General features: G+C 40.0%; 871 protein-coding genes, 15 tRNA genes, 3 rRNA genes and 17 pseudogenes (2 of these 906 only partly in view). 390 read left to right on the top strand and 516 right to left on the bottom strand.

All coding sequences use genetic code 11. From position 1 onward, the window contains the following. Together V7O67_RS09950 and V7O67_RS09945 are read left to right on the top strand one after the other, a co-directional pair. Positions 1-1,017 carry the 3' portion of a dicarboxylate/amino acid:cation symporter gene (locus V7O67_RS09950; RefSeq protein WP_342304981.1) on the top strand. The gene continues 483 nt to the left of window position 1, outside the view, so the window shows 1,017 of its 1,500 coding nt (coding positions 484-1,500); its start codon lies beyond the left edge, outside the window; the stop codon is at positions 1,015-1,017. Between the two features lie 326 nt (positions 1,018-1,343). Continuing rightward, on the top strand, positions 1,344-1,586 hold the full coding sequence (locus tag V7O67_RS09945; protein ID WP_406669960.1) for a hypothetical protein: 243 nt from the start codon (positions 1,344-1,346) through the stop codon (positions 1,584-1,586). Here the strand turns inward: V7O67_RS09945 and V7O67_RS09940 are convergent. The 3 genes from V7O67_RS09940 to V7O67_RS09930 all read right to left on the bottom strand — a co-directional run bounded on the left by V7O67_RS09940 (position 1,578) and on the right by V7O67_RS09930 (position 3,597). Next, positions 1,578-1,997 carry a transposase gene (locus V7O67_RS09940; protein ID WP_406671459.1) on the bottom strand — a complete coding sequence of 140 codons (420 nt, stop codon included), beginning with the start codon at positions 1,995-1,997 and terminating at the stop codon, positions 1,578-1,580. The genes V7O67_RS09945 and V7O67_RS09940 overlap by 9 nt on opposite strands. A 2-nt stretch (positions 1,998-1,999) precedes the next feature. Next, positions 2,000-2,368, bottom strand: a complete 369-nt coding sequence (locus tag V7O67_RS09935) for a transposase (protein WP_342304982.1) — start codon at positions 2,366-2,368, stop codon at positions 2,000-2,002. 191 nt (positions 2,369-2,559) lie between these two features. Further along, a complete protein-coding gene (locus V7O67_RS09930; RefSeq protein ID WP_342304983.1) occupies positions 2,560-3,597 on the bottom strand; it encodes a hypothetical protein in 1,038 nt (345 codons plus the stop codon). A 186-nt stretch (positions 3,598-3,783) separates the two neighbouring features. Between V7O67_RS09930 and V7O67_RS09925 the strand changes: the two genes are divergently transcribed. Then, positions 3,784-4,530 carry a class I SAM-dependent methyltransferase gene (locus V7O67_RS09925; RefSeq protein ID WP_406669959.1) on the top strand — a complete coding sequence of 249 codons (747 nt, stop codon included), beginning with the start codon at positions 3,784-3,786 and terminating at the stop codon, positions 4,528-4,530. A 10-nt stretch (positions 4,531-4,540) separates the two neighbouring features. On the opposite strand, the gene V7O67_RS09920 is transcribed toward V7O67_RS09925, so the two are convergent. Further along, entirely contained in the window at positions 4,541-4,864 is a 324-nt protein-coding gene (locus tag V7O67_RS09920; RefSeq protein ID WP_342304985.1) for a Rieske (2Fe-2S) protein, read from the bottom strand. A gap of 434 nt (positions 4,865-5,298) precedes the next feature. Here V7O67_RS09920 and V7O67_RS09915 point away from each other — a divergent pair, with 434 nt between their 5' ends. The 3 genes from V7O67_RS09915 (at position 5,299) to eif1A (ending at position 8,673) form a co-directional block, all read left to right on the top strand. Next, positions 5,299-6,564 carry a DUF2254 family protein gene (locus V7O67_RS09915; RefSeq protein ID WP_342304986.1) on the top strand — a complete coding sequence of 422 codons (1,266 nt, stop codon included), beginning with the start codon at positions 5,299-5,301 and terminating at the stop codon, positions 6,562-6,564. A gap of 194 nt (positions 6,565-6,758) precedes the next feature. Next, complete coding sequence (locus V7O67_RS09910; RefSeq protein ID WP_342304987.1) at positions 6,759-8,051, top strand: DEAD/DEAH box helicase; 1,293 nt, start codon at positions 6,759-6,761, stop codon at positions 8,049-8,051. Positions 8,052-8,334: 283 nt separating this feature from the next. Further along, the gene (gene eif1A, locus V7O67_RS09905) at positions 8,335-8,673 is read left to right on the top strand and encodes a translation initiation factor eIF-1A (protein WP_342306505.1); all 339 of its coding nucleotides are present in this window, start codon (positions 8,335-8,337) and stop codon (positions 8,671-8,673) included. Between the two features lie 240 nt (positions 8,674-8,913). Here the strand turns inward: eif1A and V7O67_RS09900 are convergent, their stop codons facing one another. Then, entirely contained in the window at positions 8,914-9,120 is a 207-nt protein-coding gene (locus V7O67_RS09900; protein WP_309309010.1) for a TRAM domain-containing protein, read from the bottom strand. A 596-nt stretch (positions 9,121-9,716) separates the two neighbouring features. Between V7O67_RS09900 and V7O67_RS09895 the strand changes: the two genes are divergently transcribed. The 4 genes from V7O67_RS09895 to tnpC (V7O67_RS09880) all read left to right on the top strand — a co-directional run bounded on the left by V7O67_RS09895 (position 9,717) and on the right by tnpC (V7O67_RS09880) (position 15,406). Further along, positions 9,717-11,618 (top strand): LamG-like jellyroll fold domain-containing protein, encoded by a 1,902-nt coding sequence (locus tag V7O67_RS09895; RefSeq protein WP_342304989.1) that lies wholly within the window; start codon positions 9,717-9,719, stop codon positions 11,616-11,618. 18 nt (positions 11,619-11,636) lie between these two features. Further along, entirely contained in the window at positions 11,637-12,182 is a 546-nt protein-coding gene (locus tag V7O67_RS09890) for a cohesin domain-containing protein (protein ID WP_342304990.1), read from the top strand. A 623-nt stretch (positions 12,183-12,805) separates the two neighbouring features. Further along, positions 12,806-13,750, top strand: a complete 945-nt coding sequence (locus V7O67_RS09885; RefSeq protein WP_342304534.1) for an IS5 family transposase — start codon at positions 12,806-12,808, stop codon at positions 13,748-13,750. Between the two features lie 207 nt (positions 13,751-13,957). Then, complete coding sequence (gene tnpC / locus V7O67_RS09880; RefSeq protein ID WP_406671410.1) at positions 13,958-15,406, top strand: IS66 family transposase; 1,449 nt, start codon at positions 13,958-13,960, stop codon at positions 15,404-15,406. 275 nt (positions 15,407-15,681) lie between these two features. Here tnpC (V7O67_RS09880) and pncB read toward each other — a convergent pair whose 3' ends face one another. Continuing rightward, positions 15,682-16,890 (bottom strand): nicotinate phosphoribosyltransferase, encoded by a 1,209-nt coding sequence (gene pncB, locus V7O67_RS09875; protein ID WP_406669958.1) that lies wholly within the window; start codon positions 16,888-16,890, stop codon positions 15,682-15,684. Between the two features lie 200 nt (positions 16,891-17,090). On the opposite strand from pncB, the gene V7O67_RS09870 reads away from it, so the two are divergent. Further along, positions 17,091-17,870, top strand: coding sequence for a winged helix-turn-helix domain-containing protein (locus V7O67_RS09870; protein WP_342304992.1), 780 nt, complete (start codon positions 17,091-17,093; stop codon positions 17,868-17,870). Here the strand turns inward: V7O67_RS09870 and V7O67_RS09865 are convergent. The 3 genes from V7O67_RS09865 to V7O67_RS09855 form a co-directional block, all read right to left on the bottom strand. After that, positions 17,860-18,225, bottom strand: a complete 366-nt coding sequence (locus V7O67_RS09865; protein WP_342304993.1) for a hypothetical protein — start codon at positions 18,223-18,225, stop codon at positions 17,860-17,862. The genes V7O67_RS09870 and V7O67_RS09865 overlap by 11 nt on opposite strands. A gap of 43 nt (positions 18,226-18,268) precedes the next feature. Continuing rightward, complete coding sequence (locus V7O67_RS09860; RefSeq protein ID WP_342304994.1) at positions 18,269-20,734, bottom strand: DUF3656 domain-containing protein; 2,466 nt, start codon at positions 20,732-20,734, stop codon at positions 18,269-18,271. A 131-nt stretch (positions 20,735-20,865) separates the two neighbouring features. Then, a complete protein-coding gene (locus V7O67_RS09855; protein ID WP_342304995.1) occupies positions 20,866-22,371 on the bottom strand; it encodes a small ribosomal subunit Rsm22 family protein in 1,506 nt (501 codons plus the stop codon). Between the two features lie 229 nt (positions 22,372-22,600). Between V7O67_RS09855 and V7O67_RS09850 the strand changes: the two genes are divergently transcribed. The 5 genes from V7O67_RS09850 (at position 22,601) to V7O67_RS09830 (ending at position 26,259) form a co-directional block, all read left to right on the top strand. Next, on the top strand, positions 22,601-22,918 hold the full coding sequence (locus V7O67_RS09850) for a B12-binding domain-containing protein (protein ID WP_342304996.1): 318 nt from the start codon (positions 22,601-22,603) through the stop codon (positions 22,916-22,918). Positions 22,919-23,029: 111 nt separating this feature from the next. Beyond that, on the top strand, positions 23,030-23,431 hold the full coding sequence (locus V7O67_RS09845; protein WP_406669957.1) for a tetratricopeptide repeat protein: 402 nt from the start codon (positions 23,030-23,032) through the stop codon (positions 23,429-23,431). A 45-nt stretch (positions 23,432-23,476) separates the two neighbouring features. Next, entirely contained in the window at positions 23,477-24,565 is a 1,089-nt protein-coding gene (locus V7O67_RS09840; RefSeq protein ID WP_342304998.1) for a hypothetical protein, read from the top strand. Positions 24,566-24,707: 142 nt separating this feature from the next. Continuing rightward, a complete protein-coding gene (locus V7O67_RS09835) occupies positions 24,708-25,436 on the top strand; it encodes a hypothetical protein (RefSeq protein WP_342304999.1) in 729 nt (242 codons plus the stop codon). A gap of 238 nt (positions 25,437-25,674) precedes the next feature. Next, positions 25,675-26,259 carry a Maf family nucleotide pyrophosphatase gene (locus V7O67_RS09830; protein WP_342305000.1) on the top strand — a complete coding sequence of 195 codons (585 nt, stop codon included), beginning with the start codon at positions 25,675-25,677 and terminating at the stop codon, positions 26,257-26,259. Positions 26,260-26,328: 69 nt separating this feature from the next. On the opposite strand, the gene V7O67_RS09825 is transcribed toward V7O67_RS09830, so the two are convergent. After that, the gene (locus tag V7O67_RS09825; protein WP_342305001.1) at positions 26,329-27,270 is read right to left on the bottom strand and encodes a hypothetical protein; all 942 of its coding nucleotides are present in this window, start codon (positions 27,268-27,270) and stop codon (positions 26,329-26,331) included. An 8-nt stretch (positions 27,271-27,278) separates the two neighbouring features. Continuing rightward, positions 27,279-28,097 carry a hypothetical protein gene (locus V7O67_RS09820; RefSeq protein WP_342305002.1) on the bottom strand — a complete coding sequence of 273 codons (819 nt, stop codon included), beginning with the start codon at positions 28,095-28,097 and terminating at the stop codon, positions 27,279-27,281. 230 nt (positions 28,098-28,327) lie between these two features. On the opposite strand from V7O67_RS09820, the gene mtaA (V7O67_RS09815) reads away from it, so the two are divergent. The 3 genes from mtaA (V7O67_RS09815) (at position 28,328) to V7O67_RS09805 (ending at position 32,704) form a co-directional block, all read left to right on the top strand. Then, positions 28,328-29,353, top strand: coding sequence for a methylcobamide:CoM methyltransferase MtaA (mtaA, locus tag V7O67_RS09815; RefSeq protein WP_342305003.1), 1,026 nt, complete (start codon positions 28,328-28,330; stop codon positions 29,351-29,353). A 517-nt stretch (positions 29,354-29,870) separates the two neighbouring features. Further along, complete coding sequence (locus V7O67_RS09810) at positions 29,871-31,922, top strand: methyl-accepting chemotaxis protein (protein WP_406669956.1); 2,052 nt, start codon at positions 29,871-29,873, stop codon at positions 31,920-31,922. 239 nt (positions 31,923-32,161) lie between these two features. Continuing rightward, positions 32,162-32,704 (top strand): DJ-1/PfpI family protein, encoded by a 543-nt coding sequence (locus V7O67_RS09805; RefSeq protein ID WP_342305005.1) that lies wholly within the window; start codon positions 32,162-32,164, stop codon positions 32,702-32,704. A 93-nt stretch (positions 32,705-32,797) separates the two neighbouring features. On the opposite strand, the gene V7O67_RS09800 is transcribed toward V7O67_RS09805, so the two are convergent. Then, complete coding sequence (locus V7O67_RS09800) at positions 32,798-33,559, bottom strand: MBL fold metallo-hydrolase (RefSeq protein WP_406669955.1); 762 nt, start codon at positions 33,557-33,559, stop codon at positions 32,798-32,800. Between the two features lie 81 nt (positions 33,560-33,640). Between V7O67_RS09800 and V7O67_RS09795 the strand changes: the two genes are divergently transcribed. Together V7O67_RS09795 and V7O67_RS09790 are read left to right on the top strand one after the other, a co-directional pair. Beyond that, positions 33,641-33,724: transfer RNA gene (locus V7O67_RS09795), tRNA-Leu, on the top strand. Between the two features lie 162 nt (positions 33,725-33,886). Next, a complete protein-coding gene (locus V7O67_RS09790) occupies positions 33,887-34,846 on the top strand; it encodes a hypothetical protein (RefSeq protein WP_342305007.1) in 960 nt (319 codons plus the stop codon). A 38-nt stretch (positions 34,847-34,884) separates the two neighbouring features. Here V7O67_RS09790 and V7O67_RS09785 read toward each other — a convergent pair whose 3' ends face one another. Beyond that, the gene (locus V7O67_RS09785; protein ID WP_342305008.1) at positions 34,885-36,183 is read right to left on the bottom strand and encodes a competence protein CoiA family protein; all 1,299 of its coding nucleotides are present in this window, start codon (positions 36,181-36,183) and stop codon (positions 34,885-34,887) included. 574 nt (positions 36,184-36,757) lie between these two features. Here V7O67_RS09785 and V7O67_RS09780 point away from each other — a divergent pair. Further along, entirely contained in the window at positions 36,758-37,900 is a 1,143-nt protein-coding gene (locus V7O67_RS09780; protein ID WP_342305009.1) for an SEC-C domain-containing protein, read from the top strand. Between the two features lie 49 nt (positions 37,901-37,949). Here the strand turns inward: V7O67_RS09780 and V7O67_RS09775 are convergent, their stop codons facing one another. After that, the gene (locus tag V7O67_RS09775; RefSeq protein ID WP_342305010.1) at positions 37,950-38,333 is read right to left on the bottom strand and encodes a hypothetical protein; all 384 of its coding nucleotides are present in this window, start codon (positions 38,331-38,333) and stop codon (positions 37,950-37,952) included. 85 nt (positions 38,334-38,418) lie between these two features. Between V7O67_RS09775 and V7O67_RS09770 the strand changes: the two genes are divergently transcribed. After that, positions 38,419-39,363 (top strand): IS5 family transposase, encoded by a 945-nt coding sequence (locus tag V7O67_RS09770; protein WP_342304534.1) that lies wholly within the window; start codon positions 38,419-38,421, stop codon positions 39,361-39,363. Positions 39,364-39,643: 280 nt separating this feature from the next. Here V7O67_RS09770 and V7O67_RS09765 read toward each other — a convergent pair. From V7O67_RS09765 to V7O67_RS09735, 7 genes and pseudogenes are all read right to left on the bottom strand, one after another. Continuing rightward, positions 39,644-40,163 (bottom strand): annotated as a pseudogene (locus V7O67_RS09765) (DUF4386 domain-containing protein). 85 nt (positions 40,164-40,248) lie between these two features. Then, on the bottom strand, positions 40,249-41,226 hold the full coding sequence (locus V7O67_RS09760; RefSeq protein ID WP_342305011.1) for an NAD(P)-dependent alcohol dehydrogenase: 978 nt from the start codon (positions 41,224-41,226) through the stop codon (positions 40,249-40,251). A gap of 34 nt (positions 41,227-41,260) precedes the next feature. Beyond that, the gene (locus V7O67_RS09755) at positions 41,261-41,989 is read right to left on the bottom strand and encodes a DUF4386 domain-containing protein (protein ID WP_342305012.1); all 729 of its coding nucleotides are present in this window, start codon (positions 41,987-41,989) and stop codon (positions 41,261-41,263) included. 53 nt (positions 41,990-42,042) lie between these two features. Continuing rightward, a pseudogene (locus tag V7O67_RS09750) lies at positions 42,043-43,052 on the bottom strand (IS630 family transposase). A 56-nt stretch (positions 43,053-43,108) separates the two neighbouring features. Next, positions 43,109-43,831, bottom strand: a complete 723-nt coding sequence (locus V7O67_RS09745; RefSeq protein ID WP_342305013.1) for a DUF4386 domain-containing protein — start codon at positions 43,829-43,831, stop codon at positions 43,109-43,111. 490 nt (positions 43,832-44,321) lie between these two features. Beyond that, complete coding sequence (locus tag V7O67_RS09740; RefSeq protein WP_342305014.1) at positions 44,322-45,020, bottom strand: DUF4386 domain-containing protein; 699 nt, start codon at positions 45,018-45,020, stop codon at positions 44,322-44,324. A gap of 20 nt (positions 45,021-45,040) precedes the next feature. After that, positions 45,041-46,030, bottom strand: coding sequence for an NAD(P)-dependent alcohol dehydrogenase (locus tag V7O67_RS09735; RefSeq protein ID WP_342305015.1), 990 nt, complete (start codon positions 46,028-46,030; stop codon positions 45,041-45,043). 308 nt (positions 46,031-46,338) lie between these two features. Here V7O67_RS09735 and V7O67_RS09730 point away from each other — a divergent pair, with 308 nt between their 5' ends. Further along, positions 46,339-48,189 (top strand): AMP-binding protein, encoded by a 1,851-nt coding sequence (locus tag V7O67_RS09730; protein WP_342305016.1) that lies wholly within the window; start codon positions 46,339-46,341, stop codon positions 48,187-48,189. Positions 48,190-48,247: 58 nt separating this feature from the next. Here the strand turns inward: V7O67_RS09730 and V7O67_RS09725 are convergent, their stop codons facing one another. After that, positions 48,248-48,655 carry a VOC family protein gene (locus tag V7O67_RS09725; RefSeq protein WP_406669954.1) on the bottom strand — a complete coding sequence of 136 codons (408 nt, stop codon included), beginning with the start codon at positions 48,653-48,655 and terminating at the stop codon, positions 48,248-48,250. A 260-nt stretch (positions 48,656-48,915) separates the two neighbouring features. Between V7O67_RS09725 and V7O67_RS09720 the strand changes: the two genes are divergently transcribed. Then, positions 48,916-49,671 carry a helix-turn-helix transcriptional regulator gene (locus V7O67_RS09720; RefSeq protein WP_406669953.1) on the top strand — a complete coding sequence of 252 codons (756 nt, stop codon included), beginning with the start codon at positions 48,916-48,918 and terminating at the stop codon, positions 49,669-49,671. Positions 49,672-49,820: 149 nt separating this feature from the next. On the opposite strand, the gene hcp is transcribed toward V7O67_RS09720, so the two are convergent. After that, positions 49,821-51,440: a hydroxylamine reductase gene (gene hcp / locus V7O67_RS09715; RefSeq protein WP_406657324.1), complete on the bottom strand. Its 1,620-nt coding sequence runs from the start codon at positions 51,438-51,440 to the stop codon at positions 49,821-49,823. Positions 51,441-51,898: 458 nt separating this feature from the next. On the opposite strand from hcp, the gene V7O67_RS09710 reads away from it, so the two are divergent. Both V7O67_RS09710 and V7O67_RS09705 read left to right on the top strand, forming a co-directional pair. Continuing rightward, positions 51,899-52,477 carry a TetR/AcrR family transcriptional regulator gene (locus V7O67_RS09710; protein ID WP_342305020.1) on the top strand — a complete coding sequence of 193 codons (579 nt, stop codon included), beginning with the start codon at positions 51,899-51,901 and terminating at the stop codon, positions 52,475-52,477. 318 nt (positions 52,478-52,795) lie between these two features. Then, on the top strand, positions 52,796-53,599 hold the full coding sequence (locus tag V7O67_RS09705; protein ID WP_406669952.1) for a DUF1638 domain-containing protein: 804 nt from the start codon (positions 52,796-52,798) through the stop codon (positions 53,597-53,599). 277 nt (positions 53,600-53,876) lie between these two features. Here the strand turns inward: V7O67_RS09705 and V7O67_RS09700 are convergent, their stop codons facing one another. Then, on the bottom strand, positions 53,877-54,068 hold the full coding sequence (locus V7O67_RS09700; protein WP_406657307.1) for a TRAM domain-containing protein: 192 nt from the start codon (positions 54,066-54,068) through the stop codon (positions 53,877-53,879). Positions 54,069-54,272: 204 nt separating this feature from the next. On the opposite strand from V7O67_RS09700, the gene cas1 (V7O67_RS09695) reads away from it, so the two are divergent. Then, positions 54,273-55,013 (top strand): CRISPR-associated endonuclease Cas1, encoded by a 741-nt coding sequence (gene cas1, locus V7O67_RS09695; protein ID WP_406669951.1) that lies wholly within the window; start codon positions 54,273-54,275, stop codon positions 55,011-55,013. Between the two features lie 289 nt (positions 55,014-55,302). On the opposite strand, the gene tnpC (V7O67_RS09690) is transcribed toward cas1 (V7O67_RS09695), so the two are convergent. After that, positions 55,303-56,751 carry an IS66 family transposase gene (gene tnpC / locus V7O67_RS09690; RefSeq protein WP_406671458.1) on the bottom strand — a complete coding sequence of 483 codons (1,449 nt, stop codon included), beginning with the start codon at positions 56,749-56,751 and terminating at the stop codon, positions 55,303-55,305. Positions 56,752-57,017: 266 nt separating this feature from the next. Here tnpC (V7O67_RS09690) and V7O67_RS09685 point away from each other — a divergent pair. The 5 genes and pseudogenes from V7O67_RS09685 to V7O67_RS09665 form a co-directional block, all read left to right on the top strand. Beyond that, positions 57,018-57,653 (top strand): annotated as a pseudogene (locus tag V7O67_RS09685) (histidine kinase N-terminal 7TM domain-containing protein); the annotation flags it as partial. Between the two features lie 42 nt (positions 57,654-57,695). Then, positions 57,696-58,796, top strand: coding sequence for an ATP-binding protein (locus tag V7O67_RS09680; protein WP_342305025.1), 1,101 nt, complete (start codon positions 57,696-57,698; stop codon positions 58,794-58,796). Positions 58,797-58,943: 147 nt separating this feature from the next. Continuing rightward, complete coding sequence (locus V7O67_RS09675) at positions 58,944-59,561, top strand: methyltransferase family protein (protein ID WP_406669950.1); 618 nt, start codon at positions 58,944-58,946, stop codon at positions 59,559-59,561. Between the two features lie 104 nt (positions 59,562-59,665). Next, positions 59,666-59,953 (top strand): ferritin family protein, encoded by a 288-nt coding sequence (locus V7O67_RS09670; protein ID WP_342305028.1) that lies wholly within the window; start codon positions 59,666-59,668, stop codon positions 59,951-59,953. A gap of 147 nt (positions 59,954-60,100) precedes the next feature. Further along, on the top strand, positions 60,101-60,751 hold the full coding sequence (locus V7O67_RS09665) for a YggS family pyridoxal phosphate-dependent enzyme (protein ID WP_406669949.1): 651 nt from the start codon (positions 60,101-60,103) through the stop codon (positions 60,749-60,751). A 105-nt stretch (positions 60,752-60,856) separates the two neighbouring features. On the opposite strand, the gene V7O67_RS09660 is transcribed toward V7O67_RS09665, so the two are convergent. The 4 genes from V7O67_RS09660 to V7O67_RS09645 form a co-directional block, all read right to left on the bottom strand. Then, entirely contained in the window at positions 60,857-61,102 is a 246-nt protein-coding gene (locus tag V7O67_RS09660) for a hypothetical protein (protein ID WP_406669948.1), read from the bottom strand. Between the two features lie 346 nt (positions 61,103-61,448). Continuing rightward, on the bottom strand, positions 61,449-62,393 hold the full coding sequence (locus V7O67_RS09655; protein ID WP_342305031.1) for an IS5 family transposase: 945 nt from the start codon (positions 62,391-62,393) through the stop codon (positions 61,449-61,451). 25 nt (positions 62,394-62,418) lie between these two features. Next, positions 62,419-62,598, bottom strand: a complete 180-nt coding sequence (locus V7O67_RS09650) for a hypothetical protein (protein WP_406669947.1) — start codon at positions 62,596-62,598, stop codon at positions 62,419-62,421. 325 nt (positions 62,599-62,923) lie between these two features. Beyond that, positions 62,924-63,529: a flavodoxin family protein gene (locus V7O67_RS09645; RefSeq protein WP_342305033.1), complete on the bottom strand. Its 606-nt coding sequence runs from the start codon at positions 63,527-63,529 to the stop codon at positions 62,924-62,926. A 197-nt stretch (positions 63,530-63,726) separates the two neighbouring features. Here V7O67_RS09645 and V7O67_RS09640 point away from each other — a divergent pair, with 197 nt between their 5' ends. Then, on the top strand, positions 63,727-64,467 hold the full coding sequence (locus V7O67_RS09640; RefSeq protein ID WP_342305034.1) for a hypothetical protein: 741 nt from the start codon (positions 63,727-63,729) through the stop codon (positions 64,465-64,467). A 176-nt stretch (positions 64,468-64,643) separates the two neighbouring features. On the opposite strand, the gene V7O67_RS09635 is transcribed toward V7O67_RS09640, so the two are convergent. The 5 genes from V7O67_RS09635 to V7O67_RS09615 all read right to left on the bottom strand — a co-directional run bounded on the left by V7O67_RS09635 (position 64,644) and on the right by V7O67_RS09615 (position 71,147). Then, positions 64,644-67,385, bottom strand: coding sequence for a UPF0182 family protein (locus tag V7O67_RS09635; protein WP_342305035.1), 2,742 nt, complete (start codon positions 67,383-67,385; stop codon positions 64,644-64,646). 10 nt (positions 67,386-67,395) lie between these two features. Next, positions 67,396-68,199: a dienelactone hydrolase family protein gene (locus V7O67_RS09630; RefSeq protein WP_406669946.1), complete on the bottom strand. Its 804-nt coding sequence runs from the start codon at positions 68,197-68,199 to the stop codon at positions 67,396-67,398. A 172-nt stretch (positions 68,200-68,371) separates the two neighbouring features. Then, positions 68,372-69,220 (bottom strand): hypothetical protein, encoded by an 849-nt coding sequence (locus V7O67_RS09625; protein WP_406669945.1) that lies wholly within the window; start codon positions 69,218-69,220, stop codon positions 68,372-68,374. Between the two features lie 62 nt (positions 69,221-69,282). Beyond that, positions 69,283-69,801, bottom strand: a complete 519-nt coding sequence (locus tag V7O67_RS09620) for a pentapeptide repeat-containing protein (RefSeq protein ID WP_406669944.1) — start codon at positions 69,799-69,801, stop codon at positions 69,283-69,285. A gap of 650 nt (positions 69,802-70,451) precedes the next feature. After that, complete coding sequence (locus V7O67_RS09615) at positions 70,452-71,147, bottom strand: hypothetical protein (RefSeq protein WP_342305039.1); 696 nt, start codon at positions 71,145-71,147, stop codon at positions 70,452-70,454. 113 nt (positions 71,148-71,260) lie between these two features. Between V7O67_RS09615 and V7O67_RS09610 the strand changes: the two genes are divergently transcribed. The 7 genes from V7O67_RS09610 to V7O67_RS09580 all read left to right on the top strand — a co-directional run bounded on the left by V7O67_RS09610 (position 71,261) and on the right by V7O67_RS09580 (position 82,683). Further along, positions 71,261-71,713, top strand: a complete 453-nt coding sequence (locus V7O67_RS09610) for a pyridoxamine 5'-phosphate oxidase family protein (RefSeq protein WP_406669943.1) — start codon at positions 71,261-71,263, stop codon at positions 71,711-71,713. Next, the gene (locus V7O67_RS09605) at positions 71,710-73,884 is read left to right on the top strand and encodes a PEP/pyruvate-binding domain-containing protein (protein WP_406669942.1); all 2,175 of its coding nucleotides are present in this window, start codon (positions 71,710-71,712) and stop codon (positions 73,882-73,884) included. Before V7O67_RS09610 ends, V7O67_RS09605 begins: the two co-directional genes overlap by 4 nt. A gap of 393 nt (positions 73,885-74,277) precedes the next feature. Then, positions 74,278-75,222 carry an IS5 family transposase gene (locus tag V7O67_RS09600; protein ID WP_342303665.1) on the top strand — a complete coding sequence of 315 codons (945 nt, stop codon included), beginning with the start codon at positions 74,278-74,280 and terminating at the stop codon, positions 75,220-75,222. A gap of 414 nt (positions 75,223-75,636) precedes the next feature. Continuing rightward, positions 75,637-76,845, top strand: coding sequence for a hypothetical protein (locus V7O67_RS09595; protein WP_406669941.1), 1,209 nt, complete (start codon positions 75,637-75,639; stop codon positions 76,843-76,845). A gap of 261 nt (positions 76,846-77,106) precedes the next feature. Then, positions 77,107-81,288 (top strand): S-layer protein domain-containing protein, encoded by a 4,182-nt coding sequence (locus tag V7O67_RS09590; RefSeq protein WP_342305043.1) that lies wholly within the window; start codon positions 77,107-77,109, stop codon positions 81,286-81,288. Between the two features lie 143 nt (positions 81,289-81,431). Beyond that, the gene (locus V7O67_RS09585; RefSeq protein ID WP_342305044.1) at positions 81,432-81,857 is read left to right on the top strand and encodes a peptidylprolyl isomerase; all 426 of its coding nucleotides are present in this window, start codon (positions 81,432-81,434) and stop codon (positions 81,855-81,857) included. A 37-nt stretch (positions 81,858-81,894) separates the two neighbouring features. Further along, entirely contained in the window at positions 81,895-82,683 is a 789-nt protein-coding gene (locus tag V7O67_RS09580; protein WP_342305045.1) for an HD domain-containing protein, read from the top strand. Positions 82,684-83,048: 365 nt separating this feature from the next. Here V7O67_RS09580 and V7O67_RS09575 read toward each other — a convergent pair whose 3' ends face one another. From V7O67_RS09575 to tnpC (V7O67_RS09560), 4 genes are all read right to left on the bottom strand, one after another. After that, a complete protein-coding gene (locus V7O67_RS09575; protein ID WP_342305046.1) occupies positions 83,049-83,819 on the bottom strand; it encodes a CPBP family intramembrane glutamic endopeptidase in 771 nt (256 codons plus the stop codon). A 46-nt stretch (positions 83,820-83,865) separates the two neighbouring features. After that, positions 83,866-85,305, bottom strand: coding sequence for a ribulose-bisphosphate carboxylase (locus V7O67_RS09570; RefSeq protein WP_406657286.1), 1,440 nt, complete (start codon positions 85,303-85,305; stop codon positions 83,866-83,868). Positions 85,306-85,498: 193 nt separating this feature from the next. Next, the gene (locus V7O67_RS09565; protein WP_406669940.1) at positions 85,499-85,660 is read right to left on the bottom strand and encodes a hypothetical protein; all 162 of its coding nucleotides are present in this window, start codon (positions 85,658-85,660) and stop codon (positions 85,499-85,501) included. A 70-nt stretch (positions 85,661-85,730) separates the two neighbouring features. Next, positions 85,731-87,185, bottom strand: coding sequence for an IS66 family transposase (tnpC, locus tag V7O67_RS09560; RefSeq protein WP_342306477.1), 1,455 nt, complete (start codon positions 87,183-87,185; stop codon positions 85,731-85,733). A 232-nt stretch (positions 87,186-87,417) separates the two neighbouring features. Between tnpC (V7O67_RS09560) and V7O67_RS09555 the strand changes: the two genes are divergently transcribed. Continuing rightward, complete coding sequence (locus tag V7O67_RS09555) at positions 87,418-90,108, top strand: HAD-IC family P-type ATPase (protein WP_342305049.1); 2,691 nt, start codon at positions 87,418-87,420, stop codon at positions 90,106-90,108. Positions 90,109-90,185: 77 nt separating this feature from the next. On the opposite strand, the gene V7O67_RS09550 is transcribed toward V7O67_RS09555, so the two are convergent. Next, positions 90,186-90,539 (bottom strand): hypothetical protein, encoded by a 354-nt coding sequence (locus V7O67_RS09550; protein WP_342305050.1) that lies wholly within the window; start codon positions 90,537-90,539, stop codon positions 90,186-90,188. A gap of 569 nt (positions 90,540-91,108) precedes the next feature. On the opposite strand from V7O67_RS09550, the gene V7O67_RS09545 reads away from it, so the two are divergent. Continuing rightward, positions 91,109-93,007, top strand: coding sequence for a PAS domain-containing sensor histidine kinase (locus V7O67_RS09545; RefSeq protein WP_342305051.1), 1,899 nt, complete (start codon positions 91,109-91,111; stop codon positions 93,005-93,007). A gap of 408 nt (positions 93,008-93,415) precedes the next feature. Next, positions 93,416-94,588: a type III PLP-dependent enzyme gene (locus V7O67_RS09540; protein ID WP_342305052.1), complete on the top strand. Its 1,173-nt coding sequence runs from the start codon at positions 93,416-93,418 to the stop codon at positions 94,586-94,588. A gap of 61 nt (positions 94,589-94,649) precedes the next feature. Here the strand turns inward: V7O67_RS09540 and V7O67_RS09535 are convergent, their stop codons facing one another. Continuing rightward, positions 94,650-94,826, bottom strand: a complete 177-nt coding sequence (locus V7O67_RS09535) for a hypothetical protein (protein WP_342305053.1) — start codon at positions 94,824-94,826, stop codon at positions 94,650-94,652. A gap of 89 nt (positions 94,827-94,915) precedes the next feature. Here V7O67_RS09535 and V7O67_RS09530 point away from each other — a divergent pair. Beyond that, positions 94,916-95,598, top strand: a protein-coding gene (locus V7O67_RS09530; RefSeq protein ID WP_406669886.1) for an IS1 family transposase whose coding sequence is annotated in 2 segments (ribosomal slippage) — positions 94,916-95,276 and positions 95,276-95,598 — 684 coding nt in all. Because the reading frame shifts where the segments join, the coding sequence is not laid out codon by codon here. Here the strand turns inward: V7O67_RS09530 and V7O67_RS09525 are convergent. After that, a complete protein-coding gene (locus V7O67_RS09525; protein ID WP_342305054.1) occupies positions 95,581-96,483 on the bottom strand; it encodes a hypothetical protein in 903 nt (300 codons plus the stop codon). The two genes, V7O67_RS09530 and V7O67_RS09525, sit on opposite strands and share 18 nt — an antisense overlap. A 44-nt stretch (positions 96,484-96,527) precedes the next feature. Between V7O67_RS09525 and V7O67_RS09520 the strand changes: the two genes are divergently transcribed. Continuing rightward, positions 96,528-97,472: an IS5 family transposase gene (locus V7O67_RS09520; protein WP_342303665.1), complete on the top strand. Its 945-nt coding sequence runs from the start codon at positions 96,528-96,530 to the stop codon at positions 97,470-97,472. Positions 97,473-97,571: 99 nt separating this feature from the next. Here the strand turns inward: V7O67_RS09520 and V7O67_RS09515 are convergent, their stop codons facing one another. The 3 genes from V7O67_RS09515 to V7O67_RS09505 all read right to left on the bottom strand — a co-directional run bounded on the left by V7O67_RS09515 (position 97,572) and on the right by V7O67_RS09505 (position 101,393). Continuing rightward, positions 97,572-98,009 carry a hypothetical protein gene (locus V7O67_RS09515; protein WP_406669939.1) on the bottom strand — a complete coding sequence of 146 codons (438 nt, stop codon included), beginning with the start codon at positions 98,007-98,009 and terminating at the stop codon, positions 97,572-97,574. Between the two features lie 107 nt (positions 98,010-98,116). Further along, positions 98,117-98,440 carry a hypothetical protein gene (locus V7O67_RS09510; protein WP_342305056.1) on the bottom strand — a complete coding sequence of 108 codons (324 nt, stop codon included), beginning with the start codon at positions 98,438-98,440 and terminating at the stop codon, positions 98,117-98,119. A 103-nt stretch (positions 98,441-98,543) separates the two neighbouring features. Next, complete coding sequence (locus tag V7O67_RS09505; RefSeq protein WP_342305057.1) at positions 98,544-101,393, bottom strand: M1 family metallopeptidase; 2,850 nt, start codon at positions 101,391-101,393, stop codon at positions 98,544-98,546. A gap of 728 nt (positions 101,394-102,121) precedes the next feature. Between V7O67_RS09505 and V7O67_RS09500 the strand changes: the two genes are divergently transcribed. Next, positions 102,122-103,114 carry an endonuclease gene (locus V7O67_RS09500; protein ID WP_342305058.1) on the top strand — a complete coding sequence of 331 codons (993 nt, stop codon included), beginning with the start codon at positions 102,122-102,124 and terminating at the stop codon, positions 103,112-103,114. A gap of 89 nt (positions 103,115-103,203) precedes the next feature. On the opposite strand, the gene V7O67_RS09495 is transcribed toward V7O67_RS09500, so the two are convergent. The 3 genes from V7O67_RS09495 to V7O67_RS09485 all read right to left on the bottom strand — a co-directional run bounded on the left by V7O67_RS09495 (position 103,204) and on the right by V7O67_RS09485 (position 104,084). Then, positions 103,204-103,276: transfer RNA gene (locus tag V7O67_RS09495), tRNA-Gln, on the bottom strand. A gap of 59 nt (positions 103,277-103,335) precedes the next feature. Continuing rightward, a complete protein-coding gene (locus V7O67_RS09490; RefSeq protein ID WP_406669938.1) occupies positions 103,336-103,737 on the bottom strand; it encodes a hypothetical protein in 402 nt (133 codons plus the stop codon). Between the two features lie 23 nt (positions 103,738-103,760). Beyond that, positions 103,761-104,084, bottom strand: coding sequence for a DUF2551 domain-containing protein (locus V7O67_RS09485; RefSeq protein ID WP_406669937.1), 324 nt, complete (start codon positions 104,082-104,084; stop codon positions 103,761-103,763). A 157-nt stretch (positions 104,085-104,241) separates the two neighbouring features. Between V7O67_RS09485 and V7O67_RS09480 the strand changes: the two genes are divergently transcribed. Then, a complete protein-coding gene (locus V7O67_RS09480) occupies positions 104,242-104,691 on the top strand; it encodes a hypothetical protein (protein ID WP_342305062.1) in 450 nt (149 codons plus the stop codon). A gap of 3,418 nt (positions 104,692-108,109) precedes the next feature. Continuing rightward, positions 108,110-109,231, top strand: coding sequence for an MFS transporter (locus tag V7O67_RS09475; protein ID WP_342305063.1), 1,122 nt, complete (start codon positions 108,110-108,112; stop codon positions 109,229-109,231). 964 nt (positions 109,232-110,195) lie between these two features. Here V7O67_RS09475 and V7O67_RS09470 read toward each other — a convergent pair. After that, positions 110,196-110,321, bottom strand: coding sequence for a hypothetical protein (locus V7O67_RS09470; RefSeq protein ID WP_406669936.1), 126 nt, complete (start codon positions 110,319-110,321; stop codon positions 110,196-110,198). Positions 110,322-111,045: 724 nt separating this feature from the next. Here V7O67_RS09470 and V7O67_RS09465 point away from each other — a divergent pair. The 8 genes from V7O67_RS09465 (at position 111,046) to V7O67_RS09430 (ending at position 117,562) form a co-directional block, all read left to right on the top strand. Next, entirely contained in the window at positions 111,046-111,423 is a 378-nt protein-coding gene (locus V7O67_RS09465) for a hypothetical protein (RefSeq protein ID WP_342305064.1), read from the top strand. Next, on the top strand, positions 111,344-112,393 hold the full coding sequence (locus tag V7O67_RS09460; RefSeq protein ID WP_342305065.1) for a sulfatase-like hydrolase/transferase: 1,050 nt from the start codon (positions 111,344-111,346) through the stop codon (positions 112,391-112,393). Before V7O67_RS09465 ends, V7O67_RS09460 begins: the two co-directional genes overlap by 80 nt. Positions 112,394-112,506: 113 nt before the next feature. Then, positions 112,507-113,355, top strand: coding sequence for a DMT family transporter (locus V7O67_RS09455; RefSeq protein ID WP_342305066.1), 849 nt, complete (start codon positions 112,507-112,509; stop codon positions 113,353-113,355). Between the two features lie 297 nt (positions 113,356-113,652). Continuing rightward, a complete protein-coding gene (locus tag V7O67_RS09450; protein ID WP_342305068.1) occupies positions 113,653-113,874 on the top strand; it encodes a sulfurtransferase TusA family protein in 222 nt (73 codons plus the stop codon). A gap of 12 nt (positions 113,875-113,886) precedes the next feature. Next, on the top strand, positions 113,887-114,306 hold the full coding sequence (locus V7O67_RS09445) for a DsrE/DsrF/DrsH-like family protein (RefSeq protein WP_406669935.1): 420 nt from the start codon (positions 113,887-113,889) through the stop codon (positions 114,304-114,306). Positions 114,307-114,355: 49 nt separating this feature from the next. After that, positions 114,356-115,525, top strand: coding sequence for a cysteine desulfurase family protein (locus tag V7O67_RS09440; protein ID WP_406669934.1), 1,170 nt, complete (start codon positions 114,356-114,358; stop codon positions 115,523-115,525). Positions 115,526-115,561: 36 nt separating this feature from the next. Beyond that, the gene (locus tag V7O67_RS09435) at positions 115,562-116,197 is read left to right on the top strand and encodes an iron-sulfur cluster assembly scaffold protein (RefSeq protein ID WP_406657378.1); all 636 of its coding nucleotides are present in this window, start codon (positions 115,562-115,564) and stop codon (positions 116,195-116,197) included. A 915-nt stretch (positions 116,198-117,112) separates the two neighbouring features. Beyond that, a complete protein-coding gene (locus tag V7O67_RS09430; protein ID WP_342305072.1) occupies positions 117,113-117,562 on the top strand; it encodes a PEF-CTERM sorting domain-containing protein in 450 nt (149 codons plus the stop codon). A gap of 108 nt (positions 117,563-117,670) precedes the next feature. Here V7O67_RS09430 and V7O67_RS09425 read toward each other — a convergent pair whose 3' ends face one another. Continuing rightward, on the bottom strand, positions 117,671-117,937 hold the full coding sequence (locus V7O67_RS09425; RefSeq protein ID WP_342305073.1) for a hypothetical protein: 267 nt from the start codon (positions 117,935-117,937) through the stop codon (positions 117,671-117,673). 632 nt (positions 117,938-118,569) lie between these two features. Here V7O67_RS09425 and V7O67_RS09420 point away from each other — a divergent pair. Further along, positions 118,570-118,704, top strand: a complete 135-nt coding sequence (locus V7O67_RS09420) for a hypothetical protein (protein ID WP_406669933.1) — start codon at positions 118,570-118,572, stop codon at positions 118,702-118,704. 1,045 nt (positions 118,705-119,749) lie between these two features. Here V7O67_RS09420 and V7O67_RS09415 read toward each other — a convergent pair. Beyond that, the gene (locus tag V7O67_RS09415; protein WP_406669932.1) at positions 119,750-120,310 is read right to left on the bottom strand and encodes a PEF-CTERM sorting domain-containing protein; all 561 of its coding nucleotides are present in this window, start codon (positions 120,308-120,310) and stop codon (positions 119,750-119,752) included. A gap of 112 nt (positions 120,311-120,422) precedes the next feature. Next, complete coding sequence (locus V7O67_RS09410) at positions 120,423-120,566, bottom strand: hypothetical protein (protein ID WP_406669931.1); 144 nt, start codon at positions 120,564-120,566, stop codon at positions 120,423-120,425. Between the two features lie 355 nt (positions 120,567-120,921). Between V7O67_RS09410 and V7O67_RS09405 the strand changes: the two genes are divergently transcribed. The 5 genes from V7O67_RS09405 (at position 120,922) to V7O67_RS09385 (ending at position 125,328) form a co-directional block, all read left to right on the top strand. Next, positions 120,922-121,188, top strand: coding sequence for a transposase (locus V7O67_RS09405; RefSeq protein WP_406669930.1), 267 nt, complete (start codon positions 120,922-120,924; stop codon positions 121,186-121,188). A 315-nt stretch (positions 121,189-121,503) separates the two neighbouring features. Next, positions 121,504-122,040, top strand: coding sequence for a DUF2284 domain-containing protein (locus V7O67_RS09400; protein ID WP_342305077.1), 537 nt, complete (start codon positions 121,504-121,506; stop codon positions 122,038-122,040). A 29-nt stretch (positions 122,041-122,069) separates the two neighbouring features. Then, positions 122,070-122,870, top strand: coding sequence for a ribonuclease III domain-containing protein (locus V7O67_RS09395; protein ID WP_342305078.1), 801 nt, complete (start codon positions 122,070-122,072; stop codon positions 122,868-122,870). Positions 122,871-123,164: 294 nt separating this feature from the next. Beyond that, positions 123,165-123,710 carry a carbonate dehydratase gene (locus V7O67_RS09390; protein WP_342305079.1) on the top strand — a complete coding sequence of 182 codons (546 nt, stop codon included), beginning with the start codon at positions 123,165-123,167 and terminating at the stop codon, positions 123,708-123,710. A gap of 184 nt (positions 123,711-123,894) precedes the next feature. Continuing rightward, positions 123,895-125,328, top strand: a complete 1,434-nt coding sequence (locus V7O67_RS09385; protein WP_342305080.1) for a carbon starvation protein A — start codon at positions 123,895-123,897, stop codon at positions 125,326-125,328. Positions 125,329-125,626: 298 nt separating this feature from the next. Here the strand turns inward: V7O67_RS09385 and V7O67_RS09380 are convergent, their stop codons facing one another. From V7O67_RS09380 to V7O67_RS09360, 5 genes are all read right to left on the bottom strand, one after another. Continuing rightward, positions 125,627-127,165, bottom strand: a complete 1,539-nt coding sequence (locus tag V7O67_RS09380) for a SulP family inorganic anion transporter (protein WP_342305081.1) — start codon at positions 127,163-127,165, stop codon at positions 125,627-125,629. A 1,161-nt stretch (positions 127,166-128,326) separates the two neighbouring features. Next, complete coding sequence (locus V7O67_RS09375; RefSeq protein ID WP_342305082.1) at positions 128,327-128,737, bottom strand: hypothetical protein; 411 nt, start codon at positions 128,735-128,737, stop codon at positions 128,327-128,329. Between the two features lie 156 nt (positions 128,738-128,893). Continuing rightward, positions 128,894-129,175 (bottom strand): sugar-specific transcriptional regulator TrmB, encoded by a 282-nt coding sequence (locus tag V7O67_RS09370; protein ID WP_342305083.1) that lies wholly within the window; start codon positions 129,173-129,175, stop codon positions 128,894-128,896. Between the two features lie 108 nt (positions 129,176-129,283). Next, a complete protein-coding gene (locus V7O67_RS09365; RefSeq protein ID WP_342305085.1) occupies positions 129,284-129,796 on the bottom strand; it encodes a dihydrofolate reductase family protein in 513 nt (170 codons plus the stop codon). A 42-nt stretch (positions 129,797-129,838) separates the two neighbouring features. Then, positions 129,839-130,267 carry a hypothetical protein gene (locus tag V7O67_RS09360; RefSeq protein WP_342305086.1) on the bottom strand — a complete coding sequence of 143 codons (429 nt, stop codon included), beginning with the start codon at positions 130,265-130,267 and terminating at the stop codon, positions 129,839-129,841. A gap of 555 nt (positions 130,268-130,822) precedes the next feature. Between V7O67_RS09360 and V7O67_RS09355 the strand changes: the two genes are divergently transcribed. Both V7O67_RS09355 and V7O67_RS09350 read left to right on the top strand, forming a co-directional pair. After that, positions 130,823-131,080: a hypothetical protein gene (locus V7O67_RS09355; RefSeq protein ID WP_342305088.1), complete on the top strand. Its 258-nt coding sequence runs from the start codon at positions 130,823-130,825 to the stop codon at positions 131,078-131,080. A 15-nt stretch (positions 131,081-131,095) separates the two neighbouring features. Next, entirely contained in the window at positions 131,096-133,249 is a 2,154-nt protein-coding gene (locus V7O67_RS09350; protein ID WP_342305089.1) for a Tex family protein, read from the top strand. A gap of 168 nt (positions 133,250-133,417) precedes the next feature. Here the strand turns inward: V7O67_RS09350 and V7O67_RS09345 are convergent, their stop codons facing one another. The 3 genes from V7O67_RS09345 to V7O67_RS09335 form a co-directional block, all read right to left on the bottom strand. Beyond that, complete coding sequence (locus tag V7O67_RS09345) at positions 133,418-135,148, bottom strand: thiamine pyrophosphate-binding protein (protein ID WP_406669929.1); 1,731 nt, start codon at positions 135,146-135,148, stop codon at positions 133,418-133,420. Between the two features lie 608 nt (positions 135,149-135,756). Then, positions 135,757-137,433 (bottom strand): hypothetical protein, encoded by a 1,677-nt coding sequence (locus V7O67_RS09340; protein WP_342305091.1) that lies wholly within the window; start codon positions 137,431-137,433, stop codon positions 135,757-135,759. 433 nt (positions 137,434-137,866) lie between these two features. Beyond that, a complete protein-coding gene (locus V7O67_RS09335) occupies positions 137,867-138,130 on the bottom strand; it encodes a hypothetical protein (RefSeq protein ID WP_406669928.1) in 264 nt (87 codons plus the stop codon). A 428-nt stretch (positions 138,131-138,558) separates the two neighbouring features. Between V7O67_RS09335 and V7O67_RS09330 the strand changes: the two genes are divergently transcribed. From V7O67_RS09330 to V7O67_RS09320, 3 genes are all read left to right on the top strand, one after another. Beyond that, on the top strand, positions 138,559-140,022 hold the full coding sequence (locus V7O67_RS09330; RefSeq protein WP_342305095.1) for a hypothetical protein: 1,464 nt from the start codon (positions 138,559-138,561) through the stop codon (positions 140,020-140,022). A gap of 411 nt (positions 140,023-140,433) precedes the next feature. Further along, the gene (locus tag V7O67_RS09325; RefSeq protein WP_342305096.1) at positions 140,434-141,891 is read left to right on the top strand and encodes a hypothetical protein; all 1,458 of its coding nucleotides are present in this window, start codon (positions 140,434-140,436) and stop codon (positions 141,889-141,891) included. 722 nt (positions 141,892-142,613) lie between these two features. Further along, positions 142,614-143,336, top strand: a complete 723-nt coding sequence (locus V7O67_RS09320; RefSeq protein WP_342305097.1) for a DUF5714 domain-containing protein — start codon at positions 142,614-142,616, stop codon at positions 143,334-143,336. A 536-nt stretch (positions 143,337-143,872) separates the two neighbouring features. Here V7O67_RS09320 and rnc read toward each other — a convergent pair. From rnc to V7O67_RS09305, 3 genes are all read right to left on the bottom strand, one after another. Beyond that, on the bottom strand, positions 143,873-144,619 hold the full coding sequence (gene rnc / locus V7O67_RS09315; protein WP_342305099.1) for a ribonuclease III: 747 nt from the start codon (positions 144,617-144,619) through the stop codon (positions 143,873-143,875). Between the two features lie 244 nt (positions 144,620-144,863). After that, positions 144,864-145,055 (bottom strand): hypothetical protein, encoded by a 192-nt coding sequence (locus V7O67_RS09310; protein ID WP_406669927.1) that lies wholly within the window; start codon positions 145,053-145,055, stop codon positions 144,864-144,866. 111 nt (positions 145,056-145,166) lie between these two features. Then, the gene (locus tag V7O67_RS09305; protein WP_342305100.1) at positions 145,167-145,802 is read right to left on the bottom strand and encodes a CDGSH iron-sulfur domain-containing protein; all 636 of its coding nucleotides are present in this window, start codon (positions 145,800-145,802) and stop codon (positions 145,167-145,169) included. Positions 145,803-146,568: 766 nt separating this feature from the next. On the opposite strand from V7O67_RS09305, the gene katG reads away from it, so the two are divergent. After that, positions 146,569-148,752, top strand: coding sequence for a catalase/peroxidase HPI (gene katG / locus V7O67_RS09300; RefSeq protein WP_342305101.1), 2,184 nt, complete (start codon positions 146,569-146,571; stop codon positions 148,750-148,752). Between the two features lie 377 nt (positions 148,753-149,129). Here katG and fen read toward each other — a convergent pair whose 3' ends face one another. Then, positions 149,130-150,152: a flap endonuclease-1 gene (gene fen / locus V7O67_RS09295; protein ID WP_406669926.1), complete on the bottom strand. Its 1,023-nt coding sequence runs from the start codon at positions 150,150-150,152 to the stop codon at positions 149,130-149,132. Between the two features lie 173 nt (positions 150,153-150,325). Here fen and V7O67_RS09290 point away from each other — a divergent pair, with 173 nt between their 5' ends. From V7O67_RS09290 to V7O67_RS09275, 4 genes are all read left to right on the top strand, one after another. Next, positions 150,326-150,556 (top strand): ferredoxin, encoded by a 231-nt coding sequence (locus V7O67_RS09290; protein ID WP_342306508.1) that lies wholly within the window; start codon positions 150,326-150,328, stop codon positions 150,554-150,556. A 47-nt stretch (positions 150,557-150,603) separates the two neighbouring features. Continuing rightward, the gene (gene ppsA / locus V7O67_RS09285) at positions 150,604-153,015 is read left to right on the top strand and encodes a phosphoenolpyruvate synthase (RefSeq protein ID WP_406669925.1); all 2,412 of its coding nucleotides are present in this window, start codon (positions 150,604-150,606) and stop codon (positions 153,013-153,015) included. 141 nt (positions 153,016-153,156) lie between these two features. Further along, entirely contained in the window at positions 153,157-154,605 is a 1,449-nt protein-coding gene (gene tnpC, locus V7O67_RS09280) for an IS66 family transposase (protein WP_406671457.1), read from the top strand. Positions 154,606-154,644: 39 nt separating this feature from the next. Then, positions 154,645-155,874 (top strand): UvrD-helicase domain-containing protein, encoded by a 1,230-nt coding sequence (locus V7O67_RS09275; protein ID WP_406671455.1) that lies wholly within the window; start codon positions 154,645-154,647, stop codon positions 155,872-155,874. 29 nt (positions 155,875-155,903) lie between these two features. On the opposite strand, the gene cas1 (V7O67_RS09270) is transcribed toward V7O67_RS09275, so the two are convergent. Continuing rightward, positions 155,904-156,545, bottom strand: a complete 642-nt coding sequence (cas1, locus tag V7O67_RS09270) for a CRISPR-associated endonuclease Cas1 (protein ID WP_406671454.1) — start codon at positions 156,543-156,545, stop codon at positions 155,904-155,906. A gap of 474 nt (positions 156,546-157,019) precedes the next feature. Between cas1 (V7O67_RS09270) and V7O67_RS09265 the strand changes: the two genes are divergently transcribed. Continuing rightward, positions 157,020-157,799, top strand: coding sequence for an epoxyqueuosine reductase (locus V7O67_RS09265; protein ID WP_406669924.1), 780 nt, complete (start codon positions 157,020-157,022; stop codon positions 157,797-157,799). 391 nt (positions 157,800-158,190) lie between these two features. On the opposite strand, the gene V7O67_RS09260 is transcribed toward V7O67_RS09265, so the two are convergent. After that, on the bottom strand, positions 158,191-158,481 hold the full coding sequence (locus tag V7O67_RS09260) for a hypothetical protein (protein WP_342305107.1): 291 nt from the start codon (positions 158,479-158,481) through the stop codon (positions 158,191-158,193). 91 nt (positions 158,482-158,572) lie between these two features. Between V7O67_RS09260 and V7O67_RS09255 the strand changes: the two genes are divergently transcribed. Together V7O67_RS09255 and V7O67_RS09250 are read left to right on the top strand one after the other, a co-directional pair. After that, positions 158,573-159,124 carry a YkgJ family cysteine cluster protein gene (locus V7O67_RS09255; RefSeq protein WP_406669923.1) on the top strand — a complete coding sequence of 184 codons (552 nt, stop codon included), beginning with the start codon at positions 158,573-158,575 and terminating at the stop codon, positions 159,122-159,124. 735 nt (positions 159,125-159,859) lie between these two features. Then, entirely contained in the window at positions 159,860-160,150 is a 291-nt protein-coding gene (locus tag V7O67_RS09250; RefSeq protein WP_342305110.1) for a hypothetical protein, read from the top strand. Between the two features lie 343 nt (positions 160,151-160,493). Here the strand turns inward: V7O67_RS09250 and V7O67_RS09245 are convergent, their stop codons facing one another. The 8 genes from V7O67_RS09245 to V7O67_RS09210 all read right to left on the bottom strand — a co-directional run bounded on the left by V7O67_RS09245 (position 160,494) and on the right by V7O67_RS09210 (position 167,192). Next, positions 160,494-161,198, bottom strand: a complete 705-nt coding sequence (locus tag V7O67_RS09245; RefSeq protein ID WP_342305111.1) for an LrgB family protein — start codon at positions 161,196-161,198, stop codon at positions 160,494-160,496. Next, a complete protein-coding gene (locus tag V7O67_RS09240; RefSeq protein WP_342305112.1) occupies positions 161,191-161,547 on the bottom strand; it encodes a CidA/LrgA family protein in 357 nt (118 codons plus the stop codon). Before V7O67_RS09240 ends, V7O67_RS09245 begins: the two co-directional genes overlap by 8 nt. Positions 161,548-161,676: 129 nt before the next feature. Beyond that, positions 161,677-163,113, bottom strand: a complete 1,437-nt coding sequence (locus V7O67_RS09235) for a DEAD/DEAH box helicase (protein ID WP_406669922.1) — start codon at positions 163,111-163,113, stop codon at positions 161,677-161,679. A gap of 234 nt (positions 163,114-163,347) precedes the next feature. Next, positions 163,348-163,425: transfer RNA gene (locus V7O67_RS09230), tRNA-Glu, on the bottom strand. 70 nt (positions 163,426-163,495) lie between these two features. Then, positions 163,496-163,846, bottom strand: a complete 351-nt coding sequence (locus tag V7O67_RS09225; protein WP_406657404.1) for an Lrp/AsnC family transcriptional regulator — start codon at positions 163,844-163,846, stop codon at positions 163,496-163,498. A gap of 24 nt (positions 163,847-163,870) precedes the next feature. Then, positions 163,871-164,095, bottom strand: coding sequence for an LSM domain-containing protein (locus tag V7O67_RS09220; RefSeq protein WP_406657405.1), 225 nt, complete (start codon positions 164,093-164,095; stop codon positions 163,871-163,873). Between the two features lie 124 nt (positions 164,096-164,219). Continuing rightward, positions 164,220-164,507 carry a DUF3467 domain-containing protein gene (locus V7O67_RS09215; RefSeq protein ID WP_406671453.1) on the bottom strand — a complete coding sequence of 96 codons (288 nt, stop codon included), beginning with the start codon at positions 164,505-164,507 and terminating at the stop codon, positions 164,220-164,222. Between the two features lie 207 nt (positions 164,508-164,714). Beyond that, positions 164,715-167,192, bottom strand: a complete 2,478-nt coding sequence (locus V7O67_RS09210) for a DUF5814 domain-containing protein (RefSeq protein ID WP_406669921.1) — start codon at positions 167,190-167,192, stop codon at positions 164,715-164,717. Positions 167,193-167,301: 109 nt separating this feature from the next. Between V7O67_RS09210 and V7O67_RS09205 the strand changes: the two genes are divergently transcribed. Next, positions 167,302-168,135 carry an RAD55 family ATPase gene (locus V7O67_RS09205; protein ID WP_342305118.1) on the top strand — a complete coding sequence of 278 codons (834 nt, stop codon included), beginning with the start codon at positions 167,302-167,304 and terminating at the stop codon, positions 168,133-168,135. A 19-nt stretch (positions 168,136-168,154) separates the two neighbouring features. Here V7O67_RS09205 and V7O67_RS09200 read toward each other — a convergent pair whose 3' ends face one another. The 11 genes from V7O67_RS09200 to V7O67_RS09150 all read right to left on the bottom strand — a co-directional run bounded on the left by V7O67_RS09200 (position 168,155) and on the right by V7O67_RS09150 (position 181,772). Next, entirely contained in the window at positions 168,155-168,949 is a 795-nt protein-coding gene (locus tag V7O67_RS09200; protein WP_342305119.1) for an MTAP family purine nucleoside phosphorylase, read from the bottom strand. A 4-nt stretch (positions 168,950-168,953) separates the two neighbouring features. Further along, positions 168,954-170,057, bottom strand: a complete 1,104-nt coding sequence (locus V7O67_RS09195) for a DUF373 family protein (RefSeq protein WP_342305120.1) — start codon at positions 170,055-170,057, stop codon at positions 168,954-168,956. 100 nt (positions 170,058-170,157) lie between these two features. Then, positions 170,158-170,787: a 6-hydroxymethylpterin diphosphokinase MptE-like protein gene (locus V7O67_RS09190; RefSeq protein ID WP_342305121.1), complete on the bottom strand. Its 630-nt coding sequence runs from the start codon at positions 170,785-170,787 to the stop codon at positions 170,158-170,160. Between the two features lie 6 nt (positions 170,788-170,793). After that, the gene (ileS, locus tag V7O67_RS09185; RefSeq protein WP_406669920.1) at positions 170,794-173,970 is read right to left on the bottom strand and encodes an isoleucine--tRNA ligase; all 3,177 of its coding nucleotides are present in this window, start codon (positions 173,968-173,970) and stop codon (positions 170,794-170,796) included. Between the two features lie 637 nt (positions 173,971-174,607). Next, positions 174,608-175,462, bottom strand: a complete 855-nt coding sequence (locus V7O67_RS09180) for a formylglycine-generating enzyme family protein (protein ID WP_342305123.1) — start codon at positions 175,460-175,462, stop codon at positions 174,608-174,610. A gap of 238 nt (positions 175,463-175,700) precedes the next feature. Further along, a complete protein-coding gene (locus V7O67_RS09175; RefSeq protein ID WP_406669919.1) occupies positions 175,701-176,336 on the bottom strand; it encodes an NTP transferase domain-containing protein in 636 nt (211 codons plus the stop codon). Next, positions 176,324-177,151, bottom strand: coding sequence for an adenosylcobinamide-GDP ribazoletransferase (cobS, locus tag V7O67_RS09170; protein WP_406669918.1), 828 nt, complete (start codon positions 177,149-177,151; stop codon positions 176,324-176,326). Before cobS ends, V7O67_RS09175 begins: the two co-directional genes overlap by 13 nt. After that, positions 177,148-177,750: an alpha-ribazole phosphatase CobZ gene (cobZ, locus tag V7O67_RS09165; protein ID WP_406669917.1), complete on the bottom strand. Its 603-nt coding sequence runs from the start codon at positions 177,748-177,750 to the stop codon at positions 177,148-177,150. Before cobZ ends, cobS begins: the two co-directional genes overlap by 4 nt. Positions 177,751-177,798: 48 nt before the next feature. After that, the gene (locus V7O67_RS09160) at positions 177,799-178,773 is read right to left on the bottom strand and encodes a cobalamin biosynthesis protein (RefSeq protein ID WP_342305129.1); all 975 of its coding nucleotides are present in this window, start codon (positions 178,771-178,773) and stop codon (positions 177,799-177,801) included. Beyond that, on the bottom strand, positions 178,770-180,266 hold the full coding sequence (gene cobD / locus V7O67_RS09155; RefSeq protein ID WP_406669916.1) for a threonine-phosphate decarboxylase CobD: 1,497 nt from the start codon (positions 180,264-180,266) through the stop codon (positions 178,770-178,772). The genes V7O67_RS09160 and cobD overlap by 4 nt, the downstream gene beginning before the upstream one ends. A 63-nt stretch (positions 180,267-180,329) precedes the next feature. Then, positions 180,330-181,772 (bottom strand): aminotransferase class I/II-fold pyridoxal phosphate-dependent enzyme, encoded by a 1,443-nt coding sequence (locus V7O67_RS09150; protein ID WP_342305131.1) that lies wholly within the window; start codon positions 181,770-181,772, stop codon positions 180,330-180,332. A 226-nt stretch (positions 181,773-181,998) separates the two neighbouring features. On the opposite strand from V7O67_RS09150, the gene V7O67_RS09145 reads away from it, so the two are divergent. The 6 genes from V7O67_RS09145 to V7O67_RS09120 all read left to right on the top strand — a co-directional run bounded on the left by V7O67_RS09145 (position 181,999) and on the right by V7O67_RS09120 (position 186,584). Continuing rightward, positions 181,999-182,781, top strand: a complete 783-nt coding sequence (locus tag V7O67_RS09145) for a TIGR00266 family protein (RefSeq protein WP_406669915.1) — start codon at positions 181,999-182,001, stop codon at positions 182,779-182,781. Between the two features lie 42 nt (positions 182,782-182,823). Next, positions 182,824-183,492 (top strand): metallophosphoesterase, encoded by a 669-nt coding sequence (locus V7O67_RS09140; protein WP_342305134.1) that lies wholly within the window; start codon positions 182,824-182,826, stop codon positions 183,490-183,492. A 33-nt stretch (positions 183,493-183,525) separates the two neighbouring features. Further along, the gene (locus tag V7O67_RS09135) at positions 183,526-184,014 is read left to right on the top strand and encodes a hypothetical protein (RefSeq protein WP_342305135.1); all 489 of its coding nucleotides are present in this window, start codon (positions 183,526-183,528) and stop codon (positions 184,012-184,014) included. A 22-nt stretch (positions 184,015-184,036) separates the two neighbouring features. Beyond that, positions 184,037-185,191 (top strand): tRNA (guanine(10)-N(2))-dimethyltransferase, encoded by a 1,155-nt coding sequence (locus V7O67_RS09130; RefSeq protein ID WP_406669914.1) that lies wholly within the window; start codon positions 184,037-184,039, stop codon positions 185,189-185,191. Positions 185,192-185,299: 108 nt separating this feature from the next. After that, on the top strand, positions 185,300-185,881 hold the full coding sequence (locus V7O67_RS09125) for a MarR family transcriptional regulator (protein ID WP_406669913.1): 582 nt from the start codon (positions 185,300-185,302) through the stop codon (positions 185,879-185,881). Positions 185,882-185,897: 16 nt separating this feature from the next. Further along, positions 185,898-186,584: a DUF2110 family protein gene (locus V7O67_RS09120; protein ID WP_342305138.1), complete on the top strand. Its 687-nt coding sequence runs from the start codon at positions 185,898-185,900 to the stop codon at positions 186,582-186,584. Here the strand turns inward: V7O67_RS09120 and V7O67_RS09115 are convergent. After that, a complete protein-coding gene (locus V7O67_RS09115) occupies positions 186,581-187,321 on the bottom strand; it encodes an ArsR family transcriptional regulator (RefSeq protein WP_342305139.1) in 741 nt (246 codons plus the stop codon). The genes V7O67_RS09120 and V7O67_RS09115 overlap by 4 nt on opposite strands. Before the next feature lie 125 nt (positions 187,322-187,446). On the opposite strand from V7O67_RS09115, the gene V7O67_RS09110 reads away from it, so the two are divergent. Next, on the top strand, positions 187,447-188,457 hold the full coding sequence (locus V7O67_RS09110; protein ID WP_406669912.1) for a class I SAM-dependent methyltransferase: 1,011 nt from the start codon (positions 187,447-187,449) through the stop codon (positions 188,455-188,457). 64 nt (positions 188,458-188,521) lie between these two features. On the opposite strand, the gene V7O67_RS09105 is transcribed toward V7O67_RS09110, so the two are convergent. The 5 genes from V7O67_RS09105 to ftsZ form a co-directional block, all read right to left on the bottom strand. Further along, the gene (locus tag V7O67_RS09105; protein ID WP_342305141.1) at positions 188,522-188,995 is read right to left on the bottom strand and encodes a DUF2124 domain-containing protein; all 474 of its coding nucleotides are present in this window, start codon (positions 188,993-188,995) and stop codon (positions 188,522-188,524) included. Positions 188,996-189,068: 73 nt separating this feature from the next. Beyond that, positions 189,069-190,031 (bottom strand): methenyltetrahydromethanopterin cyclohydrolase, encoded by a 963-nt coding sequence (gene mch / locus V7O67_RS09100; RefSeq protein WP_406669911.1) that lies wholly within the window; start codon positions 190,029-190,031, stop codon positions 189,069-189,071. 172 nt (positions 190,032-190,203) lie between these two features. Then, positions 190,204-191,676, bottom strand: a complete 1,473-nt coding sequence (locus V7O67_RS09095) for a response regulator (protein WP_406669910.1) — start codon at positions 191,674-191,676, stop codon at positions 190,204-190,206. A 127-nt stretch (positions 191,677-191,803) separates the two neighbouring features. Beyond that, positions 191,804-193,285: a dihydropteroate synthase-like protein gene (locus tag V7O67_RS09090; RefSeq protein ID WP_342305143.1), complete on the bottom strand. Its 1,482-nt coding sequence runs from the start codon at positions 193,283-193,285 to the stop codon at positions 191,804-191,806. A gap of 80 nt (positions 193,286-193,365) precedes the next feature. Continuing rightward, a complete protein-coding gene (ftsZ, locus tag V7O67_RS09085; protein WP_406669909.1) occupies positions 193,366-194,562 on the bottom strand; it encodes a cell division protein FtsZ in 1,197 nt (398 codons plus the stop codon). 466 nt (positions 194,563-195,028) lie between these two features. Between ftsZ and V7O67_RS09080 the strand changes: the two genes are divergently transcribed. The 5 genes from V7O67_RS09080 (at position 195,029) to V7O67_RS09060 (ending at position 199,470) form a co-directional block, all read left to right on the top strand. Next, entirely contained in the window at positions 195,029-196,777 is a 1,749-nt protein-coding gene (locus tag V7O67_RS09080; protein WP_342305145.1) for a site-2 protease family protein, read from the top strand. A 52-nt stretch (positions 196,778-196,829) separates the two neighbouring features. After that, a complete protein-coding gene (locus V7O67_RS09075; RefSeq protein ID WP_342305146.1) occupies positions 196,830-197,840 on the top strand; it encodes a potassium channel protein in 1,011 nt (336 codons plus the stop codon). A 5-nt stretch (positions 197,841-197,845) separates the two neighbouring features. Next, a complete protein-coding gene (locus V7O67_RS09070) occupies positions 197,846-198,544 on the top strand; it encodes a TrkA family potassium uptake protein (RefSeq protein ID WP_342305147.1) in 699 nt (232 codons plus the stop codon). 36 nt (positions 198,545-198,580) lie between these two features. Continuing rightward, positions 198,581-199,333 (top strand): sulfite exporter TauE/SafE family protein, encoded by a 753-nt coding sequence (locus tag V7O67_RS09065; RefSeq protein ID WP_342305148.1) that lies wholly within the window; start codon positions 198,581-198,583, stop codon positions 199,331-199,333. A gap of 41 nt (positions 199,334-199,374) precedes the next feature. After that, positions 199,375-199,470, top strand: a tRNA-Arg gene (locus tag V7O67_RS09060). Positions 199,471-199,819: 349 nt separating this feature from the next. Here V7O67_RS09060 and pheT read toward each other — a convergent pair. After that, on the bottom strand, positions 199,820-201,442 hold the full coding sequence (gene pheT / locus V7O67_RS09055; protein WP_406669908.1) for a phenylalanine--tRNA ligase subunit beta: 1,623 nt from the start codon (positions 201,440-201,442) through the stop codon (positions 199,820-199,822). A gap of 128 nt (positions 201,443-201,570) precedes the next feature. Further along, positions 201,571-202,494: a UbiA family prenyltransferase gene (locus tag V7O67_RS09050; RefSeq protein WP_342305150.1), complete on the bottom strand. Its 924-nt coding sequence runs from the start codon at positions 202,492-202,494 to the stop codon at positions 201,571-201,573. 284 nt (positions 202,495-202,778) lie between these two features. On the opposite strand from V7O67_RS09050, the gene V7O67_RS09045 reads away from it, so the two are divergent. The 4 genes from V7O67_RS09045 to rnhB all read left to right on the top strand — a co-directional run bounded on the left by V7O67_RS09045 (position 202,779) and on the right by rnhB (position 207,889). Beyond that, entirely contained in the window at positions 202,779-204,971 is a 2,193-nt protein-coding gene (locus V7O67_RS09045; protein ID WP_406669907.1) for a type II/IV secretion system ATPase subunit, read from the top strand. Between the two features lie 16 nt (positions 204,972-204,987). After that, a complete protein-coding gene (locus tag V7O67_RS09040) occupies positions 204,988-205,485 on the top strand; it encodes a hypothetical protein (protein ID WP_406669906.1) in 498 nt (165 codons plus the stop codon). Beyond that, complete coding sequence (locus tag V7O67_RS09035) at positions 205,431-207,170, top strand: type II secretion system F family protein (protein WP_406669905.1); 1,740 nt, start codon at positions 205,431-205,433, stop codon at positions 207,168-207,170. Before V7O67_RS09040 ends, V7O67_RS09035 begins: the two co-directional genes overlap by 55 nt. A 65-nt stretch (positions 207,171-207,235) precedes the next feature. Next, complete coding sequence (rnhB, locus tag V7O67_RS09030; protein WP_406669904.1) at positions 207,236-207,889, top strand: ribonuclease HII; 654 nt, start codon at positions 207,236-207,238, stop codon at positions 207,887-207,889. A gap of 46 nt (positions 207,890-207,935) precedes the next feature. On the opposite strand, the gene V7O67_RS09025 is transcribed toward rnhB, so the two are convergent. After that, positions 207,936-212,081 carry a S8 family serine peptidase gene (locus tag V7O67_RS09025; protein WP_342305153.1) on the bottom strand — a complete coding sequence of 1,382 codons (4,146 nt, stop codon included), beginning with the start codon at positions 212,079-212,081 and terminating at the stop codon, positions 207,936-207,938. Positions 212,082-212,211: 130 nt separating this feature from the next. Here V7O67_RS09025 and tnpC (V7O67_RS09020) point away from each other — a divergent pair, with 130 nt between their 5' ends. After that, the gene (gene tnpC / locus V7O67_RS09020) at positions 212,212-213,660 is read left to right on the top strand and encodes an IS66 family transposase (protein WP_406671409.1); all 1,449 of its coding nucleotides are present in this window, start codon (positions 212,212-212,214) and stop codon (positions 213,658-213,660) included. A 154-nt stretch (positions 213,661-213,814) separates the two neighbouring features. Here the strand turns inward: tnpC (V7O67_RS09020) and V7O67_RS09015 are convergent, their stop codons facing one another. The 4 genes from V7O67_RS09015 to V7O67_RS09000 all read right to left on the bottom strand — a co-directional run bounded on the left by V7O67_RS09015 (position 213,815) and on the right by V7O67_RS09000 (position 216,525). Next, positions 213,815-214,639, bottom strand: a complete 825-nt coding sequence (locus V7O67_RS09015; protein ID WP_342305154.1) for a hypothetical protein — start codon at positions 214,637-214,639, stop codon at positions 213,815-213,817. A 247-nt stretch (positions 214,640-214,886) separates the two neighbouring features. Beyond that, positions 214,887-215,582 carry a phosphoribosylformylglycinamidine synthase subunit PurQ gene (gene purQ / locus V7O67_RS09010; protein ID WP_406669903.1) on the bottom strand — a complete coding sequence of 232 codons (696 nt, stop codon included), beginning with the start codon at positions 215,580-215,582 and terminating at the stop codon, positions 214,887-214,889. Further along, entirely contained in the window at positions 215,579-215,830 is a 252-nt protein-coding gene (gene purS, locus V7O67_RS09005; protein WP_406657624.1) for a phosphoribosylformylglycinamidine synthase subunit PurS, read from the bottom strand. The genes purQ and purS overlap by 4 nt, the downstream gene beginning before the upstream one ends. A 107-nt stretch (positions 215,831-215,937) precedes the next feature. Next, the gene (locus V7O67_RS09000; RefSeq protein WP_342305157.1) at positions 215,938-216,525 is read right to left on the bottom strand and encodes a CDP-alcohol phosphatidyltransferase family protein; all 588 of its coding nucleotides are present in this window, start codon (positions 216,523-216,525) and stop codon (positions 215,938-215,940) included. Positions 216,526-216,798: 273 nt separating this feature from the next. On the opposite strand from V7O67_RS09000, the gene V7O67_RS08995 reads away from it, so the two are divergent. Further along, positions 216,799-217,185 (top strand): hypothetical protein, encoded by a 387-nt coding sequence (locus tag V7O67_RS08995; RefSeq protein WP_342305158.1) that lies wholly within the window; start codon positions 216,799-216,801, stop codon positions 217,183-217,185. 494 nt (positions 217,186-217,679) lie between these two features. Then, complete coding sequence (locus V7O67_RS08990; RefSeq protein WP_406669902.1) at positions 217,680-219,863, top strand: diphthine--ammonia ligase; 2,184 nt, start codon at positions 217,680-217,682, stop codon at positions 219,861-219,863. Positions 219,864-219,930: 67 nt separating this feature from the next. Here V7O67_RS08990 and V7O67_RS08985 read toward each other — a convergent pair whose 3' ends face one another. The 9 genes from V7O67_RS08985 to V7O67_RS08945 form a co-directional block, all read right to left on the bottom strand. Continuing rightward, positions 219,931-220,128, bottom strand: a complete 198-nt coding sequence (locus tag V7O67_RS08985; protein WP_342305160.1) for a hypothetical protein — start codon at positions 220,126-220,128, stop codon at positions 219,931-219,933. Positions 220,129-220,138: 10 nt separating this feature from the next. Beyond that, the gene (locus tag V7O67_RS08980; protein WP_342305161.1) at positions 220,139-220,819 is read right to left on the bottom strand and encodes a hypothetical protein; all 681 of its coding nucleotides are present in this window, start codon (positions 220,817-220,819) and stop codon (positions 220,139-220,141) included. 249 nt (positions 220,820-221,068) lie between these two features. Continuing rightward, positions 221,069-222,403, bottom strand: a complete 1,335-nt coding sequence (locus V7O67_RS08975; protein ID WP_342305162.1) for a phenylacetate--CoA ligase — start codon at positions 222,401-222,403, stop codon at positions 221,069-221,071. A 17-nt stretch (positions 222,404-222,420) separates the two neighbouring features. Next, on the bottom strand, positions 222,421-223,026 hold the full coding sequence (locus tag V7O67_RS08970; RefSeq protein ID WP_342305163.1) for an indolepyruvate oxidoreductase subunit beta: 606 nt from the start codon (positions 223,024-223,026) through the stop codon (positions 222,421-222,423). Continuing rightward, the gene (iorA, locus tag V7O67_RS08965; protein WP_342305164.1) at positions 223,023-224,912 is read right to left on the bottom strand and encodes an indolepyruvate ferredoxin oxidoreductase subunit alpha; all 1,890 of its coding nucleotides are present in this window, start codon (positions 224,910-224,912) and stop codon (positions 223,023-223,025) included. Before iorA ends, V7O67_RS08970 begins: the two co-directional genes overlap by 4 nt. A gap of 312 nt (positions 224,913-225,224) precedes the next feature. Beyond that, a complete protein-coding gene (locus V7O67_RS08960; RefSeq protein WP_342305166.1) occupies positions 225,225-227,090 on the bottom strand; it encodes a PAS domain S-box protein in 1,866 nt (621 codons plus the stop codon). Positions 227,091-227,108: 18 nt separating this feature from the next. Next, the gene (locus V7O67_RS08955; protein WP_342305168.1) at positions 227,109-228,977 is read right to left on the bottom strand and encodes a histidine kinase dimerization/phosphoacceptor domain -containing protein; all 1,869 of its coding nucleotides are present in this window, start codon (positions 228,975-228,977) and stop codon (positions 227,109-227,111) included. A gap of 63 nt (positions 228,978-229,040) precedes the next feature. Beyond that, positions 229,041-230,162, bottom strand: a complete 1,122-nt coding sequence (locus V7O67_RS08950) for a hypothetical protein (protein WP_406669901.1) — start codon at positions 230,160-230,162, stop codon at positions 229,041-229,043. A gap of 11 nt (positions 230,163-230,173) precedes the next feature. Then, on the bottom strand, positions 230,174-231,376 hold the full coding sequence (locus V7O67_RS08945; RefSeq protein ID WP_342305172.1) for an FIST N-terminal domain-containing protein: 1,203 nt from the start codon (positions 231,374-231,376) through the stop codon (positions 230,174-230,176). Positions 231,377-232,055: 679 nt separating this feature from the next. Between V7O67_RS08945 and V7O67_RS08940 the strand changes: the two are divergent. The 5 genes and pseudogenes from V7O67_RS08940 (at position 232,056) to V7O67_RS08920 (ending at position 237,351) form a co-directional block, all read left to right on the top strand. Next, a pseudogene (locus V7O67_RS08940) lies at positions 232,056-233,065 on the top strand (IS630 family transposase). 263 nt (positions 233,066-233,328) lie between these two features. Further along, the gene (locus V7O67_RS08935) at positions 233,329-234,741 is read left to right on the top strand and encodes a sodium:solute symporter family protein (protein ID WP_342305174.1); all 1,413 of its coding nucleotides are present in this window, start codon (positions 233,329-233,331) and stop codon (positions 234,739-234,741) included. A 179-nt stretch (positions 234,742-234,920) separates the two neighbouring features. After that, complete coding sequence (locus tag V7O67_RS08930; protein WP_342306515.1) at positions 234,921-235,274, top strand: hypothetical protein; 354 nt, start codon at positions 234,921-234,923, stop codon at positions 235,272-235,274. Between the two features lie 365 nt (positions 235,275-235,639). Continuing rightward, positions 235,640-235,765 carry a symporter small accessory protein gene (locus V7O67_RS08925; protein WP_406669900.1) on the top strand — a complete coding sequence of 42 codons (126 nt, stop codon included), beginning with the start codon at positions 235,640-235,642 and terminating at the stop codon, positions 235,763-235,765. After that, positions 235,765-237,351 (top strand): sodium:solute symporter, encoded by a 1,587-nt coding sequence (locus tag V7O67_RS08920; RefSeq protein ID WP_406669899.1) that lies wholly within the window; start codon positions 235,765-235,767, stop codon positions 237,349-237,351. The genes V7O67_RS08925 and V7O67_RS08920 overlap by 1 nt, the downstream gene beginning before the upstream one ends. 123 nt (positions 237,352-237,474) lie before the next feature. Here V7O67_RS08920 and V7O67_RS08915 read toward each other — a convergent pair whose 3' ends face one another. From V7O67_RS08915 to V7O67_RS08905, 3 genes are read right to left on the bottom strand one after another with little or no spacing between them, the layout of a single operon-like run. Next, positions 237,475-238,575, bottom strand: a complete 1,101-nt coding sequence (locus V7O67_RS08915) for a (Fe-S)-binding protein (protein WP_406669898.1) — start codon at positions 238,573-238,575, stop codon at positions 237,475-237,477. 46 nt (positions 238,576-238,621) lie between these two features. Then, entirely contained in the window at positions 238,622-239,590 is a 969-nt protein-coding gene (locus V7O67_RS08910; RefSeq protein WP_342305184.1) for a DUF523 and DUF1722 domain-containing protein, read from the bottom strand. A 60-nt stretch (positions 239,591-239,650) separates the two neighbouring features. Next, on the bottom strand, positions 239,651-241,102 hold the full coding sequence (locus tag V7O67_RS08905) for an aminoacyl-histidine dipeptidase (protein WP_342305185.1): 1,452 nt from the start codon (positions 241,100-241,102) through the stop codon (positions 239,651-239,653). 174 nt (positions 241,103-241,276) lie between these two features. Between V7O67_RS08905 and V7O67_RS08900 the strand changes: the two genes are divergently transcribed. The 3 genes from V7O67_RS08900 (at position 241,277) to V7O67_RS08890 (ending at position 243,612) form a co-directional block, all read left to right on the top strand. After that, on the top strand, positions 241,277-241,876 hold the full coding sequence (locus V7O67_RS08900) for an O-acetyl-ADP-ribose deacetylase (protein WP_342305186.1): 600 nt from the start codon (positions 241,277-241,279) through the stop codon (positions 241,874-241,876). A 541-nt stretch (positions 241,877-242,417) separates the two neighbouring features. Beyond that, positions 242,418-243,125: a type 1 glutamine amidotransferase gene (locus V7O67_RS08895; RefSeq protein ID WP_342305187.1), complete on the top strand. Its 708-nt coding sequence runs from the start codon at positions 242,418-242,420 to the stop codon at positions 243,123-243,125. A gap of 79 nt (positions 243,126-243,204) precedes the next feature. After that, positions 243,205-243,612: a GNAT family N-acetyltransferase gene (locus tag V7O67_RS08890; protein ID WP_342305188.1), complete on the top strand. Its 408-nt coding sequence runs from the start codon at positions 243,205-243,207 to the stop codon at positions 243,610-243,612. Here the strand turns inward: V7O67_RS08890 and V7O67_RS08885 are convergent. After that, positions 243,605-244,287, bottom strand: a protein-coding gene (locus V7O67_RS08885) for an IS1 family transposase (RefSeq protein WP_342303728.1) whose coding sequence is annotated in 2 segments (ribosomal slippage) — positions 243,605-243,958 and positions 243,961-244,287 — 681 coding nt in all. Because the reading frame shifts where the segments join, the coding sequence is not laid out codon by codon here. The two genes, V7O67_RS08890 and V7O67_RS08885, sit on opposite strands and share 8 nt — an antisense overlap. Before the next feature lie 31 nt (positions 244,288-244,318). On the opposite strand from V7O67_RS08885, the gene V7O67_RS08880 reads away from it, so the two are divergent. After that, positions 244,319-244,486 carry a GNAT family N-acetyltransferase gene (locus V7O67_RS08880; protein ID WP_406669897.1) on the top strand — a complete coding sequence of 56 codons (168 nt, stop codon included), beginning with the start codon at positions 244,319-244,321 and terminating at the stop codon, positions 244,484-244,486. Between the two features lie 59 nt (positions 244,487-244,545). On the opposite strand, the gene V7O67_RS08875 is transcribed toward V7O67_RS08880, so the two are convergent. Further along, complete coding sequence (locus V7O67_RS08875) at positions 244,546-246,753, bottom strand: ATP-binding protein (RefSeq protein WP_342305189.1); 2,208 nt, start codon at positions 246,751-246,753, stop codon at positions 244,546-244,548. Between the two features lie 424 nt (positions 246,754-247,177). On the opposite strand from V7O67_RS08875, the gene V7O67_RS08870 reads away from it, so the two are divergent. Further along, positions 247,178-248,455: a PGF-pre-PGF domain-containing protein gene (locus tag V7O67_RS08870; protein WP_342305190.1), complete on the top strand. Its 1,278-nt coding sequence runs from the start codon at positions 247,178-247,180 to the stop codon at positions 248,453-248,455. A 71-nt stretch (positions 248,456-248,526) separates the two neighbouring features. After that, positions 248,527-249,015 (top strand): metallophosphoesterase, encoded by a 489-nt coding sequence (locus tag V7O67_RS08865; protein WP_342305191.1) that lies wholly within the window; start codon positions 248,527-248,529, stop codon positions 249,013-249,015. 23 nt (positions 249,016-249,038) lie between these two features. Here the strand turns inward: V7O67_RS08865 and V7O67_RS08860 are convergent, their stop codons facing one another. From V7O67_RS08860 to V7O67_RS08840, 5 genes are read right to left on the bottom strand one after another with little or no spacing between them, the layout of a single operon-like run. Further along, positions 249,039-249,434, bottom strand: a complete 396-nt coding sequence (locus V7O67_RS08860; protein ID WP_342305192.1) for a putative zinc-binding protein — start codon at positions 249,432-249,434, stop codon at positions 249,039-249,041. Beyond that, positions 249,419-249,652, bottom strand: a complete 234-nt coding sequence (locus tag V7O67_RS08855) for a thioredoxin family protein (RefSeq protein WP_342305193.1) — start codon at positions 249,650-249,652, stop codon at positions 249,419-249,421. The genes V7O67_RS08860 and V7O67_RS08855 overlap by 16 nt, the downstream gene beginning before the upstream one ends. 17 nt (positions 249,653-249,669) lie before the next feature. Beyond that, complete coding sequence (locus V7O67_RS08850; RefSeq protein WP_406669896.1) at positions 249,670-249,852, bottom strand: ATP-binding protein; 183 nt, start codon at positions 249,850-249,852, stop codon at positions 249,670-249,672. A 32-nt stretch (positions 249,853-249,884) separates the two neighbouring features. Continuing rightward, positions 249,885-250,574, bottom strand: coding sequence for a metallophosphoesterase family protein (locus V7O67_RS08845; RefSeq protein ID WP_406669895.1), 690 nt, complete (start codon positions 250,572-250,574; stop codon positions 249,885-249,887). A 42-nt stretch (positions 250,575-250,616) separates the two neighbouring features. After that, positions 250,617-251,657 (bottom strand): permease, encoded by a 1,041-nt coding sequence (locus V7O67_RS08840; RefSeq protein WP_406669894.1) that lies wholly within the window; start codon positions 251,655-251,657, stop codon positions 250,617-250,619. 383 nt (positions 251,658-252,040) lie between these two features. Between V7O67_RS08840 and V7O67_RS08835 the strand changes: the two genes are divergently transcribed. From V7O67_RS08835 to V7O67_RS08810, 6 genes are all read left to right on the top strand, one after another. Beyond that, positions 252,041-258,334: an RICIN domain-containing protein gene (locus tag V7O67_RS08835; RefSeq protein WP_406669893.1), complete on the top strand. Its 6,294-nt coding sequence runs from the start codon at positions 252,041-252,043 to the stop codon at positions 258,332-258,334. 118 nt (positions 258,335-258,452) lie between these two features. Continuing rightward, the gene (locus V7O67_RS08830) at positions 258,453-259,118 is read left to right on the top strand and encodes a hypothetical protein (RefSeq protein WP_406669892.1); all 666 of its coding nucleotides are present in this window, start codon (positions 258,453-258,455) and stop codon (positions 259,116-259,118) included. A 132-nt stretch (positions 259,119-259,250) separates the two neighbouring features. Then, complete coding sequence (locus V7O67_RS08825; RefSeq protein WP_342305199.1) at positions 259,251-260,114, top strand: methyltransferase domain-containing protein; 864 nt, start codon at positions 259,251-259,253, stop codon at positions 260,112-260,114. 274 nt (positions 260,115-260,388) lie between these two features. Then, positions 260,389-260,505, top strand: a complete 117-nt coding sequence (locus V7O67_RS08820) for a symporter small accessory protein (protein WP_406669891.1) — start codon at positions 260,389-260,391, stop codon at positions 260,503-260,505. Continuing rightward, a complete protein-coding gene (locus tag V7O67_RS08815; RefSeq protein WP_406669890.1) occupies positions 260,505-262,094 on the top strand; it encodes a sodium:solute symporter in 1,590 nt (529 codons plus the stop codon). Before V7O67_RS08820 ends, V7O67_RS08815 begins: the two co-directional genes overlap by 1 nt. A 291-nt stretch (positions 262,095-262,385) precedes the next feature. Next, the gene (locus V7O67_RS08810; RefSeq protein WP_342305204.1) at positions 262,386-262,910 is read left to right on the top strand and encodes a hypothetical protein; all 525 of its coding nucleotides are present in this window, start codon (positions 262,386-262,388) and stop codon (positions 262,908-262,910) included. An 85-nt stretch (positions 262,911-262,995) separates the two neighbouring features. Here V7O67_RS08810 and V7O67_RS08805 read toward each other — a convergent pair. Together V7O67_RS08805 and V7O67_RS08800 are read right to left on the bottom strand one after the other, a co-directional pair. After that, a protein-coding gene (locus V7O67_RS08805) for an IS1 family transposase (protein WP_342303728.1) occupies positions 262,996-263,678 on the bottom strand; the annotation gives its coding sequence in 2 pieces (ribosomal slippage) (positions 262,996-263,349 and positions 263,352-263,678; 681 coding nt in all). A 204-nt stretch (positions 263,679-263,882) separates the two neighbouring features. Beyond that, on the bottom strand, positions 263,883-265,319 hold the full coding sequence (locus V7O67_RS08800) for a TrkH family potassium uptake protein (protein ID WP_342305205.1): 1,437 nt from the start codon (positions 265,317-265,319) through the stop codon (positions 263,883-263,885). Between the two features lie 380 nt (positions 265,320-265,699). Between V7O67_RS08800 and tnpC (V7O67_RS08795) the strand changes: the two genes are divergently transcribed. Continuing rightward, positions 265,700-267,154, top strand: a complete 1,455-nt coding sequence (gene tnpC / locus V7O67_RS08795; RefSeq protein WP_406671451.1) for an IS66 family transposase — start codon at positions 265,700-265,702, stop codon at positions 267,152-267,154. A gap of 15 nt (positions 267,155-267,169) precedes the next feature. Here tnpC (V7O67_RS08795) and V7O67_RS08790 read toward each other — a convergent pair whose 3' ends face one another. Together V7O67_RS08790 and V7O67_RS08785 are read right to left on the bottom strand one after the other, a co-directional pair. Further along, the gene (locus tag V7O67_RS08790) at positions 267,170-267,982 is read right to left on the bottom strand and encodes a GNAT family N-acetyltransferase (protein ID WP_342305207.1); all 813 of its coding nucleotides are present in this window, start codon (positions 267,980-267,982) and stop codon (positions 267,170-267,172) included. Positions 267,983-268,769: 787 nt separating this feature from the next. After that, entirely contained in the window at positions 268,770-269,090 is a 321-nt protein-coding gene (locus tag V7O67_RS08785) for an MTH865 family protein (protein ID WP_406669889.1), read from the bottom strand. A 519-nt stretch (positions 269,091-269,609) separates the two neighbouring features. Here V7O67_RS08785 and V7O67_RS08780 point away from each other — a divergent pair. From V7O67_RS08780 to ltrA (V7O67_RS08770), 3 genes and pseudogenes are all read left to right on the top strand, one after another. Further along, positions 269,610-269,711, top strand: a pseudogene (locus tag V7O67_RS08780) (IS4/IS5 family transposase); the annotation flags it as partial. 180 nt (positions 269,712-269,891) lie between these two features. Further along, positions 269,892-270,035, top strand: coding sequence for a hypothetical protein (locus V7O67_RS08775; protein ID WP_406669888.1), 144 nt, complete (start codon positions 269,892-269,894; stop codon positions 270,033-270,035). 211 nt (positions 270,036-270,246) lie between these two features. Next, a complete protein-coding gene (gene ltrA / locus V7O67_RS08770; RefSeq protein WP_342304721.1) occupies positions 270,247-271,779 on the top strand; it encodes a group II intron reverse transcriptase/maturase in 1,533 nt (510 codons plus the stop codon). A gap of 167 nt (positions 271,780-271,946) precedes the next feature. On the opposite strand, the gene rsgA is transcribed toward ltrA (V7O67_RS08770), so the two are convergent. Next, positions 271,947-273,056 carry a ribosome small subunit-dependent GTPase A gene (gene rsgA / locus V7O67_RS08765; protein WP_342305210.1) on the bottom strand — a complete coding sequence of 370 codons (1,110 nt, stop codon included), beginning with the start codon at positions 273,054-273,056 and terminating at the stop codon, positions 271,947-271,949. Between the two features lie 280 nt (positions 273,057-273,336). Then, entirely contained in the window at positions 273,337-273,678 is a 342-nt protein-coding gene (locus tag V7O67_RS08760) for a hypothetical protein (RefSeq protein WP_406669887.1), read from the bottom strand. A gap of 82 nt (positions 273,679-273,760) precedes the next feature. On the opposite strand from V7O67_RS08760, the gene V7O67_RS08755 reads away from it, so the two are divergent. Continuing rightward, a protein-coding gene (locus tag V7O67_RS08755; RefSeq protein WP_406669886.1) for an IS1 family transposase occupies positions 273,761-274,443 on the top strand; the annotation gives its coding sequence in 2 pieces (ribosomal slippage) (positions 273,761-274,121 and positions 274,121-274,443; 684 coding nt in all). A 332-nt stretch (positions 274,444-274,775) separates the two neighbouring features. On the opposite strand, the gene V7O67_RS08750 is transcribed toward V7O67_RS08755, so the two are convergent. Further along, positions 274,776-278,147, bottom strand: coding sequence for a NosD domain-containing protein (locus tag V7O67_RS08750; RefSeq protein WP_342305212.1), 3,372 nt, complete (start codon positions 278,145-278,147; stop codon positions 274,776-274,778). 677 nt (positions 278,148-278,824) lie between these two features. Between V7O67_RS08750 and V7O67_RS08745 the strand changes: the two genes are divergently transcribed. Then, positions 278,825-278,950: a symporter small accessory protein gene (locus tag V7O67_RS08745; protein ID WP_342305214.1), complete on the top strand. Its 126-nt coding sequence runs from the start codon at positions 278,825-278,827 to the stop codon at positions 278,948-278,950. Continuing rightward, positions 278,950-280,536 carry a sodium:solute symporter gene (locus V7O67_RS08740; RefSeq protein WP_406669885.1) on the top strand — a complete coding sequence of 529 codons (1,587 nt, stop codon included), beginning with the start codon at positions 278,950-278,952 and terminating at the stop codon, positions 280,534-280,536. The genes V7O67_RS08745 and V7O67_RS08740 overlap by 1 nt, the downstream gene beginning before the upstream one ends. A gap of 361 nt (positions 280,537-280,897) precedes the next feature. Here V7O67_RS08740 and V7O67_RS08735 read toward each other — a convergent pair whose 3' ends face one another. Beyond that, positions 280,898-281,377 (bottom strand): metal-dependent hydrolase, encoded by a 480-nt coding sequence (locus tag V7O67_RS08735; RefSeq protein WP_406669884.1) that lies wholly within the window; start codon positions 281,375-281,377, stop codon positions 280,898-280,900. Positions 281,378-281,489: 112 nt separating this feature from the next. Next, positions 281,490-281,795: an MBL fold metallo-hydrolase gene (locus tag V7O67_RS08730; protein ID WP_406669883.1), complete on the bottom strand. Its 306-nt coding sequence runs from the start codon at positions 281,793-281,795 to the stop codon at positions 281,490-281,492. A 79-nt stretch (positions 281,796-281,874) separates the two neighbouring features. Between V7O67_RS08730 and V7O67_RS08725 the strand changes: the two genes are divergently transcribed. Then, positions 281,875-283,029: a DUF2117 family protein gene (locus tag V7O67_RS08725; protein ID WP_406669882.1), complete on the top strand. Its 1,155-nt coding sequence runs from the start codon at positions 281,875-281,877 to the stop codon at positions 283,027-283,029. 102 nt (positions 283,030-283,131) lie between these two features. Beyond that, positions 283,132-283,512 carry a transcriptional regulator protein gene (locus tag V7O67_RS08720; protein ID WP_406657692.1) on the top strand — a complete coding sequence of 127 codons (381 nt, stop codon included), beginning with the start codon at positions 283,132-283,134 and terminating at the stop codon, positions 283,510-283,512. A 25-nt stretch (positions 283,513-283,537) separates the two neighbouring features. Here the strand turns inward: V7O67_RS08720 and V7O67_RS08715 are convergent, their stop codons facing one another. After that, positions 283,538-283,750 carry a hypothetical protein gene (locus tag V7O67_RS08715; RefSeq protein ID WP_406669881.1) on the bottom strand — a complete coding sequence of 71 codons (213 nt, stop codon included), beginning with the start codon at positions 283,748-283,750 and terminating at the stop codon, positions 283,538-283,540. After that, positions 283,747-283,872 carry a hypothetical protein gene (locus V7O67_RS08710; RefSeq protein ID WP_406669880.1) on the bottom strand — a complete coding sequence of 42 codons (126 nt, stop codon included), beginning with the start codon at positions 283,870-283,872 and terminating at the stop codon, positions 283,747-283,749. Before V7O67_RS08710 ends, V7O67_RS08715 begins: the two co-directional genes overlap by 4 nt. 198 nt (positions 283,873-284,070) lie before the next feature. Here V7O67_RS08710 and V7O67_RS08705 point away from each other — a divergent pair, with 198 nt between their 5' ends. After that, positions 284,071-284,745, top strand: a complete 675-nt coding sequence (locus tag V7O67_RS08705) for a hypothetical protein (RefSeq protein WP_406669879.1) — start codon at positions 284,071-284,073, stop codon at positions 284,743-284,745. 16 nt (positions 284,746-284,761) lie between these two features. Here V7O67_RS08705 and V7O67_RS08700 read toward each other — a convergent pair whose 3' ends face one another. Together V7O67_RS08700 and V7O67_RS08695 are read right to left on the bottom strand one after the other, a co-directional pair. Further along, positions 284,762-285,487, bottom strand: a complete 726-nt coding sequence (locus V7O67_RS08700; RefSeq protein ID WP_342305229.1) for a MinD/ParA family protein — start codon at positions 285,485-285,487, stop codon at positions 284,762-284,764. A 5-nt stretch (positions 285,488-285,492) separates the two neighbouring features. Further along, positions 285,493-285,900: a hypothetical protein gene (locus V7O67_RS08695; protein WP_342305230.1), complete on the bottom strand. Its 408-nt coding sequence runs from the start codon at positions 285,898-285,900 to the stop codon at positions 285,493-285,495. Between the two features lie 363 nt (positions 285,901-286,263). On the opposite strand from V7O67_RS08695, the gene V7O67_RS08690 reads away from it, so the two are divergent. After that, a complete protein-coding gene (locus V7O67_RS08690) occupies positions 286,264-286,950 on the top strand; it encodes an ATPase domain-containing protein (protein WP_342305232.1) in 687 nt (228 codons plus the stop codon). Positions 286,951-286,992: 42 nt separating this feature from the next. Here V7O67_RS08690 and V7O67_RS08685 read toward each other — a convergent pair whose 3' ends face one another. The 15 genes from V7O67_RS08685 to V7O67_RS08615 form a co-directional block, all read right to left on the bottom strand. Beyond that, on the bottom strand, positions 286,993-287,574 hold the full coding sequence (locus tag V7O67_RS08685; RefSeq protein WP_342305233.1) for a hypothetical protein: 582 nt from the start codon (positions 287,572-287,574) through the stop codon (positions 286,993-286,995). Between the two features lie 28 nt (positions 287,575-287,602). Beyond that, entirely contained in the window at positions 287,603-288,364 is a 762-nt protein-coding gene (locus V7O67_RS08680) for a GNAT family N-acetyltransferase (protein WP_342305234.1), read from the bottom strand. Between the two features lie 18 nt (positions 288,365-288,382). Beyond that, entirely contained in the window at positions 288,383-290,179 is a 1,797-nt protein-coding gene (locus tag V7O67_RS08675) for a hypothetical protein (protein WP_342305236.1), read from the bottom strand. A gap of 14 nt (positions 290,180-290,193) precedes the next feature. Then, positions 290,194-290,961 (bottom strand): hypothetical protein, encoded by a 768-nt coding sequence (locus tag V7O67_RS08670; RefSeq protein ID WP_406669878.1) that lies wholly within the window; start codon positions 290,959-290,961, stop codon positions 290,194-290,196. 24 nt (positions 290,962-290,985) lie between these two features. After that, the gene (locus tag V7O67_RS08665) at positions 290,986-292,065 is read right to left on the bottom strand and encodes an RAD55 family ATPase (protein ID WP_406669877.1); all 1,080 of its coding nucleotides are present in this window, start codon (positions 292,063-292,065) and stop codon (positions 290,986-290,988) included. Further along, positions 292,062-292,427, bottom strand: coding sequence for a hypothetical protein (locus tag V7O67_RS08660; RefSeq protein ID WP_406669876.1), 366 nt, complete (start codon positions 292,425-292,427; stop codon positions 292,062-292,064). Before V7O67_RS08660 ends, V7O67_RS08665 begins: the two co-directional genes overlap by 4 nt. Before the next feature lie 8 nt (positions 292,428-292,435). Further along, complete coding sequence (locus V7O67_RS08655; protein WP_406669875.1) at positions 292,436-293,350, bottom strand: V4R domain-containing protein; 915 nt, start codon at positions 293,348-293,350, stop codon at positions 292,436-292,438. A 34-nt stretch (positions 293,351-293,384) separates the two neighbouring features. Then, positions 293,385-293,972, bottom strand: coding sequence for a hypothetical protein (locus V7O67_RS08650; protein ID WP_406669874.1), 588 nt, complete (start codon positions 293,970-293,972; stop codon positions 293,385-293,387). Between the two features lie 283 nt (positions 293,973-294,255). Continuing rightward, a complete protein-coding gene (locus tag V7O67_RS08645) occupies positions 294,256-295,128 on the bottom strand; it encodes a hypothetical protein (RefSeq protein WP_342305243.1) in 873 nt (290 codons plus the stop codon). Between the two features lie 29 nt (positions 295,129-295,157). Continuing rightward, on the bottom strand, positions 295,158-296,225 hold the full coding sequence (locus V7O67_RS08640) for a histone deacetylase (protein ID WP_342305244.1): 1,068 nt from the start codon (positions 296,223-296,225) through the stop codon (positions 295,158-295,160). Next, positions 296,222-298,177: a histone deacetylase gene (locus V7O67_RS08635; protein WP_342305245.1), complete on the bottom strand. Its 1,956-nt coding sequence runs from the start codon at positions 298,175-298,177 to the stop codon at positions 296,222-296,224. The genes V7O67_RS08640 and V7O67_RS08635 overlap by 4 nt, the downstream gene beginning before the upstream one ends. A gap of 18 nt (positions 298,178-298,195) precedes the next feature. After that, positions 298,196-299,146, bottom strand: coding sequence for a hypothetical protein (locus tag V7O67_RS08630; protein WP_342305247.1), 951 nt, complete (start codon positions 299,144-299,146; stop codon positions 298,196-298,198). Between the two features lie 108 nt (positions 299,147-299,254). After that, a complete protein-coding gene (locus V7O67_RS08625) occupies positions 299,255-299,926 on the bottom strand; it encodes a hypothetical protein (protein ID WP_342305249.1) in 672 nt (223 codons plus the stop codon). Positions 299,927-299,962: 36 nt separating this feature from the next. Next, positions 299,963-300,742 carry an archaellin/type IV pilin N-terminal domain-containing protein gene (locus tag V7O67_RS08620; protein WP_406669873.1) on the bottom strand — a complete coding sequence of 260 codons (780 nt, stop codon included), beginning with the start codon at positions 300,740-300,742 and terminating at the stop codon, positions 299,963-299,965. 56 nt (positions 300,743-300,798) lie between these two features. Continuing rightward, complete coding sequence (locus tag V7O67_RS08615) at positions 300,799-301,611, bottom strand: archaellin/type IV pilin N-terminal domain-containing protein (RefSeq protein ID WP_406669872.1); 813 nt, start codon at positions 301,609-301,611, stop codon at positions 300,799-300,801. Between the two features lie 164 nt (positions 301,612-301,775). On the opposite strand from V7O67_RS08615, the gene V7O67_RS08610 reads away from it, so the two are divergent. Together V7O67_RS08610 and V7O67_RS08605 are read left to right on the top strand one after the other, a co-directional pair. Then, positions 301,776-302,561, top strand: a complete 786-nt coding sequence (locus tag V7O67_RS08610) for a hypothetical protein (RefSeq protein WP_406669871.1) — start codon at positions 301,776-301,778, stop codon at positions 302,559-302,561. After that, entirely contained in the window at positions 302,554-302,916 is a 363-nt protein-coding gene (locus V7O67_RS08605) for a hypothetical protein (RefSeq protein WP_406657716.1), read from the top strand. The genes V7O67_RS08610 and V7O67_RS08605 overlap by 8 nt, the downstream gene beginning before the upstream one ends. A 703-nt stretch (positions 302,917-303,619) precedes the next feature. Here the strand turns inward: V7O67_RS08605 and V7O67_RS08600 are convergent. Next, positions 303,620-304,399, bottom strand: a complete 780-nt coding sequence (locus V7O67_RS08600; RefSeq protein ID WP_406669870.1) for an archaellin/type IV pilin N-terminal domain-containing protein — start codon at positions 304,397-304,399, stop codon at positions 303,620-303,622. A 49-nt stretch (positions 304,400-304,448) separates the two neighbouring features. Beyond that, positions 304,449-305,258: an archaellin/type IV pilin N-terminal domain-containing protein gene (locus V7O67_RS08595; protein WP_406669869.1), complete on the bottom strand. Its 810-nt coding sequence runs from the start codon at positions 305,256-305,258 to the stop codon at positions 304,449-304,451. 136 nt (positions 305,259-305,394) lie between these two features. Here V7O67_RS08595 and V7O67_RS08590 point away from each other — a divergent pair, with 136 nt between their 5' ends. From V7O67_RS08590 to trpA, 4 genes are all read left to right on the top strand, one after another. Continuing rightward, positions 305,395-306,225 (top strand): hypothetical protein, encoded by an 831-nt coding sequence (locus V7O67_RS08590; RefSeq protein WP_406669868.1) that lies wholly within the window; start codon positions 305,395-305,397, stop codon positions 306,223-306,225. Between the two features lie 124 nt (positions 306,226-306,349). Further along, positions 306,350-307,153, top strand: a complete 804-nt coding sequence (locus tag V7O67_RS08585) for an indole-3-glycerol-phosphate synthase (protein ID WP_406669867.1) — start codon at positions 306,350-306,352, stop codon at positions 307,151-307,153. Between the two features lie 18 nt (positions 307,154-307,171). Then, complete coding sequence (gene trpB, locus V7O67_RS08580; protein ID WP_406657721.1) at positions 307,172-308,386, top strand: tryptophan synthase subunit beta; 1,215 nt, start codon at positions 307,172-307,174, stop codon at positions 308,384-308,386. After that, complete coding sequence (gene trpA, locus V7O67_RS08575; protein WP_406669866.1) at positions 308,383-309,159, top strand: tryptophan synthase subunit alpha; 777 nt, start codon at positions 308,383-308,385, stop codon at positions 309,157-309,159. Before trpB ends, trpA begins: the two co-directional genes overlap by 4 nt. A gap of 42 nt (positions 309,160-309,201) precedes the next feature. On the opposite strand, the pseudogene ftsY reads toward trpA, so the two are convergent. The 11 genes and pseudogenes from ftsY to V7O67_RS08520 all read right to left on the bottom strand — a co-directional run. Beyond that, positions 309,202-310,092 (bottom strand): annotated as a pseudogene (ftsY, locus tag V7O67_RS08570) (signal recognition particle-docking protein FtsY); the annotation flags it as partial. Between the two features lie 250 nt (positions 310,093-310,342). Continuing rightward, positions 310,343-310,780 (bottom strand): prefoldin subunit alpha, encoded by a 438-nt coding sequence (gene pfdA / locus V7O67_RS08565; protein WP_406669865.1) that lies wholly within the window; start codon positions 310,778-310,780, stop codon positions 310,343-310,345. Between the two features lie 3 nt (positions 310,781-310,783). After that, positions 310,784-310,960 carry a 50S ribosomal protein L18Ae gene (rpl18a, locus tag V7O67_RS08560; RefSeq protein ID WP_406657725.1) on the bottom strand — a complete coding sequence of 59 codons (177 nt, stop codon included), beginning with the start codon at positions 310,958-310,960 and terminating at the stop codon, positions 310,784-310,786. A gap of 39 nt (positions 310,961-310,999) precedes the next feature. Next, positions 311,000-311,650, bottom strand: coding sequence for a translation initiation factor IF-6 (locus V7O67_RS08555; protein ID WP_406669864.1), 651 nt, complete (start codon positions 311,648-311,650; stop codon positions 311,000-311,002). Between the two features lie 37 nt (positions 311,651-311,687). Next, positions 311,688-311,954, bottom strand: coding sequence for a 50S ribosomal protein L31e (locus V7O67_RS08550; protein ID WP_406657727.1), 267 nt, complete (start codon positions 311,952-311,954; stop codon positions 311,688-311,690). A 13-nt stretch (positions 311,955-311,967) separates the two neighbouring features. Beyond that, the gene (locus V7O67_RS08545; protein WP_406657728.1) at positions 311,968-312,123 is read right to left on the bottom strand and encodes a 50S ribosomal protein L39e; all 156 of its coding nucleotides are present in this window, start codon (positions 312,121-312,123) and stop codon (positions 311,968-311,970) included. Positions 312,124-312,209: 86 nt separating this feature from the next. Further along, entirely contained in the window at positions 312,210-312,827 is a 618-nt protein-coding gene (locus tag V7O67_RS08540; RefSeq protein ID WP_406669863.1) for an alpha hydrolase, read from the bottom strand. An 11-nt stretch (positions 312,828-312,838) separates the two neighbouring features. Further along, positions 312,839-313,198 (bottom strand): DNA-binding protein, encoded by a 360-nt coding sequence (locus tag V7O67_RS08535; RefSeq protein ID WP_406657731.1) that lies wholly within the window; start codon positions 313,196-313,198, stop codon positions 312,839-312,841. Between the two features lie 69 nt (positions 313,199-313,267). After that, positions 313,268-313,717 carry a 30S ribosomal protein S19e gene (locus V7O67_RS08530; protein ID WP_406657732.1) on the bottom strand — a complete coding sequence of 150 codons (450 nt, stop codon included), beginning with the start codon at positions 313,715-313,717 and terminating at the stop codon, positions 313,268-313,270. Positions 313,718-313,859: 142 nt separating this feature from the next. Further along, the gene (locus V7O67_RS08525) at positions 313,860-315,131 is read right to left on the bottom strand and encodes an adenylosuccinate synthase (protein ID WP_406671449.1); all 1,272 of its coding nucleotides are present in this window, start codon (positions 315,129-315,131) and stop codon (positions 313,860-313,862) included. Between the two features lie 45 nt (positions 315,132-315,176). Beyond that, positions 315,177-315,536 (bottom strand): hypothetical protein, encoded by a 360-nt coding sequence (locus tag V7O67_RS08520; protein WP_406669862.1) that lies wholly within the window; start codon positions 315,534-315,536, stop codon positions 315,177-315,179. A 386-nt stretch (positions 315,537-315,922) separates the two neighbouring features. On the opposite strand from V7O67_RS08520, the gene V7O67_RS08515 reads away from it, so the two are divergent. Beyond that, positions 315,923-316,144 (top strand): histidine kinase dimerization/phospho-acceptor domain-containing protein, encoded by a 222-nt coding sequence (locus tag V7O67_RS08515; RefSeq protein ID WP_342305271.1) that lies wholly within the window; start codon positions 315,923-315,925, stop codon positions 316,142-316,144. A gap of 186 nt (positions 316,145-316,330) precedes the next feature. Continuing rightward, positions 316,331-316,507: a 4Fe-4S binding protein gene (locus tag V7O67_RS08510; RefSeq protein WP_342305272.1), complete on the top strand. Its 177-nt coding sequence runs from the start codon at positions 316,331-316,333 to the stop codon at positions 316,505-316,507. Between the two features lie 248 nt (positions 316,508-316,755). On the opposite strand, the gene V7O67_RS08505 is transcribed toward V7O67_RS08510, so the two are convergent. Next, positions 316,756-319,035, bottom strand: a complete 2,280-nt coding sequence (locus V7O67_RS08505; protein WP_342305273.1) for a hypothetical protein — start codon at positions 319,033-319,035, stop codon at positions 316,756-316,758. 335 nt (positions 319,036-319,370) lie between these two features. Between V7O67_RS08505 and V7O67_RS08500 the strand changes: the two genes are divergently transcribed. After that, complete coding sequence (locus tag V7O67_RS08500) at positions 319,371-319,955, top strand: diacylglycerol/polyprenol kinase family protein (protein ID WP_342305274.1); 585 nt, start codon at positions 319,371-319,373, stop codon at positions 319,953-319,955. A gap of 51 nt (positions 319,956-320,006) precedes the next feature. On the opposite strand, the gene V7O67_RS08495 is transcribed toward V7O67_RS08500, so the two are convergent. The 7 genes from V7O67_RS08495 to V7O67_RS08465 form a co-directional block, all read right to left on the bottom strand. Further along, on the bottom strand, positions 320,007-320,648 hold the full coding sequence (locus V7O67_RS08495) for a hypothetical protein (RefSeq protein ID WP_342305276.1): 642 nt from the start codon (positions 320,646-320,648) through the stop codon (positions 320,007-320,009). A gap of 14 nt (positions 320,649-320,662) precedes the next feature. Beyond that, on the bottom strand, positions 320,663-321,202 hold the full coding sequence (locus V7O67_RS08490; RefSeq protein ID WP_342305277.1) for a cohesin domain-containing protein: 540 nt from the start codon (positions 321,200-321,202) through the stop codon (positions 320,663-320,665). A gap of 21 nt (positions 321,203-321,223) precedes the next feature. Next, the gene (locus V7O67_RS08485) at positions 321,224-323,947 is read right to left on the bottom strand and encodes a cohesin domain-containing protein (RefSeq protein WP_406669861.1); all 2,724 of its coding nucleotides are present in this window, start codon (positions 323,945-323,947) and stop codon (positions 321,224-321,226) included. A gap of 44 nt (positions 323,948-323,991) precedes the next feature. Then, positions 323,992-326,007 carry a LamG-like jellyroll fold domain-containing protein gene (locus V7O67_RS08480; protein ID WP_342305279.1) on the bottom strand — a complete coding sequence of 672 codons (2,016 nt, stop codon included), beginning with the start codon at positions 326,005-326,007 and terminating at the stop codon, positions 323,992-323,994. A 527-nt stretch (positions 326,008-326,534) separates the two neighbouring features. Next, positions 326,535-327,281 carry a succinate dehydrogenase/fumarate reductase iron-sulfur subunit gene (locus tag V7O67_RS08475; protein ID WP_342305280.1) on the bottom strand — a complete coding sequence of 249 codons (747 nt, stop codon included), beginning with the start codon at positions 327,279-327,281 and terminating at the stop codon, positions 326,535-326,537. Beyond that, positions 327,281-328,954, bottom strand: a complete 1,674-nt coding sequence (locus V7O67_RS08470; RefSeq protein WP_342305281.1) for an FAD-dependent oxidoreductase — start codon at positions 328,952-328,954, stop codon at positions 327,281-327,283. The genes V7O67_RS08475 and V7O67_RS08470 overlap by 1 nt, the downstream gene beginning before the upstream one ends. Beyond that, complete coding sequence (locus V7O67_RS08465) at positions 328,941-330,338, bottom strand: class II fumarate hydratase (protein WP_406669860.1); 1,398 nt, start codon at positions 330,336-330,338, stop codon at positions 328,941-328,943. The genes V7O67_RS08470 and V7O67_RS08465 overlap by 14 nt, the downstream gene beginning before the upstream one ends. A gap of 173 nt (positions 330,339-330,511) precedes the next feature. On the opposite strand from V7O67_RS08465, the gene V7O67_RS08460 reads away from it, so the two are divergent. The 5 genes from V7O67_RS08460 to V7O67_RS08440 all read left to right on the top strand — a co-directional run bounded on the left by V7O67_RS08460 (position 330,512) and on the right by V7O67_RS08440 (position 334,017). Then, complete coding sequence (locus V7O67_RS08460) at positions 330,512-330,778, top strand: hypothetical protein (RefSeq protein WP_342305283.1); 267 nt, start codon at positions 330,512-330,514, stop codon at positions 330,776-330,778. A gap of 229 nt (positions 330,779-331,007) precedes the next feature. Further along, positions 331,008-331,187, top strand: coding sequence for a hypothetical protein (locus tag V7O67_RS08455; protein ID WP_342305285.1), 180 nt, complete (start codon positions 331,008-331,010; stop codon positions 331,185-331,187). Between the two features lie 422 nt (positions 331,188-331,609). Beyond that, positions 331,610-331,978: a hypothetical protein gene (locus V7O67_RS08450; RefSeq protein ID WP_406669859.1), complete on the top strand. Its 369-nt coding sequence runs from the start codon at positions 331,610-331,612 to the stop codon at positions 331,976-331,978. Between the two features lie 554 nt (positions 331,979-332,532). Beyond that, entirely contained in the window at positions 332,533-332,763 is a 231-nt protein-coding gene (locus V7O67_RS08445) for a hypothetical protein (RefSeq protein WP_342305287.1), read from the top strand. 240 nt (positions 332,764-333,003) lie between these two features. Continuing rightward, a complete protein-coding gene (locus V7O67_RS08440) occupies positions 333,004-334,017 on the top strand; it encodes an exonuclease/endonuclease/phosphatase family protein (RefSeq protein ID WP_406669858.1) in 1,014 nt (337 codons plus the stop codon). A gap of 115 nt (positions 334,018-334,132) precedes the next feature. On the opposite strand, the gene V7O67_RS08435 is transcribed toward V7O67_RS08440, so the two are convergent. Next, entirely contained in the window at positions 334,133-334,687 is a 555-nt protein-coding gene (locus V7O67_RS08435) for a flavodoxin family protein (protein ID WP_406669857.1), read from the bottom strand. A 701-nt stretch (positions 334,688-335,388) separates the two neighbouring features. Between V7O67_RS08435 and V7O67_RS08430 the strand changes: the two genes are divergently transcribed. Beyond that, positions 335,389-336,153 carry a hypothetical protein gene (locus V7O67_RS08430; protein WP_342305291.1) on the top strand — a complete coding sequence of 255 codons (765 nt, stop codon included), beginning with the start codon at positions 335,389-335,391 and terminating at the stop codon, positions 336,151-336,153. A gap of 101 nt (positions 336,154-336,254) precedes the next feature. On the opposite strand, the gene V7O67_RS08425 is transcribed toward V7O67_RS08430, so the two are convergent. Both V7O67_RS08425 and V7O67_RS08420 read right to left on the bottom strand, forming a co-directional pair. After that, positions 336,255-336,443: a hypothetical protein gene (locus V7O67_RS08425; protein WP_342305292.1), complete on the bottom strand. Its 189-nt coding sequence runs from the start codon at positions 336,441-336,443 to the stop codon at positions 336,255-336,257. A gap of 210 nt (positions 336,444-336,653) precedes the next feature. Continuing rightward, the gene (locus V7O67_RS08420) at positions 336,654-337,274 is read right to left on the bottom strand and encodes a LysE family translocator (protein WP_342305293.1); all 621 of its coding nucleotides are present in this window, start codon (positions 337,272-337,274) and stop codon (positions 336,654-336,656) included. A 217-nt stretch (positions 337,275-337,491) separates the two neighbouring features. Here V7O67_RS08420 and V7O67_RS08415 point away from each other — a divergent pair, with 217 nt between their 5' ends. Continuing rightward, positions 337,492-340,269, top strand: a complete 2,778-nt coding sequence (locus V7O67_RS08415) for a PAS domain S-box protein (protein WP_342305295.1) — start codon at positions 337,492-337,494, stop codon at positions 340,267-340,269. 308 nt (positions 340,270-340,577) lie between these two features. On the opposite strand, the gene V7O67_RS08410 is transcribed toward V7O67_RS08415, so the two are convergent. Further along, positions 340,578-341,228, bottom strand: a complete 651-nt coding sequence (locus V7O67_RS08410; protein ID WP_342305296.1) for a hypothetical protein — start codon at positions 341,226-341,228, stop codon at positions 340,578-340,580. Positions 341,229-341,765: 537 nt separating this feature from the next. On the opposite strand from V7O67_RS08410, the pseudogene V7O67_RS08405 reads away from it, so the two are divergent. After that, a pseudogene (locus tag V7O67_RS08405) lies at positions 341,766-342,787 on the top strand (IS630 family transposase). On the opposite strand, the gene V7O67_RS08400 reads toward V7O67_RS08405, so the two are convergent. From V7O67_RS08400 to V7O67_RS08385, 4 genes are all read right to left on the bottom strand, one after another. Next, positions 342,726-343,016, bottom strand: coding sequence for a hypothetical protein (locus tag V7O67_RS08400; RefSeq protein ID WP_342305297.1), 291 nt, complete (start codon positions 343,014-343,016; stop codon positions 342,726-342,728). The pseudogene V7O67_RS08405 and the gene V7O67_RS08400 sit on opposite strands and share 62 nt — an antisense overlap. Before the next feature lie 359 nt (positions 343,017-343,375). Further along, positions 343,376-343,461 (bottom strand) — tRNA-Ser (locus V7O67_RS08395). Positions 343,462-343,606: 145 nt separating this feature from the next. After that, positions 343,607-344,362 (bottom strand): peptidylprolyl isomerase, encoded by a 756-nt coding sequence (locus V7O67_RS08390; protein WP_406669856.1) that lies wholly within the window; start codon positions 344,360-344,362, stop codon positions 343,607-343,609. Positions 344,363-344,485: 123 nt separating this feature from the next. Then, entirely contained in the window at positions 344,486-345,226 is a 741-nt protein-coding gene (locus V7O67_RS08385; protein WP_406669855.1) for a hypothetical protein, read from the bottom strand. A 151-nt stretch (positions 345,227-345,377) separates the two neighbouring features. Between V7O67_RS08385 and V7O67_RS08380 the strand changes: the two genes are divergently transcribed. Genes V7O67_RS08380 through V7O67_RS08370 form a run of 3 tightly spaced genes read left to right on the top strand, consistent with a single transcriptional unit; the run spans position 345,378 to position 347,559 of the window. After that, positions 345,378-346,568 carry a geranylgeranyl reductase family protein gene (locus tag V7O67_RS08380; RefSeq protein ID WP_406669854.1) on the top strand — a complete coding sequence of 397 codons (1,191 nt, stop codon included), beginning with the start codon at positions 345,378-345,380 and terminating at the stop codon, positions 346,566-346,568. Continuing rightward, positions 346,569-346,922 (top strand): gamma-glutamylcyclotransferase family protein, encoded by a 354-nt coding sequence (locus tag V7O67_RS08375; RefSeq protein WP_342305301.1) that lies wholly within the window; start codon positions 346,569-346,571, stop codon positions 346,920-346,922. Between the two features lie 19 nt (positions 346,923-346,941). Continuing rightward, on the top strand, positions 346,942-347,559 hold the full coding sequence (locus V7O67_RS08370; RefSeq protein WP_342305302.1) for a TatD family nuclease-associated radical SAM protein: 618 nt from the start codon (positions 346,942-346,944) through the stop codon (positions 347,557-347,559). 10 nt (positions 347,560-347,569) lie between these two features. Here V7O67_RS08370 and engB read toward each other — a convergent pair whose 3' ends face one another. The 6 genes from engB to V7O67_RS08340 form a co-directional block, all read right to left on the bottom strand. Beyond that, positions 347,570-348,202, bottom strand: a complete 633-nt coding sequence (engB, locus tag V7O67_RS08365) for a GTP-binding protein EngB (RefSeq protein ID WP_406671448.1) — start codon at positions 348,200-348,202, stop codon at positions 347,570-347,572. Next, complete coding sequence (locus tag V7O67_RS08360) at positions 348,198-349,190, bottom strand: DHHA1 domain-containing protein (RefSeq protein WP_406669853.1); 993 nt, start codon at positions 349,188-349,190, stop codon at positions 348,198-348,200. The genes engB and V7O67_RS08360 overlap by 5 nt, the downstream gene beginning before the upstream one ends. 79 nt (positions 349,191-349,269) lie before the next feature. Continuing rightward, the gene (locus tag V7O67_RS08355; RefSeq protein ID WP_342305305.1) at positions 349,270-350,562 is read right to left on the bottom strand and encodes a hypothetical protein; all 1,293 of its coding nucleotides are present in this window, start codon (positions 350,560-350,562) and stop codon (positions 349,270-349,272) included. A 7-nt stretch (positions 350,563-350,569) separates the two neighbouring features. Further along, positions 350,570-352,123, bottom strand: a complete 1,554-nt coding sequence (locus V7O67_RS08350; RefSeq protein ID WP_406669852.1) for a BatD family protein — start codon at positions 352,121-352,123, stop codon at positions 350,570-350,572. Positions 352,124-352,196: 73 nt separating this feature from the next. Then, entirely contained in the window at positions 352,197-352,703 is a 507-nt protein-coding gene (locus V7O67_RS08345; protein WP_406669851.1) for a hypothetical protein, read from the bottom strand. A 25-nt stretch (positions 352,704-352,728) separates the two neighbouring features. Further along, positions 352,729-353,460: an RAD55 family ATPase gene (locus V7O67_RS08340; RefSeq protein WP_406669850.1), complete on the bottom strand. Its 732-nt coding sequence runs from the start codon at positions 353,458-353,460 to the stop codon at positions 352,729-352,731. A gap of 184 nt (positions 353,461-353,644) precedes the next feature. On the opposite strand from V7O67_RS08340, the gene V7O67_RS08335 reads away from it, so the two are divergent. After that, complete coding sequence (locus V7O67_RS08335; protein ID WP_406669849.1) at positions 353,645-354,385, top strand: Nif3-like dinuclear metal center hexameric protein; 741 nt, start codon at positions 353,645-353,647, stop codon at positions 354,383-354,385. Between the two features lie 14 nt (positions 354,386-354,399). After that, the gene (locus V7O67_RS08330; RefSeq protein WP_406669848.1) at positions 354,400-354,567 is read left to right on the top strand and encodes a hypothetical protein; all 168 of its coding nucleotides are present in this window, start codon (positions 354,400-354,402) and stop codon (positions 354,565-354,567) included. Positions 354,568-354,570: 3 nt separating this feature from the next. Here V7O67_RS08330 and V7O67_RS08325 read toward each other — a convergent pair whose 3' ends face one another. Next, positions 354,571-355,116 (bottom strand): tRNA (cytidine(56)-2'-O)-methyltransferase, encoded by a 546-nt coding sequence (locus tag V7O67_RS08325; protein WP_406671447.1) that lies wholly within the window; start codon positions 355,114-355,116, stop codon positions 354,571-354,573. 9 nt (positions 355,117-355,125) lie between these two features. After that, complete coding sequence (locus V7O67_RS08320) at positions 355,126-356,646, bottom strand: AMP phosphorylase (RefSeq protein ID WP_406669847.1); 1,521 nt, start codon at positions 356,644-356,646, stop codon at positions 355,126-355,128. Between the two features lie 182 nt (positions 356,647-356,828). Between V7O67_RS08320 and V7O67_RS08315 the strand changes: the two genes are divergently transcribed. From V7O67_RS08315 to V7O67_RS08245, 15 genes are all read left to right on the top strand, one after another. Further along, positions 356,829-357,275 (top strand): nucleoside deaminase, encoded by a 447-nt coding sequence (locus V7O67_RS08315; protein WP_406669846.1) that lies wholly within the window; start codon positions 356,829-356,831, stop codon positions 357,273-357,275. A 103-nt stretch (positions 357,276-357,378) separates the two neighbouring features. Then, positions 357,379-358,323, top strand: coding sequence for an IS5 family transposase (locus tag V7O67_RS08310; protein ID WP_342303665.1), 945 nt, complete (start codon positions 357,379-357,381; stop codon positions 358,321-358,323). Positions 358,324-358,563: 240 nt separating this feature from the next. Further along, positions 358,564-359,760 (top strand): mechanosensitive ion channel domain-containing protein, encoded by a 1,197-nt coding sequence (locus V7O67_RS08305; protein WP_342305315.1) that lies wholly within the window; start codon positions 358,564-358,566, stop codon positions 359,758-359,760. 36 nt (positions 359,761-359,796) lie between these two features. After that, complete coding sequence (gene pheA, locus V7O67_RS08300) at positions 359,797-360,672, top strand: prephenate dehydratase (RefSeq protein ID WP_342305316.1); 876 nt, start codon at positions 359,797-359,799, stop codon at positions 360,670-360,672. 46 nt (positions 360,673-360,718) lie between these two features. Further along, positions 360,719-361,615, top strand: a complete 897-nt coding sequence (locus V7O67_RS08295) for a hypothetical protein (RefSeq protein WP_342305317.1) — start codon at positions 360,719-360,721, stop codon at positions 361,613-361,615. Positions 361,616-361,666: 51 nt separating this feature from the next. After that, positions 361,667-362,638: an AAA family ATPase gene (locus V7O67_RS08290; protein WP_406657545.1), complete on the top strand. Its 972-nt coding sequence runs from the start codon at positions 361,667-361,669 to the stop codon at positions 362,636-362,638. A gap of 42 nt (positions 362,639-362,680) precedes the next feature. Continuing rightward, positions 362,681-363,562 carry a DUF58 domain-containing protein gene (locus V7O67_RS08285; RefSeq protein WP_406669845.1) on the top strand — a complete coding sequence of 294 codons (882 nt, stop codon included), beginning with the start codon at positions 362,681-362,683 and terminating at the stop codon, positions 363,560-363,562. Then, positions 363,562-365,433 (top strand): BatA domain-containing protein, encoded by a 1,872-nt coding sequence (locus tag V7O67_RS08280; protein ID WP_406669844.1) that lies wholly within the window; start codon positions 363,562-363,564, stop codon positions 365,431-365,433. Before V7O67_RS08285 ends, V7O67_RS08280 begins: the two co-directional genes overlap by 1 nt. After that, positions 365,433-367,901 carry a VWA domain-containing protein gene (locus V7O67_RS08275; protein WP_342305321.1) on the top strand — a complete coding sequence of 823 codons (2,469 nt, stop codon included), beginning with the start codon at positions 365,433-365,435 and terminating at the stop codon, positions 367,899-367,901. Before V7O67_RS08280 ends, V7O67_RS08275 begins: the two co-directional genes overlap by 1 nt. Positions 367,902-368,196: 295 nt before the next feature. Further along, positions 368,197-370,845 carry a PAS domain S-box protein gene (locus V7O67_RS08270; RefSeq protein ID WP_342305322.1) on the top strand — a complete coding sequence of 883 codons (2,649 nt, stop codon included), beginning with the start codon at positions 368,197-368,199 and terminating at the stop codon, positions 370,843-370,845. Positions 370,846-370,908: 63 nt separating this feature from the next. Next, on the top strand, positions 370,909-371,493 hold the full coding sequence (locus V7O67_RS08265) for a GTP-binding protein (protein WP_342305323.1): 585 nt from the start codon (positions 370,909-370,911) through the stop codon (positions 371,491-371,493). A 261-nt stretch (positions 371,494-371,754) separates the two neighbouring features. Next, positions 371,755-373,059: an O-acetylhomoserine aminocarboxypropyltransferase/cysteine synthase family protein gene (locus tag V7O67_RS08260; protein ID WP_406669843.1), complete on the top strand. Its 1,305-nt coding sequence runs from the start codon at positions 371,755-371,757 to the stop codon at positions 373,057-373,059. After that, positions 373,056-374,528, top strand: a complete 1,473-nt coding sequence (locus V7O67_RS08255) for a homoserine O-acetyltransferase (RefSeq protein ID WP_406669842.1) — start codon at positions 373,056-373,058, stop codon at positions 374,526-374,528. The genes V7O67_RS08260 and V7O67_RS08255 overlap by 4 nt, the downstream gene beginning before the upstream one ends. A gap of 117 nt (positions 374,529-374,645) precedes the next feature. Then, positions 374,646-375,008 carry a MarR family transcriptional regulator gene (locus V7O67_RS08250; RefSeq protein ID WP_406669841.1) on the top strand — a complete coding sequence of 121 codons (363 nt, stop codon included), beginning with the start codon at positions 374,646-374,648 and terminating at the stop codon, positions 375,006-375,008. 69 nt (positions 375,009-375,077) lie between these two features. Further along, complete coding sequence (locus V7O67_RS08245) at positions 375,078-375,692, top strand: 4Fe-4S binding protein (RefSeq protein WP_406669840.1); 615 nt, start codon at positions 375,078-375,080, stop codon at positions 375,690-375,692. Positions 375,693-376,105: 413 nt separating this feature from the next. Here V7O67_RS08245 and V7O67_RS08240 read toward each other — a convergent pair whose 3' ends face one another. After that, positions 376,106-376,600 (bottom strand): DUF2115 family protein, encoded by a 495-nt coding sequence (locus V7O67_RS08240; protein WP_342305329.1) that lies wholly within the window; start codon positions 376,598-376,600, stop codon positions 376,106-376,108. Between the two features lie 168 nt (positions 376,601-376,768). On the opposite strand from V7O67_RS08240, the gene V7O67_RS08235 reads away from it, so the two are divergent. The 6 genes from V7O67_RS08235 to V7O67_RS08210 all read left to right on the top strand — a co-directional run bounded on the left by V7O67_RS08235 (position 376,769) and on the right by V7O67_RS08210 (position 384,859). Beyond that, a complete protein-coding gene (locus V7O67_RS08235; RefSeq protein WP_342305330.1) occupies positions 376,769-377,866 on the top strand; it encodes a hypothetical protein in 1,098 nt (365 codons plus the stop codon). A gap of 383 nt (positions 377,867-378,249) precedes the next feature. Next, on the top strand, positions 378,250-380,154 hold the full coding sequence (gene gyrB, locus V7O67_RS08230) for a DNA topoisomerase (ATP-hydrolyzing) subunit B (protein WP_406669839.1): 1,905 nt from the start codon (positions 378,250-378,252) through the stop codon (positions 380,152-380,154). Positions 380,155-380,165: 11 nt separating this feature from the next. Beyond that, positions 380,166-382,679 carry a DNA gyrase subunit A gene (gene gyrA, locus V7O67_RS08225; protein WP_406669838.1) on the top strand — a complete coding sequence of 838 codons (2,514 nt, stop codon included), beginning with the start codon at positions 380,166-380,168 and terminating at the stop codon, positions 382,677-382,679. A 91-nt stretch (positions 382,680-382,770) separates the two neighbouring features. Then, entirely contained in the window at positions 382,771-383,667 is an 897-nt protein-coding gene (pdxS, locus tag V7O67_RS08220) for a pyridoxal 5'-phosphate synthase lyase subunit PdxS (RefSeq protein WP_406656999.1), read from the top strand. A 47-nt stretch (positions 383,668-383,714) separates the two neighbouring features. After that, a complete protein-coding gene (gene pdxT, locus V7O67_RS08215) occupies positions 383,715-384,308 on the top strand; it encodes a pyridoxal 5'-phosphate synthase glutaminase subunit PdxT (RefSeq protein ID WP_406657000.1) in 594 nt (197 codons plus the stop codon). 143 nt (positions 384,309-384,451) lie between these two features. Further along, complete coding sequence (locus V7O67_RS08210) at positions 384,452-384,859, top strand: pyridoxamine 5'-phosphate oxidase family protein (RefSeq protein WP_406657019.1); 408 nt, start codon at positions 384,452-384,454, stop codon at positions 384,857-384,859. A 299-nt stretch (positions 384,860-385,158) separates the two neighbouring features. On the opposite strand, the gene V7O67_RS08205 is transcribed toward V7O67_RS08210, so the two are convergent. The 3 genes and pseudogenes from V7O67_RS08205 to V7O67_RS08195 all read right to left on the bottom strand — a co-directional run. Continuing rightward, on the bottom strand, positions 385,159-385,629 hold the full coding sequence (locus tag V7O67_RS08205; protein WP_342305336.1) for a hypothetical protein: 471 nt from the start codon (positions 385,627-385,629) through the stop codon (positions 385,159-385,161). 139 nt (positions 385,630-385,768) lie between these two features. Further along, on the bottom strand, positions 385,769-387,298 hold the full coding sequence (locus tag V7O67_RS08200; protein ID WP_342305337.1) for a zinc ribbon domain-containing protein: 1,530 nt from the start codon (positions 387,296-387,298) through the stop codon (positions 385,769-385,771). Positions 387,299-388,125: 827 nt separating this feature from the next. Further along, a pseudogene (locus V7O67_RS08195) lies at positions 388,126-388,695 on the bottom strand (SPFH domain-containing protein); the annotation flags it as partial. Positions 388,696-388,818: 123 nt separating this feature from the next. Between V7O67_RS08195 and V7O67_RS08190 the strand changes: the two are divergent. The 6 genes from V7O67_RS08190 to V7O67_RS08165 all read left to right on the top strand — a co-directional run bounded on the left by V7O67_RS08190 (position 388,819) and on the right by V7O67_RS08165 (position 395,223). Then, positions 388,819-388,974: a hypothetical protein gene (locus tag V7O67_RS08190; RefSeq protein ID WP_342305339.1), complete on the top strand. Its 156-nt coding sequence runs from the start codon at positions 388,819-388,821 to the stop codon at positions 388,972-388,974. Next, on the top strand, positions 388,974-389,543 hold the full coding sequence (locus V7O67_RS08185) for a hypothetical protein (protein ID WP_342305340.1): 570 nt from the start codon (positions 388,974-388,976) through the stop codon (positions 389,541-389,543). Before V7O67_RS08190 ends, V7O67_RS08185 begins: the two co-directional genes overlap by 1 nt. A gap of 53 nt (positions 389,544-389,596) precedes the next feature. Then, positions 389,597-390,760 carry an ATP-binding protein gene (locus V7O67_RS08180; RefSeq protein ID WP_342305341.1) on the top strand — a complete coding sequence of 388 codons (1,164 nt, stop codon included), beginning with the start codon at positions 389,597-389,599 and terminating at the stop codon, positions 390,758-390,760. Between the two features lie 5 nt (positions 390,761-390,765). Next, positions 390,766-392,499 carry a zinc ribbon domain-containing protein gene (locus V7O67_RS08175; protein ID WP_342305342.1) on the top strand — a complete coding sequence of 578 codons (1,734 nt, stop codon included), beginning with the start codon at positions 390,766-390,768 and terminating at the stop codon, positions 392,497-392,499. 74 nt (positions 392,500-392,573) lie between these two features. Then, positions 392,574-393,836, top strand: a complete 1,263-nt coding sequence (locus tag V7O67_RS08170; RefSeq protein ID WP_342305343.1) for a hypothetical protein — start codon at positions 392,574-392,576, stop codon at positions 393,834-393,836. 166 nt (positions 393,837-394,002) lie between these two features. Next, positions 394,003-395,223: a hypothetical protein gene (locus tag V7O67_RS08165; RefSeq protein ID WP_406669837.1), complete on the top strand. Its 1,221-nt coding sequence runs from the start codon at positions 394,003-394,005 to the stop codon at positions 395,221-395,223. Between the two features lie 23 nt (positions 395,224-395,246). Here the strand turns inward: V7O67_RS08165 and V7O67_RS08160 are convergent, their stop codons facing one another. The 30 genes from V7O67_RS08160 to mbhE form a co-directional block, all read right to left on the bottom strand. Beyond that, positions 395,247-395,663: a 30S ribosomal protein S6e gene (locus V7O67_RS08160; RefSeq protein WP_406669836.1), complete on the bottom strand. Its 417-nt coding sequence runs from the start codon at positions 395,661-395,663 to the stop codon at positions 395,247-395,249. A gap of 70 nt (positions 395,664-395,733) precedes the next feature. After that, positions 395,734-397,509 (bottom strand): translation initiation factor IF-2, encoded by a 1,776-nt coding sequence (gene infB / locus V7O67_RS08155; protein ID WP_406669835.1) that lies wholly within the window; start codon positions 397,507-397,509, stop codon positions 395,734-395,736. Between the two features lie 105 nt (positions 397,510-397,614). Next, a complete protein-coding gene (gene ndk, locus V7O67_RS08150; protein WP_406657031.1) occupies positions 397,615-398,064 on the bottom strand; it encodes a nucleoside-diphosphate kinase in 450 nt (149 codons plus the stop codon). A 13-nt stretch (positions 398,065-398,077) separates the two neighbouring features. After that, positions 398,078-398,266 (bottom strand): 50S ribosomal protein L24e, encoded by a 189-nt coding sequence (locus tag V7O67_RS08145; protein ID WP_406657032.1) that lies wholly within the window; start codon positions 398,264-398,266, stop codon positions 398,078-398,080. A 5-nt stretch (positions 398,267-398,271) separates the two neighbouring features. Then, a complete protein-coding gene (locus tag V7O67_RS08140; protein WP_406657033.1) occupies positions 398,272-398,487 on the bottom strand; it encodes a 30S ribosomal protein S28e in 216 nt (71 codons plus the stop codon). 22 nt (positions 398,488-398,509) lie between these two features. Then, a complete protein-coding gene (gene rpl7ae, locus V7O67_RS08135) occupies positions 398,510-398,866 on the bottom strand; it encodes a 50S ribosomal protein L7Ae (protein WP_406657034.1) in 357 nt (118 codons plus the stop codon). 272 nt (positions 398,867-399,138) lie between these two features. Continuing rightward, on the bottom strand, positions 399,139-399,993 hold the full coding sequence (locus V7O67_RS08130) for a hypothetical protein (protein WP_406669834.1): 855 nt from the start codon (positions 399,991-399,993) through the stop codon (positions 399,139-399,141). Between the two features lie 38 nt (positions 399,994-400,031). After that, positions 400,032-401,042, bottom strand: a complete 1,011-nt coding sequence (locus V7O67_RS08125; protein ID WP_406669833.1) for a SufB/SufD family protein — start codon at positions 401,040-401,042, stop codon at positions 400,032-400,034. 192 nt (positions 401,043-401,234) lie between these two features. Continuing rightward, on the bottom strand, positions 401,235-401,981 hold the full coding sequence (locus tag V7O67_RS08120) for an ABC transporter ATP-binding protein (protein WP_406657037.1): 747 nt from the start codon (positions 401,979-401,981) through the stop codon (positions 401,235-401,237). A gap of 175 nt (positions 401,982-402,156) precedes the next feature. Beyond that, complete coding sequence (locus V7O67_RS08115) at positions 402,157-402,384, bottom strand: winged helix-turn-helix domain-containing protein (RefSeq protein WP_342306518.1); 228 nt, start codon at positions 402,382-402,384, stop codon at positions 402,157-402,159. Between the two features lie 152 nt (positions 402,385-402,536). Further along, positions 402,537-403,127 (bottom strand): archaeosortase B, encoded by a 591-nt coding sequence (gene artB / locus V7O67_RS08110; protein WP_342305353.1) that lies wholly within the window; start codon positions 403,125-403,127, stop codon positions 402,537-402,539. A gap of 45 nt (positions 403,128-403,172) precedes the next feature. Next, positions 403,173-404,714 carry a hypothetical protein gene (locus V7O67_RS08105; protein WP_342305354.1) on the bottom strand — a complete coding sequence of 514 codons (1,542 nt, stop codon included), beginning with the start codon at positions 404,712-404,714 and terminating at the stop codon, positions 403,173-403,175. Between the two features lie 247 nt (positions 404,715-404,961). Further along, positions 404,962-409,596, bottom strand: a complete 4,635-nt coding sequence (locus V7O67_RS08100) for a hypothetical protein (RefSeq protein WP_342305355.1) — start codon at positions 409,594-409,596, stop codon at positions 404,962-404,964. Positions 409,597-409,769: 173 nt separating this feature from the next. Next, entirely contained in the window at positions 409,770-410,384 is a 615-nt protein-coding gene (locus V7O67_RS08095; protein ID WP_342305356.1) for a hypothetical protein, read from the bottom strand. Positions 410,385-410,711: 327 nt separating this feature from the next. Continuing rightward, the gene (locus V7O67_RS08090) at positions 410,712-411,278 is read right to left on the bottom strand and encodes a hypothetical protein (RefSeq protein WP_342305357.1); all 567 of its coding nucleotides are present in this window, start codon (positions 411,276-411,278) and stop codon (positions 410,712-410,714) included. A gap of 472 nt (positions 411,279-411,750) precedes the next feature. Then, positions 411,751-412,065, bottom strand: coding sequence for a winged helix-turn-helix domain-containing protein (locus V7O67_RS08085; RefSeq protein WP_342305358.1), 315 nt, complete (start codon positions 412,063-412,065; stop codon positions 411,751-411,753). A gap of 11 nt (positions 412,066-412,076) precedes the next feature. Continuing rightward, a complete protein-coding gene (locus tag V7O67_RS08080; protein WP_342305359.1) occupies positions 412,077-412,715 on the bottom strand; it encodes a hypothetical protein in 639 nt (212 codons plus the stop codon). A 70-nt stretch (positions 412,716-412,785) separates the two neighbouring features. Then, on the bottom strand, positions 412,786-415,029 hold the full coding sequence (locus tag V7O67_RS08075) for a cohesin domain-containing protein (RefSeq protein WP_342305360.1): 2,244 nt from the start codon (positions 415,027-415,029) through the stop codon (positions 412,786-412,788). A gap of 22 nt (positions 415,030-415,051) precedes the next feature. After that, positions 415,052-418,621, bottom strand: coding sequence for a hypothetical protein (locus tag V7O67_RS08070; RefSeq protein WP_342305361.1), 3,570 nt, complete (start codon positions 418,619-418,621; stop codon positions 415,052-415,054). Positions 418,622-418,899: 278 nt separating this feature from the next. Continuing rightward, positions 418,900-419,244 carry a hypothetical protein gene (locus tag V7O67_RS08065; protein ID WP_406669832.1) on the bottom strand — a complete coding sequence of 115 codons (345 nt, stop codon included), beginning with the start codon at positions 419,242-419,244 and terminating at the stop codon, positions 418,900-418,902. 87 nt (positions 419,245-419,331) lie between these two features. Next, positions 419,332-420,867, bottom strand: coding sequence for a cohesin domain-containing protein (locus V7O67_RS08060; protein ID WP_342305362.1), 1,536 nt, complete (start codon positions 420,865-420,867; stop codon positions 419,332-419,334). 895 nt (positions 420,868-421,762) lie between these two features. Then, positions 421,763-421,990 carry a hypothetical protein gene (locus V7O67_RS08055; protein WP_342305363.1) on the bottom strand — a complete coding sequence of 76 codons (228 nt, stop codon included), beginning with the start codon at positions 421,988-421,990 and terminating at the stop codon, positions 421,763-421,765. Between the two features lie 7 nt (positions 421,991-421,997). Next, positions 421,998-423,050, bottom strand: coding sequence for an L-threonylcarbamoyladenylate synthase (locus tag V7O67_RS08050; protein ID WP_406671399.1), 1,053 nt, complete (start codon positions 423,048-423,050; stop codon positions 421,998-422,000). 441 nt (positions 423,051-423,491) lie between these two features. Then, a complete protein-coding gene (gene mnhG, locus V7O67_RS08045; RefSeq protein WP_406671445.1) occupies positions 423,492-423,848 on the bottom strand; it encodes a monovalent cation/H(+) antiporter subunit G in 357 nt (118 codons plus the stop codon). Between the two features lie 11 nt (positions 423,849-423,859). Continuing rightward, positions 423,860-424,123, bottom strand: coding sequence for a cation:proton antiporter (locus tag V7O67_RS08040; RefSeq protein ID WP_406671398.1), 264 nt, complete (start codon positions 424,121-424,123; stop codon positions 423,860-423,862). Beyond that, positions 424,120-424,614 carry a Na+/H+ antiporter subunit E gene (locus tag V7O67_RS08035; RefSeq protein ID WP_406671397.1) on the bottom strand — a complete coding sequence of 165 codons (495 nt, stop codon included), beginning with the start codon at positions 424,612-424,614 and terminating at the stop codon, positions 424,120-424,122. The genes V7O67_RS08040 and V7O67_RS08035 overlap by 4 nt, the downstream gene beginning before the upstream one ends. Then, positions 424,611-426,152, bottom strand: coding sequence for an NADH-quinone oxidoreductase subunit M (locus tag V7O67_RS08030; protein WP_406671395.1), 1,542 nt, complete (start codon positions 426,150-426,152; stop codon positions 424,611-424,613). Before V7O67_RS08030 ends, V7O67_RS08035 begins: the two co-directional genes overlap by 4 nt. After that, positions 426,149-426,577, bottom strand: coding sequence for an NADH-quinone oxidoreductase subunit K (locus tag V7O67_RS08025; protein ID WP_406657044.1), 429 nt, complete (start codon positions 426,575-426,577; stop codon positions 426,149-426,151). Before V7O67_RS08025 ends, V7O67_RS08030 begins: the two co-directional genes overlap by 4 nt. Next, positions 426,574-426,990 (bottom strand): monovalent cation/H+ antiporter subunit B, encoded by a 417-nt coding sequence (locus tag V7O67_RS08020; protein WP_406657045.1) that lies wholly within the window; start codon positions 426,988-426,990, stop codon positions 426,574-426,576. The genes V7O67_RS08025 and V7O67_RS08020 overlap by 4 nt, the downstream gene beginning before the upstream one ends. Beyond that, complete coding sequence (mbhE, locus tag V7O67_RS08015; RefSeq protein WP_406671393.1) at positions 426,987-429,356, bottom strand: hydrogen gas-evolving membrane-bound hydrogenase subunit E; 2,370 nt, start codon at positions 429,354-429,356, stop codon at positions 426,987-426,989. The genes V7O67_RS08020 and mbhE overlap by 4 nt, the downstream gene beginning before the upstream one ends. A 284-nt stretch (positions 429,357-429,640) precedes the next feature. Here mbhE and V7O67_RS08010 point away from each other — a divergent pair. The 4 genes and pseudogenes from V7O67_RS08010 to V7O67_RS07995 all read left to right on the top strand — a co-directional run. Next, positions 429,641-430,210, top strand: a pseudogene (locus V7O67_RS08010) (transposase); the annotation flags it as partial. A gap of 544 nt (positions 430,211-430,754) precedes the next feature. Beyond that, positions 430,755-432,299 (top strand): group II intron reverse transcriptase/maturase, encoded by a 1,545-nt coding sequence (gene ltrA, locus V7O67_RS08005; protein ID WP_406671443.1) that lies wholly within the window; start codon positions 430,755-430,757, stop codon positions 432,297-432,299. A gap of 49 nt (positions 432,300-432,348) precedes the next feature. Then, the gene (locus tag V7O67_RS08000; protein ID WP_406671391.1) at positions 432,349-432,756 is read left to right on the top strand and encodes a hypothetical protein; all 408 of its coding nucleotides are present in this window, start codon (positions 432,349-432,351) and stop codon (positions 432,754-432,756) included. 53 nt (positions 432,757-432,809) lie between these two features. Then, positions 432,810-433,808, top strand: coding sequence for a hypothetical protein (locus V7O67_RS07995; protein WP_342305374.1), 999 nt, complete (start codon positions 432,810-432,812; stop codon positions 433,806-433,808). Between the two features lie 81 nt (positions 433,809-433,889). Here the strand turns inward: V7O67_RS07995 and tnpC (V7O67_RS07990) are convergent, their stop codons facing one another. Next, complete coding sequence (gene tnpC, locus V7O67_RS07990) at positions 433,890-435,338, bottom strand: IS66 family transposase (protein WP_406671409.1); 1,449 nt, start codon at positions 435,336-435,338, stop codon at positions 433,890-433,892. Between the two features lie 105 nt (positions 435,339-435,443). Continuing rightward, positions 435,444-435,653: a hypothetical protein gene (locus V7O67_RS07985; RefSeq protein ID WP_342305375.1), complete on the bottom strand. Its 210-nt coding sequence runs from the start codon at positions 435,651-435,653 to the stop codon at positions 435,444-435,446. A 100-nt stretch (positions 435,654-435,753) separates the two neighbouring features. Here V7O67_RS07985 and V7O67_RS07980 point away from each other — a divergent pair, with 100 nt between their 5' ends. Then, positions 435,754-436,413, top strand: coding sequence for an HAD family phosphatase (locus tag V7O67_RS07980; RefSeq protein ID WP_342305376.1), 660 nt, complete (start codon positions 435,754-435,756; stop codon positions 436,411-436,413). 129 nt (positions 436,414-436,542) lie between these two features. Beyond that, positions 436,543-437,331 (top strand): HEAT repeat domain-containing protein, encoded by a 789-nt coding sequence (locus tag V7O67_RS07975; RefSeq protein WP_406671389.1) that lies wholly within the window; start codon positions 436,543-436,545, stop codon positions 437,329-437,331. An 86-nt stretch (positions 437,332-437,417) separates the two neighbouring features. Here V7O67_RS07975 and V7O67_RS07970 read toward each other — a convergent pair whose 3' ends face one another. The 7 genes from V7O67_RS07970 to V7O67_RS07940 form a co-directional block, all read right to left on the bottom strand. Further along, positions 437,418-439,328 (bottom strand): beta-CASP ribonuclease aCPSF1, encoded by a 1,911-nt coding sequence (locus V7O67_RS07970; protein ID WP_406657049.1) that lies wholly within the window; start codon positions 439,326-439,328, stop codon positions 437,418-437,420. Between the two features lie 110 nt (positions 439,329-439,438). Then, positions 439,439-440,068: an archaeal proteasome endopeptidase complex subunit beta gene (psmB, locus tag V7O67_RS07965; RefSeq protein WP_406671388.1), complete on the bottom strand. Its 630-nt coding sequence runs from the start codon at positions 440,066-440,068 to the stop codon at positions 439,439-439,441. A gap of 109 nt (positions 440,069-440,177) precedes the next feature. Beyond that, positions 440,178-440,684, bottom strand: coding sequence for a TIGR00295 family protein (locus V7O67_RS07960; RefSeq protein ID WP_406671387.1), 507 nt, complete (start codon positions 440,682-440,684; stop codon positions 440,178-440,180). Position 440,685: 1 nt separating this feature from the next. Beyond that, entirely contained in the window at positions 440,686-441,183 is a 498-nt protein-coding gene (locus V7O67_RS07955) for a transcription factor (protein ID WP_342305381.1), read from the bottom strand. A gap of 110 nt (positions 441,184-441,293) precedes the next feature. After that, entirely contained in the window at positions 441,294-442,466 is a 1,173-nt protein-coding gene (locus V7O67_RS07950) for an ATP-grasp domain-containing protein (RefSeq protein ID WP_342305382.1), read from the bottom strand. Between the two features lie 9 nt (positions 442,467-442,475). Further along, complete coding sequence (locus tag V7O67_RS07945; protein WP_342305383.1) at positions 442,476-443,528, bottom strand: 60S ribosomal export protein NMD3; 1,053 nt, start codon at positions 443,526-443,528, stop codon at positions 442,476-442,478. Between the two features lie 59 nt (positions 443,529-443,587). Then, positions 443,588-444,649 carry a DUF362 domain-containing protein gene (locus V7O67_RS07940; protein ID WP_342305384.1) on the bottom strand — a complete coding sequence of 354 codons (1,062 nt, stop codon included), beginning with the start codon at positions 444,647-444,649 and terminating at the stop codon, positions 443,588-443,590. 313 nt (positions 444,650-444,962) lie between these two features. Here V7O67_RS07940 and V7O67_RS07935 point away from each other — a divergent pair, with 313 nt between their 5' ends. From V7O67_RS07935 to V7O67_RS07925, 3 genes are read left to right on the top strand one after another with little or no spacing between them, the layout of a single operon-like run. Then, positions 444,963-445,115 (top strand): hypothetical protein, encoded by a 153-nt coding sequence (locus V7O67_RS07935; RefSeq protein WP_342305385.1) that lies wholly within the window; start codon positions 444,963-444,965, stop codon positions 445,113-445,115. A gap of 36 nt (positions 445,116-445,151) precedes the next feature. Then, complete coding sequence (locus tag V7O67_RS07930) at positions 445,152-445,319, top strand: hypothetical protein (protein WP_342305386.1); 168 nt, start codon at positions 445,152-445,154, stop codon at positions 445,317-445,319. Beyond that, complete coding sequence (locus tag V7O67_RS07925; RefSeq protein ID WP_342305387.1) at positions 445,310-445,489, top strand: hypothetical protein; 180 nt, start codon at positions 445,310-445,312, stop codon at positions 445,487-445,489. The genes V7O67_RS07930 and V7O67_RS07925 overlap by 10 nt, the downstream gene beginning before the upstream one ends. A 49-nt stretch (positions 445,490-445,538) precedes the next feature. Here the strand turns inward: V7O67_RS07925 and V7O67_RS07920 are convergent, their stop codons facing one another. From V7O67_RS07920 to cdhA, 7 genes are all read right to left on the bottom strand, one after another. Next, entirely contained in the window at positions 445,539-445,886 is a 348-nt protein-coding gene (locus tag V7O67_RS07920) for a hypothetical protein (protein WP_342305388.1), read from the bottom strand. Positions 445,887-446,032: 146 nt separating this feature from the next. Continuing rightward, positions 446,033-447,442 carry an acetyl-CoA decarbonylase/synthase complex subunit gamma gene (gene acsC / locus V7O67_RS07915; RefSeq protein ID WP_406657061.1) on the bottom strand — a complete coding sequence of 470 codons (1,410 nt, stop codon included), beginning with the start codon at positions 447,440-447,442 and terminating at the stop codon, positions 446,033-446,035. Between the two features lie 3 nt (positions 447,443-447,445). Next, positions 447,446-448,771, bottom strand: coding sequence for a CO dehydrogenase/acetyl-CoA synthase subunit delta (gene cdhD / locus V7O67_RS07910; RefSeq protein WP_406657062.1), 1,326 nt, complete (start codon positions 448,769-448,771; stop codon positions 447,446-447,448). A gap of 26 nt (positions 448,772-448,797) precedes the next feature. Then, positions 448,798-449,550 carry an AAA family ATPase gene (locus V7O67_RS07905; protein WP_406657063.1) on the bottom strand — a complete coding sequence of 251 codons (753 nt, stop codon included), beginning with the start codon at positions 449,548-449,550 and terminating at the stop codon, positions 448,798-448,800. Positions 449,551-449,562: 12 nt separating this feature from the next. Then, positions 449,563-450,978 (bottom strand): CO dehydrogenase/CO-methylating acetyl-CoA synthase complex subunit beta, encoded by a 1,416-nt coding sequence (gene cdhC, locus V7O67_RS07900; protein ID WP_406657064.1) that lies wholly within the window; start codon positions 450,976-450,978, stop codon positions 449,563-449,565. Positions 450,979-451,011: 33 nt separating this feature from the next. After that, entirely contained in the window at positions 451,012-451,530 is a 519-nt protein-coding gene (gene cdhB, locus V7O67_RS07895) for a CO dehydrogenase/acetyl-CoA synthase complex subunit epsilon (protein WP_406671386.1), read from the bottom strand. Then, positions 451,531-453,942: a CO dehydrogenase/acetyl-CoA synthase complex subunit alpha gene (gene cdhA / locus V7O67_RS07890; protein WP_406657066.1), complete on the bottom strand. Its 2,412-nt coding sequence runs from the start codon at positions 453,940-453,942 to the stop codon at positions 451,531-451,533. It lies immediately after the preceding gene. 376 nt (positions 453,943-454,318) lie between these two features. Between cdhA and V7O67_RS07885 the strand changes: the two genes are divergently transcribed. The 3 genes from V7O67_RS07885 (at position 454,319) to V7O67_RS07875 (ending at position 456,391) form a co-directional block, all read left to right on the top strand. Further along, positions 454,319-455,185: a rhomboid family intramembrane serine protease gene (locus V7O67_RS07885; protein WP_342306520.1), complete on the top strand. Its 867-nt coding sequence runs from the start codon at positions 454,319-454,321 to the stop codon at positions 455,183-455,185. Positions 455,186-455,187: 2 nt separating this feature from the next. Further along, positions 455,188-455,607, top strand: a complete 420-nt coding sequence (locus V7O67_RS07880; RefSeq protein WP_342305396.1) for a hypothetical protein — start codon at positions 455,188-455,190, stop codon at positions 455,605-455,607. A gap of 193 nt (positions 455,608-455,800) precedes the next feature. After that, positions 455,801-456,391 carry a TIGR00288 family NYN domain-containing protein gene (locus V7O67_RS07875; RefSeq protein ID WP_406671385.1) on the top strand — a complete coding sequence of 197 codons (591 nt, stop codon included), beginning with the start codon at positions 455,801-455,803 and terminating at the stop codon, positions 456,389-456,391. Here V7O67_RS07875 and V7O67_RS07870 read toward each other — a convergent pair. From V7O67_RS07870 to V7O67_RS07845, 6 genes are all read right to left on the bottom strand, one after another. Further along, positions 456,388-457,560: a homocitrate synthase family protein gene (locus V7O67_RS07870; protein ID WP_406671384.1), complete on the bottom strand. Its 1,173-nt coding sequence runs from the start codon at positions 457,558-457,560 to the stop codon at positions 456,388-456,390. The two genes, V7O67_RS07875 and V7O67_RS07870, sit on opposite strands and share 4 nt — an antisense overlap. A 185-nt stretch (positions 457,561-457,745) precedes the next feature. Further along, positions 457,746-458,579 (bottom strand): NAD(+)/NADH kinase, encoded by an 834-nt coding sequence (locus V7O67_RS07865; RefSeq protein WP_406671383.1) that lies wholly within the window; start codon positions 458,577-458,579, stop codon positions 457,746-457,748. Further along, the gene (locus tag V7O67_RS07860; RefSeq protein WP_342305400.1) at positions 458,566-459,384 is read right to left on the bottom strand and encodes a bifunctional fructose-bisphosphatase/inositol-phosphate phosphatase; all 819 of its coding nucleotides are present in this window, start codon (positions 459,382-459,384) and stop codon (positions 458,566-458,568) included. The genes V7O67_RS07865 and V7O67_RS07860 overlap by 14 nt, the downstream gene beginning before the upstream one ends. 16 nt (positions 459,385-459,400) lie before the next feature. Continuing rightward, complete coding sequence (locus V7O67_RS07855) at positions 459,401-460,408, bottom strand: type II glyceraldehyde-3-phosphate dehydrogenase (RefSeq protein WP_406671381.1); 1,008 nt, start codon at positions 460,406-460,408, stop codon at positions 459,401-459,403. A 74-nt stretch (positions 460,409-460,482) separates the two neighbouring features. Beyond that, on the bottom strand, positions 460,483-460,671 hold the full coding sequence (locus V7O67_RS07850) for a CooT family nickel-binding protein (protein ID WP_342305402.1): 189 nt from the start codon (positions 460,669-460,671) through the stop codon (positions 460,483-460,485). 15 nt (positions 460,672-460,686) lie between these two features. Next, on the bottom strand, positions 460,687-461,562 hold the full coding sequence (locus V7O67_RS07845; protein ID WP_406671379.1) for a damage-control phosphatase ARMT1 family protein: 876 nt from the start codon (positions 461,560-461,562) through the stop codon (positions 460,687-460,689). Positions 461,563-461,691: 129 nt separating this feature from the next. Here V7O67_RS07845 and V7O67_RS07840 point away from each other — a divergent pair, with 129 nt between their 5' ends. From V7O67_RS07840 to V7O67_RS07790, 11 genes and pseudogenes are all read left to right on the top strand, one after another. Then, positions 461,692-462,249, top strand: a complete 558-nt coding sequence (locus V7O67_RS07840) for a VIT1/CCC1 transporter family protein (RefSeq protein WP_406671377.1) — start codon at positions 461,692-461,694, stop codon at positions 462,247-462,249. A 93-nt stretch (positions 462,250-462,342) separates the two neighbouring features. Continuing rightward, positions 462,343-463,352: pseudogene (locus tag V7O67_RS07835) on the top strand (IS630 family transposase). 242 nt (positions 463,353-463,594) lie between these two features. Beyond that, the gene (gene tnpC, locus V7O67_RS07830; protein ID WP_406671409.1) at positions 463,595-465,043 is read left to right on the top strand and encodes an IS66 family transposase; all 1,449 of its coding nucleotides are present in this window, start codon (positions 463,595-463,597) and stop codon (positions 465,041-465,043) included. 52 nt (positions 465,044-465,095) lie between these two features. Continuing rightward, on the top strand, positions 465,096-465,770 hold the full coding sequence (locus V7O67_RS07825) for a PEF-CTERM sorting domain-containing protein (protein WP_342305405.1): 675 nt from the start codon (positions 465,096-465,098) through the stop codon (positions 465,768-465,770). A 102-nt stretch (positions 465,771-465,872) separates the two neighbouring features. Continuing rightward, positions 465,873-466,817: a calcium/sodium antiporter gene (locus V7O67_RS07820; protein ID WP_342305406.1), complete on the top strand. Its 945-nt coding sequence runs from the start codon at positions 465,873-465,875 to the stop codon at positions 466,815-466,817. Positions 466,818-466,888: 71 nt separating this feature from the next. After that, positions 466,889-467,356: a hypothetical protein gene (locus V7O67_RS07815; protein WP_342305408.1), complete on the top strand. Its 468-nt coding sequence runs from the start codon at positions 466,889-466,891 to the stop codon at positions 467,354-467,356. Positions 467,357-467,455: 99 nt separating this feature from the next. Further along, on the top strand, positions 467,456-468,013 hold the full coding sequence (locus tag V7O67_RS07810; RefSeq protein ID WP_342305409.1) for a CBS domain-containing protein: 558 nt from the start codon (positions 467,456-467,458) through the stop codon (positions 468,011-468,013). A 170-nt stretch (positions 468,014-468,183) separates the two neighbouring features. Continuing rightward, complete coding sequence (locus V7O67_RS07805; RefSeq protein WP_406657081.1) at positions 468,184-469,335, top strand: pyridoxal-phosphate-dependent aminotransferase family protein; 1,152 nt, start codon at positions 468,184-468,186, stop codon at positions 469,333-469,335. A 26-nt stretch (positions 469,336-469,361) separates the two neighbouring features. Then, positions 469,362-469,826, top strand: coding sequence for a riboflavin synthase (gene ribC, locus V7O67_RS07800; protein ID WP_406657082.1), 465 nt, complete (start codon positions 469,362-469,364; stop codon positions 469,824-469,826). 33 nt (positions 469,827-469,859) lie between these two features. Continuing rightward, complete coding sequence (ribH, locus tag V7O67_RS07795; RefSeq protein ID WP_406657083.1) at positions 469,860-470,264, top strand: 6,7-dimethyl-8-ribityllumazine synthase; 405 nt, start codon at positions 469,860-469,862, stop codon at positions 470,262-470,264. A gap of 39 nt (positions 470,265-470,303) precedes the next feature. After that, positions 470,304-471,446 (top strand): pyridoxal phosphate-dependent aminotransferase, encoded by a 1,143-nt coding sequence (locus tag V7O67_RS07790; protein WP_406671375.1) that lies wholly within the window; start codon positions 470,304-470,306, stop codon positions 471,444-471,446. Positions 471,447-471,491: 45 nt separating this feature from the next. Here V7O67_RS07790 and V7O67_RS07785 read toward each other — a convergent pair whose 3' ends face one another. Beyond that, on the bottom strand, positions 471,492-471,911 hold the full coding sequence (locus V7O67_RS07785; RefSeq protein WP_406671374.1) for an adenylyltransferase/cytidyltransferase family protein: 420 nt from the start codon (positions 471,909-471,911) through the stop codon (positions 471,492-471,494). A gap of 210 nt (positions 471,912-472,121) precedes the next feature. On the opposite strand from V7O67_RS07785, the gene V7O67_RS07780 reads away from it, so the two are divergent. From V7O67_RS07780 to V7O67_RS07770, 3 genes and pseudogenes are all read left to right on the top strand, one after another. After that, the gene (locus V7O67_RS07780) at positions 472,122-473,360 is read left to right on the top strand and encodes a PAS domain S-box protein (RefSeq protein WP_342305415.1); all 1,239 of its coding nucleotides are present in this window, start codon (positions 472,122-472,124) and stop codon (positions 473,358-473,360) included. Positions 473,361-473,404: 44 nt separating this feature from the next. After that, positions 473,405-474,414, top strand: a pseudogene (locus V7O67_RS07775) (IS630 family transposase). A gap of 17 nt (positions 474,415-474,431) precedes the next feature. After that, positions 474,432-474,752 (top strand): ATP-binding protein, encoded by a 321-nt coding sequence (locus V7O67_RS07770; RefSeq protein WP_406671442.1) that lies wholly within the window; start codon positions 474,432-474,434, stop codon positions 474,750-474,752. Between the two features lie 42 nt (positions 474,753-474,794). On the opposite strand, the gene V7O67_RS07765 is transcribed toward V7O67_RS07770, so the two are convergent. The 4 genes from V7O67_RS07765 to V7O67_RS07750 form a co-directional block, all read right to left on the bottom strand. Continuing rightward, positions 474,795-475,031 carry a cytochrome b5 domain-containing protein gene (locus tag V7O67_RS07765; protein ID WP_342305416.1) on the bottom strand — a complete coding sequence of 79 codons (237 nt, stop codon included), beginning with the start codon at positions 475,029-475,031 and terminating at the stop codon, positions 474,795-474,797. A 90-nt stretch (positions 475,032-475,121) separates the two neighbouring features. Beyond that, positions 475,122-475,634 carry a peptide-methionine (S)-S-oxide reductase MsrA gene (gene msrA, locus V7O67_RS07760; protein ID WP_342305417.1) on the bottom strand — a complete coding sequence of 171 codons (513 nt, stop codon included), beginning with the start codon at positions 475,632-475,634 and terminating at the stop codon, positions 475,122-475,124. A gap of 209 nt (positions 475,635-475,843) precedes the next feature. Next, positions 475,844-476,641, bottom strand: a complete 798-nt coding sequence (locus tag V7O67_RS07755; RefSeq protein WP_342305418.1) for a DUF1638 domain-containing protein — start codon at positions 476,639-476,641, stop codon at positions 475,844-475,846. A gap of 41 nt (positions 476,642-476,682) precedes the next feature. Beyond that, on the bottom strand, positions 476,683-476,838 hold the full coding sequence (locus V7O67_RS07750; RefSeq protein ID WP_342305419.1) for a hypothetical protein: 156 nt from the start codon (positions 476,836-476,838) through the stop codon (positions 476,683-476,685). 126 nt (positions 476,839-476,964) lie between these two features. Here V7O67_RS07750 and V7O67_RS07745 point away from each other — a divergent pair, with 126 nt between their 5' ends. Next, positions 476,965-477,465, top strand: coding sequence for a GNAT family N-acetyltransferase (locus tag V7O67_RS07745; RefSeq protein ID WP_342305420.1), 501 nt, complete (start codon positions 476,965-476,967; stop codon positions 477,463-477,465). A 64-nt stretch (positions 477,466-477,529) separates the two neighbouring features. Here the strand turns inward: V7O67_RS07745 and V7O67_RS07740 are convergent, their stop codons facing one another. The 4 genes from V7O67_RS07740 to V7O67_RS07725 all read right to left on the bottom strand — a co-directional run bounded on the left by V7O67_RS07740 (position 477,530) and on the right by V7O67_RS07725 (position 480,555). Beyond that, positions 477,530-478,252: an amino acid ABC transporter ATP-binding protein gene (locus V7O67_RS07740; protein WP_406671440.1), complete on the bottom strand. Its 723-nt coding sequence runs from the start codon at positions 478,250-478,252 to the stop codon at positions 477,530-477,532. Continuing rightward, the gene (locus V7O67_RS07735; RefSeq protein ID WP_342305422.1) at positions 478,239-478,931 is read right to left on the bottom strand and encodes an amino acid ABC transporter permease; all 693 of its coding nucleotides are present in this window, start codon (positions 478,929-478,931) and stop codon (positions 478,239-478,241) included. Before V7O67_RS07735 ends, V7O67_RS07740 begins: the two co-directional genes overlap by 14 nt. Positions 478,932-479,101: 170 nt before the next feature. Continuing rightward, positions 479,102-479,866, bottom strand: coding sequence for a basic amino acid ABC transporter substrate-binding protein (locus V7O67_RS07730; protein ID WP_342305423.1), 765 nt, complete (start codon positions 479,864-479,866; stop codon positions 479,102-479,104). 332 nt (positions 479,867-480,198) lie between these two features. Next, complete coding sequence (locus V7O67_RS07725; RefSeq protein ID WP_342305424.1) at positions 480,199-480,555, bottom strand: hypothetical protein; 357 nt, start codon at positions 480,553-480,555, stop codon at positions 480,199-480,201. 175 nt (positions 480,556-480,730) lie between these two features. Between V7O67_RS07725 and V7O67_RS07720 the strand changes: the two genes are divergently transcribed. Next, on the top strand, positions 480,731-481,192 hold the full coding sequence (locus V7O67_RS07720) for a GNAT family N-acetyltransferase (RefSeq protein WP_342305425.1): 462 nt from the start codon (positions 480,731-480,733) through the stop codon (positions 481,190-481,192). A gap of 30 nt (positions 481,193-481,222) precedes the next feature. On the opposite strand, the gene V7O67_RS07715 is transcribed toward V7O67_RS07720, so the two are convergent. Beyond that, the gene (locus tag V7O67_RS07715; protein ID WP_406671373.1) at positions 481,223-481,765 is read right to left on the bottom strand and encodes a pyruvoyl-dependent arginine decarboxylase; all 543 of its coding nucleotides are present in this window, start codon (positions 481,763-481,765) and stop codon (positions 481,223-481,225) included. Positions 481,766-482,081: 316 nt separating this feature from the next. On the opposite strand from V7O67_RS07715, the gene V7O67_RS07710 reads away from it, so the two are divergent. After that, positions 482,082-484,886 (top strand): DEAD/DEAH box helicase, encoded by a 2,805-nt coding sequence (locus V7O67_RS07710; protein ID WP_342305428.1) that lies wholly within the window; start codon positions 482,082-482,084, stop codon positions 484,884-484,886. Between the two features lie 14 nt (positions 484,887-484,900). On the opposite strand, the gene V7O67_RS07705 is transcribed toward V7O67_RS07710, so the two are convergent. Both V7O67_RS07705 and V7O67_RS07700 read right to left on the bottom strand, forming a co-directional pair. Then, positions 484,901-485,583 (bottom strand): IS1 family transposase gene (locus tag V7O67_RS07705; RefSeq protein WP_342303728.1). Its coding sequence is split into 2 segments (ribosomal slippage): positions 484,901-485,254 and positions 485,257-485,583, totalling 681 coding nucleotides; the frame shifts between segments, so codons are not numbered across the junction. Between the two features lie 154 nt (positions 485,584-485,737). Continuing rightward, entirely contained in the window at positions 485,738-486,160 is a 423-nt protein-coding gene (locus V7O67_RS07700) for a peptidylprolyl isomerase (RefSeq protein ID WP_342305429.1), read from the bottom strand. A gap of 589 nt (positions 486,161-486,749) precedes the next feature. Here V7O67_RS07700 and V7O67_RS07695 point away from each other — a divergent pair. Both V7O67_RS07695 and V7O67_RS07690 read left to right on the top strand, forming a co-directional pair. Beyond that, the gene (locus V7O67_RS07695) at positions 486,750-488,531 is read left to right on the top strand and encodes a methyl-accepting chemotaxis protein (RefSeq protein ID WP_406671371.1); all 1,782 of its coding nucleotides are present in this window, start codon (positions 486,750-486,752) and stop codon (positions 488,529-488,531) included. A 165-nt stretch (positions 488,532-488,696) separates the two neighbouring features. Then, a pseudogene (locus tag V7O67_RS07690) lies at positions 488,697-489,718 on the top strand (IS630 family transposase). Positions 489,719-490,066: 348 nt separating this feature from the next. On the opposite strand, the gene V7O67_RS07685 reads toward V7O67_RS07690, so the two are convergent. From V7O67_RS07685 to V7O67_RS07605, 17 genes are all read right to left on the bottom strand, one after another. Next, the gene (locus V7O67_RS07685; protein ID WP_342303665.1) at positions 490,067-491,011 is read right to left on the bottom strand and encodes an IS5 family transposase; all 945 of its coding nucleotides are present in this window, start codon (positions 491,009-491,011) and stop codon (positions 490,067-490,069) included. Positions 491,012-491,093: 82 nt separating this feature from the next. Then, positions 491,094-492,143 (bottom strand): methylcobamide:CoM methyltransferase MtaA, encoded by a 1,050-nt coding sequence (gene mtaA / locus V7O67_RS07680; protein WP_406671369.1) that lies wholly within the window; start codon positions 492,141-492,143, stop codon positions 491,094-491,096. Between the two features lie 108 nt (positions 492,144-492,251). Then, on the bottom strand, positions 492,252-492,566 hold the full coding sequence (locus V7O67_RS07675; RefSeq protein ID WP_406657160.1) for a DUF6951 family protein: 315 nt from the start codon (positions 492,564-492,566) through the stop codon (positions 492,252-492,254). A 15-nt stretch (positions 492,567-492,581) separates the two neighbouring features. Beyond that, a complete protein-coding gene (locus V7O67_RS07670) occupies positions 492,582-494,225 on the bottom strand; it encodes a methylamine methyltransferase corrinoid protein reductive activase (protein ID WP_406657161.1) in 1,644 nt (547 codons plus the stop codon). 2 nt (positions 494,226-494,227) lie between these two features. Further along, complete coding sequence (locus tag V7O67_RS07665; protein ID WP_406657162.1) at positions 494,228-495,352, bottom strand: uroporphyrinogen decarboxylase family protein; 1,125 nt, start codon at positions 495,350-495,352, stop codon at positions 494,228-494,230. 12 nt (positions 495,353-495,364) lie between these two features. Next, positions 495,365-496,975 (bottom strand): TCP-1/cpn60 chaperonin family protein, encoded by a 1,611-nt coding sequence (locus V7O67_RS07660; RefSeq protein WP_406657163.1) that lies wholly within the window; start codon positions 496,973-496,975, stop codon positions 495,365-495,367. Then, a complete protein-coding gene (locus tag V7O67_RS07655) occupies positions 496,972-498,906 on the bottom strand; it encodes a hydantoinase/oxoprolinase family protein (protein ID WP_406657164.1) in 1,935 nt (644 codons plus the stop codon). The genes V7O67_RS07660 and V7O67_RS07655 overlap by 4 nt, the downstream gene beginning before the upstream one ends. Positions 498,907-499,066: 160 nt before the next feature. Continuing rightward, complete coding sequence (locus tag V7O67_RS07650; protein WP_406657165.1) at positions 499,067-500,971, bottom strand: methyltransferase cognate corrinoid protein; 1,905 nt, start codon at positions 500,969-500,971, stop codon at positions 499,067-499,069. Positions 500,972-501,324: 353 nt separating this feature from the next. Next, positions 501,325-502,110 carry a helix-turn-helix transcriptional regulator gene (locus V7O67_RS07645; RefSeq protein WP_406657166.1) on the bottom strand — a complete coding sequence of 262 codons (786 nt, stop codon included), beginning with the start codon at positions 502,108-502,110 and terminating at the stop codon, positions 501,325-501,327. Next, positions 502,107-504,656, bottom strand: a complete 2,550-nt coding sequence (locus V7O67_RS07640) for a GAF domain-containing protein (protein ID WP_406657167.1) — start codon at positions 504,654-504,656, stop codon at positions 502,107-502,109. The genes V7O67_RS07645 and V7O67_RS07640 overlap by 4 nt, the downstream gene beginning before the upstream one ends. Before the next feature lie 276 nt (positions 504,657-504,932). Next, positions 504,933-505,007: transfer RNA gene (locus V7O67_RS07635), tRNA-Ile, on the bottom strand. 22 nt (positions 505,008-505,029) lie between these two features. Further along, a tRNA-Asn gene (locus tag V7O67_RS07630) sits at positions 505,030-505,102 on the bottom strand. A 262-nt stretch (positions 505,103-505,364) separates the two neighbouring features. Next, positions 505,365-506,381, bottom strand: a complete 1,017-nt coding sequence (gene amrS, locus V7O67_RS07625; protein WP_342305439.1) for an AmmeMemoRadiSam system radical SAM enzyme — start codon at positions 506,379-506,381, stop codon at positions 505,365-505,367. Between the two features lie 89 nt (positions 506,382-506,470). After that, complete coding sequence (locus V7O67_RS07620; protein ID WP_342305440.1) at positions 506,471-507,361, bottom strand: hypothetical protein; 891 nt, start codon at positions 507,359-507,361, stop codon at positions 506,471-506,473. Between the two features lie 31 nt (positions 507,362-507,392). Next, positions 507,393-509,174 carry a LamG-like jellyroll fold domain-containing protein gene (locus V7O67_RS07615; RefSeq protein WP_342305441.1) on the bottom strand — a complete coding sequence of 594 codons (1,782 nt, stop codon included), beginning with the start codon at positions 509,172-509,174 and terminating at the stop codon, positions 507,393-507,395. A 7-nt stretch (positions 509,175-509,181) separates the two neighbouring features. Then, positions 509,182-511,128 carry a type II secretion system F family protein gene (locus tag V7O67_RS07610; protein ID WP_342305443.1) on the bottom strand — a complete coding sequence of 649 codons (1,947 nt, stop codon included), beginning with the start codon at positions 511,126-511,128 and terminating at the stop codon, positions 509,182-509,184. Positions 511,129-511,137: 9 nt separating this feature from the next. After that, positions 511,138-512,829, bottom strand: a complete 1,692-nt coding sequence (locus tag V7O67_RS07605; protein WP_342305444.1) for a type II/IV secretion system ATPase subunit — start codon at positions 512,827-512,829, stop codon at positions 511,138-511,140. Between the two features lie 298 nt (positions 512,830-513,127). Here V7O67_RS07605 and V7O67_RS07600 point away from each other — a divergent pair, with 298 nt between their 5' ends. Then, complete coding sequence (locus V7O67_RS07600) at positions 513,128-515,020, top strand: histidine kinase N-terminal 7TM domain-containing protein (RefSeq protein WP_342305445.1); 1,893 nt, start codon at positions 513,128-513,130, stop codon at positions 515,018-515,020. Between the two features lie 192 nt (positions 515,021-515,212). Here the strand turns inward: V7O67_RS07600 and V7O67_RS07595 are convergent, their stop codons facing one another. From V7O67_RS07595 to V7O67_RS07585, 3 genes are all read right to left on the bottom strand, one after another. Continuing rightward, positions 515,213-516,739 carry a PAS domain S-box protein gene (locus V7O67_RS07595; protein WP_406671439.1) on the bottom strand — a complete coding sequence of 509 codons (1,527 nt, stop codon included), beginning with the start codon at positions 516,737-516,739 and terminating at the stop codon, positions 515,213-515,215. A gap of 193 nt (positions 516,740-516,932) precedes the next feature. Further along, positions 516,933-517,469: a PAS domain S-box protein gene (locus tag V7O67_RS07590; RefSeq protein ID WP_342305446.1), complete on the bottom strand. Its 537-nt coding sequence runs from the start codon at positions 517,467-517,469 to the stop codon at positions 516,933-516,935. A gap of 92 nt (positions 517,470-517,561) precedes the next feature. Next, entirely contained in the window at positions 517,562-517,729 is a 168-nt protein-coding gene (locus V7O67_RS07585) for a hypothetical protein (protein ID WP_406671367.1), read from the bottom strand. 402 nt (positions 517,730-518,131) lie between these two features. Here V7O67_RS07585 and V7O67_RS07580 point away from each other — a divergent pair, with 402 nt between their 5' ends. Continuing rightward, a complete protein-coding gene (locus V7O67_RS07580) occupies positions 518,132-519,208 on the top strand; it encodes a uroporphyrinogen decarboxylase family protein (protein WP_342305448.1) in 1,077 nt (358 codons plus the stop codon). A gap of 56 nt (positions 519,209-519,264) precedes the next feature. Continuing rightward, entirely contained in the window at positions 519,265-519,915 is a 651-nt protein-coding gene (locus tag V7O67_RS07575) for a methyltransferase cognate corrinoid protein (RefSeq protein WP_342305449.1), read from the top strand. Positions 519,916-520,242: 327 nt separating this feature from the next. On the opposite strand, the gene V7O67_RS07570 is transcribed toward V7O67_RS07575, so the two are convergent. The 5 genes from V7O67_RS07570 to dph5 form a co-directional block, all read right to left on the bottom strand. Next, on the bottom strand, positions 520,243-521,142 hold the full coding sequence (locus V7O67_RS07570) for a carbohydrate kinase family protein (RefSeq protein WP_406671366.1): 900 nt from the start codon (positions 521,140-521,142) through the stop codon (positions 520,243-520,245). Between the two features lie 16 nt (positions 521,143-521,158). After that, positions 521,159-521,503, bottom strand: coding sequence for a DUF555 domain-containing protein (locus tag V7O67_RS07565; protein ID WP_406671365.1), 345 nt, complete (start codon positions 521,501-521,503; stop codon positions 521,159-521,161). 48 nt (positions 521,504-521,551) lie between these two features. After that, a complete protein-coding gene (locus tag V7O67_RS07560; RefSeq protein WP_342305452.1) occupies positions 521,552-521,833 on the bottom strand; it encodes a DUF357 domain-containing protein in 282 nt (93 codons plus the stop codon). 32 nt (positions 521,834-521,865) lie between these two features. After that, a complete protein-coding gene (locus tag V7O67_RS07555) occupies positions 521,866-523,653 on the bottom strand; it encodes an ATP-binding protein (RefSeq protein ID WP_342305453.1) in 1,788 nt (595 codons plus the stop codon). Between the two features lie 62 nt (positions 523,654-523,715). After that, positions 523,716-524,519 carry a diphthine synthase gene (dph5, locus tag V7O67_RS07550; protein WP_406671364.1) on the bottom strand — a complete coding sequence of 268 codons (804 nt, stop codon included), beginning with the start codon at positions 524,517-524,519 and terminating at the stop codon, positions 523,716-523,718. A gap of 165 nt (positions 524,520-524,684) precedes the next feature. Between dph5 and thsA the strand changes: the two genes are divergently transcribed. The 3 genes from thsA to V7O67_RS07535 all read left to right on the top strand — a co-directional run bounded on the left by thsA (position 524,685) and on the right by V7O67_RS07535 (position 529,195). After that, the gene (gene thsA / locus V7O67_RS07545; protein ID WP_406671363.1) at positions 524,685-526,316 is read left to right on the top strand and encodes a thermosome subunit alpha; all 1,632 of its coding nucleotides are present in this window, start codon (positions 524,685-524,687) and stop codon (positions 526,314-526,316) included. A gap of 695 nt (positions 526,317-527,011) precedes the next feature. Beyond that, the gene (locus V7O67_RS07540; protein WP_342305456.1) at positions 527,012-527,764 is read left to right on the top strand and encodes a hypothetical protein; all 753 of its coding nucleotides are present in this window, start codon (positions 527,012-527,014) and stop codon (positions 527,762-527,764) included. 60 nt (positions 527,765-527,824) lie between these two features. Continuing rightward, on the top strand, positions 527,825-529,195 hold the full coding sequence (locus V7O67_RS07535; protein ID WP_342305457.1) for a PGF-pre-PGF domain-containing protein: 1,371 nt from the start codon (positions 527,825-527,827) through the stop codon (positions 529,193-529,195). Positions 529,196-529,518: 323 nt separating this feature from the next. Here the strand turns inward: V7O67_RS07535 and tnpC (V7O67_RS07530) are convergent, their stop codons facing one another. The 3 genes from tnpC (V7O67_RS07530) to V7O67_RS07520 form a co-directional block, all read right to left on the bottom strand. Beyond that, positions 529,519-530,967 carry an IS66 family transposase gene (gene tnpC, locus V7O67_RS07530; protein WP_406671410.1) on the bottom strand — a complete coding sequence of 483 codons (1,449 nt, stop codon included), beginning with the start codon at positions 530,965-530,967 and terminating at the stop codon, positions 529,519-529,521. A gap of 205 nt (positions 530,968-531,172) precedes the next feature. After that, positions 531,173-531,769 carry a DUF2119 domain-containing protein gene (locus tag V7O67_RS07525; protein WP_342305458.1) on the bottom strand — a complete coding sequence of 199 codons (597 nt, stop codon included), beginning with the start codon at positions 531,767-531,769 and terminating at the stop codon, positions 531,173-531,175. A 58-nt stretch (positions 531,770-531,827) separates the two neighbouring features. Beyond that, positions 531,828-532,487 (bottom strand): SAM-dependent methyltransferase, encoded by a 660-nt coding sequence (locus V7O67_RS07520; RefSeq protein ID WP_342305459.1) that lies wholly within the window; start codon positions 532,485-532,487, stop codon positions 531,828-531,830. A gap of 96 nt (positions 532,488-532,583) precedes the next feature. Between V7O67_RS07520 and V7O67_RS07515 the strand changes: the two genes are divergently transcribed. Then, a complete protein-coding gene (locus V7O67_RS07515) occupies positions 532,584-533,504 on the top strand; it encodes a bile acid:sodium symporter family protein (RefSeq protein WP_342305460.1) in 921 nt (306 codons plus the stop codon). A gap of 35 nt (positions 533,505-533,539) precedes the next feature. Continuing rightward, complete coding sequence (locus tag V7O67_RS07510; RefSeq protein ID WP_406671362.1) at positions 533,540-534,214, top strand: HAD family hydrolase; 675 nt, start codon at positions 533,540-533,542, stop codon at positions 534,212-534,214. Here the strand turns inward: V7O67_RS07510 and V7O67_RS07505 are convergent. The 9 genes from V7O67_RS07505 to V7O67_RS07465 form a co-directional block, all read right to left on the bottom strand. Then, positions 534,196-535,287 (bottom strand): NADH:flavin oxidoreductase, encoded by a 1,092-nt coding sequence (locus tag V7O67_RS07505; RefSeq protein ID WP_406671361.1) that lies wholly within the window; start codon positions 535,285-535,287, stop codon positions 534,196-534,198. The genes V7O67_RS07510 and V7O67_RS07505 overlap by 19 nt on opposite strands. A 41-nt stretch (positions 535,288-535,328) precedes the next feature. Then, the gene (locus V7O67_RS07500; protein ID WP_406671360.1) at positions 535,329-536,039 is read right to left on the bottom strand and encodes a cytochrome c biogenesis protein; all 711 of its coding nucleotides are present in this window, start codon (positions 536,037-536,039) and stop codon (positions 535,329-535,331) included. Positions 536,040-536,117: 78 nt separating this feature from the next. Next, entirely contained in the window at positions 536,118-536,792 is a 675-nt protein-coding gene (locus V7O67_RS07495; protein ID WP_406671359.1) for a heme exporter protein CcmB, read from the bottom strand. A 22-nt stretch (positions 536,793-536,814) separates the two neighbouring features. Further along, on the bottom strand, positions 536,815-537,561 hold the full coding sequence (locus V7O67_RS07490; RefSeq protein WP_342305465.1) for an ABC transporter ATP-binding protein: 747 nt from the start codon (positions 537,559-537,561) through the stop codon (positions 536,815-536,817). Between the two features lie 87 nt (positions 537,562-537,648). After that, the gene (locus V7O67_RS07485) at positions 537,649-538,323 is read right to left on the bottom strand and encodes a molybdopterin-dependent oxidoreductase (protein ID WP_342305466.1); all 675 of its coding nucleotides are present in this window, start codon (positions 538,321-538,323) and stop codon (positions 537,649-537,651) included. 18 nt (positions 538,324-538,341) lie between these two features. Next, entirely contained in the window at positions 538,342-538,638 is a 297-nt protein-coding gene (locus V7O67_RS07480) for a hypothetical protein (protein WP_342305467.1), read from the bottom strand. 619 nt (positions 538,639-539,257) lie between these two features. After that, a complete protein-coding gene (locus tag V7O67_RS07475) occupies positions 539,258-539,605 on the bottom strand; it encodes a hypothetical protein (RefSeq protein WP_342305468.1) in 348 nt (115 codons plus the stop codon). 135 nt (positions 539,606-539,740) lie between these two features. Beyond that, positions 539,741-540,823, bottom strand: a complete 1,083-nt coding sequence (locus V7O67_RS07470) for a metal-dependent hydrolase (RefSeq protein WP_342305469.1) — start codon at positions 540,821-540,823, stop codon at positions 539,741-539,743. An 89-nt stretch (positions 540,824-540,912) separates the two neighbouring features. Then, a complete protein-coding gene (locus V7O67_RS07465) occupies positions 540,913-541,341 on the bottom strand; it encodes a hypothetical protein (protein ID WP_342305470.1) in 429 nt (142 codons plus the stop codon). A 199-nt stretch (positions 541,342-541,540) separates the two neighbouring features. On the opposite strand from V7O67_RS07465, the gene V7O67_RS07460 reads away from it, so the two are divergent. After that, positions 541,541-542,140 carry a class I SAM-dependent methyltransferase gene (locus V7O67_RS07460; protein WP_342305471.1) on the top strand — a complete coding sequence of 200 codons (600 nt, stop codon included), beginning with the start codon at positions 541,541-541,543 and terminating at the stop codon, positions 542,138-542,140. Position 542,141: 1 nt separating this feature from the next. On the opposite strand, the gene V7O67_RS07455 is transcribed toward V7O67_RS07460, so the two are convergent. The 5 genes from V7O67_RS07455 to ala all read right to left on the bottom strand — a co-directional run bounded on the left by V7O67_RS07455 (position 542,142) and on the right by ala (position 545,145). Beyond that, positions 542,142-542,435, bottom strand: a complete 294-nt coding sequence (locus V7O67_RS07455) for an ArsR/SmtB family transcription factor (protein WP_406657195.1) — start codon at positions 542,433-542,435, stop codon at positions 542,142-542,144. Positions 542,436-542,484: 49 nt separating this feature from the next. Beyond that, entirely contained in the window at positions 542,485-542,697 is a 213-nt protein-coding gene (locus tag V7O67_RS07450; RefSeq protein WP_406671358.1) for a hypothetical protein, read from the bottom strand. A gap of 108 nt (positions 542,698-542,805) precedes the next feature. Continuing rightward, complete coding sequence (locus V7O67_RS07445) at positions 542,806-543,294, bottom strand: hypothetical protein (RefSeq protein ID WP_342305475.1); 489 nt, start codon at positions 543,292-543,294, stop codon at positions 542,806-542,808. 184 nt (positions 543,295-543,478) lie between these two features. Next, positions 543,479-544,105 (bottom strand): hypothetical protein, encoded by a 627-nt coding sequence (locus tag V7O67_RS07440; protein ID WP_342305476.1) that lies wholly within the window; start codon positions 544,103-544,105, stop codon positions 543,479-543,481. A 59-nt stretch (positions 544,106-544,164) separates the two neighbouring features. Then, positions 544,165-545,145, bottom strand: a complete 981-nt coding sequence (ala, locus tag V7O67_RS07435; protein ID WP_342305477.1) for an alanine dehydrogenase — start codon at positions 545,143-545,145, stop codon at positions 544,165-544,167. Positions 545,146-545,261: 116 nt separating this feature from the next. Here ala and V7O67_RS07430 point away from each other — a divergent pair, with 116 nt between their 5' ends. The 3 genes from V7O67_RS07430 (at position 545,262) to V7O67_RS07420 (ending at position 547,575) form a co-directional block, all read left to right on the top strand. Further along, complete coding sequence (locus tag V7O67_RS07430) at positions 545,262-546,173, top strand: hypothetical protein (RefSeq protein ID WP_406671357.1); 912 nt, start codon at positions 545,262-545,264, stop codon at positions 546,171-546,173. 128 nt (positions 546,174-546,301) lie between these two features. Further along, on the top strand, positions 546,302-546,955 hold the full coding sequence (locus V7O67_RS07425) for an NAD(P)H-dependent oxidoreductase (protein ID WP_342305479.1): 654 nt from the start codon (positions 546,302-546,304) through the stop codon (positions 546,953-546,955). Positions 546,956-547,095: 140 nt separating this feature from the next. After that, positions 547,096-547,575 carry a hypothetical protein gene (locus V7O67_RS07420; protein ID WP_342305480.1) on the top strand — a complete coding sequence of 160 codons (480 nt, stop codon included), beginning with the start codon at positions 547,096-547,098 and terminating at the stop codon, positions 547,573-547,575. Between the two features lie 333 nt (positions 547,576-547,908). On the opposite strand, the gene V7O67_RS07415 is transcribed toward V7O67_RS07420, so the two are convergent. Continuing rightward, positions 547,909-548,283 (bottom strand): response regulator, encoded by a 375-nt coding sequence (locus V7O67_RS07415; protein WP_406671355.1) that lies wholly within the window; start codon positions 548,281-548,283, stop codon positions 547,909-547,911. Positions 548,284-548,585: 302 nt separating this feature from the next. On the opposite strand from V7O67_RS07415, the gene V7O67_RS07410 reads away from it, so the two are divergent. After that, positions 548,586-549,794, top strand: a complete 1,209-nt coding sequence (locus tag V7O67_RS07410) for a hypothetical protein (RefSeq protein WP_342305482.1) — start codon at positions 548,586-548,588, stop codon at positions 549,792-549,794. Here V7O67_RS07410 and V7O67_RS07405 read toward each other — a convergent pair. The 4 genes from V7O67_RS07405 to V7O67_RS07390 form a co-directional block, all read right to left on the bottom strand. Beyond that, a complete protein-coding gene (locus V7O67_RS07405) occupies positions 549,787-550,194 on the bottom strand; it encodes a hypothetical protein (protein WP_342305483.1) in 408 nt (135 codons plus the stop codon). The genes V7O67_RS07410 and V7O67_RS07405 overlap by 8 nt on opposite strands. 70 nt (positions 550,195-550,264) lie before the next feature. Continuing rightward, positions 550,265-550,978, bottom strand: coding sequence for a queuosine precursor transporter (locus V7O67_RS07400; protein ID WP_342305484.1), 714 nt, complete (start codon positions 550,976-550,978; stop codon positions 550,265-550,267). Positions 550,979-551,116: 138 nt separating this feature from the next. Then, positions 551,117-551,449, bottom strand: coding sequence for a hypothetical protein (locus V7O67_RS07395; RefSeq protein WP_406671354.1), 333 nt, complete (start codon positions 551,447-551,449; stop codon positions 551,117-551,119). Between the two features lie 257 nt (positions 551,450-551,706). Next, the gene (locus V7O67_RS07390) at positions 551,707-552,225 is read right to left on the bottom strand and encodes a DUF6141 family protein (protein ID WP_342305486.1); all 519 of its coding nucleotides are present in this window, start codon (positions 552,223-552,225) and stop codon (positions 551,707-551,709) included. 61 nt (positions 552,226-552,286) lie between these two features. Between V7O67_RS07390 and cutA the strand changes: the two genes are divergently transcribed. Beyond that, positions 552,287-552,592: a divalent-cation tolerance protein CutA gene (gene cutA / locus V7O67_RS07385; protein WP_342305487.1), complete on the top strand. Its 306-nt coding sequence runs from the start codon at positions 552,287-552,289 to the stop codon at positions 552,590-552,592. A 65-nt stretch (positions 552,593-552,657) separates the two neighbouring features. On the opposite strand, the gene V7O67_RS07380 is transcribed toward cutA, so the two are convergent. Beyond that, the gene (locus V7O67_RS07380; RefSeq protein ID WP_342305488.1) at positions 552,658-553,743 is read right to left on the bottom strand and encodes a mechanosensitive ion channel family protein; all 1,086 of its coding nucleotides are present in this window, start codon (positions 553,741-553,743) and stop codon (positions 552,658-552,660) included. 118 nt (positions 553,744-553,861) lie between these two features. Here V7O67_RS07380 and V7O67_RS07375 point away from each other — a divergent pair, with 118 nt between their 5' ends. Continuing rightward, on the top strand, positions 553,862-554,563 hold the full coding sequence (locus tag V7O67_RS07375; protein ID WP_342305489.1) for a tetratricopeptide repeat protein: 702 nt from the start codon (positions 553,862-553,864) through the stop codon (positions 554,561-554,563). A 10-nt stretch (positions 554,564-554,573) separates the two neighbouring features. Here the strand turns inward: V7O67_RS07375 and V7O67_RS07370 are convergent, their stop codons facing one another. The 4 genes from V7O67_RS07370 to V7O67_RS07355 form a co-directional block, all read right to left on the bottom strand. Beyond that, positions 554,574-555,683 (bottom strand): DNA topoisomerase IV subunit A, encoded by a 1,110-nt coding sequence (locus V7O67_RS07370; RefSeq protein ID WP_406671353.1) that lies wholly within the window; start codon positions 555,681-555,683, stop codon positions 554,574-554,576. 5 nt (positions 555,684-555,688) lie between these two features. Beyond that, entirely contained in the window at positions 555,689-557,551 is a 1,863-nt protein-coding gene (locus V7O67_RS07365; protein WP_406671352.1) for a DNA topoisomerase VI subunit B, read from the bottom strand. A gap of 86 nt (positions 557,552-557,637) precedes the next feature. Beyond that, positions 557,638-557,883 (bottom strand): Lrp/AsnC ligand binding domain-containing protein, encoded by a 246-nt coding sequence (locus V7O67_RS07360; protein WP_406671351.1) that lies wholly within the window; start codon positions 557,881-557,883, stop codon positions 557,638-557,640. 649 nt (positions 557,884-558,532) lie between these two features. After that, entirely contained in the window at positions 558,533-559,999 is a 1,467-nt protein-coding gene (locus V7O67_RS07355; protein WP_406671438.1) for a replication factor C large subunit, read from the bottom strand. Positions 560,000-560,103: 104 nt separating this feature from the next. Between V7O67_RS07355 and mtxX the strand changes: the two genes are divergently transcribed. The 3 genes from mtxX (at position 560,104) to V7O67_RS07340 (ending at position 563,835) form a co-directional block, all read left to right on the top strand. Further along, a complete protein-coding gene (gene mtxX / locus V7O67_RS07350; protein ID WP_406671350.1) occupies positions 560,104-560,970 on the top strand; it encodes a methanogenesis marker protein Mmp4/MtxX in 867 nt (288 codons plus the stop codon). Positions 560,971-561,062: 92 nt separating this feature from the next. Further along, positions 561,063-561,836 carry a thymidylate synthase gene (locus V7O67_RS07345; protein WP_406671349.1) on the top strand — a complete coding sequence of 258 codons (774 nt, stop codon included), beginning with the start codon at positions 561,063-561,065 and terminating at the stop codon, positions 561,834-561,836. A 196-nt stretch (positions 561,837-562,032) separates the two neighbouring features. Further along, positions 562,033-563,835 carry a DUF1720 domain-containing protein gene (locus V7O67_RS07340; RefSeq protein WP_342305496.1) on the top strand — a complete coding sequence of 601 codons (1,803 nt, stop codon included), beginning with the start codon at positions 562,033-562,035 and terminating at the stop codon, positions 563,833-563,835. Position 563,836: 1 nt separating this feature from the next. Here the strand turns inward: V7O67_RS07340 and V7O67_RS07335 are convergent, their stop codons facing one another. Both V7O67_RS07335 and ilvD read right to left on the bottom strand, forming a co-directional pair. Next, positions 563,837-564,004 (bottom strand): hypothetical protein, encoded by a 168-nt coding sequence (locus V7O67_RS07335; protein ID WP_406671437.1) that lies wholly within the window; start codon positions 564,002-564,004, stop codon positions 563,837-563,839. A gap of 103 nt (positions 564,005-564,107) precedes the next feature. Next, a complete protein-coding gene (gene ilvD / locus V7O67_RS07330) occupies positions 564,108-565,769 on the bottom strand; it encodes a dihydroxy-acid dehydratase (protein ID WP_406671348.1) in 1,662 nt (553 codons plus the stop codon). 536 nt (positions 565,770-566,305) lie between these two features. Between ilvD and V7O67_RS07325 the strand changes: the two genes are divergently transcribed. After that, complete coding sequence (locus tag V7O67_RS07325; protein ID WP_406671347.1) at positions 566,306-567,982, top strand: radical SAM protein; 1,677 nt, start codon at positions 566,306-566,308, stop codon at positions 567,980-567,982. 9 nt (positions 567,983-567,991) lie between these two features. On the opposite strand, the gene V7O67_RS07320 is transcribed toward V7O67_RS07325, so the two are convergent. The 4 genes from V7O67_RS07320 to V7O67_RS07305 all read right to left on the bottom strand — a co-directional run bounded on the left by V7O67_RS07320 (position 567,992) and on the right by V7O67_RS07305 (position 571,211). Next, positions 567,992-569,020, bottom strand: a complete 1,029-nt coding sequence (locus V7O67_RS07320; RefSeq protein ID WP_342305500.1) for a flippase-like domain-containing protein — start codon at positions 569,018-569,020, stop codon at positions 567,992-567,994. A gap of 28 nt (positions 569,021-569,048) precedes the next feature. Then, positions 569,049-570,209, bottom strand: a complete 1,161-nt coding sequence (locus V7O67_RS07315; protein WP_406671346.1) for a sugar phosphate nucleotidyltransferase — start codon at positions 570,207-570,209, stop codon at positions 569,049-569,051. Between the two features lie 65 nt (positions 570,210-570,274). Next, positions 570,275-570,658, bottom strand: a complete 384-nt coding sequence (locus V7O67_RS07310; protein WP_342305502.1) for an OB-fold nucleic acid binding domain-containing protein — start codon at positions 570,656-570,658, stop codon at positions 570,275-570,277. Between the two features lie 16 nt (positions 570,659-570,674). Beyond that, on the bottom strand, positions 570,675-571,211 hold the full coding sequence (locus tag V7O67_RS07305; RefSeq protein WP_342305504.1) for a peptidylprolyl isomerase: 537 nt from the start codon (positions 571,209-571,211) through the stop codon (positions 570,675-570,677). A gap of 259 nt (positions 571,212-571,470) precedes the next feature. Between V7O67_RS07305 and V7O67_RS07300 the strand changes: the two genes are divergently transcribed. Further along, positions 571,471-572,298, top strand: coding sequence for an archaellin/type IV pilin N-terminal domain-containing protein (locus V7O67_RS07300; RefSeq protein ID WP_342305505.1), 828 nt, complete (start codon positions 571,471-571,473; stop codon positions 572,296-572,298). Positions 572,299-572,682: 384 nt separating this feature from the next. Here V7O67_RS07300 and V7O67_RS07295 read toward each other — a convergent pair whose 3' ends face one another. The 3 genes from V7O67_RS07295 to V7O67_RS07285 all read right to left on the bottom strand — a co-directional run bounded on the left by V7O67_RS07295 (position 572,683) and on the right by V7O67_RS07285 (position 573,995). Next, positions 572,683-573,501 (bottom strand): DUF1638 domain-containing protein, encoded by an 819-nt coding sequence (locus V7O67_RS07295; RefSeq protein WP_406671345.1) that lies wholly within the window; start codon positions 573,499-573,501, stop codon positions 572,683-572,685. Between the two features lie 15 nt (positions 573,502-573,516). Then, complete coding sequence (locus V7O67_RS07290; RefSeq protein WP_342305507.1) at positions 573,517-573,669, bottom strand: hypothetical protein; 153 nt, start codon at positions 573,667-573,669, stop codon at positions 573,517-573,519. A 254-nt stretch (positions 573,670-573,923) separates the two neighbouring features. Next, positions 573,924-573,995 (bottom strand) — tRNA-Ala (locus tag V7O67_RS07285). Between the two features lie 185 nt (positions 573,996-574,180). Here V7O67_RS07285 and V7O67_RS07280 point away from each other — a divergent pair. The 5 genes from V7O67_RS07280 to V7O67_RS07260 all read left to right on the top strand — a co-directional run bounded on the left by V7O67_RS07280 (position 574,181) and on the right by V7O67_RS07260 (position 577,552). Beyond that, positions 574,181-574,257 (top strand) — tRNA-Ile (locus V7O67_RS07280). A 506-nt stretch (positions 574,258-574,763) separates the two neighbouring features. Then, positions 574,764-575,138 (top strand): transcriptional regulator, encoded by a 375-nt coding sequence (locus tag V7O67_RS07275; protein ID WP_342305508.1) that lies wholly within the window; start codon positions 574,764-574,766, stop codon positions 575,136-575,138. 158 nt (positions 575,139-575,296) lie between these two features. Next, positions 575,297-576,538, top strand: coding sequence for a 3-isopropylmalate dehydratase large subunit (locus V7O67_RS07270; protein ID WP_342305509.1), 1,242 nt, complete (start codon positions 575,297-575,299; stop codon positions 576,536-576,538). Between the two features lie 30 nt (positions 576,539-576,568). Then, the gene (locus V7O67_RS07265) at positions 576,569-576,772 is read left to right on the top strand and encodes a hypothetical protein (protein ID WP_342305510.1); all 204 of its coding nucleotides are present in this window, start codon (positions 576,569-576,571) and stop codon (positions 576,770-576,772) included. 15 nt (positions 576,773-576,787) lie between these two features. After that, on the top strand, positions 576,788-577,552 hold the full coding sequence (locus V7O67_RS07260) for a cohesin domain-containing protein (protein WP_342305511.1): 765 nt from the start codon (positions 576,788-576,790) through the stop codon (positions 577,550-577,552). A gap of 54 nt (positions 577,553-577,606) precedes the next feature. Here the strand turns inward: V7O67_RS07260 and hmgA are convergent, their stop codons facing one another. Beyond that, positions 577,607-578,851, bottom strand: a complete 1,245-nt coding sequence (hmgA, locus tag V7O67_RS07255) for a hydroxymethylglutaryl-CoA reductase (NADPH) (protein WP_406671344.1) — start codon at positions 578,849-578,851, stop codon at positions 577,607-577,609. Positions 578,852-579,153: 302 nt separating this feature from the next. On the opposite strand from hmgA, the gene V7O67_RS07250 reads away from it, so the two are divergent. Continuing rightward, positions 579,154-579,882, top strand: coding sequence for an RAD55 family ATPase (locus V7O67_RS07250; RefSeq protein ID WP_406671343.1), 729 nt, complete (start codon positions 579,154-579,156; stop codon positions 579,880-579,882). A 248-nt stretch (positions 579,883-580,130) separates the two neighbouring features. Here the strand turns inward: V7O67_RS07250 and V7O67_RS07245 are convergent, their stop codons facing one another. Further along, a complete protein-coding gene (locus V7O67_RS07245) occupies positions 580,131-580,814 on the bottom strand; it encodes a DUF5591 domain-containing protein (RefSeq protein ID WP_406671342.1) in 684 nt (227 codons plus the stop codon). Positions 580,815-580,941: 127 nt separating this feature from the next. On the opposite strand from V7O67_RS07245, the gene V7O67_RS07240 reads away from it, so the two are divergent. Beyond that, positions 580,942-581,313, top strand: coding sequence for a helix-turn-helix domain-containing protein (locus V7O67_RS07240; protein WP_406671341.1), 372 nt, complete (start codon positions 580,942-580,944; stop codon positions 581,311-581,313). A gap of 6 nt (positions 581,314-581,319) precedes the next feature. Here V7O67_RS07240 and V7O67_RS07235 read toward each other — a convergent pair whose 3' ends face one another. The 5 genes from V7O67_RS07235 to V7O67_RS07215 all read right to left on the bottom strand — a co-directional run bounded on the left by V7O67_RS07235 (position 581,320) and on the right by V7O67_RS07215 (position 585,934). Further along, on the bottom strand, positions 581,320-582,855 hold the full coding sequence (locus V7O67_RS07235; protein ID WP_406671340.1) for a PAS domain-containing sensor histidine kinase: 1,536 nt from the start codon (positions 582,853-582,855) through the stop codon (positions 581,320-581,322). Position 582,856: 1 nt separating this feature from the next. After that, positions 582,857-583,156 (bottom strand): hypothetical protein, encoded by a 300-nt coding sequence (locus tag V7O67_RS07230; RefSeq protein ID WP_342305518.1) that lies wholly within the window; start codon positions 583,154-583,156, stop codon positions 582,857-582,859. 417 nt (positions 583,157-583,573) lie between these two features. Continuing rightward, positions 583,574-584,323, bottom strand: a complete 750-nt coding sequence (locus V7O67_RS07225; RefSeq protein WP_342305519.1) for an ABC transporter permease — start codon at positions 584,321-584,323, stop codon at positions 583,574-583,576. Between the two features lie 4 nt (positions 584,324-584,327). Further along, positions 584,328-585,311 carry an ATP-binding cassette domain-containing protein gene (locus V7O67_RS07220; RefSeq protein WP_342305520.1) on the bottom strand — a complete coding sequence of 328 codons (984 nt, stop codon included), beginning with the start codon at positions 585,309-585,311 and terminating at the stop codon, positions 584,328-584,330. A gap of 2 nt (positions 585,312-585,313) precedes the next feature. Beyond that, entirely contained in the window at positions 585,314-585,934 is a 621-nt protein-coding gene (locus tag V7O67_RS07215; RefSeq protein ID WP_406671339.1) for a TetR/AcrR family transcriptional regulator, read from the bottom strand. A 175-nt stretch (positions 585,935-586,109) separates the two neighbouring features. On the opposite strand from V7O67_RS07215, the gene V7O67_RS07210 reads away from it, so the two are divergent. Then, positions 586,110-586,409 carry a carboxymuconolactone decarboxylase family protein gene (locus tag V7O67_RS07210; RefSeq protein ID WP_342305522.1) on the top strand — a complete coding sequence of 100 codons (300 nt, stop codon included), beginning with the start codon at positions 586,110-586,112 and terminating at the stop codon, positions 586,407-586,409. A gap of 46 nt (positions 586,410-586,455) precedes the next feature. On the opposite strand, the gene V7O67_RS07205 is transcribed toward V7O67_RS07210, so the two are convergent. Together V7O67_RS07205 and V7O67_RS07200 are read right to left on the bottom strand one after the other, a co-directional pair. Then, positions 586,456-586,941 carry a TspO/MBR family protein gene (locus V7O67_RS07205; protein ID WP_342305524.1) on the bottom strand — a complete coding sequence of 162 codons (486 nt, stop codon included), beginning with the start codon at positions 586,939-586,941 and terminating at the stop codon, positions 586,456-586,458. A 262-nt stretch (positions 586,942-587,203) separates the two neighbouring features. Next, on the bottom strand, positions 587,204-588,037 hold the full coding sequence (locus tag V7O67_RS07200; RefSeq protein ID WP_342305525.1) for a YihY/virulence factor BrkB family protein: 834 nt from the start codon (positions 588,035-588,037) through the stop codon (positions 587,204-587,206). Between the two features lie 85 nt (positions 588,038-588,122). Between V7O67_RS07200 and V7O67_RS07195 the strand changes: the two genes are divergently transcribed. Then, positions 588,123-589,157, top strand: coding sequence for an AI-2E family transporter (locus tag V7O67_RS07195; protein WP_342305527.1), 1,035 nt, complete (start codon positions 588,123-588,125; stop codon positions 589,155-589,157). 26 nt (positions 589,158-589,183) lie between these two features. Here the strand turns inward: V7O67_RS07195 and V7O67_RS07190 are convergent, their stop codons facing one another. From V7O67_RS07190 to V7O67_RS07135, 12 genes are read right to left on the bottom strand one after another with little or no spacing between them, the layout of a single operon-like run. Beyond that, positions 589,184-589,588: a hypothetical protein gene (locus tag V7O67_RS07190; RefSeq protein WP_342305528.1), complete on the bottom strand. Its 405-nt coding sequence runs from the start codon at positions 589,586-589,588 to the stop codon at positions 589,184-589,186. 1 nt (position 589,589) lies between these two features. Then, positions 589,590-589,754, bottom strand: coding sequence for a hypothetical protein (locus V7O67_RS07185; RefSeq protein WP_342305529.1), 165 nt, complete (start codon positions 589,752-589,754; stop codon positions 589,590-589,592). Further along, a complete protein-coding gene (locus V7O67_RS07180) occupies positions 589,754-590,110 on the bottom strand; it encodes a hypothetical protein (protein ID WP_342305530.1) in 357 nt (118 codons plus the stop codon). The genes V7O67_RS07185 and V7O67_RS07180 overlap by 1 nt, the downstream gene beginning before the upstream one ends. Further along, positions 590,110-590,487, bottom strand: a complete 378-nt coding sequence (locus V7O67_RS07175) for a hypothetical protein (protein ID WP_342305531.1) — start codon at positions 590,485-590,487, stop codon at positions 590,110-590,112. Before V7O67_RS07175 ends, V7O67_RS07180 begins: the two co-directional genes overlap by 1 nt. A gap of 2 nt (positions 590,488-590,489) precedes the next feature. After that, positions 590,490-593,000, bottom strand: coding sequence for a hypothetical protein (locus V7O67_RS07170; RefSeq protein ID WP_342305532.1), 2,511 nt, complete (start codon positions 592,998-593,000; stop codon positions 590,490-590,492). Between the two features lie 4 nt (positions 593,001-593,004). After that, positions 593,005-593,253 carry a hypothetical protein gene (locus V7O67_RS07165; protein ID WP_342305533.1) on the bottom strand — a complete coding sequence of 83 codons (249 nt, stop codon included), beginning with the start codon at positions 593,251-593,253 and terminating at the stop codon, positions 593,005-593,007. A gap of 2 nt (positions 593,254-593,255) precedes the next feature. Continuing rightward, entirely contained in the window at positions 593,256-595,628 is a 2,373-nt protein-coding gene (locus V7O67_RS07160) for a hypothetical protein (protein ID WP_342305534.1), read from the bottom strand. A gap of 9 nt (positions 595,629-595,637) precedes the next feature. Continuing rightward, positions 595,638-596,036 carry a hypothetical protein gene (locus V7O67_RS07155; RefSeq protein ID WP_342305535.1) on the bottom strand — a complete coding sequence of 133 codons (399 nt, stop codon included), beginning with the start codon at positions 596,034-596,036 and terminating at the stop codon, positions 595,638-595,640. Beyond that, positions 596,033-596,461, bottom strand: coding sequence for a hypothetical protein (locus V7O67_RS07150; protein WP_342305536.1), 429 nt, complete (start codon positions 596,459-596,461; stop codon positions 596,033-596,035). The genes V7O67_RS07155 and V7O67_RS07150 overlap by 4 nt, the downstream gene beginning before the upstream one ends. Next, positions 596,454-596,873, bottom strand: coding sequence for a hypothetical protein (locus tag V7O67_RS07145; RefSeq protein WP_342305537.1), 420 nt, complete (start codon positions 596,871-596,873; stop codon positions 596,454-596,456). Before V7O67_RS07145 ends, V7O67_RS07150 begins: the two co-directional genes overlap by 8 nt. Continuing rightward, a complete protein-coding gene (locus V7O67_RS07140; protein ID WP_342305538.1) occupies positions 596,866-597,204 on the bottom strand; it encodes a hypothetical protein in 339 nt (112 codons plus the stop codon). Before V7O67_RS07140 ends, V7O67_RS07145 begins: the two co-directional genes overlap by 8 nt. A 13-nt stretch (positions 597,205-597,217) precedes the next feature. Then, positions 597,218-597,601, bottom strand: a complete 384-nt coding sequence (locus V7O67_RS07135; protein WP_342305539.1) for a hypothetical protein — start codon at positions 597,599-597,601, stop codon at positions 597,218-597,220. A 142-nt stretch (positions 597,602-597,743) separates the two neighbouring features. On the opposite strand from V7O67_RS07135, the gene V7O67_RS07130 reads away from it, so the two are divergent. The 5 genes from V7O67_RS07130 to V7O67_RS07110 all read left to right on the top strand — a co-directional run bounded on the left by V7O67_RS07130 (position 597,744) and on the right by V7O67_RS07110 (position 601,787). Further along, the gene (locus V7O67_RS07130) at positions 597,744-597,905 is read left to right on the top strand and encodes a hypothetical protein (protein ID WP_342305540.1); all 162 of its coding nucleotides are present in this window, start codon (positions 597,744-597,746) and stop codon (positions 597,903-597,905) included. Continuing rightward, positions 597,906-598,313 carry a hypothetical protein gene (locus V7O67_RS07125; protein WP_342305541.1) on the top strand — a complete coding sequence of 136 codons (408 nt, stop codon included), beginning with the start codon at positions 597,906-597,908 and terminating at the stop codon, positions 598,311-598,313. Then, entirely contained in the window at positions 598,297-599,127 is an 831-nt protein-coding gene (locus V7O67_RS07120) for a zonular occludens toxin domain-containing protein (RefSeq protein ID WP_342305542.1), read from the top strand. Before V7O67_RS07125 ends, V7O67_RS07120 begins: the two co-directional genes overlap by 17 nt. Before the next feature lie 372 nt (positions 599,128-599,499). Beyond that, positions 599,500-601,023, top strand: coding sequence for a hypothetical protein (locus V7O67_RS07115; RefSeq protein WP_342305543.1), 1,524 nt, complete (start codon positions 599,500-599,502; stop codon positions 601,021-601,023). A 71-nt stretch (positions 601,024-601,094) separates the two neighbouring features. Beyond that, a complete protein-coding gene (locus V7O67_RS07110; protein WP_342305544.1) occupies positions 601,095-601,787 on the top strand; it encodes a hypothetical protein in 693 nt (230 codons plus the stop codon). Between the two features lie 225 nt (positions 601,788-602,012). On the opposite strand, the gene V7O67_RS07105 is transcribed toward V7O67_RS07110, so the two are convergent. The 3 genes from V7O67_RS07105 to V7O67_RS07095 form a co-directional block, all read right to left on the bottom strand. Further along, positions 602,013-605,147 (bottom strand): tetratricopeptide repeat protein, encoded by a 3,135-nt coding sequence (locus V7O67_RS07105; RefSeq protein WP_342305545.1) that lies wholly within the window; start codon positions 605,145-605,147, stop codon positions 602,013-602,015. 241 nt (positions 605,148-605,388) lie between these two features. Beyond that, positions 605,389-606,603: a CRISPR-associated endonuclease Cas1 gene (cas1, locus tag V7O67_RS07100; protein WP_406671337.1), complete on the bottom strand. Its 1,215-nt coding sequence runs from the start codon at positions 606,601-606,603 to the stop codon at positions 605,389-605,391. Beyond that, positions 606,600-607,451, bottom strand: a complete 852-nt coding sequence (locus V7O67_RS07095) for a hypothetical protein (RefSeq protein WP_342305547.1) — start codon at positions 607,449-607,451, stop codon at positions 606,600-606,602. Before V7O67_RS07095 ends, cas1 (V7O67_RS07100) begins: the two co-directional genes overlap by 4 nt. A 309-nt stretch (positions 607,452-607,760) precedes the next feature. Between V7O67_RS07095 and V7O67_RS07090 the strand changes: the two genes are divergently transcribed. The 3 genes from V7O67_RS07090 to V7O67_RS07080 are packed head-to-tail and all read left to right on the top strand — an operon-like array spanning position 607,761 to position 611,412. Next, the gene (locus tag V7O67_RS07090) at positions 607,761-608,402 is read left to right on the top strand and encodes a hypothetical protein (RefSeq protein ID WP_342305548.1); all 642 of its coding nucleotides are present in this window, start codon (positions 607,761-607,763) and stop codon (positions 608,400-608,402) included. Between the two features lie 12 nt (positions 608,403-608,414). Further along, the gene (locus V7O67_RS07085) at positions 608,415-608,747 is read left to right on the top strand and encodes an HNH endonuclease signature motif containing protein (RefSeq protein WP_342305549.1); all 333 of its coding nucleotides are present in this window, start codon (positions 608,415-608,417) and stop codon (positions 608,745-608,747) included. After that, on the top strand, positions 608,740-611,412 hold the full coding sequence (locus V7O67_RS07080; protein WP_342305550.1) for a hypothetical protein: 2,673 nt from the start codon (positions 608,740-608,742) through the stop codon (positions 611,410-611,412). The genes V7O67_RS07085 and V7O67_RS07080 overlap by 8 nt, the downstream gene beginning before the upstream one ends. 18 nt (positions 611,413-611,430) lie before the next feature. On the opposite strand, the gene V7O67_RS07075 is transcribed toward V7O67_RS07080, so the two are convergent. The 4 genes from V7O67_RS07075 to V7O67_RS07060 form a co-directional block, all read right to left on the bottom strand. After that, positions 611,431-611,907: a hypothetical protein gene (locus V7O67_RS07075; protein WP_342305551.1), complete on the bottom strand. Its 477-nt coding sequence runs from the start codon at positions 611,905-611,907 to the stop codon at positions 611,431-611,433. Between the two features lie 5 nt (positions 611,908-611,912). After that, the gene (locus tag V7O67_RS07070; RefSeq protein ID WP_342305552.1) at positions 611,913-612,047 is read right to left on the bottom strand and encodes a hypothetical protein; all 135 of its coding nucleotides are present in this window, start codon (positions 612,045-612,047) and stop codon (positions 611,913-611,915) included. Next, positions 612,048-612,899 carry a GIY-YIG nuclease family protein gene (locus tag V7O67_RS07065; RefSeq protein WP_342305553.1) on the bottom strand — a complete coding sequence of 284 codons (852 nt, stop codon included), beginning with the start codon at positions 612,897-612,899 and terminating at the stop codon, positions 612,048-612,050. 69 nt (positions 612,900-612,968) lie between these two features. Beyond that, a complete protein-coding gene (locus V7O67_RS07060) occupies positions 612,969-613,928 on the bottom strand; it encodes a hypothetical protein (RefSeq protein ID WP_342305554.1) in 960 nt (319 codons plus the stop codon). A gap of 399 nt (positions 613,929-614,327) precedes the next feature. On the opposite strand from V7O67_RS07060, the gene V7O67_RS07055 reads away from it, so the two are divergent. Beyond that, on the top strand, positions 614,328-615,539 hold the full coding sequence (locus V7O67_RS07055) for an FIMAH domain-containing protein (RefSeq protein WP_342305555.1): 1,212 nt from the start codon (positions 614,328-614,330) through the stop codon (positions 615,537-615,539). 31 nt (positions 615,540-615,570) lie between these two features. Here the strand turns inward: V7O67_RS07055 and V7O67_RS07050 are convergent, their stop codons facing one another. Further along, positions 615,571-615,810, bottom strand: coding sequence for a hypothetical protein (locus tag V7O67_RS07050; RefSeq protein ID WP_342305556.1), 240 nt, complete (start codon positions 615,808-615,810; stop codon positions 615,571-615,573). A 254-nt stretch (positions 615,811-616,064) separates the two neighbouring features. Here V7O67_RS07050 and V7O67_RS07045 point away from each other — a divergent pair, with 254 nt between their 5' ends. From V7O67_RS07045 to V7O67_RS07035, 3 genes are all read left to right on the top strand, one after another. Beyond that, positions 616,065-616,646 carry a tyrosine-type recombinase/integrase gene (locus tag V7O67_RS07045; RefSeq protein WP_342305557.1) on the top strand — a complete coding sequence of 194 codons (582 nt, stop codon included), beginning with the start codon at positions 616,065-616,067 and terminating at the stop codon, positions 616,644-616,646. A 491-nt stretch (positions 616,647-617,137) separates the two neighbouring features. Beyond that, on the top strand, positions 617,138-617,356 hold the full coding sequence (locus tag V7O67_RS07040; RefSeq protein WP_342305558.1) for a DUF3592 domain-containing protein: 219 nt from the start codon (positions 617,138-617,140) through the stop codon (positions 617,354-617,356). Positions 617,357-617,857: 501 nt separating this feature from the next. Further along, entirely contained in the window at positions 617,858-618,826 is a 969-nt protein-coding gene (locus V7O67_RS07035; protein ID WP_342306525.1) for a tyrosine-type recombinase/integrase, read from the top strand. A 225-nt stretch (positions 618,827-619,051) separates the two neighbouring features. Here the strand turns inward: V7O67_RS07035 and V7O67_RS07030 are convergent, their stop codons facing one another. The 7 genes from V7O67_RS07030 to V7O67_RS07000 form a co-directional block, all read right to left on the bottom strand. After that, on the bottom strand, positions 619,052-621,247 hold the full coding sequence (locus tag V7O67_RS07030) for a P-loop NTPase fold protein (RefSeq protein WP_342305559.1): 2,196 nt from the start codon (positions 621,245-621,247) through the stop codon (positions 619,052-619,054). A 275-nt stretch (positions 621,248-621,522) separates the two neighbouring features. After that, positions 621,523-622,239: a SprT family zinc-dependent metalloprotease gene (locus V7O67_RS07025; RefSeq protein ID WP_342305560.1), complete on the bottom strand. Its 717-nt coding sequence runs from the start codon at positions 622,237-622,239 to the stop codon at positions 621,523-621,525. Continuing rightward, positions 622,239-625,364, bottom strand: a complete 3,126-nt coding sequence (locus V7O67_RS07020; RefSeq protein ID WP_342305561.1) for an HsdR family type I site-specific deoxyribonuclease — start codon at positions 625,362-625,364, stop codon at positions 622,239-622,241. Before V7O67_RS07020 ends, V7O67_RS07025 begins: the two co-directional genes overlap by 1 nt. A gap of 2 nt (positions 625,365-625,366) precedes the next feature. Further along, positions 625,367-627,310 carry a DUF262 domain-containing protein gene (locus tag V7O67_RS07015; RefSeq protein ID WP_342305562.1) on the bottom strand — a complete coding sequence of 648 codons (1,944 nt, stop codon included), beginning with the start codon at positions 627,308-627,310 and terminating at the stop codon, positions 625,367-625,369. Further along, complete coding sequence (locus tag V7O67_RS07010) at positions 627,307-628,080, bottom strand: hypothetical protein (RefSeq protein WP_406671333.1); 774 nt, start codon at positions 628,078-628,080, stop codon at positions 627,307-627,309. The genes V7O67_RS07015 and V7O67_RS07010 overlap by 4 nt, the downstream gene beginning before the upstream one ends. After that, the gene (locus tag V7O67_RS07005; RefSeq protein ID WP_342305564.1) at positions 628,077-629,300 is read right to left on the bottom strand and encodes a restriction endonuclease subunit S; all 1,224 of its coding nucleotides are present in this window, start codon (positions 629,298-629,300) and stop codon (positions 628,077-628,079) included. The genes V7O67_RS07010 and V7O67_RS07005 overlap by 4 nt, the downstream gene beginning before the upstream one ends. 205 nt (positions 629,301-629,505) lie before the next feature. Further along, entirely contained in the window at positions 629,506-631,929 is a 2,424-nt protein-coding gene (locus V7O67_RS07000) for a type I restriction-modification system subunit M (RefSeq protein WP_342305565.1), read from the bottom strand. A gap of 561 nt (positions 631,930-632,490) precedes the next feature. On the opposite strand from V7O67_RS07000, the gene V7O67_RS06995 reads away from it, so the two are divergent. Both V7O67_RS06995 and V7O67_RS06990 read left to right on the top strand, forming a co-directional pair. Beyond that, positions 632,491-633,042, top strand: coding sequence for a TIR domain-containing protein (locus V7O67_RS06995; RefSeq protein WP_342305566.1), 552 nt, complete (start codon positions 632,491-632,493; stop codon positions 633,040-633,042). A 55-nt stretch (positions 633,043-633,097) separates the two neighbouring features. Beyond that, the gene (locus V7O67_RS06990) at positions 633,098-633,703 is read left to right on the top strand and encodes a hypothetical protein (protein WP_406671331.1); all 606 of its coding nucleotides are present in this window, start codon (positions 633,098-633,100) and stop codon (positions 633,701-633,703) included. A gap of 224 nt (positions 633,704-633,927) precedes the next feature. Here the strand turns inward: V7O67_RS06990 and V7O67_RS06985 are convergent, their stop codons facing one another. From V7O67_RS06985 to V7O67_RS06940, 10 genes are all read right to left on the bottom strand, one after another. Beyond that, entirely contained in the window at positions 633,928-634,386 is a 459-nt protein-coding gene (locus V7O67_RS06985; RefSeq protein WP_342305568.1) for a hypothetical protein, read from the bottom strand. A 303-nt stretch (positions 634,387-634,689) separates the two neighbouring features. Next, positions 634,690-635,328 carry a hypothetical protein gene (locus V7O67_RS06980; RefSeq protein WP_342305569.1) on the bottom strand — a complete coding sequence of 213 codons (639 nt, stop codon included), beginning with the start codon at positions 635,326-635,328 and terminating at the stop codon, positions 634,690-634,692. 4 nt (positions 635,329-635,332) lie between these two features. Next, on the bottom strand, positions 635,333-635,509 hold the full coding sequence (locus V7O67_RS06975) for a hypothetical protein (RefSeq protein WP_406671329.1): 177 nt from the start codon (positions 635,507-635,509) through the stop codon (positions 635,333-635,335). 27 nt (positions 635,510-635,536) lie between these two features. Then, positions 635,537-635,689: a hypothetical protein gene (locus V7O67_RS06970; RefSeq protein WP_342305571.1), complete on the bottom strand. Its 153-nt coding sequence runs from the start codon at positions 635,687-635,689 to the stop codon at positions 635,537-635,539. Further along, positions 635,689-635,916: a hypothetical protein gene (locus tag V7O67_RS06965; RefSeq protein ID WP_342304168.1), complete on the bottom strand. Its 228-nt coding sequence runs from the start codon at positions 635,914-635,916 to the stop codon at positions 635,689-635,691. Before V7O67_RS06965 ends, V7O67_RS06970 begins: the two co-directional genes overlap by 1 nt. Positions 635,917-636,013: 97 nt before the next feature. After that, positions 636,014-636,418, bottom strand: a complete 405-nt coding sequence (locus tag V7O67_RS06960) for a hypothetical protein (RefSeq protein ID WP_342305572.1) — start codon at positions 636,416-636,418, stop codon at positions 636,014-636,016. Next, a complete protein-coding gene (locus V7O67_RS06955; protein ID WP_342305573.1) occupies positions 636,419-636,703 on the bottom strand; it encodes a hypothetical protein in 285 nt (94 codons plus the stop codon). Then, a complete protein-coding gene (locus tag V7O67_RS06950; RefSeq protein WP_342305574.1) occupies positions 636,704-636,967 on the bottom strand; it encodes a hypothetical protein in 264 nt (87 codons plus the stop codon). Positions 636,968-637,087: 120 nt separating this feature from the next. Beyond that, on the bottom strand, positions 637,088-637,273 hold the full coding sequence (locus V7O67_RS06945) for a hypothetical protein (RefSeq protein ID WP_342305575.1): 186 nt from the start codon (positions 637,271-637,273) through the stop codon (positions 637,088-637,090). Next, positions 637,266-637,397, bottom strand: coding sequence for a hypothetical protein (locus V7O67_RS06940; protein ID WP_342305576.1), 132 nt, complete (start codon positions 637,395-637,397; stop codon positions 637,266-637,268). Before V7O67_RS06940 ends, V7O67_RS06945 begins: the two co-directional genes overlap by 8 nt. Positions 637,398-637,577: 180 nt before the next feature. On the opposite strand from V7O67_RS06940, the gene V7O67_RS06935 reads away from it, so the two are divergent. After that, on the top strand, positions 637,578-638,057 hold the full coding sequence (locus V7O67_RS06935) for a hypothetical protein (RefSeq protein WP_342305577.1): 480 nt from the start codon (positions 637,578-637,580) through the stop codon (positions 638,055-638,057). Positions 638,058-638,378: 321 nt separating this feature from the next. Then, the gene (locus tag V7O67_RS06930) at positions 638,379-638,912 is read left to right on the top strand and encodes a PEF-CTERM sorting domain-containing protein (RefSeq protein ID WP_342305578.1); all 534 of its coding nucleotides are present in this window, start codon (positions 638,379-638,381) and stop codon (positions 638,910-638,912) included. Between the two features lie 47 nt (positions 638,913-638,959). Here the strand turns inward: V7O67_RS06930 and V7O67_RS06925 are convergent, their stop codons facing one another. After that, on the bottom strand, positions 638,960-639,424 hold the full coding sequence (locus V7O67_RS06925) for a hypothetical protein (RefSeq protein ID WP_342305579.1): 465 nt from the start codon (positions 639,422-639,424) through the stop codon (positions 638,960-638,962). A gap of 175 nt (positions 639,425-639,599) precedes the next feature. On the opposite strand from V7O67_RS06925, the gene V7O67_RS06920 reads away from it, so the two are divergent. Both V7O67_RS06920 and V7O67_RS06915 read left to right on the top strand, forming a co-directional pair. After that, positions 639,600-640,385, top strand: a complete 786-nt coding sequence (locus V7O67_RS06920) for a winged helix-turn-helix domain-containing protein (RefSeq protein ID WP_342305580.1) — start codon at positions 639,600-639,602, stop codon at positions 640,383-640,385. Between the two features lie 441 nt (positions 640,386-640,826). Further along, entirely contained in the window at positions 640,827-641,282 is a 456-nt protein-coding gene (locus V7O67_RS06915; protein ID WP_342305581.1) for a PKD domain-containing protein, read from the top strand. A gap of 135 nt (positions 641,283-641,417) precedes the next feature. Here the strand turns inward: V7O67_RS06915 and V7O67_RS06910 are convergent, their stop codons facing one another. Both V7O67_RS06910 and V7O67_RS06905 read right to left on the bottom strand, forming a co-directional pair. Beyond that, positions 641,418-641,750: a CRISPR-associated protein Cas1 gene (locus V7O67_RS06910; protein ID WP_342305582.1), complete on the bottom strand. Its 333-nt coding sequence runs from the start codon at positions 641,748-641,750 to the stop codon at positions 641,418-641,420. A 325-nt stretch (positions 641,751-642,075) separates the two neighbouring features. Beyond that, positions 642,076-643,836, bottom strand: a complete 1,761-nt coding sequence (locus tag V7O67_RS06905) for a hypothetical protein (protein ID WP_406671328.1) — start codon at positions 643,834-643,836, stop codon at positions 642,076-642,078. Positions 643,837-644,242: 406 nt separating this feature from the next. On the opposite strand from V7O67_RS06905, the gene V7O67_RS06900 reads away from it, so the two are divergent. Further along, positions 644,243-644,554 (top strand): hypothetical protein, encoded by a 312-nt coding sequence (locus V7O67_RS06900; protein ID WP_342305584.1) that lies wholly within the window; start codon positions 644,243-644,245, stop codon positions 644,552-644,554. Between the two features lie 3 nt (positions 644,555-644,557). On the opposite strand, the gene V7O67_RS06895 is transcribed toward V7O67_RS06900, so the two are convergent. Next, complete coding sequence (locus V7O67_RS06895) at positions 644,558-645,793, bottom strand: tyrosine-type recombinase/integrase (protein ID WP_406671327.1); 1,236 nt, start codon at positions 645,791-645,793, stop codon at positions 644,558-644,560. 269 nt (positions 645,794-646,062) lie between these two features. On the opposite strand from V7O67_RS06895, the gene V7O67_RS06890 reads away from it, so the two are divergent. Continuing rightward, the gene (locus V7O67_RS06890; RefSeq protein WP_342305586.1) at positions 646,063-646,749 is read left to right on the top strand and encodes a methyltransferase cognate corrinoid protein; all 687 of its coding nucleotides are present in this window, start codon (positions 646,063-646,065) and stop codon (positions 646,747-646,749) included. Positions 646,750-647,261: 512 nt separating this feature from the next. Here the strand turns inward: V7O67_RS06890 and V7O67_RS06885 are convergent. The 3 genes from V7O67_RS06885 to V7O67_RS06875 form a co-directional block, all read right to left on the bottom strand. Then, positions 647,262-647,336, bottom strand: a tRNA-His gene (locus V7O67_RS06885). Positions 647,337-647,438: 102 nt separating this feature from the next. Further along, positions 647,439-648,230: a sulfide-dependent adenosine diphosphate thiazole synthase gene (locus V7O67_RS06880; RefSeq protein ID WP_406671326.1), complete on the bottom strand. Its 792-nt coding sequence runs from the start codon at positions 648,228-648,230 to the stop codon at positions 647,439-647,441. 119 nt (positions 648,231-648,349) lie between these two features. Continuing rightward, positions 648,350-650,554, bottom strand: coding sequence for an ATP-binding protein (locus V7O67_RS06875; RefSeq protein WP_406671325.1), 2,205 nt, complete (start codon positions 650,552-650,554; stop codon positions 648,350-648,352). 141 nt (positions 650,555-650,695) lie between these two features. On the opposite strand from V7O67_RS06875, the gene V7O67_RS06870 reads away from it, so the two are divergent. After that, complete coding sequence (locus V7O67_RS06870; RefSeq protein ID WP_406671324.1) at positions 650,696-651,823, top strand: AAA family ATPase; 1,128 nt, start codon at positions 650,696-650,698, stop codon at positions 651,821-651,823. A gap of 39 nt (positions 651,824-651,862) precedes the next feature. Next, positions 651,863-652,129: a hypothetical protein gene (locus V7O67_RS06865; protein ID WP_406656940.1), complete on the top strand. Its 267-nt coding sequence runs from the start codon at positions 651,863-651,865 to the stop codon at positions 652,127-652,129. A gap of 34 nt (positions 652,130-652,163) precedes the next feature. On the opposite strand, the gene V7O67_RS06860 is transcribed toward V7O67_RS06865, so the two are convergent. Further along, a complete protein-coding gene (locus V7O67_RS06860; protein WP_406671322.1) occupies positions 652,164-653,084 on the bottom strand; it encodes a ribonuclease Z in 921 nt (306 codons plus the stop codon). Between the two features lie 221 nt (positions 653,085-653,305). Between V7O67_RS06860 and V7O67_RS06855 the strand changes: the two genes are divergently transcribed. The 5 genes from V7O67_RS06855 (at position 653,306) to V7O67_RS06835 (ending at position 656,449) form a co-directional block, all read left to right on the top strand. Beyond that, a complete protein-coding gene (locus V7O67_RS06855; RefSeq protein WP_406656942.1) occupies positions 653,306-653,680 on the top strand; it encodes a 30S ribosomal protein S8e in 375 nt (124 codons plus the stop codon). Positions 653,681-653,728: 48 nt separating this feature from the next. Further along, on the top strand, positions 653,729-654,220 hold the full coding sequence (locus tag V7O67_RS06850; protein ID WP_406671320.1) for an Lrp/AsnC family transcriptional regulator: 492 nt from the start codon (positions 653,729-653,731) through the stop codon (positions 654,218-654,220). A 35-nt stretch (positions 654,221-654,255) separates the two neighbouring features. After that, positions 654,256-655,431 carry an aminotransferase class I/II-fold pyridoxal phosphate-dependent enzyme gene (locus V7O67_RS06845; protein ID WP_406671319.1) on the top strand — a complete coding sequence of 392 codons (1,176 nt, stop codon included), beginning with the start codon at positions 654,256-654,258 and terminating at the stop codon, positions 655,429-655,431. 203 nt (positions 655,432-655,634) lie between these two features. Further along, positions 655,635-656,003, top strand: coding sequence for a transposase (locus V7O67_RS06840; RefSeq protein ID WP_406671318.1), 369 nt, complete (start codon positions 655,635-655,637; stop codon positions 656,001-656,003). Continuing rightward, positions 656,000-656,449: a transposase gene (locus tag V7O67_RS06835; RefSeq protein ID WP_406671435.1), complete on the top strand. Its 450-nt coding sequence runs from the start codon at positions 656,000-656,002 to the stop codon at positions 656,447-656,449. The genes V7O67_RS06840 and V7O67_RS06835 overlap by 4 nt, the downstream gene beginning before the upstream one ends. An 853-nt stretch (positions 656,450-657,302) precedes the next feature. Here the strand turns inward: V7O67_RS06835 and purF are convergent. From purF to V7O67_RS06820, 3 genes are all read right to left on the bottom strand, one after another. Further along, positions 657,303-658,718, bottom strand: coding sequence for an amidophosphoribosyltransferase (gene purF / locus V7O67_RS06830; protein ID WP_406671317.1), 1,416 nt, complete (start codon positions 658,716-658,718; stop codon positions 657,303-657,305). A 23-nt stretch (positions 658,719-658,741) separates the two neighbouring features. Then, complete coding sequence (locus tag V7O67_RS06825; RefSeq protein ID WP_406656935.1) at positions 658,742-658,912, bottom strand: 50S ribosomal protein L37e; 171 nt, start codon at positions 658,910-658,912, stop codon at positions 658,742-658,744. Positions 658,913-659,017: 105 nt separating this feature from the next. Next, a complete protein-coding gene (locus V7O67_RS06820; protein ID WP_015054685.1) occupies positions 659,018-659,236 on the bottom strand; it encodes an LSm family protein in 219 nt (72 codons plus the stop codon). Between the two features lie 255 nt (positions 659,237-659,491). Between V7O67_RS06820 and thiD the strand changes: the two genes are divergently transcribed. The 12 genes from thiD (at position 659,492) to V7O67_RS06760 (ending at position 670,403) form a co-directional block, all read left to right on the top strand. Beyond that, entirely contained in the window at positions 659,492-660,838 is a 1,347-nt protein-coding gene (gene thiD, locus V7O67_RS06815; RefSeq protein ID WP_406671316.1) for a bifunctional hydroxymethylpyrimidine kinase/phosphomethylpyrimidine kinase, read from the top strand. Positions 660,839-660,916: 78 nt separating this feature from the next. Next, the gene (locus tag V7O67_RS06810) at positions 660,917-662,212 is read left to right on the top strand and encodes a DEAD/DEAH box helicase (protein WP_342305600.1); all 1,296 of its coding nucleotides are present in this window, start codon (positions 660,917-660,919) and stop codon (positions 662,210-662,212) included. A 15-nt stretch (positions 662,213-662,227) separates the two neighbouring features. Continuing rightward, a complete protein-coding gene (gene trmY / locus V7O67_RS06805; protein ID WP_342305601.1) occupies positions 662,228-662,824 on the top strand; it encodes a tRNA (pseudouridine(54)-N(1))-methyltransferase TrmY in 597 nt (198 codons plus the stop codon). 89 nt (positions 662,825-662,913) lie between these two features. After that, positions 662,914-664,206, top strand: a complete 1,293-nt coding sequence (locus tag V7O67_RS06800) for a tRNA pseudouridine(54/55) synthase Pus10 (RefSeq protein ID WP_406671315.1) — start codon at positions 662,914-662,916, stop codon at positions 664,204-664,206. A gap of 58 nt (positions 664,207-664,264) precedes the next feature. Further along, positions 664,265-664,561 carry a 50S ribosomal protein L21e gene (locus tag V7O67_RS06795; RefSeq protein ID WP_406656930.1) on the top strand — a complete coding sequence of 99 codons (297 nt, stop codon included), beginning with the start codon at positions 664,265-664,267 and terminating at the stop codon, positions 664,559-664,561. Positions 664,562-664,700: 139 nt separating this feature from the next. Continuing rightward, the gene (locus tag V7O67_RS06790; protein ID WP_406656929.1) at positions 664,701-665,054 is read left to right on the top strand and encodes an RNA polymerase Rpb4 family protein; all 354 of its coding nucleotides are present in this window, start codon (positions 664,701-664,703) and stop codon (positions 665,052-665,054) included. Between the two features lie 73 nt (positions 665,055-665,127). After that, positions 665,128-665,724, top strand: coding sequence for a DUF655 domain-containing protein (locus tag V7O67_RS06785; RefSeq protein ID WP_406671314.1), 597 nt, complete (start codon positions 665,128-665,130; stop codon positions 665,722-665,724). Positions 665,725-665,738: 14 nt separating this feature from the next. Further along, entirely contained in the window at positions 665,739-666,548 is an 810-nt protein-coding gene (rsmA, locus tag V7O67_RS06780) for a 16S rRNA (adenine(1518)-N(6)/adenine(1519)-N(6))-dimethyltransferase RsmA (RefSeq protein WP_406671313.1), read from the top strand. A gap of 14 nt (positions 666,549-666,562) precedes the next feature. Continuing rightward, on the top strand, positions 666,563-667,156 hold the full coding sequence (locus tag V7O67_RS06775) for a HemK2/MTQ2 family protein methyltransferase (RefSeq protein WP_342305607.1): 594 nt from the start codon (positions 666,563-666,565) through the stop codon (positions 667,154-667,156). A gap of 167 nt (positions 667,157-667,323) precedes the next feature. Next, positions 667,324-667,740, top strand: a complete 417-nt coding sequence (locus V7O67_RS06770; protein WP_342305608.1) for a hypothetical protein — start codon at positions 667,324-667,326, stop codon at positions 667,738-667,740. Between the two features lie 115 nt (positions 667,741-667,855). Further along, positions 667,856-669,082 (top strand): PAS domain S-box protein, encoded by a 1,227-nt coding sequence (locus V7O67_RS06765; RefSeq protein ID WP_406671433.1) that lies wholly within the window; start codon positions 667,856-667,858, stop codon positions 669,080-669,082. Positions 669,083-669,353: 271 nt separating this feature from the next. Continuing rightward, positions 669,354-670,403 carry a HAMP domain-containing sensor histidine kinase gene (locus V7O67_RS06760; protein WP_342305609.1) on the top strand — a complete coding sequence of 350 codons (1,050 nt, stop codon included), beginning with the start codon at positions 669,354-669,356 and terminating at the stop codon, positions 670,401-670,403. 8 nt (positions 670,404-670,411) lie between these two features. On the opposite strand, the gene V7O67_RS06755 is transcribed toward V7O67_RS06760, so the two are convergent. After that, positions 670,412-671,266, bottom strand: a complete 855-nt coding sequence (locus tag V7O67_RS06755) for a 2-oxoacid:ferredoxin oxidoreductase subunit beta (RefSeq protein WP_342305610.1) — start codon at positions 671,264-671,266, stop codon at positions 670,412-670,414. Then, positions 671,267-672,994, bottom strand: coding sequence for a 2-oxoacid:acceptor oxidoreductase subunit alpha (locus tag V7O67_RS06750; RefSeq protein ID WP_342305611.1), 1,728 nt, complete (start codon positions 672,992-672,994; stop codon positions 671,267-671,269). A gap of 392 nt (positions 672,995-673,386) precedes the next feature. Between V7O67_RS06750 and V7O67_RS06745 the strand changes: the two genes are divergently transcribed. Continuing rightward, complete coding sequence (locus V7O67_RS06745) at positions 673,387-674,184, top strand: ATPase domain-containing protein (protein ID WP_342305612.1); 798 nt, start codon at positions 673,387-673,389, stop codon at positions 674,182-674,184. Positions 674,185-674,365: 181 nt separating this feature from the next. Next, entirely contained in the window at positions 674,366-675,250 is an 885-nt protein-coding gene (locus V7O67_RS06740) for a methanogen output domain 1-containing protein (protein ID WP_406671432.1), read from the top strand. Here the strand turns inward: V7O67_RS06740 and V7O67_RS06735 are convergent. From V7O67_RS06735 to V7O67_RS06720, 4 genes are all read right to left on the bottom strand, one after another. Beyond that, the gene (locus tag V7O67_RS06735) at positions 675,247-675,636 is read right to left on the bottom strand and encodes a 5-(carboxyamino)imidazole ribonucleotide mutase (RefSeq protein WP_406656921.1); all 390 of its coding nucleotides are present in this window, start codon (positions 675,634-675,636) and stop codon (positions 675,247-675,249) included. The two genes, V7O67_RS06740 and V7O67_RS06735, sit on opposite strands and share 4 nt — an antisense overlap. Positions 675,637-675,646: 10 nt before the next feature. Continuing rightward, the gene (locus V7O67_RS06730; RefSeq protein WP_406671312.1) at positions 675,647-675,934 is read right to left on the bottom strand and encodes a chorismate mutase; all 288 of its coding nucleotides are present in this window, start codon (positions 675,932-675,934) and stop codon (positions 675,647-675,649) included. Positions 675,935-675,961: 27 nt separating this feature from the next. Further along, positions 675,962-676,825: a shikimate kinase gene (locus V7O67_RS06725; RefSeq protein ID WP_406671311.1), complete on the bottom strand. Its 864-nt coding sequence runs from the start codon at positions 676,823-676,825 to the stop codon at positions 675,962-675,964. 150 nt (positions 676,826-676,975) lie between these two features. Next, a complete protein-coding gene (locus V7O67_RS06720) occupies positions 676,976-677,500 on the bottom strand; it encodes a hypothetical protein (protein WP_342305616.1) in 525 nt (174 codons plus the stop codon). Positions 677,501-678,053: 553 nt separating this feature from the next. Between V7O67_RS06720 and V7O67_RS06715 the strand changes: the two genes are divergently transcribed. Genes V7O67_RS06715 through fdhD form a run of 6 tightly spaced genes read left to right on the top strand, consistent with a single transcriptional unit; the run spans position 678,054 to position 684,179 of the window. Continuing rightward, positions 678,054-679,073 (top strand): 4Fe-4S binding protein, encoded by a 1,020-nt coding sequence (locus V7O67_RS06715; protein ID WP_406656915.1) that lies wholly within the window; start codon positions 678,054-678,056, stop codon positions 679,071-679,073. Position 679,074: 1 nt separating this feature from the next. Continuing rightward, the gene (locus V7O67_RS06710) at positions 679,075-680,829 is read left to right on the top strand and encodes a formylmethanofuran dehydrogenase subunit A (RefSeq protein WP_406656914.1); all 1,755 of its coding nucleotides are present in this window, start codon (positions 679,075-679,077) and stop codon (positions 680,827-680,829) included. A 4-nt stretch (positions 680,830-680,833) separates the two neighbouring features. Beyond that, the gene (locus tag V7O67_RS06705) at positions 680,834-681,643 is read left to right on the top strand and encodes a formylmethanofuran dehydrogenase subunit C (protein WP_406656913.1); all 810 of its coding nucleotides are present in this window, start codon (positions 680,834-680,836) and stop codon (positions 681,641-681,643) included. Positions 681,644-681,653: 10 nt separating this feature from the next. Next, the gene (locus V7O67_RS06700) at positions 681,654-682,043 is read left to right on the top strand and encodes a molybdopterin dinucleotide binding domain-containing protein (RefSeq protein ID WP_406656912.1); all 390 of its coding nucleotides are present in this window, start codon (positions 681,654-681,656) and stop codon (positions 682,041-682,043) included. A 1-nt stretch (position 682,044) separates the two neighbouring features. After that, positions 682,045-683,358: a formylmethanofuran dehydrogenase subunit B gene (locus tag V7O67_RS06695; protein WP_406656911.1), complete on the top strand. Its 1,314-nt coding sequence runs from the start codon at positions 682,045-682,047 to the stop codon at positions 683,356-683,358. After that, on the top strand, positions 683,355-684,179 hold the full coding sequence (fdhD, locus tag V7O67_RS06690; RefSeq protein ID WP_406671310.1) for a formate dehydrogenase accessory sulfurtransferase FdhD: 825 nt from the start codon (positions 683,355-683,357) through the stop codon (positions 684,177-684,179). Before V7O67_RS06695 ends, fdhD begins: the two co-directional genes overlap by 4 nt. Before the next feature lie 8 nt (positions 684,180-684,187). Here the strand turns inward: fdhD and V7O67_RS06685 are convergent, their stop codons facing one another. From V7O67_RS06685 to V7O67_RS06665, 5 genes are all read right to left on the bottom strand, one after another. After that, complete coding sequence (locus V7O67_RS06685) at positions 684,188-684,394, bottom strand: hypothetical protein (RefSeq protein ID WP_406671309.1); 207 nt, start codon at positions 684,392-684,394, stop codon at positions 684,188-684,190. 116 nt (positions 684,395-684,510) lie between these two features. Next, positions 684,511-686,304, bottom strand: coding sequence for a hypothetical protein (locus V7O67_RS06680; protein WP_342305624.1), 1,794 nt, complete (start codon positions 686,302-686,304; stop codon positions 684,511-684,513). Continuing rightward, positions 686,285-687,682 (bottom strand): hypothetical protein, encoded by a 1,398-nt coding sequence (locus tag V7O67_RS06675; protein ID WP_406671308.1) that lies wholly within the window; start codon positions 687,680-687,682, stop codon positions 686,285-686,287. Before V7O67_RS06675 ends, V7O67_RS06680 begins: the two co-directional genes overlap by 20 nt. Before the next feature lie 90 nt (positions 687,683-687,772). Beyond that, on the bottom strand, positions 687,773-690,922 hold the full coding sequence (locus V7O67_RS06670; RefSeq protein ID WP_342305626.1) for a tubulin-like doman-containing protein: 3,150 nt from the start codon (positions 690,920-690,922) through the stop codon (positions 687,773-687,775). Continuing rightward, positions 690,919-691,659, bottom strand: coding sequence for a hypothetical protein (locus tag V7O67_RS06665; RefSeq protein ID WP_342305627.1), 741 nt, complete (start codon positions 691,657-691,659; stop codon positions 690,919-690,921). The genes V7O67_RS06670 and V7O67_RS06665 overlap by 4 nt, the downstream gene beginning before the upstream one ends. Positions 691,660-692,294: 635 nt before the next feature. Between V7O67_RS06665 and cfbA (V7O67_RS06660) the strand changes: the two genes are divergently transcribed. The 3 genes from cfbA (V7O67_RS06660) (at position 692,295) to cfbA (V7O67_RS06650) (ending at position 693,881) form a co-directional block, all read left to right on the top strand. Further along, positions 692,295-692,690, top strand: a complete 396-nt coding sequence (gene cfbA, locus V7O67_RS06660; protein WP_406656909.1) for a sirohydrochlorin nickelochelatase — start codon at positions 692,295-692,297, stop codon at positions 692,688-692,690. A gap of 153 nt (positions 692,691-692,843) precedes the next feature. Then, a complete protein-coding gene (locus V7O67_RS06655; RefSeq protein WP_342305629.1) occupies positions 692,844-693,284 on the top strand; it encodes an N-acetyltransferase in 441 nt (146 codons plus the stop codon). Positions 693,285-693,458: 174 nt separating this feature from the next. Further along, positions 693,459-693,881, top strand: a complete 423-nt coding sequence (cfbA, locus tag V7O67_RS06650) for a sirohydrochlorin nickelochelatase (protein ID WP_406656908.1) — start codon at positions 693,459-693,461, stop codon at positions 693,879-693,881. Positions 693,882-694,058: 177 nt separating this feature from the next. Here the strand turns inward: cfbA (V7O67_RS06650) and V7O67_RS06645 are convergent, their stop codons facing one another. Further along, complete coding sequence (locus tag V7O67_RS06645; protein WP_406671431.1) at positions 694,059-694,346, bottom strand: NifB/NifX family molybdenum-iron cluster-binding protein; 288 nt, start codon at positions 694,344-694,346, stop codon at positions 694,059-694,061. Positions 694,347-694,416: 70 nt separating this feature from the next. Here V7O67_RS06645 and V7O67_RS06640 point away from each other — a divergent pair, with 70 nt between their 5' ends. Then, positions 694,417-695,361 (top strand): IS5 family transposase, encoded by a 945-nt coding sequence (locus V7O67_RS06640; protein ID WP_342303665.1) that lies wholly within the window; start codon positions 694,417-694,419, stop codon positions 695,359-695,361. A gap of 91 nt (positions 695,362-695,452) precedes the next feature. On the opposite strand, the gene V7O67_RS06635 is transcribed toward V7O67_RS06640, so the two are convergent. Next, the gene (locus V7O67_RS06635) at positions 695,453-695,614 is read right to left on the bottom strand and encodes a NifB/NifX family molybdenum-iron cluster-binding protein (protein ID WP_342305631.1); all 162 of its coding nucleotides are present in this window, start codon (positions 695,612-695,614) and stop codon (positions 695,453-695,455) included. A 267-nt stretch (positions 695,615-695,881) separates the two neighbouring features. Here V7O67_RS06635 and V7O67_RS06630 point away from each other — a divergent pair, with 267 nt between their 5' ends. The 3 genes from V7O67_RS06630 to V7O67_RS06620 all read left to right on the top strand — a co-directional run bounded on the left by V7O67_RS06630 (position 695,882) and on the right by V7O67_RS06620 (position 697,943). Further along, positions 695,882-696,580, top strand: coding sequence for a DUF169 domain-containing protein (locus V7O67_RS06630; protein WP_342305632.1), 699 nt, complete (start codon positions 695,882-695,884; stop codon positions 696,578-696,580). A gap of 112 nt (positions 696,581-696,692) precedes the next feature. Continuing rightward, positions 696,693-697,265, top strand: a complete 573-nt coding sequence (locus tag V7O67_RS06625) for a DUF1847 domain-containing protein (protein ID WP_342305633.1) — start codon at positions 696,693-696,695, stop codon at positions 697,263-697,265. 15 nt (positions 697,266-697,280) lie between these two features. Continuing rightward, positions 697,281-697,943 (top strand): MBL fold metallo-hydrolase, encoded by a 663-nt coding sequence (locus V7O67_RS06620; protein ID WP_342305634.1) that lies wholly within the window; start codon positions 697,281-697,283, stop codon positions 697,941-697,943. 193 nt (positions 697,944-698,136) lie between these two features. On the opposite strand, the gene V7O67_RS06615 is transcribed toward V7O67_RS06620, so the two are convergent. Further along, positions 698,137-698,832 carry a DUF169 domain-containing protein gene (locus tag V7O67_RS06615; RefSeq protein WP_406656901.1) on the bottom strand — a complete coding sequence of 232 codons (696 nt, stop codon included), beginning with the start codon at positions 698,830-698,832 and terminating at the stop codon, positions 698,137-698,139. A 675-nt stretch (positions 698,833-699,507) separates the two neighbouring features. Between V7O67_RS06615 and V7O67_RS06610 the strand changes: the two genes are divergently transcribed. Continuing rightward, complete coding sequence (locus V7O67_RS06610; RefSeq protein WP_342305636.1) at positions 699,508-701,418, top strand: Coenzyme F420 hydrogenase/dehydrogenase, beta subunit C-terminal domain; 1,911 nt, start codon at positions 699,508-699,510, stop codon at positions 701,416-701,418. A 169-nt stretch (positions 701,419-701,587) separates the two neighbouring features. Here V7O67_RS06610 and V7O67_RS06605 read toward each other — a convergent pair whose 3' ends face one another. The 7 genes from V7O67_RS06605 to V7O67_RS06575 all read right to left on the bottom strand — a co-directional run bounded on the left by V7O67_RS06605 (position 701,588) and on the right by V7O67_RS06575 (position 710,174). Then, positions 701,588-702,631, bottom strand: coding sequence for an AI-2E family transporter (locus V7O67_RS06605; RefSeq protein ID WP_342305637.1), 1,044 nt, complete (start codon positions 702,629-702,631; stop codon positions 701,588-701,590). 19 nt (positions 702,632-702,650) lie between these two features. Beyond that, positions 702,651-703,964 (bottom strand): PGF-pre-PGF domain-containing protein, encoded by a 1,314-nt coding sequence (locus V7O67_RS06600; RefSeq protein ID WP_342305638.1) that lies wholly within the window; start codon positions 703,962-703,964, stop codon positions 702,651-702,653. 11 nt (positions 703,965-703,975) lie between these two features. After that, on the bottom strand, positions 703,976-704,776 hold the full coding sequence (locus tag V7O67_RS06595) for a helix-turn-helix domain-containing protein (RefSeq protein WP_342305639.1): 801 nt from the start codon (positions 704,774-704,776) through the stop codon (positions 703,976-703,978). Positions 704,777-704,830: 54 nt separating this feature from the next. Further along, entirely contained in the window at positions 704,831-705,949 is a 1,119-nt protein-coding gene (locus V7O67_RS06590; protein ID WP_406671305.1) for a COG1361 S-layer family protein, read from the bottom strand. Then, on the bottom strand, positions 705,942-706,997 hold the full coding sequence (locus tag V7O67_RS06585; RefSeq protein ID WP_406671303.1) for a COG1361 S-layer family protein: 1,056 nt from the start codon (positions 706,995-706,997) through the stop codon (positions 705,942-705,944). Before V7O67_RS06585 ends, V7O67_RS06590 begins: the two co-directional genes overlap by 8 nt. 50 nt (positions 706,998-707,047) lie before the next feature. Further along, a complete protein-coding gene (locus tag V7O67_RS06580) occupies positions 707,048-709,300 on the bottom strand; it encodes a hydrophobe/amphiphile efflux-3 (HAE3) family transporter (RefSeq protein WP_406671430.1) in 2,253 nt (750 codons plus the stop codon). Between the two features lie 676 nt (positions 709,301-709,976). Next, positions 709,977-710,174 (bottom strand): hypothetical protein, encoded by a 198-nt coding sequence (locus V7O67_RS06575; protein WP_342305644.1) that lies wholly within the window; start codon positions 710,172-710,174, stop codon positions 709,977-709,979. Between the two features lie 197 nt (positions 710,175-710,371). Here V7O67_RS06575 and V7O67_RS06570 point away from each other — a divergent pair, with 197 nt between their 5' ends. Together V7O67_RS06570 and V7O67_RS06565 are read left to right on the top strand one after the other, a co-directional pair. Next, positions 710,372-711,223: a TrmB family transcriptional regulator gene (locus V7O67_RS06570; protein WP_406671302.1), complete on the top strand. Its 852-nt coding sequence runs from the start codon at positions 710,372-710,374 to the stop codon at positions 711,221-711,223. Between the two features lie 225 nt (positions 711,224-711,448). After that, a complete protein-coding gene (locus V7O67_RS06565; RefSeq protein WP_342305646.1) occupies positions 711,449-713,098 on the top strand; it encodes a hypothetical protein in 1,650 nt (549 codons plus the stop codon). Positions 713,099-713,171: 73 nt separating this feature from the next. On the opposite strand, the gene clpB is transcribed toward V7O67_RS06565, so the two are convergent. Then, positions 713,172-715,787 carry an ATP-dependent chaperone ClpB gene (gene clpB, locus V7O67_RS06560; RefSeq protein ID WP_406671300.1) on the bottom strand — a complete coding sequence of 872 codons (2,616 nt, stop codon included), beginning with the start codon at positions 715,785-715,787 and terminating at the stop codon, positions 713,172-713,174. Between the two features lie 238 nt (positions 715,788-716,025). Between clpB and V7O67_RS06555 the strand changes: the two genes are divergently transcribed. After that, positions 716,026-716,436 carry a winged helix-turn-helix transcriptional regulator gene (locus tag V7O67_RS06555; protein WP_406671298.1) on the top strand — a complete coding sequence of 137 codons (411 nt, stop codon included), beginning with the start codon at positions 716,026-716,028 and terminating at the stop codon, positions 716,434-716,436. Positions 716,437-716,472: 36 nt separating this feature from the next. On the opposite strand, the gene V7O67_RS06550 is transcribed toward V7O67_RS06555, so the two are convergent. Beyond that, positions 716,473-717,300 carry a molybdopterin synthase gene (locus V7O67_RS06550; RefSeq protein WP_406671297.1) on the bottom strand — a complete coding sequence of 276 codons (828 nt, stop codon included), beginning with the start codon at positions 717,298-717,300 and terminating at the stop codon, positions 716,473-716,475. 146 nt (positions 717,301-717,446) lie between these two features. Here V7O67_RS06550 and radC point away from each other — a divergent pair, with 146 nt between their 5' ends. Next, positions 717,447-718,136, top strand: a complete 690-nt coding sequence (gene radC / locus V7O67_RS06545; RefSeq protein ID WP_406671295.1) for a DNA repair protein RadC — start codon at positions 717,447-717,449, stop codon at positions 718,134-718,136. Here the strand turns inward: radC and V7O67_RS06540 are convergent. Further along, positions 718,129-718,239, bottom strand: a complete 111-nt coding sequence (locus V7O67_RS06540) for a HepT-like ribonuclease domain-containing protein (RefSeq protein WP_342305653.1) — start codon at positions 718,237-718,239, stop codon at positions 718,129-718,131. The genes radC and V7O67_RS06540 overlap by 8 nt on opposite strands. 242 nt (positions 718,240-718,481) lie before the next feature. On the opposite strand from V7O67_RS06540, the gene mmp11 reads away from it, so the two are divergent. Both mmp11 and V7O67_RS06530 read left to right on the top strand, forming a co-directional pair. Continuing rightward, positions 718,482-719,393 (top strand): methanogenesis marker protein 11, encoded by a 912-nt coding sequence (gene mmp11, locus V7O67_RS06535; protein ID WP_406671294.1) that lies wholly within the window; start codon positions 718,482-718,484, stop codon positions 719,391-719,393. Positions 719,394-719,400: 7 nt separating this feature from the next. Then, positions 719,401-720,942: a thiamine pyrophosphate-dependent enzyme gene (locus tag V7O67_RS06530; protein ID WP_342305656.1), complete on the top strand. Its 1,542-nt coding sequence runs from the start codon at positions 719,401-719,403 to the stop codon at positions 720,940-720,942. Between the two features lie 86 nt (positions 720,943-721,028). On the opposite strand, the gene V7O67_RS06525 is transcribed toward V7O67_RS06530, so the two are convergent. From V7O67_RS06525 to V7O67_RS06435, 19 genes are all read right to left on the bottom strand, one after another. Beyond that, positions 721,029-722,012: a methanogenesis marker 12 protein gene (locus V7O67_RS06525; RefSeq protein WP_342305658.1), complete on the bottom strand. Its 984-nt coding sequence runs from the start codon at positions 722,010-722,012 to the stop codon at positions 721,029-721,031. Positions 722,013-722,023: 11 nt separating this feature from the next. Beyond that, the gene (locus V7O67_RS06520; protein WP_342305659.1) at positions 722,024-722,371 is read right to left on the bottom strand and encodes a DUF2103 domain-containing protein; all 348 of its coding nucleotides are present in this window, start codon (positions 722,369-722,371) and stop codon (positions 722,024-722,026) included. A gap of 179 nt (positions 722,372-722,550) precedes the next feature. Further along, on the bottom strand, positions 722,551-722,988 hold the full coding sequence (locus V7O67_RS06515) for an ACT domain-containing protein (RefSeq protein WP_406671292.1): 438 nt from the start codon (positions 722,986-722,988) through the stop codon (positions 722,551-722,553). A gap of 37 nt (positions 722,989-723,025) precedes the next feature. Next, positions 723,026-724,330, bottom strand: a complete 1,305-nt coding sequence (locus V7O67_RS06510; RefSeq protein ID WP_406656861.1) for a phenylacetate--CoA ligase family protein — start codon at positions 724,328-724,330, stop codon at positions 723,026-723,028. 19 nt (positions 724,331-724,349) lie between these two features. Beyond that, complete coding sequence (locus tag V7O67_RS06505) at positions 724,350-725,339, bottom strand: DHH family phosphoesterase (RefSeq protein WP_406656860.1); 990 nt, start codon at positions 725,337-725,339, stop codon at positions 724,350-724,352. A gap of 63 nt (positions 725,340-725,402) precedes the next feature. Then, a complete protein-coding gene (locus tag V7O67_RS06500; protein WP_406656859.1) occupies positions 725,403-725,756 on the bottom strand; it encodes a prefoldin subunit beta in 354 nt (117 codons plus the stop codon). Positions 725,757-725,896: 140 nt separating this feature from the next. Beyond that, on the bottom strand, positions 725,897-726,133 hold the full coding sequence (locus V7O67_RS06495) for a KEOPS complex subunit Pcc1 (RefSeq protein ID WP_342305664.1): 237 nt from the start codon (positions 726,131-726,133) through the stop codon (positions 725,897-725,899). Then, positions 726,124-726,597 carry a hypothetical protein gene (locus V7O67_RS06490; RefSeq protein ID WP_406671290.1) on the bottom strand — a complete coding sequence of 158 codons (474 nt, stop codon included), beginning with the start codon at positions 726,595-726,597 and terminating at the stop codon, positions 726,124-726,126. The genes V7O67_RS06495 and V7O67_RS06490 overlap by 10 nt, the downstream gene beginning before the upstream one ends. Before the next feature lie 7 nt (positions 726,598-726,604). After that, a complete protein-coding gene (locus tag V7O67_RS06485) occupies positions 726,605-726,742 on the bottom strand; it encodes a DNA-directed RNA polymerase subunit P (RefSeq protein WP_406656856.1) in 138 nt (45 codons plus the stop codon). A 7-nt stretch (positions 726,743-726,749) separates the two neighbouring features. Beyond that, the gene (locus V7O67_RS06480) at positions 726,750-727,037 is read right to left on the bottom strand and encodes a 50S ribosomal protein L37ae (protein ID WP_406656855.1); all 288 of its coding nucleotides are present in this window, start codon (positions 727,035-727,037) and stop codon (positions 726,750-726,752) included. A gap of 54 nt (positions 727,038-727,091) precedes the next feature. Beyond that, positions 727,092-727,874 (bottom strand): exosome complex protein Rrp42, encoded by a 783-nt coding sequence (gene rrp42 / locus V7O67_RS06475; protein ID WP_406671288.1) that lies wholly within the window; start codon positions 727,872-727,874, stop codon positions 727,092-727,094. A 14-nt stretch (positions 727,875-727,888) separates the two neighbouring features. Continuing rightward, complete coding sequence (gene rrp41 / locus V7O67_RS06470) at positions 727,889-728,872, bottom strand: exosome complex exonuclease Rrp41 (protein ID WP_406671287.1); 984 nt, start codon at positions 728,870-728,872, stop codon at positions 727,889-727,891. 57 nt (positions 728,873-728,929) lie between these two features. Then, positions 728,930-729,712: an exosome complex RNA-binding protein Rrp4 gene (gene rrp4, locus V7O67_RS06465; protein WP_406671285.1), complete on the bottom strand. Its 783-nt coding sequence runs from the start codon at positions 729,710-729,712 to the stop codon at positions 728,930-728,932. Between the two features lie 9 nt (positions 729,713-729,721). After that, positions 729,722-730,414, bottom strand: coding sequence for a ribosome assembly factor SBDS (locus V7O67_RS06460; protein WP_406671284.1), 693 nt, complete (start codon positions 730,412-730,414; stop codon positions 729,722-729,724). 32 nt (positions 730,415-730,446) lie between these two features. Next, the gene (gene psmA / locus V7O67_RS06455) at positions 730,447-731,232 is read right to left on the bottom strand and encodes an archaeal proteasome endopeptidase complex subunit alpha (RefSeq protein ID WP_406671283.1); all 786 of its coding nucleotides are present in this window, start codon (positions 731,230-731,232) and stop codon (positions 730,447-730,449) included. A 68-nt stretch (positions 731,233-731,300) separates the two neighbouring features. After that, positions 731,301-731,675: an Rpp14/Pop5 family protein gene (locus V7O67_RS06450; protein WP_406671282.1), complete on the bottom strand. Its 375-nt coding sequence runs from the start codon at positions 731,673-731,675 to the stop codon at positions 731,301-731,303. Then, positions 731,672-732,412 (bottom strand): ribonuclease P protein component 3, encoded by a 741-nt coding sequence (gene rnp3, locus V7O67_RS06445; protein ID WP_342305673.1) that lies wholly within the window; start codon positions 732,410-732,412, stop codon positions 731,672-731,674. The genes V7O67_RS06450 and rnp3 overlap by 4 nt, the downstream gene beginning before the upstream one ends. Next, entirely contained in the window at positions 732,405-732,860 is a 456-nt protein-coding gene (locus V7O67_RS06440; RefSeq protein ID WP_406671281.1) for an RNA-binding protein, read from the bottom strand. Before V7O67_RS06440 ends, rnp3 begins: the two co-directional genes overlap by 8 nt. Next, positions 732,857-733,447 (bottom strand): 50S ribosomal protein L15e, encoded by a 591-nt coding sequence (locus V7O67_RS06435; RefSeq protein ID WP_406656846.1) that lies wholly within the window; start codon positions 733,445-733,447, stop codon positions 732,857-732,859. The genes V7O67_RS06440 and V7O67_RS06435 overlap by 4 nt, the downstream gene beginning before the upstream one ends. A gap of 247 nt (positions 733,448-733,694) precedes the next feature. Between V7O67_RS06435 and V7O67_RS06430 the strand changes: the two genes are divergently transcribed. Next, the gene (locus V7O67_RS06430) at positions 733,695-733,997 is read left to right on the top strand and encodes a DUF4405 domain-containing protein (RefSeq protein WP_342305677.1); all 303 of its coding nucleotides are present in this window, start codon (positions 733,695-733,697) and stop codon (positions 733,995-733,997) included. A 27-nt stretch (positions 733,998-734,024) separates the two neighbouring features. On the opposite strand, the gene V7O67_RS06425 is transcribed toward V7O67_RS06430, so the two are convergent. The 8 genes from V7O67_RS06425 to V7O67_RS06390 form a co-directional block, all read right to left on the bottom strand. Then, a complete protein-coding gene (locus tag V7O67_RS06425; RefSeq protein WP_406671279.1) occupies positions 734,025-734,786 on the bottom strand; it encodes a response regulator in 762 nt (253 codons plus the stop codon). Positions 734,787-734,989: 203 nt separating this feature from the next. Then, positions 734,990-735,186: transfer RNA gene (locus V7O67_RS06420), tRNA-Trp, on the bottom strand. Between the two features lie 69 nt (positions 735,187-735,255). Beyond that, complete coding sequence (gene cobT, locus V7O67_RS06415) at positions 735,256-736,332, bottom strand: nicotinate mononucleotide-dependent phosphoribosyltransferase CobT (RefSeq protein ID WP_406671277.1); 1,077 nt, start codon at positions 736,330-736,332, stop codon at positions 735,256-735,258. A gap of 54 nt (positions 736,333-736,386) precedes the next feature. Next, positions 736,387-737,823, bottom strand: coding sequence for a proline--tRNA ligase (proS, locus tag V7O67_RS06410; RefSeq protein ID WP_406671276.1), 1,437 nt, complete (start codon positions 737,821-737,823; stop codon positions 736,387-736,389). Between the two features lie 170 nt (positions 737,824-737,993). After that, positions 737,994-738,632, bottom strand: coding sequence for a ZPR1 zinc finger domain-containing protein (locus V7O67_RS06405; protein ID WP_406671275.1), 639 nt, complete (start codon positions 738,630-738,632; stop codon positions 737,994-737,996). Then, complete coding sequence (gene sepF, locus V7O67_RS06400) at positions 738,629-739,009, bottom strand: cell division protein SepF (RefSeq protein ID WP_406656841.1); 381 nt, start codon at positions 739,007-739,009, stop codon at positions 738,629-738,631. Before sepF ends, V7O67_RS06405 begins: the two co-directional genes overlap by 4 nt. Positions 739,010-739,141: 132 nt before the next feature. Next, the gene (locus V7O67_RS06395; RefSeq protein WP_406671273.1) at positions 739,142-739,618 is read right to left on the bottom strand and encodes an RNA-binding protein; all 477 of its coding nucleotides are present in this window, start codon (positions 739,616-739,618) and stop codon (positions 739,142-739,144) included. A 167-nt stretch (positions 739,619-739,785) separates the two neighbouring features. Continuing rightward, complete coding sequence (locus tag V7O67_RS06390; RefSeq protein WP_406671271.1) at positions 739,786-742,377, bottom strand: valine--tRNA ligase; 2,592 nt, start codon at positions 742,375-742,377, stop codon at positions 739,786-739,788. Positions 742,378-742,436: 59 nt separating this feature from the next. Between V7O67_RS06390 and V7O67_RS06385 the strand changes: the two genes are divergently transcribed. The 4 genes from V7O67_RS06385 to V7O67_RS06370 all read left to right on the top strand — a co-directional run bounded on the left by V7O67_RS06385 (position 742,437) and on the right by V7O67_RS06370 (position 744,152). Further along, a complete protein-coding gene (locus tag V7O67_RS06385) occupies positions 742,437-742,724 on the top strand; it encodes a hypothetical protein (protein WP_406671269.1) in 288 nt (95 codons plus the stop codon). Positions 742,725-742,887: 163 nt separating this feature from the next. Next, entirely contained in the window at positions 742,888-743,238 is a 351-nt protein-coding gene (locus V7O67_RS06380) for a DsrE family protein (protein WP_342305686.1), read from the top strand. 30 nt (positions 743,239-743,268) lie between these two features. After that, positions 743,269-743,778, top strand: a complete 510-nt coding sequence (locus tag V7O67_RS06375; protein WP_406656838.1) for a ferritin — start codon at positions 743,269-743,271, stop codon at positions 743,776-743,778. Positions 743,779-743,801: 23 nt separating this feature from the next. Continuing rightward, positions 743,802-744,152 (top strand): desulfoferrodoxin family protein, encoded by a 351-nt coding sequence (locus V7O67_RS06370; RefSeq protein WP_406656837.1) that lies wholly within the window; start codon positions 743,802-743,804, stop codon positions 744,150-744,152. A gap of 233 nt (positions 744,153-744,385) precedes the next feature. On the opposite strand, the gene ahbC is transcribed toward V7O67_RS06370, so the two are convergent. From ahbC to V7O67_RS06325, 9 genes are all read right to left on the bottom strand, one after another. Continuing rightward, the gene (ahbC, locus tag V7O67_RS06365) at positions 744,386-745,588 is read right to left on the bottom strand and encodes a 12,18-didecarboxysiroheme deacetylase (protein ID WP_406671267.1); all 1,203 of its coding nucleotides are present in this window, start codon (positions 745,586-745,588) and stop codon (positions 744,386-744,388) included. Between the two features lie 121 nt (positions 745,589-745,709). After that, the gene (locus tag V7O67_RS06360) at positions 745,710-746,507 is read right to left on the bottom strand and encodes a uroporphyrinogen-III synthase (RefSeq protein WP_342305690.1); all 798 of its coding nucleotides are present in this window, start codon (positions 746,505-746,507) and stop codon (positions 745,710-745,712) included. A gap of 12 nt (positions 746,508-746,519) precedes the next feature. Continuing rightward, positions 746,520-747,287 (bottom strand): uroporphyrinogen-III C-methyltransferase, encoded by a 768-nt coding sequence (gene cobA, locus V7O67_RS06355; protein WP_342306532.1) that lies wholly within the window; start codon positions 747,285-747,287, stop codon positions 746,520-746,522. Between the two features lie 252 nt (positions 747,288-747,539). After that, entirely contained in the window at positions 747,540-747,938 is a 399-nt protein-coding gene (locus V7O67_RS06350; protein ID WP_406656832.1) for a DUF1699 family protein, read from the bottom strand. A 108-nt stretch (positions 747,939-748,046) separates the two neighbouring features. Beyond that, a complete protein-coding gene (gene hisD / locus V7O67_RS06345) occupies positions 748,047-749,324 on the bottom strand; it encodes a histidinol dehydrogenase (RefSeq protein ID WP_342305692.1) in 1,278 nt (425 codons plus the stop codon). A gap of 132 nt (positions 749,325-749,456) precedes the next feature. After that, positions 749,457-751,691 (bottom strand): ATP-dependent DNA helicase, encoded by a 2,235-nt coding sequence (locus tag V7O67_RS06340; protein ID WP_406671265.1) that lies wholly within the window; start codon positions 751,689-751,691, stop codon positions 749,457-749,459. A gap of 353 nt (positions 751,692-752,044) precedes the next feature. Beyond that, positions 752,045-752,725: a 4Fe-4S binding protein gene (locus tag V7O67_RS06335; RefSeq protein WP_342305694.1), complete on the bottom strand. Its 681-nt coding sequence runs from the start codon at positions 752,723-752,725 to the stop codon at positions 752,045-752,047. Positions 752,726-752,877: 152 nt separating this feature from the next. Continuing rightward, positions 752,878-753,627 carry an MIP/aquaporin family protein gene (locus V7O67_RS06330; RefSeq protein WP_406671263.1) on the bottom strand — a complete coding sequence of 250 codons (750 nt, stop codon included), beginning with the start codon at positions 753,625-753,627 and terminating at the stop codon, positions 752,878-752,880. A 49-nt stretch (positions 753,628-753,676) separates the two neighbouring features. After that, complete coding sequence (locus V7O67_RS06325; RefSeq protein WP_406671261.1) at positions 753,677-755,152, bottom strand: DUF2193 domain-containing protein; 1,476 nt, start codon at positions 755,150-755,152, stop codon at positions 753,677-753,679. 285 nt (positions 755,153-755,437) lie between these two features. Between V7O67_RS06325 and V7O67_RS06320 the strand changes: the two genes are divergently transcribed. Then, on the top strand, positions 755,438-755,656 hold the full coding sequence (locus tag V7O67_RS06320) for a hypothetical protein (protein WP_342305698.1): 219 nt from the start codon (positions 755,438-755,440) through the stop codon (positions 755,654-755,656). 99 nt (positions 755,657-755,755) lie between these two features. Here the strand turns inward: V7O67_RS06320 and V7O67_RS06315 are convergent, their stop codons facing one another. Beyond that, a complete protein-coding gene (locus V7O67_RS06315; RefSeq protein ID WP_342303665.1) occupies positions 755,756-756,700 on the bottom strand; it encodes an IS5 family transposase in 945 nt (314 codons plus the stop codon). Positions 756,701-756,744: 44 nt separating this feature from the next. On the opposite strand from V7O67_RS06315, the gene V7O67_RS06310 reads away from it, so the two are divergent. Further along, positions 756,745-757,470: a mechanosensitive ion channel family protein gene (locus V7O67_RS06310; protein WP_342305699.1), complete on the top strand. Its 726-nt coding sequence runs from the start codon at positions 756,745-756,747 to the stop codon at positions 757,468-757,470. 93 nt (positions 757,471-757,563) lie between these two features. On the opposite strand, the gene V7O67_RS06305 is transcribed toward V7O67_RS06310, so the two are convergent. From V7O67_RS06305 to V7O67_RS06295, 3 genes are all read right to left on the bottom strand, one after another. Beyond that, a complete protein-coding gene (locus V7O67_RS06305; protein WP_406671259.1) occupies positions 757,564-758,862 on the bottom strand; it encodes a TrpB-like pyridoxal phosphate-dependent enzyme in 1,299 nt (432 codons plus the stop codon). A gap of 128 nt (positions 758,863-758,990) precedes the next feature. Continuing rightward, on the bottom strand, positions 758,991-759,545 hold the full coding sequence (locus V7O67_RS06300; RefSeq protein ID WP_406671258.1) for a sarcinarray family MAST domain-containing protein: 555 nt from the start codon (positions 759,543-759,545) through the stop codon (positions 758,991-758,993). Positions 759,546-759,599: 54 nt separating this feature from the next. Then, positions 759,600-763,658, bottom strand: a complete 4,059-nt coding sequence (locus tag V7O67_RS06295) for a hypothetical protein (protein ID WP_342305702.1) — start codon at positions 763,656-763,658, stop codon at positions 759,600-759,602. A gap of 340 nt (positions 763,659-763,998) precedes the next feature. Here V7O67_RS06295 and hisS point away from each other — a divergent pair, with 340 nt between their 5' ends. From hisS to V7O67_RS06235, 12 genes are all read left to right on the top strand, one after another. Then, a complete protein-coding gene (hisS, locus tag V7O67_RS06290; protein ID WP_406671257.1) occupies positions 763,999-765,234 on the top strand; it encodes a histidine--tRNA ligase in 1,236 nt (411 codons plus the stop codon). After that, positions 765,231-765,725, top strand: a complete 495-nt coding sequence (locus V7O67_RS06285; RefSeq protein ID WP_342305704.1) for a hypothetical protein — start codon at positions 765,231-765,233, stop codon at positions 765,723-765,725. The genes hisS and V7O67_RS06285 overlap by 4 nt, the downstream gene beginning before the upstream one ends. Continuing rightward, positions 765,725-766,285 (top strand): hypothetical protein, encoded by a 561-nt coding sequence (locus V7O67_RS06280; protein WP_342305705.1) that lies wholly within the window; start codon positions 765,725-765,727, stop codon positions 766,283-766,285. The genes V7O67_RS06285 and V7O67_RS06280 overlap by 1 nt, the downstream gene beginning before the upstream one ends. A 278-nt stretch (positions 766,286-766,563) precedes the next feature. Next, entirely contained in the window at positions 766,564-767,061 is a 498-nt protein-coding gene (locus tag V7O67_RS06275) for a hypothetical protein (protein ID WP_342305706.1), read from the top strand. Positions 767,062-767,074: 13 nt separating this feature from the next. Further along, positions 767,075-768,307: a hypothetical protein gene (locus V7O67_RS06270; protein WP_342305707.1), complete on the top strand. Its 1,233-nt coding sequence runs from the start codon at positions 767,075-767,077 to the stop codon at positions 768,305-768,307. Between the two features lie 197 nt (positions 768,308-768,504). Then, on the top strand, positions 768,505-768,963 hold the full coding sequence (locus tag V7O67_RS06265; protein ID WP_342305708.1) for a 30S ribosomal protein S15: 459 nt from the start codon (positions 768,505-768,507) through the stop codon (positions 768,961-768,963). A gap of 145 nt (positions 768,964-769,108) precedes the next feature. Beyond that, the gene (glmU, locus tag V7O67_RS06260; protein ID WP_342305709.1) at positions 769,109-770,326 is read left to right on the top strand and encodes a bifunctional sugar-1-phosphate nucleotidylyltransferase/acetyltransferase; all 1,218 of its coding nucleotides are present in this window, start codon (positions 769,109-769,111) and stop codon (positions 770,324-770,326) included. Between the two features lie 10 nt (positions 770,327-770,336). Next, positions 770,337-772,166, top strand: a complete 1,830-nt coding sequence (glmS, locus tag V7O67_RS06255) for a glutamine--fructose-6-phosphate transaminase (isomerizing) (protein ID WP_406671255.1) — start codon at positions 770,337-770,339, stop codon at positions 772,164-772,166. 35 nt (positions 772,167-772,201) lie between these two features. Next, positions 772,202-773,503 (top strand): phosphoglucosamine mutase, encoded by a 1,302-nt coding sequence (glmM, locus tag V7O67_RS06250; protein WP_406671253.1) that lies wholly within the window; start codon positions 772,202-772,204, stop codon positions 773,501-773,503. Then, a complete protein-coding gene (gene glmU, locus V7O67_RS06245) occupies positions 773,500-774,708 on the top strand; it encodes a bifunctional sugar-1-phosphate nucleotidylyltransferase/acetyltransferase (protein ID WP_342305712.1) in 1,209 nt (402 codons plus the stop codon). The genes glmM and glmU (V7O67_RS06245) overlap by 4 nt, the downstream gene beginning before the upstream one ends. A gap of 32 nt (positions 774,709-774,740) precedes the next feature. After that, the gene (locus V7O67_RS06240; protein WP_406671251.1) at positions 774,741-776,081 is read left to right on the top strand and encodes a DHHA1 domain-containing protein; all 1,341 of its coding nucleotides are present in this window, start codon (positions 774,741-774,743) and stop codon (positions 776,079-776,081) included. After that, on the top strand, positions 776,078-776,311 hold the full coding sequence (locus V7O67_RS06235) for a KEOPS complex subunit Pcc1 (RefSeq protein WP_406671250.1): 234 nt from the start codon (positions 776,078-776,080) through the stop codon (positions 776,309-776,311). Before V7O67_RS06240 ends, V7O67_RS06235 begins: the two co-directional genes overlap by 4 nt. A 20-nt stretch (positions 776,312-776,331) precedes the next feature. Here V7O67_RS06235 and V7O67_RS06230 read toward each other — a convergent pair whose 3' ends face one another. Next, the gene (locus tag V7O67_RS06230; protein ID WP_406671249.1) at positions 776,332-776,901 is read right to left on the bottom strand and encodes a uracil-DNA glycosylase family protein; all 570 of its coding nucleotides are present in this window, start codon (positions 776,899-776,901) and stop codon (positions 776,332-776,334) included. Positions 776,902-776,944: 43 nt separating this feature from the next. Then, the gene (locus tag V7O67_RS06225; protein ID WP_406671248.1) at positions 776,945-777,877 is read right to left on the bottom strand and encodes a ketopantoate reductase family protein; all 933 of its coding nucleotides are present in this window, start codon (positions 777,875-777,877) and stop codon (positions 776,945-776,947) included. A 200-nt stretch (positions 777,878-778,077) separates the two neighbouring features. On the opposite strand from V7O67_RS06225, the gene V7O67_RS06220 reads away from it, so the two are divergent. Continuing rightward, a complete protein-coding gene (locus tag V7O67_RS06220) occupies positions 778,078-779,649 on the top strand; it encodes a serine--tRNA ligase (protein WP_406671247.1) in 1,572 nt (523 codons plus the stop codon). Positions 779,650-779,720: 71 nt separating this feature from the next. Here V7O67_RS06220 and thiE read toward each other — a convergent pair whose 3' ends face one another. After that, positions 779,721-780,374, bottom strand: a complete 654-nt coding sequence (thiE, locus tag V7O67_RS06215; protein ID WP_406671246.1) for a thiamine phosphate synthase — start codon at positions 780,372-780,374, stop codon at positions 779,721-779,723. A 24-nt stretch (positions 780,375-780,398) separates the two neighbouring features. Continuing rightward, positions 780,399-781,184, bottom strand: coding sequence for a hydroxyethylthiazole kinase (gene thiM / locus V7O67_RS06210; RefSeq protein WP_406671245.1), 786 nt, complete (start codon positions 781,182-781,184; stop codon positions 780,399-780,401). Between the two features lie 292 nt (positions 781,185-781,476). On the opposite strand from thiM, the gene V7O67_RS06205 reads away from it, so the two are divergent. Further along, positions 781,477-782,067, top strand: coding sequence for a 30S ribosomal protein S3ae (locus tag V7O67_RS06205; RefSeq protein WP_406656804.1), 591 nt, complete (start codon positions 781,477-781,479; stop codon positions 782,065-782,067). 76 nt (positions 782,068-782,143) lie between these two features. Here the strand turns inward: V7O67_RS06205 and V7O67_RS06200 are convergent, their stop codons facing one another. The 7 genes from V7O67_RS06200 to V7O67_RS06170 form a co-directional block, all read right to left on the bottom strand. Beyond that, the gene (locus V7O67_RS06200) at positions 782,144-782,386 is read right to left on the bottom strand and encodes a hypothetical protein (protein WP_342305720.1); all 243 of its coding nucleotides are present in this window, start codon (positions 782,384-782,386) and stop codon (positions 782,144-782,146) included. A 73-nt stretch (positions 782,387-782,459) separates the two neighbouring features. Further along, positions 782,460-783,413, bottom strand: a complete 954-nt coding sequence (locus V7O67_RS06195) for a DUF523 and DUF1722 domain-containing protein (protein WP_342305721.1) — start codon at positions 783,411-783,413, stop codon at positions 782,460-782,462. A gap of 96 nt (positions 783,414-783,509) precedes the next feature. Continuing rightward, positions 783,510-785,219: a glutamate--tRNA ligase gene (locus V7O67_RS06190; RefSeq protein WP_406671242.1), complete on the bottom strand. Its 1,710-nt coding sequence runs from the start codon at positions 785,217-785,219 to the stop codon at positions 783,510-783,512. Positions 785,220-785,333: 114 nt separating this feature from the next. Next, positions 785,334-785,633 carry a hypothetical protein gene (locus V7O67_RS06185; RefSeq protein ID WP_406671240.1) on the bottom strand — a complete coding sequence of 100 codons (300 nt, stop codon included), beginning with the start codon at positions 785,631-785,633 and terminating at the stop codon, positions 785,334-785,336. Then, on the bottom strand, positions 785,633-786,364 hold the full coding sequence (locus tag V7O67_RS06180) for a fumarylacetoacetate hydrolase family protein (protein ID WP_406671239.1): 732 nt from the start codon (positions 786,362-786,364) through the stop codon (positions 785,633-785,635). Before V7O67_RS06180 ends, V7O67_RS06185 begins: the two co-directional genes overlap by 1 nt. A 206-nt stretch (positions 786,365-786,570) precedes the next feature. After that, entirely contained in the window at positions 786,571-787,590 is a 1,020-nt protein-coding gene (locus tag V7O67_RS06175) for a tetratricopeptide repeat protein (RefSeq protein ID WP_342305726.1), read from the bottom strand. Positions 787,591-787,786: 196 nt separating this feature from the next. Further along, on the bottom strand, positions 787,787-788,320 hold the full coding sequence (locus tag V7O67_RS06170) for a RimK/LysX family protein (RefSeq protein WP_342305727.1): 534 nt from the start codon (positions 788,318-788,320) through the stop codon (positions 787,787-787,789). Between the two features lie 335 nt (positions 788,321-788,655). On the opposite strand from V7O67_RS06170, the gene V7O67_RS06165 reads away from it, so the two are divergent. Further along, positions 788,656-788,997: a hypothetical protein gene (locus V7O67_RS06165; RefSeq protein WP_342305728.1), complete on the top strand. Its 342-nt coding sequence runs from the start codon at positions 788,656-788,658 to the stop codon at positions 788,995-788,997. A 53-nt stretch (positions 788,998-789,050) separates the two neighbouring features. Next, entirely contained in the window at positions 789,051-789,824 is a 774-nt protein-coding gene (locus V7O67_RS06160) for an NYN domain-containing protein (RefSeq protein WP_342305729.1), read from the top strand. Positions 789,825-790,041: 217 nt separating this feature from the next. On the opposite strand, the gene V7O67_RS06155 is transcribed toward V7O67_RS06160, so the two are convergent. Continuing rightward, on the bottom strand, positions 790,042-790,506 hold the full coding sequence (locus tag V7O67_RS06155; protein ID WP_342305730.1) for a universal stress protein: 465 nt from the start codon (positions 790,504-790,506) through the stop codon (positions 790,042-790,044). A gap of 407 nt (positions 790,507-790,913) precedes the next feature. Between V7O67_RS06155 and V7O67_RS06150 the strand changes: the two genes are divergently transcribed. Both V7O67_RS06150 and V7O67_RS06145 read left to right on the top strand, forming a co-directional pair. Then, entirely contained in the window at positions 790,914-791,822 is a 909-nt protein-coding gene (locus V7O67_RS06150; RefSeq protein ID WP_342305731.1) for a cache domain-containing protein, read from the top strand. A 134-nt stretch (positions 791,823-791,956) separates the two neighbouring features. Then, positions 791,957-792,676: a hypothetical protein gene (locus tag V7O67_RS06145; RefSeq protein ID WP_342305732.1), complete on the top strand. Its 720-nt coding sequence runs from the start codon at positions 791,957-791,959 to the stop codon at positions 792,674-792,676. Between the two features lie 442 nt (positions 792,677-793,118). Here the strand turns inward: V7O67_RS06145 and V7O67_RS06140 are convergent, their stop codons facing one another. Then, a complete protein-coding gene (locus tag V7O67_RS06140; RefSeq protein ID WP_342305733.1) occupies positions 793,119-794,444 on the bottom strand; it encodes an ATP-binding protein in 1,326 nt (441 codons plus the stop codon). Positions 794,445-795,670: 1,226 nt separating this feature from the next. Between V7O67_RS06140 and V7O67_RS06135 the strand changes: the two genes are divergently transcribed. From V7O67_RS06135 to V7O67_RS06125, 3 genes are all read left to right on the top strand, one after another. Then, the gene (locus tag V7O67_RS06135; protein ID WP_342305734.1) at positions 795,671-795,916 is read left to right on the top strand and encodes an AbrB/MazE/SpoVT family DNA-binding domain-containing protein; all 246 of its coding nucleotides are present in this window, start codon (positions 795,671-795,673) and stop codon (positions 795,914-795,916) included. After that, positions 795,913-796,269 carry a type II toxin-antitoxin system PemK/MazF family toxin gene (locus V7O67_RS06130; RefSeq protein WP_342305735.1) on the top strand — a complete coding sequence of 119 codons (357 nt, stop codon included), beginning with the start codon at positions 795,913-795,915 and terminating at the stop codon, positions 796,267-796,269. The genes V7O67_RS06135 and V7O67_RS06130 overlap by 4 nt, the downstream gene beginning before the upstream one ends. A 615-nt stretch (positions 796,270-796,884) precedes the next feature. Next, entirely contained in the window at positions 796,885-797,955 is a 1,071-nt protein-coding gene (locus V7O67_RS06125; RefSeq protein ID WP_406671237.1) for a tyrosine-type recombinase/integrase, read from the top strand. A gap of 287 nt (positions 797,956-798,242) precedes the next feature. Here V7O67_RS06125 and V7O67_RS06120 read toward each other — a convergent pair whose 3' ends face one another. Then, positions 798,243-798,377, bottom strand: a complete 135-nt coding sequence (locus V7O67_RS06120; protein WP_406671235.1) for a DUF2080 family transposase-associated protein — start codon at positions 798,375-798,377, stop codon at positions 798,243-798,245. A gap of 114 nt (positions 798,378-798,491) precedes the next feature. Between V7O67_RS06120 and V7O67_RS06115 the strand changes: the two genes are divergently transcribed. From V7O67_RS06115 to V7O67_RS06105, 3 genes are all read left to right on the top strand, one after another. Continuing rightward, the gene (locus V7O67_RS06115) at positions 798,492-798,650 is read left to right on the top strand and encodes a hypothetical protein (protein ID WP_342305737.1); all 159 of its coding nucleotides are present in this window, start codon (positions 798,492-798,494) and stop codon (positions 798,648-798,650) included. Positions 798,651-799,010: 360 nt separating this feature from the next. Continuing rightward, the gene (locus V7O67_RS06110; protein WP_342305738.1) at positions 799,011-800,084 is read left to right on the top strand and encodes a hypothetical protein; all 1,074 of its coding nucleotides are present in this window, start codon (positions 799,011-799,013) and stop codon (positions 800,082-800,084) included. A gap of 2 nt (positions 800,085-800,086) precedes the next feature. Beyond that, positions 800,087-800,602: a hypothetical protein gene (locus V7O67_RS06105; protein WP_342305739.1), complete on the top strand. Its 516-nt coding sequence runs from the start codon at positions 800,087-800,089 to the stop codon at positions 800,600-800,602. A gap of 278 nt (positions 800,603-800,880) precedes the next feature. Here V7O67_RS06105 and V7O67_RS06100 read toward each other — a convergent pair whose 3' ends face one another. Continuing rightward, positions 800,881-802,440, bottom strand: a complete 1,560-nt coding sequence (locus V7O67_RS06100; protein WP_342305740.1) for a hypothetical protein — start codon at positions 802,438-802,440, stop codon at positions 800,881-800,883. 473 nt (positions 802,441-802,913) lie between these two features. Here V7O67_RS06100 and V7O67_RS06095 point away from each other — a divergent pair, with 473 nt between their 5' ends. Beyond that, complete coding sequence (locus tag V7O67_RS06095; protein WP_342305741.1) at positions 802,914-803,192, top strand: hypothetical protein; 279 nt, start codon at positions 802,914-802,916, stop codon at positions 803,190-803,192. Positions 803,193-803,284: 92 nt separating this feature from the next. On the opposite strand, the gene V7O67_RS06090 is transcribed toward V7O67_RS06095, so the two are convergent. The 4 genes from V7O67_RS06090 to V7O67_RS06075 form a co-directional block, all read right to left on the bottom strand. Further along, positions 803,285-803,356 (bottom strand) — tRNA-Thr (locus V7O67_RS06090). Positions 803,357-803,440: 84 nt separating this feature from the next. Continuing rightward, positions 803,441-803,947 carry a chorismate--pyruvate lyase family protein gene (locus V7O67_RS06085; RefSeq protein WP_406656739.1) on the bottom strand — a complete coding sequence of 169 codons (507 nt, stop codon included), beginning with the start codon at positions 803,945-803,947 and terminating at the stop codon, positions 803,441-803,443. 41 nt (positions 803,948-803,988) lie between these two features. Further along, positions 803,989-804,300 (bottom strand): DUF5611 family protein, encoded by a 312-nt coding sequence (locus V7O67_RS06080; RefSeq protein WP_406656738.1) that lies wholly within the window; start codon positions 804,298-804,300, stop codon positions 803,989-803,991. Between the two features lie 150 nt (positions 804,301-804,450). Continuing rightward, entirely contained in the window at positions 804,451-805,149 is a 699-nt protein-coding gene (locus V7O67_RS06075) for a radical SAM protein (protein ID WP_342305744.1), read from the bottom strand. Positions 805,150-805,289: 140 nt separating this feature from the next. On the opposite strand from V7O67_RS06075, the gene V7O67_RS06070 reads away from it, so the two are divergent. Further along, positions 805,290-805,598: a hypothetical protein gene (locus V7O67_RS06070; protein ID WP_342305745.1), complete on the top strand. Its 309-nt coding sequence runs from the start codon at positions 805,290-805,292 to the stop codon at positions 805,596-805,598. 38 nt (positions 805,599-805,636) lie between these two features. Here V7O67_RS06070 and V7O67_RS06065 read toward each other — a convergent pair whose 3' ends face one another. The 6 genes from V7O67_RS06065 to queC form a co-directional block, all read right to left on the bottom strand. Then, complete coding sequence (locus V7O67_RS06065; protein ID WP_406671234.1) at positions 805,637-806,608, bottom strand: methanogenesis marker 2 protein; 972 nt, start codon at positions 806,606-806,608, stop codon at positions 805,637-805,639. A gap of 76 nt (positions 806,609-806,684) precedes the next feature. Further along, a complete protein-coding gene (gene nifB / locus V7O67_RS06060; RefSeq protein ID WP_406656732.1) occupies positions 806,685-807,617 on the bottom strand; it encodes a nitrogenase cofactor biosynthesis protein NifB in 933 nt (310 codons plus the stop codon). A gap of 82 nt (positions 807,618-807,699) precedes the next feature. Continuing rightward, positions 807,700-808,047, bottom strand: coding sequence for a 6-carboxytetrahydropterin synthase QueD (queD, locus tag V7O67_RS06055; protein ID WP_406671428.1), 348 nt, complete (start codon positions 808,045-808,047; stop codon positions 807,700-807,702). Next, positions 808,044-808,760 carry a 7-carboxy-7-deazaguanine synthase QueE gene (locus V7O67_RS06050; protein ID WP_406671232.1) on the bottom strand — a complete coding sequence of 239 codons (717 nt, stop codon included), beginning with the start codon at positions 808,758-808,760 and terminating at the stop codon, positions 808,044-808,046. Before V7O67_RS06050 ends, queD begins: the two co-directional genes overlap by 4 nt. Beyond that, positions 808,760-809,317 (bottom strand): DUF366 family protein, encoded by a 558-nt coding sequence (locus V7O67_RS06045; protein WP_342305750.1) that lies wholly within the window; start codon positions 809,315-809,317, stop codon positions 808,760-808,762. Before V7O67_RS06045 ends, V7O67_RS06050 begins: the two co-directional genes overlap by 1 nt. A gap of 32 nt (positions 809,318-809,349) precedes the next feature. Next, a complete protein-coding gene (gene queC, locus V7O67_RS06040) occupies positions 809,350-810,045 on the bottom strand; it encodes a 7-cyano-7-deazaguanine synthase QueC (RefSeq protein WP_342306535.1) in 696 nt (231 codons plus the stop codon). Positions 810,046-810,190: 145 nt separating this feature from the next. Between queC and V7O67_RS06035 the strand changes: the two genes are divergently transcribed. Then, positions 810,191-810,670: a hypothetical protein gene (locus tag V7O67_RS06035; RefSeq protein WP_342306536.1), complete on the top strand. Its 480-nt coding sequence runs from the start codon at positions 810,191-810,193 to the stop codon at positions 810,668-810,670. Between the two features lie 47 nt (positions 810,671-810,717). Here the strand turns inward: V7O67_RS06035 and V7O67_RS06030 are convergent, their stop codons facing one another. Further along, complete coding sequence (locus tag V7O67_RS06030) at positions 810,718-811,428, bottom strand: PKD domain-containing protein (protein WP_342305751.1); 711 nt, start codon at positions 811,426-811,428, stop codon at positions 810,718-810,720. Positions 811,429-811,683: 255 nt separating this feature from the next. On the opposite strand from V7O67_RS06030, the gene V7O67_RS06025 reads away from it, so the two are divergent. Next, positions 811,684-813,801 carry a thioredoxin domain-containing protein gene (locus V7O67_RS06025; protein ID WP_342305752.1) on the top strand — a complete coding sequence of 706 codons (2,118 nt, stop codon included), beginning with the start codon at positions 811,684-811,686 and terminating at the stop codon, positions 813,799-813,801. A gap of 18 nt (positions 813,802-813,819) precedes the next feature. Continuing rightward, positions 813,820-815,175, top strand: a complete 1,356-nt coding sequence (gene ftsA / locus V7O67_RS06020) for a coenzyme F390 synthetase (protein ID WP_342305753.1) — start codon at positions 813,820-813,822, stop codon at positions 815,173-815,175. On the opposite strand, the gene V7O67_RS06015 is transcribed toward ftsA, so the two are convergent. The 3 genes from V7O67_RS06015 to V7O67_RS06005 all read right to left on the bottom strand — a co-directional run bounded on the left by V7O67_RS06015 (position 815,172) and on the right by V7O67_RS06005 (position 818,122). Further along, positions 815,172-815,594, bottom strand: a complete 423-nt coding sequence (locus tag V7O67_RS06015) for a hypothetical protein (protein WP_342305755.1) — start codon at positions 815,592-815,594, stop codon at positions 815,172-815,174. The genes ftsA and V7O67_RS06015 overlap by 4 nt on opposite strands. 70 nt (positions 815,595-815,664) lie before the next feature. Beyond that, positions 815,665-816,363 carry an ATPase domain-containing protein gene (locus V7O67_RS06010; protein WP_342305756.1) on the bottom strand — a complete coding sequence of 233 codons (699 nt, stop codon included), beginning with the start codon at positions 816,361-816,363 and terminating at the stop codon, positions 815,665-815,667. 112 nt (positions 816,364-816,475) lie between these two features. After that, a complete protein-coding gene (locus V7O67_RS06005) occupies positions 816,476-818,122 on the bottom strand; it encodes a DUF835 domain-containing protein (protein ID WP_342305757.1) in 1,647 nt (548 codons plus the stop codon). 253 nt (positions 818,123-818,375) lie between these two features. Between V7O67_RS06005 and V7O67_RS06000 the strand changes: the two genes are divergently transcribed. The 6 genes and pseudogenes from V7O67_RS06000 to truD all read left to right on the top strand — a co-directional run bounded on the left by V7O67_RS06000 (position 818,376) and on the right by truD (position 822,899). Continuing rightward, a complete protein-coding gene (locus V7O67_RS06000) occupies positions 818,376-819,029 on the top strand; it encodes a DUF434 domain-containing protein (protein ID WP_406671231.1) in 654 nt (217 codons plus the stop codon). A 54-nt stretch (positions 819,030-819,083) separates the two neighbouring features. Next, a complete protein-coding gene (gene mptN / locus V7O67_RS05995; protein ID WP_342305759.1) occupies positions 819,084-819,992 on the top strand; it encodes a tetrahydromethanopterin:alpha-L-glutamate ligase in 909 nt (302 codons plus the stop codon). A gap of 22 nt (positions 819,993-820,014) precedes the next feature. Continuing rightward, a complete protein-coding gene (gene pth2 / locus V7O67_RS05990) occupies positions 820,015-820,362 on the top strand; it encodes a peptidyl-tRNA hydrolase Pth2 (protein WP_406671230.1) in 348 nt (115 codons plus the stop codon). Between the two features lie 31 nt (positions 820,363-820,393). Further along, a complete protein-coding gene (locus V7O67_RS05985; RefSeq protein WP_406671229.1) occupies positions 820,394-821,131 on the top strand; it encodes a hypothetical protein in 738 nt (245 codons plus the stop codon). Then, entirely contained in the window at positions 821,091-821,573 is a 483-nt protein-coding gene (locus V7O67_RS05980) for a transglutaminase domain-containing protein (protein WP_406671228.1), read from the top strand. The genes V7O67_RS05985 and V7O67_RS05980 overlap by 41 nt, the downstream gene beginning before the upstream one ends. Before the next feature lie 11 nt (positions 821,574-821,584). Further along, positions 821,585-822,899 (top strand): annotated as a pseudogene (gene truD, locus V7O67_RS05975) (tRNA pseudouridine(13) synthase TruD). A 253-nt stretch (positions 822,900-823,152) separates the two neighbouring features. On the opposite strand, the gene pyrG reads toward truD, so the two are convergent. Genes pyrG through V7O67_RS05960 form a run of 3 tightly spaced genes read right to left on the bottom strand, consistent with a single transcriptional unit; the run spans position 823,153 to position 825,648 of the window. Continuing rightward, positions 823,153-824,736, bottom strand: coding sequence for a glutamine hydrolyzing CTP synthase (pyrG, locus tag V7O67_RS05970; RefSeq protein WP_406671227.1), 1,584 nt, complete (start codon positions 824,734-824,736; stop codon positions 823,153-823,155). A 14-nt stretch (positions 824,737-824,750) separates the two neighbouring features. Next, the gene (locus V7O67_RS05965; RefSeq protein ID WP_342305764.1) at positions 824,751-825,437 is read right to left on the bottom strand and encodes a hypothetical protein; all 687 of its coding nucleotides are present in this window, start codon (positions 825,435-825,437) and stop codon (positions 824,751-824,753) included. 19 nt (positions 825,438-825,456) lie between these two features. Beyond that, entirely contained in the window at positions 825,457-825,648 is a 192-nt protein-coding gene (locus tag V7O67_RS05960; protein WP_406671226.1) for a methytransferase partner Trm112, read from the bottom strand. 139 nt (positions 825,649-825,787) lie between these two features. Here V7O67_RS05960 and V7O67_RS05955 point away from each other — a divergent pair, with 139 nt between their 5' ends. From V7O67_RS05955 to V7O67_RS05880, 16 genes are all read left to right on the top strand, one after another. After that, positions 825,788-826,723, top strand: a complete 936-nt coding sequence (locus V7O67_RS05955) for a nucleoside recognition domain-containing protein (protein WP_406671225.1) — start codon at positions 825,788-825,790, stop codon at positions 826,721-826,723. Positions 826,724-827,057: 334 nt separating this feature from the next. Then, on the top strand, positions 827,058-827,414 hold the full coding sequence (locus tag V7O67_RS05950; protein WP_406656711.1) for a response regulator: 357 nt from the start codon (positions 827,058-827,060) through the stop codon (positions 827,412-827,414). After that, entirely contained in the window at positions 827,415-828,521 is a 1,107-nt protein-coding gene (locus V7O67_RS05945; RefSeq protein ID WP_406671224.1) for a chemotaxis response regulator protein-glutamate methylesterase, read from the top strand. Between the two features lie 57 nt (positions 828,522-828,578). Then, the gene (locus tag V7O67_RS05940; protein WP_406671223.1) at positions 828,579-830,612 is read left to right on the top strand and encodes a chemotaxis protein CheA; all 2,034 of its coding nucleotides are present in this window, start codon (positions 828,579-828,581) and stop codon (positions 830,610-830,612) included. Positions 830,613-830,630: 18 nt separating this feature from the next. Continuing rightward, the gene (locus V7O67_RS05935) at positions 830,631-831,245 is read left to right on the top strand and encodes a chemotaxis protein CheC (RefSeq protein WP_406656708.1); all 615 of its coding nucleotides are present in this window, start codon (positions 830,631-830,633) and stop codon (positions 831,243-831,245) included. A 5-nt stretch (positions 831,246-831,250) separates the two neighbouring features. After that, a complete protein-coding gene (locus tag V7O67_RS05930) occupies positions 831,251-833,374 on the top strand; it encodes a cell division protein FtsA (RefSeq protein WP_406671222.1) in 2,124 nt (707 codons plus the stop codon). 2 nt (positions 833,375-833,376) lie between these two features. Further along, entirely contained in the window at positions 833,377-834,201 is an 825-nt protein-coding gene (locus V7O67_RS05925) for a CheR family methyltransferase (protein ID WP_406671221.1), read from the top strand. A gap of 57 nt (positions 834,202-834,258) precedes the next feature. Next, entirely contained in the window at positions 834,259-834,873 is a 615-nt protein-coding gene (locus V7O67_RS05920; RefSeq protein WP_406671220.1) for a chemotaxis protein CheC, read from the top strand. Between the two features lie 14 nt (positions 834,874-834,887). Then, a complete protein-coding gene (locus tag V7O67_RS05915; protein WP_406671218.1) occupies positions 834,888-835,499 on the top strand; it encodes a chemotaxis protein CheC in 612 nt (203 codons plus the stop codon). Positions 835,500-835,501: 2 nt separating this feature from the next. Next, positions 835,502-835,975 (top strand): chemotaxis protein CheD, encoded by a 474-nt coding sequence (locus tag V7O67_RS05910; protein ID WP_342305775.1) that lies wholly within the window; start codon positions 835,502-835,504, stop codon positions 835,973-835,975. A 54-nt stretch (positions 835,976-836,029) separates the two neighbouring features. Further along, complete coding sequence (locus tag V7O67_RS05905) at positions 836,030-837,043, top strand: DUF3795 domain-containing protein (RefSeq protein ID WP_342305776.1); 1,014 nt, start codon at positions 836,030-836,032, stop codon at positions 837,041-837,043. Positions 837,044-837,060: 17 nt separating this feature from the next. After that, positions 837,061-837,687, top strand: coding sequence for a chemotaxis protein CheC (locus V7O67_RS05900; protein WP_342305777.1), 627 nt, complete (start codon positions 837,061-837,063; stop codon positions 837,685-837,687). A 43-nt stretch (positions 837,688-837,730) separates the two neighbouring features. Further along, positions 837,731-838,252, top strand: a complete 522-nt coding sequence (locus V7O67_RS05895; protein WP_406671217.1) for a hypothetical protein — start codon at positions 837,731-837,733, stop codon at positions 838,250-838,252. Between the two features lie 121 nt (positions 838,253-838,373). Continuing rightward, on the top strand, positions 838,374-839,000 hold the full coding sequence (locus tag V7O67_RS05890) for a hypothetical protein (protein WP_406656699.1): 627 nt from the start codon (positions 838,374-838,376) through the stop codon (positions 838,998-839,000). A 10-nt stretch (positions 839,001-839,010) separates the two neighbouring features. Further along, positions 839,011-839,616 (top strand): hypothetical protein, encoded by a 606-nt coding sequence (locus tag V7O67_RS05885; protein ID WP_406656698.1) that lies wholly within the window; start codon positions 839,011-839,013, stop codon positions 839,614-839,616. A 61-nt stretch (positions 839,617-839,677) separates the two neighbouring features. Then, the gene (locus V7O67_RS05880; protein WP_342305781.1) at positions 839,678-840,967 is read left to right on the top strand and encodes a GntP family permease; all 1,290 of its coding nucleotides are present in this window, start codon (positions 839,678-839,680) and stop codon (positions 840,965-840,967) included. 91 nt (positions 840,968-841,058) lie between these two features. Here V7O67_RS05880 and fpoO read toward each other — a convergent pair whose 3' ends face one another. The 16 genes from fpoO to V7O67_RS05800 form a co-directional block, all read right to left on the bottom strand. Beyond that, the gene (gene fpoO, locus V7O67_RS05875) at positions 841,059-841,421 is read right to left on the bottom strand and encodes a F420H2 dehydrogenase subunit FpoO (RefSeq protein WP_406671215.1); all 363 of its coding nucleotides are present in this window, start codon (positions 841,419-841,421) and stop codon (positions 841,059-841,061) included. A 1-nt stretch (position 841,422) separates the two neighbouring features. After that, positions 841,423-842,874 (bottom strand): F(420)H(2) dehydrogenase subunit N, encoded by a 1,452-nt coding sequence (gene fpoN, locus V7O67_RS05870; RefSeq protein ID WP_406656692.1) that lies wholly within the window; start codon positions 842,872-842,874, stop codon positions 841,423-841,425. Between the two features lie 3 nt (positions 842,875-842,877). Beyond that, positions 842,878-844,365: a F(420)H(2) dehydrogenase subunit M gene (fpoM, locus tag V7O67_RS05865; RefSeq protein ID WP_406656691.1), complete on the bottom strand. Its 1,488-nt coding sequence runs from the start codon at positions 844,363-844,365 to the stop codon at positions 842,878-842,880. Continuing rightward, entirely contained in the window at positions 844,365-846,377 is a 2,013-nt protein-coding gene (fpoL, locus tag V7O67_RS05860; RefSeq protein WP_406671213.1) for a F420H2 dehydrogenase subunit FpoL, read from the bottom strand. The genes fpoM and fpoL overlap by 1 nt, the downstream gene beginning before the upstream one ends. A 2-nt stretch (positions 846,378-846,379) precedes the next feature. After that, positions 846,380-846,682 carry a F420H2 dehydrogenase subunit FpoK gene (gene fpoK, locus V7O67_RS05855; protein ID WP_406656689.1) on the bottom strand — a complete coding sequence of 101 codons (303 nt, stop codon included), beginning with the start codon at positions 846,680-846,682 and terminating at the stop codon, positions 846,380-846,382. Further along, a complete protein-coding gene (fpoJ, locus tag V7O67_RS05850) occupies positions 846,679-846,987 on the bottom strand; it encodes a F420H2 dehydrogenase subunit FpoJ (protein ID WP_406671212.1) in 309 nt (102 codons plus the stop codon). The genes fpoK and fpoJ overlap by 4 nt, the downstream gene beginning before the upstream one ends. Then, entirely contained in the window at positions 846,977-847,255 is a 279-nt protein-coding gene (locus V7O67_RS05845; RefSeq protein WP_406656687.1) for an NADH-quinone oxidoreductase subunit J, read from the bottom strand. The genes fpoJ and V7O67_RS05845 overlap by 11 nt, the downstream gene beginning before the upstream one ends. Next, positions 847,240-847,683, bottom strand: coding sequence for a F420H2 dehydrogenase subunit FpoI (gene fpoI / locus V7O67_RS05840; protein WP_406656686.1), 444 nt, complete (start codon positions 847,681-847,683; stop codon positions 847,240-847,242). Before fpoI ends, V7O67_RS05845 begins: the two co-directional genes overlap by 16 nt. A 4-nt stretch (positions 847,684-847,687) precedes the next feature. After that, positions 847,688-848,713 (bottom strand): F420H2 dehydrogenase subunit FpoH, encoded by a 1,026-nt coding sequence (gene fpoH / locus V7O67_RS05835; protein WP_406656685.1) that lies wholly within the window; start codon positions 848,711-848,713, stop codon positions 847,688-847,690. Positions 848,714-848,718: 5 nt separating this feature from the next. Beyond that, positions 848,719-849,843, bottom strand: a complete 1,125-nt coding sequence (gene fpoD, locus V7O67_RS05830) for a F420H2 dehydrogenase subunit FpoD (RefSeq protein ID WP_406656684.1) — start codon at positions 849,841-849,843, stop codon at positions 848,719-848,721. Positions 849,844-849,852: 9 nt separating this feature from the next. After that, the gene (fpoC, locus tag V7O67_RS05825; protein ID WP_406656683.1) at positions 849,853-850,329 is read right to left on the bottom strand and encodes a F420H2 dehydrogenase subunit FpoC; all 477 of its coding nucleotides are present in this window, start codon (positions 850,327-850,329) and stop codon (positions 849,853-849,855) included. A 9-nt stretch (positions 850,330-850,338) separates the two neighbouring features. Next, positions 850,339-850,884, bottom strand: a complete 546-nt coding sequence (fpoB, locus tag V7O67_RS05820) for a F(420)H(2) dehydrogenase subunit B (protein WP_406656682.1) — start codon at positions 850,882-850,884, stop codon at positions 850,339-850,341. Further along, on the bottom strand, positions 850,872-851,264 hold the full coding sequence (gene fpoA, locus V7O67_RS05815; protein ID WP_406656681.1) for a F420H2 dehydrogenase subunit FpoA: 393 nt from the start codon (positions 851,262-851,264) through the stop codon (positions 850,872-850,874). Before fpoA ends, fpoB begins: the two co-directional genes overlap by 13 nt. Positions 851,265-851,534: 270 nt before the next feature. Beyond that, entirely contained in the window at positions 851,535-852,041 is a 507-nt protein-coding gene (locus V7O67_RS05810) for a hypothetical protein (RefSeq protein WP_342305797.1), read from the bottom strand. Between the two features lie 37 nt (positions 852,042-852,078). Next, complete coding sequence (locus V7O67_RS05805; RefSeq protein WP_342305799.1) at positions 852,079-852,498, bottom strand: DUF22 domain-containing protein; 420 nt, start codon at positions 852,496-852,498, stop codon at positions 852,079-852,081. A 79-nt stretch (positions 852,499-852,577) separates the two neighbouring features. Further along, positions 852,578-853,027, bottom strand: coding sequence for an Lrp/AsnC family transcriptional regulator (locus V7O67_RS05800; RefSeq protein WP_342305801.1), 450 nt, complete (start codon positions 853,025-853,027; stop codon positions 852,578-852,580). A 185-nt stretch (positions 853,028-853,212) separates the two neighbouring features. Between V7O67_RS05800 and V7O67_RS05795 the strand changes: the two genes are divergently transcribed. The 9 genes from V7O67_RS05795 (at position 853,213) to V7O67_RS05755 (ending at position 860,988) form a co-directional block, all read left to right on the top strand. Beyond that, complete coding sequence (locus V7O67_RS05795; protein ID WP_342305803.1) at positions 853,213-853,368, top strand: 4Fe-4S binding protein; 156 nt, start codon at positions 853,213-853,215, stop codon at positions 853,366-853,368. Between the two features lies 1 nt (position 853,369). Then, a complete protein-coding gene (locus tag V7O67_RS05790; RefSeq protein WP_342305805.1) occupies positions 853,370-854,650 on the top strand; it encodes an NAD(P)/FAD-dependent oxidoreductase in 1,281 nt (426 codons plus the stop codon). A gap of 58 nt (positions 854,651-854,708) precedes the next feature. Further along, positions 854,709-855,695 (top strand): 7,8-didemethyl-8-hydroxy-5-deazariboflavin synthase subunit CofG, encoded by a 987-nt coding sequence (gene cofG, locus V7O67_RS05785; RefSeq protein ID WP_342305807.1) that lies wholly within the window; start codon positions 854,709-854,711, stop codon positions 855,693-855,695. 52 nt (positions 855,696-855,747) lie between these two features. Beyond that, positions 855,748-856,866, top strand: a complete 1,119-nt coding sequence (cofH, locus tag V7O67_RS05780) for a 5-amino-6-(D-ribitylamino)uracil--L-tyrosine 4-hydroxyphenyl transferase CofH (protein ID WP_406671209.1) — start codon at positions 855,748-855,750, stop codon at positions 856,864-856,866. 7 nt (positions 856,867-856,873) lie between these two features. Next, complete coding sequence (gene cofH, locus V7O67_RS05775; RefSeq protein ID WP_342305810.1) at positions 856,874-857,953, top strand: 5-amino-6-(D-ribitylamino)uracil--L-tyrosine 4-hydroxyphenyl transferase CofH; 1,080 nt, start codon at positions 856,874-856,876, stop codon at positions 857,951-857,953. Next, positions 857,950-858,585 (top strand): 2-phospho-L-lactate guanylyltransferase, encoded by a 636-nt coding sequence (gene cofC / locus V7O67_RS05770; RefSeq protein WP_342305811.1) that lies wholly within the window; start codon positions 857,950-857,952, stop codon positions 858,583-858,585. Before cofH (V7O67_RS05775) ends, cofC begins: the two co-directional genes overlap by 4 nt. A 112-nt stretch (positions 858,586-858,697) precedes the next feature. Then, positions 858,698-858,871 carry a 4Fe-4S binding protein gene (locus tag V7O67_RS05765; protein ID WP_406671207.1) on the top strand — a complete coding sequence of 58 codons (174 nt, stop codon included), beginning with the start codon at positions 858,698-858,700 and terminating at the stop codon, positions 858,869-858,871. Continuing rightward, positions 858,868-860,082 (top strand): NAD(P)/FAD-dependent oxidoreductase, encoded by a 1,215-nt coding sequence (locus V7O67_RS05760; RefSeq protein ID WP_342305813.1) that lies wholly within the window; start codon positions 858,868-858,870, stop codon positions 860,080-860,082. Before V7O67_RS05765 ends, V7O67_RS05760 begins: the two co-directional genes overlap by 4 nt. 126 nt (positions 860,083-860,208) lie before the next feature. Then, on the top strand, positions 860,209-860,988 hold the full coding sequence (locus tag V7O67_RS05755; protein WP_342305815.1) for a class I SAM-dependent methyltransferase: 780 nt from the start codon (positions 860,209-860,211) through the stop codon (positions 860,986-860,988). Here V7O67_RS05755 and V7O67_RS05750 read toward each other — a convergent pair. The 11 genes and pseudogenes from V7O67_RS05750 to V7O67_RS05700 all read right to left on the bottom strand — a co-directional run. Continuing rightward, positions 860,942-861,085, bottom strand: a pseudogene (locus tag V7O67_RS05750) (IS5/IS1182 family transposase); the annotation flags it as partial. The gene V7O67_RS05755 and the pseudogene V7O67_RS05750 sit on opposite strands and share 47 nt — an antisense overlap. 99 nt (positions 861,086-861,184) lie before the next feature. Continuing rightward, positions 861,185-862,717 carry a group II intron reverse transcriptase/maturase gene (gene ltrA, locus V7O67_RS05745; protein ID WP_342304721.1) on the bottom strand — a complete coding sequence of 511 codons (1,533 nt, stop codon included), beginning with the start codon at positions 862,715-862,717 and terminating at the stop codon, positions 861,185-861,187. A gap of 211 nt (positions 862,718-862,928) precedes the next feature. Then, entirely contained in the window at positions 862,929-863,072 is a 144-nt protein-coding gene (locus V7O67_RS05740) for a hypothetical protein (RefSeq protein ID WP_406669888.1), read from the bottom strand. Positions 863,073-863,249: 177 nt separating this feature from the next. Then, positions 863,250-864,047: pseudogene (locus V7O67_RS05735) on the bottom strand (IS5 family transposase); the annotation flags it as partial. A gap of 187 nt (positions 864,048-864,234) precedes the next feature. After that, positions 864,235-865,668: a TrkH family potassium uptake protein gene (locus V7O67_RS05730; protein ID WP_406671204.1), complete on the bottom strand. Its 1,434-nt coding sequence runs from the start codon at positions 865,666-865,668 to the stop codon at positions 864,235-864,237. A gap of 21 nt (positions 865,669-865,689) precedes the next feature. Beyond that, positions 865,690-867,024 carry a Trk system potassium transporter TrkA gene (gene trkA, locus V7O67_RS05725; RefSeq protein WP_406671202.1) on the bottom strand — a complete coding sequence of 445 codons (1,335 nt, stop codon included), beginning with the start codon at positions 867,022-867,024 and terminating at the stop codon, positions 865,690-865,692. A 180-nt stretch (positions 867,025-867,204) separates the two neighbouring features. Beyond that, positions 867,205-868,371 carry a molecular chaperone DnaJ gene (dnaJ, locus tag V7O67_RS05720; RefSeq protein ID WP_406671200.1) on the bottom strand — a complete coding sequence of 389 codons (1,167 nt, stop codon included), beginning with the start codon at positions 868,369-868,371 and terminating at the stop codon, positions 867,205-867,207. Between the two features lie 104 nt (positions 868,372-868,475). Beyond that, entirely contained in the window at positions 868,476-870,329 is a 1,854-nt protein-coding gene (gene dnaK, locus V7O67_RS05715) for a molecular chaperone DnaK (RefSeq protein ID WP_406656762.1), read from the bottom strand. Positions 870,330-870,428: 99 nt separating this feature from the next. Continuing rightward, on the bottom strand, positions 870,429-870,947 hold the full coding sequence (gene grpE / locus V7O67_RS05710; RefSeq protein ID WP_406671198.1) for a nucleotide exchange factor GrpE: 519 nt from the start codon (positions 870,945-870,947) through the stop codon (positions 870,429-870,431). 155 nt (positions 870,948-871,102) lie between these two features. Continuing rightward, positions 871,103-871,516, bottom strand: a complete 414-nt coding sequence (locus V7O67_RS05705; protein WP_406671197.1) for a heat-shock protein — start codon at positions 871,514-871,516, stop codon at positions 871,103-871,105. A 126-nt stretch (positions 871,517-871,642) separates the two neighbouring features. Then, complete coding sequence (locus tag V7O67_RS05700; RefSeq protein WP_342305823.1) at positions 871,643-872,398, bottom strand: winged helix-turn-helix domain-containing protein; 756 nt, start codon at positions 872,396-872,398, stop codon at positions 871,643-871,645. 1,276 nt (positions 872,399-873,674) lie between these two features. On the opposite strand from V7O67_RS05700, the gene V7O67_RS05695 reads away from it, so the two are divergent. From V7O67_RS05695 to V7O67_RS05635, 13 genes and pseudogenes are all read left to right on the top strand, one after another. Next, positions 873,675-874,604: an ATP-grasp domain-containing protein gene (locus V7O67_RS05695; protein ID WP_406671195.1), complete on the top strand. Its 930-nt coding sequence runs from the start codon at positions 873,675-873,677 to the stop codon at positions 874,602-874,604. Next, on the top strand, positions 874,601-874,912 hold the full coding sequence (locus V7O67_RS05690) for a hypothetical protein (protein WP_406671193.1): 312 nt from the start codon (positions 874,601-874,603) through the stop codon (positions 874,910-874,912). Before V7O67_RS05695 ends, V7O67_RS05690 begins: the two co-directional genes overlap by 4 nt. Further along, on the top strand, positions 874,887-875,591 hold the full coding sequence (locus V7O67_RS05685) for a hydantoinase/oxoprolinase family protein (RefSeq protein WP_406671192.1): 705 nt from the start codon (positions 874,887-874,889) through the stop codon (positions 875,589-875,591). The genes V7O67_RS05690 and V7O67_RS05685 overlap by 26 nt, the downstream gene beginning before the upstream one ends. A gap of 57 nt (positions 875,592-875,648) precedes the next feature. Continuing rightward, positions 875,649-876,281, top strand: coding sequence for an amino acid kinase (locus V7O67_RS05680; RefSeq protein WP_406671190.1), 633 nt, complete (start codon positions 875,649-875,651; stop codon positions 876,279-876,281). A gap of 89 nt (positions 876,282-876,370) precedes the next feature. Next, positions 876,371-876,538, top strand: a complete 168-nt coding sequence (locus V7O67_RS05675) for a zinc finger domain-containing protein (protein ID WP_406656767.1) — start codon at positions 876,371-876,373, stop codon at positions 876,536-876,538. A 10-nt stretch (positions 876,539-876,548) separates the two neighbouring features. Then, a complete protein-coding gene (locus tag V7O67_RS05670) occupies positions 876,549-876,818 on the top strand; it encodes an elongation factor 1-beta (RefSeq protein ID WP_406656768.1) in 270 nt (89 codons plus the stop codon). A gap of 48 nt (positions 876,819-876,866) precedes the next feature. Further along, positions 876,867-876,938, top strand: a tRNA-Ala gene (locus tag V7O67_RS05665). 644 nt (positions 876,939-877,582) lie between these two features. Continuing rightward, a complete protein-coding gene (locus tag V7O67_RS05660) occupies positions 877,583-877,813 on the top strand; it encodes a CxxC-x17-CxxC domain-containing protein (RefSeq protein ID WP_342305829.1) in 231 nt (76 codons plus the stop codon). A 193-nt stretch (positions 877,814-878,006) separates the two neighbouring features. Then, positions 878,007-878,234, top strand: a complete 228-nt coding sequence (locus V7O67_RS05655) for a hypothetical protein (protein WP_342305831.1) — start codon at positions 878,007-878,009, stop codon at positions 878,232-878,234. A 12-nt stretch (positions 878,235-878,246) separates the two neighbouring features. Continuing rightward, positions 878,247-879,377: an ammonia-forming cytochrome c nitrite reductase subunit c552 gene (locus V7O67_RS05650; protein WP_406671189.1), complete on the top strand. Its 1,131-nt coding sequence runs from the start codon at positions 878,247-878,249 to the stop codon at positions 879,375-879,377. Between the two features lie 138 nt (positions 879,378-879,515). Continuing rightward, positions 879,516-880,537 (top strand): annotated as a pseudogene (locus V7O67_RS05645) (IS630 family transposase). A 154-nt stretch (positions 880,538-880,691) separates the two neighbouring features. Further along, positions 880,692-882,698 (top strand): cation:proton antiporter, encoded by a 2,007-nt coding sequence (locus V7O67_RS05640; RefSeq protein ID WP_342305833.1) that lies wholly within the window; start codon positions 880,692-880,694, stop codon positions 882,696-882,698. A 521-nt stretch (positions 882,699-883,219) separates the two neighbouring features. After that, positions 883,220-883,543, top strand: a complete 324-nt coding sequence (locus tag V7O67_RS05635; protein WP_342305834.1) for a cupin domain-containing protein — start codon at positions 883,220-883,222, stop codon at positions 883,541-883,543. A gap of 111 nt (positions 883,544-883,654) precedes the next feature. Here V7O67_RS05635 and V7O67_RS05630 read toward each other — a convergent pair whose 3' ends face one another. After that, positions 883,655-884,443 (bottom strand): DUF1638 domain-containing protein, encoded by a 789-nt coding sequence (locus V7O67_RS05630; RefSeq protein WP_406671187.1) that lies wholly within the window; start codon positions 884,441-884,443, stop codon positions 883,655-883,657. Between the two features lie 132 nt (positions 884,444-884,575). Between V7O67_RS05630 and V7O67_RS05625 the strand changes: the two genes are divergently transcribed. Then, complete coding sequence (locus V7O67_RS05625; protein WP_406671185.1) at positions 884,576-884,899, top strand: DMT family transporter; 324 nt, start codon at positions 884,576-884,578, stop codon at positions 884,897-884,899. A gap of 40 nt (positions 884,900-884,939) precedes the next feature. Here V7O67_RS05625 and V7O67_RS05620 read toward each other — a convergent pair whose 3' ends face one another. Further along, a complete protein-coding gene (locus tag V7O67_RS05620; protein ID WP_342305837.1) occupies positions 884,940-885,731 on the bottom strand; it encodes an ABC transporter permease in 792 nt (263 codons plus the stop codon). Beyond that, a complete protein-coding gene (locus tag V7O67_RS05615) occupies positions 885,732-886,364 on the bottom strand; it encodes an ATP-binding cassette domain-containing protein (RefSeq protein WP_342305839.1) in 633 nt (210 codons plus the stop codon). 77 nt (positions 886,365-886,441) lie between these two features. On the opposite strand from V7O67_RS05615, the gene bcp reads away from it, so the two are divergent. Continuing rightward, positions 886,442-886,924, top strand: coding sequence for a thioredoxin-dependent thiol peroxidase (gene bcp / locus V7O67_RS05610; RefSeq protein ID WP_342305840.1), 483 nt, complete (start codon positions 886,442-886,444; stop codon positions 886,922-886,924). Positions 886,925-887,277: 353 nt separating this feature from the next. Here the strand turns inward: bcp and V7O67_RS05605 are convergent, their stop codons facing one another. The 13 genes from V7O67_RS05605 to V7O67_RS05545 form a co-directional block, all read right to left on the bottom strand. Beyond that, positions 887,278-888,576 (bottom strand): DUF5018 domain-containing protein, encoded by a 1,299-nt coding sequence (locus V7O67_RS05605; RefSeq protein ID WP_342305841.1) that lies wholly within the window; start codon positions 888,574-888,576, stop codon positions 887,278-887,280. Between the two features lie 326 nt (positions 888,577-888,902). Beyond that, positions 888,903-889,520: a V-type ATP synthase subunit D gene (locus V7O67_RS05600; protein WP_406656780.1), complete on the bottom strand. Its 618-nt coding sequence runs from the start codon at positions 889,518-889,520 to the stop codon at positions 888,903-888,905. Between the two features lie 18 nt (positions 889,521-889,538). Next, positions 889,539-890,918 (bottom strand): ATP synthase subunit B, encoded by a 1,380-nt coding sequence (locus V7O67_RS05595; protein ID WP_406656781.1) that lies wholly within the window; start codon positions 890,916-890,918, stop codon positions 889,539-889,541. 1 nt (position 890,919) lies between these two features. Next, positions 890,920-892,650 carry an ATP synthase subunit A gene (locus V7O67_RS05590; RefSeq protein WP_406656782.1) on the bottom strand — a complete coding sequence of 577 codons (1,731 nt, stop codon included), beginning with the start codon at positions 892,648-892,650 and terminating at the stop codon, positions 890,920-890,922. Then, positions 892,647-892,946 carry a V-type ATP synthase subunit F gene (locus tag V7O67_RS05585; RefSeq protein ID WP_406656783.1) on the bottom strand — a complete coding sequence of 100 codons (300 nt, stop codon included), beginning with the start codon at positions 892,944-892,946 and terminating at the stop codon, positions 892,647-892,649. Before V7O67_RS05585 ends, V7O67_RS05590 begins: the two co-directional genes overlap by 4 nt. Next, positions 892,946-894,019 carry a V-type ATP synthase subunit C gene (locus tag V7O67_RS05580; protein WP_406656784.1) on the bottom strand — a complete coding sequence of 358 codons (1,074 nt, stop codon included), beginning with the start codon at positions 894,017-894,019 and terminating at the stop codon, positions 892,946-892,948. Before V7O67_RS05580 ends, V7O67_RS05585 begins: the two co-directional genes overlap by 1 nt. 7 nt (positions 894,020-894,026) lie before the next feature. After that, on the bottom strand, positions 894,027-894,578 hold the full coding sequence (locus V7O67_RS05575; protein WP_406671182.1) for a V-type ATP synthase subunit E: 552 nt from the start codon (positions 894,576-894,578) through the stop codon (positions 894,027-894,029). 50 nt (positions 894,579-894,628) lie between these two features. Then, positions 894,629-894,871, bottom strand: a complete 243-nt coding sequence (locus V7O67_RS05570; protein ID WP_406656786.1) for a V-type ATP synthase subunit K — start codon at positions 894,869-894,871, stop codon at positions 894,629-894,631. Between the two features lies 1 nt (position 894,872). After that, positions 894,873-896,819, bottom strand: coding sequence for a V-type ATP synthase subunit I (locus tag V7O67_RS05565; RefSeq protein WP_406671181.1), 1,947 nt, complete (start codon positions 896,817-896,819; stop codon positions 894,873-894,875). Continuing rightward, on the bottom strand, positions 896,812-897,138 hold the full coding sequence (gene ahaH, locus V7O67_RS05560) for an ATP synthase archaeal subunit H (protein WP_406656788.1): 327 nt from the start codon (positions 897,136-897,138) through the stop codon (positions 896,812-896,814). Before ahaH ends, V7O67_RS05565 begins: the two co-directional genes overlap by 8 nt. 220 nt (positions 897,139-897,358) lie before the next feature. Next, complete coding sequence (locus tag V7O67_RS05555) at positions 897,359-898,549, bottom strand: radical SAM protein (RefSeq protein ID WP_406671179.1); 1,191 nt, start codon at positions 898,547-898,549, stop codon at positions 897,359-897,361. A gap of 25 nt (positions 898,550-898,574) precedes the next feature. Further along, positions 898,575-899,444, bottom strand: a complete 870-nt coding sequence (locus V7O67_RS05550; RefSeq protein ID WP_406671177.1) for a polyprenyl synthetase family protein — start codon at positions 899,442-899,444, stop codon at positions 898,575-898,577. Between the two features lie 13 nt (positions 899,445-899,457). Next, positions 899,458-899,838, bottom strand: a complete 381-nt coding sequence (locus tag V7O67_RS05545) for a cytochrome c maturation protein CcmE (protein WP_342305853.1) — start codon at positions 899,836-899,838, stop codon at positions 899,458-899,460. 339 nt (positions 899,839-900,177) lie between these two features. Here V7O67_RS05545 and ahbD point away from each other — a divergent pair, with 339 nt between their 5' ends. Genes ahbD through V7O67_RS05495 form a run of 10 tightly spaced genes read left to right on the top strand, consistent with a single transcriptional unit; the run spans position 900,178 to position 909,102 of the window. After that, positions 900,178-901,224: a heme b synthase gene (gene ahbD / locus V7O67_RS05540; protein WP_406671175.1), complete on the top strand. Its 1,047-nt coding sequence runs from the start codon at positions 900,178-900,180 to the stop codon at positions 901,222-901,224. Between the two features lie 6 nt (positions 901,225-901,230). Next, positions 901,231-901,686: an AsnC family transcriptional regulator gene (locus V7O67_RS05535; RefSeq protein WP_406671173.1), complete on the top strand. Its 456-nt coding sequence runs from the start codon at positions 901,231-901,233 to the stop codon at positions 901,684-901,686. A 4-nt stretch (positions 901,687-901,690) separates the two neighbouring features. Next, positions 901,691-902,149, top strand: coding sequence for a siroheme decarboxylase subunit beta (gene ahbB, locus V7O67_RS05530; RefSeq protein ID WP_342305856.1), 459 nt, complete (start codon positions 901,691-901,693; stop codon positions 902,147-902,149). A 60-nt stretch (positions 902,150-902,209) separates the two neighbouring features. Beyond that, positions 902,210-902,884 carry a bifunctional precorrin-2 dehydrogenase/sirohydrochlorin ferrochelatase gene (locus tag V7O67_RS05525; RefSeq protein ID WP_406671172.1) on the top strand — a complete coding sequence of 225 codons (675 nt, stop codon included), beginning with the start codon at positions 902,210-902,212 and terminating at the stop codon, positions 902,882-902,884. Between the two features lie 57 nt (positions 902,885-902,941). Continuing rightward, complete coding sequence (hemA, locus tag V7O67_RS05520; protein WP_406656796.1) at positions 902,942-904,234, top strand: glutamyl-tRNA reductase; 1,293 nt, start codon at positions 902,942-902,944, stop codon at positions 904,232-904,234. Continuing rightward, positions 904,213-905,187 (top strand): porphobilinogen synthase, encoded by a 975-nt coding sequence (gene hemB, locus V7O67_RS05515; protein WP_406656797.1) that lies wholly within the window; start codon positions 904,213-904,215, stop codon positions 905,185-905,187. The genes hemA and hemB overlap by 22 nt, the downstream gene beginning before the upstream one ends. 15 nt (positions 905,188-905,202) lie before the next feature. Continuing rightward, positions 905,203-906,468, top strand: coding sequence for a glutamate-1-semialdehyde 2,1-aminomutase (hemL, locus tag V7O67_RS05510; protein ID WP_406671170.1), 1,266 nt, complete (start codon positions 905,203-905,205; stop codon positions 906,466-906,468). A 12-nt stretch (positions 906,469-906,480) separates the two neighbouring features. Continuing rightward, a complete protein-coding gene (gene hemC, locus V7O67_RS05505) occupies positions 906,481-907,419 on the top strand; it encodes a hydroxymethylbilane synthase (protein WP_406671169.1) in 939 nt (312 codons plus the stop codon). Between the two features lies 1 nt (position 907,420). After that, the gene (locus V7O67_RS05500; protein ID WP_342306542.1) at positions 907,421-908,323 is read left to right on the top strand and encodes a dihydroorotate dehydrogenase; all 903 of its coding nucleotides are present in this window, start codon (positions 907,421-907,423) and stop codon (positions 908,321-908,323) included. Beyond that, positions 908,323-909,102, top strand: a complete 780-nt coding sequence (locus V7O67_RS05495; RefSeq protein WP_342305862.1) for a dihydroorotate dehydrogenase electron transfer subunit — start codon at positions 908,323-908,325, stop codon at positions 909,100-909,102. The genes V7O67_RS05500 and V7O67_RS05495 overlap by 1 nt, the downstream gene beginning before the upstream one ends. Before the next feature lie 344 nt (positions 909,103-909,446). Here V7O67_RS05495 and V7O67_RS05490 read toward each other — a convergent pair whose 3' ends face one another. Continuing rightward, on the bottom strand, positions 909,447-910,391 hold the full coding sequence (locus tag V7O67_RS05490; RefSeq protein ID WP_342303665.1) for an IS5 family transposase: 945 nt from the start codon (positions 910,389-910,391) through the stop codon (positions 909,447-909,449). 118 nt (positions 910,392-910,509) lie between these two features. On the opposite strand from V7O67_RS05490, the gene V7O67_RS05485 reads away from it, so the two are divergent. Further along, positions 910,510-911,091, top strand: a complete 582-nt coding sequence (locus V7O67_RS05485) for a PEF-CTERM sorting domain-containing protein (protein WP_406671167.1) — start codon at positions 910,510-910,512, stop codon at positions 911,089-911,091. Between the two features lie 94 nt (positions 911,092-911,185). Here the strand turns inward: V7O67_RS05485 and V7O67_RS05480 are convergent, their stop codons facing one another. Then, complete coding sequence (locus tag V7O67_RS05480; protein ID WP_406671165.1) at positions 911,186-911,422, bottom strand: ferrous iron transport protein A; 237 nt, start codon at positions 911,420-911,422, stop codon at positions 911,186-911,188. A 220-nt stretch (positions 911,423-911,642) separates the two neighbouring features. On the opposite strand from V7O67_RS05480, the gene V7O67_RS05475 reads away from it, so the two are divergent. Together V7O67_RS05475 and V7O67_RS05470 are read left to right on the top strand one after the other, a co-directional pair. Next, entirely contained in the window at positions 911,643-912,860 is a 1,218-nt protein-coding gene (locus tag V7O67_RS05475) for a peptidase U32 family protein (protein WP_406671163.1), read from the top strand. A gap of 243 nt (positions 912,861-913,103) precedes the next feature. Next, entirely contained in the window at positions 913,104-913,298 is a 195-nt protein-coding gene (locus V7O67_RS05470) for a B12-binding domain-containing protein (RefSeq protein WP_342305866.1), read from the top strand. Positions 913,299-913,602: 304 nt separating this feature from the next. Here the strand turns inward: V7O67_RS05470 and V7O67_RS05465 are convergent. Together V7O67_RS05465 and V7O67_RS05460 are read right to left on the bottom strand one after the other, a co-directional pair. Further along, positions 913,603-914,624 (bottom strand): annotated as a pseudogene (locus tag V7O67_RS05465) (IS630 family transposase). A gap of 174 nt (positions 914,625-914,798) precedes the next feature. Beyond that, complete coding sequence (locus V7O67_RS05460) at positions 914,799-915,743, bottom strand: IS5 family transposase (protein ID WP_342303665.1); 945 nt, start codon at positions 915,741-915,743, stop codon at positions 914,799-914,801. A gap of 437 nt (positions 915,744-916,180) precedes the next feature. Here V7O67_RS05460 and V7O67_RS05455 point away from each other — a divergent pair, with 437 nt between their 5' ends. Next, complete coding sequence (locus V7O67_RS05455; RefSeq protein WP_342305868.1) at positions 916,181-916,501, top strand: transposase; 321 nt, start codon at positions 916,181-916,183, stop codon at positions 916,499-916,501. A gap of 254 nt (positions 916,502-916,755) precedes the next feature. Here the strand turns inward: V7O67_RS05455 and rrf are convergent. From rrf to V7O67_RS05425, 6 genes are all read right to left on the bottom strand, one after another. Beyond that, a 5S ribosomal RNA gene (gene rrf / locus V7O67_RS05450) occupies positions 916,756-916,877 on the bottom strand. Between the two features lie 31 nt (positions 916,878-916,908). Then, positions 916,909-916,980: transfer RNA gene (locus V7O67_RS05445), tRNA-Cys, on the bottom strand. 99 nt (positions 916,981-917,079) lie between these two features. Continuing rightward, positions 917,080-920,007, bottom strand: a 23S ribosomal RNA gene (locus V7O67_RS05440). A gap of 125 nt (positions 920,008-920,132) precedes the next feature. After that, positions 920,133-920,205: transfer RNA gene (locus V7O67_RS05435), tRNA-Ala, on the bottom strand. Between the two features lie 85 nt (positions 920,206-920,290). After that, positions 920,291-921,765 (bottom strand): 16S ribosomal RNA (locus V7O67_RS05430). The 16S, 23S and 5S rRNA genes sit together here with 2 tRNA genes alongside, the layout of an rRNA operon. 546 nt (positions 921,766-922,311) lie before the next feature. Continuing rightward, positions 922,312-922,746, bottom strand: the final stretch of a protein-coding gene (locus tag V7O67_RS05425; RefSeq protein ID WP_342305869.1) for an amino acid permease. Its footprint extends 1,812 nt past the window's final position; the window shows 435 of its 2,247 coding nt (coding positions 1,813-2,247); the start codon falls outside the window, past its right edge; the stop codon is at positions 922,312-922,314.

Below are 922,746 nucleotides of genomic sequence, written 5' to 3'. Positions count from 1 at the left end.
GAAATGATCACACCTGGTGTTTCTGAACTTCCTAGCATGATAACTACCATTGTACCAACCAATCCATTGGGATCACTTGCAACCGGAGATATGCTTCAGGTAGTCCTGTTCTCTGTGATTATAGGTGTGGCTCTTGTTTCTATGTCACCTGTGCAATCAAAACCAATGTTAGAGTTATTAGGTTCTTTGCAGGAAGTAAGTATGACAGTTGTCAAATGGAGCATGGCACTGGCCCCAATTGCTGTTTTCGGACTGATTAGCAAATTTACAATCAATCTCGGACTTGATGCATTAATGGGGATGCTGGTCTATGTAGGTACGGTACTGTTGGGACTGTTAATTATGCTCATATTCTATATGATGGTCATCCTGATAGTAACGGGAAAAAATCCGTTGAATTTTATGAGATCAATAAGAGATGTATTATTACTCGCATTTTCCACATCCAGTTCTGCTGCTGTTATGCCACTTTCAATAAAAACGGCTGAGGAAAAAATAGGCGTCAGGCCGTCTATATCCCAATTCGTTATTCCCCTTGGCGCTACAATAAATATGAATGGTACAGCTCTTTACCAGAGCATAGCAGCTGTTTTCCTTGCGCAGGTATTTGGAATAGATCTTGGCTTCGGTGAATTGGTGCTGATAATGATAACTGTAGTTGGAGCCTCAATAGGTACACCATCTACGCCAGGAGTAGGTATTGTAATCCTTGCCCTGATACTGAGCAGTGTAGGAATACCCACTGCTGGTATTGCACTTATTATCGGAGTTGACAGGATCCTTGATATGAGCCGTACTGCGGTTAATGTTACCGGAGACCTTGTCACATGTGTTGTTATGGATAAATGGGTGAACGGAAAGAAAAGTGCTAATGAAGAATTCATTGAAGTCGCAAAACGTGAAGCACAAAGAAGAGTACTTGGAGAAGATGTCATTATTACTGCACGTAACTATTCAGCCTGGCACGATTTGCCTATTGGTACTGATTTCATCGAAATAGAGATGTCTGCTCACTAACAATCTAACAATCAAAAAAGCAATCAATAGCAACAATCAAAATAAATGATCCTAATGAAATTTACGTTTCAACTTTTTGTCAAGATTGTTATTGATAGCGTTTTTATCAGGCTGAATAGTTACTACTGCACAGGAATAAAAACAAACTTTTTTCTGGCAACCAATTTAGTTCATTTTAGATTCCTGCCACGCAAAGCGTGGTTTTGGTTTATTTTTACGATTAAAACAGATGACATTCAATTAAAGCCATCCTTCAACACCATATATTTCAAGTTTGGCAGTCAAAATTAATAAAAGTGTTCTTAGCTTTGTTGTAGTCGACAAACATGCAACAAAAACTAAGAACAGATGAGATTATTCCAAATGAGAATATATGCTTTCCTATCGGAACTATCCTGGCTGTAAATCAATTTTACGATCTACTTGATCTTTCCACTGTTTTTTGTAAACACAAACAGAATGGAATTGACATTAACGACCTGTTAAAATCTCTTGTGAGCTATAAGCTCACAGATAATTTTAGTATAGAACTTATCTCAAAACGTCTCTTGAACTTTATTTCAACATAGTAGAAAACATGCAATATCCAGTAGCCCCTTGAAAACAACATTAAGCCTTTCATATCTACTTGCTATTCTTCTGAAACCCATCTTCAACCATGCAAAAAATCGTTCTATTGTTCCTCTTTTATGGTATGACTCATACTCGAACCTTGTGGGCCTTCCTCTTTTTCTATTTTTCTCATTCCTGATATTTACAGGAATGTTACTTTTGATCGCTCTTGATCTCAAGTATTTTCTGATTACAACATTATCATAAGTAGAATCAGCAAGCACTTCTGATGGTCTTGTTCCTAGTCTTCCATCCGTCTTGACCCTGATACTTTCCATGACCTCGATGAAATGCTGACTATCATGCTCTTTTCCAGAAGCAATCTGTATTGTCAAAGGAAAAACTTCGCAACTTACACAAACATGGATCTTTATGCCGTTCCTTTTTTTGTGACTGTTGTATGCGGAATCTTCTCCCCTTTTTTAGTTTCAATGAAACTGCTATCAACACATACGACATCCATGGTGAACTTACCTTTTTGGTAAGCGGAATCCCGAAGGGATTCCATTATCATAGTCCATATTCCTTCCTCAGACCACCTTTTGAGTCTTCTCCAAGCAGTTGCCTGGGAACCATAATTAACTGGCATATCCCCCCATCTGCAACCTGTTATCAGAACAAAGAGAATACCATTGATGACCTTACGGTCATCAGCTCTCTCTCTTCCGGTTATTGGTTGTGGAGGTAAGTGTGGCCTAATAAACTTCCATTGCTCATCAGAGAGTTCTCTGAATTGCATTCATATCCCCATAATAACATTAAGAAAGATAGTATTTATAGTTTTGATATGGGTTCGTGAAAACTGTCAAACTTGGGATACTACTACCGTCACAATTCAGAATATATTTAAGTTCTATCCGAGCAGGATATATTAAACTAAAATAAAAAAATACTGAATGCTAAAATAAGGTATGGAGGGAGCATTGTTTTTTAATTTTCCTGCCATCCAAGAGATTCCATTGTTCCAATATCATTTTCTTTTACTTTCAAGCTATAATGGCACATACCGTCCTTCAAATTCACATAACTGAAATCTGAAATCTGTACATCATGAGCGGTGCCAAAGTATGCGATTGCAAGTTCTTCCTCGGTGGGTTCCATCAGGAAATTGATATTTCCTTCGCCGTACCAGAGCTGCCATGGTGGTTGACTGCAAAACATTTGCTCCGAGTTCATCTCAACAAGCTTTTCCAGCATATTCAGGTTCATTTCATCCCATACATCATCAATTATTGCTGATTCGATAATTTCGTTGTATAATCTTATCTCGACAGTATGGTTGGTGATGACCGGTGCGACCATCTGGTCTGATCTGTTCCCGTAGCCACCATGGCTGCTTATAAATGTGTAAATGAGGACGTGTAATTCAGGCTCTTCCACATTGTACTGGTAGTCTGTTAAAGAGAGGTCTGAGCCGTCAAAATTGTAAGTTGGTGAATTCATGATCCATTCTTCAGCAATAATTATTGCATCATTTTCAGGGATTGCAATTGCATAGCGCCTTAATTGAACCAGAGCTTCATCTATTTCCCTGAGACCATCAGGCATGTATTCATGGAAATAAGGGTCAACTTTTATGGTCTTAGTCATTCCTTCCTGTGTAACTGTAATTTCTACTGTTCCGGTGTCAGCAACAATTGGCTGTCCTTCCTGTGGTTCGTAGAGTTCGTTCATTTCAGCGAATTCATTATCCCTGAAGAGTTCAAGCAGATTGTTGCGTGTTTCTTCATCAATAGGTTTTATGTATCTGGATGTCAAGTCATTTTCATAGTTGTAATAGCTAAAATTTACAGCCGTGGAATTAACAATAAGTTCCTGTACTGCCATTTCCTGTAAAGTGAAAGCGCCGTATGTCAGGTGTGTAATGACTGCGTTATCAGAGATGTCTGGTGTGCCATTTTTCTCTTCTGTGCATCCTGCGCTGAGAATAGCAAGTGCCAGAAGAAATATTATAATTGTTCTTTTCATTAAAGTCCCCCTTGATTTTCTCCTTATAATCAGGATATATTCACTCTATTTCTATCTTTGGTGTTTTTTTCACAACTATTCTTAATCTTTTTTTCTCTTCTCTTAACATCAATCTCCGTCAACATCAGGTGCTTTTAAAATATGGGGACCACAAAAAATTATAATCAGTAAGTACAATGTCCTTTCATGATCGAATCGCCAATTTTTGAAATATTTTATGGCTTGCCCAGGCAGGGCCCCGGTAGCAATAAATGTACGGAAAAAGCCTTTAGCATGCTTTCACCTCTTCCGGCAGATGTAAAAATTCTGGATATAGGCTGCGGTGCAGGGATGCAGACCATTCATCTTGCAAAGATTTGTGGTAACTGTCATATTACTGCAGTTGATGTTTACCAGCCATATCTTGACAGTCTTATGGAAAAGGCGGTAGCTGAAGGAGTTGCTGACAGGATATCCACTGTGTGTACCTCCATGGAAGACTTGCCGTTTGGTGCTAATGAATTTGATATAATCTGGTCTGAAGGTGCTATTTTTGTCATGGGTTTTGAAAAAGGACTTGATTACTGGAAACATTTCCTGAAAGAAGGTGGTTTCATGGCGCTTACAGAGGCAGCCTGGTTCACAGAATCTCCTTCAGAGGAAGTTTTTCAGTTCTGGAATGAATGTTATCCCGATATAGCGACAATTCCACAAAACGAAAACAGAATTGAAGCTGCTGGGTATACTATTATTGACCAGTTCAAGGTACCGGCATCTGCCTGGTGGGATGATTACTATGTTCCTCTGGAGAAAAGACTTGATTCAATAGAAGATAAGTTCAAAGGTAATACTGAAGCTGAATCTATAATTGAGTTCTCCAGAAAAGAAATAGAACTTTTCAGGCAGTATTCAAATGAATATGGTTATGTTTTCTTTGTATTTCAAAAAGAATAAAAAAGAATAATCATACAAAGATGGATATGTTTCCGTCTTCAACTTGTACTTCAAAAGTTTCAACCTTTGGATCATCCATGTCTATATACTCGCCTGTATCAATATTCTCTCCGGTGCGAATGTCAAAGCCCCAGTTATGGCATGCACATTTGAGTGTATAATCTTCTAGGCTCCCGTTCTTAAGGGGACATCCTTCATGTGGACATTCGTTTGAAATTGCATATACTTTGTTTTCCTTCTTTATCAGGGCTATTTGTTTATTCCCTGTTTTGATGACCTTTATTTTTTCTTCTTTTAATTTATCTTCTTCTATAGCAAATATCCACTCAGCCATAAACTACCTCCATAGTCTTTTCATCAAAGTATAACTTCGTCTGCATGCATTGGACTCAGTGTAAGTTATACTCCTATAAAATGCACTGTCATTCACTTATAAATAATTGGCGTAAAAGTAAACCCCAAACTACATAAGTTCATAAAATAAACGTAACTATTCAGCCTGATAAAAACACTATCAATAGCAATCTTGACAAAAAGTTGAGACCTACATTTTATTAGGATCATTAATTTTGATTGTTGCCATTGATTGCTTTTTTGATTCTTAGGTTGTTAGTGAGCAAACATCTCCGTTTTGATTAAATCAGTATCAATAGGCTAATTGTGGTAGGCTGAATAGTTACAAATAAACTTAATATACAATGTGCCATCATCTTTGATGATATTGGATTAGATCACAAATATCTTATTGAAATTAAGCTGAAGTTAAAAATGCTACTAACTAAAATAAATACTGAAAACATTTCTTTGGGTGTATTGCGTCTGTGGTTTTCACGGATCATTCTTTACATTCTTCTGTTCGTATTCAGTTTTGTAATATTTCACTACATAATTCTGGTTTTTGGACCTCCCATTTATGATATGACGAGTGCACGCTATATGATAAGTGCCTTGATACAGAGTGAAGCAGCTATAATGGCTATAATTGTCACACTGAGCCTGGTGGCAGTGGAACTTGCTTCGGGTTCTTACTCTGTGAGGATGATCGATCTTCTCAAAGTATATAATCCGGATTTCTGGATTCTCATGGTAATTTATATTGTATCCATGATCTATTGTTTGTTCGTTCTAAAATCCATACCTGATAAGAGCACAGGTCAAATGCAGCTCAGAATAGCATTTGCATTTCACTCAGGTGTTTACTCTTTCTTAGTATTGTTCCCATACCTGTTAAGAACACTTAACATGCTCAAGCCTTCAACATTGCTAAATATGCAGGCAATGAAACTGAATGCAAAGAATATAACAACAGCTATAAGTTCAGATGCCGACAGAACTCTGGAAAAAGATCCCATACAACCAATTATCGATATAATCAGTAGTTCATTGTTAAAACATGATTTTGAAACAACAAGGAACGGACTAAATATCATAGGTAAACGTACCAAAGAGATATTCACAAACAGTAATCTTGAAATCACAGAACAAAAAACAATTGCAAACTATATTTTTTCCCGTCTTGCAAGGTTTGGGAAGTTCACCTTAAATCATGCTGATGAAGATGCTACATTTATTGTGATAAGGAACCTTGAGATCCTATGGAAAGAGTTGGAAAAGAATGATCCTGGTAATTCTGTATTGCAGGCATCATCATCCCTTGAACAGATTGGTATAGTTGCATCAGAGAAGCATCAGCGAGATGTACTGTCCACTGTTATCAACCATCTTTTTGATATTGGTCAAGGGGCTTTGGATGAGGATTATAACAGGGAAGCTTCAAAGGTTATAGATTCCCTGGCTTCGATTGGCTTTTCATGTATTAATAAGCAGACAGACCCCGGAATGGTGGAAGATATAGTTTATGGGATTGGCAAACTTGGTATAAAGGCAGCAGAAAGTGGCCAAGTATCATCAGCTTCTCAGGCGGCAGATTCTATGAATACTTTAATGGTTTCCATGGAACTCATAGAAACGCCTGAGTATAAACGACTTTACAGAAAGGCTGAGAAAATATCACAATCAATTCGTTTGGAATAATGTTATTTGCCTATTATCACCGACAAGCTTAATGCCGTTGCTACTGTTACAAGAGCACTGCTCTTTTTTGTTTTGCTTTACAAAACAATTTGGAACATTAATTCTTAAAGCGGGCCAAATTGAAAACAAATCCAGATGATGTGACGTCATCCCATGTTTTGCATTGATGGCCACATAATCACAGGAACTATAATATGGAATCATCAACGTTTAAAGACCTTCAGTTATCCAGAAATCTCGAAAAAGCAATTGAGGAACTAGGTTTTGAGGAACCTACTCCCATACAGGTTCAGTCTATTCCTCATATCCTTGAAGGCAAGGATGTCATCGGTCAGGCGCAGACCGGTACAGGTAAGACTGCTTCATTTGGGATACCAGCTCTGGAAATGGTAACTCCTAACAGCAGAAATACTCAGGTACTTGTTTTATGTCCTACAAGAGAACTTGCAAATCAGGTTGCAGATGAGTTGACCAAGCTTGCAAAATACACTAAGGCAAAGATACTGCCAGTGTACGGTGGACAGAACATCGACAGGCAGATAAAGGCTCTCAGGAGTGGTGTTCATATAGTGATTGGAACTCCTGGAAGAGTCATGGATCACATCGAGCGCAAGACATTAAAACTTAACAACGTGGAAATGGTTGTTCTTGATGAAGCTGATGAAATGCTTGACATGGGATTCAGGGAGGATATTGAAAGCATCCTCAGCAGTGTTCCTGATGACAGGCAGACCATCCTTTTCTCAGCTACAATGCCTGCTCCAATAATGAAATTAGCTAAAAGGTTTCAAAATAATCCAATACATGTCAAGACAATCCATAAAGTTGTCACAGCACCTAACATGGAGCAATCCTACTTTGAAGTGAAGCATCATATGAAGCCTGATGTCCTTTGCAGGATGATCGATATTTATGATGTGAAATCATCTCTTGTATTTTGTAATACCAAGAAAAAGGTGGATGAACTTGTCAGTCTCCTTAAAACAAGAGGTTTTCTTGCTGACGCAATTCATGGTGATCTGAAGCAAACCCAAAGAGAGAAGGTAATGGCAAGTTTCAGGAAAGGGGAAATAGAGACCCTTGTTGCAACTGATGTAGCAGCCCGTGGTATCGATGTTGAGAATATCGAAGTAGTTTTCAATTATGATATGCCACAGGATGAGGAATCCTATGTACACAGAATCGGAAGGACGGGACGTGCAGGAAGGCCTGGAATAGCATTCACTTTTGTAACTCCCAAGGAGATATACAAGATTAAGAGCATCCAGAAGTACACTAAGACAAAAATAAAGAACCAGAAGGTTCCAACAAGAAGTGATGCTGAGGATTTCAAGGCGAACATGCTTGCAAAGAAAGTAAAGGAAACTATTGATGCAGGTCACCTTGGAAAGCATATGCATTGGGTGGAGAAGATGGCAGAGGAGGATTATACCTCAATGGACATTGCCGCCGGACTTGTCAAGTTAATGCTTTCTGGAAAAAAGTAACTTTTAACTAGTTAAAGTAAGGGATAATCGTTACCGGATAAGATTCGGTAACTCCCTGAAATATACGATTCATCTTATATAGTTTGAGCATATCTATACAAATAGAATCAAATGGCCATACTACACTAGTAAATTTTTATTTACAGTAACGGAGATTGGTCAAATTTTGCTTTATTTAAATTGGATATTTCTAATGTTGTGAGATCCATAGACAACATTTTGGTAAATATCTTGTTTTGAGTAAGGTAGGAATAAAACATTTTACATGCACTGAGGTATTAATCTGGCTAATTATAGAAGTAATAAAAGGAAAAGTAATGCAAGGGGTGGAAATCCTGATGGACAGGAAGTTGTCAGGGTTAGGACTCCACGCAAAGAGAATGGCGAGGTTCTGGCAACAGTTTCAAGTCTTCTTGGAGCAAACAGGGTAAGGTTGCAATGCATGGATGGTGTGGTCCGTATGGGAAGGATTCCTGGTTCAAAGAAGAAAAGAATGTGGGTCCGTGAAGGCGACATCGTTATAGCAACTCCTTGGGAGATCCAGGATTCAAAAGCTGATGTTATATGGAAGTATACTCGTCCTCAGGTTAACTGGTTGGAGCGTAAAGGCTTCCTTGGATGAGATGAATTTAATTATTCATCTTTTCTGATATCTATTTTTTATTCATTTTGTATTTGATTTTGAATAGCTACTATTTTTTGATTAGTTACAACATAAAACTATTTTGATTAGTTATAACATTAAACGTAAAACTATTCAGTAGTAATTACTTGATAATATAGAAAAAGTAATGTTGAATATAATTAAAAAAAGGTTATCGAAGTATCATTTAAAGATACTTCATATGAAAAAGTATTGTGCTTATTCAGCAACTTCGCCGAATGCGAACTTTCTCATTACTTTTGTTACTTTGATGGTTACTTCGTCGCCTACTGATGTTCCAGGTACAAAGATTACAAATCCGCTTACTCTTGCAATTCCGTCTCCTTCTCTTGCAAGGTCTTCGATTGTTACGTCGTATGTCTCTCCGGCATCTACAGGTGCTGTGGTTTCATTTCTGTTAAACATTTTAAATTCACTTCCTTTTTGGTTAGCTTAAAAGATCTGAGTAAGCTGAAAACATAATGCAAAATAGAAATCTACAGTTTAAGTAAATGCCATTTAATGTCAATACGTTTAGCGAATTACAGTCTTATTGTAAAGCACTTTCACATAGGTTTGTTTCTATATAAACGTTGTGCTGGTTGTTGGTTTTTTGGAATATTGCTGATAATTTGATGACTTCAAAGCGATGTGCATACTCGTTATATTGGAATGAATTAATATAAATGACTCGACATAAATGTCGATAAACTTATATTAATCCAGCACCTGCCATTTTATAGGGAACTCTAAATGTTTAAATTGAGTGGGTATAATTTCATTGATTTTGGTGTTAGACATATCCTAAAGTTGGCAGTACTTTGTTTTAGTTGCCTATATAGTATTAACTTTGTTCATATTGAGATGTCTGAGCTTTGCCCTTCACAACAAAAACGATGATATTGATTTTCTTAATTTCAAAACGGGATTATAGAACTGGTAATATTTAACGAGGTATAAAAATGAAGTGTTACTACAATAAAATCTTTAGTATTGTTGTTATTGGGTTACTGTTAATTTTGATGTCTGCAACAATCGCATCCGCTGTATCTGAATCAGGACTTGTGGCGTACTATCCATTTGATGGGGACACAAGGGACTATTCAGGAAATGGAAATGATGGAACGAACAATGGTGCCACTTTTGTCTCAGGAATGAGCGGAAATGCGCTTGATTTTGATGGAATGGCTGATTATGTTTCCGCACCAATCAACATAAATTCAGATGTAATGCCACAGGTGACTATGACACTCTGGGTGAAATCAGACAGTGATTCAAGGGGAACTGTCATTTCACATGATAATGGAGGATATGATCGTACAATAGACATCGATGCACGTGGCGGAGGACTCGGATGGTCAGCATTTAGTGGTTCTGGAGGTGTTCTGGGGTATCAGTCAGTCATAACGGATAAATGGACATTCCTTGCAGTTGTCTACGATCAGGATGCAGGTACTGTGAAGTTTTATGTGGATGGTACTATGTATGAAGAAGAAGGCAGCCTTGGAACTGGATGGAATGCAATCAATATTGGCTCTAATCCATCATATGGTGCTAATTTTGATGGTATTATAGATGAGGTTAGAATATACAATTACGCACTAACCCAAAGTGAGATAAACTCCATTTATGAAGGGGGGATAGAGCCTTCGACTGGAGATATTACATCAACACCTACTGGTCCATCCATCTCTGAACCGGGGCTTGTAGCTTATTATCCATTTGATAAAGACACAATGGACTATTCAGGAAATGGAAATGATGGAACAAACAATGGTGCTACCTTTGTTTCAGGAATAGGTGGAAATGCACTGGATTTTGATGGTATGGAGGATTATGTTTCCGTACCTATCAATATAAATCCAGACGTGATGCCACAGGCAACCATAGCACTCTGGGTAAGATCGAACAGTGATTCAAGAGGGACAGTCATTTCACACGATAATGGAGGGTATGATCGTACAATAGATATCGATGCACGTGGAGGGGGACTTGGATGGTCAGCATTTAGTGGTTCTGGAAGTGTTCTGGGATACCAGACAGTCACAACTGATAAATGGACATTTTTGGCAGTGGTCTACGATCAGGATGCAGGAACTGTGAAATTCTATGTAGACGATGTCATGTATGAAGAAGAAGGTAGCCTTGGAATGGGATGGGATGCAATCAATATTGGTTCTAATCCTTCGTTTGGTGCGTATTTTGATGGTCTCATAGATGAGGTAAGGATATACGACTACGCGCTGACCCAAAGTGAGATCAGTTCTCTCTATGGAGGGGAAATGGTTCCACCCGCAGGAGATAGTATACCTCCTTCAACAGTTGATATCACACCTCCTTCCACGATTGAAGTCTCAGGTTTGATCTTTGAATCCCGTAGTAAATCAAGCGGGAGCAGTGTACAGATACCATTGACACTGAAGGGAACGTATGAAAATATCGGAAACATGGATATGTCTCTGAGCTATGATCCCTCTGTCCTTGAAGCCACTGAGGTCATCAAAGGTGGTTTAACAACAAATTCCCTGTTCGATTACAATATTTTGGACGGGACCATAAAGATAAGTCTGGCTGATAAGAACGGATTTGGTGGGGACGGATCGATAGCCTATGTTAATTTTAATATTATAGGGTCAGAAGGGTCATCGTCAGATCTTGAGATAACTACCATCTCAGCTAACAGGGATGATGATGAAATAGTGGAGATTCAAACTCATGATGGTCTATTCAATGTGGTAGGAATGGACGAAAGTATAGGTGATGCTGATGGGGATGGGGTTCACACAGCTCTCGATGCACTTTATGCACTTCAAATGTCTGTAGGTAAGATTCCAGAAGACCTGGCCATGGATGTAAATGGGGATGGAAGTGTGACCTCTTTTGATGCCAGAAGAATTTTGAAGAATGTTGTAGGAGATGAATAAAAATAAGGAGCTGAAAGAATGAGAAAAGTTTTAATATTGATTAGTTTGGCATTTCTTATATCGTTTGCCTCAGCGAGCAGTTTGACTCTCATTGTAAGCGATACTACAGGTGAGAATGGAGCTATTGTGGAGGTTCCAATAGGTCTTGAAGGCGCGACAGATATTGGAAGTATGGACATTGTTATGAGTTACGATAGCGAGGTTTTACAGGCCACAGGGGTCGATACTGGTAAGCTTGGTATAAATGCGTACATTGAGTCAAATACGGTTGATGATGGCGAGGTCATCATTGCTCTGGCAGATGCATCAGGAATTAGTGGTAATGGCCCGATTGCAGTTGTCTCTTTTGAAGTGATTGGCGACACCGGCTCATCAAGTCCCCTGGCACTTGGGGATATTTCAGTGCATGATATAGGACGGGTTGAAGTAATCACAACAACCATGGATGGGACTTTTAGTGTTACTGATAAGACTGAGGATGCAGGTTATAGGGGTGCAGGTATGCTTGTAATAAGCGCACTCATCATGGCGTTGTTTGCAATCAAGCGAAAAAAAGAAAAGTGAAATGAAATAAAAAGATTCACTATTTTTTCTATTTTTTTCTCTATCTGGAAACTTCAAGTAAAGATGAAGGTATTTCTGTATCTGATAAAATCGGTTCATTTGTCAATCTTTATGATGGATTGAATTTGCTCTTAAAGATCAATTTTCATCATTATGATGATATATCTAAATATAGATATATTCATATAGTTTAAAAAAGTAGTACTTTTTACTCAACAAACATATGAAAAACGGAAAAACGAAAAAGTACGAATGCGGAGATCTCGGTTTCATCGAATTATCCCCTCAGACTTTGCCTTATATTAAGGTAATATCTGCAAATCCGCATTTAATCCTTAAAAACGTAAGTGGAGTATGGGCGGGGGCCCGGGCTTATGTTTGTTGATGGGTTATTGTCTTTAGGGGGGTTAAACCCCCCATATAGTTCATATCTGATTATTCTATCCTGCATTATTACAATATATACATAACTATATTTTTTAGATTAAGCAATTATAAAAAGGTAACTATTCAGCCTGACTGTTTTAATGATGCAAAAAACAATATAGAGGATTTCGATAAACTACCATCAATACCCATACAATTTAATAAAATTTAAATAATAGCAAAGCAAATTTACTATTATGGATTCTTTTACTGATTTTACCTTAAATGAAGAATATAAGCGTCTCCAATCTGTCGGAGATAAGCTTGCTGAAATTGAATATTTAGTAGATTGGAAGCCTTTTCGCCCTATTCTGGAGTCAATGTACATAAACAGAACAGCTTCAGGCGGACGGCCTGAAGCTGATGTTATTGTAATGTTCAAGATGCTTGTTCTGCAACAATGGCATGGTCTTTCTGATGCTGAGCTTGAAAAGCAGTGTATTGACAGGATATCCTTTAGGAAATTCCTGGGATTTCCTGAATATGTACCAGACAGTACAACTGTCTGGTCATTCAGGAAGAGAATTATCGACAATGGTAAAGAAAAAGCGGTGTGGGATGAAATGCAGAATCAGCTTGATGCTCTTGGTTTGAAGATTAAAAAAGGAATGATCCAGGATGCAACTTTTATTCACTCAGATCCAGGACATGCAAAAGCAGATGTACTCAGAGGAAAAGATGCGAAAACAAGAAGAAGCAAAGATGGAACCTGGACTAAGAAAAATGGTAAATCTCACTTTGGATACAAACTTCATACAATTATTGATAAGGATTATGAACTAATCAGAAGATTTGAGACAACAACTGCATCACTTCACGATTCACAGGTTGATCTGTCTGAAAAGGGTGAAGTGGTGTATAGAGATAAAGGATATTTTGGAGCAATAGCAAAAGGTTTTGCAGCAACAATGCAACGAGCTGTAAGAGGACATCCTTTAGGAATAATGGATATCCTCAGAAATGAAAGAATAAGTGTGAAAAGAGTCCCTTGCGAAAGAGTGTATGCAGTGACAAAAGAAATATTTAAAACCAGAAAGGTTCTTGTTACAACTGTAGAAAGAGTGAATGCAAAAATGTTGATGACAGCTTTTTGTTTTAATCTGCATCAATTGAGGACACTAAAAACCAAAGGAGTAATTTAGGATAGCGGGAGCTATACTAAAAATAAGGATTAATGAAGAGAAATTAAACAAAATGATAAAAAATGAGAGGATATAATTGAGTTTGAATACTTTAATGATCTAAAATGAGGGAATATCGAAATCCTCTATACTATGGCTTCATTCTATGTGTTAAAAAATATTCAGTAAAATATCATAAAAAACGTCTATCAATCTGAGGGGATTTGTATAGACCGCGAAGAAATACTTGCAGTTTATGAAGCTGGTCCAGAAGCAGTAGTAGAACTTGTAACTCGATTACTTGGGATAATTGAACATCAATCTCTCCAAATTGCACAACTTGAAGAGCGTGTCAGGCATTTGGAAGAAATGCTTGAAAAGAATAGTCGCAACAGTAGCAAACCACCTTCTACTGATTCTTATGCACGGAATAAACCAACCGTTAAAAGTCAAAGAAAAAAGACCAATAAGCATGTAGGTGGTCAAAACGGTCATCCTGGTACTACATTAAGAATAAATGATGATCCGGATGAAGTTATTGTTCATCCTGTTAATCAATGCGTCAATTGTGGGAGATCGTTAGCTTCTGTTCCCTCTGACTATGAAAGAAGACAGGTCTTTGACATTCCTCCTATAACTATCAATTGCATTGAACATCGTTGCGAGATTAAAACATGTCCCAAATGTTCTCATGTAAACAAAGCTCTTTTTCCAGATGGTGTAACTCAGCCGACTCAATACGGTCATCGAGTTAAGTCATTTGCAGTTTATTTGCACACTTACCAATTACTTCCTTATCAGCGTGTTACCAAGTTGTTCTCTGATATTTTGGGATGCAAGATAAGTCCTGCTACTTTGGTGAACACGGAACGTAGTTGTTTTGAGAAGCTTGGAGCTTTTGAAAATACAGTGAAACATCTCCTGAAAGAATCTCCTGTCATCAATCTGGATGAAACAGGAATGAGAATAAATGCAGTTCGTAATTGGCTTCATGTGGCAGGTACAGACAAACTGACCTATTATTTTGCACATCGCAAAAGGGGCTCAGAAGCAATGGATGCTATGGGCATATTACCAGGTTACACTGGTGTTGCAACACATGATTTTTGGAAACCGTACAACAAATATGAATGTCAACATTCATTATGTAATGCACATTTATTACGAGAGTTAACTGGAGCTTCCGAAAACAGGGATCAACAGTGGCCAAAGATAATGAGTGATCTCTTGATATGCATTAAACATCATGTTGATAATGATCTTTTAGATACTGAGCTAATTCAAAGGTTCAGTGAGGATTATGATCACATAACTTGTTTAGGAGTGAATGAAAATCCTCCTGATCCGGAATCAAATGTGCGGTCTAAAAAACGAGGACGTAAGAAGCAGACCACGGTAAAGAATTTGCTGGATAGGTTTATTGGCCATAAAGAGGATATCTTGCGATTTATGTACGACCAAAACGTTCCGTTTGATAACAATCAGGCTGAAAGAGATATCAGAATGACGAAAGTACAGCAGAAGATATCAGGTACTTTCCGCAGTGAACAGGGTGCAAAAAATTTCTGCCGTATAAGAGGATACGTGTCTACTGTTAATAAGAATTCTGAATCTGTTATCGATGCAATTAGTGCAATATTTTATGGCAATTCATTTGTTCCAAAGTTGCAGAATTGATCGTGGATGAAGAAATCAGCTTGGTGGAAGTGAGCTAGGCTGAATAGTTACATAAAAAGAACTATTATGAAATATATTATGCACAATATTACATTAATTCATAATGTTTATATAGTTAGTAACCAGTTATTTCGCTGGTGAAATAGTATGAAGAAGAGCACATCTATTGAAATAAAGAGAATTTTCATTCTATTTCTTTTGTATCTGTTCCTGATGATCTCACTTGGGCTTATTTCCGGTTTCACTCATATAATTTAGCACACCAGAAATAATAATTATTCATCAAGTCCTTTACGTCCAAAAATGTAGTTCGCTACTCTGATAGCATCTTTATTCCCGGTTTCTTTTCCTTCATCATCACTTAACTTCACTACAGGTATATCATTAATGCTGTGAAGTTTTATTACCATATTAAGAGGTGGACTGGACCTGAAGAACTCATGATTATTAGTGATGCTTGTCCCAATTCCGAATATGCAGTTAATCCGACTTTCACACTTCTTCTTTATCTCTATTGCATCTGAAGCGGAAAGTGAGTCACTGAAAATAACAACTTTTGTCAGTGGGTCTATACCCATTTTTTCATAGTGCTGTATGACCCTGTCGGCAAATTTCAGAGGATCTCCACTGTCATGGCGAACACCATCATACAACTTGGAAAGTTTCAGATTGAAATTTCTGAAAAATGGTTCTGATCCAAATGTATCAGAAAGTGCAATTCCCAGATTTCCCTTGTAAACATCGACCCAACTCTCCAATGCGAACAGATTTGCATTGCGCAGTCCTATAAGTGCTGAAGTTCCCATTATCCATTCGTGGCCAATAGTGCCTGTTGGTTTGACACCATATTTTTTAGCAAGGTACACGTTACTTGTGCCAGTGAATGTTTTACACTTATGAAGTATCCTGACAGCAAGGTCATGTATTTCAAAACTCCGCCTTCGGCGTGTTCCAAACTCTGAAAAACCACAACTGTTCTGCTCAAGCTCTTTAGCATTGCTCACTATAAGCTTTTCATACTCATTCAGGAGATTGCTATAACCCGAACCATTGCCGTATTCTGAATCTACCCAGTCTGTTTCTATCATCTTGAAATAAAGTTCCGAAATCGTTGCCATCAATACGATTTCCCAGAGTATACTGCTATGCCAGGGACCTTTTATCCGAAGATCAAGGTCACCATTATCTGTGAGGTTTACAGTCACTTCAGAGGGATCAAAACGGTAGTTCCTGAGATATTCAATGTACATGGGTTTAAAGTACGGACAGGATGCTTTCAGCCATTTGTACTCATCATCAGTGAGAGCAAGCTCTGGCATATCCTCATCTATGATCCTTCTCAGTTCCCTGACAAAGCCTTCGTTAAAACGCTGTGTTCCACGATTAGTAAAACGATATTCTGCACCTGCATCAGGAAAGAGTTCCAGAACAGCCATCTGCATCGTAAACTTATAAAGGTCATTGTCAAGAATTGAACGAATCAAGTTGTTTCTTCCTTTTTAATTATTAACAAGTAATCGCTATATAGCCTTCCTACTTTCGTATACCTTTTATCTATATATCATGTTTGCTTGTGTTTTCTATCAAGTACTAAATATATGATAATAATTCAGTTCAGTATAGATTAATATAGTTTCATGTTATAATTATGTACAGAAAATTCTAAATAAAGAAGGTATTCATCATGAGTAGTAATATTCTGAAAGGAGATCAAAACGGTATGTACTTGCAGGAGTTTGAAAACCTGCGGTCTGAGATAATTTCCTTAAAAAAGGATGTTAACAGAGTACTTGAACGCTCTAATCATCGTAGTATGGATGCCATGTTCATGGAAATGAAAGGTGACCTGTCACGACCTGTTATACACTATATGATTGAGGATACAAAAAAGACAGTTGAAGAAAACTTTTGTATGGAATGCGATAACAAAGATGTCTGTAAAAATGCATTCTCTGATCTTCTTCAGGAACTGGCCCTGCTTCTTATGGAGGATAAAGTTACTGAGGGGTCCCTTGTTTCGTTCCAGGAACGGTTCAATGAGCTTAAGGGTTTCGCGGTCACTGATAATTGCGATAACTGCATAAAGAGCGCGTCCGTTATATTTGATAAACAGATGGAACTGATACGCTCATTCAACAGGACCCACAATGAAGATTCGAGCAACAGAGCCATCATAGACATCAGTACCATATCAGATGATATTGTCACGGAAGTATGTGAGCCTCTTGCCAATAAGCAACGCCTGGCAATTCTCAAATCAGTAAACTCTGATACAAAAAGCTTTTCTGAACTCTCAAAGATCACTGGTCTGCGTGGAGGAAATCTTCTTTTCCATATTCAGAAATTGCTGGACACTGGTATGATCCTGCAGAGGACCGAGCGGGGGGATTATATGATTACTAGAAAAGGTCATGTCACCCTAAAAGGAATGGCTGAGCTTTATGAAAAACTCATCAAAAGCTAATATCGGTAATATTTTTACACTCGTTCCATTTCGTGTATATTGCCATGATCTCTTCTGCAATTTCCGTGCCCATTCTTTCTTCGATCAGCTCAAGGAACAGTGTCATGTAATGAGGTTGCACACACCCAAGGCTCTCTTCACCTGTTCTTATAAGTGATAACAGGTATTCCAGATCATCGTCATCCAGGGCGGACAAACGGGTCTTGAAGTCTTCTTCATTTTTTGCATAATGGTTTGCAAGAGGTGGAAGTATGGACTTATATGGTGCTTTTGAACCTGTACATTCAAGTCCTGCACACTCAGGAGCGACTTTTTTTAACACTACTATATCTTTAGGGGAAAGTTCTCTTGCCATATTATCACCTAAACTCTTTTAGTTTATAATTTATTATACTGATTTATAGTACACCTTTGAAATAGTGTCCCTGATCGTATTCCTCATCCCTTGTGGACTTCAGTTTAATCTGTTTGCCGTCAAGTGCTCTTCTGTAATTGCGTGTGATATCCTTTACATCCACTTTTTCATAAAGGGAAAGGTCAAGTCTTAACACATCAGCACCTGATGTACAAAGTTTATCAATTTCCTCCACCATGTTCAGGACCGTGGAATTGTAGATAAGGGTACGCTCACCTTCTCGCTTCACCGGGAATGAGCCTTTGGTGTTATCCACAAGTAGCACCTCACTGTCAGTTTCGATAGTCCCGTCTTCAATAAGAGGACCTAACAGGTCATTCTTTGTCACAAGCAGAAGTTCACGTCCATATGCCATGACCTCTATTTGTATATCAGGATCTGCGTTAATGCAAACCTCCTGTGTTTCTTCAAGGTTTAGTTCACTTGAAAGTGTAACACGGTAAGCACCGGATGTTCGGAATGCATTTACTGTGTAAGAATTGAAGGCATTGAACTCTTTTTGGGTAACAAAGGGTGCATCCATTTCATTTGCCAGTCGGATTGTTCCGTAATTAGAACATGCAAGTTTGAATCCTGCATCTGCAACCTGTTGCATCAGTTCTTTTAGTGCAGGCATTTCTTCTTCAAAACTTACCTGTGGTGTCATCAGGACAAATTCCACATCCTTTTCCTTCAGGCCGTTAGTCCTGAGGATATTATTCTCATTCATCAATTCAGTGAATAGATGAATAGGTGCATAAACAATATCAGCGCCAGATTTGGATGCAGTAAAAATTGAATCGATCTCTGAAACCTCAACACTTAACAGAGGTCTTTTTGCTTTCTTTTTGCTTTCTTCCCGCTTATATCCTGTGGAAACAGTGGGACAACTGCGGTTCCTGCCCTCTCTTGGGAATCTGGAATTAAACAGCTCTTCAACTGCTTCCCTTCTAGTACCTGAAAGTGCTCCAAGGGGAATGAAAATATTATCGTCAACATCCAGAATAATATCTTCGACGTGGAATGTTGTATCACCGAGTTTTCCAAGAGTTGCTATCATTTGCTCCTGGCTTGTGGGAGAACTTTTTGCTTCCTGCACTATGTAATCACTGATGGCTTCAGTTTCCCTTTTCCTGCTTTTCACGTTGATATGCAGCTTTTCTCCCTTTCTTGCATGAATTGTTATTATCAGGGGAGTGGTTTGAAGCTCAATGTTCTGTAAGCTTTCAAGTAATTGAGGGTCGGTAGATACATAGACCTCATCGTTCTTTCTTATGGATTTGCTGGTCTTTGCACTTATCAGCAGAGTGGTTTCCTCTCCTTTCCTGGCAACCTGTACAGCCTCACCATTAACAAGAATACCATGAACACGACAACCTATGATCCTGATGCGAGTATTTATGCTGATACCGTCATTTACCTTTATATCCTGAAGAGGTGTAATGGTCATTTCACCTTCTTTTGTGGACTTAGTTATATTATCCACTATTCCCAGATAGGCACCGTAATTGGCACTGTATTTGCGTTGTGTGACATCTTCTTCACCAAGAACAAAACCCCGGGTAAAGCCCCTATAGAATAGTTTTGCAAGCTCGTTCTCCATTTCCTCAAGTTCTTCTGTACTGAAATTCTCACCTGTATCGCATACTTTTTCTGCAACATTTTTGTAGGTTCTTGCACTGGCGGTCACGTACTCCGGTTTTTTCATCCTGCCTTCTATTTTGAGGCTCTTGACACCTGTCTTTATAATGTCTTCAAGCCCCGGGAAGGTACAGAGTTCTGCACAGCTTATTGGATACTCACCTACCCGTTTGCTGTCTACGATCTGTCCATCGACTGACAGTTTATACGGCCGTCTGCAAGGCTGGAAACATGCGCCTCTGTTTGCGCTTCTGTCCGTTATGGCAGTACTGAACAGGCATCGACCTGAAAATGAATAACAAAGGGCACCGTGAACAAAAAGTTCGATTTCAACTGATGTTTTGTCTATAATACTTTTGACCTGCTCCGTGCTCAGTTCCCTTGAGAGTATGACTCTTGAAGCACCTGCATCCCTGATAAAATCAACACCTTGTGGGTTGTGGATCGTCATCTGGGTACTTGCATGTAGTGGAAGGTCCGGGAAATGCTCTTTTAGTAAAAAGAAAAGACCTAAGTCTTCCAGTATAATTCCATCTATATTGTATGCGTATGCCTTATGAACAATATCTATGGCCTCTTGAACCTCATGTTGCTTGAGTGGAATATTAAGAGCAATGAATACCTTAACTCCATAGGTATGTGCAAGATCGATATTGTCCCTGAGGTCCTCTACGGAAAAATTATTTGCACCCTGGCGAGCATTTAACTGCCCAACTCCAAGGTAAACAGCGTCTGCTCCTCCTTTTATGGCGGCTTTCAGGGCTTCCGGGTCACCAGCAGGTGCCAGGATCTCAGGAGGAGTACAGGTTGAAGATTTGTTATTATGCATGCAGATCAGATTCTTATTAGGTTGAATGATAAATCGATAAGTAAAATTTAGAACACAGGAATGAATAGCTCTTTTCGTATCCTTTCAATATGTTCGTTTAGTTTAAAATAATTTATTTGGAATAACTCTTTTTACTGTCCCATGTCTCCGGACAGGGGTTCAATTGTGGTCCCTTTCCCTATTAGCAGGTTGTATGCATCAGTTGCTTCATTGTATTTGACAAGCACATTATAGATTTTAAGTATACTTCCATATCCTGCTTTTGTGATCACTTCATTATCTTCTGAAAGGTTATGGGATGGTAACACTGCATAGACTGCCTTTTTTGAAGTACCGTCGCATATTCTGTAGAGTTTGTACTTCTCATCACCCAGATCACCTGACATCAGTGAACCTACCACATTTATACGTTTAGTATTATGTTTGTCAATTTTTGCCATGCGTGCGAATTTTGCTTTATCAGGAACCATGAGATTCTGCTTTGACAGTTTGTCCTTCCTGAGTATCGCATATGAGTATTTGATATCGGTATTAATGTAACGATAAGGCTCATCGCATTCTGCCAGTTTGCTCATGACCCTGGTAATCTCAATATCTTTTTTATGATCGAAGCTCCAGCATGTTTTAAGGGTACATTCACCCGACCAGATGAATGAACATGGGCTATATATCTTGATTCCCATTCTCTTCAGTATTATGGTGAGTGCTCTCATCTCAGTTGAATTAACCTTGTCAGCAGGTTCTATTATTATGATATTACCATCAGGTGTGAGTTTTTCTGCCATGTTCTTTACGATATCAGCCCTTTGTTCAAGGCTTAGGCCTTTCATCTCATTCAGGACATTGGAAAAGACCATAAGGTCAATGTTGTCCGGAAGTTTTTCAATTTCCAGTTTACTCACATCGGCTCTGATAGGTTCTTCAACAGTGACATTTGATTTTATGTCTGCATACTGTGGAACGAGGAAATTATATGCCTCTATGTTTTCGTCGAAGAGTTCAATTGTATGGATGTTTGCCTTGCGGTCGTCAAGACGGTTGTAAAAGTCGATAATTGCCAGTGGGATTGTACCCGGTCCGGTTCCTACATCAAGTATTTTCATACGGTTCTTCAGAAGACCGTCCTTTGCCAGGTCGTAGAGAAGATATTGAAATTGTATAAAATATACAGGGAACTGATAAGCAAGGTATCCAAGGATGCTATATCCTTTTTCATAGCTTATGTTTCTTGCATTGCCTTCTTTCCAGTAGCTGGCTTTCTGATAGCGAATGGCTCTTCTTATTTTATCTAAAACGATGGGGTCGTCCCAGTCTTTGCTGGTCTTCTTTTCGATATATTGTTCGATATGACGTTCCATTTTTCTGGAAACAGCAGTTGACTTGAAAAAAAGGTCATTCTTTTTTATTTCCTCATCAGTAAGTTCCATTTTCTTTTGAGGAGTTGCACGAACAATCCTGAAATCATCCTTATTGATAACAACATCGATTCCAAGGTCGAAGAACAGGGGTTTAAGAGTATTGTATACCTGTTGGACGGATGTTTCCTCATTTAGATAGTCAGTAAGCTCTGATAACATGAATTCTGGTTTCATGCGTGAAACGTATTTGAATGTAGATATGATTTCCCTGTCTGACATTATGGTTTCATAGCCTCTCCAACATGATAAATATACTGATGGAAGTTTTTGAATCATGTTTTACCGTGATTGGGTCTGAGTCGAATAATTTATATAGTAGCTACACATAATCAAATTTAGTTGTCTTAAATCAACTAAAATGGACTACCTCCAAAGATCAAGACGACAGAAGTGGATTTAGTTCCAAATGGGCGATGAATACTCCACAATAAAAATTAGGATTGTTTATATGGAATCTGAAAAATCACTATTCAATAAGATAATAGAAAAAGCACGGGAATCTGTTCTCAACTTTGACAGCATGGAAGCTGAATCTGCCGTCCGGGAAGCGGTTGATGCAGGCATGGACCCTGTTGATCTAATAGAACTTGGATTTATAGAGGGAATGAGAGAGATGGGAGATCGTTTCGAAAAAGGAGATGTTCCGCTTTTGCATATATTTGCAGCTTCCAAAATAATGGAAAAAGGTATTTCACTGCTCAAATCCTGCGCAATGGAAAATCACATGGATTTTAGTATATTCGGTAATATTGCAATAAGGGCCTGATTCAGGCTTACTTAGATTTGCTACTTTAATTCTGATTTTCTTTTTTTATTAGTCTGCTATAACACTTCTATGGCTGTAATATTTATTAGTGATGAACATCCTTTTTTTATTATGGATAGTTCTGCCACACATGAAAAGCTCCTGATGTGCAGATTAGATACGCTGATTGCTGACGGATTGTACGAAAAAGCAATATCCTGTCTGGATGAAATATTAAAAGAACACCCTGCTGATGAACATGCTCTTTCAATGAAAGGATTCGCATATTGTCTGGTGGAGGATTCTGAAAAAGGTATTGAACTTCTGGAAGATGCACTGGAAATGGAACCATACTCAAAGAATGTTCTTATAATCTTTGCAGATGCCTGCCTGCAATCTTCAATGTCTGATAGATCATTGGAGATACTGGAAAGGGCAATAAATTATTATCCTGAAGATGACGGGTTTGTTATGTTAAAAGCGGTCATTCTCGGAGCCAGAAAACGAAGTGGTATTAATGCGCAGTTTAATTAGCTTTAAATCAGTAACTATATAACTCAACCTTTACTATTTATTTATATGAGCTGGTATGTAATAGATGCAGTTGATCGTGCAATAGAAAGGACACGAACATGCCTTATTGAACCTTTTGACATCTGGAAGTGGCTAAAACTTGCCATTATTGTCTTATTTATCGGTGGCGTCGGCAGTGGTTTCAATGGTGGCGGTAATGGCGGTCCTTATGGTGGTTCTGAACCAGATCTTTCCGGGATTCCACAGGGATTCATCGAAATTATTAGCAATTTTTATGAGCATCTGATGTCTTATTCTGGAGTTACACTTGTCATCTTAGCTATAGTATTCATCTTCCTATTTGCTCTTCTTCTGAGTTTGATAGGAAGTGTAATGGAATTCGTTTTTGTGGAATCACTGGTTCACAATGATGTACGGATACGGGAGTATTTTAGCAGGTATCTGGTAAAAGGAGTAGCTCTTTATGTTTTGCGTATAATTGTAGTTTTGGGAGTTCTTCTGGTTTTTGCCATTCTTGCATTGCCTTTATTTTTTATCATAGGTGGTATGAATGGGGGAATTGACAATTTAGGCGCAGCTTCTATTGCATTACTTATTGTGGGAATTTTTGCCATTATTTTTGTAATTGCTATTATCGCAGGCATAATTGGATCATTTGTCAATCTGGCCATACCCGTTTCTATGTACTCAGAATGCAACATATTTTCGTCTTTATTTCGGGTGTTTGGACAGTTCAGGTCTGATTGGAAACAGATGGCAATATATTGGATAGGTCGTTTGGTGCTTGCTATTGCAGTAGGTATACTTCTGGCAATTCTGGCAATCATAGCAATGATAGCATTGGGAATTTTGCTTCTTATTGTGGACCTCATTCTATACTTTGGTTTTTCAGCAATATTTGCGGATACTACTGTGTGGATCTTGTTTATTCCAATATTAGTTGTCGAATTTATTATGTTCATATTTATGATGGCTTTTGTAGGAATGCCTGCGAGTGTTTTTATGAAATACCACATGCTCACTTTCCTGCAAAAATGGTATCCTGTGGAAATTCCTATGTTTGACAACAGCCCGATAATGGGTGCTAACAACATGGATGAATGGGTAAATGAAACAATCTCAACTGAAGATTAATTCTGCTTATGAAGGCAACAGTAGTTTGCCTTCAACTGCTTTTTCCATTATAATGCAATTCCCCACCAAATTCCATTCTATTTTTCTACAGAGTCAAAACATATTGTTTTTTAAACCATAAAATGTATCATGGCTTAATAGCATGAATCAAGATACCATCCCAAAAATCAAAAATCCTCAAAGAGTAGCCTTAAATAGGTGGATTTATGCAGCTATTTTCTTTACTGTTCTCGGCCTACATAGCTACATCACTTTTGATATAAACTCGTTTGATGGTTTGTTTATTATGGTCTCTATCACTATTGTGTTGACTTCATTATTCTTTATCAGGACAACTAGGAAAAACGTTAAAGTTCTGGATAAGGCTATCAATCAGAAAAAGATGATCGTCCATTGGAAATACACGAATGAAGAATGGTGGAATTATTTATCGCACGAAGAGGATTATCGAAATGATATGGGAAGTTTAATGGCTATTTTTTTATCAGTGATAACTGCAATCATATTTGTTCCGATCATTGTGTTTGCACCTGAGGGTAATTTTTTCATGTTTATGGTGATGCTAGGTTTATTTGGGCTTTATTTTTTCATGGGATATGTCTTTCCTTCGATCCTGTTCTATTTCAAGAGAAAAAGCGTGGGAGAGGTCATTTTGCTTGAGAAAGGAGTTCTTTTGAATAAAGAATTTCATACATGGGACTTTCCACTATCAAAATTCAGTTTTGCAGAATTTCAAGAAGAACCATATAATCATATAGAGGTAGTCTATGATTTCTTTGATCGAACAGGACCTAGAAGCTATACTGTAAATGTTCCGATACCTGGAAATAATAAAGATGATATTGACAAGATAATCTCTAGTTTTAACTAGCTGTTTTAGTGTGCAGTCTCTGTATAAATTCGTATTATTCAAGTGATTATAGAAATTAATAATTATTTGAAATACACATTTTGATATTGATATTTTTGTAATTTAACATGATGGTGTAATTTATACAGGATTTTAATAGAGTCATAAAATTTATTTTTTATAAAACAGCAATATGCTTTTTGCAATTAATTGAGCTTTTGTCACAAAGTAGATATTTTCACCTGTCTTTTACATATTCATGAACAGGATTATCCTTGCTTCTGCATCTGCGAGAAGAAAAGAGCTGTTAGAGCAATTGATAGGTCCGGATTTTGATATTTATGTGAGTTCTTATGCAGAAGACACAGGCAAAGGTTTGAGTCCTGTTGAACTTGTCATGCATCACTCTTTTGAAAAAGCAGTTGATGTGGCGGATAATCTCGAAGAAGGCGTAATTATCTCTGCTGATACAGTTGTCGTTTGCAGGGGCGAAGTACTTGGAAAACCAGCTGATGAGTATCATGCACAAGAGATACTGCAAAAAATAAACGGACAACAGATAAAGGCGATTACCGGATTGACTGTAATGGATGTTTGTAGCAGAGAAGAAATTACGGAATATGAACTAACAACCGTCTGGATGAGGAAAATGCCGGAACAGCTGATAAGAGATTATATCAACACAGGAGAGCCTTTTGGCAAAGCAGGTGCCTTTGCAATACAAGGGAAAGGAGCTATACTTGTTGAGAGGATTGATGGTGACTTTTTCAATGTTGTGGGTCTTCCACTTTTCAGGCTGTCAAATATGCTTGATAAATTCAATGTAAATGTCCTGTTTTCCTAAAATGTTTTTCATCAAAGAAAGCTTAATAAAAAATGAGAAAAAAGAAAGAAAAAGAAAACTAAGATACTTTTAGATTTTCCTTTTATTCTTTCTTATAATTCCCGCAGCACAAAGCATGGAAATCACCAGCATAGGAATTTCAAATCCGGGAGATTCTGCAGCTGTATCTTCTTCATCTTCTTCTACGGGCATCTCATCATCAACAGGTATGTCTGATTCAAGAAGCGTATATGTCATTGGTGTCTTCAGTTTCAGGTCATGGAGCTTAATTGATTCGCTGGTTTGCGCATTTGCAGCTATTAGACCATCTGTGATGACATCCACCTCAAAGCTGTAGGATTCATCGGCCGGAACAGTCATTCTTACAGTTCCTCTTGTTCTTTGACCATGTTCTACGTTTGAGACAATGACACTGCCTGTGTATCTTGTGTACTGATCAACGACTGCTGTGACAACTATATTGATTTTGTCTGCTTCATCGCCCTGATTGTAGAGTCCTGGTGAAGCTTCAAAAATAATATCCTCACCATAATTTGTTGCCTGTATGGTTTCTATCATCAGGTCGGTCAGAATCACATTTGAAACAGGTTCAGTTGTTCCTTCAATGAGCCGTATCTGGCTAGTATACTCATCTACAAGGTTATTGTCTTCGAACAATTCCACTATAACGAGCTGTTCCCCACTTTTAGGAACGTTGAAATTAAGGGCTTTATATGTCTGGGAATTTGCTTTAAGGTAGCCTACATTTTCTGTATGATCTGATGTTATCAGATTTGTAGATGGGTCTTTTGTTTTTACCTTGATGGAAAGTGTGCCTGTATCACTAGCCATGGGATTTTGCGTGTAGACAGTTACCTTAAGCTCGAACTCTTCATCCGCCAGTGTTGACATCACATCTACATTGGTGATTACAGGATGCTGGACTTCTTTTACTACATTCTCGTTCAGGCATCCACTGGAGATACAAAACAGAAAAATGGAAAAGAAAAGCAGAAGGTTCACAACTTTCATGCTATCGCCTACAGTTTAACTTTCAGCACAAGTTTCTGTTCATCTACGATATGGTCACCATACATTAATCTGACATAGATATCGGTCTCACCATTTGGTGCATCATCTTTCACAGGTATCTGCATTCCCTTAGTATGGGATGTTCCACTTCTTGCCATTGCCTCGCTTATATTCATGGATGCCTGGTCTGCTATGAGTTTATTGTCAACATCTGCCACAACAGTTAGTATGCCAGCAGGCACAGTGCTCTGTCCATGATTCTTTACTGAGAATGTAATGGTTGCATTTTCTCCGGCTTCAAGTTCCCAGGCTTCTGCTGAAGTTGTACGCAATGAATCCATATCCTTTACAAATCCAAGGAACTGGAGTTGTACGTCCGGAAGTATGGTTACTTCTACAGGAACTGATTTTGTCTTTGTTATCTGCAATCCTTCATCATCTGTTCCTGAAAGGTAACTGATGGTCACAGCGGATTCATTTGTATCTGTGTCAAAAGCCGGTGCCATTATCTTTGAGTTAAGAATAGAAGATTCAGCAGTATCGGCAGCATTCTCTTTTCCTGCTATATTAAGAGAATCTGTTCCTGTAATTATAAATGGCATGTAACTTGAAACCATTACGGAATCAATGGACTGTGTAGCATTGTTACTTATTTTCAGGGATATGTCCTGTTCCTGGAATTCTTTAATGACTACCGGGGAGGCGTCAATAAATACATTTTCAGGGCTTACAGAGTCTATTGGTCCAACGGTTGTTGTGCAACCTGATATTATTACCATGGCTAAAAGTGATGCGATCACTATTATTTTCCGGACTAGTTCTGTCATAATTAATACCTCACTTTTGAAAGTACTCAAAAGTTTAAAAACCCTTTGATAATTTTTATTATTGTTTTTTATTTATTTTAATAATATATTAATAACCTAGGTTGATTGGCAATAATTCCAGCAGATATGCATACAAATAAGTAATGTCCACTAAAAACAATATTTGTAAATGTGGAGAAAAGATAGTCTTTTAAATAACCTGGATACATAGAATTATTGAGGAGTTCTGTTTGTCTGGTCTAACATTAAAAGAGCGTTTTATCAATTCCCTGGAAAGAAAAAATGTGGATAAAGTTCCTGTCTGTTCGGTAACTCAAACAGGAATAGTTGAACTTATGGAAATAAGCGGCGCAAAATGGCCCGATGCTAATTATGATCCTGAAAAAATGGCCACATTGGCTATTGCTGCACATGAGCTAACAGGGCTTGAAGCTGTCAGGTATCCCTTTTGTACCACAGTTCTAGCTGAGAGCCTTGGATGTACTATTGCAGAAGGTTCTCTTGATACACAACCTTACCAGCTTGATTTTCCATGCAAGGATAAAGAAGATGTTACCGGATTTTCTATCCCGGAGAAATTACTTGAAAGTAAAAGAATAAAAACAATGCTTGAAGCTACTGATATAATAAAAAGCAGGATATCAGACGATGTTCCAGTAATTGCAGGAATGATAGGACCTGCAGCCATTGCTTTTTATCTATGTGGTGCAAATAACTACTTGCGGTGGTGTATAACTGAATCCGACCTTCTTACAGAGCTGTTTGCTATTGGTACCAAAGTATGCACAGAATATGCCAATGCTCTTTTTGATCACGGAGCAGATGCAGTAGTTATAATTGATTCAGAGGCAGGTCCTGATCTTTTCCCGCCACCATTGTTTGAATCTCTTGTAATCCCACATTATCGGTTACTGACTAGAAATCTAAAAGGGCATTCAATTCTTCATATTTGTGGTGACGCTACGGATATTCTGGATATTATGTCTGAATCTGGATTCCATGGGCTTAGCATAGAAGAAAAAGTAGATCTCGCTTATGCGAGTCAGATCGTTTCAGGTAGAGTATGCCTTATAGGTAATGTGTCACCTGCTGCAACCTTGCTTGGTAAATCGCCTGACCACATTAAAAAAGAAGCAAAACAATGTATTATGGATGGAGTAGGTATACTGGCCCCTGGATGTGGTATCGCTCCACGCACATCAATTGAGAGCATAAAGGCCTTTGTGGAAGCAAGAGATGAATTTTATAAAGAATAAGAATTACTAGCAATATAATACTTTGTAGTATATGTCTGTTAACAGAAGTTGTGGATTTGCTGAAATGAAATGGCAATGGACAATGCTTCTGTTATTTGATTTTTTTTGTGTAAATAGTATATGTCGTCTAGTTTGACCCTGGTTTCATAAGGGAGAGCTACGTGTATAATTGGTGTATATACAAAGGTGTTTTTTTGATGCGCTTATAATATTCATTTTTTTGAGGTTTTAAATACACAATTGCATAACTGTATATCATTTTTACATATTGTGTATAAAAAGCTAACTAATTTTATTGAGTAATATATTGTGGTCTATTAATAAGTATATGCAATATATCAATATACAGACGCAGATTTTTTATATTGCTACAATATCAGTGAGTACTTTTATATGTATTAAAATTATATAATAATCTAATTTTATTGTGTGACTTATACATATCTGTTTAAAAATGTGGTTTTAACATTGTTATCAAATTTGATTTAGCGTATATACAAATGGAGGATGTGGTCAATTGAATTTAAAAAACATTACGATCAATCGAAAGATCATTGCGTTTGCTTTGATCCTTACAATTTTGCCAATGGCAGCTGTTGGGTTGTTTGCTTATGAGCAAACTTCAACTGCTATTGAAAAAGAATTGCAGGATAGACTTGAAGAACAAGTCTTCATGGAAAAGCAGTATATAGATACTGTATTTTCCCTTGCCCAGGATAATGTTGAACTTAATCTGGATGTAGCTCACAATAGTTTTTATAAACTTGGTGACCCAAAAATATCTGATGGTGAGCTGTTATTTGGAGATGATTATACTGCCAATAGTAAATATGACATGGTTGACTCTATCAAAGAGCAAAATGGGGCAGAAGTAACTGTTTTTCAGGTAATTGATAATTCCGCAATTCGTATCTCTACTACTATACTCGATGAGAGTGGAAAACGTATTATGGGGACTGCTGTATCTGATGCCGTTTATGAAGCTGTTGTACAGAAAGGACAAACATATAATGGAATAGCCAGTGTTCTTGGGGACCGTTATTTGAGTACTTATGAGCCGATAAAAGATGCTTCCGGAAATATAATAGGCATCCTTTTTGTTGGTATTCCTGAAGAGTACTACCGTCTTGTGGTCAAAGAACAGATGTCCAGTATCACTTTCGGTGAAACAGGATACATGTTTGTAATGGATTCAAATGGTGATGTCATTATTCATCCAAGCATAGAGGGAGATAACCTTGGCAGCAATGATTTTGCCAAACAAATGATCGCCGAAAAAGAAGGTGATGTCGTTTATGAATGGCAGGGTCGTGATAAGGCAATAAGTTACACCTACTTTGAGGAAAAGGACTGGATCATTGCATCTGGTACTTATATTGATGAATTTGAAGCTCCTGTTAGGGTGATAAAGGATGGAATAATAGCTGCTATACTTGTATTTACGGTTCTTGGTTCTGCTGCAGCATTCCTGATAAGCAGATCCATTTCAGGTGGAATCCAAAAAATCGTTGCGGACTTTAAGAAGATATCAAATGATGCGCTTGAAGGTAAGATCGATACCAAAGCTGAAACAGATGTTGACATTGATTTTATTGCAATTCCAAAGGGTCTGAATGATATTCTAAGTTCATTGACTAATATTATTAACGTGGTCAGCAAGAGTGCAAACAATGTTGCTGCAACAGCTGAAGAAATGTCAGCGTCCATTGAGGAAATGACTGCTGCATCCACAGAGATATCCACAACCGTTGGTGAGATAGCTAAAGGTTCAAATGAACAGTCTTCCATGTCAGATGATGTTGCCAAGACAATGAGTGACATGACCGTTGGTGTGCAGGATATTGCAGTCAATGCTCAGCAGGCAGCAGAAGCAGCAAACACGTCAAAGGACGTTATATCTGATGTTGGCATCCAGTCAAAAGACCTGCTGGTACAGATGGATGATATTCAGGCTGCTACAAATGATTCAGCGACTGTTATTAAGCAACTTGAGGCCAAGTCTAACCAGATCGGTGAGATAGTTGCTCTTATCACCAGTATTGCTGACCAGACAAACCTTCTGGCCCTTAACGCTGCAATCGAAGCAGCCCGTGCAGGAGAACACGGACGTGGATTTGCAGTAGTTGCTGATGAGGTAAGAAAACTTGCTGAAGAATCAGGTACTGCAGCGTCTCAGATATCTGATCTACTTTCAGAGATCAAAGAGGGAACCCATGCAGCAGTCACTTCAATGGAATCTGGTGTTATAACAGTTACAAATGGTGTCAGTTCACTTGGAAGGACTGTAGAAGCTGTACAAAATATAGTCGAGGAAAGTGACAAAGTTGCTCTTATGACAGGGAACATTGCCGCCGCATCACAGGAGCAGTCTGCTTCCATTGAAGAGATCACAGCTTCAGTTGATGAAGTTGCTTCAATCTCACAGGAAGCAGCATCTGGTACAGAACAAACATCTGCTGCTGTGGAACAGCAAAGCTCCTCTATACAGGAACTTGCAAATAATTCACAGGAACTTGCACAGATGGCTTCTGAAATGCAGGAAATTGTTTCAAAATACATTATTGAATAAACAAAGAGGAGTTTTTCCTCCTCTTTTACTTTCATTTTAAATTGTGAATCTGGTTATTGTCCTTTTTTCTTTCCTTTTTCTTTTTCAACTCGTTAAATATAAGTATTTGAAACAAAAATTATCTAATTGTGCGAATAATAATACTCATAAAATAATTATAGAAAATATAGTCTGGTTGAGGAGGATTCTACCGGAAAGTTGAAAAATGATATGGATAAGTTGGGTAGCAAAGTGATAATATGTCAGGATCAAGTTTAGATAGCAAAAAAGTTTTGATGGTTGTTGCACAGGAAGGTTTCAGGGATGAGGAGTTCTTTGAACCCAGGGATGTATTTGAGGATGCAGGAATAACTATTACTGTTGCAAGCAAGACTACAGATGTAGCTACCGGGGCACTTGGCGGGACTGTAAGACCTGATGTTCCTATAGATAAAGTGATTATTTCCGAGTATGATGCGATTGTTATTTCAGGTGGTGGCGGTTCAAGAAAACTGTTATGGCCGGATAAGAAGTTGCAGCAACTGGTTGCTGATGCCTTTGAACATGAGAAGGTCGTGGCTGCGATCTGTGTGTCTCCTGTGATACTTGCAAGAGCAGGGATACTTGAGGGTAAAAAAGCTACTGTTTTTAAGGACCCCGAATCTATCAAGGAGCTTAAAAAAGGCAAAGCAAATTATGAGGATGCAGATGTAATAGTTACTGAGAATATCATTACAGCCCGTGATCCTCCAAGCGCTGAGGCATTTGGTGAGGCTGTTATTGAAGCTCTTGAGAAATGGTAAAGCCGGATAACCGGCTTAATATTTTATTTTCTTAGTTTTTCAGTTTTTCATCTTTTTTTCATTTTTGACTTTTGTTAATTAGTTTTGTGCAGACTAAGGCTTGATTACCATCAGGTCTTTAGCAATGGTGACGTTGCCAGTAAAGTACTTCCTGATATGGTGTCTGGCTTCCTCGTAATGTCCATGCATGTGAGGATAGAGGTGTGTCAGGTAGAGTTCCTTGACGTTAATCGGATACTCCTCCAGCATGAGGGTGAACATGTCCGGAGTAGTGTGGTTGGTCATTTCGAAGTTCACCGGGAAAGAGCATTCATGTATGAGTACATCTGCATCCTCTGCCAGTTCCATTACTGCTTCACATGGCTCGGTGTCTCCTGTATAAACAACGCTTTTGCCTTCGCTCTTAATGCGATACGCCAGTGAGTTATTAGTATGAACGGTCTTAGCACACGTGATAGTACAATCTCCTCCTTTTCCCTCTGGTGCAAACTCATCCCCAGGCGAGAGTTCTATGATGTCAACGGTGAACCTGTCCTTTAGATAGTCATAGACGTCCAGCGTCTTTTCAAACCATTCCTGTGTCCCCTGCGGCCCGAAAATACGCATGTCTGTCTTACCCATCAACCAGTTGGCCTTGAGCAGCGCCAGCACATCCCCCACATGGTCAAGATGCAGATGCGTGAGAACGATGCCATCAATGTCCGTATGTTTATGCTTGCTCTCCAGTATCCTGCCAAGAACACCGCACCCGCAGTCAAAAAGCAATAATTTCCCCTCGAAATCCATAAGCACACCGGACTGAACTCTTCCGATCTGGGGTATCCCGACCCCTGTTCCGAGAAATGTAATCTTCATATTTGCTATAATAAGGCTTAAGTAACTTAATTGTATTTATCAGGTGTTCAACTGTACTGATATAAGTATACTCTTCTTATTGCGAGGGTTGCCCAGCTGGTCAAAGGCGCTGGACTTAAGATCCAGTATCGAAGGATTTCGAGGGTTCAAATCCCTCCCCTCGCACCTACGCGTCGGGATATAGGTAACTAAGAAAAATACCACTCTATAAATTTAATCACTTTATTTTCATCAAATTAATTCAAAATTGGACTATACCCATTTACTTATATAGTTATATTCTAAACTATTGAGAATATAATTTAAAATTTAATGGTGAGTTCAGTTATGAATTTCAAAAAGTTTCTTACTATTCCAGAGGTTCGAGATTTAATTGATAAAAACACAAAAATGCCAAAATATAAAATTGAATCTGAAATGAAAGCAGAACCATTGACAAAAAACTATATTTTAGTTGGTATTGCGTTTGATTATTTTATTCGTTTCTATCTTAAAAGAGAAAACCAAGAAATTGATGATCCTATTTGGAAGGCAGAAATTAACTGTAATACCAAGGCAGGCGGAAAGTTAGACATTTTTAATCATAAATTAATTGATATACCTGATAGATTCATGTATTATGGAAAAGTTCCACGAAAAGATGAAAAAGAAATAAAAATCTTAATTGATAATCTCAATTCAGCTCAATTTTCGTATCATAAATATCTAAAAAATGGAATCGTTTCTGACGAAGTCATTAAAAGTTGTTTTTTACTTGCTAAAATTGAAAGTTCTTTGAATGACTATGTACCAATTGACTCAAATTTTGGAAAAATTGAAGCAAAAGATATTGAGGATTTAAGGAACCTAATAAATACTCTGTCACCTGAACATTTTTATTTTAGAAACACATGCCATATAAAAACACCATTAGAAGCCCCACTTATCTCTGATAAAATAACTGAAGCTGATCTTATAATTGATGATGCAATAATTGATGTGAAAGTAACTAAAGAACCTAGATTAACAAGAGAAATGTTTCGTCAGCTCACGGCGTATTTCATTTTACACAATTATAGCACTTATACAAATTTTAAGATAGAAAAAAAAGAACTCGCTAATTTTTCTATTAACAAAATGGGAGTTTATTTTGCTAGGCATGGTATTTTGTATAAATTCAATGCAGAAGATGTTTTTCTTCCCTCAGCACCAGAAGAACTAGTGACACCATTATTTAGACAAATCACTAAATACTACATTGAAAGTGGAACAAAAAAGTATGACTCTGATTTTCAGTGTTATAGGTAAAAATCAAAATTTAATCTTACAAACCTAATTATATTTGGTCAAATCAAACCTTCATTCCTCATTAGGAGAAGCACATCGATAATATGACCAAAATATGCACCTGTTGGTCTTTTTAGTAGAATCCAATACAAATAGTCTTTATCATGTTTATAGACGTATTCTAAATTTCTTCCTTCATGTTTGCCACAATAAAAAAATTCTTCTTTCATCATCATTTCAAGTTTACTTGGAGCTACCCATTCTCCATTTTTGTAAACTTTCATGTATCTAGCACCACATTCTCCATCAAGCCATTGAGGAATTATCTCATATTCAAAGTACTCCATCGTTTTAGAGTATTTTTGAAGTTGTTTTAGGGATTTTTGATAATCAGTTTCGCTACGATGTCTTTTTCCTGATTTGTAATACTTATCTAATCTGAAAACAGTTGGTGTAATAAAATTATCCCATTCACAAAAAACATTCTTTTTTGCGAGTGGGTTTTTACATAAAATTACATTGGAACTAATTCTTTCTGAGAAATAAATACAAGAATCACAAGGTATTGATTCTCCACCAATTTTTGCTCTGAAATCTTCTTCATATAAACTATCATCAGGATAGTCACATTCATAAAGGAATTCGTCTGTATACTTATATTCATCTAGTTCGCAAATCCTGCTAATGGATTTATAACCAAAACAAGGGAATATATTTTTGAGATCAGGGTAATAAGTTACAGGTATATTATTTTTGCAATAATTAAGTGTCAAAAGCCCCTTGATTTTGACGTCATCTGATAGCTTCAACAAAGCATGTTCATTTGAGATATAATTCTTCAATAATTCAGAATATAATTTTGCATTTGTTCGGACTTTCAAAAAAGGTATTTTAGCATTCTTTAAAAATGTAATTGCTTCATTTTCTAAATCATGGGTTACAATAATTTCAACAATTATTTTTAGTTCATCATTATTAAAAAGAGATAGATCAGGTCTATAATTCTCTGCTACATGTTTTTCCATTTGGATACTGTTGACATCATCTAATAAATTAATAAAATGTACTTCTGAACATGAACATTCAAACTGAACAGATGCTGGAGTTTCATGTAATAAACATGTCTGGAAAAAATCGTATAATAGAATTTTTGTGTTATAATGCAGAGGAGTTTCGCCACCGTGGTCAAAATCGACATGTTTGTGAGCAAAATGAGGGCGTCTAATTTTCCCTTTTCTCAGAATCATCTCACCGTTACAATTAGGGTTTGCACAAGTAAATGTATCATCTTTAGTAGCATTGCTGACATGCACTATTTTTCCAGAACTTGTTTTAGCAAACTCGAATTGTACTGCCATAATTTTCCTACACTTTTTTAAAATTTCAACCGATTAAATACCAGATAAAATCTTGTTTATATTGACTCCCATCTTTAAATAAATTTTAATTAGATTTATAAGGAATGGGTAGTATCTTGATTCATGTTGTAAGCTATTTACAAAAGAGGGAATTATGGGTACAGTTTTTGATCATTTTGAAAACATCTCTTATAGAAATGAAGCAGATGTAAATCATAAATTTGTTGTAACTATTCAGCCTGATAAAAACGCTATCAATAACAATCTTGACAAAAAGTTGAAACGTAAATTTCATTAGGATCATTTATTTTGATTGTTGCTATTGATTGCTTTTTTGATTGTTAGATTGTTAGTGAGCAGACATCTCTATTTCGATGAAATCAGTACCAATAGGCAAATCGTGCCAGGCTGAATAGTTACCAAAGATAAAGCAATTAAATCTAAAGAAAGGCATGAGGAATTTTTAAGATTCGCCAATGGTAATTTTCGAGAATCTGACGACATTGCCAGTGTAATCGAAGAGTATAGAAAATATCTAGGCAAGGAAAAAATTGAACAATATCGTCAAGATATAATGAGTATCGGTTCCAAAGAAAACTATAAGGTAACTTTGAATGAGAGTATTAACGAAAATATTCTGAATCTCTTATCTTTATCGTTTGGGTGCAATGAAAATTGGACTTCACCATTAGGTAAAAGTGAAATTGATTTTAAACCAATAATATCTATAGATGGCGATTACTATTGTTTTTTAACTCCACATCTCATAAGAAATGTTATCTCTATCATTGAATCGCTGTTTTCGACTAAAGAATTCAGTAAATATACCGAAATAAAAAGCAAATATTTTGAACAAAAGTCATTGGAACTATTGAGTAACGTTCTTCCAAATGCTACGATTCATAAGAGTCTTTACTATCCATTTTATGAGGACGAAAAAGAGAAGTGGCCTGAAATTGATGGGATTATTTCTTATGAGGATAGTTTACTTCTTGTAGAAATTAAAGCAAAAAATAAGCGAAGTATTGCAGGAAGAAAAGATATTTTAACAATATCTAAAGGTGACTTCAAAAAAAATATCACTGAAGCTTTTGATCAATCAAAAAGAGCATTAGAATATATTTCAAGTTCAGAAGAAGTATCTTTTTATGACAGTAATAATAAAAATAAAAAGGAAGTTCTTAAACTCAAAAAAGAAAATTATAGTAATATATTTCTAGTCAATATTACTTTAGAAGCTTTCCAAGATTTATCAACATCTCTCAATACAGTAAAATTATGGGATGCAAAATTATTATCTGGCAATCATTATCCATTTGCTGTAAGCATTTATGATTTGATGATTATAACAGAATTATTAGAAAATTCCGATGACTTTATAAAATATTTGATAGAAAGAAACAATTTAGAGCTAAATCAAGAAATCAGCTCACTTGATGAAATTGATTTTTTAGGATACTTTTTAGAACATAGCACACTCTCAAAAACAAGTGATCTTCCTAAATCAGATATTACACTATTAAATGGATATAGTTCAAACATTGAGAAATACTACTCATATCTACAGGGAGAAATTGAATATGCAGAAAAGCCAGTGAGAAAGAAGACTCAAACTGAAATTATCCGTGAAAAATTAGAAAGTGGATTTTTGAGTAAAAACAATCGTTGTTGGTGTGGTTCTAATAAAAAATATAAGCATTGTTGCGGACGTAATTAAGTTATTATAAAAGGGTTGATAAATTCAATTCTTAAAAGAAGTTGAATATTTAGTAATATTCAACACTAAGATAATTGCCAACCTTTTCAATCGAAGGATATTGATCATTTGGTATGTAAACAGTGATGTAATTTCCTGTCATTTCAATTTTATTAACACTAGTACCTCTTTCAACAACAACTTCAATATAATTTCCAGTCAAATCAAGATTAATAGTCTCTTGATTCCTGATTTGTTCTTGAATGTTATTACCTGTTATTTCAATTGTATTTGACTGAGAACTTACATATCCATCAGAAGTATAATCTATTTCATTTGATGTACTTTGCGTTGAAGTACTAGTGCTTGTTGTATAAGTTGTTCTTTCAATTGTTCTTTCTTGAACAATGTGTTCTTGTGGGGCTTGTTCTACACAACCAAGTGTTGAAACCAAAATTAATAAGAGGATTTCGATAAACTACCATCAATACCCATACAATTTAATAAAATTTAAATAATAGCAAAGCAAATTTACTATTATGGATTCTTTTACTGATTTTACCTTAAATGAAGAATATAAGCGTCTCCAATCTGTCGGAGATAAGCTTGCTGAAATTGAATATTTAGTAGATTGGAAGCCTTTTCGCCCTATTCTGGAGTCAATGTACATAAACAGAACAGCTTCAGGCGGACGGCCTGAAGCTGATGTTATTGTAATGTTCAAGATGCTTGTTCTGCAACAATGGCATGGTCTTTCTGATGCTGAGCTTGAAAAGCAGTGTATTGACAGGATATCCTTTAGGAAATTCCTGGGATTTCCTGAATATGTACCAGACAGTACAACTGTCTGGTCATTCAGGAAGAGAATTATCGACAATGGTAAAGAAAAAGCGGTGTGGGATGAAATGCAGAATCAGCTTGATGCTCTTGGTTTGAAGATTAAAAAAGGAATGATCCAGGATGCAACTTTTATTCACTCAGATCCAGGACATGCAAAAGCAGATGTACTCAGAGGAAAAGATGCGAAAACAAGAAGAAGCAAAGATGGAACCTGGACTAAGAAAAATGGTAAATCTCACTTTGGATACAAACTTCATACAATTATTGATAAGGATTATGAACTAATCAGAAGATTTGAGACAACAACTGCATCACTTCACGATTCACAGGTTGATCTGTCTGAAAAGGGTGAAGTGGTGTATAGAGATAAAGGATATTTTGGAGCAATAGCAAAAGGTTTTGCAGCAACAATGCAACGAGCTGTAAGAGGACATCCTTTAGGAATAATGGATATCCTCAGAAATGAAAGAATAAGTGTGAAAAGAGTCCCTTGCGAAAGAGTGTATGCAGTGACAAAAGAAATATTTAAAACCAGAAAGGTTCTTGTTACAACTGTAGAAAGAGTGAATGCAAAAATGTTGATGACAGCTTTTTGTTTTAATCTGCATCAATTGAGGACACTAAAAACCAAAGGAGTAATTTAGGATAGCGGGAGCTATACTAAAAATAAGGATTAATGAAGAGAAATTAAACAAAATGATAAAAAATGAGAGGATATAATTGAGTTTGAATACTTTAATGATCTAAAATGAGGGAATATCGAAATCCTCTAGAAGATATTTTCAAAACCTCATGTACTACCAGACAGCTGCATCCTGCTTAGATATCCTAGCTATAATCTACATTTCTTAGAGAATATCGGAGAAATTAATCCCCGTGAAGTGACGTAAAAACGATGCTCCTACCTTTCAGGTGTGGATACATTCAGGCGGATTCAAGAGCACGATTTTCCCATTGTTCGATGTTTACACCTTTAATCAAAAGCCACAAGGGCAGTAATAATTCCCCGATACCTGCAAACTCGATAATTGACGCATCGAAGCTGAGATTAAAAAAGAATGTAACACATTCTATCAGATAGCCAAAACATCCGATTATAAACAAGACACCCAGAATTCTGGGAATATATCCTGACTTGTAAACTAAATAACCAAGGGGAAGTAACCAGAGAGCCAAAAATATCTGGGCGATAAAAGTACCAGCTTCGTGTAAATTGAGAAATAACATTACCTGAGCATCCAATTGTTCTGCTCCGAATACTGTTAAATGATCAGTACCGTTTAATAGCAGCAGGACAGCAAAGTGATTAAGCATATTCAGAGCATTGCAATAGGAGCAGCGATTCAGAAGCCATGATATTATTAACTGTTGTTGCAGCATTTCCCGGTATGATCAGGCTCTGGCGGACAATAATTTGTGCGAAGATACCGAATATAAAAACCATTAGATACAGTAAACCTGCAACTCTGGCATAAACAAGCGGTGATGTTTCAACAATGTGTTTTGTCATTTCAAGCCCCCCTAATTTGTTAACTATTGTTACTATGTTCCACAGTTATGACCACATTTCCTTTTTTATGCCCTTTTTCAACATACCTGTGAGCTTCAACTATTTGTTCCAACGAATAACATCTATCAATAACCGCCTTTATCTTTTCCTCTTCAATAAGCTCCTTGAAAAAAAGAACATCTTGTTTCGTGTATTTTGGAAGCGGAAACATAACCTTTTTGCTGCCAAATTTTGACGTCCATAATTCTAAGAAGGGATTCTGAGCTAAGAAACCCAGTTCTGTTGAAAAATAGATCCCTCCTGATTTTATGATGTTCTTACAGAGTGAAAATGAGCTCTTGCCGACTGCATCAAAAACCACTTCATATGTTTGTTCATCACTGGTAAAATCCTCTTTTGTATAATCAATTATCCTGTCCGCTCCCAGAGAGCTTACCATTTCTGTATTTGTTGTGCTGCATACAGCAGTAACTTCTGCTCCATAATACTTAGCAAGCTGCACTGCTGCGCTACCTATAGATCCGGACGCACCGTTTATAAGAACTTTTTGTCCGCTTTGAATATTTGCTCTACCAAGGTAATTCAATGAAAGTATTGCCCCATCACAGACCGAAGCAGCTTCTTCATAGGTCATATTGTCCGGCTTTATTGCTATCGGATCATCTTCGCTCAGGCAGATATACTCAGCATGGGTACCAAATTTGTCACCGCTATGACCAAAAACCCGGTCACCTTCTATGAATTCTTTTACGTCGTTACCCGTTGCTTCAATTTCCCCGGCAAACTCCGTCCCAAGTATCGCTCTTTTTGGTTTAATTAGGCCAGTGAAAAATCTTGCAATAAAAGGATCAGCCTTTCGAAGACCACAGTCTGTTCTGTTAACTGTTGTCGCATGTATCTTTATAAGAATCTCTTTATCCTCCGGAATCGGTTTATCTACTTCTTTAAACTGAAGAACTTCCGGAGGGCCGTATTTTTCGTATACAACCACTTTCATATTCATTCTCCTAATTTTATTGCATAAAGTTATTTTATATCGTTTCTATTTCTGTTTTTCCAGACCCTTGATCAATTGCATATGGATTGAAACCTTTAACAATAAGCCATATTGAGAGCATGATTTCAGCCACAGCGATCGGAAGGGCAAAAATAAGCTCCAATCCCATTTCTGAAATTCCAGTAAACATGCCAATATTAATCAGCACGGAACCAGTTAACAAAGCAATAGCAGCAATAAAACCCCAAGCCGATATAAATCGTGGAACGAGATTTGATCTATACAATACAGAATAAAGAATCAAAGATCCTAAAGCAAAAACGATATGATAGATCAGTCCTTGTGTGCCGGCCCAATGATTAACTGACTGTATCGAACTACCTATGTATTGAAAATATGAAGCATCCACCCCTCCTTTATTCAAATAATCCTGACTTAAATTGACCAGCAGCAGCTTACTGATATAAGCAACACTTAAGAGGGCAGCCTCAAATAATCTGAAAACGACATACCCCAGAGCTAAGGCTTCATTGTGTTTTTTTAAGATGGGAAACAAGAATACTGATAAGAGAACTACTGCAGGAACACCTGTAAACTCCAGCAGTATTCCAATTATAACAACTATTTTGTTTGGATAAGCATTATCCAGATAATCCGGAGAATCTAGAATAGGTTTGTAAAAAGCTTCTCCAATAAAAAGCATAACAATCGCAAATATAAACAATAATCCCACAATTATTGCGGTCTTTCTGTTTGAATCCATTCTTTCATCTCTTTTATTGTCAAATTCTGTAATTATAGTTGTTCACTTAATATTCATAACTTATTTTTCAGAAACTTATCAATCCATTTTCTTGCGAAACTAATCTTTGATGAACAACTAATAAACGTCTCAGCAATCAGATTTTTCATATGGTCAAGATCTTTCACAAAATTACAAGAAATTATTCTTTTGACGCTCTTCCAGATGAATTCTATTGGATTCAAGTCTGGCGAATATGGAGGTAAATAGACCAATTCGATGTCATTTGCCTGTGCAAAATCCAATGTATCTTTTGCTCGATGTGATCTAAAATTGTCGAGAATGATTACAATTCTTTTTCCTATGTTACTGTTTTTTACAGTTGACAGAAATGAACATACATCTTCTTTGGTTGAATGTTCCTTAAAATTTATAACTGAATTACCATTCAATGCATAAAACCCGAAGGAGTTTGCTTTTAGCCTGGTTGTGTTTTTGAAGATAACAGGTTTATTGAAAGACCATAAACGAACTGTATTTGATGTTGTTTGTGGAGATGATTCATCAAGAAAGCCGATAACGCAACCATCATCGATTAATGGTAAGTTTTTTTTAAACGGTCTTCTGCGTCTTCTGGTCTTCGATGATCATGTGTATAGGGTTTGCCATGATGCATGCCAAACTTTTTCAAGATGACTAATATTTGCTTAATGGTGTATTGAACTTTAAACTCATTATATATGAGTTCCTGAACTGCTTTTGTTGACCAGTCATCACGCTCATGTAACATGGTCTTTAGTTTTTCTTTTTGGTCATTAGTGAGTTTTGAAGGGCAACCTCCTGAAAACCTGGGTTTCAAACCTTTATATCCGTCTTGATTCCACCGTTCTTGCCATTGATATGCAACGGGTTTTGATATCCCTACAAGTTTAGCCGCTTCATTAACTGAAGCACCTTCATAACGGTGTTTAACAAAATACAAACGTTGTAGAACTCTTGTATCTTTCTCTAACGACTTAATATGTTTAAGCAATTCCTCTAATGAAAGATGATGCTCTATCAGAATTTGTTCTGGTTTAGCCATGAAAAATAGTTGTATCTCTTAAGTAATAAATGTTTAGTTAATAACTATAATCAATCTCAAGATCCGACCTCTGGTATTTTACTTCCTTTCAATAGAAGCCACACGGTAAACGATAGTTCTCCAATAACTCCGGGAACGATAACTATTATCATAAATATTGTTGCGTAGTTTGCATAGTTGGGTAAAAGGAAGTTTGCAAAACTATCAGCAAGATAACCTAATGATGCAATTATCAACAAGATGCCAATAACTTTTGGAATATAACCCGACTTGAAAATTAAATAACCAAGAACAAACAGATGAATACCAAAAAAGATCAATCCGATCAGCCATGTCTGGTTAAATGCATTGAGTAATATCATCACCTGTGCCTGTAGTTGAGCTGTGTCAAATGCAGCCAGGTAACTGGCACTACCTAAAAGTTGTAATACACTGAAAAGATTGTATAAGGCAATTCCAAAAATAGTTGCATTCACAAGTCTTAGCCATGCTGCAAGCAATGAAAGACTGTTGTTTACCGGTTTGAGTAAAATATAAAGTGCCCAGGCCACCACCACATCAAAAATAACCATGATTATAAAGCCTAAAATACCTAAACGAAATTGCCCTTCATTAGTCAGAATATTGTTTACAGTTGTTGCAGCGTCTTCCGGTACAAAAAGATTCATGAGAACGACAAAGTTAGCTGCGATACCAAGTACAAAAATAATCAGGTAACTAAAACCGGCAATTAATGCAGCTTTACGTAGTGATATATCATCGACAATGTGGTTTACCATTTAAACCCACCCTTTCCTCTCAATTTAAAGTTGATTACAGGTCTTATTTATATATATTCCTGAATTGTAATGGGTCAAAATTTAATCCTGATGCTTATGTTCAAAAAAAATAGTTGTTGAATAATTGAAAAAAAATGCTTTTTATCTTTCAACCTATGGTTCTAGAGGCTGCAGGCAATGGAACAACAGATTAGCTGGCGCTGGCAGATAAAGCCCTATCCTTTATTTTTATGGTTTATATTTAGTAACTATTCAGCCTACCACAATTAGCCTATTGATACTGATTTAATCAAAACGGAGATGTTTGCTCACTAACAACCTAAGAATCAAAAAAGCAATCAATGGCAACAATCAAAATTAATGATCCTAATAAAATGTAGGTCTCAACTTTTTGTCAAGATTGCTATTGATAGTGTTTTTATCAGGCTGAATAGTTACTATATTTATTCAAAAAGGAGGTGTTTTGCGAATTAATTAAGTAACTATTGTTTTAGGACCTAATTTCAGGTATTCTGTGCCCTCTTAATAAAAGCCAGAACATGAATAACAGTTCACCCCAACCCAGAACTGTGCTTATCTGTAGATCAAGGTATGGAACAAGAAATCTGCCAAAATTATCGATCACATAACTTAAACCTGCAGCTATCAGAAGAACTCCCAGAATGCGGGGGATGTATTCTGACCTGAAGACCAAATACCCAAGGAGTGTAAGATGAAGACCAAAAAATACAAGCCCTACAGCCCATCCGTCACTGAATGCGTCAAGGGACAACATTATAAAAGTATGCAGCTGATCTGTTGTAAGTACTGTTAGGTAGTCTGCACCACTTAAAAGCAGCAAAGGAATGACAAGGAATAATAGAGTAAATGCAAAGATTGTGGCATAAACCAACCTAAACCATGCCATAAGTAGCGAAAGACCCTTGTTCACCGGTTTGAGCACAATATAAAATGCCCAGGCTACCAGCACATCAAGAATGACCACGATAAGAAAGCTACAAATGGCCATACGAAACAACCCCTCATTAGCCATGATATTGTTTGCCGTTCCTGTGGCATCTCCTGGTACAACAAGGCTAGGGAGAGCAAAAACAAGAGAGAATAGAGCGAATATGGTCATTACCAGAAGCCCGAATCCTGCGACCATTGCAGCTTTGCGTTGTGATATATCTACGCCAAGGTTTGTCATTTCAGTTTCTCCCTTCCCTATCAAACTTGATCATGAGTTATTTTTATGACGACATTTCCTTTTTTGTGTCCTTTTTCGACATAGCTATGAGCCTCAGCAATTCGTTCCAGCGGATAACTTCTATCTATGACCGGTTTTAACTTTCCCGCTTCAATAAGCTCTTTCAGAAAAATCAGATCTTCTTTGCGCTCGTCTGCTACTGCATGGATTACTTTTTTGTTGCCTGTCACTGAAGTCCATAGCATTTGAAAAATAACTGACAATGTAGGAAAAGTAGCAATATAGACCCCACTTTGCTTTAGCGAGTTCTTGCAATGTGAAAATGAAGTTTTGGTTACCGTATCAAAAATAATGTCATAGTGCTCATCATTTTTGGTGAAATCATCTTTAGTGTAGTCAATTACATGATTAGCTCTGAGCGATTTTATCAATCCTATATTCGTGGTACTGCATACCCCGGTAACTTCTGCCCCAAAATATCTGGCAAGCTGCACTGCTGCGGTACCTACCGCTCCGGAAGCACCATAAATGAGGACTTTATGTCCGCTTTGAATGTTTCCCTTATCTCTAAGGAAAAACAATGCAGTATGTGCACCAAAAGGAATGGCTGCAGCCTCTTCATAGGACATGATAGATGGTTTTATTGAAATTGCAGCTTCTTCAGAGATACACTTATACTCGGCATAGGTGGCACAATCATCGCCATCAATTCCAAAAACCTGCTCCCCAACTTTGAACCGTGTTACGTCTTTTCCAACTTCTTCGATCACTCCGGCAAAATCGCTTCCAAGTATTGTTCTTTTTGGTCTTATAAGACCTGTTGTTATTCTGAAGGGAAGCCAGAGCAAAACAGGGATTTTTTTGAAACTTCGTACTTTAACGTCCCCTGATGTTACTGTTGTTGCATATATTCTTATCAGTACTTCATTGTCTCCGGGAATAGGTTTTTCTATTTCTCTAAGTTGAAGAACATCCGGTGGTCCGTATTTTGTCCATACGATCGCTTTCATTTTGGTATCCTTCCTTATAATGTGCTTATTTTATCTTGTTAATATCATTTCTGGTTGACCTGAAAACAATTACAGATGGATGGAATCCTTTAACAATAAGCCATGTAGTCAGAAATTCCTTATTTTTGAATGGTACAATATCCATGTATGGTCTTGTACGACCCTTAAACAAAATTATAGCAAACTTTGTACCTGCACATTCCAATTGTAAGTAAATCCAGCATATCATCCTGTTAGTTTAAATAATCAAAATCATGGACAAATTAAAAAAAAAGCATTAAAATACTTTGAATACTTCGAAATGTTTAATGACAACAGAGAAACAACACTATCTCACGCCACATGAAGTGGCCAGACAGCTTAGAGTCGAAACAAAAACGATTCATACGTGGCTTCAGGAAGGAACCATGGATGGCTTAAAGGTTGGCAGGCTATGGAGAATTCCACGTGCTCAACTGGAACAGACAGATGAGAATTGTTTTACAAAGAACGTTGGTACATTGAGCATTAAAGAAATTCCACGCAATATGTGTGACTACAGCAAGACCAGAGAAGAATGGAACAATGAAATTCCAGAATATTTTAATTTCGGATATGACATCGTTGATGCCTGGGCAAAGGAAGACCGTAATAAACTTGCAATGATTTACGTCAATCAATTGGGTGAAGAGAAAAAGTATACATTTCGAGATATGATGAAACTCTCCAACCAGGCAGCAAATATTCTTCTCAAATACGGGATTAACAAAGGAGATAGAGTAATTCTGATGCTTCACCGTGTGCCTGAATGGTGGATATTTGTAATTGCATTGACGAAACTTGGTGCTGTTGTATGCCCGTGTCCGACACTCCTAACAGCAAATGATCTTCAGTACAGGATCAACGCAGGCAAATTCAAAATGATAGTTACTGACATGGAAAATGCACCTAAGATCGATGAGATACGAGCAGAGTGTCCTACTCTTAACGAATGCATGCTTATTGACGGGGAAGACGAAAATTGGATCAGTTTCCAGTATGAGCTCCTATATCCTGCACCTGTGTCACATCACTCAGTATCCATACCCGTACTTACCAGTTCCACCGATCCAATGTTAATATACTTTACATCAGGAACTACAGGTAAAGCCAAGATGGCGCTTCACAACCACGCATACCCTTTGGGTCACAGGGTTACTGCAGAACTTTGGCAGGATCTTACTGAGAATGACCTGCATTTCACTTTCTCAGACACCGGTTGGGCAAAATGTGCATGGGGTAAAATATTCGGGCAATGGATCACTGGTTCATGTATTTTTGTGTATGATATTAGAGGTAAATTCAAGGCAACTGAGCTTCTTCCACTTATCGAGAAGTATGAAGTTACAACCTTCTGTTGTCCACCCACCATTTACAGAATGCTCATACTTGCAGACCTGAGCAAATTCGACCTTACTCAACTCCGTCACTGTTGTAGTGCAGGTGAACCGCTAAATCCTGAAGTTATCAAAGTGTGGAAGGAAGGAACTGGTCTTAACATCTATGAAGGCTACGGCCAAACAGAAACTTGTTGTGCAATTGCATCTTTTGCCTGTTTAGAGAACAAGCCAGGTTCAATGGGCAAACCATCTCCCGGATGGAATATTGAACTGCATGATGAATCCGGCAAACAGGTCAGTAATTTTGAAGAAGGAAGAATCGCGATATCACTTGATCCACGGCCTATGGGTCTTCTTGTGAAATACATTAATAACGATGAAGAAAACGAAAAGTCATTCCAGAAAGGGTTCTATTACACCGGCGATAAGGCATATACGGATGATGAGGGTTACTTCTGGTTTGTCGGTCGTGATGATGATGTCATCAAGAGTTCAGGATACCGTATCGGTCCTTTTGAGGTTGAGAGTGCACTACTTGAACACCCAGCTGTTCAGGAATCTGCTGTCATTGGTTCTCCTGACAATATCAGGGGTATGATAGTCAAGGCTTTTGTAGTACTGAACGAAGGATTTGAACCTTCGGATAAACTAATAAAAGAACTTCAAAACCATGTGAAGCAAACAACAGCACCGTACAAATATCCACGTTCTGTTGATTTCGTGAATGAACTGCCAAAAACTATCGGAGGTAAGATCAAACGAAAAGAACTTCGGGATATGAACTCCGGAAAGCTTCAGTAAATGATACTAAATTTTGCTGACGAGATAATAAATTAAATGAACTCTATCTGAGTTCCGGTTAATCATTGCTAGCAGAACTTTCATCCATATGGAATATTGCCCATATGTGTCCGTCAGGATCTTCAAAGCTGCGTCCGTACATCCATTCATGATCCTGAGGTTCTGCTGCTTCGAAACCACCAGCTTCTATGGCTTTGTTTACAAGTTCATCTACCTTTTCCCTGCTTTCAGTTGATATGGACACCGCCACTCCTGTACAGTTTTTGGAATCACAGATATGCTTTGCAGTGAAAATCCGGAAAAAGCTCTCAGTTAATAACATTACAAAATTCTCTTTGTTGACGATTATGCAACTGCCTTTTTCGTCAGATAACTGTGGATTAAACTCGAAACCAAGTTTAGTAAAGAACTCTGTTGATCTGTCTAGATCTTTCACGGGTAAATTTACGAAAAGTTGAGTAATCATAATATTAGCTTATAATTCAAAGATTATAAGTTATTCTCTAAGAAAGAATCTGTTGATTGAAAATGTAGAAACGGTTTCTTGATTTGGTTTTTAGTAAACACTACCTCCAAACTATTAACTCTAAAACTATAATAAATCAACAAAAATATATATAGTTGCAGCGTTTTGTACAATATACGTCATATAAAAATTTTTAAACACTCTGTTATTATTTAATAAAGGTGGTATGAGTGAAGAAAACGTTGCTTGATATTATGCTAATGTCAGAGAAGAGAAAAAGAGTTCTCCTATTGCTAAAAGATGGAGCAAAGGAAATGGAAGATATTCTCAAAACCTTATGCACCACCAGACAAGCATTACTTCCTCAAATAAAGATACTTGAAAAACACTTTCTTGTTTCTCATTATGAAGATACTTACGAATTGACAAGTATAGGAAAAATATTAATCGATGATGCAGCTCCCCTTTTAAACACTCTCGAAATTTTGGATTTGGATGTTGATTATTGGGGGACCCATAATCTTGATTTTATCCCAGTCCATCTCTTGAAAAGAATTAGTGAACTGCAAAAATGTGAGATTATAAAAACTTCTAATGCAGATCTATACGACCTTAATAAAACAGTTATGAAATCATCCTTCATGTCGAATTCTCACCGTACGCTTTGTACGTTTTATCATCCAAATTTTCCGGAGTTCTTCTCAGGCTTGATGCAGAATAATGCAAATGTATACTTTGTTACAACTCCAGAAGTATTTGATAAATTTAAAAAACAGCACATTGAAAATTTTGAAAATCTTCTAAAAAATAAATTGTTCCACTTTTATGTCTGCTCTGTAAAAATGAATTTTTTAGCTATGGTGTATAATGACTATCATCTCTTCCTACGCCCTCTTAAAAATAACGGAGAGGTTGATAGTAGCTATGTTCTATGTTCAAATCCAGATTCGCTTGAGTGGGGAAAAGACCTCTTTAAACATTACATGAAGAAGTCAATCCCTATAACTGAAATCTGATTGTCATTTACTTTTTTAGTTTTAGTCCTCTTGACGCTGAAACATAAATGCCAATCCAATGTCACAGCGATTAGAAGAGTGATTGTTGGGAATTCGACACTTTTGACTTGAAAAGTCTATTCAAATTCCCTTATCTCCATTTTAAAATTTTACTTTAAGAGCCTCTCCATGTCTTCTTCAATAGTGCTGCTTGGTGTTATATTGAACTTCTCAACCAGTACATTAAGAACATTCGGTGAAACAAAGGCCGGCAGTGTTGGACCAAGCGTAATATCCTGAATTCCAAGTCTCAGGAGAGTAAGCAACACAAGGACTGCCTTTTGCTCGTACCACGCGATATTATACGAGATAGGTGCTTCGTTAACATCTATAAATCCAAGCCTCGACATAATTCCCTGAGCAATAATGATCAATGAAAACGAATCATTACATTGTCCTGCATCCAATACTCTTGGAATCCCGTCAATATCCCCAAGATTAAGCTTATTGTAGCGATATTTAGCACATCCGGCAGTAAGTATAACAGTATCCTTGGGCAATGCCTCTGCGAAGTCAGTATAGTACTGCCTGTCCTTGTGACGACCATCGCAACCCGCCATAACAATGAATTTCTTTATCTTCCCTGTTTTAACAGCATCAACGATTTTGTCCGCATTAGTCAATACGGAATTGTAAGCAAAACCACCCATGATGCTACCTTCTTCCAGTTGTACCGGAGCTTCACAGGTCTTTGCTTGCTCGATAATAGCCGAGAAATCTTTCTCACCTTCCTCAGCCACGATATGTGTAGCACCATCATAACCCACGGAGCCTGTAGTGTATAACCGGTCAATGTAGCTTTTCTTTGGAGGGACTATACAATTACTTGTCAGCAATATCGGTCCGTTGAAACTCTCGAATTCATGTTTTTGTTCCCACCATGAGCCGCCGTAGTTACCTACCAGGTGTTCGTATTTCTTAAGTTCAGGATATGAATTTGCAGGCAGCATCTCACCGTGAGTATAGACATCTATACCGGTTCCTTCAGTCTGGTCCAATAATTGTTTCAGGTCCTTTAGGTCATGACCGCTGACAAGAATCCCCGGATTATCTCTTGTTCCGATGTTAACCTGTGTTGGTTCCGGGTTTCCGAATGCAGACGTATTTGCCATGTCAAGATCTGTCATCACATCAAAACCTTTTTCACCGCACCTCAGGACCAATGAGACAAGATTCTTATCAGTCAGACTGTCATCCGTCGTTGCCACAAGGCCATCTTCTATAAACGAACTAACCTTTTTATTAGAATTTCCAAGCATCATAGCATGATGGCCATATGCTGCAATTCCTTTGATACCATAAATCAGCAGTTCTCTCAATGACCGGATATCCTCATCCTCTGTTGCAAGTATGCCAGTATTTCTGTCCTTAAGGTTTTCCGGGGTCAGGGTTGCGATCTCAGGCAGATCATTCTCATCGAGTAGATCGTTATCAAGAAGTTTTTGTTTGATCTCATTCCGAAGCTCGAATCCTCTGTCAATGCGATCCTGAATCCCGGTAGCTCTGAAATCGGTATTCGTTATAGTTGAGAACAATGCATCGAGCATGAATTCATCAGTGCTTTTTTCAGAAATGCCTGCCTTTCTCGCTTTCTGGTTGTAGAATGCAACGCTCTTAAGCACATAGATCAAATCATCCTGAAGGTCTGCAACCTCCCCTTTCTTGCCACACATTCCGTTATTTGTGCAGCCATCCCCGTTCATTGTTTCTTCACACTGGTAGCAGAACATTTTGTCACCTCTATTTTTTTAGGTATGATGCGGAGGTATATCTATTTACTCTCAATTATCAGTGGGTTTTTGCATGAGATAACAACAGGTAAGAATGTTTTGGCTTACTATCTGCAAGTGCCTTTCAGATTCCTTCTCCTTAATCTGAGTTTTTATTTATCTCCATTTGTAACTATTCAGCCTACCACAATTAGCCTATTGATACTGATTTAATCAAAACGGAGATGTTTGCTCACTAACAACCTAAGAATCAAAAAAGCAATCAATGGCAACAATCAAAATTAATGATCCTAATAAAATGTAGGTCTCAACTTTTTGTCAAGATTGCTATTGATAGTGTTTTTATCAGGCTGAATAGTTACCTCCATTTTAACAATTGTCTACCTATATGCAGGTAGGTATTTATTATATGAGCATTATTCAAGTATTTATAAGAAAAAAGAAACATGTGGATCTATATGACAGATATGAACCCTACCAATCAACAAATACTCCATTATGCAAAGCACTTTTTGCAATGCAGGGGTTATAATGGATTCAGCTATAGGGATATTTCTCAGAAACTGGGAATAAAAAATGCTTCGATCCATCATTACTACCCAAAAAAAGAAGATCTGGTTGCTGCCTTGCTTGAAGAGAGAAGAAAGAACTTAGCTATGTCCATTGCACAAATGGTAGAAGCCGGAGGGTCTGCGCGTGAGCAACTTCAATATTATTTTGATTATGCATTACAGGAGTTTGAGGAAGGTAAAACAATCTGTCCCCCTGGCTCAGTGATCATAGATTTTGAAGAACTTCCAGAGGAAGTTAAAAAGCAAAATAAGTTGCTAATGGACGATATACTTGACTGGATCACCAATGTTCTAAGAACCGGCCTGGAAAAAGGGGAATTCAATTTTTCAGACTCTGCAGAAGCACAGGCTGAAGATGTATTTGTAACATTGATGGGAGCCAGACTGCTATCCAGCATTAAAGGTAGGAAAACACTTGTAAGATCGATTTCCTCGATCAAATACGGTCTTGGATGGAGGGATTGATTTTTTTATCCAGCCAGTGTCTACCTACATGCAGGTAGAATGGTTGTAAATATTACGTTATTTTGTAACTATTCAGCCTGGCACGATTTGCCTATTGGTACTGATTTCATCGAAATAGAGATGTCTGCTCACTAACAATCTAACAATCAAAAAAGCAATCAATAGCAACAATCAAAATAAATGATCCTAATGAAATTTACGTTTCAACTTTTTGTCAAGATTGTTATTGATAGCGTTTTTATCAGGCTGAATAGTTACGTTATTTTTTCCATAAAAAATGGAAACTAGTTAAATAAAGAAAATTGGAGGAAATTTGTAATGCCCGTTATGAGTATTATTTCATGCAAAATACTTCAGGATGAAATTCTCTGGCTTTTTACAAAAGATTCACAGATAAAGAGAATCCTGATCGTAGAAAATGAGAATATCTCTGAATTTACGGAAAAGCTCGATGAACAGCATGTCTCTTATGACATTATACCTTTGGAAAAGATACCATCTATTCTTGGGGAAATGGATGAATGTGAATCAATTGTTGTAGTCAACCTTCTGGAACTCGGGCTTCATGCTGTTCCGAAAACGCTGAAATCTGAAGTCTATCAAAGTATCAGGGAAATGATACCTTTTTCCGATGGAATGCTCATTTTTTACGGGCTTTGCGGCAATGTCCTGGGTAAGGTGGAAGAGGATTTCTGCCTGGAAAAAGATGATTGCATAGTGCGAATACTAAGAGATGATGAAAGGATCGTTGATGACTGTATCGGAGCAACAGTGGGTGGTAGTGCCAACTACCTTGAATTGCTGAAAACCCATAGTAAAGAGCCTGCATTTTTCTTTACACCTATGTATGCGACTTCATGGAGAGAAATTTTGAACATAGACAAATTTCATTCAGATCCCGGTGAAGCACTGGAGATGGCAAAAATGATCAATGACCTGGCTGGATATTCAAGGGTTGCAAAGGTTAATACCGGTCTTACATACGTTAAGGATGTCGATGAAAAAATCGAGGAATATGCAGAATTGTTCGGATACAGTATTTTTGAAGTAAATGGTAATCAGGAAATATTCGAGAAATGCTATCTTTCCATAAAAGATGAAATAAAGAACAAAAGTATGTAAAAGATAATTATGCCTGTTTTAACAAGCGTATTCTTTTCAGATGATGTAGCATACGCTCTAAGAAATACAAAAGGGCACGTTAATGCTAAAAATAGCATTGGAATTAGAAAGAAAGCAAATAGCTTAATAGCATTAAAATATCAGAAAAGATAGTTATCGGCCTTAAAATTCTTGTTCAGAATAAAACCAATGATTATATAGGTATTATAGAGAAATAAAAGGAAAACCAAAAAATTGGTCTTCCGATTAGATGCTCAATTAGTTAGTAACTTAAGAATTAAGCAACTTCGCCAAATGCAAACTTGCGCATTACTTTTGTAACTTTAATTGTAACTTCATCGCCAACCTTTGTGTTTGGCACGAAGATGACAAATCCGCTTACTCTTGCGATTCCGTCGCCTTCTCTTGCAATATCTTCGATTGTTACGTCATACGTTTCGCCGGCTTCGACCGGAGCATCTGAATCCATGTTATTAAACAAATATTTCACATCCTTTCGTATTTGCTTAAAAAGAAATACAACCATTAGTTAAACATAAGAAAAAACAGTAAAAACGGTTAAGGTAATACTATCTAGCCCTATAATTTATCAAAGTAGTTTCAGCCTCTTAAAGCACACTTAGTATACCAAGGATACTATATAAAGCTGTCCTCTGGTGCCTAAATATTTTGAATGAAATATATAATGTGTGTTGAAATTGGTGTTGATTGGAAGTACTGGAATGAGCTTAACAAAGCAATACCTGAAGAATATGATTTTTGTTCAAGGATAGACCAATACAGAAGAGCAACTGGAGCAGGAGATAAAGTCAATGTCATGCTCAATTATGGTTATACTCTGCTTGAAGCTGAATGTCTGAGAGCTATTAATACGGTTGGTCTTGATGCTCATGTAGGGTTTTTGCATGAGATGAACCCTAGCAAGAGCAGTTTAGCCTATGATTTACAAGAACCTTTTAGATTCCTAGTTGATCTTTCAGTTATTAACTTGATTGAGTCGGGTAAAATGGAGAATAAGGACTTTATCAGAACTGAGAGCTATGCACTCAGGCTCAAACCTTCAGGAGCTAAGAAGGTTACTGAAGAGTTCAATAACTGGATGAACAAGAAAGTAGCTTACAAGAAGCAATCTGTTATGTGGAGCTATGCTTTGTTATTGAAAGCTAGAGAATTAGTTCAGTATCTTGTTGGGAAAAGAAAGACAATTGACTTCATTAAGCCTGCTTATACGATTGAGAGACAGGATTCTGAAGAAATCAGGAAAAAGATAATGAGTGTTTCCTATTCTGAATGGAAGAAAATGGGGTTTTCTAAGGGTACGCTCCACTACATGAAAAAGAATGCTGAAGCTGACAAGCCATTTACTCTTACTACTCATGTCAGAGAAAGATTAGAAATGTGGGGAGGATGTTGACAAATTGAATAAAATTATATGTTGTATAAACACATCAAAGATTTGATTAATTTTAAACGTTTTTATTGAACAAGGTGGCTAGAATGCAACAAAATAATGTGCAAAAGATAGTGAAAATATTGCAAAAACATTCATTCACCATTGGTATTTTATTTGTACTTGGTGGGATATTTCTACTTTACCATGAAGTAATTACAGAAGCCTACCATTTTAGCTATACTAAAATGATAATTTATATGTAACTATTCAGCCTAGCTCACTTCCACCAAGCTGATTTCTTCATCCACGATCAATTCTGCAACTTTGGAACAAATGAATTGCCATAAAATATTGCACTAATTGCATCGATAACAGATTCAGAATTCTTATTAACAGTAGACACGTATCCTCTTATACGGCAGAAATTTTTTGCACCCTGTTTACTGCGGAAAGTACCTGATATCTTCTGCTGTACTTTCGTCATTCTGATATCTCTTTCAGCCTGATTGTTATCAAACGGAACGTTTTGGTCGTACATAAATCGCAAGATATCCTCTTTATGGCCAATAAACCTATCCAGCAAATTCTTTACCGTGGTCTGCTTCTTACGTCCTCGTTTTTTAGACCGCACATTTGATTCCGGATCAGGAGGATTTTCATTCACTCCTAAACAAGTTATGTGATCATAATCCTCACTGAACCTTTGAATTAGCTCAGTATCTAAAAGATCATTATCAACATGATGTTTAATGCATATCAAGAGATCACTCATTATCTTTGTCCACTGTTGATCACTGTTTTCGGAAGCTCCAGTTAACTCTCGTAATAAATGTGCATTACATAATGAATGTTGACATTCATATTTGTTGTACGGTTTCCAAAAATCATGTGTTGCAACACCAGTGTAACCTGGTAATATGCCCATAGCATCCATTGCTTCTGAGCCCCTTTTGCGATGTGCAAAATAATAGGTCAGTTTGTCTGTGCCTGCCACATGAAGCCAATTACGAACTGCATTTATTCTCATTCCTGTTTCATCCAGATTGATGACAGGAGATTCTTTCAGGAGATGTTTCACTGTATTTTCAAAAGCTCCAAGCTTCTCAAAACAACTACGTTCCGTGTTCACCAAAGTAGCAGGACTTATCTTGCATCCCAAAATATCAGAGAACAACTTGGTAACACGCTGATAAGGAAGTAATTGGTAAGTGTGCAAATAAACTGCAAATGACTTAACTCGATGACCGTATTGAGTCGGCTGAGTTACACCATCTGGAAAAAGAGCTTTGTTTACATGAGAACATTTGGGACATGTTTTAATCTCGCAACGATGTTCAATGCAATTGATAGTTATAGGAGGAATGTCAAAGACCTGTCTTCTTTCATAGTCAGAGGGAACAGAAGCTAACGATCTCCCACAATTGACGCATTGATTAACAGGATGAACAATAACTTCATCCGGATCATCATTTATTCTTAATGTAGTACCAGGATGACCGTTTTGACCACCTACATGCTTATTGGTCTTTTTTCTTTGACTTTTAAGGGTTGGTTTATTCCGTGCATAAGAATCAGTAGAAGGTGGTTTGCTACTGTTGCGACTATTCTTTTCAAGCATTTCTTCCAAATGCCTGACACGCTCTTCAAGTTGTGCAATTTGGAGAGATTGATGTTCAATTATCCCAAGTAATCGAGTTACAAGTTCTACTACTGCTTCTGGACCAGCTTCATAAACTGCAAGTATTTCTTCGCGGTCTATACAAATCCCCTCAGATTGATAGACGTTTTTTATGATATTTTACTGAATATTTTTTAACACATAGAATGAAGCCATAGTATATTGTTTTTTGCATCATTAAAACAGTCAGGCTGAATAGTTACGTAATATATAACAAATTCCGGACCATGTTACAGATTCATAGTATACTTAACTGTTCTTAATATTGGGTACTCAACTATAATTCCACTACAAAACAGGACTGCAATTAACAAAAGGATCAATACATTAGTAAATTAGGAGACAGGATGTATTTCAATATTTATTCAATTCCTTTGTTCATTTCGTGTTTTATTGTCTGCATTCTTTTGTATTATATTGAAAAATACAAGGCTACCCCAGGTGCAAAATATTGTGCATTTCTTCTGATTTCCATAGCTTTTTATTCATTTTTTTATGCACTGGAAATATCGGCTACTGAAATCGACACATTTTTACTCTTTTATAAACTGGAATATATAGGAATTGCTATAATTCCTTTATTCTTCATGCTTTTTGCAATAACCTATAGTGGTAAAAAAGACCGTTTATCGAAACCTTTAGTAGCTGTGTTCCTAAGTATTCCGCTTGTAACTCTTTTGCTTGTATTTACTAATGAATATCATAGTTTGTTCCATAAGAGCTTTTATATAAATAATGATGGTCTGTTCCCTGTATTTGCTTATGAACCTGGTATATGGTACTGGGTACACTTTTCATATACTATTCTTTGTATCATTATTAGCTTAAGTTTTCTTTTTGGTATGCTGCAAGGAACCCTGCCCTTTTTCCGCAAACAGATTATTATTGTTATAATCGGGTCTTCAATACCCTTTTTAACCCTTTTGATCCATCTATTAGGAATGGCTCCCTGGGGTATTGACCCTGCTCCTTTTTCCCTCACGCTGAGTGCAATCATTATATATGTAGGGTTTACGCGATATAAGTTGTTTAACCTTGTTCCTTTGGCACGGGGTCTGCTTTTTGACAATCTCCTTGATAGTGTCATAGTTTTCGATAATGAACAGAGAGTAGTGGACTATAACAGTTCTGCTATGAAAAATCAATACATAAAAACAAAAAATGTAGGAGCACACATATCGGAATTACCAGAGCCATGGTGTAATCTTTTAAAAAGAGAAAACGATTCAAGCAGAAGAAGTGTAATTGAAATTAAGGAGAAGATTGCAGATTCTATGTTCTGGTTCAGTATCACATTTCTTCCACTTTATGATCACTATGGGAGTACAATAGGAAAAATGGTGGTCATAAATAATATCACTGAACGTAAGAATGCAGAGGAAGAGTTGCTTGAAGCTATTAATAAAGCTAATTATATGGTAGCTAAGGCAGAGATGGCTAATATTGCCAAAAGTGCTTTTCTGGCCAATATGAGTCATGAGCTACGGACACCTCTCAATTCGATAATTGGTTTTTCAGATATCCTTCTTGAGAACAGGATTGGAAGTCTCAATGAAAAACAAAGTAAGTATGTGAGTAATGTATCTAACAGTGGTAAGCATCTTCTCAACGTCATAAACGATATACTTGATATCTCTAAGATCGAAACTGGAAAAATGGAACTATTTGATGATAATGCATCAATTGATGAGGTTGTTGATGAAGTCTTAATGTCATGTTCTCCTCTTGCACTTACAAAGAAAATTGAGCTGCTGCAGAATAATGATTGTGATACAAAAACAATCAAAGCTGATAAGGTCAAGCTTAAACAGATATTATACAATTTTGTTAATAATGCTATAAAATTTACTCAAGACGGTGGCAAAGTAACTTTGAACATTAAATCAATTGATAAAAAAATCCGGTTTGAAATAATTGATACAGGAATGGGTATATCTAAAGAGGATCAGAGCAAGTTGTTTACAGTTTTTGGCCAGCTTGATACAGCAAATAATAGGATATATGAAGGAACAGGGCTTGGTCTGGCTATTGTAAAGAAGTTGGTAGAAATGCACAAAGGAACAGTTTGGGTTGAGAGTGAACTTGGCAAAGGATCCACCTTTGTTTTTGAAATACCAGTCGAATAATAGTAATATTAAGCAAGTTAGTAAGGTAATTATTAAAATCACACTTTTAGATATTAGTACAGATACTTTCAAAGACCCGATGTCCTCTTCTAACACAAAAACCCTAAATACAACTTTCTCCAAATAAAGAAAAGGAGATTGTTAAAATTGGTTTTATCCATAGTGATCCTTGTTCTATGCCTTGTAGGATTTGCAGCTATTCATAGCCTTTTGGCGAGCTTGCCAGTTAAACGTTTCATCAGAGGAGCCTTAGGGTCCAAAGCAGACGATTTGTATATGCCGGTATACAATCTTATCGCAGTGATAACTCTAATACCACTTGTCTATCTGCTCTATAAGAACCCAGGCCCGTTCTTATACATCGTCCCTTCTCCCTGGCGGTGGTTCATGGTAGGTGGACAGGTGATAGCTGCTATTGTTGGTCCAAGGGCTTTGCGGGATGCACCCCAAAGATTCAGGCTACGTGGGCAGTTATCCACACCAAATACCCCTGATGCAGCCCCTCTGGATATCCGGGGTGTTTACCGATGGATAAGGGATCCTTTCCTTTTCTCCGGACTGGTGATAATGGTGCTTACTCCTTTTATGACCGTCAATCTGCTCATCATGTACCTTCTGACAACCATATATCTGGTTATGGGATCCATGCACTGGGAAAGTAGGCTGGTGGCACAGTTTGGTGATGAATTCCGAGAGTATCAGAAAGAGGTTCACAGGATTATTCCACGCTTGAAAGGGTATAAGAAAAGCAGCAGAAAGTTATGATATGCTTTCAATATCCACTTTCCAGACAATCAAAAGTAGCTTTCGATAACACATTTTTTGCCAAAAAATATATACTGTTTATGTCTTATTAACAGACGATAGACATGATTCATGAAGAAAGTACTAAACTGTCTGAAAAGACTTTAAATCTTAAAAGAGCAATCGATTCTCTAAGAGAAGAGCTGGAAGCTGTAGACTGGTACAACCAGAGAGCAGATGCCTGCACCGATGAGAACCTGAAGAAGATCTTGATCCACAATGCAAATGAAGAGAAAGAACATGCAGCCATGCTTATAGAATGGCTCAGACAGAATGATGAGAATTTCGCCAAAGAACTTAAAGAATACCTTTTCAGCACAGAAAAAGATATAGCAAGCCTTGAAGAAGGCTAAATATATTTTTCTTCATTTTTTTATTTTTGTAATGAAGTTCTACTCAAACGAACTTTTTATATTCAATACATTGCATTTAATTCATATAACCTGTAATTAGAATCTTTCAAAATATCATATTTTTAATAAAGTAGTATTGGTAAAAGAATGTCAGTCACTCAAAATATAAAGACCATCATCAAAGAACTTGAAGGAATAAAGCTTGTCAGCGTTACCAAAACTATCGATGCTGAACGAATTAACGAATCCATCAGAGCCGGAGCCACCATAATAGGGGAAAACAGGGTTCAGGAATTCGAGGAAAAATTTGATGAGATTCTGCCCTGTGAAAAACATCTTATAGGACATTTACAGACAAACAAGGTCAAAAAAGCCGTCCAGCTCTTTGACGTAATCCAGTCTGTTGATTCCTTGAAACTCATACAGGAGATTGACAGGAAAGCCATGGACATTGAAAAGGTACAGAAAGTTTTCCTTCAGGTAAATATTGGGAATGAGCCACAGAAATATGGTTTTGGACAGGATGAGATCAGGCAGATCATACCGGAGATCAGTTCACTTAAAAATATTCAGGTGACAGGACTTATGTGTATACCTCCTTTTGTAACTCCTGATCAGGTGCGCCCTTATTTCAAGCAGATGAAAGCTCTTTTTGATGAAATGAAACTGGAAAATTGTAGTAACATCAATATTCGGGAATTGTCTATGGGGATGTCCAATGATTACATGGCAGCCATCGAAGAAGGAGCTACGATGGTACGTGTCGGTTCCGCTATATTTGGAAGTAGAAAATACTGAATACAATGTTGTTTTTGCTAAAAATAGATAGTTATTCATTTTTGTACATCTGAAATTAGGTAATTATTTAGCAATTAAACTCACGGAAAAAACGATCAACTGGTATCAATTTACTAGATCATCTCCATTTTTATAAAGATACCACATTCCCCATAAGCCATAGATTATGATCAAAGGAAGGATTATTGAATATGAAACATACTTATCCGGGTTTAGATTCAGAATATCCCTTCCAATAAAAACAGTAGCCAGACTGACAATTGGCCAGTAAGCAGTAATTGCCAATGCTGCAAACATGGAGTAAAAACCCCATGATCTTCTTTTTAACAATCCGACTATTCCCAGAAACAACAGTGGAATATATAATATGGAGGATTTCGATATTCCCTCATTTTAGATCATTAAAGTATTCAAACTCAATTATATCCTCTCATTTTTTATCATTTTGTTTATTTCTCTTCATTAATCCTTATTTTGTAACTATTCAGCCTGATAAAAACGCTATCAATAACAATCTTGACAAAAAGTTGAAACGTAAATTTCATTAGGATCATTTATTTTGATTGTTGCTATTGATTGCTTTTTTGATTGTTAGATTGTTAGTGAGCAGACATCTCTATTTCGATGAAATCAGTACCAATAGGCAAATCGTGCCAGGCTGAATAGTTACCTTATTTTTAGTATAGCTTCCGCTATCCTAGATTATTCCTTTGGTTTTTAGTGTCCTCAATTGATGCAGATTAAAACAAAAAGCTGTCATCAACATTTTTGCATTCACTCTTTCTACAGTTGTAACAAGAACCTTTCTGGTTTTAAATATTTCTTTTGTCACTGCATACACTCTTTCGCAAGGGACTCTTTTCACACTTATTCTTTCATTTCTGAGGATATCCATTATTCCTAAAGGATGTCCTCTTACAGCTCGTTGCATTGTTGCTGCAAAACCTTTTGCTATTGCTCCAAAATATCCTTTATCTCTATACACCACTTCACCCTTTTCAGACAGATCAACCTGTGAATCGTGAAGTGATGCAGTTGTTGTCTCAAATCTTCTGATTAGTTCATAATCCTTATCAATAATTGTATGAAGTTTGTATCCAAAGTGAGATTTACCATTTTTCTTAGTCCAGGTTCCATCTTTGCTTCTTCTTGTTTTCGCATCTTTTCCTCTGAGTACATCTGCTTTTGCATGTCCTGGATCTGAGTGAATAAAAGTTGCATCCTGGATCATTCCTTTTTTAATCTTCAAACCAAGAGCATCAAGCTGATTCTGCATTTCATCCCACACCGCTTTTTCTTTACCATTGTCGATAATTCTCTTCCTGAATGACCAGACAGTTGTACTGTCTGGTACATATTCAGGAAATCCCAGGAATTTCCTAAAGGATATCCTGTCAATACACTGCTTTTCAAGCTCAGCATCAGAAAGACCATGCCATTGTTGCAGAACAAGCATCTTGAACATTACAATAACATCAGCTTCAGGCCGTCCGCCTGAAGCTGTTCTGTTTATGTACATTGACTCCAGAATAGGGCGAAAAGGCTTCCAATCTACTAAATATTCAATTTCAGCAAGCTTATCTCCGACAGATTGGAGACGCTTATATTCTTCATTTAAGGCAAAATCAGTAAAAGAATCCATAATAGTAAATTTGCTTTGCTATTATTTAAATTTTATTAAATTGTATGGGTATTGATGGTAGTTTCTCGAAATCCTCTATGGTATCTGCAAATGCAACTCCTTTAGCCCAGGATACACCAACTTCACCCACCTCTTCGGCAGATTCCTGTAATCCAAGTGACACCGTCAAGTCATAATCTATCAATGAGAATGTCTGACCTGTCAAAAATATTATCGTTAGTATTGTACTAATAATGATAAGAGTCCAAAAGCCAAACTTTTGTGTTCTACTTTGATCATTATTACTATCATTTTTATCCATTTGAGATTCAACTACTTGTAATACAACATGGTATCAATCATCAATCATCAATTATAATATTGAAAAATTGTTTTTGGTCGATATAAAAATTAGGAAACTATGTTTTGAATTATTTTCGTAACTTTTCAAGGTTGAAAACTGCACTAAATTATTCGAAAAAATTCAGAAGTCCGGAGCTAAAGGAAGGTAAGGAAGAAAAGATACTATAGGCAAATCTAATTCCATAGACTTAACGTAGAGACAATGCCATTTTTTTACCCGCTTCAAATGCTTTTTTAAGAATATCTCCGTCTTTTAAGACCTCACCTTTACTGAAATAGCCGGTAGCTTCAAACTTGTCAAATATCTCATAACCAAGGGCTTCAAGAGGCATTCCAAGAGCTTCAAGAGTAAATCCCATTTCTTCGGCTTTTACCTGCTCACAAACTGTAAAGACAAGTGCTTTTCGACCCTTGCCTGCAAGTTTGCTTGAATATGGACCCGGACGCTCCTCAGTAAAGTCGTAGAAAGGGTAAAGGCGGTCTATGAAGGTTTTCATTTCTGCCGTTACGTTGTAGTTATAAGTGGGAGAACCAAGGATAAGGCCTTTAGACTCCTCTATTTCAGGATAGAGAAGTTCCATTCCATCATGGAACTGGGTACAAGTTCCGGTTTTTCTGCATGCTTCACATCCAATGCAGGACTTAATACAATATTCTCTTAACATGACTTTTTTAGTTTCAGCTCCTGTTGATCTAGCCCCTTCTAAAAACTTGTCGAGCAAAATATCAGTATTCCCACCTTTTCGTGGACTTCCTCCAACTCCAATAATTTTAATCTTGTTCATCGTAGTCATTTTATGGCCTCAAATTATACCTGGGTCGACGGGTTAAATCAGTTTCTGAAAAGAGTTTCATATTTCTTATGGATCACGGAAACACAATCGAATATATGTGGGGATGATTTTTTAAGATATTGATTATTAAATAGAATGTTGATATAGCAATTTATTAAATGCTACGTCTAAGAGTTATATATAATTAGGGGGCAATCATGGAAAAAAATCAAAAGTATATAGTATTTGGTGCGGTTTTGATAATTTTATCGGCAATTATTTATTATTTCCATTACCTGATATTTCACGATCCTCATCACATTTTTATTTATCTTCTAGGAGATATTGCTTTTGTACCAATGGAAGTTTTGCTGATATCAATGATCATTCATCATTTCCTTAATGATATGGACAAGAAACACAGGTTTGAGAAACTCAATATGTTAATAGGAGTGTTTTTCAGTGAAGTTGGCACAAACCTTTTGGAATTCATATCGGATGCTGATCCGGAACTGGATAGTCATAGAGAGAAATTCATAGTTGAAGCAGACTGGTCCGATAAGGATTTCGATAATCTTATAAAATCGATGAACAAGATGGTTTATAATGTTGATACGGAAAAAATAGATTTTGAACATTTAAGCGCATTGTTGGTGGGTAAAAGGGAATTCCTCGTAAGAATGCTTGAAAATCCTACAATGTTTGAGCATGAAGAATTTACCGAACTCTTGAGAGCTGTTTTCCATCTGACAGAGGAACTAGATTGCAGAAATGAATTTTCATGCCTTCCAACGACAGATACACACCACTTAACAGGAGATATTACACGTGTATATGCACTACTTACACGGGAATGGCTGTCTTATATGAAACATACGAAGAAAAATTATCCATACCTGTTCTCTCTTGCGATCAGGACAAATCCATTTGATACAGAGAGCACACCAATTGTTACCTGATTTCTTTCATTGGATGGCAAGAGTGGTGAATTATTTTGTTTTGTGAGAAGACCATTTAATCTTCTCACATCAACTAAATTCAAGTTAATATCTCCATTCCTACAATCCAGAAAGCATCTATTCTTTTACTCTTTTTTTTTTAGCTGGTTTTTTCTGCCGCTTTTAACTAAGGCAAATCATTGTGAATTTACCTCCTCTAGAGCTAGAGAGAGTTGCTCAAGTATCTCCTCCAACTGATCGATCTCTTCTCCATACCCGGCCCAGTTACCTTCTGCAAGATACTCCTGTGCTTTGTCGTAATGATTCAGGGCTTCTTGTGCAAGTTCCCGTGCTGTTGCAGGTATATCAGGCTGGCCAGTTTCATCCTGCACATCGATTCTGCCTTCAACAAGCATTTGCAGTGATTCCTGCAGATCCTCACCCATAACAACCTTCTGTCCCGATGAGACCACAACTCTGCGTAGTTCCGGAATCTCGGACTCTTCGGCACTTATGAATATGGGCTCGGTGTACACTATAGAATTACCGATCGGCACCACCAGTAAATTACCTCTTATCACCCTGGAACCTGTCTGACCCCAGAGTGTCAGTTGCTCAGAAATATCCGGGTCCTGGTCGATTCTGGATTCTATCTGGGTAGGTCCGTAGATAAGTTCTCCCTTTGGCAGTTCATAATGTTTTATCTCTCCGTAATTCGGTTCATCGCATCTTGCTGCGATCCAGGCGATCATATTCTCCCTGTTTCTAGGTGTAAAGGGCTGTAGTAATACATATTCCAGTCCATCACCGTTGGGAAGTTTCGTGATCATGTAATAAGGTTCCATTTCAATACTGCTTCCCCGATAGACCTCATTTGGAATTTCCCACGCATCTTCTTTATTATAAAAAGTCTCAGCATCTTTCATGTGATAATTCTCGTACAGGTCCATCTGAACCTTAAAGAAATCTTTAGGATAGCGGATGTGTTTTTGCAGGTCTTCAGGCATCTCGCTGAAAGGTTTGAACAGATCAGGAAATATCTTTGAATAGGTAGTTACCACGGGTTCGTTTTCCATGATATAGAAGTCAACAGTTCCATCATAGGCATCTACAACCACCTTTACAGAATTTCGGATATAATTGATATCATAAAATTTTGTCCCATAATAGCTTTCAGAATATGGATACCTATCAGCCGTGGTATAGGCATCTATTATCCAGTATATCTTTCCGCCAGAAATAACAGGATACGGATCACTATCATATTCAAGGAACGGAGCTATCATTTGCGCTCTCTCTTCTATTTGTTGATGATACATCAACCGTGAATTATCATCTACGTATTCACTCAGGATGAATTTTAATTCACCAAAAGTGAATGCAAATATCATTCGTTTAACGAATGAATCAAGCATTATTCCACTTTTACCTTCATATTGTGTGAATACATTCTGTCCTCCTTTTGGATAGTCGAATTCCTCTTTTCCTGTATCTGCTATCTTATAGTCATTTGTGACCTCGCCATAGTAGATCCGTGGATTTTCGATATCGAATTCACCAGTAGGTGGAATATCCTGCAAAACAAATTCAGGTCTGCCGTCACTTGTCTTAGTACTTACCGGATTCATAACGATTCCAAAACCATGAGTATAGACCAGACGTTCATTTACCCATGTTTTAGCTTCAGGTGCCAGTTGCATGGTATCCAGTTCCCTGGCTGATATCATATACTGTTTGTAGCCATCGTCCATGTGGTACCGGTCGGTGTCAACATCATTGAACGTGTAATATGTTCTTATTTGCTGGAGTTGCTTGTAGGTTTGCTCAAGAGCCCGCCGGTCCCATATTCTTATGTTTTCAGTTATATGGGTATTATTTTCCAGTTCCGACAATGTCAGATCAGTATTCGCTTCAAACGGGCTTTCTTCAATATCCGATAAGTAAAAGGCCATTCTTGTATAATCTATATTATATTCCAGATACGGTTTTTCCAGCTGGATCTCGGTGGGTTCCACTTTGAATTGCTGATAAACATCAGGTACAAAAGAACTGGCCATGATGAACAGTATTAGCAGAACTATACTGGCAATTGGAATTTTTATGTTCTTCAGTTTTACATTTGCCAGTAAAGCGATAGCAGTCAGGAATGATAATATTGTCAGTATGTTGAATATTGGAAGCCTTATATGCACATCAGTATAGCCTGCACCTGATACTACTCCCTGCTGTGAGAACAATATCTCATATCTGTTAAGATAAAATCCAAATGCAATTAATACAAACAAGAATGCAAGAAGTGCTGATATATGAATAAGGACCTTAACAGGCAGTTCATCCAGTATATCCTTTACACTATTTGTCGGATACAGGAAATAAGATGATTCAGTATTATCCGCTTCAATTGTATCGGACTTGAATATAGATTCAAGCCTGATCATGTAAAGAATCAGAACCATTATGAGTGATATAACGGTCAGTGTCAGGAATATTCCTCTTATCATATGAATGAACGGGAGCTGGAATACGTAAAACCCTATATCGTTCATAAGAATAGGATCGTTAATGCCAAATGATGTGCTATTCAGATAGAAAAGAATTGTTTTCCAGTTACTGCTGAATGCAAGCCCAAAAACAAATGAAAATACTGTAATTATTATTAAAATAAACTGCGAATCGATATTATTATAGGCTATGTTTCTCTCAGCAAGGATCTTACGTATTGAATTCCCTGCAAATTTCGCATTTATGTACAGGAACGCAAAAGCAAGTATGAATCCAGGTATGATCGTAATCAGTTTCCATTGTAATATTGTTGTGAATACGGATGTATAGCCGATCATATCAAACCATAGATAATCAGTATAAAATCCCACAAGGGGACTTATACCTAAAAAAAATGCAAGAATTAAAAAAAAGAAAATTGTTCTTATATCTCTCATAATATTCACCTTATTTTAGTGTTCTATCAAAGAATGTAACCATCTGCCAGTAAGCATCCTGTGCCTCAAAACTGCTGGATAGTTGGCCATTTTCAATCATGAAACCATGCGGCTGCCCTTGGTAAACTTTCAATTCAAAGTATTTATCCTCGGCATCAAGCTCTGTTGCATAAGCATATATATCGGATATGTTGCTTGCCTCGTCATTTGTCCCGTGGATTATGAGCATGGGAGCCTCAAGCTGATCAATAACTTCAGCAGGCTGTTCCGGTTGACTTTCTGTACCTCCCGAAAAAGGAAAACCATACCATGCAACACCTGATGCAAATTCCTCCATTTGAGGAAGGAAGAGCATAGTATAACGTCCACCCGCGCAAAAACCTGTCAGACCGAGACGTTCAGTATCCACATCCTGCCTTGTACCCAGATAGACTACTGAATCCCTGACCAACTGCTCCACTACGGCATCGCTGGGAGATTCTTCAAAGGTCTGCCATTCAGGAGATATCACTACATATCCTTCGGAGGCTAACCTTTCGGTAAGATCAATATAACCGGGTTCCATCCCATTGAAAGAGTGTATCAGAACAACTGCAGGTTTTTCGCCTTCTGTTGAAGGCGCTGCAAGAAAAGCAGGATATGTCATATTACCACTGACAATTGTCACTTCCGTCTTTTCTACCTCAATTCCTGTCAATATTGGTATCTTTTCATTGCTCTTAATTCCATTATCAGCAATTTTATTTGTATCGCTTAAGCAACCTGATAATCCAACGAAAATTATCATTAACAGACAAATAAGTGAATATTTCATTTAACCCCCAATTAAACATACAATACTATCTTATTTCTATTATGTGCATGTTTATAGGTAAAAACAGAGCTCTTCTTAGCAACTGTTATTTGGATAGTACGTTAAAAAGTAGAATAGAATACAGAAGGTACTTACATTTCATCTATTGGCACAGTATTTTTAAAAAAATCGACTATGAATTACTATTACCCTTTCGCCTTCTGGATTCCTGTAATATTTTCACAGGTATGTTTGCCCCTGGAATGACAGCTCCTGCAACTTCCCCTCCAATCTCGAACAATGTTTCTTCGGTGAATATCTCTGCCATCTTTTCCCTGAGCACTTTACCAGAATAGAACTCACCTGTAATACCATCAAATTCCAGAACATTCTGTTTATTCTTTGGTAGCCATGAAAATTCAAAAGCATAAATTGGTCTGAAATACAGATCAAGAGTTTCGATTCTCACAGTCTCGTCCAGAACTTCATCTGCATCAATGGGTTTCATCATATCGCTTAATAGTTTCCTGACAAGGTAAGAAGCTTTTATTTTTACCGGAACTACAATATTATCTCCGGCATTCAGTTCTTCAGTTTGTGATATTTCACGTGTTTCCATGGAAAGATATCGGGAGAGATCTTCTTCATTTTCTGTATACGCATCTACGAATATTTCTTTAGTACTTGATTCCAGACAGTGTTCGCTACCGTGAAGTTTTACATTCCGCTCTTTATCTATATCCCTTTCCTCATTGCAGATTATTACTTTCTGCACAGCAAGATCACTAATTTTTACAGAAAACTCAGTGTTTCGCTTATACTCAAAATTGCTTGAGCATACAGCATGCCAGAAAGGCTTGTACTGTTTTTCCGCATGGATTATATTAATATCATCAGGTTTTGGCCGTGATAATAGGTTTTTAATTCCTCCAAATGCTGCAGTCTTCTTATTCCAGGCAAGTTCTTTCATTTCCTCAAAGGACTTCTCACCTGTCAATACCAGCATTCTTGGCTCAATTATCTCTAAGTTTAAGTTATCCACAATAAAAGGTATGCTAAAATTAGCATAATAATCTTTCTGTTTGATTTTGCCTTAACATCTGTTCATTCAATTTCAATATCATACGCATTTAAAAGAGATATGACTTCGGGAACTGAGAATTTTGTCTTTTTCAGGGAATTTTCATTGGGGTTTATGTTATAATTTCTTGCATTCCTGAATGACGCGTAGCTGAGGTCTGTATTTTCAAAGATGCTGTCTTCAAGATCTGAGCCTTCAAAATTTGCATTCTTGAGGTTCGTATTTACAAAATCACAACCAAGTATGCGGCAATTAACAAAGTCCGTATTTTCCAGATTCATATCTGAAAACGCCGAGTAGGATATGAAAGAGTCTTCAAAACCGATTGTAAAAATGAAGTCGTTACAATTTGGAAAATCCAGCCCCACAATCTTGCAGTTCCTGAATCTGGTATCCTGAAATTTTGTGTTGCTAAGATTCACGTTCGACAGGTTGCAATTCTCAAACATACAATCAATAAATGTTGAATTCCTGAAAGAGAAGTCTGTAAGATCCATATCTTCGAATGTCTCTATTTCAAACTCTTCATTCTCAAATTCCATAATCTAAAGAAGTTACTGCAATTTTATATGATTTCTTCGCACATTTTAACCTTCCAACCTCCCTCTAAACGCGAATGATTGCTTTTGGCAATGCTACAGTAGAGGAAAGCGGTTATAGCATTAATAAGAAGTGTGCATCATTTGGTATTTGTAAGAACGTCTGCCCTGTTGGTACAATCAGCAAAGGAGATATTTAAAAGGTAGATAGCTCTACATGCCTATAATGTGGAAATTGTTATGAAAAGTATCCAAAAGATGCCATTAATTTGCCAAAAGAATTCTAACCAATCAAAAGATAGGACTAATTAACAACCCTGCTAAGAAAGAAATGAGGTTACAGATCAAAGAAATAATCAGCGATTTTTTCATATTAGTTCTCAATACAAAGCAATAGATAATTGCTTCTATCAAAACTACTGAAATCTCCCCACTTACTGTAAGAAGACTATATGATCTTATTATCTGTGGTAATATGAACCAGAGATAAGGAAGTGTTGAAAACGAAGAAAAAATTCCTGCAAATAGTAATAGCCTATTAGTAATTTCATTTTTATTTGTTTTCAAAAAAAGTCTGAAAATAACAAATAGAGTTATAGTTTCTATAATTATTGTTAATATCAAGGACAATAAAAACCAGTATTCATATGTCATCAATTTGGAACCCCAAATAGATTTTTGAAGAAAGAAATTATTATATCTATAATAGATCTTCCAGATAACATTTGATCATCAGAAATTGATTCATTTATAGTCTTTTTCTGGACATGCTCATTTGAAAGGTTTTCTTTTGTATATGCTGAATTCTCATAGATTGTTGATCTTAGGCCAGCTATTTCAGGCTGTTCGAATGTTTTCACTTTATCGGGTACACTTCCTACATATTTTGATACTTTTTTTGATTCATAAAGCACCAATTCATCATCTGTGAAACCTGCAATTGAATAGTATATCTCTTCCTCATTTAACGGGTTTTCAATATCTATAATGTCCCAATCAGGATTTAAATCAAGCTGATAACCCAGAATATTAGTATCGGATTCAAAATCTATATTTTTGAGTTCTTTAGAATCAAGATAATCCTTTTCCATCGCATATATTGTCAGGTTATTTGCTTTATAATATTGTGTTAAGCATTTATCAGAAGTAACGATATATGGGTTTTCACATTGGATTAATGGTCCTCTTATATATCCTATAAATACAGTATCTGGGAAATCATCTAAATTTGTTATCTTTACGCATCGATTAATACCCTTCATACCTGATGGCATAATATCTGCATTTGCGGGAACTATAGCAGTAAGCAGGACTAAAATGGATATCAAAATTGTAATTTTTAATTTCATTATATCATCTTCAACATTTATAAAATATGCTGTGTCTAGTTAAATAATTTATGAAACATGTCCAACAAAACATAAATACGCGGTAACCAATCTGAAAATGGGGATTTTTGAAGATGGTTACTGAAATGTCAACCGGCAATCTGAAAGAAAATCTGAAGTTCCTCATGAAAAAACAGAAGCTTGCTGTTCTTGCAACATGCCATGAACATGAACCACATACTAATCTTGTAGCCTTTGTGACCAGTGATGATCTCAAATACGTTTTTTTTGTGACACAGATGTCCACAAGGAAATATTCCTATCTTACTGCTTCCCGGAAAGCATCCATCATGATAGATAACAGGTCAAACAATGAGAGCGATTTCAGGAATGCAATGGCTGTAAATGCGAATGGCACAGTTATGGAAGTCAAAAAAACTGATGTTTCCATGGATCTCTACCTTGGAAAACATCCTTATCTCAAAGATTTCCTGTTGTCGCCTTCTTCTGCCCTCATGAAACTTGAAGTCAAAAGATATGTTGTTGCAAGCAGGTTCCAGAATGTTGTGGAGATTGGCATGTCATGAAAAAACTTGTCATTCCCATGGAGAAAATACGGGAAAATGACAGGAAACTGGTTGGATCAAAGGCATTCTCACTTCACGATATTATGGAAGATGGACTAAAAGTTCCTGCTTTTGCATGTGTAACTACCCTGGCCTATGAAAAATACCTTGAAACCAGCTTTCTGAAAAGCAGGATATTAATGGAGCTTTCGAGAAAGGATATTCAGGATATGCGCTGGGAAGAGATGTGGGACACTTCCCTGAGAATCCGTAACATGTTCCTGAACACTCCGATACCTGAAGAACTTGATATGGAAATACGGGAAAAATTGGCTGAGCGTTTCGGCGATAAATCAGTTGTTGTGAGGTCCTCTGCCATCGGGGAGGACTCTGCAAAAACATCCTTTGCTGGTTTGCATGAATCCTATGTGAATGTAAAGGGACTGGATTCCATAATGGAACACATAAGGCTCGTATGGGCTTCCCTGTGGTCAGATGCAGCTCTGTTGTACAGGGAAGAACTGGGTCTTAACATTAAGAACAGTAGCATGTCGGTGATGATCCAGGAACTCATAGATAGTAAGGTATCAGGCGTCATTTTCAGCAGTGATCCGGAGAAAAGTGACCAGATGATCATTGAAGCAGTCCATGGTCTGAACAAGGGACTCGTGGATGGTAATGTAGAACCTGACAGGTGGATAATTGACAGGGAAAATGCTGTCATAATCCAGCATGTCGATCCATCAAGTCGTGAAAAAATGACCGTTTTGAGAAATACTGGCACTGCTCTTGAAAAGACTTCTCCTGCTATATCAAAAACTCCTCCTCTTGGAGAAAATGATGTTCATGAACTGCATGAGATAGCTTTGATTATGGAAAGCAATTTTGGTAATCCACAGGATATCGAATGGACGAAAAAGAATGGTGAAATATATGTACTTCAGTCAAGACCAATAACAACATCAGAAAAAGATGAAAAACTCTGGTATCTTTCTCTCAGGAAAACAATTGACAACTTACAGGATCTTCGCGAAAGAGTGGAGAGTGAACTGATACCTGAAATGATAAGTGATGCAAAAGCCCTGAAATCAATTGAAGTTGGAATCCTGAGTGATAAAGAACTTGCCAGGGAAATAACTCGAAGAAAAGAACTGTATAATGGATGGAATAAAAAATACAAAGAAGAATTCATCCCTTTTGCTCACGGAATGAGGCTGTTCGGCCAGGTTTATAATGATATTTTAAAACCTTCAAATCCGTATGAGTTCATGGACCTGCTTTCAGGTACCGAACTGTTGAGCATCAAAAGAAATGAAGAACTCAATCAACTGGCAGATATGCTGCGAAACGATGCTTCACTTATGAAAAAGGCAAAAGATAATGTTGTTGAAGGAGATTTCAGGGAAAAAATAGAGGATTTTTTTAGGAATTTCGGACATTCTGGTATTTTTAAAAATCAGGAAGAGCTGTTAAGGCTTATTGTAGAGCTTGCTTCCAACCCTGAAAAGGAAATGCCTGTTAAAAGAAATGCCAGTGGCCTGGAAGGACGCTTTATTTCTGCTTTTTCTGAAACCGACAGGGAATTTGCAGAAGAATTACTTGACATTGCACGTGCCAGTTATCGTCTAAGGGATGATGACAACATCTATCTTGGAAAGATAGAGGACCAGTACATTGTAGCTTTGAATGAGGCAAAGAAAAGGGTCGCAACCAGAATAAAAAGCAGGTTCGAATATTTTGATATTAATGATGATATCGAGGAAAAAGAACTATTAAAAGCGCTCAATGACGACAATTATGTCCCTGTAAAAAAAACGATAATAAAAGAAGAGATTTTAGTAAAAAAAGCACATCAAAGGCAGATTCAAGGGCAGCCTGCAGGAGAAGGTTTTGTAACCGGTACAGCACGGGTGGTAACAAAAAACGAGGAGCTTTTTGATATCAAATTCGGGGAGATAATGGTATGTGATGCAATTGAGCCCGGTATGACATTTGTGGTTCCTCTTGTAAGCGGTATCGTTGAACGCAGAGGAGGCATGCTTATACATGGCGCCATCATTGCACGGGAATACGGAATTCCCTGTGTCACAGGGATACCCGATGCAACAAAGATAATCAAAAACGGTGATGTGCTAACTGTTGATGGTTATCTGGGAATAGTTACGATAAAAAGGAAAGCAATTACAGGGTAAAATGAAGAATGCAACTGTTTCCGACCATAAATTTAATTATATACTAAAATTACTGCTAAATAAATTCATTCAAATTGCTTTGCAAAACGTAACTATTCAGCCTGGCACGATTTGCCTATTGGTACTGATTTCATCGAAATAGAGATGTCTGCTCACTAACAATCTAACAATCAAAAAAGCAATCAATAGCAACAATCAAAATAAATGATCCTAATGAAATTTACGTTTCAACTTTTTGTCAAGATTGTTATTGATAGCGTTTTTATCAGGCTGAATAGTTACAATTTTTCTTTAATGACATAATCAATTATATTGAAGAGGATTTCGAGAAACTACCATCAATACTCATACAATTCAATAAAATTTAAATAATAGCAAAGCAAATTTACTATTATGGATTCTTTTACTGATTTTGCCTTAAATGAAGAATATAAGCGTCTCCAATCTGTCGGAGATAAGCTTGCTGAAATTGAATATTTAGTAGATTGGAAGCCTTTTCGCCCTATTCTGGAGTCAATGTACATAAACAGAACAGCTTCAGGCGGACGGCCTGAAGCTGATGTTATTGTAATGTTCAAGATGCTTGTTCTGCAACAATGGCATGGTCTTTCTGATGCTGAGCTTGAAAAGCAGTGTATTGACAGGATATCCTTTAGGAAATTCCTGGGATTTCCTGAATATGTACCAGACAGTACAACTGTCTGGTCATTCAGGAAGAGAATTATCGACAATGGTAAAGAAAAAGCGGTGTGGGATGAAATGCAGAATCAGCTTGATGCTCTTGGTTTGAAGATTAAAAAAGGAATGATCCAGGATGCAACTTTTATTCACTCAGATCCAGGACATGCAAAAGCAGATGTACTCAGAGGAAAAGATGCGAAAACAAGAAGAAGCAAAGATGGAACCTGGACTAAGAAAAATGGTAAATCTCACTTTGGATACAAACTTCATACAATTATTGATAAGGATTATGAACTAATCAGAAGATTTGAGACAACAACTGCATCACTTCACGATTCACAGGTTGATCTGTCTGAAAAGGGTGAAGTGGTGTATAGAGATAAAGGATATTTTGGAGCAATAGCAAAAGGTTTTGCAGCAACAATGCAACGAGCTGTAAGAGGACATCCTTTAGGAATAATGGATATCCTCAGAAATGAAAGAATAAGTGTGAAAAGAGTCCCTTGCGAAAGAGTGTATGCAGTGACAAAAGAAATATTTAAAACCAGAAAGGTTCTTGTTACAACTGTAGAAAGAGTGAATGCAAAAATGTTGATGACAGCTTTTTGTTTTAATCTGCATCAATTGAGGACACTAAAAACCAAAGGAGTAATTTAGGATAGCGGGAGCTATACTAAAAATAAGGATTAATGAAGAGAAATAAACAAAATGATAAAAAATGAGAGGATATAATTGAGTTTGAATACTTTAATGATCTAAAATGAGGGAATATCGAAATCCTCTGAAGTTTTTTTGAGGAACTATTCTTTAACCTAACAACTGATAGTTTTATTTCTAAAGTAAAAATAATTATTCATAGGGAATGCATGAAAAAATCCTGATGAACTATATTCGATTATTGAAATCCTCACAGTCCATGTGATTAAAAACAATGTTTAGAATTACAGTTTCCATACATTTATTATTTTTTACGGCTAAATATAATATACTCTATTCAAAGCATTATTTATTTCGAACAATCTGTGGGGGATTCAAACGAAAATAGAACAAGATTTGATAATTCGTTTTGGGATGCTGTCTATTCTGCTTATAATGCTTGCCGGGACAGCGGCAGCAATCACAGCATCTGATAAAGTGGCTTTGCTGCAGGGGACTGAGGCAGACTACACTGAGGGAGGATACCTGGATACCGACTTTGATACAAACATGATGGCTGAATGGTGGTATCTGAATGGTGATACTAAACTTGTGGCAGATGATGGAGAGGAAAGAAATTTAGGATTCTTCGTTGTTCTGACACATCAGGAAGCACCCATGATAGTAGCTCCTGACGGGACACAACTTTCCTATATGCTTACCTTCTACGGTCTCTACTACGATAATGATACTGCATTTTTCAACAAAAAGGATACCTATATCCCACGAGTGCTTCTTAACGATTATGTGGCAATACACACACCTTACGTGGATTACACGTTCCCTGATGGGATGAAGAGTTACAATGGTTCACACTCTCAGGGATATGAGTTGAATTATACCTGTGAAGAGATGCAAATGGATCTGTTTTTCCAGACAGATGCTGACAGGACCGTGGACCAGGCCGATGGACCACTCAGATTCGTTGCGTATGAACACGCTTACGGAAACCTGACTGGCTCAATAGTTCTGGATGGTAAGAAGTACACGGTGGTACAGGGAGAAGGATACATGGACCACATGCTCTCAATGACTACCACAGAATTAACATGGCCAATGGAGATGCATGGTTGGAGCTGGTCCGAGGTCACAACAGACAACTATCAGACAGTTTTTTACGGTGTCCGGGACATCAAAGGAGATTATTACGATGAATATTCATATAAACATCTGATACTGATGGACAGATACACTGGGAAAGTAATCTCTGAATATTTTGATGATGAGATAAAGATCGATGAAAATAACTGGATAAATGAAGATCAATATAACAGGATGAGACCACGTAGTACCAGATTATCTACATCTGATCTGACAGTAACAATGGATGCCGATAATGTAGCTGTCTTTAACTACATAACCCCTATTGAGAACGGTGGATTTGTAGATTTCATGTCCTTCCAGAAGGAAAGTGCATCTATCCAGTACAATGACACGATAGAGGAGGGAAATGCTTTCTGGGAATACCTGGTCAGTGATATGGGTTCACTGGCACAGCCTGAAGCAGTACCCACCGCTGTACCTTTGATAACAGCAGGTGTATTGGGTCTGTTTACGATTCTTCTTCTCAAAAGAAAACAATAACATGAGACGTAAGCATCCTTTACAAGGATGCTTATCGATAAGTTACAGAGAATCAATCCTCAGAAACATTGTTTCAAAAGTAATATTTTAAAGCACCCCAATAAGTACATTTAGAAATAATATTGTGTTGGTTAAAAATATTAGAAAACGGTGTTGTTTTCTTATTTGACAGTGTAAAGTGTTATAGCTGGGGATAGATAGATGAGGATTATAAATAATTTCGTAACTAAAATCGTTTTGTCTTTTATTTTAATAGTGACAATGGCTTGTATAACAGTATCTGCATCATCAACCGGACCAATATACGATGGTCCTGATCTTGATACTATTGTCGGATCTGAAAATTCAGACTTTCTTGAAATGAATGCTAGCAATTTTGCAGAATTTATTTTTGATGAACAACTGCGTATATACGGAGGAGACTTTGTATCGGGAAGAACAATCGAAGAAGATGGCCTCAGATACCATACAAGCATTGTTCAGGCAGATTATCAGGCAGACTTCGCTGATGAGAATACGGGCATAAACAAAGGCACTTTCCCAGTCATCGGACTCTTTACAGAAGAATACGTTCCACTTTCTGACTATGATGCAGGTGAACTGGTCAAGTTACTCGTTGACTCCAATGACACGTACAACCTAGAAACCGGTGACTTACTGGAACTTCCAAATGGCTATGCACTCGCTGTAAAGCAGATCGATGTTGTGGGTAACAAGGCATGGATGGAATTGTCCAGGGATGGAGTATTAGTAGAATATGAAGTTATCGATATAACGGCTGGAGATGCAACCTGGGACTATGATACAGATGTCGGAGACCAGGATGATGTGATTGTATTCAGAGCACTTATTACTGAGATATCTCAGGTTGACAACTATGTAGTTGTTGAAGGTTTCTGGTTAATTGATTTCCAGAACGTCTACGAGATTGAAACAAGTGATGAGTTTGCGATTTTGGAAGTTGATAGTGTTAGTGACTCACTTTCGATGGTGAATTACGAACCAATGAATTTAGTACCTGATTCAGTTCAGGGAATAGCTGAAGGACTGAAGTTCAAAGTTAACAGTTCCATTGAATATTTGGAATTTTATCTGATCAATGAATCTACAGAACCAATAGAACCAAGAACAATCTACGTAAACGAGGATGGTACGGCAGACTATACAACGATAACTGAAGCTACTTATAATGCAAACAATGGAGATACAATTATTGTTTTTTCGGGAACTTATGTGGAAAATGTGTTTGTAGATAAGGAGTTAACAATCATATCTGAATCAGGGGATCTAAATTATACTGCTGTCTATGCTCAAAACTCTAATCAAAGTGTTTTTCATGTAGCTGCAGACAATGTAACTATCAGTGGCTTCAACGTAACTGGTGCAAACGACGAGTTGTTTTGGCCATTCGCTGGAATACACCTTAATGAGGTTGAAAATTGTAATATTGCCAACAACGTTCTATCAAACAATATATGTGGCATTCTATTGAGTGTATCCAACAATAATACCTTACTTAACAACTTTGTTTCAAATAATGAAGTGGGCATTCTTTTTGAAGGATCAATAAATAGCTGGCTAGCAAATAACAATGTATCAAATAATTATGATGGTATTGCTCTATTCATGTCAAATGGCAATATTCTAAATGACAACAATATATCAAAAAATGAGTATGGCATATATCTTGATACATCCCAAGAGAACACTATATATAATAACTACTTCAGCAATGTACAAAATATCGAGATATTTGAGTCCGAGAATATTTGGAATGTCACCAAAACAGAAGGATCAAACATTATTGGAGGTGCATTCATCGGTGGGAACTTCTGGGCAACACCAGATGGTGAAGGTTTTAGCCAGACCTGCAATGATACAGATGGAAATGGAATATGTGACATGGTCTATGAACTTAATGTTAATAATATCGATCATCTACCGCTTTCATTGAAACAATTTGAACCAATAATTCCAATCTGTGATTTCACTGCAAATACTACATTTGGCATCCCACCATTAACAGTTCAGTTCACTGACCTTTCTACAAATACTGATTCCTGGGAATGGGATGTTGACGGTGATAACATCGCAGATTATACCACCAGGAACCCTGTGCATACATACACATCGATTGGCTCTTACAATGTCACACTTACTGCAGGCAATATGAACAGTAGTGATACAAAGACCGTGAATAATTACATAAGTGTTAGTGATCCAAGAGCAAACGTCTCAATAGAACCGTCTTTAATACCTTTATCGGGCCATCTTGAACCTGGAGATACTTTTCAGGTGGCAGTGGAAGTAGATTGTGAAGAGGATAATTTGAGAGGTATCAAATTAGCTATTGATTATGACAACGCTTCACTTGAACTGAACAGTGAAAACTATGAAGACCTGCTTGGATCTGACGTCCTGATCATGTCACGTCCCTCATCCGGAACATATCTATTCGACCTTGCATCCAGGGATCGTGAAACAATAGTTCCAAGAAGCGGTACCCTGCTTATACTTAACTTCCAGGTTAAAGATGAAGCAACGACTGGTGTATATGCTCTTAATCTGTATGATGTAAAACTTACAGACGAAAATGTTGCTGCTATACCAACCATTGTCAATGATGGCCAGGTATCAATCTTAAATTCAAGTGAACTTACCGTACCCACTGTAAGGATCGTTACTGATACAGGTCCTTTTATGCCGGGTGAAGAGTTCTACACCACGGTAAGGGTAAATTCCGTTAGCTACGCACTGAATGACATTGCTCTTCAATTAAACTATGACCCTTCGGCTGTTATTGTTACCAATATTATAGATGATGGGATTTTCGGAGAACATACGCTGATAGTGCCCGGAAGCGGAGATAAAGGTGATGGCTTGCTAACTTATAAAGTCAATACTACTGCATCCAGTCCTGTACCAGTATCAGGAGATGTCCTCACTATTGGTTTTGGTGTAAAGGAGAATGCAACTGATGGTGTATACGGTCTTGAACTGGAAAATGTTCTGCTTAAAGATGAAAATACTACCACCATGCCGAATGTGATGGTCAGTAATACTACTTTCAGAATCTCGAATGCGTCGAACGTGATGCCAATAGTTGGCATAATATCACCAAATGAGAGTGATATCATCTCAGGCATACAGAATATTGAAGCTGTGGACCTGTCAGGAGATGAAGATGTAGTTTCAACAGCTTTCAGAATTTATGCGGACATCAATGGTGATGGTCTGGTTAATGATGGAAAAGTATGGAGGGGCCTTGGAACTGACAACAACGGAAATGATGGATGGAATATTACATTCCTTTCTAATGAGTTCCTGGATGGTACATACCTGCTTCGTGTGCTTATGGCAGATGGCAGCGGTACAAGTGATGCATACAGATCAGTAGAGATCTATAATGCAGATACTCCATTCAGCATGGCTAAAGTGGTTTCTGAAACAGGTCCTTTTAAGCCGGGACAAAATTTCCAGGCTACTATCAAAGTGATCTCAAATGGCTACCCACTAGACAGTATCAATCTTCAGTTGAACTATGACCCATCAGCCATCAATATCACAGGTATTACAAATGAAAATCTGCTCGGTAATAGTACAACGGCAGGAATCGGAATTGGTGGTAACAATGCAATAGCTTCAGTTATCTATGGGATCAATGTAATAGAAACAATCAATGAACCAATATCAGGCAATCTTCTTACCATTGGTTTTGAGGTGACTGAAAATGCATCTGAGGGAACATACAGCCTTGATCTGGAAAATGTCGTGTTTAGAGATGAGAATAATACTGCAATACCAGATACTGTAGTTTTCAATACTGTAATTCAGATAGCAAATGCCACAGACCCAATAGATGGGGAACCAGATGAGGAACCGGGAGATGAGATTCCTGTCGATGATGAGGAAACTGACATTACAGGTATCACTCTGCAACCCGGCTGGAACCTGATATCGTTCCCGGAGAATCTGGATGAACCCTCTATTGATGATGTGCTAAGGAAGTTCAGCGACGATGAGATAGATATTGTGTTCTATAACGATGCAAATTCTGGTATGATGATAATACCTGTTGAATTTGAACCGCTTAAAGGGTACTGGGTACATAACAATATGTCGGAATCTGCTGTTGTGGATGAGACATACCTCAAACCAAAGATACCAGCAGGACCACCATCTTTAACCTTATATTCTGGCTGGAATGCAATTGGTCACACGGCAAAGGTAGAACTACCTGCTGAATATGCTCTCATTACCATAGATAATCTTTACACCGAGATAAGAGGTCCGTGGATACCAGCAGAAAAAAAGCATGCATATATTGGCTACAACAATGAAGAAGGTATCATTGGAGGTAATCAGGTAGGCACAGATGTCTTCAACATGAGCATGTATGAAGGGTACTACGTGTTTGTTGAAGATGAATGTGTGCTGGCATGATAGAATATAGATAAAAAGAGGCAAAAGGTCTCTTTTATTTTTCTTTATAATAAAAGAGAAAAAATTGAATTAAACCTGTAAGTCCGTCACCAAAATAACTAAATAAAGTAGGCCACCTCGAATGCATAAAGCGAGTTGATAAATTGGTAATAAAAGACGGAGATACTATAAAGATAGATTATACAGGCACACTTGATGATGGTTCAGTTTTTGATTCATCGGAAAATCATGGACAAGCACTGGAGTTCACAGTAGGTTCCGGGAAAGTCATAAAAGGTTTCGATGATGCTGTAAAAAATATGGAAGTGGGTGAGGAAAAAGAATTCAGACTTGAACCTGCAGAAGCATATGGTGAATATAAGGATACACTTACTGATACTGTATCCAGAGACCTTGTCCAGACAAGTATGGATATGGAAGTTGGAAAAATATTCCTTGTACAAAATCCACATGGACAACAGATGCCTGCAAAAATAATTAACCTGACAGATGACGAAGTTACTTTTGACCTGAATCATCCACTTGCTGGTAAAGCATTGACTTTCAAGATAAAAATTGTAGAAGCATAAATTAGTGATCGGATTTTAAACTCATTTGTGCCTGCTAATGAAAGAAAAAGATTTCCTCAAATTCAGAGAATGGTTTAATCGTTATGTTCAGTCCTTTTATTCAGGTGATGCTTTTATTCAAGAGAATATAAGGCTCAAAGAAGAGCATAGTATAAGGGTATGTGAAAATGCTTCCCTCATTGCAAAATCAGAATATCTGGGTAATGAAGAGTATTATCTCGTAAAGACTATTGCTCTGCTTCATGATATTGGCCGTTTTGAACAGATCAGGAAATACAGAACCTTCAAGGATTCTGAATCTGAGAACCATGCTCTCCTGGGAGTAAAGATATTGCAGACAGAAGGAGTTCTGTCAGATCTGCCTCTGGAAGAACAGAGAATAATTCTCACAGCCATTACGAGTCATAATCTTCTCCGGATACCAGATAAACTCGATAAGAGAACTCTTTTTCATTCTAAACTCATCAGGGACGCAGACAAGCTGGATATCTACAAAGTCTTGACAGATTACTATACTATAAAAGATACATCTCCAAATCCCGCACTTTACCTTGGGTTTCCTGATACTTCTGAATATAACCGTGACCTGCTGGAAGATATATTCAATAACAAGGTTGCAAGTGTCAAGAAGGTCAAAACATGTAATGATATGAATCTCACACGTCTTGCATGGTTATTTGATCTGAATTTCGTAGAAACCGTCAGACTTGTCAGGAAAAGAGGCTACATCGACAAAATGATAGCCACCCTGCCACAGAATGATGAAATGGATAAGCTCCGCATTCATTTGACAGAGTATATGGATTCTGTTCTGGCTAATTGCTGAAACAATTAAGATCGTTGGGCTTACCTCATCATCATCATGCTCATTATATATTTAAGTATAGATATATTTATATAGTTGTGAAATGTAGTAGGAATTGCAGTCACAAGGGCTGAAGACTCAGACCGACTGTATAGCCATTCGGTGGTACGATATGGACTTGATTAAAATGACTGAAGCTAAAAACGAATAAAGATATACGAACACTAACAAATCTGTTCCACATTACTCCCACACACACATCAGGTTTGTTACGTTCATGCTTCAGTCATCACAATTATTTAGAGTATGAGCAGTGGGGAAATTTGTTCCTTTAAGGGACGGGGTTATTGTCTACACTGCAAATACCATCTGTGTATTTTTCTAACTTAGAACAATGAACCAAGAACTACTAATATCATAAAAGTAGCAGTCAGGTTTGCAATAATTGCTGCTTCAATTCCTTTTTTCCAATACAACCAACCAAATATTATCCCGGCAATTCCATTCAATACAATAATTTGAAGGGCCAGAAAATGGTCTAGATCTGTTGAAACAGACGTGACCAGATGACCCAGGCCGTAAATAAAACTGACTAGAAGTATTGCTATCCAGGCACCCATATTAGTTGGAAGACCATCAGATGTCTTTTTTATTTTCCATGATATCCACATAAGTAATGTCAAAAGGAAAAACCTCAGCACAAGCTCTTCAACAATCCCTGCATAGAAAGTGTACAGCAAACGCTGCCACAAAGGAGGGGTTGTCAAAAGGACCAGCAGAGGTTCACCAAACATTGAAAGAACGAAACGGTCCAGGATAAAAATAATGATCGATGCAAGGATACCAAAGAAAATTGATAATTTTGCAGTGGATGCAAAATTTTCTGGCAGACCTTTGCCTTCAAATATTGAAGTGAGCAATGGTGTTTCCAGGCCTATCTTTTTACCAAGATACAAGCCTATGAAGATAGAGACTATAAAGAATACAGTCGATCGGGTAAATTGAGCAGCAAGAATATTAGGCAGTGATACTGCCACATCATATATTGCATCACCTGATATCGAGATAGAATATGGAAGGGCTGCAAACAAGGAAAATTCACCCAGCATAAAAAGAAGCCAGTAAATATTCCAGTCCACAAGATCCCTTAGTTTCATCCCGATTATCCTTTTGGGTAATTATTTTAATTTACTTTCAAAAGGATCACATGGCATCTTTTGATGCCTTTGTGAAATATTCGATCGCTTCTGCCAGTTCCTTATGATCCTTTGCATATTCCTTGATGTCTATATTCTTAAGATAGGCATCACATGCCTGTACCAGTGCCCTTGCACCTGCCTGGGTTCCGGCAGGGTGAGCATGTACCCCTGAACCCATTGTCGTTATGAAATCCACATTTCCCATAATATCGATAAAAGGTTTCAGCCTTACTGGATTGAGTCCTCCTGAGACTATAGGACAGCATTTCTTCATACCTCTCCAGCTATCCTCTTCCAGAATCACATGATGAGCCATGTCCTCATTCACAAGACTTATTGCATCCTTGTCAGTCTCCGGGATCTTTGTCCAGCTCTGGTTAAAAAAGTGCCCTTTTGAGCTCAGATACTGGATTCCGTGTGCAGCTACAACGTCCTCTGCAGGACTACCTTTCATCTTGCCTACACCGGCGGTACCGGTATGTATCCCTGAAGCACCTGCAATCCTTGCAAACTTAGACAGGACAAGTACTGAGAATCCTATAGGATTTTCCGGTCTGGTAAAACCACCATGGCCTGCCCTGTGGAAATGTATGAAAACATCCGGATATCTTCTTCTTAGCGTCTGCACGGCCATCCAGCCGGCTGTTATTCCGTCAATGAGAAATGCATAACTACCGGGTTCGAATCCTGCATTGATTATCATCTCACATCTTTCGATCATGGTATCAAAATCAGGAGCTGAAACATTAAACGAGTGAACCTTTTTATGCCCGGTTTCCCTGACAGCCTTGTCCATGGCTTCCTTCACGTGCATTACCATTTTCTCGTAGGGACAGAAATCCTGGTTTGCCTGTGGCTCATCGTTCTTGACAAAATCTCCGCCACCTGCCCAGAAATCATAGCAAACCTCGGCGTACTCTGCAGAAGTAAGCCCCATCTTTGGTTTTACGATGGTTCCAAGAATTGGCCTGTCATAAACGTTAAGATACTCTCTCATGTCATCAACAGTATAGCTGGGACCGTCATATTGCTCAAGCATCGATGGCGGGAACCACACATCCAGCAGTTTCAGTGCAGCTACTTCCTTCATACCAAGTATATTGCCTACAATATAGGTCAGGATGTTCTGGACATTACCTCCCCTGTCAAAAAGCCTCCAGGGATATGCTATCCAGACAAGTTCCCTTTCCAGATCAAGCTGATAGACCAGAGCATTCATTGTCCTGGAAAAAGGAGTTTCCGTGTTGACTTTAAAGTTCGTACCAGTAGATGATTCAGCTGCAACCTCCGCAGCTGCCTGCAAAACATTGAATTTGCCTCCCGGAACCAGATGAAAAACACTTAGGAGATATTCCCCGTTGGTTGGGTCCGGCAATTCCATATTTACATATGCTTCCTGTTTGGAGTTAAGCGACTTGACCAGATCATCATAAATCGAACTCATAAAGGAAATACAGTCTGCAATCTATTTTAGTTTTTGGCAGAAAAGGAACATTTTGAAGTCGTAAAAGTCTTCAGAATGCAACTCGGATTGTAATGAATTTGAAAAAATTGTTTATTTGGTCTGTGAACTTCGTAATTAATTCGACATACCAAACTAAAAAAAACCAAAAATATCAGCTATCTTTATTTCTCGTTCAATCTTCTGCTGGAGAAATGTTTTCATTTGATTCACCAGGTCCAATATCACCTGTACCTGGTTGAGTATTATCTGCACTATGGTCGCTGCAGTTTTCATCACCCATTGCATTTGCCATGATATTACCGGATAATGTAATAACAGCTAGCATAATAACCAATACGATTGTAATTATTTTTGTAACTATTCAGCCTAGCTCACTTCCACCAAGCTGATTTCTTCATCCACGATCAATTCTGCAACTTTGGAACAAATGAATTGCCATAAAATATTGCACTAATTGCATCGATAACAGATTCAGAATTCTTATTAACAGTAGACACGTATCCTCTTATACGGCAGAAATTTTTTGCACCCTGTTCACTGCGGAAAGTACCTGATATCTTCTGCTGTACTTTCGTCATTCTGATCTCTCTTTCAGCCTGATTGTTATCAAACGGAACGTTTTGGTCGTACATAAATCGCAAGATATCCTCTTTATGGCCAATAAACCTATCCAGCAAATTCTTTACCGTGGTCTGCTTCTTACGTCCTCGTTTTTTAGACCGCACATTTGATTCCGGATCAGGAGGATTTTCATTCACTCCTAAACAAGTTATGTGATCATAATCCTCACTGAACCTTTGAATTAGCTCAGTATCTAAAAGATCATTATCAACATGATGTTTAATGCATATCAAGAGATCACTCATTATCTTTGGCCACTGTTGATCCCTGTTTTCGGAAGCTCCAGTTAACTCTCGTAATAAATGTGCATTACATAATGAATGTTGACATTCATATTTGTTGTACGGTTTCCAAAAATCATGTGTTGCAACACCAGTGTAACCTGGTAATATGCCCATAGCATCCATTGCTTCTGAGCCCCTTTTGCGATGTGCAAAATAATAGGTCAGTTTGTCTGTACCTGCCACATGAAGCCAATTACGAACTGCATTTATTCTCATTCCTGTTTCATCCAGATTGATGACAGGAGATTCTTTCAGGAGATGTTTCACTGTATTTTCAAAAGCTCCAAGCTTCTCAAAACAACTACGTTCCGTGTTCACCAAAGTAGCAGGACTTATCTTGCATCCCAAAATATCAGAGAACAACTTGGTAACACGCTGATAAGGAAGTAATTGGTAAGTGTGCAAATAAACTGCAAATGACTTAACTCGATGACCGTATTGAGTCGGCTGAGTTACACCATCTGGAAAAAGAGCTTTGTTTACATGAGAACATTTGGGACATGTTTTAATCTCGCAACGATGTTCAATGCAATTGATAGTTATAGGAGGAATGTCAAAGACCTGTCTTCTTTCATAGTCAGAGGGAACAGAAGCTAACGATCTCCCACAATTGACGCATTGATTAACAGGATGAACAATAACTTCATCCGGATCATCATTTATTCTTAATGTAGTACCAGGATGACCGTTTTGACCACCTACATGCTTATTGGTCTTTTTTCTTTGACTTTTAACGGTTGGTTTATTCCGTGCATAAGAATCAGTAGAAGGTGGTTTGCTACTGTTGCGACTATTCTTTTCAAGCATTTCTTCCAAATGCCTGACACGCTCTTCAAGTTGTGCAATTTGGAGAGATTGATGTTCAATTATCCCAAGTAATCGAGTTACAAGTTCTACTACTGCTTCTGGACCAGCTTCATAAACTGCAAGTATTTCTTCGCGGTCTATACAAATCCCCTCAGATTGATAGACGTTTTTTATGATATTTTACTGAATATTTTTTAACACATAGAATGAAGCCATAGTATATTGTTTTTTGCATCATTAAAACAGTCAGGCTGAATAGTTACTTATTTTTTTCATATAAAGCCTCCACGTGGGTAATTTATAATGGTGCTATTATAATATATCGAATAAAAATTTTATCTCACAAAACAATTTAATCAGGGAAAGACTATTTCTTTTTATGGATGGGGATGTTAGCTGGTATCGCGCCACTGGAGATGAAACTTTCAGTCTTCTGGAAACAAATAAAGAAGGACTCAGCAATGATGAAGCTTCATTACGTCTGTCAAAACATGGGTACAATGAAGTTGAAACAAAGAGAAGGCACGGACCTGTCTATCAATTCTTAAAACAGTTTGCTAATCCTCTTATTTATGTACTGATCGCGGCAGCCATAATAACCTTTATCCTGGATGAATATGCAGATTCTATTGTGATAACAGGCGTCATTTTTGCAAATGCCATCATCGGTTTTATTCAGGAAAGTAAAGCAGAACACGCTCTTGAATCACTGGCAAAAATGATGCAATCCGAAGCCATTGTGATAAGAGAAGGGTTGCGCAAGTTAATTCCCAGCAGGGAACTGGTCGTCGGTGACGTGGTACTTCTTGAAGCTGGCTCCAGAGTACCTGCAGACTTGCGATTGTTCCAGACCAAAAACCTTCGCATAGACGAATCAGCCCTTACCGGTGAATCTCTGGCTGCTGAAAAGAACACCACACATATTGCAGGTGAGGATATAGCCCTTGGTGACCAGAAGAATATGGCATTCTCTGCCACACTAATCACACAAGGTGTTGGTATGGGAGTAGTTGTGTCAATTGGTTCAAGGACCGAGATCGGAAAAATATCAGAACTCATAAGGGAATCCGAGACCATCTCCACCCCCCTCACACGTACCGTTAACCGCCTTGGAAAAAAACTCTTCATAGTGATTATTTTTGTTTCTATTTTTACATACATTATAGGCAGATTGCAGGGTTTTGAGAACCTGGAAATATTCCTGGCTACTGTAAGCATGGCTGTCGCAGCCATACCAGAAGGACTTCCAGCCCTGATCACTATCTCCCTTGCGATAGGTGTCAAATCAATGGCTTCCAAGAATTCCATCATAAGGAATCTGCCTTCTGTAGAGACACTTGGTTCGGCAACGGTCATCTGTTCCGATAAAACAGGAACGCTTACAATGAATCAGATGACTGTGACATCAATCTACACTATGGAAGCTCTGTTTGATGTCACCGGAGATGGGTATTCCATTGAAGGCGAGTTCTTCCAGAACAACAGGCAAATTGATGCTCTGAAATACCAATCTCTTCTGGAAACTCTTAAAGCAGGAGCTTTGTGTAATGATGCTTATATCAAGGATGAAGGCAGCATTCAGGGTGACCCCACAGAAGGTGCTTTGCTCGTATCAGCAATGAAAGTATCCGGCTTTCATCTTCCCAGATTGGATTCTCTGCCTTTTGAGTCTGAAAAAATGTTCATGGCCACTCTACACGAGCAAGACGGGGGTTCAAATGTTGTATATGTAAAAGGCTCTCCTGAGAAAATAATCAACATGTGCCATTCACAGTATGATGGAGAGAAGGAAACTGAGATCCAGTCAGGAAAGATACTTGAAGCAGCTTCCTCAATGGCATCAAGTGGTTTGCGTGTTATCGCAATGGCATACAAGCACGTAGATAAGAATAAAAAAGAGCTGTTTGTGGAAGATGTCAACACTCTTACATTCCTTGGGTTACAGGGAATGATGGATCCTCCCAGAGACGAAGTAAAGGAGGCCATACAAAAGTGTAACAATGCCGGTATCAGGGTAGTTATGATAACTGGAGATCATGTACTTACAGCCAATAGCATTGCCGGACAGCTCGGTATCACAACTAAAGGGGCACTATCTGGTTCTGACCTGGACAGCATGTCCGATGAACATCTGTTGGAAAATCTAAAAGATATATCAGTTTTTGCACGCACATCCCCGGAGAACAAATCCCGTATTGTACGCCTGCTACAAGAGCAGGGGAATATAGTTGCAGTAACGGGGGATGGTATCAATGACGCACCGGCACTTAAAAGAGCTGATATCGGTATCGCGATGGGCAGGTCAGGTACGGAAGTTGCCAAGGAAGCCTCCGATATGGTACTTGCAGATGATAACTTTGCATCCATCGTGAACGCCATCGAGGAAGGAAGGGATGTCTATGATAAGATACAGAAGGTCATTCTCTGGACACTACCCACCAATGCAGCAGAGGGTCTTGCTATCATGGCAGCAGTTTTGCTCGGGATCACAAATCCTCCACTTTTGCCAATTCATATACTGTGGATCAATACTGTTACAGCCATAGGACTGGGTGTTCCTATTGTATTTGAGCCAAAAGAAGAAAACCTACTGAAAAGGCAACCTCGTTCCCCGGATGAACCTATCTTACTTCCAATTATAAAGCGCAGGATAGTGACCGTAGCACTTTTGATGGTGACGGCAAGTTTTCTGTTATTCTTCTTTGAAATGGATGGTCAAAATATAAATACATCAAAAGGACAGACCATAGTATTGAATACCATTGTTCTCTTCGAGGTATTTTATCTCTTCAGCTCGAAGTCCATCTATGAGAATGTCATTGGGCGTCTGTTCTCAAACAGGGTAATGTTAGGTGGAGTGTCACTGGTTATCCTTTTGCAACTTTTCATCACCTATAGTCCTTTGATGAATAATGTACTGCGTACTGCTCCTCTGGAAATTGCTGACTGGATGAACATAGTACTGGTATCAAGTACTGTATTCTTTGTAATAGAAGCAGAAAAGTTGGTGTATAGAAAACGTCAGAAAATAAGAGGAGCGTCATTTAATGCAATTTCGAAGTTAAGCTAGTACATTATACCAGGTGAGTTCACTGCTTCAATGTCTGTTCAAGTGACATATCTTGTTGAATAAGATTACTGGATATTTTAATAAAGACCCAGAACAATAAGGGTAATCGTAATTCCAAAGAGGATGAATTGGGGAACAGATGTCCTGATCATCCCTATTTGTTTTTCTTTTGTGCAGATGATTAGAAAAGCAAACAGATTACCTATAATCAATGAAAGAATGAAAAGTGGAAGCTGGAAATTGAAATAAAAAGCAGAATAAATGAGTCCTAAACCCTGGAACAACAATACAATTGACATCTGATGATATGGAACATAACCTGCTATGTAGCGTTTTTCTTTACTTGTAAAATAATTCCTTTCTCCAAAAACTATATGAAGAAGGCTTAATCCTATCAGAAGCAAGCCGGATGTTACCAGGTAAAAATTCATATTCTGAAATCCTTTGAATAACTACATTTAATATTGCATTTCTTTTTATGTCTAGTTTATGATAGTTGATGCTTATTCACCCTTTTAAATTTATAATAACTTGATTTTTAAATGTTAAATAATATAATACTGAGTCATAGGCGCTAACTTTATATGTAATTCAGCACCTAAATTTTTTAGGTGCGAACATAAAAAAAGTATTATTACTTTTTGAGAAAGAATCCGGTAATTTGGAGCTTTCACAAAGAATTAAATCAAATGATTATTCGGTTTATGAAAAATCATTGAGTTCTGATAATTTGGATACTTTCGTTCAAAATGAAAAAATTGATGTTATTCTACTTCATTTTGGAACAAAATCGATTTGTGCTAATGTAGATTACAAGAGTCTTCAGAAAATCGGAAACATTCCAATTATTCTTATTGCTTCATCCTTCAGTGATTCGCAATCCAGGTGCTTCGAAGAAATCTCATTTTCTAATTGCCTGATAGAACCGTTCTCTGATGAACAACTGCGTGCTTGTATTGAATTGAATTACCGAAAACAAGCAAATTATTATGTACAGAACATGCCAGATATCGACCTTGAAACCGTAGAATACGTACAACGCTATAGTACAATTACTGAGATGTCGGTAGATGGTTTCTTACATATTGATATGGAAGGCAAGATCCTCGAAATAAATGGCAAGTATTGCAAAATGATAGGGTACACATACGTAGAATTGCTTGACATGAGCATACATGACCTGGAAACAGATATGAATCAGAACCAGATAATATACCATATCGACAGAACGAAAAAGGTCGGCAAAGACTTTTTTGAAACTCATCACCGTATGAAAAATGGGAAAGTATTGTACATTGAAGTAAGCACTATCTATTTTGGGTATTCTACTCCCAGTATATTTTGTTTTCTGAGAGACATAAGTGAACGTAAAAAACTGGAACAGGCACTTCAGGAAAGTGAGAGAAGCAAGTCAGTTCTTCTTTCGAATATGCCCGGAATGGCATATCGTTGTGATTACGACCGGGACTGGACAATGCGGTTTATATCCGAAGGTTGTTATGAATTAACTGGATATAAACCTGAAGATCTTCTCGGAAATAGAACTATTACTTTTAATGATCTGATCGAACCTGAATACAGGGATTACCTGTGGGACAAATGGGAAAGAACCCTTTCCAAAAGAGAAACTTTCCAGGATGAATATATTTTAACTACTTCTTCAGGCAAACTCAAATGGGTGTGGGAACAGGGTAAAGGAATCTATGATTACGAAGAAAATGTGATTGCTCTTGAAGGTTTCATTACCGACATAACCCACCGTAAAATGATTGAAGAAAAGCTCAAGGAGAGCGAAGCACGTTTCCGTTTTCTTGTTGAAAATGCACCTGAAGCTATCTTTGTTCAAACAGATTGGAAGTTTACATACCTTAATCCTGCAGCATTAAAAATATTAGGTGCAGAGTCTGAGAAACAATTGATTGGCAGTCCTGTTATAGACCGTTTCCATTTTGATTCTCATGCTACTGTCAAAGAACGGATACATTGTCTGAATGCTGAAAAGAAGAATGTTCCAACAATAGAAGAAACATGTCTTCGTCTGGATGGCAGTTCTTTCATTGCAGAGGTATCTGCTGTTCCAGTTACTTATGGTGGTTCTGCAGGAGCTCTTGTGTTCTTCCGAGACATAACTGAGAGAAAACAAGCCGAAGAAGCTATTCTTAAAGCTAAAATGATAGCTGATAATGCCAATCGCAGCAAGAGTGAATTTCTGGCAAATACAAGTCATGAACTTAAAACTCCTTTAAGTTCTATTATCGGGTATTCAGATGTTCTATTAGATGGAATGCTGGGAGATCTTAATGAAAGACAAATAAAATATATCAACATCATATATCAGAATGGGCATTTACTTCTGAATCTGATAAATAATATACTTGATATTTCTCAGATCGAGTTTGGTGAAATGGAACTAAACTATGAAAAAATTGATTTGACGGATGTTGTAAATGGCGTTCATTCAATGATGTCCATATTATCCGGCAAGAAAAACATAACAATTAATGTAGATATAGTTCTGAAACAAACTGAAATAATGGCTGATAGTATAAAGGTCAAAGAAATCCTTTATAATCTTGTAGACAACGCGCTGAAATTCACCCCAAACGGTGGAACAGTAACAATCAATGCCCTGCAAATAGATAGACACTATATACAGGTGTCAGTTAGTGATACAGGTATTGGGATGCCAAAACAACATATGAACAGAATATTCGACCCATTCTATCAGGTTGACAGCTCAAGCACACGCAAATACAAAGGAACTGGATTGGGCTTGGCAATAATCAAGAAATTTGTCAAAATGCATGGCGGCAATATCTGGGTTAAAAGTGAAGTTGGTAAAGGAAGTACTTTCTTCTTTACGATTCCGATATCTAAGGACTTTACTGAAGAAATGTGAGTTTCTTATTAGTTTTATTTCTACATTAATCCAGATTCTTAATTTATTATGAATCTATTGATTGGCATAAAATTAAATATTCATATTGATTAGAGTTATTGACACGGCATTTCTATATAGATTTTCCATACTCATTTTAGATAAATAACCATTAATTATGCTTTAAAATAGAAATTACTTCATTTTAAGCAATTAAATAGATTATAGGGCAGTTATTGTCAGATTTTTTTATTATAAACATATAATTACTTATTAATAACTATGAAAAATCAATTTTAAATACTTAATTAGTTATTAACAGTCCATTATCAAGTATTTATTTGAATAAGCTAGTATGGTATGATTTTATGGGTTAATTTAACTTACTAGCTCCTAATAGTACTTGTTTAATCATAAAAAGGAGTCGATATGAGAAAAGAGCATTATAAATTCTCTCTAAGTGATTTCATCTCAGAGGAAGACTTTGGAAAGATAAAGGAATTCTCTAAAGGCAAAGAAACACCTTTCCTTACTGTTAATCTGACTAAAGTAGAACAAATGTACGATGAGCTTATCAGAAACATGCCTTTTGTAAAAATCTATTATGCAATGAAGGCAAATCCTCTTGATGAGGTCATTATAGCCCTTAAAAATAAAGGATCTAATTTTGACGCTGCCACAACATACGAAATAGACCAGCTCATCAGACTTGGAGTCCAGGCGGAGAAAATAAGCTATGGTAACACCATTAAAAAAGAAAAGGATATTGCTCATGCATATGAAAAAGGTGTTAGACTTTTTGTTACTGACTCAGAAAGCGATTTGAAGAAAATTGCACAAAATGCTCCTGGTTCTCGTGTATTTTTCCGTCTGCTTACTGAAAGTGATGGTGCAGACTGGCCACTATCTCGTAAATTCGGAGCTCATCCGGATATGATCTACGAACTAATACTTGAAGCTCATGGCCTTGGACTGGAACCTTACGGTCTTTCTTTTCATGTAGGTTCCCAGCAGCGCGATATAGGACAATGGGACAACGCGCTTTCAAAGTGCAAATATCTCTTTGAGGCTGTAGCCCAGAGAGGCATTAAACTTAAGATGATAAATCTTGGAGGAGGTTTTCCTGCTAAATATTTTTCTCCAGCCAATGAACTTGGAACCTATGCCCATGAAATACTCCGTTTTATAAAAGAAGATTTTGGAGATGAACATCCGGAGATAATTATTGAACCAGGACGCTCACTTACTGCAGATGCCGGAATACTCGTCACAGAAGTTATCATGGTTTCAAAGAAGGCAAAATTCAACCAGTACAAGTGGGTGTATCTTGATGTCGGAAAGTTTGGAGGACTTATTGAAACCCTTGATGAATGCATAAAATATCCTATTTACTCCGAAAATAAGGGATATGAAGAGGAAGTGATAATTGCGGGACCGACATGTGACAGTATGGATATCCTCTACGAAAATCACAAGTATACCTTCCCCAATACTTTAAAAGAAGGTGAGCATCTCTATATTTTCACTACCGGTGCTTACACACAGAGTTACAGTTCTGTGGCTTTCAACGGATTTCCACCATTAAAAGCATACGTATTTTGAATGAGGAAAAAGTAAATCGTTTTCCTGTAATTTTATTTTTTTATATGTTCATACATCATTTTTAGACTATGATCCAGTCACTATGAACATATTTAGCTTCAGCATTGGAACCCCATACCCATATTCCCACGCGATATTTTTCATCCACTGGAACACGTAGATCTGATGCAGTATAGGTCACAGTTTCTTCTACACCCAGATCTGACTTAGTATTGGTCTTAAGATCATCCCATACCATATTTTCAGTAGTGCTTTCAAGGGTAGCATAAATAATTACGGCTTTGGTAATTAAACATCGTTATATAATATGATGGCCTCTTTTTATATATGAATTGTCCAAAGTGTAAGAGTTCCAGTCATAAGAAGAACGGTAGGATTGATGGTCGACAACGCTACAAATGCCATGATTGTGGATACAACTATTCAGTAGATATAAAATCCACCGCTAGCCCCGTATCTGTTAAGCGACAGGCTTTACAACTCTATCTGGAGGGGTTGGGATTTCGTTCAATTGGACGTTTTTTGGGCGTTAGTCATGTTTCTGTTCAAAAATGGATTCGAAAATTTGGTAGTGAATTAGAGGATCTAAAAAGTGAAAATGAGATTTCTGTTGTGGAATTGGACGAGATGCATACTTATATTGGGAATAAAAAAACTACTGCTGGATATGGATTGCTGTTGATAGATATGGGAAGAAATTCATCGATTGCTCTTTTGGCAGCAGAGGAACAAAAACAGGACAAAAACTCTGGAAAAAGTTAAAGACAAAAGAGGTTGGGGAAGTAATGACGGATTATTGGAGGGCATATGCCAAGTTAGTCCCCAGAAACATCCATACTCGATCAAAAGCAGAAACATATACTGTTGAAGGATACAACAGCATATTTAGGCATTTCCTGGCAAGACTAAGGAGAAAGTCAAAGTGTTATACTAAAAGTCTTGAAATGCTAAAAATCTCCGTTTTGCTCTTGATGAAATATAGGAATAAAGAACTAGCTATGTTTAATTAACAATGCCATAATTACATCTTCTGCAACAGAGGAACCCACATTCTCAACCTCTATTTCAAGGTTAGCATAAGTAAGAAATCCATCGCTTTTAGCAGTTCCACTAAAATCAATCTTCAATTCTGGATAGCCCTCTAGAATGGGTACTAAAACAGCTTCTGAATCGGAGTATTCTTCAGGAATAACGCCCACAGCCCATCTGGAATTAGTGGTCTCAAGATAATAGTATCGTGTACCGGAATATTCATAATAACTGCCTTCAAGGCTTGAATCCCCCTTCACTCCTACTGCCATATGCCCTGGCAACTCTATAAGTGCGACCCCATATTCCATATCAGAAAGAAGTGCAGCCAGAAGAATTGATGAATCCTCGCAGTCCCCACCGCCATGATACAATGTTTCAAAAGGAAATCTTGTGTATTCATCATAACCTGCAGAAGCATTATCGCTAACGTATGGAAGTGACTGTACAAAAGCCATGGTAATGTATGGTATGTCGCTGTTAGTGTAACCTGCCTCGTTAGCAAGTTTCCCTATCTGTATGGTAATTTGAGAAATAAGCTCATCGTCATAAGGATCACTCACAAAGTTAGGATAGTCTCTGTTACGACTTCTTTCTGAATAAGTGTCATAAGCCTGAATGTTGTACTCATAAACCACAGTGAAATCCGTATCTTCATATTTCCATCTATAAGTTCTTGTAATGGTATCTTCATTTATCCTGACTTCATTTATCCTAGTTTTTCCTTCATAGGTCTCAGTTTCCAGTGATATTTCAGGTTTTATTGCACATGTAAGTTCAACAACAAAATTATTGTCAAGTATTCTGTCAACATGAACTGTGTATACGACATTTGAGGATTTCGATAAACTACCATCAATACTCATACAATTCAATAAAATTTAAATAATAGCAAAGCAAATTTACTATTATGGATTCTTTTACTGATTTTGCCTTAAATGAAGAATATAAGCGTCTCCAATCTGTCGGAGATAAGCTTGCTGAAATTGAATATTTAGTAGATTGGAAGCCTTTTCGCCCTATTCTGGAGTCAATGTACATAAACAGAACAGCTTCAGGCGGACGGCCTGAAGCTGATGTTATTGTAATGTTCAAGATGCTTGTTCTGCAACAATGGCATGGTCTTTCTGATGCTGAGCTTGAAAAGCAGTGTATTGACAGGATATCCTTTAGGAAATTCCTGGGATTTCCTGAATATGTACCAGACAGTACAACTGTCTGGTCATTCAGGAAGAGAATTATCGACAATGGTAAAGAAAAAGCGGTGTGGGATGAAATGCAGAATCAGCTTGATGCTCTTGGTTTGAAGATTAAAAAAGGAATGATCCAGGATGCAACTTTTATTCACTCAGATCCAGGACATGCAAAAGCAGATGTACTCAGAGGAAAAGATGCGAAAACAAGAAGAAGCAAAGATGGAACCTGGACTAAGAAAAATGGTAAATCTCACTTTGGATACAAACTTCATACAATTATTGATAAGGATTATGAACTAATCAGAAGATTTGAGACAACAACTGCATCACTTCACGATTCACAGGTTGATCTGTCTGAAAAGGGTGAAGTGGTGTATAGAGATAAAGGATATTTTGGAGCAATAGCAAAAGGTTTTGCAGCAACAATGCAACGAGCTGTAAGAGGACATCCTTTAGGAATAATGGATATCCTCAGAAATGAAAGAATAAGTGTGAAAAGAGTCCCTTGCGAAAGAGTGTATGCAGTGACAAAAGAAATATTTAAAACCAGAAAGGTTCTTGTTACAACTGTAGAAAGAGTGAATGCAAAAATGTTGATGACAGCTTTTTGTTTTAATCTGCATCAATTGAGGACACTAAAAACCAAAGGAGTAATTTAGGATAGCGGGAGCTATACTAAAAATAAGGATTAATGAAGAGAAATTAAACAAAATGATAAAAAATGAGAGGATATAATTGAGTTTGAATACTTTAATGATCTAAAATGAGGGAATATCGAAATCCTCATTTGTATTTTTAGTATCTTTTATGTTATATGTAGAACCTGTGACCATCGTTCGTGTGTCATATTCATTTCCATCTTTTCTTAGAGACACTATAATCTGTTTTTCCTGCTTATCGATATTCAATACCTTGAAAGAATACCCATTACCAAGCTCCAGAATACCTGTTTTTTTAATGGATGAGGTGTAAGTTGTTAACTCAATATCAATATCTACTAAATCACTATCCGGATTTTCTTTGTCTAAAGGATTATTATTGAACTTAGTATCTTCCAGAACAATAACAGGAGTACTGATATTGTCATCTTCCAAAACAGTAGCTCTATCATCTGATATACATCCACATGAACAGACTGCAGAAAAAACAATCAGTAAAATAATTATTAGAATATAACAAAGTTTTCTGATAGCCATGATACCCTCTACTATTTATTACTGGAATACATATCAGCTTTTTTGATTGGCTATGCATATATACTTACTTTATTGTCTCAGATACGAATTTTGACAAAATGGGATTTTTACAATGAAACTGCTCCCTTTTTTAATATCTTAAATTGCAGAGTAGGCTCATTTTCAAACCGCACAATTCCATGGTATGTATTTATGCCTGCTGCTTTGAAACAATCCTCCGCTTGTTCAGGGTGCGGGTCAGTAAAAGTGTTTTTATAATCAATGAGTGCAGGCCAATCGATAATTTCTTTGCTGTCCCCTGTGCCTTTTCCAAGCATTCTGTTATGAGCATCAATGATGCTGGCCACACCTGCCAACACTTTTTTGGGAATACAACCCCACAAGGCACAAGTTCCACTATATTCCCTGCAGTCTGCTATTGCCACCTTCATACAATACACCAAATTGAAAGAATAATTGGAAAGAACTCTAAATAAAATTCTGTGAAATATTTTACAATCAAAAATAAAAAAGACCTGAAATAAATTTCAGGCTTTAACTCAAATTGAGTTTTCCATTAACTGCTTCATATTTTCCCACGGCTTTTGGAGTATTAAGCAGTATCTTCCTGATCCTGTTGTATACACTTGGTGTATTGTCCTGATCAAGCCTGTCCAGGAAACCAATCAGCATTCCCACCAAAGGTACATGATATTCGTCTTCCATCCTATCAATATTTGCAAGGACGTTAAGTATGCCTACGGCAGTATATTCATTGACTTCTGCCAGCTTGAGAACTATATCTCCAAGCAATTGTCTTCCCTGTTCGGTTTGCAGAGATCTTTTTCTGTTCATTGCAAAACTTCCATAAAGAGCTCTTTGGTCATTTGCCTGTTCTATCCTGAAAGAATTAGAATTTTCAACCTGTTTTATCATGTCAAATACATCATCTCTGCTACTACTTCCTATGACCCTCAGGAAAGCTTCCCAACTTACCGGATTCTTTTCTGCTTCTTTCTGGAAAGTTTGCATAAACTGGATCCTGTCAGGAGCCGAACTGTTAAGATAATAACTGAAAGCACTTAATTTATCCGTGGCATTTTGGGCTGCCTTAACCTGTTCCCTGATCATATCGTGCACTATGGGAGTATCGAGAGTCGAAAGAACAGAGAGACACGTATTCTTTATCTGGCGATCCTTGATCGCATTTACCTGCTCATTCACATAATCCTTGTTTTCATTTTTAGATTCATTTCCCTTTTTATTGTAAACCTGATAAAGTGACATAAGGGAATCCACATGTCCACTTGCTATTGCTTTGAAAAGTTTTTGTTTAACTTCATACAACAAAGAATATCTGTGTGCAAGTATCTCATCTTCCACGGATTCAAATATTGTCAGGAATTGAGCTCCTGCCTCCTTCATTAAGTCATAATCCTGAATGAGTTCATGATAAAGGTCTGTGAATTCTTTTGAGGTAGCATGATTACTATCCTCAATTAATTTCATTTTTTCAATATCCACAATTTTGTAGAATGCAATGAACCTGTTTATCAGATCTTGATCCATTTTTGTCTGCAAGATCAGCTCATCAATATCCACATCATGAATTACTTTTCCAAAGAAAGAATACCTACGGTTCAAGGATGAAAATGCGGGTTTATCTACATCATTGATAACAATCTTTTTCTCTTTGCCCTTCATCAGCTCCATGACTTCGGCAAGATCATTGCCTTCTTTATCTACCAGAGCTACACAGAATGGGAACTCCCAGAATTTTCCATCTACTGGAACTTCCTGTTCTAAGAATAATGTAAAAGTCCTTTCATTTTCATCATAGGAAGATTTTACATGGACCAGAGGGAATTGTGTTTGTTTTAGCCATATTTTTGCCATTTCTTTAAAATCAAGCCCTGAAACCTCTTCCATTACTTCGATCCAGTCCCAGCTTGAGGCATTTGAGTGTTTATATCTGGCATGATAGACATTCAGAGCTCTGGCAAATGTGGCTTTTCCCATAAGTTTCTCTATCATCAGTACAAATTCCGGGGATTTTACATAGGTCACTGCACTGATCAGATCATCAGGGTCATTGAATCCATCTGGGATGATGGGCATGGAGGCTGCGCCCGTGTCAAGGGCAAAGGTTCCGGCCCCGGGAGCCAGAAAACCAAGGACTTCATCAAGACGGCTATATTCCTCTCCAAAATGATATGCATGATACATTTTCTCTATATGAACGGTCACCGCTTCGTTAAGCCATATTTCAAATGGACTTTTTCCGGTTACTTCAGAGCCGTTAAGGTTATGGTAGAATTCATGAACTTTTACCCGCATCATATACTCGAAAGCATTGTCAGTCATTTGAGGGAAGGGCATTATGCGATTGGTGCTAATAGTAGTATTTCCTACATTTTCCATACCACCAAAATTAGAATTCTGCATCCCTATCTCCCTGTAAACGGTGCCCGTATACTTGTATCCGGTCTGTATCAATCCAACTGCCTTTTTCAGTTCATCCCTGATGGTTCTAATCTTTTGGTTCTGTTCATCAGCTCCCTTTCCTCCATTTTTAAGCAGGTCCCTTTCCATGACCAGATCCATAATCTCTCTGCGTTCTTCAGATTGAGCATATTGTTCAGGACCTGTAAAAAGATGGATCCACATAATCGAATCGTAGAGTACGTCAAGACTTTTTTGGGCAATCAAGGAATCAGAACCGGGAGGCACCAGCAACTCCAGGTCAAAGGTGTGCCCATCCGGGTATTCAAACTCTTTTTTGAATGTGTCATAGGTGCCTACACCCAGGAAAAAAAGATAGGGGGCCATGGGGGTGATTGAATTGTCATAGACAATCTGATCCCTTCCATTTCCAATCGAGTGCCTTGCCTCTATAATATCGCCGTTACTTATGAGATTTGTATACCTCTCATCGGCAATGATGGTTGTAGTGTAAGTGCATTTCGCTACCATATCATCTATGCATGGCACGATTCTCTGGAATCCCCATTGCTGGCATTGGGTTATCTGTTGTGGAGGAGCGCCTGCAGGGGTTTCATCATAATAAAGACCTTCCAGTATGTTTTTAGTAGGTCTGCAGATGGTCTGGGTATTGATCACAATATCAGTGTTTTCAGGTACTAACTGGTTGAATTTGATTAAGAGGATATCATCTTTTTCCCTGTATTCGTAACCAATCTCATACTCTATGCAACTTACGGATAGAATTTCAAGCTTCTTGCAATTCAGCTCAAGTTCATTGATGGGGTTGTCAAGAGTTCGTACTTTGAGATGAGATGTTACCTTTGTATGATCGGCAAACATATCGAAAAGAAGGTCCATGTGTACAACTTTTACAGTTAATTCTCCAAAATCTTCCGGATAATATTTGTATATTCTTTCCATCAAATCACCTCTGATAAATTACAGGATACCATGATCGTTCATCGAACTGGTCATAACGTTTTTATTGTGTCCTTTATTCAACATAACAATAGACCTAGTATAAAATACATTAATGTATTGAATTTATTTTAGCTGGTAGCAGAGTCATAATATGAATCATGGAATTCTTTGCACATTATAATAACTTCCTTCAAAGTATGCAACTATTCCAATTATTGTCTTAATTTTATTCCAGGGAGTGCATCTAAGAGTATAGGAACACTGGCTTAGTTGCGACATGTATTCCTCAATATTTAGTCTCTGTGGGTCTCCTTATCAATCCTAAAGTTAAATTCACCCAAGGCCGTCTGATGAACAAAACTAAAATCAGATTGTCTCGTGAATAAAAGACAAGTTTCGTATGAATAGATGTATTCTACAAACCCGCGTATTTAGCCATCCACAAAATTTGAATTTATGTTGTATTTATTTTTTTGAATGCCTATATTTTAAATATGTTAAGTACATGCATTTTAATGTTGTATATTATCAAATAAAAAGCACATGTGTGCATAATAAAATGTATTTGTGACTAGGGTAAAAATACCTGAATAAAACAGATGTAGGATATTAGTTTTAAAATGAGGGAGCTAGCGGGGACATGACACCTCTTTTTGGTTAGTGGTAACAAGGTTTCTGCAAAAATCTGATTTCACCTCAAGATATTTAGTTTTTAATGGGGAGATAACATGCCAACCAAACTACGAATAGCAACATTCAATCTGGAAAATCTTGACGATCGTGAAAAGAAAAAACCAACGTTGGAAGAGCGTATAGCCTTGATGCGACCCCAATTGCATAGGATTAATGCAGATATCCTTTGTCTGCAAGAGATCAACGGCCAGGAACAAGAAGGACAGCCTCGGCAGCTGCTGGCTCTGCAGGAACTTATTGAAGGCACACAATATGCGGAATACCAAATAGCGTATACGAAAACTGAGGCCGATGGACAGGCATATGATGAGCGCAACCTGGTCATCTTAAGCCGCTATGACATTCTGGAGTATCACCAGTACAAACATGATTATGCACCTGCCCTATATTATCTGCAAGTAACAGCAAAAACGAATGAAGAAGAAAAAGAAGCGAAAAAAATTACCTGGGAGCGACCAATACTTCATGCCAGGATAAAAATTGGTGACAAAATCTTAGAAGTTATCAACCTTCACTTGAAATCACGAATACCATCCAACATAGAAGGACAAAAACTGAATAACTACACATGGAAGACCGCTTCTGGCTGGGCAGAGGGTTTTTTCATCTCTTCAACCAAAAGGGTGGGTCAAGCTCTTGAAACCCGAATGCTGGTAGATAAATTATTCGATGAGGATGAAGATTCATGGATTGTAGTGTGCGGAGATTTCAATGCGGACCTTGACGAAGTACCTTTGGAAGCCATCCGGGGCGAGGTTGAAGATACAGGCAACAGCAAACTGGCTAAGCGCGTCATGATGCCCTGCGAGCTGAGTATTCCAGAATCATCTCGTTTTTCACTTTACCATAGGGGCAAAGGAAAAATGTTAGATCATCTTCTAATCTCTAGAGGCATGATGGCACAATATAGGGATTCTGAAGTGCACAACGAGTTGTTGCATGATGAATCGCTTGCCAATTCAACAGAGAAGAAATTTCCGGAATCTGACCATGCTCCAGTTGTTGCAGAGTTTGAGCTGCTCGATTAAACATTGTAAAATAGTACAAGTTTTACATCATCAGTATTCAGAAATTCTTTAAATGTACAAAAAAACATTTTATATGAAAAAAAGTTTAGTAGCCCGGCACGGATTCGAACCGAAGTTGCGGGATCCAGAGTCCTGCATGATTGACCACTACACTACCGGGCTTCGTTGAAAGCATTCCTTAATTGCAATCGTTACATATTAAGATATCGGTTGAACTGTTGTCACAGACTCTCCGGGTTCTCGTTCAGAACTGCAGTCCACCACCATTTGGCCATGTCAACAAGATCCTTGCTGAACTGTCCTGAAAGCCTGTATTCTCCATTACGATTGGAAATCAAGCCGGCTCCAAGCAGTTTGTTGCGCATGGAGTAAAAAGAAGCACGTCCTATATCTAATTCTTCGAGCAGTTTTTGCCACTCATTTGTTTTTATGGGGTCGCCACTTTTCTGGCGTTCTTCGACCATTATCAAGAATTTCTGTCCTCTGACAGCAGTTGCTTCTTCCTGAAAGAGTCGTCGCATTAAATTATAATAAGGGTCACGCGAGTGAGTTATACGTGCATTTGCATCGGAACGTATAACTAATGTGGTAGATGTACGTGGAGCATTCTTTACAATAGACATTTAAGATCAAGTCTAAATGAATATCAGCAGCTTGAACCTGTTGATCTTGATTCCAGCGTATTCCTGATAAGATCTACATACTCCTCCTTCAAAGAATAGACTATTGGAGTTTTGTAGGATTCCTTGTGGGACCTCAGCACACCAATTTTTGAGTAAATATACCCTACCATTGATGCAATTGCACTGCGTGAGATATCATATTTCTTTGTAATGGAAGTATGTAATTCGTCAACAGTGATTTCTTTTGTGTCAAGGAACTTTGACAAGATAAAGCTACGAAGACCATTTACATCAAGTTCGATAAATCGTTGTAGTCTTCGTTTTATTTTTGATCGAATTGAATCCATAACTTCACCTCACATATAGCACAATCTTTTATATGCATTTTAATCTATATATATGTTTCTAAATTTTTATAGCATGAAGTTAATTAATAGGTCGAAAATAGAAAAAAGTCTAATATGATAAAAACATTCTCTTATATCTCAGTTTTTTGGTGACTATATGGATATCAGGTACGACATTGAAAAAAATGTAATGCAGGTTGACAGTATCAATCTGGAACCCCAAAGTCTTGACACGAATTTTATTGGAGTTTGCAGTCATTGTAATTCAAATGTAGTCAGTATCAGTTATCATTCCTATGAAAATGGAATGATAGTGGCTGCAAAGTGTAATTTATGCAATAAACTATTTGCTATTGCATATGACAAAGACTGGACATGGCAGGATGAGGAGTTAATATCTCAATTTTTTGATGTTGAAAATAGCAATAACCTAAAATTTCTTGATGACATTGACAATAAAAAGTTGAAGGCTGTTTTCACCCCTGCCGAAATAAATAGCATGTACGCAAAGGTTCGTGGTGAAAAATACGTTCGTCAATACCTTTACAGAGCTAGGAAAAAATATATGGATTTTGAAGATCTGTTTGGACTTCAAATTAATATTTAATCATAAATTTATGTGTTAGATAGTTGTGTGATGAACATAAACTCATCATATACTTATTCATAATATTTGCTTAAGTATAACAATCTAAAACATTTGCAAATGATTACTGCTGACTGTAGTCAAAAAAGAAAGAAGATTTATTAAATTCTACTGTTTTTATAATTATACTCCCACTTTGCATCTGTAGAGGTTTCGAATCAAGAATCCATCAAAACAACTGCTTAATTTATTTAAGTTACCGTTGTTAAAATATAGGCAGTTGCATGTTTTTTGTTGCACCTTAGATTTGGGACTAAGAAAAAACCGGATCAAAAATCCTAAAACGATACAACAAATTTAAATAGCAACATTTGCATACAATTAATAAATGAGGGAACAATATAGATTTGTGTTTCTTGAAACGGGCAATTAAATCAGTCCTATTATATAACTTATTTCATATTAGTACCACTTTGTACCCTCATTTAATACCATTTCAGGGAACTAATTTCATTTAATGTTATCTTTTTTGAAAAGTTTCTATTGATTTATAAAATATGTATTGTAATAATAATCAATTAAATAATTCCTATTTATAGAATAAGTACGTAAATAAATTTTAAATTTTATACGTATGTATAAATGCCAATGTCTTTAAATATAATGCATTCTAAATATACAGATGTGGTAGGTAAGGCATAAGGATTGGTATCATAAAGCACCAGTTTAAATGCTGGTGCATTCCTTTTTAAGATCTATGTTCTTTCTATTGTTTCGTTTTGTTTATGATTTATACACTTAATAATAGTAAATCTATTGTAACTATTCAGCCTGGCACGATTTGCCTATTGGTACTGATTTCATCGAAATAGAGATGTCTGCTCACTAACAATCTAACAATCAAAAAAGCAATCAATAGCAACAATCAAAATAAATGATTCTAATGAAATTTACGTTTCAACTTTTTGTCAAGATTGTTATTGATAGCGTTTTTATCAGGCTGAATAGTTACAATCTATTAAAATAATAAGCAATACACTGTAATTGAAAATATCAGTACGAATGTTTTTCTAGGAAAATATACGTTTATTTTTTAAACCAAATAATACACACATTATTCAAGTGACGCTATTCTTTTTTCCCGTTGATTTTTTCGAACACAAAACCATCATCTGATTAAATTGAAGAATATTTATCCGACTAAATATTCAATATTTTAGACATATTAGGCTACTATTTTTGTTTTATGCACGGACGTTTTAACCCAATGAGGATAATTTAGTTGTTGCATATAAAAACATAATTAATTAGTTTATTAAATAAGGCGTTTTTATCCTAAAAAGGACAATTATTCTATTTGCATGACGGGCAATATTATGTGAATTAACCTAATTGGGCTAGAATTCTAAAATAAATAATATTCGTGGTACATATTATAAAAATACCTATAAATGTATCAATAACAACTAAAATAATATGAATAAATTAGAAATTGAGCTGTTTGTTGTAGCCTGTGCTATTACCACCCTTAATAATCTATTATTGGCCCGAGTTTTGACGTTCTTGCTCACAGGTGCAAGTATTACTTTCACATCGACTCAAACACCCTGTACGGAATTACTGATCCTTGCCGGGTCTATAAGTGAAGGTTTAGGAAGATGAAGTCCGAGCACTGGAACCTTACCATTATGTTTTAGTCGATGAATCACTCAATTTCAAAACATGTCCCCGATTGAGGATATGGGAGTTACTCCTTTAATGTAGATAGTAATCAAACCATATCCATTAATATAATAGTAGTTCATTAGTATGATCTATACTGTTTAAAAAACAGTACCACCCCCCAAACCCCACTCGAACATCGATAATTATTATCGGTGTTCTTTTCTATAATCAATTCAGGTAACTTTTTTTAATCTCTCAACGGGTGTTTTAACCTGTGCAGATATTTTTTTTCTTTATTTATATAATTACATAATAATTTTGTTTTTGCAGTAAGGCTATTTTTGCCTAAGTAGGAAGTAGTAAGAATCGAGTAGGAAAAAGAGAAAATGATAACAGTTGCCCAAAATAAGCAAATGTAACTATAGTTAGTCACATTTTCTTTGGTTTTAGTATATTCTTTACTATATGATATCATGTAACAATATTTTGTTACGTTTAATTATTGGAGTGTTATAATAATAAAATATTATTGACGCGTATTTATAAAAATACGCTTAATTAAAGTGTTGCTTTCGTATATGCACGAACAAAAACAGCACTTTTCTTGATTTTCCCGGTTTCCCAACAAGTCATATGAATTGTAATAAATACTATACCCATAATAACTAATAGTAATAGCAAATAATTTATTTGCACAGTTGTGTGTTTTCTGAGTGAATTAAATTAAGCTATATTTATATAATAGTTTTTAACATGTTTAGTGTATAGGTTAGACGTTGAAAAAACCAAACTAAAACTAACGTCAATAATATAAAAAGTGCTTGGGTTTTTGAGTACATTGTAATATTATTAGAAATGATTTAACGAAAACATCCTAAAAAAATATAATGGTATTTCCTGATCCCAAAGCTCGAAAACATAAAAACCAATATTCTTATAGTCTATAAGAATCAACTATAGGACTTTTCAAAAATGGCAAAAAGGGTATGTTTTTCTAAAATCGTTCATTCCATAGTATATATGAATACACTAGTTCCAACCTTCACCATCACCATTATCTATACTAAAAGATTCAAGAAAATCATACCTGACATTGCTCCCACCTTATTCATATAGTCTTTGAAATTGCTATTTTCAGATTTATAACACCAAATTACCTAATAAAAAGTGATTAACTATAAGTCAGTGAGCAAAGCATAGTTTAACTAAAGATTTGTGAACAAAATATATTCAATGAAAAAAAGTGAGGTTGATTTGTCATGAAATACAACAGAACAAAAAAATTTATTACACTTGAAATATTATATAAATTAGACATTAACAAATATGCTCTCTTTCTAATATTCAATGGAAGTTCTGATTTTTATTAACCTATTTTTATATATTAGTTACCAGTGCTGTTAGTGTACACCAAAGTGGCCAGTAAATATTATATAAATATAGTCTTATAAAAATTATACTTTGTTTATTTATCTTGTTAATTAACTAATAAATTCAAAGCAATATGCATTTTTTTAAACAGTTGGTCTTTTTTAATGCCCCACTTAAATATATATAACAAACCATTTGCTTTATAAATCACCAAAATTGCTTGAACTCACATTTTCGAATTTATTTTTAAAGTCTGATTAAAGCATATACTTTACTATACATTAAGAACTCAATGATTATTTTTATAACAAAATATCCAACAAGCACTTAATCCTTGGATTACAACCTTCTAAACCTAAATATTATGACCTTATAGTTGAACCTTCCTATAACAGGTGAGCTAATGAATAAAAACCGGTTTTTGATCTATTCAACAGTATTTCTCATCATGGCATTATCTAACTCAGTTATTCCGGTATTGCCTGAAATATCTTCAAGCGGACAGACAAATTATAGTAGCCTTATAACAACATTATTATTTTCAGGCTACTTCATTGGAGCTTTGCTCACCATGATTCCTTTTGGATTGCTGGCGGATGCATATCAATATATAAGGTTTATTGTGCTTTCAATTGCACTCACTTTCTTTGCAGGATTGGTACTTACTTTTACTGAAAATATCTACCTGCTCATCGCTGGCCGACTTATCGAAGGCATCGCTTGCGGAGCATTTTTCCCTGCTGCATATGCAATACTTTTCGGCTTCCCAGAAAAGAATCGCTACATTGGAGAGTTCAATTTTCTGCTAAATGCCGGTCTTGCTGTAGGAGTATTATCATCAGGATTTTTAGCACAATGGTCAATAAAGGGCGCAATAATCCTGTTCACCATCATGGCTGCACTAATATTATCTATTGGCCTACCTGCCTTATTCACAAAGAATGAGCCTAGCAAAATAATAACAAAAAAGACTACCCCTGTGTCAAATGCCAAAAGGATAATCAATAAAACATTCGATCTAAAATTGTTGCGTACATGGGCCACCGCATTCCTGCTTTTTGGAATAACAGGAGTAATGCTTGCTTTCTATCCAGAATACAGCAAGGACACATTAAGTAAACCAGAACTTGGTATTGCCATCGCCATACTTTATGCAAGTTCCATGGCCACCAACATCATTGTCGGAAGAATGAACCTGGAGTATAAGAAAATGGTTTTCACAGGAGTTCTACTGGCAGCATCCGGCGTGATAATAGCCACAAAATTCCCATTTTTAGGTTTCGCACTACTGGGCATAGGTTCAGGAACAGGGATGATCGGATTGCCGATAGCCGTATCCCACATGCCTTTTGACAAAGGACTTGCCATGGGAATCTTCAATACATACACTTACGCAGGACTCGCATTCATGCCAATTATCGCAGGATTATTTGTTAATCTGGGTCATCAGGCAGTATTTATCTTGAGTGCTTTTTTTATGGTTTTGTCACTTTTCCTGAAGGATGGAATGAAAAGTGAGGAGTGAAATTTAAGGGATACTTTATGATTTGTGCCGTTTTTGATAGGCATGTGCATGATTTTTAGGGATACTAAACCTTCATGCAGTTCCCTGAAGAGCGTCTTTTTGCGAGGGCGTATTTGTCACCACAGCCAACTATTCATGCTATTTCTATAAGTTAATGTTTGGTTCGCGGAGTGAAAGTAATGTGCTAAATCTATTTAAATAAAAGATAGAGCACTATTATATTGACAATAATTAAATCAATTATTAAAGCAGGAATAAGAATTTCTGGGTCTTTTACTGCTGAAACTAATTCCTTCATGTGTTTATTATTGAATGTGATTTTTTTTTAATGACTACATATACAATGACAATTATGTAAAAAATAATTATCAGTGCAATCTTTTCAATGTTTATGGGATAATTAAAATTAACAATAAAGCTCACAAACAGTAAAATTATAAAAAACTGGAAAGCAATAGACCATGTTTTTGTTTTGTTCACCTCCTCATAACCAATAAGGGCAAGTTGAATACCATACGTGAGTGTTATAGATGCAAGCAGTACGACGCTAAACCAAATTAATGAATTATCGACTATAAGCATCTCATTTAAGATGAAAAATGAAAGAATCAGTAATGGAAATGAAAGCGACATTATTCTGTGTGAAGGCCATAACATTTCCTGGTGTTTTACAAAAAAGTAACCTGATCGCGCAAACAATGCTGAAAGCAAAAAGATAAACAGGAATAATCCTACAAAAGACTTTGCAGCAGCTGTTGGGATATTATAGAATCCAGCAAAAATAAACCCACTTACAATAATAAGAGTTTCAATTAAATCTTTTCGTAACTATTCAGCCTGATAAAAACGCTATCAATAACAATCTTGACAAAAAGTTGAAACGTAAATTTCATTAGGATCATTTATTTTGATTGTTGCTATTGATTGCTTTTTTGATTGTTAGATTGTTAGTGAGCAGACATCTCTATTTCGATGAAATCAGTACCAATAGGCAAATCGTGCCAGGCTGAATAGTTACATCTTTTCTTTCTTTTTCTTCCTCTTTCTTTTTTTCTTCTTTTTTAAGTTTATTTTGTGATAATTCTATCATTCTATAATATTGTTTTAGCAAAACCTTAAATCTTTCTATTTATTTTTGAATGAGAATAATTTCAGACCTAGTAGAAGAATACACATATCTACCTTAAGAATAGAAATATTTTGTTTACTCGTGTTCTGAGATCAAGAGATCGTACGATTTTATTACAATATCATAGCATACTCTCTCTAAATAAAATCATGAAGATAGGTTAATTTGCATTGACTTTGTACATTATTTATGATAGATTAATCTCATAGTTTAGCATTTAGTACCTCTATACAAACCAATGTAAAAACTATTATATAAAAATAGTCAAATTTAATTACTTACTTCTTCATAAAATTAATTTTAATCCATATAATTATTACCATTTTTAACTGTAACTAAATAAGATTACACCAACATATACAGTTAAGTGTGTGCTAGCTCGGACAGAAATGTAACTAAATATAATTACACACATCACCATCAAAAAATTAAAACAGTACAGAACAAAAGATTAGAAAGATACACCAAATTACATTTACATCATTTTATAAAAAGTAGATTCAAATAGAAACTTTATTATGTGGAAAGTTTGTTCCATGAAGAGATGATACTTAGTAAAAACGGAATGAAGCCTAAGTGTTCTGATTACACTGGATACAGCAGGTACAGGCATAGAGCCTTTCGATTTTGTGCAATCTTTTTTTTGCTCTTGTTCCTGATTCCGACATGTAGTGCGAGCGAAATTGTGGAAATAAATCCTGTAAACACACCACATGGCGCTGTTATTCTTATTGTTGATGGACTCAGTTCCTGTTACGTTTATCCAGAGTATACGCCTCATGCGATTGATGGCAGTGAACTGGAAAAAGCTGAGCCTGAAAATATATTACAGATATTTGACCAAAGTTGCAGGGTACTGGATGTGACAGCCCCACAGACATTCACAGAAGGAGGGGACTCTGTTATTGCCACAGGATACTCAAAAGCTGACAGTGAACTTGTGGGCTCGTTTGGAACAACAATATACGATGTGGCGCATGAGAATGGATATCTCACTTTTCCCATCATGGACAAAAGGAGATTCTTCAGGTATGCGCAGCAAGCAGAATGTGATAATCCATGATGCTAAGAATTCAATAAACAAACCGGAAATGCTCACAGAAACAAATATGTTTTCCGGAACAGACAAAAGCATATCTCTTGACGTTGCAGGCCTGATGCAGGAACATTCTCTTGAATTACAGAAACAACTTGATCAGTATCCTGAAGGCTCACAGGAAAGATACAATATATATGATGTATGGGCTATTGAAACTGCTATTGACCTGATCGATACTATGGAAAATGAATATCCTGATCAATACTACATCCTCACAATAAACGTAGGAGCTGTGGACTGTGCAGGTCATTACAAAAAGGATAGTGGATACATTGCAACTATAGAAGGTATAGACAATGCAACCATGGATCTTTATGAGACATGCCAGGATAATGACATGGCCTTTATATTTACAGGCGACCATGGAATGAGTTTTTCAACAGCAGACTCTCGTGGAGGGCATCAATCTGATAAGTATTCCGTAATGACTGAATCACAGAAGGTACCGCTGGTAATTGCAGCAAAAGATGTTGATACCAGTGTGATAAAAGGCCAGTTTGGACAGGAAGATATCGCATCTACAATACTTGAAGTGCTAAACCTCCCCGGAAATCTGAGAGCTGCTGACGGTGCAGCAATTCCTATCAAAGATTATGTGAATTTGAAAGTCAACGTACCTGAAAAAGGAAAGCTCATCCTGATGAAAAATGATGCGATACTCTTTGAAAGCACCATCCAGGATACTATTTCATTGGTTGGACTGGAACAGGATACTGATTATATAGTCAAATATGCATCCACATCAGATTCAGAGGACGTAATGGAACAGGTCGTAAACACAGAATCCAGCATGATTGTGAATATGTTCACCTCATCAAAACAATCCACAAACGATAGATCTTATAAAAACCCGCGCTATATTGTAGGAGGAACTCTTATTGGGGTTGTGAATCTTGCCGGACTTATGATGATACGCAAGATCTTGAAAGAATAGATGAATCCGGAATAAACTAATAGACTGTTCACAAGTGTACCGATTGTTCAAGAACATTTGATACTGCATAAAGCTAAATAGCTTCAATTTATTAATTTTCCAGAGGATTATAGATGATACCTGCTGACTTTCTTGTGGTTTTCTTTGGACTTGTGGCAGCTATATGTTGGGGTGCCGGAGATTTCAGTGGTGGATTTGCCTCCAAACGTGCAAATGTCTATAGTGTTGTTCTGATAACTCAATTGGTAGGAGTTTTTCTTCTTGCAGCTTCCGCTCATCTGATGGCAGAAGAAATGCCACCACTTGGCGGCATGATCTGGGGAGCTGTTGCCGGAGTTTTTATAAGCATCGGGCTTCTGGCACTTTACCGTGGTCTCTCGCAGGGACGGATGGGATTTGTGGCACCAATTTCCGCAGTAATAGCTGCTACCGTACCGGTAATTTACGGTTCATTCTATGAAGGATTGCCCGCTGTTCACCAAATGGTCGGTTTTGCTTTTGCATTTATAGCAGTCTGGCTCATTGCTGGTGGAGGAGACGAAAACAGCAAAATTAAGCGCACAGACCTTGTACTTCCATTGCTTGCCGGAATGGGATTCGGAATGTTTTTCATATCCATTGACAAGGTAAGCGATACGGCAGTACTCTGGCCCCTTACTGCTGCAAGAATAGCAGCTGTGGTAACATTGATCATATTTATAGCATTAAGCAAACAGGTGTACCTCCCACCTAAAAATGTCCTCCCTGTAATTATCGTTGCAGGAATCTTTGACACCGGAGGAAACACCTTTTTTGCCCTGGCTTCCCAGGCCGGCCGGCTCGATATCGCTTCCATCCTCTCTTCCCTCTATCCTGCAGGTACAGTGTTACTTGCATGGATAATACTGAAAGAAAAGTTGTCTTTAAAACAATGGATAGGAGTAGCTGTTGCCATGCTTGCAATAGTGTTCATTTCAGCCTGAAAATATATGGTATATGTTTTTATCCAAGATGATTGATTTTAAGAGAAAGTTCCATAAACAACTGCTCTCACTTTTCTCCAATTAGGAATATACAGGGAAATCCAATGCTGCTGCTTTTTCTGCATTAAAAGACAAAAATATTTCAATTTTCGTGTTTGGAAAAACAGGAAGCGATAGTCACTCACTTATTAATAATAAATTTTGATTCACAATTGTTAAATATGTCAAAAATCATAGTATTGGTTGTTAAGGAACATTTAAATTGTCCAGAAACAGATATGGACACGGGGAAATTATATGACAGAAACAAACATTGACGTTAGAGGACAAACATGTCCGGTTCCTCTTGTGGAATGTCGTAAAGCTCTCAAAAAAGCTGCTCCTGGCGATGAAGTCGTTATAGTGGGCACCCACCCTGCTTCCAGAAAAGAAATCCCCATGGCGTGTGAGGCGATGGGACTTGAAATACTGGGAGTTGAAGAGAAAGACAACGAGTGGAAAATACGCATCAAGCGTTAGGGGGGGAATTATATGGCTGAAAAGGCTGTGATCATAGTTCATAGCGGAGATCTTGACAAGATATACAGTGCACTTATAATCGGAAACGGTGCTCTTGCTATGGGAATGGAAGCTTCTATGTATTTTACTTTCTGGGGCTTGCAACGCCTGAAAAAGAATGGACTCGATAAAGGTCCCCTTTCAAAAATGCACATGCTGGGTCTTGGTAAATGGATGGTAAACAGGAGAATGAAACAGGCAAACGTTGCATCCCTTGAGAGGCTCATGGAAGATTACAAGGAGCTTGGAGGCAGGATACTGGCATGTGAGATGACCATGGAAATCATGGGAATCGCACCTGAACAACTAAACCGGGAATGGATAGACGAATATGGCGCGGTAGGCACCTACATAATGGAAGCAAAAGACGCTAAGATAACACTTTTCATATGAATTATCAATTACATTTTTAAAAGTAAGAATAATTTCAGAGGAGAAATAGATGTTCGACAGAATGGTATATCTTGATAATGCAGCCAGCACCCGTCTTGATGAAAGGGTGCTTGAAGCAATGAAACCTTATTATTTTGATATATATGCAGTAGCAACTTCGGAATTTGGTTATTCCATGGGAATTGATGCCAAGGAAGGCCTGGAGGAAGCCAGAGAAACCATCGCGTCTTCACTTGGCGCTTCTGCAGAAGAAATTGTGTTCACATCCGGCGATACAGAATCAAGCAACATGGCTATCAAAGGTGTTCTAGCTGCTTTGAAGAAAAAGAAGGGAGAGCACATCATAGTATCTAAAATTGAAGATTTCTCAGTCCTGAACACTGCCAAAACCCTTGAGAAAATGGGGTATAAAGTAGATTACATCAGTGTAGATTCCGAGGGTATCCTGAATCTTAATGAGCTTGAGAATGCGATTACTGAGAATACTGCCCTTGTATCAATACAACATGCAAACCAGGAAATCGGAACTCTTCAGGATCTTGAGACCATTGCAAATATCTGCAATGAAAAAGAAGTGCTCCTGCATACTGATGCCACTCACAGCTACACCAGGGTTCCCCTGGATGTTAGTAAGATTCCGGTGGATTTGATATCCATGTCTGCTCACACTATCCATGGTCCGAGAGGAGTTGGGGCATTGTATATCAGGGATGGAACACCCATAAACAAATGGATGGATGGCGGATTCCAGGAATCCAATCGTCGTGCAGGGCTTGAGAATATACCCGGAACAGTAGGCTTTGCTAAGGCTGTGGAACTTACAACTCCAGAAGAAACTGAGTTCCTTAGATCACTGAGAGATTACACAATTAAGAGGATTTTTGATGAGATACCTCATGTGACACTCAACGGAAACAAAACACAAAGAACACCACAGAACGCAAACATTACTTTCCATTATGTAGAAGGTGAGTCCATGACGCTTCACCTGGATATGCGGGGATTTGCAGTAAGTACAGGCTCTGCATGTTTCAGCCGTTCCCTTGAAGCAAGCCATGTAATACTTGGTATAGGAGGAGACCACGAGAGAGCACACGGTTCCCTGCGTTTCACCTTTGGCAGGTACAATACAATAGAAGATGTGGATGCCATAATCGATGCCATAAAAGAGATTGTAGAGCAACTCAGGGCAATCAGTCCCCTTTACGAAGGCAAGTGAAAATAAGATTATGATTATCAATTAAGAGATGATAGAATGAAATTCCCATACAGTGAGAAAGTCCTTGAACATTTCCGCAATCCCAGGAATGTCGGAAAACTGGAGAATCCTGATGGTAAGGGGCTTGAAGGAAGTCCCGCCTGTGGTGATATGGTTGCAGTTTACCTACAAGTCAATCCTGAGACAACTGTAATAGAAGATGTGAAATTCGAATCATACGGATGCGCTTCTAATATTGCCACAGCATCCATCATAACCGAACTTGCCAAAGGCAAGACACTTGAGGAAGCAAAAAATATTACCTGGAAAGAAGCAACAGAAGAGCTTGGTGGTCTCCCGCCGGTTAAGGCACACTGTTCAGTGCTTGCAGTAGAAGGCCTCAGGGCAGCAATCAGGGATTATGAAGAAAAGCATGGTCTTGTTAGCGCAAAAGAACCTACTACTGAGAATGTTGTCAGAAGCCGCCTCAAGCATGTCATGAATCCGATGGCCGGACTTGATATAGTCAGGACCGAACTGGTGACAAAAATCGAAGTGGATGATGGAGTTGTTCGTATTCTCCTTGACCTGCCGTCCAATCACCAGTTTGCAGCTGCTATTAAAGAAGACATACTGGAAAAGATCGAATCCCTGTGGGACGTAACGGAAGTTAAAGTTGTCTTTACCGAATAAAGAAAAAATAAGTGGTGCCTTTTCTACCACTTACCTCTCAATTTATTTAAACTTAACTTTTTCCTTTTTAACATATTTAGATAGCGGCGAATATACTATTATTTTTAATTGTTAAAATATTTAGAGGCCTTAGATTCCCAATATATAGTAACTATTTCTAAGTTGGAAAGAAAGTAACTGGTATGAGGGGGTTTACAAGCATAATAGAAAGCAAATATTATCATCTTGACTTTTCAAATACTATAAAAACGGTTTCTATGAGCAAGTCATAAGATGAATGGGCAATAAGGTTAGATTACAAGTGAAAGCTCATCAGATATAATCTGTAAGGTTTTTAGAGGGCATTGAAGATGATAGATTAGATGACTCAATCAACTTCACTCTCGTAGGATGAGATACTTTCCCCATCTGCACCCATCCATAAAATGATATCATATCCCCTTTATGCAATTCTCCAGCATATCTTATGCAAACTCTTTTTGATACTTGTTTACCGTTTTCTTTTTTGATATACCGAGATAGCATATAAAAAAAGTCCCGTTTTTCAGTATGTTGTTGGAAGTTAGAAAAGTGTTACTTTGATGTTTTCAGGACCATATATCCACGTTTATTTAGTTCTTTGATAAGATCTTCATCGTTATATATTGCAACCCTTACTTTCTTCCGCTGTTGTTTATTCATAATATTTCTTTACTTGGTAATTAGGTTGTAAGAAGTGAGTAAACCTCGAATAGGTTATCATACAAAATATCAGATGAATATATACAGCTTGTTCAATAGGTAATCGCTAGCAGTATTAATTTTGCAAGTCGCAATGTTTAGAATCATAGTTTCACAAAGAGCATATTGCATTGTAAAGCAAATATAAATGATACACAAAACTCCAATTTTATATGAATTCGTGGGGGAATCTAAATGAGTAAACATAATTCGATAATAATTATTGGTATAACTTTGGTATTTATGTTAATGTTTGCAGGAGGCACTGCAATTGCACCAGTGTCGTGTCCTCCAGTAGAACCGCTAACCGCCACCAATACTGTGAACACCATGCATACAATTACAGTGACGGAGGTTGACCCAGGCGACATCGTGACGTTTGATGTACAAGGTGCAAACAAAGATGGTGGTTCTCTGTCTGCTAGTTCAACTGGAGTGGTCGTGTTCAGCTACACTGGAACATTTGTTGGAGACGATACTATTCAAGTAAGTGTAGCAGATTCAGGTGGATCACTTAAATGTACTACAACAGTATACAAAACTTGGATATCAGAGGGTGGTGATATCCCAGAATTCTCAACCATTGCACTTCCCGTAGTTGCAATACTTGGACTGGCATTTTACTTCCAGCGCAGGAAAGAATAAATGAGTTAAATGGAGCTCTGTGAGCTTCATCTCTTTTTATGAGTAAGAAACATATATTAAATTCTGATTTTGTTTCGTTTTCATCTTTCCCTTATTATGGGGTTTAAGCTACTCCAAAAATGAAACACCATTTATATCATTTCGTATTTTCATCAATTCAACCCTGGGAATATCCTCTAATGATATTTCAACAAATGGGTGAACTCCTTCGAATTTCTCACCATTCACAGAATATACCATAATCATAGACAAGGTATCTAATCCCATATTTGTATAATTTTCAGTTCTCAATGCAAACCCAAGAATAGCAGATTCAATACTGAGTGCTCGTATTTTACAAACCGTTGACATTACGCCAATTTCATATTCATCCATCTCATTAATTCCTTTATTATGGGAAGTATGAAGCTGTTAGCAGATGCAAGATGAGGAATGTTAAAAAATTGATAGAGGCACGTTGATTAAAGCAGACGTATGGTGGTACGATACGCACATACTTTATACAAAAACCTTAAACATGCCCCCAATAATAATCTTAGGTCGCATGCCATAAAAATATGCGTTCCCGAATTCTCATCAAAAGTATATAAATTTCTGCTGTAAATTTGGAAAGTAATACGGAAGAGAATAGCTGTATATTATCCACAGACAATTGTGACAGTGTTAACTTTTCAAGTAACATAGTTTCGCAATTGAATTATACCACAAAAACAAAAACGATATCGTACAATTATTTATCAAGTGGGTTTAGAAATCGGATACTAGATGCATAATAAATAATATGGAGCGTGGTGGTTAAATTGAAGAAAATAAACATAGCTATATTTTTATTGCTGGTCGTGTTACTTGCAACACAGGTTGTTGCTGGTTGTAGCTCGTAGGAAAATTGTGACTTCCCAGAGGGATGTTACTACATAGAGCTAACGGGTGATTATTATACAGATTACCCCCAAACAGCACCACTTCATCTAGGACTGACAGTCAACTATAACAACGGAGTAGCAACCGTGTTGGACTGGAAAGACCTGGAAAGCAATCCTGATGTAACGGTCGATGTCAGCAATACCGCAGTTAGTATCGTACCTTATCGCAATCATGATACATGCAAAGCAAAGGTAATCTTTAGTAATCTTGTATTGTAACTATTCAGCCTGATAAAAACGCTATCAATAACAATCTTGACAAAAAGTTGAAACGTAAATTTCATTAGGATCATTTATTTTGATTGTTGCTATTGATTGCTTTTTTGATTGTTAGATTGTTAGTGAGCAGACATCTCTATTTCGATGAAATCAGTACCAATAGGCAAATCGTGCCAGGCTGAATAGTTACAGATATCTTTTACATGCCTGTGAAATAAAACCAGCATACTGTGAGATTAGTAGATCAAAGCTATTTTCATTAAGATCAAGTGACTGCGAGTAATCCGATGATATAAAATGGAATACAACATCTGAATCATACGTCTTTCTCTTTGCAATTAAGTCAGCAACTGAATTAGTTTGTTCAATAAACTTATTTGATTTTAAATCAGTATCCACATATACAACTTCGGAAAAGAAAAAAGAAGGAGTGATATGGACAAAACTTCTTGGATAAAAACATATGAATATTGAATTTAGCTTTCAGTGCTTCAAACAAATCTGCTCTCTCAAAATTATTATCAACAAAATATTGTATATATAGTTCCTGCACATCAACATTCTTCAAGGCATCCCACCCATTTTGCTTTCTTAATTATATAGCAAAAACTTTATAGTTTCAGTTTATCAGTATTTCCCTCTCATGTGCATTCAAATTAAATGGTTTATCTTAGCCTTGATATCCGACTCGAGTTTTACTCACTTCTTACAACCTAAACCGCCAAGTAAAGGAAATCAGTTATTAGAAACTGGTAAATCCAGCAACTAGAACAATAGAGAACATCATCAAAAGATACAAAAAAACAAGAATTACGATTTTAACATCATTAGTACCACACATCACTATTCAGTGGGGACATATAAATATTTTTAATAAGCATAATTGCATTTTAAGTTGGTATCTGAATATTATATTCAATTGAATGTTGCTGGCTCTCTACAATAAAGGAAGATTTCCATAATTAAGGATTAAAAGGTACTATATTGTGGATTAAAGGTTTGGTAAAAAAGTAAGTAAAGGGATTGTAAAGCCCTTACTTAAGTATTATTCTTTTCTGCGCTGGAACACAAATGCCAGACCAAGAATTGCAGCCATAGGTAGTGCAATTGTAGGATATTCAGGAATCTCTGTATTAGAACAATTGTAACCATACTTGTAAATTGTTACATGTCCGTTGTGCACATGATCAACATTCGGGTTTTCTATTTTTATGCTGTGAGTGCTGCTTTCCAGACCAGTGATTTTCAGTGATCTTATTGTTTGTGCACTGATGGGCTGACCCCGTCCCGGAGATGCCCAGGTATCTCCTTCCCATACTTTTTCACCGTCTACATAGACCTTTGCATATCCATCGTTTCTGTCACTGGCAAATACAATGCAGAAGCAATCAGTCGGATATTCAGTTGTTATGAGCATGTGGCTGTTTTCAGAGATTATGGCAAGTCTTCCATCTGAATTGGTCCATATCTTACCTGAAATACTTGTATCAAAATAGGATTCATATCCACTTGTTATACGGTTATGGTTGTAACTATTCAGCCTGATAAAAACACTATCAATAGCAATCTTGACAAAAAGTTGAGACCTACATTTTATTAGGATCATTAATTTTGATTGTTGCCATTGATTGCTTTTTTGATTCTTAGGTTGTTAGTGAGCAAACATCTCCGTTTTGATTAAATCAGTATCAATAGGCTAATTGTGGTAGGCTGAATAGTTACTTGTGGTTTCCATATGTCCATATGTCAAGGTTGCATTCTTCTTCAGTAAACTCCACAGATACAGTTGCTGAAGCTGTTCCAATTACCATTAGCACTGCAAGCAATATAATAGATATTTTTATTGAATTGATATTTTTCATACTGTACCACCAAATTTAATAATAATCCATAGTCTCAATTTGGAAGCATATATACATTCTTGAAAAAATAGATAAGTTATGATTATGCTCATTATTATTTTTACATATTTGAGAAGTTATTAACAAAAATAACTGATTGAGGCATACAAATTAATTGTTGTTTTAATCAACCTTATTTTGTGTAAGATCTCGGAGAAAACAACAGTTACTATAATAATGATTAATTTGTACCGAGTTATTGGATTGCCAATTAATGGAAAACAGAACGAAGATAATCCATAATAAAGGAAATTATTCTTGAACCCATATCAAAACTATAAATACTATCTTTCTTAATATTATTATGGGGATATGAATGAAATTCAGAGAACTCTCTGATGAGCAATGGAAGTTTATTAGACCACACTTACCTCCGCAACCAATAACCGGAAGAAAGAGAGCTGATGACCGTATGGTCATCAATGGTATTCTCTTTGTTCTGATAACCGGTTGCAGATGGGGAGATACGCCAGTTAGTTATGGTTCCCAGAACTGCCTGGAGAAGACTAAAAAGGTGGTCAGAGGAAGGAATATGGACTGTGATAATGGAATTCCTTCGGGATTCCGCTTACCAAAAAGGTAAGTTCACCATGGATGTTGTATGTGTTGATAGCAGTTTCATTGAAACTAAAAAAGGGGGAGAAGATTCCGCATACAACGATCATAAAATTACGATTTTAAATTTGGATTTGACACTTTGTACACATCTATCTTTATTTTAATCGTCCTTATAAACTTCATTTTAATAAGAGTTGTTATGGTCTGTACTCCGTGAAGAACACCATACCTTGTCAGCAAGGTACACGATTCTGTCCAAGGATATAGATTTACATAAAATTGCTACAGAGCTTCAATTCGATTCTTTTTTAAACGATCGTGTTTTATTAAAGAGCATCAAATGACAAAAGACATCCAGATATTATTTGACAGGGCAAAAGAATTCGGGCTTGCAGCATACTTGCTGGATGCCTCTGAGATCGATGTGGAAAACAGAGCCAGGCTCAAATGTGCCTATGGGTGCAGAGGTTATGGAAAACGTCTGAGTTGCCCTCCACATATTATTTCAATTGATGAGTTCAGGGATATATTAAGAGAATATAGCGCAGCTATCCTGCTTATCGAAGAACATGATACTTCTGATGAAAAAGATATATTCAAAGCCTGGTCACGACTGCGCAAGGATTCTTTCCACAAGATGCTGGAACTGGAACATGAAGCTTTCAGAAATGGGTTCACATATGCACAATTACTCCGTCCGGGTGCCTGCAACGAATGTGATACTTGCGGTGATGTATGCAGAAAGCCGGAAATGAGACGTTTTCCTCCTGAAGCAGTTGGAGTAAACCTTTCCAAACTCATGGAGAAAAAAGGACTTGAAATTGAATACTGTAACTTTGACAGAGTCAAATGCGTAGGGATATTACTGCTCGAATAAGCAAGCAGGAAAAAAAGTGAGGAAAAAAAGTGAGAGTTAATCCAGACCTGAGTGTAAATGTAAATGACCTGGAAGAATTTCAGGAAATCATACAATTCAGATTCAATGATACCAGATACCTTGTACAGGCATTGTTACATGGTTCACTTTTTAGTGGTAATCAGGATAAATTGAGTGCTTTTAAAAAAGTGAATGGTCTTGAGAACAAGGATTACGAAAAACTTGAGTACCTTGGAGATTCGGTACTGGGCCTTATAGTTGCTGAATATGCATACCATAGCGAAGAGATCGATGAGTATGCAAGATCAAATGGACTTACTATCGAAGGTGTTTCCACAAAGATCAGGGAAGTACTTGCTTCGAACAAGAACCTCAAACCTGTAGCCCAAAAGATCAAGCTTTCAAGGTTTGTATTGTCTGAAGAGCTGGTAAATATTGACGGAAAACTTTCGGATATAATCGAAGCACTTATTGGAGCAATATATCTTGATGGCGGGCATAGCAAAAAAGACAGTAACTCCAATAACAATTATTTAATAGCAAAGGACTTTGTGTACAGGTTCTTTGATATAGACGATGCCCTTGGAAAGATACCTGTTTCCAATCCAAAGGGAAGAATACAGGAACTCTTCCACAAAACCGGGGCAGGGAACCCATGTTATAGGCTCACGGGAGAGAACGGACCAGACCACGATAAGAATTATACTGTAGGGCTTTATCTGGACGAAGAGTTACTTGCAACAGGAGAAGGCAACAGTAAAAGAAGCGCAGAGAAAGCTGCAGCTAAGAATTACCTGAAATCTATAGATGAATCTACTGACACGTCTTAAATTATGAATTCTTAAATCTCAAACTATTTTTCTTACAAGCGAGCCACAAGTGCTTCGAACCATCGGGAATTTTCAACATATTATCCAGTTATGTTAGAATTTCTGATGATTTTTATGCTTTTTTAAAGTTGAAAGTTATCACATATCACATTTTATTGTAGATTATATGCTAAAATATCTACAGTGGAACGTTTTCATCAATAAGTTTAAATAAGTTCTCATATATTATCATATACAATCACATATGAGGTTATCCTTCAGAAAATCAATCTTACATTAAAGGTGGTACTCAAAATGCTCTATCCAAATCCCCAAAATCAACATCCAATAATTAGTGAAAAGGCATGGATCTCTGAAACTGCGATCATTGTCGGAGATGTAACAATTGGTGATAATGTGTTTGTAGCGCATAACGCTATCATCAGAGCAGATGAACCCGGTTCTTCAGTTACAATAGGAGACAACTGCAATGTGCAGGATAATGTAATAGTTCATGCATTGTCCAATTCAGAAGTAATCATAGAAAAGAATACTTCACTTGCACATGGATGCATTGTTCATGGACCATGCAGTATCGGTCGCGGATGCTTTGTAGGATTCGGTGCTGTAGTGTTTGACTGTAATATCGGTAACAATGTCGTGGTTTTACATAATGCGACAGTTCGCGCTGTGGAAATACCTCCTCAGAAGGTCATACCAGATGGTAAAGTAATTACAAAGCAGGAAGATGTGGAAAGTCTTGAAGATATAACTTCCGATCTTGTCAAGTTCAAGAGTTCTGTTATTAATGCTAATGTAGAACTGGTCGATGGTTACAAAGCTCTCCCTCAAGAAGCCTGATAAAAAGTGAGAGTTAATGCTGAGAATACAGAAAAATACGTGTAATATGCTTTTTCTGTCATTTTTTACTATTTTTAATACATTGGTTATTTAGTTCCCTACTTTTTTTGTTTGATGTTTTTTATAAGAAGTTTACTTTTATACAATAACCTTTATTAGTTTTTGAATATATTACTTGTGTAATATGATTAGTTTTTTAGCTTCTTTAATTGCACTTGTAATGGGCTATTTCGTTTATGGAGCATTTGTAGAACGTATATTTGGAATTGAGCCCAGCAGAAAAACACCCGCATATACACAGGAAGATGGTGTTGATTTCATTCCTCTTAGCTGGCCTCAAATATTTCTTATCCAGTTTCTCAACATTGCAGGATTAGGTCCTATATTTGGTGCTATTATGGGTGCTTTATACGGTCCGGCAGCTTTTCTATGGATTGTACTGGGCAGTATTTTTGCAGGTGGAGTGCATGATTATTTTTCAGGAATGCTAAGTGTCCGCCACGGGGGAAAAAGCATTTCAGAAATTGTAGGGGTGTATTTAGGCAGACAAGTAAGAATAATCATGATCGCTTTCTCCTTCGTTTTGCTAATACTCATAGGAACTGTTTTCACTTCCGGCCCAGTAGGACTTCTAACCAATTTAGGATTTACAGGGATATTGGCCAAACAGAATTTCTGGCTGGCCATCATTCTTCTATATTATTTCATAGCCACAGTTGTTCCAGTCGATAAAGTTATAGGCCGCATTTATCCTTTATTTGGGGCCGTTTTACTTATAATGGCATTCAGCATCGGCTTTATGCTTCTTATAAAAGGTTATGAAATACCTGAAATCACTCTTCGGAGCTTGCATCCCGATAGTCAGCCTTTATGGCCCATGCTTTTCATAACCATTGCCTGCGGAGCTGTCAGCGGATTTCATTCAACGCAATCTCCCATAATGTCAAGGTGCCTGCCGAATGAGACGTATGGTCGCCGTGTTTTTTATGGAGCCATGATAGCAGAAGGAGTTATCGCACTGATTTGGGCTGCTGCTGCAATGTCTTTCTTCCCAGGAGGGATTTCCGGTTTAAATGAAGTGACTGTCACTGGAGGCGCTGCTTTAGTAGTAAACGATGTTTCACTGGGTTTGTTGGGACCTCTTGGAGGAATTCTAGCTATCCTGGGTGTTATTGTTTGTCCTATTACTTCTGGAGATACAGCTTTCAGAAGTGCACGTCTAACTGTGGCCGATGCGATAAACTTAAATCAGAAGCCTTTAAAAAACAGGTTGATAATAGCTGTCCCGATATTTGTCATGGGATTTGGACTGACCCTGATCGATTTTAGTGTTGTCTGGCGCTACTTTGCATTCTCAAACCAGGTATTAGCAACCATAGTCCTGTGGACATCTGCTGTTTATCTTGTAAAGAATGATAAACTACACTGGATAGCTACTTTGCCGGCTACATTCATGACAGCAGTAGTAACAACCTACATTTTGCAAGCACCTGAAGGTTTAAGTTTACCAATCAGCATCTCCTATCCTATCGGAATTATCTGTGCAGCTGTCGCTTTGTTCCAATTTGTGACCATAATATTTTCCCTAAATAGCAGATATGAAAACAAACTGAATTGAGGATATATAATTCAGATAAGCATTTTAATACAGAGTATATGGATTTCGAAGACATCAATTTCTCATGTAATGCACAATAAGCTTGCAGATGGAGCATATGGTAGTGCTAATTATCGATTTGAACTATTGAAAAGGAATACTATACTTATTGCACCGGTCAGTAAAGATACCATATTACAACAAAAGAACTGGGACATGCTTTATCATTTGCTACAAAAAATAAGTGAGGGTTTATCATAATTGCTGATATCCCTCTTCTTTAAATAACTGTTATCCGCCTATTTTCCATAGGGAAACCTTATGCCAGTATGTCAGAAGGAACTTTGTAATGCGGATCTTCCCAGTGATTAACCTCAATTATGGCAGATGCGTTGTCCAGTAGTATTTGACAATCTTCACTTAAATGGCGCAGATGAACCTTTTTACCTACCTTTGCATAGCGTTCAGTTATCTTATTTAATGCTTCAATTGCAGAATGGTCTGCAACTCTTGATTCTTTGAGATCAATAATTATCTCTTCCGGATCATTTAGTACATCAAATTTATTTTGAAACTCTGTAACTGAACCAAAGAACAACGGACCAAAGAATTCGTAGTGCTTTATTCCGTTTTCATCAACTACTTCTCTTGTACGCACCAGTTTGGCATTCTCCCAGGCAAAAGCCAATGCGGAAATGATAACACCTGCAATTACCGCTACTGCAAGGTTGTGGTAGATGACAGTTATAGCTGCGACGAGCACCATCACAATCACATCCGTCATGGGTACTTTACTAAGTATTTTCAACGAAGCCCATTCAAATGTTCCGATGGCAACTACAAACATCACTCCAACTAATGCTGCCATTGGTATCATTTCGATAAGAGGGGCGCCTACCAGCACAAAAAGTAATAGGGCAATAGCTGCAGCGACTCCTGATATTCTGCTTCTTGCACCTGAATTTATATTGATGAGACTTTGTCCTATCATGGCACAGCCGCCCATTCCTCCAAATAAGCCACAGACAAAATTGGCAACACCCTGTGCAACACTTTCTTTATTAGCCCTGCCTCTTGTTTCTGTCATTTCATCTATCACGGTCAGCGTCAATAGACTTTCTATCAAGCCTACCAATGCCATGATGAGTGAATATGGGAATACAATTTTCAGTGTTTCCAGATTGAATGGGACCTGAGGTATATGGAATTTAGGAAAACCGCCTGCAATGGATGCAATATCTCCAACTGTTCTGGTTTGTATCTGGAATGAGATCACAATGGCTGAAACAACTATAATCGCAGTTAGTGAAGCAGGAACAGCTTTTGTCAATCTGGGCATCAAATAGATGATAGCCATTGTCAGGCCTACAAAGCCTAGCATAATCATGAGTGCCTGTCCACCTAACCAGTGTTCTGTCCCATTGATGTCAATAAATTTGAACTGGGAAAGCTGAGCCATGAAAATAACGATAGCCAGTCCATTCACAAATCCAAACATTACTGCATGTGGCACAAGCCGAATGAATTTACCTAATTTCAAGGCTCCAATGCTAATCTGGATAATACCCATTAGAACTACTGCGGCAAAAAGATATTCAACTCCTTGTTGGATTACCAGGGCAACAACTACGACTGCTATTGCACCTGTGGCACCGGAGATCATTCCCGGTCTGCCGCCTATAATTGCTGTTATTAATCCAATGATGAATGCAGAGTAGAGTCCAACCAATGGACTAACATTTGCTATTATTGAAAAGGCTACAGCTTCAGGTACAAGGGCCAGTGAAACTGTCAGGCCGGATAACACCTCATTTTTGAGGTTTAATTCATCGTTCTTTAAATTTTCTATAAATGCCATATTTGGTCCTATTTTAAAAAATTACTATGCACCTACAAACTCTCAAATTCTTAATATTGAAAATGAGCTATTATAGATCGTGGGGTGTTTTGCGAAAAATGTAACTTTAGATGGAGTCACTTTGTGACTATTTATCCGGGTATGAAATGCTTTGAATTACCAGTGAAAAAAGCAAGCATGTTTCCAATAATCGCTTTATAACAACTGATCATCGGTTTCAGGACAGAAGTTATTGTAAAGGCAATTTGAAGTGTTATAATTGCTATAATAAAAACTGCCTTCTGATCACTGGAAATAATCCATTAAAACGCTTTATGATCCTGCTCTCAATCTCATTTGATTTATCCATCTAGATATACACCATCTATTTTTACGGAGCACCATAGAAGCGTCTGTCTATATATAAATATATAGTATGTTTAGGCTCTACAGAAGCACAAAAAACATAAAGGGAACAGTGTGTTTGTTCCACATTTCACTAATCTTCATGAATTCATTAGAGAATTTCTACAGAGCCAAAATTTAGTCAATATACTAAAAATTCGACATCTATGACTCGAAAAGCTTTAAATCGATAATTATCCGACAGTCTCCTGAAAAATAGACTTTGCGAATAAAAAAATGAGACATGATTTTAAAAAAACATACTATATGAATATTAAATGAAAATTTTTGCTACAAAGCAAAGGACCATAGTTAAAAATGAGGTAACTATTCAGCCTACCACAATTAGCCTATTGATACTGATTTAATCAAAACGGAGATGTTTGCTCACTAACAACCTAAGAATCAAAAAAGCAATCAATGGCAACAATCAAAATTAATGATCCGTAACTATTCAGCCTGATAAAAACGCTATCAATAACAATCTTGACAAAAAGTTGAAACGTAAATTTCATTAGGATCATTTATTTTGATTGTTGCTATTGATTGCTTTTTTGATTGTTAGATTGTTAGTGAGCAGACATCTCTATTTCGATGAAATCAGTACCAATAGGCAAATCGTGCCAGGCTGAATAGTTACAATGATCCTAATAAAATGTAGGTCTCAACTTTTTGTCAAGATTGCTATTGATAGTGTTTTTATCAGGCTGAATAGTTACAAAATGAGAACACATAACTTAAATAGAAAATGGCTCGGTAGAAATTATTCTACACGAATCATTTCTTTAACTTTTTAGATAGGTGGGATGCAAGGGTCATCTGGGTCATTATATGCTTGTGAAATTCCATATATGCTTTATTTGTGTTTGGAATTTTTGTTCTATAGTCAAAACTCAGGACATTCTCTACGACCTCATATGAACGATTGAAATCTTCAAGTTCTCCCGGAAAGTATTTTTCGAGCAGTGGCCTGCATTTTGTACACCATTCTTCATATTTGGCAGGCAGTATGTCAAGGATCTCTCTGGCTTCAGGTATTGGTTCATCATAACGATATATTTTTGATCCACCATCACTCTCTCCCTCAACCTCTACAAACTCTATCAATGGAAACAACTGTTTGGAATATGCAATTATCTCCGTAGACAGCCAGTTTGCTAATTTAATTTCATGTTCATCCGTATCCACATAAAACACCTTTTTTTCGATTTGCTGTATAGGTCATCATTCTATTAAGAATAAACTATTGGCTTTGTAGAAATTAAAGATATGAACCTCATTCGACTTCCTACAGAGCCTGAAAAAATGATATGTTGAGAAAAAATGATAGACTATACTTTCTGGTTAGTTGAAAAACTTACCATCCATCTTTTCCATGACCGTTGTTCCTATATCTGTCAGGACGTATTTTTTCCATGTGGTCTTTGCTGGAGTAAGACACTCAATAAGTCCATGGTCTTCAAATTCCTTTAAGGCACGACTGATATTCTGGGTCGATCTCTGGGTATCATGAGCTATTTCAGAAGCTTTGGCTATTAAGTGAGTTTTCATGTATTCCATTAAAATAAGCCTGCGGTCAACACTTACAACCCACTTTACCTGTTCATCGATTGAATCTTCTGTCATAATTCTTCCATTTCATTAATTAAAGACATCATTCAAATGTCCTATGATGTTTTTAGCTGTTGCTAAGTACTACAGGTTACTATTTAATTAATCCCATATACGACTTTGTTATGCCTTTGGTGTGTACACAAGCTCAACAAGTCCTGATTCATATTTCTCTGTACTTTTAAGTTCCAGCCCTATGCTCTTTTTTATGTCCCTGAAAAGTGGTATACCTTTTCCAAGCACTATTGGCTGTATTGCTATTCTGAGTTCATGGATAAGTCCTTTGTTGAGAAGCATGGAAATGATGGAAGCACCACCAACAACCCATATTGAGCCGCCGGTTCCAAGCATCAGGTTCTCGGTTGTGCCAACCGGATCATCTGAAAATATGACTCTGTCATCTTCAGAAGAAGGATGCTGCTTTGTGAATACATAACACTCTTTATCTTCATAAGGCCATTTACCAAAACCCAATACCTGTTCGTAAGTCTTGTGACCCATGAGCAAGGTTTCCACCCCATGCATAAATGAATCGAAGTCGTATTCTTCTTCCTGCAACAGCCAGTCCACATTCCCGTCCTCTGCTGCTATGAAGCCATCCAGGCTGCATGTTATCAATAATATGACATCTCTCATCTTTTTCCCACTCCCATTCATTACTTATTTATGCTCAACTTATCATGTCAACACATAAGGAAATACTGTAATTTTCCATTCATCTTCCTGTTTTACGAGCTCTATTTGCTCTGTGGTCATGCCCGTTTCTGACGTACCTTCTAGAAGAGTTTCCAGCCAAGAACTTGACTCAACAGATGATCTATTAACCAGCACATCAACGACTGCTTCATCCTCATAAATGTACTCATTTGAAATTTCTATGAGTTCATACTTTTCAGGATTTACATCTTTACAGCTGTTTACAAAAGATGCAAAGTCAGTATATTGCTTGTAATCTGATGACATCATGTCATAACATTCATCATAGTTCCCTTCGTCGAACTGTGATACAAAGTTCTCCACTGTTTTTGTGGGACTGCTTCCAATACCTGCGCATCCGGCATTTAGCAGGACCAACAACATTAAGGCTATTATTATCGCTTTTCTCATAAACCACACCAAACCTGCGTTAGTAAATGCATGTTCAATTTGTTTCTTTTTGTATAAATGTTCAATTATAAACCATATTGACTGATTCACCCTGTTATTGAGCTGAGTATTTTAATGGACAAAACAGTGTATTCAAAGTCAAACTAGAATAAGCTTTAATAAAACAGGAGTGGCACATTATTGGAAAGAACCCCACTCTCAAACAAAAGAGAATTTATTGATGAATAAATGAATGGGTTTTATTTTACTCCCTTTGTTCCTGCTACTGATATTAACGAGAAAGGAATCCACCATAGGGCAATAAGCAGGTACAATGCCATTTGCTCATGCTGCGTGCCTTCAAATATGTGATCTGAAATGATTATTGCAATCACAAAGATGATCGAAATTCCAATATTAAGAAATGCTGCTTTTTTAGGATGCATAGAATCACTATATGTTAGTAGGTATATGAATCTATAGAAATCCTCGGTATTCAAGCGAGAATGAAAGCTAATGGATTCTCTAAGTATAATTTTGTATTACATGGAATGAGGATGAGAAACGTCTACTATAGTGACTCCTGTAAATACAAAAAAAGAGGTGAGGGGGTGTGTGGGGGAGAGGGGAAAAGCTTATGAGTATTTCAAGGTTTATTTTTTTGTTAAAATTGTGCCTGTTTTTTGTGGTGGGCTGTACATATATGTGAATCATTCCCCAGACATCTATGGAAAATACCAATCTATAAAAATAGGTAATGCAATGGATGCAAGTACATCAATAATTGAAGAATTAGAAAACGTAGAGCATTTTTACAAAAACATTATATATTAATGCAGGATGTGCCGGATGAGTTCTCAATTTATTATAAGTAATATTGCAAAAGATCTTGAATTAAATGACCTTTCAATTAAATATACAATTGAACTTTTTGAAGATGGGGCAACCATCCCTTTTATTGCAAGGTACCGAAAAGAAAAAACCCATGGTCTGGATGAGACTAATATCCGCTCCATATCTGAAAAATATGAATATTACAAAGAGCTCGAAAAAAGAAAAGAAATCATTTTAAAGACAATTGAAGGCCAGGACAAACTAACCCTTGAACTTAAGCAGAAGATACTTGGCTGTACCGATAAAAACATTCTTGAGGACATGTACCTCCCTTTCAAGCCCAGAAAAATGACACGGGCTACCATTGCAAAAGAAAAGGGTCTTGAGCCGCTTGCTGATCTGATATACCTTCAGCAAAATATAAAAGGAACAAAAAAATCAATCGTCTCAAAATATATTGATCCAAAAAAAGGAGTACAGACATACGAAGATGCCCTTGCCGGCGCTTTGGACATTATTGCTGAACTGATATCAAACAACGAGTTCACGCGAGGATTGGTAAGGAATATTATTCAGAAAAGGGGTTTTATATCCTCAAAAGCAAAGAAAGACTGGATTGAAAAAAAATCAAAGTTCCAGAATTATTATGAATTTTCTGAATTAATACAAAAATCACCATCTCACAGGATGCTTGCGATTCGACGTGGATCAGCAGAGGATGTGCTTACCTGGAAGATTGAAGTTGATGAAGAGCACATAATAGGTCTGATCGAGTCAGATGTTGTTAAAAGAAGTGACTTTTTATTCACCGCAGAAATCAAGGATTCAGTAAAAGATAGTTTTAAAAGACTGATATTCCCTTCCATTGAAAAAGAAGTATTTAACCTCAAAATGGAGGATGCTGAAAAAGAAGCCATAAAGGTGTTTTCAAGGAACCTCAAAAATCTGCTTCTATCACCTCCTGCCGGCGCTAGAATAATAATGGGTATAGACCCCGGTTACCGGTCAGGATGTAAGGTTGTTGTAATCGACAAAAATGGAGATTTTAAGAAATTTAATGTGATCTATCCACATGAGCCTCAAAAAAGAGAGGATGAAGCATCCAGAATTCTCCTGAATCTAATTGAGCAATATGAAATCGAGCTGATCTCAATTGGAAATGGTACTGCTTCTAAGGAAACCGATATTTTTGTAAGGGATATTATAAACAGGCATGACCTCAACATAAGATCAGTTGTGGTCAGTGAAGCGGGGGCATCGGTTTATTCTGCGTCTGAAACTGCCATTCGAGAATTTCCTGATATGGACATAACAGTCAGGGGTGCTATCAGTATTGCCAGAAGACTGCAGGATCCACTTGCGGAATTGGTTAAAATTGATCCTAAATCAATAGGTGTGGGCCAGTATCAGCATGATATTGACCAGAAAGAATTAAAGAGATTCCTTGATATGACAGTTGAATCCTGTGTTAACTATGTGGGGGTCGAGCTCAATACTGCCTCAGTTGAATTATTGTCATATGCATCAGGTATCAAAAGAGCAATTGCTGAGAATATCGTACTATACAGAACTGAACACGGCTCTTTTAAGAGCAGAAAGGAGCTTAATAAAGTGTCCAGACTGGGCCCAAGAACATTTGAACAATGTGCCGGTTTTTTGAGAATACGGGCTAGTTCTAACCCACTTGATAATTCTGCGATCCATCCTGAGACGTACCATATTGTCGAAAAAATGGCTGCCGACAGAAAAGTCAGTCTCGATCAGATAATTGGGAATGAGAAGTTAATATCATTGATAGATATTGATAAATATGTAACAAAAGATTTCGGAATTCCTACGTTGACAGATATACTGGATGAATTGAAGAAGCCGGGTATTGATCCTAGAAAAGAGTTTAAAAGCGTGGAATTTTCTTCAGAGATCAACGATCTGGAGGATTTGACAGAGGATATGATACTTGAAGGTAATGTAACCAATGTGACGAATTTCGGTGCTTTTGTCGATATAGGTGTTCATCAGGACGGACTGATCCATATTTCAAAATTGAGTGACAGCTTTGTAAAAGATCCCAATGATGTAGTTTCTGTTGGCGATACTGTAACTGTCAAGGTTTTGGACGTTGATGTTGCCTTAAAGAGAGTATCTCTTGAGATGGTGAAGGAGAAATGATTACAATGAAGGGAAAAGTAATGAGGTTAATTACGAAAATATCGGAATTTTCGAAAGATTTCGGATTTGAACCATAAGTAACAACTTCTCATGATTTTTCATTTTTACGGTTAATTGAATGATGGGGATTTCCATACTCCCCACTCACAATCGATATATGTATCGTTTTCACTCGATGTTATTACCGGATACCTCCTTAATATACGGCCCCAATATCATGTCTTTGTACGCTCCTCCTGCCGGAACCTTGGGATAGAGGGTTTCCTCCCTGTCTGTGCAGATTTCCATGAAACACGGCCCTTCAGCATCTAGGAAGACCTCAAGTTCATCCTTCAGGCTGTTCTTTTCGGTTATTCTCTTTGCGTACTCGAAACCAAATGATTTTGCAATTTCTGCGAAGTGAACATCTTTTTGTCTTTGTGTCCCGGTTCTGATTCCCTCATAAGCAGCATCCTGCAGATTCTGGACCATGCCGTCGCTCCTGTTATTTAGCAGGAGTATTTTGACGGGTATATTCAGTGAAGCGATGGTATGCAGTTCTCCAAGATTCATCCTGAGACTACCGTCCCCGTCGATTGCGATGATTTTTGCATCCGGGTTAGCATAGTGAACGCCGATAGCCGTTGGCATGGAGAAACCCATCGTTCCGAAGGAACCTGATGTCATGAAGGACTTTACTTTCTGCATGGTAAGGTACTGGGCTGCAAGCATCTGATGATTGCCGACACCTGTTGTTATCATGGTGTTTTCGTCAATGCAGTCTGCAAGAAGCGCCATTATCCCGGCGGATTGAATCTGCTCGGACTTCCTGTTATAATCAAGGGGCCAGGAATTCTTCAGGAATCTTGCACGATCCTGCCATTCCTGAATATCCAGTTTGATATCGTGTTTCCTGGCGTAGTCCAGAAGGTCCCGGATAGCTGTGGCAGCATCCCCGATGAACGTGAATTTCGGGCCACGCTCGATCTTGATCTGGTGCATCTTCTCGGGATTGATATCGATGTAGGCTATGTCGATGCCGATAGCAAACCCGACCTTTTCCGCAACCCTGTCATCCCAGCGGACGCCGATAGCGAAGAAGAAATCGTTCTCCTGTATGAGCATGTTGGCATATGGTGTGCCGAACATCCCGAGCATGCCAAGGTTGAGCTCGTCCCGTCCGTCAATAACACCCTTTGCCATGAGGGTATTGACAGATGGTATCCGGAAATACTCATTAAACTCCCTGATAGCCTGGCTACCTGCTTCTGAGTTCAGACCGCCTCCGAGATACAGCAGTGGTCGCTTTGAGTTCAGGAACAACTCAAAGAACTCCTCGCATTGTTCTTCACAAAGGTGCCTGTCATCGTGGTAGCTTTCCTCAAAACGCATGATGTTGATGTCCTGGTATTCGTGCATCTTCTGCTGTTTATCCAGAGGAATATCTATGACAACAGGTCCGGGCTTTCCCGACTTAGCAAAGTAGTATGCGTCCTTGATCATCGACTCGAGGTCATCATCATTTGAAACCTGAATAACCTTCTTGGCAGCCTCTCCAAAGATACCCTTGACATTGATGTGCTGGAAGGAGTCGGTACCTATCTTATGCTCGGGGACCTGCCCTGCAAAAACAAGCAGGGGAATGCTGTCTCCATAGGCATCTGCAACACTTGTGAGGGTGTTGGTAATTGCAGGTCCGGATGTGACTATAGCAACACCGACCTCATTGCTCGACCTGGAATAACCGGCCGCACTGAAAGCCGCCGACTGCTCATTAGAGTTGATGATTATATCGATGTCACTCTTCTCAAGTGCATGGAAAACCGGCAGTATTGCAGCTCCGGTATAACCGAAAATTTGTTTGACCCCGAGGTCTTCCAGACATTTAACTAAGACTTCTGCTCCATTCATTTCTTCCATTTTGATTCTCCATGAAAGAAACGATCCCGGCACAGGATACACTATTCAGTAATTAACCAGAAAATACGCGCACTTGAGCCAGAAAAGTTTCTTTTGTTAGCTCAAGCGTTTAGCACTACCACTACTACGGACACAGGTACATTGGGTACGGTGTGAGTTGTGGTAGGGTTAGACATTATCTGAGAATTGGGGGAGGTGATATTTAAGGGTTATTGGGAATGACAAAGTTTAATTTAATTTATGATTTAGTGAGTTGATTAGTATATCTCATCATTTGTTGAATTTTCCCAAGATTCAGCAAGTTGAAATAATAAATCGCGAACATCTCCTTTGTATCGATTAACTTCATATATTAATAGAGTAGTATCATGTTCAACTGGAAGATATTTAAGAAGAAGCCTAACATATTGAGCTTTAGTTGTCTCTGTTTTAAGGCAATTCAGCAATTCAAGTGCTTTATTTGTTGATACTTTGTTACTTTCTAATTGACTGATTAACTTGCGCAGAATTATTTGATCAGAAACTAAGTTAAGTAAACTTTTTGGACTAAACTATTTTATGAAAGAAAAAGAAAGTGGCCAGGGAAAATGCCATTCCTACATTTAGAATTACGATTTCCTTACTAGCACAACCAGGAAAACCATAAATAAGGATATCCAGAGTTCAAAACCCGGAAGTCCCTTTTTTTTAGCCTCTGGAATTACGGTTTCTTCCAGGGTTGGAATTACTTCAGATCCATCAGGTAATGTCATTGGAGTTGTTGGATCCTTTGAAATCAGTTCAACTTCTGCAACCTCACCTTTCTTTATAGCCTGCTCCCCATAATTTTGCAGTTGCTCTGTATTGGTGTTCATGGCAAAGAAATCAAAATTACCATCATCAAATGCTGTAATGTCAACATCATATTCATCTGTATTCGGAAGAATGAAATACCATGAATAGCCTCCTTCTCCATCTCCCATCCTCGTAACGTAAGCATTCGGGATCTCGAAGATCATTTCATCATCATCGATAGCACCCAGTTGACGGCCACTATTGTCAGTGATCAGAATATTTACCGGACATTGTCCAAAGCCTACCAATGCACCTGCATCCCCAATCAGGTCACCTGTTTCAGAAACAAATTCTCCGGCTGTAGTCCATAGGGCATAGTGAAAATCACTTGGGTCTTTGGTCGTATTGTATTCATTCCTGTATCCTTGAGAGGTATCACCTGCGATTGGTGAAAAAACATCTTCCCATACGCTGATAGACATTACTTCAGGCTTCTGGCTATACCATGGATCAAAGACCATTCCGGTCTTTTTCCAGTTAGTCCCTTTAGGATATACAACGACCGCATGGTGGGCGCTGTATGAGCCTTCTATGGGGCCAAAATCATATCCGCTCAAAAGGTGACATTCTTCAGGATTAGACTGCATTTTACTCAAAAATACCAATACATTGGATTGATATGCTCCACAGGTAAATTCTCCGTATTCATCATTTGTAATAGAATACAGGTTTGTAGCATAGCCCGGATTCATGCTGCTAAAAGGTGCCCACACATCTCCGGCTTTTAGGTCTCTGTGATAGGGACCTTCCGGTATCCGTTGTTTGTAGAGCCGGATAACTTCCTGGAAATCTGCTTTCTTGTCACAAGGGCATGTTACAACCACTTCTGCCTGGTCTACTATTTCTCCATCCATTCTGGCAAAAACAGTGCAAGTACCGATCTCTTCTGATGTGAAAACACCATTTCGATCAATTGTTCCTATAATTACATTGCTTCTGAACTCACTAAGTGATTTGGATTGTCCAACAATCCATTTTACATCACTGTGATCTATCTCTGAATAAATACCACCTCTTTCTTTTTTCAAAGTGAAATCGATAGTTTTACCGCATTCGATCTCTTGATAAGTAGGAGTAATGAAAAAGTCATCTGTTTCATCTGCTTCAGCCATTATAAAAAAATTCAAATATCTAAGATCTCGAGATTGTTTACTCGACACTTGTACAGCATGAAAACTACTTGTTTTATATGTAAGCTGATCAGAATCTGAGTTTACAAGATAGGACAACATGAATTCGTTAGTTGAATTATGTATTCTCTTTATAGGAAAGCCACGTTTGAGGAGCGACCATCCTTTGGTATCCACTCCTTCAACTTCAATTATAGTACGAACCCCTGCCTGCTTGTTTTCCGGAGTAATATCAACTAAAAATGTGACATAATCACCCCTTCCTTCAACATGGTACGCAGGGTCGCATCCTACTATATCCCCATTGGGAAAGGTGAACATGAAGGTATATTCTCCAGAAGGGTCCTGAAATTCATAAGTTGGAGCTGCCGATGCGACAATGATCGCCGAAGTAAAAAGCGTTATAGAAAGAATCAGAATAATCAGCAATCTATCTTTTTTAAAATTTGTATTGTTTAAGCACATACTTACCTCTGTATAAAGAAACAGAATTATCTATGCAGCCTGTACTAATCAAAACAAATGTGGTACATACAATTACTAGAATAATCTTAATTTTAAGCATAGAATGCCTATCAAAGTAATGATATATATATTCTGTTAAAAATTTAACGTAAAGATAATCTATACACACTACAAATATGAGGCTCTGGATGCCCGGTTTGCTTCCATAAATATCAGATAAATCGTGATTATTGTCTGTTTCATAGCCAGTAATCCTTATTTAGTTTGGAAAAACAAGAAACTGACGCATTCAGTCATCCATTTCTCCAACAGCTTTCCTCGTCCTGCAGAACAACACATTCTCCCCGTTCCACATATCAATATCAGGCAACACGTCATCAAAGCATTCGATGTCCCCAAAGCCTTCCGGCTCCAGCATGGGCTTCAGATCACCGGACGAAAAGAAATGTGTCCAGAAGCGATAGACATCGAAGTTTTCTGATTTATCCATTACAATATGCTGGTACAGTATCACTTTCTCATCCGGGTACAGGAATGAATCCGAAAGCACCATGTATGGCCTGTCCTTCCAGAAGCCGCTCTCTTCAATCTCCCATGACCTTTCTGAGACTTTCAGTATTAAAAAAGTTCAAACTTTGGCTCTATAGAAATCCTCAGTATTCAGGTGAGAAGAAAAGCTAATGGGTTTCTAAGTGCTATTTTACATTAAATGAGGATGAGAAAACGCTTACTATAGGGGCTCCTGTAATAAAAAAAAGGGGTGAGGGGTTCGGGTGAGAGGGGAAAATCCTATTGAGAGGATTTCAATGTCGTTTTTTGTTCAAATAAGGATTTCTACAGAACCATAAAATCGGTATTTCTTATGCTGCTACCAAATTACATGTAATCCATTTACCAGAATAAAATCAAAAAGTTAATAAATAAATAGTGTAACATAAAATGGACAATTAATTACCAAATAAAATGGTTGGATGGTAAAAAATGAAATCAAAAATAGTAGTAGCATTGCTCTTGATAGGCATAATTGCACTTTCGGGATGTACAGACATAAGTGACTCATATAAGCCTGGAAGCTTCGGAGCAACCGAAGAAGAGCAGCAGATCGTAGAGGCAGTAACGGATAAATATGGCGATATGACAGCCACAGGCGAACCACGACTTCTTGAAGTGATGATGACATCAGCAACACAAAATTTCATACCAGTCGATAAAGTACTGAAATATTCAAAGGATTCAGAAGAATTGTACGCATGGTTCATCTATGATAACTTTGAGAACGACATAATAAGTGTAGAATGGATATACCTTGACACTGATTTCTCGATATATACCTTCGAATCAGAAACTGGCGAAGACTTTGGACGCGGAACATTCATTCTTGAAAAGCCTGATGAAGGCTGGCCACTTGGAGATTACAAAGTAATAATAAGCGGAGCAGGAGTCGAAGAATCCGTAGAATTTGAAATAATAGACGGAGCAACTGTTTCAACACCTCTGGAACTAGCCGGTGCAACAATCAACAGCCAAAAAGCAGAATTTGAAAACGCAGACTCAACAGATGAACTACCAACTCCACAAAGCGGATTCACAGCAGAAAGCACATCATCCAGCTTCGTAGGAGAATGGACTTCAAACTGGGGCGATATGATATTCACACAATCAGGTGACAAGATAATTGGTGAATACACACACGACGAGGGAAGACTTGAAGGTGTTGTAAACGGCGATGTATTCATAGGAACCTGGTCCGAAAGCCCTTCATACGCAGAACCAAACGATGCAGGTGACGCAGAACTTAAACTAAGCAGTGATGGAAATTCATTCCAAGGAAACTGGAGATATGGCTCTGATAGTGCAGGATGGAGCGGTGGCTGGACAGGAACCAGAATGGAGCAGTCAACAACTGCAACCACGACATCACCATCATCAGACACAGTACCTGGCTGGTATCTCACAACAGTTGAAGACTACGGTGACAAGGTAGTAAGCACACATGACTACTACAGCTACGATGTAGATTACGAAAGAGCGAATGTCTGGACCAGTGACATCGGAGACAAAGGCGAAACTGCACAGGTAAGAACGATCTCTGAAGAACCAAATGACTTCTACGCCGCCGAAGAAGAGATTTCAATCAAAGTAAGAAAGGAAGCCACCTTCATGGAAACTGGCGGACTTGGACTTGGTGATACAAGCGCCATTGACATAGATATGGCAGATATGGCAATTGACAGAGGTTCCTCAAGCCACTATTATCTGGAAGATGAAACATATGGAGCTTACTTCAAGATGGACTGGCAGGATGCAACAGGCACCATCAAAGAAGGAACATTCAAAGCAAATGCACCGAGAGAAAACGCATTTAGTGGTTCGTTCAGAATACTTTACTACTATAGTAATGGAGCATCCTACAGAACAAACTACATATACGAATGGAGAGAGTGATTCTCTTCCATTTCTCTTTTTTTATTTTGAATTGCATAATCGAGTGAGCAAATCAATCTTTTGATTATTTCCTTGATTTCAGGAAAACAACGTTTATTATAGTATTACTCTCCTGTATCATGTCATTTCCATAAATCACTTATTCAGTTTTTACTCTGCAGATTTTTGCTCAAAACATGAAAAGCAATTATTCCAGACTGTAATTGCTTGCTAAGCAAATGTTTCATAATTACAGATTTTATGGTGTCAATAAACTGCACGTAATCCATTGAAAATATTGGATCAACTACATGTTTTTTAAATCAGACCAGGATGTTCGTTATATGCATAAAAAATAGGTCAATTAATAAAGAAAGAAAGTAAAACCAAATTGCATAATAAATTAACAAATAAAAGGTTGAATGGTACAAAATGAAATCAAATTTAGTAGTAGTACTGATCCTGATAAGTATAATAGCGCTTTCGGGATGTACAGATATAAGTGACTCATATAAGCCTGGAAGCTTCGGAGCAACCGAAGAAGAGCAGCAGATCGTAGAGGCAGTAACGGATAAATATGGCGATATGACAGCCACAGGCGAACCACGACTTCTTGAAGTGATGATGACATCATCAACACAAAACTTCATACCAGTCGATAAAGTACTGAAATACTCAAAGGATTCAGAAGAATTATATGCATGGTTCATTTACGACAACTTTGAGAACGACATAATAAGTGTAGAATGGATCTACCTTGACAATGATTACTCGATCTACACATTCGAATCAGAAACCGGAGAAGATTTCGGACGCGGAACTTTCATACTCGAAAAACCAGATGACGGTTGGCCACTTGGAGACTACAAAGTAATAATAAGCGGAGCCGGAGTGGAAGAATCAGTAGAATTCGAGATAATAGACGGAGCAACTGTTTCAATACCACTTGATTTGCTGGACGGTACAACAATAGACAGCCAGCAGGCAGAATTTGGAAACACAGAAACAACTGAAGCACTACCAACTCCAAAAAGTGGATTCGAAGTGAAAAGCGCATCAAGTAGCTTCATTGGAGAATGGACTACAAGTTGGGGCGATATTATGACAGTCACACAATCAGGAGATAAGATAATAGGTGAATACCCAGACGATGAAGGGAAAATTGAAGGTGTTGTAAGTGGCGATACGTTCATAGGAACCTGGTCCGAAAGTCCTTCATACGCAGAACCAAATGATGCAGGTGACGTAGAACTTAAACTTAGCAAAGACGGCAATTCCTGGACAGGACAATGGAGATATGGATCTGAGGGTACAGCATGGGATGGCGTCTGGACAGGAACCAAGATAAAACAATCATCAACTACAAGCTCATCAGACATAGTGCCTGGCTGGTACCTCGTAGAAGTTGAAGACTACAACGAGGTAGAAGAGGCATATAACGACTACTACACATACGATCTCGAATACGAAAGAGGTAATGTCCTAACCAGTGACAAAGGAGAAGACGGCGAAACATTACGGGTAAGAACGGTCAGTGAAGAACCGAAAGAATTCTATTTTGCTGAAGAAGAGATCGCTATCAAAGTAAGAAAAGAAGGCGTAGTGATAGCAACTGGTAACATCGGAATGTCTGACACAAGCAGTATTAACATAGACAGGGCACGTATTGAACCAGGTGCAGCCACATCAGGCCAGTATTCCCTGGAAGATGAAATATATGGAACTTCCTTTAGGATGGGATGGAAAGATTCAAGTGGCGGTGTCAAAGAGGGCATTTTCAAAGCAAATGTACCGGGAGCTGGAGGATTTAGTGGGTCATTTGGAATAATTTACACATACTACAATGGCGGAATATACGGAACAAAATACATCTATGAATGGAGAGAGTAAATCTCTTCCATTTCTCTTTTTTTGTATCATTACATCATTTACTGAGAAAATCATTTTTTGATGCTTTTCTATACTTTAACGGAATCAGCATATCACTCTAGCATTTTTCGCATGCAATTGCATTATCGAAGCACCTCGCATAGACATATAATTTGCTTCTCCACTGCTATCAACTGTGAGTAACCATTACTAAAGAACAAGTATCAATAAAAATGAGAGTTGATTCACCTGAAAAGGATTGCTCTTGTAAATTCGTGTGGAAATATATCCATTGGATTCATAACTGTGCTATTCCCCAGACAACTGGCTAGCTCCATAGTGATACAACTCACGCTCAATGATCTTTTAAGAGTAGTATCAAAAATCGGATACTGAGAGAGAATCTTCATTACCCGATAACTATATATTTTCTAATATACTAATGCAGTGTATAACATACTATACCAGCTGTGATGATTGTTTTCGAATTCTTACTTTGTGATTTACAATTTCAGCAAAAGCTTGCGTTGCAGTCCAACCGTACTTTTGATACCACTTTCACAATTGAGGAAAAATGACGTTCAAGCGATATATATTCGCAAGTTATGTTGCAAAAAACAAATATATATTTTATGTAGGTGATCAAATTGGACATTACACACAAAAATAAAATAAATTGCTCTACATGTGAAATAAAAATCCTTCCAGATTCCCAGTTATCTATGCTAAAAACAGATAAAAAAATGAACTGTCTGGTATGTGAAGCTGAAGTTGAATATCTAAGCCAGACAATTAACTGTACATGTCATTATTGTGGAATTGAAGAGGAGTCTTACATTCAGTGCAAGAACGGTCATTACATCTGCAATGAATGCCACAGCCAGAACGCATTGAAGGTCATTGAAAATGCCTGTCTAAAAACTGAAGTGACAGATCCTCTGGAAATTGCAGAGAAACTGATGGAGCATCCTTCTTTTCACATGCATGGACCAGAACACCATGCTCTGGTACCTGGAGTGCTAATAGCTGCTTATCAAAATTATATTGGTGAAAGAAATGAAAAAGCGATCCTTGAAGTCATCAAACGTGGACAAAAGATACCAGGAGGTTACTGTGGCCTTTACGGAGCATGCGGAGCAGGAATCGGTGTTGGAGTCGCAGTTAGCGTTCTGCTTGAAGCAACTTCCCTGACTCCTGATGAACGTTCACATGCCATTGGATCTACGTCCAGAGCCTTGAAGCTGATTGCAGATGCAAGTGGAGCCAGGTGCTGCAAAAAATCAACCCGTATCTCTCTGGAAGAAGGAATGCTTTATCTTTCTGAGCTATTTGACCTTGAATGGCATAAAGATACTAATAAATCCGTAAAATGTGGGCACAGCATGCATAACAAAGAATGTGATGACAACTGTAAGTATAAGGATGAAAAGAATAAGGCTAATTTTGTGAATTTTCAAAATGTGTAGACTTTTCAATAATCAAAAAACTGGGTACGAAAAAGCAGACTTCCATATTAAGTTTAATTACACCAAGTGCAACAAGGAATGTGACAGGACTTGCAGGCATAGGAGTGATACCTGACTTCTATTCAAGAAATCCATTTTACTTTTTTATTGTGATTCTTTACTTACTTTGGTTCAAATTATAGCTGTAGCAAAGCCATGTTGAGATATAGGGAACTCTGATTTTTTGTACACAAGCCCTTTCAAAAAAAAAACATATAGTCAGAATATTGATGTAAATCAAAAAAAAGAATGTGATTATTGTCATCACATTCAAAGTTGAAAATTAGTAACTATTCAGCCTGATAAAAACACTATCAATAGCAATCTTGACAAAAAGTTGAGACCTACATTTTATTAGGATCATTAATTTTGATTGTTGTCATTGATTGCTTTTTTGATTCTTAGGTTGTTAGTGAGCAAACATCTCCGTTTTGATTAAATCAGTATCAATAGGCTAATTGTGGTAGGCTGAATAGTTACGAAAATTATAAAACTGATTATCCCATGTATTCTGTGTTTACTAAAGTTTGAAGGTATTTTTCAGCTGCATCAGCTTCCGCCTTCTTTATACCAAATCCTTCTCCAGTAGATACAGTAATACCACTTATGTCTAACTCAACGGTAAATTTCTTATTGTGATCCGGGCCTTCTTCCTTGACTACGAAATACTCATGTGCATCTAGTGACTGATCACAAATCTCTTTCACTGTTCCTTTTGGATTATCAATTTTTTTCATCTTTTCAATGTCTTTTAAAACATTAACTAAGTCATAAAGAATGTATTTTATAATAAATTCTTTTGCTTTTTTGTATCCTTGATCTTGGTCAATTGCACCAATTAACGCTTCCACAGCATTTTCATTTCTTGCTTTACGGCCTAGTTCATTGATGGCTTCCCCATTGCCTACTACCAAAATTTCATTCAATTCAATTTCTTCGGCAACCTTAGCTAATTTGTTTCCTTCAACATAATGTTTTTTTATGTCAGTAAGATTCCCTTCTCTTCCGGGATAATTCACATACAATTCTTCTGCTATTGCATGTCCTAAAGTAGAATCACCCAAAAATTCCAATCTTTCATTATGACCATCAATGAGTCCATATCGTTCTTTAAAATAGGGATTTTCATTTAAAAAGGATTTATGCATAAGTGCTTCTATTAAAAGACTCTGATTATTGAAATTAATGCCAATCCTTTTTTGAAAAATCTCCAAACTTACAGCTAATCTAGTATTTACGTTCATATTGCTTATCTCCTTTATTTGTTGTTTCTTTTGGTTTATATACAAAAACACAAGGAAATAGCAATAATAAAAATGAGGTATTAAAGCATCCGTTTTAGCAAATTAACCTCGAGAATCAATTTGCTAAAAGCATGCTTTAACATCTTACATTTATAACTGTTAGAGTTCCTTTCGCTTTCTATCGCTAATAAAGAACCATTGTACAAAAATCTTTTGGTTAAATAGACAAATTATGAAAATCACTTTATGACAAAATATTCAGCATCCCCCTCACATTCTTGCTCTTAAAATTTAACTTCCCTTCCTTTGCTTTTTTCTTCAAATAAATCAAAGTACTCCTATGCTTAATTCCTATTTGGCGTGCTTTCTCATGGGTTAGATTCAGGATGAAATCATAGACCGCTTTTTCATTGACAAACTCCTGAGCCTTCTTCACATCAAGCTGCTGCTCATCAATATTGTTAGCTTCCTTCTCAATATAAATAACAAAATCAGCCTTAACATGCTTTTTTCAAACATCCCAATATCCTAAAAAGAGAAAGTGGATTTAATTCTTATCATCCTTGAATTTAGCATTGGTGTGACTGCCGTCACAGAATGGTTTGTTTTTAGAGGCTCCACATCTGCAAAGAGAATAGTGGTCCTGTGTCTCGGGTATTGAACCATCGGGGTCATCAAGTTCTATCCCTGTAACATTGTAAGGTCCATCCTTTAGAACAAAGATTTCCGGTTCATGTGGATATTCTTTATGCATCTCCCCATTAATAGTATAACTCAATGCACCAGAAGGACATGTCTTGATGAGTTTTGCAATCTCTTCCGGGCTTACAGCATCCGGATATGCCCAGTGTTTTTCACCCTTTTTGAAAACAGAAGGCAGAGTGCGAACACAGTGACCTACATGGCAACACACATCTTTGTTACGGTGGATGCTAATGTTTTTTCCGACGTAAGTTTCAACTTTGTTGACAACACGGTCTTTTTCATTTTCCCCGGAAAAACCGTTCTTTGCATGTGTTCCATCACAGAATGGCATCTTTGCCGAGCCTCCACATCTGCAAAGTGTCATAACGGGTTTTGTCTCGATAAAAACACTCTTTGAATTCCTGAATAATTTAAGATCTTTGACAATATATGGTCCATTCTTTGATACTTTTATTGAAGGCTTGACTTCTTTATCCACTGAAACACCTCTGTAAAATTAAATCTGTGTGCATTAGATTTCTAGTTTTTGCAGGGAATAATTTTGTAACAAGATCAAACAAAATAATCTGGAAAAGGTATTCGGTCATTTTTACGATCTAAAAAAAGATGGTACATTCCATAAAAATATCGTAACTATTCAGCCTGGCACGATTTGCCTATTGGTACTGATTTCATCGAAATAGAGATGTCTGCTCACTAACAATCTAACAATCAAAAAAGCAATCAATAGCAACAATCAAAATAAATGATCCTAATGAAATTTACGTTTCAACTTTTTGTCAAGATTGTTATTGATAGCGTTTTTATCAGGCTGAATAGTTACAAAATATCAACAAAAACTCAAGATATCCTATTCATAAGAACCTTTTTATAGAGAAAAATTTAATCTTTTAATGGGTTAAAAGTGGGATAATTAAGAATTGAGCTTAGCTAGCTCTTTGCTTTTTGTTTCTTCTATATAATAATCAACAAATGAAGAAATAAAATTAAATGAGTGAAAAGAAATTTTTCCTTAACTACTGCATTTGGAATACCGGTCGTTGATGATTAAAATAACCTAGCAGCTGGCTCCAGATCTTACGCTCAAAAAATAGTGCAACGTTTTTCTAGCGATTTCTCAAGTCTCCCATTGTCATCAAAATCAATCGATAAGTTCGCTAACGTTAATTAGAGAGATGAACACCGAAGCACGATATTCACAGCAGCAAGGTGCATAAATTCAAACAAAGAAAGGAGAGAATATTATGGATGAAGATAGCAAGAAACCGGCAATGGGATTCACTGCCCAAGCTGGCACGTCGATTAAGGACTGGTGGCCAAACCAGTTAAACCTCAAGATTCTCCATCAGCACTCGAATTTGAGCAATCCGATGGGTGAGACGTTTAACTATGCAGAGGAATTCAAGAAACTCGACCTGCAGGCTGTTAAGAATGACCTCTATGCCCTGATGACCGACTCCAAGGATTGGTGGCCGGCCGATTGGGGGCACTATGGTGGCCTTCTCATCAGGATGGCGTGGCACAGCGCAGGCACCTACCGTATGGGTGACGGCCGAGGGGGAGGAGGTTCTGGAAACCAACGTTTTGCACCCCTAAACAGTTGGCCTGACAACGTGAACCTCGACAAGGCACGCCGGCTGCTCTGGCCGATCAAACAGAAATATGGAAAGCAACTCTCCTGGGCAGATCTCATGATTCTAGCCGGCAACTGTGCCCTCGAATCAATGGGATTCAAGACCTTTGGTTTCGCTGGTGGACGCGAGGACATCTGGGAACCTGAGGAGGACGTTTACTGGGGTGCTGAAGAGGAATGGCTGGCGACGAGCGATAAACCCAAGAGTCGCTACAGCGGAGATAGGGATCTGGAAAATCCCCTGGCAGCCGTGCAGATGGGCTTGATATACGTGAACCCCGAAGGCCCGGACGGCAACCCGGATCCGGTCGCATCTGGCAGGGATGTCCGCGAGACCTTCGCACGCATGGCCATGAATGACGAAGAGACCGTCGCGCTCGTCGCCGGCGGACACACCTTCGGCAAGTGTCATGGTGCAGGAGATGCTGCACACGTTGGTCCGGAACCCGAAGCTGCAGGCTTAGAAGAGCAAGGCCTCGGCTGGAAGAGCAGCTTCGGCATCGGCAAGGGCGGCGATACAATCAGCAGCGGTATCGAGGGCGCCTGGAAGCCAAACCCAACCACATGGGACATGGGCTATCTGAAAGTACTGTTCAAATATGAGTATGAATTGCTCAAAAGTCCGGCTGGTGCGAACCAATGGCTAGCCAAGGACGTTGAAGAAGAGGACATGATCGTTGACGCACACGACCCATCGAAGAAGCGTAGACCAATGATGACCACAGCGGACCTCTCTCTGAAGTTCGACCCGATCTACGAGCCGATTGCACGGCGCTACATGGAGAAAACCGAGGAATTTACAGATGCTTTCGCCCGCGCATGGTTCAAGCTGACCCACCGTGACATGGGCCCACGCTCTCGCTATCTCGGTGTGGAAGTCCCGGCAGAAGAACTTATCTGGCAGGATCCGGTACCAAAAGTCGATCACGAGTTGATTGACGAAAAGGATATCGCAGATCTCAAGGCCAAGATTCTTGCTGCGGGTCTGTCCATCCCGGAACTTGTATCGACTGCCTGGTGCTCAGCTTCGACATTCCGCGGCTCTGATAAGCGTGGTGGTGCGAATGGAGCGCGTATACGTCTCGCACCGCAGAAGGATTGGGAAGTAAACCAGCCAGCCCAACTGAAGAAGGTACTGGAGACCCTTGGGGGAATCCAAGGGGATTTCAACAATGCTCAATCCGGTGGGAAGAAGGTGTCACTCGCTGATTTGATAGTGTTGGGAGGATGTGCTGCTGTAGAGAAGGCTGCCGGTAAAAATGTGACCGTTCCTTTCTCGCCGGGACGCACCGATGCATCCCAGGAGCAAACCGACGTAGATGCTTTCGCCGTACTCGAACCAAAAGCCGATGGGTTCCTCAACTACCAGAAAGCCAAATACAGCGTATCGGCAGAAGAGCTGCTGGTCGATCGGGCTCAACTGCTGACACTGACCGCTCCCGAGATGACGGTTCTCATTGCCGGCATGCGTGTCTTGAATGCCAACTACAAACAGACGCAGCACGGTGTTTTCACCAAGCGACCGGAAACGCTCACCAATGACTTTTTCGTGAATCTGCTCGACATGAGCACGAAGTGGAAGGCAAGCTCAGACGATGTGTTCGAGGGGCATGATTACGCAACAGGCAACCTTAAATGGACTGCTAGCCGTGTCGACCTCGTCTTCGGTTCGAACTCCCAGCTCCGGGCCTTGGCGGAAGTCTACGGATATGAGGACTCTCTGGAGAAGTTTCAGAACGACTTTGTAGCGGTATGGAACAAGGTAATGAACCTTGACCGCTTCGATCTCGCCTGATTGTAGCATCAACGTCTTCGAGGGCTTCTAATGCATATTTAGAACGCGCAAGGAGGCTATTAGCAACATATGAGTGCGGTGTTTCAATACAATATGAAACGCTGTCCTCTCTTTAGACCCTTACAATTTTCGGGTCACAGAATCAGAGCCAAAAACACATTACAAATGCCAACAGTGTCTCTAATGTGTGTTTGTTTAAATGCTGCATAAACGTGCTCATTTTTGGTAAGGATAAAATAGGGGTTTAAAAAACAGTTCCCACAAATACATAGTTGAATTTGTGGAATGGACAAAACATTTAAACTTCAGTTGCCAGTCCACCTTTCGATGTCACTATTGCCAAATAGCATCTATTATACACTTTTTTATATTTGTCCTCACCAATCCCCAAGACAGGACTGGCACTCATCATTAGCTCTGTTCTCTAGGATCTCAGTATTCTTGAGCACCTGCTTTTCCGAAAAGTCTCTTTCAACAAGATAATCACACAAGGCCTCCGACTTCGGCGTCTTCCAACTAAGATTATAATCAATGGTTACGGGTGGATTCAGGAAGAATTCCCTAATCTCTTCTACTGAAGTACATGCCCTGATATCCTTGTTCTCTTCCCTGATTATGGTATCAATGTCCTCATGTTTACGAATAAGCTTGAGAGCTGTTTTTGCACCTACACGGTGAATTCCCTCATTGAAATCCGTACCTATACATATAGAAATATCAATTAGCTGTTCCCGGCTTATGTCTAACTGCTCAAGGGAGCCTGTCAGGGAAATATGCTCCGGGGTCTTTACAACGTACTCTTTCTTACCAGGGACCTTTCTTTTTCCACTGCTTCCCAGATTACGGATTACATTCTCTGCGCCGAAAAGGAAGACATCATAATCCTGAGAACCGACAAAATCCGCATCTCCCCTGGAAACCATGAAAGCCGCCTGTGCCTCGGCTTCTGATTCTGCCTGTATCCAGGGAATACCCATGAGTTCAAGGAGTTTCTTTGACTCATTAAGTATCTGAGGAGTAATCCGGGAAGTTGCTTGGGCATATTTTTTCATGTCCTCAAGGTTACCTTCGTCCTTAGCAATTTCATAATTAAGAACTGCTGCTTCTTTGCACTCCTTGCGTTTTTCCAGAGTATCTTTTTTCATTTCTGGCGGCTTGCCATCAAAGATAAAAATAGGTTTGATTCTTGAATCTCTTAATTTGCTCGTCCTTGAGAACAGACCTGTAAGGTGGGAAGTTGGATTTCCCTGGGAATCTGTTAGCGGTGAACCATCACGCTGGCGAATAGCACTCAGGAACTGGTAGATGGTATTGTAAGCGTCAATTGCAATTACTTTGCCGGAAAGTTCTTCATAAGTGATTTGATTTTTTATAAGTAGGGGTCCTATCTGCGTGCCCATGATAACCTTCCTTTTTTAGTATCCTTTTTATCCGTTGGTATTTTGTTTTCAATGGTCATTCTGGTTTATAGTGGTATGCCAAAAGGCATGATAATTGGCTTTTACTTTCAAGACTAATGTCTTATGTACTATGGAACTCAAATAATTATTATTAGTTTAAGGGGGAGTCAAATATAGCAAATAAAGATAGCAAAATGCCGGAGAATGTTCCAGGCCCATATTATGTTGATGAAAATTGCATAGCATGCCAGATATGTGCGGATGAGGCTCCGAATCACTTTAAAATGGCCGATAATAATTCGGGTGCCTACGTTTTCAAACAGCCGGAAAATGATGAGGAAAAAAAAGATTGTGAAAGGGCACTGAGTATTTGCCCGGTTGATGCAATAGGAAATGATGGCTAAAAATCTCGAATTGCACGATTAAATTGAATAACAAATGGAGTGGGGCCATGACATTAAACAGCAAGTACATACGATGGTTTGAAGAAATTACAATAGATGATGTTCCTCTGGTGGGAGGCAAGAATGCCTCCCTGGGGGAAATGTACAGGGAACTGACAGATAAAAATCTTAGAATTCCCAACGGCTTTGCAATCACTGCAGATGCCTACTGGCATGTGGTGAAATCTTCCGGTGCACTTGAAGAACTCAAGCAGACTCTCGAAGGGCTTGATACGGAAGATGTTCTCGAACTTTCCAAAAAAGGAAAGAAGGCAAGAGAGATTATTCTTGATGCAGGTATTCCCGATGATCTGTGGGATGAGATAAAAGAGGCCTATGATAAGCTCTGTGAACAGTACGGACCAGATACGGATGTAGCTGTGCGTAGTTCGGCAACTGCGGAAGATCTTCCTAATGCATCTTTTGCAGGTCAGCAGGAAAGCTACCTTAACATTCACGGTTACCACTCCCTCAAAGATGCCTGCAGCAGATGTTTTGCATCACTTTTTACTGACAGGGCAATATCTTACCGTGTCAATAACAACTTCGATCACTTTAAGGTCAGCCTGTCCATCGGAGTAATGAAGATGGTACGCTCAGACCTTGCATCAAGCGGCGTTATGTTCACCATAGACACGGAAAGTGGTTTTGAGGACGTAGTTTTTATAACAGCGTCTTATGGACTTGGAGAAAATATTGTGCAGGGTCTTGTTAATCCTGATGAGTACTATGTATTCAAACCCACATTGAAAGAGGGTTACAGACCCGTAATCGACAAGAGACTGGGTGAAAAAGCGATTAAGATGATATACGGTCGCGGTGATTCCAGGGTGCTTACCCGTAACGTGGAGGTGCCTGAAGCAGACAGGAAACGGTATTGTATCACAGATGATGAAGTGCTCCAACTGGCAAAATTCGCAATGACCATTGAGGACCACTATTCTAAAAAGAGAGGCAAGCATGTACCTATGGATATCGAGTGGGCAAAGGATGGCGAAACCGGGGAACTTTTCATTGTGCAGGCAAGGCCCGAAACCGTGCAGTCCCAGAAGAAAAAGGACACACTGGAGACATATATCCTGGAAGAAAAATCACCAGTTATTGTCACAGGCAGGAGTGTTGGTAATAAGATCGCTTCCGGAAAAGTACATGTTATCCCGGATGTGTCCGTGCTCCCATCTTTCAAAGCAGGAGAAGTACTTGTGGCGGATACCACTACTCCTGACTGGGAACCGGTAATGAAAAAAGCTGCTGCTATCATCACCAACAAGGGTGGGAGAACCTGTCATGCAGCAATAGTAAGTCGTGAGCTTGGAATTCCTGCGGTAGTAGGTGCAGAAGATGCTACAGAAAAATTGAACACCGATATGGATGTCACTGTCAGTTGTGCGGAGGGTGATGTCGGAAAAGTGTACGAAGGCATGCTCAAATTCCATACTGAAAGCATTGACCTTAAGGGAATAGAGAAAACAAAAACAGAGATAATGATGAACCTGGGCAACCCGGAAGAAGCTTTTGGCCTTTCAATGATACCGAATGACGGCATAGGGCTTGCAAGACTGGAATTCATCATTAACAGCTATATCAAAGTACACCCCATGGCGCTTATTCACCCTGAGAAGGTGAAAGATCCGGAAGTACTGGAAGAGATCGACAAACTCACAGGCCGGTACGAGAATAAAGCAGACTTTTTCGTGGAGAAACTCGCACAGGGTGTTGCAACCATTACAGCCGCATTCCACCCTAAGCCTGTAGTAGTACGTATGAGTGATTTCAAGTCTAACGAATATGCAACCCTGCTTGGTGGAAAGCATTTCGAATTTGAGGAAAATAATCCTATGCTGGGTTTCAGGGGAGCATCACGTTACTATGATGAAAGGTACAGAGAAGGGTTCGCCCTGGAGTGCAGGGCAATGAAAAGGGTCCGGGAAGAAATGGGGCTCAAAAATATCATTCTAATGATCCCGTTCTGCAGAAGAATAGAGGAAGCGGAAAAAGTACTGGAGGAAATGAAAAAGAATGGCCTGGAGAGAGGAAAGAATGGTCTGCAGGTTTATGTCATGTGTGAAATACCAAGCAACGTCCTACTGATAGATGAGTTCAGCAAGTACTTTGACGGTTTTTCCATAGGTTCCAATGACCTGACACAATTGACACTCGGTGTGGACAGGGACTCTGAGATACTTGCCGAAGCCTTCGATGAAAGAGATGAGGCGGTAAAGAAAATAGTCGCCATGGCCATACAGGGGGCAAGAAGAAACGGCAAGCATAGCGGGCTTTGCGGAGAAGCACCCAGTGATTTCCCTGAGTTTGCAGAATTCCTTGTAAGGGAAGAAATCGACTCTATATCTCTTAATCCTGACTCAGTAATGAAAATCGTACTGAAGGTGTTGCAGGTGGAGAAGAGGATGGGGAGGTGAAAGGAGGGTTTAATATTTTGTAACTATTCAGCCTGACTGTTTTAATGATGCAAAAAACAATATACTATGGCTTCATTCTATGTGTTAAAAAATATTCAGTAAAATATCATAAAAAACGTCTATCAATCTGAGGGGATTTGTATAGACCGCGAAGAAATACTTGCAGTTTATGAAGCTGGTCCAGAAGCAGTAGTAGAACTTGTAACTCGATTACTTGGGATAATTGAACATCAATCTCTCCAAATTGCACAACTTGAAGAGCGTGTCAGGCATTTGGAAGAAATGCTTGAAAAGAATAGTCGCAACAGTAGCAAACCACCTTCTACTGATTCTTATGCACGGAATAAACCAACCGTTAAAAGTCAAAGAAAAAAGACCAATAAGCATGTAGGTGGTCAAAACGGTCATCCTGGTACTACATTAAGAATAAATGATGATCCGGATGAAGTTATTGTTCATCCTGTTAATCAATGCGTCAATTGTGGGAGATCGTTAGCTTCTGTTCCCTCTGACTATGAAAGAAGACAGGTCTTTGACATTCCTCCTATAACTATCAATTGCATTGAACATCGTTGCGAGATTAAAACATGTCCCAAATGTTCTCATGTAAACAAAGCTCTTTTTCCAGATGGTGTAACTCAGCCGACTCAATACGGTCATCGAGTTAAGTCATTTGCAGTTTATTTGCACACTTACCAATTACTTCCTTATCAGCGTGTTACCAAGTTGTTCTCTGATATTTTGGGATGCAAGATAAGTCCTGCTACTTTGGTGAACACGGAACGTAGTTGTTTTGAGAAGCTTGGAGCTTTTGAAAATACAGTGAAACATCTCCTGAAAGAATCTCCTGTCATCAATCTGGATGAAACAGGAATGAGAATAAATGCAGTTCGTAATTGGCTTCATGTGGCAGGTACAGACAAACTGACCTATTATTTTGCACATCGCAAAAGGGGCTCAGAAGCAATGGATGCTATGGGCATATTACCAGGTTACACTGGTGTTGCAACACATGATTTTTGGAAACCGTACAACAAATATGAATGTCAACATTCATTATGTAATGCACATTTATTACGAGAGTTAACTGGAGCTTCCGAAAACAGGGATCAACAGTGGCCAAAGATAATGAGTGATCTCTTGATATGCATTAAACATCATGTTGATAATGATCTTTTAGATACTGAGCTAATTCAAAGGTTCAGTGAGGATTATGATCACATAACTTGTTTAGGAGTGAATGAAAATCCTCCTGATCCGGAATCAAATGTGCGGTCTAAAAAACGAGGACGTAAGAAGCAGACCACGGTAAAGAATTTGCTGGATAGGTTTATTGGCCATAAAGAGGATATCTTGCGATTTATGTACGACCAAAACGTTCCGTTTGATAACAATCAGGCTGAAAGAGAGATCAGAATGACGAAAGTACAGCAGAAGATATCAGGTACTTTCCGCAGTGAACAGGGTGCAAAAAATTTCTGCCGTATAAGAGGATACGTGTCTACTGTTAATAAGAATTCTGAATCTGTTATCGATGCAATTAGTGCAATATTTTATGGCAATTCATTTGTTCCAAAGTTGCAGAATTGATCGTGGATGAAGAAATCAGCTTGGTGGAAGTGAGCTAGGCTGAATAGTTACAAAAACGATTTACTAAATACTGAAACTTTTAAACATATTAGAACATGGCTTCAACTTCCATTTCATTCTAAAGAACAAGGCGAGGATATTCATCTCAAGGGTGAGCTAGAGAAATATTCTAAACCCCAGCCAGGATCACACCGTATAAGAGGAGTGGCAGGGAGTGGAAAAACATTAGTAGTTGCATGCAGAGCAGCTAGATTGGCAGAACTAGATAAAGAGAATAAAATCCTTATTGTTTCGTATAACAAAACATTAGTGCATTATATAAAGGACATGATTAAAAGAACGCCTTTTGAGTTTTATACTACACAGATTGTTTGTACTCATTTCCATGGATTGTGCAAAGACTTATTGAATGAGTTGGAATATCCTAAGCCGAAATTTTTTTTTCTTAAGTGCGTTGTTCCAGCTATAGAATATGCCCTTAAAAATGCATCACATACTGGCCTTAGTACAGATGAATTAAAATATGATGCAATCTTGATTGATAAAGCTCAAGACTTCAAAGCTGAATGGATTGATTTATTGAGGAAATTCCAGAAAGGAAGAAAAGAGTTTTTGATAGTTTGTGACGAAGCACAGAATATCTATGAGCGTAATATAAAGTGGACCGACAATATAGGGATAAAAAAAGGTTTTGCTGGCCCATGGGGCAAACTACCCAATTGCATCCGTCTTCCTAGGTTGATAGCCGAAGAAGTTAACAGATTTTTAACTATGTATTTACCGAATGTAAAATTGCACCCCATACCTACACAAACCAAATTGTCTGAATTTAACCATATATTAAGATGGATATCTTGTGAAAGTGATGATGAAGCAAAAAATCAAATTGAAGCTGCATATAATTACTTATATAGTGAAATTGGCCAACACCCAACAGATATTGTTACGCTTTTCCAATGTAGTGATATGGGTGAAGAAATGGTCAAAAGATTCGAAAATAAAAACATTTACGTAAACCATGATTTTGATGATATACATAAGGAATCCTTTTGGATGGGAGATGCTCGAACTAAAATGAGCACAATCCATAGTTTCAAAGGGTTTGAACTTAAAAATGTCATAGTTGTTATTGAATTTGATAACCCGTATCTCATATATACAGCGATATCAAGAAGTCAGGAAAATTTAATTGTTATAAATCGCGTTCCTAAATATGATGAATATGGAAAAGAATGGCAAAATACAAAATCATTTCATGTACCAAATTAACTTTTATGGCGTAAAGTAGTAGATTTAAATCAACACTCTCCCCACATTTCTAATCTTTCTCTGACATGAGTAGTAAGAGTAAATGGCTTGTCAGCTTCAGCATTCTTTTTCATGTAGTGGAGCGTACCCTTAGAAAACCCCATTTTCTTCCATTCAGAGTATGGAATACTTAGAATCTTTTTCCTGATTTCTTCAGAATCCTGTCTCTCAATCGTATAAGCAGGCTTAATGAAGTCAATTGTCTTTCTTTTCCCAACAAGATACTGAACTAATTCTCTAGCTTTCAATAACAAAGCATAGCTCCACATAACAGATTGCTTCTTGTAAGCTACCTTCTTATTCATCCAGTTGTTGAACTCCTCAGTCACCTTCTTAGCTCCCGATGGTTTGAGCCTCAATGAATAGCTCTCAGTCCTGATAAAGTCCTTGTTCTCCATTTTTCTCGACTCAATCAAGCTAATAACTGCAAAATCAACAAGGAATCTGAAAGGCTCTTGGAGATCATAGACTAAGCTGTTCTTACCTGTTGCCATTTCATGCAAAAAGCCTACATGTACATCCATACCAACTGCATTAATGGTTCTCATGCACTCAGCTTCAAGAAGAGAATAAACGTAATTGAGCATAACATTGGTCTTATCCCCTGCTCCCACCGGTCTTCTATATCCCAGAGAAAAAGAGTGGGGTTGTAATTATCTCTTAAAAAATATCACTCACCTAAAAAAGGTATATACACCTGTTTACCATTAATTCAAAGTAAATCTTTGGCTATAAAGTATCAAACTGATAAGTTCAATAAGATTGCTAATCTGAATTATTGAAACTATCTTTTGCCATTGGAAATTGCTACTGGATTAAGTATATATGTATTTGGCATCAAATATTCTGTTGAGATAGTTTTATTTTCTGTTAGAGTAACTATTCAGCCTGATAAAAACGCTATCAATAACAATCTTGACAAAAAGTTGAAACGTAAATTTCATTAGGATCATTTATTTTGATTGTTGCTATTGATTGCTTTTTTGATTGTTAGATTGTTAGTGAGCAGACATCTCTATTTCGATGAAATCAGTACCAATAGGCAAATCGTGCCAGGCTGAATAGTTACCTGTTAGAATACCTGTGATGGAAAAAGGGAGGAGAAAATGAACTTAAAACAAGAAATACAAGAACGTGCTTTCCAAGAAGGTTTCCAGCTATTTGGTGTTTCTGACATCAAAAAATTGGAAGAGGCTGAGTTTCCGGATGGAAGAGGGCTTATGAGACCATCTGAAGTCATGCCGGAAGCCAAGTCTGCATTTGTTATGGGTTTTGTCCTCTGGGATGAGGGTCTGAATGCTGCTATATCATCTGTAAGTACCGGTGATTTTTCCGGTGGAGAAGCAGACTACTACAACATGTATTACGAGGTTACAGAAACCCGAGGATGGCGCCTGGTTTCATGGTTAAAGGACAAAGGATACAAGGCCATACCAACTCATACAGTTCAGGAAAAGATAGCTGCAACTCTTGCAGGATTGGGATTTATAGGTCACAATACTCAGGTAATAACTCCGGAATATGGTCCAAGGGTCCGATGGATGACAGTACTAACTGATGCAGAACTTGAGCCGGATGAGCCATTCACAAGAGACTTGTGTGCAGAACAGCCATTATGTCAGGAAAAATCATTGTGTGTAAAAAGCTGCCCATATCAGGCAATCATTCCAGGCCCATCTCAGGGAGTAGAACCCGGAAAGAAACTAATCTACGACAAATGTGTAGTTTCTCATGAATTCGATAAGGAAGTTTCTTCCCAACACGAGAAGTACATACGTCGTATAACAGACAGAGGTTTCATGGAATGTACTATATGTAATCTTATCTGCCCTTATGGAAAAACAGTCGAAGAAAACATAATTCCTGAAAAAAGAGGCCTTGATTGAAGAGGAAGTACTATTTCTTTTATTTTTTTTAACGTTCTATTTGACAAAACACATTTTTTTCATAAATCCGCTTTCCACATTTCCAGTCTCTCACTCACATGAGCATTCAGGCTAAATGGCTCCTCAACTTCAGGCATTCTTCTTCATATAATGCAAAGTACCCTTAGAGGATCCCATATGCTTCCATTCAATATAACCAATAGCAAGAATCTTTGTAACTATTTAGCCTACCACAATTAGCCTATTGATACTGATTTAATCAAAACGGAGATGTTTGCTCACTAACAACCTAAGAATCAAAAAAGCAATCAATGGCAACAATCAAAATTAATGATCCTAATAAAATGTAGGTCTCAACTTTTTGTCAAGATTGCTATTGATAGTGTTTTTATCAGGCTGAATAGTTACGAATCTTTTTCCTCAACAGGTCAGTATCATCTCTTTTCCCAACGTAAGAAGGTTTACTGAACTCAATCGTCTTCCTCTTACCGACTAGATATTGAGCTAATTCCCTAGCCTTTAACAAAAGAACAGTTACCCAAATAGTATTTTTCCTCCTGTACTCGACTTTAGCATTCATTCTTGAGTTAAACTCTTCAGTAACCTTCTTAGCTCCTGATGGTTTTAACCTGAGTGAATAGCTCTCAGTCCTAATGAAACCCTTACCATCCATTTTACCCAATTCAAGCAACTTGATTGTAACTAAATAAACAAGAATTGCCTACTAAGATGATTTAGAAAAATTCATATAGAACTCCATTGACCTTTTTATTATGTCTGAAAAAAGAATGTTAAGTGATTTACCTTTTTTTGAAACTATTCAGGAGATACTTTCACACTATTCTTATCCACCTACATGTCCTGCACTTTGCTGCAAAATAGCAGATATAAATCTGGATGAAAATGATCTGGATCTATTAATGCAGGCACCAAACTATAAGGCTGATGTGATTGAAGCCTGCAGTGAAGAAGGAGAATATCCGTACAAAATACAACCTCCTTGCCCTTTTTTGGACTCTAACATGTGCAGCGTATATGAATGGAGACCAACAATATGTCGAATGTTTCCGTTTAACATCTGCAATGTTCCAGATGTATTGCTTCTCTTTCCAGGTGATATGGGGGCAAATATATTCAAAGACTATGTCGAATATTCAGAGAATATACTAAAGCAACCTATTCCTGCAAAAACAATCGATGAATTCGAACAATCACATCGTTCTTTTGAGAGCAAGCTTGAACAGGGTTTGCCCATTCCCATGTTAACTATTAAAATTAAGACTCTGGCACCTTTTAAGGAATATCTAAGATCAAAATATGCTTAGTGTTGCTCAAACTGTAACATTGTATATCCTATTTTTTTGTCTCTGTAGAAATCCTCGGTGTTCAGGCGAAAATGAAGCTAATGATTATTCACACTGTACTGTCTGATATTTAAAAAAATTCGACTTTTCGTGATTGAGTATTAATTTTTTGTAACTATTCAGCCTGGCACGATTTGCCTATTGGTACTGATTTCATCGAAATAGAGATGTCTGCTCACTAACAATCTAACAATCAAAAAAGCAATCAATAGCAACAATCAAAATAAATGATCCTAATGAAATTTACGTTTCAACTTTTTGTCAAGATTGTTATTGATAGCGTTTTTATCAGGCTGAATAGTTACAATTTTTTTTCGTTTTTTACAGAACAAAACAACCATTTTTTATTAAAACCAGTAAATGCCGTCTACTACAGGGGGTCCTGTTAACAAAAAAAAGGGGTGAGGGGGTTCGGGGGAGAGGGGAAAAGCTTATGGTTATTTCAATAACTTCTGGATTGACTAAGTCCAAAACATTTATAGAGGAATTTAATTCACAAATGCGAGGTATAAACTTAATAATAAAGCCATTGCTGCTTTTGGTAATAAAAACAGTCTTATCGTCTTTATCTATCGTAAGAAAGGATTAGTTCTATCAAAACTTCGAACAACGTTCTCTCCTAACCTACAAACTCACAACAGATACCCATTTATATCCCAGCAATAGAGTTTACTGCACTATTATGGAGGTTAGTCTATGGCAACAAGATACATTAAAAAAGTTGGTGTGCTTTCACTAGGAAAGATCCTGGCAGTGCTTTACGCAATAATGGGCCTTATATTAGGAGCTTTCATGACCCTTGCTTCCCTGACAATAGGAGCCATGTCGTACCATGCTGGAATGGGAGGGATGTTTTTCGGGGCAGGGGCGATTATAATATTACCCATTTTCTATGGAATTCTCGGTTTCATTACCGGTATAATCACGGCATTGATATTCAACGTGGCAACCGGATTTATAGGCGGTCTGGAAATAGAAGTTGAATAAACAAGCTTGGTAGAAATATTCAATTAGCAATCAAGGCTCGACCCAGACCTCAAGCACCCTGTCCTTGATCTCATAATCCTTAACAGTAGTTATCTTCATGTCCTTCGGATTCTCGACCCAGCCCAGATCATACTCTTTCTTGTCCATTCCGCCGCAGCATATCTTCCTTGTGATGGTAAGATTTAGCTTTACACTGTCAATATCTTCCTCGTTGATCTCGTCAGCGACATCCTGATATCTTTTTTGTATAAGAATCGTGAAAATTCCCCATGAATATAATTTCGTTTGTGGAGATAATCATTTCCATTCCACCTCCCAAGAGTCGGAGACCAACAAGAGCAGCTCACATGAGCAACTTGGCCAGTATCGGAGCAAGGAACACAGTAACGAAACCTGCAATACCTATCGCCAGACCGCTCATGGCTCCCTCGGTCTCTCCCAACTCAACGGCTTTGGTCGTGCCAAGTGCGTGGGATGATGTTCCAATTGCAATTCCTACAGCCACCTTGTTTTCTATCCTGAACAATTTGCAGATCATAGGAACCAGCAACACACCGGCTATGCCCGTAAAGACTATGGCTGCCACAGTTATAGATGGCAGACCTCCAAGCTGGCTGGATACCTCTATTCCAATGGGGGTTGTGACTGATTTTGGTAGCATTGAAATACTTACAAGCTCATCAAGGCCGAACATCTTGCACATGACAATAATGCTTACGATACCTGCGGCAGAACCTATACTGATACCAGCAAGAATGGGAACAATATTATCTTTCAGCAGGCTAATCTTCTTGTACAGGGGTACAGCCAGGATAACGGTAGCCGGACCCAGGAAGAATGATATGAACTGCCCGCCCCTGTTGTAGTCTTCAAAACTGATATGAAAGCTCAAAAGGAGAGCTATGATCATTAACATACTCAGTACAAGCGGGTTCATGAGGGGTGAACCTGTTTTTTTGTAGAGCAGGCCACCTGCGTAGAATGTCAGTAGGGATATTCCTATGCCAAATACAGGAGACTCAATAAACAGAGAAATAAGCTCACTCATCGGACTGTCTCCTATTCATTAGTATCTGTATTGTTGTACCAGTTACAACTGCAATAATAAAGGTCGAAACCACGGATATGAACATCAGAGCAATCCATTTTCCTTCAAGTATCGAGAAGCAGGTAATCAAACCCACGGCTGCCGGAATGAAGAAAAATGAGAGATGTTTTAGCATGAAATTGCTTACATCCTCTATCATGGACAGTTTGATGATACCTGTCAAAAGAAATAATAACAACAGCATCATTCCCAGAACATTTCCCGGAATGTGCAGATTAAAGTAATTATGTAAGAGGTCACCCATAAAACATATAGCCAGAATTATGGCGAACTGAATAAGATGCTTCATTTTGATATCACTTTCGTTTTTTATGAGGAGATAAATAATACGTTATACAAAACAAGCGTAACCCATCCCACTCTCAGGCTTGTTAAACCCTTCAAATATCAAAAAATAAAATAATAGGAGGTGATGCGATTACTGGCGACTTCTGGACTGACCAGAACTTCGGCTAGCAGAGTGATTCCTGGTGCCTGTTTTGGTACCCTTTTTGACACCTGTATTACTACTACTCTTATTGCCAGCATTACTGCTAACTTTGTTTACACTCTTATCCTGGCTTTTTTTAGCACCTGAGTGCGCAGGCTTATTTTTATGGCCTTTACTCTCATTCTTCTTGCCTCTGCCTGTACCCCTTGATTTAGAACTTCCTCTTGGGTTTTTCTGTCCCCGTTGTTGCCTTGGAGCAGGTTTTGCTGCATCGCCTGTAGCATGCTTTGCTTTGTCTGAGTGGTAGTTATGCTCAGCAACCTCAATTTCCATTCGTGTCAGTTTTTCAATATCACGGAGAAAATCCCTCTCATCTGCTGCACAGAAAGAATATGCTGTGCCCTGCGCACCTGCTCTTGCCGTACGACCGATCCTGTGCACATAACTCTCAGATACGTTAGGCAGGTCATAATTAATGACATGAGATATATCCTCTACATCAATTCCACGTGCGGCAATATCAGTTGCCACCAGTACACGCAGATTACCTGTTTTGAAATCCTGCAATGCTTTTGTACGATGATTTTGTGATTTGTTACCGTGAATTGCATTGGCAGGTATCTTATTCTTATTCAGCATCTCTGAGACTTTGTTAGCGCGGCGCTTTGTGCGGGTGAAAATAAGAACACATTCCAGATGTTTGCCCCTAAGAAGATGAAGAAGAAGACTATTTTTATTCTCAGCATCTACAAAAAAGACGAACTGTTCGATGAGCTCCACTGTTGTTGCCTGAGGAGTTACTTCAACATGCGCCGGATTGCTGAGCATCTTCCTGGCAAGCTTGGAAACATCCGGGGACATGGTAGCTGAAAAGAAGAGTGATTGACGCTTCTTCGGAAGCATGCCAACAATCTTGTATACATCATTAACAAACCCCATGTCAAGCATCCTGTCAGCTTCATCAAGGACAAAATACTCTACACCGGATAATTGCACATGCCCCTGTTCAACAAGGTCCAGCAGCCTGCCAGGTGTCGCCACAAGGGAATCTACGCCTTTGGAGAGGGCTTTTACCTGTGGTCTTTGGCCGACTCCACCAAATATGACAGTGTGCTTGAATCGCGTGAATTTACCATATGTGGCAAAGCTCTCCCCAATTTGTGCTGCCAGCTCTCTGGTGGGAGCAAGTACAAGCACACGCGGAACTCCCGGACGTGAAGCCTTGTATGGTGAAGACATATTCTGAAGGATCGGTAATATGAATGAAGCAGTCTTGCCTGTGCCTGTCTGGGCTATACCTATCATGTCCTTTCCTTTCAGTAGATGCGGTATGGATTGCTTTTGGATAGGAGTAGGTGCTGTATATCCTTCTTCGGACAATGCCCGTTGAAGTGGGTATATTAAATTAAGATCATCAAATGACACGTAAACCTCTGCTTACAGTGCAAAAATCATTAGAAATTATATCCGACTGACCTTACCCAAAAAGAACACCTCATCAGGATGAAAGCCGAACTCTATGATTACTTCCGCACAGTAAAATATCTATAAATTAAATTTTAATTCATTGTTACAAAAACGACATCTATACAGTTGAACAGTTATTAATTTGTGAGAAAACATGAATGTTAACTTCAAAAAATTAGTTGAAAAATTGTATGGTGCTCCGGCCGGGATTCGAACCCGAGTCTTCGGCTCGAAAGGCCGGAATGATTGGCCGGACTACACTACCGGAGCACGTCGATTTCGCTTTAGACAAGCGACTCCAACATAGTAGATATCCTTATTAAAGGTTTCGCCTGAAACACTACATTTCGGCTGATTCCTCATCTTCATTTTGAAGATTCATTACCCAAAAGCTAAGCTTTTCACATGTTTCAGGCTGACAGGCATCCCTGCAACCTGCACATGGTGAGAATACTTCTCCTGCCATGAGAAGCTCAAAAACAGGTTTCTTCTCTTCCTTAACCTTCAGCAGATAGGTCCTGGCACCGTTAGCTACTGCAGGCTCCCGGGTGATCAGGTCATCTTCCAGAAGTTTAGATACAATCCTGGAACATTTGCGACTATCGATATCAAGCATCTTCCAGAGTTGGTTCTGAAAAACGCCTTCCTTCTGATCGCGAATAACATTTAAAGCAGTTTCTTCAACACTCATGTCCATTTCCACTACATTTGAAGTTTACTCTTCCAGAGGGATGACAAGAATGATATTGTTTCCGCGTAAAACCACAGAACCAAGTGATCTTAATCGTTCGCCGTCAGCAATCTCAACAGTATCAAGAAGATGGAGGTTCATGTAGTCGTCTGCACTGTTAAGAGTTCCTTCAAGCAGATGAAGGTCGCCTTTCATTTCAACCTGGACTTTCGATCCAATCAATTTCTGGACTTTCTTATTAGGGAACAAAATTAATCCTCACTTTCATTTAAAAGAATAATACTATCTATATGCCATTCTATATTCAGGCTAATTAAAATAGCCAATATCATATTTATTCTTGACGATTTGCGCATAAATACTTACTGCAATATCACATATAACCCTGTAGTTCAGTACTATCCTGTACAACATCTGGTTTCTTCGTCTTTTTTACACCCATTTGGGGTTTTGCAATTGGACCAAATGTGGCTTCATAATTTTGTATATGCTGACTGAGCCAGCGTACAAGTTCAACGGTTGCCAGCGGGGAAAGTATAACTTCAGTTTCAAGCTTTCTCTGGATAACCTGTTCTTCTCCTGCTTTAGAAGCAGGCAAAGGCATATCATTATAAAACCCGATCCTGAAATCATAAGGACTGTGTCCCCCCACGGCACCTATGGAATAGACTTGTTTGAAATCTTCCGGTTTGTGGAGTTCGATCCTGACCTTCCTTTTTCTTAATCTCTTCCGGTTTGTCGGTCATCACGTCACCTTCGTGTTTTTCTGTGCCCATATAATCACATCCTCAATAGGCATCTATCTGCAGACATAACTATTATAATTTTTGATGCCAATGATAATTGCTTTAATGACCAGATAATGACATCAGCCCTCAACGAGTTTCCTAAGGCTTCTTGCCCTTAAAGAGATATCCCGTTTGGAATGTGCTGCGGCGATCATCTCTACTGCATCAAGGTTTCGGACCACATTGTCAAGATACCCCAAAACGTCACCGGGATAGGCAGTTATACCATAAAGGTTCTCAAGCTTCCTGACAATTCCCGCAGGATCGTATCCTTCAGTACGGATTGAAATGATCTTTTCAGAGAACTTGTGTTCCGCACAGCCGCAGTAAGGAGAATCCCTGCAACTGCATGTCATAAAATCAGATGCAAACTGGAACAACTGGTCCCGAAGGCTTATTTCCAGTTTTCCCATATTCTCCCCTTCAAAAAGTATGTCCAGAGAAGCACCCTGGAAAACACGGGACGGCAGGTTGATGTTCAATGCAGCTGATATTCTGGCGGCATATTTAAAGTATACTGCATCAAAAAATTCCAGGTTAGAAACAGTTGTCAGGGGATCCTGATCCATCAATACGGCATCACGTATCAGAAATGCCCTTGAGACCGAGAGGAAATGACCCGCAGCTATCTTACCGAATCGAGTCAGTGAGATTTTATCTCCTTTTCTGTGAAGGAATTTGTGCCTTTCGAGATTTTTCAGCAAGACATCCACATTGTAATCTGCAAGCATGTTTCCATGTATTCTTCGAAGGTCATTCACAGAAGATGTTACAGCCGCAGTTGCAAGGATCTCTTCTATTTTCTCCTCTTCTCCATAATCGACTCTTGTGTGCAACATCTCTCCTTTAAGCAATTTCAGGGCTACTGCGTCTTCAGTATCGCCCTGGTCGCCTGTATATCTCTTGCTCGGCACTGCAAGCAGAACTACTTCACCTCTGTCATGATAATCCGGCCTTCCGGCACGTCCCAGCATCTGGAGGAATTCCTGCATGTTGAGCCATTCTATACCCATGGCAAGGGATTCGAATATAACCTGAGAGGCAGGAAAATCCACTCCTGCTGCCAGGGCAGCTGTTGTCACAACCACAGGGAGCTTTCCTTTGCCAAAGCTGATCTCGACTTTCTTACGTTCCTCACTGGTAAGCCCCGCATGATAGGGTGCCGAATACATTGGAATGGCTTCGGAAATACGATGACAGTTGCGTCGTGAGTTTGTAAAGATGATAGTCTGGCCTTTATGGCCTTTTGACGATACTTTGCTGAACTCATTCCTTACAAGACGAGTCATTATCTTAATTTTGGAATGCTCGGGGCAGAGAATGAGATGTCTCTCTATGGGCACAGGACGATATTCATATTCTATAAGGTGTGCACCAAGTTGTTTTGCCATTAGAGCCGGCTTTGCGACCGTTGCAGAAAGATAAATGAACTGAGCGCCAGGTGCAACATATTTGAGCCTTGCTATCACACCATCAAGCCGGTGTCCGCGCTCTGCATCCTCTATGGTGTGAACTTCATCTACAACTATCGTACCGATATGCCCCAGCATGTCAGCACCGCCGGTCCTGAGGATATAATCTATTCCTTCATATGTCCCGACAATGATATCGGAATCAAGGGTTCTTCTTGACTTATCATTCCTGGATACTTTTATACGAGCACTCCCGACTCTTACGGATGTCTGTATACCCAGACCTGAATATCTATTTGTGAACTGGTCGTATTTCTGGTTTGCAAGTGCCACAAGGGGCACCAGATAGAGAAGTTTTCCTTTCTTTCTGAGTATATTTTCGATTCCTGCAAGTTCTCCTATCAATGTTTTACCTGTCGCGGTGACAGAAGTCACAAGCTGGTTCTGTCCTTTAAGAAGACCATTTTCCACTGACAGAGCTTGTACCGGCAGAAGAGTTTCAGATTTTGCAAGAAGCAACTTTTTAAAGCTCTTGTGCAGAGGCAGGTCCTTTATCATTTCCTTTGATACGGAAGTGTTTGCAGCAATGGAATCAAACTTTGTAAGCTCACGGTCCAGCTCATCAGGACTTATCATGGCCATGGTCCTGTCAAGATCCTTTGTCTTAAGCATTATATCTTCAAACCGCTGACATACTTCATCCCCGTAATTTACATGGGAACTTTTGAGCGTACGGAAGAGTTCTTCCCTTGCACATTCCTCACATAATTTACCCCGATGATATCTAATTGAGCGTCTGTTCAAGAAATTGAACTTGTTATTCAGCAGGCAGAATCTGCATGCATTTACAAGATCTGCACTGAGCTGAAAACCCTGAAGCATTTCAATAAATCTGGCAGCCTGCTCATCATCGCCACCTTTTGCTATCATTATACGATCGGCGATCCTTATAAGGTCGACAAATTCCGATGGTGACCTGTACTCTCCTTTCCCATCAGTTTTAACCTTGAATTTATGCGGACGCGGGCCTGCATCAGTCTGCCTCAGGACAAGTTCACCGACAAAAAGAGGTTTTTTCTTTTTATCCCGTATCGGCAGGATAATAATTTTGGACCTTTCGGTGCTTGCAAGTATCCAGAGAGTCATTGATGGTCTTTGATAACTGATAGTCTATAAATACTATTGTATTTGCCTGAAAGAAGTATTTTATAATATTAAACCATATATAATAACTTAGTATAATTGAGGATGAAAAATGCTGGATTCTAAAAACATGATGGAAACTGGAACCATTAACTTTGAAGCCGAATCCAGAGATGAGATCGAACCTTCCCTTTATCAAAGTCTTAAAAAACAGGAACAAAATCAGGTAGTTGAAGATGAATTCCGCCTGAGTTCAACTGGAATTTTAGCTCTTGACAGGACAATGGGAGGAGGTTTGCCGGCTGGATCGCTTACATATTTTTCAGCGGACCCACGTTCAATGTCTGAGGTCTTTCTTTATCAATTCACACAATCACGCAAAACCTATTATTTCACAACAAGCAGGAAACCAAGGTTTGTGCTCAATGATGTGATAAACCTTGGATTTGACCCGACGAACATCATCTTTGTGGACATATACAGTGAGTACTATTGTACCGCATGTGGGGATAAATCCGATAATGTAGGTAACGAATTCATAGATGCCAAAATAATAGATTTCACCGAGTTCAACCTGCGCAACATTGCAAATGATTCAAGCGGCGAAGAAGTGAACATAATCTTCGATTCATTCTCATTCTTTATGGAACTTACTGTAAACAAAGGATACATTAAGCAACTGGTTAATGTACTCTATGAAACAACAAAAGATCTTGGATGCCTGACATACCTTTATGGATTGAACAACACTAACGCACAGGATGTTGAGAGCTTTACTTTCAACGTATGCGATGTTATATTTGAGTCGATGCTTGACAAAGGAGCGGACAAAGTAGCATGCAAACTTGCAATTCCAAAGATAAGAGGAATGGTTCCCAGTGAAGAGATTATAAAATTCAAGATTAGCGAAGGTATACAGATCGATACATCCAAGGATATTGCATGATATCCATCTGTCCTAAATTTTAAAGCTCTGCATCCGAGGTTGCCAGAGAACAATTACAGCCATCTTTTTCCGGAAGAGATTGTATCACATCTGATAGTACATCCCTCAATCTGTTTTTTATGCCTGCGAGAGTATCAAGCACCTCACTAACTGTCATTTTGCCCGTTCCCAGACCACATGCATCATTGGTCACGGTACAAATAGATGCATAGCACATGTTCAGTTCTTTTGCCAGCACTAGCTCAGGCAGACCGGTCATGCCGACAACATCCCCGAATTGTCGCATCATACGTATTTCTGCTTTTGTTTCAAATCTTGGACCTTCAGTACAGGCATAAACACCTTCTGAAAAACCAATATTTCTTTCAGTAAGAGAATCACTTATAAGTTGACGTATCTGAGGACAATAGGGTTCACTTACGTCCACATGTACCGTCCTTTCATCAAAGAATGTTGAAGGCCGGTTCTTAGTAAAATCAATAAAATCATTGGGCAAAAAGAAACTTCCAACAGGATGATTTTTCATAGTGCCTACAGAATTGGTGGCTATTATTCTCCTCACACCCAATTCATGTATGGCATGGATATTGGCCCTATTGTTAAGCATATGAGGTGGAACATGCCGGTCACCATCTGCATGTCTGGGTATCAATGCAACATTCCGGCCTCCGATTTCCAGAGTATAGACGAGGACATCGCCGTAAGGAGTGTTCACAGCCAATTCCTGATATGAACCTTCAGAAGTGAAAGCAACCCCACCTATTAGAGCGGCATGCAGATCCAGATCATGATACATGTTCTCTTTTTCCTGCATAGTTTTACCTTTTAGACTTTTTCCCGGTCGCCTGCGGATTATTTGATACTTTGATTCCCGTCAGTGCAAGGATGATAGCGAATACTATTGAATAGACGAATAGTTCCAGTCCTGAACGCGGATCACTTATGCCGCTTCCAAGCACCGGGCTCATTGACATAATATAACTGGTGGATCCCCAGAAAAGGAAACCTATGGACACCACAAAGAAAGCAGGTATCAGGTACCGCCTAAAAGACTCACCGCGTTTCTTACAATCTATAATCTTTCCCGCATCTGCAAAAAGGATTGCCAGAATGTAGATCCAGATAGTCTTGTTAATGAAAGCTGTGAATAGCGGGACAACTCCATAATACCAGATGCCTTCTGACGTGTAAAATGACCACACATCCATAAGACCTAACAAAGTAGCCACTACTATTAAGAAAACTGCCGTTGCATAAGTGAAAAATGTCATTCTTCCTGAATGGAAAGAGTCTTTTAACTGCTCCCAGTAGAAAGTAACTGTATCGCTGAATCCACGGTAAAGCATATAGAGACCCACAGCCGCCAGAATACCTATGATAGCACCCTGAGAATAGTTAATCAGCAGGAAGAAAGCATAGATAAGAGATGCAAGTCCCAGCGGAACAAAGAATGTCTGGGATATTTTGGGGTCATTAAAAGCATGTTTGATTATGTAGTATGTACTTTCCAGGTTAGCACTCTGCATTACCACGATTCTTCTTACAGAATCTATCTTGATCCTTGACTGGACAATAGGTAGCAACGTTTCATCCTCAGCACCATCAGATACGAATATCGCAGATTCTGCCGGGAACTTCTTCAGGATCATATCAAGCTGGTTAGCTATCTTCTGGTCAGAGATTATACCAATGTTCCTGTCGCCTGCAAAGGTAATGATTTCCGCATCTACTCCCCTTGCAAGCAAGTCATCAAGTATCTTGACACCTCCGAAGATCGTGTTAGTATCAGAATCTTCGGGGTCTGCTGTTGCAAGCTTTACTGCTGCCTCTATATTAGCTTCTTTACCTATCAGAGGTACCTGGACATTCGCTTTGTCCCCAAGGTCATTATCCCTGTCTATGCAGATTACCAGTGTTTGCATGAAACTCCTGTAGATATTTATAACGAAAATATAAATAGATACTGATAAATCAGTATCTGTAAAGAACTTACAAAAAAGATAAATAAAATGTCCTATGATTTTAAGGAATTATCTTTTCAATAAGCAAGCGAGCCCATTTAAGTTTCTTTTTCTTAATAGGATCGACATTACCATCATCAAAATCAAAACCTATGAGAGTTATACTGGCAGCGCCGAATTCTTTTGCAAGATAGACGCACCGGTCACCATCGCTAAAACCTCCGAAGTTGTACACATTGTCCAGAGATTTTGCCTGTGTGCTTCCAATCATTCTTGTCAGCCAGGGAACATACATCTCAAGTTTATCAATGTTGTCACCATGTGCATGCACCACCATCAAGCACCCTTTTTGATTGGCAACTATCTCTTTATCGACATCGCCATCAAGATCAGTGACTATGATCTCAGGAATGATATCACGGTCAACAAGCACAGCAGCTGCTCCATCGGCAGCTATTATAACAAAATCATCTGCGTTGACAAGCTCCAGTTCATCCCTGAGTAACGGAGCATTGCCGCACACAAGTATATCTTTTCCTTCGATTAACTGATGAAGCCTAAGAACACCAGTAGTATTTGAGGTTTTGAGCATACCAGAGAGGATGAGAGCAGCCTGCTCATCACCTTCCCTGCTAAAGCCCATGTCATTTAATATGGACTCGTAAATGGGCTCCCATTCATTAAAGTCCATATATCCTCAGTTAACCTTCGATATACCAATCTTCATGGATATGCCTTCGACATTCCAGTCCTTCTCAAGGGATCCGGAAGTGTCGACATCAAGACCTATCACCTGAACATTTGAACGGGTCTCTTTTGCGATGAACTGTTCACGATCAAGCACAAGATCCAAAACTCTTTCGTCATTGATCTGTATGTGTGAACTAATGTTGTCATCAACTGCAAGATCGAGCTCTTTTCGCATGTCCTGCACCCTGCGGATAACTTCCCTCGTGAAACCTTCAGATTCAATCTCACGGGTGAGGTTTGCATCCACATAAATGGCACCTGCACTTGACTGAGCACTCGCAACCATTTCAGGCAATGCCTCAGTGAAGTTCACCATTTCAGGCTTAATTGTGACTTTTCCACCAGGTATCTCAAGTTCGAACTCCCCTTCCAGAGCTAGTGCAGTCTTCAACTCAGTAGCGTCAGTCTGTTTTATAGCTCCAATGACCTTGCCGGCATCGCCTTTAAATACTGGGCCAATGGCACCGTGCTCTGGATTTACCTCAAATCCAAGTTCATCCCATGATTCGCCTATACCTGTTAGCACAATGTCCTTGGAATTAGTCTGATCCATGAGCACAGACTTGAGATCCATCACAGCATCGGCTGCCTGCTGATTCTCAGGAGTGAGCACTATGCGTGATACAGGCCATCTAAGCTTCCTGCCTACCTTCTGACGGGCATTGGATGCAGATTCCACAATTGAACGAGCCATTTTCATGTGAGCTTCCAGTTCCTTGTCCACTAGTGACTCGTCAACAACCGGCCAGTTGTTCATATGAATAGATTCAGGCGCTTCAGCATCCACATTTTTGACCAAATTCTGGTACATTTCCTCTGCAAGGTGAGGCATGAAAGGTGCAATGATTTTTGAGAGTGTAACGAATACTTCATACAGTACCCTGTATACCGCGATTTTGTCAGGGTCATCCGCCTCTACCCAGGTCCTTGGCCTGATAAGTTGTATGTACCATCTGGAGAGATCTTCCAGCACAAATTCGTTGATGGCGCGTATTGCCCTGTGAAGGGTATACTTATCCATTGCTGCGTTGACATCACTGATCAATGACTGTGACCTTGAGAGTATCCATCTGTCTTCTTCACGCATATGAGGTTTAACAGATTCAAGGGATACCTTTGAAGGATCAAACTCATCCAACACCATGTATGGAAGAGGGAAACGGTACACATTCCAGAGGATGTTAAGTGTCCTGTTGATGTTTCCAAGTTCACCGCTGACAAATTTCAAGTCATCCCAGGGAGCACTTGAGGAAAGTACAAAACTGCGTAGTGTGTCAGCACCGAATTGGGCAATAACATCACCAGGAGCAACAACGTTTCCAAGGCTCTTTGACATTTTCTTGCTCTCGCTGTCAAGGGTGAAGCCGTGCATTAATACACTCTTGTAAGGAGCCTTCCCAAAGGCTACCATACTTGCACCAAGTTGTGAGTAGAACCATCCGCGTGTCTGGTCCTGTCCCTCGGTAATGAAGTCTGCAGGCCACCATTTGTCAAATTCTTCCTTTTTCTGGGGGAAACGAAGGGTTGCCCAGGAAGCTACGGCTGAATCGAACCAGACGTCAAATACATCTTCCACACGTTTCATCTTGCCGCCGCATTCGCAGTCAAGCAGAACCTCGTCAACATATGGCCTGTGAAGCTCAATATCCTCGCTCTTTCCTGACATTTCAAGGAGCTCTTCCTTGGTACCTACTACATGCATGTTGGAACAACTGTTACATTTCCAGACAGGTATAGGAATACCCCAGTATCTCTGGCGGGATACACACCAGTCACGTGCACCCTCTATCCAGTCCCTGAATCTTGCAGAACCTGCCCAGTCAGGATACCAGTCTACTTTTTCGATCTCAGAGAGCATCTGGTCCTTAAGGTCCCCTATCTTGATGAACCATTGTTCGGTTGCAAGATAGATGATAGGTGTCTTACAGCGCCAGCAGTGTCCGTATCTGTGAGTGATAGTTCCTTCAGCAAGCAACCTTTCACGTTCGAGAAGGTCTTCGACGATGACTTTATTCGCTTCACGAATATGCATGCCGGTATATTCTCCTGCTGCTTCGGTATAGCGTCCGTCAGAACCTACAGGACAGAATATGGGAAGATTATTCTTCTTTCCTACTTCAAAGTCATCCATACCATGTCCTGGAGCAATATGTACACAGCCCGTATTCTCAGCTGTTACAAAATCCGCAAGATAGATGCCATGTTCCATTGCTGCCTGTTCCGGTACAAGATCAAATAGCGGACTTTCATATGAAAGGGAAGTAAGATCTTCACCGAGCATTGTGTCAAGTACTTCATAGTCCGCATATCTTCCTTTCCTGAGCACATCTTCTACAAGCTGAGATGCAACTATGAGTATCTCTTCTTTACCATCGGATGTCACAGCTTTTACTTTTGAATATTCAAAGGAAGGATGCACTGCTACTGCAACATTTGAAGGAATGGTCCACGGTGTTGTAGTCCATATAACAACAAAAGTATTATCTTCTCCCTTTATTTTGAATTTGACAAATATCGAAGGGTCTGTGCGGTCTTCATACTCTACTTCGGAATCTGCAATGGCAGTTTCACATCTCGGACACCAGTTTACCACACGTTTACCCTGCTCCAGCAGCTTTTTCTCCTGGGCCTGCTTAAGGGTCCACCATGCTGCCTCAATGTACTCATCACGCAGCGTCATATATGGATCGTTCCAGTCCAGCCAGGCACCTAGCATCTGGAACTGGTCTGTCATATCATTTTTCTGGCTCAGGGCAAATTCTTTGCATTTTTCGATGAAATTACCGACACCATATTTTTCGATATCTTTCTTGGAAGTAAAACCAAGTACTCCTTCAACTTTTACTTCAATTGGCAGACCATGCATGTCCCACCCTGCACGATCAAGTATATCATAACCATTCATGGAACGGTAACGCAGGATAGAGTCCTTGATGATCTTATTCCATGCAGTACCAAGGTGTATATGGCCTGTAGTATATGGTGGTCCGTCAACGAAAAAGAACCTCTTTCCACCTTTTCTGCGCTCACGTACTTTTGAATAAGCATCGACCTCTGTCCAGAAATCATGTACCTTCTTCTCTATTTTCTGTGGGTCGTATTGATTGGTGATCTCCTCTATCATACGGATTCTCCATGCTTAAAACTTGATTGTAAATATAACTGTAATAGTAAGTGTGCTATTTCTACTGCAATATTCAATTTAAATATATTGCATCGGGATAAACCTTTTCTCTTCATGTGATTGAATTTGTTTTCAACTAAGGGCTTCGTGAACTACCCCTCAGCTAAAGACTCAGGGGTTTTTCGCTCCAAATTATAAAAAAAGAAGGTAACTATTCAGCCTGATAAAAACGCTATCAATAACAATCTTGACAAAAAGTTGAAACGTAAATTTCATTAGAATCATTTATTTTGATTGTTGCTATTGATTGCTTTTTTGATTGTTAGATTGTTAGTGAGCAGACATCTCTATTTCGATGAAATCAGTACCAATAGGCAAATCGTGCCAGGCTGAATAGTTACAAAAGAAGTAACTATTCAGCCTGATAAAAACACTATCAATAGCAATCTTGACAAAAAGTTGAGACCTACATTTTATTAGGATCATTAATTTTGATTGTTGCCATTGATTGCTTTTTTGATTCTTAGGTTGTTAGTGAGCAAACATCTCCGTTTTGATTAAATCAGTATCAATAGGCTAATTGTGGTAGGCTGAATAGTTACAAAAAGAAATAAAAGCCAGATATCCATGAAGGATATCAGAGCTCTTTCACAAGGCGGAAACCAATATAATTCTTGTGGCTTCCATCACCGATACTATCCCTGTCAGATGAACGGCAGTTTGATTCTGCATTTTCCCAGCTTCCACCACGGATCACTCTTCTGTCAACCCCACCTGTCCATTCACTTCCATCGGTTGGTGCTTTCTGGTAGTTGCTGTGGTATTCATCAGCCACCCATTCAGCGATATTGCCATGCACATCGTAAAGACCCCATGGATTTGCTTCCTTCATACCAACTGGGCGTGTTTTGTCTTCAGAATTATCATCATACCAGCCATAACCCACCAGCATAGATTCATCATCACCAAATGAGAAAGCCGTATCTGTACCAGCCTTAGCTGCATATTCCCATTCAGCTTCAGTAGGCAGACGATATGTGTCAGTATCTTCCATTTTATTGAGCTTATCAATGAATTTATTAGCATCAACCCAGGAAACTTTCTCAACAGGCAGATCAGCACCTTCAAAGTAAGATGGATTGGTGCTCATTACTTCATCCCATTGCTCCTGAGTTACCTCATAAATACCCATATAGAAGTCATTTCCAATAGTTACCTCATGTACAGGCCTCTCATCTTTGTCACTGTACAATTCATCTTCCAGTGCACCCATGAGGAAAGATCCTTCTGGAATTTTCACAAATTGCATTCCAATTGAATTGGTAAAGCTAGTATCGTCGACCTCTATTTCCTCGGGGACAGAATCAACTTCTGCGAGCTCCTCATTTTCTTCATCGGTAACGTCATCTCCGGAATCAGTACAGCCACTACCAATGACCGCAACCATAAGGATGACACCCATAATAATTGTCATGTATAATTTTTTGTTCATAGACCTATCCTCTTACGTATAACAACCTAAACAATATTGGATTTTATTCCTGCACTCAATTTAAGTTCTTTGGTTTGTGCTCTGTGCAAGAATGAAAAATAAGAAATATAGTCAATTAATTAGAAAAAGCACCATTTACATAATAAAGTTGATAGGCACCCTTTTGTTGGATAAAGAGGTACCTCATAAAACTCCAAACACCCGCACAAGCAAGTTTGTCCAACTTATATTGATAACACTAGTTGCTGATAGATTCTGCTTTTCTCTCAAGAAGTATATCTTTGCACCTTTGTAAATCCTCAACTGTATTGATATTGAGTGCCAGTTCAATATTATCCAGTACAAGGCTTACATAATCCTGTTCATGATCAACATCATTACCGTCCATTATATTGATCCCTGAAGGAACTATCAATTCCCCTTTCCCCTCCCAGTTAAAAACCGTATCGGGACGGATGCCAAGACTTTTACAAACACATATGGGGGAAAAAATCGACATTGCCGGTTTCCCACATGTCTTATACTCTTTTATTACCTTTTCAAGAAGCTCTGGTGTCAAAAGAGGCAGGTCTGCCATAAGAATAAGAAGCGGGTCCGTGATACAAGCAGCCTTTACTGCATACACCATATCACCCACATAATTACCTCCACCCGTTGGAATCACCATTACCTTGCCATCATACTTTTCCTGGATAAAGGATGCGGTCCTGGGGGTTGCAGGGGAAACAGCAACATATATGTCACCAATGCTCCCAGTCCTTTGCAGAGTATCGATCACATAAGTGATGAGAGGCTTTCCCAGTAGTTCAACACAGGGTTTTTCACCCATTCCAAGCCTGCTTCCAAAACCCCCTGCCATAATTATAGCGTCCAAAAAAGACCTCCGGTATTGTACTTTAAGACAAGATAAATAGCGATCAATGCAATAATCCTGCCGATTTCATTGGATGAACCGATTACATCACCGTTCACACCACCGAAATGCCTGTTGCTGACATTAAGTAATATCAGTGTTGCTGCAATCGCTGCTATGAATGGGATGATACCGACAATTCCAAGACCAAAATAAAAAGATGAGCCAAGGCAGGCAATACTACCAATTACAAAACCTATAAGATATTTAGGTACTGTGGTTTTGTTCACCAGAATAGATCCCAGTCCTTCATGTATGGATTTTCCGAATGCAGCAATGGTTAGCATCGACTGCATTGCACTTACTTCGGCAACGAACATTGCAAAGAAGAATATGCGTGCTACATCTGCAGTAGTTGAATACAGAACAATGGATTCACCATAAAGTGATGTAAGGGTCGCGTAGAATGCAATGATAATAAGAGCTGCATATGCAACTCCTCCAATCCCGAGTGACATGTCCTTCAATGCTTTTAGTTTCTTTTCACGGGAACCATGTGCTGTCAGCCCGTCACCCAAATCCGCAATGCCGTCCAGATGGTTCAGGCCTGTAAGATAATAAACAAAGATAACAATAAATATGGCACTGAGCTGCGGGGAAAGGAACAATGCTAAAACATATGCTACTGCGCCCATGATCAGGCCAAGCACGATCCCTACAAGTATATGCAGATATGTTCTTTTGAAGAACTCATCAAGTCCTTCCATGGTAATCCCGACCGGGATTGTCGAGAGGAAACCAAAACTGGAACGAAGAGCTAATAAAAACCCGGTCATCCTGCTATCACATCACTTTTGTTTTTCAGGTCTTTTTTTTCTTCTTTCTTAGTTTTACCGGATGAAAGTGCAGCTTCTGCCATACCTCTTGTATACATGTTTGCAGAAACTCCTCCGATAAGACCGCCGATAACGTCATCCATAAAAGGTCCCAGGGTCGCAAGAATGCCGGGCTTTTGCTTATCGAACCTGACAAACTCAAACATTCCTTTATCACCGCTGATATACTTGGAAATGCTCATTCCCAGCACTTCATCAGCTATAATAAAAGTCAGGTCTTTTTCATAGGAACTCTTGCTGATATTAGGTAATCTGCCTGCACGACCTTCTTTTTCAAGAAGTATCCCTGAATATACAAGCATACAGAGGTTTGCATCAAATAGGGCTATATTAAGTTCGTACAGGAATTTTTCCTCTGCAAGCTCCCTTGTTTCGATGCCCGGGTGTGGAACATATAACTCCAACGCAGTGTCAACAAGCATCTGAACAGTTATTCCTTCCTCTTCAAGGATATCAATGATATCCCTGGTAACTTCTCCTTCAAGTCCTTCTGACTGGCCCTTTTTAAGGTCTTCAGATTCAATATCAGATAATTTCATTGGCATCACTTTGGAGAGATTTGTCAAATTTAATTTCATCTGTCAATACTATGTCAAAATTATTAGTAAAGATACAATAATTGCAAATAATGATGCTACAAGAGTTATCCATGAGGTCAACTTGATGTCTTCGGAGACAGGATAAACGAAGCCTTCACCCAGTACATATGTATTAGGTTTTTCAAGCTTTATCCTTAGTGCACCTGCAACTGATGCCATGGGAAAACCTGAGTTTGGAGATGGGGTTTTCAAGCCATCTGCAAGTCCGCTTTTCAATGCACTTTTGTAATCCGGTACTTTGATCCCGCGATAAACTAATCTGATTGTCAGAGTTGCTGCAGAAATAAAGAGAACGGACAAACGGGCAGGCACCCAGTTGAGCACATCATCAAGCTTTGCAGAGAACCAGCCCATATCCCGGTGACGTTCATCCATGTACCCCACCATAGAATCAAGGGTACTTGTCGCTTTAAAAACATATGCTGCAATCAGTCCGAAAGGACCAAAGCATGCATAGAACAACAGTGGGGAAAGAATGCCATCTACATAGTTCTCTGATGTTGTTTCAATGATAGCCGACGATATATGGTTTTCATCCAGCTTTGATGTATCCCTGCTTACATACATGGATAATTTTTGCCTGGCACCGTCAAGCTTTCCTGCATCCAGCTCTTTCCGGACCTCATCTGCAGCACCAGAAAGACAGCGTACAGCAAATGTTGCCTTGAGGAAATAAGCAGCAACAATATAACGTAGCGGAGCGGGAATATTTTCAACCCCCATGAAGAGCAATACAAGATATGCTATAAGACTGCCAAATAGTATAGTGCTAAGGCCCATGAATATTCCATAGAGCTTTCTGTGGGTCTTAGGGACATTTTTCTTGAAAATAGCTATCAATTTACCCATCCAGACAACCGGATGAATTGCAGCAGGTGGTTCGCAAAATACCAGATCCAGGGCATAGGCTAACAGAAGCACTATCGCAAGTTCACTTGCGTCAGCCTGTACCGGCAGCATCATAAGTTATTCTCCATTACTTCCTTCCAGGCCTTCTCAGTGCTTTCTTTATTGAGTCCATCTACTGTGAACACAGATAACAGTTCATCAACAACTTTTTCCTGATGAACTATAGTGCATTTAAGACAGCTCCATACCTGTCCACCACTGGAACTCTCTATCCACTGGCCTCCGGTGCGCTCGTCCTTACACGGGTAGAAAGGACAAAAGCAAAATGTACAGTCCTGACCTTCAAAATGACAGGGATAATAATCACAGTCTGTATTGCTACCCCGACGGCCACATTCTGCTGCTGCTGCTTTTATATTTTCTTCAAGTTGGATTTTTGCCTGTTCCCGGCCCCATTCATATATTACCTGACGAATAGTAGATGCGATAAGTTCATTTTCTTCTCTTTTACGTATAGCTATTCGAATGAAACTAGGACCTATTTCCTGGAAAGAATTACAATCACGAATCAGCACTCCGTGCGCAGCCATACGCTGTGCAAGTTCGGTGGAATTCATGGAGAATTCCGAAATATCGACAAAAATATAGTTAACACTGCTTTCAAAGGGTTTGAAGCCACGACGTGTCAGTTTTTCCATGAGGAAGTTCCTTTCTGTCTCAATGAATTCCCTTGATTCCCTAAGGAATTTGCTGTTTGCTCCGCCTTCCATGTCCAAAAGGGTCGTTGCGATAGTATCTGCGACACAACCAAGGTTCCATGAAAGCCTTGCATTGTCAAGCACCTTTGCAAAGTCTTCAGATGCAATTCCAAATCCCATCCTGATGCCTGGAATAGCAAAAGATTTTGTAAGAGAGCGCTGTATAAAAAGATAATCATTTTCCTCAACAAGATATGCAACACTCTGCTCAGGATCTGCAAGTTCTATGAATGCTTCATCTACAAAGAGAATGGTCTTATGAGCTGCACATATATCTGCAAGTTCTTCTATTTGCTCTTTTAATAGTAGTTTTCCTGTAGGGTTATTGGGATTGCACACAAAGAGAATTTTAGCTTCATCAAGCAGGTTATCGTCAAGATGGAAGATATCTTCCTGAGCAACGTATTCTATTTGTGCCCCCATAACCTTGCACTGCATCTCATATTCACTGAATGTGGGCGTGGGAATCAGTACAATATCCCCTTCACTTATTACACATTCAGCAACCAGCCTGATGATCTCAGTTGAACCATTGCCTGGAATTATGTTCTCATGTGTTATCCCCATACCAACAAAATCAGCTGCTGCTGTCCTGTATTCCATATAACGGTTATCAGGATACTGTTCTAATTTTTCAAGTCCGGTATTAAGAAGATCCTGTAGGTCAAGTTCCGAATCAGCCTGTTCAAACGGGGTTCCAAAAGGATTCAAATTTGCACTTGCATCCAATATATCTGACTCAGGTATCCCATATCTCTGGGAACTTTTTCGGATCAGTCCGCCATGCGCACATGGCTCAAGACTTAGAAGATATTTCTTTACCGGGAGAGATGATCTTTGTTCTGTCACAATAATCAAAGCATGTAGTAAATAGGAAATATATTAACCTGTTCAATTGCACCTCAAAAAATATCAGAGCAGAGGCTCAATTATTTCCTTCCATGCCCTCCTTATGTTCTCATCGGTGTCTCCGTCAGCCATAAGTGCATCAAGCACCATTTTGGCGACTTTTGGTCTATGCAATAAAGTACAATGTTCACAACTCCATACCCGTCCGCCGGTGGTACTTTCTATACATTTACCACCTGTCTTCTCTTCCTGACATGGATAAAAAGGACAGAAGCAGAACGTACAATCCTGGCCCATAAAATGACAGGGATAGTATTCACAGGAACCGCGCCCTGCAGCAGTTGCACCACCATGTTCAATGGTTTCCTCAAGTTTTTCCTTGGCATCTTCCCTGCTAAGTTTAGCAAATACATCATCAAGGGTACGTATAAGCTTCTCGAATTCTTCCTTGGGGCGAACAGATATCCTGACATATCTTTTGGATCCATCAAAAAAATCACCGCATTCACGAATCATTATTCCATGAGATGCAAGGCCTTCTGTAAGCCTTACAGAATCCACAAAAAGGTCATTCACATCCACAAGCACGTAATTGGCACTACTTTCAACAGGATCGAAACCATATATGTCAAAAAAACGTTTGCTGATATATTCTCTTTCTTTTTTGATCAGAGCCCTGGAATCATGCAGGTATTTACAATTAGTGCCACCTTCCATATTCAGAAATGCAATTCCAATGGCCTCTTCTACCGCACCTATATTCCATGACAGCCGGGCAGAATTAAGCACACCGGACATGGAACACGAACCAATCCCATATGCTAGCCTCATACCAGGCATACCAACAATATTTGATACTGACCTTATAACAAAAAGATGATCATTATCTAGCGTAATGTCAGCAACACTCATATCAGGGTCAGCAAGTTCAATGGATGACTCATCAACTATAAGCAAAGTGTTATGTTCAGCACACTTCTCTGCAAACATCACCAATGAATCTCTTGATGTAAGTTCCCCGGTAGGATCGTTCGGGTTCTCAAGAATAACTATCTTTGCCCTTTCCAATGTCATTTTTGGAAGGGCCAGTAATTCCTTTGACGTAAATGAATGTACACGAGCACCGAAGATCTCAGCTATATGACAATACTGTCCGGATGAAGGAGATGGAACTATTACCATATCGTCTTCATTTACAACAGACCCTATCAACAGACGTAGAAGCTCGCATGAGCCATTTCCAGGAACTATATTTTCAAAATTGATGCCATGACCGAGAAAACCAGCAGCTGCAGTTCTTAATTCCAGATATCTGTTATCCGGATACTGTTCTGATCTTATAATAGAAGCAAAGACTATCTGCTTCTGGTCAAGTTCACTTCCCTGAAAATCAAACGGTGTGCCCAAAAGATTGGTGTTTGAACTAAAATCAAGAATATCTGATTCAGACAGGTTATATTTTTCAGCTGATTCATGAACCCTTACACCATGATTTTTAACTTGCAATGCAAGCAAATACTGCTTCAAATGAGGTGGAAAATTTTTTTGGAACACACTTATCAACACGTGGTTACGCACAGGAGATATATTAAACTATTCAAGTTTAGTTGTGTAAATGCCCGTTATTTTAAAACCCAACATGTAAACCCATATTATTCACAATGCAAATCTATAAAAAGTTCTATAATGATGTGTTACACAACGGTATGTTGAATATAATGGAGATTTTCTTATGGCAGATGAGATTGATTATGATATAATCGGTAATGATATGCAGATAGTAGAGATTGAACTCGATCCAAGTGAATCTGTTAGGGCAGAAGCAGGTGCTATGATGTATATGGGACCGGGAATAAAAATGCAGACTTCTACAGGAGGCGGACTTCTTAAAGGCTTAAAACGGGCTTTTACCGGTGAAAGTTTCTTTATCACCAGTTTCACGCATGAAGGTCAAGGTAAAGGTTACGTGGCTTTCGGGGCTCCATATCCGGGTAAGGTTCTTGCTATAGACCTTGCAAAACACGGTAGAAGTTTCCTGTGCCAGAAGGATTCTTTCCTTTGTGCAGCTAAAGGAATAAATATAGAGGTTGCTTTTACGAAAAAGATCGGTGCAGGTCTTTTCGGAGGAGAAGGTTTCATCCTCCAGAGACTCACAGGTGACGGGCTGGCCTTTGTGCATGCAGGCGGTACCATCATCGAGAAAGAACTCCAGGCAGGTGAGACACTCAGGGTTGATACCGGCTGTCTTGCTGCTTTCTCTGACAGCGTAGACTATGATATCCAAATGGCAAGTGGCTTTAAAAATGCTCTTTTCGGAGGAGAGGGATTGGTGCTGGCAGTCTTACGAGGGCCGGGGGTGGTTTATTTGCAGAGCCTGCCGTTCTCACGCCTTGCAGACAGAATCGTTGCAGCATCAAAATACCAGGGTGGCAGTGGAAGAGATGAATCAACCGGAGTGGCCGGAATTGGCGGCGGTGCACTTGGAGCTATTCTAGGCGGAGACCGCTCCTTTTAAGAATAAAAATTCGCAAGTTCAACAAATGGAGAGATCATAAAAATGAGACTATTTGCTATTGCAGATCCGCATGGCAATTATTCTAAAATAGAAGAGTTGCTTGACCAGTCTGGAGATATTGATGTTGTTCTTATTGCAGGAGACATAACAAATTTCGGGCCGGATGAAAAGGCACTGGAACTTCTGGACTTGTTTAAGCCACCAATACTTGCAGTTCCGGGAAACTGCGACCATGAATCTATTATAAAAGTGATCGAAGATTCCAGGGCTACTAACCTCCATAATAAAGCTGTAAAAATAGATGGAGTTAAATTTGTAGGCATGGGTGGGTCCAATCCCACACCATTCTGCACCCCGTTTGAGATAGAAGAGTGTGATTTTGAGACTAATCTCAATAGTCTGATGAATGAAACTGAAAAAACAGATGAACCAGTGGTCATTCTCACACATGTGCCACCATATGGAATCCTTGACGATGTCGGAGATACGCATGTAGGCTGCAAGGCTCTGAGTGCTTTTCTTGATACAGCTGACCTTATTGTATGCGGACATATCCATGAAGCCAGAGGTATAAAAAAATCAGGCAAAACAACTATCGTAAATCCAGGAATGGCTGCATTGGGTTTCGCAGCCCTGATAGATATTAATGTGGAAAATCCAGAACATAATATAAATATACAGCTTATAGAAGCCCATCGAGAAGATATTTAACCATCAAAATTATATTCTAATGCAGGTGATCAAATGAAAGCAAAGTTATTGCTCATATTCCTGATATTACTCACTTTTTCAGTCATCGGATGTGTAGATGACACTGAAGAAACAATGAACGATACCAACATGACAAATGAGACAGCCGAAGACGTTGTCAATGAAACAGTTCCAGATGACATGGGCATGAATGAAACTGTTGAAGAGGAAGAAGTGTCTGAAGAAGAAGACAAGCCGCTTGAAATCGTCGAATCTACTGATCCAAAGACCTATACAATATATATGGAAAACTTCCTGACACACCCTGGTAATGTAACCATCAACACCGGAGATACAATTGTATGGTTCAACCGCAATGACCCTACAAGGATCTTCACACTTGTAAGTAATGAAGACCTCTGGGAAAATGCAAACATTGGAAAAAGGTTAACTTACAGATACACTTTCAACGAAACGGGCACATACACATACAAAGTGCTTGGTTGGGAAGAAAGAATGAAGGGAACCATTATTGTTAAATAAGAATGAATCTTCAGGGAACCGGATGAAAGTAAGATCTGTAAAGGAAGGAAATACTGAGATCCTGGTTCCCATCCCTGCGGAAGGAGCGAATTTTGCACCATCTGCAGCCCCTGTATTTTATAATCCGGTCATGGAGATGAATCGTGATATCTCCGTAGCTGCAACATCTGCTTTTGTTAAGAGAATGGAACCTGACCCTGAAAAGGTCATCACTTATGTGGATGCTCTTTCAGCCTCTGGCATTCGTGGACTCAGGATCTCCAATGAGCTAGGTGTCCACACAACTCTCAATGACTGGAGTGAAGAAGCCTGTGCTCTTATACAGCAGAACATAGATAATCTGGAAATTGATCATAATACCGTTGCAAGCCATAAGAATGCGAATGTACTTCTTCATGAGAAACATTTTAATATAGTTGACCTTGATCCATTCGGCACTCCCGGGCCTTTCCTAGCTGCAGCTGCCCGCTCTGTAGTCAATCTGCTCGAAGTGACAGCAACAGATACTGCGCCTCTTTGTGGTGCCCATCTAAATTCAGGCATACGAAAATATGCTGCAATACCTTTTAATAACGAATACCACAGCGAAATGGGAGTTCGTATGCTACTTGGAAAAATAGCCAGGGAATTATCACTTCACGATAAAGCTATGAATCCACTTCTGACCCATGCTACAAGACATTACGTGCGCACATACCTTGAAATAAAAAAAGGTGCAAAGCGAGCTGATACAATGCTGCAGAACATGGGATTTATCGCACATTGTCCACAATGTGGACACCGGGAAAGCATTCATGGTCTTGCAGTTCCAATAAAGGATAACTGTAGCCATTGTGATGGAAAAAACATAATCGGTGGGCCTATGTGGCTTGGCAAATTACATAACCCGGATTTTTGCAATGAAACCATCACTGAACTGGAGACACGTAATTGTGGCACCAAACAGTTTGCTATCAAAATGCTTGAATTATGCAGAGATGAACTGGATATACCCATGTTCTATGACCAGCACCTGATATGTAAAAAAGTAGGAGTTTCCGCTTCACGGATCGAAACGGTCATACAAGAACTTCAAAACCAGGGATTTGCCGCTTCAAGGACGCATTTTAGCGGTACCTCTTTTAAGACTGATGCAAACATCGACGAAATTGAAACTATAATAACCATGCTCCGATAAACATATATACTATTTTATTTTAATGATATATATTAAAATATATAATGCAAGGTATGATGATGTTTTTGCAAACAAGGGTTCAAAATGTATACATAAAGGGGAGCTTTCATGACAAAAGAATATGTAGAACAACTTTTTTTGCAAGAGAAACCGGTGCTTGCTCTTCTTGCGATCTGGTCTTTCCAGAAGACATATGCATCCGTTATAACCAAGGAAATAAATTCAACTTTTGCCCATACTACTAAGATACTATCAAAAATGGAAGAACATGGACTTGTCCGTTTTTCAGTTGACGGTCGTGTAAAATACGTGGAATTGACTGATCACGGCTACAAAGTAGTCGATGCGCTGAAAAATCTGATAATTGCTCTTGAAGGAGAATCACCAGATAGTGAAGAAGAGAAAAAGGGTGATGAGGCCACTGCACAGGACACAGAAAGCTCAGAGAATGAGAAAAAACTAACCCTGGAACACATTAGCAGGTTACACGAGCAAATAGTAACTACATATGATAATCTTTTCAATAAGAATTCAGAGCCTCAAGAAATGAAGATGAAAATTGGTCCTTTTAGCCGGGATATCCAGTTACTTTTAAATTCAATAGAAGAGAATGAAGACCTTATCGATGACGAAGGTCTGGATAAACTCAATGAGATACAGAATATCTTTGATCTGGTAATGAAGCAATAATTGAAAGGACAATAAAATGGTCACTGTAAATCTATTATTAAAAATCTATGGCAACCGTGAAAGAGCACTCCATTCAGCAGAAATGTTTGTAGGGAATGAATTAAAAGAGCTTGATGCTTCAGCAGAATTCTCAATATCGGAAGATAACTGGCTTAAGGTTGACATTAGCGGAGAGGACAGCGAATTCGTTTCCAATTACCTCGTTGGTAAATTTGGTACGCCTGTCACAGAACTTACAAAGAATGAAGTTTATTCCGGCGTCATACATCAGATACGGGAAACCGAAATAATCGTTGACGTAGGAACTCTTGTAAGCATCCCGAAAAGGAATCTCACGGTTCTTGGAGTTGGAACTGCAAAACAGATAGCAACTCGTTTTGGACTGATCAAACGTTTACCCGTAAAAGTAGAGATAACCGATGAAACAGCAAACGTGGGTGTTTTTACAAAATCACAGGCAGACCTTTGGTGGAGCTGGAAAAAATCAAGTCAGGACAGAGTGATTGCCAATGCAGTTACACGCTCTGAACTTAAAGCAGCCGTCAAAAGAACCGGTCACGCAAGAGATATCTATGGAATAGAACGACTGGGACTCATGGAACACATGATAACTTGCAGGGAAACGAGTGACGGACCTGGAATCGTTGCTGCCATTGGCAGATTTGTTAAAGGTGAACTTGGAGTTATGAAAGCATCAAATTAAAGCAGAATCATCTGGAAATGACAGGAGTCACAATTTTCATCACAATTGCCAAGCATTTGCATTACACATTCAATGCCCAGTTTTTCTTTGAAAACACCTTCAAAAACACCTTGTGCAAAAGAGCATAAGGTCTTTTCTTCAATTGGGATTGAACGGCAGTCAAAAAAGTTATAAACAGCTATTTTAATGGGATCGTTGCTCAGTACTTTGAAATTTCCAATGTCGTGTTCTTCCCAGAAAGCCATCATTTCATCCAGTATCTGTCCCGTTTCATTTGAAACAAAATTTCTGGCAAGACTGGCTCCTACATCATTTCCTATTTTCCTCATGATGGGATCACAATTTACCCCGTAGGCACGGAAACCATACTGCACAGCATGGAACAAACATTTCAGACAACCAAAGGAATTCATATCTGGAGAGCCTATAACTCCAAGCATCTCACAATAATTCTTTATCCCGGGTTCCTGGGAACATGCAACGTACTGACATTTCAAAAAGTAGACTTTCTTCCTTTTATCATTCGCATCGATAGCTTCTTCGAGTAAACTCTGGGATTTCAGGTCGTTGAGATGAACGGAAATTGTGGACTTCGCTTTTCCTGTGTACTGGACTATTTCATCAAATGATCTACAGCCACCTTTGAGAAAGTCAAGTATTTTAATCTTTACAGAACCATTAAGAGCAATAAACCCAATATCAGTGGAAAAAATGGCAGTGTTATCTCCGTTGTTCATTCAATATCCAATAGACCAACAACGTATTTAAATGTTCGCTGTTAAGCGAATGAGTTGGCATCAATATTTAAAGCCTGCTGTATCATTTAATCAGCATTAAACAAATAAGAATTCAGGTTATTATGATGAAAGTTATTCGTGTACCGGTAAAAGAAGCAGAAACCGTAAGGCTTAGTATAATAGAAGATGGTAAGCTTGACCCCGAAAGAAAGATAAAGGTAATTGATGCCGAAGAACGCTTCCTTGAGATACCTGTTACTGATGATATAAAGGGATTTGAAACGTACCAGCAGGAAAATGCTCTTTTCTACAACAAATGGCGTTCGCTTAAAGAAATACTTGGTGGAAACATTACGGAAACAGAACTGAGTATGTTGCCTTCGGGATGGCAGATCCTCGGTAACATAATTATTGTTACTATCGACCCATCTGTTGACCATTTAAAAGAAAGAATTGCAAAGTCATTGATCAAGATGTATCCATCATGCAATACTGTGGTACGTGACCTTGGAATAAGCGGACAGTTCAGACTTCCTGAAAGAGAGATACTTATTGGTGACAACACTGAAACCATCAATAAGGAAAATGGATGCTTATTCAAGCTTGATGTTACAAAGGTTATGTTTTCAAAAGGCAACCTTTACGAGAAGAAACTTATGAGCACTGTGGGTTCCGATGAGATCATCGTTGACATGTTCGCAGGTATCGGATACTTTTCAATTCCAATTGCAGTCCATGCAAAGCCACGCAAGATTTTAGCTATAGAGATAAATCCTGAATCCTTCTTCTATCTCAGGGAGAATGTCTCATTAAACCATGCAGAAAGTATCGTCGAAGCCAGAAATGGTGACTGTGCCAATTTTACACCCGAGAACATCGCAGACAGGGTCATAATGGGTTATGTCGGGACCACACACCATTATCTTGAATATGGTATCAGAGCTATCAAAAAAGAGGGAGGAATGCTACACTACCATGAGACTACACCTGAAAGCCTGATATTTTCCAGACCAATTGAGCGCATTGAACATGCAGCATCAAAAGCCGGCAGAAATGTGGAAATACTGGATTGCAGGAAGATCAAAAAATATTCACCCGGCATCTGGCATGTAGTAGTAGATGCCCGGATAAGTTGAATAAAAAATGAGAGTTATATAAGCAAAAACAATAATCAATTTGAACAATTTTAAACAAATTGGATTATACTTTTTTGACCTCATTTGTAAGGTCTGCATCTATGATGTAGTCAAAATCAATTACTTCCGGCCATTTTTGATCCATAAACATTGACTGGAAACAAACACCTATAACAAGTTTCTTTTCAGCTTCCTGCAATAGACCATCTATAAGCTCTTTCATCTTTTCAGGTTCAACGCCTATCTTTGGCATTGCAAGCCCGCCAAGCAGGACAACAGTGTCTGCAGAAGGGGCTGTTATGTCTCCAAGTTGCATTCCCTGGGAAGATGAAACTATCATACGTGCTTCATCAGATTGCAGATTTGGAAGGAATACCATATCTTTACCTGTGCCCCTGAGGACAAATGCCATTAGTTCCGCAAACGGTGTGCAGAAACCAACAGTACCGATAAAAGTGATCCGCTGGGATTCTTTCACAAGTTTCCTGAATTCCGTAAGCTGGCCGCCGATACCTTTTGAAGTACTTATTATATCCATTGACTGTCTCCGAAAGAAAAAAAGCAATACAACCTTTAAGGTTGTATCGGTATAATTTAAGCCTGTTAGAAAGTTAGACTTCTTTTACACCAAATGATTCCAGGAGAATTCCAGGGTTTATTCTTCCGCTGGTAAAGGATTTCTTTGTCTTCCTGTCGTTGATGGTAATCTTTGCAGGAGCGAACATTCCGGCATCTACCTTGAAGAAATCAAATTCAGCTTCCTTGAAGGTTGTGTAGAATGGCTTTCCGAAGTCCCTTGAAGTTGTGGATGGTGCCTGCTTGACGTAGTTGGCAAGCTTGTCTGCATCTCCATACTCGACTGTATAATAGGTTTCACCACAGTAGATGATACAGTCATTGGTTGAGCCCATACATTTTGTGTCATCTCCCACTATAGGGGCAATCGGTGCAACACCGAAACCACTCTTGATTGTATTGATATCGAAACCAATGGATTCGAGCTTGTGGATACCTGTTTCAACTATACGGGCGGATATCTGTACACTGCCTGCAATAGAAGCGGTCGGTGCGACAGCGATGTAAACATTCTCAGTGTCGACACTGCAGTGCTTTGCTATGTACTCGACAACTTCCTCATTAGGAAGCTCGCTTGATTCCATCACAAGTACTGCAAATTCGGAATCGTCTTTGTAACCTATTTCCTCATACAGCTCTTTTGGCTTAAGACCAAGAGCCCTTGCAGGACCTGAGCCCATTCCAAAGTACTTGCCTACAGCAATTCTCCATCCGGCATACTGGGAAGCCATGCATGCAATTGTCGGATGATCCGTTGTTACCTGAATAGCCGGTACCGGAAGACCTTCAAGGTCGAATTTCGTGTAACTGATGTCTGCAAGATCGGCAAGACAGAGGCGTGACAGATACATACCTGCATCATAACCACCTTCCATGTTAACACCACAGTCAATGATAGTTGCACCATTTTCAAGTTCTGTGGATTTTACCTTAAGGTCCTCTTCCCAGTCGAGCATCTCATCAATAATAGCAAGTCCCTTTTCGTTGACACTTATCACATTTATCACTCTTGTGCAGTTAATCGAGTGTCATTAGGCAGGTAAGCATATATAATTAGCGATTCCTGAGAAATAATAGAATACTTACTTTTCGCTAAGCTGTGACTTTTAAGCTGAACAGATTCAACTATGGAAAAACAAATAACAATAAAAACATTCCTGAAAAAGAAAATTAGATATCTTTCTTCAGAGTCAGCCAAAAAATACTTCCCTTGCCATCAGGATTATCGATTACTCCGACCTGTTCATTATGGAGGTCCACAATCCTTTTAACAATAGCAAGTCCAATACCAGTACCTCTTATGTTATCCTTGTGCAAGCGCTTGAAACGCTCAAACACAGCCAGTTTATCTTTATCAGGGATACCATCACCCTGATCCGTAAAACTGATCTTCCATTTATCCACCATATCGACAATATCAATAATTACAGTACTACCCTGTGGACTATATTTGATAGAATTAGATAACAGATTAACGAATACCCTCTCAATCATAGGATTGGCAACAGCATAGCATTCCTTTTCTGCTTGAATCTTAAGACCTATATTCTTGTCATGGACCTGATTCATAAAACCATTGACCACATCAGCCATTATCGAGTAAATGTTAATCTTCACAAAATTTATATCGTCCACAGATTCCAGCTTTGCCAGATGTGCCGCATCATCCACCATTGAGATCAGTTTTCCTGTGGCTTCATTAATATTTTCAAGCAACTCTTTCTTATAATCATCAGACTCCATTTCAGAGAGTAATTCTGTAAAAGACTTGACAAGACTTAGAGGGTTCACCAGATCATGTCGCATAATATCTGTAAACAGTTCTTTCAAATCGTTTGAACGCTCCAGTTGCACAGCGTACTCTTTAAGCTGTTTTTCAGCTTTTTTTATTTCAGTAATATCTTCCCCTGATATCAAAATGGCTGTGGTGTTACCTGCATTGTCAAGCAATGGAGAGTCATACCATCTGAAAAGTCGCTCTTCACCAGTATTGATTATAACAGGAAATTCATGCTGTCTATATGGTTTTATCGTTCCTGATGCAAGACCATCGTAATGATTACGCACATCATTTACCGAACTGATAGGAACAAAAGACTCTATCCATTCACGATCTATCAATTTTTCAGAACTGTAACCCAGTAGATCTATTCCTTTTTTATTAATGCGCAGAATCCGGTAATCAAGGTCAAGTACTACAACAAGTACTCCGACATAATCAAGATAATGATAAGCTGTGTTTTTTTCCGTAAGAAGATCATCATGCATCTTTTTTATCCTCAGAAGAGAGGTGATCTTTTTATCAAGTTCGAACTTGCCTACGGGTTTCTTTAAAAATTCATCCGCCCCTACATCAATTCCTTTCTGATGATCAGCCTTACCAGTCAAAGCTGTCACCATTATTATAGGTGTGAAATCCATCTTGAATTCTTTGCGTATGGTGCGGCAAACATCATAACCATTCATGTTTGGCATCATTACGTCAAGAAGGATCAGATCAGGGCTCTCATTTTGAACTTTTTCAAGTGCATCCTTACCATTGTAAGCGGTTAAAATATCATATGTATCCCTAAGATAAACTGAAAGTAACTCAATATTTAATGGTTCATCATCTACGATCAGAATCTTGTATTTAGAAGACATAACTAAACACAATATAATATTACATTTATATAAACTTGCCTAGCTATATTGGACAAGCAATTCGAAAGAGGCACATCCACCCATTCCATTCGGCTTTTGCCTGCAAAAAAAAAGGAATTAACTGTTCCTAAAAAGCATCATCCTGAGAGTAACTTCTTCCCAGTTTCAGGGCCAACTCTGCTTTTTTGAGTTCCTGTCCCAGATAGGCTGCGTGTTCCATTCTTGAAACAAGTTCCATCTTAAGAATTGTGTCCATGACCTCTCTTGCACTCTTGCCGACAATGGATGCACTATCATGTTGAGCAAGGATACAGCCTTCTTTTTTCCCATGGATATCTGGAATTATGCTTATCACGATACTGCCTTTAGGGTCAAGAGTCCACATCTTGTTCTTTTCTGCCTGAACGAAATTACTTGGGAGAACAGAATCGGTACGTCTTCTTTTCTCTTTAATATCAATGAGGTCAATGCCGAGGTCCTTTGGAGAACTCTGACGTTCCTTTGAGAGCATCATCATCTGGGAAGCTTTCTTTAGTTCGGTGATGGAGCCCTGGGTCTTGTTGCTGTACTCAGGAGTAAAGAGGATGCTTGCACCCACATCTGCACCTATGCCACATAATGTTGCATTGACACCTGTTGAATCCGCATCAATAAGTTCTGTTACGTTGCCAACGCCAAAGAAGACAGGAATATCAGGGTTTTGTTTATGGAAATCCATATACCTGACAATTGAATCACCAATTCCGTGGCCTATCGGATCAAGGACCGGATCAGCAATGAGATTATTTACGCCCACTGAATGCGCTAAGTCGATGTTATTGACGAGGCTCTCAAAGCCCTCTCCGGGGTCAGGTATAACCACAGCAGGTACACCTGCCATAGCAATGTCAGCACCAATGTCACCAATATTACTGCTGTCAAGACTGAGCACAAGATCAATACCACAATGCAGGGCTTCTCTGATAAGTACTGGATCAAGGGTGTCAATACTCAGAGGCAAACTGGTGTTTTCCCTGGCAATTCCGATTGCACGCCTTACATCCTCATGAGTTGCATGCAGGGAAGCTCCAAGATCTATTATATCAGCGCCTTTCATCTCAAAACTACATACCTTCAAGGCAAGAACTTCAGAATCCAGGCCTGTGGCATCAACTACCTCAGCCATTACCTTCATACGAGAATTGCCACCGATTTTCAAATTCCCGAGTATCAGAGGGACAAATGCAGCATCTTCGAGTTCCTGCACTTTTTCAAGAGCCATCTCCCGCCTGACATCTGCGAGCAGTTCACAGGCAGGTACCTCTCTGGAAAATTCCATACCTTCTGCAAACGGAAGTACAAAACCCAGATCATAAGCATGTTTGGGCCCAAGGCGTATCTTGCATCCAAGTTCATCTTCAGCTTTTGCAAAATTACCGGACACAAGACCTGGAAGGAAAATAAGGTCGTAATCAAAACTTTGAACATGTTCTGCTATTGCCGCAAGCAGTTTACGAGGAGTAATGAATGCGGCTACTTTGGTATCAGCAATAAGCACGTCAGCAAGGTCATCCACAGCCTTGCTTACTGTCTGCTCAGCAAGTCTGCCCGTAGCTATCAGTATTTTCATGAATTGAAATAGTAATGAAAGTAAAAAAGAATAACTGCCAAAAAGGCAGGTCCGGTATATGCCGGACAAATTGTTAGGATTTAATGGATTATGTCTATTATTGAACCACCATTAGCACCGGTGTGCATTGGTTCAACAACCGGACGGCTTACTCTGTTAACAGATGTGCCTGCGCGCCTGTGTGAACGTGGTGCTTCGGATACACGATTGGAGACCGGTACACTCTCACTGGCAATATTACACTGAGGATGACCAAGTATCTGTGCTGACTGGACGCCGGTCATGATAGCCATAACACGTACCCTGCCTTCGTACTCATTGGTAATGCGGGCTCCCCATATAACATTTGCACGGGGTGACAGCTCATATGTAAGTGAAGCAGCGATATCTTCGGCTTCCTTCAGACTGAGGTCCGGACCTCCTGTTATGTGTACAAGACTACCGGTAGCACCTCTGTAATCAACATCAAGCAATGGATGGTTAAGTGCGGAACGGACAACATCATCACTCTTGTCCTGGTTCTTGCTTTCACCTACGAGCATAACGGCTACTCCACCACAGCCCATGATAGACCTGATATCAGCATAGTCGAGATTGATGAGTGAAGGCTTTGTGATAGTTTCGGTAATACCCTTAACGGTCTCGGAGATAAGCTGATCCATTACGGAAAATGCCTGATCTATTGGAAGATTGGGCACATACTCCAGAAGCCTGTTGTTGTCAAGAACAATAACCGTGTCTGCAGCACGACGGAATTCTTCAAGTCCTTCTTCCGCTTTGACTGCCCTTGCTCTTTCAACTCTGAAAGGACTGGAAACCATACCTACAACAATAGCTCCCTGTTCTTTTGCAATTTCAGCTACAACGGGGGCTACACCGGTACCGGTTCCTCCTCCCATACCTGCTGTAACGAAAACAAGATCTGAGTTCTTAAAGACCTCTTCAAGTGTGCCACGGGCAAGTTCTGCTGCTTTTGCACCGACTTCAGGGTAACCTCCTGCACCCAGTCCACGGGTCAGTGTTTTTCCCACAAGGATCTTCTTGTCGGCACGGATAAGGTCAAGATGCTGCTTGTCAGTGTTGATTGCAACAGTCTCTGCTCCCTCAATTCCGAGGTTATAGAGCCTATTGATAGTGTTATTGCCTGCACCGCCACAACCCACGATCATAATCCGGGGCTGACCAAGAATGTCTAGCTGGTCATCTACTGCTATTGTCTGGCGGTACTCCTTTTCTTTTTCAGTGTGTTTTAATGCTTCCTGAACTATCGATTGCACATTCATCCCCTCACGGATATGTTACATCACGGTATAGTATTCGCTTTTTAGGCTTTGCTCTTCAACGCCGAACCATTCATCAACGTTTATCAACGTTTCACAATTCTATGATTGCTATATTTCCTTTATTGTTTTTATACTTATGCTTTTATGCAAGTAAATAACTGATAACCAACGACAGCTTTGAAAGCCTGTCAAACGTTTCATATATCATCCTCGCATTAACCCCCTAAGAAAGGGACGGAAAGCAGACAAACGTCGAGTAGTACATTTAAGAAATGACATATATAAGTATATCCCATCGTTTTATTATATTTATGTAGTTTATATAAGTAGACAATTCAATAATTTACCCGTATCTAACTTGAAAAAGTATATATTTTGCAAGGTATAAAGTGACAAACATATATACCTTATAAAAAGAATTAGAACCATATTCGAATAACACTAATGCCGGAGATTTTTTTTGGACGGAACAAATATTGCATTAACACTCTTTTTTCTTTACTGGATAGCCGTAATAATACTTGACAGGAAAGGAATATTGAAAAAGTATAATATCAGCACTTACGGACCTGTCCTTATGATAAGGACAACACACGGGTTGAAACTTCTGGACAAACTTGCAGTTCCAAAGAAAGCATGGAGAGTCTATGCAGATATAGGCATCAGACTGATGTTCATTGGAATGATAGCAATGTTTCTTGTTATCATATTGTCCGACATTGCAATGATAGCTTCCATTGGAAGTAATTCAATGCCGGAGCCAAGTAAATTCAACGAGGCAAGAAACATTTTCCTCATACCCGGCGTCAACGAATTCATACCATTGACATGGGGCATAATTGCACTTGTTGTTACTCTTATAGTACATGAGTTCTCACATGCCATACTCTGCCGCGTTGAGGACATAAGGGTCAAATCCATGGGAATCCTGCTTGCAGTCGTTCCGATCGGAGGTTTTGCTGAACCGGATGAAGAGGAACTTTTCGGCAAAAAGGAAGAAGAATACAGTGAAACAGATGACCCATACGGAGACCGAAGGCTTGGAATAGTCGTAGGCGACGATAAAGAGGAAAAAGTGGTCAGCAAAGTTGTCAAAAGTGATGAGAAAATTGCAAGCCGCAAACAAAGAGCACGTATTCTTGCAGCTGGAGTTATGGCAAACTTTGTTGTTGCACTTCTCGCATTCAGCCTCCTTTTCGGCCCGGTACTTGGATCACTTTCTCCACTCGGGGATACCATGGTCGTTGGCGTTCAGGAAGAAAGTCCTGCCTATGCAGCAGGCATTCGGGAGAACATGGTCATCACCCAGATAGATGACACTCAAATAAGCAATATCAATGATATGTTAGAATATCTTGATGGACTTGAAACAGGAACAAAAGTTACAGTCTATGCGGCATCCGACCGGAAAATATCCAGCTATGGAGCCGAGGTCATAGACACAGACATTGAACCGGCGGGCATACAGATACAGAGCATAGTCGATGATTCACCAGCGTCCGCTGCAGGACTTGAAGCAGGCATGAACATTCTGTATATAGATGACAGCCCAATACGCTCATACACTGATTTCAGAACCATAATGAATAACAGTGAACCAGGACAGGAAGTTATTGTGGAACTTGGGGCAGAAGATACGGATGGGACAACAAAGCATAATGTTACCCTGGCAGAACACCCTGATGTTGAGAACAAAGGCTTTTTAGGCGTTGTTACAAGTGTGGATGGTCAGGTTAAAACATCCCTTGGGATTGACGTGGGAGAATTCCCCGCCACTGCTTACCTTGATCTCTTTAAGAGCATACCTCAAATGTTAACCGGAATTGCAGGATGGCTAATACTTCTGGGACTGCCTATCATTGGTTTCGCAGGAGAGGGATTCCCGGGTTTCAGCGGAACACTGGCACAGTTCTACGAACCCATCGGATGGGCTGAACCTTTTGGAATAGGTGTATTCTGGCTTGCAAATGCTCTTCTGTGGATTGGCTGGCTGAATTTCTATGTAGGGCTTTTCAACTGCCTGCCTGCCGTACCCCTTGATGGCGGACACGTATTCAGGGACTACATGAACGCATTCGTGTTCAGGATAACAGGCAATGAAGAAAAGGCAGAGCATGTATCTGCACTGATAGCTGCAAGCTTTGCAATGCTGATACTTTTGTCATTCCTGTTCATGATATTTGGACCATACATCGTACATGGATTCTGACCACATCACGTAACTCAATAAAAAGGAGTTAAGACCTGAAGGTGAGAAATAGGTGAAAAACGAGCATCTCTGGCACATGACCTTGTTAAAATCAGTCACTGGAGCTCTTGCCATCATACTATTCTACATGCTTCTTTTTATAAGGATAATGATCTATGAAGGTCAGACCACATACGTAAACCTTTACGATGCTTTTTACTGGGTAGTCTCCACCCTTACTACTGTAGGATATGGAGACATTGTTGTAACCTCACACCTGGGTAAAATATTCTCAGTCTTTGTACAGTTATCAGGAATACCTCTTGTTTTCGGGATACTTTTCACCCTGATAATTACCTGGATGGAAAAGGTGATCCATTCCAATATACCTACCAAATCTTCAAAAAAACTTAAGGACCATATAATAATATGTGGTTATAACAGGCTTATAGAAACACTTATTGAGGAATTGAATGAGAATAATGTTCCATATGTTCTTATAGAAGAAGATTCGGAGCTGGTAAAAAATCTGCTCAAAAAAAATATTCATACCATATTTGGCTCTGTATACGAAGAAGAGACCTTAAAATATGCTAATATCAAAGATGCGCATTTCCTGATCGCGAACCGCTCAGATGAATTAAATGCAAATATTGTATTGACAGCCCGTAACATCAGCGATCTTAATATAATAGCCATAGTTGAAGACAGATCCAATAAAAAGTACCTTAAATATGCCGGTGCCACCAGTGTTGTTTCTCCAAAGGAAATGTTTGGAAGGTTCATTGGAAGAAAAGCAACTGATCCTTTTGTTAACAGGCTGACAGGAGCCACAGAGTTCTTTGAAGGCGTTAGCATTGTGGAATTGCCCATATACCCAAAAAGCCCCCTTGTAGGAAAAAACATGAAAAATGCAGCCATTCGGGAAAAAACCGGTGCCAATGTTGTGGGGATGTGGAAAGGTGGAAGCTTGACCTTTATTATCAAATCGGATGAAGTAATAAAGGACAATTCTGTTCTGCTTGCAATAGGTTCAAGTGAGCAATTATCCCGTCTGAAGAAACTGACACAACACATGGAGTGACAGGAATGGAAAATGCAACTGACAAAGGACATCTGGTAGTACTTGGATGCGGGGATGTTGGCAGGCGCGTAGTGGAAACTCTCAAATACGCCAAGATAACATTCACTGTTGTGGATTCTAATGTCCACATTTTTGAAAATGTAGACTATAACTATGTCGTGGGTAATGCAACAGAAGAAGAAATCCTTATACAGGCAGGCATTCCAAATGCAGCTACAGTTATCATATCCCTGAATGACGATACTGATGTCATGTTTGCTACACTCATCACCCGGGGATTAAACCCAAAATCCACCATTATAGCACGGGCAAATTCCTATAAATCAATTGATAAGATCTACAAAGCTGGTGCTGATTATGTTGCAGCACTCCCAATTGTTGCCGGTCAGATGCTTGCAAAAATGACATCTCGTTGCCTTCTTGATGTTTCATGTAAAAAAATGAATGAAGATATCATGTTATATGAAGGCATAGACATTGAGAAACACACAGTCACCAGCGATAAAGAGCTTGCAAATAAAAGTGTCGCAGACATCGACCTGAGAAATAAAATGGCATGCACCATAATAGGAATTGAAAGAGATGGAAAAATTATCACAGACATACTGCCATCCACAATAATATTGAAAGGTGATGTTGTTGCTGTTGTTGGCGGAAAAGAAGAAATAAAGATGTTCAAGGATAAGTATGTCAAGGCCAAGTGATATACAAAAAATTACCACCTTTACGGATAGTTGCTAATGGAAAACATAGTTCTTTTTCTTATAGTCTTTTGTGCATCTGCACTTTTTTCAATGATCGGACTTGGTGGAGCCATATTCTACGTGCCTTTCTTTTACTGGCTAAGTGGAGATTTTATCTCATCTGTCACCATTGCACTGCTTCTTAACACAATCACCTCAGGTTCTGCAGCCATCACATACATTAGAAAACAGATGGTTGATTTCAAAATAACAATACCTTTCATAGTTGTCACAATGATAGGAGCACTGATTGGAGCATATTTCACAATAATAATACCTGTAAATCTACTGCTTTTTATGTTTGCACTGCTTATGCTGATCGTTGGGGAAGAGATGATCTTTTCCAGAATTCAAAACGTGTACCACGGAAAACATATTAGCGGGGAAAAAAGATATGCGCTAATAGGCATCTGCGGATTGATTATAGGAATCATATCAGGTATGCTTGGAATTGGTGGTGGCACATTTATCGTACCCTTACTACTGATATTTGGATTTACTATAAAGCGAGCTGCAGCAAGTTCCGGATTTATAGTACTTTTTACATCCCTGTCAGCATTTATGGCGCATGTATCTTCCTGGAATCCTGACCCATACATGGTGGTGTCTGTAGTGATGGCATCATTTTTAGGAGCACAGTTAGGTTCTCACGTAATGCACGGTAAAATAAAGGCAGAAACACTTCAAAAGACGTTTGGAGTCGTGCTCCTGATAATAGCACTCAAAATTATATCAGGACTTATATTATAGAAACCTTTAATACAGGCTACAGCAATCAGTAGTTGCCTTATGGGCTCGTAGGGTAGCCAGGATATCCTGATGGGCTTCGATGTGACCTATTGGTCCGGAGATACCCATCGACTCGTGTTCGAATCGCGGCGGGCCCGTTCTGATCTATTTTTTAGTTATACTGCGAGAGCAGATAGCTAGCTTTGTTGATACTACACTGTGAACAATGAATTGAACGGATAGTATATCATATTGGAATATTCGAACAGTGATTTTATATAAAAATAAATGTAACTATTCAGCCTGATAAAAACGCTATCAATAACAATCTTGACAAAAAGTTGAAACGTAAATTTCATTAGGATCATTTATTTTGATTGTTGCTATTGATTGCTTTTTTGATTGTTAGATTGTTAGTGAGCAGACATCTCTATTTCGATGAAATCAGTACCAATAGGCAAATCGTGCCAGGCTGAATAGTTACAAATAAAAAAGAAAATGACAGACCTACTGGTCTATCAGATCGATCTCAAATCCTACAATAGGTTGTCCAAGGCCAAAGTTGACTATTACCTGTGGGAACAGTTCTCCCATGACACCTATCTTTTTACCATTAACGATTATATCAGCCCTCCTGCCTTCCATGAAAGCAGGGTCATCTGATTCAGTAATTTCATATTCCACAAGACGTTCACGCATCAGGGCATCCACAAGTTCCCTTATTTCCGTAAAATTTGCCTGAGGACTAATGGAAACAGCTGCAAGATGCAGACCATTATTACCATTGATCACAACATCACCTGCCTCGAATATACGTTGAGGAAGTTCTCTGTGCTGATTCATGGAAAGGATTTCCATTAGATTTGGAAGAATCGTGGTTCTCACCATAGTCTGGTCTTCACTTATTGGATGCATGACATATGTAACATCATCAGTAAGTTCCCTACACATCCACTCAAAATGAATTTTTTCGCTTGTCAGAGTGAAAGGCATGACCTGCTGGTAGCCAAGGCCTGTCATTATTTCCCTCATAGAAGAACCGATGTCAGATAGTTCATGGGAACTGCCAACAGTTGCATTCATAGGGAACACTGCGGGTATTTTGTTGAAACCATAGCCAATAGCAATATCCTCAATGATGTCAGAATTGTCCAGGATATCTGCACGATAGCGGGGTATCATAACTTCAATGACACCATCCCCAAGTTCCGTGGCACCAAATCCCATACGCTTAAGCTGCCTGATTATTTCCTCACTGGAAAGATCCATACCTATCAAAGAATTAATCTCCGACCTTTCCAGTATTTTGACACGAGGTGTAAGGTCGAGAGGAATCTGCTCTGTACCATCCGCCTTGATTACTTTCACATACTCGACCTGGCCACCGCGCTCTGCAAGTGCGGTTGTCACAATATTAAGTGCAGTGTATACTTCATCACCCAGTCCCGTGACATCCACCAGCAGATCGGTAGTATTCTCGTTTACCATCGTTAATGTACCATTGATTATTGGAGGGAATGAAAGAACATTTCCATTGGAATCCAAAATAAGAGGGTAGCTCTCAAAGCCTTCCAAAATATGTGCAAATCTCACACCCTTTGGATGTTTTTCAAGTATCTCCCTCATGGACATAGGTTCTGTGAAATCAAGCGGGATGAACTCAAAGTCAGGGTCTGCTGCAATATAGCGGAAGGGAGGCTCTACCTTTGAGAGATCGTGTACACCGATTGATACTTTCTTCCTGTCGCGCCCAAGACCCCAATGAAGGGACTCCTGGAGATCCATAAGACTCTTAATAGAAGCAGAACTAAAATTTACACCTCTTACGACAGCACACCCGAATACCGGACGAATGTCCTCTATTCCAGCATCCTTTGAGATCTCTACCTGGTACGGTTTGACCTCATACTCACGAAAACCGACTTCAATATCAAGGAAACCACGCATTGCACGTGCTACTCCCTCAACGCTGTAGAGATCAGGACGATCAGGGAAGAACTCAATATCTATGGATTTCTCTTCTATGCGCTCGATGTCCGCACCAATCATTGGCACACGTTCGATGATGGTATCCTTATCAGTCCCGGTTAATTCTTCAAGATCTTCATATGGTAGGGTTATTATAGGCATCGGGTTTTCCTCTTTCCTTCCCTGGTTACTTCTAGCTATAATCTAGCAGAACATATCCAGCTTTACATTTAATGGTTTTGTTTAAATGCAGATTACAGCAGTAACGACGCCGAAATCAAAAATATTCCTCAGGCCATGATATTGAACATAGAAATTGACCGTCCTGCAAAGATAAGCACTGCCCACATAATGGGTTCACACGCTGCAAAGACATAGGATGAATAATTTTTCTTTGATTCCATTACTCTATCAATATAAGTGACAGCATAGTAGAACATGGGCATGATGGCCAGTGTAAAGAACGGAAGCAAGCCCAGAATTACGCATACAAGGACAAAAACGATCGATACGAAATTGATCAAACGCAAAATGGAAGTATAGGCCCTTTCCCCAAACAAAGCAGGAATCGTCAAAAGACCATCTGCAATATCACCCTCCACATCCCTTACATCAAAGAGGATCTGTATGTTCATCATCCTTATGAAAACAAAAAGTGCAAGCATCAATGCGCCATATGTTATGGGCAGAGAATAATAGACAAACAAAAAAAGTGCCATGAAAGACCAGACCAGAGAAACAAAAATATTCTTGAAAGCAGGTATCTTTTTTGTCAGTTTCTTGAAGTAACTGCCATAAAGAAGACCGAATATCAGAATGTTCAGACCAATAAGAATTGTAACTGCATTTGTAAATGTGAAAAGAACCAGAAACAGAATAACAGATACTATGGTAACTATGAATTTGCTTTTGTTCTTGCATTGAAGATACCGGGCTCGATCCTCATTTGTTAATTCATCTGAAGATGCACCTGCTGAATAGTCATATAAATAGATTGCATAGAACAATAGATAAGAAACAAACAAAATATCCCAGCTTATAGGAATCATAAAAATCGTGGCACATGCCATTATTACAGAAACAGAACCTGTGGCAAACAGATGGCCACCAAATACTATTTCTTTCCATAGCATACCTGCAAGCTTTGCAATGTTAGTATTAGTATTGTTAGTACCTCTAAATCGGGAACCAATGCCATGTACATTAAAACTCATGAAATCTAATAGATTTGTACATGCATGTTAAAACAATGAATATAATTATGCTTTTATAATAATATCTATGGACATTAAGCTTATATCAATGTACATATATACGTAGTTTAATATAAAATAACAAAGGAAACACAAAGTACCAGATCGGAGTTATAAGTAAAAACATGCGCCTGGTCAATACCCTTAACAACCATTATTAGTATAATATAAATTCAATATTTATCTAAATGATAAATCCCTTATTATTTCATAATAATCTAATTCATGCATCAAATGGTGAAAAAATGACTGATGCCCAATTAAACATTCCTGAAAAAAATCATTCTGAAAATGGCAATAAAACTGACAATCCAGAGGAAACATCAGATAATAAAATGCCGCAAAATGAAGACCCAGCAGCAAAAGAAAACGGGGATAAAGTTGATGCTATTCAGGATGACGAATTGCATGATAATGAAGCATCCGATGAGGAAATTGATAGTGTGGATATTCTAAAAGAGATCTCAAAAATAAAAGAATCGGAAGAGAAATTCGAAAAGGATTTTGCACACATCCTTGAGAAAAAAGAAAACAATCCGGATTCTGAAAAAGGTGATCAAGACCAGGGTTCATCGATTGAAGACGATGTAAAAAGCGAAGATATAGGAGACGAAGAAATTGGAATATTACTTCCAAGATCACCTAACTTTGGACCTCAAAAAAGTACAAAACCCGGTGTTAAAAAAGACAATCTGATATCATTTGAGGAAGTGGAAGACAAAATTCCAGAGCCTTTAACTAAAGAAAAGGAAATAATTACTACTTCTACTGAAGAAGAAAAAGCAGATATAACCTTAGAAGAAGCAGATGAGATAACTCCTGACGTTGCTGAGGACAATGAAGAAGAAGGCGAAGAAGCAGCTAAACTAAACTTTGTTGGTAAAATAAAAAGCCTTTTCAAAAGAACGGAAATAGAAGTAGAGCCTTATGACTCTGAAATACATGGTCCGATTACTGAATTCAAGGGTGTGGATGGCTATGAAGAGGTAGAGCGCTATTGGGTCAATGAGCCATATACACTTATTGTCATACTTTTCAATGAAGACATTAACAACCACCTTTACTATATTGTGGAACCCGAACTGACCGATTTCGAGGAAGTACTTCTCAACGAAATCAAAGACAGGCTTCGCGATGTGTTACTTGTTGAAGAGATTTCAGAGGATGAAGAAGACAAAGAAAGGGTTCTTGACACCAAGATCTGGTCAATTATCCGGGATTATACCCTGGAACTAACACCTTCGATACTCGCCAAGATATCCTATTATATCAAAAGGGATTTTGTCCGTTTCGGAAAAATAGACGCCCTGATGTATGATGATTCAATTGAAGATATTTCCGGTAATGGACATGACGTACCAATATTCCTCTACCATCGTGCTCACCATAACATTGCTACGAACATTGTTTATGGGGAGGACGAACTTAACTCCTTTATAATTCAAATGGCACAGAGAAGTGGCAAGCACATCTCAGTGGCCGAACCTATGATCGATGCTACGATGCCTGACGGATCAAGGATACAGATGACACTGGGTACCTGTGTCACTGCGCATGGAAGTACTTTTACAATCCGTAAGTTCAGCGATACTCCGATAACCCCTGTGGACCTTATAAAGTGGGGAACTTTCTCTGCAGAAGCCATGGCTTATCTGTGGCTTTGTATCGAGAATAACAAGAGCCTGATCTATGCGGGTGGTACAGCGTCAGGAAAAACATCATCCCTTAATGCAGTATCTCTTTTCATTCCCGAAAAATCCAAGATTATTACTCTTGAGGATACCAGGGAACTTAAACTACCACATCCTAACTGGATTCCAAGTGTTACAAGGGATTCTTTCACTGCGGATGAGAGAGGAGCCGTGGACATGTATGATCTTCTCAAGGCAGCACTGCGTCAACGTCCCGAATACCTGCTGGTAGGTGAAGTCCGAGGTAAGGAAGCACTGACACTTTTCCAAGCAATGTCCACAGGTCACACCACATTCTCAACAATGCATGCCGATTCGGTCGCATCCGCCATTCACAGGCTTGAAAATCCACCTATTAGTGTCCCGCGTACAATGATCCAGGCACTTGACATTATGAGTATCCAGGCACAGACATACTCGAAAGGTAATCGTGTGAGGAGAAATCTCAAACTTGTAGAGATCATCGATATCGACCCCAATACCAGGAATATCAGAACCAATGATATCTTTGTATGGGACTCCGAATCCGATATTTTTGTCAGAACAGGTGAATCTAAAGCTCTTTTCGATATTAAGATGAGACGTGGTTGGGGACAGGATAAGGTTAATCAGGAATTACATTATCGCCAGATGGTCCTGGAGTACATGGTAAATAATAATATTACTGACTTCCAGGAAATTTCGGACATTATCAATTCATACCAGTCAACACCCGAAAAAGTACTGAAAAAATTGAAACTGGCATAATTACTGGTGTGATACTTTGACAGGAATTAAAAAAACTTCAGATGAGATGAGCAAAAAGTTGCAGTTTGACACCATTTCAGCAGAGTCACCAGAACTTCAGGATCCAGTAAATAAAAATATGGATGTCGGTCAGAAAACAAAATCCAAAAAACTTAAAAAGAAGTTTGATGTTGATCATTATATAATAAAAACGACTGCCTATTTCCATATACTAAAAAGGATTCCCTTTGTACTGATAGGGGATAAAATTAAAGCCAAAAGAGCAAATTATCGGAACCTGCAGAAGCAATTGAATCAGGCACGTATACCGATATCCCATGAGATGTATATTTCAAATGCAGTTTTCTATTCTATTGTTGCAGGAATAGTTGGTGCTATTATTGGCCTCTTCCTTACATATACAGCTATTGTACTGGTAGGTTTACCAGATCAAATAACAAACTCACCTTCAGCCCCGGCATGGCATTCCTTCTGCAATATAAAGAAGTATTCGTTGCTTTTTTCATTACTATAGTTTTTATTGTAGGGCTTGGAGGACTGGTCTATACTATCTTCATGTTATATCCCGGATTCCAGGCAGGCGAGAGAAGGTCCAAGATAGATATGCAGCTTCCTTATGCTGTAACTTTCATGTACGCCCTCAGTAAAGGTGGCATGAACATCATTGATGTTTTCAGGGCACTTGCACGCTCAGAAGACACATATGGTGAAGTCTCGAAGGAAGTTGACTCTATTGTACGGGACATGGATTATTTCGGACACGACCTGAGAACGGCACTCACCAATGCATCTGAGATCACCCCTTCGGAAAGGTTCCAGGATCTTATATACAATCTTCTGACAGTTATTGACAGCGGAGGAAATATTCCAAACTATTTCCGGGATAAATCAGAGCAGTACCTTGTCAAAGCCGAGGTGGACCAGAAAGGATTCCTGGAAACCCTGGCATTACTCGCCGAATCATATGTAACGGCATTCGTGGCAGGACCTTTGTTTATTATCATCATGGGTGTCATGATGGCAGTTATGGGCTCAGGTTCCGCAACCATGGTATATGCAATAATCTATGCAGTTCTGCCAATCGGGTCGCTTATGTTTGTAGTCATGATCAGCATAATTACTCCCACAGAGATGGGAGAACCAAAACTGCTTCCAACCAATGAGACACTTGACCATGGAATACCAAATATTCCAAAAGATCTCGAGCAGATGTTTGATGAGAACGAAGAACTCATTGATGAAACAGAAGAAAAGGTCCGTGAAAGAAGCTACTTTGAAGGATTCATTAAGTCTAAAAAATCACTGGCATTGAAGAACCTATTGAAAAATCCACTTGCACCGATGTTTCATAATCCTTTGGCAACACTCGCGGTGACAATACCACTTGCCTTGCTTGTTGTTCTTGTGCCACTGTTCATGAATATGAATAGTCTTCGTAATCCTATAGTGCTTGTTGACTTTATTGATGATAAATTAGTTCTTGCATTATTCCTGGTCATAATACCACTTTCAATATTCCATGAACTGAAGGCCAGAAGAAAAAAGAAACTGGAAAGTAGTTTCCCTGATTTCCTGAAAAAGCTTGCAAGTACCAATGAAACAGGTATGACATTGAGAGATTCTATCAGGCTTATGGCTAAGTCTGAAACAGACGCTCTCAGTTCAGAGATAAAGAAAATCTGGCATGATGTTTTTTGGGGACTTGAGATAAATGATGCTCTCATAAGATTTTCCAACAGGCTGAGAACCCAGGTAGTCACCCGCTCTCTTTCCCTTATAACGAAAGCAAATGAGTCCAGCGGAGATATAGGCGAAGTTCTTATGGTTGCCGCCAGGGATGCTGCATCAGAACAGGGTATGAAGAGAGAACGTACCATGAGCATGATGATCTACATAGTCATCATCTACATCTCATTCCTGGTCTTTGTGGGTGTAATCTATGTTATTTCGACAACATTCCTCTCCGAGATGGCCCAGGCTGGAAAACAAATGGCTGAGACAGGTTCAACCTCTGGAGGTTTCCTTGGAAACTTCGATCTGGATGCCTATACACAGCTCTTCAAACACGCAGCTATCATCCAGGGACTGAGTTCAGGCCTTATGGCAGGTGCTATGGGCGAAGGAAGTGTTATGGCAGGACTTAAACACTCAACCATAATGATAGCCATAGGGTATACAATATTTACATTGTTCATTTGAACCTATGGCAAATACTTTTTTATGATTACCGGCATTGATATCGATAGTGGATCTCAGGAAGATATATGAAAGTAGCGGGAATAGATGAAGCAGGCAAAGGACCTGTGATCGGCCCTATGTGCATTGGGGGAGTACTTGTTGAAGAGTCAAAGATTAATGCACTGAAGAATCTGGGTGTTGCAGACTCAAAGAAAATTGCTCCTAAGAAAAGGGGACAACTCGCCAGCCAGATCGAAAAGTATTCTGAGAAGATCTTTGTGTTTGAAGTTTCACCGCAACAGATAGATGAGTTTCGTAGACTTATGAGTATGAATGACATCATGGTGCTTGCGTTTTCAAAGGTTCTTGAAGAACTACATCCTGATGAAGCATATGTTGATGCTGCTGACGTTAAAGAAGAAAGATTCGGGAAAAGACTCCTGCAGGAATATGCAAAAAAACACCCTGAAAGAGCAAAAGATATATCAATCGTTTCCAGGCATCAGGCAGATGCGATATATCCCGTAGTTTCTGCTGCTTCTATCGTTGCAAAGGTGCGCAGGGATGCGCTGATTGAAGACATCAAGAAAGAAATAGGCATTGATTTTGGAAGCGGATACCCTTCCGATCCGAAAACAAAACAGTTCCTGAAAGACTGGTTCAGGGAGCACGGAGAATTACCTGATATAGTCAGACATTCCTGGAAAACTGTAGACAATTTGATGAATAAAGAAAAATGAAAAAATCAAATGTCTAAAAAACGACATTTGAATATTGTAATTTCGGCTACTCTTCTCTTGATCTGCGCAAAATAACAACTCCAAAGATACCAACTAAACTCGCAGTGATGATCGGATGAGCAGTAGGAACTGCAACCGGGTAATCTCCACCACTATTATCATAACCGTAGTATTCTCCAGTGTCACTATTGTTCACAATTATACCATTCGATTCTCCACTCACATATACTATGTTAACGTAATGTCCATATTGGGAAGTCCCCTTCAACAAACACTGCATTGATTCACCAGGCAATAATGTATCAGATGGACACATAATCTCCCCTTCCACATCATCTTCAAGCTTGATATTGAAAAGAGGAATATCTCCTGTGTTATTTATGACATAAACCCATTCAACTGCGTTTCCAATAGGGATACTTGGGAGCGCATCAGTGTCTGCATCATATCCATTTGTAAACTTTTCGACTGAAATAGATGAGATGGAGGCATCTAAAATTTGTATAAAATGTTCTTTAGTTGATATGCATGATTCTGTAGCATCCCAAACTCTTAAAGTAACATTATAGCTACCTGCTGCATTGTATTCATGGACAGGATTCCATTCAACAGATGTAGGTGTCCCGTCACCAAAATCCCATTCACATGCAGTAGGGTTCCCAGTTGACAAGTCACTGAAATTTACAGCCAGAGGAGCAGAACCAGCCATACAATCTGCATCAAAGTTCGCCCACAAGACTTCTTTTGCATCTATTTCAAATGTTTTTTGCCTTCTTATATTATCATTGGTAGCCTTTACACTAATATGATATAAACCAGGTTGTTCAAATGCAGGAGATTCACCTTTATAAGCACCATCGTTTACTTCCACCAAATCGAACGTTTCTAATGTTAAATCAGGACAAATTACTTCCACACCAATAGATGCGTTAGAGATTCCTTTTTGTTCATCAAAGAAATCTGCAGTTATCGTGCAGAATTCACCTGTTGAATACTCAGTTTCATCCATGGTTACCAAAAGTTTTGTTGATGTCACTGCAGAAACTGTAAAAGTATATGGCTCTGAACCTTGTACTTCAATTGCATCAATCCTATATTTCCACACTCCGGCCGGAGGATTTCTGAGCTTGTATATCTCATACGTATTTGAAGAAACGAAGTTTATATCTGAATCCGTAGTGCCACTTTGAGAATTAGAGTCTAATAATACCTGACTACCGTTAGGATAGAACAATATCAAATCCAGATCACTTCCCGGCCAGCTTGTTCCTACATCCATCTCATCAACTGAATTATCAACATCAAAAGTTCCTTCTCTAGATTCACCCTGAGCAATGTTACCACTTTCTCTTTCCAATTCCTGAACGTTCATAACCAAATTTCTGATCTGATAGTAGATGTCCTGCAATGCCTCGCTTGTCGGAGCATCATAGTATACTCCACCAGTCTTTGAAGATATATCTTCTAGCAAATCCTTAGCAGCTGAACTGGACAAACCTATCGAATAAATTGGCCATCCTTTATCCACATACGCAGCTACTATCGAACTTGTGTCAACAGAACTTTGACCATCTGTTAAAAGTACATCTGCTTTTCCGTTTAGGTCATTGGCGTTTGGTCCATTTAATTCATTGTAGCCTAGCCATAAACCTGCAGCAATATCCGTTGATCCTGAAGAATCAACCTTATCAACAGCAGTTTTTAAGTTGCCTCTCGATGTTCCAACTAGTGACAAAGAATGCCAAATACGTGCAGAACCATCAAAATCGATTACTGCCAATTGATCATCCTCAGATGCCAGATCAATAAACATCTTTGCAGCCTGTTTACGTAAATCACTAGGATCATTCGAACCCATACTTCCAGAGCTATCTATTATCAGTGAAACATCTGAATTAGATTCACATTCAACAGGTTGATAGTTACAAAGTATGCTATATGGTTGAGGGTTTGCAACACTTGTACCGTTGATTTCCAGCCTCCATTTTCCAGAATTTGGAGAATGTATACCTACCTGTTCAACAGAAACATCAGCCAGAGTAGAGTTATCTATCAAATTATTATCAGGATCATACAACTTTATATCGAGATTGTTATTTGCATCCTCCCAATAGATCAGTGTCCGAATATATTCCGCATTGTCTGGAACCTCAATATAATAGTTATTGATGTCATCATTTGTTATGCTTCCAGTTTCTTCTTCAAAGATATCACTGGATGGATAAGAAGTTGCTAAATACCATTTCTCAGATTCATCCCATAAATCCCAACCAGAATCACCATATGATTTTCCAGTAATAGTGTATCTCCAAATACCAGCACTGGGATTATCTGAAATCATTCTTGTAATTATTGGAACTAAAAGGTCACTGGAAGATATTAATTTACTATCAGAATCAAATAGAGACAAGTCAATGTCGTCATCTGAATCTGACCAGTAAAGCATGCCCTTGTTTTTAAGCCATGGAGGAGCATTTTCAGGTACGGTGATGTTACAGTCATCATCATCGTCAGGGAATAAACGGCCACCAACCTCATCATCAGCTACTGTGAACAGCGTACTTGCATAGACATTCAGTATACCTGCTCCATAGTCATTGTCTATGGATTCACTGATGTTACCACCTCTGTCGACTGCCGATCCCATCAAAAGTGCCTTTATTTCAGCGGGGCTTAAATCGCGATTGTATTGTTCACGATAATGCTGAATCAGCAAAGCGGCAGCACCAGATACATGTGGCGCTGCTTGACTTGTGCCAGATTTATATGCGTGGCCACTTGGATATTTTGCAGAAGCTGGTACCAATGAAAAAATACAATCACCCGGTGCAACAATATCTGGCTTTAAATTTCCATTTCTGGTAGGTCCTCGCGAACTAAAGTCTACGATGTTTCCGTGGCCATAAACAGAAGAAGCTCCTACAGTGATAGCTTGTTCCACATTTCCAGGTATTGTTATAGAATGCAAATTAGACCTATAATCCCTGTTAATATAAGCTATACCTTTTCCGTCTAAATCATTGATAATAAGTTCATATTTTCCATCTCCTGTAGCAAAATTGTCTCTTGTTATATTGAGCTGCCAAGTACCTGTATTTGGCGAGACATTTAACGTCCGATATACTGAGTAATCAAATTCATTATCATAAACAAAAGATGTATTCAAATTTCCGTTTGGATCATAGAGAGAAATCCTAAACTTATCCTCAATAGTTTCCTTGTAGAAACATATTTTAATCTCATTTTGTGCATAAAATGGAATTACTACAGATTGCCCTTTATTAAGTCTTGAAGAATTGTGATTATCAGCTAAATTTCCAGAACTAATAACTACAATTACCCCTCTTTCAATTGCGGTTCTAACATTATTCATTTGAGTGATAAGTGGATGTGAAATATCCCAATATCCTGGATAATTATCAGGATAGGCAGTACCAATACTCATACTGATTATATCTACTTCCTGCTCTGTTGCCCAATTAATACCTTTGGCGATATCTTCTGTTCCAGAACCTCCTCCTAGAACTTTAATGGGAACTATTTCAGAGTCTGGTGCGACGCCTTGTATCAAATTTCCATTGCACATATGTGGTTGTGAAGCTATGATACCTGCAACATGTGTTCCGTGCCCATCATAATCCTCTACTGAATCATCCTCAGTAGATTCATCGTGAACACTGTATTGAATTAATTTTCCATCTTCATCTTTAGCAATATTGATTAAACCGGTGCTATGGTTAATACCCGTATCGAGAACTGCTATCCTGACACCCTTTCCGGTCAAACCTAAAGAATTAGCATAGTCTGCTTGGATTGCCGGTATACTTCTATCAAGTTGTGGCTCAAAAATTGGAGCATCGGCATCAAGAATGCTTACAACATAATCAAGAACTGAGAGGTCAGATAATTTACTTATTGGAAAATCTGCTCCAATAGAATTGACCTGTTCATAAAAAGCAATATTGTAAGCACCTAAACGATTTAAATCATCGTTTACTGTTTTCTTGTTTGTAGCATTTAACAAATCTAAATTAACATCAATTAAAATTCTAGTATTTTGGTTGGTTGTAGAGTCTGCTGAATATTCAGCAGACGATGCTTTAAAGATTTCATCATCAACTTGTTGATTTTCTATAATATCCCACCACAACATATTCTGGACTTTATCAGGTTTAGAATCGTATAAAGTCATTATTTCATGTAACTATTCAGCCTAACTGTTTTAATGATGCAAAAAACAATATACTATGGCTTCATTCTATGTGTTAAAAAATATTCAGTAAAATATCATAAAAAACGTCTATCAATCTGAGGGGATTTGTATAGACCGCGAAGAAATACTTGCAGTTTATGAAGCTGGTCCAGAAGCAGTAGTAGAACTTGTAACTCGATTACTTGGGATAATTGAACATCAATCTCTCCAAATTGCACAACTTGAAGAGCGTGTCAGGCATTTGGAAGAAATGCTTGAAAAGAATAGTCGCAACAGTAGCAAACCACCTTCTACTGATTCTTATGCACGGAATAAACCAACCGTTAAAAGTCAAAGAAAAAAGACCAATAAGCATGTAGGTGGTCAAAACGGTCATCCTGGTACTACATTAAGAATAAATGATGATCCGGATGAAGTTATTGTTCATCCTGTTAATCAATGCGTCAATTGTGGGAGATCGTTAGCTTCTGTTCCCTCTGACTATGAAAGAAGACAGGTCTTTGACATTCCTCCTATAACTATCAATTGCATTGAACATCGTTGCGAGATTAAAACATGTCCCAAATGTTCTCATGTAAACAAAGCTCTTTTTCCAGATGGTGTAACTCAGCCGACTCAATACGGTCATCGAGTTAAGTCATTTGCAGTTTATTTGCACACTTACCAATTACTTCCTTATCAGCGTGTTACCAAGTTGTTCTCTGATATTTTGGGATGCAAGATAAGTCCTGCTACTTTGGTGAACACGGAACGTAGTTGTTTTGAGAAGCTTGGAGCTTTTGAAAATACAGTGAAACATCTCCTGAAAGAATCTCCTGTCATCAATCTGGATGAAACAGGAATGAGAATAAATGCAGTTCGTAATTGGCTTCATGTGGCAGGTACAGACAAACTGACCTATTATTTTGCACATCGTAAAAGGGGCTCAGAAGCAATGGATGCTATGGGCATATTACCAGGTTACACTGGTGTTGCAACACATGATTTTTGGAAACCGTACAACAAATATGAATGTCAACATTCATTATGTAATGCACATTTATTACGAGAGTTAACTGGAGCTTCCGAAAACAGGGATCAACAGTGGCCAAAGATAATGAGTGATCTCTTGATATGCATTAAACATCATGTTGATAATGATCTTTTAGATACTGAGCTAATTCAAAGGTTCAGTGAGGATTATGATCACATAACTTGTTTAGGAGTGAATGAAAATCCTCCTGATCCGGAATCAAATGTGCGGTCTAAAAAACGAGGACGTAAGAAGCAGACCACGGTAAAGAATTTGCTGGATAGGTTTATTGGCCATAAAGAGGATATCTTGCGATTTATGTACGACCAAAACGTTCCGTTTGATAACAATCAGGCTGAAAGAGATATCAGAATGACGAAAGTACAGCAGAAGATATCAGGTACTTTCCGCAGTAAACAGGGTGCAAAAAATTTCTGCCGTATAAGAGGATACGTGTCTACTGTTAATAAGAATTCTGAATCTGTTATCGATGCAATTAGTGCAATATTTTATGGCAATTCATTTGTTCCAAAGTTGCAGAATTGATCGTGGATGAAGAAATCAGCTTGGTGGAAGTGAGCTAGGCTGAATAGTTACTATTTCATTTGAAGAATTCACATCTTCAGCCACAGCAATCAATGCAGTTTGCAGACTAAAAAATGCTATAATCATCAAAGATGCACTCAATTTTACATATTTCTTACAAATCATTCTTAACCACTCCTACGTCTCCATTTTCTTTGGAAACAGAAACAATACCTTCTGAAAAAACGACATCGTTAAATCCAGATGATCCAATCTCAACTAACCAATAATCTTTTTTCTCAGTGATATTAAGTGGAAAAATACCTGCTTCAGGATATGTTTGTGTTTTTAGCTCCCAATATTGAAGAGCTTTTGAAGCTGCAAGATTTTTTTCTACCACTTCACCTCTGTCCCATGAAATTTTACCATTATTCCATGATGTGATAATTCCCCGACCACTAAAATTCTCGAAAAAATCTCCTTCAACAAATGTCTCAACTACTGACCTTGTGCCATTCTCATCATATCCATAAATTAGAAGCACATGTTTTTCAGAAGGAGAAAGAGTACTTGTCCATGGATTTGAATAAATTAATAAGGAGCCTTTGTTTGTGCCTTCCCAATATGTTTTTATTGATCTTGTTAAAAGGTCAGGATGGAGATCATAAACATACTTCATTGTAGGATTTGTTCTTGTATTTCCCACAAAAATCAAATTATTTCTTGATTTTTCAATCTCAGATGCTTCAGCAACTTTCTTAATTATGGGTCGATTTCCTGTAAGGTTCTCCAATTTATCCGCAATTGACAGGGATTCTTCAGATTCTACTGAATTTGCATTTTCACCTAGAATAATAATTACATTTTCATCGAAAATTTCAGGAATATTTCTAAGATTTACATCATTTATTGTAGTTTTAGTTTTATCTACACATCCACTCGAAAGAACAATTGATAGAAAAAGGATTAAACTCAAAAGTAAAATTGCTGTCTTTGACATTTTAACGGCCTTTTATAAATTAATACAAAGCCAAAGCTAATTGAATTAATTTCCATTATAATCCAACCACATCCGACCCAAATATTATGAAATTAAATTTTTATTAACATTGGTTTGTAGCTTTTGGATTATATTAAAACTCTTCGAATTTTTATTACTAAACATTGTTACTAATCAATGTAAAAAATAAAATAAATATTTGCTATAAATAATTTACAGTTAATGTTCTAGAAAAAGAGGAAAAGAATCATTTGTTGGAGATATACTCCACCATTGACTTAAATACCCTTAGCCCGTCAGAAGAACCAAGAATATCTTCAGATGCCCTCTCAGGATGCGGCATCATTCCAAGCACATTCTTTTGCGCACTAATAATGCCTGCAATGTTTTCCTGTGAGCCATTGGGGTTTGCTTCATCCGTTACCTTACCATCTTTATCAACATATCTGAAAGCTACCTGGTCATTATATTCCATGCTTGCAAGAGTTGACTCGTCTGCATAGAAATTACCTTCCATGTGAGCTATAGGAATGTTCAGGATTTCTCCTTTCTTAAAACCTGAAGTAAAAGGAGTATCCGTGGTCTCTACTCTTAGATATGTAGGTTCACACCTGAACTTAGGATAATCATTGGTGGTCAGTGCACCGTCGAGAAGACCGGATTCCGTAAGAACCTGAAAACCATTGCATATGCCAATGACCGGCTTGCCGGACTCCGCCTGTTTCCTGACCGAATTCATAATAGGAGTACGTGCAGCTATTGCGCCAGCCCTTAGATAGTCACCGTAAGAGAAACCACCTGGTATCACGACACCGTCAAATCGGTCGAGGTTTTCTTCCTTATACCATACAAGCTCGGCATCAACACCCACAACATCTTTGAAAACATGGAGGACATCAAGGTCGCAGTTGCTGCCACCAAACTGGACAATGGCAATACTCATTCTGTTTCCCTCAGGGAGATCTCGTAATTATGGATTATCGGGTTTGCTATCAGTTTCTGGCACATTTCCTCAACATTTTCTCTTGCATCATGGATATTATTTGCTTGAAGAGTGATAGTGTATTTTTTTGCTGTCCTGACACTATCTGTCTCATAACCTAAATGTTCAAGCGCTCTTTTGATAGTTGTACCCTCAGGGTCAAGCATACCTGCCTTAAGTTCAATAGTTACTTCAGCTTGATACTGCATCTTCGCATCCTCAGCTCTCATTTGATGATTTATATTATTATAAGATAAACTCAGGCATAAATAATAACGTCTGCTATTATAACCTTTGCATTGCAGATATAATCTTCTTACTCAAGTGACCTTTTTGCATAGAGCAAACGCTGAATCATTGTTATGTGAGTAAGAACTACTATAGCAACTATAGACTCTCCCAGATAACCACTCAAAGAGCCTGCCACAAGTATCATCATTCTCTCTGGTCTCTCAGCTACTCCGATATTCATGGACTCAACACCTGCAGCTTCCGCTCTTGAACGTACATAACTCACAAGGTAGGAACCAATTATAGCGAATACAACCCAGAGCCATAGGGGAACTGAAAGGACAGTCGTCTGTAGAACACGGCCTGCTACAACTCCATAGATAATACCCACAAAAATGATAGCATCAGCATACCTGTCACACACAGAATCAAGTACTGCACCAAAAGCTGTCATGCAGCCTTTTGCCCTTGCAACAGCACCGTCTATCATGTCAAAGAACCCGCTGAGAAGTATCAACAGTGCACCGCCTAAAAGATCACCTGTCGCAAATGCAACTGCCGCCCAGATACTGATGAGTAAACCGATGATAGTAAGAGAATTAGGAGATAATGGCACCCACCTTACAAAGGGCAATATCGATACTCTGACAGTATTCTTTAATTCGTTGAACATATGATTTAGTTCCTGTGTCTTCACTGAGTCTTTTGAAGGTCTTTCTATTTCATATTTTGTATAACCTAAGTAAAAACGAACACATCAAAAATATAATATCTCATAATGATGATACTCATTAGATATCAAAGTGTAGATATATTTAAATAGTAAATTGAGAAACCAGCAATAGTAGAACAAACACAACAGATTGTAAATTGCTAATACAATCTCATGATTTGCATGAAAGATCTGTGGACCTAGATTCTGCAAAAAACAAACAGAGGCAATGAAATGAAGACTGAGCGCACTATTCTGATATCCGAAAATGGAAAACTGGTACTCAAGAAAATATCACTGGCATACAAGGATTCTAATGGTGAGACCGCCTACCTGTTCGAGCCGGAAAAGAAGGTTGAGAACAATAAAGAAAGCATTTACGAACATATTGAAAATAACTTCTTGCTCATAGGTCTTCTCAGGAAAGTAGATATGTCAAAACTTAGAGATGAAGAAGTTCAAGCTCTGATGCTTAGAAAGCATGAAAAGGAAGAAAGGTTTCTAAGGACAGGCAGAGCAAATGGATATAATCTCGGAGTAGATATAAATCCGGAAGATATACTAAAATTCTACGTCTCCTTAAAGCCGGAAGAACGTATTGCTCTGGAATGCAAACCCTGAGCATATCACTTTTCAATTTATATCCTTTTTTTATTTTTTTGTTTATCTCATTGTAACTATTCAGCCTGGCACGATTTGCCTATTGGTACTGATTTCATCGAAATAGAGATGTCTGCTCACTAACAATCTAACAATCAAAAAAGCAATCAATAGCAACAATCAAAATAAATGATCCTAATGAAATTTACGTTTCAACTTTTTGTCAAGATTGTTATTGATAGCGTTTTTATCAGGCTGAATAGTTACATCTCATTTTACATTAAATGAAAATAAAATAGAATAACGTTTACTATAGGGACTCCTGTTACGAAAAAAAAAGGGGTGAGGGGGTTTGGGGGAGAGGGGAAAAGCTTATGAGTATTTCAAGGTTTATTTTGTTCAAATAAGGATTTCTACAGAGCCAGGATTTCAAGGCCACTTATTACTAAGTACTCAAAGCCTTTATCAGACTGGAACGCTTTTCTGAACTAAAAACACTATTATCAACTGGAACTATGTGCTCAATTACAGGTTTTTTTAATAACGACAACGCAATGGAACATACCTTACAAGCCCTTGAAATAACAAAGAACCGGGGACTTGATGGTATAGGGATTAGTACTGAGAACGGAATTTACCTTGCAGAGAATGTTACTTCCCTTGAGTTCGATCCTGAGATTTCAAAGAGGAATACTTTAGGACATCGTCTGCACTCAATGGTCAATTTTGTGCTTCAGCCAATCGTATATAGTGGAAAGATCGTTGCTAACTGCGAGATATACAACTGGAAGGAACTCGCAGAAAAATACGATCTTGAAGCAGAGAACGATACGGATCTACTGATAAAGCTCATCGAGAAGCAGGTCTTTGATGCAGGAAATAACTCCATCTCCCCAGCTGACATAATGCAGGTCATCGACCAGATACTACGCGAAGTCATTGGCGTCTATGCGTTTGCCTACTGGCTGGATGACACTGTGTATCTTGCAAGGGATATCATCGGAATTAAACCACTATGGTACACTAATTCCGAAGGATTTGCCTTTGCATCGGAGAAAAAAGCTCTTGCAAAAACCGGCTTTGCCGACATAAAAGAACTCAATCCAAGAGAGATACTTGCCTACAATATCGGAAAAGATTGTAGAGAAAAGTACAACCGGGAATTCTTTTTCATAACACCTCAACATGAAGGTAGCATTGCGGAACTAGAAAAACACATGAAAGAGCTACTTGAAAATGCTGTTTCAATACGAATACCTGAAGAGAAATTCGGCATACTGTTTTCCGGTGGTCTGGACTCAACCATCATTGCACATATGTGCAAACTCATGGGGAAAAAACCGGGAATCGATTTTACCTGCTACACCGCAGGCCTTTCTGAAGTACAACTTCCACCTGACGTTGAATACTCCCGGATGATGGCAGATGAGCTGGGCCTTGATCTAAAGATTAAGAAAATAACGCTTGATGAAGTAGAAAAGTACCTCAAAGCAGTTGTTCCGCTGGTTGAAGACACCAATGTTCCCAAGGTAGGAGTTGCATTGACAATGTATGCAGCATGTATTGCAGCAAGGGAAGATGGCATAAGGGTCATGTTTTCAGGTTCCGGTGCAGATGAGCTGCTGGCAGGTTACGATCGGCATAAGCGCTCCACCGATATAAACAGAGATTGCTATGCGGACATATTGAAAATATACGAAAAAAACACATACAGGGACGACGTTGTTGCAATGAACAACAACATTGAACTGCGTGTACCTTATCTTGACAAAAGATTTGTAGACTATTGTCTGAAGATACCTGCACAATACAAGATAAGCGAAGAACAGAACAAGCTCATACTGCGTCTGCTTGCTGATGAGATCGGGGTTCCCGCTCAGGTCAGCCAGCGCAGGAAGCAGGCCGCACAATACGGAAGCAGGTTCGACAAAGCCATTGGAAAACTCACAAAAAAGGCAGGCTTCCGGACAAAAACCGACTATCTGAAGCAGTTCTATAGCCAGCCCAACCTGAAACTCGGGGTGCTGTTCAGTTCGGGAAAGGACAGCAACTATGCAATGCATATAATGCAGGAGCAAAACTACTCCGTAGAGTGTCTTATCACGATTAAAAGTAAGAATCCTGATTCCTACATGTTCCACACACCAAATATTGGTCTTGCACAAATGCAGGCAGAAGCAATGGGCATTCCGCTCATCGAGGAAATGACATTAGGTGAAAAAGAGAAAGAACTCGGGGATATGAAAAATGCCATTCTCAGGGCCAGAGACGAGTTCGGCATTGAAGGAGTCGTCACGGGAGCACTCTATTCAAACTACCAGCGTGAGAGAATAGAGAGAATCTGTGACGAGATAGGACTCAAAGTATTCTCGCCACTATGGCATATCGACCAGGAAAAAGAGATGCGACAACTATTGTCAATCGGTTTTGAGTTCATTTTCAGTAGCATTGCAGCCTATGGTCTTAATAAGAGCTGGGTCGGACGCAGGATAGAGGAGAAGGATATTGAGAAGCTTGTCAAACTCAACGAGAAGATAGGGCTCAATGTCGCAGGAGAAGGGGGCGAATTTGAAAGTTTCGTGCTCGACGGACCGATGTATCACAAAAGGATAGAGATCAGGGAAATGGAAGTCATCGAACTCGACGAGTACACGGCAAATGTTGTTATCACCAATGCTGTACTGGTGGATAAAGAGTGATGTGAAATCCTATTTCAACCTACTTTAGCATAACGATAGTAAAAAATGTCAGACAGAAGATAATTATTTAATATTTCTTCTGTGCCCTTTTTTGAATTGAACTGAAAGCCTTCTTGATCTCAGCATTCCTTTCATCATCCACTATACCCAATCCCTCTTTGTTTAGGGTAACCTTTAATTCATCAAGGTCAGCCAGTATATTATCAGGTATGCTTTTTTTCTCCACCAGCTTTTGCCTGAGCTTGGTTCTTACATCTTCAGTCATCAGAAAACCCCTATAATTTTTCTATAATCTCCTCGGTCAATTCCTTGCTGTCAAGGCCTTTGAGCTGAGCAACTTTCTCTATGGCATCTGCATAGCCACTATAATATGAATCTTTGAGTTTTTCTTCCATATCTTCTATTTTGTTACGTGTCTCGCTGATGATATGGGAATACTCTTTAATCTTGTCCTCATAATTATTCTTGATAACTTCAGCGTCATGTTGATCGAGAGATTTGTCTTCATCACGCCGCTTCATCCTTTCATCAACATCTTTTTTGATACCGAAAACTCCAATCAGGCCTGTCCAGCCTGCACCGAATGCGACAGCTTCGAGCATACTGTTGGCCAGTATGCTTGCGATCATACCTCCGACAAAGAGGTATAGTATGATCCCAAGATATCGAAAGAACCATTTTTCCTTATTCAGTTCGTTCTCCTTCCTGACAATCTCCTGCCAGAGTCGGTCTTTATCACCATTATCAGTTGTTTCCTTAAGCAGTTCCCTGACAGACTCTGTCTGGTCCTGAAGCTCCAGTATACGAGCTGTATTCCCCATTAGTTTGTCCCAGCTACCAAGATAGACTATTATTCCGGCACCTGTAACCCCTAAAAGAAAGAAGAAGACACCTACGGATATGTTATTCGGCCACCATATTGGCATTTCCAGTACACTTGTGACATTTACATCCATTCAATATCCCCACCAAGGTCATCAGGAACTATCATCCTGATATCAAATAATCCCCCTATGAATACTAATGATATAGACCCTGATTATAAATTATAAGATATGATCTGACAGCCGCCCCACGTAGCTGATTGTAAAACTATATATGCAGAGTTTTGAGCCTATGATATAAATCTGTTTCCTGCCCACCGGTTCTATGTATCATAAAAGGAGGAGGATAGAAACTAAAGTCATTGAGTGAAATGATATCCTTCACATCTCTCTATTATCAATAACTCTCTTACTCTTTTTTTCACTGCGTGGCAATGCTCCAATCCCAACACATTCCACATCAACGCTGATGCCTATGAAATCCTGAAATGCTTTGTTCATTTGTTTTGCTTTTTTCCTGTTGATTTCCGGGTTATCTGCATTATCGACCTCAACCCTGAAGAGCATGGTATCCCGGCCAGCATCCCTTTCAAGGACTATCTGGTATTCACTGCTCACACCTTCCACCCTGTGAACCACATCCTCTATCTGTCCGGGGTAGACATTCACACCTTTTATCTTGATGCGGTCATCAGTGCGTCCAAGCAGGCGGTCTATGCGTGGGAAAGGACTTCCACATTCACATGGTTCAGGTATGATACGTGTGAGGTCTCTTGTCCTGTAACGTATAAGCGGAGCTCCTTCCTTGGTCAACGTAGTTATGACAAGCTCACCAAGAGTACCGTCTGGAAGGCTCTCTCCTGTAACAGGGTCTATTATTTCAAAGAGCAGGTGGTCTGACCAGTAATGAAGACCATCATGCTGTGAGCAATCAAGGGCAATGCCAGGTCCGTATATCTCAGTTAGACCGAAGATATCGAAAGTCTCGATACCAAGCTCGTCTTCGATACGTGCTCTCATCTTAGGACTCCAGCGCTCAGAACCAATAATCCCAACCTTCAATTTGATACTGTCCTTCAGATCCCTTTTACTAATCTCCTCTGCAAGCAGGAGAGCATACGAGGAAGTACTGCCAAGGACTGTGGATTTCAGGTCAACCATCATCTGAAGTTGTTTTTCCGTATTTCCCGGACCCATGGGTACTGCCATGGCTCCCAGAAGCTCTGCACCTGCCTGGAAACCTATACCTGCAGTCCACATGCCGTATCCGGGTGTTATCTGTATCCTGTCAGTATTCGTAAGCCCTGCCATCTGGTAGCAGCGCATCATCATCTCTGCCCATACATCCACATCTCTTTTGGTATACGGGATTATAACAGGGCTTCCGGTTGTACCGGAAGATGAATGTATCCTCACAATCTCTTCATCCGGTACAGCCTGAAGACCCAGAGGATAGGCATCTCTTAGCTCTTCTTTTGTAGTTAATGGGAGCTTGCTGATATCTTCCAGAGACCTTATATCAGTGGTATCAACACTTTCTTCCTTGAATTTTTTCTGGTAGAAAGAGCTGCCCTTTGCAACCCTTTGAAGAAGCTGTCTTAGCTTGGTCGTTCTTTCTTCATCGGATAGACCGGAATGTGTGCAACAATTCTCACTTTCACATTCACTTACATGAACCACTTTCTTTGAACCATCAATTACATGATTATCACACATTCATCTCACTCCTGCCATCATTGATCCTTAGAGGCATCGTTTGTTTTTGAAACACTTTCAATTGCCATATCATAGGCCCTGCGATTGACATCCCTATATTTTTCCGGAATCATCTTTTCAAGCACATTCCACAGATATTCCACTGAGAAAGGTAAAAGACCGGCACCTGCAGCAGCCGCAATCATAGATACATTAGCTGCCCTGTATGTTCCTGCATCTTTTGCAAGACCGGTGAAATCAGCAGATATTATCTCCGGACAATTGCTCTTCAAAAACTCGAGCATCTGGTCTGGATCATATACTTCATTACCCTGGGTCGATGGTATTATTGCATGCTCATTAACCACAATGCTAGCACCTTTGCGTAAAAAACGAAGGTTACGGGCGGCTTCCCCAGGCTCAAGCCCTATCAGCAAATCTGCGTTTCCCTGCGGGATAAGCGAACCACATACATCGTCCCCAATCCTCACATGACTTGTAACTGACCCTTCTCTCTGGGCCATACCTATTGTTTCAGCTGTAGCTACATGTAAACCGGCATTCATGGCAGCGGTGGCAAGTAAACGAGAGGCTAGTACGACACCCTGACCACCTACACCTGCAATAAGAATATCGAATTTCATTGTAAGACCTCCTTCAGGACAATAGCATCTGACGGACATATCTCTGCACAGAGACCACATCCACTACAGGTATCCTGGATAACAGGCAAACCCGAGGATATTGAAAATATAGCAGGGCATCCCAGCTGGGATATGCAGAGCTTGCAGCCTGTACATTTGTCCTCATCCACAAGATACTGACCTTGTCCCTTGCAGATAGCAACACAGTTTCCTTTAAACACAACAGCAGAGGGACCTTCAAACTCCATGGCCTCAGCGGCTATATTCATGCACTCATCAAGGGAATCTATCTCTATGGTTCTGACCATGCCAACTCCGCAACTTTTGAGAACATCTGCTATGTCGATGATCTTTGCAGGAGAACCAAGAGCTGTTACACCTATACCAGGATGGGGTTGATGTCCTGTCATGGCAGTGGTACGGTTGTCAAGAACTGCAACGGTGATGTCAGCATTATTATATACTGCACTGATAACGGCAGCGATTCCTGAGTGGAAAAAAGTAGAATCACCTATGAAGGACACCTGCTTTGCCTTCTGAGTACCTCTATATTCCTGTGTCTGGGACAGACCGGCGGCGATACTGATACCAGCCCCCATACAGAGACAGGTATTGACCATTTCAAGAGGTTTTGCATTTCCCAGTGTATAACAGCCAATATCACCTGAAAATATGGATTCTACACCCTTTTGTGAACGTAATTTTGCGGCGGCTTTCTTGAACGCATAGAAAACTGTCCTGTGCATACAACCGGCACACAATGTGGGAGCTCTCACAGGCAAAGGAGGAATATCATTCTGCTCTATTGCAGGAGCTGAATGAGTAAGCGGAGAAATGTCATCATTGATACTTTCCAGTACCCTGTTCATACCATCGATGACAACATCAACATCATACTCCCCACTGACAGGGAAAGAACCGTCTTTCTTTCCATGTATATTCACGTTAAGATGATATTTGCCTGCCAATTGCAGGAACTGCTCCTCAAGATACGGGTCCAGTTCCTCGACAACTATCAGGTCTGTGATATCTTTGAGGAATTCAAGGGCTGCCTTTTCAGGGAAAGGATACACAGTTCCTGCCTTGAATACTGAAAATGTACCAGGATAATTCCTTATGGCTTCCTTTGCGTAAAGATATGAAACACCCGAAGCTGCAATTCCTATTTTGCTGCTGCCCTTTGATATTGAGTTAAAAGATTCATCTGCGAAGTATTCTGAAAAACGGTATGACATAGTTATTTGAAGCTCTTCCAGCAGAGGATGTCTCTGTGCCGTTAGTTTTGGGAAAATGGTCCATCTTGTGTCTTTCACAAATCCTTCCATGTCTCTGGAAACCGGCGATAGGTCCTCGATGAGTACATCAGAACACCCGTGAGATACACGGGTTGTGGTCCTGAGTATCACAGGAGTTTCCATCTCGTGTGATAATTTGAAAGCCAGTTTTGTCATATCATAGGCTTCCTGTGGAGTTGCAGGATCCAGTACAGGTATATTTGCAAAATGACCAAAGGCCCTGGTATCCTGTTCGGTCTGGGATGAATGTGGACCGGGATCATCTGAAACAAGAATTACAAGTGAGCCTTTAACACCTATGTAAGAAAGGCTCATAAGAGGATCAGAAGCTACGTTCAGGCCAACCTGTTTCATAGTTACCATGGCATTGGCACCTGAATATGCAGCTCCTACGGCTGTCTCAAGCGCTACTTTCTCATTAGTGGCCCATTCGGCATAGATACCATACTCTTTTGCATGAGAAGCAATGGTCTCCATAACTTCGGTAGAAGGTGTGCCTGGATAGCCGCTCGCTATCTGGACACCGGCTTTGATGGCTCCGAAAGCAATGGCTTCGTTACCCATTAATATGCGTTTACTGGTCAATATCATTCCTCTTGAATGGATAAATGGATAATATGTAAAAGAAAATCAAACAACAGATTCACATCCGGGAACGTGAAACATTGCATATATTCATACATTGATGCTGACCTATGCACTTATTTGATGAAATATAAATGTTTTGTCACAGGTTTCAGTCATAGAAAAATCAGCTCTATAGAAATCATTTTCTATAAATTCAGTTAATCTACTACAATTTTAATACCAAGTTTCTTGTGTTTGTTGTTCCAAAAAAATAAAGTAGATGATTGTGTGTTGTCCAACTGAGGATTTCTACAAAGCCAAAAAAGGAAACTACTTTTAGATATTGGATGGGATACTAAAACCGATCGTAGTTCCTTCACCTAATTCACTTTTTATCCAGACTTCACCATCATGCATCTCAACGAACTTTTTGACAAGGGTAAGGCCGAGGCCAGTACCTCCATATAGTCTAGTTGTCGAATAATCAACCTGTGTAAATGGCTCAAAGACTTTTTCATACTGATTCTTTGAAATACCAATTCCTGTGTCACTAATCAGAAAAGAAACTGAATTTCCTTTGTCTTGAACATCTACTACTACAGATCCTTCATTGTCAGTAAACTTTATGGCATTGGATACAAGATTGAAAAGGACCTGTGTCAATTTAAGTTTGTCAGCTTTGATGTAGAGATCATTTGCTTCGAGACTTGTACTCAGGCAGATGTTCTTTTTTTCTGCAAGAAGGGAAACAATTGCTTCGACATCATCCAATGTTTCCCTGATACTAAATTTTTTATGCTGAAGCTCCATTTTACCGGCTTCGATCTTTGAAATATCCAGAATATCGTTTATGACGTTGAGAAGATGCTTACCACTGTTAGACACATTACTTATATACTTACTTTGTTTTTCATTGAGACTTCCAATCCTGTTCTCAAGAAGAAAATCTGAAAAACCAATGATGGAATTAAGAGGCGTTCTCAATTCATGGTTCATATTTGCAATAAACTCGCTCTTTATTTTATTGGCAGATTCAGCAGTATTTTTTGCATTTATTAATGCAATTTCGGCTTCTTTGCGTTTAGTCACGTCATGTAGAATACCGTTCACTGAAACAGCATTTGCTTCTCTGTCCACTAACCACGAAACGTGATCTTCCACCCATCGTATTGTTCCATCCTTTCTTATTATGCGGTATTCTATAACGCCATTTTCCAGTATTACCTTCATTTGTTCATATTTTGAAAGGACTTTTCCTATGTCTTCAGGGCAAATGGAACTCTCCCATGAATCCGGATTACTTAACCATTCTTCAACAGTATATCCAAAAATGTCCTCAACAGCTTGATTAATATATGTTACTGCAAAGGTTCCAGGATTCATGCAGTATACCAATTCAGAAATATTTTCAGTTAACTCACGATATTTTTTTTCTGATTCCATCAAAGCAGCATTTACTTTTTTTCTTTCTGAAATATCTCTTATGATTGCCATATCTGCTGGTTTGCCTTTGTAATGGATGGTAGATGCACTAATCTCAACCGGTATCTTATTTCCATCCTTTGATACGATATCGACCTCATAGCCTGATTGAATGGCTTCTCCTCTCAGTCTCTTTACATATCTCTTTTTTACAAGATCTATATGCTCAGGTGAAATTAAATTCATTAAAGGAAGCTCATTTGCTTCATCAAACGAATAATTGGTCATATCCAGCATTTTCTGGTTTGCATATTTAATCATGAAATCCTGGATAATAATAATTCCATCATTTCCATTTTCGACAAGGGCAGAATACTTTTCTTCCCTTTCTTTCAATTTGATCTCCATTTTATGTTTGTAAAGGGCTATCTCTATACTGGTGAATAATTCCTTTTCTTCAAAAGGCTTGAGTATGTAACCAAAAGGTTCTGTTATCTTTGCTCGCTGCAAAGTATTGTCATCGGCATAAGCGGTAAGATACACAACTGGAATGTCAAATCGTGCATGTATCTGTTCAGCTGCTTGAATACCGTCCATATCCCCTTCCAGCATAACATCCATCAGCACCAAATCAGGACAAATCTCTTCCACTTTTTCGATAGCTTCTTCCCCAGACGCAACGGTAAAAGGAACTAAATATCCGAAATCTTCCAGCCTGTTCTTCATGTCCAGAGCTGTAATAAGTTCATCCTCTACAATCAATATTTTTGATTTAGTCATTTAATTCCCCTTATCCAATCATTCTTTAAAGGTAATCACAAATTTTGTCCCATTGCTTCGATCAAGCTCTATATTCCCATGAATTTGTTTCACAAGTGTTGTTACCAGTTGCAAACCTAATGAATGTGAATTGCTATAATCCATGTCTTCAGGAATGCCTATCCCAATGTCGCTGACAATGAGTGTAAACATCTTATTCTCAAGATGGAATTCGATATCTATGTCACCTTCTTCTTCTGTCTGATAAGCATACTTTAAGGAATTTGAAACAAGTTCATTGATAATCAATCCAAGAGGAATTGTTTTTTCTATACCCATGTAAACGTCATCAACGTCCAGTTTCAGTTTGATAGCACTATTGCCTACTTTATATGTCTGGAACAGATAGGTCGCCAGATTTTTAATGTAATCACCAACGTCTATGCTTGCCAGATCTTTTGATTGGTACAACTTCTGGTGGGCAATAGCCATTGATCTGACACGGGTCTGACTCTCCATGAAGGCAGCAATTACCTTTTCGTCAGTGAAATTCCTGGATTGAAGGTTGAGCAGACTGGAAATGACCTGGAGGTTATTTTTCACCCGGTGATGTATCTCTTTTAATAAGGTATCTTTTTTCTGAACTTCTTCTGCTTTTTTACGTTCTGTGATATCAATAAAACTCTCAATCAGGTGTATTCGCCCATCAAGATTTACAGAAGTTACATTTTTGAGGATGGGAATCTCTTCTCCTCTTACATTTATGAGCACGTGTTCTGATTTGTTTATGGTATCTTTGAGGTCAGTGATCGGACAGCTTCCCTTCTCAGCCTTACAGATAAAGTTGTGGCATACTTTGCCAACGATTTCCTCTTTTAAACCACCAATACTTTGAACTGCTGAAGGATTTATGTCAACGATAACATGTGTTTCTGCATCGATAATAAGAACTCCTGTCTGGATGGATGACAGTATGGTCTTCAATTTTTCCTCGTTTTCCTGTAACGCTTTCTCTGCTTGCTTGCGTTGGATGGCTGCGCCAATTGTATCAGCCGCCGCTTTGAGAGCATCCTTTTCTACGACAAACCATTCTCTTTTATTCTTACAATCATCGAAACCAATGAATCCCCACCAATTTCCTTCCACGTGTATTGGCACTGCTGCGATGGATAATGCTTTATAGGACTTAAGGAAAGCGTGTTCAACTTCGGGTAACTCCTGAACAGATCCGGAAATCACATCTCCAGCCCTCAAAGCTTTTACCCAGCGTTCACAACCATCATCTATGTATGATAATTTATGGGGTTCAGGGTACTCGATCTGAGAATTGATTCCAAGGCTCTCCCATTTATTGGTCTTGTATGCCCGAAGTATGCCATCTTCATCGATCATGTTTTTAAAAATGTATGCGTGATCAACATCTGTTGCCTTTCCCAATCTCTCAAGAACTACTTGTATGGTATCATCTAAAGGGCATGGGCCCAGTAACTTTTCAGCTGCGAAACTAATTCCTTCGAGTATCGCATCGCGACTTTTAAGAGACAGTTCTGTCTTTTTTTGTTTGGTAACATCTTCCACAACACAGATGCCTCCCACCACAGCTCTGTCATTCGAAAAAACAGGGTTAGCTTCAGCTTTAATAACTGTAGTTCTATCGCTGAGGACAGATTTATACTCACCTTCAAAATATCCTGTTTCTCCTGAAAGTGTTTTTTTTACAAGCTCTATCATTTGAGGATTTTCAGGGGACATCAGCATATTAAAACCGATTATTTTTTCTACAGCTGGTCCAATGATATTTGCAAAGCTATTATTGCAATGGGTGACAATTCCATTCAGATCATAATGGAAAATTCCTACTGGAGAATGTTCAAAGATCATACGGTGCTTGTTCTCAGAGTCCAGCAATGCCTCTTGAACCCACTTACGTTTTTCCTCTACAGCTATTGCCGTAGCAATGACCCCTATAATCTATCTGTCTTCTTTAGAGGGTATAAAATCGTGTTGAAAAACACAGCACAGGGATCCAACGCAATTTTTCTCAAGCTTAACTCCTATTCCCATATAGGTCTTTAACGCATATAGGACCACATTTTGGTCTGTGTGTGCATATGCTGTTTCGGAAAGGTCCCTGACCACCATCAAACGATCATTTGCACACCGTATCACGTCATAGCAAAGATGTCCTTCTGGTTCATCCAAGGGATTATAGTCAGTAGGTGTGTTCCACTGTCCCCATGAATGAAGCAAACCCTCATCTAATCGATTGTAGAGTGCAAAGGTAGCTCCCATCAGTTCTCCGAAAAGAGCAGTAAGGTGATTGATGTTCTTCAATGGATCAGTCCCAAAGCTTAAGAAACAGTCGTTCATCTTTCTTATGCGTTCTTCTGCCAGCTCACGTTGTTTAATCTCTTTTTTCAGAGATTTGTTGATACTTGTCACTTCTGATACATGCTGTTGAATAATTCTCTGTGACTCAAGATTGTGCATTAATGCACTCACCTGTTGGACAAATACCATGAAAGATATTCTGATCTCTTCACTTATTTCGTCATAATAATCCTTCTTTTCTGCAGATCGTCCTCCTAGAACAAATCCATGCAGATCTCCATCCTTGTAATAAGGAGCGTAAATTACCTGACACAATCCCAGCGATCCCCAGGGATTTGATGGGGCGGAAAATTCGATAAAAACACTGTCTTTTGAGTTCACAATTTCATCAGAAACTATCCATTCCATGACCAATGGGTGTTTCTCCTCAAAACCGTAATTCTCCACGAGAGTTAAGCGATTATTAGTCGTATCATAAGTGAAGAGCGCACCGCATTCAACCTCAAAAACTTCAACTATGGACTCTACTGTTATCGAGGAAAGCTCGTGCATATCTTTAGTCCTAATGGCTTTCTCGTTGTAGCCCTGGATCGACTTAAAGCGACTAAGCTCGCGATCAAGGAGATCTCCTGTATTGACAAGCTGCTGCTCAATCGCGGAAAAACGGGTTACTTTTTTCTGTAACTCGCCATACTTAGCTTCAAGTTTATCGTAGTGCAAACTATCTTCATTCATGTTATGAGGTACCTGGTGCGAATACACTGAAGATCACATTAGTCGTTGCGCTTGACAATGACATACAGGGCTGTTGTGTAATTATGGAATTGGGATCGTCCTCCTAATCTTGCAAATTCCCCCAGTCCGTACATTCCCAGCCATGGTATATCTTCATCGTTACACAGGGGGTGCTGCATCCTGAATACAATTTCATCCTTAAGGATACGGTTTAACATACCCCTTCCTCTTGCGACACAGTCTGCGTGGAAAACTGCGACAGGTCTACGGCCGTTGCATCTTTCAACGATCTGCCCGACCATCTGATCCAGGCCATCAAATATTAGATCCTCATCCCGCTTGGTGAGGTAGAGTTTGGTGCCCTCGGGGCACTCAACAGGCATATAGATACTACCATCCGTTCCTTTCTTTGCAATCACTCGAAGAATGTGTGTATTGCCATATTCTTCCTGTAAACTTTCTGGCAGTTCCTCTGCAAGTGCTCCAATTGGAATCGTATCCGCAAGTTGTGCTGTTTCTGGTAGTCCGAGATTGTCTGTCAGACATTTCCAGGCCGGTTGTCCATCCAGCTCGAACACACGATTCGACTCAGAACGTGTTACTTCAAAAGGCATTTCTACGATTGCAAAACCGTGGGAGGCCTGTGTGATCACTTCAAGTGTAGGGTCTGCAAAGCCAATTGCTAATGCACCTTTTTCAAATATCTGGTCGCCAACGAATTGGAAGTTGTTTATGGCTTTCATATTATCTGAAGAGGTAGCTCCAAATATCGGAACATCTGTGCCAAAAACGGATTCGATGCCTTCCAACGCTTTGTCGGCAGCAATATCGATACCTGTTGCCAGGAAATGGATCATGTTAACGTTTGGATTTTTATTCTTCAGGTCTTGAGCCAATTGGGCACCGACTTCATAAGAATTGGGACCTGCTATATTATCTTTAATGACCACGGAAAATTCATCATTTCCGCCTTTTATTGTCATGATAGCCAGACACCTCATTGCTTCATTTGGTCCCTCTTTGCCAATAATTCCAGAGCAGGTACAACCAACAACCTGTGCACTTGGAGCGAGCTTATGCGCCTCACTTATAATATCATTCAGATTATGACCGATGGTGGTATAGATTACCACAAGATCACAATCAATGCTCTCTTCATCAACGAGCGCACTTTCAAGGCATTCAGCTATGGCTTTCTTTGAGTTCACAATTCTGTTACTACTTGACGAAAATTTTAACATACTGCCCTCCGCTTTATTTAGATGTTTTAAATTTTGACAATCCAAATGAATTAATGCCAATGTTCTACAATCATAGACATATTTCAATTATTTGTATATATAAAACACATAAATAAATATATATATATTTATCTGTTGCCATTCTGAAAAAATATTACACAATAACAAAAACAAATCAGTAGCCATTGATGAGGATATATTTAGATTTGATAGATTTGTTCTGTCTGTTGGAAAATAGCTTAGAAGAAAGTTAAGGATTCAGTTGATGATCGGGTATTTAAGGTAGATTAGTAGCAATAAGAACAAAATGAGGAAATTCGAGAAGTACTGAATTTGCATTACATGGAGTGGAAGGAGGAGGAAACATCCATTATAGAGCCTCATGTTAAAAAAAGGGGTGAGGGGGTATGGGGGGAGAGGAGATGGAGTCGTCTGCTATAGACGATTCGATGGAAAATAATACTGAAATCAAGCAAAAAAATAAATAAATAAATTCAAGCTATTAGTTCACAACTTTGACATGTATATCAAGGTTATATTTATTGTTCAAATAAGGATTTTTACAAATCCAAAAAATAATCAAATACTAGTTTAGAAAACTCTTTCAACCAATAATAGCACGAAATCATTTATAGTTATTAACTAAACATTTATTACTTAAGAGATACAACTATTTTTCATGGCTAAACCAGAACAAATTCTGATAGAGCATCATCTTTCATTAGAGGAATTGCTTAAACATATTAAGTCGTTAGAGAAAGATACAAGAGTTCTACAACGTTTGTATTTTGTTAAACACCGTTATGAAGGTGCTTCAGTTAATGAAGCGGCTAAACTTGTAGGGATATCAAAACCCGTTGCATATCAATGGCAAGAACGGTGGAATCAAGACGGATATAAAGGTTTGAAACCCAGGTTTTCAGGAGGTTGCCCTTCAAAACTCACTAATGACCAAAAAGAAAAACTAAAGACCATGTTACATGAGCGTGATGACTGGTCAACAAAAGCAGTTCAGGAACTCATATATAATGAGTTTAAAGTTCAATACACCATTAAGCAAATATTAGTCATCTTGAAAAAGTTTGGCATGCATCATGGCAAACCCTATACACATGATCATCGAAGACCAGAAGACGCAGAAGACCGTTTAAAAAAAACTTACCATTAATCGATGATGGTTGCGTTATCGGCTTTCTTGATGAATCATCTCCACAAACAACATCAAATACAGTTCGTTTATGGTCTTTCAATAAACCTGTTATCTTCAAAAACACAACCAGGCTAAAAGCAAACTCCTTCGGGTTTTATGCATTGAATGGTAATTCAGTTATAAATTTTAAGGAACATTCAACCAAAGAAGATGTATGTTCATTTCTGTCAACTGTAAAAAACAGTAACATAGGAAAAAGAATTGTAATCATTCTCGACAATTTTAGATCACATCGAGCAAAAGATACATTGGATTTTGCACAGGCAAATGACATCGAATTGGTCTATTTACCTCCATATTCGCCAGACTTGAATCCAATAGAATTCATCTGGAAGAGCGTCAAAAGAATAATTTCTTGTAATTTTGTGAAAGATCTTGACCATATGAAAAATCTGATTGCTGAGACGTTTATTAGTTGTTCATCAAAGATTAGTTTCGCAAGAAAATGGATTGATAAGTTTCTGAAAAATAAGTTATGAATATTAAGTGAACAACTATAATTAAACCAAACAAAAACCTTTTTAAATGTTATTGTACATCAACGGACATTATAGTATAAATACATCCTTTTTTGGAGGAGTCACAATTGGTATTGATCTGTAGCAGCTTAAAAACAATAATTGACAAAAACAAAATCATGGAAAGGAGGAGATGAACCTAATGCCCTTACCTTACATTTATCTTATAATCTCGATCGTGATCATGCTGGCCACCACATTCTATTTCATATTGAGGCGCGAACATGCTTAATCATATTCTTTTGGTGTTATACGTAATTGGGATACTTTTGCTTTCCCTGAAACTAAAGCAGGGAACCTTTTCAGGATTTGCTGTATCAGACCGCAATGTGATGCATCCTGCGGTGATAGGAATTGCATATATGGCTGCGTATTTCAGCGCTGCATCTTTCCTCGGTGGTGGAGGCTATGGACTTATTGCTGGCCTCCCATGGGTCATCTGGGGAGTTTTCTTCCATGTAGCATTTGCCTGTCTGGCATTCATCATTGCACCCAAAATATGGGTGTTCTCCCAAAAGTACGATGCCAAGACCATTCCACAGCTGCTGGAGCGCAGATACGATTCCCAAAAAGGTAAGGTCCTGCTTGCAGCTATCATGCTTTTAATGTACACCGTATATCTGGTTGCCATCTTCAAGGGCTGTGCCAATCTTTTCCAGGGCCTGCTGGGAGTGACATATGTCCAGGGTCTTTTCATAGCTGTTGTCATCGTGGCTCTTTACTATGTGATTGGAGGGCTGCCTGCGATCATATGGATCAGTTTCCTGCAGGGGCTTATCATGCTTGTAGGTGCAGTGCTGCTATACACAGGACTTATTTCAAGTGGTGGCGGAATGGCAATATGGGATATGGTTCCAGCTGACATATTGAGTATGAGTGGAGCAGCAGTCCCATGGCAAAAGACCTTTGGAATGGCATTTTCCATCAGTCTTGGGCTTTTGGCATTACCCGATCTGCTGATAATGTTGTTCTCTGCCAAAGACAAAAGAGTAGTGCGCTTTGCAGGCATCTATGGACCAATATCCATCACCATTTACGCTTTATGTATATTCTCCCTGGGAGTTTTGGCTCATGGAGTCTTCAGCTCAGAACAGCTGGCTCCATTCATGGCAAACCCTGATGGACTTATACCATTTTTAGCAACATCACTACTCCCCCGTGGATTTGATAGCATCGTACTGCTGGCTGCTATCTCTGCTGCCATGTCAACTATGAGTGCTATTGTGCTGGTCACAACAACCGCTCTGACTTCAGATATCTTGAAGTATCTACGTCCGGCAACTCCTGATAATGTGGTGCTCCGTATGACAAGGATAGTAGGAGTTATCATCATTATAGTCTCGGCATTCTTCGCAATGGATGTTCCACAGATGATTGTACCCCTGGTGTCCGCAAGTATGGGCGTTATCGCATGCTGCGTTTTCATACCGCTTATTTTCGGACTTTACTGGGAACGTGGCACAGCAACAGGATTTGTTGCCAGCCTGGTGGCAAGTTTCGGCTCAGTGGTGCTCTGGCAACTCTTTGGCAATCCACTCATCCACCCGGTATTCATCGGTTTGATCTTTGGTACCATTGCATATTTGGGAGGAAGCCTGGCAAGTCCCCGTCCATCTCCTATGACGGAAATTGAATAAGAAGTAAAATACTCGGCTTTTGACCAGGTGCTGAAAATAACCTTCAGCACCATTTCTTTTTTTATCCAGGCATATTCTCCAGGTTTGTAAGCTTGTTACTTTGGTTCGAAACCAATTCATGAAAACAAATTTAACTTATCAATATAAATGAAAGCAAAAGGTGTTCCAAATTGAAGAATGTGATAAGCAAGAGTTTCGAGATCAAGGATTACATGATTGATGGTGCACATGTCAACGGTTTCTGGATGAATTTGGAAGGAAGGGAAAAATTGACAACAGAAATTGTCTACGCACCAGTAAATGAAAATATCTTTGAGCCAATTGAAACAGAAAAAATGCTGCATGGAATTATAGCAAAATGTGACAGCTTCAAATCGCAACTCCCTGAGAACATAAACTGCGAGGTCGTCTTCAAAGATCTCAATGAGCTGACATATGATGCAAATGAAAATAAAAGCAATTTTCAAGTGGAAGCTAAAGAATTAGACGAAATAAGAGTTGTTTACAGATTCTACGTTAAATACTATCTTTGAAGATGATTTTGTCTAATTTGGTCTTATTCTGACCTCCTGAAATATAAGATAAAGACATCCCTGCGTATCATTCCCAATCACCAAGCACAGTTCCACCGGCAGAATCGATACATCCTTCATATTCAACATATTCAACTGGCTGTGTGATACCCAACACATTCCACATTAACACTAAATTCTTTAGAACCATAGAAGGCTTCGTCCATTTGCTCTCTGGTTTTTTCCTGTTTTCGAATCTCTACCATCATATAAGCTAAAGTGGCATATACATAAATTCAACTAAACAGATTTAAATAGTAGTTTAGAATAGCAATTGCCACGATTTATAGTTATATTACTTACCACAAATAATGAGGAGATGAAAAATGCTTGGAATCGATGATCCACAAATATGGATAGCGTACGTTCTTTGTTTTTTAAGTGCGCTAGGCTGTATAATATATGGAGCCCTGAAATGGAACGAAGAAGATGATCAGGATGAGGTGTGTTAATGGCAGTAAGTACACCGGTACTCGGGGTTGTTGTCCTGATCTACATGATGATCATCTTCTATCTTGGATGGCTTGGGTACAAAAGGACAAAGGAATCCGAAGATTACATGGTTGCAGGCAGGAAAATCCATCCCTACATCCTGGCTGTTTCGTATGGAGCCACTTTTATCAGTACTTCCGCAATAGTAGGATTCGGAGGTGCGGCAGGTGCACTTGGAATGGGCTTGCTATGGCTGGCTTTTATGAATATTCTTGTAGGTATATTCATAGCATTTGTGGTATTCGGAAAAAGAACACGCCGGATGGGCTTGAAGCTGGATGCAGTCACATTCCCGGAATTGCTTGGAAAAAGATTCCAGTCACGCTTTATCCAGGGATTTTCAGGTGCCCTTATTGGTATATTCATGCCTCTTTATGCCGGCATCGTATTGATCGGCGGTGCGAGATTCGTAGAAGCGACATTGAATATTAATTATGATGTTGCTGTGCTTATTCTTACTGTTATTGTCGCGGCTTATGTTATAACCGGAGGACTTATTGCAGTCATGTATACAGATGCCCTGCAAGGAAGTCTTATGTTCGTCGGAATGGCATTTTTACTTATATTTACTTATATTAAACTCGGAGGCATAAATGCAGCTCATTCGGCACTTACATCAATGAGTGGCATGGTTCCAGAAAGTCTTGCCAACGGGGGACATCTCGGATGGACAGCCATGCCTGCATTCGGATCACCCATATGGTGGACGCTTGTATCAACGCTTGTGCTTGGCGTGGGAATAGGAGTACTTGCACAACCCCAGCTTGCCGTCAGATTCATGACTGTCAAAAATAAACGCGCACTCAAGAGAGCTGTGCTCGTAGGAGGACCTTTCATTCTGATGATGACAGGAGTGGCTTTCACAGTCGGTGCACTTTCAAACGTCTATTTCATGAAGACAAAAGGCGTGATCGCTGTTGTAGCTGCAAAAGGAAACATTGATGTAATCATGCCTGAGTACATCAACAGTGCCATGCCCGACTATTTTGTGATATTCTTCCTCCTGACATTGCTTGCAGCAGCCATGTCAACATTGAGCTCCCAGTTCCATACAATGGGAACAGCAATTGGACATGATTTTTATCGCCAGTATCTAAAGAAAGGAGAACTCGGACAGAGCATTAACATTACCCGTGCGGGTATTGCAATTACCATTATTGCAAGCGTAATACTGGCATATGTACTTCCAATAAGCATCATTGCAAGGGCCACAGCAATCTTCTTTGGGCTTTGTGCAGCAGCATTTTTGCCAATGTATGCGGGTGCACTCTTCTGGAAGCGTATGAACAGACAGGGAGCAACAGCTAGCCTGCTTGTCGGAACTTTCAGTAGTCTTTTATGGCTTACATTCGTGCATGCAAAAGAAGCGAGTGCCCTGGGAATCAGTAAAGCCCTGTTCGGTGTGGATACCATACTTACGGGTACCTGGACAGTAATTGATCCAATACTTATCGCAACTCCCGTGGCGATAATCGTTGCTGTGGTAGTGAGCCTGCTAACAAAACCGGATGCACAGGAACACATTGATGCATGCTTTGAGAAATAATATCTAATGGGGTCAATATGCCCCATACTTTTTTACATATAAATTTGGATTTGGATAAAACTGATCTTGAGACTTGCTGTTCATTTATTTTGATTTTGTTCTGTTGTTTCCGAGAACATCATCTCATTCCCAGTCATCAAGTACGCTTTCTGCCAGCAGCACAGAAACATCCTTCATCTTCAGCTCCTCATCCTTTGACTTGGAAACGCCTCCCATATGATGCATACAGAAGGGACAGTACGAAACCATCATATCCGCCTTATCCTTGTAATCACTAATCGACAGCATGGCAATATCGGTTGCTATATCCGGGAAGTTTGGTTTAAGGCCGGCCGGTCCTCCGCAGCAGACCTGCCTGCCATCGAAGAGCTCCTTTACCTCCACACCCATGCTAGCCAGAATACCGCGTGGAACATCCTTTGACTCTCTCATGGGGCATGCATCCCTGACTGAAACAGTATAATCCAGCTTCTCTGGTTTTAGTGTGCCATCAGCGATCATGTCCTTGAAGATGTTGAGAGAATGCTCAACCTCAAAATTCAATTCCCTGTAAAGTTTCGGATACTCACGACCCAGGACCAGATAGCAACCAGGACATGAAGTAATAACTTTACTGATTCCCAGGGATTCAATATAATCAACAAAGTTTTTTGCATGCTCGGCCGCCTGTTCGAAATGGCCGTTGTCTATGAGGAAAAGCCCACAGCATTTCTCTTCCTTCATTATCATCGGCTTGATACCTGCATGGTTAAGAAGCCTTATTGTTGCCCTAGCTATATCGGGCTGGCTGTGTGCCACCCAGCAACCTGCCATGTAGGCGATATCAGAGTTTTCAGCAATTTCAAGATCATCGGTAACCCAGTCAAACCTCTTTGCAGGGTCCATACTGCCGGGACTATTCCGGTAAAGGATGTTCTCGGATATCATTGTAGTCTTTTCAGGCTCCTTTCCCTGTTCTGCCAGCAATTGCCTCTCGTACTGGATGATATCCGTTATGGGAATATCCATAGGACATACGTCATCACAGGCACCGCAACGTGTGGAAAGGTAGATGTTATCAAACTCATCCTGTGACAGTTTCCCACCTGCAACAATCTTTGCAAGACTCTCAATTTTACCTTGGGGCGTGAAACGATTGCCTTCTGTCACCACATTGGCCGGGCATACATCCCAGCATTTCTTACAATCAATACACGAACTTATTTCTTCCTGAAAACGATGCATCTGATCACCATAAAAATAAATGTAACAAAACAAACGCTAACTTAAATCACTTATCCCAATAATCTTTTTCTCTTTTCTCATCGACCAGGGCTTTTAGCTCTTCAGGATACGGATACAGGAATGCATCCTCATAAGCATCTTCGCCCTGAGAACGAGATGCGAACATTCTCAATAATTCCATAACAGAATCGTCACTTATACTATTATTGCTATAACGCCCAAGCATGTTTTCAAAAAAAGATTTCTCCGCAGGGATTGTATCTGCAAACATGGAAAACATATTCCTTGCAGTATCCATTTTCAAATCCAATGAGCCGGGCTTTCTCATTAACTGTTTTAATAAAGATTCATATTCATTGAACAACTGTCTGACTTCTTTCCCTGAACCCAGTAATTCTGACATTTCTTCTAAAATTTCAGTATTGTAGCTCATGAAAAGAAAACGGTTGTTTTTGTGAAACTTAAGCAAATCTTCAAGATAGGACTCTTTTTTCACCTGTCTGAAAGTCGCAAAAGTGTATAAATAAGTTAGAAAATGATGACGTATGCGGCTATTACGCAATCTCTCATTCTCTTCGATAGGATAACCAGGGTATCTGGCAATAACCTCTCCGGCAAACAGTCCTGCACTTTTTTCAACAACCGGAGACATACTTATCCCAGAGTATACCTTGACGTTTTCGATTCCCATACTTGGAGAAAGACCTTTGAATATGAAACCGTCCATACCTCCAAGCTCATTAAGGAAATTGTCAGTAAAAGTATTCATCTTCTCAGTGAGGTCTTCACCTGTTTTTGGCTGGACGAGCCGATACTCACCATCTTGCTTAATTATCCTCAAAGTATCCCTCGGAACCCCCAGTCCAATCTCAACTTCCGGGCATACTTTGATGAAATCTACAAAAGGTATCATATCACGCACTATCTGAGAAGGAATAACCTGACCGTTATATCGCACGTTATCAAACTCAAGACATCTACTTACAAGAACAATGGGCTTTGGAAATTTTCTCATGTAAATAATATTGTACCTGATTGATTATAATGATGACCTCTTTTCTGTAGATGAATTTTCTTATGAAGTTTTAAATGAAGCAAGTAATGCCACCATGAAATCCCAGACCTTTCGAACTGACGGGATATAAAGTCGCTCATCGGGAGAATGTGGGTTCTTTATGGTAGGACCGAAGGATATCATATCCATGTCTTTGTATTTGGAACCGATAACAGCGCATTCCAGACCTGCATGTATAACCTCGATACGCGCGTATTCACCAAACACTGAGAAATATACTTCTTTGCATCGCTGGAGAAGCTGTGAAGACATATCAGGTTGCCACGCCGGATAACCAGAACCATGTGACCATTTGGCCCCGTATTCAACGGCAACTGAGGTAACCTTTTCAGTGATCACGGCAAGTCCCGAGTCAACTGAACTGCGCTGGCTTGATATTACTACCAGCTCACCATCTTCTATATTCACAGTCGCCAGGTTATTTGAAGTTTCAACGAGACCGGGTATTGCGGGAGATATGGAAGCAACCCCATGTGGCAAAGACAGCAGAAGAGCCAGAGCCTTATGAGCAAAAGTATCATTTATTGCCCTCATATCCATTTCTACCGCATACTCTTCAAGAATCACTGAAAGAGAATGCTCAAGATCCACATATTCAGCTTTCATCCTTTTTTCAAATGCAGATATTGTAGAAAGAGCAGTCTCCATGGAATTAGGTGTAAGAGCAATGATCGCTTCCGCATGTCGTGGAATTGCATTGTGTGCAGAGCCGCCTTTAATATCCATGATCATGATATCCACATCGCCGGTAAGTTCCTTCAAGACTTCTGCAATCAATTTGTTGGCATTTGCTCTCTTTTCATGGATATCAACGCCGGAATGTCCTCCTGCAAGTCCATCTACCACCAGCCTGAAAAGCGATCTATCTTCCGGCACTGGTGAATATCCCAGTGACATCCTGATAGTTGAGTTCAAGCCACCTGCGCAGCCAACGGTAAAAACACCCTCATCTTCCGAATCCACATTCAGCAATATTTTTCCGGAGATGAAATCGGGCATCAGGGCATTAGCTCCGGTAAGACCAGTCTCTTCATCAACAGTGAAAAGCAACTCAAGCGGTGGATGGCTTACGCCAGTATCCTCTGCAAGAGCCAGAGCGATGGCAAGTGCTATTCCATTATCTGCTCCAAGAGTAGTCCCCTGTGCTTTTAACCAGTCACCTTCGATAACGGGTACAATTGGGTCTTTTGTAAAGTCGTGGTTGCACCCACATGCTTTTTCGCATACCATGTCCATATGTCCCTGAATAACTATCGCAGGCAAATTTTCATATCCTTTTGAAGCCGGAACCCCGATAACTACATTATTGACGCTATCGAACTTTACTCTAAAACCCTTTGCTAATGCCCATTCTTTCAACCATGTGGCTATTTTCTCTTCATTTCCTGAAGGCCTTGGAATGCTGCTTACTTCCCTGAAAAGGGCAAGGATCTTTTCTGTGATTTCATCCATGAATTAACCTGCCATAATCTTGAATCTAAAATACTGAACCTTGAATTACAAATATAAGGTACAGTTATTGTGATATATTGCCTGTTCTGTATAAATTATATCATACAACAAAGATAAGAGTAATCTTAACAATTCTTCCTTTAAGGACAAAATGTGGATAATTGAGGTTACAATGTGGATATTTCTGAAACTATTAGTGTAATTATGGGTGATATCGTTGAACAAAAAGTCGATGCCATAGTGAATGCAGCCAACAATTCACTTCTGGGTGGTGGAGGAGTGGACGGAGCCATCCATTATGCTGCAGGTCCGCAACTTCTGGAGGAATGTCGCACCCTTGGAGGATGTCCAACAGGAGAAGCCAGGATCACAAAAGGTTACAAGCTTCCTGCAAAGTGGATTATACACACTGTTGGTCCTGTATGGAAAGGAGGACATTACAGGGAGGAACAACTCCTTACCGACGCATACAGGAATTCACTTATCCTGGCTGAGGAACATGATGTTAAAAGCATTGCTTTTCCTGGAATCAGCATTGGAGCCTATGGTTTTCCGGTAAATAAGGCGTCAGGACTTGCTGTGAGCACTATACTTGAATATCTCAATGCAGAGAGCTCACTGGAAGATGTCAGGCTCATCTGCTTCAATGAGAATGCATACCATTTTTATTCAAGTATGCTGGAAGAACAGGTTTCTCAGTTCGTAACTATTCAGCCTGATAAAAACACTATCAATAGCAATCTTGACAAAAAGTTGAGACCTACATTTTATTAGGATCATTAATTTTGATTGTTGCCATTGATTGCTTTTTTGATTCTTAGGTTGTTAGTGAGCAGACATCTCTATTTCGATGAAATCAGTACCAATAGGCAAATCGTGCCAGGCTGAATAGTTACCTCAGTTCTAAATTTAATGAAGCGTGAAAGTAGAACACATATTATAATGATGATGATTACCATATACTCCATAGTAGAAATATATAAGTAATATGAATTGCTGATGAACTCTTGTTAAGTTTAGCCATACAGAAAAAAGTTACGGATAAACTATTATCAGTATGGTAAGGTTGGTTGGTTGGTGGTGTGGTAAATAATGGTTCATGGTGGTACCATAATTTACCCAAAAACGAAACCCGGCAAGTCAGGATTCCCGTAATCATCAAAAACGGAAAAACGAAAGTTACCCTTTCAAAAACGTATTCGGGAATCCTGTCTGTTGGATCCTTTTTTTCTTTGCCTATTTTATACGACATAGCATTATTGTCGGTGATTTTTACGCATAAATAATTTATTTTACAAACCAGATATAGGAAGCCATGAACCTGCTGATCGTAAAGAACATTTCAAGAGAAGGACCCGGAATACTTGAAGATATTTTAATTGAAAGCAGGATTTCGTATGATATTACCGACCTTGAAGCCGGGGACAAAATCCCATCTCCTGAAAATTATTCTGCCATCATAATCTTTGGTGGACCGGACAGTGCCAACGATGCAAGCAAAAAGATGATTCTGGAACTGAAGATGATAAAACAGGCAATTGATTCAGGCATACCCTATCTAGGCATCTGTCTTGGCATGCAGGCACTTGTTAAGGCATGTGGAGGTTCTATACATGTTAACAATGTCAAAGAGATAGGTTTCACAGGAGAGGATGGTGACTATTATTCAGTTAATATTGCAAAAGAGAATTTAAACGACCCTCTGTTCAATGGTCTTAAAAATCCCTTAAAAATATTCCATTTGCATGGTGAAACAGTAAAAATGACTGAAAAAATGCAATTACTAGCTACCGGGAAGTACTGCAGGCATCAGATAGTAAAAGTAAGTAAAAATGCCTATGGAATACAGGGACACTTTGAACTGACACCAGAAATGTTCACAACATGGCTTGATAACGATTCTGAACTAAGGAAGATGGACAGAGACACACTGGAAAAGGACTTTAAATTGTTTGCGGATGAGTACAGTAACAATGGAAAGAAACTATTCAACAATTTCCTGCAAATTTCCGGCTTGATCTAAGTTTAGTTCATAATTTATTGAAGAATAAACTCATAGTTGATTCAAAACTTTTTTGTACCAGTTGGAGAAATAACAATCAATGAAAATTCCACAAACACTGGATACAAAAAGATTGATAATCAGAAGGTATGTGGAAGAAGATCTTAAAGGGTTACATCTTTTTTTCAACAACGAGGAAATAACCAGTTCCACTGACATGCCCCTCCACCGGAGCCTTGAAGAAACTAAAGCATTTCTTGACATGATTATACAATCATACAGCACTGATGAGCCATTCTTTGCAATGGCAATCTGCAAGAAGGACGAAGAGAAAGTAATTGGCTCATGTGGTTTTGCAAAAATGGATTTCGCTGCTGATGCACAGATATATTATGCCCTTGAACCTGAGTTTCGAGGCAATGGATACGCCACTGAAGCAGTAGAGAAAATGATTGAATATATGATACTGGTTCATGATATCAAAAGAATATCCGGCATTGTTAATTAAACATAGCTAGTTCTTTATTCCTATATTTCATCAAGAGCAAAACGGAGATTTTTAGCATTTCAAGACTTTTAGTATAACACTTTGACTTTCTCCTTAGTCTTGCCAGGAAATGCCTAAATATGCTGTTGTATCCTTCAACAGTATATGTTTCTGCTTTTGATCGAGTATGGATGTTTCTGGGGACTAACTTGGCATATGCCCTCCAATAATCCGTCATTACTTCCCCAACCTCTTTTGTCTTTAACTTTTTCCAGAGTTTTTGTCCTGTTTTTGTTCCTCTGCTGCCAAAAGAGCAATCGATGAATTTCTTCCCATATCTATCAACAGCAATCCATATCCAGCAGTAGTTTTTTTATTCCCAATATAAGTATGCATCTCGTCCAATTCCACAACAGAAATCTCATTTTCACTTTTTAGATCCTCTAATTCACTACCAAATTTTCGAATCCATTTTTGAACAGAAACATGACTAACGCCCAAAAAACGTCCAATTGAACGAAATCCCAACCCCTCCAGATAGAGTTGTAAAGCCTGTCGCTTAACAGATACGGGGCTAGCGGTGGATTTTATATCTACTGAATAGTTGTATCCACAATCATGGCATTTGTAGCGTTGTCGACCATCAATCCTACCGTTCTTCTTATGACTGGAACTCTTACACTTTGGACAATTCATATATAAAAAGAGGCCATCATATTATATAACGATGTTTAATTACCAAAGCCGAATATCCATTTACTGTGCTCCTGAGAATCTTGCCTCAATGAATCTGGCAAAGAGAGTAGGAATGGAATATCAGGGCATTATCAGAAAAGATGACAAAGATGCTAAGTATTTTCTGTTGACACGGGAAAAATATCTTCGTGGAAACTAAAGCGTAAATAAAATACTTAATCAAAACACTACCTTGTTAATGGATTTTTTAGTTACTTTTTAACAAGTTAATTTTGGTTCTCTTTGTAGCGGAATGGAGAAAATGAATGTACTCCCTTCCCCCGGTTTACTTGTTACCCACACATTGCCCCCATGAAGTTCAACGAACTTCTTGACAAGGGAAAGACCAAGACCAGTACCTTGATATACTTTTGAAGTGGACGAATCCAATTGTGTGAAAGGCTTGAACAGTTTTTTCAGGTTATCTTCTGAGATTCCAATGCCGGTATCTACGACCTCAACATGTAGCATATCATGCTTGGTGCTTGCACTAAAGCTTACGTTGCCTTGTAAATCTGTGAACTTTATTGCGTTGTTCACAAGATTGTAGAGTGTCTGCTTGAGCTTAATTTTATCCGCATAAATAATTGAAAGTTGATTATTAACAGTATATTCCAGTGTGATGTTCTTTTTAGCGGCCATTGGATCAAGTATATCTTTCACTTCTTTAAATATCGAAAATATATCAACTTCCTCGCAATGAAGCTCCATTTTTCCAGCCTCTACCTTGGAAAGATCGAGTATGTCGTTGATAAGCTCAAGCAAGTGTTTTCCACTGTTTGAAATGTTACCAACAAATTTGGATTGTTTTTCGTTGAGACTGCCAAAGTTTTTAATTCGAAGCATATCAGAAAAACCTATAATAGAGTTAAGTGGAGTCCTTAGTTCATGGCTCATGTTTGCAAGGAATTCACCCTTAACACGATTTGATTCCTCTGCTGCAAGTTTAGCAAGCTTGATAGCTCGCATTTCATCATCGATTTTTTTAAGAGCGGTGACATCTGTGTAAAATCCCACTGTACATGTTTTTCCATCTACCTGAGCATGAAAAACACTTATATCAACGTAAATTGTTGTTCCATCCTTACGCAGACATGAAATATTTGTTAATGAGGTTTTTTCACCTGTTTCCGGGACTTTTAATTCAGACAGGACTTGTTCTAAATCATTCTGTGGATGAATGTTAATTGTTTTTTGTTGCATTAATTCTTCTTCAGTATATCCCAGCATACTGCATAGCGCCGGATTAACATATCTGAATTTTCCGGTGGAAACATCTGATACATTTATACCTTCAACGGCACCTTCAAAAATATTCCTGAATTTTTCCTCACTGTCCATGAGTTCTTTTTTATTTGCTAGTATGCCCTTATCAGTTTTATCTAATATAATAAAGTAGAATATGAACAATATTCCAAAGATTACAAGGGATCCGATAACAATAACTTTCAAGTTGCTAGCAAATACCTTTTTATCTTCAGTGACATCCTTCATTATGATCATATAGCCCACTTCATCATCTGATGCATCCATCAACGGAACTAGTGCAAAGTGCCATGTTTTCCCATTACTCTTGAATTCCGGAGCTGCTTCTGGTGAAATCTGACCATGGCCTAATTTTTCATTTTTAATGATATTATCTAATTCTTCAGGAAGCGCCATAGTGCTGTAAATTAAAGCTTGCGTGGGATAAAAACTCCAATTCCCATCTCTACCAAGCATTTGCATGCCATTTTCCCACTTCGCACAATCAAGTTTATCCTTGTAGATAAAAACAGCTATTTCTGAGTCGGATTTGTAAGCAACTGAGTTCAGAATGTCTTCAATTTCTTTACCTAGCTCAAAGTATCCAATCAGTGTCTCGTTTATGTATATTGGTTTCACTACACGCAGCGTGAAAGTACCCAGCGACCCCAATTCAATACCACTAACGACATCTCCTGTTCTTTCGGCTTCACGAATAGTAAAGCGATCGACAAAGCCACCCTTTTTATCAGGATTATGAACACGCACAAGATTCACACGATCAGGTCCCTGGAAGTAAATATGTGTTACATTGTGTACTGAGGAAAGCCTTCTGTACATATTCTGGGAAGTAGCCATTAGTTGTTCAACATCGCGTTTCTCTAATGCTGTTTCAATTTTTTCGTTCTCGAGAATCCAATTCATTTCCTCGGCTAATATGATTGACTGCTCTTGCAGCGAATGATTGTATTCTTCAGAAACAAAAATTGTCGTAAGCTGGATATGCTCATCCATCTTCTGGTTCTGCTGCCACCAAAAAATACCCGAGAAAGCAGCAATTAGAATAATGGCTGCAAGCACCAAAGGCACTAATAATTTCCAGAGAATTAAATTTGAAGATGTACTACTATTGGAACGTGCAAATCTATTTTTTATCTTTTTGGATGCAGTTTCTTTATCCATAATAAGTTACCTTCATCAACTCAAATTCTTTGATTTGCTTTTCATTCCTTTTCCCTGATCACGACTGCAGAAACAGTCGCAAATTCCTATTTTAGTGCACATCCTTGAGAAACGCATTTCATAAAATCATATATACTTATATAGTGAACCTTAAATCAGGAGTATATTATATTAATACCTCCATAATACTAATTATATATAACCATATTTATCTTCACTGCTGATGGTAGGGCTTTTTAGGCAATATTAGGTATAACTAAATTAAGCCCAACTAAATCACAAAATGGTGAAGATTACTTTAAAACTTATTTTCTTGGTCCCTATTTTATTCTTAACTCCTTAATGCAAAGTTCACTCAATTAAAATAACAAAGTATAAATATATATTATAATATACTGTTTTTAAATAGTTTTTGGGTGTGAGGATGAACATAATAATATTTTCCCTGAATATTTACAGGAAAATGATGCTATTTTTCCTGATATTAACACTTGTATACTCATGTATTCTGATTACATCGGCAAATTCCGTTGTTAGCATATCACCATCTACACAGGAAGTATATGCAAAACAGAATTTCGATGTCTACATCAATATAGAACCAGATATACCAATAGCCGGTGCACAACTGGACATTTTATTTAACAATAACATGTTTTCTGCAAATGATGTGGATGATGAGGGATTCTTTGAACAGGGAGATTCCATGTCAATTTTTATTGGAGGAACAGTTGATAATCCGCAAGGAAAAATCAACGGTTTGTTTGCCGTAACACTTGGACAGGATGAGATAAGTACCTCTGGAAACTTTGCGCACATCACATTCACTGCAAGCAATAACACAGGAAATTACATTATCAGTCTTTCCAATGTGATATTAAGTGATTCTGAAGGAAAGGCTGTTCCAGTGACTATTCAGAACTCACAGGTTAAGATTCTGGGAGCTTCATCCACTTTAGTACAGGAAACCATTACCACCTCAGGTTGCGGAGCCGGTGGTGGTGGAGGCAATCCCGGCGAGAATATTGAGAATATTGACATTAAGGAAGTAGAGAAACTATATATTACCGGAGACTCAGAAGTCATTTATCTCTTTGATGAGAACGCAAATCCCATTAAATTTATCCGTTATAGATCATTGAAGAATGCAGGGTTCATAACAAGCACAATTGAAGTGCTTAAAGATGTATCATCAACTATTTCCGAAAAACCAGAGGGTACAATTTACAGAAATATCAATATATGGCTTGGAAAAGCAGGCTATGCAACAGAAACTAACATGAAAGACATGAGAATCTCTTTTGCAGTCCTTAAAAAATGGATTCTGGTAAATGATGTTGAAACAACTGATATACATTTGAAAAGGTACCATGAACATAAATGGGAAACACTCGAAACTAAAATGACTGGAGAGAATGAAGATTTTGTGATCTTTGAAGCGATAACCCCTGGATTTTCACCATTTGCCATAACTGCAGATGTACAATTTGAAAAAACGATGGATGAAACTCTTTCAAATAAGAAAAATGACAACGATATGATTACGCAGGAGGAAGATGAAAAAGAAGACAGCCTGTTTCCAAAGAACTCCATTTCAGCCTCAACAGATGAAGATTCAGCAAAACTTGCGCAGAACAGCTCACTAATTCTTTGTATGTCAATGTTCATCCTTTTACTTTGCAGACGTGGCAACGTTGTTTAAGTTTATTGACCAGGTTTTCTGAAAAAGCATAAATCCTGTCCACACCTTCTTTAAAGAGGAGAAGTAGAAAAATGATAGGAATAATGTCTGATTCACACGATAACATGGATGCCATCAAGGCTGCTGTGGAACTGTTCAATAAGAAGAAGGTCAAGACTGTCCTGCATGCAGGTGACATCATTTCCCCTTTCACTGCAACAGCTTTTAGCAAACTGGATGCAGATATGTATTTTGTTTTTGGGAATAATGACGGTGACAGATTGTTACTAAAAGAAAAATTTGAAGAATTGAATGCGCAATGTTGTGGCGACTTCGGTGATCTGGAGATTGATGGAAAAAGAATTGCGCTTCTTCATGGAATATATGAGCCTCCAGTAACTGCTCTGGCAGAATCAGGAGACTTTGATATAGTAGTCAGGGGACACACACACCATGCCGGTGTCACAAAAATAAACGAGACGTTATTGATAAATCCGGGTGAGACCGCAGGAGTGCTCACCGGAAAACGTACGGTGGCACTTCTTGATCCCGAACTTGGTGTTGAGATTGTAGAAATCTAAGAAAATATTTAGTGGAAGCTGCTTTAGAGCAGCTCCGATACCTTAGACAAAAATTCCTTAACCTGTGCAGGGTCAAGGTCAAGATCCTTGTTCTTTTTGATATCCAGATCAGTTAGAAGTATGTGTTTTCCAATTGGAATACCTGCTTCTTCCATTGTTGCTTGTGCACAGTTAAGAGGGCAACCATCGATGACAATGATGGACTCGCAGCCTTCTGCAGACTTAACAAGACCGTTTACTTTGCCACCGACCCCTACAGTACACATCATATTACCAACGCCCTGCTTGTGTAATTCAACTGCAACGGCATTGCTTAACTGACCAACATTAGATGCACCGGCACATGGGAATATTCCTACAATGGAAGCGCCACATGAACACTTTGCATTCTCAGACATAGGTATTACTGTGTTATCCATTCAATAACCTCATTCACCTTTGGTACCCTGCCAACGATCTTTACATCGCCGTCTACAACGACAGCAGGAGTAATTAGCACACCATATGCAAGTATACCATCCATATCCTCAACCTTCACTATCTCAGCATCAACACCTGCTTGCTCAACAGCCTGTTCAACGAACTTCTTTGTCTTGTTGCATTTAGGACAACCAGTACCTAATATCTCTATTTTCATATTTTCATCTCTTTAATTTAAATAATCACGTTTATAGCGTGAAAGTCGCAGGATCTCACACAATCAATACAATACTTGCACAGACTCGGCCTTGCCGGAAAACATATCCCATCCTTTAGTTCAAGGACATCATTCTGACACGCATCCACACATGAACCACAGCCAGTACATTTGTCACCTTTAACAGTAATGAGCACCATTTTGTGAACACTTCCTTTTTTTAAGGATAATATCAGTACCCTCTCTTTAATATTGTTATCAGTTCGTCAGGATTGGGCATGTTCTCCTGTATTTTATTACAGGTAGTCTCTACGTCATAATCACAACGTATGATCTCAGCTTTTGAACTGGTAGTATCGAACACCGCACAACTTGCCCGCCAGTCACCATCTCTGGGCTGACCTGTAGAACCTGGGTTTATTATTAGCATATCTTTGAATTTTTTGATAAAGGGAATATGTGAATGACCTATACATAGAACATCTGCGTCAATCTCAGATACCATTTCTTCCAGATCTGACTCTGATGTCTCCGGCTTCATGTATTCATAATTGGATCTTGGACTTCCATGTGTGAAGTACAGCCTCATTCCATCTATCATTTTCTCAATACTGAAAGGAAGCTGGCGAAGGAACGCCATTTGTACTTCTGTTGTCATATTCCAGGTGTACTCTCTCGTTGCTATGGAAAGGTGCTTGTACTTGTAGCCACAACCACAATCTATTCCGGTCCCAACGGCAGCATCGTGGTTTCCAAGCACGGTTTCAATATTATTCTCCCGGATAAGAGCAATACATTCAGAGGGAGAAGGACCGTAATCCGCAATATCACCAAGACAGAAAACTTCATCATGAGGCACTTTTAACACTGCATCAAGGGCCTCTTTGTTAGCATGTATATCAGATATTAATAGTAATCTCATATTTTCACCAAAACTTTCACCGAAGCTTTCCTTTTATGTTTATCATATAAAGTACGTTCCAAACACATATCCTGATATCGTGGCAATTACAACAACAAGCGATATGTATGCCATACCTTTTTTCATACCCATTATCCGGCTTATCACAATCATATTCGGAAGGCTCAGGGCAGGACCTGCAAGAAGCATTGAAAGTGCCGGACCTTCACCCATTCCAAGCTGGGTAAGAGCACTGATTATAGGCACCTCTGTCAGGGTAGAGAAATACATAAGGGCAGCAGATACCGAGGCTATGATGTAAGAGCCTGCATCAGCTCCACCCACATATTCTACAACATATTCATCAGGAATGATTTCCACAATTATTCCTGCAAAGAATACACCAACCAGAAGCAGGGGAGTTATCATTTTTACAAGGAACCATGTCTCACTCATCCAGCTCTTTCTTTCTTCTGCAGTGAACAATTTAAAGGAGACATATACAGTAATTAGTATCAAAGGAATCTCAACAATAACCTTGGCTGTCCATGTTGTCAGGATCTCTGGAGCTACGAGAATTGCAAGCAGTAGTACAAAAAGCCATGCACTGTGAGCATGCTTTTCTTCGCCGAATGTCTGAATGCTCTTTCTTTCAATGTTCTTTTTCTCGTATATGAACGCCATCATAATTCCGATAAACACTGAAAGAAGGATTGCTATGATTGCCCTTGAGACTCCAAGGTCATAGCCCAGAATCTTAGCTGTGTACACTATTGCAAGAATGTTTATTGCAGGAGCTGAGAACAGGAATGTTGTGGCCGGACCGATACCCGCACCTCTCTTGAAGATACCTGCAAACAAGGGCAGTACCGTACAACTGCAAACCGCAAGAAGACAGCCTGAAACTGCTGCAACAGTATAGGAAATATACTTTGGTGCATCTGCACCGAAGAACCTAAGAACCGACTCTTTCGAGAACAACGATGCTATGGCACCTGCAAGAAAAAAGGCCGGCACCAGACATAAAAGCACATGCAGAGCTAGATACTCCTGTAACGATGCAATACCAACGGATATAAGATGCGTTATATAGGGATCCATCATTTCAAATAATGTTGAAACTGTATATATAGGTTGTGGCTTCAAATATTTTTGAAATACTATGTTCCAGCATTCTATAATTATAGAAGTATAACCTCTGTAAAAATAGATATTGTCGTGCGGATTTTTATAGAAACTTGTTGTGTATGGATAAAATATAAAATTAATTTTCTACCGAGCAAAAGGTCATTCTATTGGAAATATATATATGCGGTTATGAACAATTAGAACTTTTTCGGAAGGTTAATATACATTGATACTTAAATGATTAAGTAATTGACAAAGTTTTAACGGGGGTTAAACTAAACGCTATGGCTACTAAAATAGCCAGAATGTGTTGTGTTTATCACAAAAAAGCTCTTCAGCTATTTGTACTATGCACAATTATGCTACTGATAGGATCAAGCACTTATCCAGCGTTAGCTGCATCTAGCAATGATGACTTTTTTAATTCAACTATTGAATCAAAAACTATAACGCCCTCTGATATCTCTGCTTTAAAAACCGTGGCTCAATCTATTGCCTTTGCCAACCAGCATGATCCCGGAATAGATATCGATAATTTAATGGCTGCGATACCAAACAATTCAAGTGACGCACAAAATAATGAAAGCTTTTCAGGACCTAAACCGCTCACAACTGATTTTTCAGATATTGACCCAAACCAGGCAAAATATGGTCCAGACAACGATGGTGACGGTATCCCTGACTCTGTAGAACTGGTTCTGGGAACTGATATTAATAATACTGATTCCGATTTTGACCAATTGGACGACCTTTTTGAGGTAAACAACGACCTTGATCCCTTGAAAGCAGATTCTAACGATGATGGACTTGCTGATTATTTTGAGGTTCATAATGTTTCTTCCTTAGACATAGATGGCGACGGTTTTGCAAACGCATGGGACCTTGATAATGACAATGATGGAGTAATTGATGCTCTGGACATCTCGCCTTTTTCAAAATCCATGTCAAATGAGAGCTTTGATTTCAATATTAAATCAAGTGGAAATCCCACCTATCTGAATTTTCAGATAAGACCTGATAATCCGGAGCATCTTAACCTGATTGCACAAAGCTGGGATTGGCCCGATGACTATCGGTCAACGATGAAAGACCTCAACAGTTCGGAAAATGATGTTACTGTCACACCAATGCTCGAACTCACCGTACCTGTCGACTGTAAAATTGTTTCTCGTGATAGTGGGGATTGCATAGAAATCCACAATGCCAGTCAAGATAATACGGTAAATGTCACTACGGGAAATTATAGTGGTGAAGACTACCAGTTGTGGAGACTGGAATCTACAGATGATAATTACTACAAAATAATTTCCATGAACAATAGCAAATGCCTTGAAGTTTCCAATGCCAGCCAGGATGAGATGGCAAATGTTACTGTAGGCAATTACACCGGTGAGGAACACCAGCTCTGGGAACTGGAACTGGATAACGATGGGCTCTACAAACTTATAGCCAAACACAGTGGAAAATGCCTTGAAGTAAATCCCACAATTAATGGTAGTATATTCCAGAACTCATGTCAGGAAACTGACCAACAACTCTGGGAAATCGAACTTGTAGGCGGAATTGCATCTGATCGTGACGCACTTGAAGATTACGGAATCGTCACAACATTGGGCAAGGCCTATGTCCCTCTCTCTCCTGTGAAAGACTTTGGAAATATCGTTGCTCTGAACGGTCGTATGTTCTATCCGCAGGATTTGGCAATGGACACTTTCACCCAGTCACAACTTGTGTGGATGGTCAGAGGACTGACGGACAGACCAAAGAAAATGTCATTACAAGCCTATAAAGGTCAATATGTGTCAGTGGATAACGCAACATCAAAACTTGTTGCCAGAAGCACCGCTGTCACAAGTGATGAGATGTTTGAAATTGTTTATCTCACCAACACTAAAGTTGCGTTGAAAGCACCTAATGGTAAATACGTATACGCAGCAGAAGGCGGTGGGAAAGGACTGATAGCAGACAGCACTGAGATTGGTGAATGGGAGATATTTAATCTTTTAGACCTTGAAAATGAAAATAGTATGATAGCTTTGAAAGCTAATAATGATCAGTATGTCTCTTCAGAAGGTGGGGGAGGAGCTGAACTTGTTTCCAACAGAGATGAAAGGAAAGAATGGGAATCATTTACCCTGATTACCACTGAATATGAATCTGTGCCAACCACATTGGCAAAATATAATGAAAATTTCATGCTCACCGGTTTTAGTGTTGAAGAAAACCATGGTTCAGATTTCGGGGTATTCTTCAGTGAAGATAAGAACCGCACATTTGAAGCAGGCTTTGTCCTTTCGTATGCGTATTTACGAGAACAGACCGCTCTTGACCAGATGCCTCAGAAATTGCAGAACGATTATAATGTGACAATTAGTTCGGACATAGGTTTTGCCAGTCATCAGGACGAGGCCCTGGCAAGCATAACAACTGAAATGACGCCTGATGCATTGTCTTCCTTACCAGTCGATATGATCCTTCCTATAATTGGTGTGTTTGAAGATGATTTCCGATACAGGGCAATGGATGACCTGGCTTTCAGTTCATATGTTACAGGAACGAGTTTTGATATCGACCTGAATGACCAGCCTTTGATAACTACAAAAAGCATGAAGATGAGCTGGTACAATACCAGTACGAATACAACTATCGGAACAGAAGACATGCTGAATGAGGTTCAGCAATGGGGACTGTCCAGAGGTCTTGACAGTGAAACACTTGCAACAATGATGAATTTGATGATCGCCTGGGAGACTGGAGAATCAACTGTTACTAAATCAGGTGACGTTGAAACAAAGTTCAATTTCCCTGAAGGAAATCAGGTCCTTGATACTATCGACAGTTATGGAATATCGGCAGTTAGCTTCATTTGTAATCTCATTATAGGGGGAGCCGCAGTCTACTCTTTCATCACTTTTACCAAACTTGAACCACTCGCAAAGATAGCTGGTCAGACAAACTGGAAACTTATGAAGGCAATGACCGAATCGGTCTCAAAAATACGCACTGGTGTCGTGGGGTTGGCTAACAGGCTCACCAGCATCCTTTCAACTATTGGATGGATTGTTGTAGGTGTGCTCGCCTTCTATGCATTCTGGTCAATAGCCGCTAGCGAAGGTTGGTCTGGATACGGTATATTCGTAGGAACTTTGTATGCCACATTGATGATAGCATACGCAGTTGCCCTTTGGGCTATAGCCTTGATACCTGTGGTTGGGTGGGCTATTGCATTGCTTATTGTTCTTTCAGACCTTATTGTAGGCTGGATATTTGGCAAAGGCTGGTCTCAGATGTTCTTTGAGTGGCTTATAGGACTTTTCACAGATGTAAGGGTTAAAACAGAAGCGGACCTGAAAATGCTAGATACCTCCATAAGCGTGAATGATCAGACCTACAATGGACTAACTGAAGGTGACCGTATAGAACTGGAGAGTAACTTTAAAGGCATCATTACAAGAACTTCTCGCGGTTCATTTACAAATCTCCAGAATAGCTATATTAGCCCTCAATACAAGTACATTTCATCGAACACACTTGCAAGTGATAGTTCCACTACCAAAGGCACAACTGCTTATTCTGGCAATTCACGGAAGGAAACTGAATATAAGGCAAATCTGTGGGTTCAGCCTGAAGCTGCCATTAACTTCCCATTCGAATTCTGGCTTAGTACTAACTATAGAGTTTACTACGATAAATGCTGGTGGCTCTTTGGATGGCATTGCAGTCAGAAGAGCAACACAGGCACTGCGGATGCAGACCCATCTACACTCTACTTTGATGTGATGCCAAATGATATCGAAAATTTTTCCCTCTGGACTGCTATTAACTCTAATGACATTGACGGGGATGACATCCTTAATCCTGACGAACTGCTCAATGGTACCAGTCAATTGAGATGGGATACTGACAACGATGGTCTTTCCGATGGGTATGAAATAGAATATGGAACCATACCTGTTAACAAAGATACCGATGGAGACGGACTTGAAGACGGACTTGAACTACGCTACGGTTATGATCCCCTTAAATGGGATACTGATGGTGACAAACTCAATGACTTTGAAGAACATCGTGGCTGGGATATCGAATTTGAGTTCTACGATGAGACATTTGAGCAGCATGTCTGGGCAAGCCCTCTAAATAATGATTCTGACGATGACGGTTTGAATGATCTTAATGAATTCCTCAAAGGATTAAACCCTCGCTCTAAGGATACGAACGGCAACGGTATTGAGGATGCCTACGACCTCAATTTCACATCAAAAGCATACGTAAGCAACGTTGACCTGAATGGTATGGGCAGTAGCATTATAACCGATCCTGGAACAAATATCACAGCAGTTATCGATTACAGCATAATTGGAAAGGAAAACTCTACTGGTGAACCCTCAAGATGCTGGTTGTTCGCAAGTATGGACAATTCTACATTAAATGAAGAAATATACAATGGTACACCTGAAATAGGCAATGAAACTTTGGGGTCTGCAAGTTTGCAGTTCAATGCTTCAAACAACACTGACATCTTTGAATTGCGCTTTTACCAGACATGGAACGCATCCATGCCAGCACCCGCTGAAGAGGATAGGGATATCATCGGAATCATTGATACCACCTATTACCCTGTCAGGGATAATGGCTGGGTAAGTTCTGGAGCGGATGAAGACAAGGATGGCCTTATAGATATAAATGAACAGATAGGCTGGCCTATAACCATTACCAATCTTTCAGGTACACACACTGTCCACGTAAGCAGCGATCCGCGATTCAAGGATAGTGATTTTGACGGACTGGATGACCATACCGAGTGCTATCTTACGACAAGCAGCAGTTCAGATCCCGAAAACTCAGACACCGACAACGATAATCTAAATGATTTTACGGAATATTATCTTGGCACCAACCTGACAAATTATGATACCGATGGAGACCTGCTGGATGATAGTACAGAAATATTCTTTGGAAGCAGTCCATTAATGCCGGACACAGATGGCGATGGCCTGTATGATTCAATCGAGTTTAATCTTTCATCAAACCCGTTGAAGATAGATACAGACGACGATGACCTGACAGATTTTGAGGAAACTATATTTGGTTCAAACCTGCTTAAACCGGATTCTGATGATGATGGTCTGTTTGACTATCTCGAAATGATCTACGGCTCAAAGCCACTTGTACCGGATACTGACGAAGATGGCCTGCTTGATGGTGATGAGGTACATGGTACAGGAACCAGTCCTTTGTTAAATGATACAGACTTTGATGGTTTGAAGGATCCTGAAGAATTGGAAATGAATACAAATCCACTTTCTCCAGATACTGATAATGACGGATACACAGATTCACAGGAAATAAGTTTTGCTACAAATCCACTGCTGGAAGATACCGACAGCGATAATCTTAATGATTCACTTGATATGGATTCTGTTATATCAAATGTCAGGAATATTGCAGTTGCATATGATATGAGCGAGGATAATGAAGAACTGCTGGATACTTTGAGCAAGTATACCAATATAACTGTTTATTCTGCAGATGACCTTTTAATGAACCATTCAGATGAACCATATATTCTGCTCCTTGGCAGACCTGAGAAAATGAATGGGACAGCCGGCAATATTACATACGATGTGCTCAGGAACGATGGTGATGTACTTCCAAAAATGATCGATTCTGTTTATGAGAGGATAGCTGTCAGATATGGTGTGTGGAATACAACACAAACTGTTGTCATGCTTTCTGAACCATACATGTATGATCATTGCAGGATACTGGATGCTTTCAGGACTAAGCAGGTCACTGCTTCCAGCAATTCGATTCTGGTAGAATACAAGGCAGAAAAGGATCTTTTTGTTGTTGAGTCCATTGATTCTGTAAAAAGGACAGGTTCAAAGATTGGTGTGGTTCTTGATGCCAATGTCACCCCATGGATTGAGCTAAAACGATCCGGTTCTTCAGAAAAACCATTGTCCTCTGGCTCAGGACTTCCTTCCGGAGAATATGTTATTGGAAAGTATCTTGACATAACAGTGAGTGAAAATGTAGAAAACGCAACCACCGATATCATTAACGGTACTTTGTTGACAATCTATTATCGCTTCAGCGACCTAGACCGCAACGGTGACGGTGACATCGTTGACAGAAATGACATTGATGAGGATACCCTGTGCATCTATTACCTGAATGAAGTAAATGGCAGGTGGACTAAACTCTCAGATTCAGGAGTAAACACCGGCAATGTTGGACTCTATGGTGAGAATTTTGAAGGCTATGTATGGACAAGAGTTTCACATCTCTCCAGTTTTGCCCTCGCGGGAAGGTCTGTCACAATAGAAGATGACGGTCCCCTTGACTCTGATCTGGATGGGTTGTCTAATGCGGTAGAGTACAGAATCGGAACTGACCCATTTAACCCTGATACCGATGGTGATGGTATCATCGATTCAGAAGATGCCGAGCCACTGACAAAGTTCAGAACAGTCCAGGAGGATGCTGATACCAATATTGAGACTCCGCCTAAAGAAACTAAAATATACCCTGTTCCACATGAAACTCCTTTGACTAAAAACAAAACTATACCGGGATATTTGATGTGGCTGGCATTTGTGGGTATTATAGCCTTATTGTCATATCTGATCGTTTTAAAAAGAAAAGAATGAGTGCTTAGTGGTCAATATCACATAAGTAGAGCATATATTCACATAAAATACGGTGATTCAATTGTCATTATCAGATAAAAAACGAATAGACAAACAATTACTTATTTTTCTAGCCATAATGTGCATTTTGATCATTTTTACAGTTTATTATATTGAACATAGGGAAATAAACGATGCTTATGCACTTGCAGGCAGGGTTATTGATAATTCAAAGAATGCTGACTCTTATCACTTCGATATCCACAGTAACATTTCAATGCTTGGTGAATCTTTCACTCTAATAAAAGGAAATGGCTCAGTGGATTATAAAAATGGAAAGATGGCTGTGAAATTGAGATCCATGAAAGAGTCAATGGATATTATCATTATTGACGAAAATGCTTATTTTAGGAACAGTGATGCTTCCTGGGAAACAAGGAAACTGGGTCAGCAAACATGGGACAGCTATGACCAGTTAACCCAAACTAGCCTGCTTTTAGCAAATTCCACTGATCTGAGTATGGAAAGAGGAGATGCATATTTAATCCTCACTGCCTTGCCAGACAATAGTACATTGCTTCAGGAGGCAGAAAAAGCTGGTCTGCAACTTAAAGGAGACGAACGTCTGAATGAATATAGCATAAGGTACCTTATTGATAGAGACAGTTACCGTATTATGTCCATCGAAAGCCGTACTGAATTCATGATGAATGTACAGGGCCTGATGTCTCCTGTAACAATAAACAATCAGGTTGATGTATATAATTACAACGAGAAGATGGACATTGAAGCGCCAATCATTTGATCATGTAAACTTCATTTGAAATATTGTTTATGATCTGAACTACATTATGATAGGATGAGCCTAAACATATTTTGGGATATAGAACACCCAACAAACCACTAAAAGTATATCTGAAAAGTACAATTGAAGCATATGTCACTCAAACCTATAGGAAAGGTATCTAATTTTGCAGATGAGAAGACAATGCAGCTTCTTGCACTCTGGAAAGAAAGCGTGAGTATTGTTGAATTGGACAAAACAGATGCACAAGAACTTCTCTATGAAGAATATTCACATTACATTGTAGTCCATGATTCTCTTAAAATGGAATTCCCTGAAAAAAGGAAAGAGTGGAACAGAAGATTCTGCAGGGATGCGGGAGTTTCAGTTGTTGAGCTTATAAAAGTACATGAAAATAAGATATACTTCAAAGGTCTTTTTGCTGCAAACAACTCTTCTGTATATGGAATCTTACCGTACACTACTTTTGACAGTCAGGAAGCAGATTTTCCCTCTGCTGAGATGGAAATACTTAAGAAGCAGACAATGGAAGTAGCACTTCCGCAAGCAAAGGGGAAGACAATACTTGATGTAGGATGTGGGATTGGCAGTGTTACACTGCAAATGGCAAGGATGAATCCTGAATCAAAGGTCACAGGAATCGACCTTCTGGAAAAAACTATGGAACAGTGCCGTTTGAGTGCTATTGGATATGATATTAAAAATACATTCTTCAAATCAGCCAGTGCCTATGAACTCCCATTTGCTAATGGAGAATTTGAGATTGTAACCTGTTTCTTCATGCTTCACCATCTTGACGATATACCAAAAGCCCTTTCCGAAGTAAAAAGAGTGATTGCCAGAGAAGGAAAGGTCCTTGCTGTTGAACCTCTGGATCATCATCATGGGATTGAAAGAGGCATACAGGATTGGGTAGACCATTTTGAAAATGCTGGTTTTGCTGTTGAGACAGAACAGATAAACAGGGCTATTTTTGTAAGTGCCAGATTGAAGTAAAAAAACAAGGGAGGAACGGGTGTCTCACACCCGCAATAAAAACAGATGTGCAATTCTTTTTCCATGAAGAGGTAAACCATCTGGAACTTTTGTTTTTTCCTGATTGCACAATAGTGTTACAAATGCATAGTGTTTTTAACACTAAATTTAGTATGAATCATTTTTATTTATAGCTTGTGCCATTAAAAAAAGGCATCGTATTCCTGAATAATATCGAAAGTTTAAAATATGCTTCGTGCTAACGAATAGCATTAAAATTTCAAGGGACCGAAAAATGTTAGGTATAGACGACCCACAAATATGGATTGCATATGTTTTGTGCTTCCTGAGCGCAATAGGATGTATAGTATATGGCCTGATACACTGGAACGATGAAGAGGAGGGTAACTGATGGTTGTCAGTACACCTATTCTTGGAATAGCCGTGCTTGCCTATTTGATGGTGGTTTTCTACTTCGGCTGGCTTGGATATAAAAAGACAAAAAATACTGACGATTACATGCTTGCCGGAAGGAAGGTCAATCCTTTCGTACTTGCATTCTCTTATGGTGCGGCGTTTATAAGCACTTCTGCCATCATAGGTTTTGGAGGATATGCCGGAGCCTTCGGCATGGGCGTGCTCTGGCTTGTTTTCATGAATATCTTCGTAGGTATATTCATAGCATTCGTGCTTTTCGGATCAAGGACCAGGCGCATGGGCGTCAATCTTGGGGCAGTCACATTTCCCGAACTTATCGGGAGGAGGTTCCAGTCACGTTTCATACAGGGTTTTGCCGGTGCACTGATAACTATTTTCATGCCCTTGTATGCAGGAAGTGTCCTCATAGGAGGAGCACGTTTCATGGAAACTGCCCTGAATATCGAATATAACAGTGCAGTACTTATTCTTGCAGCGATAGTAGCTGCTTACGTTATAACAGGCGGACTCATTGCCGTTATGTATACCGACGCCCTTCAGGGAGGGCTGATGTTTATCGGTATGGCCATCCTTTTCGTTCTTACTTACTCTAAACTTGGTGGTGTCGTGGAAGCGCACCAGTCGCTTACCGACATGGCTCACCTCGTACCTGAGAACCTGGCAGCCATAGGACACACTGGCTGGACCTCTATGCCCGAGCTCGGCTCACCCGTCTGGTGGACACTTTTTTCCACGATAATACTCGGTGTTGGAATTGGTGTGCTTGCACAGCCACAGCTTGCGGTAAGGTTCATGACTGTCAGAAATACACGCTCACTCAAGAGAGCTGTGCTCTCAGGAGGACCTTTCATTTTTATGATGGCAGGAGTTGCCTACGTTGTAGGTGCACTTTCAAATGTTTACTTCCTGGACACAAGAGGTATGATATCACTGGAGGCTGCAGGCGGTAACATTGATGTAATCATGCCTGAGTACATCAACAGTGCCATGCCCGACTATTTTGTGATATTCTTCCTCCTGACATTGCTTGCAGCAGCCATGTCAACATTGAGCTCCCAGTTCCATACAATGGGAACAGCAATTGGACATGATTTTTACAGGGAATTCTTAATGAAAGGAAATGTATCTAAAACAATAAGTATCACGAGAGCGGGAATAGCAACAACCATACTCATCAGTGTAGTACTTGCTTATATTCTCCCTATCGGAATAATCGCCCGGGCTACAGCGATATTTTTCGGAATCTGCGCCGCTGCGTTTCTCCCTATGTACACAGGAGCACTCTTCTGGAAGCGTATGAACAGACAGGGAGCAACAGCTAGCCTGCTTGTCGGAACTTTCAGTAGTCTTTTATGGCTTACATTCGTGCATGCAAAAGAAGCGAGTGCCCTGGGAATCAGTAAAGCCCTGTTCGGTGTGGATACCATACTTACGGGTACCTGGACAGTAATTGACCCGATACTTGTCGCTACACCACTAGCCATTATTGTTGCCATAGCAGTGAGCCTCATGACAGAACCTGAACCGAAAGAACATATTGAACTGTGCTTTAAGAGAGAATAATACTACCTGTCTTTTTTGGAGAGGTGGTCAATCAACGAGTTTAGTTGATTGACATGTCTTTTTTTATTTTTTGGATTGGAAATGAGAATTTCGTTTTTGAGATAATGTGAATCACTATTCTGGTTAATGCGCATCGTAAGATGTATCTTGGTGTGTTTCTTTGATTTGATTTTTGATTGCCGCATATTGAGAAGGAGATATAAATTGTGCTCAAAAAAAGCACAATTGTAAAATAACAATCTATTTATATGAATATCTAAATATACTTAGTAATGATTTTAAGGTGGCCACATGAATAATCCATTTAGTAACAATGAAACTGTGTTATATTCTTTTGTGTTCCGAATTAATATTTTTCTGTTTTGGATTAAAGCAAATTATTGGTTAACAAATAGTAGTTTGGTTGTAAAAAAGCCTACTACAATTGCATTTAATAGTATACCAATGGGAACAACAAAAATCACTCAGCCTTTAAAAACAATAGCATCTGTGACTACTTCCAACAAATTTCATCTTGATAGACTGCTTGTGGGTTTTCTTTGCATTTCATTAATATTAATTGTAGTTACATCTTTAAATTCACTTGGAATAAAGTTAACTTTTAATTCTTCAATAGAGGGTATGTTTTTTATATCTGCACTTATTGCAGGACTTTTGGGTATTCTTTCACTTTTAAGTTTATTTGCTATCCTTAATAGTTATACTACAGGTTTTACAATATACAATACCGGTGGTCAGTCTATAGAACATGAGTTTTCAATTTTAGACAAATATGGTGTAGAAAGTTTTGCAAGTTCTCTTAATTTTTTGATTTAGAATATTTTAATAAAATTGAAAAACAAGCTCCAGAAAAGAAAAGGCATTTTGTAGAGAAAATATTTCTTTTAAAAATTTGGCATTGTTAATTAAACATAGCTAGTTCTTTATTCCTATATTTCATCAAGAGCAAAACGGAGATTTTTAGCATTTCAAGACTTTTAGTATAACACTTTGACTTTCTCCTTAGTCTTGCCAGGAAATGCCTAAATATGCTGTTGTATCCTTCAACAGTATATGTTTCTGCTTTTGATCGAGTATGGATGTTTCTGGGGACTAACTTGGCATATGCCCTCCAATAATCCGTCATTACTTCCCCAACCTCTTTTGTCTTTAACTTTTTCCAGAGTTTTTGTCCTGTTTTTGTTCCTCTGCTGCCAAAAGAGCAATCGATGAATTTCTTCCCATATCTATCAACAGCAATCCATATCCAGCAGTAGTTTTTTTATTCCCAATATAAGTATGCATCTCGTCCAATTCCACAACAGAAATCTCATTTTCACTTTTTAGATCCTCTAATTCACTACCAAATTTTCGAATCCATTTTTGAACAGAAACATGACTAACGCCCAAAAAACGTCCAATTGAACGAAATCCCAACCCCTCCAGATAGAGTTGTAAAGCCTGTCGCTTAACAGATACGGGGCTAGCGGTGGATTTTATATCTACTGAATAGTTGTATCCACAATCATGGCATTTGTAGCGTTGTCGACCATCAATCCTACCGTTCTTCTTATGACTGGAACTCTTACACTTTGGACAATTCATATATAAAAAGAGGCCATCATATTATATAACGATGTTTAATTACCAAAGCCAAAAAAGGAACTTGCCTATTTTTTGTCCAATATTTTTATCAAAGACCTTCCCACATCCCCAACCTCTCCCTAACATGAGAATTCAGGCTAAATGACTTATCACCTTCAGCACACTTCTTCATACAATGCAATGTGCCCTTTACACATATTCTCCTCAGTGTTTCCAAAAAGTCGGTGTCAGCAGTACTATGACTGTAAACACCTCAAGCCTTCCGATCCACATGTTGGCGATGAGGATCAACTTACCCGGGTCCGGTATATTATCAAAACTTGCCATTGGGCCTACAAGACCAAGACCTGGTCCTACATTACCAAGGGTTGCAATGGAGGCGCTCAGGGTAGTTATGAAATCCATACCCATCATGGAAAGCAGGGTTGAGCTGGCAGCGAAGATTAGGACATATATTACCAAAAAGGACACTATAGAATGGATAATCTCTTCTGGCACTGTTTTATTGTTAAAGCGGATAGGTATGACAGCTTTTGGATGAATAGTCTTGTAAAGAACATTCTGGGTATATTTTAGCAGAAGAAGCAAGCGCACTACTTTCACACCGCCTGAAGTAGAACCTGCACAACCCCCTATGAACATTAGCAAAAAGAGTATGAATCTTGGAGAATCCGGCCAGAGATTAAAATCCACAGTAGCATAGCCTGTAGTTGTCAGAATAGAAATGACCTGAAAAATACTGTATCTGAAAGCATCAGTAATAGAATAAACTTCGTTTCTGAAGAGCTCATAAACAAGAACAAGGGTCGCAGACACAATTATAAAAAGGTAGAACTTGAATTCCTGATCTCTTATCAGGCTTTTTCTATCAGTAAATATCGTTTTATAATGAAGGGCAAAGTTTGCTCCCCCAAGGAACATAAATACAACAAGAATACCCTCTACCAGAGGATTACCAAAAGCTGCTATACTGTTTGCATAAGGAGAAAAACCAGAGCATGAGATAGATGTAAATGTATGGGTGATAGAATCATACGGAGACAATCCTGCGATCATCAGGATAATAAATTCCACAATGGACAACACGATATAAACGAGCCACAGGATCTTTGCAGTTTCCCTTATCCTCGGGCGCAGTCTTTCTTCCTGAAGCCCCGGAACCTCCGCACGGAACATTTGCCTCCCTCCAACTCCAAGTTTTGGGAGAATAGCAACGAACAACATAATGATTCCCATGCCTCCAAGCCATTGGGTCAGACTTCTCCAGAACAGCAGGCTTTTGGTATGGCTCTCAATATCGGGAAGTGCAGTAGCTCCTGTAGCTGTAACCCCGGACATGGATTCAAATAAAGCATTTATCGGAGGTACGCCTTCCAGGATATAGGGAAACGAATAAAGCAGTGCTGCAATAAGCCAGGTTGCTGCCACAATAAAAAATCCTTCCTTTAGATTCCATTCTTCATCCTGTCTTTTGAAAAACAATGTCAAAATATAAGCAATAACTACTGCGCAAATGAAAGGAATAATGAAAATGTGCAGGGGTTCCCCATAATACAAAGCAACGATCAGCGGTATGATCATAAATCCGGCAAGCAACCAGATAATTGGACCCAATACTCCCAGAACCACGCGAGATCTCAAACCAATCACACAACCTTATTAGCGTCCCATTTTAAGCTCATTTTTACATAGATTCCAGGATTATTGCAATAAAGAACATAGCAATCATTAATATTACAATAACCATGACGTCCCTGAACATTACCTTCTGAGTTGCACGTTTGCCTGTCATTCTTTTACCCCATTTGATTATTGATTTATAGCTATATTTAACATATACTTCAATTCGGGAAGGACTGCTATATTCAAGCCTCAATAATTATTTCAATTTTACAATCAATATTCGTAACTATTCAGCCTGACTGTTTTAATGATGCAAAAAACAATATACTATGGCTTCATTCTATGTGTTAAAAAATATTCAGTAAAATATCATAAAAAACGTCTATCAATCTGAGGGGATTTGTATAGACCGCGAAGAAATACTTGCAGTTTATGAAGCTGGTCCAGAAGCAGTAGTAGAACTTGTAACTCGATTACTTGGGATAATTGAACATCAATCTCTCCAAATTGCACAACTTGAAGAGCGTGTCAGGCATTTGGAAGAAATGCTTGAAAAGAATAGTCGCAACAGTAGCAAACCACCTTCTACTGATTCTTATGCACGGAATAAACCAACCGTTAAAAGTCAAAGAAAAAAGACCAATAAGCATGTAGGTGGTCAAAACGGTCATCCTGGTACTACATTAAGAATAAATGATGATCCGGATGAAGTTATTGTTCATCCTGTTAATCAATGCGTCAATTGTGGGAGATCGTTAGCTTCTGTTCCCTCTGACTATGAAAGAAGACAGGTCTTTGACATTCCTCCTATAACTATCAATTGCATTGAACATCGTTGCGAGATTAAAACATGTCCCAAATGTTCTCATGTAAACAAAGCTCTTTTTCCAGATGGTGTAACTCAGCCGACTCAATACGGTCATCGAGTTAAGTCATTTGCAGTTTATTTGCACACTTACCAATTACTTCCTTATCAGCGTGTTACCAAGTTGTTCTCTGATATTTTGGGATGCAAGATAAGTCCTGCTACTTTGGTGAACACGGAACGTAGTTGTTTTGAGAAGCTTGGAGCTTTTGAAAATACAGTGAAACATCTCCTGAAAGAATCTCCTGTCATCAATCTGGATGAAACAGGAATGAGAATAAATGCAGTTCGTAATTGGCTTCATGTGGCAGGTACAGACAAACTGACCTATTATTTTGCACATCGTAAAAGGGGCTCAGAAGCAATGGATGCTATGGGCATATTACCAGGTTACACTGGTGTTGCAACACATGATTTTTGGAAACCGTACAACAAATATGAATGTCAACATTCATTATGTAATGCACATTTATTACGAGAGTTAACTGGAGCTTCCGAAAACAGGGATCAACAGTGGCCAAAGATAATGAGTGATCTCTTGATATGCATTAAACATCATGTTGATAATGATCTTTTAGATACTGAGCTAATTCAAAGGTTCAGTGAGGATTATGATCACATAACTTGTTTAGGAGTGAATGAAAATCCTCCTGATCCGGAATCAAATGTGCGGTCTAAAAAACGAGGACGTAAGAAGCAGACCACGGTAAAGAATTTGCTGGATAGGTTTATTGGCCATAAAGAGGATATCTTGCGATTTATGTACGACCAAAACGTTCCGTTTGATAACAATCAGGCTGAAAGAGAGATCAGAATGACGAAAGTACAGCAGAAGATATCAGGTACTTTCCGCAGTGAACAGGGTGCAAAAAATTTCTGCCGTATAAGAGGATACGTGTCTACTGTTAATAAGAATTCTGAATCTGTTATCGATGCAATTAGTGCAATATTTTATGGCAATTCATTTGTTTCAAAGTTGCAGAATTGATCGTGGATGAAGAAATCAGCTTGGTGGAAGTGAGCTAGGCTGAATAGTTACCAATATTCTATGGTAAGAACCGAAACCACTTTTCTCAATTGTACGCTGAGAAGCGATATTGTCTATAGTTGTAGAGCAGATTGCTTTTAATCCTTTTTCATTGGCTAAGATTCTCATATGTGACAATATATATGTTCCAATGTTCTTCTTCCTATAATCCTTTGATACAGTCACTCCAATATTTGCATAGGATTCACTACTATGGCTGGGTCTCATTTCACCAGTCCCAATGATCTCGTTTCCAACCTTAAAGAGAACTATTCTCTGATCAGATATTACATATTTAAGATATGCAACGAGCCAATCTCCCTCAATGCCTACTTTATCTTTAAAATATGCTAATGTTTCATCTAGCTCTTCCATCTTCGCAAATTCAGAGCTAATTGACTCCAGAGGCTTCTTGAATTCAACAGCTTTCATTTCAGTGTACAGAATAGAATTAATTTCAACACCATAATTCTTATCTAAGCACAATGACAGGTATCTTGGTTCATAAGTACTTACAAAAGCTTTATTGATCTTTTTTTGATCCTTTATGAATTCAAATATATTCGGAGCTTCGTTCTCATACTCTCCTTTTATAAAGAACTGCATTAGAGTATTGTCAGCATCTACTACAAAATAACCAAGTACATCTTCTCTTTCTATTGTATAAAAATCGCCATCTGGAATAATACCAGATTCCCACATATCATCCATTGGAGCAGTAATATTTGTGTAATAAGCATCTGTCAATTCTTTGATAGATTCTTTATCTATTTTATTAATTTGAAACATGAGCATGTGGCTTGTGCTTAATGACAGATATATTTTCCTGCTTATCTTTGTTCAACTTTGAGAAACTTCAACCCCCCATGCCCTCAACCTATACTTGAAATGGGCACTGAAACTAAATTGCTTTTCATCTTATTTTTTCTTCAAAGTTTCTAGTGGGCATTAGCTTCAGAATCATTTTAAAAAATCAATCATTTTGAGTTATATTTCTACTGAAAGCTAAGAAATTGGTCCAGTATCTTGTTGGTAAGAAAAGAGTATTGATTTTAGTAACTATGTTTATGGAAGATAATGGATTCTCTAAATGAAATTTGTATTACATGAAGTGGAAGAAGGGAAGAGAAGTCGTCTACTACAGGGACTCATGTAAAAAAAAGGGGTGAGGGGGGTGTGGGGGGAGAGGGGATGAAGCCGTTTGCTATGAAAGTTCATTTTAAATTGCATTGCTTAGGGTAACTATTCAGCCTGGCACGATTTGCCTATTGGTACTGATTTCATCGAAATAGAGATGTCTGCTCACTAACAATCTAACAATCAAAAAAGCAATCAATAGCAACAATCAAAATAAATGATCCTAATGAAATTTACGTTTCAACTTTTTGTCAAGATTGTTATTGATAGCGTTTTTATCAGGCTGAATAGTTACTGCTTAGGAAGCAAAACTAGTAAAAACAGCAAATCTAAGAATTATAAATAATTAATCTGGAATCCAGAAACCCTGGATTTGCTTGAGATCAAAAAGGATATTTAACAATTGATTTTTAGAACTGGAGAAGAAAAGAAAGGGAACTTATAGCCCTGCTCTTTCAACGAGGATGTCAGCAATCTGCTTTGCACTTTCAATTGGGAAGTCTTCTGCTGTAAGAAGTTTTCCTGCCTCCCCTGCAGTTATTTCGACATCTCCGGACTTACATGTGGTGTCTGCACCTGCAGGAAATGCTGCAAGTAAATCTTCAGGTGTGTTAATAGGGAATGTCGCATCTGCAAGTCCGCCAACGATCTGTGAATGGATATCTTCTTTTACGCTCATATTGTTGTCTCCTTTGAGGGTTTCATATATGGCTGCCTGTCTTCCGGAAGATAGAACCACAATAGATAATAGAACAGTCATTCATATATACTTAAGCGGCACTGCACTATACCAAGTACAGCCGGGTAACCCTTGTGACTCTTAAAGTCTTATAACATACCTTCATAAAGCATGCGTATAAATTTAGCTGTGTAGAAAAACTATCTCATATTTTATTTCAGCATAATAATTTAAAAGGATAAATCTCCTGAGTATTACTTGCTAACGAAAACACAAAGAGGATGATTGTGTTTGTTCCAGATTAAAAATCAGGAACTCCCATTAAATATTTGATTTAATGGCTTGTCTAATAAGTACTTAAACACACAATTAAATATCTTCCGTAGTATAATTTGCACTGGAAATAAAGGGGTATTTAAATACCCATAATAAGTAGACTGTGTAAAAAACCCACCTCATGTTTTATTTCAGCATAATAATTTAAAAAGATAAAGCCCCTAAGTATTACTTGCTAAAGAAAACACAAAGGGATAATTGTATTTGTCCCAGATTAGAAATATGGAACTCCCATTAAATCTTTGATTTAATGATATACCGTAGAAAATGCTATGTGAATTTGATGAGGAATTATATCATAACAGAAATCTGGTAGAAACGATGTTTTCTGTTCTGAAAAGAAAATATGGGGAAGAAATCAGAGCAAAAGTGTGACAAGAAGTTACAATATGAATTGCTTAACAGCTATTCCTTCCATTCGGGATAATCCTACTGTGGGATGCATAGAATGGTAACATCATTGTGTTAAGCTCACAGGACAATGTGGAAAGCAAGGAATTCCAATCCTTGACTATCTGCTAGGATAAGGAAACTATGAAGAGTATAATGCAAATCATCGTAAGGGTCGTTATGATTGATAAGCGAAATGGAATGATACGCTTAGACCAAAAGGTATGGAATCAGGCCATAATGGTTTTTTGCACATTATGGAGAATGGACACAGATTCCCGGCCTATAGATGGCTTCTAAGGTTTCCGTGATTATTCATATTATAGAACTTGGTAAGTCCCATGTGCTCCTGTAAAAAAAAAAAAAAGGTAGTTAATTCGTGAGAATGAACAATAGCACAGGGGATAAAGGAAACGGTAGAAAGCAAATGGCAGTCTGTAATGGAGTGCATAGAGGTTCAAAATTTGCCTTGTCCCGAAAGGGAGCAGACTTACCGTAGGTGTTCTATTACATGAAAGGAGGCAAACTTATGAATGCAAGATACTCGACTACACCATCAGGTGAGAGGCTTGCAGACAATTCAATCCCATTCAAGTGGGAGGACATCGACTGGAAAACAGTCGAAGGGAACGTTAATGAGCTGCAAGCCCGAATTGTAAAAGCGGTTAGACAAAAGAAGTGGCATTTAGTTAAACGACTACAATACCTGCTTACCAATTCTTTTCATGCCAAATTATTGGCAGTAAAGAAAGTAACACAGAACAAAGGTAAAAGAACAGCTGGAATCGATGGAGAAAAATGGACAACATCCAAATCTAAGATGAAAGCCGTTCTAGAACTGTCTGGTAAGAGCTACAAAGCTAAACCATTGAGAAGAATCTATATTGAGAAACAAGGAAAGAAGAAAAAACGACCATTAAGCATTCCTACAATGTACGATAGAGCAATGCAGGCATTATATGCTTTTGCTTTAAGCCCAATAGCAGAAACCACAGCAGACAGAACATCATTTGGATTCCGTAAATATCGAAGTTCAAAAGATGCAGAAGCTCAATTGTTCGCATGTCTGAGTAAAAGAAACTCTGCTCAATGGATTTTGGAAGGCGACATAAAAGGATGCTTTGATCATATAAATCACGAATGGCTCTTGAACAATATTCCTATGGACCGGTCAATACTAAAGCAATTCCTTAAAGCTGGTTTTGTGTATAATAGACATCTGAATCCCACCAAAGCAGGTACTGCTCAAGGTGGAATAATATCTCCAGTACTGGCAAACATCACATTGGACGGTATGAAAAATGCAATAGCATGCAAATATCATACAAACAGGAAGGGAACTATTAACAAAAAAAGTTATAATTCCCATAAAGTCAATTTTGTGAGATACGCAGATGACTTTATCGTCACTGCTGATTCAGAGGAAGTGGCTAAAGATATTGCTGAGGTTATCAGACTATTCTTGAAAGATAGGGGTTTAGAACTATCTCGTGAGAAAACTCTTGTTTCACACATAGACGATGGATTTGACTTCTTGGGATGGAATTTCCGGAAATATAATGGTAAACTTCTAACCAAGCCCTCGAACAAATCTATTGAGAATATCACAAAAAGCATTAGCAACGTGATTAAGAAAGGTAAAGCTCGGTCTCAGAGTTCTCTCATTAAGGAACTCAACCCTATTATCACTGGATGGAGCGAATATCACCGTTCAGTTGTCTCTAAAAATACGTTCAGTAAGCTTGATTCCAGATTATGGGATATGCTATGGACGTGGGCTAAAAGGCGGCATCCAGATAAATCACACCACTGGATAGTAGATAGATATTGGCATAGGGTAGGGTCAAGGAAATGGGTATTCTCCACAGAAGGGCTTAAACTCAAATCTTTTGCACATACAAAGATTGTAAGACATCCACGCATAAAAATGGATAAGAACCCATATGTAGACAAAGAATACTTTAAATGGAGAATAAGCTATCTGAGAAAACAGAAACTAGTGGCGTCGAAGCAAAATATCATGGAAAGTCTAACAACTGCCTGATACTTAAAGGGTTATAGAATGCTTGAGCCGTATGAAGAGAAATTTTCACGTACGGTTCTTAGAAGAGGGAGGGCGAGTAATCGCTCTTTCTTATTCGACAAGTATTGGAATCAAACAATGCAGGCTTGTCAAACTCAAATGATTTCCTTTGCCTGCACTCAACCTTCCTACCACTCCTTCTTAGCTTCCAGATACTTCTTTGCTCCCTTTGCTATTCCTTTACATTTCTTCTTTTCTACCCCTCTCAACCCTATCTCAGCCTTAGTTGCCTGAAAAGCCAGTTCATTGCTCAGCTTATGGTAGCTATCAAATCGTTCTTGCGTGATAATTCCCTCATCCACTGCATTCCTAACGGCACAATGTGGCTCATTCCGATGTGTGCAATCCTTGAAACGGCAGTTTTGAGCAAGTTCAGTAATATCGGAGAATGTCCTGTCGAGACCATCAGATGAATCGCCAAGCTGTATCTCACGGATACCGGGGTTGTCAATGAAAATTGTGCCGTTTTGGAGGATGAAAAGCTGTCTGACAGTAGTTGTGTGTTTCCCTTTATCGTCATCCTCACGGACATCTAATGTCTTCTGGACATCGTGATCGAAAAACGCATTGGTAAGTGTGGATTTACCAACTCCTGAGGAACCGATGAGTGCTATTGTTTCACCGGTGTTCATAAAAGGTTCAAGTTTTTCCAGATTTGTCTTTGAGAGGGCGCTGAGAGTGATTACCGGAACATCATCAGCCATATCCTTTATTTCCTGTATTGTTTGTGAGGGATCATCCGGCAGGTTCTCAGCAAGGTCAATCTTGTTAATGAGAATAACAGGTCTTGCACCGGAAGAATAAACGATGGTGAGATATCTTTCAAGTCTTCGCACGTTAAGATCATGTCCAACAGCAGTAACGATGAAAATAGTATCAATGTTTGCAGCTATCAACTGCTCTTCACCGGACTCGCCTGCAGAGCCTCTGGATAGACAGGAAGTTCGTGGAAGGATGTCCACGATGGTGTATGAATTAATGTCACTTTGATCAAGCAGTACAACAAAGTCCCCGACAACCGGCTGCTTGCCGACCTTACGCATAGCCCCTGATATTGCTGCCTGTACCTCACCATTTTCAGTAAGGATATTGCAAACTGTCTTATGTTGGGCTGCAATCCTGCCGGGAATATATGGTCCTTTATAGGCTGAAAATGCAGATGCAAGTGAAGTGTTCCAGCCGGGAATAAGGGTGATATCTGAAATATCACTCATTTTGTTGCTGTATTCATCATTCATACCATTAATCCAGAATGTTATTACGGATAAACATTTTGACATAAATGATAGGGTTATCGAAGCAAAATATGCGAGAAATATTAAAATGAATTTGATAGACAGGTTTCTTTTGAGTTTTCCGATTATGCAAATTAATAGGAAATTTTCTTCTTTCACCCTTGCAGTAAAACCAAGTAGTATATAAGTAAAATTATGTTTTTTGAAATGCTGTTGGAAGCATTTCCTTTACTTGGCAAATTAGGATATCCTTTCAAAATATGTTTCTTACTGGAATGAGAAATCAGAAATAAATATCCTTTATTACCGCCCATTTGGGATTCTCTGGATCAATCTGGAGAACTACTTCGTCACCGTCATGAAAATTACAATTGAAAAATACTGAATGTGTTAACGCATTTCCTCTCCAGTACTTTTCACCTTTATACTCATATTTGTATTCAACTCTTGAACCACCAGTTCTGAATGCATCTGCTGAATGAATATATCCGGTGACATTCACACTCCGCATGTATAGAACATGAAAGAAATGCCACCTCCAAATCAAAAAGATTATCGAGAGAACAATTATGGATGTTGAGATGATTTTCAATCTCCACAAAACCTCCTGTGGTGCAACTTTCAAATAATTAAAAATAGCATATAATGTCAAAAAAAGGCTTTGGTAATTAAACATCGTTATATAATATGATGGCCTCTTTTTATATATGAATTGTCCAAAGTGTAAGAGTTCCAGTCATAAGAAGAACGGTAGGATTGATGGTCGACAACGCTACAAATGCCATGATTGTGGATACAACTATTCAGTAGATATAAAATCCACCGCTAGCCCCGTATCTGTTAAGCGACAGGCTTTACAACTCTATCTGGAGGGGTTGGGATTTCGTTCAATTGGACGTTTTTTGGGCGTTAGTCATGTTTCTGTTCAAAAATGGATTCGAAAATTTGGTAGTGAATTAGAGGATCTAAAAAGTGAAAATGAGATTTCTGTTGTGGAATTGGACGAGATGCATACTTATATTGGGAATAAAAAAACTACTGCTGGATATGGATTGCTGTTGATAGATATGGGAAGAAATTCATCGATTGCTCTTTTGGCAGCAGAGGAACAAAAACAGGACAAAAACTCTGGAAAAAGTTAAAGACAAAAGAGGTTGGGGAAGTAATGACGGATTATTGGAGGGCATATGCCAAGTTAGTCCCCAGAAACATCCATACTCGATCAAAAGCAGAAACATATACTGTTGAAGGATACAACAGCATATTTAGGCATTTCCTGGCAAGACTAAGGAGAAAGTCAAAGTGTTATACTAAAAGTCTTGAAATGCTAAAAATCTCCGTTTTGCTCTTGATGAAATATAGGAATAAAGAACTAGCTATGTTTAATTAACAATGCCGAAAAATAATCTATTGAAATGATTTGATAGTAATTGAATTTTGTTTTATCTTTTTCCATGCTAGTAATTTATTACATTCATTCACATTTAAATCTTTTTTTATACACATCAATTTCCAATTTTTCCTTTATTATGGGAAGTAGGTTGACATAGAGAATAAATGGCTCTGTAGGAAACCTATTAAAATCAGTATTTGTGGACTTAATTTAACAAATTATATCAATGTCATCGAGTACATTTTGAATAATTACATACAGTTATTTGTCCCATAATTTAGAGGATTTCTACAGAGCCAAATAAATGATATACTAAAAAAAGAAAGGGCTTAAAGTCCTTCTTCGCCTTTCTGCTTCTTTACAACCATGATTCCCAGAGCCACGATAATCCCTATAACTGCTATCCAGTATATGTAGCCTGAACTACCATCTTCTTCAACAGGTATCCCTTCACCTGAAACATCCGTGGGGTCAGCGAATACATCTGTTGATTCTGCAACAAGAACATCTTGTTCTTCCTCATCGGTTCCAAACAGTGCATACATTGAGAAATGGCTGATGTAAGCCATTGCTTTTCCATTTTCCCAATCCAAGTTTGTTTCCAGAGCAATCCATCCGTCTTCGGATGTGTAGGTGTAGATCACCGGAGTTCTGCCCTCGAAATCTTCAGAATCGAAATCGATGGTAATAGGTACATCCTGGCTGAATGTGGTGCCTGAAGGTCCGAAATCATAATAAAGACCAGATTCAAGAACTTCTCTTGGAGTGTCTGATGGCAGGGATGCAGGAGTGGTTATAATTATCTTGCTAACAGGATTTCCACTGGAATCAAGAGCTTTTGTTCCTTTACTAAACTCCAATGTAGCCTTTCCATTTGAAGAAATTGCAGTATTATCTTTTGTTATCTCTCCACCATCATCCAGTGTCATATCAGTAATAGTTCCCTGTGCTATTGTTCTTGCATATGCGGAACTTCCACCGGACCTTGAATCAGAGAGAGGTTCAGAATCCCTGAATAGTCCAAATATACCGAATTTAGAGAGTGAAGCAGACAAATAGTTTCCACTTGTGTTGAGTGAAGCATTTGGAACTCCAAGCCACGTAGAACCATCCAACCTGTACAAAGCCACAGAAGATTCATCAGAACTGCTCATTCCTGAATCATCATAGAAGAAGGTAACATTCAGATCACCGGACCTAGCAATGCTTGCATATCCATTTACATTTGTTTTTCCAGAAAGGACATTTGGATTCGTTTCAGATCCAATTATACTGATTGATGATGAATCTGTGACAAAAGAGAGTTGTGTCGAATTATCAGTCAATGCAAATTGGTCTACTGAACAACTAGCAGAAGAGTAGGCATAAAAATCTTTTTCATTGTTATCGTTTACATTATTACTTGTCAGATTATCATAGTCTGAACTCCTAAGGTAAATACCGTCACCATTGTTATTATTGGCATTATTACTTGTCAGATCATTATAGTCTGAATACCTAAAGTAAATACCGTCATCATCATTATAACTGGCATTATTGTTTGTCAGATTATTATAGTTTGAGTAATAAAAGTAAATACCGTCACCATTGTTATTATTGGCATTATTACTTGTCAGATCATTATAGTCTGAATGTTCAAGATAAATACCGTAATTATTGTCACTGGCATTGTTGTTTGTCAGATTACTATAGTCTAAATACTTAAGGTAAATACCATAATTACATTCTGAAGTTGTGACATTTTCTATTGTTGAATTAATGGTGTATACAAACACAATTCCATTGTATTCATTTGTCACTTCAATATCTTTTACAGTAATATTGGTAGAGTTGATAACATATACGACTCCTGCTGACGAAGGTACTTCTTCATCTGCACGGTTTGTCCAGTAGTAAACAGGTTTACCATCAACCTGATTGCTATCATCAATATCATGAAGGTAATCATCCAGATTTGAACTTGATACATAGATATTATAGACATTTGATGACATTGTATTACTTGTCAGATCGTTGCTACTTGAGGAATAAAAGGAAATACCGTAATTATTATCACTGGCATTATTGCTTGTCAGATGATTATAATCTGAATACCTAACGTAAATACCGCAATCATCGTTACTGTTTGCATTATTGTTTGTTAGATTATTGCTACTTGAAGAAGAAGAGAGGTAAATGCCGTGGGCATTGTCAGTGGCATTATTACTTGTTAAATTATTGTTTCTTGAAGAAGAAAGGTAAATACCAGAGTCTTCATTATAACTGGCATTATTGCTTGTTAGACTATTATAGTCTGAGGAAGAAAAGTAAATGCCGTAACCATCGTTATTATTAATATTATTGCTTGTCAACTCATTGCCACTTGACGAATCAAGGAAGATACCGTAATTATTGTCACTGGCATTATTACTTGTTAGATTATTGCTGCTTGACAAAGAAACAAGAATGCCGCGGTTATTGTCGCTGACATTATTGCTTGTCAGTTCGTTGTTACATGAAGACCAAAGGTAAATACCGTAACTACATTCTGATGTTGTGACGTTTTCTATTGTTGAATTAGTTGTATATGCAAAATTAATCCCACTGTATTCATTTGTCACTTCAATTTTTTTTACGGTAATATTACTAGAGTTGACCACATACACAATCCCTGCATCAGAAGGTACTTCTTCATCTGTACGGTTTGTCCAGTAGTAAATAGGCTTACCATCAACCTTGTTGCTATCATCAATGTCATGAAGAAGATCATCCAGATTTGAATTAAATACATTAACATTAAAATTATAGGTATTTGAGGACATCATATTTCCGGTCATATTATTGCTGCTTGAGGAAAAGAAGCGAATACCAAAATAATTATCACTAGCATTATTGTTTGCCAGATTGTTGTTGTCTGATGAAGAAAAGCGAATACCACAATTATTGTCACTTGCATTATTGCCTGTCAGGTTACTGTTGCTTGAAGAAGTAAGGTAAATGCCATAAGAAGGGTTACCCATTATAGTATTGCCTGTCAGTTCGTTGTTGTTTGAGCTAGAAAGAGCAATACCGTGAACATCATTATAACTGGCATTGTTACCTATCAGTTCATTGCTATCTGAGTAATAAAATTGAATGCCATAATAATCACCACTGGCATTATTAACTGTCAGTTTGTTGCCACTTGAATGTGAAACAGAGATGCCATAATTGTCGTTGTTGATTGCATTGTTGCTTGTCAGGTTGTTGCCACTTGACGAATCAAGGTCAATACCATCACCATCGTTACTGTTGACATTATTGCTTGTTAGACTATTGTTACTTGATGAATCAAGGCAAATACCAGCATAATTTCCAGTCACTACATTATTTGAAATATTGCAATTCGAAACCGAGGAAAGGTAAATACCAGCTTTGATACCATCGGATGCATTTGTAACATTGAATCCGTTAATTGAAACATTGTCGGCAGTTATCATGAACGTATGGTTACCTGACAACGAATTTACAATAGTGCTTGCTGCACCGTTCTGGGAGCGGATAGCGACGCTTTTGTTAACGACTATGTTCTCATTGTAAGTACCGTCACTTACAATAATTATATCACTATCATTTGCAGCCGCTATCGCAGAGGTTATGTTCGTATATGCCTCATCAGGTCCAACGGCGATATATGTTGCTGAAACTGTTCCAGTACACAAAAATGATATTAGTAATATCATTGTTATAACCTGGTAATTTAAAGTGGGTAGTTTTCTTTGTTTCATTGTAACTATTCAGCCTGGCACGATTTGCCTATTGGTACTGATTTCATCGAAATAGAGATGTCTGCTCACTAACAATCTAACAATCAAAAAAGCAATCAATAGCAACAATCAAAATAAATGATCCTAATGAAATTTACGTTTCAACTTTTTGTCAAGATTGTTATTGATAGCGTTTTTATCAGGCTGAATAGTTACGTTTCATTAAGCAAAACCTACAATGATCAATCATTATATATTGAGAATAATATACTGTAGTATGGATATTATATAGGTATTATCCTATTTATGATGAGAGTTTTAACTATGGCAACCTATGACGAAATACCCTTAATGGATATTATATCCACTAGTAGTGATGATTTCCTTTATTAGGGAAATCAGGAACGTCAAGAAATCCCTTTTTATCCTTTCATATTACTCCATAAAAATATGCTTTTGCTACAATTTCTATAAAAATTAGATACACAGTTGAAACTGCTGGAATAATCCCTAAATATTCTTATCCAGATTAATTTTTATCAGCCACGGTATGTACAATTTCTTTTACTAAAGTTTAAATAGAGTGTTATGCTAACAAATGACATGTTAACAATTATCATGATTTATTATAAACATTGAAAGGAAGGAGAAACATGCTTGGAATAGATGACCCACAAATATGGATTGCTTATATACTTTGTTTTGTAAGTGCCATAGGCTGCATAATCTATGGAGCCCTCAAATGGAACGATGACTCTGACGATGGAGAGGTGGCATAATGGTACTTAGCACACCTGTACTTGGAGTAATCATACTGGTCTATCTGATGATTATTTTTTATCTTGGATGGCTTGGATATTCGAAAACAAAAGAAACCGAAGATTATATGGTAGCAGGAAGGAAAATACACCCATACATTCTTGCACTGTCCTATGGTGCAACTTTCATCAGTACATCTGCCATAATTGGTTTTGGCGGAGCTGCCGGTGCTCTTGGTATGGGACTGTTATGGCTTGCTTTTATGAACATCTTTGTTGGGATATTCATAGCATTCGTAGTATTCGGTTCTAAAACCCGCCGTATGGGTCTGAATCTCAATGCAGTTACATTTCCTGAGCTAATTGGAAGACGTTTCCAGTCAAGGTTTATCCAGGGCTTCTCAGGAGCACTTATAGGCGTATTCATGCCACTGTACGCAGGAATTGTACTTATTGGAGGAGCAAGGTTCCTGGAATCAACCCTCAATATTAATTATGATGTTGCTGTGCTTATTCTTACTGTTATTGTCGCGGCTTATGTTATAACCGGAGGACTTATTGCAGTCATGTATACAGATGCCCTGCAAGGAAGTCTTATGTTCGTCGGAATGGCATTTTTACTTATATTTACTTATATTAAACTCGGAGGCATAAATGCAGCTCATTCGGCACTTACATCAATGAGTGGCATGGTTCCAGAAAGTCTTGCCAACGGGGGACATCTCGGATGGACAGCCATGCCTGCATTCGGATCACCCATATGGTGGACGCTTGTATCAACGCTTGTGCTTGGCGTGGGAATAGGAGTACTTGCACAACCCCAGCTTGCCGTCAGATTCATGACTGTCAAAAACGATCAAGCCCTCAATAGAGCCGTACTGGTAGGAGGACCATTCATACTGATGATGACAGGAGTGGCTTTCACAGTCGGTGCACTTTCAAATGTTTACTTCTTTGATACCCTGGAACAGATTTCCGTTGTAGTTGCCGGCGGTAATACTGACCTGATAATACCCGAATACATCAATAGCTCCATGCCTGACATCTTTGTTGTCCTGTTCATGCTTGCTTTGCTTGCTGCTGCGATGTCAACACTGAGTTCACAGTTCCATACAATGGGAACGGCTATAGGACATGATTTTTACCGGGAATTCATTAAAAAAGGAGATATAGGCCAAACGGTTAATATCACCAAGATAGCCATAGCCTTTACAATTCTTGTAAGTGTCATACTCGCATACATCCTGCCAATTAGCATAATTGCCAGAGCAACTGCAATATTCTTCGGGCTCTGTGCCGCTGCATTCCTTCCTACATACGCAGGAGCGCTCTTCTGGAAACGCATGACAAGGGAAGGCGCAATCGCCAGCTTGCTGGTAGGAACATTCGCCAGCTTATTCTGGCTTGGATTCGTGCACGCAAAAGAAGCAGTTCCCCTTGGAATTAGTAAAGCCCTATTCGGAGTTGACACGCTACTGACAGGCACATGGACAGTTGTTGATCCGATACTCGTTGCCACACCTCTGGCTTTCATTGCTGCAATCGTCGTAAGCCTGGCAACAAAACCAATACCAATGGATCATCTTGAGAATTGCTTTGAAAAATAAGGCCATTTTAATTGGGCACTGAATGCCCAATAATTCTATTTTATATCGATGACATTTTCCAATTTAAAATAAGCATGCTGTTTCCAAAAACTCCAGCCATTTATCAGTATAAAATATAACACAATAAAGATACTTTCTATTTTGTAGTATTGAATAAAATAAAAAAACAAATAGATTCAAGATTAAAAGATATAAAATTAATATTATTAATATAAAGGCAAAAGTCCTATGACGAGAACTAGAGGGGATATATGTTTTAATAATTATAATCGACTTTTGCCTAAGGTACATTCGACACGATGAAATATAAATCTAACCATAGGAATATTATAAAAGACTAAAATATTTTATACACATAGCCTTATAAAATAATGGAGCTGCCAATTTCCATGATTTCAACATCTGTATCAGACAATCTATTTACATAATTCTTAAAAATATTAGGATCCTGAGATATAATATCGAATGTATTGTAATGCATAGGAATTGCAATTCGAGGACCTATCATCTCAACTGCAAGCGCAGCATCCCGGGAATTCATGGTATACCGCCCTCCTATTGGAAGTATCACAACATCCGGGCGATAAAGATCACCTATCAATTCCATGTCTCTGAAAATACCGGTATCACCTGCATGATAAATAGAAATATTCCCTGCACGGATAAGAAAACCTGCTGCACGTCCCCCATCAAAAGTATGACCAGACTCATCTATTGAGGATGAGTGACGGGCATCTGTCATCGTAAAAAGGATACCTTCAAGGTAACTATTCAGCCTGATAAAAACACTATCAATAGCAATCTTGACAAAAAGTTGAGACCTACATTTTATTAGGATCATTAATTTTGATTGTTGCCATTGATTGCTTTTTTGATTCTTAGGTTGTTAGTGAGCAAACATCTCCGTTTTGATTAAATCAGTATCAATAGGCTAATTGTGGTAGGCTGAATAGTTACCCTTCAAGCTCAATAGAACCTCCGATATTCATTCCTTCAGTCAGTATTCCTTTGGATTTCAGATACTGGGAAAGTTCATGAATACAGACAACAGTACAGTCTGTCCTCTTTGCTATGCTAACAGTATCTCCGAGATGATCACCATGGCCATGTGTAACTGCAATGATATCAGGTTCAAGGTCTTCAGGTTGGACCGTAGCTGCCGAATTACCTGTTATGAAAGGATCTATAAGAACAGTGATCCCTGCAGCATCTATCTGGAAACATGAATGCCCAAGCCAAGTTAATCGGATATCATTCATATATCCCAGAATATGTCTGTCAGGATAATAGATTATCGGCAGGAAACTATAATTGTAAAAAAACCTAAAATAGAAATATATGGAAATTGGAATTGTTATTCACGGACCGGATGTTGTAGATTCCGGAATGGCAAAAATAATACTCGATAAACTGAATGATTACGGGAATATATCTGCCATAATGGCTGGAACTATTGGTAAAACAGCAGTTCTTGATGCACATCTTGAAGATATCATTGATATCCGAAAAAGCCTGAAGCCAAGCCGTTGTATAGAAGAGTTTTTCAAAACAAAGGATATCGTTATTCTGCTGAACCATGGAAAAACAACAAATAATGGGATTATTTTTGCAAATATAGTAGTTTCAAAACTAATTGACCGCAACATAAAACCATTTATCCACATTGAAAGACCCGGTTCTCCCGATGGAAAGATCGTACCGTGGAATTCAAGATCTATTGACTTTGCATTGGAAATGGCCAAAGTCACAGAACTTAAAATTACCGATGTACCTGACCTTATTATACCAATAAGCGTTGAAGACCATAATCATCGCATTATAAGGAACGTCTATGGTGTGCATATTGGAGAGAAAATAATGGTCAATGGAATAATTGTGGGTTTTGCACAAAGCGAAGATATACAGATAGTAACTGAAAATGGCTTTATTAAGAATATCAAGGGTGCAAAGGTCAAAGAACACGGACTCGAAAAGCTTCACAGATACGAACAGAAAATTCCCATTGACCTTAATGCATGCTGGGTGAAAAGCGGATCTTTGCGGGGCAATAACTTTTCTGTTCGCAAAAACATGACAGAGTTAAAATACATATTAAATGAAGAAAAAAATTCTCTGGATTCAGGAGATAAAATAAAAGCAGTCATAATTGACCATGAAGCTGAGAGGTCTTTTGAATTAGTTAAATGTGCTCAGGTTGCTGTAACAATCGGGGATGATACAACTGATCTTGCAGGGGATATACTTTACAGGCTTAAAATTCCCATAATAGGAATTACAGATGGGGATATAGACGGTTTTTCACATAACAAACACATATACCCAGGTTCTACTGTACTAAGATTGAAACCTGGTTACGATGATATTATTGGGAAAGAAATAAAAAATCAGGTTTTTAATGGAAAAGAGTCTGCTTATTTCAATTCCATAAACATCCTCAAGAATAAAATATTCGCAGTATCGAAAGAATGTTCCATTTTTAGAACAGATTATTAATTATTAAGTGTTTTAATTATGAGCATATATAACTTTAAATATAATAATTGCATACTATGTTGTAGAGCTCAAAATGAGCAAGATATATAATAAGGGGTTATTATGAAAGACTATGAAGTCAAAATACTGGATGACACAGACTATAAGTTCATTGAAGCTTTGAAAAGTCTGGGAATGTCAAGGAACGTCGCAACAACACTCACTTATCTCTCAAATGTAGATGAAGCATCCTCACAGGAAATTGAGATGAGCACCGGACTCAGGCAGCCGGAAGTTAGTGTTGCTATGAGACAGATGCGCGAAAGAAACTGGATTGATATCCACAACAAGAAAGCTGTTGGAAAGGGCAGACCTACTAAGATCTACAAGCTCTCCGCACCGGTTGAAGATATCATCAAGCACTATGAGCGCAAGATCATAGAAGATACAAAAACAACAATGGATGCCATTACTAAACTGAAGAACATCACACGTAAAATGTGATATCTTCATTTGTGCCCGGTAAATTTTAACCCTGTGATGCTATACACATTATAGTTAAGTTGCCGGACACGGCCATTCCATCAAATGGAACGGCCTGCCCTTCTTTTAAAATAAGGACCGTTTCCTGATTAATATCAAGCAGGTCCAATACTTTTTCATATGTAGTTCCACCCGGAACATTCAACTTTTTATTTGAAAGTTCCGAATTGATCAGTTCAATATCGAGGTCTATAGTCAATCTGTGGCCTCACCATCCGTGGACCTAAGGTCATCGAGGTTTTCTTGTAGCAGCTTTTCTTCTAATTCTACGTTTTTCTTTTCACCTTTTCTTTCATAACCTCTTTTCTGGAACTTTGACATACTAAAGCACCTCAAAATTAATCTGCTGCAATATGTATTAACCTTTTCGGGAATAAAGTCTTGAAATCCCGTTTAAATTAGAATAACAAAATATTGAAACTATTAATATTTACAGGATTATTTAGAAAGCTATAAATCCTACCCATGACAGTAATATTATACATAGCGATTAATAAAATGACTGCGACAAAGATTTAAATGGACACTAATAATCAAAATCAAACATTGGTAAATTTTCTCACCCTGATTGAGGAAACAAACTCTGTTTTTTGTTACGACACTGATTCAAAAGTATCAGAACTTACAGAGAAGACCATACAAGAGATGAAAAAGAAGGAACCTCTGCCAGTTATCAGAATCTATTGGAATGAAAACGAAAAAGAGAACTATGCAGATTTAGATAGCGTTGCTTCTATCCATGTATTCAGAAATTTTACCAGTGTCCTGATTAAAATTGAAAAATTAATTTCAAAGAGCAGACATCTGATATTTATTGAAGACCTGACTAACTTAAAGCATGAACAAAACAAACCATATATTAATTTTCTTTCAGTACTGCTTCGCAAAAGTAGAGAAAGCAAGAGTCCGGCAATAAGTATGATCAGCGCAGATGAAACAAATTCTCTAATAAGAAATGAGATCATGCAATTCTTTGAAAACACATTTGTACTGAAGAACAAAAGAATTAAAAAAATGAGTGATGATCTCATTGACATAAAGTATTATCTAAATGAAGATGGATTACATCTTGAACCTTACATGCAAAATGACATAAATAAAATAAAAGAGATATTCAGCCTGACCCAAGAAGAAAAAAAAGAACTTGACAAAATTGTAGGTCAGAGTATTGAAGAATACAGAACCTCTATGTAATTAGAGGCTTTGTTCTCTATTTAATTAATTTTTCTGCCACCATTTTTAATTGGGTGCAATATTCACAATCCGGATTGTCCTTCATAGGTATTTTTCGTGACCATGTTCTTGCTACGGACTCATCATAGGAGATAATTCCTAAAAGCTCTGTGCCAAGCTTCTTACTAAAGTCAGTAACTATCTCATTTATATCGTCTCTTTTTTCCAGTGGAATCCTGTTAAAAAGAAGAGAAGCGTGAGTACCCAGTTTAGCCGACATGCTTGATAACAAATAAGTACCTCTAATATCCTGAATATCAATTGTGGATATAATTGTCGCCTTGTCAACTATATTCATAGTTAGAAGACTGGACTTATTGATACCTGGACTGCAGTCGAACAGGAAATGATCGATGTCGAACTTTTTACCTATTTTCTTGACAAGTTCCAGCAATTTTTGCTTGGCTTCACCCGGAGTGTTGAACATGGCAGAGATATCCTCCTCACATGCTTTGGAAGGAACAATATAAACTTTAGTATCATCATACCTGTAAACGACATCGTCAGCACTGCAAGCACTCTGAAGAAAATCAATTAGCGTCATATCATACCTGATGTCGAATAACGAATGTATACCCGGTCCGTTTACATCAGTGTCGATGATACACACTTTCTTACCCTGCTGAGCCAGCATAATCCCAAGGTTCCCAACAAAAGTAGTCTTGCCGGTACCGCCCTTATAAGAATGAAAACTTAATAACATTGAACTCACCCAAGTAACCTGTCAAGTTTATTTTCGACTTCTTCTACTGCAGACCAATGTTCATTGTTTGTACTGCCTGTTTTTTCACTTAGTGAATAGTATATTTTTTTACCTTTTCGTTCTCTTTCAAGCCATCCAGCTCTATAAAGTTCATTAAGATACTTGTTTTCTATTGAACGGTGCCTTCCTGTTATCGCGCTAACCTCATCCGCTGTACAAGATTTTAGTTTGGAAACAGCAAATAAAGATTTGCGGATAGAATCAGGAACTGTGAGATAAACAGCCATTTTATCATTTACATGTGGGGAATTAGAAGATTCAAGCTCAGATATACGCAATTCAAGCGAATTCAAACGCTCGTTCATATCATCAAGATATGTTAAAATTCTATTGTTATTATGCAGCTCAGACATGATTATCAACATAAAGAAAGTGATTTTTATTTATATCCATTTAAATTGAACTGATAATATATAAAGTTGCTCAAATACGTTTGGCAATATCAGCTAATAAATATTTAATATTTTGTAACTATTCAGCCTGATAAAAACGCTATCAATAACAATCTTGACAAAAAGTTGAAACGTAAATTTCATTAGGATCATTTATTTTGATTGTTGCTATTGATTGCTTTTTTGATTGTTAGATTGTTAGTGAGCAGACATCTCTATTTCGATGAAATCAGTACCAATAGGCAAATCGTGCCAGGCTGAATAGTTACAATATTTTTTAGATTTACGACAAATTTATAAAATATCAAAGCGTAAACAAAATCAATGGAAAATAAGAGAACCCCATCATATATCAAAAAGCTTGATAAGCTTCTCCATGGGGGGTATATAAAGCCATCATCAATCCTCATTGCAGGTTCATGTGGAACAGGCAAGACAAACATGTGTATGCAATCATTGTTCAATGCAGCAGATCAGGGAGAAAAATGTGCTTATGTATCTTTGCTCTCAGAATCAGAAGATAAAATAATCCGGGCTTTATCCTCTTTTTCATTTTATGATGAAGATCTTACGAATGATAAAATAAAGATATGTTCCATTAGTTCAGATGTAGTTGCTAAAGGAGACTTTGCCATATTTGAATATTTAAATGAGAATATACTGAAACATGAAATATCACGAGTCGTCATAGATACTATAAATATTCTGGAAGATATTGAAAGTACATTTGATGAGAGACCATTCCATAAATGTGAATTAAGGTCCTTTATCCTGAATCTATTTCAGGAGTTCCATGAAGGTAACATGTTACTAATAGCCACCGCCGAGATACCTGCGTTAAGCATAAACTCTAGCGTATGGCCATACATGTTTGATACAGTGATTTCGCTTGATACTGAAAGTGAAGAAAAGACCGCACAAAGATATCTTGAGATCATCAAGGAGAGAGGAAGTGATTTTTCCATGGGAAAGCATAAATTCAGCATCACAGAAAATGGAATTATCCTTTAAATTCTTAGTATTAACAAATAATTCAAAGCAGTGAGCTTCAAATTAAAGTTGAAGATCCATGGCATTAAGTTCACGTTGGCTATGATTTTTTATAATATTATTAAGTTTCATCCGTACGTTTTTTATTCCTTCGTTACTCGTAAAGTGAGAAAGGACCTCTGTAAGTTGGTCAATCATAAACCGATAATCACGTTCAGTTCCTGAATCTCTTAATTTCTGCATTGCTGATTCAGCTGTTTTAGAAGTCCACTCATTATTTTTATAGTATAATTTGTCATCGACTTCAAGTTTTTTCCTGGCAACATCATTATTGACCCTAGCAAAGATTAGCTCCACAGTATGAGGATCTCCAACAAATTCATTCATGAATTGCATGATGTCCATTACAACTTCAAAATAAGGAATTTGAGGGTTCTCACACTCCTTGAACATCTGCGATAATTCCAGACGTATATTCCTTTCTGTAGGCTTAAGAATATGCTTTGTAATATTATCTATAGCAGCAACGCAATTTTCAATATTCATGTCATCGGATAGTTCATAAGTATTGCCAGGCAATACATTATATCTACCATAATATTTCAATAAATTCTTACGCAAACGCTGAACATCTAAATTTGCCAAAATATCACCTGGATCATAGTACCATTAATTAGCTATCAAATACTTTAATAAATAAATCCATTTCATGCATTAGATTATTATCCAGAAGTTCCCTTGAATTTTCAAAAAGAATCTGGAACTCACTGACATCTTCCTTTGATATAGACTTACCCATATTAGATTTAAACTTCAATGACTCATATTTGCCTATAAGCTCAGGCATAACTACTCGCGGATAATTGACAGCCATGGTCTTTAACATATTCTTAGCACGCGGATATGGAAGTATCAGATAATCCTTGTATCTGGAAGAAAGACCATTGTTACTTGGATTTAGTAGCTTGAATTTGAGTTTTTCTTTAAAGAAATTAGCGGCTCCAGAGTTATCAGGCAACGTTATAACGTTGGTTTTCAAGTGTTTGACAGCGATCGAGAACAACAAACGTCCTATACCCACATGCCGATGAGCCGGATGGATCTCTATACTCCTGAGCAGATGAACAGAATAGTGAATAATATTAGTTTTACCTCTGTAGGTCTTCTGCGTTTCGTCTGATATTTTTTCAAATCGTGCAAAACCCAGAAGTTGATCAGAACCCTGAACAGCAACAAAAAGGGAGTGACCAGAGTTTATTGAACTTTTCAACAGAAAGTCGTAGGGCATCCCAAACTTATTATGGAAATAATTGAAACCGACATTATTAGATTGTCCAATATCTATATTAAGCTGATCTATCGATGAGCCATTTTCCAATATACCATAGCTGACATTTCCAGCCATGTGCAGCATATTCAAACCTTCAACTAACATTTTTTATCATCTGATTTTTCAAACATTCATAATTTCTGTAACAGAGTAAAAAGTGTACCTTCCTTTTTTAGTGGAACTAACAAGTTGTTCCTGTTCCAGATATGCTATTACAAGGGATAACTTTTCAAAATCAATCGAAAATCCATTTTCTTGTATCTGTTTTTCAAGTTGCTTGAGGGTTGCAGAACCAAGAATCGATAGTTGACCGGTAATTGCATCCTCTATCGGAATTTCGGAAAGTTTTACAGGTTTTGGTTCTTCTGCAACACTTATGGGTTTTGGTTCGTCTATAAAATTTATGGATTTTAGCTCTTCTACAACATTTGTAGATTTCGACTCTTGTAAAACATTAAGAGTATGAAGTCCTTCCTGTACTTCAGATAAATCGACCTCGATTCCACTTAATCTTTGGGAAGTTACCATGCTCTCCTGAAGTTGTTGCTGTATTGTAGAGAACATATTTTCCACATTGGCTTTGAAAGATTCCATCTCACCAGATATTGTCAGTATTTCATCCCTGCCTGCCTTTGTGACCAGCATTTCCTCTATTCTGGATAGATCAGGAAGATCAGTGACTTCCAAAACACGGTTTTCTGCAGTAGGGAAGTCCTGAAATTCAGCAAGAGTTTTACTTAGCTTCTTTATTGCCTTTGTGTGCAGATTAACAGCCTTTGCTACACTCTTCATCTGTTCCCTGATCTCACCAAGTTCCTGGGAATTAGAAGCTGTTTCTTCAAGCTGGTTATTTTGCAATTCAGCTATAAAACTGACATTTTCCGTGATATTAGATATTTCATCCCTGAAGGTGTCAATCTCAGAAATAATCTTATCAATACGTCCTTCATGAAATACTACTTTTTTAATTGTGTATTCCCGGCTACCTGTTTCAACAAATGAGCGAAAATCCTGTGAATTATAGTTAGGAACATACTGGAAAAGTATTTTGAATAGTTCTATATAGGTCCCATGTATTTGTTTTACAGAAACTATTTTGGAAGATATAGCTTCAGAAAGACCTCTTATTACAAAAGAATCATCTTCAAACCTGAAAAAATCAATACCCGCACTGAACTGGCGTACACTGTCCCTGGCATCTTCCACCATCTCAGCAGCTTCACTGTCGCCATATATACCAAGCATGGCAGCATAAACATCATTTAGGGTTTTTGCATAGGTGATTTCGAGAACATCAGGAGGCACTTTTGTTGCATCAAGAGATTCTGCATTTACCGAATCCTCTGCTTGAACAACACGTTTCAGCCTTTTGGAAAACTGATTGAAATCATTTTGCAGTCGTTTCAGATCAGCCTCATTGGCTCTTGTTTGAAGATCATCCTCTATAGAAGATAGTAAATTTCCATTCGAATTAAGACTTTCATCCATTCTTGTTTGAAGCTCAGTGAACCTGTCCTCGAATGCAAGTAATCTGGATTCCATTTCAACATTGTGCATTTCAGCTTCTTTTAGCCTGGATAACGTAGCCTTATCTATTTCCTGAAAAGAAGTTTCAGGATTACTCTCTGAAGAACTTTCCAGGCTAAAATCTTCAGCAGAAACAGAATTATCTGAATTTTCAGTAATGACTATCAAAGAATTGGAATTATCAGACTTCAATTCACTTTCATTGTCAGGATTACACGCATTATCCAAATCACCCTTTTTGTCTTCAGTGTCAACTATCAGCTGATCCATATCTGTATCAGGAATGTCTTCTGGAAGTGCAACTGCACAATCATCTGTTTCCATTGATTCTTCCTCACCATAAATCGGGCTTTCCGAATTGCAGACTTCAGAGGCATATATTTCATCGTCCATAGCAGATCACCATATCATACAAATGATTCCAGTTTGTGCTTAATGTCCGGTATCCATTCAGCTTCACACATATCAGCAACATAATCACCATGCAGAGGACGTATCTGATCCCTTATGATCATCTCCAGAAGTAAAGGCCAGAGATCTTCGGTCATCCATTTGGGAGATGATGCTATTTCATTAAACGCCATTGCAAGTACCTGTTCAACTTCACCCCTGCCCATTACACCTGTTATCTTTTCCTTGATATCGGCAAGTATTTCCATGTTCTTTTTATATTCAGACGACTGGGTATACATTTCATTGAACACTATCTTAGACAATATACGCAACTCTGCAGCTACTTCTTCAGGATAGGTTGCCAACTGTTCTGCTGTCATAGGACGCTGTTCAAAGATATGCTGCATCACACTTTTAGCGATATCAATCTTGTTCATGTCTTCCGAAAGATCTGCCTTGCCGGTGAAAAGAGAAATCAAAAGGGCCCCTTTACCAACGGATGAAAATATCACGGTCCCGAAATCATACTCAATGACAGAACGGCGAAGGCCCATTGCAAGCTGCTGACTTACATGAAGCAGGTTATGGCTGATCAGGTTTGTTAGCTCAAAGATTTTAGGCCCGATGCTCTCCGGGATATATGAAGCATATATCCTGCCATCGGCACCTGCAAACATTATTACGTCAACCTCACTGGCCTTATAGGTCCTCTTTAACTGTGAGACCAGAGCAAATTTCAGAAGCGATACGTCTTCCAGATCATCCTTTGTCTTTTTGGCCACCAGCTTCACCGTACCTTATTATCGTTACTGTATCAATTCTTCCAGTTCACGAAGATCTTCGATCTCTATCAATCCTTCATCATCTGAGGGCAGTACATCCTCCGGCATAAGCTCGACATCTTCAACTTGCAGGGTTCCACCGGATAGTTCACCGATATCTAATGGGACTTCCGGAGAACTTTCTTCCTCTCCTTTCCTTTTTGCAAGATCCTCTTTGGTTAATGTATCAGTGAGTCCCTGTGATTCGAAGAATATCTGCAGTGTTTCTTTCGGTGAGAACGGATAGGACCAGTTTTCCTTTACATAAGCAAGACGTTCCAGTACTGTTTCATTTGCCCCGAGATCAGCTGCAGTCCTGATAGCCTTGTCGAATAGATCGTCATATTTGCGCATATCCTCTGCCGATACCAGTGGAGTGGTCCTGACAACAACACCTATACCCCGTACAAAAATATAGGGATATACTTCCTCTCCATGTCTTGTGGCACGCATTTTCACGATCTCAAGAGCCCTGTTGAAAGCACCACCAATAGGCCGGTAGGTAAGATGGACAGCACCGTCAGACATGTATATGGGTATGAGCACATCCTCACCGATAGTTTCACCGGGTGAAGCATGCTCCTCAGTTGTTATCAACACAGGACCCAATTGCTTCATCGTATAGAATAATTTAGTAATAATCTCACGCTGTTCCTGTTTGTCGTTGATAGCCCATGTAAGGGGAGTGAGGGGGTCAATAACAACACGTGTCTTAACAGAGAAGTTCTTATTTGCTTCTACAAGTGCCGGCAATTGCTCATCGACGAGTTTTACGAAATCCTTACCTTTGGAATGGAAGAAGAATAATTCTTTCTCATAGAATTTGTCAAGATTGAAACCAAGCATCCTCGCCTCACGAAGAATCTGTTCAGGAGGTTCTTCCATGCTGATGTACAAGGCATTTTCACCATGTTCCAGCCCGTAGGTAAGATATTGCATTGCAAATGTTGATTTTCCAGTACCACTTGAACCTACCACAAGCAATGTGGTATTATCACGAACACCTCCTTCGATGACCCTGTCAAGGCCTGCGATGCCAGTCGGTATTCTTTTCTCGCTGCTCATACCTGTTCCTCCGGAAATCCTAATTCATTTAAATTACCCAATTCCTTTATCGCAGGATTGGAATCCGATTGTAATGAACCATCTTCAATAGCAAGTATTACTGATTCATTACTGTCAAAGGGGAAACTTTTCTCAATATAGATTGATTCTATTGCAGAACCCATTACTAACATCCGATCACTAAGCTCAGTCCATCCTGTTTCATTTTTCTTTACAACATTTACTAAAAGAACATTGTTGTTCTTCTGGTCGATCCTTACACATTCGCCCCTGTAATGTGACTTATCCGTGACCACTCTTACAAATTCACCTACAAAATCTCCCAGGTGATTATTCAATGAAACTGACCTGTAACCTGACATTCATATCCCTACTGATTTTTTTTCATTTTTGCAAGAAGCTCGGCAAAACTATCTGTTTTTTTGGCTTCTTCCTGCAATTTTTGCGTTTCCTCGGAGACAGCCGGTTGAGGAGGTACAACCTCATCTTTTTGCTGGTCCTGCACTGTTTTGGCCATTACACCAAATGCACCACCAAAAGTACTATGTTTATCAGCAATTGAAGAGAGTTCTTCCTTGAGTTTCCAGGGAGGATCGAATACTTTTTCCTGAACATTCATGTTTCCTGCAAACTGCATGTAGGCATTCCCGATCTCAGACAACTTGCCATTGTCCAGTAATTTATACACTGTTAATGCTTTCACTCTTTCAATGAGTTCATTCTGTTCAACAGGCGGACGAACACCGGAAAGGATCATCTTGTCCTGCTCATCCAGCATTATCTGGTAGGCAGATATGGGCTGCAATGCCACCTTGAACTTGCATACAGGATCACCATTTTTGATGCATTCTATTTCCTCAACTGAACAGTCAAGCTCCAGCTCCTCCTTAAAGAACCTGTGCAGTGCATCTGTGGTAGCTACACATACCTTCTGATTGTTCAATGCAGGATAACAATTACAAATTGGATTATTCGGAACTGCAAAAATATAGTTCATCGGTGCATAAGAGATGAGTTGCATGTTGCCAAGACCTATTTCCCGGAAGAAATCCATGTGGAAACGGTAAAGTGAAGTAGCTCTTATCATCTCAATGGTGCTTGCCTTGAGGAAGTCTCTGGTTCCACCCCAGGGAACCTTACATCTGGGGAACCTTTCAGTTATGTTTTGCTGAACTTTAAGAAGTGTACCAAAGGCTCCCATAGACTGTGCAAAGCTGCCTTCAGACATAGCGGGCGGACCTCCCGCTGAATCAGTCATGAAAGGAGGAAGACCTGGGTCAGTCACTCAAAAGACCTCCTTTTTGGTGATTAAGTTCATTTCACATCATCTCCCTAATTTGTTTTTGCCCCTGTTCTGTAAGTGCACCTGAAGTATCGCATAGATTTTGCTCCCGTAAGTTCTTGAAACTTTCAGCCAGAGTCTGGGTGTCAGCTCCAATGAAGAAAGCAAGCTTCTGCATATCATTGACACCTGTGTACAACATGTAAAGCAATTTTTTATCCAGGTCGGAAAGGGATTGCTTTTTAGGCGGAGTACCGCACATTGGCTGAAGATAAGATTTTAAAGTGTTGATCACTGCCTCATTGCCTGCCAATAATGCAGTAGCTGGAGCTGTTGCCCCTTCTACAACAGATGATGGTTGGAGATAATCGATCATTAATACATGTGAAGTTCCAATCGTCCGCTGTGCCTTTACACGAATTGGATCAGTTACCTCCCTGCCTACCATAGTAATATTCTGTAGCGGTATGGTCACCCATCCACCGCCTTCTGAGAACCATAGGTTAAGATTTGTCAGGTAAAGAACACCTTTTTCCCAGTTATCCGAATACAGGGAATTACCCATCATTACTGCTTTGAAAATATAAGTCAGATCTACTTTTGCTATACCCTGCTCTTGAGCCATGTGGAAATACCCCATATAAACAAATTATATATCTAGTATTATAATTATAACTAATATTGTATTAGCCATATTAATAACCTTCTATTGAAAAAAGAGAATAAGTCAATTTTTATTTTATAAATATTTGAATTGATCACTCAAAAACAAAAATATCATTTGAATATTTTAAATAAAATTTTACTTACTAGTCAACAGAATATTTAGGATTTCTACAAGTCAAAACAAAATGGACAGCCTTATACTTGAAAAATTGTGCGGAAAGAAAAAGAAATATACTACTCAATTAACTCTTAAGTGGAAGGAAATACCTTTCAACATTACAACTAGCACAAATAAAAGCAGTGCCTTTCCTCTTACTAGTGACCTGATATTTATGCACTAAACAATGACCACATTTGCAAGGAGACATCATTTTTTGCCCCCCTATGAATTTGCCGTCAAAGATAAAAGATTCCTGCGAATCAAAAATCCCTTTATCCTCTGGCTCCAGTAATACATCCCCTTCATCTTCAGTAGTTGCAACAGTATCCTCAATTAAAGTACATCTGGATGTTGATGATGGATCAGCTTCCTTTTTTGCAGCCTCAAGGCACATCTCTTTTGGGAACAACTTAATCTTACAGGACATTATATTCTCATCAAGCAAAGAAATACCATCATAAGAAAGTGCTTCTTTCTTATTCTCTTTAAGTATCAGATAACCTGGATGATCACTAAGATTTACCAGAGAATTACCAGATGGATCTATAAAACCGAGGGATTCAAAGAATAATTTTGCAGTCTTATTTACAGGCTTTGTAATAACATGACCAAGGAGCACATTAGATATAAGGAAAAACATATTCTTTCCCATACCTTTCCTTGCAAACTGTGGAGAGATCTCAATACCACGTAAAACATAAACAGGTTTCCCATCTCTTGAAGGAGAACTCCATTTTTCATTCATGGACCATCCAACAACAGTGTTACCTGATATTGCCAGTACTAATGCCACAGTAGGTCTTTTAAGCCAGCTTTGGAAATTTGCGAAATAATCAGCCATACCAAGATATTTCCTGAAGTAACTGAATTCCCCTATCTGTAACTTGTCAAGCTCAAAAGCATGTTCAAGTTTACAAAAGGATATGCCATCATCAGTTCTTGCAAGTTCAAACATTTAATCAACTACCTTTTTTAAGTAAGGGTTCACAAACCCCAGTATGGACCTAATCTCATTTTCAGAAGGGCCAAGTTATTATTGAAATCTTCCCTGGTTTTCACATGCCTTGAAGCAAGCAGGTCTATCAGGTCCATATCATCCGTAATGTTGTTTTCACCAGCCAATGCCCTCAGGACTACTGATGTTAGCAGACCAAGATCATCATGATAACCGCCTTCCAGCAAAGATACAATGCTCCATTTACTTGCTAATTTAAATATAATTTGGTAGTACCCATCAATTGTAAGATTCAGTTTTGTCAGAGCATCTTTATGATAAGCATCAAAACCACATTCAAGTATAACGATTTGCGGATCGAATTTTGTTAGTACTTTTTCCACCACTTCATCATAGAAGACATTATATTCGGGATTGCTTGCTTCAGGAGGCATCTCCATATTAATACAAGACCCAAGTGCAGGCCTGACACCGATATCCCGGATAAAACCCTTGTAAGGATAAAGGGTTGACTGGTCCTGGTGAATAGATATGCAAAGGACGCTGGGATCAGCTTCAAATACCGACTGAGTACCATCAGAAGCATGGGCGTCAATATTTACTATTGCAATTCGCTCAAGTCCATGCACTTCCTGAAGATAGCGGGCAAGTACTCCGGAATTATTGAAAATGCAGAATCCGCTGGAAGTAGCAGGGCCAGCATGATGACCAGGCGGACGTATCAGAGCGAAAGAATGCTTGCACTTGCCAGTAATAACAAGATCACCTGCATTCAGAACACATCCTGTAGCATCTAACAGTACTTCAAAAGAAGAAGGACATAAATATACATCTTTACCCAGACTTAGCTGAGAATTTTTTGTGCATGCCTTTACAAATTCAACATATTCATTTGTGTGAACTCGCAAAACATCCCTGACTATTGCGGGCTGTGATTCAAATATATGACACCTGTCACCATCAAGTAGACCTGTTGATTCCAAATATTCCAGAATATCCTTTAAGCGGGATGGGCTTTCAGGACAGGGAAAACCATTAAGCAATGAATCGTGCAAGTAGTGACTCTCATTAATAGTAAGACCAACATGAACCATCATGACACCTGCAAGGAAAGAATAGGGCTATGCTTTTTCGATTCTTCTATCTTCTTTTGTGTGGCGGCAAATATTTGCTTTTGCTGATTCATCTTATAGCTTGAGATTTCCTGACGGTCACTTACAGGATTGGGATTCCCATGAAGGGAACTAAGAACACTATGACATAGCTGGCCATTGAAATCATGATAGCCACCTTCCATCAGAAAGACCATTGGGCCAGAAAACACTGAACATACCTTTGTTGTCATCTGATGATAACCATCTGAATCCAACATCAAACCAATATTCTTTTCCCGATAATATGCATCGAAGCCGCAGCTGAATATAATTATCTCTGGAGCAAACTGACTGATCATAGGTACAATAGTCTCATCAAACGCCAGCATATATTCATCATTGCCGGAACCTTCTGGCATTTCAACATTCAAAGTGTACCCTTTGCCTGCATTTTCCCCTGTCTGGGTACTAAACCCTTTACGAGGGTAAAAACCATGAGGATCCCGATGAACTGACAGGAACATGACAGTCGGATCTTCATAGAATATCTCCATAGTACCGTCGCCTGCATGGGCATCCCAGTCAAGTATCAGTATTTTTCCCACATTCCTGCGCTTTTGCAGGTATTTTGCAAGGATCGCTGCATTATTGAAAAGACAAAAACCCCCATACTTCTGGGAACTTGCATGATGACCAGGTGGACGCGCTAATACAAAAGCATGAGAGAACTTATTATCCATAAGCAGATCACCGGCTTTCATAGCTGCACCAGCCGCCATCTTTGCAATATCGTATGATGTGGAAGTCATGTAAGTACTATCACCTAAAAAACCTCCGCCTGCACTTGCATAGGAACGAACGAATGAGATATATGATTCATCGTGCACCCTCAAAAGATCAGACTCATCGGCCATCTCAAATTTATCAATAAATGTACATGTGCCATCCTCGAAGACCTTATTCTTCTCCAGATACCACATAGCTTTAATCAGACGCTCAGGTTTCTCATGAGTATTAATGGACAAAGAAGCAGCATCGTGACTTCTATGATCCTTGTTGTAAAGGAAAGCAATCGTTGTAGGATTATCAGGAACATTTTCCTTTGGCTTTTCTGAAACCCTGTGTGCCTTTACATTTTCCGAAATACCTGAAGAAGATGAGATAGGCGAAGCGCTCTTAGGCTGTTGCACTTTCGATTTACCAATGATTGTAGTTTCTTTTGGTTCAAAGGATATAGTAAAGGAAGGAACTGGAGATGATGACACAATTCCAGCATCATTGTTCTTGACCTGTGGTTCTTCTGATTCCAATTTGGGTTTGACAGGTTGTTCCTGTAGTTTTTTTGTAATAGCAGCAGATAAAACTGCCTTTTCAGAACCAGAAATCTTGGATAGTTTGAGTTCTGATTCATTCAAACCAGGTTTATCGTGCACATGCAATGGAGTATCAGATGAACTGGTATTTTCAACCATAGAAAATGAAGGATTGAAACCTTTAGGAGTCTTTTTCAAAATATCGGAAACAACTTCTAAGTAGTGCGATTCCCCTTCATCCTCTGCAGTGTCATCTGTTTCATTTACTTCAATTTCAACAGATTGGTATTGAACATCATCAAAAACACCGGAAAGAACACTCGGTACTTGTGTGTTGACATTAATGTTATCAGGCTCATCATCTTCTGAAAAAACCGATATTTCACATTCAATATTAACAATCTCTTTTGCAGGGATGTCTACATCGATTCCCTCATGGTCAGCCTCTTCAACATGACTTTGTTTTTCAGCTATACCAGAACGCACCAATTCAAGAAGAGAATCATTTTCTGATGTATCTGTCTCTTTTGCTATTGATTCGCTTCCATCAAGATAAGAGGAAAATGCATCATTCAGTTTTTTCATAATATCTGTAGAAACGTTCTTTGAAGAATCTCCTGCTTCATTATTATCTGATGACATCAATATGCCCCCCAATTATTATTGGACCTGCATCCATACAGGATCAAGCACACCGATATATTTTGTATCCATGTACTCAAATACCACAGTTGGCTCTTCGATGGATGCCCAGCCAGCAAGTTTAGGTTTTACTATCCATGTCCTTTTTGCAGTTTCACCTGGAGCAATGTTATTAAAAAAGAGATCTACTTTCTCCGGTTCAAGAGAACTGCCAAATTTAGCTTTCATTGCAAAATTAACATAGGGTTTTTGAGTAAAATTCTTGACCCAGACATCAATGCTTGTAGCATTGCCAACAGTAACCTGTTGTGCCGGGACGAACCTGACATATTGCGCAATGGCCTCTTTTTGCATAGGAACTGCGCCTGAAACATCTATTGTGCGGCTATTTTCCTTTTTCTTAGCTTTGTCCTTTTTGTCCAGATAGACTCCTGACCCAAGCATGGCAAAAGCAAGTACACTTATAAGGGGAGCATTATCAACAATTACATCAATTGATGTGCCTTCAACCTCAATATCCACAGTCTCAGAATTTTCAAGAGTCAATGGCACAGTAAAAGAAACCCGCGTTATTACCCAGCCTAATTCACTGTTCTGTAATCTGAAATAAACAGGAACGATATTTGCACCTTTCGCGTTTCCTGAAAGATCAAGTGTGGATACTGAACATTCAACTTTTACGACCGCAAGATCACCAACGATATCCTGGGAAATGATAGTGCTCTCTGCAATACTTCCTGGTTCCATACCCTTATTCTCAAAGCTCATCTTAATACTTGCAGTTGCAAGAAAATCCTTACCCTGATACATGCTAAAAGGAGTATTATAATCACCTTCATTGATAGCGTCTAAAAAAACAAGCACTTTCGAAGGAACCTCTTCTTCAGGAGATTTACTGACACAACCACTACTATATATGCTAATCAGGATAACGAACAATAAGATCATAGAACAATACTTGTGTTTCATTTAAGCACCTGAGGTAATAGAATATTATTATCAACTTAATATAATATACACATAGTACTTAATTATATCCATTATATAAATATATAATATGTATTAGAAAAGTAGTCATCAAAATAAAGAAGGAAATAAAGATAAGTCTGCAATAAAAGAAGACTTATAAGTATCAATTGAAACAGCATACTCGAACGTCTGGCGTCCTTCTGTTATATAAGAGCGTATCCCACTACGACCTTCAAGTAGCACCCGGCCATCATGCCTGCTTTGCACGAGATAATCCAACCCGTCAACATTTAAGATTTGTGTGCCTTGTGGAATGGAAATTGACATGCGTTCTATAGATGGATGTCCAAGTACCCATACGCTATGTTTTCCTGTTGCCAAAGAAACTGATAAGTTATAGCGTATATTAGTCTGAACACGTATTTCAGAACTACCCACAGAACCTTCAGCACCCATCACTTCAAGGTTGAAAGAGCTTATTGACAGAGGTATATCACCATCGTCAATAATAATATATCCAAGGTATCGACCACTATTATTTGTTGCAAACTCATTTACGAACATATCTACTTCAAGTGTGCTTACTTCACCATTTTCATCAACATCCAGACCGGTTCTGAAAACATCTGCATCAACACCAGTGTAGAATTCATTAATGACAAAATCAACTGACGTATCCTGAATATTTAAGTCGTTCGTAAATGAGGCTTCAGCCGTTACATTTGAAATGAAAAATAACGAAATCACAATAAAAAGTGTTAAAAGAATCTTTTCTGACATACTAACCCTCAAAAAGTAAAGGTGAATATAATCACCTTATGGATATAATTGTATCGTTTCTCTAGTACCATATGAAGACGGAGTAATAAATTCCGCAATCGTCATAGCTCCAGCTTCCGGAGTCATCACTATGCTAACAGAAGCACGAGGAGCAATATCAAGATTGGAATCTTTCTGATCACCCGAAGTTGATACCCCACTTATTGTCGTATAAGAAAGGTCAGTATCAGAAACAACGGATATATAGATCGTCACAAGATCACCGGTATTCATTACAGGATTTCCCTGAGAAAAAGAAATGTCTTCATCCCTTATTTTCTGCACGGTAAAGAAGTACTTTGCATTATCACCAGGACTAGCCTGAGTACCCGTTAACAGCTTACCCAGATTCGCACTTGCTGACGCAGATGACGAAAAGTTAGCCATGGAATTACCATATGTTTTATCGTTATTGCCATATAGAAGATCATTTGTGTTTGAACCATCTGACAAAGTTATTATCAACTGATTCAGATCAACTGGAGAGCTCCCCACATTCAATCCAACCTTCACCTTTAAAAGTGAAATATCGGAAGACATAACTGTTGACGAATTCTTAGCACGAACTCCCTCAATACTCTTAATGACCAAATTGGACGAGACTTCCTGAGTAGCCTGCCTTCCAGTAGACTGTGCCTGTTGCTGCAAAACACCAGAAGTTTGGATCAGAACAGATGCTGCTACTGCTGCAATCAGGACCATTGCAATGAAGATGATAAGAGTACCTATTCCAACCTGGGCAGTGTTATTCTTTAAAAGCTTTACATCAGAATTCATTAGAACCCCTCAATATAAAAATATGCAATGGGTTACCACTGCATATCTGAAATACATTATGGATACAGTGCTACAGTTTCTTTAACACCATACGAAGAGGGAGTTACGAAATCTGCTGTTGTTGCTGCACCGGACTCAGGAGTCAGAACGATATTTACCACAGTCCTTGGAACCAGATTAAGACCTGATTGATTAAGCCCACCAGTAGATACATCTGAACTACCTACTGTAGAATAACCTGTAGAAGCTGCTGAATCAGAAGTAGTTGCAATATATACAGTAATAAGATCTCCGGTGTTCATCACAGGGTTACTTTGAGAGAAAGATGAATCCTCATCACGTATCTTTTCTGCAGTATAATAATGATCAGAGTTGTTAAATTCACTAGTTACATTAGTTACACCAGTCAGAAGAGTTACCAAATTCACACTTGCACCCGTAGTGAAACCAGTCATAAAACCATTATCATTTCCAGTGGAAGCATATGATTTGGTGTTTCCGGCATATACCAGATTGTTTGCAGTTGTTCCATCAGTGATTGAAACAACTACCTGATTTACATCTACAGGAGCACTTCCCACGTTAAGTCCTACCTTAAGTTTCAGAAGATCAATGGTGCTTGACATTGATGTAGCATTGTTCTTTGCACGGACACCTTCGATATTCTTCACCATCAGGTTGGATGAAACTTCCTGAGTTGCCTGCTTACCTGTTGATTGTGCTTTCTGCTGCAGGACACCAGATGTCTGGATGAGCACCGCGGCTGCTACAGCAGCAACGAGCACCATGGCGATGAATATGATAAGAGTACCAATACCCACCTGGGCCCGAGTATCTTTTTTCATTATTTGTGTTTTATTTGCTTTCATGTACAATCCTCCTATAAATACAAAAATATGTATTTATTTTTTATATAAACAAATGATATATATATAATGATTGGTTGGAAATATTAAACATCAAACATTAAAGTTACAGAATTAGCAAATATTATATATTAACAATGTATAAATAAAAGTATATGAGGGATTAAATGAATGCGGGCCTATTACTAAATGCAACCATATGTTTTGCAATAACAATCTCTTCTTTTGCATTTGCATGGGTGCTTGCCGGAAGCAAGAAAGAGCATAGTGAAAAAAGCAAACCTGCACTATGGTCACTTGTCGTACTGTGGTCACTGGTCGGCCTTACATATTTTCCCACAACAATAAGGATGATTGCTGCATATTACAACAACAGTCAACTTGACCTGTTGATGTATAATCTTGCAGCAGTCCCGTTCTCTTTTGTAACAGTTCCACTGGTCTTTTTCATTCTTTATGTAATCATTGGAGACCAGAAAATAAGTGGTTACACATCATTACTTTTTGTTTTTTTTGGATTTGCATACCTGACCTTTTTGTACACAAAAGGAGTTATCGGGCCTGAAGTTTCAACTGTATCATCCCTCTTTATGATCAACAGTGAAATTGCAATAAACATCTATCTGGTGGGACTTTTCGTAATACCCACCGCAATGATCATTGGACTTCTGTTTCTCGTATTCCTTCAACGCATGCCAAAAAGACTCCGCTACCGTACAGCACTTCCATTGGTAGCAATTTCCTTTGTATTTGATTTCATGCTCACAGATATGATCACACTTGTTGATGTGATGCAACTCGCAGCAAGAATTTTTGTCCTTATAGGAACCGTACAGGCATTCCTTGCATATTTCCCACCTATGAATCTACAGGAAAAACTTGGAATAAAAAAGTACCAGTACGAATTCTACGATGACAAACTGGAAGATGACGAGGTAGATATCAATGAGTGAGGAAATTGATGTTAACCTTGAGCAGGAAGTTGCAGATTTTTACCAGTCACTGGGCATACACCAGGGTCCGGGAGATATACAATACCGCCTCATTCTCAGAGTGCTTGGGAAGAATGAAGGAAAGATTACAGAGTTTGCAGAGATCCGCGAATACACCGACCAGTTTGCCGATAAAGGCAGCATAGGCAGCAAAATGAAAACAGTTTTCCAGTTAGAGGGGCTAGCCGAAAAAGTAAAGCGCGGCGGATACATAATCACAGATAAGGGCCTCACTGCTTCCGGCTTCCTCAAAGATACAACTGCATTCTACAAGAAAAATAAGAGAATGGAAGAAATTATCGAGAGAATGCCTTGAAAAGGGTACTCTTTTTAATATATTGTTTTAGCCCGAACTTACTTATAATAATTACTTTTTTATTCTGAATCAGCAAATGTGGGATTTGCTGAAAAATACACAACCCGGTAATAGATATCTTATCTGTGATTTTAACAATCAGCACCTCCGCCTGATTAAAAAAGGTGACGAACTAAAATATTGGAAACAAAAATGTATTCATGCATAGTGGCTATTATCCTTCCCCATGTTCATGAACTTCTACTAACGCACCAAATAAAGGAATCAATGCCATATAATATCAATATACTTACACGTTAGTGAAACAAGGTATTGATCAGGTAATAATAGGTCTGAGAATTATCAGCAGTGCACACTGAACAAAGTTCACACATTTTGCAATATATCGTAAAACGAACTGAATAATGTAATAAAAAATTGATACGCTAATCAAAAAAACCTGAATACAAGCATTAAAGTGCTTAAGAGATAAATGAAAAAAGAAAGGTAACTATTCAGCCTGATAAAAACACTATCAATAGCAATCTTGACAAAAAGTTGAGACCTACATTTTATTAGGATCATTAATTTTGATTGTTGCCATTGATTGCTTTTTTGATTCTTAGGTTGTTAGTGAGCAAACATCTCCGTTTTGATTAAATCAGTATCAATAGGCTAATTGTGGTAGGCTGAATAGTTACAAAGAAAGGTGATAGATATCACCTTATGGATAGAGCTGAACAGTTTCCTTGGTACCATATGAAGACGGAGTTATGAAATCAGCAGTTGTTGCTGCACCAGCCTCAGGCGTGAGTACTATGTTAACAACAGTCCTCGGCTCAATTACAAGACCAGTGGACTTAAGTGCAGACACAGTTGCAGTGCCCATCTTAGTATAAGCAGTGTCACCTACAGCAACAGTCGAAATGTAGAACGTAACAAGATCCCCAGTATTCATAACAGGCTCACCCTGAGAGAAAGAGCCATCCTCATCACGAATCTTTCCAATTGTATAGAAGTACTTGGCATTGTCACCAGGGGTAGTCTGGGTATCTTCCAGCATTTTCAACAGATTCGCGGCTCCTGTGGCAGTACTACTGAAGTTCGCCATATCATTACCATATGTTTTATCGTTTGCACCATAAATGAGGTTGTTAGTAGTAGTACCATCAGTTATGGAGATAACTACCTGATTCATATCTACAGGAGAGCTTCCAACATTAAGGCCAACTTTCATTTTAAGCAGGGAAATATTATCTGCCATACTTGTAGCATTGTTCTTTGCACGAACACCTTCAATGTCTTTTATCATAAGATTGGATGAAACTTCCTGGGTTGCCTGCTTACCTGTTGATTGGGCTTTTTGCTGCAAAACACCAGATGTCTGGATGAGAACGGCAGCTGCAACGGCAGCTACAAGTACCATTGCAATGAAGATAATGAGGGTACCAATTCCAACTTGAGCACCTGTATCCGAATTCATCATTCTTTTGTTTGCTTTCATGTTATTAACTCCTTAAAAGATAAATGCGAAAATATCGCACAAATCCTTGTTATGGATACAGTGATACAGTTTCTTTGACACCATATGAAGAGGGAGTTACGAAATCTGCTGTTGTTGCTGCACCGGACTCAGGAGTCAGAACGATATTAACAGTTGCTCTTGGAACAAGATTGAGACCGGAATCATCAAGACCAGCACTCACGTTAGAACTTCCAACTTGTGAGTAAAGAGTTGCAGTATCAGAAGTAGTTGAAACATATACAGTTACAAGATCCCCAGTATTCATAACAGGCTCACCCTGAGAGAAAGAGCCATCCTCATCACGAATCTTTCCAACAGTAAAGTATTTCTGAGAATTTGTCAATTCAACACCGCTTATATTCGTTTTTCCAGTCAGAAGGGTTGCCAGGTTAGTAGCTGTATTTGAGAAACTGAAAGGATTCATTTCCCCATCAGAATTACCTGTGGAAGCATATGATTTAGTGTTTCCAGCATATACCAAATTGTTTGCAGTCGTCCCATCTGTGATTGAAACAACTACCTGATTTACATCTACAGGAGCACTTCCCACGTTAAGTCCTACCTTAAGCTTCAGAAGATCAATGGTACTTGACATTGATGTAGCATTGTTCTTTGCACGGACACCTTCGATATTCTTCACCATCAAGTTGGATGAAACTTCCTGAGTTGCCTGTTTACCTGTTGATTGTGCTTTCTGCTGCAGGACACCGGATGTCTGGATGAGTACCGCGGCTGCTACAGCAGCAACGAGCACCATGGCGATGAATATAATGAGAGTACCAATACCCACCTGAGCTCGAGTATCTTTTTTCATTATTTGTGTTTTATTTGCTTTCATGTACAATCCTCCTATTTATCCAGTTATTTTTGGATATATTACTATTATATAATTAAATAATATAAATAGATTTGGTTGGAAATCTCAAACAACAAACTCGTCACAATTGCACAATGAAAATATATAAATATAAAAAATGAAATACTATACTGAGGTAAAAATGAGTGCAGGACTTCTATTAAACAGCACAATATGTTTTGCCATTGGAATCTCATCTATCTCATTTGCATGGGTGCTCTTGGCAAAAAATGAACAGTATAGTGAGAATAGCAGACCTGCCCTTTTTTCACTTGTAGTTTTTTGGACACTCGTAGGTCTTACCTACCTGCCAACAGCAGTGAGGATGTTCATTGCTTATTTGGGAAACCAGGAAATGGACGCCACCCTATATTTCATAACAGCAATTCCGTTTGCATTTATACCAGTTCCACTGGTCTTTTTCATAATATATGTGATAACAGGTAGCACAAGAGTTGGAGAATATATTGCACTGATATTCACCCTAATAGGAGCAGCTTATCTTGCTTTTTTGTATAGCAGTGGAATAGTAGGACCCGTAGTGACTGAATGGGGCTCCATATTCATGATTAACAGTGATGCCGCCATACACATTTACCTCATGGGCCTTTTCGTTATACCTACCTCAATGATACTGGGGTTACTGTTACTCATATTGCTACAAAGGATGCCAAAGCGTCTTAGATACAAAACTGTTCTCCCCCTTGTAGCAATCTCTTTTGTCTTTGATTTCATGCTTACAGACGTCATTGCAATCATAGATGTAATACAGGTTTTTTCAAGACTTTTCGTTCTTTTAGGTACTGTGCTGGCATATCTGGCATATTTCCCACCGACGACGATTCAAGAAAAACTGGGCATACAAGAACATATGGCTGATATTCATTATAATGGACAGAAAGATCCCAATATAGACTTCTTCTTAAAAGATAAAAGTGGGAACCCTTAATGCAAACCTATTCATTAAGAAGGCCATAGAGTATCATTATTAAATAGGACTATGCGCCGATATTTTTAAATACATTGACATCCATGTACATCTTTGCACATTACAGCACACAAGTGGTTACTCAATGCACTCGGTTATCAATAATATAGTGAAATCTACTGAAAACAGAATCTCAAAAATTAAAACTGATACTGGACAGAAGGTAAATTTAAAAAATACGGATGAAAAAAGAGATATTATCGATGCTATAAACGAAAAAAAATGTAAAAATAAAATAGCTGTCATAGCTGAAGTCAAACCCGCATCCCCGGGAAAAAAGTTAAGAAATATTCTGCCCGATGATGCTGCGCTGATAGCCAGTGAAATGCAAAAGGCAGGTGCTGTTGCGATTTCCGTACTCACGGAACCTGGATTTTTCCACGGATCAATCAGTAATCTTGAAGCTGTCAGGAAAAATGTTATTCTTCCAGTATTACGCAAGGACTTTATTATTGATAAGATTCAGTTCAATGAAACAGAAAGTGATCTCATATTGCTGATAGCAGGATTACTTGAAGGTAATCTTAGTGAAATGGTAAATGCTGCCATAGCAAAAGGATTGGAGCCACTTGTTGAAGTCCACGATGAAAAAGAGCTTGAAGAAGCCCTGAAAACAAAGACAAGATTAATTGGCATCAATAACAGGAACCTTAGTACACTGGAGATTGACCTGAATACTACTCTCAAACTTGCCCCGATAGTAAAAGAATTTGATCGTAATAATAACTCAAATCACATCATCATTAGTGAAAGTGGGATTCACAGCACCGATGATATCAGGAAAGTGATGGATGCCGGAGCTGATGCTGTACTTGTAGGGACATCAATTATCAAAAGTGGAGAGATGTACTCCAAAACGAAAGAGCTTGTAGATGCACTTGACCAATAAAAGAGACGGAGAAAGATTATGAAAAGATCGATGTATGGTAAGTTTGGGGGGCAGTTCGTTCCCGAAGTGCTTATGCCGGCACTTACAGAGCTTGAAGAAGCGTATGATCGATACAAGGATGACCCTGAATTCCTTGAGGAACTTGACTATTATATGAAGGAATTTGCAGGCAGAGAAACACCCCTCTATTTTGCAAAGAACCTCAGCAAAAAGTATGGTATCAAAATCTACCTTAAAAGAGAAGACCTTGTGCATGGCGGAGCCCATAAACTGAATAACACACTCGGTCAGGCACTTCTTGCCAAATATATGGGAAAAGAGCGCATAATTGCCGAGACCGGAGCCGGACAACATGGTACTGCAACTGCCATGGCCACAGCTAACATGGGATTTGAATCCGAGGTCTATATGGGAGCAAAGGATGTCATGCGTCAGCATATGAATGTTTACAGAATGGAACTTATGGGATGCAAAGTTCATGCCGTAAAGTCTGGCTCAATGACTCTTAAGGATGCAATCAATGAGGCCCTCCGAGACTGGGTAACCAATGTTGAGAATACACATTACCTCATTGGATCCGTAGTTGGACCGCATCCATACCCAATGATTGTACGTGACTTCCAGAGCGTGATTGGAAGAGAAGTCAAGGAACAGATCATGGAAAAGGAAGGACGTTATCCCGACTCCATTGTTGCCTGTGCAGGCGGTGGAAGTAATGCAATGGGAATATTCCATCCATTCATTGAGAACAAAGAAGTCAAACTTTTCCCTGTAGAAGCCGGAGGAAAGGAACTAAAGACCACAGATAAGGAGGCACTGCACTCATCTTCCCTTTGTGTTGGCGAAGAGGGAATACTCCAGGGTGCACATACGCTAATACTTCAGGACGAATACGGACAGATACTTGAATCAAGTTCCGTATCCGCTGGTCTTGATTATTCAGGTGTTGGACCCGAACTTGCCCATCTTGCCGACATAGGCAGAATTACCCCATGCAATGTTAGCGATGATGAAGCACTTGAAGCTTTCTATGAACTGAGCCGGCTGGAAGGTATTATTCCTGCACTGGAATCATCCCATGCAATGGCTTATGTTATGAAAATGGCGAAAACAGGAGAACTTGGAGACCTGGTCGTCATCAATCTTTCAGGAAGAGGAGACAAAGATCTTGAATCTGTCTTCAAATTAAAAGAAGAAAGGGAACTTAATGAAGAAAAGGAGGTTTGCCTGTGAGAATAGCAGATAAATTCACTGAACTTGAAAGAAAGAAAGAAAAAGCCCTTATTGCTTATGTGTGTGCAGGCGACCCTTCATCGGAAGCTACTAAGGAAATAGTACACTCACTTGTCAAGGGCGGTGCAGATATAGTAGAGTTGGGACTTCCATTCTCCGATCCTGTTGCAGACGGACCGACCATTCAGGCTGCATCTACCCGTGCCCTGGAAGCCGGCATGAATCCTGACCTGTATTTCGAAATGGCTGCATCCATAAAAGAAAATGTTCCCCTTGTCTGTATGACATATTATAACCTGATATACAAGAGAGGAACTGAGAAGTTCGCCAGGGACTGTGCTGAATCAGGAATCACAGGGATAATTGTACCCGACCTTCCGGCAGAGGAATCCGATGAGCTGCATGAATCCTGTAAGAAGCATGGTGTCGACCTTATATTCCTCATAACTCCTGTGACAACAGAAACAAGGATGAAGAGTATACTTGAGAAAACTTCCGGTTTTGTCTATATTGTCTCAAGACTTGGAGTTACCGGCGAGAGAGTTGATGTTGCAGAGTCTACAAAGAACATACTCGGACATATCCATACTGATGTTCCAAAAGCAGTAGGCTTTGGAATTTCCAACAAGGATCAAGCTGCCGAACTAATTAAAGCAGGAGCAGATGCAGTAATTGTTGGTTCTGCATTCGTCAATTTCATCGCTTCAGATGATAATATCAATAATAGGCTGGAAAATCTTGCATTTGAGCTTAAAGAAAGTTGTAAACAATAAATAATACAAGAAAAATTAGACGAAAAAAGAAAAGAGTAGGGATTATTCTGCAAATAGTTGATCCACAAACCATTGTGGATCAAATTTTTGCAGATCATCATATCCCTGACCCATTCCCAGGAAAAGAATAGGTTTGCCTGTTATGTAGGCAATTGAAATTGCTGCACCACCTTTTGCGTCAGCATCTGTTTTGGTGAGAATGGAACCGTCAATAGGAACAGCATCATTGAACTGAGAAGCACGCTCCACAGCATCATTACCTGCCACTGCTTCATCAACGAATATCAAGAGATCAGGAGAACTCACGCGGCAAACTTTCTTTAGTTGCTCCATGAGATTAATGTTGGTGTGCATACGCCCTGCAGTATCCGAAAGCACTACATCAACATTATTGGCTTTCGCATGCTGAACTGCATCATAAACCACTGCAGCCGGGTCACCTTGTTCCTGATGTTTAATTATTTTTACTCCGACCTTGTCTGCATGAATTGCAAGCTGATCTATTGCCCCGGCCCTGAAAGTATCACCTGCCGCAACAACAACCGAATAGCCCTGATCCTTCAGGCGCTTTGATAGCTTGGCAATTGATGTCGTCTTACCAGTACCATTTATACCTAAAAAAACGATATGTACAGGCTTTTCAGCGTTTTTTATATACTCATCGAAATCAAAGATGTTGGCATTCATGACTTCGAAAATGGCATTTTTGAGTGCACTCTCGACAATATCATCTGTGTTTTTGCCTATGCGCCGCCTTGTACCCACTAGTTGACTTTTAACAGACTCTACAATGGCTTCGGAAACTGACAGAGCAATGTCACTTTCCAGAAGAGCCATCTCAAGCTCCCATAAAGGTTCTTCAAGGTCGCCTTCTTCAAGGATGAACTCCCGCTCGAACATGAGAGCCTTGGCCTTCTGTGCAAAACCAGCTTTCTTATTATTTGAAGTTTCACTCTGGACCGATTTGTCTTCCGCAGTAGATTGTTTATCCTCGACAGTCTCCTGAACAGAAGGCTCAGTAAATGGAGGAACTTGTGAGTCATCTACAGTTTCTATGGGCTCTATAGCAACTGCTTTTCATCGATTTTGCTTCCTAACTTCTCTGTGAAGCCACTGAGTTTGGATTTGAGTTTATTGAACACTTGATACAACCCTTAAAGTTTTTAAAAATAGAAAAAAAGGTTCACTGGGAACCTACTTGCCCCTGAGCTTGCTGAAGCTTATTGAGGAAAGATTCAATGGCCTGCATCTGCTGACCTAATTGAAGCAGAGCATTGTTCATATTGTCAAGAGCTGTGGTTAGCCTTTCCCTGCGGCGCTGCAATATCTCTTTTGCATCCGCAATGGGTCTTTCGACACTTAGCCCTGCTCCAATATCGACCACTGCTTTATCAGTATGGTCGATATTGGCATATACAAATGAACCGGAACCTATCGGGAACATCATTTCCGCGCCATCTTCAATATTATCAAGCTCCTCGATTGTTGTCAGGACTTTAGCACAATCATCTGCAGAAATCTTCACCATGGACATCTGCTGCTGGATCATCTCTGCACGCTTCTGGAGCTCCCGATGCTGCATCACAAGTGCCCGAGGGTCCTGTTCATTCATACCTGCCATGGATCATGCCTCTGTTATGCTTTCGATCCGGATGTAGTTTCTTTTAATAGCGTGCTTGCTTCCGAATAAAGAATATACCTTCTCGAGGGCGTTCTTCTCATTCTGACTTTCAACTTCCTTTGTGAACTTTTCCCATGCAATACCTGCTTTGAAAGTACCTTTAACCTGGAATGTTTTCATCTGAAATCACCTGTAAAATCTGTATTGAATAAACATATCTTAGAAACCCAGCGCATCTTCTATCCTTCCAAGTTCATGCCCTGTTGTCTGTGAGCCTGCAACATAACCTTTTGAATTTGCGATTACACCAGAACCTACCATTTGAGTACCGAAATTACTCGTCCCGATCTCCACAGGAAGCTCAAAAAGCTCTTCGAGGAGCTCAAGTTCCGAACTTGTTGCAAGTGGATTTACAAGTATTCCTTTATTGGTTGCAATTCCGGCCATGCCTACGGTCTTGGCACCACCTAGTGTGCCACGCCTGACATCAACTTTCAAGGCTTTTTCTATTGCCTCAATGGCTCTGTCACTGAGTTCAGGATGAACCAGTGCAGCGGTGTCATTTGCCATGACAACATTGCCTACTGCATTCAATTTACCTGGTAATTCATGGATAGGAACATCGATATTTTCCTGACCCCTTATAGTAGATCCTCTTGGCACAAGCAATGAATGGGAATTTCCACGACAAAGTGAACCCACAATAATACTTCCATTGACCAGAGTTTTCACTACGTTGACCTGTAACAATTGACTGAGAGTATCACACGTCTTTTCCGATGTGCCCACTGGTACCAACGCTAAATCTTCCGTACACGTTGCAAAAGCCCCTATTACGGGGCTTTCCTGAATAGTTATAGTTCTCATCATTATATGATCTACAAACTTAAATGATGCCCGGAAGCACTCATGCAAGTTCAGCCTGGACTTCTCCATCCTCGAACTTTGCAGCCCTTACACGTATTGATAGTGGTGGTTTCTCGCAACCACGTTCCCAGAGCTTTTCGTTGAGAGTTTTATCCAGTTTGACCATCTCCGGCTCGACCTTCATGTGTTTTGTAAGGTACTCCCTTATAACTTTAACAGCTCTGGAAGACCTCTTCCATCTTGGAGCCTCTTTAACCGAGCGAAGAGGAATAGTATATATCTGCTCTTTTACTGCGTCATCTGCCATAATCATCACCTACTTACTTAACATCAAGACTGCTTCTTCTCCAGTGTCTTCTCTTTGGGTGGCCGACGACCTTCCTGTTGGTCTTGACAATTGCCCAGACAGGCACCCTGTGGTTCTGCTTATGGGCTTTAGCCAACCTCATTTTCTGTCCTTTGGTATTGTGACTCACTTGTCTCACCTATGCTATGATTGATATGTATTAAGGTATTGATTGAATTTTGAACATATAACATAATTATATGCGCAAATCACTAATCATGTTGTTCTGTTCTGTCCTGCTTTCCTGCGTTCGATAACATGCGACTGAACATGGCTTGGAAATATCTCCATGATCATCCCGGAACCATGCCGTTGACTTATTAATTCCCGAAGTTCGGTTTCGTAATCCGCTTTAAGTACATCCTCGCTAAGCCCTTCATCAATGACCAAGTGTTCTTTTACAAGTTCATTAACAGCAGCCCGACCAAACCCTTTAAGGGGACATACATAATGAACCCCGAACCGGTCCTCTATGCTCCTGATCTCGGGCTGACCCAACACAGGAACACGATCATCACGACGAATACCATCAGCAATGAAGCAAACATTATCATCGACCGCAAGGCACTCAATAACACTCTTGTGAATGAAATTGATGGCGTTCTTTGGGAAACCATCCTGCATGATCATGTCATATGCCTTTTCAAGGATCGATGTGTCAGGTTTGATTATCCTATGTGGGAAACCAAGCCGTTCTGCAGTTTCAGAGGCCACTTCCCCGATGGGAAGCAGCGAAAAACTGCAAGTTACAAGTTCTATGTCGAAGAACGGCTCCAGCAGAATAGCTGCAAGAGAGCTGTCCTTTCCTCCACTGAAAAGAACAGAGACCCGCATCAGAGGCCAGCTCACATACGTTTTATGGTTGGTTCACGCTTTTTTGGCTGCATCTGGAGCAGAAGCTGCTTGAGTTTCTCATCATCGATCTTTGACTGTAGCCTTCCGCTCTGGGCAAGCATTATCAGTTGAGATTCAAGCTGTTCTACCATCTCTTTACGAGACATCTTTAATGTGCTTAGACGTTCACGTGCTTCAGGAGTCAGGATCTGGCGGAGCAGTGCCTGCTTCTGTGCTTCCATTTCAGCCCTTGCCTGCTCCTGCTGCATTGCTGCCTGCATATCGCCTGTGCCTACCTGCTGCTCAGAAGCCTGTTGCTGCTGAAGTTGTTCAAGCCTTTTCCTTCTTATTTCTTCAAGATCATCCGCCATGGAACTCACCTAGCTTAAAGAGATGTTAGTAATACAACCTTATTAGTGTTATTGAACAGGTTACCCAATTCAGTACTTTGCAAGACCCGGGATCTTTTCCACAAGTTCCTGCTTTACCTCATATGCACTATTATCAAGCAACGACTGTCCCTGAGGTGACACTACACGACCACTCTTGAGGGTGCGTATAAGACCTGCAGCTTCAAGTTGCTGAAGTACTCCTCTTGCAATGGATCCGCTTCCTTTTGCCTTGTGGTAAGGACTGGAACCCATGTCTTTCTTTCCACCATATACAGAGCGTAGTCTCTCAACACCTATAGGACCTTCTTTGTATACAGTTCTGAGGACTGCAGCGCAGCGTGTATACCACCATTCATTATCAATAGGCGGCATATCCTTGTGTGCTCCTGTCTTTACAAATGCTGCCCACTCAGGGGGAGTAACATTATCATTCTCTTTAAGTTTCCCTGCTACCTTGCTGATCAGGTCGGCTGCAGGAACATCATATGCAGTTGTCATCTTATTCTCCTGAATTATAATATCCGTTAAGATACTCACCATTTGCAGGACTCAAGTGCATTTAGTGATTAGTTCAGCTGGATTGTGATGTTTAAACTATCGAGTACTATATACGTTTTTCGGCAGATTTAGCTTATCCGCCCTATTTTTTAAACGTTTGTTCCCTTGCAGGTCCCACTGAAATGTATTCAATGGGTACACCCATCCTAGCTTCAAGGTAAAGAACATAGTCCTTTGCTGCCTGGGGCAGATCCGCGAATTCCTTTACACCAGTCAGGTCATTGTCCCATCCTGGCAGGTCTTCATATACAGGCTTGCAGTTTGCAAGTTCTGCAGTGTCTTCAGGAGGATAGCCCAGTATATGACCCTCAAGTTCGTAGGAAACACATACCCTTATGGGATCAAGGTTTGACAGAACATCCAGTTTTGTCAGAGCAACAGATGTGTAGCCATTGAGATATGTCGCTTTTTTCAGCAGAGGAAGATCAAACCAGCCGCACCGCCTTGACCTGCCGGTAGTAGTACCAAATTCTCCCCCGACTTCCTGTATCTGCTTACCCACATCATCAGTTAGCTCTGTAGGAAGAGGGCCTTCTCCCACACGGGTAATGTAAGCCTTGACAATTCCAAGCACATCATCCACTTTTGTAGGTCCGACTCCAAGGTTTGCACATGCCGAACCAGCTATAGTTGAAGAAGAAGTGACAAATTTCTGGGTACCGTGGATAACGTCGAGATGCGTACCCTGCGCACCTTCGGCAAGCACATTCTTTCCATCTTCAAGTGCTTTATTGATTTCATAGGAAACATCAGTCATATAAGGTGCAAGACGCTTACCAAGTTCAACATATTTATCTATAAGTGCCTCGTCCATCACCATGGAAGGGTCACCACCAAACTGTTTTATGGCTGCTTCCTTTGAAGGAGCAAGTTCTTCAAGCCTTTTCAGGAATCTTTCCCTGTTTACAAGGTCATACATGCGAATTTCATCCCTTGCAACCTTGTCAATATAAGCAAAACCAATACCACGTTTAGTTGTACCTATCTTCTCTGTCCTTTTGGATTCCCTGAGACCATCCAGCTCTATATGATAAGGCATAATGATACTGGCCTTAGCATCGATCCCGAGTTTTTCCGGACCTAGCTCAATACCTCCCTCAGCAAGCATATCGATTTCCCTGACCAGTACCTCTGGATTCACTACAGTACCCGGACCGATAAGCACCCTGGAATCAAGCAGGAAACCAGATGGAATAAGGTGGAGTTTGTATACGTCCTCTCCAACTTTGACAGTATGTCCTGCATTGTTCCCTCCCTGGAAACGGACAACCAGATCATAGTCACCAGACATTAGGTCAACTACCTTTCCTTTGCCTTCATCGCCAAACTGCGCACCTGTGATAATCGTAAACATGGGTGCAGGATTATCCTGTTGGCTTAATAAAGTTTTGATTGACATTTAAAAGTCTTCTTCAAACGCCAGCATACGAGCCCCTTCATCAAAAAATCCAGAAGAATCTGCCCTTCGACATCTCAATGCTTTGGTCACTCCCATGTCTATGAGAGTATCTATCAGTTTTTCGGCAAGACTTATACTCACATTAAATTCCGACTGGAGCATATAGATAGCATCCTGCCTTTTAACAAAAAAATTACATGCAGAAGACCTTTTATCCGAAGTACAGGAATTGTAACCACCGCACCTGCTCACCCTGGAACTGTTCTTGAAATGGATAGCAAGTCCCTGCCACGAATACACATTATGTATTCCTTTGATACCATAAAGGTTCGCTTTCGTTTTTTCTTTTCGTTTTAACATGATAATAAATAAGCCATATTAATATAATTATTTTGTGTATCAATTTTATATCTTGCCGTATACTATTATATATTACCACATACTATCAGGCATTATCCATTCAGCATTTAATCGAAGGTTACGAATAACTTGTGTAAATGATTGTTAAATTAACGATGAAAGGAATCTTTTCTGTGCTGGTGATGTACCGGAAAATACAGCCCTTAATATCCTGAAAGATAGCAAAAATTCATTAATCCATTCTGAATAGAAAGCACTGAAAAATTGCTATTTCAAAACGATATGATTGTGGACTATTATTTTATCGCAGATTACATAGGAGAGCATTGCTCCTTTAAAGAGATTTCAAAGAGGAATTAATAGCAATTAAGAAAGTATTTGAAACAATGGTCAATGCGGAATCTTTAAAATGTGCTAAAAGCAAATTCCTTACTAACATGGACCATGAACTACGCACGCTACTTAACTCGATCATCGGTTTCTCAGATTTGATGCTGGAAGGACTTTCCGGAGAACTCAATGAAAAACAGATTCGACATACAGGTAACATTTTAAACATCGGAAAACATCTACTGGCTAAATCAATGATATTCTCGATCTGTCGATGATCGAAGCAGATGAGGTGAAATTCCGGAGAGATGAGGCATCTATTACTTTATAGATTACTCTGAATATAATATTTCTAACTGATGAATTAAAACTTCAAATTTCCAGATTTCGACAACTATTTATCCCATAATCTCTCACTGAAATCATATTATCTTTAAGATAAGTAATAAGGAAGTGAAATCAAAATGCCAGCTGTTGTTGATAAAGATGTATGTACAGGTTGCGAACTATGTGTAAATTCCTGTCCGGTAGAAGCGATTGCAATGAGTGATAAAAATGTTGCAGTTGTTAATGCGGACGAATGTGTGGACTGTGGAGACTGTGTAGATATTTGCCCGGTGGAAGCAATTACATTGGAATGAATGCACAAAGCATTCTATTTTTTTATTTTTGTTTTTTTAAATATGAGATTTTTTATATAATCTGGGCTTTGCATAATCAAGAGTAACCTTTGAAAGGTTCACCCAATACATCAGCAACCACCCTAGTTATGAGCTTAGCCAGATATTGGAAAGATACGGAATTCATAAGCAAATAATAACCTGTCCTAAAAAGTAAAATTTGGAAATGCCCTCTTTCGAGGGCATGATACTAATCCAAAAAAGAATACTTACTTATCAAGTATCACAACATGCAGTGAATTTCCTTTCCAGATGCTGAGAGTATCGAATTCCCAGTTGCTGGCAAGTCCTCCAGTAGCATTGAAAGCTCGGCTACGTCCTTCAAGATAGAACCTGTAACCTCCTTCATCCACAGATGACGGCACAGTAACTGTCCAGTCCAATACCTTATTATTATCTCCCACAGACTGATGCCAGTAGCTGTCACTTCCCACAGAACCCGAACATCCGGTGAAACTGATAGTTATATCCCTCAGGTGAGTTGCTGCTACGTTGTAGCCGACCTTTAGCTCAATATCGACACCCGCAGTCCTTTTTATTATCGGACAATGAAGCGGAGCTTCATTCCAGGCTCCTCCAGCCTCCCTGTACTCAAGCTTCAGGAAATCGATCGGAGCTGGCCTACTGTTATCTATAACCACTTTCACCGGGTCAATAGCTGCAACGATCAGATTGTGTGCTGCATCATACAGTTCCAGTCTGACCTCATACTTACCATCAGGATAAAGGTGAGTACGCCAGTTTATCAGAGTATGGTATGGGAAATAATTATTCGGTGGCGTCAGTACTTCGTAGAACCCGTTGTTATCAGGTTTTACATAATGGGAAGTGCCTGAGCTGATATTATACACATGCCATGACTCGTTAAAGTGAGTATCAGAACCTCCCTCATATTTATAGAACACTTTATAATAGACGGCGGTCCCATAGTCCGGACAACCTACGATACGGATTGTTTTACATAGTGGTGTCTCAGCATCAGGACGTACGATATGTGGCAATGGGAAACCAACAAACTGCTTTGGTCTGTTAACCCTTTTCACATAGCCGTTGCCATCAAAATATATCGGATCGACAGCCATGTCATTGAAACCCACAATTCCGGCTTTAGTACATGGTTTGTAGGCTTCCCCACAAGGTACACAAATAGCATTTGGCCAAGCCTCTATCTGCACGTCCGTTGTAGACTCGCTCAAATTCCAGTTAACATCGAAGTAGCCTTCTTCATAGATCGTTTCAAGCACGCCATCCTCATCTATATCCTGCTCCACCTTGAAAACTATATCAGGCACATCAAGCAGAAGATTCCATTCAGGGACGATCTCCGGCCAGCAACGCAGCAATCTTACAGTAGGTCTTGAACTGCGTATCTGCATGATGGTATCTGAATTATCCTCTTTTTCCTTACCGAGCATCTCCATCATCAGTTCATCGTCGGGAAGTGCCGGAGGAGCAATTGAATGAGGGAATGCAGGCTGATCCAGCAGGGATGACCTATCCTTGCTCACCGGCTCAAAAAGAGTATCTTTCTTGAAAAGATTCTCACGAACAGCCTCAAATCTTGACTTTGTGAACAATTCTTTCATAGAGTCAGTGTTTATATGCAATTCCTTCTTGACCTCTGCTGAGATCATTTCGATGGCACCATCGTCTCTTGATTTTAGATCTCTATATTCTATTTCCTTGATAACAGGATCCGATGGTGGCCAGGGCTGTGGTCTTGGTTTAACCTTCATCTCAGGAAGCGGCTTTAGTTCCGGATAATATCGAATGTCCGGTTTAACACCCAGGTCTATTGCTTCAAGAACTGTTGGTCGCCTGAGTATATCCCATAGACAGCGGTAGCGAAGTCTCCATCTCAGGACAGCATCAATATCGAAATAGGGGATGTTGACACAGAAATAACCACATTCATCTGTCTTTGTTGTTCCAATTTCCTCTTTACGGTGAGGGAAGAACGGGAAGACCCAGCCCCATGGCATTCCTGGGTGCGGATACCACCAGAAAAAATTAAGGTCTACATCATAGACATGAACAGTCGCTCCGGGAACCGGACACTTTTCACCGGTAGCAGGATCAGTTTTAAAGACACGACCACAAACCTTATGCTTCAATTTCCAGAGCCCAAGCACTGAATCTACAGGTTTGATGGAGAGATCTTCTTTCTTGAGCACTCCCTCTCTTGAAAGAAGAACATCTTTTGTAATGTTTGCAGTGGATGCATTTTCAGAGTCTGCCAGCCTGCGTATTTGAGTCCCACTTTTCACTTCATCAGGAACAATGGATATCCTTACATTTTCCGGCATCTTTGCAGCTTCCACATCAAGTTCTATGTCCAGATCGTCTGTTTTCAGCTTTTTTTCGGCTAGTATTTTCACTTCATTTGCATCTTCTGAAAAAACAACAGCTTTTAAAGGGATGGATGAACTCTTAATGCCGTCCACTTTTGCTGATATTTTTACACTATTTGTTCTTGTAGCTCTTGGCATGACTTACACTCCCGTTTCTTATATTAGAAAACAGAGATTACACCTTCCAGATATCAAAAGCAGACCAGGCAAACTAAACCGATTCTCGTACTTCCCACAGCAATTACATTCCAAGATAATAGTCTCCCCGTCCCATCAATTGAACTCTCCAGCTTTTTAAAGATGTGGAAATACCCCTATTTCCTACAAACTGGTATACGTTACCTAAAGTAAAGTCAGCTACACTCATATTTAAAATATCCGTGTTGAAATAAAATAAACAGTCCGATCGTCACATCCATTTTATTTTTATGATGATAGACTCTTTTATATATCAAAAGGTCAAATTAAGGGCAATGACTTCTATTTCCTTTGCTAATGAACTAATGCGAAAGGGCATTCATTTCACTTCAATACTCATTATACTTGTCTATGCTTTTTTTGGAAAGCAGGCAAGCCAAACCCTGTTGATAGTTTATCTTGTATTCATTTTGAGTGTTGAGCACCTGAGACTTGATAGGAGCATCAAACTTCCTGTCCTGCATATTCTTTTACGCCAGAAAGAGAGAACAGGAATTGGCTCACATGTCTACTTTACTATTGGTGCACTGATTGCTGTTTCAGTATTCAGCAAGAATGTTGCTTTTGCAGCTATCCTCATGACCACTTTTGGCGACATGACTGCTGCACTGATCGGAAAAAGATTTGGAAAAATAAGAATATTTAGTAATGGGAAAAGTCTGGAAGGAACTATTGCAGAGTTTGTCGTAAACCTTTTTATAGCTGTTCTTCTGCTTGAGAACCCGGTCGTCTCTATTTTCATGGCATTTGTTGCAACCTTTGTAGAAACCACATTTGTGAAAATAGATGATAATCTGGCAATACCAATATTTTCCGGTGCCTTTGCAGAAATGGCACTCTTATTGTTTCCTTATTTATAATCTGCTACGATAGGATATGATAGAACAAAAAGGAAATATTGTAGAATACTATTACAATATTCCCAGGCTCTGAGACATCTTAAACGCAAATTTGCCAATTGAAATAGTGATACTTTTTCCAAGTCCTACTCCTTTTATATCAATATCGCCGCTATCATACGCATCCAGGAATACATCAAGAGGTTTTTGAGAGTTCATCAGGTCATTCATTGAGTTCTCATTTGTCGTCACTATAATTGATGGATCCACTTCAGAGTTCAGGCCAACAGCATTTTGGAGTATTATCCTTGCATCCAGGGATGAAAACCCCCCACTATCATCAACATCAAGGATATCGTCTTTCTCCATTTTCCCAACAGCCATCTGCAAAGTACACAGTGCGTCCAATGCAGTTAGATTATTATCGCCATTACAATCACCTTTATTAATAGCGATCTTAGTCCCTAACTTTGAAAAATCGATGATCTTTCCGTCCTTGGTAACTGCCTTCACTTCCAGTGTATTTCCATCATTCAGATTGATAACACCATATATCTCTTCATTCCCGAGCAGACTTTTTAAAGAATCAGGAACTTTATCCACGTTCTGATTATAAACGACAACCTTCTGATTCATCTCACTGAAAATTTCAGCATTTGCTGGAGTTACCAGAAAGAAAAAAAGCAGAAATGAAATAAGGATTATTTTATTCATTTCTATCCCTCTTTTCATTTTCGTCTCTTGATTACGAACAGCGCCATGAGGATTGCGCCTATTACAAGCACATCTGCACTCTCATAACCTGCACCCTCGGTCCCAGCAGTAACGCTAAAAGTTCCATCCCTAGTTGTTGTTATCACTTCAACCCTCTCTATATCGTGCACTGAAGTATCCTCAAGTACCAGAGGACTTGATGAGCCGGTGTCACCAATCACTTCAAAGGAGACAATTGCAACTTGACCATTACCACTAATCCCGGACGCGTCTGCCAGAGCTATGATAACCTCTCCATCACCAGCCGTATTGGATTCAATGTACGCGTTTTTTCCGAGGGCACCAGCATCGACACCTATGGCCTGCAATATCCCGGCATCGTAGCTCATAAGAATGTCCATACTTCCAACATCTGTTGCACCTTCCATGTTGATCGGAACCTCTACGGTGGCTCCACTTCCCCCAGTTGCATCGCTCACACTGAGAGTCAAAGTACTTGCCGAAGCAAGTGATATAAGAAATGCCAAACTAATCAGCATCAAACCCTTTCTCATTATTCCATCTCCTTATTTCTATTACTCCTCTCCTACTACATTTTTCAAAATAGTTCTGGCATCAAAAGATGTCACAGTTCCGTCTCCATTTACATCCATGACCGGGTCTTTTGGTATCTTTTCCACAGCCATCTGAAGTGCGTAGAGTGCATCAAGGGATGTATACACCCCATCTCCATCACCATCTCCCATGCCTGCCTCTATGCTTATCACACTAAATAGACCATCATGGATTTGTATCTCCACAGCTTCATAATCATCTGCCCTGTTAGCTGTGATAGCTACAATCTCAAGATCCGAGGATGTCCCCTCAGCTCCGATAACATTGAAATCAATATAGGCGATAGAACCATCTCCGCTAAATCCGTTTTTATCAGCAAGACTGATCTTTATCGTTTCGTCCATAATGTTATAATCAAAAAGGGAATCTGTGGTCAGTCCTCCTTTGATAACTTCAGTTGCTTCAAGAGCAGATGAATCATAAGCTAATGTAATGTCCATGTTCCCGATATTTTCTTCAATATCATTCAATGTCAAGGGGATCTGTACACTGCTTCCGCTTGGTTTGCTGCGGGATTCGAAAGTCAAGCCTATGCTTTCCACAGCTTTCTCCATAGTCAGAAGAGTGGTTGTGAGTAATGTAGGTTCAAGCATTTTATCCACTTTTCCGTCATCATCTTCGTCAATTCTCATCAAATACTCATTGTTGACAGAACCTAGGTTGAGAGTAGCCTTGGTATCCTTTATGATGGAGACTTCCTGAAAGTCTATTTCGGTTATACTGCCTGAATTGCATACGTTGTGGTCTAGGATGTGTAGGCTAAAGCTGCCTTCATCCAAAGCCTTTATCGTGAGTTGGTAGTCATCATTGACGTTCCTTATTAGAATACCCTGATGATATTCCTCAATCTCTGGTTGGTAATAGGCATTGGGTATCTCCATCTCGACAATACCCTGGGTGGTCATGCCAACATGTCTACCCTCGCCGTCATAGAGATGAAGATTCACAGGACTTCTGACAGTGGTGAGTATATCTCTGGGCGACCGAGGATACTGTGCGTCTACATTGTTGTATATTTCCATTGGGAGGAGGAGCCACTTCTTGTAGTTTAGAGTCGGACCGACTTTAGCATATCTGTAGGCCCCCATGCCAAGACAGCCGCAGTCCCATCGCTCCTTCCCCCCCACCATAGTTCCCATCTTTCCGGGCCAGTAGCCCAGCTTGCCTTGCTCCGTCAGCTCCACCTTTTTTAATACAAACTGGCAGATTTTGTCCACTTGTTCGGGTGTTGGTGCGGGTTTAGTTGTTTTCCAATCGAAGTACGGCCACCGTTTTATTGTATCATATCCACCCATGGTGTTGTAAGATTCTCTTTTCATGCCATCTACAGTAGTGAATACAGCCCCACTCAGTCGCATCTCTACAACGGCTCCAATGATTAGATCTCCCGGCTTTATCTTTTCCCCCAACTTCAGCTTAATTGGTTGGTAGATTCCAGTTTTTGGATCTTTTCTGTATATCTTGAGAGGGGCTGCAGCGGAATCACGGACAGTATAGTTCTTTCCTGCTGGCACCTCGTAGTCGCCGATATAGATTCCCACATGGCCGTATTTGTGATATGGCATACCAGGCACGTATGTTGAAGTCTTACTTACTGTTCCTTCTGAGAAGAGCAGATAGCCTTTCTCGAGCTTATTATACTGGTTGGCAATCCGCTCTCTCTCTACTTCAATGGGCGTTTTCTCCACAACCGCCTTCTCTTCCTTTATGCATTTGTCTCCCCATACACTCAGGTTCCAACCTTCCGGACATTCGCATTCATTTCCTTTGGGTACCGCCCCAGGGACACATTCACATTTTCCTGTATCAATTCCCCATTCGAATTCAAGCAGGTTGCCAGTACAATAACATTCACATTCATCCGGCTTACTTTCCTTGGGGTCATAGTGGGCACGAGAATCCATCTTCTGGCACCAATCTTCGCACTTTACGCATTCATCATCCTTTTTTCCATAGCCTTGCTCGCATACGCACTGGCACTCAGGCCACTCGCTTTTTCCGTCCCAAATAAAGTGTTCATTCACTTTACTACACCACTCCTGGCAATCATTCCCATCTATAACTGCTTTAGCATTTTTTTCCAGTGCACAAAAAACGGATTTTACAATATCTTCACTACCCTGAGACTTGACACGAATATTTATCACGGATCTGCGGTAACGAATATTTCCTACAATTTCATGAAATCCAGCATCATCAGGATTTAATCCCGGCCTCCCACACAACATGACAAATCTGTCATCTGTACTTTCTAGGGTCTTACTCCAACCACCCATCCAGTCCGGTGTAATACTACGACACTCATCTTTTTCCCCGCGAGTAAAAATTTCCTTCACTTTTTCTTCGTTAAGTTCAAACTGATGCAACCCACAACTAGCCTTCCCACCAGTTTTTTGATCATCGTAATAGCAGTATAGTCTATGTACTTTTACATCATGTACTTCTACATTATCTCCTTTGCCAAATTTCATTTCACCGAAGGTCCATATAGCATAACAGTTATCATTAGCAGTAAATCCGTGTGGTAGTCTTGTTTGGCAATCACTTTCATTAAACACTGTATCCTTATTGGGCAAAAGAGTCCCAGCGTTTCCAATCCCCACCACAAAACTAATCGCAAATAAAGTCAGGATAAAGAGTATACTGGCACGAACACCTATTTTCACCAAATATTCTTTATCCATCTTTTATCCCCCAATATATTTTGATTTTTAATAACAAATCAGTATCATAATTCCTCCAATCCGGCAGCAATCCTGAGAATCATCCTCGCATCCATGGATGAGACCTGTCCATCACTATTCATGTCCATAATCAGGTCTTCGGGAATCTTTCCCACTGCCATCTGAAGCGCAGCGAGAGCATCCACGGAAGTATAGATGCCATCACCGTCAAAATCACCAAGGCTTTGTTCCCTGCTCACTACGCTGAATACACCATCCTGAGTCGGAATATTGATAATTGATAGATCATCTGCCCTGTTCGCGGACAGTTTTGTAATCACAAGAGGAGAAGACGAGCCTTCAGCACCAATAACATCAAACCTGACGTAAGCGATAGAGCCATCGCCACTGAATCCTACCTTGTCAGCCAGACTTATCTTTATCGTCCCGTCCACAATATTGTAATCGAACAGGGAATTTGTGGTTGAGCCTCCTTTGATGACCTCAGTAGCCTCAAGAACAGAGGAATCATAACCCAGAGTTATATCCATGTTACCGATATTTTCATCGATCCCGTTCAATGTCAATGGGATCTGTACACTGCTTTCGCTTGATTTGTCACGGGATTCAAAGATCAAACCAGAGAAGCCAATAGTGGATGGTGGTGTAATTTCTTCCGCACTTGGAACCGTTTCTCCTCCATAGAGGGAGTTGATCTCACTCTGGGAAAGGGCATAATTGTAAATCCTGAGGTCATCCATTGATCCCTTAAAGTATTCTGTAGACCCCGGGGGGTCAATTCCTATGACAAGTTTAGATCCTGATCTCTGGATAGAAGCTGTTGATTTCATTGTGTCCTTGAGCTCTCCGTTAATATAGAATTTGAGATCACTTTCTTCCCTTGTTACTGTAAGGAAATACCACTCGTTAAAATTCGTTTCTGTATTTGACGAAATAATCTGACCGGCAACTCGAACACCGGGGTATTTTCCGCTGGTGTGAAGCAGTGCATAGGGACTATTAATAGCAGATGTGGAATGCGTGTCTCCTTTTGAGAAAACAACAGCCCATCCACCGATTCCCGCATCTATTTTGTTGAGCCACACCGAGAAAGTGAAATCATCCGTAAGGTCAAGAGAATCGCTATCACTCACTTCGATATAACTCGCACCATCAAAACTCGCCGCAGCAGTTCCTACCACACCGGCAGTGAAATCCATGCTTCCCTTCGGATTCCCATGGTTCTGATATATCGAGGAATCTTCATAGTTTCTATCAAAAGGATAATGAGCCACAAGTCCTGAACCGGAAGGTGGTGTTGATGTAATTTCTCCCGCAGTTGGAGTCGTTTCTCCTTCAAAGAGGGAATTGATCTCATTCTGGGTGAGAGCATAATTGTATATTTTCACTTCATCTATGCTACCATCAAAATTCACACCAAAAGACGGGTTGGAACCAATATGAGTATAATCCCAGCCAGAACTAAGACTACCTGATTCCTCATATCTGATGCCATCTACATATAGCTCCACAATATCTGCATCCTGGTCGTAAACTGCTGCCAGGAATGTCCATTTGTTGGTTGTGACAGCCTGATAGCCCAGAACGCCACCAGAACCACTAAAGGCTGACCAGCCAAGTCCTCCACCACGTGCATCGATAGCTATTGTACGATCAAAACCGCCATTATCATGGGAAATAACCGTTCCTCTCGAATCACTATCAGACTTAACCCAGAGTGCCATGGTCACCTGTGGCATTGCATCCTGATTTATATTAACCGGTACGTAGACATAGTCATTCGTACCATCAAAATCCAGTGCCTCCCCGCTTTTTCCTGTGACAAAGATGGCACCATTGTTTGTTCCATCGTTTTCATTCCCTGAATGGTCTTTGGTATCTCCATTGAAGGGATAATAGGCTACAAGTCCTGATCCTGAAGTTGGTGCTGCAGTTGCTGATGCTCCCGCAAGACCGAAGAACATAATGATTGCATCATCTTCAGCGGCTACGTACGTTGAAGATATGAACAGTAGCCCAATAACAACGATGATAAATAATTTATTGTAGTACCACTCCATTTCTATACCTCTTCATATTTTATCAGTCCTGGAACCCGATTTTGAAAGTCAAACTAATACTAGTACCCCTGACATGCGTTCAGATATTTGAGATATAAATGATTTTTCTCTTTAATTTCCAGCCAAATTTTGTGTTGTGGGAGGTAAAGGTTAGATATTTTTATACTACAAAACTTGTTATATAGAAAACTAAACCAAAGCAACCCCAGCTTTGGGATATATCCAACACAATAGTTTGGGCACAACGACCACTTAATTTCGATATTTCCAACTACCTATGAATAAACGTGTCTTTATTATATAAATTTATCGAAATCTTTATTGGCTTATTTATATTTATATTTATATTTATATTTATATATTCACCCAACTTTGAAAGTCAAATGGAATAAAAATGTCAACCCTAGAATATTAAACATTATGGTTTTTAGTAAAAAGTTACTCCTTTTTTAGCGTCTTAGATATTCTAATTTTAAACGAAGTATACAATTCACACATCAAAAAGCCTGAACTTGCCCTTATAATATCTACTCCATCTTTTCCCTCAACTCAAGTATAGCAGGCGTCGGAGTAACCTTCTTCGGACAAACAGCCACGCAATTATAAACAACATCACATCCCCAAACACCTTCTTTAGAATCTGTCATGCCAAGAAGCCGGTCTACATCTTCTTTGTTGCTGCGTGGGTCCAGATAAAAACGCCATGCTTTTGCCAGCGCAGCAGGTCCAAGATATTTCTCATCCCTTGCTGCAACAGGGCAGGCACCATGACAAGTAGCACAAAGTATACAGTTGGTATACTTCTCGATCTGCATTTGCACAGCAGGATATATGATGTTCTCTTTACCTGCATTCTCAGGTGTATTGATCCATGGTTTAATAGAATCGACCAGCCTGTAAAAGTGATCCATATCTACTATGAGATCTCTGATGACTTCTAAATTCGGAAGTGGTTCAACAAGAATTTCGTTCTTATCATCATCTCTACTGCTGTGTTTTAGAATTATCTGGTTCTTTTCAGACCCCTGAACAACTTCAGTTTTAGCATCATACAACTGCGTCCTGCACGCAAGCCCTGGTTTTCTATTAATTAGCATGGCACAACTACCACATACCGCCCCCCTGCATGAATAACGGAAGCAAAGACTCCCGTCCTGTTTCTCCTGAATCTGGAACAATGCTTCCAACACTGTCATCCCGGGTTTTTCCTCAACATCAAAAGTATCATACCATATGGTGCTCTTATCCTGCCTTTTGATTACCAGTTTCACCATTAATATTCCCTCTTTTGCGGAGTGAAGTTACCAATGTTCACTTCTTTGTATTCAAGACGTGGTTCCCCGTCTTTGTAAGCAAGAGTATGTCTCAGCCAATACTCATCATCCCTTTCAAGATGATCCATACGGTAATGTGCCCCCCGGCTTTCTTCCCTTTCAAGTGCACCGAGAGTTATGACATGACCCAGTTCAAGCATGCCTTTTAATTCGATGGCATTCATCAGTTCGAAATTAAAGACTGTGACTTTGCTTTTAACTTTCAGTTTTGTTGCCCTTTTTTTGAGTTTTCTGATTTCATTCAGGGCATCTTTCAGACCCTTCCGACTCCTGAATATGCCAACATTTTCCTGCATGATCTGCTGTAGCTCATCCCTTATAGAAGCAAAGTTTTCCCCATCTGTTCCAAACATCTCCTGAATCCTTTCTTCCTCCTGCTGGAAAGCTTCAACCAGTTTATCTTCATTAGATACTGGAACAGATTTTGCATAATCTGTTGCATCAATTCCTGCCCTCCTCCCAAAAACAACAGTGTCCAGAAGTGAATTTCCCCCAAGCCTGTTGGCGCCATGAACACTGATACAGGCACATTCACCAACAGCATAAAGACCCTGCATTGGCGTTCTTCCATCCTTGTTCGAACTCACACCACCCATAGAATAATGTTGTCCAGGCTGCACAGGTATGGGCTCTTTCACGGGATCGATACCTGCAAAATCAATTGATATTTGCCTTATACCCGGAAGTCTTTCATTTATAAGATCTTTTCCAAGGTGCGTCAGGTCAAGATGCACATATCCATCAGGAAATCCTCTTCCTTCATCTATCTCTTTCTGTATGGACCTGGCAACTATATCCCTTGGTGCAAGCTCCATTGCTCCTTCCGCATACCTGCTCATGAAACGCTCGTGGTCTTTATTGAAAAGGTAGCCACCTTCCCCACGTGCACCCTCTGTTATCAGTATATTATTTCCCCATAGAGTAGTTGGATGGAACTGCACAAATTCCATATCTTGTAACGGAACTCCGGCATCGTAAGCCAGGCTTATGCCAAATCCCCTGTTAATTATGGCATTGGTAGACCGCTGGTATATCCTTCCGTATCCGCCAGTGGCAAGAATAGTAGCTTTTGCCCGGAAAGTTTCGATCTTTGAATCTGCCATGTTCAATGCAACAAAGCCGGCACATCTGCCTTCATCAACAATGAGCTTTGTCACGATCCATTCGCTGTATATTTTAATATTACTTCTGAGAACCTGCTCATATAATGTGTGCAACAAATTATGCCCGGTTCTGTCACCCGCATAGCATGTCCTTGGGAATCCTGCGCCTCCAAAAGGACGCTGAGCTATCCTGCCACTATCCTGTCGTGAGAAATTGCACCCCCAATTTTCCATTTCAATAACTCTTTCAGGTGCTTCCTTACAAAGCACTTCAACTGTGTCCTGATCTGCAAGATAATCACTACCCTTCACAGTGTCAAAAGCATGTGACTCCCAACGATCATCAGTTCCGAGTGATGCATTGATACCACCCTGTGCAGCGCCGGAGTGACTGCGAATGGGATGCACTTTTGAGATTATAGCAACATCTGCTCCCAGCTGATGAGCCTCGATCGCTGCCCGAAGTCCTGCAAGTCCTCCTCCAATTACTATTATATCATGATCTATCATCTGTCAGCCCCGTTAGTTTCACTGGATCCAGCAAGTCCTCACTTTCTTTGTCCGTAAGCAGTTCCATTTCAGTGACCACTTCCTTTATTGACCGGTTTTCCCGGTGTGCTCTGTAAGCTACCTCAGCGGCCTTATCATAACCAATTATAGGAGCAAGGGATGTCGCCAGTGCAAGGCTGGAACCTGCAAGTTCCGCACACCTTTCAATATTAGCACTCAAGCCTTTCAGGCATTTTCTGTTGAATGAATCAATCGCACCTGTCAGTAATTTTATCGACATGAGGAGATTGTGAGCAAGTAGTGGTGTAAATACATTAAGTTCAAGCTGACCTGCCTGTGCAGCCATCATAATAGCAGTATCGTTTCCAATCACCTGGAAACTTGCCATATTAAGCATTTCTGCCATTACCGGATTTACCTTAGATGGCATTATCGATGAGCCGGGCTGCACTGCAGGAAGGTTTAATTCACCCAGCCCAGCCCTGGGACCACTGGAAAGCAAGCGCAAGTCGTTTGATATTTTAGTAAGACTTACTGCAAGCCCCCTAAGTGCAGCAGAGCAGGCAAGGATAGCACCGGCACCCTGGGTAGCTTCAAAGGAATTGTCAGCAATCCTGAAATCAATTCCTGTTATGTCCTTCATTTCCCGTATCGAAATATCTGAAAATCCAGAAGGAGCATTTAGTCCGGTCCCTATAGCAGTTCCACCCATGTTTAGTTCCAGCAATTCCTCCATAGATTCCAGTAACCTTTTCCTGTCGAGTTCTATCATCCTTGAGTATCCACTGAATTCCTGACCCAATGTGATAGGAACCGCATCCTGAAGATGTGTTCGTCCTGATTTGACCACTGGCATAAACTCAGCCGATTTTTCTTGAAGAGTCCTTAGCAGTTCATCAATAACCGGAAGAAGTTCTTTTTTCAGGGTTTCCATTGCTGAGATGTGTATTGCCGTATGTGATGTATCATTGGATGACTGTGACATGTTTACATGGTCATTGGGATGAATAACATCGTATCTTCCTTTCCGAAAACCCATAATCTCAAGAGCACGGTTTGCTATGACCTCATTTGCGTTCATGTTTTGTGATGTCCCCGCTCCTGACTGGAAAGCGTCTACTACAAACTGGTCTGCCATCATTCCATTTCGTATATCATATGCAGCTTCAACGATTGCGTTACCTATAAAAGAGTCAAGTTTTCCAAGCTGCATATTTGCCCTTGCAGATGCTATCTTGATAGCTGCCTGGGCTTTTATAAAAGATGGAGGCAGTCTTTCCCCGCTCACTTTGAAATTATCCACAGCCCTTGCTGTCTGAGGCCCATAATAAACATCTTCCGGGACTTCCACTTCCCCAAGTGTGTCTTTCTCCAACCGAACCACATAATCACCCACGATTTATAAACTAAGTAAGAATACTTGGAATTAACGCCCTATGAAAAGACAAGCGTTTTGTTTTATAAAGTTATTCCGGCAAATTCAGAAGTCTGTACCTATATTGCTTTTTATACAATTATCAGAATCCTTTAATAATCATGAGGTCAATCTACCCATATATGACTGACAATAAAACAGATGAGCAGGTATCGACAGAAGCAAAGAACAGGAAGGATCCTGACGCTCCTCTGCTTCAGAATACTTTTACTAGTTCTGTCACTGGTGAAGCTACCATCACACCAGGGTTTGATATCAAGTACGCACCTCACAAATCCCAGGGTTTGCAAAGTGCATCTGATATGTGGATCGACAAGAGTAAGGTTTTTGATGTTCTTTCAAAGGAAAAAATAGATATGGACAGTATTAAAAAACTGTCACGCCAGTGATCTTCAAATCCTTTTCTAATTATTAGCAACTATGCTTATTTCCTGCTAACTTTTGTTCAAAGCAGGAAACTAATTCATATTTTGTTTTCGTATTCACCCATTTCTTCGAATCGAATAAATCAAATTGATTTGTTTTAAACACAACTTTGTTTTTTGACAAGTTTTTTATATAGCGCAATTGTACATTATTGTATACTCAAATTGGACTTATTTGATCAGAGGTTAAAACATGGCACCATGGGAATATGACATAAGATCTGTTCACTACGGAGAATGGGACAAGACGAAAGAGGATTTGAACAAGCTCGGCATAGATGGTTGGGAATTGATACGCTTCTCAGAGGACATGGATGAAACTGGGATGATAAAGGCATTCTTCAAGAGACCACTTGACTGTCTTGAGGTCTGATTTATCATCGCCTCCTTTTTTTCTTTCATAAATTTTACTTGTTTTATCTATTGCTCTTTTTTAAATAATTGGAAATATTCATTCTTATAGACAATGAATAGACTTGAACAATCAGTTTTGTTTCCTTATCTACTATCAAGTCAGAAGAAAGTCCTTCTCATATCATTAATTGCGCCAATCCATATACCTAAAAAAAGCAAAAGGCAATTATTGAGATCTTATTTTGTCTGTATATACATCCTATATACAATAACTTTAAATATTATTAAGACGGTAAAGGGATTCTGTATTCTGCTAAATGTTTGGATTGAAAAACGTAGTTTTTCGATCAGACAAATTTAGAAAAAAAATACAGGTAGAAAGATACAATGACTCAAATTGTCAATAACTTAAACAGCATACATGTCCCTGAGGCTTACGGCATGAAGAGAATCCAGTTCTACTTCTGGGTAGGAATGATATCAGCAATATTTCTTAGATTGATAATCATTGCAGATTATTATAATGGGATTCTGGCAAAAGCTCTTTTCTACCTAGGTGTCCTTGGATACCTGTTGTTCTTCGCACACAGATATCATATTGCAACACGCCGGGTGAGTGTTCTTAAGGACATGGAACTACTGGAAAAGATAGAGAACAAGACACCTTTGAGCGATGATGACTACCGTGGATTGCAATACATTATGTGGAGTTTGTCCGTATCAAAGGAACGCATGAATTATTTGGTGATATTTGCTTTCTCAATAATTGTAATCATATTGTCACTGGCACTTGATCTGGGAATTGTTTGATAATGATTGCAAAGCAAGAGAATTTAACAACTAAAACAGTACCAAAAAGAAAGAAATTAAATTCAAGCTATTACTGCACATTCTTGTCAAGTATGTCAAGATTACCTTAATTACTCAAATGAGGCTTTCGGCTCTGTAGAGAGCCGATCTCATATTTTATTTTAGCATAATAATTAAAAAAAGATTAATCCTCTGAGCATTACTTGCTAAGAAAATACAAGCAGGAAGCATGATATTCTCATAATATAAAGTTGGTTGGTATGGTACTATAATGAGATTGTGGTGGTATTATCACGCTTCCTTTTTGTCATTTAAAATATTAGTAGACATACTATATAAAATATGCCAGCTGTTATTGAAAAAATATACGCAAGCATATAATAGTAACAGTATACTATAGGGTTTAGCATAAATATAATAAAAGAGAATAGATATAATAAGCGGGTGTAAATATATTTATCATATAATTTATGCCGCATTCTCTATTTAGCTAAGTACTCTATTTGATACAAAATTTATCAATTAGGTACTACCAATATCAAGGACGATGAAAAATGAACTGCTCAACATGCAATTATAGAAAACATATTCCCCTTTATTCTAAATGTGCAGGAGTTTCAGGAAAAACTAAAGTTGGAACCGCATATTATTGTGGCCATCCTAAAATGAAAAATCCTGTGCCAGTTATTTCCTTAAATGATAGTATACTTGAAGACTGTCCTATTAATAAAAGTGTTATAAGTGTTTCACACAGAATACAAAATGCAGAAGTTAGCCGGTCATAATGTTGTTACGTGTTCTAAGTAATAATTGATTACTTTTATTTATAATTATACTTAATTACTAATTTATCTGTACCTGCACGTAATATTTTTCATTCAAATTTATAAATTACTTATTTTAAAGTAAAAACAGCTTCAAAAGACAGACTATAAGTATAAATCGCTAGCATGCAATCAAATGATATTCAAATGGAGTATCATACGATGCAAAAAATTGTTAGTCTATTCATTTTAACCTGTGTGTTGGCAAGTTTTACAACCGGTTGTCTTTCAGATGAGAAAAATACAAATGTTACAGATGAAATAATCCTAATTGACAAACAAACAGAAAATATAGAAATTCAAACAAATGTGCAGGAAAATATTGAACAGTCTGTAAATGAAGAGAAAGAGACTCCTCTGGCTTCTACTACCGATATATCCGATAATGGAGAAAATAATCGCGGTAACCAGGCTCCTGCACCTGAACCAAAAATGAACCTGACAGAAAAATTGCGAATTGGATCATTCAATATTCAGGTATTCGGTGTCTCAAAAGCCGATAAACCCGAGGTAATGGAAGTCCTGGCAGACATCACAAGGACATACGATATAATAGCCATCCAGGAAATCCGCGACAAGTCACAAACTGCCCTTCCTGAGCTGGTAGATCTAGTCAACTCTGATGGTTCAAACTATGAATACGTTGTCAGTGAAAGACTCGGCAGAACAAGCTCAAAGGAACAATATGCCTACGTTTTCAACACTGACACGATATTAATTACAAGCGAAGCATTGTCCTACCCTGAACCAGAAGGAACAGATCCGTTCCACAGGCAACCTTACATTGCCTCTTTCAGGGCGGTCAATGGAAATTATGATGCAGTTCTCATAGTCATCCACACAGATCCTGATGAGGCCACAGAAGAGATCAATGCACTTGATGATGTTCTGGAATACTCACAAAGCATTTATCCAGATGAACAGGATTTCATAATCATGGGAGATCTCAACGCAGACGGTTCATATTTCGATGAAGATTCTACCTCAGATCTGGATGAATACTACTGGCTGATCGATGACAGTGAGGATACAACAACCAAATCCACAGATTACACCTATGATAGAATAATCCTAACAGACGACAGTGACTTTACAGGAGAGTTCGGGGTCTTCAGATATGATCTGGAATACAATTTAACATATGATGAAACTGTGGCAGTATCTGATCATTACCCAGTCTATGCAGAGTTCATTGCAGTTAATGACAGGGATTAACTCCCTTCTTTTAATTTTTATTTATCGTCATCAACTGCTTGAGAACAATTGAAATTGAAAATTGTTGAAGAAAAAAAGAACATGCACCCGGAGTGCATGCTATTTTACTGAAGAATTATTTAAAGAGCTGGGAACCAGCCATCTTTGCCTGTTCCATGAGTTCGGTGTTTTCCTTTACCTCACCGGGTGCATGGTGACCTATATCCACAAAAGTTCCTTGGACATCCATTCCGAACATTTGCAGTACTCGGGAGAATTCCTCATATACAGATGTAAAAGCTTCAGCATCAGGAGCACCCTGTGCACCTACTATCACAGCTTTTTTACCGGCATCCAGACGTGAGCTGAAATCAGGGTTAATAAGAGCAAAACAGCGATCAATGAACTGTCTCATCTGACCTGTGAACTGGAAGAAGTATATTGGTGATCCAAATACAAACCCGTCTGCATTCTTTAAAGCTTCATAGGCTTTTGTCATGTCATCATTAAGCTTGCATTCATCCACAGCTCTGCAATAATTACACCCCTGGCATCCTTTTATATCCATATCATTAATATAGAACTTCTCGACATCAGCACCTGCTTCTACTGCTCCATCAAGAACCTGCTGGACAAGCATATCGGTGTTTCCATTCTTTCTTGGACTTCCAACAAAACCTACTACCTTCATTTGAATCATTTCCTTTTACCTATAAGTGATTACTTTTTTGAAAAGTATTCGAATGCTAAATGAGCTTATGCTATATTTAAATTCCACACACACTTTTTTTTACGACAAAACCTAGAAAATATAGTCGTTTCAGGCACAAAACGCACCCGGAGATAACACCAAGAGTCGAGTATTGCTTACTTATTTTGAGAAAAGGAGTATTTCTGTAATGGAAGCAGTGCGCCAATGCAGAATTGAATATAGCGATCAGAAATGAAATTTGTAACTATTCAGCCTGGCACGATTTGCCTATTGGTACTGATTTCATCGAAATAGAGATGTCTGCTCACTAACAATCTAACAATCAAAAAAGCAATCAATAGCAACAATCAAAATAAATGATCCTAATGAAATTTACGTTTCAACTTTTTGTCAAGATTGTTATTGATAGCGTTTTTATCAGGCTGAATAGTTACTGAAATTTTAAGTAAATATATCAGATGTGTCATATATACACCATAAATTATTAAAACTATCAGATATAATATGGAACTGTTATAGTAAGCATTTGTTCTGAGGTGTGTTTTCTTTCTTCGAATCCTCCTAACTTTCGTACCTCGTCAGTTATTTCGCACACCTCAGAATTAAATTAAATTTATGATTAATCAAATCACATAAATTTATATTGTGGCACACCATATTCCTGCAGGGTGCCTATAATTATGAAACTGAAGTTACTTTTCGTTTATTCCCTCATAATAATATCAACTTTTCTTATAGCAGGTTGCGTCGATGAACAAGTCAAGAATAAAGACGATACGGCAGCGATTCCTGTCATTGTAGATGAAATAGAATTTGCCGAAATTATGGCAGAGGCAAATACAGTATATATTGAAGCACTTGTATCAACAAGCCAGAAAAATGTTTCAGCATCACAGTCCTCTATTGATGAACTTGTAGGCAAGCTCACATATGTATCTGATACATATAGAGAAGCACCACCTGAGATGTATACCAATGATAAAAATTGGGCAAGTGAAATAAAAAGAGCAGTTCTAATAGCGGAATATTCACAGGAAATGCTTGAAGAAGGCGACATTGAAACTGCGCATAGTACTCTTGAAATTATGAGGGACCTTTTCTTCGGCCTGCATGAAAGGAACGATGTTATACATATGGGAGATCTTCTTACTGTATTCCATGCATCGATGGAAGAAGCAATTGATGCTGCAAATGCCAACGATACAGAAATGGTTGCAGCCTATATTCCTACTCTGAAAGAGGAGTGGCAGGCTGTCAAAGATGCTGAAAAACCGGAAAGTGCAGATGATGGATACAAACCTGCTCTTGCTCAGGTTGATAGCGCTATTGGAGTACTAAATTATTCAGTAGCATCAGGTAATTTAACAGATATCAAAACAGAGTCAGAAAATCTCAGGTTGGCATTTGCCAAAGTGTTTGTGAAATATGGTGTTGTAATATCCTGAACACGAAAATAAAAAGAGCGGAAGTGAGGCTGCACTTTTAATTGGTTTAATAAGAGTTACGTCAATCTAAATATTCATGCAAACATAAAATCAATTTACAATCATTGCCCTGAAGGCATCATGTCATCTGAAGGAGCAACACCGTTCTCTTTCCTGTAAGCTTTTCTTTTACACTCATCCATTTTAGGACCTTTGCAATACAAGGCAATGAATCCTTTGCATGCTGCTTGCTTTTCTGACTGGTACTTATTAAAGAATCCACATTTTGAAAGTAGTTCACATTCTACCATAATTAATACTCCATTTAGTGATATGATAATTAATATATTAGATGAGTATTCTATTAATTTTTGGAGTAACAGTGTTAATTGATACTGTTTTTAAAGAAAACAATACAAAGAAAAAAATTATGTATTAACTCTAATTTATATTAATAACAATAAGAAATTTAATTAGGAAATAGTATGTTTAAGTAAGTTTTAATAAAAAAGTAATTGTAGTCATCCCAGCAAATCAAGACCCTGCTTAATAAAAAAGAAAGCAAAAACAAGATAAACCACACCAAGCGCACGGATAGTGTAAAGATAATAGTTGCTTTTCAGGAAATGTCCGGATTTTCCTACAACAAGTGCAAGCAAAATCTTTGAGCCCACAAGAAGAGCATAAAATCCGAAAACAAATAGAACGGTAGCCCATATGTCAACATCAAGTGCCTTGAAAAGAATGGGACCACCAATTGTGATCCAGAACAGATAAGGATGCGGGCTCAGAAAATTGACTAAAATTCCCTTCTTCAATGAATTTCTCTTTTGACTTGCAATGTCAAAATCATTGCTTTCAGATTTAAATGAAGATATCCCAAGATATATCAGGTAAACTGCACCTGACAAACTAATGATAGCAATTACAAAATCCTGGTTTCCAAAATGCGACAGGATCAGTAGAATAGATGAGACTATCAAAATATCTGTTATCAATGGAGATAACGCAACTTTTATCCCCTCTCTTGACCCATGTTGTATACTTTCGGAAATTACCATCGCCAGTAATGGTCCTGGAGAAATACCTGCAGCAAAACCAAGAATTATTCCAGATAACAGGAACTCATTGATAAAAAGCATATTTTAATGGCATATCAGTCAAACAGTTTTAAAGGTTTTGTTTCAAGGACTGATAAGTATTAATAAGCATATATCAAATTATATAAATAGGCAGTACATACAATATACATGAAGTCTAACAGAATTTCCATTAATACACAATTTGAAAGCGATACTCTAAAAGAAATATAAAATTACAGAACAACAGTATTCAGCATTAATAAAGGAATTTGATGAAATGAATATCTCGGATAAGAGTAAAGATCTGATAAAGATTGAAGAATCACTCAAAAGAAGACTGGACTATGAGATGGCAACAGTCAAATGCATGCGTCTTTTACTTGAACCGGATAGCATTGAAAATATCTTACCCCAAATACTTGAAGAAATTCATCAAACTGTTAAAAATAGCAGGTCATATATTTTTAAAAATGAAGATGATCCTGAATTGGGTCTTTGTATGTCACAGACCAATGAGATCGTATCTGAAGGTATCGAACCACAAATAGATAACCCTGATATTCAACACTTACCGTACAGTGAAGGAGCACCGACACTACTACCTATATTTGAAGCAAGGAATCACTTTGCACATAGAGTAGAAGAACTCGATGATCCCGAAAAAACAATTCTTGCTGAGCAAGGTATTCTTTCAGTACTGATAATTCCAATTTTTACAGGTATGGAATTCTGGGGTTTCATTGGATTTGATGATTGTGTAGAAGCTCGTAAATGGCACAAAGACGACATTAACCTCCTAACCGTAATTGCTGATGGCATCGGAGAATCTATTTTTCATAAAAGAGCAGAAAATGAACTAAGAGAAAGCGAAGAGAGATTCAAAGCGCTCCACAACGCATCTTTTGGTGGTATTTTCATTCATGAGGATAATATCATAATTGATTGCAATTTAGGCCTTTCCGAAATGACCGGCTACACACTTGACGAACTAATCGGAATGGATGGACTACTACTTATGGCCGAGAGTTACAGAGGTCAAGTGATAAGCAATATCAATGCAGGTTATGAGGAAGCATATGAAGCAATGGGACGTCGGAAAGACGGTACAGAGTATCCCCTCAGGTTAGAAGCAAAGAACATCCCATACAAAAGAAAAATGGTCAGGGTTGTTGAGTTCAGAGATATAAGCAAACAGAAGCATGCAGAAGAAGCTCTAATACAAAGTGATGCAAAACAGAGCGCAATGATTGCAAACATTTCAGATGTTATAGCTATCATCGATAAGAAGGGAATAAACAGATACAAAAGTCCTAATATCGAAAAATGGTTCGGATGGCAACCAGAAGAGATTGTTGGAATGCCCGCATTAGAAAATATCCATCCTGATGACCGGATCCATACGCAAGAAATAGTTGCTACGATTGTAGACAGGCCAGGTGCTTCAGTAAATGCAGACTTCAGGTATCGTTGTAAGGATGGTAGTTACAAATGGATAGAATTCACAGCCACTAACCTCCTGAAAGATCCAGCCATCATGGGGATTTTATTGAACTACCATGATATCACTGAGCGTAAACAAGCTGAAGATGCCTTGCGCAAAAGTGAAGCGAAGCAGAGTGCAATGATCGCAAACAGTACTGATATAATAGCTATCATTGACAATGACGGAATAAACAGATACAAGAGTCCAAACGTAGAGAAGTGGTTCGGATGGAGAACGAAGGAACTCGTCGGTGCTTCTGTATGGGATAACATTCATCCTGACGAACTGGAGGACGCAAAAAATCTTTTTTCCATGCTCCTTCGCATGCCAGAAGCAGAGAAAACTGCAGAAACCAGATATCTCTGTAAAAACGGCAATTACAAATGGATAGAATTCACAGCTATTAACCTCTTGCACGAACCTGCTATCAATGGAATTATGTTAAATTATCACGACATCACTGAGCGGAAGCTAGCTGAAGATTCTCTGAGAAAAAGTGAAGCTAAATTCAGAAACTACATCGAGAATGCACCATATGGAATTTTTATAGCAAATGAAGACTGGAACTATCTGGAAGTTAACAAGACTGCCTCTGTAATTACAGGATATTCTGAAGGTGAATTGCTGGAAATGACTGGTTATGACCTTATAAGCCCGGAATTCCAGTCCAGGGCACATAAAAGTAACTATGAAGTGAAGGACAGTGGCTTTACAACCGTTGAATTACTTGCCATTCACAAAGACAAAGGTGTTTACTGGATGAGGATAGATGCACTCAAACTTTCAGAAACACGCTATATTGTGTTTGCAAGTGACATTACTGAAAAGAAAAGAGCAGAACACTCTTTGCTCCAGGCTAAAATGCTGGCAGAAGAAAATGACCGTATCAAATCAGAGTTCCTTGCAAATATGAGTCATGAACTGCGTACCCCTCTTACAACCATAATAGGGTTTTCAGATATACTGTGTTCTAATATGTTCGGCAAGCTGAATGAAAAACAGGCCAGACATGTGGCTCATATAAGTAAAAGTGGAAAACACCTTTTAGAAGTTATAAATGATGTTCTTGACTTGTCCAAAATAGAAGCTGGCAAGATGGAACTTGATTGTGAGCACTTCACGGTTTCTGAAACACTTACTGAGATCCGAGCCTCTATGTATCCATTGGCAAATAAGAAAAATATTGACTTAATATTACGGGATGAAATTAACGGTATTGAGATATTTGCTGATAGATTGAAGTTTAAACAAATAATGTTCAACCTACTCAGTAATGCTATTAAATTTACTTCAGATGCAGGAGAAGTCACCGTAATTGGCACCAGAACAGATAATGGTATCCAAATATCTGTTTCAGACACTGGTATTGGAATTCCAGAACACATGAAGGATGATATATTCAATCCTTTTATGCAAATCGATGCATCAAATAAAAGAAAATACGGCGGCACTGGATTGGGACTGGCCCTTGTAAAACGCTTCGTTGAAATGCACAACGGAAAGATATGGCTTGAAACAAAAGAAGAAAAAGGAAGTACTTTTTCATTTACCATAGAAAATCAGGGTTTCTGAATTAATAAGGAAACTAATTCTATTTTTTACTTTAAATAGAATCATATGGAAGTTTTCCATAAATCCCAAAAGCATCATCATCTGCTTCTTTTATCTGATCAAGGACGCATGCAGCATCCTAGAGAATGAGATTGACGGCAGCACAAATATCTGCTTAAGGCATTCCATTGTAATTTCGTCCTTAATTTTCACAAAATTAAACATGGATGCCATCCTGTGATTTCCATGTTCATCCTTTATGGATAATTTACTATAGTTTCATTAAAGAGGATTCACATTGCTGCTTTCAATTGATCCCAAAAATGAGATCAACCGCTTACTGTCATGTATGCTATCATTTGATCAGAACCAATATGAAACAGTATTATGCTGGTGTCAACAACTGAAGAATCAGTAGTCTCAGGAATTGTTACAGTAACCTGATCATCATTGATCGTAAAAGTACCAGAGTTGACATCAATTATCATTTGATCACCTTTATTCATAATTTCATGGTTTTCAGTAATTGGAGAATAGACTGCTGTTGAACCGTGCGAAGAAATAATCAATCTTAGCTCTCCAAGATCCATATCATCACCATTCTGATGTTCAAATAGATATCTAGCATCACCTAATGCTGAAGCCTGAAGTGTCACATGGGGCACAGATTGTGATATACTAGCAGTAGAGGATGATTGCTCACTTGACTGTTCAGAGACTGAAACTTCCTCGGCAGCCGTATCAACCAAAACTACTTCGGTTGGCGTATCTTCAGATTGGGTTTCTTCCAATATCTGGTCCTCATCATCAGTAATAACACCAACATCCTGATCAACTTCTGGTAAGATTTGCTCTGGTGTCTTGTTGTCGTTATCTGCACCTAGGTCAGTATTAGACATGCAGCCGGAACTCATGACAACCACACAGATCATACTAAGGACCAGAAGCAAAATTACATTATTAGTTACATTTGTTTTCAATTGAATACCCCATCCCCATTGGATACTATTTTGTTAATTTGGATACTATTTAATCCTTCTCAAGCATTGTCCTAAATAGGTTAAAGATATCTACTTTTCGCTTAAATATCTCCAACAGCAAAATAGGCTCATAGTAGGCACAGCATGTTACAAAAGCATAAATTAAGAATTAAAACAGGAAAAATACGTTTTAACTTAATTAAAAGTGATTGGGACTAAAAATCCATCTATAGAACAACTTTTAATGCAGTTTATATCATCAAAACACCTTAATAACAATGTTGTTAAATTTGATTTGGTTTTTAGATTTTTGTCCTGATGAGTGCAAGATTTTGTTCTAATATTCTTGAAGATATAGTAAGCTGTCCAAGTACTCACCTTGTCTTTTCGAGTTGTTTTTCAAGAAAATAACCAGTGTTCACAGTTTTGTACATAAACACAAATTGGCAATTTTAGCTATTATTATGCACACGAAGGAAGAATAGTATTATAGCTATTAACCAAACTTTTAATACTAATTGAGTATAACAATACTGTATGGCTAAACCCGAACAAATTCCGATAAAGCATCATCTTTCATCAGAAGAATTACTTAAACATATTAAGTCATTAGAGAAAGACACACGAGTTCTACAACGTTTATATTTTGTTAAACATCGTTATGAAGGAGCTTCTGTTAATGAAGCAGCTAAACTTGTAGGGATATCAAAACCCGTTGCATATCAATGGCAAGAGCGGTGGAATCAAGACGGATATGAAGGATTAAAGCCTAGGTTTTCAGGAGGATGTCCTTCCAAACTCACTGATGATCAAAAAGAAAAACTAAGGGACATGTTACATGAAAGAGATGATTGGTCTACAAAAGAAGTTCAGGAACTCATTTATAATGAATTTAAGGTTCAATACACCATTAAGCAAATACTAGTGATCTTGAAGAAGTTTGGCATGCATCATGCCAAACCATATGCGCATGATTATCGAAGACCACAAAATGCAGAAGATTGTTTAAAAAAAACTTACCGTTAATCGATGATGATTGCGTTATCGGATTTCTTGATGAATCATCTCCCCAAACAACATCAAATACGGTTCGTTTATGGTCTTTCAATAAACCTGCCATCTTCAAAAACACAACCAGGATAAAAGCAAACTCCTTCGGTTTTTATGCATTGAATGGTAATTCTGTTATTGATTTCAAAGAACATTCAACCAAGGAGGATGTATGTTCGTTTTTATCAGCTGTTAAAAACAATAACATGGGAGAGAGAATCGTAATTATTCTCGACAATTTTAGATCACATCGAGCAAAATATACAGTGGAATTTGCACAGGCAAATGATATTGAATTGGTCTATTTACCTCCATATTCACCCGACTTGAATCCAATCGAATTCATCTGGAAAAGTGTCAAAAGAATTATTTCTCGCAATTTTGTGAAAGATCTTGATCATATGAAAAATCTGATTGCTGAGGCGTTTATTGATTGTTCATCAAAGATTAGCTTCGCAAGAAAATGGATTGAGACATTTCTGGATGATAAGTTAAAAATATTAAGTTAGTAACTATAATTGTGAGTTCCTTGGCAACAGTTATTGTTTCAGTGTAGGTGCCATCATTTACAAGAATGGTATCACCTGAACTTGCAGCTGTAACTGCATCATTTATTGTGGTGAAGTCATATCCGGAACTACCTACGGTGTGTGTAGCAGCGGATACTGTTCCGATACATGAGAGTAATATCAACGATACGATCGAATATCTGATAATGAGTAACTTTTTTGAATCCATTTTTAGCACCAGTTTATAGCAACAATCCACAAAAAAATATATACTTGTATTTTATATAACAAACAGCATAATATTTAAGCATTTATTTGAGAAGCAGCAGTAACTCCTTATATATTCAAATTCAGAAAAAACGTTCATTTTACTTCCTCTCAAAGAATTGTATTTACAGAATTGAAAGAAAACCTGCCCTCAATTAAAAATAATTCTACCCATTACAAAAGCACATATGCAATCATATCTGCGTTTACCTGTGGTTCGGAATTACTTAATAATAGGATGTCTACAAAATAGATTATTTGCTATTAAGTTAAGAAATTAATTCTACTAAACAAAAAACAACATTTCAAAAAAGATTTCGACGCTGAGGGAGAGATTCGAACTCTCGCAGCGCGTTAGCACTACCGGTTTTCAAGACCGGCGCCGTAGTCCACTTGGCTACCTCAGCATGTCGAATGGATTTACCTAAACAGCACACTTGAATATAAGGTTTTTGACTCAAAAACGATATTTGACGGTAATTCGTCTTGATTTTGTGAATTTATGTAATTGTTGTGGAGGTGATATATAAAAGTGAAGTAAAAAGAGGAAGATTATTCCTCTGTAGCTTCAGCTTCTTCTTCTGCAGGAGCTTCTGGCACTTCTACAATTTCCTCTGCCCCTGCCTCTGGTGGGACATATGGGTGCTTCTCAACGAATTCAAGGTTGGGGATGCCAAGCCTGTCGATAAGCTCGTTGGCTATGTTCATCTTTGTTACAAGCCATCTCTGGTTGAAGCTAAGTTCAATAGGAGTAAATACTCTGATAACCTCATCAGTTACTTCTACCTCGATCTCAGGCATACCGGTGTAGAGTGAAAGAAGGCCCTGTGCTTTAGCGATCCTGTCCTCGATCTTCTCTTCAATAGTGTACTCATACTCGACTTCCTTACCTGCAAGAGCATGGTTGAAGTCAACACGTACCCTACGGCCGATAACCTGGGAAATGACACCGCGCTTTCCATTGAGTTCCACAGGCATTCCAGGATATGGGTTCTTATCCTTCAGCTGGTCCTTCAGTTTGGTGACTGATACAGTCTCAACAAGAGCAGGGTTGTGTGCACCGAATGCATTCTCAGGAGCAACAGTCAGAGTGCTGGAGTATCCTGCTTCCTTACCTTCGAAATCCTCATCAAGACCTTTGATTGTCTGGCCGGAGCCGACAACCACAACATCGCCGCCGTATACACCACGGGGATTATATATTCCGTTATCCTTTGCCAGCTGCTCGTCAGTGGTATCAAAAATCGTACCTTCGTCAAACTTTCCAGTGTACTGTATCTTTATGAAATCGCCTTTCTCAATTGCCAAATCGATCAACTCTACTAACCTGTCATTATTTATGAGTGTAATTACCAGCACGCTATACGCATATGTCTTTAAGAACCTTTTGCCAGTAAAATAAAAAAGAAGAAGGAAAATAGCGAATAATGATCAGAAAGTCTCATCTACAACAATACCCTGGACAAAATCCCTGGCATCATCGTCAAGAAGTGTTATCGATGACTTTGACTCCAGTATCTCATCAAAACCGAAGAACATATTCTCAAAAGGGACTCTGGTATCATGCCAATCCATCTTCCTGCTGTGGCTCAGGACACCTTTGCCTTCCCGATACTTGTAATTATCCCGAACCCTGCCAACTGCCACCTGTTTGTCGCACATCAGAGGAATAACAATGAGATCATAGATCCTTATATCTTTGATGAAATGCAGCAAATCCTTAGCCCACACCTCAAGCAAGTCATCCGGGGGTGAAGTGAGTCTGGCAAGCAGGGCTTTTTTCATCTGCTCTATTCTTTCGAACTCATCGAACTTATGCATAGTAGCATCGAATTGCTTCACTTCCTCGTCAAACTTCTCAAGCTTAGTGTTAAGCCGTTTCATCTTCTTCACTACTTCAGGCCTATCCGCAGAACAATCCATATTTTGAATGGCATCCTCGAACTCTTTCCTGAACCTTTGGTCAAAATCCCGGAACTTATCCCCAAAATGCATATATTTCTTGTAATTTGGAGGATGGTGCTTCATATCCATAAGCTCATTCCCGAACAGGTCCGTAACATGCATGTTCAGGTCAAATGAAATGAAATCTCTTTCAATACAGGTCTTCTCCTGCTCATCACAATAGCCTGTCCGTATTATCCACACGTTATTTCGATGTTCGTATACCATATCATCTCTCACCGAATGGATGGATAAGTAATAGTTAGATATATCTAATAGAATGTGGTTTGTGATAAGCATATTGAACCATAGGCAAAAGACCTACGGGTGCAACATCACCCTGTGAAAAACCCTCATCTTATCAACCTAACAACCAGATATGATACCGGATGATTCCTATGATATAATAGTCGTCGGAGCAGGACCTGCAGGCTCCACGGCAGCAATGTACGCAGCAGAAAGAGGCATGTCCGTACTTCTTGTTGACAAGAAAAAAGATATTGGTACACCTCTCCAGTGCGGTGGTTTCCTTCCTCATTATCCCATCCTGCAGGAACTCGTACCAAATGCAGAACTGCCTGTAACCCTTGAAGAGATTCCTGCAAACTGTATACATGCAACAGCCTCATACCAGCGCTTTATTGCCCCAAATGGCATATCCAAAGGTTTTGATGTGGATGCCGATGCCATTGACAGAAGACGCTTTGACAAACACCTGGCAAAAGAAGCAGGCAAAGCAGGCGCACATTTACTGATTGGGACGAACGTCACCGAAGTAGATGGCACAAAACTCTTCATGGACGGAGCATTCGGTGAATTCGAAGTAGAAAGCAAGGTACTCATCGGGGCCGATGGCCCCAATTCTATAGTAGGAAAAGCTAATAATATGCTGAGGGATGAAGACCCTATGGGTACCGGCACAGCATTCGAATACGAGCTAAGCGGAGTTGACGTGGACAGAGAAGCCGTAGAGATGTACTTTGGAAGAGATTACGTGCCAGGAGGTTATGCCTGGATTATCTCCCAGGGAGAGGACACTGCAAACATTGGTGTTGGTATCAGGGAAGCACTCTTCGAACAACATCTCTGTGCCAGGGACTACCTCGAACGTTTCATGTATAAACACCCCATTGCCAGCGAAAAACTAAGTGGAGCATCCATCACTTCGGTTGTAGCAGGACTTGTTCCTGTTGGCGGAGCACCGAAAGTAACTGCAAATCATAACACGCTCCTTGCAGGTGACGCCGCCGGACATATCATCGCTACCAACGGAGGTGGAATATCCACAGCCATGGTAGGTGGTAAAATAGCAGGTGAGACCGCAGCAGACAACCTTGAAGGCAAATGCAATCTCACAGAATATGACAGACGGTGGAGAGAGCAGATGGGACTTGAGATAAAAACAGCAGTATATACCAGGAAACTCATGGACAAACTCATGCTCTCTGACAGGCTGATGAGTGCAGCTATCAAAATGATATCTCCTGAGAATATGAAAGCTATCCAGTGCGGACAACTACCTGAACCTGTCAGGAAGACATTATTAAAGCTGAACGTGGGACTCAGTTAAATGCACATCTTCGTATACGGCACTCTTAAAAAAGGAAGTTCGAACCACCAGTTACTGAATGGTTCCGAATATATCTGCACAACAAGGACAACGGAAAAATACACCATGATCGATCTCGGACGTTTCCCGGGTGTTCTGATGGATGAAAAAACATCACGATCAAATTCACCCATATACGGAGAAGTCTATGAAATCACCCCACAAACCCTTGAAATTCTGGATCATTATGAAGGTGAATGGTACTTCAGGGAAGAAGTGGAACTTGAAACTGGCATCAAATCACTAATGTATTTCCTCAAAAAAATGCCTGCGATCAACTACGAAATAATTCCGAATGGGAACTGGACAAAATAAAAGTAACAGGAGAACACAAATGCCAGACACTGACAACAGTATTCCTATGCTCAAGGATACAATTACTTATGAAGCATATGGCAACCTCTATCTCAACATAACAAACCAGTGCAGTGCAAATTGTGTTTTTTGCATCCGGGAAACCTGCGACGGGGTTTATGGTTACAACCTTCGCCTTTCAAGAGAACCCTCTGAAGACGAGATCATAAAAGAGCTTGAAAGTCTTGACCTTACAAAGTATAATGAAGTTGTTTTTACAGGGTTTGGCGAGCCGACATGTAGATTTGATACAGTGATTCACATAACCAGCTGGCTACACAAAAAAGGAAAACATGTCAGACTGGATACAAACGGCCATGCAGCACTCATGCAGCCTGGAAGGGATGTTGTCACTGAATTGAAAGAAGCAGGCCTTGATGCGGTTTCTGTGAGTCTCAATGCTGAATCGGAAGAGAAATATAATCAATTGTGTAAACCTGAATTTGAAGGTTCATACCAAGCACTCCTTGACTTTGCAAAAAAAGCAATTGATGCCGGGATCAAGACCCGTATGACCGTTGTCACCCAACCGGACATTGACATCAAGGAATGTGAAAGAATAGCAACTGATATGGGTGCTTCTTTCAGGGCAAGATAAGATTCAAATATTAGAAATGTTTGAACAGGTCATCTCTTTTTACACTATGCAATCTCTGCCTGATAAGTGACTTCAGGGATTTGATATCACCTTTTTTAGCACAGATAGGAGCCACCATATCGATCCACTGCTTCCAGGGTGGCAGCATTTCGAGTTTATCGCATATCCCATCCAGAGTTGCATCAAGCTCATTATCCCCTATCTTGTCAGTCTTATTGACCGCCAGGATAATATCAATATCCAGCTCCTTGAACAGCTCAAATATTTCGATATCGATAGGGATTTCATTCCGATCTTCCCATCGCTGTACAATATCAAGGAAAGTCGCACCGTCAATGACCAGTACAGCAATACTTACTCTTTCTGCATTAGTCTCAATATAACGCACGATCTGATCTTTCACAATATCCTGCTTACGGTCCTTCACACCGCTCATGAACCCAAACCCGGGCAGGTCTGTGAGCAGCAGGTCAGAATAGCGTATATGAGTAGGTTTCAGAGTGACACCCGGGCGTTTGCCCACCTTGACGTTCTTTCCTGTTATCTGCTTTAGAACGGAAGATTTACCTACATTTGACCTTCCCGCAAAGAGTATCTCAAAATTAATACCTTCAAAATCATCTAGTTTTTTTGCCATTTTAATCCACTTTAACCTTACGTTTTTCATTTCCGATGGCCTTATCGAACTCACGGAGGAATACTTCAAAAGATTCCTTAGGTATTCTCGCACCAGCAGCAGCAGCATGACCGCCGCCACTACCACCGAATCGTGGGGCTATCCGACGCAAGAGCATGTTCAAATCCACTGTATCCCGCGAGCGCAGACTCATATCATATGCATGTCGTTTATGCCTGTACTCAGCTGAAATGCCCACATCCTTTCTTCCATAAGAAGCAGCGTATATAGCCGATTTTGACATATAGCCTTTAGGGTCAATCACATACGCAAGATGACTAAGGGCTTTTACCTGCTTCTTTACCCTGAGGCGCAGCATTTCCTCCAGATGTGAACCTTCTTTTGCAAGCTTGGGGACATCAGGTATCTCTGAAGGAATAACATCACGTGAAAGCGGAATGAGCAAACTCCGCTTGAAATTATAATTGCGTCCCATATAGATCAAAGCCTGGATAAGCGTACCTGCTTGGTAGAAAAGATTCCTCTTATCCCAATCACGTAGCCATTCCTTTACAGACGGAGTATTATCATAATAGTCGCCAATAGCCCCATAAATGGCAACCCTGCGCATGTCCCTGTTAAGCCTTTTCTCAAGTACTTTATATGTCAGTTCCGCAGCACATACATTTACATCATGATGCAGCCAGTCGGCATTTATACATTTCTGAGGCAGAGGATGGTGATCGATATATGTCAGATTCGAATTCTCCGCAATTTCCCCAAGTCGTTTGAAAAGGTCAACACATTTACTCTCATCGACAGCAATATCGCATATAATTACATTTTCATACCCATCGGCAAGATGCAGTTCATCCAATACCCCTATAGGAGATGTGAAGTAAACATCTGAATCCGGGAAAGCGCTCTTTGCAATGGCACCGGAGCATACACCGTCAGAATCACCATGTGTCAGTATCAAAGAAGACTTGTTATTATTTTCATTGGGTCTGGTCATGGAAGCATCCCACAGATAGTATAAGTGGCACAAAGACAATTGTCTCGATTATTAGAAATTAGAATTATGATTATGTGCGTTATAGTATTTTGTCTTTGGTATTCTTCAGGAACCCACTTATTGAATCCAGAATGTCATATAAGAATTGTAACTTTCCATGATCTTGCTCTTCTTCAGGCATACTTTCATCTGTTTGCGCAGCATCGCCCGCATACTCCGGGTATTCGTCTTCATATGAAGTTTCCACAAGATAATCCTGATAGCCATAAACATCAGCAGATGTTGTTTCACCAGGACTTAGAACATGCATTAACTGTTTTTCAGAATAAATTATTCCTTCATATTCCTTTGAATCCACAAACTTGACCCGGGCTGCAGGTATAACAATGTCCCCTAACTTTTCCATTCGTACTGAATAATCAAGTGAAATGTTAGCGCCTGAACGAAGAACACTGTCCATGCCAGTATTACTGGAAATAAGAACAGCACCTACAGGTAGTTGGTCTGAAATAGCCACATGAGCTGCCCGGTCTCCTTCATTACTGATATCCAGAGAGATATTCACCTGGTCATGTAAGAAAACACTACTATTGGAGATTGACTTATTTATGCTTATGAATGGACCGTGAACAGTCATATTTGAAGAATTCAGCTCTTTGTAGTAAGTCCGCCCCTCATGTTCAACTGTGATCAGGGTCCCATTAAATTTGTAAGTTCCCGGTCTCAAAGCTTTTAGTGAATATTCCAGTGTTTTTGTTTCATACGGGTCAAACGAAAGATTCCATTTTATATCAGAGTCAGGATCAAAAACAAATTCCGGGGGAATAAATTCATTTATACTCACAGATTCCAGGGGAATTTCTTTCAAGTTCTTTATTTTCATTGAGAAATGGGCTCTTTCATCAATATACACTTCATTACTCATTCGTTCTTCAAATTCAAGTGTTGCATCCATCCATGTTATTTTAACAGGTAAAGACCCCGTTGAATTAGAAATAGCGACACTAAGAGTAGTATAAGGAGCAGAGATATCATTACCAGTGATAATTTCAAGAGCTGTTATGTTAAGCCTGTCATCAAAAACACTATTGTTGGATATTTCTGTATTGTTAGCTAATATTGCACCCCACGAATCATGGTAAATACTTGATACCGTGAGCATTACGTAATCATTTTCGTTATCTGTTGGTTTTGCCGGGGAAAAGTCAGAAGCAGTTATGAAATAGCCACTATGGTTAATCTCATCTCCCCAATAAAGAGTATATTCCTGGGCATCCAACCATTCAATTTCATCTGACTGTGCTCCTGCAACAATGCAGGAATTTATTAATAGCACAGCCAGTCCGATGAACAGAATTATTTGCTGCCTCATAAAGTCATTACCTGTCTCTACGTCTGGATATGAAATATACACCGAAAAGTGCCAGTATCATGAAACTTGCTTCAAATCCTGGCTCTACCCTGCTATCATCAACGCTACTGCTATAACCTGAATCCTGATTACTACTACTTACCTGCTGGTCAGTATTATCTGAACTTCCTGAAGTTGCACTCTCCGGGTTTTCTGCCGATGGGTCAAGCACAGTGATTATTGGCATGTTGGATATCTTTTCACCTTTATATTCTTCAAAATCGATGAATGTTGCAGTTGTTTCAGGAAGCTTGAACTCTCCTATTTCATCTACCTGAACAACATAAGAATAAGAATAGGACTTTCCATGCACTGCAACATCATGGAAACTCAGGTCACCACTTACAAATGTTACAGTATCAGGTATGGTTTCAGTAGTAGTTACACTGGCATCATTTGTCCCCTGATTCTTTACAGTAACCTTTACAGTAACCTCATCACCAGGATTTGCAGTTGAAGGACTTACAGCTTTAGTAAGAACAATATCAGGACCATCTATCTGAATACTGGATTTTTCAGAGGTGAAAGTATATTCTTTTCCGTCAGGAGCAGTGAAGGTAGCAGTGGCTGCAGGAACTGAATACTTGCCGGTCTTTGTAGGCTTTAAAGTATATTCGAATATTTTTGCCTTCGTTTCTTTTGAATTGAAAGAAAGTGTAACTTCATTATCAACGTTGTCCTGTATTTCAAGATCATCAGTGTTTGGATTGGTAACAGACACAGAACTCAGGCCATATATCCCATTGTTCCATATACTGACAGAAACATGGGCAGTTTCATCCATATATATCTCTTCGGTGACCGTCTTTCTAATAACAAGTTCTACTGCCGGTTCTATAGTGATAGTTTCCGTTTCAGTATCTTCGAGTATTTCACCATTGATATCTTCGGATTTTGTTGTAACTGTGATATCCACATCCGTTTCTTCCCAGTAATGTGGAATTTCCAGTTCGATCTCTATAGGCTCTAGTATTTCATCCTCGTCTATAGAAATAAAATGATGGCTTGACTTGCTATCAACAAATTCCATCCCATTCACATCTATTTCCACATCCATATTGTATGCTTTGGCATCACCTTCGTTCTCGATACCAATTGTTGTGACTATAGTTTGATGGGAAACAGTTCGTGGATCATATGTATCCTTTTCAGGTTCAATTGAAATGTCCATCTCAGGTATGCCCCTTTCATAAACCTCTATAGCTGTTTTGGGGTTTTCCATATTACCTGTCCATTCATCGAGGTTGAGAGTTACAGACTTTACAAAGATACGCAGATCATCTCCTTTTTCAGTATCGAGGAATTCAAATCCTTCGCCTGCACGTGCAGGAGATTTCTTTTGCAGTTGACCATCACGATAAATGCCGATACTTACAAAACCATCTTCATTGAAATCTTCAGCTTTTATGGTATAGTCACTTGATGTTAATGTACCGCCCCAATTAAGGGTTCCACTTGCATCAGTACTATCACTCCATTCGATATCATCCAGTTCGTATGCCATTGCAGATGAACTAAACAAAATCAAAACAATAAACAACAGAGAGAAAACTTCTTTTGCTAACATAAAAATACCAGATATAGATTAATGAAAATTATTTGTTTTTAGGGGACAAGGATTTAAATCCTTGCAATTGGGAAGGTCGGTCAAGAGCTCTGGTTCTGGAAGTCGATTCTGGAAGATTCATAAATGAAGGTTGGCTAATCATGCCAAAAGCATGATCAACGGTCACCAGAGAACTCCTGAACCCTGATTCAATTAGCCTTTCCTGGTGATCCTGGTTGAAAGCATTATAATCAACTTTGGATTCATTGCGCTTTTTTTCAGCTTCTTTTTTAGAAAGACCGGCGTTCATATCCCTTTCTTTTGCTTTGACGCCGTCATCTTTTCCTTTCTTGTAGTTCTCATTCACAAGACTACCGAGACCTGACTCTTTAGAGAGATCCTCAAGCATAGAGTACTGTTCACTGACCCATCCAAGTTCTGAGTGTTTATGGTAGCCTACTTCAAAACCAAGATTATAGGCATTTTTAGAGAGTTCAGCTACCTCGGAATCAGTAAGCTGGGTTTTCTCTTCTTTTTTCGCAAAGAATCGTACCATTCGCAAACACCATCATTCAATAAGATCAGTAACTACAAGTCCCATTTTCAGTGAAATTGACTGCACGCATATTACAATCATGTCTTGTACCGCTCATCTTGATCACCTGTATGGCACGTGTCATGGTCTTATCATACAGGAAATTGTGCATGAAAATGACACCGTGTGCAGCAAACTGTTCCGTAGAATATGCTCGTGGATCTGTCATCTCGGAAATAAGTATTGTAGTGCAGCCGAGTTTTTTGAGATTACGTATGAACCGGCTCATTTCTTTTTCCTGCAGAGAAAGATCTTTTGTAGTAAATCTTATAGCTGAAACAGAATCAATAACAAGCCTTTTTACATCATATTCGGAAACATATGCCGCAATCTCCTTGAAAACCATTGAAGGCGAAGGAGCCTCACTTTCGATGGATGCCCTGCCTACGTTGTAATCCGGAGTGATGAACTCATTAAGTTCATCCATGTATCCGTATTCCATCCTTGGACCAAGATCCGCAAAGAGAAGTTTTTGCCCTTTTATGAGTGCGGGAATGTTTAGAGAAAAATTGGACATATCGTCGATAATGTTCTGAGGACATTCAAGCAACGTTGCATATAATCCTACTTCCCCATGTGTTGCTCCATGCGCAAGATACTGCACACAGAAAGTGGTCTTGCCACTTCCCGGAGGACCACTAACAAGATAAACGCGCTCAGCGAGTAGTCCGCCCTGCACGACTTCATCAAAACCTTCTATGCCTGTCTTTATCCTCATGAGCTACCCTCTAATATTTATTATTCTGATATAATATATTATTTATATATAAATATACATTTCACCTATTTGAATGCTTCGATTGTATAAACATCTATAAAATAAAATGAAACGAATAATTAGTGTGAGAATTATGTAATTATTTTCCGACAGGTTCAAATTGATTCAAAATTATTCCTGTTCTATGCAATTAAAACAGATTATTCCCATTCTCGAAGAAATAGCACCTCCCGAACTTGCGGAAGATTTCGATATCAGTAAAATAGGGCTTACACTTGACCTTGAAAATGATGTTAGTAAGATAACTGTTGCCCTGGACCCTACCGAATATGTACTTAACAGAGCTACCAAGATAGGTGCAGACTTACTCATCACACACCATACACTTATTTTCCACCCCATCAACTGTATTGACAAAAAACTGGCAGACAGCCTCAAAATAGCAATTGACAATGGAATATCACTATATTCCATGCACACGAATTTTGATAAAGCAAAAGGTGGCATAAATGATGCTCTTGCAAACAGGCTGGGCCTATCAGACATAAAGGAAACTCCCATTGGCAGAATAGGAACAATTACTCCATGTTCAATAGAGACTTTTGCTAACCATGTTTCAAAGAGCCTTAACACACACATACAATATACAGGCAACAAAGAAGAAATAAAGAAAGTAATGGTTTTCGGAGGCAGTGGTTTCAGGTCAGAGTATATTGAAACAGCAAGAGAATACGGTGCAGATGCTTATGTATCATCGGAAATTAAACACGATATAATACGCTCGTTCAGTGACATGCTTCTTGTGGATGCAACACATTATGCCACGGAAAATCCGGGTATGCAGGACCTTTGTCCAAGACTTGCAGAAAAATTGAAACTCGATGTGGAATTCATAGACCATGACCCCCTTATCAAAACCATCTGAGAGCCTGTGATCACATGCCAGCAGAAGATGAAATGAAAAATAATGATATCGGTGAAGATGAACTCGAGGAGTTATTTGAAAAACAACTTCAGAAAAAAGGGGACCAAAAGCACCGCGGATATGGTGATTATGAAAGAAGAAGGATATACAGGGGACCCGATGTCAAAAGGGACCCTGAATAAAACCTAATTGGACAAATCATATTGTCGATTATCGATAACCTGCTTACCACATCTCTCAGGAACTATTGTTAGTTCCCCACCTTCAAATTCATTTCTCAATGGGTCACTTTTAGCTATCCGGTCCAGGGTGACAGCAACAGCGGCTACCTCGGAATGAGGCTGGTTCCCGACAGCAACGTTCCAGTCCGCAAGCTCATATATCTCAAAAGGAACCTTTTCGGCACCCACAACGATCATCAGGTTTTCGCATTCGCTTATGTCCGAAACCGCATCCGGCAGGTTTACTCCGTACATGGACAGGTGACATACTTTTCCTCCCTCTTCCTTCCATTTTCGGATCTCTGTCTTCCAGTTAACGTTATTCCTGACATAGAAATCCCCGCCCCACCTTTTTCCAACATCACATATATTGTCTGTAAGCTTCGGGTCGTCAGATGCCAGTAACATACCCTCCGCACCAAAGGCTCTGGCAGTGAGACCCACATGGGTAGTAATCCTTTTGTCACGCACCGGACGATGGCCAAGCCTTAAAATGACTATTCTTTTCAGGCATAGATATCAGACTTCTGTAACATCTGCCACTTTTTCAATAAGCATTCCCTCTACGAATATTGGAGGATACTCCCTGCAATACTTAACAGCTTCTTCGAGTTTTTCCTTCTTCTCAGCATAAATAGTTAGCACAGACTGGTCCTTTTCTACAAGTTCACCACGCTTTTTGTGTATCAGGACTCCTGAACCCTTATCGTTAGGTGCGCCGGCAAACCTTGCAGCCTGTACAATGCGCTTATTATAGAACTCAATAACATAACCATTTGCAGGAGCCTTGATTTCTGCAGTGAATTCACCTAGTGCAATATCCTTATAAGTGACATCGGGATTACCTCCCTGAATCTCAATAATTTCCTTCATCTTTGCAAGAGCTTTACCGTTTTTCAGGGTTTCAAGGGCAAGATCTCTTCCCTGTCCTCTGGAAGCGGCACCACCCATCTCAAGCAGCATTCCTGCAAGGATTACACTTTTTTCAATGAGGCTGTTAGGACCTTCCATGGTTTCAAGGACCTTCAAAGCTTCAATAACTTCCAGCGCCGGACCCACTGTCCTGCCTACCGGGGACGAACCATAAGTAAGAGCACAGTCCACATCCATACCAAGACGCTCTCCAAGGTTTATAAGGTCCCTCGCAAGTTTCCTGCCAGCCTTAACGTCAGGTATTTTTGTACCTGAACCCGTGGGAATATCCATTACAACTTTCTGGGCACCTACAGCGCCTTTCTTTGCCATAATAGAAGCCAGCAACTGGCAGTGAGGATCAATTGAAAGCGGGTATTCTACTTTAATAAGCTTATCATCTGCCGGTGCTATATTTGTTGCACCGCCCCACACAATAACGCCACCTACCTTCTCGGTCATGTCCTTTATCTGCCGGGCAGAGAATTCCACCGGCGCCAGAATCTCCATGAGATCCGCAGTCCCTCCGGCACCTGTAATTGCACGGGAACTTGTTTTGGGAATGAGCAGGCCATTTGCAGCGACAATAGGTACTATGAGCAGGGAAATTTTATTGCCAGGTACGCCGCCAATGGAATGCTTATCCATGATTGGTGATGTGCTGAACTCTAATCTTTCACCGGTGTCTATCATGGCTCTTGTAAGCCATTCGGTCTCATCCTCTGAAAGGTCTTTAATGTAAGTTGCAGTCAAAAAGGCGGCAAGCTCTATATCACTAAGATTTTCCTCAACGATGTCCCTCACCAGCTCGTTTATCTCATCCCTTTCAAGTTTCATACCGTCCATAACTTTCCTGATGATACGGGCGGATTTAGGTTTCTCTGCAGCTTCAACCTCTACCATCTCTGTCCATTCCCGCTGAAGCTGCTCCTGCACCTCATGGTACAGCCCGATCATGCCGGGAGATATCATGTCTTCTGTAAAGTCAACGATAGCAGTAAGAGTCACATGATCCCTTATCCTGACCCGGTCTCCTTCATAGACTCCCAGCTCTTTTGCATCGATGGTGTTCATAACCACTTTATACTTGCCGACTTTGATATCAATTGGCTGTACTTTCAACTGCATTTTTTACACCTTTTAATCTTATACTGTCAAGCGCACTATTGAATAAATAGGTTTATGGTGAGTTTTGGAAATTGAATAGGAATATTGAACTCGGATACTTGCTTTTATGCCAAGACTTCACACCCACCACTGCACTTAAAGCCCACAAATTATAATACTGCCTCATGAACGCCTTTATGCAAATGGCCATAGAAGAAGCACGTCACGGTATGGAACACGATCACGGAGGACCATTCGGGGCGATTATCGTGAAGGACGGCAAGGTATTATCCAGGACCCACAATGAAGTGTTGAGAAGCAATGATCCAACGGCTCACGCAGAAGTACTTGCCATCAGGCAGGCTTCAGCTGCTCTCGGGAAATTCGACCTTTCCGAGTGCGAAATATACACCACATCCCAACCCTGTCCTATGTGCCTTGCGGCTATTTTCTGGGCAAGGATAAAAACAGTTTATTATGGTTCCGATAAAGAAGATGTTGCCCTTATTGGTTTTGATGACAATCTTTTTTATGAGTATATTCGGGGAGAAAGTCAGGATAGTGGAATAAAGCTGATTAATATTGAGAGGGAGGAAGCCCTTAAGTTGCTCAGGCAGTGGTCTGAAAAGGATGATAAACAGACTTACTGATATGAGTTTGCTTGAATTTAAGCTTGAGAGGATTTCGATAAACTACCATCAATACTCATACAATTTAATAAAATTTAAATAATAGCAAAGCAAATTTACTATTATGGATTCTTTTACTGATTTTGCCTTAAATGAAGAATATAAGCGTCTCCAATCTGTCGGAGATAAGCTTGCTGAAATTGAATATTTAGTAGATTGGAAGCCTTTTCGCCCTATTCTGGAGTCAATGTACATAAACAGAACAGCTTCAGGCGGACGGCCTGAAGCTGATGTTATTGTAATGTTCAAGATGCTTGTTCTGCAACAATGGCATGGTCTTTCTGATGCTGAGCTTGAAAAGCAGTGTATTGACAGGATATCCTTTAGGAAATTCCTGGGATTTCCTGAATATGTACCAGACAGTACAACTGTCTGGTCATTCAGGAAGAGAATTATCGACAATGGTAAAGAAAAAGCGGTGTGGGATGAAATGCAGAATCAGCTTGATGCTCTTGGTTTGAAGATTAAAAAAGGAATGATCCAGGATGCAACTTTTATTCACTCAGATCCAGGACATGCAAAAGCAGATGTACTCAGAGGAAAAGATGCGAAAACAAGAAGAAGCAAAGATGGAACCTGGACTAAGAAAAATGGTAAATCTCACTTTGGATACAAACTTCATACAATTATTGATAAGGATTATGAACTAATCAGAAGATTTGAGACAACAACTGCATCACTTCACGATTCACAGGTTGATCTGTCTGAAAAGGGTGAAGTGGTGTATAGAGATAAAGGATATTTTGGAGCAATAGCAAAAGGTTTTGCAGCAACAATGCAACGAGCTGTAAGAGGACATCCTTTAGGAATAATGGATATCCTCAGAAATGAAAGAATAAGTGTGAAAAGAGTCCCTTGCGAAAGAGTGTATGCAGTGACAAAAGAAATATTTAAAACCAGAAAGGTTCTTGTTACAACTGTAGAAAGAGTGAATGCAAAAATGTTGATGACAGCTTTTTGTTTTAATCTGCATCAATTGAGGACACTAAAAACCAAAGGAGTAATTTAGGATAGCGGAAGCTATACTAAAAATAAGGATTAATGAAGAGAAATAAACAAAATGATAAAAAATGAGAGGATATAATTGAGTTTGAATACTTTAATGATCTAAAATGAGGGAATATCGAAATCCTCTTGAATTTAAGTTTAAATTCAAATTTAAATTAATCATAAATATCATCTACTCTATATATATGATAAGATATCATTTATCAGTCAGAAGTGAAAATTACCAGTTGGGAGAGTTAAAGTGGATATAGAGCAATTCATACCAAGTATCATTTCACTGATCGTAACAATTTCACTTGTCCTGCTATTTGATTTCCTGTTCAGGAAAAGAAAGTTATTTTCAAGGGAAAAAGTGATACAGCAACTTATTTTTGTTGTAATTCTAGTCATTGGAATGCTATTCATTATTTTCACCCTTCCGATTTCTGTTGAAGACAAGAATCTGATACTTACCTTTTTAGGACTGGTAATCGGTGCCATAATCACATTTTCATCCACCACTTTTGTGACAAACGCCATGGCCGGCATTATGCTCAGGCTTATAAATCCTTTTAGAGTAGGGGACTATATTAAAATCGATGATACTTTTGGAAGAGTTACCGAAATGTACTTCCTGCACACTCAAGTGCAGTCCATGGACAGGGACCTTATAACAATCCCAAATGCAAAACTTGTTTCCAACCCCCTGAAAACCATTAGATCATCAGGGACTATTATCACTACCAGCGTATCATTGGGATACAATATACCCCGAAAGGACATAGAAAAGGACCTCTTAAAAGCAGCTGAGATAACAGGTCTTGAAAATTCATTTGTCCACATTGAAAAGCTTGGGGATTTTTCAATAACATATAAAGTTGGAGGACTGCTTAAGGATATCGAGGGCCTCATTACAGCAAGGTCTGACTTTAAAAAGAACGTCATGGATACACTACATGATTCTGAAATAGAGATCGTTTCTCCCACTTACATGAACCAGAGAGTATTCAGCGAAGACTATGTGTGCCTACCACCAAAGGAAACAAAGACTAAAGCAATTAAGATCGACTCTGAGCTTGAAATTGTGCCTGAGTTCAAAACAGAGGAAATAATCTTTGATAAGGCCATCACAGCACAAATGCTTGACAGAATATACATTACTTCAGAAAACCTGGCTCCGCGCAGAAAGGACATGGAAGAAAAACTCAAGCAAATTAATGACGAGAACGCCAGGAATGATATAAAAGAGCAACTTACTCTGTTAGCTCTAAAAGAAGAAGGCATTAAAACTCTTGTACAGGAGCTAAAAACCCTTCCGGACATCACTGCCATGAGTGATGAAAACAAGGATGTGGACGTGGAAGGCATGCTAAATACGGAAAAAGATGTAGTTGAACTTGCCGACCTTCACAGCAATGTGGAAAAAATGATCGAGAACATACTGAAAAAACAGCAATAATAAGATTTTTCTATATTATTGCCATTGGAGAACATAATGATAATTGGCGTACTTGGTCCTAAAGGAACCTATACCGAAAAAGCTGCAAAACAGTGGATACAAGAGAACAGTAGCAATGAAGAGCATATTCTGGAATATTGTGCAGATATACAGGATGTATTCATTCTTCTGGAAAGCGAAGCATGTGATATCGGAGTAGTGCCTCTGGAAAATTCTATTGAAGGTTCCGTAGGAGTTACACTTGACCTGCTTCTTGAGCATGGTGTACATATTATTGGTGAGGCGATAGTCACTATAGAACACTGCCTGCTGTCCAGAGGTAAAAAAGAAGATATCAGGATTATACTTTCACATCCACAGGGTCTGGGACAATGTCGCCAATTTTTGAAAGATCAATTTCCTGCCGTTGAGCTGAGAACCACAGGAAGTACATCTCATGCAGCAAAACTTGCCACTGAATTTGAAGAGATGGCAGCTATTGCATCACCTGAAACTGCTGACATGTATGACCTTAATATTGTCATGCCAAATATTCAGGACAGGAAGCACAATCATACCCGTTTTGTAATAATTACGACAAATAATGTTCCTGAAAATGTTAAAAAATATTCAGATGAACAAAAGCAAGATGGCCTGTATAAAACATCTATAATAGTCTATCTTGACCGTGACCGCCCGGGTGCTCTTTATGCCATACTGGGTGAATTTGCCAGGTACGATATCAATTTGACAAGGATTGAATCGAGACCTTCTAAAAAAGTACTTGGTGACTATGTTTTCTATATTGATTTTGAGGGAAATATAAACGATACTATTATAAAACATGCAATGTTTAATATAAAGTCCAACGTAGCAATGTTAAAAATACTTGGATCATATCCTAAATTTGATTCTTATTGTGAATCCAATTAGATGAACAAATAATCATTATCTACTGAATAAAATAAACGGTGCCACCATGGATATCAGGGATTTCGTAAAAAAACAGGAAGCTGCCCTAAAAAAATACCGCAGGGCCTATAAGCTAATAGATTTCCTGACAATTTCACTGGTGCTTTTTACCCTGCTGTTCCTGTTAAGTATGGATAAAGCATTTGCCATGATGAGTACTTTTGAAGTAAGGGCAGGAACAAGTTACGATTTCGCAGGTATAAGCATTGCATTTGAAACTGTCGCACTGGCATTTATTTCCGCATTTCTGGCTTTGATATTGACCTTCCTGATACACAGACGTGATGACAGGACCGGTATTTTACTAGTAGTAGAAGAAAAGTATCCAAACCTGCAGGAAAAACTACGTACTGCATACGATAACAGGGATACTGACAACATAATAGTGAAGGACCTGTTAAATATAGTATCCTCAGGCATTTCAAAAGTTCAGTCTTCAGCTTTTCTAAGAAGAAGACGGCTTACACTAGGCTTGGTGCTGATACTTATCTCTGCTTCAACACTTGGTATCATCATGTCGAATGACATTCGTACAGGTGTTGGTCCGGATGATTTTGAAAAACTTCTGGAAGATGCGGGGCTTCTGCCAGATGATGACAACACACCTGACGACCTTTATGATATCGACGACCAGACCAGTGACACTGGTGATTCTGGTAATGAAAACCTGACCGGAGAGACTGCAATCATTGTTGTAGAGGGAACTGAAGTCGACCTGACACTTCCACCTGGAACAGGAACAGGTTTCTCAAACCAGCAAGAAGCAGAAGAAGCTGATGAGGACTTTGACCAGTCATCACCCTACGAAATAAGCATCATTTCATCCCAGGCATATTATGAAGAGCTTCCTGAAGGATATGAAAGTGTTATCAAATCTTATTTTGAAGAGATGGCTAAAAACTGAACATTACATTTATAATTTACATTCATAGGACTAAGATAAAGGAGAGAACAAATGGCTAGTGACCTGAATTCGAGGGATATTACGCAGACATACAAAGTTGCGGGAGATATGTTTGCTACTCTTTTTAATGAGATTGGAAAGGTAGTTGTCGGCCAGGACGATACGGTAGAACAGATAGTCATAGCAGTACTTTGCAACGGACATGCACTTGTAGAGAGTAATCCGGGACTTGGAAAGACCCTGACTATTTCTACGATATCAAAGGCAATGGACTTAAACTTCAGCAGGATACAATGTACTCCTGACCTTATGCCTGCAGATATCACGGGAACCCACATCATAGAAGAAAGCGACGGACACAAGCAGTTCAAGTTCGAGCCCGGACCCATTTTTGCAAATATCGTGCTTGCCGATGAGATCAACCGTGCATCACCAAAAACACAGTCTGCCCTGCTTGAGGCCATGCAGGAAAAGCAGATTACCGTAGGAAATGATACTTTCCTGCTTGAACAGCCATTCTTTATTCTTGCAACACAGAATCCGATTGAGATGGAAGGTACCTTCCCGCTTCCTGAGGCACAACTTGACAGGTTCCTGCTCAAGATACTCGTAGACTATCCCAAATACGAAGACGAAATAGAGATCGTGAACCGCTATACCCGCTCTGTGATGCCTACTGTTGGCAAGGTAGTCAACAAGAACACACTTCTAGACCTGCAGAGGCTTACAAGAGACATGCCTGTTGCAGATGATATCAAGAACCGCGCTATTAAGATAGTCATGACCACACGTATCAAAAACGAGTTCATTGAGTACGGTGCATCTCCCAGGGCATCTATCGGCCTGATTCTTGCCGCAAAGGCACGGGCACTAATCAAGGGAAGGAACTTTGTCAGCAACGAGGATATCGATGCAATGGCCTATCCGGTCTTAAGACACAGGATGATACTTACCTTCGAATCCGAGAGGAAGGGAATCACCACGGATCAGGTAATCAGGAATATCCTTGAGAAAACGAAGTAAGTAAGCGGCCAGAACGGAACAGGTTAATCCGAGAAGCAGGCAATGAACAATAAAAAACATACCATCGACGTCGATTTCTTCAGGCAGCTTGACCGCTTTACCTTCATGGTAAGGAAAAAGGTATCTACCGCATATGCCGGCAGCAGGCGATCAATCCATAGTGGCAGGGGACTTGATACGGTCGGTTACAGGGAGTACAATCAGGGTGATGAACTCAAATCCATAGACTGGAAGGCCTATGCAAGATCAGAAAAACTCTACGTACGCCAGTTCGAAGAGGACAAATCCCTTACTACCCACATTTTACTGGATGCCAGCAATAGTATGGACTATGCAAGTGAAGATACCACCAAGTTTGAATACGCTACTATGCTTGCGGCAGGCTTTGCATACCTGGTAACAAAGGATAATGACAAGTTTGCGATATCAACATTTGCAGAGAATGTGGACATTACAAAACCCAGGAGAGGAAGAAAATACCTGTTACGTGCTATCGAGCGGCTCGAAACAGCTAAAGCTGGTGGAAAAACAGCTATTGATGAATGTACGATCCTGTACGGAAAAGCCATCAAATCAAGATCCCTTATCATAATTATCTCTGATTTTCTTGATGACTTCACAGCAATAGAGTCTGCTATCAATCGTTTTTCATATCACGACCTTATCCTTGTACAGGTGCTTGACAGAACAGAGAGCGCCCTTACTATTCATGGCCATAGTCGACTTGTAGACCTTGAATCTGGAGTTAAGCTTGACACATATATAAGTGAAGACCTGAAAACTGAGTATCAGGAAAAACTCACAAGCCACATAAACCAGATCAAGGATAACTGTGGCAAGGTTGGAGCCGAGTTCTACACGTTCACATCCGACATACCGATCTTCGATGCATTCCTTAACACTATCAGCAGGAGGAGATGGTAATGCCCTTTGAGACTCCTCTTGCACTTATCGCCCTTTTAAGCGTAATTCCCCTGATAATTCTTTACCTGCTTCGCCCGAAACCATTGCAGGTGATGGTTCCTTCACTGATGTTCTTGATGAAGGTACAGGAAGAGAAAAAACGTTTCTACACTTCCATTACCAAACTTATCAAGGACCCTCTTTTCCTGATCCAGTTGCTTGTGTTGATATTGCTTGCCCTGGCAGCGGCAGCACCATTTATAGAGACACAGGAACCCCTGAGCGGAGAACACACAGTCATCATAATAGACTCTTCCGCAAGCATGCAGACTGACAACAGGTTCAGCGAGGCAATATCAAAAGCTGAAGGTTACGTGAGCAAGAAGAACAGCATCATACTTGCACAGAGCACTCCTGTTACAATACTTGAAAGTGAAAGTTCGCAGGCAACCTATGACACGCTTGACACGCTTAAAGCAAAAGCAACTGTTGCAGACCTTTCAAGTGCCATTTCAGCTGGCATGAGATTGCTCTCTGATGAGGGAGGCAATATTGTCGTAGTATCCGATTTTACTAACTGGAATGGTGATGACCCGGTCAATGCCATGAATCTGGCAGAATCATACGGGCTTACTGTGCAGTTTGTCCTTGTTGGCAGAGAAACTGATAATATAGGGTTCATTCAGGGTAGCATTGAGGCTGTAGATAATAGTTATACCTATACGGGTGTTGTTAAGAATTATATGAACAGCAGGCAGGTCGTTGATCTTGAGATAAAGAATCTTGACAATGGCAAAAGCAATGATGTTTCACTTAATATCCCTGCACACTCCACAAAACAATTCCAGCTAACAAATCTTGGAACAGGTATTACAGAAGTGGCAATAGCAGATGATGACAGCCTCATGGCCGATAACACTGCCTACATATCCATACCGAGAATATCTGACAGACAGCTACTCTTTGTAACAGATGTCGATAATCTTCCCTCACAGGTAGCACTATCGTTGATACCGAACATTAAGCTCAACCAGATTGAAGGCGTGCCTGAAGACCTGTCCAAATACAGCATGGTAGTAATTGCCAATAAGGAAAGGCCACTCGCAAGTAATGAAATAGCAACCCTTGATAATTATCTCAGTGGTGGAGGAAGAGCTGTTTTCATTGCCAGTGAAGCACTTTCATCTCAAAATGCTAAAATTGAATTGCAGGAAATTCTTCCGGTAATACCTGCTTCCATAGAAGATTCAGATTATGGTGTAACCCTTGAAGTTGTTCAGGAAACGCGACTTAGCGAGGATATAAAATACGAGGAAGTTGCTATGTATCGCTTCCTTAATGTCAGCTCAAGGATCGATTCCACCACTCTTGTAGCTACTGACGACAATATACCTCTGCTAGCATACGATTCTGTAGGGGATGGAACTGTTGTGTATCTTGGCATTAATGATATCACAGGCGAAGACGCCTGGAATAATTTCTATAATAAACCGGAGTATCCGGTGTTCTGGTTCAAGCTGGCAGGATGGCTTGGAGGAACCGGCAGTGTACAGGATTATAATCTAAAGACAGGAACCATCTCAGCACTGGCGAAAGAACAGGATATTCAAACTCCAAATGGTACCCAAACCGTTAGCCGTGTCCTTTATGATGAGACCGGCACCTATCAGGTAGCAGGAAAGGAAATCGCTGTTAACCTGTATAATGACAGGGAATCTGACACTACTATTGAAGAAGACGTTATAGAACGCTCACAGGTACAGGAAGGACCTGAAATAGTGCGTTCCAGCTCCTATACTGCAAAGAACTATCTGGACATTTATATGATAATCATTGTTTTTATCCTTGTTGTACTTGAACTCCTTATAATAAGAAAAAGAGGTGAGCTCTGATGGTCAGGCTTGAGAATCCGGAGATGCTCTGGCTGATTATCCCTGCCCTTATTGCAGGTTTCTATCTCCTGAAAAAAGGAACAAAGAAAGGACTTATTATTTCACGTATAGTTGTTGCCACACTGCTCATAGTTGCTCTTGCATCACCTTTTACACTCGTACCAAGAGTAACGACAGATGACAATCCAGACCTTGTGATAATCTCGGATGAAACTGCCAGCATGGAATTATTCGAAAACGGTACGGCAGCTAAGCTATATGAAGCTCTAAGCGCCAGGACATCTGCATCAATTGTTCGACTCACAGGAGATAATACTGCACTTGGAGATACCGTTATGCAGTATTCCACCGGAGATAACCAGATAGTACTGGTCACTGACGGTAACAGTAACACAGGCGAAGAACTGGAAGATGCACTGCAATTTGCAAAGGAAACTGGCACTACTGTTTACTATGTCCAACCAGAATTGGAAGAGAATGACCTGACCGTTCAGATAGAAGGCGATAAGACCATAATTCTCAGGAACGAGAACCAGTTCAATATCGTTGTATCTCAGGCAATGGAACAGGAAATAACGTATAGCTATGAACTCTATATTGATGACAATCTGGAAAGGAGCGGACCGATTATACAAACCACCCGTGAGAAAAGTATACCTGTGACAAAGGTGATATTCGACAAACCAGGTGCACACACATTAAAGGCTATTATCATACCTTCCGGCTTTGACGTTGACACGATCAACAATCAATATTATAAATCTGTATATGTTGTCCCGAAACCTACTATTCGCGCCATAGGTCTTGAAACCAATTCTCCGCTTGCAGACATATTGTTAAATCTCTATGATGTATCAACTTCCGGAGAACTTGATAATATCGACGATAAGAAGGCAATAATCCTCGATAACACTCATGCAAACACATTCACTAAATCCGAGGTCGAAGAGCTGAAAGATTATCTCAATGAAGGAAGAGGTATTGTCGTGGTAGGAGGAGAACGCGCCTATAATTATGGAGATTATCTCGATTCCCCTATAGAAGAGATATTACCAGTGCTCTCAAAACCTACGGATTGGAGTGGTGGCAGAAATATAGTCTTGCTGCTTGACAATTCACATAGCTCAGTCGATTATGAAACTTATGACTATATTATATCAAATGCCATTTTAATCCTAAATAATAAAAACTTCAAGGATTCGTATGCAGGAGTTGTAACTTTTGGTGGTAAAGGTACTGACATATCCAATGGACTGGTTTATCTTGGAACTCAATCAAATGCACAGAAACTTGAAGAAGAGCTCAAAAACCTGATAGCTGGCGGCGGTAGTGGTGCTACTCTTTTGCATGAAGGATTAAATGTAGCTGATAGCTGGCTTGAAGGAGAAGAAGGAAAACTGGATATTATAATACTATCAGATGGTGCCTTCGGACAGACATATGATGAAACGTTGCAAGTTGCTAAAAAAATACATGACAAGGGAATTAGCTTTTACTTTATAAAAATCAATTCCGGCGACCCGGGACAATCATACCTTAAAGATGACAAAAGTAATTATTATGCAGATTTATTAATGGAGAATGTTGAAGGAAAAACAATTTATCTTGAAAAAGGACAGCTTGTAGATGATATTTATTTTGATGAAAGTGACACATCATCTGAAAGCCCTGATAATCTGGATGTCGGAGTTTTTCCTCTGGTCAAATACAATACCAAACATTTCATCACCAGAAACATCGAAATAAATGGCAGTATCACAGGGTACAATGATGTCACTCCAAAAGCCGGAGCTGACAGGCTTATTATTACAAGCACCGGAAAACCGGTACTGACCACATGGAGATACGGGCTTGGAAGAGTTGCTGCCTTGTCAACCGATAACGGACAGGGAGGAGATAATATGTGGGCCACACAGTTGTACTCGGATAACAATTCAAAGCTGATGTCCTCAACTGTGAACTGGGCAATCGGTAATCCAAGGGAAGAGACCGGAGCTGTTGTAGATGCACCAGACACATGGTATGGTACACCAGTTACAATCGAACTGACAATGTATGATGAAGGTATTCCCACCCTGAAGCTGGACGGCGATGCACTTGACCTCTCACTCACAGGGAATAATGTATATGAAGCCGTTATCGACCCCAGTCCAATTGGTCTCCATGACCTTTCTGGATATCCGGTGGCAGTGAACTATGCACTTGAATACCGTGATGTGGGACTGAACGAGGACCTTCCCGCACTTATCAAAGCATATGGAGGAAATACCTTTTCTCCAAATGAAGCAAGGGCTAATTTGTTCGAAGAAGCACAGGGTAAATCTGAAAAACTTGTACGTGACAATGTAAGTCAGAAGATATACTTCCTGCTTGCAGCTCTTATTATTTTCCTTGGAGAAGTTATACTAAGGAGAATAAAAGAGATAAAAGAAATGAAGAAACTGCAACAACAGGAAAGTGATGCATAATGTTGTGCATTTTACATTGAAATTAGGGGGGGTCATACTACAAATTGACCCTCTTCACCAAAGGGTTAATCTTGATATAGCCGTACATTTTTTGTTTTTATGTTGAATTTATAACTATTGACACCTATGTTTATTAGTTATTAAGTCAAATAATGTTTTTAGTAACAATTACGTAATCAATTAGACAGTAATTTAGCAATTTGAGATTGATGTCAAACTCCAAATTGAAAGTGGTGGCTTTGAAAGGGTTTTGACTTTATAGTTTCTAAAAAATTTGGTTGAAATGGGGAATCAAATGACAGAAAATCAGGTATTGAAGATATTGTTTGTTGAAGACATGCCTGAAGATCTGGAATTAGCTAAGAGGAAAATAAAGGATTATGGAATCCGATTTGAGACATACTTAGCACAGAACGAAACTGAATTCTTACAAGGTTTATATGAATTTGAACCGGACATCATAATTTCTGATTATTTACTTCCTGAATTTGATGGGATGCGGGCACTTGAATACTCGCTTACATATGATAACACTGTTCCGTTCATAATTCTAACGGGATTCATAAATGAAGAAATTGCCGTGGATAGCATAAAAGCAGGAGCAACTGATTACGTACTAAAAGAGCGTATCAGTAGACTGCCCAGTGCCATAAAAGAAGCCATAAAGAAAAAAAGTGTGCTCCTTGAAAATAAGCAGGCAACTGAATCTCTGGAATTTATGTCGAAAATAATTGAGCAATCTCCTTATTCAATTATTTCGACTGACATGGAAGGAATTATAACAAGCTGGAACAAGGGGGCTAAAAGAACCTTTGGTTTTACTTCAGAAGAAGCTTTGGGTCAGCATATATCCCTGCTTTACCATGATACTTATCTTGACATTCTGAACAAGGATATAATAGAACCGCTTCTTTTAAATGGATATCATCAGACGCAGGTCAGTTTGAAACGTAAGAGTGGAGAATCATTCATTGGTTCTTTATACCTCTGGCTGATTAAAGATATAACCGGACAGGCTTCAGGGATGGTAGGGTACACGCTTGACATTACTAAACGAGTAAAGGCAGAAGAAGAGCTTCGAATAAAAGACCAGGCCATAGAATGCAATGTTGATGGTATTGCACTTTTGGAGCTGGACGGCAGGATAAGCTATGCGAACGAAACTGCCTTAAAAATCTGGGGATATGAAAACAAGGCCGAGGTAGTTGGAAAGAATGTTGAGGAGTTCTTTGATACTAAATACAAAAGAAGCGAAATATTAGAAATAATAAAAGATAAGGGATTCAAAAGTGAACGAAATGCCCTGAGAAAAGATGGAACTATTTTTCCTGTATGGGTATCTACAACGACAATTAAAGATGCTTCAGGCAACTCAATTGCCTACATGGGCTCTCTTGTAGATATTACTAAAATAAAGAGATCACAAGAAGCGTTAAAGGAAAGCGAGGAAAAGTATCGCCTCCTCGCTGAAAATACCCTTGATTGCATATGGTTAATGGACATGAACATGGCTTTCACTTATGTGAATCCTGCGATTTATTCCATACTTGGTTTTCTGCCGGAAGAATGGATCGGCTCGAAACTAAGTGACCATTGTGACGAAAAGAATTTCATGAAAATAATGGATCACGCAAAAATCGGAATGGAAAGTTCACCAGATGTTACCGAACTGACCTTTCAGGCAGAAATGCTTAATAAAAACGGAGATAACGTACCCATCGAGATCACAGGTAAAATACTACACAGTACTGATGGAATTCCCATTGGCTTTCATGGAAACGCAAGGGACATAACCAAGAGAATTCTCGCAGAAGAAGCTTTAAAAGAAAGTGAGGACAGACTTAAACTTGCAATGATGGTCTCAGAACATGGTTTTTGGGAATGGGAGCTTGACCTTAATGAGTTTTATTTCAGTCCGAATTCATATAATGTGCTCGGCTATGAAGATCAAGAGTTTCCAATGTCACCTGAGATATGGGGTAAATTACTGCATCCGGAAGACCGGAAGAACATATTGCCAGAAATTATAAGCTCTATAAAAGAAGAGAAAACTTTCACTTTTGAGATACGTATGCTTTCAGGCTCAGGGAAATGGAGATGGATACTGGCCAAAGGAGCCACATTCAATGGAAACAGAGGTAGCCATAGAGCCATAGGCACTCTTGTTGATATTACTGAAAGGAAGAAAACTGAAGAACAGATGCTGCTGGCGAGAATAGCTGCTGAAGAGGCAAACCGCTGTAAAAATGGTCTTCTGACTAACATGAACCACGAGTTAAGAACTCCCCTTAATTCAGTTATAGGATACTCAGATGTTCTGATAGACCAAAACATCAAAGAACTTGACGATAAACAGAAGAAATACCTGCAGATCATCAATGATGCCGGATACAAACTACTTAATCTAATTAATAATGTACTGGACCTGGCACAGATCGAAGCTGAAGGGATGGGACTCAAATTTTCAGCTTTTGAGCCGGCTGAGTACGTTGAGGAAGTAATTAGAAGTACAAAACTACTGGCCACAAAAAAGAAGATAAATATCAATGTCAACATTGACGAAAGTACCACTGAAATAACTGCAGATGTTGATAAGTTTAAAGAAATACTCTATAATCTGGTAGAAAATGCTTTGAAGTTCACACCTGAAAAAGGAACCGTTACCGTTAATGTAAAGGTCGAAAATGAAGAAATTGAAGTATCCGTAGAAGACACCGGCATTGGAATTGCAGAAGAAGATAGAGAACGGATCTTCAATTCCTTTATACAGGTGGATAGCTCCAACACCAAAAAATACGGAGGAGCAGGTCTTGGACTCGCACTTGTCAAAGAATACCTGAAAATGCAAAGTGGAAATATATGGGTGGAAGGTGAATCAGGGAAGGGTAGCAAATTCATTTTTCGAATCCCTGTTTATCCAAAGGAAAGAGCTACCGATATATAGCAACAGTAAGAGAATATCAATTGACAGTTTTTAAGTTTTCAGATGGCATAAGGAGTTCACAATATGAAAGTAGGCATCATAGGCGGAGCAACAGATAGTGGAAAGACAACAATGATCCTTGATCTCGCTAAATACCTGAATTCAAAGGGAGAGAAAATAGGAGTTATTGTACAGGAAACCGGGGAAGTGGACTATGATGAAAAAACGCTTGATGGACTGGGAATTAAGACAAAGGAAGTCAACAGTGTTTGTATCCCTTGCTCCCTTGATACGGACATCAGAAGTAACTTACTGATACTACAGGAAGAATTCAGTCCGGATACGATTTTCATTGAAACTGAAGAAACTGTGCTTCCACATAAACTAAAAGCAGACATTGAAAGAATGGCACTTCCAAATACTGAACTGCTTCCAAGTATAGTGCTTATCAATTCAACTGAATTTGAAATAAAAACAGACCAACTTATAGAGTATTCAAAAAAACAGGTAGAAGGCGCAGAAATAGTATGCATCAATAAGATAGAACTTGATACAAAGGAACATATAACTGCTGTTAAGAAACTTGTACAAAAGCTGAATTCAACTGCAAAGATACTTAAAAGTCCAAAAGTCAGGGAAGACGCATTTATGGAAACGCTGCTAGCTTAATTCCTTTGCTTCATAAAAGAAAATTGTATCATACCATTATTTTAATTCATAGCTTCTGGCTGTTTTTATTCTTTATTCAATTTAGAAGCGTGGATTTTTTTATAAGGAGTACTAAAAAACAAAATCTAAACCACAAAACCCCCATTAAAATAACCAATGGTTATAATAAACGTACAGATTATGCAATGTTTTATATAAAACGACGACCATTAGCTAATATCACAACAAAGTTGTGCATGAGAGAATACAAGAGGAAACAACATGGACGCGAAACAATATGGATTCAATACCCTTGCTCTGCATGCCGGACAGATACCGGACCCTACAACAGGTTCCCGTGCAGTACCGATCTACCAGACCGCATCCTACACCTTCAAGGATTCAGACCATGCAGCCAATCTGTTTGGTTTGAAGGAATTCGGTAACATCTACACAAGGCTTATGAACCCAACTACCGATGTCCTTGAGAAGAGAGTTGCTGCCATTGAGGGCGGTGTTGGGGCATTAGCTGTTTCATCCGGCATGTCTGCAATAACCCTTGCAACTCTTGGAGTTACCAGGCTGGGTGACGAAATTGTTTCCGCTGACAACCTCTATGGTGGGACATACCAGCTATTCAATAATACATTCCCAGACCTCGGACGTAAAGTAAGGTTTGTAGACTCTACTAAACCTGAAGAGTTCAAAAAAGTGATTAACGAGAAAACAAAAGCAATCTACACAGAAATCATAGGTAATCCTAAGCTGGATGTGGCCAACCTGGAGGAGCTTGCAAAGATAGCACATGAGGCAGGCATTCCGCTCATAGTGGACAACACCGTAGGTATTGGAATCACACGACCAATTGATTATGGTGCGGATATTGTTGTACTTTCGGCAACCAAATTCCTGGGAGGACATGGCACTTCCATTGGCGGTATCATCGTAGATTCCGGAAATTTCAAATGGGACAACGGCAAGTATCCCCAGTTCACAGAACCAGATCCCAGCTACCACGGACTCAAATACTGGGAAACCTTTGGAGATTTCCCGGAACTTGGAAACATTGCCTTCATAATCAAGATGAGAGTTCATCTGCTCCGCGACCTCGGACCTGCAATGAGCCCCTTTAATGCCTTCCAGTTCCTACAGGGACTTGAGACATTGCTCTTAAGAGTAGAAAGACACAGCAAGAATGCACTCGAAGTTGCAAGATTCCTCAACGTTCATCCTCTTGTGGAATGGGTCAATTATCCGGGACTTGAGAATCATCCAAGCCACGAACTTGCCAACAAATATCTCCATGGTAAATATGGGGCCATCCTTGGATTTGGAATAAAAGGAGGTCTTGAAGCAGGCAGGAAGTTCATCGACAACGTGAAACTGCTCTCACATCTTGCAAATATCGGTGATGCGAAGACACTTGTCATACACCCCGCATCCACGACCCACCAGCAGCTAACAGTGGAAGAAAGAAAATCCACAGGTGTTACCGATGATTTTATCAGAATGTCTGTCGGGCTTGAAGATGTTGAGGATATAATTGCAGATATTGACCAGGCGTTGAAAAGGTCGCAGGGACTATGAAAAAAGAGAACGTAGGCATTGTTGAAACTAAGGATTTCAACTTGCCTGATGAACTTGTGCTGGAAAATGGTGAGAAGCTCCGGGATGTGCATCTGGCATACGAGACCTATGGCAACCTGAACGCAGACAAGAGCAATGCTATCCTTGTCTGCCATGCACTCACAGGGGATGCACATGCTGCCGGATGGCATTCCGGTGATAAGAAACCCGGGTGGTGGGACACGCTCATAGGCCCTGGAAAAGCACTTGATACCGGGAAATTTTTTGTGATCTGCTCCAACATACTGGGAGGGTGTAAGGGTTCAACAGGCCCGTCTTCCATAAACCCGGAAACCGGCAATCCTTATGGCCTTGAGTTCCCGGTAATAACCATAGGGGACATTGTAAGGGCACAGAAGGAACTCGTAAACCATCTTGGCATCCAGAAACTTTTTGCCGTGATCGGTGGTTCAATGGGAGGAGTACAGGTACTTCAATGGACTACATCCTACCCGGAATCCGTATCCAAGGCAATTGCCATTGCAACTACATCCCGCTCTTCCCCTCAGCAGATAGCTTTTAATGAAGTTGCCAGGATAGCCATCGCATCCGATCCTGACTGGAACAAAGGAGACTATTACACGGGAAATTCTCCAACCCATGGACTGGCTCTTGCAAGAATGATAGGGCATATCACCTATCTTAGCGATGATTCTATGCAGGAGAAATTTGGCAGGAGATTGCAGGACAAGGAGAATTACGATTTCAATATTGATTTCGACTTCGAGGTCGAGAGTTATCTTCATTATCAGGGCCAGTCATTTACCAAGAGGTTTGATGCCAACTCCTATCTTTATATCACCAAGGCCCTTGACTACTTTGACCTATCCAGGAACGGTTCCCTGAAGGAAGGACTGAAGGACGTTAAAGCAAAATTTCTTGTCATTGCAGTCAGTTCCGATTGGTTGTATCCTCCGTACCAGTCCAGGGAAATCGTAGCTGCACTAAGTGCCAATGACAAAGAAGCAACATACAGGGAGATTGAATCAAATTACGGACATGATGCATTTCTGCTCGAATCCGGACAATTAGGTTACCTGATAGGTAATTTCCTTTCACACACTATTGTTTCTGATGTGATGAAAACTGATATCGTGTCAATAAAGCAGGGTATCAGCATTGAAGAAACTGCAAGGGTGATGTTTGAAAAAGGAATAACCCACCTGCCTGTGGTTAATGAAACCAATGAACTGATGGGTATTGTTACCTCATGGGATATATCCAAGGCAGTGGCGTTGAAATGCAAGACACTCAGTGGAATAATGACAAAGAATGTCCTCACAGCAAAAGGGAATGAGGATATTGAAAGTGCTGCAAAGAAAATGGAAGAACATAACATTTCCGCACTTCCTGTTGTTGACGGAGACATGAAAATACTGGGCATCATCGGCAGTGATGAAATTAACAGGCTGATAGGCGGATACAGGTAATTTTCCATTCGACTTTTTTTTTAGTACTTCTGTTTTTTTACAGTTATGAGCAGTACTTGAAATCATTTATATATACTGCCGTTTTAATACAGTACTGTTGAAAAATGGAGGTGTCATATGATCGACTTCGCCTGCAAGGAATTTGAAATCGAAGCTGTAATAAAATGCGGCCTGAACCTTACAAAAGCAGATCTACAGGTACTCAAACATTTCCTGCAGTTTGGACAGAACTGGCTCAATACCGAGCATATTGCCGATGAACTGGGACTGAATCTTTCCACGGTTCAGAGAAGCGTGAAGAAGCTATACGAACGCAACATCCTCATACGCTCCCAGAACAATATGGACGGAGGCGGATATTTCTTCGTCTACAAGATACGTAGCAAAAAGGAAATTCGCGAGCTTATTATGGAAATAGTAAACAGCTGGGTAAAGCGCGTAGACAGTGAATTGCAGGCCTGGGCTGAAGAAAACCAGTGAAACTAACAGGGTTTCACATACCAATTTCAACTAATCAAATTAAAAACATCATTTATAATGGGTGAAATAATGCTAAAAATCACTCCTCATCTTGGTATACTCGTAATAATAGTATCTATCGCAGGACTCTGGTTCCCTCTGCTGGGATATTTCCTGCTAGTGGTCTTTGCAACTCTCATGATAACCAGTATCTTCAGGGGAAGATGGTTCTGTGGAAACCTCTGCCCCAGAGGCAGTTTCAATGACTTCTGGATAGGCAAAATCACCAGGAACAAAAAAATACCTGGCTTCCTCAGGAGTTTCTGGATCAGAATACCTCTCTTTGCAATGATGATGGGATTTATGGGCTACAGGCTGCTCTCAACTGAAGGTGTCATCAATCAGATAGGCATGGTGTTCGTAATCATGTGTCTTATGACAACTTCCATCGCAATTGTAGCCGGAATTTCTATAAGCCCCCGTACCTGGTGTACTTTCTGTCCTATGGGAACAGTACAGAACCTAATCGGTGGCACCAGATATCAGCTTCAAATGGATAACTCGAAATGTGTCAGCTGTAAAAAGTGTGACAAATCATGCCCTATGCAACTTGAAGTTCATGCCAACGAACGCAAACCGGACTGCATAAAATGTGGAAGATGTATAACCGCATGTCCGACAAAAGCACTTTCATTTGAAGCCTGAACTTGAGGTTCAGGCACTATTTTCTATTTTTCATTTTTAGCAAACATCTCTGCAGAATCCTTCTAATTGAAACTTTGAACTCAGCATTTTTCAATAACTGAACTATTTAAATAGTCCTCAGAATGGAAGCGAAGGTACGTGCCGCCTACGGCGGATGTTTGCACTGTTTTTTTGTCAATGACCTTTTGTAGAACTATCAGAAACACAAGACAAGGGAACAACAAACTTTATTGATCAGAAGTCATGAATAGCTAAGAACATCCCGGAGGGCTCCGGCGAAGCCGGCACGGTCCGAAAAGATAAAAAGAATAAAGTGCTAAACTTTTTTCCTTCATACCGATAATTAAAAGCCGTGATGTTTCTCATGAAATTGACAATCTGCAACCGTTTTTCCAGTTAATCATTCTGTCCACTCATCCCAATTCAGAACTGTCCTTACAGATACAGAACTCACAGAATGAGATATTGGTCTCTGCTTGCTTATCCTTGACCGGACAATAACAATCCAGTTCTTTCTGAGTTATCTTCGCGCCTCCCGGGAAAAGCATTCCTACAGGATGCAGTGGCTCTTTCACTATGAAGACCAGATATGCAAGCACAAGACTGGTGAGTCTTGTTAAAGCCTCTCTTTTTTTGTCTGGAGAAACGTTTTTGTCCTTTATGCTATCCAGAAGAGAACTGTAGTCCATTGCATCAATTTCTTCTTCAGTCTGAATCTGCTCATGTCTTTTCAATCTGAGAAAACTCTCGTAAAGGAAAATGAAATAATCAGATGAATAGATCGTCTTGTAAGGTTCAGGAATGTTCTCTGCAGCTTCCATTATGGCAGCCCGTGCAAGGCTCAGGTCATCGTTGGAGATGTATCTGGCTTTTTTTTGGAGTTCAGTGAATAAGTCTGATCTGTTCATCCTGTTCAGGACTAATCTTGGGTGAAAGTACATAAGTGTTTTTTCAACAAAGGACTGGAAAATCGCCAGATTCCTTTTTGTTCATTGAAAGCAATAACTCCCAATTAAGCATTTAATCCATTAGATACAATGCATATTTGGGGCAGAATATTAAAAGGGGAGTTTAATATGAGAACACAGTTTAGGATTTTATTAGAACTACTTGTAATTTTCTTTGTGCTTAGTTATCCTGCATCAGCTTTCACTACCATTGAAGGTGGGGATACAATAATCATAGACGATATTATAGAAGATGATGTGGTAGTGGCTGGCAATAATATCATCATCAGGGGAACAGTTATCGGAGACGTTATAGCTGCCGGTGGACAGGTAGATGTCCAGGGAAATATAACACAGGATCTGATAGTTGCTGCCGGGGACGTTACAATAACAGGTAACGTTGGTGATGATGTCAGGGTTGCAGCCGGGACACTGACAATCGATGGAACCGTTCAGGATGACCTAATATCGCTTTCAGGTGACACAAAAATATCCAATACCGGCTCCATTGGTGGTGACCTCACATCTGCAACAGGTCAGCTAAGCCTGCTCGGAGATGTGGAGGGAAATGTCACAGGTTCAGGTGGTGAAGTTACACTCGGTGGTGCAGTTGGTGGAAATGTTGACCTGAGTACAGGACAGCTTGTAATACTGCCAGATGCATACATCACTGGCGATCTTAAATACCGAAGCCCTCAAAGTGCAGATGTTCCTGCAGGAACAGTAGGAAAAGAGACTGACTTCCTTCTAGAAGAATATGAGGAAAAGGACGATGGCAAATTTTCCATTATTTCATGGTTCATAGGATATCTTTCACTTGTGCTGATAGGTCTTCTGGGAATAGCGATCTGGCCGGAACAGATAAAGAATATAGTTTCAAAGACTCCTGAAGTACCAGGAAAAACATTTCTCATCGGTCTTGCAATATTTATAGCAGCCATGATACTTACGCTCATGCTACTTATCACAGTGATAGGCATACCTCTTGGATTGATACTCATGGCATTGATATTTGCAGGTCTCTACATTGCAAGGATATTCACTGGTATATGGCTTGGAAAGTATTTGCTCATGAAAATGGATAAAGAATCAAAACCATGGATCGAGCTGGCACTGGGAATGTTTGTCCTGCTTCTGGTGAGTGAGATTCCTGTCATAGGAGCCCTTGTCTATATAGCTGCCACTTGCATACCTGTTGGGAATATATATTATGCAGCGAGAAAATAATAAAGGACGTAACTGTCCTTTTAATTTTTTACTGATTTTGCACTCTCATAATAGAATAATATTTAATTCAACGTTATCTTTGCTTTTAATAATTAAACAACTTTTTTTAAAAATAGTTTAGCATCAAATATGGATATTTTTACCTGCAAAAGACTGCAAAAGTTTTATTCTTCCACTTTTTTAAAGAAATTTATATAAACATTTAATAAGAATGAATGCGTAATGAAGAGCCAGATGTTCTAGACCAAAATAAGAACCAAGAGATTCAAAATAATTATTTCTTAGACTATATTTTTGAGGGACGACTAAGTATACATTTTAGACATATTTGATTAGACTTTATTTATGTGGTAATTATGAATTTTTCACGGAGCGGTATTTAAATGAGTGAAAAACAGGGCTATGATGCAAGTAATATTCAGGTCCTTGAAGGGCTCGAGGCTGTTCGCAAGAGACCCAGTATGTATATAGGCAGTATCGATGGCAGGGGCCTGCATCATCTGGTATATGAAGTTGTGGACAACAGTATTGATGAGGCACTGGCAGGGTACTGTTCCCAAATAGATGTGACCATAAATCCAGAGGGAACTATCACGGTACAAGACGATGGTCGTGGAATTCCTGTGGGAATGCATTCAAAATACAGGAAATCAGCACTTGAGGTCGTAATGACAGTTCTCCACGCAGGAGGAAAGTTTGATAAGGACACTTACAAGGTTTCCGGTGGTTTGCATGGTGTAGGTGTTTCTGTTGTTAACGCACTCTCTGAGTGGATGGAAGTTGAGGTCAAGCGTGATGGAAAGATTCATTTCCAGCGCTATGAGCGTGGGAAGCCTCTGGATGAAGTGCTAGAGATCGGTGAAACGGATGGTACTGGAACAAAAGCCACGTTCATGCCTGATACTAAAATATTTGAAACTGTCAAATTTACTTATGATACCCTGGTGACAAGACTGCGTGAACTTGCATTCCTCAACCGAGGTTTAAAGATAAGCATAGCAAATCACAGGGACGAAGAACTAGTCGAAGAAGTATTTGAGTACGAGGGTGGCATAGTTTCTTTCGTAGAACATCTTAATCATAATCGCAATGCTCTACATGATTCTCCCATTTACTTTGAACGTGAGAAAGAGGGAACTGCTGTTGAGATTTCCATGCAGTACACTGACAGTTATGCCGAGTATGTATACTCCTTTGCAAATAACATCAACACCCATGAAGGTGGTACTCACCTTGTTGGTTTTAAGGCTGCCCTGACAAGAGTTGCAAACGACTACATCAAAAAGAACAAGATGGGAAAGGGTGATGTCAAACTCTCAGGTGAGGATATACGTGAAGGCCTTACATCTATCATCAGTGTTAAGCTGACCGAACCGCAGTTCGAGGGGCAGACCAAGACAAAGCTCGGAAACAGTGAGGTTAAGGGAATCGTTGAATCCATGGTATCCGAAGGTCTTTCCGAGTACCTGGAAGAGAATCCAAAAGTTGCTACGGCTATACTCCAGAAAGCACTGGATGCTCAGCGTGCAAGGGAAGCTGCGAAAAAGGCAAGAGAACTTACCCGGCGAAAGAGTGCCCTTGATGTTAGTACACTACCGGGAAAGCTTGCGGATTGTTCCGAGAAGGACCCCTCCCTCTGTGAAGTATACCTAGTTGAGGGAGACTCTGCAGGTGGCTCTGCAAAACAGGGACGTGACAGGAAGTTCCAGGCAATTTTACCTTTCAGGGGTAAGATAATCAACGTTGAGAAGGCACGTCTTGCCAAGGTGCTGAAGAACAATGAAATACTTTCTCTCATAACTGCCATGGGTACCGGAATCGGTGATGAATACAATCTTGAAAAAGCCCGCTATCACAAAGTCATAATAATGACTGATGCGGATGTAGACGGAGCTCATATACGAACTCTTATTCTTACTTTCTTCTTCAGGCACATGAAGCCATTGATAGATGCCGGTTATGTCTATATAGCACAGCCTCCGCTGTATCGCCTGAAGAAAGGCAAGATAGAACATTACGTTTATTCCGACAGGGAAAAAGATACCAAACTGAAAGAAATTGGTGAGAAGGGTGTTTCTATCCAGCGTTACAAGGGTCTTGGTGAGATGAATCCTGAACAACTCTGGGAGACTACTATGGATCCGGATACCAGAACACTGCTACAGGTAACTATGGAAGATGCAGTAGCTGCAGATGAGATGTTCTCCATTCTAATGGGAGATGATGTGGCCCCACGTAAGCATTTCATCACGACACATGCAAAGGATGTCACAAATCTGGACTTGTGAGGTGAACAAAAATGGCAGATAATATTGATAATGAAAATATTCAGGACAAAGACTCTCCGGATAACCCTGAAGATGAAGTCTCCTTTGACATCCAGCCTACGGACACAGGTGAAAGAATACTTCCTGTTCTCATTGAAGATGAGATGAAGAGCTCCTTCATGGATTATGCGATGAGTGTTATTGTGAGCCGTGCCTTGCCAGATGCAAAGGATGGCCTTAAGCCTGTTCATCGCAGGATTCTCTATGCAATGAAAGAGGCAGGCATAACTCATGACAAGGCTTACAAGAAGTCTGCCCGTGTAGTGGGAGACGTTCTCGGTAAATATCACCCACATGGTGATAGTGCAGTCTATGATTCGCTTGTGAGAATGGTGCAGGATTTTTCCCTGCGTTATCCGCTTATTGACGGCCAGGGTAACTTCGGCTCAATTGATGGTGATTCCGCAGCAGCCATGCGTTATACTGAAACGCGCATGGATAAGATTGCAGATGAGATTCTAATCGATCTTGATAAGAATACGGTGTCTACCAGACCTAATTATGATGGTTCGCTGGAAGAACCAACTGTGCTGCCGGCAAAATTGCCAAATCTACTCATCAACGGCTCTACAGGTATTGCTGTTGGTATGGCAACCAATATGGCACCTCATAACCTTACAGAGGTCATTGATGCAACTTTAATGCTTATTGATGATTCCGAAGTGACAATTCCTCAATTGATGACAGCGGTCAAAGGACCTGATTTCCCTACCGCCGGTATCATACTTGGCACTCAGGGAATAAAGTCAGCCTATGAAACTGGTCGTGGAAAAGTAAGGATCAGAGCTGTGGCAGAGATCGAGGAGATCAAAAAAGACAAATATGCTATAATTGTCACCGAGCTTCCCTATCAGGTTAACAAGTCCAAACTCATAGAGGATATAGCTTCACTGGTACGAGACAAAAAAATTGTAGGTATTTCCGATCTGCGTGATGAATCTGACCGCGATGGTATTCGTATCATGGTGGAGCTTACCCGTAGTACAAATCCTAATGTAGTGCTCAACCAGCTCTACAAGCATACTCAAATGCAGACGACCTTCGGTATCATTAACCTTGCTTTGGTGGATGACATTCCAAGGGAGCTGGGCCTGAAAGAAATTTTGCAGATATATCTTGAGCACCGGATTGATGTTATCCAGAAACGTACTCAGTTCCAGCTTAATAAAGCTGAGGAAAGGGCTCACATTTTAAGAGGTTTGAAGATCGCTCTTGATCACCTGGATGAAGTAATATCCCTGATCAGGTCTTCAAAGGATGTGGAAACAGCTCGTAATGGACTTATAGAGAAATTCGGTCTTGATGAGATACAGGCAAAAGCTATCCTTGACATGCGTTTGCAAAAGCTGACAGGACTTGAAAGGCAGAAGATTGATGACGAGTACAATGATCTCATGAAACTCATTGCTGATCTGAAGGAAATCCTTGCCAGTGATGAAAAGAAGTATGCAATTATCGTATCCGAACTCAATGACCTTAAAGAACGGTTCGGTGATGCAAGAAGGACCCTGATCAATGGAACTGTCGAAGAGCTGGAAGATGAGGATCTCATCCCTGATGAAGATGTGGTTGTGACCATTACCAACAGCGGTTACATAAAGCGTCTTCCTGTGGATACCTATTCCAAGCAGCATAGGGGTGGTAAAGGTGTCATTGGCATGGATACCAAGGACGAGGATTTTGTTACCGATATCTTCGTAGCATCAACACACAATTATATTCTGTTCTTTACTAACAGGGGAAGAGTGCACTGGCAGAAGGTGTACGGAATACCCGAAGGCAGCAGGCAGTCTCGTGGCAAGGCGATAGTTAATCTCCTCGAATTAGGGGAGGGTGAATTCGTCACTGCAATGATACCCGTGAGCAAATTCGTAGAGGACAGCTATCTTTTCATGGCAACCCGTATGGGTACTGTTAAGAAGAGTCAGCTTTCGGACTTCAGCAACCCGAGGAAGGGCGGCATAATTGCCCTGAAACTGGATGATGATGATGCACTTCTGAATGTCACACTGACAGACGGCTCAAAGGATATCGTGCTTGTTTCAAGGCACGGTAAGGCCATAAGGTTCTCTGAGAATGACGTGCGTCCAATGGGTCGTGGTGCACGCGGAGTTCGGGGAATGAAGCTTGAGGCACATGATGCCGTTGTCAGCCTTGATATTGTGGATGAAGCTGCATCACTTCTTACGGTAACGGAGAACGGCTTTGGAAAAAGGACTGAGTTCGGGGAATACCGAACCATGCGCAGAGGTGGACAGGGAGTAATCACTATCGTAACCAGTCTACGCAACGGTCCGGTCATCAATGTTAAGTCCGTAAAAGCTGATGATGAGATAATGCTGACCAGCTCAGAGGGTATTATCATCCGTATTCCTGTGAGGGATATACGTGTTCAGGGACGTAACACCCAGGGAGTCAAGATAATGGATGTGCGTACCGGTGATAAGGTGGTCGGAGTTGCGAGAATAAGAGCTGATGAACAATGATGTAAATGCTTTTAAGCATAAACCTTATTTAATAGTCTACAATCTGGAAAGCGATTCAGAATAATTGTTGAGTAATTATCAGGATGATATTATGGAACTCGAAAAATTGAGACATGGTACTGAACTTATAAAGCGTGGTTTTGCAAAGATGCAAAAGGGTGGCGTGATCATGGATGTCACAAACCCTGAACAGGCACGCATTGCAGAAGAAGCCGGAGCTGTTGCTGTCATGGCACTTCAGGCTGTCCCTGCTGATATCAGAAAAGCTGGTGGTGTTGCCCGGATGGCTGACCCACAGATGGTAGCAGAGATCATTGACACTGTTACTATTCCCGTAATGGCTAAGGCACGTATCGGTCACTTCGTAGAGGCGGAAATCCTCCAGTCTCTTGGTGCTGACATGGTTGATGAGTCTGAAGTACTGACACCTGCTGATAATAAGTATCACATTGACAAGACTGAGTTCACTGTTCCATTCGTATGTGGTGCAAGAAACCTCGGAGAAGCCTTACGCAGGATTAACGAAGGTGCTGCAATGATACGTACTAAGGGTGAAGCAGGAACCGGTGATGTGAGCGAGGCAGTTAAGCACATGAAACAGATCATGGGTGAGGTCCGTGCACTCAAAGGTATGACAAAGGAAGAGATGATTGCTGTTGCACGTGAGATTGAAGCTCCGATAGAGCTTGTTATCGAAACTGCAAACCTTCAGAGACTTCCGGTAGTTAACTTCGCAGCTGGTGGCGTTGCAACACCTGCCGATGCAGCTCTTATGATGCGCCTGGGTGCTGATGGTGTTTTTGTCGGATCCGGAATATTCAAGGCAGAGAATCCCGAGAAGATGGCAAAGGCTATCGTTGAGGCCGTGAACAACTATGATAATCCTGAAGTCCTTGCTGATATATCAAAGGGTATCGGTTCAGGCATGAAGGGTATCAGTGTTGATACTATTCCGGAAGAGCAGGCTTTACAGACACGTGGATGGTAAGTCTTAGGTTTCCATCCTTACTTCTTTTTTTATAAAACGGTGTTTTAATGCGCATAGGTGTTATTGCTATTCAGGGTGACGTTTCAGAACATGTTGATGCCCTCAAAAGAGCGCTTGATGAGCGCAGGCTGGTGGCCGAGGTAGTCACAATCAAACATAAGGGCATTGTTCCGGAATGTGATGCACTCATTCTTCCGGGAGGAGAAAGCACAACCCTTGGAAAACTGCTGATACGTGAGGGCATTGCAGAAGAGATACAGGATATGAAGGATGCCGGAAAACCCATTATGGGCACCTGTGCAGGTCTCATATTGCTTGCGAAAAAGGGTGATGAACAGGTAGCAAAGACACACCAGCATCTGCTTGGTCTGATGGACACAAGAGTGAATAGAAATGCATTCGGAAGACAGCGTGATTCTTTCGAAACAGAGCTCGAACTTCCATTCCTCGACAGTCCGTATAATGCTGTTTTCATCCGGGCACCGGGAATTGTGGAAGCCGGGAAAGATGTCACTGTGCTGGCAAGGATTGATGATATGATTATAGCCGCAGAGCAGGAAAATGTCCTGGCACTGGCTTTCCATCCTGAACTGACTCCTGATTCAAGGGTGCACCAGTATTTTCTGGACAAATTGTTCTAATCCTTTTTTTTATTTCACATTTTTATTTTTTCTTTGACATATAGTCTTTTTATCATTCAGGAATATCACTGATGAAAAAGTTTAAGCTGCATCAGCGTGTACACTAACTGTAATGTTAATTTTGATATTCAGAGGCGACATTAATGGTAAAATTAACAGATGAGATGAAAGCAGAATTCGCAAAGATGAAGATATTCCCGTTCGCAACCGCTTCAAAAGATGGTATGCCAAACGTTATTCCTATAGGTATGTGCTTCCTTCAGGAAGATGCAGAAACTATATGGATTGTTGACAATTTCTTCCTTAAGACAATAGAAAACCTCAGGGCAAATCCAAAGGGTGCACTCTATGTATGGGGTCCCGAAGTTAAGGGTTGTTTCCAGATAAAGGGTGACATAAAGATCATTGACAGGGGTGAGGAATATGATACCATGAGAAAGATGGTAAAGGCAAAGGGTGAACACTTCCCTGCAAAATTCCTTGTCAAAATGAAGGTAACAGATATCTTTGAGTGCGGTCCGGGTCCAAATGCCGGAAAGAAGTTACTTTAAAAGTAGCTTCAAATTTTTTTATTTCATTTTTGACATCGTTTTAGATAATATGTGTAGCAAATGCTTTGAGTAAAAGCAGAATGTATGTTATGCCCTTTCGAGCATAGCATCATCCGAAGTAGCAATGTTTGGACCGTTATGTCCGACAAAACATAACGACACTTCCTTGGTATGTCTTATATAATAAAGTATCCATCAGAAGATTCTATTAAGTTAAAAAACAGTCAAAAAGATAGGTTTCTAAATAAGTACTATTCAAAAAAGATAACGAGTCTTAAAAAAGAGATATCAGGAAATGTTCATTCACATTCCTCTAAAGAATCTCTAATTGAGGGTATCTTTTCCTGATCGAACAATCCCTCAACTGAATCGCACATTGACAGAATCCTATCAGCATCGGATAGCTCAGGTTCACCATGATAATAATCGTCAATAGAACAAATACCGAATATCTTATCCATAGACCTAATCTCTTTGTTCAATTCTTCCGGTACATCGATAATCATTTCCACAGTATCCATCAAGCAGGTGTAATTGTGATTAAATGGTTCCACGTCATACAAATAACACAAAGCAACAAGATAACGTTCAAGTGCGAGTGAGGATACGTTGAATACAACACTATGATCCTGTCCTTCTGTCTGGAACTGTCTTGCTCTACGAAGGTATGCCTTTGAGTCACGGTATTCCTGTTCAAATTCGTCAAATCTCGACTTTTTTCCATAAATTCCAGCCTCATCTGATAACCTCCTATTGTGATTAAAAAACATACACGTTTTGTAGTATATGCGGAATGTTATTTCCGTATCATATTATTTAAATTTTGTGTTTATGTAGTTCAACAAAAGAAAATCAAATAAGACAAAAATCCAGTCCTAATCTAGGAAGAATAACTCTTTAAAACAATTATTAATCAAGTTTCTGCCCACAATTAATACAGAACTTTTCACTGCCAGCAACTTCCCGTCCACACTGAGGACACGTTCTTTTACCGTTACCAATATTCGAGCGCTGAATAACACTGTCCTGTATTGTGGTGTTGCTTATATTATACTGGGTTACAGAATCATCAACAAAAAGTTTGATATCAGTTCTTTTTTCAATCTCTTCAAGTATCTTATGATAGAAACCTGTAAGCGCTTCTTCTTTTTCAGCCCATGCTTTTACTATTAGCCTTGATTTACGTTTACCCACCACTTCAACATATGCAGCATACTTCAAACCAGCCACACCTTCGCCGTAAAACCTTGCCACACCGGTGAACAGTTGTTGTGTGGACGTTACCTCAGGTACTATCATAAACATGTTCATATCTTTCAGGATGCGTGTGGCCATATCAAAAAGGTTCTCAGCCGGAATTACAAGATCCTTGGTATCTTCTTCTGCAATCATCATAGAACTGATATTTAGTCTCCATTCAGCCTCATCGACCTCTTTAACCTTGAGCACCGGGCAGACTATATCCACCATTTTGTTACTAAGATCGAACTGAACATGCTTTTTCTGTATGTAATCATAATAACGAATATTTCCTGCCAATATACAATTCCCGCACTCACCAGTTGGCCTGATCAAAAAAGTTGCAGTTTTTCCCTCCCTTGGCTGAAGCATAGGTATTGTCTTCTGATTATCCTTGATGCAGAAGACCTCGGGAACAAAGAGACTTATGGTTATATCACCCATCGGCTCTTCTGAAGTGTTTTCAACCTTGATCTTGTAAAGAATATTTGCGCCTTTGTACTGGAGAGCTGATTTGATTACCACAGGGTCACGTTTTGAAGTTGCTGTCGTCACAATTCCAGCTTCAGTATTTACAGCTGTTTTTGAACTCTTCTCTTTCCCATATGAAGAGGAAAACGCAGCTTTCTTTTTTTCCTTTTTGAGAGCTTTTTTATCTTTGCCTTTCTTTGATACTTTACGCATCAGTAAAACTGCCACAATAACTACGGCAAGAATTGCAAATATTTCATATAATTTATCTTCTGCAGAAGTATCGGAGTAATAGGAAGAATCCGCATAGTCAGTTGAGTAATCAAGCTGCTGGTCATCTGCATTTTCATCGTAAGTAACGGTATAATCAGGATAGATGTAGGTATCTGAAAGAACTACGTAATCATAACCATAGAATGAATCATAATATACATCATCAATTTTGAATTGAAGGGTCAAATGGTCATCCTGGTAAGAAAAGTACCCCCCTCGCGAGTAATACTGGTCCCAGACCATAGTGTCATAATATGACACCACAAATCTTACAGTTTCATCGTAGGTATCAATATCCATTACAGTCAGGTAGTAACCATCCTGAATCTCTGCTATCTCACCTTCAGAAAGTGTAATTTCATAGTCGTCTGCAAATGCAGAACCAGCATTCAGGCAAAAGATGCTGCATGCAAGAAGCAGTATAATCAGAGCTTTGGAAGATTTTTGTACCAACATTTCACCTTTATCTTTCCATATTACTGTTTTACTGTTTTTAGCCTTAGTGATATTTAACCTTCGCTTAAAAAAAGTAAGTATGAACTAAGTTCATACAATCAGTATCAAATATCAGTAAGTTTTTTACCACACTGGCTACAAAAGCTCGATTCGGAAGGAAGTGTTGAACCACAACCTGGACATTTTCTCACGGTTGATGATATCTTGCCCTGCGCTGCCCCCATCAGAGAAGCATCAAGCTCCTTTCTTCGATATGAATCAGCGCGTTCCCTGTCCTCAACTTCCATCATAAAACTAACCTTGTCCTCCTTTGCAACAGCCTCACTCTGTTTGACCTTTGCAAGTGCTTCCAGTTGCTCTGGCGACATACGTCCGTATTCACGACCCTCACTCACAGTCTTGGCGACATCGACTCCACCAGCTTCTGTAATATGTTTGAGGTATTCCATATCACGACCATGATCACGGTCTTTCATGTCCTGTTCGACTTCAAGCTCCGCCCGCATTCCTCGAGCCTTTGCAAGTTTTAATTCTTCCTTAAGGCCAATGGCTTCCCTGGCTTCCCGCATGTCTGCTTCATGTTGCAACCTTTCGATATCAATATCAGACTTGGCATCCCCCAACTTTTGATTGCGTTGAAAATCCCTTTCTGTTGAAATTGTTGCATGACCTGCACGTATTTCTGCTACTTCTTCTCTTCCCCTGCGCTCAGAATACCCCTCTGTTGTAAGAGTATCAAGCTCAGCAAGTTCTTCCTTTGTCTGAAAATCATTGGTCGCCTGCATAACCTTTCCATAAGAACCAAGGTCCCACTGGACTGTATATTTCAGCATTTCCAGCCCCCACATAGACAATGTGGACCGAACCCTCATTTCAAGCTCGTTCTCTATATTAAGGCAAAGGTTCCTGTTCCCATACAGTTTTTCTATGTCTTCCTGCCTGACCTCAGGTTCAAGGACAAGGGTAAGCACTTCATCCTCAAGGCGAGAATATATATCCTGTACGGAAAGTACTCGGGTTCCCTTTTTATCAGGTGTTGTATAAGCATAGAGCATCTGGAAGAAACGTTTTGGATCCTGTACCCTGAACCTGAGTAGTCCACTGCAAGCTACCTTCTGATTATCCCTGGTCCATAGTTCGGATTGCGTCCATTGCAAATCCTTTGAAGAGGTGTCCATCAGGACAACATCCACATCTTTCCCAATATTGCCCGGTTTTAAAAGGCCACCAACCTTCAATTTACCGCTGTCTACAATCTCATCAACAACTCCATTCTTTACCATGGCTGCCTTTTCATTCGGAGAGAGGATTACTGCTTTACTGAAAAAACCTCCAACTTCCTTTTTAGGAACCACCCTGGCAACATCATCTGCTTCTCTTTTCCATTTGAACGCCATGATATTTACACCTTTTTTGTTAATGTTTAATTTTTACTTCTATTTAGGTATTGAGGAAGTATTATATATATTGTTTTCCATTGTATACATAAGCATACAAAGCGACGCAAAGTTGGAATAACAATGGCTAATTCGTACCCGGTGAGTGCAAGAATCTCAGAAGACAGTAAACTATATCTGGATACATTAGTAGAAATGGGAATAGCTATCAATAAATCTGAAGCTATGAAACTGTGTATACGATATGCAAAACAGAAAAGAATGGAAGAGGAATTGTAATGGCATTAAAGAATCCATTTAAGAAGGTATCACCCGAAGAGCTGAAAACAAAACTTAGCATTTCCGAGCAAAGACTAACAAGCCGTGAAAAGGAACTGATGAAAAAACAACAGAAATCCAGGGAACAGGCTAAAGAAGCTCTTGCAAATGGAAACGACAGAGAATTCAGAGTTGCATCACGAAGACATTCCCTTGTTGAGGGTCAGGTCAACACCATTAGCAGCATGGTAGAGATGGCACAATCCATGACCGATGTAATTGAGATGCAAACCGGCCTAAAGGAAGTTGTTGAAATTGGCGAGGACCTGGGAAAATGGCAAAAACAACTTGGCTTTGATACCAATAAACTCGAAGGTGCTGTAACAAACATAAGAACCTCCATGGAAAAAGTAAATACAGCAACAAGTATGATGACATCCTCCATGGATGCAGCAATGAGTGGTGGGAATGAACTCTCTGATATGCAGGATTCATTAAGATCAGAACTCCTTGCAGAGCTATCAAGCGAGACACCAGAAAAAGATGAGCTTTCAAAGAAGATCGAATCCGAAATGGCAGATACCGAATAATCTGGAATTTTGTTTTCTGAAATCAGCCAGATTCGTAATTTTGAGGTGCTTATTTGAACTCAGCCATCACATTTGCTGCACAAGCGCGCGGTTATGCAAAAGCTGCAAAGGACCTGGAAGACAGAGGTCAATCTGAAAGAGCGCGTGAATTATACCTGAAAGCTGCCAAGCTCTACAACGATGCTTCCAATATGCTTGGTGATGGTATTGACCGCAACACACAGCGCGACCTTGCAGAACATCTTTTTGCCAGAGCCCAAGCGCTTAAAAGAGGTTCTGCTGTTTTGTCTTCTGACGGAAATAACCAGAGCAGAAAGGATTCCGGAAGCAACGATGAATCTTCTCTTTCAAAAGATGATGTTTTTCTCAAAGAAATGCCTGACATTGGATTTTCAGACATCGGTGGCCTTGAACAGGTGAAAGAGGAAATACGAAAAGCTATAATTTACCCGTTCACACATAAAGAACTCTACAATATGTACGGCCAAAAAGCCGGCGAAGGGATTTTACTATATGGTCCCCCTGGTTGTGGTAAAACCATGATGGCAAAAGCAGCTGCAAAAGAATGCGGAGCTGAGTTCATCAGTGTCAAGACCAGCAGTATTGTAAGTAAATGGGTGGGTGCTTCGGAAAAGAATGTAAAGCAGGTTTTTGACATTGCCCGCAAGGGAAAGAGATCCATTATCTTTTTTGACGAGATTGATTCTATTGCCGGAAGACGCAGTGAAAGTGAAGACTATGCAAAGAGAGTTGTAAACGAACTTTTAGCGCAAATGGATGGTGTGGATACTGATTCTGATAATCTTCTGGTGCTTGCAGCTACAAATGAACCATGGGCAATCGACCCTGCCCTGAGACGCCCGGGGCGTTTCAGCAAACTTGTCTTTGTTCCTGAGCCAGACACTGATGCTAGGATAGCGATTCTAAATATACATTTGAAAAAGCGACCCGTTGATAATGATGTCGATATAAATCGTCTGGCTACAATTACAAATTCCTACTCCGGTGCAGATCTGGCGGCTATATGCAAGGAAGCTGCAGACATTCCACTTGGAGAAGCTTTGAGAGGTAGCGAACCAAGAAAAATAAGACTTCAGGACTTCGAAGCCGTATTACAAAAGAGAAAACCATCCATCGTTAGCTGGTATATAGAAGCCAGATCCTCTATCCAGAAGACTGGTGAAGAAGATGTCTTTTCTGAACTACTAAAAAAGTGATTCTAATGCCGCTGAAATGGTCATATTTCGACCCCCGTGATAACCTGCGTATAGGTATTTACATAGGCCTCTTCTTTGGTCTAGGAGGAGGATTTCCCCGTATAATAGCAAGTGGAATGATAGGGTTTATACTTGCAGCTATCACTGCATATATTGTTCCAAAAGTGATTAGCGGAAATGCTAAAAATGAACAAACTGAAGATAGCATTCTTCCCCATGCAATTTTTACAGGAGTTATAATAGCAATATTCGGTGCTTTGGTCTTCTCTTCATTTGAACCAGTTCCTTTAATCGCAATTTTTGTCTGCCCTCTGGTTTCACTTCGATCGGGTTCCAGAGTCAGAACAGCTATAAAAGAAATGAATGCGGAAAAAGAAATCAAAAGAATAAAAAAACTCGAGCACGAAAAACAGATTAATGAAGCACTTAATATTGCCATAGACATACAACAACCTTTGAAAGCAGAAACGGAAAATCCAGTAAAGGTAACCATCATAAATCCTTCTGACATACCAATAACGAACGTCTCAATACGAGCGGAGTGTTCCCGTCTCGTTCGATGTGAAGAAAACGTGGTAAGTATTGACGTTATAAATGCAGAATCATCCGGCTATACTGCTATTTTTCTGTACCCCAGACTTCCAGATAATATCGATCTTGGTAAAATATATGTTTCCTACCTAGTCAATGGAAATTATTATAAAAAGGAGCCTATTGACATAGGAATTTATGAAGTATCAAAAGGCAGCCCAGTAATGGATAGCAATAATCCTGAATTAAGAACTCAGATACAGGTATTCAGGGAAACTGAATTCTACCAGGGTTTTGTCCGTTTGAAAATGTCTGTTAACAATGTATCCGCTCTTGTGGTTAATGATGTAGCATTGGATTTTGATTTTGATGAACACCTTTTCAGGATAGACAGATTTGAACCGATGTATTCCGCAAAGAATGACAAATTGCTACTCGGAAACATAGAAGGTAACAATTCAAAGTCGGTTATGATTTATTTCGATCCCCTCATCTGTTCGAAGTCCTCTGAGATAAAATGCAGAATATTCTACAAGGATGCAAAAGGGAAACTGCAGAACACAGAGATGGAAACAAAAAGAATTGCAGTGACATGTCCTATTATGAAAACAAATTCTAACATAAATATCGGAATGCTTCGGGAACTTTTGGCTGCGCTTCCTTTCAGGGATAGTAAAGTATATCATATCAAATCAGACTTTGATATTGTAACACTTATGAACATGTGTCGCGAGATGGTGCAGCATCATGATATAAGACATGTTCGGACCTTGAGAAACAAAGATGGAAATCATTATGAAACCTGGTACTATGGCAACACAAAGGTGAATGACCATGACATCATCCTGAAGATCACAATCTCTGGAGATACAGGTAGTATCGAACTTTTTGGTGCAACGCAGACAGCCGAGTCACTTGTAGGTATGCTTGCAGAATTCGGTCGTGAACTTTGCAGGGAGATGAAATCGAGTTTGAATGGAAAAAACGATGTTAAGCAGATAGTAAATGTAACCATAAAAGATTCCATAATCCAACGCAGCAACTTGCTGAACTCATGTGATCTTAATGGCAATTGTGAAGACAATGTTATTGTAGAGGATAGCGTGATACAAAAATCAGAGTTTATGGTTAATTATTGTCCTTCATGCGGTTCTAAAATTTCCCAAGGTGCAAACTTTTGCAGTGAATGCGGAATGAAGATTACATAAGACAATTGATTCAATAATATATTTATAATCAAACTTCCATAAACTAATTATTCACTTATGGCTAGGCGATTTAGATGAAATTCGGACCTCTAGAGGATGTAGCTAAATCACTTGCTCATGCGCTTCAGAACAAAGCAGGTGGTCGGAGTGGACTTTTCTTCCAGATATATTCATTTTTATGGATTGTACTTTCCACATACTTGATAGCAAGTCTCATACTATCCATTAATAGTAAACTTGATCTAATATATGCTGCCAGTGCACCGATATACATTTTTCTTCTTTATATCATAATCTACATTTTCTGGACATATGAAAAGAGAGTCGGTATTGAAAGCAGAAGAGTAAAAGAGTTACAAATTGTTGATTCCGTAAATCTAGAATATAAATTTACAGAACCTGCGGAACTCGGATTTAGCAATATGCTTTTCTTCAGGGTAAATAATCCCACTGAAAAAATGATAGAGAACATCTGGATAAGGGCAGCATTTCCCGGAACCATTCGATGCGATAAACCTGTTTTGAATCTTGGAGATATTGAGCCAATCTCTTCGGTGTCGTCTTCTTTCTCTTTTATACCCCTGGTAGCAGGAACTATGTCCATGGGCTATTGTGACCTTTACCTTGAGGTTAACAATAACAAACACCAAAAACATCCAATCTTTTTTGGGAATATTGACATTGTCCATTCATTCTTTGAATTAAAATTTGAGCAACTTGAAACACTTCGACTTGGGCAAAGTTCTACAATATCCATTAAAATGAAAAACACCTTAAATGTTGATCTGATTAATCTGCATGTGAAATCTTCTTTCCCAAAAGGACTGAAATATGATACAGCGTTTTCAGATACAAAGAATATGGCACCTGATTCATCTTATGGCGTCACATATCAGATCATGCCAACAATTGCAGGCATATTGGATATTGGATATTTTGAAATTATATTTACCCTGGGTAACAACAATTGCAAGATAGGCCCCGTGGCTTTTGGAGAGCAACACATACAGATCCCTGATGTGAATGTTAAGATCAATGTTCCTGAAACACTATATAGTGAGGTTGGGAACACACTGAATATTTATGTAGAGAACAGATCGGATGAAACTGTCAGCAATGTTTGCTTTAATAGCTGCTTCTCTTCTTTTGTAGAATGTCAGAATACTGATGCTTGCATACCTGAAATACAGCCACATTCCTCAGCATATACGTCCCTTGCAATAAAACCGATCAACGCTGGAAAAATCGATCTTGGAAACCTCAATTTTTCCTTTGAGGTGAATGAAGTTCTTTGCCAGCAAGAACCCATTGATCTTGGAACACATGAAATAGCATGAATATGCAAAATTAGTCTCCTAATTATTAAATCATAAAACATCTAATTGATAGTTATAAAAATTTGTATTTTAGATGAAGTTGACTATGCTCTAAAATAATCAGGAAACGATAAAGATGGAAGTACTAAAAGACCCCGAAGCTCTGGAAAAGAATAATCGGCAAATTGTGGTCAGGAACCTGAACGATGTTTATAGCTCTATTGAAAAACTTATCCAGCGAACGTATGCACAAAAAGAGACAGACATCAATTTCCAGCTTCGCAATATCAGGACAAATGTATCCCAACTTCTTTCAGATATAAAAAATAAAGAACTTGTTGGATTTTCTGATAGAAAAGGTACATTAGAGGATTTTTACAGGACAGAAAACAACTTGTTGGAAGAATCTGCCACAGTGAAAGACGTTTTCTCCTCACTTGTCAGTCCAACAAAGTCTATTGATATTTTTCTGTTGGAAGATCTTCTTGAGAACTTAAAAAAAGACATTGATCAGCGCATTATTGTAGACAAGAATATGCTCAAAGAGTTCAAACTAAAACAAATGGAAGCAAAGAGTGCAGAACATGTAATCTCCGGTGAGAAACAGATTTCAATTGAAACTGATGATGATGCTTCAATTCCCTCCCAAGTAAAGAATATAGGAAGGTCATCTGGATCTTCAAGCTCCTCCAAAAATATATTAGCGCCTTCAATGAATTCTGGTAGAATAGTTTCAGGTGAAATTAAGAAAAATGTAGAGGAAAGTATCAATACTGAAATGCTTTCAAAACTCTATAATTACATGAACGCACAGGAACACAAATATTCTATACACCAGGCTGAAATATCATTCAATGGAGAATATATCGGAGATAAAAAATGGAAAGTTAACAAATCGGACAAATTCATTTCCGGAAGCATAATGAATACTGTTTTAAAGCCTCTTCTCACATTTGAGACATACTGGCATCCATTTGATGACCTCAGAACTATTATGCAGTTTGTACAGAGAGAAGCAAACGCCGTTCCAAAAGGCCAATATAAAAGTATTTGTATTTTGAATTCAGAGTGGAAAAGTGATATTAAAATCTGGTCACAAAATTATGTACATCCACGCATGATTCTCTATCTTTATAATCTTGAGAATGATGAGTTACTATTTGATAAGAACGTGGAACGTGCAGACCAACTTAAAGTATGGCATAATTTAGATACCTACATAACTCTTGAGAATGAAATTTTATCCCTGATAGAACAAACTGAATCATTTGATGCTGAAGATGTAGCTGAAAACACAGGATTAAGTATCAACGGAGCTAAAAAATTAATTTCAATAATGCTTTCCAGAAACAAAATAATTGATCTGGGATTTGGAACATCCAGCTATACTGGAATTAAAAATAAATAAAAATGCATCAGAGAGTGAGAAACTCACTCTGCTGCTGCTTCAACGTCCTCAGCTGGCTCCTCTTCGCCGCCAAGGATCTTGTCGATTGACTTTTCGCCGTGTTCGACAACAACAGCATTCACCTGGACAATGTCAGGTGCAATTTCTCTTCCACGCATCATCTTTCTGCGGCGTACGCCGTTTGAGACAGGTGCATATCCAACGCCTGATGCAACAAGTACTTTCTGCCTCTTAGGCCCGGGAATGTCAGGTCTCATGACCATTCCACTCTTGTCGCTACCGCCTGTTATTTTCAATGTGTATCCCTGTAATCCTACGATTGAGCCATCAACGGTCTGACCGATGGATTTACCAACCAGTTTGTTAGCTTCTGCTCCGGTGACATCGAATTGATATGCTTTTGTTTTTGGGTCTGAGACCACAACTTTGAAATCTGCCATAATTGATTCTCCTTTAACTATATTTTCCGTTCGTATCTATATGATATTAATGAGTTTTGCATTCCTGTTTTTATTTACCCCAGAAAGGATTTCCTTTCCTTTTGATCTCAAGGAATGCATCCAGTGTCTCTAATTCATCTGCCGTCAGTGAGTCGTAAATTTCATTCTCAAGGGTTTTTGCATGCCTTTCAGGTACGTTCACAAAAAGGAAATCTTCCTCTTTTATTTGTCTTCCCACAGTGGCACCCTCAATTGCAATGGCAACTTCCATGCCAACCCTGGCTTCGGAGATATTCTCTCCTCTTGACTGAATACCTTTGACCTTGCCTACCACAGTTCCGTCAACTGTTGTTACATCAACATTTGTCCTAACCATTCCGCCAATAATTTTCACACCTACTACTGCAGGTTTGCTCTGCCGGAATGTACAGTTTGGCATTATCTGGAACCTTCCTGGTTTTACGATGGTGTCAGACATCTCTTTTTCAGCAAGCTCTTTCTGCTCTTTTACCCAATCCTTGTAATCATCGATGAGTCTGTAAATGACATCATTACGGAAGAGTGTAATGTCACTATCCTGAATCTTCCCTTTTGCATCGGAAAGTACCTTCACGTTGAATCCGATCAGAACTTTGTAGAATGGGTCCTCGATTGCTGAAACTTCCACGATATCCCTGTTGCTGACGTCACCTACATGTGCTTTTCTTATAGGGATCTCTTCTTTCTTGAGCTCATTTACAAGAGCTTCAAGAGAACCTATGGTATCAGCTTTTATTGTGACACCAACAGAATCGGTATCTATCTGAACATCTGCTATCTCGCTTTTTACTTCTGCAGTAATAGCGTCGATGGTTTCCAGACTTACAACCCTTACAGGAGCTCCTGCAAGTGCACCTTCAAGATTCGGAGCTGATATCTTAACACCAACCGCAGCTGTGACTTCAGCTACCTGCTTGAATTTCTCTTCGGCTTTGATTTCCGTAAGAGGACGGGGTTTCAAAAGGGCACGGACTTTTGTCTGTATGGGTTTACCAAGACTGCCGACAATTACCGTATCACCTTTTTTCAGGGTGCCGTCATAGAGAATCACATCAATGGTGGTACCAAGTCCTTTTTCTTCTTTAACTTCCAGGACGGTTCCCACTCCAGGACCATTTGCGTCATAATGTAGGTTGCCTTCAAGGAATCGTTGGGCGAGTCCGAGAAGCACCATCAAAATATCAGGAATACCTTCTCCTGTCATGGCACTTATGGGAACTATTCCTATATTACGCTGGAAATCAGTGACCCTATCGTATCTTTCGGAGTTAAAACCTGCATTGTAAAGCTCTCCTACAACTTCATAGAACTTCCTGTCAAGTTCACTCTTTACACGCTCGCTCTGCTTATTGTACGATACCATGAAAGGAGCATTTTTTTGTGGCTCCCAGCCGTGTATCCTGTCAATTTTGTTCGCAACTACAATAAAAGGAGTCTTGAATCTTTTGAGTATCTGCAGACTCTCAATTGTCTGTGGCATGAATCCTTCGTTAATATCCACTATCACAATTGCAAGGTCGGCAAGTGCTCCTCCACGACTTCTCAATGATGTAAACGCGTGGTGCCCTGGGGTGTCAATAAAAAGAAGTCCGGGTACCATGAACTTGTCTCTCAATGCGGGGTTGCCACATTTATCAACAATTACGTCGATGGGAACCTCGGTTGCACCGATGTGTTGGGTTATAGCGCCTGCTTCACCCTCTGCTACGGTACTGCCCCTTATCCTGTCTAGCAAGGTTGTTTTTCCGTGATCTACATGTCCCATTACAGAAACTATTGGTGTACGTAAATCTTCATTTACAGCCATGAAAAAGCCCCTTCAAAGATATTTAGATGATTGGAAAATAATTTACAGTAAAGGATACTTCAGGATATTTGCCATTATAATTGCAAACATCCCGACTGTCCATACTTATTCGTAGAGGCAAACCTCATCGATCTTTGAATAGTTTGCTATCTCTGATTCTTTGAAGTGAATTGAGATCTCACGGCTTGCTGATTCGGGAGAGTCGGAAGCATGAACTACATTTCTTCCGGTCTCAATAGCGAAGTCTCCTCTAATGGTTCCCGGAAGTGCGTCTACGGGATTTGTTGCCCCATTCACAGCACGCATGATTGCTATAGAATCCTTCCCTTCGACAACCATTGAAACTGAGGGTCCTGATGTAACGTAGTCTATGAGGGATCCAAAGAACGGCTTTTCGGAATGTTCTTTGTAGTGCTCCTTTGCACTTTCCTCGCTCATTACGTTCATTCTCATGGCTGCTATCTTCAGACCGCGTTTCTCGATCCTTGCCACAATCTCCCCAATGAGTCCACGCTGTACTGCATCAGGTTTTATCATAATGTATGTCTGTTCCATATTTGACACCACATTATGCCTTCTTCAGGTGTATTCGGCCCTGCTCGGTCCAGACAGTACGCCTTGGTAATCTTCCAAGCTCAAAGTTGCCCTCGCATTTTGAAGAACAGAAAAGGTATGTAGATCCGTCCTTCTTTACAAAGAGTTTGCCTGTTCCGGCTTCAAGGAATTCACCGCAAAAAGAACATTTTCTCTGTTCCACTATGATCACCTTGTAGTCAGCTTCTTTGCTTCTCTTGATGTTTCTACCAACATCAATACGTCACCGATTCTGATCGGACCGACACAGTTACGGGTGATGATACGCCCCTTGTCGCGTCCTTCAAGTACACGGCACTGTATCTGGCTGGCTTCACCATGCATACCGGTATTTCCGATAACATCAATGACTTCAGCCGCATAGCCTGTATCTTCATCTGCCATTACGATACCTCACGTATCAGTATTATTTCAGTGCACTTACTTTCTGTGCAATATCTTCAACAAGTGAGCTGCCTTTTCCAGTATCAACGATTGCGACAGCTGCACAGGCAACACCTATGCCACAGGCTGCACCGAGTTCTTTCTGCTCCTTGACAAAAATGTATGGAGTGTTCTTTTCCTCACAGAGTGGTCCTATGTGAGCGACAACTTCGGCCGGGCTGACATCTTCTGCGATCACAGCAAGCTTTGTAATACCTCTCTCAATTGCTTTTGTGACTTCGTTGGTGCCCTTTTTCAATTTACCTGTGTCTCTTGCAAGTTCTACACTCTCAAGCGCCTTGTTTGCTAATTCTTCTGGAACGTCAAATTTTGCTGCCATTTTATTGTCTCCTTCGAAACCATGATAGTCTCATGGTTTTTCATTATTCATTGTATGCCGGTAATCCCGGCTAATTTGGCCAATTATGATTGCAATAATATTATCAATAATTAACTGACACAAAGTTCAATGCCAAATATTGGCTTTGAATTACTACATCCAAACAAATAATAATCTGCTGAATGCGCAATTGGAATCAATTAATAACTTGTTCAGGTATAAAGCTTGTGGCAGAAAAATAAACAAAAAAAAGAGAAAACGGTGATAAGATATCACCAGTATTGTTCCATTGCAAGGTTGAAGAAATTTGATTCATTACTCGTAACAACAACTGTTACAATCCTTCCATCATCCTCAATAGTCGTATCATATAACAGACCCCGTTCAGTACTGTTGGCTTCAAAGCCCGCGATTGTACTAATCGTGCCTTCCAATGGATTCAGGAATATCTCCGTCTTTGTGTAATTTCCATCTTCCATATTTCTGAATTCCAGATAGTGTTGCTCAGCAATGAGATCCTCAGAGCTCAGCATCTGATATTCAGCCCCTGGTACCACATATCCAAGTATTTCATCATATTCTGTAGAAGAGTTGGACATACCTGATGAGACATCGATAACAGATTCAAGACTACTGGAAGTACCTAATAGAGTAGGAGTACCTATCACATTAAAAAGTTCTCCGCCTCTTGAGAGAAGTTGATATCCATTATAAGTTCCTGCCCCTATATACTGGAAATTGATGACCTCTGGTGAAAGCACATGTGCTTCAAATGCAAAGCCCTCATCATCATAAGCTGAATACCTTTTGATTATCAGAGTATTGTATACTGAATACAGATCAGTGATATTAGGTGCAAAAGCCTGAAGCGGAGTACCATATACCTTTGAGTAATCAATATATGCTGCATTTGACACACCCTGCGGGCTAATTGTAAGCCCTTCAGCAATTGAATTTATTTCTGCATCAAAATGTGTTCCGTCAATAATCTCAAAACCCGGTGCATCCTCCAGACCTGTAACTTCTTCACTTGTATTGGAATCGTTTGCATCGCCGCTAAAAAAGAACGGTGCGATTGACATTAGCATTATTGCGGCCAAAAAAATGGCAACGTATTTCTGATTCATTTAAGATCCTCTTTTGATGGCGAAAATCATTCAATGGTTTAAATTGCACTTTCTCCTATTTTTGCAATTGTTTCATCAATGTCTGCCCTCAGTTCATCGGGAATTCCCTGTATGCCGACATCAAGGAATCCTCTAACTATCATACCGACTGCATCTTCCTCTGAAAGGCCACGTGCCATCAGATATTCTATCTGTTCACGAGCAATACGTCCGACTGCAGCCTCATGGGATAATTCGATATCCTCTACATTTGCTTCAAGGATGGGTATGGCTCTTTGTGTGCCTCCTCCAAGTACTAGTCCGTGACACTCAAGATGGCCTTTGGCACCATTTGCATTTCCAACCATCTCTCCTCTTGCAATTGAAACTCCGCCTGTAGTAATAGTCCTTGAAATAAGTTCTGCAGATGTTTCTTCAGCCTCAAAGATTACCCTGCTTCCAAGGTCAAGTTCAGATTCCGGATGTGCAACTGCTATGGTATTGAGTCTGGCAAAAGCACCCTTGCCTTCCAGTATAACGGTCGGATATGCCTGAATAGACTTCACAGGCTTGAGGGTCACGTAATTACTAATGTATGTGCCGCCTTCCTCGACATGTACTACTGTCCTTGGCCTGACACCTATCTGCTCGGCCCAGTTGTGGATCATGGTGAAGTTCAGTGTTGCTCCCTTCTTCACGTACATCTCTGAAATCCCGAGGTGCAATCCCTTTTCGATCCCGTGTTTGGTCGAGCATCCTGTGATAACTTCAAGTTCGGCTCCCTCTTCAACAACGACTATATTGTGTACTGTTTGTGAAACCTGCTTTGAGCCTATAAGAAGACATGTCTGGACCGGCATCTTTGATTTCTTCCCTGCTGGAGCGCGGATAAAATAACCGTTAGCATCTTGCAGATAGCTCATGGCAGTATACTTATCAGCATCCGGCTTGACAAGTTTCCATACATAATCCTTCACCCAGTCATGAACTTTCATTGCATCTCTCAGGGACATGAGTTCAACGACATCTTTGTCATGAAGGGATGTGTGAGTAATGGCATTATCGATCATTACCAGGCTGCCTGAACGATTCTCTTCTCCAGGGGTGAAACCGACGTTCAGGAGTGTTCTCTGATCATTTTCACTAAGCTCTTCGAGGTCATCGGCCTTTTCAGCATTATCTGGCGCAATACCATATTCATCAAGATCGAAATCCTCCCCGTAGGCAGCTTTCTTCCCGAGTGCGGCTTCTGCCTTTTTTCTTCATATCTGCATCAGTTTGCATTTGATACACTCCTCATATCCCTGTTCCTTGATCTCGGTAAGCATTTCACGTGGGTTTCCCGAACACATCACTGTTCCATTACAAAGAATAAATGCCCTATCCGTTTCCAGATAATCAAGGACCTGGCCGGTGTGTGTTATGACAAGCGCAGATTTCCCATGTTTGCATCTTTCTCCGGGACATTTACAATCTTTAGTCAGAAGTTTATTTATCGTAGTGCCCAGTAATTCGATGCTTGCGAGATCAACACCGGATTCCGGTTCATCAAGCAGCAGGAAGTCAGGATTCTGTGCTGAGAGTTGCAGGAGTTCCGATCTCTTTATTTCACCACCGGAAAAACCTACATTTATGTCTCTTTCGAAGAACCGCATCATATCTACAGATTCGGCGAGCTCTTCAGTTTCCTTGAGGTCATTTGTTATTACTTTCAGGAGATCCTCAAGTTTGACACCACCCAGGTTTGGAGGTCTCTGGGTCATGATGCCCATACCCATCTGTGCTCTTTGTGAAACAGACAGGCGTGTGATATCCTCTCCCTTAAAGATTATCTCTCCATCCACGACTTTGTAGCCACTGAATCCCATCAGTGTCATAAGGAGTACGGACTTGCCTGCTCCATTGGGTCCGAAAAGAACGTTGGTGTGGCCGGCTTCAACATTAAGGTCTACACCTTTTAATACTCTGCGACCTCCGACTTCAACAGTTAGATTATTGATCTCTAGCATAATATGGCCTCCTTTTATGATAATTTATATCCATGAACTACAAAATTCACGAAATCCAGCTTTATTATACAGGTTATCGGTTAAAAACCTATTGAAATTCAAAAAATACCCTGCGAATCCAACGCCATGCTAATGATATAAAATAGATAGTGGAGTTACAAGAAATTCAATGGATTCACAAACCTAGTTCCTTAGCAACCTCTTGAAACTCGTTACCTTTATCAGTTGTGACATAAAGATTACCTTTTTGCTCGATCAACCCATTTTCCTTTAAAAGGGAAAGGTATCTGTTCACAACTTCAAAGTTTAAATTTGCACGGTACACAATATGTGTTTTTTTTGCCCCCTCTAATGCAGCCCTTAATATTTCCACACTTATGGTTGTTTTACTTCTTCTTACTATAACACCACATCCACACTCAAATGCATAATTGAAAGATTATGTTTTTCGTGCTTTCCAGATAAAACTTTTATTGAAAGTTATATCATTTCAGACAAACTGTTCATAACACAATTTTTAATCACCCTTTACCCATCAGCAAATTTGCCCATATCCTAAATATTCTCGCCCTTCACTACCTTTTCTATCCACAGTAACATGAGCATCACTATTAGGAAAATGAACGTTATCTGCCACAGATAATAATGTACATAGCTAAAAAGCGCAGGGTACATCAATCCTACAAAAGACAAGAATACAAGCCTGAACATATTTATAATTAGCATTGCAGGCACACCCAAAACTACACCGAGCAACTTGTTACGTAATGTAGTAGGATAGGCAAGCACACACCCGGCATAAACAAGCAGTTCATACATCCCCGTGCATTCATCTATGACCATTACAGAAAAGTCGTTCATGTAAACAGACTGACCATATGACGAACTTTCAACTCCTAAGATGGACATAATGTCTGAAAGAGCATTCGCGGTCATTGTACTCAGGAAAATAAATTTCTCCTGGAAAAGTACATAGGTTCCTGTGAAAAGTGATATGAATAACAGATAAGGTCCAATGAATCTAATAACCTGTTCATTCTTTTTCAGAAAATCCTTCACATATATAAAGTAAGGCAAAGGATCAGCCGTCTTTTCTATAGTTTTATGTTTCCTGGCACCTTTTAAATTTCTGCTTTTTTTAGTCATATTCCCTCCAAGAACAAAGAAACTACGGAAAATAAAAATATGGAATTAATCACGACGTCTAAGCGTGATAATTCCAAGAGCTCCAAGTGCACCGACCATAACCAGTATACCAACAGGTGTCAATAATGGGACAACTGGCTGGCAGTGGAAGTGGCTTGGATCCTCATCCGTTACGACGGTTCCTTCGTCATCCTCACCGGTTACAACGGCAATGTTCTCATATTGAGGAATACACTCCTCCAATGTGTCAGTAACCACATAGGTCCACGTTTCTCCTATATCCAGAATATTATCATTGTTCATACTCTTGGAAACGATCTTATCATCCCCAATCGTACCAATAACATCATCCACGACGACGATATTCTCCAGTGGTACATCACCAGTGTTGGTTACGAAGTATTCCCACTCAATGGTTTGTCCTACCTCAATCTGAGGACCAAGTGGATAATCTGCATCCTGACCATTTGTATGCTTTTCAATGTCAATGTCAGGTTCACACCTTACAATGTAATGGCTTGGATCTTCGTCAGTCACCGGGATGACACCATAGTAGCCTACGACGTCAGCAACATTAGCATACTGTCCACATACTGCTGTACCTGTTGCCTCATAGGTCCAGACTTCATCAACATCCAGTATATCGTCATCGTTACCCTGATCTACAATTGTGGTAATTACACCAAGTTTATCGTCTGTAACAACTACATCTTCCAGTGGTACATTTCCAGTATTGGTAACAACATAGGTCCATGTTACATCATCCCCAGAATCAAGTTCAGGGCCTGTTGGATTATCTGCATCAAAACCGTTGGTTGCCTTTTCGATATCTATCTCCGGGTTTGGTATAGCAACGACGATACGTGCCTGATCCTCACCAGGAATATCAAGGTTTCCTCCGGCAATTACTCTGACTTCAAATTCCTGACCAGGAACAAGATTGAAATGGTCAGCGATACCACTTACCGATATTTCATACACCGCATTTGCGGCTTGACTGTTGGCTGCTTCTACATTTGCCTCTGTGAAACCTGGGAAAGAACCAGCAAGTGGAGAAACGGTCCAGTTATTTCCGGAAACGGTTATAAGTAAGCTTTGAGTATCCTGTGTTATCGTGATACTGAACTGTTCGGCAACACCAACTCCATTGATTGACTTCCCTGTTACAGGACCGACTGTGTCACCATTAAGAGCAACAGTTGATATGCTTCCATCACCATCAAGATCTCCTGGCAGACCATATACAGTGGCCATACCATAGAGAGTGTCAGATGCGATATCATAATTCGCATATATTGCATTCAAATCGTACCCACTTTCAAAAGGACCTTCGGTAGCCATATTATCATTAAAAAGCGTACCAGAATCCCTCATAGGATCATCATCATACCAAGTTCCAGCTTGGGAAATTACCATTTTGTCTCCAAACGGACCAGTTGGATCATACGTTGTAGCATCTGCCTGTCCAAAAGCCCAGTTTTCATTCCACTCCCCAACTCCACGCACCCCATCCACGGATATTGCCATGACGCTAGGGACAGAGAATAAAACAATCAATACACCGAACATTACATGTAATTTGTTCATTATTTTCTGCTCCCTTCTTATAAAGAATATATTATCAATAATGAATTAGTCACCACAATATATATCGATGCAACAAACTAAGTTTAGTATCTTTGCTCAGTAAAAAAATTCAGTATAAAGCCTTTTTATTTGAAATTACATAAAAGGATATCTGAACTTTATAAAAATAATAATGAGTAAGTGTACTTTTTAATGCTAGACGAAATCAGAATTAATTGTAAAAAAGAAAAGAAAAGAAAAGAAGGAATTAATCCTTCCTTCTTAGGTAGAATGTTCCTACAAGTCCAAGAGAGGCAACGAATACCATCATTCCAACAGGACTTAGCAGTGGCACCACAGGCTGACAGTAATAATGGGCTGCATCTTCATCTGTAACCTCATCACCTTCAAATTCGCCAGTGGCTGTTGCAATGTTCTTGTGCTGAGGTACGCATTCTTCAACACTATCCACGAGTTCATATGTCCAGACCTCTCCAGAGTCCAGGATATTATCATTGTTGATACTCTTTGAGATAATGCTCGATTCAGGAATTACTCCAAGCTTATCATCAACAACAACTATGTTTTCCAGTGGTACATCACCTGTATTCTCCACTACAAAGGTCCATATGATCTCATCACCCACAGCAAGCATAATTCCTGGCTGCTGATCAGCATCCTTTCCATTGATGTATTTCTCGATATCGATGTCTGGTCCACAGTTCACATTGTAATGACTGGGATCATTGTCAGTTACCGGAGTGGCACCATAGTAGCCTATAGTGTCTGCAATGTTAGCATACTGACCACATTCCGCAACTCCTGTTGCCTGATAGGTCCATACCTCACCTGGAAGAAGCGTGTCATCACCATTTCCTTTGTCAACAATGTTGCTAATGATACCAAGCTGATCGTCAGTGACAGTCACATTGGTAAGATGCACATTTCCAGTGTTAGTTACAACATACTCCCAAGTGACATTTGACCCATATTCCAGTGTTGGTCCTGGAGCCGTATCAGCATCGACACCATTGGTTGACTTCTCAATATCGATACGTGGTATGCAGACAACATTATAGTGGCTTGGATCCTCATCACTAACTGTGACCGTATTATAGTCACCCGTCACCGTACCAAGATTGGCATAGTCACCACATGAAGCACTGCCTGTTGCTTGATATGTCCAGATCTCGGCAAGGTCAAGGATGCCATCACCATTGGTATCACCGCTTTGGTAGACAGGGATAACACCCTTGTCATCGGTAACGACAACATTGTCAAGTGGGACATTACCTGTGTTTGTGACAACATAGGTCCACATTACAGAGTCCCCAACATCTAGTGATGGGCCAGGACCAACATCAGCATCCTCACCATTGGTAGCTTTCTCTATGTCAATGGCAGGACATTCACCGAAGTAGTGACTTGGGTCTTCATCGGTTACTGTAACTGCACCATGATCACCGGTAACATTACCAATGTTAGCATACTGACCACATTCAGCTGTACCTTCTGCTTCATAGGTCCAGGTCTCAGTAAGGTCAAGGAGGCCATCACCATTGGTATCGCCACTCTGGAATACAGGGGTAACACCCTGATCATCGCTGACCACGACATTGCTAAGAGGAACATTACCTGGGTTAGTAACAACATAGGTCCAAATTACTGTACCATTTTCCAGGATACTTGGGCCAGGACCAACATCAGCATCCTCACCATTGGTAGCTTTCTCTATGTCAATGGCAGGACATTCACCGAAGTAGTGACTTGGGTCTTCATCGGTTACTGTAACTGCACCATGATCACCGGTAACATTACCAATGTTAGCATACTGACCACATTCAGCTGTACCTTCTGCTTCATAGGTCCAGGTCTCAGTAAGGTCAAGGAGGCCATCACCATTGGTATCGCCACTCTGGAATACAGGGGTAACACCCTGATCATCGCTGACCACGACATTGCTAAGAGGAACATTACCTGGGTTAGTAACAACATAGGTCCAAATTACTGTACCATTTTCCAGGATACTTGGGCCAGGACCAACATCAGCATCCTCACCATTGGTAGCTTTCTCTATGTCAATGGCAGGACATTCACCGAAGTAGTGACTTGGGTCTTCATCGGTTACTGTAACTGCACCATGATCACCGGTAACATTACCAATGTTAGCATACTGACCACATTCAGCTGTACCTTCTGCTTCATAGGTCCAGGTCTCAGTAAGGTCAAGGAGGCCATCACCATTGGTATCGCCACTCTGGAATACAGGGGTAACACCCTGATCATCGCTGACCACGACATTGCTAAGAGGAACATTACCTGGGTTAGTAACAACATAGGTCCAAATTACTGTACCATTTTCCAGGATACTTGGGCCAGGACCAACATCAGCATCCTCACCATTGGTAGCTTTCTCTATGTCAATGGCAGGACATTCACCGAAGTAGTGACTTGGGTCTTCATCGGTTACTGTAACTGCACCATGATCACCGGTAACATTACCAATGTTAGCATACTGACCACATTCAGCTGTACCTTCTGCTTCATAGGTCCAGGTCTCAGTAAGGTCAAGGAGGCCATCACCATTGGTATCGCCACTCTGGAATACAGGGGTAACACCCTGATCATCGCTGACCACGACATTGCTAAGAGGAACATTACCTGGGTTAGTAACAACATAGGTCCAAATTACTGTACCATTTTCCAGGATACTTGGGCCAGGACCAACATCAGCATCCTCACCATTAGTGGCTTTCTCAATATCAATACCAGGACATTCACCGAAGTAATGACTTGGGTCTTCATCGGTTACTGTAACTGCACCATGATCACCGGTAACATTACCAATGTTAGCATACTGACCACATTCAGCTGTACCTTCTGCTTCATAGGTCCAGGTCTCAGTAAGGTCAAGGAGGCCATCACCATTGGTATCGCCACTCTGGAATACAGGGGTAACACCCTGATCATCGCTGACCACGACATTGCTAAGAGGAACATTACCTGGGTTAGTAACAACATAGGTCCAAATTACTGTACCATTTTCCAGGATACTTGGGCCAGGACCAACATCAGCATCCTCACCATTAGTGGCTTTCTCAATATCAATACCAGGACATTCACCGAAGTAATGACTTGGGTCTTCATCGGTTACTGTAACTGCACCATGATCACCGGTAACATTACCAATGTTAGCATACTGACCACATTCAGCTGTACCTTCTGCTTCATAGGTCCAGGTCTCAGTAAGGTCAAGGAGGCCATCACCATTGGTATCGCCACTCTGGAATACAGGGGTAACACCCTGATCATCGCTGACCACGACATTGCTAAGAGGAACATTACCTGGGTTAGTAACAACATAGGTCCAAATTACTGTACCATTTTCCAGGATACTTGGGCCAGGACCAACATCAGCATCCTCACCATTGGTAGCTTTCTCTATGTCAATGGCAGGACATTCACCGAAGTAGTGACTTGGGTCTTCATCGGTTACTGTAACTGCACCATGATCACCGGTAACATTACCAATGTTAGCATACTGACCACATTCAGCTGTACCTTCTGCTTCATAGGTCCAGGTCTCAGTAAGGTCAAGGAGGCCATCACCATTGGTATCGCCACTCTGGAATACAGGGGTAACACCCTGATCATCGCTGACCACGACATTGCTAAGAGGAACATTACCTGGGTTAGTAACAACATAGGTCCAAATTACTGTACCATTTTCCAGGATACTTGGGCCAGGACCAACATCAGCATCCTCACCATTAGTGGCTTTCTCAATATCAATACCAGGACATTCACCGAAGTAATGACTTGGGTCTGTATCAAACACCGGAATAACATCAAAGAAACCAACTACTGTGGCATTGTTCTCGTACTGGCCACACTCGGCAATTCCTGTTACTGCATATATCCATGTCTCTCCGATATCTAGTATACTATCACCGTTACCATTGCTTATGATGTCCGTTATGGGACCCAGTTTATCGTCATTAACGGATACATTCTCCAATGGCACATTGCCCGAGTTTGTTACAACATAGGTCCACAGGAATTCATCACCTTGCGGAATTCCAGGACCAGGTGCTGTATCAGCATCAACTCCTTTGGTTGATTTTTCAATATCAATAATTGGATTTGGTATGTCAAAGAACACAGCCGCAATGTCCTCACCAACAATATCAAGGTTTCCACCCGCGCTTGTGGCTACACTGAACCTTTGTCCAGGAGTCATATTGAAGTACTGGCCCAGGTTTTGTATTGATATTTCATACACACAGTTGCTACAATTATCGGGGCCACCTGCATTTCTATTTGCAGCGACTACATCATTTTCATCTATTCCCGTAAAGCCTATCGTGTTGACAGCCCAGTCATTATCTGAAATGACTATAATTATCGCTTTTTCGTCCTGGGATATTATGATGCTCCATTGTTCCCCGGGACCGATACCAGTGATCTGCTTTCCACTAACGTTTCCAGCTATGTCACCTTTTTCTGCAAGACCAATAATGTCCCCATTACCATCAAGATCACCAGGCAAACCATATACAGTTGGCATACCATACAGCGTATCGTTGATTATATCATAATGGGCATATAGCCCCTTTATATCGTATCCGCTGGGATATGGCCCTTCGGTACTCAGGTTCTCATTAAAATTAGTACCTGCATCAGCAGCAGGATCCTCATCATACCAGCTTCCATTCTGGAACACAACCATCTTGTCTCCATAAGGACCATTGGAATCATAGCCAGTACCATTTATCTGACCAAAGTTCCAGTTCTCATCCCATTCACCTATGCTTCGTTCTCCATCTACAGTAATAGCTCCTGCGGTACCTGAAATAATGAGTAACACCAACGCTATCACAAAAAGTATACTACATTTTGTCATACTTTCCCCACCTTTATAAATAAAAGATTTATTTCTATTAGGGAATAATTTGGTTTAGTCAGTATTTATCATTGCAGTAAACATAAATCAGTAGAAATTATCCTAAGCATAGTGAAGTATCATAGTTTCAAAACATAGGACAGGAACAAGAATAATCAAACTATTTTTTTTGCTCATCTCATTTTCAGATTGAGCTTTCCATAAAATATATCCTCAATTACCTTAAGTGATTCATCACTTATCTTTGTTCTTTTACCCCTATCAGTTTTTTCCATGTTGTTGTAATCAAAAATACTTTTGCATACACCATTACTTTTGTCCGAAGGGTCATTATCCTGAAGGAACACAATGCAACCTTCCAAACCAATCTCTTTTTGGATATACTTCAATGCATAACCTACACCATAATGGCATCCAACGCCAGGAAGAAAATATTTGTAACCTTCACTCTTTTTCTCCTCAAGCCAGGGAAAAAGATTGGAATCACTATCAATTATCAATATTCGGTCTTTTGTAAAACCTTGTTCCTTTAGTAACGCTATCATATTACCCAGGGAACAGGGGACATTACAAACTTTACCATCCAGTTTTAAACAGTTTCTATTTTTCCTTAACTTAAGGTTATCAGAAACCGGACACAACGAATTGCCTAATGGTTTGGCACAGTAAGGAAGAAAAGATATGCAACTATCCAGCTCATCCTCAACGATCTTCTGCAAGTCAACGGCAGGTGAGGAGACAGCTACACTGTAACTGAGCAAATGTTTATTTACCTGATTGGAATTCAATCTCTTTTCTACCAATCTCTTGTTTAAAGAATATGGAACAAATGAGTAGAATCTCTCCAAAGCTGATATTTTCGTTAATTACTCCCCCCTTTACTGCTAGATTCATTGGAATATGCGTATATCCCAACCATTCAATAATAGCTGAACCATTGTTCTAAAATCTTGGCGTTGCAATAAAATATCGAATAAGGTATCTTTTTTTGTGGAAACAAAAAAATATACAAATATACCCCACAAATCTAAAAACTATCTACATTAAATGAATAAAAAAGTAAGTAAGTAAGAAATTATATAAAAAATAATGGAAGATTCTCAAAAGTAGAAGAATCAAGTACAAGAAGGATGTTCGTTCGTATTAGGAGAGTTATGAGGAACATCCACCATATTTGGATAATCCCCTGAGAGAATACGATCCATCAGAACAATTGTTTCTTTGTGAACCTTAGTCATTTTTCCCTTGTCAATACCTTCCATTGCCAGATAATCGTTCATGCATTTACAAACGCCATTCTCTTTATCTTCCTGGCAATAATCATCAACAAAGGCGATACACCCTTTGTAACCAAGTTTCTTTCCAACATAATCTATGGCATAAGATACTCCATATTTGCAGCCTATGCCCGGCATGAAATATTCATAGCCTTCCTTTCTTTTTTGCTGAAGCCACGGGAAGAGATTTGAGTCACGGTCTATTATGAATATCTGATCTTTTTTGAAACCATGTTTCATGAGAACATCTACCATCTCACCCAGAGAACATGGTACGTCACACCTACCACCAGATACCTTAATACATTTCTGATTTTTACGTTTGTGAATCTTGTCTGATGCAGGACATGTATGCTCACCCATAGGCTTTGCACAATATGGTAAAAAAGCAACACACTTATCCAAATCTTCCCTCACCACTTTATTTATGTCCAAAGAGTGAGGATATAATGCCAAATTGTTTTCTATAAGAACATTCTCTTGTTTTTTGAATTTACATTTCCATTTAACAATCTTTTGATGAATTGAATAGGGAAGTAATCCATATATTAATTCTCGGCTCAACATTTTTTTCCTCCGTTCGGTTTTGGACCATACTTCCGTGGAGTAATCCAGAGTAAATTATAATGCCCAATTTGAACTTTTATCAAGCATTTGTTTGATTGGTCATCCCTATAAACATCATGACCATATATACATTTATTCATGTACATGAATTTTATTAAAAAATATATACTGTGACCATCGTAGTAAATATTTAAAAAAGACACTATAAAAAGTGTCTATATTTTATATATAAGTTATATAGGAAAAATAATGCTTCTGAACTTTAAAAATGTCAGTGAATATTCACTAATTAGCTTATTGATAGCGGAGACTAAAGACCCAATTCCTTTGCAATCTCCTGAAACTCCCTACCCTTTGCAGTTGTTACATACAGGTTCCCTTTATGTTCAAGCAGCCCTTTTTCTTCTAACATTACAAGATACCTGTTAACCATATCAAAGTTCAGATTTGCATTGTAAACTATGTGTGTTTTTTTCGCCCCCTCCAATGCAGCTTTTAATATCTCCACACTAATGGCAGTTCTGCTTCGTCTAATATCACCACATCCATTAGTTACAGCCTTTCCGTCAATCCCAATACTGCTCATGATGAATAAAAGTTGGAAGGAAACAACCCATCCCAACATGCAAATCCAATTTATTTTTTAGATCTGTATCCATAAGAAACTACAACAACTCCTGCAAGGACGAGACCAAATACAGCAATTATGCCCTTACTCTCAGGAGTAGTTACAGGTGAGGTTTCATCATCCATCACTTCATCTTCTGTGCTTGGAAGTGCTTTTTCCTGAGGTACTGATTCTGATTCTTCTGCAATTGTCTCTTCTTCAATAGTTTCCGTAGTAGCAACGCTACTAAAACCTCCCCCACCACCTGATGATTTGGTTTCAGTCGTAGTAGTAGGAGGTGCAGGATTAGTTGCACTAAGATCCATGGAAATTACTTCACCGCTCTGATAGCTACTAAGGTCCAATGTCGTTGTTTCCACATCATTTACATAGACAGTAACCACACTATAATCAGAACTAACTCCCAGCCTGTTGCTTCGTTCATCACCGAACATACCCGTATTAGTTACAATTGTTTCACCAACTGTCTGGCCATCAACAACGAGTGCCACTTCTGTTCCCACAGGTGCCGGACTTCCATCAACCATTAAACTCCCTTCTAGTACGACTGGAGGACTAACGGCTGCAGCAGGTACAGCTACTACCATGAATGAGAATAAAATTATTAAAACCTGTAATGAAACACCATATTTTTTATCGCTTATCATACGTCCCACCTTTGATAAATCAAAAAAGCAGTGAGAAATCTCACTGCAAATTTTACATGTTCCTTTCACCTCAGGCCAATACACACTCCTCGTTCACGAATACGTAATATCCTTCATACATATTCATTTCAAAGACATCTGTACCTATCTGGTTGCCGTTGAGGGGTCCTTCCTGCCCATTGTTGCCTACGTAAGCAAACTCATTTGCAGAGGTTACCCATGGTCCTATGACCTTGAAGTAGCAGTCATCGATCGTTGCGAGACTGATCTCTGCAGACAGTTCTACCTTGGCGTTGTGACCAATCGCATTCCATCCCGGATAAAGTGTCAGTGATGGAGGCGTAGATGGTACCTTTGGTGTGAAATAGTCCTCGAGTATGACAACTTCCTCAGACAGATTGTTGTGTACCCAATATGCCTTCAATGGCTCAAAGGTAGTTGGTACAATCATCGCAGTTCCATTGTCATAGAATACATCATCAACCTCTACGTCGGTAAAGTCCTGAAGTACATAGTCGATAGTTGCATTCTCAAGTGTCTCTGGGACTGAGATCAGGTTCCATCCTGGCAGGAGTATTATTCCTTGTGGATTATATACTGCTACACAGACGATATTGAACGCTGAATCTGTTCCATCATCCAATGTTGCCTTTATCAGGTACTTACCATCAGGTACACTTGTCGTATCAAGCACAGCTGTCCAGCCATCGGAGCTATCATTGTCCGTTGCGAACTCGGTCCAGACCTCACCAACGTCATCATCAGCACAGTTACCGTTGGTATCTGCAAAGATAGCAAACGTTGCCGTTATGATATCATCCTGACTGGAGTTGTCCACAACCTCGACGATCTGTGTCTTTGAGACCACATCACCATCGGAATGAGAGATGATCTCTGGTACTGGAACTACATTAGGTACTGTTACTATCTCAACTGTACCGTCTGTAACTACCACTCCGGCGATAGCTGTATTGCTTTCATCCTTGAGAACTACAGCGTTCAGGTCAAGGTCATAGGTTCCATCTGTTGCACCAGCCTTCACTTCGAACTCAATGGTTAACATTGTCCCGGCTTCCGGCGTATAGACGCCACCAGTGGCAGCAAGACCATAGGATATTGTACCTGCTGCGTCATCACCACTTCCAGGTGCTACGAGTGCTCCGGCTCCGAGCAGATCCTCATTGATAACATCATTTACCATGAGTACTGCAGGATCATAGGATAGCTGCAGGTTCACACCACGAAGGTTCTCATCAGCTGAATCAACATCAACTTCCACCAGGAACGTGTCACCGATATCGACAGGTCCACTTGTTACTGGAGATATTATAACCTCCGGCACGTCAGAGACCACTCCGTCAGCTACCTGAACGGTAGCATCCGTGACACTTACTCCAGCGATAGCTGTATTGGTTTCATCCTTGAGAACTACAGTGTTCAGGTCAAGGTCATAGGTTCCGTCTGTTGCACCAGCCTTCACTTCGAACTCAATGGTTAACATTGTTCCGGCTTCTGGTGTGTAGGTTCCGGCAGTGGAAGCGATACCACATGCTATGGTGCCTGCTCCGTCATCACCACAAGATATAGTGAGTGTGTCGGATCCAAACAGTTCATCGTTGGTAACGTCATTTACCATGAGTACTGCAGGATCATAGGCTAGCTGTAGGTTCACACCACGAAGATTCTCGTCGGCTGAATCGACTTCAACCTCTACCACGAACGTGTCACCAGGGCCAACAGGACCGCTTGTTGCAGGAGTTATTTTCACTTCTGGTTCATCAGGTGTAGGTACTACAACATCATCCCCTACTTTCAATGTTCCATCTGTGACCCCAACTCCAACGATAGGTTCATTGGCTTCATCCTTAAGAACAACACCATTTAGATCAAGGTCGTAAGTGCCATTTGCTGCACCTGCCTTTACCTCGAAATCAACGGTTAACATTGTTCCGGCTTCTGGTGTGTAGGTTCCGGCGGTGGAAGCGATACCACATGCTATGGTGCCTGCTCCGTCGTCACCACACGATATAGTGAGTGTGTCGGTTCCAAACAGTTCCTCATTGGTAACGTCATTCACCACGAGCACTGAAGGATCATAGGCTAGTTGCAGGTTCACGCCACGAAGGTTAGCGGTCTCAGAATCGACCATAACACTAACCTGGAACGTATCGCCTGCATCATACTCATTTGTCTGCGGATCTACTGACACTGAAGGTGCTGCTGCTGCAAGTCCTACGCCTACCATGAAACATGCACAAAATATTAAAAGGATGGCAGTTGATCCTGCCATTCCCTTACGTGTTGTTTTTGTCATGATTTCACCTCTTACATCAGGCTTAAGACTGATATACTCCTGCAAACTCTACGAAGTCATCGAAGTCTACGTCACCGTCGTCATCGAAGTCGAAGATTGCATTGTAGTTGCTGTCACCAATTACTGAGTTGTAGGATGCTGCAAATTCAACAAAGTCGTCGAAGTTGACAACCTTATCACCGTTGATATCACCCTTTATCTCCTCGACTGGTGGCTCTACAACTGCAGCGCCGCCGTTCATGTAGATACCAGTACCATCTGTTGGATCATGTGTGAACATCATCCTTGGATAGACTGGTGGAATCTCGACATTGTCACACAGTACAGTGTTTGGTGCTGTGAATGAACTGGTCAGCAGATAGTCACCATTTCCACCTGCATTTGGCACATCTGGATAGACAAACTCCTTGTAGAAGTCTGGCATTGTCCTGATGTGCAGCCACTTCCATGTCTCGAATGAGTCAGCTGGAACTGAGTCTGCTGTACCAACTATACCACAGCCTTCTCTGAGAATTTCCAGGAGGTTGGTATGGAACCTTGCCTCATAGTCCTTACCTGTGAAGTAGATCTCTGTTGCTGGCACGTCAAACATGCGTTCTGCAACTGTATCGTAAACACTGCTGATGTACATGTCATGATACCAGAGCAGATCATCTGTTGCGCTGTAATCGCGTGACTGTCCGTAGTAGCATGTTGTAATTGGATTCACCTTGAATGTAGGTACGTCGATGTCATCGATCATAATGTGGTCACCATTGAATGGTGGCAGCACAGGAATGATATCACCGTCATACACAGCCTTCTTGACAACTGAAAGGTCATTCAGGGAAACATCCTGGTGTTCTGGCAGTGGATTCCTTATAGTGATGTACTTGACATTGTTGTCCTCTGGGCCATAGATCATTGCAACATCGTATTCAGCACCGTCCACGAAGAAAGTCTCGCTTGTGTGGAGAAGACGTCCGACACGTAGCAGTACCTTATCGTTAATTGTACTGGTACCAAGTATCTGCATTGCCCATGGGTCATAGAAGTCAGGAGTATCCATTACTACGGTGTGACGTCCTGCACTCAGGACACCCTGCTCAACATTGATGACATGGAGGCCATTTATCTGTTCAGGGACTGTGTTACCGTTGTAGAATATCTTGACTGCAACTCTGTCAATCTCACCCTCACCATCATAGTAGATACCTTCAATCTCTACAATGTGGTCAAGGAACTGTATCTTGTCACCTACGTCGACTCCGAATATCTCAGAACCTAGTGCTACATCCTTCCTTCCATCATTGTTGAAGTCAGTTGCTGCGAGCAGATAGGTCATATCGTCGATACCGTCGTAGTTCATGTCAAAGCTGTCAAGACCGATCTGAGAGTCATCCATGTCAGATATAGGGAACCAGAAGTATGTCCAGAGTCCTGCATCCTGGTCCATGAAGTCACAGAAGCTGTTAGCATTGCCCTCGGAAGTAGCCATACCTGCTGTTGGCTGGTAGTGCTTGTCAATGAACATGTATGTGTACTCATTGATTACATCTTCCCAGACGTACTCATTGTGGTTTGGTATCCACTCATTGTATACTTCGTCAAGCCAGACCATACCGGTTGGTTCAGTGTACTCAGGGACGAACCACTGTCTGAAGAATACCTTCTCATGTGAGTCCTTGTTGTCCACAACAATTCCTGCCTTAATCTTAGCCGGATTGAGTGTTACAAAGTCCTTTTCAGGTGCTTCAGGGCTTAGTGGATCAAATGGTGCTTCAGGATCAACATATGGGAATGCAGCATCCCTATCTTCTTCACCATAGACTCTAAGTCCGTTTGTTTCGGTGTCAATTTCATTGACATAGATATCTTCAGCTCCTGTCTCCTGGTCATAGACGAACATAAGTCTCTGTGGCCAGTTGAAGTTGTCAATGTTGCAAATGTACTGATAAAAGTCAGGACACTTCTTTGAGTTCTCTGCTCTGAATGAGCTTGTGAACAGGAAGTCACCTGTACCATCATCTGCATCAGGCAGCTCTGGATAGACAAAGTCCTTGTAGAAATCTGGCATTGTCCTGATGTGTAGCCACTTCCATGCCTCGTCAATTTCGAGAGATGGACTTAGATCTGCACCTTCGTCAAGCATCTCAAGCAGATTGGTGTGGAACCGTGGTTCAGTTGTCTTGTCAATGAAGTAGATCAGCAATGGATCAACATCGTATATCTTACGCTCTTCTACTGTGTCGTAAGCACTGTATATGCAATCATCCTGATACCATTCTCCATCAGGAGCATTTGTATTGAGGCTTGAACCTACATACCCAGTGTAAGCACAGCAGTTTTCAGTATGCGGAATGTTGATATCATCTACCATTGTGTGCACCTTGTTGAATGGTGGCAGCAATGGAAGAGTTTCTTCATTGTCAACCATTTCTTTGACAATTGAGAGGTCATTAATTTCAACATCCTGATGTTCTGGAACTGGGTTCCTGATTGTGATGTACTTAACTGAATCATCTTCAGGACCATAGATCATTGCGACATCATATTCTGCACCGTCTACGAAGAAAGTCTCTCTGGTGTAGAGCTGGCGTCCTACGGTCAAAAGAACCTTATCAAGGCCTGCACCTGTGGCTTCTACCTTAACATACCATGGTTCATAGAACTGTGGTCTGTCCAGTGTAACAGTATGACGACCTGAACTCAGTGTTCCCTGCTCAACATTGAGGACATGGAGACCACCAATTTGTTCAGCTTCCTTGTTACCGTTGTAGAATACCTTGAATGCGACTCTGTCTATCTCACCCTCACCATCATAGTAGATACCTTCTACCTCTACAATGTGGTCAAGGAACTGTACGCTTTCGCCTACTCCTACAGCGAGCAGCTCAGAGCTGATCTTTATATCCTTGTAATCATCATGGTTGAAATCTCCTACTCTCTTAAGCAGGACCATGTCATCAACACCATCATAGTTGATGTCATAACCATCAAGACCTATTTGTTCATCGTCATTGTCTGCTACTGGGAACCAGAATGTTGTCCAGTAAGCATTTGTTATACCCTTTGCAGTTGCAGCCCTTGGCTGGTAGTGCTTGTCGACGAACATGTAAGTATAATCTGTGACTACATCCTCCCAGACATATTCGTTGTGATCTGGAATCCATTCACAATCCCAGTCACATGATGGTGGCTTTCTGAATGATTCAGCTGAATCCTCAGTTATAGTTTCTTCTGTTGTAATGTTATCAACTTTCACTATACACCTGAAATCATCAAGCCATACCATACCCGTTGGTTCTGTGTACTCAGGCACGAACCACTGTCTGGCAAAAACCTTCTGTTTGGAGTCGATATTGTTCACGACAATATCATCTTCCAGCAAGGCTGGGTTAAACGTTACAAAATCTTTTATAGGCGATTCTTCATTCATTGGATCAAATGGTGCTTCTGGATCAGTGTATGGGAATGCGGCACTGTATCCATTTTCACCGTAGATTCGCAATGAATTTGCATCATCTGCAGCACTAGCAGGTGTTACTATTGAAAAAATAGTAATCAAAGCAATAGCAACCACTAAATGCTTGTGCTGGAACTTCACTTTCATTGTTAATATCCTCCTTTCTTAAGCCATACCGACTCTTCGATACCACCAAACATAACTCCGTCTCCATTTGCTCAATGATATCTACGTGAAGTTGCCTTAGACAATCCTACCGACAACCCCTATTATTCATATGAAGTTAGATTTTATAAACCGATAAGAAATAAAAATTCAGAACTATGTTAACAAATTAAGATACGAAACATTGTTCCTTAACAAAAATATCTCAAGAAAGGGAATTAGAAACAATAAACATTCGAAAATAAAAAAATGAATAATCATCAAACATTGAAGTTACTATGCGCTGAAACAAAGATAGTATCATAGGCAAATGTCAGCCATAGGAGAAATGGAAAAGCTATCCTACCAATGGCATATGTATAAAGTAATTGATCCTGATAAGAGAAGAAAAGTAGCTGCAAATATATTATCAACAAATTAAAAGCAATTGTCAGTATCAGACCCATCAGCAAGATTTTGATTGTCTTCTTCCTTTCAAAAGCCGTAGCAAGCACGAGAGCTACAAAAGGAATAAAATTCAAAGGAAGGTAAAACAAAAAAAAATTCTTTAAATCAACAATAACGACGGAAGCTGCAAAGTATCTTCCGCCTATTGGAACCCACAAAATGAACAAAATAGTCAGATAAAGAAAAAACCTTTTCAAAAAAGGTAAGATTCGTATCGTGTCCATAAATCATTCCTCTTGTAATTATTATGGTTTACCTTTCTCAAAGACACCTTTTATACAACATATTATCGACAGGGATAAAAAACCCATAAAGAAACCAAAACCAGGGGTTGCCTGTGATTCATCCTCATTTCCAGGTACATCCTCCCCCTCCAATACATCATCCTGGGACGATGCCAGCTTTTCCTTCATTTCATCAGGATTGACAAGTTTGAAAACAACAGGAACTTCACTTAGTCCTATAGCCACGGCTTCTTTGTTCATTGTCTCATAGATATCATTTATGAGGGACTTAATATCAACATCTGCCTCCTCATTTATATTTACCTCTAAGTATCCGTCAGGTGATAGTCCTGTACTCAGAAGTATGCCACTTTGCAAATAATCATCCACCTCATCACTTGCATTAAGGGATATAACGTATGAATCCTGGAAGTACCATTGCCAGCATTCCTTTTCAGTTCTTATCTGAGGTATCTTTCCGGCTGTGGCCACTACCATAGGATCATACAACTGACTTTCATTGTTCATGAAATCTTCAAGTTCCATCTTGTTTATTACCTGTACCCTTTGAATTAGTTGCTGCAATCCGTCACTTACATCAGAAACTGTGCCGTCGCCAAATTCCACAGGCACATTATCTATATCCATAGCCTGTGCCTTACGATCAATTATTGCATATATTTCATCGATCTCGGACTGGTCTACCATGAGAGGTTCGTAGAATATGACGGTCAGGTAACCGGCGGAGTTAGTGCCGATGGATATTATCTTACCCTGTGGAAAGAGATGCTGGCCTTCGAATTCTGTCAAAATTTCATTCTCCAGTATGAGACTGTTCTGTGACCAGGCATCCCCATTTAGTGCTACCCCGTTCCTTTTTATAATTTTATGGTCATCCGGATGGAAACCGAAGCTGTATGCATACCCTAATTGTTCCTCGTATTGCTGTTGAGAGGTCACTTTTTCCACAGTAGATGTTGATGAGCTACTGCTCGATGTACTTTGTGTGGGACGGTCCAAGTCAATTATGTCCAGGGATGTTGAAGTATCATCCGCTATATCCCCAACTACCAGGGAACTTCCGGTTGCTTTCCCGACAAGGTATTCTTTACTCTGATCCAGAAGCTTCGCTTCCACGAAGCTAAGACCGTAAACACCCTCAGTAATATCCTTTGTCTCGAATTCGACAGATATCAATGTTCCGCTTCCGGGTGCTAAGTTAGTTTCGTAAGCAGCAAATCCATAATTTATCGTGCCATCCCCATCATCACCACTTTCGGGCTCCACAAGTAAATCAGAATCGAAGATACTTCCTTTCGTAATATCGATTACCTCGAATGCAGCAGAATCATAATGTAACTTTATGTGTGCTGCATGTAAAAGCTCAACACCGGATTCCACATTAATATCCACATTAAATGTTTCACCAGGAGATAAACCGGTGTGTGATTCAGGAGAGATGAAAACAGATGCCGTTGCCGATACACTCCCGATAGCTGCCATCAGGACCAATAGTGTAAGGATTGAATATCTGAGATAGTTGCTAATACTCCACATTACGTAACCCCCGTTACAGTTTTTTAGGCGCCAAGGCCTAGTTGTTCAGTAATTAATATTCTTTTTTACTTATGACAATATATAGGTTCCTATTTGCATATAAAAAAGAGGGAAATAAAATAATAAAAGAACCATATAAAAATTATGAGAAATAATGGCCTCTGAGGCCACCTATTCCTCATTTTTGTTTTTGGTGGTACGCTTGGGGGTACGTTGGTACTGGTTCTTAATGAGAATCTGCTCTTATGTGCATAAAAGCTTGGAGAAATAATGATTCTCAATTATACATTCATTCTTACAGGAAATAAATTATAAAGAAACTATATTGTGGATTATTATTAAGTATTAAATTATCTAAATTTCAATGAATTCAATCACAAATAAATGCTTTTTATCATGCTTTTTGAAATTGTCTACTTAATATTTTGATAAAATTTTAGTATCAATCGATTACTTTCAAACATATTTAGCACCAATAATATGTAAAAAATAACATTATAAATAATAGTTCCAAATTTAAGAAACTGATCATTAGAAAGGAAAAAATCAGAATATTGAGATAAATCATAGAAAGTATATTCGAATCAATGGAAGAAGTACATTCCATGAAGAATTGTTAAAGGCATATGACCTAAAAACAGAGGAAAATTAAAAACAGAGGAAAATAAGGAACAGATAAAATATAATAACACTGTCCGTTATCTCCTCGCCGATTTGCTTATTGTTTGGTGGTACTTGATATAGTGGTACTAAGAACAAATATCGCCTTAAAAGATAAGGGAGACAAAGTACTACCACTATATCTTATGTGGTCTTTAAAGAAAATAAACGTTAGAGAAACTCTTTTGCGAAAGATTGTTTAGTACTTATCATAAGTTAAAAATGAATTTTTTAATCATTGTTTCAGTTGTTTCTTGGCCATAAAGCTGGTAAACGTGGTGTATCCAAATATTATTATACCCAGCCAGATTATTGGTTCGCCTATATCATCACGTCCAAGAATTGATAGTCCAAGACCGACACTGAGAACCAGTACATTGATCTTAAGCAACTTTCGGTTACGGAGGATAATACCAATATACTTTTGCTTTTCATTCATTTTATACTTCTTTTCTTTATTCATAGAACCACTACACTTTAATTATCATATCCGCAGCCTTGCGAACTCTGTTAAAAACAGCCATTCCGATTCCATCTGGCTTAAAAGAACCATCAACTATTATTACATCTATGTTTCTTTCATCGAGATACCTGAATCCAAAAAACAGATGCTTTGCAGCCTGTTCCGGCTTGTCTTTCTCACCAATGGAATATGACAGATGCACAGGAAACTCACTTTTGGACTCTTCTGTAAGAAGCAAGCCTGTTTTTGCATTCCTCAGACTAAAATCATCAATGAGCTCTTTTATTCGAGAAACTACGTTATCATGTTCCCCTTCAACCAGGATAACACCTGACTTCGGAGAATAATGTGTATATTTCATCCCAGGAGAGCGAACAGTCTCACTTTCCGGATGCACTTTATCATCATAAGCAACCTGCACCTCCCCAATATATGTTTCAAGCTCTTCCTTGCTTATTTTTCCAGGTCTTAGTATCGCAGGGATCTCGGAGGTCATATCAATGACTGTTGATTCAACTCCAATGGAAACTCCTCCCCCATCTATAAGTGCATCTATCCTTCCAGACAGATCAGACAAAACATGTTCTGCAGTCGTGGGACTTGGTTTTCCCGAAAGATTTGCACTTGGTGCTGCAATCGCTTTTCCTGCATATTTAATTAGTTCAAGAGCAATCTTATTTTCAGGAATCCTGACAGCAACAGTTTCTAAACCTCCTGTTGTTACATCAGGAACTATTTCCTTTCTTTCCATTATAAGAGTCAAGGGACCTGGCCAGAATATCTCCATAAGAATCGATGCCTTATCAGGGATAGCTCTGACAAGTTTCAAACAACTTTCCTTTGAAGCAACATGTACTATCAGTGGATTATCTGCCGGTCTGCCTTTTGCTTCAAATATTTGCATCACAGCTTGTTCGTTAAGCGCATCCGCTCCAAGCCCGTAGACTGTTTCAGTAGGAAAAGCAACAGTTCCACCTGCCCTTAATATACTGGCTGCCTCACGCACCTGGTCCTCGTAAGTTTTATCACTTATATGGAATACTCTTGTGTTCTTTTTCATAGTTCAGCGTTATATTAAAAAATTGACTTTGTTTTCAAAATGATTTTACCATAGACAATTAAATAGACTGCTGCCATATTGGACGATAATGCTCATAAGTTTTTTGTTGAACTATAACAAGAACCACTATAAATATAAGATGACAATTATGACATCAGATTGTGTATTTTATCCTATTGCGACATATACTTAGGCTGTGTCCTCATAAAACGGCAATACTTATATATGATTATTTCATTTACACACGCTGTGAGCGGGTCTGTTTTTAACCCCACTCCCACACTAACCCCCACTCCCCAACCCGCTCACGCTTAATAACAGGGAGTAAAATTAGGTTTTGTGGAAAAATATATATGCATCGAGTATGGGCATATACACTAAATAACAACTCAAAAAAAAGATAAATTGCTCTGGCATTACACCAGAACTTGTTAACTGTATTCACTCATTCTCATCTATTGAGCATGCAGATGAACATGCTTTGCCATATTCATCGATGATCGATTCTTCACAAAGACCTACACCATGCCTGTGAGCAGCACGACCTATCATATGGGCTGCTATGGGGGCCGTTAGCAGCAGGAATAAACCTACTGTTATTGCTTTCACACCCATTGGAGAAAAGCCGACTTTCAGCAGAATGCTTAACATGACTCCAAAAGCTCCCAGTGTTCCTATCTTTGTCGTAGTATGTAGGCGATTATACACATCAGGAAGCCTGGCAAGTCCAAGCATTGCCAGAAATACAAAGAAAAGTCCTATTATAAGAACAACATTGCTTAGCACTTCCAGAATCATTGAAATTGTGCTCAAAATACCACTCCTTCATCGAGATATTTTGCTATTGTTACGGTTCCCACAAATGCGATTATGGAAAGCACAAGTGCTACGTCCATGAAGAAGACAGAACCCTGATCAAGGGAATATACACCCAGCATCACAACTATTACTGTAGTCATTGCATCAAGTGCTATTACTCTGTCAGGTATTGTCGGTCCCTTTATTATTCTGTATATGCACGGTACAATTGCAAGTACCATGATAGATAGCGATAAAGTGAACATTGAAATCATTCGAATGCCTCCAGTACGTATTTTTCCAGATCGTCTCTGATCGAGTTAGCGACGCCTTCAGGGTCCGATGCATCGATGGCATGGACGTACAGGACTGATCTGTCGTCAGACATGTCAATTGTCAGTGTACCTGGTGTGAGAGTTATAGTATTGGCTATTGCAGTAATACTCATGTCTGTTTTTGTTCTGATAGGCACTGCAATTATGCCTGGTTTTATGTCTATTTTAGGTTGTAGTACTATTTTTGCCACCACGATATTTGCCTTTATGATCTCTTTGATAAGAACATACATATAGGTAGCCTGTGCAGGAATCTTCCTGATGGCCTTACCAAAGGAAAAATTCGTACCAAAATTGAACAGGGGTTTGAATGGCCTAATTATGAATGGTGCGATAATCACTCCCAGTACGAAGTTATTCACATCAATAGTACCATGGACAAAACACCATACAAGACCAAGTATGACTGAATAAGCGATGTATCTTTTCATCTGACCACCCTCGTGAGTACTGCTTCAATGTAAGGTTGCGGGTCAAGTATCTGATTTGCTGTTGCGCTTGCAAAGGCTATCAGCGGTTCTGCGTACAGTCCGAAAACAACAACTCCAAGTGCAAGAACGATTATCGGCAGAGCTATCAATGGGGATGTACCATGTGTGGAGTATTCCCCATGTTCATTAACATCTCTCTTCTCTCCCCAGAACATCAACAGCCAGGCCCTGAACATATAGAAGAGTGTAAATATTGCAAATATTAGTGCTATTCCTATTTCGAAGTAGTATTCACCGGTGATACCTGCATCAAACAGCACGAACTTGGCTATGAATCCTCCTGTAGGTGGCAATCCTGCAATGGACATTGCTCCTGCAAGGAACAGGAGTGCTATCATGGGGGAACTGTCAACCATTCCTCCCATTTTCCGCATGTCTCTGGTTCCTGCATGGTGGATAATGGCCCCAGAGCTGAGGAAAAGCATGGACTTTGCAATCGCATGGTTCACCAGATAGATAAGTGCTGCTGCGATTGCGTACACACTTCCAAGACCTATCCCCAGGAATACATAGCCTATCTGACTCACGCTTGAATATGCCAGCAGACGTTTCACATCTGTCTGTGCCACCGCGGAGATTGCACCGATTATAATGGTTGCAAGTGCCAGGTAGATTATTACAGGCTGGAATATGTAGAGTGTATCTCTGAAGATCAGGAAGAACACACGTAGCATACCGTAAGCACCAACCTTGATGAGTACACCACTCAGCATTGCGCTGATTGGTGAAGGTGCTGTAGGATGCACATCAGGCAGCCAGTAGTGCAATGGGAATATTGCTGCCTTGTTCCCGAATACCACAATGAACATAAGGGCGATAGCAAACACATGCCAGGGCATTGTTCCCGCAGCACTCATCTCGCTGAGTTTTACGGAAATATCAGCCATGTTCAATGTACCTGTAGTTGCATACAGTGCAGCAACGGCTATCAGCATGACGATGGACCCGAGCATGTTCAGCACAAGATACTTGAATGTCGCTTCCATCTTGTCGGAGCTTTTTGTAACTCCTCCGTGCTCGTTGGCAATTACAAGTGCACATGATGAGAGCAATAATATCTCGAAGAACACAAAGAGATTGAAAATATCTCCCGTCAGGAAAGATCCGTTAAGACCTGCTAACAGCAGGCTGAACAACGGGTAATATGTGGAACTCAATGATCTCTTCTCAATATAGTCCAGTGAGTATATCAATGACAGGAATGAGATGCATGTTGTGAGCACAACCATTCCCGCACTAAGCAGGTCCGCAACAAGCAATATTCCATACTTGGCCCACTCGCCTAATTCATATACCTGTATTCCTTCGTTCCACACCTGCAAAAGCAGCAATATACTCACTATGAACATTACAAATGAAACGGAAACACTCAGTACCTTCTGGATCCCTGGTTGTTTTCTCAAAAGGACCATGAGAGACGCCATCAATATTGGCGTGGCTATCAGTATTATAGGTAAGTGAGTATCCAGTGAGTTCATCCCCACAGCCTCCTGAGTTCTTTTATGTCAGTGGTGCCGTACTCCTCATAAATGCGATATGCGAGTATCAATATAAAGGCGGTTATTGCAAGGCTGATGACTATCGCAGTGAGAACCATTGCCTGAACAAGCGGATCGACGAAATCCACGGTGTGTCCCGGGGCAAGTATCGGTGCAAATATATTTTCCGATAAGGAATCCATGAATATAGTGCCGGTTGCTTCGGATGCTCCATGTCCGCCGTCATCGGTGATAATTGGTACCTTCGTTCCTGTGAAAACACCTGTGGAAACGATAAGCAGGTTAACTGCATGTGAGAGTATACTTAGGCCGATGATAACTCTTAATATGTCCCGGCGCAGGATCAGGAATGTGCCTATTCCGAAAAGGATGGCAATGGTTAATGAGAGCAATGTATTATTCACTTGTCATCACCTACGTTTTTGAAAATGAAGAGTAGACTTCCTATCACAACCAAGTAGACTCCGATGTCGAAGAGGCCTGCGGATACCAGTTCAATCTCCCCGAAAAAAGGAAGATGCAGGAATTCAACGGCGCTTCTTAAAAAGTTGTGTCCGAAAGGTAATGCTGCAAAGCCGGTCAGGGATGCGAGCAACAGACCAAACGCAAACCAGTTGCCCCAGTCTGGATTGAAAAAAGACTTGATGTAATCAAGCCCGAAGACAACATATGTCAATGCGATAACCGAAGCAAACATCACTCCTCCGATAAATCCTCCTCCCGGATTGTTGTGCCCTGCAAGCAACAGGGATATGGAAAAGAGAATCACTAAAGGTAAGCATATCTTTGTAACTGTTTTTGTAATGGTGGTGGTCATTCTTCCTCACCTCTGCTGTGGATCAGGTTATAGACACCAAATGCCGCCAGACAAAGTACCGCTATTTCTCCGAGGGTATCATAAGCCCTGAAGTCAACAATTATGACGTTGACAATGTTATGCCCTCCGGCAAGTGGCAGGCTGTTTTCTATGAAGTAGTGAGAAAGACTCTCAAAGGGAGAGACTATTCCCTGGGTGGCATTTATCATTATTATGAATATCATTGATGCCACTGTCACGGATATGAGCAGATCCCGAACAAGCATCTTCCTGGGGATATGCTCCTTGAACTTTTGTGGGATCTTCGCGATTGCCAACAGGAAGATTATAGTTGAAAGTGTTTCAACCAATACCTGTGTCAGTGCAAGGTCCGGAGCCTGCAGGTATATAAATAGAAGAGCTACCAGATAACCTAATCCTGAAAGGGATATTATCGCAGGTAGATATCTTGGTAGTAATGCAGCTCCAAGTGCTACTATTATCATGAACAGGAAAATTATACTTTCATATAGAGGAATATCAAAATTGAGATTTCCTGGTATCAGGCTTGATGCCAGCAATATTGCAGGTATTGCAAACATTGCAATGGTCAATAACAACAGAGCAAGCACATATGTCTTAATAGGACCGGGCTGCATCCTGTTAGAGAACTTTGAAGTTACGTTCTTTGCATTATCCACAGCTGCATCATAATAGTAATTGACACTTATCCAGGGATACCTTGCATTGAACCTGTTCTGCCATTCTGCAATCTTTCCGTATTGCGTGTAGGTCAATATTCCAAGTGCGAAGGTGACGATCGTCATCATAAGGGATGTGGTGAATCCGTGCCACAGTTTTACATGCAAATGTGTTTCCTCAAGCAGTATTCCTGAAACTGTTGGATCTATGAAATTATGGACTGGTATTGAAGGTACAAGTCCAAATAGTATTATAAGCCCTGCAAGGAACATCGCAGGTGCAAGCATTATCATGGATGGATCGTGTATGTGCTCTGGCAAGCCTTTTGAAGGTCTTTTTCCAAGGAATATGCCGTCTATGAGTTTGATGGAATATGCAAATGTGAACACACCACCAAGCACTGCAAGTGCAGGAATGAGTATGTTATACGGTGAACCGAGAAGTGCCCCCATCTCAACAGATGCTTCATAGAACATCTCCTTGCTTAGGAAACCGTTTAGTGGCGGTATTCCTGCCATGGACAGAGCCCCAATGACCGCCAGGATGAATGTAATCGGCATCTCCTTTCGTAATCCGCCCATTTTTGTGATATCCCTGGTAGCTGTTTCATGAGCAACTATACCTGCTACAAGGAAGAGACATGCTTTAAAGCTTGCATGGTTGAGCAAGTGGAAAGTTGCGGCAGCAACTCCTATGCCCGGGTGATGGAGGGTCGTATAACCGTACATCGTCATCAGGTAGGCAAGCTGGCTGATAGTCGAGTAGGCAAGAATTCCTTTGATATCTGTTTGGCGGAAAGCCAGAAAGCCTGCCACAAGCATGGTGATGATTCCTACACCGCTTACAAGAATGAACCAGGCTTCTGTTCCGGAAAATATTGGGTGTATCCTTGCTACAAGATATATACCTGCCTTAACCATTGTAGCGGAGTGCAGGAAAGCGCTTACAGGGGTTGGTGCTTCCATCGCATTTGGGAGCCATATATAGAAGGGTCCCTGTGCGGACTTGGAGGCAGCACCTATGAGGATCAGGAAAAGTGTGATAATGAAAAGTTCGTTACCTTTAATGAATTCTATCGTGGATTCGCTGTGCAGAATAGTGGGAATATCAAAAGTTCCCGTCATAGCGTGAAGAACCAGGAAACCTGCAAGCATGAAAAGGCCGCCAGTAGCTGTAATCAGCATTGATTTGGTTGCGCCGTAGACAGACATGGGTCTGTTACGCCAGTAACCGATTAGCATGAAGGATGTAATACTGGTAAGTTCCCAGAAGATGAAAAGCTGGATAAAGTTGGCCGAAAAAACCATTCCAAGCATTGAGCCCATGAAGAAAAGAAGCTGCTGGTAGTAACGTGGTAAGTCTTCTCTTTTTGACATGTATCCATTGGAGTAAGACATGATGATCACACCAATTCCGGATACAATGAAACCGAACATGACACTCAAGCCATCGGCATAGAAAGAGAGATTTATACCCATTGAAGGGAGCCATTCTATAGAGCTCTGAATAGTCTCCCCATGAATTATTTCCGGTGCAGCCTGAGCGATCAATAATAAACTCAGGAATGCAACAACGGAAGCGTACCACCCGATTTTATCCTTTAGAAGTTTTTCAATGGCAGGCAATATACCGGCCAAAATGAATGGCAAAAAAACCGCTAGAGTAATTGCTGTAAACGAATCCATGCCATTCTTAATTCAACTACCTATATATAATGTTTTTTAATGAGAATGATTATTTATGATGAATAGGTGCATATTAGTATCAAATGAATCATTATAAAAACATATTTTGAAGAAAAATACGAAATGTTTATATAAGATTATTCAGTAGCCACCGACTTAAAAATAGACAGGATAATGGCTCTGTAGAAAACCTACTTCACATTTTATTTTAGCATAATAATTTAAAAAGGATAAATCCCCTGATTATTACTTGCGATAGAAACACAAAAGGGGATGATTGTGTTTTGCCTAACAAGTACTTAAAGTTTGTTGATACAGCGCTAGCTGTATCAGGAAACTCACACCTTCAGATTTACAGTTGTAAATATTCTAAAAGAAAATATACTCAGCACCAGCTATTGACATTGGTTTTGTTAAAAGAATATCTTGATGAAGATTATAGAGATATTGTTGAACTTGTAGAAGTGATGGATAAAGTTAAAGCAAGAATTGGATTAAAAGAAGTTCCACATTTTACTACACTGCATAAATTCATTACAAGAATTAAATCTATCTACTTCACTGGATTATTGCAGCAAACACTAAAACTATTCTATTCACGCGGAGAGCAGATAGAGATTACTGCTATTGATTCAAGTGGGTTTACTAGTGGCCACTGTAGTTACTATTATTCCTGGAGAACAGGAAAGAAACGAAGATCTTTCCTGAAAACAAGTATCTCTATTGATACTGCAAAGTTCATTGTTACTGGTTTCAAGATATCAGGTAAGCCTGTGCATGATGCAAAGCATGCAATGAAATTACTGAAGCAATGCCACAAAACTCGTAGATCAAAGTACTATGTAATGGACAAAGGTGTGTGACAAGAAGTTGCAACATGAATTGCCATGCGGCTGCTCCTTCCATTCGGAGTAATCCTACAGTGGAATGCGCTGATGGTAACATTGGGGTATTAAGCCCACTGGACAATGTGGAAAGTAAGGAAGTCCAATTCTTACCGACTGCTAGGATAAGGAAACTATGAAGAGTATAATGCGAACCATCGCAAGGATTGTAAACATTAATAAGCGAAACGGACTGTAACGCTTAAACCAAAAGGTATAGAATCAGACTACGATGGCTTCCTTTACATTGTGGTGAATGGACAAAAGGTTCTCGGTCTTAAGATGGCTTCTAAGGTTTCCACAATTTATTCACGTTGTAGAACTTGGTAAGTCCCACGTGCTCCTATTAACAGGTAGGAATTTCGTGAGAAATAACAATGGCACAGGGGATATAGGAAGCGGTAAAAAGCGAATGACATCCTGTAACTGGATGTATAGAGGTTCCAAATTTGCCTTGGTCCGAAAGGACGCAGACTTATCGCAGGTATTCTATTGTATGAACGGAGGCAAACTTATGAATGTAAGATATTCAACGACACTTTCAGGTGAGAAACTTACAGACATCAGACACTCTCTCCAATGGGATTTTATCGATTGGAAAAAAGTGGAGTGGAATGTTAATAAGCTGCAAACCAGAATTGCAAAAGCTGTTAGACAAAGAAAGTGGCACTTAATTAAACGACTACAATATCTTCTGACCAAATCTTTTCATGCCAGGTTACTGGCAGTGAAAAAGGTAACCCAGAATAGAGGTAAAAAGACAGCCGGAATCGACGGAGAAAAGTGGACAACACCTTTATCCAGGACAAAAGCTGCCTTAAGCCTGTCGTGTAAGAACTACAAAGCCAAACCAATGAGAAGAATCTACATCGAAAAGTATGGGAAGAAGGAGAAACGACCATTAAGTATCCCAACAATGCACGATAGAGCAATGCAGGCATTACATGCACTTGCGCTAGATCCGATTGCAGAAACAAATGCTGACAGAGCCTCTTTTGGCTTTCGCCAGAACAGAAGTGCTCATGATGCTTGTGAGCTCTTGTTTAGTTGTCTATGCAGGAAACAATCTGCTCACTGGGTGCTTGAGGGCGATATAAAAGGTTGTTTTGACAACATAAATCACGATTGGTTATTGACCAATATTCCCATGGATAAGTCAATACTCAAGCAATTTCTTAAAGCAGGGTTTATTTATCACCGACATCTGAATCCTACGAAAGTTGGTACTCCGCAAGGAGGCATCATATCTCCTATTTTAGCAAATATGACTCTAGATGGCATTGAAAATACAATAGCTGCTAAGTATCATACAACTAAAACAGGGATAGTCGCTAAAAGTAGACACAATCCCCACAAAGTCAATTTTGTGAGATATGCAGATGACTTTGTTGTCACTGCTGATTCAGAAGAAGTGGCTAAAGACATTGCAAAATTGATATCGGCATTCCTGAAAAAAAAAGGTCTAGAACTATCGACAGAAAAGACTCTTGTATCTCATATAGATGAAGGATTTGACTTTTTGGGTTGGAATTTCCGAAAATATAAAGAAAAACTCATTATTAAACCATCGAAGAAATCCATTGAGAAAATCACTACGAATATAAGTGATGTTATCAAGAATGGTAAGGCTTGGTCTCAGGAATCCCTTATCCGAAAACTCAAACCTATTATTTCCGGATGGACTGGGTATCACCAATCAGTTGTATCCAAAGATACATTCAGTAAACTTGATTACAAGTTATGGAATATGCTTTGGTCATGGGCTAAGAGGCGACATCCTCACAAGTCTCATCGATGGATTGCCAACAGATATTGGCATCATGTTGGTTCTAGGAAGTGGGTATTTTCTGTTAATGACTATAAGCTCAGACGTTTCTCAGACACGAAGATAATCAGACATCCATGTGTAAAACTTGATATGAATCATTATCTCGATAGAGAATACTTCAAATGGCGAAGAAGTTATCTAAAAACTCGGAAGAATGGGAACTACACAAACAAACCTAACTATTCTGGACTAACTGGAACATGGAAGAAAATAGTTAGTCAAATGTATTGAGTACCACAAAAAAAAAGTCAAAAGCTGCCTGATACAGAAAGGGTATAGAATGCTTGAGCGGTATGAAGGGAAACTTTCACGTACCGTTCTTAGAAGAGGGAGAGCGAGTAATCGCTCTTTCTTATTCGACTACGATGCAGAAGAAATACATTCCATAGCAAGAGAACAACTTCTATCGATAGCTATGATTCCTTTACGACAAAGGAAAAGAAAGAGGATTAAAGGAAAATTCCGTGGGAAAATGGTACAAGAGTTTGATGAAAAAATCTACCATTACAGAAATCTGGTGGAAACTATGTTCTCAGTCCTCAAAAGAAAGTATGAGGAAGAAATCAAGGCAAGGAAATACTGGAATCAGGTAAAAGAGATGAAAATAAAGTTATTAGTACACAAACTTGTCATGTATGCCAAGTTTGTCTATGCAATTCAAATGAGGATTTCTACAGAGCCAGGATAATAGACATATATATTGTACATTATTAGTTCCTATCCATTTATTTTGGTGATATAATGAAAGAACAATCATCTACTCATGCCATACAATCAAGGAAATACATAACACGATACGCGCCAGTGTTCCTGATGCTATGCGTTTGCTGCGTTTTTTTACAGGCTCCTGTTCTGGCACATGCAGATATATTAGAAAATGCCAGCAATCATTCTGCAGTTTCAGGTATTTACGAACAGGCAGGAATCTCAGAATACAATCATCTTATTGAGTTATATTTTGAGGAGAATGACTATGTGCTTGCAACTGAATCCATTGTCTATTCCACAGATTCAGCAAATGGTAGTGAAGAATTTGTACTGTGGATAGCGGAAAATGCAGAAGTCATGCAATTTCAGGTAAGTGATATGGCAAGCGGTAGCACTGCAGCCTCTGTTAATTATTCAAAGGAAGGTGATTTCCTATATTTCCCATCATATTATGGAACTACAGAGTCCAGTGGAATGCCACTTCTTTACAGTATCAGATATGCCACGCATAGCCATGAAGAAGTCCCAACCTTCAGAAAAGTCATCCGTGAAGACGGGGTTTTTGATTATCCCATATCCAGACTCATAATCGTTGTCAACCATGAAGAAAGTGAGATTCCCGCAATCATTTCAGCAGACGGGCTTACAATTGTAGCTGATGAAACCATCAATGATAAGAGCTACACATCATACATCTGGTCATCCCCACAATTCAATGAATTCAGCATAAGCCTTGAAAAAAACAATGATGAACGTGCAACAATACCATACAATTCGATCATCATGTTGGGAATGCTGGGCATCATAATCGTAATCATAGCCGCTGCAATACTATATTACAGGAAAGGAAGTTCAGGAAATCTGAGCGAGTTTGAAGACCGTTACGAAGCGGAGCTTGCTGTACTTGCACAATTAAAGGAAGACAAAGAAAAGAAGAAATTAAGCAATGAAGAGTTTGGAAAACTTCACAAAAAGCACAGTGAGAATGCATTAAAGATCAAAAGAAAAATGGAGAAATTGAAAAAGACCTAATGCTTTGATTCCCCATATACTTCTTCTTTTGTAACTATTCAGCCTAGCTCACTTCCACCAAGCTGATTTCTTCATCCACGATCAATTCTGCAACTTTGGAACAAATGAATTGCCATAAAATATTGCACTAATTGCATCGATAACAGATTCAGAATTCTTATTAACAGTAGACACGTATCCTCTTATACGGCAGAAATTTTTTGCACCCTGTTTACTGCGGAAAGTACCTGATATCTTCTGCTGTACTTTCGTCATTCTGATATCTCTTTCAGCCTGATTGTTATCAAACGGAACGTTTTGGTCGTACATAAATCGCAAGATATCCTCTTTATGGCCAATAAACCTATCCAGCAAATTCTTTACCGTGGTCTGCTTCTTACGTCCTCGTTTTTTAGACCGCACATTTGATTCCGGATCAGGAGGATTTTCATTCACTCCTAAACAAGTTATGTGATCATAATCCTCACTGAACCTTTGAATTAGCTCAGTATCTAAAAGATCATTATCAACATGATGTTTAATGCATATCAAGAGATCACTCATTATCTTTGGCCACTGTTGATCCCTGTTTTCGGAAGCTCCAGTTAACTCTCGTAATAAATGTGCATTACATAATGAATGTTGACATTCATATTTGTTGTACGGTTTCCAAAAATCATGTGTTGCAACACCAGTGTAACCTGGTAATATGCCCATAGCATCCATTGCTTCTGAGCCCCTTTTACGATGTGCAAAATAATAGGTCAGTTTGTCTGTACCTGCCACATGAAGCCAATTACGAACTGCATTTATTCTCATTCCTGTTTCATCCAGATTGATGACAGGAGATTCTTTCAGGAGATGTTTCACTGTATTTTCAAAAGCTCCAAGCTTCTCAAAACAACTACGTTCCGTGTTCACCAAAGTAGCAGGACTTATCTTGCATCCCAAAATATCAGAGAACAACTTGGTAACACGCTGATAAGGAAGTAATTGGTAAGTGTGCAAATAAACTGCAAATGACTTAACTCGATGACCGTATTGAGTCGGCTGAGTTACACCATCTGGAAAAAGAGCTTTGTTTACATGAGAACATTTGGGACATGTTTTAATCTCGCAACGATGTTCAATGCAATTGATAGTTATAGGAGGAATGTCAAAGACCTGTCTTCTTTCATAGTCAGAGGGAACAGAAGCTAACGATCTCCCACAATTGACGCATTGATTAACAGGATGAACAATAACTTCATCCGGATCATCATTTATTCTTAATGTAGTACCAGGATGACCGTTTTGACCACCTACATGCTTATTGGTCTTTTTTCTTTGACTTTTAACGGTTGGTTTATTCCGTGCATAAGAATCAGTAGAAGGTGGTTTGCTACTGTTGCGACTATTCTTTTCAAGCATTTCTTCCAAATGCCTGACACGCTCTTCAAGTTGTGCAATTTGGAGAGATTGATGTTCAATTATCCCAAGTAATCGAGTTACAAGTTCTACTACTGCTTCTGGACCAGCTTCATAAACTGCAAGTATTTCTTCGCGGTCTATACAAATCCCCTCAGATTGATAGACGTTTTTTATGATATTTTACTGAATATTTTTTAACACATAGAATGAAGCCATAGTATATTGTTTTTTGCATCATTAAAACAGTTAGGCTGAATAGTTACCTTCTTTTTTTGGCTCCATCTCTGTGATATCTGATGTGATCCAGCCAATATCGTAACTCTGTCCACAACCTGGGCATATAAGCCCCAATCTTGCTTTCCCGTTGGATATCTCCTTAAAGTAAACATGGAAACCAAGCTGATATCCACAACTAAGACAGACCCTAAACGAATTATCATTATCTTTTGAATCCATAGTTAAACTGTAGTATGATGGAATAAATCATTGTCGACATCAGTTAATACTGATCTAATCATCCACAACGTTTATTAGAAAATACCCGCAAGGAACCCATATGTTCAAAGGAATTATTTTTGACTCTGATGGAGTTCTTGTCAACTCAATGCCATATCATGCAAAAGCATGGGTCGATGTCTTTGCAGAATTGGACATCAATGTCATGGAAGAAGATATCTATGAGATAGAGGGTTCTAATCATGTTGGTGTGATAAATCTTATTTTTAAAAAAGCAGGCAAGATTCCAGAACTAGATATTTACGATACGATCCTCCAAAAAAAGCGAGCACACTTTCTTGAGAATAACCGTGCAGAGACATTTGAAGGCATGTACGAATGCCTGAGTTCAATGAAACCGAGATTCAAACTTGCTGTTGCATCCGGTGCTGACAGGACAATTGTAACATCACTTATGGAAAAGTTCTACCCAGGAATATTCGATGCTATAATTTCCGGTGAGGATGTCAAAAAAGGAAAACCCGACCCTGAGCCATATAACAGGGCAGTCGAGCTGTTGGAACTGGACAAAAACGAATGTTTTGTTGTCGAGAATGCGCCTCTTGGAGTAGAATCTGCCAAAAACGCAGGTATGTTCTGCGTAGGAATCCCGACATATATTGATGCGATAAAGCTTCAGGAAGCTGACCTGATAGTTAAAGATCACTCTGCCCTTATCAGATACCTGACCAATCTGCCAGATGTTGAACAATCAGACTAAACTTGTGAATAACTGACAAGTATTATAATAAAATCTATTTTTATTTTGAATTCCGAAGTTAGCCAGTTGATAAAAAATATAGAACTTTTCACAAAAAAGATAATACAGATTGTGTCTTTTCTGCTTTACATGAAAACAATTCTCTTCCTGTTAATTTTAAGTATCACATTAATACTTTCATCGGGTTGCGTTGAAGACACTTCTGTAGATTCCCTTATAAGTTATCTGGACAACGAAAATGAAAGTATCAGAACCGCTTCAATAGACAAGCTTGCGGAAATCGGAGATGAAAAAACAGTTGCATCATTGAACCAGATGGTCAAAGATGACAACAGGACAATTGGAAAACGAGAGAATGCAATTGTTGTTCTTGGCAGAATAGGTGACAATAAGACGGCAGATTTGCTGCTTAATATTTCCATGAATGAAGAGGAAGAAAAAACTCTCAGAAGGGCTTCGATACTGGCTCTTGGAGATATTGGTAATAAGACTGCAATTGAATCTCTCAGGAAACTGGGTTATGGTGATGACGGACTTATTCTATATCATGCTGCGTATGTTCTCGATAAGTTGGAAGAAAATCCTGAAGTGTTCGGAACTTATGGAGAACTCCCATATCCTTTGAGTGAGGAACATAGGCTTTACAGGAACAATGTCCGTGAGATCAGTATAGCACACAGAAGTGAGAAAGATAATTACTCTTTTCCGAATATAGAAAATGCAACCAGTATTTTAGTTGGTTACAGTACCAAAAGTGGTTATATAGAGATCTCAAGCAATGTCAAGCCTGAGGCTTCAGCAATGGATGAGATTTACCAGGTATATGACAGTGAAGCAAAGAAAAAGAGCCATCTATCAGGTTCCAGTAAGATTTGTTCGTTGTGGATCTGCAGCCCCATTGGAAGGTTACTGGTATAATATCTCAGATATTGCTGAATTCAATATCACAAATATATCTTTTTAGATCAGATATACCAAGTTACTACAAAAAAAGAGATGTACGGTTATACTAACCGTACTGTTTCAAGGTTTGTCAGTGCTCTTGTTTCAAGCTTGTTCTTCTTGTGTATAGAGCTTGCAAGATCAAGGCACGAACGCTCGTCGCCATGCTCGGTATAAACTCTCTCCGGGCGTGGCTTCATTTTCTTGATATAATCCATCAGTTGTCTTCTGTCGGAGTGTCCTGAGAAACCGTCAACAACCTCAACTCTCATATTCATAGAAACAACAAAGGTTCCGTTATTGGTGGACAATGGGATTTCTTTCCATCCTTTCTGTATCCTTCTTCCAAGAGTTCCATCTGCCTGATATCCTACAAAGACAAGTGTGTTGTTCTCATTCTCTGCGAATGCCTTGAAGTATTCGATTACAGGGCCTGCATTCATCATTCCCGATGTGGACAGGATCACACAGGGTTCAGGTTCATCAATGATCTTCTGACGCAGTTCATTGGAATCAACGGGCCTGAAGCATTCAGCAAGGAAGGGGTTCTCTCCTTTCTGGAAGATAAGCTTACGCAGATCATTGTTAAGGTATTCCGGATACGTGGCATGAATGGCTGTTGCTTCCCAGATCATACCGTCAAGATATACAGGGACGTTCGGGATCTCTCCTCTGCGAATAGCATCCTCAAGAACGATCATGACTTCCTGGCTTCTACCCACTGCAAACGCGGGGATGAGTACTACTCCGTCCTTTTTCAGTGTTTCATTAATCACAGTCTTGAGATTGTTTTCGGCATCCTGTAGGGATGGCTGCATGGCATTTGAGCTTCCGTAGGTGGATTCCATAACTACACTTTCCACACGTGGGAACCTGTTTACAGCAGGATCGAATAACCTTGTCTTTTCGAACTTGAAGTCACCGGTGAATACTACATTGTGTAGCCCGTCACCAATGTGGAAATGAGAAACTGCTGAACCTATTATATGTCCTGCATTATGGAACGTCAATTTTATGTCGGGTGCAATGTCCGTAACTTCTTCATAATCAAGGACAATGGCATGCTTTAAGACTTCCCTTACATCTGCAGAGGCATAGGGTGGTCTTTTGCCTTCTTTAGAGGCTACATCGATATAATCCAGTTGCAGTAGTGCCATCAGGTCACGTGTGGGCGGGGTACAGTATACCGGTCCTTCGAAACCATACTTGTATAGCAGGGGGACAAGGCCCTGGTGGTCAAGATGAGCATGTGTTAGTACTACTGCGTCTATCTGGTTTATGGGGAAAGCTTCAGGTACATAGAGGTATGGTGTCATATCGTCTTCTGAAGCAACATTGACTCCACAGTCGATCATTATCCTGGACTCAGGAGTTGAAACTATGAAGCAGCTTCTTCCTACTTCTCTTGCTCCTCCGAGAGATGTTATTCTTACCCACTGATCCTTGGAAGTACATCCTCTGTGTATTTTTCTTCCCACGGCTTTCAGGATGTCTTTTCTTTCCTTATGATTGGTACGCATGAATTCACGGATGTTCTTTACAGTCCGTGATTTTATAGGCGGCGTCCTTACGACTTTGGGTGTCCACCCAATCTTTTTTGTGATCTCTCTAAGCGTCTCCCCATGTTTACCTATTACAAGCCCCGGTTTTTCAGCTTCGATGATTACCTCACCTACATCCAGGTCGAAGTGGTAGTTTGATACAATAGATTCTGACGGAACCGTCTCTTCGATCTTCTTGATCGATTCCTCAGGGGGTATCAGTACTTTTGGGTCTGGACGTACGACTATGCGTGTCCTCAAGATCTTTGCAAGGTTCCTGACTATGTTGCCGTTATCAGCAAACTTCTTCGGTTCTTCGGTGTAAACTACGAGTTGAGGGCCTTCAAATTCAACACTAGAAATAGTTGTGCCGCTTGGCAACTTTTCTTCAATTTTTTTCTTAAGATCGGATAATACTTCTTCTACCGCCATTAAAACAGCCTTCCTGTAAAAAATGAAAAGTATAATATAGTTAAAAACTATATTCAAAACATTATTTATAATAGTTCAAATGAAAGAAATGAAAGAATTATTATATTGAATTAAAATTCTTCCCTCATTTTTTTGACGTCTTCCATGTCAAGTCTGGTATATTTGTCCTTATTGATAACCACAACATCTATGTTCTCACCGGATGCAGAGTCCCTTTTCATGGCGTTGTGCAATGCCCTGACAGCTAGCTCGGCACCTTCTTCGGTAGTCATGTTCTCTTTGAACCTGTCTTCAAGCACACCATATGCTATGGGTGAGCCTGAACCAGTTGATACTGCATCTTTTTCTTCTATGTTTCCACCAAGTGCATCAAGAGAGTACAATGCCGGGCCATTTTTGTCATAGCCTCCTATCAGGAGCTGTACCATTAACGGATAATATCTCTGGCCGGCCAGAAGATTGGATAAAAGGGTGGTGAGGCCTTTAATGGTCATTGGCTCTTTGCGCCTCATCTTGTAAAGTTTTGACTCAACACTGATTACGCGAACGATCTGTTGTGCGTCCCCCACGGAACCAGCTGTTGTCATAGCTGCAAAATCGTCAACCTGATAGATCTTCTTTGCAGTCTTACTTGCAATAAAATGTCCCATTGTTGCACGCTGTTCGGTTGCGAGAACAACACCATCGTTGCAAACTATCCCAACTGTGGTTGTACCTTTCAAATACTTATCATCGGTCATCAGTTATACCTCTAACTAAAAATGAGAAAATTAACATGATAAAAACGTGTTATGCATTCCTATGCACAGTTACCCATTAGTGATTTCTATATAAATAATTATCCCTTGTTCAGCAAATACCTATTTCTTCAGCAAGTGCTTTTACCCGTTCAATACTACCCTCATCGATATTTTTCTCCTGCATCTTCCGGATACGCCGGTCAAGAGATATCCTTTCTGTACCTATCAAAAGGTTATCTGCATGGGCGACAATTTTTTCTTCCATTGTACATGGTATATAGTCGTCTTCCGGAAGTCCGAATTTTATTGCCTCTTCCGGTGTTATACCAGCTCCGATATGACGCTTGATTATCTCCTGAACCATTGGTTCAATGTGATTTTCCTTTGCGATATCAACACCGACTATGGCATGATCGATTCCATGACTTTTTGCCCTTCCAAGATCATGCAGGAGTCCGCCAATCTCGACAAGCTCCAAATCAACATCTAATCCATCATTTTCCAGCTTCAAACCCATTGAAAGAGCCAGGTCAGCAACAGCTACGCAATGAGCTATAACCTTTTTACTGCAACCCGAAATCTTTAGGATATCAAGAGCATCTTCACGCAAAAGCATTCTACTGATCTTTGCCCAGGAAAGCCAGACGCTTATCTATCTTATGAATGAATTCGGAATTATCCTCATACATCATGTCCTCGCCGCAGTCCGGACAAAGAAACTCGCATTCTGTAGCCTCATTAAAATTCATGCGTACGCAGCCTTCCGGACACTTGTAGAACACATTTTCTTCCTCAAACTTAACTCTGGTTCTGAGGTGTTTTACAAGTCTTTTCTTTTCCTTTGCTAACTGCGGGCCAATATCAGTCATATCAAGGGTCCACAGGTATGTAAGCCAACCACTACTGGAATCACGTTCACGCCTGCATACAGCGAGTTTATTCTCATTAAGGATAAAAAGAGTTCTTCGGACTATGTTTAATAGAATACCCGTGGCTTCTGCTATTTGTTCGTCAGTTACCTCTCCATCGGGCATCTTCTCTATCATCATCAGTCCATCTTCACCCACCAACCTAACGAGATAGCCCCTGACAACCGGATCATTCAAATCTATCAAAAAATTTCACCTCATAATGTGCTTGTTAATGCAATGTATTCAAATATTAATCTTTGCTTGCAAATCCCGCCTGATTTGAAACATTATCAACCAATTTACAGGTCTTTTGTTCAGGAATCAAGTAGATTCAATGATTCACGTATAAACATAACGCTTTCCTTAATTTCAGATAAAACTTCCTCACGACCATTTTCAAAGCATAAGATCGATATAACAGGTTCTTCTGGATTTATTACTTGTCCAACACTTGGAACATCAAATACATTCATTTCAAGTAATTTCTTTTGAGTGGCTTCAGTTACCACTGTTTTCTGTCCGGCATAAAGAATCGCCCTACATGCATGCTGTGTTTTGTTCTTTGTCAGGGGATCGATAATCCCCTCAAAGGCTTTTATATGGGCATCTACTAAATTGATACCTGTTGCCATCTCAACAGTATCCAGACTACCCTGAAAACGTGCATTGACCTCAATTACCACCGGACCATCTTCACTTATTATGAAATCCACACCATTTGAACCTATAAGTCCAAGCTCGAGAATCAATTCTTCAGATATTCTTTTCATCTCTGAGCCATAAGGAGTTTCATAAGGAGTTATATTCCCACAATACGCAAATGGAATTTCTGTTAGCCATGGCACTCCGATAAGCTGCTCATTTACAGCTACTGCAACGGCTCTGTCCTTTGTAGATATTACCGAAACACTAGCGGGTGTACCATCGACATATTCCTGGGCAATCATACTGCTTTTACCTGCCGGAAGATTGATATTTTTCAATTTTTCATAAATACCTTCGATATCACCCTCATGCTCAACCTTTGTGTTGAATATACCACCACCTGAACATGAGGGCTTGACAATAGCAGGTAACTGTAATTTGCCGATCTCAGAAAGAAGTGCTGTTTTTGGGTGAGCTATGTTTAATTTATTCAGTAATATAGAAAAACGATGTTTGTTTGACACTTCCATCGTAACCCCAGGTTCATTACCAATTATCCTGTAATGCAACTTTTCCAAGCCTATAGTCTCAAACCCTGAACCTGGTATTATACCATCAAAGACAACATTAAAGCTTTCAATGAGCTCTGCCAACTCAGCAAGGCTAATCTTACTGGCATCAAATGTTTCCCCTATATCCAGCTTCTTCGAAGCTGCAGAACACTGTAAAAGGTCATGGTCACAGAAAGCATCTATGGAATACATATTGTATCCGGCTCTAGTGCCGGAACAAACTATATTGCGAGTACTAAAACCTATAACCAGTATATTCTTCGTAGACATAAGGACCTTTTATCGGGATCCATCTACAACAGCAAGAAGTCCTTTCTCTGTTTTGACAACGGGAATTTCGGTCCCTGCTTCTGCACTGAACATGACTGGTTTTCTAATAGTGACGGTCTCATAGGTGTCAGGGTCAAGTACAAGAAGATCATTATTTTCAATTGCCACAAGCATTGTTTTTTGCAGGTCCTTTCTTTTTGCAATGAGTGTTACCCTTTTAAGAGAATCGGCTGTGGAAGTAAAACGCGCCCCAGTCTCAATATCAGTACCTATGACATTTTTCCCAAACTTCTTGATCTCTATAACCCTTCCCTTATGTTCAATAATATCATGAGGCATAAACTCAGGAAGCCTTAGTGAAAAAGTGATACGATAAACATCTTTACCCTCTTTCCTTCCCTGTAAAGATTCAGATTCATTAAAACTGCCGCCCAAGCGGGATACTATCTCTTTGCAAATGTGCCTGCCTGCGTTAGAAGAACCAACATAAAGATCAGCACCTTCCTTTATGTCCAGGGAATTGGATATAAAAGCAAGCCTGTCACCCTTGCTACGCATTCTTCCCAGTACATTGTTGGAAATGTTTATGCACTCATTCATCTCTTCTTCGGTAGGAATACGATTGGTGGCCCTTATCTGCAGAATCGCTTCAAAGTACCCACCGGATATGCGACTACACATGTCACATGACTCACGCAATACGCGAACCTCAGCCCCAAGTTCCTGATGGAAAATCTCACCAAGCAACGTTGCATCCACTTCAATATGCACCTTGTACATATGAGGAGTAAGTTCCCTGGGCACAATGGACACCTCAATATTCTCAGCCATTTCATGTACAAAGAGTGCATCTTCTGCTGTCTGGATCACTATATCCCCAAGGTTACCATAATTTACCCATTTGTTCTTTACATTACGTGCCCCGCAACTGGCACATATCCTTGAGTGTAACACAGGAGCTATTTCCGCAAGGGTGAAATTCTCGAGAAAACAGTCCTTGCAGCGCCCCTGAAATAACTTATACGTTTCATTTCCGCATTTTGGGCATATGGTACTATTCATTGGCTCTGATATCATAGTTTATTAGATATTGTTTTCGCTCAGCAATAAAACCGTCTGTTTTACCTGCGTATTATATCGTAGTCTGTACTTCCAGCACCGATCTTTTCGGCATACTCAAGATGGACCATAGGATCCACACCCCAGACATTAGTGATGCAGCCCCTGCCCTCATGTTTCATTTTCTCATTTATAAGATCAAGGCTTGCTTTGTCTATGGCAACAGGGTCTTTTGAAGCCGTAATTCCCACATCTCCTGCAAAAGTTGGTGCTGAGAAGTTAAAGCAGTCACATCCGGGAGTAAGGTCGAATATCCAGTTAATGTATCCGATCTTTTCAGGTAAAAGTTTTACTGGCCCCATGGCAGCTTCCCCAAGACGTTGTTGCATTTTCACCGGAGCATCTACAGGAGGCACGATAGCATGATAATTACAGCTTCCAAGGCATGATAGTTCGCCTCTGCAAAGATCCCTGTTCACAATGGCCTTCCCATTTTCAATAGTCAAGGCATCCCATGGACAAGCTTTGAGGCACTTCTTGCACCCCACACATTTGTCGTGGTCAATGTCAGGCTTTCCAACCTCATGAACAGTAGTCTTACCTCTCTTATCCAGACATCCCATTCCCAGGTTTTTTATTGCCCCACCAAATCCTGATGCAGGATGACCTTTACAATGTGATATCATTATCATAGAATCAGCTTTTGCAATAGCTGATGCCACAGTGATCTCGCTTATTGTTTCCCCCTCAATTCCCACGGATACAAAATCATCACCCCAAAGCCCGTCGGCACAAATGATAGGGGCACCCATACTCCCGTGCGTAAAACCATTAGTAGCTGCTGTACATAACAGATCGGCGCCATTGAAGCGCTTTCCACTGTAAAGCACAGTTGTATCCGTAACAAAAGGAATACCACCTGCTTCTTTCACAAGATCCACTACGGTCTTTACAATAACAGGACGTATGTACGTAGTGTTTCCCAGTTCACCAGGGTGTATTTTTATAGCAACGATATCCCCTTTGTTAACAGGCGATATTTTAGGGAAAATATCTACAATCTGGTCTATCTGGGTGTTCTCAGGCCCAATTTCTTCTGCTGATCTGAAAAAGACATCATTCATTCCAATACCTCTGTGTATACAATTCATTAAATCAGTATTTATAATGTTTCTGTCTGCTATTAGATCCAGATACAAATAACTTATTGAAAATAGCTGTGATATTCTTAATAAGAAGTATCACTTAAATATGTTAAGATATAAATTTAAATATAATAATGCAGTATTGTGTAATTGTGAAAATTAATTACCTCAGTTACTAAACATCTTAGCCCATAGCAACTATATAATAAACCGATATATATATAGATTATATGCATCTTGTATATATTTGTGCATTGTGTATTAGAGTTTGATGAAATGTGGAGGAAAATTTATGCCAAACATTCAGAATTACACGAAAAAATGTACAAATAATTCAACTGATAGCAATTTACAATTAATAGTCAACGGGCAATTCAAAGAAACAACGGATAAAGAAGATATGGAGTTTATGCGCTTCATGATAGGTGGAATAGGTTCCAAGTAAATATCTTTGCATTTAGATACATGGGGAGTAAATTTTATGAAAATGAAAGAAAATTTGTGCTGTGAGCATTGTCACATTGAACTTAAGCGACAGCTGATAGGATCTAATGTATTCTATTACTGTAGTGAATGCGGGAGAATAACTTCCGCAAAGGATATGGTAACCATCATAATCCATGATAATGGAGTAAAAGCATGTGTATGATAGAAGAACTGGGTTATTCTGAAGATAATAAAAAACTTTATTGCAGAAATTGCGTTATTTTTGTAAAAACCGGCAAATGCGAGTTTTTGAAGTACCTGGAATCAGAGGTATCAGTAGACCTCAACAGAGATTGTATTCAAGAAATATTGATCGATGAATGTGGATACTGATTTCCACCGATATGTATATATTTTACTTTATTGCCCTCACAAAGAACAATTATTCAATAAACCAGTCCACATAGACAAGCAACTCTTTTTTTTCCCAGTTATCCAGTTTCAACGGGCTGTCTTTGCGTGCACCTCCAAAAAGGTCTGCTTTTTGATCGGCATCAAGGACATGTACTTTGTATCTACCTTCCGGGCTGTCACGTAGAAAATAACCAGGACTCATGGAATCTGATTTTTTCCACATGCTTATCCTGTCATAGTCCCACAAACATGTTGCCCACTCGGCCATCTTTTTAATATGCTCATCCATTACACTTTTAACATCACCGATGATGACGCAATGTTTTCCGTTCTTTGTCAATTCTATGCTATTGTGGTGGCGTATGATCATATCCATTTAATCCCACATAAAACGACATACAGATAGTATAATAGTTTTGTGTTCAGAAACTATGTTCTTTTGAATAAAAATAAACTAACAAAACCAGAAATAAAATAGATAAAAAAAGATGCCATGTAAACCATAGCATCTTTTCAACAGAATTATTTTTTCTGTGGTGGCCAGTTCTTTTCCATCCATCCGGGGATTCTTCCTGAATCAGCAGGACCTATCATCACATTGGCACCTGTCTCATCTTCCACATCACCCTGCAGACGTGCTGCAAGTCCGGGAAGAATGATGGTGTTGTGTGTAGTTTCCTTCTTAAGGTCAAATCCGGAATCCTCTATTCCCTTCTTGATCTTGGCAGCAGTAAGCTGTCCGCCGGCCACTGCAGCCTCTACACCGATACCATCGGTATCAATTGCCCAGAGGAAGCAGTCGATCTTGTTGGATGAGATATCACTCTCTACTGTGTAATACGTGAGAGCGAAGTTGGTTGTGACCAGTACCGGTGAATCTGCAGTTGGCTCTCCTACCTTGTACATGCCCGGATCAACCGTTACAGGCTTTCTCGGATCAGTGTAGATAGTGTCACGGATATGCAGCTCAGGTAGCATTGCATAAGGCTCTGTACTGTGAAGAATCATTATGTCACCGTATTTGATGGTGAAAACTGATGCAACAACTGTTTCCCAGTATGAAGCACTTACAGGATCATCGTGAGCCATCCATGCCGTGAACGGAACTGCCATTATCGGATAGGCGATGTCACGGTCACCTTCGATTCCAGCTCTGCGTACCTTAATGAAGTTGGTAAAGGTCTGTTTGAGCTGCTTGCCAGTCGGGAATGTTCCCGGATCAAGTACAAGTTTCTCGGTTCCCATTTCTGTAAAGGTCTTTGCCAGCGTCTTGAGAAGATCAAGATCATTCGGTGCAAAGAGTGTTACAGGTACATCGTACTCCAGTGCAAGATCTGCGACTTCTTTCCAGTTATCTTCATTTGCTGCATAGAGTAATGGATTCCTGTCTTTTGAAACTTCAAGACCTGCTTTAAGAACTGCAGGGTCAAAGGAACAGAGAATGATGGGTAAGTCCGTTGTTTCAACAACCTTCTTGACTGCTGCAGCAAACTTTGCAGGATCATTGGATGTGCAACGCACTGCCACTATATCTACGGTGAGGAAATTACCGACGTAGAATTTCTTGAAGTCCTGGATGTATTTTACTCTCTCAACCAGGTCCTTTTCATCCATTGTGTCCCATACATCGTAAGCATACTGTGTCTGGTTGAAGAATGTAAGCTTGTGCCTGTAGAGTACATCGTCTCCGCCGATCTTAGCGATCTTGTCACCAACACCGATTTCGACTTCTCTTATTTCGGGAGCAAGGAGTGTGTCCAGCTCTTCGAATTTCTTCTTGAACTTGTCTTCAAGGATAGGTGTACAATCTGTGAGTTTCTTGGACCTGTCGATAAGGTGTGCTGCAAAAGCCATACATGTCTGCTCGCCACATAATCCACAGTTGGTGGCTGGCAGGAACTTGTAAGCTTCCAGTGGACTGTTAATTTTCATTTATCACACCTCCGCTCCGATCCAGTTAGTGATATCTATTTCTTCTGACTCAATGGAACCATAGAGTGTCTGTGTAATTTCCTTGAGCACTTGCACTGATGTCGGATGCATCATCATGAACATATCATTGCCTGCAAGTGAGAGTGCAAGACCTGTGACGATCTCCCAGATAGGTCCACGGTATTCTCGTGGTCCCCAGTCAGAATCCTGACTTAATGGGGATGAGACCATCCATGCTTCACGGGCACCCCATGCGTTGGTGGTACCTGATGACATCGGGAATGTCAGTTCGTCATCACCCATAAGACCAGCAAGCCTTATGCGTTCCATGTTGGTATAAGCATAATCAAGACCATAGCCCAGTGCTGCAGTTGTCGGATCCATCACAATGCTGTCCCTTGGAACATTGCACTGCTTCATAAGCTTCCTGTTAAGTTCCTTCTGGGCGTTTATCTCAAGCTGGGTCCAGGAAAGCACGGCATGGCCATGGTTGAGGGCTGCTTTTGCAATTCTCTCGTAGTCAAGGTTCAAACTTGCGGATGCGAGTAGTGCTCTCTCACCCTCTGCAACTTCGGCTGCCCTTTCAAGCACTTCAGGGTCCTTTTCCGGGTTGCCCGAACCACCGATAACTATAGGCACGTCAACTGCCTGGAGTACATCCTCAACAACCTTTGCTGCTTCCTTTGCAGGAGTGTCGTTGATGAGAGGGTCAGTTGAGATTAAGTGAATGGTTACCATGTCTGCGTTGAAATCACGCACGACCTTCTTTGCCCATTCGGCAGGGTCGTTGATAACGTCTTCATAGTTGCCTTTGACTGCCTTTGCCATGCCTATTGGCATGTCGAAAACGTCCATTGTGACATAGTTTCTGTGGGGCATTTCAGCATCGAAATAATATGGAAGTGCGTTTTCGCCACCAATGGTAACAGTGCTTTTCCTTGAGCCACCGTCACCTGACGTAGCACCAAGAGTTACTTCCTGTATTGGGTTCTTCCAATTATCTACTTTTGCAACCTCGAATTTGGAAGCAAGGAGTTCCTGTATTCTTGGAGATGTCGGAAGTGCTTCTGGCTGTGGCATCTCTCCCAATCCGAAAGCAGATGCTAGCAACTGTTCTGCAGGGAATCCGAGCATCCTTCCAATGTTAGCCATATGCAGGGATATCTGGGATATTTCATTTCCCAGTGCGTAGGCAAGTGCAGGATTGAGTCCTCCTCCGCCTGTAATGTTGAGCTCGACGTCGCCTTCAATGGTCACACCTTCCAGTGACTCTACATCGAGGTCCTGCAACATATCACTAAGCTGTGATAATTTCATTTTCTTTGTCATGTGCATTCCACCATATGATATATTTGTTACAAACCAAGTTTCTGAGCGATCTTCTCAATTTCCTTTACTGCAACGGAATCGTCAGGAAGATCAAATAAAGGTTCCCCGGCAAGATCTCTTTCCACTATCATCTCATCCACAGGGACCATTCCTATCAGTTCAAGACCGAGTTCCTCAGCAGTACTGGAGATCCTCTCGCGGTTTGCATCTGTGACCTTGTTAGCAATAACATAGATATTGGAAACATCTGTTTCCAGCTCATTCACAAGTTCCCGGATACGCTCAGCGGTTCTCAGACCTCTGCGCGAACCGTCCGTGACGACTATAAGATCATCAACATTCTTGAAGATCTTCCTGCTGAAATGTTCCAGACCGGCCTCAGCATCGATGATTAACACATCATAATTTGTCACAAGTTTGTTCATGATGCCTCGAAGCAGGTTGTTGACGTAACAGTAACAACCAGAACCTTCGGGTCTTCCCATTACAAGCAGGTCATATCCTGGCATCTCCTCAAGTATTTCGTAGAGTTTTGATTCCAGTATAGATTCCTTGTTAATGTCGGGAGGAAGATTATCACGTTCCTCGTGCATGTATTCTTTAATGTCGCCGATGGTCTTGTTGGTTTCACACCCAAGGGTTTCCGGGAGATTGGTGTCAGGGTCCGCATCAACTGCAAGGACTACCTTGTCACCTCTTGTAAGGTGGCGGATGAGAAGACTGGTCGTTGCCGTCTTCCCTGTCCCGCCTTTACCTGTCACTGCAATTATCTTAGCCACAGAAGACCTCTCTTAGTCCTGTTTCTTGATGATTACCTTGTCGATGCTGACCTTTGCATTCTTCAGAATGATCTTGACACCACCTGATCCGCCACCGCCTACCATTGGCATGGATGGCACGAAGTTTCCAGCCTGCATCATCTGTGGAGCAGCAAATCCACCCTGTGGGGCTGCTGCCTCGGAAGTTTCTTCCTCTTCAGGTGCTTCCTCTTCTTCCTCCGCCCATCTTTCAATTATTGGGTGGTTCTTTTCCTTGAGGAAAGCTCTGAGACTTTCAACATCTGATGCATCCTCTTCGGTTGCGATCTTGTCACGGATCTCTTCAGGAATGTCGTTTATTACCTTGTCCTTGAGCATCTTTGGCATCCATGTTACCCTGTCCCAGCCACCATCGGACTGGATAAACTTTGGTGAACGGAAGTAGTTGACACCTACACCAAGGAAACCTACAACCTGCTTACCTCCTCCGGTCTGTCCTGCCATGGTTGAGAACTGAAGTCCGTTTGGAGCTGTGCCTGCGAAGTCCCTGTCTACCCATCCGATACCGTCAACTTCAGGGATGTAGAATCCCACTACTTCGAAACATCCGCATGATGTGTGTGGGTATTCGAAGAATGAGTGCAACTTGATACGGTCATATTCACCGCTTGAAAGTCTCTTTGCAGCTTCATTGACACCGGTATATTCTCCGGATTCTGCGTCGATGACATCTCCTTTTGGAATAGCGAACTGAGGACCTTCGGGGTCTACCTTTGCGGCTGCCCTTCCGTCGAACCAGTTGATGGCACCACAGAGTGATATCCTGTCAGGTGTAACAACACAGACGTTGGTAGGAGCGAATGATGCACAAAGTGTACATCCGTAGAAAGTGTCGACATCTTCATCGTGAAGGTCACGTGTCCTGTCATCCCTTGCCTTGTAAACTGCCCTTGCATTTTCAACTTCCTTCTCGATCTCATCCATATCTGTAATATATATGGCTTCGACCTTCTCTATGAATGGAAGTTCGTTCTTGAAAAGCATCATAATGGCTTTTGCAACAGACTCGAAGGATGTCAGGCCCTTTGCAACTGCATCCTTGCTGACCCTCATCCAGACATCATCTCTCTGGTTCAGGTGCATGAATCCCTGTATGTAGTTCTGGAATTCGTGGTTCCTTCTTTCTACAATGGACTCAAGGTCAGTTTCTACAAGTTCACCGGCGATCTTGTAGATCATTGCAAGAGGGTATCGGGAACCTTCTTCCATATCTGCAATGTCGGGACCGACAAGTGTGAACTTACCATCTTCAACACTATCCATCTCTGCTGCCCTTACAAGTTCGAATCCTTTGGATTTCGGACCTGCAAGTTCTGCATACATACCATCTTTTCTAATCCTCTCTCCTTCAAACATAGGAGATATCTCAAAAGGAAATTCATCTGCCATGATTAGTTCTCCGTATTGTCACCAAAATTGTAATTATACTTGTATATTCTCAATTAATTCGTCAAGTGCTTCAAGGTGTACCTCTGGTTTGAGGTTACCAAAGGACAATGTAGCATTCTGCATGAAATGTCTCTCGATAGTTATAGTCTTCAGGTCTGTGAAGTTCTTCAGACCCGAAAGTACCTGATCAAGATAATACTTCTTGTGTCCGAGGAAGATTATGGTGTCATATGAACCCTGTCCGTCAAGGCCACTCCATTTCTTGTCAGCAAGGAAAGTACCAAGTGAATGGACATTGATGTATTTAGCACCAATATCCCTGTCCACAAGAGCAGTAATAGAATGTCCGGTAGCAGCTACCGGAACACCTGTCTTTGCGATGGCAATCGTCTTCTCTATAAGCAGTTCATCTTTTAAGATCTCAGACCCGACTACAAAAAGAGGTCTCTTTGCCTTTGAGATCATCTTAGCTGCCACAGAGGGGTTGACAGGTTTTGCCGTTTTCCTTCCCCATGTGGTGTAGACCTGTGTGTTCTTGGTTGTATCTACCATTTAGCATCCCTCCTTGCAGAGTCTCTTGACATTTGTGGGTTGGGCAGAAACATCTGATTTCATAGTCGGACCGGAGAGGATCTTCTTACGCTTCCAGTCGATCTCCCATCCGTGTTCAGCTTCAAGTATCTTCAGGAGCTCCTCACGCTTTGCAAGTGGAAGGTCTGTTTCTGTCCTTACGAATTTGTACCAGTCTTCGGGCATATGTCCGAGGTACTTCTGGCTGAGTTCCATGTAGTGGGTGAGCTTGATCATCCTTCCCATGTTGTTGTCGGATGGGCGGATACAGTTCTTTGCAAGCATTGGGAAAAGCTCTTCAACGGATTCCACAGTTGTGAGCAGGAATTCAGGTGATGCGGGAATCGGCATTTCTGAACCATCTCTTGCATCAAAGACCTTCCATGTTTCTTCATCATATGGCTTTCCAATAAGCGCCCTTCTGTACTTGGAACCGTGTGGTCCGACAACTACGGGAATTCCAAGCCTGTTACATCCGGAACCGATAGATATGGCCTTCTGGGAGTATGCTCCCCATGCGACACCAACAGCACCGATACGATTTGTGATGTAGTCGGCGATCTCTTCGTAGTTACCGGATACCTGCCTCTGGGCAAAGATAGCGGCAACCTTGATGGTTGTTCCTGTGATGTGTGAGTTGGAGACGCATGAACCTACATTGATCAGGTTACCTGCAAGGAACTTTGCCGGATACTTCTCATAAAGTGTTTCTCCATCTTCATTCTTGTACATTCCAAGGTCCATTGCAGAGCATCCGGACATTACGACTATGTAATTCCTCTTGAGCATTTCATCTGCAACTGTGTACAGGTCTTTTGTACCGTCAGGATAATTGGAACATCCTACCATTGCAATTATTCCTGGTGTTGTTCCAAGTACGAGGTTTACACCCTCTTCACGGATCTCTGGGTCACTGATCTGTCCTCTGCCTGCACGCATGAGTCCTTTTTCTTCGCTGATAAGCTTCCTGGATGCCCTTTCGATCATATTGAAGACTGGTATATCCTTTGGACATGCCTGGTCGCATCTGCCACAACCAATACACTTGTCATGCAGGTACTCGAATTCGCTGAAATCATTGTCAGCTCCTGCTCTCATGGCGGACATTATCGGGAGGTTTGCAGGGCAATCCATTTCACAGGCTGCACACTGAACACACTTTGCCGACAGTTCCTGGAGTTCCTCATCGCTTGGAAGTGCTTTGATGCCCATTTCATCGCGGATCTTTGACATCTTGATTGCAAGCTCAGGGGCTACCTCGCCAAGAGTATCGAAGTTAAGGATAAGTGCTCCTGGTTCCTTAAAGCTGGAAAGGTCCTCTATGATATCTGCTGCATTGTCATTTGACCTGTTTGGAAGACCGTACATGATCTTTTCATTTGTTGTGATAACAGGGATTGAGAGCTTCTTAGCCTCATCAAGAACATCTGCCCTGACACACTGTTCATCAACAACGATAACATCCGGTACTCCGGATCTGATCATCTTGAGTTCCTTTGCAAGGGTACCGATGACCTTTGCCTGCGGCTTGCCACCCTGATCAAGCTGATAGCGTGTCATATCAATAGCAGTACAACACAGGCCACCAAGTTCTATCTCATCTTCCAGACCGTGATCCTGTATGTAATCCATGATGTAAGTTACACCTGCAACATTGTGTCCGATGACAAGAAGTACGGGTTTGTTTGAATCAATACAGCCCATTCCGATCTCTACAAGAGGAGCTTCAGGATCTGATTTCGGCATTCCCAGACATGAGACCTGGGCAAGGTCTGACACTTCCATACCGACGTGGTCAAGCATACCGCCGTGAAGGACCTTTGATTCGAAATCTATAGCTGCACCTTCCTGACCTGCATGGACAGTAGCAAGTAGCTGGTTAATCTGTTCCTCAACGTAGTCCATGACTTCTTCAAGGTCGCCAAGTGTTTCCGGCTTGATACCTGTTACTGCCTGGGTGTTTGGAGCAACCAGATTGGAAGGCCCTACATCTATGGGTTTGTCGTGTCCGTAAAGGTCTATCAGGTGATGAAGGATGTGACGTCCGTGTGCAGAGTGCGCAGCAGCACCGGTGATTACCCTGAGGAGAGTTTCACGGGCCTGGTGAGCCTCCATGTTTATACCACATGCGCCTTCTTTGTTACCGGTAAGGTCACATTTACCAAAGGTACAGTAACAACACTGGTCACATACCGGAGTGTAAACCGGCTGGTAGCGGGAAAGAAGCTTATAGTCCCAATCCCTCAGGCCAGAGATTCCGGGTTTTGGAGTGGGACCGACTTCGACTCCCTCTTCTTCTGCTTTTTTCTCAATGGCACCTACGATCTTGCCGATTGTGATCTGGACGTTTTCCAGTTCATCAATGGAAAATTGTCCAGCTGATATATCGCTCATTTTGTATCTTATCCTCCTTTATGGGTGTAATAGTGCTACGAAAAAAAATATCGTATGACTAATTATTATGTGTACATTTTTTAGGAATATGTTTGAAACTATTGTTTTGGATATTCTAATAGCACCACCCTATATAAAAAAGTTTCCAGAATCTATCATGATTATTTGTGACCATTTTCCAATGTTTCACATAAAGAATAATCAGAAGATCATATTCGGGCATATGAGTAATAATTGACAGGAATATACAATTTTCACATATAAGTTTTCCGATATCTATCACGATTGTTCTTGACAATATATTGCTTCATATTTCATATTTATCAGAAATTGTTTTATTTAATGCCTGTTTACCATAGAGAATCATTGTATCATGGTGAATGATTTGGACAAAAAATGCTGGATATGCGGCAAAGAAGAAAATATACCTTTTAAGTGCCGTTTTTGTGGAAAAAACTTTTGTTCGAGGCACAGGCTCCCTGAACAGCATGCGTGCGTGGGGCTTGAACAGCTCAAGCAAGACAAGCAGTACAGCGGTAGTCCGGGATACGGGAGCAGTGGAACTGAGGATGTATTCAAAGATGCTTTGAAGAACACTGCGAAGTATGCAGCAAAAAGTGCGGCAAAGGGCGTAGGTCGAAATATCAGCCATTCCATAAAAAGCAGCCCCCCAATGGCAATCATTTACCTTTGTATATTTTCTTTTATTTTGCAGATAATCATACCAGGCTTTCAACAGGCTTTCCAGCTGGTTCCTGCTTTAATATTTGCGCGCCCATGGACATTAGTAACCCATATGTTCATCCACGCAGATTTCACACATATTTTATTCAATATGCTGGTACTCTTTTTCTTTGGTCCCGAACTGGAAAGAAGAGCCGGGAAAAAAGTATTCTTATATGTGTACTTCACAGCAGGCCTTGTTGCAGCCATAGCATATTCCATGACTAGCAAATCCCCATATATCCCCGTTGTAGGTGCCAGTGGTGCCATAATGGGCGTCTTTGCAGCTCTTGCAATAATAGCCCCCGAGATTAAGGTCTATGTCTACTTCATTCCAATGAAGATCACACAGGCTTTGATTCTTTTCGCATTGTTTGATTTTGTCCTGCTGGGTGCGAATGACATGATAGCCCACACTGCTCATCTGAGTGGAATTCTCGTAGGTGTGCTTATGGGCATGCGAATTAAACGTGCTCAAATAAAATATAACTCATATGATACTAATTATTACAGAAGGTGATCTTGCTGGTAAAAGCTCAGAATCACCTTGCAAGACTTTTTCCCAGACCTGAAGAAAATGAAATAATCCCAATCCAGTTCATTGATATGCAGGAGAAACTTGCTGGCTGGTCTCCGGAACTCAAACGCTCGGTTTACGTTGATGATTTTAAAGACACTGAGAAACTCAAAAGAGTACGGGAAATAACTCTTCTAAAAGTCTACAACTGGATACTTGATGGGGAGAGTCTGATAGAACTTACGGATATGGAAAAAGACCAGTTTGAAGAAGTAATGGATACGTTTATAAAACATGGCGGAGAAATTCTTTTTACAAGAAGAAAAATTCAGGGGAGGATTGTAAACTATTTCATGCTGGATACAAATTCAATATCAAAAACAATTATAACAAAGAAATCGCTAGCTGAAATACTGGGGCACTAAATAAATGGGAAAGTGTGGCCTGAATAGAATTTCTGCTATGTTGCTATCATCAAGATAGCGTGTTTTTAGTAGTATGTGATTTTAAATTAAATATACATAAATAATATTTATAGTGTGTATTGTATTTATTGAAATTATTGAACGTGATCATTATGATCGATCCTATTATCAATTATTATTATAGTGAGGTATCATGGCCAATGTTAAAACCGGACTTAATTCTATTGTCAAGTACCTTAGTACAAAGAAGGAAACCGGCAGGCGTAGTATAGGTCTGCTTGTAGATGGTCCGAATGTGCTCCGCAAGGAGTTCAATGTTAATCTCGAAGAGATAAGAGATGTGTTAAAAGAGTATGGAAACGTAAAGATTGGCAGGGTATTCCTGAACCAGTATGCATCCGACAAGCTTGTCGAAGCTATTGAAAATAATGGTTTTGAGCCTATCATCTGCTCAAGTGATGTAGATGTGCGACTTGCCGTTGAAGGGATGGAACTAGTGTACAATCCTACAATAGATACTCTGGCATTGGTCACAAGAGATGCTGATTTTAAGCCTCTTCTGAACAAGGCAAACGAACACGGGAAGGAAACCATTATATTCGGTGTGGAACCCGGATTCTCAACTGCTTTGAGAAATTCTGCGGATTATGTTATCATTCTTGAGAATGATCAGATGAATTACAATGACGATGTAAACCCACAGGAAAATGATAGAAATGGTGCCAAAGATGGTGAATTTGTGCGCGGTTCCCGAAACAAAAAAGAAGCCTCAATAGATTATTAATGCTTCTTTGTTTCAATCACCATCGATTCAAGTTTTGATGGTGAGATACCATGTTTTGTTTCTGTACAGTTTTTTATCCTGTCAAGAAGTGTAGTAAGTTCTTCTTTTGAAAGCTCATACCCCATGTTGCTTACTATTCCTTTCAGAGCCTTCATGCCGGTATGCTTTCCAACTATCAGGTGACGTGTTCCTCCAACCATCTCCGGACTGAAAAGTTCATATGTCCTTGGTTCTTCAAGGATGGCACACACATGTATGCCTGATTCGTGTGAAAATGCATGCTCGCCTACAATAGCTTTATTGATGGCTGGTTTAATTCCCGAGTACTCATTGACCATTTTGGAAAGGTTAGTAAGCTTAGTTGTATCGTATCTGTCAATTCCATACTGGACCCTTAGAGAGACAAGTAGTTCTTCAAGGGAAGCGTTACCTGCCCTTTCGCCAATAGCATTGACTGTTGTATGAAGCTGCTTTGCACCTGCTTCTGCGGCAGATAGTGTATTTGCGGTAGCAAGTCCCAGATCATTATGGCAGTGTATGCAGATGGGCGTGTTTACAACTTTTTTAATCTCACTGATCAGATAATGTGTTGTGCTGGGATTGAGTATGCCGATGGTGTCTGCGATGCTAACATAATCGACTTTGTAATCCTCGGCTGCAACGAATGCTTTTTTCAGAACTTCTATATCGGTCCTTGTGCCATCTTCCGCAGCAAACCTTACTCCTATCCCATGCTCTTTTGCGTACTCAATAGCACTCATTGCGGAGGTAAACATCTCATCATAGCTTTTATGGTACTTGTATTTGAGGTGAAGCTCTGACATGGCTATGAAAATACTTATGAAATCAACATCACAGTCAACTGCTGTCTCAACATCGCTAATAACTGAACGCGCAAGGCAACATGTCTTTGCATTGAGCTCCATGTTTGCGATTTCTTTAACTATATCTTTTTCAGCGGATGATACCACCGGGAATCCGGCTTCAATTATCTCTACTCCGACAGTGTCGAGTTCGGTAGCGAGTGCTATCTTCTCATCTCTGGTAAATACCACTCCTGGTGTCTGTTCACCATCCCTGAGGGTGACATCACATATTTCTATATCCAGAGGTGATAGGTTGAGATAATCAATGAGTCTGTTTCTTGAATAAGCTTCAACTTCCGACATGTTCTTGATTCCTGTGATTGCTGGTCAATTTCCAGTTCCAATATATAAGATTTCGGTATTTTAAGATAGTTTCTATTTTTTCGGCATATTCCAAGAGCAACTTTTATCTAGTGAATAGAAGGCAGTTGAATGCATCTTTTATTAATTTGTCCAGAATATGCTCCCATGGCAAAGTTGCGCCATTTTCAGGCAAGTTTGCTCTGGACCTTTTCATAAAAGCCGTTAATAGAGCTGCTAACAAACCTTGCAGGTTTCTCAGCCTTTGTTATTGTGACAACATCATTTTCTTTCATATTATAGGAATGCTGACCATCTATGACAACTGCGGCTTCTTTTTCAGGAACCATTATTTCCACTTTTAGAGTACTGTCACCCGGAACGATCCATGGTCTTGAAGAAAGCTTGAACGGGGCAAGCGGCACTATTAATGATGCGTCAACCCTGGGATCAACTATCGGACCACCTGCACTCATTGCATAGGCAGTTGAGCCGGTTGGGGTTGCAAATACAACGCCGTCAGCTCGAAGTTCCTCGATCATGGATTCATCAACAGATACCCTGAAGGTAAGTATCTTTGCAGGTCTTGCGGTGATAAGCACCACCTCGTTAGTTGCCGGGGGGAGAACCCTTCCGTTGAGATAGACTCCAAGTCTGCTGCGCTCTGTGTATGTGAATCCTTTAAGCACATCCTCTATTGCACTGATGGCATCCTCTGGCTGAACGTCTACAAGGAAACCGAGAGTTCCCATATTGATTCCTAATATCGGAAGTGGATCTTCCATTTTGGAAATATTGCGAAGTACCGTACCATCACCCCCCACAGAAATGATAAACTCCACGCCACATTCACGCATTTTCTCAACCGGGAGCAGATTATTTGTAATACCAAGATAATCACCCGTCTTGGGTGAAAGGTAAATTTCCACTTTAGATCTAAACGTATCATAGACTTTTCTGACCATATCAAGGGCATCTTGCTGATCAAATCGTGATACAATTCCGATTTTACTGACTGTCATGTGTTATCCCTGTAGAAAGCTTTAAGATATTTTCATGTGCATTCCCGTTGGATGCAATTACACTAACCTTACTCATTACTTTGTCTTCCAGCTTTAAAGATTCACCGCATCCATCGGTAACAATGCCTCCGGCCTCCTCTATAATGAGCTTGCCTGCAGCTACATCGGTCATGCGCATTGTTCCCCTGACATCTGCAAAAGCATCAATCATTCCTGAAGCTACATAGCATAATTCAAGTGCAACACTACCAAGATTTCTTACCCTTCTGACATTTGAAGAGAGAATTGCAGTTTCTTTTGTGTTAGACCTATAACCATAAATGCTCATGCAGAATCTACTGAGTTCAGAATTCCCGGATGGTTTTATCTTTGTGCCATTAAGATAAGCACCTTTTCCAGCCTCTGCATAGAACGCATCCCCTGTTGCCAGATTTTTTACATATCCAAAACAAAGATCATTCAGATCAGTTCTTGCAATGGCAATTGAAAGACTGTAAAAAGGTATTCCGGAACATGCATTATATGTCCCATCAATTGGATCGATTATAAGAGTATAAACAGGAGATGTTCTAAATATCTTTTCTCCAGCTTCCTCACTGATGATTCTGAAAGGATTTTTTTCCTTTTCAATTAATGTAAAAATGGCTTTTTCAGAAACATCATCTATTAATTTGGTTGGTGTTCCATCCGCACCAATATAAAGGACCCTGCCGGCATCAGTTGTGCCGACAAGATCTTTAATTGCCTCATGCACTACATCAGCAATCCTCTCACTAAACTCCAGGAACTCACTTGTGCATTGCATGAGATTTGAGCTCGTATTAAAGTCCCATTGTTTTGTTAGTTTTTACTACAGACTTTGCCCCGTCACTCTCAAGTTCCATCATGGCACGGATAGCATCTACATTTTCGGGAATAACATCGGATTCCTGGTGGATTCCCTGGAAGAAGTAAAGTTCTCCTTCGTACATGGTGATGGATTCATCCCATATGCAGTTCTCCCACATGTCTCCTCTTGGACGCCCGAGGTCTTTACCCAATTCCATGACTTCGGCTGTTGAGCTGATTCCCTGGCCTACAAATCTTATACGGGATTGTTTTGCGAACAGGTCTTTAACATCTTCTGAAGAGCAGTCCTTTTCAAGCTCAATGTTCAAGGTATGCAGGTGCATCAGTGTTGTCGGGAGCTTGACTGCAGTGGATGCGATGTTGATGTGAGGCATAACTGTCTTTACATCAGGACCGTGATGCGAAGGCAGTTTGATTGGGTTTGGCACAATTGCGTTGATAGGTCCTTTCTTAATATCGTTAGGGTCTGCTGCCCTTCTCATAAGAGTAACTCTTACCTTCTTCACACCAAATTCCTGGTCAAGTGGATAGATAACCCTGCAAAGTCCGGTTGTGTTACAGGAGACGACCCTTACAAAGTCCCTTCCGAGAGCTTCTTCATAATTTGAGATGGCATTGAATGAGCAGCCTGCGAGTTCATGGTCCTCACCACCCTGCCAGATTCCCTTAACTCCTGCCTTCTCATAGAGTCCTTTGTTCTTCTTACCGATGCCACCGGGAGTACAGTCAACTACAACATCAGCCTTTGCGATCATGTCGTCTACTGTACCTGCAGCAGGGATACCTGCCTGTTTCATAGCATCAACCCTGTTGGCTAATGTGTATACATTATATCCTTTATCGTGTGCAATTGATGCCTCATAGTTTGGCCTTGTCTTGGAAACACCTACGATCTCCATGTCATCCTGCAGGCTAACAGCATCTGCTACTCTCTTACCTATTGTACCGTAACCATTTATTGCTACTTTTACCTTTGACATCTAATGTTCCTTCCTATCTTATATTATTTGTATTTGACTTCAAATTATTAATAAATTTATAGTATATGAAAAAATCACTTATGAAGTATAATAGCTTCCCCGGTTCCAAAATTGATCTCTTTTATCAATCCCTTTACAGTCTCTTTTTCCCCGAGTATTCCATAAAGGTCAATATTCTCCCCGTCAACGATCATCTTTGTAACGGATTCCATCACCATACTGCGGGTTTCACCGTTGATAAGAATAACTTTAAGTTCACACATTTTATTTTCCTCCCTTTACTCGAATAACCTGGCCACAGAACAGCCTTTTGGAGCGCCGATATCTTCACCTACCGGATCGCACTTTACCTTAAGTAAGTAAGCTATAGGCTTATAATTTTCTTCTGATAGGGTTTCATAGTTAGCCATACCTTTGCTGATTATAAGTGAAGCGTTATCAAGAGCATCTTTAAGTTCCTTAGGTGCTTCGTCAAAACAAACACCAATGGCATTGGAACCCGTTGTCAAAACCTGGTCAACCTTTTTATCTATGCCAAATTGCTTTACTTCGTCCATAGTCACATCATTGAGTATCGGAGCACCGCGAACGACCAGAGTAATCTTTCCACCCATTTTCCTTATCATCTCAAAGACAAATGTATCAATGAGTATTTCTCCGCAGTTGTCAGCCAGGTATACAACGTTGCTGAGCTTATCCAGCATCTTGTCAGTGTCATCTATATCCAGTCCGCGCCTGAAATGTTCCCGAAATGTCTCATCGAAGACATCGATTGGTACTTCAAGCCCCATGACTCCGTAGTCGAAATAATTGCCTATTACAGATGCTAGGACAGCACGCTTGAAAGTGGCAACATCATCTTCATCGCCGTCGAATACATGTGAACGTATGACCGGCATGAATCTGAGTGCAGTCTGGCTACTCAGTTCTTTCATTTTAAGATATGGATCATTGTCGTTTAGTATCTCATAGGTTTTCCTGTGTATAGGTGTGGATAACTCTCCCGCAGGCATACCCGGCTGATAGAGAGAATTCAATACTTCTATACCACCGAGAATTGCTTCATGCATGAGATCTACATCGTCCGTAGATAATTCCGCTTCCATGTGTACTCTCGAGAGCAGGCAGTATGTGCATCGTGGGTGGACTTTCATGGGTAAATTCCTCTGTGAATAATAGAATCTCTATTTTACCATATGCAATAAGTTTAACCTTGATAATATCCGAAAACAAAATAAGCTTTGTGTGTGTCTTTAACCTGACTTTAGGATAAGAAGATCATTATGAATAAAATACCTCGTTTTAATACAAAAGGCTTTAAGCTGAAAACTGAACATGGTCGATACATAATCCTTGGCAGTATCGACGGCACCCTGGCTGTTCTGGGAGTCGTAATCGGAACATCCCATGTATCAAGTGATACTTCAATCGTCATCAATGCAGCACTCGGAGGGGCCATAGCTCTTGCACTGACGAACGGTATCGGCTCTTATCTTGCTGAAAGTGCCGTTGAATACGGCAGACTCGCAGAACTTGAGAAACCATTACTCAGGAGTCTGGAAAGAACCCGTCTGGAACAGGAGACTAAAAAGAAGATATGGAGTGATTCCTTCTTCCATGGCGGTGCAAGTTTTTTGGGATCACTGGTGCCTATTTTACCTTTCCTGCTTCTGGATGCTAACCAGCTTGAGGTTGCGATAGTATTCAGCATCATAGTTCTTTCAATACTTGGTGTGTTTTCCGGGAAACTTGCAAAACAGAGCCTTATCAAGCATTCGGCCCGGATGGTGGGTCTGGGGATACTGATCGTTGCAGCAGTCACGATACTTGGACTTGAGTGATATTTAGAGTATATTATATTTTATGTCAAATATTGGTTCAAAATTATAGTTATTAACTAAACATTTATTACTTAAGAGATACAACTATTTTTCATGGCTAAACCAGAACAAATTCTGATAGAGCATCATCTTTCATTAGAGGAATTGCTTAAACATATTAAGTCGTTAGAGAAAGATACAAGAGTTCTACAACGTTTGTATTTTGTTAAACACCGTTATGAAGGTGCTTCAGTTAATGAAGCGGCTAAACTTGTAGGGATATCAAAACCCGTTGCATATCAATGGCAAGAACGGTGGAATCAAGACGGATATAAAGGTTTGAAACCCAGGTTTTCAGGAGGTTGCCCTTCAAAACTCACTAATGACCAAAAAGAAAAACTAAAGACCATGTTACATGAGCGTGATGACTGGTCAACAAAAGCAGTTCAGGAACTCATATATAATGAGTTTAAAGTTCAATACACCATTAAGCAAATATTAGTCATCTTGAAAAAGTTTGGCATGCATCATGGCAAACCCTATACACATGATCATCGAAGACCAGAAGACGCAGAAGACCGTTTAAAAAAAACTTACCATTAATCGATGATGGTTGCGTTATCGGCTTTCTTGATGAATCATCTCCACAAACAACATCAAATACAGTTCGTTTATGGTCTTTCAATAAACCTGTTATCTTCAAAAACACAACCAGGCTAAAAGCAAACTCCTTCGGGTTTTATGCATTGAATGGTAATTCAGTTATAAATTTTAAGGAACATTCAACCAAAGAAGATGTATGTTCATTTCTGTCAACTGTAAAAAACAGTAACATAGGAAAAAGAATTGTAATCATTCTCGACAATTTTAGATCACATCGAGCAAAAGATACATTGGATTTTGCACAGGCAAATGACATCGAATTGGTCTATTTACCTCCATATTCGCCAGACTTGAATCCAATAGAATTCATCTGGAAGAGCGTCAAAAGAATAATTTCTTGTAATTTTGTGAAAGATCTTGACCATATGAAAAATCTGATTGCTGAGACGTTTATTAGTTGTTCATCAAAGATTAGTTTCGCAAGAAAATGGATTGATAAGTTTCTGAAAAATAAGTTATGAATGTTAAGTGAACAACTATAATTTAGGAATGCTTATAAGTAATTAACTTTAGTACAATAATTTATCCGGGTAAAACCGAATAATTTGGTACACAAAAAAAGGTGGTTACTTAAATGAAATGTAACTATTCAGCCTGACTGTTTTAATGATGCAAAAAACAATATACTATGGCTTCATTCTATGTGTTAAAAAATATTCAGTAAAATATCATAAAAAACGTCTATCAATCTGAGGGGATTTGTATAGACCGCGAAGAAATACTTGCAGTTTATGAAGCTGGTCCAGAAGCAGTAGTAGAACTTGTAACTCGATTACTTGGGATAATTGAACATCAATCTCTCCAAATTGCACAACTTGAAGAGCGTGTCAGGCATTTGGAAGAAATGCTTGAAAAGAATAGTCGCAACAGTAGCAAACCACCTTCTACTGATTCTTATGCACGGAATAAACCAACCGTTAAAAGTCAAAGAAAAAAGACCAATAAGCATGTAGGTGGTCAAAACGGTCATCCTGGTACTACATTAAGAATAAATGATGATCCGGATGAAGTTATTGTTCATCCTGTTAATCAATGCGTCAATTGTGGGAGATCGTTAGCTTCTGTTCCCTCTGACTATGAAAGAAGACAGGTCTTTGACATTCCTCCTATAACTATCAATTGCATTGAACATCGTTGCGAGATTAAAACATGTCCCAAATGTTCTCATGTAAACAAAGCTCTTTTTCCAGATGGTGTAACTCAGCCGACTCAATACGGTCATCGAGTTAAGTCATTTGCAGTTTATTTGCACACTTACCAATTACTTCCTTATCAGCGTGTTACCAAGTTGTTCTCTGATATTTTGGGATGCAAGATAAGTCCTGCTACTTTGGTGAACACGGAACGTAGTTGTTTTGAGAAGCTTGGAGCTTTTGAAAATACAGTGAAACATCTCCTGAAAGAATCTCCTGTCATCAATCTGGATGAAACAGGAATGAGAATAAATGCAGTTCGTAATTGGCTTCATGTGGCAGGTACAGACAAACTGACCTATTATTTTGCACATCGCAAAAGGGGCTCAGAAGCAATGGATGCTATGGGCATATTACCAGGTTACACTGGTGTTGCAACACATGATTTTTGGAAACCGTACAACAAATATGAATGTCAACATTCATTATGTAATGCACATTTATTACGAGAGTTAACTGGAGCTTCCGAAAACAGGGATCAACAGTGGCCAAAGATAATGAGTGATCTCTTGATATGCATTAAACATCATGTTGATAATGATCTTTTAGATACTGAGCTAATTCAAAGGTTCAGTGAGGATTATGATCACATAACTTGTTTAGGAGTGAATGAAAATCCTCCTGATCCGGAATCAAATGTGCGGTCTAAAAAACGAGGACGTAAGAAGCAGACCACGGTAAAGAATTTGCTGGATAGGTTTATTGGCCATAAAGAGGATATCTTGCGATTTATGTACGACCAAAACGTTCCGTTTGATAACAATCAGGCTGAAAGAGATATCAGAATGACGAAAGTACAGCAGAAGATATCAGGTACTTTCCGCAGTAAACAGGGTGCAAAAAATTTCTGCCGTATAAGAGGATACGTGTCTACTGTTAATAAGAATTCTGAATCTGTTATCGATGCAATTAGTGCAATATTTTATGGCAATTCATTTGTTCCAAAGTTGCAGAATTGATCGTGGATGAAGAAATCAGCTTGGTGGAAGTGAGCTAGGCTGAATAGTTACAATGAAATTTGAAAAACTGTTATTGGTATTAGTTGTTACTTTAATAATATCCCTCGTGAGTATCAGTCCTGCTCTGGGAACTGCTTATAGAGATGTGGAATTTTCTTCCGGTGCCATGTCCTTTGCAGATGAGATAGTGGATTGCCAACTTAATGGTGGTGCATCTGCCGGTGATATAAATAAGATACTTGGAAAACCAAACAACAAATGTGTAAGTCTTGGAACAAAGGGTTATGCTATTGTAAAATTTACAGACAATTCCCTGACAACTTCTGGAGACAATAGCTATGATCTGGCTGTTTTTGAAACTGGCATTTTCACAGAAGAACTTGTAGAGGTTTTTATAAGCACAGATGGCAAGAACTGGATAAAGATCGGTAATGCCAACAAGAAAACATTGTTTGATATAGATGCAGTAGATGGTGTGCTCAAAAACGAAAAATATAGTTACGTCAAACTCATTGATCTTACCGGACTCAACAAGGGTAAATCATATGAAGGTGCCGATATGGATGCAGTCGGAGCTATAACATCAACAAGCCCGGTTTTGGAAGAGGCTGAAGATGAGAAATGTGAAACACCTGTTGAGACTAATATTCCTGAATTCCCAACAATAGTACTTCCAATGATAGCTATTCTCGGACTTGCATTCATCCATGGAAAAAAGAAAGAATAAATTACGACAGAAACCTTTCATGGTTTCTTTCTCATTTTATTTTTGAGTCTCTTTTTTATTCTCACTTACGTTTAAATCCCATGGGAATCTATAGAATCCCTCATGCTTGTAACGGTTGCATTATTGCTCGTAAGCCTGGTGATGATCACAAAAGGTGCCGACTGGTTTGTAGAATCTGCGGTTTCTATTTCCGAGAAAAGTGGTATCCCAAAGATAATCATAGGAGCTACTATCGTCAGTTTTGCGACTACTGCACCAGAATTCACAGTTTCTGCAATGGCAGCGTACCTTGATCATGTGGAAATGACGGTGGGAAATGCCGTAGGTTCTGCCATATGCAATATAGGTCTTGTATTAGGCGCTATAATAGTCATTAAAGCAATCCCGATAGAGCTTCATGGTTTCACTCGTAAGGGTGCGTTCATGTTAGGATCTGCACTCCTTATGATAGTTGTAGCATATGACGGCGTAATATCCTCATTTGACGGAATCCTGCTATTACTGGTATTTCTAGGGTTCATGTATTACAACTTCCGCCTTCAACGTGCTATTTTTGATGGAAATGAAGAACTAAGGGAAAAAGTACCCATAAACCAGTTGAAAAAGGATATTTTACTTTTCATTGTAGGTGCAATGCTTGTTGTAATTGGCAGCCGTATTCTTGTTGATGCAGGCATAACAATTGCTGAGTGGCTGGGAATTCCTGAAATGATCATAGCCCTTACACTGGTTGCCCTTGGAACATCGTTGCCTGAACTCATTACAGCTGTTTCAGCTACCCTGAAAGGACATCAGGATATTTCCATAGGAAACATACTCGGTGCAAACACAATGGATATTGCACTCATCCTTGGTGCATCATCCCAGATCAGACCTTTGACAATACTTCCGCAATCCTTGTCATACGATTTTCCATTTATGGTACTGATAATGATACTTCTGCTGATATTCGGCATCACCGGAAAGAAACTGGAAAAATGGGAAGGTGGCCTGATACTTGTAGCCTATTTTGGATATATCGTTGGTCTGTTTACACTGTACAATTAACTTCGAGACAAAAACAAATCGATACATTTAAATGAGGATACAAATCTTTTTTTCCTAAAAAGGAGCGTATTATGCAAAAAAAAATGATTGTATTCCTTGTAATATTAGTATTGTCACTGGCAGTATCAGGATGTAGCGACAAAGAAGAATCCATTACTATCCATGGTGATGATGGAGAAAAAATCGATATAAACTATGCTGAAGGTTCAGAAAATGAAGCTTGTCCGATAGGTACAACCGTGAAAATGACAGATCCTAACACCGGTGAAACTATGACAATGGAAGTTGTAGGTACTGAGGTTATTGAAGGGATAGAAATGTGTCATACAGTCGCTGAAATAAATGTAGCTTCAGATGATGACATCGCCAGAATGGAGATGTACACTCCTGTTGACGAGAACGATGAAAGTTTCATCATGACCTACTATGATAAGGACAACAATGTCATGTCTGAAACAAAGATCATTAACGGCAAGATGACTATGACAGACGATGAAGGTAACGTTGTCATGGAGATGGATATTCCTGAGGATGAATAATCCTCATTTTCTACTTTTTCTTTTTTCTGCTGCCTTTATGGGTTCAATAACCCTGTCTTTAATTGGCTTTAAATAGGATAATTACCATCAGTAATACTTATGCAACTTCCATCTCCTGATGAATTAAAACAGAAAAGGACCGACCTTGGTCTTACACAAAGTGATCTTGCAAAAAGAGCAGGTGTCAGTCAACCACTTATAGCCAGAATAGAAGCAGGAGATGTAGACCCCAGGTTATCGACCCTCAAAAAGATAATCAACGTATTCAATGATATTGAAAAAGAAGATATCTATCTCAAGGATATAATGAACATGGAGCTAATTTCCGTATCACCTGATGAGAGTATCGATGCTGCAGTCCATATTATGGAAAAGTTCAACATATCACAGATACCTGTTATACAGGATGGAATTTCTGTTGGAAGCTTATCCGAAGACATGATCGTCAGGTCAATGGCTGACAAAAAGACATCAGTTGTATCCAACATGAAGATCGGTGACATAATGGGGGATTCTTTCCCGACGCTATCCCCTAACACGGATGTCAAAACGGCATCTTATATGCTGGAGAAATATCCAGCCGTGCTGGTACTGGAAAAGGGTCATGTTGCTGGTGTTGTGACCAAGTACGATATACTAAAATTGCTGAGTGATTAAAGTTTCAGGATTGAGACTGGCTAATGTTAAATATTAGGGTTGCATAAGAGGCGAAAGTTGCCCTTTCAGGACAATCAAAATGTATATCATGAAAGTTATATCCCATGGTTGCACAATAAATCGATTAACTAAATCATAATTTACAGGTCAAAAATAATCAGGAGATTTACATGGAAATTGAAGATACGCTTCTTATGATGCCAGGACCGGTTCCTGTTGCACCTCGTGTTCTTCGGGCTATGTCAAAGCCCATGATCAATCACAGGGGAGCAGAATTTTCAGCAATGTATGATGATTGCTGCGAAATTCTGGCTGATGTCTTCCAGACTAAAAATGATGTATTCATCTTGAGTGGTTCGGGTACCGCCGCAATGGAAGCTGCAGTTGGCTGTACTGTAGGTCCTGAGGATACCGTAGTTGCTCTTGAAAACGGTAAATTCGGAGAGCGCTTCAAGGATATTGTCGCAAGGTACGGAAAAGTAAACCCTCTGGAGAGTGAATGGGGACACTCTTTCGACCTCGATGAGGTCGAAAAGAAACTTGAAGAAGGTGCAAAAGCCATAACTCTTGTCCATAACGAAACTTCCGTTGGAATCCAGAACCCGGCTAAAGAGGTTGGTGAGCTTGCAAAGAAATACGATGCTCTCTTCATTATGGATGGTGTAACCACCCTTGGAGGAGATCTCGTCAAGACTGATGACTGGGGTGTTGATATTGCCGTTGTCGGTTCTCAGAAATGTCTTGCTGCACCACCAGGTCTCTCTATGATCTCTGTAAGCGAGCGTGCTTTCGAAGCAATGTCTGAAAAAGACTCCTTACCGTATTATCTTGATCTCAAGGCGTACAAGAAAAGTGGTGACAAGTCACAGACCCCATATACCCCGGCAGTTCCTCTTTTCTTCGGTCTCCAAGAAGCACTGCACATAGTCAGAGAAGAAGGTATGGATGCCAGGATCAATCGCCATTCAACCGGTGCAAAAGCCATACGTGCAGCAGCCGATGCAATGGGTCTTGAGATGTTCCCACAGCTTCACAATGATCACAGCCACTATTCAAATACCGTGACAGCCATGAAAGCTCCGGAAGGCGTTTCAGGTAATGATATAAAGAAAGACATGATGGCAAGGGGTATTACAATTGCCGGAGGTCAGTCTCATCTCAGTGGTAAGATATTCAGGATTGGCAGCATGGGCAATGTGCAACCAAAGGACATAATGCTAACAATACAGGAAATTGAAGTGGTCCTTAAAAAGAGGGGCATTGTATCAGATATAGGTGCAGGCGTGGAAGCCGCCAGCGAAGTGCTGGATACCCTGCTTTAATATTTTTCAGGAATTATCAGATAATTATGCCAGTAATCGGAATTGTGGATACGACCTTCGCACGCTTCAATATGGGCAAGGCTGCGGTGGATGAGATACAGAAGCACGCCTCTGCCAAGATCATCCGCAGGACTGTTCCGGGAATCAAGGACCTTCCGGTTGCAGCCAAAAAGCTCATTGAGGAAGAGAAGTGCGATATAATTATGGCACTTGGAATGCCCGGTGCGAAGGACAAGGACAAGATCTGTGCACATGAGGCATCCACCGGGATAATCCAGGCACAGCTTATGACGAATACCCACATAATCGAAGTATTTGTCCATGAGGACGAAGGAAAAGACGAAAAAGAACTTGCTTTTTTGATGGAACAGCGCTCCAGGGAGCATGCACTTAACGTGGTAAAAATGCTTTTCAAACCCGAACAGCTTATCAAGGAAGCAGGAACCGGGCAACGCCAGGGATTCAGGGATATCGGACCTGCAAGGGTCTGAACTCCTCCATTTATCAAAATCAAAGTGATCGATATGACTATTAAATTGGGATTTGTAATAGCAGAATTCAACAGAGACCTCACCTACCAGATGGAATTGCTGGGTGAGGAACACGCAAAGTTCCTCGGAGCTGAGGTTGTAGAAAAAGTATTGGTTCCGGGTGTCTATGACATGCCGTTAGCCATTAAGAAACTATGTGAAAACAACGAGATCGATGCAGTGGTAACTATTGGTATCGTAATTGAAGGTGCCACCGAACACGACGAGATAGTTGTACAGCATGCAGCAAGAAAAATTACCGACCTTTCCCTTGAATATAATAAACCTGTGGCTCTGGGAATCGCCGGACCCGGCATGACAAGAATGGAAGCTCACGAACGGGTGGATTACGGAAAGCGCGCCGTTGAAGCTGCTGTAAAACTTGTTCAGAGACTTTGATATTAAGAGTACTAAACTGAAAAATGATTGGGTATTTACATGGCATCGTCAAGACTAGAGCGAGTGGAAGAATCGGCAACGATAAAAGCCGCTAATGTTGCCAATAAAATGAGGCAGCAGGGCGCAGATGTCATCAGTTTCAGTCTGGGTGAACCGGACTTCGATACTCCTAAACATATTTGTGATGCAGCTGCTGATGCAATGTACAGAGGTGAAACCCACTATACTCCGTCTGCCGGAATTCCAGAACTAAGGGAAGCAATTGCAGAGAAGTTAAAAACAGAGAATAAGCTTGACGTAAACGCTTCGGATGTGCTCGTAACACCAGGTGCGAAACAGGCTATTTTCGAGATCATGTTAACCGTCCTTGACGATGGTGACGAGGCTATTCTTTTTGATCCGGCATGGGTCTCCTATGAATCAGCTATCAAATTTGCAGGTGCTGATACTGTCTGGGTTCCTACTGACCCGTATGATGGTTTCAAACCCCAGAATCTCGAAGAATATATTACTGATAAAACCCGCATAGTCGTCGTAAACACTCCTGGTAATCCCACAGGTGCTGTATATGACAGAAGCACACTGAAAAATATTGCAGATCTTGCTATAGATCATGATATACTTGTGCTCTCGGATGAGATATATGAGAAGATCATCTATGACAGGGAACATGTCAGTATGGGTTCAATTGAAGGCATGCAGGACAGGACAATTACAGTCAACGGTTTCTCCAAAGCATATGCCATGACAGGCTGGAGACTTGGTTATGCATGCGCAAGACCCGATATCTTTGACGGTATGCTTAAAATACAGTCCCACTCCGTAAGCAGTGCAACCAGCTTTGTACAATACGGAGGTTTGGCGGCTCTACAGGGTTCCCAGGAACCTGTAAAAGAGATGGTTGACGAATTCAAAATAAGGCGAGATATCCTTGTTAAGGGTCTGAATGACATTGGAATCAAATGTCAGACACCAGGCGGGGCTTTCTATGCCTTTGCAGACGTAAGTGAGTTTGGTGATGGAAACCAGATTTCAGAAAAGCTTCTTGTAGATGCACATGTTGCAGTTACACCAGGCTCTGCATTCGGCGAAAGCGGAAAGGATTTCATAAGAATATCCTATGCGACTTCACAGGAAAGGATCAAGGACGGACTGGAAAGGATCAAAACAGCACTCGTCTGAATTTTCCTTTTCCCTTTTACTTTTTTAGTATGTATTAGAATTGTTTTACTTATAGCGCTCAAGCACTTTTTTGATGATTCTGCCAGTGCTGCAAAGAGAACAGGTCAATGACTGTTCCACTCTTATTACCTTACAGTTAAAACCCTTTTCATGCAACTGTTTTTCGAGTTCTTCAATATCGAATGTCTGATCATATCCCAGGGCAATGATATCTGGTTTTATCTCCCTTATAGGCTCGAACATATCAGACTCACTCCCAAGAATGGCTTTATCTACAACAGATAATGAATTGACCATTTTTACTCGCTGCTCATCAGGAATTACGGGTTTTGGTTTATGCCGGATCATCGATTCTCTGGCAACTATGACATATAGTTCGTCACCAAGCTCCTGTGCTTTGCTGAGATAGAAAATATGTCCCGGATGAAGCAGATCAAATGTTCCTGTTGCGAGTACCCTTACCAAAAAAGATCACCTGTATGCTGTTCCTTATAAACAAGCATCCATTATAAAGATAGCTCAAGAATTACAACACAAAAATAACAACATACATTTATAAATTTTGATGCATACAATAAGTCTCATTTATATATACGATTATATAGTAATACAACTAATATAACAAGTACAACTTAAACATCAAAAGTAGATACCTGATTCATGGAGTACTATAGCATGACATTCACCTTCTGGAGAAGAATAGCCCAGGAAAATGAACTTAGAAAAGAGATTGCAAAAAGAAAAGATGCAGAAGAGAAATTACTACGTAGCGAGGAAAAATTCTCAAAAATAGCCACCTCAGCCAATGATGCAATAATAGTTGTCAACAATGAAAGCAAGGTTATTTTCTGGAATGGTGCTGCAACAAAGATATTTGGATATTCTGAAGATGAGGTGCTAGGTAAAGCAGTACACAGTTTGATTGCACCTGAAAAGTATCGTAATGCGTATTCGAACGGTTTCATAAAATTCACAGAAAGCGACTCTGGAAGGGTAATAGGCAACACTCTTGAGCTTGAGGGAAAACGAAAAGATGGGACAGAATTCCCAATTGAACTTTCGTTATCCTCAATGCAGCTCTCCGATGGAACATGGAATGCATCAGCTATTATTCGTGATATTACCGAGCGCAAACGCCTTGATACAATGGAGCATGATCTTCTGGAAAGACTGACAACTATAATAAATAATATCAATAGCGGGATAATGCTAATTGACAGTGCGAATAAAGTTATAGTTGATGTAAATCCTGTGGCAGCAAAAATGATAGGCCTTCCCCGGGAATCGATAATAGGGAATACGTGTCACAAATTTGTATGCCCTGCACACGAAAAACAATGTCCCATCATAGATCTGAGACAAACTGTAGATCGGTCTGAGAAATTCCTTTTAGACAAAAATGGGAAGGAAATACCCGTAATAAAATCAGTAGTCACTGTAAAACTAAAAGGAAAAGAGTACCTTGTTGAGAGTTTCTATGATATTTCCAACAGAATCAAAATAGAAGAAGCACTTATTAAAGCAAAACTCGCTGCTGAGGCCTCCGATATGGCAAAAAGTGAATTCCTTACGAATATGAGCCATGAACTTCGCACACCCCTAAATTCCATCATTGGATTTTCAGATATGTTGCTTTATAACGAAAACGATATTTTTAGCGATAAGCAGAAAAAGTACCTTTCAAATATATCCAACAGTGGAAAACATCTACTAGAAGTCATAAATGATATTCTTGACCTTTCCAGGATAGAAGCTGGAAAAATGGACCTTGTAACAGAAGAGGTAAATGTATTTGATGTATTTAATGAACTAAAGAGAACGGTATCAACCCTTGTAATAACGAAAGATATTTCCCTTGAATTTGACATTGACAATGATATCGCAACTATAACGGTTGACAGGATCAAGTTATAGTTATTAACTAAACATTTATTACTTAAGAGATACAACTATTTTTCATGGCTAAACCAGAACAAATTCTGATAGAGCATCATCTTTCATTAGAGGAATTGCTTAAACATATTAAGTCGTTAGAGAAAGATACAAGAGTTCTACAACGTTTGTATTTTGTTAAACACCGTTATGAAGGTGCTTCAGTTAATGAAGCGGCTAAACTTGTAGGGATATCAAAACCCGTTGCATATCAATGGCAAGAACGGTGGAATCAAGACGGATATAAAGGTTTGAAACCCAGGTTTTCAGGAGGTTGCCCTTCAAAACTCACTAATGACCAAAAAGAAAAACTAAAGACCATGTTACATGAGCGTGATGACTGGTCAACAAAAGCAGTTCAGGAACTCATATATAATGAGTTTAAAGTTCAATACACCATTAAGCAAATATTAGTCATCTTGAAAAAGTTTGGCATGCATCATGGCAAACCCTATACACATGATCATCGAAGACCAGAAGACGCAGAAGACCGTTTAAAAAAAACTTACCATTAATCGATGATGGTTGCGTTATCGGCTTTCTTGATGAATCATCTCCACAAACAACATCAAATACAGTTCGTTTATGGTCTTTCAATAAACCTGTTATCTTCAAAAACACAACCAGGCTAAAAGCAAACTCCTTCGGGTTTTATGCATTGAATGGTAATTCAGTTATAAATTTTAAGGAACATTCAACCAAAGAAGATGTATGTTCATTTCTGTCAACTGTAAAAAACAGTAACATAGGAAAAAGAATTGTAATCATTCTCGACAATTTTAGATCACATCGAGCAAAAGATACATTGGATTTTGCACAGGCAAATGACATCGAATTGGTCTATTTACCTCCATATTCGCCAGACTTGAATCCAATAGAATTCATCTGGAAGAGCGTCAAAAGAATAATTTCTTGTAATTTTGTGAAAGATCTTGACCATATGAAAAATCTGATTGCTGAGACGTTTATTAGTTGTTCATCAAAGATTAGTTTCGCAAGAAAATGGATTGATAAGTTTCTGAAAAATAAGTTATGAATATTAAGTGAACAACTATAAAACAAATACTCTATAATCTGATAGGCAATGCAATTAAATTTACCACGGAAGGTGGTTATATCCACGTGTATGCAAAAAAGGTTCTAAACAATATAGAGATTGAGGTAAAGGACTCGGGAATAGGCATACATCCGGATGATCAGAAAGACCTGTTTGAACCTTTCACACAAGTAGACTCAGCACTTACCAGAAATTATGACGGTTCAGGACTAGGTCTCGCAATTGTCAAGAAATATGTTGAAATGCACAGAGGAAGCATTCGAGTTGAGAGTGAAACCGGTAAGGGTTCATCATTTGTATTCGAAATACCTCTGTAAAACCTGCCTTAATTCCGAAGTGTGCCAGAAGGCATCTATACCTTATTTTTTAATTGTTCCAACTACAGAGTAATTATCCAGTGCATCAGTCTCATGGGGAGCTTCCATGTCCAGAGATTCAGTAAGATCATTTCCTGCTTCATGCAAACCCATATGTTCTCCATCGTCCCAGAAGTCACTACCACTTACATCATAGACTTTACCGTCGTAGACAACATATGTTTTTTCGCCATCTTTACCATTGTACTTTGCAACTTCTTCCAATGTGAATTCCTGCATATCATCACCACTTATACATTTAATTTTAAACTTATATGCTTTTGGGTCTTGCTTTCATATTCCATTGATTTAAAATGACCGACAAATTGTTTAATGTTTTATAATACATCCCCCATCAGTACCCATTTTTTCGAAATATTGTTGATGGTATTCCTCTGCACGATAAAATACTCCTGCAGGTAGTATCTGGGTTACAATCTCCCCATTATATTCTCCGGACTTTTCCAGATGCATCTTTGATGCTATAGCAACATTCCTCTGTTCAGCATTATGATAAAATATAGCAGAACGATATTGTGTACCGACGTCAGGCCCCTGTTTATTAAGAGTCGTGGGATCATGCAACGCCCAGAAAAGTTCCAATAACTTTTCGTAAGATACAACAGAAGGATTAAAAACAACTTCTACAGCTTCAGCATGACCAGTTGCTCCTGTACATACTCCTTTGTACGTTGGATTTTCTGTAGTTCCACCGGTGTAACCCACCTGAGTGAAGCCCACACCCTTTACTTTTCTAAATGTCGATTCCACACCCCAGAAACAACCTGCTGCAAACGTTGCTATTTCGTAGCCTTCATTAAGTAATTCTTCCCTTGATTCCATCGCATCACCTATAGAACTGGCAGACACTATCTTTGGTAAGTCACATGATATGCCTGCATAAACAAAAGTCAGTAAAAACAATATTAATATAGTTCTGGTTTTTACATCCTGCATTAGCGATAAAGACCTGCCCCTGTTAAAAACTGGGATTCCATACGGTATAAATCTTTCTACTACAGAATAACTCACTAAAAATTAGAAAGTATCTACTAGCAACCAACTACCTCTTTTTTGATAGATTCATAACAGTTCTCAAATATGTTCTGGCAACCTTCTACTTCCAGAACCTCAAAGTCAAATATCTCTGCAAATTCAGCCACTTTTTCATCAAAATTATCTGTATGTAATAATCCAGTTCTGATCTTGGCAACCCGCTTGTATCCAGTAATTTCATTGACCTTTCGAAGCATCTTAATCGTTTTTTCAGGCTTTTCTGGATCAACTCTCATAATCTCCCTCCAGGTGTGTGCAAACATGGGTGTAAACAGAAATGTTCCCTTATCACTGAACTTCTTGAGAGTCGAAAGATATTCACTACAGCCACCCAGAGTAGCACCTACACAATCATCAACTGTCCGTGTGTCATCCTGAAGTATTCTCACAGGACATGATTTTTCAAGATGCTCGAAATCTGTTTTAATCTTATCGAATACGTTTCCACAAAGTCCGTAAAAGAGGAGAATGCCGCTGGAATACTTACTTAGCTTTTCAAGTAATTTGTACACTTCTGTTTTAAGTGTTTTAGGAAGCTCATGCAATGCAAGCTCAACCATGTACACCATTACAGTATAGCTATGAGGATCATTCTTGTAAGCTTCAGTATCCACCGGAAGTTTGTCGGGAGATAGGAGCTGATAGCTGAGACCTACCTTTTGTAGTTTGGAAGTGAAATCATCCTCCTGCCCATTGGCAACAACCAGTATGTCATCTACTGAAGAATCATTTTCCAGGATGTGAACAACTTCGTCTTGTAGGATCTTACATGATAGTATTGTCAACAATGGCATATTATTACCTTATTCACTATTTGCTATTCATTCTTTTGCATTTACAGATAAACAAAACTTACCGCAAAAGCCGCGACTCCGGAAGGTATCCCAACAAACAGCGAAAAGAAGATCTTATCCTGCAGGACCTGGGTAACAAGTACAGTTACCAATATGAAAATAACAAGACTTATTATCACGATCTTTGCAATTTGCATCTGTTGATCCCACACGAACTATTTACACTGGTTTATTAAAAATAGTAGCATTCTAATAGAATGAGAAGTTGACGCTCTTTAAAAGTACATTTGTTATATAATTTGCAAAAACTCGAAGGTGAGAACGTGGAAAACGACTCTATGGAAAATAAACTAATTATCCGGCAGACAAATGAACGTGATATTCCCCTCATTATGGACTTTGTACGGTCACTTGCTGAATTTGAAGGTCTCGGAGAACATGTCCTTTCGACGGAAGAAAGTCTTCATACTGCCCTGTTTGGAAAAAGACCGTATGCTGAGGCGATAATAGCTGAGCTTAACGACAAACCTGCAGGCTTCATTATATTCTTCCATAATTTCTCTTCCTTTGTTGGTAAACCCGGTTTGTATATCGAAGACATATTTGTCTATCCAAAATTCCGCAGTATGGGTGTTGGAAAAGCACTTGTGCTCCGTTGCGGACAAATTGCAGAAAAACGTAACTGCGGAAGAATAGAGTGGAGTATGCTCGACTGGAATCCTGCAAAAGAGTTCTATGAACACTTTGGTGCTAAAGTCCAGAAAGAGTGGATCATATACAGGTTGGACGAGCAGGGCATAAAAGACCTTGCAGGAAAGAAGTAAACGAATTACTTCAATATCCTGCCATCATTTTTCAATTATAGGACATTGCTTTTTGTCATGTGACCTATAGTATTTTGCTGAGGAAGGATTGTGTCCGCTCATGCTGGGCATTGGAGAATATTTCATCAGGCGTTCCCCGTTCAACTATCATTCCATCATCCATGAAAAGAACTCGGTCACCAACTTCCCTTGCAAATCCCATTTCATGAGTGACAACCACCATTGTCATGCCTGCCTGTGCCAGATCTTTCATAACACCAAGAACCTCTCCCACCATCTCCGGATCGAGTGCTGATGTTGGTTCATCAAAGAGCATAAGCTTTGGATGCATGGCAAGAGCCCTTGCAATTGCAACCCTTTGTTTCTGCCCTCCTGAAAGAGCTGATGGATACACATCTGCCTTGTCTTCAAGACCCACTTTCTTCAGCAGGTCAAGAGCACGTTTCTCAGCTTTCTCATTTGAGAGTTTCCTGACCTTCATTGGTGCCATGGCAACATTCTGAAGTGTGGTTTTGTGGGGAAAAAGATTAAAATGCTGGAATACCATGCCAGCCTCCTCACGTATCCTGTTAATGTTAATATTTTTATCAGTTATCTTTTCATTATCAATGATAATTTCACCTGATGTCGGCATTTCCAGAAGGTTAATACACCTGAGGAAAGTACTTTTTCCTGAACCTGAAGGACCTATAACGCAGACTACTTCGCTTTCTTCTATATCCACAGAGATGCCTTTCAGTACTTCAAGCTCTCCAAATCTCTTGTAAAGGTCTTTAACTTCTATCACTGACACCAAGCCTCCTTTCTGAATATGCGACTACGCGTGATATTACGATTGTCAGTATCAGATACATCAATGCCACGGCAATATACACCGGAAAAGCTGCAAATGTCCTGGAAATGTATAACTGTCCGGTCTTTAGCAGTTCATGCACGCCAATTACAGCGAGAAGTGACGAATCTTTTAAAAGAGCAATGAACTCATTCCCAAGAGGAGGTATTATTCTCCTGAATGCCTGTGGAAGGATAATCTCTTTCATTGCCATCCTTTCATTCATACCAAGTGAGCGTGCTGCTTCCATCTGTCCCCTGTCAATGGATTGTATACCTGCACGTACGATCTCTGCAATATAAGCTCCACTGTTTATACTGCATACAATAATACCGGCAAGTATCGGATCTATCTGCAATGGATTCCCCGTTGCATTTGAATAAAGACCTGGAATACCATAGTAGAATAATAATATCTGTACCAACAGGGGAGTTCCCCTTATAAAATCAATATAAACAATGCTTGGATATCTGAATATTCTTTTTTGGGACAACTTGCCAAGGCCGCTGATCGTACCAAGTATCATTCCGAAAAACAGAGAGAAAGATGTTATCTCAATTGTTATCATTGACCCTGCTATCAGGTCAGGTAAGACTTTGATGATGTGTTCCAGATATGTAGATAAAAGGGACAAGGATATTACCTCGGTTTTTTGTAAAAATAATCAGTACATTATTCTGAAAGTAGGCACACATGAACGACATATAAATATATCGCTACAGATTTTTTCGTTTTTCGGCAGGAGAAAATATAAGAAATAGTGAATATGCAAATGGGAATTGCATATTCAGAATATTAAAGTGTTTAGAAATAGTCTCCCATTATCTGGTCGTATGTACCATCTTCCTGAACGTTAGCAAGACCTGCATTGAGCATTTCAAGAAGCTCAGTATTTCCGTTCTTTACTGCAAAACCATAGGAATCGCTCTGTATATCGTCATCGACAATCTTTATTACACCAGGATTCTGGACCATGTAAGATTTTGTAACTGGCAGGTCATTTATCATGAAATCTGCACGTCCGCTCTGGATGTTCATAACAATGTCACTAACATGTGCAAGATAAATAATTTCGTCAATTATGCCTTCTGCTTTGAGTTCATCAGCTTTCAAAGCTCCTGTGGAACCTTGCTGAACTACAGCAACCTTACCCTGAACATCATCCAGGCTCTTGATCTCCTCGTTATCAGCAGCAACAGCAAGGGAAAGACCTGCATTGATGTATGGTTCACTGAAGTCTACAGATTCTTCTCTTTCTGCAGTAATTGTCATACCAGAGGCTATTAAGTCGATCTGTCCTGACTGGAGGGCAGGGATAAGTGCATCAAATTCAAGATCCTTCCATTCTATTTCAAAGCCCTGATCCTCTGCAATTGCATTGATAAGGTCCACATCAAAACCTATGATCTCATTGCTGTTGTTCGCATCTGCATATTCAAATGGTGGGAAATAAGGTTCTGTTCCTACAATATAAGTTGTTACCTCAGCTGTTTCTTCAACCATCCCATCATCTGCACTGTCTTTTTCTGTGCTGTCAGCACATCCGGAAACGGCGACTAGTCCTAGCATTAATATTCCTATTATTAAAAAACTCATTATTTTCTTCATTATTGATCTTCCCTGGACAATTATCTATATTTTATATAGTAACTATAGACCAATACCCATAATTGAGCAATCAACTTAAGGTTTTCTATTTTAAGTTCGTAACCTATCAGCAAAAAACAGTATGAATAAGCGGATTTAGTAGTTAAATGAATAAATTTTTATTTTAGAAAATAATTAAAGAGAGGAAATAAAAAAATACCAAATGAAGAAAAAGATGTTTATCATACATCCTGACAATCACGTGAATTTACATTCAGGAAGACTGCCAGGGCATGATGTTATCTTAAATGAATTTACTCTGCTGCTGTTTCGTTAGCAACTTCTTCTGCAACTTCTTCTGCAACTTCTTCTGCAACTTCTTCTGCAACTTCTTCTGCAACTTCTTCTGCAACTTCTTCTGCAGTTTCCTCTGTTGCATCTACATCTTCAGCAACATCTTCTGCTACATCTTCAGCAGTTTCCTCTGCTGCATCTACATCTTCAGCAACATCTTCTGCTACATCTTCAGCAGTTTCCTCTGCTGCATCTACATCTTCAGCAACATCTTCTGCTACATCTTCAGCAACATCTTCTGTTGTGTCTGCACATCCTGATACGGCAACAAGTCCAACCATCAGGAAAACCATGAGTAAGCTTAAAAATTTCTTCATATTAAATCTCCAATTACTATATTTCTATAGCCCTATATATTCTATAGACTCCTGCGAATTGACTATAAGTTACTTAAGTTTTTCTATTCATGACGTTTCTTGATATCATATTTTAATACAAAGAACATCGCGGTAAAGACTAAGAAAAATATTTATCCTCACAAATCCTGATTACATGCCAATAAGTAAAACCAGTATCAACATGCAAATAAAATGGATAAATGGATCTGATGATTTCAGTGATGCCTACAAAGTTCGCAGAGATGTTTTTGTAATTGAACAGAACATCGATGAGAATCTTGAACTCGATGAATATGATGTTATATCCCTACATCTTGTTGTATATAATGATAAAATACCGGTTGCCACAGGAAGGATATTTGAGCATGATGATTCTTTTACTATCGGAAGGATATGTATAATTAAAGAATATCGCAACCGGAATATTGGAAAATTGCTGATGAAAAATCTTATAGAAAAAACAATTTCAATGGGAGCTAAAGAGCTTCATTTGTCATCACAGCTATATGCTACAGGTTTCTACAAAAAGTTTGGTTTTAAAGAATATGGAGAGACTTATGATGACGCAGGTATCGAACATATCTCAATGATCCGAAAGACCAGCGGACATAAATAAGAAAATTAAAAAGAATCATTTCAATCCCTTTTATTCAATAAAAACCATTGCCGCTATGACTGACGTCCACTTTCCTTCCTTGTCACCATTTGCTGTCTGACAGTAATGGGTTGTATCAAAAATATGGCCGCTTGCCTTGTAAACCTGTTCCCTTTCTTGCCAGGCAGAGTTAGCATCGAATTCGATTCCCAGAGTAGTTGCAAGCATAGTTGCCGCAATATCCTCGGCATATTCTCCTGCTTTTTCCTCTTCTTCTCCGTATGAATGATGTTCGGAGATATAGCCGTAGTTCTTCTCGTTAACTGGAACAGCAGTTCCGACTGCAGCCGATACCAGTCTCTGCGGCTCATTCGTATCGTTGCGTGCCAGGACGCAGTGGACGATCTCGCCTGCCCCAAGCTCTTTGAGTCCTTCATCCCTGGAGACTATCTTGCAGTTAGGAGGAAGTATGCTGGATACACTGACAAGATTGTATTTCTCGATTTTTGCATCGCGCAGTGCCAATTCAAAAGATGCTAACTTGTCTTTGTGTACACCAACACCTTTAGTCAAAAAACACTTTTTTGGAACCATTTTAATCATCGCTTTATATGTAGTTTTAATCTGGATTTCAGAGAATTATCGTTTTTCATGCTCTTATGCATAAACTAATCTTATCGATTTCACAATTAATACTGAAAACGTATTCTCGTATAATAACATTATGAGTGCTTAAATTTAATTGAAGGCTTAAATTTAATTAAAAAACAATTTTGCAAACATAAGATTTAAAATAAAAATGGAAAATATTTCCCGTGTAAATTTAATGTAGAATTAAATATGAGATATTTTAAAGTGCAATATAGTCTTTAAAGGATGAATTCATTAATAACTGCGGAGCCAGTCAAAAATGGAAATTTCCCAACTGATCAGCAAAATAAAATCTTCAAGGAAATATGAAGGACAGATTACCCATATTGAGGACGTGCCCACCAGAGAAGCAGAATACAGGAATATAGAACTCAATCCGCTGATCAGATATGCTTTGAACGAAAATGGAATTGAACAACTCTATGCCCATCAGGCTGAAGCAGTTAGCACTGCACGGGAAAAGAAGAACATTGTTCTTTCCACCAGTACTGCCAGTGGCAAATCCTTATGCTACATGCTACCTGTTTTTGAGCGTTTGCTGGAAGAGCCACATGCCACGGCACTTTACATATCACCCCTAAATGCCCTTGTAAATGACCAGCTTGACACTTTCAGGAAACTTAGCCACACAATGAGATTGAATGTGAATATCGATAGATTCGTTGGTTCCATGAGCAAGGCTGAAAAAGATAACGTAAAATACGGAAATACCAAGATAATTTTTACAAATCCCGAAATGCTGCATTTGAGTTTCCTGCAATGGAAACATCAATGGAAGCATTTCCTTTCGAATCTCAACTTTATAATCCTGGATGAAAGCCATTCATACAGCGGAGTCATGGGAAGCCATATGGCAAACCTGCTAAGACGACTGAACCGTATTTGCGAACACTATGGTTCAAACCCTCAATATATATGTTGCACTGCAACCATCGGAAACCCGGTTGAACATAGCTCATCACTTATAGGAAAAGATGTCAGCCTGATAGACAATGACAGTTCCGGACAGGGTGCTCAGAAGTTTGTTTTCTGGAATCCTCCACTTTATGTGAAAGCCAGGAACTTCACCCAGAGAAAAGCCAGCTTCGGGGAAACAGTAGACCTTTTCACAACCTTTGTGCAAAGCGACCTCCAGACAATCGTTTTTGCAAGGTTGAGACAAAAGGTTGAGAGGATGTACGTCCAGGCAAAGAACACACTTGCCAGCAGAGGAATAGATAAAAAAATCAGCTCTTACAGAGGAGGCTATCACGGTGATGAACGTGAAGCTATTGAAAAAGAGCTTGCACAGGGAAACATTGAAGGTGTGATATCCACCAACGCTCTTGAACTTGGAATTGACATCGGAGGACTTGATGCCTGTATCATGGACGGATTCCCGGGAACTATTATGAGTGCAAGACAACAGGCAGGACGAGCAGGTCGTGGAAACCGGGAAAGCATAGTCACCCTTGTTGCAGATTCCAATGCACTTGACCAGTACTACATGAGAAATCCCGAAGACTTCTTCAGACGAAATTGTGAGGAAGCAGTTATCAATGTCTCGAACCGCTACATACAGGCAGGGCATTTGCTCTGTGCTGCAAAGGAGATGCCACTAAGACCTAAGGACAGCGAATATTTCGGTGCTGAGTTTGAGACCATCGTTGAAGTACTTGAAGAAGAAGGATTGCTGGAAGGAATTGATGAAAAGAGGTCGCTAGACCCTACTCCACATATGAAAGTTTCCATCCGCGGTATTGACAGTGACAGCTATACTATTATTGACAAAACAAGCAGAAGACCTCTTGAAAAGAATATAGAGAGACTGCGTGCCTACAGGGAAGCTTTTGAAGGTGCGGTGTACATTAACAAAGGTACTCCTTACTGTGTTACAAAACAGGACCATGATAAAAGAGAGATACATGTTGAGAAGGCGCAGGATGGCTACTATACTAAATCCCTTGTATCATCGGACATAGTCATCAGAGAAGTTGTTGAAACAAAAGCTCTGGCAACATTTCCTGACGTAAAGGTAGGGTTTGGGGATGTGGATGTCACCCAGCAGGTTACGGGATATAAAAAAATTCAGCAGCGTACTGACACTGAGCTTGGACAGTTGTCCCTGGATATGCCGGAATTTAGGTTGGAGACCGAAGCCCTGTGGCTTGAACTACCTTACATGTTCACCGAATTGGTAAACGAACACGAACGTGATTTTGCAGGCGGTATACATGCCATTGAACACGCAATTATAGCAATGTACCCGCTGCACCTGCTGGCTGACAGGAATGATGTAGGTGGTGTTTCCACACCAGAGCATGATGATCTTTCCGGAAAAAGCGGGATATTCGTGTATGACGGACACCCCGGCGGTGTGGGCTATGCTGAAAGTGGCTACGGTAAAATCGTAGAAATGCTGGAAGTAACCTTAAAGTCTATTGAAAGCTGTCCTTGCATCGAAGGTTGTCCATCGTGTATTCAGTCGCCAAAATGTGGAAACAACAATAATCCCCTTGACAAGGATGCAGCAATAATCATGCTGAGGAAGATGCTTGGTAAACCTGCCTACATTCCTCAAAAAAGAAAATCTCATGCTAAATCTGAAAAACCAGAGAGACGTGCAACCATTGCACCCACACCTACAGAGCGAAAAGACAAACCATTTGACCATTCTGCTGCGCTTAACAGAGCAAGAAGAAAACTCAGACAACGTGACAGGAAAAGCGCATCTGAATGGGTACAGGAAGGCATTAAAGCCGGAAAAGAGCAGAATGATCAGGAGCTGGCGTATGAGTGTTTTGAAGCGGCCTTGCAATTGCAGCCTTCTAATGCCACTGCCCTTATGAATAAAGGGATAACCTGTCTTCGTCTTGGTCAGAACCAGATGGCTTTAACGTGTTTCAACAAACTGATCAGCATGGGCTATGCTAAAAGCGTGGTCTGGAAGCATAAGGGTATTGCCTTGCATCGACTTGGTGATCACAGGGGAGCTGTCGAGATGTTCGATGAAGCATTAATGGAAAAGCCGGATGATGCAAAGTTACATGAACTCAGGAAGAAAGCGATTAACAAGATGAAATAAAATATTTGGCATTGTTAATTAAACATAGCTAGTTCTTTATTCCTATATTTCATCAAGAGCAAAACGGAGATTTTTAGCATTTCAAGACTTTTAGTATAACACTTTGACTTTCTCCTTAGTCTTGCCAGGAAATGCCTAAATATGCTGTTGTATCCTTCAACAGTATATGTTTCTGCTTTTGATCGAGTATGGATGTTTCTGGGGACTAACTTGGCATATGCCCTCCAATAATCCGTCATTACTTCCCCAACCTCTTTTGTCTTTAACTTTTTCCAGAGTTTTTGTCCTGTTTTTGTTCCTCTGCTGCCAAAAGAGCAATCGATGAATTTCTTCCCATATCTATCAACAGCAATCCATATCCAGCAGTAGTTTTTTTATTCCCAATATAAGTATGCATCTCGTCCAATTCCACAACAGAAATCTCATTTTCACTTTTTAGATCCTCTAATTCACTACCAAATTTTCGAATCCATTTTTGAACAGAAACATGACTAACGCCCAAAAAACGTCCAATTGAACGAAATCCCAACCCCTCCAGATAGAGTTGTAAAGCCTGTCGCTTAACAGATACGGGGCTAGCGGTGGATTTTATATCTACTGAATAGTTGTATCCACAATCATGGCATTTGTAGCGTTGTCGACCATCAATCCTACCGTTCTTCTTATGACTGGAACTCTTACACTTTGGACAATTCATATATAAAAAGAGGCCATCATATTATATAACGATGTTTAATTACCAAAGCCAAATATTTTTATAAATATTCAGCCCAAAATGTATTTTTCAAAACAATCAGTACTGCCATAAAAAGAAAGGTTGAGCCCAAATAACGAGCTCAAAATAGTAAGTATTATTCGACAACTTTAATGTTAAAAGTCAGTGCCTTGCCAGCGAGTGGATGATTCATGTCAAGTGTGATGGTTTCATCATTGACTTCAGTTATCTTTGCAGGCATCTGCTGACCGTCAGCAGTTCCTACCATTATCATCATTCCTTCGGTGATCTCTGCATCAGCCTGAAGTAGTGAACTTGGAACTGTCTGCATGAGAGCCGGATTTGCCTCGCCATAGGCTTCACAAGCCTCTACTCTGAACTTCTTCTCTTCCCCGACTTCCATACCTCTTACAGCTTCCTCGAAACCTGGTATGACCTGCCCTGCACCTACAGTAAATTCAAGAGGTTCGTCATGATTTTCAGAACTATCAAAAACAGTACCGTCATCAAGTGTGCCGGTATAGTCTATCTTTATTGTATCTCCGTCTTTTATTGCCAAAATATCAACTCGGTTTATAAAAAAACAAGTTCCCACTCATTTTTAGCCATTTGACGGGGGGACATTACTTAGGTGTTTTGGTGATATCCATAATGTCATCTGCTCCATGAAAAGCTCTAAAATACCATAAATTATGTGTACAGAATTCCGAAAATACCACTCGTTGTTGCTGACATCTTATTCAATTCTCGAATAGTATTAAAATTATTTTTGTAACTATTCAGCCTGGCACGATTTGCCTATTGGTACTGATTTCATCGAAATAGAGATGTCTGCTCACTAACAATCTAACAATCAAAAAAGCAATCAATAGCAACAATCAAAATAAATGATCCTAATGAAATTTACGTTTCAACTTTTTGTCAAGATTGTTATTGATAGCGTTTTTATCAGGCTGAATAGTTACTTATTTTTTACATTTAACCCTAATATATCTGTAACTACTTGATATTAATTTCAAAGTTAACGGTGCAACATACATGTATATAGTTTAATAATATATATGCCACTGCGATATAAACAGGTGGATTTATTCCATTTAATGTAGGTGATATATTTGAATATACTTGAAAAATTAAACGACATCGGAATGTCAAAAAAACTACTCGGAAGTTATGCATTACTCATTATTTTTATGCTGCTGGTCGGTTATACAGGATACAGTGGAATTTCAATTGTTAATGAACATTTGGATGAAGTCTTATCAGAGCATGTTGTTTCTGCAGATTCTGTAATGGAAATGGATCTATCATTATGGATGGCAAGAGATGCAGGCGCATCATATGCATTAGGCGAATCAACCGCAAAAGATGATTTTGTAGAGGCCACACAAACTTTTGATGAACACACAGGAACTCTGAGTGCATTAAATCTGGACGAAGAGGAAACACAGGATCTGGAAAACATAGTTGCTCTTAGAAATGATTTTGAAACTGCCGGACTTACTTTTTTCAAAACTGTAGATGAAGCAGGAATGAGCGAAACCGACATTCGTGTTTCAAATGCCATGGAAAACTATGATGCTGCCGGAGTAAAGCTTAGTGCAGCTCTTACTGAATTTGAAGAAATGCAAGCCGTGGAAATGGCACAGGCTGAAGTTGAATCAGAGGCAGCATATGCTAGTGCAGTAAGATCCATTTTTGGCCTTATTATAATATCTGCTATTCTCGGTTTAGTCATAGGTGTCACTATCTCCAGGTCCATAACGACACGACTGAATGGTTTACTCGACGTATCTAACAAGATATCTAATGGTGACCTAACAACAAATATCACTGATACATCTAAAGATGAAATTGGGCAGTTATCCGATTCAGTAGGAATTATGGTCAGTAATTTGAAATCACTTGTTGGCGAAGTTAAAGAAAGTTCAAAGACTCTTTCGTTCACATCACAGGAAATGGCAGCATCTTCTGAAGAGATATCCGCTAGCACAACCCAGATATCAACTGCAGTTTCCCAAATTTCAGAGGGAGCTTTGATGCAGTCAAGTAAAATAGAAGACGTTTCCGAAACAATAAGCGATATGAGTATAAGTGTACAGGATATCGCTACAAATTCACAAAAAGCAGCTGAGAGTGCAGTTGAATCGAACGACCTGATCCAGAGTCTTGGAGATGTGGCACACGAACTTATTCTCAAAATGGACCACATTAAATCTGCTTCAAATGAATCATCTGGTATGATTGATGAACTTAATGAAAAGTCCTCGAGAATTGGAGAGATTGTAAGCTTTATAACACAAATTGCAGATCAGACGAACCTTCTTGCACTAAATGCAGCCATCGAAGCTGCACGAGCAGGTGAACATGGTCGTGGATTTGCAGTCGTAGCAGATGAAGTACGCAAACTGGCAGAGGAATCTGCAACATCAGCCAAGCAGATATCAGGTTTGATCGAGGAAATGCAGGAAGGTACTGGAAATGCGGTTGAATCCATGAAAAAAGGTGGAATAGAAGTTGCAAATGGATCAGAATCCCTTGAAAAAGCAGTGTCTTTGGTTGAAAAAGTGGTTGAATCCGGAAAGCAAATAACAGATATGGTCAGTGACATTGCGGCTGCTTCAGAAGAGCAGGCAGCATCCATAGAAGAAACAACTGCTTCTATTGAAGAAGTATCTGCAGTTGCAGAGCAATCTGCTGCCGGAACCCAGGAGACAATGGCATCTGTAGAAGAACAGACAGCCTCCATGGAAGGACTGGCTCACTCATCCCAGAGCCTGGCAGAAATGGCGGAACGTTTGCTAGTTGTTGTATCAAAGTTCAAGCTGGACGAAGATGTAGAAACTTTAGTTAAAAACCCTTCTCCCATGGCAAAAATCGCAGATTTTGAACCTGAAAATAAGCAAGGTCCCTCCATTGCCGCCATATAAGAAAGAAAATTAGAGAAGAATAGACTATTAAGCACTTGCAGCTCTCCCAAAGAGCTGCTTTTTATTTATACCCACTTTTTCTAAAAATAATCTATTTTGTCAGTCAAAACTAATTTTATAGTTATTAACCAAACTATTAATACTAATTGAGTATAACAATACTGTATGGCTAAACCCGAACAAATTCCGATAAAGCATCATCTTTCATCAGAAGAATTGCTTAAACATATTAAGTCATTAGAGAAAGACACACGAGTTCTACAACGTTTATATTTTGTTAAACATCGTTATGAAGGAGCTTCTGTTAATGAAGCAGCTAAACTTGTAGGGATATCAAAACCCGTTGCATATCAATGGCAAGAGCGGTGGAATCAAGACGGATATGAAGGATTAAAGCCTAGGTTTTCAGGAGGATGTCCTTCCAAACTCACTGATGATCAAAAAGAAAAACTAAGGGACATGTTACATGAAAGAGATGATTGGTCTACAAAAGAAGTTCAGGAACTCATTTATAATGAATTTAAGGTTCAATACACCATTAAGCAAATACTAGTGATCTTGAAGAAGTTTGGCATGCATCATGCCAAACCATATGCGCATGATTATCGAAGACCACAAAATGCAGAAGATTGTTTAAAAAAAACTTACCGTTAATCGATGATGATTGCGTTATCGGATTTCTTGATGAATCATCTCCCCAAACAACATCAAATACGGTTCGTTTATGGTCTTTCAATAAACCTGCCATCTTCAAAAACACAACCAGGATAAAAGCAAACTCCTTCGGTTTTTATGCATTGAATGGTAATTCTGTTATTGATTTCAAAGAACATTCAACCAAGGAGGATGTATGTTCGTTTTTATCAGCTGTTAAAAACAATAACATGGGAGAGAGAATCGTAATTATTCTCGACAATTTTAGATCACATCGAGCAAAATATACAGTGGAATTTGCACAGGCAAATGATATTGAATTGGTCTATTTACCTCCATATTCACCCGACTTGAATCCAATCGAATTCATCTGGAAAAGTGTCAAAAGAATTATTTCTCGCAATTTTGTGAAAGATCTGGATCATATGAAAAATCTGATTGCTGAGGCGTTTATTGATTGTTCATCAAAGATTAGCTTCGCAAGAAAATGGATTGAGACATTTCTGGATGATAAGTTAAAAATGTTAAGTTAGTAACTATAAGTACATATTTTTCATGTAAAACCTTACGTATCAAACATTTTTCCCTTAAAATTAATGCCCTTATGCCATACCTGTAGATAATTTATTGATATGGCCTTCATTTTCGCCAGAATAGTATTATATCGCCAAATTATCCAATCCCCGGTAACCAGAATTAGAAAAAATTCATACTAATAAAGGACATAATACTATCAAAAAAGATAAAAAAAATAGAGAGGATTTCGATATTCCCTCATTTTAGATCATTAAAGTATTCAAACTCAATTATATCCTCTCATTTTTTATCATTTTGTTTATTTCTCTTCATTAATCCTTATTTTTAGTATAGCTCCCGCTATCCTAAATTACTCCTTTGGTTTTTAGTGTCCTCAATTGATGCAGATTAAAACAAAAAGCTGTCATCAACATTTTTGCATTCACTCTTTCTACAGTTGTAACAAGAACCTTTCTGGTTTTAAATATTTCTTTTGTCACTGCATACACTCTTTCGCAAGGGACTCTTTTCACACTTATTCTTTCATTTCTGAGGATATCCATTATTCCTAAAGGATGTCCTCTTACAGCTCGTTGCATTGTTGCTGCAAAACCTTTTGCTATTGCTCCAAAATATCCTTTATCTCTATACACCACTTCACCCTTTTCAGACAGATCAACCTGTGAATCGTGAAGTGATGCAGTTGTTGTCTCAAATCTTCTGATTAGTTCATAATCCTTATCAATAATTGTATGAAGTTTGTATCCAAAGTGAGATTTACCATTTTTCTTAGTCCAGGTTCCATCTTTGCTTCTTCTTGTTTTCGCATCTTTTCCTCTGAGTACATCTGCTTTTGCATGTCCTGGATCTGAGTGAATAAAAGTTGCATCCTGGATCATTCCTTTTTTAATCTTCAAACCAAGAGCATCAAGCTGATTCTGCATTTCATCCCACACCGCTTTTTCTTTACCATTGTCGATAATTCTCTTCCTGAATGACCAGACAGTTGTACTGTCTGGTACATATTCAGGAAATCCCAGGAATTTCCTAAAGGATATCCTGTCAATACACTGCTTTTCAAGCTCAGCATCAGAAAGACCATGCCATTGTTGCAGAACAAGCATCTTGAACATTACAATAACATCAGCTTCAGGCCGTCCGCCTGAAGCTGTTCTGTTTATGTACATTGACTCCAGAATAGGGCGAAAAGGCTTCCAATCTACTAAATATTCAATTTCAGCAAGCTTATCTCCGACAGATTGGAGACGCTTATATTCTTCATTTAAGGCAAAATCAGTAAAAGAATCCATAATAGTAAATTTGCTTTGCTATTATTTAAATTTTATTAAATTGTATGAGTATTGATGGTAGTTTATCGAAATCCTCTGTAGTCTAAACCACATATTTCAATGTGATGACTCGGGCCATTTTTTTAATATAGTCGTCCCTTGCCTTGATCATAGCAAGAAGATTTTTCAAAGGAGTCTCCGGAGCTACACCACAGCCAGGAGCTAGTATGTCTATATTTGCATCAAGGCATTGGAAAGCCTCTTTTCTGACATTTTCCGGTTTCTTTCTATACAGGGTGTCCGATGTCGAAATATTTCCGATTATCGCCGTGTTGTTTCTGTGTGCACTACTAACTACATATTTAAGATCCTTCACATTCTCCTCAATGCTTATAGCACTAAAACCGGATTCTAATATGTCCGGGATAATACTATCCACTTCCCCGCATATGTGAAGTATGCTATGACCTTCTATGTTCTCATTAAATCTGATCAACCCAGGCTTTACAATCAGCCTGAATGCATCAGGACCTATCATTTCCGGGGAGGACAGAGCATCTGCGATCACCACTGCATCTGCACCTGAAAAGAGATAGGCATTGGCACAAGTAATGCAAGCATCGATACATTTCTCTATGATATTCTTTGCAATTTCAGGTTTCTTTACAGTCAACTTCAAGAACGATCTGATTCCCAAAAGATAAGAAGCAAGATCAACAGGGCCCTCGACACCTGCAACTAAAGGCACTTGCAATCCCGGATTGTTCCTGTGAAGGGAAATTGCTTCCATTATAACAGGTATTCTTCCTCTCCTCAGCAGATCAGTGGGTATCTCTAACTCTTCAGGTTTGTCTGCAAAGGGATGGGTAATTACTGATGGTGTTCTTGCCTTTGTGCCAGAATCAATCTGACAGCCAAGTGCCTCACCTATCACTGTCACATCAAATGGAATACGTATGACCTCAAACTTTGCAATCGTATGTAAGGAAGATGCAAGTTTTGCCATTTTTTTAGGATCACTATCGGCTTCAGGTCTGCTTGCTCCGGAAATATCCATCAGGTCAAGTATTCCCGCTGTGGTGACCGTACCTACAAGAGGAGTGTCCACCTTTTTTCCATCAAGTATGTATTGGAATTTTTGTGAGAAATCCAATTTAGATTCGTTAATATAATTCCATCCTTTTAAGCCACATGTAATTCCGGAATCTGCCTTGTGATCCTAAATGATGTTCTTATGTTCTTCACTTTAATAATGATATGTTCACAGGAACTCGATACTTATGCTTCCTGTCTCTTTTGCAAGGGTGCCCGACATGAAATCCGATTCGATGCAACAAACATGCATCACCGCACAGGGTACAAGGCATGTGGCGGTGCACCTTGCATCCTTGGCTTTTTCCATTACAAGATTGTCTTTTATATCAAAAAGATCCATCATATCGACTTCCAGGTGAGACATCTTTTTGATCTTCTCACATGGAGTGTCAATGTCCACAATTATTTTTTGACCATCTTTTCTTCCCCTGACGATATGGGTGAACCCGCATATCCCTGAATTGACTTGTATTTCTGTCATTGAGGTCCTCCTGGTTTATGTTGAAAGAGCTGAAGGTTTTTCGTACATGATCTTTATTTCTTTGTAGTCAATAGCATGCATCGGACACACACTCACACATCTTTTGCACGCCGTTCCCAGACATTTCAGAGTATCGTATTCTGCAAAAAGATCATCATCTGCTTTTATGAATATTGCCTGCTCAGGACATTCTTTTTCACATTTGTGGCACATTATGCATCCAACTGCAAGTTCTTTAAGAGTAACCCCTATATCCTCTATCACTTCTACCTGACCTGTACCAGTCTCAATGATATCTCTCCTGCTCTTTTTCTCAAGTACAGGATCTTCAGTGGGAGCTGGAAGTTCAGGCAGTTTAGACATCTTCAACAGTTTCCGATACATCTCCATGGACATACCCTCTGTCCAGTATCCCAGTTCACAAGCGTAAAGTTTCTTGAAGGTTTCACTGGTTGCCATCATAAGATGATCGGCCTTTATGTGCCCCGCTAATTCGATCAGCGTATTAAGTTTCACCTTTTCAAGAACTATGTCTCTTGCAAGGGACAGGGATGTATTCCCGAATTGCACTGTTTTCTTTGTAAAATCCGGACATAATCCTATTTTTCTTGCTTTGACAGGGTTAACATACGTTCCGGAAGCACCGCTCATATACATGGTTTCAAGATCTTCATAGGCAATCCCTGATTCATGTATCAGGGTCAGCTGAGCAGCCCTTATGGCGCCTATGGCCTTACCAGCTTCTTTTATATCTTCTTCTGACACTTCAATGCCGTCACCCAATTCGATCCTTCCGTATTTTAGTTTAGGAGGACTTGTGATAATCCCTGTTTCAATCGCAAGAGACAATATGGAAATAAGGCCGGTTCCCGTGATACCATCCGGCACAACATCCAACTCTTCAAATATCGCTCCGCTTATCGGATCTATAAGATGTCCTTTTACAGTTTCCATGTTTTCATCCAGTACAGATAATCTCCAGAAACCATTTTCCAGATTGACATCGGTGATCGCTCCCGGAGCTGCAAGCATGCCACAACTTATACCCTGTCCTTCTATAGCAGGTCCGGCGGCAGCACTTCCTGTAATGATCCTGTTGCCTACCTTGATGGCCATCTCAGCATTAGTTCCGTAATCCGTTACAAGAGTTGGTTCTTCCTGTTCGAGAAAATCCGTCTCAACCATCATGGCAAGTGCATCGGCACCTATCTCATGCTCGATAGCAGGCGGAACTATTATCTCACAATTCTCAAGGTTTAAAGTTCCATGGAATATATCCGTAGCCTGAAATACCCGGGCATTACGTTGTACGTCATCTATACCCAATCTTTCCCGCATGTTTCTTCCCACATAGGCCAGATCACGTATCTCCGTATTCTGGAAAAGCGAGAGTTGTATCGGGTTGCCGCAGACAGCCATCTTTGATATCTGCGATGGGTCCACATCGAACCCTTCTATCATTTTTTCGACAGCATCTATGATGATACTATGTGCCACATCCTCTCCAATGGATATGGCAAAGTCGAGATGATCAGTCACATTCCCACCTGGCAACGGATGCTTCATTGTCATTGAAGTCTTTACAACTTCTTTTGTTTCCAGATCAATCAATTGTGCCCTAAAGCCGCTGGTTCCTATATCTAATGCAATTCCATACAATTTTAATCCCCCTGCTTAAAGTATGATTTCATTGATTCTCGGAGAATTTCCACCTCTTCCTGAGGTGTATTCAGTGGAATTTCACATCCGGAGGATAGTATGAATCCCTTATCGGGAGCTGCGGCCAGACAACGGTATACTTCGGCAACAATCTTGTCTATTCTTCCTGAATTGAATGCATATGGATTGATGTTTCCCATCAGGCATATACCTGAATCAGTGAAGTCCTTAAAATCCCTGAAACAATATCTTTCACTGCAACCAATGTGTCTATGATTGTGAATCTTCAGGCAATCGATCCTGTACTTCTCCCCGAGTGCGTCCACATTCCCGAAAAAGAAATTCAAAGCATCAGGTTCAAGAGCTAATTCCAGTTCATGGAATGCATGGTTTGCACAGTTATGCGATATTACATAGCCGCCGCTATCCTGTATGTGTGAATATAATTTCTTAGAGTACTGAAAACCAAATTCTTTGGCCATTTCCAGACTGAAAAGATCCGAAGTGCTGCCACCGTTTTCAATAAATACTCCGTCTGCTCCTGCATCGTGCATCATATCTGCAAAGGTTGTACAACTATCAGTGAGGACATCAAGTAGTGCATGAAAATTATCGGGATCTTTCATCATTTCAATATACATCCTGCTCCCATCCATCAGCTGGGAAGCAAGCATAAGAGGGGTAAGGAGTGCACAGCTGATAAAAACCTCATCTTCAAGCTCTTTTTTAAGCAAGGATATGGACTCTTCAATTGTCTTTACCCTTTCAGAACGTTCTATGGCAACAGGATCTATATTCTCATATTCTTTTGCAGACTTTAAAGGAAAACTGGCTATTGAAGGATAAGCATCTTTCTTGATATTTATTTTCGCTCCTAAAGCCTCCGCTTCCACAAGTAAACATCCCCATGGAGACATTACATTGTCATGGTGATACATTTCCCTTGCTAATACCTGTGCTCTGGCAATGCCTTTTGTAGAATAGTAAACATCCTTCATGCTTGCATTCATCCGCTGGAGTACTGCATCACCGGCCCCGAACCACAAATAACCCAGTGGTACCCTGTCCACTTCTTTTAATTCAAGAGCGTTGATAAAACGTTCCTTTGAAGTCATTTCATCAGGCATTTTAACGCCTCCTTAGGACCTTTTCAATACTATCTTATCAATTCTCAACATATTGCTTACAGCCTCGGTCGCCGCGATAATAGCCATTTGTTTAATGCTGGAAGAATCATATTCCGGAGGGTTGTTGGCAACGACCTTTCGGTTAAGGTCGACCCTGCAGTCGATCCCCTTGTTATAGAAATTGAGCATTTTCGTCATCGCATCAACTTCATTGAGACCCGCGTTCCTTGCAAGTGTTCTGGGAATCTCTTCAAGGGCGTTTGCATATTCGATAACTGCAAGTTGCTCTTTTCCTTCAATAGTGGAAGAATACTGCCTGAGCATCTGTGAGAGCACAAATTCAACATCTCCTCCTCCTTTAACGACAAGAGGATTCTTCAGTATGAATGCAGCATTATTGATGGCATCATCTACTGCTTCCTCCATCTTTTCAAGACCATACCTGAAAGGTTCCCATATCATGATCGTAGATATCAGTTGATCATTGACAGAAAGGAAAAGGAAATGCTCATCATTTCTTTTTCTGACCTTTGCCTCATCGGCAAATCCCAGATTATGAGGCATTATATCCTCCCTGATGGAAAGAATACTTGCACCTGTTGCCTTTGAGACCATCTCCATATCCCTGATTTTCAGTTTTTCGAAAAGCAGAATGCCATTTTTTGCAAGTGATGCCTCTACAGATTCATCCACATCTCCTTCACAAAAGACAATGTTAGCCCCGGAATCAATTATCTTCTGTGACATGACTTTCAAATTTTGTTCCTGTCCCTGCAAGATAAGCTTTGGATCTTCGAGATCACCGATTCTTATATTACGCTGGGAATTTATGATCTTGCTTTCAAATTTCACATTGCCATTGATCATAAGGACGCTTGCATTTTCCAGATGATCAGGCATGTCGGGTCTTGAAGGTGTTTCATCCAGGACCATTCCTGAAATACATTCTATAGAGGGGGAACCTACCTTTTTTACAACTTTGACATAATCGTTCAGATCCATGTAATCATCAGCATGAGTATCCCTGATCTTTGAAAGTGTCTTTAGAACGATATCTGCTATTATCCGGGCCTGGTGGGGTTCAACTCCTTTACTCAGGCTGGCATTCTCTATAACAGAATGCAGATCATTGTCAGAATCAATCCGAATACTTTCATAGTCCAGGATATCGTACACTTTATTCAGGGCAAGCTGGTATCCTTTTATGATCGTTGTCGGATGTAGTCCGTAATCCACGAGCTTAGCAGCATTTTCAATAAGAGAGGCAGCGATGATCACTGCGGTCTTTGTACCATCACCACATACCCCATCCATGGACACCGCAAGCTCTTTGAGGGAAGTGACCACGGGATGCAACACATCGATCTGTTCGATTATGGTCTTCCCATCACTTGTCAGATAAACATCATCTGTGGGACTAATTATTATTTTGCTCGATCCACGTGGCCCGAAAGATGATACAAGAAGATCCTTTATGTCTCTGGAAGCCTGTAGCATCTCATATATCAGATCATTCTCTTCAACATCATCCTTGATCACAATACGATTGCGTACACTTTGACGCAGAGCATTCATATTATCCAGTGCATTCATATTTCCCACATGTTCTATTGAAGTGCTCATATTACCCTCCTTGGAGAACCAACAGCTACCCCTACGATCTTTGTCTCAAGGGGTACCGTTCCAATATTCCCGATATCATTACATTCAAGATCGAACCTGACATTGTCCATACTTAATCCGTAGCCGGACATATACTCTGAAACTGTGCTGTTAACAAGGGAATTGGCCATGTCAAGAGCCTCCTGGTAGTCATCGAATGTTTGTCTTCCTTTTTCAGAGAATACCAGATACTGTGAACTACCCGGGCTTGCAGGTCTTATCAGCACTTCTTCCCTGTACACCACATTACCGACAAGGGCACCTACAGCATTACCCACTTCATGGTACTGCGGAAGCCTTATGTCCGCATCAATGAAATATTTCATATCTTCCATATATGCGGCTACAGGGGCACCCACCATTACCACAGGTGTCTTTATTGTGAATTTCATTAGTTCTGTTCCATCCAGTATTTTTTCCAGATCGTTTTTCTTCACTTTATCTGCACAGTGTGCAATGAGATTGAGTACAATGCCTCTGGCTACGTCTTCTTTGAGTTTGTCGCAGAGATCGAGGGGTTCCATGGAAGCATATTCTGAAATTATCGCGGCTCCCAAAATCGATGCATTGGAATCCCATTTTGTATAGTCACCTGTCACATGCAGGACGTCGGTTGGGGTGAAACCCACCTGTCTTACATATCTTTTCTGTATGAGCTTTCTCAGGATACCTTCGAACATCAGAGGATGCTTATTTGTCCTTGAGGCAATATCTGATATCGAGGAAGGTTTTTCTGTTATAGCATCGAATATCTTCATCTCCTCCACTTCCAGTTCAGAGGCATGCAGGGAATGGGATTTTGCTCCATTGGACATGAAAAATGTTGTTGGCTGGATGATTTCATTCATTATGCGCTTTGAGGCTTTTTCAGCATTCTGCAGTTTACTTATTATGGACGGGAATTCGGCAGCGCAAAGACATAGGGGTATGACCCTGTTAGGTCCGATATGCGTTGTTTCTTTCATCCATACATGACTGTCTCCCCCAATAGCAGAGGTATTCATTTTAATAGCCTTGACCATTGTATCCCAGCCGCCGACAACAGCACCGGAACCGCTGATAGCAGGCATACCACTGAGGATCATAGAGATGTCCGTACTCGTACCTCCCACATCGACTGTCAGGCAGTCCTTAAGATCCGTCAGATGTGCAGCACCCAGCAAGCTTGCGGCAGGTCCGGAAAAAATGGATTCCACTGGTTTTTTTAGTGCCTCTTCTATCTTCACCAGCGATCCGTCACATCTCATCATCATCAGGACCGAATTGATGTTCTTATCCTGCATCACAGACCTTACAGATCTTATGAACTGGTCGATTACCGGGATTAACTGGGCATTAAGAAGTGCGGTCAAGGCTCTTTCGTAGGCCCCAAGGTCCATGGAAAGTTCATGTCCGCAGACCACCGGGAGGTCTGTCAGTTCCTGGATCATCTCTTTAATCGTGAGCTCATGTTCCGGGTTGCGTACTCCAAAATATGATGATATAGCAAATGAAGAAACTTTATTTTTGTTCATTCTTACAAATTCTTTCACTTTCTTCAGATTACCCAGGGATTCCACTTCATTTCCATCAGCATCATGCCCGCCTTCTATGGAAAGGATATGATCTGTGGGAATTTTTCGGGATATATTATAGCCAACAAGTATGAGACCTGCCGGGTATCCTTTCCCCTCCAGCGTTGTGTTGGTGGCGAGTGTGGTGGATACTGAAGTGAATTTCACATTCGCAAGATATTCGGCTTTAAGACCGTTTATTGAATTTATTATGCCCTTAATCAGATCAGGGTAAGTAGTAAGCGATTTGTTTGAATCTATTATTGATCCGTTCTCAAGATCCATGATCACGGCATCTGTATATGTGCCGCCAGTGTCTATGCCAAGCCCGAGATTCATTATTATCACCTTTTATGTGGAGGTGGAGTGGTTTGCCCCATTGTGTAGATGAGGGGGTTTACCACCCTATGGATATAGACCTCATGAAGTGATTTTCAAACTTTTTTTCAAATCACGTATGAGTAAAAAAGGAAAAGCAGGGGGAAGTGATAGTTCCTGCTTATCCGAAATTTTGTTTTTGAAGGTCTGGACCCAGTTCCTTAACTGTATCTACCATTGCCTTCACGGTGGTAAGTGGTCCTCCTGGTGGAATCTCACAACCAGATGCCATGACAAACTTGGATTGCAGCTCGTTCTCTTTGAGTGTAGGAAGAACATCTCTTAGAAGCTGTTCTGTGTCTGTCTTGATCTTCTGCACACCTTCTGCAGAGCCATCCATGAAATCAACAGGGTTGATCTCACCCATGAGGCAACATTCGTGACCATATTGTGGAATAAGGTCTGCCATTCCCTGTGAACCCTTGTTTCTGAGTTTTGGATAGTATGCGTAGCTGTACAGTTTTGTTCCGAACTTTGTGATCTGTGTGTCAAAGTGTACTGCATCTGCACAGTTGTGGATAATGTATGGTTGATCATACTGCTTGAAGATCGGCAAGTGCTGGTCGTATACGAACTTACCGTCGAACTTCCAGTAGTCTTCTTCGTTCATGATCACGTTGTTGGACCAGAGGTTGTCGATACAGAGTGCATTACAGGCACTTTCTTCAAAGAACAGTTCAGATACCTGACAGATGTAATCCGTACATTTCTGGACTGCTTCAAGTACCACATCAGGATGTGTTTTCATGTCCATCAGGACACGGTCAGCACCCATGAGCTGAGTAAGTGTAAGAAGTGGTCCTTCGTGGAATCCCACAAATGGTGTGTTGAGTTCCTTGTTGAGCTTTTCAGTGGCTGCCTTAGAAGCCATTATAAGCTCATGGGCTCGAGTACCTTCCTTGACTTCAGGAACTTCGATCTGCTCATATGCCTCAAGGTGTCCTTCAGATGAAGGTGTGTCATCTTCAGGGTACTTGATCTTACATCCGAAGTCTGATGACGTAGCGGAAAGGTCTATGAGACCTACAAACATGTCTGTATCCAGGTATTTGGATCCGAGGTAAGCACTCTCAACGAACGCATCGATGTCAGTTGCATACTGCTTGTAGTTGACATCAGCAAACTTCCTCAATACGCCACAAGCTAGCGGATATACAGGTAACCTATCAACCTTTTTGTCACCCATTGCTGCCAGTGTCCTGTCCATATGGGTCATTTCTTCTTTTGTCTTGACAGCTACACTCTCAAAGTCTGAAATGATCTGCTTTGCAGTTTCCAGACCGATGTCTGTCTTTCCTTTAACCGTCTTTTTAGACAGGATATCTCTGTATTTGACCTTTCCAAGTGAGATTTTCTCCTCGCTCCATCTAATTTCAGCAGGATCAAGTTTGCTTACCGCGTCCTTTGCCCATTCCGTAGCTGCCATGGAATCAGAATGCGTAGAGTCTGCACCAACCTGTTCTGCAAATTCAGGGGAAACGGGTGCTCCTCCTACCATTACAATGAGGGAATCTCTGACACCTTCTTCCTGAAGCATCTCAATTGCTTTCTCCATATTGGTCATGGTAGTGGTCATCAAAGCACTCATGGAAACCAGGTCTGCTTTTTTCTCCTTCGCTACCTCTACGAATTTCTCGACCGGCACATCGTGACCCAGATCGACCATATCAAAGCCGGCTGCAGACATCATTGTCTTGACAAGGTTCTTTCCGATATCGTGGACATCTCCCTCGATGGTTCCTATAACACCTATGGAACGCCTTCCGTTACCCTCTACTTTCATATGTGGGGTCAGTATATCCATACCTGCATACATGGCACCGGATGCGATGAGCAGGTGTGGCACAAAGGCTTCACCCTTTTCATACTTGTCACTCACAATAATCATTCCTTTTGCAAGTCCGTCCACAATTGCCTCGTAAGGATCAACACCTCCATCAAGGGCCTTTTGTGCAAGTTCTTCTGCCAGGTCATCGTCTCCTTCGACCACAGCTTCCGCTAATTGGTTTAAGATTGCTGTCTTCATTGTTTTACCTCCAATATTTTAATCAGGCTTAACAGTGAATCTCCAGTTTCCACTGTTAACAAAAAACAGTATCATCTTTGTGTTATATATCATAACCGTTGGTTATTTGTTAACAACGTTAATATTATGAATGCCCTGTCTTTTTGAGAAGGACTGTAATCCTATGAATGAACACTTTTGAATTAACGCTGTTAACAAAGGAAAAGAATCCCAATAAGATTAATAGCTTTAATTTAATTAATGGCTTTAATCTGATGAACACAAAAATAAGCACATTCAAGTATAATCCTTTAAAGTCAAAATGAGTAAAATTATATCCGGAGTACAAATATCTCCGATATGATAGCCGTATTTCAGATATCTGTCACTTCTTGTGCTCCTTCTCTGAAGAATCGGTACATGTCCTCTCCCCACATCAATGCGTTCACTTCAAAGCTCATCATAGCATGATTGTGGAACATGCCTGTTTTATAGAACAGGGTCAGTGAAAGGAATCTGTCTGTTACCACGCTGGAAGCAAAGTCTATATCGTCTTTACAAACAAAAAGTTCGGTATTTTCTATCCCAAGATAATCATGTAATTGTTCGAAATATTCCGTTTCAAATCTTTCAAACACAGACTCAGTTATTATAAGTGAGATTCTGACACCTTTTTTGGCAAGTTCGATGTATTTATAGGGATAAGTCGGACTGAATGAAGAAGAAATTTCCATGATGTATTTTGACTGTATGAGATTGTCAGTGAACTTTTTCGGTAATTCATACATGCGATTAAGTTCCGGCTCAACAACTTCGCAGGAGCCCAGTTCTTCTATTCTCTCAAGAAGGTGTGCCGGAATACCTTTTACTTTATGATTCTCCCAGTATTGTTTATTATCTTCGAAGACCACTAAGGTGTCTAAAAGAGGAATCATTTTTTTTACGATCACTTCTCCGAAGCTAGAGAGCCTGTAATAATCATTCTCATAAAGTATTATGCCTTGGTCAATGAGAATCTTGATTTGTGTCATCATGGCACTTGAAGTGACATTGAGTGTATTTTTAATCTCATCGATGTTCATAGGCCGCTCTATCAGCAGGATGAGGAGATCTTTTCTTTTGTCAGATAGAAAAAGAGTGCCTAAAAGAGCCAATTTCATTTTAACACCTCACGTTTTGACAAATTGTGGGAATCATCTTCCGTAATAGTTGGAAGCTTTATGTGGAATGTAGTTCCTTTACCCTTTTCACTTTCGATCCAAATATCGCCTTTATGTGCAAGGATTATGTCCTTGCAGATATACAGACCGGATTCAAGTCCCTGATACATTCGACTCATTGAGTCTTCCATCTGGTAGAATTTCTGGAAGACATGCGGCACAAGGTCTTTCTGTATCCCTGATCCCGTATCGCTGATCCTCAAGTGCAGATAATCACTTTCTTTATTTACATCTATGTTTATCCTTCCACCTTCAGGAGTGAATTTTATCGCATTATCTATAAGAATTGTCAATGTCTCTGTCAGTTTGTCCTTATCAGATCTGATTGCAGGCAGCCCTTTGGGCACATTCACTTCTAAAGTAATTTCTTTCTCATCTATAAGCAATATCAGATTCATCAAAGCCTCTGATATCAGTTTGTCTACTTGCGTCAGGGAAAAGGTATATTCTATTTTTCCTGCCTGCTCCTGGCTCATATACAGAAGTGAATTTACCAGGCGTTTTAACCTTGCAGAGTTGAGCAACACGGAATTGATAGCCTTTGCCTGTTGTTCATCAACAGACCTGATCATCTCATCATCAAGGATACTGCACTCAGAGTGTTCAGGGCCGTATATATTTTCCAGTCTTTCTGCAATGAATTCTGTTTTCATCCTGTTGATGGACCTTAGCTCTTCATTTGCTATCTTAAGTTCATCGGAATATTGCTTTAAGGCATCTTCTATTTGTTTTCTTTGAATAAGGCTCCACATACCCTGCATCAATAAGGTAAGCTGGCGTAGATCCGATTCATTGTATTCATCTGCTTTGTTGCCGACTCCTGCAACTGCAACGATGTGGTCACCATCGATGATCGGGATATTCATGTGCCTTGAAAGTTTCACGTGATCATCGGGGTATCCTTTTTTCATTGGACTGGGAAGAGAGTAATCATTTGTTATTATGGGTCTGCGCTGCCTTACTGCTTCACCCCACAACCCGGTAGTTTTAATCGGATATACAAAGCGTTTATCTTTTATGCCACATTCTTTCATAGCGCTTTTTGACCAGGAATGCATAATAAGAGCTGTTTCATCCGCATTCATAAATGCAAGGTACCCAAGTGTACTTTCAGTAAGCCTTACAGCTTCTTCTCTTGCAAAGTCTGTGATCTCGTTCAATGACGCACCGGTCATTTTGTTCAGTTTAACAAGCGCTTCCAGCCTTTCTCCTTCGAGATGGTGTATTCTTTCTACTTTTTTGCGTTCACTGATATCTCTCGCAACTGACAGAATAGTTTTTTTGCCTTCAAATAGTATAAATCTTGCACTGATTTCTAACGGTATAATTCGGCCATCTTTGTGTATAGCTTCAGTTTCATATACTGCTCTTCCTTCAGTTTCAATAATCTTCATTAGTTTAGATACACGCCGGACGTCTTTTGACGGAACCATATCGGATGGATATGCACTCAACATCTCATCCCTGCTATAACCCAGGGTATCAACGACAGCCTGGTTCACAGCAATTAATTTTCCAGTGAGATCACTGATGTATATCTGATCGTTTATATTATTGAGGATAATTTTGAGCTTTTGCTCTGATTCAATGGCATCATCCAATACTCTTTTGTTGTTTATTGCGATAGCTGCGAGATTGGCGTTTGCTTTAAGGATATTGATCTCTTCCTTTGTAGGCTTGTGTGGCTCATGGAAGTACATTCCGAATGTTCCAAGGACTTCATTATTCGAACTTATTATGGGTTCACAACAACTGGCCCTCAAGCCTGCCTTAAATGCAATTTCCTTAAGGTCTTTCCAATAAGAATGATTCAATATGTCCTCTACAATAACCCTTTTTCCGGTGTAAACAGCTGTTGAACAGGAGCCAATGCCCTCCCCTATGGGTAGTCCTTCGATAGCTTTTTTGTAGAAATTCGGAAGATGGGGAGAAATAGCATGAACCAGATGTTTCTTTTCCTTGTCCAGTAACATGACAAAACTTATTACTTCCGGCACGATTTTTTCAGTGGATCTCACCAGAAGTGTAAGAACCTCATCGAGACTTGCACCTGCTGCCAGGGATTCAAGAACTTTGTTGCGGCAATCAATAATTGTTTCCGAGAGTTTTCGCTGGCTTATATCCAGGATGATACCTTCGTAGTATCGGATATTGCCATACTCATCCCTGCGGATGATGGTCCTGTCTTCAATGTACCGTATTTCCCCTGATGCTGCCAGTATCCTGTACTCCTGGATGAAATTATCAACATGTGTTTCAGAGTATTCTTTAACCTCTCTGCGTACACGTTTAATGTCATCAGGATGAATAATATCTTCATACTTTAATCCACCAGAAAGAAAATCTTCGGGTGAGTATCCAAACTGTTTGACATTCTCTGAGACAAATTCTACCGGCCACCCCTTTTCCGGCCTCCATATGAAAATTACCACAGGACTGTCATTAATGACTTTTACAATTTCCGAGTTTATATCGAATTGTGTCATTTACTATCATCAAATTATTGTATTAACTAAATGCTTAGGAATAAACCTAAGGAATTATATCAATTACTTGATGTCTAATATATTAGATGGTCAACGGAATACTGTGTACTCAATATCGAGCAATATCAATCATTAACACAACATAGTCAAAATTAATGAAAACTTAGTTCAAAGCTCATCCTCTGAGTTGCGCACAAAATAACCGAAACGTACATGATTTTTTGCAAAAGCAAGGCTCAAAAAACAATCTACAGGGAACTGCCCAAAGTTATTAAATGGGCCTAACCGGATTCGAACCGGTGGCCGCTCGGTTATGAGCCGAGCGCTCTAACCTGGCTAAGCTACAGGCCCATTAAGAAAAGGAAATTTTGAGCGCCGCAAACAGGGCTCGAACCTGTGACATTCTGGTTAACAGCCAGACACTCTACCAACTGAGTTATTGCGGCTCTATCATGGCGCCAACGCGCGAATCCTCTTAATGCACTTATTGCTTTTAAACCTTTTGATTGCACCTACATTTTCGCCCTGTTTTTTGACAATATATGATGATATCTCATAATGATGATAATTATATATTGTTAGATGTATACGTTCCAGTAGAAATTGAGGGGTCGAAGTGCCTGATTCATTTATATAAGGTCACACTCGTTGATTACATACGCAATTTATTATAAATAATTATGCAGCATGGTTTCTACAAACCCCGCCTTACTGCCCGAGCCGGACGTTAATGAACTCACCGCAATGCGGGCACGTTTGCCTATCGCCCAACTTATTCACTTCAATACCGAACATTTCCCTCTTGATGAGTAATTCCCCGCATTTAGGACAGAACGTATCTTCATAATCAGTTCCAGCAATATTTCCCAGATACACATAATTAAGGCCTTCTTCCTTGGCAATACTAAATGCCATCTCAAGGGTTGCTAGCGGAGTAGAAGGAAGATCCTGTAATTTGTAATAAGGATGAAAACGGGTAAAATGAACAGGAGTATCAGCACCGAGATAATCATATATCCACTTTGACATTTCACGAATCTCCTCAGGCGCATCATTGAGCGTTGGTATAACAAGGTTCACGACTTCCACATGCATACCCAGTTCTCTTGCATACTTTGCAGACTCAAGAACAGGAGCCAATTGTGCACCTGCAATTTCCCTGTAGAACTCTTCCGTAAAAGCTTTTATATCAACCCTGAAAGCATCCAGATACGGAGCTATCATTTCCAATGCTTCCCTGGTAATGTATCCATTGGTAACATACGCAGTTACCAGCCCCGCCTTTTTTGCCAGTATGGCACAGTCATAAGTATACTCAAACCAGATAGTTGGCTCATTATAGGTCCAGGCAATGACTTTTGCTCCGGAGCTTACAGCTCTTTCAACAGCCATTTCAGGACTCATTTCAATGGCAGTTGCCTCATCTATATCGATCTGTGATATCGTCCAGTTCTGACAGTGTTTACACCTAAAATTACAACCGATGGTCCCAAGGGAATAAGCTAATGAACCCGGATAAAAATGGAAAAGCGGTTTTTTCTCTATGGGATCCAGTGCCTCGCTTGAAACAACATTATAGTTAAGCGTATAAAGAGTGCCTTCCCTGTTTTCCCGCACCGCACAGATTCCCCTCTTTCCAGATGATATTTTGCATCTGTGGCTGCAAAGATTGCACCGTACCTTGCCATCATCAAGTTTCTCATAAAGCATTGCTTCTTTTATCATCAAGAACCCCTGATTAAAAATGCGACTTCATCATTGATGAATGTAAGCTTCAAAGCTTCTGCAAAAGAATGCAAAGTATGAACTGGTTCTCAAACCAGCAGATTCACCCTTGCATCAAAAAGTGTCTTTGTTACATTGAGCTTAATGTCTTCCCCGGCACTGCCTTCAAGGAATAATACAACGGCAGTATCGTTTGAGGTTATGGAATAATCTGCAGGATCTATGCCCGCATTATCCACCATCGTCAAAAAGAAAGTTTCCCATGAAGACGGATAGGATGTTTCCATTGTCATAGTCACATCTGTAAAAAGTATGCCATCCCAATATAAAGAATCAGACCCATTCGTCCTGATGTTCAGTTCTTCCACAGAATTACTGCTGATACTTCTCTTTGGACCATTGATGTCTATTACGTTAATATCCATAGTTATATTTGTACCAGTGTCGGTCATTTTTACATCGATCTGAGGTGCAAGGCGCATTAAAGAATAATCCTTTTGTGAGATTAACAGGGCTCCGTTCTCATACACAAATTGCTGGTCAACAAAATAATTATTATCAGACATATAGCTAACAGATCCCAGATCCAGAAGCATTGAATCACTGTTGTAAATAAGACCAGGCGTGGTTGCCCGAATATTCATACCAAATTCATCTTCATTTATTGCCAGTCTTCCGCTTGATTTGCCGGAACTGAATATAGGCAAAGATCCGCCTCCCATTTTAATGGGTATGCTCACTAAAAGACTTGTAGAAGGCTCAGTCCTGGCATAAGCGGACAGAATATCAACTTCATTTTTCATCTCTGCCATATCATAAAAGACATCGTCCATATGAGATTGTTCTGCAGTGGTTTTCCACTCCGGGATATACTGCACATTGATAACTGTGATGACAGATACAAATATACCCAGGAGAAGCACAGCAGAGACTACAGTCGAAATAGCATTTTCAGAAGATATCATTATTTTAGTCCTCATTCCCATCAACCTTCCTATTTGCCATCACATCTTACGGATTTGTCCTTGTGTAGTAGTCTGCAATATCTGCTTCTGACAGTGTAACATTATAGACCTCCACCTCATCGAGGTAGCCCCTAAAATAATAATTATTGCTACCGTAGTTCTGTCTGCCAATCCAGAGTTCGTTGTTGTTAGAAGCCAGTGGAACACCATTCATAGAGTGATCTTCAATGAAAGTGCTATCCTTATAGAAATTCACATTGCTTCCATCAACCACCACTCCTATCTGGTACCATGTGTTGGTTTGCAGGTCCATCCCCGTGGTTTGAACATAATTTGAACCACTATTGTCCCATTCTAAATACAGTTCTCCACTGCCTGCAAAAAGGTCAAAATTATCCTGGTCATCCATACCCTTTCCAATTATCGAAACATCATTGTCTGTATTCAGCCTCATCCAGAAAAGGATACTCATATTCTGATCGAAGTCAAGTGAGTCATTGTCACTAACTGCAAGATAATCTCCATTTCCATCAAAGCGGATAGCAGTTTCGTTTATAGCGGTATTAGTCCAGTGTGCGTTAATGACCTGTGCATCATTACTCCCAACACCATCGTAAGCAATTGAACCGGAATTCTCATCGAACTTCCACCTTGATACAGGAGTCAATGAAACATCTTCAACCGGAACCATTTCCGGAACAGAGTCTGCATACAACTGCAGTATTTCAGCGGAGTCAAGTGCTCTGTCCCACAGTTTTACCTCATCGATGGTCCCTTCAAAGTATCTGTTAGGAGAACTGTCACCCCATCTTCCCATGGACCACCTATCAGCACCACTATTGAATGTAACTTCTGTTGACTGAGTACCGTTTATTATGCCATTAAGATAGAGTTTCCGGTCTGTGGAAGAATTGAAAACTGCAACGACATTATACCATTCTCCATCGTTAACAACATCTCCTTCTATAGTCCTGATCTGAGTGTTTCCTGCCATCAGTCGAACTCTTCCATCTGGACTCACATATATCCCATAATAAGAATTCGACAAATCAGAGTCTGCCAGGTTGACAACTGCCTGATCAGTTCCTGAATCCGTTGTTTTTAGCCACAAACTAATGGTAAACGGATAATCATCGACTATACGGTCATTGGTCTCTACATAATCATTGTTACCATCAAATTCCAATGCAGTTCCATTGATACCTGTTGTCCAGCTGGCCTGGAAAATGTTACCATCATAACCACTAACAGAATCCACAGCAATTGTACCTGAATTCTCATTAAGTTTCCACCATGCAAGGTTTCCACCTGTTGTGGAGTCATTTGACCCTGATGATCCGGAACCCGAATTCATCCCAATTTCATCGCCAAGGAGTGAGCCGCTCTCTATAACTATATTGGAACTGGTTTGCAGTAGTATCGTACCGACATAATCATTTTCATTGATCGTTGTGTTCCACAACGAATCAGTGTCAATTATTATAGTCTCTCCCAGATGCCAGCCATTACTTCCAAGCAGCTGCACTATCTGAGACGATGAAAGTTCCCTGCGCGTTCCATTGAGGTTCAGGATTATTTTGACATCATTAATATCGATATGCTCCCCACCTGAATGCCTGATATAGATCGTATCAGCATCCACATCCACCCACCCGTCGATGTTAGCATGCACTTTTTCACCTGCATCCATATAAGAGAACACGAACACGGCAATTATTGAAAATGCGAGCACAGCTATGGCCGTCATCAGAATCTCTCCGATAATCTCGGAAACTGCATTTTCGTCCCTTACGAATTTATTTATTCGTGCTCTTGTTCGTATGCACATATTTACCTCATATGAAAAATGCGAATAACAGGTAAGCTATAGACATCATGATTATAGAATGCTTGAAACCCGAATGAATATTTCCACTACCCATTTTTCCTGCGACAAGTCCGGAACCGAAACCCTGGATCATAGCTGCATGGAAAAATAACAAGGTGTACTTTTCAAGATCAAAATCAACTATAAAAGCAACCCCTTCAAGCCCACCTTCTGCGGATGCAGGCATAGCCGGCAGGAAGTAGGCTGCAAGAATGTAAACGATGAACAAAAACACCATGAACGATATGTAGATTATAAACACATAAACAAACATTTCTGCATTGCGCTCTTTCTTGAGCTGTCTCTGCATATCAGCATCATGTGCTGCTATTGTCAGCACACTTTTGATATCACTTGTAGCTTCATTGGCCTTGATGATGAGATTGATTATACGCCTTGTCATATCAGTGCGAATTCTGAATTCAAATTTTTGCAGTGCATCGTCCAGTTTTGTTCCCCATGATATGTCATTTACAAGACGTTTCACCTCAGAATGCAAAACTCCCATCTTTAGCTGCATACTCATGACAATAGCATCCACAAGAAGAATGCCAGCTTCGTTAATACTTGCAAGGTTGTAGAGAAAATCCGGAATCGTGGATTCTATCTGCTTTATACGATAACTGCGCACCTCATCGAATATAATAAAAGGAATCAACATTATTAGCAAAGCGATAAAGAAATAATCATCGATAATACTTATTGTCAGAATATTGAAATTGTTAAAGTATATGAAATTTGCAATATTGATGAAATCATTTACCGTGTAAAAGAAATAAGCAACTGACACCGGAATAGTGATGAACAATATATATGAAGGCTTACTTGCAAAAAAGTTGAAAGGATGCAGGAACTTATCCGCCACTCTGATGAAATGGGAGTAGTATTTGATTATTCTCCTCTTTTGCTCTTCACTTTTATCTCCTTCCTTTATGGGCACATGCAGGAAATTATGCAGCTTTTTTTCGACTACATAAAAATCAGGTATTTTGGGGTTATCATTGGTTAGCGAATTAAGAAGCACCAGAAAAAGAACTGTCCCTATTGGGATCACAATGTATACTATAAAATTCAGCATACCGGATGCACTCGGATTCATAAGCCCCAGAACCACAAGTATAGTAATTAGGAAAAGAGGACCTGCAACAAAAGCAGAGATATAAACTTCCGCCAGTACTCCCAGCGTTTCAAAGAATATTTTCTGTTCCTTAGTAGCAGTCAGACGATATTGATCATTTTTTGCCTTGAGATAAGAACTGACATCCCCTCCACTTGAGACAATTGATGTAAGACCATCCAGAAAATCCTTGAATTTCTTAGAAGGAGTCCGTTGTCCCGCTCTGTCAATTGCTTTTAACAGGTCAGTACCATAATACTCCATATCTTTAACCATAAATCCTATTTCTTCTGCAGATGCACCATAGATATGGTAGTTCTCTGCCAGGGATTTCATGATATCAAGAAGATTAAGCCCGCCTCCCCGACTCATAGCATAAAGATATGCCGTAGTATGAGGAAGTGATTGATTTATGAGTGTGCTCCGGACATTAGCCTGCACTTCAGGCAGTGACATAAAAATGTAGTAAGTAAGATAAGCAGCTATTATGAAAAAAACAGCGCCAAGTCCGCAACTTACCAATAAATGAAAATTATTTGATATCCAGAGCGGGGTATTTTCAATTCCCAGCATAAATGGCCTGACATCACTTAAAAAGTAATATCCAGCTAATATTCCAACCAGGCCAGCTAAAAAAGCCATTAAAAGAGAAAAAAAGTATATTTGAGCAATATATTGCTCGATGAGGATTCCCATACCTGCTTTACGCACCATGGACCTCTGCGCTTCATATCGGTGAATATGTTTTCTTACATAATTACCAAATATCAAATGTGCAGCAGAATCTATGATATTCATTCAAGACACCTACATGCTCTGTTCAATTAGTTCATCCAGAGTATGGTTTTCAATTGCATCAAGAACATTTTCCGGATTTGCATCATATGCCTGTACAACCAGGGATATGCGTACATAGTCCCTCATTTGTTTCTCGCAGAGATATTTGAGAATAAGTTCCCTTCTGTTCAGCTCTTCTGATAGTTTATTTCTATCCCAGCCTCTTGAAGTCATGACCTTGTTAAGAGTATATGAATCTCCATTGCGAATGAAAGTGTCTGTTAGAGGATCCCATCTGTAGAGCTCATTTATACGTATGTACCCTGTCTTTGTATCTATCCCTGTGAACTCCACAAGACTCTGCGTTCTGCGTACCCTCTGGTTATTCACAAAAGTTTGGACCTGTATACTAAGTATATCCAATGATTGAAGCATGACATGCGGTACGTTAAGAGGAGGACTGTCAAGTCTGTTGACAACGGTCTGCACATCACCTGCATGCATGGTTGAATAGGTTGCATGTCCTGTGGATATGGCCTGGAAAAGTGTCAGTGCCTCTTCACCTCTGATCTCACCTACAAGTATATATTCAGGTCTTTGTCGCAGAGCTGATCGCAATAGGTCATACATGGAAACCTCGCCAGCACTATTGACATTCAACGGTTTACGTGTGACACCTGCAATCCAGTTGTCATGGTGCAATGTCACTTCTCGTGTATCTTCTATAGATACGACCTTTGAGAGCGGAGGTATGAAAAGAGAAACTGCATTTAGAAGGGATGTTTTACCGGATGCTGTGCCTCCTGCAAATATAGCACAATCACCATTTTCAATGGCAAGCCAGTAATAAGCCATCATTTCAATGCTACAGGTTTTGTAGTTAATAAGATCTATAGGGGTGATCGGATCGCCCCTGAATTTCCTGATAGTAAAGGAACTTCCCCTGGTAGTGATCTCTTTACCAAGAGTTGCCTGTAAACGGGAACCATCGGGAAGGGTTGCATCCACCATAGGCTCGCTTACTGAAATATGCTTGCCACTTTTCTGACAAAGTTTTATTACAAGAGAATTAATCTCCTCTTCACCAAAAGAAACGTTTGTTTTAATGTTACGATACTTGTTGTGGTACATGAAAATGGGTATGTTTATACCATCGCAGGAAATATCTTCTATATTAGGGTCAAGCATTAGTGAATTTATGCGGTCATGACCCAGAAAATTACGCTTCAGGTAATAGAGAATACGATAAGTAGAAGCTATTTTAATATTTGCATGATAGCGATTAAAAAGTAAGGATGCTTGTTCCATCAGTACTGTTTCTTTATCCCTCGAAGAATTTACCCCACCAATACTCAGAATATCCTGCAGGTCATCATAAACTCTTTCAAGAATATCTTTTTCGTATAACGTAAGCATTGGCTCAGCAACATAGTAAAGATATACATTCCCTTTCACAAGGATCGAAATAAAAGAATATGGCTCATTTACCCAATATCGCTCAACTTCTTTGAACCCATCGGGAATTTCAAAATCTACAAGTAAACCATGTAATTCAGGATCATAATCAGGGAATTTATTTCGGGGATGCCTTAACTGGTGAAGTCCGGACTTGATGCGGTCTAATAATTGAGAAAGTTTTGCAGGGTTTCCTGTATTTGACCCGGATACCATACCAGGGCTGGTTTCTTCTGCACCTTTGACTTCAGATTCCGGACCTATCATCGATTATTATATAGATATATCTATATAAAAACCCTTTGTTATTTTACTTATATAATAGTGGTTCAGAGTAGTTAGTTCTAAAATGCAATCAGATATGAAAAAAGAAGGGACATAATAATCCCATGATCAGTTTATTTCAGGTATATAGGCTCATAGGGAAGTTTCCTGAGAAAATATTTTATATCATATTAATACTACAGTATATTATAAATAAAAGAATATATAATAACCATCTCAAATTATGTGTTAAATTTCATTCACCAACAACTCACATAAAGGAATTATACTTAGAGGAAAAATGGACCTTACGCAACTACACATGGTTAGCTTATCGATGGTAGTATCATCGCTCTTAGCTATCTTCCTTTCTTTCCATGCATGGAAACGCAGGTATAACGAAGCGTTCCTCCCCATGTCATTTCTAATGGTGTCTGTTGCTGTTTGGTCTTTTAGCTATGGACTGGAACTGATATCCGTAAGCCTTACACAAATAAAGATACTTACAGTAATATATTATACTGGCATTACTACAATTCCTGTTTTCTGGCTTATTTTTGCAGCACGGTATTCAGGCAATGACAATTGGCTAACACCACTCAACATAAAGCTCTTGTTCATAGTCCCGGTTTTGTCTGTGACAATGCTCGCTACAAATAATGTGCACCATCTTTTTTTAACATCTGTCGAACTTTTGTCCTCTAATGGTTTCGCATTCATTCAATCACAGTTCGGTCTCTTTTGGTGGCTACATTCCGTTTATTCGTACTTTGCTCTGACATTGGGCTTTTTTATGTTGACTAGCATGTTCTTTAAAGTGCTAGGATCAGACCGCTTGCCAATTGTTATATTTTTGGCGGGATGGATATTTCCCATTGTTGCAAACGTTCTCTACTTGATAGGTTTACGTCCTCTCGGATTTATTGATCTTACACCTCTGGCACTTGTATGCACCATCATCATATTTTCAATAGGTATTGTCACAACAAAACTTTTTGATATAACACCTTTTGCTTTTGATGTTATGTTCAATCATATCCCTGATGGGATATTCGTTCTTGACTCAACTGCAAAGATGATCAATGCTAACAAGCCGGCCCGCAAACTGCTGGAACTAGGAACAAAACCAAAGTCTAGTAATGATTTCGATTCTAGGGATCCTGTTCATTATAACGAGATATTCTCCAAAACTGATGATAAGATATACATTAGCATTAAAGAAAAAATATATTACAGGACAAATACTCCAATTATTAATTCCAGAGGAAAGCAGCTTGGAAGCCTGATCATGATGCGTGACATCACTGAGCGCATGCGGGCTGAGGAGGCGCTGAAAAAGCACAAAGTTCATCTGGAAGAACTTGTAGCCAGCCGCACAGCAGATCTTAGGAAAAGCAACGAAGAGCTGCTGCAGGAGATTAACGAACACAAACGAACAGAAGCTGAGCTTTTAAAAGCAAAAGAAGCCGCCGAATCTGCTAACAGAGCCAAGTCAGAATTCCTTGCTATCATGAGTCATGAGCTTCGAACCCCAATGAACGGGATTATCGGCTTTACAGGGCTGCTGCTTGAAAAAGAACAGGATGAGAAGCAACGACATTATACAAAGTTGATTCAGAAAGCTGGAACATCACTATTGAGAATTATCAACGACATACTTGACTTCTCGAAGATAGAGGCAGGCAAACTAGAACTGGAGACGTTTGATTTTAGTATCCAGAAACTATTCGGAGATCATTTCAATACTATGTCCTTACATGCGAATTCAAAGGGCCTGAGACTATCCTGCAACATTGGAACGGATGTCCCCTCGCTGTTGCGTGGGGACCAGGGTCGTCTTCTCCAGATTCTGACCAACCTGACTGAAAATGCCATTAAATTCACCTCCAAGGGCGAGGTGACAATCAACGTATCAGTAGAATCCCAATACGATGATGCAGTCTTGCTTCGCTTTTCAGTATGTGACACCGGCATCGGTATTCCCGTGGAAAAGACCCGTATGGTATTTGATAAATTCACCCAGGCAGACACCTCAAACACCCGCAAATTCGGGGGCACCGGCTTGGGGCTGGCTATTTCCAAACAACTGGTTAACCTGATGGATGGAGAGATAGGCGTGAACAGCGAGGTTGGTAAGGGTTCTGAGTTCTGGTTCACCGCACGGCTGGAAAAACAGCCCATGCAAGGCAGGTAGATACATCGGACAAAGATTATTTGCTTCAAAAGTGAAATACTGTCTAAAAATCATACTGGTTGAGGGCAACATCGGTAATCAGACACTAGCCCTGCGTATGTTACAAATTACCCCTTAACCCAGCCATTTCAAGCATCATATTAAATAGAAATTGGAAATCGGTTTTCTACAGAACCGGTTTATTGTCTACTTCTATAAATCTGAATGTTGACTTATTTTATTGGTCAGATTTTCGTTTGTTACATCGTGAGAGAGTCCTATCATCACATCCTGACCTTTCCATTTACCTTTAGTGAACCTTAGAACTACTAGAATAAGTGATTTATCTTTAGCCATTAGTGGAAAGGTAAAATAAGAAACTTTTTCTTCTATTATATCAAAAAATGTTTTTGCAGCTGCCAAGTACCGTTTATGAGGTATAATTGAAATTATGTTAATACCCAAAAGCTCTTCTGTCGAATATCCTAATCTTGTTGAAACTGCTAAGTTGTACTTGATAATGCATCCTTCTAGATCGACTATAATTAAGAAATCATCTAATGCTTCAAAAATACCCTGGAGATCATTATTATCATTTTTGAGTTCTATTTCGTAAATCGCACGATTAATGAACCCCCCTATTTGAGAAGCAATATTTTCAAGAGAGTTATGGGAATCGTTTGAAATCTCATTTTGGCTGTGAGACATGAGTTTAAGCATGGCAATAACGTCGTCTCCGCATTTCACCGGGACAAGTGCTGTAATATTTAATTTTTCATTGGGTGATTCTGTAGCAGTCATAACACATATTTCTGAATGGTTTTTGTAGATGGGTTTTCCCATCATGACCAGTTTTGTTAATAAAGAGTTTGAATCGTAATGTGATACTTTCGCTACATATTCAGAAGATAATCCCTTATATGCTACAATATCCAGATTGCCTGTAAAGGTATCAACAACATACAGACAACCAGAATCGAATGGATCTATCTGGAGAGTCAGTTCCAGCAACTGCCCATAGGTCTCCTGCAGATTGTCAGTTAAAGCAAGAACATTTCCAAGTTCGCATTGAAATTGCAAAAATTTATTTGATTGCTTACTACTGGTGATGTCAACAATGATACCTTGAATGAAATAGATCTCATCCTCATCACGTTGAATAAAGGTTCTTTCATTAACCCAGCGTACTTCGCCAGATTTTGTAAGAATTCTGTATTCATGGTTGAAAGTTGATTGCGTTGATTCTATAAACTTAGTGGATCTGGTTTGAACTTTTATTAAATCATCGGGATGGATTATATCTCCATAAAGAAGTGTGCCTGATATGAATTCATCTGATGAATAACCAAATTGCCTGATGTTTTCAGATACGAATTCCACTGGCCAATTGTGCTCCACTTTCCATAAAAAAACAACCAGAGGGCTACTGTTCACAATATTGCCAAGTGCTTGCTGCATTTCATTTGAATGCCTCAGTTCATTTGTATATTTTTTGAGAGCTTCTTCAGAATTCTTGCGTTCAGTAATATCGCGGACAAAAGCAAAAAGATATTGAATATCTTCAAATTCCAGATAACTTAGTGAAATTTCTACAGGAAAACTTCTTCCATGTTTTGTGTAATGTATTGATTCCATTTGGAATGAACCATGTTTTTTTACCTTATTCCACAGTTCATTCCACTTGTTCTCTGGAAAATCATGGCTGATATCAAAGACCTTCATTGAAAGCAGTTCTTCCAGAGAATAATCATAATTCGTAACTATTCAGCCTACCACAATTAGCCTATTGATACTGATTTAATCAAAACGGAGATGTTTGCTCACTAACAACCTAAGAATCAAAAAAGCAATCAATGGCAACAATCAAAATTAATGATCCTAATAAAATGTAGGTCTCAACTTTTTGTCAAGATTGCTATTGATAGTGTTTTTATCAGGCTGAATAGTTACCATAATTCTTACATACAGCCTCATTGACAAACATGAAACTAGCATCTGGAGCTATCCAGAAAGCTGGCTCCATACTGTGATTTATTGAATATTGTGTGAGACGTAAATTTTTTTCTGCTTCTTTACGCTTGGTAATGTTACGACTAAAAGTAAAAACATACTCCATGCCATCAAACTGTAAATGATTATAAGTAATCTCTACAGGGATCATTTGACCTGTTTTTGAAACATGAACAGTTTCTACTGTCCCAATCTGTGATTTTTTCATTTTGTTCCAATGCCCTTCCCACATATCCTCCGAAAAATACGGATCTATATCAAAGACTTTCATTGAAAACAGTTCTTCCATAGAATAACTTAATTCTCTACAAAATGCTTTATTGACGTATAAAAAACTGGCATCTGGGGCTATCCATGAAATGGAATCTATACAATTCTCAATTGAATATTTTGAAAGGAGTAAATCGTTTTCAAAATACTTATGTCCTGTGATATACGTTTCAAACCCACTGGAATCCATTTTTACCACCTACATTATATATAAGAAATATATGACAGTTCCTATATTAAATATACACTGCATTTGCTATATGAATATAGAAATGCAAATTTTTAAAAAGGAATTACACCCAATGTTGCCCATAGTGAAATAATTGATTCAGCTATTTTTTGCTCAAAACCAGCATTTTGTGCTAATTTAAGAGTTTTTCGACCAGAAATTATATATCTATTTTTGACAGGCAAAAAATTTATGTTTTTAATAGATGTAATAGTTTTCAATTCCATTTATTTCTATAACACTGTTTACTATTTTTCTAAAAAAAACACATATAAATAGTTTATTATCGCTGTTTGTTATTCCAAGATTTTTATAAAGGCTGTGCATGTTGTTTAGACTACTTATAAATAAATACAATAGAACTAATCTATTTTTTTATATTTGGTTTATCGAGCATTTGCAAAATAGTGATATTTAAAGCGTTCGGTATAAAAATGCTACGAAGATTTTATATAATAGATTTTGAAGACGTTTTTATGTGGACACAAAGGGAGCTAAAAAGCATACCTAATAATTAACTCCTGTAAAATCAAAAAAATGGTTTTGTCCTAGAAACGAACATCGCAACAACAAGACAAACAATGACAGATCAATTAAATCGAACAAGATGGAGGAGAACATTGATGACACAGAGAATGACACCACCTGAACGAATGATGGCGGTGATGACCGGACAAAAACCCGACCGTGTACCAGTAGTTCCTTTTGTTCTGGGATATTCTGCACAGATCACGGGCATATCTCTTGGTGATTTCTATGCGGATGGGGATAAATGTTTTGAAGCTCAGTTCGCTTCAATGCGCTTGCATGGTTATGAACAGACTCCGATGTATGGGTACGCATCAATGGGAGCTCTGGAATTTGGTGGCGAAATAGAGTATCCTTATGGAAAAGGTCAGGGAGCTCCATTTGTCAAGAAGCATCCCGTTAATAATCTTGAGGACATCGAAAAACTTGAAGTACCGGATTTTAATAAGGAATTACCTGGTGCATATAAGCAAGCTGATAAATTAGCTTCCAGATGCGCTGAACTTGGTATGCCTGTTTCTATACAGGTAGGCAGTACCTTTACTGCAGCTTCAGTTATCGCAGATACATCCGAATTTGTTAGTTGGATCATCATGGAACCTAAGACTGTACACTTACTACTCGATAAAGTATGTGATATGCTCATTAATGCTATAGATTACTTTGCAGACAAATATGGTGCAGAAAATCTGCTTCCCTTCGATGGTGGGCCTTCTGAATCCAATACAATGATATCGGCTGATATGTTTGCTGAATTCGCATATCCTTACATGAAAAGAATCCACACTCATTTGAAAGAACTAGGAGTGAATTCTGTACTTATGCATCCATGTTCTGACCAAAACAAAAACATCCCCTACTATGTTAAATTAAGGAACGAGATGGGATGGTTTGGAAAATATATTTGGCTCTTTGGTCCGGAAACACCCGTAAAGACCCAGGTAGAAGCATTCGGCGACCATGACGTCGTATGTGGTAACATCGATCCATCACTCTTCATTACTGAATCATACAAGGATTTACTGGAAATATGCAGACAGAACATAGTTGAAGGAATGAATTCCCCTTCAGGCTATATTCTGGCTGCAGGTTGTGAATTCCCTCCCAACGCAGCACCTATTAAATTAATGGCCATGTTGGATGCTGCAGAAAAATATGGGAGATATGACTAAATGATCAGTAAAATCCAATTTTTATTTTTGGATTAAACTACTATTGGAGGTCAAATATGTCAAACCAGGAAATCTTAAACAAACTCCGGGATACAATTGTAATTCAGGACATAAAAGGCTGCGTGGCAGCTGCAAAAGAAGCCCTTGAAGCAGGCATCAGTGCTTTTACTGCCATAAATGAGGGTCTTGCAGCAGGCATGAAGATCGTCGGTGATAAGTATGAATTAGGAGAACTCTACCTCCCCCACATCATGATCTCTGCAAAAGCCATGGACGGTGCAATGGAAATACTCACCCCTGAACTTGAAAAAGACAAGACGACTGAAAGTGTTGGAACTGCTATCACTTTTGTACAGCAAGGAGACATCCATGAGATTGGCCATCGCCTGGTCTCAATAATGCTGAGTGTAAACGGTTTCAATATAGTCGATCTTGGTGTGGACGTTCCAAACGAAACCATCATTGATGAGATCAACAAGCTCAATGATGGTAAGATACTTCTTGTGGGCTCTGCACTCATGACAACATCAATGCAGGGTCAGAAAGATACCATGGAAGCAATTGAAGAAGAAGGACTGCGGGATTCGGTGAAGATCATGTTTGGTGGAGCACCGGTTTCTGAAAACTGGATCAAAGAGATTGGAGCTGATGCAACAGCAAAGAACGCAGCGGATGCTGCTCGTATTGCAATAAAAATTATGAACTAAATATCTGTGGCATTGTAGAAAATCTTATTCTCAATTGATTCTGAAATAAATATTAAGCGGGTACTCAACTCCACAAAATGAGTTACCCGTGCTTTTATTAATACGCAGGATATTTCGCTTTTGTAGAAAAACTACTTTTCATTTTATTCGAACATAATAATTTAAAAAGGATAAATCCCCTGAGTGTTGCTTACCACAAAAAACAAAAAGGGGTGATTGTGTTCATGCCAGATCGGAAATCTGAATTCCCATTAAAATTTTGTTTAATGGCATGACTACAAACACTTAAATTTCTTGATACAATACTAGCTGCATCATAAAAATAGCTTATATACTTTCAGGAAACTTACCAAAATTCTGCTCATATCTTGCCTTCATGACATCCCAGGTTGGCAGGTCGGTCTGGCAGCCAATGCTCTGCACAGCAAATGAAGCAACAGTGGAACCGATTTTGCCGCAGATCTCAATTGGGTAATTGCGGATATATGCAAGCAGGAATCCTGCCCTGTATGCGTCACCTGCGCCAGTAGGATCAAGCGCTTTTACCGTTACTACGGGGATCGAGATTGCCTCTCCTCCATTGTGGATAATGCTGCCTTCTGCATCGTAGGTTACAATAACTGTCTCTATCATAGCCAGTATGTCCTCAAAGCACTTCCCTGTCATGTCACAGACACGCTGAATCTCATGTTTGTTGGTGAACAGCATATTCGTGTTCTCAAGTATGCTCTCAAGGTTTTCTTTGGAGTATGTCACAAGGTCTTGTCCGGGATCAAAGGAAACGAAACCGGCTTTTTTTGCTATCCCTGCGTTGTAGGTTGAGTCTGATGTAGCCAGGTGCACAAAGTCAACAGCCGGAGGTTCCAGTTCCTGCAGGTGCTTTGAAGCGCCCCAGTCAAAATAGGTACTCTGATGGTGTTCCCTGTCGGTGAACACAAAAGCCCTGGTACTTTTCTCGCTTTTGAAGCGATAGAGAAGTGACAGATCAACTCCGTGGTTTTCCAGTTCAGCTTCATATCCTGAGGCTGCAAAATCTCCTCCGACCGCTGAGATCAACTGGCAGTTACCGCCAAGCCTTGCAATACCGATTGCAATATTTGCAGCTCCCCCTCCGTAATACTCATGATAATCAATAATTGGCTGGGATTCGTTGTGTATCGCTATATTCTCAACATCAAAAAGGAGATCAATAGCTGCGTGACCTACAACCGAGATTACTCTGTCCATGTTAATCCCATTCTAATCATTCATCGAAGGGCTGTACATCCACGACATCCAGGGGTACATCCCTGAGTGCCCTTCCGATAACAGATTTGGATATTCTTGCGGCATGTTCCTCGCTTTCGGCATCAAAGACCTTCATCTCAAGAACAAGTCCCACAATTGCTGTATTAGCTGCAAGGAAAACACTGGAAAAAGGTTCTTTGCAGGAAGGACAGAAAGTGGTCCCGATATCCACTTCAACATAATCGAGTTTAGGATTGAGGCGTTTTCCTGCCTCTGAAATAGCAACGCCGATGGCATCATCGGCTGTTTTTACATCCCTTACCAACCAGGCAGCTTCAAGTGTAACATGATAATTTGACATTAGATATCTCCAGTTTATACTTCATTTCTTCTTCAAATAAATCTATATTCATATAGTAAATAACACGTCGTCATCAACATCGAAAAGACCAAGTCTTGCTCCCGCATCAAGCCATGCATGCCCATAACTAAAGCAGACAAGCGCATTGACAGGATCATCACACTTAACAAAGTGAAGACCGTCATTATAGTATGAGCTTGCCATATTATGATAGTCACTGGCAGCTTTATACATATGAGATTGAGGTATTGGGGCAAATTTCGCCTTTTCAAGTGCTTCCCTTAATAGTCTTTCATATCTCTTAACTTTTTCATTCAGGTCAGCAGCCATGTTATACTTGCCTCAACAGTGCTCATAGTTAATTATCTGTTCGCCCCAAACAACTTCTTGAATAATTTGCCTCCGCCTTCACTTTCATTCTCGACCGTAGGTTTCCTGGAAGGTTGCCTCTTTGGAGGTGGAGCGATATTAGAAGTCGGCTCAGGCATATTTACAACTGGTAGATCTATAATTGGCACATCTACAACCGGCACATCCATCATAATCTCCGGTTCAGGTACACTCGCCGAAGTTTGAAGCTCTGGCATCGGTCTACGAACAGGAGCCGGTCGTGATGCCTCGTGTTTCTCAGCAAGCATTTCTGCTGGTGGAGGAGGAGTCACCGTTCTTGCCGCCTTTAGCACGTTTACGGACTCACCACCATGCTTTGACTTTCTGATCCTGATGTCCACAAGCACAGGTCTTTCTATCTCATTACTAACCAGCATGGCAACCCCCGGCGGCAGACGCATGAGCTCTTCCTCTACATAGGAAGTAACTCCTTCAAGACCCTTGCTTATAGCCTTGAGGTCATTGGGGTTTGTGACTTTCATGATGACCTGAGTACCGCACTGTGAAAGTACGTTCTTATCTATCCTCGCAGGCCTCTGGGAAATTACCATCATACCAAGACCGAATTTTCGTCCTTCGGACGCTATTGTCCTGAGAATATCAGTACTTGTGGTCTTACTAAATCCTTTTTCAGGGGCATAGTTATGAGCTTCTTCTACAACAAGCATTCCCGGTGGAATCCGATTCAGCTTGCGTGCCTCAAAAAGACTGGTACACAAACTTGCAACTATCATGCTTTGCAATTCAGGTGTAACTCCCTTGAAATCAATGACGGATGCTTTTCCCTTCTGGAACAATTCCTCAATAGACGTCGGATTAGGAGAGAGTATGCCTGTGTCTCTTATCTGTTCAAGAACACTTATCACATTCCACTTGGCTTTGCTCTTATCGTTACCAACTTCAAATATTATATCTTCAATAGTGTAAGTTTCCATTTCGGAACGTATTTTTTGTATTGCTTCATACAATATTCCAGTGTGTGTGGTTGAAAAATTATCAGGGAAGATAGAGGTTAGGTCTTTGACCGTGAGATTCATCCCATTCAACCTGAAAAGATCATCTACATCCGGATTTAAGGATTTGCTTGCGGGTGTGTATACCTTGATCTTGGATCCATACCCTTTAGGAGCTACGCCAAAGCGTGAAAAATCCTCTTTTGCAGCCTCTCCGGGAACTTTTAAGGAAGAGTACTCACTGTGCGGGTCTATAATAAGGAGCGGAATATTCTGATCAAGCAACTCTTCAAGCAGAACTGAAGCTGTATAGGATTTACCGCTGCCGGTCTTTGCCAGTATACTGCAGTGTTTCTGTACAAGGCTGTTGACACTAAGTTGCACTTTGATATTCGTTCCTTCAAGCAGACCGATATTCATTTCATTGCCTGTAAGTCCAAGCACAGACCTTGTTAGCCCTTCATCAGCTGAAAATATAGGACTTCCCGGACTGAATGGTATTACAGGTGACCTGAGCATTCCAGTCTCATCCCTTGAACCAATTATCATGACCTCAGCGACTATCTTGTCATCACTTTTGTCCGCACGTTGTCCTTTCATTGCCTCTTCAATAGAAAATGAATCACTGTATCTCTTGATTGCCATTACCTGACCAAGAACCCATGTGTGATCTTTCTCATCTGAAGAAGCATCATGCCAGACTTTAACATATGCGCCCCTGTACACTTTTGAGCTATCAAAAACCATTACTTTGAACTCAAAGGTTCCGGTTTCTCCAAAAATTATGCCTACTGAACCTCTTACCATTTTTCATCCCTCAATTTCATGGTCTTTTCTTTTATGTTTATTATGTATTATTATATCTTCCCTCAGTCATCAAGTTCATCCAATATTTCCTGTGGTGCACCTAAGAGCTTGACAAATGCTTCAGCTTCTATAAAATGAAGTGATGCAGGGACAACAAGTATGTGCAATGGTTCACCAAAGTCTTCCTCCTGAAGATGACGCACATATCCGGCCTTGACAATAGGTTCATCAGAACCTGCCCTGGCAATACCAACAGCAATGGCATTTTCCATAACCCCTTCTCCCCGCCTCTTCTCGATCTCAAGGAGAAGTCCTAATGCCTGATTAACCGTCATATAACCCTTGTCCTTGTCTATATCCAGAAAGATCAGGGTGTGCATATCGTGTTCCTTGTTAAGCTTAATAGTATCGTACGGTGTTTCGGAAATTATAGTATTTCCACGGATACTGGTATATGGGTGAGGTACGGTGGATGCTTTTCCGAATCGATAATTCTGCAGACCGGAAAGACCACAGATAGCTGAAGCAATAGATGAGCCATGTATGAGTCGTGTATTAATGTCCATATCCTTTGCACGAAGGCGCAGGTCAACATGGGTCGTAGAGACCATGGTATCCCCGCCTGTAAGGAAGACGACATTCTTTTCCTGCGCCTCAGCAAGCCAGTTAGGAGATATCTCCACATCTTCCCTGGAAAGCACATGGATTGGTTTGCAATAGAGCGTTTCAAGTTCTTCTATAGTACTACCCATCAAACGGGAGGTATAGAATTCCACAAAGACCATATCTGCGTTTCTTACGGCCTCAAGTCCCTTTACAGAGATATCTTTTTCATCAAAAAGACCCAGTCCTATGAATGTAAGCATAGTCCGCAAATATGCCTTTATGGGTTAAATGCTTTAAGAACGATAATAGAATGATAGCAAACAAAGGCAAGACTCGCAATGTTTTTATAGAACCACTCACAGTTAGTTTCACTCATACTTAATGTAATGACATTCATTTAATTTGGTTATTGGAGATCTGGAAGCATGGCAGGACAATATGGCGATCAGCCTGTAGTAATTATCGATCCAAGTAAAGAACAGACTACTGGAAAAGATGCGTTATCAGTTAACATTGCATCGGCGCAGGCAGTTGCAAAGATAGTAAGGTCAACTCTTGGTCCCAAGGGAATGGACAAGATGCTTGTGAACATCATGGGAGATATCACTCTTACTAATGATGGTGCAACTATCCTTGATGAGATGGACATAGAACATCCCACAGCAAAAATGGTCGTGGAAGTAGCCAAGACTCAGGAAAAAATAGCAGGTGACGGTACAACCAGTGCAGTGGTAATGGCTGGTGCTCTGCTTGAGAAGGCACAGAAGCTCATAGAGACAGGCGTTCATCCAATAGTTCTTGTTAAAGGTTACACGATGGCAACCGAGAAGGCTCTAAGTATTCTCAATGATTATGCCATCACAGTAGATAAGACAGACAGGGAAATGCTTGAAAAGATAGCATTGACCTCTATAACCGGCAAGGCATCTGAAATGGCAAGTGCTCACCTTGCAAAGATATGCGTGGATGCTGTTTATGCCGTTGAGAATGAAGGTAAGGTCAACGTTGATGACGATATTGTAATAGCAAAGGAAATCGGCGGAACCATCAATGATACCGAGCTCATTAACGGTATTGCTATCAGGAAGGAAGCCCTGCACCTTGAGATGCCACACAGGATAGAGAATGCGAAAATTGCGCTTATTGATACTGAAATGGCATTCAGTAAGACCGCAACCAAGTCCAAGTTGCATGTGGATAGTGCTGAGCAGCTTTTAGATTTCAAGGAACAGGAAAAGGCTAATTTCAGGCAGATGATCCAGAAGATCATTGACACCGGTGCAAATGTTGTGTTCTGCTCAAAGAACATGGACGACTATGCATTCCACTTCTTCAAGGAAGCCGGTGTTTATGCAACCAGGCGTGTAAAGGATGAGGATATGGAAGTACTTTCCCACTCTACCGGTGCCGCACTTGTAAGAAACGTGCAGGACATTACATCAGAAGACCTTGGCTTTGCTGAACTTGTGGAGCAGGAAGACCTGCATGAAGAGAAGACCTATATCAAAGGATTCAAGAACTCAAAGACAATGACCATCCTCATCAAGGGCGGTTCAGAACATGTTACGGACAATGTCGAGCGTGTCTTTGATGATGCATTGCACGTAGTAGCGGCAGTGTATGAAGATGGAAAGATAGTACCTGGTGGTGGCGCATCTGAGATAGAGGTGGCACAGGCATTAAAAACCTATGCAGCATCTGTCGAAGGACGCGAACAGATGGCAATCAATGCTTTTGCATCTGCTGTTGAAGAGATCCCAAGGGCTATTGCAGAAAACTGTGGATTCGATGCTATTGATACCCTGCTGGAGCTGCGTGCAGCGCATGGTAATGTAAAATACGGAGGAATCAACATTGCCACCGGGAAAGTCGACGACATGCTTAACATGGGTATTGTCGATCCTCTCAGGGTCAAGACCCAGGCGATTAAATCAGCTTCCGAAGTGGCTGTCATGATCCTGCGTGTGGATGACATGCTCCGTGCCAGGGAACAGGCCATGATGGATGTAGCGCCTGAGCACAACATCCACAATTACGATATGAGTGGCATGATGTAAAGAGGTTTAAGACCTCTTTATAGCTTCTTTTTTATTGCTTTTTTAATCATTTTAATTTGTTGTTTAGACCTTATCCCTGAAACTTGTTTTTGATTCACTACTGAAAAAACGATTTTTAATAACCGGGCATACTTTAGTGTTCTACCATAGTTTAATCAGAGATTACATATTGAGATGATTAATCATTATATATAACAGAAACGTTTATATCCAATGGATAACTTGTATATCATGATAAATCATGACAGAATATTACCAAAACAAGACGGATCTCACAAACCTTGCCGCGATGCTGACTACACTTGCAGTTGCAATGCTTGCATACTACTCTCTTTTCAGCTATCATGGCGTGATCTGAAGTTCTGTCATAATAACTATTATCTTTCCTCCGATGCTTTTCTGTTTTTAATATTTCTTGTCAATTTAAAAATAAATTTACTCCATAGTTCCACATATGCAGTGATAATTTAAATAAATTAGTTACAATCAAGTAAAAAAATATAACTTACTATGCATCTGCTTTATTCAATAGTTTCCAGTCTAAATGTGCAATGTTTAGAAAAAAATAGACTATGTGAGTATTTTTAAATAAATAATGAAGACATTATTTATATATGTAAATATAATATTCAACTTGAATGTCATCCTTAAAATGCATCATGTTGGAAAAATATCGAGTTCCAGCCATTATATTCTTGTCATTAATTTTACTATCAACATCTGCCACTGCATCATCCTGGCATGTGGAAACAGTTGACAACAATAGCATTGTTGGATACTACACTTCCCTTGCATTTGATTCAGCAGACAGACCAGCAATAAGTTATTACGATAGCACAAATGGAAATCTTCAATATGCTTTTTATGACAGCAACCAATGGATCATTGAAACAATTGATAACAATGAATCTGTTGGATACTACACTTCCCTTGCATTTGACCTGGCAGATAAACCAGCAATAAGTTATTACGATAACAATAATGGAGACCTCAAATATGCTTATTACGATGGCAACCAATGGAAAATGCAGATTGTTGATAGCGTAGACAATGTTGGAAGATACACATCTCTTGCATTTGACTGCTCAAATAATCCAGCAATAAGTTACCATGATGACACAAACGGGACTCTCAAATATGCCCATTACGATGATAATGGATGGCAGATTGATATAATAGACAATGGTGGTGATGTTGGACTATACACTTCGCTGGCATTTGACCTGACAGATAAGCCAGCAATAAGTTATGAGGACAACACGAACTATAGCCTCAAATATGCTTATTATGATAACAACACATGGAATGTGAATACAATTGACAGCAATGGCTACGTTGGACAATATACATCCCTTGGATTTGATTCTGAAAATAAACCAGCAATAAGCTATCTTGATGCTGGTGTTAACAACCATCTCAAATTTGCTTATTACGATGGCAGCCAATGAAATGTAGAAACAATAGACAACAGCGGATACGTTGGACAATACACATCTCTTGCATTTGATTTGCAAGATAAACCAGCAATAAGCTATTACGATGTCACTAACAGAGATCTTAAGTATACCTATTACAATGGCAACAGATGGAAGACTGAAACAGTTGATAGCATTGGTGATGTCGGACGATACACATCCCTTGCTTTTAATTCGACAGATGAAGTAGCCATTAGTTATTACGACAGTACCGAGATGACACTCAAATATGCCACTGTTTTGAAGCCAGGTTTTCTTTCAGTCAATTCTTCCATACCAGATGCTATAATATATGTAGATGAAGCTAAACAGGCCATCCAGACCAACACAACTCTGGTACTTGAAGTCGGAACATACAACATAACTGTGGTAAAAGATTTCTATGAAACACCTGCATATCAGATGGTCACTATTAATGGATCCAATCCTGCAATAGAATTTTCAATGGTACCAATCTTACCTGAAGCTGATTACACAACAAATACAACATCAGGAATTGCACCGCTAAATGTTGCATTCACAGATCAATCTACAGATGGCCCAACTATGTGGAACCTGTCATTTGGTGATGGACAATGGTGTAATACAACGGATGAATCAGCAGTTAGTACCACACATGAATACACCAATTCCGGAATATATACTGCAACACTTACTGTTAGTGCAAGGGGATTATCTAACAGCACATCGACAACAATTACAGTGAATTCACCTCCCTCACCAATTCCATCGAATAGTAACTCCGAAAGCTCTGAACAAACTGCTCCAGACCAAAAAGAAAAAGTCATGGAAACCACGACCTCATCAATAATAAGAGTTAATAACGGTGCTGAAGTTGAATTTAATTTCTCTGAGAGTAATACACCAATTACAGGAATAACCTTTGATTCAAAGAACAACAAAGGCCTTGTTATGGCCAGAGTAGATGTACTCAAAGATACACCTGATGGAGTATTTTCCCCTCCAGGCACTTCTTATAAGCTCATAAGTATAAATGTAGGAAATGAAGGTACAATCTCGACAGACAGTGCTGACAATATCAACATCCATTTCAGGGTCAGTAAGGAATGGGCAGCGGTGAATAAAATGGATACATCCACAATACGCATGACAAGATATCATGATGATCAATGGGATGACCTTCCAACCATCCATGTCGATGAAGATGATGAATTGATATACCTCACCACCCAAACACCTGGCTTTTCAATCTTTAGTATTGTAGGCTTTAAAGCTGGGGAAAGGATAGGAGATGAAGAAATGATGTTGTCAACGTCTGAATATACTCAAGAACCTGAACCAGAAACAGAGAATATGGAAGTTCGTACTACCCCAGGATTTACAATTATTACAGGGATTGTCATCGTATTTATTGCAGCCCTTAGGAACAGAAAACAGAAATGAGAGTAGATAGTTAACCGTCCTTTCATTACTTATCCACATACATTCTTTTAGAGATCACTCACATATAATGAATGATTAATCATGACATATAACCCATACACTTATATAGAGTGATGCACTTGTATATCATGATAAATCATGACAGAACACTACTACAACAACAATATAGATCTAACGAAATTTGCCACGATGCTGACCGGACTTGCTGCTACAATGATGGTATATTATTCCCTCATGGCATGATCAAAGTATCTGCCATGAGAAGTTTTTATGTAACTATTCAGCCTAGCTCACTTCCATCAAGCTGATTTCTTCATCCACGATCAATTCTGCAACTTTGGAACAAATGAATTGCCATAAAATATTGCACTAATTGCATCGATAACAGATTCAGAATTCTTATTAACAGTAGACACGTATCCTCTTATACGGCAGAAATTTTTTGCACCCTGTTCACTGCGGAAAGTACCTGATATCTTCTGCTGTACTTTCGTCATTCTGATATCTCTTTCAGCCTGATTGTTATCAAACGGAACGTTTTGGTCGTACATAAATCGCAAGATATCCTCTTTATGGCCAATAAACCTATCCAGCAAATTCTTTACCGTGGTCTGCTTCTTACGTCCTCGTTTTTTAGACCGCACATTTGATTCCGGATCAGGAGGATTTTCATTCACTCCTAAACAAGTTATGTGATCATAATCCTCACTGAACCTTTGAATTAGCTCAGTATCTAAAAGATCATTATCAACATGATGTTTAATGCATATCAAGAGATCACTCATTATCTTTGGCCACTGTTGATCCCTGTTTTCGGAAGCTCCAGTTAACTCTCGTAATAAATGTGCATTACATAATGAATGTTGACATTCATATTTGTTGTACGGTTTCCAAAAATCATGTGTTGCAACACCAGTGTAACCTGGTAATATGCCCATAGCATCCATTGCTTCTGAGCCCCTTTTGCGATGTGCAAAATAATAGGTCAGTTTGTCTGTACCTGCCACATGAAGCCAATTACGAACTGCATTTATTCTCATTCCTGTTTCATCCAGATTGATGACAGGAGATTCTTTCAGGAGATGTTTCACTGTATTTTCAAAAGCTCCAAGCTTCTCAAAACAACTACGTTCCGTGTTCACCAAAGTAGCAGGACTTATCTTGCATCCCAAAATATCAGAGAACAACTTGGTAACACGCTGATAAGGAAGTAATTGGTAAGTGTGCAAATAAACTGCAAATGACTTAACTCGATGACCGTATTGAGTCGGCTGAGTTACACCATCTGGAAAAAGAGCTTTGTTTACATGAGAACATTTGGGACATGTTTTAATCTCGCAACGATGTTCAATGCAATTGATAGTTATAGGAGGAATGTCAAAGACCTGTCTTCTTTCATAGTCAGAGGGAACAGAAGCTAACGATCTCCCACAATTGACGCATTGATTAACAGGATGAACAATAACTTCATCCGGATCATCATTTATTCTTAATGTAGTACCAGGATGACCGTTTTGACCACCTACATGCTTATTGGTCTTTTTTCTTTGACTTTTAACGGTTGGTTTATTCCGTGCATAAGAATCAGTAGAAGGTGGTTTGCTACTGTTGCGACTATTCTTTTCAAGCATTTCTTCCAAATGCCTGACACGCTCTTCAAGTTGTGCAATTTGGAGAGATTGATGTTCAATTATCCCAAGTAATCGAGTTACAAGTTCTACTACTGCTTCTGGACCAGCTTCATAAACTGCAAGTATTTCTTCGCGGTCTATACAAATCCCCTCAGATTGATAGACGTTTTTTATGATATTTTACTGAATATTTTTTAACACATAGAATGAAGCCATAGTATATTGTTTTTTGCATCATTAAAACAGTCAGGCTGAATAGTTACGTTTTTATTAACATTGTTATTGAAATACAATCGTTTTTCTTTCAATCATACTTTTATATTTGCAAGTCAAAATTTTTATAGGACTAAATTTCATCATCTGATAAACCATAGAAATTCTTATAATCCTCAATAGCTTTCCTTGCCTGTTTTGGATATCGTTCAAACATACAGCTGAGGAACTCATCTCTGGATGTGAATTCCTTCATTCTGTTTATAATGCTTGTTGCATACTGTTTCGAAAGGGTATTTCCTTTCTGTATCTCAAAAGTCAGGCAGAGTGCATCCTGAGGAAAATACTTCCTGCGAATGTATGGTGCAACAGAACCCAGAAGCACATCATGATCAAGCCTGCTGAATGCCGGCACACCTACACGGTCCAGCCTTTCAGCCCCTGTGAGTTTTCCAATATTTTGCGCAGAATAAGAGTGAATTTCAATATAGACTTCAGGTTTGAGTTCTTCCACAGCCTCTATTATAGGCATCCCGATTTCAGTAAAATAGTTATCATCCAGTGTAGAGACATAGTTACCTTTATTCACAAGAGGAATAACTGCCAGAGTTCCCTTCTTGGGAGCTTCTATGTTCTCAAGGATGTCTGAAGTATCCTTCCATTCTTTCCCGTGCAGACCTGCCACAAACAACCTGACAGGTTTTCCTTCCCCAAGTATACGGTATGACATGTTCATCTCAATTTAATCTTTATTTTAACCTTAAATTCATCTCCCAGTCTTACCCGGATTACACAACTTTCTGTGCAATGATATATATCTCCTGCTTTTCAGATTCCAGAACCTCGATGATTTTCAGTCCCATTGCTTCTGCCTTTGCAAGAATAGGTTTGCTGTTCTTCTGCTTTCCCATCTTGATTACCTGAAGCAGTTTCCCTTTATCCCTCAATAGTGGCAACACCCTTTCAAGAGCTGCCAGAGAATCCAGAGGTTCAAGTGTCATATCACTGAGTATCACATCGACCTTTTCAGGTGACATCTTTTCCAGTGGAACCTTAAATACATCTCCGAACATGACAGAAATATTTTCTTTTTCATCGACTACTTTTTCGAGTTCCGTGCTGAAATCCCTGCTGAATTCCACACCTTTAACAGAAGATGCTATCTCAGATGCCAGCATCAAAAATCCTCCTGCACTTGAACCAAGGTCCAGTACCCGGTCACCCTTTTCGATCAGACCTGTGGCATCCTGTATCTTTTTGAGTTTGAAATAACCCCGGGGCATATCAAGCCCTTCCTCCACATCAACCTCAGCATCTGCACTGATATCCCTGGAAGGTTTTTTTACAATGGTATTGTCTACTTTGATATTGCCATTAAGTATAGCGGTTTTTGCCCTGCCCCTCGACTTGAAATAGCCCATTTCCACAAGGTATGCATCCAGTCTCATGATTCAACTAATAAGGAACTGTACTATTTATATTATCAGTTCCAAATTACATGCTCAAGTTGTAGTTATTTAAAATCCAGCTTTCAGGAATAGATAATGATAAAGCGATTCAACTCCCTTTTCCCCCTGTGGGCAATTATTTTCTCAATAATAGCCTTTGCCTACCCATCTGTATTTTCCCCTTATAAAAATGCCATAACTCCTCTGCTTGGGATTGTAATGTTTGGAATGGGAATCACACTTTCAGCAAACGATTTTCTACTTGTTCTCAAAAGACCTCGTGTTATAGCCCTTGGAACTGCCATGCAGTACATACTCATGCCACTCATTGCCTTCATCATTTCTTATCTGCTTAATCTCCCGATTGAGATCATGGCAGGAATGGTACTGCTGGGATCCTGTCCCGGAGGTACAGCTTCAAATGTCATCTGTTACCTTGCAAAGGGAGACGTGGCACTTTCAATAACACTTACCTCTGTTTCCACATTACTGGCTTTCTTCCTGACACCTGCACTTACATGGCTTTATATCGGGCAGGCAGTACCGGTAGAAGTAGGGAACATGATGCTGAGCATTGTAAAGATAGTACTTGTCCCGGTAGCGCTTGGAGTCATCATTAATACGCTCTTCGATAAACATATTGAAAGATTCAGGCATGCTTTCCCGGCATTGTCAGTAGCCACAATCGTGTTTATCATTGCTATTATCATTGCCCTGAATAAAGAGAATATCCTTGTTGCCGGAAAACTTGTAATGATTGCAGTTATCCTCCATAATGGATTTGGATTTGCAAGCGGTTATTTCATTTCAAAAACACTGGGACTTGATGAGAAGGATGCAAGAACCCTGGCAATAGAAGTCGGGATGCAGAATTCAGGATTGAGTGTGGCTCTTGCAGCTAAGTATTTCACACCCCTTGCAGCTCTTCCCGGTGCTTTATTCAGTATCTGGCATAACATCATGGGCTCTGCACTGGCTGCATACTGGTCATCCAAAGAGGACAAAAATGGTTTATAGAATGCTGACCGATGCTTTCTCCCAATGGTGATGATTTGTTAAAGGCAGTAATATTCGATATGGATGGTGTGCTTGTGGATTCAATGTCATATCATGCGGAAGCGGTCCAGCATATCTTTGATGAGATAGGCGTGGAAATGGATCAACAGGATATCTTTGAAAGAGAAGGAGAAAGAACCGTGGACATCGTTGCATTCCTGCTCGATAAAGGGACTGGTAATGCATCAAATTATGACATATCAGATATTGTGGAGAGATATATTTCCGAGTTTAACAGGATAGTGGAGCTTAAGGTCTTTGACGGCATGCAGGAATGCCTTAATGTCCTGAAGGAGAAATTTGACCTTGCTGTTGTGTCGGGTTCCGACAAACCAATTGTTAATGACATTATCAGCTCCCAGTACCCAGGGATATTTAAAGGGATTGTAACTGCCGATGATGTGGAACGTGGAAAGCCGGAACCTGACCCATATCTCAAAGCAGTGGAAATGCTTGGAATTTCCAGTCATGAAGGTATTGTAATAGAAAATGCCCCCATGGGTGTGGAGGCTGCGAAAAAGGCAGGCTTGTGTTGTGTAGCAATACCAACCTACCTTGACCCGGAAAAATTCCAGCAGGCGGATATGGTCATAAAAGACCACACACACCTTGTAGAGTTCCTGCGAAAGCTTGATCCCTCATACAACTGTCTTCAGTTGCCAAAATCATAATTGCATTTTATGCCGCTCTCATCAGAACACAGGTTGCAGGATACACATTTTGCAATCTCTGTTTCACCATTCCTTATTTTTGCAACAAGGTCAGGTTCACATATGAGCGACCTGCACAGGGATACCATATCTGCATACTCTTCTGCAAGCATCTGCTCCATAACAGCCTTAGAACGTATGCCACCTACTACTATAACCGGCACATCAACAGCTTCTTTTATCATTTTGGAGTACTGCTTGTAGTAAGCCTCTTTTTCCTGTGAGTCAATGTCTGTTCTGAACAGCTCATCACCTGCTTCTGCAGTACCTCCGCTTACCTCAATTGCACACACACCATTTTCGGCCAGGATCTTTGCAATCTCTATGGATTCTGGAGCATCAAGGACGTTTTTCTTGCCTTTTGGGAATCCATCGGTAGCATTCAATTTGACAAGGATCGGAAAATCATCTCCAATCATCTCATGTATTCTTGTGATGATATCCAGGATTACCTGTGTCCTTTTTTCTGTTGAGCCACCCCACCTGTCTTTGCGTCTGTTTGTGTAGGGAGAAATAAAATTACTGAGCAAAAAACCGTGGGCACAGTGTAATTGTACACCATCAAAACCGGCCTCCTTCCCTCTTCTTACAGCATTGGCAAAATCATCTATGGTTTCCAGAACTTCTTTTTCTGTCATTTCCTCGGGAGTTACACCGTTTCTTTTATTTGTAACGGCTGAAGGTGCAAGCATAATTGGAGTTTTGGCACTTAACATGGTCTGCCTGCCACCATGCATGATCTGTACTACGATCTTGCTCCCATGCTCGTGAACCCTGGAAACTATCTTCCTGTAATCTTCGATAAACCTGTCATCGTAAATGCCCTGCTGTAAATGATCGCTTTTTCCCTTCGGATTCACATAAGCATAGCCAGTGATAATTACCCCTGTCTCGTTTCTTGCGAGTTCCTCGTAAATGTCCCCTATCTTCTCAGTAGGAGTCCCGTCCGGTTCAGCCATCCATTCATGGGTTGCCGAGCGTACAAAACGATTCGAGACCTCCATTCCACACAATGATATCGGTTCAAACAACATAATAGATTATTGAAGTCTTTGGCTTATATCTTTTCTTAGCCTCATGCAGACTTATACTTTGCTTCATCCAGCTCTTCCTTTAGGGCTTCGTTGTTCACCCTGTAGACAAGCATTGATGTAAATAACAGCGCAAAGGCCAACATATTGACCATAAGTGTGAGACGTAGTGAAGTTCCTTCAAGTCCCCCGCCACTGCTTCCATAAGCAGATCCTCCGAACATGAGAGGGTGTGCTGAACGCCAGAGCCTTACCGAAAAGAAGCTCAAAGGCACCGATACAAAACCAACAATTCCGAACACTGCTGCAAGCCTGGCTCTTTTTTCAGGCTCTTCAATGGCCTGGCGGAGCATGAGGTATGCGAGATACACCAACAGCAATACAAGGGATGTCGTAAGCCTGGTATCCCATATCCAATACCATCCCCATGTGGCCTTTGCCCATATGGATCCTGTGACAAGTACCAGGAATGCAAACACTACTCCAACCTCGGCAGAGGAAAGCGCGATCATATCCCATTTCCTGCTGTTTGCCTTAAGCTGCATTATACTGGCAATAAAAACCACTGTGAATGACAGGTATGCCACCATTGCAATTGACAGGTGGAAATAGAAGATCTTAAAACTACTGTCAAGCACCTCACCGGCATTTCCCTTCATCTGGGGCACATAAAAAAAGACCATCCATATGGCAATTAGCATAACAGGGAATGTGATGGCTGCAATTATTCTCTCTTTTTTCCTGTCAATGAGCATGATTGTTCCTCTGCCTTATTAAAACTCCTGGTTTAAATGCTTTTCATACATCCTGTATTCCAGTCTGAACTGATAGTTTCAGTCCATTATGGTATATTCAAACACAAGCTGGCCGACAACAAAGAAGATGAGATCATATACCAGAAGCAATCGTATTTCTGAACCTATATTTCCGATATCTCCATCCACAAGTACTTTTCCTGTTGCCATTACCGCAGGAATTATAACCGGGATGATAAGAGGAAGCAGAAGCACAGGGAGCATTATTTCCCTTGCCCTTGTGCTGGCCGAGAGTGCTGATAACAGAGTTCCCACACTCACAAAACCAAAGGTTCCCAGGAAGATAACTATTGCAAGTCCCAGAATACCAGTTATATTGTAGTTGAAAAGTACAATGAAAATAGGGATTGTGAGTAACTCAACCATGAACATTAGTATTGCACTTGATATTGTCTTTCCAATATAGATAGAGCTTCTGTCAATGGGTGAGAGTTTCAAACCTTCAAGACATCCGTTTTCCATCTCACCTGCAAATGAGCGTGAGAGTCCCAGTGTTCCTGCAAATACAAAGGCTATCCAGAGCACACCCGGAGCAAGCCTGTCAACAATTTCCTTCTGGCCAAGCAAGTCACCGAAGGAAATGCTGAAGATAACTATCACCAGCACGGAAAAAATAACCATCGAGTTGAGCATCTGCTTTGTCCTGAATTCAGCCTTCAGGTCCTTTGCTGCTATATGGAGACTTTTCAGCATCTATCCCACCAATCCTGCTATCCTAAAAGTTGCTGGTACCCTCGACGTCCATATCCTTTTCGACTATGGAAAGATACTCTTCCCTAAACTCTGCTACACTTGCAACATCTTTTTTTAATTTATCGAAACGTAGCTCTCCTCTGTCCATAATGAGCATGCGGTCACATAACTCAAAAGCTCTTTCAATATTATGGGTAATCATTATCCGGGTTACATCTGAATTTCCAGTATTCATGAGGACACGTTCAAAATTTGCAGCCGCATGCTGGTCAAGACCAGTGTAGGGTTCATCCATCAGCAGAATTTCAGGACGATGTAACAGGGCTCGTGCAATTGAAAGCCTCTGTTTCATTCCCCGTGAAAATGAGCCGGCTCTCTCGTCAGCACGCTGAAGGAGATTGACACTCTTCAGGATCTCGTCAATCCTTTCATCGATCATACTTTTTTCAATACCGTACATACGTGAGAAAAAAATCAGATTTTCCCTTGCTGTAAGCTCATCATAGAGATATGTTTCGTGGGAAATTGCGCCTATCATCCCCCTGATTTTAGAAGGGTCTTTTTTGTTGTCAATCCCATTGATCAGCACATTTCCCCTGGTAGGTTCAATAATTGTGGATATCACCTTAAGAAGAGTGGTCTTCCCTGCACCGTTTGGACCAAATATGGCAACAAATTCACCTTTTCCAATCTCAAGGTGAATATTATTCAGTGCCTTTCTATGACCAAAGCTCTTCGAAAGACCGTTTATTGAGATGATACTATCCATTGGAGCTATATTTATGGCTTATGTAGATTAACGTTTTGTCCTGAAAATAATTATTCAGAAAGAAAAATGAAAAAGATGATACAATTATCATCTCTCAAAGGCAGGTCCGCCAACATCTGCATTATTACTATATCCCACACTTTCCCAGTAACCTTTGTAGGGTTCATCAGTGACCTCAATGGCTGTTATCCATTTGGCCCATTTGTAACCATATTTTACTTCTGCAACGAGCTGAAGAGGAAATCCCCTGTCTGCAGGCAATACGATATCATTGAGCTCATAAGCCAGCATAATGTCGTTTACCACAAGGTAATCAAGTTCAAGTCCTGTGGAGTAGCCATCAGCTGAATAAAAAATAACGGTGGTTGCACTACTATCGATGCCGGTTTCATTAAACAGCGTATTCAAAGTCACACCTGTCCATTTCGCATCGAATCCCCAACCCTCAACGCAATCCATACGCACGAATCTTGTTTCTGAAGGATAAGCAACTAACTGGTCATAGGTAAAATTAAGAGGTTCGTCTACCAGTCCATAGACACGGAGTTCATACGTGTCCTGATCTATGTACTGGGTACCTTCAATGCCATTGTTACGTTGCTTTGAGATGGGAGTGAGTTCCATCCCCTCAAACTCCGTTGCTTCTCCAGAAATATTGATCTCTTCCCGAGAGTCCTCCAGACAACCAGATGTAAGCATAAATAAGAAGAAAATGGAAATGGATGAAATTAATACAACTCTTGAAGCCATCCTATCAATCATCTGGCAACCTCCTGCCTATTAGATATTAGCCAAAAGTTCAAGCCCTTTGTCACTTAAAAAATACTTGTCTTCGCTGATATTCAGAAACTCCCCGTTTATCAGGAATTCAGTATGGTACTTAAAGACTTTCTCATCAAGTCCTGAACTTTCAAGAAGGTTCGCCTTTGTGGCTCCAAAAGCCCCTATTTCTTTTATGAGTTGTCTTCTTACCGGATGTGAAGCTGCTTTATGTATTACCTCATGCTCAGCTTTTACACGTTCCCTTTCAGAAGGTCTTGCAATTATCAAATCATCTAATTCATCGTCATCCAGCATTGTCCAACTCCTCCTAAAATTAACTATAAAAGTACAATATTAAAAGTATTGTGCCAGATGGAACTGAAAATAAAAGAATAAAATGTAACTATTCAGCCTACCACAATTAGCCTATTGATACTGATTTAATCAAAACGGAGATGTTTGCTCACTAACAACCTAAGAATCAAAAAAGCAATCAATGGCAACAATCAAAATTAATGATCCTAATAAAATGTAGGTCTCAACTTTTTGTCAAGATTGCTATTGATAGTGTTTTTATCAGGCTGAATAGTTACAATAAAATTAAGGTAACTATTCAGCCTGGCACGATTTGCCTATTGGTACTGATTTCATCGAAATAGAGATGTCTGCTCACTAACAATCTAACAATCAAAAAAGCAATCAATAGCAACAATCAAAATAAATGATCCTAATGAAATTTACGTTTCAACTTTTTGTCAAGATTGTTATTGATAGCGTTTTTATCAGGCTGAATAGTTACAAATTAAGATTAAAAATAAAATTGGATGCTTGCTTTCTTTAAAGAAAATATAAATGCTGGCGTGTTGAAAGCAAACAAGTTATTAATGCAAGAAGATGCATTTATCTGAGGGGATCGTTGTTACCAGCATCCATATTAATGTGATAAAGCCACTGATCTATCTGTATTAGAAACATGTGCAAACTCCATTTCAGGGTGCTTATGTGACTCTTTTATTATTAAACCAGGATCTGCAGGCAAGAATGTGAGTTTTCCGTCCTTGTACCTCATTGGAGAACCAATAGCTTTGTAATATTCATTCTTAAGGCTCTGTATTGCAGCTATCACTGTTTCATTATCATACTTAGAGTTACCAAGATTTGCAAATGCTACCCCCAGCAACACATTGTTTGCGTGCAGGGCAAGATGCAGATGCCATGTATCCTTGTTAACGAATTCATGGATTTTAATATCCATAACCATATTGCTTTCATTTTCCCTCAAAATAACAATCTCCTTATATTGACTGTAATTGAAAGAAATTGTGAACTTATATATAAGGAGTTTGTATGTATTTTTAGAAAGATGTACACGAATAGAATCAACGTGTACTTAATACGGAACTTTATGTTCATAAGCTCATTCGAACAGGCTCACAGGTACGACTTTACCATGGTTAGCATTCCTTTTCAAATACACTTGATAATTATCAGAATCTACTTCGAAAATAAATACGTATTCTGTTTTAAAGTAAGCCCAATATTGTGCAAAAGGGTTCCTTGCATCGCTAAGAGTCACTGTTACATTATCCTGTGAAGCAGAAACATTGTATACCAGATAATCAATTTCTCCTGGAAGACTGCTTTTGTATAATGTTTCAGCCCTTGACAAATATTCCATGAACTCACTTTGATTGTCAGGGTACTTTGGGACAAACGTGACTTTCTCTATTCCATCCCAGTAACTGGAAGTGAATATTCGATAATGTGTGTCATTGTAAGGATAAGCTGAAAGGAACTTACCAGGAGAGATTGGATAAGAACCCTGGTACCCTATATCATGCCCTTCAAGCTCTTCAAGATGGTCTACAAGCAATACTTTTGCAACAGGATTAAACAAACACCAGATAGTGAATATTATTAGAAGATTCCTGTAAAATACCTGGTGTTTACCCTTTGAAAGCCCGTTGAACCAGTTATTCCTGTTTTTTAGGATCTCATTTATCTTTTTGATACCATTCTTTTTGTTCTTTCCATTATTTTTTGCATGTTCTGCTAAAATGTAAATAATAGGTATAAAAGATATAATTGTGACAACAGGATCGAAGAAATCAATTGCTCCTACGGTAGAAGAATCTGTTACAAACGGGAAGAAAGGTCTCATTTTCCAGCTTGTGACATAATCCAGATATATATGACTGAATATTGCAACACCAGAAGCTATTGTCAATGTTCTGTCCTTCTCTTTGAACCATATATATATAGTCACAAAAGAGACAAAAATAATGGAATGCATGAACTCACGATGACCCATCAGGTAATACATAATATTGTATGCCTCATGACTCAGGTTCTGGTCAATCGTAAGTAACAGCGTATTCAGTATGAAGTCATGATCAGGAAGAATTGCCATGAAAGCAACTATCTTTACCTGCCTGTTGTTCAGTCCTGCAACTGATGCTATCAAAAGCCCGATACCCAAATGGGACAGAGTATTTACCATCCTACAATCCTCACTCCACTTAAGATGAGGCTATCATTCTTATTATATTTTTGCAGGATGCTAAAGTCTGTTATAATCTAAGTTAGCCTTCAGTACTTTCCAAGAGCCCTTGCAACGAACCTGTGAAAACCATGCATACTTGCACTGCTACCAAGATACATCATGGGACATCTTCCAGTGATTATGTTCAGGCCGGGTTCATATTCAAGATGATTGACATCACATGTATCGGTCTTCCAGTGTACCCAGAAATCACTGATGCCTCTTTCAGCCATTTTTTCAATGATTCTGGCAGGTTCCCTTTTTGTAACCCCTATTACAACATTTTCCACACTATCTGGCACCGCTGATATTTCCTGAATGGAGCCTTCTACCGGTTTATCGGAGAAATCCAGTACACAAACTGTTTTTTCTCTTTTTTTGAGCTCATCTATTGTCCATTTTATGGCAGGCTTCGTACCATCCGTTATAACCAGAAAATTATCCCTTGCCCAGAATTCTTCCTGTTTCGTGACCATGCTATCCTTCCTTTATACTTCCTTCTGAAAGTTAATATCTCATGATATATGAGGGCTTTTAAAGAAGACTCAGATGTAAATGCAGGTCCATTAAGGAAAATGTAGATGCAGAAAGTATTTCCTGAAAAAGACAAATAGAATATTAACTAAGCAAAGATGAACACAGATTGTTTAAGCAAATAAAATCAAAGAAAAATGTATGTCAATCATTTCCAAATACAACCGTTTCTCCTACTTGTATGACCTCATGGAAATCCCGATCGAATTTTTCTGGTACAGTAAATGGAGAAAAGAGCTCTTTGCCAACATGTCCGGGAGAGTTCTTGAGGTGGGTGTCGGGACTGGTAAGAATATAAGATACTATCCAAAAGACTGTGAAGTTGTCGGAATAGATATAAGTGACGGGATGCTTGCACATGCGAAAAAGCGCTCAGCTGGAAAAAAGAATGCTGTCCTCTTCCTTATGGATGCAGAACATATGGGATTTAAGGACAACTGCTTTGATTTTGTGGTGACGACTTTTGTATTGTGCTCTATTCCAGAACCTATAGGTGCACTTGAAGGGATGAAACGTGTCTGCAAACCTGAAGGTACGGTCATAAACCTTGAGCATATGAAAAGTGAGAAACGGTTAATAGCGTTTTTTGAAGACCTCTTTAACCCAGTGACCACGGCAATCACTGGCGTGAATATAAACCGTGAAACTGTGAAAAATATTAAAAAAGCAGGTCTTAATGTAACCGATGTAACAAATATAGCTCTATGGGATGTTTTCAGAATGATAAAGTCTAAACCTTGATTCAATCAAATATCTTAGACAGGTCATCTATTCCAATATCGACATCAAATTTTTTGAGCTTGAAGAATTTCTTTGCACGCATGTCATCATCCTCAAGTCTCAGGTCACTTTCGACAAACCCTGCTTTTTCAAGACGTTTCAGGTGCAACTGTATAACCTGACGTGAGAGGTTCAGGTCCTTGGCCAGTTCGTACACATATCTTTCCCTCTCTGAAAGTAAGTACAGTAGCTTTAACCGGACCGGATGCGAAATAGCTTCTCCTATGACTGTAATTTCCTGAAGTGTCTTTGTCATCTGGAATCCTGCACCTGTTTTTGAATAAATTTTTGCGGAGACTGAATGATCAGATCTCGTCGAGCTTTTCCTTAATATCTTCCACAGTCTTCTTTATATCTTCTACGTCTTTCTCTATTCTTGCCAGACGTTCATTATTGCCGGAACTTACGAACTCAGACCTGTTAAGCAGAGAAAACGCCAGCCAGACTATCACAATCATGACAAGTATGTTCAAAAGCAGTCCCCAAATTCCATAACCATACATGCTACTGCCCATCATTTTATATTCACCCTAAAAAGTTATATTTTTAATAAAGAGTATATGGGAAGGGATGTATTATTACTTTTCGACCTTCCACACCTGATTATTAAGTCACATGGATGATAATCAATATCTGTATCCGGCTCCGCCACAGCCACCATATCCACTGCCGCGCATGCTGCGTCCACTCTGATAGTACTGTGACCTCTGGTTTGTGGAACTTGTGTAAAAATCATCAATGACTTCACCCGTATATGCATCGATGCGTCCCTGAGTGATGGTGCCTTCATCATCTGAATAACTGAATACCCACCATCTGCCCATCTGATAGACATTAGATTCTGTTATATTCTGACCAGTTGCATCTTCTGCAAGCTCTAGAGCTTCATCAACGGTCCCGACTTCAAGCTCAGCAACTGTTGTTACATCGGATGCATATACCCCGTAAGCAGGACAGTTATCGTATCCATATCCCATTCTGTTCGCTGCCCATCTGTGCATCTGTCCGAAGAAAGTCGTATCATCTGTTTCATCGACCGCTGCACTTACTATACCTATCCCTGCAATGGTTGCTATAAGCATACCAGCAAGGAGTATTGATGTTGTTTTTCTCATTTTTACACCTTCCTGAAGTACAAGAGTGTTATGTCCAGCATATGTAGCCCTGACACTACATATGTATGACGTACCTGTACTTAAGGGTTGTGTTGAACTTCCGATATAGGCCGGTTTTAAGCAGTAGTAAAAAATGTATTTTTACCAGATTTAGCAGATTTAAAAAAATGTATACTGATTATTTTTACTTTCTTCTTTCACTGAACCATCCGACAAGAGGCGGTATCCAGCATAGGTTCGCAGCAATTGCTTCAAAAGCAGTGAAAGTCTGTGTAGTTGGACTGAAACCAAGAAAACGTGCACTTAAAAGACCTATTGGAACAATGAATATAACTGCAAGGCTTGCAAGCATAACAGGATGATGGACATACCTTTCAAAAGCAACCTCCCATGAGCCTTCCTTTCTCTTCAAAAAGAGCAGACCTGAAATATTGGCTCCTATCTGGTCGCTGAGTGAATAGAAGAAAGGTATGTAGAATCCTTCGATACCATAGACATCAACCCCCGCAAGCCGGCTTCCAAGGTCAATAACCCATGGAACAGCAATCCCAAAGAGTTTTCCCCAACCGTATGCTTCTGCCATTGTCTGGGCGCTAGGTTTGAAGTGCTGACGTATGGAATAGAATCCCTCGAATATACTTTCCCCCTCACCTGCAAGGGTACGCACCAGCCACTGACCGATTGGACTGCGCTGATATCCATACACATCCAGCAATACGCCCGTAAACAGGCCGACGATGTATCCAGGAAATGTATATTTGATGAGTTCTGAGAAATTTTCAGTCTCAAATTCTTCTTCAGATTCCTCCACTTAAAAGATTATTTTCTTTTTTGTATATGAATTACCTGCTCCTGCGTTATACCCGAATATTAGAATAACTTTATCTTTTTTCCGATACCCATTTCAACAGCCTTTGTATAAGCAATATTGGCAGTCACAAGGTCTTGAACAGCAAGTCCTGTGGAATCGAATATCGTAATCTCCTCATCTGACTGCCTTCCCTGTTTTACTCCTGCAACCACTTCACCAAGCTCAGCATGGATATCAGATCCTGATATCAGTCCTTTTGACAGAGGAACATTGATCTCCCCTGAATGCGATGCCTGGACAATATCATCCACAATTATCCTTGACCTCTTCAACAAAGCAGGATCCAATTCCTGTTTACCCATGGCATCGGCACCTATGGCATTAATGTGGGTACCTTCATGGATCCACTCGGACATTACAACAGGTTCTCTCACTGGTGTAGTAGTCACCAGAACATCACAATCACACACGTCCTTTATGCTCCTTTTTTTTGTAAAATTGCAATTTACTACCTCACGCATATCCTTTTCAAAAGCATCGCAATGAGATAGATCTCTACATGTTACCTTCACTTCCTCTATCTCCATGACCTCTGAAAGTGCAAGTAATTGAGTTCGGGCCTGCCCACCTGTTCCTACCATCCCCACTACATGGGAATCAGGGCGTGCAAGATGTTTTGCAGCAACCCCACCTGCAGCACCAGTCCTCATATCCGTGATATAGGTACCATCCATAATAGCAAGTGGAGCACCGGTTTCCGTAGAATTGAGAACGATGACAGCCATCACAGTCGGAAGACCTTTTTCCCTGTTATCAGGATGTACATTGACTATTTTAACGCCTGCTATATCCTGTTCCCCCATAAATGATGGCATTGTACGCAGGTCACCGTTGTGTTCATTGAAATAAAGATAGGATTTTGGAGGCATCTGTACCTTTTTCAATCCATGTTCCCGAAAACCATTCTCTACTGCAGAAAGAGTTAGCAGCATATCAATAACAGTTTTAACGTCTGATTGTTCAAGCCAGAGGATATCCATTGAAACACACTCCTTAAAAGATATAAAATATGTTCAAATTGATGTGATAAAACACTATTCTTTTCTGACAAAATGAATATATATAATTATATATTAGTAACGTCTTAATATAATATGTGACCGGACAAAATCCCAGTGGAACATCGAAACAAGAAATAGCTGATCTAATAAGAATAGCTGATGAGATGCTGGAAATACTGGAATATAAAATTGCAACCAATAATCACGAATATCAAAAGAATCGAAATACATTCATTGCCGAATATACTAAATGGTACACTCGATGTTTGCCCATCATAAGAAGTATACTCCCTGATAAAGCACCCAGATATGAGAGCTTATATCACACAAATAAACGTTCCGGAACAAATGAGTACACTTATACCATACAGGATTACATTCAAGGAGTTTATTTTAAGGATAAACCAAAAAGTTATACAGACAACATCACGTGTAAAAGGCTGAAAGAACAGAGATCTATTTTAAAAACAGCTCCACCAAGGATCAATGATTTCTCCTTTGAAATAGAAAAATTCGTTAAGATCAATCCAATTTACGGACAAACTTCATCTTCAATATCAAAACATGAGAGGTTCATGGACATCAGGTTTTCTGATGACCATTACAATTCAATAAAAGCAGAAATAAACTCATGTTACAAACGTGGCTTCTTTGTGGCAACTTTTTTACTTTCAAAAGAATTAATCCGAAATCTCCTTATAGACATTATAAAAATCAATTTTCATCCAATATCTGATGAGCAGATTTCTCTTTACTACGATTTTCAGAACAATACCCATAAAGAGATGTGGCAATTGCTTGGAACACTGATAGAAAAGAAAGAAGAAATTGACATCAATTCTGAAGCGATTGAAAATCTTATAGAGATGCTTGAAGCCATGGACCAGAAAATGAGACCTGGCTCACACTCATTTAAATCAATCTCTACGCGTGAGGACATCGATAACTACAGACTTGACGAACTTGTAGAATTACTTAATGACATCGTTGAATTCATGAGTAAGTGAACTCAATGTGAAAAATATCTTATTATGGGAAAATCTAATATCTCATAAGCTATGGAAAGCTCATTTTTATAGTGATACTATACACAAATGTATAAGTACTACAAAATAAAAAATGTATATGGGGTAATATGAACATTTTATACATTTTTGCACATCCTGAACCGAAATCTTTCAATTCGTTCATGAGAGAGATAGCTGTAAAAGAACTTGAGGAGAAGGGCAATAGAGTAAGACATTCTGACCTTTATACAATGGGTTTCAAGCCGGTGCTAGACAAAACTGATTTTCTACAACGCAAGAAAACAGACTCATTCAACCCATTCATTGAACAGATCACAGCAAGTAAGGAAGGTACTTTTTCCGATGATATAATGGCAGAGATGGAAAAAGTAAAATGGGCAGATGTCCTGATCTTCCATTTTCCCATCTATTTTACCGCAATGCCAGCCATCATGAAAGGGTGGATAGATAGAGTCTTTGCAGCGGGTTTTGCCTTCAGTCCGATAAAAGATAGAGTCTATGAGAATGGATTATTGAAAGGCAAGAAAGTAATGATGGTAATAAGTACCGGTGCAGAAGAAGAATGGTACTCTATGGCAGGTAAACACGGAGATATCCGGGAATTGTTAAGGTACATTAGCCACTGTACATTCGAGTATGTAGGAATGGAAGTGATTGATACCCACATAACATTCGGAGCGGGAAAAATGACTGCTGAAAAAGTAGATGAAGAATTGAACAGGTATCTGAAAAAGTTAAACCTGCTTTTCAAGAACTCATAAACCTGAAGCCTTTAGCCCAAAAAAATCGTAGTAGTTACTGTAATTGATCCGATATCTTAACTTCAAACAAATTCGTAGTTTAAGCAATACATTTATGCAGGGAGTGACATTTGGATAATATGGGGCTAAAGAGAAAGTTTATGAAAACCAACAATAACACTTTGTTAGGCATCTGTGTGTTGCTTACTATTGTCATTGTAACAATCGCAACATTTTTCCTTGGCTGCACTGAAACACCGGCGACTTCTGATAACGAGACAGACACCGGTAACCAAACCGATGATGAATATGTATACAATAATGCGGTTGTTGAAGATACAGAGATATTGATCCTTGAATCTTTTCCAGTTCAAATCCATGTGTTAACAACAGGATATCATCCGGACGGATGTACCCAGATACATGAAAAAAGTGTCAAATTTGACAAGGAAGAAAAACTCTTCACCGTAGATATGAAAACAATAAGACCAGCGGATGTAATGTGCACAGAAGCAATTGTACCTTATGAAGAAACAATTGTTCTGGATGTGTATGGTCTTGAAAAAGGAACCTACATCGTCGATGTGAACGGAGTCAGGAATGAATTTGAATTGCAGATAGACAACATCATTTCTGAATGATATTTTTGACTCCTGATTCTTATTTATTTATTTTCATTTTCCTGGCGATAATAGTTTTTCGGTATTTTGGACACACATTAAAAGGGCTTTTTGCTGGATATACCTTTTGAATTACAAAAGATACATCCCTGCTAAATTATCAAAGTGGCCAGATTCTTTGCTTATACTGCTACTGACATCTTTGTGCTCAATATTCTCTGAAATTTACAAAATAATAGAATCTGCAATTAAGTCCAAAAAAGTAACAGTGTTAAGGAAATGAAACTAAACCAAGAAAAGTCTTTGAGCATAGTTTCATGAGCTACACCAAAAGCTGTTATTTATACGCCTAATTTAGGAGTTTGAAGCTTCGAGGTGATATTTTATTTTTTCTTTAAAACCCTTGATATCTATTGGTTTGGATATATAGTCAATGCAACCGGCAGCAATAAAACGCTCGTCGTCTCCACGCATTGAATGCGCAGTCAAAGCTATGACAGGTATATCCTTAGTCGAATCGTCACTTTTTATTCTGGAGAGCAATTCCAGCCCGTCTATTTTAGGAAGTTGTATGTCCAAAAGAATCAGATCTACATCTTCATCTTTCAATTTTTCCAGGGCAACGAATCCATCCTCTGCCTGTACGACAGCATAGCCATATGATTCCAGAAGATCAACTGTCAGTTCCATATTCACAGGGTTGTCTTCAACCACAAGTATATGAGACATTTTTTCCCTCAAGTTATTTGAATTCTGCTTTCCATCATAACATGCAACAAGTCGCCATTCCGAAGAAGAAAACTACTTGTTTCCAAGTTATTAACCAAGATGATAAATATAATAAATGGACAATAATATTTCAATTACTATTTAATCTATAAAAGAGTGTCGCACATGTGCCGGTACTGTATATATAAACATATGATGTACATGGTATTCACCAAAAAAAATACGTAAATAGATATAAAGATTAAACATCTGAAAGGCATACCCTATAATTAGAAACGCTTTGCACAAAGGAATGGAACTTGATGCACAAAAATAAGGATGAAACAAATATTCCCGGAGTAATCAGGACGATACACAACTCGCCACATATGATCGTATTGGCAATAACCGGCGGGGGAACAGAATCGATCGGAGAATTGTTACGCTACGGAAAAGGATCAGACACGGTTATTGAAGCAATTGTCCCTTATAGCAAAGAGTCTCTGGAAAAATTCATAGGAAAAAAACCATCGGAATATGCTTCTACAGATACTGCAAAAGAGATGGCAATGTCAGCTTTCAGACGCGCATTATACCTGAACTCAAAGCCAGATAAAAAATACTATGAAACTTTGATAGGTATTGGAGTTACCTGCAAACTGACAAAAACTACAAATGAACGCGAAGGCAGGCAACATGAGGTCCACTTTGCTTCTCAGTCATATCTAAAAACAATTACATCGAGTCTGTTCTTAAAAGAAAATGCCAGCAGAGAAGAACAGGAAAAGATTGCATCCGATTTCATTATTGAAAATATAGCAGCTGTCTGCAATCCAGATGAAAATTTGGAAGGTAATAGCTTTAAAAATACAATTGTGAAAGAAATAATCAACAATGAAACAGAAGCAGATTTTCCAGTGGCAGAATTGTTATTAAAAACTCTGGAGAATATTAATTCTGAAAATAGTATTGAACCTTTGAAGATCGATCTGGGAATAAATGATAACAAACCTAAGATCATTTTTTCAGGTTCCTTTAATCCATGTCATGAAAAACATATTGAAATTGCAAAAATTGCTGCCGATGAATATAAAGAACCTGTTAATTTTGAAATTTCACTGGCTAATGTGGACAAACCACCAATAGATTATATTTCACTCAAAGACAGAATTGATTCGCTCTTGAAATACCAGGAAGAAAACTATATTGGGAATATTTATCTCACAAACTCACCCTTGTTCGCAGACAAGGCGGTACTTTTCCCGAATTCCGTGTTCCTGATAGGCACAGATACTCTTAACAGACTTTTCAATGAGAAATATTACAGGAACGGAGAAAACAAACAGATTCTGCTAGAACATTTTCAAAAATATAATGTTAGATTTATGATATTCAAGAGAAAAAATGCAGACATCGATCCTGATATGGAAATTCCGGATATCTGTGATATTGTACCAACAGACCGATATGATGATGATGGCACCTCTTCAACAATAATCAGAAACAACAAAATTCGGGATTTTATTATTTGATCTTACATGCATTGTAAATGGGAGGATGACCATGAGACTCGTTGTTTTGAACAATATCGGCATTGACAGCATTAGCAAGTACATGGACTATTTCCTGTGCTTTCAAAACACATTCGACATCCATGCTATTCCATCTGCCAGATGATATATTATCAAGTGTTTCTTTCAAATATGATATCTCATCCTGATAAATACATATGTCAAAATTTACAGATCTATCAGCTTCTTTTATCAGACCCATGATGCTGCTCAACATATTTTCCAAACTGGAACTTGTCAGTTCATGAGTAAATTTATGTTCACAAGGAATTACATTTTCCTTATGGTAATGCACTTCTGCCAGGAACAAGAACCTATCACACTCATAGAACCAATCCCTTAAGATATATAATGAATTCATGCCACTCTCTATTTTTATAGAATCCAATCATATAAATAATTATTTCTAACGAAATCCACAAGAATACACATCAGGAATTATCGTCACTGGGAGCATTGTTTTCCAAATATCTTTTATACCACATAAACCAGGGAGTATCAAGTAGTCCAATTAGATTCTTAGCCACTATCTGGCCAATGATAAGAGGAACAAGTGGGGCAACTCCATAAAAAGCAAGTACCACAAATATAAGACTGTCAAGTGTTAAGCTCAATATATCACTTGATGCACTCCTTAAGAATACCTGCTTTGGATAATGTGTTTTCATCCATGCAAACACATAGGCATCGAGATTTTGGAATACAAGGAAAGATACCCATGATGCGAGGATGATTCTTATTCCCTGTGTGAATATGCTCTGCCAGGCAGCCTCATGCTCAAAGAAAGGAGCAGGTGTGAGACTATTGGTCATGACAATAAATGTCACCAGCAAAACCTGCGTTACAAAAGCAATGATAATGGCAATATGAGCTTTTTTCTTACCGTATACCTCATTGATCATGTCAATTGCTTGTGAAAGGAAAGGATAAAGGAACACTGCAGCCGGAGCAAAGAAAGTGTAGAATCCAAGGTCAAATTCTATTAAACGGGTTGCCACTATCTGAGAAGCCGCAAGGTAAATTGTATAAAATGCCACTAATGCAGCAAAACCATATTCTCTGTATCTGTTGATAATAAATGCAGATACATAAGTGACAATTGTGAGACTAAATACCCAATATACCCATACAACAGGAAATACCATTAACATCAACCCGATTATAATAAAATTTATATAAACTGTAAAGTACCGGCTTTAACATAATCCCGGACAGTAGACTTGAATCATATGAATGATATATATAATTTTCCAAATAGTGACAATTAGCAGGGAATTTACATGTTAGAGATCATTACTATTCACCATAAAATAAGACTTCATTAATTTCTCATCCATGTAACTTATCATGCTAATCCTTTCCCTGACCATAAGATCAAATAATCGCTCTATGCCTGCCGGATAGGCACCTTTGGGGTGCATAGGCACAAGAGGCTCACCATCAACCATTTCAACATAGAACATGTCAGATCCAAAATTCCTTATAAAACAGATATCATAAGCAATAATAGTGTCAAGAATATCTTTTTTTGAGATTGGCGGAGTATAATATTCCAGATCAATATCCTCCAGTTCTGTCAACTCATTGTCCATATAATATAGAGTAACTACGCCCATAAAAAACAAATGAGTGTATACCTGAAAAAGAATATGTTTTGTTGTATATTTCAAACTTGAAATATCAAACAAATCCAAAAATAAATTTCATACTATTTCATCCAGGGTCGTGTAAGAAATTACATACTCAATTAATACGAAAATAAAGAACATACACTTATGAACATAAGCATATGAAACACAAGAATCAACCCAAAACACGTATGAAACATCATAATTCGTATGAAACCTGAGGAAACGTAGAAAAATAAAATAAATCAGTCCATATTTCTATTTCGACCCTGGTCAATGGCCATCTTAAAAATTTCCGGCTCCTGAGAACCCAGCATTAGATGTTTACCATTCTTAAATTCGATTAGTAGCCCCCTGTTCCCACGTATGTTGTAAGCCTTGCTTTTAGAACTATATCTAATACCCCACCCCCCATAATCAAGAATTGGCCTGTAAGTTATGACACCATAGGAACCAATTGTTTCAAAGGAGTAGTGTTTGAATGAAAGATGAATCGGGAAAAACTTTATGTATATACCATCATTTCGGACATCAATTATCAGGCGTATAGACATTATGAACAAAGGTAACAGAAGACCAAAAGCAAACCATATAGCGAGCATCTCCTGATCGGACACTGGACTAGCCCCATACGGACGACCATAAACCAATTGCTCGATAGCACCATACCATGCCATTGCAGCTGGTAAAAGAACAAGTACCCATATCCAGAATTGATTGAATTTCTGAACCTCCCGGTAAATAGAAGAATTACTAGTTGTCATTAATATATATATAGGAATTAAAAATATATAACCATTTATTAAAAGCACGGTGCGATATACAATGTTTTCCACAGTATACACAACAACAAAAGACAAAGAAGAAGCCAAAAGAATAGCTTCAAAACTTGTTGAGCAAAAGCTTGCTGCCTGCGCCAATATGAACCCTATTGATTCAGTCTATATCTGGAAAGGAAAGATAGAAAGCGAAAGAGAAATAGCACTTTCTGTAAAGACTACAAGCAGTAAAGTAGATTCCGTCATAGAATGTATAAAAAATATGCACAGCTACGAATTACCAGCAATAATATCCTGGAAGATCAGCGGTGAAAAGGAATATCTCAAATGGATAGCTGAAACTACGGAATAGATTAACCCCAAGTGCTCAAGGTAAAATTAAATTATAAGATTGCAGGAGATATCCTGCAACCAATTTTAATGTTGATGGATAATAGTTCGAACAGGGAATGGAATGTCGATTCCTTCTTTTTCAAACTCGGCATTGATCTTTGTATTTACCTCATTGACAACCGGGAATTTTTCCCCTGGATGAGTTACCCACATTACTATGGCAAAATCAAGGCTGAAATCACCGTGGTTGTCAAATCGGACATAAGGAGATGGGTCATCAAGAACAGAATCTACACTTTCTGCAATCCCCGTAAGAATGTCCTTGACCTTCTGTACATCAGAACCATATGCAACTCCAATCGTCACTTTTACCAGCATGAATTCCTCAGGTGAAGTATAATTAGTAACTTTACTGTTCGCTATCAGACTGTTGGGTATCACTATCATGTTGTTCTCAAGGTTTTTTATCCTCGTGCTACGAAGCCCGACTTCCTGAACAATACCAATCTCACCATCATCGATCTCTATCCTATCCCCGGGCTTGAATGGTTGATCGAAGTAAATAGAAATACCACCGAAGAACTGGGAGATACTATCCTGTGCCGCAAAAGCAACAGCAAACCCTATAATTCCTGCTGAAGCAAAGAGAGGCAATATATCTGCATCCCACACACCTTTGAGTATTGCAAGGAGACCAAAGAAGACAATAAGAACATCAATAATGTTCTTAAAAAGCGGGAGCAACTCATCATCCATCTTAGAATCAGTCTTTCTGACAAGACTTGAAAATACATGTTTGAAAAGAATTTTATCGATGCGCAGAAGTGCCAATATCCACACAATGCCAAGAAACGTAAGAAGTAAGCCCATCATTACTTCTATCGCAAGATTTCCAGGAAATAGAATTTCTGCAGCAATGAATGCACCGAAAAATACTACTGTATAAAAGATTGGCTTTATGAGTACTTTCACAATAAGATCATCGCAATCATACTTTGTTTTTACAGCATAATGCAGGAAGATCTTCTCAAACACAAGATTTGCAATAAAAGCAAGAATAACAGAAGCCACTATCACTATTGTAGCCGCCGTAATGTCCGACCCCAATACCCCCGATTGAGAACTTACGAACTTATTGATGTAGAGCGGAATAGTTTCATTCAAAAACATGCTTTCTGGTTTGAACATTTGCTATATAAGGTTTTTTAAATAAACATTGTCTGACAACACACGAATTAGCCATTTCTGGCGAGAAGAGTAATATAGAATTCCGAGAATAGACCGGCCAATGAGAAAAAGGACTTCCGAAGAATCCAATAAATGGATAGAACAGGGATTAAAGGAAAAAGACCCTGAAAAGAAAATGCATTATTTTGGCCTTGCACTTGAGTTAGATCCTAACAATCCCATTGCTCTGAATAACAAAGGTATGCTTCTTCACAAAAAAGAGAAATTCCACGAAGCCATTGAATGCTATGACAAGATACTGAACCAGTACAATATGGCAGGATTTGTACCTGCGTTGTATAACAAAAGTCTGGCCCTTAAGAAACTTGGAAGGAACGAGGCGGCCCTGAGCTTTATGGCAAAGGCACTAAAACAACAGCCTGATAACGACAAGATCAAAGACCAAGTAGAAAAGATAACCCAGTCCATCGAAGAGAATGGAGGAACAAGAGCCACAGCATTTATACCTACAAAAAAAATAGCTGTGAACCAGACATATACCCGATGGGAACCACCTGCTGTGAGCTTACTTCTGGCACAGGCACTTAATTGCAGCAAGGGAGATATAAAGTACCACAAGGGTTGTGGAGAAGACCTTGTAAAAGAAAAAATAATAAAGGATAATCTCAATCTTAAAGTATATTCCTGTAAGTCGTGCAAGTTCCAGAAAAATGGCATTTGCCACCATGTGGATACAAAAGCAATGAGAGTATCCCAAAGTGCAATATGCAGGAATTTCAAACCGAGGAACAGAAAAAACTAGAAACGGGATATCAAAGTATCCCGAGTTCCGTCAGACGTTCTGGAAGGTACTTATCTGTCACAAAGTCAAGACCTTTTCCTGCAAAGGCCTGCTGTTCAGCTTTTTTGCCAATATCAAGCTGAAGGTTTATCTGCTCTTTCCAGTATTCACTTTCAAACCGCGGATCGGTGAGTTCACTCCTAAGAGCGCTTACATCTTTATCAGTCAGTTTGTCAGTGGAAAGTTCGTACTCTACAATGTCAGAAGGCTGGACTCCTATAAAGTGAGCGCCCGGAGTTGCCATGTGTTCCGAGAGATGGGCACTCTTTATAGCACCGTATGCAACCGAGGCAAAGATACGATATGACCAGGGATCACCATCAGTAAATACGGTAACAGGTATGTTCAATTCATCATTCATGCGCTTGATAAGACGTCTTGTAGATCTTGCGGGCTGGCCTTTAAGGTGAACAAGTATAGCATTGTACTTTTCATCAAAACCATTCTCAATCAGCCTCGCGTACATACCACCAGTCTCCACGGCTATGATGAAATCCGCATCATGCTCAAGAAACTCGATGTTCTCAACATTGAAGGGTATCTGATAACCACTCTCACCGATATCTTCCTGGCAGTGAATCATCCTGTCGCCACGGTTTGTTTCCTCACGTATCTTTATGGGACCAAACATTGTAGCACCGTCCTCTTCCGGACGCATGTGGAAATATTCCCTCTGCAGACCGGAGATGATCTCCAGGTCTTCGATGAGCCTGTCACTTTCCGGTTGCTCGCGGAATTTTGCAATATCCCAGTTTTCAGAGATATAGTACAACTCCCTCAATGTTGATCCGCGGTTCTGTCCAAGATGATTGTTCACTATGAAGTCCACAACATGTGTGGTCTTTAGGAGCTGGAAAGCCCCTTTTACAGTCTTGGCACTTCTTTCGGTCTCACGATCACCGTAGACCCAAACATCACTGTCTTCACTGTACTCTATATTTGCCTTTGTACGACTGGGAAGAGAGACTTTTGGGACAATCTCATCAATGAACTGATCATAAAATTCCCCTGCAAGACCCAATAAACGGTTGCTTGCTATCTCATCATGTTCCTTTTTCTGTTGGGATATCTCTTTTGCCATTTATCTCATCCCTTTATTGCCTTTGCACCGGTTACAAGTTCCTCATCAAGTCCTTCCACAATCAGTGAAGGCAGACGGGATATTTCATTCTCGTCAAGAGTTGCTACAGAATAATTAATGACTTTGGAAGAACCGGGAGAAACACTCATCTTCCATACATGATCGTAATCACTACCCATATTTATGACCTTAGGCTCAGGAACTGCGTTTTCTATTTCAAATGGAACCATATCATGGACCTTGAAATCCTGTTTCTTGCTGGAAAAATTCTTGACCCTTATAGACACATCAACTCCTTCATTACCATTAGATTCAACTATCCTGTCGACCAGCAGGTTACCCATCACTTTTGCAACTACAGGGTTTATGTCAGGAACATCCTTGTCAAGTGTTACAGCAAGTTTCTGGGCCATTTTTGGCAACACTTTTTTGATGATGACTTCTTTCTCACGGCGTTTTTTCAATGAGTCCTGCTTGCTCAAAAAGCGACTGAGCTTTCTTGAAACTTCTTTTACCGCCAGTTCGATCTCATCTTTGATCTCGGGAATCTCTGCAACGGCATCCTTTGATTCGGAAGTGAACGGGACATTGGTAGAAGCTACATGAACCAGGATGACAGCAGGACCGCTTGGTATTCCTCCACCTGGCTGGTTGAGTCCATACTGTTTCCATTTAATAGATTCAATGGCATGAGTGGTCACACAGCCACCTTGCTGGTAAAGCAGGGGAACCCTGTTGGCAAAACGCATGATTTCAATGCGATCATCCTTGTGAAGTTCGCCTCCGTAAGCAATGCCTACCTCAACAACGAAGGGATTTCCAGAGAACACAGAAGGAGAGCGTGTGGTTGTTGCTATGAAATCTACACTGAACTCTTTCTCAAGTCCTTTGTAGATAAGATCTTCACCTATGGGAGAAAGACAATCAGTCGGAGGAGCCATTATCTTTACTTTTGAGAATGCATCCAGGAGTTTTCTTGCCTGATCCCTGTTAAGTTCATGCGGATCAAATTCGGGATCAAGGCCTGAAGCCTTGCAGATCTCCTCTGCTGTAAGGTGACCGATCTTGGAAAAAGAATAGCGCAAAAAGGGGGACAATTTCTGACGTTCGGTGTAACGAAGCATCTTCATAAGTGTTCCAAGCTCGATGCCGTGAGGATGAGGAAGAATCTCGTTTGCAGGAATCGGCATTTTATCCGTTGCTCTTTCGAAGATTACCTCATTACCATCAGGTTCAACTAATGTTATCCTTGCATGAGGATTCACTATAGCAGTAGCTTTCAGATACTCGTAGATCGACTGACGTCTTCCTTTGACATAGGAAGCTTCCATTTCCAGCTCTATACGCGTTCCATGAGGACGATCCCAGTCCACAATGTTGTCCTTCAGTATCTCAGGGTCATTAGTACTGGTATTTATCATCAGTTCGTAATTATGAGCAGGTTTACTGGAATCTATCTTTGAGATGATCTTGGCCGGATGGCCGGATGTCAGTTGTGCATAAAGGACAGATGCGGAAATCCCTATACCCTGCTGTCCACGGCTTTGTTTTAGTGCGTGGAACCTTGAACCGTAAAGCAACTTTGCAAACACCTTGGGAATCTGTTCCTTTACTATACCCGGGCCGTTATCCTCGATAATTATGACAACGTTATCCTTGCCGGCACGCTCTATGTGTAGCAGGATATCCGGCAGGATTTCTGACTCTTCACAGGCATCAAGGGAGTTGTCTACAGCCTCCTTAACAGTTGTTATAAGGCTGCGTGGAGCTGAATCAAAACCCAGTATCTGCCGGTTCTTCTCAAAGAATTCTGCGACACTGATGGATTTTTGACTCTTCGCGAGTTCTTCTGCAATTGGATTATCCATAAGAATATCTTCCTCGTCCTTTATTGGTCACTATTACAATGACCAGAAAATAATAACTCGGAATATATAAAAATGTTTTTTCCGAATCATTTCAGCTCTGCACCGACAATTGTCTGGGTTGCAGTCACATCACTGGTTTCACGGATCTGGTCAACGATATTGTTGAGACGTCCAAGATCGTCAACTTCGATTATAACTACGAAATCATATTCTCCAAAAACATGATAAATGTCTTTTATACCTTCGATTTTGTTAAGTTCATTAAAAGCGGTTCTTTCGCTGCCAGGCAGCACATTTACCATTGTAACTCCAATTACCATTGTATCACTCACAATGAAAGTGGAATGCAAGGTATTTATCAGTTTTCGACGGAATTTTCCAAAATAATTAAAAGTAATATCAAGTGCAAGAGGTGTTTAAATGGTACTTTTAACCAAAACATCTCATCATAATGATGATGAGTGCCAAAACGTATATATACAATACAAACTATTTAGAAATTAGATGAGCGGGTTATCCTCTTTTTGACAATAACCCCCACTCCCCAACCCGCTCATACTCCACTCCACTTTTTTCATTCATTTTTACTAAAATAAACTGACAAAATGTTAAGCGTTGCTTACGCTGAGCTTTATATTATGTAATTATCAGAGATCTCTGTTGAGTTATTAGTACTGAGAATACATTTTCATACTATTTTTAATAAAAATAACAGAGTACCTATTTCTATAAACTTGAATAAATCTTACAAAATAAGACAACTGTTCAAACAAATACAAATGATGATGCAATATAAAATAAGTATATCAGATAAATATAAAAGACAAATCATGAAGGAAATCAAATCCAGTCAAATATCCAGCACAATAATTACTGTCATACATATACAATCAAACATATGCATTTGATACTAGGCATTACAATGCATATTAAATAATGCACGTATGCCACACATAGCACTTCGGGCCACAATAAGCAGAATTAAAAATCAAAAAGAGTCTTTTGTGGTTTTTTTGCAGGTTCCTTTTTAGAAAAGGAAGATTCACTTGTTACAGGGCCCTCTTTATTTGAACCCGGCAATTTATCCAGACTCAACTGAGAAGGATCTTTTTTAGGACTCTTTTTTTCTACGAAAAAGACTGGTTCATCTGAAGAAAACACATTCTTTCGCAGCTCCTGTGCACCATCATAAATAGCCTGAATCTTTTTTGTGACCTTTTTAGCACCCATCAGGTAGAGCAATTCATCCATCTCAAGTCCAAGTGTTGCAACAACGTCTATCGCATAGTCATCGGTTTCCAAAAGCTTCGTATAGAGCCCTGCAACCTCAAGCCGTGAATACCGCATGGACTCATTACAATGAGTACCTACCTTTGCAGCAATATTGTCCCGCATGTTTCTTTTTGAACGTATCTGACCCATCTTTCTCCAGAGAGACGGAGGCTGGTATTTCACAAAGCCACTACGATTGCGAGATTTTGAAACAACTGCTCCACCAGTCATGAGCATGCCCGCATAACGCCACATGCGATAATTTTGTCGCCTGCGCACACGTCCCAAAAAACGATCAGAACGTGAAAGATAAGAATATGCCTGAATAATATCATCCGTAAGCGCTTCTTCGCCCTTGCCAGTGTATTGATGAGGCAGATTCTCATCTATCCAGTGGATCAGATCCTCAGGCGTTTCATCCAGGCTATAACTGGCTTCCAGAGCAGGCGTAATATCCTTACCCTTGAAGATCTTCCCGACTACCCTGAAAATCGACTCTTTATTATCGCGTTCTGCAGTCGATATGTCTTCAATGTTAATCTCAGTGCGTCCCATTGCGACTGCCTGCAGGTCGTTGACAGCACTCCTGAAATCCCCGTCCGCATTCTCAGAGATTTTTTCTATTACTCCAACACCACACATCAGGCCCTCATTAAGTGCAATTTTCTTGAGTGCAGGCACCATGGACCGGGATTGAACGGAACCGAACTTCAGCTCAAGGCATAAAGAACGCAGTGAGGAAGATATGCCATAAAGGTCGTTGGCAATCAATACTATAGGCTGACTTGTCTCCTTGATCACATTGATTATCGCACGTGAGCCGCCACGGTCACTGTTTCCATGAAGGTTGTCCGCTTCATCAAGAATTACTAGCCTTTTCCCGGATACTCCGGTTAACGTACGCATCTGTGAGGCTGAGCCTGCAACCTTTTCAATGACACCGGCAGTCCTCTGGTCACTGGCATTGAGCTCAATGACCTCCCATCCGAAATCCATGGCAAGTGCATGAGCAGAAGAGGTCTTACCGATCCCGGCCGGACCCTGCAGGATAACTGCCCTCGTATCGGGAATACCGTGAACCCATTTCTCAGCCCAGTTGCGCAATTCTTCAACAGGTTTTTTATGACCTACTACATCAGCAAGTGTCTTTGGTCGATACTTTTCTGCCCATTCCATACTCACAGTCATAAGAGATCATTATCCGATATTCAGGAAAAGTAATTAATGTTTGCACATCTTTGTCTGTTCTAATTGATATTACTAATGGTAGGTATTCATACATGGGATCAAAAAGTACCAAGGGCCTGCTCGAGATAATAGAACAAAAAGCGTTGAAAAACAGAGCAAGGGTTGCCATAGGAGTAAGGAATCCCACTCCCAAGATGCTAAAGAGTGCAAAGGAAGCCCAGGATGCAGGATATGCCCATGTTGTCCTGATAGGAGATAAGCAGGAAATAGAGTCAGTGGGAACCGAGCTTGAGATCATTGGCACGAATGATCCTGAAAAAGTACTTGGAGAACTTTTGAGGTCAAAGTATGTTGATGCTGCAGTCAGGGGTACTGCAAAAGCATCAGGAACACTTTCAAACCTCAGAAAAGCGCTGAACCAAGATCAGCTCCATCGAATCGCATTGTTGCTGACAAGTGAAGGAAAACCATTTTTTATTGCACCTGTAGGAATTGATGAAGGGGACGAACTGGCTGACAAGATAGCTTTCATCAGGCTAGGTGTTGAACACATCCGTAGGTTCGGCGTAGAACCTGTTGTAGGAGTGCTCTCAGGAGGAAGGCTTGGCGACCTTGGAAGGAACCAGCGCGTGGATCAGACACTTGCTGAAGGGGATTTCATAGTAAACAGGATAAGGGAAATGGGCATCGAGGCAAAGCATCACACCATCCTCATAGAAGATGCAATCAAGGAATCAAACTTTATCCTTGCTCCTGATGGCATATCAGGAAATCTGATCTTCAGGACCCTGGTCTTTCTTGGAGGCGGAGACGGTATGGGAGCACCAATACTGATGGATAATTATGTATTCGTGGACACTTCGAGAGTCGGAGGACACTATACAAAGGCTATTATGCTTGCAAGCGCCCTTGTAGAAAAACATGATATACAGTCAGTGATGGATAAACAACAACAATAATTATATCCAGAGCATACAATCTAATTTTAATAAAATCATTTTTATTTCAAAAAGAAATCATCGAAAGTAAGATGATAATACTGTAAAAGGGAATGATGGATATGGAAGCTGTACTGATAAAAGCACAAAACATTTCTTCAGCATGGTCACAACTGATTTACGAGATATATAAAAATGGCGAGGAGCATAAACCGGATTATAATACGATGACAAAGAGGGTCCATGCAACCATCCAGATAAAGGATATAAATAACAATCAGGTGAACCCTGCTGTTCCTTTCGGAGAGAATCTGATAAAGAAATACAAGGAAGAGCTCACCGAAGAGTATGCTGACTGGTACATCTCACTCCCGGATGATGATAAAAGAAAATTTGATTACTGTTATGCAAAACAACTCTTCAGATATGGAGAGACAGCTTACAACACTCTTGGTGAGAATGTAGCCAATATGCGTCCGGGCTCAAGAAGGCATGTAGGTGTTTTGTGGGAAAATGAAGTCCATATTCCTAAATTTGAAGACCAACCTTGCTGGATAGCATATAAGATTGAACTCATGAGTGAAACACAGGCAAGATTGTACATACTATACCGCTCATGGGATGCTTTCGGCGGATTCCCTGCTAATATACCTGCTATTGTCGAAGGATTCAAAAAAGTATTCAGAGAACAGAACTTACCTTACGAGATAGAATCCCTGATCGCAACCGGGTGGGACACACACATCTATGATACAGACCTCCAGGCTGTCGAAAAAATATTCAAAAGCAACGAACTCTGTCCCCTATGCAAGTGTATCACACCAAAGCATTCATTCATTTCTACTACCAGAGGAAGGGCATGTCCTGAATGTAAGAAGTCCATGTGACCTTGCATTCAACATCTATTTTTAAACATAGCCTAACTACACCATTAGATTATCTTTTACTTTTTTAGGCATTAATTTTGAATCACAAAAGACGAAAATACATATTATTTTTAATATATTTCCATTAACTATATATGTATGATGTATGCATACATAAGTATGTTCCAACATATTCAATACCCGACGAGAGATTGCAATGAAACGCCTGACCATCAGCATGTCCGATGAACTTTTTGATAAACTGGACGTAATTGACAATAAAAGTCTGTTCATCAGAAAACTTATCGAGAGGGAACTGGACATTTTAGATAATTCCCCGTCAGACGACATAGTATCGTGGACCGATAGGTTTGCAATTCTCAGAGATGACGTAAATACAATATTAAACAGGCTGTCATTGGTCGAAAATAGTTTCACCGGGATAAATGAAATTAGTGGGAATATACAAAGTACCCCGGAAAGTAGGAGTACACAAGAACCTGCTGATGAAACCTTTACCAAAATGAATCCAACTATTCCAGAAATAAACAGTGAAGAAGAGATTACTGAAATCGACATCATTGACGATTTTGAAGAAACAGAGATCCAGCTTCAGCCACAAATATCAGAAAATGAAATACCCCCACAGGCACCTGTTACAGTTGCACCGGAAATAATTATCAGTGAACCGAATGAGCAAGAACCTGCATGTGTTATACAACAGAATTTCGAAGAACAGGACCATGAAACTAATTTATCTGAGATGATGGTAGAAAATAGTAGCCATCAGGAAATAGAAACTTCACCACTGAAAACAGAAACAACCGCACCAGAACCACTTGCACAAGTAATGGAGCACACAAGTCAAGACACTGGATTCACGGTGCCGGAACTAAAACCACCGGAGCAGACAAATCAAGAATCTGAATTCACCACACCGGAACTAAAAACACCGGAGCATACAAGTCAAGAATCAGAATTCACTATGCCGGAACTAAAAACACCGGAGCATACAAGTCAAGAATCAGAATTCACTATACCGGAACTAAAACCACCAGAGCTAGCAAGTCAAGATACTGAATTCACCATGCAGGAACTAAAAACACCGGAGCACACAAGTCAAGAATCAGAATTCACTATACCAGAACTAAAAACACCGGAGCTAGCAAGTCAAGATACTGGATTCACTATGCCGGAACTAAAAACACCGGAGCTAGCAAGTCAAGATACTGGATTCACTATGCCGGAACTAAAAACACCGGAGCTAGCAAGTCAAGATACTGGACTCATTATGCCGGAACTAAAACCACCGGAGCAAGCAAGCCAAGATACTGGATTCATTATGCCGGAACTAAAACCACCGGAGCAAGCAAGCCAAGATACTGGATTCACCATGCAGGAACTAAAAACACCGGAGCTAGCAAGTCAAGATACTGGATTCACCATGCAGGAACTAAAAACACCGGAGCTAGCAAGCCAAGATACTGGATTCACTATGCCGGAACTAAAAACATCGGAACAGGCTTCACCAGAGAATGCAGCATTTACAATGCCTGATTTCAATTCACCAGCAGAAAGTCCTCAAGTAGAAACTACACCAGTAATACCAGATTTTAAACTACCGGAAGGAATGCCACCGTTCAACCCCGATGGAGAAAATACACCGAAACCAGCATTCAAAGTACCGGACCCACAGCAATCTGCCAATTCAGACGGAATGCCACCGTTCATGAATGGCGAAGCAGGCACTATGCAGGAAATGCAAAATATACCCGGACAAACACCTGCATCCCCACCTGCAACAGAACAGGCATCTGATGCAAAACCGGATAAACTCGAAGGAAACATACTGATGTATATGCCACGTGGGGCAAAAGTTAAAAAAGAAATTATCAAAAGTCTTGTTTCACGTCAGTTCAGTCAGGAAGATATAGACAGGAAGATACAAGAACTTGTGACAAGGGAAGTACTTGTGCTCAAACAGGAAAATGGAATTGAGCAACTTCATAGATTAAAATAATTCAACTCAGACCTGATCTTTCTGCTGATGTCCCGGATAAAGTAACACCTGAAGAACACTGGACACAAACATTTCTCGAATGATCGTAGCAGCCATTACAAACTAGCCTTCCGCAAAGAGAACATGTGTTCAGGTTAGATACAGAACCACATATCGAACAAATACCCATCCTTTCCATTAAATAGTACTCAGGCAATTCAATCTGAAAAAACCATCGGTCAACTTTAAAAATAAGTAAAAACAGGCCTATGAAGACCTGATTTATTCCAATATCAACTTATAATAGCACCCTTACTTGCCGAACTGACAAACTTCCTGTATCTTGCAAGATAACCCGTAACAGGCTTTTCTACAGGGACAAATGAAGCCCTGCGTTTTGCAAGCTTTTCTTCGGATACTTTCAGGTCAAGTTTTCGAGCAGGAATATCTATCTCAATGATATCTCCCTCTTCTACAAGACCTATCGGACCGCCTTCATGAGCCTCAGGCGAGATATGACCTATACAGGGACCTCTTGTACCTCCGGAGAATCTGCCATCTGTTACAAGAGCGACCGAATCAATCAGGCCCATTCCGGCTATTGCGGAAGTAGGAGAAAGCATCTCACGCATGCCCGGACCACCTTTCGGGCCTTCATACCGGATAACCACGACATCCCCGGAAACTATCTTGCCACTGAGAATAGCCTCCATTGCAGCTTCCTCACTGTCAAAGACACGTGCAGGGCCACTGTGTTTCAACATCTTCAGGTCAACTGCTGCCTGCTTGACAACAGATCCATCAGGAGCAAGGCTGCCTTTCAATATTGCAATACCACCCTCTTCATGTATAGGCGCATCCAGAGTACCAATTATCCTTGCATTGAGTTTTGGATTGACCATTATAAAATCATCAAGGTTTTGGCCTATAGTCTTGCCATTTACAGTAGCTTCATCAAGGTTTAGCTTTGAACTCAATCTAGCCATTATAGCCTGGATGCCACCTGCCCTTTCAAAGTCCAGCATATAATGGACACCACCTGGCTTCAGGGATATGATATGTGGCGTGCTCCTGCTGAGCCGATCAAAAACATCAAGAGATAGCTGCAACCCGAAAGCGTGTGCAACCGCAGGCAAGTGAAGTGTTGTATTGGTACTGCCTCCGATTGCCATATCTACCATAATGGCGTTTTCGAATGATTCTGGAGTAACTATCTTACGAGGAGTAAGGTCTTCATGGACCATAGAAACAATGCGCTCACCTGACGCCTTCGCAATACGTATCTTCTTGGCATCGACTGCATGAGCCGTAGCACATCCGGGAAGGCTAAGACCCAGAGCTTCGGTCATGCAGGCCATTGTATTAGCAGTGTACATACCTGCACATGACCCTGCACCGGAGCAGGAACAGTCCTCGAGAAGTTTCAGTTTTTCCTCGGAAACCTTTTCTGCCTGGCATTCACCAACACCCTCAAAGACAGAGATGAGATCACGGTATTCATCGTCAACGTAGCCCGGAATCATGGGACCGCCGGTCACAACAACTGTAGGAATATTAAGGTTACCTGCTGCCATCAGGTGCCCGGGAGTAATCTTGTCACATGCTGTTATCATGACCATTCCGTCCAACTGGTGCCCCTGCAGGACAAGTTCGATGGAATCTTCAATAGCCTCTCGGCTTGGAAGAGAATATTTCATACCTTCATGACCCATTGCAATTCCGTCACAGATACCGATGGTATGGAACTCAAATGGAACACCGCCTGCACTGCGTATGCCTGCTTTTACAGCTTCTGCAATTTTATCAAGGTGAATATGTCCCGGTATTAGCTCGTTCCACGAGTTGACAACTGCGATGAACGGTTTTTCCATTTCCGAATCGGTCAATCCGGTTGCTTTCAAAAGTGAACGGTTTGGTGCACGTTCAAATCCTTTTTTGGTCTTGTCACTTCTCATTGAAGAACCTCTTTTTACATTGTGCCTAATTCTACTAGTAGTAATAGAAAAGGGAATATATAACAAGTGTGCGCTGCACGACAAATACCCGACATATGAAGATTATGATAATTGACTAAAATTAACACACATGAACTACACACAAATGCATACAAGAAAGTATGACAAATACCTAAAGTTAAGCAATTATCCACCACTAGTATTACGCAAATAATACACCGTATGCTGTATGATTTTGTGTGAAATATTGTAAGAATGAAAGATACGAGTCAATCAAATACCATTATGTATTACTGGCGGCCCTATCCAGAAGATGCCACCCATTGATTTAAATATGGATGATGTATTCCAAGTAGCGAGCTCTATGGAGCAGATAACTGTGCATTCACTGAATTATAGGCCAGTAACCATTGTCAAACTCATATTTGCAGAAAACGGCATCTCTTGAGACAGTAATAAAACACACATATTTTAAAAGATACACATCGATATAGACTATAATAAGCATACATTGAATAATACACATTTTAACAACTATGAAAGCAATAATAATAGACGGGTACGTGGATGAGCCTGCATGTTTTGGTGTTCCCCCATACATCTCACCATACATCCGATATATTGCAGGAGTACTTCGTGAAAGGGGATTTCCTGAAGAGAACATACATTATTTCACAATCGATTCGATACGTGAATCCCCTTCCATTGCAAACGAGCTGATAAAGAAAGCGAAAATCGTAACAGTAGTTTCCGGAATGACCGTTCCCGGCAAATACCTGCGTTCAACACCCATCAGCCCGGGAGAAATAGAAAGTATATTCAGCGCATCCAATGGATTGAAGATATTAGGAGGACCCATAAGACTCGGATATTCCCTGGAAGGTGGAAAAAAGGCAGAAAGTAAACTGATTAATGCCACAGACGTAATAATATGCCGCAAAGACATCGAAGCATTTGTTTATGACGTTCTCGAAAGAAAGACAACAAATCCGGAGGAATGTCAGCATCGTTTCAGATCAGTTGAGGAAATTGGCAGATGGGCTTCAAAAGGAGCCTTTATAATCAAAAAACACCCGGATTATCCCAGGGTGATGTGTGAGATCGAAACTTACAGAGGTTGCGGGCGCAGAAAACACTGTTCATTCTGCACAGAACCCTCCTATGGAAGCTCCGACTATCGTCCCATTATTGATGTTATTTCTGAAGTAGAAGGATTATACGAGAAAGGAGCCAGATATTTCAGAATCGGAAGACAACCTGACATCCTGAGTTACCATGCTAAAGACAAAGGTGGACAAATACCCGAGCCAGACCCTGAAGCCATCCTTTCCCTCTATAAAGGCATCAGGAATGTGGCGCCGCAACTTAAAGTACTGCATATGGATAACGCAAACCCTGCCACCATAGCCGCATACCCTGATGAGTGCAGGGAGATACTCAAAACCATAGTCAAATACCATACTTCAGGGGATGTCGCTGCGCTGGGAATGGAGAGTGCCGATCCCAACGTAATTAAGGCCAATGATCTCAAAGCCATGCCTGATGATGTATTCCAGGCGATCAGTCTTATCAATGAGGTAGGAAGAGCAAGAGGTTCAAACGGACTGCCTGAACTACTACCAGGAATTAATTTCGTACATGGATTGAAAGGAGAGACAAAAAAGACATTTGAACTCAATTACGAGTTCCTCAAACATGTTATTGACTCTGACCTACTGCTTCGCAGGATAAACATAAGACAGGTCATGGCCTTCCCCAACACTCTGATGTATGGTAATGATGAACTTGTAAGAAAGCATAAACAGATATTTCTTAAATATAAAGAGAAGATCAGAAAAAATATTGATCTGCCAATGCTCCAGAAAGTTGTCCCCACCGGAACAATACTCAGAGATATCATGTGCGAGATCAATGATGGAAAAATGTGTTTTGGAAGACAAATGGGTTCTTACCCATTATTAGTAGGAATACCAACAAATATGCCACTTGGCAGGTTTATAGATGCTACCGTGACTCGCCACGGACACAGATCGATTACAGGCGTGCCATATCCCCTTGATATAAATACGGCCACCATACCGCTCATACAGGAAGTTCCAGGTATTGGAAAGAAACAGGCCACCGATATAAAAAGGAAAGCCCCATTCACAAGTAAAGATGATTTTATAAAAAGAATAGGCAGTGAAGAAATACTACCTTACATTAACATTTAAATAACTTTTTTAATTCAGATACTTTTTGATGAAATCAGTGTCTTTCAATATTTTAAAGCTGACAAATCCACCTACTAAGATATTCATATAGAATGTGAATGCCCTCCACGCAATAACTGCAATCCCAAGCACAGAAGAAGACACAAATAAGGAAAATAGCGTCGTTCCAGCAAATTCCGCAATTCCGCTACCCCCAGGAGTAGCAGGTATGAGAATTATGATCATTGTGATAACTTGTGAAGCAAACACAAGAATAGGATCAGGATGCTGGTTCAAGCCTATCAATATTACATAGAGCATTGAAAAGTCGACAAACCAGAAAGCAAGAGTGTAAAATATCCCAAAAGCAAGACCTTTCCTACCTTCATTTAGCAATACAGAAATGCTGCCATGGAAATTATCAAGCTCCGAATCAACTCTTTTAATAAATACATCAAAAGCAGCATCTGTCTTTTTGCCTAAAATTGGTGCCAACCAATGTACAAAGAAGTATACAACTTTCTTTGTAGGCCCTGGTCTCCAGATAGCATACAATATAAGAAAAAGTATGAACATCAATCCTGCTTCTGCAAATATGAACATAAAATCAAATACAGAGTCCTTCAAAACACCACGTATGACATAGATAGAAAAAGGAGCCAGCGTAAGAATCAGAATACCATCAAGTACCCGCTCTCCAAGAACCACTGCGGTGGCTTTTCCCAAAGGCATTTTCTGACCATGAAGCAAGTGGATCCTGAGAGGTTCACCCCCAAGAGATGAAGGCGTAATTGATGCTGCGAGAGTTGCGGAAGTTACGATCTCAAATGATTTAATATGGCTTACATTGTAACCCAAAGCCTTACAAAGAGAACGTGTCCGCATGCCCCAGATCACATAGGTCATAGCATGAATAACTGCTGCAGCAAGTATATATTCAGGCTTTATTCCCATTAAAGCATGAATAGTCCCAGAGTCAAATGTAAAAAGTACTACAATTATGCCTGAAAAAACGCTGATAAGTAATGATACTATGATCCATTTTTTAATCTTGTTCATATCCCAATCACATAAATCAAGGAAAGCATTACATATAAGACTCGTTAAGAATATCTTCTTTGACCCTGGTCTTAGCCGGAATATTAATTTCAGGCCATATTCGCACGTCCGAATGAACTGTAACATCATCCTCAATTAAAACAGCAGGACCAATAACAGTACCATTTTCAAGGCTGCAATTATTTCCTACTTTTGTACCATTATCGATTACAGAACCAGATACATTAGAGTTTTCACCGATAAGCACACCATTGAATATATAGGAAGAAAGAATTCTTGAATCGTTATTTATCACGCAATTTGACCCAATTGTCGTGTACGGACCAATAAGGACATTGTCCCCGATTGTCGTATTCTCACCAATGACAATAGGACCCACAATAGCAGAATTAGAACCAACTGAAACATTGTGACCAAGAGAAACCGGACCTTTTATGCGAGCATCCTTTGTTTTAAAATGGCCTTCGATCGTAGTACCAGGTAAAGCTTCCAGCATCCATCGCTGAGCCTGCCTGTAAGCAGCAGCGTTTCCGACATCAGTCCATTTACCACGTGCAAGTAAGCCGTTAATTTTCATATCCTTCTTCAGCATATCGGGAAAGAGATCTTTTGCAAAATCATATTTTGTATTTGCAGGTATCATATCGAATATTTCCGGATTGCACACATAGATACCTGTGCTTGCAAGATTGCTGAATATCTCACCAGGACCCGGTTTTTCAAGGAAACGATGTATCTTGTTGTTTACATCCATATCAGCTATACCGAATTCCCGGGGATCATCGATAGAAAGAAGACCTATTGTAATAGGAGAATCAGTCATCTCATGGAACCGGTACATTTCCCTGAGATTGAGGTTAAGTACATGGTCTCCCCCGAGAACTATAAAAGGCTCATCTCCAAGATACTGCTCTGCATTCTTTACTCCACCTGCAGTACCCAGTTTTTCCTTTTCATAAACGTAGTCAATATGAACACCGAAAATACGGCCGTCTCCAAGTTCTTCTTCGATCTTGTCAGCCATATATCCAAGAGTTATTACGATATCGCTGAACCCTTCTTTACAGAGATGTTCTATCAGGTGTACAACTGAAGGTTTGTTCAATATAGGAATGCTTGGTTTTGGTCTTGCGAATGTCAAAGGGCGCAGCCTGGTCCCTTCCCCCCCACACATAATACAGGCTTTCATGTTCTAGTATGAGGTGATTTTTTGCATATATCATTAGCGACTAATTAACGTATAGCCCAAACAATTTACTTTAAAAGAATAATATCCTCACTATTTTGAACCACTACTTCCAATTCACCTTCATACTCCCCCACAATACCAACTATCACCACATATTCGTTTTCACCTATTTGTGAGTCCACATCATTTGCACCATTAGCTGAAGGTACAAAAACTTTGACTACTCCTGACCCATAATCAACATCCATTAAAAGATGACCACCTGAATAAGTAAAACGTTTTGAAAGCACATCTCCCTCAAATCGAACATCTTCACCGGGCAGTGAAGAAGAACTGAAGCTTCCCACACTACCGTCACCATCACCTGAAAAAAAGGTGGCGTAAGCTATTGTCAGAGACAGGACAGCCATGCATAGAAGGACCACAACGATCCTTTCTTCTTTTTCCATGAGCAAACCACTTGAATCAGGCTTTTTCTATTGAGACCAGCTCAATATCGAATATCAGGGTTTTACCTGCAAGGTTATGATTACAATCAAGAGTGACGTTTTCCTCTGATATGTTGACAATTGTTACAGGCTGACTCTGATAAGTTACTTTCTGACCTATGACAGGCGTTATGTTCGCAGATTGGAATTCACCCACAGGCACGGGTATCAGAAGCTCAGGGCAATACGCACCATAACCATCTTCCGGAAGTATTGTAACAGTTTTCTTTTCACCAACTGCCATCCCCATTACAGCATCGTCAAATCCTTTGATCATCTGGCCTGCACCGGCTATAAAGGGCAATGGTTCATAACTCCTATAAGGATTGTAGAGATTTTCTGCCATAGCAACGTCTGCTCTGGAAGTATCGAACACTGTTCCATCTTCAAGACTACCAGTATAATTTACAGAAACATAATCCCCAGTCTTAACCGTTTGAGAATTATCGGATTCTGCACAACCACAAGCAAAGAGAACACATATCACCAGAACAAATAATAGTATTTTTTTCAAATGACCACCACCTATATTTCATTTACATATTCATAATTGGAAAATTAATATTCATATATAACTAATAATTTTTATGAGTATACGGATGTGATTCTTTAAGGTATATAAGATTACTGAAAACACCCCCATAGATATTTGTCGGCACTATTGACGCATATTCTGTTTTAGGCTTAAGTAAAATATAAATATATAAAAAACAATATACATGTATATGTGCAACTAATGCACTGTTAGCCACTAACATTCCCGGTGAAAATCGATGAATTCTATAAATTCTAACAAAAAATGGGAGTCTTCTACAAAAGGACAAATCGGAATCGGCACCCTGATAATCTTTATTGCGATGGTTCTTGTCGCAGCAGTTGCAGCATCTGTATTAATTCAGACATCAGGAGTATTGCAACAGGATGCACTATCTACAGGAAAAGAAGCAACAAAAGAAGTTTCTTCAAACCTAATGATACATAATATAGAAGGATTCAGATCTGAGAACAGTGATACTGATATGTCTTCAACGATTGATGTTTTCAAACTAACAATGGGGCTTAATGCAGCCAGTGAACCTGTAGACCTAAACCAGGTTATCATCTCCATTACAGATGGATTCAGGTCCAATAATCTTGTACATGCTGGCAACAGGAACAGCTTATCACCTCGTTCCGATTTTCAGGGAAACATGTCTGGTTTTAGCGCAGATGCTGCTGCAAACTTACAGAAGCTGTTCACAGAAAATACAACAATTGGCAATGCAGAATTAAATGTTACATACGTAAATGCACAAAACTATTTTTCAGTTGACGATATAAGAGATGAAGATGACTCTTTTTCCCAATCAATTCCTGTGATGACTACAGGCGATATTGTTGTAATCTATATACCGACTGCATCCCAGACTTCCGCAGATACGGGATATGCAACCCTCAGTTCAATCAATATTTCATCCTCACTGCAAGATTCAGGGCTCAACCTTGTACCACGTACGTCCGTAAATATGGTACTTACACCAGAAGCAGGGGCATCAGCAAATGCAGACTTTATTCTTCCAACTACCTATGGAAGCAATGCAATGGTACAATTATATCCATAATAAAATCGAAATGAAAATAACCACCTTCTGACAGGTTATTCACTTTTTTAAAAATTATATTTTTTATTGATCGTTGTTTTCTTAGACAAAATAAAGCCATTATAGACAAGACTCACGAAAAGTGTACCTATGCTATAGAGGCACAATAAAATATAAAGAGCATACCCATGTCCAGTGATGATACTGGAAAGGGTTTTTGTTTCTCGTTCACATTGAAATTTTTAATTTACCCTTTGGAAGAGAACAAGATTTCTTAAAGGTCCACACCGTGTCACAGTTCATAAAAGTATATATTATTTAATGATTGTTCTCTTATGTACACACTACTGTATAATGTAAAAGGTTGTTTAAAAATAAAATAAATTAAAATAAGGTACAGCCTGTTTAGTCCTTGTTAGCTACCCTTTCTATAGAATATCCGTTAGTAATCTCTTTCTTGATAGAATGATAGTTCTCATCGACTATTTTCGTGCAACCTGTGAACAGCTTTTTTTCAAGATCGAAGAGGGTAGCAAATTCGTCCACAATTTCGTGGAATTCTTTTTCATAATATAAGCCGGTGTCCACTTTTCCGACGTTTTTGTAGCCAGAGTAATCAAAGACCATTTTCATCATTTCAGTATTATCAGGGTCTGGAGCCAGTTTTGCAAGAACAAGCATTTCTCTCCAGTTAGCTGCCTGCATCGGAGTAAGGAAGTATGTCCCTTCACCTTTATTTTCACCTTTCATGGCTTCAACATAAGCCTCCCTGTTCCCAAAGGCAGCACAGATACAATCATCTACAATATTGCCATGAATGTCCCTGAGTATCCTTACTGGGACTCCCAGGTAACTGAAATCTTTTTCCAGTGAGCCGAGCACGTTGCCACACAGTCCATAAAAGACCAGAATACCATCAAACAGTTCACCGTTTTCTTCAATGGTGCGGTAGACCTTCTCTTTCAGTAGTTGAGGATCAGCGTCCAGTGCAAACTCAAGAATATTCAGGACAACTACAAAATCATCAGTCTGGCCGAGCTTTGAAGGCACGTCATTGAGTGATATTACCTCATACTCTATGGAAACATCATTTAGTTTCTCTTTAATTACTTCGATGTTTTCGTTCTCAATCATTATCAGGCGAGAATTCGCATCTTCCTCTTCGAATATGTGAACCAGCTCATCTTCAAAAATGCGACAGGATACAAGGTATAATGATGGCACGCTACAACTCTCCTTTTAACTTTCAATATGTGGTATTCCCACCACACCCTTAAACGTAATTTTTGTTTCCATAAACAGAACATTGCCCAAATGAAGCATTATATAATTACTCATTGCTTCAAATTTAACATCACCCTCATCAAATACAGTATTTTCCACACATTCCATAACAAAGATACCTTAATGCCCCTGCGTTACATTTCATTTATTGATTTTTAATGAAATAATTGGTAGTTGGCATTAAATGAGCATTTAGATAAGCTGTTATACCACATAGAAAAGCACCAAAGTCCTGTAAAAGTTCATGAACACATACCACAGCACGCACCAAGAGATATGCATATATTCGGACACATTGCTAACGCACTGAGAAATAACAACAAAAACGCAATAAAAACAAAAAGACTGCAAAAATAATTTAATGGACTGGTCGGGAATTGAACCCGAGGCCTCTACCATGCCAAGGTAGCGATCTTCCCCTGATCTACCAGCCCGAAATATCAAGTCTTAAATCACATTATCTGACATAAACCTATCGCTGCAAACTTGTATGTACTTTCATCATTCTAAACAAATTAAGGGCAGATTTCTGTTTTCAAGCGAAATATTAAAGTATCTGTATGCGTATTTGGAGTGTCGCGTGATGAAGAACATCATCAACGAACATCATAATCGCATTGGGCCCGTAGCTTAGCTAGGTGGAGCGCACGGCTGATAACCGTGAGGTCCTGAGTTCGAATCTCAGCGGGCCCACCATTAATAATTATCTTTCTGATGCTGGTTTTGATTGATTAATTATGTTTTTTTACTATTATTGTGGTGCTGAGCGTAGTGATGCACTTCGATTCGCGCTTCAGAAGCGTCATCTGGTATTGCACAGTCTATAGTTTTCCAAGATCAATAATTAATTTTTTCAGAATCATTCCTCTTACTTTAAGCACACACTTAATTAAAAATTTAAAAACATCTCACGCTTATTTTAGCTAAGGCTCTGGTTCTCTGCCCTGTGCATAGTCAATAGTATATCATAAAAAATAGATGTTTCAGACTTAATATTCTAATATAAAAAATATTAATATATTATAGCATGCTATAATAGTAATTGTTATCAAGTAAAAAAATTACAAAATTAACCTTTCAAAGAAAAGGGCAAGCCATTCGAAAAATATCATTACACAAGCATTACCTAATGTTGTATTTTTAATGGCAGAAATTCAAAAAAACAAAAACTAAATTTATTACACATAATCAGGTGATTTTACATGAGAGACAAAAAACCCAGTGGTATGAGTGAAAAAGAATATGAGATCGTAGAATTGCTCAGAAAATTAGACATAAATAGAACTGTAGCCTTAACCCTCGCCTGTCTTTCCTGCGGGGAAGAGATCACCTCACGCGAGATTGAGAAGAACTCCAACCTCAGGCAACCTGAAGTAAGTATTGCAATGAGATACCTCAAAGATAATAACTGGGTGAACATAAGAGAAGAAAAGAAAACTGAAGGCAAGGGTAGACCAGTTAAACTTTACAGACTTGTCACCCCACTTGAACAAATAGTTTATAATATAGAACAAAAAATTCTTCTTGAAAGCAGATATATCCTCAATAACATTGAAAAGCTGAAAAGACTTGCATAATATCTTTTTTGCTTTTTGCTGCCAATGACAGCACAAACTCTTTTTTACAGGGAACATTATATCACCCTATAACAAACAATTGTTCCTATCGAAGATTTTAAGTTAATAATAGATGTTGTATACATCCTTATCGCAGTCACACGAATGGAGTTAATCTTTTGAGCACTATAAGTGAAAAAATATTCAGCCGTGCATCAGGAAAAAAAGCGAAGGCGAACGATTTTGTTATAGCCGATGTAGATTTTGCCATGGCACATGATGGAACAAGCATCCTTGCTGTAAGAGCTTTCAGGGAAATGGAAGAAAATAAAGTATGGAACCCTGAAAAAATAATAATACCATTTGACCACCTCACACCTGCAAATACAGATACTACTGCCGCATTACAGCATGATATCCGCGGATGGATAAAAGATCAGGGCATCAAAAACTTTTACGATATAGGCGAAGGTATATGCCACCAATTGCTCCCAGAGAATGGATTTGCATTGCCAGGTAAACTCATCGTCGGAGCAGACTCACATTCCTGCACTTACGGAGCATTCGGAGCATTTGCAACCGGTGTCGGAGCCACGGACATGGCAGAAATTTTTGCAGCCGGAAAACTATGGTTCAAGGTACCTGAAAGTATCAGGATAAATGCTGAAGGTAAATTCAACAAGGGAGTATATGCAAAAGATCTTACACTCAAAATAATAGGCACCCTTGGAATTGCCGGTGCAACCTACAAGGCTGCCGAGTTCTATGGAAGCACAATAGACGCCCTTTCCATGTCAGGCAGGATGACCCTTTCTAACATGGCAATTGAAATGGGAGCAAAAGCAGGCATAATTCCCCCTGACAAGACAACCTTTGATTTTATTGAAGATATTGCAGCCGTTGAATACGATTCGGTTTACGCTGATGAGGATGCAGTCTATTCAAAAGAATACGACTTCGATACAAATGAAATTGAACCGCAAATTGCCATCCCGCACCAGGTTGACAATGTTAGCGATATATCTGACATCAAACCTACAAAACTCGATCAGGCATTTATAGGAACCTGTACCAATGGCAGACTTGAGGACCTTGAAGTTGCCGCATCCATCCTCAAAGGAGAAAAGGTTGCCATCAGAACTATTGCAATACCTGCATCACGTAATATTCTAATAGAGGCCGTCAGAAACGGTACAATAGAGATTCTTCTGGAAGCCGGAGTTACGATTGGCTCACCAGGATGCGGGCCATGTCTTGGAGGCCATATGGGAGTTATCGGTAAAGATGAAGTATGCATTTCAACAGCCAACAGGAACTTCAAAGGAAGAATGGGAACCGGTGGCTACATTTATCTTGCATCACCTGCGACTGCAGCTGCCTCTGCACTTACCGGTGAGATTACTGACCCTCGTGAAATTTAAAAATAACAAAATATATCCGGAGATATTATAATGGAACTTGATAAGCCAAAACTTGAACATCTTATTGGACACTGGATAGAACACAACGAAAGCCACAGTGAGAGTTTCAGCGAATGGGCTACAAAAATCGAGACAGCAGGCTATAAGGAAATAGCTGAAGATATAAAAATGGCAGCAGAGAAAATGAATGAATGTTCCAAATTGCTGAAAAAAGCAAAAAATAAACTGGAATAAAACAGGAAAACGTACATGCGAAAATCACCAACAAAGATTGTAATATATGCAATCTTTATCGCATCATACCTTATATTTTTTTCAGGAATGGCAATTGCAGCCACGAGTGTCAACATAATTCCTTCTGCACAAGAAGTGAAATCAGGAGAAGCTTTTGAATTTGATATTTATATCAAACCGGACACACCGATCTATGGTTTGCAATTTGACCTTACATACGATAGCTCTCTTGTAGCCATCAATAGCATTGAAGAAGGAAGTTTTTTTGCAAATAGTGATGCACCAGTGATATTCAACCCTGGAACCATCAGCAAATCAACAGGAACGGTTTCACAGATATACAGCTCACTGATTAAGGGAGAAGGTGTCACAGATGAAGGCATCTTCTGCACGGTCACGCTCGAGGCACAATCAAAAAATGGCCCCTGTCAGCTCAGAATCACAAATCTCGTGCTTGGGAACCAACGGGGAGAAGAATTACCAGCAACAACATTTGATTCGATAATAACTATAACCGGTGCAGATGATAATATTCAAAATGGGTTCAACAATATTCCGATACAAGATGAAGTGTCCACATCTAACATCAGGCAAGATGCTGATTCAAATGAAAATGACGAGATGTTTCTGGCAAGTACACCTGACCAGGCAGAAGAAGACGGAATGAATGAATCAGATATTCCTGAAATAGACAACAGCAAAAAATCAAACTGGATAATTCTTATTTTTGCAGCAATTGGATTCTTTGCAATTGCTTACTTCCTTGACCGGAAAAAGTAGAATTATTACAAAGGGATACAGAGAAAATCCCTTTGTAACGGTAATTTAATATTTTTATCGGCCAAGTTCTGCATGCGCCCTGGCAAGATGTCCGGCTGCCTGTGCACCTACGAGTGATATCTCACCGGCCAGCACTGCTGAGGCTACTATTTCTGCAAACTTCCTGGAGTTAGTGCCCGGAGGAGTACCCGAGCCTTTCACGCCCAGAAGATTCAGGCAGTCAGTCTGCGGACCAAGAGCTGTACCACCTCCCACAGTACCTACAGGTAGGGCCGGGAGGGTTACCGAGCAATAAAGATCCCCATACTTTGTGAGTTCCATTGTTGTAATAGCTGTACTGCCTTCAACCACATGAGCCGCATCCTGGCCACAGGCGATGAACATTGCCGCGATTATGTTCGCAGCGTGGGCATTGTATCCCAGGGCACCGGAGCGTGCAGAGCCAAGGAGATTTTTCCTGTAATTGACCTCCACCATTGTCTCAGGATTGCACTTGAGACGCTTGCTGACAATCTCTCCGGGTATTGTGACATCCGCAACAACAGTCTTTCCCCTTCCTAGGATAGTATTAATTGCAGCCGGCTTCTTATCAATGCACATATTACCCGAAAGGGATACAGGTATGGCACCAAACTCATCCTCGATCAGTGTTGTCAACGTATCGGTTGCAATAGTCACCATGTTCATGCCCATTGCATCCTTGGTATCATATGAAAAACGCAGATAAACAGTGTTTCCGGTAACATAAGGTTCGACATCAAGAAGTATTCCAAACCTTGTGGTTTCAGAGGCCTTTTCTTTCATCTGGGCAAATATATCAGGTCTTTTTACCCATTCTGCAAACTCCTTTGCCTTAACCACATTATCCAGCTTGAAGACCGGAGCCCTTGTCATCTGGTCCTGGAAAATGCGTACGTCTGTCCCTTCCGAATTAGTGATTACCGAGCAGCCACGATTCACACTGGCAACCAATGCACCTTCGGTAGTGGCAAGCGGTATCTGGAATATACCATCCGAAAACTCACCGTTTACTTTTAACGGAGAAGCTACCCCCAAGGGAATCTGAATAGCTCCGATCATGTTCTCTATATTTCTTTTGCCTGCATCTTCAACATCTATTGAGAAATTCTGTATATGATCAAAATTAAATCCGGAAGTTTTCTCAAGAGCATATCTCCTGATCATAACAGCAGTCTGTTTGTCCGTCAGACTATCCAGTTTATGAAAAGAAATCTTACCAGAAATAAGATCATCCAGTAATTCTTGTTTATCTTTGTTCAAATCCATTCTTGATTTCATAATAATCTTCCGTGAATAAAACAAACAGCATCCTGTATCTTTTTTATAAGTACGCACTTGGTTTCAATAATACAAATAGTTCACGCCTAGTTGCTTTTTGAATTATGAGAGAGTAAGTAATGCTAGCAAATAAAATTAAATACGTGCGTTTTTATATTAGGATAACATAATAAACTATGCTCAAGAAAGTACTAGTGATAATCATCATATACTTTTGAGTGAAAGTATATATCGAATCCTTATATTCAAGAAGTTTGGGATTATAAATTAGATATTTAATATACACTAACAGGTGGTTTAATATGACAGATGCCGACCCATCAGAGAGAGTTAATTCCGGGATACCTGGACTGGATGAAATGCTTCGCGGGGGATTCTTTGCAGGCACTGCGAATGTAGTTTCCGGAGACTCCGGTACAGGTAAGACAATTTTCGGAACACAATTTCTCGTTGAAGGAGTAAAGAACGGCGAGAATGTCATGTGTATCATCACTTCCGAAGAATCAAAATCAATTGTAAGGGAAATGAAGACATCTTTTGACTGGGACCTTGAAGAGTATGTCAAGGAAGGAAAGCTCACTTTTGTCGACATTACTGACCCCAGCCTCCGCCTTCAGAAAAGTGTTGAAATAGCACCATCAGAACTTATCAAGAGTTTTAAGAAGCTTGTAGAAAGCAAGATTGAGGAAGCAAAACCAACACGTATTTTCATAGATTCTATCGAGGCACTCTTTCTGGCCATTGAATCCAACTACAAGCTCAGGACACTTATTGACGATGTTTTCAGCGTATTCCGTAAACATGAGGTTACATCAGTCATCACCGTAGGAGCAATGTATGGCCTTGACGAAATGGTTGAATACGGAGCGGATTCTGTTATAAAACTTGGACGCATAGTTGCAGGAAACAATCTTCAGAGATCTATTTATGTTATGAAGATGAGAGGTTCCGGCACAATCAATGAAGTACGTGTCCTTAATATATCGGATAATGGCATGTCCGTTCTGGCACAATCCCCATACCTTGAATAATAGTGGCAATTGAAGCCACGTTTTCATTTCTTTTTAAAAATAAGGTAACTATTCAGCCTGGCACGATTTGCCTATTGGTACTGATTTCATCGAAATAGAGATGTCTGCTCACTAACAATCTAACAATCAAAAAAGCAATCAATAGCAACAATCAAAATAAATGATCCTAATGAAATTTACGTTTCAACTTTTTGTCAAGATTGTTATTGATAGCGTTTTTATCAGGCTGAATAGTTACAAAATAAGTTTTACAATAAATACCAATCATTGTCATTGGTTTTTTCGCCATCATCAAAATCAGGATTCTTTGACTCTTTTCCGATAATGGTTGCAATTGAATTTGAAAAGTCCTGAAGATAACTTGCCTGATTAAGACTTCCATAAATGAATTTCTTCCCCGGCTGGACATGTGCGTTGACCGTATATTCCTTTGGAACAAGCACTACCTCAACATCAGTCATTTCAAGCGCTTTTTCCATTGCTTTCCTGAAATCCCCGATGCAATAGGCTATTCGATGCTTATAATTGTCCCGGGTCTTTTCGAGATAAGTTGCCAGACGCTCACTTTCCATCTTAATAAAATCACGTTTTACCGTTGCCACACTACATTTTCCCATTATGAACTGATAATCCATGAAAGGATATTCCGTGTCTAACTCCCTGGGAGTTACCCCACATGTCCCGAAAACAACTATGTGTACATCTTCGGGTTTCAGGATACTAAAAATCAACCTGTCGAATATCTTATGCGAAGGGCTTTCATGATACGGTTTCTTCTTGGAACAGGGAACAAAGATACACACATCCCTATGAGGAGCTTCGTATTCATTGAGCACCCATTCATTGGCACGTATCATGTCAGGGTGATAGATCAGGTCAGCAGTATCCAAAGGCTTATCGGAACGTTCATTCTCAGGTATTATGGGAGTCAAGAAGAGGAGTATTCCGGCAAACTATATATATAATTGACGCAATCTTTAAGCGGTTTTGTGCAAATTGTACAATCATCATCATCATCATCATCATTAAAACTTATTATAAAATATCTGAGGAAAAAACATGGCAAGTTCAATTCCTGAAATGTTAAGAGCCGACTGCAAATGCGAAGATATGGCCAAATGTGTTCTTGGCCTGAAAGAACTTGACATAAGTACCTACAAAAAACTTCTTGAAAACGGACCTATGACAGCAGAGCAGTTGGGAGACTTACTTGAAAGAGAAAGAAGCACAGCTTATCGCTCCCTGCAGAATCTGATCTCAGCAGGACTGGTATACAGGGAAACAAAATCCATTGATATCGGAGGTTACTACTACGAGTATGTCGCCATCGAGCCCCAGAAAGTAAAACTAATGATAAAAAGGACCGTTGACGAATGGTACCATAAAATGAATGCCCTTATCGAGAATTTCGACAAAGAACTTTTGGCTTAGGAAAGACTAGTGTTTGTCACCCAGAGGAATACTGAAACTGAAGTTACTACCCTGGCCAGGCTCACTTTCAACTGACACCATCCCGCCATGCATTTCAACGAATTTTTTTACAAGTGATAGTCCAAGGCCTGTACCATCATATTCTCTTGAAATAGTAGAATCGATTTGCTGGAAAGGAAGAAATAACCTACCAACATCATCAGATGAGATGCCTATACCAGTATCAATCACGGAGAACTTCATTATATCATCCCTTTTGTGTGCCTTTAATAGAACAGAACCGCCATCCGAAGTAAACTTCACTGCATTGCTTGCAAGATTGAACAATATCTGCTTGAACCGGATCTTGTCAGCATTTACTAATAAGTTATCAGGAACAATAGAACTTTCAAGTTTTATGTTCTTTTTCCTTGCAAGAGGAGAAATGATATTCAAGACTGTCATGAACATTTCACTAGCAAAGAAATCTTCATAATACAATTCCATTTTTCCAGATTCTACTTTTGAGATATCAAGAATGTCATTGATCAATTTCAAGAGATGCCTCCCACTATTAGAAATATGATTTAAGGACTTTTTCTGCTGCGAACCGAGCACCCCAAAGGACTCTTCTAGCAAAAGATCAGAATAACCAATTACGGCATTCAAAGGCGTTCGAAGCTCATGACTCATGTTTGCAATAAACTCGCTTTTGATCCTGTTTGCTTCTTCAGCAAGGAACATTGCATCGGCTGTAGCCCTTTCTGCTTCTTTCAAATCAGATATGTCCTCTAAAATCCCCAGGATATACTTTTCCCCATTAATGAAGATCTTCTTTGTGTTTTTTAGTATCGGGACCTTTGTGCCATCCTTGCATATGATAGTCGTATCCATACACTGGACACCATCAAGATCATCCTCTGATAAGGGACATTGCCTGGATAATGAGCATCCGGGAAATAAAATATCGCAGGACTGGCCGATCAATTCTTCCTTTTCGTACCCGGTAACCTCACAGGTCCGCTGGTTTACATCTTCTATAGTATAATCTTTGCCGATTATCATTGTTCCACCCGGTATATTCTCATACAGGGCATGGAAACGTTCCTCACTTTCCTTTATGGTCTTTTCAGCTTTTTTTCGCTCAGTAACATCATCAAGGTACAAAAGAACTTTATCATTGTCCTGTGAACTCACATATACAGTAGAAACCAGGAATTTATGAATTGAAACAACACCATCATCACTAAGAGTATCCATACTTCCTTCAATTTTATGAAAATCAGAACCTAACCTAAATGACTCAGCAATGATAGCACGAATAGAACAGGTAACACAATTATGATTTGTGCCACACCCATCCCCTCCAAATGAATTGACACATGAAAATATAGTCCCTAATGCGAACCCAAGTATATCCTTAGGGTCCTTTCCTATGGTTTCAACGCCAATCCTATTGATGCGCTCCACTCGAAAGTTATGATCGACTATCAAAATCAAATTTGGAGCATGCTCATAAGCTATGTCCAGCGCTTTCTCTTGAATAGAAAAGTCATCCTTCATTTCACAAACCCTCCGTAATAATATTGCCAACATACTCCCCATCACCAAATAGGGAAACATCCATGTTTTCGGAAAGAGTGCTATTCAATAGTGAGCTAGTAAACAGAGCATCAAACTTTGCATTGAACTCCATTTCATCGTATGAGTAAAAGACACTATCATTTCCCATGACATGAACATCATCAGGATTAACTAAGCTTGATGTTAATAATGAAAATACCGTACATTCCATTTCCGCAAGCCTTGATTTGAGCATAGAATCCTGTTTTCCAGCACAATCAAACAACAATAATTTGTTCATGAACTCACTTCTAACCAGTAAACAAGCTTCTACTAATCATCTTGCACAATTGTAAAATTAGAGAGCTTGCAGAGTCATACATAATATAAAGTTACTAATATAAAAAAGTACTGGAATATTACTTTCCACCATAAGAGACGCATATGAAAGTATTTTAAAAATAATTAAACTGTTTTTTGATTGTAAACCTACTATAGTCCACATGAGAAATAGAACCTTCTGATTACTTTATCGGAAGAATACGCTGCAATACAATGAAATTCACCATCTGACCCTTACCATCCAAGGACAAAAAAAGCTAACTAACGTAAATACTCCGGGAGCCTGAATATTAGACCCCCAACCTTTTTTTATATTAATTGCATTACAATTTCGGGATTATAAGAGAGATTTGAACATACCCGTTTAATGTATGTATCAGACACTAATCTTCCTGAACAGATAGGAACCAACTACCACCATCATTACCGTAAATCCTGAAAGGACTACAAAACTTATTGCAGGATCTATCTGGGAACTGCCGAGAAGTCCATACCTGATACCTTCAACTCCATAAGTCAGAGGATCCAGTAATGTAAGGAACCTGACTCCTGCTGGCAGGCTGTCGATGGGGAACAAGGCACCGGATAATCCGAATATCGGGAAGATCACAAAATTCATTATGAGCTGGAAACCGTGCATATCATCCATTCTTGAAGCTATGGCAATCCCGAATGCTGTGAATGATATCCCAATCAGCACCATGAAAATAATTGCTATTGCAAATCCAGAGATACTGCTAATCTTAAGTCCCATGAACAATGAAAGGACAAAAATCATGAGTCCCTGTATTACTGCTGTGGTAGCCCCTCCAAATGTCTGACCAAGCATGATCTCAAGTCTTGAGACCGGTGCAACCAGCGTCTCTTTCAGAAAACCGAACTGCTTGTCCCATATTATCTGTATACCTGAGAACACCGAAGTGAAAAGAACGCTCATGGAAATGATCCCCGGAATTATGAAGCCTATGTATCCCTGTTCCATACCTGGAAGAACGACTACGGAATTCAGGCCGAATCCAAGGACCAGAAGGAAAAACACAGGCATACCTAAGCTACCCAAGATTCTGCTTTTTGAACGAATAAATCGTTTCACATTCCTTAGCCATATAGTGTAAACTATATCCATTCCATCATCTCCTTGCCCTTTTCATCATACGCATCTGTTCTTTTCCATTGGCTTCCTCTTCTCTGATACTCCTACCCGTAAAATGCAGGAACACATCTTCAAGGGTTGGTTTATGAATGGATATCGAATCAATAGGAATACCATTCTCTGAAGCCATAGTGACTATCTGTGCAACATGCTTTTCCGCATTTTGCAAACCAATGACGAGAGAGGAATCATGCACCTCAATGCTTTCGATCTCCGGCAAGGACCTAACAACTGAATAAAGATCAGCATGTCCTGAAGAGACTATAGTGATTACATCTCCTCCAATATCATTTTTCAATTTTTCAGACGTGTCCATGGCCACTATCCCACCCTTATCTATAATGGCTATCCTATGGCAGAGTTTGTCAGCCTCTTCCATATAATGCGTGGTCAGAATAATGCTAATACCTTTTTCTTTGTTCAATTTCTCTATGTAGTCCCAAAGGTGATTCCTTGTCTGTGGGTCAAGGCCAAGGGTGGGTTCGTCCAGGAAAAGAACTTTTGGTTCATGCAACAGTCCCCTTGCAATTTCCAGACGCCGCCTCATACCGCCAGAATATGTTTTCACAATATTGTCTTTTTTCTCATCCAATTCCACCAGTTTAAGGAGTTCCATTATCTTTTTTTGCCTGATGTCCTTAGGAATACGATACAATCTTCCATGAAAATCCATATTCTCGTAAGCTGTAAGTTCCTCATCAAGACTCTGGTCCTGAAATACTATGCCAATTGATTTACGGACATCATCTTCGTTTTTCAGTATATCATATCCATTGACAGATGCTTTTCCAGAACTTGGTTTGAGCATGGTTGAAAGCATGGACATGGTAGTGGTTTTCCCGGCTCCGTTAGGACCGAGCAGACCGAATACCTCACCTTTCTTTATGTTAAAAGAAAGGTTGTTTACGGCGGTGAAATCACCGAATTTCTTAGTAAGATCTTCAACTATAATTGCAAACATTTTTATTCCCCGATTCCTTCGAATAAAAGATCGATCTTTGCTGATATATCCCTGGAAAAAGAGTCATCATTATCCGAATGTAACCATATCATAAGTGAGTGGAAATAGATAGCATTCAGACTTTCTGATGCGATTTTAAGGTCAATTTCGTTCCTGATTTCCCCATTTTGCATACCCTCTTTGAGAAAATCACAGAGTATATCGATAAACCTCTGATGACCGTGCTCTTTCTTACCAGAACGCTGACTGGAAGCCATCGTAAGCCGCTTATGTTCAAAGAACAATAGTCTTGTGAGTTCCTTGTCCTTTTCATAGTTCTCTGCAAGGAGAACGAAGAAATTCATGATCTTCTCCTTTGCAGGCACATCCAAAGACATCTGAGTTTCCACTATATTGAAGATCAGCTCCTCTTTTTGCTTTTTAAAGTAAAACAGAAGTGATTCTTTTGTTGGAAAATAATTAAAGAACGTGCCTTTAGCTATACCAGCTTCTTTTGTTATTTCGCCAACTGTGGTGTTCTCAAAACCTTTTTCTTTGAACAATTTACCCGATACATCAAAAATTCGATTTCTGGTTTCCTGTTTCTTTTTCTCTCGCAGGGACATACTACCTCGTTTGTTCATCAAGTATAAATGACCATGGTCATAAATGACCACGGTCATATATAAGCATTTTGAAGCTAAAGACCAGACAAAAGCAAAAAATAAAGGTAAAAAATAAAATACAAGACAAACACAATATCCTATGGTCAAAATACAAGACAAAAAAGATTATGTGTAAATAAAAGGAGGAGAAATAATGGAAGGACACCCACTAAACATAATTCAGGAAAAAGACAGCGATTTTTTTAATATAATAGAAGCAACACGTGAAAATGCACTTTCGCAAGGCAGCATTCCACTAAAATACAAGTACCTCATAGCCCTGGCACTTGATGCTGAACACGGAGCTGTGGATGGGGTAAAGATACTGGCAATGCAGGCAATGGACGAAGGAGCAACAAAAGAAGAAATAATGGAAGCTGTTCGCATAGCAAACTATATTGGCGGTATTGGAAGCGTATATGCGGCAGCTAATGCTCTGAGAGATATACTATAAAAGAGATTTTTAATCCACAGACTTATATGAACAAACCTTGTAAACTTCAAAGGTTCAATATCATTATCGAATAATTAAGCATAGTTGCAAATGATACCCAGAGGATGTATGGTACTAGAAGCATACCTGCGGGTTTTGAGATCCTATAGAAGAGCACAATATTCAATACGATAACTATCCAGAGAAGCACGATGTCAATTAGACCCATGAAGGGAGAACGAAGTCCGAAAAACAAAATGGACCAGAGTAAATTCAAAAATAGCTGGATGCTAAATACGTACATTGCGGTTCTTACTTTTCTTATCTGCCACCCTTTTTGCCATATAATATAAAAAGCAATACCCATTAAAAGATAAAGGAGAGGCCAGACCACTGAAAAAAGCCAGCCCGGAGGAACGAAGTATGGCTTCACAAGTGATGCATACCACGTAGATATGGAATTGTAAGTGAAGATTCCGCCAAGTATGCCTGTTATCTGACATAAGGCGATTGAAATCACTAATTTTTTAAAATCAATTTGTCTCCAATTCACTTTATGCACTCCCTTCATACATATAATATTGAATAATAATTATATGTTCCTATCATACATTTAAAATGTAGGTTGAAAAATAAGCAACCAAACACACGTATGAAAATTTAATAAAAAATCATACATGCCTACTATACCCGATAATCCAGTGTATGATTGTGCAGTATTAATATCACAAAGATTCACACTAGCCGCAAAACACACCAATTATACAAAGAAATATACTATATAAAATACAGAATCCACAATTATTAGATTGTCTTTATCGATCGGATTCAGAATAGACCCCTATGAATTCTGCCATGAAAGTAACAATAATAGAAGACATATAGACCCAAAGGAAAATGACAATTATCGAACCTATTGTTCCGTATACTGTAGCAACATTACTGTATGATAGGTAAATACCCATCATATATTTGCCCATTGTAAGCAAGATAACTGTTAGTAGTGAACCTGTAAAAACATATTTTAAGTCAATATTTGCCTCAGGAAGCATTCTGAAAAGGTACATGAAAAGAACGATCAGTGTAGCAAAATTGATCAAAAAGCTTGCATATTTGACAGCGCCTGTAGAAATTGAAAGAGTTGCTTCCAGATTATCAGAAATGACAAAGAATATCAGTTCAAATACTGTACTCATGGCCACAAGCATCCCAAAGGCAAGAGCTGCAACAAGAGCTGAGAACCTTTTACGGAGAAAACGATGAAGCCAGTTTCTGTTAGAAAACTCCATACCCCACATTTTATTGATCATCTTTTGAAGCTGAAGGAAAATATTGCCTGCACTCCATAGATATATCAAGAAACTGACAATAGCACTAACACTAAGAGAGTTGCTCACAGAAAGCTGTGTGAAAAGCGTATTCAAAGCTTTTATAGAAACGTCATCTGCAAACAATGATACATCCGTAATGATGGCCGCCTCGATTATCTGCTCTTTCAGGAAAATACTACCTAAGAACAGAGTGAAAAGAAGAAGAGCAGGCAGGCCTATTACTGTATGGAAAGAAAGAGCGGCACTATTTATGATACCATCATCTTCCTTCCACTTATCCAGAGTTCTACTAAACAGGCCGACATATTTTGATACCATCGACTAAAATAATTATCCAATAGGATATAGTTGTTATCAGATAACAACGATATATGGATATTAATCTTAAATACCAGGGACAATAATGAAGGAAGTAATGAAACAGTCAGGCAAGATGCCACAGGCACTCCTGGTGCTTAGTGTAATGGCAGCCGTACTTATTTACGCCCTTTACCCCTACATCAATGCATTTTTCGGGGCATTCATACTGTATGTGGTCTTCAAACCACTATATACATACCTTACAAACAAAAAGAGCTTAAACAAAAGCATAGCAGCTTTTACGATCATCTTCCTAACAGTCATTTTAATATTGATCCCATTATACATACTCATAACAATAGTGGCCCTCCAGATGCAAAATATCCTGTTTGACACGGATACCATTCTTAAATATATAGACTCATTAAGCCTCTATGTCAATCAACTGCCTCTTGAAAAATTACCCGTAGAGATTAGCATACGAGATAAAATAACAGAAGTTATTGCATCAGCTGCCAATTTCTTTAGCATTCTGCTCTTAAATGCAATTCAAAGCCTGGGACAAAGGCTTATTGAATTTGTGATAATGTACTTCCTCCTGTACTACCTGCTTACAGGAGTTGGGTCAACATACTCAATTAAACTTCAAAATGCAATACCATTCAACAGGAAGAATACGGAAATCCTCAAAAATGAATTCAAGTCCATTGTTAATGCAACACTTATCAGTTCGGGCATAATTGCCTTTGTACAGGGAACAATACTCACAGTGACATTTCTTTTGCTTGGAGTTGAGGGTGCATTCCTCTGGGGCTTTGTCGCAGTTCTTCTCTCTTTCCTTCCAGTAGTCGGTGCAACACTCATATGGGCACCTGCAGTAATAGTTCAATTAATTCAACAGGATTATTTTACTGCTTTGGGCATTTTGATAGGAGGTGTACTCCTTAGTTCTGTTGATAATTTCCTCCGGCCATTGATACAGAAGAAAGTCGGGAGTATTCACCCCCTTGAATCAATTATAGGAGTGATAATCGGATTGAACCTATTCGGACTACTGGGAATTGTGATTGGTCCTCTGTTAATATCATACGTAGTCCTCATGGCAAAGATGTTCAACGAGGAGTATTTACAAGATTGAGGATGTTCTTCAATTTAAAATAGAGATTATAACTCAAACCCCGGAAGATCCATTTCCAAAGGATTTGAACCTCCTCTACCTTTTTGGCCAGGCTGATTTTGTTTAGGTCTTCCTTTTTTCTTCGATTTGTTTTTAGTTGAAGACCTGGAACTTGATTTTTGTTGTCGTGTCTTAGCTGGTATTTCAGGGCCCATATCTAAAGTATCTACAGCATTGCTCAGGCCTGAGATAACCGAATTGACAGTCTCTTTCTGCTTTGCTCTTTTCAAGTTCTTACGAGCCTTGAACTCTGCTTCATCTTCTGAGAGGCCTAGATTCACAAGCTGCTTTTTTTCTACAGCTATGGCTTTGTTCTCTTTTACAGTCTTTAGCTTCTTGTTGATTGCTTTTTCCTTCTTCTGTTCATTAAAAAAGTGTTTTATGAAACGCATTTTATCTACCTCCAAACATCTTGGATATCAGTAAACTCTTTGAGATCTTCCTGGCAAGCATCTTGCCATTCTCATCAAAAACATTCAATCGCTCTTTATTGATCTTTTCAATATCTGACACGTTACGAACTCTTTTCGCCTCCCCTTTATCGTCTATTACAAACATCAGTATCCTCCACGGCCCTCAAACCATCCATACAGAACACCCAGTAATCCCAGGATCATGAGCAGATATAGTACGACCTGCACCTCCGCAGGCACTGCCTTCGTCAATACAGCCGATACTATCAACAGTACAAGGGACGGAGCAAATACTTCCTGGTATTTCACCAGCGTTATTCCTACAGTCACAAACAGTACTATGAGCCACCACCAATCACCATAGACCTGATTGATCCAGACATCAGTAAAAGGAGTGAAGAAAGCATCATAGCTTGATAGATTGGTGAATTTCATAATGCTGGGATAATTGCTGACATTAAATCCCGTTGTGTTGAAGCTTGGTATCGTAGTGTTCGACATCATCCACCTCTGTTAAACAGTTTATATGCAACTCCCAAGATCACCAGGGCATCCACCGCATAGCCTATCAGGTCTGCAATGGCATCCGGGATGTAGAAGAGTTTCAGGATCGTAGGTACTCCAGTAAAGATGAAACCGATAAATGTGACAGCCATAGACAGACCTCTGTAAACGACCTTGCCAAGTGTTCCAAAGTAATCAATGATATTGTTTTCATCGTTGCTGGTTTGATTCAGGTCCTCTCGCATATCATTGATCGTTTGTTGTGGAACAACATCAACATCCTCCTGAACAGGAAATATGCCGGTCAGGTTCACTATGCCAATACTTAATTGAATCAGGATCAGGGCAGTAACAGCTGACTTGAAGGAGACCATTATCAGGTCCTCCTGGAGCGATGCATCATAGCAGATACTGCAATGATCACAGCTATTGCTATTACAATACCAGTGACCTGCAGCCAGCCCCAATACCAGAACAAGCCTGCAAATGCAGCCCCTATAACACAGCCCACATCAGCACGGAACTGGCCAAAAATCAAGATGGAGACTACAACAATCCCTGCACTGATAAGGTTGTAAAGCCAGTCTGGTGCGTCCTCAGGCAATAATATCAGTCTTTCCGGTTGTACACCATCACCGCTCCAGGTCACAAGTCTGGTGACTGCTATGTCCTCTCCAGAAACGCTCAGAGCAGCAAAACCAACATAATAGGTACTATTGATATCCCCTGTAAAAGTGAAGCTCCCTGAGTCCGTAGCACTGGAAGCCGTGTATAAGTTTGTTCCGTTTGTGGCGTTCACCCAGAACATGCAATTATCAATCTCCAGGGTTGACTCGTAGGAAAGGGAAATCACTCCGGAATCATCATGATTAAATGAATAGCTCAACCATTGCTCCGTTAGATCTACAGGAGAATCACTGAGCACAATATCTATCACACCGTCTGCATCCGGAGTCAACCATCCGTAATTTATGGTCCTGTCAGGAGTTTCGATGTAGAGAATGTACTGATCAGTTGCAATAAGGTAAGTGGAAGTAATCCCTTCAAAGTCAAAGTATGAAGAGAATACAGTATCAGTGCCATTTGTGAGAGGCTTATCCAATCTTATAATGCAATCTCCCTCATTGTAGGCACCAGTATTGTCAGTGAGTACAAACTGGTCGAATATGACGGTTTCATTCTCAGATGGGAGATATACATTAAGCTCTGCAAGGCTGGTTATATCCACATAGATTATTGAGTTCCTGGAATAGTAACCATCTGCAGAAACACGAACTATATATTTATCAGTCGATAGACTGTCGTAACTTAGACTGGATATGTTCGTTGCTTCTGAGATTGTGGCTTCTTTACTGATATCTTCGTTATAGATCACTACATAAGAAGGGAGAATCGAGTTAGATGTGGTTTCATCATAGACATAGATGTTCAGTGCATTCAGGACCACGTTGAATGAGTCGCTGTATGTATAGCTGTTTCCGGCTTCATCATATGATACCTGATACCAACTAATAACCTCACCTGTATAGCCAGTGGTGTCTATGGTGGTGTTGAACCATTCTGTAGTGGATGAGAATGTGGTGCTTTCTTCCAGGGAGTAGCCGGAGCCATAATCTACATAGAACGATGCATTTTTTAAGTTAGTATCTGACCATTCTATATTAGTGTGTACTACTGTGCCGTCGGCTATGTTGTTGTAATCCGGGTCAATATCAATGCTGCTTATTGCAGGGTCTATTGAGTCATATGTAAAATACCATGTGTCTGAAAGATTGTATGTTGTGTTAGCTCCTACGGTGGATGATGCATTAACATACCAGGAATGCACACCTTGTAAGAGAGAGGGGGATAATGTATTATTACCCTCATCAATTGCACCTGACCATATCGGTGATGAATCAATATACACTATAGTACTTAGATTACCACTGCCTGAAACACTATACTGCAAAGATCCATTAGAAGTTATTGAGGCATTAAGAGGAGTTATGAGGGAGACAGACACCACTGGATATGGGGCTTCATCTGTGATTTTGATACTTTCTGTAGTGGTGTTAATATCGATGTCAACGATTGGTACAGATATCTGATAATCATTGAGCTGGGTCGCTTCATTATTTTGAATTTCAATAATATAATACGTTCCTGCGTCAGTAACGGAAATTGTCGGTTCATTTGAAGTGTACTGCCGAATAGTTACATTGTCAAGATATTCATATACTGATGTACTTGTTACCCAGTTCTGTTTCCATTTCACATAATTTGCAGATCTTGTGTTTGTACCTTCTGTAGAGGTTCCTAACAAGTTGCCGTCCATGTCGTAAACATACCAAACCTGATTAGATTTACTTGAAGTTACAAGTTTTATACGGTACCAAGTGCTCATCACACCATCATAGAACATGTTACCATTATAGTAAAACTGGCCACTGCTAGATGATTGATGCAGATAACCTGCTGTGTTATCATCTATTGCAGTACTCCCGACAGCAACAGAACAACCATATGAATTTGGTGCAACGCCGTAAAAATCAAATTCTAAAATAAAGCCATCTTCTTGCTCATTTGTTATACGAGCCATATCAGAAGATGAAGAATATACCCCCCCTACTTTTCCTTTTCCTGTAAAAGAGCCAGTTCCTTCTTCTATTTGCCCTGTCCATTCTGAGAAATCACCTGAACAGTTCTCAAAAAAAGTATAAACTGCTTCGCCGTTTGGAGTATAGCCGGGTATTTTTTCTACATATAGTGTGAGATTGCTGCTGCCAGATATATCCACAACTGTTGTTAGATTAGTGTTATCAATATAATAGGGATATTCCTCGGCTGCCACCATATTAATACTGAGCAGCAACACGACAAGAACAGGAAATAGTCTAAGCTTCAAACAATCACCTGTAATATCCACCGCTTTCAGTAGTAGTTGACTCGGCAAACGCACTGATCATGAGTGCAATGCCTACCAGGATAAGAGAATAATAACGAGCTCCTCTCACAAACACCAGAGTAGGATGATTATATATTCCCAGGGTGGTGGCATAATCATCCATGACATCAAAAATTGGCTCTGAGAAGATTACCGTAGCTGCAATGGTAAACATCCCTGCAAAAAACCTGAACCATGCACCCACAGCTCCCATGCTTAAAGTCTCCTGAACGCCTTATCAAGTCCTTTTGGAACCTCCAGGGGATTGCCATACCGATTAAAGAGATTCTTCTCCTTACCGCTCCCACGCTTTGTAGTTCTCTTTTCTGCAGCCTTTCTCCTGGGAGTATAATTTGGAATCTCTGGTAGGATAACAGGTGGTACTTCCATGGATGCAAGAGATCGGGATATTTGTGAAACTGGATCCGGAATGGTTTCCTTCTGTTTTCCCCGAGGCCTTGGAGAAGGGTTCACATCAGGCATCAGAGATGGTTCAGGAATACTATCACGATAAGGTTTAGTGGATTTCTCATTGTTGGTGTTTGGCCTGGGAAATGAATCTGGAATAGGTTTTATTTGTGGAACTGTTGACCCCACAGAAAACACTAAGCCTAAGGGATTAGCGCTTCTTTTTGAATTTGAGAACTGCTTTATTTGAGTACTTATGATAGAGTCCTGTATAGATGATGGATCAATATTCCGTTTTGCTGCTTCATTGATGTCAGAGAACTTTTGTGTCCTATCGATCATTGAAACATCGGAGTCTTTGTATGTTGCAAGTGGTTGCTCTACCTTGACAGACTTCAGGGTCATAGGAGGCATTTCACCAATGAATGGATCCTTTACATTGTACCTGGGCTTAACTGCCAAAGCCCCCTGCTCATCAGAGATAAAGTTCTTGAGTGACCTATCCTTTACAAGACCAGATTCAAGCATTTTAGGTTCTTGAAAATCTGGTTTTTTATAGTAGTCGTAGATGTTAAAATCATTAACAACCTTACCATCTACATTAATTTCTCTAGTGAATTCAGGAAGCTGTAGCACATTCGAATCACCAATGGTAAGCTCACCTTTTTGCAGATCTACTCGCTTTTCAACTCTGAAAGGATTGGTGAACTTTGTTGTGCTAATTTCAGGCATGTCACCGATCAACCCGGATGTGTCCGGTGCATTGATCTTTGTAGCCCCTGACTTTTCATAGATAGCTGATTCTATTTTGCCAGTTGGCTCAAATTCAACAAATGAACCTTCTGATGTCTTGATGTTTCTAAGCTTACCAGTATATTGTTTTGATATTGCCGCTGCCTGTTTATCTGAGAGCTCGACATATATGTCAGTGTAGCCTCCGCTTTTTTTGCCGATCAAGACATCTGTGGCTGGCTGCTGTGGTTTGATGGTTGTGATTTCCCGGTTTACGGCTTTAATTTCAAAAGAATCGACACCAAAAGCAGACCCTTTGTAGGTCGCTTCTGTCGTTGGTTTTACTACTGGTTCCTGTATTTTCACAGCTTCCGGAACTTTCATTTTCAATAAGAAACCCTGTTCCGTACTTGATGAAGTGATAGCAGGAAGTTTTGATTTCATAGCTCCTGCTCCGGCACCTATTGTAAATGGAATGATTTCTGTGGAAACCGCCGTTCCAAACCTTTCAGCTTTTTCCTGGGTTGTAGGATCCCTTTCAAATCCCTCACCTGTCAGGACCGGTGCAGTTATCCTGGAATTAAGATCTAATCCATACAGGCCAGTCAGTCCCACTCCTGCCCCATACCTTGCAATGGTATTCCCGACTACAGGGATCTTGGTTACTGCAGCTCCTGCCCTGGCAACTCCCGGAGCTTTACTCAGTACTCCCATGGCAGGACCTGTAAGGGCACCCATACCAACCATAAGAGCGATATCAACCGGATGTTCCTGGACCCCGGAGTATACGCCTTTTCCAAAAGAGGAAAATGTATCAACTGCAGCTCCTACATTCTCATTCTGGTGTGCAGTGTCATACACTGCAGTGTGAGCTTTGAGCATTGTAGGATGAGAAAGTTCGTACTCGTTTCTTTTTGATATCAAAGCATCGTATGTGGGGATCTTCTCTGACACTTTGTCTTGAAGCCTGGAGTATTCTACACCTAGAGGAGTGGTTTCTGTTGGCAGGTTCAGTCCGTTATCAACATTAGGTGTAGAGGTAATGCTCATCCTTGAAGCAGGATCACTGCCATGCAGCTGGTGTGGACTGGTACTTTGTGCTTCAGCATATGCTGCTTGATATTCAGGCCTTACTGGTGATGGGACGGACTGCCTAGTCTCAGATACTATGGATACCTGAGATGTTGTGGAGCTTGCAGGTTGCAGTACCCTGCTTTGATAAGGATCCATCTGCGACTGGTACTGATTGATTATCTGCTGTTCTCTTGCCTTTTTTGCCTGAGCTGCTTGCTGTGTTTTGGCTGACTTTTGTGCTTCAACCTTTGCCCTGTACTCAGCTGGTGTTTCGGTCTTGCTGGAACTGGAAGAGGTTGATTCTCTGTGTTCCCTGAGCTTCTTAGAACCAGAGCCTTCTGTTCTGCGTTGACTGGAGAGCTTATACGTTCCCATTTTATCTCCTTAACTAAGTGTGATCGGAGCTGTCGTTGTAGCTACACTTGCAGCCTGTTGTGCAATTGTTGCAGCCCCTCCGCCATCCAGCATCTTGATAGCAACTACAGCACCAATGAGCATCATCACAAAAGGAAGAGCAAGCTTGGCAAAGTCATATGCCTGGTTTTGCAGTTTTCTCCGGAGCTTGTCCTTCTCGATCTGTATCTCTGCTTCTAAGAGCCGGGGATTACTTTCCTTCAGATAATTGATGACTGAAGACGGACGGAGAACACATTGGTTAAGGATCGCTCCGTTCTCATACGTCTCCCTGATAGCAAAGTAATCAGCTGCAGTCATATTCCATCCTGCTCCGTTGCCTATGAGGATATCAACTGTTCCATCATCGTTCTTGACAGCGATAGTCATTGTTTAGCCTCCTGTGATTGAAACTTTTTGAACTCTGCAGGTGTCATTTCCTGAGCTGAAAGAATTGCCATCATTTGGTCATACCTCTCAATCCCGTATTTTTTCAAAGCCTGTATTGCTGGCAGTACCTGTGGTCTGACTGCCTGGGAATACGGAGCATATACGATAATTCCAGGCTTGTTGCCATACCTGACAACATCTTCACGGCCAAACTCGAAAATACCGTGGTTCTTGGTCTTATAGGCCAGACTGTCAAGGGTTGCTTTGACTGGAGTAAGTTCACCATCAGCATCGCATACCCATACCAGCCTTTTTGCCAGAGCTATGCGAATTGCATGTGGATTCCAGCGAACAATGAGTATGAGCAATAGAGAGGATACCAATGCCCAGGTCATGACCAGATTAAATAACTGTGCGTTATTCATTGGCGTTTCCTCCCTTCTTCAAAAAGCTTCCAAGAATACCCATGTTGCCTTTTTGCGTATCACGGTACTCGATGCTTTTGTGAACTCCTGCGATCTGCTTGACGGCAAACCCGTTTAATGAAAGTGATAGAGCTGCAGTGGAATATGCACGCAGCTGGATGAAATCAAGTCTTGTATATGTATCGCTGATCTCATACCTGCGTTTTCCATTGATCTCTTCTATCCGGGCTAATTCCTGATCGTCCTGGATATCAATGATCTGATCTTTGGTCAGATTGCTAAGCTGCATGACCTTGTTAATAAATGGAAAATACTTCTCCTGAAGTGCATAGGATACATCCCCAGGAGTTCCGATCAGCTCTGCAATAGAACCCATATATGCAGATCTTGGAATTTCTTCTGTTTCACTCATATTTTATGCCCTCGTTTTCTTTTATTCCCTTGATCTCCTGCAGGAAGCTCAGGCCAGTGATGACACTATAGATGAGTGACACTGCCATGAACGCTCCACAGACCATGGCAAAACTGGTGGAATAGATCGCTGTAGTATGCTCTATGATCTGATCACCCACAACCTGGACACTGACCTTTTCAACATAGTATGATGCAAGGCCTGTCAGGATCCACATTACCGTGGAAAGTATCGAGAACAGCAACTTGTTATCCTTTTCAGGAAACACAAATGCAGCTATGAAAGAACCTGCAGAAAGGAGAAAAAGAAGATAATAGAAGTCGATATACATCGATATCGACCTCTTATCTGCTGATCATGACGACAACTCCAAGGATCGCCACCGCACCAAGGATGTACGGATACATTCCCATGAGATTGATCGCACCCCATCCGGATGATTTTGCATTGTCATATGCAGCCTGAGCCTGCGTATCGTTTGCCAGGGCTCCGGAATTCATCTGTTCATCTGCCTGGGTCTGGAACTGTCCTACCAGGATAATTGCAACATACAGCAATATGATCGTTGAGATAATGACCCCTATCACGTTGCTTGATCCAGCTTCATCCTGTACAAACTTGCCATTTAAGGCAGCTGCCAGCATATCAACTAGTACCAGGAACATTCCCACAAGCATCATCATGACAGTGATCGGATAATTTGCTACTTTTTTGATATTTTCATTCATAAGTATCACAACCTGACACTGAAAGATATATGTGCATTATATAAATAGGACAAGAAAGTAATCCCTTGTAGTCACTAATAACTACATTTAATATTTTAATAACACAAAAGGGATAGTGAATATGCTAAATGGGATAATATTAATGTCAAAACTGGAAAACATATCTGTCAGGAAAGTATCGAAAAAAGGCCATTCAATAGCCGTCACAATCCCTTCAAATTGGGCACAGGTTGGGGAGAGCGTTTGTGTTGCTATCAAGAACGAGAATACGTTGGTCATTTCCAAGAACTTGAAAGGTGAATAAATGAGTCGCATATATGCAGATAGTTCAAACCTGCAGGTAGTCAATTTCACAGACCTTATTCTGCAGATCAATTATTTCATTGTCCAGAATGCCGCATTTCAGAATAATGGAGCAATTTTAGGATTGGTGGAGCAGCTGGACAACATAATGGATCCGTACAAGGACAAACAGTATAAGTCCGAATTGAAAGAGATGATGAAAACAGATAGTGTTGATGCAAAAACCCCGAATGAACTAAAGCAAATTCAGCTCAGCATTGAGCAGGACCTGGTCAGACGCAAACACAGGGCTTTGATGAGATTAGCGCACAGGAAGAGGTTCCTGCCAAGTGCAGCCTGTGGAAAAGATGATATCTTCGCTGAAGAGCAAACTGGTGTGATAGAGGTTAACCATGAGCTCCAGTATTGATGCCGTTGCCGGCATGATCCGCCACCGGATCAATGAGCAAGATAAGAATTTCATGTGTGTCATGGTGGGTGAAACCGGATCCGGAAAAAGTGCGGATGCTGTAGAGCTGGCCAGGAGAATAGACCCTTCATTTGAGGATAATCCCCGTATCGTTTTCACGCCAAAAGATTTCCTGGAATATATTCCTAAAATGAAGAAGGGTCAGGCTCTTATTTTTGACGAGGCAGGTGTAGGAATCCCAGCCAGGGAATGGCAGAGGATCCAGAACAAACTGATAGGTTACGTGACACAGCTTTTCAGGCATCTGAACCTATGTGTCATATTCACTGTCCCTTCAATGTCGTTCATTGACAAGCAGGTAAAAACATTACTCCATGCTGTCATTGAAACAAAGACCATAGATTTCAAGAATAACCTGGGTGTGGCTAAATACTGGAGGATCAATCACAACCCGGTATTTGATTTTACAAAGCTTGAGCCACTTATCCTGTTCAGTGGGGGTAATCATACTACCATTGACCCTCTCTATATCCCTCATCCTCCACTTGAGGTATGGAACAAATACGTAGCGATGAAGGAGGCATATGCAAACCGATTCTACCAGAATGCTTTCAAAGAGGTCAGCGGAGAGAAGGATCTTGTTGACGGTAACAGGATAAGACTGCTCACAAACAAAAGTAATGCGTTTGACAAAGCTTTGCCAATACTTAAGGAGAATAGGACATGGAAAGAAGTTGCTGAATTGCTAGGGTATTCTGAGCGGACCTTACAGAACTGGACGAAGACAAACACCGCAACAGCAGCAGTTGTTTAATCATACATAATAGTATAACTGAAAAGCGATAGCCTCAAGCAAATGATAGATTGGTTAAAACTGTGAGTGTTGCGTGCTTCTGCCAGGATGAGGGTGGGCTAGTCAGTCCAGAGGAGATCTCCAGAGAAGGGTAGTGAGGTGAATCTAGCTTCCAATTATACGGTAGAATGAGATAAGCTTGATATTTTAGGCAAATTTGAAAGTATAATTCCAAGTTTTGAAGATAGAATTGGTTCGAATTACACCCGTCGCACAATTGTGTGGGGTAATAGGTATCTTAGAAAATAGATACTCAGAATTTTTAAAAGTTGAAATTTCGTCTATATTTATGGTCTGATAATTTTTAAATAGTTGTCCTTCCACTATTAGCTTATGTTTTGTTCAGAGTGTGGTTCACAACTATTTTTTGGTAAAGGGTCTGATTATCAGAAAATCTGGTGTGCAACTTGTGAAGGGTTAAAAATATTATCTAAAGAAGAAAGCAAAAATGTGTTAAATGAAGATATAAAAAAAAGCGGACAAGAAATTAAAAGATTAATAAATCTTTTTGAAGCTAAATCTTTATTACCGATTCTATTTGTAACACGAGAAGGTTATCTTTTACCTGTTTTAGACGGAAGAGGGCCTAATTTTAGAAAATATGTAGTTCTTACTGAATTAATCTCGAAAGTTATAATTGAAGGTAGTAAAGGATCTCAAATATGTAATCCACTTGACTCTAATTTCCAAAAGTTAATACATCTAACAAATATGAAAAATGTAAATCTAAGATTACGATCACTTATAAATGATAATTTGGGTAGTGTTCTTCTTGTTCCAGCCAATAAAGTACAAGATATAACTCTAGATTTTGAAATTGGCAAAATAGTAAATAGAATTAAAATGCCCGAACCAACAAATTCCAATGTCATAGAGGTATTCAAGTTTCATGATGATTGGAAAGATATAATGCAGAATTATAATGATAATGGATTTATTTCAGCTACTGAATTATATAATAACCAAATTAATAATATAAGGTATGATGCTATAATTGAAGAACACCTTGAAGCACTTAACCTTAAAACTTCACTTGAACTTTCAATGAATAATCATAATTTATTAAAACAAGATAAATTTAAAAACAATTTAGAATATACTGAGTTGCTTGTTAAATTATCTCAATCTTTTCTTCATACATTAGAAGTTGAAAAACAAACTCCTCTGGAGTTTGAATGTTCACTTACTCGTGTAAGTAAGAAAAAGTTTAAAAAAATCATAAAAATTAATGGCTTCAATGTTCAAAGGACATATGATTTACTTGTATCACAAGTTGGAGATAAAATAAATTATCCACTCATTTATGCTGACGGAAGTAAATTGTTGGTTCCACCATTAACACTTGGCATTTTTGCAAAACTTTTAAAAGCATTATATTCCCAGGAATTTAAAGATAAATTATCTGAAGAAAGTTATATATTCGAGGACAAAGTATGCAAAATCTTAGAAGATATTGGATTGAAAACTGACCAACCGAATGATGCTACTAAAAAATTAGTCAATATTGAAGACTTAGATAATCCAGGTAATTTCGAAATCGATATTGTTGCTTATAGTTATCAAACTGAAAAATTGTTTGTGATTGATTGTAAACATGTTTTTATAACTAGTGAATTTATTTCAGGTACTCGAGAGCAAACAATAATCAAAAAATTTAAAGAGCAACCGGCTAAGCAGAGACGACGAATAGAATATATTAAAAACAACTTGAAACGCTTTGGCTTTGACTCAAGTAAAATAAAAAAATATGTTAGTGTGTTAATAACAGCTAATAAAGAGCCTATAGATGTTTTAGAAAATTGCCATATTGTTTCAATACGTGAGATTGAAAAAATTAAAAATCTTGAACCACTTTGATTTGTGAAGTTTATGATCTTCAAAAAATAATATAAATAAATTAATTAATGAATAAAAACCTTTAATAAAATATGCCTATTGAAACTTATAATGGAAAAACATTTGTTGCTTTTGTAGATATTTCTGGTTTCAAACATTACATGAAGCATGAACCTGAAAAAGCCGTGAAAGCGATTGATAGTTTTTTTCATAATGGTTATTCGATTTTAAAAACTCAGCACAATGAATTCAAAGTCGAGGGTATATTTGTTTCTGATTGTTGTATTTTATTTGTTAGAAATGAAACTAGGTCTGCAAACAGGATATATAAATCATTTAAATCGTTGTTGGATATAGTCAAACAGCTAAATATCGCTATGTTACGAGATAACTTCATGGTAACAACATCAATCGCTTATGGAGAATTTAGCTATCAAGATAGAATTGAATTTACAGGCATTACTAAAAACCCAATCATTAGCAATGCTTACATTTCTGCTTACTTAAATTCAGAAGTAAAGCCAAAAATCAAACCTGGACAATGCCGTATAGTTAAAGAAGATTTACCTAAAAAAGTTGATAAATCAATTTATGAAGCTGGTAATATTGACATCATCAAAATGATAAGAAACAGAAAATATGATACAAACAATTACTATTATTATTGGACTTTGGATGATTCAAATGAAATAGATAATTTTGAAATTAATTATACATCAGCTTGTAAACTGGATGAAAAACATAAGTACGATAAAATATTAGACCTCTTAAAAAATAGATTTTAATACCAATTGCAAAATATAGAAAATCAATTTTGAGAAGTTCAACTGCCTCTATGAAATCTACATTACATTATGATTTTAAGGCTCTGTAGAAATCCTATAAATTCAAACAATTATGCATATCAATAAAATTTCGAAATGTGGTTCAGAATATTGATTATTTTTGCAGAATTTAGGCTATAGATGTTGATTTAATTAGGTTTTCTACAGAGCCGATTTTAACTCAAATTAAAACGGTTTAATGATAAGTGAGTCAATAATATCTTTAGGATTGGTGTATGTGATTGTAATAATTGTGCTAAAAACTTGGTCAGCTTTATCAAAGTCACCACGTTGATAGTAAAAGTCATCAGCTTTTTCAAGATATTCAAGTCCTTTTTGCAAGTCCCCCATACTTGCATACAATATACCTAAATTATAGTATGTTCGTATAATTCCAACTTCGTTTCCATTTGATTCTTTAATCTCTATACTTTGGAGATAATTCGCTTCAGCTTCTTTAGGGTTTCCTATTATAAGATTTGTAGTGCCCATGTCATTAATGAACATTGCCATCAACTCAAAATCATTAATCTCCTTGGCAATACTAATAGCTTCTTTATGTGCTGCGACGGATTCAGTATATTTTTTAGTGTATTTTAAAGCAAGAGCAAGAAACCCATATGTGGAAGCAAGATCCATTTTTTCACTTAGTTCTCGACCGAGATTTATTTTGTCATTGCACAACTTTTCTAAATCAAGCCAGTTATGTTGTTGATATTTTTTAGGAATCAATTCCATATAGGTAGAAGAAAGCTTCTTTTTATCGTTTAAATCTAAAAGGTAAACTACCATTCGTTCATATAATTTTATAGTATTATTATAATCTTCCAATTTATCATATATCATGATACAGTTTTGGCATACCATTAAACAATGAGTTGTTGAATTAAATTTTGAAAATAAATCCAAACTCAAATTGAAGTACTTAATTGCCTCATCGAAATCATTTTTATTATTATAAAAAATTCCTAATTTATTATAGGCAAATGCTTTTGTATAATTATTTTTTGTTTCTTCACAAAGTGAGATACTTTTATTATATAAAACAAGAACATTTTTATGATTGCATCGTTTCTCTTGAATTTCACCTAAGTTTAACAAGCAGTTTGCTAAATTATCCTTGAAAGCTGTCTTTTTAGCGTATTTTATTGCTAATTTACAATTGTGTAAGGCTAAATCATAATCACCTTTGTTAATGAAATTGGATGATATATTAGAATAAATTGTAGCAGCGTTTTGAACTAAACCATGTTGCCAACATAAATCTAAAACTTGATTGTAACATTTATTAGATTTATCATATTCTTTTTTATCGGCCAATAAAGTCGCAAAATTCTCATAAGCAGCCTCAATTGAAAGAACCTCCTCACTTTGTTTTGCAGCTTTTATTTCTTGGCGATATTCTTTTTCAGCTTTCTCTAATTGCCCTCGATCTGCATAGATATTACCCAAATTTGCACTGGCATTTGCAATTCCACTGTAATCTCCAATTTCAACTGCTATATTTTTGCATTTGGCAAACATAGACATTGCTTTATCCCAATCTTCGTAAGCCCTGTATATTAAACCCAATAAATTAAAGAGTACCAATTCTATGTCAGGAAAATTAACGCTTTCAATTTCACTCAAAGCTTCATTAGCATACATAAAAGATTTATCTACTTCACCAATTTCTAAATATACAGAACCAATATTTATTAAACAGCTTATTTTCCCTTTTATATCGTCTTGAGGTTCGTATAAACTTAAACTTTTAAGTTGAAAATCCAAGGATTTAGTTACATCTCCTTTATTTAGATATATTAAAGAGAGATTGTTAAGTAAAGATGAAACACCATTGTCATAGTCTAACTTATAAGACAAATCTAACATTTCAGTAAATTTGCTTTCAGCACTATCAAGATCATGTTTTATGACATATATTTTTCCAAGTATGGTTCCAATAAAAATCCAAACTTCGGGAGGTAATGTTTCTTGCTTGTACAGTTGCAAGAGTTCAAACAAAGGAGTTACATACCCTTGCCTAAGCAGCAATTCACTAGTGTGTAGTGTGATTAAAGCAGAATTTAAATCGTCTCCAGCGTTAAGCAAATGATATTGCAATTCGATTATCTCATTTGTTTGAACTACCTTTTTGGATAGATAATATTCAGCTGCAAAGTCGTGATATGACGCTTTATTTTCAATTAAAGAGTATGAAAGATTCTTGATAATGGGATGAGATGAATAGAGTTTGCCATTTTTTTCAATTAAGTGCTTTCCGGATAATTTAAAGGAAGTTTCAATTGCATTTGACAATCCATGTGCTTTTATAGCGTCAATGTTGACGGCTGTCCTATAGACTGAAAGTGCTTTTAAGACCTGTTTTTCTTCAGTAGACAAACCTAAAAATATTTCATTAAAGAGATAAGAAACTAGATTATCAGGTAGGATTGGAGATTGACTAAATAGGGATTCCAAATCGTAAACATTTTTATCATATAAAGAGATCAGTTCAAGTGCAATAGGGTGTCCCTCAGTCAAATCATAAATCTTTAAAAGCGTATTTTCATTTACGTTACAACCTAAATTAGATAATTTTTTCCTGCTAGAATCATAATTTAGCCCTTTTAAACTGACATGAAATATATTATCAGAAGAAAGATCATGTTCTGTATAAAACTTACAAAATGGAGACGGTCGAGTAATAACTACAAATATGCTTTTTCTAAGATTTCTCTTTAATTTTTCAAAAATAGCTTTAGCTTGACTATCTTTTAAAGTATGATAATCATCAAAAAACAAAACAAATGAATCTTTGTCTAATTCTTCAATTATAATATCGCTTAGAAAATTTAAATCACTATTTCCTTTACAGAGTAAGCCATGTGCTTTAGAAAAGTTGTTTTGATGTAAAAATGAAGACAATTGACATAAAATAGTTTTTGCTGAATCAATCTCGTTGATTGTATACCAAAATACTTTTCCCTCTAAATTATGTTGTTTAGCAAGTTCAGTGCCAAGATATGTTTTTCCTACTCCTGGTATTCCTTCTATTACGATAACTCTTGAACCAGAATCATTAATATTTTTTATATCTTCATCTCGTCCTAAAAAATGATGATTAGTAGGAATGGATTCTTTATATTCACAACATTCAGTATTATCATTGAGTTTAGCTAAAAAATCAGATAATCTTTTATCTTGTCTTTTTTTAATTGCTAAATTTGCAGAAGCAGATATAAAACCACCGATCAAAGGTACTGAACTTAGTGTTGTTGTAATAAATTGAACCCTATCCTCCAGATCAGTGGAAATGGTATTGTCAGTTGTTTTCTCCATTCAATAGTATATAGTTTCTTCAATGCTAATAAAATTTATGATTTTGTAAATATCATATTAATGAAAGTAATAATCATTTATTCTTATCATTTTTGAAGTTACAATTTCGGATAGTATGTATTTTACATTGTAGTTTTTAATTGTCGCCTATGTCTCCTGAGTCTGTCTCTTGTCTGTCGTTTGCATTTGTCTCCTGAGTTGTCATTGAAAACGACAAAAGGACAACTAAAGGACACAAAAATTAACCATTTGCAACAAGTTTCTCCCACTTATCCAAACGTTCTCTTACATGAGCATTAAGCGTAAAAGGCTTATCTGCCTTCGCATTTTGCTTCATATAATGTAATGTACCCTTAGAAAATCCTAGCTTTTTCCAATCAGTATAAGAAATACTGAGTATCTTCTGTCGTATGTCGCTTGTATCCTGCCGCCTTGTTGCATACTGGGGATTAACAAAATCAATGTCCTGTCGTTTACCAACTAAATACTGAGCCAATTCCCTAGCTTTCAGGAATATCACATAACTCCACATTGACATCTTGTTTTGATAGCTAACTCGTGTGTTAACACACGAGTTGACTGCTTCGGTTAGTTTCTTAGCGCCAGTGGGCCTCAGTCTCAGAGAATAGCTTTCAGTTCTAATGAAATCCGTCTTATCTATACCATTAGTCTCTATAAGCTTGATAACAGCTAGATCAACAAGGAATCTAAAAGGTTCTTGCAGGTCATAGGCTAAACTGCTCTTGCTAGGGTTCATCTCATGCAAAAACCCTACATGAGCATCAAGACCAACCGTATTAATAGCTCTCAGACATTCAGCTTCAAGCAGAGTATAACCATAATTGAGCATGACATTTACCATATCCCCGGCTGCTATGGCCCCCCGGCTCTGGTCACTTCTGGATTCATAATCGTATTTCTCAGGAACGATCTTTGAGAATTCATTCCAGTACTTGTATGCAACTCCACCTTCCACACCTAGAATATCACTAACCTTCTTGGCAGATTCTAGCTTCTTCAGATCTGGTGAGAAATCATAATCAATTTGAGGATACCTTTGTTTAAGATAGTCCATAACTACAATGGACTTATCAAACTTGGCTTCAATGAACTTTTTTGCGATCTCAATTCTGTGTTCATTATCCTCAAAAGCATGATACTGAGCAAACTTGATTTTGACATTGGTACTTTCAGGAGGTTGCATTGTGGTAAGGAGCTTACAATCCCAGTTTAGAATAGAGATTTGAACATTGTGTTTAATCAACCATCTAATAGCATCAAGAGTCAGGTTTCCATTTCTGCCATAAACTATGATATGGTCAATATCAATCCTTTTTGGAGAGAACACATACTCTTCAGGCTCTTCATTAGCTGAAGTCCTACCATCTTTGACATGTAACTTTGCACCACTCACACGCATATCAATGCCATGACCATTTAGCAGCAGGAATTTCATTTTAAGTCAACTCCTGGAATCTCACCACTTTCTACTAAACCAAGATTCTTCTTTGCCTGATACCTTATTTGAGAGAGAACTTTGGCGTTTGTATTTTTCCCATCTTTCCTCAACTCAATTTCAAGATCGAAAAGCACAGTCCGATGGCTCTCAATAACTTTTGCTGTATATCTTTTATCATACTCATCTTTAACATTTGAGAGATCATCCATTGTTCGAGCATCCTCAGTAAGTTGGTCAATTACGGCCCCATCTTCGTATATGCCAAGCAAAGCAATGACATGACCTCTTAGAGCTGAATGTTTCTGAGGTAATGAGGAGATTTTTGCCAAAAGTATTCTCAATTTATCAAGTAGAGCAGGAACATCTCTTGGTTGATTCCATTTATCAATGATATTGTAAGAAAGAATAACTAAAATATAATATGTTAATTCAATATTATCTTCATCTAGATTCCTGACAAGAACATCCAGTTGTGAGGGATACAATGAATAGACATTTTTGTAACTATCTATTTCTGCTAAAGCTGTAAGTTTGTCTTCATCATCTCCACTATCAAACAGCTCCAAAACAGAATCAATGTGTTTTATCAGTTCAAGGCTTTGTTTTAGAACAACATACTTGAATTTCTTATTCGGTGCTTCAATGCCGTATTTTTCAACTTGTCCAGCTTTTAATATATCTATGAACCCAGCATCTTTCAATTCATCTAATCGTCGAATAATTGTTCTTTTGCTGCGGTGACTTTCGTAGGCATTTATAATATCTTCCCTCTTTACAATTCCGTAGCTAGAGAGGTATTCTTTCAATTCTTCAGCTAAATCTTTGCTTTTTCCTTGCTTACTCATGAGAACACCTCTGTTTTTTTATAAATGTCATGTTTTTTAAATATCGGACAAATCCCACTAAATAAATGTAAAATTGTCTTAATTATATGACAAAACACATCAAATTAGATGTCATATTACATGTCACAATTGAATATAATACATTCGGTTATTTTGGATGTTGATGATTAAAAGTCAACCTACAAACAGGCTAACAATAACGTTAGCTCCCTATTTTAGGGATAAATTAGAACAGCTATCTAAAAAACTAAGATGCTCTCAGGCTGAAGTGCTCCGAATAGCATTATTCAAGTTAGCCGAGGAAGAACTATGACTAAGAAACGTTTTTCCAAGGAATACAGAACCTATGGTCAATGGTTAAAGGCTCAACCGAGAGATACCAGATATGCAAAAAGAATAATCCGAATGCATGAACGTTTCCCAAACTTTGCTCTCAAAGAATTGAGAAATGTAACTCTAAAGGACCATGATCTAAGTACAAGATCTTGGAAGCTTCTTTCTTCACAGGAAAAGAGAGACCGCCACCTATCAATCAAAATGCTCAGGGAAATGAGAAATGGAAATTACCTGAGTCATGTAATTGAAAGGTTTGGTGTTGGCAAGGAGTTTGCTGTCAAACATCTTGGAAAGTACCTCCACAAATCAGGCGGGAAATGGAAAGTCACAGCTTCAGATAAAGTCGAAGCTGAGATGCTATTCTATGAAAATGGGAAAGGGCAGAGAACCATCGTTACAGCCAGTTCCAAGGATCGGTCTTTGATTGGTGAGTACTTTGCCTATGTATCAATAGCTGTAAACAGAAATGATCCTTCGTTTCTTGACAAGTTCAGAGATAGACCAATTATTGATGCTGAAGGTAAAGTCCACTATTTTGAGACAGACCTTGACAGACTTCACGAAATAACACAAGCTCAGGAAGAGCCTGAATTTTTAGAGATATACAAAAACTAAGGAGTGTAAACTATGGAAAAAGATGAATATGCGAATTACATTAGAAGAAACAAGAAAGGCAAGAAACCACCTATTGCATGTGCTGTTTGTGGAGAAGATAATAAAGAAGTCATTGAAATGCATCATGTTGATGGAAGGAATAATTCAGACTGGGTTAAGCCGCTATGTCAGAACTGTCATATAAAGATAACAGCAGAACAGAACAAACTCAGTCCTAAAACAAGATCTAAAGATACTTCTCTGCAAAATCTGAAAGCCTTTAACATTATCTCAATTGGTGCTTTACTAAGGGATCTTGGACAGCGATTAATCAATCTTGGTATGGGGATGACTGTAAATGTCTAAGATAGCTGTAAGGGCTTTCACTCAAAAGTGCAACCCTATTAATAGAAACTATCCTCAAAGAAAAGAGCCTCCTTTGAGACATAACCGAGTATTGGTCTTTGATACTGAAACAACAACTGATCAATATCAAAACCTAAAGATTGGTTTCTTTCAGATATACCAGGATGGATACATTCAGCATGAAGGGTTATTCCATGACCCCTCTATGTTAGATGACCGTGAGAATAAAGTTACTCTGGCATATCCAATAAAGCAAGACCTTCCACTCTATTCATTAAAAGAGTTCGTAGATGAGGTATTTTATCCTGAAATATACGGTCTTGGTACTCTTTGCATTGGTTTCAATCTAGCATTCGATATTAGCAGAATAGCAAAGAAAACAGGAGATTCAAGGAAGGGAAACAAAGGCGGATTTACACTTACATTATCAGACAATCCTTACAATCCACCCATAATCATCCGTAAGATGGGAGAATCTTACACATATAAGTTCTCTACAACCAAACAAAACAAGGGTAAAGATTATTTTCCCGGTCATTTCCTTGATGCTCAAACACTTGCTGAAGTTCTTTTGCAAAAGAAACGTATCTCACTTGATAAGGCATGTGAGTTGCTTGACACAAAAAACAAGAAGATGAAAGGTATTGAACACGGTATTGTTACTGAAAGGTACATTGACTATTTGATTATGGATGTCAAATCAACCTATGACGTGTACTTGAAATTGCTTGATGAACTTGATCTATACCAGATAGATATTCCTCTAACAAAGATATTCAGTGCAGCTTCCCTTGGAAAATACGCTCTTGATCAGTTGGGAATTCAACCATTCCACAAACAAAACCCTCTATTCTTACCTGATACCCTTGGTAATATCATGACGGCTTACTTTGGTGGCCGTTGTGAATGTATGTTCAGGAAGCAACCCACAAAAGTTACAGTTCTTGATTTTACCAGCATGTACCCATCTGTTACAATGATTCTGGATATGTGGAAGTACATAATAGCCGAGAAATTACGGACTGTGGATGCGACTGAAGAGATCAAAGACTTGCTTTCAAAGGTATCTCTTGAGTACTTGCAGAATAAGGAAAATTGGAAAGACTTTGTTGGAATGGTCAAGATCATTCCTGACAACGATATACTACCTACAAGAATGGATTATAATGGTAAGAAACAAAGCTTGAATGTAGGAGTTAATTATCTTTCTTCCAAGTCTCCAATATGTTTTTCCCTGCTCGATGTAATCGGTTCTGTGCTTTCGACAGGGAAAGTACCTGAGATTGTTGAAGCAACTCGATTTGTCCCTTCAGGTATGCAAAATAGTCTTGTGAAATCTTCTATTCTTGGTATTGAAGTTGATCCTAAGAAAGATAATCTCATTCAGACCTTTGTTGAAGAGAGACAGAATATCAAAACTAGAATGAAGAGTATGGATAGAGACTCATCAGAGTATCGTCATCTATCGAGTCAAGCACAGGCTATCAAAATTCTTGTTAATGCTATGAGTTATGGGATCTTTATTGAACTCAATCCAGAGGATAAGAAGAGTGATATTGAAGTCTATGGGCTTGATAGCTTTGATACTTCTGAGAATAGATATGAAAAGGCCGGAAAGTACTTTCATCCACTGCTTGCAGTGATGATCACTTCCGGTGCACGGCTGTTTTTATCCATGGCCGAGGCCAAGGTAAAAGAGCTTGGTGCAGCCCATGCTTACATGGACACCGACTCTGTGTTTGTTCCGCCTGAGCACGCTCAGGAGATTGTGGATTATTTCCAGCCCCTAAACCCTTATGACCTTGACATCTCTTTGCTAAAACCTGAAAAAGAGGATATGTGGTTCTATGGAATATGTTCTAAGAGGTATGCTCTTTACAACAAAGAAGGTGAGAATTTTAGCTTCTATGAGCATGAGAGATCCTACAAGCTACATGGTCTAGGCCATTTGACTAATCCATTTCCTAATGGTAATAAAGACTGGCATGCTGATGTCTGGCTGGATATTCTTCGCTTACATTATGGGATTATAAAGCCAATAGATATTGAAGAGAGGTATTCTAATCTCTATGCTATCTCAAGGCTCACAGTCAGTACTGCTAATGTGTTGAAGAGGTTTAAGACGATCAATGAAGGCAAACCATGGTCTGAACAGATCAAACCTTTTAATTTCTGCACTGTTGGTTTTCAAACCATTGAGGATGATGGACAAACTATCAAACCTCTTGCTCCTTTCTCTAAAGATTCACAGAAAATAGTCTATGAACCATTTTTAGACTACAATACAGGTGAGATCAAGCAAGGATCACATTATTTTAAATCTCTAAATACAACAATAATGCAGTATGCAGATCATCCTGAGTACAAGTATGAAGGTGATATTGGTCAGATGAAACGCAGGCATATCCATGCAGACAGTGTTGTTCTGATTGGAAAGGAGGCTAACAACATTGATGATCAAGCTTTGGATATAGGACAGGCTCAAGTTTTCCTCAATAAACAGGATATCATGGATAAGATTATGCAACTGGATGTCAAGATGGGGAGAAAAGTAGGTATTGCTTACAGAGGCACTCTGAAGAGGATTCAGGATAAGATAAAGCAAACAGGAGACATCAATCTGAATGCTAGGTTTATGAGGGAACTTGCGGATAAGCTCATCTGAGAGCTTATTCCTCTTTTTTTATTTTTTTTTGTTTTTTCTGCTTAATTTATCTGATTTTGCTTTATCGTTAAATTCAGGCAGACAGTTGTACTTTTTAGCATAGGTTGCAAAACACTCATATTCAAATTTTGCTACCTCTCCCATTGTTCTTAAATCTTCAGGAGTATTAGATTTAACATCACATATGAATGGACGAACAGAAACAAAAAGTCTGTTTAGAAGATCTTGATAGGTCTGATACTTATACATAAACCGATCAGCTCCTCCATGCTTTGTCTTTCCGTTAATAGTGCTATTAAACTGCTTTAAACGACCTTTTAGTCCGTTTCGTGAGTTAGTCATACCCACATATTTAATTTCACGAATCCAAGTAAAATCTTGCTCAGACAAATCTGATTCCGAGAGAGCTATGCAATAAATTCCCGGATACTTAATATCAGGTAGGTTATTCCGGTCTTCCCATTTTATCCATTTAGTAAAATTACTCTTGATCATATGATTTATTTCTCACCCCATATGTTTTTACATTCACGGCATTGGTATAGTACTTGTGTTTTATACCCGGGATCTTGGATATCAACAATTGCTTTTACATTTTGAACTTGACATTCAGGACATATCATATTTTCAGCCATTTATTTTCCCTCCTTATCTTTTTGTCTTACAATTTCATCTAGTGTTTTACCTTCTTTGTCCTTCCAAAGCGTCCATCCATTAGCAGCTCTGCCTAGTACAACTGATGCCGACATGGATGGTGAAGAAAACGTAAAATCTTCTTGGTAAACATAGACACCATCTTCTTCCTTTACAATTCCCTTTTCTACTAAATTAGCTCTAAATGCTCGTACACTTGGTTGAAGAGACGTTGTTTCTTCTACGTTTGACTTTGATCCCTTGTTGACGACAAAACCTTCTTCAGTATATTCACCAACAGCATCAGCATCCTTGCTCTTACAATAGTATGTATTTTTCTTGCTACGTTTTGCTTGTTCGAAAATAGGATAACCAAGGGTAGCCATTATAATCTTTAATTCATCAAAGAAACGCAAAACAAAATCCCGGTCTTGATCTGTTAGAGATGATTTAGTGGGAGTATTACTATTTTCAAGAGTACATTTATTGACTAATTTAGCCTGCTCACAAGCATGATTTTCAAGATACTTGATATGAGCTTTGTTAAGATTATTTTTCTCTGAAACAAAACATATAGCTTGATTCCAAAAATCTTTCTTTTTGTGGTGATCATTTAAACGAGTTGTTAGTATTTCTGATTCACCAACATATACTTTTGGTTTTCCAACTTCGTCTTTTTCACCTATTAAGAAGTAAAGCCCCGGCTGTTCAAGCTCTGGTCTTTTCAAGCCAGCGTCTAACTTTGCTCGAGGAATAGAAACAGCTTTGACAATAGAATCAAAGAACTCGCATATTTTCACTCCCTGTGGATTGGCATCTGGCAGATAAATTGAAATTGTTCTTCCTATTGTCATGAATTGAACCTCTAAGAATATACTATAATTGAGAGATTTAAAAACAGATACTTAGCTATGTGTGAATCACTACTCTAAACTATTTATTATTTCAACTAATCGTTCAACATCTTCAATCGCTTTGATCACTTTATTTCTCTCAAAGTTTTTCTGATTATTATGGATTTTATTATTCCTAACATGGTATGCGTCGTTAATAGATGATATTAATTCATCATCTAATTCCTGTTTTCCTATAAATGAAATCGTAAATTTGATTTTATCCATTAGCTTAACGTTTTTAAATGTGCCTTCAAGATTGATTTCATCTTGTTCAGATTTTCTTCTAAAATAACCACTCAAAGCAGATTCTACGGAGATAAATAGTTCGATATATACTAAATCAAAATGATATTCTGTATAGTGGATCTTAGCCATTTCCAAATATTTCTTATCAATTCTTGTAGCTGAGGTTAAATCTTCTGTTACGAGGTTTATATGATCAAAAGACTTCAGTTCTTCTTCATTTCCAGTAATTTGCTGTATCTCTAAAGAAACAAGGTCCGTGTTTTCTGATTGATCCAATATCTCTCTCAAATTTCGGAGTTCTATGTAGTTTCCAAGATCAGAACTTCTAATTTTGTAGTCTAACTCTATTTTTTTGTCAAATAAGTCTTCCAATTCAGCCCGATTTTCACATTTTTCATTTTCAAGATCACTTAGGTAAGCTTCATAATATATATCAGAATCCATAAGTGCAGTTTCAATGTCGCTGATAGGTATACCCGTAACTTCTGAAATAACATGGTCAATTTCTTTTACTGTGAAATGAGATTTGTCAAATCGACTTTTTACTTCAGACACATTTGTTTCATATTTACAGTAGTATTCTGTAATTCCCTCATCTCTTTGGAGATCGGCATCAATTTCGACTATTTTATCCTGCATTAAAAAAATAAAATTGAGAATTGGATCATTTTCTGGTGGCAACTCCCATTTCCACTCTTTAACTGCAAACTTTCCAATTTGTATATAGCTATAATCACCCATTCGAACAACAAAATATAATTATTAGTTAAAATAAATTTTGTATTAGATATTCAACTTTTGTGTTAACAACAGACTTCTTAAAATTCTGAGTATCTATATTTCAAGATACCTATTACCCCGCACAATTGTGTGGGGATATATACAACGCGAAAAAAGTGTACGGTTTTGTAGTTACATGGCACAACCATATTTATACTTATTGAAAAAAACATGCTTAATAAATGATTAAACTGTTAACTTTTTAAGTAGCATTGTTTCGCAAATTATATCGTTGTTTAGAAAAAAAACATAATAGCATAGCATTTGAGTTACAATTAATTAATTAATAATTTGTAGGGGTGGGTGTAAATGCGAATTAAATACAAAATTTTGATTTGTATTTTGATGACTTTATTCATTATGAGTGTAGAAACTGTAGTTGCTAATGATTTTTTAGTCGCACAAGGTATCGAAGAACAGATAACTGTAAATGAATCACATCAATATGATCCTGTAATCTATAAAGATATAATTGCTTGGTATGATAATCGCAATGGAAATTGGGATATCTTCATGTACAATATCACTTCAGACACTGAATACCAGATAACAACCAATGAATCAGATCAACTTCTTCCGGCAATTCACGAAGACCTTGTAGTTTGGCATGATAACCGCACCGGAAATTGGGATATCTTCATGTACAATATCACTTCAGACACTGAATACCAGATAACTACAAATGAATCAGTTCAACGCCATCCTGCAATCTACGGAGATAGGATAGTATGGACTGATTATCGTAATAGTAGTCTAGGGGACATCTATATGTACAATATCACTTCAGACAATGAATCTCCTGTGATTGAATACTATCAATCCCAATGGGTTCCTGCAATCTATGGAGACAGGATAGTATGGGAGGATGTACGCAACCTGAACAAGGACATCTACATGTATGATATGATTTCAGGTAACGAAATTCAGATAACCACGAATGAATCTGATCAGCGTATTCCTGCAATTTATGAAGACCTTATAGTTTGGTATGATTACCGTAATGGTAACACTGATATCTACATGCATAATATCACTTCAGGTACTGAACAGCCGATAACTACAAACGAATTTTATCAATCTGAGCCAGCAATCTACGAGGATAGGATCGTCTGGACTGATAACCGAACTGGAAATTGGGATATCTTCATGTATAATATCACTTCAGACACCGAATACCAGATAACTACAAACAAATCTATCCAAGCCGCACCTTCAATCTACGGAGATAGGATTGTATGGACGGATGGACGAAATGGAAATGTGGATGTATACATGTTCACTTTGGATGTTATTGAAAAGAATCCGGCAGAAGCGATTGGAAATCTCAAAGAACATGTTTTTGGTCTGCATGATACAGATGCTTCCACCAAAAAAGTCCTCAATGTCAAACTTGATAATGTAATCAAGAAGCTTGATAAAGACGATTATGACAAGGCTATCAAGAAGCTTGAGGATTTCATAAAATTCGTTAATGAGATGGTAGAGGAAGAAAGATTGGATGCTTCTCAGGCTGAGTTTTTAATTGACCAAGCTGAGAGAACCATTAATCTGATACAGAATTATGATGGGTAATTTACCCTTCTTTAATTTTTTTGCCTAGCCTTCAGATCAAATACTCAATTATTTTCCTCATTTCCTTAGTATTCAGGTTAAACTCTCCTTCTCTTACCCTGTCCTTTAATTTATTCAATGTACTCCTGTACTTAATCCCAACTTTCCTAGCTTCAGCAGGAGTTAAACCAAGAACAAACTCCCTTATCTTTTCAATATCATGATAAGTCTCAACAGTATTACTCTCAAGCTCCTGCATCTCAACCTTGTTAGCTTCCTTACCGATATACACGCATCCTTTAGGTTGCAGATGTCTCCTTTGCAGAATTCCTGTATCCCCTTCAAATTTGGATTCTGGATGGTCGATGTAATCAAGAAATACATCACTTAATGGTTTCCAGTATTCTCTCCCCTGGTGTTTAAGAAATACTAATTTTGTCTTGTCGTTTTATCCTATAACGACAAGTTTTTGCTGCAGAATCCAGAGATATCTCCTCAGGTAGAACCATAAAAATTAATAGAATTTTGTTGTTTTAATAAAACAGCATGATTTCAATCACCTCAAAACAGACCGAGCCTATCCTAGTCAATGGTGTAAGAGTCCTAGGACCTTATGAGATAGATCAACTAAGAGATAGTATTCCACAAATGTATCTTAAAACTATCTTTGATGTCTGCTTCTGGTCTGGGATGAGATATGTTGAGGTACAGAGGTTGCACGATCATCCTGAGTGGTGGTGGAAGATTCGCAAGACAATCCATCTTCCAGAGGAAGCCCAGAAGAAGGCCAAACGAAAACAGCTTGAAAGGTATGTGCATCCCATCCCTGGCCAGCTGGAGAATGTCCTGGACTATTTCTTCAAGAATAAAAAACCTCCTTCAAGATCTGCCTGGAATGAGAACCTTTTGAGATGGGGTGAAAAATCCGGCCTGAACTCATTAGGGTTGAGTAGCAAAACCACCAGAAAAAGTATAGAGTCCTGGATGATCACTGCAGATATCCCAATTAACGTGATTTGTCTACGCCAAGGACATGATAGTTTGACATCTATGCTTCATTACCAGGGCTTGCCTTTCACAGATGGTGAGAAGGTGGAGATCCGGAGGAGATTGGCAGGTTGGTATTAGTCCAATTTTGAAACTGCCAAGACATGGATATTCATCCAATAATGAAAAAAGAGTAAAGTCATTAAATATTTGTGCAGTTCTGCAAGCAACCTGGACGAGATACTCGATTAAAATGTTCAAATTGCTCCAGTTGCACACTTATAAATGGATATAGTAAGCTGAAAAAACAGAACTTATAATCTTTATTTTGTAAGTCTGTTTATTATATCTTTAAGTAAAAAGAAATTCAAAAGTACTTACATGGAGAAAAATAGATTATTTCCATTAGGTCGAATTATATTACGTGATCGTGCTTCACATTTATCAATAGCAGCAATTATCATGTTTTGGGGGCTTGATGAAATAAAAAGTTACTTCGGTTATACATTGACTAGAAGAGGGATTGTTCCAGTAACTGAAGATCTTCTATTATCACAACAAAAATTGGTCATAATTACTATAGTGGAATAATTATGCTTGTTTGGAGAGTCCTTTTATTTTGGGCATTATATATGCGAGGAGTAGAAGTCACCGGCCATATTTCATTGGAATATATTCTTTCCAAAAAAAGAGTTGAATATAAATATACGTATCAAGGAATAGAATATTGGAGAGGAAACGCTTTAAGTCATTCTATTTATACAAATTGTTTTAATGAGGGTGACGAAGTTACACTGCTTGTTGATCCGCAAAACCCTAATCGAGCTGTAATCAAAGACATTTATTTTTGAAGGTATCCATTTCAAAATGCTTCCCACATTTCCAATCTTTCCCTTACATGAGCATTCAGAGCAAATGGCTTATCAGCTTCAGCATTCTTCTTCATGGAATTTCTGGTTTATACCCGATGTTTTCAGTCTTGGGATAATCGGTAAAATGAAGTTTAATGAACTAAAAAATGATCCTGCCCTTCAGGAACTATTCCGTATGATGGGGATTGAAAGCACAAAGAACATTGGAAGGTTATATTTCTGCATTTGTATTGTTCACAGAGTTTACAAGTTTGTCTCCTTCCAAGCTTCTGCATATTGCACAGCATGAGTATGATGATGGAGTAAGGCCACATATGATGACACATTTCAAGATGATTGAAAGCTTCAGGGAACATCTAGATGGATTGACAACTACTATGAATACTTCCCTATGCATCAACCAGTATAAGATGCTATGTCAATAAGATATGGTCATTCTTTTCGACGTACTATTTACCTGTTCCAGCATCTTTGCGCAGTGTGGAAGTACGTGCAAGACCAAAAAAAGAAAATCAGAAGTTGCCCGATCGTGAACTAATCTTGAAGGCTATTAAGATAGCATCGATAAGAAACAAAGCTATCATTTTGGTAGGAATTGCATCAGGTCTCGCTGCATCAGACATATGTAACCTTACTGTCCAGGATTTTAGAGATGGATATGACCCTGTGACAGAGATTACAACACTCTCTTTGAGGAGACAGAAAACACAGATCGATTTCACTACTTTCTTATCTCCAGAGGCATCACGAGCTGTGAATACTTACCTTATGAAAAGAGAACAAATGTTCAAAGATAGTTCAGATGGAGAGAAGTTGCATGAGGCAATAAAGGTGACTCTAGATAGTCCATTGTTCATCTTGGAGAAGAAATTCGGAAGATACCTACGTAACAAGGAAGAGTTTAATCGTGCTCTGATATCAGGCTTGATTATTGAGTTGTATAAAGCTATCGCAAACAAGGTTGAGGATACAAGGCGACCAAGTACATTTAGATTGATGTGTAGTCACAACATGAGGAAATACTTCAGCACAACACTAAGGAATGCTGGAGTCGATGGTGATGTCATTGAACATATGATGGGGCATACATTGGGTGCAGTAAAACAGGCATATGTAAAATTTGATACAGAATTCCTGAAGAAGGTTTATATGGAGAACTACCTTGCTTTACTTATTGATGAGAGAGCAGACGCTTCAACTTCTCCTGAGTTCAAAGTTCTAAAGGAAGAGAACAAGGAACTCAGTGACCAGAATGATGCAAACCGTTCATTAGCATATCAAGATAAGGGACGTGCTACAGATTTAGAAGAGGAAAAAGAAAAGCTTATTAAGTCTAATGAAACACAGAAGAAACTGGTGGATGCGTTCATGAGCGATCCTTCTATACGTGAGCTTATGGGTAAGATTATGGAGCAAACAGAAGCACAGAAAGAGGAAAAGGAAGGCTGATTTTTTCAGTTTCTCTTTTTATTTTACCACAACTTAATAATAGATACATAAAAGCACCTTTTTATGAGTTGCCCACCTTGGCCAAAGGCGATGTGCTTAAGATCCATTCTCATAAGAGTTCGTGAGTTTGGATTTCATTTGCAATCTTAATTTTCAGATGTTAATAATGATATCGCAAAGTCCACATATTTTTGAAATTGCATAAATATACGATTGTTTTTATAGTTATGCAAAATAATTGATCTGAGGATAAAGTACGCCACAAACATTCATATTATGTTCTATCCTGAAACTTTCAATTTCTGATTTAGCAACAATTGGATTGACAGAGAGATGTTGCCGAATTTTGGCTAGTTGTTCAAAAGCATTGGGTATGTGATTATTGAAATGTGACTCCTCTGTGTCACCAAAGACTTCCATAAGTGTTATAGCATAACATAAATAGGCTATTAATTCTTTCCTCAACGATACTAATTCCAAATAATTCTCGTTAATGTATCTTGATTCTCTGTTTTCAGTTGATATATAGTTAGAATAAAAAACATTAATGGCGTCATAACTTAACGCATTACCTGATTCATCTAGTTGCTTTTCAAAGTTATACATTTGATTAATAAAGTGTGCTACTTCTTCTTTCAATTCTATATTTTTAGCTTTCATAGATGTTGCATATATCTTTGATTTCATATCATCTAGAATTAACATACGAGATATATTTGCAAGATTGTTTTTTTCAGAAGAGAACTCTGCAGAATCAACAATATCTCTGCATATACGAATCAGCTCACGGGCTAATCCTCCAGACATACAAAAACAGAAACACATAAATGGAACTGGCATCCCTATTACTCTTTTTTTGATGAGTTCTTTTGCTTCTTTAAGATTAAGATAGTCTACATAAATGGTACCATCAAAAGAACTATCAAACGCATCACGGAAAGGTAAACCTCTTCTTTCAAAAGCACTCATTGCGTTTTCTGAAAGTGAAATCAAATAGTAGCAGTTTTCTATATTGAATATTCCCTTTATCTCATTTAAGAATTGGTGAGCCTTTTCATTTGATGATATTTTGTCTAGTTCATCAATTCCTATAATGAATTTATATTTTCTGGCTAAACTTCCTACAAAATCACGATAACCATTGACTATTTCAGGTAAACTTGACTGGTTTTTAGATAGGATTTTTGCAGATTTTATATTGCTTTCTAATCCCATAGGAAGCTTTAGGGAACCTGACCAACCAGATGAATAACTACTTTGGAACCTTATGTTATCAATCCATTCACTTGCTTGTTCAAAATGAGTGGTTATACCTCTCATAAAATAAAAAAGTCTAAAAGTTTGCAATGTTGTTATAAATGCTGCACATAAAAGAAGAAAACCTATACCCGAATTAATTTCATTTAACATTATTTGATGTTCCAAATAATTCATCTGCCACAACATAGCAATATAATTTCTAATGAAGATATAAGACCCTGCTGTAATTAAAAAGATGGTCAGTACGAAATATACAATCATCATTCGTTTGTATTTTTTCAATATAGAACTGCTATCAGTCCTTTTTAGATATAATCTACTACCACTTTCATGTTTAATTACTTCCTCACATACTTGTAGGAATAAGTATAATATGAAATCACGTGATTCATATTTCACGGGTACAGAGACTTGAATAGGTATTGTTTTGATCTTACCATCTGTGGACGTAGAAGATTTACAAAATGAATCAATCAAAGCTGTTTTCCCAGCTCCACGTGATCCAGTAATACCTAAGCTTCCATGTGGCATGAGATTTAGCCATCGTGCAAGTTTTTCTTTAGATTTTCTTGATACTTCAAATTTAGGTTCAAACACTTCTGCTAAACCTTGATAATCGATTTTTGGTAACGAAAAGTTAAAAGCTTCTTTCAATTCTTCATTAATTAAAAGTCTTAATTGAGGCAAGATTCCATTTAGTAAAATAGTTCTATGTATTTTGCTTTCAATTTCTTCCATTTCTATTATCATTTTCTCTGGTTTTTCAACTTCATGGATATTTTTGGATCTATGTACCATAAATGCTATGGCCATACTAGCAAATATTGATAGTTCTATATTTGTATCAAAACCCATAACTGGAATGAATATAGTAATAACAAAAACTATGAAAAGGGCAGAATAAAAAGACACATAACGCGGATATCTTTTTTTAAAAATTGGGAGATAAACTGTACTTTCACGAAGTTGTTTATTTAATCTATTAAACTCATCAACTTCATCGCTAAATGTCAACAAAATATCATCTTTTTTTTTTTCGATTTTTGATTTAAAATAATCTTTTTCAAATCCTGTCTTTGAAATATTTTCTTTAATTTCTTTGATTTCAAGTGCCTCTTCAATGAGTTTATCAAAATGAAGTGAATATTTTTTTGATTGCATAATTATTTCTCTCAAAGTAATATTCAAAAAACAAAAATCTAATACTATATTTTTTGATATTGATTTCTAGTTTTGTATAACTTTTCTCTGATTATAAATAAATATTATGAAATTAAAGGCTTTGTAGAAACCTATTAAACTCAACATCATAGGATGAAATAGTTACTTATTATCAATTTCATTTAATACATTTCTAATTATTGCATACTTAAATCAGCAATCAAATATCGAGGTTTTCTACAGAGCCAATTTCTTCTAATATATTACTTTCCTAATTAATAATTCCAATTCTCATGGCTAACTGGCAATTGATTTAGCTTATCTCTATAGAATTGCCATTTTGGCATGAACTTGTCCATTAACGAAATAAAACGAGAATTATGTGTCGGCTCCAGCAGATGTGCCATTTCATGCACGACTACGTATTCAAGGCATTCATGTGGCTTTTTGGCAAGTTCGGTGTTCAACAGGATATTCCGTGCTTTGTGATTACAGCTTCCCCATTTTGTTTTCATTCGCCTTACAAACAAACGCTCCACTTTCACACCCATCAATTGCTCCCACTTGGATATCAAAGGGCTTACCGTTTTCCTGAGCTGGTCACGGTACCATGCATCAAGAACAGCTTGCTTTTTTTTATCATCTGCTCCGGGTCGCACTCGCAGAATCATTTTTTTATGTTTCAGTTCAACTGAAGGAGCTTCATTGGCTTCGATGATCTTAAGCATATAACGCCTCCCCCAGACGTAATGACTTTCACGATCAAGATATTCACGTGGAGTTTCACGCTCCTGCTCTTGAAGCTTTGTCTGTTGCTGTTTTATCCAGCTAAGTTTGGATATGGCAAAGATGCGTATCTTATCAATATCCATTCTTAGAGGAGCAGATATCTTTACTTTGCCATGGGGAGGGTAAACGCTCAGGTGTATGTTCTTTATGTCCTTGAAGACCACTTCTGCTGTTATTTCGCCCAATTCGATCTGTTTGAACATTAATATTCGTCCTGTGCTTTGATGATGAGGAAAAGACGCTCAACCTCATCGACATCTTGCAGGATATCAAATAGCGCTTGTTTTATGACATTTTCGCGTGGCTCGACATCACGCCAGTCATCAGAACGTACATGTTTGACAGTTTCATCGATTCTTATTGCAAGGTCAAGGACCGGGTCATTAGATGAAGTGTATCTGGCGTTTCCTTCTGATATATCCCCGGTTTTATGTCCTGGTATTTGTATGTTGTTATAGAGCGCTCGCAATGCAGGACTTGCTTTGAGTTCTTCCGAAGTGTCATCCTCTTGCCCTGATTCCACTTTCTTTACCAGTTCGGCAATTTGCCTCAAATATTCTTCATATTCGATGGCCTTTGCTTTTCTTGCTGCTATGATCTCATCCAGCAGAGCTGACATTTTTTCATAGTAGGCCGGATCATTCAGGTGTTCCTTGAGAATCCTGCGGCGGACGTTGTTCTCAATTATCTCAGCCACAGCATTCTTTTTACCTTTCAAACTTCCAAGCTGTGTATCAATGGCTTTATCGATGCCGGTCTTAACAATCAGTTCCAGCAATGGAAGGTCATCAAACGATGAAACCTTCTTGGGTTCTGTTGCCTCGATGTAGGTATCGATGAGATGACGCATGTCTGCTTCGTAGGCTTTAAGGTCGAGAGTTTCGCCGCTGGCTCGGCGAATTATCTCACGAATCATCAGATAATGATCGATCTGCTGCTTGATATGGTTGATCTTTGCTTCACTGTAGCCTGCGGATTCCATTTCATCTGAGATGTTAGAGTAAGAACGAACTAGTGAAGCTGTTGCCTTGTAGAGAGCCACACGCTGGGTTTCATGTTCCTGAAGGTCCGTTGGTATCTCAGTATTACCACAGAAGTAGTGGATATGTTCCAGTTCACCTTTTGGTGATTCGACTGGTTCACATAGAAGTGCCAAGGTCTCCAATGCATTATCAAGACGTTCCTTACCTTTTTTCAGGCGGTCCTGCATTAGAACTTCCGGAACTGCACCCTCGGCACTGTGGTCCAGTTCGGAGGAATAGACCTGTAGTGCTCCGGTGCCTTTGTCGTTGACAAGGTTCTTGAAAAGGTCCTTGTAGTCCACGATATAACCGAAATCCTTGTCTTCTCCATCCAACCGGTTCGTACGACAGATAGCCTGGAATAGGCCGTGATCCCGCATTGACTTGTCTATGTAAAGATAGGTGCATGGAGGTGCATCAAAACCGGTGAGGAGTTTGTCTACCACGATAAGCAATTTCATGTTTGCCGGCTCTTTGGTGAACAGGTTCTTTGCTTGCTCTTCATAGGTTTCTGTCTTTGTCATTCCGGGTCTGGTTTCGATGTCCTTGAGAAGTTCAGTGTAGGTATTGTATATGGATTCTTTAGCGGTATCGGTGTTTGCACCTGTATCCTCTTTTGTTATATCCCTGGCTAGTGGATTGTAGGATGTCACCACAGCACATTTGCTTTTGAAAGGTGTTTTCTGGAATAGGGCGAAGTACTTGCAGGCTTCGTAAATGCTTGATGCAACAAGAAGGGCGTTACCACGATTACTGGACAGGCGAGGTTTCACACTGAAATCAAAGATGATGTCATTTACCACTTTATCCATGCGTGAGCGTGAACTCAGCACTACCTGCATTGTACCCCAGTGCTTTTTTAGTTCGTCTTTCTGCCAGTCGTTGAGTCCTCTGGTCTTTGCCTCGAACCATGCATCGATCCTCTCTTCTGAACCCAGATTCTGGTCTATGTCACGTGCTTCATAGAGCAGGTCGAGTACGACGTTGTCCGCTACTGCCTCGCAGAATTTGTAGGTGTGTATGTAGCCACCGAAGATTTCCAGACTGGTCTTATCTTTCTTGAGCAGGGGTGTGCCGGTAAAACCAATGAACACGGCGTTTGGCATTATTGCTTTCATGGTTTTGTTTAGTTTTCCATTCTGGGTACGATGACATTCATCCACGAAGACAAAGACTTCACCTACGGTCTTGCTTGGCTGGGCTTTCAGATCCTTGATAAATGCATCGAAGTCATCCACATCCTTTCTACCGAATTTGTGGACCAGGGAACATATCAGGCGTGGTGCTGCCAGAGAGAGCAAACTCAATAATTCCTGACCGCTTGTTGTACGTTTGATATCTTCGTCGGCTTCGGTGAATACACCCTCTATCTGCTTGTCCAGTTCATCACGGTCGGTGACAATGACCACACGAGCATTGGGATTGTTCTCCAGTATCCATTTGGCCAGCAGTACCATGACGATACTCTTACCACTGCCCTGTGTATGCCAGATTATACCGCCTTTATGCTGGCAAACATGTTTCTGTGCAGCCTTGACACCGAAATACTGGTGCACTCGTGGTAGTTTTTTGATGCCGCCGTCAAAAAGAACGAAATCATACATCAGCTCAATGAGCCGGTCCTTACGACACATCTTGATAAGATACTTGTCAAGCTTGAAACGGCTGTCATCCTCTTCATCTTCCTTCCACTTGAGGAAATATTTTTCTGGTGTACCAATGGTCCCATACATCAAACCTTCGGAATCGTTGCCAGCAAAAATGAACTGTACTGTGCTGAAAAACCATTCATTGAACTCAGGCCGTTGGTTAGAAATATTCTGACGGATGCCATCTCCTATGCTCACCCGACTGTTCTTCAGCTCCAATACTCCAATGGCTATTCCGTTCACATAGAGCACTATATCCGGTCGACGCTCTCTATTCCCCTTGAGAGTGACCTCTTCAGCAATGGCAAAGTGATTATCTTCAGGTTCTTTCCAGTTGATGAGTTGTACGGTTTCTGTGACCTCGTCTACCTCGGTCTTTACAGGGACCCCATAACGCAGCAGGTTATAGACAGCCTTGTTGTTACCATAGAGTCCCTGGTTGTTGTTACCTGCATCTTTTTTCAGCCTGTAGAGTACCTTTCCAATCTGCTTTTTAGTATAACCCTTCCTTTCCAGCCAGTCGCCGAGCAGTTTTTCCTCGATATTGCTATTCCCTTCTCGGTCAATCCAATTACCGAGATAGTCGTAGCCAAGTTCATTATGGAACAGGGTAATTATGCGATCCTGTGTTTTACGCTCAGACTGGCCGATTGACATTATCATTCCTCTTGTGCTAGTATTTCTGTTTTCACGTATTGTTTGAAGTCTTCGATTGCTGTGAAATAAAGATAGCCAGCCTGATTGGCAATGGAAGTTACCTCAGCACCTTCATTTAGTAAGACAGCAACAGGTCGGCTGAGTTCTTCCTGGATACCATTGGGCCAGGCAAGATCGAACACTGCCTTTTGTTCTCCGGTGGTGCTGTCAGCAAAATCGTAACCAAGTTCACCTGGCGGAAGACTCTGTTCTCTAACCCAATTGTTTAGAGATACTAACTGTTCCCTTTCCTCTTCGCTGGAAAAGCCGCCAACGGATATTGTAGATGAAACTGTTGCTTTTGCACCTGTCAACCAGCGTGTATCCCCATGTAGTAATTCTTCCATTCTCATGTTCACTTCATCTGCTAACAGTGATTTCCTTGCTTCGAGGAAATCTAAGTAGTTCTCGATCCTCCATAGAGTGGTGTCAGCAGGAATCCACTGGGATGCCAGTGCATCAGGATGTGCTTGTTCAACTTCCTGGAAATACTGCTCTGGGAAACGATCACTTATGACAAGATTTGTGTCCTTTGTGAGGAAACAGAAGTTAGCCAGAGCATTCACCTCTGAGCGTTTATGATCGCGTTTGTATAGCTGGGCTTTTGGGAAAATATGATGGACTTCAAGTTTACTCATTTTTCCCAGTAAACTTGATCTGAGAGGAAGTCCAGTACCCCAATCACGGGCCTGTCCCATTCTTGTTAGCATGTAAAGCACAGGATAGAAACGTGCACCAAGACTCCAGCTTGCGAAATGCCCGGGCTCTACCAGCAATCCACCGTTCCAGAGACGTAATTGATCTAGTAGCTTGTCAAGTCCACCATCCGGCCCTTCCAGTGCTGCCAGATCTTTATCGATGAATGATTCAGTTGAACCTGAAAAGCGTCCCCACATACCGGCTTGAGCGAACCAGAATAAGAGCTTATCCCGTTCAATCTCATCCATTGGACCACTTCGCTGGTCAAGGTATCTTACCATCACAGGAACCCCATACTTACCGAAGAAGACCTGGTTGTGATCCAGTCCCAGACGTCCACTTATCAAATTCAAGCAGGTGTTAATGTGTTTGATAGCCTTCTTGAGAGCATCCTGAATTTCTTCAGCATTCTTATCATGCAAATACTGAAACTTAGCTTCACCAGTTAGTACCGTGTTTACCGAACGTAGTAACCAGTCGATATTGAAGTCATAACCTGCATCCTCCCACTCTTTCAACTGTGCTTTCATAGTATCTCGTGCAGCAGGCCATTCAGCACAAATCTTTGCCAGAGCCAGATCACCTTTTGAGAGCTTGGTTCCACCACTGTTCACCCGGTTGAAGATGTCTACCACTACGTCCAGAGTCTTGTCTGTTCCTGTTACTTCTTCTATATGAAGCTCTACGTCTTTTATGGCTAGCAGATGGCCCAGGCGACCAATGTATTCACCTATTTTAGGTGCGAGTTCCGGTTGTTTACTAAGTTGTGCAATTAACGCACCGACACCATCATTTCCCTTCTGCATGAGCTCCGTAACATCAATCCAAAGTGGATCATCTTTCATTTTCATTGGCAGGTAAAACATGAAGATTTCCTTTTCAAGATGGAAGCGCAACCCAGTGAAAGTCTTAATGCTGCCATCGAAGAACTCAGGAGCATGTCCTCGTATCACACCATATAAAGATGTCATACGCTGCTGTCCATCAAGCAAGAGTTTAACCACACCGGCTGCTAACTCTCCATCTCCACGATGAGCTGCTGTCCTGGACTCAGTGGCCCATACCAGCAATCCACCAATAGGATGTCGTCGGTAAAGTGAATCAAAAAGCCCACGTACCTGATCTCTGTTCCAAACATAACCCCGCTGAAACTCAGGCAATGCCATATGTCCGTTATCAATATAGTCGAGAATAGTAGAGATCTTCATGTTTCCACACCTTGTAAAATGTCTTTAGGAACCCAGATCCATCCTTCACTCAAGGGTACGGAATCCTCCGGGCTTATAAGATTCTCAGGATTATTTGTAAAAATGTAAGCTATAAGAGCACAGGTAAGTGCATCCATTTTGTCCTGGTTATCAGTTGGTTGATTTGCAATCTGTTGGCGTAAAGCATGTATTGACTCAGAATCCTTGCAAGCTGCCGGATAAGCTTCAATCGCAGTCAGCAACCCCCCATCATTCCACACACCACACCGCTCAACTTCTGGAGCGAACTTAGCCAAAACATGCATACCTTTGGTAGCCTGACTACCGATCATATCTTTAACAGATGACAACGGACTAAGTCTATTTTCAATCGGGTAGCATTTAGTCTGACAGTACAGACAGCGTTCAGTCTGACGATACAGGTAAGGATTTGTGGCAGAACGCTCCAGCGATTCTACGAATTTTAAACCATTCACCAATTCCACAAACTCAACAGAAAATCCCAGTGGTGCATCTATGGATAGAGTTATATGCTCACCATTAGCAGGTAGATTTGCGGCGCACAGGGAAAACAGTTTTCGAATAAATTCCGTTGCATTTTTAGCTTCGTTAATAAAAGGCCGAAGATTACCACGCCACGGTTTGCCCACGATACCTAATGAGGGGTTAAGAATTACAATAGCATCACGGCTATTTTTATTCTTGTCGCAGTTCCACCCACCGACATCCCAGCCAATGAAGAAGGAGTAGGGTATTTGTGTACTACTCATACCAATCGAATCCTCCCTGTAAGCAGTTCCTGCATCATCCCTTGCTTGAGCTTGCGAGTCTTGGCAAGCTTTTCCTCTAGTAAGGAAAGCTCTGCATCCATGTCGCAGAGGATAGCAGCAATAGCGTTTTGTTCTTCAATAGTAGGGGGTAAATACAAGTCAAGCCCAGAGAATTCATTACCATTGATCCCTGGTTGACCACTCCGCATAGACATCATGCGAACCCAATTCCAGTATCTTGCTGTTTTTGTAAAAGCCGCAAAGAATTCAGGACACAGCTTTTCACAATTGATTTTGGCTCTGATGAGGAAACCAGCAAATACAAGTTCACCATCTTTTATGTTGTAGAGATAGGTTTTTCCAACACTCGCACCTGTGCGTGCAAAGACAATTTCGTGTTTGTCAAGAAGGTAATTCATTGCAAGTGGGTGATCAACAGCAATTTGATTATCTGGCGTAAACCTACCATCATCATCGATATCAGTTATTCTAAGATAGGTTGGAAGGTTCCCTGAATAAGGAACACCGGGAGCGTTTATTCCATAATCTGGATTTCCTAAAAGACATTCTCGCAGAGAAAAATCAATCCACTCTCCACTAAACCCCGGCAACCGCTTCTTCCCTGTCAGCAACTCCTGCATGGCACCCTGCTTGATCTGGCGTTTCTTGGTGATGAGCTGCTCAAGTGATTCAATGAGGGCATCCGCATCGGTCAGTGCTTGGGCGATGGCTTCTTGTTCGTCTTTGGTGGATGGAACTGGAATCCTATATTTTGCAATGGAAATACCAGTTAATTGTGGAATACCACCACTTTCTGTAAAGATTTTCACTCTATGATTTATATATTCAGTTAAGAAATTAGCATCAACATTTTTCACGGGAAATAAGACTAACAATCTACCAATCGCACCAAAGCTACCTCTTCGTGTGAATGCTATCCCTAATCCCACACCTCTGCCTACAATAGTTAAACTCTCTCCATTGTATTCTGAAATATTGTAAAAACCATACAGTCCTTCATTTGTAACTGTATTTGAGAAAACAGGATATTTGAAAATATCATCTTGGTATGTAGAATAATTCTCTTCTTTCAAATCTCTACCAACCGATATCGAAACTAAATCTCCAATGGGCTGAACCTTCCAATCCTCAGGAATCACTCCCACCTCAGTCTGCTTATATCCAGCCGGAATGCTCTCAGCTATACACTCCGCACTCATGTATGTTCCTCCCACCTAAGTTGCATCCTAATTATGCCAGATTTAACTGAATTAAAACGGAATCCGGATAATTGGTCAACTGTTTGCGGACTAATTTTACACACCCTAGATTTCGCAGACATCGTCTGCGGAATTTGCTGTATCTCCTGATGCATCTGTGTGCAGAGATCCACGAGTTGTTGAAAGCCGTAATCATTCTCAGAGTTCATAGCTTGAACCCCATCCTTTCCAGGTGTTGGTTCACTTTCGACTCCAGCTCAGCCACACGCTCTGTCATCTGTGGCATTGGAGTTTCGTAGCGTTCTGCCAACTCTTTCACACGCTGAGTAAGGGATTGGCTGATACGGTCCATCTCCCCATGTATGTCTGAATCAAGTGTTGAAAGCCATTTGTCATCCACCACCAGCGTTTTTATCTCGTCCTCGCTGAGTTTAGGATATTGAGCATAGGTCTTTGTATCAAGGGCAGTTTCGGCATCCTTGAGACTCTTCTTAAGGCCAGCTTCTTCGTTGGCCAGTTTCAGCCAGGCATTGAGTACAGCAACTTCATCCTTTGCCTCCTTCTCACCTTTAATCTCTTTCAGGCGAGCAGTGACATTGGCTTTGTTCACTTTGTCCAGTTCGGAAAAAGCGCCATCTTCGCCTCCGTGTTCTTCTTCAAGCTCGGTCTTGCTGGCGGTAACGCTTTCCATTTCAGCAGTGATCTGGTCGATAGCTTCCTGCTCTTTAGCGAAGTAGCGAGTCACGATAAGCGGCTTAGGCACAAGGTCGCAGGTCCAGCCTTTATCCTTCTCTTTACCTTTCTTGTCCTTCTCAATTATGCGGTAGGTCTCAGCTGTCCAGCCATCGGCGGAGATGAAATAGCAGTCGTCCTGCATCGTTTCAACCCAATAGTCCATCAGGTGTTGATACACATCGTATTGGTTAATGAGCGGCTTACCATCATAGTGAGTAAGCAGGTTCTCAGAAAGCCCAGCTATGATCTCCTTCGGGTGGGATCCAGCCTCCAATTGTCGAAGCTTTGTAGATGATATCGCACGCCACTGGGCAAAATGCTCGTTCATGCTGGCAATGAAGTCTGCAAACTCAGGATGTTGGTAGATCGTGGATTTGATTGCTGATTTGTCAACAATAAGCTCCATATAACCGGGACGTTTTTCTTTGAACAGAGCCTGCTGAAGCTGCGGACAGACATCCCAGTAACGCTTAAGTGAATCTATATCAGCGCAAGGAATACCTCCGTGCAGGTGCCCTTCGATATCCTGAAGGTCCTCAGCCTGTTGACTGTCAATATAACGGGGAAGATTCAGGTTGAACTCGTTCTTCTCGATCTCCTCTAAGCTGACCATCCGTGAATATTTAGGAACCTCAGCCTGCCTTGTGAAAATATCAACTATCTTGTGTATATCCTGGGCACGAAGACGATTCTTAGGTCCGTCCTTCATGAAACCCGCACTGGCATCTATCATGAATATGCCTTTACGAGCCTGGGCATTTTCCTTGTCAATAACAATAATGCAGGCCGGAATACCCGTCCCATAAAACAAGTTGGCGGGAAGACCAATGATACCTTTGATGTAACCTTTGCGTACCAGTGCACGACGAATGTCAGCCTCGGCATTGCCACGGAACAGCACTCCGTGTGGCAAGATGCATGCACCTTTGCCTGTACTCTTAAGGGAACGGACAATATGCAGAAGATATGCATAATCTCCTTGTTTTGCAGGTGGAACTCCAAAGGGCTTGAAACGCTCATAAGGGTCATCGAGAGGTGCCAGCCCGGTACTCCATCGTTTGTCACTGAAGGGGGGATTAGCCACAACATAATCAAAGGTCTTGAGAATTTCTTTAGTTTCGCTATTCTCCTTTATTCTCTCCTTAAACTTTGGATCAGCTAAGGTATTACCCTGCGCAATAAGAGCCTCAGCATTGTTATGCAGAATCATGTTCATGCGAGCAAGACCTGAAGTCGCAGCATCTTTTTCCTGACCGTTCAAAGTCACCTTTGTTTTTGCCTCGTCTGCAACCTTCAAGAGCAATGAACCAGAACCACAGGTGGGATCATATACGGAGGTGGCACTTGTAGTCTCTGCATTGCGGATACCGATAATCTGCGATATAATGCGACTGACCTCAGATGGAGTATAGAACTGTCCTTTGCTCTTGCCACTCTCTGTAGCAAAGTGTCTCATGAGGTATTCGTAAGCATCACCAAGAATGTCATCATGTTCAGCACGATTCTTTGAGAAGTCAAGCGCAGGGTTCTCAAAGATGGCGATAAGATTGGTGAGTCTTTGTACCTTTTCTTTTCCACTACCCAACTTTGACTCGTTGTCGAAATCCGGCATATCTGACAATTGCTTATTGGCATTGACCAATGGACCAATAATTTTCTTATTGATCTGATCGCCAATATCCGGTTTGCCCTTAAGTGCAACCATGTCCTTGAAACTCGCACCCTGTGGAATCTTAATGGGAGCGAAAGGCATGTCAGCGTATTTGTCACTGACGTACTTAATGAAAAGCAGAACGAGAACATAGTCTTTGTACTGGCTAGCATCCATTCCGCCACGAAGCTCGTCGCAACCGGACCAGAGAGAGGAGTAAAGTTCGGATTTTTTTAGGGCCATGTAAGATCACCAATGATTGTTGACTTTGAGATGGTTGCTTGAAAATGAGAAAAACTGTTGCAGATTGAAAGTATTGTTAACGAACTCTGAATGTTTGGGACGATATTAATGGTATATTCCTCTTCGCCCACATTCCACATATAATCTGAAATGTGGTTTTCGTTTTGGTTCATGCTTTTTCAACCTTTTATATAGTACTATCCGATGATGATAGTCAAAAGTAATAAATGTGTTCATTTTACTAAGAATATTACATAGTTTCAAGTTGAAAAATGCTTGTAAAAAACTTGCCGAACCGAGATTTTGGGGGCGAAGGGCAAAGAGTGTCTGAATGTTTTGTAATAATGACAGCTTAATTGTTTACATCATTTTTTTTTGAAGTTGTTATGTAGAAAATAACACCCAGCTTTTAAAGTCAATTTTTACTTCTTAAGAGTGAAATGTTTATAAACGCAAAATATTACCGATGCACTTAATATAAATTTAAATAGTATAAATACATACAATATAAATATATTCTACTGTACATTTATAAAACAACATAAGTTAGAGTGATTTACAATGCCAACGAAAGTGCACAAAGTATTTGTTAGCTATCATCATGCAAATGATCAAGACTATCGAGACAAATTTGAAAAACTAATAAGCGATTCAAACATTTCTGTGATAAAATCTGTCCAGATTGGAGATATTGATTCAAATTTGCCAACGGACACAATTAGGCGAAAAATAAGAGATGATTACCTAAGTGACTCGACAGTTACTGTTGTATTGATAGGTGCTGAAACATGGAAGAGAAAGCATGTTGATTGGGAAATAAGTTCTAGTATCAGAGATACTAAAAACAGCTCCCGCTCTGGATTAATAGGTATTTTACTTCCAACATATCCACGTTCCTCTAAAGATAGATATAACCAATATACGATACCTCCCAGACTTTATGAGAATTTAAAAGAGGAATGCGAGTTTGCTAAGATTTACAATTGGAACGAAGATCCTAAAATAATTCAAAAATGGATACATGAAGCTTTTGATCGCAGGAATATAATAGATCCAATTAACACATATCCTAATTTCGCAAACAATCGCACTGGAACTTGTTGGCAATATTAATATGAATGAAACAATACAATTTGTTGATTTTCATTATAATTCTTCGTTTATCATAATGAAAATGAACATATGGATTTTACTTTTTATTGCCGGTGTCTATCTGATATTGCATTTTGGAATTCTTAAAAAGATTAAATCCAATCCAGAACTTGCTGAAATATCATTTAGCTTGAAAGGTCCACGTGTAAAATACAAAATTCAGCGAAATTATGAAAATCTGGAAATAGCTCATAGAATATACACAGAACTCATTACAAGAAAAGCAGCCAATCCTATTGATTATGAGCATGATGTTATAAAAGAAATCTATGATTCCTGGTATCAATTATTTAAAGTTACAAGAGAAGAATTAAAACAATTATCTGGTAAAAGTCTTCAAGACAGAAGAAATTCAGATCAATTGATTCAGATGTCAACTGATATATTAAATATGGGATTAAGACCTCATCTAACAAAATATCAGGCAACATTTCGAAAATGGTATGAAGAAGAGTTAGAGACAGAAGGAATGAAAGGCCAAAGTCCTCAAATGATTCAGAAAAACTTTCCAGAATATACTGAGTTGATAGAATCAATGAGAGAAGTGAATCAACTGCTAATAGATTATTCTGAACAATTGCATACGTTCATAATTGGAGAATGCGGGACTTTGAAGAAATAACTTAAAACTTATAGTTTTGTTTGACTCTGTAGAAAAACTATATAAATATCATCTTCTGGTATAATTAAATAAGATAGGCTAATATCAACGGTACATCCGGTGTAATTGTGCACAATTATTTATCCCATTATTTAGAGGATTTCTACAGAGCCGAAAAATCTTCAATTGCTACGCTTGCCATACTGCTAGTATAACATCTCTTACTTTCCTATGGAAAGGAGCTATCATATGACAATACCTTCTTCATTCATCTTTCCAAAAAACCATTTTTTAAAATCATTTACGTTTGAGAATTGATACCGTGGAGCCATGTTTTTCCAATTTGGCTCAGAACCTTTTCTAAGCATTTTCACAGCAGAGTCTACATGGTCTGCAAATCTCTTATTTCTGAAATCTTCGAGATAGATATCTAATCCCCTATCTATTTCAGAATCCGCTTTTTTACTTGCCTTCTTTTGCCGTTCCAAGACCTCAAGCTCAGCAAGCTTTGATCTGAGCTCAGATAATTCCTGCTCCCTCTGGGAAATAGTAAGCTGTACATATTCTAGCGGAGATACATCTTTCAGTACCTGCTGGATTCCTGCTTCCAAAACTTCCGAGAAGCTTTTGTTATGGAGTGATTGAGTTGATTCAAATGATGATTTTAAATAAGGATCAATAGAAGTTGTAGTTTTAATTTTCATATAATGCCACCTCCTACATTTCGTGTCGATTTTCAAATTGAATAATACCCGGAAAAAAACGAGAGCCGCATACGTACGTATGGGTACGTACGCATGCCAAGGCAACAAAGCCTCGGCTCAGTTACCTCTTAGGCTACGCCGCAGCATAGCGATACGTGTTAGAGGTCCGGAGATTTATGGGATACGTATGGGTACGTATTCGTATTCAAGTTCTCGAAAATCACACTCCTATCTTAGTCAAAGCATTCCAGAGGAAACATAGGAGATCCTTCTGGAAATAATCATAAAAAATATCCAGGACTATCATGCTGTCACTTCCTGGACTACAGGCAGATATGCCTCAATCACATTGGCTCTTATCTTCGACCAGTTTATACAGCCCTTTGGCATCTTGAAACCCACAACTGGCTTCACATGTCTTACGTTCTGGAAGATCCAGCCATATACATGCATATCCTTCTCAAAAAAGAATGGACTTAGATAGTGACACTCTGAATATGCAGCAAACTTCTCCGGGTTGTTAAAAGGAATCGTTCCGGATATATCCACCACACACAGAATCTTTCCATGGGGAAGTGTGGAGATCTTCCTTCCCAAGACCTCCTCGAAGTATTTGCGATCCTTCCTTCGAACATTTCCCCGGGTTGCATAGATTGCCACTGGTCCTCTATAGTGGCAGTTTGTGGACCGGATATCCAATACCTTAATTCCCATGGCAATAAGGGAAGCCCATGGTTGACGTACTGCAAGGACCTTCATGACTTCCTCTGGAGCATCCAGAGGACATTCTCCCATGTTTCCAGGGATTTTATTGGTAAGGCCACAATACCAGCTGATACGAGGACCTCTTACGGTGTCAATCTCTTCAGGTAGAAGATGTTTGCATTTTACTTTCCTGCAGAGGCCTGTTGCAGGATGTGCTCCTTTTAGTGGTCCTGTCATTGCATCACCCCCTTGATTTCTTCTCTTCGTTTGAGATCCTGGTATCTGCAGATGTAGTGACCACAGGTAGAACAGGCTCGAATGTGACTCTTAAATCCTCGGTGCTTGACCCTTCGGATCTTCCTGTGGCAAGCTTTGGCAGCTTGCTGTAAAGATTGGTCTTCTTTAACATCCAGCTCAATGTCTGCATGGTTTAGTACGTCAGACATCAGTAACACCACACATCATCTGTTGGGTATTCTGCCCGCTCTTCGCAATAAGAAGAATAACAAGGAGAGCAAAGCAGACCCTCGTCGGTCATACGTGCGTTCTTTGTAGTGAAGCCACAACGAGCACAGATAGGAATATTAGGAGCTGCCATCAGTACACTACCTCATAAAGGTCTAGTATTTTGGTCAGTGTTCCCCTGGCCATCTTCAACTGGCTGCACACATGTCCTAGAGACTTGCTTTCAAGGTACAGATCCACAGCCTCCTCTCTGCGCTTAACAGGTATATTTTTGAGTGGTTCTGCAGGTTTTCTTTTTGTGATCTTCTGGAACCTTTTCCAGTTGATCATCTCTTGTTGAGTAAGCTCGAAACCAGACATCAGTACACCACCTCGTTTACTTCTTGATCCTGGCTATTATCTGGATCCTTGAAATTCTCACGTGAATAGATCTCTATGAATCTCTTCCAGCAGCACATTACTCATCACCTCCCTCAGAGGGTTCTGGAGCAAGATATTTGCTGTAGTGTTCTATGTACCTGGCACGTGTGGCCTTCCATCCTGCCAGCAATGCAAATAATATAAGCAGCAGCATGAATCCTGCGTAGATCTGCATGGCCATACCAAAGGGAAAATAGAACACATACCCTATTGTGAGAACTGATCCGGAAACAGCACCAAGCAAAAAATGATAAGCTTCACGATAGTTAACAATCTCAGAAGTGAATGGTCCATCTTCTGGTTTTGGTGCATCCTTGATTTCCTGCAGCTTCTCTGCAGGTATGCCTGTAAGCTTGCTAACAATACGTACTTCCATTGTAATTACAGGAATATGATCAGGGAAGATCTCAGCACAATCAGAACAGGGTTGATCAGAGATCATTCAGATCACTCCCAATGATTGAAATACAACGGCACTAAATGTCCAAAAGTACAAAATTGACAGGATTATTATCCCTAAACGGACAGCAGCTTTTGAATAGCCATATAATTCTGCTTTCCACCCAGGAACAATCTCCAGCCAGGACACGTGTACACAGTCATCATCTATGCGAATGTTGGCGCTGGATATCTGGTCAGGATGTAATCCTAGGATGATATTAGAACCAGTCTCATTGTCTGGGTCTGCAATTACCCAGCGAACACGTACGTCAGGAGTAAGTTTCATTTACTCTCCCTCCTGAAACTCTGCTAGTACCCGAGGGACGTAATCAAGGCCGAGCTTTGCAAGTTCTGTTCTTTTGAAATCCTCGATATCTTCACGGGTAATTAGAGGAGATGTAAGAGCGGACCCCATGGGGATTGTGGTACGAGTGGGGTTTATTAAACAAGGGTCCGCCGTTTCATTGTGAAGTACTGCATCTATGCGAGATCGCAGGATAGAAAAGTATGCATTCAGGCTTGCAGTTTTTAAATTTACTTCTGCAAGCATGATGTCAAGATCTCCTTGATCTAGAAGTGCTAAGTTTTCGACATGTGCACCGTTACTTTTATTGCTCTTCTCACTGTTTTTTAAATTGGAGACTTGGTTTGATGGCTCGTCAAAACTCATTCAAATCATGCCTCCCATTATTGCTATTTCTAATTGTCCTACAGCGTTCTGAATTATCTTGCATTCTCGTGTTATACCATTCTGCAAAATAGGACTACGCTTATAATCGTTTATCAGCTCATGAGCCTCTTCTGCAGTGAAGGCCGCACTATTGCCACCTACGGAAACAACGATCTTATCAGGCATGACAGGACACCTCTTTGTCATTTTCTGATTTCAAACCATTTGCCACAAAAACCCGCACAGCATGGCTTCTGCTTCCATAGACCGGTTTCAGAGCATTGAGCCCCTCCACCATATCAACCGGCATTTCGATAGTTACAAACTGTTTATCATCTTTATTTTTGGTAATTTAAATCACCCTCAGTGTTTGACAATATTTGTTATTATTTGGCAAATATAAGAACCTTTTGCTATATTTTTTATCAGTTTTTGGCAATTACTGTCAATCAGCTTTTAGTATTCTGGGTTACAAAATAACAATAAGAACATGGCAAGCACAACAAGCGGGACAATCAACGCAAGTATTGGCACAGAATTAAAAAAAAAGGTTGAACATTTTGTAGCAGATCATCCTGATAAATACCGTACAAAATCGGCTTTTATATTCAAGGCATGCAGTGATTTACTCGAGAAACATGAATCTAGCACAGATATTGACAAAAATAAACATTATAATGTTAATGAATTCAAATCACCTTCTTACGACACCAAATACAGTCGTGCGCAGGTTCTAGAGCGAATCATCAGTAATTTAGAACAGCAAACTAAATATGCAGAAGCAGAGGGAGATACCACCTCAGCCCTAAAGTTATCCAAGGAAGCCGGAAAATATCTAAAAGAGCTATTAGATGAGACTAAAAAACCAACGTCAGATAACATTAAGATAAAGCGTGTACATAAAAACCCTTCAGCATCATCCTCAAAGACCGTTAACATACAGGAAGACGACATCGAGATTATAGAATAATCTCCAGTTTTTCTATTTATTGTATAAACTATGAGTACACCACCGAATAGTTATGGTTCGGATTGCACCCTTCGCATATTATGGAGGGATAATAGTAATAACCAAAAAATGCAACGCTATTTTAAGTCGATGATACAATAATCTTCAAAAAATCTATACAAATAATTAATGGTTTTTTTTAAAATTGCCTTTTTTTTACGTGATTTCTATTTTTTATTGACAACATTATTTTTAAAATAAAATTAAAAATGTTATAATACCTTGAAAACCGAATTTAAAATATAGTCATATTCTATGAACATATGATTTGGGGGTACGAAAATGAAAATAATAGAAATGAATACACACAAATTGAGCATTTTTACCATTACATTATTACTAATGATAATGTCTGTTGGAAATGCAGTAGCATTTGACCCGGCAAACCCATCGATTGATATCGAGAAATCTACCAACGGGGTTGATGCCGATGATTCGGACGATGCTCCAGAGATTCTTGTTGGTAGCGATGTTACTTGGACGTATACAGTAACAAATACCGGCAATGTAGATTTAACCAATGTTGTTGTTGCTGACGATAAGATTGGTGATCCTCTATATAATGTCGGCAACCTCTCGGTAGGCGAGTCCTTTACATTTGATGCTACTGAGATAGGTTCTGCTGCACTGGGCTTATACACAAATGTGGGTACTGCGAGGGGTGAGTATGGTGAGACGCTAGTATCTGATACTGATCCTAGCCACTATTTCGGTGTGGAAGATACCGAAATTCCAGAATTCCCAACCATTGCTCTCCCAGTAGTTGCAGTTCTTGGTCTGGCATTGTTCTTCCAGCATAGAAAAGATTATAAATAATTGATTGGAGGTTTTAATCCTCCATCTATTTTAATATTAATAAAGAATTAAAATGCACTTACCAACTTCTTCACCTTCTTTGTCCTGAAATTGAATTTACCACCACTCAAAATCCTGTCCTTCATCCTCTTGAGTGTGCTCCTGTGTTTAATTCCATATTCTCTTGCGTCTTTTGGAGTCAGAGCCAGTATTTGCAGTTTGATTGATTCCTCATCAACGAAGGTTTGTGCTCTCTGAAGCTCTAATTCCTCTTCATCAATATTGTTGGCTTCCTTTCCAATATAGCGGATACCTTCTGCATGAACATGTTTCCTTTCCAATATTCCAATATCCCCATCAAACTTAGATTCAAGATGATTAGCATACTCTATTATTGTCCTGCTAAGTTGCTTGAAATAATGAGATCCTTGTTTGATCACTCCTGTTTCATAATCAATAAAAGACTCATAAACACTACTCTGAGGATCATTAGAGAAAGGAGCTAAAGGTTTTACAGGTGAAGGAAAACTCAATTTGAATACTCCGGCAGTGAGGAGACTACTAACTTTTCAAAAAAAACTTTAAATAAATAATAAAATACTTGTATAAATTATTATAAATACAACTTTATGTTTATTAACGCTGGAATGATGTCAGAGTCTTATTCCTACCATACATTAAAATTATTTTTGAGGAGACCTGCAATAAATGAAAAAACATTTACTTGACGTAGTATTTGCATCTGAAAAAAGGAAAAATGTACTCCTGTTATTACAGAATGGAGAACTGAAGATGGAAGCTCTCCTCAAGGCTCTGGACACAACAAGAAATGCACTGCTTCCTCAGATGAAGATCTTAGAAGAGCATTACCTTGTGTTTCACTATGGTGATAACTATGAACTAACAACTATTGGGAAACTGGTTGTTGATGAGATGGTCCCTTTATTGAATACTATTGAACTTTTTGAGAATGATATTGATTACTGGGGAACTCGCAATCTTAGTTTTATTCCTCCTCACCTTTTGCAACGCATAGATGAACTTAGAAAATGCAAGATTATAACTCCTCCTTATGTAGATATATATAAACTCAATGAAGAAATTCAGGAAACATCCCCTATTTCAAAAACACATTATGGAATTGTGACATTTTACCATCCTTTGTTTCCTCAATTTATATCAAATATGATATCAAACAATGTAAATGTGTATTTGATAGTACCTCAATCTGTGCTTGACCAATTTAGAACTGAGCACTCCACACTATTTAAAAAATTAATTAAAAGTGAGTTCTTTCATTTTTCTGTATATCTTGAAAATATGAGTTTTTTGGGCATTGCATGTAACGACTATTACTTTATGATGAGGCTGTTAAAAAACAATGGTGAACATGATACAAGATATATCCTCTGTGATGGTAAAGAGGCATTAGAATGGGGAAAAGAACTTTTTGATTATTGCCTAAAATATTCTACAGCAATAACCGAAATTTGATTAACCTTTTTTGCATTAATCCTTAATTTTGTTATTACAGTTATAATTTTTAATAACTGGTTATTTTTTGTTTTGTCCATTTCAACAAAACATATTTAATTTAGATTAAGAGTTGCGTTTTTTATAGTTACCTATATCCCCGCATATTAGGGAGGGGGTAATAGTAATAACCAAAAAACGCAACGATAAATTTAAACCAGTAGTATCATTCATTTGGTAGATATTGAATTAATTTTAACTGTTGCTTTGAAATAATCTGTGTTTTGTATCCCTTGACATTATATCATTCAGATTAGCTCTGTTAACTTTTTAATGAACAATGATTCGAATCATAGTTTCATAAAGAATATAGTATACTGTAAAACAAACGTATTTATGCACAGAAATCGAAATGTCATGTTAGCATATTGTATTCAATATGAATTGGTGGGTGGTAAGAAAATGAAAATTAAACAAAATATGATGAATTGTATAGACGTAGCCTTGATAATTCTGATAATGTTTGCGGGAAATGCAGCAGCAACTCCACTAAACTATCCACCGGTGGCAGATGCCAATGGTCCTTATGAAAGCTGCGTAGGTTCAATCATAACCCTTGATGCTTCGGGTTCCTATGATCCTGATTATCCTATTGGATCAATTGTTTCATGGGAATGGGACATAGATGACGATGGAGAATTTGATGATGCTTCGGGTGAGACTGTCGACTGGACATGGGGTAGTGTCGGTGACAAAGTGGTCAGTCTCAGGGTTACCGATGATGTTGGAGCCATTGACGTTGGTTATGCCACAGTAAGAGTCAATGAATGTGGAGAAATCCCAGAGTTCCCAACAATTGCACTTCCAGTAATTGCAATACTCGGACTTGCATTCTTCTTCCAGCGTAGGAAAGACTAAAAATAATTTATTGGAGGTTTTTACCCTCAATCTATTTTTATTGTAAGTAAAATCACTTTATCAACATCCACCCCACGTTTCCAACCTCCCCCTCACATGGACATTAAGCGTAAAAGGCTTATCGTACTCAGCATTTTACTTCATATAATGCAATGTACCCTTAGAAAAACCCATTTTCTTCCATTCAGTGTAACTGATAGCAATAATCGTCTTCCTGATCTCATCCGTATCCTGTCTTTCAATCTTGTAGGAAGGATGGGTAAAATCAATCGTCCTCTTTTTACCATTCAGGAATTGAGCCAACTCCCTTGTTTTCAGTAAAAGAACATAGCTCCACATCATTGACTTATCTTGATATGTTACCTTCTTATTCATCCAAGATTGGAACTCCTCTGTAAGCTTCTTAGCTCCACTGAGTCTAAGCCTGAAAGAATAATTATCAGTCCTGATGAAGCCCTTCTTATCCATCCTTTCTGATTCTATCAGACTGATAACCGCAAAATCTACAAAAAAAACAAAAAAGTGGTTTGTGGTTTATTGAACAAGCTGTCCACCACAAAATACCGTGCTTTTTCCTAGTAGCAACTTCGTTGTACCCATCCCTTGAAAGCCTCAGGGATGCTTTATCCATATTAGATCTTCCCGGCCTCAAGCAGACTAAATACCTCCTCAGCACTGGCACGATACCACCAAATCTCCCCACTCATAGAGTAAGGTTGTACCTTCCAAATTAAATTATTTTGCGGAAGAAAAAGAAAGTGGCCTGGAAAAATACCACTTTCTACATTTAGACTTATGACCTTCTTACTAGCGTAATCAAGAAAATCACAAAGGCTGCCATCCAGAGTTCAAAACCTGGAAGTCCTTTATCTTTGACCACTGAAGAATTACCAGATATCTCAGGAATTACAGGCTTTTCCAGAATCGGAATCACTTCTGAGCTGTCAGGCAATGTCATTGAAGTTGTTGGGTCTTCTGAACTCAGTTCAACTTCGGCAATCTCACCTTTCTTTATGGGATGCTCACCATAATGCTGCAGCTGTTCTGTATTTGTATTCATAACAAAGAACTCAAAATCGCCGTCATCAAATGCTGTTATGTCCACATCATATTCATTAGTTGTTGGGAGAGTAAAATACCACAAATATCCACCCTCTTCATCAGCCATTCTTGTAATGAAAGCACCCGGGATATCAAAGACCATTTCATCATCATCAACAACACCCATCTGACGGCGACTACTGTCAGTAATCATAATATTCACCGGACATTGTCCAAAGCCCACTAATGAAGCTGTGTCCTGAACCATATCACTAGCCACGGTCCATGCAGCATATTGGTAATCATTTGGATCTTTGGTAGTATTATATTTATGTCTGGATCCTGGAGAAGTGTCGCCTGCGATCGGTGAGAATATCTTCTCCCAGTCGCCGATGGGCATTACTTCCGGTTTCTGTTGTGGCCATGGATCAAAGACCATCCCGGTCTTCTTCCAGTCAGTTCCTTTGGGATATACAACGGTTGCATGGTGTGCGCTGTATGAGCCTTCTATGGGGCCGAAATCATATCCGCTCAAAAGATGGCATTCTCCGGGATTTGACTGCATTTTACTCAGAAATACCAATACTTTATGTTGATATGCTCCACAGGTAAATTCTCCGTATTCATCATTGAAGTTAGAATAAAGGTTTGTGGCGGTGCCCGGTTTTATACCAATGAAACTTGACCATACTTTTCCTGCCTTAAGGTCCCTGTGATATGGGCCTTCGGGAATACGAAGCTGATAGAGACGGATCACCTCCTCAAGGTCTCCTTCCTTATCACAAGGACATTTTACAACTACTTCAGCCTCGGCTTTGATCTCCCCATCCATTCTGGCGAAAACAGTACAGGTACCGATCTCCTTGGAAGTGAAAACACCAGCATTGGATTTTAAAATACCTGCATTATCAATTGTTCCTATAATTACGTTCATTCTAAAATCACTAAGTGATCTGGATTGTCCAACAATCCATTTGACTTCATTGTCATCTACATCTGAATAGATGCCATTCCTTTCTTTTTTCAGAGTGAAATCGATTGTTTCACCACATTCGATCTCTTCATATGCCGGAACAATAAAGAAGTCATCTGTTTCATCTTCTGAAGCCACTAAAGTAAAACGAAGAATTGCAGAACCTTTGGGTGCTTTACTCGATACTTTCACGGCGTAAAGCGCGTGTACGCCACAATATTGAAGCTGATCACAACCTGAACTATAGGACAACACGAATTCGTCACTTGAATTATAATATCTTTTTATGGGATAGCTTCGTTTGATGAGCTCCCATTCTTTAACGTCTACTCCTTCAACTTCAATTTTAGTATCAACTCCGATCTGCTGATTTTCCCCAGTCTGATCAACGGATAATTTGATATAATCACCCCATCTTTCAACATGACACACAGGGTCGAATCCTACTATATCTTCATCAGGAAAAGTGAGCTTGAAAGTATATTTTCCCTCAGGATCCTGAAACTCATAAGTTGTAGCTGCCGAGGCAACAAATATCATTGAAGTAAAAAGCGTTATAGAAAGAATCAGAATTATAAATGCCCTACATTTTTTCAAATTTGTATATTTTAAATCCATTCATTACCACATTATAGTGAATACGTATACAAATATTTTAATATTCCGAACTAAAATTAAATCTTTCTATTTGTTGGTTTAAAGTCAACTATCCCCACATTTCCAACCGTTCCCTCACATGAACATTGAGGGTAAACGGTTTATCTCCGTTCGCATTTTTCTTCATACAGTGTAATCTCAGGTCACATCACCACCTAACTTAAACTCAACAAACACAGGATAATGATCTGATTTGGAATACTCATCGAAATTAATTGTCAATCGAAAGAATTAAATTTTTATATTTCTTTTACCTATACAAATTGTGTAGAAATGGGTGAAGAATAGCATGTACATAAAAACAAAATGTCCCACATGTGGAGAAGATCACTTCCACAACCTTCGGCTTTCCAGAAGAATATCAACAGCAGAGATTATCTCAGCTGAGATCACAGACACATGCACAAAAGAAGAGCTTGCAATATCTGTATTACATGAACTGGCAGGTCATGTATACAATGGGATATCCACGCATGAACTCTGCAAGATGCTCAAGGATAAGTTTGGTGTCCTGGAACAATACTGTTGTGATATCGTCCAGCAGCTAAAGATCGAGATGGATATGTACTGCCCGGACAGGCAGCATTTGTATTTTGTGTAGATATCATGTTATCTCGTTTTCTTCCTCTTCCACGTATAACGATGTCAATGTGGGATGCTTAGCATTCACTCTCATAACCTCACTAAACTCCTGCTGTAACTTGTTTAGCTGTTGCTGCATTGTCCCCATTTCATCCAGCTTAACCACATTTTGAGCGTTAACCTTGCTCAGTATCTCATTTTCCTGTATAGCCTTTTGATACTCAGGAGAATCCGAAAGATCAAGCTCTTTAGAGATTGTCAGATGAGCAACAAACTTCTCATATATCTTTTTCAGCTTTTCAGGATCACCCTCGTAATAAGCAGCCTTAGTATCTCCCAAAGTATGCCCCATGAAATACTCCACAATATCACTATCACATCCCTCATTTTTCAGAGTAGTATTAAAATACTTCCTCATGTTGTGACTTCTCAGGGTATTATAACAGCCCGTCCCAGTAGACAAACCAGAATCATCTGAAACACGTGCATAAATGCTAAGAATGGCTTTACTGGTCAGTCGTCTACATTCTTCATTGAAATCATCAAAATACTTGCGTGAAACATTCGCAGACACAAACAGATAACTATCAGGAGTAGTACGCCTCCGTAAATACTCATGTCTATTGTCATTAATAATCGGCCTATCTCTCCACTCCAAATATTTTAAAATAGCCTCAGAAGCCTCAGGAGAAATAAAAGTAATAAAATCAGTAGCTACCTTTTTACGCCTCATATCAAAAGTAGTGATTCCGGTATTTTCATCATAACCCTCATAAAATGACTTCAATGTCAAAGAGGAAATTTCAGCAGCACCCATCCCAGAAGACAAACCACATAAAATAATTGCTCTATTCCTGATACTTGCATGATCAAGAGCTTTTCTGATATCTTCTTTACTGGCTCTTTTCATATGCTCTTTTAAGGGCTTTGTTTTCGCTTTTCTCTGCGAGTGAGGGGTATCTATGTAAAAATACTTATAAAAAGTAGCTATAGAAGCGATATATTTCTCTATCGAACCCGGCGCTAACGGCAAACTACACCGAGTACTTTTCACGTTTTCAAGATACTGCCTGAACCTGGGCAATTTTACAAATATCTGCCGCTCAGTCATTAATTTGCCAGCTCTTATATCATCTTGAGCTTCTTGTATGAGTTCAGTAGGAGTTTGTTGAGTATAATCAGTATAGTGACTCATAGCAGTAATGTAATTTTTCCATGTCTGTTCAGCAGGAGAAACCACAGCATAAAACCGCTGCATTGTAGACTCAGATTCCAAAGACCGCCTATCTATGATATCACTTCCTCAACTTTAGAGAAAGTGGAACATCCTTAATATATGTATTGTTCAACGAGGAGTATCTTTCTGAAAATGAAGAAAGTGCTGATCAATAATAACCTATTTTATTTTTTGTTTTTTATAAACAATTGATAGTTTTATATAGGATTAAAACGGAAAACAACTGCTTGTTGCCTATGTAGAATTCGGTGCTGTAAAAATATTGAATATCAAATAAGAAGTGGTTGCAAGTGCTAGCTAGAGAAATTATTGTGGAAAAAGCGATGGAATCGATCCTAAAACTCAATGACACCATGGCCCAGAATGTTGCATATGAAGCGCTTGATGCAGGAATTGAACCTGAGTATGTTATCGAAAACGGTTATTACGCTGCGATCATTAAACTGAAGGAAATGTTTGACGAAGGGAAAGTATTCCTGCCTCATATAATTGCAGCTTCTGATGCTATGGATGCCGGAATCAAAATTTTGCTAGCATCGAAACCTGAAAGAACTCATCGGAAAAAATCGAAGGGAACCATACTTATTGGCACCATCGAAGGAGATATCCACTCCATTGGTAAGGAAATTATTGCAACATCACTTCATATAAACAGCTATAATGTTATCGACCTTGGTGTGGATGTACCTGTGGAAACTTTCGTTGAACAAGCAATACAGATATGCCCCGATGTCATAGCTACGTCTGCCCTGATGACTATTACAATGATGAACCAGATGATCCTCGAAAAGGAACTAAATGAAGCTGGCATTCGCGATGCTGTAAAGACCATGGTTGGTGGAGCTCCAGTGACTGCTGAATGGGCTATGAAAATTGGCGCTGACATGTATGGCTCTGATACTAAGGACGTCTTGACAAAGCTAAATGCTGTTTTAAAACCCAAGCTAAAAATAGGGAGTATCCTAAAAGAAAGGTAACTATTCAGCCTGATAAAAACGCTATCAATAACAATCTTGACAAAAAGTTGAAACGTAAATTTCATTAGGATCATTTATTTTGATTGTTGCTATTGATTGCTTTTTTGATTGTTAGATTGTTAGTGAGCAGACATCTCTATTTCGATGAAATCAGTACCAATAGGCAAATCGTGCCAGGCTGAATAGTTACCTTGATTTTAAGATGTTCCTTTTTTGAAAAAGCAATATGACCTTTTGTAAGTAACACCGGTACTATTGGATGAGTTGCTGAAAACAGTATAGTAATAAACAATCATCCAAGCGGCATGATTTTCAAAACCGGGACAATTTTGAATTGCATATGTGCAATCGCTCCAAAACAGGAAAATTCAGAATTTCCATCAGTAGCAATCCTGATAATGGCATTACATGTTCCAGCGCAGGGGTGTAATTTAAACTATTCACTGGATAATTATGGTTTTTACAAAAATTTCATCTTTTTAATGAAAGTAATCGTATTAAAAAAGTTGATATGGGGCCGGGACCGAGAATCGAACTCGGATCGTAGCCTCCACAGGGCTACAGGATAACCGCTACCCTACCCCGGCTTGAAGGAGGTGCGTTGCTTGAAAGCACCCTATAGATGTCCGTTTCTTACATAAACTTTTCCTTTGGAAAGGGTTCGAACAGCACCCTTACATTGTTTTATTTTATATGCTGCCCTGTTCTTTCAGTTTTTCAATAGCAATTTCAGCAGCCTTTTTTCCGGAAAGCATCATGCCACCGAATATAGGTCCCATCCTTGGGGCACCTGCAACAGCATTTGCCGCCATTCCAGTGACAATGAGTCCGGGATAAACTTCCTTTGTGGTCTCCATGAGAATACGTTCACCGACATCTGCCCACATTGGCTTCTCACCTACAACTCCAAGATCTCCCAATTGTGCACCGGGTACCTTTCGCTGTACTGTGCTGCAGATGGCTGCATCATGTCCAGTACCGTCAATGACGACTTTTGCACGGATTGCAAGGGGATCGACGTGAAGCCTGTTCATGGACACTGGTCCCCAGTTGATGACCAGGCCGCAAACCGCATCATTCTCACGTATCATCACATCTTCCACATCTATAAGATTGAAAATTTCTGCCCCTGCTGCAGTTGCACCGGTAATGAGCCTTCCCACTGACTCTATGGAGCTTGCAACGTAGTAACCCTTTTCATACTCATGATAGTTGATATTGAAATCATCAAGGAGATGCCTGGCTTCTTCCTGCACAACAATGCGTGGGAACATCATTCCCCCGGCCCACATTCCTCCTCCTATAGAGAGCTTCTTTTCGAAGATTATGGTTTTTACTCCGGCATCTGCCAGGTATTTGGCAGCAACCAGGTTTGCAGGTCCTCCGCCTACAAGTGCGACATCAACATCCGTATAGTCAAGGAAGACCTTCGAATATTCCTCAACTATAGCCCTTGTAATAACAATTTCGTCTAGTTCCATTTAATTTCCTCATCAGAATCAATATCAAATATTTCTGATAAGTGCTATCTTTCTTAAAGTTAATGGGTAGGAAGGCACAGCGAAGTGTTTCTATCTCATTGAATTAAAGGATCATTTTATTATTTGTTTAATTTCACCCAGAACACACTACCTTTTCCTTCCGGATTATCTTCAACACCAACTGTCCCGTCCAGAAGTCCGGCTATCCTTTTAACAATCGCAAGTCCAAGTCCTGTTCCTTTGACACCTCTTTTATTGACCCTTTTGAAACGGTCGAATACAAGGGGCTTATCATCATCAGGTATTCCTTCTCCAAAATCAGTTACAGTTACTTTCCATGTATAATTGGAGTCGATCACATCAACGATTATTCTTGTATTCTCAGGGCTGTACTTTATGGCATTTGATATGAAATTTGTAAAAATTTCTTCAACAATTGGATTAAGCATTGCAGGGCAACTGTCTTTTACATTTAGCTCAAGGCTCGTCTTCTTTTCCAACAACTGTTGGTCGAATTGTTCTATCACGTTCTCCAGAATCGTTTTAATGTCCATCCTCACAAGATCAAGTTCATCCAATGCTTCTAATTTGGCAAATTGAGCAGCTGTTTCGATCATTTCTATAAGTTTATCATTGCTCTTCTGCATAGTCATGATGAATTTTGTTTTTGTGGGTTCATCTTCCATTTCTGAAAGTAATTCCAGGTATCCTTTGATGTTTCCTGCTGGATTGAGGAGATCATGGCGCATTATATCAGTGAACAGATCTTTTAGCTCATTTGAGCTGATAAGTTCTTCTTCAACTCTTTTTCTCTCATCAAGATCCATTGTTGTTCCTGTAAATCTGAATGGTTCATTATTTTTGTCCCATTCTGTCAACTTGCCTCTTGCAAGTATCCACTGCCATTTACCTCTGCTATTCTTCACTCTGAATTCAGATTCGAAGAAAGATGTTTTTCCTTCCAGATGTAGATTGATATTGTAATTTATAGGTTTGAGGTCATCCTTGTGAGTTATCTCTTTCCAGGTTTCGATATTTCCCTCGATGTCTTTTAACTCGTACCCGATCATTTCAGCCCATCTTTCATCGTACATTACTTCATTAGTCTTGAGGTTCCAGTCCCATGTACCAAGGTTTGCACCTTCAAGTGCAAGCTCCATTACTTCTTTTGTCTTTGCAAGTACACTTTCCATATCTCTGCGAATTGTGGTGTCACGTACTACTACAAGGGCATAATCATACTGGTTCAAAGTGGAAAACGTAACATTTATTTCGACACATAAGGTGCTTCCATCTTTTCTTGTTAGTATTTTACTTGGTGCAAGGTAGCTGTTACCAAACATGTTTCGAAAATCATTTTCCCAGAAATTATCATTGAATAATTCATAGATGCCGTGTTCTTCCATGCCGATGACTTCTTCTCTGGTATATCCAAGATTCTGGCATGCTGTTTCATTTACATCTACAATGCTGATCTTTTCCATGTCAATAATGAAGATAAAGTCATTAGATTTGTTTATAAGATTCTTGAAAAGAGCTATATCTTTAAGGAAAGACCTATGGCTTAACGCCATGCTTACAAGTTCTGATACCACTTTGAGTGTCTGGGAATATTCCTGGAAACAGTTATCAATTACGGTGCTATTTTCTAAACTGATAAAACCGATAGCTTCACCATTTGATTCTACAGGTATCGCAATTAGGGAGTGTACTCCACTTGATATTATAATATTTCTTTCACGATTCGCAATATCCAAAAGTTTAACGTCTTTGGATATAAAGATCATTTGTTTTTTCTTCAGTTTTTCCTCGAGCCATGGGAAATTTGAAAAAGTCACGCTTTCAAAAATGCTTTTCTGATCCTGATACTTTTTCCATTGATGGGGTATGTATGGATTGCTATTATTTTTGAATAGTATCAGGGAACTATTTTCCGAGTTGCAAAGTGTGGCTGCCTTTTCCAATGTTTCATTTATGGTCCCTTCGACATCCTTTGGTGCAATAAACATTGATATGAGCGAAGATATCATTGTCTCTATCTTTGTGTTGCGTTTAACAAGGTATTCAAGCTCTTCCCTTTTATCATCCAGTTCAGTAATCTTTGTTTCAAGTTCCTTGTTCTTTTTTTCGATATGGTTACTTGCATAGATTATGGTGATGAATGTGAATACTATCAAAGCTGAACTGATTGTTATGAAGCTTGTATTTTTAGTAATTATGAAAGGTGCCAGCAATACAAATCCCAATATACAGACAATTAAAATAAATACAGTATTGGCGACGCCTGGTATCTTCATATTTTTTATTTTATGCTCATTTTTCATCGTATCATATATATTGTTTTAATTAGTATATTTATTATTCGTTTGTATGTTTTCTGGGTAAAAAGGTTCTCAACTCCGAAACCTTTAAGGGTTACCTTTAATAGTTTTCATAATTCATTCATGTATTAGAAGAAAAAAGAGATGATATTCATAGTACGTACAGCCCAAAAAACCAGCTCGAAATCTAGCAGAGAAGTAACAACAGAACCCGCAGAAAGTACTGCCGAGTTTCTTGTTCTTGAGCCTGCAGGGTATCCTATGACCAGCGTTCTGGAAGAGTACCCGGAGATTGAGAATCCGGGTGTTTTCGAGCATTATGCACGGGAACAGTGGAATGGGTTTGTTGCCCGCGAGGGTGAGTACCTTTTTGACAGGCGGATGTATCCGGATTTTGCTTACAGCATTAATGAAGTGTATCCTCTGGAATCTGTTATTGGTCTTAAGACCAAAATAATAGTTAAGGATCCGGTTGTCAGTAGTGCTCCTGCAGTTGAGTTTACCAGTGACATCTCTTTTGATGATGTGGTTGGGCAGCATACTGCGAGGCGCAAGTGCAAACTGATAGAGCGTTTTCTGGAACAGCCTGAAATGTTTGGTCGCTGGGCTCCAAGAAATGTTCTGTTTTTCGGACCTTCGGGAACAGGTAAGACCATGTTTGCCAAAGCTCTTGCAAACAAGACTCATGTGCCGATCCTCCCGGTCAAAGCTACTGAACTGATAGGGGAATTTGTAGGTGAAGGTGCCCGACAGATACATCAGCTCTATGAGCGCGCACAGGAAATGGCTCCATGCATTATCTTCATTGATGAACTGGATGCTATTGCCCTGGACAGGAGGCATCAGGAACTGCGTGGTGACGTGGCTGAGATAGTTAATGCCTTGCTTACAGAAATGGACGGGATAGTCGAACGTCCGGGCGTATGCACGATAGGAGCTACCAACCGGAACGATACAATAGATGCGGCTGTAAGAAGCAGGTTCGAGGAAGAGATTGAGTTCTCCTTGCCTGATGAAAAGGAGCGTCTTGCAATTCTTGAGTCTAACGTAAATACCTTCCCGATTCCGGTAAAAGATGTTGATCTGAAAGTGATTGCAGAGATGACAGAAGGGCTTTCAGGAAGAGATCTTGTTGGTAAGGTTCTCAAAACAGCACTGCATAGTGTGATCATCGAGGACAGGGATAATGTATCCCAGGATGATCTGCATGCTTCTGTCAAGAAATTGAAGAATGTCTCCGGGGCATCAAATCCTGACAGGTTGTACATTTAAGGATTATCTTTTTAAATCTGACGAATATATCGATGAGCTATGTCTGAGGTAAACGAATCTGATAGGTTTGAGTGTGTTGTCGTCAATGTAATTGACTCTCTTATGTGGAAAGGAGTTGTTGTTGAAGAAACCAGGTCCGGAGGGCGCGTATATTTCGGAAAAGTCAAACCTGAAGATTTCAACTATGGTCCAGGTGACATCCTGTACATAGGTATTAAAAAGCTTCCAATTGGAATGGAAGATATAAATACGGAAGTTTCTCTTTACGATGCTGACGACAGGAGGCTCGACTGGACTTTCCTTTGAAATCCTGTTCTTGAATTTATTTGTCTTTAACAACTTACTTTTTATCCCGATGCACCACTTCAACTTCCATCATATCTTCGGCAACACTGACATTTTCAAAGACTGCTTTTGCTTCTTCAAGTAGTGGTGTAACGTCATCTGAATACCTGGAGCTGATGTGTGTCAGTATAAGATTTCGTACATTTGCTTCCTTTGCAAGCTGTGCAGCTTCTTCAGCGGTCGTATGCATTGATTCAATGGCCCAATCCTGCTGGTCCTTTGCCAGGGTACCGTCATGGATGAGCAGATCCGCATCCTTGCTGGCTTCCATTATGCCTTTGCATGGTCGCGTGTCTCCGCTGTAGACTATCTTCCTTCCCGGGCGGCTTTCTCCGACTACATCTTTAGAGTGTATCATTTTTCCATCTATTTCTACGGATTCTCCTTTGTGGAGTTTTGAAAAGAGCGGGCCCGCTGGAACACCGAGGTCAATTGCTTTCTGGCGATTGAACTTCCCTGTCCGTTCGTTCTCTATGAGTGCATAACCAATGCTTGGTATGCTATGTTCCGTTTTTATGGCCAGAATGGAGTAATCATCTCTTTTGATCACATCTCCAGAATTCAGGTCAATGCCTTCGATGTCAAAACGCAATTTATAGTATCCAAGTGCACTCAGGATTCTTACAAATTCATGTACCCAGTGCGGTCCGTATATTCTGAGAGGTTCTGTCCTTCCGTGGAATGACATCGTCTGTATTAGTCCCGGTATGCCAAGTATATGGTCGGCATGGAAATGGGATATGAATATTGAGGACAGTGCCTTCATTCCTGTTTTTGCCCGCATCATCTGTTGCTGTGTTCCCTCTCCGCAGTCAAAGAGCATAAGTTCACCCTCAATGTTGACCATTGTTGCTGAGGTGTTGCGGTTGGTTGTTGGCAGGGATCCGGCTGTCCCGAGAAAAATTACACGAAGCATAGCTCTCTATAAGAGTTTGGATTATTTATGAATTGTCTATCCTGGCTATTCATTGATGTGGCAAATTATATTTGCGTTGCTTTCTATTTTATACTGGAATTCCATTATGATATCACTCGTTAAGTTCATATAGAATCTTATTATTAAAGGTACGTCCATAAGGCATATTTGATTAAGAACATAATCAAGTTCACTTTTCACACTAATTAAGAGGATATATCATGAAATGGCAAGGCAGATCCAGAAGGACATATACAGGTGCCAAAATCAAGGCAGCACGTGGTAAGAGAAAATACGAGTTAGGTCGTGAGTCTGCTGACACACTCGTAAACGAGACCAAGAGGAAGAACATTTCCACAACAGGCGGTAACAGAAAAGTCAGGCTTTTGCAGTGCAACGTCGTGAACGTTACTGACGCACAGGGGAAGACCCAGCAATCAACAATTGAGACTGTTGTTGATAATGCTGCAAATGAGCACTATGTCAGGCGTAACATACTCACCAAAGGTTCAATTGTAAAGACCGCTCTTGGTGATGCCAAAATCACAAGCCGTCCCGGTCAGGATGGTGTAGTGAACGCAGTATTGATTGAATAAATTCAAACTTTATTATTTTTTTATTTTTCTATGGAGGGTTGCTTTATTATGGATATGAAAACGCGTCACATTCTGGAATGTCTTGAGGCGGATGCGAAGATTACTCATGAGAAGATTGCAATCATGACAGGACTTGCTGCTGATGAGGTAAGCAAAAGGATAACTGAGCTTGAAGACACTGGCGTTATCCGCAAGTATAAGACCGTTATCGATTGGGACCTTGCAGGCGATGAGAATGTATATGCCATTATCGAACTGAAGGTAAGTCTTGAGCGCAGTGTCGGGTATCAGGCTCTTGTGGAGCGTCTCTACAAGTTCCCTGAAGTTCGGTCTGTAAGGCTGCTTTCAGGTCAGTATGACCTATCACTTACTGTGTCTGGCAGGACTATGAAAGAAGTTGCTTTCTTTGTTGCGGAAAAGATCTCCACTCTTGATCAGGTGCAGCATACTACAACGCACTTTGTCCTCAAGACCTACAAGGAGGATGGAGTGATCCTTCATGAACAGGAAAGCGTTACTCGTTTACCTGTCACTCCTTAACTGCTTGAAACTTGTAACTGCAGGATGTATGATGTATGAGAAAAACATGCCGTCCTTCCAAATTCATTGCAGATGTAACGGGAAAGGTACCTCCTTCAGGTATACGTCGCTATTTTGATCTTGCTTCTGAAATAGATGATGCGATATCCCTTGGTGTGGGCGAGCCGGATTTTGTCACTCCCTGGCATATTCGTGAAGCATGTATACATTCCCTGGAATGTGGAGAGACATCGTATACTTCTAACTATGGTCTTCTGGAACTTCGCGAGGAGATCTCAAGATTCTTCTCTGGAAAATATGGCGTATCTTACAATCCCGATTCTGAAGTACTTGTGACTTCCGGTGTTAGTGAAGCCCTTGATGTTGCAATCCGTGCTATTACAAATCCTGGTGATGAGATCATTGTACCCCAGCCTTCCTATGTTGCTTACGTGCCATCAGTGATGTTTGCGGGAGGAGTGCCTGTTCCGGTAATGACAGGTATTGAGAACAATTTCAAACTACTGCCTGAGGATCTTGAAGCGGTAATCACAGATAGGACCAAGGCTTTGATTCTTAATTATCCTAATAATCCTACAGGTGCTACCATGGGGCGAAAAGACCTTGAGGCCATAGCTGATGTAGTTGCGGAACATGACATCATGGTGATATCCGATGAGGTCTATGACTGCCTTACTTATAACGGTGGACACACCTGTTTTGCTTCTCTGGATGGAATGCGTGAAAGGACCATATTGTTGAATGGTTTTTCTAAGGCGTATGCAATGACTGGTTTTAGACTGGCGTTTGCTCTGGCTCCTCCTGAGATTATCTCTGCTATGATGCTTATCCACCAATACTGCATGCTATGTGCACCTATTATCGCTCAGGTCGGGGCCATAGAAGCCCTGCGCAATGGCAATTCCGAAATGGAAAAGATGGTGCGTGACTATGACAGGCGGCGGCACCTTATAGTCAGCGGATTGAACAAGATCGGTCTTGACTGTTTCGAACCCAAAGGTGCTTTTTACGCATTTCCAAGTGTCAAAAACACTGGCTTAAATTCCGAAGAGTTTGCAGAGCGTCTCCTGAATGAACAGAAGGTCGTCACAATCCCTGGCGATGTATTCGGTGAAGCTGGCACAGGTTTCCTCAGATGTTCCTATGCAACTTCCCGGGAAGAGATTGAGAAAGCTCTGGAAAGGATTGGGGCTTTTGTTGATGGGTTGTGAAACGGGCTTATTTTGATTCGTAATGGAATAATTAATTCCATTTTTCATAAAGGATTTCTATTTATTTGTAAATTTATGTGAATTTTACAGGGCACTTGAAACATTTTAATCAGTAATTTTATTTTTATAAGTTAAATCTCTCTAAATGAACCTATCTCAAAACTATAAATACTACTTCTTTGTATTTTATTATGGGGATATGAATGGAATTCAGAGAACTTTCTGATGTGCAATGGAAATTTATTCGACCGCATTTACCACCACAACCAATAACTGGAAGAAAGAGAGCTGATGACCGTAAGGTCATCAATGGTATTCTCTTTGTTCTGATAACCGGTTGTAGATGGGGGGATATGCCAGCTAGCTATGGTTCCAGAGCAACTGCTTGGAGAAGGCTAAAAAGGTGGTCAGAGGAAGGAGTGTGGAATGAGATTATGGAATCCCTTCGGGATTCCGCTTACCAAAAAGGTAAGTTCTCCATGGATCTTGTATGTGTTGATAGTAGTTTCATCGAAACAAAAAAAGGGGAGAAAATTCCGAATACAACGGCCACAAAAAAAGAAATGGAATAAAGATACATGTTTGTGTAAGTTCTGAAAGCTTTCCTTTGACCGTTCTGATAGCTTCTGGAAAAGCACATGATAGGCAGCAGTTTGTTAAGATCATGGAAAGTATCAAGGTCAAAACTGCTGGAAGGCCAAAAACAAGACCATTGGAAGTACTTGCAGATTCTGCTTATGATGATGTGGCCATCAGGAAATACTTGAGACATCGGGCAATCAAAAGTAACATTCCTGTTAATATCAGGAATCAGAAATATCCAAAAAGAGGAAGACCTACAAGATTCGAGTATGAGTCATATCGTAAAAGAGGGACAATAGAACGTTTCTTTGCATGGTTGAAAATGGGATTCAGAAAAATAGCAAGTAGATATGAAAGGCTTAATGTTGTTTTCAAGGGACTACTGGATATTGCATGTTTTCTATTATGTTGGAATAAAGTTCAAGAGGCGTTTTGAGATAGGTTCAATGTTAAATGTCATAATGATGATGTTGATAATATATTGGAGTGTAGATATATTTATATAGTATGTTTTGATATTTAGAATTGTAGGCACAGAATCTGAAGGTTCAGTGTCTGCAGAATAATTGGTGGTACGGTATACCTTATCGGAACGCTGAATCAAAAACGGATTTAAATGAACAGAACGTGGGCAGATTCCCTCTCTGCATCCCTACAATATCTCTCCCCAAAAACGCTTTACTTTTCCACGTTCTGTATTCAGCTTCCAGAAATATTTTTTAATAATTATGATGTTATTGCAGTCTGTTTTGTAAATTGATCAGAAACAAATTTATCTAAACTTGTACGGAGGATATGATATATTTTGTTCAGTCATCATGTCAATAATAAAGTTCCTCTGAATTTTTTCTTTCTTTGTAACTATTCAGCCTGGCACGATTTGCCTATTGGTACTGATTTCATCGAAATAGAGATGTCTGCTCACTAACAATCTAACAATCAAAAAAGCAATCAATAGCAACAATCAAAATAAATGATCCTAATGAAATTTACGTTTCAACTTTTTGTCAAGATTGTTATTGATAGCGTTTTTATCAGGCTGAATAGTTACAAATCAAGAAACAATACAAACATATATCTGCGATTACCTGTCATCACATAGCAAAGCTGTTTTCCCGCATTGCAGAATAACAGCTATAAAAGTTAACCCATTCCCACAATCAGCAAGGGGTGGTACATCCTTGCATGAACATAATATATCAGAGAGTAATCATTTGTACACACTACTGACATATAACTCTTTGGAATTTATACACAAGTTATATTTGTTGACACTTGATATAAAAAAATTAGAACTCGTGTAGTTTCAACTGTCTTCGATGACACATCTTTTCGCCGGGAATATCAACCGGATAAGCTCCCGTAAGACAGCCAAGACAAAGATCATCCCTGTCAATTCCAATGGAATCCACCAGGCCTTCGATGCTGAGATAGCCAAGAGAATCCGCATTGATAACAGCTTCCACACCCTTTATGGTCTTGTGAGCTGCGATAAGTTCATCTCTGGAAGCCATATCTATGCCCAGATAGCAGGGAGCAACTATTGGAGGACTGCCTATTCTGGCATGGACTTCCCTGGCACCTGCATTCTTTATCATATCAATTATACGCCTTGAGGTCGTACCCCTTACAACGCTGTCATCAATCAGGATAATACGCTTATCCTTGATGTTCTCGTTAATGGTATTCATCTTAAGGCGAACTGCAGTCTCACGCATAGCCTGGCCGGGAAGAATGAAAGTCCGACCTATATAGCGGTTTTTCATGAGACTTTCTTCATAATCGATATTTGATTCACGGGAATAACCAATCGCAGAAGTAATCCCGGAGTCAGGAACAGGAGATACCATATCCGCATCCACAGGATACTCTTTTGCAAGTCTTTCACCTATCCGTTCCCTTACCTTATAGACAAGTTTGCCATCTATGATAGAATCAGGACGTGCAAAGTACACATATTCAAAAACGCAATGTGCAGAGTTGACTTCACGGAAAAGCTGGTGTGACTCCATCTCACCATCGCGGAAAATCACAAGCTCACCAGGATTAACATCCCTGAGCAATTTACCGTTGAGAGTATCAATAGCCACACTTTCCGAAGCAACAACATATCCCGAATCGATGGTTCCCAGGCACAAGGGCTTGAAACCAAAAGGATCCCTTACGGCCATCAGTGTATCATCTATGAGGATAGTCAGTGAATACGAACCATTCAGTTGCTTCATAACATGACGGATTGCTTCTACAGGTCCGTACTTAAGAAGTTCCTTTACAAGAAGATGTGCTATAACTTCAGTATCCGAGCTTGCAACGAAAAGATGACCTTCTGATCCTAGTTTCTTTCGAAGGTCAGGGCCATTGACAAGATTGCCATTATGGGCTATCGCAACACTACCGCTCTTGTATTTTACAATGAAAGGTTGGCAGTTCTCAATTCTGGAATCACCGGATGTGGAATAGCGTACGTGACCTATGCCCACCTTACCTTTGAGAATAACAAGATCCTCTTTGTTAAAGATCTCAGGTACAAGACCCATGCCTTTTAACGTCTCAGGACGCTTACCATCATGAACAGCGATACCTGCAGATTCCTGACCACGGTGCTGAAGAGCATACAACGCATAATATATACGAAGTGCGGAAGGGACTGGATTTGATTCCGGTTTGAACTGTACAATCCCTACGACACCGCATTCTTCGCGCATTTATATCCCTAGTCTAAAAAGACTTAGTATTTGCACTTTGCCTGCCACTGGTAACTTCTCATGCGAGGTGTCTTCCCAAAACCACAGGAAGTGCACTGTTTTGTATGAATGTTAAGTGAGACACTACCGCAACGCCTACACTTTGCATGTGTGCGTTTTTGCCTTTTACCCATTGAGGGAGTACCTTTTGACATCTATTATCACCTTTTGAGTTGAATTAGTTGAATTTATAAGTATGATAGCATACCGGTTGGAATGACATCTGATATGGCTATTAGTTCTTATATGTTACGTTCGTCTCAGGGGGAAACGTAGACTATGTTATCGCCTCTGATAACAACACTACCCAACTTCCTTACAATATCTCCTTCTTTCAGTTCTTCCGCTTCGTCAAGTACAAGGTTCATATGAACATCGTAACCCTGAAGTTTGCCTCTAAATTCCCTTGCACCTTTCAATCTCACGATCACAGGAGTGTTCAAAGCATTGTTCAATATATCAAGAGGTCTATTTCCCATATTACTTGCCCTCAGTAAATAAATCTGAATAATTATACGCGAGTATTAAATTGTAAATTTGTTTATTTACTTATACATATTGCGATGCACCAATGTTGCATATTCAGTATATATAACTATCGCAGAAGCCAGCTTTGAAGCAGATAAAATCAGCATTATCGCAAAGATATATAGGCCCCAGTAACCAACTAATATATAAGCAACAAGACATTTAAGAGCTCCGTAACACGGCAGGGGCGCATAAGGAGAATTATAATGAGTAAAATTCCAGTTGTAATGACTATCGCAGGATCAGATTCAGGAGGAGGTGCAGGAATAGGAGCAGACATAAAAACCATCTCTTCTTTGGGACTGCACGGAACATGTGCCATTACTTCAGTTACATCACAAAATACTACCGGAGTCCTGAGTGCTTATGATATCCCTTGTGAAGTCATACGTAACCAAATAGATGCCGTCTGTGAGGATATGAATATCATATGGGCTAAGTCAGGCATGCTCTCATCTTCGGACATAATAGCGACCGTTGCAGAAATGGTGAAAAAATATGACCTGAAATTGGTGGTTGATCCTGTCATGGCAGCAGAGGCTGGTGGGGATCTGCTTCGAAAAGATGCCATCACAACCTTAAAACAAAAGCTTTTGCCTTTAAGTGAAGTGGTAACACCAAACATCAATGAAGCAAACATTCTTGCAGGAATGCAGATAACAAATATTGAGGAAGCAAAGGAAGCTGCCAAGCTTATCAGTCAGACAGGCGTTAAAATTGTCATTGTAACTGGTGGGCACCTTGATGCATCAGACATAATATACGATTCTGAAACTGACATGTACACCATAATCCCCGGAAATTTTGTCAAAGGCGGCACCCATGGATCAGGATGTACCTATTCTTCAGCGCTTGCGGCAGCACTTGCGCAGGGATACAAAATAGATGATGCTGCAAAAAAAGCAAAGGACTTCGTCGTAGAGGCCATTAAAGGAAGCATGCCCGTGGGGAACGGTGTAGGACCTGTCAATCAGTTATCCCATGTCCTGAAAAACTCAGAAAGATATACAGTCTTGCAGGATTTAAAAAATGGAGTGGACATACTTGTCCAGTCCAATCACTTTACAAGACTTATTCCTGAAGTCGGGTGTAACATAGCAATGGCACTGCCATCTGCAGCGTCAACCTCGGAAGTGGCTGCAGTCACAGGCAGGATCGTCAAACTGAAAGGAACCGCACAGGTCGTTGGTGAAATCGATTTTGGCGCAAGCAGCCATGTTGCCCGCATAATACTTACTGCAATGAAGCATACCCCAACATCACGAGCTTCCATGAACATCAGGCACTCCCAACACCTTGTGAACATATGCAAAGAAGTTGGCCTTAGCACATCATCATTTACCAGGGAAGATGAACCTAAAGATACACACACAATGGACTGGGGAACATCAGACGCCATTGATAAGCATGGAGCTGTACCCGACATCATTTACGATAAAGGTGGCATCGGAAAGGAAGCCATGATCAGAATAATGGGGAACAGTGCCACAGAAGTTGCAAGCACTGCGGTAAAAATATCTGAAATCTATGCATCTCTGAAAGATCAAAACTAAACGACATCACCTACTTAATTCACATTTTCATTTTTTACAATAATCACAAAAAGCGGGCCCTAGGAGAGTGGAAATAAAATGGAATCAGAAACATTCAAGGAACTTTACCTTTCAAAAGAGATAAGAAAAAGCATAAAAGAGATGGGGTTCAGGGAGCCCACTGAGATCCAGGTAAAATCTATCCCCCCCATACTTGAAGGAAAGGACATTATAGGCCAGGCGCAGACCGGAACCGGTAAGACCGCAGCATTTGGGATCCCATTGATGGAACTTCTTGACCAGAGTAACAAAAATACCCAGGCAATGGTAGTATGCCCAACAAGAGAACTTGCAAATCAAGTCTCTGAAGAACTCAGAAAACTTGCAAAATACATCCCTCTACTCAAAGTTTTACCCATATATGGCGGACTTCCAGTTGATTCCCAGATAAATGCTCTGAAAACAGGAGCTCAGATCATAGTAGGAACACCAGGGAGAATATTAGACCACCTTGAAAGACAAACGATGCCTACTGATGACATTGGTATTATCATACTTGATGAAGCCGATGAGATGTTGAATATGGGATTCAGGGAAGATATAGAAGAAATACTGGAAAGCATCCCATCCGGCAGGCAAACATTACTCTTTTCGGCAACGATGCCAAAACCCATACTAGATCTGACAGAGCAATACCAGAAGGACCCTGTGCACATAAAAGTAGTTCATAGAGAACTTACTGTACCCCAGGTAAAGCAATATTACTTTGAAATAAAGGATAATGCAAAACCAGAAGCTTTGAAAAGGCTTATAGAAGCTGAAAATATCAAGTCTGCACTCGTCTTTTGTAATGCAAAAAAGGAAGTTGACAAATTGGTCATTAAACTGCGTTCCAGAGGATATCCTGCCGAGGCACTTCACGGCGATATAAAGCAAAACAAAAGGGAACAGAGGATGGACAGGTTCAAGAATGAAGATATTGGTATCCTGATAGCGACCGATGTAGCGGCCAGGGGCATAGATGTCGATAACATAGAAGTTGTTTTCAATTACGACCTTCCTCAGGGACTTGAAACATATGTCCACAGGATAGGAAGAACTGCAAGGGCAGGCAGACCGGGACTTGCCTATACTTTTGCATCAAACAAAGATCATGGGAAACTGAAGGACATAATGCGTATCACAAATACCGAAATCATTAAAAGGGAGCTCCCAAGCCACAGAGACATAGAAAGAATTAAAGAGAATCGAATCGCGGATGACATCAGGATGCACATCAAGCGAGGACATCTAGACAAATATGATGATTTTGTCTCAAATATCGCAGGCGATGATATGAACTATCGCCAAATTGCAGCTGCGCTTGCAAAGATAATACTTAAGGATGAGAAATAAAACAGAGGAAAATAAATGAAAGATTTTGTGATAATTGGACATAAAGTATTAACAACCGCTGACTTTTCACTGAACGACCTGCCCGGTTCTGCCGGAAGAATGGATATTCTATGCAGATGCGTCAATTCCGCACTTTTCCTTTCGCATGGAATGAGACGTGATATCAATGTCCACCTGGTACTTCTTGGAGAACCAGACCCAGGAAAAGTAATAAGATTCAACGGAGAGAAGTTGAAGTACCTTAACCCCGACGAAAGAAGTAGCGGCTCTCTCATAAAGAAGGCACTTGAAAGAGATGCAATTAAATATGAGACACAATCTACCCCCGGCGTATGGATACGTCGCGCAGGACTTGAAGAACTGCTTATGGAATTCAAGGATGCAGGCAGGGACATCTATTATCTGAGAGAGGATGGGGAAGATATCAGAGAATACACCGACCTTAACACAGATGCTGTATTCGTGCTTGGAGACCATATGGGAGTTACTGAAGAAGAAGAGGAGATAATTGCAAGACTTGCAAAGCAGACGCTTAATATAGGGCCCATTTCACTCCATTCAGACCACTGTATGATAATAATTCATAATGAACTGGACAGAAAAGAAGCATAACTAAAAAGTGTTATATTAGATAGTACCCATCTGTTGCCAATTATCCTGATAAAAACCGATATAGAAACTACATAGATAAAAGTGATCAAATGACCATACTTGAAACTGCAAAAAAAATTATTAATGAAGGTCCTATTTGTGATAACTGCATGGGAAGGCAGTTTGCAAAGTTATCTACAGGCCTGACAAATGTGGAAAGAGGACAGGCCATCAAATTGAGCCTGGCAATGGAAGGAGATGCTTCATTTAAAGATACAGGTGATGATTCTTTACTTGAAGAACTGTCTAAGAGCAGCGTCTATGCAAGAAAGAGTCTTGGAGTTGCAGGAGACGATGAAAAATGCTGGGTATGCCTGGGATTATACGATAATCTTTACATATGGGCAGAACGTGCCATTGAAGCCATAAGAGATATCGAGTACTCAACTTTCCTTGTGGGAACAAAAGTCAGCGGACTGCTTGCAGAGAACGAGGAAATACTCTGGAGTGAATGCGGAATCACACATGCAGAACAGTTCAAGACTGAGATGAACAGGGAAGTTGGCAAGCTCATCGCCGCACGTAACGAAAAAGAGGTAGAGTTTGACAAACCTGATGTTCTGGTCACCCTTGACCTTTCCGGCGAGAAGGTCGAACTCCAAGTACGCTCACTCTACATTCAGGGCAGGTACAGAAAACTCGTGAGAGGTATTCCTCAGACTCGATGGCCATGCAGGACATGTGGCGGGAAGGGATGTGAAAGATGCGACTTCACAGGCAGGCAATACCCTGAATCAGTTGATGAGATAATCCGGGAAGAAGTCGTGAATATGTGTGACGCAGATGATACGACATTCCATGGAGCCGGAAGGGAAGACATTGACGCACTTATGCTTGGTAGCGGAAGACCTTTCGTGGTGGAAGCCCTTAATCCATCCATACGTTCCATCGATGTTGCCGAACTTGAGAAAAAGATAAATTCTTTTGCCAATGGAAAAGTAGAGGTGGAAGGCCTGAAGATAGTGGGGAAAGAAGTAATCGAGACTTTGAAGACTTCTCAGGCGGATAAAGTTTATAAGTTAAAAGTTACATTCAGTGAGCCTGTTTCCAAGGAAAAACTTATATCTGCCATCAACAGTCTAGTCGGAGCTGAGATATCACAGAGGACGCCTCAACGTGTATCCCACAGGAGAGCGGATCTTATCCGAAAGAGGTTTGTTCATGACATGCAACTTCTGGAACTGACAGATGAGTATGCTATTATACAGGTACACTGTGACGGCGGATTATATGTTAAGGAACTCACGTCCGGCGATGAAGAAAGAACTCAGCCAAGCCTTACCGGGATACTTGGCATACAGGCAAAGGTTACTGAACTTGATGTCATAAATGTTGACATCTAACACATCAGATATAACATTTATAAATTAAACTAATAATTTGATCAACGGAGGAAAAATTATGCCAACATCACACGGAGAAAAAAGCTGTACACGTTATAAATTGAAGAAGAGCGTAAGGGAAAGAGGACTTTCACCTGTTAGCAAAGCCATTCAGGAGTTCGATGAAGGACAGATGGTACACATTGACATCGACCCAAGTGTACAGAAGGGAATGCCACATGCCAGGTTCCAGGGAAAAACCGGAAAGGTTCTCGGCCAGCGCGGACGTGCATACCTGCTCCAGATCAGGGACGGGAATGCTACAAAAGAAATCATCTCCCTTCCACAGCATCTGAAATTACAGAAAAATAACTGAAACAGGATATTTCAGATTTACATCTGAAATTTTCTGTAACGTTAGATATATCTCTATTGCATGTATTTAACGATACAAATACATCTTATTGTCATCCAGGGATGACCTAAACCCCAAATAATGCAAAGAGTGTATACCAATGATTGTGAAGGAAATTCTGAGCGAAGATATGTTGACTCTCCCTGAAGTGAAGGGAGTTTTGCACGATATTATGGAAGAGCGTTTGAATAACGAAGAAGAACTGGGATATGAGTTACGTAAGGCCATAAACCATGCGGAAATGTTCTCAAAGTCATCACCGGAAAAATCAAGGGAACTTGTGAACAAGCTTCTGGTACTTGAAAAAATGAAGCCTGAGATCGCCATCAGAATAGCAGATATAATGCCGCAGACAAGAGATGAACTCAGATCCCTCTATGCAAAGGAGAGGTTCACCCTATCTGATGAGGAACTTGACCAAATGCTTGATATGGTCGAAGAGGCAATGGATTAGGTTTATATCATATACATTCTTTTTTAAGAGCAAGAGCAATTTACCATAGCAGTGGGTATGCCGGAGGGAAAATATGACAACTAGGGGAAAGCCACCTGAGAGAGAAGAATACACATGGGTTCTAGACTATCTCCCGTATGGAAGCACTGACGACAAGCGGCCATCCTACCAGAAAAAGCCAGTTGTGCAGGCAGTCGGCGAAAAGAATTTCGTTTTAATGGAGCTTGTACCTAAGGAAGGCAAGATTCCCGACATACAATCCCGAGTATACATTGGTGAAGGAGACCGCGACCTTGTAGATCATGTAAAGCACCGCATACCATACCAGGATTTAAGTCATGGTGCGCAGCTCGAGCTACCCTACATCCTTGAAAAGACCGTAAAACATGATGAAGAAAGGTTTGTCAAATTCTTCAACGATGCACACCCAATAACCAACAGGCTTCACATGCTGGAGCTACTACCAGGCATTGGGAAGAAACTGATGTGGGCTATCATTGATGAAAGGAAGAAAGGCCCATTCAGCAGCCTTGAGGAACTTCACGAGAGGGTTGGAGGAGTACACTCCCCAGGGAAAGTTGTTGTCAACAGGATCATAGATGAACTAAAGGATGACAATATCAAGTACAGACTTTTCACAATACCTCCACGTCGTCAACGTAGCCATTAAAAGGTGTTCTTTTCTTGGTCAGGGATATTCTCAGAAAATACGGCATCCGTGGAGGAAACCACGACCAACATTTTTTAGTGGATGAACGTATGCTTGACAGGATAGTCGAAGCAGCAGACATCCAGCCGGATGAGGTTGTTCTGGAGATAGGAGCTGGTATAGGCAATCTTACTGAAAGGCTCATGGAGAAAGCAGGTCACGTAATTGCTATTGAGCGAGATCCCGAACTTATTGATGTTCTAATAGACCGTTTTGGAAACCTGGACAAACTTACCCTGATTCATGGAGATGTGCTCAAAGTCGAGTTCCCTTCTTTTGACAAAGTAGTCTCAAACCTACCATATTCCATTTCTTCCGAGATTACATTCAAGTTATTCAAACATGATTTTAAGTTAGGAATACTCATGTACCAATACGAGTTTGCACAGAGACTTGTGGCACATGCCAATTCAAAGGATTATAGCCGCCTTTCTGTAAATGCGCACTATTTTGCTGATAATTCAATGATCATGAAAATACCACGAGGGGCTTTTTCCCCACCACCTGAAGTCCTTTCTGCGGTGGTTGAGATCAAACCAAGACATGCAGATTTTGAAGTGCTTGATGAAAAGTATTTCCTTGATTTTGTTACTGCAGCTTTCGGCCAAAGGCGTAAGAAGATGAGGAATTCCATCATCCGGAACAAGCAACTCCTTGGTATAGATGATATGAAAGAATTCATACATGAATTACCGCAGGAACTAATTGATAAAAGACCTGAGAATCTGGAACCTGAGCAATTTGCACAACTTGCCAACATGATGTTCAGACATAAACAGGAATAACTATTTTTGAATCTATGGTTACCATCAAACACCTTAATGCAATGATCGATCTTGCAGAACAGGTATACGAACCTGCTGAAGATTCTTATCTACTTGCAGACACTGCTCTTGAGTTTACAAAAGAGAACATGCACATCCTGGAAATTGGGACAGGCAGCGGTTTTGTATCCGCAGTCCTTAAAGCTAACAGGAATATAAAGCTTGTAGCAACAGAAATAAGTCCTTTAGCTGCACGCTGTGCAAAATCCAATGGTATCGATGTTATCAGGACAGATATGTTTACAGGATTGAAAAGTAAACAACAGTTTGACATTGTGATATTCAATCCCCCATACCTTCCAACTTCCGAAGAAGAGAAAGTCCCAGGATGGTTAAATTACGCTTTTGACGGTGGCATCGATGGACGTAAGGACATCAAACCATTCATGGAGCAGGTACATGCTTACCTGAAACCGAGTGGACTGATATTGCTGCTTGTATCATCCATAACCGGCATTGAAGAAGTTATGCAGGAAATGGAACGTCATGGCTTTAATTCATGGATTAAGGCAAGAGAAAAATGTTCCTTTGAAGAGCTAGTAGTCATTGTCGGAAAAATAGTCGATTAAATTAAGATATTTTTAACTTTTGAATTAATTATTTTTAACTATTGGATTAATTATATTACAATCATATTAAGACATAGTAAACTTAAATATGTGTAATAATATATTAGACTTGTGTATATTCCTATTGAGCATTTGCACACCCAAATCATAAGAGTGAGGAAAAACATATGAATAAAACAGTTCTCCTCAAACATAATAAAAACGATACAGCTAAATTAAAAAAGGAAATTGAAGACATCTGCGATAATATTTCTGTGCACAATATCGACCAGGATTATTATGCAGAAGTACAGCCTATTGGAATATCTTCATTGTTAGTCTTCAAACTAGAGAAGGACACAAGTGGTAACTTTGTAGAAAAAGCATTGAGGATCGCCTCTAAGAATAAGATACCAATACTGCTCATTGTATCCGAACCTGATAGCAGGTTCTTTGACCAGATATCTATAGCAGATGGAGTGTGGTACATTAAAGAACCATACACCAAAAGTGAGCTGAGGTACAAAATTAAAGGTAACTATTCAGCCTGGCACGATTTGCCTATTGGTACTGATTTCATCGAAATAGAGATGTCTGCTCACTAACAATCTAACAATCAAAAAAGCAATCAATAGCAACAATCAAAATAAATGATTCTAATGAAATTTACGTTTCAACTTTTTGTCAAGATTGTTATTGATAGCGTTTTTATCAGGCTGAATAGTTACAATTAAAGAAGCTGTAAGCTCTGGAAAGATATGCGATTGGAATTACCACCTGATAACCGAAAGTGCGAATGACATTATCTTCACAATGAGTGCTACCGGTAAATTTTTTTATGTAAGCTCTTCAGTAAAAAATATCACAGGCTTTACTCCGGAAGAAATATTGGAAAATTGTCTAAAAGAACTTGTCACAGAAGAATCTTTCAATTACATCACCGGCGTGATTGGCACCTTCTTCTCCAAGCTCCAAAAAGGTACACCTGTAAAAGCACCTGTTTTTGAAATAGAGATCTTATGCAAGAACGTATCAACGTTATGGGTAGAATTGAATGTTAACCCTGTTTTTGATGAAGAGAAGAACTTCAGGTATTTTACAGGAACAATGCGTGATATAAATGATCGCAAACAAGCAGAAGAGCGTTTCAGGATTGCAGCTGAATGTACTAATGACCTGATATATGAGTGGGACATGAAAAATAACCATTTAAAGTGGTTCGGAAACATTGATGAAGCACTAGGTTATGACCAGGGAGAAATATCGGAAACACTCAATGCATGGTCTGAAAGAGTACATCCGGATGACCTACAAGCTGTCATGAAAAAGATAGAAAACTATCGTAACACAGGAGATATTTTTCAAGCAGAATATCGCATGATAACAAAGAGTGGACAAATCCGACACTGGAAAGAACATGGCACGCCCATATTTGATGACGTTACAAAGGAGATAAGCAGGACAATTGGTGTCTGCTCTGACGTCACTGATAAAAAAGAATCAGAAAAGGCCCTGAAAGAAAGCGAAGAGATGTTCCGCCTTATTGCTGAAAATGCAAATGATGTAATATGGATACTTGATGCAAGTGGTAATACTCTTTATGTCAGCCCTTCAGTTGAAAACTTAAGAGGATTTACTCCTGAAGAATTGAAGAGTTTATCTATCGAAGAAAGATTTACACCCCAATCATTCCAGGACTTGATGGAATTATGGAATGCTTTTTTTAGTACATTCAAAAAAGGATTTATCCCCGATGTCCCACGCACCATCGAACTAGAACAACCATGCAAAGATGGTTCTACCGTATGGGTAGAAATGCATATCAATCCAGTCATTGACAATGAAGGTAAGTTTAAATTCTTCTTGGGAATCAGTCGTAATATTGATAAACGTAAAATAAATGTAACTATTCAGCCTACCACAATTAGCCTATTGATACTGATTTAATCAAAACGGAGATGTTTGCTCACTAACAACCTAAGAATCAAAAAAGCAATCAATGGCAACAATCAAAATTAATGATCCTAATAAAATGTAGGTCTCAACTTTTTGTCAAGATTGCTATTGATAGTGTTTTTATCAGGCTGAATAGTTACAAATAAATGAGCTTGAACTTAAAAAACAGGCAAAACTGCTTGACACCATTTTTGATCTTGCCCCCGTACCCATGATACTTGTGAACAGAAATACAATTGTTGAGAATATAAACCAAGAATGTATGGAAATTTCAAAAACAAGTAAAGAAGCATCCATTGGTAAGAAATCTGGAGAAATATTCTCTTGTGTTAATGCGTCAAAAGGGAACGGATGCGCAGCCAATGAAGAGTGTTCCAGATGTATTTTCCATACTGCTGCGATAGAGACATTCAAAACACGAAAGAACATCCATAAAAGAGAAGGAACCACCACAATTAAGTTACCCAACAGTGTACAACTTGAACAGAACGTACTAGTCTCAACTGCCTATATCGACATATATGATGATGAAAAAGTAATCCTCAGTGTTGAGCACATAACAGAGAGAAAAAGAGCAGAGAAAGCAATGCTCATGTCTAAAATGGAAGCTGAAGAAGCAAATCGAACAAAAAGTGAATTCCTTGCAACCATGAGTCATGAACTGAGGACACCACTGAATGCTGTTATCGGCTATTCGGACATGTTACAGGAAAATATTTTTGGAGAACTGAACGTAAAGCAAAAGAGATTCGCAAGCCACATATCAACAAGTGGAAAGCATCTGCTGGAGCTAATCAATGACATCCTGGACCTTTCAAAAGTAGAGGCAGGGAAAATTGAGCTGCACTTTGAGGAATTTGATGCCAATGAAGTCATGAGAAATGTGTGCAACATTACCAGTCCCCTTGCCAGGAAAAAGCATATAGATATCGAGTTCTTGACATCAAAAAGCCTGAAGATACACGCAGACAAGACCAGGTTTAAGCAAATACTTTACAACCTCATAAGCAATGCTATAAAATTTACTCAGGAAAGGGGCCATATAGAGATTGTTGCAGCTGTTGAAGATGATATGTTGAAACTATCTGTAATCGATAATGGTATAGGAATGAACGAAGATGAACAAAGTAAACTTTTTACTCCATTCTACCAGGCAGATTCCTCCATTTCAAGAAAATACCAGGGTACAGGACTTGGACTGTCAATTGCCAAACAAATGGTAGAATTACATGATGGTAAAATAGAAGTAGAAAGTAAAGCTGGCAAAGGTAGCACTTTCACTTTAAATATACCTGTCAGTCAAAATATTTAAAAAGATGGTCAAATAAAACCATCTATCAATTCTTCCACTAATTCTGTTTTTGGAGTATTCTTATAGAGAGGACCCTGAACGAGAACATCAAGGTAGTCCTCAAAACTTGGCTTTTCATTCACATAGAAAACACCCAGAGGAATCTTATCGCCCCATTCAAGCGATTTCTCAAAAGCCCTCACCCGGTCATTTAACTCATAGCCGGACTCATTCATTTCATAAACTCTTTCAGAGTACCACTTAAAAGTATTCAGCTTGTTGAAAGAAACACATGGCTGAAGCACATCAACAAGAGAAAGACCTTTGTGCTCTATGGCTTTTTCAATAAGTTTGGAAAGGTGGGAGATATTACCAGCATACCCACGGCTTACAAACGAACAATCCAGCGATATTGCCAGAGACAACGGATTGAGCGGCATGTTGAACACCCCATGTGTCTGAACCTTAGTTTTCATACCGATCTCACTTGTGGGTGATGCCTGCCCTTTTGTAAGTCCATATATCTGGTTGTCATGTACTATCATAGTAATATCAGGATTCCTGCGAACAGTGTGCAGGAAGTGGTTACCCCCTTCACCATAACAATCCCCATCCCCGGTGACAGCAAGAACTGTCATTTCATGGTTGGCAATCTTAGCCCCTGTTGCAGGTGGCAATGAGCGACCATGTAGTCCGTTAAATGCATTACATTTCAGATAATGAGGGAGCTTACTTGACTGACCAATCCCTGAAGCTATGAATACCTCGTGAGGCGAACGCCCCAGGTTCACAAGTGCCTGTTTAATGGCTTTAAGGATACCAAAATTACCACATCCCGGACACCATGCTGTTTCAAATTTCCCATAATCTTCTATACTGACCATTCAGATCACCCCTTTTTCTTTAAGAGCAGCAATTATGAATTCCGGACTGAAGGGCTTACCATCATACCTGAGTATGTGTTCTGTGACATTTATGTCGGCATCCACTTTCAAAAGGCGTGAAAACTGCCCGGTAGAATTATTTTCAACACAAACAGTCTTTTTGGCTTTTGCAAGTAATTTTTTGGTGGGCTCAACAGGAATCGGATGTATATGAGTGAAATAAACAAGATTTACAGACTTCCCCCCATCATTTAAGATGTCCACGACCTCTGCAAGTGAGCCATATGTGGAACCCCATCCCATCAACGAAATAGATGCATCCGAGCTACCATATACTTTTGCCTCCGGCATCTCCTCCCTAAGCACTTCCAGTTTTTTCATACGTTTATCATTCATCTTGATACGGTTGACAGGATCTTCATTGATGTGGCCGAACTCATCATGTTCATCGCTGTCAGCGACAACAAGTACACCTTCCTGTCCTGGAAGGGCACGGGGGGAAATTCCAAGTGGAGTGAGTTTGTAACGCTTGTATTCTTCCTTCTTCGTCCTTAGTTCCTGATCAGACAGAAGATGCCTTTCAACTAGCACTTTTGAAGTATCGAACCTTGGACATGTGAACAGAGAATCTGCCAGATACTGGTCACTCATGACAAAAACAGGTATCTGGTATTTGTCTGCAATGTTAAAAGCTTCCGTAGTGAGATAGAAGCATTCTTCTGGCGTACCTGGTGCAAGGATACAACGTGGGAACTCACCCTGAGCAGCATTAAGGACAAACTGGAGATCACCTTGCTCAGTCATAGTAGGAAGGCCCGTGGCAGGCCCTGGGCGCTGGCAGAGGAAAATAACGGCAGGTGTTTCTGTGATACTGGCAAGCCCAAGAGCTTCAGTCATCAGGGAAAAACCACCTCCTGAAGTAGTTGTCATCGAGCGGGCACCTGCAAAGGATGCTCCAAGGATCATATTCAATGCTGCAATTTCATCTTCGGCCTGCTCAACTACAACGTTGAATTTGTCTGCGTTTGCAGCCACATAGGTCATTACACCGGTAGAAGGAGTCATCGGATAAGCTGCAAGGAACTGTACACCGGCTGCAAGGGCACCAAGGCCTACGGCCTCATTTCCATTAACAAGCATCATCTCCTCTTTTTTCCCGGGATCACTAACTTCAAACTTACAGCCACCAGGATAATTCTCTTTGACATAATTGTAACCTGCACGTGCTGCGTCGATATTATTTTGTATTACCCCATCGCCTTTCTTTTTGAAGGCTGCTTTTAGTATAAATTCGAGATTTGACAGCTCAAGACACAACAGACCAATGACCGCCCCCATAGAAACAGAGTTTGAGTATATTTTATCGCCACAGACATCTTTGGCTATCTTTAGCATTGGAACATGAAATATAGAATCTGCATTTTCTTTGACATCAATTACATCCGAATCAACAACTACTACACCTTCTTTCAATTCAGACATATGCTGGGTGATGGACTCACCATCCAAAGCCAATAGGATATCTACAGTTTCGGTCATTGCAAAAACAGGAGAATCACTTATGCGTATCTGGAAAGTGTTATGTCCCCCCCGTACTCTGGAAAGATAGTACTGTGTTGCAAAAACATGGAACCCACTTTTTTTCAATGTCTTGGCTAAAGCCATACCGGTGGTTTGCAGCCCCTGACCTGCTGCACCCCCTATTTTCAAATTTAGATCAATATTCACGATTATCCCCTTTTATTTTCCGTGCATTAAATAAGATAGGTAACACCCTAAGACGACATTGTAAGATAGGATATTTGCCATATGAAGCCAAATCAATGCCTTACTTGAATTCTACCCGTAAGGATAGAAATGAATGTCTAATCCCCCTTTTATTTTTTGGACTGAATCTATAAATATTATTCGTAAACAGGACCCAAATAAAATCTAAATGAAAAATAATCAGACCTTTAACTAAAAATAAGAATGTTAAACTAATAAATCACACAAGCTATCCACGAGAAAAGGGAATAAATGTATAACTAATGAACAAGAATATATTTATATAATATATTACCATTAATAATATATAAATTTGTGAAAAATAGATAGTATTCAGGCCTAGCGTGATATAAATGGAAAGAATGCCCACAGGAATAGCGAATCTGGATAAAAAGATCAGCGGTGGTTATCCCAAAGGAAAAGGAATCCTCATTACCGGAGTACCTGGTGCTGGTAAGACCATATTTGGATTACATTTTCTGCATAAATCATGCATGGATGGGAAAAAGTGCATAATGGTGGCAACCGAAGAAACACCTGAAGACCTTTTAGAGCAGGCAGCAATGCTTGGTCTTGGCCTTGAATCATTCATAGAGAAAGGTCTGCTTCAAATTAAACAGGTTATAGAGTACAGAATCAGGGCTATTGCAAGAGAAGCTCATCTGATAGATGATTTCAGTGATACTGAAATACAAATCATAGAAGAAACCCAGCTTGACAGATCAATCAGACCTGACCAGGAAGGGTTCAATATTGAAGAAATAGACATTATTGATCTTGTAAGACTTATATCTGAAAATGCTGATGTGGCAGTCATTGACAATATAGGAGTATTGGCTTTTGGACTTGAAGCTAAAGAGTTCAGAGATAAATTTGATACGATCAATCGTTTACTTGCAAAACAAGAGACTACTACTCTATACATTATGGATGAAGCCGCCTATGAGATGACACACAAAATTGCAGATTATTCCACTTACGGAGCTGTCAAATTAATGGTGAAGGAAAACCCATATACCGGCAAGAATGAGCGTTTCCTGAGTATACCAAAAATGCGAAGTACGAAGATAACCCTTGACATCAACGTATTTGACATCACATCTGCAGGTATAAGCCTAAAAGGATCGAAGGGTAAATTAGTAGAACTCTAAAATTACCAGAGGACATCCTTACTTTTTTTAACAATTGGCTGAAAAGATGCATAGTGGGAACTTTGAATTTTCTATAAAAATACCATGATAGGAAACAGTGCCATCATGTATATATAATAAAAATCATAATATATAATTAAATATTAAACAAACCTACATCATTCAATCAAAAACTTATCAAATAAGGCATCAAGGAGTTTTTACCATCACACCTTCCACCACTGATCCAAAAATACTCATTGTTGATGATGAAATAATGAATATAGAATTGCTTAAGGCATATCTTGAAGAAGAATATGCAGTTATCTCAGCCACAAATGGAAATGAGGCGCTTAAACTAGTGGGTGAAGATGAACCTGATATTATCCTGCTTGACGTAATGATGCCTGATATGAATGGGTATCAGGTATGCGAACACCTCAAGCAGAATCCTGAAACACAATTCATCCCCGTCATAATGGTGACAGCTCTTTCAGGAAGGAATGACTGGATATCCGGAATCGAGGCTGGTGCGGATGAGTTTTTAACAAAACCCGTTAACAAACTTGAACTTTTGACACGCATAAGCTCATTGCTTAAGTTAAAGAATATGCATTATGACCTTCTGACAGAGAGGGATAAACTCAATTTACAAAATAAGATCAGGTCCGTGCTTACCCAGATAATTCCAGCTCTCCTGAAAACATTACCACCGGAACAAAAAAACATTGTCATTCATCAGATGATAGACATGGTAGTTGAAGCAATTATGGAAAATGCAGATTCTGAAAATAAAGTTATGAGCTATGAAGGCATAGGCGATGTCTGCTGCCAGATAATAAACCAGTTGGGAGCTGATTTTAAGTCAGAACTGTTATCAGATGAGAATACCATTTTCACAATACAGGGAAATGTCTGCCCCTGGGGTAAAGAAGAAGCCCGGTCCAACCCCATACTCTGCACGCTTTCAAGAGGAATATTCTCAAGGATAATTAGCATGAAAGACGAGGACATGGAAATTGATGTCCTCGAGACCATGGGCAATGGAGACGAGCACTGCCTTTTCGAACTAATAAAGCTGGATTAAGGGATCAGGTCAAGTATCCTGATTGCAAGATAAGCTGCGTTGGCACCGTTATCTATTCCAACACTTGCAACAGGTACTCCCGGAGGCATCTGCGCTGTTGAAAGCAGGGCATCAAGACCCATCATTTTTGCACTCACAGGCACCCCGATCACAGGTTTCTTGGTCTTGGAAGCAATAACTCCGGGCAGAGCAGCCGACAGACCGGCAATAGCAATATAGACCTTCGAATCGCTCTGAGAAACGTATTCTTCAAGCTTGTCAGGATTACGATGCGCAGATATCACCTGTACATCATAAGAATAGTCACTGTTATCCAGTACACCAGTCACCCTATTAGCAATAGCCCTGTCTGACTCCGAGCCCATTATAACTGCAATGTCTACCATTTAATATCTCCTATGGAAGGTTTCCTTCACCACTCAATTCATGTTGACGTTCAATGCTCATACGTATAAGTATCTCAAAAATCTCTTTTACCGATGAAGTATCAAGGTTTTTCTCGGTGGCGGCATCAACAGCACGATCCTGAACTACTGTGTTTTGTGAAGGATCATTAATGTTTATCCTTTCTTTTTTCTTGGCTTCCAATACCTTTGCAGCCATACCAACCCTTTTGTGAATCAACTCAATAATTTCATGATCTATCTTTTCAATTTCCGCACGTACTTCTTTTATAGTGGTCATGTATTCCCCGCTAATTTAAACTAAGCATTAGATTATACTTGCACCCTTATTATGTATGTTAGTCTTTATCATGGTTCCGCTGGCACCACAGTCATTCCATGCATCCCCCAGCTCACCAGCCTGATCCGCAGTGACAAGAGCAACATAAGAAGGACCAGTACCCGACAAAGTGACACCTTTAACACCAAGCTCAAGTGCACGCATCAGGAACTCCGTATCAAATCCAAGAGCATTGCAGTAAAGAAAACCGTTAAGCGTCATTGCCTTTTCGAAGTCACCTTTCAGGGACAGTTCATATGCAATGTCCACCCATGGAGCAATCACACGAGAGCGTGAAACATCAGTGTTAGAACTAAATGATTTTTCATCCGGTGCAAATATCAATACATCATATTCATGTTCTGTTCTTTGAAGTAACTTCATTTCCCTGTTGTCAGTTACAACAAAGCCTCCGTAAAATGAAGCACATGCGTCATCCAGAGCTCCTGTAATTGTTACTTTTGCATCAAGAGCAGCCCTCACACCTATTTTTACTGTTTCAAAAGGATCGAGTTCTTTATCAATAGCAGCAAGAGTAGCAAGAACAGATGCGTTTGCTGCAGCACTACTGCTTTTGAGACCACTTGCAAGAGGGACTTCTGATCTTGTTGTTACAGTCCCACCCATATCAATACCAAAATGCTCAAGTACATAAGATACAGAATTCTCAATAAGTCTTGTATCTGCATCAGGCATGCCTTCGATTGTTCCATTTATCTCAGATGCATCATCAAAAAGTCTTACATCTGCAAATGTTTTAAGATCGATACCAAAAGCCGCACCTTTCCATGTGGCTATTGCGTTGATGACCGTACCAGCACCAAGTGCATAAGCATTTCCTTTTAAGACCATTCAATATCCCTGTAACATTTATAGATTGACAAAGGTGCACCACTGCTTCCAGGCGAACCACTGTATTAATCCATACCAGTACTATAAACTATTAAAGAATAATGTTCAAAAAAAAAGAAAACAGGGATAACCACTTCCCATTTATACTAATTATGAAAGTATTTGCCCCTTAAGCTTATTGTAGCAATTCCTGTATTTTTTAATAAGTTCAGGAGTATGGATGTCTTTGTTGTTTGAAAAACAATCATCTATCCTGTCTCCCATATAGCTCCCATTTTCTGAAGATAAAAATTCAAGGAAAAATTTTCGATTATGAAAATCCAGAAGAGTATCATTAAATATTCCTTCACATGAACCATAGAACATAAGGATACCATTAGACACAAGACCATAAAACTTTATTTTTTCATAAATTTCTCTCTTCATTTGACCTGATGAACTATATGAACTATTATCCTGTAAAGTTACAAGTACACTGAATCCTTTACTTTTCTTTAAACCACACGGTATTGTTTCCGGAAAAAGTACATGTGGCGCTAAACCAATCTGTTCGAGGTCATTTATAAGCTCTGATGATCTGGAACCACCCACTACGATCAGGTGATCGATCATCTTATCTTCGGCCAACAATTTCACGATCTCTTTCTCAAATTCCGTGCAACCTATTATACTCATCAAAGGAATATCATCATCTCCTGGCAAACAGTACGAAATAATTAAAAACAGACAGGTTAAAATAAACTGATATGAACATTATGAAACCCAATAATACACCCCATATAATAAGGGGTTAAGTAGTTGTATATAAAGTCACCGAGTACTTTACTGGTTATAACAATATGGTAGATGTTGCTATGCAGGGGAAAAAACACAACTCTGGAAAATACAATCACTAACAGGTACAAACGATACTTTTATAACAAATACGCGTCACTATATTTACAATTCTCCTGTCCATTGGATTCGGAGATCATTAAAGAATAGTGACACGATCATTAAAGTCAAGATTGTAAGCAGGCTAACCTAAATGGCTTTTTGCCTGAAAGGAAAAGTTTGTTGAAAAAGGCGTATTCATGCCGCAAACACATTAAAGTGCTAAACTGAAAAATGTTCTTTAGCAAACATCAGTATCATATCTGCAATTAATTTGTAGAACTGGTGCATATAATTAACAGGACATCGACCTGAAAGCATTTAAATGTTACAGGCAGGATTACGGAGAGATCAGATGAACGAAGTAGTGTTTGGAGAAAAAGACGACAAACAACTGATATATTTACCTGAGAAATGTATCGGTTGTGGAACGTGTACCATGGCATGTCCAAAAAGCTCCCTGGTCATCGGTTCAGTAGGAGCCGTTGCAAGGGGCCTTATAGACAAGGATTTCCTTGAGAATCAGTCAGAACTCTGCATTGTATGCGGAATCTGTGCAAAGACATGCCCCACTGGCGCACTCGAAATGAGACAGGCTGGAAAGTCTGTAAATGACAACAGCTACATCAGTGTTGCTCTTAAAGACACAACCGTCAATGACAATTGTGTACATTGTGGTCTCTGTGAGCAGGTGTGCCCACAGGGCTGCATTGAGGTTAAACAGTGGCTTGCAGATGACGGAAGCTCAAGTGTCGATGGTGAAACTATCATCGATAACGAGTGCTGTATTCACTGCAGCTGGTGTATGTCAGTCTGTCCTGTAGATGCAATTACAGTGGAAAAACCATTCGAAGGAACCTGGTTCAGGGATGAGAAAACCTGTACCGCCTGTAGGACCTGTGTAGACACATGTCCATGTAATGCTCTTTTCAACCCTGACTGGGAAGCCGGCCAGAGAGTCGACAAGGTTGCACAGCGTTCTGATGCATGCATATACTGTGGTGCCTGTGATATGTGCTGCCCGGTAGATGCAATAACAGTTACCAAGACAGCTATTATTCCTGAAGTTGAAAAGAGAGGACTCCTTGAGAAGAAACTTCTCAATGTTGAAATGCCAAGACCTACACTTACCTCAGTACTGGAAACCGACGAGGAAGCTTGCCTTGGATGTGGAAACTGTGTAATCGTATGCCCGGTTAACGCAACTGACGATGAAGTAGGAGCAGGTTACCTCAATGAAGTCGACGGTAAAAAACTCCTTGAAGTCAGGAATGGTACCGTCAAGGTAGTAGACCAGGAAATCTGTGGTTCTGACGGAGCTTGTGCCATGATATGCCCTGTAGATGCTATCAAACTCACGAGGAGGGAGTTATAATATGGCTGGAACAATTGCAATTAAAAACGGATATGTGTTCGATCCCCTCAACGAAGTCAACGGGGAAAAGATGGACATTTTCATAAAGAACGGTAAAGTCGTAACCGAACTTTCAGCCTCCGAACTGAAAGATGCAAAGGAAATCGATGCAACCGGCAAGACCGTTATGCCTGGTGGTGTGGACTCACACTCACACGTAGCAGGAGCAAAGGTCAACGTAGGTAGGATGATGAGGCCTGAGGACCACTACAAGTTCTACCAGAAGAAAACACCTATCACACACTCAGGATGTGGATACAGTGTTCCTTCAGTCTACCTTGGTGGTTACGAGTATTCCAAGATGGGATACACAACCGTATTCGAGGCAGCAGTCCCACCAATGGAAGCACGTCACACCCATGAGGAAATGCGCTCAACCCCAATGTTGGACATGGGCGGATACCTTGTACTGGGTAACAACTGGTTCCTTATGAGATACCTTAAGGAAGGAGACATCGAAAAGGCTGCAGCATACATTGCCTGGATGATGAAGACCCACAAGACCTACGGTATTAAATGTGTCAACCCTGCCGGTGTAGAGAACTGGGGATGGGGAGAAAACATAGGTGCTCTGGACCAGGCGAACATCCACTTCGAGGTCACACCGGAAGAAATCATCAAAGGACTCGCCGAACTCAACGAAATGCTTGGCTTCCCGATGCCGGTACACCTGCACGCAAACAATCTCGGACACCCAGGGTGCTGGGAGATCACGAGAGACTCACTTAAGATTCCAAAAGCCGTCAAGGCAAGACCAAATACCAATGTCGAATGGGCAGAAACTAAGATGAAGCCACAGAGGCATGAGTCTGTTTACCTTACACACTGCCAGTTCAACGCATTCGGCGGAACATCCTGGAGAGACTTTGAATCCGGAGTAAAAGGAATCACCGACTACGTGAACAGCCACGACCACGTTGTCATGGACAGCGGATGTGTCCCATTCGGTGATGCAACAGTCATGACCGGTGACGGTCCTGCAATCCACGATCTCTACATGCTTACCGGACACAAGTGGTCCAACACCGATGTAGAGTGTGAATGTGGTTCAGGAGTACTGCCATTCGAATACCTGAAAAACAACCCTGTACACAGTGTACAGTGGGCAATGGGTCTTGAAGTACTGCTCTATGTGAAGGATGCATGGAAGAGTATCATGACAACCGACAGCCCTAACGGTGGACCATTCATAAAATACCCACAGGTCATCGCATGGCTTATGTCAAACAAAGCAAGACAGGATACCTTTGCAGAATGTCACAAGTGGGCAACGGACAGGTCCGAACTCGCTGCTGAGACAAGAGAAATGGATCTCAATGAAATAGCCATTGTCACCCGTGCAAACGCTGCAAGGACTATTGGTCTCTCACACAGCAAGGGTACCCTTGCCGTAGGTGCAGACGGAGATGTAGCGATATACGATATCGATCCTAAGGCACTCGAAGTTAACGATTACGAGAGCATCATAAGAGGCTTTGAGAACGCAGCATACACCGTAAAAGGTGGACAGGTCGTATCCCAGAAAGGTGAGATCGTTGCAGTCCCTGAGAAGAAGACCTACTATACTGACATAGCTATCAGTGCTGACAACGAGAAGAACATGCTCGACGATGTCAAGGATTGGTTCAAGTACTACACTATCGGATTCAACAACTATCCGACACCTAACAAGTACCTTGCAAACCCAACTCCGATCAAGATAGATGCAGAGGTGTAATTATATGGCAGAAGTAACTCTTAAACCAACAGGAAATTTTGACCTGACAGTTGAAGCTGAAGTGGTCACACCTGACAACTTTGCCGGCAAAAGTGCAGAAGAGATCGGACAGTTGCTTGTCTGGCAGGGACCGGTGCAGTATCCTCTTTCTAACTATTTCGAAGTAAAGGGAGACGGTGCAGCTTCCGCTGAAGAAACAACTATTGTAATCGATGGCGATGCATCAAGGGTCAAGCGTATCGGTGAAGGCATGACTGCCGGAAAAATCCTTGTCAAAGGTTCAACCAGCATGCATGTCGGAGCAGAGATGAAGGGCGGCGAAATCATTGTCGAAGGTGACACTGATTCATGGGCCGGAATGGAAATGGAAGGCGGCCTGCTTCACATAAAAGGAAGCACAAAAGATCACCTCGGTTCCGCATACAGAGGCAGCTGGAAAGGTATGACCGGCGGACGCATAGTCGTAGACGGAGATGCTGTTAACCAGGTTGGCGGCGGAATGAGCGGAGGAGAGATCGTTATCAGCGGCAACGTAAAACACTTCTGCGGAATCCGAATTAACAACGGCCTTATCGTTGTAAAAGGAAATGCTCACAGGACAGTTGGAGCAGAAATGACCGGTGGTACTATCGTTATTGGTGGAACAATCGAACAGTTCACTCCGGGATTCGAGCTGGAAGACATTGAGTCAGACCTCAAGTTCGATGATATCGAGTGCGCCGGAGAATACAAGAAGTTCACAGGAGACTATGCTATCCCACAGAAGGGGAAAGGCACATTGTATGTTTCCTGTATGAACAATGAGTGTCTGTGAGGTGATATTCATGCAAGCATTACTCAATACAGGAAGTACTATCGAAGAAGGCAAGCTTGCCAAAGGCGGTAACAAGTACTCCGAAGAATACACAAAGGAATGTGCTGTCTGCTGGATGTGCGCAGAGGACTATGCAGTTCTCGGATTCCCTGAAAAGGTTTCTGTAACATCCAGGGATGGAAAGCACACGGTAGCAGTTTATCCGAAGGTGACCGAGGCAATGAGATCCGGTCAGGTATTCATACCAAGGTCTATCTGGGCCAATGTGGTTGTTGAACCTGACACATTCTCCACAGGTTCACCACGTTACAAGGGAAGCCCCGTTATTGTTGAACCTACCGATGAAGAGGTACTCAACGCCGAGGAAATTGTCTTGAAGCTATACATGGGAGGTGAATAAAATGGTCTACAAGAACATTATCTGCCCTGTTTGCGGAGGATCATGTGACGACGTCCAGATAGATCTGGATTCTGAGAATCGTACAATTGATGTCCAGAACGCATGTAAAATGGGTAACGCCAAGTTCCAGGAAGTTGTGAGCTCCCACAGGATACTTAAACCAACTATCAGGGAAAACGGCAAGGTCAAGGACGTCAGTTGGGAAGAAGCACTTGAGATGGCAGCAGACATACTTGTTGACTCAAAGCGCCCACTATTCTTCCTTGGAAGTGAGACATCATGTGAAGCCCAGGAAGTAGGAATGCACATCGCTGAATATCTTGGCGGTGCAGCCGACTCTAACGCAACTATCTGCCACGGACCAACCGTTATGGGAATCCAAGAATCAGGTATGGTAGGAGCTACAGCCGGTCAAGCAAAGAACAGAGCTGACATGATCGTCTATTGGGGTGTCAATGCACTGGAATCCATGCCAAGACACATGTCAAAGTATGGTGTTTTCCCAAGAGGTTACTGGACCAAGAGAGGAAGGTTCGACAGGACTCTCGTCACAGCCGACCCAAGGAGAACTCCCACAGCTGTCGCATCAGATCTGCACCTGCAGCTCAACCCAAACACTGACTACGAACTGCTCAGTGCCCTGTTTACCATCCTCAATGGCAAGGAACCACATCCATCCGTTGAAGAGATAACCGGAATACCAATCTCCGTGATGAAGCAGACCATTGAGATGATGAAGGAAGCAAACTTCGTAGCTATTTACGTAGGACTTGGTGTCTCATCATCATACGGCAAACACAGAAACATTGAGATCGCACTGAACTTCGTCAAAGAGATGAACAATTACACCAAGTGTAATATAGGTGCTCTCAGAGGTCACTGTAATGTGGCAGGATTCAACCAGCTTGCTTCCTACCTCTATGGTTACCCATTCGGTCTTGACTTCATGAAGGGATACCCAAGGTACAACCCTGGAGAGACAACCTGTGTGGACCTGCTCAGGGAGAAGGATGTTGACGCAGCATTTGTTATGTCCGCTGACCTTGTGAACCACATTCCTGCAGACTGTGCAAAATATCTCGCAGACATACCGATGGTCTGTCTTGATATCGCACCATGTCCCACAACAACAGCTTCAGAGGTTGTTATTCCTGGTGTAATTGATGCTATGGAATGTGACGGTACGTTCTACAGGCTCGACAATGTGCCTGTACACTTCGAACCATTCACAGATTCTCCATTTTCTGAAACAAAGAGCAATGAGGACACCCTCAAGCAGCTCTTTGCCAAGGTAAAGGCCAAGAAGGAAGCATGAGTGAGAACTGGTACTCAGAAAAGAACAGGAAAACTGAGGTCTTCCGAAAAGATGAGGAAAACATTTCCTCTCCCTTTTATGTTCCGCTGAAGTGCCTGGAGATCACTGAGAACAATAAACAACACATCAATGTGGACGTTATCATCGAGGAAAGGTTCGACCTTTTCGTGAATAACGTTCATATAACCACTTTTTTTGCAAGTCCGATGGAACTCAGAGAGCTTGCACTGGGATTTCTTGTCTGCGAGGGATTCATAGAACCTGATGTGAAAGTGGACTCCATCAGCGTAGAAGAGAAATCTATTTTCTGCGAGATCGACATCAATACTACGGAACTGGAAGAACTCACACATCTTGAGAGATGCGGTACCACATCATACAATAAAGACAACGTCAAAAAGGTTAATTCCAATACAGGATTTAGCACCGACGCCATTATCCATGCAGTAGGCCAGCTAAAAGAAGTAGGAAGAATCTGGCACCGCACCGGAGGAGCACACACATCCATCATCTGTAATAATCAGGGAGAAGTACTTTTCTTTTGTGAGGACGTGGGAAGGGCATGCTCGATGGACAAGGTTGTTGGCAAAGCTCTGATGAACGGCATAGACCTTTCCGGATGCGCTCTGGTAACTACGGGCCGGCTTGCCTCTACAATGGTCTCAAAAGCAGTTAACGCCGGATTCCCACTTGTCGCAAGCAAGGGAGCCACCGTGCGTGAAGCAGTGGAGCTTGCACAGGAGGCAGGGATTACACTGGTTGCTTTTGTGAGAGGGAGAAAATTGTATGTATATACCGGGGAAGAGAGAGTGATTAGCTGACTTTTCGGCTACATAGCCCCATCAGCAGTGAGTTCCCGTAATCTTGAAAAGTCATTTAAAGAATTTCTGTTTCCTGAAATTTCTAAATAGATTGAATTTCTTTTAGAATCAATTTGCCTTGCAAAATCTGTATATTCATTTGTATCATATTCCGACTTGATGAGTCTACCACCAAAACTATAAATATAAAATTCTGATTGACAAATTTGAATCATCAAAATCCCCCATTTTATACTACGATTTAACGCGATGATAAACGTTAACATAACATACTGATTAAGAATTTTCAAAATGTTTCGATTTATTATTTGATAAGACAAGCGTAATACTATTAAACGCTCTCAGAATTATTTTCCTCCGTTAAATTTGCCGTATTATTCAAACTTTTATTGGCTGAATCTACTGATGACTCATTAAATTTAATAGAATCAGACATGTTGTCTGCACCCTGAATTATAGTCCCTACACTAGTATTGTTTGTATTAAGAATTACAGATTCGTTGTTATGTGTCGTGTTGTCTCCTGAAATAAAACCAATAATATCATCCGTGATAGAAGAATTACTGGAGTAATTATTGCCCAAAAAGGGAATACTATTTGGGACTAACAGGAACATAACTGCAGCAATAAGCATGATTGCTACGATAGCATATGAAGCCAACATCATTGTATTTGTTTTTTTATTCTTTTTGTAGCTCTGTTTGGCAACAACATAACTTGTGCCAAAATAGGAATCCAGAATTTCTGCTTCATTAGTAGTTAACTTTGAAGATAGATCATACGCCCTTAGCTCAGTGCTTATATAATCTACAAAAATCTTACCGCCTGCTGAGGGAGTGGTGGTCACATTATTGGCTACAATTTTAAGCAGCTCTATCAATTTATTATTATCGTAGGAAGACAAAGCCATTGCTACATTATTTTTGAATCTTTCGCTGCCATCATCACCATATATAAATCCCACATTACATAATGCCGATAGTAACTCTTTATCTTCATTTGCATATATTTTGCGAATTGTGTCCCTTATCACATAACTCCATAAAGCTCTGTTTCTAAGGAGAATAATATCGAGTTTCTTTTTGACATCTGCATTCCTTATCCTTTCAAAAAGGCTTTTTAATGCTTCATCCTCACCCATATGACAATACATTGTATTTTGAGATGAAAATTGTTTACTGTATAACTCAACTATGTTCGCAACTGTTGTTTCGTTTGTAATTGGCATTTGTCTGATTTGAGATGAACGTTCCTTAAAAACATGAGATATTACCGAAGTATTATCATTATACAAATCAAATAATTTATACAATGATTCACTGGTTGTGAAAATATCTAGAACATCCCATGTATAAACTTTGAAGGCAACATGCTTAGTGTAAAACGAAAGAAGTTTCCTGTCACTTCTTTCCACATAGCTTTTTATTTCACCCGAATGCTCCCTGAAAACCATGGGAAGCAAAGAGTAATACTCACTGTAATGAGGAGATTGCTTCCATTTGACACCAAATTCATCCAGTTCAAAATCCGGATTTGGTTCAATAGGACAAATGGAAATATCACTTTCATAAGGATATTGGGAAGCCGTGAATTTCAGATTTGCTTCAAGGGAATTGACTGCTGTTGTAAAAACACTACTGATCAAAGAAACCGCATTAACTGCACTGACTGATTTTATTGAGACTTTTTCATTGGCAAGCAACTTTCCATAAACATAATTCATCATAGACTCATCAGCAGTGAGTTCCTGCAATCTTACAAAGTCATTTATATCATTCTCTTCCCAGAGACCCACAACTCTGTACTCCAGTTTTTGTAATCGGGATATCTCTGCAGAGACCGTTTCATAGAACTGCATGATCAGCTTTGATTCATAGTTATTGTAACCGGAATACTTACCAACACACACGATTCTCTCTTCTCTGCCACCTACTTCTTCGACTATGACACTGCATCCCAGTATCAGAGTACTGCTAGTATGTAACAGTTCAAAATACAGGGCATTTCTCTTGGAATCTATCTGCTTTGCCAGATTACTATATTCATTTGAATATATTTCACCATCCCCACTCAGAAGTTTACCGGTGGAGTTGTAGACGAAAAAATCAGAAACCGAATTTTGCAATTTGTTCCACCCTCCATGGATAAATGTTCTTTATAGTTTCTTCCTGCTGATCAACACCCTTAAGAGCATTAGCACTTACAGCGTAGAAATGAATCGGCTCTTTTGTAGCACGGTTTTGTATCTCTTTGAATGTATCGATCTCAGTCAGCATATTAAAAATCTCTTTTTCAATATTCAAAGCATCCTTTGAATTATCCATCACATCATTGATATTCTTAATTTTGTCTGCTTTTGTAACGACAATCGCATAGGATTTGCCTTCACCAAACAACTCCATTATTCTGGAATACTGCCCAAAAAGACGGGTCAAATAACTCGCACCACCCTCATGATAGGAAACAATGTGTTCACCATCTACCAGAAAAACAACTTTTCCTGCACTCTCCAGTTTTTTATATATATGGGCCAGAACCAGCTGATCCAGAATATAAGCAATTTCATCCGGGTGTTTGTCCTTCAAATCCTTAATAAATTCATGGTTACCAATCTTCTCACTAAAAGTCTCTTTATCAATTTCAGGAATTTGTTTACTTATTCTCAGGATAGCTTTGAAATACTCATCCGGAGTTAGATTTTCAGTGAATTCACCACCATAATCCACAAAAGAGAATTCTATTGGCTTGATAGACTTTTTTCCCATCAAAGTATACATGGTCAAATCTGTCTTTTGATTACTTTTTGGCTGCTTTCCGTTCTTCAATTCAGCCAGCATATTTTCGATCCTGTAATAATCTTCCTCCCTTGATGAGGAAATGATCGTTTCGCTCCTGCGACCATTATAATAATGGACAAATTGATTGTACAGGGCAAGCAACAGCAGAGTCTTGCCTGATTTTGAAGGACCATAGACAAATACATCCGAAGCTTTTATACCGCGTACGAATTTCATCAGCAATGCATACAGAATCATCAACGTAAAGAAACTCAGCATGATCATGAACAAATCATTTGAGCCTGAAAGTGCATACTGAGGAATTTCCCGCATATCTTCTTTTGAAATCAGATTTATAAAGATTGCAAACAGGAAAGCTACCATTCCCACAAAGAACAATTTTAAAAAGAAACGCGTTCTTTTTGCAACAATGTCAAAACGGTTGTTCATAAATGAATGCAATATGAACCCAACTCCGGAAAGCATACCCGGAACAAGACCGTCGAGCCTCAGTATATTATCCTGTGACCAAAAAAAGTACAGGAATGGCAAAAAGGCTGCCAATAACAACTGCCCTCCAAACCTTGACCTTTCCTCGAACAACATCCCAATTCCACTTGAAATGAACAGAGCTATAAAAAAGCTCAATATTGCAGCTATGTACCATACAATAGATAAGACGATCTGTTCACTGGTTGCAAGCAGAAATCCGATTGATAAGGCCAAACACAACAAAAAAATAATAGGGTTAAATAAATTAAGTTTCCCCCGTACCCTCATAGTTCCACCTTTATACTTAAGTTATAATCCGATTTTCTATTCAAGTGCTTCACGAAGGGTTTTAACCTCATAAAGATCCTTTATTATAGGGACTATATCCTGACCGGCTTTCTCTGAGTTTGCCAGTTCACCCGCATATTTCACATCCAGTAACTTTTTTCTGGTAATATACTGACCATCCTGCATTTTCAGTACATGATGTAGAATATTGTTACTGCTCTGCTCGTACACCTTCCAGTAGCCTCCCCCTGAAGTCAGCGGAGAAATATTATCCAGGAAACTTGTAGCTGCAAGCAGTGTTAAGGTTACTTCCCACGGTTTGGCATGAGAATGAGTGATCACACGGGCATCCTGAGCGCTCTTGAGTGACATTATGGCATTGATATCAGTGGATATTGTGCTGTTCACAACTGATGAAGAAATATATGAAGACCGTGAACCTATCACCAATCCTACTTTTCCGAAGTTCCACTTTTCAGTGGTACTTATGGGTATCATCTGGTTGTGAATTCCCAGTTTGTAGTTCTCAAGCAACGAAGGATATGTGGCTTTTACCTCAGAAAGAAGGTTGTTAAGCTCGTTCATTCCATTGTCATCGTTATCAAGACTTGTAAGGTCAGACATCTCACCAATGAGAGACAAAATCTTCGGATTGATTTCCCCTACCTTTGTTCTGTAAAGACTCTTATCAGTCTTGTTCTTAGATTTGGTCTTTTCGTTTATAGACGACATGAAATGATAGAACGATTCATAATGCTTATTGAGATCCCTTCTGGAACTGAATGTTCTTTCATGAAGTTCCTCGGCATTGTCCATCATATCGGCAAGAGAATGCTTTTCACCTATCTCTTCTTTAATGCCGTCAATTTCCCCGGTTATAGCTTTGGTTTTCAGGAAATAGCCTTCCTTTTTAAGGTATAATTCCGTCAGACTGTCTCTTAAAGAGCCTATCAGCTCACTTCTCTCAGTTTTATCGAAAATTGCATCTATCCTGTCATAGCTCACGGAATCCTTGGCAGTATCACCTAACAAAGAATTGATAGCCTGGTTTTTGATATCAGCAGCTTTTTTGTGCAGACCCTTGTTAAGAAAGTCATCAGGAATATAGAATTCAAACGGACTGTTTATCTGGATGTTCCAGTATTTGGCATTGGATTTGATATAATCTTCTTTTTCCTTTTTCATTGCCTCGTACTTTCTTATTTTCTTCTTTTTGTCTCCCTTAATTAGGCTGACAAGGCCACCCTTTTCCTGTTTTTTCCTTTCAGAATCATAGAAATAATATAGTGCAATAGATTCGATAAGGCTTAGAAGGCCATCGAAGCTGTCACCAATCTCATGAGAGAGATCTTTGACTTCCTGCTGTATTGCCAAAACATTGGCTGCCCTGAGCCAACTACTCTTATCCCTTGCCTTTACCTCATCACTCTTTAGAAGGGAAATGAACTCCTCAAGCTTAATCTTCAAATCTCTTTCCCTTTCATCCAGGGACTGGACCTTCCGATTGATAACAAGATACTGGTCAATCTCTTTCTCGTTATCAGAAAGCCTTTGCTCTGCCTTTTTACTAATCTGGCTCTTCAGCAGTTCTGCATTTTCATGTTCCTCTTCCTTCTCCATCACATTTTTCTCAAGATCCCTTATTTCATCTTTAAGATTTTTGGTCTTGACATTCATGTTGCTAATAGTAGAGGACATATTCTGATTACCTTTGAGCATATCAATAAGAGTAGATCTTGCAGATTCTTCGGTTACACCTGATACCCTCCTGAAAAGAAGAGCAGTTTCTTCCAGAACCTGAATACTTTCAGGTATTAGATTTGCCAGTTTCTTATCATTCTCATCAGTAAGCTCGCTTGGTTTGACGTTCTGCGAACCTGCTTTTAACTTTGAAAGATATTCTACCAGATCATTAAACGTACTTATCTTATCAATCTGCATTTCAGAAGGAATCTGATTTGCAAGGAAATATTCGATGGTATCCACACTCTTATAATTGAGCAGATGTCCGATCTCATGTTTGAGAACATTTTCAATATTTCGATATTCCTTTTTAATGTACTCGAAATTCTCTTTTGTAGGTGCCGTTTCATTGAAAGAATACTGGTTCTCTAAAAATGAGGAGACCTGCTGATTCAGTTCCTTTCTTGAAATGGTTATCATCTCAAGGGAATTGATAATCTCTTCATACTGGTTCTTAAGTCCCCGAAGATCCTCTATGGGGTATTCGATTACGTGGGAATTTGCGAAAATAAATGATGAGAAAGCTCCTTTCACATCACTTATATTAATATCACCGGTTTCCACATGGAAGAAATTAGTGAACACGTTGGGAAACATTGCATCAAACTCATGGACCTCCTCACGTGCCTCTTCCCCTTTCTTGTATCCGGTCGGACCCAGAGATGTGACAATCACATTGTTGAACAGCCTCTCAGTCATGTTGAGATACTCAAGCTCTGTCAGGGCGATAGACGCATTCAACTGTTCCTTTTCTCCCTCCTGTGTCGTGGGCAGAACTACAAAAAGGCATAACTGTGTGGAATCGCCTTTGAATGCACGTATGTAACGGGCAAGGTCGATGAACATGCCTGAACCTGTGCCCCCCCCTAGGCCCACAACAATAGCCACGCTTCCTCTGCTTGAGAAAGTAGGGAACCCGCTTGACTCACCTTCTGTTATGACCTTGTAGAATATGGCCTTTGAAATAGCCCTTCTGCGGTGCACACCACCACCAAAGTCATCCATTGCCAGATGATCAATCGTCAGCAGATCCTCAAAAGAGATACCATTTTCGGATTCGTCATTTAGCCACCAGGTCTTCACTTTTGGTTCGGATCTCTTATTCTTGACTTTTTCAGCAATTTCCTTGCTTGCGAGGTCGGGAACCTGACTGATATTTGCAAGGGATGGTAAGTAAAAGAATTTGCTTTCGATATTTCCCTGTGCATCACAGGAAATTATTTTATTTTTGAGCTGGACAAGACGCTCTTCATCACCTTCTTTCTCGTTTGCGTCGGCATCCATAGTATATACTTTCAGACGTCTGCCATCACCCGAATAATGTTTCAGGAACCAGTCATTGTTACATATTTCCATTGTCAGCCTTTTTCCGCAACCACCCACACCGACTATGGTCATATCAGTGGGTAATTGTAGTGGTGGTATGATCTTTTCATAGCTCATATCTCATCATCCTCATCGTCGTCAGAATTGCCTATTCGAATACCAAATATTAGACCAATGATAAGAGCTACTATAATTCCTCCTGCTGCCAGATACAATGAAACTGCCGGTCCTTCTTCCCGGGAATTCAGGTAGTCTGCAAGCTCATTGGCTTCATGAACAAGTCCTTTATCAAAAAGATCCGTAAGATAATTCCTGAAGAAAGGGTCATCAATTGTGTCAAGTTTTCCTGTGAAGGAGTCTATCTCAGGCACATTTATTGTAAAGATCCTGGTGTCACTGTCCTTCAGGGTATTCTTCTCATCATCAAGCAGATTGAAACGGTAGTAAGCGTAACCAGTTCTTTTTTCATCGAGTTTTATGAGAGTTACTTTATCTGTCTGAACAACTTCCCTGACCACAGGCACTTTACCCTGCACATGAACAAGAATTGCTTCATCACTATCATTCAGGTTCAGTACATAATTGTTGGAAGTACTGGTAATATTAAATTCGGTAAAATTGTAAAGAGGATTATTCCCGTATGCTTCAAGATCGGTATCAAACGAGATGTAATCTGCTGACTGAGGAATTGCTGAAATCGTTAAGTAAAATTCAACCACATCCCCTTCTCTTGGTTCCGCAGGCAAATCACCTTCTATATCAACATCAACTGCCGAAACAATATAACTCAGTGACAGTAAAATAATGATACAATAAACTACAGATTTAACTAATGATTTTTTTCCTGTTTTCATAATTTCAACTCATTGATTGTCGTTAATTACTCCCACTTTTGCTGAATCCCCACTTCTTATCGTTCAACTTTTTGAGTATGGATTAATCATGAAGTTATTTATTATGTGAATCATCTAAGTATATAGTCTTTCTGATTTTATTGTAACATTCAAAGATTTATTTTTATTGATAATTAAAATTATTTATTTAAATACTATATAACGTTTACAAATAACACAATAAATATACTCAATTAAACAAAATAATATAATTTTAATTAAAATCTAAATAAAAAAACTCATTTAATAATAAGCAAATATAATAAAAAAATAAAACAGGAATACTATTCACGTTTTTTGTACATTACATATCCCCGAACACCACCTACACAACCTAACGTATCCAACCCATGAAATGGGTTTAAATAATTAGATATAAACTAATTGAATATTAGCTACTAAGTTAAAATCCTAAATATTAATCAGTAAAAAAATATGGAAAATATTAGAAACATTCCAAAATCCATATTTGAGACCACATCAGCTTCAATAAATCAAACAAAACCATTATATCACATAACCTCCCTAGTACACCCGCATTAAGTAACACAAATGCAATTAAGAATAATACTATCATTTTGAAAGAAGGTAACATTATGAGTGAAAAAATTGGAATTTTGGCTATTGGGCACGGCAGCAGATTACCATACAACAACCAGGTTGTAACAGAGATCGCAAACATGATTGCAGAGTCTCACCCTGAATATATAGTTAAAGCAGGATTCATGGAGAACAGCGAACCTACAGTTGAAGAAGCACTCATGTCCTTCGAAGGCACAGGAGTAACAACAATCGCTGCTGCACCAGTCTTCCTCGCATCAGGCATACACATCACAAAGGACATTCCTGCAATTCTCAAACTGGATGCTGAGACAAACGAGGGTGAACTCGAACTTGATGGAAACAAAGTCAGGATCGTCTACGCAAAGCCTCTGGGAAGTGACAGTCTCATTGCAGACCTTATCTTCAAGAGAGCACAGGAAGTTCTCTAAGACTGTGTCATAGACACAGTATTCTTTTTGTTGTGAAGAAATCACAACATCTTTTTTAAATCACTGCATCTTGAATTTGTGCATTTTCCATGAATGAATTTGCATATCAGGTCAGTCCACCTATGACAAACAGTTCCTGTTCAAAAGATAACAATGATCAAGCAATTAGAGAATTCTGAAATAGATATCATTATGGATATCTGGTTGAAGACCAATATTGCTGCTCATTATTTTATACCTGAATATTACTGGACTAAAAACTATAATGTTGTTAAAGAAGAATATCTGCCTGTTTCTAAGACCTTTGTTTACAAAGAAGACGGTACGATCAAAGGTTTCATAAGCGTTATTGGTAACTCATTCATTGGTGCATTATTTGTTTTAGAGGCACACCAGGGGAAGGGTATTGGTCAGAAACTGCTGGAATATTGTAAGTTTCTTAGTTCAAATCTGGAATTGGCAGTTTATGCAGACAATAAACCGGCTGTTGATTTTTACACAAAAAATGGTTTCACGATAACGAAAGAACAACCCAACAAAGATTCTGGTTTTATCGAGTATATTATGTTCTGGATTAAAGAAGAAATAATCTGAATTGCCAGATCAATGCATATATATGAAAAAAAATAATCATGGACAGGAATTTTGAACCTGTTTCAATGATTCGCTTATGCTATCATCAGAAGCGAAAATATTTTGTATTATATGTGGTAAATTTTTTGATTCACACGTGTTACTTCTTGAAAAGAGATATATACTTTATTGCTAATGATATTCCAGAAGGAAGAGCACATTATGAGCGAAAAAATTGGAATCTTAACTATTGGGCACGGCAGCAAATTACCATACAATAACCAGGTAGTCACTGAGATCGCTAATATGATCTCAAAAAAGTATCCGGAATATGTTATCAAAGTAGGCTTTGTAGAGCACAGTGAACCTACTGTTGAAGAAGCACTCATGTCCTTTGAAGGAACTGGTGTAACAAAAATAGCTGCAACACCCATATTCCTTGCATCCGGAGTACATCTCACCGAGGATATTCCAGAGATGCTTAAGCTAGATCCTGAAACCAACGAAGGTGAGATCGAATTTGAAGGACAAAAAGTAAAGATTGTCTATGCCAAACCTCTTGGAAGCGACAGACTCATTGCAAATCTCATTTTTAACAGAGTACAGGAAGCACTCTAAGTCTGTGTCAATGGCACAACTCTTTTGTTTATACAGAACCAGACAATCAAATTCTATAGCCAATTCCAAAACGCAGGATCAGGCAAGAACAGCTTTTTCTATCAATGACTTTGGACTGACTTATTTCTGCAGCATCTAAAGCAATGATTCATATTTCTGAATGATCATTATAAGGAGTTATATCTGTTTTCTTGGCCTCTTGTATTCCCTTTTTTGAACGCCTGAAAAGTCTTTTCCCGGTGAATTTGGGCTTTCAAGCCTCTCAAGATCATTATCTTTGTAAGCCTGTATTGCATCTGCAACTGAACCTGTAGTGAAAAGCAAAGTATCTATGCCTTTTGAAGATAGCATTGAGAAAACATTTAATCCAACAAATCTTGTAATGACTATATCAATCTCTCTGTTGAGAATCATCTGAGCTGCCTGAATACCCGCACCATCTGAAGCGGAAGTACTTTTGAGGATTTCGATAAACTACCATCAATACTCATACAATTCAATAAAATTTAAATAATAGCAAAGCAAATTTACTATTATGGATTCTTTTACTGATTTTGCCTTAAATGAAGAATATAAGCGTCTCCAATCTGTCGGAGATAAGCTTGCTGAAATTGAATATTTAGTAGATTGGAAGCCTTTTCGCCCTATTCTGGAGTCAATGTACATAAACAGAACAGCTTCAGGCGGACGGCCTGAAGCTGATGTTATTGTAATGTTCAAGATGCTTGTTCTGCAACAATGGCATGGTCTTTCTGATGCTGAGCTTGAAAAGCAGTGTATTGACAGGATATCCTTTAGGAAATTCCTGGGATTTCCTGAATATGTACCAGACAGTACAACTGTCTGGTCATTCAGGAAGAGAATTATCGACAATGGTAAAGAAAAAGCGGTGTGGGATGAAATGCAGAATCAGCTTGATGCTCTTGGTTTGAAGATTAAAAAAGGAATGATCCAGGATGCAACTTTTATTCACTCAGATCCAGGACATGCAAAAGCAGATGTACTCAGAGGAAAAGATGCGAAAACAAGAAGAAGCAAAGATGGAACCTGGACTAAGAAAAATGGTAAATCTCACTTTGGATACAAACTTCATACAATTATTGATAAGGATTATGAACTAATCAGAAGATTTGAGACAACAACTGCATCACTTCACGATTCACAGGTTGATCTGTCTGAAAAGGGTGAAGTGGTGTATAGAGATAAAGGATATTTTGGAGCAATAGCAAAAGGTTTTGCAGCAACAATGCAACGAGCTGTAAGAGGACATCCTTTAGGAATAATGGATATCCTCAGAAATGAAAGAATAAGTGTGAAAAGAGTCCCTTGCGAAAGAGTGTATGCAGTGACAAAAGAAATATTTAAAACCAGAAAGGTTCTTGTTACAACTGTAGAAAGAGTGAATGCAAAAATGTTGATGACAGCTTTTTGTTTTAATCTGCATCAATTGAGGACACTAAAAACCAAAGGAGTAATTTAGGATAGCGGGAGCTATACTAAAAATAAGGATTAATGAAGAGAAATTAAACAAAATGATAAAAAATGAGAGGATATAATTGAGTTTGAATACTTTAATGATCTAAAATGAGGGAATATCGAAATCCTCTTTTGTTTTTAAGAATTTCAAACTCCATGGAATCTGTATCCACGAGCACAAAGTACAAACATCTTCCAAAATGAGGATCAACAGGAGCATCAAAACTAGCCGATGTAGCTGTTACACATACTTTCATCAAATTTCCCCCTGGGTTTATGATTGTTTTCTTATTATTGCGCACAAAGATTCATACAAATAGAAACAAATGGTTTTATTCGTATAGTACTCATGAAATAAAAAGATAACCCAATTACTTATATATTTATTCTCAATAGAGCAAAAAGGTATTAGTAAAAAGAAACCAATCCCGATATCGAACACATAGCTATCAACAGAATTAAATTAGAAAGATAAATATTCTACTAAAACAATTTTCATTATATAATTTCAAGAAGTTGATCACATGAACAATACTGAAATATCAGAAAAACTCACAGAAATACTCGAACTTAGACATGAACCAGTTGCTGTAAAGATAATAAAGAAGGGAGAAAAGATTCCTGACGGATTTGACGAACCTGACAGCAATATAAGGCACTGCCAATCAATTATGCAAGCAAAAAACGGAGAATCTTTTGTTATTCCTGCCGACAAACACGCTTGCGTGGTTGGTGCTTCCAGCATGGGCCTGATGCCAACACCTCCCAAAGTAAAAGAAGGTGATTTCCATGCGAACCTAGGCATGTTCGAATGTGCCGACGCTGCAGCAAATATGATATCCCAACGTAGCGAACTGGAAGAAGGCAGTACAATCGCTACAGTCGTTGGTCCACTGAAGGAGTTTAAGATCAAACCTGATGTAGTGATCCTGGTGGATCTTCCTGAGACACTTTACTGGCTTGTTCCCGCAGCTACCTTCTTTGAAGGAGGCAGGCAGGACTTCAGCACAGCAGCTTTCCAGGCCACATGCGTGGATTCTACAATTATTCCTCTCCTCACAGGAAAAATGAATATGAGCCTCGGATGCTACGGATGTCGCAGATCCACAGATATAGGAAAAGACGAAATGATTGCAGGAATTCCTTATGGAAACCTCGAGAAAATGATTGAATCTCTTGATAAAATACACGACGGGCCAATGCAAAAAGCAAGACCAAAGTGATCTTAAGTTTCTTTAAAGGAAAGGGTTGGACACAACACCCATTCCTTTTATCTCATATGAGGGAATATACTCCCCCATATGACTTAGCTTAGGTCACTCTGGTGGTTTTTGAATGAAATGTGCTTACTGCGATGATAAGATGTGCCGTGAAGGCAAGGACTGTGCAGGCATAACTGATGATATCAATTATGAAGGAACTGAACTTGAATCAATGCAAACTTCAGCTGCCATCGAAGCCCGGTATTATATGCAAAAAACAAGACTGGAAGAAATAATCCTATACTCAAAAGAAATGGGATACAAAAGATTAGGTCTTGCTTTCTGTGTGGGTATGGAAAGAGAAGCAAAGATAGTTCAAAAAATACTGGAAAAGCATTTTAATGTATTCTCTGTGTGCTGCAAGGTTTCCAGTATTAACAAAGAGGACTATGACCTCGAAAAACTCCACCCTGAAACTTTTGACCCAACCTGTAATCCAATAGGTCAGGCAATGATGCTTGAAAAGAAGAAAACACAGCTAAACATCATCATAGGCCTCTGCATAGGCCATGATATTTTATTCACCCAGCATTCAGCTGCTCCGGTTACAACTTTTATAGTCAAGGACCGTGTGCTTGCACATAACCCGGCAGGTGTAATCTATTCAGGTTATTACCTGAAAAATGTTTTCGGCATTACTGACTGATTTTGAGGCTATAGAATGAAATTAACCGTTATTTACGATAATGAAGCAAACGAAGGCTTACAAAGTGGATGGGGATTTGCCTGCTTAATAGAAACAGATGAGCATAACATACTCTTTGATACAGGGTGGGATGGCCACATACTTCTTGATAACATGAATAAGTTATCCATTGATCCGAAGTCCATCGACATCCTCATCATTTCTCACCAACACTGGGACCATATGGGCGGTGTAAGCACTTTTCTAAATGAAAATCCGGATGTTAATATATATGTACCTGCAAGTTTTTCAGCCAATCTCAAAAAAGAGATGGCATCAAAAGGAAATGGAAAACTGTATGGAATAAAGGCTCCTCAGGAAATATGCAATAATATCTACACCACAGGAGAACTTGGGAAAGATATAAAAGAACAATCTCTGGTGCTGAAATCTGAAAACGGCCTTTATGTCCTTACTGGCTGCGCACATCCAGGTCTTTCCCCAATAATAGAAGCTGCATCTTCTTTTGGCGATGTAACTGGCATCTTTGGTGGTTTACATGACAGCCAGGAATATGGATTATTCAAAAATATGCAACTGATAGGTGCAGGACATTGTACATCGCATAAAGATGCTATAAGAAAAATGTACCAGGATAAATTTGTAAAGATATTCGCCGGCTATTCCATAGACATCTAAGATGTCACAAACCATTTGTAAATACGGAAGAAACACAGAAGATAAATATTGTAAAGCATCCTGAGACCGGACAGCTCTGGGAGAGCTGCAATAACATATAATAGAATACTGGATTTTTTAATTTTTAATGAATTAAAACCAAGAAATTCAGTACATACAGCAGTACTGAATTACATAACTGAAATATTGCTTATCAGCAGGCGTAAGTACCAAACATGGACTTAGCAGATTCTACCATATCAGCCAGCATGCCAACAGGAATGCTCATTATCATTTCCTCTTCCTGTATCTCAGTGTATTTTCTGCTTCCACTGCAACCAACGGTTACTCCGGCCTCACCGGTAAGATATGGATAAGCAACTCCATCTGCACAGATACTCTGCTTACCCGCAAAGCCTGCGTTTATACGACCTCCTGATTTGTGAAGCAACGCCTGTGATAATTCCATTACCTTCTTGGGATTAGTAATGATGAGAATCACGTCAGGCATGAAGGTAGCTTTCTCAAGAGGGGAATAAACAACAGCCTTGATAGAAGTTGCAGGGACCATAGGTACCTTGTCCATAGTTGTCTTTGCAGAATCAAGGGTCTTGAAGTGGTTCAGGTTGTAGTAAACTTCACCAGACTTAAGTTTTGGATTCATTTCCATCAGACCCATTACAGCAGCCCCGCCCTTGCACTTCTGGTCATCAAGCAAAGCGTAGAACTGCGTACCCAGCCTTCTTACATTGTCTACCATCTGGCAATGCCTCGTATTTTCATCTATATGAGGAATTCCTTCAGGAATTTCCTCATCGGCCTTAACAAGACGTACAGCAACCGGAGAAGTATCGATTTTAAGTACGTCTATGAGTTCTTTCCCTAATTTCTGAATTTCTTCGTTGTTCACTGTGATCTCCCCTATTAAATAAAAGATTATGATGTAAGTGTGTACGCAGTATACATGTTTCTGGATGTGCACAAAGCATGCACTACTACGGATGTGCACATAGTATGCACAACTGATATATGAAGTTTACCACCCAAATACAGAAAATTTGAATAATACCGAATTAGGAAAGATAATCATATGAGCAACATAGCAACTATCAATTTAGTATTTAAATGGTTTGGGTTTTGCTTATATATTTCCTCCCACTTGTGTATAATATAGCAGAAAAACACGATAAACAGATATGTTGAGATCCTTACTCAAAAATCCAAAATATTGCCAGAATTAGATAGCAATACAAAGAAAATATCCCAGTTGTCGTGAATACTGACAAACAAATAGGCTGCATACATCTTTCTTTTGAAATGATGTACCAATAAGGTATTGTCATAATGCTCTGCAGGAGTATTTGAAGAAATCTGTTGCCTTGTTCAAAACTTTGAAAGCGAGGTATCGCTGGTGCCACGAGGAATTTGAAGCATAAGTCTAGGATATAAGGGAAAACTTATCGGAATATCAATTTCCAGTTATTTTATTGGTCATTGATACTGAAAATCAAATCATCACTGATACCACTACTAAGATGTTAAACCCACATCAAGCGAAAAATGAGAAAATACGAAGAGTGATTTTATGTCAGATAATTACAAATGGTTTCTAAAAGATGCAGTCGTGGATAAAGGCATGTGCACATTTTGTGGTGCATGTGCTGCAGTTTGCCCATATGATATCATCGATTTTGATGAGAATGGTGCCAAAATAAAAGATGAATGCTACAGAAATGGAGAAGGTGCATGCAAAGATGTCTGCCAGAGAGTGATGACAGATGCAGCGCGTATCTCTATGAATGTATTTAATTTCAAAGCAAGGCCACCGACACTCATTGGCCAATATGAAAGAATAGTTGCTGCACGTGCAACAGACCCACAGATACTAGAGAATGGACAGGATGGCGGAGCTGTTACAGCCCTCCTTGCATACTGCTTTGATAATGGACTCATAGATGGTGCTTCCATCATTGCGGGATTATCCAAACCCAATGTCCGAATTGTAACTAACAAAGATGAACTGTTAGAATCCCAAGGTGCCAAGTACTCAACCATACCTGTTATGAGTGCTCTTCGTCACATAGGGGATGAACTCGACAATGTTGCAATGGTAGGTTTACCCTGTCAAACCTATGGAGCAAGAAGAACACAATTCTTCAAAGGACTTAATGTTCACCCGATAGAAGTTGGAATGAACGGTGAAAAGACATCACTGCCAAATGTACCTTACGTTATAGGTCTTTTCTGTATGGAGAATTTCAATTTTGAAAAATTATCCTCTTACCTCATGGATGCAGGTGTAGATTTAAGCAAGGTCAAAAAGTATGCCATACGCCTGGATGAACTCATAGTGAACACAGATGAAGATGAATTTAAGTTCAACATCAAGGATCTGCATGATTGCGTATGGGAAGGATGCCGTGTATGCCGTGATGCTGTTTCAAAAGTAGCAGATATCTCAGCAGGCTATGCTGGCAGCTCAATGGGATGGACAACCCTCATTGCAAGAAATATGAAGGGACTTGAACTTCTTGAGAAAGCAGAAAAAGCAGGATATATTGAAACTTCAGCAGATATTGATACTGATCAGATCGAAGAGTTTGCCAGTATCAAGATGGAACGCTTCAAGAAGGAACTCAAAAAACGTCTTGACGCTGAGATTCCGGTAAACCACTATTGGGTACGGGATTATCCAGGTGTGCGACCTGAAGTTAATGGAACGAATTTTGTCAAGATAAAAACAAATTCAGGTATAGTGAATCATGACTATATGGCCAAAGTTACAAGACTTGCCGAGAAATATGGAGATGGCACTCTTGAACTTACCTCGCGAAAAAGTATTGAGATACAGGGTGTAAAAGGTGAGGACGTAGACGAACTTATGAGTGAAATATACTCAAGCGGCCTGAACACCATCGGAATGGGTTATGCAACAGCATGCCCGGGTAATACATATTGTCCGGAAGGTCTTGTAAATACTAAAGACCTGGCTAATGAGCTTACAATGTTGTTCGCCCAGAAGAACATGCCACATAAAATGAAGATAGGTGTGGCAGGTTGCCCCAATAACTGTGTTCGTGCACATAACAATGATATTGGCATCATAGGTCAACTCTACCCTACAATAGACCTGGACAAATGCACCGGTTGTGGCAGATGTGAAGAACTTTGTAAGGTCAATGCTATCTCCATTGAAAAGGGTAAATCTGTAATAGACCGCGATCTCTGTATCAATTGCGGATGGTGTGTCCGGGGTTGTCCGCACGAAGGTGCCATTGAAGGTCAACGTGGATTCTCCGTCTGGATCGGCGGTAATAGTGCGAGAAGACCCACAGAGGGAATTCTCCTGAAATCATTCTGCACCCCCGATGAAATTCCTGAGATCGTTGAGAGTGTCCGCTTACATTTCCTCAAACACAGAACACAACCAGGCAAAGAACGCCTTGGCAATATTATGGAAAAAGTAGGAAAAGGAGAATTTGTAAGCACGATGTAAGCTTACTTTCCTTTTTTACACTCTTAAAACCGAATAAATTAATAAAATAATGAATCTGCTGTTCTATAAACCCCAAAGTCGGGTTCAGATTCACTATTACTTTTTCTGACTGATTTAATAAAATATAAGATAACAGTGACGACAGTATTCTGATTAAAGTCTGATTAATTCAGTCATCAGGATATATATTCAAAAGTTCATTGTAAAACTCAGTTAATACTACCTTATAAACAATATATATAGGAATAGCAAGTATCATCCCCAGAGCGCCCAGCATATCGGCGAAGATAAGGATCAACAGGATACTAAGCAAAGGATTTACAGCTACTTTTCCTGATATCATGAAAGGTATCAGGTAGAGATTATCCACAAGCTGGGCAATGATAACAGTAATGACTGCAAACAATGCAATGGTAGGACTGACAATAAAGCCAACTATCACTGCCGGAATAGCCCCAATTATCGGACCTATATATGGCACGATATTAAGCAAACCTGCAAGGGCACCCAAGAAAAACCAGCCATTGATGCCTGCAAGATAGAAACCAATGCAACAAATAAATCCTACAATAACACTTTCAAGTATCTTGGCAGAGAAAAAATCACGAAGTCTTTTTCCAATATCTGAAATTGACAGATCTACACTTTCCTGATATTTCACCGGAAAAATCTCAATCAACTCCCTGATCATCACATCCTTTTTCGAGAAATAGATACGGAACATCAAAGGTATAACAAGCAAACCGGTGAAAATGAAATAAGATAATTTCGAAAATATGGATGAAAGAAAATTGAATATATAATCACCAATGGACGTCAGATCGTCGGCAGAAAGGATCGGCCTCCCATCTGGAGAAGAGAGTAAGTATCCATAATTTGAAATTATGTCGGAGGTACCTGTTTCATATTGCTTTTGAGAACTGCTTATCAAATTACCCATATCATACAACTGACCCAGTAGAAGTAGATAAAATAAAAGGAAAACAAAAATAACAACCGTGATCGCATATATCCTTCTGACCCACAGGGATTTATGCCCAAAATGTTTATTGAATTCAATAAGAGTTCTGTCAGTTACAAGAACAAGGATACAACCAACGATAAGAACAATGAACAAATTCTCAAAATGGAAAAGTATAATAAAAAATGTAGTCAAAAATGCAAACACGATGAGCATTATGCTCCATACTTTGGAATTCGTAGTTAATGCCATACTTTTACCTGCAAATAATCTAACTATCTACAGGATTTCTTTTTATAAATAATTCTGTCATGGAGCGCAGAACAGATTTTAAGACGTCTTCTTTTTCAGACTCGAAATTTGTCCCATTTACTGAATCTATAGAACCTTTATCAGATGAATATTCCATGCTGTTTCCCCCCATATCCACAACAACTATATCGTCTTCAAAAGTCTCAGTTGTTTTGCCAGTTATAGCGAAACTACCGAACCCACTTGTTGTTGACATAAAAGAGATATTACCGCTACTGTCATTCACAACTTTGGCAGGGAACGATTTCCAGTTAGAGCTACTGTACAGGTTCAGACGCACAGAATCAACATCGATGTTGTTCTCATCTATCCATTTCTTACCAACATGGAAAATAATGCGAGTATCATCCATTTTATTTTCCAGCCCTGTCTTCCCAGTAATGATATTAGCATAATAATAAACGACGTCATCAGGATTTTCTGAAACAGATGATGACCTGTTATTCAGAACTTCAATTGTAGTCTTAACATAACCTGCATTGACAGCCGAATTAAATTCAAGAGAATCTATAGGATTCTGCCCATCAGGGAATGAAAACTTTGTGGTCACACCCTTGTTAACTACCTGCATGCTGACATCTTTTACTTTGATATTACTGTAATCTTCACCTGAAGAAACAGAACCTGAAGAGCTTCCACCACCACTACCTCCTGATATTATTTGAGAAGGTGTTGACGTAGCTACCCAGTACCATTGCTTCCATATACTGCCATTATCATTGGAAACATGGACCTTAAGACTATAATTTCCTGTTTCGGAAACAGATGGAATACAGCTTGAACTATTTGCATCATTATAGGTGCTGAGCAGTTCATCATCCAGATACCATATAATATCTGAAGTTTCGCTTATATTAACTGAAAATTCAGGTGCACGGTCAAGCCTGGAACTTAGACCTTCAGAATCCGGTGAAAAGACCACGTCAAAATCAGGAATGACTTCCAGACACCATGTATTATTTAAAATATCAGTACCGTCATCAACAATGACTGTCAGATTATAAGAGGCAGCTTCATCCTCTAAAGCTGAATATATAGAGGAGTTACATAAAAAATCCTGCTGTACAATGACTCCATCAAGCAACCAGGTTACATCTGATGACAGGGCAGCATCAACTGAAAAGTTAACAGTTTCACCTGTGTGAAAGGAGAAATTAGTAGCAGAGGGAGAAAATACAACACTGCCTGCTGCAGAAGCAGGAAGAATTATCAATCCAAGAGCAACAATTAACAGAAAAAAACGAAAGGAAACTGACGTAAAAGTAGTCTTCAAAAATGTCCACCTCACAAAGGACTGTATTCTTTAGATGTTTCCCATTTAGCATTCAGAAGATTTGAAATTGTGGAAGAGAATTCTTCCCCGTTAGTCCATACAGCAGTCAGATCAGCTTCACCATCATCTTCCTTTATGGTATCCACAAGCATTTCAGAATTATCTACAACGACAACAAAACTTTTGAGCTCCAATGGATTATTTTTCATAGAATCTACCCTGATAGATGCAAAAGGAACTAGGTGATGGATCTTTCTTGCCTCGTCATCACATGAACTAATAATCCGGATACTAACACCCTCATCAGCAGTCTTTTTGTTAAAAATACCAATGATCGTAGTGTAATCTTTTTTGAGGGACACATACTTTTCTACAAGGCTCAGGAAAGGTGTTGAAGAACTCAGTATCAGGACATCTTTTTCTGCACTTTCGAGCATCTGTATAACCTTATCTGTAACATTCCTGATACCATTGATAGTCCAGATAAGTTCTTCCGCATTATCGCAAGAAGATTTACCATACATATTGTTCAATTCATCGAGAACACCATCACATTCATCCTTATAATCGCGTTTCAGTTTCGCAATGGCATCCTTAGGAGGAATACATCTGTAACGCATTGGTTTTGTATTCTGGAATTCAATGATACCTCTTTTTTCCAGCTTTTTGAGGGCACCATATATAGCAGAATTGGGAACACCGGAATCCAGATGCAAAGCTGATACTGTTGCACTTTCGTTTTTCACAAGAGCCACAAAGACCTTTGCCTCATATGATGTAAAACCGAGATTCTGGAGAGATGTTAAAAGCATTGTGATGATATCACCCTCATTAATTGTAAAGGAAAAAAAATAAAGAAAAGGAGATCACTTGTCTCCTTCTTTCTTACCCATGTATTTTTTAACACCTACAAAGACAGCTCCAAGAATCAACAGGACCACTACAATTCCGATATACTTACCCATACCTGATCCTGAAGAACCTGCAGGAAGAGTTTCAGTCTGGATCTTAACAGTGTCTGATATCTGGCTGTGTCCATCGGTATCCTCGTATTTGATCTCACTATTGATGGCATAGTTCTTTGATACTGCTGTTTCGTCCACCTTCAGTTTGAATACAGCCTCTGCAGTCTCACCTGGTGCAATTGAACCAAGGAATGACTGGTCATCGGTTGTGCTGAACGGATCAGCAGCACTTATCCTGACAGTGGCATCTTTCACAGCTTCTTCACCTGTATTCTTGTAAACAACACGCAGAAGTCCCTCTGAGCCAGCTTCGAGCTCACCAGTCACGTTAACGACTTCAAAATCAGCTTCATCCTCTACAATGACCGAGATGTTCTGCATCTGCTGGCCAACAGCATACCAAAGTCCAACTTCCATGTTAGTGATACCGAGATCAGTCTCATTGTCACCATCTATCTGGACATTTTCCTGATATCCATAATACAATTGCAGACTGAGAGGATATTCTCCAGCCGGAGCATTCTTTGAAACCTCGATGTTAAACATGACAGGATCCTCGGTTTGTTCACCGGATACTAAAGTACCTGCTTCCTGCGGACCTGACTTTACCCTGACATCAGGGCCTTCTGATACAAGGATTGCAACAATACCAATAGCTGTTGTCCTCTGGGATTCATAACCCATCTCAGTCTGCTGGATCTTCTGTTCAAGATCAGAGGAATCATCAGCTTCATCATCTGACTCAAAACCCGTTATAACGCCTTTGTTCATCAGGTTGATATTAAGAGTAACTTCATCACCACGTGAGAACTCATTATCACCTATCAGAGTTGCGGACACATCCGGACCTCCAAAGACAGTGTAGTAATTGTCATCGAAATTGAAGTACTCCGGAAGTTCCAGATTCACTGTTGTCATTTCAGCCTGCACAGGCAGTGACATGAGCACCATCATTAGTAATGATGCTGTAACGATTCTTTTAATGTTGATAACTTTCATAAGATCCCTCAGATCAGTCATTAGAATTATTTGATCCATTTTTTCTTCTGTTTTTGATAATCAGTACTATTCCCATAACCACAAGTCCCACAAGTGCAAGACCCGTTATATTGAGCTTTCTTTCAGGTTGCTTCAGATCTACATTTATTTTCATATTATCTGAAAACGCATCTTCACCATCTTCATCAGTATACTTGATCTCACTGTCAATACCATAATTCTTCTCAACAGCCTGGAAATCAGAAGTGATATCAAATGATACGGTGCTGCTTTCACCCGGCTGCACTGTACCAAGTGACTGTGTTGAACGGTCAGTACTCAGTGGGTCCATTACAATCAATCTTGCAACTGCATCTTCTGCAGGAAGTTCACCGATGTTGGTATAAGTAATATTGAGAGTGTCAGTATTGCCTGCTGTAATATTTCCTGAAACACTGCTAACTTCAAATTTTGCTTCAGGCATTATAACAACAGGAATCTGAATCGTTTGCTCAACTGTTTCATAATAATTTGCATGATCCAAATCCGGCATTCCAAGTATGACAGATTCACCGCCTGTCATTCTTACATCTTGCACATATTCGTAATTCAGTGGCATTTCCAGCAAATACATTCCCGCAGGAGCATTATCTGATATCGTTACCGTGAAGATGAAAGGATCTTTTGATAATTTACCGGGACGCAATTCCTCCATTGTCTGGCTATCTGTAGCAGCATCTATCTCAATCAGATCAGTGGAAGAAAGAAGACTTGCTTTTATTCCGTATGCTGTTGTCCTCTGTATCTCGTACTGTAACTCCGTAAGAGATAACTGGTGAGCATTTCCTGAAGTTTCGACAACTGTGGCGGATTTGAAACCATACAATACACCCTTGTTGGATAGCATGACTCTTATCTGAGCAGTCTCACCACGTTCGAATTCAGTGTCTCCGATAACGGAGGCATATATCTCAGGCTCCCCGTAAACCTTGTAGTAATTATTCGTATATTCATAGGTTGGAGCTATGTATTCCTTCGCGGATACCGAAGGCATCAGCACAAAGGTAGCTGCAAGAAGGATACATAGCACTAAGGGGATAATATACAATTTTAATTTGTCAACTTTTTTGTATCTGCCATTCATGTGGTTATACCCTCCGGAATGGTGTTTGATTCATGTGTATCAATTTGTTTGAATTCGTAACCTGCTGCATGTGCTCTTCTTTTTTCCCTGAACTTGTCAAGTGTGACAATTACAGGAGGGAAGATCACAAACGTAGCCAACAGCGCCAGGAATACGTCTATAACTGTTATCAGGCCAAAATTACTGGTAATACTAAATGGTGATGCGATCAGCGCTGAAAAACCAAATACAGTGGTTGCACCGGATGTGACAATGGCTTTCCCGATCTTAACACTCGCTTCCTCCATTGCCTGCTCAGGGCTTGCACCCTTTTTCTTTTCCTCAAAATAACGTTCCATCATAAGGATAGCATATTCTGAACCTACTCCAAGAATGAGTGCACCAAGGGTCGCGGTCATAGGAGTATATTCCAGACCAGTATAATACATTAGACCACCAGACCAGCCAACTACCATTATCATGGTAATCACCGGAGTTAAGGCCTTCAAGAGATCACGGTATATTACAAGCAGACCTCCAAACACCAATACGATTCCCAGTAATGTCATCATTGTTCTGCCGGACGTAAGAGCACCTATAACCTCGACAAAGACAACCGAATTTCCGGTTATGGTTACTTCTGTTCCGGGAGGAGGAGCCATCCAAAGGATATCATCTTCTACTACATCAGTAAGTTCTCCGATACCCACGAGTCCAAGCTCATCCATTGCATTGCCAATCTCCAGATTAAACAGAAGTATAGAATTTCCATGAAGATAACTTTCTTTCTGGATATCAGGCATCTGCTCATACAACATGGCAACTTCAGCCGAGCTATCAGGAATTTCTCCACCGTTCTGGGACTTGATCAAGTCAACAATACTACTTGAACCATAAATATTGCTCCTTCCTTCCACTTCATGCTGCGAGAACTCATCCATCCATTCAAGCAACTCCGGATCGGTATTGTCATCTGTTTTTATGATCAGGTTTAACTGGTCCACCCCACCCAGAATATCGCTCATGTGCGTCAGATCAATCAATGCAGGAAGATCCTGGGGTACAAAGGTTTGTGTATCGGTCTGAATGGGAACCATGGTATCTACGGCAAGTCCGCCAAGACAAAGGGAACCTGCAATCGCTATAACCAGTACCGAATGCTTCATTGAAAAGCCAGATATGCCCTTAAGTGCCTTTTCCAGGAAGTCAGGCTCATGTTCAGATGCTTCCATTGAAGATACTTTATTCTCAGCAGATGACTTTTTCAGTCCGAGTTTTGAGAGTATATTTTTCTCTGAAAGTTTATGGAAGCCATATAGTACTGTAACTCCCACAAACAATGAGGATAAGAAACACATCGCGATACCGATCATCAAAAGTTTTCCGAAATCCTGTATCATTGGAACAGTTGATGTAAACAATGAAAAGAAACCAAGGGCAGTTATTATCAATGCGATCAAAACTGCAGGACCGGTATGTTTAACGGTGTTTATTACTGCTTCTTCATCACTGCTACCATGCTCAAGTTCTTCTTCAATCCGATTATGGAACTGAATAGCATAATCAATACCAAGCCCGATAAGTACCGGAAAAGCGGACATTGAAACCATTGTCATGGGGATATCAAGATAGCCCATAGCTCCAAAAGTGAAAATGATACCAAGTATGACTATTGGAAGCGGAAGAAGTCTCCACCTTACATGTTTGAAGACAAGATATAGCACAACTATCATGAGAAGAACGGATAGCATGAGCAACGTACCCATACTGGTATTCATTGCTTCATTCATTTCAGTCATGAAAGCAGGATCACCAGTCACAATAACATTATAATCTCCCGGGAAATCAGCCATTTCTATAGATGTCCGTGTTTCCTTGAGTATCTCCGCTTTCTTATCGTCTGATGTGGTTGCTTCAACGACTACAGACATGGTAGCATGAGTTTCATCTGGAACAAAATAGGTAGGAACCGATGAACTGATAATTTCATCGATCACTTCAGCATCATCCGGGATTTTGCTTTTCCCCGTCATCTCATAATTAACATCTTTGATTATAGATGATGGAGAATTGACTTGAATTACTCCTGGAATATTGACTGCGGACTCATATGCCCTGTCCATTGCTTTGAGAAGCTCAGGACCTGTTACATCAGTGCCTTCTACCATTATTACAATGGATTCGGTACCAAAGAGATTCTGATAAAGATGATCAAAATCCTGGTATAACTGTGAGTTCTTGTCTACAAAAGTATCAGTTCCTGATGCCATCCCTATATACTGGGCACCCTGAAATGAAATAATCACAAAAAGAAACGTGATCAGCAGGATAGGTATAGTATTGCTTTCAATGAAGATACCCAGTTTTTCAAAGATGTTTTTAATGATAAACACTCCTTACGATTAATTATGATAATAAAAAAACTCTACCATAGTTGTTTTAATAATAGCCATAATAGATTCATGCCATATATAAAGGTTTTACCCCGTAATAAACTGATTAATAGTTAAAAGAAATTAGCAGGTAAAAAATCTGAAATAAATAAAATGAATGCACCATCAATCAACCTGCGTTCAAATGCAGAGTAAATAGGTTTGAGACATCCTCAAAAGGATGCCTCGTTTGGGGGTTGGATAGGGTGGTACTAAACTACACGACAAGCGTGTTGTTGATGGCACACAATATGAAGTACATCACTTTTAGTTAATAAGTCTTTCTATATATCGACAGATTTAATTTATTATTGTCTAACCTGACAATTATAATTCAAGATAAGCCAACCAGCTCACTTCAGAAGTAGAAATAAAAGTGTCGGGTAACAAAATAAAATAATCGATTATGCAATCAAACCTAACGAATGCTGTATATACAAAACCTCGATATAAGGGTTTCACTCTTAAAAAAACACATACGGAGTTACATTAAAAACTACATGAAGAAGTATGACTAACTCCTTTTACCCATTCCGATACCATACTTAAAACCAATGCCATGATCCTTATCCTCCATCAGTGACCCAAGGTCAACTGTATTTTCCTTAATCCAATCATCATCAAGATCCCGGATGGACATCTCATCAATATGAGATCTTAATAGTTCAACGGAAGATGTTGGTCTTTTTGAATTTTGCGAATTTGATTCCATTGTAAAACACTCATAAGACATTATTTGCAGATTGGCGACTATGTATAGTCAAGTTAGACGATAATGTGAATGGATAAAAAGATGTCCCTTTAAAATACCCATAAATCAATTCATCACAAGAAAACATCTTTATAGTTGTTTTAGCTTACAGATTAATAAGCATTTCACCCGCAAAAAAACAATCAAAAAGTGAAAACATGGATAATGAGAGACTACTAAAAGACCTGGGACTTACAAAATATGAATCATCTGCCTATGCTACACTGATTAAAGAAGGAATTATAGGTGCACAGGAACTCTCACGCATATCAGGGATACCTGTAGGAAAAATATACGAAGTACTTTCAAACCTCAACAACATGGGCCTGGTTGAATCCCAGAAATCACGACCCAGAAAATACAGGGCTGTAAAACCCAAGGTTGCACTTAACAATCTGTATAATAAAAAAGAAGAGGAAACAAAACACGAGCTTGAAAAGTTCAAATTGAAGGTTGCAGAGCTGGAAACCAGATTCTCAGATATTGCACAGCCGGACCACACAGAAATACAGTTCTGGTCTACCCTGATAGGTGAAGAGGACATCATCAAGAACCTAAAAAATATGCTCGATGAAACTGAAAAAGAAATATTGCATGTGAAACCTGGAAGGATTGCAAAGATGATGATGCAGAAAAAATGCATTGACCATAATTCGCTGGTCCCCATGATTATTGATGAATTCATAAAGGCAGTAGAAAAGGATGTGAAGATCAAAACGATCATACCTCAAGAGTTTTTTATGACAGGCCTTAAAGAAAAACTTGACCACATACAGGACACAATGCTTAGAGCCATGATAAAAAAGAACATGGAAGTAAGGGTTCTTGACTGCGACTACGATTTCATCCTCATTGACGAGTATATCACCCACATACCCATTCCTGATCCCGCTCAGCCAAAAAAGATGTTTGGAGAACTGAAAGTGTACGATAAGGAATATGCAGGCAAATTGAAAGCTAAATTTGAGGAATTGTGGGCCAAAGGACAGAAAATTGATTTGAATCTTTGAAAAACTGTCACCAAGATATAATGCAATAAGTATAATCTTAACAAATCTTATTTAATATATAGAGAAAGTATATATTACAAGCCATCCATAAAATTAGTTAAGTCCATTAAATGAGCAGCAATGAGGCACAGGATATTCGCAGATGTGCAATTCCCCATGGTATTACAGATAAACGGGAAGCTTCATTTTTGAATTTATTATAGAACTGAGACAGGAAGTAAAAATATGGCATGGAATGACATTGTACTTGGTGTTGCCACAGGTGGCTTATATACAGTTGGAAAAGCCATCTATCAGGCAGGAAATGCAGCAGAATCAGCAGGAAATGCTGCTGAAGAAGTAGGAATAGCACTGGCAGTGATTGGTTCGACCATGCAGGCTGTGGGAGAACAGCTCGAATCAACATTGGAGGAAGCAGAAGAACTTCTGACCATAAAAAGACTGACCCCAAGAAGTGAAGCTGATCTGTGGGATGAAGAAAAAGCAAGGCTCAATTCCCTTAAACAGGAAAAGACAAAGCTTGAGAACAAACTCAAAGAAAAAGGCATAAACGAAAAAGGTGTTTTCGATTTTAATCTATGGGACCTTGTTTCCAGCTTTGACGATATCATGGAAACTTTCATGCTACTGGCAAAGCTTGCATCTGTGAATAAGGAAATACATGATATATATTATCAGGAACCTGGCGTACTCACCACTGGCATTTATAATGCAAAGGAAGTTCTTGAGCGGTTCAACACCATTGAACAGCCAATGGTGGAGGATATACTCGCATCACTTGACGATAATCTCGACGTGAGTGAAGAGGTACTTCAGGAAGTAAAGAAACTTTTTATCACAAAGAAAAAAGTACCTGTTTCAATTACAGAGCTCAGCCCTTCAATAAAATATCAACTGGAAATGATCCAGACGGACAAACTCTACTATAAAGGGCTAATCTCACGAAAGGACACAGTTACAGCACAATTAGGCGATATAATAAAGACCCATCCTCAAAACAAGTTTGAGATAGCTGCAGGAGCCATTAAAGTTCCAAAAGAGAACATATACGCCAGCAATGTTCTTGATGAGGTAATGGATGCAGCCATCACACATGATATCGACATAAATATTGCAGATATTATTGATGAAAAAGATATCAATGTGAATGCAGGACTAGGTAATGTCGCTGCAGAGGAAAGATTAGCAGATAACGTCAACATAAGGGATCCAGTCAGAACTGCAGATTCAAGTATAACTGGCAGGACTGTACGAAACCTCGCAAGCTCCCAGCCTGCCACCAGATCAACTGCTGCAACAAGTGAAGATAGTGCAGCTAGTCCAACAGACATTAAAGCAGATGCCACGAACGTTTCCGCAATAAACATGGCAAGGATGGCAACTGCAGTTAGCAAGTCACCCGGGCATGCAATGTCTGCAATGCAACCACATGGTGCAAAGATCTCAGCAGCTCTCAGTACCAAATTTGATGGCTACCAGAGAAACTATGATCTGATGAAAGCTCAGAAGGCATTCTATTTCAGGCAGTCCCTGAAAATGGAAAAGAAATACGAGCTTCTGTCAAACCGATGGGTTGAGGAACCGGGATTAATTCCAAAGACACTGGATGAACTGCATGGAGTCCTGGAAAATGTAAGAACTGAGGAACAGCCACGTATCGACCTTTTACTTGACAACTTCAACACAACCCTTGTAGAAGCAAAAGGAACCGTTGAAAAAGCCAATGATACAATGGATTCTGTGAAAAATGCCCTTTTAATACTGGACTTTGATACAAAATATCTGAAAATGGGTGGTATGGTCATTGGAGGACTTGTAGTCCTTAACTTATTAGTTGGTCTTATAGTCCTGATAAGAATGGCACTTGGATTTTAATAATGTAAACAAAGTAGAGAAGACCGGTTGCTCATAAAGCAACCTGTCCCCATATTTTTAAATTTTGGTTTTTTTATTCTGCTGAACTGACATCAAAAAACAGTTCTGCCCCATTGCTGTCAACATGCACTGTTGAACCTTCCGGTACTTTACCCGCAACAATGAGCTTGGCGATCTTAGTTTCCACTTCATGCTGAATAACCCTGTTAAGAGGTCTTGCACCGAAGGTTTCACTGTAGCCTGCCTTACCCAGATAAGTCTTTGCTGCGTCGGTAATCACAAGATGGATACGCTTCTCCTTCAGTCTTACCTCAAGATCCTTTACTTTCAGTTCGACTATCTGTGACAGCTCATCGGGCTTGAGTGCATGGAAAATAACGACCTCATCAATACGGTTAAGGAATTCCGGCCTGAAATACTTGCCAAGTTCAGTCATTGCACGCATCTGAAGAGTTGCATAATCTACGTCCTTTTCGTCTTCACTGGTCCTCAGCATCTCTGTCAGGTCACCTGCAAAGATGTTGGAGGTCATGATAATAAGGGTGTTCTTAAAGTCAACAGTACGACCCTTGGAGTCTGTCAGTCTTCCGTCATCCAGTATCTGAAGCATGATATTAAAGACATCAGGATGGGCCTTTTCAATCTCATCAAACAGTACAACAGAGTAAGGTCTTCTTCTTACCGCTTCTGTAAGCTGGCCTCCCTCCTCATGGCCAATATAACCCGGAGGAGCACCTATCATACGGGCTACGGTATGCTTTTCCATGTACTCGGACATGTCAATGCGCACCATGTTATCCTCGCTGTCAAAAAGCTCAGCTGCAAGTGCCTTGACAAGCTCAGTCTTACCGACACCGGTCGGACCCAGGAAGATGAAACTACCAATAGGTTTACGGGGGTCCTTTATGCCTGCATAGTTACGTATGACTGCATCCGCCACAGCCTCGACGGCCTCATCCTGGCCGATTATGTACTCGTGAAGATTCTCAGCAAAATGCACCAGCTTTTCACGCTGGCCTTCCATAAGCCTTGTTACCGGGATATGAGTCCATTCACTTACTACCTCTGCAACATCTTCCTCGCCTACTTCTTCATTGAGGAGCATATCAGCCTGAACATCCTTGAGTCGCTCTTCCTCCTCTGCATATTCACGTTGGAGAGGTATAAGAGTACCATATTTGAGCTTTGAAGCAAGTTCGAGATTGTTATCATTTTCGGCAAGGTCCAGCTGCACTTTGGTCTCCTCAATCTGTTGCTTGAGGGAACCGAGCTTTGAGATAGTCTCCTTCTCAGTATTCCATCTGGCCCTGAGGGCATCGGATTCAGCCCTGATATCCGCAAGCTCCTTTTCCAGCATTTCGAGCCTTTCCTTGGAAGCTTCGTCCTTTTCTTTTTTCAGGGCTTCACGTTCAATCTCTAGTTGCATGATCTTACGATCGGCTTCATCAAGTTCCGCAGGTTTACTGTCAATAGCAGTTCTTTTCTTCGCTGCTGCCTCATCCACAAGGTCAATGGCCTTGTCAGGAAGGAACCTGTCACTTATATAGCGATCACTCATAACAGCAGCTGCCACAAGAGCTGAGTCCTTCAGACGGACACCATGGTGTACCTCATATTTCTCCTTCAGTCCACGCAGTATGGATATGGTATCCTCAACAGTTGGCTCTTCCACAAGCACCGGGAGGAAACGACGTTCAAGAGCTGCATCTTTCTCGATATACTTGCGGTACTCGTCAACAGTAGTAGCACCTATACAGTGCAGTTCGCCACGGGCAAGCATGGGCTTTAGCAGGTTCCCTGCATCCATAGCACCTTCTGTTGCACCTGCACCAACAATAGTATGAATTTCATCAATGAACAGAATTATCTGACCCTCTGAATCTGCAACTTCTTTCAGGACAGCCTTCAGCCGTTCCTCGAACTCACCGCGGAACTTGGCACCAGCAACCAGTGCACCCATATCCAGAGCAATAATCCTTTTGTCTTTCATGGCCTCTGGGACATCCCTTTTTGCCACACGCTGGGCAAGCCCCTCAACAATAGCAGTTTTACCCACACCGGCCTCACCTATGAGCACAGGGTTGTTCTTTCTGCGGCGTGACAGTATCTCCACTGAATGCCTGATCTCCTGATCCCTGCCTATCACAGGATCAAGTTTTCCCTGGGAAGCAAGTTCTGTGAAATCAATACCGTACTTCTTGAGTGGTTCCATAGTTTCTTCAGGATTTTCCGAGGTAACTCTTCTGTTGCCCCTAATCTGTTTGATTCCATCAAGAATTCTGTCACGTGTAACACCTTCACTTGCAAGGATCTTGCCACATTGGCTGTCCTTTTCCCCAATCATTGCAAGAAGGAGATGCTCAACGCTCACATACTCATCTTTCATCTTTCCGGCTTCCTGCACGGCAGCATCCAGGACACGCCTCATTGTCTGTGTCATGTAGACCTGTTCACCGCCCGGCCCTGAGACCTGCGGAAGGTTTGCGAGCTGAGCTTCAACCTTCTGTTTCAGGCGGTCCACCGGAACTTCCATATTATGCAATAATGTAGTTACAAGACCCCCATTCTGCTCGAGCAATGCAAGGAAAAGATGTTCACAGTCAATCTGCTGATTCCTGTATCTTGCAGCAATAGTCGTAGAGCCCTGGATTGCCTCCTGGGCTTTTTGTGTGAAACTGTTAAGATCCATGTTATAATCTCCCCGGGATCGATATCCCCATTACCCCGTTATTTTAATTTAGAATGTTTGTTTAAAATACTGTTGACACGTTGCAAATAACCGAAATAATTCTATTTAATTTAGTAATAATAGTGCAGAACACATATATAAATGTTGTCTGAAATGTAGCTTTTTTATCAATTTTGTCGAAATCATATCTATACATTGCAGGAAATATTATATACATCCAGTGCAATAAATAAATCCTATGCCTCAACAAATCGTGCTTATCAAACTGGAAAAACCGCGGGAAAAAAAACTGGACCAGGATATCCACTGGCTGTGCAATAGTTTTGGATTGTCATCTGGAAGAGATACTGAAAACCTTGCTACAAAGATCGTTATTGACCTGCTGGAACAGATTTCCGATAATGAAGAGAAAGTGTCATCAGAAAAGATAGCAGAAAGCCTGGAAATTAACCCTTCAAGAGTCAATCACCATGTACGCAATCTCATCAACTCAGGACTGCTTTACAGGGAAAGGAGAAAACTCTGCTTGCGGGGAGGAAGTCTCAAGGCCGCAGTCCAGGAAATGAGAAAAGACTCCGAGCGCATGTTCAATGAGCTCGAAGAGATTGCCGAAGAGATCGATCGCCAGATGGGATTGAAGAACCGGTAAGCAACTGCAGCTATGAAAATTTATTCTTCGATTTTATCATTTATCATGAACCCAGAAATCACCATCTATTGTGAATTCTTTTTTCCATATAGGCACTTCTTCCTTTAATCTTTCAAGAGAATCTATCAGGGTCTTGAAAAGCTCTTTCCTGTGACCTGCAGCAACAACTATGTAGACTATGTCCTCACCCGCTTTGATCAGACCCGTCCTGTGATGCATAAGGACGTCTATGATGGCATCCTTTTCCTTCAGATCATAGCATATCTTTTCTATAGCTCTGTCAGCAACACCTTCGTACTTTTCAAAATCAATGGCAGTCGTTTCCAAATCATCATTTACACGCCTTACAATTCCCGTAAATGTTGCAATCCCACCTGATAAACGTATATCAGCATTTGACCGGACCTTATTGATAAGAGAATCAAGAGTTAACCATTCTGCCTGGTCAAGAATGACTTGCACAAGTGCATCGATAGCCCAATCCGACCTTACAGGCAACTGAACAAGAATATTGGATACGTCATCAGAACCTTCGACGTCACCAAGGAATATTTTGGGAAGCTCACTGTTCTTTGCACCTTCCACGATGGCAAAGTCCATACCCATATCAGCCAGGGAATCAAGTGCTTCCTCAAGAGTAGGGTTCCGCTTGATGGTTACAAGCTCATTTTCGGTTATTGCAACAACACCAGCAGCTCCTGCTTCGAAATGTTTTCCCGTGTCAGTATATTCAGGATTGAAGCGGTGATGGAACATCATCTTGACAGTACCCACCGATCCTTTTTCAGAAAGTGCTTCTACAAGACGAGTGACCAACGTCGTCTTACCGGTTTTCTTGTAGCCTGCAACACAAATAACTTTCATAAAATAAGTTTATGAGAATTCATCATATAAGTACACAACGCGAATAGAAGGCAGTACAAATCATAGAAATCATTTTTTAGATTCAACGAAATTTATAATAGAACAATTACGAATAATTTATATTCTGATGATTTGTACCAATTGCAATGAGTGAATATAAAATATGTATCCGTGCAATGCCCGAAGATGAGCGTCCCAGGGAAAGATTGCTTAAATTCGGACCGGAAGCACTTTCAAATGCGGAACTTCTGGCCATCATATTGCGTACAGGATCGCGGAAAGAGAATGTGATCAACATGTGCAGCCGTATTTTCTCTGAGTACAGTCTTAAGCAATTGAGCCAGGCAAACATAAAACAACTGATGCAGATTCATGGTATCGGTGCCGCAAAGGCTGCACAGATAGCAGCAGTCTTCGAGCTTGCCCGCAAACTGGAAGGGTTCACGGATAAACCAAAGCGTAAGATCAGAAATCCTGCAGACGTGTACTCATTGCTCTACCCGAAAATGAGAGAGCAGAAAAAAGAAAAACTTGTGGCATTGTTTCTTGATACAAAGAATCAGGTAATTCGGGATGAAGTAATCTCAATCGGCACCCTGAATGCGAATATCGTGCATCCCAGAGAAGTATTCAAAGCAGCACTCATGGAGTCATGTGCCTCTGTCATACTCTCACATAATCATCCTTCAGGAGATCCCACACCGAGCATAGAAGACATTACAGTGACAGAGAAATTAGTAGAGGGTGGGAAATTACTGGGCATAGATGTACTGGATCATGTCGTTATAGGAGATGGTGGGTATGTGAGTCTTAAGGACGAAGGGTTTGTTAGATAGCATTATTCAAAATATTCTGCACAGCCATCTTCAAATCAGGAATATCCTTTGTAATAGTGTTCCAGACCTCTTCCAGATCAACACCAAAATAGACATGGATCAACTTACACTCATTCCTTCAATTTCCTTCCAGGGAACACAAGGGTTCTTTTCTGTCATCCTTCATCAATCCATAAATGAAGCTTTTCAACATAATAATCCTGCATGAGCGATATTACCCAAAGAACTCGTCAATATTCTGAAGATATCAATGCATGTATAAGGTCAAAAAGTAGGCTTTTGAAGCAAGTCCCCCACTGTTGCAAACAAAACATTTAAGGTGTAAACCGGCAATTAGCCACACGAATGAAAGAGATTGAACTTAAAGATCCATACACCATTCCTTATAGGGGAATATATGCAGTATGTGATAAAAACAATGAATATGCGGAGATTATCGAACATACGAATTGCTACGGCGGTGCAGCCTGGTCTAAGTTCCATTATTCACATTCACCACTTATTCTTAATACAAGGTCAATCGGGAACATGATACGCTATCATGTGAAAACCGGGACATCGGCTCTTGACCTAAAACCCTCCAGATCAGCCGCAGGCATTGAGTCAGTTCTGGTTTGCGATGATGAAGTTCACATAACCTATGCAGGGCTTGGTGGCGGAGGAGTCGGTGCAACCAAATGCCGTGCCTTTGCCGAAGGTGTACTGCGTTACGAGTGCACCGAGTCCGGAGGAGGACGTGCTGCAAAGGGTACAATCGTAGTCCCCAGAAGAGAAAGGATACTGATCGGAATAGATGATACCGATACAAAGGAAAAGGGAGCTACATGGTCCCTCACACACAATATCGCAAAAGAACTCGATTGCCTGGAATCTGTTTACTTATCCCATACCCTGGTACAACTCTATCCGGTGGCAGCTAAAACACAGAACTGTGTTTCCACAGTACTTGAGTTCGGGTGCGTGGACAAAGAAGCAAAAAAAGAACTGCTGGAAAGCATCAGAGCAGCGCTTCTTAAATACAGTGTATCAAAGGAGACAGGAATGGTTGTTCTTTCGGACTTTGAAGCAAAAGATGTCTACGGATACAGCAAAGAATGTCGCTCTGGTGAGCTTACGAAAGATTATGCAATGCAGTATGCAGAGGAACACGGTGTCGAGGTATGGATGGATGGCAATGGAGTTATAGGTGCACTTGCATCGCTGGCATGGTTCGCAAGGCCTGATGATTCAGTTAAGCGGACTGCACAATTAGAATAACAAAGATATGACAGATAATAAGGATATAACCGGCCTTGAAGCTATTTACCTTGCAGCTATTGACAGCAATGTAAGGTTCATTACTGCTGTTGCCGGATATCCCATGACTGCAGTTGCAGACTACTTTTTTAAGGAAAAAGATTCCAACGATTACGACATCCACTGGTTCACTAACGAAAAAGCAGCCATGGAAGCATCATTGGGCACATCTGTCACCGGAAGAAGGTCCATGGTATTGGTCAAACATGTGGGTATGAACCTGCTTTCAGACCCGCTAATGACAGCGATGATGCATACCATCGGTGCAGGACTTGTCATACTTGTCGGAGACGACCCCGGAGCAAAAGCTTCACAAAATGAGCAGGATTCCAGATTCTACGGAGCACTCTCAGAAACCGCTGTTTTTGACCCGGCAACACCAAAAGATGCTTACGATTCATTGCACCGGGCTTTTGAACTCTCAGAAGAAGCGAAGGTTCCGGTTATTATGAGGATTACTGACAGGCTGGAAAAAAGAGAGGAAAATATCAGCAGAACACTAAGCAATAAAGAAGCTGATGTCGCAGAAAAGAAGCTTGACCGGGATATATGGAAACTCACCATGCATGGAAAGCACCAACGGTTCCATATTGAATCAGAGCCCATTCTGATTCGTGAAGCTGAGAATTCATGCTTCAATCGCATTTCAATAAATGGGGAGAAAGTCGGGATAATATCTTCAGGTTATCCTTCAACAGTAGTGGATGACATGCTATCTACACAACTGGTATATTCAGGTTATTCGCACCTGGCCATTGGGCTTGTCTCACCATTTCCCAAAAACATTATGAAACAATTCATTGACAAACACGAACGTATACTTGTTGTGGAAGAAAGCGAAGCTGTCATAGAATCATATATTTGTACCTGTAACAATGTTCTTGGAAAAAAAAGCGGACATCTTCCTGTAGGTATGATTCAAAAAGAACATGTGGAATTTGCCCTTGAGAACATAGACATGGATGAGGTCACAAAGTACACAGAAATCCAGACCATTGTTAGCAGAGGGTCAAGACCTATCTGCAGCGATTGCCCATTCATGCCACTCTACAACGTACTGCATGATATAGAGCCAATCGCAGGAGATATGGGATGTTCCATACGCACAGCACCTGACCCACTCAATGCAGTTAATACCGGGTTTGCACTTGGTGGTGCAATTTCCACAGCATGCGGTTTTCCAGGAAAGGGAATAGCAGTCATCGGAGATTTTGGACTCGCACACTCAGGAATTGTGGGACTCATAAATGCAGTAGACGGTGCTTTTGATATCCTCGTTATAATACTCCAGAATGAGATCGCTGCAATGACAGGCGGACAGGAGACACCTGACCTGCATAATGTTGTGAAAGCTCTTGCACCGGACACGATTATTTTTGATATTGATAATAGTATCATTTCAGAAGGTTCGGTCAAAACCCAGAACATAATTAAGGATATGATACGGGAAAGACTGAAAGTGAAAGGAGTTTCTGTGATCTATATCGAAGGTAAATGCACACTGTATTGAACCTTAAGGACATAGTGCTGCAATAAATTTGATGTTTGAAATATATCGTTTCATATTTATAATTTCAAATTTGAAATGCCAAACAATTACTTCGAGAAGTTAACATTCAATCCGAGAATATCCCGTGAACCCGAGTGAATGGCCTGTGCAATCTCAGCACATCCAATAGCAGCGCTCCACCTGTCAAGTACATGAGCCCTTACACCAAGATGTTTTTCGATCTTTTCTACAACATAAGGAATCTCACCAACAGAGCCCTCTATAATAATCTCACCTGTTGAATCGTAATCCTTCAGCAGAATTTGCATACCCGTAATTTCCATGGCAGCAAAGAGAGCTATACTATCCAGTGCGTGAATTGCCTTTGAGTCCTTGTTTTCAGCTGCCTTAATGAGATCATGCCTGTCTGAGAAAGGAGTGTTCTTAAGAACACCAGAATGCACAAATGCTTCATTCGCACTCATCTTTCCGGCATCTACATCTCTCAGGGCTTGCACATCAAGCGGACCATGCTGCAATCCAGGTGCAAATATACAGGCATCTATGGCGCCAATAAGTTTGCCAGCTGCAACGCCTACTGTTACAGTATTGGAACTTATATCAGAAAGAACGAAATCATTAAAACCAAGAGAAAATGCATGGTAAGCAATCCCTACTTTCTCCGGACTGGTAGAATGAGAGAAAATATTCAGCCGGGAATCCGTATTACTCCCATCATGAATACCAGGTATAACAACTGCTGGAATCCCAAATGATGCGATTGAATCAAAAACACGACTTCCACCGCCTGTTTTCTTTCCAGCTCCCTCGATACTTTTAACACCCCTGTTATTGACACTTCGTATGTCCTCAATATCTGTAATACCATCGCCCATGGAATATGTCACAGCCATAAGAGATATATCAAGACTAATGATATCGAAAGCTTTTTCGATTGATGACACCAGCTGGGACTCGGTCATATCAGCTGCTTCAGTTCTTGGAATTTCCAGTTTGAGCACTTTTCCAGACTCTGGGAAAAATGCAGCAAAGCGCATTGCAGTCGTACCGTGATCAATTCCAACGAACATAATATACACCTTTAATCATCAATTAGCAATAAATTGAGTTCTTCCATGATACGCTCCCCTTCTGTAAAACTACCAACAGTAGTTACTAAGCGTAGTTCCTGAAAGGAAGTTCCACGAGAAAGAAGCAGCCTCAGATTACCCCGTTCATCAGGCCTTTGTACGCGGGCGGTCAGCATACCCCCTGAATTACCTTTTCCTTTTACAGTAATCACCGAAGGTATTATCTTTTTGATCTCAGAATGCTGACTCAACATAGATACTATCTTCTTACCACTTCGACCACCAATTATGGTGCTATGGGAACCGCCAAGTTTGGATTTCGGTTTATTAACCCCATTTGCATTGATAGTATCACTCATTTCAAGGGGAATGACAGCAGATACTATAAAATATTGGTGGTTGGAACTTATAAGCATCACTAAAAAATTTAGAGATAAATATATGGACAGAACCTGGTTTAAAATTTAAAATAAGTAATAATTTTGCAGACCTGTTACGGATAGTAAAAAGAATAAAATAAAGGACAATATTCAGGAAATCATATCTCCTGAATATCAGCCATATCTATAAGCTTGACACCTGCACCATGAAGAATCTTGATAGCTCCCTCGATGTTATTGACCCTGAGGATCAGCAGTGCTTTTTCCGTCTTTGTGACAAAAGCATAGGCATAATCTATGTTAATATCCTTCTCGCCCAGGACATCTGCTATCTTGCCCAAACCCCCGGGTACATCTTCCATCTCAATACCCAGGACACTTGTTTCAGATACTGTGAAACCCGCATCATGCAGCACAGTATGTGCAAAGTCCGGCCTATCCACAACCATCCTTATAATACCGAAATCACCGGCTTCAGCTATGGTAAAGGCCCTAATATTAATATCTTCCTTCTGGAAATTGCTGGCGATATTAGCAAGCCTTCCGGGCTTGTTCTCAGCGAAAAGGGATATCTGTTTGATAATCTTGTCTTCCATGAAACCACCTGATAATAAAATTATATCCTATGTAATATTATAGCTTCCTGTTATCTATTACTTTCTTAGCCTTACCCATGGAACGAGGAATAGTTCCGCTTTCTACCAGTTCCACTTTAACTGCGATGTTCAGGACACCTTTAAGGGCAGATGAGACTTTCTTCTCCAGAGTAATAATGTCATTTACCTTATCGCTGAAGGCTTCATCCGTCATCTCAATCTGGACTTTCATAGTATCAAGTTCGTTCACCCTGTCCACAACTATCATGAAATGCTCGCCGACTTCAGGAATATTCATGAGCACAGATTCGATCTGACCGGGGAAGACATTGATACCGCGAACTATGAGCATATCATCAGCACGACCAAGGACACGCATGATACGTGGATGAGTCCTTCCACATTTGCATGGCTCTTTGTTGATAACGGTAATGTCACCGATCCTGTATCTTATAAGAGGAAGAGCTTCCTTGAACAGTGTGGTAATTACAAGTTCACCCCTTTCACCTTCCTTCAATTGTTCTCCGGTCTCAGGGTCAATTACCTCAATAAGAAACTGGTCAGCCCAGATGTGAATACCATCCTGATACTGGCATTCCGTAAAAAGGGGGCCACTGAGTTCTGAAGTGCCATATATATCATAGGCTTTTATTCCGGTTGCCTGCTCGATTCTTGTCCTCATCTCCTCGGACCAGGGCTCCGCACCGAAAATGCCCACACGCAGGCCAGTATCCTTTTCTATGTCAACATTTGCCTTGTTTGCAACCTCGTTCATGAAAAGGAAATATGAAGGAGTACAGGCGATTACTGTTGAGTTGAGATCCTGAATTAATTCAATCTGCCTTTCAGTGTTACCTGAACTTGTAGGAAGCACGGTCGCACCAATTTCTTCCGCACCATAATGGGCCCCGAGTCCACCTGTAAACAGACCATATCCATAGCCCACCTGTATAATGTCACCTCTTCCGACACCTATAGAGGTCATAGCCCTTGCAAGTGAAGTAGTCCATCCGTCGATATCGTTCCTGGTATAGCCCACAACTGTTGGTTTCCCTGTTGTCCCGGATGAGACATGGAAACGTACAAGCTGTTCGTTAGGAACGCAGAACATCCCGGTGGGATAGGTATCCCTGAGGTCACTCTTATATGTGAATGGTAATTTTTTCAGATCGTCAAGTGTTTTAATGTCCCCGGGACTTACACCTGCATCATCGAAGCGCTTCTTGTAGAAATCCGAATGCTGGTAAACATAGTCCACCAGGTGTTTCAACTTCTTCTCCTGTATTTTTTCCAGCTCTTCAACCGGCATACGTTCAATCAACGGGTTCCAGTACTCTATCATTTTTTCACCTCTTTTCGGTTTATTCCGATTCTTCCTGTAAGACCTCACAGATAGAAGGATTCGGTTTTCCCTGGAGAACACTACGAATCCTGTTTCTGCATTCCTCAATTATAACATCTATATCCGCTACTACATCAATTCCGGCAGCACCTGCATGACCTCCTCCGGTACCCTGATAATTGGAGCTTATATCCTCCATTATCTTTCCAAGGTTCACGCCGGAATTCACGGCATCACGCTTTGCCCTTCCACTGACCCTTACATTCCTGTCACGTGATGTGCCTATCAAAGCGACATCAGCTCCTATATTCAGGAACATAGAGGATGCTGCACCTCCGAATGAATTTACGTGAGAATCAACTAGCAGCCAGTCATCAATACGCTCGATATTGGCCCTTGTAGCACACTTTAACATGGCTATACGCATGGATATATCCTGAGGGGTTGAAGCCATCATTTCCAGAACTTCAGCATATTCCACTCCACTTGCTTCTATAATATCCGATACAGCCCTGAAGGTATCTGACGTTGCATGTTTGAAATGGCCGGTGTCTGTTATAATACCTGTGAGAAGACCAAGTGCTGTTCTGCGCATTATGGGAGCACCCATTATACGGAGAATATCGAACACCATCTCTGCAGTGGATGTAGCATGGCGATGAAGGTAGAATTCCGCATTATCGATAAGTGCGGTAGTCGCATGATGATCGATAACGCAATACTTACTCAATTTAATATCGTTCAATTGTGAACTGGTAGATGTGTCAACTACCAGTGTGATATCATATTGTGACGGATCGGGATTATCCTCCACATTTATATTAAGCTTATCAATAAGAAGCGAGGCAACGCGGTTACAACCGTCCACTAGTCCGATAGTTCCGCCTAGTGCCTCGGACAGTGCAAAAGCACTGCTCACAGCATCTGGATCTGCATTACGATGACACAAGTAAAGAATATTTGAATAATCCAGAAGTCTATTGTAAAACTCCAGTTCTTCAACTTGCATGGAAACCTCTGATTATCAGAAAGGAAGATAATCCGAGTAATGTTAGCAGTAAGGAAAAAGGCTTTATTCTGCCTGATTCCCCATTGCCTGTTCAATTTGTTCCTGAAGTTGTGTAAAACGCTTGGAGATACGCTCTTCCTGTCTGGAGATAGATTGAAGTCTCAGGGAAAGCGTTTCTACCTTTTCCTTCATCTTGCCAACAGTTTCCTCTTTATTGGCCTTGACCTGCAACTCACCGACAGTTCTGTATATCACTGCATCCTCAGGGAGCTTCTCAAGCTCTTCGAGAGCCACTTCGGATTCCTTCTGCAAGGATTCCATCTGAGCTTTCTGCATTGCAAGTGACTGTGCCTGCTGCTGTACTTGCTGCAATTGTGCCAGTTGGTTCTGTATCTGCGGGGGTATTTGTGTACTCATTTGGTTTCACCTGGCATACCAATAAACTTAAAGTGATTTTAATGTTTCTATGTACACAGAAGCAATAAACAACGATGTAAAGAGATGATACAGATGCAAAATAGAAAGCGAAAAATGAAGGCCCTATTAGCAAAATCTAATCATACCAGACAGGATGCTGTCTCGGATGCAACCTGAATTAGGCGTAGCCATGTGTTAAGAGTTGAGCGCATGGAAACAAGGTCATCAGATCTAACGGTAAGATAAAGAGAGGTACCTTCAAAGAGCATATCAACAGAAGACCTGTCAGTTATCATTGTCTCAAGTTCAGGTTTCAGGGAACGATAAATAGAAGGAGCTGCAGGCGTTTCAAATACAGAATTGGTGATTAAGAGCAATCTTCATCACCATTATATATTTTATGACTTTTTATCCTCAGACTGAACAACACTTTTTCCTGTTCCTTGAAATCCATTTTATCCCCGGAAATATCCAGCGATAATGAGACCGAAGAACCTTTTGGGCAATCAGGACAGAGAATGTCAGATACAACTGATACAAGCTCGCCATCTCCCCCTATTGAAGGAGTTACACCGGACTTTCGAGGATATGAAAAAACCGCAGATAACATCGAAATATGAAGTGACAATACACAGTAACCCTCATGATCATAAAAAACCATACTACCCGGGTTGCCGTGATATTCGCCTACTATGATGAGAGGAGTGTCATGAGAAAGGGCTAGAACCTCACCCATGCCCATCTTTCCGCGATTAAAATAATCACAGTTAAGAAAAGATGCCAGCAGCTTACATAGAGTACGCGTGCCGGCTGATGGTTTGCGAGAAGAAGTTATTTGCATCTACTTCTTACATTGCTTTGATGCGTTTGATGGATGTCGGACGCTCTTTCACAAGTATCCTGTGCCCACAGTAAGGGCAGCGAATACCTGTGTACTCGTAGTCGATCTCAACATTTCTTTTGCATCTTGTGCATTTGTAATCCATGCTCACCTTACTCTATCTTTTCAGTGGCTTTCCTGACGGAACGTGCAACTGTCTTACCCACACTGGTCTGTGGAAGATAGGTTCCGCCTGCAAATGTATAGTCACACTTGCTGCATCTCCAGATACCTGTACAGACTCTGCTTACTGTAGGACGGGCACATTTTGCGCATACATGGGGCATACGCATTTTTTCTTCCAGATCCGCTACCAGCTTACGGTCTCTTCTACCATATCGTACACCAAACCGGCCTGCTGATCTGGATACGCGTCCTTTTCTTGTATATTTTTTACCCATGAATCTAATCTCCTTGAAATGGTGTGAAATAAATGTGATATTGAATCTTTCTGTTTAGATATTCAGCAGATGAGCTTCCCTCAGTTCTGATGCTTTCTGGCATGCCAAAGAAACAGCCTTCAACAACTGTTCTTCCGTCAATGCTCCGTCACCGCTCTTTTGCATTCCTGAGATCGAACCATCCTGATTTGAAACAATAGTGATTTTGGTATCACATACAGTTTCTTCATCAAGTCCCGGATCAACCATCAGCGAGCCACCGATATTTATAACTGTAACTGACAAGGGCATATCCTTGATAGGCATAGCCATATCCTCACCTTTTCCTGCACGTTCCATAGGAATGGTTGTGGTAAGTAAGGCTGCGATAGCGCCCAAGGAAGAAGCGTCCTGAATGTTTCCGGAATTATTGAGAACATGGATATCGATGAATACTATCCATACTTCTTCTCCCTCCGTAATACACAACTTACTTAAATCAATTGCGCCTGACTCACGGACACCACGGTCGGTAACACGGGCCATTTCAATAGCATTCTCTCTTGGCGGACCTGCCTCAAAGTCCGGAGAAGCTATGGGATTCAGCTCAAGACTGGTGATAATGACTCCCTCACCAGGAGAATCAGGGAACGGAGCTCCTGCCTGAAGTTTCACACCTGCAAGAACCTCTGTTTCTCCAATCTTTACCCATGCAGATCCTTCAGCTTTATCGATGACATTTGTTTTTACTTCAATATCCCTTATCTCATCAAAGGAACGACCATCAGCACGGTTTCCCTTGAGCATAAGGTTATAAATATAATCTCTTTTCAGTACAGACATCACTTCATTGCTCATGATTACCACATCCCTCAGACAGTCTCTTCATCATCTTCGGGGACATCCTCATCATTGTCTTCAGGAATATCCTCTTCATCTACGTCCTGGAAAGAATCCTCTTGCTCTTCCACAGATTCAACTTCATCCTCTGTTTCAGCATCTTCTACATCATCTTCCATTTCGCCTTCTTCTATGCCCTCAGCATCCTCAGACGTTTCATCTTCTTCTGAAGACACCAATGCAGATTCAACAAGAGCGGAAACATCGACATCTTCCTCATCTTCAGAGGTTTCCACTTCTTCCAGTTTGGTAAATTTGTTCCTGAGAGTCTCCTGCTGCATCGCAAGGATCTGACGGCAACCTTCCTTACACATTTCAACAGCTTGCTTAAACTCTTCCTGAGTAAGATCTCCATCCATCTGAAGAAGTGTGATCTCTCCATCCTCGGTCATCGCTATCGGAAGATCTGCCTGACCATAATTGTCTTCAGGCTTGTTCAGATCAAGTACCAGTTTCCCGTCGACTTTTCCGGCTGCACAGGCAGCCACAAGACCTTTCATAGGAATTCCGGCATCTGCAAGGGCAATTGAAGCTGCATTGATAGCAGCAGTCCTTGTACCAGCATCTGCCTGAAGTACCTCTGCAAAGACATCGATCACTGCACTCGGATAAAGCTGTGTCATTACAACAGGTTCGAATGCCTCACGACTTACTTTTGATATCTCGATACTCCTTCTGCTGGGACCGGGACGTATGCGGTCCTCAACGGAAAAAGCTGCCATATTATATCTATACCTTATCAGAGCGGAATCAGCTTTCTGCAGTCTTCTTGGATGAAGTTCTCTGGGACCGTAAACCGCCGCCAATATCTTATTGTTTCCCCATTCCAGATAACAGGAGCCATCCGCACGGGAAAGCACTCCTATCTTAATCGTCATCGGTCTTATTTCATTAATTTGCCTGCCATCGAGGCGTAAACCATTCTCATCAATGAATTTTTCAGGTTTATCATTCATACTAATTCTCCAATGTTTGCACATTTTCCCTGTTGATAAAAAAGAGACACATCTGGGTTAATTATCATCATCATCATCCAGCAGTGCATCAACTTTTCTGCAGGTTTCTTCCCTAATCTCGCATTCATCTTCCGTATCCACAACGAGATCATCTTCCAAAACAGTTTCATCCTTCTCAGAAACAACATCATCTTCATTTTTCAAGAAACTAGAAATTCTCTCCGTCAAACCGGAAGTATGTGACTGTTGCATTATCATGTCTATAGCTTCGGTAAGACGATCCATATCAGCGTCTTTTCCCTTTATCCATATCCTTCCGTTCTGACCTACAAAAATCTCACAGTTGGTTTCCTTTTTAAGCATTGAGACCATCGAACCGCCATGTCCTATGACCCGGGGAACCTTTGCAGGAGTTATTTCAATAACCCGGCCCGTATCAAGAGCCCCCAGACCACGTTCTCTCATGCTCAGTTCCACTTTCATAGACGGATTTACGTCTTTTACACGCAGAAGTGCAGAGTCACCAGCGCCCATAATTCCTGGCATCTTGTCAGACTCCACTCTTTTAGGGTACTCCGAGACATGCAGCAGGCCATCGTAAGGAGAGCCTATGTCAAATATCCAGTTTGAAGGAGTTACCTCGATCACAGTACCGATTACAAAATCCTTGCTTGAAGGAATGTATTTTCCTGAGAACGGAATCACAGATAGCTTATTTCTTGCATTCTTGATCCCGTATAAAAGAGAATAGACTTTTCCATCCTTCACATAAGTACCAGGTCCCGATTCTGCCTTGTTCTCAGACAAAAGCTGGCCCGGAAGTACAATTTCTCGCTCCATTATCCATCCTCATAATAATTTAGATTCAGCATCTCCTTTAGTCAGGTGATTTACCAGACCATAGAAATCGTTCTGAAGACCTGCCGGCATCCTCACAACAGCAACCCAGGATCCATCGTTTTGCCACTCATTCTTCAGGAGAGTTGCAAACTTAGAAACATCTCCATAGGATTTGGCAGCATACTCCGCAGGTATCTTTACCGCTACATCGACCTCCTCAAACCTGATAGGAATGATAGGACGGATGGCCTTCATGACGATATTTACCTGCTCATCCACGCCCTTGAAAAGATCTATGTGGACCTTTGCCTCCTCCATAGCCTTCTCGATTCTAGCCCGTGGGTGAGGTGTCTTTGTCTGAGGATTAATAGCATTCTGCGCAATAAAAGTAATGACTTGCCTAGTTTTCTCTTCCAAAATACGCTTTCTTTGTTCTTTGGTCAGCTGTAACTCACCATGCATAAGTATCTGCTCAGCTACCTCCAGTACATCAGAAGTGCTAAAGGTATTCTCAATATCGGACTCAGCTGCATGGTCCCCTTGATGAGCATCAGAGAATACGGATTCAACAGCGAGTATATCTTCCATTTTGACATCTTCGCCTCTCTTCAACGCAAACGCTCCGTCCGGATCTACAAGAACCTCGAACTGGTTCTTCCCTTTCTTGAGCCTTGCGATCACAGCTTCATCAAGTGACACCATTTATCTTCACCCCATGACATAAAATGCTAGATTTATTCAGTGGTTTCGTCCTGACTTTCAGAGTCGTCTTTCTTTTCTTCTTCTGTACCTTTAAGTTCTTCACGGACTCTTGAAACGTATGTTTCAACCTCATCCTCCGAAAGCTTTCTGAACTGCCTTTCCTCAAGGGTAACAAGACCTACTTCGAGGGTAGCTGCATTGAGTTTACCTTCAGTGGATCTGTAAAGCGCCTTCATGCCAAGCATGATAGCAGCGTCCATATCCATATCGTCGCTGTAGTCAGTCTCGAATATCTCCATAAAAGAGCTTCTTCCTGCACCTATTGCAGTTGCCTTGTATTCAAGAAGTGCACCGCTTGGATCTGTTTCGAACAAACGAGGCCTTGAATCATCGACTCCTGCAATCAGAAGAGCAGTACCATAAGGACGGGCACCGCCATATTGGGTGTAGCTCTGTTTATGATCGCAAATCTTCTTTGCAAGTACTTCTACTCCCACCTGCTCATCATAAGATACTTTGTTAATCTGGGCTTCTACTCTTGCCCTGTCTACCAGTGCGCGGGCATCTGCAACCAGACCGGATGTAGCAGCACCGATGTGATCATCTATCTGGAATATCTTCTCGATGGATTCTGCTTCTATCAATCTGCTTGTTATCCTTTTATCGACAAGAAGGACTACTCCGTCCTTGGATTTCACACCCGCTGCAGTCGTACCCCTCTTAACGGCCTCCCTGGCATACTCTACTTGAAAAAGACGCCCATCGGGACTGAAAACAGTAATTGCACGATCATAACCCATTTGTGGTGTCATTTGCATCTTAATTTCATCTCCTGTATCAAAATAGTAAACAGTAACTTGTAGTCTTACTAACTGAAATATGCATTCTACTCATTTATATGTGACTGTTCTTCCGGGTTAAATACATCCACACCCGCTAAATACTTTTTTGTTGCTCCAAGAACCGTACCTGACACACCCAGAATATGAAAACTAACCCTTTTTCCTTTTACGTTGGTAATTGTAGCAAGAACAGCCCGTGTTTGCCACACATGCTCCCGTTCACAGCTAACTACACCTTTAAGGTCATCGAAGGCAAAAAGCCATATGTTGCATTCACTCGAACCAAGATCCCCAAGCAAACTACCGGATGCAGAGAATATCTCCCTTATCAGTTCATCCCTGCTCACCTGACCATCAGCAATAAGTTCAAATGCAAGATACCTTTTATTTTCCCGCATTGTAGGAGGAAGCACCTTCATGCATTATCACCTTCATCCAAAATAACAACATCCGGATGAGCACTGACGATTTCCACACCTTCAAAAACATAATTAGCAGAAGGACGATTCCTTGATATAATAGATTCCGGAGTAGCAGAAAGACCACAAATAGCTTCGTCACGCTTCATACCAAAAAGCTCTGCAAGTGCAATCAACTCCTGAGGAGCACGCAAGTCATAACAGGACCTGGCATTGCTTGTGAGCAAGAAAGGAACATCATACTTACGTACAAGTTTCAGGTTCTTCCTGAAATTAGATAATGCTTTTACCCTTTTTCCACCACGATAACTTATAATGTCACCAAGATCGAAAGAAATTGCCACATCATTATCATTTGCAGACTTGGCAAGTACATGATTAAATCCATTGTCCTTTAAGGATCCAAAATTAGAAAGGACATCTACATTTGAATTTTCTACAGCTGCCCTATTTATGCTTTCACTGCCCCCATGGACAATAATAACATCGACCATTTTTCGATATTTACCTATAAGCCCATGCAACTTTGAAGCATTATCCACATTCAGTTCAACTCCACTGAAAACCTCAAAGTCACCGAAACAAGCAGACCTTTCAGAAGAACACGATTTAGGAGAATTGGTAATAGCAATACCCTTATAGCAAAAATGCTTTGAAAGGGCAGCCATTTCTTCAATCGTATTTTTACCTTCGGGTTCAGAATAGATACTCAAATCGTAGAAATTGGATCTAGCCAAACAATTCCTCCACGATCTGCCCCGCAAGAACACGGTTTTTAGGATAAGTGGCTATCTTTAACTTCATGATTATAGCATCGGAAGAAGAAGTCAATACCAATTTCCCCAGAGAAGCTGCCTGTTTGTCAAACCTGATATGGAATAACTGATCATCATCCAGCCTGTCAGGCATCTCACTGCGAAGACGCTCAACATCATCAGGAGACAGATGCCCCCGGATGAAACTGGCAATCTTTACAACGTCAGATTTGCGAGTGATCTGCGAACTGAGCATCACGGAAGAGTTGCCATAATGACCTTCAATATCCGTTACATCTACAAGTTCATCAGTAACAGCATCTTCTGATCTGCCTATGGCATTCCGTAAAAAGAAATCCAGGGCTTTTCTTACCCTGGAGAAGTCTTCAGTTGAGTGTGAGATCACACGCAAGTCGATATAATGAATCACTTGCCCTTGTTTTGATGTGACCTGATGCTTGGTCGGGTCTTCTCAGTACCGGTACCACGTGTCATCATACCTCTGCCCTTGCGGCCTGCACTGGTCTTACCACGTGGAGCACGTCCCTTGTGGGAACTGTTGCATATCCAGTTGAGATTCTTGTCACTCTTAATAACAGGATGGTTAGGATCTACGAGGATAACTTCGTACCACTTGAGTTTACCGTCTTCTCCTACCCAGTAGGAGTTCAGTACTTCCATGTTGGGGAACTTTCTTCCTGCACGCTCTTCAGCGATCCTCTGGATGCTCTTGCCTGCTGTGATCTTGTTCTTACCCATGTTGTGTGTACGTCTTCCGCGCATGTACCTGGACTTTCTGAGGCCACCCCTGCGTACCTGTACGCGGGCAACAACTATACCCTGCTTTGCCTTGTAGCCAAGTGAGCGGGCACGGTCGATACGAGTAGGACGTCTGATTTTTGTAACAGATCCTTCCTTTCTCCATTCCTGAAGTCTTTCCCATCTAAGTTCACTGACGTAAGTATCGCCAGGGTTCTTCCATGCATCTTTGATATATCCGTAAAATGATTTGGACAATATATTCACCTTGTTTCATCTTCTTGTTTCACGGTTCAGCTTTTTATTAAAGCCACATTCCCACGGGACAGATCCCGACAATGAAACAGGACTAGTACCAACCTGATATGATTTAAACTTTTGCACCATCCAACAAAGAAAAACAAAAAATACAGAAGAAACCACAAGTCTAAAAATGACATACAGCATTAAAAGCCAATGTATTGAATTAAAGCAAGAATAGTACCTGCAAATAAGAGAATGAATAATGAACCGAATAAAATTGAACTATTGCGTTGATGCCATGTTGACAATATTATTCCTGGCAGTTGCAGTCACAGGATTTGTTATGTATCTTGTGATACCGCCAGGAGTGCCAAAAGGAAGATATCAGGAATATCTAGGATTAACAAAAGCCACGTGGACACTGATACACAACAGATCGGCAATTTTGATGACATCTTTTACAGGAGTACACCTGGTACTACATCAAAAGTGGATATGCTGTACAACAAAAAATATTTTGAAAAATGAAGAGAAAGATAGTAAATGCCCCATTACAGATCCTTAAAATGCAATGCACTTTAAAAACCATATCTTACTGGAATTTACTTAGATCTTCACCAGAACACAAGATTCCAGTAATATTATCATCCACATCTTTTAGAACAACATTATACCAGCGTACTGGAACTTCCCTTCCATCCTTTGCAATGACAGGATGTTCTATGAATTCCGGCAGTCCAGATTCACCACTTAAAGCCCCTTCAAACTTTTCCCTGACATCTTCCTTTAGTATTTCAGGAACAAGTAATTTAGAAAAGTCATGGCCTATCAGTTCAAATTCACCGTAACCCAGAATATCGTTGCCTTTTGCATTAACGAGATTGACCTTCATATCCCTGTCTAGGACGAAAACAATGAAACCGGCTTCATCGAAATAGTTTATTGCATCATTCCTTTCAGCCAGCATCTTGTCCTGAAGGTGTTTTATGCGTAGCAGTGACTTTACCCTTGTAACAAGCTCCAGCCGGTTCACAGGTTTACCAAGGAACTCATCTGCTCCTACCTCAATACCTTTTATACGGTCATCCTTGCCAGACAATGCAGTAACCATTATCACAGGAAGGAATTGAGTTTCAACGGAAGTTTTCAGGATTCTGCAGACTTCATACCCATTCATGTCAGGCATCATCACATCAAGAAGGACTAGATCAGGTTTGTCAGCTTTCACCCTTTCAAGTGCTTCTCCACCATTATAAGCATTTATAACCTCATAATCCGATTTCAGATAGAGCCCCATTAGTTCTACTATGGCCTGTTCATCATCAACTATGAGTACTTTGTCCCTATCTGACATGAATCATAGGCTCCCTGTTTACACGTAAATTAAATAAATATATTGCAATATAAATCTGCTGGTGAGCATCACATCTTGTTACACAATTAAGCATAAATTAATCGAACTTTTTTCACTATTAATTATATAGTTCTATCCACATATATAGTTTAGGCATAGAAAACTAACCTTGCAGAAATTACAAATACTGCAATAAATTAATGTGGGGCTGGTGAGATTTGAACTCACGATCGACGGGTCTCTCCGAACTGCTGCAAAACACAGCATTTTTCTTTAAGAGCCTTTATCAGTGCTCCAACGGTTCCTCACAGGCCAATCCCGTCGGATAAGCCTCAGTAGACCCGTTGTTCATCATTTATCCGCTGGAGCCCGTCGCCATGCCGGACTAGGCCACAGCCCCTTAAATTCAGGCAGTATCCCCTGAATAAATCTTATCTGTGATATATTTGGCGGTACCATTGCCTCGATGTTATATATTTTCGTTCGCTACCCGGTTCAAATCACCAAGTTTGCACAGCTCAGAACAGAGTCCCTCTATTTCCGAGCGTATATCCTCCCGGGATTTACCGTACATGAGGGCAAGGTACATGGCACCTCCGGCACCCACACCTTCCTTTACAAAACCAAGTTCATATTGCTGCAAACCCTTGAATGAAGATTTACCGAATTCAGGATCAACACCTTCAAAAGTAGCACCAATCTCACTTGCAAGTTCTGTAAAATTAGCAGACCCATCACTTGAAACATAGCTTGTAGTCACAATCATGATATTATCCGTCGGATAACCCAGATGCTTGATAACAGCGTAGATAGATTCCATCTGAGTCCCGCCAGCGAGTATCAAACGCGTATCTCCAAGACCTGCAGCGATTCCTGCAACTGCAACCATCATCGGATCACCAACGGATGCCACTGCCTTGAGAGGATCCCCACTCAAAGAACCAAAATTAATAGAAGAAGATTTTAAAGCATCATCCACAACCTGTTTTTTGAGACTCAACGGGTTTGAACTGGAACTACTACTAACAGTACCATCATAACCCAATGACTGAAGTACTGCATTGGCAGTTGTAGTTCCTGCAGGAATACTCTCCCCGATCACAATGAGATCATGGTCCTTTGCAAGTTTCTCACCAAGCTTAAAGGCATTTTTGAATGCATCCCCAATATTGTGCACAGCAGTAGATTTTCTGATATCATCACCAGGCAACCCGCCAATGTCAATAAGCGGCACCTGTTTTGCCGGAAGAACCTTTAAGCCTGCATTCACAAAGATATGTGGAATACCCGTAATCGATAGCGCTGCACGAGTAATAAGTGCAGGCGTAGGTGTATCATACGGAGGCGTCATTGGCAGGATCGGAATATCTACGATAGTTCCTGTTTCAAGGACTTCCGCATCACCTGCCGGCGTGTAATCTGTTAGTTTTGCAGTCTTGCCTGCGGCAGAGAGACCTTCGATATAAGCGGTTTCTGTGTTTCCAAGAACACATACAAACAACGGTTTTTCAGGTAACCTGACTTTTTCTGGTGCTAATGTATCCATACCAATCGCCTAGATGTATTTTACAGGGAGTATATGTCAGTTTCCAGACAAACTTCAGTACGTCCTGGCAACATACACCTGAGTATCCGCATCTGCACCACATATAGGACATTTGCCGGAGCAACCTTCTGTTTGCTCAGTAGGTATGCCAAGTATACCCGCACCGATCTCTTCCTCAAGCTTAAGGCCACATTCCTTATTACCACACCAGAATACCTTTGCAATTCCCTCAGCCAGTTTCTCCTTAATTACAGCAATATCCTCACACTCAAAAATACGTTCCTGCAAACTTGCGTTTGCCTTTTCATATAAATTCTCATGAATTTCGTCAAGCAGGGACAGAACTTCATCTGTGATATTATCAAGAGATACCTGCTGCTTTTCTCCAGTGTCGCGGCGCGCCAGCATAGCTGCATTGTTCTTAAGGTCCCTTGGGCCGATTTCCAATCTTACGGGAACACCTTTCATTTCCCATTTGTAGTATTTGGCACCCGGACGGTTGTCACTTGCATCCAGCTTGACACGTATGCCTACAGCTTCCAGTTTCTCCTTTACTTCTTCGCAGGCCTGCAGAACATCTTCAGCTTTCTTGAAGACAATAGGAATAATCACAACCTGCACAGGAGCTACTTCCGGCGGCATCACAAGTCCCTTTTCATCTCCATGTATAGAAATTAATGCTGCAACTGAGCGCTCAGAGACACCATAGCAGGTCTGATGGACATAGACCTGTTCACCTTCAGAGTCCTCATACTGGATATCAAAAGTCTTGGCAAAATTGTCCCCCAGATGGTGGGCAGTACCGACCTGAAGAGTCTTGCCATCCGGCATGAGTGCATCGGTAGCTATTGTATAGTCCGCTCCAGGGAACTTATCCCAGTCAGGCCTCTTTGAAGGAAGAACAGGAATAGCAAGCTTGCGATAGAATTCCGTGTAGAGCCTGATAGCCTCATCAACCTGGGCTGCCGCATCTTCCCAGGTGGCATGGACAGTATGCGCCTCCTTGAAAGAAGTGATCTCACGTAGCCGGATGAGAGGACGTGTATGCTTGGTCTCGTACCTGAAAGTATTGACTATCTGGTACAGCTTGAGAGGCAGGTCGGCATGAGAGCGAACCCACAACTTGTACATCGGATAAATAGCAGTTTCACTTGTCGGGCGCAGTGCAAGTTTAACGTCAAGTGGGGAGACGCCTCCGTGAGTTACCCAGTACACTTCATCCTCAAAACCTTTGATATGCTCAGCCTCTTTCATGAACTCATTTTCCGGGATTAAAAGAGGAAAAAGTGTCTCCTGGTGATCTTTGTCAAGCAGTTTTCTCATAATATCATAAACGTTTCGCCTGAGGTTGAAACCAAATGGATACCATACATACAATCCCTTAACAGGATAACGGACATCCATTATTTCGCCTTTCTGCAGGATGTCATTATACCATTCGCTGAAACTTTCCTTTGAAGGAAGTGCAGCCTCTTTCTCTTGTTCTGCCATGTAGTCACCTATTATGATCACTTGATTTTGGCTACATAAACAAGTACATTGCTTATAGGCATTTCCTTTCTGAACCAAAATAAACATAAAAGTATAACACAGGATCAAATAAGTAACAGCGAATTCGACACAACGATATGTCAAAGTAAAAAATGATCAGGAATGAAATATCATTCCTTTAACTGATGCTCAGAGTCGGAGGCATCAAGTTCCATCTCTGAAGAATCCATATCAAAGACTATCATCCCAGTCTTAAGTTGTTCAGAATCTTCTGGAGAAAGTGCATAGGATTTAGCCTTGTCAGAAATAATAGCACTATTGCCGAAAGGATCCTCGATTATAACAGTAAGAAATCCTTTGCCCTCAATTACCTCTTCAAGTGTTTTTTGAATCTCAAGTCCACGGGAATGTTTCTCTTCATCATCCACAGACCATTTGGTAGCAGTGATCACCACATTGAGTATCCTGTCCAGTACACCTTCAATGTTTGTAACGTAAGACTCGGATATCGAGCCAGGCTCCACATCAATACCCAACTCAGGTATACGTATAGTTCCAGAGGTGGAACGAACAACTCTGCTGTGGAGGTCTTCAGAATTTTCGATCTTTAGCTCATATCTCACCGGATCGCGCTGAGCCAGGATAATAGTATCGGCAAATCTAAAACTGCAGTCACACCTTGCGGTAATATGCATTACCTCGCCAAAATAAGGAATATCATCACCCTGCCAGTTGATGATCAATTCTTCATGACAAAGCGGACAGGAAGTGGCAGTTACAAAATTATGGCAGGAGCTTTCTTCACTCAATATCTTCCACCAAGAATCTTTGATCTGTCGATCTTTATGCCGGATGGTGTTACGAGCACCTGGTCATCTTTAATTCCTGCAATGTCGCCGTGAACATCAACTACTACATCCTTAAGATCCTTTAATGCACGGTCAAGCAGGAGTTTATCCGCCTTAATGTTTGAGATGTCGATCATTACAATATTACCGTCGTATATCTCTCTTTTTAGTGCGGTCAGCTCATTCAGATTGGTCAGCTCAGCCACCCGAATATAGGTCTCTGCAGGCTCTTCATCAAGCACTTCTTCATACTTGGTAAGATCGAGTTCCGTATATTCATCCTCAACAGTTGTGGTTTTGGCACTGCCACCAAATATCTTATTCATGATCTTTGCCATAATGCGCCCTCATGTATTCAAAAACATTGATGCTTATTAATAATATCGATACTACTTAAATTGTTACTGGACAGATGCTTCAGACTGTTGCTTTTAATTATATTTCCTGTCATTGTATATTAATCATTTCTTTCAGATGTCAAGGTTCCATAACTTGTCACCTACGTAATGTATGGACCTTACGGCTTTACCCTTATTTCCAACCATATCAGCACCTGGCATCAAAGCTGTGCCAATGGCAAGAGGTTTGCCATGAGCCTCTTCAATTATGATAACAGGATCATTTTCACCTATATCAGAGTCAGCATCAACAATTCCCGGGCACATGATGTCAGCGCCGTTTACAACAAAACGAACGGCACCGGAATCAACTTTTACCACGTTTTTGGTCAGACCAAGATTCAGGACTCCTTTTACAGTAGGGAAGTAAAAGCCATTTATCTGGAACAACAGCGGCTCCCCGTCAACAAGTACAAGCGACAGATCCTCTATGTTTGCCGTTTCAAACTTGCTCTTTTCAAGCTTCTTTACCGCTTCACCAAAGATAGAAGTGATATCGCTCAGAAGTTGATTCTTTGCTGATTTCCTGATCTGAACCCTGGATTTCACTTTCAACTGATCACCTGTCAAGCAGATAAATATTATTTGATTATTAATAGTACTATCCTGATAGTATTACCCTGCATTATTTCCAAGGTAGTTACATTGGTAAAATAAGTAATGGATGCTTTTAAAGTTTATGCGGGCAGAGCCCACATACTGCACCCATAAGAACCTTATCTTACAATTACAACAGGAACTCCACTGACATCAAGAACATCCACTGATCTTCCTGCTGAAACAACTTCTTTCTCGATTTCCACATAGTCGGGCTCAAGCTCGATAAGTTCGCCGTCAACTGTAATGGTGATCTTACCGTTTGATACCTCATCTGCAATCTTTTTGGGATTTTCATCCAGCAGGGCATTGATGATAGATTTTGCCTTTCCCCTGAAAAGAGGACCGATCTTTCCCATACTAGGCTTTACGCTTACTGGCACATGTTCAAAATCCGGATCTCCCGCAATGACCTCTACCGGAGAATTCGTAGCGCCCAGAACATCAGTGATGTCTGCAAGACTTCCATATATCTCTATCTTCTCAAGAGGCTTATTCAATGCCATACCATTCTCAGATTTGTACCTTCTGACACTGCTTGCAACCTCTTTGATGAACTCACCGGACTGCTCAATTTCAGCATCTATCATGGACTCGCAGGCTTTAGGCCAGGCCATAACATGCACACTGCCATCGCCTATGCGAGAGAACATTTCCTCTGCAAAGAACGGAGCAAATGGCGCAAGCAAACGGGAAAGAGCATCAACTGCAGTATATAATGTGTATCTTGCAGCCTGCTTTCCAGATTCGTCATCGCCGTAAAGACGGGACTTAACAATCTCAATGTAGTTGTCTGCAAGGACATCCCATGTAAAACCTCTGACAGCTTTGAATGCCTCATCAAACTGATAGGTCTCCATGGACTTTGTAACTGACATAATAAGTCTGTTGAGATTGCTCAGAAGCCATTTGTCAACTATCTTCAACTCTGAAACATCAATATCGCAGTGCTCATAGTCCTCCAGATGAGACATTGAGAACCTATAGATACTCCATGTTTTGGTGAAGAACCTTGATGCTGAAACGACATCCTTCCACCTGAACATAACGTCGGAACCTGGGGAACCGCCTATTGCTGCCCACTGCCTGAACGCATCGGCACTGTAATCCTTAATTACTTCCTCGGGAGAAATGACATTACCCAAGGACTTGCTCATCTTATGGCCGTCCTCACCCAGGACCATACCATTAACAAGAATCGAATCCCACGGCCTTTTTCCCGTAATTGCCATGGAACGTAATATGGTATAGAATGCCCACGTACGAATGATATCATGACCCTGCGGACGCAATTGGGTCGGAAGCCTCATATCATGATCCGAGAGCCAGCCGGATACATGCAGTGCAGTAATGGAGGAATCCATCCAGGTGTCCAGTACATCTTCCTCGGCTTCGAATTCGGTGCAGCCACAGCTACAGGCTTCAGGAGGCTGTTCCATTGTCGGGTCTATAGGCATCCATTCTTCCTTTGCCACCAGCACCTCACCACATTCCTTACAATACCATACAGGGATAGGGGTAGCGAACAGCCTCTGGCGAGAGATGCACCAGTCCCATTCCATTGTTCCGATCCAGTTTTCCAGCCTTACTTTCATGTATTGTGGAAGCCATTTGATCTCATCCGCGGCCTTTGCAACAGCATCGGTATCAATTTTAACAAACCACTGACGCTCGGAAAGTATCTCGATGGGTGTATCACAGCGCCAGCACATGCCCACGTTCTGGTCAAGGGTCTTTTGTTCGAAAAGATAGCCCTCTGTCCTGAGATCTTCAATTATAGCATTCTTACATTCAGGAATTGTCATTCCCTTGTACTTTCCTGCAATGGAAGTCATAAGACCGTTCTTATCAATTGCCTTACGAAGAGGAAGTTCATGCTCCATCCACCAGCGGACATCCTGCTTGTCACCGAAGGTACAGATCATGACCACACCGGTACCAAATGCAGGATCAACGTCCTTATCAGCAATTACCGGGACATCATGTCCGAAAATAGGGACCTTTACATTACCTCCCACATGTTCGTTGTAGCGCTCGTCCTCAGGGTTGATGGCAACAGCCACACATGCAGCAAGAAGTTCCGGTCTTGTGGTAGCGATCTTAAGTGTATCAAAATTCAGGAAATTAAGCTTAGTATCCCTTGCCTCATATTCAACCTCTGCAAAGGCAATAGCAGTTTCACATCGTGGGCACCAGTTGACCGGATGTTCTGCCTGATACACACGACCCATGTCATACATTTTCCTGAAAGACCTCTGGGTCTTGGAATAGTATGCCGGTTCCATAGTGACAAATTCATTACTCCAGTCAGTAGAGAAACCGAGGTTCAGCATTGTTTCCCTCATTTTCTCGATATTGTCATGAGTAAGTTCCCGGCACATCTGCCTGAATTCTTCTCGTGGGACTTCGTTCTTGGTTATGCCATGAATCTCCTCCACCTTTACCTCGGTGGGAAGACCGTGACAGTCCCAGCCCTGGGGAAACATAACATTGTATCCACACATTCTCTTATAGCGTGCGACAAAATCAATGTAACACCAGTTAAGTGAGTTTCCAATATGGAAATTGCCGGTTGGATATGGAGGAGGGGTGTCAATAATGTATTGGGGCCTGGTACCTTCATTCCAGTCGAAATGATACATCGACATATCCCATGAATCACGCCATTTAGGCTCTATAATGTGTGGGTCATATTCTTTTGGGACGGTCATTGTGACTCTCCGATAAGTATAATCAATTAATGTATTGATTGTGTTTTTTATCCTAAGTGGTGTTAGATTATTTAAATTATCTGGTTAGAAACGAAGATGCTCAAACGTTTAGAAAGGATAAGAAACATAAAATAAAAAACGTAAATAACGCATGTTTTCAAAAGAGGTTTGTCCCTGCACAACAAAGATATCTTGCAGAAAATCCCGACTGGACAAAAGGTCATCAATGTACGATTGAAAGCAAACATTTCCTTGACAAGTGGGTGATGATACCGTCTGGAACATATGCCCTATTCTTTGACCAGCTGCATGCAGAGGACAAGCCACATCATGTGAAGAGAATTTAGTATATCAACTTTACTATTTTGTTCTCTGTTAAATAGAATAACCAGAACACAGTACCTTCGCATTTTGAATAAAAATATCAGGAAACCGAAAACACTTTATAGAAATCTATACCATTTTAGAAAGGGGAAGCGGAGGCGAATAAATGTCAGATAAGGTGGTCTTATGTCCAGAAAGATAGCTCTTTTTGTATTTAACGGAGAGGAAATATGTTTCATCCATGCTTTGATGAATACACTTGATATGAAAGAGAAAGGCTATGATGTCAAAATGATAATAGAAGGTCCTGCAACACGCCTCATTAAAGAGGCAGAAGATGAAAAAAGACCTTTTATAAACCTTTATGTAAAAGCAAAGGAAGCAGGATTGATAGACTGTGTATGCAGAGCTTGTGCAGCAAAAATGGAGAGCCTTGAAAGTGTAAAGCAACAGAATCTCACATTATGCGATGAAATGTTTGGACATCCGAGCATGGCACGATATATGGATGAAGGCTACGAGATAGTAGTATTCTGATTATCAAATAACAAAGAATGGAGAGAAGAGATGTTAAGCAAAAAAATGACCGAAGCTTTGAATGAACAGATCAATAAGGAGATGTATTCGGCATATCTTTACATGTCAATGTCCGCCCACTGCACTAATGTCGGACTGGACGGTTTTGCAAACTGGTTCATGGTACAATACCAGGAAGAAATGACACATGCAATGAAGATATACGATTACCTTAATGAACAGGGAGAAAAGGTAAGGCTCGAAGCTATCGAGAAACCACCATCAGAATTCGGAACTATCCTTGACATGTTCGAAGCTACCCTTGGGCATGAACAATTTATCACAAAATCAATCCACGGACTTGTAGACCTTGCTAACGAGGAAAAAGATTACGCTACCCAGATTTTCCTCCAGTGGTTCGTAACCGAGCAGATAGAAGAGGAAGCCAATGATAACGAGATCATAGCAAAGTTGAAAATGGTAGGCAATGAAGGTAACGGTCTTTTCATGCTCGACAGGGACATGGCAGCAAGAAAATTCGCCGAACCTTCTGGAGAATAATAGATTTTTAAAGAGGTAAGAAGATGAATTTCGGAGAAATACTCAAAGGAAAAGAAGTAGAGGGAAAAGAGAAACATGTTCCTGAAATAGAGATAATCAGGGGACACGGGCAGGCAAAGGCTGACTTTGTACGTGTGATCGTGGGAAAAGAAGTACCACACCCCAATACCGTTGAACATCACATAGAGTGGGTAGAACTCTATGGTATTACAAAGGAAGGTAGAACTGTTGATTTCGGAAGGATGAACTTCGAACCTGTTCACACCGATCCCATCGCAACTTTCCATGTGAACAATATCGATGATTTCAAGGCATTCTGTGCACTTGAATACTGCAACATACACGGCGTATGGCAAAACTGTATTGAAGTTTAAACACATCAATAAAAAATATGTAATTTGTGGCATCCGTTGCCACATCTTTTTTATACCTGCTCATCCCCACCCTTACGTGGAAGTTTCTTTCAAAGATATGAAGGTTAAGAGGTGACAGTATGCTTGTAAAGCTTATATTTAAATTTGCATTCCTTGCCATTATTATGCTAATCATGGCTTATATATTAGCGGATTACCTGATTCCGAATATGCATAATTAAAAAAAAGAACGATCAGAGGGAATCGTCGTAGCCGATCTCTTCATCGGTCAGGTAACATGCAGGGTCATCGGCCCATACGTTATCATGCACAGCTTCTGCTCGCACACGGAAGTTACCATTGCAGACATCGAACCATTTACATTTTGCACATCTGTCAGCATTGGCCTTGATGAGAGGTTTACGATCTTTAAGGCCTGCCATAAGCGGATCAGACATATCAGTCCATATCTCACTGAACTTGCGCTCCTTAATGTTGCCAAAGCTGTAATGTCTCCAGAACTGGTCAGGATGGACGGAACCATCCCATGAAACACACCCTATGCCTATACCAGTGGAGTTACCACGGTTCATCTGGAGCAGTTCAAGGACCTCTGCCGCACGTTCCGGATCCTCTTCTAAAAGACGCAAATAGATATACGGGCCATCACAATGGTTGTCAACTGTGAGAACCTCAACCTTTTTACCCCTGGCATGAAGCTGTCCTGTTCTTTCCAGTAACATATCAACTGTCTTCCGTGATTCTTCCAGGGAAAGATCCTCATTCCTCATTTCGGAACCCCTGCCCGAGTAAACCAGATGATAGAAACATATTCGGGGAATATTTTCTTCTTCGAGCAAGTCGAAGATAGCAGGAATATCATTTACATTGTGACGGTTAATCGTGAAACGAAGTCCGACCTTGATGCCTGCGGCCTGGCAATTGCGCACTCCCTGCAAAGCTTTGTCAAAAGATCCTTCCAGGCCCCTGAACTTATCATTAGTTTCCCTCATACCATCCAGGGATATTCCCACATACGAAAGACCGATTTCTTTGAGCTCACGGGCTTTTTGCTCCGTGATCATTGTGCCGTTTGTGGAAATGACAGCACGGATGCCTTTTGAAGTTGCGTATGCAGCAAGTTCAGGAAGGTCCTTGCGCATTAAGGGTTCCCCTCCTGAGAAAAGAATAACAGGGGTACCGAATTCAGCAAGATCGTCTATGAGCTCCTTTCCCTGCTCAGTTGTCAGCTCATTCTTATACTCAATGTCTTTTGAATGAGCATAACAGTGAACGCAGCGCAGGTTACAACGCTGGGTCACATTCCATACGACAACAGGTTTCTTATCTTTGGAGAACTGGAGCAGATGGGAAGGAAGCCTTTTTGAATCACGCCCGTAGCGCAATGCATCAGAAGGCTCTACGGTTCTGCAATATAATTTTGAAATACCTATCATGATCAGGACTCCGAAATAGAAGAATAAAAGAAGATCGTTCTAATATGTGCGAACTCTATAACATCATCCTATATTACACCTATGGTGACTGAAACAAAAAACAGGAATGTTCAGGAAATACTTAATTAAGCAGTTCCAGAACTTTCTTAAGAATATCTTCAAATGTGAATTTACCGGGAGTAACTGAAACCTTCACCCCATAACTTTCAATTGTTTGTGCTGTGGGTATACCTATAGCTGCAACAATGGAATTATTCATAATACTGATAACTTCTTCTTTTGTAGCCCGGCTTACAGCATCCTCAAAGAAATTGCGCACCATCATAGAACTTGTGAATGCAAACACGTCAATATCGCCATCAAGAACCCTGCGAATAAAATCATCCTGCTCAGTACCCTGTGGTTTGGTGAGCGTGTATACTTTAGTCTCATGCACTTCAGCACTGCATTCTTTCAGACCTTCGATGAGAAGGGAAGAACCATAGAAACTTCTTGCTGTATCAATAACTTTCCCTTTTATATCAGGACAGAGGAATTCCACAAGCCCTTCTGAACTGTAAACACCAGGCATTCCAATTACATTTATACCCAGATCCTCCAGTGATTTACGGGTCGTTGGGCCAATGGCTATGACCTTGGTAGCATTTAGTGCCTCAATGAACTTATCCTGGCCATCCGATGGAATTTTCCCGAGAGTAAAATCAATACCATTGGCACTGGTAATGATAACATAATCAGAAATACCAGAAAGAACTCTTTCAACAAAACCATCGAAGTATTCATCCTTCATATCGGCCAGTTCTATCATAGGAACTGCCAATGGTTCAAAACCCATGGAATCTGCAAGCTTAGTAGACTCTTCCAGATAACGCTGCGGCCTCATTATTGCCAATACCGGCCTTTTGAGTTGTTCTGCCATAGGAAATACCTTCTATTCTAAGCTGCCTGAAGTCTGTTCACCAAGTATATCGTGAAGTGTAACAACGCTTCCCACTACCGTGATAGCAGGTGCTTTTACACCTCTCTCTTTTGCAATCTCAGCAATATTATCAAGGACACCTGTGGTCACGCGCTGATCAGGTCTTGTACCTCTTTCTATAAGAGCAACAGGAGTCTTTGGATCCTTGCCGTATTTCATAAGTTCCCCGACATTTCTGCCAAGCATTTTCACACCCATGAAAATTACAATTGTTCCATCGAATTTTGCAAGTGTTTCCCAATCAAGAGCACTTTCCTCTTTGGTAGGATCCTCATGCCCTGTAATGAAAGTGACCATAGAAGCATGGTCCCTGTGAGTTACAGGTATGCCTGCATAAGCAGGAGCAGAAACAGCTGATGTTATGCCAGGTACAACCTCAAATCCAATACCCTCAGCAATAAGTTCCTGAGCTTCCTCCCCTCCACGACCGAACATGTAGGGGTCACCACCCTTCAGACGAACTACATCCTTTCCTTCCTTTGCTTTGCGGACAATAAGAGCATTAATCTCATCTTGAGTGAGCGTATGCTCCCCTGCATGTTTACCTGCATCTATCTTTTCAGCATTGGCAGATATAGAATCGATTATAGCTTTGCCAGGAAGCTGGTCATATACAACAACTTCAGCAGTATCAAGAAGCCTGCGTGCTTTGAGCGTTAATAGTTCCGGATCACCCGGGCCTGAACCAACCAAATAGACTTTACCATATTTCTGGGCCATGTTAATGAAATCCTGTATATCTTTTTTAGATGGTAATGAACTTACCAAGTTATAAATATGCATCGTCTCGAAGACATATGAAAACAAGGCAACTTTATAATTCGAAGAAAAATATGAAATGCATAATATTAATAACACAGTTAACACACTAAAACGGATCAAAAAGAATCTTAAAACAAAAAGTAAACCTTAACTAAATACAAATAAAGTGCGTATCATTCGATACCGCACTTTATCCTAAATTTTGAAAAGTTATTTCTTACTCAGTATGTAAAAGAGCATGTCTCTGTTCAGTTTCCCCTCACGTTCTAGTTTATTGACTATATCCTCATCAGACATACCTTCGGATTTGAGCTCTTTGATCTTATCAAGAAGCGCCGGAGATACGCTGTAGTACTCGTTGATATCTTTCCTGTGACCCCATACGTCCCCTTCAATGAGTTTAATATTCTGCATTTCCAGAAACATTTCTATTGATTTGGAAACCGTACGACGATACGAGCTTGGTATCTGTATCACTTCAACTTTAGGACAGGTCTGTACCAAGGAAAAAATATCTTTGTTTGATGGTCTGAAAGCAAGATGGATTACCTTTTCACCTGGATTTAAATTTGGTATTTCCTCTCGCGAACTTACAACTCTGATCTTCATGAAACTCCCTCACATTCAGTTCTTCAAATGAAGAACTTACTAAATTAGTGTATGTGCTTACCTATTAAATAATTATCGATTTATCGTAGAAAAAAATAGAAGGGTATATTATTCAAATCTAGCCCGAACAGAATCTGCATGCGCCTTCAGACCCTCTTTTTCGGCAATCGAAATAACAGAATCTTTTAAAGTTTCAAGTCCCTGCTTACTTATTTTCTGTATGCTTGAAGATTTCATAAAATGAGCAAGGTTCAGGCCAGAATAGATCCTTGCATAACCTGCCGTAGGTAATACATGGTTGGTACCGGATGCATAGTCACCCACAGGAACCGGAGAATAGTTTCCTACAAATATGGAACCTGCATGCTCTATACTCTCAAGAACAGCATCTGAATCTTCAACCATTATTTCAAGGTGCTCTGGGGCAAACTCATTGGAAAATGCGATACATTCATCCATGGAATCAGCTACCAATACTGCGGCGTTTTCAAGGGAAGTGTTAACTATCTCGGTCCTGAGAGTTTCCTTTGCCTGTTTAATGACTTCACATCTTACATCTTCTGCAAGCTTTTCAGAAGTCGTTACAATAACAGACACAGAATTAGGATCATGCTCCGCCTGAGCGATCATATCTGACGCTGCCATCCTGGCATTACAGGAATCATCAGCGATGATGAGAACTTCACTTGGACCAGCAGGGAAATCGATCTCTGCCATATCCCTTACCTGCATCTTTGCCGCAGTTACAAAAACATTACCAGGACCTACTATCTTGTCAACTTTCAGCACACTTTCCGTACCGTATGCCATACCGGCAACTGCCTGCACACCGCCTATCCTATAAACATGGTCTGCACCAGCTATCTTTGCTGCCGCAAGTGTAAGAGGAGTTATCTTTCCGTCCTTGCCCGGAGGAGTGCACATTATAATATTTTTGACACCTGCAACCTTTGCGGGAACTATTGTCATAAGGGCGGTAGAAGGATATGAGGCTCTTCCACCTGGAACATAGGCACCTACGCTTTCAAGAGGTGTGACCTTCTGTCCAAGTTCAATACCTGGTGAAAGCTCAATGAACCATACTTTTTGCGGCATCTGTGCTTCATGGAACTTCCTTATATTACCGGCAGCGAATTCAAGATGCTTCAGAAGAGCAGGATCTACACTTTTTGCAGCCTCATCGATCTCTTCCTTTGAAACTTCGATAGCTTCAATATCAGCACCATCAAATTTCTGAGTATACTCACGCAGGGCTGCGTCACCATTCTGCCTTACATCTTTAAGGATAGAAGCAACCGTAGCGCCAACATCTGCAAGTTCTCCACCACGACCAATTATTTTTCCTTTTTCTTCATCGGTAAGTTCGGATAGTTTCTTGTAAAGCATGATATTTCCCCGGAATGGATATGTAAAATTGCTAGTTATAAATATAGTAAATGATTATGATTATTTCCTGATGCATATACCTGTTCATCATATATAATGCTTAAAACATAACACTCCAAACAGAATTAAAACTTATTTTTCAAAATCGCTGAAAGTCCTCTGCTCATTTTCCATTAATGAACCCATGGTCTTTGAGCTTATAGTCCCTAATTCTGCGGAACTGAGTGTCAGGTGAATGCCTATCTCGCTAAATAGCTTTGCTGCTGTCTTTTGACCAATGAGACCAGAGACCGTATTCAGATTAGAGTTTCGTATGTCAGCTATACTCTTAAGACCATTGTCATAGAGCTTGCGGGCACGTACACGTCCAATACCCCGTATACTGACAAGTTGGATAAGCTCAGGCGAAGCACCGTAATGTATTCTCTTTTCCAGCATCACAGCTCTGCCGGCAGCATCATTGTCCAGTTCAGAAGCAATGAGACCTGCAAGCCTTGAAGCGGAATGCATCAACCACTTGGCAATATCTGCAAATGCATGTACATCACCTTCACCAACATTGAATTTCTTGGTAATCTGATCAAGTGATTTCTCACCTATCCAGTCAAGTATCAAAAGAGCAGTTTTTACTTCACCAAGGAACCAATCATAATCTATTTCCTTTGAACGGGGAGGAATCTCTGCGAATTCTTCACTATGAGCCATGACAAAATCATTGATTATCTCATAATCATTGGACCTCATGTAGAGTTGACGCATATCAGGTGTCTTGCAGATAAGATGCAAGAGAGTCAGGTCTGTGATATGCTCTGCTTTCTTCAATCCGTCAACGATATAAGCACCTGAAAGTGGGTCGATGTAAAGAGTAGATACAAGTCTTCCAAGGACCGTGGGCAATAAAGTGTCATCACCTTCAAGCATCCTTTTGTCCCTCAGGAAGTCGAGACAATCATCAATAACTTCTATCAGGCCCCAGGTGTCATTTTGGTGGGCAAAGAATGTAGCTTCGATAAATTCCATTAGTCCGTCACGAGTTGTCGCAAAACCGTTCACAATAGTCGAGAGAACATGAGTCCTCAGGGCGTTTTCAGCACCAAGTTTTGACCATATGTCCTCTGCACCTGCATCAATGTAATTGTCGAAAAGCTGTTCCATCTCACCATATGACTTCGCAACGAGAACAGACTCACCGTAGGGGTCCAGATGGGGACGACCAGCCCTGCCTGCCATCTGCTTGTATTCAAGGACAGGAATAGGCTGCATTCCAAAGTTAGAGTCAAAACGCTTATAGCTCCTGATAATTACTCGTCTTGCAGGAAGATTGAGTCCTGCTGCCAGGGTAGGTGTACTACATATAACCTTTATTTTGTTCGCGCGGAAACCATCTTCCACAAGCTTGCGATGTGCAGAGTTCAGTCCTGCATGGTGGAATGCGGATCCATTTCTTACACATTGTGCCAATACGTTTGATGCCTCCGTCTCACCACTTTCGATTATCTGTTCAACAAGTTCATCCAGTAAATTACGTGTGGGTTTATCGAGAGTCTCGGAAACCTTTGCACCTGCCCTTTTAGCAAATGAAACACAATTCTTACGGCTGCTTTCAAAGACAAGACATTGCCCCCCATCATGCAACGTGTCCAGCAGTATGTTGACAGCATCGTCCGCAGACCTGGGTTCAATCTCTTTCTGAGAACTCCTGAAATTGATATTACCACCATAATAGACACCTTCCCTGAGGTCCGTAGGCCTCCACTCACTGAGCACAAGTCCCGCCTTAAGCCAGTCAGCTACTTCATAGGCATTTCCAATGGTCGCCGACAGTGCGATTATCTGGCAACCGGGGTTAAGCTTCATAAGCTTTGTGAGAGTCACTTCAAGGGTTGGCCCCCTGTTTGCAGAGTCAAGCAGATGTACTTCGTCAACGACAATAGTGGTAATCTCTTCCATCCAGGAAGTGCTATTACGTAGCAAAGAATCTGTCTTCTCGGAGGTGGCAACAATTATGTCATTGGAACCAAGCCACTCGTCTCTTGACTCAAAATCGCCGGTGGATATGCCAACCCTTACACCACCATCCTTCAAGCCTATGGATGAAAATTCCCTGAAACGTTCGAACTTCTCTGATGCAAGTGCCCTCAGAGGCACTATGTACAATGCTTTGCCACCCTTTGAGATAGCTTTGAGCATGGCAAGCTCTGCAAGCAGTGTCTTCCCCGATGCCGTGGGTATTGCAGCAAGGATATTCTTGTCTTCAAGCAAGCCTTTTTCAATAGCTTCTGCCTGGGGAGGATACAGGCTCTCAATTCCGGAATCCAGGTAGAAACGGATAACTTCACCTGGCAGGTCCAATGATTCAATTTTCATAGCATCGGAATTAAAGGATTAAATATCTTATAAAATTACCCTAACTTAAGCATAGATCAAAAAATATCAAATTGTTGTTATCTAGAAATAATAAGCTTGTTTCTCCGACATTACATGTTCTTGATTTGATCGACATAAATATTTAAAAGAAAATTCTTCCAAAATGCGCAATCTGGAATAAACACAATCATCTCCTTTGTGTTTACTGTAGCTTCCTCCCCTGAAAAACAGTTTAATCAGAGAATAACAATTTTTTCACAGGGTAATTACAATTCCAAAAAAATGAATTGAGGCACTGATGCTTTGATAATTCCTACTTTTGCTACTTGGTTTTGCCTTATGGTTGTGAAAAGTCAAAAACACTCATCGATATAGAGTGCATTTACCGGACAAAACTGTATACACTTGAAGCAACATACGCAGGAATGTTCTGTCACAATATCCTTTTTTGAAATTTCTATCCACATGGGACAAATCCTGTCACAAATGCCACATGAATTACACAGGGAAGCATCCCTTCTGACCTTCCCCCTACTAACAAGATTCAATATTCCGGCAACAGCTCCCTCCTTGCAGAAATACTTACATGCTGCCCGATCCACAAAAAATGAAAGCAGTATTGAAACTATCATTATGGCTACCAGTCCTTCAAGTACGAGAATTTCTGTGGACTCAGGAAGAAAACCAAATTCTGAAAGGATCAAAATCACAAGAACAAACACCATAAGGACATATCTGGAATATATCAACCAGGGATGGAATTCTCTGGGAATTGCAGTATTGTATCTTTTGCCAAGAATCTTCCGCCCCAACCTAGCAAAGATATCCTGGAAAAGTCCTCTTGGGCACATCCAACCACAATAAACAGGTCCAAAAAGCAAAGCCAAAGGTACACTTAAAAGTATAACGTATATTGTGGACTGGCTGCCAAAATAAACAAAGATTGCCAGCCCTGTCAATTGCAGGATTAACCTGAAAGCTTCAACTGTCTTTCGTTTGGCAGAATTGGAAAGTAAATCATTGACAATTTTCACAATACATGCTAACGTATATCTGATTGAAATATTCTTTTGTTTTCAAGATTCAGTATGTTAATGTATTGCTTTTATCAAAATGAGGAATTCTATAGAGACACTTCTTGTGTGATAATATTTGAAAAAGCAAAAAGAGCAGACAGCTGCTCTCCTCAATCCAGATCCTTTACCCCTGCGACATAGTCATAAACAAAAGCAGCCACGATAGCCCCAAGTATAGGTCCGATCAGGTATATCGGGAACTGCCACCACAGGTTTACTCCTCCCATGATAGTTTCTACCAGATAAGGACCAAACGTGCGTGCAGGATTCAGGGATGAACCGGTGATATTGCCGACAACAATGATATCTGCAGTAACTACAAGACCTATTATCAATCCTGCAAATCCTGCCGGGGAACGTTTGTCAACTGCAGTGCCCATTATAGCGAGCATAAGGAAAAATGTCGCTACTGCCTCACATACTATAGCCTGGCCATAAGTCACGCCTTCAAACATAGCAGTAGCACCAAGACCTGTTGCTACTGCCCGGGAACCTAGTATAGCAACTATAGTAAATGACGCAAGGCTGGCACCGATAAGCTGGGCGACAATATAAACGAGCATATCCATCGCAGGAAATCTTCCGGTTGCCCACAAGGCAATACTTACTGCCGGATTAATATGCGTTCCCGATATGTGACCGAAAGCATATATCATCGCGAGCACAGCTATACCAAAAGCAATACCAATCGCAAACCAACTGGCAATATCGATTCCTACGTTGAAAGTGTTGCCCGGAATGGGGCTTGCGCCCTCTATCAGCAAGACAGTCGTGACTACGGACCCTGTACCCAGGAATACCAGCACGAAAGTTCCTATGAGTTCGGCAGTTGCCCTCTTGAGCAAACTGATCTCTGACATAATCCACCTCCAAAAAACCGGGATGTGCCTGAAGCAGGCACATCTTAGATTAAACTGCCTCCGACCAGTTACAGTATTCGCACTTGTAGTCGAAGTAGTTGGCAGAACAGAACTTGCACACACGTGCCGGTGAATGAGCCTCTTCCTTGTGCAATGCGATTATGTTCGTCATCATGGTTGCAGTCACAGGCTCACTTGTAAGCAGGCATGGGAAATCAGACAGGCGCATCAATGCTGAGAACCTGACAGTGATAGCACATGCAGGGTAAGTATAACGCTGCGGATTGTTCAGCACCTCACTCTTCTCTATCGGGCTCAGGTCAATTGGTATACCCTGTACAATTCCACCTGCACCCCTTGGCTTGTGGTCTATGATACGCTCACCTTTTTCGATCAGATCAATGAAGTCCACATTGTGCAACTCTGCTGCTGCCCCTCTTGTAGGGTTGTTGAGAACGTAGTTGTGGAACCTCTTTACAAGCAGGTCGTTTACCATCATGGTTGTAAAGCCGTCCATCCAGAGAATCTTTGTTGTTGCAGCTGCTGTTGCATCTGTTGCAATTGTAAGGGGGGAGTACTCATCCTTGAACTTACCCTTGGCATTCTCCATGGTTTCATAGAGTACACCACTGACAGCATTGATAATGGCCATTGTCATATCATCTTTTGTCATGTTGAACATTGACTGTGATATGTGGTGTGCCACGTCTCCTACACCGTATGCAGGGACAGTTACTATGTTACCGTAGAACACTTCCGCATCCATGGCAGCCTTAACAGTTTTCTTCATCTTCTGCTTATACTGGTCCATATACTTCCTGACGTCAAACGAACTATGTCCCGCCTCTTCCATTAGTTTAAACTGGGCATCTATCGGAGTGTCGTAGACCATCTTAAGCATTTCAATCTCATCTTTCACTGCGTCAGCTGCGGTTTTACCATCCTCCAGTGAGGCCTGGAACTGGGCGCCTACGCCGTATGAGGTGTTCATACCCCAGGATTTAGAGGAGAGTATTGCTCGCTTGTGATCCACAGGGATATCCATGTTCTGTAGTATCCTGTTAACCACATTGCTCGTGCTTCCCGGAACGAATGCGAAGTCCACAACACAGGTAGGACCATAGAAACCACCGTATCTTCTGATTGATTCTTTTCCGATGAGAGCTTCAGACTTTCCGATTTCCTCCACGAACTTCTCAACTGATGACCTGAAGGAAGGATCCTCATCGTACAGGATCTCCAAAATAGGAGGCGTCTGATAGTGTTCTACGAACGGGTCATCTTCCGGTCGCACGGTGTCAGTTAAGCCGGAAAGTGTCTCATAATGCGTATTTACCGAGTTGACGTGCAAATCAAATACTTCTTTGCATTGAGCACCTTCTGGTCTCATTTTATTTACTGCATCCACATATGGTTTGGCATCGTTTACCTTAAAAGAAGTACCTCTTTTATTGTTTATTGTGCTAACAACTGCCTTCTGGGCATTTACGGCTTCTGTAGCCATTTTATCATATATTTCTTTCATAGCGACCCCTTAGTTACTTGAAAGTGCACAAGTATACCTGGCAGAGGTGTAACAAAATAAATCAAAAAGAAACAAAAAAGAACAGAAGCCCTTTATTTACCTATAGCTAATGCTCCCGGGCTCATACCCAACATACACTCCCTGTCCGAAAGATTTGTTCACTCCACATTATATTCAGAGGTGATACGAAATAAACCTTTTGAAACATATATAAGCTGACAATAAGTTGCAAGTGACGACAATAAACTCATATCTATTCAATTGCTAATATGTTTAAGAGTTAATATGGCAAACCTGATAACTATACCAGCATGGATAACATGGGAGCTTGTGAATGTAACCTTGATCGTACTTACAATACTGTTGACTGTTTTTTTTGCAAGGTCTGTTGACCACATCCTTTCCAGACAGTTCAAAATTGTAAGCAAAAAAATGAATGTGGACCTGACAAGTTACAGGGTTGTCAGACATACTACAGAGGATTTCGATATTCCCTCATTTTAGATCATTAAAGTATTCAAACTCAATTATATCCTCTCATTTTTTATCATTTTGTTTAATTTCTCTTCATTAATCCTTATTTTTAGTATAGCTCCCGCTATCCTAAATTACTCCTTTGGTTTTTAGTGTCCTCAATTGATGCAGATTAAAACAAAAAGCTGTCATCAACATTTTTGCATTCACTCTTTCTACAGTTGTAACAAGAACCTTTCTGGTTTTAAATATTTCTTTTGTCACTGCATACACTCTTTCGCAAGGGACTCTTTTCACACTTATTCTTTCATTTCTGAGGATATCCATTATTCCTAAAGGATGTCCTCTTACAGCTCGTTGCATTGTTGCTGCAAAACCTTTTGCTATTGCTCCAAAATATCCTTTATCTCTATACACCACTTCACCCTTTTCAGACAGATCAACCTGTGAATCGTGAAGTGATGCAGTTGTTGTCTCAAATCTTCTGATTAGTTCATAATCCTTATCAATAATTGTATGAAGTTTGTATCCAAAGTGAGATTTACCATTTTTCTTAGTCCAGGTTCCATCTTTGCTTCTTCTTGTTTTCGCATCTTTTCCTCTGAGTACATCTGCTTTTGCATGTCCTGGATCTGAGTGAATAAAAGTTGCATCCTGGATCATTCCTTTTTTAATCTTCAAACCAAGAGCATCAAGCTGATTCTGCATTTCATCCCACACCGCTTTTTCTTTACCATTGTCGATAATTCTCTTCCTGAATGACCAGACAGTTGTACTGTCTGGTACATATTCAGGAAATCCCAGGAATTTCCTAAAGGATATCCTGTCAATACACTGCTTTTCAAGCTCAGCATCAGAAAGACCATGCCATTGTTGCAGAACAAGCATCTTGAACATTACAATAACATCAGCTTCAGGCCGTCCGCCTGAAGCTGTTCTGTTTATGTACATTGACTCCAGAATAGGGCGAAAAGGCTTCCAATCTACTAAATATTCAATTTCAGCAAGCTTATCTCCGACAGATTGGAGACGCTTATATTCTTCATTTAAGGCAAAATCAGTAAAAGAATCCATAATAGTAAATTTGCTTTGCTATTATTTAAATTTTATTGAATTGTATGAGTATTGATGGTAGTTTATCGAAATCCTCTACAGTTGCTGGTATCTACATTCTTGGCATCCTTGTTGTCGTAAACATGATACCATCACTTGAAGCACTTTCAATAACGCTCTTTGCCAGTGCAGGTTTTGCGGGTATCGTTCTTGGTCTTGCAGCCCAAAGTACACTCTCAAATATCATATCCGGCATCTCACTTGCGGCATTCCGCCCTTTCAGGGTTGGAGATCTCGTCACAATCAGAGATGAGTACGGGAGAATAACAGATATCACACTCCGGCATACGGTGGTGAGAACATGGGATAACAGAAGACTGATAATTCCAAACAGTGTTATTAGTGAGGAATCCATAATCAACTGGTCCATTGAAGACCCTACTGTGAACTGGCCAATTGATATTGGGATCAGTTATGATTCTGATATTGACAAAGCAAGGAACATTATGGTCTGCGAAGCCAGAAAGAACAATAATGTAATGACCCTGAGTCAGCTCAGGAATCATCACCCAGACATTAAAAAAGAAGATGTTATAAGTGTCCGGGTCAGGGAACTGGGAGATTTTGCAGTAATACTCAGACTACTTATATGGGTCGAAGACAGAGACATAGCATACGATAATGGCTGTGATTTAAGAGAAGCAATCAAAAAGAGATTCGACGTAGAAGGTATTGAGATACCATTCCCATACCGCACTATTGTTTACAAAAAGGATATGGAATCAAACTAATATTAGACTGAAGTGTTCGAAAAACAAAAATGAAAAATAAATGTGTGGCATGAGAAACATGCCACTAAACCCTATTTGAATTAATTATTAAATTTAGTCGTTGGTCAGGTCACCACTGAAATACTTGTCATATGAACCCATATCGAAGTGACCATGACCGCTGAGGTTGAAAAGGATAGTCTTTTCTTCTCCTGTCTGCTTGCACTTAAGGGCTTCATCAATAGTGCATTTGATGGCGTGTGATGACTCAGGAGCAGGGGCTATTCCCTCGCTGCGTGCGAAGGTGACTGCTGCATCGAATACTTCGACCTGATGGTAGGAGGTTGCTTCCATGATACTATCTGCAACGAGCTTGCTCACAATCGGTGAAGCTCCATGATACCTGAGGCCGCCTGCATGGATGGCTGGTGGTATGAACTCTGATCCCAGGGTGTACATCTTGAGTAGAGGTGTCATCTGTGCCATGTCACCGAAGTCATACTTGAACTCCCCGGATGTCAAGGTAGGACATGCGGAAGGTTCCACAGCTATGAACCTTGTGTTAGTTTTACCTGCAATGTTGTCTCGGATGTAAGGCAGAGTCACACCGGCAAGATTGCTTCCACCGCCACAACATCCGATAACGATGTCAGGGTAGTCCTCGGTCTTATTGAACTGTGCCTGGCTCTCAAGGCCAACCACTGTCTGATGGAGGCTGGTGTGGTTTAAGACACTGCCAAGCGCGTATTTGGTGTTATCATTAAGGGCTGCTTCCTCAATAGCCTCACTTATAGCAATACCCAGACTGCCTGTTGTTTCGGGATACATGTCGAGGATTTTTCTTCCGAACTGTGTTTCGGTGCTCGGGGATGGAACTACATTTGCTCCCCAGAGGTTAATAAGTGACTTGCGGTATGGCTTCTGGTAGAAGCTTGAACGTACCATGTAAACCTTACACTCGATATCAAAATAATTACAGGAAAGCGACAGGGCACTGCCCCACTGGCCTGCACCGGTCTCAGTTGTGATCCTTTCGGTACCTTCCTTCATGTTATAGTATGCCTGCGCAATTGCAGTGTTTGGCTTGTGGCTTCCGGCAGGACTTACACTTTCGTTTTTGTAGTAAATCTTTGCAGGTGTTCCCAGCGCCTTTTCAAGCCTGTAGGCCCTGTGTAAAGGTGATGGTCTCCAGAGGCTGTATATCTCCATGATCTCCTTAGGAATATCAATATACCTCTCAGAGCTTATTTCCTGATTTATGAGCTCCTTTGCAAATATAGGCTCAAGATCCTTGGGATTCATTGGCTCATTAGTTGCCGGGTTCAGCGGAGGTTCTACCGGAAGGTCGGCAAGGATGTTATACCACTGTTTAGGCATTTCGTTTTCATCGAGCAATATTTTTGTGTGATCCATAATTATACCTCTGTAAAAAAACAAAGTCAATGATGTATAACTCAGTACATTGGACGGGGTATTTAATAGTTTTGATTTATTTTGGGACAGCAAAGTGATTGAAAAAGAAGAGATTCTGTGAATTGAATCTACTCTTTTCTGAGAAGGACTGCTGCTACCATAGCAGATGCAGCGGCCAACGCTGTAAATGCCGGAGTTGTTGGTGAACTGCTCTGACTGTCAGAGTCATCGATGGGCGCTGCCGTTGTTTCAAGGCCATCGTAGTACTCTTCGGAGATTGTGACGTAGGCGGCGGTGAATCTACCACTTGTAATCGTTTTTGCAGTATCCAAATCAGTCATTTGGTAGTAAAAATCAATTGGTGCACTTCCTCCAGCCCACTCTTCATTTGGAGCCACAGTCCATTCAAAAACCCTTGTCTCATTTACCTCCATTACCCCATCTGTAAACAATCCTAACTTTGATGTTGGACCTTCAAGTATGTCAAAATCGTTTTCCCCAATCGAAGTTAACATTACTGACAAATCATTTCTTTTGTAACATGTCATTTCAAATCTCAGTTTGAATGGTTCACCTATTTTCAAAAGTGGTTTTGGAGTTGAAGCTCCAGGATACAATTGATCATTGTAGTAGACATCAATATTAAAATTGGAACTTTTAGATGACACTGGTGTTGAAAACATTACTAATAAACATAAAACACATGCAATACCTAATTTATAATTCATATTTGCTCCTCAAAATTGTGATTCAAAATCCTCATAATAAAATGATTTTTCATCTCTATCTCCTACTTTATCTCCAACTCCTTTTGGCCCTGGTCCTACAATTGTTGCTGCGAACCCAGAAAAGCCAAACACAATCGGTTGGTTACGCCCAATATAGATGAATCCACCATCGTCTTCTCTTTTTGTAGGATGAACAACTCTGTCATCTTTACGAATGTAAACTTGTGCATCATGTCCAAAATATGGATTGAACATGCATTCATTATCGTTATCAATAACTTCAAATTCCTTATAAACACCTTTTACATCATATTCCCACACATTCACCGTACAAACCCAGTTAGGTGGCAACACAGGCAATCCGCAAGGAATCATTTTCATAGATTTCTGCAACCTCTTTTCCATCTTTTCAGCAAACTGAGCTGTCAGTTTATCAGTTGATTCATCCAGTTTGTTTTGTAACTCGTTATTGATGTTTGTGAAACATTGATCGATAACTGCCTGGCAGCTCTGTATAGCTACGCACACTCCTTCTGTCACACCAATCTGCATGTCTGCTTCGAGGCGGTATAGTGCCACATCAATTTCATTGGAGGGGATTGAAGGATTCTCATTTATGATTTTCTGGCTGACCTGAGCAAATATATCATCCTGAAGGGTGTTGTTTGAGCTCATGTTTACAAGTTCAGCATCTGATAGAGTTGCAAGGTAATCTTTAGTTATTTGGTTTACATCTGCACTGCTGATCCATGTGCTCAGAACCGGGTCTTTTGAAACTTCGCTAGCAATCGTCAAGGGTACCTGCTGTCTGATAGCATCGCTGTATGCGTCCATCATTCTCGTGCGGTTCTCTTCTATGTGGGTTGTATCTGTAGATACACCTTTCATGGTAAACTCTGCACTGTTGCTGCCGATATCTTCAAGCAGAGAATCTATTTCAGCATTTGCATCTGCAAGACTCTGGCTCATAGACTGGGAAACCACATCTTTCAGGGGTTCAGAAGCATCAGCAAGCATTGCTGCAATATCATCACCTATTCCTGTGGAGAATACGCAGACATTACGAACAGCCAGCGGATATACTTCCTTGCCGGATTCATCCGTCCATTTATACTGGCTTTGAAGGTCGAAACCCGGGTCGTGGTAGAGATAATCAGGGTACTGGTCCACAACAAGAATGAGGTTTTCGGTCCAGTTGTATTTGCTGTTGGGCATTCCTACAACCTGCATCGTTTCTATGATGCCCATTTCTGCGCCAAGGGCAGTTGAAGCCTTATCCATAGCAGGGTTGTTGAAGAGTACATCGGTTGAGACTTTGTTCTTTAAAAGACTTAGAAGGGAATGGCCCTGTTCCTCTTCAAAAGATTTGTCAACGTATTGATCAAATGAGCCTTCTGCATTTTTGTTTCTTTCCTTGAGCTCTTTGAGCAGGCGCTCGTATGCTTCATTCTTTGCAATGGCACGACAGGCAGCACTACTTGTAGTGAATTGGCTTGCGTCCATGTATTGAGCTTGTTGGATGAAAGATTCTCGTTTTGACGTTCCCTTCATCTCCGCAGCAAGATCCAGAGATGCAAGTTGTATCAGCGTTGTTGGGTTTTTGCCAAGATTCGCGCCAAGCAAGGATACCTCCCTGGTAGGATTATCCGTATTGATGGCACTGAACATCTCCTCCATTTCTGTTGCCATATTATAATGAAGCCAGTCAGGAACGTCGCAATAAACTGTTTCCACAGGGAGCAGTGTTCCGTTGGTGTAAGCAAGATAATTGCCCTGAAGAATTGGTAGTTTGGGAGAGACTTCCTGTTCACGATACTTATCTGCTGCATCACTGCAGCCCTTATCATTTAATGGAATGCCGTCGACAATCACAGTGCTTGATTTGTAGTCATTGCCACTTCCAGAACCGTAGGAACTCAGGCCATTGTACCCACCGGAAGGTAGGTATTGATAATATACAACGCTGAAGTTCTCAGTTTCTGTCTGTGTGTGGGATACTTTTGTATAATCATTAAGCGGGTAATTTTTGAGTGAGTCGGAAGAGTCGCCATTGAAATATTTGCGGTTGTTCGTATATGAATTATAGGTCATGTAAGACCAGTGATATGTATAATCGATGTCCCAGCGTGTTTTGATCCTGAATTTGACGTTGTAAGTGACCTTCCAGTCAAAACTATGATTCTCGTCAGACAGGTATCCGTCTGTGCGTTCAAGATTTTCTATCCTGTCATTTCCAAGGTATTCATAATTAACATCCACTCCTTCACAGACTACGTCTGTGGATACATGATTCACTGTAACAGATTTATAATACCATTTGTGGGACGAAGCATCGATATTCACCTTGTGGTTTACATCTAATATGCCACTAAAATTATAATCAGGTGTCAGAGCACAGGTATGTGAAACATTGACTGGATAGTGGGCTGTCCACTTAATGTCCGTACCAGTTTTTGAGTTCCCACCCTGCCATGTAGCAGGTTCGTAAGTTGTAGATCCGACCTGCAAATCATAAGGAGTTGAAGTATTGAACCCATCTCTGATGACCTGCCCCTGTATCGTACCGCTGTACACCTCATGAGTAACATCATGCAGCAGGTCCGGGTATTCCGTGCTTTTCCACACATCATCATCGTTGTAGACCCAGTTGCTATACACCTCATTTGTGAAATTGGAAACAGAAACCACTATCTTTGAATTATTGGCGACTTCTTCCATTGTAGTATTGGCATCTTTCATGGACTTGTTTATCCCCTGTGAGACGCTGATATTGAAAGTGCCTTCATCTGAGAGACTATCGTAGGTAGTGCTCAGGTTACTTCCTTTGTCATCTTCGTAGGTACTGGTGTCGCGTTTGACATCATTATAGAGAACTTTTCCGTTGTAATAAGTAGTGTATGTGAGAGCCCATGGGTCCACAGAATCAAAGATACGTTTCTGGGCATAGAGAGTGCCGGCATTCACAGAAGCCGTCAATGACGGACCGGTGACAATGTTCAACGGACCGTTCAGATAGTGTTGCCACGGGCCATATGTGAAAGTTCGGATATTGGTAGCACCCAGTACGATGTCAGAGGTAACTCCGCCGCTTAACTCTGTTTCGTATTCGTTGACCAATTGCTCCAGCAAGGGTTCTCTAGAAGTGATGATAGCTGTCACATTCATGGAATCTGTGCTGGATGCGTTCGTTGTAAGGTCCACCAGAGTATAATCCAGGTCATGGACGTTCATAATATAATATATAGGATAATCAGGATCATCTGAAGCTGACCTGCTAATCTCCCTTTTCAGGGTTCCGTTGATCTTATCTATTCTTATTTGCGAAGGATCAACATTCGGTTCTATGTTAACCGCATAATTGTTGAAAGTATGCTGGTTTTCCTGATAGGATGTCTGCAGGTATTCATTGAAATACTCCGCAGTGATATCTTTAATAGGACTGCTGCCCACATGGAACCAGTCCACTGCCTTTGCCTCTTCGTCATATTCCAGAATCAGGTAAGTGTAACCATATTCAGCATTTTCGGGAATCACGATCTCTTCCTCGAAACTTGAGCTGCTCCAGAATGAATGGGATTCATTGTAGTCTATCTTCTTGTATATCGTCCCTGAATCACTTTTTACAATCAGGGTCCTTTGCTTATCCGAAAAGAGACAGGAAATGAATTTGAATGTATCAGAAGGAAGGGACACTGATACCTTTATCGTATCACCGGGTTCTACATCACGACTATCGGATGATACGGAGAAATCATCAGATCCCATAATTTCATTTGTAGTGGTTTCAGGTTTTATCACCGGATGTTCACCCTGCCATACAAGAGCTTCCATGCCCGCATAATTGAGACAGCGTGCAAGATCAGCAGATGCAAATTCAACAGCTGCTCTTTCCATATCAGCAGTATTAGTAGTGTAGATAACTTCCGCAAGTTCATAATCAGTCTTTGCTATATATACGGATGCTATTACCGCGAAGAGAAGAATGAACATACCAATTACCGCAAAGGGAATGTAAGCCCGGGTATCCTGACTAAAACAACGTTTTTTATTCGCGGGATATGAATTCATGAACTAACCTTTTTTGATGCTGATGTGAACTGAGCAAAGCATTACAGAAGATTATTTAAACTTCGTTATTTTGTTCTTTTTTAATCAAAATTTTATAATCACATACCAATATTCATTTACTCCAATGATTAAAAATATCATCAGCCGCTTCAGTAAAGAACATCACATTTCAAAATAATGTCCTGTTCTATCACCAGGCATAAGCAAGAACTAATCGAAACTGTAAAATATACTACATTTATACTACCAGACATACTTGATCAGAAGAAGGAAGAACTTTCTTTCAGACAATCACTATAATACCATTTATAGATCATCCATATTATCAGGTTGATCCATAATGAAAATCAGCAAACCACGAGGTACCCGTGATTTCCTCCCGGAAGATACTAAAAAAAGAAGATATGTAGAAAACATATTACGTCAAGTCGTCAAAAACTGGGGATTCTCGGAGATAATCACCCCAACTTTCGAGACACTGGAACTTTTTACATTAAAATCCGGGGAAGGTATTGTAGGAGAACTTTACAATTTTACCGACAAGGGAGACAGGGAGATGACCCTGCGCCCGGAACTCACAGCTCCTGTAATGAGGATGTACGTCAATGAGATGCAGGCAAGCCAGCGACCTCTTAAGCTCTTCTACTTTGAGAACTGCTTCAGGTATGAGCGTCCTCAGAAGGGACGGTTCAGAGAATTCTGGCAGTTTGGCGTTGAGTTGATAGGCAGCAACAAGGCAGATGCGGATGCAGAAGTAATTGCCCTTGCAAGCGAGATGCTCAAGGCAGTAGGCATCAAAGGCAGCCTGCACGTAAACCACCTTGGAGTTATCAGGAAACTCCTCAGCGTGTTGGAAACAGAACAGCAAAGCAGGATAATGAGACTCGTTGATAAGAAGGATGATACCGGACTCAATGATTTCCTTGAGGAAATAAACGCACCTGCAGACCTGCGCATGAAACTCCTTGAACTTATATGCCTCACAGGAGAGGGAGCAGTGACAAAGGCACGGGAACTTGTGGGAGACATTCCTGAAATAGAGACATTCCAGGAACTGCTGGATCTTCTGGATGCATATGGAGTTGATTATGTCATAGACTTTGGCATTGCAAGGGGTCTGGACTACTATACGGGCATGGTCTTTGAAATATATGCCGAGGGCCTCGGAGCACAAAACCAGGTATGTGGAGGCGGTTCTTACCAGCTCATCAAGCTATTTGGCGGAGGGGACGTACCATCCACAGGTTTCGGATTAGGTTTTGACAGGATAATGGAAATATGCGAGATAGAGCCGGATTACGAAAAACCGGTCGTTATCATAGCCAAAGATTCCACCCGCCTAGAAGCTGTAAGAGCAGCCACAAAGCTGCGACCACACATGCCGGTATACGTCGACCTTATGAAACGCAATTTCAAGGCACAGCTATCCTATGCAAACCATATAGGCGCCCATTATGTCGTAATCATCGGTGAAAATGAAGTTGAAGCCGGGAAGGTTACCCTCAAAAACATGGACAGCGGTGATCAGGAGCTCCTGAAGCTCGAAGATGTCATTCAAAAACTTACAAACAAATGATGGAAAAATCCCCGATAAGCATCATAAAAAATGAAAGGGCAGCAGATGCCCTTCCCATGAGAATGGTGGTTGCAGTTATTGCCATAGGAGCATTGCTGCTTCTACTATCAACAGCAGTATCCTCACTACTTGAAAATGAGGAAATGTATGCTACTGAAGCTGTAATATCGGAAATAGAAGGTCATGCTGACCAGATGTCTTCCAGGGGAGCTGGCAGCAATATAACTCTTGAAATTGATATTCCTTCAAATACAAAACTTGTAATGGGAGCTGTCCCGGGGAAAGAGGATAATTGGCCTTCCGATTCCCGGAACTACTACATAGAGGTCAACGGAAAGCAAATCATCGGAGAGTCCATTGCATTTTATTCTAATGTTTCACTTGATGGATGCGCTGTCCTGAGCCCCGGTCCGCACATAATTACCATGGAAAGTGTCCGCGATCAAAATAGAAAAATTTTTATTACACTTAGTGATAAGTCCCAGTTGTAATGAAAAAACGGACAATAGTTAATACCATAGATCCTTCTTCGTTAGTTGGTACGAAAAGCTTTACTGATGATAACACTGCGTGGGTAGACCTGATACTTTCAAAAACAGCACTCATCATAGTAACTGTGGTCATCTTTGCCGCAGTATATAATCTGACTTCCATTTCATCAGATATGGTCAAAAAGAATGAGCTGGAAGTACTCGCAATTGACCTGGCATCAAACATTGATTCGCTGGGAAGTATTCATTCCGGTACAGACAATGCAGTGAAAATATACAATTTTGACAGTTCTGCAAGACAACTAACTAACCGTGGCAGACTAAATATCTCAGTCACCGGAGAATATGTAAGCTGCACTTTTTCGGATAGTGGAAACAACCTGGCTGTTGTCAAACCTCTGAATTACAGGACACTACCCTTTAGTCCCGAAAATCTCAGGAATCTCCTCACAGGAGAATTTGCAGCAGATGGAAATGCAAGCCACCCTGTTAATTCAATATTTCCAGTAACTATTCAGCCTGGCACGATTTGCCTATTGGTACTGATTTCATCGAAATAGAGATGTCTGCTCACTAACAATCTAACAATCAAAAAAGCAATCAATAGCAACAATCAAAATAAATGATCCTAATGAAATTTACGTTTCAACTTTTTGTCAAGATTGTTATTGATAGCGTTTTTATCAGGCTGAATAGTTACTATTTCCATACACAAACCTGACAGAGTTCCTGTCCATTACCGCAGCAGAAGAGTTCTGTTTGAACATCAGTGAAGAAGTCCATATAGAAAAAAAACACGTATTTGTAACAGACGGAAGCGAGGTGAATGAACTTGAATATGTCCTCGTTTACCAGTGATGAAAGAGCTTTTCTTGAGCCGAACAACGATATAATAGCTACCGCAATGGTGGTTATTGGATTTGTTGTTTTTGCAGCTATCCTGTCAAAGACATTCATCGCATTCAATGACAATTCACAGGCACTTGAAAACTATGAGCAGGCTGCCATGATAGCACAGGACATTGCATCTTATCCACCCCTTCAGGGAAGCAGACCTGAACTCATTTCTGCAGAATCACTTGACAGGATTACCACTTCCTCTGCAAATGAGGAACGCTATATGTTCTTCCAGCGTTTTTCCCCCAATCTTGAGTTTTATGTTGAAGCGGTAACAGACAATGGAAACCACCAATGGACAATTGTAGACGGGGCAGTTTCACTTAATGGCAGGGATGTCATTGCATCATCAGTGCCAGTTGTCATTGAACTTGGAAGCAATGCACGCTGCGTTCCCGGAACCATTACTGTGAAGATCATGCAGAACAAGTGGGAATGAAACAAGTGGAAATGTGAAAACGGAGATCGACATGCTACAATCTAAACCCACCGGGAAAAAAAGCCATCTCTCTGAAATGTTCAGGGATGAGAATGCATTCTCATCAAGCATCGATGCCATTTTCTTCCTAATCCTGGTTTCTATTTCCGCAGTAATTCTTTTGCCTTCTATTGCAGCAGATGAGCAATATCGATCGGCATCTTATACTTCAGCGCAGGTTATGGACATGTGCCTAATGAATACCATCATGAGCAGCACCGTAGATGAATTTGAGTACACATTAAAACCCACTGATCTGGCAGGCATCAATGTAAACCTCTCGGAAAATTCAATTCTTGAAGATGCAGAGGAGACAGTATTTACAAAAGAACAACGCCATCGCACCTTTTCAGACCTTGTAGCCGAGGGTCTGGTACTGAGCTTGTACCAGACAGAGAACGGTACTATGAAACCTCTTAATCCCATGACAAAAATGCAAAGCTTTGAAACTGAAAGGCAAATAGAAGCTCACCTTGAAAGAACCATAGGACAGAGATATAATTACAGATTTGAAGCCCACTGGCAGCCTGTTATCGGATATAAACTACAAAGTGATATAGTAATAGGAGAGGAAGCACCTGAAACTGCAATCAAGCAAAAAGTTAGGATATCGCTACCTGTAACATATTTGGTCACAAAAGAAGAGATATACAAGCCTTTCAATGAGACAAAAATACACAATGCGATTAATTCTCCTGAGCCGGATAAAGAGCTGCGTGATATGTTCAACGACAGCATTGGAATTGCATCGGGTGGATGTGCAGAGATAATTACAGATATCGTTTTTCCATATGATTATCTGTCATCACTAAATAGCACTGAGATATCGGTAAACAGTGAACAACTGGCATGTCTTGCAGGTCCTGATGATGAAAATTATAGCAGCCCTGTGATACAGAGTGCCCTTGGATGCATGAACTACACAATAAATGACCTTTACGGACTGAACATAGCAATAAACCCGGAAGAACAAAGTATCAGCCTGGATATTGTAGACACAGTCAATACTGTAATAATGGATGTGAACACTCAGCTCATATCAGATCATATCATTAACTACCAGAGTGATGATATCAACAAGACTATCGCACTCATATGTAATACCACGGACAACAGCACAAGATATGAACTTGCCAACATCCAATTAGATGCAATATATAAAACAGCGAATCCGGCTGGTGCAGACATTGTGCTCATTATATGGTGAGGACTAAAAAAATAGAGTTCGCAAAAGCGATTCCATCAATCATAACATATATATTAGATGATAGTATTCATAGGAAGCACTTCGCCAATCACATTAACATATTATCAGATTGTCTCCCAAGTTCAACGATCTGGTAAGTATCTAAAACCTATACACATTAAATCAGAACTTAATTTACAATTATCAGGAGGAAGCTTATGGCAAAAATGCATACCCGGAAAAAAGGAAAGTCCGGCCCAACAAGACCACTTCGTACCGAAGCACCGGCATGGTCCACAATGACCACTGAAGAAGTGACAACTGTAGTGAATGACATGTGGAAACAGGGTGTCAGCACAAGTGAAATTGGAATGGTACTCAGGGACAAATATGGTGTACCTGACGTCAAGATCGCAACAGGCAAGAAAGTCACACAGATACTCAGAGAGAATGGTGAGGATTTCGCCGTACCTGAGGACCTGTACAACCTTATCGTAAAGGCTATCGGACTGAGGAAACATATGGACAGCAACAACAAGGATGTTCACAACAAACGTTCCCTTCAGAATACCGAAGCAAAGATTAGAAGATTGGTTAAGTATTACCAGTCCACAAAGGTTCTTCCAGCTACCTGGAAGTATAAGCCAGAGACAGCTGCAATGCTGATCACAAGATAAATAATCAATACAAATGTTTGGCCGAAAGGCCAAACTTAATTCTTTTTTTGTAATTATATTTTTCTTAGTTTCAACTGTAAAGTGAATCTATTTTAAAATACCTTCGAAGGTAACTTATAAATTGTTTTAAAGATCATTGTATGCCATGAAAGCAATCATTCTCGCAGCCGGTGAAGGTAAAAGATGCCGGCCCCTTACACTTGCAAGATCAAAGGTAATGCTTCCGGTAGCAAACAAACCCATCCTTGAACATGTCATCAATGCCCTTGTAAAAAACAACATCAAGGAAATTATATTGATAGTAGGATATAAAAAAGAACGCATAATGGATCATTTTGAAGACGGGTTAGATTTTGGCGTCAAAATAGAATACATTGAACAAAAAACACAAATCGGAACCGCACATGCCATTCTTCAGGCTCGCCAGATGATTGGCCAGAATGAAGAGACCTTTATTGTTGTGAATGGTGATAACATAATAGGCCCCGATACAATATCGGATCTTATAAACGGTGCACAAGGCGATGCAACAATCCTTACATGCAAAAAAGACGACGTCAGCAACTATGGAGTAATAGTTGCAAAAGGAAAGAATGTTAAGGAAATCATTGAAAAACCAAAGACGCTTGTAAGTCATCTGATCAACACAGGAACATATCTATTCAAACGAGAAATATTTGAAATGATAGAAAAAACACCAATCTCGGCAACTGGAGAATATGCCATAACTGACACACTCCAATCAATGGTCGATAATGGAATAGATGTGACAATGGCAATAACCAATACAGATTGGCTTGATGCTGTGTACTCATGGAACCTGCTGGAAGCAAACACAATTGTACTTGGTGACTTTGAAACCGACATCAGCAAAGCAAAGGTTGAAGATGGAGTAAATATCAAAGGCAGCGTATCAATAGGAAATAACACCACCATCAGAGCAGGCTCATATATAGTCGGACCAGTAGTCATTGGAGATAATTGTGACATCGGACCAAATGTTGTCATACTTCCTTCTACATGCATTGGAAATAACGTTTCAGTGGCCTCGTTCACATACATAAAGAATAGTATCCTCATGAATGATGTACGTATCAGCACCCACAGTAATGTATCCAGTTCAGTAATTGGAAGTAACGTTTCAACGGGACCAAATTTCATCACAGAAGAAAATACTGAGATGCTTATTCAGATCGAAGGCGAGTTGCAAAACGCAGAAAAGCTCGGGACCATTATAGGTGATGATACGGAGATTGGAAGCAACGTGCTTGTTCGTGCAGGAAATTTGGTATCTGTGAACTGTCGCATAAGTTCAGGTAAAACGATTACACAGGATATTCCAGCAGACTCAATCTTGATTTAAGGTGATTAAAATGTGTGGAATAGTTGGATATATTGGTGATGGACAAGCCGTGCCCATTTTACTTGAATCACTCAAAATGCTGGAATACAGAGGATATGATTCTGCAGGTATTTCTGTTTTCAACGGATCACTTGAAACATACAAGATAGCTGGAAGGATAAAGAACCTGGAAGCCATAATTCCTGAGAATATGCAGGGAAACATCGGTATAGGACATACAAGATGGGCAACGCATGGAAAACCTGAAACCAGAAACTCTCACCCCCATCTCTCATCTAATATCTCAGTGGTCCACAACGGGATCATCGAAAATTATATGGAACTCAAGGAAAGATTGATAGACCTTGGATATGAATTCAAGTCTGAAACGGATACTGAAGTTATAGCACATCTTTTGCATTTCAATATGAACTGCAGTGGAAAAAAATGCCTGCTTGACAGCCTTGCAGAAACAATAAAAGAACTTGATGGTTCATATGCAATTGCAGCCCTGTGTGCTGACGAGCCCGACATAATAGCTTTTGCCAGAAAAAATAGTCCCCTTGTTATAGGAATAGGGAACGGCAGCAATTATGCCGCATCAGATGTCACTGCTTTTTTAAAGCATACAAAGGAAGTAATCTATATCAACAACAATGAGATAGGTTTTCTAAAACCAGACTCTATTGAAATATTTGACCTTGATGGAAACAGTGTTTCCAGAGATACGGAAACCATCGAATGGGATCTGGAAGCCGCTGAAAAGGCAGGATATGAGCATTTCATGTTGAAAGAGATACATGAACAACCCACCTCGATCCAGAATACCTTTGCAGGTAAATTATCAGAGCTTGAAGGAACCGTTACATTGGATGAACTGTACCTGACACCTGAACAGATTAAACACCTGCGAAGGGCAACAATAATTGCCTGTGGCACCTCCTGGAATGCAGGGATACTGGGAAAATACCTTTTTGAAAAACTTACCGGCATCCATACTGATATTGAAACTGCCTCTGAATTCAGGTATGGTAACCCTGTCCTTTGCGGAGAAGAACTAACGATTGCTATTACACAGTCAGGAGAGACTGCTGATACACTTGCAGCAGTCAGGAGCTCTAAGTCATACGGATGCAGAAACATTGCTATCACCAATGTCGTTGGAAGCACGATTACAAGGGAATCAGACAGTGTTGTCTATACCCGTGCAGGCCCTGAAATCGGAGTCGCCGCGACAAAGACATTTACGGCACAGCTTATTACACTCTACATGCTTGCCATTCACCTGGGAAGAGCAAGAGGAGTGATTTCTGCTGAAGAAGCGAAGAATCTGATAGTGAATATAAAGCGTCTTCCCGGACAGATACAAAAAATTCTGAACCGGAAAGAAGAGATCCGGGAGTGTGCCGAACAGTTTGCTGACATGAAAGATTATTTCTTTATCGGACGCTACCTTAACTTCCCCATAGCTCTTGAGGGGGCACTGAAACTTAAAGAGATATCCTATATACATGCCGAAGGATATGCAGCAGGAGAACTCAAGCACGGACCTCTTGCACTGCTCACGGAAGAAACACCGGTTGTGGCCATTGCAACAATGGGTCACACCTATGACAAAATACTCAGCAATATCAAGGAAGTTAAGGCCCGGAATTCAACTGTAATAGCTGTGGCAAATGAAGATGATACTGAGATAGAGAAGTATGTTGATGTGGTACTAAGGATTCCACCGTCACATGAGATGACTTCACCTGTACTTTCTTCTGTGGTGCTTCAACTGCTTGCATATTATACTGCACTTGCAAAAGATTGTTCCATTGATAAACCCAGAAACCTTGCAAAGAGTGTTACGGTGGAATGAGCCCATTACTGACAAATGAGTAAAAGAGGGATTAAATGAAATTATTCGGTTCATCAGGCATAAGAGGAGTGGCAAACAGGGATATTACTGTGGACTTAGCCCTCAAAGTAGGTCTGGCACTTGGAAAATTGAAGAAAACTGCTGTCATCGGCAGGGATCCAAGGGTTACAGGCGAGATGATAGAGCATGCAGTTATCTCAGGACTTGTCTCCTCCGGCTGTGACGTAGTCCGTGTCGGCCTTGTAACAACACCCACCCTGGCGTACGCAACAAGAGACTACGATTGCGGTGTTATGATAACAGCATCCCATAACCCGGCAGAGTATGCAGGAATAAAGTTGTGGAACCCCGACGGAATGGCTTTTGATTCAAAGCAGCAGGAAGAAATTGAATCTATAATCGAGGATGAGGATTTTGCTAATGTAGACTGGAATATGATAGGAGAATTATCTTCATATGAAAATGCAGTCAGAGACCACATTGATATGATACGCAGCCATTCAACCGGTGCACCCCTAAGAGTTATTGTGGATTGTGGATGTGGAGCAGGAGGTACGATTACTCCATTTTTACTCAGAGAAATGGGATGTGAAGTCATTACGCTCAACTCACAGTTGGACGGGCATTTTCCTGCCAGGAATCCAGAACCCAATGAGAAGAATCTCGGGATGCTGATGAAAGTAGTTAGAGAACTTGATGCCAGCTTGGGTATAGCACACGATGGAGACGCTGACAGAATGATGGCAATCGATGAAAAAGGTAACTTCGTAACAGGTGACGAATTGCTGGCTATTTTTGCATCCTATGAGTGCAAAGGCAAATCAAAGATTGCCGTACCCGTCGACACATCCATGATCGTGGATGATGCCTTGCCGGATGCTGAGATCATCAGGACGAGAGTAGGAGATGTCTATGTGGCTGAAGAAATGAAACGCCACGGTACAAATTTTGGTGGTGAACCATCTGGAAGCTGGATCTTCCCGAGGATATCTTATTGCCCGGACGGGATCTACGCCGCTGCCCTTCTTGTCGATATAGTCAAGGAAAAGAAACTCTCGGCCCTTAGAGAAGAACTCCCACAGTACCCAACACTCAGAACTACAGTTGCATGTGATAATTCGAGAAAGGACGAAGTTATGAAAGCTATCAGCTTAAAGCTTGCAACAATGGGTGAAGTTTCCAGTATAGACGGCATCAGAATTGATATGGAAGACGGCTGGGTGCTTGTCAGACCATCTGGAACCGAGGCAAAGATAAGAATTACAGCAGAGGCCAGAAAGAATGTGGAAGAACTCCATGCAAAAGTAGAGAGCATCGTTAAGGAGTGCCTTTTATGAAAGTCGTTATACTTGCCGCCGGTGAAGGCACACGAATGAGACCACTCACCGTATCCAAACCAAAGGTTATGCTTCCCATAGCGAACAAACCAATGATGGAACATACAATTAATGCTGCCACGGATGCAGGAATAAAAGAGTTCCTCATTGTTACCGGATACCGTGAAGATGCAATTATGGATTATTTCATGGATGGTAGCCACCTTGGCATCAGTGTCGAGTACGTGCATCAGGAAGAGCAGCTTGGAACTGCCAATGCCATCGGTTATGCAAAAGAATATGTGAAAGGACATTTCATTGTTCTTAACGGTGACATGCTTGTAAGCAAAGAACATATCAGCCACCTTATATCAAGAACAGAAGATGCGATTATTAGTGTGAAGAAAGTTGAGAATCCTTCTCAGTTCGGTGTCATTGAAACCGAGGAAGATGAGGTTACCAGAATTATCGAGAAGCCAAAGAACCCACCTACTAACCTTGCCAATGCTGGCATATATCTTTTTGATGATGTTATTTTTGATTACATAGATAAAACCGGAAAATCAAAAAGAGGGGAATATGAAATAACAGACTCACTGCAGATGATGATAGACGATGGCTGCAGCGTTGGTTATGAGATACTCACCAGCGAATGGATCGATATTGGAAGACCCTGGGACATACTGGATGCAAACAAGGTGCTGCTTGAAAATATAGATAACACACGAGAAGGTGTCGTTGAGCCTTATGCAACCCTCAATGGAAACGTCAATGTTGGCAAGAACACCATTATCCGCAACGGTGCTTACATAGTCGGACCGGTAATTATTGGCGATAACTGTGATATAGGACCTAACTGCTTCATCAGAGCTTCAACCGCTATTGGCAATGATGTTCATATTGGCAATGCTGTGGAGGTAAAGAACAGCGTGATCATGGATGGCACGAAAATAGGACACCTTTCATATCTTGGTGACAGTGTCATAGGCACAGCCTGTAATTTCGGTGCTGGCACTAAGGTTGCGAATCTCAGGCACGATAACAGGAACATAAGGTCAGTGGTAAAAGGTGAACTGGTAGACACGGGTCGCAGGAAACTTGGAGTCATCATGGGAGATGATGTTCATACCGGCATCAATACCAGCATCAATATCGGTACTGTAATGGAACCCGGAAGTTCTACCATGCCCGGTAAAGTTGTCACACACAAAAGAAAAGCTAATTAAGACATATTGCAATCTTTATCCCGGAGGTTCGGATGAAACTAAATATCGAGATGCAAAAACTCAAGGAACTGGCAAGAGAAGCAGCAGATGTAATTGAGAAGTATGAGCATGTCCGTGTCATTTCACACAATGATGCTGATGGTCTTACGTCTGCCGGAATAATCTGCCAGGCACTCATGAGAAAGAACATCCGCTTTCATACTACCATTGTACCAAGGCTTAATAAAGCCGTAGTGGAAATGGTAAAAGCTACTGCTGCTGACGGTGATTTGGTACTTTTCTGCGATATGGGTAGCGGGCAGTCGGATATAATTTCTGAGATCAAGCAGGAGATTATTGTGCTTGACCATCACGTGCCGGTAGGAGAGACACCTGCCAAGGTTCTTGTGAACCCACACATTGTCGGAATTGACGGAGCAATGCATGTGTCCGGATCCGGAGTAACCTTCTTTGTAGCGATGGAAATGGGACCTGATAATATAGACCTTGCAGGACTCGCAATTGCAGGTGCTGTGGGCGATAAACAGCTTTTCAGCACAATCAACGGCCACATACTGGAAGAGGCTGTGAACGCAGAAATTGTATCCGTTAGGAAAGGACTTCGAATCGGTGACGGAGACCTTGCAAAAATACTTGAGTACACACCTGAACCTTATCTCGACTTCACTGGAGATAGGGAGAATATAGATAATTTCCTCGATATTCTAGGGCTTCATGGCAATATTGAAGACCTTGATCCAGACCAGACCAAGAAACTTACATCCGCCATCGCTCTCAAACTGGCAAAGAACGCCAGTCCTGAAGCCATCGATGCAGCTATTGGTGATGTATATATCCTTAACAAGGAGCTAGTTCACAACGTTTATGATCTCGTTGCAATACTGAACACGTGTGGCAAGGCCGAAAAAGCCGGCATGGGACTCTCTATATGTATGAAGAACGACACACACCTGGCAGAAGCAGCAGATATGACAATATCCAACCAGATATCAATTGTGGAAAACATCAAAAAAGGCCTGGATATAGTACAACAGGGTAATAGCATTGGATATCTGATAGGGAAAGATATGGAAGGAACTGGCCTTATAGCAAGTACTTTCGTCAGATATGTCAATCCTGATATGCCTTTCATAGCTGTCAATCAGGTAGAGGACATTGTCAAGGTCTCAGCAAGGGGCACACGTGCACTTGTAGAAAAAGGACTTGACCTGTCATTTGCACTCCGTGAGGCTGCTAAACTGGTCGATGGTGAAGGAGGAGGACATAATGTGGCATCCGGTGCCTCTATACCCCCTGGAACGGCAGAACAGTTCATCAGCAAAGTTGATGAGATCGTTTTGGAACAACTCCCCAAACCGGAGAAGAGTGAATGAAGATAAGTACTACCATCGAGTTCAAAGACGAAGGAGCTATGCAGATAGCTAAGAAAATTGCGAACTCATTGGCTCCTGATAACCTGACAAACATGCGTACTGAGGTAAAGAATGGCAGTGTGTGTATCCACATCACTACAGAAAAAATCACTTCACTCATAGCAACCCTTGATGATCTGCTCATGAATGCAAAGGTCGCAGAAGAAATAGCCGAAAAACTTAAAGAATAAAGTATTCTAAAACTACTTTTTCATTCCCACAGATTCCTGTTGCTATCTATCAGAGCATTTTGTTCTTCGATTCTTGAGCGTTGATAGATAAGAGCAGCCGGATGATAAATCTTCAAAAGAGTATATTTCCCATCCACTATTCTGGGAACACCCCACTCGAGCTTCTCACCGTTGCAAAACGCTTTTTCAGCAGTATTGCCAAGCAGGATTATTACTTTTGGGTCCAGAAGTCGTATCTGAGCCAGGAGAAATGCCTTACAGGCATTAATCTCGTTTTTCAAGGGATTTCGATTTTTGGGAGGACGGCACTTTATTGTATTTATGACAGCATAGCCATTCTCTGAAAGGCCCATGTATTCGATCATCTCATCAAGATTCTTTCCGGCCCTCCCGCAAAAAGGAATGCCTGTTTCATCTTCATTCTTACCGGGTGCCTCACCTATAAAAACGACCCTGGGACTTCTGGAGCCTTTACTGATGACCCTGTTTGTGACCGTTTCATGAAGCTGACAGTCAGTACATTCCATAATCTCTTTTTCGATGCCTTCAAATCCCTGTTCTACAAGTTCACTCACTTTTCGGATTGCCATGTACACACCTGTCAACTATAGTTACATCGATTTAATAGATAATTTAATCCTGTGATTGTTTTTCTGCCTGAAAGTCTTCCATGAAGCGTATCTGTTCTGAGATGAAAGAGTTGTAATGAGAAGCTATACCAAATTCATGTGCTTTTTTGACAATTGCACCATTCATGAAATCTATTTCTGTCTTCCTGCCTGATGAGATATCCTGAAGCATGGATGAGTGATGCCCAGCAGTATTTGGAAGCTGGATGTCATGCAGGTGTTTCAGGTATTCTTTTGCGCTTTTCCATGGCAAAGATACCGAGTCAGCCTCTGCCACCATAAAAGCTTCCGTTACAATATTCTCTATGACACTCCATGCATGAGCATTATTGAGCCTTCCATAAGGAACACCCATCACGGCACCAAGTGGATTGAGGGCACAATTGTAAAGAACCTTGGACCAGATGGAACTCCTGATATTATCTGTAGCCTCCGCTTTCATGCCAGCTTCCTTTAATAGTGTGACCAGTTCCATTACATTCTCATCAAGACCTGAAGGGAACCTTCCAAGGTTCATCGGACCACTTTCGACTGAAACATGGACCTGTGCATTCCCTTTCCACTCAAAGCCCGTAATAATGGTGCCACCAATTACATGATCCGTGTACTCTGAAATGATCTCTTCATTACCAAGGCCGTTTTGCATACTGATAACCTCACGACCCTTCAGCAAATCAGAGAACTGGTTACAGATATCCCTAGTACCTGTCGATTTGCAAGTAATGAATACATAATCAGGATTCATGTCTTCAGGAACAGCTTCCGAGCAACTGAAACTGTATGTACCTTCGCTCCACATCCCGGACATCATGAAACCATGAGAAATAATCCGGTCTGCATGTCGTTTTCGGGATACTGCATGTATATTGCATACAGTAGAGAGCTTTGCGGCTATGGAAAGACCGACAGCTCCCGCACCCAGTATTAGAACATTCATATCAGACCCTCATTTCTGACTTAGATGTTTTTTTCCGTTAAAAGAATAACTCCTGGATGGCATAAAGAGAAGTTCTTAATTATCAAAAGATACATCATGCATAAAGTAACCCGACAAAGAAAACTATTTGTGGAAATCAGGCATCATAACTTACTTATCGCCACTAAATTATCAAAATCACAAAGAGGAATGGAATCATAATGGAAGCAAAGAAAAGAGATGAATGCTGTCCAGCAGACAAACCTGATGGTGTCGGAGCTGTAATCAATTTCAAATTCAAGCTGGAATGTTCACTGAAGACAAGTGCCGATGCAACAAAAGCGGTAGATGTTATCGGTGAATACATCGATGAGGCTAACAAAACCATACTCACAAAGGGAGCACCTGAGGGACAGGGAGCAAAAGTCACTGCATGGAAAGTTGAGGGAGACAGGATAAGCCTTACTATAGAATCCGGCAGGCATGTGCGTGTGCATGATGCACTACTTCGTATGAGAAAGCCACTTGCCGGAAAACTTGGAAAAGGATTCAAGATAGGAATCCGTGGAATAGAGGTTGACTCGTACTCAATTGAAGTACCATCTGAAAATGAACTTCCTCAGATGAAAATACCATATGTTACAAAGATGGGATACGAAGACGGAGTTGTCAGGCTTGAACTCGATGTTGATGAAGCTGCAATGTCAAACCGTGTACCTGACAGGATACTTTCCCTGATGGAAGACAAGATCGAACAGCATTCATACGGAGGAAAGACCGAGCACTGGCACATCCTCTGGCAAAGCGAGAAAAAGGAGCATAAGTTCACCGAAGACCCTACTAAGGCAATGATGGAGGCCGGATGGCTTAAAAGAGGTGCCAGCAGAGGACAGTGGATTCATGGTCCGCAGTCCACAAGGATGTTCAGAACCTTTGAAAAGATAGTGCTTGAAGAGCTGCTTGAACCACTGGGATACAGGGAGATGATATTCCCTAAACTTGTTCCATGGGAAGTCTGGCAGAAATCAGGACATGCAAAAGGTGTCTATCCGGAGATATATTACGTATGCCCTCCTAAGACGCGTGACCCTGAGTTCTGGGAAGAGGTCATTGACCACTACAAGGTAACCCATGAGGTCCCTACATCACTAATCAAGGATAAGATCGGAGACCCGATCGGCGGAATGTGCTATGCTCAGTGTCCACCCTTCTGGACATATCTTCAGGGCGAGACTGTTCCAACCGATGAGTTCCCGATTAAGGTATTTGACAGATCAGGAACCTCACACAGGTATGAGAGTGGAGGAATTCACGGCATGGAACGTGTGGACGAGTTCCACAGGATAGAAATCCTGTGGGTAGGTAACAAAGACCAGGTCCTTGAGACTGCTTCAAGGCTGCATGACAAGTACATGCATATCTTCAATGAGATACTCGACCTGGAATGGAGAAAGGCATGGGTCACACCATGGTTCATGGCACAGGAAGGACTTACCGGAGTTTCCGAACAGACTGAAACCGGTACTACCGACTATGAAGCTGTACTGCCATACCGTGGCGAGGATGGAGAATGGCTGGAATTCCAGAACGTCAGCGTAAACGGTAACAAATACCCGTCTGGATTCAATGTCAAGTGCCAGTCCGGTGAGGAACTCTGGTCCGGATGTTCAGGAGTGGGACTTGAGAGATGGGCATCAGCATTCTTTGCACAGAAGGGACTGGACCCTGAGAACTGGCCTGAGGAATTCAGGAAAAGAGCAGGAGAAATCCCCGAGGGAATCAGGTTCCTTTGATTTTTTGTTTTGATGGGAATAATATCCCATCAAAATCCATTTCTTTTTTAAAATAACAATACAATTTTATCTTACTGTTCCTGTCCCTTGACCAGTCTTACAAGATTAATGAATTCTTTTGTTTCTCTTTTCACATCATCACTGCAAACTACTGCAGAGATAGCTACAAGGCTGTCGGCACCACCCCGGACAACACTTGTGCAGTTTTCTTTATTGATGCCACCGATCGCAACAACTGGAATATTTACAGAATTCTTCACAAACCTTATACTTTCAGGGCCGATACCATCTCCAGCATCCTTCTTAGTAGCAGTATCAAATATCGGGCCTAGTCCCACATAGTCAGCACCGCTTCTTTCGGCATCAAGGGCCTCTTCAACATTGCTGACCGAAAGTCCGATAATCTTATCCGGTCCCATAAGCTGCCTTGCCATATCAATTGACATATCATCCTGCCCGATATGTACGCCATCAGCATCTACTGCCAGAGCGACATCTACCCGATCATTTACCAGAAAAATTGCCTCATTACCGCACAGAGTCTTAATCTGTGCAGCTTCAAGGATCATGTCCTTTGTACTCCCGGACTTCTCTCTATACTGGACAATCCTGCATCCTGCTGCAACTGCATTCTCCACATCAGAGAGAGTTCCTTTTTTCGAAAGACCTGAATCTGTCACTAGGTAGAAATCGATAACTTCCAGCAGTGATCCTTTGTGATTCATTATTAACATCCCTGAATAGTCCGATCAGAACTCTTCAACATTTAGCATGGACAAAGCTTTTTCATCTGAAAGGGTGAATACCTCATCATAGAAATGCATCTTGAAAGTTCCGGGACCCATCGCCTTTTCAGATGCAAGTTCCCCGGATATTCCATAATAGCACAGAGCATCCTTTGCTGCATCACAATAATCTGTGTTGACCGCGGCGAAAGAGCCAATAACCGATGCAGCCATGCACCCGGTTCCTACAACTGAACCCATTGAATCATGACCATTCTTTACAACAAAGGTTTTCTTCCCATCACTGATGATGTCTTCCTTACCTGTCATAACAACAACACATGACCTTGAGTTTGCAAAATCGCTTGCAACTTTCTTCGGGTCGGCATCAATTGCAGTTGCTTCAACTCCCCTGGTTTGTGCATTTTCACCTGCCAGTTTTGCGATTTCGGAATAGTTTCCTTTGATTATGTCAATATGTGCTGAATCAAGTATCTTTGCAGCCATCTCATCCCTGAATTTTGTTGCTCCAACACCGACAGCATCCAGTACCACAGGTATGTCATTTTCGTTTGCAGCGGTAGCCGAGATAATCATTACATCAACAAGCTCGGTTGTAAGTGTACCGATGTTAAGTACAAGCGCAGACGCAATACCCGTCATGTCTGCGGCTTCCTCTGGAGCATGAGCCATTACCGGAAGTGCACCAAATGCTCTTGTCATATTCGCGCAATCGTATATCGTTACCCAGTTAGTAATGTGATGTACCAGTGGTTTTGTTTCCCTGATTGTTTGCAGTGGATGATCCATATATAATACACTCCTATGTGCCACAAGAAACATTTTCTTGATATTAGATTTACAATTGTGAATGTCATAGAGAAGTATTTATTAATAAAATACTTTTTGTCACTCACAATCACCCATACTCTTTGCTGAAACCAGTAACCGATTTCTTTATATAGAGACATGCATAGTATAGAGAGCCAATTTATCAGTTCATACATTATTTCAGAATCAGATTCTGATCGCTAGTTAAACAATTACAATATATCATTAGAATTACATCCATCATTAAATAATATTTACCCGGAGGAATTTCTTGGCAAAGAAAGCACAGAGAAAGTTAGACAAGTGGAAGTCAAAAACATGGTATAATGTAGAAACACCTGAATTCATCAGCAGGACAAATATCGGAGTGACCCCTGCAGAAGAACCAGAGCAGCTTATCGGCCGTGTTGTAGAGACAACTGTTGGCGAAATCGCAAACGATTTTACCAAGCACAACACAAAGCTTAAGCTCGAAGTCAGTGAAGTCAATGGTGATGTTGCCAACACCAGATTCATTGGTCACGAGATCACAACCGATTACCTGCGTTCCATTGTCAAGCGCCAGACCTCAAGAATTGACACAAATCTCGACGTGACAACAAAGGATGGTTACCTTATCAGAGTCAAGCCTATATGCTTCACTGTTAAGAGAGCAAGAACAAGCCAGATAAAGGCTATAAGGGAAGTCATGGACAGGATTGTAAGGGAACGTGCTGCAGAGCTTAACTTCGAGCAGTTCATCGAAGAAGCCATCATGGGCAAGCTTTCCGCAAACATCTACAGGAATGCAAAGTTCATCTACCCGCTTAGAAGGGTGGAGATCAGGAAGACAGAAGTTAAAGCTCTTCCTGTAGCTGCTTAACTTAATATTCAGGTGGTTTTAACCACCTACTCTTTACTTTTTTTGTGTACTTATCAAGGACAATAACTGAAAGTCTTTATTCAGAAATACGGAGCTTGCGCTCGTATTCTTCACGTATAAGAGCCATCATTTTCTGGTTGGCATCAATAACGAATCCACCAATATAACCACAGTATTTACAGTGGTAAAGACCTTCAATCCCCCCGGTCTCATAATAGAGATCCGGACTGCCACAGACAGGACATACTTCTATCAGTTCTTCCTCTTCGCCTTCATCCGATCCCTGAATATCAGTTGCTTCGATATTATTCTCTTCCACGACAATATCCTCCTTTTGTGCATACCCCTGATAAATAATGCACCGACAATACAATATGGATTTTTAAAACATATCAAACTATCTGCAAACTGCCGGACAGTTCAGGAGGATAAGGCCGGAAAAAGGATTGCTTCAAAAGATAGTCTGCATTAAACTCTTCTGCCTTAAATATGAACCATTTTTTCAATTCAAATATGGAAGAATTATCTTCGCGATATTTTTGCAATTTCTGCATGAAGATGAATTTGTCTCTGGCACTAAGATTTCGGGAAAAATAACCGAATGCATGCATCAGAGCATTAACAACAATACCTGTTTCAGCTGGTTTTGAAAGTATCTGCAATAAAAAGGACAGGTACTTTTCATAAACCTGCTCAACTGGAAGATTCTCCTTGTTTGCAACAAGATTACCCATGACAGTCATAAGCTGCTTATCGTATGCCATGAACAGAAGTTTGTTCTCTGTATGATACTCAACCAATGCGTGCAGCTTTGTAGAAGATGACATTTCCCTGAAGGATGCCATTGCGAATACTCTGGCCAGGAAATGATCCCTTAGAATAGAATCATCTGTCTGTATTTCATCAATAACAGGCAGGTCCGGATAATCTCTTAATACTGCATCTGCAAAAAAACCATTTTCCTGACCATGCAAGTATTCTTTACTACCTGAGTTAGGGAAAACTTTAGTTGTCCCAATTCCACATGAAGGAGACTTAGATTTAAGAATGAAACCGTCAAAATCATTCAATTTCCCAAGATATGATCTTGCAAAAATCTCCATCTCAGCAGTAAGATCCTTTCCGGTAGCTGGCTGTATAAGATGCTTCTGATCATTGGTGACTATGCGGATCGGCTTGCGTGGAACACCCAGACCAATTTCGCACTCCGGACAAATATCAATAAATTCAACAAAAGGTTTCATAGGTTCAGCCAATTGGAATGGTAGCATTTCTCCGTCATATCGACAGGCGGCAAATCCAAGACATTTGCTGATCACGATTATTGGACGTGGAAATTTTGGCATTAGAATAACCTCGATAGTATGTGAATACGATAAACAACAAAAAAGAGTTTGTGGATAAAACTGATAGAGTAAAAAAGGGAATAGAAGAATTCCCTTCTATTTATGCGTATAGTAAGCTACAATTTCTTTGTCCACATCATCTATACGGCAGAACCCAAATCTCTCAAACTGGACTACATTGTCAAGCTCTGTAGCTATCTGCCTTTCGCCTGTACCCTGGAACGTGCCATCAGGTGAGAGTACTGTTACAGGTACTCCATCCACCGGAGCCCAGTGGATGATTCTCATTTTTTCTTTCTTGACAGTTTCAATGGAATCATCAAGGTAACTTGCCTGCAGAGGTTCAAGGGAGGTGATCTCAATGTTGTAGAGATCTTTCAATCTTATCTTTGAACCTACTTCAAACTTCCCAACATCATCATTACATACGTATAGCTTTGAACCTACATCTATACTGCGAGTACCCCTATCTTCAGTTGGATGAAGTGGTGGGGTCACAGTGCGGGGCTCTGTACCTGTAATCTCAATGCTTACCGGGTTCCATACGAAGAAATACCTGTTTGCCTTCTGATCGATGATCTTACGGTTCTCGGCATAAAGTGTATCGAGACTGATGCTGATGTCTGTCTCTCCAACACCCATATCGATCATGAATTTGCGGATAGCTTCGGGCATTATGCCACGTCTTCTCAGGGCACGCAGGGTTGGAAGGCGCGGATCGTCCCAGCCGGAATACTCTCCTTCCTCAATAGCATTGCGCAGACCACTGGTACTGAATTTTCCGAACTCATGTATCTTCACACGGCCCCAGTGGGTGGTTTTTGGATATGTCCATCCCAGATAGCCATATATGTAGCTCTGGCGCTTTTCACTGTCCATCAGGTCCTTGCCCCTTATTATATGAGTCATACCGAGCTCGTGGTCCTCAATGGCACCTTCGAAATCCAGTAATGGCCAGACGCAATACTTATCTGCAACATCCGGTCTGGGGTGAGGAGTCTTGACGATCCTGAATGCACCAAAATCCCTTAGTGCGGGATCTTTGTGCCGGATATCAGTCTTGATGCGCAGGACCGCAGATTTTTCCTCGTAATCTCCAGAAAGCATTTTTTCCCAATGTTTAAGGTTCTCTTCGGGGCTTGTGTCCCTGTGAGGGCAGGCCTGTTTTGCATCTTTGAATTTCTTGAAGTCGGCACCATCGCAGAAACAGACATATGCATGTCCCATTTCTATGAGCTTTCTGGCATAGTCATAGTATATGGGAATTCTGTCAGAGGCAATAACTACCTCATCAGGGTCGGCCCCAAGCCATTTGCAGTCATCAATGTACCAGTCGTAGGCTTCAAGCATCGGGCGTTTTGTCTGTGGATCTGTGTCATCAAAGCGTATAATGAACTTGCCACCGTATTTCTTTACGTACTCGGAGTTCACAACAATACCGCGGGTACTTCCAAGTGTTGGCGGACCGTTGGGGTTTGGAGCAAAACGCATTACAACCTGCTGGCCTTCTTCAACATCCAGGTCTTTCAAGCCCTTATCAGGTTCTTTTTTGGTACATAATTCCTCAATAAGTTCCGGGGCTATTTTTTCAAGCCTGGCTTGCCATTGTTCTGGTGTTTCTTTTGAAACTTCGCCAAGTATTTCCTGAATAAAGGGAGTTACTTCCTTTGCTTTGGAACGCAGGTGGGGACATTCTCCCATAACACGGCCCATAACAGCTCCGATCTGAGGGGCCTGTCCGTATTTTACTGCATTCTGGAGAGCATATTTCTCCACTGTTTTTTTGTCATCCTCGGTTAAAGTCATCTGTATTCTCCGAAAAAATCAGATTAATATATACAATGGGATTGGAAAATTCCGTAATCCCTGTATTGTAAGCATAGTAGGATGAATTATAAGAACTGAACTTAAAATATATGGTCAGAAGGATTTTCCAATATCTTTTACTACTTCTGCTATGCTGATCAGTTCATCAATATCTATTTCAAAATCAGATACGAATTGTTCCACAGAATCGCCGGCGACGGCACCATGTGATGAAGGTTTGATCAATTGTTCCTGTTCAAGGACACGAAGAGAATAACGTACCTTATGGGTAGGCATGCCTGTTTCCTCTGCGAGCTTCAGTATTCCGATAGGACCACGTTTAACTACAACCTTCAGGACCATTAAATGACGTTCTGCAAGTTCAAGTTCCTTGTTAATCTGATCGAAAAGCATTATACAACCTCGTTTCCTAAAATTCCAATTCCCTCTATTTCAACTTCCACAAGATCGCCCGGATTGAGCTCACCTACTCCGGGAGGGGTGCCTGTTGCTATTATGTCGCCTACTTCCAGTGTCATTATCCCGGATATGAATTCAATGAGATAAGGTACATCGAAGATAAGATTAGAAGTATTTGAATCCTGCCTTATTTCTCCGTTGACTCGTGTACTTATGGATGCATTATCTGCTTCAAAATCTTCTGCCGGAACTATGAAAGGTCCCACTGGTGCAAAGCTGTCAAAACTCTTGGATCTTGTCCACTGGCCATCCTTGTTCTGGAGATCCCTGGCCGTGATATCATTGAAACATGTGAATCCGGCAATTACATCGTAAGCCCGTTCATAACTTATACTCTTGCATTTTTTACCTATAATTATTGCAAGTTCGGCTTCATAGTCTACTCTTTCACTAACCTTGGGATAAATAATCTTCCCATGATGCCCAATAACAGCAGATTGTGGTTTGATAAAAAGTATTGGCTCGTCGGGGACGCTAAGACCAAGTTCAACTGCATGGTCATGGTAATTCAGACCCACACATACGATCTTAGAAGGATTTGACGGTGGCAGCACCTCTAACTCTGATAGTTTATACTCCACAACTGCACCTTCCTGTGAAGTTACTGTATTGCCACTCACCTCACCGTAGAACACATTATCATTACACCTGAATCGTCCGAACATCAGTGGGACTGTTTTGTTTTCATTATAGATAAGGATGAGTATTAGAATGATTCCTAAATGGAAGAAGACTCCCGCTAAAGTAGGAATTTGTTACGTGGAAACATTCAATCGACTACACTTTTTAAAAAAGAAGAAATGATGTCGGAACCCTCTACATCATTCGATAACTGCATCCAAGTACATTTCCTGAAACTTCCAGATCATCTTCAAATTATTGAGGAGATTATCAGAACAATAAGCATTGCAATAATACCTATTGCCCAGAATTTTATTGTTTCATTCAATGGTATCCTGATATCTACTATCTCGGAGCTGGAGATTGCAACTGGCCTTGAACTACTGATGGGTTTTGAAGAAGGAAGTGATGCAGCTTTCATTTTATCCATTTGAGGTTTCCTGGAGATAGCTGCCGAGGGAGAACTGATACTAGCTGATTTTGAGACTACAGTTTCCTTATTGCTAATAACATTTTCTTCAGCTTTGAAAGATGAAGGAGTTTCCGGGGTAGTTGATGCCTGATCGGATGAGAACGTATCCTCTCTTTCATTCACCACTACTTCTTCAACTTCAGGGGAGATAGATGATGCAAATGAAGAAGCCTCGTCAGCAGCCATGTGGCCATTTTCCGAAATTATGTCGGGTTCAGATATTACAGATGATCCTTCCTGACTGCTGCCAAAAACATCATCATCCTCTTCTTCCCTAATCATTGCAGGAGAGCCATTGTCTTCATCTGAACTTGATATTGCATTGCTGAATATCGATTCTTCCCCAACAGGCGGGGTGAAAGAATATTCATCCTCCTTAAGCACTTCTTCTTCTTCTTCTTCTGTAATGATAGTGTCCGGTGTTTCAGCTATCCATTCCCCGGTGTCCTGTTCATCTTCAATAACTGGTTCAGAAGGGGATGAAACAAAACTTGCACCATCATCTACAAGAGGAGCTGGAGAAGCATTTGATTCATATTTTTGACTAATAAGCCCCTGATAGTCCGGATCAATTTCGACTGCAAGGTCAAGGCATCTTTTAGCTTCCTCAAACTGTCCAAGTCTTTCCAGGCCTTTGCCCTTCTTGAACCATGCCTCTGCATTATAGGGATCTATGTCCAGTGATTTGGTATAGTATTCTATTTGCTTTTCAAGTGTTTTGGCCGATTCAGCCATTTTCATCCAATTTTCAGCAGCTTTCTGTTTTTTCTTTGATTTGACGTCATCTAGCATTCCCATATTAGCACCTTTTTTATTCAATATCACATATTCAACGTGTTAATTTCCGCACCCTTATAGGTTCCAGCACGGTTTGATATAATTAGTACCTGTAGTTAGTAACACTTTATTGAATAACTGTTTTTGCTTATTTTTAAGCATGTATAACGCATATAAAGATGTTTGTAGAGATTAATACATATTTACAGATGCACCATCAACCTTTCAATTCTTCATACTCAAAAGCCCACATTGGAAGTCCATCTATTCCGATATGTTCTAAGTGTTCCATCTCATGGGCAGCGTAAAAAGCAGACGGACCAGTGAATGAAACTGTGTTTTGATCAAGCTCTTTGATAAATATCTTCTTCTTTTCTGTACTCACAGATGCAACAATTATCCTTTTTGCTTTCAATGTCACTGAATATGGCCTTGTCACCAGAGCCCTTTCATCCCTGCCACCACATTTTTCCAGCCGGTGAACAGTTCCTTCCTTCGACACATATTCCGGATCCAAAAGGAGATATATTTCCTCTACAGTATGACCTGTGTTAGTTTCTTCATCGTAGGTAGTGAATACCTTCATAACTGAGATGCCTTTAAGGTCATCTGTGGAATAACTCCAGGCACCACCAATCTTCAAAGAAAGGATCATTGGATAGAAGGCATCTTTAGGAAGATCAAACCTGCCAAAAAATGCCTCTTCCTTTGCACTGAATTTTAGAATAGCCTTAAGATCGTTGACCTTCATATTTACTCAAAATAACTATGACACTACTCATTAAATAATTTGGCAGAACTAAATTCATCATTTTGTTTCTGCTCATCGTTAGTAATCATGTATGCTACGAAAAAGTCCTGCTATGTTCAATAACCATTTTTATAATTGAACTTATAAATTACTATTACTATCCTCATGCCATTGTATTAATATAGATTGAACTTCCAATAATTCTATCGTGGACTGAGGATGCAAGGGTATAGCATCCTTACAGCAACGTTTGATCTTCGAGTTGCCAACTTTGACCGGAAGGATTTGAACGTTGTCAAAAACATAAAACGATACGAATCAGTGGGAGTTTAAATATGGATAAAATGAAGAAAGCAGGTCTTTTGGGAGGAGCAGCGGTTCTCGGTGCCACCCTTGCCGCATTGTCACAAGAAAAAGTCAGAGATTTCCTGAAGAACAAGGCTCATAGTCATGGGATCAACAAAGAAGAAGGCAAGATCCTTGTTGGTGACGTTATCAGTGAGACAAAAAGAAAGAAGCTGTGCCTGGAGAAAAATGTCGTTGATAAGCTGCATAGTTCAACAAAGATGGCAAGTCAGGAGCTTTCTGACATGTCGGACAGGCTAGATGAGAGAAAAATACAGGAACTTGAAACTGAACTTGAAAGAATGAAGGGTTTGAGGAAAGATCATCAGTAGATTTCGCAGTGAAATTCTTCGATGTCGTTTAAGCGTAGAAGATGGTGCTAAGAATGGAAAATAATGGAACCCAGGATAAACTGGCTGTGTTAATAGATGCCGACAACGCCCAACCATCAATAATAGAAGGATTGCTGGATGAAATTGCAATTTATGGTGTTGCCAGTGTCAAAAGGATCTATGGGGACTGGACATCACCAAACCTGGGCTCATGGAAAAATTCCCTGCTCGATCATTCCATTCAGCCCATACAGCAATTCGCTTACACCACTGGCAAGAATGCAACGGACAGCTCACTTATTATTGATGCCATGGACTTGCTTTATACAGAGAAACTGGATGGGTTCTGCATTGTTTCAAGTGACAGTGATTTCACACGTCTGTCGCAGAGAATAAGGGAGGCAGGTCTGAAAGTCTATGGTTTCGGTGAAAAGAAAACTCCAATGGCTTTTATTTCAGCATGCGATAAGTTCATTTATACTGAAATTCTGAGAAAACAAAAAACAGATACTGAAGATATCCCTGCATCACCAGAAACTGAAAAAAGGAAAACTAATGAACTCAAAGGAAACACAAGACTTGTGAATCACCTGAGAAATGCAGTGGAAGATTCAGCAGATGAAGATGGATGGGCTTTCCTAGCAGAAGTTGGCGGAAACCTCATCAAACGCAGCCCCGATTTTGACCCCAGAAACTACGGCTACAAGAAGCTAGGGGAATTAGTTGAAGCAACAAATCTGTTTGATATCGATAAAAGAGCACAGAATGGCGCAGGGAAGAGTGTTGTTGTTTATATAAGGGATAAGAGAAGCAGAGGGAAGAAGTGATGAGGCATGCGAGACTCTTCCTGGTATCCACAAATATGAATTAGAGTTTTCTACTTAGATAGCTATCGAGTATAGTCGATAGAATACACTCTTTTTGTCGACTAGACAAAACAATTTACAGAAACTGAATCGTACATAGAAGACAAAGCACCTGAACGAACACAATCCGCACTTTGACCCAATAAACTACGATTACAAAAAAAGAAAGATGTAAAGATCATTTGACGACGAGAACACGTGTATTTGCGTGCCTGACGACATCCGTTGCCACGCTTCCAAGAATCACTCTGTCCAGACCGGTCCTTCCCAATGTGCCCATAACGATAAGATCTATATCGTTATTCTCAGCAAAATCTATGATCTCAGATCCGGGATGACCATCAACTAATACTGTTTCTACCTCTATACCTGCCCTTGTACCCATCTCCTTCACGGCATCCAGTGCTTTTTTCCCATCTTTTTCAAAATGTTCATGCAAACTTTTCTCATCCTTAGATACCTTTTTAGGCGGTTCTATAGGCACCCCAAAATAAGAGGCATGTGGTATCATCGGCATTACATTCAAAGCATAAAGTTTCGCTCCGGCAAGCTTTGCAATTTCGATTCCGGAAAGTGCTGCTTTACTTGCATTTTCAGAACCATCGGTTGCAACCATTATTTTCTTGTATATTTCACTTTGCAAAAATACCCACTCCTTAACAATATATTTATGTAATAACTAGGATAAAGCATTTTTCACATTTAAAAAAGATGAAATGGCCGGTCCATAATAATCCTTGATTGTGATGAACATTTGTCGAACAGAATCTTCCCTTACATTAACAACATAAATATAGTATTAATTAATATAGCCTGTCACCGATAATAGGGGTTTAGTAGAAGTTGTTGACTCAAATACAAGCACCCCCCACATGTAAAGCTTAGGACTGAACCGGGACAACAGAAATCCAACATAGATTGCACTAATTTGAGCTTCCGGGAAATCCTGATTACTCCAACTTAGAACTGTTGGACACAATCCGGATGAACTGTATCAAATGGAAATTAACATTTTTAGTATTTTACTTTTAATTTGACAGGTGTTACAATATGAACCGTTTTAAAAATATATTTAGTGTTCTGTTCATTACTGTTCTCTTGCTGGCAGTTGCCGGTTGCGTGCAGTCAGAAGAGACAGTTATTATTGAACAGGAAGAACAAATAATTGAAGAAGAACAGAACGAACTGTTAGCCCAGAAAGACTATACAATATCGCAGGTCAATGCTGCTATTGAACTCATCGATGAAAAAGGAGAGCTGGCATTTCCTGAATTCAGAGGGAATGATAGCAAGTGGTTCCACAATGAGTCCTACATATTTGTCTGGAAGGCTGACGGGCTACGTGTCGTCTACCCACCCGAAGTGAACAGGGAAGGCGAGGATATGAGCGAACTTCAAGACTTCAACGCCAAACCCATAGGCAGAATCTTCATCGAGACGGCTTTAAGTGAAGAAGGCGAGGGATGGATCAATTATGAATGGCCAAAACCAGGTGAAACAGAACCTTCTACAAAATCCACATTTATCAAGAAAGTTTCTATCGATAATCAGACATATCTTGTAGGTTCCGGTTTCTACGTAGATGACTTCGTCTATGATAAAAATCTTGAAGACATCGATGATATCAATCACTTTGGAGATGCAACCGTTAGAAACCTGATCAACCCGAATAGAGTTGAAATGGGTATGGACATGGATTACAGCATTGCACATTTTACAGTTAAAACAGGTGCTACCCTTGATACCCTCATTATGAAGAACCCGGAAACATATTACGTTCTTGAGGGTGAAGGCATGCTCTACATAGAGGACGTACCATTTGAACTGAATAAAGGACAACTTGTCCTCGTGCCTGCAAACGCAAAGCAATACATCGAGAATACCGGAGATGTTGACCTTGAGTTCCTTTCCATAAACCAGCCTGCATGGGAACCGCAGAACGAGATTATTCTGGAGTGATCTTTCACTCCACTTTTTTTACATCAGTTTATTTTGATTATTAATTGAGCAGACCTAACTAGATTGAACATAGGCCAGGTTCATCCTTTTCCTCAGTAAAAATATATATAATTTTAATGCTAAGAGGACGCCTGATGGCCGAAGACAATAACGATCTTAGAACAACGACTTATTCCTTGCAGAATGAAACGATCGGACTATTGTACAATGCTCAGAAAGAAACAAAAGAGAATATCAGAGAGATCAATACTCATCTTGGAAGTATTATCCCCTCCTCCAGTCGGCAGTCTTTGTTCCTGTTTCCTTTTACTGACTCCGTTAACCTCAATCAGGCCATAAACAACATCAGGGAAATCTTCTTAAATCAAATAATCCAGATCGAAAGTAAAAATTACCCAATGATCTCTGTAGACTATGACAGCATTCTAAGATTTATCGACAACATGGAAACCTATGATGCCTTCAGGATAGCTGAACATTTAAAAACCGAGTATTTCCAGAACGACAATCATATTCTAAAAAGGATTAAGAGTGATTGCAGGCGTCTCATACCTGTCAGTTACGCTTCTTCCTCAGAAACACTGGAAACAAGGAATAAAACGGTAATAAAATTAAAAGCACTAAAAAATCCCGAACAGTCCATCAATTTCCTTGAAAGCCTTGGAAAGCTTGTTGACATAACCCTGAACACCACCCCACCCTCCAAAGCAAAAGGAATAGAGATACATCCCGGCCAATCCCACATTGATGAAAGAATGAGACTCTACTATTTCAAAAATGGAAATATCCGTCTTATATTCAATAATCCCGAGAACACTGAAAAAATAATCCATGCACTTGAGATCCCATATTGAATGTTTCTTTGTAACTATTCAGCCTGGCACGATTTGCCTATTGGTACTGATTTCATCGAAATAGAGATGTCTGCTCACTAACAATCTAACAATCAAAAAAGCAATCAATAGCAACAATCAAAATAAATGATTCTAATGAAATTTACGTTTCAACTTTTTGTCAAGATTGTTATTGATAGCGTTTTTATCAGGCTGAATAGTTACAAAAAAAGGTAACTATTCAGCCTGGCACGATTTGCCTATTGGTACTGATTTCATCGAAATAGAGATGTCTGCTCACTAACAATCTAACAATCAAAAAAGCAATCAATAGCAACAATCAAAATAAATGATCCTAATGAAATTTACGTTTCAACTTTTTGTCAAGATTGTTATTGATAGCGTTTTTATCAGGCTGAATAGTTACCTTTTTTTTAGAGTGGTGATTATGTAATATACCGTATTATACCCCCAAAACACCATCCTCTTCCAACAACCAATACCACAATGGCACATACCTCACCTTCTTCCCATCAACAATCTCCTCGCCAAAATCATCTGAAGTGATGATAATACCCTCTTTCATCTTAAAATTCTTCATCCCGGCCAGAAGACCATTTATCTCACGTTCTTTGGTTTTGGGGTCAGACAGATCAAAGCATACCTGTATCAATTGGGTTGGTTCAAGTCCTTTCTTCATTACAAAATCAACTTCGTGTCCTTTCTGATTTTGCCAGTAATATATTTCATCACCAGAGCGTAAAAGCTGGATGAAAACCAGATTTTCGTATAATCTTCCGGTGTCGGAGGAGAGTTTAAAGGAGACTGCATTGATCATACCTGTATCTATGCAATACAACTTCCGGGGTTTGTTCATCTGCTGCTTCAATGATTCATCATAATGCCGGATACTGAAAAGCAAAAAGGTATCTTCAAGATATGAAAGGTAATTAATTATGGCATCTGTACTGAGAGATGAATAATTGGCAAACAGCCGTTTGAGAGAATTGAAAGTATGTGGTTTTGCGATGTTTGATATGCAGAACAATGCAAGGTCCTTGAAGGTAAGAGGATTGCGTATCCCGTATCTTGAGATAATATCACGATATATGATGTCGTCGAAATACGACTGTAATATTTCCCGATGCTGGATAGATGGATAGACGATAGTCTCAGGAAATCCTCCATTTTTAAGATATTCTGTGAACTTACGCTTGATAATTGCTCTGTCTTCGGAATAGGGAAGTTCTTTCACATCGTAGGTTATCGAATGATAATTTAGAAATTCCACAAAGCTGAAAGGGAACATTCTTGTGCTTAGATGTCTGCCAGTAAGCAGTGTGGATATATCCTGTGAAAGCAGGGATGCATTTGAACCACTTATTACAATCTTCACATTTTGTTTTCTGTCATATATGCCTTTGACCCATCTCTCCCATGAAGGAAAGTTCTGGATTTCATCCAGGAAAATGTACAAACGATCTTCTTCGGATATCTCCTGCATTTCCCTGAATGTCTCGATTAGGAGTTGAAGTTCATCTCCATTAAGTGGCTGCAGCCTGTCATCGTCAAGATTCAAATACAATATATTGTTCTTTGCTACACCCTGTTCAAGCAATTCAGACATCAACTGATACATGTAATAGGTTTTACCACATCTCCTGACACCCACAATATCATTTACATAAGGCGTATCAATGTTTAGCTCATATTTACGTCTTTGAAGCGGTGGTAACTCCCTCCCCTGCCAGTCAATAATAGTACTTTTCAGTTTATCCCTGGTGTCCATGAATAACAATTGGGCCTTTCTGCTTATATACTCATCGAGTATAAACGATGAAATAACTGTTTTTTGTCGAGTATAAACGACAAAATACCCCAATATGAAATAAAATCTCAAAATTTAAATTAGACCATACAACAAATAAATTCAGACTAGAGACATAACTGAAAACTAAAAAGTTATCGATATTGATAATATGAAAAAGAGTCTCTTGTTAATTTCTGTTCAGTCTTTAATGTTGGTTTCAAAAGGATATTTGGTCATATCTTTATAGTTTCTGATATTATTCGTCCTTTTAAGGAACGCAATAAGAACCTGAAACCTATCAAACCTAAACGTTATCCTGATCTTGAACCTTTAGTTGTTGATACGTATCAGCAGTCTAAACGACTGTCCAAGGAATTTAAAGAACTTGGCATTACTCGTAAGATTGCTGTAAGGTCTAATCATAATACAATGAGGTATAGCCGTGTTGTCTGAAGAGCATAAGCTATACAAAAAAGAAGAATGCAAAAATACCAATATTAAATTTATTGGTTTTCTGTAGTATTTACATTTTTACGGCTCTGTAGAAAACCTATCAAAATCAGTATTTGTGGACTTAATTTAACAAATTATATCAATATCATCGAGTGCATTTTGAATAATTGCATACGGTTATTTGTCCCATAATTTAGAGGATTTCTACAGAGCCAAAAAAATAGACAATATTATAAAGACAGTTCGTGCATTAAATTCCATTTGACTTAAAATGTTTTTTTTAAGGTTATATACTTTTCTAAAAAAATCAAATTCTATTTACCCATAGTTTCCGGTGCAATTCATCCTATCTTTGGTACTGTTATTTCCCTTTACAAATTCCACATTATAAGCTCTTTGATATCGTTTTTTACAAAACGGAACTTCAATTAAAAAATCCCACATACCCAGCATTTGCGCTGCTTCGCAGCGCACGTGGCTTTTTTCCTATATTCCCTTAGGTACACGATTAATACCTGTATTCCAGCATCGCCCTGCAACACCATTTCCAACTGGATTTTTATTTGAAAAACTCCACCTGAAACAGAGATTATCAGCCTGTAAAAATCAAATAATATTTCCAACCTGTGATCAAAATAATCTTTGAACATCAACTTTATATGTTGAGTTAACCTTGTATTACTTATCTTACATGTAATCCATGTAAGGCAAAAACCGAAAGAAAAAGAAAAAGAATTAAGGAGTGACATGTTTTGTCAATTCAAGAAATAAGGACTGCAACTATAACAAGCAAGGGTCAGATCGTAATTCCTGCTTCCATGCGTACAGGTAATTTTGATATTGGACATCGCGTTGCAGTAATAGCCACAGATTCTCATATAGAAATTCGGCCACTTGATGATGTTGAAAAGAGAATGGGCACTGCTATAGCATCAGAAAAGGCTCTTGCAAAACTTTGGGATACACCTGAAGAAGATGAAGCATGGGACTATCTATGAACGAACATAGTAACAGCTTGAGAACAAGCAAAGGAACAGTTGTAATTTTGCCATTTCCGTTTTCGGATCTGACAGCATCGAAGAAAAGACCTGCACTGGTTATTGTGGATCTAGCAGGAGAAGACGTTATACTCTGTCAGATAACATCGAACCATCGTCTGGACGGCTATGAAGTGCCTTTAAGAAAAGACGATTTTGCTGATGGCCACCTCAAAGTAGATAGTCTAATTCGAACAAATAAACTATTCACCGCAACAAAAGACATAATTATTGCTGAAGTAGGGAAAGTTACTGATGCAAAAATAAAGGATGTCGATGAAAAATTGATAGCCATGATAAAAGCAGGTCAATAAAACACACCTGCTGCACATAGCACACTAAATGAATATCTCTTTTTTTGATCTCTTCACTTGTGTGAATACGACGAAAGGCGTATTGACACACCAACCCTTACTAAAAGGTTGATTTACGCAGTAATTCAGCCTGTCACTTTTTCAAAAAAGAGCTTTGCTCAAAAATAAGGATGACTCAAATATTCAAAAAATCATTTACAGGTTTAGAGTTAATTACTAAATAAAACGTAACTATTCAGCCTGATAAAAACACTATCAATAGCAATCTTGACAAAAAGTTGAGACCTACATTTTATTAGGATCATTAATTTTGATTGTTGCCATTGATTGCTTTTTTGATTCTTAGGTTGTTAGTGAGCAAACATCTCCGTTTTGATTAAATCAGTATCAATAGGCTAATTGTGGTAGGCTGAATAGTTACAATAAAACAACAGAATGTAATCTAAGATTGTGATATTGAAACTTAGAATAGTAAAGAGCCTCGGGTGGGATTAAGCCACGATGCCGTCATTCCAAGGAGACGCTATTTCCCTATACCACCGAATCACAGTGTTTTTGTCTGAAAAATGCGCGATTTGGAGGACCAGAGCCCATATTTCAAGAAGGATTGAAAATATGAGTAATGGAATCTATAAAATAAACATAAATGCAAGGCTAGAATCTTTAGAGAAATCCAATGTATCGGCCGTAAATAAAGAATTAATAGCATTCTTTGCTGATTACTGCTTTACTGAAGGACTAGGTGAACACCGAGTTTTGAAATACATCTCATCATTAAAAAACATTGCTTTGTCACTGAATCTTGATTTTGATAAAGCTGACGAAAAGGAAATCCGAAAATACATTTCAAGCTTAGAAAGGTCAGATAAAAGTGAGTGGACAAAACATGATTATAAAGTTGCATTGAAGAAATTCTATAAATGGATGTTTAAAGAAGACAATCCAGCCCCAACAAAATGGATATCCACAACTATAAAAAAGAAAAATCAGAAATCGCCAGAGGATATCCTAACAGAGTCAGAAATACTGAGATTGATTGATCATTCAACAAACAAAAGAGATGAGGCCCTAATTGCTTTGCTATGGGATATCGGAGCAAGAGTGGGTGAAGTTGGAAATTTGCTGATTAAACATCTTACTTTTGATGAGCGCGGTGCAATCATTAAACTAAACGGCAAAACAGGTTTCAGAAGGGTCAGAGCTGTATGGAGTGTTGAGTACCTCAAAGAATGGTTGAAGGTTCACCCTGAGAGGGAAAATCCAAATGCTCCACTCTGGTTTAAATTTGACAAGAAAAGTGATTCCTTAGAGATGCTAAGATATGATGCAATCCGCATGAGACTTAAGAAAATAGCGACGAAAGCCAGAATTAACAAAAAGGTTCATCCCCATCTTTTCCGTCATTCCAGATGTACATATATGGCTAACTATTTGACTGAAGCTCAAATGAACCTATATTTTGGATGGGTACAAGGCTCAGATATGCCTGCTGTCTATGTTCACCTCTCGGGAAGAGATGTTGATGATGCTATTCTAAAGGCTAACGGAGTCACAACTGGAAAAGATACATCTACAAATCAAAGCCAACATGAAAGCACGATAAATAACATTGATTTTTCATCAATAATGGAATCAAAAATCAACAAATTAATAGAGGAAAAAATGAAGCAGATTCTTGAATCGTAATCTGTTCGAGTGACTACTATAAAAATTAGACACACATGGAACAGTTAGAACACTTCATATCTATACAGTGCAATGTATGATGTGAGTCGTACACTATAGTATTATTATAAAAATATGATATTAATAAAAGGGTAGAAGCGTACCATGCATTCTATCTTACTGTACACCTAGCAAGTGTTCCATGTGTTCTATCTGTTCCACTTTGATTGGTGCCTAAGCTTCTCGCAATTACTTTATGAGTTGGAGCAGTTAGAACACTTCATATCTGTACAGTGCAATGCGCGGGCCTAATCAAGTGGTTCCATAAGTAAAATCTTTACTTTTTTGCCCACCCATTCTTTAGGAACATAAACTCTTCCTGAATTACCACTCGATTTTACAGTTTTTTCAATTACTTGATACGCATCTGTTTTGATTTCCATTGTGGTTACAATGTATTCACATATTAAATGATTTGCGGCCATTTTGTAGCTATAATGTAGCGACAATTATATATACATGTAGCTACATTGTAGCTATTTAGGAGGAAACAAATCATGTCAACAAGATCAAGATGGATATGCTTTAGCTGTGGAAAGTTCGTGTACTTTCCTTCAGTAGACAAAGAAACCAGAAAAATAATCTGCACACATTGCAGGAAGCCGGAACTTGTTGAAGTGCCAGTTGAAGAGGTTGCTGCAATGGGGATGGCATAGTTATGTTTTTTACTCATTAGATAAAGTATCTTATACACTTAGACATTTACCTGTGGAAATGTAGTATACTTCAGAGCGCACGGGCTTGGATTAAATACGGCCGCAACTACCTTTTTGTACATTTAGCAAGTGTTCCATATGTTCTATTTCAATCAATTATCTGGTAATAATAGTTTAGTTCATTTCATCAATTCTGTGTGCTTATAATCTTGAAAAATTTGTATTTTACATGTCATAAGGTAACCAATCTCAGACTGCGAGAACATTTAGAAATCTTTTTATTACTACACATCATTTAAAGTTGTATATTGTCCTATTAATTATTTATTTCAAATCCTTATAATTTAGGAAGTATTTACGATGTCCAAAATTAGTTTAAGTCCATATATAATTAAAATTAGGCAAAAATACTCAGCCGAAGATGAAGATATATCTGATTTATTTGGGACGGGTACATCATTAATTGATATTATAAAAGATTCATTGATAAAATATAGTAAAAAGCCATTTTTGGAAGATACATCTAAAAAAGCACTCAAATTTGAAAGCCTTCCAAAATTAAAGCAAGAAGATACTGAAGAGTTAGATGCAGAAAACGAAGAAGATGCCATCAAGAGTAAAGTGTTTTTAGAAAAAATAATTGCCGAAGAACTGGGTGGGGAAATTGGTGAATTGACTATAATTCAATCACTTGTTTATTATGGAGAGTATGGGATAATAAGAAGTATAATGGATACAAAGACTGGCGCTATTGATGCAGAGTCTATTGATAGTGAAAAAACTCCCGTTTTTGATATGACGTTCACTTACTTTCAAGATCAATTGATACGGAATAAAGGATATTTAATTGCTCAAACTTATTCTGGGAAGGGCTACAAAACAATATTAACTCATTTGATTAAATCTGAATTAAATGAACTATCTGATGAAGATATTATTGTTGAAATAAAGCCTTTGATGTGTCATCAACTAGCAGATATCGTACAAAGAGAGGATAGAATTACAGATATAATATTTGTTTCACAGGATGTCTCACGAGATGAAGCAGAAAAAGCCTTACCAGATGGAAATTATGAGATTGATATCGATAATCTGAAAAATTTTAATTTATCACTTTCTGCATCTAAGAATAAAAGCTTAGTACCATATGATAAACTAGAAAAAGTCACATCTTCTTTAAAGAAAGCATTTTCAAACACTAGGGATACCCCTTTTTATGAAATTACTAATTCTGAGTTAAAACAAATTAAAGTAAAAATTAGCACTCATAAAAAAGAATTCACAGTTGGTATTACTTATGAGAATTTAGATTTTAGAGAATCTTATGCATTTGAAGATGATGATGTCATAAACAGTAATGGACGAATTGCCCATAGATATATTGCAAATAAAGCCAAAGAGTATTCGGTTAGTATTGCTAGTAGATATAGATAATTATGGCAAACAATTCAATGATTTTTGATGTATCTAGTATAATAAAAGATAACTACTCTAAATTAGAAAGTAGCGGAGCACACAGCTCCCATATTTTTTTGTGGATACTACTGATACCATATCTTTTTTCGATACTAGTGTCCATAACCCCTTTCTTTATTGATTTTTGCAATATTGCACAATCTAATTACATTGTTTCATTTGCATCAATTATTATTGGTTTTTTAATAAACGTGTCTGTTATATTGAAAGCTACTGAAACAAAATACTCAATAGCAGTATCCTTAAAGTCAAGAGTTTTTGCAAATATATTCTACACCATATTAATTGGAGTATTGCTTGTAGTTATGATTATTATTGGAACGTGGTTAAATCCAATGATTATATATTCACAACAGGTTATTTTTTGGAAGGCAACTATTTTTATGTCATATTTAATACTACAATATTTTTTGTTTTTCCATTTTATTGTGATGCTTTTGGTTGTTATGAAGGGTTTTTATGCAGTTTGCAAATGAACTAGAAGCTTTAAAGGATATCGAGTTAATATCTTGCGTATGATTGTGAATTTTGAATAATTACTAAGTATGAGTTTAGTGGTTTTATAGTTCTATTAATTAGCTCAAGGAACACATAGAACAGTTAGAACACTTCATATCTATACAGTGTGATGCATGATATTGAGTAGTACAATGTATTATTATTAAAACATGATATTAATATAAGGGTAGATGTGTACCATGCATTCTACCCCACTGTACTCCTAGCAAGTGTTCCATGTGTACCATCTGTTCCATCAATTCATACTTACTCCATACCTCCTAGCTTTTAACACCTCGGGGCAGTCTGGATATTTATCATCCGACTCTTCATCCGTGTAATAGTACCGTTGGACAATTTCTCTCCAGACACTTTCATCAGGCACGACATACAGCCGGGTTTTCTTAGATTTTCCTTGTATTTTCACGTTCTTTTGCTCAATTACCATTCCCATACTTGTTAGAGCTCGGGTTGCAGTATTAGCAGTAGTCCCATAACCCTTTGCAACCATTGTAGGCGTGACAGCCAAAATTCCATCATCCTCAACGAATTGAGCTAAGTCAGGATGCGGTTCTTCTTCACCTGTTGCAAGATTAAACAGGCAATTAAACATCCCGCCTTCCCATGAGCGAGCACGTATTTCCTTGAGCTCGCCCTGGCGCCTGTCCATATAGTTCCTGAATCGTTCTTCCCCTTCAGGCAGCAGTTGCAGCGTTAATGATAAAGGAGTAGTTAGCTGTTTTAAGCGTCTTTCTATTTCCATATCGCGGCAATCTATGAGGTTGTTGGGGTCAACACGATTCCAGTTCCGTAATACAAAGCGAGTGATTGTGCCGCGAATCTGTTCAACATATTCGTTGTATTCGGGCGGTAGATTTGGTGGGATGTCCTTTCTTGTAGTTTCTCTCGGTTCAAAAGATAACAAACGCCCCTCAGTGGCATTATCTTTGAAAGGTTCTCGCATCGCAATGACCTTGGGGCCGAAAGGATCAAAGAAATCCTGTTCTTGATGGTTGGCTTTGTTTGTTTTCATAAACCGATGCCCATCCTCAAAACCAAGATTGAGGTATTTTATTATCTCACTCTCAGCGCCGCCATTGAAATCTGCTTCATCTATTTTCAGAGTACCATGCCACTGCTCATTAAATCTCATGATTCCGCTTGAAGTACTTGCTCCTTCTGCAGTTATTGGGTAGAAGCAAAGGTCGGAGACAACTTTCAAAAAGCGGGACTTTCCTTTTCCTGTGTCACCAATGAAGCGTAAGTACGGAGTCGTGTTAAGCTTCTTGTAGAACCATGTGAACAAGACATAATGGATGAACATCTCCATATCAATATCAGGGGCATCGATGTACCTCTTCATATGACTGTGGATTAAGTCAAACAATTCATTAGGTTCTACATCCGGCGCCTCATTAATGAACTCCGATATCGGCACCCCGACAATTGGCACATAAGAACCATTGTGGAACGGAAGGGCCTGAGGATTGATAACTTGTCCATCTATCTGAATGCTAGGGGCATAGGATATTTGGCCATTTTCCAGATATGCGAACTCGGGCCAGCCGACTTTATCTCTGACACTCAGATATATTCTATCTTCAGTGATTACAAAGGACCTGTTAATTGTCTCTACATTGACTTGAACAGGTTCTTCTTCTTCAAGTTCAGATTCTATTGAATCTTCTTTCTCCTTAGCTTCTCTGCGCCTCTCACGTGCTATTCTTACCATTTCAGCTAGTTCCTCTTGTGGAATCACCTCACTTTCATCAATATGGAAACCATCCTTTCTTATTTCATCTATAACTTTATTCATGTTCTTTTCCTAGACATTGTTTCCAATGTCTTATTTTGCCAAAAGCAAAGCTCATGCATATTGAGTGCATTATCCACGATCACCCCTGTAAAAAAGATTAAGCATATCTAAACGGAGGGGGCTGAACAAAAATTCAATCCGCAGAGATGCTTTTGACTATTGCCCCAAATTGTTTGAGGACTTTTTATTCATAAACGATTCTAAATCGCTGCATTTTAGTTGTGCAGGATTTTTAAAAGATGTGTGGCGGCCGAATATTAGGCCACCAGAAGGCCCGCGCAAAAAAAAACACGAACACAAAACACATCAACCCTATGCGTGAGATTCGCCTTTTATATATAGATTGTTGTACAATCGCGGCTTATAGTCACGATTTTTATACCGACGAAGTTGCTACGAAAAGTATATATTGTAACACTGCACAATTATAGTTGTACAACTATTGTACATTACAAATATAGAGGCGTTAGATAATGAAATCAATAGGTAAATTTAAAGTTACACAGCACAAACCGAAGGCAAATATTTCATATCCAATGGTGAGGTTGCCGCAGTCATACTCAGAAATTATAGGAGAGACTGCATACGTTTATGAGATTGATTCTAGTGGAAAACCAGTGTTTGTAATCTCTTTTGATGAAGATGTTGATGAGAATTCAGTTGCACAACATTTTGTCCAATCCAATCTTGAAACGAGGCTTGGATCTATCGAAAAGAAGCTGTCAGCACTAATAGAATTACAAAATAGATAATTTTTAATTGTCCCAAAGCTAAAGTTATTTATTCAAAAACTCTGATAACTACGCAACAACCAAAATATGGGCTTTGAACCAAAACTAGATAGAGCCTCGGGCGGGATTTGAACCCGCGACCTCGTCCTTACCAAGGACGCGCTATACCCCTAAGCCACCGAGGCACAGAATGAGTAGTGGGGTGCTTCCCCATAATATGCAGAATCAATTAATAATGTTTCGGTCGGAAAACAGGAGCTTATAAAAGGTTATAGCTCCCAGCGGGAATCCACCGGGAATCGCTCGTTTATCCACATCAGGACACCATTGTGGTGCACGATCCGATAGGATCGGGAGAGTACAGTATCCATCCCGAAAAGAGGTTCATGATCGATAAGCTCAATATTCTCAAAGTCCCTGCGTGTCTCGATATTGTGATCACGCAGAATCTTTCCTATCGGGATATCGGCCCTCATCATGTCATTGCGCACGCCTTCTGGCATTTTTTCAATGGGGGACAGGGAGCGGGCATATACGTAAGGAATATCATCTGCCGTTAATGTGACAACACGATCATTAATATCCGCGCCTACCTTAACATCAAAAATCCCTGCCATCCTCTCATCTGCCGGAATGATATGCTGGTATTCGGTCACAACCGCAGTTTCGTGTTTGGTCATGATCTCCAGCAGGAAGGTCACCGAGCCGTCAGTTCCTGCACATACTCTCAGACATGTGGGGATATCAAAGCTCTTCAGTTTTTCAATAAAATTCATGTTAGTAATTTTCCAAAGCTGGCACAACGGGCCAAGGGGATTTATTTGGAAACTTCCTTCTTTGCTTGCTTCAGACGCTCCTTAGCAGTGTAACCTGTAGCACTATAAAGGAAATCCCTGAAACGCTTATTTGAATCCAGAATAAGCTCATCATCAGTTACGGAAGCATCGGAGACCGTATCAACAGCCAGTTTCTTACCTTCGATCCATACAGTCAGGCTGGAAAGAACACCATAAGAAACAACAAACTTTTCACCTTCTTTCTCGATGTCACTCGGAAAAGCATCATTCAGGCATTCGTATATCCTATCCATATCAGGTTTAAAACCACGCTTTAACTTGTATTCCTGCATTTGTATCATCCCTTATTATAAGCTTAAATTGAATAAAATTCTAGTATATATCATGCATCACACTATTTTTAATCCTATTGGTTATCAGTCAAGTCATTCAAAGATAGAAGCTTCACAAACATCTTCAAACAAATTGTAACATCCTTAGCATTATTCTTCCTGCAACACCATCTGACCTCTTTCACCAACAACCCTGACCAAAGGAACTGTTTTTAACACACTTTCCCCCAGATTCTTAATTTGTCCCCAGGAAGGAGCCGGCTTATCATGACCCATAAATGGAAGATCGAATTCCGGATTACTCATGAACTGGTAAAGCATAACCTCAGAAGCGCCTTCAAGATCAGGTAGTATACGTGGCATCGTATCAGCATTCACATATTCAGGTATTACCCTTATCCAGACCCTCAGCCATTTTTTCTTTGCGATGATCAGAGACTCCTTAAGAAGCCCCACATACTTTGTGCTACGTTCATCTGACATACCCGTAAGCTCCATTATGCCTTTTATATCATCACTGGGAGCTTTTATCTCAATCACAAAGCCATGAACAAAAGGAAGCGCAACTTCAAGAATATCAGGTTTCATACCATTTGATTTCAGTATAACACGCTTACCAACACCGTGAAGCTCCTCAATCAGTGGCAAAAGATCTTTTTGCAGAGTTGGCTCTGCACCCCCAAGATAGACATTCTCAGTAGTAGACTTGCTCGCATAATCCACCACCTCACCAACAGTCCACTCCTTCACAGACTGATGTATGTGAACACAATACGGACATTTCATGTTACATCCACCAAACTCGACCCTGATCTGCCCTTTCTCATCTGATAAATCGATTAATCTCATTCATTCCCTCCGGATGTCACAAGTACTTTCAAGCACACTCAAACCAGATACATTTTTGCAACTAACACTATTAATAGTTAAACCCTGTTAAACACAGCGATTACTATTTATGTATATTACACCATCAACCAGAATAGACGGTGATTACATTGGTAAAAAAACTGCAACTTGAGGATCTTGAAAGAACAAAAAGCAAAATAGAAGCAGATCCTGCTGTACAGGACTTGGAAAATCTCTATGATCTTATAATGCCACCTGGAACTCCTTCATACATAATCTACGACCTTGTGGAAGAATTCGAGCTTGAAGCACATGGAAGAAAAATAGGAGTTCACATTGTAGAAACAGATGATAGAGAAGTTATCGTCCTCAGGGGTGTCCTGGAACAAGTACAAGCTGCTGAAAAGTATCTGCACGAAGAACTGAAAGCCTGGATAGAAAGCGATTAAATTTTAATAAAAACGGACAGGCTTAGTAGCCAGTCCTTTCAAATACCTGTAATTGTATCATTTTTGAGATCAAAGACAATAGCTTTCCCGCTGTTATCATAAATATCAATGACCTGGCTATCATTAATTTCACCCATAACAGCAGCCTTAAGACCAGCATTCTCAAACATCTTAACACACTGAGAAGCTTTTTCCTCTTTTACCGTCAGTATATAGCCCGTAGCAGGATATATCTTAAGCCATTGCTCAAAGTCTACATTATCAGGCCTTGGTATCTTCCTGATATCAACGGATGCTCCTACTTTGCTTACCTCACAAAGCATGCCCAGCGTACCGATAGTTCCGGGGTTGCTTATATCTTTTCCCGCAGTCACGAGCCTTTTCTCGCCAAGCTCCTGCATGACCATGAACCTTTCACGCACAACAGCCGACTCCTTGAATGATGTAGTATCCCAACTATAAGGTGAGTTCTTTCCGACCCTTCCGTCCATATCATAAGCTGCAATGACAACATCACCCGGACTTGCTGTATCGCTCCTGATAACGCTGTCTTTTTTGGCTATACCAATTATCGAAACCGCAAGAGAATTGTAAGGTGTGTCAGGGTGCATGTGCCCTCCGACCATGGGTACTCCGAACTTCTTGATACCGTCCCTGATTCCTTTCATTACCTCTTCGGTAGAACTATGATCATCGGAAGACATGACATTCACCATTGCAAGAGGCCTTCCACCCATAGCTGAGATATCATTCACATTGACAACCACGGATGTATAACCGGTCCACCATGGACTTTTGTTGACTATCTTGCCCCATATGGCATCTGCCGCGAAAAGTATAACATCATCGGTCCCAATATCGATTACCGCTGCATCATCCCCGAAATCCACAATTGCATCACTATACTCAGGACGTACAGTTTCAAAGATACGAACGATATCTGATATCGGTTTTTTACGAGTTACACCTTCAAAAGTCCTGATGCTTTCCGCAAGCTCTTCAATATACAAAAAAACACCTGCACAATAATGATATGATTAATAGATAGTTTTACGACACAAGCAGAGTGGATTTCAGTGAAAAGGCCTAAGCCTCCTCATCTGACTTCTTTTTCATGTCAAGTTTAATGATATTTCTGCGCTCTTCACTCATCTGTGAGAGATCCTTTCCGATCAGGCCGAAAGCATCGGACCTGCACTGGCGACAGTGTCTCATCTGCTGCACATAAGGTGCACATGAATCCTGAACAGCTTTACATTCTGCAGGAGAAGGTGCCTCCATATCAGCAAACATCGCCTGGCAGATAAGCGGCATCACATTCATGATAAAAACACCAAGCTCGTTGATCTTCTTTGCAACCTCAATTATGTGTCTGTCATTGATACCCGGAACAAGCACAGTATTTACCTTGACGACAAGACCTGCATCGACTGCAAGCCTTATACCTTCCAGCTGGTTCTTTATCAGGATCTCAGCCGCCTCAGTACCCCGGTAAATCTTTCCCTTGTAGGAAACATGACTTATCAGCTGAGCCTCAATCTCAGGATCGATAGCATTCATTGTTACCGTTAGCGTAGTAACTCCCGTTCTCAGAATATCAGGCATTCTCTCAGGCAACACCAGTCCGTTAGTACTCAGGCAAAGTGTTGCATCAGGAAACTCATTTTTGATTAGTTCCAGAGTTTCAAAAGTCTCATCGTTTGCAAGAGGATCACCGGGACCCGCAACGCCTACTACCTTGATAAAAGGGTACTCTTTGAGTACCTGCCTTGTCTTATCAAGAGCATCCTCAGGAGTCAGCACTTCACTGGTCACACCGGGCCTGCTTTCATTAACGCAGTCAAACTTACGGTCACAATAATTACACTGAATATTGCATTTCGGAGCAACTGCCAGGTGGATTCTCCCAAACTTATGCTGGGCTTCTTTGGAATAACAGGGATGTTGTGCTATCACTCTCTTGATATCCGCGTCCCTGGAAATTTCTATTTCACATGTACCTGATTCCTTATTTTCCATATTTACAGCTCCTTGGCAGCTCCAATAAACACGGCTAATTGTAAGGTAAACTCATAGATATAGTTTTGTATAAACTTCTAATTTAACATGTACTTACTTCACACCACTTGCCTTCGCCTTCCCACATTTTTACGGATAGCGGGTAGTCAAGTCGGGATGAAAGCTTAGTGTGAACATGTTCACACAGGTTTTCTACACTTGGGTACTCCAGTATCTCATTCAGCAGGACATGGTCATACTCTTTCAGAACTTCCTTTACTACTTTTTTAATCTCGTAGAAGTCCATTACCATTCCACTCTCTTTCTTTTCTCCCGCGATAACGACCTCAACCTTGTAGGTATGGCCGTGAACTACTCCGCAGGTAGCATGCTCCGGAAGATAATGGGCACTGTCAATATAATCTATTATTCCGAGTCTCATTTTCATTATAGGCACCCCCACATCCTGTGGGTCTGTGGTATTATTCTAGTATCAATATCATTAAGGAAAGATTCCTGCAAACCAAGCAGATAGCCAGGTTCAGGCTGCATGTCCTTCTGTGTCACCGGTTGCAGTATGAGGCTGGATATATAGCCGGATATGGCACCGACAATACCTTCGATATCATCAACTGGTGTGTCTTTTGTTACAACTATCTTACAGAAACAATCCCTGTCCTGCGTAGTCCTCAAATTTCTGAAGCACTCGATAGTCCTGTCAAGATGAAGCTCCGGATCATCAAGCGATGAATGAGGTAAAAGTTTCACATCACCGGAAACATATGACAGACTGTTTTTTATTTTTTTAGCCATATGAGGCAGGGTCATGTTAGATTCCAGATAGAGAGGTACATCCACATCTATGGAGGATATGAATTCCGCATAAAGCAACGGCTCACCGCCTGTTAGTGAGACTGAGTGCAAGCCAGAGAATGACTTTACGATATCGCTAACCTCATCCGACGAAAGAGGATTTTCAATGTCCTGGAAAACATTGGATCCCACATTTTTCTCAACCCTGCAGAACTTCGTTGCTTCCACAGGAGTATCACAATAATGACAATTAAGATTACACCCGGTAAATCGAACGAAGGCCTGCCTGCACCCTACATACGGGCCTTCACCCTGCACTGAGCAAAATATCTCATTGATGGGTGCGAACACTAGATCACATCCAATGGCCTTGATTTGCGAAGGTCCATCTCAATATCAATAAATTCATTATAGTAACAATTAGCGATCTTTTCCATCAGTTCAGCCACATCAGCACTGCTAATTCCAATATCCTCAAGACTACCATAATAATCGTGCACGACATTTATTCCGAAGTGAATTTTTTGTGAAACGGCTGATGTGCTTGCAATAGATACTGTAAGTTTTTTGTCATCCACAAAAAGGTCATCACCTTTTCTAACAAGGTCATTGCGGTATTCTGAAAGTACTTCTGCAACTATTGCCGTAAACAATCTCTGCCTTGCATACACCAGTTTCAGGTCAGTGGAATCAAAATGTTCTATGATGAAGTGGACCATGTCAGTGGAAAATATCATATCGCCCTGCTTCTTGTCCTCGAGATCGATCATATGTTCGATCTTAACATCACAGCCTCCCCTGAAAGCAATGATGGAGTCAGCCTGGACGTCTGCAAGATTATAGGCCCAGAGTGATGATATCTGGCTGCCGTCATAATCTGTCGTTTTATCAAGAATTATACATTTCATTTTATCGCACCAAAAAGTATCAAATGTCCGGGTCATATCCCGAGCCTTACAAGCAATGGGTCTTGAATACTTGCAGCTTCAAAAGCCCTTCTTCTTCGAGTACAACTCTCACATTCACCACAAGGAATATCCTCGCCATGATAACAACTCCAGCTAAACTCAAGTGGTGCTCTTAGCTCCACAGCTTTTGCAACGATCTCTTTTTTGTCCAACCCTATAAGAGGTGCAAGTACTTTCACACCATTTGCTGTTGAGTATGAAAGGGAATCGTCAATTGCAGTGATGAATTCAGCAGAATTATCCGGGAATGTCACAGCTTCTTCCTTGTTGAAACCTACAATCACATACTCACAACCCATACTTTCAGCAAAAGCTGCTGCGATGTTTATAAGAATGCCATTTCGGTTTGGAACCCAGACGGCTTTAGCAGACTGAATTGTTATCGAAGGATCAGCATTGTCTGATATTTCCTCCATGCTAAGCGAGGGAACTTCCATGTCCGTATTGACAAGGGATGTATTGGTTATCTCTCGCATCCATCGTATGTCAAGAATACGATATTCAATCCCAAAGTGTTCACAGACCTTCACCGAATTTTGGATCTCACGCTCTACTGAACGTTGCCCGTAGTTGAATATAAGAGCCATCTTAACTCCAATCTGTTCCTGAACTGCAGCAATGGCAGTGACAGAATCAAGACCACTGCTTAACAAAGCAATTGCACTGATAGATAATCCTCCGTGTGTCAAATAATACTGAAGTAATATTGAAGGAATACTCAATATAGTTCTGAGTATAAATACTCATCGTTAAATCTTCAAAAGAAATAAATATAAAAATGCCATATATAAAATAAGAGGAATCATTTTGCCAGTGATCAACAATAAAACAACCCTTGAGAAATTACTCCAGAGAATGTATTGGATAGAAGCAGAAATGGAGCAATTAGGTACATGGGAAGCACGTATCGAGATGATGGATGACAGCGTAGCTGCACTTGAAATATTGTCCCATGACTCCGACAGGCATGGAGACACCATTAAGAAATGGTTAATTAAAGGAAATGTAACTATACCGGAAACATGCCCACCGGGACTTCCAAAACATATCTTTGATTTTGAAGGTATGGCAAGTAACGAAATGTTCGAGAGAATAATGAAATACGAAATACTTGCAAGAAATGCGTACAATGATATTAAAAATACCAATTCAGATGTGATCAAAGAGCTATTTCTTAATGAAGTAGATCAAATCGAATTCTTGCAGGATATAGAACAACTAATAAAAGATGAAGAAAAACATGCAAATATCTGCAAGGACAAAATCGGTGGATTTGCAAAAATAATGTATTAAAAACCGCTTTTCAGCGGTTTTCGTATTTTTCAGATTCAATTCTGATTTTATTGTTTTCTACCAAAGAAGAATGCCATTCCAATAATTGCTAGCATCGGAATCGCAACTGTAGGGAACTCAGGAACTGCCTGTGTAACAGGATACTCTTTTTCTTCTTCCTTCTCTTTTTCTTCTTCCTTCTTTTCTTCTTCTACTGGTTCGGAAGAGCTACAATCTTCGACCTCTACGAGTTGTTCTGTAGAAGCATTGAACCCATCTGAAGCGGAACCAACCAAGCTAACTGTGTAAGAACCATTTACTGCATAAGTATGGTCTGGATTCTGCAGAGTTGAGTTAGTACCATCTCCAAAGTCCCATTCCCAGGAAGTTACATTCTCTGACATGTCAGTGAAATTGGCAGTCAGGCAATTTATTTCTACGGAGAAATCAGCTTTAATGATTAAATCATTATTGTCATCTGACCCAGATGTAACCGTTAATTTAGGAGCTGGTTCAGCACTCATTGAACCACCTGAATACATCATGGTAGGAGCTGATACAGGGGCCGCACTGCTAGAATTATTGTAGAGTACTTCTGTTTTTGTTGACGGAGTAGAAGATGCTTTCTGAGCCATAGTTACAGAGTCCTCTATTGCAGGACCTGAACTATCAGCATCCGGGGTGTCCTGTGCTGAACCTGCCTGGAAATTAATCATGCCACTAACCAGCAGAACTGATGCAAGCATAATAACAACCGACCAAATTAACCGTTTATCCATAATTGTACCACCATTCTTTTTTAATCCTTATTCGAAACATTGTTACGAAATAATACTACTTAAGTTAGGTAAAGTGAGAGTACTATATAAATATTCGTACATTTTAAAAATATCACCATCATTATGATACACGCAATTTGCAACGTTTGTGGAAAACACAAACATATCCATCAAATGAATAATCACAGGAAGGGTATTTCAAACTAAAGAGAACATATATTGTTAATAAAGTAATTTTAAGCGGGGAGTGACAGATTGATTAAAGAAAATAACAATACTTCAGAAAAAAATAACAGGTTGATAGAGGAAAAAAGCCCTTACTTGCTGCAACATGCCCACAACCCTGTAGACTGGTTCCCATGGAGAGAAGAAGCTTTTAAAAAAGCAAGAGAAGAGAATAAACCGATATTCCTCTCAATTGGCTACTCTACATGCCATTGGTGTCATGTTATGGAAAAAGAGTCATTTGAAAACAATGACGTTGCAGAGGTCTTGAATGATTCGTTCGTTTCTATTAAGGTGGATCGTGAAGAAAGACCTGATATTGATAACATATATATGTCAGTTTGTCAGGCACTCACTGGCAGCGGAGGCTGGCCACTGACAATCCTCATGACTCCGGAAAAAAAGCCATTCTATGCCGCCACCTACATCCCCAGAGAAAGCCGATATGGAAATCCGGGAATGCTTGAACTAATTCCGGCCATAAAAGACCTGTGGATCAACAAAAAAGAAGAACTTCTCAATAGCGCTGAAGCCATAACATCTGCGGTATCAGCTTCCGGGAAAAAAGAACAGGAAATTACTATCAATGAAGAGGTAATGAAAAAAGCATTCGAACAGCTATCAAATACTTTTGATAATGTCCATGCGGGCTTTGGAAGAGCACCTAAATTTCCAACACCCCATCATCTTACATTCCTCCTGAGATACTGGAAAAGCTCAGGCAATGCAAATGCACTGGAAATGGTGGAAAGAACATTAACTGAAATGCGTATGGGAGGAATCTTCGATCAGATAGGTTTTGGATTCCACCGATATTCAACAGACAGACAATGGCTTGTCCCCCATTTTGAAAAAATGCTCTACGACCAGGCATTGATGGTAATCGCTTTGGCAGAAACATATCAGGCAACAGCAGATCCACAATACAAGACTACTGCAAAAGAGATATTGACCTACCTTAAAAGAGATATGCTTTCACCGGAAGGAGGATTCTACTCAGCAGAAGATGCAGATAGTGAAGGAGAAGAAGGCAAGTTTTACATCTGGACGAAAGAACAGGTTGAGGAAATTCTTGGAAAAGAAGATGCCACTCTTTTCACGAGTATTTTCAATATTCAAAAAGAAGGCAACTTCGCTGAAGAACACAAAAAAGAACTTACTGGAAACAATATACCCCACATGACAAAGAGCATGCAGGACATTATTTCCAAAAAGGCAGACCACGTGGAAGATATTATAGAGTCTGTTGAACATTCAAGACAAAAGCTATTCACTGACCGCGAAAAGCGTATCCATCCTTCCAAGGATGATAAAATACTTACTGACTGGAACGGACTGATAATTGTTGCACTCTGTAAAGCTGCACAGGCTTTCAATGATACAGAGTATGTAAAAATAGCTGAAGATACAGCCGATTTCTTCCTTAAGGAAATGGCAGAAAGTGATGGAAAGATGCAGCACCGCTATCGAGAAGGAGAAGCTGCCATAGATGCTTTCCTTGAAGATTACGCATTTTTCATATGGGGACTTATAGAACTCTACCAGACAAACTTTGATACCAGTTACCTGGAACATGCACTGAAACTAAACAACTACCTTATAGCGCATTTCAGTGACAGTGAAAATGGAGGATTCTTCCATACATCCGACGAAGCAGAAGAACTCATATTCAGAAGTAAGGAAGTATATGACGGTGCCATTCCCTCAGGAAACTCTGTATGCGCTTTAAACATCCTGAAGCTTTCAAAGATAACAGCAGACCATGAACTTGAAAGTGTGGGCCACAGAACCATACAGGCATTCTCAGAAAGAGTAAGCACTACTCCAATTGGATATACCCAATTTATGTCTGCTCTGGACTTTGCCATGAAAGATTCTCTGGAGATAGTCATTGTCGGTAATCTTGAAAATACTGACACCAAAAATATGATCTTATCCATAAATGAAAGGTTCATACCCGAAAAGGTTCTGCTTTTAAAACCGGAAAAAAACAGGGAAAGAATAACAGATATTGCAGTCTACACAAAGGACATGGGAATGATAGATGGTAAGACTACATTACATATATGCCAGAATCAAAGCTGCAAACTGCCTTCCAATGATATAAACAAGATAAAAGAGCAGATAGAAAAACTTTCACACATTTAAACAATGAGACTGATGAATATGTCAAAAAGGACATTCTACAACCCGGATATTGAAACCATGGACAGAAGTGAACTTGATGCCCTGGTGGATGAAAGGATCAGGTACACTGTGAAATATGCATCAGAGAATTCATTGTTCTACAAGAAATGGTTCAGGGAACACAGTGTTAAACCTTCTGATATCAGGTCACATGAAGATCTCCTTGAACTTCCGAACATATCCGGGAAGACCATTCGTGAAAATCAGCCACCCGTAGAAGATGATTTCGGATTCAGGATGGTGGACTGGAAAGATGTGTTCACAGTACACGAAACCAGTGGCACCAGCGGAACACCCAAATCATTTTTCCTTACATGGGAAGACTGGGAAAGATATGCAGAAAAATATGCCAGAAGCTTCCGGTCACAGGGATTTGGAACGAACGACCGGGTTATTGTTTGTGCTTCCTATGGAATGAACGTAGGTGCAAACACAATGACACTTGCAGCCAGAAACATCGGAATGACCATCATCCCTGAAGGTAAATGTACTTTCCCCATCAGAATCATGGAAACATACAAACCAACTTCCATTGTCGGAAGCATCTTCAAGCTAATACATCTTGCAAAAAGAATGAAAGAGCAGGGAATGGATCCTGCAAGATCCAGCATTGAACGTCTTATTATAGGCGGAGAAAGCTTTGCAGAAGAATCAAGAAAATACGTTGCCGAAATATGGGATTGTGATGTCTACAACACATACGGAAGTACCGAGGGAACCATGTGCGGAGAGTGCACGGACATAAGTGGCTTGCATGTTCCTGAAGACCTTGTTCACCTGGATGTATATGACCCGCATATGAATAAATTTGTAAAGGATGGAGAATGCGGCAGAGTTGTACTTACAACGTTGTTACCTGTTGGAGCGAAGAGCGGAAATGTACTCCTTAACTATGATACTGAAGATACGACCGTAGTACTTAGCCGTGAAGAATGCGCTTGTGGCAGGACCCATATGAAGATAATGAATCCTGAAAGGGAAGCTGAAACATTCTGGGTTTCAGGCACCCCTTTTAATCGTGTTGATATCGAAAAAGGCGTATTCCAGAGAGAGAACATGGAGTATCTGACTGGCGAATATGAGGCTTTCCTTTATGGAGGGGACGATGAAGGAGAAACAACCCTGAGGGTCAGCATGGAATGCAATGATCTTCAGGACTGCGATGAAGAACTTATCAAGGAAAACTTCCTCAGGTCATTCTTTGCCTATAAGAAAAACCTGGAGAATTCATATATTGACGGAAGTCTGAACATTCTCTTTAACTACACAAATCCTGGGGAGCTGGATTTCTACCGTGTCAAAGGAAGACCAAAGCGTATCGTAGACAGACGTTAGTCAAAAAACGATATGCCTTCCCAAAGTGACAGGTAGAGACTGATACCACCGATGAAAACAAGCACCCATATTGCGAGGGTTATTTTCATGAGATTGAACGGATTAACGATGGATCTTATCCTGCCATCAACTGCAAGTTTGATGTATACCGAGAAAACAATAACAAGCAAGCCAGCGAGATGATGAAGGTACATCTGAGTCTTCAGGAAAGAGCCTACTCCTATCCCGGTAAGTGTCGACATCGAAGGGAACATGAACGCAATTATAGAGAGCAATTGCAACAATACTGCAACACTTACAAGTTTGCAGTGCTTTCCAGAAGGATCTTTTGATACCTGGGACAGGGCAATGACCAGAACAAGAACAGACAGAAATTGTAACAATAGATTGATAAAAGCATTATTGAATTCAGAAAACATATCCTTCACACCCCTATTAATAACAACAATACGCTTAGTATGGAATATATAAAAATATTCGTATTAGGTTTTAGAAATTACCCTTGTAGACCTTAAGGCCATTTTCTGATACTGCCAAAATCCAGGGTTCCATACTATGAGAAGCAGAACGCATTTTTCGTACTCTCAGATACCTGTTTGCAACATTACCTTTAAGGTGTAGTCCCAACTCAATTATACCATCTGCAAGGTAACCTTCCATACCAGTTGATGGATCAAATATACCGGATAGCTTCTCTTCTTCAAGGATGAGAAATGTTGTGAGTTCCTCGCGTCTCAGGGTTTCAAGCAGTCTATACATCTTTTTTCTTAGGTCCTGAGGTTCCACATTCAAAAGAGAGTATAACGCACCAAGGGAATCTATAGCTACACATGTGCATTTATCTCCAATTTCCTTTTTGAACTGAAGTATATTCTCTTCCAGAATAGTCAAAAGATCATCTGAAAAATCATCATAAACGACCCTGTAGTCACTAAAATCTGAAATATGTAGCTTTTTAGATAGGGAAATTCCCATACTATCCATATTCTGAAGATGATTCTCTTTGCTTTGCTCAAATGTTATATATAAGCCATATTCATCCTGCTGTTCCAGATAATTAGAAAGAACCTGAAAAGTAAAACCTGACTTTAAAGTACCTGCCGCACCGGTTACAAGCACAACACTGTTTTTGGGTATATCAGTCTCAAAAACCTCATTCAAACCATCTATAGTGTCCACAAATCGCATAATACCCCTCTTTCCTCCATACATTCAAAGAAGAAGTAATAATAATAGAGTTAAAATAATATAAATGTTTAATGGAGAAAACTATAAAATTATCGAAATATGGTTCAATTCTTCATAAGCCGATAGAATCCCCGGATGCAGACCTCATCCATCTTTTAAGCAAGTGGAACTCTTTCTTTTCCAGTACATTTGGATCGAGCTGTAAAACCATTCTAGAACTGGAAGCCATAATAGCATCGTTGGTCTGCTCTATCAGTTTTACCACAGATAGAAAGTCATTATCAAGTATCAAGTACTCCAGACCATCCATTAGAACGACACCATCATCTATCTTACTCACAAAATCAGCTATTGTAGGATATATCTTGAAAAGTTCAGTTGAATCGATAGATTGTTGACCATTCATCTTGTTTTTTGTCAGCCAGACAATTGGTGTCTTTGCGATACCATACGTGTTGCGAATCTTATCCGGGTTATGTCTTGTAATACAAAGACCTGGTTTTCCACTCCTGACAAGATCAGAGAACAACTGGTAACTTTTTACAGGATCCTCACAGTCTGAAAGATACATATAACCGCTTTCCATCTCGACTTCATTACTCTTCGTGTTCCCTTCAACATCTTCAGTAAGAGGAGTGATGAATATGCCCCTTAGCCGGGAACGGTCCTGCAATGTAACAATGAGTCCTTGGTTTCCATCATCATCTGTAAGAAGAGAAGTTGAAACATTCATTCTGACTTTTTCACCATGTTTTGTGAAAAATATCATCTCAAAATGTTTTTTGTCAGCAAAATCCAGCAGATCAACATTTTCTGCAAAATCCCTTATAGGTCTCGCAATTAGCTCACTGACTGCATAACCAAGAAGGTCTGCAGCATTTTTATTTGCAGTAATGATATCTTTTTTGTAATCAAGAGATAATATTGCAATTGGTGATGCTTTTAAAAGATTATCCAAATATTCATTTGCTCTTCTTATTTTAGATTCGGCTTCAAGTCTTTCTGTAATATCCTCACCTGAAATAAGCAAGCCATTCACATTACACCCTGGGCCATTTATCGCAATATTGTTCCAGCTCATTATCCTTTTTTGTTTTTTGCTGTTGAGAAATGGTACTTCAAAATCTCCGTTTGCGGTGCTTTCACCAGATACTAACTTTTTAAATACGTCTCTGACATTTTCTCTGAAAATATCAGGCACGTAGCTATCAAACCAGTCATTTCCAGTAATTTCATCTTCAGTGTATCCAAGTATCTCACAGCCTTTTCTGTTGATTAAACGGACAATACCGTTTTCGTCAAGAACGAGAAGCATAACTCCTGCAAGATCGAGATAATTCTGTGCCTGATCCCTTTCAGCTACAAGCTCATCATGAAGTTTCTTTATTCTAAGAAGAGAGCCTACCCTTGTCTTAATCTCGATCCTGTCAAGTGGCTTTGTTAAAAAGTCATCTGCACCGGCATTGATACCTTTTATGCGATCTTCCAGACTTGAGAGGGCTGTGACCATTATAATAGGAATAAAGCGGGTTTTTTCAGAATCTTTCAATGTTTGACATACTTCATAGCCAGTGATATCAGGCATCATCAAGTCAAGAAGAATAAGGTCCGGACTATGTGACTCCACTTTTCCCAGTGCTTCAATTCCACCAGATGCGGAAATTATATCATATTCATGCATGAGATAAGCTTCAAGCAACTTGACGTTCAGTGATTCGTCATCGACTATCAGCACTTTTCCCTTTTTTTGTCCATTCATCCCTGTCACTCGTAAGAAGTTCTGTTAACATCTGTTGTCCAGACAAACATACATCAATATCCACAGACAGTATATTTTTAAGCTATATAAATAGAACCCGAATATAATAAACAAGAATAAACACTGATCATCAGGAACTATACCCACTCACTCATATCCACATACTAAAGTTAAAATCTCCTGTATCCCGACACATATAATTCTTCTGAAATACAGAATAAAAGATTGAAACCTGATGATTGAAAATGATTACATGATCAAAACCAGGCTGCATGATGATATGGCAGAAGCTGCAACGGATATTCGCTATCTTCTTGAGAGAGGATACAAAAAAGATAGTTCGATCAGGTTTGCCGGTGATCATTACAGACTTGATAAAAATGATAGATATATACTTGCACGCACGGTGTTTTCACCAGAAACCTCAAAGGCTCGTAAAAAAAAGAAAATACACCGCGAGGAACTGAAAGGAAAAACACTCCTTGTAGACGGGTACAATGTGCTTATTACACTGGAAAGTATGCTCGGTGGAGAAAGAATGTGGATTGCAGATGATTCATTCCTGCGGGATATACAGGGAGTTTTTAATAACCACACTAATGACAACCTTACATTCCAGGCTGTTGAAAAGATGCTGTCTTTCCTTTTAAGTACTGAAATAAAGAAGACGGATGTACTTCTGGATACCCAGATGAAGCGCAGTGGAGAGCTGGCAGCATTCATCAGAAAAAGAATGAAAGAACTGTCAATAAAAGGAGAGGCAAGAACATCAAGGCATGTTGACTATGACCTGAAGAACTGCCACCCTTCATATGTCGTTGCTACAGCTGACGGAATTATTATCGATTCTGTGAAGAATGTTATTGATATTCCTGCCTGCATCTACAGAAAATGGAACAAAGAATGAAACATAGATATTAATTTAACAGCAGTAATAATATGTCGCAATTAAGGAATTAATATGAAAAAAATAGGAATCGTGGTTACAGACCAAAAAGACTGGACTGCAGATGCACTTATGCAGGAAGCCAGGAAAAGAGGATTTGAAACTTTTTCCCCGAATTTTGGAAAAATGGAAACTTCCATTGGGAAAAATATTGAGCATCGTGCAGACAGGATTAACCTGTCTGAGCTGGATGCAATTATCATAAGGGACATGGGACCAGGAACAAACGATGCTCATGTGTTCCGCTTCGATGTCCTCTGTGAACTTGAGGAAAGCGGAGTCATCATGATCAATCCGCCTGCTGCCATACAGAATGCGGCAAATAAATTCCATGCAAGTTGCCTGATCTCAAAAGCCGGGATCAATACACCTGAAACTTTTGTCACACAGAATGTAGAACCGGCCCTTAAGAGATTAGAAACATGGAAAGATGCTGTAATTAAACCAGTATTCGGATACAAGGGAATAGATATCAAACGCATAAAAGATAATGAAGTGATAAGACCAAATGGAACTCCTGAAAAAACAACAGTATATGACCTAATTTCCGGCTCAATAAATGAAAAAGGAATGGTTTACATACAGGAGTTCATAGAAAACCCCGGCCAGGATATTCGTGCATTTGTTGTTGACGGGAAAGTCATAGGTGCCATCTACAGGAAAGCAGCGGATGGCTGGTGGCTGAACAATCTGAGTCAGGGCGGCACCCCCCAGAAATGTAAACTCACAAAGAAACAGGAAAAAATGTGCATTGATGCTGCCAAAGCCATAGGAGCAGTATTTGCCGGTGTGGACATTATTGAAGGAGACAAGGAATGTTTTGTCCTAGAAGTAAATGCAACTCCGTCAGGAGCAGGCATATATAAATCCCTGAATATCAATGTAGCAGAGCATATAATAGATACCATTGAAAACAGGCTATGAATGTCCGGGATCAGGAAGAACAATGAGTGAATATAAACAATGCATAATTGTCAGGGATGACCTGAAGTTATCAAAAGGAAAACTTGCAGTCCAGGTTGCTCATGCAGCAGTATCTGCTTCTGAATGGGCTGACCGGTCAACTCTGGAAAAATGGAAAGAAGGCGGTCAGAAAAAAGTAGTTTTGCGTGTGGCAAATACCCGGGAACTGTTCGAGCTCAAGGAAATAGCAAGAAGGCAGGACATCGCCACGGCACTTATCCAGGATGCAGGACTCACCGAAGTTAAACCCGGAACAGTAACAGTCCTTGGAATCGGACCTGCAAAGGAAGAAGAACTTGACAAAGTCACAGGAAATTTGAAACTACTTTGATTTTGTACCTTATGTTCTATTGGTATTTAGCATGAAAAAAATGGAAAATACGAATTTGATACTGCATGCGATACTATTTGTGGCATTGATCGGGGTTATCCTTTCATCAGGATGCCTTTTTGAACCACTTAACGAAGTGGGGAATATTTTCAACCCATCCTCTGTAAAATTATTTCAGGGAGAGGACTATTATCAAATAAATGCCGATGAACTGACAATACCCATTGTCCCAGCTACGCCAATATCATTCTATGAAGATACACCAGATGAGTTGTCAAGTCATTTGCCTGGTTTTGAGGTTTCAAGCTACTACTACTATACTGAATTTTACGAAGGAAGCGAGAGTGTTATCAGCATATATGTGAAGAACAGTGGCATTGCACCTATTTATATATACCAGTTCGGTTTTTACTTAATAGCAGAAAAAGAGCTTGCATCGCATGAAGCTGGTATAACCATACTTCCCGGGGAAGAAAAGAATATCGGAACCATATCAATAGATGTTCCCGAAAATATTGAAGAGCTTGAACTCCAGCCACAGATGTCCTTGTTTGCGCAGACGAAATCAGGCACCTGGCATGATTACAAGAAACAATACTTTGAAGAGATTGTAATTGAAGTTTCGGATAAAGCTATAATTCAGGAACCAGACTATGCATTAAACCCCGAGAGCATATTCACTCAGATAAATGATAAAATAGAACCATTTGATGTGGAAGTACGGACAAATGGCTGCAGTGTCCGCAAAAAAACATCCAGGGCAATATAATATCTACCAGTTATGTTCCCTTTTCGATGACACCAGGGACAACATCCAGTACATCAGTGATCCGAGAGGCAGGGACCTATGGTCCGAGCCCCGTGATACACTTCGGGTCGGAGCAGGTGATTGTGATGACTATGCAATCCTGCTTGCATCACTTGTCGAATCCATCGGAGGAACCTCCAGAATATATATGACGGATACACATGCTTTTGCCGCCGTATATATAGGTAATAATACAGAAGATATCGGAACTGCGATCGGAGAATACTATGGACCTGTACCAATATATTATACTACAGATCAGTATGGTTCATGGTTGATGCTGGACCCTACATCCAGCATATATGCAGGAGGACTAGCAGGAGGAACAGCCCCAACAGACGATGGATGGACTTTCCTGAACACCAGCAAAATCACAGTAATCGATATAGCACCCCAAAATTAGGATGATTTAAAATGATACCAGCAGTTGAAAAAAAAATGGGAATAGACCTGTACTGTACAGATACCAATGGAATTGGAGGCGTACTGAGACAGGAAACAGATGATTTTATTGTCAGAGAGATTACAAACCGTGAAGAAGGTGACAGCGGAAAATACCTTATCCTGGAAGTTACCAAAACGCAACTGGGACATGCATCATCTGGTAAGGGATATGTCCCGGAAGCTTGGAATCAGCCAGAAACGCATCAGTTTTGCAGGAACTAAAGATAAGAGAGCAAAGACTACACAGAAAATCAGTATCTACGACATTGATGAAAAGGATATTGAGAATTTCTACCTGAAAGATGTGGAACTGAGAGTGCTCGGAAGGTCTAAAAGGTCTTTGGAGCTTGGAGATCTTTTCGGGAATGAATTCATAATTACAATCAGGAACATCGACCATAACCCTGAGGAACTGGAGCAGATGCTTACAACCGTTACGGAAGAGATAAAGGCTTATGGAGGAGTTCCCAACTTTTTCGGAATACAGAGATTTGGAGCCATCAGGCCTGTAACACATCTTGTAGGGGAACAGATCCTCAAAGGTAATTTTGAAAAAGCAGCACTTATCTATATTGCAAAATCATTTCCGGATGAACCTGACGATGTAAATAAAGTGCGTGATACCGTCTGGAAAAACAGGGATTTCATAGAAGGACTGAAGATATACCCCCTGCGTCTCAGATACGAAAGAGCAATGATGCACTACCTTGTCGAGAATCCCGGCGACTTTAAGGGTTGCTTTGGGGTTCTTGCGAGGAACATAAGCAAGATGTTCGTTCATGCATACCAGTCATACAATTTCAACAGGATTATTTGCCAGCGAATTGAGAAGGGATTACCTCTGGATGTTGCAGTACCCGGAGACATCGTATGTTTCAAGAATAAAGAGGGACTTCCTGATGTTACAAAAACACAGCATGTAACTGAAGAGAATGTCGACGGGATGAATAACCTCGTCAGGAGAAAAAGAGCTTTTGTGACCGCTCCGCTGATAGGTTACGATACTGAATTAGCATCCAATGTTCCTGGTGATATTGAAAGAGAAATATATAACGAGACTGGAATGGCACAGGAAGCATTTAGGATGAAACAAATGTCAGCTCTTGCATCAAAAGGACTGCGCAGGGAAATGTTACTCTACTGCGAACCTGTATTTGAAACCGGAGAAGACGAGCTTAATCCCGGAAAAAGCAAAGCTACCCTGAATTTCACTCTTCCGAAAGGATGCTATGCAACAACGGTTCTCAGGGAATATATGAAAGTGGAACCGCTTAAAATGAGCTAAGCCCACTTTAAGTGGGCTTTATCTTTCTTATTTTGTAACTATTCAGCCTGGCACGATTTGCCTATTGGTACTGATTTCATCGAAATAGAGATGTCTGCTCACTAACAATCTAACAATCAAAAAAGCAATCAATAGCAACAATCAAAATAAATGATCCTAATGAAATTTACGTTTCAACTTTTTGTCAAGATTGTTATTGATAGCGTTTTTATCAGGCTGAATAGTTACCTTATTTTTAAATTAAATTCTAATCTTATTTCCCTATCATTGACTGTATGAACGCCTTGAACGGCGGGGAAGGGCGTCCTGGCCTGGACTTAAACTCCGGATGGAACTGGGATCCGAAGAAAAACTTTTTACCGGGTATCTCTGCAATTTCCATTCTGTTTCTGTTCTTTCCAGAAAAGACCATGCCTTTTGCTTCTATCCTGTCAATGAAATTGGGATTTACCTCATATCTGTGCCTGTGACGTTCTATTATCTTGGAGCATCCGTATATATTCTCGGCAAGTGAACCTGATTTCAGGTCCGCTTCGTAATCACCAAGACGCATGGTTGCTCCCATGTCGACAACATTCTCCTGTTCCGGAAGCAGGTCTATTACAGGATAAGGCGTATCCTCATCGAATTCAGTGCTGTTGGCATTCCCCAGACCTGCTACATTCCTGGCAAATTCAATAACCGACAGCTGCATACCAAGACAGAGTCCAAGGTAAGGGATATCGTTCTCACGGGCATATCTGATAGCCATTATTTTCCCTTCAGTACCCCTTTCGCCAAACCCTCCAGGTACAAGTATTCCATCGTACTCTGAAAGTGTTTCAATGGAAGAAGGATCTTCCTCGAAGGACTCGGCATTGATCCAGCTAGTAGTGAAATTTACTCCGCAATCGATGCATGCGTGTTTGATGGAAGCACTAATACTAAGATAGGAATCCTCAAGATGTGTATATTTACCAACAATCCCGATTTTAACCACGCTTTTAAGATTGTTCATCCTCTCAACCATTTCAGACCAGGCATCATCTGATCCTGAGGAACTCAGATCCAGATGTTTTACCAAAAAATCAGTGAGTCCTTCTTCCTCCATCATGAGAGGTACTTCGTATATGTCATTTGCATCGTGGGCACTTATCACTGCTTCCTCGGGAACATCGCAGAAAAGAGCTATCTTGGAGATAGTGCTGTCAAGTAATGGTTCCTTGCATCTTGTAACTATCACATTCGGAGTCAGGCCGAGTTCCCTCAGTTCCTTTACTGAATGCTGGGTAGGCTTTGTTTTCTGGTCTCCCTGTGGATCCAATGGTACAAGAGTTACATGAACAAAAGCAAGGTCTCCCTTGGGTTCTTCCCTGTGCATCTGCCTGACAGCTTCCAGGAAAGGCATACTTTCGATATCACCGACTGTTCCGCCAACTTCTACCAGGCAGATATCAGCGCCGCTCTTTGCAGCAACTTTCTTTATGCGTCTCTTGATTTCGTTAGTGATATGAGGGATAATCTGGACAGTTTTTCCAAGATACTCACCCCTGCGCTCTTTTGATATCACTGACTGGTATACCTTTCCGGTTGTCAGGTTGTGTTCCCGGGTCAGTTCCGTATCCAGGAAACGCTCATAGTTTCCAAGGTCAAGGTCGACTTCCCCTCCGTCTTTGAGCACGAAAACCTCACCGTGCTGGAAGGGACTCATGGTACCTGCATCAATGTTAATATAAGGATCTATCTTGATGGCTGTGACCTTATAGCCTTTGTTCTTCAGGTTACGTCCGATAGAAGCGGTGGTAATTCCCTTACCCAATCCGCTCATTACTCCGCCTGTTACAATAATATATTTCATATTATTCACCTTGATTATCTTTTAGATTTAGGAAGTCTTAGTAATAGATAAGCCATAAAAAATGTAAGCAGAATTGCATAGAATACAGATTGATAAAAACCAAAGAACTGGCTAAAGTCAATGGACAGAACTATAAAAGCAAGAACAGAAACCAATAACAGCAATACAACTACCCTGAAAATATTAACTGAATGCGGAGCAGCCAGACCTAAAGCTGATCTTATCATTTCAAATGATATGGAAGGAAGTTGAGCACTCCAATGCTCCCCATTATATAGTCCGGAAGAAGGAGATTTTGAGGGTTTGGATATTTTAGAATTATATAAGGATTCGTCAACATCAACAGAGAAACTTTTATCATTTGGGCTTAGATGACCCAGGTTCAGATCAAATCCCTGTCTTTTGGAACCATAGCCCACAGTAATATAGAGTTGCCCTTTGCTATAGAGTCTGCCATCATATGGGATCCTTGCAATAAAAGGTATGTATTCCTCATGCTTAACATAAGGATTGTCTTCAAGAACAGTGATGTTCTCCCTTATAGAATCACTTACTGATAAATTGACATGTGTTGGTGAACCATAGTTGATCAAAACGATTTCAAAACTGCGTTCTTCACCGGGGGATAAAGGTAATTCAACAGTATCCGTTTCGAATTCCAGTGAATTTACACCAAGCCTGTTGATATGAACCTGTTGCAATTGAATTTCCTCACCAGTTTTATTCTCTTAGATCAGGAGGAAGCATATTTGGTATACCCCCCTCTATAGGATAGTATTCATTGCATGCAGAACAGTACAGAGTGCCCGATATAACCTCGTTGGTATCTTCCTTTTCGATGTTAAGGACAAGATCTCCTTTACATACAGGACACGCAAGAATATCCATAAGGTTCTTTTTCAACTCGATCACCACCTTTGAATACGTTACAATCAATATAAGGTTTTTCTATCATATAACTCAAAACTACATTGCCAATAATGATAATTCCATCTATGGGTTTTTAAGATAAGAGATAGATTAATTTACTTCCTTATCCGTACAATAATCCATGTTTTCCATTTTCCTTAAGGTACTAGACTTTGCAATTCCCATTTTGATAATGATATTCGTAGGACTTTTTGGGACAGGTATCCTTATAGAACTTGGGTTCATGCAGAAATTTTCAGGAATTGTGAAACCTCTTTTCAAGTATACAAACCTTCCCGACACATGCGCATCATCTTTTATGGTGGCACTGGGATCAACTGTCGCTGCTAACAGCATGGTGGTCAATTTCAGGGACGGAGGATGTATTGATGACAGGGAGACAATGCTTTGCGCAGTATTCAACAGTACACCAGCATACATCAGGGAAATACTCACTTACCAGATACCTATTGTCCTTCCTGCACTGGGCGCGGTAGTAGGCGGATTTTATGTGATGGTGTTCATACTGACTGCAATTGTCAAGATCAGTACTGTGATAATACTTAGTAGGATATTCCTCAAAAAGAACAGGTGCCAGTATGAAGAAAACATTTCATCAAAGAAAGTCACCCTGAAAGATGCGATTAAAAAATCTCTGAAGCGCAATCGTAAACTGTTCACCAAAATTGTTGTGATATATCTTGCAATGACGACACTGGTATTCTATCTCAGGGACATAGGTGCGTTTGAGTCTTTCAATGTACTACCGCTTGCCGAAGTTTTCGGAATTCCGGCTGAAAGTATAGTACCCCTGACGACTTACGTTGCAAGTCCTATTCTTGGGATATCTTTGCTGGGACCAATGATAAGCAGTAACAGCATATCTTATCATCAGGCAATGGTAGTTCTTATGCTTGGAAGTATGTTCATGCTCCCGTTTTTTAGTTTCAGGACTCTTCTCCCAAGGTACGTATCCATCTTCGGACCACGCATAGGCGTAAGAATCGTGGCCTTTTCTACAGGGATAAGTATATTAGTCCGATTTTGTATCCTGCTAATACTCCTATCAATAGCATAAAAAAATAGATTTTCCTGATGCTTGGTTAATATAATTCGCTTTTTTTTATTGACCATTGTTAAAAAATATTATCCCAGGCAATTATATATAAAATGCATATATATGTACAATGGACATATAACTGGAAATGTATAATATTAATTATACAGCCCTAAGTTTTGTATATTACACAGAGAGTAAAATAATATATTCTTGAAATTTTGACACATATCAGAATAAACAATAAATTAATATATTATATTATCATCTATATAATTACGTGGGAATAGAAACCACGTGACAATTACTTGTTGTGCATTTGTTACACACAGAAATAAAGGGAGATACAAAAAAAATGGCAAAAGTAATGATTGTGGACGACGCTGCTTTTATGCGCATGGTCATCAAAGATATCCTGAAAAAGAACGGTCATGAAGTCGTGGCAGAATGTGTTGACGGATTAGATGCTGTTCAGAAGTACCCTGAGGCAAACCCCGAATTGGTATTTATGGACATAGTTATGCCAAATATGGAAGGTATCGACGCACTTAAGAAAATAATGGAAATGGACCCCGGAGCAAAAGTAGTCATGTGTTCATCTATTGGACAGCAGTCCGTAGTGACGGATGCACTGAAAAGCGGTGCCCAGGATTTCATAGTGAAACCATTCGACGCTACGAAAGTACTGGAAGTTATTGGAAAAGTAATGTAAATGACCATTAATGTTCTTGTTGTCGATGACTCGGCTTTAATGCGCAAAGTTATCTCTGACATTCTCACAGAGGATGATGAATTCAAAGTAATAGCAACCGCAAGGAATGGGCTTGACGCCGTAGAAAAGGTGGAAAGATTCAGACCTGATGTAGTCACCCTTGATGTAGAGATGCCCAAACTGGACGGATTACATGCACTGGGATACATCATGAGTGAATGTCCGACCCCGGTAGTAATGCTAACAGCCATCGACTCGAAGTCTGCCGAAAGAACATTGAATGCATTTGAATACGGAGCAGTTGACTTTATCCAGAAGCCTTCCGGAAATATCAGTCTTAACATAGCAGATATAGCCAGTAGTATTCGCCTTAAAGTAAAAATGGCATCGAAGGTAGATCTCAAGAAACTCGGGTTCATGGAAGAACACGTGAAAAAGGCACGTGAAAATGAAGGAAAAACTTTGCGCACTACACAAAAGAAGCAGGTTATTCAGAAGAGCAAACACCATGCCAAAGGTAAGATACTTGCAATCGCTTCCTCCACAGGCGGACCACGTGCGCTTGAACAGGTCGTACCAAATCTTCCAGAAGACCTGAATGTACCTGTTGTTATTGTACAGCACATGCCAGCCGGTTTTACAGCTTCACTGGCTCAACGACTTGATGGCCAATCCCAATTGACAGTTACTGAGGCAAAAGATGGGGATGTACTCCATGCAGGGCATGCATACCTTGCACCAGGAAACTACCATATGGAGATTGTCTCGAAAGAAAAAGGTGGCTTTTATCATGAAGTAATTTCCCTGAACCAGAAACCTCGTGAACAGGGAGTAAGACCCTGCGCGAATATCCTTTTCAAGTCACTTGTGCCAATATACGGAGCAAACATCATTACTGCTGTTTTAACCGGGATGGGAGCCGATGGGGCTGATGGAATTGAAGCTATAAAAAATGCCGGAGGAAAGGCGATTGCAGAGGATGAGAAGTCCTGTGTTGTTTACGGAATGCCAAAATCCGTAGTCCAACGAGGCCTTGCTGATAGCATCGTTCCTTTGGACAAAGTGTCGAGTGAAATATTACGGATGTTAAATTCATCTGGTGATTGAAATGTTTTTGCAAAAAGATAAGATCATTATGATCTTAGGGTTGGTGTGACCATGGATATGTCAGAGTATAAAGATATATTTAAAGCGGAGTCCGAAGAACACCTGCAGCAGTTGAATGAATCACTGCTCGGACTTGAACAGAATCCCAAGGAAATGGAATTTATCAATACTATGTTCCGTTCCGCACATACATTGAAAGGTATGTCGGCAACAATGGGATTTGGCACGATAGCCGAGTTGACCCATGAAATGGAAAACCTTATGGACATGGTCCGCAAATGCCAGGTCGCTGTTAACGACTCACTAATTGACATACTCTTTGAGTGTCTTGACACCCTTGAAGCACTTGTAGAGACCGTAGATAATGGAGGAGAAGTAGATATCACATCCCTGCAAGCTGCACTTGTAAAAACCATGGAAACTACACTGCCTATGGATGAGATCACAGGTTCAATAGCTACAAGTACCAGCGTTATTGAAAATGAGATCAGTAATGAACTGCAAGCTGCTACTGAAACTGTGTCTGAAAATGACCTTGGATTGTCTGAAAATGAAAAACAGTCAATAGAATGTTCTACATTAGATGGTAACAGAGTTGTATCCTTAAACGTGACCCTTGATGAATCATGTGTGCTTAAATCAGCAAGGTCTACACTTGTACTTATCAATGTCACAAAGATGGGAGAAATTATTAAGTGCCAACCAAGTGAGGAAGAACTCGAAGATGAAAAATTTGATTTTGAGTTCACAGTAATATTTGCCACAAAAACAACAGATGAAGAGATTATCGGCAATATCTCCAAAATATCAGAAGTTAAAACTGTAATTCCTACTACAATCTCCCAAAGCGCATCTGATGACCAAAACGACCAGGAGATAAAAGAGAATAAGGAAGATGTCCAGCAAAGTAGTTCTGCTGTCAAACGGTCTGATACCGTAAAGAGCATCCAGAGTGTCAGAGTGAACATTGAACGCCTGGACAATCTGATGAACCTTGTGGGAGAGCTTATAATCAACAAGATAAGGCTCAACCAGCTTGCTTCTGATCTTAACGCAAAACATCTGGATGAATCACTTGCTAACCTTGACCGCCTTACCAATGAGATACAGACCGAGGTCATGGAAGCCAGGATGGTACCCATCGACCAGGTATTCAGCAGGTTCCCACGGATGGTAAGGGACCTTGCAAAATCGGAAGGTAAGCAAATCAACCTTGTTATAGAAGGTAAAGAAATCGAACTTGACAGAACGGTTCTTGACGAAATAGGAGATCCACTGGTTCATCTCTTGCGTAACGCTGTGGACCATGGAATTGAACCCACAGAGGAACGTATCAAACTCGGAAAACCTGAAGCAGGATTTGTCGGACTTTCTGCATCAAGACAAAGAAACAGTGTCCTTATAGAAGTAGAGGATGACGGAAAAGGCATGGACCCGGCAAATCTCAGGGATGTTGCTGTCAAGAAAGGAGTAATGACACGAGAAGAGGTCGACAAACTTTCTGACACAGACGCTTTGAATATCATTTTCATGCCTGGTTTTAGCGGAGCCAAAACCGTCACTGATGTCTCCGGCAGGGGAGTCGGTATGGATGCCGTCAAAACCAAGATTGAAGCCCTGGGAGGAAGTGTCAAGGTCAGTTCAGTACCTGGGCAGGGAAGTTCCATCAAATTACAACTTCCACTTACAGTCGCGATTATCCAGTCACTGATGGTAACAGTAGCCGATGAAACATACGCTATACCACTTGGAAACGTTATCCGTGATGTGGGAATAAAGGCCAGTGATATAAAGACAATAGAAGGAAAAGAAGTTGTTCTTCTAAGAGGCGAAGTACTCCCATTGTTGAGACTACATGATGTACTCGACTGTACTACAGAACAGGAGGAAAAAGAGAATCTAATAGTTGTCGTCGTTGAGAGAATGGGAACAAATATTGGATTCGTAGTAGACCAGCTTCTCGGACAACAGGAAGTAATAATAAAAACACTTGATAATAAACTTTTGAAAGATACTAAAGGATTCGCAGGCGCTACCATCCTGGGAGATGGAAACGTTGCGCTTATCCTTGACATTGCAACATTGATATAATCACAATGAGGGTAAAAAATGGCTGAAATGGACGAAATGGCAAAAGGAGCATTCCAGGAAGCAGGGAATATTGGAATGGGTCATCTGGCGACCTCTCTCTCAAAAATGGTTAGCAGAGAGGTAAAGATAGACATTCCCAGTGTGGAAATGCTCTCACTGGAGGATATAATCACCAATGCATCCGATGGAAAACAAAAAAGTGTAGTAGGAATTCACCTTCAACTGTCAGGTGATGTAACCGGAGGGACATTGATCTTATTACCGAAATTCTCAGCACTTTCGTTTTCCGATCTTCTCATGAAGAAACCTATCGGAACTACAACAAAAATAGAAGAGATGCAGGTACGTAAGCTACGGGAGATGGGAGTGCGCCTTTGCAGTTCCTACATGCGCGTAGTCAACGAATTCCTGGGCCTGAACCTGAAAGTAGGTGAGCCGACAATGGAAGTGAATATGGAAGGGGTGGCTGATTTCATACAGCAGGAAATAGGAGAACTTGCCGATGATTTCATAGTTGTCAAAGGGGAATGTTTTATTCCTTCCACAAATTCCAGAAACGAGTTCAATATGTTGTTTGAGCCGGAAGCCAGTGATGTAATCATGGCTGCTGTGATGAAAAAGATGATGGGATGATATGAGTGAGTGCCACCCACTTTGCCCTGGACATAGGAACCAGGACTGTCGTGGGGCTCATTGTAGGAGAAGAAGAGCCTCTGGAAATAAAAGCAGCATGCATACTTGAGCATAACGAACGTAGTATGTATGACGGGCAGATCCATGATATTGAAAAAGTCGCACAAGTTGTAGATGCAGTCAAAAAAGATCTAGAGAGTCAAATCGGGCACGAATTGTCAAAAGTTTCAGTTGCAGTTGCCGGAAGAGCCCTGAAAACATCAAAAGCACTGGTTTCGGTAGAAATACCCTACAGAGAGATCACAAGCAGGGATATTTCCGAGCTGGAATTTGAAGCTGTTACTAGAGCAAGTAAGGAACTTGGAATAGATGAAGGGTTTAATTGTGTTGGATATTCAGTTGTGAGCTATGAACTGGACAAGCAGAGAATATCCAATATGGCAGGCCAGAAAGGAAGTCATATTTCAGTTGAAGTACTTGCAACTTTCCTTCCGGAAGCTGTGATAAACAGTATGTTTGCAGTTCTTAAAAGCTGTTCACTTGAATCATACAGTGTTACACTTGAACCAATAGCTGCATTGAGTGTTGCCTTGCCTATCGATATGCGCAAGCTCAACATTGCACTTGTAGACATCGGAGCAGGTACGTCTGATATAGCTATTACTGACAATGGGACTGTCATTGGATATGGAATGGTACCGGAAGCAGGAGATGAAATTACTGATTTTATTTGTGACTATTATCTAGTTGACTTCAAAAAAGGTGAAACGATAAAACAATCCCTTACAAGCCAAGAGACTATAGAACTGGAAGATATTTTCGGTGTCAAATCAGACGTTCCCGTAAATCAGATTATTTTGGACATAGAAAATGAAGTGGCCAACCTGGCCCTACATATTGCAGAAGAGATCAAATCACTTAATAAAAAAACACCAAGAGCTGTTGTCCTTGTTGGTGGAGGGTCACAAACTGCAGGGCTTAAAGAACACCTGTCAAAGCATCTTGAACTTCCAATACAAAGAATTGGCTCCCGTCTCCCTAAACAGATAGAGGGCTTTGCAGACGGAACTGGGAAAATAAATGGTGCTGAGATGATAACACCCCTTGGCATTGCCATGATGGGAATTCTGGACCAGAGCATTGAGTTTATAGATGTTTCAGTTAACGGTTCAAACATACACCTGATGGACGTTAACGGTCTTTCCATAATGGATGCACTTGTCGGAGCAAAGGTAAAAAAACTTTATCCACGCCCGGGAATGGCCCTTAGTTTAAATGTTAACTCTGAATTCCTTGCTATTGAAGGAGAAATGGGAAAACATGCAGGAATATTGCTCGATGGAAAAAAAGCGACTCTTGGAGATCCCGTTCACAAAGGTTCAGTTATTGAATTCACAGCTCCCGTGGATGGAAAACATGCACAAATAAAGGTAAAGGACCTAGTAGACAAATTGGAAATTCCTTCCAGCGTGAAAATAAATGTCAATGGTAAAAATATAGAACAGAAGCCTTTGGCCAGCATAAATAAAAAAATGGTATCTCTTGATGATGATATACCAGACAGATCACAGATAAGCGTCAGGCCTGCCAGTCTTCAGGATTTCCTGGAACAGGAATACAATACAAAAGATGCTGAGATGATCAGTGTTACTGTAAATAATCGGATAATGTATTTTGAAAATACAAAATATGTTGTCAAACTAAACGATATTATTGTCGATTTATCCAAATTATCCACCCATACCCTTGCAGATGGTGACACTATAAGCATAGAAAGAACTGTGCTTGATAACAAGCTGGAAAATATTCTGGAAAAGCCAGAAAAAGGCAAAAACATCAGTGTGAACCTCAATGGTGAAGAAATAACATTCAAGGGATCACAGGCGCAAATTATCCTGAATGGGAAAAAAGCGAGTCTTTCCGATAAAATTAATGATGGAGACACTGTTAAGTTTAAAAAAGGAGAAGAGGCGGACCCTATTCTTTCAGACCTATTTGAATTTATGGATATTCGGAAGGAGGAACTTGTAGGCAAGAGCATGAGGCTCCTTGTAAACAATATTCCTGCCAGGTTCACTACCCCACTGAAAGATGGAAACAATGTGACTATAGAATTTGTAGAGGGATAAAAATGCTTAAACCCATTCAAAAAAATGACGATGACTACGTAATCCTAAAAACACTGATACAGAGGAAACTTGGATTTAATTGTGAACAATATAAGGACACACACTTTAAACGAAGGCTAGATGTCAGATTGCGTGCAACCAATTCCAAAACATACAAAGACTACGTGAAACTGCTTCAAAGCAGCAACACTGAGTATCCTGAACTTCTGGAAACCCTGACAGTTAATGTTACAAATTTTTTCAGGAATTCAGAGGTCTATGATATTATCGAGGAGGAAGTGTTCCCGGCTGTTATAAAGTCAAAGAGCACCGGCCTGAATAAATCCATTAAAATATGGAGTGCAGGCTGCTCGATAGGTGTCGAAGCTTATTCCATTGCAATGTTATTCCACCATATTCTGGGAAATAGCATCAAGAGATACAATATCACCATAACAGGTACTGATATTGATAAAGCCAGCCTCCAGCATGCCCAGCAAGGAGTCTACAACGAGACTGAAATGAAGGATGTAAGGCCTGCTTTCCTGAACAAATACTTCACCAGAGAAGAGAACAACTACATAATTTCTGATGAACTTAAAAAAATTGCACAATTTAAAAAGCAAGACCTTATTTCAGGCCCTAAAATGAATGGTTTTGATGCCGTGTTCTGTAGGAATGTCACCATCTATTTCCAGAAAGAACTTCAGGAACAACTCTACATGGATTTCTATAGTGCATTGGGTAAAGATGGATTCTTTGTAATGGGTAAGACTGAAACCTTAATCGGACCATCAAAAGACCTTTTCAAATCTTTCAATGCGAAGGAGAGAATATACGCCAAATGACATCGATGCTTTGTTAGAAGTGACAACACATCTAAAATATGATTCAGGAGAGAACGCATGAAAGATAAAATATCAAATCTGACTGAGTTACAGATCAGTGCATTAAAGGAAATTGTCAATATTGGCGTTGGCAATGCTGTTACATCGCTTTCTAAAATGGTTGGAAAAGAAATTAAGATAGAGGTCCCTGAGCTCAAGATCGAAAAGATAGAAAAGATTCCCGAAATCGCAGGAGGTGCCGATACTGTAGCTTCAGGAGTGATAATGCATGTTGAAGGAGACGTAAACGGCTACATCATGATGCTGCTTTCGAAGGAAACAGCTGAGGCCATATGCAGTACCATCAGTGGTGAAGAAAATATCGATATATTAACCGAAATGAACCAATCACTGATAGAAGAGGTCGGACATATCCTTGCAGGTTCTTACGTGAGCTCCCTATCCGAGTTCCTTGGACTGGACCTCAAGATATCACCACCCATGCAGACGTTTGATATGCTGGGTGCAATCATGGATCACATGCTTATCGAGATGAGCGAAAAGGCAGAGCATGCACTACTTTTTGATACATTGTTCATGATCGAAGGTAACAGAATGAATGGTATATTCCTGACCTTGTTCGATCCTGATTCGATGGACATTATACTTGAACGGATCGATAAAATGATTTGACAGGAGTGAGAAAAATGAACATAGTACTTGACAAATTTTATTATGATGCACTGAACGAAGTAGGCAATATCGGAATGGGAAATGCTACTACGGCTCTTTCCCAGCTTGTTGGAAAATCAGTCAATGTAAGCAGTTCAGCCCTTACATTGCTCAGTGTACAAGACATAAATAATGACACAAACAAAGACAGGATTGGAGCTATTGTGAGGGTAATGGGTGATATGAACGGAGGGTTCATACTCATAATCAGAAAACAACATTCTGAGGCATTATCTGAAATGCTTCTCAAAGAAAATTCCGAGGAGGATAATTATATGAAAACTTCAGCTTTTATTGAAGTTACCAATATACTTGCAGGAAGTTACTACAATGCTCTTTCGAAGTTCCTCAATCTTTCGATCATACCTTCTATTCCAATAGTATCTGAAGGAAACTCTAATGAGATATTCAAAAAAGCAAAGCTGCATATGAATGGGAAAATCGACCATATTTTCGGCTTAACTACCCTTTTTGAAGTTGTGGGTGAAGATAAATACCATAGTATGAGCGGTGACATGTACATGTTACTTGATTCAGCTTCATTACAATCTGTACTTGAAAAGATAGAAGAAATGCGTACGAGATAAGCATGATTATAGTGGGAATGGCCGATAGCGCAGTAGCGAAAAAACCTGAAAAAATAACGACTCTTGGACTTGGGTCATGTGTAGGCATTTCGCTGTACGATAAAAGCACTGGCGTTGGCGGGATGGTACACATTATGCTCCCCAGTATTGAGCAGGCAAGGTCAAAAGAGAACATTGCTAAATTTGCAGACACAGGCATACCTGCACTAATTGACGGTATGGTTGACCTGGGAGCCTATAAACACAGGACAATTGCCAAGATCGCAGGTGGTGCAAGTATGTTTTCTTTCAATTCCAACGCTCAGCTCAATATAGGAGAACGAAATGTGACTGCTACAAAAGAAACGCTAAAAGAACTTAAAATTCCCATTATTGCACAGGATACAGGACTTAATTATGGACGTACTATAATACTTGACACTGAAAACGGAGAACTTACTGTCAAGAGTGCAATCAAAGGCATAAAAACATATTGATATATATAATTAGTTTAATATATGTGCTGAGTACAAAATATAGGTGGCAACAGGATGTTAACTCCAGATATAACGATAATACACATTATTTTCATTTCCATATCAATGGCATGTGGATTTGCGGCTATATATTACTGGGTGAAAGTATACTTAGAAACAAAAAGAGGATCCATTGCCTGGTTGCTTCTTGCACTCACATCTATATTCCTTATCACATCAGCAATCTTCCCTTCTATTGCAATAAGTTCACAGGATACAGATATTACTGAAACGATATTCCTGTTCTTAGGATTTTGGAGTTCTGTTTACATTGCTATCTTTGCAGCTGCTGGTTTTTTGATGTTTCAGGCTTTCAGGACAGTGCCAAGGGAAAAGCTTGGAGATTATCTCATAGAAGGAATGGTATTCACAAAACCACTACACTCGGAAGAAGATATCGAGAATATCCCGGAAGTAGATCAAATATCCACTTTGCTCAAGAGATCCACATTAGTAGAATATACACCAAAGACCAGATACGAAGATTCTGTTATCGAGATTAGCCTACGTCTTTATGGAGAAATGGTAAATACAGTTCTTGTATCCACCCAACCACGTACAGCCATGTATAAGGAAAAGATCGGAGACCTTATGGATATAGGCGCAATGAAGTTCATAGAAATCTCATCTACAAGTGATCAGCTAAGTAATGAAGATGGAATTATCAAATTACCAACAGATGAACTTGACAACTTCTTTGAACTTACGAGCAAGCTCCCAAAAGGATGTGCAGTGATCTTTGAACCTATTAGTCAGCTGCTTCTCACAAAAGGAGAAAAAGAGACCTACGAATTTATGTCAGAAATGGTCGAAAGATTTGCAGCAAATGAACTACTCCTTATTGGAATGATCAACAAGGCCGCACATGAAGAGCAAATTGTAGCCAGGTTTGAAGGTTTGTTCTTAAATCTTGCAGAAGAAGAAGGTACAAGAATCCGCCTCATAAAAGGTGGAAACGAAGAATACATTCGATTCTACGTTGGAGAGAAATTCTTCATGGACCAAAATGTACACGTTGAACTAGAATAATTTCAGGAAGGACTTAAATGGGTAAAGAACTGGATAATTTCACGATAGATGCTTTCAAGGAAATAGGAAGCATAGGCATGGGAAATGCAACTACTTCCCTTTCCAAAATGATAGAGAAACGTGTCCAGCTTAATCTATCCGATGCCAGGCTGTTCGAACCATCCGCCATCATTGATATGATACCGGACTCAATAACCATGACAGGTATAATGATCCCTATTTACGGGGACATTAATGGTCTCGCAATGTTATTGTTCGAATTTGGAAATGCTGTTTATCTTAGCAATTTGTTACTGCAAAGCATCGAGCATGATGATGATCCAAGTATACATGAATCTGCACTTCTTGAAACTGGAAATATAATTGCAGGATCATATCTTAATTCACTATCATCTTTTCTTGACCTCAAAATAATGCATTCAGTACCCGATATAAGCATAGGGCCTATTATGGATATACTTGAAAAGGGGACATCCATAATGGAAAAAGAACCTGCGAATATATTGAATATTGAAACAATGTTTATGGTATACTCCTCGGAGAAAGACGTTGGAGCAGGAACCATCTATGGTGATATGTTCCTTTTACTGGACCCACAATCACTCGATAAAATGCAAGGTTCTATCAGAAATATGTTGGGATGAGCTTGGTTTTTAATAATAATTGATTTTTTAACGGTTGACTTTTATGAAAAATATCTGGACACAGCATCTGGAACGATCAAATACTGAAGATAGTGACAAGGGAACTAGATTCACTAAGATGCTGCATTCACTTGTAAGAACAGGTGTAAACACAGATGATTCTGTAGCAACCAAATTATTCTTTTCCGGAAACATCACTTCAAACGATCTATCTTATTCTATTGTAGATGACATGGATATTACTCCAGTCAAAGAAGACAAGATAAACGGACTTAATAATGGACTTATTAAAGCTTCATATGTAGCAGAGACTGAGCTTAATGTATGGGCAGCAAAAAGCCAAAAAGGGCATGAAATTGGACTTGAATCTTTAAGTCATGACCATGTCAGATTACTGATGGCAGAAGACGGACGGCTTTTTCTCAGATACGATGTTGCAGGTGAGACTCCTTTTGAGATGACGGTTAAGTCAGAAAACGAAGCTATGCAGATAATAGAAGAAGATAATGCAACTACTGAACAATTGTATCCTGAGAATCCGGAACTGCAATGGCATAAAAAATAAGCTCATTTTAATATAAACAATTGAATTCAATGGTAAAGAATAAAAACTATCAGTGCAATTAATATATAAATAAAGTATTTAAGGCGCAAAGGTGCGAGATGAATAAAGGAGACCCGTAACAATGATGGACATCGCAATATATTCACTTGTTGACGATATGGTCAGCAAAGCAGGAACGGAGGGTGTTGTAGAATACTGGCTCCGTGTTGGTGAAAGCTATGCGGAAAGGATGGGAAAGGAAGCTTATGTTGGCTGGCCTGCCTTTAACGTAGCAATGAAAGAAGGTAGAACCTCACTCACCGTTGAAGGTGAAGTGAACGTATTGACAGACCTGGCAATTATAGACAAGGACGGAGATGTTATTGGTTATGTCTATGCACTTAAAACCTGTCCTATGGCCCCTACTATGAGAAGATACATTTCCAGGATAGGTCCGATTCCGGATTCAGACACCGATGTTGCCGACAGTTACAATAATCGTATCAGGGACTCTGCAGTCTCTAATTACTGCATCACACACCAGAAGTTCAGGGAAGTTGCAGCTAACAATATTACTGTTGCAAAACAGGCACTCGAATGTCTCCAGCTTGCTAATAAAGGAATGACAGGGGACGTGAAGATGGTGCCTGAAAACCTTTCAAGAATAAACGTGGACGAACGTCATATAAAAAGCATACTTCGTAGTGCATCTTGTGTTTTTGCTTTGATCGTGAAAGGCAAAAGTGCAGGTGAGGAAATAATCGAATAATGGTGATAATATGGCAGAAAACATCGAATCAAATCCTTTTGTTGACGTTTCTGTATTCCTCTTCTTCGAGGATATTTCTGACAAACAGGGAGTAGAAGGCTTTACCAATTATATGGTTGGACAGGCCCAGTCCCTTGCTAAATCCGTTCCAGAGGAAGAATATGAGACATGGGACGATTTTGCAAGTGCAGTTGGCAGCGGAGAATCCGTATTTTCCTCCTTTGAGAGAATTGAACAGATTAGTAAGTGCGGATTCGTAACTAAAATATGTCCGTTCTCAAAGGCTATCAGGGAATACATAAAAAGGATAGGCAATTTCAATCCCGTACACATTGAAGCCACAGACCATTTCAATCATACCATACAGCCTTCAGCCGCCCACAGTGCATGCATGATGCACCAGACTTACAGGAAAGAGGTTGCAAAGAGAATAACAGTCGGGGGAAAACCTCTTCAGTACGCGCAGATAGGTGCAAAAGCATATACGGGCGAAATTGCACTCCCTCCAGAATCATGGAAGAAGGTTCTTCTGGAAAAGGCAGGCATTTCCGAAACTCAGGGTTTTATGGAAATGCGTGAAAACAGTTGTCTTTACCTCCTGTATGTTGAAGATTAAAAATAGAGTTGGTTTGGAGTTGGTAGGAAGATTTATACCACTCTAAAACCGATTTCTATTGATGCATCCCATAATAGTTTTCCTTTTTTCCCTGATACTTATACTGTTTCTTACCGCAAGGTTGAGAATACATCCTTTTTTGGGTCTTATTTTAACATCAGTTATTACAGGCATTCTTGCAGGTGAAGCATCAACGACCATCGGTGTAATTACAAGCGGAATGGGAAAAGTCTTTTCCAATTTTGCAATTATTATCACTGCCGGAAGTATAATCGGCCTTATACTACACAGGACAGGCGGTGCTAAAATAATCGCCGCTGATGTAATCAGAATATCAAGAAAACCACTTTTTGGTCTCAACATCCTTGGGTTTGTCTTTGCTGTACCGCTTATGTGCTGCATCCTTGCTTATGTTATATTCATCCCTGTTGCAAAAGAAATCAGATTAAAAGAAGGTTTCCCAAAAGTACTAACCGCATCAATTCTTGTTTTTGGGACACTGGCATCATACAACCTTGTATATCCATCGCCTGTTATCTATTCAGCAGCTTTTGAACTTGGAGTTCATAAGAGTGATATATTATTACCGGGCATAGTTCTCGCATTTATAGTTTCCATGGTGGGCTACTTTTATGCTACAAAGTTCTGCATTTTTGGAAAAGAGGATGAACCTACATTAGAGAATGATATTTATGAACAGGTTTCCAGCGAGCTGGTCAATTTCGGAAGGTTTGCTGCCTACACACCAATAGGACTTCCTGTTGCACTTATTCTTGCCGATGTATTTACAAATATAACATTGTTCAATGTTCTGGGAGAGCCAGATATGGCTCTGCTCATTGGAGTGATTATGGCTATTTTGTTTGCATACAGACAATATAGTCCTGATAATGTAAGGGAATGGATTGAAAAAGCAGTTAAAAGAAGTGGCGTTGTCATTCTGGATATGTGTGGAGGAGGCGCTCTTGGTGCCATTCTCGCAACTACAGGAGTAGGCGAAGAGATGGGAAGACTACTTACAGGGTTGAATATACCTGCACTTCTTATTCCTTTCCTCATTGCTGTTGCAATACAGAGTGTCCAGGGTTCAAGGGTTGTCACAATGCTGGTGGCACCTTCAATAGTGATACCTCTTATGCCGGTTCTTGGATTACCTACAGAGATCGTGCTCTTTTCAATGGCATCGGGAACATTTCTTATTTCACATTTCAATGACCCGTTCTTCTGGATCTATAAAGATCTGGCAGAACTGGAAACCGCTGAGGTTCTGAAAAGTTATACACTGGGTGGTGCTGTGATGGGAATCATCAGCCTTACGCTTACGGGTGTAGCATATCTACTCTTTTACTGAATGAAAGCGCAAAGAAAAAATAGAAAACAGACTGCTAACTTAGAATAAATGAAAAAAAGGACCGGTAAAGACCGGTCTTCTGTTTTAATGCTTAATGATGTTCGTGTTCTTCTTCAGCTTTTTCTGTTTCCCATGCATCATGTGCCTGGTCAATGGAACCAAGGCACTTCTTGCAGAGCTGAACAGTGTCTTCCTCAGCACCCTTTGAGAATGAAGGTCTGCTGATTGTTACATCATGCAACTGTGCTATAGCACCGCAGAATTCGCATTTGCCTGCTGAGCCACAGCTTGGGGATTCAGATTGCTTGTCGAAGCTTTTCTTTGCAGCATTCAGGCATCCTTCACAAAGTCCCTGCCACATTCCATGAGGATAGGAGTGAGCATACTTTGGCTTGAAGACCTGCACCGGAACAACTGTGGGTATAGCGACTCCACACAGATTGCAATCTGCCATATTACATACCTCCGGGGATCAATACTTTTGCTGCTTCCATTGCCCAGTAGACAAACGGCTCGGACCAGAAACCAATCACAAGAACACCAATCACAGCTATTACAAGAGCGATTGTGTATGGAAGAGGCTCTGATACCTTGTCGGCATCTGTTGGCAGGAAGTACATGTATTTCACAATCTTTGCGTAATAGTATAGTGACAGTGCACTGTTAAGTATTGCGATAACAGCAAGCCATACAAATCCTGACTGTATGGTTGATGAGAACAGTACGAACTTGCTCATGTAACCTGCTGTGAGAGGTATACCGGCCAATGCAAACACAAAGATAGTCATGGAGAGTGCTGTGATTGGCATCCTCCTTCCAAGACCCCTGAAGTTGTCCAGATGGTCTGGGTCCTCAGCATCCTTGTTTTCGGACAGTACCATATACACTACCGCCGCGGTTGCTATGAAAGCTCCTGCCTTCATGAAGCCATGCGATAGTGCGTAGAGTATGCCACCACCAAGTGCCATAGGTGTGAGCACCACAAATGCCATTGAGATATAACCTGCCTGTGCAAGGGATGAATATGCAAGCATCCTCTTAACACTGGTCTGGGACAGTGCAACCACATTACCGTAGGTCATTGTCACGACTGCAAGAATAGCGAAGGCTATCTGCCATTCAGCCTGCAATGCGATCAGGGCAACGATAAATACCTTGAATGCAGCAACAATACCCATTTTCTTGGAACCTGCAGCGAGCAGGGATGAGACCACTGATGGTGAACCCTGGTATGTATCAGGTGCCCACATATGGAATGGCACAAGAGCAATCTTGAAACCAAATCCTGCTAGCAGAAGAATTACTGCAACAAGTCCGATCGGGTTTGTTACAAGGTCTCCTGCAGCTGCTGCAATTGCGGGAATGCTGGTTGTACCGGTCATTCCGTAGATGAAGCTTATACCAAAGAGCAGAAGGGCTGCCGAAAGGGAACCGATCATAAAGTACTTCATTGAAGCTTCAAGCGACTTCTGGTTGGTCTTCTCGAATCCGGCAAGTGCATAGGTTGCAAGACTTGCAAGCTCAAATGCGACGAAGAGGACCATGATGTCATTTGCAGATGCTACGAACATCATACCGATGGTAGCGAAAATTGCCAGGGAGAAGAATTCTTCTGTATGATTGTTGCCTTCTGTATACTTGATGGATGCAATCGCAAAAAGCAGTGCAACCACAAGGAAGACTATCTTGAAGAACTGGGACAATGCATCGATGGATATCGTGTCATTGAACATTGTCGCTTCGGTTCCGAGGCTGGTAACTGTCAGTACCAGCGCAATAAGGATACCCAGACTTGCAAGGTATCCAAGCATCTTCTTTGCACCAACTGGCAGGAAGAGGCCTATAAGCAATACAGCCAGGCCTGTTATAGCAAGTGTAAGTTCAGGAGCCAGTAACATCAGATCCATGAATTACACCCCCATAGCAGCCATGAGGCTGGTTATCTGTTCTGAATTTGTCAACATCATATCTAGCACCGGGCTTGGATTAAGTCCGAAGTACAGTATGAGTATTGCAATGATTCCCATTGACAATGTCTGATAACCATTGATATCAACAATTGTACCGAGTTTTTCATTGAATACACCGAACATTGCCCTCTGCAGAGCCCACAAGTGGTATGCTGCGGTTATCACGATTGCAAGCAATGCGATTATCACATAAGCCGGCAGGTTCACAAAGGAGCCTGCAAGGACAGATACCTCTGCAACAAAACCGCTGAGACCTGGCAGACCAAGGGATGCCATGAAGGTCAACACCATGATGACTGCCAGTTTTGGCATCTTCTGTGCAAGCCCTCCAAGGTCATTGATTATCCTTGTACCTGCAACCGTGTTAATGACACCGCTGGCCATAAACATAACACTCATGATCAAACCGTGTGAGAACTGCTGGAACATCGCTCCTGATATAGAAAGTGAAACCAGGCCAGCTGCACCAAGAAGTACGTATCCCATGTGACTTACACTGGAATAAGCAATCATTCTCTTGAGGTCTCTCTGTGCGAGCGCAAGGAATGCACCGTATATTATACTGATTGCACCAAGTGCTGCCATTATAGTTATCATCAGATTAGTTGATGCTGTGAATGGGAGCAGTGGGAGCATTATCTTGAAGATACCGTATCCACCGATCTTGAGCATTACAAAGAGCACACTGCCTGCGGTAGGTGCCTCGGTATACGCATCGGGTTGCCATGAATGGAATGGGAATACAGGGATCTTCACGATAAAACCGAACAGCAATGCAAGGAAGATGAGATCCTTCAACGTACCGGATTCAATGAACTGGAACTGGGACAGCAGAGTTGGAATATCCAGGGTTGGTGTTCCTGTCATGTCCCAGGCTGCGAAGTACAGTCCGAAGATTCCGAGCAGCATTACAAGAGATGCTACGTGGGTGTAGATGAAGAATTTGATTGCTGCGTGGTGTTTGTTGGGTCCACCCCAGATGCTCACCATAAAGAAGAGCGGTATGAGGGTCAGTTCCCAGAATATGTAGAACAGGAAGAAGTCCAGTGCTGCAAATACACCAATGACCGCACCCTCTGTTGCCAGAATGAGTGCATAGAACTTGTTTGGTGACTTCCTGTCGTCGTTCCATGTGAAGAGTATCAGGAATGGAAGTACGATTGCATTGAGAAGTATCAATGGCATTCCGATTCCGTCAACACCAAGATGATAGTTTATACCGAGGGATGGTACCCACTGGTACAATTCTTCAAATTGGGTATTTGCTGTCGTACTGTCGAAGTTGAAGTACATATACAGTGTAAGTATCAGTACTGCAACTGTGGTTACAAGGGCTATTGCTCTTGCCTGTTCTTTTGTTTTTGTAAGTAAAGTAAGTGCTGCGAATATCAGAGGTATCAGCACGATCAAAGATAATATCGGCAACATCAGAGTACCTCCAGAATCACTTTGATAAGGACTATCAGCAGACCTACTCCTGCCACCACATAGGTTGCATAGGTCTGTATCACTCCAGTCTGGAACTGACGCAGTGAATCTCCTGCCTCGAGTGTGAAGTCGCTTATCCAGTTAACAGTCCAGTCAAATCCGGTATCTATCGCACGGCCTGCACATGCAAGGCCTTCATAGATGACCTTTACAGAGAAGAAATCCGTGTAGATCGCATTCTGGTAGTATCTGTTGTAAAGAAGCTTGTATATCGGATTATTCCTTGAAACAAGGTTATCCATGTTAACTATCTTCATTCCGTATATCAGGTAAGCAACCACAAGACCTGCGACTGCAACTATCACTGGCATCCAGAGAATGAGCAGTGGCTCATGTCCTGCATGTTCTGCAAGGTGGTAGCCACCAAGTGATGCAAGTTCGGAAATGTCCACATGCACGAAATTGTTCATGAAGGTATCACTTACAAAAGTGTTGAATGTCTTTGAGGCCAGACCACCAAAGAACAATGCGAACAATGCAAGGATTGAGAGCGGGATAGTCATTGATATAGGTGACTCATGTCCTCCGTAATCCGTACGTGGCTTGCCGAAGAATGTCATGAAGACCAGCCTGAATATGTACAGGGAAGTCAGCAATGCTGCAACGATAGAGAACAGGTATGGCAACCACATTCCACTTCCCTCAGCAAAGAGGTATGCACTCTCGATAATAGGATCCTTACTGAAGAAACCACTGAAACCAATGATTGTACCAGGTATACCGAACCCTGCAAGTGAAAATGCTGCAATGATCATTGTTGCTGCCGTTATCGGCATGACCTTGGCCACACCTCCGAGCTGCCTCATATCATGAGTACCTACTGCATGGATAACGCTACCGGCACACAGGAAAAGAAGAGCCTTGAAGAATGCGTGGTTGATCAGGTGGAAGAGTGAAATACCGACTGCTTCTGCGCCTATCGCAGCTCCGACACCAAGACCGAGCATCATGTAACCGAGCTGGCTGATAGTGGAGTATGCAAGTACACGCTTCAAGTCATTCATTACTATACCCATGGTCGCTGCGAAAATCGCTGTGAAAGCACCGAGGTATGCAACTACCAGCAGGGAGCTTGGTGCTGCTATGAACATCGGGAACGTCCTTGCAACCAGATAGACACCGGCTGTAACCATTGTTGCTGCGTGGATGAGAGCTGAAACGGTCGTAGGACCTTCCATTGCATCAGGAAGCCACACATGAAGCGGGAACTGACCTGATTTACCTACCGCACCACCGAAGAAGAGCAGTGTTATGATAGTAATGTGACTCACTTCCATTCCGAGGATGTTTACATGCATTGCTGCAATTTCCGGAATTTGAGCGAATATCTCATCGAACCTGAGTACGTAGACACCATCGGGAACTGTGCCACCGTAGATCTTGAAGAGATCTGCGAAGAGTATGACAATACCTGCAAGGAACATCACGTCACCGACCCTGGTTGTCAGGAACGCCTTCTTTGCCGCACTGGCAGCGGAAGGCTTCTGGTACCAGAAACCGATAAGCAGGTATGAACATACACCTACAAGTTCCCAGCAGATAAAGAGCTGCAGTATGTTGTCTGAAAGAATCAGACCCAGCATTGAAGCTGTAAACAATGCAGTCTCTGCAAAGTATCTGGAAGGTGCTTTGTCATGTGACATGTAGCCTGTCGAATATATGTGGATAAGCAGACTGACAAATGTCACCATTGAGAGCATTACAGCTGCAAGCGGATCGATAAGAATACCGATATTAAACATCGCAAACCAGCTGTAAGACTGATTAATAACTTCTTCAGGATTCTGAAGCAGGTTTATTGTTATGAGCAGGGATATCACACAAGATGTCGCGATCGCTGCTATAGGAATTATCGCACCGCCGGTAGGCAGTTTCTTCCCGAGGAAGAAGGTCAGCACAAAGGCAAGTGCGGGTAATAGTGGTATTAAGAATGCTAAATCTTCAACTGCCATTTTTACCACCTCAATACGTTAAACGCGTCAAGATTGATAGTGTCCTTCATCCTGAAGATTGCCATGAGTATCGCAAATCCGATTGCAGCCTCACATGCTGCCAATGCTATGGAATACATAGCAAATACCTGACCGGTAAGGTCTGCATTGTAGCTTGAGAATGCAACAAGATTGAGATTTGCAGCATTAAGCATAAGCTCGACACTCATCAGCATGCGGATACCACTGCGTTGAGTCATGAACCCATAGAGACCTATGGAGAAGATGATAACAGCAAGTCCTATGTATAGTTCAACCGGAATCATTGCTTACCATCTCCTTTTGCCATGTAAATAGCACCCATCAGTGAGGACAACAGTACGATCGAAAGAATCTCGAAGGGTACCACGAAATCAGTGAATATCAGTACTCCGATTCCCTCTATGTTACTCTGGTCGGCAAGGTTCTGTGGGAGTTGGTCAACAGATGGCCAGCCAGTTGAAGCAACTGCCACAAGTATGACTGACAGGAACAGAAGCGCAACTACCATACCCAATATACGTGGTTTCAGATAGTTATACGCAGACGTGATTATCTGCATCAAGGAGAATGAGATTGTTTTATTCAACATCTGAACCAAACTCCTTCTTTGTAAGCATAACTGCGAACAGGATCAGTACTCCTATTGCACCGACATATACCAGTACCTGGACAACACCAAGGAACTGTGCATTGAGCAGTATATAGAAAGCTGCAATAACAAACATTGCAACTACCAGCGCGATTGCCGCCCTTACTACATCTTTAGAGGTCACTACAAAGAGTGAGAACACTATCGATACGAGTGCCAGAATCGCAAAAATGATTAATTCGATTATTGTGCCTATTGAGGTGTCCATCTGCTCACCTCCTCTCCTGCTTCTTCTTCAGCATTAATGTCAACTTCTCTCGCCAGCATATCAGGCGTAAAGAGAAGGTCCTTGTGGTTCCAGCGAATGACACCTGTCAGATACACCTTTGTGCTTGACAATGCCTCTTTAGGACACTGGTCGATACAAAGACCACAGAAAAGACAGTGGCCGACATCTATTGCAGGGAACCACCTCTGCTTGTTACTGTCAGGACCTATGCGTGCCCTGACTATCTTGATAGCATTGTTGGGACATGTGTTGGCACATATTCCACAACCTATGCATTTACTTTTATCAAGTTTCTGTAAGCCCCTGAACCTGTCTGAAAGCTTTGTAGGAACTTCCGGACACATTCTCGTAACAGGAGGGCCGAAATAAATGTTCTTAACGGCTTTAATTACATTTTTGATAACCATCTATTCACACCCCCAGCAAACCCAGTCCGATTACCCATCCGAGGTTAAGGAGGGATAAGGGCAGAAGTCTCTTCCAGCTAAGGTCAACCACCTGGTCGATCCTGAACCTTGGGACAGCCCACCTGACCATGATAATTCCAAGAATTACCAGTGCTACCTTCAAAAGGAAGAAAGCTGTCGGGAGTATCAGACCAAGTACAGGGTTAGCAGTCAAAGCTGCAGGCAGGTTCCAGCCACCTAGGAACAACAATGTAAGGAGCATTGAGCCAAGTATCAGGTGAATATATTCTGCGAAGAAACAGTAACCGAATCTCATACTTGTGTATTCGGTCATCCATCCGGCAATGAGCTCTTCCTCGGACTCATTCTGGTCAAAGGGAAGACGACCCATGTCTGCCATAAGAGCAATGAAGAACACAATGAATCCCAGTGGTTGCTTGATTATAAACCAGAGAGGACTTTGTGCTTCTGCGATCTCTACAATATTCAGTGAACCTGCCATTACAGCAACACTTACGATACAGATACCGAGTGGAACCTCGTATCCGATCATACGTGCAAAGTTCCTGAAAGCACCAAGAACAGAGTATTTATTGTTCGCACTGTATGCGACCATGAAAATACCGATTATAGAAATAGCCGACATGGCTTCAATGTAGAGGATACTGATATCCATTTCTGTTGCCACTATCGGGTAACTCACACCATCTATTATTACTGCACCGAAGGGAATTGCCACCAGCATGAGGAAAACAGATGCCAGGAGGACAATAGGTGCGGAGACAAACAACAGTTTATCGGCATTTTTCGGGATAATATCTTCTTTCGTGAACAGCTTGATAGCATCGGCAACGAGCTGGAGTAATCCGTGAGGACCTACCCTCATAGGACCATATCTCTGCTGGATATCTGCAGAGAGTTTACGCTCAAACCATATGACTACACATGCACCTGTGAAGACGACACCCATGAGACACAGACCAATAATAGCTCTTACTAAAGGATTGAAAAGAATTTCCGGTAATTCCATAATAATCACCTGTCAACCTCACTGGTACATGTGTCCATACTTCCGGCAATCGCTACAATATCTGCAACCTTGACACCTTTGAGAAGTGGTGGCAATGTCTGCAATGTAGGGTATACCGGTCCTCTGACCTTCACACGGTAGGGTTTGTCCGATCCATCGGATACCATATAGAATCCCATTTCTCCTCTTGGGTCCTCCACACGATGGAAAACCTCTCCTGCGGGGATTCTCATGACCGGTGATCTCTTGCCATACGGAGTATCCTCCGGGAAGAGTGGTCCTGATGGCATCTGGTCAAGGCACTGTTCAATGATGTACATGCTTTCACGCATCTCATCCAGACGTACCTGGATTCTGGCGTAGACATCGCCGGCTGTCTCTGTGCATACCTTGAAATCAAGGTCATCGTAAACAAGATAAGGTTCATCCTTACGTATGTCAAAAGGAACTCCTGTTGCCCTGAGTGGTGGTCCAGACACTCCGAGATCCTTTGCTACATCTGCTGTGAGTACACCTATATCTTCAGTTCTTGCCTTGTAGATCTCGTCGGTACTATACAGCTCTTCATAATTATCAACAGCCTTCCTCAGGTTTCCAAAGACGTACTTTACATCGTCCTTAAAGCCCTCTGGAAGATCATCCTTTACACCACCAAAACGCAGGTAACTGTGTGTGATACGTGCTCCTGTAACGGAGTCAATAAGTGACATCACATCTTCCCTGTCCTTGATGGTATACATAAACATACTCACGAATCCAATAAAGGACGCATACTCCCCCATACCAAGTATGTGGCTCTGTAATCTGGAAAGCTCTTCCATGATCACACGGATGTACTGGGCTCTTTCAGGAACTTCTATGCCTGCAAGTTTCTCAACACAGCCAACGTATGCCTCTTCATTGGTCATCGCTGCAAGATAACAAATCCTATCCACGATGGTAATACCCTGAAGATATGTCTTGTTTTCAAGGATCTTTTCAATACCCTTGTGGATAAAACCCATTTCTACCTCAGAGTCCACAACGGTCTCACCCCTCAACTTCGCATTCAGCCTGAATGGGCCTGGCAGCATGGGATGTTGTGGGCCAAGGTGCACAATCATTTCAGAAGGTCCAACTTTTTCATCCATAATTAAACCTCACACCAAATTCCTGGCAGTCTTGTTGGGGAAGCCTTCGTAATCCTTACGAAGTGGCCACTCACCGAGCATCTCTGTTGGAAGAACAAGAGGTCTAAGGTCAGGGTGGTTAAGATACTTCACACCAAACAGTTCGTACGTTTCTCTTTCGTACCAGTTCGCATTCCAGTATACAGGTACTACGGATTCAATCTCCGGGTTATCCCTTGGAAGGAGAGCCTTCATGGTGAGTACAACCGGGTGTTCGTAAGAACCTATTATATATATTACTTCGATCTCGTTCCTGTCCGGATAGTCAACTCCGAATTCACAACAAAGGTGTCCGAAAGACAGGTCTTCCTTGAGGTAGCGGCATACTTCCACTACGTTTTCAGGCTTCACTTTGGCAATAATCCTGATGTCTGATTCGATACCTGTATCAAATATGTCATCAGGGAACTTGCCGGTGAGTGAAGCAATAATAGAATTAGCATCCATTGATTCACCTCAATAATCAGTACCCTTATCCTTCTTTGCTTCAATTTTCTTCTGAAGCTCAACAAATCCCTGGATCAGGGCTTCACATCTTGGAGGACATCCCGGAACAAAAACATCTACAGGGAATATCTCATCGACATTCTGGTGGGTACTGTATGACTCATAGAAAGGTCCGCCACTGATCGCGCAATCTCCAAAACATATGACCCACTTTGGTGCAGGCATCTGGTCCCAGACTCTTTTCAGGGCTGGCAGGTATTTCTTTGTCACATACCCACTGATGATCATTACATCAGCATGTCTTGGGGAGTTACGTGGAATAATACCGAAACGATCAGTATCATAGTGTGCCATACCTGTGGCAAGGAGTTCCACACCACAGCAACCCATTGCGTTTACCATGAACCACAATGAATTTTTCCTACCCCAATTGAGGACGTCCTGAACTTTGGTCTTTTTGAGGAAGTCGGCGAGGGCATTCGAGTCGGTGAGTGCTACACCCGGAACGTCATCGTATCTTACGACTTCAGGTTCAATTTGCTCTACATCATCCATTTAAGAGCCTCCTTCTTCAACAGGTAGACGTAGCCGAACAATACAACAAAAATAAAGACCAACATTTCGACGGTTGCTATCTCGGTAATTCCATGCCCTTGGAAAATAGTAGCCCATGGATAAAGGAACAGGACTTCTATATCAAAGAGAACAAAAGCAATGGCATAAAGATAATACTCGACATTGAACTGTATCCTCGCATCTCCTATAGGGAGAGAACCAGCTTCGTATGTCTGATATTTTGCTGCGGATTTACTCCTCGGACTCAACATTTTTACAAGAAACATTGTCAGGGGAGGCATCACTAATGCCACAACAAGAATGATTGCAACCGGTATGTAACTAAATATTATGTTACTGATATCGATTATTTCTGACATAACAATTCTCCTGAGAGTTATTACGTAGACTTATTATATGTATAAAACACCTTCCGTGCAGTTTTTCATATAAATAAATCTACAATTTTATGAAACAAATCATATCTTTTGATATATTTTTCAATAGACTGAGTTGGATATTAGTTGATATTAATTCATTATATTTAAATTGTCTTAATTACGATGTTGAAAGCCTGAAAAGCAAGCCAATAAATACTAGTATAGAAAAAAAGAAATTAATTAAAATTGATTGCAGGAAAAAAAAGTAAGTCACACACTTTTTGGAGAGAAATACTTCTTGATGACAGTGTCACATTCAGAACATGAGATGACCATCCAGTCACCAAGATCCATGCGCTTGTATTTATCAAAAATTGAAGCATTGCATCCAGGACATACGTAATAATCCTTGAAGTAGTAATGATAGAAATGCGGTGTTTTTTCCAGCCACTCAAGAACCTTTTGCATGTGCTCGAAATAACGTCTTTTTGAAGGATGTCCAGTATCATTTACAAGTGCATCTGAAACACGAGCACTGACATCTTTTGTATGCCGGTCTGATTTCTGCGAGATCTTTTTGTAATCAGAGATATACTTTGAAGTGTTATTGAGATAATTCAAATAAGCACCATGTGCCTTCGGTTCGCTTTTCCAGATCGCACGAAGAAAATACTCACCCATAACATCTTCCATGATATCCGCGCAGGTAGTACAGATATTGTACCCTTCATAAAGTTTAAAGTCCTGCAATTCACTACATATATCACAAGTTTCCACGTAACACCCTCCCCTTATTTATCTTCTTTTTGTATACCTACTTAAGAGACTTTGGTGTCATAGCCTCACGAGTAAACATTATAGGAAATATATTAAGCACTGCCAGCAGGTCACCCTCTCTGACTTTGCCAGACTCCTGGCCCAGTACGTAGGCAGAATTTATTATACGCTCACTGTCAACCGGCTTGGCACCACCCTTTGCACCTACCTTGACCAATGAAACAACTGCATGATGGGTGAAAGTACATGGAAGAGCAACCATGTCCGGTTCCAGGTGTATTTCTCTTATATTGATTTTTTTGAATTCACCTGCACGTACCTCAGTATCCTCATTCGAGATCACCATTTCCCATTTTGCACGGGTTGCCATGGTAAATTCATATGGTGCGGCCTTTACTTGCTTAGATGACAATTCTCCATTTTCTCTGGAGACAACCTGGATCACTTCTTTCTTCATAAAACCACTAAAACGAAACTAACCTGTAACTATATATAAATTTTGCATAAACATAACGAATAATCATGATATAAGATAGTCACTTTTTAAGAATTATACAACTTACTTCTTTATGGCACTTTGTTGTCAAAATGCTTTGAGAATCCTTTATACCATCCATATTCCCCAGTACCTGCAAAACATTTTCCTTCAGTGAATGTATATCAAATGTCCGCACTTTCAGTAATATATCATAAGGTTCAAGTAATTCATATATTTCCAATATGTCATCGATATTCTTTAGGCGGTTTATTATATTGATTCTTTTGTTCTGCTCAATGTTAACCCCTATAAAAGTCGTGACATTCAGGCCAACCTCTGTGGTATTCACTTTGACAGTAAACTCATGAATAGTACCTGTTTCACGCATTTTTTCGATTCTTTTGTGCACTGTAGATGTCGCCAGGCCAAGATCGGTTGCAATTTCAGTACTATGCATCCTTGAATTCTTGGAAAGGCGTTCTAATATCGCGAGGTCAACGTCATCCATGATAATATAATTATATGTCCATAATAATAAATATTTCCGTTTGAATCAGCATATCCAACAATATGTGACTTTTATGCAAATAATATCATCTGAAAAACCAATACAACAAAAAACAAAATCAAATAAAGAACAATAAGGCTTTTTATTGTTGAAAACGTTATACAATAAAATCCGGTGAATATACTATGAAAGTGAACGAAAACTGTGTAGGATGTGGCCAATGCATTGCCTTTTGTAAATTTAATGCTATTGAAGTGAGAGGAAAGGCAACTATGACAACTGCCTGTGCAGAATGCAGAGCATGTATCGCATACTGCCCGGTTAAAGCAATTGAGGCATAGAATGAAGGCAATAATTATCGGTTCTGGACTTGGAGGGCTTTTGAGCGCAGCTAAACTTTCAAATTCAGGATATGAAGTAGAGGTCTTTGAACGTCTTCCGATAATAGGCGGAAGGTTCACCAATATACCATACAAAGGTTTCCAGCTAAGCACCGGCGCATTACATATGCTCCCACATGGACCCACCGGACCTCTTGCACAACTTCTTGAAGAGATTGGAGCAAATGTGGAAATCGTTCGTGGAAAACCGGTCTCAGTAATAAGGATTCCTAGAAAAAAAGGAGACACTGATTATAAGTACGGCCATAAAGACCTTCTTTTCGAGAACTTTAAGGTTCCATTTACCCTACTAAACCGCATCAAACTGATGTATTACGCAATTAGCACCCGTAAAACCCCCCCTCGGGGAAAATCCTTTGAGCAATGGTGCAAAGAGCATATTGACCAGGACTGGACGTATCGTATTTCAGATTCTTTCTTTGGATGGGCACTCAGTCTGAAAGCTGCAGATATACCCGTCGAAGAAGCTTTTGCAATTATTGAGAACCTCTACCATTTTGGAGGACCGGGCGTCCCAATGGGAGGATGCAAGGCGATCACAGATGCTCTTGCAGGCGTGATTAGATCAAACGGAGGAACAATACACACATCCTCAGAAGTTACAGGCTTTAAAATCGAAGATGAAACTATCAAAGGCGTTATTCTCAATGAGAAAGAGTATCCGGCAGATATTGTAATAAGTGATATCGGCCATGTGGCTACATCCTGCACGATAGGTGGAAATACAGAGATTTCCGGCATGGAAGAATATGCCCACAAAGCAGATACACTCAAGCCTTCTGCAGGAGTCAAGATATGCCTCTCTTCAGACAAACCACTTATAGGGCATGGAGGAGTATTACTCACACCCTACGCTAAGAGAGTTAACGGAATAAATGAGGTCACAAACATAGACCCAAAAATGGCACCGGAAGGAAAACACCTTACTATGGCACACCAATGTGTTCACTGGAGTGACATGGATAATCTCGATAAAGAAATAGAATTGGGACTTGAGGATCTAAGAGATATTTTTGCAGGAAAGGAATATGAAGTACTTCTGATACAATCATATTCAAATGAATGGCCTGTTAACAGGTCACCCTCGGGTGCAGACCTTAACAACAAAACACCAATAACAAACCTTTATGTAGTAGGAGATGGAGCGAAAGGTAAAGGTGGTATAGAAGTGGAAGGTATTGCGCTTGGAGTTAAGAACTGTATGCAATTAATAATAAAATAGTTATTATAAAAAATGAAATTGATTAAACTTATGTAATTGTTGTATCAAGGAATTTACAATGGATGAATTTGTCACATTTTGCCGAAATGTTTTCGTACCTGTCACAAATATCTGCAGAAATAAGTGCGCATACTGTACATTCAGGCGTGACCCTGATGATCCACAAGCACAACTGATGCACATCGAAGAAATTCTGCCAATCCTTGAACAGGGAAAGAAAGCAGGATGTACAGAAGTGCTTTTTACTTTTGGAGAATATGCCGAGGAAGTACCGGAATACAAAAAATGGTTAGATGACCAGGGTTATTCCAGTACTGTCGATTATATTTGCGAACTTTGCAAACTGGCAATCGATAAAGGCCTTTTACCACATACTAATGCGGGCGTATTGAACTATACGGAACTGGAAAAACTAAAAGCCTTTAATTCCAGTATGGGACTTATGCTTGAAACAACCGCAGAAGTTGCCGCACATGAAGGATCACCTGGAAAAGTGCCGGCCCAAAGGATCAAGACAATACGCTATGCAGGAGAGTTACGCATTCCTTTTACAACTGGTCTCCTCGTGGGCATTGGTGAAACCCTTGATGACAGGATCAATTCCCTGCTGTCTATCGCAGACTTACACGAAGAATATGGTCATATACAGGAAGTGATCATACAGAACTTCACGCCAAAACCGGATACCACCATGGCAGATTTCCCCGCACCTACAGAAGAGGAAATGATGCAGACCATATTGATAGCAAGGGAAATACTCCCAAGTGACGTGGCCATTCAGGTAGCACCAAATCTTATTGATCCTTATCTTTTGATACAATGTGGTGCCAATGACCTTGGAGGAATTTCCCCGACAACTATTGACTGGATAAATCCGGAAGCTGAGTGGCCAAGTGTGTCAGAGCTAAGAAAAATGGTGCAGGAAGTCACACTTAAGGAAAGGTTGCCTATTTATCCACAATACATTAAAAAAGGGTGGTATAGCGATATCCTGAAAGAACTTATAAATGATCTTTCAGATGAAGATGGCTATCGGAAAATATGAGTTCCGACCGGGGCACACAATTTAAATACAAGAGATAAGTATCGGAGAAAATATGAACCCTATTATTCCGAGTGATATTATTGAACGTGCCTATAAAGGCAAGATCACAAAAGAAGATGCACTTTTTCTTTTGACGATCCCTCCGTTCAAACTTTTTGAATTTGCTGACAGGTTACGGCAGGAAACAGTAGGTGATACTGTTACCTACGTAGTCAACCGCAATATAAACTTTACAAACCGATGTATTGGAACCTGTGGTTTCTGCGCATTCAAAGACAATACAGGATATGTATTGGAGATCCCACAAATACTTGAAAAAGTAAGAGAAGCAGAAAACCTTGGAGCAACAGAGGTTTGTATCCAGGGAGGATTGCTTCCAAATGTCGACATCAATTTTTACACAGATATAATAAGGGCGGTTAAAACAGAATACCCACACATCCATACACATGCATTCTCACCTATGGAAGTGTATCATGCTGCAAAACAGAGTGACATAACTGTTGAAGAAGCCCTCATGCACCTTAAAGATGCAGGACTGGATACCATGCCGGGAACTGCGGCGGAGATTCTGTCTGACAGAGTCAGAGATATAATCTGCCCAGGGAAACTCAAGACTGACGAATGGATAGATGTAATCACCAAAGCCCACAAAGCAGGAATAAACACAACTGCAACCATTATGTATGGTCACATCGAAACGATCGAAGAGCGTATTGACCACATGATGATAATAAGAGATATACAGAAAAAGACAGGTGGCTTCCATGAATTCGTGCCATTGACCTTTATGCCCTACAATAACAAAGTGGGTGATGAAATGATAAAGGCCGGAAGGTATGCGACCCCTGGCATGGAAGATCTGAGATTATATGCCCTTGCACGCATAATACTTAATACACACATAGGGAACATCCAGGCAAGCTGGGTCAAGCTCGGAAAGAAACTTGCCCAGGTAGCCTTATTCTGTGGTGTTAATGACCTTGGAGGAACCCTGATGGAAGAAAAAATATCAAGTTCAGCCGGTTCAACAAATGGTCAATTCATGTCCGCACAGGAATTGGAATGGTTCATCGTTTCATCAGGAAGGCAGGCACTTCAAAGAAATACCTCATATAAACCAATCATCAATGCCAGCAACCATGAACAGATGAAACTCAAGGTCGCCTGAGGAAACAATGTATTCTACCATTACAGACGATATTATCGAAAGGGCATACAACGGTGATATTCGCAAAGAAGATGCGATGACATTGCTAGATTCAAGCCCTTTTGAACTTTTTTCCCTTGCAGATGACTTGCGCTACAAAACAGTGGGAAACGATGTCACATACATCACTAACCGCAATATATACCTCACAAATATGTGTGCAGGAAATTGTGGTTTTTGTGCATTTAAGGAAAAAGAAGGATACATCCTTTCAACTGATAAAGTGCTCGAAGAAGTTGAAAGGGCACATAGTGCAGGAGCTATAGAGGTTTGTGTCCAGGGAGGATATATCCCACAACTCAACATGGATTATTATACTGAGATCTTTGATGCTATTAGTTCCAATTATCCTTCAATGAACATACATGCCCTTTCACCGATGGAAGTATTCCATGCTGCAAGAATGGAGAAAATACCAGTTGGTGAAGCTTTCAGTATTTTGAAAGAATGTGGAGTAGGTACATTGACGGGAACGTCTGCTGAGATACTTGCAGACCGCGTAAGGAAGATAATTTGCCCAACCAAAATTACAAAACAACAGTGGATAGACACAATTAAAGCTTCACATAATGCAGGCCTTCGGACAAACGCAACCATGATGTACGGACACGTGGAAACTGCTGAGGAAAGAATAGACCACATCTTCACTATCCAGAATATGCAGAAACTTACCGGCGGATTCACCGAATTCATCCCCATGGCCTTTATGCCATACAACAACAGGATAGGAGAAGAAATGATGCAAGAAGGTAAGTTCATGACCACGGGTATTGCTGACCTCCAATTGCAGGCCATTTCAAGAATAATATTGTACAAGCATATTGATAATATTCAGGCACCGTGGGTGAAACTTGGAAAGAAGTTAGCACAGGTTGCATTGTCCTGTGGAGCTAATGACCTTGGTGGTACTCTTATGGAAGATAAGATCACAGTTGCTTCCGGAGGAACTAACGGAGAATATACCCCGGCGGCCGAAATAGAGTGGTTGATTCGCCAAACAGGTAGAACGCCAAAACAAAGAAATGCACTTTACGAGGCAGTATTATGAAAGCATTGATCCCCTATAAAAAGAAAAATGCCAAATCAAGGCTTTCACCTGCGCTTACCCAAGAGGAACGGGAGGAATTCGTAGAGCTGATGTTAAGAGATGTAGTTGGTACCCTTAAAGAAGCTGAAATTGAGGAGATAGACATACTCACGACACTTGACAATGGAGTACCGAAGGATCTGGAGACAAACGTAGTACTTAGTGAACATGACCTTAACGAAGCTATCAATGACTATCTAGGTTATGAAAAAAAACCTATATTCATAATAATGGCAGATCTTCCCCTTATAAGAGCTAAACACATAAAGGAAATATTGGCAAGACCAGAGGACGTAGTAATCGTTCCTGGGAAAGGCGGAGGTACAAACGTCGTATTCATAAAAGACCCTTCGAATTTCTATGTTAAATATTATGGATCCAGTTTCCTTAACCACTGCAATATAGCAAAAGAACGGAACTGTTCGGTGCATATTTATGATTCTTTCCTATTAAGTACAGATATCGACGAACCCCATGACCTTGTAGAGATAATGCTTCATGGACATGGAAATTCCCGAGAATATATAATAGAAAGATTTGATATGAAAACAGGCAAAGCAAGAGCCAGAATAACTGCCCCTTGTGATGCATAAACCACTTATAGTGCTTATACTATAATGGCTTCCTTAATCATGTTATTTTAATCAGAAAGATATATTTCCCAAAAAATATAGGGATGAATTATACAAATTATAGGTGATAATGGTGACCATCAACGTAAACAAATTCAAATGCGGGTATTGTGGTGCATGTGTAAGCGTATGCCCGGTTGGCGCGCTTGAATTGGTCGAAACCTGGATAGAAGTCAATGAGACATGTACATCTTGTGGTATTTGTGCTAAGATATGCCCGGTTGGAGCTATTGAGGTGAAAAAGTGAAGAGTGAGTACGATGTAGTGGTGATAGGTGCTGGTCCTGCCGGTTCTATAGCAGCAAAAACTGTTGCTCAGAAAGGTCTTGATGTCCTTCTGATAGAAAAAAGACAGGAAATAGGCGACCCTGTAAGATGTGCAGAAGGAGTCAGCAAGATATGGCTAAGGAAGCATATAGAACCTGACCACCGCTGGATCTGTGCAGACGTGAAAGGATCACGCATATATGCACCCGACGGAACTATGATCGAAATGGCAGAAGAGATTGCCGGTGGAGAAGTCGGATATGTCCTTGAACGCAAGCTCTTTGACAGGGCACTGGCATATGAAAGTGCAAAAGCCGGGGCAGAGGTAATGGTCAAAACAAGGGCAACTGACCTTATCATGGAGAACGGTTTTGTAAAAGGTGTAAAGGTCATGCACCTTGGGGAAACATACGATATCAAAACTAAAATTGTCATCGGTGCAGACGGAGTCGAATCAAAAGTAGGCAGATGGGCTGGCATTGACACATCTATCAAACCGGCTGATCTTGAGACCTGTGCTCAGTACCTTATGAGCGGCACAGGTATCGACCAGAACTATTGCTATTTCCATATTGGAAATGAGATAGCTCCAGCTGGTTACGTGTGGATATTCCCAAAAGGAAATGATCTTGCAAATGTTGGAATCGGCATTCTGGGCAGCAAATCCGGAGAAAAAAAGGCCGTTCACTACCTGAATGAATTTGTAAAAAAGACATATCCTAATGCCAGAATCCTGGAAATGGATGTTGGAGGAGTACCTGTTTGTGGCTCTATTGAAAAGACAATAGCCAATGGGCTTATGCTTATCGGAGACGCAGCCAGGCAATCAGACCCAATAACAGGCGGAGGAATTATCAATGCAATGGAAGCTGGAAAGATTGCAGGAGAAGTTGCATATAAGGCAATATCCAAAGGTGACGTTTCAACCAATGCGCTTCAGGAATATGAGAAAAAGTGGCGTACAACAATTGGTTACGAAATCGATAACAGTCTGATAGTCAAGAATACATTTACCAAATTTACGGACAAGGAAATGAATTCTCTGGCGCATTCACTGGAAGGGGTCAATTTTTCCAGTATGAGCCTGTTGGACCTTTTGTATGCACTCTTCAGGGCAAACAAGAAGCTTTTATGGGACCTAAGAGGACTTTTCAAGAATGTCGTGAAGTACGAACTGGACTTTGAACAATAATAAAGTGATTAATTTATCACTTTATTCTTATTTTTCTGTTTTTTGCATTGACTTCTGATTTGTTACACAAGCTTTTTTAACCGCTGTCACCGAGATTACCATAGTCATCTTCGATGGAACAACAGCATGGATAAAAGAAAACTTACAATTTCTGAAATCGAAGAAATGGAATACTACGATTTCATGAGCTATATAGGAGTTCCTTATTTCAATATTGGTGGACCCCTTTCAACTGAAGAACTTGCAGGATTATGCCACATCAATAAAAGTAGCATAGTATTGATGGTAGGATGCGGGAGCGGATTTAGCGCCTGTCATCTGGCAAAGACAATGGGATGTTTTGTGCTTGGAGTAGACATCGCCAGCCTCCCAGTAGAACATGCACGACAGAGAGCCGTTGAGGAAAATATTGAAAACCTGACGGATTTCATTACAGGTGATGCTTATAATCTTCCTTTCATGGGAAATTCCTTTGACATCGTGATAACCGAATTTGTTTCTCAATTCCTTGACAAGAAGAGAGCTTTCACCGAATTTAGGCGTGTGCTTAAAGCAGGAGGATATGCAGGCATTAATGAATTGTACAGGGACGATAATATAGAACCCTACCTTAAAGCGAAGATAGATAAAGCGGAGACTATTTTTACAGAAGTAACTGGATTGCCTTTTTCAATGGAAACGCCGGGAGCATGGCAACATTACTTTGAAAAAACAGAATTTACAGATATAAGAATACATCAGCATAAGCCATTTCAGGGTTTTAAGGATATGTTTGTTACTTTTAAGGCCATGGGAGGCTTTTTGAACACCGCAGGTATAATGTTGAAGATGCTAATATTTGCGATATCGAGCAAAAAAATCAGAAGAAGTTTTTCAAAACTCGATAAAGGAAAAAGGGCTCTGTAGAAATCCTCATTTGAATAATAAAAATAACCTTGACATACCTGTCAAGGTTATGGACTAATATCTTGAATTTGACTTCTTTCACTTGATTCCAATACTTGTCGAATAAGAAAGAGCGATTACTCGCCCTCCCTCTTCTAAGAACCGTACGTGAAAATTTCTCTTCATACGGCTCAAGCATTCTATAACCCTTTAAGTATCAGGCAGTTGTTAGACTTTCCATGATATTTTGCTTCGACGCCACTAGTTTCTGTTTTCTCAGATAGCTTATTCTCCATTTAAAGTATTCTTTGTCTACATATGGGTTCTTATCCATTTTTATGCGTGGATGTCTTACAATCTTTGTATGTGCAAAAGATTTGAGTTTAAGCCCTTCTGTGGAGAATACCCATTTCCTTGACCCTACCCTATGCCAATATCTATCTACTATCCAGTGGTGTGATTTATCTGGATGCCGCCTTTTAGCCCACGTCCATAGCATATCCCATAATCTGGAATCAAGCTTACTGAACGTATTTTTAGAGACAACTGAACGGTGATATTCGCTCCATCCAGTGATAATAGGGTTGAGTTCCTTAATGAGAGAACTCTGAGACCGAGCTTTACCTTTCTTAATCACGTTGCTAATGCTTTTTGTGATATTCTCAATAGATTTGTTCGAGGGCTTGGTTAGAAGTTTACCATTATATTTCCGGAAATTCCATCCCAAGAAGTCAAATCCATCGTCTATGTGTGAAACAAGAGTTTTCTCACGAGATAGTTCTAAACCCCTATCTTTCAAGAATAGTCTGATAACCTCAGCAATATCTTTAGCCACTTCCTCTGAATCAGCAGTGACGATAAAGTCATCTGCGTATCTCACAAAATTGACTTTATGGGAATTATAACTTTTTTTGTTAATAGTTCCCTTCCTGTTTGTATGATATTTGCATGCTATTGCATTTTTCATACCGTCCAATGTGATGTTTGCCAGTACTGGAGATATTATTCCACCTTGAGCAGTACCTGCTTTGGTGGGATTCAGATGTCTATTATACACAAAACCAGCTTTAAGGAATTGCTTTAGTATTGACCGGTCCATAGGAATATTGTTCAAGAGCCATTCGTGATTTATATGATCAAAGCATCCTTTTATGTCGCCTTCCAAAATCCATTGAGCAGAGTTTCTTTTACTCAGACATGCGAACAATTGAGCTTCTGCATCTTTTGAACTTCGATATTTACGGAATCCAAATGATGTTCTGTCTGCTGTGGTTTCTGCTATTGGGCTTAAAGCAAAAGCATATAATGCCTGCATTGCTCTATCGTACATTGTAGGAATGCTTAATGGTCGTTTTTTCTTCTTTCCTTGTTTCTCAATATAGATTCTTCTCAATGGTTTAGCTTTGTAGCTCTTACCAGACAGTTCTAGAACGGCTTTCATCTTAGATTTGGATGTTGTCCATTTTTCTCCATCGATTCCAGCTGTTCTTTTACCTTTGTTCTGTGTTACTTTCTTTACTGCCAATAATTTGGCATGAAAAGAATTGGTAAGCAGGTATTGTAGTCGTTTAACTAAATGCCACTTCTTTTGTCTAACCGCTTTTACAATTCGGGCTTGCAGCTCATTAACGTTCCCTTCGACTGTTTTCCAGTCGATGTCCTCCCACTTGAATGGGATTGAATTGTCTGCAAGCCTCTCACCTGATGGTGTAGTCGAGTATCTTGCATTCATAAGTTTGCCTCCTTTCATGTAATAGAACACCTACGGTAAGTCTGCTCCCTTTCGGGACAAGGCAAATTTTGAACCTCTATGCACTCCATTACAGACTGCCATTTGCTTTCTACCGTTTCCTTTATCCCCTGTGCTATTGTTCATTCTCACGAATTAACTACCTTTTTTTTTTTTTTACAGGAGCACATGGGACTTACCAAGTTCTATAATATGAATAATCACGGAAACCTTAGAAGCCATCTATAGGCCGGGAATCTGTGTCCATTCTCCATAATGTGCAAAAAACCATTATGGCCTGATTCCATACCTTTTGGTCTAAGCGTATCATTCCATTTCGCTTATCAATCATAACGACCCTTACGATGATTTGCATTATACTCTTCATAGTTTCCTTATCCTAGCAGATAGTCAAGGATTGGAATTCCTTGCTTTCCACATTGTCCTGTGAGCTTAACACAATGATGTTACCATTCTATGCATCCCACAGTAGGATTATCCCGAATGGAAGGAATAGCTGTTAAGCAATTCATATTGTAACTTCTTGTCACACTTTAGCCCTGATATCTTCACTATATTTTCTTTTCAAAACAGAAAACATCGTTTCTACCAAATTTCTGTTATGATACAATGCTTTGTCAAATTCCCATACCATTTTTTTGCGATATTTGCCTCTGATTCTCTTCCTTTTTCTTTGTCTCAAAGGAATCATAGCTATTGCTTCTAACTCTTCTCTTGTCAGTGAATGTATGGCCTCTGAATCGTATCCTTTATCCATCACATAGTATTTTGATCTTCGAGCTTTATGACATTGCTTCAAATGTCATTGCATGTTTTGCATCATGAGCAGGTTTTCCTGAAATCTTAAAACCAGTGACAATGAGCTTAGTAGTATCAACAGAAATGCTTACTTTCAGGAAAGATCTACGTTTTTTCTTTGTCCTGAGTGAATAATAGTAGCTACAATGACCACTTGTAAAACCACTTGAATCAATAGCAGTAGTTTCTATTTTTTTTCTCCATGTGAATAGAACAGATCAAGTGTCTGTTTCAATAATCCATTGAAGTAGACAGACTTGATTCTTCTAATGAACTTATGTAAGGTTGTAAAATGTGGAACTTGTTTTAATCCAATTCTGGATTTAACTGGATTCATCAATTGAACAAGTTCAACAATACTTCTGTAATCCGTTTTCAGATACTCCTTCAACAAAACCAATGTCAATAGCTGATGTTGTGCATATTTCCTCTTGGAATACTTACAACTGAAAATCTCTAAATGTGAGTTTCCTGATACTGCTAGCGTGGTATCAACAAACTTTAATTACTTGTTACTCAAAACATTATTTATCCCCTTTGTGTTTCTATCGCAAGTAATAATCAGGGGATTTATCCTTTTTAAATTATTATGCTAAAATAAAATGTGAAGTAGGTTTTCTACAGAGCCGGAAAAAGAATACTTTTTAACAGCAGAAAGACAAAAAAACATGTAGGTTACATACTTGGGACTGCAAGAAAGCCGCATTATATCTTAAATTTCACCGTTTCCAGAATTCCGGTGTCAGCATCACTATTACTGTAAATACTTCAAGCCTTCCAATCCACATGTTTGCTATAAGCACTAATTTACCGACAAATGGTACCACGTCAAAGCTTGCCATTGGACCTACCATACCAAATCCGGGACCTATATTCCCAAGTGTGACTATGGAAGATGTTAGCGAACTAATAATATCCATCCCCAACAATGAAAGAAGACCTGTGGATACTGCAAATATCATTATGTAGATTACTACAAAGGATACAATTGCCTGCATGACATCCTCAGGCACTGCCTTGTTGTTGAATTTGATTGGTTTCACAGCTTTGGGATGAATGGATTTGAAAAGAGCATTCTGTGAGTACTTCAGGAGTAGCAGGAACCTGACAACCTTTATTCCTCCTGCTGTGGAGCCGGCGCATCCGCCAATGAACATCACTGCAAGCAATACGATCCTTGCGGAATCGGTCCACATGTTGAAGTCAGTAGTAGCATAACCGGTTGTCGTGGTAATCGAAACTACCTGGAACAGTGCATATCTGAAAGAAGTAAAGATGTTTTCACCCATATCGTTCCACAGGGAGAAAGTTAAGAGGCTGGTTGCAGCCAGAATTATGACTGTGTAAAATTTGAATTCATTGTCATTCACGAGACTGTAGCGATCTGTGTACAGGGTTCTGTAGTGGAGGGCGAAGTTTGCTCCTGCAATGAACATAAAAACAACTATTATTACTTCGATAAAAGGGTTATTGAATACTGCAATACCCTGTGAATAAGGAGAAAAACCACCACATGCCATTGTGGTAAAGGTGTGTGTGACAGCATCATATATTGACATTTTAGCAAGTACCAGAGCTGTAACCTCTATTATAGAAATGAACAAATATACCATCCATAGTATCTTTGCAGTTTCCCTTATCCTTGGCTTGATCTTATCTTCTGTAGGTCCCGGGGTTTCGGCACGGAAAAGTTGTCTTCCGGCAACACCCAGTTTCGGAAGAATCGCAATGAAAAGCATAATAATACCCATTCCCCCGATCCACTGGGTCATACTACGCCAGAAAAGTATGCTTCTGGAATGACTTTCAATATCCTGAAGAATGGTCGCTCCGGTTGTCGTGAACCCGGACATCGATTCAAAAAGAGCATTTAAAGGACTTATGCCATCAAGCATGAAAGGGATAGACCCAAAAAGAGCAGCAGTAAACCATCCAAAGGCAACTATGGCAAATCCTTCTCTTATCTTCCAATCATCGGTCGATTTATACTTATAAGAAAGCAAGATGCCTGTTAATCCAGTAATAATAACTGCTGCTAAAAATGGATATAAGGAATCACCGTAGTAAAGAGCGACAAGTAAAGGAACTACCATAATAACCCCGAGGAACCTTAGAAGTCCACCCAAAACATTTAATATAACACCGTGATTCAAATATTCCACCCCGATGAATGATTACTTGAACAGTTTTTCTACTTCAGTATTTGCAGACTTCAGGGCAAATACTACTACCCTGTCTTCTTCCTCTATGATGTAATCACCACGAGGGACAATGGTATTTCCTTTATGGACAACCATGCTGACAATGGCTCCTGAAGGGAATTTGACACTCTTAAGAGGTTTTCCCACAATTTTTGATTTCTTGGAAGCGGTATACTCGATGATTTCTGCTTTTTCACCTTCGATGGTTGCAACAGTTTCGATCCCCTGGCCCATAGTCAGTTTCAGGACTTCGTTAACTGTTGCCTGTCTGGGGCTTACTGCACTGTCCACGCCGACCATCTCGAAGAGGGAGACGTAATCCGAGCGATCAGCTCTGGCTATTACTTTTTTTCCTCCAAGCTGCTTTGCAAGCAATGAGCATAAAAGGTTCTTTTCATCACTATTAGTGACTGATATGACAACATCCATTTCAGAGATCCCTTCTTCCTTTAATAGATTTATATCAGTTCCATCGCCATTGAGAACCAATGCCCCAGGAAGTTCTTCAGCTATAACCATAGACCTTTCTTTATTAGACTCTATGATCTTAAGATCAAACTCGCCTTTGGATACGAGTTTTGCAAGATAGAAACCTACGATTCCTCCTCCTATAATCATAACCTTACTGCGTCTGCCTACCTTTTCACCTAACATGTCGCGGACTTCTTTCATAGCAGCCGGTTTCCCAATAACGACAATATGGTCGTTTTCCTGTATTCTGTCCTTACCATGAGGAATGATGACTTCAGCATCCCTGAAAAGTGCACTTACTATGCAGCAATTGGCCATATTTAAATTCTGAAGCTCTTTCCCGACAAGTTCACTTTCTTGCGACACGGCAAATTCCATCATCTCTACTTTACCCTCGGCAAAATATTCTGCTCCGATGGCATAAGGAATTGCAAGTATCTCCGCAACTTCTGAGGCGAGTGTAAGTTCAGGGCATATCATTGTATCTATGCCGATCTGTGTGCGTTTTGCAACCGGTTTGTCAATATAATCCGGGTTACTTACCCTTGCGACGGTGTTTAAGCGATTCTTGTTCTTTGCGATGAGTTTTGCTGCCATGCAGGCAACAATGTTTGCCTCATCTGATCCGGTAACGGCTACAAGCAGGTCAGTGCCTTCAAGGGCCCTGCTGAGTATAGAAACATTGGCACCATTGCCTTGTATTACCTGAACATCAAGTTCATCGGCACGTTCACATGCTTCTTCACTTTGGTCGATGACAACGACATCATTTGCCTGGTGAAGTGCCTTTGCAATATGGTAACCGACTTCACCGGCTCCGATGATCACAATCTTCATGTTATTCCTTCATAAGGTCATAATTAAAATATTGATATGATACTGAAATCAAAACCGTATAATATGCTTATTGGTTTTTAAGGTTAACCACATAATTAACGAAGCAATATAAATAACTGCCCAAAAAGGATAACGAATTCAAAATGAAAAAATAAAAAATTAGATGTTTTATGAAAAGAACTATATTCCAGCTTCAAAAGCACCTTTCATTTTTCCAAAGATACCTTTGCCACCTTTTGGATTTTTCATATCGGACCCATTTTCAAGCTTCTGGTACTTTTTAAGGAGGTCCTTTTGATCCCCTGTTAGTTTTGTGGGTGTTTTTACAATAACCCTTACAAGCTGGTCTCCCTGCCCACGTCCGTGCAGGTATGGCATTCCCTTGCCCTTCAGACGGAGTATAGAATGTGTCTGGGTACCGAGTTTAATGCTCATTTTGACCTTGCCGTGCAGGGTAGGCACCATCACATCAGCTCCAAGAGCTGCCATTGAGAAAGATATTAACTGCTCGTAGAGTATATCGTTTCCTACACGCTGGAACTTGTCATGTGGCTCCACATGAATTACAACGTAAAGATCACCAGATGGTGCACCCGGACTTCCTTCTTCACCTTCGCCCCTTATCTTGAGACGAATTCCGTTGTCAGCTCCTTTAGGGACTTTTACAGAGATCTTACGGACCTTCTTAATCTTACCAGTACCCTTACATGCAGGACATGGAGTCTCAATGACCTGACCTCTTCCGTGGCATACATTGCAGGTTGTAGTCGACATAAAGCGTCCGAAAGGTGTGTCACGTGCATGTGTTACCTGTCCAGATCCATGGCAATTGGAACATGTCTTCGGACTTGTGCCTGGTTTCGCACCTGTTCCACCACACACATCACATCTCTCTGCTCTGGGAACATTGATAGTTGTTTCAGTCCCTTTCGCAGCCTGCTCCAGCGTAATGGTCATATCATATCGCAGGTCGGACCCTCTGGATGGACCCTGCCTCCTTTGTCCGCCACCAAAACCTCCGAAACCGCCACCACCGCCGAATATGCTTCCAAATATATCCCCAAGATCACTAAACCCACCAAAGTCTGCGTTCCTGAAAATATCTTCCTGGGTGTAGCGACTATCAATACCAGCATGACCGAAACGATCGTACTGTTCTCTTTTCTCGGTATCAGAAAGGACTGCATATGCTTCGGATATTTCCTTGAACTTTTCTTCCGCATCCGGCTCCTTGTTCTTGTCCGGATGATACTTCATTGCAAGTTTGCGGTATTCCTTTTTGATTTCAGCTTCTGTTGCATCTTTCGATACACCGAGTATTTCATAATAATCGCGTGTCGTGGTCATGTATGATTCCTGTTATGCATATGATGGTTATGAAATTGAAACTAAAGGAAGGTAAGATACCTTTAACATTAAAGTATCTTACCCAGGTGTTGATCCATGCATACTTACTTCTCATCGTCGACTACTTCATAGTCAGCATCTACGATGGTCTCGTCATCGGAACCTTCTGAAGATGTTGCACCTTCTTCTGCAGAGGCAGCTGAAGCAGCCTCTTCCTGGGCTTTCTGGTACATTGCAGCAGATATATCGTACATTGCGGTCTGGAGTGCTTCTGTCTTGGATTTGATATCTTCGATATCATCGCCTTCCATAGCCTTTTTCAGGTCCTCTGTGGCACTTTGAACCTTTGATTTCTGCTCGTCAGTTGCAATGTCTCCTGCTTCCTGAAGGGTTTTCTCCGTAGCGTTTATGAGAGATTCAGCTGCATTTCTGACTTCTACATCTTCCTTGCGCTTTTTGTCTTCCTCCGCATGGAGTTCCGCATCCTTGACCATCTTGTCGATTTCCTCGTCGGTAAGTCCTCCTGGTTTCTGGATGGATATTGACTGCTCCTTACCGGTACCAAGGTCTTTTGCAGTAACATGAAGGATACCATTGGCATCTATGTCGAAGGTAACTTCAATCTGTGGTACGCCTCTTGGTGCAGGTGGAATACCATCAAGCATGAAGTTTCCAAGGGTCTTGTTGGCTGATGCAATGCCTCTTTCACCCTGCAATACATGGATTTCCACAGATGGTTGGCTGTCAGCCGCTGTTGAGAATATCTGGCTCTTCCTTGTGGGTATCGTCGTGTTCCTTTCGATGAGAGGTGTTGCAACCCCTCCAAGGGTCTCAATACCAAGAGTAAGTGGTGTTACATCGAGCAGAAGTACGTCGTGGACATCCCCGCTGAGAACTCCTGCCTGTACGGCAGCGCCGATAGCTACTGCTTCATCAGGGTTGATGTTCTTGTAAGGGTCTTTGCCTGTTGCCTTGCGGACAAGTTCTACTACTGCAGGTATCCTGGTGGAACCACCGATCAGCAATACCTTTTCAAGATCTCCCGGTTTGAGTTTTGCATCCTCAAGTGCACGGTTGACGGATACAAGTGTCTTGTCCAGCAGGTCACTGACCATTTTCTCGAATTGTGCCCTTGTAATATCCATGTCGATATGTTTGGGCTGTCCGTTAGAATCAGCAGTGATAAATGGCAGGTTCACGTTCGTGGATGTGGTGCTGGAGAGTTCGATCTTTGCTTTCTCTGCCGCATCCTTCAAACGCTGCATTGCAGCCTTGTCATTGGAAAGATCAATACCCTCTTCTTTCTTGAACTCATTTACTATATGGTCCACGATCCTCTGGTCGAAATCATCTCCACCAAGGTGGGTATCACCGCTTGTAGAAAGAACTTCGAATACACCTTCTCCGAGTTCCAGGACGGATACATCAAATGTACCTCCTCCAAGGTCATACACCATGATCTTGTGATCGCCTGCTTCCTTGTCAATTCCGTATGCAAGAGATGCTGCTGTTGGTTCGTTGATGATTCTTCTTACGTTGAAACCTGCAATTGAACCTGCATCCTTTGTTGCCTGTCTCTGTGAGTCATCGAAGTATGCAGGAACTGTGATAACTGCCTCGGTAATGGTCTCACCAAGATATGCTTCAGCATCGTCCTTTAGCTTGCGCAGGATCATTGCTGATACTTCTTGTGGAGTGTAATCCTTTCCATTAAGGCTTACTTTGTAATCGCCTTCGCCAATGTGTCTTTTAATTGAACTTACACTGTTGTCCGGATTTGTAATGAGCTGCCTTTTGGCAACCTGTCCTACGAGTTTTTCTCCCTTTTTGGAAAATGCAACAACTGAAGGTGTTGTCCTTCCTCCTTCGGCATTCGGGATTATAGTAGGCTCCCCACCTTCGATAACTGCCATGCATGAATTTGTCGTTCCAAGGTCAATTCCCAAAATCTTTCCCATAGTCTTTACCTCATTTATGAATGAATTTTAATTGCTATTAATAATTGTGTGTTATTTATATTGAACATATCCTTGCCAGGATAGAAACCGGTTTCAGTTTCATTTGTCCGATTTCTTTGATACTGCAACCATTGCCGGTCTTATCACTTTTGTGTGCAGATAGTAACCGGGTTTGCAAACATCAACGACAGTGCCTTCTTCTTGCTCGGTGTGTTCAACATGCATTATTGCATCATGCAGGTTAGGATCAAATTCCATCCCCTTACATTCGATCCTTTGGAGTCCTTCTTTCTCAAGGATCGAGGTGAACTGCTTGAAAACCATATCCACACCTTTTACTACAGATTCAACATCGTCGGTCTGTTTTGCAGATTCTATTGCCCGCTCAAAGTTGTCATAAACTTCAAGTAATTCTGTGATTATCTGTTCAACTGCGAACTTGCGGTATTCTTCCTTTTCGCGAATACTTCTTTTCCTGAAATTATCAAATTCTGCAGTGAGTCGTATCAGTTTTTCCCTAAGTTGTGAAGCCTCATCCTCAGAAGGATTTACTGCAACTTTGCCTTCTTCAACTTGTTTCGAATCTAATTCTTCACAATTTTCTGGTCCATCAGCCATTCTCAATTTCTCCGCATGTTCTGTGCGCGGTAATGTGCATCAGAACTAGTGATTGTTTGATGTTCTATAAATAGCTACCGCATGTTTGCTTTGTTTCAAAGAAATGAAGTATGCAAAAATGAGAGAAATATTATTAATACAATATAATAACTATTTCAAAAAGAACCCTTGAACTTATGCTGCAAAACACGTATCAGGAACATGCTGGCTATCATGCATAAGGCGAGTGCAGAAACGACCTGCTCCGGCCCAACAGCAGTTATGCCACCTTCAAGAGCATACTTTATACCACTAAAAAAAGCTGTGGCTGAGAACGTTGCAGTTAAAGATACTATTGAGCCCCCTACAAGAGAACCCATGTAATCTGCGCCACGTGACTCAAAATAAACAGAACCTGCTATGAAGATAACCGCAAAAATAAGAAGCATAACAGGCATAGGAACCGGAGTGGAACCACTTTTTGCCATGCTCATCAGCCCAAATGCCACACCGATCATAAAAATTGCCATCGTTGTAGAAACTGCCAGTGCCTGCACAAATGGGTTTTCAGTATTTACATCCATGTTCATCCCAGTCCTCTATCAGTAATCATAGTATATAGTCATTGTTAATATATAGTTGCATACTATAAATATAAAAAGCAGCGTGTAATTACACAGAATTGCAAGAAGAGAAGAGAAGAGTTTTTCATGATATTACAAGTCCAATATCGGATATGATCTTGAAAGATAATAATCAAATAATTCTTTGCCCCAGTGTAATGCAAGAGAATTACAGAATACAAGGTCCTTGCGGTCATAATTGCCATTTTCGTCAAAAAGGCACATCATCAAATAGTTATCCGTCAAAAAAAGCGATGCAAGTTTCATATCCCCAGGATATACGAATAATTTTGCATTGTTATTTTTGAGGAACATTTTAAACTCATGCCCATAATCGACTTTATGCCTTCCCAATGCGTTTTCAGTCATTATAATAGAGACATCGATATTACTTTTAACCAGATCCAGAAGAAATGAAGGGAAAGAAGGATGCAGAAAAGCTGTAGCCCCCATGACAAAATTGGACCCCATTGATTCTTCTATGAGATCTTTATTAAGCTCGAACATGTCATTAAGATCGGGCTCTATCATCTCACAATGTTCCAGTTCCCTTATCCTTCTAAGAAGATGTGGAGGAATAGAGCTGAGTTCGTGTTTTGTCCAGTAATCAAAATTATCCTCAAGTACTTTCAGTGTTCCCACCAGAGGTAACATATCCCTTACTATAACCGCGCCTATCTCTGAAAGCCGGCACACATCTTTCTCTTTTATGACTAGCCTGTTCTCGGACAATATCTTGATCTGAGGCAGCAATGCATGCCTTGTTACATTAAGGACCTCAAGGATCTCCCCCATTTCCCGAGGACCATCTCTGAGAAACAACATAAGGTTCTTCCTTTTTTCCGACATGAATATTGTATCAAGCAGTGAACGTCTTATACAACGACCCCCATCCCTATGTTCAAGTTTGAAACCGTTTCATATGGCTTGCGTTAAATCAAAATCGACTAAAACCAATCTAATCTTTTGATCTAGCGGCATCTTTATTGTTATTTATGCTATCTGGCGCTATAAGCATTTCCATGTACATCCGATGATGAATCAAAATTCCCGGGAAATATAAAAAGATGTACCAATTAATCTTTAATTGTAACTATTCAGCCTACCACAATTAGCCTATTGATACTGATTTAATCAAAACGGAGATGTTTGCTCACTAACAACCTAAGAATCAAAAAAGCAATCAATGGCAACAATCAAAATTAATGATCCTAATAAAATGTAGGTCTCAACTTTTTGTCAAGATTGCTATTGATAGTGTTTTTATCAGGCTGAATAGTTACCTTTAATTATAAGGAAAAAAGCAGGCCATTACAATAGTATACTCATTTACTTCATTTCAAAGTAAATTTGAGCTGGTCATACTACCGCATTGCGAACAATAATATATGTAGTTTGAGCCTAGTTTTTGCTTTTTCAATGCGTTCCCGCAAAATGTGCAGGAAATTTTTATATCGGTTTCCGTTTTTATCTTATTCACACTAACACATCATTAAAAAATCTATTCTTGCTGTATTTTTTTTTGTCCAGTACCCACATACCTTACAAACCTGTACTTCCCTTCCATCATCCTGGAATGCATTATTGCACTCCGGACATTTCTCCAATAACCCCATTTTTAGTACCCCTTAAGTCAAATCATAGAGATATTTTACTTAATAATGTAGAAAGAGACAGATGTGGAAAAAACCACTCTGCCTCTTTACAGTGTACCACCGAAAATATGTACACATGTTCCATGAAAACGTTATCTTTTCTGAGAAAGATAGCATTTTCGAAGACCCCACTCTTTACTTGAGAAACTCCCATTCCCCAACCCGCAAATATATCCGACCGAGATTGAACTTACTCAATCGACATACAATAATTAGCATTTTTGATATATAACATAATTCCGGTAAAATTTATTATGTGGCATCAAATTATAATGCCGTTGTAATTTCAAAAAGGATTATACAGAAATATTCAAATAAGCAATTTAAGGAGCATTATAATTCATGATTAAAAGTTTAACATATATAAAGCATTTCAATGTAAATAAATTAACATCATTGATAAATAAACCCCCTGCTAAATCAGACACATAATAGCAAAGGATATATCAAATAATGCAGTTGCAACCAATATGAAAATACTGCTTGCAGAATATGCAATGGGAGTCGGAATAAAAGGCACACTGCTGCTGGAAGGCAAAGCCATGTTAAGCACTCTTGCCGACAGTTTTTATCGCCTTGGGCATGAAGTTACCTACCTCACTGCAGAAAGCAAGCTTAAAAACGGAACTGCAATTATATCTGATGAAGAAACCTTTGAAAACGTACTTGAAAATGCTGCAAAGAATAATGATGCAGGTCTTGTAATTGGACCAGATGAACTTCTGGGAGACCTGACAGACATTCTGGAAAAGAACACCATTAACCTCGGGTGCCCTGCAGAGTTTGTGCGACTCTGTGCAGATAAACTGGTGTGTACACAAATCCTTGACTCAAAATTCATAGCTACACCCAAAATAGTAAGCGAAGGATTCAATGGAAAGTATGTCATGAAACCAAGGTTTGGATGTGCATCCGAGGGAGTAAGAATGACAATTCCTGAAAGAATGAATACTGTGGAAGAGGAATATATCGCAACCGAATACATAGAAGGTGAACACCTTAGTGTGAGTATGATCTGCGGACAGCGGGCGCTTCCACTGAGCCTGAACAAACAGCTTATCGATATCAAGAAAGATAATGATGATACTATCTTTGATTATAAAGGTAATCAAGTACCATACAAGACAGACTACGAAGAAGAAGTGTTCCTGGTCGCAAAAAAAACTGTTGAAGCACTTGGGTGTAGTGGTTACATAGGAATCGATATTATCTATGGGGACAAACCATATGTTATTGATGTTAATCCCAGACCTACAACTGCAATATTTGGGTTGGTTCAAACCCTAAAAGGCGAAATTGCAGAACTTATGCTGATGAATGTATTTGGTAAACTTCCCGATTCAGTAATTCTTGAAGGAGAATTCTCATTCACAAAAAATGACTTTGAGGACATTGTATGAAAATAATTGGAATTGATATCGGCGGTGCAAACACAAAGCTTGCTTCTGCTGATGGTGAAATAATTGAATTACATTATATACCTTTGTGGAAGGACACAACATTGCCCACATCTCTGAGAGACATTGCAGAGGAATTAAAACCTGATAAGGTCAGTGTGGTCATGACAGGCGAACTTGCGGATTGTTTTGAAGATAAAGACAAGGGTATCGACTTTATCATGCGTTCTGTTAATGATGCTTTTGATTGCGAAGTTAAATACATTGATAATAGTGGACGGTTCCATGAAGATTCAGGAAGACCTGCGTAAGCTTGCCGCAGCCAACTGGGCTGCATCTGCTAATCTTATTGGTACGGAAATCGGCGATTGTATCTTTGTGGATATGGGTAGTACAACCAGTGATATAATTCCTATTAGGAACGGGAAACATGTAGCCGGCATTTCTGACTTTTCGCGGCTGGTTCGCAGTGAGCTTGTGTACTCAGGTGTGCTGAGAACAAATCTTGCATACCTGCTTGAAAAAGTAAACGTTGCAGATGGGGACTGCCATATCGCATCAGAACTATTCTCAACTACTGCAGATGCATACTTACTGTTAGAAGACATCCCAGAAGAACTTTATACTTGCGAAACTGCCGATGGTGCAGGTAAAAGCAAGATTGATGCCATGCGAAGGCTGGCAAGGGTTGTGTGTGCCGACCTTACAGAGATCTCAGCAGATGAAATATACCATATCGCTCAGCAGGTCAAGGAAAGACAGGTGAGCATTTTAAGCCAGGCTATATCAGTTGTTGCTGAAAAGAATGGGCTTGACAGGATAGCATCTGCCGGACTTGGAGAATTTCTCATAAAAGAGGCGGCAGAAAGACTTGGTTTTGAATGTATTTCTGTTGCCAGCAGATGGGGGGCGGATGTTTCAAAAGTATTCCCTGCATATGCTGCAGCGAAGATCATGGAAGATGAAGCTAATGCTTCAGGAAAAGAATAAGTCCGATTGAAATATACATATCTAAAGAGAGAATAAAATATAGGGGATTCAGTTGCTATGAAGATCGTTGTGAAACTTGGAGGAAGTATTATGAAGTATTCACATTCCATCATTGACTCTCTGAAGCATCTGGAAAGGAGTAATGGCAACGACCACTCGATACTCATAGTTCCCGGTGGTGGTGTTTTTGCGGATTCGATCAGAACTATCAGTGAAAAATATGAAATCGGAGATGATGCTGCCCACTGGATGGCAATCCTTGCCATGGAACAATACGCTTACTATATTGTAGATAAGACAGGAGTCAACTCTGTTGAAAATATCAATGAGGTCCCAAGTGGAGTTTCTGTTTTGTTACCGTACAGGATGCTTAGGGAAACAGACAAGCTTCCTCACTCATGGGATGTTACATCAGATACTATAGCCGCGTGGATAGCCCGGGAAACAGGATCACGCTTTATAAAAGTGACTGATGTTGATGGAGTTATTGCCGATGATATTATTCAGAAGTGGATGACTGCCAGAGAACTTTCAAGGATGGGAGTTACATGTATTGACAGCTCATTGCCTGTCTTTTTGATGGAAAACATGATGGATTGTGTCGTTGTCAACGGAATGTACCCTGAAAGGGTTGTTGATGCTGTTATCGAGAAAGATGTAGTGGGAACTCACATCAAGGGGAATATTTAAATTACATACTGCGTATGTACTCAAATCATCGACATGCTGAATTTTTCAGTATTATATTGATCAGACATCACGCTTAAAGGAGAATTTAGATGGCAAATAAAGTCGAAAAGTGTACCGCATGCGGCAAAAGGTTAGTAGAGTCCGGATTTGTGCGCTTCCCATGCCCAAGTTGTGGCAGAGAACTTGGAAGGTGCGTAAGCTGCAGACAGCAGAGTAATCCATATACCTGCCCGAAATGTGGCTTCGTGGGACCCTGAGGTGAATCGGATGGGAGAAGTAGCAGCAACAATCAAAGTAATGCCAGTAGATGTGGATACCGACCTTGCAGATCTTAAGGAAAGGCTTATTGCAGCCTTGCCTGAGGGTGCAACTTTCGGAACATCCAAGGAAGAACCAATTGCTTTTGGCCTGAAGGCACTCATGATGGTTATCTTAGTAGGTGACATCGAAGGCGGTACCGAAAAGGTCGAGGAAGCCTTTGCAGCAGTCGAAGGCGTCGAAAGTGTAATGGTAACAGAAGTCGGAAGACCTGTATAACCGTTATCTTTTTTCTTTTTGTATTCTTTTCTTTTTAATTTTATTTTTGGGCTCGTAGATCAGGGGGAGATCGTTACGTTCGCAACGTAAAGGCCGCGGGTTCAAATCCCGCCGAGTCCACTTAGACAATGTCAGACTGATTTTAGCTTGCGGCATAACTTATAGATTAAATCAAAGACAAATGATAAAAATCATTCCTGAAAAGAGGATAGCCACAGCTAATAAATGACAATTATATATTTATATTTCATTTGTACCACCAAAATTAATTTAGTTAGCGACATCATGAATTATTAATACTCAAGTAGATTTTTTAATAATACAATTATATAACAAAAATAATAGCTACAAACTGAAAATTCGAGAGAATAATGAGTAGCCATTCTGTCAGAATCAACCTCAGCCATCCTGAAGAAAATAAGCATAGTTTTTTATATGTATGAATCCTAATTTTGGAATGACAGTTAACTTACAGGCGGGTTAAGAAAAAGTAAATTCCATTTGGCTATTTCTTTTAGGTTAATTGCTAAAATAAAGAATGCGTCGTATAGATACGGGAAAAGGTTCCCTTCTCAATAGAAACTGCTACATTGTCACAATCAAAGACATAACAAGGGAAATAATACAATCACTTGTATCCTATGATTAGTGGGTTTGTTCCGGCTGCAAAATTGTAGACTTGGTAAGAATCAAATGAACGAATCGTGCGAAATATCTTAACTCGAAGTTAACAGGTCAAATAAACAACAAAGGAAATCAAATAAATGAGAGACAATAGAAGCGGTGGATTCAAAGGCGGAAACGACAGGAACCAGGGCGGATTCAGAGGTGGAAACGGTGGAGGAAACTTCAGATCCAGTGGTCCAAGAGAGATGCACAAGGCAATCTGCGCAGACTGCAAACAGGAAACTGAAGTACCATTTAAGCCAACCGAAGGCAGACCTGTATACTGCAGGGAATGCTTCCAGAACCACAGACCACCAAAAAGATATTAGACGTATTTTATCTGATACTCAATTAATATTTTAACTAGAGGCAAAGTATTCGTACACTTTGTCCATTACCCTTTTTAAAATTCATATCCCATTTCATCACATCCACCATTGATCTGCTAATCACACAATATCTATACAAACACCTATATACCGGACATTTCCATATTTTATTATAGAAGTGTGGGTGATTGATATGAAATCAGTAATGGGGATTTTTATTGTTCTTTTATTGGCTGTTACATCAGCAACTGTTGTAACCGCAGCATCAACAGAAGATTGTAAAGCCTGCCATCCGGGAAAATATGATGCATGGACTGCATCTCCCCACTACATCGAATCTGTGTTAAGTAGTGATAATCCAAATGTGGAATCTTGCCTGCCCTGCCACGGAGCCAGTACAGCACGCCTATACATCAAATAGTATGGAGAAATGTTGTGGGAATCACCAGAGTGTGAAATGTGTCACCAGCCTCCTGTGGAGGGTTTTGATGCACATATCATAAGCCCTTCTAAAGCAATACCACAGTCAAACCTATCTGCAGAGCTTTGTGGGAATTGCCATACAGGGAAACATGAAGAAGTCTACGAAGAGTGGAACGAATACAATAGTATTGAGTTCGATCCGGTAACAACGGCAAGTCATTCCGAACCTTCCAACATTGAAGACAGAATCGTGCTTAACCGAAGCACCTGCGTATCCTGCAAGAGCACTGAAGGTGCCATACTGAACATTGAAGATGCTGCCCTATATGGCAGGAGCAAAGACAGAATGCCGGATACAGAGGACATAACTGAATGGAGAATTACCTGTATTGCATGCCATGCTCCGCATAGTACCGAGCTAAGAACCACACCAACACAACTATGCGCAAGCTGCCATAATTCCGACGGTGCCAATCCGGACGGAAACACAACCATTGTAAGGTACACACAGTGGGAAATGTACAACGGGTCAATATACACCAACGGAGTGCATGCAGTCAACCTTGGCTGTGTTGATTGCCACATGGCAATGATGATAGAAGAAAATGAAACAATAGTTACAGGACACTCTTTCGATTTTGAACCCATATTGCTTTCTGACCCCAATTCGGGCAATATATGCAAGAAGTGCCATGTCATGTCCCATGACGAGATCCCGGTGGACAATGAGTGTGATGATTGCCATGATGTATCTCTCTCAAACATCTTAGAAGTGAATCAGGAAACTATCAAAAATAAACTTAAGGAACTGGAACCTCTTGAAAAAAATGCCAGTATGGCTCTTACAATGATAAGCAACAATGAAAGCTATGATGCAAAACTTGAAAACTACAACAATGCACTATTCTACATAAGCGAAGTGGAATCTGACGGAAGCTTTGGAATGCACAATATGGAACGTGCCACAAATAACCTTGACATGGCAGAGACTTTGCTCAAATCTGTTATTGAAGAAGGAACAGCCATCATTGGTACGGATGAAACATCAACACCCGGTTTTGGAATATTTGCAGCAGTTTCACTGATAACAATAGCTGCATTTGCTTTGTGCAGGGAAAGGAAAAGACGGAAAGAACACTGAGCGGTGTTTTTTACTCTTTTTATGTTCAATGTTCATAGATAGGATCCGTTCACACCACCTACCATCAATAGATCCAGAACTGAGTAGATTATAGTTATTAACCAAACTATTAATACTAATTGAGTATAACAATACTGTATGGCTAAACCCGAACAAATTCCGATAAAGCATCATCTTTCATCAGAAGAATTGCTTAAACATATTAAGTCATTAGAGAAAGACACACGAGTTCTACAACGTTTATATTTTGTTAAACATCGTTATGAAGGAGCTTCTGTTAATGAAGCAGCTAAACTTGTAGGGATATCAAAACCCGTTGCATATCAATGGCAAGAGCGGTGGAATCAAGACGGATATGAAGGATTAAAGCCTAGGTTTTCAGGAGGATGTCCTTCCAAACTCACTGATGATCAAAAAGAAAAACTAAGGGACATGTTACATGAAAGAGATGATTGGTCTACAAAAGAAGTTCAGGAACTCATTTATAATGAATTTAAGGTTCAATACACCATTAAGCAAATACTAGTGATCTTGAAGAAGTTTGGCATGCATCATGCCAAACCATATGCGCATGATTATCGAAGACCACAAAATGCAGAAGATTGTTTAAAAAAAACTTACCGTTAATCGATGATGATTGCGTTATCGGATTTCTTGATGAATCATCTCCCCAAACAACATCAAATACGGTTCGTTTATGGTCTTTCAATAAACCTGCCATCTTCAAAAACACAACCAGGATAAAAGCAAACTCCTTCGGTTTTTATGCATTGAATGGTAATTCTGTTATTGATTTCAAAGAACATTCAACCAAGGAGGATGTATGTTCGTTTTTATCAGCTGTTAAAAACAATAACATGGGAGAGAGAATCGTAATTATTCTCGACAATTTTAGATCACATCGAGCAAAATATACAGTGGAATTTGCACAGGCAAATGATATTGAATTGGTCTATTTACCTCCATATTCACCCGACTTGAATCCAATCGAATTCATCTGGAAAAGTGTCAAAAGAATTATTTCTCGCAATTTTGTGAAAGATCTGGATCATATGAAAAATCTGATTGCTGAGGAGTTTATTGATTGTTCATCAAAGATTAGCTTCGCAAGAAAATGGATTGAGACATTTCTGGATGATAAGTTAAAAATGTTAAGTTAGTAACTATAAATGGATACATCCCATGACCTTGAAAACCTTATCATCTACCATGTAATCTCCCTGGAATGTCACTCAGTCATAATCTATTTTACATGCAAGCAACCTCTGTTAATATGAAATTATTTATATTACCAATTGAAGTTGTGACCCCATCATGGAACTGACCTTATTCACAGATATCGGGATAATTTTCGGACTCTCTATAATCATCTTGCTGCTATTCACCAGGATGAAACTACCTTCTGTATTGGGATTCCTTGTTACTGGTATGCTGGCAGGCCCGCACTGGTTAGGAATAATTAGCAGTGTGCATGAAGTAGAAGCACTTGCAGAAATAGGCATTATTCTTCTTCTCTTCACTATAGGCGTAGAAATGTCTATCAAAGAACTCTGGGACATAAAAAGATCAGTCCTGCTTGGCGGAACCCTGCAGGTAACAACAACGATCCTGGTGGTTTACTATATTTGTATCTTTTTTGGCCTAAGCTCAGGAACAGCACTATTCATAGGTTTTCTCATATCATTGAGCAGTACTGCTATCGTTCTCAAATTATTTCAGGAAAAAGCAGAGATTGACACACCACACGGAAAAACATCCCTTGCAATACTGATATTTCAGGATGTAATTATCGTCCCGATGATACTCATAACACCAATAATAGCAGGTGCCTCTATAGAATCTATCGACACATTGCCCCTATTCCTGCTCAAAGCTATCGGGACAATAGCACTGGTCATTGTAAGTGCAAGATGGATAATTCCTGCATTACTATTCCAGATAGCAAAAACAAGGAACAGGGAATTGTTCCTTTTGAGTATCGTTTTCATTTGTCTGGCTACTGCCTGGCTCACTTCCAGTATCGGATTATCACTTGCCCTTGGAGCTTTCATGGCAGGACTTATTATTTCTGAATCTGAGTACAGTCATCAGGCCATGGGTAATATCATGCCATTTAGAGACGTCTTCATGAGTTTTTTCTTTGTTTCCATCGGCATGTTGCTGGACATCAGTTTCTTTACAAATAATGTAGTTTACCTGCTTGCTCTGGCGCTTGTGGTCATTGTCATAAAGTCTGCTACTGCCAGCCTTGCAACATTCATCCTGGGATATCCACTGCGTACAATAATCATCACAGGGCTGACACTTGCACAGGTTGGAGAATTCTCATTCGTGCTCTCAACCTTTGGTCTTGAATATTCCCTTCTTGACCAGAACATGTATCAGCAATTCCTGGCAGTTTCCATCATCACAATGGCGCTAACTCCCTTCATAACAGCATCTTCATATGGTATTTCAGATAGAGTAGTTAAAGCCGTCCCATATCAGAAACTCATTAATGGGTTCTACGCGAACGGTCTCACTGCAAAGAATGATGATGAAAAAATAAAGGACCACCTGATCATAATTGGGTATGGATTCAACGGCAAAACTTTATCGCATGCAGCGAGGAATGCAGGAATACCATATGTGATAATAGAAACAAACCCTGAAACAGTACGTCAGGAAAAGAAAAAAGGTGAAAAGATACACTATGGTGATGCAAGCCACGAGGCAGTACTTAATTCTACAAACATTGATTCTGCAAGAATACTAATCATAGGTATATCAGATCTTGTCGCTACAAGAAAGATAATCGACATGGCGAAAAGACTGAATCCAGATATCTACATAATCGCCAGAACCCGCTATGTAAGTGAAATGAAAAGACTCAGCGATCTTGGTGCAGATGAGGTAATTCCTGAGGAATACGAAACATCTGTTGAGATATTTGTTCGCCTGCTAAAAAAGTACCTCGTTCCCGAGGAAGACATTGACATATTCACAAGGGAGATACGTGCAAACGGATACTGCATGTTGAGGAAAGCCTATTCAGAAGAACAGGAAAGAAGCTTTAACTTAAAAGATGAGCTTCCGGGTGTGGAAGTCAGTACTTTAAAAGTAGGTGAAAGTTGTTTTGCAAACGGAAGAACGCTCAAGGACCTTAATATAAGGACAAAGCACAAAGCAACCATTCTGGCAATCCGCAGGAATGACACCACCATCACAAACCCTGACGGCGATATTTCCATATATTCAGGAGATATCTGTATCATTTTTGGAAAGCCAGAAGACCTACATAATGTTAGGGAATTATTCAAGAGACCATCCTGTGAAATGTAAATGAATAAACTCTGCCCCATGGCAGAAATTAGCTCAAAGTAAGTCACGTAATTTTGAACACCATTAAAAAACACATTGGTTTGTGAAATTAACATCAGTTTATTTTATATGTGAAAAACGTAAAGATAAAAAAGAGTCATGGGGACCCAAAATAAAATCAAAACCGTGAGTTAACAGCTCATCTTCATAAATGGAGGTAATGTCATGGGATGGAAATTATCAAGAAGAACACATCAACGCTTTAGGCATCTAAGAGTGTGGAGTACGACAAATCATTCAGATGAATCTTACAAATCAAAGACTCCTACAACGATATCTGAACAAAATTTACTTCCTATAAAGACTTTGGAACCATTGCCCATCAATAGCCTTGATGAAGTCGCAAAAACAAAAATAAGAAACATGGCGCAATTACCTATTCAGTGAATAATCCTCATATGAAAGGTGAAATTATCACCTTTCACCAGTTTTCAACGTCACAATGAAAAAGAATAAATTATCTGAATATGTTAAACTTATTCATGTTCAGCAAGCACAATGAATCCGATTACAAAGAAGTACTCTCCGGAATAGAAATGAAAACAATTGTTCACGGAGAAAAAACGCTCATGGTAGAATTCATCTTAAAAAAGGGAAGCATGCTCCCGGCACATGAACACATCCATGAACAGACAGGATACATGGTTTCAGGAAAGATGCTGCTCACAATCGGAGATGAAACTCATGATGTAATGCCTGGGGATTCATGGAACATACCATCAAATGTACCTCATTTTGCTCAAATCCTGGAAGATTCCGTGGCTGTGGAAGTTTTTTCACCTCGAAGGGACGAGTATCTGGAATAAATCCAATACATGAGGAACTATATCAAAGGAGAATAAATTTCCTTTGAATTTTTTATTCCATAATGACGGATAATGATACAATTATCCATTTATAATTTAATACATGAAAAATCAATTTTGGTCCGGCAGAACCTCTTCTTTTAATTGCTCATAGCAGTTTACCATCAATTCAGGAGTTGCTGCCATCTCAATTACGTTGAAATCAAAGAGTTTTGCGAACTCTTCTACCATTGAGTCAAAATTCTTCTCATAGTGCAGGCCAGTATCAAGCCTTGCAACATTCTTGTAGCCTGCATAATCGAAAACGAACTTTGAGAGTTCTATATCGTCAGGATCGGGTGTCATTCCTGCTGAGACAACCATCTCCCTCCAATGGGCAGCCCACATGGGTGTCATGAAAAATGTCCCGACACCTTTAGAACCCGTTAGTCTTTCGAGGTATGCAGCCCTGCCTCCCAGTACTGCTCCGATACAGTCATCTACTACTTCTCCGTTGTCCTCTTTCAGGATATGCACTTCGCATGGGCTGGACCGGAAGTCCTCTTCAACCTTTCCAAGCACATTGCCGCATAAACCATAGAACAGGAGAATACCATCAGAGTAGCCTGACATCTCACGTGCTTTGTTGTAAACAACTTCTTTGAGATGCTCAGGTTTGGCGTGCAAAGCAAGTTCAAGCATTTCCACAATTATAGTATAGTCATCGCCATTCAAATTATCTGGCAAACTGTTTTCTGAAACAAGCGTATAGTTGCAGCCAGCATCCCTTAGCTTATCAACAATTCCGTTACAATCGTCATTTTCCACAATTAACAGACTTTTTATTGAATTATCATCTTCTATAATATGAACGATCTCGTCCTCAAACATCCTGCAGGCAATAAATCCCAGTACTGGCATGGAATATCATCTCCTTAAAAGGTAAGAAAATGTGATTTTGGATAGTATTATAATCTGGCGCTACGTACAGCAGGATGGATATAAACACAGCTGATAACAATAATTATTCAAGCTGGATGATAGGGAGGAATAATGAGCTACCTGTACCTGGCATTCGCCATAATATTTGAGATATGCGGAACCACATGTATGAAATTATCTGAAGGTTTTTCAAAGATAGTTCCATCGGTGCTGATATTCGTGTTCTATGGCATCAGTTTTGTAGCATTTACCATTGCTTTGAAAAAGCTGGAAGTGAGTGTTGCCTATGCTATATGGGCAGGACTTGGAGTAGCCATGATCTCATTGATAGGGCACTTTGGATTCAACGAACCACTGCCACCTATAAGAATAGTATTCCTAGCACTCATAGGCATTGGAGTGATAGGACTACATCTGAGCAGCAGCGTGAATTGACCTGGACATACACCCTACACCGCATACAACGTAACCATATTCATGCACCCCTGAGCATGTCTTTTTTGAACAGACCATATTCATCAAAACCCCTGTGGATAAGCACAAGAATACCCAAAAGTACATTCACCATGGTTGTCACATAGATAACTATCATAATGGCTATCTGATATTCTATTGCAACCAATGGACTTGCACCGGCAAGTATCTGTCCTGTCATCATACCCGGAAGAAAAACGATACCAATTGTAGCCATATTTGCAATAGTAGGTTTCAATGCAACCCTCATGCTTTTACGTAAATATGGGATTAGCGCTTCAGTCTTTTCAGCTCCCATGGACAGACGGAAAAGATAGCGGTTCTCATTTCTCTGGATTTCAGTACAAAAGTTATCCATCCCAACGACATTTGCTCTCAGTGAATTACCCAGCACCATACCGGCTATCGGTATGAAATAGCGTGCATCGAAGAGATCATTCAGGTCTATGATAAAATTATTGAAATAGAGAAGTATGGCATAGTTTGTAACAGCAAGAGAAATTACCAGTAATGGAAAAAAATGCCTGGTTTTGAGTTCAGCATTCTTCAGTACTGTATGGGATGCTACAAAGACCATGATAAGTACCCAGAGTACATTCAGCACTGCGTTGTTCAGCTCAAAGAGGAATGTGAGGAAAATACCCACAAAAGCCAATTGAAGAACCATCCGGATAGCACTCTCAATTGTAGATGATATTAATTTCAAATTTAGATAATAGCTGATAAGGATGGGAATGGCCAGAAGCAGAAATGTAAAAAACAGACCTGTTAGTCCTACTTCATATGTTTGCATTCAGTTTGCCTCCCTTGAAAAGTCAATGACCCTAATGTTTTCATTTTCCCACTCACGGTCATGAGATATGGAAAGTACGGTCCATTTCGGATTACAAAAGAATATCTCCACAACTTTCTGCTTTAAAGTACTGTCAAGTTCTGCTGTGACCTCATCAAGCAGAAAGATATCTTTCCCTGACAACAGAGCTACAACAAGGACAATCCTTTGCTTTTCTCCTCCGGAGAGTTTCATGTAGTCCTTGTTGAGAATATCATGATCTAAAGATAGATCTGCCATTACTTTGTCAAGCTGAGCACGGTAAAGAATATCCTTATTTGCCTTAAAAGAAAATATCTCATCTATAAGGTCACCTACTTTCCCATCACCAATATCCGTATCCTGAGATACATACATTATTCTTTTCCTGATGCTCCATATAGAATTGCTATCCACCTGGATACCATCAAAGAAGATTGTACCGGAATTTTGTACACCGAATCCCATTATCAACCTGAAAATAGTGGATTTTCCAATTCCTGATCTTCCTTTTATAAGGATCTTTTCACCTTTTGCAACAGAGAGATTAAAATCGGAAAGAATCGATTTTTCATCGTATTGGATAGAAAGATTTTGAATACTCAACATTTCCATGTGCAATTTTCTCCAGCCATAATAAATAGTCAATTCTGGTATAAAGGCTTTAAACAAGAATTTACATAAATTACTCCATGAGCAAGAACTCACTTACAGAAGGACAAAAAGCTCCTGATTTTTGCCTCCCAGACCAGAATGATAATGAAGTATGTCTGAAAGAACTTGCAGGTAAATGGATCGTTCTTTACTTCTACCCGAAAGACAACACTTCAGGATGCACGAAAGAAGCACAGGAATTTACAGCCTTACAAGAGGATTTCGGTGCGGAGAATGCAGTGATACTTGGAGCCAGCAAGGACAGCATTAAATCACATATCAAATTCGTTGAAAAGAAAGAAATTGGTATCACACTTCTTTCAGATGAGGAAAAAACCGTTCACCAGAAGTACGATGTGTGGAGAACAAAGAAAAACTATGGCAAAGAATATCAGGGAACTGTCAGATCCACTTTTTTGATTGATACAGAAGGCAATATTGCAAAAATATGGGATAATGTCAGAACAAATGAACATGCACAAAAGGTGCTTGATGCACTTAGAGAAATAAAAGAGAACTAATTTCGTAACTATTCAGCCTGATAAAAACGCTATCAATAACAATCTTGACAAAAAGTTGAAACGTAAATTTCATTAGGATCATTTATTTTGATTGTTGCTATTGATTGCTTTTTTGATTGTTAGATTGTTAGTGAGTAGACATCTCTATTTCGATGAAATCAGTACCAATAGGCAAATCGTGCCAGGCTGAATAGTTACCTAATTTCTATTCTTTTCTATTTTTGCGTGCTTGTGGATTTTGCATAGAGTACACTATTGGGTTTTGTTGTTGAGGTTTAAAAAAGAAAAAGCAACCCCCGGTTTATTGGGGGGTGCGGGTTTATTTTAGTCTATTAAGTAATCCTTACAACCTCTTAAGTCGAAGTCACAGTGACTGCAATTGTCCATTCCTTTCCGTCGCTAACTCTTGTAATAGAAAGAGTGTATGCTCCTGCAATTGTTGCAGCTGATGGAGAGGATATGACAAGGTCAGCACTGTCTCCTACATTGCTAACACCTACAGATATTACACTGGTATCATCATCCATAAGAGAACATACGAATAATGTTCCATCATCAGATGTGAAAGTCGGCAATAAATTAGTACCATCTGCATCTACCATTGCTGTTACACTGATAGTAGCTGACCCATCGTTGTTGTCAAATGTTGCAGTTGTTGGTGTAATAGAAGTCTGATCTTCACATAATGTAACAGTAATCGTTACATTGCTTGCTGGCATCTCAAAAGTGTATACTTCACCTGGTGTAAACACAGCTGTTGATACACTTCCACTACTTTCGTCTGTTACAGATATTGATTCAAACATTAGACCACTTTCAATACCTGAAATTTCTACACCCACTGGTTGTCCAGCTTGTGATGTATTTTCAGGATTTGTCGTCACTGTTGCATTTCCACCATCTACAGCTGCAACTGTAATTCCATAGGTCACAGATATATCATATTCTGATGTGTCACCATTTTCTGCAGTTACATTTAATATGTTTGCGTTTAAGACAATAGTCCCATTATTAAGTTGAGATTCGTCATATACTACATATGACTGTTGTGAGTCATCAGTAGATTCAATTGCGTCTATCAATTCAGCAACCGTTAATTGACCTGAAACGTTGACATATTCAGAACCATCCTCATTATTAAGGCCTGTAATAATAGATTCGTAACCAGATTTTACCTGTATAGTTGTAACTGAACTTGGAGCTGCTACGGTTACTGTTACAACATATTCTTGAGTGGTTGAATCAGCTGCAGTTACAGTGTAGGTAACAGGGTTTGTGTAGTTCTGAACTATTCCAGTATTAGGTGAAACACTAGCTCCGGTATGAACTATGGTTGGTGTCAATGATGTTACATCAGTACCATAAGGAACTGTCAGAGCTACGGTCTTTGCTCCTTCATCAACTGTACCAGTTACGGAAGGGGTAGCAAAGTCAAAGCTTGTGATAGCCTTTGCAGGATTTGCTGCTACGGTTACTGTTACAACATATTCTTGAGTGGTTGAATCAGCTGCAGTTACAGTGTAGGTAACAGGGTTTGTGTAGTTCTGAACTATTCCAGTATTAGGTGAAACACTAGCTCCGGTATGAACTATGGTTGGTATCAATGATGTTACATCAGTACCATAAGGAACTGTCAAATCTACTTTCTTCACAGACACTAAAGGAAATATAGCCAAGATATGAGATAGCGTTAAAACAAAAGAAGATGCATAAAAAGTGCTTGAAACCATCAAGTCGCTTAAAGAAAACTAAACAGTCATACCAGTACATCGCAGGAATACATCATATTATGTCAATGTATTCAGATATCTCACTGAAGATTAGAATATAACCTAGCACTAACATCAATAAGGAAATAAGCCATGCCCACCTGAGAATCCTTGCAAGGTTCTCGGGTTGTGTTAACTTTATAATAAAACGATCTACCATATTTGGTCGATCATCAGGATCGGAATTCATAAAAAAGAGTATCAGAGGATTATCCCTTAATCCTCTTCAATCTGAAGGTGTTTTCCCTTTCCATCTCTTCGAGACGGAGCCGTATGAAGACCATTGATTCCTGAAGTTCTGGTATCACCTTGAACTCAAGAGCATTGACACGCCTTTTTGTCTTCTCGATATCATCAAGAAGCTTTTTCATGGTTGTCTCAATCTCTGCAGCAAGGATAATCTTCTCTACAAGAAGCTCATAAGCATCTGCAGCCTCATCGGTGTATGCGCTGGTACCAAGAATACCATATCCACGTTCATTTATGGACTTCTTGACACTGGATGACTCGATCTTCGGAACGACAACACCCATGATGTTACGGCTTTCCAGTTCTATCTCTGGCTTGCTCTGAAGTGCAAAAGCTGTGGATTTGACGGTAATAGTACCGTCAACAGCATTTGCAATACCTATCATCCGGGAAGCATCTTCATAGGCGGCATCCAGCTCAGTTCTGACATCCTTTGCTTTGCTGAGGATCTCAAAGAACTCAAGGATAAGACCGTCTCTCTTCATTTTGAGCAGCTTGTGGCCACTCTGAGAGAGCTTGATCTTCTTTTTAATCTCAATAAGCTCTGAACGAGTTGGTTTTACATCTTTCACGCCCATGTTGGATCACCTTTTTATTTAGTTGCTCTTGCGAGCAGGGTGGTATTTGTCGATATACTTGTTATCGATCCTGGTAAGCAGGGCTTCAGGAAGTTCGGAGAGGATATCCCAGCCAACTGTAAGAGTGTCTTCAATTGACCTGTCTTCATCTCTTCCCTGACGGACGAACCTGTCTTCAAATAGGTCAGCGAATTCAAGTATCCTCTGATCTCTTTCGGACAATGCTTCCTTACCTACAATAGCTACAAGACCCCTGAGGTCACGACCTTCTGCATATCCTGCATACATTTGGTCAGATACTGCCTTGTGATCTTCCCTTGTCTTTCCTTCACCAATACCTGAGTTCATCAGACGTGACAGGGATGGGAGCACATTGATTGGAGGGTAGATACCCTTCATGTGAAGTTCCCTGGAAACTACGATTTGGCCTTCTGTGATATATCCTGACAGATCTGGGATCGGGTGAGTGATATCGTCACCAGGCATGGTAAGGATTGAGAACTGGGTAACTGATCCTTTCCTTCCCTTGATAACACCTGCACGTTCGTAGAGTGATGCAAGGTCAGTGTACATGTAACCCGGATAACCACGTCTACCTGGTACTTCTTCACGAGCTGCACCCATCTGACGGAGTGCTTCACAGTAGTTCGTGATGTCAGTAAGGATAACAAGTACGTGCATGTCGTGTTCGTATGCAAGGTACTCTGCAGCCGTAAGAGCCATCCTTGGAGTGATGATACGTTCTACAGCGGGGTCGTCTGCAAGGTTAAGGAAAACCACAGCTCTCTCAAGAGCACCGGTCTTCTCGAAGTCTTCCATGAAGTACTGGGCTTCTTCGTTTGTGATACCCATTGCAGCGAATACTACTGCGAAATCCTCAGTGGAACCTGGAACCTTTGCCTGACGTGCAATCTGAAGAGCGATCTCGTTGTGTGGAAGACCTGAACCTGAGAAGATAGGAAGCTTCTGTCCACGGACAAGGGTGTTTGTTCCGTCAATAGTTGAGATTCCTGTCTGGATGAAGTCCTCTGGTGGCATCCTTGAATATGGGTTCATTGATGCACCATTTACATCGATCCTGTCTTCAGGAACAATACGTGGTCCGCCATCCAATGGTTCTCCTGAACCGGAAAGGATACGTCCGAGCATGTCCTTTGAAACAGGCAGTTTGATGGTTTCTCCGGTGAACACTACACCGGATTCCTCATTCAGTCCGCCAGTTCCTTCGAATACCTGAACCGCTACAACGTCAGCGGATGTATCAAGGACCTGTCCTCTTTTTGTCGTGCCGTCTGGAAGGTTGATGTTAACAAGTTCACCATAACCTACCGGCTCGGTCTTTTCGAGGAACATTAATGGTCCGGAGATTTCTGTGATCGTCTTATATTCCTTGGTCATCTTAGTTGCCTCCAAGTGCTGCAAATTCCTTGTCCATCTTTTCCATGACAACATTCAGTGCACTATCGAAGTCCTCTTCGAATTTGACCTTGGCAAGTTCGTCCTTGGACTCGACGGAAAGGATATCCTTCATTGGTATGCCGGATTCCAGTGCTGCCTGTGCCATGTCACTGTACTTGGAGATTGCTTTCAATAATTTGTACTGCTTATCGAACGGACAGTATGTGTCAACAGGGTGGAACGCATTCTGCTGAAGGAAGTATTCCCTGAGCATACGGCAGATTTCAAGAACCAGTTGCTGGTCTTCCGGAAGTGCATCGGAACCGACAAGCTGTACGATTTCTTGAAGTTCTGATTCCTGCTGGAGAAGATCCATTGCATTGTCCCTGAGTGGTACCCAGTCAGGTGCAACGTTCTCTGCGAACCAGTCAGAAAGACCCTGTGTGTACAGACTGTAACTTGTAAGCCAGTCTATGGATGGGAAGTGCCTTCTCTGTGCAAGCTTTGCATCCAGTGCCCAGAATACTTTTACGATACGTAGTGTGTTCTGTGTAACAGGCTCTGAGAAGTCACCACCAGGTGGTGATACTGCACCGATAACTGTGATTGAACCCTCTTCCGCTGCAAGTGATTTTACTGCACCTGCACGCTCATAGAATTCAGAGAGCCTTGCAGAGAGATATGCAGGATAACCTTCTTCACCAGGCATTTCTTCAAGCCTTGAGGAAATTTCTCTCATTGCTTCTGCCCATCTGGATGAAGAGTCAGCCATAAGTGATACATCGTATCCCATGTCACGGTAGTATTCTGCAATTGTGATACCTGTGTAAACAGATGCTTCACGGGCAGCTACAGGCATGTTGGATGTGTTTGCTATAAGAACTGTACGTTCCATGAGTGGACGACCGGTCTTTGGGTCCTGGAGTTCAGGGAACTCGTTCAGTACATCAGCCATCTCGTTTCCACGTTCTCCACATCCGATATAAACTACAATGTCAGTGTCACTCCATTTTGCAAGCTGCTGCTGGGTAACTGTCTTTCCTGAACCGAATGGACCAGGGATAGCTGCTGTACCGCCCTTTGCAACCGGGAAAAGACCGTCAAGAATTCTCTGACCTGTAATAAGAGGTTTTCTTGGGATGAACTTCTTGTCAACAGGACGTGGCATTCTTACAGGCCACTTCTGCATCATGGAAAGCTCTGTGCCGTCTGTAAGTACACATACAGTTTCGTCTACTTTGAACTTACCTGACTTTATTTCTTCAACTGTACCGGAAACTGTTGGAGGAACCATGATCTTATGTTCAATGTTCTCTGTTTCCTGTACAACACCAATTGTCTGACCGCCTTCTATGGAATCGCCACTGGTTACAGTTGGCTTGAAATCCCATACCTTGTCACGGTCAAGACCGTTTGCAGTAACACCTCTGTCAATGAAGTCTCCCATCTTTTCCTGGAGTACTTTCAGAGGTCTCTGAATACCATCATAAATACTTTCTAATAATCCTGGGCCGAGTTCTACTGAAAGTGACATTCCAGTGTTCACAACAGGCTCACCTGGCTTGATGCCGGATGTATCCTCGTATACCTGAACAGTGGCTTTTTCACCTTCAATTCTAATAACTTCGCCCATTAAACCTTCGTGACCTACATGCACTACATCATACATTTTTGGTTTAATACCTGTAATTGTGACAACAGGCCCGGCCACCCGATAAATTTCACCTTTCATTTCCACAGATCAACACCTACCGATTGTTTTATTTTTTCCCTTAAGTTCGAACTCTGACCACTACCTCCGAGAGTCACAACAGTTGGTTCAACAGATTCATTGATAGTGTTTCTCAAAATTTCCGGTAGTTTATTTAGATCATCACCGTGCATAACAAGAATACCGACTTCTCGATCCTCAAGTATTTTCTCTACAGTAGATTCAAGTTCGCCATCGACAACGTCAAATATTTTTTTAACACCAGCAAGTCTGAATCCTGTTACAAACTCGCCGTTTCCGACTACTGCAAGTTCCATCAAATCACCAACTGTTCCCTGATAACTTCATCACTGAGGTTGGCGGCTTTTCCACGTATTATTATCCGCAGGTTGTTTACCTCATTCTGTTTGCTTAGCATGTAGTCCATGATTGGTACTATAGAGAGTGGATAAACATGTGAAAAGCTTGCTGCAGATTTAAGTCTGTGTTTTTTCAGCCTTGATTCGACATCTATCAAAGATTGCATGTCCGGGCTCACTACATCGGAGATTTCTTCCCAGTAAGGGTATTTCTCTAGTTCAGAGATGAAATCTTCAAAAGAGAGTGGTATTAGCCTTTCGATGTCCTTGAGTTTCAGCTTGAGTCCACCATCGATCATCAGATACATCATCTCAGGATCAGTGATCCCTGCCTTCTTCATACGGAAGAGCGTAGTGAGGTTCTTTATATCAATGCCTGTCCTTGTAAACTTGGCAAATAATTTGCGGTCTTTGGACTTTGAACCTTCAGTTGCAGTAAAAAGCCCTGCATAGTACATTTTATCAAGCTGATTCTCAATCTCTGAAAGATTGGTGCCGTTGTAATCCTTCAATATTGCGTTGTATTCGGTGTTCTCAAGTTCTGAGATTACATCCTCATAATTGTCCTTTGTTGCCAGCTCAGAAAGGAATGTGTAGCTCAAACTACCTGCTGCAACAATGGCTTCCAGAATTTCTTCTGTCGAAGCTTTGCAATATTTCCCTCGAAGAATTGTTTTGATATTCCAGATATCATACTTTTTGAGTTCTTCTGCGACAAGGTAATTTACCTCACCCTCAGAGATGTTAATCAACTTTGTGAAGGTCACGGCGAGATTCCTGTTCAGGGCATGTTCTATAAGATCTGCACCTTCGTATTGTCTTGCCAGCTCATCAACATCCTCTTTATATTCCGTCTCTCCAATGAATCTTGTGATCTCATCAATACCCATATTCATTAGTCGGGGATAGGTCTCCTTTGGCAAAATCTTACTCTTCATTGCACGAACACGTGCAGTAGTGTATGCGTAGTTGGAATGACCCTTGGATTGTGTTCTGGAATTTCCACGCTTATATTTCTGCAACAGCTGCATTTAGAAATCACCCGAATAAGATATCAGATGTTTGCCTCAACAACTGCTCGTTCACGCTTTTCAGAATGACATCGTATGTATAGTCCAGTCTTACGGTCCCATCTTCGTTCTCAATGATAACGCCACCGAGACATTCAATGTTGCCCGCATATTCCAATGAAGACAACTTTTTTACAATCTCCTCAGATCCAGCGTCGGAATAAATCCTATTGCCGCTTGACTCATAAGATTCTATGAGGCTTTTAAGGAGTTCTTCGTTTTTCTCTGGAGAGAATGTGGATATGGATTCCTCAGCCTGGGTATATACTTTCTCGAGTACTTCCTTGCGTGCATTGAGCAGTGTGCGCTTTACTTCAAGATTTGCACTGGATATTTCTTGCTGCCTGATCTTTTTGATATCATCCTCTGCCTTTGCAAGACTTTCGCCCATTATCTTCTTAGCACTCTGCTTTGCTTCATCTATTATTTGAGAAACCTCAGCATCCGCTTCGCTATCTAACTGAGCTACTTCTGCCTGTGCGGCATCCATGATATCTTTAACAACAGTTTCAAGTCCCATGCTCACACACCTTTAATAAATTTAAGAGCAAGAGGTGCTCTTAAATAAATTTAGCTGATCAACAGTGCAACTACAAGACCGAAGATTACGATTGTTTCTGGAATTACAGTAAGGATCAAACCTTTACCGAACAGACTCTCGTTTTCTGCCATTGCACCGATTGCTGCACTACCGATGTCCTTTTCGGCGATACCGGATGCAAGTCCTGTAAGTCCTACTGCGAGTCCTGCTCCGATTGCTTTTAATCCTGCTGGGTCCATCATTGTGGTTGTTGCTGTTACTGGGTCTGACATTTTATTTTTCCTCCGTGTATTTTCTAATATATCCAAATGGATTGTACTTTCTTCCCCCACCTTCGTAGAACTTTCCGAAGAATTCTACATACTGCAACCTGAGTGAGTGTAATCCGGGGGCAATAATACTCAGGACAGTGTTAAGAGCGTGTCCGAAAAGGAACACAACAATTGCAAAGATAGTCGCCACACCTATTGCAGTGCCTGGCTGCCAGATCATTTCAAAGGCGATCAGGTTGACAGTTGATGCAATGTAGATGGATGACAATCCGACAGCTATTAAACGAGTATATGAAAGAGAGTTACTGAGAAGTGCCGGTAATTCGATAGGTCCTTTAATACCTTCTCCTTTGACAAGCATTATAAATCCTATCAGGAATACAATTATTCCCACTGCTATCGGGAGCATTCCCACATAGCCTAATGCTGCAAGAAGAATACCGAGTTCCACAACTATCCAGCTACCCTTTTCGAGTAGAGCTGCCATAAAACCATGTTTTTTGTTTTCATTAATGAAACCCAACATATAACCGATGTTGATGTGGATTACACCAATAAGAGCGGTTACAACAATCAGGGTCATTACAAGATGGGTTCTGTGTATAGGGTAGGTAACAATTTCTCCGCCTATGGGTGATGCGAACAGTTCGACCGTCTCAAAGCCAGGTATGAGTCCGGCTACGACTCCGTGATCCGTATGCACGCTTGCAAGCGGGAATCCCAGAAACTCACCGTACAGTATTCCGAAGAGAAATGTGGATATCTGACAGTAAATAAGAATATTCATCAAAGGCTTAACTGCATCTGAAGATACAAATTTCTTAATTGCAAATGCAAGTGTCAGAAGTATTAATGCATAACCAATATCTCCCAGAATCATTCCGTAAAAGAGCGGGAATGAAATAAATATAAGAGTAGTCGGGTCGATCTCCTTGTATCTGGGACGGGCATACAGGTCCATTATTTCCTCGAATGGAGCTGATACCTTTGGGTTGTCATACTCTATCGGAACTTTCTGTTCGTCTTCTTTTGTCATTTCCTGTTTGGAAACAAACGCACGTCCTTTTGTAGCTGTTTTCACAACATGTTCCAGCTCAGCAAAGTCTTCATCAGGAATCCATCCATCTACCATGAATGTACTCTCAGTAGTAGCAATTCTGAGAGGTGCTTCTGATTTCTGGGTCTCGATAGAAAGAAGTTCGTTGCTTGCGAGGATGAAATCCGCATACTTATCTTTCAAAGATTCGATTTCTGCATCAATTGCTTCAATCTGTTTCAGTAATCCAGATTCCCGTGATATGATGCCTGAAAGAGACTCTGATGGCATTCCACTTGCATTTGGAACTCTAAGTTCCCTGAAACCCAGCTCTGCAAGCAGCTCTGCAACTTCACCTGATTTTTCATTAGAAACGAACAGTGCTACAGTACCTTCTTTAGCATCGTAGAATATTTCATAAGAAGATGTGATCTTTGAAATAGCAGATTCCACGTTTTCCTGCACATATCCTGCAAAAACAGCTAGATTCTCGTAGCCATGATACAGATCAAGGCTAAGATCAATATTGGCAAAAGGAAGTAATTCTTTCTTAAGAGATTCGGTTTCTTTAAGTTCTGCTTCCAGTCCGCTTTTCTGTTCAGTCTTTGCATCCAGTTCAGCATCCAGCTTATTGAGAGTGTCATCAAGTGAAGAAAGAACAGCCGTATTATCCTGTTTTTTGGATTCTGCGTCCTTTACACCCAGTAAACTGGCTATTGACCTGATCTTGATGAGTTTCTTGGAAACATCATCTACATTCTCAAATGGTCTGCCTATACGGAGACCGGAATTATCGTCATTGAAATCTTCGATCTGGAACAGATTTGTCTTGTGCAGAGAATTGACCGTTTCTTCAAGTATACTTTTGTGGCCAACAATTACGGCACGAGTCATCTGTTTTGCCTTAAGCATGGATTGCCCTCTCAAACTCTGTTATCAGATTATCGACCGCTTTATCCACATTTGAAGATGCTTTTTCGGCAACCACCGAGGCTTCTTTTTCACCATCCTCTGTGATTGTTTTCTTTTCTGAAGCGATGGACTCTTCAGCAGACTTCATTGCACTCTGTGCTGCTTTTTGTGCATCGGCTTCGGCTTGCTTTATTATTTCCCTGGCCTCTGCACGTGCACTGGTGATTCGGTCGTGTTTGTTTTTAACACCGGCCTCAACCATTTTTCGTGCATTGCCTTCTGCATCTTTAATTTCAGATAAGATTTTGTCTTTGGCCATGCTAATCCTCATGTAGTGATTAATTATTATAAATCCTGAGTAATGCACTCCTTCTACTGCTAAATCACATATAAAGTATTCGGTTTTCCGGATGCTAACACTCAGGAAATGATAATGATTTATCATTAAAATGACAGGAATTACTTACCATCAAGTATTCTTAATGCTGCCCTTGGATATTGTTTCCCAATTATCCGTAGCTAATAAAAGATATTAGAACTCAATGCATAGACTTATCGAGTCTAAGCGGAAGTTGAGTTCCTTTGGGGATGGTATGGATATATTTTTTCCTGAACTCCGGGTTACGCATCATGCAATATTCTGCCGAGCACTTGTAAGCCTCATGCCTGCCCATGCGCTCCCATATGGTGGATAGTTTCTCCTCACGAACATTCCCGAAAGAAAGCGGTGTATATGCACATGGAAGCACGTCACCTCCGGCAGTTGTGTGCATCCAGCGCCTTCCTGCAAAGCAGCCGAACTGGTCAGGACCCATAAAATTAGGGAATGAAGTAACTCTTGGACCCTCCCATTTTTTGTTCATTGAACTCTGGAACTTGCCAAGGCGATCAACATCTTTAGAGGTAATGACCTCGTCCTCATGATCCATCCACCTCCCAACGGCTATGATCTCATAAATAGACATTTCCTGCATACCCATATCTGCTGCGAAATTATAGAAACCATCAAGGTCATCAATGTTATGAGGAGAAACGACCACAAAGAGATCGGCAAGAATGCCTGCATTCACCATGTGCTCTATCCCATTTACAGTGTTCTTGAAAGCGCCTTCCCGTCCCCTTACACGATCATGTTCAGCCTCATCAGGGCTATCCAGGCTCATGTGTGCAGCAAAAAGACCTGCTGCCTTCAACTCCCTGGCCCTTTGTTCGTTCAAGCTAAAACCTGATGTGAAACAGGTAGCTATCGCACGAGTCTTATCCACCTTTGCAACCATTTGCGCAAAATCTTTCCTGAGCAATGTCTCCCCACCATCAAAGGCTATGTAGTAAGAACCAAGATCAATTGCCTGCTGTATGGCGCTATTGATCTCATCGTATGTCAGAATCGGGTCTGCTACAATGTCAGCCGCACCACAGTGTATACAATCATAAGGACAATGTGTGGTAATACCTATAGAGAACTGATCCGGAAGCCTTTTCTTTAGAATAGAAGCTACTTGTGCACCAATCATCCTATTGAATATCTCACCGGGCATAGGAGGAGCCCATGTTGAAAATATAATGTTTTCCTCGTCTGCCTGTATCGGCTTCTCTTCCAGAAAAATCCTATTGATCCTCTTTAAGATTGGCTTTGCAACAGGAGCTAACGGACCTTCGGCATCAAGAACCACTTTTCCGTTTTCAGTGCTTGCATTTACTTTAACTACTGATTTATCATAAACCCTCATGAAGTCACCTGATAATTAAATAAAATTAAAGAATATCCCCTGGGAGCATATCAACTGTAATAAGATCAGTTACAAGCTCAAGTTTATCCCTTGCATCTGAAGAGGGGAAAGAAGCAAGGATGTCTTTTGCACTCTGTACACAATCGCGTACTTGCTGCAGTGTTTTCTCCACTGCCGAGTCATGGTCCATTACCCTCCTGTAAATAAGAGGCAATGTAACTGATTCATATGTTGACTGCTTGTCCTCGAGTCTGTCAAGATACTCAAGCAGGTCATCTACTATCTGGTATGCATTGCCTACGCATTCGCCAAAATCCCTTAGTTTGAGTGCAAGGTCTCTGTCAGCTCCTGCAACATAGGCACCTATGGCTGCACTTGCAGCAAACAAGGACGCCGTTTTCTTTGAGATACAATCAAAATAATTCTTTTTCCTGAATTCATTGTCGGCACTGGAAATGTCAATAGTTTCTCCTTCTGCCATGTACATTCCTGCCCTTCCGAATTCAAGTACTGAGTCAGTACCGTATGAAGATATGAGGGAAATTGCCTTTGATATAAGGAAATCGCCGCAGAGTATAGCTGCCGGAATTCCGTACTTTTTGTGGGCTGATTCAACTCCTCTGCGTAAAACCCCGTCGTCCAGAACATCATCATGTATAAGGGATGCTGAATGTATCAATTCGATGGCAAGAGCTGCATTGATACTAACCCTGGAATTGCCACCGCACATCTCCGTACATAACACCAGCATTACAGGCCTGATATTTTTACCACCGGAACTACATATATGAAGAAGCATCTTCTTCATCTGGGACTTATCATCCATGGAGCTGACCATCCCTTCCTTGGTCTCTTTGATAAGCTGGTATTCTTCCAGATCCTCTATTTGTATCATATATATCGTCCAATCATTCTGAGTATTTAGAAGGACAACTCACCACGATCCGGTTCGCCTCAACAGTTCCACCAGACACCATTTTCCCGTTTATACTAATGCTTTGCCCTTCTACTAAATTAGCCGGAAGCGAACCTGTGTATTCAACATGCAGTTCAAAAGAAGAGTCATCAAGATCCTGAAGAATAAAGGAAGTACCATCAGTGGATATCTCCAAAGTTTCGTTCTTGATCGTACCCATAGTGTTAACGTCACGTCCCACGTATTTATCGGAATTTTCCGATAACTCCGAGATCATAGGATAACCTTGGGAAAGGTCCACATTCCAGAGACCCACAAAACCAACAATGGCAATGAAAGCAACTGCAAGAACAGTTTTCTGTTTTTTATCCATAAAAGCACCTCATAATGACATTATTTCGTCATTTTGCGACATTGACACAGTACCCTCATTCGGGAACGCAATATGTATGCGACATATACTGACAATGTAATCCATGTGATCGCAAATGCAATTTCTAACGCGCCTATAAAGAATCACCTCTATATCAGGTTAACCTTTGCCATCCATTTGCATTAAGAAGAACCCTTGCAGCAATAAACGAACACGTATGAACCAATGTGTACATTGACGGATTTTACCTGATAATCAAGTATTAATATGGGTGTGCACTAGTATAGTTCCATCCTATATATAGGTAAACATACGAACAAAAAAACCTCATGATCAACTATGGTAAAACCTCCAAGACTTATAGCCTGGGAAACAACAGCTGGATGTAACCTTTCATGCAAACATTGCAGAGGGTCATCCACTGAAAAAAAACCAGAAGGCGAGCTCACAACAGAAGAAGCATTCCATTTCGTAGATGAGATAAAAGAGATAGGAGATCCCATCCTCATTCTGAGCGGAGGTGAGCCGCTTGTAAGGGAAGACATATTCGAAATCGCGAGATATGCCACCGAAAAAGGCCTCCGTGTAGCCATGGCCACCAACGGGACACTTGTGACACCTGAAATAGCAGAGAAGATTAAAAGTGCCGGCATACAGAGAGTCAGCATCAGCCTTGACGGCTCAAGTTCAAAGACCCACGATGATTTCCGTTGCATGCCAGGAGCATTCGATGGCGCAGTATCCGGAATAGAAACTCTGAAAGAGGCAGGAGTAAGCTTTCAGATAAACCCCACTATCACAAAGCGCACCATAGATGAAATACCGGAAATTCTTGAGATGGCAACTGAGATAGGGGCCGAAGCCTTGCATATTTTCCTGCTGGTGCCCACAGGAAGAGGCAAAGAACTCGAAAACGAGGAAATCCCCTCAGTTGAATACGAAAGGGTCCTTAATTGGTTCTATGATGAGCAGAAAAAGGCAAAAATACAGTTGAAGGCAACCTGTGCACCTCATTATTTCAGGATAATGCGCCAGAGGGCAAGAAAAGAAGGTATCGAGGTTACCGTTAAGACCCATGGTTATGAGGCAATGACAAAAGGGTGCCTGGGTGGTACCGGATTTTGCTTCGTATCCAGTATAGGAGAAGTCTACCCTTGCGGATACTTGCCTGCACTTGCAGGAAGCATTAAAGAACAATCCTTCAAGGATATATGGGAGAACTCAAAGGTATTCAATGACCTGAGGGATGTCTGCAAACTCAAGGGCAAATGCGGTGATTGTGAATACAATAAAGTATGCGGAGGCTGCCGTGCACGTGCCTATGCTGCAACCGGGGATTATCTTGCAGAGGAGCCCTATTGCATATACGTACCTGAAAAACAGTGATTTTAAATGATAGATCTTGACGATACTGATAAAACGATACTTAATACTATACAGTTTGAATTCCCACTGGAAACCGAGCCGTTTCAAAAGCTGGGAGAGCAACTGGGTATCAGTGAAGACGAAGTGATCGAAAGACTTGATAGACTGCAAAATGAAGGAGCAGTCAGGAAAGTAGGACCAATCATCAACCGCAAAGGAGTTGGTGGTACAAGCACCCTCATAGCGGTTACCGTCCCTGAAGAGAAAGTGGATGAGGTTGCAGGTTACATCAATGAATATCAGGAAGTATCCCACAACTACCACCGCCCTGAGAAATTTAATATCTGGTTCACAATATCTGCACCTAACAGAAAAAGGATAGACAGTATACTGGAAGAACTTCGGGAAAGAACAGGGCTTGAATTCATCGACCTGCCTACAAAAAAACTGTTCAAGATCGGAGTCAGATTTAACATCAGGTGATAAAATGGATGACATTGATGAGAAGATAATAAAACTGACACAGAACGGCATCCCACTTAAAAGATCACCATTTGCAGACATCTCCAGTAAACTTGGAATTAGTGAACAAGAGATCATCGAACGCCTCCAAAAGATGAAGGAAGAAAAGGTCATCCGCAGGTTCGGTGCATCCATCGGCCATAGAGATATCGGAATTATTGCAAATGCCATGTGTGTCTGGAACGTACCTGATGAGAGGACAGAGGAAGTAGGAACAATCATGGCAGGCTTTTCAGAGGTCACACACTGCTATGAAAGACCAAGGGCATCTGGATGGGATTATAACCTTTTCACAATGGTGCATTCATATACCAGAGAAGAATGTTATGAGATTGCAGCAAGGATATCCGAAGCCACAGACATCAAAGATTACAAACTTCTTTTTAGTGACAGGGAATTCAAGAAAACTGGAGTTCGATTATAATCGCAATCTTTAACTAATTTACAGAAAAAGCAGAAGGCAATCATTCCCGGAGATGGAGATATGAAAAACAAGAACCACTTCCTGCCACTGCTGATAGATATGAACGATAAGAATATCGTTATTTTTGGAAGTGGGTCGGTTGGAGAAAGAAAAGTTAACCTGTTCTCAGCATATGCACCTGTGACAGTTGTGAGCCGCAGTTTTTCAGATACTTTTTTTGAGCTGGAACGCAAGAACAATGTTACACTTATCAAGGCAGATGCCGGAAAGCTCACTGATGCAGACATAAATGACATTATAAAAGAAGCTTTTCTTGTAATACCAGCCACCAATGACAGAACCATAAATGAAAGAATAGTAAATCTTTCAAAACTGTATGGAATTCTAACCAATGAAGTAGATGCCATTGGAGATGTAACAGTTCCTGCTGTAATTAAGCGTGGAGGACTGACCATCAGCATATCCACAGCCGGTTCGAGCCCTGCTTTTTCCAGGTTTGTCCGACAGAATATCGAAAATTTAATAACTCCTGAATTTGCGGATATGATAAAGGTCCAGGATGAGATGAGGACGTACCTGAAGAATGAAGTTCCTGACCAGAGAGATAGAAAAGATATATTGTGGGACATACTTGAGAGTGAAGAGGTATGGGCTGCGCTGAAAGAATCCTATGACAAAGGGTTTAAAATAGCACAAGGTATAGTTACTGAGAAAATAAACAAGAAAGTCCGATAGCATGCTCTATTATAATACGTTAACAGCATTTTTAGGAACAAACCGTGAGGTGTCCCGATGACTGAGATCTCCAGTATGGTAATCACACATTCCAAAGCAAGCGTGGAAGAGATGGAAGATGTATGGGATGGTGACCTGGATTATATTCTCCGGGAACTATATGCAAACGAGCTTGTGTGTGAATGTGCAGTACTCAAGACATGTAACCGCATCGAGATGTATGTTGTTTCTCCCAAGGGAAGCAGTGTGCTGTTCCATTTTGCAAAGGAAATGGGCTTATCTTCCAACATATTCGATTTCTATGATCATGAAGAATCTGTAATGCATTTGTTAAGGTTATCTTCCGGTCTTGAATCCATGATAATAGGTGAGGACCAGATACTGGGCCAGATAAAGGAGCTGTACCAGATAGCCAGAAACCTCGGTACCACTGGAAGGATGCTTGATACTGCATTCAGTAAGGCTATACAGGTCGGTAAAAGGGTAAGGACCGAAACAGAGATCAACAGAGGTGCCCTGTCTATTGCATCAGCATCAGTGGACCTTGCAGAGGATACAGTCGGTGACCTGAAGAATAAAATGGTACTTGTAATCGGAACCGGTGAGATGGGAACCCTTGTAACCAGGGCTCTTTCCCACAGGGATATCGAATTAATGTACATTGCGAACAGGACGTATTCAACCGCAAAACAGCTTGCTGATGAGATGGGTGGACATGCTGTCCATTTCGATCAGATCGATGAGAACCTTAAGAAGGCCGACGTAGTCATAACTGCTACCGGAGCACCACATTTTGTTTTGAAACATGATCAGCTACTCCAGGCAATGCAGTCGAGGGAGAAAGAACTTCTTCTGATAGATATTGCAAATCCCAGAGATATCGAGCCTTCCATTGTAGATATTCCTCATGTGACACTATATAATATTGACAATCTGCGTGTTATCAATGAGAAAAATCTGGAGCTCAGGATAGAGGAAGCTAAAAAAGCACAAACGATCATCGATGAAGAGTTTAACCTCTTGACAAAGCAGTACAAGCGTCAGAGAGCAGACCACCTTGTTTCTGAGTTATATGCACAGTCATATAAGCTTCGTGTAAATGAAAAAGAAAAGGCTCTCACGAAATTAAGTGCTTACCATACAATTGGCGATATCGAGAAGCAGATTATAGAGGACCTTTCGCATTCAATCATTAATAAAATGCTGGCGGAACCTACCAAGATACTTAGGTATGCAGCGGAAATAGGTGATGATGAACTGCTTGAATCTGTTGCCAGAGTATTTATCGTAAACAAATCCAACATAAAAGAAAAGAATGAGCTGGTAAAATGTTCCCCGAGCGTAGAATGAGAAGGTTGAGAAGTGGCAAGATTAAGAACCTGGTGCGTGAGACTTCATTGTCTGCTGATGACCTGATTTATCCGGTATTTGCTAATGAGACAATAGACAATCCGCAGGAGGTAGCATCAATGCCTGGCATTTACAATCTACCGGTTGAGAAAATTGCAGATGAGGCAAAAGAAGCTGCTGATCTTGGTATTCCTGCCATATTACTTTTTGGTATACCGGAAACAAAGGATGAACAGGGAAGCTCTGCCTGGGGAGACGACGATGTTGTACAGCGTGCCATACGTGAAATTAAGAGTGAACTCGGCAAGGATATGCTTGTAATTACCGATGTCTGCCTTTGTGAGTATACCAGTCACGGACACTGCGGGATAGTGAATAGTGACACCGAAGAGATAATGAACGATCCAACATTGCCCTTACTTGGGAAGACAGCAGTAAGCCATGCAAAGGCGGGTGCTGACATGGTGGCACCGTCAGGAATGATGGATGGCATGATATCTGCAATTCGCAGTGAACTTGATGACAATAAATTCCACAATATTCCTATTATGTCCTATGCCGCAAAATACTCTTCCTCATTCTACGGTCCTTTCAGGGATGCAGCCGGATCAGGATGCTGCTTTGGTGACAGGTCCACTCACCAGATGGATCCTGCAAACTCAGATGAAGCACTTATGGAGGCGGCCCTTGATATCGAAGAGGGTGCTGACATAATCATGGTTAAACCGGCACTTTCGTATTTAGATATATTATACCGTCTCAAGACCGAATTCGAAATACCAACCGCTGCATACAACGTCAGTGGTGAATTTTCAATGATAAAGGCAGCCGCACAAAATGGCTGGCTCGATGAAAAACAGGCGATTTATGAGTCACTGCTTTCCATGAAGCGCGCCGGTGCGGACATGATACTGACCTATTTTGCAAAAGATATGGCAAGGATGCTAAAATGATTATATGGTGATCTTATGTCCCTAGATAAGTCCAGAGAATTATATCAAAAAGCAAGAACTCTCCTTCCAGGGGGAGTAAGCAGTCCGGTGAGGGCTATCAAACCCTATCCGTTCTATACACAATCAGCCAGCGGATCGAAAATTACGGATATAGACGGTAATGAGTATATTGATTATTGTCTCGCATACGGTCCTAATATTCTGGGCCATGCGAATCCGAAGGTCAAAGAGGCCGTTATCTCCCAGCTTGATAAAGGCTGGCTATACGGCACTCCTACAGAACTTGAGGTAAATCTTGCAGACAGGATAGCCGGAATATATCCGAGCATTGATATGCTCCGTTTTGTATCCACAGGTACTGAGGCTACCATGAGTGCTCTCAGGGCAGCAAGGGGATTCACCGGCAAGAACAAGTTCATTAAAATAGAAGGTGGTTTCCACGGGGCACACGATGCAGTTCTTGTTAAGGCAGGCTCGGGAGCTACAACCCTTGGAAAACCGGATTCCCTTGGAATCCCTGAAGATTTCACAAAGCACACACTTCAGGTACCTTTCAATGATATCGAAGCACTGACAACTCTCATGGAGAAGTACAGTGATGATCTGGCTGCCTTTATTCTTGAACCGGTAATGGGAAATATCGGTCCTGTTCTTCCCGAAAAGGATTACCTGCAGGAAGTACGCAAGGTTACTGAGGAAAACGATGTTGTCCTCATTTTTGACGAGGTTATCACAGGTTTCAGGTTGTCCATGGGAGGTGCACAGGAATACTACGGTGTTACTCCTGACATGACCACTCTTGGAAAGATCATAGGTGGTGGTCTTCCGATTGGAATATTCGGTGGTAAGAAAGAGATTATTGAGATGATTGCACCGTCAGGAAGCGTGTACCAGGCAGGTACTTACAGCGGAAGCCCGGCATCTGTTGCAGCAGGGCTTACAGTTCTGGATGTTCTTGAGAAAGAGGACGTGCATAAAAAGCTCAATGCCACCGGTGACATGATGAGAAGCAGGTTATCTGAACTTGTTACAGACCTTGGACTTGATTACAATGTAGTTGGTATTGCATCAATGTTCAAGATATTCTTTGGCGACAGGCCTCTTAACTATCAGGATGTGCTCAAATGCGATAAGGAAGGATATCTGAATTTCTTCTTCAAGATGCTGGACAGCGGTGTTTTCTTGCCACCATCACAGTTCGAGACGAACTTCCTCTCCACTGCACATATTGATGAGGATATCGAAAAGACCCTGGCTGCATACGAAGCCAATCTTAAATGATGGAGTATATTCATGATAATAGGAACCCGTGGAAGTGATCTTGCACTCGCACAGGCTACGACTATCGAACGAATGATGTCGGAGAGAGGTGTAAGCACTACCAGGAAAATTATCAAAACGTCAGGTGATACTTTTACAGATCGTCCCCTTCATGAAGTGGAAGGAGTCGGTGCCTTTGTCCGGGAACTCGATGATAGGATGTTTGAAGGCGAAGTGGACATAGCAGTTCATTCCATGAAAGATCTTCCGACTATCAGGCCAGAAGAATTATCCATGTCTGCAGTTTTAAAGCGTGATTCACCTTATGATGTCCTGCTCACAACAGATGGTTCCAGAATAGATGATCTTCCTGAAGGAGCAGTCCTTGGAACATCATCCATGCGCAGAAGAGCGCAGATTCTAAGATACCGCCCGGACCTTCACGTCCAGGACCTGCGTGGAAATATCAATACCCGCATAAGAAAACTAAATGAAGGTCTCTATGATGGTATATTACTGGCGGAGGCCGGCCTGCAACGTATGGGCTGGGAAATGGATGTTGAGCGCCTTAACCCTCAATTCTTCTGCCCTTCTGCAAATCAGGGAACCATTGCTGTGGTAACTCCTGCCGGGACTGAGGCAGAGGAAGCAACGTCTAACCTTGATCACCAGAGGACAAGAATAGAGACAGAAATAGAGCGCATAGTCATCACTGATGTGGAAGGAGGTTGTACAGCACCAATCGGCTCTTTTGCACATTTCATCAACGATAATGAGATCAGTATATGTTGTGAAGTACTGGCACTGGATGGCACGGAACATGTACGCATTGATGAGGTAATACCTGCTGATAGGTATCAGGAATATGCAAGGATACTTGGAAATGAACTGGTGCAGATGGGCGGCAAGGAACTCGTGCAAAGAGCCGTATGCCAGTTAGAATCAGGAACATCTTATGAAATGCAAGATTAATATGACCGACATCACTGGAATAAAGCTCAAAAATCCAACAATACTGGCTGCCGGCATCATGGGCACCACCGGTGCATCACTTGTACGTGTTGCAAAAGAGGGAGCTGGCGCGGTAGTCACAAAATCCATTGGCCCGGAACCTAAAGAAGGGCATAAGAACCCAAGTATGATAGACCTTGGATATGGATTTTTGAATGCCATGGGATTACCAAATCCTTCCCATCCTGATTTTAAGAATGAGCTCGCAATAGCAAAGAAACAGATAGATACCCCGGTTATTGCAAGCATATTCGGCGGCACTGAAGAAGAGTTTGTGGATGTTGCCATGGGACTCGCTGAGTCAAAGCCCGATGCATTTGAGCTAAATTTAAGTTGCCCTCATGCATTAGGATATGGAGCTTCTGTGGGAAGCAATCCTGATGCTGTGGAAAGCATCACCAAAGCAGTTGTAGATGCTGTGGATGTCCCTGTATGGGTGAAATTAACACCCAATGTCACGGATATCGTAACAATAGGAGAAGCAGCACAGAGAGGTGGAGCTGATGCTGTTGTTGCCATCAATACTGTAAAAGGAATGGCAATAGACATCAACAGTGGATACCCCATACTTGGTAACAGGTTCGGAGGGCTTTCCGGGCCTGCTGTGAAAACGATTGCATTGAAGTGTGTTTATGACCTGTACACTGCTCTTGATATACCCATTATTGGTGTTGGAGGCGTTTATACCTGGGAAGATAGCATCGAGATGTTGATGGCAGGTGCCAGTGCAGTACAAATAGGCTCTGCAGTCTACGAAGGACTAGAGGTATTCAACTCCATTTCCATGGGAATCGAAAAGTTCGTTTCTGAAAAAGAGTACCGCGATATAACAGATATCATCGGGATTGCACATGAGAGGATATAATGTACCCCACCAACGTCAAAATAATTAAGATCATCAAAGAAACCCCATCAACAAGGACCTTTATCTTTGACATATCATTCGATGAAGCAATTGCCGGCCAGTTCGTCATGGTCTGGATACATGGTGTGGATGAGATTCCCATGACACTTTCGAGTAAAAACTCTATCACTGTGCAAAAAGTAGGTGATGCCACTGAAAAGCTATTTGCCCTTGAAGAAGGAGCTGAACTTGGTATAAGGGGTCCTTTTGGAACAGGTTTTACTTTACCAGGCAAGGATGAAAAGATACTTCTGATAGCGGGTGGAGTAGGTGCAGCACCACTTGCACCACTTGCAGAATATGCAGCAGCAAAAGGAATTTGTATGAGCATCATACTTGGAGCAAGAAATGCTGATGAACTGCTCTTTGTAGACCGGTTTGTGTCCTGCGGTGAATTGCATCTGACAACCGATGATGGCTCTGCACACAGGTGCGGATTTGTAACCGATGTTCTTGCTGAGACTGACGTGACGGCCTATGACAAGATATACACCTGTGGTCCTGAAATGATGATGAAGTGCATTTTCGATATGCTGGAAAAAGAGGAAGCTCTCGAAAAGACAGAATTCAGCCTTCACAGATATTTCAAATGCGGAATTGGAGTTTGTGGTGCATGCTGCATGGACAAGACAGGACTTCGAGTTTGCAAGGACGGACCCGTTTTTAACGGATTGCAACTTGTTGATTCGGAATTCGGTAATTATATGAGAGGACCAAGCGGGAACAAAAAACAGTTTTGAACCCGTTTTATTTAACATTACTTTATCCAAATTTCTAATTTTTTAAATAATTAACATACATATTATTAGCTTTGTTTTCAAATGCATTGGTGTCCACTTTACAAAAATGATAATGATACTAATCACCACATTACGAATATATTCATAATGTTTAAGTACCCCCAAATCGATGATATAAATTACTTACAAAATTTGGTGGTACGATATGAAAAACAGTAGAGGATTTCGATATTCCCTCATTTTAGATCATTAAAGTATTCAAACTCAATTATATCCTCTCATTTTTTATCATTTTGTTTAATTTCTCTTCATTAATCCTTATTTTTAGTATAGCTCCCGCTATCCTAAATTACTCCTTTGGTTTTTAGTGTCCTCAATTGATGCAGATTAAAACAAAAAGCTGTCATCAACATTTTTGCATTCACTCTTTCTACAGTTGTAACAAGAACCTTTCTGGTTTTAAATATTTCTTTTGTCACTGCATACACTCTTTCGCAAGGGACTCTTTTCACACTTATTCTTTCATTTCTGAGGATATCCATTATTCCTAAAGGATGTCCTCTTACAGCTCGTTGCATTGTTGCTGCAAAACCTTTTGCTATTGCTCCAAAATATCCTTTATCTCTATACACCACTTCACCCTTTTCAGACAGATCAACCTGTGAATCGTGAAGTGATGCAGTTGTTGTCTCAAATCTTCTGATTAGTTCATAATCCTTATCAATAATTGTATGAAGTTTGTATCCAAAGTGAGATTTACCATTTTTCTTAGTCCAGGTTCCATCTTTGCTTCTTCTTGTTTTCGCATCTTTTCCTCTGAGTACATCTGCTTTTGCATGTCCTGGATCTGAGTGAATAAAAGTTGCATCCTGGATCATTCCTTTTTTAATCTTCAAACCAAGAGCATCAAGCTGATTCTGCATTTCATCCCACACCGCTTTTTCTTTACCATTGTCGATAATTCTCTTCCTGAATGACCAGACAGTTGTACTGTCTGGTACATATTCAGGAAATCCCAGGAATTTCCTAAAGGATATCCTGTCAATACACTGCTTTTCAAGCTCAGCATCAGAAAGACCATGCCATTGTTGCAGAACAAGCATCTTGAACATTACAATAACATCAGCTTCAGGCCGTCCGCCTGAAGCTGTTCTGTTTATGTACATTGACTCCAGAATAGGGCGAAAAGGCTTCCAATCTACTAAATATTCAATTTCAGCAAGCTTATCTCCGACAGATTGGAGACGCTTATATTCTTCATTTAAGGCAAAATCAGTAAAAGAATCCATAATAGTAAATTTGCTTTGCTATTATTTAAATTTTATTAAATTGTATGAGTATTGATGGTAGTTTCTCGAAATCCTCAGTAATCTAAAAATTATCGCTTTATTGGTGATTGCAACATTGATGATAATTGGAACGGCAGCAGCGACCACTCAATCATCAACAGTATCTGTAGAACTTGTCAATGGGGAATGCAACCTTGACATATGGACATATGGAAACCATAACCGTATAACAAGTGGATATGAGTCCTATTTCAGTAGCAGCGTTAAAGGTGGCATATGGACCAATTCAGATGGAAGACTTGCCATAATCTCTGAAAACAGCCACATGCTCATAACAACTGAATATCCGACTGATTGCTTCTGCATTGTATTTGCCAGTGACAGAAACGATGGATATGCAAGAGTTGTTCTAGACGGCAAAAGAATTTGGACAGGAGACACATGGGCAAACGTTAACACAGGACAAAATATCGATGCACAAAAAATAACGTCGTTGAAAATAACAGGTCTTGAAAACACTGTCCACACAATAAAAATAAAGAACTTGAATGTACGCGATGAATGCCATGATGGCCATGTAACAATTTACAAGTATGGTTACAATTGTTCTAATACAGAGATTCCTGAATATCCTACAATTGCACTACCTATGGCTGCAATTCTTGGTCTGGCATTCATATTCCAGAGAAAGGAAAAATAAGTTAATTAAAATGAAGCTCAATGAGCTTCATCTTTTTTTTAGTAGAACTGCTTTGAACAGTTAGAATATTTTCAAAAAATGTCAGAAATATAAATTATAAAGAAGATTCCTGAACCATTATCTTTGAAGCCATCCCCTTCCCAAGAGCATAACTGCATCCGTTCAACTCAACGATAAGAGAACCCATATTGTCTCTTTTGATCTTAAGGAAAGAATTCTCTATAAAGCCCATGGAAATAAGGCGATCCATCAGTGAGCGACCTGCATTAATAGAAACGATCTTGATAACTTTACCTTCCGGCATCATCGCCAATGGCATAATCGGAGCCATTACTTCACCTCTATCGTTTTCTAGAAAAGCGATATTCAAAGAATACCAGCGATTTCATAGTCACTCACAATATTAGGGAACCCTAACATTGATTGATACTGCAATATAGTGTTCTATAGTATATATAAGTTACCAGGTTCAAATAAAAGTTGTCTATTGAACAATTAAACTTGCCCTTCCAACACAAGTAATTTAAATCTTAATTTGAATCCCTATCATAATGTCTCCTGATAAAAACGAATGGAAAATACCGGAACTTGTGATGGGAGTACGGAATATGGCTTCCCTGACAGCATGCAAGGATCATGCTGATGCTGTCTATTTCTCTCTTGACAGGCTGAGTCTGAGATCCCGGGCACAGGAGATTACATCCGAAAACCTGGGAGAATTCGTTGAGAATATACACAAATACGGGCTAAAAGGATACATGGCAGTAAATTCTGTTATCTACCCGAATGAACTTTTGGAACTCAGTGATGTAATGGAGACCGCAGCATCTGCAGGAGTAGATGCTGTGATTGTATGGGATCCTGCGGCAATAATGAAAGCAGCCGCAAATGACCTTAAGATACATATATCCACCCAGGCAAACGTCTCAAACCAGGAAACAGTCAGGTTCTACGAGTCAATGGGAGCGAGTAGGGTAGTGCTTGCAAGGGAACTGAGCCTGGAACAGATAAGGGACATCAGAGAAGATACTGACTTAGAGCTTGAAGCCTTTGTACATGGCGCCATGTGCCAGGCAGTATCCGGCAGGTGTTATCTTTCAGCATACTTGTTGGGAAAATCCGGCAACTGTGGAGAATGCAGCCAGCCTTGCAGATGGGAATGGTCACTGCACTCTGATAGCGGCAAAAAAGTGGACATCGAGGGAAAGTACCTCATCAGTGCAAAGGATCTCTGTATGATAGAACATATACCCGAGTTGGCCAGGGCAGGCATCAATTCTTTTAAGGTGGAAGGAAGACTGCGCAATCCCGGATATACATCTTCTGTTTCAAGATGCTATCGCCAGGCACTTGATTTCTTCATAGATGGTATATATAATAAAAGCAACATTGTTCCCCTTAAAGAGAAACTGGCACTTGAATATAACAGGGGGTTTTCAACTGGCTTCTATTTCGGCCATCCAGGACCGGACAGTCTGGCATATGATTCTAACATGAATGCCTCACCAATAAAGAGAGAAGCCGTAGGAGTAGTTACAAATTACTACCCTAAGATGTCTGCAGCAGCAGTGAAGCTACTGGAAAAAGGATTGAATGTTGGTGATCACATCATATTTGAGGGTAGTACCACCTATCTGGAACAGGAAGTTACATCCATTGTTTATGAGGATGAAAATGTCAATTCGATTGAAAATGGGAACGAAATTGGTTTAAAAGTAGAAGATATTGTCCGCAAGAATGATCGTGTGTTCAGAATAAATAAAGATTAAAATCAATCATATTTTCAAGCCTTAGTGACATTTTTCATCAGCTTTTTGCTTTATGATAGTTTTTATATGTGCCCTCAATAGCGTTTTTGAAAAATATGAAATATATATTTCACATATATACAGATATATATACTTCAGGTAGACAAAGAGCTCATCAAAAAAGCTAAAAACACAGCAATAGACTTTAATGATGCTAAAGCAACAAATGTGGTAATGGAAACCATTTGATCAGGTATCGACCATATGGATGTGATTGAAGAAGGTATCATAGAAGCTATGAAATCCAAAGGAGACAGGTTTGAAGAAGGTAAGTTGTCACTTATGGAAATAACCACAGCATCAAAAACTATGAACAAGGGTATTGCAATACTTAAGCCAGCAGCTATCAGCGCACATGAAAATACTTGTTTCTTTGGAAATCCCATGCTAACATTTTAACTAATAGCCAGTATGATTAGGCATACAATTATCTTTTATGTCTTAATTTATTTTTGGCTCTGTAGAAATCCTCTATTTTTTGGTGATAATTAAAGTCAACAAATATTCGGAATGTGCTGCATGACATTGATTAAATTTGCGAATTTAATTATATTGATGTTGATTTCAATAGGTTTTCTACAGAGCCTTATTTTTAATCTTTTATTACATATGTGTAATAGAGACTGTCTGAAAAGTCCGTTTACTTTAGATAATACATAGTGTAGTGCTATTTGAATCCATTACTTTTTTTATACTATAGTTACTAACTTAACATTTTTAACTTATCATCCAGAAATGTCTCAATCCATTTTCTTGCGAAGCTAATCTTTGATGAACAATCAATAAACGCCTCAGAAATCAGATTTTTCATATGATCAAGATCTTTCACAAAATTGCGAGAAATAATTCTTTTGACACTTTTCCAGATGAATTCGATTGGATTCAAGTCGGGTGAATATGGAGGTAAATAGACCAATTCAATATCATTTGCCTGTGCAAATTCCACTGTATATTTTGCTCGATGTGATCTAAAATTGTCGAGAATAATTACGATTCTCTCTCCCATGTTATTGTTTTTAACAGCTGATAAAAACGAACATACATCCTCCTTGGTTGAATGTTCTTTGAAATCAATAACAGAATTACCATTCAATGCATAAAAACCGAAGGAGTTTGCTTTTATCCTGGTTGTGTTTTTGAAGATGGCAGGTTTATTGAAAGACCATAAACGAACCGTATTTGATGTTGTTTGGGGAGATGATTCATCAAGAAATCCGATAACGCAATCATCATCGATTAACGGTAAGTTTTTTTTAAACAATCTTCTGCATTTTGTGGTCTTCGATAATCATGCGCATATGGTTTGGCATGATGCATGCCAAACTTCTTCAAGATCACTAGTATTTGCTTAATGGTGTATTGAACCTTAAATTCATTATAAATGAGTTCCTGAACTTCTTTTGTAGACCAATCATCTCTTTCATGTAACATGTCCCTTAGTTTTTCTTTTTGATCATCAGTGAGTTTGGAAGGACATCCTCCTGAAAACCTAGGCTTTAATCCTTCATATCCGTCTTGATTCCACCGCTCTTGCCATTGATATGCAACGGGTTTTGATATCCCTACAAGTTTAGCTGCTTCATTAACAGAAGCTCCTTCATAACGATGTTTAACAAAATATAAACGTTGTAGAACTCGTGTGTCTTTCTCTAATGACTTAATATGTTTAAGCAATTCTTCTGATGAAAGATGATGCTTTATCGGAATTTGTTCGGGTTTAGCCATACAGTATTGTTATACTCAATTAATATTAAAAGTTTGGTTAATAACTATAGAGGATTTCGATATTCCCTCATTTTAGATCATTAAAGTATTCAAACTCAATTATATCCTCTCATTTTTTATCATTTTGTTTATTTCTCTTCATTAATCCTTATTTTTAGTATAGCTCCCGCTATCCTAAATTACTCCTTTGGTTTTTAGTGTCCTCAATTGATGCAGATTAAAACAAAAAGCTGTCATCAACATTTTTGCATTCACTCTTTCTACAGTTGTAACAAGAACCTTTCTGGTTTTAAATATTTCTTTTGTCACTGCATACACTCTTTCGCAAGGGACTCTTTTCACACTTATTCTTTCATTTCTGAGGATATCCATTATTCCTAAAGGATGTCCTCTTACAGCTCGTTGCATTGTTGCTGCAAAACCTTTTGCTATTGCTCCAAAATATCCTTTATCTCTATACACCACTTCACCCTTTTCAGACAGATCAACCTGTGAATCGTGAAGTGATGCAGTTGTTGTCTCAAATCTTCTGATTAGTTCATAATCCTTATCAATAATTGTATGAAGTTTGTATCCAAAGTGAGATTTACCATTTTTCTTAGTCCAGGTTCCATCTTTGCTTCTTCTTGTTTTCGCATCTTTTCCTCTGAGTACATCTGCTTTTGCATGTCCTGGATCTGAGTGAATAAAAGTTGCATCCTGGATCATTCCTTTTTTAATCTTCAAACCAAGAGCATCAAGCTGATTCTGCATTTCATCCCACACCGCTTTTTCTTTACCATTGTCGATAATTCTCTTCCTGAATGACCAGACAGTTGTACTGTCTGGTACATATTCAGGAAATCCCAGGAATTTCCTAAAGGATATCCTGTCAATACACTGCTTTTCAAGCTCAGCATCAGAAAGACCATGCCATTGTTGCAGAACAAGCATCTTGAACATTACAATAACATCAGCTTCAGGCCGTCCGCCTGAAGCTGTTCTGTTTATGTACATTGACTCCAGAATAGGGCGAAAAGGCTTCCAATCTACTAAATATTCAATTTCAGCAAGCTTATCTCCGACAGATTGGAGACGCTTATATTCTTCATTTAAGGCAAAATCAGTAAAAGAATCCATAATAGTAAATTTGCTTTGCTATTATTTAAATTTTATTAAATTGTATGAGTATTGATGGTAGTTTCTCGAAATCCTCTATAATTATTATCAAGAGATACACTTAAATTCATTTGATACAATTTGTTATAAAGAATTTGTAACTATTCAGCCTGATAAAAACACTATCAATAGCAATCTTGACAAAAAGTTGAGACCTACATTTTATTAGGATCATTAATTTTGATTGTTGCCATTGATTGCTTTTTTGATTCTTAGGTTGTTAGTGAGCAAACATCTCCGTTTTGATTAAATCAGTATCAATAGGCTAATTGTGGTAGGCTGAATAGTTACAAGAATTTAAGCAATATGGGATATAAATATATTCTGTATCTACTTCCAAACAAACTACATTCGTTTATGGACCTGAAATATATGATAAACTCATACTTAGAGACCATTTGCTTTATAAAATAAACAAAAAAGTTGATTTTTCATTTATCAATGAGGTCTGTGAAGACCTCTACTCGCCAAACAAAGGTAAACCTGTAACAAACACACCCGAGATGATGCTTCGCTCTGCAGTAGTCCAGTATCCCCATGATTATTCTGATAAGCAGATGGAATATGAAGCACAAGTGAACATAATGGTAAAATGGTTCATTGGACTCAATTTAGATGATAATGCATATGACCATAGTGCATTGGGATATTTCAGAGACAAACTTGGAAATGATAAGTGGAATGAGATTTTAATCAGGTATTATCCGACAGTCTCATAATAATGGAAACAAAGTAGACTTGTTCATACAAACTGTCTTTTTAGCCTTCAAAATATCTGCTACTTTTCATCGATCACAATTGAATTTGTGATTATTACAGTATAATATATTATAAGTAGAGAATTACTACCATATGCATGCACAATCAAAATAACAATAAAAGATTGTAAGAATCAATAGTATCAGAATAACAAATAGATTAGTTTGTGTTAAAATCAATTTAGAAAAAAGAAAGTAGTAGTTAGTGTTGAGTGAGCCAGCAGCGATCCATAGTTCCCGAAGACTCGCGTACTTCAGTACAATATGGAACGCTGGCAGACTTATCTTCTGTGTTCGGAAAGGGTACAGGAATTGCCCTGCCGCTATGGCCGCCAGACTCACTTACGATGAATTTTTTTTATAGGTAAAGCCAAGGTCCGGATTCGAACCGGAATGGAATCGCTCTGCAGGCGATTGCGTAGCCGCTCCGCCACCTTGGCGTTTTGAGCGATAAATTATTGGGACCATTATGTTAAATACTTTACCTTTTGATCTTGTATAATTTGCATGTACATATCAGATTTCGCCTGGACAAAGTAAGGTAGATAGGCACGGATGGTTAGTAGCCGCGGACTGAACACCTCGTTGCCTTGGTGCTTACATCCCGACCCTATCAAACCGATCTTCTATCGGAACCCTTAATGCAGTCTCTTTTCAGGTCAGATTTCGAGCTTAGATGCATTCAGCTCTTATTCCTTAGCGCGTAGCTGCTCGGCGATGCCTTGTCAGACAACCGATACACCAGAGGCGCCGCTACCCTGTTCCTCTCGTACTAAAGGTAGCTTACCCTCAGACCACGTACACCTCTAGTAGATAGTAACCGACCTGTCTCACGACGGTCTAAACCCAGCTCACGATCTCCTTTAATAGGCGAACAACCTCACCCTTGGCCGCTGCTGCACGGCCAGGATGGAAAGAACCGACATCGAAGTAGCAAGCTGCCGGGTCGATATGTGCTCTTGCCGGCAACAACTCAATTATCCCCGAGGTAACTTTTCTGTCATTTTTGGCCCGCACCAAGCGGGACACAAAAGTTCGCTAGAACCGACTTTCGTCTCGTCATCCACTACTGTGCTGAATAACGTCAGGCTGACTTATGCTCTTGCACTCTTCAGTGGGTTTCCGACCCACTTGAGTCAACCTTTGTGCGCCCTTGATATCTTTTCAAGGGCGTCCCGCCCCAGGCAAACTGCCTACCTATCGGGGTCCTCCTCGCGGAGTTAGGATCGTAATCTCAGAAGGGTAGTGTCCCAATGGCGACTCCATCGATGCTGGCGCACCGACTTCGATGTCTCCTACCTACACTGTACATCCAAGATCACAACCCAACGACAGGCTGCAGTAAAGCTCTACGGGGTCTTCACTTCCCCCTAGAGGTCTCTAGACTGTGCACTAGAAAGTAAGCTTCACCGGACTCTGGCTAGGGACAGTAGAGCTCTCATTGATCCATTCATGCAAGTCGCCAATTAAGCGACAAGGTACTACGCTACCTTAAGAGGGTCATAGTTACCCCCGCTGTTTACAGGCCCTTCGTCCCGTTGAACCGGGTTTTCAGGTACCTGCACTGAGCAGGATTCAGAGATCGTACTAGCCTTTTCAGGTTTGCGATCTCCTATGTTGATATTAGACAGTTAGAGCTCTCTTGTCACTGCGACCTGCTGTCTTCACAGCAGGCACTCCTTCTCCCGAAGTTACGGAGCTAATTTGCCGAATTCCCTTAGCCAAAATATTCCGACACGCCTTAGCCTTTTCAGCTAGGGGCACCTGTGTCAGTTCTCGGTACGGACATCTGACTCCCTTTTCACGGGTTCCCGGGTGCAGTTGATTTTCACCATAACACATTCGTCTGCTTCTCGCCATTACGGCTCTCCACAGATTTAGGTGCTTAGACGGCGCGACGACGCCGCTCAACCTGCCCAAAAACGTCGGTTTTAATGTCAGATGGTACAGGAATATTAACCTGTTTCCCTTTTGATGTACTCGGATTACGGTACAACTTAGGACCGACTAACCCTCGGCTGACGATCATTGCCGAGGAAACCTAGCCCCTTCGGCGGATAGGATTCTCACCTATCTATGCTGCTACTATTACCAGGATTTTCGTTTCCGCACGGTCCACAGGACTTCACAGCCCTGCTTCTGCCCGAACGCAACGCCTTCCTACAAGATCACCTTTCGGTGCTCCGTGGTATCGGTGGTCGACTTGAGCCCCGTCCATTTTCGGGGCCCTAAACCTCGACTGGTGGGCTGTTACGCACTCTTTAAAGGATAGCTGCTTCTAAGCTAACCTTCCAGCTGTCTAGGGCTTAGGACGCCCTTTAGTATTAACACTTAGTCGACACTTGGGGACCTTAACCACGGGCTGGGTTGTCTCCCTTACGGACTACAAGCTTACCCCGGTAGTCCGGACTCCGACTTTCTATGACGACGGTGGTTTTGGAGTTTGACAAGAGAGTGAGGAATTTCTTCCCCAGGATCTCCAATCAGTGCTCTACCCCACCGACTATCTCCAGTCAGGTCATGCTACGACATGTTTCGGAAGGAACCAGCTGATGCCGGGTTAGATTAGCCTTTCACTCCGAGACGCAGGTCACACGAATGATTTGCAGATCAATACCGCTTGCGGTCCTCCACGTAGCTTTCGCCACGCTTCAACCTGCCCACGCCTAGATCACCCGGCTTCGGGTCGTATCATAATGACTCCACGCACTTGTATACGCCGCTCCTCACCTTGCGGTTGCGAGCATGTTGCTTTCGCTTCGGCTTCCTAAGTAAAAAGTTAGCCATCGCCATTTTGATACACTCCCTGGCCCGTTCTTCAAAACGTAAGATATGACATCGGCAATGACACTCGTACTGCAGCCTCGCGACTGTTTCCTTCGTGTCAAAGATCCTTTCATGCCATATCGCTCCATCGCTTCCAGGTTTCAGGCACTTTTAACCTCCCTTTTTGGGGTACTTTTCAGTTTTCGGTCACCCTACTAGTTCGCTATCGGTCTCAAGAAGTATTTAGTTTTGGAAGTTGGTGCCTCCCAAATTCGCGCGAGAATTCCGACCCACGCTACTCAGGCTACATCCCAGATCCTTTGATTAATACCTACGTGACTTTCACACTCTTTGGTCTAACGTTCCAGAAAAGTTTGATTATAATCAAGTGGGATCTTTAGGAAAAGCCTATAACACCACATCTCCCACATGTTACCAGTGGGATTCAGTTTGAACTTTACCGTGTTCATTCGCCATTACTAACGGCATCTCTTCGATTTCTTTTCCTGCCCCTACTAAGATGTTTCAGTTCGGGGCGTTCCCGATCATTACTGATCAATGCGCAAAACGCATTAGGAAGACCCATTAGGAAATCTCAGGTTCATCGGTTCCATGCACCTACCCTGAGCTTATCGCAGCTTGGCACGTCCCTCATCAGCCCTTGAGCCGAGCCATCCACCTGAAAGCATAATTACCAGAGTCCACCTCACTTTATCCAGTGAGCGTCTGATATATGCATGCTTATACATGATCTCATTATGTTCAACATGGGGTTGTTGAACACTTCATCCTTCCCGGGCAAAATTACTTGCCTGGTGCACTTAAATGGACTTGCTGGGATTCGAACCCAGGGCCTTCGCCTTGCAAAGGCGACGATCTTCCAACTGATCTACAAGCCCTTGAGCGTCCCGCTTGTTTGTTGGATTTGACAGTTATTCGATTTCTGACCGGTTAGTGGTGATAGACTTTGTGCCTATCTTGCTTAGGAGGTGATCCAGCCGCAGATTCCCCTACGGCTACCTTGTTACGACTTAACCCCCCTTGCGAAATTTAGGTTCGAACACGGCACAAAATCCGTGCCCTCACCCATACCTCACTCGGGTGGTTTGACGGGCGGTGTGTGCAAGGAGCAGGGACGTATTCACCGCGCTATATTGAAACGCGATTACTACGGATTCCAGCTTCACGAGGGCGAGTTGCAGCCCTCGATCCGAACTAAGGCCGGGTTTATGAGATTACCAACCCCTTTCGGGGTAGGAGCCCATTGTCCCGGTCATTGTAGCCCGCGTGTAGCCCTGGAGATTCGGGGCATACTGACCTACCGTAGCCCGCACCTTCCTCCGCTTTAGCAGCGGCGGTCCCCACAGAGTACCCATCATCCCGAAGGATATGCTGGCAACAGTGGGCACGGGTCTCGCTCGTTGCCTGACTTAACAGGATGCTTCACAGTACGAACTGACGACGGCCATGCACCTCCTCTCAGCGATTCAGGTAAGACCTTCAGCCTGACCTACATATTGCTGTCGCCCCAGGTGAGTTTTCCGGCGTTGAGTCCAATTAAACCGCAGGCTCCACCCGTTGTAGTGCTCCCCCGCCAATTCCTTTAAGTTTCAGCCTTGCGGCCGTACTTCCCAGGTGGCTCGCTTCACGGCTTCCCTGCGGCACCTGAAACGGTCGCACCATCCCAGACACCTAGCGAGCATCGTTTACGGCTGGGACTACCCGGGTATCTAATCCGGTTCGTGCCCCCAGCTTTCGTCCCTCACCGTCGAACCCGTTCTGGTAAGACGCCTTCGCCACTGGTGGTCCCACAAGGATTACAAGATTTCACTCCTACCCCTGTAGTACCTCTTACCTCTCCCGGTTCCAAGTCTGACAGTATCCCCCAGAAGCCTAACAGTTAAGCTGTCAGATTTCCCGGAAGACTGATCAAACCGGCTACGGACCCTTTAGACCCAATAATAGTGATTACCACTCGGGCCGCCGGTGTTACCGCGGCGGCTGGCACCGGTCTTGCCCGGCCCTTGCTATCACATGTTATTTATACATATGGACAGCCAACATAATATGCTGGCACTCGGTGTCCCCTTATCGCGGTTTCCCGCATTGTAAAGATTTCGCGCCTGCTGCGCCCCGTAGGGCCTGGATTCATGTCTCAGAATCCATCTCCGGGCTCTTGCTCTCACAACCCGTACCCGTCGTCGGCTAGTAGGTACATTACACCCACTACTACCTGATAGGCCGCAGATCCATCCTAAGGCACCGGAGCTTTTAACCACAGAACATTCCAGTATCTATGATTTATCCGGAATTATCCCCAGTTTCCCGGGGTTATGCCGGACCTTAGGGCAGGTTATCCACGTGTTACTGAGCAGTACGCCATGTTCACGAAGAACATTTGACTCGCATGGCTTAATCGCACACCGATAGCAGTAACCTCTGGCAGGATCAACCAGAATTGTTGATCACACACAAAGTTTTGGAAGTCATTTTAAGGAATCGATTGGAGAATTCTATTTGAGAGAATTTCCTATGCACATAGTTTGGTTAATTCCTTATTGTAGTATATAATACACTACCGGTCAGAATTAACCGAACTGCCAAATCCAACGTCAGACAGGAAATAACTCCTGCCTCCACATAATAAGGCGGTGATTGTAAGTGTTTCTCGCATTTCGCGAGGACCCCTAAAAGACTGCAATCGTATATATACCTTCCGAATCAAGAGATTCGAAAGCAAAGAAGGAACCTTTGTAACACCTACCTGATGAAATGAAATTAGTACTTCATCAATTTGTTCTCACAAAGCGAATTTTCCTGATGCGTTGGCCGCATCATTGGGCTCAGTGAGAGCACCCTTACAAGTCAATGCTGATATAAAAAGGTTGCGGAGAAAAGGGAGATAACAATTGTGACTTGCAATAAAAGAAGACTATTCTGCTAAAAATATGAAAATTATAAGGCAATATCAGATGATATTGAGTGAATATTTTCTTTTATTGCCTTTATTTTTTAAGGACATCCCTGAGTTTAATCCATTTGCGAGTCATTATCACAGTTTTATCAGTGTTGCTAATGATCTTTTCAGGGAAAACACCCATCAAGAAATTCTTCAGGAAAGGCCTTGTAGTAGCACCTATGAACACAACGTCCTGCTTTTCGGCCTCGGATGACAGACCTTTTTCAATATTACTTGAAACTATAAATTTCCCCGTTGCATCCACACCTTCGAAGAAGCCCTCCAGACTCCTGAATGCCGTAGTAGCTCTAGCTTCATCATCGGCCGACCTGCCCACATTAAGCATTGTAACACTGGCATTTTCAGCAATTGCCAGGTCTTTTGCTAGCTCTGCAGCCAGAGCTGCATGCGGGCCACCTGCAGTAGGCAACAATATCTTCTTAATGTTCTCAAGACTACGACCAAGTTCAAATCTGGCAAC

Origin of the sequence: Methanolobus sp. ZRKC4 (genome assembly GCF_045291305.1) — an archaeon.
In the GTDB taxonomy this organism is placed as follows: domain Archaea; phylum Halobacteriota; class Methanosarcinia; order Methanosarcinales; family Methanosarcinaceae; genus Methanolobus.
The sequence above is the reverse complement of the archived record's forward strand: the minus strand, read 5'-3'. Positions and strand labels throughout refer to the sequence as shown.

Excerpts from the sequence above, each read along its gene's own strand:
- V7O67_RS07715 (WP_406671373.1), bottom strand. The coding sequence starts at position 481,765 with ATGGTTCCAAAAAAGTGTTTTTTGACTAAAGGTGTTGGTGTACACAAA.
- V7O67_RS08250 (WP_406669841.1), top strand. The coding sequence starts at position 374,646 with ATGATCGACTTCGCCTGCAAGGAATTTGAAATCGAAGCTGTAATAAAA.
- V7O67_RS07605 (WP_342305444.1), bottom strand. The coding sequence starts at position 512,829 with ATGATAGGTCCGGAATCTGAAGTCAAAGGTGCAGAAGAAACCAGCCCT.
- V7O67_RS09615 (WP_342305039.1), bottom strand. The coding sequence starts at position 71,147 with ATGAAATTAAAAATTACAATTTTGATATCCATTTTAGTCCTGCTTACT.
- V7O67_RS08540 (WP_406669863.1), bottom strand. The coding sequence starts at position 312,827 with ATGCGGGTCTCTGTTCTTTTCAGTGGAGGAAAGGACAGCTCTCTTGCA.
- V7O67_RS09505 (WP_342305057.1), bottom strand. The coding sequence starts at position 101,393 with ATGGAAAGAATATACAAATATTATCCGGAAGATTTTGGAGAATTAACT.
- V7O67_RS09425 (WP_342305073.1), bottom strand. The coding sequence starts at position 117,937 with ATGGATGAATATGAAATTGGCGTAATGTCAACGGTTTGTAAAATACGA.
- V7O67_RS08835 (WP_406669893.1), top strand. The coding sequence starts at position 252,041 with ATGCTACTGATAGGATCAAGCACTTATCCAGCGTTAGCTGCATCTAGC.
- V7O67_RS06390 (WP_406671271.1), bottom strand. The coding sequence starts at position 742,377 with ATGACCGTCCCAAAAGAATATGACCCACACATTATAGAGCCTAAATGG.
- V7O67_RS09350 (WP_342305089.1), top strand. The coding sequence starts at position 131,096 with ATGAGTTCTCAATTTATTATAAGTAATATTGCAAAAGATCTTGAATTA.
- V7O67_RS07275 (WP_342305508.1), top strand. The coding sequence starts at position 574,764 with ATGAGAGACAAAAAACCCAGTGGTATGAGTGAAAAAGAATATGAGATC.
- V7O67_RS08320 (WP_406669847.1), bottom strand. The coding sequence starts at position 356,646 with ATGCAGTTGAAAGTACAGCCAATTGATATCAAAGTCGGCAAGTATAAA.
- ala (WP_342305477.1), bottom strand. The coding sequence starts at position 545,145 with ATGGATATCCTCTGGCTTGAACAATCAGACGTTAAAACTGTTATTGAT.
- V7O67_RS05580 (WP_406656784.1), bottom strand. The coding sequence starts at position 894,019 with ATGCAGCTGTTGCAGAAATATAAGCGTGGAAATTCCAGAACACAATCC.
- V7O67_RS08205 (WP_342305336.1), bottom strand. The coding sequence starts at position 385,629 with ATGTTTTTTAATCACAATAGGAGGTTATCAGATGAGGCTGGAATTTAT.
- V7O67_RS09390 (WP_342305079.1), top strand. The coding sequence starts at position 123,165 with ATGCTCTATCCAAATCCCCAAAATCAACATCCAATAATTAGTGAAAAG.
- V7O67_RS05535 (WP_406671173.1), top strand. The coding sequence starts at position 901,231 with ATGATAGATCTTGACGATACTGATAAAACGATACTTAATACTATACAG.
- V7O67_RS08860 (WP_342305192.1), bottom strand. The coding sequence starts at position 249,434 with ATGGATAACACAGTAATACCTATGTCTGAGAATGCAAAGTGTTCATGT.
- cobT (WP_406671277.1), bottom strand. The coding sequence starts at position 736,332 with ATGGATACATTAGCACCAGAAAAAGTCAGGTTACCTGAAAAACCGTTG.
- V7O67_RS06670 (WP_342305626.1), bottom strand. The coding sequence starts at position 690,922 with ATGAGCTATGAAAAGATCATACCACCACTACAATTACCCACTGATATG.
- V7O67_RS08600 (WP_406669870.1), bottom strand. The coding sequence starts at position 304,399 with ATGAAAGCAAACAAAAGAATGATGAATTCGGATACAGGTGCTCAAGTT.
- V7O67_RS05635 (WP_342305834.1), top strand. The coding sequence starts at position 883,220 with ATGTTCAGCAAGCACAATGAATCCGATTACAAAGAAGTACTCTCCGGA.
- V7O67_RS06095 (WP_342305741.1), top strand. The coding sequence starts at position 802,914 with ATGAAATCAATAGGTAAATTTAAAGTTACACAGCACAAACCGAAGGCA.
- cofH (WP_406671209.1), top strand. The coding sequence starts at position 855,748 with ATGAACCCTATTATTCCGAGTGATATTATTGAACGTGCCTATAAAGGC.
- V7O67_RS07325 (WP_406671347.1), top strand. The coding sequence starts at position 566,306 with ATGAAAGCAATAATAATAGACGGGTACGTGGATGAGCCTGCATGTTTT.
- V7O67_RS08290 (WP_406657545.1), top strand. The coding sequence starts at position 361,667 with ATGGCTAGTGACCTGAATTCGAGGGATATTACGCAGACATACAAAGTT.
- V7O67_RS07870 (WP_406671384.1), bottom strand. The coding sequence starts at position 457,560 with ATGTCGGAAGTTGAAGCTTATTCAAGAAACAGACTCATTGATTATCTC.
- V7O67_RS07010 (WP_406671333.1), bottom strand. The coding sequence starts at position 628,080 with ATGAGTAGTACACAAATACCCTACTCCTTCTTCATTGGCTGGGATGTC.
- V7O67_RS09575 (WP_342305046.1), bottom strand. The coding sequence starts at position 83,819 with ATGAAACTAAGGGATCTTGTGGACTGGAATATTTACTGGCTTCTTTTT.
- V7O67_RS06490 (WP_406671290.1), bottom strand. The coding sequence starts at position 726,597 with ATGCAAATAACTTCTTCTCGCAAACCATCAGCCGGCACGCGTACTCTA.
- fpoB (WP_406656682.1), bottom strand. The coding sequence starts at position 850,884 with ATGGATGATGTAGAGCAAATTGAACCTGAAGTCGTAAGATACGATGAC.
- V7O67_RS07640 (WP_406657167.1), bottom strand. The coding sequence starts at position 504,656 with ATGACACAATTCGATATAAACTCGGAAATTGTAAAAGTCATTAATGAC.
- bcp (WP_342305840.1), top strand. The coding sequence starts at position 886,442 with ATGAGCAAGAACTCACTTACAGAAGGACAAAAAGCTCCTGATTTTTGC.
- V7O67_RS05500 (WP_342306542.1), top strand. The coding sequence starts at position 907,421 with ATGACCGACATCACTGGAATAAAGCTCAAAAATCCAACAATACTGGCT.
- V7O67_RS09805 (WP_342305005.1), top strand. The coding sequence starts at position 32,162 with ATGTCAGGATCAAGTTTAGATAGCAAAAAAGTTTTGATGGTTGTTGCA.
- fpoI (WP_406656686.1), bottom strand. The coding sequence starts at position 847,683 with ATGGTTATCAAAAATGTAATTAAAGCCGTTAAGAACATTTATTTCGGC.
- V7O67_RS08130 (WP_406669834.1), bottom strand. The coding sequence starts at position 399,993 with ATGAATCAGAAATACGTTGCCATTTTTTTGGCCGCAATAATGCTAATG.
- ahbC (WP_406671267.1), bottom strand. The coding sequence starts at position 745,588 with ATGATAGGTATTTCAAAATTATATTGCAGAACCGTAGAGCCTTCTGAT.
- V7O67_RS05625 (WP_406671185.1), top strand. The coding sequence starts at position 884,576 with ATGAGCTACCTGTACCTGGCATTCGCCATAATATTTGAGATATGCGGA.
- ppsA (WP_406669925.1), top strand. The coding sequence starts at position 150,604 with ATGACATTAAACAGCAAGTACATACGATGGTTTGAAGAAATTACAATA.
- V7O67_RS07840 (WP_406671377.1), top strand. The coding sequence starts at position 461,692 with ATGAATAAAATACCTCGTTTTAATACAAAAGGCTTTAAGCTGAAAACT.
- V7O67_RS09430 (WP_342305072.1), top strand. The coding sequence starts at position 117,113 with ATGAGTAAACATAATTCGATAATAATTATTGGTATAACTTTGGTATTT.
- V7O67_RS06325 (WP_406671261.1), bottom strand. The coding sequence starts at position 755,152 with ATGAAAGAAATATATGATAAAATGGCTACAGAAGCCGTAAATGCCCAG.
- V7O67_RS06770 (WP_342305608.1), top strand. The coding sequence starts at position 667,324 with ATGAATAAAACAGTTCTCCTCAAACATAATAAAAACGATACAGCTAAA.
- fpoA (WP_406656681.1), bottom strand. The coding sequence starts at position 851,264 with ATGTCAGAAATAATCGATATCAGTAACATAATATTTAGTTACATACCG.
- V7O67_RS08470 (WP_342305281.1), bottom strand. The coding sequence starts at position 328,954 with ATGATAGATCATGATATAATAGTAATTGGAGGAGGACTTGCAGGACTT.
- V7O67_RS08360 (WP_406669853.1), bottom strand. The coding sequence starts at position 349,190 with ATGACCAGACCCAATGAAAATAATAACAAGTCTTCTTTGATACTGACA.
- V7O67_RS06910 (WP_342305582.1), bottom strand. The coding sequence starts at position 641,750 with ATGGATAAGAAGGGCTTCATCAGGACTGATAATTATTCTTTCAGGCTT.
- V7O67_RS05475 (WP_406671163.1), top strand. The coding sequence starts at position 911,643 with ATGTCTCCTGATAAAAACGAATGGAAAATACCGGAACTTGTGATGGGA.
- V7O67_RS05805 (WP_342305799.1), bottom strand. The coding sequence starts at position 852,498 with ATGAAGAAAGAAGTGATCCAGGTTGTCTCCAGAGAAAATGGAGAATTG.
- V7O67_RS05675 (WP_406656767.1), top strand. The coding sequence starts at position 876,371 with ATGGCAAATAAAGTCGAAAAGTGTACCGCATGCGGCAAAAGGTTAGTA.
- V7O67_RS08260 (WP_406669843.1), top strand. The coding sequence starts at position 371,755 with ATGGACGCGAAACAATATGGATTCAATACCCTTGCTCTGCATGCCGGA.
- V7O67_RS09025 (WP_342305153.1), bottom strand. The coding sequence starts at position 212,081 with ATGACTTTATACGATTCTAAACCTGATAAAGTCCAGAATATGTTGTGG.
- V7O67_RS06935 (WP_342305577.1), top strand. The coding sequence starts at position 637,578 with ATGGCAAGCACAACAAGCGGGACAATCAACGCAAGTATTGGCACAGAA.
- V7O67_RS08170 (WP_342305343.1), top strand. The coding sequence starts at position 392,574 with ATGAAATTCGGACCTCTAGAGGATGTAGCTAAATCACTTGCTCATGCG.
- fdhD (WP_406671310.1), top strand. The coding sequence starts at position 683,355 with ATGAGTGAGAACTGGTACTCAGAAAAGAACAGGAAAACTGAGGTCTTC.
- V7O67_RS09655 (WP_342305031.1), bottom strand. The coding sequence starts at position 62,393 with ATGGATTCTTTTACTGATTTTGCCTTAAATGAAGAATATAAGCGTCTC.
- V7O67_RS09885 (WP_342304534.1), top strand. The coding sequence starts at position 12,806 with ATGGATTCTTTTACTGATTTTACCTTAAATGAAGAATATAAGCGTCTC.
- V7O67_RS07420 (WP_342305480.1), top strand. The coding sequence starts at position 547,096 with ATGAAAACCAACAATAACACTTTGTTAGGCATCTGTGTGTTGCTTACT.
- V7O67_RS07085 (WP_342305549.1), top strand. The coding sequence starts at position 608,415 with ATGGAAAAAGATGAATATGCGAATTACATTAGAAGAAACAAGAAAGGC.
- fpoD (WP_406656684.1), bottom strand. The coding sequence starts at position 849,843 with ATGGATGAAAAAGTTGGACCTTCTGAAATGATTGTGCACCTTGGCCCA.
- V7O67_RS08595 (WP_406669869.1), bottom strand. The coding sequence starts at position 305,258 with ATGAAAGCAAATAAAACACAAATAATGAAAAAAGATACTCGAGCTCAG.
- V7O67_RS09730 (WP_342305016.1), top strand. The coding sequence starts at position 46,339 with ATGACAACAGAGAAACAACACTATCTCACGCCACATGAAGTGGCCAGA.
- hisD (WP_342305692.1), bottom strand. The coding sequence starts at position 749,324 with ATGCTTTACAAGAAACTATCCGAACTTACCGATGAAGAAAAAGGAAAA.
- cobA (WP_342306532.1), bottom strand. The coding sequence starts at position 747,287 with ATGGCCCAGAAATATGGTAAAGTCTATTTGGTTGGTTCAGGCCCGGGT.
- V7O67_RS09550 (WP_342305050.1), bottom strand. The coding sequence starts at position 90,539 with ATGAATTTTTACCTGGTAACATCCGGCTTGCTTCTGATAGGATTAAGC.
- V7O67_RS06940 (WP_342305576.1), bottom strand. The coding sequence starts at position 637,397 with ATGCCGGTTGATATGGTGGAGGGGCTCAATGCTCTGAAACCGGTCTAT.
- V7O67_RS08210 (WP_406657019.1), top strand. The coding sequence starts at position 384,452 with ATGGTAAAATTAACAGATGAGATGAAAGCAGAATTCGCAAAGATGAAG.
- V7O67_RS08245 (WP_406669840.1), top strand. The coding sequence starts at position 375,078 with ATGCTAAAAATCACTCCTCATCTTGGTATACTCGTAATAATAGTATCT.
- V7O67_RS07445 (WP_342305475.1), bottom strand. The coding sequence starts at position 543,294 with ATGAGAAAAACAACATCAATACTCCTTGCTGGTATGCTTATAGCAACC.
- V7O67_RS09545 (WP_342305051.1), top strand. The coding sequence starts at position 91,109 with ATGCCAGATATCGACCTTGAAACCGTAGAATACGTACAACGCTATAGT.
- V7O67_RS06125 (WP_406671237.1), top strand. The coding sequence starts at position 796,885 with ATGAGTAATGGAATCTATAAAATAAACATAAATGCAAGGCTAGAATCT.
- dnaJ (WP_406671200.1), bottom strand. The coding sequence starts at position 868,371 with ATGACCACGACACGCGATTATTATGAAATACTCGGTGTATCGAAAGAT.
- V7O67_RS08080 (WP_342305359.1), bottom strand. The coding sequence starts at position 412,715 with ATGATAAGCGATAAAAAATATGGTGTTTCATTACAGGTTTTAATAATT.
- V7O67_RS06045 (WP_342305750.1), bottom strand. The coding sequence starts at position 809,317 with ATGAAATGTATAATTCTTGATAAAACGACAGATTATGACGGCAGCCAG.
- fpoH (WP_406656685.1), bottom strand. The coding sequence starts at position 848,713 with ATGGAATTACCGGAAATTCTTTTCAATCCTTTAGTAAGAGCTATTATT.
- V7O67_RS07040 (WP_342305558.1), top strand. The coding sequence starts at position 617,138 with ATGCGAGGAGTAGAAGTCACCGGCCATATTTCATTGGAATATATTCTT.
- V7O67_RS07090 (WP_342305548.1), top strand. The coding sequence starts at position 607,761 with ATGACTAAGAAACGTTTTTCCAAGGAATACAGAACCTATGGTCAATGG.
- V7O67_RS06880 (WP_406671326.1), bottom strand. The coding sequence starts at position 648,230 with ATGGAACTAGACGAAATTGTTATTACAAGGGCTATAGTTGAGGAATAT.
- V7O67_RS06785 (WP_406671314.1), top strand. The coding sequence starts at position 665,128 with ATGACAACTAGGGGAAAGCCACCTGAGAGAGAAGAATACACATGGGTT.
- V7O67_RS07455 (WP_406657195.1), bottom strand. The coding sequence starts at position 542,435 with ATGACAAAGACACTTCAGGAAATTACAGTCATAGGAGAAGCTATTTCG.
- V7O67_RS08725 (WP_406669882.1), top strand. The coding sequence starts at position 281,875 with ATGGAAATTGGAATTGTTATTCACGGACCGGATGTTGTAGATTCCGGA.
- V7O67_RS07185 (WP_342305529.1), bottom strand. The coding sequence starts at position 589,754 with ATGTTTGTAATAGACGATAAAGGGGAGGCGAAAAGAGTTCGTAACGTG.
- V7O67_RS07265 (WP_342305510.1), top strand. The coding sequence starts at position 576,569 with ATGGAACTTGATAAGCCAAAACTTGAACATCTTATTGGACACTGGATA.
- V7O67_RS06730 (WP_406671312.1), bottom strand. The coding sequence starts at position 675,934 with ATGACCACTATAAAAGAAGTACGTGCGGAAATTGAAAAGATAGATCAT.
- V7O67_RS07005 (WP_342305564.1), bottom strand. The coding sequence starts at position 629,300 with ATGAGTGCGGAGTGTATAGCTGAGAGCATTCCGGCTGGATATAAGCAG.
- clpB (WP_406671300.1), bottom strand. The coding sequence starts at position 715,787 with ATGGATCTTAACAGTTTCACACAAAAAGCCCAGGAGGCAATCCAGGGC.
- V7O67_RS08865 (WP_342305191.1), top strand. The coding sequence starts at position 248,527 with ATGATAGGAATAATGTCTGATTCACACGATAACATGGATGCCATCAAG.
- V7O67_RS06360 (WP_342305690.1), bottom strand. The coding sequence starts at position 746,507 with ATGGCAGAACAACTCAAAAGGCCGGTATTGGCAATAATGAGGCCGCAG.
- V7O67_RS08185 (WP_342305340.1), top strand. The coding sequence starts at position 388,974 with ATGGCATTAAAGAATCCATTTAAGAAGGTATCACCCGAAGAGCTGAAA.
- V7O67_RS08495 (WP_342305276.1), bottom strand. The coding sequence starts at position 320,648 with ATGAATAAAATAATCCTTATTTCATTTCTGCTTTTTTTCTTTCTGGTA.
- V7O67_RS07260 (WP_342305511.1), top strand. The coding sequence starts at position 576,788 with ATGCGAAAATCACCAACAAAGATTGTAATATATGCAATCTTTATCGCA.
- V7O67_RS08925 (WP_406669900.1), top strand. The coding sequence starts at position 235,640 with ATGCTTGGAATCGATGATCCACAAATATGGATAGCGTACGTTCTTTGT.
- V7O67_RS06720 (WP_342305616.1), bottom strand. The coding sequence starts at position 677,500 with ATGAGTATAATAGGTTGCACGGAATTTGAGAAAGAGATCGTGAAATTG.
- V7O67_RS08660 (WP_406669876.1), bottom strand. The coding sequence starts at position 292,427 with ATGTCAGGTTACAGGTCAGTTTCATTGAATAATCACCTGGGAGATTTT.
- V7O67_RS07480 (WP_342305467.1), bottom strand. The coding sequence starts at position 538,638 with ATGCTGGATGACGATGAATTAGATGATTTGATAATTGCAAGACCTTCT.
- V7O67_RS07030 (WP_342305559.1), bottom strand. The coding sequence starts at position 621,247 with ATGCAATCAAAAAAATATTCACTTCATTTTGATAAACTCATTGAAGAG.
- V7O67_RS05670 (WP_406656768.1), top strand. The coding sequence starts at position 876,549 with ATGGGAGAAGTAGCAGCAACAATCAAAGTAATGCCAGTAGATGTGGAT.
- V7O67_RS09630 (WP_406669946.1), bottom strand. The coding sequence starts at position 68,199 with ATGAAATATTCACTTATTTGTCTGTTAATGATAATTTTCGTTGGATTA.
- V7O67_RS09015 (WP_342305154.1), bottom strand. The coding sequence starts at position 214,639 with ATGTCAAAGACAGCAATTTTACTTTTGAGTTTAATCCTTTTTCTATCA.
- V7O67_RS09525 (WP_342305054.1), bottom strand. The coding sequence starts at position 96,483 with ATGAGTATTGATGGTAGTTTATCGAAATCCTCAAATGTCGTATACACA.
- V7O67_RS09595 (WP_406669941.1), top strand. The coding sequence starts at position 75,637 with ATGCTGTCTATTCTGCTTATAATGCTTGCCGGGACAGCGGCAGCAATC.
- V7O67_RS05470 (WP_342305866.1), top strand. The coding sequence starts at position 913,104 with ATGGATGTGATTGAAGAAGGTATCATAGAAGCTATGAAATCCAAAGGA.
- V7O67_RS09555 (WP_342305049.1), top strand. The coding sequence starts at position 87,418 with ATGGATGGGGATGTTAGCTGGTATCGCGCCACTGGAGATGAAACTTTC.
- V7O67_RS05485 (WP_406671167.1), top strand. The coding sequence starts at position 910,510 with ATGATAATTGGAACGGCAGCAGCGACCACTCAATCATCAACAGTATCT.
- V7O67_RS06630 (WP_342305632.1), top strand. The coding sequence starts at position 695,882 with ATGAACAATACTGAAATATCAGAAAAACTCACAGAAATACTCGAACTT.
- V7O67_RS07945 (WP_342305383.1), bottom strand. The coding sequence starts at position 443,528 with ATGAATAGTACCATATGCCCAAAATGCGGAAATGAAACGTATAAGTTA.
- V7O67_RS08640 (WP_342305244.1), bottom strand. The coding sequence starts at position 296,225 with ATGATGGTTCATGTTGGTCTTACTATTAATGAGAGTCACTACTTGCAC.
- V7O67_RS09210 (WP_406669921.1), bottom strand. The coding sequence starts at position 167,192 with ATGACTCTCTGGATACTTGCAAGCACCGAAAGGTCCAAAATTATTATC.
- V7O67_RS07925 (WP_342305387.1), top strand. The coding sequence starts at position 445,310 with ATGTGTATGATAGAAGAACTGGGTTATTCTGAAGATAATAAAAAACTT.
- V7O67_RS08615 (WP_406669872.1), bottom strand. The coding sequence starts at position 301,611 with ATGAAAGCAAATAAAACACAAATAATGAAAAAAGATACTCGGGCCCAG.
- V7O67_RS06225 (WP_406671248.1), bottom strand. The coding sequence starts at position 777,877 with ATGAATGTTCTAATACTGGGTGCGGGAGCTGTCGGTCTTTCCATAGCC.
- V7O67_RS06990 (WP_406671331.1), top strand. The coding sequence starts at position 633,098 with ATGAAAATGAACATATGGATTTTACTTTTTATTGCCGGTGTCTATCTG.
- V7O67_RS06945 (WP_342305575.1), bottom strand. The coding sequence starts at position 637,273 with ATGCCTGATAAGATCGTTGTTTCCGTAGGTGGCAATAGTGCGGCCTTC.
- V7O67_RS07725 (WP_342305424.1), bottom strand. The coding sequence starts at position 480,555 with ATGAAGAAATTTTTAAGCTTACTCATGGTTTTCCTGATGGTTGGACTT.
- V7O67_RS07395 (WP_406671354.1), bottom strand. The coding sequence starts at position 551,449 with ATGGGCGTAGTTACTCTATATTATATGGACAATGAGTTGACAGAACTG.
- V7O67_RS07425 (WP_342305479.1), top strand. The coding sequence starts at position 546,302 with ATGAACATTTTATACATTTTTGCACATCCTGAACCGAAATCTTTCAAT.
- V7O67_RS08905 (WP_342305185.1), bottom strand. The coding sequence starts at position 241,102 with ATGGATGAAATCACAGAAAAGATCCTTGCCCTTTTCAGGGAAGTAAGC.
- V7O67_RS07960 (WP_406671387.1), bottom strand. The coding sequence starts at position 440,684 with ATGCTTTTGCGTGAAGATGCTCTTGATATCCTAAAGATTTCGGGTTGC.
- V7O67_RS07645 (WP_406657166.1), bottom strand. The coding sequence starts at position 502,110 with ATGAAATTGGCTCTTTTAGGCACTCTTTTTCTATCTGACAAAAGAAAA.
- V7O67_RS06180 (WP_406671239.1), bottom strand. The coding sequence starts at position 786,364 with ATGTTCGGACGATTCAGGTGTAATGATAATGTGTTCTACGGTGAGGTG.
- V7O67_RS07650 (WP_406657165.1), bottom strand. The coding sequence starts at position 500,971 with ATGAAGACAGCAATCTTAAACCAATTAGCGGAAGCTGTGGTCGAAGGA.
- V7O67_RS05590 (WP_406656782.1), bottom strand. The coding sequence starts at position 892,650 with ATGAAAGGTGAAATTTATCGGGTGGCCGGGCCTGTTGTCACAATTACA.
- V7O67_RS05925 (WP_406671221.1), top strand. The coding sequence starts at position 833,377 with ATGCTTAAACCCATTCAAAAAAATGACGATGACTACGTAATCCTAAAA.
- V7O67_RS08240 (WP_342305329.1), bottom strand. The coding sequence starts at position 376,600 with ATGAACAGATCAGACTTATTCACTGAACTCCAAAAAAAAGCCAGATAC.
- V7O67_RS05680 (WP_406671190.1), top strand. The coding sequence starts at position 875,649 with ATGAAGATCGTTGTGAAACTTGGAGGAAGTATTATGAAGTATTCACAT.
- hemA (WP_406656796.1), top strand. The coding sequence starts at position 902,942 with ATGACTGAGATCTCCAGTATGGTAATCACACATTCCAAAGCAAGCGTG.
- amrS (WP_342305439.1), bottom strand. The coding sequence starts at position 506,381 with ATGATAAAAGAAGCAATGCTTTATGAGAAACTTGATGATGGCAAGGTA.
- V7O67_RS06825 (WP_406656935.1), bottom strand. The coding sequence starts at position 658,912 with ATGTCAAAAGGTACTCCCTCAATGGGTAAAAGGCAAAAACGCACACAT.
- V7O67_RS06030 (WP_342305751.1), bottom strand. The coding sequence starts at position 811,428 with ATGGATAAACGGTTAATTTGGTCGGTTGTTATTATGCTTGCATCAGTT.
- V7O67_RS07365 (WP_406671352.1), bottom strand. The coding sequence starts at position 557,551 with ATGGATAATCCAATTGCAGAAGAACTCGCGAAGAGTCAAAAATCCATC.
- cdhD (WP_406657062.1), bottom strand. The coding sequence starts at position 448,771 with ATGACAAAGAAAATGAAATTATCACAGCTTAGTGATATGTTGCAGGAC.
- V7O67_RS07575 (WP_342305449.1), top strand. The coding sequence starts at position 519,265 with ATGTCAAACCAGGAAATCTTAAACAAACTCCGGGATACAATTGTAATT.
- V7O67_RS09910 (WP_342304987.1), top strand. The coding sequence starts at position 6,759 with ATGGAATCATCAACGTTTAAAGACCTTCAGTTATCCAGAAATCTCGAA.
- V7O67_RS06295 (WP_342305702.1), bottom strand. The coding sequence starts at position 763,658 with ATGAATTCATATCCCGCGAATAAAAAACGTTGTTTTAGTCAGGATACC.
- V7O67_RS06275 (WP_342305706.1), top strand. The coding sequence starts at position 766,564 with ATGTCCTCGTTTACCAGTGATGAAAGAGCTTTTCTTGAGCCGAACAAC.
- V7O67_RS08895 (WP_342305187.1), top strand. The coding sequence starts at position 242,418 with ATGAACCTGCTGATCGTAAAGAACATTTCAAGAGAAGGACCCGGAATA.
- V7O67_RS08530 (WP_406657732.1), bottom strand. The coding sequence starts at position 313,717 with ATGACAACTGCATATGATGTTCCTGCAGCCGACCTGATCAGCAAGGTA.
- V7O67_RS08400 (WP_342305297.1), bottom strand. The coding sequence starts at position 343,016 with ATGGATTCAAAAAAGTTACTCATTATCAGATATTCGATCGTATCGTTG.
- V7O67_RS08820 (WP_406669891.1), top strand. The coding sequence starts at position 260,389 with ATGTTAGGTATAGACGACCCACAAATATGGATTGCATATGTTTTGTGC.
- V7O67_RS06315 (WP_342303665.1), bottom strand. The coding sequence starts at position 756,700 with ATGGATTCTTTTACTGATTTTGCCTTAAATGAAGAATATAAGCGTCTC.
- V7O67_RS07020 (WP_342305561.1), bottom strand. The coding sequence starts at position 625,364 with ATGTCAATCGGCCAGTCTGAGCGTAAAACACAGGATCGCATAATTACC.
- V7O67_RS06500 (WP_406656859.1), bottom strand. The coding sequence starts at position 725,756 with ATGAGTACACAAATACCCCCGCAGATACAGAACCAACTGGCACAATTG.
- ndk (WP_406657031.1), bottom strand. The coding sequence starts at position 398,064 with ATGGAACAGACATACATTATGATAAAACCTGATGCAGTACAGCGTGGA.
- V7O67_RS09800 (WP_406669955.1), bottom strand. The coding sequence starts at position 33,559 with ATGAAGATTACATTTCTCGGAACAGGGGTCGGGATACCCCAGATCGGA.
- V7O67_RS07135 (WP_342305539.1), bottom strand. The coding sequence starts at position 597,601 with ATGAATGAAAATATCAAAAAAGTAGCAAATTATCCGATCACTGTCATG.
- V7O67_RS06505 (WP_406656860.1), bottom strand. The coding sequence starts at position 725,339 with ATGCAAGTTGAAGAACTGGAGTTTTACAATAGACTTCTGGATTATTCA.
- V7O67_RS06085 (WP_406656739.1), bottom strand. The coding sequence starts at position 803,947 with ATGAATTTTATTGAAAAACTGAAGAGCTTTGATATCCCCACATGTCTG.
- V7O67_RS08105 (WP_342305354.1), bottom strand. The coding sequence starts at position 404,714 with ATGAACAAATTACATGTAATGTTCGGTGTATTGATTGTTTTATTCTCT.
- pheT (WP_406669908.1), bottom strand. The coding sequence starts at position 201,442 with ATGCCTATAATAACCCTACCATATGAAGATCTTGAAGAATTAACCGGG.
- rsgA (WP_342305210.1), bottom strand. The coding sequence starts at position 273,056 with ATGAATGATGAATACAGCAACAAAATGAGTGATATTTCAGATATCACC.
- V7O67_RS06635 (WP_342305631.1), bottom strand. The coding sequence starts at position 695,614 with ATGAAAGTATGTGTAACAGCTACATCGGCTAGTTTTGATGCTCCTGTT.
- V7O67_RS05545 (WP_342305853.1), bottom strand. The coding sequence starts at position 899,838 with ATGGATAAAAAACAGAAAACTGTTCTTGCAGTTGCTTTCATTGCCATT.
- V7O67_RS05845 (WP_406656687.1), bottom strand. The coding sequence starts at position 847,255 with ATGGACACCTCAATAGGCACAATAATCGAATTAATCATTTTTGCGATT.
- V7O67_RS05700 (WP_342305823.1), bottom strand. The coding sequence starts at position 872,398 with ATGTCGGAAAAAAGGAAGAACCTTATGTTGTTTCTCAGAGATGGTCCT.
- acsC (WP_406657061.1), bottom strand. The coding sequence starts at position 447,442 with ATGAAAATTAACAGTCCACTGGAAGCTTACAAGTTCCTGCCAGCCACC.
- V7O67_RS07250 (WP_406671343.1), top strand. The coding sequence starts at position 579,154 with ATGACAGATGCCGACCCATCAGAGAGAGTTAATTCCGGGATACCTGGA.
- V7O67_RS06305 (WP_406671259.1), bottom strand. The coding sequence starts at position 758,862 with ATGGATCACACAAAAATATTGCTCGATGAAAACGAAATGCCTAAACAG.
- V7O67_RS06970 (WP_342305571.1), bottom strand. The coding sequence starts at position 635,689 with ATGGCAGCTCCTAATATTCCTATCTGTGCTCGTTGTGGCTTCACTACA.
- V7O67_RS07060 (WP_342305554.1), bottom strand. The coding sequence starts at position 613,928 with ATGGGTGATTATAGCTATATACAAATTGGAAAGTTTGCAGTTAAAGAG.
- V7O67_RS06640 (WP_342303665.1), top strand. The coding sequence starts at position 694,417 with ATGGATTCTTTTACTGATTTTGCCTTAAATGAAGAATATAAGCGTCTC.
- trpB (WP_406657721.1), top strand. The coding sequence starts at position 307,172 with ATGAAAAGATCGATGTATGGTAAGTTTGGGGGGCAGTTCGTTCCCGAA.
- V7O67_RS09360 (WP_342305086.1), bottom strand. The coding sequence starts at position 130,267 with ATGAGAAAAGCGATAATAATAGCCTTAATGTTGTTGGTCCTGCTAAAT.
- V7O67_RS07995 (WP_342305374.1), top strand. The coding sequence starts at position 432,810 with ATGAAAGAACAATCATCTACTCATGCCATACAATCAAGGAAATACATA.
- V7O67_RS09160 (WP_342305129.1), bottom strand. The coding sequence starts at position 178,773 with ATGATGCTGCCGGTACAGGCTGACGCAAGTGAACTTGCGATAGTGCTT.
- V7O67_RS08550 (WP_406657727.1), bottom strand. The coding sequence starts at position 311,954 with ATGGCAGATGACGCAGTAAAAGAGCAGATATATACTATTCCTCTTCGC.
- V7O67_RS07660 (WP_406657163.1), bottom strand. The coding sequence starts at position 496,975 with ATGAGCACTTCAATAGAACATGTGGGAAATATGAATGCACTGGATAAT.
- V7O67_RS07845 (WP_406671379.1), bottom strand. The coding sequence starts at position 461,562 with ATGAAAGTCCACCCACGATGCACATACTGCCTGCTCTCGAGAGTACAC.
- V7O67_RS09930 (WP_342304983.1), bottom strand. The coding sequence starts at position 3,597 with ATGAAAAGAACAATTATAATATTTCTTCTGGCACTTGCTATTCTCAGC.
- thsA (WP_406671363.1), top strand. The coding sequence starts at position 524,685 with ATGGCAGGACAATATGGCGATCAGCCTGTAGTAATTATCGATCCAAGT.
- pyrG (WP_406671227.1), bottom strand. The coding sequence starts at position 824,736 with ATGAAATATATTATTGTAACAGGCGGAGTAATGAGCGGATTGGGTAAG.
- V7O67_RS08745 (WP_342305214.1), top strand. The coding sequence starts at position 278,825 with ATGCTTGGAATAGATGACCCACAAATATGGATTGCTTATATACTTTGT.
- V7O67_RS07555 (WP_342305453.1), bottom strand. The coding sequence starts at position 523,653 with ATGGTAAGAGGTTCAGTAGGCATAATTTTTGGAGAAACCGGAACCTTT.
- V7O67_RS07600 (WP_342305445.1), top strand. The coding sequence starts at position 513,128 with ATGGACCTTACGCAACTACACATGGTTAGCTTATCGATGGTAGTATCA.
- V7O67_RS08720 (WP_406657692.1), top strand. The coding sequence starts at position 283,132 with ATGAAAGACTATGAAGTCAAAATACTGGATGACACAGACTATAAGTTC.
- V7O67_RS09760 (WP_342305011.1), bottom strand. The coding sequence starts at position 41,226 with ATGAAAGTGGTTGTATACGAAAAATACGGCCCTCCGGAAGTTCTTCAG.
- V7O67_RS06110 (WP_342305738.1), top strand. The coding sequence starts at position 799,011 with ATGTCCAAAATTAGTTTAAGTCCATATATAATTAAAATTAGGCAAAAA.
- V7O67_RS08665 (WP_406669877.1), bottom strand. The coding sequence starts at position 292,065 with ATGAGCAGCGAGAAAAGAATACCGACTGGCATCGCAGGCCTTGACAGG.
- V7O67_RS08810 (WP_342305204.1), top strand. The coding sequence starts at position 262,386 with ATGAATAATCCATTTAGTAACAATGAAACTGTGTTATATTCTTTTGTG.
- V7O67_RS07470 (WP_342305469.1), bottom strand. The coding sequence starts at position 540,823 with ATGGTAAATACTCTGTCCCATTTGGGTATCGGGCTTTTGATAGCATCA.
- V7O67_RS07730 (WP_342305423.1), bottom strand. The coding sequence starts at position 479,866 with ATGCTAGGACTAGTCGCCGTTTCCGGATGTGCTGACAGCACAGAAAAA.
- cobZ (WP_406669917.1), bottom strand. The coding sequence starts at position 177,750 with ATGAAATTATCTGATATTGAATCTGAAGACCTTAAAAAGGGCCAGTCA.
- V7O67_RS07560 (WP_342305452.1), bottom strand. The coding sequence starts at position 521,833 with ATGGCTGCTGACCTGAATGAAAAAGTTAAGAGATATGAAAGACTATTA.
- V7O67_RS06685 (WP_406671309.1), bottom strand. The coding sequence starts at position 684,394 with ATGATTCAAATTTGTCAATCAGAATTTTATATTTATAGTTTTGGTGGT.
- hemB (WP_406656797.1), top strand. The coding sequence starts at position 904,213 with ATGTTCCCCGAGCGTAGAATGAGAAGGTTGAGAAGTGGCAAGATTAAG.
- V7O67_RS07140 (WP_342305538.1), bottom strand. The coding sequence starts at position 597,204 with ATGTATATCGACTTCTATTATCTTCTTTTTCTCCTTTCTGCAGGTTCT.
- V7O67_RS07290 (WP_342305507.1), bottom strand. The coding sequence starts at position 573,669 with ATGGAATGTGTGGAAAATACTGTATTTGATGAGGGTGATGTTAAATTT.
- V7O67_RS07820 (WP_342305406.1), top strand. The coding sequence starts at position 465,873 with ATGCTTGTAACGGTTGCATTATTGCTCGTAAGCCTGGTGATGATCACA.
- V7O67_RS06695 (WP_406656911.1), top strand. The coding sequence starts at position 682,045 with ATGGTCTACAAGAACATTATCTGCCCTGTTTGCGGAGGATCATGTGAC.
- V7O67_RS09840 (WP_342304998.1), top strand. The coding sequence starts at position 23,477 with ATGAGCTGGTATGTAATAGATGCAGTTGATCGTGCAATAGAAAGGACA.
- V7O67_RS06240 (WP_406671251.1), top strand. The coding sequence starts at position 774,741 with ATGAAACTAAATATCGAGATGCAAAAACTCAAGGAACTGGCAAGAGAA.
- V7O67_RS05695 (WP_406671195.1), top strand. The coding sequence starts at position 873,675 with ATGAAAATACTGCTTGCAGAATATGCAATGGGAGTCGGAATAAAAGGC.
- V7O67_RS05940 (WP_406671223.1), top strand. The coding sequence starts at position 828,579 with ATGTCAGAGTATAAAGATATATTTAAAGCGGAGTCCGAAGAACACCTG.
- V7O67_RS09740 (WP_342305014.1), bottom strand. The coding sequence starts at position 45,020 with ATGACAAACCTTGGCGTAGATATATCACAACGCAAAGCTGCAATGGTC.
- purS (WP_406657624.1), bottom strand. The coding sequence starts at position 215,830 with ATGCAGTATCAAGCTGAAGTAACTATTGAACTTAAGGCAGGTATGCTT.
- V7O67_RS06550 (WP_406671297.1), bottom strand. The coding sequence starts at position 717,300 with ATGAAAGTTATTTGTGTTGCAGGCTACAAGAAAACCGGTAAGACGACG.
- V7O67_RS05705 (WP_406671197.1), bottom strand. The coding sequence starts at position 871,516 with ATGAACATGGATGTAAATACTGAAAACCCATTTGTGCAGGCACTGGCA.
- V7O67_RS09610 (WP_406669943.1), top strand. The coding sequence starts at position 71,261 with ATGGTTACTGAAATGTCAACCGGCAATCTGAAAGAAAATCTGAAGTTC.
- V7O67_RS08970 (WP_342305163.1), bottom strand. The coding sequence starts at position 223,026 with ATGAAATTCGATATTCTTATTGCAGGTGTAGGTGGTCAGGGTGTCGTA.
- V7O67_RS07565 (WP_406671365.1), bottom strand. The coding sequence starts at position 521,503 with ATGTCAAATTATCATGTTACACTTGAAGCTGCCTGGTTGGTAAGGGAT.
- V7O67_RS09335 (WP_406669928.1), bottom strand. The coding sequence starts at position 138,130 with ATGGTGCTTTCGGATTCATTCCTGTACCCGGATGAGAAAGTGATACTG.
- V7O67_RS07375 (WP_342305489.1), top strand. The coding sequence starts at position 553,862 with ATGAGAAAAAGGACTTCCGAAGAATCCAATAAATGGATAGAACAGGGA.
- infB (WP_406669835.1), bottom strand. The coding sequence starts at position 397,509 with ATGGCTGTAAATGAAGATTTACGTACACCAATAGTTTCTGTAATGGGA.
- V7O67_RS08280 (WP_406669844.1), top strand. The coding sequence starts at position 363,562 with ATGCCCTTTGAGACTCCTCTTGCACTTATCGCCCTTTTAAGCGTAATT.
- ahbB (WP_342305856.1), top strand. The coding sequence starts at position 901,691 with ATGGATGACATTGATGAGAAGATAATAAAACTGACACAGAACGGCATC.
- V7O67_RS09115 (WP_342305139.1), bottom strand. The coding sequence starts at position 187,321 with ATGAACAACGGAGATAACACTGCCATTTTTTCCACTGATATTGGGTTT.
- V7O67_RS06515 (WP_406671292.1), bottom strand. The coding sequence starts at position 722,988 with ATGGAAGACAAGATTATCAAACAGATATCCCTTTTCGCTGAGAACAAG.
- V7O67_RS06985 (WP_342305568.1), bottom strand. The coding sequence starts at position 634,386 with ATGAAAATTAAAACTACAACTTCTATTGATCCTTATTTAAAATCATCA.
- V7O67_RS09745 (WP_342305013.1), bottom strand. The coding sequence starts at position 43,831 with ATGGTAAACCACATTGTCGATGATATATCACTACGTAAAGCTGCATTA.
- V7O67_RS08385 (WP_406669855.1), bottom strand. The coding sequence starts at position 345,226 with ATGGTATACGAACATCGAAATAACGTGTGGATAATACGGACAGGCTAT.
- V7O67_RS06015 (WP_342305755.1), bottom strand. The coding sequence starts at position 815,594 with ATGTTTTCTGAATTCAATAATGCTTTTATCAATCTATTGTTACAATTT.
- V7O67_RS05885 (WP_406656698.1), top strand. The coding sequence starts at position 839,011 with ATGGCAGAAAACATCGAATCAAATCCTTTTGTTGACGTTTCTGTATTC.
- V7O67_RS08035 (WP_406671397.1), bottom strand. The coding sequence starts at position 424,614 with ATGAAAAGATACATCGCTTATTCAGTCATACTTGGTCTTGTATGGTGT.
- V7O67_RS06665 (WP_342305627.1), bottom strand. The coding sequence starts at position 691,659 with ATGAAAACAGGAAAAAAATCATTAGTTAAATCTGTAGTTTATTGTATC.
- V7O67_RS07515 (WP_342305460.1), top strand. The coding sequence starts at position 532,584 with ATGATAAAGCGATTCAACTCCCTTTTCCCCCTGTGGGCAATTATTTTC.
- V7O67_RS08505 (WP_342305273.1), bottom strand. The coding sequence starts at position 319,035 with ATGCCAAGAGCTACAAGAACAAATAGTGTAAAAATATCAGCAAAAGTG.
- V7O67_RS06190 (WP_406671242.1), bottom strand. The coding sequence starts at position 785,219 with ATGACTTTAACCGAGGATGACAAAAAAACAGTGGAGAAATATGCTCTC.
- ltrA (WP_342304721.1), top strand. The coding sequence starts at position 270,247 with ATGAAAGGAGGCAAACTTATGAATGCAAGATACTCGACTACACCATCA.
- V7O67_RS08525 (WP_406671449.1), bottom strand. The coding sequence starts at position 315,131 with ATGTTTACGATTATCACAGGTGCGCAGTTTGGCGATGAAGGCAAAGGA.
- V7O67_RS09485 (WP_406669937.1), bottom strand. The coding sequence starts at position 104,084 with ATGGATTCAATTCGATCAAAAATAAAACGAAGACTACAACGATTTATC.
- nifB (WP_406656732.1), bottom strand. The coding sequence starts at position 807,617 with ATGGAAAATAAGGAATCAGGTACATGTGAAATAGAAATTTCCAGGGAC.
- V7O67_RS07310 (WP_342305502.1), bottom strand. The coding sequence starts at position 570,658 with ATGGAAAAAGAAGAAAGGATCGTTGTGGTCCTTCTATGCATGGCTGTC.
- V7O67_RS09855 (WP_342304995.1), bottom strand. The coding sequence starts at position 22,371 with ATGTCAGACAGGGAAATCATATCTACATTCAAATACGTTTCACGCATG.
- V7O67_RS09510 (WP_342305056.1), bottom strand. The coding sequence starts at position 98,440 with ATGAAGGTGGCAATAGCAGACTGCAGGGAATATAGTGGAACTTGTGCC.
- V7O67_RS06875 (WP_406671325.1), bottom strand. The coding sequence starts at position 650,554 with ATGAAAAATGAGCATAAAATAAAAAATATGAAGATACCAGGCGTCGCC.
- V7O67_RS07655 (WP_406657164.1), bottom strand. The coding sequence starts at position 498,906 with ATGAATCTCGGGCTTGGCATAGACACTGGCGGCACATATACAGATGCC.
- V7O67_RS08125 (WP_406669833.1), bottom strand. The coding sequence starts at position 401,042 with ATGATCGATAATGCCATTACTCACACATCCCTTCATGACAAAGATGTC.
- V7O67_RS08140 (WP_406657033.1), bottom strand. The coding sequence starts at position 398,487 with ATGGCAGATGAAGATACAGGCTATGCGGCTGAAGTCATTGATGTTATC.
- cofH (WP_342305810.1), top strand. The coding sequence starts at position 856,874 with ATGTATTCTACCATTACAGACGATATTATCGAAAGGGCATACAACGGT.
- cfbA (WP_406656908.1), top strand. The coding sequence starts at position 693,459 with ATGATATTCCAGAAGGAAGAGCACATTATGAGCGAAAAAATTGGAATC.
- V7O67_RS05895 (WP_406671217.1), top strand. The coding sequence starts at position 837,731 with ATGAAAAATATCTGGACACAGCATCTGGAACGATCAAATACTGAAGAT.
- cobS (WP_406669918.1), bottom strand. The coding sequence starts at position 177,151 with ATGACCGGGTTTTTATTAGCTCTTCGTTCCAGTTTTGGTTTCCTCTCG.
- V7O67_RS05615 (WP_342305839.1), bottom strand. The coding sequence starts at position 886,364 with ATGGAAATGTTGAGTATTCAAAATCTTTCTATCCAATACGATGAAAAA.
- V7O67_RS08075 (WP_342305360.1), bottom strand. The coding sequence starts at position 415,029 with ATGACAAAAACAACACGTAAGGGAATGGCAGGATCAACTGCCATCCTT.
- V7O67_RS08295 (WP_342305317.1), top strand. The coding sequence starts at position 360,719 with ATGGATATCAGGGATTTCGTAAAAAAACAGGAAGCTGCCCTAAAAAAA.
- V7O67_RS06745 (WP_342305612.1), top strand. The coding sequence starts at position 673,387 with ATGGAAAGAATGCCCACAGGAATAGCGAATCTGGATAAAAAGATCAGC.
- V7O67_RS06145 (WP_342305732.1), top strand. The coding sequence starts at position 791,957 with ATGGCCGAAGACAATAACGATCTTAGAACAACGACTTATTCCTTGCAG.
- V7O67_RS07665 (WP_406657162.1), bottom strand. The coding sequence starts at position 495,352 with ATGCCTGATGAAATGACTTCAAAGGAACGTTTTATCAACGCTCTTGAA.
- V7O67_RS06285 (WP_342305704.1), top strand. The coding sequence starts at position 765,231 with ATGATGGAAAAATCCCCGATAAGCATCATAAAAAATGAAAGGGCAGCA.
- V7O67_RS08730 (WP_406669883.1), bottom strand. The coding sequence starts at position 281,795 with ATGAATGATATCCGATTAACTTGGCTTGGGCATTCATGTTTCCAGATA.
- V7O67_RS06800 (WP_406671315.1), top strand. The coding sequence starts at position 662,914 with ATGACCATACTTGAAACTGCAAAAAAAATTATTAATGAAGGTCCTATT.
- V7O67_RS08120 (WP_406657037.1), bottom strand. The coding sequence starts at position 401,981 with ATGCTAGAGATCAATAATCTAACTGTTGAAGTCGGAGGTCGCAGAGTA.
- V7O67_RS07520 (WP_342305459.1), bottom strand. The coding sequence starts at position 532,487 with ATGAGACTGGATGCATACCTTGTGGAAATGGGCTATTTCAAGTCGAGG.
- fpoL (WP_406671213.1), bottom strand. The coding sequence starts at position 846,377 with ATGGCAGTTGAAGATTTAGCATTCTTAATACCACTATTACCCGCACTT.
- V7O67_RS09145 (WP_406669915.1), top strand. The coding sequence starts at position 181,999 with ATGGCAGATGAGATTGATTATGATATAATCGGTAATGATATGCAGATA.
- V7O67_RS06100 (WP_342305740.1), bottom strand. The coding sequence starts at position 802,440 with ATGAATAAAGTTATAGATGAAATAAGAAAGGATGGTTTCCATATTGAT.
- V7O67_RS09925 (WP_406669959.1), top strand. The coding sequence starts at position 3,784 with ATGATCGAATCGCCAATTTTTGAAATATTTTATGGCTTGCCCAGGCAG.
- V7O67_RS07095 (WP_342305547.1), bottom strand. The coding sequence starts at position 607,451 with ATGAGTAAGCAAGGAAAAAGCAAAGATTTAGCTGAAGAATTGAAAGAA.
- V7O67_RS05690 (WP_406671193.1), top strand. The coding sequence starts at position 874,601 with ATGAAAATAATTGGAATTGATATCGGCGGTGCAAACACAAAGCTTGCT.
- V7O67_RS08695 (WP_342305230.1), bottom strand. The coding sequence starts at position 285,900 with ATGTCTGAGCTGCATAATAACAATAGAATTTTAACATATCTTGATGAT.
- V7O67_RS09825 (WP_342305001.1), bottom strand. The coding sequence starts at position 27,270 with ATGAAAGTTGTGAACCTTCTGCTTTTCTTTTCCATTTTTCTGTTTTGT.
- V7O67_RS08585 (WP_406669867.1), top strand. The coding sequence starts at position 306,350 with ATGCACTCGGTTATCAATAATATAGTGAAATCTACTGAAAACAGAATC.
- V7O67_RS07075 (WP_342305551.1), bottom strand. The coding sequence starts at position 611,907 with ATGATCAAGAGTAATTTTACTAAATGGATAAAATGGGAAGACCGGAAT.
- V7O67_RS06795 (WP_406656930.1), top strand. The coding sequence starts at position 664,265 with ATGCCAACATCACACGGAGAAAAAAGCTGTACACGTTATAAATTGAAG.
- trmY (WP_342305601.1), top strand. The coding sequence starts at position 662,228 with ATGAAAGATTTTGTGATAATTGGACATAAAGTATTAACAACCGCTGAC.
- V7O67_RS09700 (WP_406657307.1), bottom strand. The coding sequence starts at position 54,068 with ATGGATTCAGATGCTCCGGTCGAAGCCGGCGAAACGTATGACGTAACA.
- V7O67_RS09580 (WP_342305045.1), top strand. The coding sequence starts at position 81,895 with ATGAAAGAAAAAGATTTCCTCAAATTCAGAGAATGGTTTAATCGTTAT.
- V7O67_RS09450 (WP_342305068.1), top strand. The coding sequence starts at position 113,653 with ATGACAGAAACAAACATTGACGTTAGAGGACAAACATGTCCGGTTCCT.
- V7O67_RS09455 (WP_342305066.1), top strand. The coding sequence starts at position 112,507 with ATGATACCTGCTGACTTTCTTGTGGTTTTCTTTGGACTTGTGGCAGCT.
- V7O67_RS09035 (WP_406669905.1), top strand. The coding sequence starts at position 205,431 with ATGGCATTCCTTCTGCAATATAAAGAAGTATTCGTTGCTTTTTTCATT.
- mptN (WP_342305759.1), top strand. The coding sequence starts at position 819,084 with ATGAAAAAAATAGGAATCGTGGTTACAGACCAAAAAGACTGGACTGCA.
- hisS (WP_406671257.1), top strand. The coding sequence starts at position 763,999 with ATGAAAATCAGCAAACCACGAGGTACCCGTGATTTCCTCCCGGAAGAT.
- V7O67_RS05685 (WP_406671192.1), top strand. The coding sequence starts at position 874,887 with ATGAAGATTCAGGAAGACCTGCGTAAGCTTGCCGCAGCCAACTGGGCT.
- V7O67_RS07525 (WP_342305458.1), bottom strand. The coding sequence starts at position 531,769 with ATGTCATACCGTATACTTGGGGAAGGAAAACCTGTCAGGTTGTTTGTG.
- dph5 (WP_406671364.1), bottom strand. The coding sequence starts at position 524,519 with ATGCTTACATTCATAGGACTGGGTCTTTTTGATGAAAAAGATATCTCT.
- V7O67_RS09110 (WP_406669912.1), top strand. The coding sequence starts at position 187,447 with ATGAAAGTTATTCGTGTACCGGTAAAAGAAGCAGAAACCGTAAGGCTT.
- V7O67_RS09440 (WP_406669934.1), top strand. The coding sequence starts at position 114,356 with ATGTTCGACAGAATGGTATATCTTGATAATGCAGCCAGCACCCGTCTT.
- V7O67_RS08330 (WP_406669848.1), top strand. The coding sequence starts at position 354,400 with ATGCCAGCAGAAGATGAAATGAAAAATAATGATATCGGTGAAGATGAA.
- V7O67_RS06320 (WP_342305698.1), top strand. The coding sequence starts at position 755,438 with ATGGCAAACCTGATAACTATACCAGCATGGATAACATGGGAGCTTGTG.
- V7O67_RS09520 (WP_342303665.1), top strand. The coding sequence starts at position 96,528 with ATGGATTCTTTTACTGATTTTGCCTTAAATGAAGAATATAAGCGTCTC.
- V7O67_RS09245 (WP_342305111.1), bottom strand. The coding sequence starts at position 161,198 with ATGAGTGAGCTTATTTCTCTGTTTATTGAGTCTCCTGTATTTGGCATA.
- fen (WP_406669926.1), bottom strand. The coding sequence starts at position 150,152 with ATGGGCACGCAGATAGGACCCCTACTTATAAAAAATCAAATCACTTAT.
- hemL (WP_406671170.1), top strand. The coding sequence starts at position 905,203 with ATGTCCCTAGATAAGTCCAGAGAATTATATCAAAAAGCAAGAACTCTC.
- V7O67_RS06735 (WP_406656921.1), bottom strand. The coding sequence starts at position 675,636 with ATGGTAGACATTGCAGTTATAATGGGCTCGGAGTCAGACAGGGCTATT.
- V7O67_RS05460 (WP_342303665.1), bottom strand. The coding sequence starts at position 915,743 with ATGGATTCTTTTACTGATTTTGCCTTAAATGAAGAATATAAGCGTCTC.
- V7O67_RS06845 (WP_406671319.1), top strand. The coding sequence starts at position 654,256 with ATGAGAAAAACATGCCGTCCTTCCAAATTCATTGCAGATGTAACGGGA.
- V7O67_RS09435 (WP_406657378.1), top strand. The coding sequence starts at position 115,562 with ATGAAATTCCCATACAGTGAGAAAGTCCTTGAACATTTCCGCAATCCC.
- V7O67_RS09870 (WP_342304992.1), top strand. The coding sequence starts at position 17,091 with ATGAGTAGTAATATTCTGAAAGGAGATCAAAACGGTATGTACTTGCAG.
- V7O67_RS05585 (WP_406656783.1), bottom strand. The coding sequence starts at position 892,946 with ATGGAACTTGCAGTAGTCGGAAACGGCGAGTTTGTAACAGGATTCAGA.
- rnc (WP_342305099.1), bottom strand. The coding sequence starts at position 144,619 with ATGAACGTAAATACTAGATTAGCTGTAAGTTTGGAGATTTTTCAAAAA.
- V7O67_RS09105 (WP_342305141.1), bottom strand. The coding sequence starts at position 188,995 with ATGGATATAATAAGTACTTCAAAAGGTATCGGCGGCCAGCTTACGGAA.
- hmgA (WP_406671344.1), bottom strand. The coding sequence starts at position 578,851 with ATGAAATCAAGAATGGATTTGAACAAAGATAAACAAGAATTACTGGAT.
- V7O67_RS08980 (WP_342305161.1), bottom strand. The coding sequence starts at position 220,819 with ATGGATGTAAATGTCACAAGTGTACTGGAAATGCCAATATGGTGGCCG.
- V7O67_RS08625 (WP_342305249.1), bottom strand. The coding sequence starts at position 299,926 with ATGTCAGAAAAGATTCTTTTAACACTTTTTATTGTGATTTCGTTATTT.
- mbhE (WP_406671393.1), bottom strand. The coding sequence starts at position 429,356 with ATGGATTCGTTTACAGCAATTACTCTAGCGGTTTTTTTGCCATTCATT.
- V7O67_RS06555 (WP_406671298.1), top strand. The coding sequence starts at position 716,026 with ATGCCTCAACAAATCGTGCTTATCAAACTGGAAAAACCGCGGGAAAAA.
- V7O67_RS08960 (WP_342305166.1), bottom strand. The coding sequence starts at position 227,090 with ATGACTAAATCAAAAATATTGATTGTAGAGGATGAACTTATTACAGCT.
- V7O67_RS06195 (WP_342305721.1), bottom strand. The coding sequence starts at position 783,413 with ATGCCAAAATTTCCACGTCCAATAATCGTGATCAGCAAATGTCTTGGA.
- V7O67_RS07000 (WP_342305565.1), bottom strand. The coding sequence starts at position 631,929 with ATGGCCCTAAAAAAATCCGAACTTTACTCCTCTCTCTGGTCCGGTTGC.
- V7O67_RS05980 (WP_406671228.1), top strand. The coding sequence starts at position 821,091 with ATGGCTGCAGTGTCCGCAAAAAAACATCCAGGGCAATATAATATCTAC.
- V7O67_RS08630 (WP_342305247.1), bottom strand. The coding sequence starts at position 299,146 with ATGAAACACAAGTATTGTTCTATGATCTTATTGTTCGTTATCCTGATT.
- V7O67_RS07210 (WP_342305522.1), top strand. The coding sequence starts at position 586,110 with ATGGAAGGACACCCACTAAACATAATTCAGGAAAAAGACAGCGATTTT.
- V7O67_RS06950 (WP_342305574.1), bottom strand. The coding sequence starts at position 636,967 with ATGCTTGCAGAAGTAAATTTAAAAACTGCAAGCCTGAATGCATACTTT.
- V7O67_RS09070 (WP_342305147.1), top strand. The coding sequence starts at position 197,846 with ATGGAAAATGCAACTGACAAAGGACATCTGGTAGTACTTGGATGCGGG.
- cfbA (WP_406656909.1), top strand. The coding sequence starts at position 692,295 with ATGAGTGAAAAAATTGGAATTTTGGCTATTGGGCACGGCAGCAGATTA.
- V7O67_RS08910 (WP_342305184.1), bottom strand. The coding sequence starts at position 239,590 with ATGAGAAAATTTCCAAAGCCCATTGTTCTTGTAAGTAGATGTCTTGAG.
- V7O67_RS07860 (WP_342305400.1), bottom strand. The coding sequence starts at position 459,384 with ATGCAATGCACAAGTGAGTTCCTGGAGTTTAGTGAGAGGATTGCTGAT.
- V7O67_RS08710 (WP_406669880.1), bottom strand. The coding sequence starts at position 283,872 with ATGTCAAAGTTCCAGAAAAGAGGTTATGAAAGAAAAGGTGAAAAGAAA.
- V7O67_RS09205 (WP_342305118.1), top strand. The coding sequence starts at position 167,302 with ATGCTGGATTCTAAAAACATGATGGAAACTGGAACCATTAACTTTGAA.
- gyrB (WP_406669839.1), top strand. The coding sequence starts at position 378,250 with ATGAGTGAAAAACAGGGCTATGATGCAAGTAATATTCAGGTCCTTGAA.
- V7O67_RS08310 (WP_342303665.1), top strand. The coding sequence starts at position 357,379 with ATGGATTCTTTTACTGATTTTGCCTTAAATGAAGAATATAAGCGTCTC.
- V7O67_RS08650 (WP_406669874.1), bottom strand. The coding sequence starts at position 293,972 with ATGGCTCAAGAGCAGGGTATAGCAAAAGTAGATCTGACTTATATTTTC.
- V7O67_RS07815 (WP_342305408.1), top strand. The coding sequence starts at position 466,889 with ATGCAAAAAAAAATGATTGTATTCCTTGTAATATTAGTATTGTCACTG.
- V7O67_RS07315 (WP_406671346.1), bottom strand. The coding sequence starts at position 570,209 with ATGAAAGCCTGTATTATGTGTGGGGGGGAAGGGACCAGGCTGCGCCCT.
- V7O67_RS06000 (WP_406671231.1), top strand. The coding sequence starts at position 818,376 with ATGATCAAAACCAGGCTGCATGATGATATGGCAGAAGCTGCAACGGAT.
- V7O67_RS06380 (WP_342305686.1), top strand. The coding sequence starts at position 742,888 with ATGTCCAGAAAGATAGCTCTTTTTGTATTTAACGGAGAGGAAATATGT.
- V7O67_RS06525 (WP_342305658.1), bottom strand. The coding sequence starts at position 722,012 with ATGTTCGTTGGAATTGATCACGGTACGACTGCAATGCGCTTTGCTGCA.
- V7O67_RS06280 (WP_342305705.1), top strand. The coding sequence starts at position 765,725 with ATGAAAAAACGGACAATAGTTAATACCATAGATCCTTCTTCGTTAGTT.
- katG (WP_342305101.1), top strand. The coding sequence starts at position 146,569 with ATGGATGAAGATAGCAAGAAACCGGCAATGGGATTCACTGCCCAAGCT.
- V7O67_RS09480 (WP_342305062.1), top strand. The coding sequence starts at position 104,242 with ATGGATATCAGGTACGACATTGAAAAAAATGTAATGCAGGTTGACAGT.
- V7O67_RS09665 (WP_406669949.1), top strand. The coding sequence starts at position 60,101 with ATGTCAGTCACTCAAAATATAAAGACCATCATCAAAGAACTTGAAGGA.
- V7O67_RS07610 (WP_342305443.1), bottom strand. The coding sequence starts at position 511,128 with ATGAATATCATAGATTCTGCTGCACATTTGATATTTGGTAATTATGTA.
- V7O67_RS07115 (WP_342305543.1), top strand. The coding sequence starts at position 599,500 with ATGTTTTGTTCAGAGTGTGGTTCACAACTATTTTTTGGTAAAGGGTCT.
- V7O67_RS06715 (WP_406656915.1), top strand. The coding sequence starts at position 678,054 with ATGAACGAAGTAGTGTTTGGAGAAAAAGACGACAAACAACTGATATAT.
- V7O67_RS08590 (WP_406669868.1), top strand. The coding sequence starts at position 305,395 with ATGAAATACTATACTGAGGTAAAAATGAGTGCAGGACTTCTATTAAAC.
- V7O67_RS05950 (WP_406656711.1), top strand. The coding sequence starts at position 827,058 with ATGGCAAAAGTAATGATTGTGGACGACGCTGCTTTTATGCGCATGGTC.
- V7O67_RS09180 (WP_342305123.1), bottom strand. The coding sequence starts at position 175,462 with ATGAACAAAAAATTATACATGACAATTATTATGGGTGTCATCCTTATG.
- mmp11 (WP_406671294.1), top strand. The coding sequence starts at position 718,482 with ATGAAAGAGATTGAACTTAAAGATCCATACACCATTCCTTATAGGGGA.
- V7O67_RS06620 (WP_342305634.1), top strand. The coding sequence starts at position 697,281 with ATGAAATTAACCGTTATTTACGATAATGAAGCAAACGAAGGCTTACAA.
- V7O67_RS06775 (WP_342305607.1), top strand. The coding sequence starts at position 666,563 with ATGGTTACCATCAAACACCTTAATGCAATGATCGATCTTGCAGAACAG.
- V7O67_RS08815 (WP_406669890.1), top strand. The coding sequence starts at position 260,505 with ATGGTTGTCAGTACACCTATTCTTGGAATAGCCGTGCTTGCCTATTTG.
- V7O67_RS08030 (WP_406671395.1), bottom strand. The coding sequence starts at position 426,152 with ATGAACTCACTGGATACTCACTTACCTATAATACTGATAGCCACGCCA.
- V7O67_RS09365 (WP_342305085.1), bottom strand. The coding sequence starts at position 129,796 with ATGAGAGATGTCATATTATTGATAACATGCAGCCTGGATGGCTTCATA.
- V7O67_RS07980 (WP_342305376.1), top strand. The coding sequence starts at position 435,754 with ATGTTCAAAGGAATTATTTTTGACTCTGATGGAGTTCTTGTCAACTCA.
- V7O67_RS07230 (WP_342305518.1), bottom strand. The coding sequence starts at position 583,156 with ATGAACAAATTATTGTTGTTTGATTGTGCTGGAAAACAGGATTCTATG.
- proS (WP_406671276.1), bottom strand. The coding sequence starts at position 737,823 with ATGGCAGAACAAGAGAAAGAGGCTGCACTTCCTTCAAAGGAAAGTTTC.
- V7O67_RS09385 (WP_342305080.1), top strand. The coding sequence starts at position 123,895 with ATGATTAGTTTTTTAGCTTCTTTAATTGCACTTGTAATGGGCTATTTC.
- V7O67_RS07110 (WP_342305544.1), top strand. The coding sequence starts at position 601,095 with ATGCCTATTGAAACTTATAATGGAAAAACATTTGTTGCTTTTGTAGAT.
- V7O67_RS08055 (WP_342305363.1), bottom strand. The coding sequence starts at position 421,990 with ATGAATAAAGAAAAGAAGTATAAAATGAATGAAAAGCAAAAGTATATT.
- V7O67_RS08200 (WP_342305337.1), bottom strand. The coding sequence starts at position 387,298 with ATGTTGGTACAAAAATCTTCCAAAGCTCTGATTATACTGCTTCTTGCA.
- V7O67_RS07465 (WP_342305470.1), bottom strand. The coding sequence starts at position 541,341 with ATGGTCACGAAACAGGAAGAATTCTGGGCAAGGGATAATTTTCTGGTT.
- V7O67_RS07710 (WP_342305428.1), top strand. The coding sequence starts at position 482,082 with ATGGAAATTTCCCAACTGATCAGCAAAATAAAATCTTCAAGGAAATAT.
- rpl7ae (WP_406657034.1), bottom strand. The coding sequence starts at position 398,866 with ATGGCAGCAAAATTTGACGTTCCAGAAGAATTAGCAAACAAGGCGCTT.
- V7O67_RS08285 (WP_406669845.1), top strand. The coding sequence starts at position 362,681 with ATGAACAATAAAAAACATACCATCGACGTCGATTTCTTCAGGCAGCTT.
- V7O67_RS09405 (WP_406669930.1), top strand. The coding sequence starts at position 120,922 with ATGAAATTCAGAGAACTCTCTGATGAGCAATGGAAGTTTATTAGACCA.
- V7O67_RS09400 (WP_342305077.1), top strand. The coding sequence starts at position 121,504 with ATGACAAAAGACATCCAGATATTATTTGACAGGGCAAAAGAATTCGGG.
- V7O67_RS05640 (WP_342305833.1), top strand. The coding sequence starts at position 880,692 with ATGGAACTGACCTTATTCACAGATATCGGGATAATTTTCGGACTCTCT.
- V7O67_RS06930 (WP_342305578.1), top strand. The coding sequence starts at position 638,379 with ATGAAAATAATAGAAATGAATACACACAAATTGAGCATTTTTACCATT.
- V7O67_RS09500 (WP_342305058.1), top strand. The coding sequence starts at position 102,122 with ATGCCAACCAAACTACGAATAGCAACATTCAATCTGGAAAATCTTGAC.
- V7O67_RS07175 (WP_342305531.1), bottom strand. The coding sequence starts at position 590,487 with ATGGTCTCCTTCAAGTCAGCTGTTACTGCCCTGATCCTGATTCAATTA.
- V7O67_RS09120 (WP_342305138.1), top strand. The coding sequence starts at position 185,898 with ATGGTCACTGTAAATCTATTATTAAAAATCTATGGCAACCGTGAAAGA.
- V7O67_RS07120 (WP_342305542.1), top strand. The coding sequence starts at position 598,297 with ATGAGCTCCAGTATTGATGCCGTTGCCGGCATGATCCGCCACCGGATC.
- purF (WP_406671317.1), bottom strand. The coding sequence starts at position 658,718 with ATGCGCGAAGAATGCGGTGTCGTAGGGATTGTACAGTTCAAACCGGAA.
- V7O67_RS05565 (WP_406671181.1), bottom strand. The coding sequence starts at position 896,819 with ATGCTTAAGGCAAAACAGATGACTCGTGCCGTAATTGTTGGCCACAAA.
- V7O67_RS06220 (WP_406671247.1), top strand. The coding sequence starts at position 778,078 with ATGGAAGCAAAGAAAAGAGATGAATGCTGTCCAGCAGACAAACCTGAT.
- V7O67_RS08085 (WP_342305358.1), bottom strand. The coding sequence starts at position 412,065 with ATGTTGGGATGGGTTGTTTCCTTCCAACTTTTATTCATCATGAGCAGT.
- cofG (WP_342305807.1), top strand. The coding sequence starts at position 854,709 with ATGGATGAATTTGTCACATTTTGCCGAAATGTTTTCGTACCTGTCACA.
- V7O67_RS08945 (WP_342305172.1), bottom strand. The coding sequence starts at position 231,376 with ATGTTAAAATTTTCGTCAAGTAGTAACAGAATTGTGAACTCAAAGAAA.
- V7O67_RS06235 (WP_406671250.1), top strand. The coding sequence starts at position 776,078 with ATGAAGATAAGTACTACCATCGAGTTCAAAGACGAAGGAGCTATGCAG.
- V7O67_RS09415 (WP_406669932.1), bottom strand. The coding sequence starts at position 120,310 with ATGATCCTAATAAAATGTAGGTCTCAACTTTTTGTCAAGATTGCTATT.
- V7O67_RS09195 (WP_342305120.1), bottom strand. The coding sequence starts at position 170,057 with ATGCAAACACTGGTAATCTGCATAGACAGGGATAATGACCTTGGGGAC.
- V7O67_RS06510 (WP_406656861.1), bottom strand. The coding sequence starts at position 724,330 with ATGATAGAGTACTGGAACCCGTTGATTGAACGTATGCCGGTTGAAGAG.
- V7O67_RS07930 (WP_342305386.1), top strand. The coding sequence starts at position 445,152 with ATGAAAATGAAAGAAAATTTGTGCTGTGAGCATTGTCACATTGAACTT.
- V7O67_RS08785 (WP_406669889.1), bottom strand. The coding sequence starts at position 269,090 with ATGACTGTTCTATTATCTATTGTGGTTCTATCTTCCGGAAGACAGGCA.
- V7O67_RS08475 (WP_342305280.1), bottom strand. The coding sequence starts at position 327,281 with ATGGTGAAACTGGTAATCAAAAGGCAGGATAAGAGCACCATATGGTAT.
- V7O67_RS06965 (WP_342304168.1), bottom strand. The coding sequence starts at position 635,916 with ATGTCTGGTTTCGAGCTTACTCAACAAGAGATGATCAACTGGAAAAGG.
- iorA (WP_342305164.1), bottom strand. The coding sequence starts at position 224,912 with ATGATATTGACCAGTAAACGCATATTAATGGGTAACGAAGCCATTGCT.
- V7O67_RS07790 (WP_406671375.1), top strand. The coding sequence starts at position 470,304 with ATGGCATCGTCAAGACTAGAGCGAGTGGAAGAATCGGCAACGATAAAA.
- V7O67_RS07180 (WP_342305530.1), bottom strand. The coding sequence starts at position 590,110 with ATGTCGAACACTACGATACCAAGCTTCAACACAACGGGATTTAATGTC.
- gyrA (WP_406669838.1), top strand. The coding sequence starts at position 380,166 with ATGGCAGATAATATTGATAATGAAAATATTCAGGACAAAGACTCTCCG.
- V7O67_RS09710 (WP_342305020.1), top strand. The coding sequence starts at position 51,899 with ATGACAGATATGAACCCTACCAATCAACAAATACTCCATTATGCAAAG.
- V7O67_RS08255 (WP_406669842.1), top strand. The coding sequence starts at position 373,056 with ATGAAAAAAGAGAACGTAGGCATTGTTGAAACTAAGGATTTCAACTTG.
- fpoK (WP_406656689.1), bottom strand. The coding sequence starts at position 846,682 with ATGATTCCGGTTGAACTATACATAGGACTTGCTGTTATCATCTTCTCC.
- V7O67_RS07200 (WP_342305525.1), bottom strand. The coding sequence starts at position 588,037 with ATGGTATCAAAATATGTCGGCCTGTTTAGTAGAACTCTGGATAAGTGG.
- rpl18a (WP_406657725.1), bottom strand. The coding sequence starts at position 310,960 with ATGAAAACATTCCAGGTTAAAGGTACTTTCAAAGCAGGTATTGCATGG.
- V7O67_RS06855 (WP_406656942.1), top strand. The coding sequence starts at position 653,306 with ATGAAATGGCAAGGCAGATCCAGAAGGACATATACAGGTGCCAAAATC.
- V7O67_RS07985 (WP_342305375.1), bottom strand. The coding sequence starts at position 435,653 with ATGGATTCAAAAGATAATGATAATTCGTTTAGGGTCTGTCTTAGTTGT.
- V7O67_RS07300 (WP_342305505.1), top strand. The coding sequence starts at position 571,471 with ATGAATTCTATAAATTCTAACAAAAAATGGGAGTCTTCTACAAAAGGA.
- V7O67_RS06850 (WP_406671320.1), top strand. The coding sequence starts at position 653,729 with ATGGATATGAAAACGCGTCACATTCTGGAATGTCTTGAGGCGGATGCG.
- pdxS (WP_406656999.1), top strand. The coding sequence starts at position 382,771 with ATGGAACTCGAAAAATTGAGACATGGTACTGAACTTATAAAGCGTGGT.
- V7O67_RS06700 (WP_406656912.1), top strand. The coding sequence starts at position 681,654 with ATGCAAGCATTACTCAATACAGGAAGTACTATCGAAGAAGGCAAGCTT.
- V7O67_RS09065 (WP_342305148.1), top strand. The coding sequence starts at position 198,581 with ATGGAAAACATAGTTCTTTTTCTTATAGTCTTTTGTGCATCTGCACTT.
- V7O67_RS05985 (WP_406671229.1), top strand. The coding sequence starts at position 820,394 with ATGAAAAAAATGGAAAATACGAATTTGATACTGCATGCGATACTATTT.
- V7O67_RS09345 (WP_406669929.1), bottom strand. The coding sequence starts at position 135,148 with ATGGAAGAAATGAATGGAGCAGAAGTCTTAGTTAAATGTCTGGAAGAC.
- ahbD (WP_406671175.1), top strand. The coding sequence starts at position 900,178 with ATGGTAAAACCTCCAAGACTTATAGCCTGGGAAACAACAGCTGGATGT.
- V7O67_RS08500 (WP_342305274.1), top strand. The coding sequence starts at position 319,371 with ATGACTTCTATTTCCTTTGCTAATGAACTAATGCGAAAGGGCATTCAT.
- glmM (WP_406671253.1), top strand. The coding sequence starts at position 772,202 with ATGAAATTATTCGGTTCATCAGGCATAAGAGGAGTGGCAAACAGGGAT.
- V7O67_RS05890 (WP_406656699.1), top strand. The coding sequence starts at position 838,374 with ATGATGGACATCGCAATATATTCACTTGTTGACGATATGGTCAGCAAA.
- ribC (WP_406657082.1), top strand. The coding sequence starts at position 469,362 with ATGCCAGTAATCGGAATTGTGGATACGACCTTCGCACGCTTCAATATG.
- V7O67_RS06130 (WP_342305735.1), top strand. The coding sequence starts at position 795,913 with ATGAACGAACATAGTAACAGCTTGAGAACAAGCAAAGGAACAGTTGTA.
- V7O67_RS08060 (WP_342305362.1), bottom strand. The coding sequence starts at position 420,867 with ATGTGGAGTATTAGCAACTATCTCAGATATTCAATCCTTACACTATTG.
- V7O67_RS06580 (WP_406671430.1), bottom strand. The coding sequence starts at position 709,300 with ATGGCATCAGGAACTGATACTTTTGTAGACAAGAACTCACAGTTATAC.
- V7O67_RS08680 (WP_342305234.1), bottom strand. The coding sequence starts at position 288,364 with ATGTTAGTTGAAGGTTTGAATATGCTGCACATGGCTGGAAATGTCAGC.
- V7O67_RS09820 (WP_342305002.1), bottom strand. The coding sequence starts at position 28,097 with ATGACAGAACTAGTCCGGAAAATAATAGTGATCGCATCACTTTTAGCC.
- V7O67_RS05575 (WP_406671182.1), bottom strand. The coding sequence starts at position 894,578 with ATGGGACTTGAAACTGTTGTTAAAGATATCATGGATGCCGCACAGGCA.
- V7O67_RS06330 (WP_406671263.1), bottom strand. The coding sequence starts at position 753,627 with ATGTCAGAGATCAGTTTGCTCAAGAGGGCAACTGCCGAACTCATAGGA.
- V7O67_RS08190 (WP_342305339.1), top strand. The coding sequence starts at position 388,819 with ATGGCTAATTCGTACCCGGTGAGTGCAAGAATCTCAGAAGACAGTAAA.
- V7O67_RS06530 (WP_342305656.1), top strand. The coding sequence starts at position 719,401 with ATGACAGATAATAAGGATATAACCGGCCTTGAAGCTATTTACCTTGCA.
- V7O67_RS08265 (WP_342305323.1), top strand. The coding sequence starts at position 370,909 with ATGAAAGTAGGCATCATAGGCGGAGCAACAGATAGTGGAAAGACAACA.
- V7O67_RS06955 (WP_342305573.1), bottom strand. The coding sequence starts at position 636,703 with ATGAAACTTACTCCTGACGTACGTGTTCGCTGGGTAATTGCAGACCCA.
- V7O67_RS05905 (WP_342305776.1), top strand. The coding sequence starts at position 836,030 with ATGTTAACTCCAGATATAACGATAATACACATTATTTTCATTTCCATA.
- V7O67_RS05495 (WP_342305862.1), top strand. The coding sequence starts at position 908,323 with ATGTACCCCACCAACGTCAAAATAATTAAGATCATCAAAGAAACCCCA.
- ilvD (WP_406671348.1), bottom strand. The coding sequence starts at position 565,769 with ATGAGAAGTGACAAGACCAAAAAAGGATTTGAACGTGCACCAAACCGT.
- fpoJ (WP_406671212.1), bottom strand. The coding sequence starts at position 846,987 with ATGTTGAATAAAACAATCTCATTCTCCTTGATGCAGATAATCACGTCT.
- V7O67_RS06450 (WP_406671282.1), bottom strand. The coding sequence starts at position 731,675 with ATGAAGGTGCTTCCTCCTACAATGCGGGAAAATAAAAGGTATCTTGCA.
- cdhC (WP_406657064.1), bottom strand. The coding sequence starts at position 450,978 with ATGGCAGATGAATTTCCTTTTGAGATATCTCCTATGTTTGAAGGAGAG.
- V7O67_RS06895 (WP_406671327.1), bottom strand. The coding sequence starts at position 645,793 with ATGCAGCGGTTTTATGCTGTGGTTTCTCCTGCTGAACAGACATGGAAA.
- fpoM (WP_406656691.1), bottom strand. The coding sequence starts at position 844,365 with ATGTTGCCGATATTATCTTTGATCGTGCTGATACCTCTGATATTCGCA.
- V7O67_RS06595 (WP_342305639.1), bottom strand. The coding sequence starts at position 704,776 with ATGCTTTTAACATCTCTCCAGAATCTCGGTTTTACATCATATGAGGCA.
- V7O67_RS06605 (WP_342305637.1), bottom strand. The coding sequence starts at position 702,631 with ATGGCATTAACTACGAATTCCAAAGTATGGAGCATAATGCTCATCGTG.
- V7O67_RS08355 (WP_342305305.1), bottom strand. The coding sequence starts at position 350,562 with ATGAGGCAGCAAATAATTCTGTTCATCGGACTGGCTGTGCTATTAATA.
- V7O67_RS06080 (WP_406656738.1), bottom strand. The coding sequence starts at position 804,300 with ATGCAGGAATACAAGTTAAAGCGTGGTTTTAAACCTGATATGGATAGG.
- V7O67_RS09460 (WP_342305065.1), top strand. The coding sequence starts at position 111,344 with ATGGATATCTCACTTTTCCCATCATGGACAAAAGGAGATTCTTCAGGT.
- V7O67_RS08705 (WP_406669879.1), top strand. The coding sequence starts at position 284,071 with ATGGACACTAATAATCAAAATCAAACATTGGTAAATTTTCTCACCCTG.
- pfdA (WP_406669865.1), bottom strand. The coding sequence starts at position 310,780 with ATGGCAGGTATGAATGAACAGGACCCTCGGGCACTTGTGATGCAGCAT.
- thiE (WP_406671246.1), bottom strand. The coding sequence starts at position 780,374 with ATGAATCACAAAGGATCACTGCTGGAAGTTATCGATTTCTACCTAGTG.
- V7O67_RS09325 (WP_342305096.1), top strand. The coding sequence starts at position 140,434 with ATGAAATCAAATTTAGTAGTAGTACTGATCCTGATAAGTATAATAGCG.
- V7O67_RS08855 (WP_342305193.1), bottom strand. The coding sequence starts at position 249,652 with ATGAAAATAGAGATATTAGGTACTGGTTGTCCTAAATGCAACAAGACA.
- V7O67_RS09845 (WP_406669957.1), top strand. The coding sequence starts at position 23,030 with ATGGATAGTTCTGCCACACATGAAAAGCTCCTGATGTGCAGATTAGAT.
- V7O67_RS06480 (WP_406656855.1), bottom strand. The coding sequence starts at position 727,037 with ATGGGTAAAAAATATACAAGAAAAGGACGCGTATCCAGATCAGCAGGC.
- artB (WP_342305353.1), bottom strand. The coding sequence starts at position 403,127 with ATGACTAAAAAAAGCAGAAATTTAAAAGGTGCCAGGAAACATAAAACT.
- V7O67_RS08420 (WP_342305293.1), bottom strand. The coding sequence starts at position 337,274 with ATGCTTTTTATCAATGAGTTCCTGTTATCTGGAATAATTCTTGGTTTT.
- rrp41 (WP_406671287.1), bottom strand. The coding sequence starts at position 728,872 with ATGAATGATAAACCTGAAAAATTCATTGATGAGAATGGTTTACGCCTC.
- V7O67_RS06865 (WP_406656940.1), top strand. The coding sequence starts at position 651,863 with ATGTCTGAGGTAAACGAATCTGATAGGTTTGAGTGTGTTGTCGTCAAT.
- V7O67_RS08450 (WP_406669859.1), top strand. The coding sequence starts at position 331,610 with ATGAAGAGAATCCAGTTCTACTTCTGGGTAGGAATGATATCAGCAATA.
- V7O67_RS05630 (WP_406671187.1), bottom strand. The coding sequence starts at position 884,443 with ATGCCAGTACTGGGATTTATTGCCTGCAGGATGTTTGAGGACGAGATC.
- V7O67_RS07065 (WP_342305553.1), bottom strand. The coding sequence starts at position 612,899 with ATGACAATAGGAAGAACAATTTCAATTTATCTGCCAGATGCCAATCCA.
- V7O67_RS08485 (WP_406669861.1), bottom strand. The coding sequence starts at position 323,947 with ATGGATAAAGAATATTTGGTGAAAATAGGTGTTCGTGCCAGTATACTC.
- V7O67_RS06105 (WP_342305739.1), top strand. The coding sequence starts at position 800,087 with ATGGCAAACAATTCAATGATTTTTGATGTATCTAGTATAATAAAAGAT.
- V7O67_RS06900 (WP_342305584.1), top strand. The coding sequence starts at position 644,243 with ATGTACATAAAAACAAAATGTCCCACATGTGGAGAAGATCACTTCCAC.
- pheA (WP_342305316.1), top strand. The coding sequence starts at position 359,797 with ATGATAATTGGCGTACTTGGTCCTAAAGGAACCTATACCGAAAAAGCT.
- V7O67_RS09490 (WP_406669938.1), bottom strand. The coding sequence starts at position 103,737 with ATGTCTATTGTAAAGAATGCTCCACGTACATCTACCACATTAGTTATA.
- V7O67_RS05795 (WP_342305803.1), top strand. The coding sequence starts at position 853,213 with ATGAAAGTGAACGAAAACTGTGTAGGATGTGGCCAATGCATTGCCTTT.
- glmS (WP_406671255.1), top strand. The coding sequence starts at position 770,337 with ATGTGTGGAATAGTTGGATATATTGGTGATGGACAAGCCGTGCCCATT.
- V7O67_RS09670 (WP_342305028.1), top strand. The coding sequence starts at position 59,666 with ATGATTCATGAAGAAAGTACTAAACTGTCTGAAAAGACTTTAAATCTT.
- V7O67_RS08645 (WP_342305243.1), bottom strand. The coding sequence starts at position 295,128 with ATGTTTGAACTTGCAAGAACTGATGATGGCATATCCTTTTGTAAACTT.
- V7O67_RS09140 (WP_342305134.1), top strand. The coding sequence starts at position 182,824 with ATGAGACTATTTGCTATTGCAGATCCGCATGGCAATTATTCTAAAATA.
- glmU (WP_342305709.1), top strand. The coding sequence starts at position 769,109 with ATGAAAGCAATCATTCTCGCAGCCGGTGAAGGTAAAAGATGCCGGCCC.
- rnhB (WP_406669904.1), top strand. The coding sequence starts at position 207,236 with ATGAAAGTAGCGGGAATAGATGAAGCAGGCAAAGGACCTGTGATCGGC.
- V7O67_RS08610 (WP_406669871.1), top strand. The coding sequence starts at position 301,776 with ATGAATGCGGGCCTATTACTAAATGCAACCATATGTTTTGCAATAACA.
- V7O67_RS07215 (WP_406671339.1), bottom strand. The coding sequence starts at position 585,934 with ATGAACAAACGAGGTAGTATGTCCCTGCGAGAGAAAAAGAAACAGGAA.
- V7O67_RS09125 (WP_406669913.1), top strand. The coding sequence starts at position 185,300 with ATGACAAAAGAATATGTAGAACAACTTTTTTTGCAAGAGAAACCGGTG.
- V7O67_RS06590 (WP_406671305.1), bottom strand. The coding sequence starts at position 705,949 with ATGACTGATCTGAGGGATCTTATGAAAGTTATCAACATTAAAAGAATC.
- V7O67_RS07105 (WP_342305545.1), bottom strand. The coding sequence starts at position 605,147 with ATGGAGAAAACAACTGACAATACCATTTCCACTGATCTGGAGGATAGG.
- V7O67_RS08915 (WP_406669898.1), bottom strand. The coding sequence starts at position 238,575 with ATGCATCGTTTTCAGGAAGAAATAAGTTCGTGTATTGATTGTAAGAAA.
- V7O67_RS06810 (WP_342305600.1), top strand. The coding sequence starts at position 660,917 with ATGGAATCAGAAACATTCAAGGAACTTTACCTTTCAAAAGAGATAAGA.
- V7O67_RS09370 (WP_342305083.1), bottom strand. The coding sequence starts at position 129,175 with ATGACAGAAGATTCAATCGATGAACAGGTAAAGTGGGTTGTAAGTGTT.
- V7O67_RS08345 (WP_406669851.1), bottom strand. The coding sequence starts at position 352,703 with ATGGTACGATTCTTTGCGAAAAAAGAAGAGAAAACCCAGCTTACTGAT.
- V7O67_RS06915 (WP_342305581.1), top strand. The coding sequence starts at position 640,827 with ATGAAAATTAAACAAAATATGATGAATTGTATAGACGTAGCCTTGATA.
- V7O67_RS07720 (WP_342305425.1), top strand. The coding sequence starts at position 480,731 with ATGCCAATAAGTAAAACCAGTATCAACATGCAAATAAAATGGATAAAT.
- V7O67_RS09000 (WP_342305157.1), bottom strand. The coding sequence starts at position 216,525 with ATGTTCAACGAATTAAAGAATACTGTCAGAGTATCGATATTGCCCTTT.
- cdhB (WP_406671386.1), bottom strand. The coding sequence starts at position 451,530 with ATGGTAGATACAACCAAGAACACACAGGTCTACACCACATGGGGAAGG.
- cas1 (WP_406669951.1), top strand. The coding sequence starts at position 54,273 with ATGAAATATATAATGTGTGTTGAAATTGGTGTTGATTGGAAGTACTGG.
- V7O67_RS06115 (WP_342305737.1), top strand. The coding sequence starts at position 798,492 with ATGTCAACAAGATCAAGATGGATATGCTTTAGCTGTGGAAAGTTCGTG.
- V7O67_RS07220 (WP_342305520.1), bottom strand. The coding sequence starts at position 585,311 with ATGTTTGCAATTATAGTTGAAGATCTTACTAAGAAATTCGGTGATTTC.
- V7O67_RS08620 (WP_406669873.1), bottom strand. The coding sequence starts at position 300,742 with ATGAATTCTGATGTAAAGCTTTTAAAGAATAACACTGCCCAGGTTGGA.
- V7O67_RS07355 (WP_406671438.1), bottom strand. The coding sequence starts at position 559,999 with ATGGAATGGGCAGAAAAGTATCGACCAAAGACACTTGCTGATGTAGTA.
- pdxT (WP_406657000.1), top strand. The coding sequence starts at position 383,715 with ATGCGCATAGGTGTTATTGCTATTCAGGGTGACGTTTCAGAACATGTT.
- V7O67_RS08100 (WP_342305355.1), bottom strand. The coding sequence starts at position 409,596 with ATGACAAAATGTAGTATACTTTTTGTGATAGCGTTGGTGTTACTCATT.
- V7O67_RS07495 (WP_406671359.1), bottom strand. The coding sequence starts at position 536,792 with ATGCTGAAAAGTCTCCATATAGCAGCAAAGGACCTGAAGGCTGAATTC.
- V7O67_RS07150 (WP_342305536.1), bottom strand. The coding sequence starts at position 596,461 with ATGAATAACGCACAGTTATTTAATCTGGTCATGACCTGGGCATTGGTA.
- V7O67_RS08340 (WP_406669850.1), bottom strand. The coding sequence starts at position 353,460 with ATGAGGATAAAGACAGGCATAGAAGGTTTTGATGAAGTCGTGCAGGGC.
- hemC (WP_406671169.1), top strand. The coding sequence starts at position 906,481 with ATGATAATAGGAACCCGTGGAAGTGATCTTGCACTCGCACAGGCTACG.
- ltrA (WP_406671443.1), top strand. The coding sequence starts at position 430,755 with ATGAATGTAAGATATTCAACGACACTTTCAGGTGAGAAACTTACAGAC.
- V7O67_RS06150 (WP_342305731.1), top strand. The coding sequence starts at position 790,914 with ATGAACCGTTTTAAAAATATATTTAGTGTTCTGTTCATTACTGTTCTC.
- V7O67_RS09850 (WP_342304996.1), top strand. The coding sequence starts at position 22,601 with ATGGAATCTGAAAAATCACTATTCAATAAGATAATAGAAAAAGCACGG.
- V7O67_RS09535 (WP_342305053.1), bottom strand. The coding sequence starts at position 94,826 with ATGGTATGGGATGATCTTAAGACCAATACTAAGTCAGATCTGGGTGTA.
- V7O67_RS05660 (WP_342305829.1), top strand. The coding sequence starts at position 877,583 with ATGAGAGACAATAGAAGCGGTGGATTCAAAGGCGGAAACGACAGGAAC.
- V7O67_RS09380 (WP_342305081.1), bottom strand. The coding sequence starts at position 127,165 with ATGGCATTTATAGAAAATTTAAAGAACGATGAATTAAACCTCAAAAAT.
- rrp4 (WP_406671285.1), bottom strand. The coding sequence starts at position 729,712 with ATGGAGCGAGAAATTGTACTTCCGGGCCAGCTTTTGTCTGAGAACAAG.
- V7O67_RS05915 (WP_406671218.1), top strand. The coding sequence starts at position 834,888 with ATGAACATAGTACTTGACAAATTTTATTATGATGCACTGAACGAAGTA.
- V7O67_RS07935 (WP_342305385.1), top strand. The coding sequence starts at position 444,963 with ATGCCAAACATTCAGAATTACACGAAAAAATGTACAAATAATTCAACT.
- V7O67_RS08990 (WP_406669902.1), top strand. The coding sequence starts at position 217,680 with ATGTGCTCAATTACAGGTTTTTTTAATAACGACAACGCAATGGAACAT.
- V7O67_RS07225 (WP_342305519.1), bottom strand. The coding sequence starts at position 584,323 with ATGGATATAGTTTACACTATATGGCTAAGGAATGTGAAACGATTTATT.
- V7O67_RS08275 (WP_342305321.1), top strand. The coding sequence starts at position 365,433 with ATGGTCAGGCTTGAGAATCCGGAGATGCTCTGGCTGATTATCCCTGCC.
- cofC (WP_342305811.1), top strand. The coding sequence starts at position 857,950 with ATGAAAGCATTGATCCCCTATAAAAAGAAAAATGCCAAATCAAGGCTT.
- ileS (WP_406669920.1), bottom strand. The coding sequence starts at position 173,970 with ATGATAGAGGAGATCACCAATCAATACGACCCACAGAAAATAGAGAAG.
- V7O67_RS06425 (WP_406671279.1), bottom strand. The coding sequence starts at position 734,786 with ATGTCAGATAGGGACAAAGTACTCATAGTTGATGATGAACAGGCCATA.
- V7O67_RS09090 (WP_342305143.1), bottom strand. The coding sequence starts at position 193,285 with ATGAAAATACTGATAGCTACGGGCAGACTTGCTGAGCAGACAGTAAGC.
- V7O67_RS05790 (WP_342305805.1), top strand. The coding sequence starts at position 853,370 with ATGAAGGCAATAATTATCGGTTCTGGACTTGGAGGGCTTTTGAGCGCA.
- V7O67_RS06920 (WP_342305580.1), top strand. The coding sequence starts at position 639,600 with ATGAAAAAACATTTACTTGACGTAGTATTTGCATCTGAAAAAAGGAAA.
- V7O67_RS07070 (WP_342305552.1), bottom strand. The coding sequence starts at position 612,047 with ATGGCTGAAAATATGATATGTCCTGAATGTCAAGTTCAAAATGTAAAA.
- V7O67_RS09130 (WP_406669914.1), top strand. The coding sequence starts at position 184,037 with ATGAAAGTAAGATCTGTAAAGGAAGGAAATACTGAGATCCTGGTTCCC.
- V7O67_RS09320 (WP_342305097.1), top strand. The coding sequence starts at position 142,614 with ATGAACTGTCTGGTATGTGAAGCTGAAGTTGAATATCTAAGCCAGACA.
- V7O67_RS07015 (WP_342305562.1), bottom strand. The coding sequence starts at position 627,310 with ATGAAGATCTCTACTATTCTCGACTATATTGATAACGGACATATGGCA.
- V7O67_RS08490 (WP_342305277.1), bottom strand. The coding sequence starts at position 321,202 with ATGAGAAAGGGTTTGATGCTGATTAGTTTGGCATTTCTTATATCACTT.
- V7O67_RS05525 (WP_406671172.1), top strand. The coding sequence starts at position 902,210 with ATGAAAAACAAGAACCACTTCCTGCCACTGCTGATAGATATGAACGAT.
- V7O67_RS08520 (WP_406669862.1), bottom strand. The coding sequence starts at position 315,536 with ATGTTAAAACGAAAAGAAAAAACGAAAGCGAACCTTTATGGTATCAAA.
- V7O67_RS07855 (WP_406671381.1), bottom strand. The coding sequence starts at position 460,408 with ATGTCAAAGGTAAAAGTAGCAATAAATGGTTACGGTACAATAGGTAAG.
- V7O67_RS08840 (WP_406669894.1), bottom strand. The coding sequence starts at position 251,657 with ATGATGGATCCCTATATAACGCATCTTATATCCGTTGGTATTGCATCG.
- V7O67_RS08825 (WP_342305199.1), top strand. The coding sequence starts at position 259,251 with ATGTCACTCAAACCTATAGGAAAGGTATCTAATTTTGCAGATGAGAAG.
- V7O67_RS09900 (WP_309309010.1), bottom strand. The coding sequence starts at position 9,120 with ATGTTTAACAGAAATGAAACCACAGCACCTGTAGATGCCGGAGAGACA.
- V7O67_RS07590 (WP_342305446.1), bottom strand. The coding sequence starts at position 517,469 with ATGGATTCCAGTGGGTTTGAAACGTATATCACAGGACATAAGTATTTT.
- V7O67_RS08415 (WP_342305295.1), top strand. The coding sequence starts at position 337,492 with ATGAATATCTCGGATAAGAGTAAAGATCTGATAAAGATTGAAGAATCA.
- V7O67_RS08160 (WP_406669836.1), bottom strand. The coding sequence starts at position 395,663 with ATGGCAGATTTCAAAGTTGTGGTCTCAGACCCAAAAACAAAAGCATAT.
- V7O67_RS09255 (WP_406669923.1), top strand. The coding sequence starts at position 158,573 with ATGTCTGAAAAAAGAATGTTAAGTGATTTACCTTTTTTTGAAACTATT.
- grpE (WP_406671198.1), bottom strand. The coding sequence starts at position 870,947 with ATGGCTGATGGACCAGAAAATTGTGAAGAATTAGATTCGAAACAAGTT.
- V7O67_RS06370 (WP_406656837.1), top strand. The coding sequence starts at position 743,802 with ATGAATTTCGGAGAAATACTCAAAGGAAAAGAAGTAGAGGGAAAAGAG.
- V7O67_RS07500 (WP_406671360.1), bottom strand. The coding sequence starts at position 536,039 with ATGCTCATTGACAGGAAAAAAGAGAGAATAATTGCAGCCATCACATTC.
- trkA (WP_406671202.1), bottom strand. The coding sequence starts at position 867,024 with ATGAAGATTGTGATCATCGGAGCCGGTGAAGTCGGTTACCATATTGCA.
- V7O67_RS06625 (WP_342305633.1), top strand. The coding sequence starts at position 696,693 with ATGAAATGTGCTTACTGCGATGATAAGATGTGCCGTGAAGGCAAGGAC.
- V7O67_RS06375 (WP_406656838.1), top strand. The coding sequence starts at position 743,269 with ATGTTAAGCAAAAAAATGACCGAAGCTTTGAATGAACAGATCAATAAG.
- V7O67_RS07685 (WP_342303665.1), bottom strand. The coding sequence starts at position 491,011 with ATGGATTCTTTTACTGATTTTGCCTTAAATGAAGAATATAAGCGTCTC.
- V7O67_RS09045 (WP_406669907.1), top strand. The coding sequence starts at position 202,779 with ATGACTGATGCCCAATTAAACATTCCTGAAAAAAATCATTCTGAAAAT.
- V7O67_RS07025 (WP_342305560.1), bottom strand. The coding sequence starts at position 622,239 with ATGTTCAAACAGATCGAATTGGGCGAAATAACAGCAGAAGTGGTCTTC.
- V7O67_RS09250 (WP_342305110.1), top strand. The coding sequence starts at position 159,860 with ATGGCAACAAGATACATTAAAAAAGTTGGTGTGCTTTCACTAGGAAAG.
- V7O67_RS07195 (WP_342305527.1), top strand. The coding sequence starts at position 588,123 with ATGAAGGAAGTAATGAAACAGTCAGGCAAGATGCCACAGGCACTCCTG.
- V7O67_RS06120 (WP_406671235.1), bottom strand. The coding sequence starts at position 798,377 with ATGGAAATCAAAACAGATGCGTATCAAGTAATTGAAAAAACTGTAAAA.
- sepF (WP_406656841.1), bottom strand. The coding sequence starts at position 739,009 with ATGGCAAAGATCATGAATAAGATATTTGGTGGCAGTGCCAAAACCACA.
- V7O67_RS05550 (WP_406671177.1), bottom strand. The coding sequence starts at position 899,444 with ATGATACAAATAGAGGATCTGGAAGAATACCAGCTTATCAAAGAGACC.
- V7O67_RS05800 (WP_342305801.1), bottom strand. The coding sequence starts at position 853,027 with ATGGATGACGTTGACCTCGCGATATTAGAACGCCTTTCCAAGAATTCA.
- V7O67_RS08700 (WP_342305229.1), bottom strand. The coding sequence starts at position 285,487 with ATGTTATTAAGTTTTCATTCTTATAAGGGCGGTACCGGCAAGACTACT.
- V7O67_RS08070 (WP_342305361.1), bottom strand. The coding sequence starts at position 418,621 with ATGAAAGTGAAGTTCCAGCACAAGCATTTAGTGGTTGCTATTGCTTTG.
- V7O67_RS08430 (WP_342305291.1), top strand. The coding sequence starts at position 335,389 with ATGAAACTGAAGTTACTTTTCGTTTATTCCCTCATAATAATATCAACT.
- V7O67_RS07160 (WP_342305534.1), bottom strand. The coding sequence starts at position 595,628 with ATGGGAACGTATAAGCTCTCCAGTCAACGCAGAACAGAAGGCTCTGGT.
- V7O67_RS06350 (WP_406656832.1), bottom strand. The coding sequence starts at position 747,938 with ATGAAGATCAGAGTTGTAAGTTCGCGAGAGGAAATACCAAATTTAAAT.
- V7O67_RS07485 (WP_342305466.1), bottom strand. The coding sequence starts at position 538,323 with ATGATTGATAGGATGGCTTCAAGAGTTGTATTAATTTCATCCATTTCC.
- V7O67_RS09570 (WP_406657286.1), bottom strand. The coding sequence starts at position 85,305 with ATGAGTTCGATTTATGATGATCTGGTCAAGTCGCTTAACTCCAAACAG.
- V7O67_RS09620 (WP_406669944.1), bottom strand. The coding sequence starts at position 69,801 with ATGGAATTTGAGAATGAAGAGTTTGAAATAGAGACATTCGAAGATATG.
- V7O67_RS06520 (WP_342305659.1), bottom strand. The coding sequence starts at position 722,371 with ATGAGTGATACTATCAATGCAAATGGGGTTAATAAACCGAAATCCAAA.
- V7O67_RS08995 (WP_342305158.1), top strand. The coding sequence starts at position 216,799 with ATGAAGACTGAGCGCACTATTCTGATATCCGAAAATGGAAAACTGGTA.
- V7O67_RS07045 (WP_342305557.1), top strand. The coding sequence starts at position 616,065 with ATGATTTCAATCACCTCAAAACAGACCGAGCCTATCCTAGTCAATGGT.
- V7O67_RS07580 (WP_342305448.1), top strand. The coding sequence starts at position 518,132 with ATGACACAGAGAATGACACCACCTGAACGAATGATGGCGGTGATGACC.
- glmU (WP_342305712.1), top strand. The coding sequence starts at position 773,500 with ATGAAAGTCGTTATACTTGCCGCCGGTGAAGGCACACGAATGAGACCA.
- V7O67_RS09890 (WP_342304990.1), top strand. The coding sequence starts at position 11,637 with ATGAGAAAAGTTTTAATATTGATTAGTTTGGCATTTCTTATATCGTTT.
- V7O67_RS09340 (WP_342305091.1), bottom strand. The coding sequence starts at position 137,433 with ATGTTCACCTTTCCCAATGGGGATATAGTAGGATGCGACCCTGCGTAC.
- V7O67_RS05880 (WP_342305781.1), top strand. The coding sequence starts at position 839,678 with ATGCATCCCATAATAGTTTTCCTTTTTTCCCTGATACTTATACTGTTT.
- V7O67_RS08605 (WP_406657716.1), top strand. The coding sequence starts at position 302,554 with ATGAGTGAGGAAATTGATGTTAACCTTGAGCAGGAAGTTGCAGATTTT.
- V7O67_RS09050 (WP_342305150.1), bottom strand. The coding sequence starts at position 202,494 with ATGAGTTTTAATGTACATGGCATTGGTTCCCGATTTAGAGGTACTAAC.
- V7O67_RS08375 (WP_342305301.1), top strand. The coding sequence starts at position 346,569 with ATGCACATCTTCGTATACGGCACTCTTAAAAAAGGAAGTTCGAACCAC.
- V7O67_RS08235 (WP_342305330.1), top strand. The coding sequence starts at position 376,769 with ATGAGAACACAGTTTAGGATTTTATTAGAACTACTTGTAATTTTCTTT.
- thiM (WP_406671245.1), bottom strand. The coding sequence starts at position 781,184 with ATGGATCATCCACTGCAAACAATCAGGGAAACAAAACCACTGGTACAT.
- V7O67_RS09265 (WP_406669924.1), top strand. The coding sequence starts at position 157,020 with ATGAACTTAAAACAAGAAATACAAGAACGTGCTTTCCAAGAAGGTTTC.
- V7O67_RS09830 (WP_342305000.1), top strand. The coding sequence starts at position 25,675 with ATGAACAGGATTATCCTTGCTTCTGCATCTGCGAGAAGAAAAGAGCTG.
- V7O67_RS09915 (WP_342304986.1), top strand. The coding sequence starts at position 5,299 with ATGCTACTAACTAAAATAAATACTGAAAACATTTCTTTGGGTGTATTG.
- V7O67_RS08635 (WP_342305245.1), bottom strand. The coding sequence starts at position 298,177 with ATGTCATCAGATAATAATGAAGCAGGAGATTCTTCAAAGAACGTTTCT.
- V7O67_RS09540 (WP_342305052.1), top strand. The coding sequence starts at position 93,416 with ATGAGAAAAGAGCATTATAAATTCTCTCTAAGTGATTTCATCTCAGAG.
- V7O67_RS07805 (WP_406657081.1), top strand. The coding sequence starts at position 468,184 with ATGGAAATTGAAGATACGCTTCTTATGATGCCAGGACCGGTTCCTGTT.
- psmA (WP_406671283.1), bottom strand. The coding sequence starts at position 731,232 with ATGCAAATGACACCACAAATGGGTTATGATCGTGCAATTACTGTTTTC.
- V7O67_RS09605 (WP_406669942.1), top strand. The coding sequence starts at position 71,710 with ATGAAAAAACTTGTCATTCCCATGGAGAAAATACGGGAAAATGACAGG.
- V7O67_RS07415 (WP_406671355.1), bottom strand. The coding sequence starts at position 548,283 with ATGTCTCATATACTTGTGGTTGAAGACAACCCTGTGAATATGGAACTG.
- V7O67_RS07780 (WP_342305415.1), top strand. The coding sequence starts at position 472,122 with ATGACATTCACCTTCTGGAGAAGAATAGCCCAGGAAAATGAACTTAGA.
- cas1 (WP_406671337.1), bottom strand. The coding sequence starts at position 606,603 with ATGAAATTCCTGCTGCTAAATGGTCATGGCATTGATATGCGTGTGAGT.
- V7O67_RS09835 (WP_342304999.1), top strand. The coding sequence starts at position 24,708 with ATGAATCAAGATACCATCCCAAAAATCAAAAATCCTCAAAGAGTAGCC.
- rrp42 (WP_406671288.1), bottom strand. The coding sequence starts at position 727,874 with ATGAGCAATGAAGTGATGTCTGTACTGAAAAGAGATTATATTTATAAC.
- V7O67_RS06840 (WP_406671318.1), top strand. The coding sequence starts at position 655,635 with ATGGAATTCAGAGAACTTTCTGATGTGCAATGGAAATTTATTCGACCG.
- radC (WP_406671295.1), top strand. The coding sequence starts at position 717,447 with ATGAGTGAATATAAAATATGTATCCGTGCAATGCCCGAAGATGAGCGT.
- V7O67_RS05655 (WP_342305831.1), top strand. The coding sequence starts at position 878,007 with ATGAAATCAGTAATGGGGATTTTTATTGTTCTTTTATTGGCTGTTACA.
- V7O67_RS09785 (WP_342305008.1), bottom strand. The coding sequence starts at position 36,183 with ATGGCAGTACAATTCGAGTTTGCTAAAACAAGTTCTGGAAAAATAGTG.
- V7O67_RS07380 (WP_342305488.1), bottom strand. The coding sequence starts at position 553,743 with ATGTTTTTGAATGAAACTATTCCGCTCTACATCAATAAGTTCGTAAGT.
- V7O67_RS05620 (WP_342305837.1), bottom strand. The coding sequence starts at position 885,731 with ATGCAAACATATGAAGTAGGACTAACAGGTCTGTTTTTTACATTTCTG.
- V7O67_RS09860 (WP_342304994.1), bottom strand. The coding sequence starts at position 20,734 with ATGCATAATAACAAATCTTCAACCTGTACTCCTCCTGAGATCCTGGCA.
- V7O67_RS07570 (WP_406671366.1), bottom strand. The coding sequence starts at position 521,142 with ATGGACAGAGTAATCTCGGTTGTAGGTCACGCAGCTATTGATCTCCTT.
- V7O67_RS07190 (WP_342305528.1), bottom strand. The coding sequence starts at position 589,588 with ATGCGTTTCATAAAACACTTTTTTAATGAACAGAAGAAGGAAAAAGCA.
- V7O67_RS09190 (WP_342305121.1), bottom strand. The coding sequence starts at position 170,787 with ATGGACTTTAATGAATGGGAGCCCATTTACGAGTCCATATTAAATGAC.
- V7O67_RS08750 (WP_342305212.1), bottom strand. The coding sequence starts at position 278,147 with ATGATATTACTAATATCATTTTTGTGTACTGGAACAGTTTCAGCAACA.
- V7O67_RS09330 (WP_342305095.1), top strand. The coding sequence starts at position 138,559 with ATGAAATCAAAAATAGTAGTAGCATTGCTCTTGATAGGCATAATTGCA.
- V7O67_RS09225 (WP_406657404.1), bottom strand. The coding sequence starts at position 163,846 with ATGAGTGTTGAAGAAACTGCTTTAAATGTTATTCGCGATCAGAAGGAA.
- V7O67_RS05910 (WP_342305775.1), top strand. The coding sequence starts at position 835,502 with ATGATTATAGTGGGAATGGCCGATAGCGCAGTAGCGAAAAAACCTGAA.
- V7O67_RS06185 (WP_406671240.1), bottom strand. The coding sequence starts at position 785,633 with ATGCTTTTCGATCAGATTAACAAGGAACTTGAACTTGCAGAACGTCAT.
- purQ (WP_406669903.1), bottom strand. The coding sequence starts at position 215,582 with ATGAGTATTGCCATTGTCCAGTTTGGTGGCAGCAACTGCGACCTTGAT.
- V7O67_RS07675 (WP_406657160.1), bottom strand. The coding sequence starts at position 492,566 with ATGACAGAAATACAAGTCAATTCAGGGATATGCGGGTTCACCCATATC.
- V7O67_RS06905 (WP_406671328.1), bottom strand. The coding sequence starts at position 643,836 with ATGATATTTGTTGCCTCGGCAGCTACAACTTATGAGTTTCAGGATCCT.
- V7O67_RS09475 (WP_342305063.1), top strand. The coding sequence starts at position 108,110 with ATGAATAAAAACCGGTTTTTGATCTATTCAACAGTATTTCTCATCATG.
- V7O67_RS06655 (WP_342305629.1), top strand. The coding sequence starts at position 692,844 with ATGATCAAGCAATTAGAGAATTCTGAAATAGATATCATTATGGATATC.
- V7O67_RS09780 (WP_342305009.1), top strand. The coding sequence starts at position 36,758 with ATGAGTATCGGTTCCAAAGAAAACTATAAGGTAACTTTGAATGAGAGT.
- V7O67_RS08975 (WP_342305162.1), bottom strand. The coding sequence starts at position 222,403 with ATGTGTGATAATCATGTAATTGATGGTTCAAAGAAAGTGGTTCATGTA.
- V7O67_RS08735 (WP_406669884.1), bottom strand. The coding sequence starts at position 281,377 with ATGATCCTAATAAAATGTAGGTCTCAACTTTTTGTCAAGATTGCTATT.
- cdhA (WP_406657066.1), bottom strand. The coding sequence starts at position 453,942 with ATGAGCGATATATCAGCTGGACAATTTTCCATTGATGAACTGGAAAAC.
- V7O67_RS06705 (WP_406656913.1), top strand. The coding sequence starts at position 680,834 with ATGGCAGAAGTAACTCTTAAACCAACAGGAAATTTTGACCTGACAGTT.
- V7O67_RS07370 (WP_406671353.1), bottom strand. The coding sequence starts at position 555,683 with ATGGCAAAAGAGATATCCCAACAGAAAAAGGAACATGATGAGATAGCA.
- V7O67_RS07165 (WP_342305533.1), bottom strand. The coding sequence starts at position 593,253 with ATGGGAGCTGTGGGTGCATGGTTCAGGTTTTTTGCAGGGATGTTTACC.
- V7O67_RS06790 (WP_406656929.1), top strand. The coding sequence starts at position 664,701 with ATGATTGTGAAGGAAATTCTGAGCGAAGATATGTTGACTCTCCCTGAA.
- V7O67_RS08050 (WP_406671399.1), bottom strand. The coding sequence starts at position 423,050 with ATGAAAAAGAACACAAGAGTATTCCATATAAGTGATAAAACTTACGAG.
- V7O67_RS05955 (WP_406671225.1), top strand. The coding sequence starts at position 825,788 with ATGTTTTCCATTTTCCTTAAGGTACTAGACTTTGCAATTCCCATTTTG.
- V7O67_RS08880 (WP_406669897.1), top strand. The coding sequence starts at position 244,319 with ATGTTTAATTACCAAAGCCGAATATCCATTTACTGTGCTCCTGAGAAT.
- V7O67_RS09590 (WP_342305043.1), top strand. The coding sequence starts at position 77,107 with ATGGCTTGTATAACAGTATCTGCATCATCAACCGGACCAATATACGAT.
- mnhG (WP_406671445.1), bottom strand. The coding sequence starts at position 423,848 with ATGATTCTGGAAGTGCTAAGCAATGTTGTTCTTATAATAGGACTTTTC.
- V7O67_RS06760 (WP_342305609.1), top strand. The coding sequence starts at position 669,354 with ATGGAAATTTCAAAAACAAGTAAAGAAGCATCCATTGGTAAGAAATCT.
- V7O67_RS06265 (WP_342305708.1), top strand. The coding sequence starts at position 768,505 with ATGGCAAAAATGCATACCCGGAAAAAAGGAAAGTCCGGCCCAACAAGA.
- V7O67_RS05480 (WP_406671165.1), bottom strand. The coding sequence starts at position 911,422 with ATGGCTCCGATTATGCCATTGGCGATGATGCCGGAAGGTAAAGTTATC.
- V7O67_RS09755 (WP_342305012.1), bottom strand. The coding sequence starts at position 41,989 with ATGGATTCAAACAGAAAGACCGCAATAATTGTGGGATTATTGTTTATA.
- V7O67_RS07410 (WP_342305482.1), top strand. The coding sequence starts at position 548,586 with ATGCACAAAAATAAGGATGAAACAAATATTCCCGGAGTAATCAGGACG.
- V7O67_RS06175 (WP_342305726.1), bottom strand. The coding sequence starts at position 787,590 with ATGGGAATGCTAGATGACGTCAAATCAAAGAAAAAACAGAAAGCTGCT.
- V7O67_RS08270 (WP_342305322.1), top strand. The coding sequence starts at position 368,197 with ATGACAGAAAATCAGGTATTGAAGATATTGTTTGTTGAAGACATGCCT.
- V7O67_RS06980 (WP_342305569.1), bottom strand. The coding sequence starts at position 635,328 with ATGACAGGACCACTAAAAGGAGCACATCCTGCAACAGGCCTCTGCAGG.
- V7O67_RS07505 (WP_406671361.1), bottom strand. The coding sequence starts at position 535,287 with ATGTTGTTTGAACCGATATCATTGTGTGGAATGGAGGTCTCGAATCGT.
- V7O67_RS07320 (WP_342305500.1), bottom strand. The coding sequence starts at position 569,020 with ATGAACAAGATTAAAAAATGGATCATAGTATCATTACTTATCAGCGTT.
- V7O67_RS07450 (WP_406671358.1), bottom strand. The coding sequence starts at position 542,697 with ATGATGGGCAGTAGCATGTATGGTTATGGAATTTGGGGACTGCTTTTG.
- V7O67_RS08535 (WP_406657731.1), bottom strand. The coding sequence starts at position 313,198 with ATGGCGGATGATCTTGAAGAAATAAGAAGGAAAAGGCTTGAACAACTT.
- V7O67_RS08920 (WP_406669899.1), top strand. The coding sequence starts at position 235,765 with ATGGCAGTAAGTACACCGGTACTCGGGGTTGTTGTCCTGATCTACATG.
- thiD (WP_406671316.1), top strand. The coding sequence starts at position 659,492 with ATGAGTAAAATTCCAGTTGTAATGACTATCGCAGGATCAGATTCAGGA.
- hcp (WP_406657324.1), bottom strand. The coding sequence starts at position 51,440 with ATGTTCTGCTACCAGTGTGAAGAAACAATGAACGGGGATGGCTGCACA.
- V7O67_RS07825 (WP_342305405.1), top strand. The coding sequence starts at position 465,096 with ATGAAATTTGAAAAACTGTTATTGGTATTAGTTGTTACTTTAATAATA.
- V7O67_RS07975 (WP_406671389.1), top strand. The coding sequence starts at position 436,543 with ATGAAAACAATTCTCTTCCTGTTAATTTTAAGTATCACATTAATACTT.
- V7O67_RS08845 (WP_406669895.1), bottom strand. The coding sequence starts at position 250,574 with ATGAGATTACTATTAATATCTGATATACATGCTAACAAAGAGGCCCTT.
- V7O67_RS05900 (WP_342305777.1), top strand. The coding sequence starts at position 837,061 with ATGGGTAAAGAACTGGATAATTTCACGATAGATGCTTTCAAGGAAATA.
- V7O67_RS06460 (WP_406671284.1), bottom strand. The coding sequence starts at position 730,414 with ATGGTGTCACTTGATGAAGCTGTGATCGCAAGGCTCAAGAAAGGGAAG.
- pth2 (WP_406671230.1), top strand. The coding sequence starts at position 820,015 with ATGAGTGAATATAAACAATGCATAATTGTCAGGGATGACCTGAAGTTA.
- V7O67_RS06310 (WP_342305699.1), top strand. The coding sequence starts at position 756,745 with ATGAGTATTGATGGTAGTTTATCGAAATCCTCTACAGTTGCTGGTATC.
- fpoO (WP_406671215.1), bottom strand. The coding sequence starts at position 841,421 with ATGGCAGATTGCAATCTGTGTGGAGTCGCTATACCCACAGTTGTTCCG.
- V7O67_RS07240 (WP_406671341.1), top strand. The coding sequence starts at position 580,942 with ATGGCAAGTTCAATTCCTGAAATGTTAAGAGCCGACTGCAAATGCGAA.
- V7O67_RS05740 (WP_406669888.1), bottom strand. The coding sequence starts at position 863,072 with ATGCAAATCATCGTAAGGGTCGTTATGATTGATAAGCGAAATGGAATG.
- V7O67_RS05945 (WP_406671224.1), top strand. The coding sequence starts at position 827,415 with ATGACCATTAATGTTCTTGTTGTCGATGACTCGGCTTTAATGCGCAAA.
- V7O67_RS09865 (WP_342304993.1), bottom strand. The coding sequence starts at position 18,225 with ATGGCAAGAGAACTTTCCCCTAAAGATATAGTAGTGTTAAAAAAAGTC.
- V7O67_RS05555 (WP_406671179.1), bottom strand. The coding sequence starts at position 898,549 with ATGAGGGTTTATGATAAATCAGTAGTTAAAGTAAATGCAAGCACTGAA.
- V7O67_RS08935 (WP_342305174.1), top strand. The coding sequence starts at position 233,329 with ATGCTTAATCATATTCTTTTGGTGTTATACGTAATTGGGATACTTTTG.
- V7O67_RS08480 (WP_342305279.1), bottom strand. The coding sequence starts at position 326,007 with ATGGAGTGGTACTACAATAAATTATTTATCATCGTTGTTATTGGGCTA.
- V7O67_RS06010 (WP_342305756.1), bottom strand. The coding sequence starts at position 816,363 with ATGCGATTTGTGGACACTATAGATGGTTTGAATGAGGTTTTTGAGACT.
- V7O67_RS07850 (WP_342305402.1), bottom strand. The coding sequence starts at position 460,671 with ATGTGTGAACTTAAAGTTATTCTTATCAACGGTGAAACCCGCAGTATG.
- V7O67_RS07750 (WP_342305419.1), bottom strand. The coding sequence starts at position 476,838 with ATGCAAATTGCAAAGATCGTGATAATAAGTCTTGTTATTTTCATATTG.
- V7O67_RS08555 (WP_406669864.1), bottom strand. The coding sequence starts at position 311,650 with ATGATGAGAACTATAACTATTCAGGAAAGCCCCGTAATAGGGGCTTTT.
- ribH (WP_406657083.1), top strand. The coding sequence starts at position 469,860 with ATGACTATTAAATTGGGATTTGTAATAGCAGAATTCAACAGAGACCTC.
- V7O67_RS08850 (WP_406669896.1), bottom strand. The coding sequence starts at position 249,852 with ATGGTGCTCATTACTGTTAAAGGTGACAAATGTACTGGCTGTGGTTCA.
- V7O67_RS09635 (WP_342305035.1), bottom strand. The coding sequence starts at position 67,385 with ATGAGAGATATAAGAACAATTTTCTTTTTTTTAATTCTTGCATTTTTT.
- V7O67_RS07970 (WP_406657049.1), bottom strand. The coding sequence starts at position 439,328 with ATGGCGGTAGAAGAAGTATTATCCGATCTTAAGAAAAAAATTGAAGAA.
- V7O67_RS06570 (WP_406671302.1), top strand. The coding sequence starts at position 710,372 with ATGGATAATGAGAGACTACTAAAAGACCTGGGACTTACAAAATATGAA.
- V7O67_RS09770 (WP_342304534.1), top strand. The coding sequence starts at position 38,419 with ATGGATTCTTTTACTGATTTTACCTTAAATGAAGAATATAAGCGTCTC.
- V7O67_RS07940 (WP_342305384.1), bottom strand. The coding sequence starts at position 444,649 with ATGAATGATGTCTTTTTCAGATCAGCAGAAGAAATTGGGCCTGAGAAC.
- V7O67_RS07390 (WP_342305486.1), bottom strand. The coding sequence starts at position 552,225 with ATGACAACTAGTAATTCTTCTATTTACCGGGAGGTTCAGAAATTCAAT.
- V7O67_RS06005 (WP_342305757.1), bottom strand. The coding sequence starts at position 818,122 with ATGAATGGACAAAAAAAGGGAAAAGTGCTGATAGTCGATGACGAATCA.
- V7O67_RS05570 (WP_406656786.1), bottom strand. The coding sequence starts at position 894,871 with ATGTCAGACCCAGTAACAGCAACAACCACAATGATGGACCCAGCAGGA.
- V7O67_RS08380 (WP_406669854.1), top strand. The coding sequence starts at position 345,378 with ATGATACCGGATGATTCCTATGATATAATAGTCGTCGGAGCAGGACCT.
- V7O67_RS08435 (WP_406669857.1), bottom strand. The coding sequence starts at position 334,687 with ATGAAGGTAGTAGGTTTTGTTGGAAGTCCAAGAAAGAATGGAAACACC.
- V7O67_RS09725 (WP_406669954.1), bottom strand. The coding sequence starts at position 48,655 with ATGATTACTCAACTTTTCGTAAATTTACCCGTGAAAGATCTAGACAGA.
- V7O67_RS09920 (WP_342304985.1), bottom strand. The coding sequence starts at position 4,864 with ATGGCTGAGTGGATATTTGCTATAGAAGAAGATAAATTAAAAGAAGAA.
- V7O67_RS09095 (WP_406669910.1), bottom strand. The coding sequence starts at position 191,676 with ATGTCTTCTAAATACAAGATTCTGATCGTAGATGATGAACCATTAAAT.
- V7O67_RS09200 (WP_342305119.1), bottom strand. The coding sequence starts at position 168,949 with ATGCAGGAAAAAGAGAACATGTATCATGATCTGGATCTGCATGCCGCT.
- fpoC (WP_406656683.1), bottom strand. The coding sequence starts at position 850,329 with ATGGATGCTAATTCTATTATTGCTTCACTCACCGGCAAGTTCCCTGAT.
- V7O67_RS08675 (WP_342305236.1), bottom strand. The coding sequence starts at position 290,179 with ATGGACGATGAAATATATGCCTCTGAAGTCTGCAATTCGGAAAGCCCG.
- V7O67_RS08445 (WP_342305287.1), top strand. The coding sequence starts at position 332,533 with ATGAACTGCTCAACATGCAATTATAGAAAACATATTCCCCTTTATTCT.
- V7O67_RS07755 (WP_342305418.1), bottom strand. The coding sequence starts at position 476,641 with ATGCCATTGTTGACAATACTATCATGTAAGATCCTACAAGACGAAGTT.
- V7O67_RS07345 (WP_406671349.1), top strand. The coding sequence starts at position 561,063 with ATGATGGATATGGAAGCTGTACTGATAAAAGCACAAAACATTTCTTCA.
- V7O67_RS09705 (WP_406669952.1), top strand. The coding sequence starts at position 52,796 with ATGCCCGTTATGAGTATTATTTCATGCAAAATACTTCAGGATGAAATT.
- dnaK (WP_406656762.1), bottom strand. The coding sequence starts at position 870,329 with ATGGGAAAGATTTTGGGAATTGACCTTGGAACGACAAATTCATGCATG.
- V7O67_RS07875 (WP_406671385.1), top strand. The coding sequence starts at position 455,801 with ATGGCCAATGTTAAAACCGGACTTAATTCTATTGTCAAGTACCTTAGT.
- V7O67_RS06995 (WP_342305566.1), top strand. The coding sequence starts at position 632,491 with ATGCCAACGAAAGTGCACAAAGTATTTGTTAGCTATCATCATGCAAAT.
- V7O67_RS07950 (WP_342305382.1), bottom strand. The coding sequence starts at position 442,466 with ATGTCTACGAAGAATATACTGGTTATAGGTTTTAGTACTCGCAATATA.
- V7O67_RS07620 (WP_342305440.1), bottom strand. The coding sequence starts at position 507,361 with ATGAGGACTAAAATAATGATATCTTCTGAAAATGCTATTTCGACTGTA.
- V7O67_RS05595 (WP_406656781.1), bottom strand. The coding sequence starts at position 890,918 with ATGACCAAGGAATATAAGACGATCACAGAAATCTCCGGACCATTAATG.
- V7O67_RS09240 (WP_342305112.1), bottom strand. The coding sequence starts at position 161,547 with ATGAAGCATCTTATTCAGTTCGCCATAATTCTGGCTATATGTTTTATG.
- V7O67_RS07615 (WP_342305441.1), bottom strand. The coding sequence starts at position 509,174 with ATGTGCATACGAACAAGAGCACGAATAAATAAATTCGTAAGGGACGAA.
- V7O67_RS06160 (WP_342305729.1), top strand. The coding sequence starts at position 789,051 with ATGGAAAATAATGGAACCCAGGATAAACTGGCTGTGTTAATAGATGCC.
- V7O67_RS05920 (WP_406671220.1), top strand. The coding sequence starts at position 834,259 with ATGAAAGATAAAATATCAAATCTGACTGAGTTACAGATCAGTGCATTA.
- V7O67_RS07145 (WP_342305537.1), bottom strand. The coding sequence starts at position 596,873 with ATGAGTGAAACAGAAGAAATTCCAAGATCTGCATATATGGGTTCTATT.
- V7O67_RS07155 (WP_342305535.1), bottom strand. The coding sequence starts at position 596,036 with ATGACTATCGCTGTCAAGAACGATGATGGAACAGTTGATATCCTCATA.
- V7O67_RS08515 (WP_342305271.1), top strand. The coding sequence starts at position 315,923 with ATGGTCAATGCGGAATCTTTAAAATGTGCTAAAAGCAAATTCCTTACT.
- V7O67_RS06230 (WP_406671249.1), bottom strand. The coding sequence starts at position 776,901 with ATGGCAATCCGAAAAGTGAGTGAACTTGTAGAACAGGGATTTGAAGGC.
- V7O67_RS08370 (WP_342305302.1), top strand. The coding sequence starts at position 346,942 with ATGCCAGACACTGACAACAGTATTCCTATGCTCAAGGATACAATTACT.
- fpoN (WP_406656692.1), bottom strand. The coding sequence starts at position 842,874 with ATGGATCTGATGTTACTGGCTCCTGAACTTACACTTGCTATAACAGGC.
- V7O67_RS06565 (WP_342305646.1), top strand. The coding sequence starts at position 711,449 with ATGGCATGGAATGACATTGTACTTGGTGTTGCCACAGGTGGCTTATAT.
- V7O67_RS07920 (WP_342305388.1), bottom strand. The coding sequence starts at position 445,886 with ATGGATATGATCATACGCCACCACAATAGCATAGAATTGACAAAGAAC.
- V7O67_RS06755 (WP_342305610.1), bottom strand. The coding sequence starts at position 671,266 with ATGGTCAGTATAGAAGATTATGGGAAATTTGAAACAGCATGGTGTCCG.
- V7O67_RS05490 (WP_342303665.1), bottom strand. The coding sequence starts at position 910,391 with ATGGATTCTTTTACTGATTTTGCCTTAAATGAAGAATATAAGCGTCTC.
- V7O67_RS06075 (WP_342305744.1), bottom strand. The coding sequence starts at position 805,149 with ATGAGATTAATCGATTTATCAGATGAGAAAGGGCAGATCAGGGTCGAG.
- V7O67_RS09600 (WP_342303665.1), top strand. The coding sequence starts at position 74,278 with ATGGATTCTTTTACTGATTTTGCCTTAAATGAAGAATATAAGCGTCTC.
- ahaH (WP_406656788.1), bottom strand. The coding sequence starts at position 897,138 with ATGGCCAAAGACAAAATCTTATCTGAAATTAAAGATGCAGAAGGCAAT.
- V7O67_RS06340 (WP_406671265.1), bottom strand. The coding sequence starts at position 751,691 with ATGAAAATTGAATCATTGGACCTGCCAGGTGAAGTTATCCGTTTCTAC.
- V7O67_RS08790 (WP_342305207.1), bottom strand. The coding sequence starts at position 267,982 with ATGTTTCAAATTAATAAAATAGATAAAGAATCTATCAAAGAATTGACA.
- V7O67_RS05935 (WP_406656708.1), top strand. The coding sequence starts at position 830,631 with ATGGCTGAAATGGACGAAATGGCAAAAGGAGCATTCCAGGAAGCAGGG.
- V7O67_RS08040 (WP_406671398.1), bottom strand. The coding sequence starts at position 424,123 with ATGATTTCAATGTTCACTTTATCGCTATCTATCATGGTACTTGCAATT.
- V7O67_RS08000 (WP_406671391.1), top strand. The coding sequence starts at position 432,349 with ATGCTTGAGCGGTATGAAGGGAAACTTTCACGTACCGTTCTTAGAAGA.
- V7O67_RS06575 (WP_342305644.1), bottom strand. The coding sequence starts at position 710,174 with ATGGAATCAAATTCGCAAAATTCAAAAAGACCAACATCTTCCGTTGAA.
- V7O67_RS09720 (WP_406669953.1), top strand. The coding sequence starts at position 48,916 with ATGTCAGAGAAGAGAAAAAGAGTTCTCCTATTGCTAAAAGATGGAGCA.
- V7O67_RS07125 (WP_342305541.1), top strand. The coding sequence starts at position 597,906 with ATGAGTCGCATATATGCAGATAGTTCAAACCTGCAGGTAGTCAATTTC.
- V7O67_RS08740 (WP_406669885.1), top strand. The coding sequence starts at position 278,950 with ATGGTACTTAGCACACCTGTACTTGGAGTAATCATACTGGTCTATCTG.
- V7O67_RS06870 (WP_406671324.1), top strand. The coding sequence starts at position 650,696 with ATGATATTCATAGTACGTACAGCCCAAAAAACCAGCTCGAAATCTAGC.
- V7O67_RS06430 (WP_342305677.1), top strand. The coding sequence starts at position 733,695 with ATGAACCGAATAAAATTGAACTATTGCGTTGATGCCATGTTGACAATA.
- V7O67_RS09735 (WP_342305015.1), bottom strand. The coding sequence starts at position 46,030 with ATGAAAGCGATCGTATGGACAAAATACGGACCACCGGATGTTCTTCAA.
- V7O67_RS06960 (WP_342305572.1), bottom strand. The coding sequence starts at position 636,418 with ATGATCTCTGATCAACCCTGTTCTGATTGTGCTGAGATCTTCCCTGAT.
- V7O67_RS08175 (WP_342305342.1), top strand. The coding sequence starts at position 390,766 with ATGCCGCTGAAATGGTCATATTTCGACCCCCGTGATAACCTGCGTATA.
- V7O67_RS05600 (WP_406656780.1), bottom strand. The coding sequence starts at position 889,520 with ATGGGCGTGAAAGATGTAAAACCAACTCGTTCAGAGCTTATTGAGATT.
- V7O67_RS06860 (WP_406671322.1), bottom strand. The coding sequence starts at position 653,084 with ATGCTTCGTGTAATTTTTCTCGGGACAGCCGGATCCCTGCCAACAACC.
- psmB (WP_406671388.1), bottom strand. The coding sequence starts at position 440,068 with ATGACCGATGATAAGTATTTGAAAGGTACAACCACAGTTGGGATAGTT.
- V7O67_RS07865 (WP_406671383.1), bottom strand. The coding sequence starts at position 458,579 with ATGACAGTCAGTAAAATCGGAATTGTATCACGATTTGATCAGCAAGAT.
- V7O67_RS06300 (WP_406671258.1), bottom strand. The coding sequence starts at position 759,545 with ATGTTTTCAACACCAGTGTCATCTAAAAGTTCCAATTTTAATATTGAT.
- V7O67_RS07810 (WP_342305409.1), top strand. The coding sequence starts at position 467,456 with ATGCAACTTCCATCTCCTGATGAATTAAAACAGAAAAGGACCGACCTT.
- ftsA (WP_342305753.1), top strand. The coding sequence starts at position 813,820 with ATGTCAAAAAGGACATTCTACAACCCGGATATTGAAACCATGGACAGA.
- V7O67_RS06820 (WP_015054685.1), bottom strand. The coding sequence starts at position 659,236 with ATGGGAAATAGACCTCTTGATATATTGAACAATGCTTTGAACACTCCT.
- V7O67_RS08890 (WP_342305188.1), top strand. The coding sequence starts at position 243,205 with ATGAAAATTCCACAAACACTGGATACAAAAAGATTGATAATCAGAAGG.
- V7O67_RS08315 (WP_406669846.1), top strand. The coding sequence starts at position 356,829 with ATGGCCATAGAAGAAGCACGTCACGGTATGGAACACGATCACGGAGGA.
- V7O67_RS07080 (WP_342305550.1), top strand. The coding sequence starts at position 608,740 with ATGTCTAAGATAGCTGTAAGGGCTTTCACTCAAAAGTGCAACCCTATT.
- V7O67_RS09895 (WP_342304989.1), top strand. The coding sequence starts at position 9,717 with ATGTCTGCAACAATCGCATCCGCTGTATCTGAATCAGGACTTGTGGCG.
- V7O67_RS08690 (WP_342305232.1), top strand. The coding sequence starts at position 286,264 with ATGGAAAATAAGAGAACCCCATCATATATCAAAAAGCTTGATAAGCTT.
- V7O67_RS09135 (WP_342305135.1), top strand. The coding sequence starts at position 183,526 with ATGAAAGCAAAGTTATTGCTCATATTCCTGATATTACTCACTTTTTCA.
- V7O67_RS07235 (WP_406671340.1), bottom strand. The coding sequence starts at position 582,855 with ATGAAGGATGACTTTTCTATTCAAGAGAAAGCGCTGGACATAGCTTAT.
- V7O67_RS06610 (WP_342305636.1), top strand. The coding sequence starts at position 699,508 with ATGTCAGATAATTACAAATGGTTTCTAAAAGATGCAGTCGTGGATAAA.
- V7O67_RS09410 (WP_406669931.1), bottom strand. The coding sequence starts at position 120,566 with ATGAAAAATATCAATTCAATAAAAATATCTATTATATTGCTTGCAGTG.
- V7O67_RS07460 (WP_342305471.1), top strand. The coding sequence starts at position 541,541 with ATGTCAATCATTTCCAAATACAACCGTTTCTCCTACTTGTATGACCTC.
- V7O67_RS07400 (WP_342305484.1), bottom strand. The coding sequence starts at position 550,978 with ATGGTATTTCCTGTTGTATGGGTATATTGGGTATTTAGTCTCACAATT.
- V7O67_RS07405 (WP_342305483.1), bottom strand. The coding sequence starts at position 550,194 with ATGAATTCATTATATATCTTAAGGGATTGGTTCTATGAGTGTGATAGG.
- V7O67_RS08985 (WP_342305160.1), bottom strand. The coding sequence starts at position 220,128 with ATGACTGAAGATGTAAGAACCAAGCTCAGGCAAAAGCTGGTGGAGAAA.
- V7O67_RS09790 (WP_342305007.1), top strand. The coding sequence starts at position 33,887 with ATGAATTTCAAAAAGTTTCTTACTATTCCAGAGGTTCGAGATTTAATT.
- V7O67_RS09515 (WP_406669939.1), bottom strand. The coding sequence starts at position 98,009 with ATGGCTATCAGAAAACTTTGTTATATTCTAATAATTATTTTACTGATT.
- V7O67_RS06140 (WP_342305733.1), bottom strand. The coding sequence starts at position 794,444 with ATGGACACCAGGGATAAACTGAAAAGTACTATTATTGACTGGCAGGGG.
- V7O67_RS08830 (WP_406669892.1), top strand. The coding sequence starts at position 258,453 with ATGTGCATTTTGATCATTTTTACAGTTTATTATATTGAACATAGGGAA.
- V7O67_RS06485 (WP_406656856.1), bottom strand. The coding sequence starts at position 726,742 with ATGGATTACAAATGCACAAGATGCAAAAGAAATGTTGAGATCGACTAC.
- V7O67_RS06170 (WP_342305727.1), bottom strand. The coding sequence starts at position 788,320 with ATGAAGGTCAACGATCTTAAGGCTATTCTAAAATTCAGTGCAAAGGAA.
- V7O67_RS08020 (WP_406657045.1), bottom strand. The coding sequence starts at position 426,990 with ATGACCACCACCATTACAAAAACAGTTACAAAGATATGCTTACCTTTA.
- V7O67_RS08460 (WP_342305283.1), top strand. The coding sequence starts at position 330,512 with ATGACTGACAATAAAACAGATGAGCAGGTATCGACAGAAGCAAAGAAC.
- V7O67_RS07340 (WP_342305496.1), top strand. The coding sequence starts at position 562,033 with ATGAAACGCCTGACCATCAGCATGTCCGATGAACTTTTTGATAAACTG.
- V7O67_RS07055 (WP_342305555.1), top strand. The coding sequence starts at position 614,328 with ATGAGTGTAGAAACTGTAGTTGCTAATGATTTTTTAGTCGCACAAGGT.
- V7O67_RS07335 (WP_406671437.1), bottom strand. The coding sequence starts at position 564,004 with ATGGGTATTTGTTCGATATGTGGTTCTGTATCTAACCTGAACACATGT.
- V7O67_RS08335 (WP_406669849.1), top strand. The coding sequence starts at position 353,645 with ATGCAATTAAAACAGATTATTCCCATTCTCGAAGAAATAGCACCTCCC.
- V7O67_RS08875 (WP_342305189.1), bottom strand. The coding sequence starts at position 246,753 with ATGGATAAAGAAACTGCATCCAAAAAGATAAAAAATAGATTTGCACGT.
- V7O67_RS08455 (WP_342305285.1), top strand. The coding sequence starts at position 331,008 with ATGGCACCATGGGAATATGACATAAGATCTGTTCACTACGGAGAATGG.
- V7O67_RS09945 (WP_406669960.1), top strand. The coding sequence starts at position 1,344 with ATGCAACAAAAACTAAGAACAGATGAGATTATTCCAAATGAGAATATA.
- V7O67_RS09640 (WP_342305034.1), top strand. The coding sequence starts at position 63,727 with ATGGAAAAAAATCAAAAGTATATAGTATTTGGTGCGGTTTTGATAATT.
- V7O67_RS09645 (WP_342305033.1), bottom strand. The coding sequence starts at position 63,529 with ATGACTACGATGAACAAGATTAAAATTATTGGAGTTGGAGGAAGTCCA.
- V7O67_RS07765 (WP_342305416.1), bottom strand. The coding sequence starts at position 475,031 with ATGCAGGAATTCACATTGGAAGAAGTTGCAAAGTACAATGGTAAAGAT.
- V7O67_RS08425 (WP_342305292.1), bottom strand. The coding sequence starts at position 336,443 with ATGGTAGAATGTGAACTACTTTCAAAATGTGGATTCTTTAATAAGTAC.
- cutA (WP_342305487.1), top strand. The coding sequence starts at position 552,287 with ATGTTTTCCACAGTATACACAACAACAAAAGACAAAGAAGAAGCCAAA.
- V7O67_RS09935 (WP_342304982.1), bottom strand. The coding sequence starts at position 2,368 with ATGCAATTCAGAGAACTCTCTGATGAGCAATGGAAGTTTATTAGGCCA.
- V7O67_RS07490 (WP_342305465.1), bottom strand. The coding sequence starts at position 537,561 with ATGGATAGTATCATCTCAATAAACGGTCTTTCGAAGAGCTTTGGTCAT.
- mtxX (WP_406671350.1), top strand. The coding sequence starts at position 560,104 with ATGGGATCAAAAAGTACCAAGGGCCTGCTCGAGATAATAGAACAAAAA.
- V7O67_RS06165 (WP_342305728.1), top strand. The coding sequence starts at position 788,656 with ATGGATAAAATGAAGAAAGCAGGTCTTTTGGGAGGAGCAGCGGTTCTC.
- V7O67_RS06710 (WP_406656914.1), top strand. The coding sequence starts at position 679,075 with ATGGCTGGAACAATTGCAATTAAAAACGGATATGTGTTCGATCCCCTC.
- msrA (WP_342305417.1), bottom strand. The coding sequence starts at position 475,634 with ATGGAATCAAGGGAAGAATTACTTAATGAAGGCTACGAAATAGCAACG.
- V7O67_RS08510 (WP_342305272.1), top strand. The coding sequence starts at position 316,331 with ATGCCAGCTGTTGTTGATAAAGATGTATGTACAGGTTGCGAACTATGT.
- V7O67_RS05755 (WP_342305815.1), top strand. The coding sequence starts at position 860,209 with ATGGATAAAAGAAAACTTACAATTTCTGAAATCGAAGAAATGGAATAC.
- V7O67_RS07695 (WP_406671371.1), top strand. The coding sequence starts at position 486,750 with ATGTCAAAAAAACTACTCGGAAGTTATGCATTACTCATTATTTTTATG.
- V7O67_RS08775 (WP_406669888.1), top strand. The coding sequence starts at position 269,892 with ATGCAAATCATCGTAAGGGTCGTTATGATTGATAAGCGAAATGGAATG.
- V7O67_RS09470 (WP_406669936.1), bottom strand. The coding sequence starts at position 110,321 with ATGATAGAATTATCACAAAATAAACTTAAAAAAGAAGAAAAAAAGAAA.
- V7O67_RS06725 (WP_406671311.1), bottom strand. The coding sequence starts at position 676,825 with ATGGTCTTAAAAGGAAATGCTTATGCACTTGGTGCTGGTACGGTCATC.
- ltrA (WP_342304721.1), bottom strand. The coding sequence starts at position 862,717 with ATGAAAGGAGGCAAACTTATGAATGCAAGATACTCGACTACACCATCA.
- V7O67_RS07130 (WP_342305540.1), top strand. The coding sequence starts at position 597,744 with ATGTCAAAACTGGAAAACATATCTGTCAGGAAAGTATCGAAAAAAGGC.
- V7O67_RS09445 (WP_406669935.1), top strand. The coding sequence starts at position 113,887 with ATGGCTGAAAAGGCTGTGATCATAGTTCATAGCGGAGATCTTGACAAG.
- V7O67_RS08870 (WP_342305190.1), top strand. The coding sequence starts at position 247,178 with ATGAACATAATAATATTTTCCCTGAATATTTACAGGAAAATGATGCTA.